Origin of the sequence: Glutamicibacter sp. B1 (genome assembly GCF_039602135.1) — a bacterium.
Taxonomy (GTDB): domain Bacteria; phylum Actinomycetota; class Actinomycetes; order Actinomycetales; family Micrococcaceae; genus Glutamicibacter; species Glutamicibacter ectropisis.
Genome location: NZ_CP125942.1, coordinates 1,262,334 through 2,185,079, shown reverse-complemented (window position 1 = coordinate 2,185,079; position 922,746 = coordinate 1,262,334). Strand labels below are relative to the sequence as shown.

The following is a 922,746-nucleotide window of genomic DNA, read 5'->3' as shown; positions in this document are numbered from 1 at the left end:
CACCCAGAAGCTAACATCATTTTCGGTGCCGTCATTGACGACGCCTTGGGTGATGAAGCACGTGTTACCGTGATTGCTGCCGGCTTCGACGAGCCAGATGTCACCAGCAAGCCAATGACCCCAGTAGCAGCAAAGCCAGCTGTATCTTCGCGTCCAGTTGAGCCGGTACCTGCAACAGCGCCTGAAACGCAGTCGCAGCCAGCACCGGAAGCTGCCAAGCCAGCACCGGTAGCTGAGGAAAAGCCTGCTGCTGATAGCAAGGGCTCGTTCCAGGAACTTCCTGACGTTGTCGATTCGGACCTCAACGGTTCCAACGACGACCTTGATGTTCCTGACTTCCTGAAGTAAAAACAGCGAGAAGCTGAGCAGTGCTACATTTCACGTCGGACCTTGATCCGAGAATTCATCTGGCATTCACTTCGCAGCAAGAGGGAAACCTCGCCCTGCATGTGAACGATGATCCTCAGCGCGTGGCTGAGAATCGAAGCCGGTTAGAAGACTCGATCGGGGTCCGACGTTTCTCGCTTAACTTCATGAACCAAGTTCATTCGGCGGATGTTTTCAACGTACAACAGGTTGAACGAGTCTCATGGTTGGAGCCAGCGGCCCCGACTTGCGATGGGCTTGTTGATCCGACCGGAACGCAGGCGCTGGCCGTCATGGTCGCCGATTGCCTTCCGGTGCTTTTCGTCGGCCGAAGCAAAGACCACGAGCAAACTCTCACTGCTGCCACCCACGCCGGGCGTCGGGGACTGCTGGACGGGATCCTTAGCCGTACCGTTGAGAAATTACGGATCTCGGGCGCAGAGGAAATCGAAGCACTTATCGGTCCGTCAATCTGTGGCTCTTGCTATGAAGTCTCACCGGAAATGGCCGAAGAATCCGAAAACCTCCGAGCAGGGATTCGGTCGCAAACTCGCTGGGGGACTACGGGGCTGAACTTGCCTAGCTCAGCCGAAAAAGAGCTAGTCCAACTGGGAGTGCAAGTGCGACAAAGTAACGTCTGCACTTTGGAAGACGAAAATTACTTTTCCTATCGCCGTTCAAGTGATGCTGGACGACTAGCTGGGCTCATCTGGTCCGTGGACTAGGCGTGCGCGACACACCGCGCAAAATAGACCGAATGAACGTTATCTGCCGAAAATAGTACGGTAGCGTCGAAGTAGCGGAAGCGTGCACTGGGGTTGCATGCAAGGGATGAACAAGGAGAAACATCGTGGCTGACGGACTGCGTAAAGCAATGGTATATCTCGGTTTGGCGGATGCCGTCGAGCAAGAAGAAACCCGAGCAACACAAGCCGAGCCTAAGAGCCAAGTGCGTGTTGTTGAAGAAGTTGCTTCTCAGCGCCCTTCTGAAGCCCCACGCCCGCAGGCTGTCGCTCGGCCGGCTGCGCCGCAATCACCAGCCAGAGAACCAGAGACGGAATACCGTGCTCCGGTCACCCCGATCAAGCGTGCCCCTTCAGTACGGGATGAGGATTCCGAATTGCGTCAGATTACAACCGTTCACCCACGTTCTTACAACGATGCCAAGATCATCGGTGAGAACTTCCGTGACGGAATCCCAGTGATTATGAATGTCACTGATATGGGAGAGACCGATGCCAAGAGGCTCGTAGATTTCTCCGCAGGGCTCGTTTTTGCCCTGCATGGCTCCATTGAACGAGTCACCAACAAGGTCTTCCTGCTATCTCCAGCGACTGTTGAGGTCCTTGGAGAAGATCGTAAGCAGTCTGAAGCCCAGGCTACATTCTTTAACCAGAGCTAAGACACCAGGAGCACAAGCGCAAAATGGTGTTCGGGATCATCTATCTCGCGTTAGCAATCCTGCAAATTCTGCTTTTAATGCGAATTGTGCTGGATATTACTGAAAGCTTTGCTCGCCACTGGCGTCCCAAAGGCATCGCACTGATCGCAGCGACGGCGATTGTGTCGATAACCGATCCTCCTCTGCGGTGGTTACGTAGAAGGATCAAACCCCTAGATCTCGGCGGAATCCGCCTTGACCTGTCGTTTTTGCTGCTATTTATTGTTGTAATGCTTCTCAAAGCTGTGGTAAATAGTTTAGGTAGTACTACAGGGATCTGATTAGGCGATTTTCGCCTAAAGCGGGGATTGTTCTAAGAGTTCAAACCCTGTAGATTCAAAGAATATGAGACACGGGCTCACGCTCGATTTCGTATTTAGTGTCCGAATCGTTATATCCTTTAGGAAATGGTGCTCCGACTTCACCGGTCGCGACACTGACAACAACGGTAAGTGTTTCGCAAGGCATGACATGGTCGTGCGGAAATGATCCCAGTATTGAGGTGACCCAATGGCTTTGACGCCAGAAGACGTAGTCAATAAGCGGTTTCAGCCGACCAAGTTCCGTGAAGGCTACGACCAAGACGAGGTAGATGACTTCCTCGACGAGATCGTAGTGGAACTGCGTCGCCTGACCGGTGAGAACGAGGCTCTTCGTAGTCGACTTGCCGAACTTGGTGAGGATGCCGGTTCGGTATCGAAGGAGCAGGCTGTACCTGCACCTGTTTCGGCTGCCCCAGCTGCTAAGCCAGCCGAGGAAAAGAAGGCTGAGACTAAGCCAGCTGAGCCAGCCAAGGCTGCGACCCCAGCTCCGAAGCCAGCCGAGGAGAAGAAGGCCGAAGCAAAGCCTGCCGCCGCCGAGAAGCCAGCTGCAGCCCCTGCTGCCGCTCCAGCAGCTGCCGCCGCTCCTGCTGCAGCACCACGTACCGAGTCCGCAGAGTCTGCAGCCAACGTGCTGTCCATGGCTCAGCGCTTGCACGACGAGTACGTTGCTGCCGGTGTCGAACAGCGCGACAAGATCATCTCGGAAGCAAAGACCGAGGCGAACTCGCTGGTTACCTCTGCTGAGGAAAAGAGCCGTAAGACTCTCTCCGCCCTTGAGCAGCAGAAGTCTGTCCTTGAGCGTAAGCTTGAGCAGCTGCGCGGATTCGAGCGCGATTACCGTGCTCGCCTGAAGACCTACATTGAGGGTCAGCTGCGCGACCTTGAGTCCCAGGGCTCGATCGACGCAGACGCAAGCAAGTCGAACTAGTCGCTGACAGGTAATAACCTGATCTAGCTTTCTAGTAAGATCAACGGTGGTGCACGGAGAGAATCCGGCACCACCGTTGACGTTTAAGAGGAACAAAAAAGGTATCACTGTGGACGCAGTTCAAGCTGGGGGAAAGTCTCCATCACCAAAGAAATATCTAGGCATGGGTCTTACTATCGCGCTGGTCGCTTTAGTTATCGACCAAGTCGTGAAAATTTTGGTGGAACGGAACATGCGACTCGGTGAGTCGATTGAAGTTATCCCTGGTATCTTCAACATTCACTACATACTCAACCCCGGTGCCGCCTTCTCCATTGGAGAAAACTTCACGATCGTCTTCGCCATTCTCCAAGCTGCAGTGGCCATCTTCGTGATTTATCTCTTGGCCCGTAAAGTATCGGTCCGTAGCTGGACTATCGCCCTGGGATGTTTGCTCGGTGGTGTCCTAGGCAACCTGGGCGACCGAATCTTCCGAGAACCAGCTTTTGGTTTCGGTCATGTCGTGGACATGTTCTCTGTAACGCACTTCGCCATCTTCAACGTCGCCGATTCATTTATTGTGTGCTCCATGATCGCTGTGGCCTTCATGCTGATTCGTGGACGCAACCTTGACGGCACTATTGGTGACACGACATCCAAGAAAAATGCTGCCGAGGGCGAAACGGAACCTAAAGAATGATTTCCGACGAAACTGTCAGCCACGAATTGCTCGTCGAGTCTGATGATGCAGGAAGTCGGCTGGACGCACTTCTAGCCAGAAGTCTGGACATTCCCCGGACGCTGGCATCGAGCCTGTGCAAGGATTCTCATGTTCAAGTAAACGGCAGAACCATCGCCAAATCCTTGAAGCTCAAAGCTGGGGATCGATTACACGTCACGATTCCACCACAGCGAGATCCGTTAGAAATTAAGGTTGAGAAAGTGGAAGAGCTGAAGATCATCGCGGACGATGATGATTACGTAGTCATCGACAAGCCAGTAGGCGTAGCCGCTCACCCGTCGCCGGGCTGGGTAGGCCCCACTGTCGTCGGCGCTTTGATGGCCGAAGGCTACAACATCACGACCTCAGGAGCTGCAGAGCGCCAGGGGATCGTTCACCGTCTGGACGTTGGCACCAGCGGCTTGATGGTCGTTGCCAAGACGGAGCGCGCCTACACCGCATTGAAGCGTGCCTTCAAAGAACGAACCCCCACAAAGATCTATCACGCTGTCGTTCAAGGCCTGCCTGATCCGCTGGAAGGTACCATCGATGCACCCATCGGCCGCCACCCAGGACACGATTGGAAATTCGCAGTTCTCGAAGGCGGGCGTCAATCGGTGACCCACTACAAAGTCATTGAAGCTTTCGGCCGTGCCTCGCTGGTGGAGGTGCACCTAGAAACTGGTCGAACGCACCAGATTCGTGTCCATTTCTCTGCTTTTGGCCACCCTTGTGCCGGTGACCAAACGTATGGCGCTGATCCTAAACTTGGCGCGGCTCTAGGGCTGACGCGCCAGTGGTTGCATGCCAAGAAGCTTGGGTTTAATCATCCGGTGTCCGGCCAGTGGGTCGAATACGAGAGTCAGTACCCATCCGACCTTGAGGGTGCCGTTGAACTGCTACGTAACGGCGAGTACTAGACCCTCAAAGTCTTCGGTGGATGGGTTGTCAGAATTAGCACATCCACCATTCGAGGTCGGCTGAACCCAAGGTCTGCAATCAATCGTTAGACTGGATGGGTGAGTGCAACACGCGACGGATTCGTACATCTTCATACCCACACCGAGTATTCAATGCTGGACGGTGCTGCCCGCCTTGGCGAACTTTTCGCCGAGGCCAACCGTCAAGGCATGGAGGCCCTGGCGATCACAGACCACGGTTATCTTTTTGGTGCCTTCGACTTCTGGCGTCAAGCAACCGGGGCAGGGGTCAAACCGATCATTGGTGTTGAAGCCTATGTCACCCCAGGCACTGCCCGCGACGACAAGACCCGCGTTAAATGGCGTACGGACGAATCGCAAAAGGGCGATGACGTCTCCGGCGGTGGCCTCTACAACCACATGACCCTGTTGTCCTACAACAACGTGGGCATGAACAACCTGTTTAAGGGCTCCTCCCGGGCGTCGCTGGACTCAGTGTTCGGCAAATACCCTCGTTGGGATCGCGAACTACTCAACGATCACCACGAAGGCATCATCGCCACGACTGGTTGCCCTTCGGGAGAAGTCCAGACCAAACTGCGCTTGGGACAGTACGACGCAGCCAAGGCAGCCGCAGCCGAATTGCAGGATCTGTTTGGCAAGGAAAACTACTACTGCGAGATCATGGACCATGGTCTGGAGATTGAACGACGGATCACCAAGGACCTGCTGCGACTGGCCAAGGAACTAAATATTCCACTGGTCGCCACCAACGACTTGCACTACACCCATGAGGCGGATGCTAAGGCGCACGAAGCCCTTTTGGCGATCAACTCCGGGTCCACCCTTGACGAACCAACCTATGACCAGGGTGGCAGCCGTTTCGCCTTCTCCGGTACCGGTTACTACCTGAAGAGCGCTCGTGAAATGCGCGAGCTCTTCAAAGAATTCCCTGAGGCATGTGACAACACCCTAGCTATTGCTGACCGAGTCGAGGTTTCCTTCGACACCAACGCAAACTACATGCCAAAGTTCCCTTGCCCGCCCGGTGAGGACGAAACCAGCTGGCTGATCAAGGAAGTCGACAAGGGACTGCATTACCGTTACCCCGATGGCATTCCAGAAGAGTCGCGCAAACAGGCCGACTACGAGCTCGATGTCATCATCAAGATGGGTTTCCCTGGCTACTTCCTCGTGGTGGCCGACTTCATCAACTGGTCTAAGGACCACGGGATTCGTGTAGGCCCTGGACGTGGTTCGGGTGCAGGCTCCATGGTTGCTTACGCCATGCGTATTACTGACTTGGATCCACTGAAACACGGCTTGATTTTCGAACGTTTCTTGAACCCGGAACGTGTTTCCATGCCCGACTTTGACGTCGACTTCGATGATCGTCGCCGTTCTGAGGTCATCAAATACGTGACCGAAAAGTATGGCGACGAACGCGTGTCCATGATCGTGACCTATGGTTCCATCAAGACCAAGCAGGCTTTGAAGGACTCCTCCCGCGTACTGGGTTACCCCTTCTCGATGGGTGAATCTCTGACCAAAGCTTTGCCACCGGCTGTCATGGCCAAGGATATTCCACTCAACGACATTGAAAACCCCGACTCCAAGCGATACTCGGAAGCGGGAGATTTCCGCAACCTCGTTGCCAATGACCCAGAAGCGGCCCGCGTCTTTGAAACCGCCAAGGGACTTGAAGGCCTCAAGCGCCAATGGGGTGTGCACGCAGCAGGCGTCATCATGAGTTCCGACCCGATCATTGATGTCGTGCCTATTATGCGCCGTATCCAAGACGGTCAGGTTATTACCCAGTTCGATTACCCCACCTGTGAAGGTCTGGGGCTGATCAAGATGGACTTCTTGGGGCTTCGAAACCTCACCATCATCTCGGACGCGTTGGAAAACATCCGGTACAACACCGGCGACGAGATTGACCTGGAAACGCTGACCATCGAGGACCCCGAAGCCTATAACCTTCTGGCTCGTGGCGATACCTTGGGCGTGTTCCAGCTTGATGGCGGTCCGATGCGTTCGTTGCTGAAAATGATGCGCCCGGATAACTTCGAAGACATCTCCGCAGTGATAGCATTGTACCGTCCGGGCCCGATGGGCGCTAACTCGCACACCAACTACGCGTTGCGTAAGACGGGTCTGCAAGAAGTGACCCCGATTCACCCCGAGCTCGAAGAGCCCCTATCTGAAATTCTTGGCGGTACCTACGGTTTGATCGTGTACCAAGAGCAGGTTATGGCTATCGCGCAGAAGCTGGCCGGCTACTCCTTGGGCCAGGCAGATATTTTGCGCCGTGCCATGGGTAAAAAGAAGAAAGCCGAACTGGATAAACAGTTCGCTGGCTTCAAGCAGGGTATGAACGATAACGGATACTCCGACGCTGCCGTGCAGACGTTGTGGGACATTCTGTTGCCCTTCTCCGACTACGCATTCAACAAGGCGCACTCCGCTGCTTATGGTGTGGTTTCGTACTGGACTGCCTACCTTAAAGCGCACTATCCCGCCGAATACATGGCTGCTCTGCTGACCTCAGTTGGTGATGACAAAGACAAACTGGCTTTGTACCTCAATGAGTGCCGACATATCGGTATTACCGTGTTGCCACCGGATGTCAACGAATCGGCGTTGAACTTCACCCCTGTTGGCAAGGACATTCGTTTTGGTATGGGCGCTATTCGCAACGTCGGTACCAATGCGGTGGCTGGAATTGTTGAAGCCCGTCAAGAACGAGGGCATTACAACGACTTCAGTGACTTCTTGGGTAAGGTCCCTGCAGTGGTCTGCAACAAGCGAACCATCGAATCACTGATCAAGGCTGGTGCCTTCGACTCGCTGAAGCACCCACGCCGAGCATTGGTGGCTATTCACGAAGAAGCTGTCGATTCGGTTATTCAAGTGAAGCGCAATGAAGCAGCCAACCAGTTTGACCTATTCAGCGCGTTGGGATCCGAAGAAGCTTCGGAATCGATGAACGTGGCCATTCCTGACCTTCCTGACTGGGACAAAAAGGAAAAGCTTGCCTACGAACGCGACATGCTGGGACTCTACGTTTCTGACCACCCGTTGCAGGGACTTGGCTCAGCGCTAGACCAGTATGCCGATATGCCAGTGACCCATGTGCTTTCAGATGATGGACCACAAGATGGGCACATCATTTCGATTGCGGGCATGATCTCCGGTTTGCAACGACGAATTGCCAAGAAGAGCGGCAATCCTTATGCGCGTTGCGAGATCGAAGACCTGTCCGGTTCCATGGAAGTAATGTTCTTCGGCCAGGCTTACCAGCCAATTGCTGAAATCCTCGCTGATGACCTGATTGTGGTCATAAAGGGACGAGTACAGCGACGTGACGATGGTTCCATTACGTTGAATGCTCAGGAAATGATGATTCCTGAAATTTCCGAGGATGCCAATGGTGGTCCCGTGGTCATCGGTATTCCGACGCATAAGGCCACCGAATCACTAGTGCAGAAATTGGGCGACGTATTGCGTACCCATAGCGGAAACACTGAAGTGCGTGTCAAACTCACCGGTAGCCGCGGGACCTCGCTGATGCGTTTGGGAATGAACTTCCGGGTTAATCCGAACCCAGCGCTCTTTGGCGATTTGAAAGTATTGCTCGGCCCACATTGTCTGGACGTGTAGCTTTCGGAATCAACTAACTTGGTAGTCTAACTACTCAAGTAAAAGTGGCTTTAGTGACCGGGTGAGGTAATCAATAAAACCTCACCCGGTCTTCGGCGTTAAACTAAAGGTGTGAGCACTATTCCAGATACAGATTTTTCAGACCTCGCCACCATCGACTGGCGCAACGAATCCTTGAGCTATGCACAGCTCAAGGCTCATCTGCCACGCCCTGAAATGAACACGCAGACTGCGAGCCAGACGGTGCAGGAGATCATTGATGATGTTCGTGCCCGTGGTATGCAGACCCTTACGGAACTTGCCAAGCGATTTGATCATGTGGATCTGGACCATACCCGAGTACCAGCTCATGAACTGGATCGGGCCCTTGAAGAACTTGATCCGCAAGTTCGTCGTGCTCTTGAAGAATCCATCGACCGCGCCCGTGTCTTTGCCTCAGCTCAACGTCCGCAAGACACGCAGGTGAACTATGCCAACGGTGCCACTGTCACACAGCGTTGGGTTCCGGTGCGACGAGTCGGTTTGTACGTTCCAGGTGGCCTGGCGGTATACCCTTCTTCGGTCATTATGAATACTGTTCCAGCACAAGCCGCAGGCGTCACATCCCTCGCTCTGGCAAGCCCACCGCAGAAAGAATTTGGGGGACTACCGCACCCAACCATTCTGGCTGCAGCCAAGCTGTTGGGCATCGACGAAGTCCACGCTATGGGAGGTGCTCAAGCTGTAGCGGCCTTCGCCTATGGTGTGGAAGTGGCCGATGACGAACGTGGCGGCATTGACCCGGTTGACGTGATCTCTGGACCCGGCAATGTTTTTGTCGCAACCGCTAAGCGCTTGGTCAAAGGCGTTGTCGGCATTGACGCTGAAGCTGGCCCCACCGAAATTGCGATCCTTGCGGACCAGACGGCGGATCCAAGCTTCGTAGCCGCCGACATGATTTCCCAAGCAGAACACGACGTCAACGCTGCCGCGGTGTTGGTCACCGACTCACTTGAACTAGCTACCGCTGTACGCAGTGAACTGGTCAAGCAGGTAGCTGCAACTAAGCACTCCGAACGGGTGCATGCAGCGCTGTCGGGCACGCAGTCCGCCATCATTTTGGTCAAGGATCTGCAGCAGGGCATCGACGTATGCAACGCCTATGCCGCTGAGCATTTGGAAATCATGGTTAGCGATCCAGAGACCACCGCCTCACGTATCACCGCGGCTGGTGCGATTTTTGTCGGCCCGTATGCCCCTGTATCCCTTGGAGACTACTGTGCAGGGTCAAATCACGTCTTGCCTACCAACGGCACAGCATTGCACGCCTCTGGCCTGAACGTGAATACGTTCCTGAAAGCAATTCAGGTCATTAATTACAATAAGTCCGCGCTGGGTGATGTCGCCGCGCACGTGATTAATTTGGCCAATGCCGAAGACCTGCCAGCACATGGCGATGCTGTCGCAGTGCGAAAAGCGTAATAGGCGCTAAACTGGTAGGTGACATGAGTGGATTCTCGTCACCCGTGATTATTCGAGAATGCTTCGCTGGCTATAGATGGAGGTGCCGTGAATTGCCCGTACTGCCGAAATGCTGATTCCCGTGTGGTCGACAGCCGAGTCGCTGACGATGGCGTTTCCATTCGTAGGCGCCGCCAGTGCACAGCATGCTCTCGACGATTTACTACCACTGAGACCGCTAGCCTCAGCGTGCTCAAGCAGTCTGGTGCTGTAGAGCCGTTCTCTCGAAACAAGGTCATCAACGGTGTGCGGAAGGCCTGCCAAGGACGTCCTGTGACCGATCACGATTTGGCGGTTCTCGCCCAAGAAGTGGAAGAAGCAGTCCGTACCTCTGGCGCCGCTGAGATCCCTGCGCACCAGGTTGGATTAGCCATCCTTGAACCGCTGTCTCGGTTGGACGAAGTGGCATACCTGCGATTTGCCAGCGTTTATCACAACTTCCAGTCCTTGACGGATTTTGAGAGTGCCATTGGAAGACTACGTGACCGTCGAAGCAACGTTCCTCAAGGTACTCAGCGCCCACTGACCGCTGACTAACTTTGAATACAACACGATAAAGGCCGGCAGCCTTATCTGCCCCATCAAGGGGTGTGGCTGCCGGCCTTTGCGGTACGTGCTACCTACGGGAGAGTTAAGATTTCCGCTCCATCGTCGGTGACAAGCAAGGTATGTTCAAACTGTGCGGTGCGCTTCTTATCCTTGGTGGTGACCGTCCAGTCATCCGCCCACATGTCCCATTCAATGGTTCCCAAGGTGAGCATCGGTTCAATGGTGAAAACCATGCCTGGTTCAATGAGCGTGTTATAGGCAGGGGCTGCATCGTAATGAGGAATGATCAAGCCCGAGTGGAAGGCTTCTCCCACACCGTGACCGGTGAAGTCCTTGACGACTCCGTACCCAAAACGCTTGGCGTAGGTTTCGATGCTACGGCCAATCACATTGATTTCACGGCCGGGCATGACGGCTTTGATGGCTCGCTTCAGCGAGTTCTCCGTGCGTTCCACCAGTAGGCGTGATTCTTCGTCCACATCGCCAACTAAGAACGTTGCGTTGTTATCGCCATGCACACCACCGATATAGGCAGTGATGTCAATGTTGATGATGTCGCCGTCTTGTAGCACGGTGCTATCAGGAATGCCGTGGCAAATCACTTCATTGAGTGAAGAGCACAAGGATTTAGGGAATCCCCGGTAACCGAGCGTTGAAGGGTAGGCATTATGATCCATCAAGAATTCGTGCCCAAGACGATCTAGTTCATCGGTGGTGATTCCAGGCTGGCAAGCCTTGCCCACTTCCTGCAAGGCTTGGGCGGCGATACGGGATGCCACGCGAATACGTTCAATAACTTCTGGGCTCTTGACTTCCGACGCCGTATTTTCTGCGGGCTCTTTTTTGCCTACGTACTCAGGTCGTTGAATATGTTTCGGGACCGGAAGCTCAGGTGAGACGATGCCGGCGGTGAGGTTACCAATGGGTGCGGTTGAAGCTGTAGCCATAGTTCATATTCTAACTTCACCTAGGCAATTGCCAGCTAAGGATCGTGGCGGATCTAGGGTGGTATTCCACCTATTTTTCGCGCCTTGAGCTAACGTGTAGTTGGAAGTAACACCCAAGAATTGAGGAGTTTCCCATGAGCTCAGCTGGCACCCCCGGTGAAGGACAGTACTGGTATAACGTTTCCACCAAAAGCGTGGAAAAGGGGCCTCAGTCTGATTGGTCGCAGCTACTAGGCCCTTATGATTCAGCTGCGGAAGCAGAAACGGCCATGAGCAAGGTCCAGGCACGCAATGAGGCGTGGGACGAAGCTGAGGAAGACGACCAGTAACCTGTAGGCTTCAGCTAATTCCTGAGATAGCTAAGGCGGCGCGTGGACTCATCTTTTTGACGAGTCCACGCACCGCCTTAGCTTATTGCACCAGTGACTTTATTCTTTGAATTCGTACTCTTCGGAAGGGAAAGTGCCGCTGAGAACATCCTGGTGGTATTCACTTACTGCCTGAGTGATGACACCGCGAAGGTCGGCATACTTTTTCACGAAGCGAGGGGTGCGTCGGTCGCCCAGGCCAAGCATGTCCTGCCAAACCAAAACCTGACCGGTGGTAGACGAGCCTGCCCCAATGCCGATGGTAGGGACATTCAACGCCGCATCAATTTCAGCTGCTGCGGGGCTAGGCACCATTTCCATAAGAATGCAGAAAGCGCCAGCGTCTTGTAGCGCTAGTGCGTCCTCTTTCATTTGAGCCAAAGTATCGCCTCGGCCCTGAATCCGATAGCCACCAAGTGCGTGCTCTGATTGAGGGGTGAAACCGATGTGCCCAATGACCGGCACACCAGCTAGAACCATGGCGCGAACGTGCTCAGCGTACTGTGCGGTTCCCTCCATCTTCACTGCTTGTGCGCGTCCCTCTTTCATGAGTCGCACAGCCGTCTCAACGGCTTGCGCAGGCGATTGCTCGTAACTGCCGAAGGGTAGGTCAGCTACTACCAAAGCGCGCTTGGCACCATTGGCTACAGCTTTGGTAAACACGATCATTTCATCCAGAGTGATCGGCAAGGTTGAGTCGTACCCAATAACAGTGTTAGCTGCCGAGTCGCCGACCAGCAGGATCTCAATTCCTGCTGAATCAAAAATTTCAGCCATCATTACGTCGTAAACAGTTAACATGGCAAATTTTTCGTTGCGATCTTTTGCCTGTTGTAGATGATGAATTCGGATGCGGGACGGGCCTTTATCAGGATTCCCTAGGTAAGGTTGAGGCATAAAATGACTTTATCGTACTTGAACAGGGCGATGCTTACTGGTTGCCTCGGCCAGAACCGATATAGTGTTGCCACAGGTCAATTTTTCTTACCGGCCGTGATCAGCGCCGGATATTAGGAATTCAAAGGTGGTGGAAAATGGATCGTCAGCAGGAATTTGTGCTACGCACCATTGAAGAACGTGATGTTCGATTTGTGCGAATGTGGTTTACCGACGTCGTTGGTTCTCTGAAATCCGTGGCGTTGGCTCCTGCTGAAGTTGAAGATGCCTTTGAAGAGGGTCTGGGTTTTGACGGTTCATCTATTGATGGACTGTCCCGGATTTCAGAGTCTGACATGTTGCTTCAGCCAGATCCATCCACTTTCCAGATCTTGCCGTGGCGTGGAGAGGTCGAGCCTACCTCACGCATGTTCTGTGACATCTTAACTCCCGAGGGCCAGCCATCGAGCGCTGATCCACGACAGGTTCTCAAACGTCAGCTGAGCGTAGCCTCAGATATGGGCTTTACCTGCTATACGCATCCGGAAATTGAGTTCTACCTGCTGGAGTCAGCAGAGCTGGACGCCAACGGACGCCCACGTCCTATCGACACTGGTGGATACTTTGACCATGTGCCAGACGGTGTTGGGCAAGACTTCCGTCGCGCATCGGTGACCACTCTAGAAGCACTGGGTATTTCGGTAGAGTTCTCTCACCATGAAACCGGCCCCGGGCAAAATGAAATCGATCTGCGTTATGCAGATGCTTTGCAGACCGCCGATAACATCATGACCTTCCGCACTGTCATCAAGGAGATGGCGATGCAGAAGGGAATCCACGCGACGTTCATGCCTAAACCGTTCTCAGAGCACCCGGGCAGTGGCATGCACACGCACTTCTCGCTCTTCGAAGGTGACAGCAATGCCTTCTTTGAAGCCGGTCGTGAATACCAGCTCTCAGATGTAGCTCGTTCCTTCATCGCCGGCATCTTGCACCATGCACCAGAAATGACGGCGATCACCAACCAGTACGTGAATTCCTATAAGCGCCTGTGGGGCGGGGGAGAAGCCCCAAGCCATCGCTCATGGGGTCACAACAACCGTTCGGCACTGTTGCGAGTTCCGCTATACAAGCCAGGTAAGGGCCAAAGCGCCCGGGTTGAGTACCGTGGCATTGACTCCGCAGCCAACCCTTACCTTGCCTACGCTTGCTTGTTGGGTGCTGGTCTTAAAGGCATTCGCGAAAACTACGAGCTCGAAGAGCCAACCGAGGATGACGTATGGAACTTGTCAACCGCCGAACGCCGCGCTTCGGGCCACGTGCCACTACCAGGTAGCCTTCACGACGCATTGCGTGTGATGGAAGAATCTGAATTCATGGCCGAGGTTCTCGGCGAACAGGTCTTCAACTCCTTCATCTCGAACAAGAAGGCTGAGTGGGAAGACTACCGTCAGGTTGTTACCCCCTACGAGCTAAACAAAAACCTCAGTATCCTCTAGAAACGTCGCCGTGTGTTCGCACACGGCGGCTCGTGGGAGTAATAAGAAGTAGCATGTCGGACATATCCTCACGATCATTGATCAACGCTGGTTTCAGCGATATTGAACGGGCCAAAAAATTCCTTCAATCAAAGGAATTGGCCCCGATTGATCCGCAATTGATCGTGAGTAAGATGGCGCATGCCCCCGACCCTGATCAGGCGTTGCTCCTCGCACTGCGTTTAGTTGACCGGCATCCAGCTGCCATCGACATCTTCAAAGACCCCGAGAGCTGTCAGGGGCTCGTGCGCTTACTGGGTAGCTCATCGGCCCTGGGCGAATTCCTGATCCGCTGCCCCCAGGCACTAGAGACGGTCAACACGGCGCCGTCTACTGAATTCGCCCAAGCCACCAGCGAGCAGCTGGTTCAAAGCATGCTTGAGTCCATCGATGCTCAGCGTACCAACGGCGGACATTGGGTCTCCTCCATCACCGGCGCGGAAGCCCGGCAACGGCTGCGCACAAGTTACCGGATGGCTCTGCTCTCTTTGGCTCACCGTGATCTAGGGGCAAGCAACCCTCAGCGGATCCTCCCCAATGTGGCAGCAGAGTTAGCCGACATGGCAGGGGCGGCCTTGGAAGGTGCCCTAGCGATCGCCCGCGCTGAGGCAGGCGAACAATATGATCCAGATGATGTTGATCGCGTAAAAATCGCCATCATTGGCATGGGAAAGTGCGGGGCACGAGAACTAAACTACATCTCTGACGTGGATGTAATTTACGTTCACGGTTCAGGCCCTGGAATTGATGAAGATCTGGCGGCGGCCATTGCCACCGTGATTTGCGGCAACACAGCTCGGGCGCTGATGGTCCCAGGCCCAGAACCAATGCTGTGGGAAGTGGACGCCAACCTGCGCCCAGAAGGTAAAGACGGCGCGCTGACCCGTACCCTTTCCTCGCATGAAGCCTACTATCGCCGGTGGGCCCATTCGTGGGAGTTCCAAGCATTGCTCAAAGCCCGTTGCATCGCTGGGGACAAGGAACTTGGGCGCTCTTATGAGCGCATGGTTTCTCCCATGGTCTGGTCCAGTTCTGAGCGAGATGGTTTCGTTGAATCTGTCCAAGCCATGCGTCGAAGAGTCAGTGACAATATCGCCAAAGAAGATGTTCCTTGGCAGATCAAGTTGGGTCCAGGTGGCCTGCGAGACGTTGAATTTACCGTTCAGCTACTGCAACTAGTTCATGGGCGTGTTGATCCCGATATTCAAATCCCAACGACGACTCTGGCCATCCACGCTATGAGCGAGATTGGTTATATTGGCCGGGATGACGCGACGAATTTTGATGATTCTTATCGTTTCCTGCGCTTACTAGAGCACAGAATTCAGCTAAGCCAACTGCGGCGTACCCACCTGATGCCGCGAGTGGAGAATGCCCAGCGAGTCTTGGCTCGTTCGATTCGTGGTGCGGGAGACCTGCAACCTACCAGCCCAGAAAAGCTCATGCGTCGTTGGAATGAAACCAAGCGCATGGTGCGTTCCTTGCACGAACGTATCTTCTATCGCCCACTATTGGTCAGTAGCTCCAATCTCTCAGCAGACGATGTCAGGCTGACCGCTGAATCCGCGCAGGCTCGTCTTCGTGCACTGGGATATTTGGATCCCAAGGCCGCGATGCGACATATTGAAGCGTTAACCGGGGGAGTCTCCCGTCGTTCGTCACTACAGCGACAGCTACTACCCGTGCTCTTAGACTGGTTTGCCCGAGGTGTTGACCCCGACGCCGGACTCTTGGGATTCCGCCGACTCAGTGAAGCGCTCGGAAAATCACACTGGTTCCTGGGCATGCTTCGCGATACCAACGCTGCCGCCGAACGGCTAAGTCATTTGCTGTCGAATACCCGGTTCCTCACCGATTTGTTGGCTAATGAACCGGCCGCAGCTGCTTGGTTGGGTTCTGATTCGTCCTTGATGCCACAGAGCCTTGAAAGCCTGTTGCAGCAGAACCTCTCGATCATCCATCGCACCAAGCAGCCTGAGAGCGCCATACGCATGATTAGGATGGTCCGCCGTCGAGAGTTCCTACGTGTCGCACTGGCGGATGGAGCTGGGCTACTGTCCGTTGACGAGGTGGGTCAAGCCCTCTCGAATATTGATGGGGCCATGATTGATGGTGTCCTCCAAGTGCTGCTGGCAGCTGACCGCCAGAAACACGGCGAACATGCTGTCATTTCAGTGATTGCCATGGGACGCCAAGGCGGCAAGGAAATCGGCTATGGCTCCGATGCGGACGTTCTATTTGTCCAACGACCGTTGCCGGGAGCCGAAGCCCAAGCTGCTCAAGAGCAAGCTCTGCGCGTGGTGACCGAACTCGTCTCATGGACCTCCAAACCACTCAAACCAGCAATACCCGCTGAAGTGAAACTCAAGGTCGACTCTGACCTGCGCCCTGAAGGTCGACAGGGAATCCTCGTTCGATCCATCGATGCCTACGCAAGCTATTACGATCGTTGGGTTGAGGTCTGGGAACGACAAGCGTTACAAAGAGCTCGTCCTTTTGCTGGAGATGCATCACTCGCCGAAGACTTTATCGAACTGATCAAGCCGGTACGCTACGGTAAAGGTCTTGACGAGAACGAAATTCGTGAGATCCGTAAGATCAAGGCTCGTGTTGAATCTGAGCGTCTGCCACGGGGCGCCGATCCGAACCGCCACCTGAAACTGGGACGCGGCTCATTGTCCGACATTGAATGGTTGGTGCAGTTCTATCAGCTACAGTACGCCTGGCAACATGAATCACTTCGAACTCCTTCTACTTTGAAGGCCCTAGAAGAACTGGCGAAGCTGAAGCCCATCACCGAAGAAGATAGTGAACAACTAGCAGTCGCTTGGCGGTTGGCAACACGTATTCGTAGCGCCGAAATCATTACCTCAGGACGCTCCAGTGACGTGTTGCCAAGCTCTTCAAGGGACATGGAAGCAGTAGCAAGATGGTGCGGCTATGAGCCACACTTCGGAGTAGAGCTTGAAGAGGATTACCTGCGAGCCACCCGCCACGCACGAATCATCTTTGAACAGCGCTTCTACGGATTCGAAGACTAGAATCCCATGTCGCTGACCAAGATCCGGCAGACACATTGGGCTCCGACTACTTCCCAATTCCGTGTCTGGAAGCGCCGTCACTACCTCGGCTCAGGGGACGCCTTCTGGGGCGAAGCAGCAGAATCATTGCTTCGGTGGGAAATCAAGACGCGCAGCGGTTTTAGTGTCACCCCTGCCGATCCGGTGCAGATCGGAACACGCCCTCGACTCAACGCTAGGCTGGGCCCGATTATTATTGATGAGCCCATAGAGGTCGTTGATACGGTGCGCAGTGCAACGAGGGTGGGCTATGCCTATGCAACCCGTAGTGGCCATCCGGTTCGTGGTGAAGAAGCTTTCATTCTTGTACGAAGTTCGCAGCACGTGTTCTTGGAGATTCGTTCATTGACGGCACCCTCAGATCACATCGGATGGCGGATACTCTACCCACTGCTGTTGGTGGCCCAAAAAATCACCAGATGGCGTTATGGAAAGGCCCTGGCAGAGAAACACAGCTGAAGCGCGGCTTAGATTTTTGGGCGCGGTAACTTATTTATTGGCAGCGCGGGGGATAGCAGGTGTTAGGCGCCCGGTGACATCGGGCCAGTCAACATGGATCCGAGGTGTTGGCGACAGTGCTTTGGTATGTAATGCGTCGGCTAAGACAATGCCATGAGCAGAGAGTTCTAAGATCGTCAGCTCGCTTGTGCTCTCGCCTTGCTGAGCATCAAGTATCCACGGGTGCATCAGCTCGCCGATTCCGCGTTCTTGGAGCAGTTCTTCGCCTTGGAGATATTCAGTGGGATCATCGATAGCATGACCGAGAACATTGCGAGGCAGGACACTGCTGAAGTCGTCTGCCAACGGTTCGAGATAGCCGACAGTTTCGCCATCCTCGCGTTGCACGCTAACCCACTGTGAAGTATCCATGCTAGTAGCCTATCAAGCACAAAAAAGTTGGGCCTCACCGTGGTGAAGCCCAACTTCTAGCTACCTATTGCGAAATGTATCCGGAATCGGGATTAGCAACCGTAGTACAGATCAAATTCGTATGGGTTTGGACGCAGGCTCAGTGGTTTGATCTCGTTTTCGCGCTTGTATTCGATCCAAGTGGAGATCAGGTCCTCGGTGAAGACGCCGCCTTCAAGCAGGAAGTCATGGTCGGCTTCCAGGGCCTTCAGTGCCTCTTCCAGGCTCTCAGGAGCGCGCTGGATGTCCTTGGCTTCCTCGGCAGGAAGCTCGTAGAGGTCCTTATCGATTGGCTCTGCAGGCTCGATACGGTTCTTGATTCCGTCGAGGCCAGCCATCAGCTGAGCTGCGAAAGCCAGGTATGGGTTCGAGGAAGCATCTGGCGCGCGGAACTCAATGCGCTTAGCCTTAGGGTTCGAACCGGTGATTGGGATACGGATACCAGCCGAACGGTTACCCTGCGAGTAAACCATGTTCACTGGAGCCTCGAAGCCCTTGACCAGTCGACGGTAGGAGTTCACGGTAGGGTTGGTGAATGCCAGCACTGCCGAAGCGTGCTTGAGCAGGCCACCGATGTACCAGCGAGCCGTATCGGAGAGGCCAGCGTAGCCCTTCTCGTCGTAGAACAGTGGCTCGCCAGCGGTCCACAGCGACTGGTGAACGTGCATACCCGAACCGTTATCGCCGAAGACAGGCTTAGGCATGAAGGTTGCAGACTTGCCCCAAGCGTCAGCCACATTCTTGACGATGTACTTGAAGAGCATCAGCTCGTCAGCAGCGTGAACCATGGTGTTGAACTTGTAGTTGATTTCAGCCTGGCCGGCAGCACCCACTTCGTGGTGGCTACGCTCAACCTCAAGGCCAGCGTTGTCTAGCTCTACGCAGATTGCGTCGCGCAGGTCAGCCTGCTTGTCGGTTGGTGCAACTGGGAAGTAGCCACCCTTGAAAGCGGTCTTGTAACCCTGGTTGCCACCTTCTTCCTTGCGGCCGGTGTTCCAAGGAGCCTCGTCCGAGTCAATCTTGTAGAACGCGCCTTCTGGCTTGGACTCGTAACGAACGTCTTCGAAGATGAAGAATTCTGCTTCTGGAGCGAAGAATGCGGTGTCTGCAATTCCGGTGGATTCGAGGTAAGCCTCTGCACGCTCAGCAACGCCACGTGGGTCACGGTGGTAAGGCTCACCGGTACGTGGGTTGATGATCGAGAAGTTGAATGCCAGGGTCTTTTCGATGCGGAATGGATCGATGAAACCGGTGGTGACATCAGGGGTCAACTGCATGTCTGATTCAGAGATGCCAGCGAAGCCGCGGATGGAAGAACCATCAAAGAGCTGGCCGTTGACGAAGAAGTCAGCATCGACCGACTTGGCGGGCACGTTGAAGTGCTGCTGAACGCCTGGAAGGTCGGTGAAACGGATGTCGACGAACTTGATGTCCTCTTCGGCAATGTATGCCAAGACTTCTTCTGGACTGGTAAACATGTGCAGGTTACTCCCTGGTGAGATATGAGATTTGGTAAACAGAACGATCAGATAGAAGGTCCTATCTGGTTCCCTTGCTTACATATAGAGCTTACCCACTATCCATTTCTGAATGGTGTCTCTATTGTTTCCAGCCTGTTACAGAGCCGATGTCCGGGCGTGTCGTATCCCGCTGATCTGGCATGATGCAGTTCGTAACATACTGACTCGGAATCTTAGTCGGTCTGATCAGGGTATTCAGGACGATAAAACGAGTGCACAGAATCCCTCGATAGACTAGGTAGGTGGAAAGAAAAGACTTTAGTTCGTGGCTCGAAGGCCCGCCACAACATAACTCGCAACAATGGCCGGGGCAGGACTTAGGTCGTCCGGAGAGCGGACCAGGGTCAATTGGCCGTTTCCCTCGTAGGCTCGGCGCCTTGTTCATTGACTGGGGCCTATCAATGCTTCTGAGCTGGTGGCTCTTCAATTTCAGTGATCTTGCAACGTTGCTACTGTTTTGTGCTGGTCAGATTATTGGCGTGGGATTCACTGGCCACACAATTGGTCACCGCACCTTTGGCCTCCAAGTGCAGTCCATGGACGGCACGGCTGTGAAGCCTCTGCAAGGTTTGAGTCGCTCATTATTGCTTTGCCTGGCGATTCCGGTTTTCGTTACCGATAAAGATCAGCGGGGTCTTCACGACAGACTTCCGAAAACAATCTTGGTCAACATCAGATAAGTTAAAGACAGAAAAATATCGAAGCCGCAACAGGAAATCCTGTTGCGGCTTCGATATTTTTATGAGGTTTTTAGCGACCGCGAGTAGCGCGACGGTTCGGCCGAACTCGGTTCGGATCCACGCCCTTCGGGATAGGCAAACGGTTTGCGGTCAGCGTGCTTAGACGCTTGTCGATGGCCGTGACTTCAAGCTTGGTGATGGACTTAGGAAGTTTCTTCATTTCCTTGCTGACATTAACCAAACTGGTCTGGTCTTCGTCTTGGCCAGCGTTGATTACGTGTACTGGTACGTTCGGCAGAACGCGAGCAATGCGCTTACGCTCGGAAGTTACCAATTCGCGTACTCGCGACTTAGGTCCTTCAGTAACCAAGACGACGCCTGGACGGCCAATGGCAAGGAAAACCAAGTCCTGGTGGCGGTTGTAGGCGACTGGTTCCTGCTTGAGGATCCATCCACGACGCAGAACGCTCATGGCTGCACCGGCAGCACCTGGGCGTCCTTCAAGTTGGGAGAAGGCAGCTTTTTCAGCGCGACGGGACATGATGAACATTGCCGCAAGAAGAGCCAACGGAATAGCAATGATCAACATGGTGATCCAGTTGTTGATCAAGATACCGATAACCAAGCAGACCGCGATTACTGCCAAGGCTGCCAGTGCCATCCACCAAACGACCATCGGGTCGTTGCGGCGCGTCATCTGGAAGACTTGGCCGATTTGCTTCAATCGACCTGGTTCTTTGTTCTTCTTCTCAGCTTTTGGTTTACGCGAAAACAAACCGCGCTTTGATTGCGCAGCAGCGTCGTTGTCGGAGTTTTTGGCCATAGTTCCTTAATTCTACGCGATGTTGACGATAGTTCTAAGTCGCGTCAGCTAACGAAGGAAATTTGAAGCACAACGGGACGATGTCAACAGACCACGACCCCGAAGCCATGATGTCAAAGTTGCCATCGGGCTACGGGGTCGTGGTCTGGAACGCACTCATTTGATCATTACTTGATCAATGAAGCAGCTTCCTGACGGGTGTTACCGGAGGACTCAATCTGCGAGAGAGCCTCAGGGATTTCGCGCCCCTTCTTACGCATGGCGCCAGCCCACAAGCGACCTGCACGGTAAGAAGAACGAACCAGCGGACCAGACATGACACCGGCGAAGCCGATTTCTTCTGCCTCCTGCTGTAGTTCAATGAATTCCTGTGGGGTAACCCAACGATCGACAGGAAGGTGAAGATCGGTAGGGCGTAGATACTGTGTCAAAGTCAGGAGGTCGCAGCCGGCCTCGTAGAGATCGCGCATGGCTTCAGAAATTTCTTCGCGCGTTTCGCCCATACCCAAGATCAGGTTCGACTTGGTGATGAGTCCTCGCTTGCGACCGTGAGAAATGACGTCCAAGGAGCGGTCATAGCGGAAGGCCGGGCGAATGCGCTTGAAGATACGAGGAACGGTCTCCACGTTGTGGGCGTAAACCTCGGGAGCGGAATCGCAAATGGCATCCAGGTTTTCTGGCTTGCCGGTGAAGTCTGGGATCAACAACTCAACACCCGTAGTTGGGTTCATCTTGTGAATCTGGCGAACCGTCTCGGCATACAGCCACACGCCCTCATCCTCGAGGTCATCACGGGCTACACCAGTTACAGTCGCGTAGCGCAGATCCATCTTCTTGACGCTCATTGCAACCTTAAAAGGTTCGGAGCGATCGATAGGGGATGGTTTGCCGGTAGCGATCTGGCAGAAATCGCAACGGCGGGTGCACTCGGAACCACCGATAAGGAAAGACGCTTCACGGTCTTCCCAACATTCGAAGATATTTGGGCAGCCTGCTTCTTCGCAGACGGTGTGCAATCCTTCAGACTGCACGAGATTCTTCAGGCCTACGTATTCAGGACCAATGTTCAACTTGGCCTTGATCCACTCGGGCTTGCGCTCCACGGGTACGGCAGCATTGCGCTTTTCAACCCGCAACATACGACGGCCTTCAGGTGCGACGCTCATTATCGGCTCTTTCTTTTGGAGGGAATGATTGTCTAGACGACTTGTGGGGTGAGAAGACGTTCGAGTTCGCTCTGTACTCGGTCAACAACATCTTCTGGTGTGACGGTTTTTCCTAGCTCTTGGGAGATGGAAGTGACGCCAGCATCGGTGATTCCGCACGGGATGATCTGCTCGTAGGCTGCTAATTCATTAGAGCAGTTCAGCGCAAAGCCATGCATGGTGACACCATGGCTGATACGAAGCCCGATTGCTGCAATCTTTCGATCTTGCTCGCCGTTTTTTCCCGGAACCCAAACGCCAGATCGACCTTTGATCTGTGTCGTGGGAATGCCCATGTCGCTGACTACGTTGATCAGCGCTTCCTCGATAGTTTCCACGTAAAGCCGAATTGCGCTCATCTTGCGCAGTTTGACGATGGGATAACCGATTAGTTGTCCGGGGCCGTGCCAGGTGAGCTTGCCGCCTCGATCTACATCTACGACAGGGGTTCCGTCTAAGGGAAGATCTTCTGGTTCAGTTCTCTTGCCTGCGGTGTATACCGCTTCGTGCTCTAGGAACAGGACTTTCGGGGACTGTTCGTCCGCGGCTACCGCATCATGCAGTTGGATCTGGTAGTCCCAAGCTTCCATGTAGGGCACAAATTTTGAGCCTAGTCCGACTCGTTCGAATTCGATCGCCATGAGGGTTACCCTACGCCGTTGTAACGCTGGTCGCTAATTCGATTGAGGGCGTTAAACCTGTGGATAACGAACTTGTGTTTTCTAATTTTGCTCTACAACAGAGCTATGGATGAATCAACAAATGTTTTAGCGTGGCCAATGGCCCCGGGGCATGTCACTGTTAGACCCTTAAGCGCCAAGTCACCTTGTAAAGTCTGGTTGGTGCGCAGGGAGAGTGACCAAACTTACATGGTGTTAAAACTAAGTTTGACTATGGAAGATGTCTCCTCCTTGAGGCAAAACTCGGTTACGCAGTCGAGGAAATATGTCGTTGATTTTTACGGCACGCTCAGCACTCAGTTGGGTGATGGATTGATCATGGAATACTGTCCTGGCGGTAGCATCGGTGATCTCGTGAGCAGCCGTGGTGTGTTCAGTTTGGGAGAATGTATCACTGCCTTGGCTCCGGTTGCGCAAACACTTTCTACTATGCATGCTGCTGGTTTTCGACACGGTGACATCTCACCGTCCAATGTTTTGCTAACTGCAAGCGGGATGCCAAAAATCATTGACTTTCAGGAGACTACGTCCGGGATACTCGAGTCTTCCGGGGCCGGGACGCCGGGGTTTATGGCTCCAGAGATTGCTCCAGGGGTGCGCGAAGTTTCCACAGGAGAGCAGGACGTCTATTCTCTGGGCGCGTGTTTATGGTTTCTTCTGTCTGGAAGGCCCCCAGATGAAGAGCTCATTCGTCCGCCAGTGCGCGTACAGTTTCCGAGCATCCCACGGATCATTCAAGAACTTCTGATCGAGTGCCTCAGTACGGATCCGAGTCAACGGCCCAGCGCCGAGCAATTTGCGCGAACGCTCTTTGCAAGCGCTAGTGCTGAAGCAATTCGATGGGAGGGCCATGTTTCCTCGGATGCAACGCATCTGATGGAAACTATTCACCCAGAAGTGGGGCAAGGGCGTCGGCGACCAAAGCGGGCAAAGCAAAAGGCTGTAAAAACTTCTAACGTTAAGCAGGAAGCGGATGAAGGATGGGAAGTTCATCGGCTTCGAAGCACGCCCGGCGCGATGAAGGTTGTAGGCGCGGTTGTCCTGGGCATTGCGGTCATAGCAGGCAGCCTTGTCGGCGTAAATCATCTCGTGGCAGCAACTGCATCCGACACGGAGCAGGTGATCGAGGTTCCTGGCGAATCTACGTGTCGTATCAATGATGTTGCTGAAGTTCCCGCGTGTGCGTTTCAGCAGGACACGATAGTATCGGCCTTCCTCAGCCTGACACAACGACGTGATGCTGCGATGAGTAAGCTATCGAGCCGTGATTTGAAGACTATCTACGCTGCGGGTTCTGAGCAGTTGAAAAGAGATCAAGAAACTATTGCCACTTTGCGTGATATGGATTTGAATTTTCGTGGCTTAAAAACGCATCTAGAGAATGTTTCAGTCGTCGCCAGAGGGCAAGGTAATACGGTGATTTTGAGCGCAGATTCAAGTCAAGGGGAGTATGACTACGTGGATCAAAAAGGCCAAGCGATTCACACGGTCAAAGCCACCGCGACGCAGAGGATTGAAATAGAACTAGTGCTCTCCGATAAAGGTTGGACGATAGGCAAAGTTCTACGCCATTAAAGGAAGGAACCGCGTCCAAATGTATGCTCAGTACATTTGACCGCGGTTCCCAGATAGTCCTTATGAAGCTTAGGACCAGAGTGTGGCTACTGCGATGTTGATGAAAGCCATGCCACCAACTGCGTGGGCGATGCCGGTCGAAACTTCTTCGCCAGCCTTGACCTTCTTGCGTCCGATAAATGCTGCCACTGCGATGACGATTGCAATAACAAGTTTTACGCCAATTTTTGCGTGGTTGACCGGATCGGTGCCAGCTTCAGCGATACCTACCAAAGCCAGACCAGTAATCAACTGGACCAGAGCACCGTACCACTGCCAAACATTGACGGTGGGGGTCTTAAAGTTTGCCAGCCAGCCGCCAAAAATCGCGCCCGCTCCAAGAATATGCACAAATACTAAAATGAGTTTCAGGAAATCCATACTCCTAGCCTAATCCAAATTCGACTGAACGTAGAAAAGCGATGATCGCCCCTACCGAAACATCGGTAGGGGCGATCATCGCTGTAGCTAGAAGAGCTTTTTAGAGCTTAGAGCCCCAGATCGCCTTCGAAAGCGCCACCCTCAAGGCGAGCCTTGACGGTCTGCAGGAATCGACCTGCATCGGCGCCGTCAACGAGACGGTGATCGTAAGTCAGGCACAGGTACATCATGTGACGGATGGCGATCGAGTCGTTGCCCTCGGCATCAGTGATGACCGCTGGACGCTTCACGATAGCGCCAGTGCCCAAGATGGCGACCTCTGGCTGGTTGATGATCGGGGTATCGAACAGGGCGCCTACCGAACCAATGTTGGTGATGGTGAAGGTGCCGCCGGAGAGCTCGTTTGGACCGATCTTGTTGCCACGGGTACGTGCTGCAACGTCAGCGATCTTGTTGGCCAGGCCAGCAAGGTTCAGATCGCCAGCGTTGGAGACAACAGGAACCAGCAGGCCCTTTTCGGAGTCTACCGCGAAGCCGAGGTGCTCGGCGTTGTGGTAGGTGATCTCCTGCTTTTCTTCATCGTAGTTGGCGTTCACCGATGGGTGAGCCTTCAGTGCCTCGGTAACAGCCTTGGCGATGAATGGCAGGTAGGTCAGGTTGACACCGTTGGTGGCCTTGAAGCCGGCCTTGGCCTTGGCTCGCAGGTTCACGATGCGGGTCATGTCGATCTCGTGGACCTGGGTCAACTGAGTCGAGATATCCAGCGATTCGCGCATTCGACGGGCGATAACCTGACGGATGCGTGGAGCCTTGACGGTGGTACCGCGTAGCGAGGAAGCCTCGACTACTGGTGCCGCTGGCTTTGCTGCAGCTGGGGTTGCTGCTGCGGCTGCTGGAGCGGATGCAGCTTCCTTGGCAGCGACGGCGTCAAGCACGTCCTGCTTGCGGATGCGACCGCCAACGCCGGTGCCCTTGACCGAAGCGATGTCAATGTCGTGCTGGTTAGCCAAACGGCGGACCAGTGGGGTGACATAGCCCGACTCGTTGTTTGCCTCTGCAGCCGCTGGCGCCGGAGCGGCAGCTGGTGCTGGGGCTGCTGGAGCCGGTGCTGCAGGTGCAGCTGGTGCGGCAGGGGCAGGAGCGGCTGGAGCCTCTTCCTTGACCGGGGCTGGAGCAGCAGCAGGTGCTGGTGCTTCTTCCTTCGCTGGGGCAGCGGCAGGAGCAGCGCCTGCAGCACCGATCACTGCGAGAACTGCACCAACTTCAGCGGTCTCGTCTTCGGGAACACGAATTTCCAGCAGGGTGCCGGCAACTGGCGAAGGAACTTCAGTGTCGACCTTGTCGGTGGATACTTCGAGCAGTGGCTCGTCGACGGCGACTTCCTCGCCAACTTCCTTCAACCAGCGGGTCACGGTGCCCTCGGTTACCGATTCGCCCAGTGCGGGCAAGGTAACTTCGGTGCCCGAAGCGGAACCAGCAGGTGCAGCGGCAGGTGCCGCTTCTTCAGCCGGTGCTTCTTCAGCAGCTGGTGCCGCTGGAGCTTCTGCCTGAGCTGGTGCTTCTTCAGCAGCTGGGGCAGCTAGTGCAGCCTCGCCCGAACCGGATCCATCACCAATGCGAACGAGGGGAGCGCCAACCTCAGCGTCCTCGTCTTCTGCAACAAAGATTTCCTCGATGACGCCGGCAACTGGCGAAGGAACTTCAGTGTCTACCTTGTCGGTGGAAACTTCCACCAACGGCTCGTCTACCTCTACACGGTCGCCAACCTGCTTCAGCCAGCGAGTTACCGTACCTTCGGTAACACTTTCACCCAGTGCGGGTAGGTTTACGGTTTCAGACATCGTCCCGTATCTCCTTGGTTTTTAAATCTTGAATTGTGGTTGGAGGCTGTGCCTCCGAGCTTTGTGCACTAGGCAGCGCGTTGACAACGCGCTGCCTAGTTGGGGAAAGCCTATTAGCCGTGCAGTGGAGCACCGGCGAGAGCCATCGCAGCTTCGCCGAGGGACTCGTTCTGAGTTGGGTGCGCGTGGATCAGCTGGGAAACGTCCTCTGGGTATGCTTCCCAGTTCACGATCAGCTGAGCTTCACCGATCTGCTCACCGATGCGACCGCCGATGCCGTGAACGCCCACGATTGGACCGTTCTTGACGCGAACCATCTTGATCAGGCCGCTGGTGCCCAGGATCGAAGACTTGCCGTTACCGGCGAGGTTGTATTCGGTGGTTTCGATCTGATCGGCGCCGAACTTCTCCTTAGCCTTTGGCTCGGAGTAGCCAACCGAAGCAATCTCTGGCTCGCAGAAGGTCACCTTCGGGATGTTGATGTCCTCGATGATGGTTGGCTTCAGGCCGTGGATTTCCTCAGCTACGAAGCGACCATGCTGGTAGCCACGGTGTGCCAACTGTACGCCTGGGACAATGTCGCCGATGGCGTAGATGTTGCCGACGCCGGTGTGCAGACGCTCGTTGGTGATCACGAAACCGCGATCGATGGTGATGCCCTGCTCTTCAAAGCCCAAGCCTTCGGTCACTGGACCGCGGCCGACTGCAACCAGAACGATGTCTGCTTCCAGTACGTTGCCGTCAGCCAGGGAGACCTTGACGCCGTTGGCATCCTGCTCGACCTTTTCGAAGAAGACACCGGTGTTGAACTTGATGCCGCGCTTCTTGAACGCACGCTCCAAGGTCTTGATGATTGCTGGGTCTTCGTTTGGAACCAGCGAAGGAAGACCTTCAACGATGGTGACATCGACACCGAAGGAGTTCCATACGGAAGCAAATTCAACGCCGATGACGCCGCCACCGAGCACGATGGCGCTCTTTGGCAGATCTTCCATATTCAGTGCTTCGGTGCTGGTCAGTACGCGACCGCCGATTTCAAGACCGAAAGTCTTGGAGGTGGAACCGGTGGCAAGGATGATGTACTTGCCCTTGTAAACAGTGCCATCAACGTCGATGGAATCCTGCGAGATGAGGCGGCCGTTACCGGTGATAACGTTGACCTTCTTCATCTTGAGCAAGCCCTGCAGGCCCTTGTGCTTTCCAGCAACAATGCCTTCCTTGTACTTGCGCACGCCAGCCAGGTCGATGGACTCAAGCGAGGAGTTGATGCCGTACTTGGCACCCTCGCGAGCGTTTTCTGCCAACTCTGCTGCGTGCAGGTAAGCCTTGGTTGGGATGCAGCCGGTGTGCAGGCAGGTGCCACCCAGCTTTTCCTTTTCAATCAATCCAACGGTGTAGCCCAGCTGGATGGCACGCAATGCTGCCGAGTATCCAGCGGATCCACCGCCGAGGATGAGGACATCAAATTCTTGCGTTGCTGCCGAATCGGCCACGTGAACGCTCCCTCGTATTCGCTAAGTGTGGCCGGCTTTGGCCGACCAGGGGATCGGTCGCAGATCTTTGGGAGCGTGACGCTAGTGGGCGCGCACCATTGATCCGCGGTGATGTTTCAAAACTTACCTTAGTACCGCGAACCGGCTAGAGTCACCTTCGCGGGCGTAAAAGTCAGGCATGTCTCTTATTTTTAGTCCGTTCCCGGCATCAAGCGCTATGACACGATGATGCCGGGATGCGGGATTCTTGCAATTCTGCCCGAATATCGTGGGCAGTTATGCGGTCATTAGTTTGCGGCCAGCTGTTCTGCGTACGCTACAAGCGTGCGAACCTGCGAACCAGTACCGTTCTTCGGGGTGTAGCCCCAGGCACTGCCTTCGTTGAACGCTGGTCCAGCGAAGTCGATATGTGCCCAAGGGATCTTCTTGCCGTCGACCTCGCCAACAAATTCTTCCAAGAAGACTGCCGCGGTCATCATGCCACCCATGCGCTCACCAATGTTGGCGAGGTCTGCAACCTGCGACTCAATGCTTGGACGCAGTTCTTCCGGAAGCGGCATGGCCCAAGCCAATTCGCCGACCTTGTCTGATACTGCAACCAGATCATCACGTACCTGCTCGTTGCCCATGATGCCGGCAGTGCGTAGACCCAAAGCAAGCATCTGTGCGCCAGTCAGGGTAGCAATATCGATCATGACGTCTGGCTTTTCCAAGCTTGCTGCGGCCAAACCATCAGCCATAACCAAGCGGCCCTCGGCATCGGTGTTCAAGACCTCAACAGTCTTACCACCGAACATCGTCAGTACGTCACCCGGACGGGTGGACGCGCCGCCTGGCATGTTTTCTGCCAGGCATAGCCATGCGGTGACCTTGACGTTCAGGCCCAACTCTGCGACGGCTGCGATGCTCTGGAATACCGCGGCAGCGCCAGACATGTCCGATTTCATGGCGTGCATACCAGCGGCAGGCTTCAAAGAGGTACCACCGGTATCAAAGGTGATGCCCTTACCGATGAGTGCAATATGCTTGGTTGCCTTGGCAGGGGAGTACTCGACCTTAACCATTCGAGGCTGACGTACTGAACCACCACCGACGCCAAGCAAACCGCCAAAGCCGTCCTTAGCCAGACGCTTCTCGTCGAAGACCGTGACCTTGAGCGGCAATGACTTGGAGTAGTCCTTGACTGCGGTTGCGAAAGATTCTGGGTAGAGCAGGTTTGCTGGGGTGTTGATCAGATCGCGGGTTCCACGTACGGCACGACCCAGGACCGCAGCACGCTTGAGCACTGCCGGCAGATCCTTTGAAGTTGCGACTGCGGTGGCGATTTGTGCATCGGCGAGTACCGGCTTCTCGCTCTTCTTCGACCGCTGATTTTCGTAACGGTAGCTACCGAGGGCGATACCTTCAGCGATAGCCGCCACTTGCTCGACACTATCCGAAGGCAGGGCGAAGATCGCGGTTTTAGCGTTGGATAGCTGTCGAGCTGCTGAACCGGCAGCGCGACGCAACAGTTCATCGGTCAGGTCAGCCAATTCTGCAACACCCAAGCCGATGAAGAGCAAGACCTTAGCCTTCGAAGCCTCGACGCCGGGAAGCAAAGTCACTTCGTCGGCTTTACCCGACACGCCAAGAGCGGTCAGCGACTGCTCTAGAGATGAAGTCGTTTCCGGAGTAAAGGGGGAAGCGACGATGGTTGCTTTTCCATCATTCTTCAACACACCCAATATCAAGGTGTCTGCGCTCTTGCGTTTGATGTCGGTGCCAATGGCGCTCAAAGTGAGATCACTTGAGTTGATCACAAAATCATTCCTTCTGTGCCTTTGTAGGGTCCAAGGTCTAGAACTCCGGAATGGTAATCCGGAAGGTAATGCATGCTCAGAGGCAATACATCTTTATAACTCCGATGGTATCCGAGGAATCAGTTCATCGTGCGTCACTTCACAGCAAGCGTAAGTGCATAAGCGATAGTATTGACTGTCAGCCAGAATGTAGGGTGACAAGTAGCGTCTACGGGCGCAGGACCTGGTTTGAGAGTATTCGGAATTGAATGAGGAGAAAATGTCCAAGGAATCGCTGATGACGATGGTCGCAGAGAACTTGGATGATCCACGCTTTCAAGGCCTTGGAATGTATGTCTTGCTCAAGTCCATGAGCGACGCGGGGCATACCCACTCCCAAGTGACCAACGAACTTTTTGGACGTCTTGAGTCCAAACTCTTTGCGACCTTTGACGCTGACGAACTGGTTGCCTACACCTCGCAGCGACCTCGACTGACTTTTCTTGGGGATCACTTCGCCGGTTATCAAGCACCGCGCATCGAAATCTATTTGATGACCGACGAAATGGACCGCAATTTCTGGTTCCTCACCGGGGTTGAACCAGACCTCAAGTGGGAGCGCTTCATCTCCGAAATCTTGAGCTTTATTGAGGCTTTTAACGTTTCGCTTGTTGTTGGTACGGCTTCCTTGCCAATGCCGGTTCCGCACACCAGGCCAGTTGGCGTGACCGCTCACGGAAATCGTAAGGATCTCATCGAGAACATCTCCACCTGGAGCCCCACCGTAGAGTCCCCTGCGGGCATTACTTCATTGCTGGAAATCCGCATGGCTGAGGTGGAGCGTGACATCGTCGGCTACTCCTTACACACCCCGCATTATCTGGCAGAATCGGAATACCCGGCAGTGGCTGTGGCCACCTTGGAGTATGTCGGTGCTGCCCTGAAACTTGCACTGCCAACGGATAAATTGCGCGAAGCTGCGCGTCTGGTTGAGCAACAATTGGCCGAACAGCTGGAAGCTAATAACGACGTTCGGCAGATGGTTGACGGATTTGAAGAACGTTTTGATGCGCATGTTCAAGAACATGAGCCACGTTCGCTATTGCTCGATGAAGACAAACAAATGCCAAACGCCGAAGAATTGGGCGCAAGTGCTGAAGACTTCTTGGCCGCCATCGAAAATACTGATGATTGGCTAAGGAACGGACAAGACGATACGTCATCAGGTGATCAAGACTAGTGAGTCAACCGCATCTAAATTCTGGCAAGGCGTGGTTGGTTTACGGCTTCGCAATTCTGGCCTATATATCCGCAATATCGCAGCGCACTAGTTTTGGTGTGGCTGGTATTGAAGCGACAGAACGTTTTCATGCCAGTGCTCAAATCCTTGCGACGTTCTCCGTCGTCCAGCTCATAGTCTATGCTGGTGCGCAAGTGCCGGTCGGATTGCTCCTCGATAAGTTCGGTCCCCGGATCTTAATCACCTGTGGCGCTTTCTTGATGGCCGCCGGTCAGGCCTTCCTCGCCATCTCGGTGAACGTTCCCATGGGGTTGATTGGCCGTGTCATGGTTGGCATGGGTGATGCGATGGTATTCGTATCTGTGCTCAAACTCTTGCCACTGTGGTTTTCCGGATCAAGAATTCCGGTCCTCACTCAGCTCACCGGAACGTTTGGCCAACTAGGCCAACTCATCAGTATATTCCCTTTTCACATGATGTTGCTCAACGTCGGGTGGTCCCCAGCTTTCTCGGCCATGTCCGGATTCGCCTTCGCCACCTTCATCACCACCATCGCCTTTGTCCGTAATGGCGACAGCTGGACCGGCCCGGGACAAGGAACGCACTCTTCAGACTCACGTATTGTTCAAGCGCTCAAACAACCTGGCACCCGGCTAGGTTTCTGGACGCACTTCACCACTGCATTTATGATCAACACCTTCATGATGACCTGGGGCTACCCATTTCTCGTTGAAGGACAGAGACTGGACAGCTCGCTGGCTTCAGGATTGATGTCGATCTTCGTTGTTGTCGCAGTTGTTGTTGGGCCCATGCTCGGTGCCCTCACCGCACGCCACGCAGAACACCGCTCAAACTACGCGTTAGGCGTCATCGGTTTAATGCTGGCGCTCTGGGCCGTAGTTTTGCTGTGGCCGGGACAAGCTCCACTGTGGGTACTAATCGTCTTGATGATTACCGTTGCAGCAGGTGGACCTGCTTCAGTCATCGGATTCGATTTCGCGCGAACCTTTAACTCACCACGAGTATTGGGGACGGCAACAGGGTTAGTAAACACCGGCGGTTTTGTTGGTGCGTTCATCACCATTTATGTCATCGGATTCATCCTGGACATGCTGAACAAAGCTGACGGTTCCACCGGAGAGCTATACAACCTCGGATCATTCCGCATCGCGTTGTCATTCCAATTTGTCATGGCTGCTGTGGGCATTACTTTCATGTTGATTGAACGTCGCAAAGCACGACGTTTTTTGGCGGAGCAATAGGACCAGTCACTGGGGTGCTGCGGTTCTCCACAATTGGTTGAGGTAGTTGAGTTGTAAGATTCAATTTCTAGCACCGTGGGTGCATGACAACTACTCCAGAACGCCATCCAATTTCACTGTCCAGCTACCGGGACATCTTGGCCTATGTTCCACATGCCCTGGGATTTCATCCAAAGAATTCTGTTGTGTTGCTACTCGTCGACGATGATCGGCTCGAAGCAACGCTCAGGGTAGACCTTCCACCAACAGAGAACCTATCTGATCTAAAAATGTGGATCACTCAGGTAACTCGCTTGCTGCAACGGATTCCCAATATCAAGGACATTGCTGTGGTGGTCTACGCCCCAGACGATGCGAATGAGGATAACCGTGTGCCCTTCGCGAACCTCATTTCTGAGCTTGAAGTCGCATTGGCGCGTCAAACAATTGGATTGCGGCATGCGTGGTGTCGGCAGTTTTCGAGAATCTGGGACTATGACAGCGCAGAAGATCCGGTTCTTCAGATTGTTCCTGCTCTCGATACGAATGAGACGAACCTGTCCATGGTGTTGGCAGGATCAGCCCCGCTGGAGAAACCGTGGGATGGCACCGGGATACCAAAATGGTCGAACGCCCAGGAAATACAACAAGTGGCCAGCACGCAGGAAACCAACATCATGTTGTCGCTGGAGGCATGGCATGAATCGCTGTCTTTGCCCTTCACCGAAGCAACGGCAAAACTTCATGCAGATCCCGCGCGAGCTTCAATTCACGTTGCTTCATTGGACACAAAGCTTGTGCGGGACTTGCTGCCTTTTTTGGCGGGCGAGGGATTGGAAAGCGCGCTAGATGTCCTCTTTGGAATCTCTATCGATGAACGAGAGGGTGCGATCGCTCCGTTGGCGGATTACTTGTTGGGGCGTGGCTGGTACGCGCCAGACTGGGAACGTATAGATCGATTGTGGGCGATATCCCGTGATCTTTTAGGGGTTGCTCAAGGAGAGCCAAGACAAGCGTTACTTTGCTTATTAGCGTGGGTTGAATGGGCGAGGGGTCGGGGCTCAATGGCATTGGTCCTCCTGGAACAAGCAGTGAAGGAGAACGCAGAATATGAACTAGCGGGGCTTCTGCAACGGCTCATGGAACACGGGGTAATGCCTGCTTGGGCTACCGATCAGCTACGTGCATGGCGCGCAAACTTTTCCTGAAAGGTCGATGGGGAGAGTGTCTCAAGTGGTGTCTTGGTGGTAATTCGTGGATAATGAGATAACAGACCCGGTTAGGTTCGAATTGCCTTTGCCTGAAATCTACGGATTTTGGGAACATAAGGCGGGCTTGAAGCGTTGATTACAATGTGCCAGCCCTGCGGCGTTTAGTCATTGATTAGACGTCATCGGACTTGACAGGGTCATAGTGGTGTTACCGGCAGGTGCATCCGGAACGCATCGTTAGAAAGGTTATTCGTGTCATCTTCTGAGACGAACGCTAATCGTCAAGCAACTGAAGTTGAGGTCGACGAGACCGAGGCAACTGCAGAAAATTCTGTGGCGAAAAAGCGTGCTACCAAGGCCAAGCCTCGGACCAAAAAGGTAGCTGCAGATAATGCAGCGCAGGACGAATCAACCGAAGCGGTGGCCGAAGGCGAAGAGGGTCCCGAGAATGGTGCCGATTCTAAGCCTGAGGACGACTCCAAAGGCTTTACCCTGTCCACCGGTGATGACGATGCCCCGCAGCAGCAGGTCATGGTTGCCGGCGCAACCGCCGACCCAGTCAAGGATTACCTGAAGCAGATCGGTAAGGTTGCCCTGCTGAATGCTGAGCAGGAAGTCGACCTAGCGTTGCGTATCGAAGCTGGTCTGTTTGCAGCAGACAAGCTGGAGAAAGACGACGGCTCGATGGACCAGCGTTTGCGTTGGGATTACGAGCAGATTATTCACGACGGCAAGATCGCTAAGAACCACCTGCTCGAAGCAAACCTTCGTTTGGTTGTGTCCCTAGCTAAGCGCTACACCGGTCGTGGCATGCTCTTCTTGGACCTGATCCAGGAAGGCAACTTGGGTTTGATCCGTGCCGTTGAAAAGTTTGACTACACCAAGGGCTTTAAGTTCTCCACGTACGCAACGTGGTGGATTCGTCAGGCGATTACTCGCGCAATGGCTGACCAGGCTCGTACCATCCGTATCCCTGTGCATATGGTTGAAGTCATCAACAAACTGGCCCGCGTTCAGCGCCAGATGTTGCAGGATCTTGGCCGTGAACCAACTCCAGAAGAGTTGGCAAAGGAACTGGACATGACCCCTGAAAAGGTCGTAGAAGTTCAGAAATACGGTCGTGAACCGATTTCCTTGCACACCCCACTGGGCGAAGACGGCGACTCGGAATTCGGTGACCTCATCGAAGACTCTGAGGCAGTCGTTCCAGCCGACGCCGTGTCGTTCACTCTGTTGCAGGAGCAGCTGCACTCTGTGCTGGATACTCTCTCAGAGCGTGAAGCGGGCGTTGTAGCAATGCGTTTTGGTTTGACCGATGGTCAGCCTAAGACTTTAGACGAAATCGGAAAGGTCTATGGCGTGACGCGCGAGCGTATCCGCCAGATCGAGTCTAAGACGATGTCGAAGCTGCGTCACCCTTCGCGCTCCCAGGTTCTTCGGGACTACCTCGACTAAGTCAGTAGAACTTATGGCCAGCAGAACAAAAAGTTCTGCTGGCCATATTTTTTGTCTGAAAACATAAAAAACCGGTGGCCCAACGATCGTTGAGCCACCGGTATATTCAGTCAGTAACGAGGTTAGTCGTTAACGTCGACCTTCGGCTTTTCGTAGAGTCGCGAAGATTCGTCCTGCCAAACTGAAGACTGAGGGCGCAGTTTAGGTTCCACGTCGCGGGCGTGGTGAGCGCAGAACAGCAGTTCACCGCCGGTTGAAGCCAGCACGGCTCGCACGTAGGCCTGTGCACCGCAACGGTCGCACCGGTCGAGGGCGTTCAGTTCACGACTAGCGGTCGTAGTAGTCATTGCCAGCCTCCTAAAGTTGATGGTTACTCTATACAACCAGTTCGGGCTCTGACTTTATCCCGAAAAGGGGTGTCTTTCGCTCACCGCGTAGTAGATGTGGATAAGGTCATAGCTATCTGTACCGCACGCTGCCGGTGGACAATAGCCAATATTCGAACACATTAACGATTAGAATAGGACTCACGACGTTCTTTCTTATGTAGGTAGGAGACAAAGGCCCAGTGGCTTCATCCGACAATTACAACGCTCGACATCTCTCGGTCCTCGAAGGATTAGAGGCTGTGCGCAAACGTCCCGGTATGTATATCGGATCCACCGACTCCCGGGGTCTTATGCATTGCCTCTGGGAGATCATTGACAACTCCGTTGACGAAGCGCTGGGCGGTTTTGGCCAAGCCATTGGTGTAGTACTACACGCCGATGGATCCGTTGAGGTTCAAGACGATGGCCGCGGTATTCCGGTGGATGTTGAACCTAAAACGGGGCTGAGCGGACTGGAAGTCGTGTTCACGAAACTTCACGCCGGCGGTAAGTTTGGCGGAGGATCATATAGCGCTTCTGGAGGACTCCATGGTGTGGGTGCTTCGGTCGTCAACGCACTTTCCGCGCGTTTGGATGTAGAAGTTGATCGTGGTGGCAAGACTTACGGCATGCAATTTCGTCGTGGGGAGCCCGGAAAATTTACAGACAAGGGTCGCAAGAAGGCTGACGCAACCTTTACTCCACATGAATCGGCGACTCCGCCAGAAATCATTGGTAAGGCCAAACGCGGAGTCACCGGTACACGTATCCGGTATTGGGCCGATGACCATATCTTCACGCCAGATGCGAAGTTTTCCTATGAAGATCTGCAGAACCGCGCTCGTCAAACCTCATTTTTAGTCCCTGGCCTGCGAATTACCCTGCGTGATGAACGCGGCTTGCCGGGTACACCTGGAGCTGAAGGTCCACATGAGGAGATCTTCCAGCACGATGGCGGCATCAGCGAGTTCGTTGACTACCTCAGCAGTGATTCACCAGTTACTGATATTTGGCGTTTTCAAGGAAGCGGCTCGTTCCACGAAAAAGTTCCAGTCATCGACAACAACGGTCGTAGCCATATCGAAGATGTCCAGCGAGTCTGCGAAGTGGATGTGGCCTTGCGGTGGGGGATTGGGTACGACACCTCCCTGCGAACTTTCGTCAACATTATCGCCACTCCCAAAGGTGGCACGCACAGCGCCGGGTTTGAACAAGCCCTGCTTAAGTCCTTCCGTAAAAATGTGGAGGCCAACGCCCGCAAGCTCAAATTTGGTCAGAAGGACAAGCTTGAGAAGGACGATGTTCTCGCTGGTTTGACAGCAGTGCTCACTGTGCGTCTTGCTGAACCGCAGTTCGAAGGACAGACGAAAGAAATTTTGGGCACCCCTCAGGTGCGTCAGATTGTGTCTAAGGTGGTCGAGAAGGCGCTCAACGAGCGCTTGGGCTCAACTAAACGCGCCGAAAAGGCAGAGGCCTCCACTTTGTTGGAGAAGGTCGTCAACGAGATGAAATCTCGTGTTTCTGCGCGTATGCACAAGGAAACTCAGCGTCGCAAGACCGCGTTGGAGTCCTCGACGTTGCCGACTAAATTGCTGGATTGCCGTAGCAAAGAAGTGGGAAAGTCTGAGCTTTTCATCGTCGAGGGTGACAGCGCGCTCGGTACGGCACGCCTTGCGCGTTCAAGTGAGTACCAGGCGTTGTTGCCGATCCGAGGCAAGATCCTGAATGTTCAAAAGGCTTCAATTTCGGATATGCTCTCCAACGCCGAATGCGCAGCCATGATCCAGGTGATTGGTGCTGGTTCGGGACGAAGCTTTGATATTGAGCAAGCTCGATACGGGAAAATTATTCTCATGACCGATGCTGACGTGGATGGTGCGCACATCCGTACGTTGTTGCTCACGCTCTTCTACCGGTACATGCGGCCAATGATTGAACATGGCAGGGTCTATGCGGCCGTGCCACCGTTGCATCGTATTGAAGTGATCAATCCTGGCTCAAAACAAAATGAAGTGGTCTACACCTATTCAGAATCCGAGATGAACAAGCTACTTGCTCAGCTGGAGAGAGACGGGAGACGGTACAAGGAGCCGATCCAACGTTACAAGGGTCTAGGCGAGATGGATGCTGATCAGTTGGCCGAGACGACCATGGATCCGCGTCACCGCATGTTGCGTCGCGTTGGTATCGACCATGCGCAGGCTGCTGAGGAAGTCTTTGATTTGCTAATGGGATCTGACGTTGCGCCACGTAAGAAATTCATCATTGATGGCGCAGATGACTTGGAACGCGAACGGATCGACGTCTAGTCATCAAAACTGAAGCCGTTGGTACGGGCTCTTTTGCCCATGCCAACGGCTTCACACTTTAATGCTAGAAATCTAGGGAACAATCACCAGGTCAACAAGCGAGGCGCTACGAGAAGAACCGTAGGGCAAACAAGTAAAAGGATTGTGCAGGTCAAGACCAGATATCGAGGCAAAGGCTTGAGTGGTGCAACCGGAGTCAATAGTCGTTGGAGACGCCGAGACGAAACTTCACCGCCGGGCATGCCAACTAGTTCTGCGTTCGAGGAGTTGTTGGCTGATGACACTTTATCGACATCGCTAGCTGCCGTGGCAACCGTGATGATCGCCTTGAGCAGCGTCTGCCGGTTCACCTTCTCTAGTGCTTTGTCGTCGGCCAGCATTTCAATTAGTTGACGCACTGCTTCAAGAGCCAGCTTCGAGGTCGGCAACCAAGGCAAGGCTTCATTCCATGCCGTGAAGGCTAGGATCAGCAAGTCGTGGCGTTGGTCCAGATGCGAGCGTTCATGGGAAATCACTGCCTGCTGTTCTTCAGCAGTAAGTTGCGTGATCAGGCCGCGAGATAGAACAGTAACGGATTGCGATATCCCGGGGACGCAATAGGCTACGGGCATATCGTGGTCAATGACTAGGGTATTTGGTCGAGTCTCCGATGGGTTACTTAACAACCGCAGAAGCTGTCGATGTTTAGCTCGCTGTCTTGAAGTCCGCCATGCGGCGCGAATCAAGGTCAGAACCAAATGGAATCCGAAGAGGAATGCCGTGCTCAAGGCAAAAAGATGAACAACCCCGGGATAGGCGACGCTCGGATCACCAGTGAGCAGGCGCCAGCCACCTTGCAACGCCGAAATTAGGTCATCACCCAGTGGCGTGAGACCCCAAACCAGCATCGAGCCAATCATGGATAGACCACCGCCTAATGCGATGGCTTGCCAGAGGAGTACGGCTTGGACCGGTGCACGGGTGGTCCATTTAGCTTTTGATAAGGCCAACGGCGTCGGCCACGCTAATGCGATGGCCAACGCCGCAAGGAAATATGAGGTGAGAAGCACTCAGTCCCCGAAGTTTGAATAAATTATGCGGACTTTACAGAGTCCAAGATAGCACGCAGTGAAGCTGCTTCATCCGCCGAAATACCGCCAATGAATCGCGCAAGTACAGCTTCGCGATCCTGTGCAGTACCCAGCGCTTCGTTGAGCAGACCGACGGTGTGGTCTTCTCGCGAAGAAGAAGCTGCGTAACGATGTGGGCGGCTCGAGCGCTCGCGCTCAACTAGCCCTTTCTTTTCAAGGCGTGCAAGCACGGTCAGCACCGTGGTTACTGCGAGTTCTTTCGCATCGGTGCCAAGTGCCGCGAGATCATCGCGAAGATCGTTCGCGGTGAGCGGTTCTGTGGAATCCCACAGCAGATCCATGACGGAACGTTCTAGATCGCCAAGGCTGGCCACTAGGTCTTACCTCACTTGCTTTAGTACTGTCGCCGAATACTCGAGTAGCTAGACCCGAGCACACTGCTTGAGACACCAATTGTAGCGATTTTTGATCAATATTTCTACGACGCGTAAAAGTGTGAGGTATTCGTGTCGATTTAATCTCGAGCTCGGCTCTAAGTACGGCGCTCACCTGCGTGTATGAGCAGCCTCGTATCCTGTGAAAATTCTGCGGATTCCCACCTCTCGCATTCGTGGTAACTAGGTTTTTATAATGTGGGTGGAATCTCTAGGTTTCGACTTCTACAAGCTGTCGAAATCGTCTATTGTGATACCTGAAGGCATTTCTACGTTGCGTAGAAAAGTCTTGATCGGTCTCCGCACGCGATAAATTGAGGATTCAATGGATGCACTGGAAATTGCCCGTTGGCAGTTCGGCATAACCACGGTCTATCACTTCTTGATGGTCCCTTTGACCATCGGTCTAGGACTAACGGTTGCCGTGTTGCAAACCATTTGGCACCGCACCGGCAACGAGCACTGGCTGCGGATGACCAAATTTTGGGGCAAGCTGTTTTTGATCAACTTCATCATGGGTGTGGCTACTGGGCTCGTTCAGGAATTCCAATTCGGAATGGCCTGGAGCGAATACAGCCGCTACGTGGGCGACGTGTTCGGCGCACCCCTGGCCATGGAAGCACTACTTGCATTCTTCGTAGAATCCACTTTTTTAGGCCTATGGATTTTTGGTTGGAAGAAACTGCCTAAGCGCCTGCACCTGGCAACCATCTGGTGCGCCTCATTGGCCACCATGCTCTCGGCATACTTTATTCTTGTTGCTAATTCATGGATGCAACATCCAGTCGGTACCGAGCTCATTGACGGTCGCGCCGTAATGACCGATGCATGGGCAGTCTTTACCAACAACACTGCACTCATCACCTTCCCTCACACACTATTCGGTGCCTTTGCCGTCGCCGGAGGTTTTCTCCTCGGCATCTCTTGGTTCCACCTTTACCGTCGCCGTAAAGAAGGAATCGACACGGTAGACGCCAACGGAAGAGTCATTGTTGGGGAGGACTTGAGCCTAGGCAAGAAGCGTGACAAGACCGACTACCAGGTCTGGATCAAGTCCTTGCGCATCGGCGCTAGCGTCGCTGTAGTCGCATTCCTTGGCGTGGCGTTGACCGGTCACGAACAGGCCAAACTCATGTTTGAACAACAACCTATGAAAATGGCCTCCGCTGAAGCTGCTTGTCACGACGGCACGGGCTTCTCAGTATTGTCGTTGGGAGATATCACAGCTCACGGTGCCACGAACTGTGATGATGTAGTCGCAGTCTTCGAGATTCCTGGAATCCTGTCATTCCTGGCTAACGGTGACTTCACCACAGAAATCAAAGGCGTCAATACGCTGATTCCTGAGTACCAAGAGAAATACGGCAAGTACTACCCGCAAGATGAATCCTTCGGCCAGTACGCCGGTCAGGAAATCGACTACTTACCTGTCATGGAAGTTACCTACTGGGGATTCCGATTGATGATCACTTTCGGTGGTCTCTCCGCAGTAGCTGCTGCGATTGCCCTATGGATTACCCGTAAGGGAACCGTTCCAGATAACAAATGGATCTCCCGACTCGCTGTCTTGGGTATTGCCGCTCCCTTCGGCGCCAATGCCACCGGCTGGATCTTCACAGAAATGGGACGGCAACCATTCACTGTGGCACCCAACCCTCAAATGGGCGGTGTAGACCAGGTCTTCATGTACACCGCAGCGTCAGTCTCACCGACCGTCAGCGCTGGCGAACTCCTCTTCTCACTGATCGCACTCACCTCTATCTATGCGGTTCTGCTCGTAGTCGAACTGGTGCTGCTCACACGCTATATCCGCGGTGGCGTAGCCTCGGCAATGCCAGAACTGGAGTCCGAGACGCATCAAGATTCCACTCATTCCAAAACACACGATGACAATGACGACGATGACGTCTTGGCATTCGCTTACTAGCCACACGAACGAAGGAGAAAACCATGGAATGGCTACCAACGCTCTGGTTTATTGTCATTGCAGTACTTTGGTGTGGCTACCTCTTTCTTGAGGGATTCGACCTCGGCGTGGGCATGCTCATTGGCCTTGGCCGAAACACCGAAAAGCGAAAGCGTTTGCTACTGAACACCATTGGTCCGGTATGGGATGGCAACGAAGTATGGTTGATCACCGCCGCAGGTGCCATATTTGCAGCGTTCCCACACTGGTACGCTTCACTGTTCTCGGCGCTTTATATCCCGCTGACCCTTGTACTGATCGCGCTGATCTTCCGCGCAGTCGCCATTGAATATCGTGGCAAGGCGATCACTGCGCCGACTCGAAAAGCATGGGACCTCGCCCTCGGCCTCGGTTCTCTGGTTGCCGCCTTCGGTGTTGGTGCAATGCTTGCATCCACTACTTTGGGGCTACCACTGAACGAAAACGGGGACCGGGTGGGAGGACCGTTCGCCTGGCTCACATGGCATGCGGTGCTCGGAGGAATCGCCGTCGTGGCATTCTGCTGGGTTCATGCCTTAGCGTTCCTACGGTTGAAAACCGACGGACCGGTACGTGAAGAAGCCGGCAAGCTCGTGGGGCGTTGGATGCCGGTGGCAATACTGCCCCTGCTGCTCTGGGCCGTTTGGGTGATCGCAAGTAACGAATCAGCAATTGCCTGGCTGTGCCTCGTGCTGTCGGTGATCGCACTCGGCGTCGCAGGGCTGACCGGACGAGCCGGTAAAGAAGGAATCTCCTTCATCGCCTTGGGTGTCACGATGTTGGCAGCAGTAGCGGCAATTTTCATTGCCGCATTCCCAGTGGTTTTGCCATCGACCCTGGACTCGGCCTTTGACCTCACGATACAAACAGCCTCAAGCACTCCGTACACACTCAAGCTGATGAGCATCGTGGCTGCTTTTGGTGTACCACTAGTCTTGGCGTACCAAGCCTGGAGTTATTGGGTATTCCGTAAACGACTTCGTGAAGAACACATTCCCGAGTCGCACCGCGTGAAGTCAATCGTCAAATAACCAAACCATTCCTGAAAGACGAGATATGCCAGCCCCAAGGTTTCTTCCCAAAGAATTGATCTCCCCACGACAATTTGCAGTACTGACGTGCTTTTCAATCTTGAAGGCCTTGGGGCTGGTACTCGTTGCATACTCACTGGGAACTTGGATTGCCAACATGGCATCCGGTGTCGAGAACGAAGCGCAGCTTCTGTATCTTGCAGGAGTTGGCGCCATCTTGCGGGCACTTGCGGCCTGGGGATTGAACGCGGGGTCCCGGCGTATGGGCCTGGGAGCCAAAGAACGAACGCGCCTACGGCTACTACGCTCCGAAGCCGCTCATCCGAGCATCATTCCGGCAACACAAAATTCGATTCCCATGGTGGCCACTTTGGCCAGCCACGGCATTGAGAAGTTGGACGATTACTTCACGAAATTCATTCCTGCGCTGATCGGAGCCGCCGCGGTTCCCTTGCTCTTGGGGATCTACATTTTGCGACTGGATTGGATTAGCGCAGTCATTCTGGTGCTAACCATTCCCTTGGTCCCGGTATTTATGACCCTCATCGGAATGCACACTCAAGAAACACTCAAAGAATCACAATCATCACTGGATCGCTTAGCTAACCAACTCTATGAACTCGCCCAGGGCCTGCCAGCGCTACTTGGGTTGGGGCGTGCTCTCCAACAGGGTAACGCTATCGCGCAGGTCGGCGCGAAGTACCGAACCGCGACCATGGCAAATCTAAAAACCGTCTTCATGTCTAGTTTTTGGCTAGAACTCATTTCAACACTGTCCGTAGCGGTATTAGCCGTCTTTATTGGTGTCCGACTGGTTAACGGTTCCATCGAGCTATCTGCCGGGCTGACCATCCTGATCCTGGCACCCGAGCTTTTCTCAGCACTGCGTGAAGTCGGCTCGGCTTACCATGCTGCTGATGACGGACTCGCTGCGTACCAGCGATATAAGACAATCACGGCTGTTGCTCCGCAAATTCCGGTATTTGCCAACGCACAGGAACAATCAACCAAGATTCTGGAAATTGAGAATCTCCGTGTGGGCTACGTCCATGACAAACCAATTTACGAGAACTTCAACCTCACCCTGGGCCCGGGGGAGCGACACATCATCTCCACGGCCAGTGGCACCGGCAAAACGACATTGCTGGCAGTGATTGCCGAAGCCATTAGCAGTGACAATGCCTTTGACCCAGAATTGATTCAGGGCAGCATTCGCATCTCCGGATCAATTGCCATGATCAGCCAGCATCCACGATTTGACGCGGAAACCGGCAAAGATCAATTAGCCCAAGATATCCCTAACGCGAAACCTGAACGGATAGCTCAGCTAGCGCAGCGCCTTTCTATGCAACGTATGCTCGGACACAAGATTGCCGAGTATTCGCCTGGTGAACTGCGCCGTTTAGAAGTTCTGCGCGCAGTACTGCGTTTGGAGAGCGAATCCAACTGCAGCCTGCTCCTAGCAGATGAACCAACGGCACACCTCGACGGCAAGAACGCTGCGGAGGTTCGCCAGATCCTCGGCGAGCTCCCACCACATTGCGCCGTTCTCCTTGCCAGCCACGATCCGTTGCTCAACAGTGCACAGGGAAACCAGAACCCCACATCCTTGGATTCCTCGTGGTCTGCCCGCGACGATGTTCTTGCTATTAACGACTCACTGCAAGATTTCGCAACTATTGAAGACAGCAAGAATAAGTTCAACCCGCGTCGTGAACTGCTGAAAAACTATCGAAGTGCCACCAAAGCGGTGGTGTGGGGAACCATTAGCATCGTGTGCGCGGTCGCTTTGGCAGCGCTCAGCGGTTGGCTGATCGTCGAGGCAAGCTACCAACCACCCATCCTTCATTTGAGCGTCGCCTTTGTCATGGTGCGTGCGCTGGGCATAGGTCGAGCTGCCTTCCGATACCTAGAGCAACTGGCCATCCACGATGCGGTCCTTGGCTACGCCGGGGAACTTCGTGAGAAGATCTGGAACGCTATGGTTGCTGACCCTGCTCGCTGGGGACTCTTTAGCCGGTCATCCGTTGTCCTAAGATTCCTCTTGGCGGAGGTCGATGAACTACGCGATCAACTGGCACGCGTCGTTTTCCCTCCCCCTTCCGCGATCGCTTTGTGGGTCGTGTCCACAATTGCCTTGTTCCTCATCCAACCAGAGTTCGGATGGTGCGCCGTGATCGTTGGGATACTGCTAGTATTCCCTGTTCGTTGGCTGGTTCAAAGGATCGAAGGGCAACACTTAGTGCGCCAGATGAACCACCGAATGACCATGAACCAATCAATTCTGAGCATCTTGCGACACAAATCTGCGCTCCGCATCAACGGTTCTTTGGAGACAGCCATCGGGTCAGTGCACGGTGCGGAGCAAAAAAATACCAAGGATGCGCGAACTCACGCCCTAGGCCAGGGAAGTGCGTCGGCGCTCGCCGTGTTGCTGACCGTGGTCATGGCCATCGTCATGACCTCGGTATCACATAGCTCTGCATCCTTGACGGCATTAGCGGTGCTGCTCAGTCTTGCCCTAGGGGATAGCGCGGCAAACGCCCTGGTGGCTGTCCAGCAGGGGCAAGCATTGAAACAGCTGACCCGACAATTAGAACGTCATGGGCTTGCTAGCCAAGGAAACGAAAATCAGGACAGCAAAAACGCGACAGAGCCAGCTGCCCAAGTCACCGGATTTGAACTGAAGAACCTCAACCTCGGATATGGCCATGGACCAAATGTCGTTGAAGGTCTCACGGCTAAAATTGAGCCGAACCAGTGGACCGCTATTGTTGGACCCTCGGGCTCAGGAAAATCCACGCTGCTCACCGCACTACTTGGAGCGTTGCCTGTGCGTTCTGGAGAACTCAACGTTCTTGATGAAACGGGGCAACGCCAGCCGATTCAAGATACTGAGCTGAACTCGGTAGCCTGGTGCCCACAAGAAGCGCATCTCTTCGATTCCTCAATCCGACGCAACCTGATGCTAGGCGTTCCCGAAGGACAACAACGCAGTGATAGTGACTTGATTCAGGTGCTTAAGCAAGTAGGACTGTACACCTGGTACCAGGTTCAGCCAGCAGGACTCGATACTAAGATCGGTTCGGGCGGGCATAACCTTTCAGGCGGTCAACGCTGCAAAATGGCCGTAGCGAGAGCCATACTCGGTGGACACCAAGTGATATTACTTGATGAGCCAACAGCGCATTTGGGAGTGGACGAAGCCGCTGAATTGATCGATACCTTGCGTCTGGCATTGAAGGAGCGCACGGTAGTGCTCATTACCCACGATGAACGATTGGCTTCTAGCTGCGACACGTGTATCGACCTTGGCGCCAAGGTCGGCATGACCCATTAACTCAAAAAGGTGCTGTAGCTGATCCGTAGATCCGCCACAGCACCTTTCAGTGAGAACCCCTTTTTAGAGGATTACGCCGCCATCATCGAATGGCAAGGTATCTTCGCCAGGGTTGAACTCAGGAGCAACCTTGGGACGCTGATCCAAAACTGGAGCATCAAGCGGTTCAGCGGTAGAGTCCTGCGGCGTTGTCGTTGCAGGGACTTGGCTAGGGCTCAGGGATCCGCCGAGGATATTGATGGACTGTGCCAGCGGGGCACCGGACCCATCACGTTTCGCGAACTCGGTAGGCAGTGCCCGAACCACACCGGCAGTAGAACTAGCTCGTGCCGGTCCTTGCCCAGCGTAAGCGAGTTGCAGGTGGTCTTCGCCCTTGACGAAGCGGTGAGCACGTACGCCGGCCGTAGCACGTCCCTTTGCCGGGAACTCGGCAAAATCGGTGAGCTTGACCGACTGGCCCGAGGTGCCAGGCAAAGTCTGCGATCCAGAAGCAATCGTGGCGACCACAGCATTCTGTGCCGTAGACGGGACGACACCGAAGAAAATTACATGGTCGTCGGCGCCTAGCTTGATTCCGGCCATGCCTCGACCGGTGCGACCTTGAGGGCGCACTGCGGAGGCAGGGAAGCGAAGCAACTGTGCACCACGGGTGAGGAAGACTAATTCGTCGTCTTCGCCGGCCACCGAAGCGGCCACCACCACATCGTCATCCTTGAGGGTAATTGCTTCAAACTCGTCACGATTCAGCGGGTACTCGGGCGTGACTCGCTTGACGACACCATTTCGAGTGCCAATGGCCAGTACCTCGTTTAATGGCACGAGAGCGATTACTGTTTCGTTTTTTGGCAGTTTCAAGAATTCAGCGACAGAAACGCCCTGGGCTAGCTGCGGGAAGCCATGCGACTCGGGAAGAACTGGAACGTCAATCAACGAAATGCGAATGATGCGACCGGTGCTGGTCAAGGCACCGATTTCACCACGTGCGCTGGACGGGACCTGCGAGAGAAGCACGTCGTGTTTGATTCGTGCAGACGTGAAGTCCAGCGCATTGCGATCATTCGTTCGCGCGATCTGACCGGTAGCCGAGAGCAATGCCCAACATGCGCTGTCTGAAATTTCCATTGCCAATTTGGCTTGCTTACCGCTACCCACAGCTTCAGGCAACGCGGTGCCCTTGAGTGGTGCGAGCTGAGCAGATTTGAGTAGCTTCGTACGACGTGGCGTACCGAAGGTTTCCGCCATGTCTTCCAACTCGTCGGAGACGACAGAACGCAACAACTGGTCCGATTCCAAGATGGCACGCAACTTCTCGATTTCTTCGCGCAGTTGCTCTGCTTCAGTCTCCAGTTCAAGTTTTGAATACTTGGTCAGCTGGCGTAGGCGCAATTCGAGAATATGGTTGGCCTGTGGCTCGCTCAGATCGAAGACTGTCATCAGCCGTTCACGGGCCTCATTGGTCTGCTCTGAGGAGCGGATGATAGCGATGACATCATCGATATCAACAATGGCAATCAGCAAGCCCTCCACCAAATGCAGGCGGTCTTCACGCTTTGCTAAACGGTGCACGGTACGTCGGCGAACCACGTCAATTCGGTGGTCGACATAGACGGTGAGTAGCTCACGCAGTCCCATGGTTCGTGGCTGGCCGTTGACCAGTGCCACGTTGTTGATGCCGAAGGAATCTTCCATCGGGGTGAACTTGTAGAGGCTTGCCAACACAGCATTTGGGTTGAAGCCGTTCTTCAGTTCAACAACCAACTTCAGACCATGGTGCCGGTCGGTCAAATCGACGACATCTGAGATGCCAACGATTTTCTTGTTGTTCACACCATCCTTGATCTTCTCGATCACCTTTTCAGGGCCCACCCCGTAAGGGAGCTCGGTGACCACCAGCGCCGACTTACGCGCTGAGATTTTCTCCAACGCGACCGTTGCACGGGTACGGAACAAGCCGCGCCCAGTGCGGTACGCATCTTTGACACCATCGAGACCAATGATGCTACCGCCCGATGGCAAATCGGGGCCAGGAATGAACTTCATGAGTTCTTCGACAGTAGCTTCGGGTTCAAGTAACAGGTGGCGTGCTGCCGCGATGACCTCGACGAGGTTGTGGGGTGCCATATTCGTAGCCATGCCCACTGCGATACCGGTGGTTCCATTAACCAACAGGTTAGGGAACGCGGCCGGCAGTACTTCTGGCTGTGTGAATTGGTTGTCGTAGTTTGGAATGAAGTTCACGACGTCTTCATCCAAGTTCGCGGTCATTGCCACAGCGGAGGCAGCCAAACGTGCCTCAGTGTAACGCGGAGCCGCCGGTCCATCATCGAGTGAACCGAAGTTTCCGTGACCGTCGATGAGCGGAAGTCGCAGCGAGAAATCTTGGGCTAAGCGAACCATCGCATCATAGATCGCCGCGTCACCGTGTGGATGTAATTTACCCATCACTTCACCCACGACACGAGCCGACTTAACGTGGCCCTTTTCTGGGCGAAGTCCCATCTGGGACATTTGAAAGAGGATGCGACGCTGTACTGGTTTTAGTCCGTCACGAGCATCGGGAAGCGCGCGCGAATAGATGACGGAGTAGGCGTACTCCAAGAAGGAGGATTCCATTTCATTGGTGACGTCAATGTCGACGATATTTTCAACGAAATCCTCTGGAATCTCTTCAGACTTCTTTCGAGCCATTACTCTATTTGTCCTTCATCTACTGTCGTGCGGCTGGAGCTGTCGATACTTCGTGTTGCCTCTGGGCACTTCACCGAAGTCGCGACTATCCTAAGCCTATGGTGGTTCGTAAACTTTCAGCGGCATATCCGGCGCATTGGGAAGCTGATGTTGTTCTTCGGGATGGGACAACAGCACATTTAAGGCCCATTACACCGATGGATGCGCAGGCCTTGCAGGAGATGCATAAGCAGCAGTCTGAAACCTCGGTCTACCTACGCTATTTTACGTACAAATCCTCGCTGACCCCTAAAGAGCTCGAACGGTTCACCAATGTTGACCACGTGAATCGAGTCGCCTTCACGGTGGTACGAGGAGCAAAAATCATCGGTGTTGGTCGCTACGACCGCCTTGATGATCCCCAAGAAGCTGAGGTGGCCTTCAACGTTGCCGATGAATATCAGGGAACGGGCATTGGATCCATTCTGCTGGAGCATTTGGCCGCAGCCGCGCGAGAGAACGGCATTGAGAAATTCTCTGCCGAAGTCTTACCTGAAAACCGCAAGATGCTGACGGTGTTCTCAGACGCCGGGTATGCAGTCGCCAGACATTTTGAAGATGGCGTGGTGATGCTGGAATTTTCCATTAGCCCCACAGAGAAGTCCCGTGAAGTGACCGAATCTCGGGAGCATCGAGCCGAGGCTAGTAGCGTTGCGGGCCTCCTCTCGCCGCAGTCTGTCGCGGTGATTGGTGCCAGTCGTACGTGGGGAAAACTCGGTCACGATGTTTTAGAGAGAATCATCGAATCCGGTTATACCGGCAGCGTCTATGCGGTGAACGATGCTGCCTTGGAAATTGGCGGAATGGTGGCCTACGGCAGAGTGACAGAGATTCCTGGTCCAGTAGATGTGGCGGTTTTGTGCATTCCGCGCGCTGGAATCATGGAGGTCATCAACGACTGCGCAAAACATGGCGTAAAGTCCTTGGTCATCATGTCAGCGGGATATGAATCAGCCCAAGGAGTTAGTGCTCAACGCGAACTAGTTGCTTTAGCCCGAGCAAACGGTATGCGCGTGGTGGGTCCCGCTTCCCTTGGCCTGATCAACACAGACCCCGAGGTCAACCTCCATGTCTCGGGAAGCTCCGTAGTTGCTACGCCAGGCAATGTTGGCTTTTTCAGTCAATCCGCGGCCATGGGAATGATCCTGCAAGGCGTGCGCGCTCAACAAGGTGTGGGCGTTAGTAGCGCCATTTCCGCCGGTCTTCGTGCCGACGTCTCAGGCAATGACGCGATGCAATTTTTCGAAGATGACCCGCGTACAGATGTTGTTGCGATGTATCTGGAATCCTTCGGTAATCCACGTAAATTCGCCCGGATTGCCCGGAGGCTCGCACGGCGCAAGCCAGTAGTTGTAGCCAAGACAGATGTTATGGGCCGCCGGCTGCCACCGGGTCATTCTGTTCGTGTGGGGCAAGCCCCCGCTGGTGCGATGAACGCGATTTTGCGTCAGTCTGGTGTGATTCGCGTCCGCTCATCGGAAGAATTGTTGGATGTCACCTCACTACTCTCGGTCTTCCCGCCACCCAAGGGCCCAAACGTGGCGATCATTTCGAATTCATTGACCATCGCCGAGGTAATTTGCGATGTTGCCGAGGACCGAAACCTCAACACCTTCATTCACGGCGAAGAACTTGATTACAGCATCGGACAGTCTCGGGCGATCCCGATGATTCGTCATCGTATTCAACAGCTCATTGAGGATCCGGAGGTGCACACGGTTATCCTGGCGCACCTGCCGTTTTCAGGGGTTGAGACCTCAGCTGTATTGAAGGTGGCCCGTGAATTCCTTGACCAAGACAAGCCAGTCGTGGCCTTAGTGCCAGGGTTATCCGACACGGAAATAACCGGTGGAGTAAAACAAGGTGTTCCTCTGTATACCTCACCAACCACAGTTATTGGTGCCTTGGCAAAGGCCTACGGATATCAGCAGTGGGTTGATGTGCCCTATGAGTCCATTGACGATCCGGACGGAATGGATGTCGATGGTGCCGCTGAGTATCTTGCACAACTGGTGACCTCGGTATCGGGCAGCAACCTGCTCGAACTATCCGAAGCTCAAGCACAAAAGCTATTGGGGTTTTATGGGATCCAGACCTACGGATCAAGGGTCGTCCATACGGTTGCGGAAGCTGTAGAAGCGGCAGATGAACTCGGATGGCCAGTGGCACTGAAGGCTAATGATCCCGATTTGCGCCAGAGATTGGACCTGGGTGGCGTTCGATTGAGCATTCCTGACAAGCAAAGCTTGGAAGTGAACTTCACACACATGAAGTTGCTGATGCAGACCTATGGCGTTGAAACCCTCGAAGTTCAAAGCATGGCTCCTGCTGGCCAAGCCTGTGTTGTTAAGGCTGTCGAAGATCCGCTGCTCGGTCCAGTGATCTCCTTTGGGCTCAGCGGTGATCCGGTGAACCTGTTGGACGATTGGGCTCATGGCGTTGCTCCGCTTTCAGCACATGACCTAGAACAACTGATTCGTCGACCGCGTAGCAGTGTGCGCTTATTGGGGTATCAGGGCCTTGCTCCAGTGAATCTGAAGGCGCTCAAGGACTTTATAACTCGCGTGTCGCTATTCAAGGACAATCATCCTGAAGTGACTGTGGCTAAATTCGCGCCAATTTCGGTGGCTACGACGTCGCTGAGTGTCCTCTCAGTCAATATTCAAATCAGCAACGCAGAGCAACGTACTGACAGCGTACGGAGGGCGCTAAGGAGCTGAGCTAAGTCGCAAAACGTGAATTGGTAGAACCTACTGAGTAGACTTGACCTATGAGTTCTCCAACATATTCGACTGCTCCGGGTGCTGAGCTTCTCGACGATCTAGTGCGGGCGGGCTTTTACCCGCAGATGGTCCAGGATGTCCTTGCAGAAGCCATGACCGGACAGCCTGTACTTGACCACTATGTACATCTGGAAACTCATTTCGACCACACCGAAGTGCACCGACATATTACGGTCATGGTGAAGAGCGAAAAAGTACTTTTCATATTGCACGTCGATGACCAGCAACTTGATGAACATGGCAATGAAGTCATGGCCCAGGTGTCTGTCGAAATGATTGCACTCTCGCGCATCTCTTCAGTGGCAACGAGCTACGTGTACCACCAGCCACAGCATTATTCCTCGGCGGATTCGGTGAAGGAACTGACCTTTGGTATGTCGTGGGGCGGTACCAAGCGCATCGATCTGGCACCGGCTGCATGTGGTGATCCTCAATGCGAGGCTGACCATGGACTCAACGGTACTTCCCAGCCCGAAGATCTCGTGATTCGGGTTAGCGCAGAAGCTGACGGGCAGCGCGCAGTCAACAAGGCACGCGAATTCGCGGTACGTCTACGATTGGCAACGATCGCTTGAACTCCAACGAGCCGCTGAATACAACTGATCTTCCGGTGCCAGCTCAAAAAACACCCGATGCACCACTGTATGGTCAGGCGACACTCTCTGAAATCCTTCCATCCGCTGCGTCAGCCTTAGGTGTCCCCGGATTTGAAAATGCCTTAGGTTTTAAGCCGACCAAACGCGTCGTGGTGATCATGGTTGACGGGCTGGGCTGGAATCAGCTCAAGAGCCATGTTGGTCACGCGCCGTTTCTACGTTCACTGTTTGCCGAAGGACGTAAGCTAGGCACGGGCTTCCCCTCCACGACTGCAACGTCGTTGAGCAGCCTCGCTACCGGTGTCGCCCCAGGCGAGCACGGCATGCTTGGATACGACGTGGTTGATCCTGCTCGGCGAAGAGTTGTTAATCAACTTGGCGGGTGGCCAGGGGACCTGAATCCAGAAGCCTGGCAGACTCGCTCTACCGTTTTCGAAAAGGTAGCCGAGCACGGAATCCATGTCGCAACCGTTTCGATTCCGATGTTTGCTAAGTCTGCGCTGACTCGGGCCTCACTGCGTGGTCCGAAGTTTGTTGCGGCGAACCAACCGATGGCTCGTGCGCGGGCAACACATACTGTTTTTGAGTCAGATCGCAATGCTCTGGTCTACACGTACTTCAACGAGTTGGATAAGACTGGACATAAGTTTGGTGTTGACTCCACCCAGTGGCGTGAGACGCTGGAAGAACTTGATTACGTCATTAAGAGCCTCGTGACTCGGTTGCCAGAAGAAACCACGGTTCTGATCACTGGCGATCACGGGATGGTCGATGTTCCACAATCGCAACGAATCGACTATAGCCAGTACCCGGAACTCATTGAAGGTGTGGAACTGACTAGCGGGGAACCGCGCGGGGTGCAGCTGACATTTGCATCCGAGACTGATGAAGCGACCCGGCTAAAAGTTCAACGAGCATGGCACAACGAATTTGGCACCAAGGCATGGATCATGACCCGAGAAGAGGCCATAGATCGTGGATATTTTGGTCCGATCTCTGCTGAATATCAGGCCAGACTAGGCGACCTGATGATCCTAGCTGCCGAATCGATAGCTTTTTACGATTCACGCCGCGTAGCGCCCATGGCCTTCGAGATGGTTGGTCAACATGGATCGCTGACAGCGGGGGAGCGGTACGTTCCACTGCTGATGCATCGGACCAAATAAAAAACGCGTTCGGGCAACACCAACCGGTGTTGCCCGAACGCGTTTGATCGGTAGCGGTCCTAGCTAGGAATCCGTATCCTTTTTGCGTTTACCAAACATGATGTCATCCCAGCTCGGTACTGACGAGCGTTTCGCCTTGCGTGGCGAAGAATCGTCATTGTTGGCATCATTTTGTTTGTCATCGGAACCTGAGTCGTTTTGATCAGAATCGGTGACCACAACCAACTGAGAAGTTCGAGGCGAAATTCCCTGTGGAAGGTGAGGCAACGAATCATCCTCATCAGCGTCGTATTTGCTCATGCCACGTTCGATGATGTCGTTAAAACGGGACTCACGCTCAGGGTCCTGATCTTTAGGCCGCTGTCCACGACGAGCGTTAAGTAGCGTGACCAACTCTTCAGTTTCATCAACTTCAGGGGTATTCGAAGCGGGTGGTTCTGGCTCTGAATGGTTCACCGCGGAGATTGGGCGAAAGTATTCTGGCGCAACCTGTTCACTGAGTGTTTGTGCCCAACGGTTGAGGTTCTTCAGTGTTTTGCGTGCAGGGGTGAACGCCCAACGAGCAATATTCTCGGTCGCCTCGGGTGAGTCGGCTCCCAGCGATTCGACGTTTTCGGTCGGTAACGGGGAATCAAATTCAACAGTGATGATCCATTGACCTTCTGGATCTTTCCAGGAGTTCCATCGAGCGGTTTCGCTATCGATGTGTAACTGGTTGAAACGGTGCACCACCATGGAACCCAGATCGGCTGGCTCTTCGCCAAAGACCTCGCGGTATTCTGCGTCGGTCTGTGGGCCAGAAACCTCTACGCGGCGGGCAAGCTCAGCCATGTGCTCACGTTCTGCCAGTACCGGGCCCTCGTATTTCACGATGTCCTCAACTGGTACATCCCATTCAAGGGACAGATCATAGGCAGAAGCGCCGGCGCGCACGCGTGCCTGAATCTCACGGGGCGAGGGGTTCGAGGACTCGTCACGATTCCTTGGCGCTCGTGAACGAGCTATTTCTGCCATTGCACTGCGCAGTGCATCGTCAACGGGAAGCTCATAGCTCATCCCGTCGTCACTGCTGACCTGAAGGCTGGAACCATTTTCATGAATTCCTACCAGTCTCAGCTGACGCATTAATACCCTCCACACGCTCTATTTCCTGAGTAAAACTCTGCCACCTTGAAGCCTGAATTCCTACCACCGCCCCGGGTGTGGCGCAAGATTCGTCATCAACTTCACGTCTTATTTCCCGATACTTCAGCCGGTGGCTGATGAATGAGGTTGAAGGAATGGATTTGCGCGAAGAACGTTATACTTTTATGCCGGTATGAGTTTTCACGTTGGTGGAGCTACCGGCTCGGAAGAATACCTGCAGGAAAGAGCGAAAACGATCATGGCAATGGAATCTGCTGCATCATCCGTTATCTCAGAAGAGGAACGAGCCCAGGAAATCGCTCAGCTTAAAGCAGGTAAAACTGCCCAGATGGCTAACTTGATCGATGAGTCTGAAATTTCCTTGGCTGAGGATTACGCCTTGCCTGGCGCAGAGGTGACTCAAGAGGAAGCTAGTGTCGAAATCCTGAGCGAACAGGCAGATGAATTTACCTGTGCTTCCTGCTTCATGGTTCGTCACCGCACACAGTTGGTGCGTGAAGAGAACGGCCAAAAATTCTGTAGCGAGTGCGAAGGATAAATCCCCAACGCCAAATAGTCAGCGCCGGGGATCAGTCAGTAATCAGTTAGATTCGTGAGCACGAGAACGAATCGAGATTAGTCCTCGATCACCTCGGATGAGTCATCTTCTGCTTCAGCTTGGGCTTTACCCTCTTCGGTGAACTCATACATGATGCCACCCAAAGCAGCAGTAAGTTCTTCGGGGCGACGAGTAGAAGTTAGCCAATACGGAGTGGTGTCGCGTTCGTCGGTAACTTCCATTTTGACCACACCATCGAGCCATCCGCGCAACAGCATGTAGGCCAGCCCATGCAATTTCTGTCCGCGCTGTTTGAAGGCTTCTTCTCCGCGGTAACCCACAACTTCGCCGATGAACTGGCGTTCGATGCTAGCCCTACCCACCGTGACCGTTGAATCAGTGATTTCAATGGTTGGTACACGGACAAGGAAGATGACTACTAGAGCAATGAGCATTGCTACGCCAACGCCCCAACCAAGAATTGTGTTGATCGGCGCTACTGCGACACCGGCGGTAATCGCGATAATGACTGGCCAGATCCAAGTGCTGGCTGAAGGCCAAAGTTTTTCGCTGTAAAGGACGCTCGATGCCGCAGGGCTGGTGTTACTCATGATTCCAAGTCTAGGCAATATTTCTTTGAGTCAAGAACGCAACCTGCGAGACAGCTCTTTCCTAGCTACGCACGATAGAGTTAACTCAACAAAACTATCGAATAATCACTTCACAAAACTCCTAGGGGATAACCAAACCGATGAGTGAGCCAACAATCTCGATTTCCATCAAGATGCTGGACAGCGATCTTCCTGTGCCGAATTATGCGCACCCTTCAGACGCGGGGGCTGACCTGCATGCCCGTGAAGGGCTGGTTCTTGAACCCGGTGAGCGTGCACTGGTACGTACCGGCATCGCATTGGCTATTCCTCACGGCTACGTTGGACTGGTACACCCACGCAGCGGGTTGGCCACCAAACACGGAATCACCGTTGTTAACGCGCCAGGCACTGTTGACGCAGGTTATCGCGGTGAGATCATGGTCACGCTGTTGAATACCGATAAGGCAGAAGCATTCACCATCAACCGTGGAGACCGTATCGCTCAGCTCGTGATCCAAAAGGTTGAGCAGGCTCAGTTCATCGAGGTTGAATCTCTCGAAGAAACAGCTCGTGGTGCCGGTGGATTTGGTTCTACCGGTGGCTTCAACGCCAACTAAGTACAGCAGATAGCAAACATAAGTTTTCTAAGGACACCATGATTTTCAAGCGTAAGAAATCCAAAGAGCAGGAAGCACCGGTTGAACCAACCGAAACTGACGCTAGTGCGACCGAATCAAAAGGCGGCCCGTACGACATCAAGGACGTCGAGGATACTAACGAGTATCTAGATTTTGGGTCGATCCTGATTAAGCCAGTCAGCGGCCTCAAAGTGCGAATGGACGTCGAGGAATCCAATAAGCGAGTCATCGCTGTTTCGCTGGAAATTGCTGAGTCACGCGTGCAGCTCATGGCCTTCTCGTCTTCGAAGTCGGAGTCCCTGTGGCCTGGGATCCGAGACAAGATCAAAAGCGATATCACCGCGCAAAACGGTGAGATTTTCAAGCGCGATGGTGAACATGGTGAAGAACTCCTTGCCAAGGTCCCACAGCAGTTGCCTGACGGACGCGCCGGGCACGTAGCTCTACGCTTCGTGGGCATTGATGGTCCTCGTTGGTTCCTGCGTGCAGTGATTGGTGGCAACGCCATCTCCAACGAAGAGGCAGCAGCAACTGTCGATGGAATTCTGCGCGAAGTTGTCATCAATCGCGGTGACAAGCCATTGCCCCCAGCAGAATTACTGCCGCTGAGTGTTCCAAGCAATGCTCAAACCCGCCCAGTGCAGGAAGAAGCTCAGCCCGAGATCAAGCGTCCCGAACGCGGTCCAGAGATTACTCAGATCGGCTAAACATGTCGTTGAAGGATAAGCCGGTTGATGCGCATCTAGGTCCGTCAGATCCGACGGTGAATTATCAGCGTTTGGATTCGCTGGACCAGTTGCCTGCCAAAGGCAGAGTCAAGCACACCGGGTACGTCCAATCTGTCAGCTATTCCGCGCCCACCGATCCACCATTACTCAAAGCTGTTGTGGTCGACAAATTAGGTGGCGTAGAAGCACGACGTGGCACCGCTGCACATGTGCGTTTGATTTTTATGGGACAAAAACATGTTCCAGGCATCAAACCAGGGGTAAAAGTCACCTATTCGGGAATGGTGGCACCCGTGGACCAGATCCCAACGATCTTTAATCCGCGCTACATTATCGTTCCAGTGCCTCGCGGATAATTGGAATCTATTTTCCGCAGTGGCGGGGCCGCCTTGTGGCTGTTTGAAATATGGAAGTAGGCATCATGCACAACGAGGAACCTGGTCGAGAAAAGGACCAGCAACCTGAAGATGAGGCTAAACCGAGTTTGGCCTCGATGATTGGTGCGAATTCAAACATCGCTCAGAACGCAGACGGCGGAATCGATGTGCTCTCCACAGTCGGTGGGGTTCGAGGCATCCTCGAAACGGTGCTGCCTGGCTTTATCTTCATCTTAGTTTTTGCCTTTAGCAGCAACCTCACGTGGGCCTTGATCGCCTCGATCGGGCTTGGCGTGATTTTCATGATCATCCGTCTGGCCAGACGCTCCACCTTGATCCAGTCAGCCTCTGGTCTGATTGGCATCTTGATCTGTGCTTTCGCTGCACGGCATACCGGCAATGCCAAAGACTATTACATTCCAGGGTTCTACACTTCTGGTGCGTATCTTTTGGCCATGCTGATATCAGTGGTTATTAAGTGGCCACTGATTGGGCTACTGTTTGGTTTCATCCGCAATGAAGGCGTGGAATGGCGGAACAAAGCTGATCGACTTCGGCGCTACCAAATTGCAACATGGATCGTTATTGGCGTGTTCGCCCTACGTCTAGTGGTGCAGCTACCGATGTACTACATGGACCACGTAGTTGCACTAGGTGTTGCCCGCGCGCTCATGGGGGTTCCGTTGTACGCAGCTGGACTGTGGTTCGCCTGGCTGGTATCTAAGCCAGCACATACCGCAGCCGACGGAACGCCCGGCCCGGTTACAAACTAACGGGTAGCTTCACGCAAGGTACGACGTAGAAGTGGCTCGGCCCCAGGGGTGGTGATGAAGAAGATTTCATCGCCACCCTCAACTACATCATCTGCACTTGGCGGGAACGGGGTCTTATCGCGGACCACGGCCATCAAGGTGGTGTCCTGAGGCCAAGGTATTCGCCCGATGGTACGTCCGATCAGCGCGGAATCGTGAGGCACGGTGAATTCAACCATGTACACTTCGCCGGTCTTTAGCGTCAGTAGGCGTACCAAGTCGCCAACTTCCACAGCTTCCTCAACCAGTGCGGTCATCAAGCGTGGGGTACTGACCGCAACATCGACGCCCCAGGCATCGTCGAACATCCACTCATTCTTTGGATTATTCACGCGGCCCACAGTACGACGGATACCAAATTCACTTTTTGCCAGCAGAGAGACAACAAGGTTGACCTTGTCATCACCACTCGCAGAGACGACCACGTCGTAATCTTCAAGCTGTGCTTGTTGCAGAACGGCAAGCTCGCAGGCATCACCGATCAACCATTTCACGCCTTCGAGGTCTTCGCGTTGGGCCATCTCGGGCTGGATATCAATCAGCAGGACTTCGTGGTCGTTGACCACCAGTTCGCGGGCAATGGAGGAGCCGACCGAACCGGCTCCAGCAATCATGACCTTCATGGGGGCCTCTCAGTTAGTCGTTGGGCAGTGGAGCAGGAGGACTGGCAAGAATTTTTTCGACATCCTTGAGCTGATCGATACGCATCATGACGTGAACCAAATCTCCGCCCTGCAGGCGAGTGCGACCTTGTGGGATGGTGCCTTCACCAAAACGCGTCAGGTAGGCGACACGCACACCTGCAGCGGCTTCCAAGTCTTTGACCAGGCGGCCGTACCAACCGCGGTTGAGAGCAACTTCGGTGAGTACCAGGCGCCCCGATGGTTCACGGAAATCTCCACGCATTGAATAATCCGGCAAGATTCTGCGCAGAACTTGGTCGGTGCTCCAACGCACAGCAGCCACCGTAGGTATACCGAGACGCTGATAAATTTCGGCACGTCCGGGATCATAAATGCGGGCCACAACATGAGGCACGTTGTAGGTTTCACGGGCTACACGCGTGGCAAGAATGTTGGAATTATCACCGCTAGAGACGGCTGCAAAAGCATAGGCGCCATCAATTTTGGCTTCTTCCAAGGTGTCTCGATCAAAACCACGACCGGTGACAGTGAAGCCGGTGAAATCCTTGCTCAAACGACGGAAAGCATGGGCGTCTTGATCAATGATCGCCACCGAATGTCCCGCCGAATCCAGTGTATGGGCCAGCGAAACGCCTACGCGTCCGCATCCCATAATCACAAAATGTGCCACCGAGAGCTCCTTGGAATTGCTGCTAATGATGATTCGTTGAAATGCCGTCAAACGGTACTCCAAATGCAACAATAGCGTTGTTCGGCACTAGTTCATCGGTGGTGCACCGCCCGTGTGCCTTGCACACCTGCGATAACGTTATGACGTGCCTGCATTATTTGATGGTCTCAAGAGGATCTTGGTGGGACGGCCCTTCAGCACCGAGCAGCTGAAAAAGAAGCCGTTAGCTCCTAACGTAGCGTTGCCGATTTTCTCCTCCAGCGCCCTGTCATCCTTGGCCTATGCGCCCGATGAAATTCTGTTGACCCTTGCAATGGCTGGCATCGCCGCGACGATGCTTTCCCCGGCAGTGGGTGTCGCAGTCCTTGTCGTGCTCGTGGTGCTGGTGCTCTCCTACCGTCAATCGGTGGTGGAGTACCCCTCAGGTGGTGGCGATTACGAGATCGTAAAAAAGAACCTTGGCGCACGTCCAGGCACTGCGGTGGCCGCAGCCTTGTTGGTTGACTTTGTGCTGACAGTGGCGGTTTCTAGCTCATCGGCAGCCGCCTATTTGAGCGCAATTTTCCCCGTTCTCGGGGAGCACAAGGCGTGGGTTGCTGCAGCGCTGGTAGCCATACTGGTGGTGGGTAATCTTCGCGGTACCGGACAGGGCCGTTGGACGCTGGCCATACCGGTGTATCTTTTTGTTGCTGGAATGCTCTTGCTCATTGCCATCGGCGGAGTCATGGCGCTGACCGGAAACTTGGGGCTTGCGCCGAGTGCTGAATTTACGATTGTCCCCGAAGCACAGTTTGATACCGGCCTGCATGGGGTTGTGGGTGCGTTACTGATCCTGCGCGCTTTTAGTACTGGTTCTGCGGCGTTGACGGGTATTGAAGTACCGATTTCCAACGTCCAAACCTTGGCTAAGCCTCGGGCTAAAAACGCTGGGCGTATTCTCTTGGTGCTGGGACTACTCTCCGGTGTGCTCACTCTCGGAACACTGATGCTTGCCCGAGCTACCGGCATTAAGGTTGTCGCGGACCCACATGAATCGTTCCTGCTCAACGGTGCGCCGATTCCCGAAGATTTTGTTCAAGTCCCGGTACTCGGGCAGTTGGCGCAGGCCGTCTTTGGCGACTACACGCTGGGGCTCATCTTGGTTTCGGTATTGACCATTGCCGTGCTGTTGCTCGCAGGAAATCAAGCCTTCAATTCCTTCCCGCTTCTGGCCAGTCACTTGGCCACCGATGGGTTCTTGCCACGTCAGCTACGTACTCGTGGTGATCGACTAGGATTCTCCAACGGCATTTTGTCTTTGGGCGTCGCTGCGATCATTCTGGTGTTGCTGTTTCAGGGCGATGTCACCCTGTTGGTTCAGCTTTATGTCGTGGGCGTGTTCGTCTCGTTCACGCTGAGCCAGTTAGGCATGCTCAAACACTGGAAGCGTGTGCTGGTGCCCATCGCGGACCGGAAGATTCGTGCGGCTAAACAACGCAAACGCATGCTCAATCTACTGGGGCTGATCCTGTCGGCTTTGGTCCTGGTGGTCGTGTTGGCGACGCGTTTTGTTCACGGTGCCTGGCTGGCCCTGTTGGGAATCATCGTGCTGATGCTGATTATGGATTCCTTACAGCGCCACTACCAAAAAGTTGATGCTGAATTGGCTGTCGATGAGGACTATGCGGTGACCGCGTTGCCATCACGAGTGCACGCACTGGTCTTGGTCTCAACGGTTCGTAAGCCCGTCCTTCGGGCAATGGCCTTCGCTCGTGCATCGCGGCCATCCAAGCTTGAGGCCATCATTGTGGACGTCGAGCGTGCCAAAACCGAAAAAACCCTTGCGGACTGGGAACGCTTAGGAATTCCCGTGCCTATCACCGCCCTAGCCTCTCCCTACCGAGACATTCCTGGTGCGCTGATCGAACATATCCGTTCCATTAAGCGTGAGTCACCCCGTGAATTGATCGTGGTGTACATCCCCGAATACGTGGTGGGTCATTGGTGGGAACAGCTGGTGCACAACCAGACCGCGCTACGAGTGAAGAACCGTTTGCACTATGAACCAGGCGTACTGATCGCCTCAGTGCCGTGGCGTTTGCTCAGCGCATCGCGCGCTGTTGGTGGCGGAGCCACTGAAGAGTACTCGGCACATCGCTAACCTTGCTTCTGATGAAAGACGAAAAGATGACTGAAACACCACTGCTACAGGTTCGTTTGGGCAATATCGCCCACGGAGGGCACACGGTAGCCCGTCATGAAGGTCGTGTGATCTTTGTGCGTCATGGCATTCCCGGCGAGCTGGTCTCGGTTCGATTGACCGATTCTGCTCCCGAGGCAAAGTTTTGGCGCGGTGATGTTGTCCAGGTGCATGAAGCTAGCGAACATCGAGTGCCACATTTCTGGGATGCTGCCGACGCCCTGAAACACCGTGACCCCGTTGGCGGCGCCGAATTCGGGCATATTTCCCTAGAGCATCAGCGCACGCTCAAGGCACAGGTAGCGGCCGAGCAATTCACCCGTCTGGCTGGATTGAAGGCCGAGGACTACAACTTCCCATCGGTGCAGTTCGTGGCGGGCGCCGAGGATGGGCTCGGATGGCGTACCCGTATGTCCTATTCGGTGGATAGCGCAGGCCATCTGGCGATGAGCGGGTTCCGTAGCAATAAACTCACGAGCATTGATTCGATGCCTTTGGCGCACCCAGCGATCGAAAATAGTGGCATTTATGGTGTGGACTATTCGGGCATTGACCGTGTGGAAGTTGCCGTGTCCAGCGCCGATGATCAAACGATCTTGGTGCTACTTGCCGAGACTGTGCCTGGGGCTGCGGCTAAGGTCGCCAAGCAGTTCCCCGAGGGTGTCAATCTGGCCTCGTTCAGCCAGCAGGGAGGATCTGCAGCTGACGGTAAAGGAAGCTTGCAGGTTCTGGCCGGAAATCCATGGCTGAGCGAAAAGGTCCTGGGGGAGAAGTACCGCATTACCGGTGAAGGGTTCTGGCAGGTGCACCGTGCTGCCGCGGGCTTGCTCAGTGAACGAGTCATCGATCTGCTTGAACCTTCCAAGGGTGAGCAGATTGCTGACCTCTACGCCGGGGCCGGGTTGTTCTCGTTGCCGTTGGCCAAGGCTGTGGGCCAAACAGGTCGGGTCTTTTCGATTGAAGGTGCTCCAGGGACCCATGCCGATGCGAAGAGGAATTTGAAAACTTTCAGGCAGGCGACGGTGATTCGTGGGCGCGTGGAACGAGTTTTGTGGCAGGTTGCCACGGACGCTGCATTGGATGCGGTGGTCCTTGATCCGCCACGTGCCGGAATTGATAAGCAGGTGGCCGCAGAGTTGGGCTCCAGCGGTGTATCACGCATTTGTTACGTCTCCTGCGACCCGGCTTCTTTTGCCCGAGATATAGCTCGGTTGTCCTCGCGTGGTTACGAATTAGAGCACGTGGAGATTCACGATTTATACCCGCACACGCACCATATGGAGTCCATTGGGCTGTTTGTGCGCCACTAACCAGCTGAAAACGTCCGTTCAGACACGAATTTCGCTGAAAGTTTATTCCGAGGAGTCTTTTTCTTACAGTTGGCGATAGACTGTTTTTAGCTCTGCCGCGCTAGGACCCTGACTATCTCAGTTAGGAACTCCTAACTGGAATTACAGTGTGCGTGTGCAACAGAATTGAGTGTCTGGCGAGAGGAGTCCCACGTGAGCAATGTGGACAGCTTCGGTGCCAAGGGCGTACTTGACGTCAATGGAACCGAATATGAAATTTACCGACTGAATAAAGTCGAAGGCTCGGAAAGCCTTCCCTACAGCCTTAAGGTTCTGTTGGAGAACCTGCTTCGTACCGAAGATGGCGCGAACGTAACTAGCGATCACATCAACGCACTGGGTCAGTGGGATGCTTCGGCTCAGCCGAACACCGAAATCCAGTTCACCCCAGCACGTGTGATCATGCAGGACTTTACCGGTGTGCCTTGTGTCGTTGACCTGGCCACCATGCGTGAAGCCGTCAAGGATCTTGGTGGCGACCCAACCCGTGTAAACCCACTGGCACCTGCAGAAATGGTCATCGACCACTCCGTGCAGATCGACACCTTCGGTTTCGAGGGCGCAGTTGAGCGCAACATGGAAATCGAATACCAGCGCAACGGCGAACGCTACCAGTTCTTGCGTTGGGGCCAGACCGCATTTGATGACTTCAAGGTCGTCCCACCGGGCACCGGCATCGTGCACCAGGTCAACATCGAGTACCTGGCACGCACCGTCATGACCCGCGAAGTTAACGGTGTCCTGCGCGCTTACCCAGATACCTGCGTTGGTACCGACTCGCACACCACCATGGTCAACGGCCTGGGCGTGCTGGGTTGGGGCGTTGGTGGCATCGAAGCCGAAGCAGCAATGCTCGGCCAGCCTGTGTCCATGCTGATCCCACGTGTTGTTGGCTTCAAGCTCGCTGGCTCGATCCCAGCCGGCGCAACCGCAACCGACGTGGTTCTGACCATCACCGAAATGCTGCGTAAGCACGGCGTTGTTGGCAAGTTCGTTGAATTCTACGGTGACGGTGTCGCCGAGGTGCCGCTGGCTAACCGCGCCACCATCGGTAACATGTCCCCAGAATTCGGTTCCACCGCGGCGATGTTCCCAATCGACGATGTCACCCTCGACTACCTGCGCCTGACCGGCCGTAGCGAAGAGAACGTCGCACTGGTTGAGGCTTACGCCAAGGAACAGGGCATGTGGCACGATCCAAGCCGCGAGATCCGTTTCTCGGAATACCTCGAGCTGGATCTGTCCACCGTTGTTCCATCGATTTCCGGCCCGAAGCGTCCACAGGACCGCATCGAGCTGTCTTCGGCCAAGGAACAGTTCCGCAAGGACCTGCACAACTACGTATCAGACTCCGAGGACACCCAGGGCGCTGGCCGCCCATCGGTAGCCGTGGAAGTAACCAAGGAAGATGGCACCGCCTTCACCCTGGATCACGGTCTGGTATCGATCGCTTCGATCACCTCGTGCACCAACACCTCCAACCCTTCGGTCATGCTGGCCGCAGCCGTCCTGGCTCGCAACGCTGCCAACAAGGGTCTGTCCTCCAAGCCATGGGTTAAGACTTCGGTCGCACCAGGCTCGAAGGTTGTCACCGAGTACTACGAGAAGTCCGGCTTGCTGCCATACCTGGAGAAGCTCGGCTTCTTCGTTGTTGGCTACGGCTGCGCTACCTGCATTGGTAACTCCGGTCCACTGGATGCCGAGATCTCTGAAGCCATCCAGGCTAACGACCTCGCAGCTACCGCGGTACTCTCGGGTAACCGTAACTTCGAAGGCCGTATCAACCCAGACGTGAAGATGAACTACCTGGCTTCCCCGCCACTGGTCATCGCTTACGCACTGGCTGGCACCATGGACTTCGACTTCGAGACCGACGCACTGGGCCAGGACGCCGAGGGCAACGATGTCTTCCTGAAGGACATCTGGCCATCGCCTGTTGAGGTTCAGGAAATCATCGATTCCTCGATCGACAAGGACATGTTCGCCAAGGGCTACGAAGGTGTCTTTGACGGCGACGATCGCTGGAAGGCACTGGATACCCCAGAGGGCGACACCTTCGCATGGGACGAGAAGTCGACCTACGCACGTAAGGCACCTTACTTCGAGGGTATGACCGCAGAGCCTCAGCCAGTACAGGACATCGACGGCGCTCGCGTTCTGCTCAAGCTGGGCGATTCGGTCACCACCGACCACATCTCGCCTGCAGGTTCGTTCAAGTCGGAAACCCCGGCTGGTCGCTACCTGATCGAGAACGGCGTGGATCGCAAGGACTTCAACTCCTACGGCTCGCGCCGTGGTAACCACGAAGTCATGATCCGCGGTACCTTCGCTAACATCCGTATCAAGAACCAGTTGCTGGACGGCGTTGAGGGTGGCTTCACCCGCGACTTCACCCAGGAAGGTGCTCCGCAGGCATACGTTTACGATGCTGCAGAGAACTACAAGGCTGCCGGCACCCCGCTGGTTGTTCTGGGCGGTAAGGAATACGGTTCGGGCTCCTCGCGTGACTGGGCTGCTAAGGGCACCGCACTGTTGGGTGTCAAGGCTGTCATCACCGAGTCCTTCGAGCGTATCCACCGTTCGAACCTGATCGGCATGGGCGTTCTTCCACTGCAGTTCCCAGAGGGCGAGTCCGCTGATTCGCTGGGTCTGACCGGTACCGAGACCTTCGCAGTCGCCGGCGTGACCGAGCTGAACAACGGCACCACCCCGAAGACCCTGAAGGTTACCGCAACCGCTGAAGACGGCAAGGTCACCGAGTTCGACGCAGTTCTGCGCATCGACACCCCAGGTGAAGCTGACTACTACCGTAACGGTGGCATCCTGCAGTACGTACTGCGCCAGATCGCTGCTGCTAACTAGTAGAACCACCCCGGCACCTGTCGGAGTGACTCTCAAGTAATTACGCAACACCCAAGATTTGAGGCCCAAGGTATTAGCTTTGGGCCTCAATTCTGTTTAATCCCTCAACAACCTCAGCGTTCGAGCCGGGCCACGATCTGCCCGTGGCGACGGGCTCCAGCGCGATCCCGTGTTGCGTGATCAATGATGGTGAAACCGGCATTGGCCATAAGCTCAGACAATTCAGCGACAGGCCAGTACCACGCTGGAGCCACCTTGTGGTCGAAGGGCTGGATCTTCTCGGCTGCGAAAAAGCCCGCCAATAAGTCTCCGCCTGGTTTCAGGACCCTCGTCAGTGAATTCAGAATTGACGGCAGGTCTTCTGGCGGCGTGTGGATGATCGAATACCACGCCAGGACCCCGGAAAAACTATCATCCGGGAAGGGCAAGGAGGTCATGTCTGCCTGCTGGAAAGTGCAATCTGGGTAGCTGGACTTGGCGTGTTCCAGGAATTGGGGCACCATGTCCACGCCGGTGGCGGGTCGACCAGGCCCGGAAATCACGTGGGTCCAGTGTCCGGGGCCGCACCCTGCATCCAGAATCGGCCCTATTTGTTCCTGGGCCCACTGGGTGATCAGTTCCAGATCTTCTGCCTCAGCTTGCTCGACGCGTCCGAAAAGCTCGATATATGCTTCGGCTAGAGAGGAATAACGCCTGGCTGTGGAATCTGCTGGTTCTCTCGGTTCCATGTATTTAGCGTAGCCGGCCGATACACAGTCCACGGCTGAACTTTGGGCTTTATCTTGGCGAGAAAGGATCATCTGTGAAAGAACTTCACACTCAGCGATTGATCTTGCGCGCTGGGGAACCCGAAGATGCCGCGTTCTTGCTTGACCTGGAATCGCGCAGCGAAACCGTGCAATATTTGGGACCGGATCCAATGCCCATGACGACCCTTGAACAAGCAGCAGTCTCTATTGTTCGACGTCGCGCTGTTCATGAAGATGGGCAAGGTATTTGGGCCATAACCCTGCGCAACGGCGGTGAGCTCGTCCGTAACCTTCTATGCAAGCCGATGAGCGAACAAATGCAGCGGTTGATCGGCATGGGCCTGGCGGATCAGCCCAGGGAAATTGGCTGGCATTTGCATCCTGAGGCCAAGGGACAAGGCTACGCCACGGAAGCCGCCCGCGCCGTGATTGACTATGCCAATCAACGGAACGTGACTACAGAAATTCTCGCCATTGTCGACCCGCGCAATACCCCGTCGCTACAGCTGTGCGAACGATTGGGGCTGCAGTGAATCGGCTCGACCACCGGCTACGTCAGCCCTGAACACGTGGTCTTTCTAGTGCCATCGGCCAATGGTGATGGGGAAAAGGTCCGTGATGATGGTCGATGATCTTGCAAAGTATCTAACCACGAAACAAGCAGCACAGGTTCGTGTCTGGTTGGGAAATGTTGAGGTTATTCGTGACCTTTCGTGGAATCTCACCGACACAATAGTTCTTCGTCTGCGGTCGGATCAGCGCGATATCATTCTCAAAACCGGGGGAGCAGGAAACCATCATATTTCTCGTGAGCTTCAGGCACACCGACGATACACAGGTACGTTGAAATCTCTTGGCCTCGCTGCGGGAATGTTGTTCCACGACGAAAAACTGCGTTTGATGGTGTTGGAGTATTTACCGGGCACACTATGCGTGGGTACACGCCATGAATATAGTCCCGACATCTACCATCAAGCAGGGGCCGCGCTGAAGGTCTTCCATCAACAAACTCAGCACTTCGACCATCACTACGAGTCGCGCTTGACCGAAAAATTCCGTCACCTCTTGTCATTGCAACATCGAATTAGCCGGAATCATTGCCAGCAGATGGAACGCATATTAGGTGCTTACCTTCCGAGAGGCGTTGTCCTTGTGCCAACCCACGGGGATTGGCAACCACGAAACTGGCTAGTCGAAGAAGGGCGCCTGCGCGTTATCGATTTTGGAAGGTTCGATTTCCGTCCGCCAGCCAGCGACTTCGCGCGACTGGCCAGCCAACAGTTCAAAGAACTCCCAGCGCTGGAATCAGCATTCTTGGAAGGCTACGGCGAAGATCCTCGGCAGGAACCGGCATGGTCGATCATGTTATTGCGGGAAGCGGTCGGCACCGCGATCTGGGCATACGAAGTGGGTGACGATGAGTTTGAGGCGCAAGGGCACCAGATGATTCACGAGGCGCTGGCGAGGTTCGAATAAATACGCACTGTTCATCAACGAGGTGGAAGGTATTCAAGGTCATTGCCCAGAAATTCGCGCTATCTCCGGCAGTGGCGGATAATAGGAGAAGCTTCCAACGCGGTAGACTAAGTATTTCGCATGGGCTCACGGCCACCACGGGCGAATTTGTAAAGGGGACGAGCGTGTCTTTGCTGAAGACCATCAAAAAACCAAGCGATCTGCGGGCGCTGACCCTGGAACAACTTCATGAGCTCGCGGACGAAATCCGCACCTTCCTCATTGACAATGTGGCACGCACAGGCGGCCACCTAGGACCCAACCTCGGCGTCGTCGAACTGACCTTGGGCATCCACCGCGTATTTGACTCGCCACAAGACTCCATCGTCTTCGACACCGGCCACCAGTCATACGTTCACAAGCTCGTCACTGGGCGCCAGAACTTCGAATCCCTTCGCCAGCAAGGCGGCCTCTCAGGTTATCCGGACCGCGCCGAATCAGAACATGACGTGGTCGAGTCCTCCCACGCTTCGTCGTCACTGTCGTGGATTGACGGCATCTCCCGCGCCAACAAGCTCACGCACAACAACGACCGTTATGCGGTGGCGCTGGTCGGCGATGGCGCCCTAACAGGTGGCATGGCTTGGGAAGCCGTCAACAACATCGCGGCCGACAAGGACCGCAAAGCCGTGATTGTCGTCAACGACAATGGCCGCTCCTACGCCCCAACCATCGGCGGCTTGGCAAACCAGCTCTCCGGCCTTCGACAGCAGCTCGATAAGTTCCGCACGCATCCTGCCTACGAAACGGCGATGGAAAAGCTCAAGGACAAGCTCAAGGGCTCGGGTCCTGTTGGTGGATTCACCTACAAATCCCTGCATGCCACCAAAAAGGGCATCAAGGACTGGTGGGCTCCGCAGGGTCTGTTCGAGGACCTAGGGTTGAAGTACATTGGCCCAATTGACGGCCACAACCAGCGGGCCGTTGAAGAAGCCTTGCAGCAGGCAAAGCAATATTCTGGACCTGTCCTCGTGCACGCCTTGACCGAAAAGGGCCACGGCTACGCGCCTGCTCGCGCCGACGAAGCCGACCAGTTCCATGCGGTGGGCATCATCGACCCGGTTACCGGTCTTCCAGTCTCGAAGCCGAGCGCGCAAAGCTGGACCAGCGTCTTCGGCGAGGAGATCGCGCAAGTCGCCAATGAGCGCGATGACATTGTTGCCATCACCGGTGCCATGTTGCAGCCTGTGGGCCTGAAGAAAATGGCGCAGGAACATCCCGAACGCGTGATCGATGTTGGCATCGCCGAGCAGCACGCCATGACCACCGCGGCAGGCCTGGCCTTCGGTGGTTTGCACCCAGTGGTGTGTGTCTACGCAACATTCCTCAACCGCGCCTTTGACCAGCTGCTCATGGACGTCGCCCTGCACAAAGCAGGGGTGACCATCGTCCTTGACCGTGCAGGCGTAACCGGTCCAGATGGCGCCAGCCACCACGGCATGTGGGATATGGCTTTGACGCAGATCGTGCCGAATCTTCATTTGGCCGCGCCGCGCGATGCCACCCGACTCCGCGAAGAACTGCGCGAGGCACTGGATATCAACGATGCGCCAAGCGTCGTTCGTTTCTCCAAGGGTTCCGTCGGTGAACCCATTGATGCAGTAGACCGCCTGCCAGATGGCGTCGATGTATTGGCCCGCTTGGGGGACCGGGCTGCACCGGACGTGCTGATTGTATCCGTCGGCGCCATGAGCGAATTGTCCCTGGACGTAGCCCAGCGGCTGAACAGCCAGGGCGTATCCGTAACAGTCGTGGATCCGCGCTGGGTGCTGCCAATGCCGAAATCCGTCATTTCCTTGGCAGCACGGCACCGCATCGTGGTGTGCATCGAAGACGGCGTAAGGGCAGGCGGCGTCGGATCTCGCCTGCGCACTGAAATGCGCGCGGCAGGTGTTGACACCGCACTGAACGAAGTCGGGCTGCCGACTGAATTCCTGGCGCACGGCTCACGCTCCGAGGTGCTCGAACGAGTCGGACTCACCGCGCAGCAGGTAGCTCGCGATACCCTCGCACAGGTACTTGGTACCAAGGTTCCGTTTGCCCGTCCGTTGCCGGGCCAGGATCTGCCCACGGGACAGATTCCCAAGCTATGAGCAACCTGCACGGTTTCCCCGTAGATCTGCCGCGCAATCCTGAGGACATCAGTTTTGGTGCCTTGGTGGTTGCCCGCGCATGGAAATACAACGGGCTGCCCCACTGGGTGGTTCCGGGCTTTTACCTTGGAAGCGACGAGCACGGCCACTGGTTGCACCAGCCGGCCGGATCACTGGTCGCGAGGCCTGGTGCCGCGCATCTGGCCCAGACCAACGCACTGTGCCTCATTCCCTTTGAAGGTTCATGGGTCGCCACCCTTTATGCGGATCCCGCTGACGATTTTGATGTGTACATCGATTTGTCCCATGGCACCGGATGGCGTCCATTGCAACAGGGCGGCTGGGAAGTGAACTCGGTGGACCTTGATCTTGATGTCATCCGGTCTCGGAGCCGCGGAACCTTCCTCGATGATGAAGACGAATTCGAGGAGCACGGCCTGTCCATGGGCTACCCCGAGGAACTCAAAGCCGAGATCCGGGCAGCCAGCGGCGCACTACTTGATGCCGTACGCCGGGACGAACCTCCATTCAACCATTCGCACCGCCAGCATTGGCTGGATAAAGCCAACCAGCTGCACAACGCATAAAACCCAGCACCTCATTGTTCTACTGACCTGTAAAGGGAAACCAATGGCGATTATTCGCACTTACCGTTTGGACGAGAAAAACGTACTTCACTTCCGTGAGGCGTGGTTCCAGCAATTCGAAGATGAAGAAGTAGGCCAGTTCGTCATCAACCACGGCAGCGTGGGACACATGTCCACCACCAGCGACGTTCAGGACGTTAATAACGACCGTGCCGACGAGTTGTTCGCAGGATTCATGCAGGCATGCTCCGATGAGGGCTATGCCGAAATCCAGGACGAAGACCAGTCGTGGGTCATCGTGCAGTACTCGTTGAAGTCTGCGACGGGTACCGAACGCGATCGCTACTTGGAGAAGAAAGCCAAGGAAGCATTGACCGGTCACCTGGCTTGGCGCGGCTTGGGCACCGTGGAATCGAGTGACTTCGCACCGCGCAAGTTGAACATCCGCATCCTCACTCCTGCTCCAAAGCTTGCCGTCGCCGCAATCAAGACCTGCATCCGCGAAGCGAAGCTGGACTTCACCAAGATGAGCATTGGCACCGCCGATTACGCGACTCCTGGGAAGATCAAGAGTGTTCATCCCATGCCGCCCAAGCCAATGACCCTCGACTAAGTAGCAATGCGCGCCTTTGAGCCAGTGCCGATGAAGGCTTCAGACCATGAAGCCATACGCCTGCTCTCCAGATCGCTAGGACGATCCTCGGAACCATCGCGCTTCGGGGATTTAGAATGCCAGTTGGTGCTCAAGGACGAGAGCGGTCGTCTCATCGGGTGGGGCCGAGCGGCATGGTGGGATCCTAATGACGACTCGGCTCCAGCGGGGTACTACCTTTCAGGCGTCGAAATCGCCCGTGAATTCCAACAGCGCGGTTATGCATCACGGTTGACAGCTGCGCGACTGGCCTGGATCGCCCAGAGAGCGCAGCAGGCCTGGTGCGTTGTCAATGAGCGAAATAGCGAATCACTGCGCTTGCAGGCCTCCTTCGGTTTTAAGGAAATAACCCGGGCAGACCACTTCGGATCCGTTGGGTTCACTGGGGGCAGCGGTGTATTGCTCCGCAAGGATCTTACGGAAGCCGCCAGGAACCTAACGGCAGACTTGATATAGGAAATTAGGAGACATGATTCCTCAGGAAGATCGGGATGAAACTCCCGGCGCCCCTCGCAAATCGCCGCAAATGGGCGCCACGCGCACACCGCTTCATCTCGTATTCCAGGCCTTTATCGGTGCCATCATCGGCATCGGGATTGCGTCATTATTCTCAGATGTTGCACCGGCGCAGCTGGCCTTGGCCGGTGTGCTGGTAGCCGTGGCGGCTTGGATCGTCGAGCATGGATTCAACTTGCCACCGGTTAATTCCAAGCCAGGTGCGCGGGTCCGTCTGATCCTGCGCATGGTTTCACTGGTCGGTTTCACCCTCGCTATCAGCCCGCTGCTGGCACTGCTGGAAGCATGAGCCAGGCGGAACAACCCCAGTCCGCCAAACGCGAGCGCATGAAGCGGAGCTTATGGGTGCTTGCTCAAGCTGTGGCCGGAATTGCCATCGGATTGGCCATGGCCAAATCGATGGCGCTGCCGGAGGAACAAGTCGCGCTGATCGGAACCCTGATCACCTTGGTGACATGGCTGGGTGATGAAGTATTCAAGCTTCCGGCGAAGGACACCAAGGCCGGAGCCTTCATCCACGGTTCGCTTCGGCTGCTGGCCTTGATTGGATTCATCATGGCATTGCAGTCCCTTGCCGCTTTGAACGGATTCTCCCGCTGAGAACTGGGTTCATAAGCAAAATGACCGGCGCTACTTCCTGAGAAGTAGCGCCGGTCATTGCTTATCTAGCGGCAGACCTTAGTCGGTGCCAGCGTCGAAGGCAGCCGATTCAATGGCGCGATCGGTAGCAAGATCATCGCTATCCACAGCGGTGGCGTTGACGATGTCGTCTGCTCCACCGGCTTCTAGCGAGCCAACGAGCTTTGCGGTGGTGCCACCGACCAGACCCATGTTGGCGTACTGCTCTAGACGACCACGGGAGTCGGCAATATCCAGGTTACGCATGGTCAGCTGGCCGATACGGTCAACCGGACCGAATGCTGCGTCGCCTACGCGCTCCATCGACAGCTTGTCTGGGTGGTAGCTGAGGTTCTCGCCCTCGGTGTTCACGATCGTGTAGTCGTCGCCGCGGCGCAAGCGAATGGTGACGGTACCGGTGATGGCCGAGCCAACCCAACGCTGCAGTGATTCGCGCAGCATCAAAGCCTGTGGATCCAACCAGCGGCCTTCGTACATCAGGCGACCCAGGCGGCGTCCTTCGTTGTGGTAGCTTGCCACGGTGTCTTCGTTGTGAATGGCGTTGACCAAACGTTCGTAGGCAATGTACAGCAGCGCCATGGCAGGTGCTTCGTAGATGCCACGCGACTTGGCCTCAATGATACGGTTCTCGATCTGGTCGCTCATGCCCAGACCGTGACGTCCACCAATGATGTTGGCTTCGTTGACCAGAGCCACCGGATCGGTGAACTCCTGACCATTGATGGCCACCGGGCGACCGGCGACGAAGGAAACCGAGACATCTTCAGTCTTGATCTCAACGCTTTCGTCCCAGTACTTCACACCCATGATTGGCTCAACGGATTCAATCGAGCTGTTGAGCAGCTCCAGGGTCTTAGCCTCGTGGGTTGCACCCCAGATGTTGGCGTCGGTCGAGTAGGCCTTTTCAGCCGAGTCACGGTAAGGGAAACCGTGCTCCTGTAGCCACTCGGACATTTCCTGGCGGCCGCCAAGCTCAGCTACGAAGTTAGGGTCAAGCCATGGCTTGTAGATGCGCAGCTTAGGGTTGGCCATGAGGCCGTAGCGGTAAAAACGCTCAATGTCGTTGCCCTTGTAGGTCGAACCATCGCCCCAAACATCTACACCGTCTTCACGCATCGCGCGTACCAGCAGGGTGCCGGTAACCGCACGACCCAATGGGGTGGTGTTGAAGTAGGTCTTGCCGCCGGTGCGGATATGGAAAGCGCCGCAGGCTAGGGCTGCAAAGCCTTCTTCGACAAGTGCTGGCTTGCAATCAACCAGACGCGAGTTCTCGGCACCGTACTCCAGTGCGCGGCCAGGAACGGCATCAATATCTGGTTCGTCGTACTGGCCGAGGTCACCGGTGTAGGTGTATGGAATGGCGCCCTTGTCGCGCATCCAAGCTACTGCCACCGAAGTGTCGAGGCCACCGGAGAACGCGATTCCGACGCGCTCACCTACAGGAAGATTGGTAAGAACTTTAGACATGTTTCCATCCTAATGGATAAATATGCAATGCAGTGAATTGTGTCTTGAACTCTTCGGTCATGGCACCTACCCGATAGCCTATGGGTATAAGGTCGCGCAGAAAAGCGGCGAAGGAAAAACAGTGAGGTGTACATGGAATTCCGTCAACTAGGCCACAGTGGATTGAGCGTTTCCGTCGTCGGGTTAGGCTGTAACAATCTGGGACGAACCGGTACCGCAACTGAATCTCAGGAAGGCACTGATGCTGTTGTTCATGCAGCCTTAGATGCCGGTATCACTTTCTTCGACGTCGCAGACAACTATGGCAAGACTGCTGGCCTTTCGGAACAGCGCTTGGGCAAAGCCCTAGGAAAAAATCGCGAAGATATTGTCTTGGCTACCAAATTTGGTATGGACGTCAGTGGCGCTAACGGGCCCGACTTCAACGCGCGGGGATCACGTCGTTACATCATGAAAGCCGTTGAGGCTTCTTTGAGCCGTCTGGGCACCGATCACATTGATCTGTATCAGTTCCACACCCCTGACGTGAACACTCCCATCGATGAGACTCTTCGCGCCCTAGATGATTTGGTAACTAGTGGCAAGGTCCGTTATATCGGTCATTCGAACCGTGCAGGATGGCAAATCGCCCAGGCCGAGTACGTGGCCCGCGAACTCGGAACCGAGCGATTCATCTCGGCACAGAATCACTACAACCTCATCGACCGCCGAGCCGAACTCGAAGTACTGCCGGCCGCGCGAGAATTCGGACTCGGTGTACTTCCGTACTTCCCACTGGCTAATGGTTTGCTGACCGGAAAATATTCCAAGGGTTACGCGCCAGAGGGAAGCCGACTGACTCATGCTCGTCAGCAGCTCGTGGAAACAACCGACTTCGATCAGCTGGATCGTTTCGCTCAGTTCGCCGCTGATCGCGACTTGGCACCTATCGAGTTGGCCTTCTCCTGGCTTGCAGCTCAGGATCCGGTAGCCTCCGTGATCGCTGGCGCCACGCGACCTGAGCAGATTCAGATGAATGCCAAGGCGGTACGTTGGATTCCAACTGACGCCGAGCGCGCTGAACTGGACGAGATTTTCCCGGCCCCGCAAAAAGTAGCGCTCTTCTAAGTTGATGAACTGACAGAACTCGAGGCTGCAACCCACATGGGTTGCAGCCTCGAGTTCTGTCATGAAGTTTTTGACTGATTATGATTCGGTAATAAAGACCACGACCTGGTCATCCTTGATCTCAGTGGCATAGCGTCCCAGGGGAGCGATTGCCGGACCATCAGTCACAGTTCCGTCCGACGGTTGAAAGCGTGAGCCGTGGCAGGCACAGAAGAAATCCTCTTTAGTGGACTTGGTCGTGACAACGCAGCCCTGATGCGTGCAGACACTGGAATAAGCAAGAACAGTTTTTTCATCCGGGCGGAAGAGCAACACAGGAATTTCGGCACCGCTTGAATGCTTTGCCTGCACGGTAGCTCGCGCACCGACCTCTATCTCCGAAAGAGCTATCACTGCCTGACCCTCACCGGTGGGGGATGGGACCGGCGAAGCTTCAGGGGCCTGTGCTTCTGAATGCCCGTCGCCACAGGCGGTTAACAAAGCTACGGATCCAAGGGCAGCGGAAGCGCACATGACGGTGCGGCGTGCTGGTTGAGCGAAGTCAGTCATGGGTTTATTGTGACAGATCAGCCTGTGCCGGTGCTAAGAGTTGAGCCTAAATACATGACCGGCAGTTCAGCGCCGTGCTCAAGTACTGGCCTGGGATTTGCCCGCAGCCAAAGGCCAAACCACCCGGAACAGACTTTGGGCTCCATTCCGTGTGGAATGGAGCCCAAAGGAGATGACGGAATTTAGTTATTAAACTTCTTACCGTTCACACGCTCGGACGCGCCAACCTGATCCAGGTATGGGGTGATTCCACCGAGATGCATTGGCCAACCAGCACCAGTGATCATGCACAGGTCAACATCCGCTGCCTCAGCGACAACACCTTCATCAAGAAGCAAACCAATTTCCTGAGCGAGCGCATCTTGCACGCGAAGAAGAATTTCTTCCTTGGTGGAAGGGTTAGAGCCCTGGACGAGCAACTCTTCGGCCTGAGGATTCAGGACCGGTTCGCCTTGCTCGTTTTTCACCCACAAGGTAGTAATCTTTGCGTCGATCAGCTTCTGCAGGTTTTCGGAAACTTCGAAACGATCACCAAAGGCAGCGTTCAAAGACTCATTGACGTGTTGCGCCACAGGCAGGCCGACCATGGCCAGCAAGGTAAACGGACTCATCGGCAAACCCATTGGCTTCAACGCCGTATCCGCCGTTACTGCATCGGTACCCTCGTCAAACGCTGCCTGAACTTCACTCATCAGCCGTAGCAGAACTCGGTTGACGACAAACGCCGCAGCGTCCTGGGTCTTGACGGTGGTCTTCTTCAGTTTCTTGCCCAGCACAAAAGCTGTGGACAGCGAAGACTCGTTAGTCCATTCCGTGGCTGCGATTTCCAATAGTGGCATGACAGCGACAGGGTTGAAGAAGTGGAAGCCAACCAGGCGTTCTGGGTGCTTGAGATCCCGACCCATCTCGGTCACCGACAGCGATGAAGTGTTGGTGGCCAGGATGCACTCAGGGGAGACCACGGCCTCTACCTCGGCGAACACTTGCTTCTTGACGTTGAGCTCTTCGAAAACGGCCTCGATAACAAAGTCTGCCTCGGCAAACGCATCCTTGGTCACCGATCCGGTCACCAGTGCCTTAGCACGGTTCACCGCATCCTGGCTCAAGCGACCCTTGCTGTGCAGTTTGTCGATTTCACCATGAATGTAGGCCAAACCCTTATCCACGCGCGACTGGTCCAGATCGGTGATGACCACTGGGACGTTGAGGCGGCGGACAAAGAGGAGTGCCAACTGGCTGGCCATCAGTCCGGCACCGACAACGCCTACCTTTGAGACCGGACGGGCCAGCTTTGCATCTGGTGCTCCAGCTGGACGCCGTCCACGCTTCTGGACTAGGTCCAAGAACGCGTACACGGTGTTCTGGAATTGGGTGGTCCGGATCAGACTGGTCAGTGCTTCTACTTCCAGCTCAGCTGATTCTGGCTGGGAGAGAGTCATCCCCTTGCGGAATACTTCCAAGACCTTGTAGGGAGCAGGTGCGGCACCAGAGAGCTTTGCATCAACAAACTTCTCGGCCTGATCTGCTGCCTCCAGCCAGCGTCGTGCCACCTCAGGGTCGCTAGGATCCACTTCGTTAGGACGCTGAACCTGTGTCTGTCCGGACAGAACGTCAGCAACAAACTTGGTGGAGTGTTCGATGAAGTCTGCTGGTTCGAAGATCGCGTCGGCAACGCCCATCTTAAAGGCGGCCGGTCCGGAGAGGGTGCGGTTGTTGTTCAGCGGATTTTCGATCATCACCTTCAACGCGTTTTCCGGACCCACCAGTCGTGGCAGTCGGTAGACGCCGGCCCAGCCGGGAATGAGACCAAGGAAGGCTTCGGGAAGTCCCAGCGCACCTGCAGCGGTACTGACCGTGCGGTAATTGCATGCCAAGGCAATTTCTAGGCCGCCGCCGAGGGCTAGCCCATTGATGAAGGCGAAGGTAGGCACACCGAGATCTGAGAGCAGTTCGTAGGTGTAGTGACCCAGGGATGCCATCGCGGTGGCCTGTTCTGGGGCGTTGAGGCGAGTCACTGCGGAAAGATCAGCACCGGCGATCAGGAAGTATGGTTTGCCGGTGATGGCCAATGCGTGGATTTCGCCTGCTTCAGCGCGGGCTGCTTGCCCTTCGAGGGTGGCTCGCAGTTCCAGCAAGCTGTTGGGGCCCAGGGTGGTGGGCTTCTTGTGGTCTAGTCCGTTGTCTAGGGTTAGCAGGGCTAGGGTCTTGCCACTTGGCAGAGCTACATCGCTGACGTAGGAGTGGGTGACGGTCTCATCATGCATCAATTCCGCGACCGTCGCGAAGTTATTGGTGGTTGCAGTCATGGTCTTTAGTCCTTACGCCTTGCTGCCAAAATCTGGATGATTAGGGTTTTCCCAAATGACGGTGCCGCCCATGCCCAAGCCGATGCACATGGTGGTGATTCCATAACGCACGCTGTGGTCTTCGGAGAACTGGCGGGCTAGCTGGGTCATGAGTCGAACACCTGAGGAGGCCAGTGGGTGCCCCACGGCAATGGCGCCACCGTAACGGTTGACTCGCTCATCGTCCTGGTCGATGCCGTAGAAATCGAGGAAGGAGAGTACCTGAACGGCGAAGGCCTCGTTGATTTCGAAGAGGCCGATGTCATTAATGCTCAGCCCTGCCTTAGCCAAAGCCTTCTCGGTGGCCGGAACCGGGCCATAGCCCATGACATCTGGTTCTACGCCGGCAAAGGCGAAGGAAACCATGCGCATTTTCGGTTCTAGTCCCAGCTCACGAACTGCCTGACCGCTCGCCAGTAGTGCAGCGGTAGCGCCGTCGTTGAGGCCGGCGGCGTTGCCGGCGCTGACGCGTCCATGGGCACGGAATGGTGTGCGCAGTTCGGCCAGCGATTCCATGGTGGTGCCGGGGCGAGGTGGCTCGTCCTGGGTGTTCACGGCCCAGCCTTCACCGGGACGCTTGGCAGCCACGGGAATCAGATCTGGCTGGATCTGTTGGTTTTCATAGGCCTTGGCAAGTTTGGACTGTGAGGCAACTGCATATCGGTCTGTCCGTTCCTTGGTGATCGCAGGGAAACGATCATGCAGGTTCTCGGCGGTATTGCCCATGTTCAGTGCCTGTGGGTCCACGATCTTCTCCGAGAGGAAACGTGGGTTAGGGTCGGCGCCAGCCCCCATAGGGTGGTTGCCCATATGCTCAACGCCACCGGCAACGACGACGTCGTAGGCGCCAAAAGCAATGCCACCGGCGGTAGCGGTGACTGCAGTCATCGCGCCGGCGCACATGCGGTCAATGGCAAAGCCGGGAACCGACTTGGGAATGCCGGAGAGCAGTCCTACGGTGCGGCCCAAGGTCAGCCCTTGGTCGCCGGACTGAGTGGTGGCTGCAATGGAGATTTCGTCGATCTTCTCGGCGGGAACTTCCGGGTTGCGTTCGAGTAACCCGCGCACGGCCTTGACGGCTAGGTCATCTGCACGGGTTCCATGGTAGATACCCTTTTCGCCAGCTTTGCCGAAGGGGGTACGGACTCCATCGATAAACACGACATCGCGATTTTCGAGCGAAGGGTGCGCGGTATTGGGTACGGTCGAAGCGTTGGCACTCACCGTCGGGCTCCTTGAGGGTTGGTTCATGCTGCCCATCGATGGGCAGTGGCCAGCATCACTGTGACCTAAACCATAGGTTACTCAGGAGTAACTTGAAGTGCAAGTGCAACACATCACAGGCGAAAATTGCCCGGGCTCCAAGGCGCTGTTAGAAGACCTTAAATGGCCGTAAATGCCTGCGCAAACGGTGCCGCCAATAGCTCTTGCTGCCACTGACGAGCCCCCAGAGAGGCAAGTTTTTTAGCTACGGCTTCGGTACTGAGTGAAGCCGGCGGATTCCAGCACAACTCACGCAGGTATTTTGGTGTCAAAAGATTCTCGGCAGGAATATTCCAATGCTCACTGACTGCACTGAGCACTTCCTTAGCCGCCTCGTGACGGGTTGCGGCTGCAGGTTTTTTCTCCGCCCACGAGCGTGGGTGCGGTAACCCAGTCTTTGCCGAACGTACTTCGGGTAGGTCACGAGTGTTTCGGCCGCGTGAGATGGCATCCATCCAGCGGGGAGCATCGCGCTTTGCGTGACGGGTATGGAACCCCGGGATCTGCAGCAAGCTCGGAACGCTGGAGGCTTTCTGCTCAATGGCTGCGAGAATCGCGCGATCGGGTAAGAGTCGCCCAGGAGCGATATCTTGGGTGCGAGCCAGGGATTCGCGTGAGAGCCACAACTCGCGCGCGATCGCCAGATTGCGTCGAGACTTGAGCTTGTGGATTCCCGAAAGCTTACGCCACGGCTCTTCAGCTGGCTGGGGATCAGGTAAATTCCGCTCGTACTCAAACTCTTGAAGTGCGAACTCAAGCTTGCCCTGCTCTTGTAGGATCTTGGTAATTTCCTGGCGTAGCTCTTCGAGGACTTCAACATCCAACGCGGCGTAGTTCAACCAAGATTCTGGTAGCGGGCGGGTGGACCAGTCTACCGCCGAATGTTCCTTGGCCAATTGCAGGCCCAGTAATTCTGCCACCATGGTGCCCAGCGAAACTCTGGGGAAACCAGCGAGCCGGCCAGCTAATTCGGTATCAAAGAGTGCGGTGGGGGACATGCCTAGTTCATGGAGGCACGGCAAATCCTGGGTCGCGGCGTGCAGAATCCACGGCTGCTCATTCATAAAGTCGCGTAGCTCAGCCAGGTCATCTAAGACTTCAGGGTCGATCAGCCAGGTGCCGGCGCCTTCGCGGCGAATCTGTATCAGAAAGGCTCGTTGCCCATAGCGGAATCCACTGGCACGCTCGGTATCAACGGCCAGATCACCGGTTCCTGCGCGCAGTGCGCGCACAGCACGACGCAGGGCAACTTGGGTGTTGATGACCTCCGGGATGCCATCACGAGGATGGGTCAGTGGGGTCAGTACCGGTGGGTTAGGTTCAATCTCAGTGGTGGATGATTCGCTAGCGGGGGAGTCAGAATTCGGCATGATGCTTTCATTCTAGTTCCAACTGGCTTAGCTCACAGCGCTTGAGTCGCTAACTGAGGCGACGATGCGGCAGTTGCTGCACGCCTTCGGGCAATGGTGGCAACCCGGCGAAGGTGCATACCAAATCTGCCCAGGCACTCAAATGCGGGCCGAGGTGATCCGAATCGGGGGACCATGAGGCGCGAAGTTCAATATCGATATGGTCTTGTTCCCCGGCGAGGTTGCCGAAGGACTCTGAAATTACTCGGGTGGCGGTACCGCCAGCTGAGTGGTGGAAGGCTTCGCGTTCACGTAACGAGTCTTCAAGCCAGGACCAAGCCACCGTGGCCAGCATGGCATCTTGGCCCATCTCATGATCTAGCCGAGCACGGATATAGGTGACAATGCGGAACTGTCCGTTCCAAAGTTCCTGGCCGGCAGGATCGTAGAGCAGGATGAAACGCCCGGTTGCTAGCTGTTCTTGTGGTTGCAAGAAAGGGGTACGGCCGATCTCCTGCCCCTGTGGCCCGTGGTCGGGGGAGACAACGTCGATCACGTCGCCACTGAGCGCCAGAGCGAAAGGAGCTAAACGACCAGGGGCTGGAATTTCGGTGAACTTCAGCTCTTTGCGTACCTTGGCATGCGACAACTCATCAAGGGCCTTCGCGAAGGCACTGGGGATGGCGGAAGCGGGACGTTCATTGGTCACAATTTGAGTCTAGACGTGCCGTACCTAAGGTGCGGTACGGCACGCCGGACTCGGTTCTCAAGCTACGCGCTACGATGCGCTGCCATCAGCTCGCGCAGCTTGGCGATGAACGCGGCCACATCCTCTTCGGTGGTGTCGAAGGAGCACATCCAACGCACTTCACCTGCGGCACGATCCCAGTCGTAGAAGCGGAAGTGCTTGCGCAACTCATCGCTCACCTCGGTCGGAAGCTGCGCGAAGACTCCATTGGCCTGCGTTGGATACACCAGCTGTACCCCGTCGATCTGCTCCACTGCTGCAGCCAGCTTGGCGGCCATCGAGTTGGCATGACCAGCTAGCTCACGCCACAGCTCGGTACCATAAAGTTCGATCAGCTGTGCCGAGATGAAACGCATTTTGCTGCCCAGCTGCATATTCATCTTGCGCAGGTACTTCATATCATCGGCAAGTTCTTTGCGCAGGGTCAAAATTCCTTCGCCGAGCAGGATGCCGTTCTTGGTTCCGCCCAAAGAAACGATGTCAATGCCAACATCCGTGGTTAATGCGCGTAACGGGACACCCAAGGCGGCCGCAGCGTTAGACAGGCGCGAGCCATCTAAGTGAACTTTCATCCCCAGCTGATGCGCGTGCTCGGTGATGGCTTTGATTTCCTCCGGGGTGTACAAGGTGCCCAATTCGGTGGCCTGAGTAATGGAGACTGCCAGAGGCTGGGCACGGTGTTCATCACCATAGCCCCATGCTTCCTGATCGATCAGCTCTGGGGTGAGCTTGCCATCGGGTGTTGGAACCTGGAGCAGCTTAAAACCACCTACACGTTCCGGGGCACCGTTCTCGTCGACATTGATGTGCGCTGTGGTGGCACAAATGACGGCGCCCCAACGAGGTAACAATGACTGCAAGGCGGTGACATTGGCTCCGGTGCCGTTGAACACCGGGAAGATCGTAGCTTCCGGGCCGAAGACCTCGTGCGCTACCTCGCCCAGGGCTTCGGTGTACTGGTCTTCGCCATAGGAAATTTGGTGCCCACCATTGGCCCTGGCGATCGCGTCGAGGATCCGCGGGTGCACCCCCGAGTAGTTATCAGAAGCGAATCCTCGCACGGTGGTGTCGTGAAGAGTGGTCATCGTGGTGTCGTCCTTAAAGTTAAGAGAAATACTTGCCGGAGGCAGGGTGAGCGTAGTGGAACCAGGCTGGTTCAGGCTTGCGGCAGGGCTACTCTTGTGCCGTTCAGCTTAACGGTTTGATCGGAAAGTAGCTCAAGGGCTGCCTGCGCGAGCCATTGCACCGGGGTGTGACCGGGTGTGGTCTCTTCTGGCGACTTCTCACTCAGTGCCTTTACTACCCAGCTGATTGCGGCCGCGTTGGAGGCGTTCTTGCTGAACAAGCGCGCGATCGCGTTCACCCAATGCTCCGCCGCAGCCTTGACGGCACCGTAGTTAGCGTTAGACGGTGTTGGATTTTGCACGGCTTCAGCGCTGACAATTGCCAATCGTCCCGCAGGTGAACTGATGAGGTCATCCACGAAGGCCCGAGTGGTGTTGCGCAGGGTGGTGAGCACACTGCGGTGCAAAAAATCCCAGTCCTCATCACTCTGGCCCACGATGGACTTGCCACCACGCCAGCCGCCCACGAGATGGATCAACCCGTCAATGGTTCCGTAGCTCTCGTGGATACGTTCAGCCAGTTGCTGGACTGCCGTGAAATCCGTGAGGTCGCATTCATAACGGGCTTCGACACCCCCGAGTCGTTCATCCAAGCGCGCCTGATTGCTTCCTATGGCAATGACTCGTACTCCGGCATCAGTCAGCGCCTGGGCACAGGCGACGCCGGAGGCCGAGGTAGCCCCGGCGATGAGCACTAATCGTGGTTTCTGGTTCAAGAAGAATCTTTCTTTGCTCACACTTCCTACCCTAAAGCAGAAACGCTAAATTTCGGTGGCGCCGGTCATACCCTTGGTGGACTCGATCACGCTGGACATCTTCTTGCTCAATGCCTCGTAGAACATCGACAGCGGGAACTCATCGTCCATCACCTGGTCGGTGATTTCCTTCAGGGGAGCGGTCAGTGGCAAAGCATCAGGACCCTTGGCCCACTGCGAGGCAGGGTTAGGGGTCACCGTTGCCGAAACCAACTCATAGGCGGCCAACCAGTGAGCTAGCTTCGGACGATCGATGGACTTCCAGTACAGTTCGTCGATTGCATCCCCCAAGGCTGCAACCACTTCTGGTACTTGATCCCAATCGATACTCAACTTGGTATCCGTCCAGTGCAGGACATGGTGCTGGTGCATCCAAGCGAACAGCAGCTGACCGCCCAAGCCGTCATAGTTGCGCACTCGCGAACCGGTAATGGAAAAGCGGAAAATACGATCGAAGATCACCGCGTACTGCACCAGCTTGGCCATCTTCGCGGTCTTCTCATCGGTCTTTGGATCACTAGCGATCTTCATAGACTCACGGAAGGCGGTCAGATCGCAACGCAACTCTTCAAGGGAATACAGGAAGAATGGCATGCGCTGCTTGATCATGAAGGGGTCAAAGGGAAGATCTCCACGCATGTGGGTGCGGTCGTGGATCAGATCCCACATGATGAAGGTTTCTTCGCTCAGGTGCTGATCTGCTAGCAGTTCGGCCGCATCAGCCGGTAGTTGCAGATTGGTGATCTCGGCAGCTGCCTGCAGGACCTTACGGAAGCGTACGGCTTCACGGTCTTGGAAAATGGCGCCCCAGGTAAAGGAGGGAGTTTCGCGAATAGCCACGGATTCGGGGAACAGCACCGCAGAGTTGGTGTCGTACCCATCGGTGAAGTCAACAAAGCGCAGCGGAACGAACAGGGAGTTGGTGTAATCCTTGCTTTCGAGATTCGCGATGAACTCGGGCCACATGACCTGCACCAGCACTGCTTCGAGGTGACGGTTCGTTGACCCGTTCTGGGTGTACATCGGGAAAAGTACCAAATGCATCAGTCCGTCGATGCGTTGGGTCTGTGGCTGGAACTGCAACAATGAGTCGAGAAAATCTGGTACCCCAAATCCAGCATCCGACCACTTTTGCAGGTCGCGCACGAGCTGCTCAAGGTATTCGGCATCGTGTTCAAAGTGGACCTGCAGGTCCCGAATCGAACCGATCACCGTGTCGATCAGCTCCGTGGCCTGCGCGGTGGTAGAGGCATCGGTCAGTGACCCATCTTTAGCTTGCAATCCCTGGAATTGTGCCACGGCTGCCTTCAGTGAGAGCCATGCTTCACTGTTGGCAATTTGCAGTACCTCTGCGTCACTGGCCGGGATTGGCTTTGCGGAAATCTGAGTCATGTCAGTACACCTTCTTTTCATGGTCGGTAGCGCTCATGTGCTTGACATGAACGCTACGCCCAAACAATAGAAAGTGTAATGCTTAGTCACCCATGAATAAGTAACTCTTGTTCTAAATGTGATGCCGACCGCGTTGCAGGCAAAGCCCTTATGCTCCGGCTTCTCCCGCGCCGCGCAAGGAAAGGCTCAGCGAGTTCATGCAGTAACGCAGATCCGTAGGCGTGCCAAAGCCCTCACCTTCAAAAACGTGCCCCATGTGGGAATCACAGTTTGCGCAACGAACTTCAACACGCTTCATGCCCAAAGTTTCGTCGGAAATATAACGAACTCGGTCCTCAGCCAGAGGCGCATAAAAAGATGGCCAACCGCAGCCAGCGTCGAACTTTGTCGTACTGGCAAATAACTCAGCACCGCAAGCACGACAGGAATAAACGCCCTCCGTGTTCGTATCCCAGTACTCACCGGTAAACGGACGTTCGGTTCCAGCCTGACGTAACACGTGGAATTCTTCGGGAGTGAGGATTTCTTGCCACTGCACTTCGGTTCTTGCGCTAGCATCCGGGGCCGAAGCGGTCTTCTCGTTCAATGATTCTTCGCTCATACCCATGGAACGTTCGGAGCCGACAGATGATTCCCACGCGACAACGTGGAAAGATAAAAGTATGGCTCGGAATATCGTAGATACCTTGCAACCACGTAAAACGATCCCCGCAACACTACTGGGCGTGGGACTCGGAGTTGGCGCTGGCTCGCTCATTGCCGCCAGCGTTTCGGCGCTCGCCGGATACTTCGCCCGGCGGGTTGTCACGCCCGAAGAGCGACGCATCGGCAATTCGATGATTCGCGAAGTTGTCACCGACGCCGAAGGCAAGCTCTGGTTGCACTTCGTCAAAGATTCCGACACCAACCAGCCTGGCCCCTGCATTTTCCTCACCGAGTTCGACGCCTGCGCCCTGCGCCTCTCGGCTCCGGCCGACGTTCCAGGAAAGCCCCGGCTCGTGGCACGCAAAATTGAACATGTGTACCGGGGGAGTCTGGAAGGGGTACGACGCGGATACCTCTCCGGGGCGATCTACGAGCATCCAGAAGACCTTGGATTCACCGCAGAAGACGTCGTTGTTCCCTTAGAAGGTGGGGATGGTCCGGCCTGGCTGGTCCGCGGCACCACCAATAAAGACGTATGGGTCATCGGAGTTCACGGTCGCGGAGCACGCCGCAACGAATCCATTCGTGCATTGCCAGCTCTTGGCTCTATGGGGGTCACCGCACTGCTGATGAGTTACCGCAATGACGGGCTCGCCCCGCATGCACCCGACGGCCGCTACGGACTGGGTGACACCGAATGGCTCGACGTGCAGGCCGGCATTAAGTTCGCACTGGATCACGGGGCACAGCAAATTATCCTGCTCGGCTGGTCCATGGGCGGTGCCATTAGCTTGCAGACCGCCGATCGAAGCGAACTGGCCGACCGGATCGATTCGCTGATGCTCGTTGGCCCAGTGATCAACTGGGTGGATGTTCTTTCACATCAGGCGCGTGCCAATAAGATTCCGCAATCGGTGGGCCGTTTTGCCCAGTGGCTGTTGTCCAACAAAGCCGGGCGCTGGGTCACCGGCCAAGCAGCCCCAGTCAACCTGCGCAGGCTCAACTGGGTTGACCGTGCCAGCGAACTGAAACACCCGACGCTGATCATGCACAGTCGCGATGACGAATTTGTGCCCAACGGACCCAGCCTGAAACTCGCGGCCCTACGCCCCGATTTGGTGACATTAAGGACCTTCACCAAAGCGGGACATACCCGCGAGCCCAATGTTGATCCGCAAGGCTTCTCGAATGCGATCACAAGCTTCTTGACCAAGCGCATCGCCGCCAACGAGCCATCTTCGCAACACTAATCCGCCACAACACTAATTCGCCCCAACACCCAACAGACCCTGCGTCGTAATGGTCAAAAACCTTTACGACACAGGGTCTGTTGTCTCTGCATGCGGGCTAACTAGTAATAGAAGCCCACACCGCGTTCGTGGCCTTAGCCGCATCCTGCGGAGCAATCTCCAAGCTGAAGCCACGTCGTCCGCCGGAGATAAACACCGTCTCAAATTGCTGGGCACTGCTATCAATGACGGTAGTGCTGCGCTGCCGTTGCCCAAACGGCGAGATGCCACCCAAAACGTATCCACTGCGACGTTGGGCGGCAGCCTTATCTGCCATCTGCGCTTTCTTCTTCCCCAACGCTGTACCGATAGCCTTCAGATCCAACATGGCCGCCACCGGGACGACCGCCACCGCAAGGTCCTCGGTGGCATTAGAGCCGGTGGACACCATCAGGGTCTTGAACACTCGATCCCCGCTCACGCCCAGCTGTTGCGCGGCCTCAGCGCCGTAACTTTCGGCCGAATCACTGTGCGTGTAGCTATGTGCCACATAGCTAATGCCCGCAGCATCCAAAGCCGCCGTGGCCGGAGTTGATGCTGCCTGCTTTTTCTTGCTCACTACTTCTTGTTCCCTTACTTCTTCCCTTACCTCTTCGCTAAGCAGCCAGTTGCTCGGCCACTTGGCGCTTGATCCGCCCAAGCATGGCCGTCATTCCGCGCATACGAAGCGGCGACAGTGCCCGAGTAAGCCCTAGTTGCTGTGGCATATCGTCAGGCACATCCAATACGGACTGCGCATCAATGCCGTCCAGACCGGCAGCCAAGACCGAAGCAAACCCACGAGTGGTGGGAGCCTCAGGAGGAGCAGAGAAGAACAGGCTCACCGTCCGATCAGCATCCTGCGCCACTTCCACCACCAAGAACAACGGCGACTGGCATTCCACGACCTGCTCAAAAAGTTCCGGGTGATCCGCTAAACGATCTGGCAACTGTGGAAGTTCACGCGAATATTCGAGCAAAAGCTCCAGCCGATCCGCCTCGGGAACTTCGGTGAACTCTTCGACGATCTCTTTTAGCTCATCAGGCAAACGACTCATGCGCGAACTCCACGCTGTGCAGGCACTTCACCGGCAGCCTCGCCACGGACGATCGGCACACCAACCGTATTGCCCCATTCGGTCCAGGAACCATCGTAATTGCGGACATTTTCGAAGCCCAAAAGGTGCTTGAGCACAAACCAGGTGTGGCTGGAGCGTTCACCGATACGGCAATAGGCTACAACGTCATCGCCGGGCTTCAACCCCGCACCGTCGAGGTAAATGGCTTCCAATTCTTCACGCGAACGGAAGGTTCCATCTTCTGCCGCGGCCTTGGCCCATGGCACCGAGGCGGCACTGGGAATGTGCCCTCCGCGCAACGCGCCCTCTTCTGGGTAGTTAGGCATGTGGGTACGCTCACCGCTGTACTCTTCCGGCGATCGAACGTCGATCAAGGGGTTACCCAAATGTGCCAAAACCTCGGGCAGGAAGGCACGAATTTCAGAATCGGCACGCTCAATGACCGGGTAGTCGCTGCTGCGCACTTCAGGCTTGTCGGTGCTCAGCTCCCGACCTTCGGCGATCCACTTATCGCGGCCACCATCCATCAGTCGCACGTCAGGATGTCCAAAGAGGGTAAAGACCCACAGCGCGTAAGCAGCCCACCAGTTGGACTTGTCACCGTAGATCACCACGGTGGTATCTCGCGAAATTCCCTTCGCTGCCATCAACGCGGCAAAACCCTCGCCGTCCACGTAGTCACGGGTGAGTTCATCGTTCAACTCGGTATGCCAGTCGATCTTCAGCGCGCCCGGCACATGCCCGGTGGAATACAACAAAATGTCTTCATCGGACTCCAGAACCACGAGGTTTTCTTCGCCCAAATTCTCGGCAACCCACCCGGTGGAGACAAGTCGTTCAGGATGGGCGTAGGAAGCGTACTTCTCGTTGGACTCAACAGGCAATGGCATTGATGATCACGATCCTTGCATTTCTTGGTACTAGGCCACACTTCAATCAGCTGGCACGGAGCATTACTTCTACCCTAATCCCGAACCGCAGAATTGACGGTGTGGGATACGACATTTTAGGCAATCAGCACCCTGTTTCAAGGTAAACTGACCGGTGGGCTTGCCATGGCAACCCGGAAAATCTGAGTAAACAACTGAAGGACTCCCACAGCCAATGGCGACAATCACCCACCTGAGCGAGACCAAGCCGAATGTTTCAATCGAAGAATTGTTGGCCGGTTTCCACCCGTCCTATCGCTTTGGTGAAGTGTCTTTCAATACCTACCGGCCCGACCCGAGCCAGCCTTCGCAGACCGAGGCCGTCAACAAACTCAAAGCCTTCGCCGAAACGGTAGGGAAAAAAGACTCCGGTTCATTCCTGACCAAACTCTTTGGTAAGAAAAAGGAAACCAAGAACGGCATCTATCTTGATGGCGGATTCGGCGTGGGCAAGACCCACCTGCTGGCCTCACTGTGGCATGCCGCACCGGGCCGCAAAGCTTTTGGCACCTTCGTGGAATACACCAACTTGGTTGGTGCGCTGTCCTTCCGGCAGACCGTCGACGTGCTCAGCCAGTACTCACTTGTCTGCATCGACGAATTCGAGCTGGATGACCCGGGGGATACCGTCCTGATGTCACGTCTGATGCGTGAGCTCTCCGACGCTGGTGTGAAACTCGCCGCGACCTCCAACACCCTGCCAGGTGCATTGGGTGAAGGCCGATTCGCCGCAGTGGACTTCCAGCGAGAAATCAAGACCTTGTCTGAGCAGTTCGATGTGCACCGCGTGGAAGGCGAAGACTTCCGTCACCGTGGTCTTCCCGATGCCCCAGTGCCGCTCGAAGATCAGCAGATCGAAGGCTTCGCCGAAGAGCGCTACCCGAACAAGACCCTCGCGGTGGATCACTTCGATCAGCTCGTTGCACACCTTTCTCAGGTACACCCTTCACGGTACCGCCAGCTACTATCCGAAACCGATGCACTGGTTCTGCATAACGTTGATACCATCACCGATCAGGCCATCGCCTTGCGTTTCGTGGTTCTTGCCGACCGTTTGTACGACAAGGACGTGCCGATCATCGCTTCGGGCAAGCCATTTAGTGAACTGTTCACCCCGGAGATGATGTCTGGTGGCTACCAGAAGAAGTACTACCGTGCCGTCTCGCGTTTGACTGCCTTGGCCCGCGAAGGCCAGATCGGCGAACCAGCGATCTAGAACAGATCCACACCGTTCATTACTTCATCGTCGGGCACTGCGCTCGGCGATGAAGTGCGTTAACAGCCCTGCTACCAGTGCCCAAAACGCGCCGCCAATGCCGAAGAGCGTGAGATTACCGGCGGCGACCAAGACCGTGACCAGCGCGCTCAATCGCCAGGTGGCATCACCCATGGCTCCCAAAAGTGAGCTTGCCAGGGTGGCCAGGAGCGCCAGTCCGGCCGCTGCTTGAAATAAGCCTTCTGGAGAGGTGTTGGCCACCGAAACGATCAACGCGCTGAACGCACCGAAGATCAAATAGAAAATTCCGGAACTCACCCCGGCCCGCCACCGCAGTTTTGGATCCGCGCTGGCTTCTTCACCAGCGGCCAATGCGGCAGTGATGGCCGCGAGATTGATCGCATGGCCTCCAAAGAGTGCCCCCACTCCAGAACCGATACCGGTCATGACCATGGCAGGGCGCCACGGAAGCTGAAAACCAAAAGAACTTAGCACGGCCACACCGGGAATGTTTTGTGAGGCCATGGTCACGATAAACAACGGAATGCTAATGCTGACGATCGCTTGAAACGAAAACTCGGGAGCCACGAATTCGAGTTGTGGAAGAACATGTAGCTGATTCCACGCCTGGTTCGCCCCGATGTGCCACAGCCCAAAACCGACGGCCGTGAGCATGCTCAACGCCACCGCAAATTTCGGCAGTACTCTCAGCCCGATCAAAAACACCAACAGAATCCCCAGCGCCGGGAATGTAATTGTCCCAAGCGACGTAAAAGGCTTGATGCACAGCGGTACCAAGACACCGGCCAACATGCCCTGCGCGATGGGCACGGGAATCTTCGTCAGTAATTTATGAAGTCCAGGTAGCAGCCCGGTCAGGATAATCAGCACGCCACTGACAATAAACGCGCCAATGGCCTGTGCGAAGGTGAACGACCCCGGAGCCAAGGAAGCGAGCATTGCTGCACCCGGTGTTGACCAAGCGACGCTGATGGGCATGCGGTGACGCCAGGATAGGACCATCGTGCAGACGCCGACGCAAACGGTCAGTGCTAGCAGTCCAGAAGCGGCTTGGGTCGGTGTCGCTCCAACCTGAAACAGTCCGGCGAGTACTACAGCGAAGGAAGCAATAAAGCCAACCATTGTGGTGATGAATCCAGCCATCACGGCTTGGCTTAAGCTGTTGTCGGTTGAGGGGCGATGAACCATAAGTCTTTTTTACAGGCTCGCTCCGGCTAGGGCGTAATCCGTTCTCAATATGAAGTTAAACTCAAAAAGGTACCGACCGCAGTCGATACCTTTTCGGGATGCTCGGGCAAGCCGAGGGGAGTTATGCGAGGGGATTAGCCCTCGTTGTTCTCGCCTTCGCCACCCTGCTCGTTTCCGCCAAGTCCCTTGACGAAGTCGTTAGCGCCCTGCTGGACACCGTCGACCTGCTCAGCGAACTTGCCACCGGTCTTGTCGTCGATGAAATCGCCGACCTGATCGATGCCTTGGGAAACCTGCTCTGGGTTCTCTTTTGCGAATTCCTCTGCCTTGCCACGCAGATCATCAAATCCTGCCATGCTGCACCTCCATTCGTATGTGGGAACCCCTTTAGCTCCACAACTGTTTTCCACCCTAGGGCGAAAAGTGTGATGAGGGAAGAGCGGTGGAAAACTCGGGCGTGTCGGCATGTCGCTGGTTAAACAAAAGTGGGAACCACTTGGAGTGATTCCCACTTTTTCATTTGGAGCGGTCAACGAGGTTCGAACTCGCGACCTCAACCTTGGCAAGGTTGCGCTCTACCAGCTGAGCTATGACCGCAAAACTTATATTCAATTATGGAGCGGTCAACGAGGTTCGAACTCGCGACCTCAACCTTGGCAAGGTTGCGCTCTACCAGCTGAGCTATGACCGCATGAATATCACTAGGATATTCAGTGCGCGATACTGGGATCGAACCAGTGACCTCTTCCGTGTCAGGGAAGCGCGCTACCGCTGCGCCAATCGCGCCGAAGATTCAATGAAGAATCTCGACAGAATTCAAATAGAATCTGAATTCAACGAGCGGTCAACGAGGTTCGAACTCGCGACCTCAACCTTGGCAAGGTTGCGCTCTACCAGCTGAGCTATGACCGCATAATATTTACTTATTATAGATTCATGGTCTGGTGAACCATAAGTCTGTGCGCGATACTGGGATCGAACAAGTGACCTCTTCCGTGTCAGGGAAGCGCGCTACCGCTGCGCCAATCGCGCTAAAAAGATTAGCAATCTTCATTGCGAGGTGGGGACGGGATTCGAACCCGCGTAAACGGCTTTGCAGGCCGCTGCCTCGCCTCTCGGCCACCCCACCATACTGGCCGAAGCCAGAGTAACTAGTTTTACCTAGTCGGTGAATCTTTTTGCGAGCGGACAACGAGGTTCGAACTCGCGACCTCAACCTTGGCAAGGTTGCGCTCTACCAGCTGAGCTATGTCCGCAAAATTTGTTGTTTTCTGAACGTTTCCGTTCTTTCCAACGAGTAAAAACTCTATACGAGATTTCGCATCCGTCCAAATCGAAACGCTGAGATCTGGTTCACAACGCTCAAAAACCGCGAAACTACGCGGAAAATTCAGATTTCCGTCACGACTAGGAGCGAAGTGGGGGAGGCGCATGTCATGATCGTGTGCATGACGTCTCCAAAATTAGCCACTCAGACCGATTCGGGTCGCATGTACAGTCGCAAGGTCGGTGCTGAGGCGATTGTCCCATCCATCACCACCGTGATCGGCATGGACAATATGGATTTGTCGGGATGGGCAGGATATATGGCAGCCAAGTCATTATCTGAAGATCAGCGACTTAGCCAAGCTCTGACAGATACACGTCAGCTACGTTCATTAGTCAGGGATGCTGCCAGTGCTGCTGAAATCTATCGGGACCAAGCCGCCGCACGCGGAGACAGGGTGCATAACTACGCGGAGGCCCGTGCGCTACAAGCACTGGGACAACCCCACGATGTGACCGGCGCCAGAAACGAGCTTGAAGTCAATAATGAGCTGGCCTACGCGCAGCACTTTGAATCGTGGTGGGACGAATACCGGGTCGAGCCGCTAGCTGCCGAAGTCACGGTATGGAACGACACTGTGGGTTATGCCGGAACAATTGACCTGGTAGCAAAAATCGGGGGACGCGTATGCATTGTGGACTACAAGACTAAAACTTCCGATCGTCACGGGATCGTCAAGCGCCCCGACGACAAGGTGATCATGCAATTGGCTGCAGCATGTAAGGCCGAAGAGCAGATTGTGGATGCCGAGGCAGGACTCTGGAAGCCGTGGGAATTTGGAACGGACACAATGCTCCTAGCTGTCGCATTAGGTGACACAGGAACCAGGACATTTATGGCACCGCCACCGGCATTACCGGACTATTGGGCCAAGTTTTATGCGTTGCGTCGGAATTGGGAAGCTTCGCACCGGATCTCACAAGCCCGAGCCACACTGGCCGAAATCACGCCACCAGCCCCATAATCTCAATCGTTAAACGCGTAGACTAGAACGGTTAGCCCTAGCGCGGCACAACCTCAAATCAACTGTCAACGACAAAGAAGGTACCAGCGGATTATGGCGATTTTGGGAATTCGGATCATTGGAGATCCCGTTCTACGCACCCCAGCGCAGGAGGTGACCGACTTTGGCCCGGAGCTCCAGAAGCTCGTCGAAGATATGGATCAGACCATGGAAGATGTCCATGGCGCCGGCCTAGCAGCTCCCCAAGTTGGGGTGTCCCTGCGAGTTTTCACCTATCAAATAGGTGATGAACGCGGCCATATCGTCAATCCCGTTCTCGAACTGAGCGAGGACTATCAAGAAGACCAAGTAGAAGGCTGCCTTTCCATTCCCGGTGTGGCCGCTCCAGTGCCACGACGTCGCTACGTCAAGGCCACCGGCTTCGATAAATTCGGCAACCCGGTGGAGCTAGAAGGCGCAGACATGCTCGCCCGATGCTTCCAGCACGAAACCGACCACCTAGACGGGATCCTCTTCCTTGACAGGCTGGCACCGGAGGAAAAGAAAGCAGCCTGGCGCACCCTGCGTTCGACCAACTATTCACAAACCGCAAATGCGACAGTTCAAAAGCGTTCGGGCGCATTAGGCTCCAGCTTCGGTGCCGGATTGGGGAACTAACAAGTGCGAATTCTTTTTGCTGGAACACCTCAGGTGGCCGTGACCTCGCTGGATTACCTAGTTGAGGCTGGATTCGACATCGCAGCGGTACTGACACGGCCGGATGCACCACTGGGTCGCAAGCGAGTACTCACTCCTTCACCTGTGGCCGCACGCGCCGAAGAACTGGGCTTGCCCATTATTAAGGCCGCAAAAATCACCGAGGAAACCACCGCCGAGCTGAAAGCTCTAGACCTCGAAGCCGCCGCGATCGTCGCCTACGGTGGACTGGTTCCGGAAGCAGCTTTGAAGGTGCCGACCCACGGTTGGATCAACCTACACTTCTCCCTGCTGCCTCAGTGGCGTGGCGCCGCCCCGGTGCAACATTCGATCATCAATGGTGATGACATCACCGGCGCTGTGACCTTCCAGCTGGAAACCGGGCTTGATACCGGACCGGTCTTTGGTCAGGTTACCGAGCGAATCGACGAGTTGGATACGGCAGGGATCATGCTGGAGCGCTTAAGCCATTCTGGTTCCACCCTCTTGGTTCAGACCCTGCAGGCGCTCGATGCCTCACAAGCAGTTGCGGTGCCACAGCAGGGTTCACATACCTATGCTCCTAAAATTACCGATGTCGATGCGGAACTAGACTTCACGCGACCCGCAACCGAAATTAGGCGTCGCGCCCACGGGACCACGCCCTTCCCCGGCGCATGGATCAAGGTCGAGAATCAACGGTTCAAATTCGGCCCACTGCGTGAGCATCGTACGATCACCGATCTGGCCCCGGGTGAAGTGCGCATTGAACCGGGCAAACAGCCCAAGGTGTTCATCGGCACCGCAACCTGGGCTCTTGAACCCACCGAAATCCAGCCTCCGGGCAAAAAGATGATGATGGCCTCCGACTGGGCACGTGGCGTGCTCTCACAAGGAACGAAAGTGAGTTTCGCATGAGCACGCAGGAACCACGCGGCGGATACCGCGAGAACGAACCACGACGCAATGCGCAAGGACGCACCCGCAACCGCGGTCAAGCAGGGCCCCGCAAATACTCGCAAGCAGCCCCCGGGCAGCGTAAACGCCAGGCCGATCCGGCCCGACTGGTAGCCTTCAAGGTCCTGCGCGAAGTCTCCGGCTCGGATGCCTACGCCAACTTGGTCCTACCAAAATTGATTCGTGAGTACCAGCTGGATCGTCGCGATGCCGGATTTGCGACCGAACTGGCTTACGGGGCCCTACGCGGTCAAGGCTTCTACGACGCGATCTTGAGTACCCTGGTCGACCGACCGCTCACTGAACTTGACCCAGCCATTTTGGATGCCTTGCGCCTAGGCGCACACCAGCTACTGGCCATGCGCGTACCAAAACACGCGGCTCTTGATGAGACGGTGTCCCTGGCCCGAGCCCAGATTGGTGCCGGGCCCTCGGGACTGATCAACGCGGTTCTACGTCGTGTCTCCGCACAAGAAGTCGAAGCCTGGACCAAGCAGCTCAGTGATGCCGCCAGTTCAGAGTCCGAACGCCTATCGATCAAGCACTCGCATCCGGACTGGATTGTCCGCGCGCTCCGCGGAGCGTTGATCGCCCACGGCCGTGACGCAGCTGAAATTGAGGCCCTACTTCAGGCCGATAACCTGGCACCACTGGTCAATCTGGTGGCCCTGCCCGGACTCGGCGAGCTGAGTGGCGCACTGGAACTCGGCGCAGAACCTGGCACCCTTGTACCCGATTCCGCCACCTACAAGCACGGCGATGTCGCTCGCGTTCCTGGTGTTAAAGAAGGCACCGTGCGAGTGCAGGATGCTGGTAGTCAGGTGATGGCTCGGACCCTGGCCAATGTGCAGTTACCCGAATCCGGCGAAGACCGCTACTGGCTGGACCTCTGCGCTGGCCCCGGTGGCAAAGCAGCCCTACTTGGTGCCATCGCCGTTGAACGTGATGCCCGCTTGACTGCCAACGAGCCCACCGCTCACCGCGCCCGCCTGGTCGCCAACTCCCTGGACGCCGTCCCACACGACTACTGGATGGTAACCGAAGAAGACGGCCGCACCTTCGGCGGGGAAGACTACGCGGGGGACTACGACCGCATCATGGTTGATGCCCCGTGCTCGGGATTGGGTGCATTACGTCGCCGACCAGAGTCCCGTTGGCGCAAGGCACCACGAGACATTCCAGAGCTGACCGCGCTTCAAGGCGAACTCCTGGACGCTGCCTTTAACGCGGTACGCGTGGGCGGTGTCATCGGATTTGTCACCTGCTCACCACACCAGGCTGAAACCCGACTTGTGGTTGAGGACTTCCTCAAACGCCACGAGGACGCGGTTCTGCTGGACACCGCCGCAGCGGTCTCCGACGTGGTTTACGCCGACGCGCCGGCCGCAGGTCATGCATTAGCCGAAGGCAGCACCGTGCAACTATGGCCACACATCCACGGTACCGACGCCATGTTCATGGCCATCTTGAGTAAAAAAGCCTAGCCAAGTACGAGCTTTCCAAGGAGCAACTATGCGCAACGCACGGATCAATCCCTCGATCCTCTCCGCCGACTTCGCCAATCTGGCCAGTGAGTTGGACCGGATTCATACCGCCGACGCCGTGCATGTGGACGTCATGGACAACCATTTTGTTCCGAACCTGACGCTCGGTCTGCCAGTGGTCGACGCCCTGCAAAAAGTCAGCAAGCTACCCATCGACGTGCACCTGATGATTGAAGACGCCGACCGCTGGGCGCCCGAATACGCACAGCTCGGCGTGGACTCGGTCACCTTCCATGCCGAAGCGGCCAGCGCACCTATCCGTTTGGCCCGTGAACTGCGTTCGGCTGGGACCAAGGCTGCCATGGCCTTGCGCCCGGCAACCCCGATCGAGCCCTACATTGACATGCTCGACGAACTGGATATGGTCCTGTTGATGACCGTGGAACCAGGCTTCGGCGGTCAGAAGTTCCTGGACCTGGTTCTGCCCAAGATTCGACGTGCTCGGGCAGCGATCGAAGGAAGCGGCAAGCCCATTGCCCTTCAGGTTGACGGTGGCATTTCGCGCGACACGATTGCGCGTGCAGCGGAAGCCGGGGCCGACGTATTTGTGGCCGGATCCGCGGTGTATTCGGCCCCAGAACCATCTGTGGAAGTTGATGTGTTACGCAATCTTGCTTTGGGTGGTCATTAATACCGCTCCAAGTGTGTCAGAATAATTTGTAGTAAACACGAATACGTGCTCCGGGGTCGGTGAAAGTCCGAACCGGCGGTGATAGTCCGCGACCCGCAACTAAGGCCACAAGCCAAGGTTGCGGTTGAGCCGGTGAAATTCCGGTACCGACAGTTAAAGTCTGGATGGGAGAAGCACGAATTTGATTTGCCTTTTGGTACCGCCGGTAGCCCGCGATAGGGCTACCTTCTAAAGCGGAGCCACAGGCCCATCAAATGCACCCCCGGAGCCGCCGCTTCGAGAAGGGTGGAATGATGGATTTCCTGCGGTGGCTCATTGAAGCTTTTAACTCACAAATTGCGATCGGCTCCTCAGCACTACTGGTGCGTGAAGTTGTCGGCAACATCTTCGGTCTGGCCAGTGCCGTTGGCGGAATGCGCCGCAAAGTCTGGGCCTGGCCGGTAGGCATCATCGGCAACCTGCTGTTGCTCACGGTCTTCCTCGGTAGCCTCTTTGATACCGGATACACGGCCAACCTCTGGGGCCAAGCCGGCCGCCAAATCATGTTCATTTCCGTCTCTGTTTTCGGTTGGTACCGCTGGAAACAAGCGAAAAATGGCACCGGGCACGCGGTCACCCCACAGTGGGCCTCAAACAAGACTAGGATTGCGCTGATCGCGGTTCTCGCCCTCGGCACCGTGGCCCTGACCCCGCTGTTCCGGATTCTGGGGTCCTACGAACCGGTCTGGGCCGACGCATGGACCTTCGTCGGTTCACTGCTGGCCACCTACGGAATGGCCAAGGGATGGGTCGAATTCTGGCTGATCTGGGTCGCAGTAGACGCGGTCGGAGTGCCCCTGCTCTTCTCAGCTGGCTACTACGCCAGTGCATTCATGTACCTGTTCTACGGGGCCTTCACACTCATCGGGTTCTTCGTTTGGGCCAAATCAAAGCGCGAAGAAAAACCACGGATCGAAACCGAAATGCCGGATCCAAGAATTTCGCAGCAGCGATCTGGAGGTGCGTAAAGAATGGTGACACTCAGAGACCTAGAAGCCGCCCTAGCCACAGCACTAGAAACTGCTGGACGAGGTCATCGCGGGGCCAACCCGCTGGTGGGTGCCTGCATTTTGGATCAGGACGGCAACTTGATCGCCACCGGATACCATCTTGGCGCCGGACACCCGCATGCCGAGGTTGATGCCTTGCGCCGACTGGGCACCCTAAGTTCGGCAACTGCCCGCACCCTGACCATGGTCGTGACCCTCGAACCGTGCAACCACACCGGTCGCACCGGCCCATGTGCCAAGGCCATCGCTGATGCCGGCATCGGCACGGTGTACTACGCGGTCAGCGACAACACCGCAGCCAGCGGGGGAGCCGAGTACCTGCGTAGCAGGGGAATCACGACCCACCGGCTTGATGACGATGCCGCGGCGCGAACTTTGAACCATCGCTGGTTCCTATCCAAAAAGCAGCAACGCCCGTTCATCACCGTGAAGTTGGCGCAGTCCTTGGACGCACGCATTAACGCGCCCGATGGCACCAGCCAGTGGATCACTTCCGAACAGTCACGCAATCACGCCCATGGCTTACGGTCCCGCGTGGATGGCATCCTGGTCGGCACCACCACGGCGCTTGTTGATAATCCGCGGCTCAGCGCCCGCACAAAGGACGGCCAGCTTCACAGCAAGCAGCCGTACCGCCTCGTGATGGGCCACCGTGAACTTCCCAGCACACTGGACCTCATTCGAGGCGATGACTGGGAACAAATCAAGACCCACGACGTGCATGAAGTGATCCAACGCGCCAACGAGCTGGGGCTGGCACACCTATTAATCGAAGGTGGTGCCACGGTAGCGTCAGCTTTTATCGAAGCCGATCTAGCCGATGAGCTCTACTGCTACCAGGCACCATTGCTCATCGGGGCAGGTAGCTCGTCGGTGAACCTGCCCACCACCACCTTGAGTCAAGCTCATCGCTACCGGTTAGACACCGCCAGCAATGAATCTCTGGCCCGGCTCGGTGAAGACATCATGCTGCATCTTGAACCACTGCCGCGCGCCTAACGCGAACCCACAAATTTTTACCGAGGAGAAACCATGTTTACCGGAATCGTTACCGGCCAAGGGATCATCGAAGACATCAGCACCGATCCCGAACAGGACCTAGCGGTCCTTACCCTGCGCGCACCGGGTCACACCGAAAACCTAGGATTGGGAGGTTCTCTGGCCGTCAACGGTGTCTGCCTGACCGCCACCGAACTGCACGGCGATACGCTCAAGGTTGATGTCATGGGCGAAACCCTGCGACGCACCACCACCGGATCCCTAGTGACCGGTCAGCGCGTGAACCTTGAACGCTGCACCCAGGCCGGCGCACGTCTTGACGGCCACGTCGTCCAAGGTCACGTCGATACCGTCGGCGTTGTACTAGAGCGCATCGACAATGGCCAGTGGACCACCTTCCGTATTTCCATCGACGATCAGTACGCACCATTGACCGCTGAAAAGGGCTCCATCGCCTTGGACGGTATTTCGCTGACCATCACCGCGGTCTCCCCAGCGAACAATGCCGGTTCGCACTGGGTAGAAGTGGGCATCATCCCGATCACGCTGGCCGAGACCACCATGGGCACCCGTCAGATCGGCGACAAGCTCAATATCGAGGTCGACGTGTTGGCCAAGTACGTTGCCCGGTTGAACGAATTTGGCGGTGCCCGATCATGAGTAACTCAACACTTGATCCGATCCCAGTCGCGCTCGCTGCCCTAGCGGCTGGACGCGCAGTGGTGGTCGTTGACGATGAAGATCGTGAGAACGAAGGCGACATCATCTTCGCCGCACAGCATGCCACCAGCGCGCTGATGGCCTTCACCATCCGCTACACCTCTGGGGTGATCTGCGTTCCACTTGAGGCTGAACGGGCCGATGCTCTGGGTTTGGGCCCGATGGTGGGTATCAATCAGGATGCCAAGGGTACCGCCTTCACAATCACCTGCGATGCTGCTGAAGGAATCACCACTGGAATTTCAGCGGCCGATCGTGCGCTGACCAGCCGCTTATTGGCCGACCCCGCCACCAATCCCGCACAGCTTTCGCGCCCTGGGCACATCTTCCCGCTGCGTGCTGCTTCCGGCGGCGTGCTTGAACGCCGTGGTCACACCGAAGCTGCGGTGGATTTGTGCCGAGCTGCCGGGCTGGAACCAGTGGGCGTCATCGGCGAAATCACCAAGGATGATGGCGAGATGATGCGCCTTGACGATCTGCGAGTCTTCGCCGCCGAGCACGAGCTACCACTGATCTCGATCGATGATTTGGCACGTTGGCGCCGGGTCAACGACGAGATCGAACTGACCGATCCGATCACCCTGCCCACGGCTTTTGGCGACTTCACCGCCCGTGCAGCCACGGCCGAGGGACACGAGCATATGGTCTTGAGCCACCAGCCTCCCGAGGGCCACGCTCCAAGCAACCTCGTGCGGATCCACTCCGAATGCCTCACCGGAGACATTTTTGGCTCCTATCGTTGTGATTGCGGGGAACAGCTGCATGCCTCCATGGCGCAGATCGCGGCCGAAGGCGGGCACATTATCTACATTCGCGGACATGAAGGCCGTGGCATTGGTCTGGCCAATAAGTTGCGCGCCTACGCGTTACAGGAAAACGGGATGGACACCTTGGATGCCAATTTGCACCTCGGTTTTCCGGCCGACGCACGAGAATATTTTGCGGTGGCCGCGATCCTGAAGGCCATGGGACTGGACACCATCCGGCTCTTGAGCAATAACCCGGACAAACAACAGCAACTAAGCGATGCCGGGATCAAGGTCGAGGAATTGGTGGGGCTGCGCATCGCCCCGCGCGAAGAAAACTCAGCCTACCTGCACACCAAACAAGCGCGCTTCGGTCACCACTTGAACCTTCAGGACAGTGAGCTTTCCGAAAACGCAGCCGACGCCTATCACGGCGCCTAAAACGAGAACCTCAAGAGGAGCACAATTATGAGCAAGCACGGAGCACCAACAGACGTCACCGATCAGCTGAAAGCATTGGCCGGTACCGCGAAGTTCGCCGATCTGAAGGTCGCCATCGTCGCGGCAAGCTGGCACGAGGTCATCATGAATGGCCTGATTGATGGCGCGCAACGTGCCGCTAAGGATGCCGGGCTTCAAGCGAACACCACACTGATTCGTGTACCTGGAACTTTTGAGCTTCCGGTCGCGGCGGCCACGCTGGCCAGTGACTACGACGCGATTATCGCCCTAGGCGTGGTCATTCGCGGGGGTACCCCGCACTTTGACTATGTCTGCCTGGCTGCGACCAATGGCTTAACCAATGTGAGTGTCGACACCAAAACCCCGGTCGGGTTTGGTGTGCTTACCTGCGATAATGAACAGCAGGGCTTGGACCGTGCAGGCTTGGAAAACTCCAGCGAAGACAAGGGGTATGAGGCCTACTCGGCAGCTGTCATGACGCTAGCCGCGCTGGCCTGAGCCGAGGGTTGCCCGTCATAAAGGGCCACCTGAATGCAGATACGTTCAAGAAAAACGCTAGGATTGGTTCCGTGAAAACTTTTGACGAGCTCTTCAGCGAACTATCGCTCAAGGCACAGCAACGCCCGGAAGGCTCTCGTACCGTCACCGAACTCGACTCTGGTGTCCATGGCATCGGTAAAAAGGTTGTCGAGGAAGCCGCCGAAGTTTGGATGGCTGCGGAGTACGAATCCGACGAGGCCGCAGCAGAGGAAATCTCCCAGCTACTCTACCACCTTCAGGTTCTCATGATCGCCAAGGGCATGACCTTGGCCGACGTTTACAAGCATCTATAGCCGTCGCGCCGCTGCGCCCGGATCACCTACGATCCGGGTGCAGCGCACGCACGGCAGAAACAACGGCCAACGAAATTAATCCTTGGCGCTTGTTTATGGCTAAACGCCGCAGCGCCACACTGACGAAATGAGTCAACAATGCTCCGCGTAGCCCTACCCAACAAGGGTGCCCTCTCAGAAATCGCTTCCACCATGTTTAAGGAAGCCGGTTACCTCCAGCGTCGCGATTCACGCGAACTGGTTCTTGTCGATGAAGAAAACCAGGTGGAATTCTTCTACCTGCGCCCTCGCGATATCGCCGTGTACGTCGGCCGAGGCATTCTCGACGTGGGAATCACCGGTCGCGACCTCTACCTCGATGCCGACGTGGATGACGACGTTGAAGAGCAGCTGTCCCTAGGCATCGGCAAGTCCACGTTCCGCTTCGCTGCTCCCATTGGTGCGTTCAACGACGCACAGCAGCTTAACGGCAAGCGCATCGCCACCAGCTACGATGTCTTGCTGCGCCACTACCTCGAAAAGTCCGGTATTGAAGCTTCGATCGTCCGTCTTGATGGAGCCATCGAATCTTCGGTTCGTCTTGGTGTGGCAGATGCCATCGCCGACGTGGTCGAAACCGGTAACACCATCAAGGCCGCCGGCATGGAAATCTTCGGCGATCCACTGCTGAAGTCCGAGGCCGTGCTGATCGGCCGAGTCAATCACAAACCAGCCGGCCTTGACGTGCTGATCCGCCGTCTCAACGGTGTGTTGGTTGCCCGCCAATACGTCATGCTTGACTACGACGTTCGTCGTGAACAGGCTGAGCAGGCTTGTGCTTTGACCCCAGGACTAGAGTCGCCGACCGTCTCCGATCTGGCTAACTCCGAGTGGGTTGCCGTCCGTGCGATGGTGAAGAAGTCACAGACCAATAACATCATGGATGAACTTTACGACGTGGGCGCCCGAGCCATTCTGGTCAGCCAGATTCACGCCTGCCGTATCTAGTAGACAAGGAAACTACCTTCGATGAGCGTTGCTATTCGCGTTATTCCTTGTCTTGATGTTGATGCGGGACGAGTCGTCAAGGGCGTCAATTTTGAGGGTCTTCGTGACGCTGGCGATCCGGTCGAACTGGCTCGCCGCTACAACGAAGCCGGCGCCGATGAATTGACCTTCCTCGATGTCACCGCTTCCAGCTCAGACCGCGAAACTACCTATGAGGTTGTTCGCCAAACTGCAGAAGAAGTTTTCATTCCGCTCACCGTTGGTGGTGGCGTGCGAGCTGTCGAGGACGTTGATCGCCTTCTACGAAACGGTGCCGACAAAGCCTCGATCAATACTGCTGCGGTAACCCGTCCGGAAGTCATCAACGAAATCACCGAGCGCTTCGGCTCTCAGGTCCTCGTGCTCTCGGTTGATGCCCGCCGCACGTCGGATCCGTCGATCGCCTCCGGCTACGAAGTCACTACCCACGGTGGTCGTACCGGCACTGGCATGTGTGCCGTTGCTTGGGCTAAGGATGCTGCCGATCGTGGCGTAGGGGAGATCCTCCTGAACTCGATCGATGCCGATGGCACCAAGGATGGATTCGATCTGGAAATGATCCGAGCCGTTCGTGCCGCAGTATCGGTACCCCTGATCGCTTCTGGTGGCGCTGGAAAGCCAGAGGATTTCCCACCTGCGATCGAAGCTGGCGCAGACGCCGTCCTTGCGGCTTCTATCTTCCACTTTGGTCCGAAAGACATGATTGCTCAAGTGAAGCAAGCAATCCGCGATGCTGGTTATCCAGTTCGCTAGTTTTAGAACAGTAATGGCTCGACACTTCGGTGTCGAGCCATTATTCTATGGTTTCAATCATTGGCGATGAGTTCCTTCTTAGTTCGCCACACGTCAATGGGCAGGGTGTTGCTAGGCACCGCAGCTTGACCCGGAATGGCTTGCCAAGGTCCACCTTCCACACTGAATTCGCCTCGGTACAAGGTCGTCACACTGACACCGAATTTTCCGGTTTCTGAGTATGAGTGGCTTGTTGCTGTTTCATCGTGCAATGTGTGCGACGGCATTGCTTCTCCAGGAAAGCTCAGGTTTCTAGTGGCCCCATCGCCATAGTTCCAGTTCCATTGGATTGGAATCGCTTTGATGCGGACGTTGGAACCAGACAAGTTGGAATTAAACTCTTGCGTGTTCTCGCTGGCCCAGAAATGTGTATGGCCATTACGCAGAGAGAACTTATTTGGGGCGCTCTGAATCACGGATCCCTTGATCGGGTAGGTTCGGAACTTCTCGATGGTGATGATAATTGGATCTGGTTCAACTCTGATTTCTTCTGGAACCTGAATCCTTGGAGGTTCACCGGGGCAGTACCTGAATTGCAAAATCACATGACCGTTTCTATCTAGGATTTGTCGATCAATCGGATACGTTCCGTCAGTGCATTTTTCTTGATCAGGGTTGCTATTGCAAGCATTAATGTTCTCGCGTCCTGGAATGCAAACGTCATAGTCCCGGATTCTAAAGTTCTCATTTTTTCGTTTAATTTTCTTTGGCGCATGAGTATCTCGTTTTTCTGGAAGATTTGAGAGGAGTATTTCTTTTTCTTCCTTATCCGTCTCCTCAACGTCTTTTTCAGTGAAGCGAATGGCCGCAGATTCTCCAGTATCAAATGTGAGTTCAGTTGCCACACCATTTGCCGGAATCACGAGTAGTAAGAGCGATAGAGAAGGCGCGAGCAGTTGGGCTGGAACGCTCATCAGTTGGCTCCGATGATCTTGTAGACACGCCAACCTTTGTCGTATTCGAGATCGAATGCAAGGCGATTCGACTCTATCTCTTTGAGCTCCTCTTGAACCGTACCTGGCGACGAGTATATTTTTGCAGGATCGGCTGTGTATTCTACTGTGACGATTGCAATATTTTTCCCCGAAATATAAGAATCGAGTATTGTTGGGTGGTGCTTACCGCCGACCTGCCATTCTCCACTCTTTTGAGCTTCTTCGGCCTCGTCGATAATTGACTTGTTGCAAAGGCTGCACTCTTTGAATGAAAGATCCTTAATTTCTTCGGCGTCATTTGATTCGATAGTGTAATTCAAGAGTTCAAAGTAGTATTCAACAAAACTGGATGCGCCCTTTTCGGAAAATTCTTGCGCATCTTTTGGCATGGCCGGTAAAACAACATTTTTTGCGGGACCCTCAGAAGTGGCTTGAATGTACGAAGGAGTCGTGTTGGGCGCTGTTTTTGAATCATTTCCGAACGACGTCTCAGAACTCGCCGAACCGGAAACCTCAACTCCTTCGAGAGGTCCGTTAACCGTAGTATTGTCGCATCCGCTGAGTAGCAGAGCCGTTCCAATAGCCGCGACTAATAACCTACTCTTATTCATTTCACTTTCGCCCCGCACCTTTGGTGAACTTTGGTGAGTCACATACTATGCTCAAGTTCCGTTGAAGAGTAGAGGCTGTCAAAATTTGTGGAGAAACCTGATGAAGTCAGGCGCAACTGAATGTTTATCGTGCATTCGGTGGACTTCTCAAAAGAGAGTTGTGAATAGGTGTGGTCAGCTTCTTGAGCAGGTAGGGAAGTGGCGCGTCCCTGTGGGGCCACTAAGGATACACCCGCGATGAACGCCCGCAGTGGAGACGGGGCGGACCTAGAACCCGGGCTTGTAGCCCTTGACGATCTCTAGAGCGGTTTCGCCACCTTCGAAAAGCACAAGGCTTTGATCGATACGCCCGAAGCCATAGAGCATCAACTCGGTGACGGGCCCGGTGATCGAGACAGCATTAGGTGCCTTCTTGGCCACATGGCGCTGACCGTCGGGACGCGTCAGAATGATGCCAACCGGCGCCTTACGGAAGAGCAAGCGCGACATACGAGTCAGCGACTGCCAAAGAAGCTCGGTGTATTCCTTATCGAGAACACGCGGGGCCCACTGTGCCCGAGCGCGTCGCACGTCTTCGGTGTGGATGAAGTACTCGGCAAGATTGGCGACCTGGTCGACCTTGTCAATAACAAAGGGCGAGTACTTCGCTGGACCCGAACGGAAAGCACGGATCAGGGAAGCATAACGTTCAGGTGATTGGGCTTCGGCAGCGAGCTCATTGACCTTCGCGTCAAGTTTCTTGGACAGCGGTTTGAAAACCACTCCCGCTGCGAGCAGAGATCGTTCGCGAACAACAAGGTGCGCGGCAAGATGACGGGTTTGCCACCCGTCGCAAAGAGTGTCAGCGGTAGGACCTGCGGCAAGCAAGGTCTCGGCCAACGCGAGTCTGGAAGCCTGAACTAAGTGCATCACTTCTGAAAGTAGCACGGTGTACGCGCCGAACAGTGCAATGTGTGGGCAGTGTCGCTGAACAACTGCCACGCTTTGACTGCGACTACGTCACAGGGCAATGAAATAGCGGTAAAACCAGTATGCTAAAGGGGATGTCTACTTCTAACGACGGCTCGAATTTGAGCTCTGAAACACCAAGCCTGGATCCAGCAATTGCCGATCGTCTCAAGCGCGATGGCAATGGGCTGGTCGCGGCTATCGCACAGCAATACGACACGGGCAAGGTCCTGATGCTCGGCTGGATGGATGACGAGGCGCTACGCCGCACTTTGAGCACCGGACGCGTGACCTTCTACTCGCGCTCCCGGCAGGAATATTGGCGTAAGGGCGATACCTCCGGCCATTTCCAGTTCGTGAAGTCCGTCGCCTTAGATTGTGATGGCGATGCGTTGCTGGTGCAGGTGGATCAGGTGGGCGCTGCATGCCATACCGGAACCGAATCCTGCTTTACCGATCGAGCACTTCCTGCCGTGCTCGGCAATCGCTCCGAATAGTACTTTCCAAATTTCTGCCCGCTCACGAGCAGCGAGCGGAATTTGATGCCTCCTGGACGGCAACCACCGAACAGGATTAACACGTAGAAGAAGAACACTGATGAAAACTCTGGGCAAGATTTCCCCGTCGCGTGAACACTTCCGCGCCATGGCCACCGATCGTCGCGTGATTCCGGTGACGGTCACGGTCCTGGCTGACTCCTTGACTCCGATCGGACTGTATCGAACATTGGCCCAGGGCCGGCCAGGCACCTTTCTTATGGAGTCTGCGGCCCCGGGTGGCGTGTGGAGCCGCTATTCCTTTATTGGTGTGAATTCACCGGCGACCTTGAGCACCCGTGGGGGAGAAGCCTACTGGCAGGGGCACGCCCCCGAAGGCCTACCCACCGGAGGCGTCGGCGTTGAGGTGCTAAGAGACACGGTCCGTGCCCTGAAAACCGAACCAGTGCCGGGCATGCCTCCACTGACCGGTGGCATGGTCGGATTCGTCGGCTGGGAATGCGTGCGGCACTGGGAGAAACTGCCTAATCCTCCGGCTGACGATCTGAACTTGCCAGAGCTCAGCATGAACTTGGTGGCCGATATGGCCGCGCATGACTCGGCAGAAGGCACGGTTACGCTGATCGCCAACGCCATTAATTTCAACGGCAGTGACGACAATGTGGACGAGGCCTACGACGACGCCGTAGAGCGCTTGCAAGCGATGCTCGACCAACTAGCTCAGCCGGTAGAAGCCACTGCCTCGGTACTGACCGGAACGGATGTGCCACGCGAGCAGCTGATGGATCAGGTCACTCACTCCTGGGCGGAGAATCAGTACCTTGAGGCCCTGGCCAAGTCCAAGACCGCGATCGTCGACGGTGAAGTCTTCCAGATCGTGGTATCACGACGCTTCGAACTGGAAACCCAGGCCGACGCCCTGGACGTTTATCGCGTGCTGCGTGCGACCAACCCGAGCCCCTACATGTACCTGTTCAACTTCGAAAACGAAGACGGCGAAACCTTTGAGATCGTCGGCTCCTCGCCCGAAGCATTGGTAACGGTCAACGATTCGCATGTGGTGACTCACCCGATCGCCGGATCACGTCCCCGCGGCGCCAACTATGAGGATGATCAGCTCTTCGAAAAGTCGCTGGTGTACGACGAGAAGGAACGAGCCGAGCACCTGATGCTGGTCGACCTTTCACGCAATGACCTCTCGCGAGTATGCCAGGCTGGCACCGTGGAAGTCACCCAGTTCATGGAGGTGGAGCGCTTCAGCCACATCATGCACCTGGTCTCCAACGTGGTGGGTAAAACCCGTGATGATGTTGACGCCTACGATGTGCTCGCCGCGACGTTCCCGGCCGGAACGCTTTCCGGTGCACCGAAGCCGCGCGCCCTGCAATTGTTGGATGAATATGAGCCGTACCGCCGTGGCATCTACGGTGGGGTCGTGGGCTACCTCGACTTTGCTGGCGACATGGACATGGCCATTGCCATCCGCTCCGCCCTGCTCAAGGGTGGGCGTGCTTATGTTCAGGCCGGCGGCGGCATCGTGAACGACTCGAAGTTTGCCGATGAGGCCCTGGAAACAGTGAACAAGGCGGCTGCACCCCTGCGTGCTGTGTGGGCCGCACAATCCATGCACGACGCACACACCATCAACGCCGAACAAAACGCCGAACAAGGTGAACAGAAGTGAAAAAATTAACCAGTGCCCGCTACCTTGCCATGCTTGGTGTGCTCGGGGCCCTGCTGGGATTTTGGTCCGCAACCAGAACCTGGATCACCGTGGATGTTCCCGCCAGTTCCGTGCAGATCCCGCAGATTGTGATTGATGGTGCAACCGCGGCAGCCTCCGTGACGGCCGTGTGTGTTGTGGTGCTGGCCGGATCGCTGGCCCTGCTGATCGCCGGCAAAATCTCGCGCTATATTATCGCTGCGCTGAGCCTGCTGGCCGGTGGGGCTGCCATTGCGGCTGGCGCCAATGCCCTGGGCGACCCGCAGGCCGTCGCCGCCACCGCCGTGGCTGAAGCGACCGGACTGACCCAAAATGTTGGGGAATACACGCTGACCGCTTGGCCGGTCTTGGCCATTGTGGCTGGTGCGCTGATGGCCCTGCAGGCACTACTGATTTTTGTATTCGCTCGTAGGTGGCCAACAAAGGCCAGCAAGTACGACCGCCAGGTCGCGAAAAACGCGCAGGTGAACAAGGACGATTCATCGCGTAGCATCGCCAATTGGGAGCAGCTTTCAGCCGGCGAGGATCCAACTACCGAAGCGAAATAGTCGCACCGCACCGGTGATTCACAGCACCGACGCGAAACGAAAGCCCGGCCAAATAGGCTGTGACCGGGCACAGATGGCAGAATGGTCTGTGAAGACCAACGTCGCTGGCTCCGAGAAGAGCCACGGCGCATTACCAAATATGAGGAGAACGCGAGAAATGTCGCAGAACACCGAGATCGATCCGGTATACACCGAAGAGATTGGCCACGGTAACTCCATCGCAGCATGGAGCTGCGTGCTGATCATGACCCTAGGTTTCATCGTTGGTGGCATCGCTTTTGCGAACCTGGCTTGGCCCATCGTCTGGGTTGGCTGCGGCATCGTCGTTCTGGGCCTAGTCGTCGGCGCGATCTTGAAGGCAGCGGGCTTCGGCGTCGGTGGCGCACGCAGTGGAGCAGCGCACTAAATTGAGCGTTCTTGACGAGATCATTGCGGGCGTCCGGGAAGACCTGGGCGCCCGTCGCGCACTGACAAGCCTTGAGTCGATCAAGGCTGCTGCTGCTGCCAGCGCTCCGGCACGCGATGCCTTTGCAGCGTTAGGCGGCAGCGAGGACCAATCTTCGCGCGATCACACCCTGCGGGTTATCTCCGAGGTCAAGCGTAAGTCCCCATCAAAGGGCGCGCTGGCAGAGATCGCCGATCCGGCCGTGCTGGCTGCCGAATATGAGGCAGGTGGCGCCTCGGTGATTTCGGTACTGACCGAAGCCCGGCGTTTTGGTGGTTCACTCGATGACCTTGATGCGGTGCGTGCGACCGTGAATATTCCGGTGCTGCGCAAGGACTTCACCGTTGATGAGTACCAAATTTATGAGGCCCGTGCCCATGGGGCCGACCTCGTATTGCTCATTGTTGCGGCGCTGAATGACCAATTGCTGAAATCTTTCCTAGAATTAACGCATCAGCTGGGAATGAATGCCCTAGTCGAGACGCATACCGAGGAAGAAATTCAACGGGCGATCAAGGCCGGAGCAAAAATCATTGGTGTCAACGTGCGCAATCTGAAGACGCTCGACGTTGATCCTGCGACCTTTGGCAAACTTGCCCCGCTGATCCCTGCCCACGCGGTGATCGTCGCCGAATCAGGTGTTGAATCAGCCGAACAGGTCGCCCTTTACGGCAGCGCCGGCGCTGATGCCATCCTGGTGGGTGAGGCCCTGGTGAAACACGCAAATCCACGTGCCACCGTCGCCGAATTCATCACTGCTGGAACCGAAGCCAAACCGCGACGCTAATCGCCGCAAAGCTTAGGGCGCCAGAGAAAACTTTCACGTGCCCCGCAGGAGTTTCCGGCGGGGCACGAAACTTACCACGAATCAAGCTTCGTTTGAGAAAAGAGGGAATCGATGAGCACCCCGGAGAATTCCGCGCATGGCCAGTCGATCGATGCACAGTCGCTAAGGCACGCAAGTGGCCCCTATTTTGGTGCCTACGGTGGACGATGGATGCCCGAGTCCCTCATGGCCGCCATGGACGAACTGAACGAGACTTTCGAGGCCGCGAAGAACGACCCAGAGTTCATCGCGCAGGTCAAGGACCTGAACACGAACTACTCGGGACGCCCCTCGCTGCTCACCGAAGCCAAGCGTTTTTCGCAGCAGTACTGCGGCGGGGTGCGGATCTTCCTCAAGCGCGAAGATCTGAACCACACCGGTAGCCACAAGATCAACAATGTGCTCGGCCAGGCGTTGCTGGCTAAGCGCATGGGTAAGACCCGCATTATCGCCGAGACCGGTGCCGGGCAGCACGGTGTGGCTTCGGCTACCGCTGCAGCCCTGATGGGTCTGGAATGCGTGGTCTACATGGGCGCCGAGGATACCCGCCGCCAGGCACTGAACGTGGCTCGCATGCGCCTGCTGGGCGCGACCGTCATCCCGGTAACCGTGGGTTCCCAGACGCTGAAGGACGCGATCAACGAGGCCCTGCGTGACTGGGTCGCCAACGTGGAAAACACCCACTACCTGTTGGGAACTGCCGCCGGTGGGGCACCCTTCCCAGCCATGGTGCGTTACTTCCACGAGGTGATCGGCGACGAGGCCCGCGAGCAGATCCTTGCCCAGACCGGTCGCCTGCCTAACGCGGTCACCGCCTGTATTGGTGGCGGGTCGAACGCGATCGGCATCTTCCACGGTTTCCTTGACGATCCCGAGGTCGAAATCTACGGTTTTGAAGCCGGCGGCGACGGGGTAGAAACCGACCGCCACGCAGCGACCATCACCCTGGGTCGCCCGGGCGTGCTACACGGCGCCAAGTCCTATTTGATGCAGGACGAAGATGGCCAGACCATCGAATCGCACTCCATTTCAGCCGGTCTGGACTACCCAGGAGTGGGCCCGGAGCACGCGTACCTTTCGGACATTGGCCGCGTGAGCTACGAACCGGTGACCGATACCGAAGCCATGGACGCCTTCAAGGCCCTATGCCGTACCGAGGGCATTTTGCCGGCGATCGAATCCGCGCACGCCCTGGCTGGTACTATCCGCTTGGCCCAGCGCAAGATCGCCGAAGGCGCCAACCCGGAGGAGACCATCATCATCGCGAACCTTTCCGGTCGCGGCGATAAGGACGTGGGCACGGCTGCCGCCTGGTTCAACATGATCGACGAAAAAGATGCTGAAGCCGAAATCAACGCGGCGAACTCGCAGAGCTCCGGCTCGCAGAATTCCGAGGAGAAGTAGATGACCCGCGTGACTAGTGCGCAGAAGATCGCAGCCGCCCGTGCCGAGGGCCGTCCGGCGCTGATCGGCTACCTCCCAGCCGGATTCCCGGACGTGCCAACGAGCATTGAAGCTGCCGTGGCACTGGCCGAAAACGGTGCGGACATCATCGAGATCGGTATTCCGTACTCCGACCCGGTCATGGACGGTCAGGTCATCCAGGAAGCCACCGTCCAGTCGTTGGCCAACGGCTTTAAGGTGTCGCAGGTGTTTGACATCGTCCGCGGCATCACCGAGCGCACCGATGCGGCAGTCATGGTGATGACCTACTGGAACCCGGTACTTCGCATGGGCGTAGATGAATTCTCGCGCCGTTTCGCTGAAGCTGGGGGCGCCGGGCTGATCACCCCAGACCTGGTGCCTGAAGAAGCCGGCGAATGGATCGAAGCGAGCACCAAATACGATCTGGAGCGCGTCTTCTTGATCGCACCTTCCTCCGGCGAGCAGCGCGTACAGCGCACGGTTGATGCCTCCAGCGGTTTCATCTACTGTGTTTCGCTCATGGGTGTCACCGGGGCTCGCACCGAAGTATCCTCGGCGGCCCAGGCCGTGGTCGCTGCCGCGCATGCAGCCGGCGCCGAAAACGCCTGCGTTGGTTTGGGCGTCTCACGCCGCGAACACGTGGAAGAAATTGGTGCCTATGCCGACGGCGTGATCGTTGGTACCGCACTGGTCGCCGCCCTGCGTGATGGGGGAGTGCCTGCGGTAGGTCGCCTCGCCGCCGAACTGAGCGGACGCGCCTAATGCCTAGCCTTTCCCAGCTGGCCTTGGCCGTGCCTGCCTCGATCCCTTCACCGCCTACCGAGTTCTCCAAGTTCAGTATTGGACCGCTGACCATCCACGCCTATGCGCTGTGCATTCTGGCCGGAATTCTGGTTGCGCTCTGGTTAACCAATAAGCGCATGCAGGCCCGTGGCGGTAATTCGGACATGCTGTGGGATATTGCGATCTGGGCGATTCCTTTTGGCATCGTCGGCGGTCGGCTGTACCACGTGCTGATCACCGACCCGATGTACTACTTCGGTCTGGGTGGGCAGCAGGCCCACTGGGCAGAGATCCCGCAGCTCTGGCTGGGCGGATTGGGCATTATGGGTGCGGTCGCCTTAGGTTCCCTCGGGGCCTGGATTGGTGCGCGTAAGGCCGGAGTGCGGCTCTCGGCCTTTGCCGATGCCGCCGTCCCGGGACTCTTGCTGGCTCAAGCGCTGGGGCGTTGGGGTAACTGGTTCAACCAAGAACTTTTTGGGGCGCCGACCACCTTGCCCTGGGGTCTGGAAATTGACCCGAACAGCTACAACTTCCCGGCAGGACTGCCGGCGGATACGCTCTTTCACCCGACCTTCCTCTACGAATCCTTGTGGAACGTACTGGGCGCACTGGTGTTGATCGGGCTCGATCGTAAGTTCAAACTTCGTCGCGGTGCCTTGTTCTGCTGCTACATGATTTGGTACGGCATTGGTCGCACCTTCACCGAATCCCTGCGTCTGGATCCAGCGGAGATCATCAATATCGGACCCGTGGGTCTGCGGGTGCACCAGTGGTTGGCGATCGCCGTGGCCGTCGCCGGTGTGATCGCGTTGATCATCGTGCTTAAGCGAACCCGAGGCGATAGCGCCGATCCGTTCTTCCTGCCCGGGCGCCAGCCAGTTCCGGTCGCTACCGGGGAACAGGCAGTCGATGGTGAAGAAGCTGATCAGGCCTCGCACGAGCAGAAGCCGCAGAAGCCAGATACGCCAGATGGGCCAATCAAGAAAACCGAATAACGCTGCCTACCACAGGGTTCAAGACTCCGTGCAGTAAGCGCACCAGGCCGTGGCCGACAAGTATGCACACTTGTCGGCCACGTCCGTTTAACCCCGAGTTGTGGGGCAGGCGCCTGGCTTTCATGACGTGCCATCGGCGAAGTGTGGCGAAACTTGGAGAAAAATCCAAAAAATTTTCGGCTACCCAGTGAGAAGTCTGCGCAACATGCTCGAAACATTAGAGTCAGCCAAAACCGGTAGGCAAAACCGGTTTTTCAGGATTTCAGTCGCGGGCAGGGGGTGGAGAGCCTGTGATCTAGGCCCTGCTTTTAACATTCCCGAAACACAAACGGTCGCACCGAAGAAACATATTTTGCGTAACGTGTGGTGTTGGCATCGTGATGGACCACTCAACCCCTGGAGTGCGCCCTGCGATGCAGCACCACAACGAGGTGGGAAATGTTCGTCCCCGGAACCTCGATACGCAGGCACACCCCGCTTAGCACTGTCGAAAAGTTTCAGTTCGATGAAACATCTAGGCGGCCTTTCGCCCTTGCAGGACATATCCTCATAGCCCAAGGGCCTGGCGCGCCGATCCTGCATGAACCACAGAAAGGCACGCTCATGAGCATGACCGGAGTCCAAATGAACGCCTCGCCAGGTTATGGCGAGGACGTTGCCTCGCCCTACACCCGCTTCGCTGCGCTACCTAGCGCGCGGGGGCTGTATGATCCAGCGGCGGAGAAAGACGCCTGCGGTCTGGCAATGATTGCGTCCCTGAAGAATGAATCCAGCCACGAGATTGTCTTGCACGCCCTGACCGCCTTGCGCCGTCTGGAACACCGCGGTGCCATCGGCGCTGACGAAGGCACCGGCGACGGTGCAGGCATCCTGCTACACATGCCCGACGCATTCTTGCGCAGTGCCACCAACTTCCCCCTCCCAGCGGCCGGATCCTACGCCGTGGGTATGGGCTTCTTGCCCGCGCAGTCCAAAGAGCGCGACTTTGCCAAGGCAGAACTTGAGAACCTCGCCGCCGAAGAAAACCTCTCAGTCCTCGGCTGGCGCGAAGTTCCCGTCGACGCCTCGGTCCTGGGTGCTTCGGCACGCAAGGTCATGCCGTACATCACCCAATTCTTTGTCGCCGGCCCGACCGGTGCTCCGGCGTTGAGCAGCCGTGAACTCGACGCAGCAGCCTGGCGTATCCGCCGTCGCGCGCACAATAAGATGGGCGTCTACTTCGCCTCCTTCTCCGCACAGTCCATCGTCTACAAGGGCATGGTTTCCACCGCGCAGCTCGAACCGTTCTACCCAGATCTGTCCCAGGCCAGCTTCGCTAGCCGTTGCGCGATCGTGCACTCCCGCTTCTCCACTAACACCTTCCCGTCGTGGCCGCTGGCCCAGCCCTTCCGCACCATCGCCCACAACGGTGAGATCAACACGGTCAAGGGCAACCGCAACTGGATGCGCGCCCGCCAGTCCACCTTGGACTCCACGCTGCTTGGTGAAGTACCGGAAGAGCTGTTCCCGATCTGCACCGCCGGTGCTTCAGACTCGGCCAGCTTCGATGAGGTCGCCGAAATGCTCATGCTTTCCGGGCGCAACGTCACCGAAGCGATCATGATGATGATCCCGCAGCCGTGGGAAAACGACACGCAGATGGATGCGGACCTGCGCGCCTTCTACCAGTACCACTCGATGCTCATCGAACCATGGGACGGGCCGGCTGCCGTGTGCTTCACCGACGGTCAAATGGCCGGTGCGGTGCTGGACCGTAATGGTCTGCGCCCGGCACGTTGGTGGGTTACCGATGACGACCTGGTCGTGCTGGCCAGTGAAGTCGGCGTGATCGACGTCGACGAGGAGCACATTGTCTCCAAGGGCCGTGTGGCTCCGGGCAAAATGTTCGCCGTTGACCTGAACGCCGGCCGCATCGTTGAAGACAGCGAAATTAAGGCCGAAGTTGCCGCCGCAAAGCCATGGCGCGAATGGGTCTCACAGAATCTGAAGACCCTGGCCGACTTCCCAGACCTGGAGCATGTGCGCCACAACTCGGCCTCCGTGCTGCTGCGTCAGCTGACCTTCGGCTACACCACCGAAGAGCTGCGCATCCTGCTGGCGCCGATGGCTTCCACCGGTGCCGAGCCCCTGGCAGCCATGGGTACCGATACCCCGATCGCCGCCTTGGCCGATCGTGCACGCCTGCTCTTTGACTACTTCACCCAGTCCTTCGCCCAGGTCACCAATCCACCCTTGGATGCCATCCGCGAAGAGCTGGTCACCTCGATGCGCACCACCATTGGCCCGGACGGTAACCTGCTGAGCCTGGATAAGGTGCCACAGTCGCAGATCGCACTGGATTACCCGGTGCTGACCAATGACCAGCTGGCCAAGATCGTGAACCTGCGCGATGCTGCCGGATCAAAGCTTTCGCTGAAGGTCCGTGGGCTGTATCGTCCGGCCGGTGGCGAATCCGAGCTGCGCGCCCGCCTGCAAGAAATTTGTGAGAAGGTCTCCGCTGCAGTGAACCGTGGGGTGCGCTACATTGTGCTCTCCGATCGTGATTCTTCGGCAGCCTGGGCTCCGATCCCTTCCTTGTTGCTGACTTCCGCGGTGCACCACCACCTGCTCAAGAGCTCGAACCGCACCCGTGCTTCGCTGATCATCGAGTCCGGTGACGCCCGCGAAGTGCACCACATCGCGCTGCTCATCGGCTACGGCGCTGCCGCCATCAACCCGTACCTGGCGTTGGAATCGGTGGAGCAGATGGCTGAAGAGGGCGAACTGCCCGGCATCGATGGTGCCACCGCCAACTCGAACCTGATCAAGGCCCTGGGCAAGGGCGTACTGAAGATCATGTCCAAAATGGGCATCTCCACGGTCTCCAGCTACTGCGGTGCGCAGACCTTTGAAGCGGTCGGCCTGTCTCAGCGCGTGGTCGATCAGTACTTCACCGGGACCACCACCAAGCTCTCCGGGATCGAACTTGACGTGGTGGCGGCCGAAGCTGCTGCCCGTCACGCCCGCGCCTACCCAGAGATCGACGGCTCCTCGCAAGCCAACGAGCTCGAAGTCGGCGGCGAGTACCAGTGGCGCCGCGAAGGCCCTCCGCACCTCTTTGACCCACAGACCGTCTTCCGCCTGCAGCACTCCACCCGCACCCGTCGCTACGACGTGTTCAAGGAGTACACCAAGGCAGTGGACGATCAGGCCGCTGAACTCAAGACCCTGCGTGGCCTGCTGAAGTTCAAGACCGAAGGCATCACCCCGATCGACATCGATGAGGTTGAGCCGGTGTCCGAGATCGTCAAGCGCTTCGCCACCGGTGCTATGAGCTACGGTTCGATCTCCGCCGAGGCCCATGAGACCCTGGCGATCGCCATGAACCGGCTGGGCGGTAAGTCCAACACCGGTGAAGGTGGCGAGGATCCAGAGCGCCTGCTGGACCCCGAGCGTCGCAGTGCGGTCAAGCAGATCGCCTCGGGCCGTTTTGGTGTGACCAGCTTGTACCTGTCCAACGCCGAGGACATCCAGATCAAGATGGCTCAGGGTGCAAAGCCCGGCGAGGGCGGCCAGCTGATGAGCCAGAAGCTCTACCCCTGGATCGCGAAAACCCGCCACTCCACCCCGGGCGTTGGGCTAATTTCCCCGCCACCACACCACGATATTTACTCGATCGAGGACTTGGCTCAGCTGATTCACGACGCCAAGTGCTCCAATCCATCGGCCCGTGTGCACGTGAAGCTGGTTTCGGAGTCCGGAATTGGTACCGTGGCCGCCGGTGTGGCCAAGGCCAAGGCCGATGTGGTCCTGATTTCAGGGCACGACGGTGGTACCGGTGCTTCGCCGATGAACTCGCTGAAGCATGCCGGCACCCCGTGGGAACTCGGTCTGGCCGAGGCACAGCAGACGCTGATCCTCAATGGTTTGCGTGACCGCGTGACCGTGCAGGTCGACGGCCAGCTCAAGACCGGCCGCGACGTTTTGATCGGCGCCCTGCTGGGTGCCGAAGAATTCGGTTTCGCGACCGCACCGCTGGTGGTTTCTGGCTGCATCATGATGCGCGTGTGCCACCTGGACACCTGCCCGGTGGGTGTGGCCACGCAGAACCCAGTCCTGCGTGAACGCTTCAGCGGCAAGGCCGAGTTTGTGGTGAACTTCTTCGAGTTCATCGCCGAAGAAGTCCGTGAGTTGCTCGCCTCCCTGGGTGCTCGCACGCTGGATGAAGTGATCGGCCGCGTCGAACTGCTGGACACCGATACCGAACAGCTCGGCGCCCATCAGAAGGTGACGGGCTTGGCTCTTGCTGCGATCACCCATGAGCCAGCGGTGGAAGTTGCCGCGCGTCGACGCCGGATCTCGCAGGATCACGGTTTGGAGTCCCACCTGGATCAGCGCTTGCTGGCCGCGGCAGCTCCCGCCTTGTCCGATCGCATCGGCGTGAGCATCGACGCGCCAATTGTGAACACCGACCGTTCGGTGGGCACGCTGCTGGGCCACCACGTCACCAAGACCTTCGGGCTGGAGACCCTGGATGAAGACACCATCACGGTGAACCTTTCCGGGCGTGCCGGTCAGTCGCTCGGTGCCTTCCTGCCAGCTGGTGTAACCCTGTCGCTGGATGGCGACGCCAACGACTATGTCGGCAAGGGCCTGTCTGGCGGCAAGATCGTCATCCATCCTCCGACCAGCACCCTGTCTGCGCCGGAAGAGCAAGTGATCGCCGGCAACGTGGTGGGCTATGGCGCCACCAGCGGTTCGATGTTCATCAACGGTATGGTCGGCGAACGCTTCGCTGTGCGTAACTCCGGGGCGACCATCATCACCGAAGGCATCGGCGAACACGGTTGTGAATACATGACCGGCGGTGAGGTACTCATCTTGGGTCAGACCGGACGCAACTTCGGCGCCGGGTTCTCCGGTGGTGTCGCCTGGGTGCTGGACTTCGATGAAGCCAAGCTCAACCCATTGGCGGCCAGCCAGGGCGACCTGTTGATCACCGAGATCACCGATGAGGAAGCCGAACGCATCCACGCACTGCTCACCGAGCACATTGCACAGACCGCCTCGCCTCTGGCACAGCGCCTGGTGCTGAATTGGGAAGAGACCCGCAGCCGCATCACCAGCATTACCCCACGCGACTTCGCTGCCGTGCAGCAGGTCCGCAGTGATGCACAAGCCAACGGTGAAAACCCTGATTCGCCACAGGTATGGAACAAAATTTTGGAGGTGACCCGTGGCTGATCCACGCGGATTCCTGAAGGTGACCGAACGCGTCACCCAACCCAAGCGCCCAGTACCGGTGCGCCTGATGGACTATAAAGAAGTTGTCGAACGCCAGAAGAACGGCACCCTACAACAGCAGGCTTCACGCTGCATGGACTGCGGTATTCCGTTCTGCCATCAGGGCTGCCCCTTGGGCAACCTGATTCCCGAGTTCAACGATCTGACCTACAAGGGTCGGATGGACGATGCGGCTGCTCGGTTGCTGTCCACCAACAACTTCCCGGAGCTGACCGGCAAACTCTGCCCGGCACCCTGCGAGTCATCCTGCGTGTTGGGTATCAATCAGCCTGCGGTCACCATCAAGCAGGTGGAAGCCGAATTGGCTGGGCACCTGATGGATGCCGGTGACTTTGTCCCACAGCCACCAGCACGTCACACCGAACACCGTGTGGCGATCGTCGGTTCGGGCCCAGCAGGGTTGGCAGCCGCCCAGCAACTGACGCGCGCCGGTCACACCGTGGCCGTGTACGAACGTGATGAGGCTATTGGTGGTCTGCTGCGCTTCGGAATTCCAGATTTCAAATTGGAAAAGCAGATTATCGATCGTCGCCTGACCCAGATGCGTGAGGAAGGCACGATCTTCCGCACCGGCATCGAGATCGGTAAGGACATCACCTGGAAGCAGTTGCAGCGTGACTACGACGCAGTGATTGTTGCCACCGGTGCCACCGTGCCGCGTGAACTTCCGGTCCCCGGAAACAAGCTTGATGGCGTACACCACGCTATGGAGTTCCTCACTGAAAACAACCGTGTTGTCGCTGGTAGCAAGGCAACGCGCACCATCGATGCCAAGGGCAAGCATGTGGTGATTCTTGGTGGTGGCGATACCGGGTCGGACTGCATCGGTACCGCGCTACGACAGGGCGCAGCGAGCGTCACGACGCTGGCGATCGGCAAACAGCCGGGCACCGAACGTAGCGAAAACCACCCGTGGCCGATGATGCCTGTGCTCTTTGAAGTGCAGTCCTCGCACGAAGAAGGCGGCGAACGCACCTACCTTGCCTCGACTGTGAACTTTGTCAACGGTGAGGGAACTGAGCAGAACAAGGTGATCGGTGTTACAGTTGCAGAGACAGAATTTGTTGCTGGCAAGCGCCTCCCGAAGCCTGGAACCGAACGCGTCATCACTGCGGATTTGGTTTTGCTTGCCCTCGGGTTCACCGGGCCTGAAATTTCAGGACTGGACGAACAAGTCAGTATCGAATTCGACAACCGGGGCAACGTCGCCCGAGATGGCTACTACATGACAAACACCGAATCGGTATTCGTCGCCGGAGACGCCGGTCGGGGACAGTCGCTGATCGTGTGGGCTATCGCAGAAGGTCGCGCTTGCGCTGCCTCGGTCGATAAGTTCCTCATGGGCTCGACGACCCTACCTGCACCGGTAGCTCCAACCGATAGGGCCATCAGCATCATTTGAGTGTCATAGGCTTGAATGCGGCGCATCCGATTTCTGGGTGGGCCGCATTTTGCCTATGTGAACATGAAAGGCATTTGGCTGACGGAATGAGACGCGCAAAGATTGTGGCAACCTGGGGTCCAGCCCTGGCGAGCTATGAAAACACTGTAGCGGTACTAAAGGCGGGCGTAGACGTAGCCCGTTTAAACATGAGCCATGGAGACCACTCCATGCACGCACAATCCCTGGCGAATGTGCGTAACGCGGCAGCAGAGATCGGCCGTGCGGTAGGTATTTTCGCCGACCTGCAGGGACCAAAGATCCGTTTGGGTCGCTTCAAGGACAACGCGAAGTACATCCTGGAAGCCGGCGAAGAGTTCACCATCACCATTGATGACGTGGAAGGCACTCGTAATCTGTGCTCGACCACTTTCAAGGGCCTGCCTAACGATGTGAAGCCAGGGGATTTCCTGCTGGTCAACGACGGCAAGGTCAAGCTCAAGGCTGTTTCGGTTGACGCTACCTCGGTGCACTCCGAGGTCGTCGTCGGCGGCGAAGTGTCCAACAACAAGGGCATCAACCTGCCAGGCGTTGCTGTGAACGTTCCGGCATTGAGCGAGAAGGATGAGGACGATCTGCGCTGGGCCCTGCGCGCCGGCATCGACATGGTCGCCCTGTCCTTCGTGCGTAACGCCGAAGATATTTCGCGCGTGCACGAAATCATGGATGAAGAAGGTCGCCGCGTACCGGTGATCGCCAAGATTGAGAAGCCACAGGCCGTGGCTGCTCTAGAAGAGATCGTCAACGCGTTCGACGCCATCATGGTGGCCCGTGGTGACCTTGGTGTGGAACTGCCACTGGAAGAAGTTCCAGTGGTGCAGAAGCGCGCCGTTGAGTTGGCTCGCCGCTGGGCTAAGCCAGTGATTGTTGCCACCCAGGTGCTCGAATCGATGATCGAGTCGCCAACCCCAACCCGTGCTGAAGCCTCGGACTGCGCTAACGCGGTGCTTGATGGTGCCGACGCGGTCATGCTTTCGGGGGAGACCTCCGTCGGTGCCTACCCAGTAGAAACCGTGGAAACCATGTCCCGGATCATTGCTTCGACCGAAGAGCATGGTCTGGATCGCATCCCTCGTCTGGGCTCGAAGCCTAAGACCCGTGGTGGCGCGATCACCCGTGCTGCGGTGGAGATCGCCGATCAGCTCGACGCGAAGTACATTGTGGCTTTCACCCAGTCCGGTGACTCGGCACGACGTTTGTCGCGACTGCGTCCGAAGAAGCCAGTGCTCGCGTTCACCCCGCTGCAGCAGACCTACAACATCATGACGCTGATGTGGGGCATCCAGGCTCGCTTGGTCGCCTACGCTGATCACACCGATAAGATGACCGCCCAGGTGGACGAGGCTTTGCTCTCCGAAGGCTTGGCTGACATCAACGACCTGGTCTGCATCGCGGCTGGTTCCCCTCCAGGCCAGGCTGGCTCCACCAACTCGCTGCGCGTGCACAAGATCGGCGATCTGGCCGACGCAGGTCAGCTGGTTGACGGTAAGCCAATGCCAGCTCGCGAGAAGGTTGGCCCTTGGGCACCGGAGAATGTTTCAACTCCAAAGTCCCTCTAGTACCTCCCGCTAGGGGTCAGTTTTTACGCTGATGCCTTAAAAGTTCCGCTGTTTGAGACCGCTGGGTTTCAGGCAGCGGAACTTTTTTGCGCTTAAGGCCCCAAAATCTCTTGGTGTGGACTCGCTCACACTTGGGCTAAAAATGGGCAGAAAAAAACCGTCGGACCAGAGAATTTCTCTGGTCCAACGGTTACTTTGTTGTGCCCAAGGTGGGACTCGAACCCACACATCTTTCGATACCGCATTTTGAGTGCGGCGCGTCTACCGATTCCGCCACTTGGGCTGGCACTTTGACTACTTTACTAGAGGTTTTCCAGATTTCCTAATCGGGATCCTCGCGTCTTCGCCTGAACCAGAGTACATGCAAGTAGGCTTAGATGTGAAACCGAGGCAATGTGGCTTCGCTATCGGAAACCATCTATCCGCTGTCCAGCGCACGGACAGGATTTTTGACCATAGAGGAAGGCGCCAATGAGCGAACTACCCGAAATCACCCGAATCCCCTCCGAGGTGCAGTCCACCCCGCGTCGTGTTCTCGTTGCTGAGGATGAAACTCTGATCCGCCTGGATATCGTCGAAATCCTGCGATCCGAAGGCTACGAAGTGGTTGCCGAGGCCGACAATGGCCAGGCTGCCCTGGAGAAGGCCCGCGAACTTAAGCCCGATCTGGTGCTCATGGACGTCAAGATGCCGGTCATGGACGGGATTACCGCCGCTGAGGCCATCGTCAAAGAGAAGATCGCCCCGGTCGTCCTATTGACCGCGTTCAGCCAGAAGGAACTGGTGGAGCGTGCCCGTGAAGCCGGAGCGATGGCCTACGTGGTCAAGCCGTTCACCCCGGCCGACCTGACTCCAGCCATTGAGATCGCCATTTCGCGCAATGACGAGCTGCGTGCCCTGGAAGAAGAAGTTAGCAACCTGGCCGAGCAGTTTGAAACCCGTAAGCTGGTGGACCGCGCCAAGAGCCTGCTGATTACCAAGATGGGCCTGACCGAGCCGGAAGCCTTCCGCTGGATCCAGAAGACCTCGATGGATCGCCGCCTGAGCATGCGCCAGGTTGCTGAAACCGTGGTCGAGCAGGTCAAGTAAGAACCTTGGGCTCATGTGCCTTCAATGAAGATGTGCGTTAAGACACTTTATGTTTTGACGCACATTTTTCATGTCACCGCAGTGCGGTGACCCGGGCAGAGAGCCTATCGCGTGCTGAACGCTCAAAGTTAATCTGAACGTAGCCTGTTGTTGGTTGACAGTCGAGATTGACGAACTGCTCAGTGCGCCTAAGATTGAAACTGCGCTTGGAACCAAGTCCTGCACAACATTGTCGATGGCGGGGAACTTATTCGAAGCCAGCAAATTTCCCCCTTGCCGTTCGACCTTTCAGGCTGGTACTACATGGATTTGACGCTGATCGTCGTCCTAGTCATTGCCTTGGCGTTGTTCTTCGACTTCACCAACGGATTTCATGACACGGCCAATGCGATGGCCACCCCGATCGCAACCGGTGCAATCTCCCCTAAGAAGGCAGTTGCCCTCGCCGCAATATTGAACCTTGTCGGCGCATTTCTCTCCACCGAAGTGGCAAAGACCATCTCTGGCGGCATCATCAACGAAGACCCAACCACTGGCGTTGCCATTGGGCCCGCCATGATCTTCGCTGGCCTGATGGGCGCAGTGATTTGGAACCTTCTCACCTGGCTCCTAGGCCTACCATCAAGCTCCTCCCACGCGCTCTTCGGCGGACTGGTTGGCGCGGCAATTGTTGGTGCAGGCTTTGCCTCCGTGAACTACGGCGTTTTGATCTCTAAGGTCCTGCTGCCGGCGGTGTGTGCACCGGTGATCGCTGGTGTCTCCGCCTACCTGTGCACCAAACTGGCCTACGCCATCACCAAACGCCAAAGCGGCGTTTCGCCTAAGCGTGGCGGTTTCCGCTACGGTCAGATTTTCTCCTCCTCGCTGGTTGCGCTGTCGCACGGTACCAACGATGCGCAGAAGACCATGGGCATCATCACCCTGACCCTCGTTGCTTCGGGTCTGCAAGACTCCGATTCGGGCGTGCACTTGTGGGTTGTTGCCGCCTGTGCTTTTGCTATCGCTTTGGGTACCTACACCGGTGGTTGGCGCATTATCCAGACCATGGGCTCGGGCCTCACCGACGTGAAGCCGGCACAGGGTTTCGCGGCAGAAGTCTCCACCGCTTCGGCAATCTTGGCCTCATCGCACCTAGGGTTTGCGCTGTCGACCACGCAGGTGGCCTCGGGATCAGTCATTGGTTCCGGATTGGGCCGCAAGGGTGGCGAAGTGCGTTGGGGCACTGCCGGGCGTATCGCGCTTGGTTGGTTGTTCACCCTGCCAGCTGCAGCGGTCGTCGGCGGAATAGCTGCCTGGATCACCCATCTGGGCACCGTAGGCGTCGTGATTGTTGCGATCTTGGGTCTGGCAGCAATGCTGGTCATCTGGTTTGTCTCGCGTAAGCAGCCGCATGGGGCCGAAACGACGATGTCTGACATTGATAATTCGGGTGCTGCGGTAAATATTTTGACCAAGAAGCAGCGTCGAGCCAAGGCTAAAGCCGATGCACAGCAGGCAAAACTTGCCGCGGCCCAGAAGGAAGCTGATAACTCATGATCGACTGGTCCGCCTTTGGGATCGTTGCCGTGGTCACGTGGATTTCGGCAATGCTGATCGTCACCGCTTATTCCTTCGGAGTGCGTCTGCTGGCCGTAGCCAAGGACGATGCAAAGAGCACTGGCTTGAGCAAAGCCGGGGCATACTTCTGCTTTGCTGTGGCCGGGTTGATCGTAGCCTTCGGCGTGGTACTGATCGTTCCTCAGCTCAGCGAGGCACTGCTAGGGTTCTCCTCGAGCCACTAGCGAAGAACTGACCGGACGATCAACTCGTATCTGGCTGGTAGAAACAACTAAATATTGCCTTCAACTCAGGCACCCCTAGACTAGAGCCATGACAAGCTTCAAGTACTATGTGGGTGCCTCAGTTGATGGTTTTATCGCTGATGGTGCTAAAGACGCTCATTGGTTCACCACGGTGGCCAAGAAGTCCGGGGTGAAAGAGCACTTTGACCGGTTCTTCGACACCGTTGGTGCGGTGGTCATTGGTGGGAAAACCTATGCCGACATTGCGCGCGAAGTCGCCGAAGGGCGAATGAAGTGGATGTTTGGCGACAAGCCCGTCTGGGTCTTTACCCACCACGAACTGCCCACCATTGAGGAGACCGACCTGACCTTTATCCGCGGAGAAATCGGTTTCTGGAGCCAGGACATCGCGCGCAGCGCGGGGGAAGGCGATGTGTGGATCGTCGGCGGTGCTGATCTAGCGGGAGGATTCGTGCAGGCGAAGATGCTCGATGAGTTGCTCGTGGTGACCGTTCCGGTGGTACTTGGGGGAGGAACCAGCATTTTTGGGCGCGGCATTAGCACCCCACTGTCCGCTGTGGACGTTCGTGATTTGGGGGATGACACCTTCGTCACCCGGTACTCGGTCGGCTAGGAGCTGATCGTTCGCTTATTATTCGCGCACGGGTAGTAGCATGTTGGTGATCCGTGCCGTGGCCAAGCGCTGATCGGCGTCGTTGGTGATGATGATTTCGTGGCAGGTGCTGCGTGTGCCCAAATGGATCGGCGTACAGACGCCGGTGACTAGGCCTGAACGCCCAGCCTTGTGATGGGTGATGTTCAGATCCACGCCCACTGGCTGGGCGGTGCCGGCCGCGTGCAGTGCGGCAGCCATGGAGCCAAGCGTTTCAGCTAACGCAGCCGAAGCCCCGCCATGCAGGATCCCGTATACCTGAGTGTTGCCGGCAACCGGCATGGTGGCCACCAACTGTTGTGCGCTGAACTGCGTAAAGACGATCTGCAGTTTCTCGACAAGCTCGCCGACACCGTTTTGGGTCAGATAAGGCCAGACCGACTGCGGAATGCCATGCCGGGTTAGCTGCTCGGCAAAGGGATGTGCCGAAGATTGCGTGGGTTGAGTAGTGAAATTGTCGTTCATGGCAACTAGGCTTTCAGGTGTGAGCGAAACTACCAAACCGACACCCGCGTCGGACAAGAGACTGCTGATTATTGACGGACATTCCATGGCGTTCCGCGCTTTTTATGCGTTGCCTGCGGAAAACTTCGCAACTAGCACCGGGCAACACACCAACGCTGTCCATGGTTTTGTGTCGATGCTGCTGACGATGATCCGACAGCAGAAGCCCACGCACGTGGCCGTGGCCTTCGACCTAGACACCCCAACCTTCCGCTCGTTGGAGTACACCGAATACAAGGGTGGTCGAAACAAGACCCCGGAAGAGTTTTACGGCCAGATCGACCTCATCCAAGAAGTGATGAAGGCGATGAACATTCCGGCCATCACCTTGGAGAGCTTCGAGGCCGACGACATCCTTGCCACGCTAGCGACCAAGGGTGAAGAAGCCGGCTTTGATGTGCTGGTGGTCTCGGGAGACCGCGATGCCTTCCAGCTGATCACCGAGAAGACCTTGGTGTTGTACCCCAAGAAGGGTATCAGCGACATTCCACCGATGGACGCGGCAGCGGTAGAAGCGAAATATTTTGTACCCCCAGAACGCTACTCGGACCTGGCAGCACTGGTTGGTGAAACCGCGGATAACTTGCCAGGTGTCCCGGGCGTTGGTCCAAAGACCGCTGCTAAATGGCTCAATCTTTATGGTGACCTTGCCGGCGTTCTTGAAAACATTGACGCCATCAAGGGCAAGGTCGGCGATTCGCTGCGTGAGCACGTGGACAATGTGACGCGTAACCGTCGGCTGAACCAACTTAAGCACGATCTTGAGTTGCCGGTAACCCTGGAGGAGATGGAACTTCAGGCACCAAACCGCGAAGAAATTGAGAACTTGTTCGACGCGCTGGAGTTTAATACCCTGCGCAAGAGGCTGTTCGACCTTTTTGCTGCCCAGGAAGAAGAAGTGGCACCAGAAGTGGCTGCCTTCACTCGCGTGGTGACCGACAACGCCGAAGCGCTACGCGGATTCATGGAGTCCGGTCAGGGTGCTGCGATCGCGTTGCAACCAGCAGTGGTGGATTCCGAAGCAGTAGGCCTGGCGCTCTACCGTGGCAGCGAGGCGGCGTGGCTGGACCTTGCTGAACTAGATGAAGAAACTCAAAGTGTGCTGGCGCAGTTCTTGGCTGATGAGCAGGCGCCAAAGATTTTCCACGATGCCAAGGCTGCCATGCACTTGCTGATCGAACGCGGGTTCACAGTAGCTGGTATTAAGGACGATACGCTGATTAGCGCCTACCTGATTCAGCCGGATCGGCGAAGTCACGATCTGGTGGACGTGGTGCAATATCACCTGAAGTATGCGGTGCCGGTGCATCAGGCGAAGAAGGGCGAGTTGGATCTGGGGTTGACCTCGGATCTTGCAGAACCCACTTTGGCGCAGGCACAAGCCATCCACGATCTGTCCGCGTATCTCGCCACGAAGTTGGTTGAGAAGCACGCCGATGAATTGGCGGCGACTATGGAACTGCCACTGATTCCGGTGCTTTTCGAAATGGAACGGGCCGGCGTGGCCGTGGATGTAGATCGACTCCACGAGTTGCGTGCCCACTTCACCACCCAGGTGGATCAGGCGACCAATGCTGCGTTTGCTGCGATCGGCCACGAAGTTAATCTTTCCAGCCCGAAGCAGCTGCAGGTCGTCCTGTTTGAGGAACTGGATTTGCCGCGCACCAAGAAGATCAAGACTGGTTTCACCACCGACGCTGAGTCTTTGCAGGATCTGCTGGTTAAGACCGGGCATCCGTTCCTGGTGGCTTTGATGGCGTACCGTGATGCGATTAAGCTGCGTCAAACCGTGGATGGGTTGCTCAAAGCGACGCATTCTGACGGGCGAATTCACACCACTTACGCGCAGACCGTGGCGGCGACCGGCCGACTTTCGAGCCTGAACCCGAACCTGCAGAACATTCCGGTCCGTTCCGAAGAGGGCCGACGAATCCGCGACGTATTTATGGTGGGCGAGGGCTATGAAACCCTGCTGACCGTGGACTACTCGCAGATTGAAATGCGCATCATGGCGCATCTTTCCGAAGATGAGGGGCTCATTGAGGCCTACCAAAATGGCGAAGACTTGCACCGCTATGTTGGTTCGCGCGTGTTCAACGTGGCGCCGGAGGAAGTCACCTCGGAAATGCGTTCCAAGGTCAAGGCGATGAGCTACGGCTTGGCCTATGGTCTGAGCAGCTTTGGTCTGTCCAAGCAGCTGAAGATCGGTGTGGATGAGGCTCGCAAGCTGATGAAGGATTACTTCGACCGCTTCGGCGCGGTGCGCACCTATCTTCGTTCCGTGGTCGATCAGGCGCGTAAGGACGGCTACACCGAGACGATCTTTGGTCGTCGTCGCTACCTGCCGGAACTAAACAGCTCCGATCGTCGTCTGCGTGATATTGCCGAACGGGCTGCGTTGAACGCACCAATTCAGGGATCGGCGGCGGACCTGGTGAAGGTTGCCATGCTCAAGATCGCCGAAGGCCTTGAAGCCGGGGAATACAAATCTCGGATGCTCTTGCAGGTCCATGACGAATTGATTCTGGAAATTGCCGCTGGTGAGCTGGATGCGGTGCAGGAATTGGTGACTCGCGAAATGGGGCAAGCCGCCGACCTGCTCGTGCCATTGGATGTCCAGCCGGGAATCGGCCGGACCTGGCACGAGGCGGCCCACTAGGCTGGTGGCTCAATAAGTCAGTTAGTGACTAGGTGCTGCCGGGATCGGACCTCTAAGCGTTCGCTCCCGGCAGCATTGTTGTATCTGTAGGTCTTGCTCACTGGGCGACAAGCACCTATACACAAAAATGGGTGCGCAGTTATGCTGAGCAGATTAGGTTGTGCCCATGAGGTTGAACCCATGAGGATGAACAATACGGGGAGAGCGTAGTGAAACACCACGAAACGGGTGCGTTGCACACCGTTACCTACAATGCTGCCGAACTGCATGGAGCGGATCGGGAACTGATTGGTCAGTTTCAGCAGGCGACGACCGTCGGTTTTTACGAAGAGCAACCTGATAAAGACTGCAGGACGACCTACGCGCAGCTGATGGTGGCACAGCAGCTTCGCTTTTCGATGGTCTTCGATCAGCAGGTTGAAACATTCTCTCGTCATGCCACAGCGCCGGTGCTGACCTATGGTTCATTCCCCGGAAACCTCAATGCTGGGGGAGTCCGCCCGGTTCCGGTGCATAAGATTACTGCAGTGACCGTTAGCCCGACACATCGTCGGCGTGGCCTTTTGACCCAGCAAATCACTGGCGATCTACACTTCGCGCAAAGCCAAGGGTTTGCCCTGGCGGCATTGGGCGCATCGGAAGCAAGTATTTATGGCCGGTTCGGGTTCGAACCTGCCACATACCAGACGCGCCTTAAAACTCAAGTGCCGTAACGGGTTGAAGTTGTTGGTTGAGCTTCCGGGATCGATCCTCGATATTGATCCTGAAAAATTTGAGACACAATTTGAGCAGCTGATGGTTTCTGCTTTTGAACACACCTTCGGTTCTGTGGATGGCACAGCGCACGACAAAGGGGTCGCGCTAGGGCGATGGGAGGGATGGGACACCCTGAGCAAGGCCAAGAACATGCGTCATGCCGCCTACTACGACGAAGCAGGAACCTTAGGTGGCTTCGTTACCTATAAATTTGGTGGGTGGGACGAACCGGAATCAAAAATGGTCGTGCATAAACTGGTAGCCACCAGTGATGTGGCACGGCTGAAGCTACTAGAATACGTTGCTAGCCACGATCTGATTCACGAGGTCCATGGGCAGGGCTCAGTCGATGATCCGTTGCGGCAGGTGCTCGCAGACGTGCGAGATTACCAGGTGCGTTCAGTTGACGACGTATTGTGGCTCCGCGTCCTGGACGTGATCGCTGCCTTTGAAGCTCGCGGTTATCACCACGATGGTCGATTAGCGGTCACGGTGCAGGATCGATTGGGGTTGGTGAGCGGCACCTATGTGTTTGAGGTGGTGCACGGGTCGGCCTCGGTGAGGAAAGTTGCTGAAGGGTCAGTACAGCTCGACGGGGTCGGGCAAGTATCGATGGGCGAACGCGAACTGGCTGGATTGTATTTGGGAACGACCACTTTGCAACAGCTTCTTGATATTGGACGTGCCCGGCGAGTTTCTGAAGCTACACTGTGTACCAACGTGGATTTATTTGACGTACGGCGTGCTGGATTCACCGCCCACGCCTTCTAAATAACCTGTCCGTGAACCCGATGTTATGACGAAGTTCACAAAATGCTGACGTGGATGTTAGTGGGTTACGCTTTGACCCGCACTCTGGTATACGCGTAGACTTGTTCAGTGTGCCATCGCACTAGTTGTGGCCGCAAACAAGTTATACCCGCTCGAAATTCCGGGACTTCCGGGGTTTCGACTGACCAAATCTATCCACATCGGAGTCCCTACTACATGACCATCACCTCGAACGAGAACAACAGCGCACCAGTCGTCGCAATCAACGACATTGGATCTGCTGAGGACTTCTTGGCCGCAGTCGATGCCACCATCAAGTACTTCAACGATGGTGACCTCGTCGAAGGCACCGTCGTCAAGGTTGACCACGACGAAGTTCTGCTCGACATCGGTTACAAGACCGAAGGTGTCATCCCTTCCCGCGAGCTTTCCATCAAGCACGACGTTGACCCAGGTGAAGTTGTCACCGTTGGCGACAGCGTTGAAGCCTTGGTTCTGACCAAGGAAGACAAGGAAGGCCGCCTGATCCTGTCCAAGAAGCGTGCTCAGTACGAGCGTGCTTGGGGCGACATCGAAAAGATCAAGGAAGAGGACGGCGTCGTTACCGGTACCGTCATCGAGGTTGTCAAGGGTGGCCTCATCCTGGACATCGGCCTGCGTGGCTTCCTGCCAGCATCGCTCGTCGAGATGCGCCGTGTGCGCGACCTGGCACCATACATCGGCCAGGAAATCGAAGCCAAGATCATCGAGCTGGACAAGAACCGCAACAACGTTGTGCTTTCCCGCCGTGCATGGCTCGAGCAGACCCAGTCCGAGGTTCGCTCGACCTTCCTCAACAAGCTGGAAAAGGGCCAGGTTCGTCCGGGCGTTGTTTCCTCCATCGTCAACTTCGGTGCATTCGTGGACCTGGGCGGCGTAGACGGCCTGGTACACGTTTCCGAGTTGTCCTGGAAGCACATCGACCACCCATCAGAGGTTGTCGAAGTTGGCCAGGAAGTAACCGTAGAGGTTCTCGAAGTCGATCTGGACCGCGAGCGCGTTTCCCTGTCGCTGAAGGCTACCCAGGAAGATCCATGGCAGACCTTCGCCCGCACCCACGCACTGGGTCAGGTTGTACCGGGCAAGGTTACCAAGCTGGTTCCATTCGGTGCGTTCGTTCGCGTCGAAGACGGCATCGAAGGCCTGGTTCACATCTCCGAGCTTGCAGTTCGCCACGTTGAACTGGCTGAGCAGGTTGTCTCCGTTGGTGACGAACTGTTCGTCAAGGTTATCGACATCGACCTGGAGCGCCGCCGCATCTCGCTGTCGCTCAAGCAGGCTAACGAAGGTGTTGACCCAGAGGGCACCGAGTTCGACCCAGCACTCTACGGCATGGCTGCAGAGTACGACGAGGCCGGCAACTACAAGTACCCAGAGGGCTTCGACCCAGAGTCGAACGAATGGCTCGAAGGCTTCGACACCCAGCGCGCTGCATGGGAAGCACAGTACGCTGCTGCTCAGGAGCGTTGGGAAGCACACAAGAAGCAGGTTGCTGCCGCAATCGTAGCCGACGCAGAAGCAGAGCCTGCTGCTGCAGGTAGCTCCGAGCCAGCTCCAGCTTCGTACTCCTCGGAGGCTCCAGCCACCGATGCAGGTACCCTGGCTTCCGACGAAGCTCTTGCTGCACTGCGCGAGAAGCTGACCGGCAACTAATTTCAGCTTCTGCCTCGTGCAGGAAACGTAATTAGCTTTAGCTGATACGCAAAAGTCCAACCCGAAAGGGTTGGACTTTTGTTTTTAACCCACTGAGAATGAGCAGTATGAATGCGCACATCGCGGGCTTAGCTTACACGGTGGCCGGGCTGATTCATGGGGCACGCCGATGGGCTTGCCCACGACAATCATGAGCAAGCCCAACGGACATTTCAACGGGGAATATTTTTGACCAGAGACTGACGTGTCGCTGGTTAGCGCGAGTTAGGCCGCTTGTACATCGTTATAGCGGTTACGCACAGGGGTCTGGGTCGGATCGACAAAGTTCGGGAGAATGACCTTAGGGACCCCGTCATCTGGAATGACCTTGATGAGCCCGGCATGGACATCATGATGGTGGGTATCGCAGAGCATCGCACTCCAGTACACGGAGGTGACTCCACCTTCCGACCAGAACCAGATGTGGTGGATATTGCAGCGTTCGGGATCCATGGTGCAACCGGGCACAATGCAACCCCGGTCGCGCACCGATATGCCTAAACGCATATAGCCAGGATGCTTGCGTTGGCTGCGCCCAATGTCCAGGAGCTCGCCCTTACCGCCCAAAACCATCGGAATGATTTTCGCTTTGGCTAGGGTTTGGCGAAGATCGGTGGCGCTGAGCTTAAAACCATGTCCCGTGATTCCGTGGGTTTCGGCTCGACCTTCCAACTCGGCCAGAGTCAACATGACCACTACCTGCGGTTTGATCACGGGTAAGTCCAGATCCTCGGTCTCAGGAGGCGAAGAATCTGGCGAATTTGCCCGTTTGCCCATCGCTTCTTGCAGACGCTTGAGCCGTTTAGCGTTGAGTTCGAGCAAATTCATGACCGCGTTGAGTCGACGGGCCGCTGGAGAAATGGGCGCGGAATCGGTGGACTCGGCGGTGGCGGCTTCCTCATCGGTGATGAAGTCCGGATGTTCGCCTGCGGACTCTTGCGTTTCAGCGTTTTCATCGACGAATGCTTCGCGGGCCGTTTGCCCTGCGCCGGAGCGTGGGTTGTCACTCTGAGTGAGTCCAGATTCGAAAAGTTCCGCGCGAACCGGTCGCAGCCCCATCTCATACCAAATGAGGCCACGACGCAGTCCCTTGCGGAAGATCCCTTCCTCAGCTTCGGGCTGTTCCTGGGATAGTTGTTCGCGCGCCGTCTTGATAACGAGGTTGACGGCCTTGTGTCGGGTGGCAGGTTCTGGCTCGTCCATTTCCAGGTTCAGTACTGACTCGACTAGCTGGCCCTGCTCATCGCGCACACTTGATGTGGTTGGAGGGGCGAATTCTGTGCGTTTTGGTTCCAGCGAGCCCAAACGACGTGCGGCGGACAGTGCTTCAGCCGGTGGCAGCGAGCCATCACGAAACCGTTGGGCCATGAGGGGGAACTGTGCAGGGTACACCTGATGATGGTAGTCAAACTGGGCAAAAACATGGTGCGCGCTGTCTGTTCGACGTTGAGCCTCAAAATGTTCTAGGCGCAACCAGGAGGCGAGCAAGTCAGTGCTGTTGCGAAAACTGGGGCGTTGGCCGGTGCACTGCGCGGGTTCGGTGAAGTCAGTGCTCCCTGCGCGGACGGCTTCCAGTTCGTCTGTCGTTAGGGTGTGGGCTGCTGTGGATTCGAGCAGATGTGCCGCGTACACCCGGGTGCGTAATGCTTGGTGGGCGGTCAGCTCGACCGATTGTGCCAGGGCCAGGGCGAAACGTGGATCCTGTGAGTAGGCCGGTTGGTTTTCCGGCCCTGCACCAGCAATGGGGGCGATGAACTGGTGCAGGTCCGGAATGAGTGCAGCGATAGCCAGAGCCTGATCGGCGGTGATTGCCGAAGTGCTCCTGATTGCCTGGTTGAGGTCGGCAATGGCCTGACCGATCGAATCACTCATGGACCAAGAACGCGGTGGTGGAGCGCGGGCGATAAACGTGCGATCGCGAGTTGTGGAAAAGTCCTAATGCCCCTTGACGGAAGCGGTCACGGTGAAGGTCTTATCTCTGGCCAACTGGGTGGTGGGGCCAACCCGCCGGACCAATTCGTTGCGGTAGCGCAGATGCGAGTTGAACACGCACACTAGGGTGCCGCCGGGTGCGAGGACTCGGGCTGCGTCGTCGATCAGTTTGAACGCGATGTCGGCGGTGACCGTATTGCCGATGTGGAAGGGCGGGTTCAGGGTTATGAGCGTGGCCGAAGCATTAGGCAAGCGACGCAGGGCATCGTCCTGAGTGGCGCTAACGCGGTGCGATAACCCGTTGAACTGCGCCGCGGCCAGTGTTGATGCGACGGCGGAAGCCGAATGATCGGAGGCGTCCACCTGAAGATGGGGGTAGGTGAGCGCTGCGTACATGCCGATGGAGCCATTGCCGCAGGCCAAGTCCACCAGGGTTTTGTGGCCGCCAAGATCGGGCAAGTTTTCCAAAAGCAGGCGAGTTCCGGGGTCTAAGCGCGCAGCCCCAAAGGTTCCGGCACCGGCGTGCAGGCTAAAACTGGTGCCCTTCACTTGGTGGGTTGCGGTGGCCGGGAAGCGGGATGGAGGCTGTTGCGCCAAGGGAAGTGAGGCGGTCAAAACACGGGACTTCTGCCGAGCCAGCGAGACATCGACCCGGGTAAAACGCGAGATCAGCAGGTCGTTGATCGACCGGCTCATATGTTTGATGCGGCCACCGGCAAAAAGCGTCGCTTCAGGCGTGGCAACGGCGGCGATGGCCGCGAGCTGTTCGTCCAGCACGTCCAATCCACGCGGCAGGGTCAGCAAAATGGTGGCGGCCTGTTCGGCGGCCTCGGCCAGGGAGAAAAATTGGAGGCGTTCGCTGGCTTCTGGCATGAGCTGGCGGATGTTGGCCTCGATGGCGTGGCGGGCGGTGAGCGAATCGGTGTGTACACGTACCGAGGTGCTACCCAAGGCCAGGGCGCCTAGGGTCAATGCCCCGTAGTGATCGCCGACGATCGAGATGTTGGCGGGCCAGCCGGCGTCGGCCACATGTTCGGCGGCGGTATCCAGGATCAGTCGGTCGGCGGCATCGGCAGCAAAAAGGTTGGGCGCTTGGACATCGGGCCAGCGGCTGAGCGACGCGAGCAGGGCCTGCAGATCGGGGGTGGAGTGGGGAACGAGATTCAAATCAGATCAACCCATCGGGTGGTGGTGTCGCTCAGCTCTCCGGCGCCGGAGGTGAGCGTGGCGACGTGGGTGTGCAACTGGTCGGTGGCTTCAGGGGTATCGGGAATACCAATGTGAATTAGCGCGGATTCGGCAAGCCATTGGGTGGGTTCGACCTGGTAGCCGGCGGCGCGCAGCTCATTTTCATAACGGGCCGCGAGGGCATGGGAAGCCGGCAGGGCGAAGATGCGCAGGCGTTCGCGGCGCAGTAAAGTGGCTTGGTCCAGGGCGGTGGAGACTGCCTCTGAATAGGCCCTCACCAGCCCGCCGGCACCGAGCTTAATGCCACCAAAATAGCGGACGACCACGGCCAGCACGTCGGAAAGGTGGCTGTGATCGGGCAGTTCGCGTTTGGCGAGGGCATCAAGCATGGGAACACCGGCAGTGCCCGAAGGTTCACCGTCGTCATTGGAGCGTTGGGTCATTCGATCGGGCCCAAGAATAAAGGCCGTGCAGTGGTGCCGGGCATCAAAATGTGTTTTGCGCAGGGCCGCAATGTGCTCCCGAGCTGCAGATTCGGAGTCGACCCGGTAGAGGTAGGTAATGAAGCGAGAACGCTTAATCTCTAGCTCGTGCACACTGTCTTCGAGCAGGGTGGTGTAGCTGGTCGCGACCGAATCGTTGGTGTTCATTGCTAATAGTTTATAGGGTGGAGACATGAAGCATGTGGGACTGACCGGGGGAGTAGCTTCCGGAAAATCTGCGGTGGCAGCACAATTAGCCGCGCTGGGAGCGGTCGTGATCGACGCCGACGCACTGGCCCGCGAAGTGGTCGCCCCGGGAACCAAGGGCTTGGCTGAGATCACGGAGCACTTTGGGCCGAGCGTCATACTCGCCGATGGTTCCTTAGATCGTCAGGCCTTAGGCGCGATCGTGTTTGCCGATGAGCAGGCACGCACGAAGCTTAACGGAATCGTGCACCCCCTGGTGCGAGAGCGTGCGGCCGAGTTGCGGGCACAAGCACCGGCCGACGCCCTGGTGATCGAAGACATTCCGTTGTTGGTGGAATCCGGGCAAGCCGAGAATTTTGATGCCGTGATTGTGGTGCAGGCACCACACGAAGAGCGGATCCGCCGGATGATCCAGAATCGTGGATGGAGCGCCGATGAGGCCCAATCGCGGATGGACGCTCAAGCCACTGATGAGCAACGCTCGGCGGTAGCAGATTATGTGCTGGATAATTCTGGCACCCTCGAAGAATTGCGGGCGCAAGTGAACGCCCTCTACAAGCAGCTAACCTAGGAACGCAGGAGAAGACGATGTACAAGACGTGCAAATGGACGATGTTTGTTTCCTTCGGTATTGCCCTGGTGCTGTGGCTTGGCTTTGGCGGACGGGCCGAATTTGTGAGCCAAGAGACCGGCCCCTACTCGCCGGTGGTTTATATTTCCGGGTGGTTGGCCCTGCTGGGAATTATCGCGGCGACGATCATGACCATGGGTTTCTTTAGCAATACGATCGGGCGAACGGTCAAGCGCAATGCGATCCGTTATGGCATGCGCAAGTAGCTCGCGCCCGCTTTAAGCTGAAAGCTGGCTAGAGACCGTCCTATTCGGTCCAACCAAGTCGATATGCTGGTTCTATGAGTCTTGCCCAGCCAATTAAGCGTGTTGTTGCCCCTTTCGAAGTCATCAGCGAATATGAGCCCGCGGGTGATCAGCCCCAGGCCATCGAACAGCTGACGCAGCGGATTAACAACGGCGAGAAGGACATCGTTCTGCTGGGTGCCACGGGTACTGGTAAGTCAGCCACCACCGCGTGGCTCGTAGAACAGGTACAACGTCCCACCCTGGTGCTGGTGCAGAACAAGACCCTGGCCGCGCAGCTGGCCAATGAGTTCCGCGAACTGATGCCGAACAACGCGGTGGAGTACTTCGTCTCCTATTACGACTACTACCAGCCCGAGGCCTATGTGCCTCAGACCGATACCTTCATCGAGAAGGATTCCTCCATCAACGAGGAAGTGGAACGGCTGCGCCACTCGGCGACTAACTCACTGCTCACCCGGCGCGATACGATCGTGGTCGCCACCGTCTCCTGCATTTATGGTTTGGGCACCCCGGAAGAATACGTCGCCGGCATGGTCACCGTGCGCACCGGTGAGGAACTGAACCGTGACGCGATGCTGCGCCAGTTCGTCGCCATGCAGTACACCCGCAACGACATGGATTTCCACCGTGGGACCTTCCGCGTGCGCGGTGACACCGTTGAAATCATCCCGATGTATGAAGAGCAGGCCGTGCGCATCGAGTTCTTCGGCGACGAAGTTGAAGCCATCTATACCCTGCACCCGGTTACCGGTGAAGTGATCCGCGAAGAAACCGAAATGTACATTTTCCCGGCCAGCCACTATGTGGCCGGTGCCGAACGCATGGGCAAAGCCATCAAGCGGATCGAAGATGAACTGGCGGTACGCCTCAAGGAGCTCGAATCGCAGAACAAGCTGGTCGAAGCGCAGCGACTGCGCATGCGCACCACCTATGACCTGGAAATGATGGAGCAGATGGGCTTCTGCAACGGCATCGAGAACTATTCGCGACATATTGACGGTCGTGATGCCGGTTCCGCACCGCACTGCCTGCTGGATTACTTCCCGGACGACTTCTTGCTGGTGATCGACGAGTCGCATGTGACCGTGCCGCAGATCGGTGCCATGTATGAAGGGGATATGTCGCGAAAGCGCACCCTGGTTGAACACGGCTTCCGCCTGCCTTCAGCGATGGATAACCGTCCGTTGAAATGGGACGAGTTCTTGGAGCGGATCGGGCAGACGGTGTACCTTTCGGCGACCCCCGGCAAGTATGAGCTGGGCAAATCCGATGGGTTCGTGGAACAGATTATTCGCCCGACCGGTTTGATCGATCCCGAAATTATTGTGAAGCCCACCAAGGGGCAGATTGATGATTTGCTCGACGAAATCCGCACCCGTGTGGACCGTGACGAACGAGTGCTGGTCACCACGCTGACCAAGCGCATGGCTGAAGACCTGACCGATTACCTCACCGAGCATCAGGTGCGCGTGCAATACCTGCACTCGGACGTGGATACCATCCGCCGTGTGGAATTGCTGCGTGAACTACGTATGGGCTCCTTTGATGTGCTGGTGGGCATTAACCTGTTGCGTGAGGGCTTGGACCTGCCAGAAGTCTCGCTCGTGGCGATCCTTGATGCCGATAAGCAGGGCTTCCTGCGCTCAGCGACCTCGCTGATTCAGACCATTGGTCGTGCCGCTCGTAACGTGTCGGGCCAGGTGATTATGTATGCCGATAAGATCACCGACGCGATGGATCAGGCGATCGAAGAGACCAATCGTCGTCGCGCCATTCAGGAAGCACACAATAAGGAACACGGGATTGACCCACAGCCGCTGCGCAAGAAGATCGCCGATATTACCGACCAGCTGGCCCGCGAAGACGCCGATACCCAGGAACTGCTGAACAATAACCGGTTGGCAAAGGACGCGAAGCGGAGTAAAGCCTCTACAACCGTGCGTAAGGACGGTTTGGCGGCCGCTCCGGCAGAAGACCTGTTGTCCCAAATTGAAGAGATGACCGAACAGATGCATGCCGCGGCCGCGGAACTACAGTTCGAATTGGCTGCGCGAATCCGTGACGAAGTATCCGAACTCAAGAAGGAGCTACGCCAGATGAAGGCGGCCGGGCACGCCTAAATGAAGGTTAAAAAAGCCTGTGGGGAGGCTGTGCGCTACACTAGATGTTTGGACGTAGGGGAGTATCCCAATGCTGTGAACGTCAACACGCGAACCAAAGACGTTTCGCCGGGCGCAGCAGCCGATCAGCACACGTGCTTTCTCGTTACAGGGAAGCTTGGATGACGGCGGAGAGACTTGCGGCGATTTTCCATACCCTCCAACGAAAGGTCGCTCGTCCGTGGGCACTCATGGGTTAACCATTCAATTTGAGATCATCGCGCTGGTTGTTTTGTGCGCGGTGCTCATCGCAGACCTGCTGTACGTCACCAAACGTCCGCACATTCCTTCCATGAAAGAAGCTGGCATCTTTGTCGGCATCTACATCGCCCTGGCCTTAATCTTCGGCGGAATCCTTTGGTGGCAGGCCGGAAGCCAGATCGGCCAGGAATTCTATGCCGGTTGGGTCACCGAATACGCATTGTCGGTGGACAACCTGTTCGTCTTTATCATCATCATGGCTCGCTTCTCGGTATCGCGAAAGTACCAGCAGGAAGTGCTGATGTTCGGCATTATTATCGCGCTGATTCTGCGCGCGATCTTCATCGTGGCCGGTGCAGCGATTATCGAACAGTGGTCGTGGGTCTTCTACATTTTCGGTGCCTTCCTGCTGTGGACCGCATGGAACCAGCTCAAGGACGATGATGAGGATGAAGAGAGCGGCTTGGTCAAGAAGCTGACCAGCCGCATGCCAATCTCCGACGATTTCGACGGCGCCAAGCTGCGTACCGTGGTCGACGGTAAGAAGCTGTTCACCCCGATGGTTCTGGTCTTCGTGACCATCGGCATGACGGACCTGCTCTTCGCTTTCGACTCGATTCCAGCAATCTTCGGCCTAACCAAGTCCGCATTTATCGTCTTCACCGCGAATATTTTTGCGTTGATGGGTTTGCGTCAGTTGTACTTCCTGCTCGGCGGATTGATGAACCGTTTGGTCTTCCTGAAGCACGCGCTGAGCTTCATCCTCGCTTTTATCGGCGTGAAGCTGGTCTTCCACGCACTGCATGAGAACAACCTGCCATTCATCAATGGTGGCGAGCACCTGGATTACGCTTGGTTGGACATTTCCACCGGACTTTCACTGCTGGTGATTCTTGGTGCGATCGTGGTTGCCACCGTCATGTCCCTGTGGACTCCGTGGGGCAAGCGGGCAGCCGCTAGCGCAGAAGCTGAAGAAGTCTCCAAGGCTTCGAACACCGCTACTGGCACGAACAAAGAGTAGCCGAAAAGAGCAACCCGTCGGTCGGTCTTTTAAGCCCGGCCGGCGGGTTTTCTCTGACCCTTTACTTATGGATCTTCTCCCAGGGGAATATGATGAGCGCAGAATCGCTTGACACACAGACCGTCGCCACCGACTTGGCGCTAGCCTCAGGAACCATGTCCCGCCTGTTGGGTCAGGCCGCCGGACAGGGACGCTCCGTCACGGCTTGGCGGGTACTCTCTTCCCTCGAACGACTTGGTGCCCAGCGAGTGGGCGATCTGGCTGTTGAGCAGCGTGTCGCCCAACCGACCATGACCGGGCTAATTATCCGACTGGAAAATGACCAGCTGGTGCAGCGTCAGTCCGATCCCAACGACGGCCGGGCCAGCCTCGTGAGCCTGACCGAGAACGGACTGCAAGAGATCCGTGGTTACCGCTCGCGGGCGATCAACGTGCTCTTGAGTGGGATCGGCGATTTCAGCCAGGAGGAACAACTAGCATTGGCTCGTGTGGTTCCGCTCCTGCAGCATATCAACGAACAGATCGCTGCCGGACTCGACGGCTAAATTCTGGCTATAGCTAAGGCGCGCTCCTTCCCTGCGGAAAGAGCGTGCCTTGTGCGTTGAGTAACTATTGGTCCTTGGCGGCAGCTTCTGGATCCTCACCATTTGTCATGGCCAAGAGCCGACGGAAAATTGCTGGCCCATCATCGCCGATACCATCGTGATGATATTCATCGGTGACCCACGGTTGCAGACCTGCGACCTGAGAAGCGGTCCGCAATGAAAGCTCACGATCCACATAAACGTCATCGTGATAAACGGCCGCTGCTACTGGCACGGTGTTCTTTGCCAGCACCTCAAGATCGTACAGTGGCCCAAAGTGCTCGTGCTCTGCCAAGATGCGGGCCACATCCTCCAGCGGGCGTAAAGCCGGATCCGTGGCAAAATGCCACCGGAAGATCATTTCACCGGTGAGCAGAGGCGTGTCGGCATGCGCTGTGAACTCTTCGAATTCCGGAAGCACTTGCTCGGCGGCAAAGTTCGTGGCAGCACCCTGGGCATAGATCGTTTCATGCATCAGGGCGTAGAGCGGGTTGGAGGCGAAGGAGGCTTGCGCCTGTAACGCATCGAGGAACGTATCCGAGAGTCGTGGCCCGCCGGTCGTTTGGACAAAGGCTTCCTCAAAAATGTGGTGTAGCAGATGGACTCGGGTATTGCCTCCGAGATACATGCCGAGCATTTGCACTAATTCGACGGTGACTTTTTGACCATTTGGCAATCGTTCATCGTCGTTGCTACGAAGATGCTGGTAAATTTCGTGCAATGTCTCGAAGTCCTGGGGGTACCAAGAAAAGTACTCACGATTGCGCTCTGCCATGCGCTGATAAGTAGCACGGTAGACAGTTCTTGCATCCTGATCCAAGGACGCTAGGCCACCGGTCACCAAGCAGCGGGTGAGGGACTGGGGGAAAAGCGAAAGATACGTGAGGGTGCAGAAACCGCCATAGCTTTGGCCCAACGTGCTCCACTTATCGATGCCCAAATGCTTACGGAATGCTTCTGCATCGCGCACAATCGAATCCGCACGGAAATGCGATAAGTAGCGGGCCTGAGCGGCCGAATCGCCACGCAAAGGCAGGGTTTGGCGGTTAGCAGGTGATGATAGGCCGGTGCCTCGCTGATCGAGTAAGAGGACACGGAAGTGTTTAACAGCCTCGGCCAACCATCCTGCCAGGGATCCCGGGCGTGGAGATTTTCCACCCGGTCCGCCCTGCAAAAACAGTAACCATGGCCTGCTGGAGTCGGTGCTGACTTCCCGAGCGAACACCGAGATTTTTTCGCCCTCGGGATTTGCGTGATCCAGCGGTACATCGATGAAATGGTCGGTGACGTCCATGCCCCGGTAATGGGTCATTACTTAGCTCCTTGTGATCCGAGGGCCACCAGGTCATCGCCGTCCAAACGACGGGTGGTCCACCCGTCGAGTGCGCCGGCACCCAGTGAGTCATAAAATTTGATAGCTGGTTCGTTCCAATCCAGAACCTGCCACTCCAGACGCTTGTATCCGCGATCTACACAGATTTTGGCGAGCGTGCGCAATAGGGCGTTTCCTGTGCCCAATCCACGCTGATTGGCACGGACGTAAAGGTCTTCGAGGTGAATCCCGTGACGGCCTTCCCACGTGGAATAGGTCAAGTACCAGATAGCAATACCCACGATGGTTCCAGATCCGTCATCGGCGACGTGGGCAAAGACCTGGGGGTTCGCCCCGAAGAGGTGCTCTTCTAGCGCCTGAACGGTGTTAACCACCGCGTCTGGTTCCTTCTCATAGTCCGCAAGTTCCTGAATTAGTTCTAGAATCTGCGGGCAGTCATCGATGGTTGCTTCGCGCACAATACTCATGTGTCCTAGCTTACCGCCGTCATGCCGCTAAAACGTCGGTGACCAGTCCTAAGGTTGAATGCATGATGGGTGGACACCACGCGGTGAGCGGCGCAGCCGCATGGTTGGCAATTACTACTCCGGTCACCGTAGGTTCGGTTAATCTCGGGCTGGGTACCTTCGAAATGGATCGTTGGGAAACACTCGCCGGTGCGATCGTATGCGCAGGGGCCGCATTGTTGCCGGATGCTGATCATCATGGGGCGACCATTGCCCGCGCCCTGCCACCCTTCTCCAGCATTTTTGCGCGGATCGTCGGTGAAGTCTCCGGAGGCCATCGAAACGGTACGCACTCAATCCTAGGTATGGCGTTTTTCATCTTCTTGGCGTGGCTTGCCAACGGCTGGGATGTTCAGACAGTCGCCCTGGGCACGGTCTATCCAGCAGCGGCGCTCTTTGCAATCCTGTTGATTTCCTTCGCTGTGAAGTCAGTGAAATTCATGCCACCGTTATTGTGCTGGATCATTGCCCTAGCGACCGGCGCCTTCGTCGGCGTCAACGCTCCCGAAGAGAACATGTGGTTCCTCTTGGCGGTGGCGCTAGGGGTAATCGTGCATGTACTCGGGGACATGCTGACCATCGGTGGCTGCAATCTGATTTGGCCCATCAAGATCGGTTCGCCGCGGTGGTTCCGCAAACTACCAGTCATTGGTGGTTGCTGGAAGTCCAATGGGCGGGTGGCTGTGCCAATCCTTGCTGAGACCGGTTCCACCGCTGAATGGCTCTTGGCCACACTCCTGACGACCTATGTGGGCATTGCGCTCATTGTTGCTTGACTTCTTGTTGTGCACGCCATGATCTGGAAGTATCCACTTCATGCGCATCCAATTCCCACAGCGAATATCTTGGCCCGAACTTCCGCAAGCTTTGCGGTCGACCATTGAAAGTCGACTGGGCTCGAACGTCGTAGAGGCCACGCGGCAAATCGGTGGGTTTTCGCCAGGCAGTGCTGACCTTGTGCAGTTGCAAGATGGACGCGTGGTCTTTGTGAAAGCCGTAGACGCTGAAGTCAACGATTTTGCAGCTCAACTGCACGCCAAGGAAGCGAACATTGCTGCCAAACTTCCCGAAACATTACCTGCCCCGAAACTGCTGTCACATGTGCAGTGCCAGGGGTGGCAAGCGCTCGTCTTCGCTGAAGCACCTGGAAATCGACCAGCCCTTCCGTGGAATCCAGACGAGCTCCTAGCTGTACTTGATTCCGTTGCGGACCTCAATTCGTCTGTTCCAGAATCCTTGGTTCGGGGACTTCCACGCCTAGAAGATGAGCTGCGAGACGACTTTGCCGGGTTCAGCCGAATCATTGACGACGATTTTGTTCCTAATGATCCGTGGATAGCTCAGCACCTTCAGGAACTTCATCAGCTAGCCGAACCCGCAGCATTATTGCTCGCAGGTGAGGAACTAGTACATGCTGATCTGCGTGCAGACAATATTTTGGTTGGAAACGATGGCGATATTTACCTGGTGGACTGGCCATGGGCTGCCCGCGGAGCTGCGTGGTACGACGCGTTAACGTTGCTGATCGAAGCGCGATTACACGAACCGTTACTCGATGTTCAATCCATTGTTGATTCACATCGAATCTTTGCCTCTGTGACATCAACTGAGCTCGTTAGTGCGCTCGCGGGACTCACTGGTTTTTATCTGGATGCTGCGCGTCGCCCACCGGTTCCTTCGCTGCCCACGCTGAGAAGCTACCACGCGCAACAAGCCGTGGCCTGTACTAGCTGGCTCAAAGAGTTACTTGAAAACTGACTACCTATTGCGCTGGGCTGCTTCGTAAGTTTTCACCTTGATACACCAGTGCCAGCCCCAAGATAAGGAGCCCGGCCTGAAGCAATGTGGAGAGCAGAGCATCGGCGGCAAAGAGCGCCGACCATCCGCTGAGCAGGCCGATCAATACAAACAGTAAGATGCATGCACCCACCAGGCGCAGCTGGAATCCGTTCATGGCCATACCTTACGACAATGCCCGCAACATGGCTATCGATTTTTCGACAGTCACTGCGGGCAGTATCGGTCACTGTGTGGTTACCGTAGAAATTCGGCGAGTTTCTTGCGGCTCAGCGGACTAGGGCGACTAATCCTGAAGTAACTCTAAAAGTACGGGCCGTTCGTGAGGAACCACGTTTTGTGGAAGATGACTAATATCGAACCAGCGCAGATTGGCGGTCCGATCCGGTTCCATAATTTGTGGTGTCCCGGACCAACAAGTCGTTAGATAAAAATCATCAACAACTTCATTGGCACCGATAAAAGGTTCCTGACGCAGCGCCGAAATGAATAAGTGAACATCGGCCGTACGGAGCTCTACGCCTAATTCTTCGCGGGCCTCACGAAGCGCAGCGTCCATACTGCCTTCATCTGGCTCGACATGCCCTGCAGCGGCGATACTCCAGTACCCATCCATGAAACCCGTGCCTTCGCGCAGTTGCAACAAGACTTTATTGCCGTCGACGAAAACGACGTAGCTGATGGCGAGCATCGTACTAGTCCAAACGCCCCACAGAAGTCACGGTCACGACTGGCGCACCGACCTCATCGGAATCATCCAAGGAGATCGTAGCGCTGATGCCCCAATCATGATGTTCGGAAGGATCAGCGAAGATCTGACGGACTTCCCATACTCGGTGAGGTAGCTCATTGACTATGAACAGTTGAGAGCTGCGACCAGTGGGACCATCGTCAATGTCATCATGCTCATCGAAGTAGCCATCCATCGCGTCGGCCCATGCATCGGCGTCAAAGCCATTGTGCTCGTCGAGTTCGCCGAGGGCCTGGTCCTGTTCGTCAGCAAAGAGCTTGACGCGACGGAACATCTCATTGCGAACCATCACTCGGAAGGCACGTTTATTGCTGGTCAGTTTTTCTGGTGCCGGTGGTGGCGCAGTTTCGGTTTCTTCGCTCAGTTCACCACGCGAGAGTTCTTCCCACTCGTCAAGAAGCGAGGAGTCGATCTGGCGAATCATTTCACCCAGCCATTCGATCAGGTCTTCTAGATCCTCACGCAGGGCGTCCTGGGGGACAGTCTGGCGCAGAGCTTTGTAGGCATCGGTGAGGTAACGCAGCAGCACGCCTTCCGAGCGGGCAAGCTGGTAGTACTGGACAAAGTCCGAGAAGCCCATGGCGCGTTCGTACATGTCACGAACGATCGACTTCGGTTGCAGTTCAAAATCGGCGAGCCACGGTGCACCGGAGCGATACTGCTCAAAAGCCGATTCCAGTTTTTCAGCCAGGGGCATCGGGTAGGTGATCTCATCGAGCGCGTTCATGCGATCGTTGTAATCCATACCTTCGGCCTTCATGGCAGCGATGGCTTCGCCTCGGGCCTTTTTCTCCTGGCCGGAGAGCACCTGGCGAGGTTTTTCCAAGGTGGCTTCAATGACAGAAACCACGTCGAGGGCGTAGCTGGCAGAGTCCGGATCTAACAAGTCCAACGCCGCCAAAGCGAAGGGCGAGAGTGGCTGGTTCAGCGCGAAGTTTTGCTGAAGGTGCACGGTCAACTCGTAGTAATTGCCGTATTCATCTGGTTCATCACGACGCACCACTACCTCGGTGGCAATCAGTTCACGTAGGATACCGATGGCCCGAAGCTTCAGCTTGCGTTGTGCTGCGGGCGTCTCGTGATTTTCGCTTAGCAGGCGCACGGCTGCTTCGAATGCATTGTCCTCGCGCTCCAAGAGGTTCAGCAGCATTGAGTGCGATACCTGGAAGGAAGACTTCAGCGTTTCTGGGGGAGCGGCGACAATTCTTTCGAAGGTCTTTTCGCCCCAGGTCACAAAGTTCTGTGGTGGCTTCTTCTTAGGGATCTGCTTAAGTTTGGACGAACCCTCACCATGCTTTTTGAGAGCCTTTTCCATGGCCTTGTGATTCTCAATGGCATGTTCCGGTGCTTGGACCAATACGGTTCCGGCAGTATCAAATCCGGCTCGTCCCGCGCGGCCAGCAATCTGGTGGAATTCGCGGGCGTTGACGATACGTGTACGGGTGCCATCAAACTTTGATAGCGCGGTGATGACGACAGTACGGATCGGAACGTTGATGCCAACACCCAAGGTGTCCGTGCCGCAAATGACCTTGAGTAACCCGGCCTGCGCGAGCTGTTCAACAAGGCGACGATATTTTGGCAGCATGCCGGCATGGTGGATACCAATGCCATGTCGCACCAATCGATTCAGGGTTTTACCGAAGCCGGCAGCAAAGCGGAAGCCACCGATCATTTCAGAGATTTTTTCCTTTTCTTCACGGGTGGCGACATTGATACTCATCAACCCGGTGGCTCGGTCGATCGCGTCAAGCTGGGAGAAGTGAACGATGTAGATGGGGACCTGCTTGGTCTTGATCAGTTCTTCCACGGCTTCTTGCACGGGTTCCATGGAGTAGTAGAAATGCAGTGGGATGGGACGCTCGGTATGTGCCACAGTCACCGTTGGCGTACCAGTGCGTTCTTCGAGTTCTTTTTCGAAGCGGGTTACGTCGCCCAGGGTTGCGCTCATAAGCAGGAACTGGGCTTGAGGAAGTTCAATGAGCGGTACCTGCCAGGCCCAACCACGTTGTGGATCGGCATAGAAGTGGAACTCATCCATGATCACGCAGCCAACGTCGGCTTTAGAACCTTCGCGCAGGGCGATGTTGGCCAGAATCTCCGCGGTGCAACAGATAATTGGCGCATCCGCGTTAACCGACGAGTCGCCGGTCACCATGCCAACGTTTTCCGCACCGAAGATCTTGCACAAGTCAAAGAACTTCTCTGAAACCAGGGCCTTGATGGGGGCCGTGTAGAAGCTGATCTGGTCGCGAGCCATTGCGTAGAAGTGGGCAGCGATGGCGACCATGGACTTGCCAGAACCAGTGGGCGTGGCAAGGATGACGTTGTTGCCACCAGCCAGCGCCATCGAGGCTTCATCCTGTGCCGGGTAAAGCGTGATGCCACGGGAGGCGACCCATTGGCCGAAAGCCTCGTAGATTTCGTCGTCGGATACGTTTTTGCTGTCTGCTGGCAAATATTCGGTGAGCAACATGATGTTACTAGCCTATCGGTTGAGAAGTATGACTGTGTGCTTGAAGTGAGCCAAGTTCAAAGGATTAGGCTAAGGGCATGAAATGGGATCCAGCAAAGTACACGGAATTCGCCGACTATCGGGGTCGCCCCTACAAAGACCTGCTCGGCCAATTAGTTGATCTCGACCCGAAAAAGGTTGTGGATTTGGGATGCGGCCCCGGAAATATGACCAGACTCCTGGCCCAACGATGGCCTGCCGCACAGGTGGTGGGGTTGGATTCTTCCCAAGAGATGATCGACAGGGCCTCATCGAGCGAGCATGAGCCGAATCTGCAATTCGGACTTGCGGATGCCACGACTTGGCAACCCGAACCTGGCCTTGATCTACTCTTCTCGAACGCGATGTTGCAATGGTTGCCGGAGCACCGAGAGCTGCTAGCGACGTGGCTGCGTGCGATGAAAACTGGATCCTATGTCGCGATCCAAGTACCGGGTAATTTTGATTCGCCCTCACATGTGCAGATGCGGGAGGTTGCAGAGAGTCCCAAGTGGGTTGGCAGACTTGGAGGGGTGCTGCGCCACGGAAATGTTGTCGGCCAGCCAGATGAATATCAACGACTCTTACTTGATGCCGGATTCCAAGCCAACGTTTGGGAGAGCACCTTCCAACAACTTTTGTTGGGTGAGGATCCGATCTTGGACTGGGTTCGTGGTACCGCTTTATTGCCGGTCAAAGCTGCCTTAAACGCGGAGGACTATCTGGAATTCGAAGATGACTATCGCACTGCGGTTTCCAAACACTACCCGTCGTTCCAAGCACCTGATGGGACGAAGCTGACGAACTTCCCGTTCCGCAGAATTTTCATGATTGGCCACAAACTAGCCCAATAATCACAGGCTCGGCGAATTGAGAATCATCGACCAACTTTCACAGTGATGCCCACCGACACGTTCGGTGGGCATCACCATGCGTTTGCCTACCAGCCGCGCTCACGCCATTCATCCAGGTGAGGACGTTCGGCGCCCAAAGTGGTCGCATCGCCATGTCCCGGTAGGACCTTGGTTTCATCTGGGAAGCGGTCGAAAATTCGTTCGGATACGTCGGTGATCAGCGAGAGGAAACGCTGTGGATCCTTCCACGTATTTCCTACACCGCCAGGGAATAGACTGTCGCCGCTGAAGATGACTGGCTGGCCGGAAGAATCTACCAACGCATATCCGATTGAGCCCGGAGTGTGCCCGCGCAGATGGATCGCTTCGATAATTACCTCGCCCAGTTTGAGTTGGTCCCCATGGTTGAGTCCGTTGGTAATTTGGACGCCTGATTCTTCAGCGATACCTGCCATATCGTCAGCACCAGCATAGGTTGTCACCGGGTGCTGTTCGACGATTTCGGCCAGCGCACGCACATGATCCCAATGCTGGTGGGTGGTTGCGATGCCGACGATTCGTGGATTGTCTGCATCATTCTTTGCTTCGTTGATCAGTTCAGCGATAGCTGGCGCATCATCTGCGGCGTCGATCAGCAATTGCTCGCCCGAGTGTCGGTTGGTAATGAGGTAGACGTTGTTCGCCATATCGGAAACTGAAATCCAGCGGATGGTTACATCGTCCAGCAATAGTTCGTTCATACCAACACACTACGACGGAAAATATGTTCAACGCGATAGGCTCGGGGTCAGAGGAAGTCAGAGTCCTAAAGAATGGAGCAGAGCATGAGTGAATTGGGATTCATCAAAATTGATCCGAAATCCGCTGTGGCGCCGTACCAGCAAGTCCGCGAACAGATCCTTTCGGCAATAGCTAAAGGAAAATTGGCGCCGGGTACTAAACTTCCCTCCGTACGTGCATTGTCTGGATCATTGAATCTTGCCGTTAACACGGTGGCCAAGGTTTATAAAGAACTTGAACTGCAAGGCGCCGTAGTAACACGAGGGCGTCACGGAACCGTTATCCAAGCAGCAGAGAACCGGGCCGAACAAGAAGTTAGTGATGCCGCGGCCGATTTGGCCCGCATTGCTCAGATGTGGTCTGTGGACGAAGCGACGGCAGTGAAATACCTACGCGCCGCATTTAGCTCACTGCCTCGCTAGATAGTCCCCTGAAGTGAGTTCCGCGGTCAAGAAGTAGAAGGCTGTGGAAAACCTTCGGGCGGTGTTTGGACTCGGGTCTACACTCTGGAACTAGCCAAAGTTCCCGAGGGCAGGAAAACACCGTGAGCTCCAACAGAAATGCTCACCTACACTCCGTGGGTGTCACCGTCATAGTTTTGGCCGTACTGATTCTCGGACATGGGCTTGCTGGATGTACGCCAACTACGGCAGAGCCGGTACCTAAGGTTTCGGAAGAACGTGGAGAAGTGCCCGCCAAAATCGCGTGGAAAAGCGATGAAGTGCTCGTCTCAGATGTTCAGGTATCCGGTGATGTGGCCATTGCTTATCGGCGGCAAGGTCCACAGACGGAAGTCATCGCTCGGAATTTGAAAAACGGCAAACAACTTTGGAAAGACGAAGCGTTGGGAGCCTCAGATTTCAGGGGCATCGCACCGGACATCAAAATAGTTGAGCACGAGGGTAAAAATTATGTGGCTTATTTGGGCACGAAGACTGGGACCTACGGGCAGCTGAAAATTGCTGACGTCTCCAATGGGAAACAGTATGCGTCCAAGGAGAATTTTGGCTACTGGGGTGAGCGTCCCTATATCTGCGGCAAGACCTTCTGTACAGAGGGCGCAAAAGCCCGTAAGGAGAAATTCTCCGAATACCAATATTTGAAATTTGATTGGTCCAAAAAGCAGTGGACTGAGAAAACGACAAACCAAATTGAATACGGCCTCCAACAGGGCGGAAGCAGGCTGGGGGAAGGGCTCATCGCATACTGGTATGACTCCGATCGAGAAATGTTGAGCTATTCCAACGACGCCCAGACCGTTTGGAAACGACCCTACGAGCAAGTATTTGCCAAGGGTATTTCTACCACTAGCGGATGGAAGTGGGACACCGTAGAAGACAATGAAGACATACTTCTCGGGTATGGTTCGCATGCCAAATACGATTTTTTTGATACCGACAAGAAGAAAGCCGTCTATCGTGCTGAAGACTTGTCGAAATTTGTTGCATTGGATGCGAACACCGGACGTACCCTTTGGCAACAAAAAGGTGTGGCAACATCCTGTGGCTCAGTAATGCCTTGGAAGATCAGCGCCACCGGCGACACAGTTGTGCTGTGCTACTACGACGGTGGAAAGCAAACGCTAACCACCACACGCAAAGATCATTACCGTACGAAAACGGATGATCTTACCTGGAAGGCCGTAGGAATCGACAGTAAAACCGGTAAGAGAAAATGGGAGTACAGACTCAGCGATCCCTTAGAGCATTCCAAAACAAATGAAGGTGCCGGTACTCCATTGCAGAATACGGCAACGCCCATCCTTCCATTGGATGAGGGCGAGCAAGTCGTAAACAACTCGGATGGTTCGATCGCCCCGTTAGAAAATGCAGTTGGAGCAAATGTACTGTGCACGGTCGAGCGCGATCCTTACTATATTTACTCCGCGACTCTAGGTACCAAAACCCCAGGAACGCACAAAGCATCAAGGGACAGCTATTTCACTGATGCTCAGACGGTTTGCAAAAGAGGTTCGTGGAAACCTACGGATGCCATCCCGAACGTGGAGGAATTTAGAAGGGCAGGATTTACACATGAAGATGTCGTTGTCCTAAGCCAGGTTGAGGGAATGGTGGCATACCGCTTGTCAGGTGCTTCGCAATAGGAGCGCCAGAACGGCGCTCGCCGAGACGGTAAATCAGCCTAGGGAAAAATTTCTGTGAGATAGGACCATTCGTACACTTATTCGAAGCAGTTTTCGATTAGTATGGCTTCGTGGCTATTACTGCAGAGAGCAAGAAAACAGATCTCACACGACTGGTCGTTAAGGGCGCGCGTGAGCACAACCTGAAAAATGTAGACATCGATCTGCCGCGAGATGCGATGATCGTCTTCACCGGACTCTCCGGATCCGGAAAATCTTCACTGGCTTTCGACACGATCTTCGCTGAAGGTCAGCGACGCTATGTCGAATCCCTTTCTGCCTACGCCCGAATGTTCCTCGGACAAGTGGATAAGCCAGACGTTGACTTCATTGAAGGCCTGTCGCCAGCAGTGTCGATTGACCAGAAATCCACGAGTCGCAACCCTAGATCTACCGTTGGCACGATCACGGAAGTCTACGATTACATGCGTCTTCTGTGGGCGCGAGTCGGCCGCCCACATTGCCCAATCTGTCATGAACCAATCTCTAAGCAGACACCGCAGCAGATCGTGGATCAGCTCATGGAGCTGCCAGAGAAGACGCGCTTCCAGATCCTTGCACCAGTGGTTCGCGCTCGTAAGGGCGAGTTCGTCGACCTCTTCGCCGAGCTCTCCTCAAAGGGCTTTGCACGTGCTCGCGTTGATGGCGAGACGATTCAGCTCAATGACCCTCCAAAGTTGGCTAAACAGGTCAAGCACACCATCGAAGTAGTGGTAGACCGACTGGCCATCAAGGAAGATGCGCGTCAGCGTCTGACCGATTCGATCGAAACCGCACTGGGGATCGCCGATGGCCGTGTGTTGGCGGACTTTGTTGATCTTGAGGCGTCGGACCCGCAGCGAGTTCGTGCGTTCTCAGAGAACCTGGCTTGCCCGAATGAGCATCCGCTAGCCATCGACGAAATCGAACCACGTACCTTCTCCTTCAATAATCCATTTGGTGCCTGCTCCGCATGCTCGGGTATTGGTACCAAGCTGGAAGTTGATGAGCACCTCATCGTCCCTGATCCGGAAGTTACCCTAGCTGACGGGGCCATCGCTCCATGGTCCTTGGGTAAAGCAACTACTGAGTACTGGAACCGCCTGATCGAAGGCCTGGGCAACGAGCTTGGCTTTACATTGAACACGCAATGGAAAGATCTGCCAGCCAAGGCTCGCGAAGCAATCCTTAACGGTAAGGACCACAAGGTTGTGGTCCAGTACAAGAACCGCTTCGGACGTGAGCGTAAGTACTCGACAGGTTTTGAAGGTGTCATTTCCTATGTGCACCGTAAGCATGAAGAAACAGAGTCTGATCATGCACGCGACCGTTACGAGCAGTACATGCGTCAGATTCCTTGCCCAACGTGTGGGGGAGCCCGTCTGAACCCGGCTTCACTCTCGGTGCTGGTCGGCGGACGTTCCATTGCTGAAGTATCCGCGATGGATTTGCGTAGTGCAGCGAACTTCCTATCGACCATCGAGCTTTCGGCCCGTGAAGCGAAAATCGCCGCACAGGTTCTAAAGGAAATTGACGCTCGTATGAAGTTCCTACTGGACGTGGGGTTGGAATACCTGACCCTTGAGCGTGCCGCTGGAACTCTTTCCGGTGGTGAAGCCCAGCGAATTCGCTTGGCGACGCAAATTGGTTCCGGTCTCGTTGGCGTGCTGTATGTGCTTGACGAACCATCGATCGGTTTGCACCAGCGCGACAATCGCCGCCTAATTGACACCTTGTTGCACCTTCGCTCCTTAGGCAACACTCTCATCGTGGTGGAACACGACGAAGATACGATCGCCGAAGCTGACTGGATCGTGGACATTGGACCAGGTGCCGGTGAGCACGGCGGTGAAGTGGTCCATTCAGGCTCTGTGGAAGGGCTGAAAGCCAATACTCAGTCGTTGACCGGCGACTACCTATCGGGGCGAAAGAAGATTGACGTTCCGGCCAAGCGTCGCAAGGTTGATAAGGGTCGCAAGCTCAAGGTTGTAGGAGCCAGCGAAAACAACCTGCAGAATGTTTCTGTGGAGTTCCCGCTAGGCTTGCTCACCGCGGTCACCGGTGTATCCGGTTCTGGTAAATCCACCTTGGTTAACGACATTTTGTACAAGGTGTTGGCCAACAAGCTCAACGGTGCCAAGCAAGTTCCAGGACGGCACACACGCGTTCTCGGCTTGGAACACCTCGACAAGGTTGTCCACGTCGATCAGTCACCGATCGGTCGCACGCCAAGATCAAACCCTGCAACGTACACCGGCGTTTTTGACCACATTCGTAAGCTTTTCGCGGAGACCAACGAAGCGAAGCTGCGTGGCTATCAGCCAGGTAGGTTCTCCTTCAACGTTAAGGGTGGACGCTGCGAAGCCTGCTCGGGCGATGGAACTCTCAAGATTGAGATGAACTTCCTGCCAGATGTTTATGTGCCATGCGAAGTTTGCCACGGTGCTCGCTATAACCGAGAAACTTTGCAGGTGCTCTATAAGGGCAAAAACATCGCAGACGTGCTGGATATGCCTATCGCCGAAGGAGCGGAATTCTTCAGTGCATTCACGCCTATCGCCCGTCATCTGCGGACCTTGGTCGATGTCGGATTGGGTTATGTTCGACTGGGACAGCCAGCGACCACGCTCTCTGGCGGTGAAGCGCAGCGAGTGAAACTAGCAGCCGAACTTCAGAAGCGTTCAAACGGTCGTTCTATCTACGTCTTGGATGAACCAACCACCGGTCTTCACTTCGAAGATATTCGAAAGCTACTGAAGGTACTTCAAGGTCTGGTGGACAAGGGCAATACTGTCCTGACCATCGAGCACAACCTCGATGTCATCAAGTCCGCAGACTGGGTAATTGATCTTGGTCCTGAAGGTGGCTCCGGTGGTGGCACGATTCTGGCAACCGGAACTCCTGAAAAGGTGGCTAAGGTCAGCGAATCACACACAGGAAAGTTCTTGGCTGAAATCCTTTAGAAAAAGGGACGCGGATCAGGAAAATATGCCTTTTCGGTCATGGATTCCTGACCCGCGCCTGCTTCATGGGAAGATGGCTAAGTGAATATGTCGGTAACAAGTGTGTTCTTTGATCTTGACGGGACCCTCGTCGACCCTGCAGGTGCCATTACTTCGGGGATTCGTCATGCCCTCGTGGCCCACGGTCTTTCGGATCCAGGTGAGGCACGTGTTGAAGCTCTAGTGGGACCACCATTGCAAGTCGGGTTGCGCACCCTTGATGGGGTGACCGACAAAAACATTGACTCCATCATTGCTGCATACCGCGACCGCTACGAAGAAGTTGGCATGGACGAGTCTCGGGTCTATCCGGGAATTATTCCACTTCTGGATGCCCTTCGTCGCGAGAATATTTACGTAGCAGTGACCACCGCAAAACCCGTGAACATCGCAAGGCTGCTTCTCGACCGTAAAGGCCTGACAGCACACCTTGACGCGATCCATGGGAATGCCGACGAACATGGTACCCACGGATCAAGCAAGACGCACATTGTGGCAGAAGCCTTGTCGCATGCCGGTGTTGATGCCACAACCAGCGTTGTCGTAGGGGACCGGTATTACGACCTCGACGCCGCCCGAGAGAATTCCGTTGCCTCGATTGGTGTGGCGTGGGGATTCGCTCAGGGCGATGAATTGGCTCGCGCCAACTACCAAGTCAACAACGTCAGAGAACTGGCAGGCGTTCTTCTCGGAGAACAAGCCGCCACTTCGATAGAAATGGAAACTAATGTCATGCAGGAAGGTGCAAAATAAATGAGCATCTACACCATGACCCGCGCCTCGATTCGCGGAATTATCCATGGCGTTTGTCGCGCCGAAGTAACCGGACTTGAGAATGTGCCCAAAGAGGGCGGATTCATCGTTGCTTCGAATCACCTTTCATTTTTTGACTCGCTAATTATCCAGGCACTGACTCCTCGCGATGTTGCCTTCTTTGCGAAGGCGGAGTACTTCACCACCCCAGGCATCAAGGGACGGCTGATGAAGAACTTCTTCGAATCAGTTGGCTCAATTCCTGTGCAACGTGGTGAACAAGCTGCTTCAGTGGCTGCGCTGGACTCTTTGGTTGACATTATCGAAGAAGGCGGCGGCATCGGCATTTACCCCGAAGGGACCCGTTCGCGAGACGGCAAACTCTACCGTGGGCGTACCGGCGTGGGTTGGCTCGCACTGACCACTGGCGTCCCTGTAGTTCCAGTGGGCCTCATTGGAACCGAGAAATTGCAGCCAGCAGGTTCAAAAGGTTTCAAGCCAGCAAAATTCCATATTCATTACGGTGAACCACTGCACTTCGATCAGCTGGGCCGCAAACATCCGCTACCTCAGCGTCGTCAAGCGACGGACCAGATCGTGGATGCTATTGCTGAGCTTTCTGGCCAAGAGCGTGTGGATTCATACAACCAGTTACCTCCAGACGCGAAATAACCTATGGCTGATCCAGCAAGTTACCGTCCGAAAACCTCGGATATTCCAACCAAACCAGGCGTTTACCGCTTCCGCGATGAACATGGCCGCGTGATCTATGTTGGAAAAGCCAAGGTCCTCCGTAATCGGTTAACCTCCTATTTTGCTAACCCTGACCGGTTGACGCCCAAAACACGGGCTATGGTATTTACCGCGGGTAGCGTCGAGTGGACTGTAGTCGGCTCGGAGCTAGAGGCGCTGCAGTTGGAATTCGTTTGGATCAAGGAATATAACCCTCGATTTAACATCGTTTTCCGAGACGACAAGACCTACCCGTACCTTGCTGTCACGCTCAATGAAAAATACCCCAGAGCACTCGTTATGCGTGGCGATAAGCGCAAGGGTGTCAAATATTTTGGGCCTTTTTATCCAGCCAAGGCTATTCGCGAAACTCTCGATACGCTCTTACGCGTCTTCCCCGTTCGAAGTTGCGCTCCGGGAGTGTTCAACCGGGCAGAAGCATCAGGCCGACCCTGCCTGCTGGGATATATCGATAAGTGTTCGGCACCGTGCGTGGGAAGAATTAGCGAAGAAGACCACCGTCAACTCGCCGATGACTTATGCACGTTCATGAACGGTGAAGCCACAAAATTCACCAAGGCCCTGACGACTAAGATGCAAGAAGCAGTCGCTGAACTTGAGTACGAAAAGGCTGCTCGATACCGCGATGACATCGCTGCACTGAATCGCGTCTTTGAACGCAACGCTGTGGTCCTTGACGATCGCACTGAGGCCGACATCTTTGGTGTGCATGGAGACGAACTTGAAGCCGCAGTTCAGGTATTCCATGTGCGCGACGGCCGCATCCGTTCGCAACGAGGATGGGTCGTTGAAAAAGTTGCCGACGCTTCCGACGCCGAATTCGTCGAGCAGCTCTTGACGCAGATTTATGCCGACCATGCGGATCGGATTCCACGCGAAATTCTCGTACCTGCATTGCCAGAAGACATCAATGATGTCACCACCTGGCTTTCGGAGCTACGCGGTTCGAAGGTATCTCTGCGTGTGGCACAGCGGGGGGACAAAGCAGCCCTAGCCGGCACCGTGAAAGAGAACGCGGAGCAAGCTTTACGATTGCATAAATCAAAGCGAGCCGGTGATATCACGACCCGTTCTTTGGCAATGCAAGAACTGCAAGAAGCACTCGGGGCCGAGCAAGCATTGCTGCGTATCGAATGCTACGACGCGTCCCACACTCAGGGCACGAACGTTGTGGCATCAATGGTGGTCTTTGAAGATGGACTTCCAAAAAAGAGCGAATACCGAAAATTTTCCATCACGGGTGAAGCCGCACGCGATGATACTGCCAGCATGTACGACGTGATCTATCGGCGTTTTAGCCGGTATCTCAAAGAGAAGGTCGACCCGTCAGTCTTCGTCACCGGGGCAGTAGAGGACGGCACAACAGGTGAGATGGAAAAGAAGAAATTCTCCTACCCACCGTCCTTGGTCATTGTTGATGGTGGTCCACCTCAGGTTGCTGCGGCGCAAAAAGCCATGGACGACTTAGGGATCGATGACATCCAAGTGGTTGGACTCGCCAAACGCTTGGAAGAGCTGTGGCTTCCCGATGACCCATTCCCGGTTATTCTTCCGCGTGCCTCGGCAGCACTCTATCTTGTGCAGCGACTTCGCGACGAGGCTCACCGTTTTGCAATCACCTTCCACCGCGAAAAGCGAGCAAAATCGATGATCTCCTCCGAACTAGACGCGATTCCCGGACTCGGCAAAGCTAAGCAAACAGCACTGCGTAAGCATTTTGGCTCAATGAAAAAGATCCGTTCGGCAAGCATTGAAGAGCTGTGCGAAGTTCCAGGTATCGGTGAGAAACTTGCGACCATCATCAAAGAAAACCTTGAAGATGCTTCACTTAGCGGTGTGAATATGACGACTGGCGAAATTGTCGACTAGCCTTGGAATATGACCGCTGAGTATGAAGCTGTAAAACCGCCTGAGTCGGAACTTGTGATCGTAACTGGCATGTCAGGTGCCGGTCGTACCACCGTTGCCCATGCTCTAGAAGACCAAGGGTGGTACGTGGTTGAGAACCTTCCACCAGCCATGCTTGGACCGCTGACCGAGCTAATGAGCCGGTCTCAGGGCTCGATTCCCAAGATGGCTGTCGTCATGGACGTCCGTTCAAAGGAAATGTTCCCAGAAATTCGAGATGCCCTGGCACATCTGACTTCCAGCGGCGTTAAATTTAGACTCGTTTACCTCAACGCCAGCGACGAAGTTCTCATCCGTCGTTTTGAACAGGGGCGTCGTCCGCACCCACTACAGGGTGACGGGCGAATTGTTGACGGTATTACCCTTGAACGCGGTATTACCGAACAGCTGAGGGAAGCAGCTGAAATCATCTTGGATTCAACCGCAATGTCAGTTCATGATCTGGCGCGCTCGGTTAATGAATTATTTAGCGAATCCGGTCCAATTATTCTTCGGATTAATGTCATGAGCTTTGGCTTCAAATACGGATTGCCGACCGACGCCAACTACGTCGCCGACGTTCGATTTATCCCTAACCCTCACTGGGTTCCTGAACTGCGCCCCCAGACCGGTAAGGACAAAGAAGTTTCAGATTATGTGCTGAGCCAAGAAGGTACCAAGGAGTTCATTGAGAACTACCTCAAGGCGTTGGAACCGGTGTTCGAAGGCTACCGCCGCGAGAACAAGCACTACGCCACTATTGCGGTGGGCTGCACCGGCGGTAAGCACCGCTCAGTAGCAACAACCATTGAGCTTGGACGGCGCCTTGCGCAGTTCCCTAACGTGCGCGTGAACATCAGTCACCGCGATTTGGGACGCGAGTAACTGTCATGGCTTTTGCAACTGGTCCAATTTCCATTCAGGGCCTTACCAGAGGTAGCGAACAACGTAATCCATCGGTGGTTGCCCTCGGTGGGGGACATGGTCTTTCCTCTTCGTTGTCAGCTCTTCGTAGGCTAACTACGGATCTGACTGCTGTGGTTACTGTCGCTGATGATGGCGGAAGTTCAGGCCGTCTGCGTGGTTCCTTTGACGTTCTGCCACCAGGCGATTTACGTATGGCTCTGGCTGCCCTCTGTGATGACAACGATTGGGGTCGCACTTGGCGAGATGTCATGCAACATCGGTTTGCGTCAGACGTTAATCAGGACGAACCACTGAACGGTCATGCGGTGGGAAACCTACTGATTTTGGCCCTGTGGGAACTACTGGATAACCCCGTGGCTGGTCTGCGTTGGGCAGGGGCGTTACTTGGTGCCCGAGGTCAGGTTTTGCCCATGAGCACCGTGCCGTTATCCATTAACGGCGAAGTTCTAGAGTCCGACGATAACGAGTCCTTGGTGCGTCGACGAATCGTGGGTCAAGCTAAGTTGGCTCGCGCTGGTTCCGGGGGATTAGTCACAAATGTTCACCTTGAACCAGCGGATGCACCGGCTTGCGCGGAAGCATTAGAGTCTATTGAACTGGCAGATTGGGTGATTCTCGGTCCTGGTTCTTGGTACACATCGGTGCTTCCACATTTGTTACTTCCAGACATGCGTCAGGCTATTGCTTCCACGACAGCGAAGAAACTACTGACCATGAACCTGTCGGTGGATACTGAGGAAACTGCTGGCATGGATGCCGCAGCGCACCTGGAAGTGCTCGGTCGGTATGCGCCAGGGGTGACTTTTGACGCGATCATCGCTGATGAGTCCAAGATTCATAATCGTGAGAGATTTGAGCTGGCAGCGCAAAAACTCGGCGCACGTGTCTTTTTTAGTACAGTAGGAGTATCTGACGGTCGTGCAGTGCATGACCCGTTGCGACTAGCGGCGGCCTATCATGAGGTGTTTACCGCGATCGGATCTTAGGAAGATCCAAGTAAGGGAGTTTAATTCATGGCATTGACGGCTTCCGTCAAAGACGAGCTGTCGCGGGTTGAGATTCGCAAGCCGTCGGTTCGTAAGGCCGAGGTTTCGACGATGCTCCGCTTCAGCGGGGGACTGCATATTGTCTCCGGGCGAATTGTCATTGAAGCTGAGGTGGACCTGGCCGCGACGGCCCGTCGCCTGAAGCTTGCCATTGGCGAGTTATATGGTCATGAAGCCGAGATCGTGATGGTCTCTGGCTCTGGCATTCGTAAGGGCAGTCGATACATCGTTCGCGTAGCAAAAGACGGTGAAGTTCTCGCCCGCCAAACCGGACTACTTGACCAGCGCGGTCGCCCCGTTCGTGGGCTGCCTTCGGTCATTGTTAATGGTTCCACGGCAGATGCTGAGGCGGTATGGCGTGGTGCCTTCTTGTCTCACGGTTCGCTGACCGAACCTGGTCGAAGCTCGGCACTTGAAATTACCTGCCCCGGACCAGAAGCCGCCTTGGCTCTGGTGGGTGCGGCACGTCGGCTCGGCCTGACTGTTAAAGCCCGCGAGGTACGCGGTGTTGACCGCGTAGTCATTCGTGACGGAGACGCGATCGCGCAACTGTTGACCCGTATGGGCGCCCACGATGCCTTGATGGTGTGGGAAGAGCGTCGCATGCGCAAAGAGGTCCGCGCCACGGCCAACCGGTTGGCAAACTTTGATGATGCCAACCTTCGCCGTAGCGCACAGGCGGCAGTAGCTGCCGGCGCCCGCGTGGAGCGTGCACTGACCATTCTTGGCGATGAAGTTCCCGAACATTTGCGTTACGCGGGATTGCTTCGCCTGGAACATAAGCAAGCCTCCTTGGATGAGCTCGGCCGCATGGCTGAACCGCCAATGACCAAGGACGCCATAGCTGGCCGTATTCGTCGATTGTTGGCAATGGCTGACAAAAAGGCTAGCGATCTGGGAATACCAGGTACGGAGTCCAGCGTTCCATTAGACGAAATGGAACACTAAAAGTGTCCCCATGGGAGCCCTCCCATGGAGATTCATCCGAAAGAGAAAATTGAGGAGAATCATGGCTGTATATTCGCTGCCAGAACTGCAGTACGACTACGCTGCTCTCGAGCCAAATATCTCGGCTCGCATCATGGAGCTGCACCACTCCAAGCACCACGCAACCTACGTTGCTGGCGCTAACTCGGCGCTGGAACAGCTGGCCGAAGCACGCGAAAAGGGCGAATTCGGTAACATTCCGAAGCTGTCCAAGGACCTGGCATTCCACCTGGGTGGCCACACCAACCACTCGATCTTCTGGAACAACCTTTCCCCAGAGGGTGGCGACAAGCCTGAGGGCGAGCTGGCTGCAGCAATCGATGAGTACTTCGGTTCCTTCGACGGTTTCCGTGGTCACTTCACCGCAGCAGCAATGAGCCTGCAGGGCTCCGGTTGGGCTGTACTGGCATACGATGCACTGGGTGGCCAGTTGGTTATCGAGCAACTGTACGATCAGCAGGGCAACGTTCCTGTAGCAACCACCCCACTGCTGATGCTGGACATGTGGGAGCACGCTTTCTACCTGGACTACGTCAACGTCAAGGCTGACTACGTCAAGGCATTCTGGAACATCGTGAACTGGGCAGACGTTCAGTCACGTTTTGAGGCTGCCCGCAACGGTGCAGCATCGCTGATCGTTCCAGGTAAATAAGTAATCTGGTAAGTTACCTCACATTCTGCGCCAAAATAGCGTAGTATGTTTCAAGTGTGTTGCGGATCCTGATGTTTCATCGGGATCCGCAAAGCACGGCACAACGGTGTGTCCTCTCAAAGAAGGCCACTACCGTCAGTGTGCGGTCGTGGCACAATCATCCCGTTTAGAGGAGATAGTCACGTGACAACCCGTGTTGGAATCAATGGTTTCGGTCGTATCGGACGCAACTTCCTGCGTGCAGTACTGGCCCACAAGGCAGACATCGAAATTGTCGCCGTCAACGACCTTGGTTCAATCGATTCGCTTGCTCACCTCGTGAAGTTCGACTCTGTACTCGGCCCAGTGGGCGAGGCAGTTTCCGTAGAAGGCGACACCATCGTCGTCGGAGAGCGCCGCATCAAGGTTCTTTCCGAGCGCGATCCAGCAAACCTCCCATGGGGAGAACTGAACGTCGACGTCGTTATCGAGTCGACCGGCTTCTTCACCAACGCTGAAGACGCTAAGAAGCACGTTGCAGCAGGTGCTAAGAAGGTCATCATCTCGGCTCCAGCCAAGAATGAAGACATCACCATCGTGATGGGTGTTAACCAGGACAAGTACGATCCTGCAAACCACACCATCATCTCGAACGCATCGTGCACCACCAACTGCTTGGCTCCACTGGCCAAGGTGCTGAACGACGAATTCGGCATCGTTGATGGCCTGATGACCACCATCCACGCATACACCGCTGACCAGCGCCTGCAGGATGCACCACACAGCGACCCACGTCGTGCCCGTGCTGCTGCACTGAACCTGATCCCTACCTCGACCGGTGCTGCTAAGGCTATCGGCGTGGTTCTGCCAGAGCTCAAGGGTAAGCTGCACGGTTACGCCATGCGCGTTCCAGTTCCAACCGGTTCGGCAACCGACCTCACCGTCAACCTGGCTCGCACCGCAACCGTTGAAGAAATCAACGCTGCATTCGAGAAGGCTGCTACCGAAGGTCCACTGGCCGACGTACTGGAGTACTCGACCGATCCACTGGTTTCCTCTGACATCGTCACCAACCCAAACTCGTCGATCTTCGACTCGGGCCTGACCACCGTTATGGGCAACAGCGTGAAGGTTGTTTCCTGGTACGACAACGAGTGGGGCTACTCCTCGCGACTTGTTGACCTTGTCGGATTCGTGGGATCAAGCCTCTAGTCGATAACCTAGAGATATGTCTTCTCACACTATTGACGAATTGATCGCTGACAACGGTGTCCGCGGACGGCACGTTCTGGTCCGAAGCGACCTGAACGTGCCGCTCGACGGTGCAACTGTGACCGATGACGGCCGCGTTCGCGCATCTTTGCCGGTCATCACCAAGCTGGTTGAAGCAGGTGCAAAGGTCATCGTGATGGCGCACTTGGGCCGCCCTAAGGGGCAGTTCGATGCGAAGTACTCGATCGCACCAGCAGCTCAGCGTTTGAACGAACTGGCGGATTTTGACGTAACGGTCGCCGAAGATGTTGTGGGCGAATCTGCTCGTAACTTGGCAGCAGACCTTGCCGAAGGATCCGTACTGGTTCTCGAAAACGTCCGCTTTGACGCTCGTGAAACCTCTAAGGTTGACGCCGAGCGCGAAGAGTTCGCCAAGGAACTCGCTGCATTGACCGGCGAGAACGGTGCTTACGTCAACGACGCTTTTGGCGCCGTCCACCGCAAGCACGCCTCCGTTTATGACATTGCCAGCCTGCTTCCTAGCTACCAGGGCGACTTGGTGGCTACCGAAGTCAAGGTCCTAAAGACCCTGACCGAGGCTCCAAAGCGTCCCTACGTGGTCGTGCTGGGTGGGTCCAAGGTATCGGACAAGCTTGCAGTGATCGATAACCTGCTGGGCAAGGCTGATCAGTTGCTGATCGGCGGCGGCATGGCATTCACCTTCCTCAAGGCACAGGGTTACGCCATTGGCGGCTCGTTGCTGGAAGAAGACCAGATCGCTACCTGCCAGGAATACCTCAAGCGTGCCGATCAATTGGGCTGCGAGATCATCGTTCCTGTTGACGTAGTTGTCGCCGAGAAGTTCGGCGCAGACGCGGCACATGAAATCTTGCCAGCTGACAAGATTGAGGAAGCAAGCTTCGGTTCCACCGGACTTGGTCTGGATATCGGACCAAAATCGGCCGAACAGTTCGCAAGCTACATCACCAGCGCAAACACCGTGTTCTGGAATGGCCCAATGGGCGTCTTCGAAATTCCGGCGTTCGCTGAAGGTACCCGCACCGTTGCTCAGGCACTGGCAAACTCTGAAGCATTCAGCGTTGTCGGCGGTGGCGATTCTGCAGCTGCAGTTCGCGCATTGGGCTTCTCGGAGGAGGACTTCGGTCACATCTCCACCGGTGGCGGAGCTTCCTTGGAGTACCTCGAAGGCAAGACCCTGCCGGGCGTTGCCGCATTGGAAGGTTAAGAAATGACCATTTCGCAGAACGGCGCCTTTGTGCGTCAGCCACTGATCGCTGGCAACTGGAAGATGAACATGGACCATGTCCAGGGCATCACCCTTGTCCAGAAGTTGGCGTGGACCCTCAAGGATCACGAGCACAACTACGATCGTGCTCAGGTGGCAGTATTCCCACCGTTCACGGATATCCGTGGCGTTCAGACTTTGGTTCTGGGCGACAAGCTGGAGGTCGTTTACGGCGCCCAGGATTTGTCGGCACAGGATTCGGGTGCCTACACCGGTGAAATCTCCGGTCAGTTCCTGAACAAGTTGGGTTGCACCTACGTGCTCGTAGGCCACTCAGAACGTCGTGAGTACCACAATGAAACCAACGAGGTGATTGCAGCGAAGCTGGGTGCAGCTTACCGCCACGAGCTGACCCCAATGCTGTGCGTTGGCGAAGGCTTGGAGGTTCGTAAGGCTGGCGAGCACGTTGCGTACACCTTGAACCAGTTGGCTGAATCGCTGGAAGGCGTGAGTGCTGAGCAGGCAGAGAACCTGGTTATTGCTTACGAGCCAGTATGGGCTATTGGTACCGGTGAAGTTGCAGGGCCTGCAGATGCTCAGGAAATGTGTGCTGCAATTCGTGGTGCACTGACCGAGCGCTTCGGTGAAGACATTGCTGAAAAGACACAGCTGCTTTATGGCGGTAGTGTTAAGGCAGCAAACGCGGCAGCGATCATGCGTGAGCGTGACGTTGACGGCGTGTTGGTTGGCGGAGCCAGCCTCGACGCTGAAGAGTTTGCTAATATTGTCAGGTTCGAGCAACATCTCGTTACCGACTGAATCTAGCTAAGGAACCGTCGACTTGGATATTATCAAGATCATTTTGCAGGTACTGCTGGGCCTTACCAGTGTCTTGCTCACTCTGCTGATCCTGCTTCATAAGGGTCGTGGTGGCGGTATGTCGGACATGTTCGGCGGCGGAATGACCAGCTCAATGGGTTCGTCAGGTGTCGCAGAGCGTAACCTGAACCGTATCACCATTATTCTTGGTCTGATCTGGGGCGCCGTCATTATCGGCCTCGCCCTAGTCCTGAGATTCAGTGCTGAAGGCTAAATGAAGCCCTAAGCCAAAAAGCAAACAACGGGTGCCTTCCACATAATGCGGAAGGCACCCGTTGAGTTTTAACGCAATATCCTCAAGTTCTCAGCCAGGTACTAGTGCTCGAGCAATTCAACGACTCGCTCGGCAGTGCCCCAAGACAGTGTTACACCACCGCCACCGTGCCCATAGGCCGCAATCACTGGGACTTCATGCCCGGCAACGCGTTCCAAACGGATGGTCTCGCGGGCAGGACGCAAACCGACCTTGTGCTCCAAAACGGCGCAGTCGGCCAGTTCTGGAACCAGACTGATCGCACGCGTGAGCATCGCCTGCGCGAGCTGCTCATCAACTTCAAGACGAGTATCGTTGGCAACATCGGTACCGCCGACAATGATGTCATCGCGTCGCGGAATAATGTAGGCAACACCGTCGGGATGATCATCATCGCTGAGCCAGTCACGCAGGCCCACAGTATTAGCTAGGCGAATCACCTGTCCACGGATGGGATAGACGCTCTGGTCATCTCCCAGCAGCTCGCCACCACGCAGGCCAGCTGCCAGAACCACTGCATCCGCGTCGGCAGATAGTTCGGCCATGGAGGAGACGGTGCGCTGTTCGAAAATCACGCCGAGCTGTCGGCACTGATTCTGCAGCCATTCAAGGTAGGTGGGCATGGTGATCACCGGAACGGTGCCGCTGGTGGCTGAGAGCGCGCCAGCGGGCACGGCAGAGGGCTCAACGACCTGAGCATCGGCGACATGACGAGTCCACGAACGATCGGCATCGGCACTGCGTTCAATGTCGACGCCGAAGCGGAGATCTACACCGGTCTCCGGTATCAGCGACAGTGCTTCGAAACGTGCCAGGGTCCGAGCCAGCAACACGTCGGCGGCCGGAGAATTCTCGGAATGGTAAGGGAACCAGATGGCCGCGGCCACCGCGGAGACGGTCTGCAGAGGTTCTTGATCGCTGATCACCCGAACTCTGTGGCCGTGTGAAGCCAATTCGTGGGCGGTGGACAGACCGATAACGCCTGAGCCAATCACCGTGAGATTCAGCGGGGAAGATAATTCTGGCATGAGAGTCCTTTTTGACGGGGTTAGCGCAAAAGGCCGGCTCTAAGAACCATGCGGTTCTCGGAGCCGACCTTTGCGGTACTAGCTAAAGTAGCGTTGAAGCAGCACGGTCAATGATCCACCGAGTTGCCTCGGTTCCATGAACAGCGCTGGCCGGAACAGTCACCTCGTTGATTTCGTGGGCGGCAGCAGCCAAGGCAGGGGCCTTGTCGGCGCCGGCAACAATGAGCCACACTTCACGCGCGGTATTGATGGTACCCATGGTCAGTGAGACGCGATGTGGTGGTGGCTTGGGGGAGTCATGAACCGCAATGGCACCAAGCTCTTCTGAACGTGTGTGGTTCGGGAAGAGCGAGGCGACATGCGAGTCTGGACCCATGCCCAGCATCAATACATCGAATACCGGAGAAGCAGCCCCTTCGGAGGCTTCGGCGGCGAGCAACTGCGTGTAGGCAACTGCTGCCTCTTCAGCGGTTTCGTACTGATCAGTGGAGCCCATAGCGTGCACAGTACCTCGATCTAACCCCAGCTCGTCTAAGGCAGCGAAGAGTTCCTCGGCCTGCAACACGTTGCGGTCTTCTGAATCTGCAGCGACAAAACGCTCGTCACCCCACCAGAAGTGCACCTGTGACCAGTTCACGCTGACCCTAGCCGGGTTCTCGGCCACCGCCTTGAGCGCAGCAATGCCCAAAGTACCGCCGGTAACGACAATGTGAGCGACCCCGCGCGCGGCCACTGCGTCGTTGATCGAGGTGATCAGACGGGCAGCAATGGCGTGCGCGGTGGATGCAACATCTTCATGGATGGTGATTTGCCTAGCGATCACTGGGAACAACGCTCCTGAGGTTGGTCAGATTCAGCCCCTTGGTGATGACTTCACCAAAGACATCGTCCGCATCCAGGCGACGCATTTCTTCGGCGAGGCATTCGGCGACCGAACGTCGTGGCAGAGAGATGCGCTGCGGTGCTGAACCTGGCAGGTAGAGGTGTGCTACCGCGCCGGAAGGGCGGGAGAGCTCCACATCGCCAGCTTCGCGGGTCAAACGCACGCTGGACAGGCCCCCAGTGGTTTTATCCGCAGCGATGGTCACCGGCACGTCCAAGCACATGGTCAGCCAAGCAGCCAGCAGGGTGGTGGACGGAGAATTCTCCGAACCCTTCACCGTAATGCCGGTCAGATCCTCGGTGCCCACCAGATCAATGATGCTGGCCAGCTGGGCACGCCAGAAGGTCAGGCGGGTCCACGCTAGATCGGTATCGCCAGCCTGGTAGGTGTCGATGCGGCCAAAGAGCGAAGCGGTCGGATCGTCCATCTCAGCTGAGTCGGTGATCCGTCGGTGAGCCAACTTGCCCAGCGCCGTACCGTAGGGATCCTTCGGCACACCATGCGGCCACCAAGCCACGATGGGAGCATCGGGCAGCAACAGGGCGGAAATCAGCGCTTCATCGGCGACCACGTCTGGGCCGTAGGTGCGCATGACGATGACTTCTGATGCGCCGGCGTCGCCACCAACACGGATCTGCACATCCAGGCGGTTCTTTTCGCTGGTATTGCCACGGACGACCACGATGATGCGGCAAGGGTGCTCACGGCTAGCCAAGTTCGCGGCCTCAATGGCGTTCTCCGCGAAACCCTCACGGGTGATGACCACCAGGGTCAACACGCGTGAGAGCGCCACCACGCCATGGGTGCGGCGTGAGGAGATCAGCTTCTTAGCCACCTTGGAGGTGGTGGTATTGGGAAGATCGATCATCATGGGCGTCGCCACGTCCTTCCATCTTTGGCCATGAGCTCGTCGCTGCTGGCTGGACCCCAAGATCCCGGTGCATAAGGATCAGGCTGAGTCGGCTGGGCAGCCCAGTACTCCTCGAACGGATCCAGGATGCGCCAGGACTGTTCCACCTCTTCATGGCGTGGGAACAGTGGCGGTTCGCCCAGCAGGACGTCTAGGATCAGGCGCTCATAGGCCTCGGGGGAGGACTCGGTGAACGCGTTACCGTAGCCGAAGTCCATGGTGACATCGCGGATCTCCATTTGGGTGCCTGGCACCTTGGAGGAGAAGCGGATGGTAGCACCCTCATCGGGCTGCACGCGGATCACGAAGGCGTTCTGACCAAACTCGTCGTCCTCGTGGTCGGTGAACAGCAGGTTCGGAGCCTTCTTGAAGACCACTGCGATCTCGGTGACGCGTCGACCCAGACGCTTACCAGCGCGCAGGTAGAACGGCACACCGTCCCAGCGTCGGGTGTTGATGTTCAGACGCACCGCGGCATAGGTTTCGGTCTTTGACTTCGGGTTGAAGCCTTCCTCATCGAGGAAACCGACGACTTCTTCAGCACCCTGCCAACCGGAGGTGTACTGGCCGCGGGCGCTGGCGGCGCCCAGATCCTCGGGCAGTTGGACTGCAGAGAGTACCTTTTCCTTTTCGCTGCGAAGGTGATCGGCGTTGAAGGAGATGGGCTCCTCCATCGCGGTCAGTGCGAGTAGCTGGAGCAGGTGGTTCTGGATGACATCGCGGGCCGCGCCCACGCCGTCATAGTAGCTGGCGCGTCCACCAATACCGATGTCTTCGGCCATGGTGATCTGCACGTGGTCCACGTACTTGTTGTTCCACAGTGGCTCAAACATCTGGTTGCCGAAGCGCAGGGCCAGCAGGTTCTGAACCGTTTCCTTGCCCAGGTAGTGGTCAATGCGGAAGACCTGGTCCGCAGGGAAGACCGATTCCACGATGGCGTTCAGCTCACGGGCGCTTTGCAGGTTATGGCCAAATGGCTTTTCGATGACCACACGTTCCCAGCCTGGGTTAGCGTCGTTGGCCAGCTGGTGCTCGGAGAGCTTCTGGCAGACGATTTCGAACCAGCTTGGTGGGATCGAGAGGTAGAAAGCGTGATTGCGTCCGGTGGAGCGAGAGTCAGCCAACTCGTCGAGGGTTTCGGCGAGTTTCTTATAGGCGTCGTCATCGTCAAAGGCACCGGAGATAAAACGCATTCCGGAGGCCAGCTGGGCGAAGACCGTTTCATTAAACGGGGTTCGGGCGCTGGCCAGGATCCATTCACGTGCCTGGTTCGCGAAGTCTTCAGCGCTCCAGTCGCGGCGGCCGAAGCCGACGATGGCAAAGTTTGGGGGCAAGAGCCCGCGATTGGCCAGGTCATAGACCGCTGGCATCAGTTTCTTGCGGGCGAGGTCGCCGGTGATTCCGAAGAACACCAGCGCGCCCGGACCGGCAATGCGGTTTAGCCGCCGGTCGCGGGCATCGCGTAGTGGATTACTCATTAGTGCCTTACTTCGCCGCCTCAAGCAGGGCAGCGATTCCGGCTGCGCGATCCGTGAGGTTCACGCGCAGCACTGGGCGGTTGTGCTCGGCATCCGAGAGCACTGCACCATCACCGATGGCCTGGGCAGTGATCAAGGTGCCGAAGGTGTACGGACGATCCGGGATCTCAAGGTCGTCCTTGTGATCGGCGGTAATCTGCAAGAACACACCCTGAGCCGGACCACCCTTGTGGTACTGGCCGGTGGAGTGCAGGAAGCGTGGACCCCAGCCGAAAGTGACCGGGCGTCCGGTCTTCGCGGCGAACAGGTCACGCAACTCTTGCAGCGCATTATCCGAGGTGCGGTTCAGGTAGGCCTGAATCGCCAGGTAACCATCTTCTGGCAGCTTTGCGGTCAGCTCGGCTAGGGCCGCATCCAGGGTGCTGGCGGTGGTACCAAACAGCTGTACGGCACCATCAACTGCATCTGGTTCGGCCACGGCCGGAGCATCGAGCATCGAGCGGGCCGCGACCTTAGCAGCCTCAACATCGGGCTGGTCGAAGGGGCTGATGCCCAGCAGGTACCCGGCCACGGCGGTGGCGTACTCGAAGATCATGAACGCGGTGCCCAACGGTGCGCTGAAGTGCACGCCGGTGGTTTCCTCATCCAGTTCTTCGGGCAGTTCGTCGTAGACAAACAGTGGCACCACGTCGGCCGGCAGGTTCTTCAGCTCCGGTGCGTCCACGTGGGCAGCCACGGGCAATACACCCTTGCCTAGCTTGCCGGTGGATTCAGCGATGAGCTGTTCGGCCCAGTCGCCGAAGCCTGGCAAAGCGTCACCGACGCAGGCGATCAGTAGCTTGTCGCGACCTGCGGTAGCCATGGCAGCACCCAAGTGCAGTGCCAGGTTATCCTCGTCGTCCGCACCCAGCACGTCGTTGATCAAACCGGACTCTTCGACCAGTGCCTCAATATCGGCACCGGCCAGACCGGAAGGAACCAGACCGAAAGCGGTTAGTGCTGAGTAGCGTCCTCCCACATTGGGGTCGGCGTTGAATACCGCGCGCACGCCCTCGGCGTTGTCCATCGGCGAACCTGGATCGGTGACCAGCACCAGGCGGGTGGCTGGATCGATCCCGGCGGCCTGGAAGGCTGCGGTGAAGGCACGACGCTGCGAGTCGGTTTCCACGGTGGAACCGGACTTGGAGGACACAACCACCACAGTGTGTTCCAGGTCGGTTTCCACGATCTGCTTGACCATCGAAGGATCGGTGGTGTCGCAGATGACCAAGTCAACCTCGTCATGTGCGGCGATCACTTCAGGAGCCAGGGAGGAACCGCCCATGCCGCACAACACGACGCGGGTCAGGTTCTCCGCAAGCAGTTCCTCGCGCAATGCCAAGATGGCGGGGATCAGCTTGCCGGCTGCTTCGAAGGGATTAACCCAGCCGAGGCGGATGGAGGATTCAGCTTCGGCGTCCGGTCCCCAGATCGTTGGGTCCTGGGCGGCGATGCGGCTACCAATTTTTGCTTCAATGAGCTTCGGCAGTTGCGCCTCAACAGAGGCCAGTGCCTCGCCAGAGGTCACCAAACCTAGTTCCATCTACTTGGCCCCCTTCAATGCGAGGGACATGTCTTCGAGCAGTTCGTTCCACGCGACCTCGAACTTCTCAACACCTTCAACCTCCAACAGGTTCACAACCTCGTTGTAGTCGATGCCCAGGGCTGCGAGCTTATCGAGCACGCGGTTGGCGGCGTCGTAGCTTCCGGCAATCGCGTTACCGCGAACCTCGGCCTCAGCTGCGGTGGCGTCCAGGGTCTTTTCTGGCATGGTGTTCACGGTCTGTGGGGCCACTAGTTCGGTGACGTACAGGGTCGATGGGTAGGCAGGATCCTTCACACCGGTCGAAGCCCACAGTGGACGCTGCACGTTGGCGCCAGCTGCTGCCAGTACCTCGTAGCGTGCCGAAGCGAAGGTCTCTTCGAAGACCTGGTAGGCAAGGCGGGCATTGGCCACGCCAGCCTGGCCACGTACTGCGGCTGCTGCTTCGGTGCCAATGGCATCCAGACGCTTGTCGATCTCGGTGTCCACGCGGGAGACGAAGAAGGAAGCCACCGAGTGAATCTTGGACAGGTCCAAGCCCTTAGCGTGAGCCTTCTCCAGACCGATCAGGTAAGCGTTGATCACTTCGCGGTAGCGTTCCAGCGAGAAGATCAGGGTCACGTTGACCGAAATGCCTTCGGCAATGGTCTCGGTGATTGCTTCCAGGCCCTCAAGGGTGGCTGGGATCTTGATCAGTACGTTTTCGCGGTTCACGCGCTCGTACAGGGCCTTGGCCTGGGCGATGGTTGGGGCAGTTTCGTGAGCCAGGCGAGGGTCAACCTCGATGGACACGCGTCCGTCGAAACCGTTGGAGGCATCGTAGACACCCTTGAACAGGTCGCAGGCTGCAGCCACGTCGTCGCTGGTGATCTCGGTGATCGCATCTTCAACTGACTTATCGCGCTGCTCGGCGATCGCTTCACCGTACACCTCAGCCTTGGACAGCGACGCGGCGAAGATCGCAGGGTTGGTGGTCACACCAACAACGTTCTTCTCTTCGATCAGCTTGGCCAGCGAGCCACTGGTCAGTCGTTCGCGGGAGAGGTCATCGAGCCAGATCGAAACGCCGGCATCGGACAGGGCCTGAGTATTTGGGTTGCTCATAATAGTTACTTCGGTTCCTTACTTTGCAGCGTTCTGTACGGAGGTTTCGGCGGCGGCGACAACGGCCGCGGTGGTGATACCGAACTCGGAGTACAGCTTCTTGTAATCGGCGGATGCGCCGAAGTGATCCAGGGAGATGATCTCGCCGTTAGCGCCGACCAGTTCACGCCACCCCTGAGCGACACCGGCTTCTACCGAGACGCGAGCGGTGATGGCAGCTGGCAGTACTTCTTCGCGGTAAGCCGCATCCTGCTTGGCGAACCATTCCAGCGAAGGCAAGGACACCACGCGGGCAGCGATGTTCTTCGCGGCCAGTTCTTCACGAGCCTCAACTGCCAATTCCACCTCGGAACCGGTGGCCAGCAAGATGACATCAGGGGTGACCTCTGCGCCATCGCGGACAGCTTCAGCCAGGATGTAGCCACCCTTCAAGGTGCCTTCTGCACCGCGGAAGCCGGTGGCCGAGCGGTCGTAGATTGGCAGGTTCTGGCGGGAGAGTACGATGCCCGATGGAGTATCGGTCAGCTCCAGCATGCCACGCCATGCGTAGGCAACTTCGTTGGCGTCCGCTGGGCGAACAACGTCGAAGTTCGGGATGATGCGCAGGGAAGCGAGCTGCTCTACAGGCTGGTGGGTTGGGCCGTCTTCGCCCAGACCGATCGAGTCGTGGGTCCACACGAAGATCGATGGAACACCCATCAGGGCGGCCAAGCGGATCGCTGGGCGCTGGTAATCCGAGAAGATCAAGAAGGTGCCGGAGAACGCGCGGGTTGGGCTGGAGAGCACAATACCGTTGACGATCGAAGCAGCGGCATGCTCGCGGATACCGAAGTGCAGTACGCGGCCATAAGGGCTGGCGTCCCACGATGCGGTGGAGCGACGCTCAGGTGCGAAGGACTTTGCCGTATCGATGGTGGTGTTGTTCGAACCTGCAAGGTCGGCCGAGCCGCCCCAGAGTTCTGGCAGTTCATCGGCAATGGCGTTGATAACCTTGCCCGAAGCGCTACGGGTGGCCATGGTGGAACCTGGCTCGAAGACTGGGAGCTTCTCGGTCCAGCCCTCAGGCAGCTTGCCCGATTCCAGACGCTCTAGCAGGGCAGCCTGTTCAGGGTTAGCGCTCTTCCATGCTTCGAAGCCTTCGTTCCATGAAGCGTGCAGTTCTGCACCGCGGGTGACAACTTCGCGAGCGTGATCCAGAACTTCCTGGTCGATGTGGAAGTTCTTTGCTGGGTCGAAGCCCAGAACCTCCTTGAGGCCTGCAACTTCTTCAGCACCCAGCTTCGAGCCGTGGATACCACCGGTGTTCTGCTTGGTTGGTGCTGGCCAGCCGATCACGGTGCGCAGGGCGATGATCGATGGGCGGGAAGTTTCGGCCTTGGCGGCGCGGATGGCCTCGTCCAGTGCCTTGAGGTCTTCGACGTATTCGCCGGTGACGGTCCAGTCAACGCGCTGGGTGTGCCAGCCGTAGGAGTCGTAGCGACCCAGAACGTCTTCGGTGAAGGCAATGTCGGTGTCGTTTTCGATGGAGATCTTGTTGTCATCGTAGATCACAACTAGGTTGCCCAGTTCCTGATGGCCAGCCAGCGAGGAGGCCTCGGAGGTGACGCCCTCTTGTAGGTCACCATCGGAAGCGATGACATATACGGTGTGATCGAATGGGCTGGTGCCAGCTTCGGCAGCTGGATCCAGCAGGCCACGCATGCGGCGCTGGGAGTAAGCGAAGCCCACGGCGGAAGCCAGACCCTGGCCCAGTGGGCCGGTGGTGATCTCAACGCCGGCGGTGTGACCGTACTCTGGGTGACCTGGGGTCTTTGCACCCCAGGTACGCAGTGCTTCGATGTCTTCCATTTCCAGGCCATAGCCGGAGAGGAAGAGCTGCAGGTACAAGGTCAGTGAAGTGTGACCAGGGGAGAGCACGAAACGGTCGCGGCCGATCCAGTTTGGATCCTTGGGATCATGGCGCAGGTGCTTCTGGAAAATCAGGTAGGCAGCCGGGGCCAAGCTCATGGCGGTTCCGGGATGGCCATTGCCAACTTTTTCAACAGCGTCGGCTGCCAAGACACGAGTCGTGTCAATGGCCTTACGGTCCAACTCGGTCAGTGAAAACTCTTCTACTAAGGATTCAGTCGCCACAGCGGCGTTCCTTCCATTCAGGCTTGGACGGGAGATATCTCCCGCTGACACGCAATACGCCGTCGCCTCCCACATGTTCCAGAACTCTTCAGAGACCAGAAAGATGTAGGTTGCGACGGCGCAATCTCGTTCAACTCTATCGCGAAAACGATGTGTGAGGTGTTGGTTATAGCAAGATGACGCGCAAGTTTATTTCCTCGGCGTAACCATGGATTCACGCTAGACAAACAACGAAGCGCTTTTCTGTGCATTGTTACCCCGGTCACCAAGTTCAACTCAAGGAGTCTGCGGGTTACTTCCCCACGGTATTGGGGGAGACGATTGCGCGTGGTCTGCCGCTCTCTACAAATATGATTTTTTGTTTTTTGTTCCTCAACAAGCGTGTGTTTATGTGCTTGTCGATTCGGGCGTACATGACCGAATGCCAGACTTGTGCCGATTACGAAAAATTCACAGTCTGCGGCCTCCGGTCGGTGATCCGCTCACGCGCAGCTGGTTGGCCCGTCCACATAGCGAGACTTCGTGACGTTGAGTTGAGCGCCGAAGCTGATCGGAGTTCGCGGCGTAGCCGCTTCGTGTCGGAATTTTTGCGCGTGTCGCTATCTGTTGGCATGGTCAATTTGGTGTGGCGCTTGACTGATATCACCAACAAATACCGACGAACAGCGTGCTTTGGAGTTTCAAAGAATTTCTATCGGGCGTAGAATGATTGTGTCTATCTTGTACCCGTGAAGAACTGAGTGCGTTTAATTGAAGACTCAAAGTGTCGCCGGAGCATCAGTGCCACGCGCCTCGCGTCAGCCTGGTGAGAGCACCGGAGACTATATGAAGCGCAAGGCCAGCTCCTATCTGGCGTTGACTAAGCCTCGCGTGATCGAGTTGCTTTTGGTGAGCACCTTGCCGACTATGATCTTCGCTCAGCGAGGATTCCCGTCGGTATGGTTGATGGTTTCCACTCTCGTTGGTGGCGCCATGGCCGCTGGAGCGTCGGGAGCATTCAACTGCTATCTCGATCGCGACATGGACAAGTTGATGAAGCGTACCAAGGGTCGTCCGCTCGTGACTGGCGATCTGACCCCTAAGGAAGCGCTGATCTTCTCATGGGCCCTAGCGATTACGTCCTTGGTGGTGCTTTGGGTAGGAACTAATCCGCTCACCACAGCCCTCGGCTTGGCGGCGATCTTGCTGTACGTAGTTTTCTACACGATGATTCTCAAGCGCCGCACCGCGCAGAACATCGTCTGGGGCGGGATTGCCGGATGCATGCCAGTGCTGATCGCATGGGCTGCAGTTAAAGAGACCATTGAATGGCCAGCGATCATTCTGTTCTTGGTCATTTTCTTGTGGACTCCTCCTCATTACTGGCCTCTATCGATGAAGTATGCAGAGGACTACAACGCCGCTTCGGTGCCAATGCTCGGCGCTATCGCCAATGCTCGTCGCGTGTCGGTGCAGGTTGTGCTTTACGCATGGGCAACAGTGGTTTGTTCGCTTCTGTTGGTGCCACTGGGTCATGCAGGTATCGTCTACACGGCGATTGCCGGTGGCGCTGGTGTCTGGTTCATCTACGAATCTCATGTGCTCTACCGTGAAGCTCAGGGTGACCACAAGCCTGCGGTCGTCAATCGTAAGGCCATGAAGGTCTTCCATATTTCCATCACCTACCTGTCGATCGTTTTCTTGGCTCTGGCCATTGATCCGTTCGTGGGAAGCCCACTGTTCGGCTAAGTACTACTTTGGATTGTAAAATCTAATCGCCCCTTCGCAACATCAATGATGAGCGGAGGGGCTTTTGTTTGCCCATTAGTGGGTTTTCCTTCGTGGAGATTGTCTAATGTTTATATCTTGCTATACAAGTCTTGTTATACAAGGTATGGTGTTTCTATGCTCGAACAGCGCGAAAAGATAGCAACGAACATACGCAAGGGCGTTCTTGAATATTGTGTTTTAGGTTCGCTGGCAAATGACGACAAATATGGCCTAGAACTTGCTGAAGAGCTGACCAAACGTCATCTAACGGCGGGGGAAGGCAGCTTGTACCCGTTACTGGCCCGCATGAAAACCGCCGGGTTGGTTGAAACTCGCTGGGAAGAAGGCGGGGCAGGTAGAAAACGAAAATACTATTCAATCACTGAGCATGGACGAGTCATGCTCAAAGAGTTTCGCACCGTGTGGGCGGAAATTACGACACAGGTTGATGAATTGCTGGGAGGGCAACATGGCCAGGGGCACTAAGGATCAAAACGTCGAGGATTATTTGCGCTCACTGGACCGCCTATTACGGAACGTTCCGGTAGAAGCGCGACATGGGCTTGTTGAAGACATCGCAGAGCATATTGACGAAGGCCGAGAGCGCGGACGTACTGAAAGCGAAATTATTGCGGCTCTGGGCTCACCTGAATCTGTGGCGGCGCCCTATCTGGATGAAGTTTTACGCGAGGGGAATGCGCCCAGAATGCGACGGATACGGCGCATACTTGGCATTGTGGCACTGGTTACTGGCCTGTTTGCTGCGATCGTTTCACGTTCTTCAGATTCAACGGTTGTCAACATGGGGTTTGGCCCCGCCGAGGCCCAGGGGCTGAGTATCAATTACGGATACTCTGATGTCTTTGCCGCTACCCAACTTCTGGTTTTCATAGCATTGGCACTCATGGTGGCAACATCAGCCGTGATGAAGCCGGTGATTGCGCGCAAATACAGTATCGCGGCGGCGCTCATCATGACCTTTGTGGTACTTATTTGCGGAACGGGACTGGGAATGTTTTTCGTCCCATCAATGATTACCGCGTGGATGTTAGCCGGTGCGAATAATCTTAAACTTAGTCACCTGAGCCGGACTAAGCGATCCCGCAGGATTCAGATTATTGGCGGCGTAACCATGCTGCTCCCCGTCCTGTTAATCATTTCAGGAGTTATGACCGGTGCCGTTGAAGGTGCAGGTCCTTACATCTACTTAGTGGTTGGGCTCATTTGTGGGATTGGCTTCCTACTAAACGTGAGAGTTGCTCTTTGGGCTACCTGCCTCATAGGTGTAGCACTGTCTGTACTGTCGATCATTGATCAGGGAATGCTGATGGCGGCATTCTGGCTTGCTGGCATTGCCTACTTTTATTTTGGCTTATATGGACTCCTCTGGTTTGAGAAGCGTGCGATGGCTCAGTAGGCATTCGTCCTACAAAAAAGCCTGGGTGGCCCTGCAAAATTTGCAGGGCCACCCAGGCTTTTGAGTTGATGTTAGCTATCTACTCGTTGATATTTTGGAAGAAGATTAGCTCGATCCCAAACGTCTGTACTCGATACCAAGAGCAGGCTTGCTCCCAACATATGCAAGAGCACTAGAGCAATCGGCAAGCCAGTGAAATGCTGTGTGTAGCCGATGGCAGCCTGGATGAGGATGACGACTACTAACCACCACAGCGAAGCGCGTAAACGGGCATTCTCGCCGGCCTTATAGGCCAAAACAAGCAGGACGATCGTAGCGAGAATGAGCAGGTATACCGGAGCGGTATGCATGCGTGTGACCAGTAGCGGATCAAACATATGACGCGGGGTCGTCGCGTCGCCTGCGTGGGGTCCAGTTCCAGTGACAATAGTGCCTAGAATGACCGAGATGATGCTAAAGATCCAAGCAGCGGTAGCGACCTGGCGGATAGTCTTAGTAGTCGGCTGATGCTCTTGAGCCTTCAATTCGGTGCGCGTGCGATTGACCAATATCGTGGCCAAGATGACTAGCGTCCCTGAAAGCAGGAAGTGCAAGGAGACAACCCAAGGATTCAGTCCCGTCCACACGGTGATTCCGCCAATTACTGCTTGTCCCGGAATCCCAAGTAGGAGAACTAGCCCCAGTTTGAACAACGAAGCGTGGGTCCGTCGCATCGACCATACCGAAATCAGGAATGCGACGGCGATCGCCAAGAGTACAAACGTCAAGGTACGGTTGCCGAACTCGATGATGCCGTGGATACCCATTGCAGGCACTGGGGTCATGGAGCCGGGTACGCAATTTGGCCAATGCGAGCATCCGAGACCGGAATTGGTCAGTCGAACGGCACCGCCAGTGACGATGATGCCTACCTGCGAGACCAACGAAGCGATCGCGAGGCCATGTACTAGTCCGGTGACCTTCGTTGGTAGCTTTTCGGACCAGCTCTTAGTAGCTAGGTCTGAAGACATGGAAATCTCCCTTGAAGATGTGTGTGGTGGTTAGTTCCATTTGAAGAGCTTGATGGCCGCAAATGAGCCAGCAGCAGACCAAAGGACTAAGAAAATAAGACCAGCGATACTGAAGTGGCCTGAAATTAGTGCCTCACGCATGGCGTCACCAAGAGCTGCTGACGGTAACGCATTTAGCGTTGGCTGAATCCATGCAGGAGCCATGCTTAGCGGGTACAGCACGCCGCCGGCGCCAGCGAGCAAGATCCAAGCAAGGTTAGTGATGGCCAAGGTGGCTTCTGGTCGCACGGTTCCAGCAATGAGTAGTCCCAGAGAAGTGAACGCGGCAGCGCCAAGGAGCAGGAAGAGGATGCCTGGCGCAATACCCCAGAGGTTCGGGTGCCACCCCATGAACAGCGCAACGACGGTAATAAGAACTACCTGAATCACCAGAACGGTTAGTACTGCGATGACCTTGCCGAAAATGAGTCCAGTCTTTCCTAGGGGAGTCGTGGAGAACATTTTGAGAACGCCATAGCGACGGTCGAATCCGGTGCCGATGCCTTGTCCAGTGAACGCTGTTGAAATGACGCACAACGCCAAAACGCCAGGAACGGCAGCATCGATGCTTCGTTCGGCCACGTCGTCAAGAAGGTTCGTTAAAGTGAGCACGAATAGGGCAATCAGTGGCATCACCACCGCAAGAATCAGTTGTTCACCGTTGCTCAACATCTGCAAGGATTCGTATTTACCTTGGATGAGAATGCGTTTAAATGGCGAAACCGCATTGTTGGTGACTACTTGTTGGCTCATGCGTGTTCCTCCTTCTGTGCGAATTCGAGGAATACGTCTTCGAGGCTTCGGGACTGCAGGTTTAACTGGGAAGGCAGAATGCCTTCTTTGAGCCACCAGCTGGTGAGCCAGTGCAGATGCTCTGGGGAGCTGATCCCGTCCAAGCGATACTCGCCAGCCGAAGTCTCGGACAGGTAAAGTCCTGCGGGCGGTTCTGGCAGGCTGAGGCCTGGTTGTGCTGCAAAAGAAATTGGGCGGGCATCTTGGTCTTCGGCGGCCCGGTCGGTGAGTTCGGCAACTGTTCCCTGAGCTACCGTGCAGCCCTTGTCGATGATGTACACGTAATCGCTCAGGCGCTGCGCGTCATCCATCAGGTGCGTGGTGAGAATGATGGCCTTGCCAGCATCACGCAATTCCGCAATTAAGTCGAAGACAACTTGGCGCGATTGTGGGTCAAGCCCGGCGCTTGGCTCATCGAGGAAAACAACTTCTGGATCGCCAGCCAGTGCGATGGCGAGAGCAACTCGTTGTTTCTGTCCGCCAGAAAGCCGGCGAATTGTGCGAGTGCCAAAGGACTCAAGGTCTAGGCGTTTAATCAATGCATCGATGTCGATGGGGTTCTGGTAGAGCGAGGCGACATGTCGCAACAGGGGTACTGGACGCATCGATGGTGGCAAACCACCATCTTGAAGCATGACACCTACACGCGATCGGAGTTCGGGGTTATCGCCGTAGGGATCTTGACCCAGTAGCTCAACAGTGCCACCTTCTGGTCGTAAGAGCCCTTGGGCGCATGCCAAAGTTGTGGACTTACCTGCGCCATTCGCGCCGAGGAGGGTAGTGACTTGGCCGGGGTATGCCTTGAGGGATACCGATTCAAGGACGCGCAACATGCGATTGTCCAAGGCGGGGACAGGCCCTAAATCTTTGGCCAGTTCCTTGATGACGAGACTGGGGGTTACGGAAGACACCAAAACATTCTACGACATGTCGAACTTGTTATTTAGATGAACGTGTCACCAATGCTCGCCAGCGATACGCGTCAGCGGAAGAATAAAAAACGCTAGGCGCTAATAAGGTACGGATCTAGAAGTGGGCAAGCTCTCCCTTAGTAAGTCCTTCCTTACTAGACCGGGCGGGAAAATTTACGCATGATTGTGTTGTGTATTCATCAAATTTGGACTCAGCTAGTGACTCCACTGCAGAAACGCTTGGTGCAGTTGGGGATACCGAAGAACGCACGCGCGACCGTGTCCTCTACGCAGTACTTGAGGACGGGCCGGTTAGTGCGGCCGAGCTTGGCAACAAGCTAGGCTTCACGCCAGCGGCCGTTCGTCGCCACCTTGACGCGCTGTCAAAATCTGGGCTCGTCGAGGTGAAACTGGTAGCAAACCAGAAGTCGGGTGCAGGGCGTCCGTCCCGCCGCTACGTGCTCTCGCACCGCGGCCAGACAAAGCTCGGCAACGATTATTTGGAAATTGCCACCGATGCTCTAAAGATGCTCGGCGAAGCTGCCGGCGACGATGCCATTCGCAAGTTCGCTCGGAACCGTTTCGCTGAAATGGAAACCCGGTACGCCAAGGCGCTCACCGGTGTTGAAGGGCTGGAAGCACGAGCCGAAGTACTTAGCAATTTGCTTAGTGCTGACGGATTCGTAGGGTACACCCGAAAAGTTGACACCAAGGTGGCAACGGCACTGATGCATAGCGTTCAGCTATGCCAGGGGCACTGCCCGATACAAGATTTGGCACGAGAGTTTCCGGTGTTTTGCGACATCGAAACTGAAATGTTCGCCCGCCTGTTAGGCGTCGACGTTCGACGATTGTCGACCTTGGCCGGTGGCGGACACGTGTGCACGACCCACATCCCTGTGGGGCGTGAAAAGGCGCCAATGCGCGCTGAGAAGAGAACTCGAATTCAGTTCACGAAGCAGGAGAGGCCGCGATGACGGATCAGATTGCACAGGAGTCTGCCGACCCAGGTGTAATTTCCGAAATTCTGGAGAAGAACCCCGAACTCCACGGAATCGGCAATTACGAATATGGCTGGTCAGATAAGAATGACGCGGGTGCCAATGCTCGCCGCGGCGTCGACAAGGACGTTGTGGCGAATATTTCCGCCCTCAAGTCCGAGCCGGAATGGATGCTCGAACGCCGCCAGAAGGCACTGAAGTACTTCGATCGCAAGCCAATGCCAACCTGGGGTCCAGACCTCTCGGGCATTGACTTCGACAACATCAAGTACTTCGTCCGCTCCACCGAGAAGCAGGCAACGACCTGGGACGAACTTCCTGAAGACATCAAGAACACCTACGACAAGTTGGGTATTCCTGAGGCTGAAAAGCAGCGCCTGGTTTCCGGTGTTGCAGCTCAGTACGAGTCCGAGGTTGTTTACCACCAGCTGCGTGAAGACCTCGAAGCTCAGGGCGTGATCTTCCTCGATACCGATACCGGTTTGAAGGAACACCCAGAGATCTTCGAAGAGTACTTCGGCTCGGTTATTCCTGCGGGCGATAACAAGTTCGCTTCGCTGAACACCGCAGTGTGGTCCGGTGGTTCTTTCGTTTACGTTCCTAAGGGCGTACACGTAGAGATCCCACTGCAGGCGTACTTCCGTATTAACACGGAAAACATGGGCCAGTTCGAACGCACCCTGATCATCGCCGATGAGGATTCGTACGTTCACTACATCGAGGGTTGCACCGCACCGATCTACCAGTCGGACTCGCTGCACTCCGCCGTTGTGGAAATCATCGTGAAGAAGGGCGCCCGCGTCCGTTACACCACGATCCAGAACTGGTCGAACAACGTATACAACCTGGTGACCAAGCGTGCCGTCTGTGAAGAGGGCGCAACTATGGAATGGGTCGATGGCAACATCGGTTCGAAGGTCACCATGAAGTACCCTGCGGTTTACCTCGTTGGCGAACGCGCCAAGGGTGAGACCCTGTCCATCGCTTTCGCAGGCGAAGGTCAGCACCAGGACACCGGATCGAAGATGGTTCACATCGCTCCGAACACCTCCTCGGCCATTGTGGCTAAGTCGGTGGCTCGTAACGGTGGCCGTTCGGCTTACCGTGGTCTGGTTCAGGTGCAGGAGGGTGCCAAGGGCACCAAGAACTCGGTGGTTTGTGACGCGCTGCTGGTTGACCAAATTTCGCGTTCGGATACCTACCCATACATTGACGTTCGCGAAGACGATGTCACCATGGGCCACGAGGCAACCGTTTCCCGCGTTTCCGAAGAGCAGCTGTTCTACCTCATGTCCCGCGGTATGGCCGAGGACGAGGCAATGGCGATGATCGTGCGTGGCTTCGTTGAGCCAATCGCCCGTGAGCTTCCAATGGAATACGCGCTGGAACTGAACCGCCTTATTGAACTTCAGATGGAAGGATCGGTCGGCTAAGAATGTCGGAGACCACCACCCATATCCCAGATGAGAAGGTGCGCATCGGCGCCCCATCCATTCCTGGTTTCACCGAAGAGGGCGAAAACCTTTCGCCAATCAACGAAAACGACAGCTCACCTTTGGGTGGAGCTTCCGCTAAGGCTCACAGCCACGGCGGGGGAGTTGGCGTGCCGGATTCCTCACGTGCAGGTCGTCTGACCAGCACCAACGTTGAGGACTTCGCCAAGCTGACCGGTCGTGAAGAGGATTGGCGTTTCACCCCGCTCAAGCGCCTGAAGGGTCTGCACAGTGACGAGCTCACCGGAGCTGCTCCAAAGGTTGAGCTATCGGGTAACGACATCGCCACCTTGACCGTCGTTTCTTCTGACGATGCTTTGAACGGCGTTGCGCACACCCCAGATGATCGCGTCTCGGCCAATGCTTGGAAGTACGCTTCCGAGACTCAGGTTGTGACCATTCCTAAGAATGCAGAGGGTGCCAAGGCAAGCGTTCGCATCACCGGCGAATCGCTGGCTCCAGCAGCTCAGCACTTGATCATCGTTGCCGAGGAAAACTCGGAAGCCACCGTGATCTTGGACCACGTTGGTTCAGCAGTGCTGGCTCAGAACGTTGAATTCGACGTTCACGCCAACGCTCGCTTGACCGTTGTCTCCTTGCAGGCTTGGGAAGATGACGCAGTGCATGCTTCATCGCAGCAGGCACTTGTCGCTCAGGGCGCATCCTTCAAGCACATCGCCGTATCCTTCGGTGGCGATCTGGTGCGCGTGAACCCATCGGCTCGCTTCACCGGCGAACGTGCGGAAATCGAGCTCTACGGTCTGTACTTCGCAGATGCCGGACAGCACCTGGAACACCGCTTGTTTGTTGACCACGCTGTGGCCAACTGCAAGTCGAATGTTCTTTACAAGGGTGCCCTGCAGGGCAAGGATGCACACACCGTTTGGGTTGGCGACGTGCTGATCCAGAAGGAAGCGGTTGGCACCGACTCGTACGAAGCCAACCGCAACCTGGTGTTGACCGATGGCGCACGCGCGGACTCGGTTCCAAACCTGGAAATCGAAACCGGCCTGATTGACGGTGCGGGTCACGCATCGACCACCGGTCGCTTCGATGATGAGCACCTGTTCTACCTGATGGCTCGCGGTATCGACGAAAAGACCGCACGCCGCCTGGTAGTACGTGGTTTCTTGAACGAGATCGTTCAGCAGATCGGTGATGAAGCTCTGCAGGAGCGTTTGACCGACACCATCGAAGAAGAACTGGCTGCAACTGACAACTAGTCAGTGCCTGCTTCACCAGCTTTTTAGCCATAGAGCTTTTTAGAAAGAAACGGAACGACGTATGTCTACTCTGGAAATCAAGGACCTGCACGTCTCGATTGAAACCGAGCAGGGCGAGAAGGAAATTCTCAAGGGTGTAACCCTAACCATCAACACCGGCGAGACCCACGCAATCATGGGTCCTAACGGTTCGGGCAAGTCCACCCTTGCTTCGACCATCGCCGGTCACCCACGCTACACCGTCACCTCGGGCTCCATTACCCTTGACGGCGAAGATGTGCTGGAGATGAGCGTCGACGAGCGCGCCAAGGCTGGCCTGTTCCTGGCTATGCAGTACCCAGTAGAGGTACCAGGCGTCACCATGACCAACTTCCTGCGCACCGCCAAGACCGCCATCGACGGAGAAGCTCCGAAGCTGCGTACCTGGACCAAGGATGTCAAGGAAGCAATGAGCAAGCTGAAGATCGATGCTGACTTCGCTGGCCGTAACGTCAACGAAGGCTTCTCCGGTGGTGAGAAGAAGCGTGTTGAGATCCTGCAGCTGGAACTGTTCAAGCCTAAGTTCGCTGTTTTGGACGAGACCGACTCGGGTCTGGACGTTGACGCGTTGAAGATCGTTTCCGAGGGTGTTAACCGCGCTCAGGACGAGAACAACATGGGTACCCTGCTGATCACCCACTACACCCGCATCCTGCGCTACATCAAGCCAGACTTCGTGCACGTGTTCGTGGACGGCCGTGTTGCAGAACAGGGCGGCCCTGAGCTGGCTGACCGCCTTGAAGAAGAAGGCTACGACCGCTACCTGAACGTCAAGGCCTAAAGGTAATTTTATGAGCGAATCAACCGAACAGAGCCAGGGAGCCGTTTCGACTCCTCTGGAAGATGTTGAGGAAGCACTCAAGGACGTTATTGACCCCGAGCTCGGTGTTAATATCGTCGACCTGGGGTTGCTCTATGGCCTGAAGTACGCAGATGACGGCGTACTGCTACTGGACATGACCTTGACCACCGCGGCTTGCCCGCTCACCGATATTATCGAAGAGCAGGTTAGCAAGGCGCTGGAGAACATCGTTGATGATCACCGTCTGAATTGGGTCTGGATGCCACCTTGGGGTCCAGAGCGCATTACTGACGATGGTCGCGACCAGATGCGAGCCCTAGGGTTCAATATCTAAGTTCGACCAATCCACAGAGGCTGCAATCATTTTTCGAATGATTGCTGCCTCTGTGTTTTTAAAGCGGAACTAGGTTTCCCATTGAGTAACGTGGAGATGAATGTTCACAAATCTGTCTTTGCATGACGTATGAAGCCAAAAATTGGCTAACACCCTAAAAACGTGACTATAGTGTCATTAAATAGATTTAGGTAAACCTTATAGGTACGCGTGGGGTGTTCAATGAGCGAAGCTGTGCCAACTGCGCAGACGAGGATTGCCCGTCCAATTGAAGAGATCGAAGAAGCGCTCAAAGACGTCATTGACCCGGAACTTGGGGTCAACATTGTCGATTTAGGACTCGTTTATGGGTTGCGTTTTGTTGAAGGCGCTGTGCTTGAAATTGCTATGACACTAACAACGCCAGCATGCCCGCTGACTGACATCATTGAGGAGCAAGTTAGCCAAGCCCTAGAGCACCTCGTGACTGTTCACCACATCAATTGGGTATGGACTCCACCATGGGGACCAGAACGAATTACCGAAGATGGTCGCGAACAGATGCGTGCCCTAGGTTTTAATATTTAGCCTTCTCGGTGTTTGACTTCAGGAAACGACGGATTCGAAGGCGATAGCACTTCCCGTTCCGCCCGCTGCGGCCATCAGTGCCAAGGCGCGCTGACCGGAGAGTCCCTGTTTTTGAGCCTGCCGGAACAGTCTCGTAGTCAATATCGCGCCACTAGCACCGTATGGGTGTCCCAAGGCTAGTGCGCCACCGTTGCGATTAACTGTTGCCGGGTCGATACCCAAGATGTCTAGGCAAGCTAATGCCTGAACAGCAAATGCTTCATTAAACTCAATCAACGGCGCATGATGTGACGGTTCTTCCCCTAGCTGATTTTGGAGTTTTTGATAGGCAGGAACGGCAGCCATCCCGAGAAGCTCTGGATCATACGCGCCCGAAGCTGCAGTCAAATACTTCAACGCGAAGGATGGGCTCAATGACTGCCTTACCTTCTCACTCACCAGCAGCACGACGCTGGCCCCATCATTTATGGGGCACGAGTTTCCTGCCGTAACGCTTCCACTCTCCACAAAAGCTGGTTTGAGCGCGGAGAGTTTCTTGTCGGTGAGTGAAGGCCGGGGACAGGTGTCTTCAGAAACGAGTCCTGTTGACGTGCCTATGGGGAGCAACTCATCGTCAAATACGCCTTCTGCTTGCGCTTGCACGGCCCGTTGGTGGCTTTGTAAAGCGAAACTATCTTGGCGCTCCCTGCTGATGTTGTACCGGGTGGCGATATTTTCGGCTGCGACGCCCATTTCCGGGTCAGCATTTGGAACCGGGGTGAACCTTGCACGTGAATATAATTTTGGTGGCACCGTGACGGATTCTTGTTTCTCAACCCGCCATGGTGCCGTGCTCACGGATTCGACGCCGCCAGCTAGAACGATATCCGCTTCACCGCAACGAATCATCCGAGCCCCCGCTGCAATTGCTTCTAAGCCACTGGCGCACTGGGCATCCATACTGGTGGCGCTCACCGTCTCAGGCAAGACCGATGCGAGAACGGCTACACGAGCGATATTTCCACCTGGGCCAGCTGCATTGCCAAGAAACACATGGTCAACATCAACTGCATGTATCCCAGCTCTTTCCACCAAGGCAGTTAGCAGTGGAGCAAGAAGCTTGTCGGCGCTGATGCGAGAGTATTCTTTGCCAGCACGGACGATAGGAGTACGAAGGGCATCAATGATGTAGGCGTTATTCATCGTATTTGTATTCTCTTAAGTATTTCTGGGGCATCGTCCGACAAGGTGGTAATCGAGGCTTTACCGCTAAATCCTTGAGGCCAGCTATTAAGTGACACAACCTCGTGTGGAATCTTGAATACTGGCAACTGCTCAAAGAGCTTTTCTCGAAGAAGTTCACCGTCAATAACGGGGGAGCGAACATAGGCAATCAGCCGAGGCTTATCGCTTTCGGTATCGCGATGAATTTTGACTTCAGTCATGTTCAAAGTTGAAAACACGGCGATGATTTCCGCGGGATGAATATTATTGCCATGCAGGTTGAGCATTCCATCCTCGCGGCGAATGAAGGCAATCTGCTGGTCGCTGATTTGCCTTGCCTGATCCAATGTACTGGTTGAAGCGTTGCACCGAGCTATAGACGGTGCCGTTTGGGGATCGTATCCGATGGCGTTAAAAGGACTGTCTACGTAGGCAGTGCCGATCCCCGTGACTGGATCGACTTCATGAAGGTGCACTGAAACCGTCGGAAAGAGTTGTCCAGAGAAACCATCGCTTAGTTGTTCATTGGTGTCTCTATGTGAATAAGCGATCAGGCTGTGCTCGCTACTTCCGAAATGCTCAACGCACGATTCGTAGGATGGCAACGTTTGAAGTTGAGCCACGATCCGCGGTGATAATGATTCACCACCACTGATGACCCAACGAATGCTCGCGAGCTGTTGCAATTCCATATCGGAGAATAAACGATCAAGTATTGTCGGCACAGTGACTACTCGGTTGCATCTGAGGCGACCTAAAAGATTCTTGGCTCCTTGTGTGCTCCATCGTCCGGACCCAACAAATGTTCCGCCTGTGTGGATGGACTCCACTAGCGAGTAGAGACCAAGTCCGTGAGATATCGGTCCGGGCGACAAAGTAATACTCGCTTCGGTGGCTTTCAGTATCGGAGCTCCGACTTCCACTGAACACTGCCAAGATCTGGCTGTTCTAATGATGGCTTTAGGCCGTGAAGTAGTTCCTGAAGTGCAAATGATCAGGAGTTCTCGGTCCTCTGGAAGCTCTTGGGCAACCCACGGGGCATTGTCGGCACCCTCTGAAATCGTGAAGACTGTGGCGGGGATTTTCTGTAGATCCGCGGCACTGAAGTCAGTCATGATGTGGGCGCATTTGAGGGTTGAAACCATCGTGTGAAGTAGAGCCTCTGGCCAGGATGGGTCGAGAATGACCAAGGTTTTTCCTGCCAAAGCCGCTCCGTGAAACCCGACAGCCATTGTTATCGGGTCGTTCGCCAGTATTCCCACACGCTGTTCCGGTAGTTCACGCAGCGTATGAGCCAAGTGTTGGGCGCGTCCTGCGAGCTGGGCGTAGGTCAACTCACCAGTTAGTGAAACAACTGCAGACTTGTTCGGTAAACGTTCCGCCCAGCTCGTCAGAGCATCCCAAAAGTTCATGTATTTAGCTCATTAGTCCTCGGTAGCTGCGATGAACCGTGAGGGCAACGAGTGTTGTCACGACGGCTTTGAACAGATCGCCTGGGAGGAAAGCTGCGGATCCGATGAGGGAAGTTCCAACATCAATACCTGTGGCCACGGAGGTCCACGGCACACCACATAGGTAGATCACACCGATTCCACCAATAATGACCGATGCGAGTCCGGCAAGGAAGCGTGCAGTATTACCGGTCCTGCGTAGAACCCAATACTTGAACAGTGCGCCGATCACTAGTGAACCGAAAATCCAGCCGACCAAATATCCACCGGTGGGTCCGAGCAAAACGGCGAGACCACCGCGACCACCTGAGAGCAGTGGAAGCCCGGCGACAGCGAGGACCACGACCACCAGCGACGCCATAGCGCCTCGCCATGGGCCCAGCAGGGCACCAGCGAGCATCACGCCGAGGGTTTGGAGAGTAATTGGTACCGGGATGATGCCCAAGGTAATTGGTGGCAGCAACCCCATTGCTGCGATCATCGCCGCAAACACAGCGATGTACACCGTATTTTTAGTTTGTGAAGAAGAGGGGTTTCGAGACATTGAAGTTCCTTGATATTGATCGAGTGATGACATGGTTTAGCGTCGGAATGCTGCGGGCTCTGAATCGTAGCCACGAGCGTCGAGTGCCTCTGCAGTTTCGTCAGCAATTTTTAGTGAGCGGATGACTAGCGGAACCGTAACAGCCAGCGGATTGTTGGCTAGTCCACGAGCATGCTGTGCTTCACGAACTTCTACGTACACCTTTTTTAGCTCGGGAATGAAGCGAATGGTCATCGAAAGTGCCAAAGCTATTTGTGCCGGGTTCCCACCGACAAAACGGACTGGCGAAGCGACTTGTTGAAATAGTTCCAGCATGGCTTCAAATTTTGTGGTGAGACTGACCGAATAGGCCAGAAGGCACATGGTCAGCAGCCTGAGAACCGAGCGCAGTGCATTGAGCCAGTCAGTTTGGATGCCCAACAGAATGAAAACGACACTAAGGATGACCGCCAATGAAATGAGCGGTAGCCGGATCTGTTTAAAATTCACGCGTGCCGTCAGAAGTAATACGACACTTACGATGAAGATCGACAGTAGGACGGTCCACGAATTGATGAGGTACAACGCAATGCTCAAGACGAGCAAGGCACCGAACTTCCACCCAGGCTTTATACGCGCAAGATAAGACGTGTTATTTGCAGCGATCATGCGTGACTCCATTGTCGGTAGTGGGCAATGGCATCGGCAGGCTGACCGTCGAAGGCAACTGTGCCGTCGGTGATGACGAGAACTCGTTCGAAGTCTTCGAGGATTTCTAGGTCGTGAGTGACGACGATCGCTCGTTGGGATAGCTTCGAGATCTCATGTTGGAAAGCCAAACGGTTACGCAAATCCAGCATCGTAGTAGGTTCATCAAAAATGATGGTTTCAGGTCGCATCGCTAGTACCGAAGCCAGCGCCACCATCTGCTGTTCGCCGCCGGATAACGTATGGCTTTCCCGGTCAGCCAGATGCGAAATATTTAGTTCATGCAGGGTCTCGTTTACTCGTTGAATGCGTTCGGCTTTGGGCAGTGACAAGTTCTTGAGGCCAAAGGCTATGTCGTCAGAAACGATAGGCATGATGATCTGGTTGGCAGGATTCTGAAAAACGAACCCGACCTGTCGTCGGATTTGTTTAGCATGCTGGCTGGTGGTTAGGTCACCAATGCGAACAGATCCTTCGGTGGGGAGCACAAGTCCGTTGAGCAGTCGAGAAAGGGTGCTTTTCCCAGCACCATTGGCGCCAATTACACCGATGCGCTGCTCGTTAAGACTGATGTTGATGTCCTTGAGAACGTCCCGGTCACCGTAGCGAACCGAAACATTTTCTAAACCTATTGAGGGTAGTTCCACACTTGCTCCAGCGCGATGCTCGTGGGCCTTGCTTGCACGGCTATTTGGATTGCCGGGTTCAGACCGTATTTACAGATGGTTGAAACACCACCGGTAAAGAGCATACTTGATCACTGTTCAATTGTCTTGATCAGTGTTCAATAAAGTAGCAATTAGACGAAAAACTGCTCAAAGATCAATGCGAGTGACAACAAGATCATGATGATCCCGGAAACTAACGTGACAACTCGTGCTGCCAGCGGCCTGGAACGAAGGAGGGCGCGCGAGGCAAAGGCCACGCTGAAGTAGACCGCAATAGAAACGGTGAAGTGCGTTAGTCCTAGTATGCCCGTTTGCAGGGGCACAGGTAGAGATAAATCTGAATCCAAATATTGGGGGATCAATGCCACGTACAGCAGCAGTGCTTTCGGGTTGGTTCCGCTTGTGAGGAGCCCTTTGAAGAAGGCCGTTCGCGCAGGAACTTGTTGTACCGGTGGTGATGCTAAAGCAATTGACGTGCTGCCAGCCAGCTGAGAGTTGCTGGTCTCGCCCAGCTTGGGCTCGCCTTCGGTGATATCGATGGCGGATGGTTGCGGGGCACTGAAAAATGTTGCGGTTTTGCTCGAGCGTAACGTGGAGATTCCTAGCCAAAGTAGGTAGATGGCACCAGCTGCCGTTAGCCACGAGAGAATGGTGGGCGAGCTGGCTACGAGCGCGGCAATTCCGCAAACCAGTAAGACGGTATGCACAAGATAACCCGAGAGTAGTCCCCAAACGGCTGGCTGATAGCTCTGTTTCCGGAGTGCAGAGGAAATGACATAAGCCCAATCAGCGCCTGGCGTGCAAGCTAAGGTGACTGAAATGAGCAGAAAGGCCGTTAGCTGAGCGAAGTCCATGGTCCATCCTTAGCGTGAAATTGCTGATGACTTCACCTTAGAAAAAATCCGCCCAAATGTGTTTGCCAATTTTTGGGCATTGAAGTTCAATCGCGCAAAGAAAAGACTAGGTTGGAGGAGTAGGCGCAAAATATTTGTGTTGTACTCTGAATTCATGGATGAATTGGATCGTGCGATACTTGCCGAATTGCAGCTCGATGGAAGAATCAGCGCAACCGCACTGGCTGCCAAAATTGGCTTATCAGTAGCACCTTGCCACCGGCGCATTCGAGAACTTGAACGTGCAGGCGTGATCACCGGATATCAGGCAGTAATCGCACCTGAGCGAGTCGGTCTCGGGTTTGCGGCGTTGGTCTTTGTCACGTTGAAAGACCGTGCACAACTTAAGGATTTTGAGTTAGCAGTTGAACGTGAAGAGCTGATTGTTGATGCACAGCGCCTATTTGGTGAGCCTGACTTCTTACTGCGCGTGTTTGCAGAAGACTTGAGTCACTATCAGCGAGTTTACGATGATGTCCTCGTGGGACTACCTGGTGTTGAAAAACTGACTAGCACCATTGTCATGCGCAATATCAAGGAGCGCGCTGTCTTACCCGTTTAGCGTGAGATGCTGGATGCGTTTGGCCCGCGGCTGACCCGTGGAGTGAGCACGAGGGAAACGATGAGGATCGCCACACAGATCCACAAGGCCTGGGGCAGTCCCACACTGTCTACGACAAAACCTATGAGCGGGGGACCGCCAAGCATTGCGCCGTATCCGAAGGCGCTGATGATACTCACTGCTCTGGGGCCTAGGCGTTCAGTTCTAGAGGCGGCGATGCTCATTCCGACGGGGAATCCAAGTGAGCTACCAAGACCCCACATTGCTGAACCTAAGCCAATGAAATAGGGGTTTGACTCGACGATAAAGAGAACGACGCCAAGGAGCCCGATCGTCCCCATTATCAAGAGAGTGAACTTGTGCCCGAGCCGGTCGACAAGGAGACCGCCCAAGAAGCGGCCAAGTGTCATGGCTCCAACGAAGAGCGTAAACATGAGGGCGCCATCTTGATGTTCCAGTCCATGGCCGTTAACGGTAGCGACGGCAATCCAATCATTGGCTGCCCCCTCGGTAAAGCTCAGTCCAGCCACCATGAGGCCTAACAGAAGCAGTAGACCGAGTTTCCCGGTGGCCCTTGAATCACCTTGTGCCTTTTCTTTGGCGCGTTCGGCGAAGTTTTCGTTCTCCCACTCCGACAGCCCGAGGTGGGCAATGAAAGCAAAAGCGATAATCAATGTGGAGACTAGTGCAAAATGCCAAATACTTGGCAATTTCATTGTGATTGTAGCTGTTGCCAGCCCAGCCCCAAGAAGTGAGCCGAGACTGAAAAAGCCATGGAACGACGGCATGAGGCTACGACCAACGCTTCGTTCAATTCTGGCTCCGCTGACGTTCATCATAATGTCGAGGCAACCGAAAATGATGCCATTTACAAACAAGGTTAAGTACGCGAGCCAGGTACTTTGAGTAATTGAGATGGCCACACCAAGAAGGGGAAGGCAAAGAGCTAGGCCGAGTGGGAGGATGCAGAGTAGTCGCTTGGTAGCGACATACTTGCTGATGGTTGGAATGATGGACAAACCGATCAAAGTACCAAGGGTCATGCATAGAAGAAACGAGCCGAGTCCAAGCCCTGAAAATCCCAGCACATCATCGATGATTGAGAGTCTGCCGGCCCATGAAGCGAACGATAATCCTGCCAACAGGAATATAAGGTTGATACTGGTTCGTTCGGTAGGCAAAAGTCGCGTTCTAATGGCGACCGGTTGTGTCATGTGACAGTTTTCCCTGTTCCCTCTCGATTTCTACAATGCCTAGAGTTTATCGCAATCTTGACGCCTAAGTTACTCTGCAGTTGCTATTGGGCACTATTTTGTGTGGATATGTTGGTGGTGCTCAGTTCTTGCCCAGAAACCGGCAGTGTGAGCGGGTGTCTTCTGGCAACACAGGTTGATTCTGTTGCGCAGGAAATTGATGACCAGCAGAAATTCCGGGCGCCCACGCATGTCAATTAGACCTGGAGTGCTGCCGGTGTCCGCGGCTGATTTAATGAGCATCGCATGTAGTTGGGCCCTGTTGCACGACGGCAAGTTAACATCTGAACCTCAAGAAAAACTATGGTCAAACTATGGTCAAAACGCTGATTTTGGACAAATGAAAAAACCGCCGTTCACTTGTTTTACCAAGTGAACGGCGGTTTATTTGTGTGCCCCCGGCGGGATTCGAACCCACGACCTAGAGATTAGAAGGCTCTTGCTCTATCCAGCTGAGCTACGGAGGCATAACCGAAATTAGTTTAGCTTATTGCTCACCGAAAATTCGACTTGGGGTCGGTAGGGTGGAAGTATCGCTGAACTTTGGAAACTGATTAGGGATACTTAAAGTGCCGGTATTGAGATTTGGTAGTCGCGCGAGCATCGTTTGTTTTGCGGTGTTGAGTCTCGTACTAGCGTGGTGCGTCGCGTTGCCCCTATGGCTAGGGGACGGGCTCAACGAACCCTACTTCTCTACTGTCGCTTCACTGATGATGTTCACGCCGGCCGCAGCGGCACTAATCGTCGCCTTGTTAGAGCGTCGCGGGTCTAAATTTGTACGTGACACAGGTATTTGGCCTATTCGTAGACCACTACGGGTCGTGGTAGCTGTCGTTTTTGCATTTGTTGTCCCAGTCTTATTGGTGATTCAAGCTCCCTTCGTTGGGACATGGCTCGGAGTGTTTCCCGGTGACCTCGAAAACTTTGCGCTTTTGCATTTTGTAGCCGGATCGAAGGGACCACTGCTGTACTTGGCAGATCAAGCGGCGCTAATTGTTCTTGCGGGGCTGATGAATGCTCTTTTGGCAATCGGAGAAGAAGTTGGCTGGCGGGGCTGGCTTTGGCCTAGGCTCGCTCGTTCCGGGAAACTAGGGGCAATCCTTATTTCAGGCGTTATTTGGGGAGCTTGGCATGCCCCATTGATACTTCTTGGATACAACTATCCGTTCGCACCCGAATGGGGAGTTCTTGCAATGTGTGGGGCTTGTGCCGTGCTCGGCGCGTTTCTCGGCTGGATTCGTTCCTATAGTGACTCGGTGTGGCCGGCCGCGCTGGCGCATGGTGTTTTTAACGCCAGCTTCGGTTTGACTTCACTCTTCATGACATTGGGTGCGCCTCTTGATACGACTCAGGCTTCAATCTTGGGCTGGACTGGCTGGATTTTGCCGGGGTTAATTATTGCGATCATCTTGTGCGTCACGGCTTTCCGCGATCGGTCCAAGAACGTAGTTTCCACAGTTCGTTAGTGCGGGGATTCCTATGTGCTGCTCGTGCTGCACGATGAGAACCAACACCGAGAAGAGTCCTTGGTGTTGAGAGTCTAAGGAGTAGGTACTCGTGAGTGATCTGGTTACCATCCGTGCCATCGTTGGCACCGATCCACAGTTAAGCGTGACAGCAAAAGGTGTTGCCGTGTTGAAGTTTCGAGCTGCGACGCATGAACGGAAGAAAGATCAGGAATCAGGCCAGTGGGTCGATGGTCCTACCAACTGGTACTCGATATCAGCGTTTAGGGGCTTGGCTGAAAACTCGATGGAGTCTCTGTCGCAAGGAGACCACGTGATGGTCTTCGGTAAGTTGCAAATCCGAGAATATGAACGTGCGGATGGCACTAAAGGAACCAGTGCTGATATTGAGGCGTACAGCATCGGCCATGATCTGCGATTTGGGACGACTTCCTTCACCAGAGTTCGTATTGATACGGGTGAAACCGAGAGGGCCTCGCATCAGGACTCCTTGAAAGATGGAGATTCGAGTTGGCCGAAAGATTCGGATCAAGCCGCCTAGATTTGGGATGATTGGCGCTGTTCGGTTCGAATATGTGAAACCGGACACCGCCAACTCAAAATAGTTGGGTGATAATTCGATATTGCCCCCTCACACCGACTAGCCTTAAGTACATGGCGGAATTCATTTATACGATGACCAAGGCTCGCAAAGCCGTTGGTGACAAAGTCATTCTCGACAATGTCAGCATGTCGTTCTTCCCGGGCGCAAAAATTGGTGTCGTAGGACCCAATGGTGCTGGTAAGTCAACGATCTTGAAGATCATGGCGGGTCTCGATACCCCGTCCAATGGTGAGGCTCGACTCTCGCCAGGATATTCGGTAGGCATCCTGATGCAGGAGCCACCACTGAACGAGGAAAAAACCGTTCTGGGCAACGTCCAGGAAGGCGTTGGCGAGATCTACGAAAAGATCACTCGCTTTAACGAGATTTCAGAAGAGATGGCCCAAGAGGGCGCAGACTTCGATGCATTGCTTGAAGAAATGGGCAAACTGCAAGAAGCCATTGATGCGGCCGACGCTTGGGATATCGACAATCAGCTCGAACAGGCTATGGACGCATTACGTTGTCCTCCAGGCGACGAAATGGTCACCCATCTATCCGGTGGTGAACGTCGACGCGTCGCCCTGTGTAAGTTGTTGCTACAAAAGCCAGACTTGCTGCTTCTGGACGAGCCTACTAACCACTTGGACGCAGAGTCTGTTCTCTGGTTGGAGCAGCACCTAGCTGCTTACCCAGGCGCCGTCCTTGCGGTAACCCACGATCGCTACTTCCTTGACCATGTCGCCGAATGGATTTGTGAAGTTGACCGTGGCCGCTTGCACCCATATGAGGGCAACTACTCCACTTACCTGGAGAAGAAGCGCGAGCGCATGGAAGTTCAGGGCAAGAAAGATCAGAAGCTTGCTAAGCGACTGGCTGAAGAACTCGAGTGGGTTCGTTCGAACGCCAAGGGACGCCAGACGAAGTCCAAGGCTCGTCTGGCTCGCTATGAGGAAATGGCTGCTGAGGCAGAGCGTACTCGCAAGCTCGACTTTGAAGAGATTCAGATCCCGCCGGGCCCTCGTCTGGGCCAGATCGTCATTGAGGCTAAGGACCTGAAGAAGGGCTTTGGCGACCGTGTTCTGATTGACGGCCTGTCGTTCTCGTTGCCCCGAAATGGCATCGTTGGCGTCATCGGTCCGAACGGTGTCGGTAAGTCGACCCTGTTCAAGACGATTGTCGGCATGGAGGAACTTGACAGCGGATCGCTGAAGATTGGCGATACCGTAAAGATCTCCTACGTTGACCAGAACCGAGAAAACATCGACCCTAACAAGTCATTGTGGGAAGTTGTTTCTGATGGTTTGGACTACATCAACGTTGGTCAGGTTGAAATGCCTTCCCGCGCTTATGTATCGGCGTTTGGTTTCAAGGGACCAGATCAGCAAAAGAAGGCTGGTGTGCTTTCCGGTGGTGAACGTAACCGCTTGAACTTGGCACTGACCTTGAAGCAGGGTGGCAACTTGTTGCTTCTCGATGAGCCAACTAACGACTTGGATGTTGAGACACTTTCATCGTTGGAAAATGCCTTGCTTGATTTCCCAGGTTGCGCTGTCGTGGTCTCTCACGACCGTTGGTTCCTGGACCGAGTTGCAACGCACATTCTGGCCTACGAGGGCACCGAAGAGAACCCGTCGAACTGGTACTGGTTCGAGGGTAACTTTGAGTCCTATGAGGAGAACAAGGTAGAGCGTTTGGGCGCTGATGCGGCTAAGCCACATCGTGTAACCCACCGTCGCCTGACTCGCGACTAGGATAAACGCAGCAATGGCCGCCAATATTGGCGGCCATTGCTGCGTTAACCGAAAATCTGGTTGGAGGTATCACGCTTGTTGTATACCGGAGTGAAGTCCTGAGAGCCGGAGGTACTTACGATCCTGGTGGAGCAGGTGTTGTTGAGGGGTGCCTTGGATAATTTCGTGAACTTCTGCCGCGATCAAACGTGATCCACCAACGCTTATCGAAGAATGGATACTGGAGCGAAAAGCGATGGGCGCGCCGGCAAAGTATGGTTCCCCTGTTGGTAGGAATTGGAAATTCTGTTCTGGGGTGAAACGGGGAGCACCGGGACGTGCGAAGTTAGTTGCTAGTTCTTCGTGTTCTTCACCAAGCATGTGAATCATGAAACTTGGGGCAGCCAATACAGCTCCCGCTGCCCCCGATTCCTTCGAAAGCGAGAATGAAACTGACACTGGGGCAATTGACAGTGAGGCCAAGGATGAAATCGTTAGCCCGTAGGGAACTTCATCCACTGTCGCGGTTATGAGCGCCACTCCAGCTGGATGATGACGGAATGCGGTTCGAAAGTCATCTGATAGTTGGCTCATTAATTGCTCCTTTGAGCTGAGACGAAAGGCGTTGCTCAGCTGTAGATGAGGAGTGCATAGGCACTCCCAAAGATCATACTGATTACTTCAACACTAAGACCTCAAGTAAACTTGAGGTCAAGGTGAGGAGGGGTGATGATTCGCACATCAGGCGAAGAAGGGTGCGGTCAAGAGCCACCTGCTGAAGAGCTTCTCTCTATCGGCCAGGTGAGTGATCGCACCGGTGTGGCTCGATCTGCACTTCATTATTACGAAGAAGTTGGCCTCATAGCTTCATTGCGTACGGCAGGTAACCAACGTCGTTACCCCCGGCACTTACTTCGCCGGATTTCTCTGATAACAGTTGGTCGACAATTGGGTATTGGGCTTAGCGAAATAAAGAGCGCTCTCGCTCCAGTTCCGATGCATCATTTACCATCCGAGGAAGACTGGCTTCGTGCCACAGCCCAGTGGAAACTTGTGCTCGAAGCGCGTCGAAGGGCCATAGAAGAACTGGAAGACCGCCTTATGGGCTGTATTGGTTGCGGGTGTTTATCGATGCAAGCTTGCACTTTATTGAACCCACACGACCAGCTTTCTCAGCAGGGAGCGGGAGCTAGGCGACTTGACCCAGCCGAAACTGCCGAATAAACGCTCTGATTAGGCGAGCCTCTGGTTGTTCGTCTGGGTTCATGTGGTGATTATTTGTTGTTATGTGTCACTAGACTAGGTACATGAGAATTGATCAGCTGTTCCGTTTTCCAATCAAGGGTTTGCCTGGCGAATCAATCGCATTCGCACCCGTGGAGGCAGCCGGAGGAATACTCGGTGACCGCGCCGTGGCATTCTCAAACGGAACAGTGGAAGTCTCAGATGGTGAATGGAATAGTTGTCTCAGCTTCACCATCCTTAAGAACGACAAGAGCTTGCAAAAATGGTCAGTGACATCGGAGCCGCCATTGATCACTGTTGCTGCGCCACAGGCATCGGCGGAAGAATCACTGACTTTTGATTCTTCTGAATCGAGCGGTAAACAAGAGTTACGTGAGTACCTATCTGAGTATCTTCCCACCCAAGGCTCTCACCGCAGGGACGTTGTCTCGACATCCCATGGGATGTTCGATTCTCGACTATCTGGGATTTCGATTATCAACCCAAATACCGTGAGGCAACTTTCAAAAGCAGGATCTATCGAGCTCGACCCGCTTCGTTACCGAGGCAACATCTTGGTGGAGGGGCTTCCTGCATTTGCAGAGTTCGGTCTGATCGGAAAAACATTGCGAATCGGTGACGTGAAAATCGCGATCACGAAGTCCATCGAACGGTGCTCTGCGACTTCGGTTAATCCCGCAACAACCGAAGTTGATACCAACGGCCCTCGTTTACTCGCAACGCATTTTGGCCATCTTCATTGCGGAATTTATGGCACGGTCATAAGTTCAGGAACGTTGAAAGTTGGGGAACAAATCGAAGTTGAAGAGGCTTGGGATGGAGAAGTTGGTCCTGTCCCATCAAAGCGTTCACCGAGGTTTGCTACTGTGCTCACTGCAGTGCGACCGAATCCCGAAACTATCGAGCTTACCCTCAGTGACCCGTTTGGCTGGTTCGCTGAGCATGATGAAGCTGGAAAGTATCTTCGCGTTCATTTTGCCGACCCACTGTGGAGAAACTATACGATCATCGCGGTAGAACCGGGTGAGGTTAAGATCGCTGTGCGAGTTCAGGGGGAGGTTTCGCGGCGTCTGGCTATGTTGAAATCAGGCGATGAGCTCTTAGTTTCCGGACCATATGGAACGATGACTGCGCCCAACGTGCTTCGTTCTAGAACTGCCATTGTCACTGCTGGGATTGGAATCACGCCCGCGCTAGCTCTGCTTCGCAATACTGAGATATATTCACGCGTTGAAGACTTGCACGTGTTACGCGTAGAGCGTGGTGTGCCGAGTCAATTGTCGGTCCAGATGCAGGATCTCTTGAACTCTGTTGATGCGAATGTTGAATATCAACACTTTGATAGTTCAGAACGTCGTCCCACTCATGAAGAAATCGCTCGATCTGTCGCCGGTTGTAATAGCGTCGTTATTTGTGGGCCTGAAGGTTTCACACGTCTGGTTCGCGACGTATGCATTGAACAGGGAATTCTGCCAGAAGAAATCCACAGCGAGACTTTTGTATCGCCCCAAACTGACTTATCCAAACTCTTCCACGATTTCCCAAGCGCGAGCGTGAGCTGCGAAGGTTCGGGTACAAGTTTTACTTGGAAACCGGAAGATGGTGTTCTGCTTGAAGCGCTAGAAGCACAGGATGTTAAAGCGCCGAGCCAGTGTAGGGCTGGGTCTTGTGGGCAGTGCGCCGTCAAGTTGCTCAGCGGAAGTGTTTCGTACCCGATGGAACCTAGCGCAAGCATTCCCGCCGGACAGATACTGACTTGTGTATCTGTCCCAGCGGAAAATTTGGAACTGGCGATCTAGTCGTTTTCCATTGAAAATCGGATGTTTTGCTCTTAGTTCTTACCGAATTCAGGCAAACGAATCATGCCCTCTTGAGCGACAGTTGCTACTAGCTGTCCTTCACGGTTAAAGAACTGTCCAGTTCCAAGACCTCGGGCCGAGGACGCTGAAGGGGAGTGTAGAACATACAGCAGCCATTCATCGACCCTCAAGTCTCGATGCCACCACATCGCGTGATCAAGGCTGGCTAGACTCAAACCTGGGTGTACCCATGCCAGGCCATGAGCACGCAATACTGGTTCCAACAGCACGTAATCACTGGCGTAGGCCAAGGCCGCGCGGTGCAGACTCAAGTCGTCCGGCATAGCTGACGTCGTTCGCAACCAGACCGCGCTATCAGCTATTGGACTCTTATCGCCTGCTAGATAGACCGGCTCAGTTACGTGACGAATATCGAAAGGTCGTTCAAAAGCCCACTCTTTGGCAACCGGATGGTCCAGATGCCCCACGAGTGCTGCAGTTGTGGGAAGGGAATCAGGATCTGGCACGTTTAGTGGCATCGGATCATGATGTTCAAGACCCTCTGCCGGTTCCTGGAAGGAAGTAATCATCGAAAGAATTGGCTCACCGTTTTGGTAAGCATGAACCCGTCGAGCTGAGAAAGACCGGCCATCACGAAGACGCTGAACACCGAAGGTGATGTTTTGGTTAGGATCTCCGGGACGCAAGAAGTAGCCATGCAGCGAATGCATCGGACGAGAGCCCTCGACGGTACGGGTGGCGGCCATGATCGATTGAGCAAGTACCTGTCCGCCAAAGACCCGGTTACGGTTTTGCTTTGGCGTCTGGCCGACGAATATGTCTTCGTCAGTTCGTGCCTTATTGTCGCCATCTAAGTTCAGAAGGTCTAACAATATCTGGGTAGTACCTAGGTCTTCGGCCACGGTTTGAACTCCTTGCAGTGCTGTGGGGTAGAACCAAACACAATATTACTCGGCGGTAATGTTGTCGAGCGGTTTTCCCTGCTCATAGGTAATCTATACGAATTTTCGCGAGCACATCACGCCATAAGCTAATTATGCGGATTCATGTTGGGGGAGCGTGAGAGCATTAATATATGGCAAGTGATGTGTTGATTTTTGACGATGTAAATTCCGTAAGCGATCTTGCGAACTTTATTAGTCGGGCAAAAACTATTGAAGATGATGCTGCACTTTTTGTTGCGCGTGGCACCGCGCTGGCTGTATATGTACCTGTTCTGGTACCAGCTGAATTGGGGCAGGGTCAATACACGATTTTAGGGATGCGCGTGCATCGTCTCGCTCAACCTGCTGAGATAAATGCAAGCTATTCACTGTCATCTATTCAAGATCGATTGGCCAGAATGGCAGATTCGTCCGTTGAGTTTTCTTTACCTCCAGTGGAGGCTACGGCTCGATGGGCTGGGATATCGGTTCCACTTTCCGGATGGGAAGAAGCCGGAACGATTGCCGATCGTGACCTATCCCAAGCCGCGCAGGCAGGTATTGATGCTGTAGCGCAAGCATTACCTGAGAACCCTGGTAAACCGGTGATCTCCCAAATTCGTCAACGTATTTGGTCTTCAACCATCGCTGATCAAACCCCAGCTTTGCCAATGGGAGCTGCTTTCGCTATGCATGCGTTGGGCTTCTTATCCACCGATGGTGAAAGCCGAGTGCTCAAGCAAGGAGCATGGCACCGAATTAGCAACGGTCGTGGGCATGCTGTCCTTCGTCAATCTTCGCTGCTTGGCTAGCAATCTGGCGAGACAAATTTGGGACGGAACCAAATGTGGTTCCGTCCCATTTTGGATTAAGATCAGTCCGGTGTGTTTTGCAATGAGTGGGCTGCACGTTCGAAATAGTCTCTGAGCGTCTCTGCATGCAGTGGTGATAGTCCCGACTGATCGATAGCTTTGTTCATATGCGCCAGCCATACGTCGCGGTAGTGGGAATTCACGGGGAAATTACCGTGTCTCATTCGCAATCTAGGGTGGCCACGATGCTCGGAATATGTGGTTGGGCCGCCCCAGTATTGTTCGAGGAAAAGCTGCAATCTAACCTGCGCAGGATGTAAATCTTTTTCCGGATACATTGCGCGAAAATCCGTATCTTCAGCTACTGAGGCATAAAAAGCCTTGGTTAGTTTCGCAAAGACTTCGCGCCCACCAACCTCGGAGTAGAAAGTACCAGGGTACTGGGAAACATCAACGGGTAGCTCCGCGAGGTCAAGAAATTCCTGTGTCGAAGGCCCTAATACGATGGGCCTATTTAACGGTGCAGACCTGACAGTATGCGGTAGTTCTGGACGTTCACTCATTTTCAGTTCCTTTAAGCAGGCTCGGCATGATCGGTTCATGAAGAACCGGGAAGTTGACGGATCTGGCGATAAAGCACACCTTGTTGGCTTGTTCATGCAATGCGTCGGCGAGTTCACGTTGAGTCTCGTCGGCAAGAATAACCGTGGGGTGAAGAACCGCTTGAATGAATTCACCACTGTTGTCTCTGTTAAGACGAAGAATCCCATCCGCGGAGTCTCGATAACCAGTGACGTTGACGCCCTGGTTCACGGCAAGGTGCAGATAAGAGAGCATATGGCATTGGCTCAAGGCAGCGAGTAACAGTTGCTCCGGATTCCAGCGGTCTTTATCGCCATGAAAGGTCGGATCGGCGGTGCCAGGAAGATCGGGCAAACCGTCAGCGCGCACTATGTGGTCGCGTCCGTAACCTCGGTAAGTTTGTGTCCCCGTACCGCGATTCCCAGTCCACTCCAGGCTGATTTGATACCCATGTCGCGATAGATCCATAAGTTCATTCTTACACTTTTAAAATACGCCGGTGTACCAAGAGCCTGATCGGCTCCTAGTACACCGGCGAATGTGACTTATTTGCTAAAGATACGAATCAGGCATCAGCACCGCGTGCTGCAAGCGCACGTCGTACATCAGCAGCCGACTCGGTCAACAATCGACGTAGTGCCGGGTGCTTCTCGCCGAGGGTTTCAAGGAACGCGTCAGTCTGATCCAACGTCTCCTGTGAGATCTGCGAACTTGGGTAAAGACCGAGCACAATTTGTTTGGCCATTTCGTGCGAATAGGTTTCCCATGCATTGATGAGCACACCGAAGTATTTCTCGGTGTAGCCGGCAATCAGCGACGAGTCATGCACGTTGTTAAATCCGGCAATTACCGCGCTCTGCTGGTCATTAGACAAAGTGGCAGCTGCAACTTCTTCGAACGCCTGATCCTTGGCCTGGGAAGTCGGGCGTGATGCGCGCGCGGTGTACCACGAAGCCTTCCCCTTTGCCGTGTCGTCTTGTGCCAACACTGCGTCGATTTGTTCATCAGTCAGTCGTCCACCAGCGCTCAGGGCGATGGCCAGAGACCAACGAAGATCAGTATCGATTTCCAGCCTGTCAAGGACCAGCGATCCGTCAAACAATCCCTGGACGCGATCGAGCTGTTGCGCGGTGCGGGAACGGTGCGCGAAGGACTTTGCCAGTTGCAATTGTGCATCCGATCCGGACTGCGCTGCGTTGGCCAACTCCCACAACCGATCTGCAGCCTGGACCGATAATTCTTCGCTGTGTTCGCGAGCAACGTACTGGTCTAGTGCGGTATTTAGCTGACGCAACAGAACCATAACTACCGAAGAATCAACCTCATGGCCAATGTTGTTCAGCAGCAGCTGAACGTAGGTACTTGCTGGAGACTCTGCATCGCGCACCGAGTCCCAAGCCGCTGACCAAACCAAAGTGCGAGGCAGTGACTCGTTGAAATCTTTCAAGTGCTCAGTAGCAGTAGCCAGGGAAACTTCATCCAAACGGATTTTTGCATAGGTCAAGTCGTCGTCGTTGAGCAAGACCAAGTCTGGACGTGCAAGGCCAATCAAGGCATCAACCTGCGTCGATTCACCAGAGATATCGAGTTCTTCACGGTGGACACGTTGTAGCGTGCCGGCATCATCGAGACTATAGAAAGCGATCGCTAGACGATGCTGTCGAATAGTTGGGTATTCAGCAACTGCGGATTGGCGAATGATGAAGGAAGTGATGATTCCTGCGTCATCGGTGTTGATATCTGCGGTGAGAGTATTCACTCCGGCAGTTTCAAGCCACTGCGCGCCCCAACCGCTCAGATCGCGACCGCTGGAGGCCTCCAATTCGCGAAGCAGGTCCGGCAGTTCGGTGTTGGACCATGCATGCTTGGCAAAGTACTCGCGAACGCCAGCCATAAATTCTTCCTGACCGACGAAAGCTACGAGCTGACGCAGAACGCTGGCGCCCTTGGCGTAGGTGATCCCATCGAAGTTAACTTCAACGTCTTCGAGATCATTAATCGGTGCCACGATAGGGTGCGTCGAAGGCAGCTGATCCTGACGGTAGGCCCAGTTCTTCTCGAGCGAGTTGAACGTTGTCCAGGCACCGGAGAACTCAGTGTTCTGTGCCGCTGCCAGGGTAGACATGAATTCAGCGAAGGATTCATTGAGCCACAGATCGTTCCACCACTTCATGGTGACAAGATCGCCGAACCACATGTGGGCAAGTTCATGCAAAATGGTGATGGCACGGCGTTCAATCATGGCACCGGTTGGGCGGGAACGGAACACGTATTCTTCGAGGAACGTTACCGCGCCAGCATTTTCCATCGCTCCAGCATTAAACTCAGGTACGAAGAGTTGGTCGTACTTTTCGAAGGGGTAGGGGACACCGAAGTTCTTTTCGTAGAACTCGAAGCCCTGGCGCGTGATGGTCACGATATTTTCAACATCTAGGTATTCCATCATTGACGCACGGGCGAAAACGCCAAGCTCAACGGTTCGACCGCTAGAAGAAACGAGCGAATCACGGGCTACCTGGTACGGTCCAGCGATCAATGCGGTGATGTAGCAAGAAATGCGCTCCGTAGGTGCAAACGACCAGGTAGCAGCCTCGCCCTGTTCGGAGGGCGCAGGGGTTGGAGCATTGGAAATAACATTCCAATACTTGGGGGCTGTCACCGTGAATTGGAAGGTTGCTTTGAGATCTGGCTGCTCAAAAACAGCAAACATTCGACGGCAATCTGCCACCTCAAACTGCGTGTACAGGTAAACCTCGTTATCCACCGGATCCACGAAACGGTGAAGACCCTCACCGGTATTCATGTAGAGCGCGTCGGCGTCAATTGACAAGGTGTTTTCCGAGGCTAGGTTCGGTAGCTGAATCCGGATGCCATCGGAGATTTCTGCTGGGTCTAGAGCAACGCCATTGAGTGTGATTGAACGGACCGAGTCAGTCACTGCATCGATGAATGTGGATGAACCCTCGACGGCGCTGAAACGTACGGTGGTTTGAGAGGTAAATACTCGCTCGCCGCGAGTAAGATCCAGGATCACCTCATAGCTATCAACATTGATCAGTTCTGCGCGAGTTGAAGCCTCGTCGCGAGTGAGGTTCATTCCTGGCATGGGGTCTCCAGTTCTTCATGAGGCGTATACCCGAATCAGTTGTGAAACGGATATTGAATATTTGTATATTGTGTCACCGGGAGCGGGGTGTAAAGCAAGTCATCTCAGGGATCAATTTACTCAGTTTTTAGTTTTGCACTGAAAACATGGCGCTTTAGGTCCTCTGGCACAGTGCGGATCCGTAAAAATACCGTCTAGCTGGCTCAATATGACGATCAGTTCACTCGTAATCGCTAAGGTAGATGAGAAAGTATTTGCCCCCTCCCAGATATATGAGGCTAAAGATAATGCGCGTGCATATCGCTACTGACCATGCCGGACTCGAGCTGAGTGATTACTTGGTGAAACACCTCACCGCCAAGGGCTACGAAATGGTGAACCATGGTCCGAATTCCTATGATCCGGAAGATGACTACCCAGCCTTCTGCATCAATGCTGCTAAGGCTGTCGTAGCGGATCAGCGAGCAGGGGTGGACGCACTAGGAATTGTCCTGGGAGGCTCGGGCAACGGAGAGCAGATCGCTGCCAATAAAGTTGAAGGCATTCGTGCGGCCCTCGCCTGGAACATGGATACCGCGAAGCTTGCCCGCGAGCACAACGACGCCAATGTCATCGCTGTTGGCGGACGTCAGCACTCGGTTGAAGAGGCCGCGGAACTTATCGAGGCATTTTTGGCTGAGCCGTTCAGCGAAGCAGAGCGTCACGTGCGGCGTATCGGCAAGATTGCAACCTATGAAACTACTGGCGAGGTCATCGACTAATCGTGCCTGAAGGACACTCCCTTCACCGCCTTGCCCGCCAAATTGACGACGTCTTTGGCGGGCAAGAGGTTCGAATTTCATCGCCACAAGGACGATTTAGCGTAGATGCTGAACGTATAGACGGCGAACAACTTGATCAGGCTTTTGCAAAGGGCAAGCAGCTTTTTTGCAGGTTTTCCAATGACCTGTACCTCCGCGTGCATCTTGGGCTCTACGGAGCATTCAGCTTTGGAGGGGACAGCCATTTTGTCGGTGCTTCTTCAATTGGAGCTCCACGCAAGATCGGCGAAAAGGAAGTATCGGGCGACGACGCTCCTGTTGATTATGCTGGACCACCTGAGCCTGTCGGTGCTGTCCGAGCGCGCATAGTCTCAGAACATGGCTGGGCCGATTTGCGTGGACCGACTGCCTGCGAAGTATTGGACTTCGACCAAGTACAGATCCAATTAAGTAAATTAGGTCCAGATCCATTAGAGCGCGCCGCACTTGATTTTCAATCTTCGAGGACTCAAGTGAGCTCAGATGCGCCACAAGCGGCTCTAGAAGCAGGCTATAAAGAGTTTCGAAGGAACCTGGCTCGTACCAAAACAGCCATTGGAACGACACTCATGAACCAAAGTGTCATTAGTGGCGTCGGCAATATTTATCGCGCCGAAGCCCTCTTTCGCAATCGAATCTCACCCGAACTTCCCGCGAACCAACTTTCTGCACAGAAGTCCAAGAGACTCTGGCTGGATATCGTCTCGGTCATGGAAGATGGAGTTCGTGACGGAAAGATCATCACGACTTTCCCTGAAGACCGTCAAGAAGGGTTACCAGTGTGGCCCGACAACGCCTACTACGTCTATCAGCGTCAAGGAATGAGCTGCCGCAGGTGCTCGGGACAAATTTCGATGACGGAAGTAGCAGCAAGAAAACTTTATTGGTGCCCAAAGTGCCAAAAGCTACCTCGACAAAAAGATAAATAGGCGATTGCGGGAGAAAATGAGACCAACGAAATAGTTTTTCTCAGATCTTTCGGCGTGTGTTGCTTTGAGTTGCTATTTCTTGGTGCTAATTGAGAGGCTCCAAGTGAGGCGGGGAATGCCCGATTTGCAAAGCGCATCTTTTATGGTCTAGACTCAATCTTGTTCGAAGCGCAAAAGCTTCGAAACGGGGATGTAGCTTAATGGTAAAGCCTCAGTCTTCCAAACTGATTACGCGGGTTCGATTCCCGTCATCCCCTCCAAAAGAAAAGACTCCGCTCAGCGGGGTCTTTTCGTCGTAACTTGGGTTTTTGTGCTCTGGCCGGCGCCGAGCATTTACTTTTGTTGCTGATGGGTCCTCGTCGCAGAAATGTTGTTAAGTGATCGCCAAAGACCCTGACGAAAATCTTGCGGCACGAGGCCATGCACTCGCATGATGCTCAAGGTCGCGCTCATCCAATCATGAGGCGCAGGCGTGCGAATATTGGAATATTCCTGTTATTCAACTCACGTATATCTTCAAAGCACCCCAAATCAAGCGTGTGATTACCGGAATTTCGCGGAATTTGGCTCCTTTCGCGCAAAGACATGACGAACACTCGATTTTGCTTTTGGTTCGAACCCGTGTAACTTAGTTTCTTGTGATCAGCACGGGAAACAAATGATTCCCCAGTTGTTCGCAGGACGAAATGTCCAGATGAAGTAAGGTTTTCCGAGCTTTATCGGGGTGTAGCTCAGCTTGGCTAGAGCGCGCGCTTTGGGAGCGTGAGGTCGCAGGTTCGAATCCTGTCACCCCGACATTATGGATCAAAGGAATTTGACCATAGTAAGAATCCAAGAAATTGGATTCAATGAAACTGAGGGTTAGTAATAATTCATCAGATTCGCCAACTAACGGTTAGACGTGTTCGCTGCGAAAATTAGTGAATCGTTGACTAATCGGGGTGTAGCTCAGCTTGGCTAGAGCGCGCGCTTTGGGAGCGTGAGGTCGCAGGTTCGAATCCTGTCACCCCGACTTTATGTACTGAAATCTTAGGATCTATGGACATAAAGATTGAGAGCTAAATATAATTTAGATCTTGTGATCACTAAAGACCGTCAAAGGTAACTAGTAAGCATCACAAACGATTAGTGGATACAGGATAACTCGGGTTAGACTGTTCACTGCTAATCGGGGTGTAGCTCAGCTTGGCTAGAGCGCGCGCTTTGGGAGCGTGAGGTCGCAGGTTCGAATCCTGTCACCCCGACTCTGTCGAACAACCCCGCAACGCCACCATGTTGCGGGGTTTTTTGCAGATTAGACCTAATATTAAACAACTCAGGAGTACAACGCTGTGAAGAGCGCCGTCGAAAACGTCAACCCGACCCGGGTTAAGCTGACCGTTGAAGTTCCTTACGAGGAACTGAAGCCCCGCGTCGATGAGGCGTACAAGACCATCGCTCAGCAGATTCAGATCCCTGGCTTCCGTAAGGGCAAAGTACCTTCCCGCCTGATCGATCAGCGCGTTGGCCGTGGCTACGTCATTGAGACCGCAGTTAACGAAGGTCTGAACGATTACTACCAGCAGGCCATGGTTGAGAACGAACTCACCCCACTGTCCCGCCCAGAGGTTGACATCACCGAGCTGCCTTCGATCGAGAAGGAAGGCGAGGGCCAGCTGGTCTTCACCCTCGAAGTAGACATCCGCCCGAAGGTTGAACTGCCAGAGTACAAGGGCATCGAAGTTTCTGTTGAGGCCAAGGAAGTTGCTGACGAGGACATCGAGAAGGCTCTCGACGACCTGCGTGGCCGCTTCGGGACCCTGAAGGAAGTTGAAGCACCAGCTGCTGCAGACTCTTTCGTCACCATCGACCTCACCGCTTCGGTAGAGGGCGAAGAGGTCGACTCCGCACAGGGCCTGTCCTACCAGATCGGTTCCGGCAACATGCTTGAGGGCATGGACGAGGCCGTGACCGGTCTGTCCGCTGGCGAAGACGCAACCTTCGAAACCACCCTGGCTGGCGGCGAGCACGCCGGCAAGGCTGCAACCGTCAAGGTTGTCATCAACGCTGTGAAGCAGCGCGAACTGCCAGAAGCAAACGATGACTTCGCTCAGCTTGCTTCCGAGTTCGACACCATCGCAGAACTGCGCGAGAACCTGGCCAAGGACGCTGCCGAGGGCAAGATCGTTGAGCAGGGCGTAGAGGCTCGCGAACTGGTTCTGGACAAGCTTGTTGAGCTGGTAGAGGTTCCTGTCCCAGCTTCGGTCATCGATGAGCAGATCGAGCAGCACTTCAACGCTCCAGACGCTGAAGAAGGCCACGACACCGAAGAGCACCGTGCAGAGGTTCGCGAGAACACCGAGCGTGCCTTCAAGAACGAAATCATCCTGGACGCTGTTGCAGATGCCGAGGAAGTTGGCGTTGAGCAGTCCGAGCTGATCGATTACATCGTTCAGACCGCTGGCCAGTACGGCATGGAGCCAAACCAGTTCGCACAGATGCTGGACGGCGCAGGCCAGGTTCCAATGCTCATGGGCGAAGTTCGTCGTCGCAAGGCACTGGCAAAGGTTCTTGAATTCGCTACCGTCACCGACTCCAATGGTGCCGCTGTAGACCTGACTTCCTTCGTGAAGCCAGCAGGCGAAGACGAAGCTGCTGAGGTAGAAACCGAAGAAGCAAAGTAGTCTTTTTAGACTCAGATGGCCATTGGCCGCCTAGAAATGGGCGGCCAATGGCCATTTTTGTTCGCTGCCGGCGTGCGTCATGCGCCGTGAGCGAAACAAGGGCATGAATCGCCCCATGAAAGCCTTGAAGTAAGTAATCTCAAAGTAACCAGTTGCAGCTTTGGGATAAGAAATAGATATTCCAGAATCTGATCTACACGTTTGGAAGAGGTAGAGAACATGTCAAATGATTCGCGCACTCCTACTATGGCAGCCGTCGATCCGGCCAGCCGTGATGACTACATCTACAACCGCTTGCTCAAGGAGCGCATCATCTGGCTGGGCTCTGAAGTCCGCGACGACAATGCGAATGCCATCTGCTCGCAGTTGCTTCTGCTTTCGGCAGAGGATCCTGAAAAGGACATCTACCTTTACATCAACTCGCCAGGCGGTTCGATCACCGCAGGCATGGCCATCTACGACACGATGAACTTCATCCCGAACGATGTTGTCACCGTAGCTACCGGCCTTGCAGCTTCGATGGGCCAGTTCCTGCTGTCCTCGGGCACTCCAGGCAAGCGCTTTGCAACGCCGAACGCTCGTATCTTGATGCACCAGCCATCGGGTGGCATCGGTGGTACTGCTTCGGACATCAAGATTCAGGCAGAGCTGATCATGCACATGAAGAAGGTCATGAGTGATTTGACCGCCGAGCAGACCGGTCAGACTGTCGAGCAGATTCTGATTGATAATCAGCGTGACAAGTGGTTCACCGCAGAAGAAGGACTTGCCTACGGGTTCTTCGACCAGATCGCAAAGCACGCCGGATCTGTCACTGGTGGTGGCGGAGTAGAACGCCAGTAGTCGAACCCACCACTCGATACCCAAAGATTTGTCCTAGGAGATAACCATGAACTTCAATCCTGAAGCCGTTAGTGGCCAGATGCCATCGGCTCGCTACATTCTTCCTCAGTTCGAAGAGCGCACCCCTTACGGGTTCAAGCGCCAGGATCCATACGCAAAGCTCTTCGAGGATCGCATTATCTTCCTCGGTGCACAGGTCGATGACGCATCTGCCGATGATGTCATGGCACAGCTGCTGGTTCTCGAATCCATGGATCCAGAGCGCGATGTTACCTTGTACATCAACTCGCCAGGTGGTTCGTTCACCGCGATGACTGCCATTTACGACACGATCCAGTTCATTCGTCCAGAGGTGCAGACGGTTTGCTTGGGACAGGCAGCATCAGCTGCAGCTGTTCTGCTGGCTGCCGGCACCCCAGGTAAGCGACTGGCGTTGCCAAATGCTCGCGTATTGATCCACCAGCCAGCGATGGGTGGCGGCGAACGCGGTACCGCAACGGATCTGCAGATTCAGGCAGAAGAAGTAATGCGTATGCGTGGTTGGCTGGAGGATACTCTGGCTTCCCATTCAGGCCAGCCAGTCGAGAAGGTTCGCGACGACGTGGAGCGCGACCTGTTCATGACCGCCGCAGAAGCTAAGGCCTACGGCATCGTGGATGAGGTACTCACACCACGTAAGCTGAACCGCGCTCAGCTCGGCAGCTAACTGTAGTACGGAATAATCCCCGATGAATGGCGGTTTACCCAGTGAGCGCACTTCGCAATAATGAAGTGGCGCAACACAGGTAAACCGCCATATTCATCTAATTTGGGGGACAACTAGCCTAGAATTGAGTAAGTCCACAGCTACTCAAGTAAACAGGAGAATGGTGCGATGGGACGCATGGGTGAAGGCTCGGATCTGCTGAAATGTTCTTTCTGCGGGAAGAGCCAAAAGCAGGTTAAGAAGCTAATTGCAGGCCATGGTGTCTACATCTGTACCGAGTGTATTGAGCTTTGCAATGAAATCATTGCAGAGGAGTTCGCTGAAGAACAGGTGCACGAGGAATTCTCTCTAGCGAAGCCACGAGAAATTTTCGATTCGCTCCAGGAATATGTGATTGGTCAGGAGAACGCGAAGCGTGCCCTGTCTGTTGCGGTATATAACCATTACAAGCGTATTCACGGCAATCAGGAACACAGTCCAGTAGCTGCGTTGACGAATGAAGACCCACTGGGTGAAGTGGAAGTCTCTAAGTCCAACATCATGTTGATCGGCCCTACCGGGTGCGGCAAGACCTACCTTGCACAATCCCTTGCGAAGAAGTTGAATGTACCCTTCGCGGTTGCCGATGCAACGAGCCTGACCGAAGCTGGCTACGTTGGCGAAGACGTAGAAAATATCTTGCTGAAGTTGCTGCAAGCTGCAGACTACGACGTCAAAAAGGCCGAAACTGGCATCATCTACATCGATGAAATAGACAAGATTTCACGCAAGAGTGAAAACCCATCGATTACGCGTGACGTGTCGGGCGAAGGCGTGCAACAGGCCTTACTGAAAATTCTTGAAGGCACTGTGGCAGCGGTGCCACCGCAGGGCGGACGTAAGCATCCACATCAGGATTTCATTCAGCTCGATACCACGAACATCCTCTTTATCGTCGCTGGTGCCTTCGCTGGTTTGGAAGAGATTATTTCCTCCCGCGCCGGTCAAAAAGGCATTGGCTTTGGAGCGCCGTTGACGGCGCTTAAGAGCGAAACTGCTTCATATTCAGATGTTCGTCCAGAAGACCTGCTGAAGTTCGGTTTGATTCCAGAATTTATTGGACGACTGCCGGTCATTACGACAGTGGAGCATCTTGATAAGGAAGCACTTGTACGGGTGCTGACTGAACCAAAGAATGCATTACTCAAGCAGTACCAGAAGATGTTCCAGATGGACGGGGTAGCGCTGAGCTTTGATCAGTCGGCACTGGATGCCGTCGCTGAGCTTGCCATTGAACGTGAGACCGGAGCACGTGGTCTTCGCTCGATCCTCGAAGAAACTCTCGGGGGAGTCATGTTTGATTTGCCGAGCCGTGAGGACATCGCCGAAGTAGTCGTCACACGAGCTACGGTGATTGATGGTGAAGAGCCAGCAATGCTGTCGCATGCAGTGGTGGCAAAGCGGGATAAGAAATCCGCATAACCCGTTTTTGTTTTGTAGATTGATTCTTATAGGAAAGTTGGTATCTCATGGCTGATCGTCAGCACGTCGACTTCTGGTTCGATCCTATTTGCCCGTTTGCTTGGGCAACGAGCCGCTGGATTAAGGAAGTTGAAAAAGTTCGTGATATTGAAGTTTCCTGGAATGTTATGAGCCTATCGGTCCTCAACGAGGGCCGTGATTTGCCTGAAGACTACCGTGCGATGATGGACGATTCATGGGGTCCAGTGCGCGTGGTTATTAAGGCTGCTGAACTACACGGTGAAGAAGTGAAAGATGCCCTCTACACCGCAATGGGCGAGCTGCTCCACTATGAGAAGATTTCAGATCGCGACGAAGTCATCAAGAAGGCACTCGAAAAGACTGGACTTCCTGCAGAGCTGGCAGAAGCTGCGCACACCGATGCGAACGACGACGCTCTTCGAGCAAGTCATGAGGATGGTATTAGCAAGGTCGGCCAGGACGTAGGTACCCCTATCGTTGCTGTCGACGGTGTTGCATTCTTCGGTCCAGTTATTACCCGTGTTCCAACCGGTGAAGACGCAGGAAAAATGTTCGATGCTGCTGCGCAACTGGCCTCGTTCCCATACTTCTTTGAAATGAAGCGTACTCGTACCGAGAGCCCTACTTTCGACTAAATGCGTCCACAGTGCGGATTGAAGGACGTCCTCATCTCTGGGACGTCCTTCAATGCATTAAGCCACCAAAAACTATGTGGCTGGCGCCCTATCGTTTTGTTTTGTCATGTACCTATCTGAATCCGCGATAGGAAACCATCGTCTCTAGGGAGTACGCCATGGAAAACCGTAAGCAAATTTCTCTTTGGCGTAGAATCGCTTCAATTATCTGTGTCTCAGTCGCTGTAATTGCAGCTCCTCTCTCCATCGGATCGCTTTGGGGCTCAGGGCACCTGACGGACACTGACGGTTTCGTAAAGACTCTGGGACCACTTGCAGAGAATAATGACCTTCAACAGCTTGTTTCGGGGCAAGTCGCGGAGTCGATTTCTGGACACCTTCAGATTGAGCAACGTCTAGAGGCCATTACCGGCGATGGATGGCTATCGACCGTAATTCCTGCTGACGAAATTGCTTCAAAGGCAAACGAGGCGATCAAGTCAGCAACCCTGCGGGTTGTTGAATCTGAAGACTTCGCCACAACATGGGAGTCCGCCTTACGAACTAGCCATCAGAAAACTGACCTTATTTTCAACGGTCAGAGTTCGGCAACCTTGGATGATGCAGGTAACCTTACTTTTAAGCTCGACGAGGTCTTCGCTGGGATCGTCAAGACGCTGACTGGGTTCGGCATTCCTGATCTACCGACAGGAGACAGCTTCAACTGGAATCTAAAATTGATTCAAAACGATGCGTTGCCAACGGTGCAAAAAATCTACCTTGCGGTGGACAGTATTGGTCCGTGGGCCATCTATTTGAACGCAGCCGTGTTCATTGCTGGAATCTTGTTGGCTCCGAAGTATCTTGCAAGGGGCCTGCTGTGGCTTGCAGTCGCAACTGGATTGAGCTTCATTGCGTTGAAAACACTCATTCCAGACTTCATTCAAGAGCGACTACTATCGAATGTCAACGCGGACCTAGCGCGCGCTATTTATGATCAAATCACCAACGGGCTATCGACAAGTTTCATCGTCACGGCTGTCGTGGCTGCGCTTCTTGGCGTTGCATCAATTCCGTTGATCCGCAAACGCTACTAGTATGCAAAACTGTCACCTTCGCGTGGCCCCGTCCAACGGTTCATGGTGAAACACCTGATCTATTCTCGACACTTTTTGGCTTTATCTTCGCTCGAATTATCCTGAGGTCTGATCGCCGTTGGCCGTCAAATTCATTTTTAAGCTCTAGTTGTCGTTAATATTTTCCAGTTCGCACCGTTGCATCATCGTGCCAAAGTATCTGTTACCGGTGTTATTCCTTTCAGATTTTCTGTTGTCTCTGTCCATGTTTTTGGTGTTCCTGCCTTTGGCTCGGGTAAAGCCCGCGGAGAACCGATTTCGCGGGGGAGTGGGGCGCGAGATAGGATCAGCGACCCATAAAATAGCTCATCTTGCACGGACGATTATTGAGATCCCTTTTATCTGTGAGGATCAGAATTACTTCACAGTCATTCCCTAAATAACGGTTCTTGTTGGACGTAGCGGAGGGAAAAATTCCTGTAGAAATTGTGTGAAGTGTGTGTTTGACTAATTTGCACGAGTGCAAGAGCACCCCCATCGATAGTGGTCATGTGCCACTGGACAAGGAGTTATATCGTGCAAGTTCGTTCATTAAAGGCCAGTTCCGTGAAGGTCAAAGGCCGACATAAGCTGGCCGGTGCAGCGCTTTTGGCTGGAGCGTTGATGCTCAGCACGGCACCTTTTGCGGTTGCGGCTCCGGCTACGTCGGGCGATGAGATCGAATCGATTAAAATATCGTCAGGGTCAGCTGAGTCGGCCATTGATTACTGGACTGTTGACCGTATGAAGGCAGCCAAGAGCGCTGATAGCCTCGTCGCTGGAAAGTCGGGATCTTCAGCCAAAGTCGACACCAACAAGGCGACCAAAGTTCCAGGGCACGCTGCTAACAAAAATGCTGCCAAGACGAACTTCAAAGCTGGTGGGAAGACCCGCGGTCAAGTGGCCCCCGTTTCTCACATCGGTAAAGTCTTTTTCACCCTCGGCGGCCAGGACTACGTGTGTTCGGGAAACGCAGTAGTGTCAGCCAATGAATCCACCGTCTCTACGGCTGGTCACTGCTTGAATGAAGGCCCCGGTGCTTTCGCCACACGCTGGGTGTTTGCTCCCGCCTATGAAAACGGCAAAACCCCGTACGGTACTTTTGCTGCCACTGAACTTGTCACCACGTCCGAATGGTCAAACGACGGCGACATCACCTACGACACAGGATTTGCTGTTGTCTCGAACAGTAGCGGTTCAACACTGACCGACACCGTCGGCGCATCAGGTGTTGCCTTCAACCAGCCACGTGGTGAGTACTACACCGCATTCGGCTACCCTGCAGCCTCGCCATTCAATGGCGAGACCCTGCAATCCTGTGCTGGTTCAGCCTCAGCAGACCCATTTGGCCAATCACAGTCGCAGGGAATTTCTTGCAACATGACCGGTGGCTCCTCGGGAGGGCCTTGGTTCTTGGGCTCGGGTTCATCCTCGTACCAGAACTCGGTGAATAGCTTTGGCTATAACTCTGTACGCAATACGATGTTCGGTCCTTACTGGGGCTCGGTAATCCAGCAGGCTTACCAGAACGCACAGAACTAGAATCAATGAAAGCCGGGGAAGAGGATTCGATGGGGCTCATCCCGGCGTTCATAGAGAAAGAAGACACGATGCCACAAAAACACTCGTCAATGGATGGGCAAAACCGCCCATCAAGTCGGCATCAAGTGGAGCAACGAACCGACGAACAACTTGATTACTTCACCGAGAAGCGTCGGCGCGAAGCAGAACCTCGGAAGCTCATTCGTCCTTCACCGTCAAAGCCAAAGACGGACGAGGACAAGAGCTAAAACGAGTTGGGCGGCCATTCCTAGTGGAATGGCCGCCCAACTCGTTTTTACTAATAACTACTAAGCATCTTCAGTAGGTGCTAGCTCCACGTTCGTCACGTTGAGCTCACCGTCTGCTTCAACTAGCGTCAACTCGCGTGCATTGGCCGCGGACTTCAAATCTTCGAAGCCAGCGTGCAGCTGAGCAACCTGGGCTGCGGGCGCATGGATTTCCCCGGAGAGGACCTCGGTGCGCTGCTTGACCTTAGCATCAGACTTGGCCTTGCGAATTCCAGATAGTGCAACGCCAACAAGCGGTAGTACCTCTGGATCAGCGCCTTCAATGGCACTTGCCAGGTGTTCAGTACTTGGCCACTGGGTCAGGTGTACAGAACCCGTACGCCACCATCCCCAAACCTCTTCTGTAGCGAAAGGCAGGAATGGAGCAAATAGACGAAGTACAGAATCCAAAGTCGTGGCAAGAGTTGCCAAGACACTAGCCTGCTCTGCTTCTCCGTGACCACCGTAGGCACGGTCTTTCACCAGCTCTACATAGTCGTCGGTGAACGACCAGAAGAATGACTCGGTGATGTCCAGAGCGCGCGCGTAGTCGTAGTTATCAAAGGCGCGCTTGGCATCTTCGATCACGGTCGACAGGCGAACCAGCAGCGAACGGTCCAGTCCATTGGTAACAACCGCAGCATCGTCGGTCAAAACATTTGCATCGGTAGCACCCAGATTGAGCACGAACTTTGAAGCGTTCAAGATCTTGATGGCCAAGCGACGGCCAATCTTCATCTGGTTCACTTCATAAGCGGTGTCAGCGCCAAGCTTGGCACTGGCAGCCCAGTAGCGTACAGCGTCCGCACCAAAATGGTCCAGTACCTCATTAGGAACTACAACGTTGCCCTTGGACTTGGACATCTTCTTGCGGTCCGGATCCAGGATCCAGCCCGAAATCGCTGCGTGCTTCCATGGCGCACTATCGTGCAGGGAGTCAGCACGAACAGCAGTAGAGAAGAGCCAGGTACGGATGATGTCGTGGCCCTGAGGACGCAAGTCGAAGGGGTAAACCTTCGAGAAGAAGTCATCATCACGGCCCCAACGACCAACAATCTGTGGCGTCAAGGAACTGGTTGCCCAGGTATCCAATACGTCAGCGTCACCAACGAAGCCATTGGCAACTCCGCGCTGATCTTCGGTGTAACCCGAAGGCGCATCCGCGGCAGGGTCAACAGGAAGCTGCTCAATGCTTGGAAGCAGCGGTGCATCGTAGTTTGGCTCGCCGTGCTCATCGACCTGGTACCACACAGGTACCGGCACGCCGAAGAAGCGCTGACGTGAAACCAGCCAGTCACCGTTCAGCCCCGAAACCCAGTTTTCATAGCGCGAACGCATGAACGATGGGTGGAAGTCGATTTCCTTGCCACGGGCAATCATTTGCTCGCGACGTTCCTCATCTCGACCACCGTTGCGGATGTACCACTGACGGGAGGTAACGATTTCCAAAGGCTTATCGCCCTTTTCGAAGAAGTTCACCGGACGGGAAATCTTCTTAGGTTCCCCATCAAGCAGATCAGCGGCAGAAAGCAGTTCGACCATGGTCTCCTTGGCGGAGAAGACAGTCTTACCTGAAATCTGGGCGTAGGCTTCCTGGCCAGCCTCACTGGTGATCCATTCAGGGGTGTCAGCAAGGATGCGACCGTCGCGGCCAATGATGGCACGGGTTGGAAGCTGCAGTTCGCGCCACCAGGTGACGTCGGTCAGGTCACCGAAGGTACATACCATGGCGATACCTGAACCCTTGTCGGCCTGAGCCAGCGGGTGCGGGTAAACGGTAACCGGAACACCGAAGATTGGTGAGGTGACGGTCTTTCCGAACAGGTGCTGGTAACGCTCATCATCTGGGTGAGCAACCAGTGCGGCGCAAGCTGCCAACAGCTCTGGGCGCGTGGTTTCGATGAAGACCTTCTCGCCGTTTTCGGTGTCAAAACCGTAGCGGTAGTAAGCGCCCGGCATCTCACGGTCTTCCAGTTCAGCTTGGGCGACAGCGGTACGGAAGGTAACGTCCCACAAAGTTGGGGCTTCGGCCATGTAAGCGTCGCCCTTGGCCAGATTATCCAAGAAAGCACGCTGAGATGCAGCCCGTGAATTGTCATCAATGGTGCGGTAGGTCATCCGCCAGTCGACGGAAAGACCAAGAGTGGTGAATAGTTGCTCGAAGACCTTCTCGTCTTCTACTGCTAGCTCTTCACAGACCTCAATGAAGTTCTTACGGCTAATGACGTCCCAGTCACGCTGGTTCTTAGCCGGCTTTTCTGGTGGACGGTAGCCCTCAATGTATGGCTTCGTTGGGTCGCAACGAACGCCGAAGTAGTTCTGTACACGGCGCTCAGTTGGCAGACCGTTGTCGTCCCAACCCAGTGGGTAGAAAACGTTCTTGCCATTCATGCGCTGGTATCGAGCCAAAACATCGGTCTGCGTGTAGGAGAACATGTGTCCTACGTGCAACGAACCTGATGCCGTGGGTGGGGGAGTGTCGATGGAGTAGACGGCCTCGCGGGTCGTGTCCTCGTTGAAGTGATAGGTGCCCTCGGTGCGCCACCGGGACGAAAGACGTTCTTCCAAGCCTTCCAAAGCTGGCTTGTCAGGAACGGAAACCGTTGCGGGCGTGTCTGTGCCCAAGTTTTCTTCTGCCATGGCTTTATTCTTTCATGTTTTACGGGCCACCTAGGCATTGTTTCCCATGGCTTGCGCCACGAAGAGTCAAGCGCAGACAAAACGCCATTGAAAACCATCATTACCGGGATCCATAAGTTCATCCGGTCAAATGCAGAAGCATCAGCGCAATGCCGAAGTTCACAGTGTTCTGCAGGTTTGAAATGTAAGAGAAATTCATGCCTTACCAACTGGCAATGAAGTAGTCATAGAGTTGTCGCTATGAACAACAAAGAAAATAGCTCAACACGTTCTGCAGTAGTCACCGGCGCTTCTAGCGGTATTGGTCAAGCAACCGTTCGCGCGCTACGCGATCAAGGATGGACTGTCTTCGCGGTCGCACGCCGCGCTGACCGCCTGGAGGAGCTCGCACAACTCACTGGTGCCATTGCACTTCCTGCAGATGTCAGTGTCCAAAATGATGTGGACGAACTGACCAAGGCTGTTGAAGCTGCCGGCGGCGTTGACACGCTGGTGAACTGTGCCGGTGGCGCACGTGGCACGGAATATTGGGCAGACGCGGTAGACGAGAACTGGGAATTCATGTGGCAAGCCAACGTCATGGGAACCATGCGCCTGACTCGAGCCTTGCTGCCACAGTTGCGCCAGACACGAGGAACGGTACTGAACGTCACGTCAACTGCAGCGCTGGCCAGCTATGAAGGTGGTAGCGGATACAACGCAGCAAAGGCCGCAGAGCGTGCCATGACCCAAGCCTTGCGTTTGGAAGAGGTAGAAAACGGCTTGCGCGTCATCGAGATCCTGCCAGGACTGGTGCAAACGGAAGAATTCTCGCTGCGACGTCTCGGTAGCCGAAGTGCCGCAGACAGTGTTTACGCAGGGGTGGAGAATCCTTTGACGGCTGAAGATGTTGCTGAAGTCATCCGCTACGCCGTCAGCGCGCCGGCCCACGTCAACCTCGACGAAATCGTCATTCGACCACAGGCGCAGGCCGCGAACCACAAGCTGATTCGCAACGCGAAATAACCAGTAATAACCAGTGTGTACTCCGATGGTGAGGATTTACCCATGAGCCAAACAGATCAGCGCGTTATTCACGTAGTTGCTACCTCGCACGGTACCGACAATGAGCATGGTCAACAACTGATCCATGAATTGCGGGCCCAGTTAGAAGAGCTTTCTAAGGACCAAATTGCAGCATCCTTGATATGGCATGAAGCCTATGTAGATGTGCAACAGCCGTCATTGGATGACGTTGTCGCTTCCTTGCCAAAGCAGGAACCGGCAGTCGTTCTTCCACTGTTAGTTTCCGATGGGGTGCACACGACCTCAGACATCGCACGGGCAGTGGCTTCGAAAGCCAATACTGTGGCGGCCGGTCCGTTAGGTCCAACGCCACAATTGGCTCAGGTACTCGCGGACCGGGCGCAAGAGTACCTAGAGGGTGATCCCGTGCTTGCTCTGGCTGGTGCCGGGACTCGACTGGAGATCGGACAACAGCAGATCCAGGATCTGGCGGCACAGATTTCGCGCATCCTAGATCGTGAAGTGACTGTTGGCTACTGTGCTGGGGCGAATCCTCGTATTTCTGAGGTGGTTCAGAACGCAAGCAAACGCCCGGTTGTCGTTCTGAGTTCCTTGTTGGCTGACGGATACTTCCAAAACAAGCTGATTAGCACGGGAGCCGAAGTGGTGACAAAGCCACTTCTGCCTGACGTAACTATTGCGCAATGTTTCCTTGTACGACTTAAAGAGACGCTTAAAACGGCGGGTTTTATGTCGCCAGATGACGAAGTTCTAAGTCTGTAGTCAACCAACAGTCATGTGACTACTCGTGGTTGCTGACCCCCTGGGGTGAGTTCTTACGCTGGATGGCATGACGCAGACAACCACACCCGCTCGTCCTAAAAGGGCGGCAAAGCCCAACGGTCAATGGAAGATCGACGGTCCCGCACCGTTGAACACCAACGAAGAGATGAAGGCCGCCGACAACGGCCTGAACGTGCGCCAACGCATCGAGGAAATCTACTCGAAGCAGGGCTTCGATTCCATTGATCCAGAGGATCTGCACGGTCGCTTCCGTTGGTGGGGCCTTTACACCCAACGTGCCCAGGGCATCCCCGGCGGCAAGACCGCGACGCTGAGCCCTGAAGAACTCGAAGACCGCTACTTCATGCTTCGCGTTCGCATCGACGGTGGCGCGCTGAGCACGCAGCAACTGCGCGTCATCGGAGAAATCTCCACAGAATTCGCACGCGACACCGCAGATTTGACGGACCGCCAGAACGTACAGCTGCATTGGATTGACGTGGTTGACGTCCCAGAGATTTGGCAGCGACTAGAAGCCGTCGGGCTACACACTACCGAGGCCTGCGGCGACGTGCCCCGCGTGATCCTAGGATCACCAGTTGCCGGTATTAGCAAGGACGAGATCATTGATCCAAGTCCGGTCATTGCTGAAATCTCCCGCCGCTACATCGGCAAACCAGAATTTGCGAATCTGCCACGCAAATTCAAGACCGCAGTCACCGGCCACCCCAGCCAAGACGTGGTGCACGAAATCAACGACATCGCATTGATCGGTACCGTGCACCCCGAACTGGGTGCCGGCTACGACCTGTGGGTGGGCGGTGGACTGTCCGCCAACCCGCGTCTGGGCGAACGACTCGGCGCCTTTGTCACCGAAGAACAAGCCCCCGATGTCTGGGAAGGTATCGTCTCCATCTTCCGTGATTACGGTTACCGCCGTCTGCGTAACCGGGCCCGCCTGAAATTCCTGCTGGCCGACTGGGGCACCGAAAAGATGCGCCAGGTGCTGCAAGACGAATACTTGGGCTATGAACTACCTGATGGCCCGCTGCCGGATCAGCCCACTGAAGCTGGGGATCACAGCGGTGTTCACGAGCAGAAGGACGGTAACTTCTACATCGGACTGACCGCACCGGCAGGCCGTGTCTCGGGAACGACGCTGACGGCGCTTGCTGATTTGGCTGAGGCGCATGGTTCAACGCGACTGCGTACCACCCCGCACCAGAAGATCATCGCGTTGGATATCGCCGAAGATCAGGTTAAAGACTTTGTTGGCACGGCTCGTACTTTGGGCTTGGAGGCTTACCCGAGCCTATTTAAGCGCTCTGCTATCGCATGCACCGGCATTGAATTTTGCAAGCTGGCCATCGTGGACACCAAAGACACCATGATTGATGCAGTCGCCAAAATTGAGGAACGCTTGGCTGACCATGAGGGCAAGCTACCTCGCCAGCTGTCCCTGCATGTCAACGGGTGCCCGAACTCTTGCGCCCGAGTCCAGACCGCAGACGTGGGCTTCAAGGGCCAACTGATCACCAATGAGCAAGGTGAACAGGTCTCCGGTTTCCAGGTACACCTCGGTGGCGCCTTGGCCGGATTTGAAAACGGTGAAGCCACCCTGGGCCGCACGGTCCGTGGCCTCAAGGTCGCCGCCGACGAACTCCCCGAATACGTAGAACGTGTTGTCAAAAACTACTCGGCTTCGGCCGCAGAAGGCGAATCCTTCGCCGCCTGGGCCCACCGTGCCGAAGAGGATGAACTGAAATGAGCCAACAGACCCCAAACCGCACCCGGAGCGAAGCTGAACTGCGTGAAATCGCGCGGCTAGGCGCCGAAGAACTTGCCTGGGACGCCTCTGCTGCCGAGGTCGTCGCCTTCGCCGCCAAGCATTTGGACCCCACTGAAGTCGCCGTGGCCTGCTCCATGGCTGACGCGGTATTGCCACACGTAGTTTCCGAACAGCTACCCAAGGTCGATGTACTCTTCCTCGACACTGGCTACCACTTTGTGGAAACACATGGCACCCGTGATGAAGTCGCCCGCGTCTTGGACGTCAATGTCGTTGACGTGCTGCCAGAACTGACCGTGGCTGAACAAGACGCTAAGTACGGCAAAGACCTCTTCGCGAGTAACCCGACCCAGTGCTGCCAGATGCGCAAGGTCGATCCGCTAGCTAAGTCCCTGAAAGGATACAGCGCCTGGTTCACCGGGGTTCGCCGGGATGAAGCACCGACACGCACCAATACTCCACTAGTGACCTTCGACGAGAAGAACGGGCTGATCAAGTTCAACCCCTTGGCACCGTGGAGCTTTGATGAGCTGATCGACTATGCCACTGACAAACAGGTCCCAGTAAACCTACTGCTCTCCAACGGTTACCCATCCATTGGTTGCGAACCATGCACCCGCCCGGTGGCCGAGGGTGAGGACCCTCGTGCTGGCCGTTGGGCTGGACTGAACAAGACCGAATGCGGCCTTCACATCTAAGGAGCACACCATGACTATTACCGCTAACGCCCCCACCGGCACCCAGCGCAGCGTCTTGGACGCTCTGGAAGCCGAATCCATTCACATCATCCGCGAAGTACTCGCCGAATTTGAGAAGCCAGGTCTGCTCTTCTCCGGCGGTAAAGACTCCGTTGTGGTTCTGCACTTACTGGCCAAGGCCGTGGCACCCCTGCGCGTTCCCATCCCTGTGGTGCACATCGACACCGGCCACAACTTCGCGGAAGTACTCAATTTCCGTGATTCGGTCGTACAGAAGTACGGTCTGAACCTCGTGGTCGGTTCGGTACAGGAATACATCGACCGCGGTGAATTGACCGAATTGCCCGATGGAACCCGTAACCGACTGCAGACCCGCGTCCTGTTGGACACCATTGAAAACAACGGATTTGATGTTGTCTTTGGTGGGGCTCGCCGTGACGAGGACAAGGCCCGCGCCAAGGAGCGCATCCTATCTTTGCGTGACGAGTTCGGTGTTTGGGATCCACGCAATCAGCGCCCTGAAATTTGGAGCCTGTACAACGGCCGTCATGAGCCGGACTGGCACGTACGCGCTTTCCCCATTTCCAACTGGACCGAACGCGATATCTGGGCATATATCCAACGCGAAAACATTGAGCTTCCTTCGATCTACTTTGCGCATTGTCGCCAGGTCTTCGAACGCGATGGCATGTGGCGGGCTCTCACCCCGGTCAGCCAGCCCAATGAAGACGAGCCAGTAGTCATCAAGCAGGTTCGTTACCGCACCGTGGGCGATGCCAGCTGCACCGGCGCAGTGCTCTCAGAAGCCGACACCGTCGCCAAGGTGCTCGACGAATTAGCTATCGCCACCGTCACCGAACGTGGAGCCACCCGCGCCGATGACCGCATTTCCGCCGCGGGAATGGAAGACCGCAAGACCGAAGGATACTTCTAGAAATGACCACCACACTTTTGCGCATTGCTACCGCCGGTTCGGTCGACGACGGCAAGTCCACCCTGGTTGGCCGACTCCTGCACGATGCCAAAGCGATCCTTGCCGACTCACTGGACGACATTGCCCGTACCAGCGCTGAGCGAGGCTTCGGCGGTGCCGACGGTACTCTTGACCTTGCCCTAGTGACCGATGGTCTGCGCGCCGAACGCGAGCAGGGCATCACCATCGACGTGGCCTACCGTTACTTCTCTACCGACAAGCGTTCCTTTATTCTTGCCGACTGCCCAGGACACGTTCAGTACACCCGCAATACCGTCACCGGTGCGTCAACCGCGGATGCTGCCATTGTGCTGGTGGACGCCAGGAACGGGGTTCTAGAACAGACTCGCCGTCACTTAGGCGTGCTCGCCCTGTTGCGCGTGCCCCGGTTGGTGGTCGCAGTGAACAAGATGGACCTGATCAACTGGGACGAACAAGCATTTGCTGCCATCGAGACCGAAGTGATCTCCTTGGCTACCGAATTGGGAATTCAAGCCACCACTGTCATCCCCGTCTCTGCTTTGCAGGGAGATAACGTAGTTGAGCCATCGTTGTCGGCGACCTGGTACACCGGCCCAACCCTGCTGGGATTGCTTGAAGAACTAGAGCCCAAGCTCGGCGGTGGCACCGCACGGTTGGACGTCCAATACGTGATTCGCCCTCAGGGTGCACTGGCTCCGGGCCTTGACCCGGAAGTTTACCGTGACTACCGAGGCTACGCCGGAACCCTAGTTGATGGAACGCTGAATGTGGGGGATCGCGTACAGGTGCTCTCCAACGGGCAACCGGTAGCTAGCCGTGTCAAAGCCATCAGCACACCTGCTGGTTCCGCACAGAGTGCACAGGCCGGGGAAGCGATCGTCCTAGAGCTCGAAACCGACTTGGACATTGCTCGCGGTGACACCATTGTCGCTGGTGAACTACCTACCGCCCAGCGCGAATTCCAAGCCAACATTTGCGTTCTGGATCCGGTCAAGCTGACCAACGGCCAACGACTGTTGATCAAGCACGGCACCAAGGTTTCGGCGGCTAAGTTGTCAACCATTGAACACGTGATCAATGTGGCCGATTACTCGCAGCAACCGGCAGACAGCCTGGAACTGAACGATCTTGGCCGGATTACGCTGCGTAGTCAGGCGGGCCTGGCTATCGAGGAGTATGCCTCTTCTCGTACCGGCGGTAGCTTCTTGCTGATCGATCCAACCACCGGGCGTACTCTCGCCGCGGGGATCATCGAGGAAAAACATGAAGCAGCCTGATGCTGTTGAATCCAGCATTAATAGCGACCGAATCCGTCTGACATCACATGGGCAAAAGACCGGCTTTCGTGGCCGAATTCTGGGACTAGTCGCAGTGGGCGCGCTGACCGCTGCTGCCGTGGTGACTTCCTTCTTGCCTGGTCCTAACGAAGTGCCTGCGCAGGCAGCAGATCGTGGTCCGGCTGCGGAGCTGAAGATCGGTTACTTCGCCAATCTCACCCATGCACCAGCCTTGATTTCAGAGTCCGAAGGCATTCTTCAGAAGCATCTTGATGAAGACGGCACGACATTTCAGAGCCAGATCTTCAATGCTGGGCCGGCGGCCGTAGAGGCACTAAATTCTGGGGCCATCGACGCAGCATACCTGGGGCCTAATCCGGCATTAAACAGTTACCTCTCCAGCCATGGAGAGTCACTGAATATCGTTTCCGGTGTGGCCTATGGTGGTGCGAGTTTGGTCGTGAACAAGGACATCACGAAGCCAGAACAGCTAGCTGGTAGCAACTTGGCTAGCCCACAGTTTGGTGGAACTCAGGATGTTGCCTTGCGCAATTACCTGAAGGAGCTGGACTTGAAGCAAGACGCAACGGTCACTCCGAGCTCCAACGGCACCGTGGCACAGCTTTTTGGCCGTGGAGAAATTGATGGTGCGTGGCTTCCAGAGCCTTATGCTTCATTGCTCATCGAGAAGAACGACGCACATCGACTGGTCAACGAAGCGCAGCTGTGGCCCGAAGGTAAATTCCCGACCACCGTTCTCGTGGTCTCAAAGGACTTCATGGCTTCCCATCCGGATACCGTGCAGAAATTGGTTGATGCCAACACTGAGGCCATTGAATGGCTTAATAACGCTGATGAAAAGCAGAAGCTATCGGCGGTACAGAAGGCACTGATCAAGGCCAACGGAAGCTCATTTGACGAATCTGTGATCGCCCAGGCGCTCAAGGAAGTGCACTTCAGCCAGGATCCATTACCTGAGACCTACCAGACTCTAGTAGATCATGCGTTGGCCGTGGAGGTTGGCGCCGGCGGAAATGCCGATGGACTTGTAGATTCACGATTTCTTGAACAGCAGGAGCAGTAATGGGAGTTCTACTTAATGAAGTTTCCCTGAGCTATCCAGGCACCGGATTGGTCATCGACCGGCTGAGCACGGAAATTGACGATGGTGAATTTGTCGCAGTTTTAGGTGCTTCGGGTTGCGGTAAATCATCCCTGCTGAACATGATCGCAGGCCTGCTTGCACCAAGCTCCGGTTGGCTTGAAGTGCCCAAAGATGGTGCGGCCTTCATGTTTCAAGATGCCAATCTTTTGCCATGGCTCACCGCCAGCCAAAACGTCGACTTGGCGCTCAAACTTGCTGGCAAACCGGTCCAAGAACGTGAAGAACGCGTTGAGGAACTACTGAACCTCGTGCAATTGGGCCATGCCAGCGACAAGAAGCCCCATGAACTTTCCGGTGGCATGCGACAACGTGTGGCCTTGGCAAGAGCTTTGGCGCAGGACCGGCAGGTGCTGTTGATGGATGAGCCATTTGCCGCACTGGACGCGATCACGCGCGACATGCTTCATGAGCAATTGCGCTCTCTGTGGGGCCAAACCGGCAAGACCATCATTTTTGTCACTCACAACGTGCGCGAAGCAATCCGACTCTCGGGGCGAATCCTGGTCCTGTCTTCACATCCAGGGCGCATTCTCGAAACGCGTCGCATCACCGATGACCTACGCAATAACCCGACCCAAGCAGCAGCCTTGGGGGATGAACTGACTACTATCCTCAGAAAGGAGCAAAGGAAACATGAGCTCACTGACCGAATCACGCACTGACTTGGCTCCTGTACGGACAATCAAACTACGTCCTAGCAATCGCCTTGATTCATGGGTCGCACCAGTACTCACCGTTATAGTGCTCCTGAGCCTGTGGCAGATCATTTCTTGGGCCAGCCCACTGCGTGAAGATTTGTTCCCTGGCCCATTGGCCGTCGCCGCGAAACTTCCACAATTGCTTGCCGATGGTTCGCTGCTGTCGGCGATCGGAAATTCACTGTTCCGTGCCGTGAGTGGCTTTGCGATTGCGGTGATTATCGCAACCCCGATTGCTTTGCTTCTGGCACACCAGCCCTTGCTCCGTAAAGGTGTAGGCCCGCTGGTTTCAGCGATGCAGGTCCTACCATCTATCGCTTGGGTACCGGCAGCGATCATCCTCTTCGGTTTGAGTGATGCCACCATTTATACCGTCTTGTTGCTTGGCGCAATTCCTTCGATCATCAACGGTTTACTCTCCGGCATCGACATGATTCCCGCACAGTATAAGGCACTTTCGAAGGTGCTCGGAGCTTCTAAGTGGGAGCACGTGATGCACATTGAGTTGCCAGCAGCAATGCCTGGCTACGTCGCAGGTTTGCGTCAGGGATGGGCTTTTGCGTGGCGTTCACTGATGGCTGCCGAATTGATTGCCGTGGGTGGCTCACTCGCTCTTGGCGTTGGCTCACTATTGCAGCGCGGACGCGACCTAGCAGACCTATCACTGGTCATGCTGGTGATCCTGACCATCTTGCTGGTCGGCGTGTTGATTGAATTAGTATTTTTTGCCCCGATTGAACGCAAGCTGTTGCGTGATCGTGGAATGAGTCGAACTGGAGAAAGCAATGGCTAAAGGACATATCACCCTCATTGGTGGTGGCCCGGGCGATCCTGAATTAATTACTGTCGCCGGTTATAAGGCGCTCTTGTCGGCTGATGTTGTACTAGCGGACCGACTTGGTCCTACGGCATTATTGGCGGACCTTTCTGATGATGTTCTCGTTATTAACGTAGGTAAGTCACCGGGCTGCCATGTAAAAACTCAAGACGAGACCAACGAGTTATTGGTCAAGTACGCACTTGAAGGAAAGCACGTGGTCCGGCTCAAAGGCGGAGACCCGTTTGTTCTGGGCCGTGGTGGAGAAGAAATGCTCCATGCTGCCCAATACGGGATCCGTACCCGTGTGATCCCGGGGATCACCAGCGCAATTTCGGTTCCCGGAGCCGCTGGAATCCCAGTGACCCACCGTGGAATCGCCGCTGGGTTCACCGTGGTGAGCGGTCACGCTGAACTGGCAGACGTGCCGATTCGCTCCGATCACACCCTCGCAGTGTTGATGGGAGTATCAAATCTGACACTAATTGTTGAGACATTGCTTACCCGAGGTTTGCCGTCAAGTACACCAATTGCGATAGTTGAGCGAGGTTACTCACAGACGCAGCGCACAACTATCGGTACGCTAGAAGAGATTGTAGTGCGCGCCCGCAAGGCCGCAGTGGCGAATCCGGCCGTCATCGTCATCGGTGATGTCGTTCGGCTAGCCCCGGAAGCCTCCGACCAATTGGTAGACCTCCTGCCGCTAGAGAACGCCGATGCCACCGAGCCGGCCTCATTCGTTGACTAAGAAAGAGAAGTTGTTTGATGAGTGAAATTATCGTCCCTGAGCACCTGGCCTCCCGGGCACTGCGTGTAGCCATCGTTGGAGCCGGTCCTGCCGGAATCTACGCAGCAGACTTGCTGAGCAAGAGCCAGCCAGTTGCCAGCGGTGAACTGAAGCTACACGTGGACCTCTTTGATGAACTGCCTACTCCTTTCGGTCTGATCCGTTACGGTGTATCGCCAGATCATCCACGTATCAAGGGCATTATCAATGCCCTGCACAAGGTGCTGAACAATGACTGGATCGATTTCTACGGCAACGTTGGTTTGGGCCGCGACATCAGCCTTGATGACCTGCGCGCACGGTACGACGCGGTCATTATCTCCACCGGTGCACAGAAGGATGCCGACCTGAACATCCCAGGCATCGACTTCGAAGGCTCCTTCGGTGGCGCAGACTTCGTTTCCTGGTACGACGCTCACCCAGATGCCGATAAGAACTGGGACCTGTCGGCCAAGGAAGTTGCTGTGATTGGTAACGGCAACGTGGCCCTCGACGTGGCTCGCATCCTGTCCAAGCATGCTGACCAGTTGCTGGAAACCGAAATTCCAGAACACATCTACCAGCAGCTGAACGACTCGGCCGTCACCGACGTGCACGTCTTCGGCCGTCGCGGTCCAGCCCAGGTCAAGTTCACTCCTTTGGAACTGCGCGAACTTTCGCATTCCAAGGATGTAGACATCGTGCTGTACCCAGAGGACTTCGAATTCGACAAGGCTTCTGACGAAGCCATGAAGACCAACAACCAGACCAAGACCATGGTCTCAACCTTGACCAACTGGCTCATCGAACAGGAAGAGCGCGAAGAGGCTCCAAGCGCATCACGTCGACTGCACCTGCACTTCCTGCAGTCGCCAGTCGAGGTACTGGGTGAAGACGGCAAGGTCACCGGCCTGAAGGTTGAGCGCAACGAGTTGGACGGCAACGGGGGAGCCCGTGGCACCGGTGAATTTGTTGAATACCCATTGCAGGCAATCTACCGTGCCGTTGGCTACTTTGGTTCCGCAGTGGATGACATCGAGTACGACGGTGCCAAGGGTGTACTCCCAAATGTTGAGGGCCGTGTTCTCGACGCTGCTGGCACACATGTTCCAGGTCTCTACGCCACGGGTTGGATCAAGCGTGGACCTATCGGCCTGATCGGTCACACCAAGGGCGACGCCCTTGAGACCATCACCCACCTGCTCGAAGACCTAACTGCTCTGGCGGAACCTGAATCTTCGCAAGGGATCGCAGAACTGCTCGAAAGCCGTGGAGTTGCCTTCTCTGACTGGGAGGGCTGGAAGAACCTCGACGAGCACGAGAAGGAATTGGGTGCGGCTCAGGGAACTGTCTCCACCCGCTTCGGTGATATCACTCGCGACCGTGTCAAGGTAGTGGAACGCCAGGAGATGCTGGAATTCTCCCGAGCAAAAAAACTAGCTGAGAGTCTGTAAACTTCACCCCAGACTCTAGATAACGCCCCTGGCCGCCAACAGTAGTTGGTGGTCAGGGGCGTTGCGATTTAACCGAGAATTCTGCACAGGGAGCTGGTACGCTTCGCCTAAGGGGAGTTATAAAACTTCCTAGTCATCTTTTATTTTTGGTTTCGAAAGTGGATCGATCCGGTAACTCCATTTTTGGATCACTTGGCACCTTGCCATACGGAGTTCCATTGCTAAAGGAGTATGGCGATGCGTAGCAGTTTCGGCAACACCCTGCGTCATCTTTCCGATGGCACGCGATTATATGGACGTGAGCATCAGGGGCAGGGGCTGGCTGTCTTTCTACTTTGTCTCTACCTGCCGTTAGTAATTCCGTTGCTCCGTAACGGTGTTTGGGTTGACCCAACTGTTTGGATAGAAGAAGTGAGGGTGCCAACCCCGGGATTGCTTTTGGCAGCGTATTCAGTGGTAGTTGCCGTCGTTATCGCACTGGCTCTAACTCCGCCCAGCGCTGTAGCGGCGACTGAATCGACTCCTTACCCGGTGCAACGCCCGGTTAAAACGAAGATCATCCAGAACTGTCGGCTCTTTCTCAACGCCATGATCGCTCTAGGCGTGGTGGGCCTCATCTTTACTTCCGGTGTTGACCGGTGGGAACACTTGCTCGGTTTAGTGGTGGGAACCCTGCTTTTGCAACTCGGCCACCTAGACGAAGTGAATTCTGTGCAGGTCGAATCCGTGCTTCTGATGTTGGGAAAAGACCCACTCGTTGATTATGACCGCTGGTTTGCGCGACGCTGGACTATTGAGCGGACAGCCTTGGAAGCACCCGAATGGACGAAGGTTGTACGCAAGAATTTGGTGTTGGTGATTCTCTGGGTTTCAGTGCAAGCGGTGGCGCTTATTAGCTACATTCTTCTGGTTCACGGCGCAAACGGACTATTCATCCACGCGCTGAGCATCATTTTGCTTTCCGTAGCCGCAGGACTAACTAGCGTTGTGGGACTGAGCTCGGTGCTGGCTTCAACCGTGGTGTCTCGCCATGCAACATCGCGCCGCAGTACTTCATTTTCGATTCATCCTGAATCCTATTTTGCTGCTTTGCTGGTTCTCGCGAAAATTATCACCGTGCTCGTGATGGCAATGCTGCCCTTCTCCTGGCTCAGTGAACAGACCCGGATTGAGACATTGATTTACGTCGGATTCTTGATCCTGGAAATGCTGTTGTTCTTTTCGGCATCCTTGTGGCTTCTGCGCCGCTGGGGCAAGAAAGAGCCCCAAGGTTTTGCCACATCGAATGCTATTGATGCACAGGCGGTAAGGCACCTGTTGAAGAAAAAATCTGCCAAGGACCGTGCCTCCATTCGCGGAGCGGTGATCTATCGTCAGCGATTCAACAAGGCCTTGAAGACCGACGCGGCCTAAGCGCACGAGAATGGAGCGCAGGCCGCCTTGAACAAGTAACTTTGCTCAAGACAGCCTGTAGCAGAGAAATGGATTAGTGCTCGTGTCCTTCTTCGCCGTCGAAGAACTTCATTGCCATGAACCCATGAGTCAACCCACCGCCGGCGCGTAAAGCAGTGGCAATCATGATGGTCTCGGCCAATTCCTGCTCAGTGGCACCTTCCTTGCGAGCAGCCTTCGAATGAGCTTCGATGCAATACGGGCATTGAGTCGTTAGCGCGACCGCAACGGCAATCAGTTCGGTTTCCTTGCGGGGGATAACCTTGTTTTCCCCTTGCAGGGCTACCTTGTCGAATTCAAGGAATGCTTTGTGCGCTTCGGGAGCACCAAGTCGGATATTGCGTGAATACTTCGAATCTGAATGCTCGTGATAGCCCATTGTGGCTCCCATCAGGTTTTAGCGTGACTATTTGAAGATCGCGGAGAGATTCAAGCCGACGATATTTTGACGGTATCACGGAAAAATACTCAAACCGTTAGGTGAGTCACACCTATTGGTTTGGGTGGAAGTCGGAGAACCCTGCGCATTCGACGCTTGAAGCTTGGAAGTCATTCCACGGCGAAAACCGACCTTGGCCACGAACGGTACTGAAGATCTGCCGAAATAAGAATGGCGCGCCCGTCATTCTGAAGGGCGCGCCATGGCTATTGAAAATGCGTGATTAGTTGGTTGCTGGATCCAGCTGAGGTTTCACGGTCTGCTTCTTATCTGACACGCTACGACGGAGCATAACGAACAGGAGAATCATTCCTGCAGTCAGAGACATGTGTCCAAGTCCCGCGATCCCAGAGATCATCTTGCTTGACTCAATACCGAGGATGGTGAGCATCCCGTGCGTGGTCATCATTGCCGCGGTGAGAATGACGCCTGCGTTATAGGTCCAGAGGAACCAAGCGTAGAGCTTGCGGTGTTGGCTAAGATTGAATGCTTTCTCCAGTAGTAGCACTAGGAGGAAGACCAGGAACCCCAAGACCAGCAAGTGGGTATGGACGATTGACAGTTGCGAGTAGCTACCTTCTGGGAAGTCGTTGTTTTTGCTGAACTCACGGTAGAACAGTCCTGAAGCTACACCGACCAGCATGTAGCTGAAGGCAATGTTGACGAGTTTACGCATGGAAGACGATCTCCTTGTTATCTGAATCGGAGGCGGCGATGTTTTTTGAGTGACGTGAGCCGAACAGTGGGCGGCCCGAACGTCCCAGGGAAGCGAAGAGCGCCGGTAGCAAGAGCGTGCGAACCACGAAGGTATCGAGCAGGACGCCCAAACCAACGATGAGTCCAAGCTGTCCAAGCACCATCAGCGGCAATGCGGCCAAGGCGGCAAAGACGCCAGCTAGTACCAAGCCCGCGCTCGTGATGACAGAGCCGGTGTGAGCTGCTGCTTGGCTTACTGCCTGTCGCAATGGCATAGTTGCCGTGTTTTGTTGCACGCGTTGGGTGAAGAAGATCGTGTAGTCAACCCCCAGTGCAACAAGGAAGACGAAGGCAAGCAACGGAACTTGGATGTCCAAAGCATCGACTGAAAATACCAGCGAGGATACCAAAGACCCGATACCAATGGCCGCTGCGGCACTGAGCAGGTTCACTAGCCCTAAGGTTAGGGCCGTACGCCATGAACGCGTAAGCCAACCCAGAGCGATGAAACAGATCAGCATGATCAACGGTGCAATCAGTAATAGATCGCGCAGGTGGCCTTGGTCTGAGTCGTATTGTTCGGCAATCTGTCCTCCGACGAGAACGGAAGCACCTGTTTGATCAGCCGAGACTTCCCTTAGGTTCTTGACAAGTTCCAACGCCGGCGCAGAGCCAGGGTCTGCGGAAGTCACCACCATGAACTGTTGCCACGGTGTTCCTTCAATATCGGTAGGAGTGCCAACCCGGGCAACGTCAGGCAACTTAGCCATGTCTTGACGCAGGTCAGTGGAATTGCTGTCATCGGTTAGGACCGTGATCGGCAGCGCTTCGCCGGCGGGGAAATGTTCCACCAGCGTAGTCATGGCGCTGGCCGACTCTGTGGGGGTCCTAAACTGTTGCGTTTGATCCAACCCCAAACGCGTTCCGGCTAGAGAACCAACCAGGATGACCAAAAGCAGAGCCAATGACGCGAAATTCAGTACTGGTTTGTGCATCGCGGCCGAAGCCATACGAGCGAAGATGTTTTCTTTCGGCTCGGCCTGACCTGGACGCGGAATCAGAGGCCAGAATGCCTTGCGGCCAGCCATGGCGAGCACCGGTGGCAACAATAGCAACACGAAGGATGCCGCGATCAGAAGCCCAACAGCACAGACAATTCCCAAACCGCGAGTATCTTCCATCATGGCCAGACCCAAGGTGAGTAGCGCGAAAACGACGGTGAGGTTTGAAGTGAGGATTGCTTCAAAGCTAGATACCCATGCGCGGCCCAGCGCGGTGCGGTGCTCATCATTACGGCGAAGTTCTTCGCGATAGCGCGAAATCAGTAGCAGCGCATAGTTGGTACCCGCGCCAAAGACGAGAACACTCAATACCCCGGAATCGAAATGCAGGCCAAGCCAGTTACCCAAAAGATTGGCAATCTTTGATGTTGTTCCATCGGCCAGACCCACCACCGTTAGTGGCAACAGCCACAAAACGGGGGAGCGGTAGGTAACGATCAGCAAGATTGCGACAATCAAGATGGTCACTGCCAAGAGCGTGAAGTCGGCTCCGGCAAAGGCCTGAGTGATATCTACAGCGAAGGCCGTGGAACCGGTAACCTGCTGGACCACTCCTGCCACTGGATGCTCAGAGATCCAACTGCGGATATCACTAAGCGTGGCCCGGTCCGCATCATCTGAGACGGTATTCCATGTAACCGGCACCATCAAGGCGACAGAGTCTTCGCTGGCTAGTGGGTGCCCAACGTTCACCGACAGGTCCTTGGACATGTCCTTGAAGTGATCGCTGAGCTCTTGTGAAGCAGCGGGGCTAACCTGCTGCCCGTTGGCTCCACTGGCTACCAACAGCGCTGTCGTGTCGTTATTGCTCGAATTGGCTTCAATAATTTGGGCTACCTGGGCCGAATCGGAACCTTCAACAAGTGTTCCGCCTGCCCTTTTGGGGGCTTGAACCCCGCTGAGAATGCCAAAGATTAGGACGACCACAACGGTGATGCCGACGGTCCATAGGCGGGCGTCCCGTTTACTGGTCAGGGACCGGCTGAGCCTGGTTAAGACTGGAGTTTTCATACTTTCCAGTCAACTAGTTTTCGCTTTCTTTGCCGTCGTGGAATGGGGTGAAAGAAAGATCAACCAAATGGTTGAGGTCGGCTCGGGCGCGCCGAGAATTTTAGACCAGACCCAATTCTCGGGCCTTGTTGATTGCCTCGGTGCGCGAAGTGGCTTGGAGCTTGTCAAAAATGTGGACGAGATGGGTTTTGACCGTAGCTTCGGAGACGAACAGGACCTTAGCGATCTGCTTATTTCCGATGCCGGTGGCCAGTTGTTGCAGGACATCATGTTCCCTGGCCGTGAGCTCAACTTTGGGTGCTCGCATCCCTGCCAAGACGCGTTGGGTCATCTCCGGAGCCAGGACGAGCTGTCCCTGAGCTGCTGCACGAATTGATTCAACGATGGTCTGTGCACTGACGTCTTTGAGCAGATACCCACTGGCCCCCGCTTCAATACAGGCAAGGATTTCGGCGTCTTTGTCGAAGGTCGTCAAGATCAGCACCCGGGGAGCGCGGTGCAGTTTAGCGATGGCTGCCGTGGTCTCGGCTCCGTTCATTCCAGCGCCCAGACGCAGATCGCACAGCACAACATCCACCGCTGCGCCCTTCACGAAGCTCACCGCTTCTTCACCGGTGGAAGCCTCCCCGACTACTTCGATGTCGTCGAAATTCTCAAACAGTGAGCGCAGCCCAGTACGAACAATCGGATGGTCATCAACGAGCAGGATGCGAATCATGAGTTCTCTTTCACTAGCAACAAGGGCAGGTGGGCACATAGTGCGGTGCCTTCACCCGGTGAACTTTCAACGTCGAGACCGCCGCCGAGCTGTCTCAAGCGTGCGGCCATGGCTTTGAGACCGTAGCCGCCTTCCTGGTTTGGAGCGTCCCGCATAGTCACGGCTGGGTTGAACCCCACTCCATCGTCAACAATATCCATGCGTAGTTCATTGGCTGCTGCGCTTAAATTGACCACCACGTTCTTGGCGCTTGAATGACGCTGGACGTTTGCCAAGGCGGATTGCCCCGTGCGAAGCAACGCAATCTGCACCGACGGCTCCAATACCGGCAAAGTTGTATCAACGGTTAATCGGGCATGGATCCCGGTGTCCTGCTCAAACTTTTTCAGAATACGTTCAAGAGCCGAGCTGAGAGCCTGGGTGTCCAGTTCTGCCGGCGCCAATGCCGCAATGATTCGACGCAGATCCACTAATGCTTCTCCGGATAACTCATCGATGCGTTCGAGAGACTCGCCGGATTTGAGCAGATCTTGTGCCGCCAATCCAGCTTTGGCATGCAGTCCAATTGAGGAGAGTTGCTGGGCGATGGTGTCATGAATTTCCCTCGCTAAGCGGGTCCGCTCTGCTGCGACCCCGGCTTCATGTTGGGAACGGGCCAACTCTTCTTGCATCGCCGCCATCTCATCTTGGGTGCGGATGAGCGAATCGACAAGGTTCTGCCGTAGCTGTGCATCGCGCTCGAGCATCAGATAACCGCGGGAAATACCCCAAGCGAAGATACCGCCCACCATGGGGCCGGCAATGGCAGCGATATTCGTCTGCCCTTGATGCAGATAGGGCGCCACAATAGTCAGCGCAAACACCACCACCGACCAAAGGATCGAGGGGAAGAAGGGTAACTGGTGTCCGAGTAGGAGCCACAGACTAAAGGCCAGCCACATAAATTCTGGGCTGACCCACAACATGGCAGCCCAGATGCCCAATAGTCCTGCCAACCACCAGAACGGAAGCCTCTGCGCCCGGGTTTTGGCCATTCCGATGAAACCGGCGGCATACCAGAACGCGAAAACCATCGCGCAGATCGCCACTGGCCAAACAGCTTCGTCGGTAGTCAACTCGCGGAGCAATGCAATGACTAGCAGGATGGCTGTCACCAAATGCTGCCCGCTACGAAGTACCGTGGGCGAGGCAAACATGCGGTGTTGTTTAGCCGCTAACGGCCAGTTGAGCGCAGAGGAGTCCATAGCGCACAGCCTACTAAATCTGTTGACCCGGTAAATCCGTAAGAATCACCAATTCGGCAGTGGCACGGGTCATGGCGACATACTTTCGCACTGTTGCCGGCAGCCCTTGCCCAAACTCTTCGGGACGGTAAACAATGACCAAATCAAATTCCAACCCCTTAGCTTCATCGGGGCAGAGTACCGAGACCCGCGGTGTCTGTGGCCTATGCAGGTTCCCGATAAGCGCGGCCACACCTACAAGGTTCTTTGCCAGCCATCGATCAAGAATCTGATCAAGTTGTCCAGGGGATGCCCAGCGTACCGGCTGACCGTCAGTGCGTAGAGAGATCGGAACATTTGCGTCGGGCAGTGCGCTACGGATGACTGTTGTGGCTTGCTCCATGACCTGCGACGTACTTCGATAATTGATGCTGAGTTGACTGACGCGGACTCTAGAGATACCTGCCCGTTCCAACCGCTGGGGCCACGATTCAACAAAGCCAGAAATGCTCTGCGCACGGTCACCGACAATCGTCAGGCTCCCAGATGGGCATCGACGTAAAATCATCGCCCATTGCGCGTCACTCAAATCTTGCGCTTCGTCGATAATCACGTGACTGAACACTCCCGCAAGAGGATCAGTGGTTTGCTCACCGTCCGCCAACTGTGAGACTAGGTAGTCCTGAAGATCGGGATTACGCAATTGGGAGGAAAGATCTTCAAGATCATCGGCAGCAGAGATGATGCTTTCCACTGTCTGCCGCACGTTGGCTTCGGTGTGTTCCTTTTCTGCACGCGCACGTCGATGCAGGGATTCAGAATTCGGGTCGCCCAGGTAGTGCTGTGCCGCATCCAGTAGTGGCAGATCCGCTACGGTCCACTCGGTAGGCGTGGGGTCACTGAGTAACGCTTCGCGCTGGGCGAGGCTAAGATCTTGCGCGCAGTAGTTGAGCAACGGTGGACTTTGGTAGAGCGCTCGCAGGAGGTTTTGAGGTTCAATGATGGGCCAGTGCTCGTCGAACCAAGCATTGAGTTCGACGTTTACCTCTAATTTCTGGCGTACTTGCGGTAGTTCCCGTTCGTCATTAGTGATGCGGGGAATGAGCAGCTCAATGAGGGCCTCTTTCAGTGGTGTGCGGTTCTCATTGTGTGGTGCGTGTTGATCGATCATGGCGTGGGCAGCAATGAAGTCGGAGGCAGCGACATTAATACGACCCCAGCCAGTCTCGACGCTTAAACTCTGTGATGGGGGTTGTTCAAAGACGCTCACCGCGTTCCTGACCGCTCTAACCATGGCAGCTAAACCCTTGATGTGGGCCAGTTCTTCAGAGGCTTGAGGTCTTTGCGCCGTGAAGGGCGCTATCTGCTCTAATGTGGCCACGAGTACGTCGTCTTCACCTAGGTTAGGCAGTACATCGGCCACGTAACTGCTGTAGGAATTGCTAGGGCTTACCACCAGTACCCGACCACGTTGAGATTGCAGACCGGCATCGGAATACAACATAAAAGCAGCACGATGCAACGCTACGACGGTCTTGCCGGTACCCGGACCACCATCAACTACTAGGGCGCCACGCGAAGAGCTACGAATGATCTCATCCTGATCGGCTTGAATCGTGGAAAGAACATCATTCATATGGCCGGTACGTTCGGCTCCGAGCGAGGCAATGAACGCTGAATGTTCATCCAATGACGAGCTGTGCTCTAGCTGCTCCACATCGAAGACCTCGTCCCAATAGTGAACGATCTTTCCAGCGCGCCAACGATAACGACGACGCTTTACCAATCCTTCAGGCTGTGCATGTGTTGCTGAAAAGAACGGGCGGGCCGCCGGGGCACGCCAGTCGATCATCAACTGGTTGCCAAACTCATCTGACAATCCTGCCCGGCCAATATAAATCTTGTTGCCAGTGGTGGTGAGCATGAATCCCAGACACGCTTTTGGACCAATATTCTCCAGCTGCCGCAATCGGCGGGCGAGTGTTTGCATGTGTACATCACGATCCAAAGATTGCTGCAGAACACCGGCCCTCTGCTGTCCAGCCACCAATAGTTGCTGCGTGGCATCTTCGCGCAACTGCTGAACACGCAGTGCGATCACGGTCAGCTGCTGGCTATCTGTAGCGACCTCATTGATGCTGTCTTCAGCCAGTAGAAAATAGTCAGATTCGGTGTTGGTTGAAGACACGGTGTTGTACTCCTGAGATAGGCGAAGAGCGTAGAAGAAGTGAGGACCGAGTATCGATTATGCGGCCTACCGGGGGCCTTGCGGCAAGCCCCCTGCAACGCGGTATCCTGAAAATGCGAAGGGAATCTTTTCAGGTTTTCGCCCGCGAAATTTATCTGACACGCTCGCCACCAGCAGGCATCTGTCGGACGTTGCCGAAATCAGCTGTGGTGCTTGTTCCTGTGCACTCAGACACAGTGGCCCGGCAGGATTTTCAGCACGCTACGAACACGGTAGAATAAAAGTCATCTGACGTTGATCCGGCTATCACCGGGGAGTCCTTGGAAGAACAGCATATTTTCATCCAGAACATATGCCCAGTAGAACCGAGCGGGACCAGCCCGTCACAGCTGAAGATAAGAGGTTCTCCACCATCTGGTGGGGGACAAGCGGGGTGGTACCGCGGCATCGTTGCCGTCCTCGTAGGTAAGGATTTATCGACCCTACGCTTGAAGGACGGCCCATTCGATGAGCTTCTACCCGAAGGTCACTACAGACCCATCCGGCTCGACCCCGGCTTCACCGCGCTTCCCAGAATTAGAAAAGCGCGTCCTCGAATACTGGAAGAACGACAACACTTTCCAGGCCTCCATTGATCAGCGTGAGGGCGAAGAATTCGTATTCTACGATGGCCCTCCCTTTGCTAACGGTCTGCCTCACTACGGTCACCTGCTCACCGGTTACGTCAAGGACCTCGTCGCCCGCTACCAGACTCAGCGTGGCAACCGTGTTGAACGCCGTTTCGGTTGGGATACCCACGGCCTGCCTGCTGAATTGGAAGCCATGAAGCAGCTGGGCATGAACGACAAGAAGCAGATCGAAGCCATGGGCATCGACAAGTTCAACGACGCCTGCCGCACCTCGGTGATGACCTACGCCGACGAGTGGAAGCAGTACGTGAACCGTCAGGCTCGCTGGGTCGACTTCGAGAACGACTACAAGACTCTGAACGTGGAGTACATGGAGTCGGTCATCTGGGCCTTCAAACAGCTCTCGGACAAAGGCCTGACCTACCAGGGCTTCCGCGTGCTTCCATACTGCTGGAAGGACGAGACCCCACTGTCCAACCATGAGCTGCGCATGGACGACGACGTGTACAAGAACCGTCAAGACCAGACCGTCACCGTTGGCTTCACCATCCTTGCCGGTGAAAGCGAAGCATCCAAGGCGCTCGCCGGTGTGCAGGCTCTGGCCTGGACGACCACCCCATGGACTTTGCCGACTAACGCCGCGTTGGCCGTGCACCCAAGCATCGAATACGTTGTGGTTCCTGCAGGTGAAGCTGGCGTGAAGGCCTCGGCTGCTGCCGGTCCGTTCCTGCTGGCTAAGGATCTGCTCGGCTCCTACGCCAAGGACCTGGGCTACAAGGATGCCAAAGAAGCCGCTGCTGCGATCACCGCCACGTACCTTGGCGCGGATCTGGCTGGCGTACGCTATGCGCCACTGTGGGATACCTACACCGACACCGAAAAGTACGGCACCGAGAATGCCTGGCAGATCCTGACCGCGGACTACGTGACCGTCGCTGACGGTACCGGCATCGTCCACCAGGCACCTGCCTACGGTGAAGATGACCAGAAGGTTTGCGAAGAGCACGGGATCCCAGTGGTTCTCTCCGTAGATGAGGGCGCCAAGTTCCTGCCGGTCTTCACCGGTGGACCGCTCAATGACATCGTTGGCGTGCAGGTCTTTGACGCCAATAAGACCATCACCAATGTGCTCAAGGATGAGGCGAAGCTCGTCAAGCAGGCTTCCTACGAGCACTCCTACCCACATTGCTGGCGTTGTCGTACACCGCTGATCTACCGTGCCATCTCCTCCTGGTATGTCGAGGTCACCGCGTTCAAGGACCGCATGCTGGAATTGAACGAACAGATCAACTGGATCCCAGGCAACGTGAAGCATGGCCAGTTCGGTAAGTGGCTGGAAAACGCTCGCGACTGGTCCATCTCCCGTAACCGTTTCTGGGGCTCGCCAATCCCTGTGTGGGAATGCGACGGTGTGGAGTGCACCCACCGCGAAGTTTTCGGCTCACTCGATGAGCTGAAGAACTTCTTTGGTCGCCTGCCGGTGAACCATGAAGGTCAGCCAGATCTGCACCGCCCATTCATCGATGAACTGACCAAGGCCCACGAAGGTTGTGAGGCCGGCGGAACCCTGCACCGTGTTGAAGACGTGATGGATGTGTGGTTCGATTCCGGCTCGATGCCTTTCGCCCAGGTGCACTACCCATTTGAGAACCGCGAATGGTTCGAGAACGGGCACCATCCAGCTGACTTCATCGTGGAATACATCGGTCAGACCCGTGGCTGGTTCTACATGCTGCACATCTTGTCCACCGCGATCTTCGACCGCCCGGCGTTCACCAACGTGATCTCCCACGGCATCGTTCTTGGTTCGGATGGTCAGAAGATGTCCAAGTCGCTACGCAACTACCCGGATGTCACCGAGGTGCTGGACCGCGACGGTTCGGACGCGATGCGCTGGTTCCTGATGGCCTCGCCAATTCTGCGCGGTGGCAACTTGATCGTTACCGAACAGGGCATCCGTGACGGTGTGCGTCAGGTCCTGCTTCCCCTGTGGAACGTATGGCACTTCTTCAACCTCTACACCAACTCCGCTAATGGCGGAGCAGGCTACGAGGCCAAACGCTCAACGAGTTCAACTGACCCACTGGATCAGTACATGTTGGCCGCTACCGGTCAGCTGGTGCGCGAAGTGACTGAAGCTTTGGATACTTACGAAGTGTCTGACGCTACCGAAGCAGTACGCCAGTACATGGACACGTTGACCAACTGGTACGTGCGTCGCTCCCGTCAGCGTTTCTTCGATGAAGACACCCAGGCTTTCGACACCCTGTACACCGCGTTGGAAACCTTGGTGAAGGTCACCGCTTCACTGCTGCCTTTGGCCAGCGAAGAAATCTACCGCGGATTGACCGGGCAGCGTTCGGTGCACCTGACCGATTGGCCAGATGCTAATGAATTCCCATCGGATGTTTCCTTGCTTGAAACCATGGAAACCACTCGCAAGATCTGCTCCGTTGGCTCCTCGCTGCGTAAGGCCAAGAACCTGCGCGTGCGCTTGCCGCTGGCAGAACTGAAGGTCGTACTCACCGATGCCGCACGTCTTGAAGGTACCTACGCTTCGATCATCAAGGACGAGTTGAACCTCAAGTCCGTCACCCTGATCGATGCTGAAGGTGTTGACGCAGCCAGCTACGGTATCAGCCAGCAGTTGGTAGTCAACGCTCGTGCGGCCGGTCCTCGTTTGGGCAAGAACGTGCAGCAGGCTATCAAGGGGGCTAAGTCCGGCGACTGGTCAGTCACCAACGGTGTGGTCACCGCCGGTGGCTTGGAACTGGTCGAGGGTGAATACACCCTGGACACCGTGGTGGACGCCGAAGGCGAAATCGCCGCGGCTGTGATTGACGGAGGCTTCTTGGTGCTGGACACCGAGGTGACCGAGGCACTGGCTGCCGAAGGTACCGCACGTGACATGATCCGCGCCATCCAGTCGGCCCGTAAGGACGCAGACCTGCAGGTTTCGGACCGTATCCACACGGTGATCACTGCCAACGCAGCAACCATCGCGGCGCTGGAAGCTAACCGTGAACTGGTCGCTGGCGAAACGTTGACCGCACAGCTGGAATTGGTCACCGATGACTCTGTGAGCAGCGAGCAGATCACTGTATCCAAGCTAGAAACCGACAAAGTTGAGGCCAACTAGTGAGTGAACTTCAGCGCGTCTACGGGCAGTTATTAGCCCGTGCGCCGGAAAACAAAATGGAACCTCGGATGGAACCGATGTTCCGTGCGATGCAGATCCTTGGCGAGCCTAACAAGGCGTGCCCAGTCATCCACATCACCGGCACGAATGGCAAAACCTCGACTGCACGCATGATCGAGTCACTACTCATCGCCCATGACTTGCGCACCGGACGTTACTCTTCGCCACACCTGGTCTCGGTCACCGAGCGCATCGCCATTGACGGTGAACCGGTAGACGACGAAACCTTTGTACGGGTCTGGGATGAGATCAGCCCATTTTTGGAGCTGGTTGATGCTGAGCTCGTGGAACGTGGCGAAAACAAGCTGACCTACTTTGAAGCCGTGACCATCTTGGCCTTCGCGATCTTTGCTGAAGTCCCTGTTGATGTTGTGGTGTTAGAAGTTGGGCTTGGTGGAATTACTGACGCCACTAACGTCGCGGATGCCGATGTTTCGGTGTTCACGCCGATCTCGTTGGATCACACGGACTTGCTGGGGGATACGACCGAGCTGATCGCCGAAGAAAAGGTCGGCATCCTTAAGCCCGGTGGATATTTGGTGTCCTCTGTACAACCGACGGATGCCGCTGATGTCTTGCTCGCTCGTGCCCGCGAGCTGGAAGTCTCTGCTGCCTTCGACACCCTGGACTTTAAGCTATTGGAGCGTAGGCCAGGCGTGGGCGGACAGCTACTGTCCATTCAAGGGCAGGCTGCTCGTTATGACGAGATCTTCCTACCGCTCTTCGGCGCACATCAGGCGCAGAACGCCACCGTCGCCTTAGCGGCGGTGGAGGCGTTCCTTGGCGGTGGACAGCGCGAGCTGAACGCTGACTTGGTACGTCAAGGATTCGCTGAGACCTCTAGCCCAGGACGACTGGAATTGGTACGTAGCGCGCCGAGTATTTTGGTTGATGCCGGCCACAACCCCGAGGGCATTCGCGTGTCGGCCGAGGCCATCAAGGAATCCTTCGGGTTTACCCGCCTGGTGCTGATGGTTGGAATTCTTCAGGAGAAAGACGCTGAAGCGATGCTCTACACCATGCGTGAAGAGTACGGCGACATGGTTGAAGACTTGTGCATCACCCAGTCTTCCTCCCCACGAGCGATTCCCGCTGGCGAGCTGGCCAATTTGGCGATGAACGCTGGGTGGCCGGAAGAAGACATTCATGTCACCGAGGATCTTGAAGATGCTGTGGAGTGGTCTGTGGGCCGCGCCGAGGCTGGCGAAGATCTTGGTGGCGGAGTGTTGGTCACCGGTTCGATTACACTGGTGGGCGAGATTTCACTGTTGCTCAAGAGAGGTGAAGCGTAATGGCCAAACTCACCCGTGCTCAGCGCGAGTGGCGTCCTGGCATGAAAAAGAAGCTACGCTCAACCAAGATGATGTTCGCATCAACCGTCTTGGTGTGTGAAGCGCTTCTGGCCGTCTTTGTCACGTTGACTGCCTTCGGGCTTAAGCGTGGGGGAGAGCCGGTAGTTGTCCTCACCCTGGGCGCAGTCGTAGCACTGTTGTGCATCCTTAACTGTGCTTTGCTGGGCAAGCGCATCGGCTACATCATCGGCTGGATTCTGCAGGTCATTTTCTTCCTCACAGGCTTCATTTTGGTGGATATGTTCTACCTTGCTGCGGCCTTTGCGCTGTGCTGGTGGTATGCACTGAACAAGGGCGAAGAAATTGACGTAGAGAACAAACGCCGTGCTGCAGCCCAAGAAGCTTGGGAAAAAGCTAATCCCGAACAAGCCTAAAAATCTAGAAATACATCATCGATACGAAGAGGTAGTCAAATGACTGAACGTACCCTGATCTTGGTCAAGCCAGATGGCGTAAAGCGCGCACTGACTGGACAAATTCTCGCCCGCATTGAAGCCAAGGGCTACACCATTGCCAAGCTTCAGCAGCTTGAAGCGACCCGTGAACTGCTCGCAGAGCACTACGCTGAGCACGAAGGCAAGCCATTCTACGAGCCACTGGTTGAGTTCATGCTTTCCGGTCCTGTAGTTGCAATCGTCGCAGAGGGGCAGGGTGTCATCCCAGGATTCCGTTCGTTGGCTGGAACGACTGATCCTACGACCGCCGCTCCAGGTACCATCCGTGGTGACTTCGGCCGCGACTGGGGCCTGAAGGTTCAGCAGAACCTTGTCCACGGTTCAGATTCAGTTGAATCTGCTGAACGAGAGATTGCTATCTGGTTCGGTAAGTAATCCACGAAGCAAAGAATCCCGACAGTTCAATACTGTCGGGATTTTTTCGTAGGTTTTTCCTTTAGAACCAGTCGTCCAAACTCTCGTACTGGGAAGTTGCATTGCCGGAATTGGATCCTGCCAATGCGAGCGAGCTTTCAGAGTCGCTTGCTGAATTTCGGCCTAAGTCTTCGACAGATCCAATCGTGACGACCTGATGACTTTCTACCGTCGGGCTGAGCAGATATGTCAATTCATCATCTGAGTTTTCGCCGCTGAAGTTCAGCATTAGAAGTCCTTCCAGACGTGGTGCGTAGCAGTCTCGATATTGCGCAACAATCGATCGTCGGTACTCTCTGCGTAATGAGGGCAATAACCGTCGATCGATCCTTCTCACTTCAGTCACATTAAACACACTAGACACTCGTGTGACAACGCCGAGGAGTGGAATTCTGCCGGCTGCCTCTTAGTGAATTCGGTAAATGTGCTTATCAAAGACGTAATTATGTGTGGGTGAACAATTCTTCAATAATTCTAACAGCGGCATATATGAAGTAATAAATTACCCCGCAAATCCGTGCGAAACATACGTCGTGGATTTGCGGGGCAATCTGAAATACCTGTGCCAAGTAGTCCGTTGACTAGTCTTTGTTGTTCTCCGAAGGTTCTTCTTCGTCGGAGCTGGCCTTTTCGATGGCTTGCTCTTCTTGGTCTAACTCGACTTCGGATTTAATCTCCGCGCTAGCCACAGGAATCAGGTCCTTATTCTCCCGTCCTGTCCACACCTTAATCACTGCCCATGAAGCTGCAACCAGTGGAACGGCGAGTACCGCACCGATGATGCCAGCAAGCACCGTGCCAGCGGTCAGGGCCAACAGAACTACCAGCGCATGTAGGTTCAAGGCATTGGCCATTACAACCGGCTGCAGGAAGTTACCTTCAAGCTGATTCACCAAGATCACGGCCGCCAAGACGATCAAAGCAACGATAGGCCCGTTGGTCACCAAAGCGATCAGCGTAGCTAGAACGCCGGCAACCGTTGCACCGACCATGGGGACAAAGGAGCCGAGGAAAACAATAACGCCCAGAGGAATGGCCAGTGGTACGCGCACGATCAGCAAGGTAGCGGTAATACCGATGGCATCGACTGCCGCTACCGTGGCAGTTCCACGGATGTATCCGCCAAAGGTGCGTAGCGCACGGTCGCCCGAGAGGATCCACTTATTGCGGTAGTGGGCAGGGGTCCAGGAAATAGCGAAGGCCCAAATCTTGTCGCCGTCCTTGAGGAAGAAGAACAAGATGACCAGCAGGAGAACCAAACCAGTCACGAAGCTACCTGCGGCGCTCAATGTGTTCAAGGCGCCGGTGCCAAATTGCGAACTGGTGAGGAAGCCGGTGACCGTATGAACGATGCTATCGATCTGTTCTTGGTCGATCGCGATGGGCAAGTTGCCTAGGAGGTCCTGGACGGTGTCATTGATCTGGTTGAAACCTTGGACAGCCTTATCAACGAGTTTCGGCCATTCGTTGATGACCGAGAAGACCAAGCCTGTGCCAATACCACCCAGAACTAGGAGAGAACCGAGGAAGACAATCCATGCTGAGAGCATTGGAGAGAATACTTTACGGAGCTTCACAACCAGGGGCCAAAGGGCGCAGGAAATAATAATGGCGAGCAACGTCGGAATGACGATTGTTGTCAATCGCAGCATTCCAAGAATCAAGAAGGCTGCTAGCGCGCCGACAACCAGCAACTGAGCGCTACGTATGCCAAGACGGCCCAGGAGGTCAGTCCAAAGCCCGCTGACGGTGAAGTCTGGCTTTGCATCGACCCCGCTCAGGTCAGATCCGGAAGCTGTGGCGGGGATCGATTTTTGAGACTGCTTTTTCTTCGGCGCTTGGGTTTTACCTTTGCGGAAGAGGGCCATAGTTGCTCCTCGTAACTTGTGTTAATTAGTTCTAAGAATAGGCTAGCTAATCCGATGTCAGCTTGGGTGACACCGAAAGGATGATTATTTCCCGTGCAGGTGGCATTTTTCCTTACCAAATTCGTAAGTCAGCGGCCCTTGCTGGTTGTTCGAGGTGAGTTTTGACGGTGATAACCCGGCTAGATTGAAGCTGGCCATGCTGTTGCTAGTTCCTGAAGTACTCCTCGGCCAACAGCCCCATAACGATCTTGTCGTGGAAAGAGCCATCGTGGAAGCCAGCTTGTCGGACGCGTCCTTCTTCTCGAAAACCCGAACGGATAAATGTCCGTAAGGCTCTTTCGTTATAGGCCCACACCGTCAGTCCAATGCGGTTCAGACCCATTTCACGAAATCCGTAATCGATGATCATTTTAGTTGCCAAGGTGCCGTAGCCTTGGCCGACATTTGATCCACCAATCATGATCATCAGCTCCGCGGACCGGGCAGGCGCGTTGTAGTCATACAGCGCTGTATGACCAATGAGCGTGTCATCCGGAAGGGTGATCGATAATCCGACCCCGTCGGTGGTTCCACGGTTCAGGCTCCGGGATTTGAAGAGCGTAGCTGCCTCATTGACCGGATGAGGAAGGACGAGGCTTCCTTGCAACGCCATGAACTCCGGGCTATTCCACCACTGGGTGAGAAAAGGCAGATCCTCTTCTTGGAGTTCGCGAAGGCGCAGGTGCTCCGAGATCAGGAGATCTATCCCGTAGTTCTGGGCGTTTTCTGTGTTCCATGTGTCACTTGCCATGTTCCTAATCTATCTGCCTTCGCACAGGGTGGGCGGATTAACGATGTCCGAGAATTTCTGCCCAACAGCCCTTGAGGCTTGAATGCGACCTAAATTTTGGTTTCAGGAAAAAGAAAAGCCGGTTCGTTGTCGAGACAACGAACCGGCAAGTCAGTAGGAGGGCTATCCGAAGAATGCGTTAGGGAAACGAAGAACTACGGATGCTGCCACCAAGACCCAGATGATGGCCGTGACAATCCAGCTCCATTCGGCAAAGAACTTCTTAACTCCTACGCTGGCGGGGATTACACCGGTGATGAAGTTACGAGCTGTCGTGAAGACAAACAGAGGTATGGTCATCGCCCATACGATCATGCAATAAGGGCACAAAGCATTGATCTCATAGAGAGCCTGTGACCAGAACCAGATAACCAAGCCCATGGCAGCCGTGATACCAACCTGGAAGCAAATCCAGAACCAACGCTGAAGCTTAGAAGCGCCGGCCAGAAGCATCATGCCGATGGTGACAACGATAGCGAAGCAGACGATGCCTAAGAATGGATTAGGGAATCCAAAAATTCCGGCCTGTGCAGACTTCATCACCGTGCCACAAGAAATCCAAGGATTGATATCACAGCTGGTGATGTAGTCGGGATTCTTGTAAAGCTCAATGCGTTCCAGAACAAGTTTTCCGGCAGCGAGCCAAGAAATGAACCCTGTCGCAATGAGAAGCAGGCCGAAACCGCGGTCCTTGGCCCACCACGGCAACACGCCCGGAGTGTGGCTCTTTTCTACTGATGAAACCATGTTTCGACTATTCCATAAATTTGTAGGAAAGCGGGAGATTCCGCTTGGAGCTTTTTCATCTTAGAAAGCAATTCTGTGCAACTGATGAGAAGCAGTGAACAAGGTATGAACTAAATATGAGAGAATGGGAATGGTTGTTCGCGGATCCACAGTCTGCTTTCAACCCGACGACAGACTTTTGAAACAACAGATCGCCTGGCGATGCATCGCTTCGGTTGAGTGCCCAATATGTGCGCCTCCCGAGGGAATACCGCGGATCGTAGGGCTGCAAAGGAAAGCAGCCGGTTTTCATAGTTACGTTGATCCGCAGGAATTGCATCCGGCTTAGTGAAATGAGCTAGTGGCACTCTTGCGGAAAATAGCGAGCTTTTGTGTTTGGCCGATTTAAAGATGTCGGCCAAGGGACACGTGATGATTGTAGTTTCAGCTACGGCGCCGTCTGTGGAGGATGCCAAAGCGGGACATAGTAGGAGTATGCGAATTTAAATGAGCGCAGCAAATCAACGAAAGGGTGGGGCGCAAGGAAATAAGCGAGGCAACCGTTCCACGCGAGCCCGTCGTACCAGCGTTTCCACCACCCCAGCACGGCCACTACGCCGCGCCATGACCTTGGCAGAACTCAACGCCGCAGCAGGTGTTGAAGAAAGCCCTTACCGCTGGCGAGCCACTCGTCGGACCCAGGTTGCTACCCCTGACTCCACCCAGCGTGCCAGCCGTCAGGCAGAACGCCGTGCACAGGTTGCACGTCACGCTGCCAGCGACGAAGCAGTCGAACAGGCAGCGACTAAGCAAGAATCTGTAGATGATCGCACTGCGCAAGCCGCGAATGCGGTCGCAGACTCTTCCGATGCAGCGACTAGTACTGCCCAAACCGTGGAGGATCACACCGGCCAGTTGCTCGCTGAGCACGGTAGCTCCATGATCTTGAATCCATTTGCCGTACCAGAAACTGCTCAAGCAGTCTTGGCGCAGGCAGTGGCTAAAAAGCAAGAGCCAGTGCGCAACCGAAGCACCGAATCCGAGAGCGAAGACGTGACCTCACGCCGTCGCCGTCGTCGTCGCCGTGGGGATGCCGACCTGGAACTTGAGGGTGGCTCACAGGACGATCCACCAAACACGATCACCCGTGTACGCGCCCCGCGTGGCAGCTTCGATAGCCACGGTCCGGTCAGTGACAAGGTGACTTCGGTCCGCGGCTCGACCCGTCTGGAAGCTAAGCGCCAGCGCCGTCGTGAATCGCGTGAAACCGGGCGTCGCCGTCAGGTCATCACTGAGGCCGAGTTCTTGGCTCGCCGTGAATCCGTTGAACGCAAGATGATCGTGCGTCAGCGTGAAGACCGCATTCAGATCGGTGTCCTCGAAGACGGTGTACTGGCTGAGCACTTCGTTTCGAAGACTCAACAAGATTCGCTGATCGGCAACGTTTACGTTGGCAAGGTGCAGAACGTCCTTCCATCGATGGAGGCTGCCTTCGTTGACATTGGACGCGGACGTAATGCCGTGTTGTACGCCGGTGAAGTTAATTGGGATATTGCAGCCCTTGAAGGCCAGCCACGACGCATTGAAAATGCGCTGAAGGCCGGCGACTCGGTACTTGTTCAGGTCACCAAGGACCCAGTGGGCCACAAGGGCGCCCGCCTGACCAGCCAGATCTCCTTGCCAGGACGCTACTTGGTCTACGTACCAGGTGGATCCATGACCGGTATCTCCCGCAAGCTACCCGACGTTGAACGTCAGCGCTTGAAGAAGATCCTGAAGGATCACCTGCCTGAAAACGCCGGCGTAATTGTTCGTACCGCCGCTGAAGGTGCTTCGGAAGAAGAGCTGACCAACGATATCAACCGACTGCGTGCGCAGTGGGAAGGTATTGAAGAGCAGGCGAACTCCACCAAGACTTTGGCTCCAGAGCTGTTGTACTCGGAACCAGATTTGACCATCAAGGTCGTGCGTGATGTCTTCAATGAAGACTTCACCAAGCTCATCGTTTCGGGTGAACACGCTTGGGACACCATTGAGGCCTATGTCATGTACGTGGCCCCAGACTTGATGGGTCGCTTGGAGAAGTGGGAGTCCGACCAGGATATCTTCGCTAACTACCGTGTAGATGAACAGATCGCTAAGGCTCTAGATCGCAAGGTCTACTTGCCATCGGGTGGATCGCTGGTCATTGACCGCACCGAAGCGATGACCGTGATTGACGTTAACACTGGTAAGTTCACCGGTTCCGGCGGCAACCTTGAAGAAACTGTCACCAAGAATAACTTGGAGGCTGCTGAAGAAGTTGTTCGTCAGCTGCGCCTGCGTGATATCGGTGGCATCATCGTCATCGACTTCATCGATATGGTCTTGGAATCAAACCGAGATCTCGTCTTGCGTCGTTTGGTTGAGTGCTTGGGCCGTGATCGCACCAAGCACCAGGTAGCAGAAGTTACCTCATTGGGCTTGGTCCAGATGACCCGTAAGCGTATGGGTACTGGTCTGCTCGAAGTCTTCGGTGAAGAGTGTGAGCATTGTGCTGGCGCTGGTGTCATCACCCACGAAGAACCTGTGGAATCACGCCGCACGTTTAATTCTGCCGGTGAACCACACACCAAGAAGTTCAACGAGAAGCCAAGCCGTAACTCTCGTCGCCGTCGCGGTGGCGAGAAGGATGAGGCTAAGTCGGTGGCTAAGCAGGAGAACACTACCGGGGGAGAGAAGGACGAAGCTACCCGCAATGCGCTGGCTAGCATCGCCGCTGCCTCACACCTAGAACCACACGTGGAGAACGCTGTGAGCATCGACGGCGAGCAGATCCCAGTGGTTAAGGCCAACGCTCCGGTCAACGCCGACGTGTCAGTTACCCTTGAAGCACTCGAAGCTGCCCTACCGGGTAAGGACGAGGAGACACAAGAGGGCAACGAAACGACGCGCAAGCCACGCCGTCGCTCACGCTCCCGCGGACGTAACCGTTCCCAGAGTGATGCTGAGACGCAGGCAGTGAATGCTGAGGAAGCTGATCAGAGCGTCAACGAGCAGCCGGTGGTTGCCGAGGTCGTGGAAGATGAGCCGAAGGCAGCTGTCCAGCAGCCACGCAAGCGTTCACGCCGGGCTTCGCGTCCGCAGGGATCCGCAGCAAGCTCCACGCAGGAACAGCCGGTACTTACCGGTCTGGCCATGCCTGCTTCGAGTGCTGAGGTCATCGCGCAGACTCAGGGCCCTGCAACAACTTCGGTTACCGCTAGCGCGGTGGCCCCACAGAGTTCCACGAAACCTAAGCGGCGTAGTCGTCGAGCCACCTCGGCTCAGGGCGACGCGAATGCAGAGGTTCTCGTGGCCGAGGTATCCGCAGCTACCGGTTCGGTAGTTCATATGGATGTCTCCAGCTCGCAAAACGAAAAGCCAGCTGAACCTGCCGGGCAACCGGTCATGTTCGGAGTTGGCGTTCCGGTACGCGAACTGAAATAGATGAACTTGATCACGCTTCACCCACTGGGGCGGTTTGTATTTGCCCCAGTGGTGTCGACTAGCGTAATCTAGTTGATCGGTGCTAAACGCCAAGATCACGGACTTTCCGTCCGCTCGGCGTCAAGGCACAAGCGCATGAGATCCCCGTGATTGCACTCATTTATGGGTGTTCGGGTCGATATCTGCGCCGGTAAGACAATAAACGTCGAGTAGAAGTGAGTACCCACGTGGTGTACGCAATTGTCCGCGCAGGCGGCCACCAGGAGAAGGTTTCCGTAGGAGACCTCATCACCGTTGACCGTCTTCAGGCTGCCCCAGGTAGCTCCATTGAGCTTCCTGCTTTGCTGTTGGTAGATGGCGAGAAGGTAACTTCCGCCGCTGCTGATCTGGCTAAGGTCAAGGTCACCGCCGAGGTTGTAGAAAACCTTCGTGGCGAGAAGATCGTTATCCAGAAGTACAAGAACAAGACCGGTTACAAGAAGCGCCAGGGCTTCCGTGCCGCTCTGACCAAGGTCAAGGTCACCTCGATCGCCTAATTCAGGCTGATCGTAATATCCATTTTTGTAGCGAAAGAGGCTAAAAGGCATGGCACATAAGAAAGGTGCGAGTTCCACTCGCAACGGTCGCGATTCCAACGCACAGTACCTAGGCGTAAAGCGCTTTGGTGGTCAGGAAGTCAAGGCTGGCGAAATCATCGTTCGTCAGCGTGGCACCCACTTCCACCCAGGCGCCGGCGTAGGTCGTGGCAAGGATGACACCCTGTTCGCCCTGGCTGCTGGTGCAGTCGAGTTCGGCACCCGTCGTGGTCGCCGCGTGGTGAACATTGTGGCTGCTGCCTAATTTAGGCAACAGGCAAATTTTTTAGTACACAAGGGGTGGGCCGATCTTCGGTCCGCCCCTTGCGTGCGTAGATAGACTTTTAAGCGAGAGTCCCTCGCACCCCCGTTATAGGAGAAGATGGCCCCGTGGCTGCATTCGTTGATCGCGTAACCCTTCATGTCACCGCAGGTAATGGTGGCCACGGTTGTGTGTCCATCAAGCGCGAAAAATTTAAACCGCTTGGCGGACCCGATGGCGGCAACGGCGGCAAGGGTGGCGACATCATCCTGCGCGTTGATCCGCAGGTCACCACGCTGCTGGACTTCCACCACCTGCCACACCGCAAGGCCGGTAATGGCGAACCAGGCAAGGGTGGACTGCACCCAGGCAAGCACGGTGAAGACCTGATCCTCGGTGTCCCCGCCGGCACCGTCATCAAGTCCAAGGACGGCGACATCCTCGGCGACCTAGTGAACGCTGGCGACGAGTACATCGCTGCCCTCGGCGGTATGGGTGGTTTGGGTAACGCAGCCATCGCTTCGGATAAGCGTAAGGCCCCAGGTTTCGCCCTGTTGGGCATTCCAGGCACCAGCCAGGACATTGTTCTTGAGCTGAAGTCCATGGCCGATATTGCCCTGGTAGGTTACCCATCGGCAGGCAAGTCATCCCTGATTGCAGCGATGTCTGCAGCGCGTCCAAAGATCGCCGATTACCCGTTCACCACCCTGGTGCCAAACCTTGGTGTGGTTCAGGCCGGCGAGGTACGCTTCACCGTTGCCGACGTTCCGGGGCTGATCCCTGGCGCGTCGCAGGGTAAGGGACTGGGACACGAGTTCCTGCGCCACGTGGAGCGTTGTGCTGCCATTGTGCACGTATTGGACTGTGCCTCCCTGGAATCCGATCGTGACCCCATTAGCGATCTGGACATCATCGAAGCTGAGTTGGCCAACTATGAGGCCGACTCGACCTTCGCAGGAACCGATGGAACCATCGTTCCGCTGATCGAACGCCCTAAGCTGATCGCGCTCAACAAGGTTGACATGCCTGACGGTGCCGAAATGGCCGAATTTGTGCGTCCAGAACTGGAAAAGCGCGGATATCGTGTCTTTGAAATCTCGGCACTCTCACGTAACGGATTGCGTGAACTGTCCTTCGCTATGGCTGAATTGGTAGAACAAGCACGAGAAGAGCGCGTCGTTGAAGCACCAGTAGTTGAGGTGCCAGTGATTCGCCCACGCTTTAGCAACAAGGAAGAGTTCTACATTCGCCGCGAGGAACAAAACCTTGAGCCTCTGTGGCGCGTTATTGGTGAAAAGCCAGAACGCTGGATCATGCAGACTGACTTCCGTAACGATGAAGCAGTTGGTTACCTCGCTGACCGACTGGCCAAACTGGGGGTAGAGACCAAACTCTTTAAGGCCGGAGCCAAGCCGGGCGACGCGGTCGTCATTGGTTCCGAAGAAGATTCTGTGGTCTTTGACTGGGAGCCAACTATGGCTGCCGGCGCCGAATTGCTAGGCGGAAGCCGCCGTGGTGAAGACGTGCGACTCGAAGACCGTGGTAATCGAAAGACCCGCGAAGAAAAGCGTGCCGAACATGAGGAGCGCAAGGCCGCCAAGGCTGAAGCTCGCGCCGAGCTGGAAGCCGAACGCAAGGCCGGCATCTGGACCGAATCGGTGAATGCAAAACGCAACAAGAAGGCTGCAGAAACGAAGGCAGCCCAGGAGGAAAATTAAAGTATGAGTGAAAGTGCCACTAAGACTATTTCAGCCATTACCTCTCCTCACGAACTGCCCGATGCCCGGCGGCTCGTAGTCAAGGTTGGATCCAGCTCGCTGACCACGGTCAGCGGGGGAATATCCCATGAAAGACTGAAATTCTTGGTGGATACTCTCGCTGAAACCGTGAATAACGGTACCGAGGTCATCCTCGTTTCCTCCGGCGCCATCGCCGCCGGTCTGGCTCCGCTGGGTTTGCCAAAACGTCCTAAGGACTTGGCAACCCAGCAGGCCGCGGCGGCCGTCGGACAGGGACTTCTCTTGGCCGAGTACACGCAGCTCTTTGAAGAACACGACCTGCGTGTCGGTCAGGTTCTGCTGACCGCCGATGACTTGATGCGTCGCTCGTCCTACACCAATGCGCTTCGTTCGTTGGTGCGCCTGTTGAACCTTGGCGTATTGCCCATCGTTAACGAAAACGATGCGGTGGCCACCCGCGAGATTCGTTTTGGCGATAATGATCGTCTGGCATCATTGGTAGCCCACCTTGTTAAGGCTGATGCCCTACTTCTCTTCTCCGACGTTGACTCCGTCTATGACGCCCACCCAGCAGATGGCGGTAGCCGAATCACCACCATTGAACACCCAGACGAGCTTGAAGCTGTGGATTTGGGCACTCCTGGGGCGGCCGGCGTTGGTACCGGTGGCATGATTACCAAGGTAGATGCCGCAACCATGAGCTCATCGGCAGGCATCCCTACACTGGTGACCAGCACGGATAACGCCGCCAAGGCGTTGCGCGGTGAAGACGTCGGCACCTGGTTTGCTGCGCGTAACTCGCGTCGTTCAGCCCGTGATGTCTGGTTGGCTTATCTTGCAAGTATTGAAGGACGTCTGATTCTGGACGATGGAGCCGTCAAGGCCATCGCCCAAGGAACCAACTCGCTACTCGCCGCCGGCATCATAGGCGTTGAGGGCGCATTTGAACCTGGAGACGCGGTGGAAATCTGCGGCTCAGACCGAGTTCCTTTTGCCCGTGGCCTGGTGAACTTCAGTTCTGAAGAGCTGCCAGAAATGCTTGGGCAAAACACCAGTGATCTCGTTGATCAGCTCGGCGAAGGTTACGATAAGTCGGTCGTGCATGTCGACGACCTAGCATTGATCGAACCTATTTTCTAGAATGGGGATCATGAGTATCGACGCCGCACGAACCGAAAATCAGATCACCGACGTCACCAGCTCGGTCAACCAACTAGCAGATCGCGCACGCCGCGCTTCGCGAGTTCTTAAGCGCGCCAACCGGGATTGGAAGGACCGCGCACTGCTGGCTATGGCCGCAGGCATTGACGCTAACCGTTCCAAGATCTTCCAAGAAAACAAGAAAGACTTGGAAGCCGGCCGCGCCAACGGGACCAGCACGGCAATGCTGGACCGTTTGAAGCTAGATGACCAGCGCATTGACGGGCTGATTGCCGCCCTGAACGAGCTGGCAGGCCTGCCAGATCCCGTAGGACGCGTAGTACGTGGTGAGACCCTGCCCAACGGGTTGCGAATGCGTCAGGTTAACGTTCCGATGGGTGTCATTGGAACCATCTACGAGGCCCGTCCCAATGTGACTGTTGATATCGCTGGGCTGTCGCTCAAGAGCGGCAACGCGGTGCTTTTGCGTGGTGGCAGTGCCGCACTCAATTCCAACTTGGCGCTGGTCTCCATCATCCGTGACGCCTTGGAATCGGTGTCTCTGCCACGAGACCTAGTGATCTCCATTGATGAATTTGGTCGCGAGGGCGCAGACGCCATGATGGGCGCGCGAGGAAAAATTGATGTCTTGATTCCTCGCGGTGGACGGGAATTGATTCAGCGTGTGGTCACCACGGCCAAGGTTCCAGTCATTGAAACCGGTGAAGGTAACGTTCATATCTTCCTTGACGCGGATGCCAATGAGCAGATGGCCATCGATATCCTGACCAATGCCAAGACGCAGCGTCCAAGCGTGTGTAACACCGTAGAGACCTTGCTGATCCACAAGGATTCAAAAGTGGCCGCATCAGTGCTCAAGGCGCTCTCAGCTGCCGGTGTCACGCTCCATGCGGACGAGCGTGCAGCAGCTTTGGTACCTGAGCTTCAGACTCTCGCCGCAGGTGAAGATGACTGGCGCAATGAGTACCTCGACCTAGATATTGCGGTCAAGGTTGTCGAAGACATGGATGAGGCTTTGGAGCACATTCGCAAATACTCAACCGGTCACACCGAAGCCATCCTGACCTCCTCCTTGGCCTCTTCGGAGCAGTTCATCGCTGAAATCGATTCGGCCGCGGTCATTGTGAACGCGTCAACCCGATTTACCGATGGTGGACAGCTGGGCTTGGGTGCCGAAGTTGGCATCTCGACACAGAAGATGCATGCGCGTGGGCCCATGGGCCTCGCAGAGCTGACGACCACCAAGTGGATCGTTCAGGGCGACGGACACGTACGTAAATAGTTTCTGACCGCCCTTTTCGGTAGGATGTAGAAGAAACTTACCGTGACTTTTCGGGCCATTGGATTTTTACAGCAAGTGAAGAGCCGATAGCTACCGTTAATACGACTGGAGAATTACTTGAACGCGCTGATTATGGCCGCCGAAGCCTCTGAATCTGGCTTGGGTGGACACACCTGGTCCCTGCTTATCGGTGGCGGCATCTTTGTTGCTTTGATGATCTTGCTGTTGATCACCGTGTCCTACACGAACGTTGGCAACCGCCACACGGTCAAGGAAGAAGAACAAGACATTCACCGTCAGTTCAAGACTCACGAACCACATAGCCACTAGTCTTGAGCGAGCGGCAACACAGTGACCGCCCATTACGCCTAGGCGTAATGGGCGGTACTTTTGACCCCATCCACAACGGACACTTGGTCGCTGCCAGCGAGGTAGCTGCCGAGTATGACCTGGATGAGGTAGTTTTTGTACCCACTGGACAGCCTTGGCAGAAGGCTGACAAGCAGGTTACAAGCGCGGAACACCGTTATTTGATGACGGTGATTGCAACGGCTTCTAATCCACGGTTTACCGTCAGCCGCGTCGATATTGACCGTGAAGGTGCCACGTACACTCGTGACACCTTGCTTGATCTGCGTGCACAACGCCCCGATGCGGAATTGTTCTTCATCACCGGTGCGGATGCGATGAGCCAGATCATGAGCTGGCGTGACATCGATCAGGTCTGGAACCTAGCTCATTTTGTCGGTGTGAGCCGTCCAGGGTACGTCATGAGTGATCCCGGCAGAGACAACGTTTCTCAGCTGGAGATTCCGGCACTGTCGATTTCATCGACGGATTGCCGTGAGCGAGTCGCTCAGGATAAGCCGGTTTGGTACCTTGTGCCTGATGGTGTGGTGCAGTACATTGCAAAATATCGGCTGTATACCGAGTCGTAACCTCACATTGGGTAGCGCAACACGGCATAATCTCTAGGTAAGGGTGACGGTATTTGTCTATGCGGTCGGGAGAAGTACAGGATGAGCGATAACTCGCAGCCGGTTTCTAGCAGGCGAGCTCTGCGCGAAAAGCGACGTGCCGAAATGGAAGCTTTGCTCGCTAGTAGCAAGGCAGAACAAGAGGCAAGAGAACTCGCGGACGAGAAAAAGGCAGGGCAGACCGAGCAATCGGCCAAGCCGGCGAAAGCCGACGCCACTGCCTCGGCAAAGCCGAATCCAAAACCGGAAGCGGCTAAGCCTCAGGCAGCAAAACCCGCCCCTAAACCCGCACCGAACGCCAAAGTCGAACCAGAAGTTCAGAAGCCGACTTCAAAAGCACCCGCTAAAGATGCATCAACAGCTAGCGCAAGCAAGCCATCACCTGTAAAGGGCAACCAGGAACAGGCAGCAAAGCCCAAGCCAAAGGCTACCCCTGAAGCCAATGTTGCAGCATCAGCTAGTTCTTCAGCTACTCAGAAACCAGATGAAGAACCAATGGGGGAGCGTGCGTCATTACGCCGTGCTCGTAACCGTGAGGCCTTGCGTGAACGTCGTCGCCTGGAAGGCGAAGTAGACGCGCTGACCAGTCACATTCCAACCGTTGAACCAGCTGATGAGCCTAAGCCTCTTACTCGCCGTCAGCTTCGTTTACAGGCTCTAGCAGAGCAAGGAAAAACTGATCCGGCCGCGGCTCCTAAACCGGCCGCAAAACCAGCGCAAAAGCCTGCTTCAGACGATGATTCACCTGAAACTACGGTGATGAGTGTCGAGCAAGCACTAGCAGCACGTCGCGCGCATGCTCCCAAGGCGCCAATTGACCCCAATCTATTGGGTGAAGACGACTCCGAGATTGATCTCGAAGTACTGGCTCACCAGCGTGAAATGGCCGCCCGTGCCGCGATCATTTCGCGTCGTGCAGCAGAGCGCGAACGCTTAAGAGTTGAGAACGCCAAGCAGGGTAAAGATGACAAGTCATCGGATCCATTCACCGGCGCTATGGGCAACATTCGTGAAGTAGAAGACCGTATCGCGAAGACTGGTGTCCAAGGACCGAAGACCCAAAGCGTTTCCCTGAACCTAGATTCTGATGGAAAGATTAGTTCCAAAAAGCATCAGGCGGCCCCTGCCGCTAAGAAGCCTGCTCCTAAACCAGCAGCGAAAGCGGCACCTAAGCCCGCAGCACCAAAACCTGCAGCAAAACCGGCGCCTAAGCCCGCAGCAAAGGCTGCCCCTCAGGCGGCACCGAAACCTGCAGCTAAGACGACACCCAAACCAGCTGCTGAGCCAAAGAAGTCGGCGCCAGTTTCAGAAGCTGTCGCAGACGTGCAAATGCCACGAATTGATGCCGTGAATGCTCACGGTCTTGAACCGTTAGACGTTCAAACTCATGGTGTCCGTCGTGCGAACAACATGCTTATCGCCATGATCGTAGCGCTTAGCGTCGGCGGCGCCGCACTGATTGCTGGACTGATCATGTTGCTTGGCAACTAGTTTCGTTGCAAAATTAAGTTCTCGATCTACCCCTCTAACAAGGAGACACCCCACTCAATGGGAGCACACGCAGATTCAATTGCCCTCGTGAAGGTTGCAGCTCAAGCTGCTTCTGAAAAGTTGGCAGAAAACATGGTTGCGCTCGATGTAGCCGACCGCCTTGGCGTAACTGACGCCTTTTTGATTGTCTCTGGTGGGTCAGAACCGCAGGTGAACGCAATCGTTGACGAAATCCAGGCCAAAGTCTTGGACGAGTACAGCATGCGTCCCGTTCGTCGTGAAGGCTTCGGCATGGGACGTTGGGTCTTGTTGGATTACGGTGACGTTGTTGTCCACGTACAGCACCAAGAAGATCGCGTTTTCTATGCTCTGGAACGTCTCTGGGCAGATTGCCCTGTGATTGAGTTGCCAGAGGAAGCGGCTGGGCAGAACCAGTAATCGTGAATTTGCTTCCTGATCAGGTAGTCATCTATGATTATGAAGTTGCCTGATCAGGGTAGCAATCCTTTTGGGGGTATGGCGCAGTTGGTAGCGCGTCTGCATGGCATGCAGAAGGTCAGGGGTTCGAATCCCCTTACCTCCACAAATTAAATCCCGAAATTCTTGAGAAAAGAATTTCGGGATTTTTGCGTATTTTCACCTAATCTCATTGCCTAAAATTCCTGGCTATCAACGCAGCCACTAGCATCGAAAGTCCACACGCTACATTGCAAGGAGCGGACTAGAAATAGTCGTGTCTATAGCGGAGAGTAGATCGCACGTTTTGTGGGTCTGAGAATGACATGGCACAGCATGAGAGATGTTTAAGACTCTAGGCCTCGTCAGATGCGCTGTATAGTCAGTTTCACTTGGGATACTTGAACAATAATCATTCAAGCAGGAGCACCATGGCGCGAATTCAGAGACGAACTGTCCGGGCAAAACATGCAGGGATCAGTCGGGAACAGAACCATAGTTCAAAACGTGTGCGTTTTATTGATGACGGTGCCGTCGAATCGGCACCATCGAATATAACTGCGGTTGAAGCATTACAATTCAGCATGGACGGCAAGAACCGCATCGCACTGTCGTTGTACCCCACTCCCGATGAGGCAGATATTCAAGAACTTGCCGAGGCATGGGATCTACACCCCGTTCTGGTGGAAGATCTTTTACATGCTCGACAGCGTCCCAAATTGGAACGATACGGTGAAGTTCTTTTACTTGTCGTTCGATCCGCCCTGTACGTTGATGAAGCAGAAGAAGTGGAACTCTCTGAGTTTCACATTCTCGTTCGTCAGGGATCCATCGCCATCCTTTGCCAGGACCATCGCTGGATTGACGGTACAGACGGCCACGAATTCGCCGAGTCGATTAGCAATGGCAGTCTGCAAAAGCACCAGCTACTGCTTAAAGATCCGAAACTCTTGAAGTTAGGATCTGAAGCGGTGCTCTATCGGGTTCTCGATGAAATTGTCGACGGTTACGTCCCGGTTCTGCATGGGTTGGGCATTGATAAAGAGCAGATTGAGCGCCAAGTGTTCAGCGGAGACGCCGCAGTGACCGAACGTATCTATCGCTTGAGCCAGGAAGTCATCGACGTACTTCACTCCACAGCGTCACTGCTTGAAGTGGTGAGGTCGCTCGATGACGGATTCAAAAAATATCCAGTTCCGGAGGAACTGGAAACCTATTTGCAAGATGTCACGGACCACCTGACCCGGGCTAACTCCCAAGCGACGGAATATCGCGATGCGCTGTCCCAGATCTTGAACGTCAACTCCACTCTGGTCGCCCAACGACAAAATGAAGACATGAAGAAAATATCTGGCTGGGCTGCAATCCTCTTTGCCCCCACCCTGATTGCCGCTATCTACGGAATGAACTTTGATCATATGCCTGAACTTCATTGGGCCTTTGGCTACCCTGGAGCCGTATTAGTCATGCTCGTTTTCGCGGCCGCGCTATACGGCGTTTTCAAATGGCGCAAATGGTTCTAAAACTGGTTTTTGCGGGGGAGCGTGCAAAGTGACTGTCAAAGTTGATTTCAAACGGGTGAACGAAGGTTATCGGGCTAAACACGGTGAATTCCGCATTCTACGGTTGCCGGTCACGCAATATCTCATGATCGATGGCCAAGGAGATCCCAATATCGTGCCCGCATACACGCAGGCATTGGAAACGATTTACCCCGTCGCGTACAAGCTGAAATTCGCGAGCAAAAACGACGGCCGCGATTACGTCGTTCCACCGTTGGAAGGCCTATGGTGGGCGGAGGACATGGCTTCGTTTACCACGCGTCGAGACAAGAACAAATGGTACTGGACGCTTATGCTGATGGTTCCAGAATGGCACAACGCTCAAGACGTTGAAAATGCCATTCAAGTAGCCCAGTCGAAACGAAATCTACCCTGCGCGGATCAGCTCCGACTCGATACTTTAGATGAGGGACAGAGCGTTCAGACGCTACATCTTGGAGCCTACGACGATGAGGGACCAGTACTTCAACAGATGCATGAAAACTTCATCCCTGGACACGGTCTGCAACCCACCGGTAAGCACCACGAGATCTATCTCGGTGACCCAAGAAAAGTCGCATCAAGTAAGCTGCGCACCATACTGCGACAGCCTGTAATCTCGTTATAGTTCCGTAAACGTTGGAGGATAAGTTGGGTAACGAGCTGAGCCCAGAAAGTACTGTGGCTGACATACAACAAGCCTTGGCAGCGCTGGAAGACCCGAAATCGAGAGCCGTCAATGAACGTCACGGTGATGACTTCGGCGTCAACCTTGGCAAGCTCAGGGCGATAGCTAAGTCATTGAAGTCGAACCAGCAGTTGGCTGAACAACTATGGGAAACGAAAGAAACATCTAGCCGTCTGGTAGCACTCTTGATTGCTAAGCCACGCAGTTTCACATTGGACCAGTTGCATGAGTGGAGCAAAGACGCCACCACACCTAAAGTCCAAAGCTGGTTCCTGAACTACATAGTGAAGAAAACCAAACTGCTTGAAGAGCTACGCCAGATCTTGATGAGTGACAACGATCCGATTCAATTGGCAGCTGGATGGGAACTTACTGCACACCAAGTGGTTAAGGACCCAGAAAAACTGAACCTTCCGGAGTTACTGGACACCATTGAAGCACAGATGTTCAATGCTCCAGACCGTCTGCAGTGGGCGATGAATACCACGCTGGCACAGATTGGAATCGAACACGAGAGCCTACGCAATCGAGCCTTGACGATAGGCGACAAGCTTCAAGTGCTTGCCGACTATCCAACCTCGCCCGGATGCATCTCACCCTTTGCGCCAATTTGGATCAATGAAATGGTTAAGAGAAAGGCCTAGGTCCAATTCATAAAACTGAATCAGACCTAGGCCAAGGGTGACGCTTACTATCGTCTAGACGAGGGTATCGTCGTTGCTCTCTGAGGAATCACGCAAAACAATCTTGGAAATGATCCAGATCGCCAAGGTCAATCCTCCGGTGAGCAGAAGCTGCGTGCGGGCTGCTGCATCGGTCATGGCGAGAACAACAATTGCAGCCAAGACTACGATGGTCGCAATGGACAGTCCGGGGAAACCCCACAAACGCAAAGGCAGTTTTTCACCGGCACGGTCGGCACGTCGACGCAAGATCAGTTGAGTGACTGCGATGAAAGCCCAGATAATGATGATGGTTGATCCCACCACATTCAACAGGATTGGCATGACCTTATCGGGCCAGATCCAGTTCAAGCCAACAGCCAGGAACGAGAAGGCAACTGAGCTGATGACAGCTTTAGCCGGGACACCTTTACCAGTGACATGGGTGACTCCACGCGGTGCCAGCTTGCGCTGACCCAGCGAGTACAGCATGCGTGATGAGCCATAAATATTAGCGTTCATCGCCGAAAGCAAGGCAACTACCACTACGGCATTCATTAACAGGCTTACACCTGGAATATGCATGACTGCCAGTGCAGCAGCGAATGGTCCTTCGACTACCGCTGGATCATTCCATGGCACCAGCGCGATGATAATCAGGATCGATCCGAGGTAGAAGAACAGGATGCGCAGCATCACCGACTTCACCACTCGCTTGATGTTTCCTGCAGGATCTTTCGACTCGGCGGCAGCGATCGAAACGACCTCGGTTCCACCGAAAGAGAAGATCACAATCAAGACGGCTGCTGCGATGCCAGCCATTCCACCTGGTGCGAATCCGCCGTGGGCGCCAAGATTACCGAAACCGACGGGCTCAGCGGTGGGGATTACATGTGCAAGTACCAGCACGCCAAAGATGAGGAATGCGATGATGGCAGCGACCTTGATGACTGCGAACCAGTACTCGAAGCGACCGTAGTTTCGAACGCCCAAGAGATTGGCACCGGTGAGCACCACGACGAAGCCGAGAACCCACGCCCATTGTGGGAAAGATGGGAACCACGAAGCGGTAATGGCCGCAGCTCCGGTAGCTTCGGCCGCAATCACGACGACTAATTGAACCCAATACAGCCAGCCCAGGGTGCTCCCGGCACTACGTCCCATGGCTTTATGCGCAAAGGTACTAAAGGCACCGGAAGATGGGTGCGCGGCAACCATTTCTGCGAGCATAGCCATAATAACGATGATGACTGTGCCAGCGAGTAAATAAGAGATAAGAACAGCGGGACCGGCAATCGAAATAGCTTGCCCAGATCCGACAAAAAGGCCAGCACCAATAGCCCCGCCGAGGCCCATCATGGATATCTGGCGTTGGGTCAGTCCTGAATGTAGTTGCTCTTCGGTGTTTTTTACAGCGGTCATGCGGTGGCCACCTCTAATGCCGCAGATTGAGGAAGTGCAGCTAGCACGCGATTTACATCTTCTTCTGTTCCGGAGGAAATGCGTAGACCGTCACCTGGGAATGCTCGTACGATGACCCCGCCGGCCGCGAGTTGAGCTTCTAATTCCACAGTATTATCGCCAGCTTCAACCCATACGAAATTAGCTTGGGACTTCACTACGGGGTAACCGGCCTGAGCTAGACCTTCATACATGCGCTCACGCTGAGTCACAACCTCTTCGATGCGAACAGCTAGTTCATCGATGGCTGCCAGCGACGCGACTGCAGCGCGCTGAGCTAAGTCAGAAACGCCAAACGGTACAGCGACCTTGCGGAGGTTTGCAGCGACTTCCAGAGGGCTAATGGCATACCCAATTCGTAACCCTGCAAGACCGTAGGCTTTCGAGAAAGTATGGAGAACTGCCACATGTGGGTATTTGCGGAAGAGCTCAACACCATCCGCACGAACTGCTGAACGGTCAAAATGTACGTAGGCTTCGTCGACTACGACCAAAATATTGCGCGGTACGGCGTTGATGAACTGGTCTAGGGCATCTGCCTCAACGACCGTTCCCGTGGGGTTGTTTGGATTGCAAATGAATATGAGTCGAGTTTTCTCAGTGATGGCATCCAGCATGGCTGGCAGGTCATGACGTGACTGGTGATCAAGGGGAACTTCGACAGGGGTGGCACCAGCGATTCGCACCAGTGATGGGTAGGCCTCGAATGAGCGCCACGCATACATTACTTCATCGCCTTCGGCAGCAACCGCGTGGATGATCTGTGCCGCGACTTCCACGGAACCAGCGCCCAGAGTGATGTGTTCGCCTGCGATGTTGAACTGTTCGCTCAATGCTGCAGTCAGCTGTGGTGCAGCAATGCTGGGATAACGATGGATATTCGCGAGCCCCTCCTGAATGCTGGAGATCACTGAAGGCAACGGTGCATGCGGTGATTCATTAGATGAGAGTTTTGAAGCTCCAGCGGGTGCGGGCTTCCCCTGCTTGTAAGCCGGGACCTCCTGCAGGGAAGGACGCTGGTGAAGGGTCATAACTTTCCTCTCTGACTGCCACAACTGCTTGAAGCTGACAATCGTTTAAACAGCAAAGCCCTGCATTGAAAGTTTCAAAGGTGGCCCTGCTCATATTCTCGCGTGTCGCGATTCACAATCATCGACTGTAGGTCGATCAAATCTGCGGTGCAATTGACGCCGGCTGTTCTATGCAGGTTGCATAGCAGTAATTGCCTATCCGTCCATTCTACTAGTCATTCTGTACAGTCTTATCCAAGGATGCCGCTGAGTTGGCGCATGCATTAACCAATGGCAGTGTGCGTCCCTGAAAGTGCTCATGCAGGGCAAATGAGGAAGAAGTTCTTGCTACGCCAGGTACTCGATTGATCCGGTCAAAAATATCTTGCAAATCATTGGCCGTACGGGCCACCACGCGCAACTGCAAATCAGAACTTCCGGTCACCGTGTACATGTCGACGATTTCAGGGATCGAGTCTTCTAACGCGGAAGAGACTCGGACGTGTCCGTCGCGCTGGATGATCTCTACCTGGCAAAAAGCCACGAGGGTATAACCGAAACCTGCAGGTTCAATGCGAGGAATAATTCCACGAATTACTCCGGCTTCGTGAAGCCTTGCAAGCCGGCTACTGACAGTGCCACGAGCTACTCCCAGGCGTCGTGCGCATTCCATCACTGGCAGCATGGGGGAATCCGTAAGAAGCTCAATTAGGTCCGCGTCCAAGCGATCAATGCGCACGTTGGTCCTTTCAAAGATGGTGGTCAGTCTTTCAAGGTTAACCCTCAAACCTGTACGGAATGGACATTGGAATGTCGGCAAAAACTACTACGTTTGGTACGTTGTGCCATTGGAGGAATAGGAAAACGGGGACGATTTCTCCCCGGGATCTCATTGTTCTCCTGCATGCCTGCGGTGCAGGGGCATCGCTATGAGCGGCCGTTCTTCGCGCCCACGAGCAGAATTTTTTGTGTAGCAGTGTTTGGAAGCGGGTCCCAATCTGACGGTGGTTCTTTTGCGGATACTTGCGCTGCTCGGCGCAGACTGACACCCCATTATCGGTTTAGGCAAACTGTGGCAAACCCCGTGGTGAATCCGAGCTAACAATTTCCTGTTCGCTCTGTTGTTGACTTGATCTACGCGATACCTTGAAATCGTCATTCAGCTATCCGAGAGGTTCTGTCATGCAAAAGCTCACCGTCAATCTATGGATGCAAGGAACAGCGGAGGAAGCGGGGGAGTTCTACGCTGCAGCATTGCCGGACGCCCGAACAGAAATTGAATCACGCTATCCAACAGAAGGGCTTCTGGAATTCCAACAACCGCTCGCTGGCTTGCCGCTAACCGTTTCGGTATGGGTCCGTGGAACAAAAATAACGCTCATCAATGCAGGACCGGAATTCTCACCGAACGCCTCGATTTCAATTATCTTGAGCTTCAATGCCGATGAGCGTGACGTTTTAGATGCCACGTGGGCAGCATTATCGGAGGGTGGCAGTGCGCTCATGCCGCTCGATGCTTACCCATTCAGTACACGGTATGGCTGGGTGACCGATAAATTTGGAGTCTCCTGGCAGCTGATGGAATCCGCTGAGCCTGTTCCCGATTCGACCAGAATGATGCCGTGCCTCATGTTTGGTGGTGTGGCTCAAAACCGGGCTGCCGAAGCTATCGAATTTTACGGTGAAGTCCTTGGCGCCAAACTAGACAGCGCCTTCCCCTATGGGCAAGCCACCGAGGTCGCCACCGCGGATTCGCTGATGTTCGCACAATTCTCATTGGGTGAGGACAAAGTGGCTGCAATGGACTCGGGCGTCGCCCAAGGATTCTCCTTCACCCCGGGTGTCTCGTTGGAATGGCCGTGTGAAGGCCAAGAAGAAATTGACCGAGTATGGGAAGCCCTGTCGGCTGTGCCAGAGGCAGAAGCCTGTGGCTGGCTTACCGATAAATTTGGGGTTAGTTGGCAGATCGTACCGTCCAACATGGGCGAGCTCATGCAACGCCCCGGAGCTTTCGAGCATATGATCAACATGAAGAAACTGGTGATCAACGACTTTTAAACAGCAGGAGGCACCGTGAGCGATGACGGGCAGCGGGCAGTTGTAGCGGGAGCTAGTGGGTTTATTGGTCAACGATTGATCGCTGAATTGCAAACCGCAGGCTATCGCGTTTCTACTATTGGCCGCGAAGCAACAGCGGATGTCTCCTGGAATGATGAACCTGGCATTCTCAGGTTGGTTGATGGTGCGCAGTTGCTCATTAATCTGGCAGGCAAAAATGTCGGATGCCGTTACACGGATACGGCGCGTGAACAGATTCTGTCATCGCGCGTGGAAACGACAAGATCACTGCATGCTGCAGTTGTCGGCGCGACGAACCCTCCTGCGCTCTGGCTGAATGCATCAACTGCCACCATCTATGAGCACAGCATGAACGAACCGAATACCGAGTCCAGTGGGCGAATCGGCGCAGGGTTTTCTGTAGACGTTGCTCGCAATTGGGAAAACGAATTCTTCGCCGGACACCTAGCGAACACTAGACGTGTCGCATTGCGGATGGCGATCGTGCTTGGGGATGGACCAGCCACTCGTAAGTTGTTGACGATTGCCCGCTTTGGACTAGGCGGGACACAGCATGACAGCTGGTGGCCCTCGCATCGACGATACCGAGGCATCGGACCGGATCCCAGTGGGTCGGAACGTAGCGCCTGGTATCGAACTGGAGGCAAGCAACGGTTTAGTTGGATTCATGTCGATGATGTTCTTGGGGCCATATGGCACATCATTGATCATTCGGAAATTACGGGGCCCGTTAATTTGGCCTCTCCGAATCCCGTTATGAATTACGAACTCATGGCTGATTTACGCCGAGCGGTAGGAAGAAAATATGGCCTGTCTGTATATCGATGGATGTTAGAACCCGCGATGTTTTTGCTCCGTGTCGAGCCTGAGATGCTTCTCAAATCGCGGTGGGCATTACCAGAGAAACTGCAAAATACTGGCTATTCGTTCACTTGGCCGCAACTGGCTCCAGCGCTAAATGATATTGTCGAAACTCTTGGTAAGAAACCCGTATCTCCTTAAGGACGTGCCACGTGAACCCCAAAATTCGCACATTTAAGCTGCCAGAATTGGCTTCGGGGTATGCGGGGGATATTAGTAGTGGCCAATACATAGAACTCTTGGAATTCGCGAATCTTGATGCCCCAGTACAGGCAGATGAAGTCAGACTTGAGGAATGCCGATTTACCTCGGTTGCAGTTGAATCGCTACGTAACGCCCGACTGATGCAGTGCGAATTGGAACAAATCGGTGCCCCATCTCTTAATGCGGCAGGAACGTTCTTTAATGATGTACGTGTGGCACACAGTCGGTTCGGATCGGCTGACTTTGCCGAAGCCGAGTTGGATGGCGTGGTCTTTGAGAACTGCAAGTTTGGCTGGCTAAATTTACGTCGCGCCAAGGTTCGTGATGTTCTGTTCCGTAACTGCCAATTCGAGGAAATTGATTTTGGTGGCCAGATCCAGCGCGTGAGCTTCATTGACTCACGAACCTCGGTGCTCAACGGCATCGGTGCACAACTTCGCGACGTTGATCTTCAAGGACTAGATTTCGCCCAAGTTGAAGGACTGGAATCACTGCGTGGTGCCCGAATCAGTTCCCTTCAGCTCAGCCTTTTAGCCGAAGACATGGCACAGCATCTGGGAATCAGAGTAGCTCCGTAATCTGCTCATGCCTGGTTGTGAGTGTTTTTGCTGTTCCCTCGACCAGTGCATGCATTGCGAGAGCGGCTCGGGTGAGCGAAACATCACGGCGATGAGCCAATCCGATGGTGCGTGATAATTGCGGGTCGCGTAGGGCTATGGCGCGAACACCTGGTGTTTCTAGGGCCACTGTGGCGGGCACTACCGCCACACCCAGACCGCGATGAACAAAGCGCAGTACGGCATCCATTTCGCCACCCTCTACGACAATATTTGGAGATAACCCAGCCGTTTTGTAAGCCTGACTGATACTGGCGCGAAGGTCGTAACTGTGCGAAAAAGCCAACTGATCAATCGGAGCGAGGCTACGAAGATCCAGCTCTGTAGCCTTAGGCAGGTGCGGGTGGTCTAAAGAGTCGATGACCACCAATTCTTCTTCGAATAACGGCAGGTTCTGTAGGTGGGTTTCGTTGACTGCGTGTTCGGAAGTCACGATCAGTGCAAGGTCTAGTTCGCCACCACCGAGCTGCTCCAGCAGACGGTGTGATCCACCCTCGGAAATCTGTAACTGCACTCCAGGATATTTGTCGCGAAAAATATCTAGTACTTCGGCAACCAGCGAAACACAGAGTGTAGGCGGGGCACCGAGTCGTACACGTCCACGACGTAGGCCAGCCAAATCCGCCATTTCACTTCTAATGGTTTCTTCGTCAGCAAGCATGCGGCGTGCTCGGGGAAGCAGCGCTTGGCCCGCTGAAGTAAGGGAGATATTTCCGCGTGCACGATGAAAGAGTTCGGAACCGAGCTCTTGTTCAAGAGTGGAAATTTGGCGACTTAATGATGGCTGTGAGAGGTGCAAAATCTCAGCGGCATGTGTGAAGTGACCCACTTCGGCAATCGTAATAAAGCCCCGTAACTGCTCTAAATTCATATATATAGCCTATCGCTATCGTAATCATTCCGATAATTCATTGGACGTATTCTGAATGCCGGCAGATGCTGGGAAACATGAGAAAAGAACAGCAGATATCCACTTCAGTGCTCGTCATCGGAACCGGCGGTTCAGGTCTGCGAGCAGCCATCGAACTGGCAGAACTAGGCACCGATGTACTTGCAGTTGGCAAGCGCCCAAAACATGATGCGCACACGTCATTGGCTGCCGGCGGCATCAATGCAGCACTGGGCACCATGGACGAAGAAGACAGCTGGCAGCAACATGCCGCGGACACCATTAAAGAAAGTTACTACCTGGCTGATCCACGAACGGTTCAGGTTGTCGCTCAAGGTGCTGGCCGAGGCATCGAAGATTTAGAACGCTACGGCATGAACTTCGCCCGTGAACAAGACGGGCGAATTTCGCAACGGTTCTTCGGGGCACACAAATTCCGTCGTACGGCATTCGCTGGTGACTACACGGGACTAGAGATTCAGCGAACACTGATTCGACGAGCAGAACAATTGCAAATCCCAGTCCTGGATTCCGTCTACATCACCGAATTACTCGTAGCCGAGGGACAAATTTTCGGCGCCTACGGCTTCGATGTCAATGACGGCACTGGTTATCTGATCCACGCCGACGCGGTGATCCTTGCCGCCGGCGGACACAACCGAATCTGGCGTCGCAGTAGTTCACGCCGCGACGAAAACACCGGTGACTCGTTCCGTCTAGCTGTCGAAGCCGGCGCACGGTTGCGCGATGCTGAACTCGTACAATTCCATCCATCGGGCATCATCGAACCAGAATCAGTCGCAGGAACATTGATTTCTGAAGCGGCCCGCGGTGAAGGTGGAATTCTCACAAATGCCCTGGGAGAGCGCTTCATGGAACGCTACGATCCAGAGCGTATGGAACTGTCCACCAGGGATCGAGTAGCACTGGCAGCCTACACAGAAATCAGTGAAGGCCGTGGCACGGAGAAGGGAGGAGTGTGGCTGGACGTTTCGCATCTACCTCGTGAGACCATCATGTCCAGGTTGCCGCGCGTGTACCAGACCATGTTGGAAGAACAGATGCTCGATATCACCCAACAAAAGATCGAAATCGCACCCACCGCACACTACTCCATGGGTGGAGTATGGGTTGACCCCCTCACGCATGCAACAGAAGTCCCGGGACTCTACGCCATTGGGGAAGCCTCTTCAGGGCTGCACGGCGCCAATCGCTTGGGTGGTAACTCCCTCATTGAACTACTGGTATTTGGCCGGATTGTTGGTCAGGAGGCTGCCAACTATTCACGTTCACTGACTGCACACCAACGTTCTCAGGAGGCAATCGACCATGCACGGCAGTCTGTCCAAGAATTGGTTGCAGCGGATGGTGAAGAGAACGTTCGAAGCCTGCAGCGAGCAATCCGCGACGTGATGACCGCTCATGCAGGTGTAGTACGCGATGAAGCTGGTCTTCAGCTTGGCCTGGAAAAGTTGAGTGTGATTGAACAGCGCATGCAGAATATCGGAATCCATCCTGATATTGCCGGATTCCAAGATCTTTGCCATGCATTTGATTTGAAGTCCTCTGTACTGGCGGCCCGGGCCACCTTGGAGTCAGCTCTGGAACGTAAGGAAACCCGTGGCTGCCATAACCGTAGTGACTATCCTCTGACTGACCCCGACCTCCAGGTAAATCTGGTCTGGTCGCCACAGGGGATTGTCCGTGAGTCAATTCCTCAGGTACCTGCCGAAATTGCTTCTCTGATTACCGAAGTCTCTCAAGAGGGAAAGCTCGTCGAATAACGCCCTGAAATCACCCAAGAAATTTCTTTCAAACTGCTCCTCGAACTTGCAATGGCGACTGCGCGCGCCAGCGTGACTCGGGGGAGCAGTTGTGTTTTCTAGCGACGTCAACTGAATCTGGATGTAATGCACTTTTAATTTGGTCGAAACAGACATGCCGTGACCAGCAACGTTATGGCCGTAAAATGATGCCTGTCTTGGGGAAATAATTTATGTCAAGGAGTCTATTATGACCCGAAAAAGTCCCTACCGACGCAAAAGAAAAGGTCTGCTATTGTTGCCATATTCACACCCCTCGTGGCTAGTTTTAGCCGCTCTCGAGTACCAATGTGAAGCCGCCAAGTAACTCTTGATTGGGGAGATTTTTTAATGCATCTGACGCCGAGAGAGCAAGAAAAGCTCATGATCGTCGTAGCAGCGGATCTTGCGCGCCGAAGACAAGAACGTGGGCTGAAACTGAACTACCCCGAATCAATTGCCATCATCACCTATGAACTCATCGAGGGCGCACGCGACGGCAAAACAGTCGCCGAGCTGATGAGCTACGGCACTACCATCTTGCGCCGTGAAGACGTGATGGAGGGAATCCCAGAGATGATTCACGACGTGCAAGTTGAAGCGACCTTCCCGGACGGGACAAAACTTGTCACGGTCCATAACCCCATTCGCTAATTTTGGTGAAACTGAAAGGCACGGACGATGATTCCGGGAGAGTACATCCTTCGAGATGAACCAATTCTTTGCAACGAAAAGCAGAAGACGCTAGAGATACGACTAATTAATCGTGGCGATAGGCCCGTGCAAGTCGGCTCGCACTTTCATTTTGCTGAGGTGAACGCTCAGCTCGAATTTGATAGGGACGCGACGCGAGGATTCCGACTGGACATCCCAGCCGGCACCGCCGTGAGATTCGAACCCGGAGATGCCCGTACGGTAAAGCTGGTCGAGTTTTCTGGTGCTCGCCAAGTCCACGGTTTCCGTGATCAGGTTGCTGGACCCTTGGATCAGCCGGCTACTAAAGATCAGGAGCATAAAGCATGAGCTTCAACATGTCGCGTAAGCAGTATTCAGAAATGTACGGACCAACTACCGGTGACGGTATCCGTTTGGCTGACACTGAGCTGATCTTGGAAATTGAACACGATTACACCAATTACGGTGAAGAAGTTGTCTTCGGTGGTGGAAAAGTCATCCGTGATGGCATGGGGCAAAACGGCAGACTCACCAGAGATCAGCAAATCCCAGATACCGTCATCACCAACGTCGTAGTTTTGGACTACTCAGGAATTTACAAAGCCGACGTGGCACTACGTGATGGGCACATCTTTAAAATCGGAAAGGCCGGTAACCCGGATATTTCCGACGGCGTAAACATCATTATTGGCGCAGCGACTGAAGTCATTGCAGGCGAACACAAGATCCTCACCGCCGGAGCCATCGACACGCACATTCACTTCATCTCGCCTGGCCAAGTCGAGACCGCTCTAGCCAATGGCACAACCACCATGATTGGTGGCGGAACTGGACCGGCAGAAGGGACCAAAGCAACAAGCCTGACGCCCGGGCCGTGGAATATTTCTCGAATGCTACAGGCAGTCGAGAACTTACCGATCAACATCGGGTTTTTAGGTAAAGGACATGCCAGCAACGAAGCCCCATTGGTTGAGCAAATCCGTGCTGGAGCCATTGGGCTGAAAATTCATGAGGACTGGGGCGCTACCTCCTCGTCAATTGACACCTCACTGCGGGTCGCCGATCAGTACGACGTTCAGGTGGCAATTCATACCGATACCTTGAACGAGTGTGGGTTTGTTGAGGATACGATCGCAGCCATCGCCGGGCGAGTAATTCACACATTTCACACCGAAGGCGCAGGCGGTGGGCACGCGCCGGACATCATTCGAATGGCAGGATTACCCAACGTTATTCCAGCTTCCACGAATCCAACGCTGCCGTACACAAGCAACACCGTGGACGAGCACTTGGACATGCTGATGGTGTGCCACCATCTCAACCCGGATATTCCCGAAGATGTCGCCTTTGCGGATTCTCGCATCCGTCCCGAGACAATCGCAGCCGAGGACGTCTTACACGACATGGGCGTCTTCTCGATTACCTCGTCAGACTCTCAGGCAATGGGCCGCGTCGGTGAAGTGGTGCTTCGAACCTGGCAAGTGGCCGACGCAATGAAACGCCAGCGCGGCAAACTGCCGGGTGACCCCAAAGTGGGGGATAACGAACGGCTCAAGCGGTACGTTGCAAAATACACAATCAACCCTGCTATAGCCCATGGCATCTCGGACTCAATCGGTAGCGTCGAAGAAGGAAAATTTGCTGACCTCGTACTGTGGGATCCGGCCTTTTTCGGAGTCAAACCGGACCTGATCATTAAAGGTGGACTGATCGTTCAATCGATCATGGGAGACTCCAACGCCTCTATTCCCACACCGCAGCCGCGCACTTTGCGACCGAGCTTTGGGTCGATGGGCAGCGCCGTCTACAAAAGTTCGATAACTTTCATGTCTCAAGCGGCTATCGAAGATGGAGTTGCGCAAAAACTGGGACTGAGAAAAGTGATCCGCGCCTGCAGTGGAATTCGAGACCTGACCAAAGCTGACCTGAAATTTAATGGGAACACACCGGACATCAAGGTCGACGCCCAAACCTATGAGGTCTTTGTTGACGGCGAGCTCGCCACTTGTGAGCCCTCGGCGCAACTTCCCATGACACAGCGATACTTCTTGTTCTAATTGCTGCGGGAAAAATCTGAAGGAGAACGATGATTATTGAAAAACTCGTGGGCAATATCCATGAGGAGAGCAGTGGGCTACTTGAAGGGCGGCATCACGAGAAAGTAGTTCTGCCCAGTTCAGCACTGGTCAAGCGAATCCAACGAGTAACTACCGATCATGGGCGTGAACTCGGTCTTCGCTTGACCCCTGGTCCGGACCTACGCGACGGCGACGTCTTGTATGTCTCCGATGAGGACCTCATTACCGTCTCAGTCTTGCCTACCGATGTCCTCGTTATTGCCCCGAAGTCGATCTTTGAGATGGGCTTTATTGCGCATTCATTGGGAAATCGTCATCTGCAGGCCCAATTCTTTGACACCGATTCGGAATACGGCGCTGAGGTAATGGTCGTGCAGTATGACCACACTGTGGAAGATTTCCTCAAGCATCACAATGCTGTTTATGAGCGACAGGAACGCGTCATGCCCGTTCCATTCCGTCATGCAGAACACACCCACTAGTTCCGGCCACCTGCTGACGCTATTGCAGTTATCGGACTCGGCTTTACCAACGGGTGCTTTTAGTCATTCTTTCGGGATGGAATCCTATCTGGAATCAGGGCACGTTCGCGACGAATCGAGTTTTGCCCTATGGCTACGCTTGTTTTTGGAGCAGTCACTGACATATACCGATGGTTTGCTTTTACGCCTTGCCTTCGAAGCCCAAGATGATCAACGCATCATTGAACTGGACCGACTGATTCACGCAGCAGCTCTGCCTCGTCAACTACGGATGGCTGCGCAAAAAATGGGTGCCCGAATGCTCGCCGTGGCGTTGGCAGGATTTCCTGTGCCAGCACTGCACAGTTATCAGCAAGCGATCCAAACGGGAAACTGTTCCGGCCATCCTGCCATCGCCTACGCACTAGCCGCACGTGGGGCGGGAGCCCCACTTGCTGACGCGCTGAGTAGTTACTTGTTTTCTACCGCGACAAGTCTGACTCAAAACGCTATCCGTGCTATTCCGCTGGGACAGGACGCAGGGCAACGAGTCATTCGAGAAATGCACGGGACAGTCAACGCAGCTGTCATAAAAATTTTCACTCTGGATGATCAAGACTTAGGCCTAGCGACACCCGGTTTGGAAATAGCGCAAATGCGCCACGAGCATCAGCGCGCCCGAATGTTTATGTCTTAACCAAGGCCTTCACTTTGACCGTTTTCACGGTCCCAACTGAGATTTGAGGAACATACTATGGAACCAATTCGTATCGGCATCGGCGGCCCGGTCGGTGCCGGCAAGACTCAACTTATTGAGCGCATCACCAGAGCCTTGGACGGAGAAATCTCCATGGCCGCAATTACCAACGACATTTACACCATTGAAGACGCCAAAATTTTGGCTGCCAACGGTGTGCTGCCTTTGGACCGAATCGTTGGCATTGAGACCGGTGGATGCCCACATACCGCTATTCGCGAAGACACCTCAATGAACGCCGCCGCGATCGAGGAGCTAAAAACGAAGCACAAAGATCTCCAAGTCATCTTCGTTGAATCTGGAGGAGACAACCTCTCAGCGACGTTCTCGCCAGAACTCGTGGACTTTTCCATCTATATTATTGATGTGGCCCAAGGAGAGAAGATTCCACGCAAAGCAGGGCAGGGAATGATCAAATCTGACCTGTTCATCATTAATAAGACTGATCTGGCTCCATATGTCGGTGCGGATCTTTCGGTAATGGAGTCAGACTCAAAACAGTTCCGTGGAGACAAACCGTTCTGCTTCACCAACCTGAAAACGGACACCGGACTAGAGCACGTCATTGCGTGGCTGAAGCACGATGTTCTGATGACGGATCTTGCCTAGTGATCAAGCAAAGACTCACCGGTGAGCTTGATCTGCGGATTGAGCGCAGGGCGGGCAAGGACATTGCCACCAGTCAGTATCATCAGGGCGCATTGCGTGTGCTCCGCCCTCACTATCTCGATAACACCGCCCAAGTTTGTTATACGGTCGTCAATCCTGGCGGTGGCTACCTCGGGGCAGACAGGTATCGTATTGGCATCGACGTTGGTGAACAGGCCAGCTTGTTGCTCACCACTCAGTCTGCGACAAAGATTTATCGCACGCCACAAGGCGAAGCTCAGTCACAGCTGAATATTGAGTTGGGTGCTTATGCGGTCCTGGAATACCTACCTGACCAATTGATCGCCTACCGCGATGCTAGTTATCGGCAAAAAACCGTCGTTCGGATGCAAGACTCCAGTTCCCTAGTCTTGTGCGAGATCATTACACCTGGTTGGAGCCCAGACGGGCAACCTTTTAAATATCACCGAATCCGGATGCGCACCGAAGTGTATGTTGATGGAAATTTGATGGTCTTGGATAACTTGCTGGTTGAGCCGCAGGATCAAGACGTGGAATCACTCCTATATTTGCAAGGCTTTACACACGTGGGCATGTTGCTTGCTGTGGATTCACGGATTGAAACCACCATGGTTGAGGGTCTTCGAGAAGACGCTTATGCGGTGGCGGCGCAACAAGATGAACCTGTTCATGTCGGAATCTCCATGACGGCTACCTCAGGGCTCTCAGTTCGAACCCTAGGAACGTCAACCGAATCAGCCTCCACCGTATTGCTATGCATTGTTAATTCACTGCGTCAACGCCTTCGCGCCCAAGAACCAGTTGAACTACGAAAATATTAGCTTCAATTGTTTAGCTGTAGTTCAGAAAGGGCTACGACCTTGTCGCAGTACTGGACCAACGAACTGCGATCATGTGAGGCTACGAGCACTGAGACTCCATTGTCCGCAGCAGCGCGTAACACTTGGAAAATGGCCGCCGTGGTAGTGGGGTCAAGTGCCGAGGTTGGCTCGTCACAGAGCAGTATTCGTGGACTTAAACTCAGTGCCCGAGCCATCAAGGCGCGTTGCAGCTGACCATCAGAAACTTGCGACGGTAGTCGAGAGAGTAATGATTCAGGCAGGCGCATTTGCCTGGCTAGGTCAAGCAACTGCTCTTGATAGCGTAGTGGAGCTGGCCGTGACCGGTGATCTCGGAAGGCTAGGGGAGCGGTGATGGTTTCTGCCAATGTGAGTCGAGGATCGGCAAAACTTCGCGGGTTTTGTGGCAGGACCCCGATTTGTTGACGCAGGGCCACCAGTATTCTTGCCGTAGGAAGCTCTGATGGAACAGGGACTCCGTCCAAAATGATCCGACCGCTTGTTGGACGCTGCAGCAATGCTGCCAGAGAGATCAGACTGGTTTTCCCCGCACCTGATGGCGCCGTCAGACCTACAAGCCGACCAGCTGGAACGTTCAGAGTTGTCGGGGGAAGAACCTGACGCCCCGCCAGGTTCAATGTCACCGATTCCAGTTTTAGACTCATTGTTCACGCTCTCTAACCATTGTGCGCCGACCGTGTAGGTACCAATTCGCCACCGTGGATGGTGTAAATGACGGTAGCCAGCTGTTCAGCTAGTTCAACGTCGTGGGTCACCATCACTATGATGGTTCCCTTCTCAGCGGTGGTACGCAGCATGTCGCTGACGGCCCTTCGGGTATCTTCGTCAAGAGCGCTCGTGGGTTCATCTAGCAAAATGCAGGCAGGTTTCCCCACTAAACCCAGCGCCAGTAGTGCGCGCTGAGCCTGTCCACCGGATAACTGGTGGGGATATCTATCTAACAGGTCTGTTTCCAGGTTAAATTGCCGCCAGTATCGTTCCAATTGCTGACCTGTGGCCACGCGCGCATGGTCGCGAAAGGTTCTTTTGAGTGCTTGGCGAATCGTGCGTACCGGGTTCAGCGCGGTGCTCGCTGATCCGGGGATGAACACCAAACCCTTCCCCAACATTTTTCCTTGGCGGGCGTTATTACAGGACCGCCCGTTGAGCCTCACCTGAGTGGAGGCCGACAGCGAACCGGGCAAGAGGCCAGCGACGGCCCGCAAGAAGAGGGTTTTCCCGGCACCAGATACACCCATGAGGGCAACGATAGCTCCAGGTGCAGCACTGATATGTACATCGTTAACGAGGACTTCTTCATCTGCTGTGATCGTGGCTCTGGCGCTGATTCCTGCTGTGAAAACTTCTTGGGACTCGGCAACGGCGCAAAAGTCGTGGCGCAAATTCTTGCGCCGTGAGCGATGCAGAGGTCGGCGCGCGGTACTGGGTCGGAGCAGCCCGGCTATGGCCCAACAGGCAAGTACGAGCACGGCAGAGGGGAACAATAATAGCCACCAAGTGCCAGCCAGAATTCCACTGCGTGCATCTTCAAGAAGCAATCCAAGAGAAGCAGACTGGGCAGGAAGCCCTACTCCAAGAAATGACAGCGCTGATTCATGCCACATCGCGTGCGGTATCTGGAGGGCAAATCCAATTCCAATCTGGGGCAGTACCGCCGGAATCAGATGGGTTCGCCACAGCGCTACCGTACTGGCACCCGTTGCCGCGCTGAGCTTGACGTACCCACTTTCGCGTTCAGCCAGCAATTTAGCCCGCAGAACTCGTGCAACCTGTGTCCAGTGAGTGACCGCAATAGAGATGATGATGGCCCAGATTTGCCCGGGCCATAACGCTAGGATCACCACGGATAACAACAGATGCGGTATGGCATTAAGGCCATCAATGGATCGACTGATGATACCGTCAACTACTCGCCCAAAGGTCACTGCCATTACCGCAGCGAGGACTCCCAAGAGCGTTGAAAAAACTGCTGCGCCCAACGCCATCAGAAGTGAAACTCGTAGCGCGGCCGCGGTGCGTACCCACACGTCTCGCCCTAACTGATCGGTTCCAAAGACATGCGTTGCATTCGGGCTTTGATATACGGAACCTAGGTTCACAGTGTCAGCAGTGACCGGACCCAAAAGCGGTGCTAACCAGGCATAGGCTAGCAGTACTACGCAGATGATGCCGGGAATAATTGAGAAGCGGAATCTACGCATGGCTTACCCTCGGATCAGCGATCAGGTAGGCAGCATCCGCCAGAGCATTACCCACGAACACGGCGAGCGCAGAGCTTGCGGTGACTGCAGCGAGCAACGCAAAGTCTCCAGCAATAGCTGAAGCAATGACTGCCGAGGCAATTCCGGGCCATGCAAATATCGTTTCGACAATGAGAGCACCGGTGATCAGCTCACCAATGCGGGATCCAATAACCGAGATAAACGGCAGCAACGCTTGAGGTAGGGCTTCTCTTATCAGAATATTGGACGCCCCACGTCCCTGTGCGGCAAGTACTGAATCGGATTCCAAGGCTTCAAAGAGTGATGAACGCAAGTTCAAAAGCAGCCACGGCAATAAACTCAAGGCAAGGACACTGGAGGGCAGAAGCAGGTGGGTCACCACCGATCCAGTAGTCGGTGCCATCCCTGCTGCGGCGATTCCCCCAGTTGGCCAGCCCAGTGGAAGGGCGATCAGTCCGATGGCTATCAATGCCACCACAAATACTGGGAGCGACTGTGCTAATTGAGCGATGCCCAGGGTCAGCCGGTCAATAATCCCATGTTGATATTTGGCTGCGGCCAATGAGAGTACCAGCGCAAGCACGATAGCCGTGAGCAACCCGCTGATAGTGAGTAATACCGTAAAGGGGATACGTTCGGCCAGCACCTGGGTCACAGGGCGTGCAGCGATGATGGAAGTACCTAAGTCTCCTTGAAATGCGTGCCAGATCCAATGAGTCCAGGCATCAACCCAGGACCGATCAAATCCAAGTTCTGTGTTGAGCTGTTCGCGCAATTGAGTACTGGTGTGTGTATAGCTTGAACCGAGGTAGCTGGCCAAGGGGTTAAAGGGCGCGATGCTGGCAAGGGCAAAAACTACTGCCGTGAGCCCAAGGGTGACGGGTATTGCTACGAGGAGGCGGCGGATCAATAACGATCCCACCATTTTCCAGCGGTGTGTTGAAATCCCTGTTGTCACTTGCTGGTCCATTGGCCGATTTTGGCCCACGGCCCCCATGCGGTCCCGTGATCGTGCGGTTCGAGGAGCGTGGTGGAAGTATTCCATTGCTGATGCACGTCACTTCGCTGGACGTAGCTGTGGTCTACAAAAGCGAGGAGCAACATGGACGGGTCCTCGACGTAGAGTTCTTGCACTTTCTGGTAGGCATCCGCCCTTGTTTCGGGATCTGTGCTCGTTCGACCTGCATGTAGTGCCTGATCCATGACCTTGTTCGCGTAGTGGCTGGGATTGTCGTAGTAGGCGCCGGACTCGGGATAGCTTGAATGCAGCATCTTATATAGCTGCGTATCCACGTCGTAGGGTGTGTCACCGCCACCGAGCATGATGGCGTCCTTGCCCACACGTGGTTCGGCTTGATCAAATGTCGCGGGTTCGACAGAGATTTTGATTCCATAGGCTTCAAGTTGGGAAGCCAATGCCAAGGAAAGGTCTCTGCGCAGAGTGTCTCCAGGGTTATACAGCAGGGAGAATACTGCGCGTTGGGTGTCTTTCGTGCGTACACCGTCTGAGCCGATGACCCATCCCGCATCATCTAGCAATTGCCGCGCGCGCTGTGGATCATGCTCAAAAATAGCCTGGGAATTGTAATATTTTCCGTACTCGGGAGGCACGAAGGTGTAGGCAGGTCGACCAGCTCCGGCAAGTACTCCAGAAATCATTTCCTCGCGGTCAACTGCCAAGTTGAGTGCTAAGCGGACTTTAGGGTCTTTGGTGAAAGGGTGGTCTGCAGGTAGTGAAATGCCGCGCCAGTCAGCGCTGGAAGCACTGATCACTTCAAAGCCGTCGCGTTGGGCAAAGCTTGCTGCCAGCCGGCTAGGTAATACCGTCCCCGTGTAGCCAGAGCCAGCCATAGCTTGTGTGCGTGCATTGTCGTCGCTGGATTCAGTGTAGGAGACTCTACGCACCGCGGGAGCACCGTCTCGGTAATCCTCGTTGGCACTGAGTACGAGTGAGGAGCTATCGAAACTTTCCAGCGTGTAGGGGCCGGTACCGATGGGTGTGCGGTTCAGTGATGATTCGCTTACGGGTGTTGTAGCGTCGACCTTTTCCGACGGTGCAATGCCGATGAGCAGCGAGGTTTTGAATGAGACTTGAGGTTCATGGAGCAGGAAGCGAACAGTGCGCGAGTCCAGGGCAGTGACTTCTGCGAGGTTCTCTAGGGTTCCGGCGAGGGGAGAAGCCGTGCGAGGGTCCATGATGGCCTGGTAGCTAGCAACCACGTCTGCGGCATCAAGTAGCGTACCGTCGCTGAACTTGATGTCCTCTTGTAAGGTGATGTTCCAGGTCAAACCGTCTTCAGATATTGCTGGTTCGTCTTGCGCCAGCAACGGTACGATCTTCGGTAAGGTGTCCGGTTCCCCTTCAAGAGTAAACAGGGATTCGTTGATCTTTCCGATGCCGTTGTTATCAAAACCTGCCAATGGATTGAGCGTTGACGGGAGTGCTGGAGTGAGGAGATTGACGGCCGAAGTTTCTGCTGCATCCGTGCTGGCTACCTGACATCCACTGCAGACAATTACGATGGGAAGAAGAATCGCTGCTGCGCGGGAGAACGGCATGCGCACGTGGCACGGGTCCTTTCAAAAGAAGTGGGTGTTAATTGCTTTCAGAATACATGTGTTCACCCAGACAGATGTCTGTATTACCTGTTGCGATCGACATCGAAGAAACAGTGGCGAGCCGTGTCTGAGTTGGAACGTGAACAGATTGCTTTTGACGCACTGGCCAAGGTGCAGGCCACCATCCCTGACTGGATTGAGGTCTTCTCCTTATGTGCAGATGAAACTCGTATTAGGCTGCTCATTGCGATGCACGCTGCGCCAGGATCTTCGGTGACACAACTGGCCGAAGCAACCGGCTTGGCCCCTAATACTGTCACCCAATCCCTGGCGACACTTCATCGTGCCAACGTTGTAGAAGTGAAGCGGGACGGGAAATTTCGTCGGTGGCAGCTGGTGCACCCGGGGATTCATCAACTGCTCCACCAGCTGCAAGCCCCGCACTCGACGTTGCACCCCGAACACTAACTGGAGCAATTTCGGGACGTGGAAAAGCCATGACGCTACTGATTCCAAAGACGGAAGTCATCAATAACGTCAGGGCTCATTAGCGAAGCCGGGTGCTGCTCACCGTTTGCGAACTACTCGCGTTTCGTCCCACACAGGTTCCGCAGATTCATAGACGGTTCCGTCGGATCCGAAGACCAAGAACCTGTCGAACCCCTTGGCGAACCAACGGTCGTGCGTGACCGCAAGAACGGATCCTTCAAATGCATCGATGGCACGTTCAAGGGCCTCACCGGAATGTAGGTCCAGGTTGTCAGTTGGTTCATCCAGGAGCAATAGGGTCGCACCGGAGAGCTGCAGAAGCAGAATCTGGAATCGAGCCTGTTGCCCACCAGAGAGCGATTCAAACTTCTGTTCGGACTGACCGGCTAGACCATAACCGTCCAATGCACCAGCGGCGGCTTCTCGCGGTAAACCCGAACGATGCTCATCACCGCGGTGCAGGATTTCAAGTAGGGTCCGTCCGAAAAGGTCCGGCCGAGTATGAGTTTGTGCGAAATATCCAGGGCGTATCCGCGCGCCGAGCTTCACCGTTCCTTGGTGCTCAACCTTTTCGATCACCACGTCTGATACGGGAAGATGTTCACGCTCCGGTTCGCTTCCGCCACTAGCTAACAAGCGGAGGAAGTGCGACTTTCCAGAACCGTTGGACCCCAGGACGCCGACTCGGTCCCCGAACCAAATTTCAGTGGAGAAGGGTTTCATAAGACCCGTAAGTTCGAGGTTTTCCGCTACGACGGCACGCTTTGCTGTGCGGCCACCCTTCAGGCGCATTTGCACATTTTGTTCCAGCGGAATTGCCTGTGGCGGGCCCGCTTCTAAGAACTTTTCGAGGCGGGTCGTTGCTGCATGGTATCGGTTGGCCATGTCGGAACGGAATGCGGCCTTGGTCTTATACATGTTGACCAGTTCTTTGAGCTTGGAGTGCTCTTCATCCCAACGCTTGCGCAACTCTTCAAATCGTTCATTGCGTTCTTTTCGAGCATCAACATAACTGCCAAAAGATCCACCGTGGATCCACGCGGTCGCTCCACCGTGTCCTGGCTCCAGGGTAACGATGCGCGTTGCCGCATTGTTCAGCAGTTCCCGGTCGTGGCTGATGAACAGGACTGTCTTGGGGGAGTTGCGCATTTTCTCTTCGAGCCAGCGCTTACCTGGTACGTCAAGGTAGTTATCTGGTTCGTCCAAGAGCAACAGTTCATCGTTGCCTTCAAATAATGCTTCCAGGACGAGTCGTTTTTGTTCGCCTCCAGATAGCGTGCGGGCCAAACGATGTGATGCCGCATCAAATTCCACGCCGAGCGCTGCCATGCAGACCTTGTCCCAGGTGGTTTCCAGCTCGTATCCGCCAGCGTCACCCCACTCGATAATGGCTTCTGCGTAGCGCATGTGGACTTTTTCGTCGTCACTGGTGATCATGAGCTCTTCGTACTTGGCGACTTTTTCGGCGGCTTGCGCCAATGCCGGTGCCGCGGTGGAGAGAAGAAGTTCTTTGACCGTAGTTTCGTCACGCACTTGGCCAACAAACTGGCGCATGATTCCCAAGGAACCTGTGTGGTTGATCGAACCTTCATCGGCTTTCAGGTCGCCAGCGATGATTTTGAACAGCGTGGTTTTACCGGTGCCGTTGGGGCCGATCAAAGCAGTCTTTGTTCCTGCGGAGACTTTGAAGGTGACACCGCCGAGCAATTGGGTGCCGTCGGAGAGGAAATACTGTATGTCAGTCACGTCAATATGAGCCACCGAACCATCCTATCCGAGCAACACGCCTGCATTAGCCCGGCGGTGCGCGACGACTAATCGTACTTGTAGAACCCTTCACCGGTAGCTACGCCGAGCTTGCCCTGATCGATGTACTCGGATTTCAGTAGTTCAGCGAACTTCTTACTGGTTTCCCCGCCGTGACTTGCAATGTGATAGGCGGTGTTCAACCCGACAATGTCATAAATTTCGAATGGGCCAAAAGGTGCTCCGGTACCGATTTTCCAGGTGGTGTCAATGGTGGGCGCATCGGCAACTTCATTAACTAGTAGATGGCTTGCGGACTCAAGGAAAGGAACAAGTAGTGAGTTCAAGACATATCCCGGCTGTTCTTTGAGAACACGGATGGCCACTAGTCCCGTGCGCTCGGCGAAATCAACGACAGCTTCATACGCTTCCTTGCTGGTGTTGGCAGTGCCCATCACTTCGCCGGTGTTGTTCTTCCAGATGTGGTTGGCGTAGTGCAAGGCCAAGAATTGTTCTGGGCGACCAGTGAAAGGTGAGATGTCTGAAGGAAGAAGCGTTGAGGAATTTGTTGCGAAAATTGTGTGCTCTGGGGCGAGGGATGCGAGCTTTTGGTAGGTCTGTTCTTTGATCTTGAGATCTTCCGGCACTGCTTCGATGACCAGATCTGCGTTATTCACGGCCAGTGCCATGTCCGTGGTGAGTTTGATGGAATCGCGTGCGGCCTGAGCCTTAGTGGGCTCCCCAAAGAATTCACCGTAGACAGCGACGAGCGAGTCTAGACGCGTTTTTGCGGCTTCAAGCGCTTCCTCGCTGATGTCGAAGCCAATAACTGGCAGGCCGTGATAGGCGGTTTGGAAAAGGATCTGTGATCCCAGAACTCCGGTTCCCAGCACGGTGGTGTTATTCAGTTGCATCTCGATCTCCTTGAAAGTTGAAGTTTCATTGTGATTCTGCGCCTTTAGTTGAAGTAGTGCAACTAAATGTGATGAGTGGAACTTTTTGACATCTATCGGACTGATGATCGTCGCTTTTCGTTCACCAACTTTTTGCCCTCTACTGAGAATCTTGGGAGGAAATAACTAGCACCTAATAAGGGAGATGCCGGTGCATCGCACTGCAGGTAGAAGTATTGGAATTGTCACGGCTGCGGTCCTAGCCGTAAGCATAAGCTCATCGGCAAATGCCGACAATAGTGAATTTTTTGAACGAGTCGCTACGTACCCGGTGTATCAGAATCACCCTGATGGCGTTGAAGCAACCACCGCGGCAGAAATTTCCACCGTCTCTGAAGACGGCAACACCCTGATCTACTCCGATGCGCTGTCTCGGAGCGTCGGATTCGTTGATATCTCGGATCCATCAAACCCTAAGGGCCTTGGCCTATTGGCGCTGCACCAGCTTGGCAGTGCGGAGGATGAACCAACAAGCGTTGCCGCGTACGGGGAGTACGTGTTCGTCGTTGTTAATACCTCGGCAAGTTACAGCGATCCTTCCGGACGTGTAGACGTTGTGCGGATCGCAGACCGCTCACTGGTACGCAGCTTTGAATTGCCAGGACAGCCCGATTCCATCGCGATCTCCAAGGATGGTGCCTACGCAGGTATCGCCATCGAGAACGAACGCGATGAGGACGCTGGTGACGGCGGACTCCCACAAACCCCGGCTGGCTCCGTAGCAATCTTGGATTTGAACGGTGAGAACCCTGAAGGCTGGGGCGTACGAGAAGTTCCACTAACCTCCGGTACGCGAGAAGACCCAAAGGCATTACCACTATTGGAAGAGGCTGGTCTTGATACCCCACAAGACCCAGAGCCTGAGTACGTAAGCATCAATTCTAAAAACCAACTGGCGGTAACCCTCCAAGAAAATAACGGCATGGTGCTTATCGACCTGCCTTCGGGCAACATCACCAGCGCTTTCAGTACCGGCAGCGTTGACCTTGAGGGTGTCGACACCACTGACGATGGCAAGCTAGATACCGATGGCTCGCTCAAGGACGTTCCTCGCGAACCAGATGCCGTAGCTTGGCTTCAGGATCGTTACCTGGCCACCGCCAACGAGGGCGACTGGAAAGGTGGAAGCCGCGGGTTCTCCATCTTCGATTCTGAGACTGGAAAAGTCGTCTGGGATTCAGGTAATAGCCTTGAACACCTCGCCTTGGGCCAGGGACTGTTCCCTGAACATCGTGCCGACAAGAAGGGCGTTGAACCTGAAGGTCTAGCCATCGCTGAATTCAACGGTGTCGACTACGGTTTTGTCGCCTCCGAGCGAGCCAACTTTGTTGCAGTGTACGACCTTTCCAATCCAGAGTCGCCACGCTACCTACAGACCCTGCCGACCACCAACGGGCCCGAAGGAATCCTGCCAATTCCAGAACGTGGATTGTTAGCGGTCGCTTCCGAAACCGATGAAGACGACGTGCGTTCAGCAGTTAGCCTGTATTCTTTCGGAGCCGAGGAATCACAGTTCCCTCAGCTGCAGTCAAACGCTGATTCGCTCGTTCCCTTTGGTGCACTCAGTGGTTTGAGCGCTAACCCGCAGGATTCCAATAAGCTCTACGCGGTGAGCGACAACGCTTATGAGCCACAGATCTACGACATCACTCTTGGAACTCCAGCCACTATTGAGCGTTCCATTCCAGTGACTGGCGCAAGCACAGATCTTGACCTTGAAGGCATTGCCGCCCGCGGAGAGGGTGGATTCTGGGCAGCCCACGAGGGTGCCAGCGGTGCCGAAAACATGTTGGTGAGAATCGATAGCTCGGGTGCTGTCGTTGAAGAAGTTTCATTGCCTGAAGACGTTGTAGGAACCCTAGGCAAGCAGGGCTTGGAAGGCGTCACCGTGCGGGGTAGTGGAGATGACGAGCAGGTGATCTTCACCCTGCAGCGTGAAGCTCCGGATGAATCCTTTGTTCGCCTAGGAAAATACTTGCCAGCAACTGGCGAATTCACCTGGTACGGATATGAGCTGGATGAAGCGGTCGAAGGAGCTTGGAATGGGCTCTCTGAAATCACCGCTCTACTCGATGGATCCTACGCAGTCATCGAGCGCGACAACCAGGTGGGTCCAGCGGCCAAGCATAAGGCCATCTACCAAATTGAACTTCCTGAAGAAACCGCACAAAGCGATGATTCCGGCGTCACCATGTTGAGCAAGAAGCTCGCCGTGGATGTCTTGCCAGTACTTCAAGCCACGCACGGATGGACGCAGGAGAAGCTTGAAGGTCTAGCAGTGGCCGGCGACGAAGTTTATGTCGTGACAGATAACGATGCTGTGGACGAAGCCACTGGCGAGACCGTGTTCGCAAACCTCGGCGAAGTATCACAGGTCTTTGAGCTTGACTCCACCGAACCGTCACCAACGCCGGAACCAAGTGAATCAAGCGAACCAACTGCTACTCCAACGCAGCAGGAGAACGATCCTGAGCCTGAACCAGAAAACACCGAAGACGACCAGGATCCTCAGGGGACCGAGCAGCCAGAGCAGTCTCAGCCGGCTCCAACTCCAGAAGCTGAGAACCAGGACTCAGATTCGAACGGCTCAAATAACTCCGATGAGGAAAAAGACGCCCAGACTGATCCTGATGAGTCGCTGGCTAACACCGGTGCCAACAGCATGTGGCTGATTCCTGTCGGCTTGGTATTGGCGTTGCTTGGTGCTGCAGCAGCAGTCAAGTCCCGTCGAACCAAAAGCTAAGTAGGTTGAAGAACTACTAGAAACGAGTCAGGGCGTGGCATCTATATAGATGCCACGCCCTGACTGTGTAACCAAGAGGTGAGAACTTAGTTCTTCTTCTGTGCTTGGGATAGGACGACCGCAGCAACCGCTGCGACGATAAGCGAAACGATCAGGAACTTGCCACCCTTGCAGGACTTCTTTTCAGGAGCGAGACTCTTCTGCGCGTTCTGAACCGCATTCTGCACCGAGGTACGAGCACGCTTCGCTGCCTTGGAATTACCGGTGACGTTTTCGATCAGGTTGGAGCCGGCCTTGCTGATGGCATCAGCATTGACACTGGAGACGGCATCATTCCAGCCACCACGAATTTCCTTTGGTAGCTCTTCTTTTGCAGCCTTGGCCAGCTTCGCCAACGACTTTTCAACTTCTTTAAAGCTCTTAGCAGTCTTCGACATGTTTTCCTCTCTGATGGACCTTTAGGTCTCACTTTCCACACTATCTAGCTAGCGGTTAGCTCTCAAGCGTAGGGCGTTGCGCTCAGTGCGAACTGAGAATTCGCTGGATGCGAGTACGTAGTGCACTGACCAAACAAATGAGCATCAGTACCGCGGCCACGAGGCAAACGGTGGCGAAGAGCGGGGAAGTCGCATGCCCCGAATAACGATCAATAATGATGCAAGACAATACCCAAAGCGCTCCCGCATTCAGATAAATACCCATGGGATGCTTGAAACTAATTGCGGATAAAAACAGCGCAAGTAAGATCACGGCTAGCGCACTGGTTCCTTTAAACATCAAGGAATCCGGGTTTCCGGCGTGCATCGCAGAAAATGCCAGAGCCTCGGCAACAATGATCATCGAAAGCCAACCGGCAAAAAGTCCAAAACACGCTCTGGTAATCCAGCGATCAACATGTTGCACCAAAAGACTTCGGTCAATGACCCACACAATACGGATCAATACTGCTAACAGGATGAAGCCTGCGATCAGGCTAAAACCGATCAGTTCACGCCTTAAGCACAAGACCCAGATCGCATTGAATAGCACCATGGCTAGAACCCATGGGCGAATCTTACGGTGCACCTGAATTTTCCAGCGGGAGAATCCCTGCCAGATGGCATAGGCAGCTAAGGCCACCATGATTCCCAGCCAAGGCAGTTGCCCGACCAGCGGAACCGAACTGACCGTGGCATCTTGACCCAGCCAGCCGCCTGCAATCTCATCCAGGTCAGGAGCGGTCATGACAGCCCAAACAGCCCAGCTCAACCCCAGAACCATGAGGATGGCGTATCCACCCGAAACCAGCTTTAATTCCACAATTTTGAATTTATCACGACGGCTGGGTTCTATCGTGGCGCCACCGCTAAAGTGGAAGAATGACTGATCTTTGGGTGCGACAAGCAATTTCTCAGCTCAACGCCGATGCCAACCGTAGCGCCGATACTCATCTGCTGCGGTTTGAACTGCCTGCCGAATGGGGGATCGAGCTCTATCTCAAAGATGAGTCGGTGCACCCCACCGGTTCGCTCAAGCACCGTTTGGCTCGTTCGTTGATTCTCTACGGTTTGGTCAATGGCAAAATCAGTGAAGGCACCACCTTGGTGGAAGCTTCCAGTGGTTCAACTGCCGTCTCCGAAGCTTATTTCGCACGTATGTTGGGGCTGGAGTTCGTTGCGGTGGTTCCCACTTCGACCAGCACCGAGAAGATCAAGCTCATCGAATTCTATGGCGGGCGCTGCCATCTGGTTGAAAGCGCCGGACAGGTCGATGCCGCAGCCCGTGAATTAGCGACCCAAACTCAGGGATACTACCTCGACCAGTTCACCTATGCCGAGCGGGCCACCGACTGGCGAGGTAATAACAATATTGCTGAGTCGGTCTACGCGCAGATGTCCGCGGAACCGCATCCGATCCCTAGCTGGATTGTGGTCGGCGCGGGCACCGGTGGTACCAGTGCGACGTTCGGACGCTACGCTCGCTACAAGCAACATGAAACGCGCGTCTGCGTTGCAGACCCAGAAGGTTCTTCATTCTATGAAGGCTGGCGAACTGGCAATCTGGACTATGCCACCGGTACCGGCTCACGCATTGAAGGCATCGGCAGGCCCAAGGTGGAGGCCTCGTTTATGCCTGGGGTGATCGATCATATGGTGCAGGTTCCAGATGCGGCATCGTTGGCGGCCATGCACTTCCTTCGCTCAACCACCCGGTATTTTGCTGGCGGCTCCACTGGCACCAATCTTTATGCCGCGTTCGGGATCATCGCCCAGATGCTTGAACGCGGTGAGCAGGGCAGCGTGGTCACGCTGATCTGCGACTCCGGCGAGCGCTACACCAATACCTATTACAGCCAGCAGTGGCTTGACGAACAAGGGCTCGACTTAGCTCCCTACACCGCCAAGCTTCAGCGGTTTATGGAACAGGGCGTGCTTGAAAGCTAGGCAGTTCTCACTAGCCCACGCGGGGAGCAGGCATGAGGCCGGTGGTGGTTTTGCGCTGATGCACCGAAAAGTATCCCAGCCCTAACTCGCCGGCGATAAACTGGCGCTGGCTGTGCTTGGGAAGATAAATGATGTCTCCCACGGCCAGCTCGAGCGCCCCGGTGGCTGTGTGTAATACGCCGGAGCCGGCAAAAACATGCAAGAGCACATCTAGTGCCGGCCCTTGATGTTCGCCGATCTGCTCGCCTGGTGCCAGGGAGATGACATTGGCATCAAGGTCCCGGGCTGCTGGTTCCAGTTTCCACAGTGCGCCATTATGCTCGCCGGCGGGAAGCTGCGTGGTGTTGGCCATGCGCATCGGTTCATTGCTCATGTCACCAGCCTAGCCAACGCGGGCGGTCCTTTTCCGGCAACCAAGTGCATGGCGATCAAGAATGGGACGCTCGGTTGTGATGGCGGCCACCAAATAGTGTGGTGAGCAGAACCAGAATGGACACCAAATATCCATGGCACAAGGCTCAACGGCGCAGTAGGGTGAACAGTAGACCCACTGGAACATAGTGTGCAGGAGGAATGTTTTGCCTACCGTAGCCGACCACCTGATTGAACAGCTTGATACCCAAGGGGTACGCCGTATTTACGGCATCCCGGGAGACTCGCTCAATGGCCTCACCGATGCCCTGCGGGAGAACGGGCGGATGGAATGGGTTCATCATCGACATGAAGAGGCAGCCGCCTTTGCCGCCGCGGCCGAAGCTGAAATCACCGGGGAACTGACGGTCTGTGTGGGTTCTTGCGGCCCAGGTAACCTGCACTTGATCAACGGGCTGTACGATGCAAACCGTTCACGCGTTCCGGTGCTGGCTATCGCAGCCCAGATTCCCACCGAAGAAATCGGTTCCAACTACTTCCAGGAGACCAACCCGGTAGAGGTCTTCCGCGGTTGCTCGGTGTATGCAGAACAGGTTTCAGATCCTAAGCAGATGCCGAGGATGCTGCGTATTGCCATGCGAGAGGCGATCGAAAAGCGTGGGGTTGCCGTATTGGTCATTTCAGGAGATGTTGCGCTGGCCGAAATGGAACGCACACCGACCCAACGGATTATCAAGACCAACCCTCGCGTGTTGCCCAATGAACAAGAGTTGGAGCAAGCTGCCGAAATTCTTGAGGGCTCGCGTAAGGTCACGATTCTGGCCGGTGCTGGCGTGGCCGGGGCGCATGATGAAGTGATTGCCCTCGCTGATAAGTTGGCTGCGCCGATCGTGCACGCTATGCGAGGCAAGGAGCATATCGAGTACGACAATCCTTTCGACGTGGGAATGACCGGACTACTTGGTTTCGCCTCCGGTGCTAAAGCCATCGATGAATGCGATGTACTGCTCATGCTGGGTACCGACTTCCCCTACCAACAGTTCTATCCGCAGCATGCCACGATCATTCAGGTAGATATTCGTGGTGAACAGATCGGTCGACGCACCAGGGTGGATGTTCCATTGGTGGGAACCGTGAAGGACACGGCAGCGGCGTTGAACGCGTTACTGCCGGTGCAGACACACCGTAAGCATTTAGAGAACGCCCTCGAGCATTACCGCAAGACCAGGACCAAGCTTGATGAATTAGCCACCGGTTCCAAGCCAGGAGCGGCAATTCATCCGCAGTATTTGGCTCGACTCATTGACCAGGCCGCCGATGACGATACGATCTTCACAGCGGATGTTGGCTCACCGGTGATCTGGGCGGCCCGTTACCTGAGCATGACCGGCAAACGCAGGGTCCTCGGATCCTTCAACCACGGCTCCATGGCTAACGCCCTGTGCCATGCCCTAGGAGCCCAAGCGATCGATCCCAACCGACAGGTGATCGCCTTTGCTGGCGACGGGGGACTGTCAATGATGCTTGGTGAGTTACTGACCGCCACGCAGAATAAGTTGCCGGTGAAGATCGTGGTCTTTAACAACTCTTCGTTGAACTTTGTTGAGTTGGAAATGAAGGCTGCCGGCTTTGTCACCTATGCCACCGATCTGCATAACCCAGATTTCGGTGCGGTCGCCACGGCTGCCGGCTTGAAGGGTTATCGGGTTGATGACTCGTCCCAGCTCGAATCTACCGTCAAGGAATTCTTAGCTCACGATGGCCCTGCGGTGCTTGACGTGGTCACAGACCGTCAGGAAATGTCGATGCCACCGAATATCAAGTTGGAACAGGCTAAGGGCTTTGCGCTCTACGCCATTCGTACGGTGCTTTCGGGGCGCGGGGATGAGTTGCTAGATCTGGCTAAGACCAACTGGCGACAAATGTTCTAAGTATTTATGCCTATGCTTGTTGCTGGCGCCATTGGCGCCAGCAACATTTTTGTGAGAGCTAGAAAGAAGGCGTCTTGACTTCGCAACCAGCTGCTGCGCATGCGGCCACCACCGAGGATTTCATCCGCAATCTGGCATCGGTCAACCAGCGCATTGCCTCCGCGTGTACTGCTGCGGGTCGTGACATCGACTCTGTGCGTCTATTGCCGGTAACAAAGACCATCAGCACCGAACGCTTAGAGTTGGCCATTGCCGCTGGGGTAGACACCCTGGGGGAGAACAAGGTGCAAGAGGCACAGGGCAAGCACGAATACTTCCGAGAGAAGTTCCCGCATCTGCGCTACGCCATTATTGGCCCCTTGCAAACGAATAAGGCGAAGTTTGTGGCTCAGTTTGCCGATGAGTTCCATGCCTTGGACTCGGTGAAGCTCGCTGAGACTCTGCAGCGACGCTTAGAACTGGAAGACCGGTCGTTGGAAGTCTTCATTCAGGTCAATACCTCGGGAGAGGAAAGTAAGTCCGGCATTCAGGCCTCGGAAGCCGCCGGGCTGTTGGCAGCGTTGGCTCCTTTGGATCGCCTGACTCCTGTGGGGCTCATGACGATGGCTGCCAACACGAGTGACGAGCACGAGGTTCGCGGTAGCTTCTCGTCCTTGCACCAGACGCTGGAGCAGTTGCAGCCAAACGCCCCAGAGAGCTTCAAGCATCTGTCGATGGGTATGAGTGGCGACTACGAGCTGGCTATTGCCGAGGGTGCCACCGTGGTCCGTGTAGGCCAAGGAATCTTTGGTGCGCGTAACTACGCATAAGCGTGCAGAACACTAGCCTGCTGTTGCGAGCAGGAACAGATGGCCAGCTGATGATCAGTTGGCCATCTCATTTTCTGTGCCGTGTAGCGTTTCTATCTTGTGCACAGTAGGCGTTGAGAAGGATCAAACTGTCGGTGCAGCCGGCGAAACTATATGTAGTGGTAGTTCAGGGCAGCAGGCAACTAGATATGGGAAGTGAAACACGCCGAGAATCTTGTCACAGATGAATTTTTAACCCACATGCTCCAATGGTGAAGCTGTGGAAAAAGTTCAGAGGACCCCGAAAAATCGCGGTTTAAACGGGGTCAAATATCCACAGATCCTGTGGACGTGGCAGGGGAAGAATGACATACTTGTAATACATCATCTTGTGGCTGCTTGACCGGCCAAACACAACATGTAGTATTGAACCCGTTGGTGCGGCTCGCACCAGTAGCACCTCGAAGACCCTGTTTTTGAGGCATCTGAGAGGACAGCTGGGAATTTCCATCAACAGATGGAATCCGGCCAACATTAAGAATTTCTAAAGGGGATCAGGGACATGGCCATCACTGTTTACACGAAGCCTTCCTGCGTTCAGTGCAACGCTACTTACCGCGCGTTGGACAAGAAGGGTGTCGAGTACAACAAGGTCGACATTTCGCAGGACGCCGCCGCCTTGGAGCACGTACGTGGCCTTGGCTACATGCAGGCACCCGTTGTCGTAACCGACGACGACCACTGGTCGGGCTTCCGTCCAGACAAGATTGAATTGCTCGCTCCAGCTAACTAAAGCTCGAGCTTATTCCGCTCACTTAGTAGTGGAGGCGAAAGAGGATGTCACCTACAGCTCTTGCTGATAAGCAAAATGCTGGGGCCCACGGATCGGTCGAGTTCACGAAATCGAACTTGATTTACTTCTCCTCAGTTTCGGAGAACACCAAGAGATTCGTGGATAAACTTGAGATGGAAGCGGCTCGGATTCCGATTTTTGCGACCGAGCCGCAACTCATCTCCACCGTTCCATATGTATTGCTTATCCCCACATACGGTGGAGAACGAGGCAAACATTCGATTGTTCCGCAGATTATGAAGTTTCTGCGGTATGACGAAAATCGGGCAAACCTTCGCGGTGTAATTGGCGCGGGGAACACAAACTTTGGCGAGTACTACTGCATCGCGGCTAAGCGTATTGCCCAGAAATGCAACGTACCCGTCCTATATACATTCGAACTTATGGGAACCTCGGAAGACGTTCTCAACGTCAAAGAAGGGCTTGAAACCTTTTGGACACCAGCGTCGCAGAATCGGCAGGAACGATGACGAGCTCAAAGGAGCTCCCAGCCCAGTTCCAGGGCTTGAGCTACAACGACCTGAACGCCATGCTGAACCTTTACGGTCCAGATGGAAAAATCCAGTTTGAGGTGGACCGCTACGCCGCCCGCCAGTACTTCCTGGATCACGTGAACAACAACACCGTGTTCTTCCACGATCTTGACGAGAAGCTCGAATACCTCGTTAAGCACGAATACTACGAGCGCGAAACGCTCGACCAGTACTCGATGAACTTCATCCGTGATTTGTTCAAGCACGCCTTTAACAAGAAGTTCCGCTTCGAAACCTTCTTGGGTGCTTTCAAGTTCTACACCTCGTACACCCTCAAGACCTTCGACGGTAAGCGTTACCTTGAGCGTTACGAAGACCGCGTATGCATGGTTGCCCTGCACCTTGCCCGTGGTGACGAAAAGCTGGCTACCTCGCTGGTCGACGAAATCATCGATGGTCGCTTCCAGCCGGCAACCCCTACCTTCCTCAACGCTGGTAAGGCACAGCGTGGCGAACTGGTCTCCTGCTTCCTGCTTCGCGTGGAAGACAACATGGAATCAATCGCCCGTTCGGTGAACTCCTCGCTGCAGTTGTCCAAGCGTGGCGGTGGCGTTGCCCTGTCGCTGACCAACCTGCGCGAGCACGGTGCACCGATCAAGCAGATCGAGAACCAGTCTTCAGGCGTTATCCCAGTGATGAAGCTTCTTGAAGATTCCTTCTCTTACGCAAACCAGCTTGGTGCCCGTCAGGGCGCTGGCGCTGTGTACTTGAACGCACACCACCCAGACATCTACCGCTTCTTGGACACCAAGCGCGAAAACGCTGACGAGAAGATTCGTATTAAGACCCTGTCGCTGGGCGTTGTCATCCCTGATATCACTTTCGAGCTGGCTCGTAAGAACGAAGACATGTACCTGTTCAGCCCGTACGACGTTGAGCGTGTATACGGAATGCCGTTCAGTGAAATTTCGGTCACTGAAAAGTACTACGAAATGGTCGATGACTCACGTATCAAGAAGTCTAAGATCAGCGCTCGTGAATTCTTCCAGACCCTGGCAGAGATTCAGTTCGAATCAGGTTACCCGTACATCATGTTCGAAGACACCGTGAATAAGGCCAACCCAATTGCTGGCCGCATCACCATGTCGAACCTCTGCTCCGAGATTCTGCAGGTTTCCTCGGCCTCCGAATTTAGCGATGATTTGAGCTACTCCAAGGTTGGCAAGGACATCTCTTGCAACCTGGGATCGATGAACATTGCCAAGGCCATGGACGGCAAGGACCTTGCCGGTTCCGTAGAAATCGCGATTCGCGCACTGAGTGCCGTCTCCGATATGTCGTACATCGCTTCTGTTCCTTCGATCGCGGATGGCAACAAGAAGTCGCACGCCATCGGACTGGGCCAGATGAACCTCCACGGTTTCCTCGCTCGCGAGCACATCTACTATGGTTCTGAAGAAGGCATCGATTTCACCAACATCTACTTCTACACAATCCTGTTCCACGCCTTGAGCGCATCGAACCAGATTGCTATTGAACGCGGTGAAACCTTCGACAACTTCGAGAACTCGAAGTACGCGTCGGGTGAGTTCTTCGACAAGTACACCGAGCAGCAGTGGGTACCGGCCACCGAACGTGTCCGTGAGCTTTTCGCAGACATCCACATTCCTACCCAGGAAGACTGGAATGCTCTGAAGGCTTCGGTTATGGAACACGGTATCTACAACCAGAACCTGCAGGCCGTGCCACCAACCGGTTCAATCTCGTACATCAACAACTCAACTTCCTCGATCCACCCGGTCGCTGCGAAGATTGAGATCCGCAAGGAAGGTAAAATCGGCCGCGTTTACTACCCGGCTCCTTACATGAACAACGAGAACATCGATTTCTACGAAGATGCCTACGAAATCGGTTACGAGAAGATCATCGACACCTACGCCGCTGCTACCCAGCACGTGGATCAGGGCCTGTCGCTGACGCTGTTCTTCAAGGACACCGTAACCACTCGTGACATCAACAAGGCACAGATCTACGCATGGCGTAAGGGCATTAAGAGCCTTTACTACATCCGCCTGCGCCAGATGGCCTTGGAAGGCACCGAAGTTGAGGGTTGCGTTTCCTGCGCACTCTAAAGTTCAATTAGTGGCCGCCGAGTAGGACATTAATATCACGAAGCGGCTGCCGTAAGGTCCAACCTAACGGCAGCCGCTTCGTATAAAGACTCAAGTCAGATCCCATGGGATCTGAAATTAACTTTGAGATTTGCTACGATCTCACGGTTCGAAAGAACGGTAGAGTTGATAGCAACGTTCGTTACACGATTTAGCTTTTCGATGAGGGGCAATGACCGAAAAGATTCAGCTCACCAATAAGGTTGAAGCTATCAACTGGAACCGCATCCAGGATGACAAAGACGTAGAGGTCTGGAACCGACTCGTCAATAACTTCTGGCTTCCGGAAAAGGTGCCACTGTCCAATGACATTCAGTCGTGGGGTACCTTGACCGAAGACGAAAAACTGCTCACCATGCGCGTCTTCACCGGCCTGACCCTGCTCGATACCCTGCAGGGTACCGTTGGTGCCGTTTCGCTGATCCCAGACGCAATCACCCCTCACGAAGAGGCTGTATACACCAACATTGCGTTCATGGAATCCGTGCACGCTAAGAGCTACTCCTCGATCTTCTCGACCTTGGCATCGACTAAGGAAATTGATGAGGCTTTCCGTTGGTCCACTGAAAATGTGAACCTGCAGAAGAAGGCGCAGATCATTGAGAGCTACTACCACGGTGAAGACCCACTGAAGCGCAAGATTGCTTCGACTCTGCTCGAATCCTTCTTGTTCTACTCCGGGTTCTACCTTCCAATGCACTGGTCCTCGCACGCCAAGCTGACCAACACCGCTGACTTGATCCGCCTGATCATCCGTGACGAAGCCGTTCACGGGTACTACATTGGCTACAAGTTCCAGAAGGGTCTGGAAGGCGCCAGCGAAGAGCGTAAGCAGGAATTGAAGGATTACACCTTCGAGCTCATGTTTGAACTGTACGAAAACGAAGTACAGTACACTCACGACCTCTACGATCCAGTGGGTCTGAGCGAGGACGTCAAGAAGTTCTTGCACTACAACGCCAACAAGGCGCTGATGAACCTTGGCTATGAAGCCATGTTCCCAGCAACGGTGACTGACGTGTCTCCTGCGATCTTGGCAGCGTTGAGCCCGAACGCCGATGAGAACCACGACTTCTTCTCTGGTTCCGGATCATCGTACGTTATCGGTAAAGCAGTCAACACTGAAGATGAGGACTGGGACTTCTAGTTCTTAGCGCTCGTTGACGAGCCCAACTTCTTCACCTGCAGAGGACCCGCACTTCGTGAATACATGAAGTGCGGGTCTTCTCTCTTTTTGCAATGTGAACCTAGCTAGAACCGTCATGTCATGGGGGAGGAGGCTACCGAGGCACGGACTAACTGGTAGGAAGCACCGAAGCTGGAAATGACCGGTCAAAGTAGAACATGGGATAGCGTAGAGTCATCCGCGTGCGTCAGGTGCGGCGTGTCTGAAGAACGGAATCTCATGCGCTCAACACCCACACGAATGACTGGCATCCTCAAAATCACTGTCGCCTGCATTATTGGAGCTTCCGCGATTTCCGGATGCAGCCCGTCGATGAGTACCAGCAGTGAGGGCGATACTTCTGAAAGCGTCGCTTTGCTCGGTGAGTTCTTCAAACATCTTGAAGCAGGTGAAACGTCGGCCGCAGCTGCACTGACAGACATTGATTTCCCTGAAGAATTCCTCGACACGGATTTCTACAAGGCCTCAGCAGCGATTCCTTCCGATGCAAAGGTCATTCAAGCCGAAGGGAACGACGATTCCGTTGTTGATGCGACAGTGGAATTCGTGTTGGACGACCCCAAACATCCGCAGACTGCGACATTCAAGGTGAAAGACTCTGACGGCCATCGGGTGGTGACAGGGTGGGGTGAAAAATTCTCTATTATCAATGCCGCGTCACCTGGGCGCATCATCGTCAACGGCGAATTGGAATACGCGATGAAGCATAGTGACGGGCATGACCTATTGCTGTTGCCTGCCCTGTACAACATATCCTATGAAGATCCGACAGGAATGACTCAGCTGAGTACCGATGGAACTAACGAGTTCGATATGCCGTGGCCGTTCGATCAGTCCGGGGCGTATGAAGTTCCTGCCAACATCAGTATTTCGCCAGGAGCTTTGTCAGTTTCAGCTCAGGTGGAAACAGAGTCAATCGCTGACGTGGATGCGCAGATTGATGCACTGACTGATGCGTGTGTTAAAGAAAACTTGAGCGGCCCATCTTGCCCTGACAACATACCTGAAAAGCCCAGAGTCCTGAACGATTCGTCGAGTGTGCAGTGGTTCGAGCTGCCAGGCTATGGCCTTTCGACCAGTGATGGTCGGGTCGAATACTCGAAAGGTTTCACCGTGGAAGCAGATGGACTCGCCTACGCGAAGAGTGCCGTCTACAGCGGAACACTCACGAAAGACTCTGACGGGAAGATCGTATTCACCCGGTAGAAGTTGGCGTTCAGGATCGAATGATCAACCTGAACTTATAGAGGAAACAACTTCTTGACCTGCGAAGCTGTAGAACATGGTGGTATTGGCTGGTTAAAAACAACAGAGGTGCAGTTCCAACCCTTGCGGGGGAACTACACCTCTGAAGAAAGTCTCTTAGCGAGCCTGGATGTTGGTTGCCTGTGGGCCCTTTGGACCAGCTTCCAGGGTGTACTCAACGGTCTGGCCCTCTTCGAGGCTACGGAAGCCGAAGCTCTGGATAGCGCTGTAGTGTGCGAAAACGTCAGCAGATCCATCGGAAGGAGCGATGAAGCCGAAGCCCTTTTCAGCGTTGAACCATTTCACGGTGCCAGTGGCCATAGTGTTATTTCCTTATTTATTGATTGGCCACAATGTGGCCCGGTTGCCGATTCGAAGTTCCGAATCGGAAAATTTTGGGGTTACCTCGAGCAGAGCTACCGAGAACCATTCGCCTGCCGTCGATACGGAGAATCGAATACTGATTTTGCCGTGATCGGCCAAAACGGGTGTCGCTGCACTTGCTTAAACATCAGCGGAATCCGAGCTGCTAGCGGGTAATGACCCCACGCTAGCGGAGTAGAACAAGGAATTCACAGAGGCGTGACGCTGGATAGCATCAAGATGTTTTATCTGCAGTGAAGAAGAGAAGATGAAGAATTCGTTTCGGTAGGAGCTCAGTCAATCCGGAGATCGGTGAACCGATTTGTATTGCACAGACGATTTGTTGGCCGTGCTACAAATCCTACTGCTAACGTTTGCTGGCGGGTGAGTCACACCGGCAAACATCGAGGTAACAATTAAACCCTACCATTGAAGAGGTGCATGTGTGAAGTGATAAGTGCAACGCCGGCGAGAATGCGTGTTCAGCACCACCTGAACAACTTAAGACGAAGCTATCCCGCCACGATGGAAAAATCTTTCACGTGGCGGGATGACTTCTACGCCTGAGTCGACAGAATCTTGTTAGGCGTTTGCCAGCTTTGCATTGAGGAGCTCTGCGTTGATGGCGGCTCCGGCGAGGGTGCCGGAGGCCGCAGCAGCCATCACCATCGCGCCTAAATTACTCGCATTGCCTACAGCATAGACACCGGGGATGTCCGTTGCGCCGGTTTCGTTGACCTTGATAAACGTTCCAAGTGGGTGCTCCGTTAGCGCGCCGCCTAGTTCCAGATAAAGGTCGGCGTTAGCGTTCATTCTGCCGGCAACGATCACCGATTGAGCAGTCAGCTCTTCGTTGTTTTCTAGTTTGACTGACTCCAGCTGTCCGGTCTGGTCGAATGCCAACTGTGCAATAGATTGACGGACTACTGGCATGCCGAGCTTGGCTAAGAGGTTTGTCCCTTCTTCGTTGAGTTCTGAGGGGTCATGATCAACAAAGGTGATCTTTGAACTCAGTTGCTGGAACATCATTGCCTGGTGGGTGCTCATCGGGCCGCATCCAATGACGACGATTTCCTGATCTCGTACCTCCCACCCGTGACAGTAGGCGCAGTGGATTGCTGACGTACCCCAAGCTTGCTCTAGCCCAGGGATTTGCGGGAGTTCATCCTTGAGGCCGGTGGCAAGGACGATGCGTTGAGCGCTGAATTCCTGGTCTGCAACTCGAACCGCGAACCCATCGTTGAGGGATCCAGTGAGAGAATCCACAGCTGAGTTGATAATGCGCACACCATACTCCTGAGCTTCGACTCGACCACGTTCTAATAGCTCAAGTGGACTGATCCCTTCTTGCCCAAGAACGTTGTGAGCATGTTGTGCTGGGGCATTGCGAGGTTGCCCCTCATCGATAACCAGTACGCTTCTGCGGGATCGCCCTAAAGCGATCGATGCTGCAAGTCCCGCGCTACCGCCGCCGATAACGATAACTTCGAAATGTTCCATGAGATTCCTCCTGCTGATCGTGAATGTCTAGATTCTTAGGCTATCGACCCTTTGCGCTAAAGGGTGTATCGTTTTGCGCATGACGCAAGAACTCGAAGTTGACCATGTGATCCGCCAACGCATTCGCACGCTACGTCAGAACCGTGGTTGGTCTCTGGAATCATTGGCTAATAAAGCACAGCTCAGTGTTTCGACCTTGAGCAGAATTGAAACCGGAAATCGCCGCATTGCCTTGGACCAGTTGATACCTCTGGCTCGGGCGCTGGATACTAGTCTGGATGAACTCGTCGCAACTTCGGAAGCCGAAATTATTATCCGGCCCGAGCCCATCGCCATGCCCGGGGTCACCCTGTGGAAGCTGTCCACCGATGACGCTGTCAACGGGGTAAGCGTTACTAAGATGCGAATCGATCCGTCTAAAGCACCGGCGCCCAGCGAATTGCGTATCCACCCGGGCAAAGAGTGGTTCACCGTCTTACTCGGAGAAATTCAATTACAGCTCGGTGAGCGCACTTATCACGTCAAAGCCGGTCAATCAGCTCAATTCGACACGATGACTCCGCATGCGATGTGGGCAAAGAACGGTGTCGCGGAAATCTTGGGCATCATGGATAGCGCCGGGCAACGAGCCCACGAACAAGATAAAGATCAGTGAGCTATTGATTTCGGTTGCTCTTGGATAACCTAAGTGCAACACAATAATTTTTATAAGGCCAGGAGGGCAGCAATGACGCACCAGCTCACTGAAGAACTCGAAAAGGTTCTCGCCAAGGGCGACTTTTATTTTGAATCATTAGGTGAGGGGCGATACCGCTCGTCATGGCATGCCCAGGGTGCATGGAATGAACACGAACAGCACATGGGTCCGGCTTCCGGAATTCTGGCCTATGCGCTGGAGAACTTTGAGCCCCGCGAAGACATGCGCATTGCACGGCTGAGCTTTGAGATTCACGGTTTAATTCATGCCGGGGAATTCGAAATTACGACACGCCTGGTGCGACCCGGCAGAACCATTGAGTTGATCGAAGCTGAAATGACAGCCAAGGGGAGAACCAGTATCGTTGCTCGCGCTTGGCGCGTGATCACGGCAGACACAAACGCAGTTGCTGGCATCGAAGACGCAAAAATTCCTGGCCCAGAAGAATGTGAACCAGAAGCGATTAGCGAGCGTTGGCCTGGCGGTTATATCCGCTCTATTGAAATGCGTTCGAACCCCGAGTCACGTCCTGGCAAAGGAATTGCTTGGGTACGCACTGACTACGCCCTCGTTGACTCCCTCGACGCCTCGGACATGGCTCGGCTCGTAGGGTTGATCGACACCGCTAACGGCGTCGTGCCTCGCGTGGAACCGGGTGAGGGAACCTGGATTTATCCAAACCTCGACTTGCAAATTCACATGTATCGGCAGCCTGCGGGCTCTTGGCTGGGATTGGAAGTTCAGCAGAGTTTCGGCGTTGATGGAATCGGTTTGACCTCAACAGTGCTCCACGATGAAACTGGTCCGTTCGGTCGTGCGGAGCAGATTCTGACGGTGCGTGCACGCTAGCAGCGAGCTACGACGAAGAAAGCTGCGCGAGTAGCTTCTTGAGTTCCGGCTTGGACTTCAAGATAAATTGACGTTCACGGTATTTGTTGCGATCCGCACCATGGACGCGAAATAGCGCGTAGCCGCGCTTAAGCAGGAATAGTACTGGCTTACGTCGTTGGGCTACGTCTCGAACAAAACGTCGAATTCCAGTCACTAATGCAGGTTCGTCAACGTAGTAGGCCTGAACATTGATTCCTTTGTTGCGCAATGGCTCAAGGAGCTCATAGAGAAAAATTCCCTCAGCAACGATGGGACCTTTATCAGACCGGATTTCTCGGTGGCCGTTGTAACTGGACGTCGCGATTGAGTAGTTGGGAACCATGGTGCTACCTGTTTCCAACAACTCGTCGATGGCGCGCAGCGCAGCTTCTTTATTCCAAGTGCCTGAATGGTCCCAGTCAATTTCTCCGTAGGCAGTGCGTGGGAATGCCACTGGATTGCCATCTTCACTGATCTGTCGGTAGTACTCGTCAAGCGGCAGGTGTGGATTGCCGTACTTGGAAGCGAGGTAGGACTTACCTGATCCGGAAGGTCCGCCGAGCAAGATGACAGGGGTAGAAGAATTTGGCACGCCTTTTATTATGACTCAGATTTGCTCCGGATAGACATTCGAGCACTGTGACATCAACTCCAATGCTGGGTGACTACTGAATTAGACTCATCAGTATGAGTTTGTTCAACCCCCAATCGGATGCACCGCTAACACTGGAAATTGAAGAAGCTAGTGGTGATCCAGCAGCCGATTTGGAGCGTGGCGTGCAACTGCTTCGAGAGATTCAGTCGGGTCAGCGAGGACCGAGCCTGCGCTTATATCGCCCGGATCGTACTTTGGCTTTTGGGCAACGTGATGTTCGGCTGGCCGGCTACGAAGCTGCCCGCGAAGAAGCAACACAACTCGGATTTGCACCATTGGTACGTAAAGCTGGGGGAAGGGCAGCGGCCTATCACCGTGGCACCCTGATTGTTGATCATATAGAGCCTGAACCTGAGGCCGTGATGGGTCAACGTCGTCGTTTTGAAGTTTTCGCGGAAGTCTACGCGAAGGCTTTTCGGCGTCTAGGCGTTGACGCTCAAGTCGGTCCCATTCCGGGGGAGTACTGCCCCGGGGACCACTCTATCCACGGCCTGCCGACCGTAGATTCACCTCGAAATTATCCCGTGAAGCTTGTCGGTACAGCCCAGCGAGTTGTGGCCGGCGCATGGTTATTCTCATCTGTCTTTGTCATTGAGGATTCCGAGCCTTTACGCCAGGTTCTTGACGTCGTGTATCAGGCGATGGAAGTCCCGATGGATCCGACAACAGTCGGTGCAGCCAATGATCTGGTGGGCACGGTGACCACCGAGAACTTCATCGAAGTGCTACTCGCGGAATATCGAGAACACATCAGCCTGGTCTAGTGTGCAACGCAAAAAATCGGTGTCTGAAAGAATCAGACACCGATTTTTGAATTTAATGATTAGGCGCCGACGCGCTCGAGGACTTCTTCAATCCGAGGATTGGTAGCTGCAGTGCCATCCGGGAAGATCAAGGTTGGCACCGTCTGGTTACCATTGTTGAATGACTCCACGATCTGGGCAGTTCCTTCAACTTCCTCAATATTAACTTCGTTGTAGCTCACGCCCTTCTGATCCATGAGGCGCTTGAGGTTTCGGCAGTAACCGCACCAGTTGGTGGTGAACATGGTAACTCCGCCAGCGGTAGGAACATACTGGTCAAGGTTCAATTCGTTGCTCATGTTAGGTGTAACGGCAATACTGTTTGCTTTGTTCCCGACTGACAAGAAAAACTTCGCTGATTTTCGTTGCGTCGATAGTTAGACTGGGAGCAGATTTCCCTGTGCTGGTGCAAAGGAGCGGAAGATGTGCGGACGATATGTGATGGCCAAAGCCATCGGTGATCTGGTGGCCGAAGCTGAAGCCGAGGCAGACGCCAATTTAGAGCTGCGTCAGTCCTGGAACGTTGCTCCAACCACCGATGTGCCCATTGTGCTCGAACGGCTGATTGACGACGAGCTACACCGCCAGATTCACGTGGCCCGCTGGGGTTTGGTACCCGGTTGGGCGAAGGAACTTTCGGTGGGAGTACGAGCTTTTAATGCGCGCAGCGAAACTGCCAGCAGCAAACCGACCTTCCGTTCCGCAGTGAAGAAGAGACGTGCCGTAGTGCCGGTGGAGGGCTACTACGAATGGAAAAAGGAAGGCAGTAAGAAGCGCCCCTTCTACGTACATCGTGAGGACGGGAAGCTGATCTTCTTTGCCGGGCTGTACGAATGGTGGAAAGACGAGGACGGTAGCTGGATTCTTTCGACGTCGATTATGACCATGGATTCTCCGTCAGCCGAGGAACCCGGAGTACTTGGGGAATTATCTGGATTGCATGACCGCTTGCCCATTCCACTGGACCATCAAATGATGGCCCGCTGGATGAACCCCGCCGAGGAAGATGGTGAAGGGCTGATCGAGCAGATCCGTGCCCAAGCTTTTGACGTTGCTTCAGAATGGACCATGCATGAGGTAGATACCGCGGTGGGCAACGTCCGAAATAATTCGCCACAACTCATTGAAGAGCACAGTAATTCGTTGTTCTAGTTTTTGGTAGCTGGCGCAGCGGGCAACGCACCTCGTCGCAGTCCGAAATAGCTGGCGGCTAGGAACGCGCCGGCAACCAACCCGAACTTGCCTAAGATCGAGGCTGCGCTTTGCGGGGCAAAATCAGCTTTACTCAACGGGGCATAGGCAACCCAACCAAAGCTACGAACCTGGTTGTAGTCCCAGATCAACACGCATAGCCCTGCAACTAGCAGCAAGAGTCCGGTAATCAAGATCCAAGTCTTGAATCGAGCGATCTGGCGAAGTACTAAGCCGAAGATAACTCCGAACGCTCCAACGCCGAGTAACGCGAGGACCCAGCCGATGAATGTTGCAGGGCTCGGACCAAAGTAGAGCTCAGTTCCTACCTCGAGCGCTTCATAGGATCCGTCGTAGAGAACGACCTCTTGCTGGCCGTCCCACCAGAGCACCGCGATGCCCGTCAGGAGCAATGCTACGGCGAGAATGAGCCAGGTGGTTATGGATTTGCGACGTCGAAGTTCGGGCATGGGATTAATTCTGCCACGTCAGCGCGTTTAATTGGTCATTGGTGTGTTGTTTTATGTAGTGAGAAGAAAAAAGCTGAGGCAGTCGCCCTATGCAGTGCGATTGCCTCAGCTCATGAGCGCGTTAGTTAGTGTCCGCGCTTGATCCATTCCTCCAGATTCGGTGCCTCGGCACCGATGCTGGTGGCGTCCCCGTGGCCGGTATTAACCACGGTTTGCTCGGGCAGGGTCAGTAGCTTGGTACGGATCGATTCGATGATCGTATCGAAACTCGAGTAGCTGCGCCCGGTAGCGCCAGGACCACCGTTAAACAGTGTGTCTCCACTGAACAGAACACCTAGATCTTCTGCGTAGAAACAGGTGGATCCCGGTGAATGGCCCGGTGTGTGGATTGCAGTGAGCGTCGTACCAGCGATGGTGAAAGTATCTCCTTCGCTGATTTCTGCGTCCACGTCACGTTCTGGGTAGACCGCTTCCCAGAGCATACGGTCTTCCGGGTTCAGGAAGAGCGGTGCATCAACAATGTCTGAGAATTCACCAGCAGCGCGAATGTGGTCATCGTGCCCATGGGTGAGTAGGACTGCCATCACTTCACGTTCGCCAACGACCTCTTGAATCTTTTCGATGTCGTGGGCCGGGTCGATGACCATGACTTCTGAATCATCACCGATGATCCAGACATTGTTGTCCACCTCCCACGTACCACCATCCAGGGAAAAGGTCCCGGAGGTAACAACGTTTTCGATGCGCGCGGACATTAGAGCTCCACCACCGAACGCAGAACGGTTCCTTCATGCATCTTGTTGAAGGCTTCTTCGATCTGATCAATGGTGATGCGCTCGGTGACGAAGGAATCCAGATCCAAACGTCCCAGCTTGTACTGCTCTACCAGCATTGGGAAGTCGTGGCTTGGTAGGCAGTCGCCGTACCAGGAGCTCTTCAGTGAACCACCGCGACCGAAGACGTCGAGCAGTGGCAGTTCCAGCTTCATCTCTGGGGTCGGCACACCAACGAGCACCACGCGGCCGGCTAGGTCACGAGCATAGAATGCCTGCTTGTAGGTTTCTGGGCGGCCAACAGCATCGATGACGACGTCGGCGCCGAAGCCACCGGTCAGTTCCTGGATGGCTTCCACAGCATCTACCTTGGAAGAATCAACGGTGTGGGTGGCACCGAACTTCTTGGCGCCTTCCAGCTTATCCACGTTAACGTCTACCGCGATGATGGTGGTGGCACCAGCCAGCTGGGCACCAGCGATCGCAGCAGCGCCCACGCCACCACAACCAATAACGGCTACGGATTCGCCACGCTTGATCTCGCCGGTGTTGATCGCGGCACCGATGCCGGCCATGACACCACAGCCCAGCAGGCCAACGGCTGCCGGATCAGCATCTTCATCAACGATGGTGCACTGACCGGAGTGGACCAGGGTCTTTTCTGCGAAGGAACCAATGCCCAGCGCTGGGGAAAGCTCGGTGCCATCCTCGAGGGTCATCTTCTGGGTGGCGTTGAAAGTGTTGAAGCAGTACTTTGGCTCGCCCTTGGCGCAGGCGCGGCACTGGCCACAGACTGCTCGCCAGTTCAGGATGACGCGGTCGCCAACCTTGACGTTGGTGACGTTCTCACCAATCTGGCTAACTACTGCAGTGGACTCGTGGCCCAACAGGTAAGGGTACTCGTCACCGATTCCGCCGAGCTTGTAGTGCAAATCGGTGTGGCATACACCGGTGGTGAGTACGTCTACAACAACTTCTCCGGGTCCTGGATCCGGAACGATGATGTCGACGACCTCTACGGGTGCGTCTTTGACACGGGAAATAACGGCTTTGACCTTATGAGGCATGGTGCGCTCCTTGTAGTGGATTTTGGTTCTGTCTTGATGCTATCGGTGCAAACGATATGAATCGAGTACTCGAGGCACAATGACGTAGGCAGTTTCGCGAAGAGCCAATTCGCCAGCATTTTTCCGGCTTTTGGGGTGCAGGAGAATGGTCCCTTGGCGAGTATTTTGAATACCGCACTATCACACTTTGACTGGACTGGCGCTGCCCCTCGTAGGTTTATTGCGCTTGACTCAAACTGTCGGTGCGCCTGACTAGTGTAACTATCATTCGAATACGTGTTCGAATAGAATGGTTCTACTAAGTAAGGAGTGCGCACGTGGGGATGTTCACCGAGTCAATCGAGGTTGCCCGCGCAACGAATGGAGTTCCGTTGCGCGTGAACTGGCAGGGGCAGGACTATCGCCTGATTGCTGAGCCGCAACGCTGGTTCGAGCGCCGTAAATGGTGGGAAGAAAACCTGCGGATTCCCCGTGGAATTGGCGCAGGAATCGCTGACTACGAGATGTGGCGCCTGCAGTTAGTTGCAGTGCGTGGGCCCCAGCAAGTGCACAGTGTTGACGTGAGTTTTGATGCGCAAACGGAACGCTGGCGGCTGGTGCGTGTGCATGACTCTTTGGCCCGCGGTGCCTAAACCCCTGCAGGAGAACATGTATTCGAAGGAACGCAATGAGCTTCACCCATTTGAACGTTAGTTCTTCCTATAGCGCCCACTACGGGGTGTCGAACCCGCGCACCCTGGCTCAAGCAGCCAAAGCGCAGGGGGCGCAGATGCTGGCGCTCACCGACCGGGACGGCCTTTACGGTGCGGTCAAGCATGTCGCGGCCTGCATGGCCGAAGGACTAGCGCCCATCCTTGGGGTTAACCTCGCGGTACTTGATGCCACCGGGGAAACGCTAGGAAGAATTACCGTTCTGGCCCGTGGCGGTTGCGCAGGTGTTGGCTACGCAGCGTTATGCCGGGCGATTACCTGCGCACACAGTACTGCGCACGGCGTTCCAGGGTTGAGCATCGAGCAAGTTGGAGAACTGAGCCAAAGCGGAAACCTGATGATCCTACTTGGCGGTGAATCCGATGTAGCCAGAGCAATCCTCAAAGGAAAATACGCCCAAGCCCGCACACTCATGGCTAACTGGAAAAAGCGGGTAGGAAAGATGCTTCGGGTGGAAATCACCACCTACCTCTCAGCACATGGCTCACGCTATAACCTCGGCGAAGCCGCACGTATGTTGCGTTACGCCCAGGAACGTCAGATCAAAACCGTACTGAGCAATGCAGTGCGCTATGTCGACCCTGACGGGGCAATGACCGCAGATATTCTTGACTCCGCACGCACCCTGCATAGCTTGAAAAATCTTGATTCCTGCCAACCCAATGGACAGGGGTGGCTAAAAACCCCGCAGCAGATGAGACAATTAGCTCACGAAATCGGCCAAGCTACCGAGAGAAGCTGGGCGCACCAGATGCTACGCGAAACCGAGCAGGTCGCCCAGTGGGCCGCGTTGGACCCGGTCAGCGACCTGGGTTGGAAAAAGCCGGTCATTCCGGAAGCAAAAGTCATCGGTCTCTATCGCCCAGCCCAGCAAGAGCTCACCGAACGAGTCTTCGCAGCTGTCCCACGCCTGCTACCGAATACCAACCGAAGCCTCATTGAACGACAGCTAGACCTCGAACTGGGGGTGATTGACCGGCTGGACTTCGCAGGTTATTTCCTCACCGTGGCAGAAACCGTCAATCTGATCACCGATATGGGAGTGCGCGTTGCCGCCCGTGGCTCAGGCGCCTCTTCACTGGTGAACTACCTGCTAGGCATTAGCCAAGTAAATCCACTGGCCCACGACCTGGTGTTCGAACGTTTCCTCTCGGATACCCGTACCACCCTGCCCGATATTGACATCGATGTAGAGTCTGCTCGCCGTCACGAGATCTATCACAAGATTTTCTCCACTTACGGGGAGGAACGCGTCAGCCTGATGAGCATGCAAAACGCCTACCGCGCCCGCGGTGCAGTACGCGATGCTGGCTCAGCCCTAGGCATTGAACAAGAGCAGATTGATGAGATCGCCAAACAACTCTGGCGGTTCTCTGCCTCTTCCTTCCGTGAAGCACTTACCGAGAAACCTGAATTGGCCGAATTGGCCGAACGCATTACCGACGACACTCAGCTTGATATCCTCATTGACGCTACGGAACGCCTAGACCGGCTACCTCGACATATCTCCATGCACCCCTGTGGGGTGATCCTTTCCGATGCGAGCTTGTTGGACCGAACCCCGGTTCAGCCTTCAGGCATTGGGCTACAGATGAGTCAATTCGACAAGCACGATATGGACTTGATGGGGCTGATTAAGCTCGACGTGCTCGGAGTACGCATGCAATCAGCCATCGCTTACACGCTCGAAGAAATTGCCCGCATGCATCCGAGCAAAGAACAAGTCGCTCGCGCCGGTGGACATGTTAACGAGCACTACATCAACGCTACGGGGATGATCGACTTAGCCAAGGTGCCACTGGATGATGAACCCACCTTTGAGCTCATCCGCTCCACTCACACCCTGGGCTGCTTCCAGATCGAATCCCCAGGACAGCGCGAACTAGTAGGAAAACTCGCACCCCGAGAATTTAATGACTTAATCATCGATATCTCACTCTTCCGGCCTGGGCCCATGCAATCGAATATGGTCAAGCCCTACCTGGAGCATCGTCATGGATTTGCCCCAGCCCAATATCTGCACCCAGACCTGATTCCGGCGCTCGCCGAAACTCATGGCGTCACCGTATTCCATGAACAGGTGTTGCGCATGTTTGATGTGCTCACCGGCTGTGGATTGGGCATGGCCGATGTTTACCGGCGCCTGCTCGGAAACCCAGAGAAGGAACCAGCCGTAGAACAGTATGTGCGCAGCGAAGCAACCAAACGCGGATACAGTCAGGACACCATCGACCAAGTCTGGGAAGTGCTCTCCGGCTTTGGGTCCTTCGGCTTTTGCAAAGCCCATGGGGCCGCCTTCGCGGTACCCACCTACCACTCGGCCTGGCTCAAAGCCCACCACCCTGAGGCTTTTCTCGCTGGAATTTGGGAGCATGACCCGGGCATGTATCCCAAACGATTACTGGTCTCTGAAGCTAGGAGAATGGGCGTTCCCATCTTGCCGTTAGATATCAATCGCTCTACCGGGCACTACCGAGTCGAACGAGTTTTCGAATCTACTCCGGCGAAGCTCCCGGTTGTGCCTCGTGCGCCCAGCTCACTACGCCCTGGACGCTATGGAATCCGCCTAGCTTTCCGTGACATCCATCAGATGAGCGAACGAGAAGTGGAACGCCTGGTCGCTGGCCAACCCTACGAGCACCTTGCAGATGTCCGCGCCCGCGCAGGACTCTCGCGACGCACCTATCAGAATCTCGCAGCCCTCGGGGTATTTGATTCCTTACTCGCCGGAACCTCCCGCGCAGACACCATTGCACACACCCAATCCATGGCGCACAGTGCACTTCCCGCAAAATACCGGCCCGGCCCCGGTCAGCTGACATTAGACCTTGGAAAAATTGAACACATCAAAACTACCGGAGCCCAACTGGAGCCAGCCGAAGTAGTACGCACTGAACTGGACTTGATGCATCTCGACGCCAGTGAGCACCTGATCTCTTCCTACCGGCAACGCTTGGCACACTTGCCCATCACCCAAGCTGCCGAGCTTCTACATTTACGCAATGGAACCGAAGTGCTCGTTGCCGGCGTACGTGTAGCCACTCAGACCCCTCCCATGCGGGGAGGCAAGCGCGTGGTCTTCATTTCGGTGGATGACGGAAGTGGCTGTATCGATGCCACCTTCTTCGATGACACGCAGCAACGCACCGGGCCACTGCTTTTCTCTACCCGTATGTTGCTCATTCACGGAGTTACTCGTCGCACAGGACCACGGGGCATTTCCTTGCAGGCTTTGAACGCTTGGGATCTGCACCAACCAGAAACCTTGCCGGCTGCCGGATACCTTCAAGAACAAACCCGGCCACAAGTAAGTTATCGGCCAAAACTTGGTGAAAGTGCTCGTAACTTCGAAAGCGTCGGACAGCTGGCTAAACGTATGGAAGCTGAAGGGCTAGACCAGCGAGGAGCATAAAGCACTAATCCGCAGAAAGAGTTTTTGTTCAACGGGTAAATTGAGACCGAAACGGTGAATAGGGGAACTGAGGGGTAGGCCCAACGTGAGCGCGAATGATGAACAACTTTTTCTGAAGTATGTTCAGGAAAATCCCATCAACAAACAGATACTTCAACTCGCGCCTCAGCTAGGAGTTTCAGATTGGTGGCTTACTGCAGGGGCACTATTTCAAACGGTATGGAACGTGCTCGAAGGCAAAGATCCACAAAATGGGATTCGCGACTACGACTTCTTCTACTTTGATGAAGATACGTCCTACGAAGCAGAGGACGCAGTCATTCGTCGGGCACAAGAACTCTTTAAGGACATCGACGCAGAAATCGAAGTACGCAATGAGGCACGAGTCCACATTTGGTACGAGGAGCACTTCGGAGTGCCAGCAATCCCATTCCTCAGCTCCACTGACGCCATTGACCATTTTGCAGCGAAGACCTGCTGCTTTGCGGTCACGACCGGCAAAAACGGCAAAACCAGGGTCTACGCCCCTCATGGATATGAGGACCTCTTCGCTCGGAGGATCATCCCCAACCCGGTGCTTGCGCCCCGGGAAGTGTATGAAGCAAAGATCAAACGATGGTTATCCACGTGGCCGTCCCTTCGAGCTGAACCTTGGCCTGAACAATAACCCTCAAGGAGCAACGTCGATGGTTAAAGAATCTCAACCGGAGAGTCACGTAACTTCTGCTGAAGCAACCTAGTTAACGCCCATAAACCTCAGACCGAGGAAACATGCCCATCAGCGTCAACGACAAATGATGGGTTGTGCACAAAATCCCAGCGGAAGCCATCTGGATCAGCGACACATGCGCTTTTACCTCCCCATGGCTGCACCGTGGGTTCGGAAATCGACGTTGCCCCAGCATCCAGCGCTCGCCGATAGTGGTGATCAACTTCTGCATCCGAGTGCACATTGTGTCCAAGGGAGACCGGAGGAGCAAGCTGAGAATGCCCGACATCGCCATATTCACTGGGCATCTGCTTCACGTCCCAGAGGGCAAGCATCAAACCATATCCGGCGCGGACAAAGGCGATTTCCGGGTGGGCTGGCTGAACCAGTTCAAACCCTAGACCCTCGGTATAGAACTTGGTGGAAACACCGACATCACGCACGCCGAGGGTAATGGCACTGATGACAGGTGGGGCCTGCTTGTTCATATTTCTAGGGTAGGTGCGCTCGAAAATGAAAGCCATGGGTTAGGCAATCTTTCAGGGCTATTACCGTGTCCTCATAAATAGATCCATTGTTCGTTGCGCTGCACTTGATACCTCATCAGAGTCACGGCATCGTCGATTTGGCGTGCCTCTGCAGAAGCATGACGGAGTCTTTTCTCGCTGCTGAAGAATCGTTGTCGCGCTGATTTCTTCAATCGAGAATCATTGGGTGTCATAGGATCGAAATTCATTTCGAGTCCTCCTATTCGGTGCGTACATCTGGGGTGTGTGACGGTTGGGAATCGGTGAGGTCTGGGGGTTCGGGTTGTGTCGAAGCAGCGGCAGGCCCCCATTGTTCGGGACGAGGGATTCCTCGAACCTGCGATGAAAGCCAAGCCAAGATGGCTGCCAGGGAAACCAAGGCACCGAAGAAGATGAGCGTGGGGCCCATGCCAACCCACTCCATACCGAATCCGGTAACTAGTGGTGCCATCGGCAAAGCGGCCAAGGCCATGAACGTAATCAAGGAATTAGCCCGCCCAGACATATCGTGGGGGACACATGCCATGAAGTACCCGCCGATGGCGGCGTTAAGTGCGGGGACGCTCAAGAAACTAAGCAACAGCATGGAGCCCATCCACAGCAGGTTCGTATTGAATCCGATGAGGAGCATGGCAACACCAAGGAGCGTGAGGCAAGTGCAGGCTAAAAGTCCGCTGCGGAATCTTTCGATAAGCCAGGCCGCCGCCAGCGATCCGATCAGCATTCCAACACCCATGCACGTTGAAGTCAGTCCGATGACCCAAGGTTCTTCCGAACGTTGCTCTAGCCCGTAGATCAAAGTTGTCATCAGACCGTTCACGCCGATGTTGACGACCGTGATCAAAACTAGGAGCGCGCGAAGCTGTGGCCTCGAAAAACACCAGCGCATACCGGCCAGAATTCCGTGGGCCACTTTCTCCTCGGGAGCACCATTGGATTCTTGCAAAGATTGCTGCGCTGCACGCAGTGGCCTACGTAAGGCAAAACCGCTGGCCGCAGCGATCAGATTAAGTGCGCTAACAGTGAGCAGGGCAATACCGCCACCTAATCCCAGCAACGCTCCACCGAGGGGAGCGGAACCGAGCATCAATACCGAGTCTCGGCCTTGATTTGCAGCCATCGCACGGCCGAGTTGCTTGGGGTGCACCAGATCCTTGAGTGCCGCATTGGTTGTTGAACCAAAGAACCCGCCGCGCAATTCCATCAGGACATGCGCCAGGCACATCAAGGGGACCGGTAACGAACCAAAGCTCATGCCCAAGGCCAAGGCGGCAGTGATCGTGGCGCCACATAAGCTCCCGATCACGATCATTCGAGCCTTGTCGGTGCGATCGGCCATGGCTCCGCCGGCCAAAATGACGCTAGCCCTGGCTGCCATCCCTATCGAGGCCAACATCCCGGCCAGTACCGGCGAGTGGGTGGTGGCCAGCAGGATCAGCGGGAAGATGAACCCGTAAATACCACCGGAAAGCAATGCTGAAGTATCTGCGAACAGCCACCTGCGGTAGTTTTTCTGCGTCCGCAAGGCGGGCAAGAGCTTCTCATCAGTCACCTTCGTGCCTGATGAACCGTTGGGCTGGGTGGTGGTCATGGCATCAACTCTAAGTCCGCAAATAAAGTTGCGCAATAGAAATTGCGCAATTTATTTTGGGGGATTGCTAAGCTGAACACATGAGCAACAATGAGTCGCCAGTAACGTTCACTACGCCGATGCTGAAAGCGATTGCCAACCCGCTGCGCAGACAGATTCTCAGTACGCTATCGGCCATGGAATCGGCCCGTGCGGCCGACCTGGCGCAGGCCTTGGATATCCCGGCGAACAAGGTCAGCTTCCACCTGCGCGAATTGGCCAAGGCTCAGATGATAGTCGAAGTCCCAGAACTCGCACGGGACAAGCGCGACCGGGTATGGAAATCGGCCGCCGAGGCATACACCACCGGCGAGGTTGGGCAGCGAGAAGATGATCCGACCGGCGTGGTCATGGACGCCTACCTCGGGCAAGTGGTCAACGACGAGCAACGCCGCTTGCAGGCGGCCATGCTCCACGGTGCACGCCACTACTCCGGCGAAGAAACTGGCGAAGCTAAGGCCCGACTGATGTCCAGCGATCTGATGCTCACCATGGATGAAATGCGCGAGCTGATCAGCCGCCTAGAAAAAGTCATCCCAGCATTCCGCGAGGACTTGAAGAACGGCAAGATCGTCAGTTCCCAACTGGCCGAAGAACGTGAAATCTGGCACGTGATGACCTTGCTGAATGCTGAATCACTGTTGAACGAGTCACATCAAGACGATCGCTCGCCACAAAACCCGAAGTGAACGCGCGCTGGGGCCAGCACCTGAACTAAACTGGATTCTGGCTGGCTGTGGCCAAGGTATGCCACAAGCTATGAAGCCATCCCAGATTGAAAGGTAGAACCCGATCTCATGAGCGAGCAGCTGAACCTCACCATCGATGGCGAGCAGGTACAGGTGGACGCGGGAACAACCGGTCTGCAGTTCTACGCCGATCAGAAAGACGTGGTTGTTATGCACGTCGACGGCGTATTGCGCGACCTGGCCCGTGAACTAGAAGCCGGAACCACCGTCACCCGCGTCACCATCACCGACCCTGAAGGGTTGGAGGTGCTGCGTCACTCGACTGCCCACGTGATGGCTCAAGCTGTGCAGCAGCTGCGTCCGGACGCCAAGCTGGGCATCGGTCCATACATCACCGACGGTTTCTACTTCGACTTCGACGTCGCTGAGCCGTTCACTCCAGAAGATCTTAAGCAGCTGGAAAAGATGATGCTCAAGATCGTCAACCAGAACCAGCTCTTTGCGCGCCGCGAAGTTTCTCCAGAAGAAGCCAAGGCAGAAATGGCCAACGAGCCATACAAGTGCGAACTGTTGGCCAAGGCTGATTCGGCTGACACCTCGGGCGAAGGCGTGACCGTAGAGGTTGCTGCCGGCGAAACCACCATTTACGACAACGTGGACCGCAAGTCCGGCGACATCGTGTGGAAGGATTTGTGCCGTGGCCCGCACCTGCCCAACACCAAGCTGATCAAGAACGCTTTTGCACTGACCCGTTCGGCCGCCGCCTACTGGCTGGGTAGCGAGAAGAACAAGCAGCTGCAGCGTATCTACGGCACCGCATGGCCGACCAAGGAAGACCTCAAGGCCTACCAGGAGCGCCTGGCCGAGGCTGAACGCCGCGACCACCGCAAGCTCGGCGCCGAACTGGACCTGTTCTCCTTCCCAGATGAACTGGGCTCGGGCCTGCCGGTGTTCCACCCTAAGGGCGGCATCATCAAGCGTGAGATGGAAGACTACGTGCGCGATCGCCACGTGGAAGAAGGCTTCCAGTACGTGGGCACCCCACACATCTCCAAGGATGGGCTGTTCCACACCTCGGGCCACCTGCCGTATTACGCGGACACCATGTTCCCGCCGCTGCACATTGATGAAGAGCGCGACGAAGACGGCAACATCACCAAGCAGGGCCAGGAATACCGCCTGAAGGCAATGAACTGCCCGATGCACAACCTGATCTTCCGTGGCCGTGGTCGTTCCTACCGCGAACTGCCATTGCGCCTGTTCGAATTCGGACACGTCTACCGTTACGAGAAGTCCGGTGTGGTCCATGGCCTAACCCGCGTGCGTGGTTTTGCTCAGGATGACTCGCACTCCTACGTGACCAAGGAACAGGCACCTGCAGAAGTTGAGCACCTGCTGAACTTCATGCTCTCCTTGCTCAAGGACTTCGGCATGGATGACTTCTACCTGGAGCTGTCCACCCGTGACCCAGAGTCCGATAAGTTCATCGGCTCCGACGAGCAGTGGGAAGAGGCTACCGCCGTACTGGAACGTGTTGCCACCGAAACCGGTGTGGAACTTGTTGCAGACCCAGGTGGAGCTGCCTTCTACGGTCCAAAGATCTCCGTCCAGGCCAAGGATGCCATCGGCCGTACATGGCAGATGGGCACCGTGCAGTACGACTTCAACCAGCCAGCACGCTTCGGTCTGGAGTACCAGGCTGCTGACGGAAGCCGTCAAGAGCCAGTGATGATTCACGCTGCAAAGTTCGGCTCGATCGAACGCTTCCTCGGCGTGCTGACCGAGCACTACGCTGGTGCCTTCCCAGCATGGTTGTCGCCGGTTCAGGTTCGCGCTATTCCTGTGGCTGAAGCTTTCAACGACTACCTTTCCGAGGTCGTTGCCAAGCTCAAGGCTCAGGGTGTTCGTGTGGAACTCGATGACTCCTCGGATCGCTTCCCGAAGAAGATTCGTAACGCGTCTAAGGACAAGATTCCGTTTGTACTCATCGCCGGTGGCGAAGATGCTGAAGCAAACGCCGTGTCCTTCCGCTTCCGCGATGGTAGCCAGGAGAACCAGGTGCCTATCGACGATGCAGTAGCCCGCATTGTTGAAGCCATCAAGAGCCGCGACAACAACAACTAGTAGCCACTAGTACCGATAGGGAGTCCGAAAGTATGCAGGAATCAGATCAGTCCGTCACCGACGATTTTGAACTCGCCGGAGTACCGGATTCGTTCCAGCGACTGTGGACTCCCTATCGCATGGCCTACATCAAGGGTGGACAAGAGCAAGTCAAGGATGAGGCCAGCTGTCCCTTCTGCGCTGGCCCACAGCGCACCGATGAAGAGGCACTGATTGTGCACCGCGGGCAAACCTGCTTTGTGATCCTTAATCTCTTCCCCTACAACCCTGGTCATCTGTTGGTATGCCCCTACCGCCACGTGCCAAACTACACGGACATCACGGTAGAGGAGACGGCCGAAATGGCCGCCCTGACTCAACAGTCCATGCGCGTACTTCGTAAGGTCTCCAATCCTGCTGGGTTCAACTTGGGCATGAATCAAGGAGAAGCTGGGGGAGCAGGAATTGCTGCTCACCTGCATCAGCACATTGTCCCGCGCTGGAATGGTGATGGGAACTTCTTCCCGATTATCGCTAAGACCAAGGCGATTCCACAGACCCTTGCTGAGGTACGAGAAGCAATCTCGGCAGCCTGGAAAGACGCCGAATAGGCCAAAAATCTGGTTGAAAATCCTTCAACTTTAAGTCAACGCGTCGCGGTCCAAACAGAATTTTGTTTGGAACGTGACGCGTTTTCTATTACCTTGAATCGGCATAACTGGAAATCCGGTTGGGTGGGTGTGCCAAGAAATTCGGTCTCTGATGCTGCGACAAGTCCGTACGACAAAAAGACCTCTGCCGCACAATAAAGATAATGCCGACAACCAGAAAATCAGCCTCGTCTAGCTGTATTTCATGAGGTCAAATCCCACTTATGTGCTCAGAAATGGAACCGACACAGCGGCTAAAAAATACCCATTGCCAGCGACTATACACAGGAGTAGTCTCCTGTACATGAGTACAGCACTCAGTGATCTGACCGGACGGGCTAGACTGCGTGACTCCGCAATTGAAGCCTTTGCCGCGCAGGGGTTTGACGTGTCCCTACGGGCTATCGCCGAGCGAGCGCAGGTCACTGCTGGGCTGGTTCGTCACCACTTCGGCTCCAAAGAGGCGTTGCGGGCAGAATGCGATACCACGGTGCTTGAGAGGTATCGACATCTCAAAGAAGACTCAATGGACGCAAGCCCCCAACAGGTATTTAGCCATTTACCAAGCTCCCGAGAGGGTGGGGTGCTGATCATGTACATCCTGCGCTCAGTACGTGAGGGCGCATCGGCGGGGATGCAATTCACTGAACAACTCATTGACGAAGCACTGAACCTATTGAACCAGTCCGTTTCCCGCGGGCTGATAGTCCCCAGCCGCAATGAGCCGGCACGGGCACGATTTCTGATTCTGCAAACCCTAGGGGCGCTGGTATTGCACTTCGCGCTCAATCCGCCGCAGGATCCAGAAGATTTCACCGCAGTGATGCAGGACTATTACACACAATTTAGCCTGCCCACGCTGGAACTATTCTCCGAAGGGCTGTTTACCAGCCCGGCCTACCTCAACGAGTATTTGGCCGCCGAATCAGCAGATATTTCGCCCGCAGGTTCTGCGGGAACTGTTTGATCTCGGTAAAACATCGGTAAAGGAGCACATCATGGCCACCACCAATCCGGCCATTGAAGTGAGCGGACTAAAGAAGAACTACGGGCATGCCGTGGCTCTGAACGGATTAGACCTTCGGGTTGAAACCGGGGAGGTCGCAGGGTTTTTAGGACCAAATGGTGCGGGAAAGTCCACCACCATTCGTATCCTGTTGGGTCTGCTGAAAGCTGATGGGGGAGTCGCGCGCATGCTTGGCCGTGATCCCTGGAAAGATGCAGTATCCCTGCACCGTGACGTGGCCTATGTTCCCGGCGAAGTGAACCTCTGGCCCAACCTCACCGGCGGACAAGCCATCAGCATTCTTTCCAAACTTCACGGTAGCGTCGATACTCGACGCCAAGCTGAACTCCTTGAACGTTTCGAAGTGGACCCCACGAAGAAGGCCCGCAGCTACTCCAAAGGCAACCGCCAAAAGGTAGCGCTGGTCGCGGCCTTGTCATCGAATGCCGAACTATTATTGCTCGATGAGCCGACATCAGGCTTGGACCCATTGATGGAACAAGTCTTCACATCATGTATCCGCGAGGAAGCTGCGCAAGGGCGCAGCGTACTGCTCTCCAGCCATATCTTCTCTGAAGTTGAAAAGCTCTGCGATACTGTCACCATCATCCGTGATGGGCAAACCGTCGAGGCCGGAGCACTGGCCGAGCTGCGCCACCTGCAACGCACCCAGATCAGTGTAGAAATCGCAGCGAACGCCGGTGAGCTTTCAGCCATTACTGGCATCGAAGACCTAGAGGTTGCAGGGACTTCCGCCAAATTCAGTGTCGACCAGGATCAGCTGCCTTCGGTGCTCTCCGCTCTGGCCACCTATGCGCCACGAAATCTGGTCAGCGCACCGCCGTCCTTAGAAGAACTGTTCCTGCGTCATTACTCCGATAATTCGGGGCGGCCTGTTGGAGTGAGGGCAGGAGAACAGTCATGAGCACTCAGACTGCGCACGGACGCCACGCACTACCGAGCACCGTCTCGGTTTCGAACAAAGAAGCTGGGCATAACGGCGCATTGACTGGTTTCAGTACGATGATCTGGTTCATCCTTCGTCGCAATTGGTTACGCCTGTCCATCTGGACGTTGGTCTTGGCTTCGATGATCCCCATTGTTTTTGATTCACAGCAACAGGCATTCCCGACCCAAGCCTCACGCGACGCCTATGCTCAGGTCGCGAATACGCCTGCCGTCGCCGCCATGACGGGGTTGCCTTATGCGGCAGGTTCTTTGGGTGGCATCTTGGTCATTAAAGTCTGGATGACATTGGCGGTGTCATTGGCCTTCGCCGTCACCTTCTTGATCACTCGTAATGGCCGCGCCGAAGAGGAAACCGGGCGCACCGAACTGCTTCGTTCAAGGGCACTGGGCCGACACGCCTATTCGGCCGCGAACTACTTCGTATCTGCTGCCCTGTGCGTCGTCACCGGAGCATTGATCAGTCTGCTGTGTTTGGCAGTGAGACTTCCAAGTACGGGCAGCTGGGTCATGGGCGCTTCCATCGCCGGCACTGGTCTGGCATTTATAGGACTAGCAGCGCTATGTGGGCAGGTAGCGTCAACCAGCCGCGGAGCCAACACGCTGGCAGTGGCTCTGATCGGGCTGTTCTATTTTGTCCGTGCCGCCGCGGATCTGGAAGCTGAAGGTATGAGTCCCAGCCCTTTGAGTTGGTTCTCACCTATTGGCTGGGCACAGAATATGCGTGCCTTTGGAGAGAACAATCTTTGGCCATTGCTAGCCTTGCTCGGACTCGGTGCGGTTGGTTGCATATTTGCCCTGCGTCTCGAAAGCTCCCGAGATATGGGCGCGGGTATGCTTCCAGAACGTCGCGGTCCAACCAGGGCAACCCGGTTTACTGCCAGTGTGCTTGGTTTGCCTTTAAGGCTCCAACGAGCATCGCTGATCAGCTGGTTTATCGGCTTAGTCGTGTCCAGCCTCTTCTTCGGATCTGTTGCGCAGTCGATGAGCTCATTGCTGGATCCGAGCAACCCATTTGCCCGTAATTTCGTTGGCGGTGGGGCCACGATGCTTGACGGGGTGTTAGGGATTTTCGTCCTGTTCAACGCTTTGCTAGCTTGTGCTTTCGCCATCCAATCTTTGGGAACTGCACGCTCGGAGGAAGAAAGCGGGCGGTTAGAACAACAACTGGCAGGGGCACTATCTAGAAGGACTTGGCTTATGACTCACTTGATCATTGCGGTGCTTGGATCCGGGGTCATGCTACTGCTTGGTGGCTACCTTATTGGCGTAGCATCCCAAGGTGCAGGTGAGCCTGGATTGCTGGCGGGAGCGTGCTTCAGTTACTGGCCGGCGGTGCTCTTGATGCTGGCGTTGCAACTGTTGGCCTTCGGCTACCTACCACGATCCAGTACTGTGATCGTTTGGGGCGTTTACGGGCTCTCGGTGCTTGCATCCATGTTCGGTGGGCTCTTTTCCCTTTCTGAGAACGTCATCCGGGCCACCCCATTCGGAGCGGTCCCAAGAGTTCCGGCCGAGGATTTCAACTGGTCGCCGTTACTGGTTCTGCTATTGATTTCGCTGGCGCTCGGTACCGTGGGCTTGATGAGGTTCAACCGTCGAGACGTACTGACGGACTAATCAGAAAAGTTACTGAATACGAGGCGTCGCTCATCGCTCACTAAGACGATCACTTTAGACAACATGGCTCGGTCATCACTCAGAATGGCGTCAACGATGCGGTGCAACAGGTGCCTTTAAGTCGTTCTTTGAGACAAGTCCTCTAGGGTGGCCACCTGCCGTAATGATTTGCACGAAACTGCATTTGACTAGTTCTAAAGCGAAACCTCAATTGTTACGTCGAAAATGCGATCCAGTCGATAAATCTCCTACCGTAACATTGTTACGCAACACCCAAGGTAATAAAGCAAACCCCTCCTACGATTACTGCGTACCACCTCGTTCATTCCACAAAAAATTCTGGTCTGAAACGAACCCATGCAGTGTCGAAAGGAACTCCTCCTCACCATGTCTACGAACAACCAGAACTCCGTCGTCGGCTCCGATCGCGTTAAGCGCGGCATGGCTGAAATGCTCAAGGGCGGCGTCATCATGGACGTAGTCACCCCAGAGCAGGCGCGCATCGCTGAAGATGCTGGCGCCGTAGCTGTCATGGCCCTCGAACGTGTTCCTGCAGACATCCGTGCCCAGGGCGGCGTGTCCCGCATGAGCGACCCAGACATGATCGACGGCATTATCAACGAGGTCTCCATCCCAGTCATGGCTAAGGCTCGTATCGGTCACTTCGTCGAAGCGCAGATCTTGCAGTCCCTGGGCGTCGACTACATCGATGAGTCAGAAGTTCTTTCGCCAGCAGACTACGAGAACCATATCGACAAGTGGCCATTCACTGTTCCTTTTGTTTGCGGTGCGACCAACCTTGGCGAGGCTCTGCGTCGCATCAACGAGGGTGCAGCAATGATTCGTTCCAAGGGTGAAGCTGGTACCGGCGACGTATCCAACGCCACCGGACACATGCGCAAGATCCGCGCTGAAATCGCTAAGCTTTCGGCCCTTCCAGAAGATGAGCTGTATGTTGCAGCGAAGGAACTTCAGGCTCCCTACGAACTGGTGAAGGAAATTGCCCACACCGGCAAGCTGCCAGTAGTACTGTTCACTGCCGGTGGTATCGCTACTCCTGCAGACGCTGCCATGATGATGCAGCTTGGGGCCGACGGTGTCTTCGTTGGTTCCGGTATCTTCAAGTCCGGTAACCCGGTACAGCGTGCAGAAGCCATCGTGAAGGCAACCACCTTCTTCGACAACCCAGATGAGTTGGCCAAGATCTCCCGCGGTCTGGGCGAAGCCATGGTTGGCATTAACGTTGACGAACTGCCAGAGCCTCACCGCTTGGCAGAGCGCGGCTGGTAAACACCAACTTCGTCTCTTACAACAGACTTAGAAGTGCCCCGTCAGGCTGACGGGGCACTTCTGCGCTTAAACAACGCAATTGCCAGATGCAATGATTATTCATCAGACTTCATTTTGGTCATGGTGGGACTTACCTCGACTCATCAACGCAACCCTGCTCAATGAAATTCATAGGTCTTTCGACGCATAAAGCCTTTGTTTTTCATTTACGAAATTTGCGGTTGATCAGTGTTTTTTCAGATCTACGATGGAACGTGTTCTCAAAAAGGGGCATCAACAAACAGATCAAAACAGCTACATGACGGTTGCTGTTGAGGAGGCCAGCATGACTACGACTACGACAACCCGCCTGCAAACCACGAAGCTCGGGGAGCACATCGGCGCACGCATTGATGGGCTTGACCTCACTGGGAACCTACCTGGGGAAACAGTCCTAGCTATCCGCGAGGCTCTGAATGAGCACAAGGCCTTGGTTTTCAGTCAGTCTGGGATCGAGACTGACGAACAACAGGAACTCTTCGCTTCACATTTTGGTCCATTAACAACAGCGCATCCGACGGTGACATTCGAAGAACAAGTGAAGAAAACCGTCTTGCCGGTGGACAGTGAACAGTCCATCGCCAACCAGTGGCATACAGATGTCACCTTCATCGTTAATCCGCCGCAGGTTTCTACGCTTCGGGCAGTGACGTTGCCACCCTATGGCGGAGAAACGCTCATCGCCAATGCAGCTGCGGCTTATCGAAGCTTGCCCAAAGAGATCCAGGCACTTGCCGACACGTTGTGGGCTGAGCACTCCAATGACTCCGACTACGTTAGGCCACGAACCGTGAATTCTGAGCGGGAGAAAAAGTATCAGGAGGCTTTCGTATCCGAGAAGTACCGCACGGTCCATCCAGTAGTACGTGTCCACCCACTAACAGGAGAAAAAGGCCTGTTTATAGGAACCTTCGCGAGGCACGTGAAGATCGTCGGGGTGTCTCCCTACGAATCAACAGACCTACTGCGTCTGCTCCAAAGTCATGTGACACGACCAGAACACGTGGTACGAGTGACTTGGGAGCCAGGTCAGTTGGTGCTCTTCGACAACCGAATCACTCAGCACTACGCGGTTGATAATTACAGTCGCGCGCCACGCAAGCTTAATCGCATCACCGTTGCCGGCGACATTCCTCGAAGTGTGGCAGGGAAACCGAGTTATTCAGTCATCGGGGATGCCTCGCATTATTCACCCATTGTTGAGGTGGACTAGTACTGGGAGCCCACCAACAGTCAATGGCCAAAGGCCAGCATTCTCGATGTGGCAGACTGACATGCATGAGCGAAATCATCTTCGACGCGGCGGTCACACTAAATGGATTCTTGGCCGATGAAAATCATAGCTTGAAGTGGCTCTTTGAGGTCCCTGGAGCTCAAGAACCGGATCCGGACTTACTCCCGAAGAACGTGGGAGTCCATGTCGAAGGCGCCAATACCTACCTGTGGATGCTCGAGAACGAGCAACTTATCGAACACCCAGAAAAGTGGCAGGAGTACTATCCTGGCGTCACCACCTTTGTTTTCACCTCTCGTAACTTGCCAGTACCTCAGGGTGCGGATGTACGAATGGTCAGCGGATCTGTGGAAGAAAATTTGCCAGAGATCCGTGACGTAGCCGGAGACAAAAATATTTGGGTCCTTGGCGGCGGAGAATTACTCGGGCAGTTCTTCGATATCGATGTTATCGACACGTTGGCAATGACAGTCGCTCCGGCAGTTCTGAGCGGTGGTGCCGCGTTACTGCCACGAAATATCGGCAGCGAACGGTTAGCACTCACTGAAGCTAGACAAGCTGGGCCTTTTGCCAGGCTCGTGTATCGAGTAAAACACCAGCAGTAAATACAAGAAAAACAGCTATCGGGCCACCGGACGAATCCGGTGGCCCTATAGCTCTTGGGGTGTTGGAAGGGTGCCGAGCTTTAGGCCCAGGACCGCAGAACCATATGACGTCCACGCCCCAGAAGCTTCAGGCCATTGGCGGTGAAGAAATCAGCGCTTGATGGGGTAGCCGCGGCCAAAAGCTCCACGGCGACTTCTTCATCTGGGGGAGACAGCGGATTGATCATCGAGCGGGAAAGCCCATGAAGCAAGGCGGTACCGATGCCCTGTCGACGCTGCTGTTTCCCCACTGCCAATGAATGAACCATCAGCTGGCCACCCAAACCTTGCTGAGCGAATCCACGTCCGACAATTTCGCCGTCGTCGGTGCGCGCCAGAGCATGCTCAACGCGTCGCAACGCCGGGTGACCACTGGAGAGTTGGCTGCTGGGGTCTCGCCAGAGGTTCGTCACGTTGAGCTCTGCAGCATCAGCGCCGCTTGCTTCCGGCACGTTATTACCCAAGCGGATCTTGCCTGCCCAGCGATCCATGGGGATAGCTAGTGGTCCGGCATGCCATGAAACTTGGGCGTTGTCGGAGAATCCGGCGGCCTTGAGTTCAGTAGGGTCGGCTCCTGAATTAACCCAGGCTTCCACTCGACGGGCGCCAAGTCGGTGGCCCTCTGCCAAGGCAGGGCGAAGCCCAGCCTGCTCAGCGTTTTCAGGGAAAAGTAGGATCAGCCGCTTGCGTACCGGCTGCCAAGCCCACGAGCATCCATGAGTGGTAAAGATCTTTCCACCGGTGGCCACGGCCAGCGCCTGGTGCCAGTGGCTCAGTGCTTCCTGTGCGGAGGCAATCGTCGTCATTATTCTGCGTTCACCAATCCTCGACGGCGCAACAACGGTTCAACCCGTGCAGTGCGGCCACGGAACAATTCATAGGACTCAAGGGGGTCGCGCGTATTTCCGCGCGAGAGCAGTTCTTCTCGGAACCGATTACCATTTTCGCGCATGAGGCCACCATTTTCCTCGAACCACTGCACAGTGTCGGCATCGAGTACTTCACTCCAAATATAGGAGTAGTAGCCAGCGGAGTATCCGTTAGCAAAAATGTGCTGGAAATAACCGGTGCGGTAGCGTGGCGGAATCAGCTCTGTATTGAATCCGGCGTCCGCAAGAACCTGCTGTTCAAACGCTACTGGGTCATCAATCACGGTATCTGAGCTGATGGTGTGCCATGCCCAGTCCAGCACGCTGGCAGCCAAATATTCTGTTGTGGCAAAGCCCTGTCCCCACAACCCGGCTGCTCGAACCTTGCTGATCGTCTCCTGATCTAATGGCTCGCCGGTCTCATGGTGCACCGCATAATTCGGAAGAACCTGCTCATCCAAGACCCACATTTCATTAACTTGCGAGGGGAACTCGACAAAGTCGCGGGGGACCGACGTTCCAGAAAGAGAAGCATATTTTCCGTTGGAGAACATGCCGTGTAGAGCGTGTCCGAACTCGTGGAAAAGTGTATTGGTCTCGTCCAAGGTCAGCAGGATTGGATCGCCCGGTGCAGGCGCCGAGATATTCAACGTGTTAGTGACAATGGGGCGCTCATCCAAGTATGAGGCGGCATCGCGCAGACTCGTCATCCATGCGCCACCCTTCTTCGTGTCACGAGCGAGGTAATCGCCGGTGAAGATGGCAAGGGAGCTGCCATCCGCGTCGAAGACCTCAAATACGCGAACTTGTTCGTGATAGGTAGGCAGATCGAAACGCTCGGTAAAGGTAATTCCGTAGAGCTTCGTAGCGGTGGCAAAGACCCCGTCGAAGAGCACGCGATCAAGTTCGAAGTAGCTGCGTAGCGATTCGGAATCTACAGCGTATTGCTCACGCAAGACCTGGTTAGCGTAGAACTTCCAGTCCCACGCGGTCACGTCCAGGCCAGAGATCTTGCTTAGAACGGCAGCTTCTTTATCAGCGTTAGCGGTGGCGGCCTTGGTCAGTTCTGTAAGTCGTTGCTCGACTGCCGCTGTCGATGGTGCCGTTGCCTGTGCCAGCACGGTTTCGGCGTGATTCGCAAAACCAAGCAGCGCTGCCCGCTTGGCGCGAAGCTTGGCCATTTGTGCTGCAAGCTCGACAGTCGGATTTTCATCAAGCCCACGAGAAATGGACGCGGTGAAAACCTTGCGTCGTGACTCACTATTGGTCAAGGACTCTAGCGCGGGCTGTTGGGTAGGGGAGACCAAGGGCAAGAGATATCCCGATGCGTGACCAGCTTGCCTCGCTGCCTGCGCTGCCGACTCGATGGCCTGAGCCGAGAGCCCATCAAGTTCTTCAGCGGAGTCGAAAAGAACTGCGTGAGCATTTTGATTCTCTAATACACGATTTGAGAAGGTGCTCGAGAGTTCGGACAGTTCAGCGTTGAGCTGTTTCAATTGCGTCTTCTGGGCTTCGTCCAGACCAGCGCCCGAGAGCTTGAATTCTTGAAGAATTTGCTCTGCCAGTCGGGCATCCTCACCGACCAAGTCAGAACAATCAACACTTTGTAAACGCGAGTACAAGGATTGATTTAGGTAGATTTCGTCTTCTTGAGCGCTGTAAATCGAAGACATCTCTGTCTGGATCGCCCTAATCGGTTCCGTTCCATGAGCAGAAAGGACACTGAAGTAGGTCATCAAGGCACGACGTAGCGTTTGTCCGCTGGATTCCAGAGCCAAGAACGTATTGCTAAACGTTGGTGTTTCGGCCTCGTCGACGATGCGCTGTATTTCGGTGCGCTGTTCCGCGGCGCCAAGTTGAGCCGCCTCCAAGTAGTGCTCGGCAGTGAGGATATCGAAGGCCGGCCACTGGTAGGGCATGGCGCTGGGTGTGAGGAGCGGATTTTGCATAACCATAGGTTTTCATAGGAGACGTGATTTAGCTTGCATTAACACCCCAGATACTCCGCTGAGATAGGGTCTAAGAATGCACTCACGTTTGGTTCTTGCCTATCGTTCTTTGATCGCCGGCGCACTGTGTTCGGCTCTTCTGTCCGGTTGCTCCGCAAACGTAGAACCAAACAACCACACGGGTTCTTCTAACGCGCCAACGAGCAGCCCAGAAGCAGCAAGTACCCCGGCACCAGAATCCAGTGCACCTGAGAAACCGAAAGAGTTCTCCTTGATGGTTACCGGCGACGTGTTGCTACATCCACAACTGCTTCAGGAAGCCCAGAAGGCGGCCAATTCCTCATCGGGAAACGGCAAGGACTTCGATTTTTCACCCCTGCTTGCTGGGCTCAAGCCTTATGCGCAAGATGCTGATGTGGCCTTATGTAACCTGGAAACACCCATCGGAACACCACCATATTCTGGATACCCGCGCTTCACTGTTCCCGCGCAAATCCTTTCCGACCTGAAATCCATTGGCTATGACGGTTGCACCACGGCTACCAACCACACGGTTGATGCTGGCACCAGTGGAGTGAACCGAACCTTGGACGCCATGGAAGACCAAGGACTTTTTGCCACCGGCTCCTACCGGAGTAAAGCCGAAGAGCAGCAGCCGCCAATCATAGAGGTTAATGGAGTCAAGCTCGGTGTTATTACCAGCACCTTCTCGCTCAACGGACTGAGCGCCGCCACCGACTGGCAAGTTGATACCGGTGTGGACGCGCAAAAGCTCATTCAACGTGGAAAAGCGGCCAAAAAAGATGGCGCCGAAATTCTTGTCGCTGCCATCCACGATGGGACTGAATACACCACTCGGCCAACAGAAGAACAGCGCGCGCTGGGTCGAAAACTAGCCGAGTCCGGGGTGTTTGACTTTGTTTATATGCACCACACCCACTCAGTCTTGCCCATTGAGAAGCACAACGGAACCTGGATCGTCTATGGACTAGGGAACTCAGTGGCCAAGCATGCGACAAAGACCATCTTGAACCGCGAAGGTATCAGTGTGAAAGCTACCTTTGCTCAGGATGAAAAGACCGAGGACTGGAAAGTTTCCGAACTTCAGTGGGTTCCTCACCAACTTTCAAATTCTCCGGTGCTCTGGTGCCAAGTCTTTGAAAAGTCGGAATGTTTATCTGAAGCTGATGCAGAAGCTTCCCTAGCGCGAACCAAGGCCACAGTTGACGCGTATGGAGCGTTCGACGATGGCCTGAAAGAATGGACGCTGGACTAAATTAGCGTAAGGGCCAGGGAGCCCAAGATACATCAGCAGGAATCATTGCGCGAGCTTTGGCCAGCTGGGTGGATGACAGGTCATCGAGATCAACGGATTGTTCGAGCATGCCCGCTGCCTCAACGTTGAACTGGTGGGTCAGACGGTTCTTACCCACGTCTAGGATTTCTACGAAAGCACCAGATGTTACCGCGTCGATCTGTGCCTCAAGCGCAGTGCACAGATCAGGAACAGAGTCATCGCAGGCATCACATCCACAATTGGGTGCAATGGAGGTAAATAGTGCGCCGAACTGAAGATGCAGCCCCGGAAACTTTGTAAAAACCAATCCAACCGGCGCGCACTGTGAATCCTCGGGGACGAGCCTGATCGAGCGGACTACCTCATCAAGCGGGATCTCATATTGGGCCGCCAAATCGGGATCTTCGTAGCATCGGACGTTGAATCGGGTGGTCATCCAATTCACCAGCGAATCTGCCACCGCATGCAGGGGCGCGAAGCGTTGCGGGTGGGAAATCACCGAGTAGCTTTCGGCCGGTGGATCATCACCATCGAAACGATTGCCGTAGGGGATGAGCTTGCCCTGATCATCGAAGTAATCAGTCACGATGTTTTGTGGACGTTGGTACCCGTGCAACATGCTCAACTTCCTTCCTAACGTTTCTCTACCCTCAGCTTAGGCGCGAGATGGTTCAAGAGTGGGCTTTCGCCATCGGATCTTCGCGTAGCTGCTGTAGTTGTTGTGGAGCTCGAAAATTGTCGCTGAGGAAACTGCGACACACCGAGCAACAAAATAAACTGCTACGACCGGCGGTACTAACGTTGATTCGGCGCATACTGCGCCTAAAACACTGCAATCTATGAAGGTCATACCCATGCCAAAAATTGGCGTCCTCGCCCTCCAAGGGGATTTCCGCGAACACCTCGCGTCCTTCGAGCGCTTGGGACAAGAAACACTCGCCGTGCGAACTCCACAAGACCTGTCACAGGTCGACGCACTGGTCATTCCGGGCGGAGAATCCTCGGTTATTGATCGGCTCTCACGCAATTATTTACTGGCAGAACCCATCAAGCAGCGGCTTGCTGACGGTATGCCAGCCTACGGTTCCTGCGCGGGAATGATCATGCTCGCTGACCGGATCGAAAACCCTGCAGTCTCTAGCTCCGGTGAAATTCAGCAAAGCTTCGGCGGCATTGATATGACCGTCCGACGCAACGCCTTCGGTCGGCAGGTTGACTCGTTCGAGTACCAGTTGGACTTCTTAGGGAAGAACCTTGAGGCAGTGTTCATCCGTGCGCCCGAAGCTGTACAAGTAGGCTCCGGGGTCCAAGTGATCAGCACGGTTCCGGCAGAGGGTGACGGCGAACAGGGTAGAATTGTTGCAGTACGTCAGGGAAATTTGTTGGCAACGAGCTTTCACCCGGAAGTCACCGGCAGTACAGCGATCCACGAATTTTTCATCCAACTCACGCGAGGAGACGCTTAAAGCATGTCAGGCCACTCCAAATGGGCAACCACTAAGCACAAGAAGGCTGCGATCGACGCCAAGCGCGCCAAGGCCTTCGCAAAATTCATTAAGGGCATCGAAGTTGCCGCCCGCGCCGGCGGCGCTGACCTGTCCGGCAACCCAGCACTGGAACTTGCAGTTAGCAAGGCCAAGAAGAACTCCGTGCCGGTAAACAACATCGACCGCGCTATCAAGCGTGGTGCGGGCCTGACCGGTGAAGTTGTCGACTACACCGAAATCATTTACGAAGCACGTGGCCCACAGGGCTCTGCTCTGCTGATCGAGTGCCTTACCGACAACAAGAACCGTGCCGCTTCTGAGGTTCGCGTAGGCATCACCCGTAATGGTGGAACCGTGGCTGACCCAGGTTCGGTCGCTTACCTGTTCAACCGCCAAGGCGTTGTTCGTTTGCCAAAGGGCGATCTGACCGAAGACGATCTGCTGATGACCGTACTGGATGCTGGTGCAGATGAAATCTTGGACGAAGGTGATAGCTTCGCCATCGTTTCGGATCCATCGGATCTGCGTGCCGTGGCTGCAGCATTGGATGAGGCTGAAATCGCCTACGAATCCGATGAAATGGAATTCCTGCCTTCGATGAAGGTGGACCTGGACGTTGAGGGTGCTCGCAAGTTCCTCAAGCTCTTTGACGCTTTGGAAGAACTCGACGACGTGCAGAACGTTTACACCAACGCTGACCTGTCTGACGAGGTTCGTGCAGCTCTGGACGAAGAGCAGTAAGGCTTGTCCCTTCGCGTTGTTGGCGTCGACCCCGGACTGACCCGCTGTGGTCTGGCCGTGGTCGACGTCGCTGCAAATAGGCAAGTATCGCTGATTGATGTCACCGTTGCCGGCACCCCGCCTGGCACACCCTTGGACGCTCGATTACTCAAGATCGCCAACGCCATTGATAGTTGGCTCGATCAGCACAAGCCCGATGTCTTGGCGCTGGAGCGGGTTTTCGCATCGGCTAACGTGTCGACCGTTATTGGTACAGCACAGGTCACCGGCGTAGTCATTACCGCTGCTGCCCGTCGTGGCATTCCTGTGGCGTTGCATACGCCTACCGAGGTCAAGGCGGCAGTGACCGGTTCCGGGCAGGCCACCAAAGCGGCGATCGGCAAAATGGTCGCCAAGATTTGTCGTCTCGATGAGCCACCGAAACCTGCCGACGCGGCCGATGCGGTGGCTTTGGCCATCGCGCATGGTTGGCGTGGGGCTGCGGCCGGGTCCAATGCATCGGCTTCAGCAGCTGGAGCCTCCGGTTCATCTCAGTTGACTGGCGCACAGCAGGCGTGGATCGCTGCCGAGGCTTCGGCCAAGCGTAGAGCTGTCCGCCGATAGGCAACACGACCCACCGTTCCTGCTCGCACGTCGCGATTCGTAGGTATCTTCGATAAACTGGGTTCGATCGAACATATATCCCAAGGAGTGGCATGATCAGCTCATTGACCGGCACCGTTCAAGCGGTGGCCCTGAATACTGCGGTAATTGATGTCAACGGCTTCGGCATGCTGGTCAATGCCACCCCCGGAACCCTCTCCACCCTGCACGTAGGTCGTGAAACGACGGTCTTCACTTCCATGGTGGTCCGTGAAGATTCCATGACACTCTTCGGATTCGCCAGCGCCGATGAGCGAGACGTCTTCGAGGTCCTGATTTCGGTTTCAGGGATTGGCCCGCGCACCGGACTGGCCATCCTTGCTGTGCACAGTCCTGAAGAAGTTCGCATCGCAGCCAACACCAAAGACACCGCGGCCTTTACCAAGGTCTCAGGCATCGGTCCCAAGGGTGCGAGTCGTATCGTGCTGGAATTGAACGGCAAACTTGTACCAACCGGCGCACCAGTGACACCTGTTGCCGGAGCGAGCACCGTGAGCGTTTGGGAGCCGCAAGTCATTGAAGCGCTTACGGGCTTGGGCTGGAGCGAAAAAGACGCGACTACCACGCTTAAATCCTTGGCTAAGGGTGATCCTGAAACTGTTTCGGGTGGTAACGTCGCAGAGATTTTGCGTGCTGCCCTGCGTAGTATGTCTAGCGGTACCCGAGCCTAAGCGGACTTCGAGAGGATCACCACGATGAACGATTCCACCGGGTTAACCAACGCTGGCAGTGAGCCAGAAGAGCGAGTACTCGAAGCTGCCCTACGCCCTCGCAACCTTGACGACTTTGTCGGACAGGCCAGGGTCAGACAACAACTGTCGCTGGTACTTGAAGCAGCTAAGATTCGCGAACGTACCGCCGACCACGTCCTGCTCTCGGGCCCTCCAGGGCTGGGCAAAACCACGCTGTCAATGATTATCGCCGCCGAGATGAACGCGCCACTACGCATTTCTTCGGGCCCCGCCATTCAGCACGCCGGTGATCTGGCGGCAATTCTTTCCTCATTAACCGAGGGCGAAGTTTTGTTCTTGGATGAAATTCACCGCATGTCTCGTCCCGCCGAGGAAATGCTCTACATGGCGATGGAAGACTTCCGTGTAGACATTGTTGTCGGCAAGGGCGCAGGCGCTACCGCTATCCCGTTGGAGCTACCACCGTTTACCTTGGTCGGTGCAACTACTCGAGCTGGCTTATTGCCCGGCCCATTGCGTGACCGCTTCGGTTTCACTGGTCACCTCGAATTCTATGCAGTCAAAGAGCTAGAACTAGTACTGCGTCGCTCAGCCATGATGCTTGATCTCAGCGTCACTTCCGCAGCATTTACGGAAATTGCTGGACGCTCGCGTGGAACTCCTCGTATTGCCAACCGACTGCTTCGTCGTGTTCGCGACTGGGCGCTGGTGCACAAGTTAGAAGAAATTGATCATCAGGCTGCAGCGGCCGCGCTGGATATGTATGAAGTAGACGCGCGTGGACTGGACCGCTTGGACCGTGGCGTGCTCGAAGCCCTATGCACCAAATTCGGTGGGGGACCGGTAGGTTTATCGACCCTGGCCATCGCCGTTGGTGAGGAAACCGAAACCGTTGAAACCGTCGCTGAACCATATTTGGTTCGCGAAGGACTAATGGGACGCACACCGCGTGGACGCATCGCAATGCCCGGCGCTTGGGAGCATTTAGGGCTAACGATGCCGAAAGATGCCATTTTTGCCAACGCCCAAAGCTATGAATCTGATGAGGATTAGGCAATCATTACTTCACTGCACGCGTAAATGGTCTGCCGGTTCACCGTAAGCCATTAGACTAAAGACGCCCGACCTATACCCTTTGACGGGTCAGGTGGGGCGTCTTTGCTGTTAATACTCGCTTTGAGTCCATCGGCATCCAAGAACTTTTGATCAAATCGCAACAACTTGTTAGCAGGTAGATTCGTGAATTCCCTCGTAATCGCTCAGGCCGCCGGCGGTGGCTTCAACCCTTCGCTCATTTTGATGGTTGCACTCTTCGCAGTGTTGATCTTCATGATGTTCCGCGGTCGTAAGAAGCAGGCTGCGCAGCAGGAGAAGCTGAAGACCAACACCGTTCCAGGTGCCAAGGTCATGACCAACTCCGGTATCTTCGGAACCGTCGTGGGCGTTGACGCAGAGGATCGTGTACAGGTCGAGGTGGCTAACGGTGTCGTTTTGACCCTGCACCGCCAGGCGATTTCTACCTTCCTTGACAATGAGCCAGCAGTTGCTGAGACTCAGCAGGTTGCGGAAAACAATAATGTTGCTGAAACCCCAGAAGAATCCCTTCGTCGTCTGAACGACGAGGGCAAGGATGAGCGTAACTCCTAAGGTTCGGGTAGCAACGGTGGCTGAAATCTTCGGCCACCAACACGAGAAAGCACATTAGATGTCATCAATCAGACCTGTTAAGCAGGCGCGTAAGGCGCTGCTATGGTTGCTGATCGTCTTCATCATCGCAACCGGCGTGCTGGTGGCTGGTGCGACGACTGGTAAAACCGGGTGGGGACCAAAACTGGCCCTCGACCTTGAAGGCGGCACCGAGATGATCCTGGCCCCACGGGTTCAGGGTGATCAGCAGATCAACCAGGAACAACTGGATCAAGCGGTCAAGATTATCCGCCAGCGCGTAAACGGTAATGGTGTTACCGAATCGGAAGTCACCACTCAGTCCGGTCGCAACGTCGTCGTATCCATGCCAGGTACCCCCGATCAAGCAACCCGCGAGCTGATCCAGGCGTCTGCAGCCATGGAATTCCGTCCGGTCCTTATTTCCGGTAGTTACGAGGCGACACCAAAGGACCAGCGCACCGCCGAAGCTGATCTACCTAAGCCGGATGGCGATCCGAAAAATGCTTCGGATACCAACTGGGTCACCGCGGATCTGTACAAGAAATTTGAAGCCTACGACTGCACCAATAAAGCTGACATAAAAAGCAGTGAAAATGCGGATCCGGCCAAACCAATGATCTCCTGTGATGCGAAGGTTGGCGTTAAGTACATCCTTGGCCCTCAGGAAATTCCGGGCGACCAGATTTCTGACGCATACGCGCAGTTGGCTCGTGGAGTTAACGGTTCGGTCACTGGCGAATGGGTTGTAGTCATTGAATTCAACCAGCAGGGCACCAAGACCTTTGCTGATACGACTCAGCGTTTGATTGCTCTTCAGGGCGCGCAAAACCAGTTCGCTATTGTCCTTGACGGTCAGATCATTTCGGCCCCAACGACCAACGCAGTAATTTCTGACGGCCGCCCTCAAATTCAAGGTGGCTTTACGCAGGAAAGCTCCCAAGCACTGGCTGAACAGCTGAAGTACGGCGCACTTCCAATCAGCTTCGACATTCAATCAGAACGTCAGGTATCGGCAACCCTTGGTGCTGACCAGCTGACCGCCGGTTTGATTGCCGGCATCATCGGCCTGGGGCTCGTCTTCATCTACTCGCTGTTCCAGTACCGCGCGCTCGGCCTGGTGACCATTGCATCACTTCTGGTTTCAGGTATTCTCACCTACCTAGCCTTGGTCTTGCTCGGCTGGGGAATGAACTACCGACTTTCGCTAGCTGGTGTGGCAGGTCTGATCGTGGCCATCGGTCTGATTGCAGACTCCTTCATCGTTTACTTTGAACGTGTTCGAGACGAACTTCGCGAAGGCCGGCCTTTGGCTAGCGCCGTTGATATCGGTTGGGGCCGCGCAAAGCGCACCATCCTGGCTTCCAAGGCAGTTAACCTTTTGGCTGCCGTCGTGCTGTATATCGTTGCAGTCGGTAACGTGCGAGGCTTCGCATTCACCTTGGGCTTGACCGCAATCATCGACCTTATTGTGGTTTACGGTCTGACCCACCCAACCCTGGTGCTTTTGGCCCGAACCAAATTCTTCGCCGACGGACACCGTCTCTCGGGTCTGGACCCATCACTCTTGGGCGTTGAGCCTCTGTACAAGGGCGCCGGGCAGATTCGCCGATTCGGTGAGAACGTGGAAGCAAACCGAGGCAAGAAGAACGCTAAGGCCTCTGGTGAAGCTGCCAAGCGCATGACTATCGCTGAGCGTCGGCGTGCAGAAGCCGAACAATCAAAACGGTCAGGCACTGCTTCGTCGAAGGCTCAGGAGGAGAACAATGAATAAGCTAGTCACCTGGGGCAACGAGCTCTACACCGGCAAGCGTTCCTACCCGTTCACCTCCAAGCACCGTCTCTGGTTCACCATTGCAGGTGCACTGGTGATCCTTTCGATCCTTGTACCAGTGGTCAAGGGCGGGTTCAACCTGGGCATTGACTTCCGTGGCGGTTCAGAATTCACGGTGTCCGATGTGCAGAATACTGACACCAAGATTGGTGAAACCGCGGTGACCTCGGTTGCTTCCTCAGCTGAAGCAACTGTCACCAACATTGCGCCAAACACCATGCGTGTTCAGACCGAGCGCCTGAGCGATGACGAGACCCTCGCCATCGCAGCTTCCTTGGCCGACGGGTACCAAGTATCTAGCAACGAAGTGACCAGTAACTTCATTGGCCCAACCTGGGGCCAGGACGTTTCACGCCAGGCTCTACTGGGTCTGTTTGCCTTCGTGATCCTGGTAGGTCTGTTGATGGCTGCCTACTTCCGCACCTGGAAGATGTCGCTGGCCGCGATTATTGGTCTGCTTGTGGTCATTGTGGTGACTGCCGGGATCTACTCGGTCTCTGGCTTCGAGATCACCCCGAGTGCGATCATTGGCTTCCTGACGATTCTGAGTTATTCGCTCTATGACACCGTGGTGGTCTTCGATAAGGTCCGCGAAAACACCAAGGACTTCAGCAAGCAGTCGAAGCGAACCTTTGAGCAATTGGTAAACCTCGCGGTGAACCAGACCCTGGTTCGTTCGATCAATACCTCCGTGGTTGCCGTGCTTCCAGTGGCATCGATTCTTTTCATCGGTTCCTACATGCTCGGTGCAGGTACGCTCAAGGACCTTTCGTTGGCCTTGTTCGTCGGCATTATCGTTTCTGCCTTGTCCACGCTGTTCGTTCAGGCGCCGTTGTACCAATGGCTGCGCCGCAACGAACCGGTCATCGTTGAACATACGAAGAAATTGACCGTAGACTAACTCCTAACGGTTCGCGATGAGGCACTTCCAGTGAATGCTGGGGGTGCCTTTTCGCAATCACGTGAAGCGGTGTAATTAGTTGTCACCGGCCGAACGTGCTATAACGAATGAACTAAACAACATGTTTTTTGGTGCAAGGTCGTGATGGAATCCACGACTGAAAACTATCACTAGACGATGACGCATTAGCACCCACAAGCTGACGTCGTCCGGTGGCAATGGGAAGGAGCGGGGCATGGCAAATACGTCAAACCTGAACAATTCGAAACGACGCTCAATTTCCCGTTTAGTACGCTTTGCAGGTCGCGGGAGCACCCCGAGTACTTCGCCCACACTTGAGCCACTGCTTCGTACCGTAAAATCCAAACATCCACGTGCGGATCTGGATCTGCTGGTCCATGCCTACGAAGTCGCAGAAAAGTACCATGAGGGTCAAAAACGCAAAAGCGGTGACCCCTACATCACTCACCCGGTAGCTGTTGCGACTATTCTGGCCGAAATGGGAATGACCGGCGCAATTCTTGCCGCCGCCCTGTTGCATGACACAGTTGAAGATACCGAATACTCTCTGGAATCGGTTCAGAAGGAATTCTCCGAAGAAATCGCCATGCTGGTAGATGGCGTCACAAAACTCGACAAGGTCACCTACGGTGAAGCGGCCCCGGCCGAAACCGTACGCAAGATGGTCGTCGCAATGTCGCGCGACATCCGCGTCCTGCTGATCAAGCTAGCCGACCGCCTGCACAATGCTCGCACCTGGCGCTACGTCTCTCAAGAATCTTCATCGCGCAAAGCCAAAGAGACCTTGGAAATTTTTGCCCCATTGGCGCATCGCCTGGGCATGAACACCGTGAAATGGGAACTTGAAGACCTATCCTTCGCGGCTCTACATCCAAAGGTTTACCAAGAAATCGTTCGCATGGTGGGGGATCGCACCCCGGAACGAGAAAAGTATCTCTCATCTATTCGCGAGACTCTTTCGGGCGACCTAGGCAAGGTCGATATCAACGCCACGGTCTCGGGGCGTCCGAAGCACTACTACTCGATCTATCAGAAGATGATTGTTCGAGGTAAAGATTTTGACGACATCCATGACCTGATGGGCGTTCGAATCCTCGTTGATACCGTCAAAGACTGTTATGGCGCGCTGGGCGTAGTTCACGCCGAGTGGAATCCATTGCCAAACCGCTTCAAAGACTACATCGCTATTCCGAAGCTGAACCTGTATCAGTCACTGCACACCACGGTGATGGGCCCCGAGGGTAAGCCTGTCGAGATCCAGATTCGCACGCACGACATGCACGTTCGTGCTGAGTACGGTGTGGCAGCGCACTTCCAGTACAAGCATGGGCAGAACGCCAACTCGATGCTCTCGCCAGAGCAGAATATGGACTGGCTGCGTTCCTTGATGGAATGGCAGGCCGATACCACTGACTCTGAAGAATTCCTTGATGGACTGCGCTACACGATCAGTTCAGCCGAGGTTTATGTCTTCACCCCGAAGGGCGACATCATGTCGCTGCCAGTGGGTGCAACACCGGTGGACTTCGCGTATTCCATCCATACTGACGTAGGACACCGCACCATTGGTAGCCGCGTCAACGGCAAACTGGTGCCACTGCATACTGAGCTTAAACAAGGCGACGTGGTCGAGGTATTTACCTCGAAGGCGGAAGGCGCGGGCCCATCCCAGGACTGGCAAAACTTTGTTAAGTCACCTCGTGCTAAGGCCAAGATCCGTGGCTACTTCTCTAAAGAACGTCGCGAAGAAGCCATCGAAAAGGGCAAGGAGCTTCTGACCAAGGAGCTGCGTCGCAATCATCTGCCGCTGCAGAAGTTGATGACTCATGATCTACTGACCGCGGTGGCCAACGAACTTCACCATACGGACATTTCAGCCCTGTATCAGTCGGTGGGCGATGGGCATACCAGCGCACAGAATGTTATCGAGCATCTGACCGCCCTCATTGGCCCTCCAGAAGCCGAGCAGGTTGATGAGGAAGCCGTAGTCCGTCCGAGCGCTCCGAGCCCCACCACGGGCAACGAGGCAGGCGTGATTGTTGAGGGCGTTGGCGATGTTCTGGTGAAACTGGCTCGTTGCTGTACTCCGGTGCCACCGGATGAGATCCAAGGCTTTGTGACCCGCGGTGCTGGGGTGTCCGTGCACCGTGCTGACTGCCTGAACCTCACGCAACTTTCCAACCAACCCGACCGACTGGTCAATGTTACTTGGGCGGCGAAGCATCACGGTGTCTTCTTGGTCGAAATCCAGGTTGAAGCGCTGGACCGCAAATCTTTGCTCTCCGATGTCACCCGCATCTTGTCCGAGAGCCACCTGAACATCCTGTCAGCATCGGTGCAGACCAGTAAGGATCGAGTCGCGTTGTCCCGCTTCTCCTTCGAAATGGGCGACCCTAAGTTCTTGAGCCACGTGCTGAACCAGGTGCGTCGAATTGATGGCGTCTACGACGTGTACCGCACGACCGCAGGTTCACGCCGCTAGTTGGTTTGATCAGCAGAAGGTCATGCTGCCTGGGCGACGTCGCCGAAGGAATCTACTAGGCGCAGCGCACGGGATCTTTCGGGCGACCTCTCGTAGGTTCTTAGACTCTCTCTGATTGAATCGAGATTTAGATAAGGGTCATCCAGAGATATGACCTTGCTCAGTGCTCGACTCGCGATGGGCAACGGGTCAAATTGGGCACAGTCACACACGCTTCGTAAGGCTGAAGTGACTTTGATGCGGCTACGAAAGACCATCTGAGTATCCGGAACGTCGGCTTGCATAAATTGAGCGTTCAATCCGAAGCCTGGCTCGAATGGTCGATGGTAGGTGCGCGTATAGATGCACATCGTAAAGACTTCGGGTAATAGTCCGTGGATCCAGGCGGCAGTTTGGCGCGCTATGACGGTCTGAGAGTTTAACTCACGCCCACAGACAAAGGCGACAATCCTTGCTCGTAGCGAGGCGGTGACCTGTATATGGCTGGGAAGAAAGCAATCACCGAGCACTTCGCGCAATAATCCATTCGAGGTCATCGCTTGCAACTCGTTACGGCTAAACATCTGACCAGCGATCCAGAGGTCCTCTGGAATGCGCAACGCGACGGCGCGTGGTCCGGTAGCCTGGCAATTTATAGATTCCATGTGGCTACTGAACCAGTAAGCGCCGCCGCGTTGAGCGTGTACTGACGATCTGTGGATTACTTACTGGAAGTCTGCTGCAGACTTTTCCAGAGTGTTCAGCCACATACGACGAGCATCCAGGGCTTCCTGGGCTGCTGCGATCTGCTTGGCATTGCCCTTAGCCTGAGCTGCGGCAAGATCTTCTTCCAGTGCAGAAATCGTGTCCTGCAACTGGCTGAGCATCGAGTTAGAGCGAGCCTTGGTCTCAGGGTTGGATCGGCGCCACTGCTCATCTTCAGCACCCTTCACAGCGTCTTCTACCTGACGCAGTGCGGATTCGATGCGCTGCAGATCGTTGCGAGGCACCTTGCCGGCTGATTCCCACCGGTCGCGGATGGAATCCAGCTTGGCCTTGGCCGCTGCTAGATCCTTGATCGGCAACAATGCACGAGCTTCCTCGAGCAGTGCTTCCTTCACCACGAGGTTCTGCGAGTATTCTTCGTCGATCTTGGCGTTTGCTGCAGCACGAGCCTGGAAGAACACGTCCTGGGCGGCGCGGAAACGGCCCCACAGCTGATCATCATCCTTGCGGGAGGCGCGACGAGACTTCTTCCACTCATCCATGAGCTTGCGGTATTCGGCGGCAGTAGCAGCCCAATCGGTCGAGCTCTGCAACGCTTCTGCGCGGGCGATCAGTTCTTCCTTCACAGCCTTGGCCGACGCATTGGTCGAATCAAGCTGCGAGAAGTACGCACGACGATGACGGTCGAAGGTGGTGCGAGCGGCACGGAATCGCTTCCACAACGCGTCCTCGGTTGCCCGTGGTAGACGGACCGAAGAACGCTGGGATGCCTTCCACTGCTCAAACAATTCATTCATGGAGGCCGATGCGGTCTTCCACTGAATCTGCTCGGGACGCTTGGCAGCCATTGCTTCTGCTTGCTCAACGATGGCTTCGCGGGTGGCCAACTGCTCGGCGCGGGCGGCATCGTGAGCCTTGCGCTGCTCGGCGGAGAGGCTCTCCACGGCAACACGAACATTTTCCAGACGTGACTCGAGGGCCGGGATGTCGCCGACCATATGACGTTCTGCGACAGTCGCCGACAGAGCCTGAACAGCCTTGCCCAGCTCTCCGGCTGGCGCCTTAGCAACGACACGCTGCTCCAGCAGCATCAACTGCGAGAGGGCATCGTCATATTTACGCACGAAGTAACCCAAGGCTTCTTCCTGCGTGGCATCTGGGTACTGACCCACTGGGAACTCCGCGCCATCAATGATGACAAAGACGTGCCCGTCTTCGGTCACTCGGGCAAATTTAGCCGCTTCATCGAGGGGAGTGGTGTGTGCGACGCTCGGCGCTACAACCGGTTTTGCAGCAGGCTTCTGCGCCTGCGGCAAAGGGGTCTTCTGGCTGTCGTCGGATTGCTGACTGGTGGTCACCGCTGAAACTCTTTCACTTTACGAGCACTTGCTGTAGCCAACTCTACCTGTGACCTCCGTTTCTTAGTAAGCCGACGTGCACAGGTTTCTTATAAAACAGGCTTAAGATGGGTTGGTAGCCCAATTTGCACTAAGGAGTTTCATGGCACGCAAGGCCTCACTATCAGGTTTCCCGGAATGGCTTCCAGCTGAACGGGCTGTTGAACAGCACGTACTGGACACCTTGCGTCATGTTTTTGAACTACATGGATTCGCCAATATTGAAACCCGTGCAGTAGAAACCCGCGCCCAGTTATTGCGCAAGGGTGAAATCGACAAGGAAGTCTACGGACTCTCGCGTCTGGCAGCCGAGGATGACAAGAACGATCCGAACGCGCTGGCACTGCACTTCGACCTCACCGTGCCTTTTGCTCGTTACGTGGTGGAAAACGCTGGTTATCTAGCATTCCCATTCCGTCGTTACCAGATGCAGAAGGTCTGGCGTGGAGAACGCCCACAAGACGGTCGCTTCCGCGAATTCACCCAGGCAGACATCGACGTTGTGGGCGATGGCACCTTGCCATTTAGCTACGACGTGGAGCTGGCACTAACCATCGCCGACGCACTCTCAGCCCTACCGATCGGTGATTTCCGCTTGCGCGTGAATAACCGCAAGCTCGCCGAGGGCTTCTACCGCGGACTGGGTCTGGAAGATCCAGATGCCGTCTTGCGCGCTATCGACAAGTTGGAAAAGATCGGTGATGAGGCTGTTGCAAAGATCCTGATGGAAGAAGTTGGTGCAACCCGCGAACAAGCTGAGGCCGCCTTGGCCCTGGCGAAGATCCGCACCATGGACACCAGCTTCGTCGAACAGGTCCGCGCCCTCGGCGTCACCCACGAACTTTTGGACACCGGCCTGGATGAGCTCTCGCAGGTCATTGATGCAGCGTCCAAGCGTGCCCCCGGTAAGGTCATGGCTGACCTGTCGATCGCTCGAGGTCTGGACTACTACACCGGCACCGTGTACGAAACCGTGCTGGTGGGCCACGAGTCACTCGGTTCGATTTGCTCTGGCGGTCGCTATGAATCACTGGCCTCTAAGGGCAAGAAGAACTACCCGGGTGTGGGCCTGTCCATCGGCGTAACCCGCCTGATTTCACGCATCTTGGCTGAAGAAGTTGTTACCGCCAGCCGTAGCGTACCGTCAGTGGTATATGTCACGCTGGCTAATGACGAATCCTGGCACGAAGCGCAGGATGTCGCCGCCCAGCTGCGCGAACGCGGTATCGCTTGTGAGGTGGCAGCCAGCGCTGAGAAGTTCGGTAAGCAGATCAAATTTGCTGATCGTCGCGGGATTCCGTTTGTCTGGTTCACCCGCGCCGATGGTACTCACGAGGTCAAGGACATCCGCTCCGGGCAGCAGGTTGCCGCCGACCCACAGTCGTGGATGCCCGAGGCCGAGGACCTGAAGATCTCCATCCGTTAGAACTCTGGGCGTCATTGCCCGCTCACGCATCCACTTTGGGTGCACTAAACTTCATGGGAAGAAACTTTCTCAACCGACCGAAAGGATCGTAGTGCTACGCACTCATCAGCTGGGCGTCTTGAACGCTGAGCACATTGGACAGCAGGTCACCCTCACCGGCTGGGTCGCCCGTCGCCGTGACCACGGTGGTGTCGCCTTCTTGGATTTGCGTGATGCCTCGGGCGTAGCCCAGGTTGTCGTACGCGATGAAGAGGACTTCCACCCGCTGCGCAATGAGTTCGTGCTGCAGATCGTCGGTACCGTCGAGCGCCGCCCGGAAGGCAACGAGAACCCGAACCTGCCTACCGGCGAAATCGAGGTTATCGCTGATACCGTGACGGTGCTGAACACCGCCGCACCACTGCCTTTCCAGGTTGACGAGCATGTTGAGGTTGGCGAGGAAGCACGCCTGCGCCACCGCTACCTGGACTTGCGCCGCCCAACCCCGGCCCGCAACATCCGTCTGCGCTCCGAGGCCAACCGCGTGGCACGCAACCTGCTGCACGATCAGGGCTACATCGAGATCGAGACCCCAACCCTGACTCGCTCCACCCCAGAAGGTGCCCGCGACTTCGTCGTACCGGCACGTCTGACCCCGGGCAGCTGGTACGCATTGCCACAGTCCCCACAGTTGTTCAAGCAGCTGCTGCAGGTCGGCGGTTTCGAAAAGTACTACCAGATCGCTCGTTGCTACCGCGATGAGGACTTCCGTGCTGACCGTCAGCCAGAGTTCACCCAGCTGGATATTGAAGCATCGTTCGTTGACGAAGATGACATCATCGAGCTCGGCGAAAAGCTGGTCAAGGAACTGTGGAGCCTGATCGACGTTCAGGTCCCAACCCCGATCCGTCGTATGGCGTACTCGGAAGCTATGGCTAAGTACGGTTCGGACAAGCCGGACCTGCGCTTCGGTCTGGAACTGACCGAAATGACCGAGTACTTCGCAAACACCTCCTTCAAGGTCTTCCAGTCCGAGTATGTGGGTGCTGTAGTCATGCCTGGCGGCGCGTCCCAGCCACGTCGTACCCTGGATGCTTGGCAGGAATTTGCTAAGCAGCGCGGTGCCAAGGGCTTGGCTTATGTGCTCATCAAGGAAGACGGCGAACTGGCTGGCCCAGTGGCAAAGAACCTCTCCGATGAAGAGAAGGCCGGTCTGGCCGAAGCCACCGGCGCACAGGCTGGCGACTGCATCTTCTTCTCCGCTGGCAAGAAGAACGAGTCTCGTGCCCTGCTTGGCTCGGTTCGTGTTGAAATCGGTCACCGCACCGGTTTGATCAAGGACGGCGACTGGGCTTTCGTCTGGATCGTTGACGCACCAATGTTCGAGGCTGCTTCCGATGCTGTTGCCTCCGGCGACGTCGCTGTGGGAGCCGGCGCATGGACCGCGGTACACCACGCGTTTACCAGCCCTAAGCCAGAGTTCATGGACACCTTCGACACCGATCCAGGTTCGGCACTGTCCTACGCTTACGACATCGTCTGCAACGGCAATGAAATTGGTGGCGGCTCGATCCGTATCCACCAGCGTGACGTTCAGGAACGTGTCTTCAAGGTCATGGGCGTAACTCAGGAGCAGGCCGACACTCAGTTCGGCTTCCTGCTTGAGGGCTTCAAGTACGGCGCCCCACCACATGGCGGCATCGCACTGGGTTGGGACCGTGTACTGCAGTTGCTGACCAACTCCGAGTCCATCCGCGACGTCATCGCCTTCCCGAAGACCGGTGGCGGATTCGATCCACTGACCCAGGCTCCTGCGCCGATCACCCCGCAGCAGCGTAAGGAAGCTGGCATCGACTTCAAGCCTGAGAAGAAGAAGGCTGAAGAGACCGAGAAGGCTGAGGCAGAGGCCAAGTAGCACCTGCTGAATCCTGCAGATAGAGGGCTGGGATTACTCCTTGAAGGAGTGTCCCGGCCCTTTTGCGCATCTGGGCTCCTGTTCACTTGTCTTCCGCGAAAATCCAGTCCTATCCCATAGAATGGAGTTGCCGGGTTTCCGGCGTGCTTGTGCCCTGCCAGTATGCAAAAACTAGCTTGAACTACCTTTTGAGTTCGCTAAGCGGTAACGATAGCTGCGCATCCACAATTCCACGCCGGCCCGGTTTTCTCATGCCATCTACCTCTTTGCATTGTGTCGATAAATCTACTAGGTTGAAAACTAACCTAGTAAGCCAAATGCGAGGAGTTCTTCGGTGAAACCCCAACCAGAGGCGGACGCACCTGCCCAGATCATCGCCACCTACGCGCCCAATGACCAAGAATGGGCCGAGCAATTTCATGCGGCTTTGGTACTTGCCGACGCCACCGAAGAACAGTGCATCCAGGAACTACTGGACCAGCGAGAAACCATCACCTCAAACGGCCAGGGCGCCGAAGAGCTCTTAGGTAGCGGCTGGCTTTTTGGCAAACAGCGTGCACGTCAAATCAAAACCCCGGAACAGCTTGCTCAAGAGGCGCTGCCTGTTGATAACTTCCATACTTTGGTTTTGGGTTTTGGGCTGGTTATAGGCGCGATGGCCATTGGCTTCGGCATCTGGATAGCCATCAAGGATGGCTGGATAGCGCAGAGCTGGTTGTATTGGCAGCTTGCCTGTTTCATCGCCGGCGGATCAGTCGCCTTCATCGGCACTGGGTTTGTCCAATTACGAATGGCGGCACGCTTCAAAGCCTCGTGGCGCCTGGCGCTGATCCCTCTACCTGTAGTCGCCCTTGCTGTGACGTTCATTTTCTTGGTCACGGAGGAGGGGGCGATCATCCCGATACCGAATTTCCTCGTGCCAGTGCTGGGTCTGATACTTGCCGTAGGGGTATTCTTCCTGCCTGAATTCGGCAAGGAAAAAGTTGAAGCTAGTGTCAGTGACGCACCCTACCGCTCACCAGAAGCATGGTTTGCGCAGGCACAAAGAATTCTGCGCGGCCGTTATGGATTCACCAAACGTGAGGCTGATATCGCACTGGCTGATGCCAAAGGGGATTGGCTCAGTGCCCAGCAGTCAGGTCAATCAATCGACGCTATCGCAGAATTGGGTGCACCCAACGAGTTTGCCATCCAGGTAGCACCAAATAACACCGCTGCCATGGCTCGGCGATGGGCGCTGAAGAACTGTGTGTTGTTGGCCGTTTTCGGGTTCTATCTGTACGGGCAAATTGAACCGATGCTCTCCGAGGGATTCTCTTGGTGGAGTGCAACGTGCGCCATATTGTGCCTCCTGTTGATCACCTATTACCTCAGCAGGTTCCTGCCGTCGAAGCGTACTGCGCATATTCGCGAGAAACAGCTGGCGTTGCAACAATCCGCAGACGCGGTAGCTGAACGACAAGACAACGCCTAATGCTTGTAGAAGAATTTACAAACTTCAATTTATCGTCTGGGAAAGGCTGATCATGGCATCAAAATCACGCTTTCCCGCGAGCTGGCAACGAGCCATGTTGCCGCTGCTCTTGCTTGACCAGCTCGATGCCGGCCCCGCCCATGGCTACGCCATAGCCAAGGCACTGACCGACAGGGGATTCGACCCACTCAAGGGTGCAACCCTCTATCCCGCCCTAGCCAAGCTCGAGGCATCCGGCGTGGTCAGCACCACTTGGGAAGAGGGGCAGGGCGGTCCCGGGCGTAAAGTGTACGAACTGACCGATGTCGGTCGCACCGAGCTTGCCGAGCAAAAACTACTATTTAGTGGCTTTGCCCAACTGGTTACAAACAGTGAGAGATGAGGCCGGCTGACCGTGGATCTAGGCCAGATCCGCAGAGTCAACAATCAGCGTCATCGGTCCGGAATTGACTAAGTGAACGCCCATCATGGCGCCAAAGCGTCCGGTCTCAACGTGAGCACCCAGCTCCCGAAGGTAAGAGACGAAGTACTCATACAGTGGTTCGCTCACCGCGCCAGGAGCCGCATCAGACCATGAAGGACGCCGCCCCTTACGCACCGACCCGTAGAGCGTGAACTGACTGATCACCAACAGGGGAGCCGAAGCCGCTTCGGCACTCGTCTCATCGGACAAGATCCGCAGTCGCCAAATCTTCTCCGCAACTTTACGCGCGGTGGCCTGGTCATCATCATGGGTGATGCCCAGCAAGACGACCAGACCCGGTGAGGACAATTCCCCAACGATCTGTTGCTCAACTTCTACATGTGCGGTGGAGGCCACCTGGACTACTGCGCGCATTAGGTCCTTCTACTAAGCCTGTGACGAACGAGGCGCACCATATGCGCGCCAACCCCCAGAGTATCGCTAGGCTGGGTAGGTGAGCGATTTGTTCGATGCCCTAGATGACGATGACTTTGTCGCCGAGCGTAACGGCGGTGGGATTAACCGTCCACGCCCTCCCTTGGCTGTTCGCATGCGCCCGCGCACCCTCGACGAACTGGTCGGCCAGCAACATCTGCTCGGCCCCGGATCACCCTTGCGTCAACTGGCTGAACATCCCGAGACCGGTCCGGCAGGACCTGCCAGCGTCATCCTGTATGGGCCACCGGGGATCGGCAAAACCACCATCGCGCACGTCATTGCCCGAGCCACCGACCGCAAATTCGTGGAGCTCTCGGCCATTACCGCCGGCGTGAAAGACGTCCGACGGGTCATCGAACAGGCCAAGGACGACCGTGATTTACGCGGACTGACCACCGTGCTGTTCCTCGACGAGATCCACCGCTTTAACAAAGCCCAGCAGGACGCGCTGCTGCCCGGAGTGGAAAATCGTGTGGTCGTGCTGGTGGCGGCCACCACCGAGAACCCCTCCTTCTCGGTCATCTCGCCACTACTCTCTCGTTCCCTGCTGCTGACCCTGCGCCCACTGACCGATGGGGATCTGGCAGAACTGCTGGATCGCGCAGTGGACGATGAACGCGGGTTCGACGGCCAGGTAGAACTGGATGACGAGCAGCGCGACGCCATTGTCCGCCTAGCTCAGGGCGATGCTCGCCGTTCACTGACTGTCTTAGAAGCCGCCGGTGCGGTCGCCTGGAACGCCGCAGGTAAAGACGTCGAACCACCGGTGAAGATCACACAGGATCACGTTCAGCTGGCCATGGACCAAGCGGTGCAACGCTATGACAAGGATGGCGATCAGCACTACGACATCATTTCAGCCTTCATTAAATCCATCCGCGGCTCTGACGTGGATGCCGCCCTGCACTACCTGGCGCGCATGCTTTCAGCGGGGGAGGACCCACGCTTTATCGCCCGCCGCCTGATGATTTCGGCCAGTGAAGACATTGGCATGGCCGATCCCACCGCGCTGCCCCTCGCCGTCGCCGCAGCACAGTCGGTACAGCTGACCGGCATGCCCGAAGCACGCATCATGCTCGGTCAAGCCACCGTGCATCTGGCCACTGCACCCAAATCCAATGCTTCCTACAATGCGATCAATGCGGCCCTCGCAGATGTCTCTGAAGGTAAAGGCTCGCTGGTGCCCGATCATCTGCGGGACGCACACTATCCCGGGGCCAAGCAGTTGGGTCACGGTGTCGGATATATTTACGCACACGACGCACCACATTCCATCGCCGCCCAGCAGTACCTGCCCGATGACCTAGTGGGGACCAACTACTATGACCCGACCGTCAACGGTGCAGAAAAAACGATCGGACCACGTCTAGCGAGGCTGCGCGAGATCATCCGTGGCAAGGACCCCAAGCGCGGTCAACGTCGGCGCTAATTGTGCGCTACGCCTCAGCACGAGCCTAGGGCGTTTCGTGTAAACTTGATCTTTGGCTGGCAAGCCCTGCCCAGAATTCGAGTGATCGGGATTTGGAGCAAGGTTGCAGTGTAGCAGGGACGCGACGCCCACACACTCTCCACCCTGGAGGCCAGTAGTTACCGTCGCTGAACGAAAAGGACACATCAATGGCTAACGCCCGTGCCCGCCGCACCGTACGCCTTTCGCGTGCGCTCGGCCTTGCATTGACCCCTAAAGCTGAAAAGTACATGGAGCGCCGTCCATACGGTCCAGGCCAGCATGGCCGCGCCCGTAAGAAGCAGGACAGCGACTACGCAGTACGTCTGCGCGAGAAGCAGCGTCTGCGTGCCCAGTACGGCATCCGCGAAGTTCAGATGCTGAACGCATTCAAGGAAGCAAAGCGCCTCGGCGGCCAGACCGGTGACAACCTGCTGGCACTGCTCGAGTCCCGCTTGGACGCCCTGGTTCTGCGTGCAGGCTTCGCCCGCACCATCCAGCAGGCTCGCCAGCTGGTCGTGCACCGCCACATCCTGGTCAACGGCCAGCGTGTAGACCGCCCTTCCTTCAAGGTACAGCCGGGTCAGCTGATCCACGTACACGAGAAGAGCGAAAAGATGGTTCCATTCCAGATGGCTGCAGCCGGTGAGCACGCTAAGGTGCTGCCAGCTGTTCCTAGCTACCTGGACGTAAAGCTGGAAGCCCTTCAGGCTACCTTCGTGCGCACCCCAGAGCGCGCCGAAATCCCAGTGACCTGCGAAGAGAACCTCGTGGTCGAGTACTACGCACGCTAAAACCGTGCGCTAGTTCCAAGCCCGCAACCGGTTTCGGTTGCGGGCTTGTCGCTTAACTACCTTTTGGAGCTCAGACTTCGATAAGGTGGACTGGCACCAAAAACCCAAGCAGAAGAGGAAGCACATGTCGGGTTCGGATATTGCAGGGCTCATCGCCGCCGGCGCGTTTGTAGTACTAGTAGTGCTACTGGCCGTTCCGATCATCAAGTTGGGCAAGGTGTTCGACGAGCTTCGCAGCACGATCAAAGACGTGTCCGACGGAACCACCCCGTTGCTAGGGGAAGTTGCCAACACCGTGGCAACCACCAACGACCAGCTCAAAAAGGTCGATACGATCACCACCAACGTTTCTGATACCACCGCCAATGTTTCCGCATTGTCTTCACTGGTCGCTGCCACCGTTGGCAAGCCACTGATCAAGGTGGCCGCGTTCACCGAAGGCGTGAAGGCCGCAATGAACACCAAGCCAAGCGGTAAGGCACGCCGTAGCCGTTAAGTCAGAGCCTGTTCGATCGAACACGTATCGGCGCGCTGAATGAGAGACGGCCCATTGATGGCCGCCAAGGAGACTAGAATGAAAAAGTTCTTGTGGGTTTCTATTGGGGTGGGCGTTGGAGTGCTCGCAACGAAGAAATACGCTGAAGTTAAATCCGGTGCAGCGCTCAATCGCCAGATCGGTAAGTATGCCGACCGTGTCGCCGAATATCTGGAAGCCTTCCAGCAGGGAATGAGCTCCAGAGAAGAAGAATTACGTTCCGCCTTGGGCGTGGACACCACTAAGTGAAGGGATCATCCGTAACACGATGAAAACGCAGGAAATTGCCCGTAGGTGGGTCGACTTTTTCGTCTCCAAGGGCCACACAGCGGTGCCTAGCGCCTCGCTAGTCTCAGCTGACCCATCACTGTTGTTCACGGTGGCCGGCATGGTTCCCTTCATCCCGTACCTCACCGCGCGCGAAGAAGCCCCCTACAGCCGTGCAACGTCGGTGCAGAAGTGCATCCGCACCGGCGACATCGAAGAAGTTGGCAAGACCGTACGCCACGGCACCTTCTTCCAGATGTGCGGCAACTTCTCCTTTGGCGATTACTTCAAGAAGGACGCCATCCACTTCGCTTGGGAACTGCTCACCAGCAGCATCGAAGACGGTGGCTACGGACTGGACAAGGAACGCCTCTGGGTCACCGTCTATGAAGACGGCGACGAGAAGGACGTTGAAGCCCGCCGCATCTGGGAAGAAGAAATCGGCATCCCTACCGAGCGCGTCGTAGGCACCGGCAAGGAAGATAACTACTGGAACACCGGCCAGCCTGGCCCCGGCGGTCCTTGCTCCGAGATCTACTACGACCGTGGCGCCCAGTACGGCCAAGAAGGCGGCCCAGCGGTCGACGAGACCCGCTACATCGAAATCTGGAACCTCGTGTTCATGCAGTACCGCCTCTCGGCAGTGCGCTCCAAGACCGACTTCGACGTGGCCGGCGAACTGCCAAAGCGCAACATCGACACCGGTCTGGGTCTTGAACGCCTAGCCATGATCCTGCAGGGTGTCGAGAACATGTACGAGACCGATCAGGTCCGTCCGGTCCTCGACAAGGCTGCACAACTGGCCGGAGTCACCTACACTTCCACCGAGGATCCGAGCGATCCAAACCACGCCAATGACGTGCGCCTACGCATGATCGCTGACCACATTCGCTCCTCGCTGATGCTGATCTCCGATCAGGTCACCCCGGGCAACGAAGGCCGCGGCTACGTACTGCGTCGCCTGATCCGTCGCGCCGTGCGTGCCATGCGCCTGATGGGTGTAGACACTGAAGTGCTCCCAGAGTTGCTTCCGGTCTCCCGCGACGCGATGAAGGGCGTCTACCCAGAGGTTGAGGCAGATTTCGAGCGTATCGCTCGCATCGCTTACGCCGAAGAGCGCGCCTTCCGTCGCACCATCGCTTCGGGTACCACCCGTTTGGATGAAGCACTGAACCACGCCAAGGAAGAAGGCGCCAACCTCTCCGGTGATGACGCCTTCACCCTGCACGACACCTACGGCTTCCCAATCGACCTCACCCTAGAGATCGCCGCCGAAGCTGGCCTGTCCGTTGATGAATCACGCTTCCGTGAACTGATGAACGAACAGCGCACCCGCGCACAGAAGGACGCGAAGGCCAAGAAAGCTGGTCACGCTGACCTGTCGGTGTACAACAAGCTGGCGGAGGCCGGCAACGTACACTTCACCGGTTACGACACGCTGGAAGGCGAGTCCTCCATCCGCGGCATCATCCGCGACGGACAGGTCGTTCCTTACGCTGAGCAAGGTCAGGAAATCGACCTGGTGCTCAACGAAACCCCGTTCTACGCAGAATCAGGTGGCCAGGCTGGCGACAGCGGCCTGATCACCGGTGACGGCTTTGTCCTAGAGGTCACCGATGTCCAGGCGCCGGTCAAGGGCCTGAACGTGCACAAGGTGATTGTGCGCGAAGGTGAACTACCCGCCGAAGCATTGGTACGCACCCAGGTTGATGCGGTACGCCGTCGCTCCGGCGAGCAGGCACACTCCGCTACCCACCTGGTGCACGCCGCATTGCGCGAACTGCTTGGCCCAACAGCCACCCAGGCCGGTTCCTTCAACAAGGCCGGTTACCTGCGCTTCGACTTCTCGTGGGCCGAAGCACTCTCGGCTGCTGCCCGCAGTGAAGTTGAAGAGGTCGTGAACCTAGCGATCGCCGCCAACCACCAGGTCATCACGAATGAGATGGCCTTGGCCGAGGCGAAGAAGCTGGGCGCCATGAGCCTATTCGGCGAGAAGTACTCCAACGACGTACGCGTGGTGGAGATGAACGGTGCCTGGTCGCGCGAGCTGTGCGGTGGTACCCACGTCGACTCCACCGCCCGCATCGGTCAGCTGACCCTGCTCTCCGAAGCATCGGTGGGTTCGGGTAACCGTCGTGTTGAAGCTTTGGTCGGTATGGAGGCCTTCCGTCACGGGGCAGCCGAGCGTGCCCTGGTCTCGGAGCTCTCCGGACTCTTCCGCGTGCCATCCAACCAGGTATCGGAGCGCGTCAATGACACCGTGGCCAAGCTCAAGGCAGCTGAAAAGCAGATCGCCGAACTGAAGAGCCAGGCCATGTTGGCACAGTCAGCAGCCCTGCTGGAAAAGGTCCAAACCATCGGTTCCACCCGACTGCTGGCCCACAATGCCGGTGTGGTTGACTCCGCCGATGCCCTGCGCACCATGGCCCTTGACCTGCGTGGCAAGCTGGGCAGCGACGCGGCAGTGATCGTACTGATCGGTGTGGCTAATGACCGCCCACTGGTGCTGGCAGTAACCAACGAGGATGCGCGCGCCAACGGCTTCAAGGCTGGTGCTTTGGTCCGTACCGCGACCGGGGTACTCGGCGGCGGTGGCGGCGGCAAGGACGACATGGCTCAAGGTGGCGGCCAGGACGCTTCCAAGATCGATGAAGCCCTAGACGCCATCCGGGCGGCTTTGGCCAATGGCTAAATTGGCTCTCGGCGTCGACGTGGGTTTGGCCCGCGTCGGCGTCGCCATTTCTGATCCTTCGGGCGTCCTGGCCACGCCGGTGATGACCCTGCGTCGCGATGTGAAAAAGAACTCGGATCGCCGAATGCTCCTGCGCATTATCACCGACCGAAACGTGGGTGAAGTCTTTATCGGGGAGCCAAAATCACTGGCCGGAAATGACACGGAATCCACCAAAATGGCCCGTGACTACGCCATTGCTTTGGCAGAAGAAGCCGCAAGCACTAATATCGAGCTTGAGGTTTTTCTGGTCGACGAGCGATTGAGCACCGTAAATGCACATCGAGCGTTGCATGCTTCGGGCCGTAAGATGGAGGACCATCGGAAGGTTGTCGACCAGGTCGCTGCCACCGAGATCCTGCAGCAAGTGCTGGAAATGCGCCGGAACAATGTCCGTGTTCAGGCCAGCCGGATCGTCATGAAATAGTTCCGGCAGCTCGCCATCGACGGCGAGAACACACCGAGAAATGAGAGTTGATGCGAGAAGAAGCACGTCAAGAGCGGCAACGCGAAACGCATCGCGCGCTGTATGAAAGCTTCGCGGCAGGCCATGGCCTGCCGATCGCGCAACCTTCAACACCGGAGCTCTCCGGTCTCGGCCATTACCTGTCGAACACCACCGAAGACTCCGGGTCCGGTGCCGCGTCGGAAGAAACTCATACGCAGTTCCTGCCCACGCTGACGCCGGCACCCACCACACAGACTCCGATCATCGATCCGGACGCGCTACCGGCTGTTGAACCGGGCATCGAACCCTCGGATGCACTGCATTCAAGCGGTTTGATCGCGCACGAAAACTCAGTGTCCAAAAAGCAACGTCGAGCAAAGAACCGACGCAAGCGCAACCTAGTCATGCTTGCCACGGTGGTCATTTTTGCCCTAGTTGTCGCCGGATCGATCTTCTTTGTTAAGTCTCTGGTCAAGCAGTTCAACCCCGATGACTATCCAGGTCCGGGCGGCGACACCGTCGAATTTACCGTGGAAGATGGCTGGGGCTTAGGCGCGATTTCGCGCAAGCTTGAAGAACTGGACGTAATTTCCAACGACAAGCTGCTCATTAAAGCGGTGGAGAATTCCACCCAGAGCAATAAGGTCATTCACCCCGGCACCTATCTGCTCAAATCTCAGATGCCAGCAGCCGACGCCGCCGAAGTTCTGGTCAATAACCGACCGGACAAGGTCTTCTATATTGGACTGAAGGCCAACCTGCGCCTGAACGCAGCTTTGGAGGAAATCGCCAAGGGCTCCGGGCTGAAACTTGATGACCTGAAAAAGTTGGCTAACCAGCCAGAGAAGTTCGGGCTTCCAGATTCGGTGTCGAACCTTGAAGGCTGGCTGCACCCCGGGGAGTACCGTTTTGCCCTGGATTCCAGCGCTAAGGACGTGCTGACCGAATTGGTCAACGCCACCAAAACCACGTTGAAGGAAGCCGGTATCAGCGACCTTGAAGAAGGTTACCGCACCCTGAAAATCGCTTCGATCCTTCAAGCTGAGTCCCGCGAAAAGGATTACGCAGTGGTTGCTGGAGCGATCGAAAACCGGTTGAACCCGAATAACAAGGAAACCCACGGTTTGCTACAGGTCGATTCCTCGGTGATTTATGGCCTGAATCGGTACTCCCTTCAATTCTCCAAAGCCGAGAAGCAAGACGCGGCGAATAAGTACAACACCTATGTACATCAGGGGCTACCTCCGACGCCGATCGGCTCACCGGCGACGTCGGCGATCAACGCTGCGGCCAACCCGCAAGCTAATGATTACTACTATTGGGTGACCGTCAACATCGAAACTGGCGAAACCAAATTTGCTTCCACCTATGCGCAGCATCAGCAAAACCAAGCTGAATTCCGCTCATGGTGTGAGCAAAATCCCGGCGTTTGCTAAGCGCCTGAGTAGCGTAGAAAGTACATGAATTGATGAAGCAGGCTGCCGTTCTGGGCCATCCGGTCGGGCATTCGAAGTCTCCGGTATTGCACCGCACCGCCTACGAGCTCTTGGGCGCCGAGCTAAGTTATGAGGCCATCGACCTTGAGCCGGTGCAGTGTGCCGAGCATGTAGCCCGGCTACGTCAGGAAAATTGGGCCGGATGCTCGGTCACCATGCCGCTGAAGGATGCTTTTGTTCCGCTCATGGACGAGGTGTCCACCCGGGTGCAACAGCTCGGCGCCCTGAACACCATCGTGGTGCGTGAAGATGGCTCCCTGTTTGGTGAGAACACCGATGTGGACGGACTGGTTCGGGCCCTCGCTGATTTTTCGCTCACCAGTACCGATGAGGCGATGATCCTTGGTTCGGGCAATACTGCCTTGGCCGCGTTGCGCGCCAGCGCCGAGCTTGGCGTGAAACAGGTGAGCCTGGTGGTTCGCACCGCTCAACGTGCCCAACGCGCTATGGACTTGGCCACAGAACTGGGCCTGCAACCGGTGCTTCATGAAGTCTCCGCGATCACTGGTGATCTCGCACAACAGTTGCGCGATCAGCCGCTGGTCTTTAGCACCCTGCCGCCACGCGCGGGCGATAGTTGGGTGCCGACCATTGGTTCCGGCACCGGAATTTTGCTGGATGTCGCCTACGATCCATGGCCCTCACAGTTGGCCGCCTCCTGGCAAGGACCAGTGATTTCCGGGCTTCACATGCTCATCCATCAGGCCGTGGAACAGGTGCGTTTATTTAGCGGGGAAGCGTGGGATGAGGCTCGACGCATCGACGTCACAAATGCGATGTATGACTCTCTGGGGCTAGTTCGACACCAGTAATTGGGTCAGGTCATGGCAAAATAGAGGACATGTTGCGTTGGTTGACCGCGGGCGAATCGCATGGCCCGGCACTCGTTGGAATTCTTGAAGGGCTACCTGCCGGGGTATCGGTAGATAGCGAAGTTGTACGCGAAGCATTGGCTCGCCGCCGTTTAGGCTATGGCCGTGGCGCGCGAATGAAGTTTGAAAAGGACCAGGTCACTTTCCTTGGGGGCGTACGCCACGGGAAGACCCAGGGTGGCCCGGTGGCCATCGAAATCGGTAATACCGAATGGCCTAAGTGGGAACGCGTGATGAACGCCGACCCTGTTGATCTTGACGAATTGGCATCCATGGCACGTAATGCGCCGCTGACCCGCCCTCGTCCAGGTCACGCAGACTTCACCGGGATGCAGAAGTATGGCTTTGACGATGCCCGTCCGATCCTCGAGCGTGCCAGTGCCCGCGAAACCGCAGCCCGTGTGGCGCTCGGTGCCGTCGCCTCCCGTTTCCTCAATGACCTAGGCATCGAACTGGTCTCACACACCACCGCTATTGGCGCGGTCTCGGCACCATCTGATGCACCCCTACCAACTGCCAGCGACGTCCAGGCCCTGGATGCCGATCCACTGCGTTGCTTTGATCCTGAGACCAGCCAAGCCATGGTGGCCGAGGTCGACGATGCCCACAAGGCGGGGGAGACCCTGGGTGGCGTCGTTGAGGTTTTGGCTTACAACCTGCCTCCTGGCATTGGTTCCTACGTACACTGGGACCGCCGTCTGGATGCACGTCTGGCCGCAGCCCTGATGGGTATTCAGGCGATCAAGGGTGTGGAAGTGGGCGATGGCTTCGCTACTGCTGCCCGCCGTGGCTCCGCAGCCCACGACGAAATTGTTCACGCCGAAGATGGCAGCATCAAGCGTAATTCCAACCGTGCCGGTGGCATCGAAGGTGGCATGAGCATCGGTGAGGTCCTGCGTGTTCGCGCCGGTATGAAGCCGATCGCTACCGTGCCTCGCGCTTTGCGCACCGTGGATACCGCCACCGGTGAAGAGACCACCGCGCATCACCAGCGTTCGGATGTTTGTGCCGTGCCAGCTGCTGGCGTCGTTGCAGAAGCCATGGTCGCCTTGGTACTCGCCCAGTCGCTACTGGAGAAATTCGGCGGCGACTCGGTGGCCGAAACCAAGCGCAATATCGACTCCTACCTAGCCAACATCCCGGATAATCTGGGTTCGACTGGCGTCTAGGAAGCATTCGGTAATGATTTACCTCATTGGTCCGATGGCCAGTGGCAAGTCCACCGTGGGCAGGTCACTGGCCACGGCCTTATCAACAAGTTTCGCCGACTCGGATGCCGCGGTGGTGGCCCATCATGGCACCATTCCCGAAATTTTCGCCGCCCACGGTGAGCAGCACTTCCGCGACCTAGAAGTCCAGGCGCTTTCCCGTTTACGCACCGGGGTAGTTGCCACTGGCGGTGGAGCGGTGCTGCGCGAGGAAAACCAGCAACTACTCTCACGGGGAACCGTGGTGTATTTAGAGTTGAGCCCCCAGGGCGCCGCTGAGCGGATTAAAGCGGACTCAAACCGCCCGCTGCTCGCAGGTGATGAAGCACTCACCGTCTGGGCTTCGGTCTATGAAAAACGCCGACCAATTTACGAAATGTTAGCTGACGTGCATGTAAAGGTTGACGGCAAGTCAGTTCTACAAATTGTCGAAGAGATTTTGCCGCAGCTTAACCAGTTGTGATTAGCGCCACGAGATGCAAAATCTTCTCATTCACGCGCGTACGCTAGACAAATCAGCACCATCAGGAGGAAATAGACTGATGCCACTCGCACCGACCACACTCAAGGTCTCGGGAAATACTGCCGCCGAATCATATCCGGTACTGGTTGGCAACTCATTGTTGGGGCAACTGCCCGAACTACTGGGACCTTCGGTCAAAAAGGTTTTGGTGATCCACCCTCGCGCCCTACGCGCCACCGGTGATGTTGTTCGTGACGAGCTAGCCAACGTTGGACTTGAAGCACTCACCGCAGAAATCCCGGACGCCGAAGAAGGTAAGCACATTCAGGTTGCCTCCTTCTGCTGGGAAGTTCTGGGCAAGAACGACTTCACCCGCAGCGACGCGGTGATTTCCGTGGGTGGTGGCGCCGTGACCGACTTGGCCGGTTTTGTGGCAGCCACTTGGTTGCGAGGGGTCAAGGTCATTCACATTCCTACCTCGCTGCTTGCTATGGTCGACGCTGCTGTGGGTGGTAAGACCGGTATCAATACCGCTGAGGGTAAAAACCTCGTGGGTGCTTTCCATCCTCCTGCCGCCGTGCTCGCCGATCTTGACGCTTTGGCTACCCTGCCAAAGAACGAATTGGTGACCGGCATGGCTGAGATCGTCAAGACCGGTTTCATCGCTGATGAGCGCATCCTCGAGCTGATTGAGGAAGACCCAGAAGATGCCATCAACCCTGGCAGTGCGCGCCTGCGTGAATTGATCGAACGCACCATCGCGGTCAAGGCGGACGTGGTTTCCCGGGATTTGAAGGAATCGGGGGAGCGCGAATTCTTGAACTATGGGCACACCCTGGCTCACGCCATTGAGCTTGCCGAGCGTTACCAGATGCGTCACGGCGCTGCGGTAGCTATCGGGCTGAGCTTCGCTGCTGAGTTGGGTCGCTCGGTGGGCTACACCTCGGATGCTATCGCCGACCGCCACGTGAGCATCTTGAAGTCCCTCGGACTGCCAACCACCTACCGCAATGACCGCTGGGCGGCACTGCTCGACGGAATGAAGCGCGATAAGAAGACCCGTGGCAACCAGCTACGCTTCGTCATTCTTGAAGACATCGCCAAGCCACGCATCTACGAAGTACCGGATAACTCGCTGCTCTTCGCGGCCTACCAGGAAATCGGGGAATGAAAAATGGGTGATTACACCGCATACGCCATTGACGTCGCATCGGTAAACCGCCAAGGTGTTGGAACGTCGGTCAACGGCGTGCTGATTGATCCAGAAACTCTCAAGCCATACATCGCCGACGCGCAGGCCGCCGAACACCAGATGCAGGTCGGTTCGCCGACCGATCAGGTCATGATTCTTTTGGCGCGTGGTGATCTTGCCGAGGCTGGCGAACTGATCGCTGAGTCCCGTCTGGTGGATCCAACCAACGCACACCTGCGCGTTTTGGACACCGAGCTGACCCGCATGCAGGGTGACTTTGATCGTGCCATCAACCGCCTACGCAAGCTGGCGGAAGAATTTGCTGGCACCGATTACGAACCGCTGATGCATCACCACCTTGGCCTGTCATTCTTCGCGAAGGGCGACTTCAAAGCGGCAGCGACGCGTTTCCGCAAGGCCATGGACCTGCGTATCGCGCTGAACGACGATGCGTACCTGGTGAATGCTTCGAGCATTTGCCTGAATATCGCCGAACAGAGGGTGGCACAGTAACGAGCGCCACCGTGCGCAACCCTGACGACCATGGGTCGAATAGGGTAAACTTGTAGATGGATTTTTGATAAGGCTGGTGCATGCTGGCGTCAATAGAGGATTGAGGAAACGTGGCGGATACAACTGACATTAAAAATGGTGTAGTTCTGAAGATCGAGGGCCAGCTCTGGACCATCATCGACTTCCAGCACGTTAAGCCAGGTAAGGGCGGCGCTTTCGTTCGCACCAAGATGCGCAACGTGCTTTCCGGCAAGGTGGTTGACAAGACCTACAACGCCGGCACCAAGATCGAAACCGCAACCGTTGACCGCCGCGACTACCAGTACCTCTACCAGGATGGCGAAGACTACGTTTTCATGAACCTGGAAGACTACGACCAGATCACCGTTGCCGGTGAAACCGTCGGAGATGCAGCCGGCTACATGCTGGAAAACCAGGAACTGACCATCGCTATGCACGATGGCAGCCCACTGTACCTGGAACTACCAGCATCGGTCACCCTTGAAATCACCTACACCGAGCCAGGCCTGCAGGGCGACCGCTCCTCGGCCGGCACCAAGCCAGCCACCTTGGAAACCGGTCTGGAAATCCAGGTTCCACTGTTCGTGGAGCAGAACACCAAGGTCAAGGTTGACACCCGCACCGGCGATTACCTGGGTCGTGTCAACTAGTGAGAGCCCGCGCCAAAGCCCGTCGTCGAGCCCTCGAATTTCTTTTTGAGGCAGAGGCCCGTGATGTCGACCCCATGAAGGTGGCCATCTCGCGTCGAGAAAACTCGGACATCGTGCTCAACGAGTACTCGCTGACCATCATCGAAGGCGTCATGGCCCACCTGGACCGTATTGACGAGGTTCTTGAAAGCTACGTCAAAGACTGGACCATCGAGCGCATGCCTGCGGTTGACCGCGCGGTTCTGCGCATCGGCGTGTGGGAATTGCTGTACAACGACGATGTTCCCGACGCGGTAGCCGTGGCAGAAGCCGTGGTTAATGTTCGTGAGCTTTCGACCGATGAGTCTCCAGAATTTGTTAATGGCGTTTTGGGTCGAATCCAAAGCGTCAGGGACACCCTAGTCGACTAATTTCGCCTCTCTGTCTCAACACGTTCTATCTCAAAGCCTGGGCCGGATTTCCCTAGTTGAAGTCTGGCCCAGGCTTTTTTGCGTCCAAAATGCGTGCAGCCCCGGAGCTTGTCCCTTGCCCCGGACGCTCGCTCGCGTGAAAATGGTGCGATGAAACATGTGCCAGAACGTTGGAGCAAATCGGTAGAAGTGCCCGACATGTGGTTGGACCCGGATGAGGATCCGCGCGACAGCGACGAACCAGATCCGGTGGGGGAGCAAGAAACCCATCACCGCTATCTTCGTGACTATCGGCAAACCCTGGAGCTGAAATGTCAGGGGCTGAATCCGCAACAATTGGCGCAACGCTCCGTACGGCCATCAACCATGTCCCTGCTGGGATTGCTGCGTCACTTAGCCGAGGTGGAACGGGACTGGCGCAACTGGATTACCTACGGCCAAAAGGAAGGACGCATTTTTGGACCTCATGACGCTGACTTTAATGCCGTCGACGAGGAGCCAGAAAGCTTTACCCAAGCCCTGCAGATTCTTCACGACGAGCAGCAGGCGACGGACAAGGAAGTGGCGCAATACCAGGACCTGGGGCTGCTCATCGGCCGGGAGCAGATCGCAGTGCGAGAACTTCAGGTTCATAGGATCGAGGAGTATGCCCGGCATTGTGGCCATGCCGACCTGCTGCGCGAATGTATTGATGGCCGGGTCGGGCAATAGCGCATAAAAATACCAGCTGAACACCCCGCGGCCTACACCAGACGGATGTGCTGTACCCAACACTTCACGCTCATTTTCCTGCTCGGCACCTTCGACCAGCGCCACCTAGCACTGGCAAATTCGCTCAACCGAAGCTGCGGTGATTGATCTCACGGGATATTCAGTGTCATGCATAGCTTTCCGCTAGGGAATCGGTGCCCGCTCGTGATAATTTGAATTAGCAACATTCCTTTAAATCCCGTCCTGTGAGGCGGAGAAGGGAGAGGTGCACAGCATGAATGAAAATTCAGTGCCAGATGTGTCGCGCACGGTACTTACCGGCGATGACATCGATCGTGTACTCACTCGCGTGGCTTTCGAAATTATTGAGGCCAACAAGGGCACAGATGACCTGGTCCTCTTGGGCATTCCCAGCCGTGGCTTCCCACTGGCTCAGCGCCTCGCCAAGCGCATCGCGGCAACAGCTCCCGGCGACCTTGACCCCAATGCTCTGGTCGGTCAACTCGACATCACCATGTACCGGGACGATCTACGCCACTCCACCACACGCACCCCGGCTCCCACACGCCTTCCCGCCGGCGGGATCGACGGCAAAGTTGTGGTGCTCGTTGACGACGTGCTCTACTCCGGTCGCACTATTCGCGCCGCACTAGACGCCCTCGCCGACTGGGGACGCCCCCGCATCGTCCGACTCGCCGTGCTCGTCGACCGCGGCCACCGAGAACTACCGATCCGTGCCGATCATGTGGGCAAAAACCTCCCCACCGCAAAAAGCGAAAAGGTGCGAGTGCACCTGGCAGAAATTGATGGAACCAACGAAGTGATGATCGAAGGCATAGCGTGAAACACCTGCTCTCCACCGCGGATCTGACCCGCGAAGAAGCAATCTCGATCCTCGACATCGCCGAAGAAATGCGCGAGTCCGGTACCCGCGCCATCAAGAAGCTCCCGGCCCTGCGCGGACGCACCGTGGTCAACCTCTTCTTCGAGGACTCCACCCGTACCCGCATCTCCTTTGAAGCGGCCGCCAAGCGCTTGAGCGCGGACGTGATCAACTTTTCCGCCAAGGGTTCGAGTGTCTCCAAGGGCGAATCCCTGAAGGACACCGCCCAAACCCTGCTGGCCATCGGCGCCGACGCAGTAGTCATCCGCCACCCAGACTCGGGTGCCCCGGCCAGACTTGCTGCCACCGATTGGATCGGCCTGCCCATCGTTAACGCAGGCGATGGCACCCACGAACACCCCACCCAGGCGCTGCTGGACGCATTCACCCTGCGCCGCCAGGTGGCACTACGCAATGTCACCAACCCAGTGGGCCAGGGCCTAGACGGACTAAAGGTCGCGATCGTCGGGGATATTTTGCATTCCCGCGTGGCCCGCTCCAACCTCTGGCTGCTCAAGACCCTGGGCGCAGAAGTGACCATGGTCGCCCCACCGACCCTGCTACCGGTCGGCGCGCACGCCTGGCCATGCACCATCAGCTACGACCTAGACGCAGTGATCGCGTCGGGCGTTGACGCGCTGATGATGTTGCGTGTGCAGGGCGAACGCATGAACGCGGCCTACTTCCCAAATCCGCGCGAATACTCGCGCTACTGGGGCCTGGATGATGCCCGCCTGGCCCAGTTGGATTCCAGCGGTGCCGAAACCCTGATCATGCACCCGGGTCCGATGAACCGCGGACTAGAAATCTCCTCGGCAGCCGCTGACTCACCGCGTTCCACCGTGCTCGACCAGGTCACCAACGGCGTAGCCGTGCGAATGGCCAGCTTGTACATGCTCCTCTCCGGCGACCTGATCTGAAAGAAGACCCCATGAATTACTTGATCCAACAGGCCGCAATCCTTGGCGAGCAGGCCCAAGACGTGTTGATCGTCGACGGCAAGATCGCACAGATCGGCACCATCGAAGCCAGCGACGACGTCCAGGTGATCGACGCGAAGAATCTCGTGCTCCTACCTGGACTGGTCGACACCCACACCCACCTGCGTGAGCCGGGCCGCGAAGACGCTGAAACCGTCGAGACCGGCTCCCAGGCTGCAGCCCTCGGTGGTTATACCGCGGTGCACGCCATGGCCAACTCCACCCCGGTGGCCGATACCGCCGGCGTGGTAGAGCAGGTCTACGAATTAGGCCGCCAGGCCGGATGGGTTGATGTTCGCCCGGTCGGCGCTGTCACTGTGGGCCTGGCCGGACAGCAGCTGAGCGAAATCGGCGCCATGGCCGATTCGCGTGCTGCCGTCAAAATGTTCTCCGATGACGGCATCTGCGTCTGGGACCCACTGCTGATGCGTCGCGCCTTGGAATACGTCAAGGCCTTCGACGGGGTCATCGCCCAGCACGCCCAAGAACCACGGTTGACCGAGGGCGCACAGATGAACGAGGGCGAAGTCTCCTCCATTCTGGGCATGCCAGGCTGGCCTGCCGTAGCCGAAGAGTCGATCATCGCCCGCGACGTACTGCTGGCCGAACACGTCGGTGCCCGCCTGCACGTCTGCCACGTGTCCACCGCCGGTTCGGTGGAGATCATTCGCTGGGCCAAGGCCCGTGGCATCAACGTCACCGCCGAAGTCACCCCGCACCACCTATTGCTCACCGACGAAAAGGTCCGCAGCTACGACCCGGTGTACAAGGTCAACCCGCCACTGCGCCGCGAGGCAGATGTTCAGGCCCTGCGCGCCGGTGTCGCCGATGGCACCATCGACGTGATCGGCACCGACCACGCCCCGCACCCTTCCGAGTCCAAGGACTGCGAATGGGGAGCGGCCGCCATGGGCATGACCGGTTTGGAAACCGCATTGTCCATCGTCCAGCACACCCTGGTGGACACCGGGCTGCTGGGCTGGGCCGACGTGGCTCGCATTACCTCCAGCGTTCCAGCTCAGATCGGTCGCGTGGCCGATCAGGGCCGTCCGATCGCTGTGGGGGAGCCCGCGAACCTCACGCTCATCGATCCGGCAGCACGCTGGGTGGTAGACCCTTCGGCGATGGCCACCAAAGGACGCAATTCGCCGTTCGCCGGCATGGAATTGCCAGGCTCGGTGCGCGCGACCTTCTTCCACGGCCACGCCACCGTGCTCGATGGCCAGCTGGCAACCCCGCGGGTGACCCATGCCTGAGGGAGCACTAGGCCCGGTCATCATCACGATCCTGGTTATCATCGCCGGCATCACGATGATCCTGATCGGCTGGCGGAACCTCAAAGCCCGCCAGGCGCAGGTCCCGGAGCCCTTTGAGGCGTTCGAGGACACCGCGCAGCACAGTTTCGCCGGAATGTACGTGGCCACCACCAAATTTGATGACTGGCTTGATCGTATTGCCGTGCACGATCTCGGCGTGCGCACCAACGCCAGCTTGGAGATCGGACAGGCGGGTGTACACCTGATTCGCTCCGGGAGCCGAGATGTGCACATTCCCTGGGAGCACTTCGACGAGGTGCGACGAGCCTCCGGAATGATCGGCAAATTTGTGGAAAAGAACGGGCTGATCGTGATCAGCTGGAATCGCGAAGGATTCAACTTCGACACCGGATTCCGTCCCCGGTTCTCCGAGGACACCCCCAAGATTTATCAGTTGCTGGCGTCGCATGGCGACGTAAGCCGAGCAGGAGACAAATAAGTGAATTCCCTGAGCAACCTACCAGCCGTGTTGGTACTCGAAGATGGCCGCATCTTCCGCGGGCGCAGCTACGGCGCCGTGGGCACTACCCTGGGTGAAGCTGTCTTCACCACCGGCATGACCGGCTACCAGGAAACCCTGACTGACCCTTCCTACGCCCACCAGATCATCGTGCAGACTTTCCCGCACGTGGGTAACACCGGGGTGAACTCCGAAGACCCAGAGTCCACCCGCATGTGGGCTGCCGGTTATGTGGTGCGCGACGCCGCGCGCCGTCCGAGTAACTGGCGTAGCGAACGCACACTGGACGACGACCTCAAGGAGTACGGTATCGTCGGCATCCGCAATGTGGATACCCGTGCGCTGACCCGCCACCTGCGCGAGGCCGGTGCCATGAAGGCCGGCGTCTTCTCCGGCAACGACGCAGCTAAGTCAGATGCCGAGCTGATCGAGATCGTCAAGGCCCAGCCATCGATGGCCGGCCGCAACATCTCCGCCGAGGTCTCGGTGGATTCGGCCTACATCGTCGAACCAGCAGACCACGGCTACGCAGGCGCCGCCAAGCACACCGTCGCCGCGATCGACCTGGGAATGAAGTCGATGACCCCGCAGCGCCTGGCCGAACGCGGACTGCGCGTGCACGTGTTGCCTCACGATGCCACCCTGGAAGATATCAAGGCCACCGGCGCGACCGGAGTCTTCTTCTCCAACGGACCGGGCGACCCTGCCACCGCCACCAAGCAGGTGGAATTGGTCCGCTCGGTGCTGGATGCCGGCATGCCATACTTCGGCATCTGCTTCGGTAACCAGATCCTGGGCCGTGCCCTGGGCTTTGACACCTACAAGCTGCGCTTCGGGCACCGCGGTATCAACCAGCCGGTGATGGATAAGTCCACCGGCCGCGTAGAAATCACCAGCCAGAACCATGGCTTCGCCGTGGACGCCCCGATCGAGGGTCAGTTCACCGCCCCCGAGGCACGCTTTGGCAAGGTGGAAGTCTCGCACTACTCCCTGAACGACCAGGTCGTCGAGGGCCTGAGCTGCCTGGACATTCCAGCCTTCTCGGTCCAGTACCACCCAGAAGCCGCATCTGGCCCCCACGATGCCGCTTACCTCTTTGACCGCTTCATCACCGCGTTGGATTCCGCCGCAGAAAAGGACAGCAAGTAATGCCTAAGCGCACCGACCTGAAATCAGTTCTCGTCATCGGTTCGGGCCCGATCGTTATCGGACAGGCCGCTGAATTCGACTACTCTGGCACCCAGGCACTACGCGTGCTCAAAGAAGAGGGCCTGCGAGTTGTTCTGGTGAACTCCAACCCGGCCACCATCATGACCGACCCGGAATTCGCCGATGCCACCTACGTGGAGCCGATCACCCCCGAGGTCGTTGAGAAAATCATCGCCAAGGAACGCCCGGATGCGATCCTGCCAACCCTGGGCGGCCAGACCGCACTGAACACCGCCATCGCGCTGGATAAGTCCGGCGCCTTGGAGAAGTACAACGTCGAGCTGATCGGCGCGAACATCGAAGCCATCGAGCTGGGCGAAGACCGCGAGAAGTTCAAGGGCGTCGTCGAGCGCTGCGGCGCCGAATCGGCCCGCTCGGTCATCGTGCACACCCTGGACGAAGCCTTCGCCGCCGTCGAGGAGCTGAACTACCCGGTCGTAGTCCGCCCATCGTTCACCATGGGTGGCCTGGGCTCGGGCATGGCCTACAACCCAGAGGACCTGCGCCGCATCGCCGGCGCCGGCCTGCAGTACTCGCCAACCACCGAGGTGCTCCTGGAGGAGTCGATCCTGGGTTGGAAGGAGTACGAGCTGGAGATGATGCGCGACAAGAACGACAACGTCGTGGTCGTCTGCTCCATCGAAAACTTCGACCCGGTCGGCGTGCACACCGGCGACTCGATCACCGTGGCCCCAGCCATGACCCTGACCGACCGCGAATACCAGAAGCTGCGCGACATTTCCATCGCCGTGATCCGCGAAGTCGGCGTTGACACCGGCGGCTGCAACATCCAGTTCGCCATCGACCCGGCCACCGGCCGCGTGGTCGTCATCGAGATGAACCCCCGCGTTTCCCGCTCTTCCGCGCTGGCCTCCAAGGCCACCGGCTTCGCGATCGCCAAGATCGCCACCAAGCTGGCCGTGGGCTACACCCTGGACGAGATCCCGAACGACATCACCCAGAAGACCCCGGCATCCTTCGAACCAGCCCTGGACTACGTCGTCGTCAAGGTGCCACGCTTTGCCTTCGAGAAGTTCCCGGCCGCCGACAAGACGCTGACCACCACCATGAAGTCGGTGGGCGAAGCCATGGCCCTGGGCCGTAACTTCACCGAAGCTTTGCAGAAAGCCCTGCGCTCACTGGAGCAGAAGGGTTCGGAGCTATCCTTCGAAACTATTGACGAATCCGAGCACGAGGCCGTCCTCGCCTCGATCGTGAAGGGCTCCACCGAGCGCCTGTCCCTGGTTCAGCGCCTGCTCTACTCGGGTGTTTCGATCGAGCGTATCTTCGAGGCGACCGCCATCGATCCTTGGTACCTGGATCAGCTGGCCCTGATCAACGAGACCGCACAACTGGTCGCCGCCAACAAGGACCTGCCTGAAGAGGTGTTGCGCGAAGCCAAGCACCACGGCTTCTCCGACGCGCAGCTGGCCCAGCTGACCGGCAAGTCCGAGGCCGTAGTTCGCGGGATCCGCCACGCACTGGGTGTGCGCCCGGTCTACAAGACCGTGGACACCTGTGCCGCCGAGTTCGAGGCCTTCACCCCGTACATGTACTCCTCGTACGATGAAGAGTCCGAACTGGCCACCCACGAGAAGAAGTCCGTGATCATCCTCGGTTCCGGTCCAAACCGTATCGGCCAGGGCATCGAGTTCGACTACTCCTGCGTGCACGCGGTCATGGCACTGCGCGCCGAAGGCTACGAGACCGTGATGGTCAACTGCAACCCGGAAACCGTGTCCACCGACTACGACATTTCCGATCGACTCTACTTCGAGCCGCTGACCCTGGAAGATGTTCTGGAAGTCATTCACGCCGAAGAGCAGACCGGCGGAGTGCTCGGTGTGTTCGTGCAGCTCGGTGGTCAGACCCCGCTGAAGCTCGCCGCCGAACTCAAGGCCGCCGGCGTGCCGATCCTGGGTACCTCCCCAGAGGCCATCGACCTGGCCGAACACCGTGGCGCCTTCCAGCGTGTGCTGGATGACGCTGGGCTGATCGCACCAAAGAACGGCACCGCAGTGTCCTTCGCTGATGCCAAGTCGATCGCCGACTCCATCGGTTACCCAGTTCTGGTCCGTCCTTCCTACGTGCTGGGTGGACGTGGCATGGAGATCGTGTACGACGAGGCCAACCTCGAGCGCTACATTGCCAACGCCACCGAAATCACCGTGGATCACCCGGTCCTGGTGGATCGCTTCCTCGAAGACGCCATCGAGATCGACGTTGACGCCCTGTACGACGGCACGGATCTGTACGTCGGCGGCATCATGGAGCACATCGAGGAAGCCGGAATTCACTCCGGTGACTCCGCCTGCACCCTGCCTCCGATCACCCTGGGCCCAGATGTTCGCGATCGCGTGAAGGCCGCAACCCTGGCCATCGCCGAAGGTGTGGGTGTGCGTGGTTTGATCAACATCCAGTTCGCACTGGCCAGCGACATCCTGTACGTGATCGAAGCTAACCCACGTGCTTCGCGCACCGTGCCGTTCACCTCCAAGGCCACCGGTGTGCAGCTCTCGAAGATCGCTGCCCTGATCGGCGTAGGCAAGACCCTGGCCGAACTGCGTGGCAACTACCTGCCAGCGGTTGGCGACGGCGCGCACCTTCCGGACTCGGCTCCGATCGCAGTCAAGGAAGCGGTTATGCCGTTCGCCCGTTTCCGCACTCCGCAGGGCAAGGTTGTCGACTCACTGCTCGGCCCAGAAATGCGTTCCACCGGCGAAGTGATGGGCATCGACAAGTACTTCGATACCGCCTTCGCTAAGTCGCAGGCCGCCGCGAATAACCCGCTGCCAACTTCCGGCAAGGTCTTCGTTTCGGTGACCAACCGCGACAAGCGTTCGATCGTGCTTCCGGTCAAGCACCTTTCGGATAACGGTTTTGAGATCATCTCCACCGGTGGCACCGCCGAGGTTCTGCGCCGCAACGGCATCCCTACCCAGGTCGTCGGCAAGCTGCATGAGGGCGGCGACTCGATCGTCGATCTGATCAACGCCGGCGAAATCGGTTTGATCTTGAACACCCCATCGGGCTCAGACGCACGTGGTGATGGTTATGAGATCCGTGCGGCCGCGACCTCCGTGGGCACCCCAGTGATCACCACGGTGGCAGAATTTGGTGCCTCGGTGCAGGCCATTGACGCGCTGCGTGAATACGCATGGGATGTCACCAGCTTGCAGAAGCACGAAGCCAACCTTTCGGCAGCTCGCAATGCCTAAGCCGACCCCATTTGGTGACCGGCTACGTTCAGCCATGCAGGCTTCGGGCCCGCTGTGTGTGGGAATTGACCCGCATCCGGCGTTGCTCGAAGCCTGGGGGCTGGACGACACGGCCGAAGGTGTGCGATCTTTCTCACTGCGCGTTGTTGAGGCGATGGGCGGGGTAGCAGCAATTGTGAAGCCACAGGTTGCGCTGTACGAACGATTCGGTTCGGCAGGATTCGCGGCCCTGGAAGAAACTTTGGATGCCGCTAAATCCGCTGGCCTGCTTACCTTAGCTGATGCGAAGCGCGGAGATATTGGTTCGACCATGGCTGCCTATGCCAGCGCCTGGCTCGATGACAGCTCTCCGCTGGCATCGGATGCGGTGACACTGAGCCCATACTTGGGTTATGAGTCCTTGCGACCAGCTTTGGATTTGGCCTCAGCGACCGGCAGGGGAGTGTTCGTCCTCGGTCTAACCTCCAACCCAGAAGGGCCCTCAGTGCAGCATGTTGGTGGTCAAAACTCGGTTGCTAAATCAATTATTGACCAAGTCACCAAGGATAATGCTGCTGCAGAAGATTTAGGCCACGTAGGTCTAGTGGTTGGTGCGACCATTGGGGACGCTCCCGAAAAATTAGGTATCGACCTCACTGCTAGCAAGGCCCCACTGCTGACCCCGGGACTTGGCGCGCAAGGGGCCACGGCACAAGATATTGCCAAGTCCTTCGCCTCCAGCTACGCACAGGTCCTAGGCACCAGCAGCCGTGACATTCTCAAAGAGGGGCCAACAGTAGCCGCTCTTCGTGAGAAAGCGCTGAGGGTACGCGATGAATTGCTGGCCGCCGGCTAGCCAAAAATCCGCTTAGTGACAGAAACGCGTTGTGGCTACTAGAGTTTCTAGTAGCCACAACGCGTTTAGTCTTGCAAAAGCTGCGTTGGAAAGCTATGTTTCTCAACATAGCCTTAGTCGACTACACATTAAGGATGGCTGAACGATGGTACTGCGAGAACTCTCTGACGAAGATCGTATCCGGGCCCGCGCCAAAGCCCTTGCTGCACGCACGCGCCGTGCAGAAATCAAGGCCGAGTTCAGCGCCGGCAAAATTTCCATCACCGAGGTACTAGACTTGGTATACGAAGATGAAGCCGTGGGACGCATGCGTGTCATGGACCTTCTGGAATCGGTGCCGGGCGTAGGCGAAGTACGCGCGGCAAACTTGCTGGAGCGCCTTGGCATCTCACCGTCCCGCCGTCTACGTGGACTGGGCCGTAAGCAGCGCACCGCAATCACCGAACACTTCAAGCAAAGCCCGCCAAAAACGAAAGTGTAGTCAATGACCGCTGCGTCGGTAACTGTTCTAGCCGGCCCCACGGCCGTAGGTAAGGGCACCGTCTCTACCTACATCCGTGACAACTATCCAGATGTCTGGCTCTCGGTGTCGGCAACGACCCGTAATGCGCGACCAGGGGAGCAGGATGGAGTCCACTACTTTTTTGTGGGCCCAGATCGTTTCCATGAACTAGTCGAGGAAGGCCAGATGCTGGAGTGGGCTGTAGTCCACGGCCAGAACAGCTACGGCACGATTCGTTCAACGGTCGAGGATGCTGTAGCAGAGGGTAAAAAGGTTCTGCTCGAGATTGACTTGCAGGGTGCCCGCCAGGTCAAAGAATCGATGCCGGAAGCAAAATTTGTCTTCTTGGCGCCTCCCTCGTGGGATGAATTGGTGCGCCGCCTTGTGGGGCGCGGCACTGAATCGCCCGAGGAACAGCAGCGCCGCCTAGAAACCGCTAAACTAGAACTTGCGGCGGAATCAGAATTCGACGTGACCATCGTTAATGACGATGTGGCACGTGCCGCCGAAGAGCTTGTAGCCCTCATGGGGCTAAAGAACGACTAATAGGGAGTCCTGTGTCCAACCTAGAGGGAATCATCAACCCATCGATCGACTCGTTGCTTGAGACGAACGACTCGAAGTACGCAATCGTACTAAACTCGGCGAAGCGTGCACGCCAGATCAACGCTTACTACGCTCAGCTCAACGAAGGCCTTTTTGAATATGTTGGCCCACTGGTTGAGACCAAGCTCAACGAAAAGCCACTGACCATCGCCTTGCGCGAACTGGATGAGAGCCTGCTCAAGGTCACTCCAGCCGAGGTCATCGAGGACTAATCGAAAAGTCGGCGCCCTAACCGGGGCGCCTTCTTTTTCGTTAAGCACCTTTTACCCCCGAACCTCTTTTCGATCGCTGGGCACATCGGTTGCCGGTAGTGAACGTAAGAGTCCTTACCGCACAGAAAACTTCGAGGAAGTACTTTCGTGAAGCGAATCGTTTTAGGCGTCTCGGCTGGAATTGCCGCTTACAAGTCCGTTCTCCTGCTGCGTTTACTGCGTGAAGCCGGGCATCATGTCGACGTGATCCCCACCAGCAACGTAGAAAACTTTGTGGGAAATGCCACGTGGGAAGCTTTATCCGGCAATCCTGTCACTTCAAGTGTCTTCGACGCGGTCGAAAACGTGAATCACGTTCGCCTCGGTCAGCAAGCTGATCTAGTGCTCGTGGTGCCAGCTACCGCCGACATTTTGGCCAAAGCTACGGCCGGGATCGCCGACGACCTGCTCACCGGCACACTATTAGCCACTCGGGCACCGGTAGTGATGGCTCCGGCGATGCACACCGAAATGTGGCAGCATCCCGCGACCCAAAGTAACGTGCTGACCCTGCGCGAACGCGGTGTGCGGATCATCAAACCGGCTACAGGGCGTTTGACGGGCAAAGACACCGGTCCGGGTCGCTTGCCGGAACCCGAAGAAATCTTCGCCTCAGTTCAAGACCTGCTCAGCGATCCAATTCTTGCCGGCACCTCGGTGGTGATTACCGCTGGTGGCACGCGTGAGCCGCTAGATCCGGTGCGTTTCTTGGGCAACCGTTCCTCGGGCCGCCAGGGCGTTGCGCTGGCACAAGCGGCACTAGCTGCTGGCGCCGATGTCACGCTGATCGCCACGCATCTAGAAGTTCAGGTACCGCACGGTGTCCACCTCGTGCACGCCTCAAGCGCCCTAGAGCTTCGGGAGGCCGTCTTTGAGCATGCACCGGGCAAAGATGTTTTGATCATGAACGCTGCGGTCGCAGATTTCCGCCCAGCAAAGATCGAAAACTCAAAAATCAAAAAGCGCGACGAGCACTCTGCCCCGGTCATTGAACTGGTGCGTAACCCCGATATTTTGGCCGAGGTCGTCCAAGCGCGCAGCGAGAATTCGCAACTGCCAGAGTTCATCGTTGGTTTTGCTGCGGAGACCGGCGACGATCAGGGCACCGTATTGGACTATGGTCGAGCGAAGTTGCAGCGCAAGGGTTGCGAGATGCTCGTGGTCAATGAGGTGGGCGCGAACCTGACCTTCGGTCAAGAAACCAACACCATTCAGGTGCTCTTTGCCGATGGCTCCGAAGCGGTGCCAGCAGCCGGAAGCAAATTAGAGGTGGCGCGCGTCGTCATCGAACAGATTTCCCACGCAACAAAAGGACACAAGCGCGACATCTCGTGAGCTGCGCCATAAGGTGCTTAGTCACGTATCGTCGCAACAACTGCTTAACGGTCCACTAGACCAGATAGAGTAAAAAGGTGACTTCAACAACCCCTGAACTTCGTCTCTTCACCTCGGAATCCGTGACCGAGGGACACCCGGACAAGATTTGCGATCAAATTTCGGACGCGATCCTCGACGCCATGCTGGCGCAGGACCCGAACTCTAAGGTCGCTGTCGAGACCCTGACCACCACCGGACTGGTGCATGTGGCAGGTGAGGTGACTACCAACGGCTACGTGGAGATCCCCGAGATCGTCCGCAAGACCATTCTGGACATCGGCTACGACTCCTCGGCCAACGGCTTCGACGGTGCCCGCTGTGGTGTTTCGGTGTCGATCGGCCAGCAGTCCCAGGAAATCCACGATGGCGTCTTTAACTCGCTGGAATCCCGCGAAGGTACCGCCAAGGACCCCCGTGACCTGCAGGGCGCTGGAGACCAGGGTCTGATGTTCGGTTACGCCTCGGATGAGACCGATTCGCTGATGCCGACCCCGATCTTCTTGGCACACCGCTTCTCCGAGCGCCTGACCCAGGTGCGAAAGAATGGCCGCATGCCACTGCTGCGCCCTGATGGCAAGACTCAGGTCACCATCGGCTACGACGGGGATAAGCCCGTCTCCGTGGATACCGTGGTCGTTTCCAGCCAGCACGCGTCGGAATACGAACTGGCCACCTTAAAGGCCGACCTCTACGAAGAGGTTGTGACTCCGATCCTGGAACGCTCCGGCTTGGACGTGTCCAAGACCAACATCATCTTGAACCCCTCGGGCCCTTTCATCATCGGTGGCCCAGTGGGAGATGCTGGGCTGACGGGCCGGAAGATCATCGTGGACACCTACGGTGGTTTCGCCCGCCACGGCGGCGGAGCCTTCTCCGGCAAGGATCCATCGAAGGTGGACCGTTCGGCGGCCTATGCCATGCGTTGGGTCGCAAAAAACGTGGTAGCTGCCGGCCTGGCACGTCGCGCCGAAGTGCAAATTGCTTATGCGATCGGTGTAGCACGTCCGGTGGGCTTGTACGTGGAGACCTTCGGTACCGAAACCGTTGACCCTGCCAAGATCACCAAGGCCATCAACGAAGTCTTCGACCTGCGCCCACTGGGCATCATCGAGGATCTTGATCTCAAGCGCCCGATCTACCGCAAGACCGCTGCCCACGGCCACTTTGGTCGCGAGGACAACGACTTCACCTGGGAGAAGCTGGACCGCGTCGACGCATTGCGCAACTGGTTCAACGCCTAGGAATTCAGTGCAGCAAGATGCTCTGATCGCAGCACCCGAGCCGGCCCGTATTAAACGGGTTGCTCGGGTGCTGATTGATTCTTCGGTCCCACACCTCGACCGGTTTTTTGACTATGAGGTTCCTGCCTCGATGGAGGAACAAGCTCGCCCAGGTGTTCGCGTTAAAGTCCCTTTTGGACCACAACAACTGGCCGGATTCATTATCGAAATTCTCGAAGACCATGCCTCGACGATGAAGTTGCGCCCGCTGGCAAAAATCGTCAGCGAACAAGTGGCCCTTTACCCAGAGGTGGTGGCTGCCGCTAGTGAGGTCGCGACCCGTTATGCCGGCACGCTGTGGGATGTGGTGCGATCGGCTGTGCCTGCGCGAGCGGCCAAGGTCGAAAAAGAAGAACTCGAACACGTCGCCCCGGTGTTGCCGCAGACGCCGAATCAGCTCGAACGCTACGAGCAGGGAACACAGGCGCTTGAGGCGTGGGGACGTGGCGAAACGCTGCGTGCGGTGGCCACCTGGGTACCTAACGTGGACGGGTTCTGGCCAAAATTCTTGCTGGACGCTGCCCGGCCGGTACTGCAGCGCGAGAAACGAGTCCTGCTCATTGTGCCTGATGCACGGGATGTAAAAATCCTCGGCGACTACTTGGACGCCGAGTACGGGGCGCAGTCTTATGCGCGGTTGCAGGCCGACGACGGGCCAACCCCGAGGTACCGAAATTTTCTGCGCGCCATTTCTGGGGCCGTGCAGATCGTCATCGGTACCCGTTCCGCCGCCCTCTGCCACGTGCCGGATTTAGAACTGGTAATCGTGTGGCAGGATGGCGATCAGTCCCATCGCGAACAGCGCGCGCCCTACCAGCACAGTAGGGAAGTGGCGCTCTTGCGTAGCCAGCAGGCCGATATTTCCCTGCTGATCGCTTCGCCCTCACGCACCGTGGAAGCGCAACGACTGGTGACTACCGGGTGGGCGATCGAGCTGAAATTGCCGCGGAATCAACTTCGTGCCCATGCGGCACGGGTGATCGCTACAACCAATGATTTTGAGCTGGAGCGCGATCCGATGCTGGCCCGTGCCCGCATACCTTCGACCGCATGGCGCGAAGCAACCAAGGCGTTGGAGAGCGGCCCGGTCCTAGTGCAGGTGGCACGCACCGGTTTTGTCCCCGCGGTCGCCTGCCAAGATTGCCGCACACTAGCGCGGTGTCCTCTGTGCCAAGGCCCGTTGCATCTTGCCGGGCAGCACTCACATGTGGCGTGCCGCTGGTGTGGCGAGCAGTTTCATGACTACCGCTGCCAAAATTGCCAATCACCGCGGATCAGAGCAGCGAGCATTGGGGCCGAGCGTACGGCAGAAGAACTCGGACTGGCGTTCCCCAAGGTGCCAGTTATTTCCTCCACCGGAGCAAAGCCGGTGGAAAAAGTCCCTCATAAACCGGCGTTGGTGGTCGCAACTCCGGGAGTCGAACCGATAGTTGAAGGTGGCTACGCCACGGTGCTATTGCTCGACGCCGACAAGATGCTCGCCCATGATTCTTTGCGGAACGCCGAAGAAGTGCTCTCACGCTGGTTTACCGCCGCGAGCCTGGCCACCAGCGATGGGGTAGTGGTGCTGACCGGGAATCCCAGCCCGGCCGGTGCCAGTTTAGTCCGCTACGATCCGGCAAGCTTCGCCGAACGTGAATTAGCTGAACGCCGCGAAGTTGGGTTGCCACCAGCTGTACGCAGCGCGATCATTTCCGGTCCAGGAGCCCAACGGCTGATCGCAGCACTGGAGGATTCCACGCGGGCTAAGGTGCAAATCCACGGTCCAACGGTGATCGACGGCCCGCCGATCGAACACAGGTATGTGCTGTTCTTCTCCTACGCTGACGGCCATGACGTCACCAGCGCGCTGCGCCACCTGCGATCCACCATGTCTGCAGCCAAGGATCCGGTGGTCAATATCGCGATCGACCAGGATAGCGTGCTTTAGAGTTCGCTGCTCGGTTGCGGGAGCGAGCGCAAGAATGCGTCGATGGCACCAGCGGTTTCTTCGGCCTTTTCGTAGTGGATGAGGTGCCCGACGTTCTCGAGCATGAGCAATTGTGCGTGCGCGAAGCTGCTGCGCAATTGTTCTTGAGTCTCCGGGGTCCCGAGTTCATCTTGCATGCCGCCGATCATCAAGGTCGGTAGGGTCAGCTCGGGGGAGTAGTTCGCCACGGTCGAAGTGATCGAGGCGCGATATGACTGGGCCAAGGTGCTCGTTGAGTGGAAACCACCAAAATATGCTCGGTGCTGCTCACGCACATAACGGCGGATGGCCGGATCCTTGCTTTTGGTCATCACCAGGCTCATGGCGTCACTGAAAAGTTGTGAACGAAGCAATGGTTCGGCGATGAATGCCGGGAGTTTGGCGCACAGCTCATAGTAGGCACTGGTAATTTTGGCCAGCAGCGCCTGCGAGGAATCCAACGCTAGTTCTGAGATCGGGTTCAGCAGCAGCAGCGAGGCAAAGGGGCGCATACTCGCCAGTTTGGCGGCGACGATCGACCCAAAAGAATGGCCGAGCAGATGGATGGTGTCATCAAGCTGCAACTCGTCGGCCAGCGCATCGAGCGCCTGGGCGTAACCATCAACATCATGGGCGTGATCGCTCATGGAGCTGGAGGCCCCGAAACCTGGCAGGTCGGGAACGATCACCGTGTAGTTCTCAAGGTTCTGCACAATGCGAGCCAAACCATGGTGGTCCCCGCGAAAGCCGTGGACCGCAAAGATCACACCACGGGCGGGCTCGTGGGCTACAGCTGTGAATACGCGCACCTGCGCGCCATAGATCCGGTGCGTGGACATGAGGTGTTCTCTTTGGCGCATAGTCTAAATCCTACCCGTCGAGCAGGGCCAAAGCCGTACCCTCATCAATGACCAAGTCGGTGATCAACCCGCCCTGGAGTGCACCGCGAACGGCTGCCAATTTGCCGCGTCCGGCCACCACACAAAATCTGGTGGGCACCTTGCGCAACGAATCAAGGGTGGGGCCGGTGGAACGCGAGTTCAGGGCAATGCTTGAACTGTTGCCGTCCTTGTCGAAAAACACCGTGGCCACATCTCCCACCACGCCCATCTCTCGTAGCTCTTGGGTTTCATCTTTGGTGAGGTATCCGCCGCGGTAGACCTGCGAGATCACAGTGGATCCGGCCGAACCGAGCGAGAAGATCGCCAGATTCATCTCTTGTTGCACTTTAAGTACACGCTGGATCGAGGTTTCTTGCCACATGGCATCGCGGGTGGAGGCGCGGTCAAAAAATGCTGGCACCGGGAACTGCTCGGTCCGCGCGGTGAAGGCCTGACCAAAGCGCGTGAGAATGTCGCTCGCGTAGCCGACGCCACTACTGACCGGGTTGGCCGCTCCGTTGAGCTGGACGATTTTAGTGTCATGGGTCGGATGGGATGACAACGCCGCCGAGACCGCTTGCATGGTCGACCCCCACGCCACACCCACGGTCATCGAGGAGGAGACGATATCGCCTAAGAGGTAGGCCGCATGTGCTGAGACACGGACCAGAAGTTCTGAATCATCCATGGACCCATCGGTGGGAACCACATAAAAGTTCACGCCATAGTGTTCGGCCAGCTGATTTCCTAGCAGTGCGGACATGTTGGCGCTGGGGGTAATGCTGATCGAGACCATGCCGGTGCGCTTGGCGTGAGTGAGCAATCGGGAGACGGTCGATCGTGAGGTGCCAAGCTCTCTGGCGATCACTTCCATCTTCATATCCTGCAGGTAATAGAGCTGGGCTGCGCGCAACGCGTCCTTGGCTTTGGGGGTGGTGTGCACGGATGTGCCAGTGACGCCTCGCTTATAGGTTCCCCCGGACGGTGTTTTCTTCATCACCTTCATCATTTCTGCACGTTTGTGCATTTTGTTTGACCGAATTGCCGTTCAGTAACAAGACTAGCTTCAGACTTATTCATTTGTTACAAAGGGGCACAAATCGTGATTCGGGAACAGCTATCCAAACTGCGTGAACGTCCGCAAGCGCGGGTACTGGTAGTTGGAGGCGGCATCAACGGTGTAGCGACCTTCCGCTACCTGGCGATGCAGGGAATCGACGTCGCATTGATCGAACGTGGTGACTACAGCCAAGGTGCCTCCGGCGCCAGCTCGCACATGATCCACGGTGGCATCCGATACCTCGAAAATGGTGAGTTCCGTCTGGTGCACGAATCCGTGCAGGAACGTAACTCCCTGCTGGAAATCGCACCACACTATGTGAAGCCACTGCAGACCACCATCCCCATCTTCTCCACCTTCTCGGGAATCCTCAGCGCACCAATGCGCTTCTTGACCCACAAGTCCGGCAAGCCAACCGAACGAGGCGCTGCGCTAATCAAAGCTGGCCTGATCATGTACGACGTGTTCGCAGGTGTCGGCGGTCGCAACACCCCATGGCACAGCTTCAAGTCCGGCAAGGGTGCCCGCAAGGACCTGCCTCAGCTGCGCGATGACGTCAAGTACACCGCAACCTACTTTGACGCTTCGGTGCACAACCCAGAACGCCTGACCCTGGACGTGCTGCGCGAAGGCCTGAACGCCAACGACAAGGCTCGCGCCACCAACTATGTTGAGCTCACCGGCGTTGACGGTGGCACGGCCCAGCTGCGTGACGTACTGACCGGTGAAGAATTCGACTTCGACGCCGAAGTGATCATCAACGCCACCGGTGCATGGGTCGATTTGACCAACAAGGACTTGGGTCGTGAGACCAAGTGGACCGGCGGCACCAAGGGATCGCACATCGTGCTCGATCACCCAGAACTGCTTGAAGCCACCGGCGGACGCGAGATCTTCTTCGAACACGAAGACGGTCGTATCGTATTGATCTACCCAATGCTTGGCCGTGTTCTGGTTGGCACCACCGACCTCGAGCACGACATGAACGAACCAGCCGTGTGCACCGATGAAGAAGTCCAGTACTTCTTCGACCTGATCCACCACGTCTTCCCTGGCATCAAGGCCACCGAAGAGCAGATCGTGTACAAGTTCTCCGGCGTACGCCCACTGCCAAATCACGATGACACTGCTCCAGGCTTCGTCTCCCGTGACTACCAGGTCAAGGAAACCCGCCTGACCGATAAGACCACCATGCTCTCGCTGATCGGCGGAAAGTGGACGACCTTCCGTGCGCTGAGTGAAAATCTGGGTGGCAAGGCCCTAGAGTTCTTGGGCGAGCGTCAGGTCAAGTCCACCGTTGGTGTAGCCATTGGCGGCGGTAAGAACTTCCCAACAAACGAAGGTGCTTTGGCCGCTTGGTACGCAGCACGCGAGTCCAAGGCTTCGCATGATCGCTTGCGCGTTCTGCTCGAGCGTTACGGTACCCGTGCCGATCACGTGCTCAGCGAGCTCGGTGAGAATGAGCAGATGCTCGAGCACACCCAGGAGCTCTCCTGCCAAGAAATCGCCTACATGGCCAACAACGAGCAGGTCGGCCGCTTGATCGACGTCTTCATCCGCCGCACCAACCTAGCCTTCCGCGGCTTGGTGACAAAGAATTTGGTCATCGAGGTAGCTAACTGCCTTGCTGACCCAATGGGTTGGGATCAGTCCCAGCTCCAAGCCGAAATCGACCATTCGCTCTCGGTTCTTGCAGATAGCCATGGAGTCATCCTCAGCTAATCTGCCATGTGGCCGGCGGCAAGGGGCCGCCGGCAGTCGAAATCACTCAGAGGTCAAAGATGTCCACTCACGTGTTTCTCGCCGAATTAGTCGGCACTTTCATTCTCCTTCTCATGGGTGGCGGCGTCTGCGCCAACGTTGCTCTGAAGGGGACCCTTGGTAGCGCCGCGGGCTGGGTCGCCATCAGCTTCGGCTGGGGTCTAGCTGTCTACTGTGGTGTTTGGATCGCGGGCATATCCGGAGCCCACCTAAACCCTGCAGTCACTCTCGGCTTGCTGGTCAACCAAGATGTTGCAGAATATGCTCCAGGTGTGGCTAAAACATTTGCCAATACCTTGTTGTATTTCGTGGCGCAGTTTATTGGTGCCTTCCTTGGTGCCGTAGGAACCTGGTTGACCTACAAGAAGCACCTGGATGATCCGCAGAACGCCGGCACCCAGCTCGGTGTCTTCTCCACCGGACCAGCCATCCGCTCTTACGGTTGGAACCTCGTCACCGAGATCTTCGGTACCTTCGTCTTGGTCTTCGTGATCGCCGGACTGGGACACACTCCACATGAGCTTGGCCCACTGGCCGTGGCACTGTTGGTTGTTGCCATCGGTTTGTCGCTCGGTGGTGCCACCGGTTACGCAATCAACCCATTCCGTGACCTTGGCCCACGTGTAGCGCACGCTGTCTTGCCGATCAAGGGCAAGGGTTCCTCCGACTGGGCCTACTCGTGGGTCCCATTGGTGGGACCAGCAACCGGCGGTATCCTTGGCGGACTTGTTGCCGCTCTAATGTTCTAGAAAGAGAGCAGTAAATCATGAGTGAAAAATTTGTTATCGCCATTGATCAGGGCACGACCAGCTCCCGCGCGATTGTTTTCAACCACGCCGGTGATGTGCACTCGGTAGGCCAGCTCGAGCACGAGCAGATCTTCCCAGCTGCCGGTTGGGTTGAACACGATCCAGCCGAAATCTGGAACAACGTGCGCGAAGTGATCGGCCAGGCGCTGTCCAAGGCGAACCTGACCCGTCACGACATCGAGGTCGTCGGTATCACCAATCAGCGTGAAACTACCGTTGTTTGGGATAAGAACACTGGTGAAGCGGTCTACAACGCTATCGTCTGGCAGGACACCCGAACCCAGGACATCGTCGATGAACTGGCTGCCAATGGGGGCACCGACCGCTACAAGGAGACCGTAGGTCTGCCATTGGCTACCTACTTCGCCGGAACCAAGATCAAGTGGATCCTGGATAACGTCGAAGGTGCTCGAGAGCGTGCCGAGGCAGGAGATCTGCTGTTCGGAACGACCGATACCTGGGTTCTGTGGAACCTCACCGGTGGCACCGACGGTGGTGTTCACGTCACCGACGTGACCAACGCGTCCCGTACCCTGTTCATGGACCTGAAGACCTTGGCATGGGATGAAGAGATCCTTGCTGATTTTGGTGTTCCGCTCTCGATGATGCCCGAGATCCGTTCCTCCTCTGAGGTCTACGGTCAGGTGCACACCAACCAGTTGCTGCGTGAAGTACCGGTTGCTGGCATCCTCGGTGACCAGCAGGCAGCGACCTTCGGTCAGGCTGCCTTCACCGCTGGTACCGCGAAGAACACCTATGGCACCGGCTGCTTCTTGATCTTCAACACCGGCACCGAGATCGTGAACTCCACCAACGGTTTGCTGACCACCATGGCCTACAAGCTGGGCGATGCTAAGCCTGTCTACGCGCTGGAAGGCTCGATTGCTGTAGCTGGTTCATTGGTTCAGTGGTTGCGCGATAACATCGGCATGATCTCCTCGGCACCAGAAATCGAAGAACTGGCTGCCAAGGTGGATGACAACGGTGGCGTTTATGTCGTGCCAGCATTCTCCGGTCTGTTTGCACCATACTGGCGTTCGGATGCCCGTGGCGCCATTGTGGGACTGACTCGCTTCGCGAACAAGAACCACATTGCCCGTGCTGCATTGGAATCTACAGCGTTCCAGACCCGCGAGGTCCTGGATGCTGTTAACGCCGACGCCGAGGTACCACTGACCGAGCTTAAGGTCGATGGTGGCATGGTTGCTAACGAAGCTTTGATGCAGTTCCAGGCTGATATCTTGGGCGTTCCTGTGGTCCGACCTAAGGTCACCGAAACTACTGCCCTCGGTGCTGCCTATGCAGCCGGTTTGGCAGTGGGTTTCTGGAAGGATCTGGGCGAACTGGAAACCAACTGGTCTGAGGACAAGCGTTGGGAGCCATCCATGGACGAAGAAACCCGTGAGCGCAACCTGCGCTTGTGGAAGAAGGCAGTGACTCGCACCTTTGATTGGGTAGACGAAGACACCAAAGCCTAAGCTTCACGACTCGCTCGAGAGCTGAACACGAAGCGACGCCCGAACCGACTTATGGTTCGGGCGTCGCTGTTTTCATATTTACCGCACAGCGCTAGGGCGTGGGGTTCGTGTCCGGATCGGTGTTGGCTTCTGTTTCTGGACTCTGTGGGGCACTGGGATTGTTCGGGGTAGGAGGATCCGACGGCATATTGGAGGTCGGACAGTCGTCAACTTGCAGGGCGCCCCAGTAGGTATTTCTCCGTGGCTTTTGTTCCGGGTCCAAGTGTTCGGGCAAGATGACGTGCGGGAGACCATCGACGTTGACGACCTTGATCTGTTCTGAGTGGCGTTGTTGATGCTCGTTTGTGCACATTCCGGCACCCGACCGCACGCTAGTTTCGCCTCCCTCGGACCAGGAGACCTCGTAATGGTCGACTTCAACTTTCTCCGGTGGGGTGGTGCACCCGGGCACGATGCAGCCACGGTCGCGTGCCATGATCGCGGTTCTGATCGCTCCTTTGTGGAAGCGTTGTGATCGGCCCATGTCTAGGGGTTGACTGTTTGAGCCGAGGACCAGGGGGATGATTCCGGCGTTGGCGAGAAGCTTTCGAAGTTCGCCGGGCGGTATGTCCACCGAATGGGCGCTGACTCCGTGAGCCTCGGCGAGGTTTTGTAAGTCGCTGAGCCACATGTACACCAGGACTTTGGGGACGATGGCCTTGCGCTTAGCCCCGGAGACAGGAGCAACAAGAATGGCCATGAGGGCGTTGAGTCGTCGTTGGGCAGGAGATGGGTCCTGGGCATTATCTGGGCTGCTCTGGCCACTCGCGGCAGATTCCGAATCGGCGTCTTGGCCGTCAGTATTTTCCGTTGCTGCAGTTTCTTCGGCGTCAGCGTCTTCGGCAGCGGTTTCTTCAGCTGCGGTTTGGGTTTGAGCCCAGGGTGGCATTGGTTGCTCGCTGATGAGCCAGTCAGGGGTTGGCGGGATGGGTTCTTTACAGTCATTTTCCGCGGCCTGATGTTGATCGCCAGAATGTTGATCGCCCGAGTGCTGATCAGCTGATTCTTGCTCGGGATCGGCGGTGGTGTCCTGTCCGACATCGGTGCCGCGGGCTGCTTTGCCGGCTTTAGTTCGTTTATTGCTGGATTGCGCGGCGACTGAGTGGAAGACCTCTGCCTGAGTTGCATCGGTTCGCAGATAGAAACAGTGCACGCCGCCGATGACCCTGCCAATGAAGAAACCAAGTTTAGGCGGGATGACCAGTCCATGGGTTTCCTTGTACCTACTGATCTCAGCATCAATATGTTTGCGTGCCTCGACCGGGCTTAGATCGGCCAAGGCTTGCGCCGCGTTGGTTTCCAGCAGCGTGCCATCGGCTGAGCGCGCCTGCAATTGGCTAGGTACACCATCAAAGATCGTGTCTTCAGGTTCCAATTTCTCTAATTGCCGTGAAACCCGGGCGATCCGACGCCGATCCACCGTGCCACTGGCAAAGAGCGCGGCCAGTTGTTCAAAACGTGGCTCGCAAATACTTCCATCAAGGGTGCGTCGCCCGATCAATAGGTGGGCGTCATCGATGCGGCGCTGCGCCTCAAAATAGTTGATGCCTAGCCAGCCGGCGATCACTTCCGCCGTGTTGCTGTAGTAGGTTCGCCCGCTGGTTCGTTCTGCTGGCTGAGCAAAATAGGCTTCCGTCAGCGCCTCAGGGTAGTCCGGCAGCCGCCTGAGTTCATCAAAGGTGCTCAACGACAAGGCATGCGCGCCGGTGACTTCGGCGTTAAGGGCCAGGCTGAGTTTTTGCTGTTGTACTTCTTGATCAAAACGTTCGAGCAGGTCGAGCTGAAGCAGCACCATTCGTGGATCTTCGCTTTGGTAGACGAGCGCCCCGATCGAGCTAAGAATTTTTAGACACAGCGCGCCCAGCTGGACGAGCATTGCGGTAGTGAGCTGGGGTCCTAGGGTCCAAGAAGCCCGGCACAATTCGCGGAGTGCGACCAGTAGAGCTGCGGTGTTCATGGGACGAGCATCGGCCTAGCAGATCGGCCACGTTTATTAGGCGCGACGGATTGTGGAGAACTTTTTGAGGGAGCAAGCACTGTTCGTCGAGGAGAGCTTGTCGAAGGAAGTAGAGGCGAGTAGCTGGAAAAGTGCACTGGCTGTGTCGAATCTGGCGCTTCATCGATGGGCGTCACTAGGCGATGTGCGATAGAATCGCGATATGCATCCGAAGCGCAACCTAGTTTAAGCACGGCCGGTGGCCGTACCCCCGAGTGGAAATTTGGGGGCTTTTGTTGTGTCTGGAACCAAAAACAAGTTTTCCCATCGGAAATATTTCCGCAAAGCGTGTGAGAAGAGCAGCGTGACATCATCGACGAACGAACCTAGGACCTACGAATTCAAGGACATCGAGTCCAAGTGGCTTCCGGTATGGGATGAGCTAGAAGTATTTAAGCCCGCCGATGATGGTAGCCGCGAACGCCGCTACGTGCTAGACATGTTCCCTTATCCTTCGGGCGACCTGCACATGGGTCACGCCGAAGCCTTCGCCATGGGCGATGTAGTCGCTCGCTACTGGCGCCTGCGCGGTTATGACGTCATGCACCCGATCGGCTGGGACTCCTTCGGCCTGCCAGCAGAAAACGCTGCCATCAAGCGCAATAGCCATCCTGCCGAGTGGACCTACAAGAACATCGACACCCAGGCTGCCAGCTTTAAGCGCTACGCGATCTCCGCTGACTGGGATCGTCGTCTGCATACTTCCGATCCTGAGTACTACCGCTGGACCCAGTGGCTGTTCAACAAGTTCTACGAAAAGGGCCTGGCCTACCGCAAGGACCACCCGGTGAACTGGTGCCCGAAGGACCAGACCGTGCTGGCTAACGAACAGGTCGTCAACGGCGCCTGTGAGCGTTGTGGCACCGCGGTGACCAAGAAGTCGCTGAACCAGTGGTACTTCAAGATCACCGACTACGCCGATCGCCTGCTTGATGACATGGAACAGCTCAAGGGCCACTGGCCTGAGCGTGTGCTGCTGATGCAGAAGAACTGGATCGGCCGCTCTGAAGGCGCCGAGGTGACCTTCGAAATTGAGGCCACCGAGAACCAGCCTGCGGTGAAGATCCCGGTGTTCACCACCCGTCCCGACACCCTGTACGGTGCCACCTTCATGGTAGTCGCTGCAGACGCACAGCTGGCCGGCGAGCTGGTCACCGATGAACACCGCGCCGCCCTGGAGGAATACCAGGAGCAGGTCAAGGCCCTGAGTGAGATCGAGCGCCAGTCCACCGAGCGTGAAAAGAGCGGTGTCTTCACCGGACGCTATGGCATCAACCCGCTCTCGGGGGAGAAGCTGCCGATCTGGGCTGCCGACTATGTGCTCGCCGACTACGGCACCGGCGCCATCATGGCAGTTCCTGCGCACGATCAGCGCGACCTAGACTTCGCCCGCGCCTTCGACCTGCCAGTCCGCGTGGTGGTTGAAACCGGGCTGGAAGATCCTAACGAAACCGGCATCGCCACCGCTGGCGAGGGCCAGCTGATCAACTCCGGTGAGCTGACCGGCTTGGAGAAGAAGGACGCCATTGCCAAGGCGATCGAGATTGTGGAAGCTGCCGGCACCGGCAAGCACACCATCAACTTCCGCCTGCGCGACTGGTTGCTCTCCCGCCAGCGCTTCTGGGGTACCCCCATCCCGATCATTCACTGTGCTGATTGTGGCGAGGTCCCGGTCCCTGATGACCAGCTGCCGGTGCGCCTGCCCGATAACCTGCGTGGTGAAGACTTGGCGCCTAAGGGCACCAGCCCGCTAGCTGCGGCCGAGGACTGGGTCAACGTGGCCTGCCCGAAGTGTGGGGGCGATGCCAAGCGTGATACCGACACCATGGATACCTTCGTGGATTCTTCCTGGTACTTCTTGCGCTTCGTTTCGCCGCAGTACACCGAGGGTCCATTTGACCCGAAGGCTGTGCGTGACTGGATGCCAGTAGGCCAGTACGTCGGCGGTGTAGAGCACGCGATCTTGCACCTGCTCTACTCGCGCTTCTTCACCAAGGTCGTTCACGATCTGGGGCTGATTGACGCTACCGAACCATTTAGCGCACTGCTGAACCAGGGCCAGGTACTCAACGGTGGTAAGGCCATGAGTAAGTCCCTGGGCAATGGCGTGGATTTGGGCGAGCAGCTGGACAAGTTCGGTGTGGACGCGGTGCGTTTGACCATGGTCTTCGCCTCCCCACCAGAGGATGACGTGGACTGGGCCGATGTGTCCCCATCGGGTTCGCAGAAGTTCTTGGCCCGTGCCTGGCGCATCGCCCAGGACACCACCAGCGAGGTCGGCGTGGATTACACCAGCGGGGATAAGTCCCTGCGTCAGGTGACCCACCGCACCGTGCACGAGTCCGCGCAGCTGCTGGATTCGGGCAAGTTCAACGTGGTGATCGCCAAGACCATGGAGCTGGTCAACGCGACCCGTAAGACCATCGACTCCGGTGCGGGTGCTGCCGATCCAGCGGTACGCGAAGCCGCCACGGTCGTCGCCCAGCTGCTGAGCCTGTTCGCCCCCTACACCGCAGAGGATATGTGGGAAGCTTTGGGCTACGCACCGAGCGTGGTCACCAGCGCATGGCCAGAGGTTGATGAGTCGCTGTTGGTGGATGACACCATCACCGCCGTGGTCCAGATCAAGGGCAAGGTGCGTGCACGTCTGCAGGTTTCAGTGGACATCTCCGAGGAAGAGTTGCAGGCGCTGGCGCTGGCCGATGAGGCAGTAGTTCGCATGCTTGATGGCAAGGCGCCTTTGAAGGTGATTGTGCGTGCGCCGAAGCTGGTGAACGTGGTTCCTGCCCCGTAAGCTCGCCTCATGAACGATCGACTCAAAAGCTCGCGCGCGGGTTGGCTACCGAAGTGGCTGGCCCCGCGCGGGCTTTCGCGTCCGAGCATTGGGATCGTTACCGATTCGGCGTCCTGCTTGCCCCCACAGTTTCGTGACCGTGCCGGGTTCGCAGAAGTTAATATCCCGATCATCGTCGATAACCACGTCCAGGGCGACGACACCTCGGCCCTGATGATGGGATTGGCCATGGGCAAATCCGTGAAAACCTCGCGCCCAGCACCGGGTGAGTTCGCGCGCGTGTACCAACAGCTCTTTGCTGAAGGTTGTCAGCAGGTCCTTTCCATCCACATGTCCGGGGCACTTTCCGGTACCGTGGAGGCCGCACGACTAGCTGCCGCGCAATTTTCCAACAAGGTTACGGTGCTTGATTCTCATACCGTAGCCTTGCCACTGGGCTTCACCATCGCCGATGTGCTCGATGCCAGGGATGCCGGCGCGCCTCAAGCGATGCTAGAACAAATTGTGCGCATGGCTACCGCCAATTCGGTGTACTTCGCGGTGCCGAGCTTGGAACAATTGCGCCGTGGTGGGCGCATCAGTGCTCTGTCCTCGGTACTCGGCGGCCTGTTGAACGTCAAGCCGATCCTGACCATCGATCAAGGGGCCATCACCGCACTGGAAAAACCGCGGTCCTTTGCGCGGGCCCAGGCGCGACTGGTGTCCCTAGCTCTTCGTGACGCGCGCACAGCCCAGGGACCGGTGCGTCTTGGTGTGATGCATTTTGGGGCTCTTGAGCTTGCCAGTGAAATCGCCACGGAGCTAACGCCTTTTAGCAACCAGCCGGTGGTGATTGAATCCCTGCCGGCGGTACTTGCTGCCCACACCGGCATGGGCGTCTTGGCGGTCGCTGTGGCCCCATTGGATCCACAACCTGAAAAGGGTTCGGCCTCGGCCTAGAACCGACCGCTCATAATGTGGCGCATGGGCCGTCACGATTTTTTCAGCAAGTACGCGCCACGTCCCGGTCGTCTCAGGTTTGCGATCTCGCGCGTAGCGGTACTCGCTTTGGTCCTTGTCGTGCTCGCCTGGATCGCCATTTCTATCCTTTTGGCCCCCGCACCCTCCAATGACGCGTTGGAGACTGTACCGCTGGATTCCGAAGCCACCAGCAAGAGTTCCGAGAACGAGAACACCGACAGTTCGCCCAGTACCTCCGGAGTTTCGGTGACCGTGCATGTGGTTGGTGCGGTGAAGAAGCCCGGCGTTTACGAGCTACCTGAGGGTTCGCGCATTACCGACGCCGTGGACAGTGCCGGGGGATTGGCTAAGGGCGCTCACCCTGAACTGGTCAACTTAGCTGCGAAGCTCATTGATGGACAGCAAATCATCATGCCCGGCGCGAGTTCCGAGTCTTCCGGTCAAGCAGTGCCCGTCCCCAGTGCCGACGCAAAAATATCCATCAACACCGCTGATGCAGAAACACTGCAAGAACTACCTGGTATTGGTCCTGCTTTGGCGCAGCGGATCATCGATTTTCGAACCAAAAACGGTCCCTTTAATTCCGTGGACGAACTGGATGCAGTTTCTGGCATCGGCCCAGCCATGCTCGAGAAACTTGCCGATTTGGTGGTCCCATGACAACAGATTTTCGAGGTCTGTGGCTGCTCTCGGGTGCATGGCTCGCCGCCTATTTCACCATCCCGCCGCTATTGCTGTGGGCATTCATTGCGCTTCTTGCGTTGTTGCTAGCTTTGCTCCTACGCGAACGGCATGATGGCGCCCATTCCACGCCGTGGTTCACCGGTCCGATCGTTTTCCTCTTGGGACTACTCGCTATCACCACCATCAACATCACCGGTAGCCAGTGCACCCTTCCTGAACAGGGGGAGCAACAGCTTCGTGCCGAACTGAGTTTTGACGAAGCCGTAGTGCCGACGCCCGATGGGGAGCTCAAAGGCAGCGCTAATGTCGAACGCTATTGGCAGGATGGCTCGTGGGTGCAATGCGAGGTGCCGGTATATTTGACCCTCGCTTACACATTGCCTCACAACGCACAGCGCTTCGAGAGCATTGTGAGTTTTGCGCCGGCGGAATCCGGCACTTTTTCCTGGTGGGCTCGTGCTCTCAGTGAGCCCAAGGTCCTATCGCAGTCCGAACCGAATGCGGCACAGAACCTCAAAGATCGATTCTCATCAGTATCCAACCAGTTGCCCAGTAATGCTCAGGCGTTGTTGCCGGGCATGCTGTACGGTGATCGCTCAGGACAAGATGAGGCGTTGTCCGACGCCATGAAAACTAGTGGCCTGAGCCATCTCACCGCGGTCAGTGGATCTAACATCGCACTACTGGCCGCAATTATTCTGAGTTTGTTGCGCGTATTCTCTATTCCGCGGGTGCCGAGCGCGTTATTAATGATCGCTGCGGTGGGACTCTTTACCTGGTTTGTTGGGCCGGATCCGAGCGTTTTGCGAGCGAGTTTGATGGGTAGCATTGCTGTGCTGTCATTGCTCGTGGGACGTGGGCAAGCGTCATTGGGCATTTTGTCCTTGAGCGCAACGATTTTGTTGCTCATTGACCCTGAGTTGGGTGCCGAGCCAGCTTTTGCCCTATCAATACTTGCCACCTTGGGCATCATCTTGCTTACCCCGTCGCTGACTGAAATCTTCGGACATGTCATGCCCTCGTGGCTTGCTGAGATGACTGCTATTTGCTGTGCCGCACAATTTACCTGTCTGCCAGTGATCATCGCGTTAAACAGTAATTTCAGCTTGTACTCCTTACCCACAAATCTGTTGGTGGCCCCACTGCTCCCGCTGATTACGGCCGTGGGAATGGTCTGCTTGCTGATCTGCACGCCGATGCCTTCAGTGGCACAAGTACTGTTGTGGATTCCCGGGCTACCCGCGGAACTCGTCGGCAAGATCGCCCAATTTTCCGCTGGACTTCCAGGGGCGGCTCGACCTTGGCCCGAAGGTGTCCTCGGAATCGTCTTGGCCATCATGCTGGCAGCGGTGCTCTGCATACTTTTAATTGCCGGTCGGGAGACAGAGCGCGTTCGTGTACGTCAGATCTCGCTGGCGATGCTGGGTGCGGTTCTGGTGTTTCTTGCGGCTCTAATACTTCCGGCCACACTGTTTTATCGCGAGCCCATTAATGAGAATTGGAATATTGCCATGTGCGATGTGGGGCAAGGTGATGGAATCGTCATCAATGTGGGGGAGAACCAAGGTTGGCTGGTGGATGCGGGCCCCGAAGACGGCAACGTGGTGCAATGTTTGCGAAGGCTGAAGATCACCTCGTTGCCCATAGTATTTGTCACGCACTCTCACGCCGATCATTTCGGGGGAATCAGCGCTTTAGAGGAATCGGGTATCAAGATTGGCCAGAGGCTGGTGTCTGCTGGTTTTGAGCTTGATCGATGGGCAGGTGCCAGCGTCATTGAAGCTGGGGCCGTGAAAGACACCGAACTGGTCAGTTACCATGTGATCGGCCCGGAAACCTTGGCGGCCCAGCGTGCCGAACCCAATGACACGTCGCTGGTGATACGTTTCCGTTTTCATGTGGCCAGCGGAGAGATTGACTATTTTTCCGCGGGGGATATGGAAACCGAAGCGATGAGTGCCCTACTACGTAAATTTCCCCAACCACCAGCCACGATTCTCAAGGCGTCTCATCATGGCGCACGCAATGGTGGAACCGAAATCATTAGGACCATATCGCCACAGGTTCTTCTGGTTTCTGCTGGCAAGGATAATTCCTATGGACATCCGCATCAAGAAATTCTCGATGTGGCCAACGAGGTGGGTGCCCGTGTTTTCAGAACGGATCAGTCCGGTACCGTGCTTCTCACATTTACTGAGCACGGCGTGATGAGTACTGCGTTGGGTTCACCGGTTCGGTAGGATCAATATATCGTCCCACGCATTTAGGAGCTCGATGGCACGCGCCCAGGCTAACCCAGGTATCTCATGGCGGGAGCTTACGCCCCAACCGCTGATTTTGCTCACCGGTTCAGAGGATTATCTAGCTTCTCGCGCCTTTGAGTTCCTTCGGCAACAGGCTGCTGCGCGTGACGACATTGAAGTCACAAGATTGGATGCTTCTAAATACGAACCTGGCGAACTTCTGTTGGCGACCAGTTCTTCGTTATTCTCCAGCGCCAATCTCGTAGAAGTCCACGAGATGGCACAAATGAATGAATACTTCCTCAAGGATGCTCTAGCGTACTTGAAGGACCAAGCACCGGAAAACGTGCTGATCATGCATTACTCCGGGGGCACACGAGGCAAGAAACTCATCGACGCCATTAAAACTGCCGGAGCTCTGATCGTGAACTGCCAGCCGGTCAAGAAGGACGCCGAGAAGGTCGACTTCGTCCAGGCTGAATTTAAAGCAGCAAAACGGCGAATTACCAACGACGCGGTGAAGGCGTTGGTCGCTGCTGTAGGTAACTCGTTGGCCGAGCTGGGATCTAGTTGCTCGCAGCTTATTCAAGACACGACCGGCACCATCGATCAAGAATTAGTTGATCGGTACTACGGCGGTCGTGTTGAGGCCACTGCTTTCAAAGTTGCCGATGCCGCGATTTCGGGAAATGCGCAGGCTGCCTTGCGAACCTTGAGGCACTCTTTAGGTACAGGTACTGATCCGATTCCCATCGTTGCCACGCTGGCGATGAAGGTGCGGCAGTTAGCCAAGGTACTTGGTGTGAATGAACCTGCTGCTGCGCTGGCATCTCAATTGGGAATGGCCCCGTGGCAGGTGCAACAAGCTCAGCAACAGGCTCGTGGTTGGAAGCGTAGCGACCTGGCTTTGTGCATTGAAGAAATCGCGAACACCGATCGAATGGTTAAAGGTGGAAGCCGTTCTCCTGGATATGCTCTGGAGCATGCCATCATGTTTATTGCGGCTAAGGCACCGAACCGTTAAACAATCGCGCATCGGTTGATGCTGGGGGACAGGAAGCGCTACGTTGCCTGTCTCCCATTGCCACCGTTCCTTTAGGTCCCAAGCGCTTTTGTGGAAGCTGGGTCTGCTCAGTGGCTTGGTGACAATCAATAATCTTGCGGCGAGTGGGCTACTGCGCTTCAGCTTTGGCTCGGATCTATTCTTAGTTGTCTGCGGCCTCGATGGAGAGTGATTCTCGGGAATAGGGGCCTAGCCTCTTCGCCGGCCAGGGCTGTTCGGCGTTCATTGCAGAAGCACCGCTGAAAATACAAAACCCCCGTACCCAAAGGGTACGGGGGAGATGATGAAGTCTAAGCTTGGCTTAGAGGGCGCTAACCTTCTTGGCAATAGCCGACTTGCGGTTTGCAGCGTTGTTCTTGTGCAGAACACCCTTGCTTACAGCCTTGTCGAGCTTCTTGCCAGCCAGGCGCAATGCCTCGGTTGCCTTATCCTTGTCGCCTGCGGCTACTGCCTCGTTGACGTTACGGATTACGGTCTTAACCTCGGAACGGACAGCTACGTTACGCAGACGTGCCTTTTCGTTGGTCAGGATACGCTTCTTCTGGGACTTGATGTTAGCCACTTTAATAAACTCTCTCGTTTATCGTTATATACGGTCGGTAGAGGGTTCATCCTTCAGGCCATCGACTGAGCGGTGTGGGGCACCTATGGCGACCCGAAGGGGGCGTGTTGCCCAACCTGCGCAACACACAGGTATTAACTTTATCAGACCTGAAGCCCAACAACGAGCACTTATGCTCGTTCGTTTAGGGCGTTCACCACACTTGAGAAGCGATTCTTATCCAAGATCGCCCCTTCGCGACGAACCGAGGCATCGTTGAGGCGAATAATGCGGTCGAGCTTTACTTCGCTCGGACGACGCTCACGATCCCAACTTCCGGTGCCGATGTCCATGTAACTCGGGTTATGGTGGCTCTCATTATTCTTGTCTTTGCTCGTAAGCATCAGACCCAGCAGCCATCCACCTTCGCGACCTACGATCAGCACGGGGCGGTCTTTACCTTGAGAGTAGTCCTCCTCATAAGGCACCCATCCCCAGACAATTTCACCGGGATCGGCGTTGCCATCCAGAGATGGCGAGTACTCAAAGTTGATAGTCCCACGGAAATCACCGGGGTAATTGTTCGCCGCTCCAGCATCGCCATGGCTTGAGCGCTGAGCCGAGGCACTGCGGGGGCTATGTGGAGCGGAAGTACCTGCGTTTTTGTTTCCTGTTGTACGTGAGCGCGTGGAACTGAACTGCTTAACCACGCGCATCACCAGACTGAATATCTTCTCTGGATTCACTGCCATGAACCACAAACTACCAGTTGCAGATCGTCGATATACGTGATGACTCGGAAATCATGACAGAATAGAACCTAATCCAACTACGTCTTTTAGTCAGCTAGTGAGGTCTGTTTAGGTGTCTCCATTGGCCCGCACCGCTCAGGTGCCTGCCGCGACCGATCCGTCGCTCATCCGTAATTTCTGCATCATTGCCCATATTGACCACGGCAAGTCGACGTTGGCTGACCGCATGTTGCAGTTGACTGGCGTCGTCTCGGCCCGCGATATGAAGGCGCAATATCTTGATCGCATGGATATTGAGCGTGAGCGCGGCATCACCATCAAGTCCCAGGCGGTTCGTATGCCTTGGGAGGGTGAAGATGGAACCTCCTACGCGCTGAATATGATCGATACGCCTGGACACGTTGACTTCACCTACGAAGTTTCGCGTTCATTGGCAGCCTGTGAAGGTGCAATCCTTCTGGTTGACGCTGCCCAAGGTATTGAGGCGCAGACTCTTGCGAACCTCTACCTTGCCATCGAGGGCGATCTGACCATCATCCCGGTATTGAACAAGATCGATCTACCCAATGCTCAGCCAGAAAAGTACGCCGCAGAACTTGCCAACCTCATCGGCTGTGAGCCAGAGGACGTACTCAAGGTTTCCGGTAAGACTGGTGAAGGCGTCGAAGCATTGCTCGATGAGGTCATCAAGCAACTTCCACCACCTGTCGGCGATGCGAAGGCTCCGGCGCGTGCCATGATCTTCGACTCGGTGTACGACACCTATCGTGGTGTGGTCACCTACGTGCGTGTGGTCGACGGCAAACTCTCGCCGCGCGAGAAGATCCAGATGATGTCCACGGGAACCACCCACGAACTCTTGGAAATCGGTGTTTCCTCACCGAATCCAGAACCAACTAAGGGGTTGGGAGTCGGCGAAGTTGGCTACCTGATTACCGGTGTGAAGGACGTTCGCCAGTCCAAGGTCGGCGATACGGTCACGAACTCCTTGAAGCCTGCCAGTGAATCACTCGGTGGCTACGAAGAGGCTAAGCCGATGGTGTTCTCGGGTCTTTATCCCATGGACGGTACCGATTACCCGGTACTGCGCGACGCGCTGGATAAGTTGCAGCTTAACGATGCTGCACTAACCTACGAACCAGAAACTTCAGTCGCGTTGGGCTTCGGCTTCCGTGTCGGCTTCCTTGGATTGCTCCACCTGGAAATCACGCGCCAGCGCCTGGAAAGCGAATTCAATCTGGACTTGATTTCCACGGCACCGAACGTGGTGTACGAGGTTGTCGGTGAAGACAAGCAGACGATCACCGTGACCAACCCATCGGAGTTCCCAGACGGGAAGATCCTCGAGGTTCACGAACCGATGGTCGCCGCGACCATCCTTGCCCCGAGCGAATTCATCGGTGCCGTGATGGAACTGTGCCAGAGTCGTCGTGGCACCATGCGCGGAATGGATTACCTCTCCGAGGACCGCGTTGAAATGCGTTACCACTTGCCACTGGCCGAGATCGTCTTCGACTTCTTCGACCAGCTCAAGTCCAAGACTCGTGGCTACGCCTCACTGGACTGGAAGGCTGACGGTGAGCAGGTCGCCGATCTGGTGAAGGTCGACATCTTGTTGCAGGGTGATCAGGTGGACGCGTTCAGCGCCATTACCCACCGTGACAAAGCCTACTCGTACGGAACAATGATGACATCCAAGCTGCGTGAGCTGATTCCTCGCCAGCAGTTCGAGGTTCCGATTCAGGCGGCCATTGGTTCGCGAATCATTGCTCGAGAGAATATTCGCGCGATCCGTAAGGACGTTCTTGCTAAGTGCTACGGCGGCGACATCAGCCGTAAGCGCAAACTGCTCGAGAAGCAGAAGGAAGGCAAGAAGCGCATGAAGATGGTTGGCCGCGTGGAGGTTCCACAGGAAGCCTTCATCGCTGCGCTGTCCACCGACGAACCGAAAAAGAAGTAAATGCCTTCAGTTCTCCCTGACGGCGATCCGGCTCCAGCCGATGGTCTGCTCCCAGCCTCATGTGCGCATGATGCTGAGGGGCGGACCATGTCCTTTTATGTACATATCCCGTTCTGCACAGTGCGTTGCGGCTACTGCGATTTCAACACGTATACCGCGACCGAACTCGGGTCAGGATCAAGCCAAGCCACCTACGCTGCCACGGTCAGCAAGGAAATCAGTTTTGCGCGCGAAGTAATGGACCGTTCGGGCCAACCACCTCGCGAAATCGAAACCGTATTCTTCGGGGGAGGCACACCAACTCTGTTGCCTGCCAGCGATTTGGTCTTGGTACTTGATCAGATTCGCAAGGACTTCGGGCTGAAACCTGGTGCGGAAATTACGACCGAGGCCAACCCGGATTCGGTGACTCGACAGAGCCTGCAAGAACTTGCTGACGGCGGATTCACGCGGGTCTCATTCGGCATGCAATCAGCGGTGCCTCACGTACTGAAGGTCCTCGAACGTACCCACGATCCGAAGCGAGTTCCACAGGTAGTGTCCTGGGCTCGTGAAGCCGGCCTCGACGTGAGCGTTGACTTGATCTACGGGACTCCGGGGGAGTCCTTAGAAGATTGGCGCACCAGCATTGAAGCCGCACTGAGCTACGAGCCCGACCATATTTCTGCCTATGCGCTGATCATCGAAGATGGGACCAAGCTTGCCGCGCAGATTCGACGTGACGAGGTACCGAATATCGATGATGACGATCATGCTGAGAAGTACCAGATGGCTGACGAGCTATTCGCTGCAGCTGGGTTCTCTTGGTATGAGGTCAGCAACTGGGCCAAGACTCCTGCCAATGCCTGCCAACACAATATTGCTTATTGGAAGGGTGGCGACTGGTGGGGTGCTGGCCCTGGTGCCCACTCGCACGTTGGAGGTCTTCGTTGGTGGAATGTGAAGCATCCGGCGGCCTATCAGCAGCGTATTGATGCCGGGATTTCTCCTGGCCATGGTCGAGAGTACCCAGACGCTCAAGCTGTTCAGCTAGAGCGGACGATGCTTTTGACGCGTTTGAGTTCCGGCATGGAAATTAGTGAGCTCGATGCCACCGGGCGCACCAAGGTTGCTGGGCTGATCGCAGATGAACTCATTGACGCCAAGGCAGCTTTCGCAGGCACGTTGGTGTTAACGCAACGAGGCCGGCTATTAGCCGACCTCGTTGTACGAGAATTACTCGATTTTTAGACCTGAAGCGTACTACTACTTCATCAGGCGAAGATTGAACTTATAACGGTAAGGGCGGCCCTTGTTGGCCTGAATGGCAGCAAGGGCGCCCGATACCGTCATGAAGACCCACAAGGCCACTGCGAGCACTGAGAAAAGCCAACCGATGTTGGGCAGGATCGTGCAGACGTTTAATGCGATCGCCAGGATGGTCAGTGGGAAGGTGAAGTTAAACGCTTCCTTGGACTCCTGAGCAGTGAACGCTCCACGATCGCGATAAACAGCAAAAATAATAGCTGCCGGAATGCAACCAAGAATGGCACCAAAGTGAGCCATGGTCGACCATTGCCGATCCTCAGATGGAGTCAGTGGCAACGCAGCGGTTCGCGATCCTTCGAAGCGCGAATTCTCCGACGACTGCGTCTGGCGTGTAGTCACTATCATTCCTTGTCTTGCTGTGGCTGAAATCTATCTCCATCATAGCCGTGGTTGGTTCATGCAACGGTGAGATTACCGCGCTAAAGTCCAACTATTGGTCAATTGTTAGGAAACCGTAATCTTCGGTTGTCAGAAAATCGATCAATTCTTCTATTCTTCCCAACAGTTGTGGTTCCAGCTGCCCATAATGGGAGACGGTAGAGAGAATTCGCTGCCATCCGATGCCGATGTCTTCGGCCGTTTCGTGCGGCCAACCGAAGGCACGTAGTACGCCGGTTTTCCAGTCAGTGCCCTTGGGAATGACCGGCCAAGCCTTGATGCCAAGAGCTGAGGGTTTAATCGCTTGCCAGACGTCAATATACGGATGGCCAAGAATCAGAACATTCTGAGCCGCTCCGGGAACCTTCATCGCTTCGGCGACGATGCGTGCTTCTTTGGTGCCTGCCACGAGGTGATCGACCAATATGCCTAGGCGACGTTCTGCCGAGGGCGCAAAATCACGAATAGCACCAGCTAGGTCATCAACACCGTGTAGTGGTTCCACAACGATGCCTTCAACTCGAAGGTCATGGCCCCATACTTTTTCTACGAGTTCGGCATCATGTTTGCCTTCCACCCAGATCCTGCTGGCCCGTGCCTCTCGCGCTTTTAAACCAGTAACGGCGCGGGAGCCTGATGCGGACACCATGGTTTTGGGTTGTGCGGTTTTAACCACCGGGTCAACCATTTCCACTGGCTCACCTTCAAGGAAAAACCCGAAACCAGCTTGGAAGGAGCGAGTCTTGCCGTGGCGGTCTTCCAGGACGATAATCCGCATTCCGCCAGACTTTTCTGTACGTATGACTTCACCAACCCATCCCGAGGTGGCATCCTCTAAAACCATGCCACGTTCGATGGGGACCTGGCGGAGTTTTTTCGGTGCTGGGGCGCTGAGATCTTGAGGTCCCCAGGAGTAATTAGTCACGTACGGCCTTTCGCTGTGATCGAATACGCTCGAAAACCAATGCTAGCAACCGTTGAACGTACTAGACTTGGCACTTGACAGGTTAGAGTGCCAAACACTTCGACAGGGAATCCAAGGAGGTGGCGTTGTGAGTGAACTTCGGCGTTTGGATGTATTGCGCGCCATTGTAGAGGACTACGTGCAGTCGCGTGAGCCGGTGGGCTCCAAAGCCTTATTGGATCGGCACAACCTTGGAGTCAGCGCGGCCACGATCAGAAATGATATGGCACTGCTCGAAGAAGAAGGGCTCATCGCTGCACCACACACCTCATCGGGACGTGTTCCGACCGAGAAGGGTTATCGGCGTTTTGTTGACGAGATTGGCGAGCTAAAGCCACTGTCGAGGGCTGAACGCGACGCCATTAACAAGATTTTGGACAACTCCACGGACTTGGACGAGATGCTCAAGAGCACCGTCCGACTGCTGGCTAGGTTGACCAATCAAGTGGCGATGATTCAGGTACCGCACTACGACACCGCGTCGTTGAAGAATCTTGAACTCGTCAGCTTGGGTAGCACTCAAGTGCTGATGGTCATGATTGCCTCAAACGGTACCGTTGATCAACGCATGATGGTGGTTCCACGCCTGTACTCAGACACTGAGTTAGCTGATTTGAAGTTATGGTTGCTCAATAGTTTTGAGGGCGTACAGCTTGCTGATCTACGTGGCAAACTCACCCGAGTCGGGTTGAGCCCGCAACAGCAATCCGAGCCATTGGTCGATAGCGTGTTGCAGGCCCTGGAGGAAATGGCCCAGGCCGCAAATACGCAGCGCATCATCATGGCCGGAACCGCCAATTTGGCGAGGGTGGAAGGGGACTTCCCGCTGAGTATTACTCCTGTGCTTGAAGCCCTCGAGGAGCAGGTAGTGCTACTCAAACTCTTTTCTGAGCTGGAGGCTGACTCGCGCGGTGTGGCTGTGGCGATTGGAACCGAGAACCATTACGGTCAGCTCGCGGAGGCTGCGGTGGTAGCCACCACCTACGGTTCCGACGTGCGCAATAAGCTCGGAGTGCTCGGGCCGACGCGAATGAACTATCCCACCTCGATGGCCTCGGTGCGGGCAGTGGCTCGATACCTATCCAAGATTTTGGCCAACTAGTAACGCTGGCGCTAAGCCAAGCATTTTTTGAATTTTTTGCATTTTAGGAAAGGACACGGCGAACAACGTGAGCTCGCATTACGAGACCCTGGGCGTTGCCAAGGACGCGACCCCTCAGGAAATCAAGAGTGCCTACCGAAAGTTGGCACGTAAGCTTCACCCGGATGTGAATCCGAGTGAAGAGGCTGCAGAACAGTTCAAGCTGGTGACCCGCGCTTACGAGGTTCTTTCCGACCAGACCAAGCGCTCGAACTACGATGCCACCGGCGATGAAAATGGCAATGGTCACCCAGGATTCAGTGGCGGCGGCCAGGGCTTCGGCGGATTCGGAGACATCTTCGAGCAGTTCTTCGGTGGTGGCCAGGCCCAGGGACCAGCATCACGTACCCAGCCTGGTCGTGACGCGCTGATCACCATCACCATTGATTTGGAAGATGCCGTGAAGGGCACCGTTTACCCACTCGAGATGGAAACGGCAGTTACCTGTAAGACCTGTAACGGCTCGTGCACCCGTGAGGGCACCAGCCCGGTAACCTGCGAAATCTGCCATGGTGCAGGTCAGGTGCAGCGTCCAGTTCGTTCATTCCTCGGCCAGATGATGACCGTGGAAACCTGTGCTGCCTGCCGTGGTTTTGGTACCACCATTCCCGAACCATGCTTGGAGTGCAACGGTGAGGGTCGCGTACGAGAGCACGTCTCCAAGTCCCTGAACGTACCTGCAGGTGTCGATTCCGGAACCCGCATCCAGCTTCGTGGCCAGGGTGAAGCAGGCCCGGGCGGTGGCCCTAACGGCAATCTCTTCGTTGAAGTGGACGTTCGTCGTCACAAGGTCTTCGAACGTGCACAGACTGACCTGCACGCCAAGATGAGCCTGCCGATGACCGCAGCAGCCCTTGGTTGTGAACTCAAGCTTGAAACCTTCGATGGTGAGCAAGCCATCAACGTGGAATCCGGCGCGCAAGATGGCGACACCGTCACTTTGTCAGGCCTAGGCGTACCACGCCTTCGCGGTGGCAAACGCGGTGACATCATCGTGCACCTGCAGGTGGAGACCCCAACCAAGCTTGATGCTGCACAGCGCGATCTGCTCGAGCAGTTGGCCAAGTTACGCGGTGAGGAAATGACCGCTGGACGCGTTGAACACTCTGGTGGCATGTTCTCACGACTGCGTGACAAGCTGAACCAGCGCTAAACATGAGCAATCACAGCTTCGTTATCGACCCTGATATGGCACAGAACGCCATGCCGGGGGACAGCTTGGAGCTTTCCGGCTCAGAGGCTCACCACGCCGTGACGGTAAAACGCGTCACGGCCGGTGAGCATCTGGATCTGCTCGACGGCCGAGGCCTTCGCCTGACGGTGGAGGTTTTGAGCACCGGTAAGGACATGCTGAACGCTCGGGTCCTTGAACGGGACCAAGAATCGGTCAGCGAACATCCGGTGACACTCGTGCAAGCTTTGTCTAAGGGCGACCGTGATCTGCAGGCCGTTGAGTCTTCGGTAGAGCTCGGCGTGCTCGCCGTGCGGCCGTGGCAAGCGGATCGTTCCATCGTGCGTTGGAACGCCGCCAAGGCGGATAAGGCACTGGCAAAATGGCGGGCTCAAGTCCGTGCTGCGCAGAAACAGTCCCGTCGCGCCTTTGAACCAGAGGTTCTAGCTCTTGCGGGCTCCAAGGAATTGGCCAAGATCATCGCGGATGAGATTACGGCTGGGGCACTGGTCTTAGTTTTGCATGAGCAGGCTACCGAGTCCGTGGCAGAACACGTATCCTCGTGGCTACCGCAAGCTCAACCTGGTCAGAAGGTCATGATGATTGTCGGGCCTGAGGGTGGCATTTCCGATGCCGAGCTACAAGCATTCACTGATGCTGGTGCCCACGCTGCGCTCTTGGGTCAGCATGTATTGCGTGCTTCTACTGCTGGACCGGCAGCGCTGGTGTTGATTCGTCACCTACTCGGCGAAATCTGATTAATACAAGTATTCGCGGGTACCTCATCAGGTACCCGCGAATTCTTGATTCTCATCTATTGCAGCAACATTTTCAGGGTAACTATTTGACGGTGAAGTCTGAGCTTACTTCGCCCACCTTGGCGTCCGATTCAGTCTCGACACCCCAGAAGGTGAGCTTATAGGAGCCAGGGGTGAGACTCTCGGTGATGCTGAAGGCACCGTCTTCTTGAATTTTCCCTGCGATAACTTGCTTCTGCGCGGTGATCACAGTGAGATTTCCATCGGCATCTTTTTTCTGCAAGGAATAGAAGGTACCAATATCAAACTGCGTGGTTCGGCCCTTGATCTGAACCTTGCCCGCGCTCAATACCGTTCCGTACTGCGGGTCAATAATCCAGATCGGGGCCATAAACTTGGCGTTACGTTCATAAACGTCTTTAAGTCGATAGCCATCAAAAACCGTGGCGTTCGGTTTACCGTCGACCAAAATCTTGACCGTTGGGGCAGTGGTACCCACAAGCAGACCCGTACCAGAAGCGGCTGCCGTCGCGGTGAAAACTAATTGCTGGATCGATCGCTCCGAAAGACCCTCATCTAGGTGTGCGCTAAATACCTTGGCAGGAAGATCCAGAGTGATCACGTTAGTGCCACTGATTGAAACGCCAATGTCCTCGGCTGGTTTGAGATGGGTATACCGGTGTGGTGTGGCCGGATCGCTGGAAAGCAAAGTCCAGATTGCGTCCCCGATGGGTTCGCGGTGGCGTGTATCTTCGAGATACTCGCGGTAGAGGAAGACCCCAGTGTCGGTGTTTTCCAACCAGTAGATAGGTAGCTTAGTGGCAGCACCCACTTGTTCACCGGCATCGGTGGCGCTGGGTAGGTTCAGCGACTCCGTGCTGGCGGTTTTGGGCATTTCAAAGGAGCTCTCGCGATTCGCCAGACCGCAACCTGCGGCGACGACGAGAGCAGCAGCTATTCCAACAATGCCAACTCGGCGTGGAATTTTCTGCAAGAACCTTGATTGCACTACTGACCGATCCATGAATCTTTTTGAGGGGATTGGGCTCATAAATATTTTCGAGCCGCTGTCATAGCTTGCCACACGCGTCGACGAAATCTGACCAAAATTGGCCTTACTTACTAATCCGTAACCAAATCTATATGTTTGCGACCTGCTCTGAATAGATTCATTTAGGACTACTTTCAGGTTTCTTGCTTACGCTGTGGCCTGAATTTCCTGCCATGCAGCCGATCACTGGATAGAATGGAAACAAGGACAAAGTACGACCGCCATCAAGCTCACAAAGGGGCACCAAGCACTGCATGCAGGTTGAACAGAACAAGACTCCAGCAGACTCAGATTCTGCGTCACTGACCATAAATTTTGAAACCGCAGAACTCATGGTTGCTACCTTGGGCCCGAATGATGAGCTATTGCGCATCCTCTCCGGTGCTTACCCTCAGGTGAACTTCCGTCCTAATGGCCAAGCCCTAGTGCTGGCAGGTATTCCTGCACAGGTCCGCAAAGCACAGCGTGTTACCGAAGAAGCACGATCGCTGGCCATGCGCGGTTCTCGGATGAGCGCCGAAACGATCGAGCAGATCATCAAGATGCTCAGTGCCGGCAATTCAGATGCCCCCACCGACGTTTTAGGTTTAAAAATCCTGTCAGGTCGTGGCCGGTCCATTCGACCCAAAACGATCAATCAGAAAAGCTACGTCGATGCCATCGAAGATTCGACGATTACTTTCGGCATTGGTCCGGCAGGTACCGGTAAGACTTTCTTGGCGATGGCCATGGCCGTTGCTGCCTTACAAGACAAACAGGTCAATCGCATCATCTTGACCCGTCCGGCTGTTGAGGCGGGGGAGAAGTTGGGATTCCTCCCCGGCTCATTGACGGAAAAGATCGACCCATACCTTCGTCCGCTTTACGATGCGCTACACGACATGGTCAACCCAGAAACCATTCCGCAGCTGCTAGAAGCAGGAACAATTGAGGTCGCGCCACTGGCCTATATGCGTGGTCGCACCCTCAACGATGCCTTCGTCATTCTCGACGAAGCCCAAAACACCACCAGCGAACAAATGAAGATGTTCCTGACCCGTCTGGGCTTTGGATCAAAGATGGTTGTCACCGGCGACATCACCCAGGTGGACTTGCCGGGTAATGCCACCTCGGGACTTCGGATGGCCAGCGATGTACTTGAAGGCATCGAAGACATTTCAGTTTGTCGCCTAGATTCTTCTGACGTTGTCCGCCATCGTTTGATCGCTGACATCGTTTCTGCCTATGACCGTTGGGACGATACCCGACGCAAAGAACACAACCGGGGACGGCGTAGCAAATGAGCATTGAAGTAAATAACGAAACCGAATTCGAGGTCGATCTGCAAGACGTCTCGGCTCTAGCAGATTCGGTGTTGAAGGCCATGTACCTGCACCCGGAAACCGAGGTGTCGGTCGTATTTATCGATGAAGACGCCATGAGTGCTCTGCACGTGGAATGGATGGACCTTGAAGGTCCCACCGACGTTATGAGTTTCCCCATGGACGAGTTGCGCCCGGGCACGAGCAGTGCACCAGGCGACAACGGCATCCTCGGCGATATCGTCATCTGCCCCACGGTAGCGCAAGCTCAGGCACAGGCTGGTGGGCACAGCACGCACGACGAAATCCTGTTGCTCACAACCCACGGTCTATTGCACCTGATGGGGTTCGACCATATGGAACCAGACGAAAAAGAAGAGATGTTTACCTTGCAGCGTCGACTCTTAGAGTCCTACACCGGGCGCCCGGCACCGAAGGAAACGGTGGAATAGCCCCGTGGAAATACTTTTGCTGATTCTTGCCCTGGTCTTCATGGCTTTCTCTGCCGTGCTGACCGCCGCAGACTCAGCCTTCTACGCACTATCCCGTCATGCTGCAGAGCGATTGCGCGCCGAATCTAACGCAAAATCGCTCTCTGCAATTCTCGACGATACCGAAACCCACGCGCAGGCCATTAAGTTCTGGCGCATCTGGTTTGAAACCGCTTCAGCGGTCGCCGTCGCTTTGTTGGTAGCCCAATGGCTGGAGAACATCTGGCTCATCGGACTGATTTCCACCATCGCCATGGCTGGTCTCGGATTTGTCCTTGTCAGCGTTTCCCCTCGCCGCTTCGGCCGCTCCAACGCAGAAAGCGTCGTGCAGAACACTGCTCCGATGGTCCGGTTGCTACGTGTGATCCTGGGGCCGGTCACCAACTGGCTGGCTTCGATCGCCAAGGCGTTGAGCCCAGGCGGTGTCGACGAAGTCGGGTACTTAGGCAAAGAACGCTTACGTGATCTGGTCGACCGTGCCTCCGAAGGTGAAGACCTCGACGAAGAATCAGCCGAGCTAATTTCGTCGGTGATCGACCTTGAAGAAACCAACGTTCGGTCGGTCATGGTGCCCCGCACCGACATGGTGGTGCTGACCGCTGACCAAAGCCTTCATACGGCCATGGACCTATTTATCGCCTCGGGTTTTTCCCGCATTCCCTTGATTGGGGAAGACACCGACGATATTCAGGGAATCATTTACCTCAAGGACCTCATCCGTGAGATCCACGGGCTCCAGCAGGCGGCCACCCTTTCAGATTTGGCCCGCAAGGTTCGCTTTGTGCCGGAATCTAAGTCAGCCGCCGAGCTGCTCCAAGAATTACAGCAAGAATCGATCCACCTTGCCATTGTCATTGATGAATATGGTGGAACCGCCGGACTGGTCACGCTCGAAGATCTGATCGAAGAAATCGTCGGAGAGATTGACGACGAGTATGATCGATCAAGGACCGAACTGATCGAGAACCCAGATGGATCACTGTTTGCGGTAGCTTCCGCATCGATCGATGACATCGCCGATCATTTTGACATGCACATCGAAGAGGAAGACGTCGACACCGTTGGCGGGCTACTCTCCAAGGCCCTGGAATCAGTGCCGGTGCTGGGGTCCACTGCCGATATTAACGGTCTAAGACTGACCGTTGTTGCCCTAGCAGGACGACGAAACCGGATCGGCAAAATCCATGTAGAGCGCCTGGTAACAGACGCATCCGACCATATTAAGAACGACGAGGATTCCTCACATGAGCGAAAACCATAACCTACTAGCCGCCAGTGGATGGCCAGAGGATTTCCGTTCGGGCTTCACCTCCTTTGTAGGCCGCCCGAACGCCGGCAAGTCAACGTTGACCAACGCCCTGGTAGGCCAAAAGGTGGCTATCACCTCAGCTAAGCCACAGACCACCCGCCACACCATCCGCGGTATCGTGCACCGCGAAGATGCACAGCTGATTCTGGTCGACACCCCAGGTTTGCATCGACCACGTACGCTGCTTGGTCAGCGACTGAACGACCTGGTGGCAGAAACCCTCTCCGAAGTGGACGCCATCGGCTTCTGCATTCCGGCCAATGAAAAAATTGGTCCCGGTGATCGTTTCATCGCCACTCAGCTGGCTCAACTTCAGCGCAAGCCGATCGTCGCGCTAGTCACCAAGGCTGATCTGGTGGACCGTGAACAACTAGCCCAGCAGCTCATTGCCGTGGCTGAAATGGGAACCCAGAATTTTGGGGAGAACGGTTTCGCTGCGATCGTCCCGGTCTCAGCTGTCAAAGAATTCCAGGTCCAAGAAGTCGCGAACGTGCTCGTTGAGCAGCTACCTAAGGGTCCACCACTGTACCCGGACGGTGAACTCACCGACGAGCCAGAAGCCAAAATGGTGGCCGAACTGATCCGTGAAGCAGCCCTCGAAGGCGTTCGTGACGAATTGCCGCACTCGCTGGCCGTCGTGGTCGAGGAAATGAACCCTCGCGAAGGTCGCAGCGAGGATAACCCGCTGATCGATATTCACGTCTCGCTCTTTGTTGAGCGCTCCAGCCAGAAGGCTATTGTCATTGGTCGTGGTGGTTCTCGTTTGCGTGAGGTTGGTTCCAATGCTCGTAAGGGCATCGAAAAGCTCCTGGGCACTAAGGTGTACTTAGATTTGCATGTTAAGGTCGCCAAAGATTGGCAGCGTGACCCCAAGCAGCTAGGACGCCTCGGCTTCTAGTAACCTGCCCAAAATGTCATGGCCGGAATCCCTCGTCGGGTTCCGGCCATCACTTTGCTAGCCGCTTCACGATCTGGCCAGCCACGAGGCGATCAACCCCGGGCAGTTTAGTAGAGCGCAAGATCAGCCGACGCCATAGCAGACCCAATCGGTGACGGGGTAAAAAGCTGTTGGCTGCCCGTCGGCCCGAAGCCTGCGCGGTGGAAATTTTCGGCCTCATAACCCGCTCATACTCTGCCAAAGCGGCTGGAATCTGCTCTTTGCTGGACACTTCGCCCAATGCGTTGCCTAGGGCGGCAGCCGCGCACACCGCCATCGCACCGCCCTGCCCAGCCAGCAAGGACACCGCTGCTGCCGCGTCACCGATCAGCACCACCGAGCGGTGGTGCCAGCAAGGCATCACCACCTGAGCGACAACATCGTCATAGGGATTAGCCGGAGATAACTCCAGCAGCCGATCCACTCTTTGGTTGGTGCCGGCGAAGATACGGCGCAAGCGGTCTGCACTCTCACCCAGTTTAGCCGTGGGGTCCTGGCGATAGACCAAGAATGAGGCAACCTGCCCGTCACGTAACCCGTAGATCCCCGCGGTGCGATCCACCGTGTCGCTGAGTACAAATCTGTTCTTCAATTGCTGGTTGAGTTCTGGTTCCTGCACGATGAAGGCCGCCGCACGCATCCCCAGTGGGCGCAGGAAGTCCTGCTCGGGGCCGAAGAATGCGGTCCGCAGCGCCGAATGGATTCCATCGGCCCCGATTAACAGGTCCGCGGTTTCTACTTCCTGCCCGTCCCCAGCCCAGAGCCGTACCTTCGCCCCGTCCAGCTGCATTCGCTGGATGTGCACGCCGTAGCGTAGCTCCACCTGTCCTTCGGGCACCTCCTGAAGGGCTTTGCGTGCAGCGTGTTCCATATCGGGGCGAAGCAGGGAAAGCACCTTACCTCCAGCCAGATCCGCAAACGTCCGATAGTCCAAGCTGGCGGTAACCCGTCCTGACGGGTCCACGTATTCAGCCGCTTCCACCTGGTAAGCGACTTGACTGAGATAGGGGTACAGGCCGATCTGCTCGGAGGCTTCAACTCCGGGCCCGAAAAAGTCCATCATGTAGCCATCGGGGCGTGGGCTTGCAGAGCGTTCCAATACTAGGACCTGCCAACCGGAAAGCCCTAGTTGTCGCGCTGCAACCAGCCCGGCGATTCCCGCTCCGACAATGATCGCTTTCATTCGTGGACCTCCTCAAGCCAGCACCGTGGATTTCTCATTCTTCGCCGGTCGAGTCAGAGTGTCTAGGGTCAAAGGCGCGGCGGATTGTCCACAATGTGACATGAACGCGACATAAGTTTGAGCAACCGTGAAGTCTCGGTGTTATGCTCATTTCGTGCATTTCGAGCTTCTACTTCTACTGTGCCGCTGCGAGGATCCAAAGGACCGTTAGTGGTCTACAGGCCGACCCCTCGTCGCGGAGTAGCTCTTGTCTGGCCCCACAAACTAAGCACTATTTTTGTCTAGGGGACACACCGAAATGCAGAACATGCAAAAACCATCGAACATGCCAATCCACAAGTATGTTCCATTCCAGGACCAGATCGAAGTCAACCTGCCTGATCGCACCTGGCCCGACAAATACATCACCAAGGCTCCACGCTGGTGTGCAGTCGACCTGCGCGACGGAAACCAAGCACTGATCGATCCGATGAGTCCTGAGCGTAAGCACAAGATGTTCGACCTGCTGGTACAGATGGGCTACAAGGAGATCGAGGTCGGTTTCCCTTCGGCCTCACAGACCGACTTTGACTTTGTCCGTCAGCTGATCGAACAAGACCGCATCCCTGAAGATGTCACCATTCAGGTGCTCACCCAGTCACGCGAACACCTGATCGAGCGCACCTACGAAGCGCTGGAAGGTGCCAAGCAGGCCATCGTTCACCTGTACAACTCCACCTCGATCCTGCAGCGTGAAGTGGTCTTCCGTCAGGACCAGGACGGCATCGTCGACATTGCAGTCACCGGCGCCCGCCTGTGCAAGAAGTACGAAGAACAGCTGTCCGGCACCAAGATCACCTATGAATACTCGCCGGAGTCCTACACCGGCACCGAGCTGGAATTCGCCAAGCGTATTTCCGAGGCCGTGGCCGAAGTTTTGGAAGCCACCCCAGAGAACAAGATGATCTTGAACCTGCCGGCCACCGTAGAAATGGCGACCCCTAACGTGTACGCCGACTCCATCGAGTGGATGCACCGCAACCTGGCCAACCGTGACTCGATCATCCTCTCCCTGCACCCGCACAATGACCGCGGAACCGGCGTGGCCGCCGCTGAGCTGGGCTACCTGGCCGGTGCAGACCGTATCGAAGGCTGCCTGTTCGGCAACGGTGAGCGCACCGGTAACGTTGATTTGATCACCCTGGGCATGAACCTGTTCGGCCAGGGTGTGGATCCAGAAATCGACTTCTCCGATATGGATCACATCCGTCGCACCGTCGAATACTGCAACCAACTGCCAGTTCCAGAGCGTAGCCCTTACGGTGGCGATCTGGTCTTCACCGCCTTCTCCGGCTCCCACCAGGACGCCATTAAGAAGGGCTTGGAATCCATGGAGGCTAAGGCCGCTGCGGAGTCCAAGGACATCAACGACTTGGTGTGGGCGGTTCCGTACCTGCCGATCGATCCGAAGGACATCGGCCGCTCTTACGAAGCCGTGATCCGCGTGAACTCGCAGTCCGGCAAGGGCGGCGTGGCTTACCTGCTGAAGAACGATTACAACTTGGATCTGCCACGTCGTGCGCAGATCGAGTTCTCGGGCGTCATCCAGCGCAAGACCGATACCGAGGGCGGCGAAATCTCCTCGGAGCGCATCTGGAACGTCTTCCAGGACGAGTACCTGCCTGTGGCTAAGGACTCGGGGCTGGACTCGTGGGGTTACTACGAGATTGCTTCCGCGACAGCTACCTCTGCAGAAGACGGCAGCTTCCAGCTGGATACCAAGCTGATCATCGATGGTGTTGCCCATGAGCGTAGCGCCCAGGGCAACGGTCCACTCTCGGCCCTGGTCAAGATGCTCAACGATGACGGCGTCGACCTGCGCGTCTTGGACTACACCGAGCACGCTATGAGCGAGGGTGGCAACGCAAGTGCCGCAGCCTTCGTTGAATGCGCAGTGGGCGATCGGATCCTGTGGGGCATCGGCATGGACACCAACACCAACATTGCAGCGCTGAAGGCAGTGGTCTCGGCGGTCAACCGCGCGATTCGCGACGCCGCCTAAAACCAGCGGATCAGCGTCTCTAACCAATGCACGCTATGACTATGGCCACCGCCTAAGTCATAGCGTGCATTGCGCTTTCAGCTACAAATTCGGCACGCAGGCACTGCTCAATTGCGTACTTTGTTCGCGGTAGTGGGAGAATATTCTCCGTGTCCAGATCAGGTTTTGCGTCCAAGAGCTACCACAGTCGTGGAATAGTTCTGCGTACTCATAAGCTGGGTGAAGCTGACCGAATCATCACCTTACTCACGCCCAAGGGCATTGTTCGTGCTGTAGCAAAGGGCGTACGTCGTACTTCCTCACGGCTCGGCGCAACCTTGGAACCCTTTATGGAAGTTGATGCCCTATTGGTGATGGGACGCAACCTAGATATCGTCTCTCAGGCGCAACTTCGTAATTCCTATGGTCACCTGCTGGTCGCGGATTATCCGAGTTACACCGTGGCCAATGCCATGGCCGAGATTGCCGAAAAGTTGCTGGAGGCGGAGGGTGACTCCACCCTTCAGCAATTCCGCCTATTCCATGGGGCCATCGCGTTGCTCTCGAAACAGCGCGTCGATTCCGGGGCCGTATTGGACTCCTACATCTTAAGAGCGCTGTCGGTGGCTGGCTGGGCCCCATCATTTACTGACTGTGTTAAATGTGGCAAGCCCGGACCACATCAGGCGGTACACGTTCAGCTTGGAGGAGTGGTTTGCAACGACTGCCGTCCTTCGGGTTCATTGTCACCTCATCCGATCACCATTGAATATCTTGAAGCCTTGCTCCAAGGAAATTGGGCCGTTGTGGCCCAAGCCGGTCCACGCGCTCGAAAACAGGCTGCCAACATCGTGGCAAACTACTTGCAATGGCACTTGGAGCGTGCAGTGAATTCCCTACGTCTCGTGGAGAGAAATTGAAAAAACTTCCAAAGATCACCGGCCGTCGTGGTCCAGTAGCACCCTTCGCTCATCCAGCGAATCCTCAAATGCCAAGCATTCCTCGGGAATTGATTCCTGAGCACGTGGCTATCGTTATGGATGGCAATGGACGTTGGGCAAACCAGCGGGGCCTGCCACGAACCGAAGGCCACCGGGCGGGGGAAGCGGCTTTGCTTGATGTCATGGCTGGAGCAGTAGAAATGGGCATCAAGTACGTTTCCGTGTATGCCTTCTCCACCGAAAACTGGAAGCGCAGCCCAGACGAGGTGCGTTTCTTGATGGGTTTTTCTCGGGACGTATTGCGTCGTCAACGCGACACCCTGAACTCGTGGGGCGTACGAATTCGGTGGTCTGGACGCGAACCTAAGCTATGGAAGTCAGTGATCAACGAATTACGAGCCGCTGAAGAGCTGACTGAAGCCAATCAAGGGTGCCAGCTGACCATGTGCGTTAATTACGGTGGTCGAGCTGAAATTGGTGATGCTGTGAATGCTATCGCCAAGGATGTGGCCGCTGGAAAGTTGCGTGCCAGTTCAGTGGGGGAGAAAACCATCGCTAAATATTTGCACGCTCCAGAATTGCCAGACGTGGATCTGTTCTTGCGTACCAGCGGTGAACAGCGGACAAGTAACTTCTTGCTCTGGCAATCGGCTTATGCAGAGATGGTCTTCCTTGATCAGCTGTGGCCGGATGTGGACCGTCGAACCCTGTTTACCGCTGTTGAAGAATATGCCAAGCGCGACCGTCGCTATGGAGGAGCAGTAGACAAGCCGCAAGCCTAAAGAGCAGTCTCTAGTTCTATGTGAGAATACGCAGCCACAACGCCAGGTCACGATAGGCATAGGCGCGTGCAGGTTCTGCCGAGGTAAACACATCGTGCATCGCCCCGGCTACCTCACACAGAGTGACGAAGCTTCCTAGTTTTGCCGCACGCAATCGTGTTTGCTGAACATCAAGCACCGAATCACAGTGTTGCATGTCGGCGCTATAGCTCGTTCCAATGTGAGTCCTGTCGGAAGTCATCACGAGGATCGGTAGCCCAAGGTTCAAACCTTTAGCCACCTGCGCATGACCTTCAAATATGGTTTTCAGCCATCCGGCCGTATTGGGAAAAGCGAGGCGAGGCCGCCACAGACGATGTACGTCCCATTCGCCGTGGGCCTGTGTACTGAGGGACTGCCAGTAGTGGTCAAATTCTGGCCCCATCAGTTTTCGCCGAGGATTCGTCCTTGTGATCGCGTCCATCAGCCCGTAAATGGGTATCCGCAAGAAGGCAGTGCCTTGGAACTCCAGCCATGGCGAATTCAGTATCAAGGCTTTGATTTCGGGGTTCTTGCGCGCAATCCATAGGCTCAAGATCAGTCCGCCCGTAGAGTGGCCCTGCACGATGACCGGCAAGCTCGGATGTTCGGATCTCATCAGCGACAAAGCCGCTTCAAGATCTTCATCAAATGTCGCTAAGTCATCAACGTAACCGGGTAATTGATGTTCCACGCGTAGGCTTCTGCCGTGCCGGCGTAGGTCGACCGCATAAAAATGATAGCCCTGGGCGTGCCAAAACTCCGCTAGTTCAGGGTTATAAAAGTAGTCGCTCCACCCGTGAACGCTGAGTACTACGCCTTTAGCCTTTCGCCCCAATTTATTGCGAAATCCCGGTGGCCGATAACGAACGAGAGTTGCAACTGCTGGCCCTTCACTATCCGTGCCAAAGTCTAAACTTTGTTGTTGAAAATGCGGTCCGAGAGGATCTTGCGACCATTCGCCCGCCCGAGTCGTTGCCTGATAATCGGGCCATTGATCGGTTTCCGGGGTGAACTGCTCCTTCATATCTTGAATACTACCGATCTCAAGTTGTCTGTTTGGACCCCTTCACGGGAAAATGGTTCTATGCGCATATACCCTTTGGTCTTCAAGCACGTGTTCGCCAAGATGGATCCTGAGCAGGCTCATCACTTTGCATTTAATGCCATAAAGATTGCGCAACGTGCCGGGCTCACTAAACTGACCCGCAAGTTTTTTGCACCATCTGCAAAACTGAAACGAACCGTAATGGGAATCGACTTCCCCTCACCCTTTGGTCTGGCCGCAGGTTTCGACAAGGGCGCAACGGGAATCGTTGGTCTGAGCGATATCGGATTCGGTCACGTTGAAATTGGTACCGTCACCGGACAGGCACAGCCTGGTAATCCGCAACCCCGCCTCTTCCGTCTGATTGAGGATCGGGCGGTCATCAATCGCATGGGTTTCAACAACGAAGGTGCAGAACGAGTTGCGGCGCGCGTTGCGAATGCCCGCCAGGAACTAAAGGGCGATTACTCTGCGACCCGACCGGTCATTGGCGTAAACATTGGCAAGACCAAGGTGGTTGAACTGGAGGACGCAGTAGGGGATTACCTCGCGTCAACGCGTCAGCTCGCCATTCATGCGGACTACTTGGTAGTCAATGTATCAAGCCCCAACACCCCCGGACTACGTTTGCTGCAAAGCGTTGAGTCCTTGCGCCCCTTGCTCTCCGAAGTAGGGGAACTTGCAGACAAGGTGTCCGGTCGACACATTCCTCTCTTGGTGAAGATTGCACCGGATCTCAGTGATGAAGACGTCGCCGATGTCGCACAGCTTGCCATTGAGCTAGAGCTTGATGGGATCATCGCGACCAACACCACCATTACTCGTGATGGACTCAAGAGCGAGATGACCAAGGTTGAAGAAATTGGTGCAGGCGGCTTATCCGGTGCGCCTCTGAAGGCCAGGTCGCTCGCAGTCCTTCGTCAGCTTCGTTCCTTGGTTCCATCGGATATGGCACTCATTGCGGTGGGCGGCGTTGAAACCGCTCAGGACGTGAAGGACCGATTGGATGCTGGCGCAGATCTAGTTCAGGGTTACACAGCGTTCCTCTATGAAGGACCATTCTGGGCCCGTTCTATTAATAGGGGATTGGAGCGCATGCTCTAAGCCGAATAGGCTTTCACTGACGCGTACCTAAAAAGCCGGGTCTACAGAACGTCAACGTTCTGTAGACCCGGCTTTGCGTTAAAGACGGCGACCTCTTTGCAGAATCGATGCAGGTCTCGCCTTGTAAATAGAAGTACAAAGGGCAGTTCGCTATGCCCACGTCGGAAACCAAAAATCTCCACAAGGGGAGTGCCACTCCTAATACGTATTAGTTAAATACTTGTAAAAGAAGCTACAAATTTTAAGCATTGTCTAATCCGTAGTCGCGACAATAGAAAAGGGACAAGCTCAGGTGAGCTTGTCCCTTTCGCTAACTGAGACTATTTAGTCAATATTTGCCCCGCGGGCAACTTGTGGCTTTGGCAGGCGAAGCTTACGGAACTGCATGCCACGCATCGCTGCATACATGCGAACACCGCGCTCCATGTGGCCAAATTTATTCACCAAACGACGCTTGAGCACGATCGAGGTAACGATCGCTTCAATAATGATCAGTGCGATAACAACCCAAAGTGCGAGCTGAACAAAGACCTGAACCTGTAGATTCTTCTGGAAGACGAGGGACACCACCAGGAAGGCCAGGATGATGAACATCATGAACTCGCCAAACATCCAGCGCGCATCAATGAAGTTACGCGTGTAGCGCTTCTGCTCACCTTTATCGCGTGGCATGAGGTAGCGCTCGTCGCCAGTTTCGTTCGCGATACGCAAGCGATTCTGCGCTTCAATGCGCTGCTGACGCTCGCCTTCCTTGGCTGCCTTACGATCAGTCGGAACCAATGGTCGCTGTCGGTTTGCCTGCTGCGCACTGCGCTTGGGCGTCGGCCCCGTTTTGCGGCCGTCGGTCGAATCCGAAGCCGTCTCTACGGGCTGTACATTTACGGGGGATTGAGGTTCATCCTTCTTACGTCCAAACACCCCTCTATCTTAGCCGGGATTAGCTTGTCGCGTGACATTGGATACGCAATGAATTGCTAGGCTGAACACATGAGCACAAATTCAACCTTCGATGCCGCCAAGAACGGCGTTGATATCTCATCACTGAAGAGTCATATCGATTCCAACTTCGAGCAGATCCTCGAAGAACTCAGTTCCTTGGTATCCATCCCCAGCATCGCGTGGGAGTCTTTTGACCCACAAAACTTGGAGAAGTCAGCAGAGGCCGTTGCTGCCTTGGCCAAAGATGCCGGCATGGAGAGCGTAGAAATTCTGCGCGAACCTGCAGAAAACGGCGCCATGGGCGCACCAGCTGTCGTAGCCCGCCGCAAGGCAGCTGAAGGCAAGCCGACTGTTCTTTTGTACGCTCACCACGACGTCCAACCCCCGGGCAATGCTGAGGACTGGAATACGCCAGTATTCGAGGCCACCAAAGTTGGGGACCGTCTATTCGGGCGTGGAGCGGCAGATGACAAGGCCGGAATTATGGTCCATATTGCTGCGTTGCGCGCCGTGCTGGATCTTGTTGATGACTTTGGTGTGGGTGTTACTTACTTCTTTGAGGGGGAGGAGGAAGCCGGTTCACCGTCATTCCGCAACTTCCTTGAAGCCCATCAGGACAAGCTCGCCGCAGACGTTATCGTAGTAGCCGACTCCAGTAACTGGGCCGTTGGCACACCAGCTCTCACAAGCTCCCTGCGCGGTATGTGTGCTGCGGAAATTACCGTGCGTTCACTCAAGCATGCAGTTCACTCCGGTATGTTCGGCGGCCCGGTGCTCGATGCACCGTTGCTTGCAGCAAAGCTCATCTCGACGTTCCACGATGCCGATGGAGCGGTCGCCGTCGACGGATTGGTCGCCAATGATTCCGCGGAAGTTGACTTCGATGAAGATCAGTTCCGCAACGATTCCGGCGTCTTAGATTCGTTCAACTTGGCTGGAACTGGAAAAATCACTGATCGCTTGTGGAATAAACCAGCGCTGAGCGTCATTGGAATGGATATCCCTAACGTTGATCAGTCATCAAATACATTGATTCCACAAACTCGGTTCAAGGTATCGATGCGTTTGGCGCCAGGGCAAGATCCTGCCGAGGCACTTCAAGCACTCGAGGCTCATGTGAAGGGAGTCGATCTGCGCGGTGCGCAAGTAGATTTCGAAGCTACAGAAGCTGGCAATGCTTACAAGGCTGATTTGGACGCTTCAGCGAACGACACCGCACGCTGGGCTCTTGAACAAGCCTGGGGTGTTGTACCGGTGAACATGGGACTGGGTGGATCCATTCCATTCATCGCTGATTTGCTGGAGGTCTTCCCGAAGGCACAAATCCTGGTCACCGGTGTTGAAGATCCAGATTCACGTGCCCATTCGGCAAATGAGTCTCTTCATCTCGGCGACTTCCAGCACGCGATCGAGGCCGAAGCGCTTCTGCTGGCCAGGATCAACGCTGAAGGAGTATGAGGCGCGTCATACGACGTGACGCAAGGGGAGCATTCTTCAACGTTGCGACGTAGGATAGTAGCAAGAGCAAAGGCGAAGTTTCAGGTTTAACTGGAACGGATGCCACAACGAGCAGTATGGGAGGAAATCATGACTGCAGCTGTTGACCAAACCAAGGGTGACCCAACTGAGTTGCCAACACACGAGGTAAACCTTTCCGACGTAGCCGCCGACAAGGTGCGTTCATTGTTGGAACAGGAAGGTCGCGATGACCTGCGTCTTCGCATTGCTGTGCAGCCAGGTGGCTGCTCGGGCCTGATTTACCAGCTTTACTTCGACGAGCGCATGCTTGACGGAGATGCTGTGCGTAACTTTGACGGTGTTGAGGTCATCGTCGACAAGATGAGTGTTCCTTACCTTGCTGGCGCGTCCATCGACTTCGAGGACACCATCTCCAAGCAGGGGTTCACCATCGATAACCCAACCGCTTCCGGCTCGTGCGCTTGTGGAGATTCCTTCCACTAAGATCGACGAGACCTTAGGGAACTAACACCGCTGTTCAAACGTTGAAGAAATTTCTCGTTAGAACAGCGGTGTTTTTCGGTATTCTGACCCCGAAGAGGGTAAGCTCTACATTAAGTAGTAAAACTATGTTTCCCTTCGTGAGTCACCTCACTGTGCAACTCGTAAATCGCGAGGTGACTTATGAAGACCACATTCTGCACCAACAAAGAGGAAGGGCCGTCTGTGAGTTCGCAAGACCGAACCGGCAGTCGCGGGTCAGCTAAAGCCAAAGTTCTGGCTTTAGTCGGCACTGGCGCACTGCTGTTGACGGGATGTTCAGCGGAGGCCAAACGCGGTTGGCTCCCTAACGTGGAGCGTGACACCACTAACCACACTGCTGCAATCCAGGACTTCTGGGTTCACTCGTGGATCGCTGTGATTGTCATCGGCATTATGACTTGGGGCTTGATGCTTTGGTGCATCATCGCTTACCGTCGCCGCAAGAATGACACCGGCTACCCACGCCAGCTGAGCTACAACATGCCATTGGAGATCTTCTACACGGCCATTCCTTTGGTCCTTGTTCTGGTCTTCTTCAGCTTCAACAACACCCTGGAAAAGAGCATCAACAAGCCTGTTGATTCCGAGGTCGTAGTAGACGTTCGAGCCAAGCAGTGGTCTTGGGACTTCAACTACACCTACCAGGGCACCGAGAAGCACTTCGCCGGTACCCAGGCTCACCTGCACACCGATGGCTCGGAAGGCGCTCGTGAAGAACTGCCGACCTTGTACTTGCCAGCAGGCAAGACGGTACAGCTGGACCTGAACAGCCGCGACGTCATCCACTCGTTCTGGGTACCAGCCTTCTTGCAGAAGCTGGACATGATCCCAGGCAAGACCAACCACATCTACTTGACCCCTCAGGTTGAAGGTAGCTACGACGGAAAGTGCGCCGAACTTTGCGGCGAGTACCACTCCGAGATGCTCTTCAATGTAGAGGTTGTCAGCGAGGCAGAGTTCAAGGCTCAGCTCGCCAAGATGGACGATGGTCACATCGGTGAAGAATACGATCGTCAGCCCGATGCGGTTAACGGTGTCGTAGTAGAACACGGGGAAGGAGAGTAATCACGATGACTACGTTTGAATACGCAAGTGACGACGTCAAGTCGATTGCCCCAGCCGTGGTGCCGAAGTCAAAGGGTCGCCTCTTCGTCGACTACATCACTTCGACCGACCACAAGAAGATCGGGTACATGTACCTGATCAGCTCGTTCGTTCTGTTCTGTGTTGGTGGCGTCATGGCGCTGCTGATTCGTGCAGAGCTGTTCGAACCAGGTATGCAGATCCTGCAGACCAAGGAACAGTACAACCAGCTGTTCACCATGCATGGCACCGTCATGCTGCTGATGTTTGCAACTCCGCTCTTCGCAGGTTTCGCAAACGTTATGATGCCTCTGCAGATCGGTTCCCCAGATGTGGCCTTCCCACGTCTGAACGCACTGGCTTTCTGGTTCTTCCTCATGGGCTCGCTGATCGCATTGGCCGGCTACCTCACCCCACAGGGTGCAGCTAGCTTCGGTTGGTTCGCTTACGCACCATTGTCGAACACCACCTTCTCGCCTGGTGTCGGTGGAGACCTCTGGGTCTTCGGTCTGGCACTCTCGGGCTTCGGTACCATCTTGGGTGCCGTCAACTTCATCACCACGATCATCTGCCTGCGTGCCCCTGGTATGACCATGTGGCGCATGTCGATCTTCTCGTGGAACACGCTGATCACCTCGTTGCTGATCCTGATGGCCTTCCCACCACTGGCAGCTGCGCTGTTCGCACTGGGTGCTGATCGTCGCTTCGGCGCACACATCTTTGATCCTGATAATGGCGGTGCCGTTCTATGGCAGCACCTGTTCTGGTTCTTCGGTCACCCTGAGGTGTACATTATTGCGTTGCCGTTCTTCGGTATCGTCTCGGAGATCTTCCCGGTCTTCAGCCGCAAGCCGATCTTCGGTTACAAGGGTCTGGTCTTCGCGACCATCTCGATTGCTGCACTGTCGGTTTCCGTGTGGGCTCACCACATGTACGTGACCGGTTCGGTAATGTTGCCATTCTTCGGCTTCATGACCATGCTGATCGCTGTGCCAACCGGTGTGAAGTTCTTCAACTGGATCGGTACCCTGTGGCGCGGTTCGATTACCTTCGAAACCCCAATGCTGTGGAGCATCGGCTTCATGATCACCTTCTTGTTCGGTGGTCTGACCGGTATTATCCTTTCCGCACCTGCACTGGACTTCCACGTCTCTGACTCCTACTTCGTGGTGGCACACTTCCACTACGTGGTCTTCGGTACCGTGGTCTTCGCTATGTTCGCGGGCTTCTACTTCTGGTGGCCAAAGTGGACCGGCAAGCTGCTCAACGAGCGCCTTGGCAAGATTCACTTCTGGATGCTGTTCATCGGCTTCCACGGAACCTTCTTGATCCAGCACTGGCTAGGTGTCATGGGTATGCCACGTCGTTACGCCGACTACATGCCTGAAGATGGTTTCACCACCATGAACCAGGTTTCGACTGTCTTTGCATTCATCTTGGGCGCATCGATGATCCCATTCTTCTGGAACGTATGGACCACTTTCCGCTACGGAAAGAAGCTTGAAGTTGATGATCCATGGGGCTTCGGTGCTTCGCTGGAGTGGGCTACCTCTTGCCCACCACCACGTCACAACTTCCACTCGATTCCACGCATCCGTTCGGAGCGCCCAGCTCTGGATCTGCACCACCCGGAACTGAGCGGTCGTGTTACCCCGGAAACCCCGGTTGCAAAGATCTTCGGCCCTGCTGATCAGAAGGATCTGTAAAGATGAAAGTTGAATCCTGGATTTTCTTAGGTGGCGTTTTCTTCTTCACCCCTGTGGCCATCGTTTATGGCTACATGACCAACTGGAGCGAATGGGTAGGCTTCCTCGCATTGCTCATGTTGGTCGGCCTGTCCGCAATGGTTGGCTGGTACTTGCTCTTCACCGCTAAGCGCGTTGGTCCTCGTCCAGAGGACCGCGTTGACGGTGAAATCCACGAGAACGCCGGTGACATCGGAATGTTCTCGCCATGGAGCTGGTGGCCACTAGTACTTGCCGGCTCAGCAGCAATCTCCTTCTTGGGTATTGCCGTTGGCTGGTGGGTCTTCTTCATCGGTGCCGGACTTGCCGTTGTAGGTCTGGTTGGCTGGGTTTACGAATACAGCCGTGGAGACCACGCACACTAAGCAGTGATCCTAATGGGGTGACAAGCAATTTGCTTGTCACCCCATTAGTCTTTAAGAACAACAGTGTTGCTGTGCTAGGCAATGACTGTAGAAGAACTTGAGGAGATCAACGATGCGCCACGCACCCCAGCCAAAGGTCGAGGCCTATCTTGATCCCAGTAGTAAACAAAGCAAGTATCGCCAGATTCGCGAGATCCTTAAGACTCACGCCCGTGAGGCCTGCAAACCCGGTTACAAGCTGCCCCCTGAGCGCGAACTTGCCGAACACTTTGGCGTGGCGCGTAAGACCATCAGACAGGCCATAGATGCGCTGGTTGATGAACAGGTACTCAAGCGAGTCGTCGGTATCGGTACGTTTGTGGTTCCAGAGAAACTCGACCTGCGTGTCAGGCTGCATTCTTATTCTGAAGACATGATGCGTCGTGGCATGGTTCCGGATGCGCACGTTTTGGAGTTTGCAGAAATCAAGGCCAACGCTAATCTGGCGTTGCAGCTCATGGTGGACGAGGGGACACCGGTAGTCCAATTCAAACGTCTGTTGCTGGCCGACGGCACCCCAATGAGCCTTGACGAAAACTACATGCCGGCAGATCTAGTTCCCGGCTTTGTTGATGGTGAACCACCCTCCAAGCTGTACCAGGCGCTGCACGAACGCTACGGAATTCTTTTGGAGTGGGGTGAGGATCAAGTCGAAAGTACAGCTGCAAGCAAACGACAGGCGCACCTACTCGGTGTTGAACAAGGGTTCCCGTTGCTGCAGATCACCCGATATGCGTACATTGGCGAGCGGCTAGCCGACTACTCGGTGTCGCTGTACCGTTCGGATCGTTACAAGCTCTTTGTTCCACTGCAACGCGTTGGAACACGCACTCCTCGCTACACCGACTCTTTCTAAGCATTGGTGCGTTCGGGGATAGGCGTCAAAGTTCGCTGGTGTCATCAGCCCAGGAAGTCGCTGCTGTCCTGACAGAGGGCGTTCAGCCAAAACTTCAACGGTCAATGAACCTGCATGCTATTGAAATTCGCCCCAATATTGGACCTGGCGCTTTGTTTTTTCGTTGCCGCTGACGACGATTTCAGCGCGATCTACGCCCTGGCGTAGTCGCCGGCTCCAAGGACGGGGAAATATCTCTTACAAAAATTAGTGTCTATCGGTGCGGTAGCATCTGTGTCAATTGGCATCGCACTGAGTGGTGGTATCGCTGCGAACGCAGCATCGCCAGAGCCTTCCATCACAAGTATCACCACAGATGATTCCGCCGACTTGGAAGCGCAATTTCCTGACGGCAGCAAGTATCTTTCAGGCCGAGGTTTCGTTCCTAAGCCGGGCACTGTTGAGGCACGGCCACTGAACCCGTTCGCTTGGTTGTCGTGCAACAGTCCAAAAGATCCACACCATGTCATCACTTCATATCCTGGTGGAAAATGTCGCTAGAAAATTCGAGCACAGAGTCCACACGAGTTCGACTTATGGCGGATTAGTCCATGGGCGCCGGTTTTCCGCTATGGAGAGTTCTGTTTCTTCTAATGCTGATTCAACCCTTTGGGAGTTATCAGACGAACTAGCGGCCGATCTAAGCTCTTGGCAGGAAGATTTTGACAACAACTATGATCCGGTAACTGGGTGGCCATCTATGGAATCGTTGAGCAGACATTTCCATGAAGCAGTCAGCTTAAAGGAGCGCGTGGAACTGGAGCTTCCGAGTAACGCCGTCGAACTTGATTACTGGTAAACCGTAGTCGACGGCAAGGAAGAACCATTCCCTCCTCACACGTAGAGAAATCAAAGTAATGAAGAGCTCGTAGCGCATCCGGACTCGGACTATCGGTACCACGGGTAGCGCCAACCGCTGTACCGATAGTCCAAAGTTGCTCCTGCAAACGCCCGATTTTGAGAAAGGGGACGACACCGCGGCCCGGTGGACCGGCAAAGGCCGGTTTTCTTCTCAGAAACCATTCTCACTCAAAGATGCGTGGGCAATCTTATAAGAAATGTTTGTGATTGGATTTCGGGATGTGGAGCCAGGTCGAAGCCGCGCTCGAGGCAGCCCGGCAGATCAAGGCACACGCCCCGCACTGCCGGGTCATCTTCACCGTTTACGAGATGAAGCGGCTCGGGAGGGATTCCGCCGAGCAGACCGCGCCGGGCGATCACCTCACCGCACACGGCATCGTCTAGGAAATGCTCGCCGGGCGGTTCACCGGGATCTACGACCCTACCGGAACGGGGGCCGGGTGTTGTTCGCGTTCTTCGCCGCGATGGCCGCACCTGAACGCGAGAACATCCGCGAAGCCACCCTCGAGGGCCTCAATGCGCCCGCCCGCAAGGGAGACCACGACGGACGCCCACTGGTCATCACCGACGACTTGCTGCACACCGTGCTGCGTCCTCGCGCGAACGTTGAGTCCCTCGAGGGCATTCGGCTCGACCTGAACATCCCCACCGGTAAACTCAAAGGTCGCAACCCCGACCTGGCCAGCATCTACCGGGTGCTCAGCGAGCACGAGAAACCTCAGGCCCACCTCGACGCCGTTGGCCAGGCCCACACCGACTTCGCCGCGCTCCATCCAGGTACACGACACGACTGAACGGCCCGGTTGCCGCGCGTTAGTCATGTTCATATCCGCCCGATTTTCGGCGATAGCTACGGCAACCCCTATTGCTACTGCCTTGCAAAAGGTCTGCACTGCTGTAACTAATGGCATGTTCAGAATGTTGTTGGATACCAATCCATTCAACGGCAACTGCGCGCGTTCTTGGCAACGTTCATAAATCCCTATACGGCCAGCAGGGGACACAGCAACCCGGCACAGCAATACTTACACGTATAAAGTCCTTTGATCGCCCAGATTCGATTCTGTGCCGTTGTGGAGTATCAACTTAAACAAGGAAGGGACACACCGTGTGGTGTGTCCCTTCCTGTGTGACTAACGCGAGTCGGAATTACTTCTCGATCGAGTCCTGCTTGTCACCCTCAACCTCATGGTGACCGTGAGCAGCATGTGCTGCTTCCAGTTCCGATGGGGTTACCGGGGCGACGCGATCTTCGAAGAAGAACTTCGAGATCATTGCGCGGCGCTTCTCCTTGCGGGAGATGTGGCCAGCGGCATCAGGCTCAGCCGGAATGTACTGGCGATCCACGAAGTTAGTCAAGAGGTAACGCTTGTAAACGTCGATCTCTTCGTGCTTCTCACTGAAGCCGCCCTCTGGCGACATCTGGATAATGCCAGCTTCGCGACCGTGCAGTACGATCTCGCGATCCTTACGCTGCAAGGACAGGCAGATGCGACGGGTCAGCCAGAAGCCCAGGATTGGGCCAATGAAGAACAGTGCACGCAGCCAGTAGGTTACGTCGTTCAGTGCCACGTGGAAGTGAGTTGCGATCAAGTCAGAGGATGCAGCTGCCCACATCACGCTGTAGAAGATCACGCCGGCTACACCCATGGCGGTACGGAACGGTGCGTTACGTGGACGATCCAGCAAGTGGTGCTCGCGGTTGTCCTTGGTGACCCAACGCTCGATCCATGGCCATGCGAACATGACCGCGAACAGTGCGCCTGCAGGAACCAGAGCAGGAAGCAGTACCGAGAGAACCAGAGTGTTGGTACCCCATGGGAATGGGATGTGCCACTCGAAGCTGAAGTTGCCAAGTACACCTGGCATCAAACGCAGAGCACCATCAACGAAACCGATGTACCAGTCCGGCTGGGTACCAGCCGAAACAGGGGATGGGTCGTATGGTCCGTAGTTCCAGATCGGGTTGATCTGGAAGAGACCTGCGATGAAGGCTACGATGCCGAAGACGATGAAGAAGAATCCACCAGCCTTTGCAGCGTAGACCGGACCAACTGGGAAGCCAACAACGTTGTCGTTGGTGCGACCTGGGCCTGGGTACTGGGTGTGCTTGTGAGTCACAACCATGAACAGGTGGATCACGATCAGCAAGATGATCACGGCAGGCACGATCATGATGTGCAGCGAGTACAGACGTGGGATCACGTGCTCGCCTGGGAACTCGCCACCGAAGAAGAACATCGAGAGGTAAGTACCAACGATTGGCAGTGCCTTCATAACGCCATCAATAATGCGAAGACCGTTACCGGAAAGCAGATCATCGGGCAGGGAGTAGCCGGTGAAGCCAGCAGCCAGACCCATGATCAGCAGTACGCCACCGACAACCCAGTTCAATTCACGTGGGCGACGGAATGCACCGGTGAAGAACACGCGCAGCATGTGAACGGACAGCGATGCTACGAAGAGCAGTGCCGACCAGTGGTGTACCTGACGCATGAACAGGCCACCGCGCACGTCGAAGGAGATCTCCATGGTGGAAGACATCGCGGTCGACATGCCAAGACCCTTCATTGGCACATACGAGCCGTCGTAGACCACGTGGGCCATGGACGGATCGAAGAAGAAGGTCAGGAAGGTACCCGAAAGCAGCAACAGTACGAAGGTGTACATCGCCACTTCACCAAACATGAACGACCAGTGGTCAGGGAAGATCTTGCGACCGAATTCCTTGACGATGGCCGAGGCACCAACACGTGAATCCACGAAGTTGGCGATACGACCGGTAGAGGTCGTTGCCTGGTATTCGTTAGTTGTCGTCATGATTAACCACGCTCCCAGTAGGACGGGCCAACAGGCTCATGGAAGTCGCTCTGAGCAACCAGGTAGCCTTCGGAATCGACGGTGATTGGCAACTGTGGCAGTGCGTGACCGGCTGGGCCGAAGATGACCTTACATTCCTGAGTCAGGTCGAAGGTCGACTGGTGGCAAGGGCACAGCAGGTGGTGCGTGTGCTGCTCGTACAGTGCGATAGGGCAACCAACGTGGGTGCAGATCTTGGAGTACGCGACGATGCCGTCAACGTTCCAGTCCTCGCGGCCCTCGGAGATCTGCATTTCTGCTGGATCCATACGCATCAGCAGAACTACAGCCTTAGCCTTTTCGTTCAGTGGGTTCTCGGTTTCGTTGATGCCCTCTGGGACAACGTGGAATGCCGAGCCGATCTGAACGTCCGAGGCCTTGATTGGGGTACCGGATGGGTCGCGGGTCAAACGGATGCCCTTGTCCCACATGGTGTGGCGCAGGGAATCAATCATCTGGTGTGCGGTGTTACCGGTGCGATCCAGATCGCGGAACATGAAGATTGCTGGAATCGGAGCCAAGGCGATGGCACCGATCAGGGTGTTGCGGATCAGCGGACGGCGCTTGATACCGGATTCTTCAAGAACGGTATCTACGATCTCGACGGCATCCTGGCGGTCTTCTTCCGAGCGGATCTCGTGGCGCATTTCCATGAGCTCGTGATCCGGCATCAGGGTCTTAGCCCAGTGAACAATACCTACACCGATACCGAGCATCGCAAATGCGGTGCCCAGGCCCAGTGCAGCGTTCTGCACACGCAGCTCAGCGAAGGACATTTCGCCCAGGCGGCCCAGGACGAAGTAGCTCACGAAGAAGAAGAGCGTGCCGATGATGGAGATGGTAAATAGGAGCGCTACTTGACGCTCATGTCGCTTGGCTGCGCGCGGATCGCGGTCTGCGAGACGCGGACGATGGGGTGGCAAGCCCGGATCGGGGAAACGATCCTGAGCTACATCGTCAGCCTTAGCAACGGTGCCCGAGTTTTCGGGACTGCCGTGACTATGGTCGCCCATGTTTCTCTCTCATCCTTCTGTTAGGAATTTATGTACGTAGTGATGGTTACGGCCTAGGCCGTGGTTTGCCTTAGGAAGGACGCGAGGTCAACCAAATGGTGAAGGCGATGATGATGCCCAGACCTGCGGTCCAGGTGAACAGACCTTCAGCAACCGGACCCAGGGAGCCCAGGGCTGCACCACCAGCGGAACCATTAGCTTCAATGGTCTTCAGGAAGGTGATCACGTCACGCTTCTCGTCTGGGGTGATGTTCGAGTCGTTGAACACTGGCATGTTCTGTGGGCCGGTAGCCATCGCTTCGTAGATGTGCTTCTCGGATACGCCGGTCAAGGTCGGAGCGAACTTGCCTCGGGTCAAAGCACCACCGGCAGCGGCGGCGTTGTGGCACATGGCGCAGTTGACGCGGAAGACGGTTCCACCGTGAGCTGCATCGCCTTGAGTGGTATCGAGGTATTCCTCATCCGGGATCGCTGGACCTGCACCCAAGCTGGCAACGTAGGCAGCCAGCTGAGAGATCTGCTTGTCGTCGAACTGGGCTGGCTTTGCCTGGGCCTGAGGGCCCTGCATCTGCATTGGCATACGGCCGGTACCGACCTGGAAGTCAACAGATGCGGCGCCAACACCGATCAGCGACGGACCGGAGTCCGAGCCTTCAGCGTGCATTCCGTGGCAGGTAGCGCAGTTGGCGACGAAAAGCTTCTGACCCTCGTCAACATCGGTCTGCGATGCTGCGGTAGTCTCAGCGGCCTTCGCTTCGCTGATGTTTCCTGCTGCGGTGTAGAGACTGCCGGTAATCAGCAATCCAAACAGAAGCAGGGCCACAGCGGCGAGCGGGTGGCGGCGCTTTTTCGAAAGAGCCTTCACTTGCTGGTTCCTCACTTAGTTTCTTTGGTGTGGTGTTGCCGTACTTCTTGGTGTGGCAACTAATGACTAAAAGTTGCTACTTCAAGAAGTAGATGATCGCGAACAGCGCGATCCAAACAACGTCAACGAAGTGCCAGTAGTAGGACACAACGATGGAACCCGTTGCTTCGAAGTGGCCAAACTTCTTAGCCAGCATTGCACGACCGATGATCAGCAGGAATGCAATCAGGCCACCGGTGACGTGAATGCCGTGGAAGCCGGTGGTCATGTAGAAGGCCGAAGCGTAGGAGTTCGAGTTCAGTGCTACACCCTCGTGAACGAGAGTGACGTATTCATAAGCCTGGACCGAGACGAAGATCGAACCAAGGATGAAGGTAAGAATGAACCATTCGATCATTCCCCATTCCTTGAAATTGAACAGTCCGCCGGTACGGCGAGGCTTGAATTCTTCAGCACGGAACACACCAAGCTGGCACGAGAACGAGCTGGACACCAGAATCAAGGTGTTAACCAGCGCAAACGGCACGTTAAGTTTGGCAGTTTCAGTCGCCCATAGTTCGGGCGCGGCAGCCCGAAGGCTGAAATACATGGCGAAGAGGGCGGCGAAGAACATGAGCTCGCTGGAGAGCCACACCATCGTTCCCACCGACACCATGTTTGGGCGGTTCGGCGCATGTGGCGCCGTCGTATTTGGGGCATGAGTCGCAGTTGTCACACTGACATTATGTCTCTAAATGCCCCTCAGATACCAATGCAGAAAGGGGTTGTCGGCGGTTTTTTGCGCCACATAGCGAGAACAACCGCGGAAACACGCGGAAGTATGAAGAAAACTCTTTCTACAATTCGTAGAGCTTGATTCGGCGAGTCTCACGAAACAATCATTTATGCAACACTCATGTGCCCTATTTATCCCCAGAATCACTAGGTTTTTAGCGACTTGAGACACATCATTTGATGACATGAATTGGGACTGCGACGGCTGGCTCGATAGGCTTTCATATGTGTCAACGAGCCTTGAAAACGAAAAGTTCCCAACATGGCCAGATCTCTTGGCCACCCTGATTGGCGGTGGCGATCTCAGCCGCACTCAGGCAGCTTGGGCCATGAATGAGATCATGAGTGGCGAAGCCAGCGACGTTCAAATTGCCGGCTTCTTGGTTGCCTTACGCTCCAAGGGAGAAACCGTCGCGGAACTTACCGGACTCGTTGATTCCATGGTCGCTAATGCGAAGCCGTTGAGCATCGAAGCACAAACCTTGGACATTGTAGGAACCGGCGGAGATCGTCAGAACACGGTTAATATCTCCACCATGGCCACCCTGGTGTGCGCCGGCGCGGGAATCAACATCGTTAAACACGGTAACCGCGCCTCCTCTTCATCCTCAGGTTCCGCCGATGTACTCGAAGCACTCGGCGTGCGTCTCGATGTACCAATTGAGAGACTTGTAGAGGTTTACAACAAGGTTGGAATTGCGTTCTGCTTCGCCAACGTCTTCCACCCTTCGATGCGACACGTTGCCTTTGCGAGACGACAATTGAGGGTTCCCACGGCGTTCAACTTCATGGGGCCATTGACCAACCCGGCTCTCCCTAGCTCCTCGGCCGTGGGTTGCTCAGACCTAGTCATGGCACCAATTATGGCGGGTGTTCTTGCGCGACGTGGATCGCGTGGTCTCGTTTTCCGCGGCAATGACGGCTTGGACGAGCTCACAACCACCGCTGGCAACCAGGTATGGGAAGTGCGTGACGGCCAGGTCACCAAGTTCTCCTTTGACGCACAAGATCTAGGTATTGAACGTTCGAGCCTCGAGCAACTACGTGGCGGAGACGCGGTACATAATGCAGAGGTTGTACGGCAGATTGTTTCCGGTGCTCAGGGGCCAGTGCGTGACGCCGTGCTACTGAATGCAGCTGCCGGAATGGTGGCCTTCGACCCTTCAAGCGAAGGAAGCTTTGAAGATCGAATGGGTGCAGCGCTGACAAAGGCCGCCGAATCTATCGATTCCGGGGCCGCGAAATCAGTTCTGGACAATTGGTCACAGACGACTCAGCAGATCCTAGGGGAGTAGGCCCAGTAGATCAAACAAGAACGGGTTCTGGTTACTGCTAGTACAAGCAGTAACCAGAACCCGTTCTTGTATCAGCCTAGGGATTTGTACTAGTCGTCAAGCCCCAGCGAGAAAGCGGCCTCTAGGTCGTGCTCCGAGTAGGCGCGGAAAGCAATATGGGTTTGCGTGCCACGAATGCCTGGAATCTTAGAGAGCTTATTGGCAATAACTTCTGCCAAGTCCTCGTGCTTGTGAACCCGCGCAACCGCGATGAGGTCCCAGTCACCAGCGACGGAATAAACCTCACTGATCCCTGAAATTGCAGAGATTTGCTGAGCACACTCGGGGATGCTGTCGGTTGCCGTCTGAATCATGACGAATGCAGTAACCATTGCTGCGCCTTTCACTATCTGAGTCTCCAAGCTGAAGACCTATAACTTAGTTTCAACTCTAGTCGAAAATGGTGATTCATCGATTATTCAGTCGAGACTCTCGACGCTGCCAACAACGGTTAAAGTTAGTATTTCTGATTACAATGATTTAGAATTGTTCCATGATTGTTCTGACCATTGACCAACGGCGATCCCGTTCGTCTGAAGACAAAGTGCAAACCCTCATTGAACAGGCCAATGCCACGGTTCCTGTGGTGCGCCCATTCCAGCGTACTGCCGGAGATGAAGTTCAAGCCGTGATGGACGATGCTTCGGAAGCAATTCGCTTAGCTGTCATGATGGCCGCGTCGGGGGACTGGAGCGTAGGGCTTGGTTTCGGTCAGGTTGAGACTCCGTTACCTAAAGAAACTCGTGCCGGACGCGGACCTGCTTTTGAATATGCCCGAGTTGCGGTCGAACGATCGAAAAATACGAATGCGCACCTGGCCGTACACGGCCCATCGCATGAGGCAACACGACTTGAGGCCGAACTCCAGCTAACTGCCTGCATCGTTTCCAAGCGTCGAGCCACTGCTTGGGAGGCGGGCACCTTAGCCGATGAAGGACTCACGCAGCAACAGATTGCCAAGGAATTAGGAATCACCCAGCAAGCAGTCTCATCCCGTCTTTCGGCAGCGCTATGGTTTGAGGCAAACCGCATGATGGATGAGGCAGCTTATTCTCTGACTCGCCAATTGAAAATGTTAGGGGAGTCGTAGATGTATTGGACCGCATGGGCGAGCTTGAGCCTCGCCGCCGTGCTTTCTTGCACGGCTGCCTATATGGGTTATGCAATGGGGCAACGCGCACGTTGGCGCGAAGTTTTGATAGTTATATCCGGCCTTCTGGCTCTCACTACTGCAGTACTGTCAGTTGCGACCGGTACGCCTGGCCATTCATCTCACGTGCCAACCCTGTACGTTGTGATGCTCTCGTGTATTTTTGCGGTGAGTTTCGGCGGACCATTTACGGAACTCATCTTCCGGCTCGCTGCCAGAAACGATTCGGAACTGAGCAGAAAAGAGTCCGACCCATCTCCGCTACGTGGCGGGTTATGGATCGGACTCCTTGAACGAGCAGCCATCGTCAGCACGTTATGGGCGGGCTGGCCTGAGGGGATAGCAATCGTCCTCGCAGTGAAGGGATTAGGTCGGTTCTCGGAATTGAAAGATCACCGGGCCGCAGAACAATTCATCCTGGGCACCTTCTCCAGTAGCTTGGTTGCTGCCGGCTCTTACGGGCTAGGCCTTTTGCTGCTGTGATCGTTTGGCGATAAGACTAGAAACTGCGCGGCGACCCAGCAAGAAGATACCAAGAACAACGAAAGTGACGATCACGAACGAAATTGCTGCCGTATGACCCATTAATAGGCGGGTAGCCACACCCAAAACAACCGTGCCAAGCCAAACAAGAATTCCAGTCGGCCACAGTTTATTGATGGATACCCATGGACGCGATAATCCGGTTGCTATGGCATAGCCGATGATAAAGGGCAGGGCAGTTATCAGAATCCCACTGATGGCCAAGCCGTGCTCATGTTCCCGCCGGCCCAACAATGCGAAGAGAATGATCAGCAGAATATCTATGATCGCTAACCAAGGCCACTTGCTCATACTTTGCTTCATATATTCATGATAGGGATTCCGGCAAAGTATTTGGCGTCGTTTTCAGACTCGTGGCAGTGTCACTTCAGCCACAGCATCGTAGGGGAGAGGCGCAGAGGATTCGCCCTCCATTCGTTTCTTAGATCTTCACTAGCACCAGAAGGGTGATCTTATTGCAAGGATTTGCAGCTTGGATGGATAAGCATCAGATCATGCTTTATTTATTGGCCATCGTTGCGGGCTGCCTGACGGGAATTTATATTCCTTCGAACAGCGACGGTCTGTCGGCATGGATCAATCCATTCTTGTGCCTACTTCTCTACGTGACTTTCCTGAGCATGCCGCTGACCCAGTTAGTCAACGGGTGGCGAGACTTCAAATTTATGTCCGCCCTGCTGGTTATCAACTTCATCGTGGTCCCAACGATAGTTTTCATACTCACTAGATTCGTTCAAGGCAACAAGCCGGTCTTGATCGGCGTTGCTTTAGTGCTGCTGGCGCCGTGTGTTGACTATGTCATCGTTTTTTCTGGACTCGCTGGGGGAGCGAGCCGCAAATTACTCGCCACGACTCCTTTATTGTTGCTGGCCCAAATGGCGCTGATCCCGCTCTACTTGATCTTTATCGTAGGAAAGTCATCGTTGACTCTCTTCACGCCAGGGCCATTTATAGAAGCACTGATACTACTAATTCTCTTGCCATTGTTGCTCGCACTGACGACCCAGGCGCTTAGTAGAAAATGGACACCCGTCACCCACTTCGCAAAGACCGCTGACAGCTTCATGGTGCCAGCGATGATGGGGACGCTCTATTGCGTATCCGGCTCCCAGATCACTTCACTGTCTGAACACACCGACCAACTGCTTAAGACGATCTTAATTTTCATCACGTTTGCTCTCGTCGCTGGAGTCTGCGCGTTCATTATCGGAAAGATATTCCGGCTTTCAATCAACGAACAACGGGCCGCAACGTTCAGCGGGGTGACTAGAAATTCACTGGTTGTGCTTCCCATTGCTCTTGCACTGCCCAAAGAATATTCGATGGCTGCGACAGTCGTAGTTACTCAGACTCTCGTTGAACTCGTGGCGATGATCATCATGATGAAATCTATTCCGCGACTGATTAAAGCGCAGTAGAGCCGTTCACTGTAGAGTCTTCAGACCGCAACGATCGTTGGCCGCTTCGTGGTATGACCAACTGTTTGGCACATAAACGCGTGCCCGTGGCCGGTGTCACCGTTGGTAATGGAAATTCCGGGTAACCCGCTGAAAATGCAATTAGCTTGAACTTCCGGGAGGACCCATAACCAGTAAAGCGGAAAAGACGGCTACGACAACGACAAAGAAACCTATCGCTGTTGGAATTGGCCGAGCAACGAGCCACCTCATTGTCCTATCTAACCATCCGTTATCACTGGGATGATCAGTGGCTTCAGTACGCCAAAAACCATTCAATTTGTCCTTGCGTTCTAGCCATTGATCGAAGGGAACGGTGAGGTATGGAATCACAGAAGTTGCCGCAGCAGTAAGGATCAGTCTCTTACTCCATCGCTGGTTCATGCCCACCAGTAGCGCCGTGGCAAAGTAAGACAGGAATACGAACCCGTGTATGAAACCAGCAATTGATACCGGCCAGTCACCAACTTTCACACCGTATTTGAGAATCATGGCAAGAATCAGCAACGTCCACGTAACTGCTTCTGCCCGTGCAATTGTTCGATACAAAGCCTTTGGTGACATATTCCTGCGTTAGTCCTTAAAACTAGGGGAGTCTCACGTCCATGAGTAGTCACCATCAGCCTATCTTGATCTAGAGTTCGATTTTCTCTCGCGCACACGACCACTGGAACTCTGGTCAAGGATCGTTGCTCTCCAATCTTCACTGTTTTCCAGGCGCATCAGTCGGCCGTAGCTAGGTTAGAGCATGCCAACGTTCCACCGGATCGAGAGCTCAGATGCGAAAGCGCCAGGCACGCTAGAGACAGCTTTCGCGGCTGAACCCAATACCTCAGATTCGATCTGCCGCTGCGATTCTTCGTGGTCCGTAAGTTCAATGGGTGAGTGGATTTCAGGTTCGGTGGGAGCACCAGATTTCCACTACTTTACATAATGTAGATTATCGGCTTATTTCTAATGCTGGTGAGAACAGGTGAAACAGCGTCCTTATCTAGTGAGTTCACGCAAGATCAATGCGATTGTTCAGGTACTGAATCTTGCAAGGCCAGACGGTGCGCAGCAAAGTCTAGGGTCTGACGAATGAACTGACGCGAGAACTCATCGTGCATCGAGTAGATCACGTGACGTCCAGATTTATTGGTCTGTAAAACACCAGCGGTTCGCAAGCGTGACAGCAATTGGCTAGCTACCGTTGGGCTGACGCCCACCAACTGCGCAAGCTCTGACAGCGTGAGATCGTCTTCGCATAAAGCCCACAGCATTTGAAGTCGCAATGGCTCAGATAACGTCTTGAGGACTGTCACTGTCATATCAAGCAAATCGCCCGATATGATCCCTGATTGCGCCGTTGGAACGCTATATTCACTAGTCATCGCAAACACTCCCTGAGTCCATTGCACTGTAGTACTGACCAACAGGTCCCAACCGACCAGTTTGGTGAGTGTGTCCATTATGGGCTTACTGCTTCTAAAAGCGATAGGTATCGGAAAAATTCACTCGAAGTGGAGGCTCTTTCGCAAAACCTGACACCTATCCCCTGAATAAATCATCCGAAATGATTAGCCGGAAATCGTCTCTGACTGGGGATTTCTGAATACTCTCACTTCTCAGAGCCTCAGTCGATGCGCTCGGAGTGGACACGCGGCATTACAAGGATCCGAATCTTTCTGTACTCCTCAATACTACGAACCGACCAGCCAGGGGCCGCCAACTGACCTACGATGCGCATTGCTCAAACGTTTCTCAGAGCCGCTGGCCAGTTGTTAAATTGGCCGCCACAGCAGAGAATGGCAAAATTTAGTTATGCCCAACTCGTCAACACAAACACCGGCTGCTCACGCCCTAGCCGAAAAGATCTTGGGCTCACTAGCTAATGCAGGGATTACCGCCGATTCAACTCAATGTGAACTCATCAGAATCTTGAGTGAATCGGTGGGGCCAACAGCCTCAAACAAACGGCGCGGCGTGTACATCTATGGACCACCAGGCCGAGGAAAAACGGTGATTACCAATTCCTTGGTGGCACATCTTCCAGAAGCTCTTACTAAGAGATTTCATTTTCATGAGTTCTTTCATCGCCTGAACTCCCCCAAAAATCGCCTACTAGGTCAATCTTTAGGTGCCATTTTTGTACAAGGTCTGGAACGCGAACTTTCCGGAATCAATGTACTGATTTTCGACGAATTCCACTGCACCGAGCCTGGCGATGCGATGTTTATGGGCAAACTGGTCAAGTACTGCGAGCAGCATGACATTCAGTTGGTGACGACCTCAAATTACGAACCCGAAAAGTTGTTAGACGACGATACCTTTCACCATTTGGTGAAGCCGATCATCGGCAGCATCCGGAGTGACTTCGAAGTTTTTGAGTTGGATCATGAGCTAGATTACCGACTACTCAGTACATCTCTGGAGGCACCAGCCGAGGGTTACCGTCGGGGATCGCTAAACCTACTCCCCCATCCAGCTCCCATAATCTCAGGTAACGACTGGATCAAGATCGGTTATGACCAAATTGGCCCCGTTGAGCTCCGGGACGGGATAATCTGGATTACTTTTGATCAAATCTGCAGAACCAGGCGCAACACAGCTGACTATCTCGAACTTGCCTCTCGATTCTCATGCTGGCACGTGACCCAAATACCGGCCAGCGAAACGATGCCTATGGATGAGGAACGGCGACTAGCGAACCTGATCGATGTCTTCTACGACAAGAACATCGAAGTTCATTTATATGCTGAAGACGACCTATCGAAGCTAGGCCACATGCTGCACGCCACCGAAAAAGCACGATTGGCCTCACGGTTAGCGCAGCTAAACCGCCACCACGACGTAGAACGGACCACCGGATCCCGATGAACACCGAATACACCAACGAACAGATCATCGAACTAGTCACCGGGATTCTAGAAACGGCTGACGAGAATCTGGTGCTTCCAATAGTGCAACTTGGCCATCCTCTTCTTCGTCAACGGGCAATCCCGTACACCGGTCAGCTCGAGCAACCGCTGCTCGAAGAACTGCTTGAAGCCATGCGCCAGACAATGTATGACGCACCGGGAGTAGGTCTGGCCGCTCCCCAGGTAGGCATTCCCCTTCAGATTGCTGTGCTTGAAGACTTGTATCCTATACCGGAATCAATTGCTTCCGAGCGTGAACGAGAACCGTTGGAATACTTCGAAATTTTCAACCCAACCTACACTGCAGCATCGGAGCGCACGGCGGAATTCTATGAGGGATGCCTGTCTTTCGAAGGGTTCCAGGGTGTAGTTACGCGCCCTGCTGACATCACGGCAACGTACAACGACCGTGATGGAGAAGCACACACGCAATCATTTAGCGGTTGGCAGGCAAGAATAGTGCAGCATGAAACGGATCATCTGTCTGGTACCGTCTACATCGATAAGGCGAAAACTCGTTCACTGATCAACGAAACGGAGTTGTGGCGTCACGAAAACATGGATGTCGCTACCGCTAAAAAGGTCTTGAACTTCTAATGCCTTCGAACGAAACCACGGTAACCTGCCCCGTTTGCGAACTACCCTTGCACTTCAAGGACGAAGCACACAAGACGTTAGTCTGCGACTCTGACCATCGCTTTGATGCAGCGAAGCAAGGGTACTTTAACTTTCTGACGGGCAAAGGTACCAATTTTCTAGAAGACACTTCTGCCATGGTTCAAGCACGAGATGCTTTCCAAAGCCGTGGCCACTATGCACCACTGGCCAATAAGCTCGCGGAAATTGTCCGTGGACATCGGGAATCAAGTTCTCTTGATTTGCTCGACGCTGGCGCCGGTACCGGTTACTACCTCAATCAGATCCTTGGCGCCTCGAACGCCAGCTACCACGATGCCCTCGCCTTAGACATCTCACGTTATGCCATGCGTCGGGCAGCGAAGCTACCCCACACGTTGGCGTTGGTATGGGACGTTTGGCGCCGCTTGCCTTCCGCTGATGCTTCACGAGACGTGGTGCTGAACTGTTTTGCTCCACATAACCCGGCGGAGTTTCGGCGAGTGTTGCGTGATCACGGACTGTGCATTGTCGTCACCGGCGAACCTGATCATCTCAATGAAGTCATTGAGCCCTTGGATATGCTTTCGGTTGCGGATGGAAAGTTAGCTTCTCTGGTGGAAAAGTTCGATGCCAATGACTTTCAACTGAAGCACACCGAACAACTGACTTATCAGATGGACTTGAATACCGAGGATCTTTATAACCTAGCGTTTATGGGCCCTGCCGGGCATCATCTGCAGCCCGAGAAGCTTCGAAATAAAGTTCAGTCTCTGGGGGAACAACGGGTAACAGCTTCCTTCGGAGTACATGCTTTCATCCCTAAGGCATAGAAAATACCCCAAAATGACTACGTACTTCCTGTTCCTCATACGGCAGAATAGAAGAAAGGCCAAAGCTTCTGGCCCTTGTCCTATGAGAAATTAGGTGGATTCCATGACTACCGCTGATTGGATCATAAGTAACGCGTGGGTGATTTGGCTTGCGTTGTTCCTTCTGTTGGCCATCATCGAGATGCTTTCACTTGACCTGTACTTCATCATGCTGGGCATTGGCGCTCTTGGAGGGGTCACGGTAGCCCTGCTGAACGGTCCTATGTGGTTGCAGGTAGTTATCTTCTGCATTGTTTCACTACTCATGATTCTGCTTGTTCGCCCTATCGCGGTCAGGCACCTCAAGAAGTCGCCTGCGGGGTTCCGTTCAAATATCGATCGGCTGATCGGTGCTGATGCTCTGATCCTCGAACCCACTTCTCGGATTTCAGGCTCAGCCAAGATCATGGGCGAAATCTGGACTTCTCGTGCAGAGTCGAACGTTCCAACCATGTCACCTGGAACGTACGGCGTGGTTTCACGGATTGACGGCGCTACCGCGTATCTCACCACTAAGCCCGCAGATCCAGCTGAAAGCTGATCAGTTTTCAAATAAATTCTTCATCATCCAGCACAATGAAAGTGAGTACCAACCATGAGTTCTAATGGTTTTGGTGTGACTATCGTGCTTGTCGTTCTGGCGATCTTCGTGATCATTGTTCTGCTGCGTAGCGTACGCATCGTGCCACAGGCACGAGCAGGCATTGTTGAACGCCTCGGCAAGTACAGCCGCACCCTAAATCCTGGCCTAACTTTGTTGATCCCATTTGTGGACCGACTCTTGCCGCTGCTTGACCTGCGCGAACAGGTGGTTTCTTTCCCACCACAGCCAGTAATTACTGAAGATAACCTCGTAGTATCCATTGATACCGTGGTCTACTTCCAGATTACTGAGCCACGTGCGGCAACCTACGAGATTGCCAACTACATTCAGGCCGTAGAACAGCTGACCACGACCACCCTGCGTAACGTCGTCGGTGGTTTGAACCTGGAAGAGGCTTTGACCAGCCGCGACCAGATCAACGGCCAGCTCCGTGGCGTTCTGGATGAGGCCACCGGCAAGTGGGGCATTCGTGTTTCACGCGTCGAGCTCAAGGCCATTGATCCACCACTGTCGATACAGGACTCGATGGAAAAGCAGATGCGTGCAGAACGTGACCGTCGTGCAGCCATCTTGACCGCTGAGGGTACCAAGCAGTCGGCGATTCTTACTGCTGAAGGTCAACGACAGGCTGAGATTCTGAAGGCCGAAGGTGACGCACAGTCATCGATCCTGCGTGCTGACGGTGAAGCTCAGGCTATTCAGAAGGTCTTCGACGCAATTCACGCTGGTCGCCCAGATCATGAACTATTGGCTTACCAGTACCTGCAGACTTTGCCTAAGCTTGCAGAAGGTACGTCCAATACTCTCTGGGTTATCCCAAGTGAGCTAACCGAAGCCTTGAAGGGCATTGGTGGAGCTTTGGGTGGCAACGCCGCCCCGACTTCCCCATCGACTCCACCTGCACCTAGCAACGAGGTGTAGCGGTATCTAGTTTCACAACTAGATCATCATTAGCGGCGAGGTGCAGACCATGCACTTCGCCGCTAACGCGTATAATGGATGTTTTGGTACCAATGAATCCAGATCCCCTTGTTGGCTGGAATTATTTCTTGGTGCCAAACGTTGGTACGTGTAGCGAATTCTTTAAACATCGCGGAGGGAAAACATGAGCGATCGCAGCCTACGAGGCATGCGCCTGGGTGCACAGAGCATGGAATCTGAGGCAGGTGTGGAGCCAGCTGCCCGTCAGCGCGTGGAATACCGTACCGAAGACGGAGAAACCGTCTTTGTTGTCTTTGCAGCAGAAGCTGAAATTCCAGCCGTCTGGCACACCAAGACCGGCAAAGAAGCTAAGCTCGTCCACGGCGAAGCCCAGATGGAAGAAGCTAACGCCGAAAAGCCTGTTCGTACCCACTGGGACATGCTCCTTGAGCGTCGCAGTGAAGAAGAACTGGAAAAGACTCTGGCAGACCGCCTAGCACAGCTACGCGCTTCTCGCGGAGAAGCTGTATAGCACTCCCCCAAAACCTGCTGGAACTTCCAGCATAGGCTTGTTAAATATTTCAGGGCTGGCCACACAATGAAAAATTGTGTGGCCAGCCCTGAAGTGTTTTACGGGCAAAGTATGCCGCTATTAAGAAAACGCCATTAAACAGTAATAGCGCGCAGTCAGAGAGTTCTCGATGCGCGCCATTACAGGAAATCTACTTCTTAGAAGTTAGCTTCTTCCAACGGGCCCCTAGGCCCCAACGAGTAACATTCCACATTGCTTCGAAAACAATATTTCCGCTCATCTTCGATGCGCCAAGTTCACGTTCAACGAATGTCACAGGAACTTCAACAATCTTCTTGCGGAGCATAGCAACACGGAAAGTCATATCGACCTGGAAACCGTAACCGCGTGATTCCACAGCATCGAAGTCAATGGCTTCTAAGGTCTCGCGTTTGAATGCACGATAGCCTGCGGTAATGTCGCGCAAAGGCAGGCCTAGCATGGTACGGGAATAGAAGCTTCCGCCACGGGAAATGACCTTACGAAGTAGCGGCCAGTTGACGACCTCTCCTCCCTTGACCCAGCGTGAACCGATCACCAGATCGGCACCTGCAGCGCTGGCCTCTAGCAATCGTGGAAGTTGCTCAGGCATGTGCGAACCATCTGCGTCCATTTCCACCATGACATCGTAATCGCGAGCTAGCGCCCATTCGAAGCCGGCGATGTATGCAGCACCCAGGCCGTCCTTGCCAGTGCGGTGAAGTACGTGGATATTTGAGTCTTCAGCCGACATCTTGTCGGCCAGTTCACCCGTGCCGTCAGGCGAATTATCATCAACGATCAATACATCAGAATCCGGAACAGCGGATCGCAACCGCCCTACGGTTAGCGGGAGCGACTCCAGCTCGTTATAGGTCGGGATGATTGTAATGACGCGCACTCGGCGACACCTTTCTGGGTATACAACAAAAACTTCTTCCTGGAAGGTACAGGGCTAGCAAACTAGCCACAGACACAACAAGAAGAGATAGTCCAAACTCAAATTATAGTCACCATTAGTTCGCCAGATCATCCAAGACACTGAATAAACTAACGATCCTCAGTGACTTCGGCCCTATTCTGCCCGCAAAAAGGGACAGAATGTTATCTAAGGTCACTGAGGATCGTTGTTTATATTGCGTCGTTTCGAACGCAATGCTTGTGCATCACGAAGAGGCGCTTACCTCAGCCTAGTGGGTGACCCACCTAGGCTGTCAACCATCTAATGACTTCAATCTTTATCTAGACGCTACTAGTCAGAAGTAACTTGGCGAATTTAATACGGTTGAAGTCAAGACTTTCGCTATGAGCTAATCCGCCTGTTCAAGATTGTCGAAAATCGTGATTCCGGCGCGAACGGTGCGCAAACACTGAGGAATTTCCTCATCAACGACAGGCAGCATCGGAGTACCAGCACGCGCATCGGTACTCCAAGAACTAATACGAACATCCGGGGTCTGCACAGCAAGTTCAGAGGCAGTCCACACGGCGAAGGTTGCCTGAGCCCCAATGGCCAGCTGCCCCGCCAAGGGATTCATTTCTCCCATAGCGCGGTACGTGGACCGAGTTTGAGCCAAGAACGCTGCCCGGGCTGAAATACGAGCCTGCTCGTTGGACATATTCATGGCTGCACGCACGACCTCCCACCCGTCGACCTCGGTCACTGGTGCGTCGGAGCCGAGTACCAATGGGACACCAGCTGACAGCATCGCGGATAGGTTGTTCATCAATGCGGCACGATCGCCCAGACGCTGCACATACATACCATTCGAACCACCCCAGGCGGAATCGAACACTGGCTGCATAGAGACCGTGATTGCGTACTTCAAGAGTCGAGTGCGCGTAGCCTCGTCAACCATTTCCACATGTTCTAGGCGATGGCGCCCCATCTGGACCTTGGAAATTCCGATCTGATCAGCGGCCAGATCAAAACCGTCAAGCACCTCGTCCAGTGCACCGTCACCGATGACGTGGAAGGACGCCTGGATTCCGCGATTACTGCACGCGATTATGTGTGCCGCGATCTCTTCCTTGCTCAGATACAAGGTGCCGCGTTCACCGGGGCGATCGCTATAGTCTTCGCGTAGATAGGCGGTGTGACTGCCAAGGGAACCGTCAACCTTCAGATCACCGCCCAGACCCAATACCCGACCAGTAGGGAATGAAGCGATCAGTTCTTCCGCGGCATCTTCATCGTTGACCAGTTCGCCCCAGAAAGCGTACACCTTAGGCATATTAGGCTGATCTTTGGCCAAGAGCTGATCCAGGGCTGCGCGACCTTCTAGCTGGGGCGCTGCCATCTCAACCACGGTGGCAAAGCCTCGTGATGCATAGTGCTCAAGGGCCAACCGCTGGAATGCCTGGTCAGCCTTCTGCGCCTTGGCCAAAGCTAATCGAACTTCATCGTGGTCGTTGCCAGAGACAAGCCCCGGCTTCAGATACCCCAATCCCAGGAAGTCCAAGAGCTCCTGGTTGACGAGAGCGCTGTGCACATCGCGACGCGAAAGATAGTAGGCTCGGCCGTCAGCAGCGCTGGTTAGATCGTGCTCGCTCGGAAGGTCCTGTTGCGCCCAGTCCGAGTTATCCCAGCCCTGAGCTAGTACAATTTTGGTGGACTTTTGTCCCTGAGTTGCCACGAGGGACAAAAGTGAGCTTGCCGAGGAGGCAGAGCTGAGATCTGAACCTGCCAAGGTACGGCCCAGTGCTGCAAGGTGGGTGTGTGACTCAACGAAGGCCGGAGTCACCAGCCCACCACGTAAATCGATCACCTGATCTACCGATTCTGCGTGACGCTGCGCCGCGTCCTCACCGCCTAGCCAGGAAATCGTATCTCCATCGACCACCATGGCGGTCGCAAATGGATCCGCGGCGGAATAAACTGCCCCGTTGCGGTACAGCGTTTTTGCCATCAGCGTGCTCCCTTTTCTCGTGCACCAAATTAGTAAGTTCTTATGGGCTCTAGCGCTCGGCTAGGCCAAAACATTGGAGTAGGCCACAACGCCACGCTTGACCTGGTCTACTGCCTTAAACGCATTACGCACCAGCATTGGGGGTAGATCGGTATTCTTGGCGAACTGGTCCAAGGTATCGATGACCTGTTTGGCCCAACGAACAAAGTCGCCAGGTGCCATATCGGTCCCGCGCAGTGCACTATTCAGGCTCGATCCCCTGGCCCACTTGTACATGGGCCAGATCAATCCGGATTCTGGCGGAGCCGTTGGATCCAAATTCAACGCTTCTTCCGCGTCGGAGAGTGCACCCCAGATCTTGATGGTGGTATTCCAAATATCTGCTACCTTATCGGTCGGCATCTTTGGATCTGGGCGATCACCATCGCGGCGGGCCTGATACACCAAGCTGGCAACTACCGCGCAGAGTTCTTCTGCATTGAGCTTGCTCAGCTTCCCGGTCTCAAGGATTTGGCTGGTCAGCAGATCACGTTCCCCGTAGATCCGGCGCAGTCGGCGGCCTGAGTCCGTGAGCGTAAGGTCATCATTTTCACCCGAAGGAGTGAGGTATTCGAACTGTTCGAGAACTTTACACACCTTGTCGAACTGTGTCGCAATCGTATTGGTGCGCCCACGAATGGCTCGACGAGCCTTATCAGTATCTTTTTTCAGCTTCCAGTACCGGTCGGCCCAGCGCATATGCTGGTCCTTCTCTGAGCAGGCGTGGCACGGATGATCTTTCAGCTCCATCCGCATCGTGGCGATCTCACGTTCAAATGAGTCCGCGCCATCATAGTTAAAGCTTTGTGCGTCTTGGCGCGGCGGGCGATGGTCGTCAACGGCGTTTCGCAGTGATGAGGCCAAGTCCCGGCGTTCCTTGGGCGCGCGACCGGTGAATCCCTTGGGAATTCTGATACGCGAAATGATTTCGACTGGACCGTTCAGGTCATCGGCCGACAACCGGCGTAGTTGCCCTTCATCGGTGAGCACGGTATGTCGTGGGTTGTACATGGCAGTATCAAGCTCGACCACCACGGCTCGGCCGAAGCGACGGCCACCAGGAAGGTCCACCACATCCCCGCGAATGACCGCCTGCAAGGAACGTTCGGCAGCAGAGCGTCGTTCGGTGCGTCGGTTCTTTGCCGCGGATTTCTCAAGCGTCGACAAGTTCCGTTGAATCTTCAGATACTCAGTAAAGTCACCAAGGTGGCATTGCATTGACTTCGCGTAACCCGCCAATGATTCTTCTTTGGAACGCACCTGTCGGGCCATTCCCACCACGGAACGGTCAGCCTGATACTGGGCAAAAGACGATTCAAGAATTTGGCGGGTTTGTTCACGACCGAATTGGGCCAATAGGTTGGTCGACATGTTGTAGGTCGGTCGGAAGGAAGAATTCAGCGGATAAGTACGCTTGGAGGCCAGACCCGCCAATGCTTCCGGTTCCAGTTCAGGGTTCCACACAACAATGGAGTGCCCCTCCACATCGATGCCTCGGCGGCCTGCGCGACCGGTGAGCTGGGTGTACTCCCCCGATGAAATCTGTACATGGGACTCGCCGTTGAACTTAACGAGCTTTTCCAAGACAACGGACCGGGCTGGCATGTTGACGCCCAATGCCAAGGTTTCGGTAGCAAAGACCACTTTGATGAGGTTTCTAGCAAAGAGGTCTTCAACAATCTCTTTAAAGATTGGAAGTAGACCAGCATGGTGTGAGGCAAAGCCACGAATCAGTCCATCTCGCCAGGCCCAGAACTCAAGGACATCGAGGTCTTCACTCGGGATCCGGTAAGACACTTCATCGAGGGCTTGGGCAATTTCTGCCGCTTCCTCGTTAGTGGTTAGTCGAAGATCAGCCATAGCGCACTGTTGTACCGCCATGTCGCAACCCTTGCGGGAGAAAATGAAGAAGATGGCGGGTAGAAGCCCCGCGCGATCCAGTTTGCCAATAACGGAAGGGCGATTAACCCGTTGGCCAAAACCAGAACTCCGTTGCGGTCCGCGTCCGCCCTTGCCACGTCCACGCTGAACCCGGCCACCAGAATTGTGGGTCCGTACTAGTTTGCGCAGTTCAGGATTGACGCTTGCTTTGGATTCGCCTTCGGCTACCTTGTCGAAGGCAACATCCTCAGCAAAAAGATCGATGATATTTGGTCCGACCATCACGTGCTGGAACAGGGGCACAGGCCGGTGTTCGGAAACGATAATGTCCGTTTGCCCTCGAACAGTATCCAGCCAGCCGCCAAATTCTTCGGCGTTGGATACCGTGGCAGACAACGAGATAATTTGAACGTTTGATGGCAGGTGGATGATGACTTCTTCCCACACCGCGCCACGGAATTTATCCGCTAAGTAGTGGACTTCATCCATGATGACGTATCCAAGGCCATCGAGGGTCTGCGAGTCGGCGTACAACATGTTGCGCAGAACTTCGGTGGTCATCACGACGATCTGAGCTTCAGAGTTGATCGACGTGTCACCCGTGAGTAGGCCAACGCGCTTGGCACCATGACGGTTGACCAGCTCTGAGTATTTTTGATTACTCAGTGCCTTGATGGGTGTGGTGTAGAAGGCTTTGCGATTCTCGCGCAATGCCTGGAAGATCGCGAATTCACCAACAACAGTCTTGCCGGCACCCGTAGGCGCTGCGACGAGGACGCTGTGGCCCTCTGTGACTTTCCTACACGCTTCGGCCTGGAATGGATCCAGGTCAAAGGAAATACTGGCGCGGAAGTCGGGAAGTGCAGAGCCGAGTTCGACCTGCCGTGCCTTGGAAGTCGCGTATCGTTCCGCGGGTGAAGTCACTTGTGGCCGTTCGCTTTCTTGACGATCAGTTATATCTGTGAGTTTGGTTCGTCGATGGGCTCAGGAGTGGCGATCGTGCTCGACTCCCCCTGTGCTAGACGCTCATTTTCAGCGTCCTGTGCCGCCTGCTTCTTTACACGTTTCTTGTCGTTGAAGTAGCAGAAAATCGTTGCTGCCGCGAAGGTCAAGAACAATGGACCAGCGAGAGCGAACATGGTGATGGCGTCACCGCCAGGGGCAGCCATGGCAGCAACAACAGCAATGAGGAATACGGTAATTCGCCAGTTCTTCAGAATAACCTTGGCAGGTAGAACTCCGACCAGGTTCAGTCCCACCATCAGTACCGGTACCAACATCGCCAAGCCGAACGCGAGAAGCAATCGGATGATAAATGGCAGGTACTCATTGATATTAATGAGATTTTCGGAGTTTTCTGGAGCCAGACTGATAAAGAACTTGAGGGCAAATGGCAACACAAAGTAAGCCATAGCGACGCCACCAATAAATAGCGGCACCGAGATGGCGACGAAAGTATAGCTAAGGCGACGTTCGTTCTTTTTCAGCCCTGGGACAATAAACGCCCACAACTGATAGAGCCATACGGGAGAAGAAACGAGTATTCCAACGAATAGCGCAACTTTGATCATGATGTCGAAAGGCGACATCACTGCCGTGAAGTTCACCGACCCACCGGCAGCTTGAACTGGATCAATGATCAGTTCAAGTAACCAGTCGTAGATGAAAAACCCTGCGACAGTTCCCAAGGTCAACGCGATCAGCGATTTGAAAAGTCGGTTTCGAGCTTCAATCAGATGCTCTTTAAGAGACATCCGACCTTCGTCGTCTTTGACCCGCTTCTTCTTATTGCGCGGAGTCTTATCTTTATTTGTTGCCACAGATGAAGTTAGGAGTTGTTCTTTTCATTAGGATTTGGATCGTTGACTGTGCCGTCGACAGTCTCCGACTTTGGATCGTCATCCTTCATCTGGCGAACTTCAGACTTAAAAATGCGCAACGACTGACCCATCGAGCGTGCTAAGCCTGGAAGCTTTGGAGCGCCGAAGAGCAACAGTGCCAAAACGATAATGATGACCAGATGCCATCCCTGTAAACCACCCATGTGATTTCCCTTCTCTCAATCTAAATTCTACGTCAGAACAGGCGAAGATCGTGCATGTTCTGAGCTTGGCCACGTTCAGCTCGACGCGCAACCCTGCGCAAGCGACGGGCCTCAATACGTTCGGCTTTACCCTTGTCACGCAACTTACGAATCTTCTCGGGATCACCATGCGTTGCATCGGTCCCATGAGGGTACCGGCGTGGGTTTGGAGTGTATTCCACAATGGTGCCAGATTGGTTTAAACCTGAGCTGACTTTGTCAGCAGCGGTGCCTAAATCTTCAACAACCGCCATTCCCTGTTTGAATAAACGGAAGCCGGCAAGAACCGCTGCAAGAACAGTCGCCAAAACAATTACTGTCCACAACAGAACCCAAAACCACCAAGGAAGCATCTACTAATCCTCATACATTCGAATAGCATCGTCCAACCACCGCACTACTTGTTCGCGCGTAGCGTCAGGACTAACCACAGCCAGTTTACCGCTATGCCGCGCCACCAAAGGTGCAGCAACTTGGTGATCCGAGAATCGTACCGTCGCCAAGTAACCTCGACCAATTTTTCCTGTCGACCAAGAGGTCGGATGGAATGCTTCTACGATAGGCAAAATTTCTGTGTCTACATAGAGAACTACCTCAAGATCATCCGAGCTTGCCTCGTATCGGATCTGAACATCTTGTTGGTCTTCATGCTTTGCCGATGGAACGTACAGTTCATCTAAAATTTGCGCGCTTAAAATGCGATCTACACGGAAAGTCAACATGTCTTCACGTTTTCGACACCAAGCCCGTAGGTATTGAATTGAACCATCTTCAATCATTCTCACGGGTTCAACGTCCCGCAGCTGATGCGTACGAGAACTGGCAGAGTAGTAATCAATGCGCACGACATTGTGCTGCTTCGCAGCCGTAACTAGTTGTCGTGGAATATCGTTTTCGCGTGCCTTCGAGAGTGCGAAACCTAGAGCGCCGTTCCATCCTTCGAATCGAGCGACAGCTGAGTTCACCTTCTCTAAGGCAGAATTCAGGATTTCTTGATGCTCAAATTCTGGGATGCTTGCTAAAGCGTTCAATCCTCCCAGGATGGCGACGGCTTCTAATGGCGCAAGTTTTTGAGGTTCAGCCAAAAGCGCCGCGTTGGAAATGGTGACTGTGTCAGATTCAAGGTCACCATCATTAACGTTGATCAGTTCATCGTGCTGGCCGTTAGGAACACCGCACATCATGATCATCGCTAATTCTTCACGGATCTTTGACACGCTCATGGAATAGCGCTCTGCGAGTTCTTGGATCTTCACGACACCTTGGGCGACGACATACTGAATCATGTCAATATTGCGCATCACTTGCGTCGTCGTTGTGCCTCGCCCGGTGGCACGATTGGGACGGAACTTCACCTGCGGGTAGTCGTCCAGGGTCTCCTGTGCAATCTGTGCGGCTTTTGCATCAGACAATATGCGATGAACCTGTTCGGCTAAATCAGTTGGCGCCAATACCTGCACCGCTGGTCCATAACCGGCGAGCTCCGCGGCAAACGAATGCGGATCTGAATAACCGATTTGAAGCTCAGAACTCGTGTTATTACCATTCAGTGATTGCGCCCGCAATGGAATTGCTTCGTCACGGTGGAGCATGATGGTGGCGACATAGCCTGGGTGCTTGAGGTCAAAGTCCAGGAGCACCTGGTTCATCTGGAAATTTTCGGGGCGCGGATGATAGGTGCTGCTGGCACCAGTGTGTCGGTAGGTGCCAAAATTTCCTTGAACTCGCGAAAGTCGGAAGACTCGTGAGTCCTTGCGGGTGTGGTCATGGCCGGTGAAATACCAGTTGCCGTAACGCTGGCCTATTCCCCACACGTCGACAATGCGTTCGGTTTTTGTCCCTTGTGAGGAAACGTAGACGAACTTCACTGCTTTTCGGTTAAAGACTGCTAGCGCACAGTCACGGAAGTTCGGTTCATCCATGGAGAGGCGTGGAACCAGTGACCCAGCTAGCGGTGCCACATTCGATTCAGTATCACCGTGCCCGGTCACGCGAGCGGCTGCGTTGAGTCCCAAGGACTGCAGCTTGGTGTCTTTCCACAAGCTGGCTGCCAAGGCGACGACACCAGCTTCAGACGGGCTGAATGTTACCGGTGGAAGGAACCAGTCGGTGGTATCAATGCTGTAAAAAGGTACGCCGTCGATGGTTTCCTTGATCAGCTGAAGTCCGAAGTCATTGCGGATATCGTCCTTAAGGCGATCAAGCGCTTTTTCGCGGGTATCTGCAGAACCATCGGGAACGAGATATTCCCCGATCAGGTCGGCATTAAATTTCCGTGATTTGGTTGCCAAGGCATAGATGAGGCTGGTTAGGCGTTCAGCCTTGCTTGGACCAGTGGATTGCTTTGTGCTCACGAGTTTAGACTAACCAACTTTTAGCTTTAAGCATGACTTTTAAGACAGCTAAGGCCCCGAGTGTTATCTCAGGGCCTTAGCTTCATTGGCTATTTACTTGGTGCCAACGAGATCTACCACGAAGATCAGTGCTTCGTTTGGTGCGATGGCGCCGGGAGCACCTCGCTCGCCGTAGGCAAGGTTGGATGGAATATCCAAGCGACGGCGGCCGCCGACCTTCATGCCTAGCAGTCCCTGATCCCAGCCCTGGATCACCATGCCAACTCCGACTGGGAAGTCGAGAGTCTGGCCACGGTTCCACGAAGAATCGAATTCTTCACCGGTCGACCAGGCAACACCAACATAGTGAGCCTGCACGGTGGTACCTGGGGTGACCTCAGCGCCAGTGCCCTCGATTAGGTCGGTGATGACCAGTTCTTCGGGTGCGTCGGTACCTGGGAAGTCAATCTCGGGCTTGGTGCGGTCGTAGTTGCGTTCTCCGAACGACATAGTCACGGCCTTTCTCAGTCGTTGTTTAGGACTTTACTCGCTGTCGCCAGCTGTCACAGATTCCAATTCTACGTAGAAGACCAAGGTGCCGGTTGGCGATCCGCTCGTAGAAGAATTTCCGTAAGCCTTATCAGCTGGAATGGTCAGCAAGACCTTGGAACCTGCCTTCAAACCGGTCATACCTTCGGTCCAGCCCTTGATCACGCCGTCCAGCGTGAATTCGGTGCCCTCATCTGCATCGAAGTTACCGTCAAATTCTTTGCCATCAGCCCAGGTAACGCCGGTGTACTTGGCCTTGACCTTTGAGGTGGCGGTTGCGGCTTCGCCCTTGCCCTCTTCGAGAACATCTACCGCTAGATCCTTAGGAGCTTCGGTGTCCTTAGGGATGGTGATGGTTGGCTTACCGTCGGTCACCTTAACAGTTGGAAGCTTGCCTTCCTTCTTCTGCTTAGCTACTTCATCCTTGCTCATCGTTCCACTGGCAGCCGTGCTGCTTTCAACGTGGAGGACGATGATGCGCTCGGCACGAGCACCTTCTTCAGGGTCTGCTACGGTTCCGTCAGCCTGCTGCGTTCCTTCAACGGTGGAGTACGCGATCCAGTCGCCAACCTTTGAATCAACCAGACGATCGTAGAGTTCAGGCATCTGCTGCTTCATGCTGTCATCAACAGTCATGTCGGTGGCAGTTCCGGTGAAGTTTTCGCCGGCCGATAGACCGTCAATTGCCTTGTATAGACCGGATTTGATGGAGACAGTATCGCCCGCGTTAATTTCCGCTCCGTCGCCCTGTTCCAAGGTGACAGCTTCATCCTTTTCCGTAAGGAAAGGGGTGTCGAAGGAAACCTCTGGTGCAGTGTTGTCGTCGGCTGCTGGCTTGACCGAGATCGAAGACAGGTTTGACGATGATCCAGAACCACAGGCTGCCAAGGCTAGGACCGAGGCAGTAGCGCACAATGCCAATACTTTTCGCACGAATCTACTTTCGTTGAAGTCAAATCTTAAAATTGCAGAGATACTCATCAATTGAGTATCAAACTCACTGCTACAACCCTAGGGTTCGTAGCTGTGAAAAGTCTTTCCGCCCGCTAGTTACGGTCGCTGGCTCATCAGATCAATGAGCTTGTCCACCTCGGGATCGCTGGTTGCAAAGGGATCCTTGCAGAGCACGATTCCTCCCGGTTCGTCCTCGTATTTCATGTGAACCCAGTCTGCGCTGTAGCGTCGCCCGTTGGCTCTGGCTGCACGGATAAATTTACTTCGTATGGCCGCGCGTGTCGTTGCCGGTGGGTTATTCACGGCCTGGCGGATATCCGCATCAGAGACGACACTCGATGCTAGACCACGTCGTTTGAGTACATGGAATAGACCACGGGCAGGGTCGATATCGTGATAGGTCAGATTCAACTGCGCTAGTCGTGGAGAGGACAACGGCAGCGAATTCTTCTGTGCATAGCCATGAAGCAGTTTGTGCTTGATAGCCCAATCTATATCTTGATCAATGAGCGAATAGTTTTCAGTTTCAATCGCCCGCAGAGTGCGTTCCCACAGTTCAAGGACCCGCTCCACATGATCATGGTGCGCTCCGTGTCGGGCAACAAACTCTTTGACAGATTCGAAGAGGATCCACTGAATCTGTAACGCTGTCGGTTCGTCGCCACCCATCAGGCGTACCACCGTTTGTCCGTTGAAATCGTGCGAAATCTGGCGGATGGAACGAATTGGGTTTTCAAGGCGCAGATCGTGGTAAATTTCTCCAGACTCAATCAGTCTAAGGACTAGGTCAGTGGCAACGATTTTGAGCAACTGGGTGGTCTCGCTCATAGTTGAATCGCCCACGATGACGTGTAGACGCCGATGATATTCGGCATCAGCGTGGGGCTCATCGCGGGTGTTGATAATCGGACGCGAACGCGTCGTTGCAGAGGACACGCCTTCCCACATATGGTCTGCTCGCTGGGAAAAGACGAACTTGGTCTGGTCATCCACGTTGATCAGATGACCGGCCCCACACAATAGTTGCCTAGTGACCAAGAATGGAATGAGCATGTCTGCAAGTCGTTTGAATTCGATCTTGCGTGGAATGAGGTAGTTTTCATGACAACCGTAGGAGTTGCCGGCCGAGTCCACATTGTTCTTGAACATGTAGATGCGGCCCTCATGGCCTTCTTCCAACAGTTGGTCTTCAGCCTGCTCAACGAGATCAAGCATAAAAGCCTCGCCGGCGCGGTCATGGGCAATTAGTTGGGTCAGCTGGTCGCATTCGGCCGTGGCATATTCCGGATGAGAGCCCACGTCTAGGTAGAGTCGTGACCCGTTTTCCAGGAAGACATTGGAGCTTCTGCCCCAGTTGACCACTGGTTTGAATAGATGCCGTGCAGCATCTTCTGGAGTCAGCCGGCGCCCATCAGATGGGACGTAAGTTAGTCCGAATTCGGTTTCAAGACCGTAAATTCTGCGATCCACGCGTTGCTACTTCCCCTCGCCTGCGGCGTTGCCTTGTCTAGTGCCAGTGAATACCTGCGTTGTTAACGCAGTATTTTTACTGACCGCCCTTTTGGACGAAGCCGCGGACGAATTCCTCGGCATTGGACTCGAGAACCGAGTCGATTTCATCGAGCAGGTCATCAACCCCTGCGGACTGACCCGTGGTGTTGACCTGCACCTGCTCGGTCTCTGTTGCCTGGTCCTGGGTGTTGCGGCGAGCTGAGAAGCTTTCCTGAGTCATCTTGATCTCCTAAAATTATTGAATCTCAGAATTAGGTACTGAGACTCATACCTATTCTGCGCTGTTTACTTGCGCCTCGCCAATTCATCGATAAATTCTGAAATCTCCATATTGGCATCGAAGAGGTCTCCTACGCTTTGACGAGTTCCTTCGAGAGGCTCAGACATATGGAATCGGCTAATCTGACGTGCTCCTGGAACTGCAAAGGACAACGCGTCCCAGTTAGCCGCCACCACATACGGGGCATAGCGTTGAAGAGCCATTCCTCGCAGGTACGCACGCGTGTCCCCCGGTGGGGTGGCGACTGCTTGGTTGATTTCTTCTTGGCTAAAGAGGGTCTTGATCGCACCACGGGCAGCTAACCGGTAGTACAGCCCCTTATCGGTGCGCAAATCTGCCCATTGCAAATCCATCATGGCGACGCGCGGATCAGCCAGTGTGAGCTGATGACGTTCGGTAAAGCCACTGATGAGTTTGTACTTCGCGATCCAATCAATCTGGTCTGCGGCTTCCAACGGGTCACGTTCGAGCACGTCAAGGATTTGAGCCCATCGAGTCAGGATTTCGGTCGTGTCAGGATCATCAATACCGCGCTGCGCACAATATTTTTCACTGGCTTCAAGGTAGAGCCGTTGGATTTCAATGGCCGATAGCTCGATTCCACCGCGGAATTTTACGCGCGTTGTGAGGCTCGGATCGTGGCTAATCTGTTGCAGGGCTAGAACTGGTTCGACCAGCTCAAGGGCAGGGGCCATGTTCGCTTCGATCAGAGACAGGACCAAATTAGTGGTGCCAACCCTGAGCAGGGTGGAAATTTGTCCTAGATTAGCGTCACCAATGATCACGTGAAGGCGACGATATTTGTCCCAATTGGCGTGTGGCTCATCGCGCGTGTTGATGATTGGACGATTAATCGTCGTTTCCAATCCGACTTCAGCCTCAAAAAAATCTGCGCGCTGCGAAATCTGAAACTCGGCGCGTTCGTTGAGCATGCCACGGCCTACACGTCCGGCACCGCAGAAGATTTGCCTACTAACAAAGAACGGAGTCATGCCACTGACGATCGAGGAGAATTCGATAGATCGAGGGACCAAATAGTTTTCGTGGGCACCGTAAGATACCGACTTGTTATCCGTGTTGTTTTTGTAGAGCAATAGCTCGCCACTGCCCATACGCTGGGCAGTTTGAGCCGCCCTGCGCATGACTTCATCGCCGGCTTGATCCCAAAGAACAGCATCGCGTGGCGTGAGTGATTCAGGGCTGGAGTATTCAGGGTGAGCGTGATCCACGTACAGCCGTGCACCGTTGCCAAGAACCATGTTCATGACAACATCGGTGGAGTCTTTCTCTTGATACAGAGTTGATCCCACCCGGGCGTCGTTACCGTCGAGCGCAATGGATTCCGCGGTCCAGATGCCGGGTTCTTCAAGTTCTGGTTCTGCGTCAGTTAGCTGACTCGGATGGGCCTTGCTACGCTGCATTTCAAAGCCACGGGCATCCAGCAAAGGAGTCTCGTCGGCATAGTCCCAGCGAGCTGCAGTTGCGGTGGAGCTTTGCTCAGCAACTAGTTGTGCATAGGCATCGACAATTTGAGCCGAAAGCACCGTGGCATTCGCTTTGGGCATCTGCGGGCGGATGACACCGTACTCGGTCTCTAATCCTACAAGCCGACGCGCGCTCATGATGCTGCCTGACGGTTGACCAGGGAGCGAATATTGCTGATTCGTTCACCCTTACGACCAGAAATACGGGCCCAGTCATCAGGGTTAGTGGTGTTCGGCATGTCTTCGTGTTCGGCAAATTCTTCTCGCACCGCACGCAGCAGGTACTCCATTTTCAGACCACGTTCGTCATTGGTGATCAGTGCCTTGATGGCGTGTTTCTTGGCGCGGTCAACGATGTTGTGAATCACGGCTCCGGAAGCGAAATCCTTGAAGTAGAGGATCTCGCTTGCTCCGGTGACGTAGGTGACCTCTAAGAACTCATTGATGCGTTCCGTGGAGTACATTGCAGCAACGGTGGAATCGATCATCCGGCGAATAGACGCTTCTGCGTTGCCCGCATCGGCGGCTAATTCTTGTTCGTGTAACGGCAGTTCAGTGGTCAGATACTTGCTGAAGATTTCGGTGGCGCCTTGGGCATCTGGACGGCGAATCTTAATCTTCACGTCCAATCGACCTGGGCGCAAGATGGCTGGGTCAATCATGTCTTCTCGGTTTGATGCGCCGATGACGATGACGTTGTCCAGTCGTTCTACACCATCAATTTCCGCCAAAAGCTGAGGAACGATAGTCGTTTCAACATCCGAAGACACACCCGTTCCGCGAGTCCTAAACAGGGCTTCCATCTCGTCGAAAAACACCACGACTGGATCCCCGTGCAACGCCTTTTCGCGGGCGCGGGCGAAGATCAGTCGAATATGTCGTTCGGTTTCACCGACGTATTTGTCCAGCAGCTCGGGTCCCTTGATGTTCAAGAAGTAGCTTCGTGTGCTGGTTCCTTCTTTACGTTCAACAACACGCTGGGCCAGCGAATGAGCGACTGCTTTGGCAATCAGCGTCTTTCCACAGCCTGGAGGCCCGTAAAGCAAAATACCCTTGGGCGCGCTCAGACCGTGCTCCCGGTACAACTCAGGATGGGTGAATGGTAATTCGACAGAGTCTTTGATGGCCTCAATCTGCGAATTCAAGCCACCGATATCGGAGTATGAGATCTCTGGGACTTCTTCAAGAACCAACGACTGCATATCGGTCAGTTGCACCCGGCTAACAGCCATGCCGCTACGAGAATCAATAGTGAGCTGGTCGCCAACTCGCAGGTGAATCTTGCGCAAAGGTTCGGCTAGCTCGATCACGCGCTGATCATCGGCGTGGGCCATGACCACAGCGAGATTGTTTTCTAACAATTCCTTGACGGTGACTAGTTCGCCGGTTTCTTCGAATCCAAGACTCGCAACTACAACTAATGCTTCATTGAGCAAAACCTGCTGTCCGATAAGCACAGCGTCGAAGTCCATGAGTGGACTGACGGTGACACGCATTTTTCGGCCAGAGTAGATGACGTCGACGGCTTGGACACCGGTAGATTCGATGCCCGCTCCGGGTTCTGGGTGCCGGCGTGGGTGTTTGGCGACGACGGTGCCGTAGCTAAAAGGTGTGTCGCCGTCTTTTTCCAGCGCTGCTTTTAAATTGATAATTTGTTCGCGCGTAGTTTCGAGCAGTGCGACCAGTCGTTGGTTGTTTCCGCTGAGCCCGGCAAGTTGCTTGTCAAGGTTGCGGTTCTTGTCGCGCAACACGTTGACCTGGCGTTCGGTCATCTGAAGCCGTTCGGCCAATTTTTCTGCCTCGTGATTTTCGTTCACGTTCCAACTCCCCACGTTCAACATCTCTGGTCATTCTTAGTGCCAGTGAAGTTTTTGCCGGCACTCAGCGCGCCGTCTTAGTCCCATCCTAAGAACTTCAGGCCCCGCGTGCAGAACACCCGGGGCCCGAAGTCACATATTGAGACGCTACATCTCAGTATATGGATAATTTATCAACTTAGTCTTCTGAGTCAGTCTCAGAATCTTGCGCGTCACGCACGCGTACGGCCTGGTGCGCATCACGTGCAGCTCGACGTAGCTTCTTATCAGAAATACCACGTTCGCCCAGCGCCTCTGCGGTCCATTCTTCTTCATCGTGATCTTTAGTCCACGCGCTCAAGTCTTCAGCAGAGTAAGAGTGATCCTTGATGCGCTTGGCCTTAGGGATGCCATCAGCAGAATCAGCGAGTCGGCGGCAAGTAATCAAGAAGGCGGTGTGGGCCACCATGCGGTGGTCTGGACGCACTGCCAAACCATCTACGTGCCAACCGCGAACCAGGGTTTCGAAGCACTCAGGTTCGGTGAACTGGCCGGAGGCGCGAATAGCTTCGACGACGCGTGACATCTGGGTCACCGAGGAAACGTAGTTGGTCCACACTCCACCTGGTGCCAGTACCGTTGCCACCGCGTCCAAGCACTCCCATGGGCTAAGCATATCGAGGACAACTCGATCTACACTGCCTGGCTCCTCCAACTCAACAACCTTGTCTTGGAAATCCCCAATGGAGATCTGCCATGAAGGGTGGTCCCCGCCGAACACGGTGGAAACATTGCCTCGAGCAATGTCAGCAAACTCTTCACGACGTTCAAAGGAATGCAGGAATCCTCCATCGCCTACAGCACGAAGCAGTGAGATCGACAAAGCGCCAGAACCTACGCCTGCTTCAACGACGCGGGCACCTGGGAAGATGTCGCCAAACTGAACAATCTGAGCTGCATCTTTGGGATACACCACGGTGGCGCCACGTGGCATCGAAAGCACAAAATCTTTAGCCAGCGGGCGAAGAGCCTGATAACGGAAGCCATCGATATTCTCGATGACTGAGCCTTCAGGCAGTCCAATGATGGCCTCGTGAGGCAGGACTCCCTTATGCGTGTGGAACTCCCCACCGTTTTGCAGGGTAATGGTGTTGATACGATGCTTTTCGTCGGTCAACTGTACGCGGTCGCCTACGCGGAATGGTCCGCGGCGGGCAGCCGCACCGTGGGGTGCCGGGATCTTGGCTTCGCTCACTGGTGTGATCCTTTTCTTAATGCTCTATACCGTCTTTGAAAGTTTACTTGCGTCGTCCGGTCACGGCGTTGACGATATCCTGCTGATGCAGCAGACCAACCACATGCCCTTGCCCACTAATCACGGCGTATTCAGCCGAACTCACGGTAACGAGGTAGTCGATCAGTGCCCGCCCATCTGAGTCTTCGGCCACGATTGCGCCCTGTCCCAACGCCCTGGCTACGGCCAAGGCGGGAACTTCGGTGGCCTGCGCAGGATTAACCCGTGAAATTGCTTGGGCGTCAACGACGCCCACTGGCATTCCCTTAGCGTCAACAAGAATGATTTCACCACCACGTTGGTTCAACCGGGCGAAAACATCGGCCACAGTGACCTGGGACAGCATGGCAGAAGCAGGCTTCATCAGATCTGAAGCAATCACGGTTGGTAGGTTAAGCATCATCTTTGAGTGGGCAATCAACCCAGTGGTGGCTTGCCACATAAACATCGCCACCATCAAACCCACCACTGCCGTGATGATTTGGACTTCTTGACCCCGCAAATAAGGGTAAATAACGAAGAAGAATACAACGCCCACGGCGATGACGCGGCCTACCCAGCTAGAAGCAATAGTGCCTTTGAACTGGGAGCCGGTGGCCTTCCAAACAATTGATTCGACCAGTCGGCCACCATCTAGCGGCAGTCCGGGCAACGCGTTAAACGCACCGAGCAACAGGTTGGCGTATACGAAGAAGTCAAGGAGCAACTTCGAATAAATACCTGGCTCAAGGTTCTGAATAACGAGCCAGCCCACACCGGCAAGCACAAAATTGGATACCGGACCAGCCAAGGCAACCCACAGCGAGGCACCAGGCTTGGCTTTAAACGATCCAAATTGGGTGTGACCGCCCATGAGTGTAAGCACGATATGCGCGTCGGGCCATTTGAAAGCGCGAGCTGTCATGGCGTGAGCGACTTCGTGGACGAGTACAGCTATAGCGATCGCCACCGCGCAGGCAAAGCCCAAAACATATGCGCCCAGACCCGGAATCCACTGACTACGGGAAAGCTGCAGTCCCATGGAAACGGTGATCACGGCCGTGATGATGAACCACGAGCTCGAGAGATAAACCGGAACTCCGCCGATACGACCTAGTTTAATTCCGGGGGATTTTTCTGAAGTTTCGCTCACGCGCTAACCTGCACCAACCATCGAGTCATTTCTTGAACGTCCACGCCATCGAGGCTTGCTATTCGACGCCAATTTCCCTCACCAGGGTCCGTGGCGTTGGGTACGAGCACTGCGTGCAATCCAGCTGCTGAAGCTGAAGCGATTCCCGGCACCGAATCTTCGAATCCAATGCACTTTTGTGCGCTGAGTTCATTACCAGCAGCGTCTTCTAACAAACGCAAGCCGGTGAGATACGGTTCTGGGTCCGGTTTGCCGTTGGCTACTTCTTCACCGGTGACTGAAACCTGGAACGTGCCGGCAGGCAATTGATCCAAAAACTCGTTGACGATGCTGCGCTCTGACATCGTCACCAGTGCCTGCGGAATGTTCGCTGCTTTGCAGGCGGCTAACAATTCACGAGCACCCGGTCGCCAAGGGATTTCCTTGCGTAGCCCGGCTACCACCTGAGTGCTCAGTAGGTCGATGATTTCACGCACCGGCAATTGCACGCCGGCTTCTTGTAAAACACGGGCTGAATTAGGTAGCGCGCTACCGACTAAGGCTAGGCCTTGCTCTTCAGTCCAGGTTCCACCATGGGAGGCGACCAGTTCAGCCTCGGCGACCAGCCAATAGGGCTCGGTGTCGATCAGCGTGCCGTCCATATCCCAGAGGACCGCTTGCGGTGATCTGGCGTCTGGACCGGAGTCAAAGTCAAAACTGGTGCTTGGCATGAGTCCATTCTAGATGGAAGAGTGGGGCTAAGCCGCTTCGGCAAGCCACGTCCATGGCGAGAACGCTGCATAGGAGTTTTCGATGAACAAGGATTTCCACACCCCAACGCTAGATAGTTACATCGCTGGGACCGAGCATGAGATTCGCCCCACTATTGTTCTGGCAGCCTTCGAAGGGTGGAATGACGCCGGCTCTGCGGCATCGGGTGCGCTAAGACTGGTCCTCGAAGAAAACACCTTTGCGCATGTTGCGACCATCGGGCTTGATGACTTTTACGATTATCAGTTCTCTCGGCCCAAGACTCGCCGCACCGCCCAGGGCCGGGTGGTTGATTGGCCACGCACCGAAATCTATAAGCTGGCGTTGCCACATGCCTCAGCGGACCTACTGGTGGTCCTCGGGCTTGAACCGACTTTCAAATGGCAGTCCTTCTGCGCACAGATCATTGAGGTAGCCCGTAAACATAACGCACAAGCCGTACTCACTTTGGGAGCACTCCAGGCGGATGTGCCTCATACACGACCTGTCCCCACCTCACTATCCAGTGACGATGCCAGGCTTCAAGAACACTTCAAAATCGAGACCTCGGACTATGATGGCCCGTCCGGTATCCCCTCGATTCTTGGCGTCGAGTTTGACCGCGCCGGCATTCCCAGCATGGCGCTGTGGGCACAACTTTCCCACTATGTGGCCCAGTCCCCTAGCCCACGGGTCCAACTGGCGCTGATCGAAATGCTCGAAGAGTTACTGCCCATCACCGTCGCAGATCAGCAATTACGCGAAGATGCCCTGGCCTGGAAACACGGTGTGGATGAGCTCTCCGCTGCGGACCCGGATGTAGCCAAGTATGTGAAGCAACTGGAAGAGGCGACAGATACCAGCGACTTGCCTGAGGCCAGTGGCGAATCTATTGCTCGAGAATTTGAACGTTACCTGCGCCGCCGGGGAAAGTTCCGGCAAGACGGGTCAGGGGCCGACTTCGATATTTGAAGTCGACCCCTGAGTCAGTCACTATATTCGTGTGTGGTGAGAGTTTAGAGCTTGAGTCCAAGCAATGCGTCAAAACCATCGCGGAGCACTTGCTCGCCATCACCGCTACCATCAGCGGGCTGTGCGGCCCACAGATCGATTGCGTCCAACGCGCCCGGTGCGTCAAGGTCGTTGGCCATACGCGAGCGAATACTTGCTAGCAAAGCGGTGGCTTCAGCAAGTCCGGTACCTTGTAGACGTTCACGCCACGAGGCTACGCGTTGTTGTGCAAGGTTGAGCAGTTCGTCGGTCCAGAACCAATTAGTGCGGTAGTGCTGGGATAGCAATACAGCGCGAATGGCTACAGGGTCGACTCCTGCGGCGCGAAGCTTAGAGACAAGCACCAAGTTGCCTAAGGACTTGCTCATCTTTTCACCGTCCAGGCCAACCATGCCCGTGTGGACGTAAGTTTGGGCAAGTTCCTGGTGGTCGCTCGCCGCCGCGTGAGCTGCAGAAAATTCGTGGTGCGGGAAGATCAGGTCAGAGCCGCCGCCTTGAACAGTGAAGGGTGCTGGCAAGGTTTTCCGTGCGATCACCGAACACTCAATGTGCCATCCGGGGCGTCCGGTCCCCAGCTTGCCGCCGTCCCAGGATGGTTCGCCTTCTCGGGCTGCTCGCCAAAGTAATGGATCCAGGGCATCACGTTTACCAACACGTTGTGGATCGCCACCACGCTCAGCGAAGAACCCCAGCATGGTCTCGCGGTCATAGTTCGACACCGACCCTAGTTTCCAAGCCTCGTTTTCAGCGGCAAAGGTGTCAAAGTAGATATCGCCTTCTACCCCATCAGCGCCGGCGGGCACACGGTAAGCCAAGTCCGCCTCAAGCAGTTGCTCTACGACGGGTACCAACCAATCGATGGATTCCACAGCACCAATATAATTTTGCGGTGGAATCACGTTCAGTGCTTCCATATCATCGCGGAACAGCTGTACCTGCTGCTCAGCAAGGTCGCGCCAATCCACGCCCGTAGCTTCGGCACGTTCTAGCAGTGGGTCATCAACGTCGGTGATGTTTTGGGTGTAGGTCACGGAACGGCCGTTGTCTAACCAGGTGCGGTGTACCAGATCAAAGGTGACGTAGGTGGAGGCATGCCCCATGTGGGTAGCGTCGTACGGGGTGATCCCGCAGACGTACATGCTGGCGGCTGTATTGGCCGCATCCGCAGGTGCGGTGGCCTGCAGGTTTCCGGTGGCGGTATTAAAAAGTTCCAAAATTGGTGCTGAACCAGCCACCTGAGGTACCTCAGGATTTTTCCACGCGTGCACTGATGTACATCCTTTCGCAGATGCGACGATTTTCTTCCTTTAAGTCCAAGTGAAGCAGGACGAGGTTTATTCCCGTTAACGTCAAGATGTCCGTGAAACGCTTCACGGACATCTTGACAACGTTCAATTTAGGCGTTGATCAGACCAAAGCCCAGAGCAACAAAGAGCACGAGGCCCAGCAAAATACGGTACCAAACGAAGAACCGGTACGAGTGGGTGGATACAAACTTCAAGAACCACCCAACAATCAAGAAACCGACGACGAAGGCGATTGCGGTGGCTACGCCGGTCTGTCCTAGGGTGTACACGCCTGGCTCATCCAAGCTCTTAACAAACTTGTACAGGCCCGAGGCGTAGACGGCGGGGATAGCCAACAAGAAGGAGTAGCGCGCTGCTGCTTCGCGGGTGTATCCCATAAGCAAACCGGCAGTGATCGTACCGCCGGAACGCGATACACCAGGGATGAGGGCCATGGCCTGTGCCAGACCATACAAAATACCGTGCTTGACCGTGAGCTTTTCAAGTCCGCGCTGTTGCTTACCGTAGTGATCGGCTAACGCGAGGAAGAGGCCGAAGACCACCAGGGTGGTCGCCACAATCCACAGCGACCGGAAGTTCGTGTCGATGTAGCTTTCGAGTAAAAGTCCCAAAAACGCAATGGGGATCGAGCCGACAATAATCAGCCAACCCATTTTTGCGTCCGGGTCTGAGTGTGGAATTTTTCCGACGAGGGCTTTAGCCCAAGCGCCAATAATTCTGACAATGTCACGCCAGAAGAACACGATCACCGCAGTCTCGGTTCCGAGCTGGGTGATAGCCGTAAAGGCCGCACCGGGGTCCTGAGCGTTCGGCAAAAGTTCGCCGACGATACGTAGGTGGGCCGAGGACGAGATCGGGAGGAACTCGGTCAGGCCCTGGATCAATCCAAGGAAAGCTGCTTCAAACCAATTCACCCCTTGACATTACTTCACCCTCACCGCGGATCAATGCTCAAAAACACGATTGGGCCAAAAATCACCCCGTGGTCGTACTCACGCATCATCTACCGGTATGGTGAAAGGCAAAAGTTCGGAATACTGGTCATACAGCGCATCTTCATAGTCTTCGAAGGCATCTGCCAGGGCGCCGAAAGCGGCATCCACAGAAGCTTCCGCAGAACCACGGCTTTGCGAAACCACGGACAGGTGCTGCTCCAGTCGGGCAATCAACGTCTGGAGTGCAAAACTTGGATCAGTACTCATGGTCTTAAGCTACAACGCATGCAGTTCTTTAGATAGGGGCAAGATGCTTCAAGAAAGAATCAAACCGCCACTGCACCACCCGGATGAGCAGCGCTTCGAATATCTAGTGATTACCTCCTTCCCCAGCGAACCGGTGCATCTTGCTCGCTCTGCGCTACGTGAACACGCAGACAACGGCAAATGGGAACTGATGCGTACCTGCAGATATGAAGGCGGAGTGTACAAATATTGGCTGCGCCGACGCGTCATGCGAATTCATAGCACCCTACCGTAGAGCGAATGAACCAAATGCTAGAAAGCATCGAGCGGGCCAACAAGCCACGATGCCACGGTGTTGGATGCGGAAGCCGCATTGGAAGGGTGATACCAACTTGCCTGAACATCGCGATAGAGCCTTTCGAACTCAGAACCCCGGAAGTATCCTGAGCCGCCGAGCAGCTGGCCAAGTACCTGCACATTCTCCCGAGCGGTATCCCCGGCAAGAGTTCGGAGGGTAACGAGTTTCGGGAACCAGGCACCCTGATGATCCACTAAAGCATCAATGTCCGCGGCCACCGAGCGTTGAAGCGCATCGAGGGCAATCAGTTTCATTGCGGCCTGCGATAGCAGTCCCCGGGCCCGGACATCTTGGGAGTACTTGGTTCCGTCGTGATGTACCTTCTTATTCAGCGTCTCTTGTCCCAGCGTCACGGCCCTGTCAGCGATGCCCACGTACACGCTGGCGGTCAGCGTGAGGAATGATGCGAAAATCCCGAAGATCAACAGATCAGGGTTCGGTCCAACTGGCAGTCGAGAATGTACCCACTCTTTTGGAGCTACCGCATTAACCAGTTTTGTCGTGTGCGATTGACTGGCTCGCATGCCTAGGGTATTCCAGTCCCCCATTGATTCGATTCCTGGCCCTTTGGCCACAAACCCATGGACCAATTCACCAGTCTCTTCGTCTTTACCAAACACACCAAGCCGGGTAAAGGCAGGTGAAAGTGAGGTGAAGATCTTGACCCCGTTAAAAGTCACCGTGCCGTCGAGTCCCGTACTTGCCGTGGTCTTTGAGTCAAAGAGTACCGAGTCATTACCGGGTTCGGAAATACCGAACGCCATGATCTCACCTTGCGCAACCCAGTCCTCAACCATTTGAAGTCGGTTATCACCCCGAACCTTCAGAATGCTGGCCACCGAGGCCCACACGTGGTGCATATTCACCGCAAGTGCCGTTGCCGGTGCGGCGGTGGCTAGGCGACGTTGAGCTAGCGCAAGTTGTTCTAAATTCCAGCCCAGTCCACCCTGCGATTCTGGGATGAGAGCTTTGAGGTAGCCCGCTGCCACGAGCTCTTCAAAGTCTTCGGTGGCGAAAGAGTTTTCAGCGTCGTACTGTGCAGCTCTCTGGCGAAAACGCTCCAATAATTCGTCTGACAGAACTGACTCAATGCTCACTTTTTACTCCTGATAACAAAGATCGTGGTGTTTCAAAACTATTAGTAACTACGCATAAGATTTTCCAGAACCCTGGCACCGAACTTAATCGCGTCCACCGGGACCCGCTCATCGACTCCGTGGAACATGCCGGTGAAGTCAAGCTCCGCTGGCAGTTGTAGCGGCGCAAAACCGTATCCGGTGATCCCGATGGTGGCAAGCCACTTATTGTCGGTGCCGCCCGAGAGCATATAAGGCAAGACGATCGCTTCAGGATCCTCATCCAGTAGCGACTTAACCATGCGGTCCACTAAAGCGCCAGCAAATGGCACTTCCAAGGAATCCTGTTCGTGAACCATTGACAGTTCTACGCCTTCACCGGCTAACTCGCGTAGCTTCTCCAACGTTACTTCGTGTTCATCGGGCAAGGTGCGGCAATCAATCAATGCCTCTGCTTGACCGGGGATGACGTTGTGTTTGTAGCCAGCTTGTAAGGCAGAAGGATTCGCAGTGTTCTGCAGGGTTGCTCCCACAAATCGCGAAACGTTTCCCATCGCTTCAAGAAGTGGTTGCGGATTTTGTTGATCAAATTCCAAATCCGTCAGCTCGGCAACCTGTTCCAACAGGGACTGCGTCGTTTTGGTATAGGACAGCGGCCATTGGTGTTCCCCGATACGGTGAACGGCTCCTGCCAGCGCGGTTACAGCATTGTTGTTGTTTATTTGCGAGCCGTGCCCCGCCATTCCGCGCGCGGTGAGTTTGAGCCACGCGATACCCTTTTCCGCGGTTTGCAGCATGTAGGCCCGGCGACCATTGATGTCTACGGAGAATCCTCCGACTTCACTAATCGCTTCTTCAGCGCCGGCAAATACTTCGGGATGATTCTCAACCATCCACCCAGCACCATAGTCGCCACCTGCTTCTTCGTCAGCGAAGAAGGCAATAATGAGATCTCGTCGAGGCGAGAGATTCTCCCGACGAAGGTGGCGGATGACTGCGATGATCATGGCATCCATGTTCTTCATGTCCACGGCGCCGCGACCCCAAATCATGCCGTCGATGATTTCGGCGCCAAAAGGGTCAACGCTCCAGTCCTCAGCAATCGCTGGAACGACGTCGAGGTGGCCATGCACAATGAGCGGTGGCAGTGATTTGTCTGTGCCCGGAATTCTTAACACCACGTTCGCTCGACCAGGCGCGGACTCATAGATTTGTGCGTCCAGTCCAACGTCTTCAAACAAACCCACAACGTAGCGAGCGGCTTCTAGTTCACCGGCACCCTTATTTCCTCCAAAATTTGTCGTATCAATACGGATGAGACCGCGGCAGATTTCGATGGCATCATTTTCCATACGTTCAATGGCGGTGGTCATCTAGGCATTACCTTTCGCATCGACAGCTATGGCTTCCACCCTAATAGGCAATTGACAATTCGTCGCTTGCTATTGCGTTCTGTGATTTCTACCCGTGCATTTCGAGATATGCTTCGCGCGCACCTGGATGAAGCGGTTGCCCGGCAGTGCTGATGAGCGTTTCAGGGGTTAAATGCTGAATTCCGGCGCTCGATTTCGGTATGAGTTGTTGAGCTTGAGTAGCAAGGAGCTTGACTACAGCTTTTGCTGTGTCATTAGACAAATCAGCTCTAGCCATTAACAAGTTACTGACACCGATCGTGTCAATAGCGGGCACTCCGGGGTAGGTATTGTTTGGAATAACCACTCGATCATAAAGATTGGGGTAGGTCTCGCGTAGTTTCGGAAGCACTTCAGAAATATCGAGAAGTTTCAGTTCCAATTCTTCGGCAAGCTCGGTCAAAGGGCGCACGGGCATACCCCCGAACAAAAAGAGCGCGTCGATCTCGCCTCGTCGTAGCGCTTTGATTCCCGCGGTGTAGCCAAGAATGTGCTCTTGGGGTGCTTGCTGATGATCTTTGAGTCCGGCAGCTCGTAGAATTCTTTGACCTGTCACCCATGTACCAGAGCCTGCAGCACCGGTCCCAATAGAGCGGCCAGGGAAATCACTGAGGGATCTAATGTCACTGTCTGCTCTGAGGATGCAATGAAAATAATTCTGATAGACACGTCCCAAAGCTTGGATGTTGCCTTGTTGTGGTGTTTGAGAACGAAATTCAGCCACGGTGTCGGCAAGAGCTAACGCTAGTTGAGCATCGCCTGCCACAAGCAATTCAAGGTTCTGCGCGCTAGCTTCCGTTTTGAGCGCTTCGGAATGCTCAGCAATTGAACTACTGACCAAGGCCGAAGATAAGAGTTGCGCAAATTCGTAGTACATTCCACCTTCTTCACCCGAGGCAACGTCAAGATGAAGTTCACTGGCACCAGAAGTACAAGCACTCACGAAGGGTACCGTCATGATCACTGGGGCTGAAACCAGAACTTTGAGTACTGTGCGTCGTTGCAAGGCGCTATTACTCATGGTCAGTCCCCTTTGGCGTTTGGGCGCGCGGTAATCTGATGATGACTTTGAGTCCAGCATCCCCATTGGATCCCACGATGAGCTGTCCAGAGTTGGCGCGCGCTAACCTATCGACAATTGCCAGCCCTAATCCAGTCCCTGGAGTTCCCCTGACGCTTTCAGCTCTCCAAAAACGTTCCCCTGCGCGTTCAAGTTCTGCCTTACCCAAACCCGGGCCTTGGTCACAGATCACGATGTCATTGGTGGTGGGTGACGTATGTACAGCCAGCTTAATCTCGGTTCCGGGAGCGTACTTTAGGGCATTCTCCAAAAGTTCAGAGACCATTTGTTGCAGGTCAAATTCATGGCACCAGACCACGTCCTCTGACGCTGACGTTGAATCTGCTTCAAAGGTCAGAGTATTCCCTGTTTTCTGGGCCATGGCCGACTGGCGTTCAATTTCTTCGGCGAGGATTTGAAAAGCACTTGTTGGCTTTTCAGGATGCGCCACTTCAGTATCAGTCTTGTCGGACTTCTGCTCAGTCAATCGATGCTCTGCACTAGCTAATCGCAGCACACCGTCTAATAGCATTTCTAAGCGAGCCAATTCATTTTCAACTGCATGCAATCCTGCGAGGCTTGCCTCATCAGTAAGTCGCATTCTCAGCAGATCCACGCGTAATCTCAGCGCCGCCACTGGATTGCGGAGTTGGTGGGAAGTCTCGGCAATGAGCTCTTGTTGCTGTTGACGACTTGTAGCCATCGTTTGAGCCATGGAGCTGACAGATCGGGACAAAGCTCGCAGCTCTGGAGGTCCCTGCTCAACCAGCGGAATGGGCTGGTGCATTTGAGTAAGCAACTGAACCGAGTCATCCAGTCGATGTAGCGGTCGAAGTACCCACGTCGCCAGCCGGTCAGCCAACAGAAGGAAAATGAATCCAATACTCAGCGTCAACACGAGGATGAATGCCGAGGCTTGAAGCACCCGAGCCCTCGCCGGTTCAAGATTCACTTGCATGGTCACTGATCCAAGCACCTGAGCTGAGTTGCCAAATGGACGCGATATCAATGCCACCGTTTCAGTCAAAGGACTGATCTCGGGGATTTCCGTGCGATCAAGGTTCAGCGCAGCGGCTCCCACTATTTCTTTTACTGCGGCATCATCAGCTCGAATATCGCCTGATATAAGTTGCCGGTCATCAACAACGATCAAGAGTCCCTCGTTATACAGCTGAGAATACGTATCCATCTCAAGCTGTAACATTTCCAGGTCATCGTTACCGGATGCATGGGAAGCAACTTGGACAAACCTGTTCAGTGAGGAAAGGCGGTTTACCTGAACGTCTGCCGTGGCATCACTGCTGACGCTTTGCATCAGCACGGAACTGACAAGTACCACGATCACCAGTAGCAGTGAGCCAAGAACCGCTAAGACTCTGATTCTCACGAAGATGGCGCTTCAAGTCGATATCCGACGCCACGAACGTTAACGATCATTCCGGGGCTTGCGAGTTTCGCACGAAGTCCGGTCAGATGCACGTCCAAGGAACGCGACACCGCGAGGAAAGCATCTCCCCACAGCTGGTCGAGTATTTGTTCACGGGTCACCACTGATCCTGCGTGTCGCGCGAGCAATGACAATAGTTCAAATTCTTTAGCGGTGAGCGCCAACGGTCGACCGTTCAACACGGCTTCGCGCTTATCCAGGTTGATCGACAGGCAGCCTGCGCTAATTTGATTCTTGTCCGTGGGGCTACCCAGATTGGCCCGCCTAGTAACTGCTTCGATCTTTGCCAACAAGACCGTCAGACCGATCGGTTTCACCAGATAGTCGTCCGCCCCTTGGCGCAATCCACGCACAACACTTCGTTCATCATCTCTAGCGCTGAGAATGACCACCGGAACGTCACTGACTTGCCGCAGCTTTCGAAGAACTTCCAGTCCATCCATATCAGGTAGGCCAAGATCTAATAGGATCAGCTCGGCATCATGGTGGCGAAGAAGCGCATCGGATCCCCGACTAGCGTGAGTTGTCTCATGGCCCACAGCACTCACCGCGTCAATGAGAGCCCCCGCCACTGCCTGGTCGTCCTCGACGATCAAAAGCTGCACGGCACCGTCCTTGGTGTTCTGGTTGGGCGCGTCGCCCGTGATAACAGTGCCATCCTAACAATTTTCCACGGGTCACTTTGTGGTTACGGCCCCTAGTCCTAAGAAAGTGTTAGTAGTTCCCGTTTGGTTTGCAAGTAATCTAAATCACTACCACCATTGAAGACGATCTCACATGCTTGTGGCTTACATCACCGTAGATGTGACCCAAGCTCACCGCACTGTGACAAAGGAAAAACTCAATGAGTGAAAGCACGCAAACTCCCAACGCAAGTCTCGAGGCTGAAGGGCCACCGCGCTGGAAAATTATCGGCCCCGGTTTGGTTGTCGCAGCCACCGGCGTTGGCGCCGCAGACATGGTGGCAACTCTCGTCGCTGGTAGCCAATACGGTTACGCCCTCCTCTGGGCCGTGATCCTAGGCGTCATCTTGAAGATCGTACTCGTCGAAGGCGCCGGGCGTTACACCTTGGCCACCGGCAAAACCATCTTCGAAGGCTGGAAATCACTGGGCAAGTGGACCACCTGGTACTTTGGCCCGTACATCATCATCTGGGGCTTCGTCTACGGAGCTACCGCAATGAGCTCTGCTGCCCTTCCGCTGGCTGCATTAGTACCCGCAGTTGACCTGAAGATCTGGGCAGTGCTTATGGGACTCTTGGGTTTCGTGATGGTGTGGTTCGGGCGCTATCAGGTGTTCGAGAAGATTACAGCGGTACTGGTTGGCATCATGTTTGTGACCGTGGTTGGTCTCGCTTTCATTGCCGTTCCCAACATTCCGGAAATGTTCAAGGGCTTGATCCCCATGATTCCATCGGGCGGCGTCGTCTACACCCTGGCTCTGGCCGGCGGCGTGGGTGGCACCATCACTCTGGCAGCGTACGGTTACTGGCTACGCGAGAAGGGCTGGTACTCCCCTAGGTGGATGCGCGTTATGCGTATCGACAACACGATGGCGTACGTAATGACCGGCATCTTTGTTATTGCCATGTTGATCGTGGGCGCCGAAGTAGTCCGTTCAGCTGGTGTCGCTATCTCGGGTAGCGATGAAGGTCTTTTGGACCTTTCGGTAGTTTTGAAAGAGAAATACGGCGCCGTGGTAGGTAACGGATTCCTCGTAGGTTTCTGGGCCGCTTCATTCTCATCGATCATCGGTGTATGGAATGGTGTATCCCTGATGTTCGCTGATTTCTGGGGCCACATGCGCAAGCGTCCAGCCAATCACCCGGACACTATGACCGGCGGTAAGTACTTCAAGTTCTACGTTCTTTGGCTGACTTTCCCACCCATGGTGCTGTTCCTCCTGGACAAGCCCATCGCTCTGATTCTGGCCTATGGAGTGCTTGGTGCACTGTTCATGCCATTCCTTGCAGTCACTTTGCTCGGCCTGCTCAATGGAAAACGAATCCCTAAGCAATGGGCCAACCGTTGGCACACGAACACGGCGCTAGCGATTACCGCAGTCTTGTTTATCATTCTCGGTGTGCAGCAGCTATATAAGTCACTATCCCCGTTGTGGGCTGGTTAATACTGAAGTGAACTCAGAGCCGCTACCTCATGTGCATTACGTGCAAGAGGTGGCGGCTTTGGCGTTTACGCTGGTTTCATGAACATCGGCAAAATTGGCATACTCGGGGCAGGTCGTGCAGGTACCGCCCTGGCAAGGGCAGCGGCGTCCGCCGGCATTGAAGTAAATATTGCTGGGTCCAGACCGGCCCGTCACATGAAATACCATCTGGCTCAATATGCACCGCAAGCCATCGCAGTAGAGGCAACAGATATCGCCCGAGATGTCGATTTAGTAGTTCTCATGGTGCCTCAAGAAGACCTAGACGAAGTTGATATCGATTCTGTGGATGGTGTTCTACTGATCGACGCAACTAACCGGTGGGAAGACGAACCACTGCCGAACTGGCTCGAAAATGCACTGGAAAAGGGACTTTCCAGCTCTGAGGCCATTGCAGAACACTTCAATGGATCTCGCGTGGCCAAGGCACTTAATCACATAAGTCATTGGGATTTGGATGCCGACAGAGCATCAAAGTCCGCCTCCCAGCGCGCACTAGCTTTCGCAACGAACCATCATGATGACGCAGAACTGGTGGCATCCTTGATCCAAAGAATTGGTTTCGCACCGGTAATGCTTCCTGATCTGGCGGCCGGCAGAGCCCTGGAACCCAATGGCGACATCTTCAATGAGATTCTCGGCGCAGAAGAATTGGCTCGAAGAGCTGCAGAGGAGAACGCGCGACAGGAACCCTCGAAACCACGCCTTCACTAGGGAATTATTCAAAATTCATGTGACCCTTGACACTGATTTTTGATTTTCTTCCCTTAAATTCCTACTCAAGCCCGATATTCCCGCGGAATTCCGGGGCTTTTCAACTTCGCTGACCCACAACCTCCCGATTGGAATTCACTCAAAAGGGATGGTAAAGTTTTACTTCGTTGCCAGCGATAACAACGCGAACAACGAGTAACCTGCGCGGGTGGCGGAATAGGTAGACGCGCTAGCTTGAGGTGCTAGTCCTCGATAAGAGGGTAGGGGTTCAAGTCCCCTTTCGCGCACAGGTAGAATTCCCGGTTGACTTCGGTCAACCGGGAATTTCTTTTTGTCAGTGACTACAAATTCACTCTTTCTCTTCCTGCCGACATAGGCTTCAACTATGGGTACCTCAGATCAGCTCAGCGGCTCCATTGAGCACGGATTTCTTCCTGTCGATGATGGTCATCGTCTGTACTGGGAAGAATTCGGCTCCCCTGACGGTATTCCTGCACTGCATCTTCACGGAGGTCCCGGCGGAACCTTGGGCAGTTCCGGCTATCGTCACCGCTGGGATCTTTCTAGGACCCGGCTCATCGGCTTCGAGCAACGAGGCTGCGGACGCTCTTCACCCTCGGCTTCCGATCCAAACGTACCTGCCGAGCATTTCACGACGCAGAAACTCGTCGAAGATATCGAGGTCTTGCGAAAAGACAGGGGAATCGAGCGATGGATTCTCAATGGGGTTTCATGGGGTTCTACTCTCGCCTTGGCCTACGCTCAGGCCCACCCAGAGCGCGTTCGCGGTATCGTCCTCTTCGCGGTAACCACTACGAGTCGAGAAGAAGTGCAATGGATTACCGAATCGGTGGGTCGAATCTTCCCTGAAGCATGGGAACGCCTGTCTAGTTTTGCTCGGGCTTATGTTCCTGAGTACGACTCAGGCAATCTGTCTTTGGTTGACGCGTATTCATTGTTGCTCTCTTGCCCCGATGCCCAGCTCCGCGATGACGCTTCACTCGAATGGGCGCTCTGGGAAGACACGCATATTTCGCTCGGTGCCCAAGAAGTGATTCGAGATCCCCGGTGGAGTGATCCAACATTCCGCCACTGCATGACTCGCCTCACGACGCACTTTTGGGCCCACGCGGGATTCAGTCAACCACCGATTTTGGAGTTAGTAGATCGCGTCAAACATCTGCCTGCCATTTTCATTCATGGGAGGAACGACGTATCCAGTCCAGCGTCCACCGCGTGGAACCTCCACCAAAGGTGGCCCGGCTCTGAATTGATAATCTGCGAAGGCGACGCACACGGTGGCACGAGTATGGTCGAGCGTTGGAGCCAGGCGAACACTAAAATGCTTGATCTTTCTTCTTGATAGCATCAACTCTGGACATTCTTCCCAAGTAGCACTTCGTCCCAATCTTTTCTGGAGCCATCAACATGCGCGTAGCGATGCTTTCCCTGCATACCTCTCCCATGCAGCAACCAGGCTCAGGCGACGCCGGCGGTATGAATGTCTACATCCAAAACCTATCCTTTGCTCTGGGCGCTTTAGGCCACGAAGTACACATGATCACGCGCACAGCGGAGGAATCTCATTCTCTGCAGGTCGGTGAAGGTGTCTGGATGCACGAAGTTCAGATTGCGGCCAATCGAGATTTAGAGAAAGAAGAGCTACCTCAAATTATTGACGCAGCTGTTCTCGCTGTATCCAAACAGATGCAAGGGCTGAAGTTCGATATCGTACATGCCCATTACTGGCTCTCGGGCATGACAGGGCTTCAACTAGCAAATCTTTGGTCTGTTCCACTGGCTGTCTCCATGCACACCTCAGCCGCGGCTAAAGAAGCTGAATCCGGCATCGCCGAACCTGGCAACCGTAAGGTGGCCGAAGAACACCTCCTGCGCACATGTTCACGGATCATTGCCAATACCCCGGTAGAAGCTAGGCAGCTTGAACGGTTCTATGACGTCGACTCAAAGAAACTAGATGTTGTTCTCCCTGGCGTCAACCACAGAGTGTTTCATCCAGACCAAGACAAGGTACGTAGACCGCTCGGCGACGATGATTTACACCTCGTATATGCCGGACGAATGCAAAGACTCAAGGGTGCTCACCTGTTGCTAGAAGCACTCGGTATCGCTCGACGCACTCAGCCATCGTTGCGAATTACCGCGTCGCTCTTTGGTTCTACTTCTGGGTCTGACGATTATGATTTGAAATCCTTGGTCAATGAGTTGGATCTCGGCGACGTCGTACGATTCTACGACCCTTTAGAGCCCAAAAAGCTGGCCCTCGTCTTCGCCAATGCTGACATTGTGGCAGTACCGTCCCTTTCGGAAACCTTTGGACTAGTTGCTGCTGAAGCTCAGGCTTGCGGAACTCCCGTGCTGGCCAATGCAGTAGGGGGATTGGCCTACGCCGTAAATGATGGCAAGTCTGGCTGGCTCATGTCCGAACCTGACCCCGAGATCTGGGCCGCAAAAATTATCGAGCTCGCACAGAATCCAGAAATGGTTACCTCCGCTGGCCATGGAGCGTTAGAGCATTCGGGATCATTTACGTGGGAACGTGCCGCGGTTGAGACCCTAGCCAGTTATCGTCTGAGCCAATCGGAGTTTGGTTCATCGCAGTAAATGCAAAAAATCGCATCCCAAGATCATTTGAATCTTGAGATGCGATTTTTAGATGGAAACCCGATCGCCGATGTTCTAGGCGCTCGTTCCGCTGGTGTCGTAACGGATCCTGGCCTCGTAGTATCCGCGATATCCAGGAGTCTTTTCCCAATGGCACTTCTGCACTACCGTGACGCGAACGTACTTACGTTTGAGCTTTTTCAAGGAGTCGTTGAACGCGACACTACAAGCGAAAGCGTTCTTCTCTCGAACGACATGGGTTGACGTGGCGGCCTGCGCTGGAGCGCTACCGAAGATCAATCCTGTGCTGAGCAGTCCAGCGGTCGCGAAACCAGCCACGAATCGACGTACATTCATTGTGCGTATCCTCTACTAGACATCAAGTAACACGGATCACCTTAGCAACGCACAATGAGTGTTTGTCAACCGATGTTACTTTGACGAGTTGGACAGCTCCAAGGTGAAATGTGGCTTGCCCTTACGAGCATGCCACGCATCCACTCGGTACCCCTCAGCAGTAGGTTCGAAGGCCAGATCAACAGACGCTGGTAGAACAACGGGTGTTTTAAATTCGATATTCCACGAATAGCTCCCGGTCGCAGGTTCTATACCACCTAGAACCCTAGCCGCCATATAGATGCCATGCGCTATAGCGCCGGGCATCCCCAACGCTTTCGCACTGAGTCCTGAAAGGTGAATAGGGTTGTAGTCTCCTGCCACCTTCGCCCAGCGCCTGCCGGTGCCAGCATCCAGTGACCAATGAGCGGTTCGTACCGGGGCTTCAAAAACACTTCGTTCGCCATGACTTGGTTTTTCGCCATCGAGCTTCACGCCCTTGGCCAGGAAGGTACTGCGAAGAAGCATCCGGTCTTTTCCATCAACGATGATCCGTACCGCCAAATCACAAGTGACACCCTTGGCATGTGCACGCAGGTTCTCACTGCGCACCTCGATATCAAAGGCTTCGTCCTCGCCAATAGGCGCGAGTACCTCAACATCATTGGTCAGGTGAATCATTCCCAAAAGAGGCAGAGGGAAATCATCACGCAACATCAGCGACATGGCCAAAGGGAACGCCAGCGAATGTACGTAAAGACTAGGTAGCACCGAATTCATGGGTGCGCCCACTGCCCTACGGAACTCGCCGAGCTTTACCGGATCGGCTTTAGCACCCTGAAAAACCAAAACCGTTGACGGTAAAACAGGGTTCTTAGGTTTACGCCCAAGAGTCTTGGCGGCTTTGGCATACACCGTAGCCATCGAAGGAATCTCGGTAACAATTTGTGCGCTCATCTACGCACCGACCAGCGACTGGCCACATACTCTGAGCACCTGCCCGTTCAGACCCGCTGCAGCGTCTGAGCCAAGGAAGCTAATAGCCTCAGCTACATCCTCCGGCAGGCCACCTTGCATCAATGATGGGAGCACCATGCGCGCAACGGTACGTGTTCCCAGAGGAATCTTGGCCGTCATTTCCGTCTCGATAAATCCTGGAGCAACGGCCGCGATTGATCCGCCATTTTCAGCAAATAGCTTGGCGCTGGAGCGCACCATACCAATGACTCCACCCTTGGAGGCAGCATAATTGGTTTGGCCTCGGTTACCGGCAATGCCGGAGGTCGAAGCCAATGACACGATGCGCAGGTTTGGTAGTTTGGCAGCCAGGAATGCTTCATTCATGCGCAATTGCGAAGCGATATTCACGGCAATGACCGAATCCCAACGAGCCGCATCCATATTAGCGAGCAGCTTGTCACGGGTGATTCCCGCATTGTGCACAACAATATCCAAGGAACCGTGGCGTCCAATGGCGTGATCCATGATCTGTTGTGCCGCGTCGGCGGCAGTAACGTCTAGTTGAAGAGTGGTGGCACCAATTGAGTTGGCTACCTTCGCCAGCGAATCGCCCGCTTGTGGCATATCCACCACCACAACCTGAGCCCCATCGCGGGCTAGGGTACGGGCGATGGCTGCGCCAATGCCGCGTGCTGCGCCGGTAACCACGGCGACCTTACCCGCCAAAGGCTGGCTAAAGTCCGCCGGTAGTGCGCCTTCCCCATTGCGTACGGTGAGGAATTGGCCATCAACATAGGCGCTTCGTCCCGAGAAGAAGAAACGCAAAGCAGCCAACGCGCTGGTGCTAACTGGTGTGGTGGCTTCTTCAAGAACAATGCCGTTGGTGGTGGAGCCGCCACGCATTTCACGTCCCAAGGAGCGGATCACACCGTCAATTCCCTGGCGGGCAGCCGCAACAGCCGGTTCATCATCTGCCGAAGCCGGACGCGAGAAGGAAACTACGCGAGCGCCGGGCAATAATTTACGTAGGGCGCGTCCGGCGGTAAGCATAATTGACGAGAGCGCTTGTGGATGATCCACCTCATCGAGTAGCAAAAGGATGCCGCCGAGCTTGGCGTCCCCCGCGTCATGACGGCGAACATCTAGCCCCCACGAAACCAGAGTGTCACTGAGTTCTTGAGCGCTCGAAGAAGCACCGAGTACCAAAAGCGGGCCAGGTAGCAGTGGAGCATCCGGAGAATAACGACGCAGCCGTGGCGGCCGCGGCAGTCCCAACAGCTTGGCTAGCTTCTTAGTGACTCCGGTGTTCACTAGTTCCATGTACTTATCTGCCATTAGTTTCGCGCCTCCAAAATAGCAACAACGCCCTGTCCGCCTGCTGCACAGACGGAAATTAATGCACGTCCCGAACCCTTTTCATGAAGCATCTTCGCGGTGCTTGCGATGATGCGTCCACCGGTCGCCGCGAATGGGTGGCCGGCGGCCAAAGAAGATCCATTGACATTCAGCTTGCTCCGGTCAATTGCTCCCAGCGGTGCATCCAAACCGAGCTTCTCACGGCAGAATTCTTCGTCTTCCCACGCCTTGAGCGTCGAGAGGACAGTGCCTGCAAAGGCTTCGTGAATCTCGTAGAAATCAAAGTCCTGAAGGGTCAGATTATTTCTCTTGAGCATTCGAGCGGTTGCGTAGGCCGGAGCCATCAGCAACCCTTCTGCGCCATGGACAAAGTCGACGGCAGCGGCTTCGAAATCTACAAAATTGGCTAGCATCGGCAGATCGTTGCTGCGCGCGTAATCTTCGCTGCCCAGAAGTACTGCTGATGCGCCGTCGGTCAGTGGCGTGGAGTTGCCAGCGGTCATGGTGGCTTCTTCGCCAAGGTTTTTGCCGAAAGCTGGCTTGAGTTTACCGAGCTTTTCTAGGGTGGAATCAGCACGCAGGTTGTTGTCCTTGGCCAGTCCGTTGAACGGAGTGATCAAGTCGTTAAAGAAGCCTCGGTCATAGGCTGCGGCGAGGTTCTTGTGGCTGGCCAAGGCCAGTTCATCTTGTGCTTGGCGCGTGATCCCCCAGGCTTTGGTAGTCGTCGCTTGGTGGTCCCCCATCGACAGGCCGGTGCGTGGCTCACCGGTGCCGGGAGCTGACGGAGCAAGATGCGAAGGGCGAATCTTAGCTAGGGCAGCCAACTTCGCCTTGGTGGTACGGGCGCGAGCTAATTCAAGCAGTACGCTGCGAAGAGATTCGGACACAGCGATTGGTGCATCCGAGGTGGTATCCACGCCGCCACCAATGGCGGATTCGAGCTGGCCCAGCTTGATCTTGTTGGCCAGAGAACCGATAGCTTCCATGCCGGTGGCGCAAGCCATCTGCACATCATAGGCGGGAGTCGCTGGATCCAAGGAAGAGCCAAGAACCGATTCGCGAATGAGGTTGAAGTCTTTTGAGTGCTTGAGCACTGCGCCACCACTGACAGCACCCATACGCTGGCCCTGCAGACCGAAGCGGGCTACGAGACCTTCTAGAGCAGCGGTGAACATGTCTTGGTTGGACGCATTGACGTAGGCGGTATTAGAGCGGGCAAAGGGAATGCGATTGCCACCGATAATCACGGCATTGCGCACAGACTGCTGGGTCATGTTCAAAAACTCCTACATGGATTGTTGTGACACTTATTACTGTAACCAAGAGTACATGATACTGTGAGTAACGTGAACAAGATCACGGAAGTTATAGACGGTGAAACTGATGGTCGTGCAATGCGCTGGCAAGCGCACCGCACCGCCCGTCACGAAGAGCTGCTCAAGTTGGCACGCAAGGCGGTCCACAAGCTTGGGCCACAGGTTTCAATGGAAGACATCGCCAGCCATGCGAAGACATCAAAACCTGTCTACTATCGCTACTTCGGCGACAAAGAAGGGCTGCGACAAGCCCTGAGCGCCAAAGTCATCAATGATTTCCGTGACCGCATCATCGCTGCCGCGTTGGCAAAGGATCAAGAACTAAATTCTTTGCACGCCATGGTTACTGCCTATCTAGAGCTGGCTACCAATAGCCCCAACCTCTACTACTTTGTGACCGGCGCACAACGCTCGACTGATGACGAATCAGCGGGAGCCCTCAACGACTTTTTCGATGAAGCATCAGAGTTGATCAGTGTTCGCTTGCTCAAGCTCTACGACCAGAACGCCACCGCAGCCGCACTCGGTTTTTGGCCACGTGCTGCCCTTGGCATGGTCCGCGCCGCAGGTGAGCAATGGCTACGCCAACCTGACTCAGATTCAAAGCCGAGCCTCGAAACGATGGCCCAGGAAATCACCAACTGGTTAGCCTACGGCATCGCTTCGATCTCCGAAACAACTAACCCATAAACCACCACGCCACTACTACCGACTCAATCAACAATGAAAGGCACGTCATGAGCGAGAACCGCATCAACGTCACTGATCTGGCCGAACAGCTGCTCGGCCCTTACGCAGAGCTGCGTAAAGTCTCACGCGCTCGCGCAGCCCGCCCTGAACTTCAGCGCGACCCACTGCTGGGTATGGATGAGCAGCGTGCACGAGTCCTGAGTCAGCTGGGCATTCTGGTTGAAGAAGATGCCGTACAGCGTGCTTTCCCCACCAAATTTGGCGGACACGATGATCACGGTGGATCCATTGCGACTTTTGAAGAGCTCGTAGCAGCCGACCCATCACTACAGATCAAGGCCGGCGTTCAATGGGGCCTATTTGCCGGTGCCATCCTGCACCTGGGCACTGAAGAACACCACGCCAAGTGGTTGCCATCAGCCATGAGCTTGGAGACCCCAGGCGCCTTCGCGATGACCGAGATTGGTCACGGCTCGGACGTTGCAGCCGTAGCAACCACCGCTACCTACGATGAGGACAGCGAAGAGTTCATCATCCACACTCCATTCAAGGCAGCGTGGAAGGAATACTTGGGTAACGCCGCATTGCATGGCAAGGCAGCCACGGTCTTCGCCCAATTGATCACCAAGGGCGTCAACCACGGTGTTCACTGCTTCTATGTCCCCATTCGCGACGAGGCAGGTGATTTCTTCCCCGGCGTCGGCGGAGAAGACGACGGACTTAAGGGTGGCTTGAACGGCATCGACAACGGCCGCTTGCACTTCAACAATGTTCGCGTACCACGTACCAACCTGCTGAACCGCTACGGCGATGTGGCGGCCGACGGCACCTACAGCTCCCCCATCCCTTCACCGGGCCGTCGCTTCTTCACGATGCTCGGCACCCTGGTACAGGGACGCGTCTCCCTTGATGGTGCATCAACCAGCGCAGCAAAGATTGGTCTGCAGATTGCGGTAACCTACGGCAACCAGCGCCGACAGTTCAACTCCACCTCGGATACCGAGGAAACCACCTTGTTGGACTACCAGCGTCACCAGCGTCGTTTGATTACTCGCCTAGCACGCACCTACGCCTCGTCCTTCGCGCATGATGGACTGCTCGACAAATTTGATGCAGTCTTCTCCGGACGTGCCGACAGCGACGATGACCGCCAAGACCTAGAAACTCTTGCCGCAGCTTTGAAGCCTCTGAGCACCTGGGATGCACTGGACACGCTTCAGGAATGCCGTGAAGCCTGCGGCGGCGCCGGATTCATTGCCAAGAACCGATTCACCCAGCTGTACCAGGACCTCGACATCTACGTCACCTTCGAAGGCGACAACAACGTGTTGTTGCAGCTGGTCGGTAAGCGACTGCTCACCGATTACGCTGCAGAATTCCGCAAGCTGGATACCGGAGCGATGGCACTGTACGCGGCCAAGCAGGTTGGTAACACTGCCTTGCACCGTTCCGGTCTGCGTAGTGTAGGTCAGGCATTCGCTGACGTATCTGATGAGCGCAAGAGCGCCAACTTCTTCAAGGATCCAGCGAATCAGCGTGCACTGTTCACTGATCGAATCAACGCCAAGGTGGCCGAAGTAGCTAACGCACTTCGTGCAGCTGGCAAGAATCCGGCCAAGTCGGCGCAGGCCTTCAACGACAACCAAGAACTGCTCATCTCGGCGGCTCGCGATCACGGTCAGCTGCTGCGCTGGGAAGCCTTCACGGCCGCCCTTGAGAAGGTTTCGGACCCAGTAACCGCCGAGGTTCTGACTTGGTTGCGCGATGTCTTCGCGCTGTCCTTGATTGAAGATGATCTGGGTTGGTTCTTGGCCAATGGTCACCTGTCGATGCAGCGAGCACGTACGCTTCCTGGTTACCTCAACCGGTTGCTGGCTCGCTTGCGCCCACACGCGCAGGATCTTGTAGATGCCTTCGGTTACACCCAGGATCACCTGCGGGCTGATATTTCCAGTGGAAATGAGGCAGAACGCCAGGACGAAGCCATGGAGTACTTCCGCAAGCTACGTGCTAGTGACAACGCCCCCATCAGCGAGAAGGCTTTGAAGAAGGCCTCAGCTTAACCAATAGAAAGTGGTGTCCGATACCTTCGAGGGTTATCGGACACCACTTTCTCATTTATCGTCATTTTCTAATTTTCCGACGTTCTAAAGACGCTGAGCCAGCGCAACGATGAGTCCTTCGGGACCTCGAACATAGGCCATGGCCCAGACTCCTTCGTATTCACCGATTCCCCCGATCAGGCCATAACCTTTCTCTCCCAGCTCATCCACGGTGGCTCGTAGATCATCAACTTCAAACGCTAAAGAGCGAAGACCTAATTCATTGGCCATGGCTTCAGGCTGGCCCGGTCCGTGTTCCGGTTTTTCGAAGCTGGAAAGTTCAATGCCGACATCACTGCCTTCGGCCTTGAGCATCACGATGTTTGTCCGCGACTCAGGGATACCGCAGACGGTCTCCAGAAACTCGCCTTCAATCCCATCGGCTCGCCCCTCAACGTACAGGCCTAATGCCTCAAAGAAGCTGGTGGCTTCTTCAAGATTCGCTACGGTAATTCCGATGTGATCAAACCGCTTGATCCGTCCCATGACCCTTACCCTTTTGTTTCGACTCAGCGCATAGCGCAGATGACCCTAAACAACGAGTGTGGCAGATTGCCACTAGTCTCTATGACTATTGATAAAAGCTTGAGTTATTTCCCAGTATTCGCTTGATGCCCCAGTTTTTCATCAAGTCCGAGCTGACCTAATACCTTGACCAGCTCTTCGCGCTGCTCGGAGTTTAAACCTTGGACAGGTAGGGGCAAACAGTTAGCTTCAACTAACTCAAAGTACTCAGCAATGGCAGCGCTGATCCGCAAGCTTCCGCCGAACTTTGAAAATAAAGACCACAGCGGTTCAAGCGACTGCGAAATTTCTACGGCACGCAGAGCATCCCCGGATTGGGCTGCCCGGGTGATCTCCAACATGGGCTGAGGAATCGTTCCACCAACCGCCGTGTACCACGCGTCGCAGCCGGCGATCAGCCCCGCTGCTCCGGAAGAGTCCCCTGAAACACCAATGCTCACGTGTGGCGGCAGGATACGGCGAATCGCATCTACATGCTCCTTCGCTTTGATCGGGTCCTCGGGTACTCCAGGAATTTTGATCGACGCGATTCCCGGTATTTGCGCAATCCGCGCGTACAAATCATTGCTGAAAGTAAAGTGCGTTGTTCCCGGGTTGTCATAGACGATGACCGGCAAATCACTGTGTTCGGTGGCGGCTCGAAACAGATCCAAAACCTCTTGGTCACCTAATTTTTGATACCCAACTGGAGCTAGTAGTAATCCTTTGGCGCCGGCTGCAACTGCATCATCAATGTGTTCGAGGACTTGGGAAGTGCGCATCGCGCCAACACCAACGATGACCGGCACATTAGCGGCGTGTTCTACCGCCAGTTGAGCGACTCGCGCTCTTTCAGATCGGTTCAAATACATATAGGAACCGGTGGAACCCAGCACCGCAATCGAATCTACGCCGGCACAACGTAGACGCTTCACCAACCCAATGAGCGCTGACTCGTCCACCTGATCTTGAAACAAAGGAGTGAGTGGAAAAGCGCTCAAGCCAACAAATTTCTTCACAATAATCCTTCCTGGAATGAGTATTTTCATTCTGTACGATGGTTGGGTTTAACTCGACAAAGATGTGTTGATCTCTGCTGGAGCAAAGCGTGGGGATGAGTTTCTGGAACGTATGGCGAGCAAAGCGCAGATAATCACAGCCAGTCCCCCGGCTACGGTGCTCCAACCGATATCTTCACCCAATATAAGTGCCGCCCACCCAATGCTGAGCACCGGTTGCACCAGCTGCACTTGACTGACCAGAGCCATAGGACCGATAGCAAGTCCGCGGTACCACGCGACAAATCCTAAGAACATACTGACAACACCCAAATACACAAAAGAACCCCAGGCTGCCGGGGTACCACTAGGGAGTTGATGACCAATGCTGATCAGCGTCAACAAGAGCATCAGCGGAAAAGCCAATACCAACGCCCACGAAATTGTTTGCCATGCCCCTAATTCGCGGGCAAGCAATCCACCTTCGGCATAGCCAATTCCGCACACGACCACGGCAATGACCAGCAGTAGGTCTGATAGATGAATTCCGGAGAATCCACCGCCGCTGATCACGGCAAATGCCACTGCTACCAGCGACCCAAGAATGGCCGCACACCAAAATGAAAACCGGGTGCGTTCCTTCGTGCGAATTACCGATGCGACTGCTGTCGCTGCAGGAAGTATGGCGATCACCACCGCGCCGTGGCTTGCTGGAACGGTTGTGAGCGCGAACGAAGTCAACAAAGGGAACCCTGCAACAACTCCGGAAGCTACTACTGCTAGGCGCTGCCATTGTCGTGCGCTGGGACGTTGTTGTTTGGTGATGAGCAACGCGAGTGCGGCGAAGACCGCTGCAATGACTGCCCGTCCCGCACCGACGAATACAGGATCCATGCCGCCCTGAGCTACGGCAACCCGAGTGAACGGAACCGTGAAGGAGAAGGCACTCACTCCGAGCAGTCCCCAGAGCAATCCTGCTCTAGGGGTCAGTAGCGGTTGGTGTTTCAATTGAGTAGCGGTACTATCTAGTTTCATGATTAACAGTAGCAGTGAGAATCTAGTTTTGATACTTCGCAACTGGATTTCCCGGGCTCCTGCAGGAACTCAACTGCCATCTACTCGTCAACTGGTCGCTGAACACGCGCTAAGTCCGGTCACTGTACAAAAAGCCTTGCGATCACTGATCGCGCAAGGACTCATCGAGTCCCGTCCAGGCATCGGCACTTTTGTCCGCCAAGTTCCCGTCACCCGCCCTCAAGACTTCAGTTGGCAAACGGCCGCCTTGGGTACGCCCCGACAAAAATTACCCGAGATCCATCCCAGCCAACGAACTCTACCCAACGACTTCATATCACTGCACTCGGGATATCCTGACCGGGAATTATTGCCAGAACGATTGGTGAAGTCGGCTTTTAGCCGGGTGGCCCGAAGTGAGTCCGTCCTGCAACGCACTGATGCAGCCGGGCTACCGGCACTTCAAACTTGGTTTGCCGCTGAGCTTGCCGAACATATGCTTCCAGGGCTCAGCGCGCCCAGTGCAAGAGATGTGATCATCCTTCCAGGAAGCCAAAGCGGATTAGGATCAATCTTTCGCGCACTGGTGGGCGAAGGGCAGCCGATGCTCATTGAATCACCAACTTACTGGGGCGCTATCCTGGCCGCAGCACAAGTTGGAGTCACCCTTGTACCCATCCCGGGTGGCCCTCAAGGTCCCGATACCATGGAACTAGACCGTGCCTTCGAACGTACCGGTGCACGCGCCTTCTATGCGCATCCCAATTTTGCCAACCCCACCGGGGCGCAGTGGAGCCCCGAGGTATCCGAGCGCGTCCTGAAGATCGTGAAAGCTCGTGGAGCGTTCCTTATTGAAGATGACTGGGCCAAAGATTTTGGCATCAGCAGTGATTCATCACCATTAGCTGCCCGTGAAGATCACGGCCACGTGCTGTACCTACGTTCGCTGACCAAGAGCCTCTCCCCAGCGGTACGAGTTGCAGGGCTTATTGCTCGTGGGCCAGCGCGCGAACGAATTTTGGCTGATCATCAAGCCCAATCCATGTATGTCAGCGGGCCACTGCAAGCAGTGGCCTTGGATGTGGTCTCGCAGCCCGGATGGAAGACCCACATCAAGTCGTTACGCCAACAGTTGAACAACCGAAGAGATCTGCTGATCGATTCGCTCACCCAGCATGTTCCTGAGGCCCATTTACAGCAAATCCCACCGGGAGGACTGAACCTATGGGTACAGCTTCCCGATGGGATTGACTTACTTCGCTTAGAACGAGAGTGCGAAACTCGCAAACTCGCCATAGCACCAGGAGCCAGTTGGTTCCCCGCCGAAGAATCAGGCAAATACCTGCGGTTGAACTACTCCGGACCAAATCCTGGAGCCTTTGATGAGGCCGGTCGGATTCTGGGCCAAGCCCTGCGCCACGTAGGTTATTAGGCTAGTCCGTCCACCTCGACCAAGCCACGACGAGTAGGTACTGGGGCAACGTGAGTTCCCTGGCCTGCAACCAGTTGAACATTGAGCAAGCGTGGAGCCTGGCCCTCACCGGTCTGCAGGATCCAGGGACCAACCATCAGGTAGGAACGATCGTTTTCAGCTTCGGTCACCACACCGGTAATCACGAAGTCACCGTAAGGCTCTTGACTGAAGGATGCCACCACCAGGTCACCATGCGAAAGCTGCGAAACTTCAGTTTCCTGCGGCGAAAATTCCCCTTCAAATTCAGCCGGGAAAGCCCTAACATCCTTATCTGGTTGACGTTGCATCACTTCGGAACCATCACTGGCTTTGGCCTTCTTTTTAGCGGCCGCAGCATTAAGCCCACCGACCATGACATCGTCCAAAACCGTAGTGTGCGCGGTTCCGGTGACCAAGAAGTTTCCAAACCGTGCAGTTTTATACAACACCGAGATGACTTCGGACGCTTCGATAGCGCCAAAGGCAGCTTTCATTCCGGCGACGTCTCGCTTGGAAGGTCCCTTGATGAAAGTGTCCACTGGCTTGCTCCGATACTCATGAATTGCGGGGTACAGCTTTTAACCCTAGGTCAGAACAGTTGCCTAAGGAAAACTCAAGCCCGCAAGGCCGCATCAAACCATCCGGTAATGCTGGCCGGATGAGTAATGGCGGTGCCTACCACGACGGCAAATGCTCCGGCATCCAATGCTGATCGAGCCTGGGCTGGGGTATGAATCCTGCCTTCGGCAATCAACGGTAGCCCCAGAGTGCTGGCGACAATCTGCTCTAGCAATTGGATATCTGGTCCGTCGGTCTTCTCGCGTTCTCCGGTATATCCAGCCAGAGTCGTCCCAATCAAGTCGGCACCAGCTTCGGCTGCAGCTAACGCATCATCCAAAGATCCACAGTCTGCCATGACCAGCGCAGCACTGCGTTCATGGACCGCTTCGATGGTTTCGGCCAGCGTCTTTCCGTCTGGACGAGCACGCCGAGTTCCATCTAAAGCAACGATATGTGCCCCTGCCTGGGCGACGGCCAATGCGTGGTGAATGGTCGGGGTGATAAAGACGCCGTCATGACCATCCTTGAATAATCCGATCACCGGTACCTGAACGGCACTGCGGGTGAACTGAATATCAGCTGTGCCCTGTACTCGCACAGCAACTGCGCCACCAATCTCTGCCGAGGCTGCCACCTGTGCCATCGTTTGCGGGGTACGCATGGGCTCACCCGGATAAGCCTGGGCCGATACAATCAGCCCGCCACGCAGTGCTTCGAGTTCAGCTGCGTTAAGCAACATTTACGTTCTCCTCAAATTCTTCGTTCCAGAACAGGCTAGCGGCCCCGAGTAGTGCTGCATCCGTACCTAATGTTGCGGGCAGTAATGGGGTTTGCGCCAACGCGTCGATAGCACTGGCAACGAAGCCCGCATGTACCGCCTCCCACCAGATGGGACCGGCTTCTGCCATGCCTCCGGCCAGAACCAGAGTCTGCGGATCAAGTACATTCGCCAAGGAAGCGGCCGCAGAGCCTACGGCCATGCCGCCGATACTCAGTGCGGTGTGCGCATGCTCGTCTCCGGCTTGGGCCAGTTGGGCCACCTCGCGGGTGTTCTTCACCGTTGGGTTGTTAGCAAGCCGCTGGTAATGCCAGTAAATGGCCGGCCCCGAACCGATGGCTTCCACATGGGCGGTGCGCCCGCAGGAGCAAGGAAGTCCGAAGGCGTAGACCGAGTCGATGTGCCCGGTGTGCCCGGCCACATGATGACTCCCGGAAACCAATTGTCCATGATGCAGGTAGGCTCCACCGATGCCGGTGCCCACGGCAATCAGCAACATGTCGCTGGAGCCAACTCCGGCACCAAAGCGGGCTTCACCCAAACCGTGGGCGTGCACATCATTCACCGCGCGCACTTCCAGCCCGGTGCGGGTGCCAAGCTGTCCTGCGAGATCGGTGCCTGCCCATCCCAAGATCGTGTCGGTGGCCGATAATACCTTCGCCGTTCGCGGATCGATCACCCCGGCAGATCCCAGTCCCAGACCTTCGGGTCTGAAGGTACCGCTGTCCAGAATCTCGGCGATGACTTCAAGCATCGAGTTAATCATGGCCTTTGAGCCAGCCGTAGCCGGCGTGGGCCGTTGAGCCCGCGCCGGGATACTGCCATCTGCGCGCACGAGGGCACCGGCGATCTTCGTGCCGCCAATGTCTAAAGCCAGCACCTCGCCGGTGCCTCGTAAGTTGTCTTGCACGAGCGTTGAGCCTACTTAGCTGCCACAGCCAGCAGGCCAGTTTCGGCGAGGATCTCACGGATCTGTGCGGCTTCGGCCTCGTTGAGGCTCACCATCGGTGCACTCATCGTGTTCGAGGCAATGACCCCGAGCTCAACCAGTGCGGTCTTGAAGGCACCCAAGCCAGCTGCACCTGGGGAGACTCGCGAAGAATCTGGGGTGTGGACGATGTCAAAGACTCGCGCCAAACGATCCTGTTCAGCTGCTGCCTGCGCCCACTCGCCCTGCTGGGCCAAGTCAAAGAGGCGACGGTAGCCGGCTGGATCAACATTGCCCAGACCTGGGACCACACCATGGGCGCCGCCCAGTAGCGCGCCGTCAACAACTACCTCGTGGCCGGTGAAGACCGAGAAGCCCGGCACGTGCTTGGTGGCCAGCAGCAGCTGACGGAAGGACACGTCATCACCTGAAGAGTCCTTCACACCAACGATGGCACCTGATTCGGCCAGGCGCACTGCGACGTCCACCGGAAGCTTGTGGTGGGTACGTACCGGTACGTCGTAGGCGAAGATATCAACCTTCAGTGCATCGTGAATAGCGGTGAAGTGCGCTTCGATCTCTGGACCATTAGAGATGGCGTAGAACGGTGTGGTCACTACCAGTGCGTCAGCGCCCAGGCCGATCAGTCGTGCACCCTCGTCGATGACACGCGCGGTGGTCTGCTCGCAGGCACCGACCAGTACTGGCACACGACCGGCATTGATGGCAACGATCTGGCTGAGCACTGCATCTCGTTCCGCGGTGGTCAGGTAAGGAACTTCACCCGAGGAACCGAGCACGAACAGGCCACTCACTCCCCCGTTGATCAGGTGCTCAACGATGGCGTCCAAGCCAACAGTATCGATGGTGCCCTCAGCGGTGCGTGGGGTCAGCACCGGTGGGATGACGCCGGTGTACTTAGGGTTATTCTGGTTAGTCACGAAAATCGGGTCCTTTGTTTGGTGCCTGTAGTTGCAGGCGGTGAATTTTAGTGTTCTAGGAGGGCCGGAGCTGCGCCCAGCAGGGTGCGGGTGTAGTCGTTGGTCGGTGCGTCAAAAACTTGGGCGGCGGTGCCGCGTTCCACGATTTGTCCGGCATTCATCACGCAAATGACGTCTGAGACGTAGCGCACGGTTTGAATGTCATGGGAAATGAAGACCATGGCCAAGTTCAGTTCTGTTTTCAGGTCGGTCAGCAGGTTTAACACCTGAGCACGCACCGACACGTCCAAGGCGCTGGTCGGTTCATCGGCGACGATCACGTCTGGCTCCAAGGCCAGGGCGCGAGCGATGGCCACACGCTGACGCTGACCTCCGGAGACCTGGCTAGGTAGTGCTGAGGCTGCCGAAGGCGGCAAACCCACCACGTTCAAGAGGTCCAGGGCCTTAGTCTGACGTGATTTGTCATTGCCGATGCCGTGCACCCGCAGTGGGTCGGTGAGGGTATCCATGATGGTCATGCGAGGGTTCAGCGCGGTGGCAGGATCCTGGAAGACCACACCCACAGAGCGTCCAAATTCCTTGCGGGCTGAGGCATTACGTTTGCCCACGGTAGCGCCGTTAAACAAGACCTGACCGCTGGTTGGTTCTTGCAAACCGACTAAGACCGAAGCCAGGGTCGACTTGCCACAACCGGATTCGCCCACGATTCCCACAGTTTCACCGCGGTGAACTTCAAAGTTCACGCCGTTCACGGCCTTGATGATCCGTGGGCTGAAGAGTTTTCCGCCACGGATTTTGTGGTGGACGTGGATATCGCGCAGTTCAATGACTGGTGCTTCGCTCATTTTGCTGCTCCTGCCTGTGCGGTGTTGTGGTTCTCGGCCGGCTCTAGGTGGCTAGCCCAACGGTGCTCACTTCCAGGTGCTACTGGGACGAAGGACAAATGCTGCTGTGGGTCAGCGTCCTCGCGCAGTGAGCGCTCAGCAAATCGGTCACCGGTGGCAAAGTCATAGGGACTTGGCACGGTGCCTGGGATCTGGTGCAGTCGCTGAGCCTGGGACTCGATGGAGAGCACCGCGCCGAGTAGGCCCCGGGTGTATTCGTGGTGCGGATTAGCTAGTACCTGGCTAATTGGTCCGGATTCCACGACCTGTCCTGCGTACATGACGGTGACGCGGTGGGCCAGTGAGGCGACCAGCGCCAGGTCATGCGATACGAAGACCATGGCGAAGCCCAGTTGTTCACGTAGTTCGTTGAGTAGGTCAACTACCTGCTTCTGCACCGTCACGTCCAAGGCTGTGGTCGGCTCATCACAGACCACCAGTTTGGGGCTACGGGAAAGAGCCATGGCGATCAATACGCGCTGACGCTGTCCACCGGAAAGCTCGTGTGGGTAGGAACGCATGGTGCGCTTGGCATCAAGCTTGACCAGGGTGAGCAGTTCTTCGGGGCTCTTACGTCCGCCGCGGCGGGTGAGCTGTCGCAGCTGGTCACCGACCAGCATGGAAGGGTTCAGGCTGGAGAGTGCATCTTGGTACACCATGGCGATCTGTTCACCGCGCAGGCCCTTGTACACCTTGTCATCGCCGGCTAGCGTGCCACCATCTGCGGTGGCTGGCAGCAGTTCCTTACCATCAAAGGTGATCGAGCCCGAGAGCTTGGCACTAGGACCTAGCAGACCCATGATGGCCAGTGAGGTAATGGACTTGCCACAACCAGATTCGCCCACCAGTGCCATGGTTTCACCTTCACGCACCGAGAATGAAACATTCTGCACGATCGGGGTTTGACCGTAACGCTCCGGGAAGCGAATGGAGAGGTTCTTGACTTCAAGAATCGTACGCGGCTCACCATTGCTGGTATCCAGGACCAGACGGTCGCTGCGCTTGGTCTCGGCAACGGAGAGCAGATCAAGTTCTTCGCGCAGTCGGTGGGCATCGGCTGGATCCATGCTTGGCTTAGCCTTGGCGGCCGCATTTGCTGAACCGCCACGATTTGCGCCAGAACCCTTGGTGTTCACCAGGGCGTCGGTCATGCCTTCGGCCAGGATGTTCAGGGCCAGCACGGTCAGCAGGATTACCAGGCCAGCGAAGGTGGTAGCCCACCAGGCACCGTTCAGGACCAGGTTGCGGCCATAGGAGATCACGTTGCCCCAGCTTGGTGCTGGGTCCTGGATGCCTGCGCCGAGGAAGGACAGCGAAGCTTCAAGGATAATCGCGTCGGCAACCATCACGGTGGCGAAGACCAGCACCGGTGCGGCGCAGTTACGTACCACGTGGGTGATGAGGATGAAGAAGCGTCCGGCACCAATCACACGTTCAGCACGAACATAGTCTTCTCCCCACTGAGCCAACACATTGGCGCGGACCACACGGGCGATCTGTGGGGTGTAGATAATGGCGATCGACAAGATGATCACCGGAAGAGTGTTCCCCAGCGAGGCCAGCAACGCGGCGGCCAGTGCGATACCTGGGAAGGCCATCACCATGTCCATAATGCGCATGATGGTTTCATTCGCCCACTTGGCGCTGGTTGCGGCCAGTGCGCCGAGCAGTCCGCCTAAGACCAGGGCCAGGGCAACGGATCCTAGGCCGACGATCAGCGAGGCTTGAGCACCGTAGAGTAGGCGCGAGTAGATGTCGCGACCCAATCGGTCGGTGCCGAAGAAGTGCTCGGCACCGGGCTTTTGAGCTGGAATGCCCGTGGCGAGTGGATCATGTGGTGCAATCAATGGCGCGAAGGCTGCCAAGATCGCGATGATGACCAGGAAGGCCAGAGCAATTTTTGAACCCAGGGGCAACGCCTTAAAACGTGCACCGCCGGCAGAGAGTCGATTGACCAAGTTGTTACGTGGAGCCATGATGGTCATCGCTACACCGTCCTAATACGTGGGTTGATCAGCAAGTAGAGCAGGTCGACAACGATGTTCACCAGAACGAAGGTCATCGCGATAGTCAAGGTCACGCCCTGAACCAGGCTGGTGTCCTTATTGGTGATGCCATTCATGATCAGCTGGCCCATGCCAGGCAGTGAGAAGATCATTTCGATCACCACGGCGCCGCCGAGCAGGTAGCCGATGCGCAGACCCAAAACCGTCACCGGGGTGACTAGGGCGTTACGCAGGACGTTGCGTGAAATGACTTCACCACGTGGCACGCCGTTGCCGATAGCGGTTCGAACATAGTCGCGGTCCAGTTCTTCTACCATCGAGGTACGCACCACGCGAGTCAGTGAAGCGGATACCGGGATGGCCAATGCCAAGGCAGGAAGCAACATGTGCATGAACCAGCTGCCAAGCCCCGAGCCGGCCGGTGCTGCACCGCCGGAGGGGAAGATTGGGTTGCTGCCCAGTGCAAACCACTGAATCAGCAAGATACCCAGCCAGAAGGATGGTGTTGCAATGGCGGCGATGGAGAAGATGCGGACGATTTGGTCGGGCCACTTGTCGCGGTAGAGCGCGCCGAGCAGGCCGAATGCGAGGGAAATAATGACGGCAATGATCACTCCGAGGAAGGTTAGTTGCAAGGTCAGTGGGAACGCCTTGCTGATCATTTCGGAGACTGATTGGGCTGGTGGTGTGGTGACACCGAAGTCCAGGCGAATCAGCTGACCAATAAATTTGAAGTACTGGATGATCAACGGATCATTCAGTCCGCGTTCTGCGCGGTAGGCTTCTTTGGCCGCTTCTGAGGCGCTTTCGCCCAGTGCATTGGTAGCTTCATCACCGGGAGCGAGTTTCATGATGATGAAGACCATGGCCGAGATGCCCAAGATCATCACGGGCAGTGCGGCCAAGCGGCGTAAGAGTAAGTTGAGGAAATTCCCCATGAATTAACTCCGTTGATTATCGAAGTGTGCAGTTCAAAATGTGCTGTTCAGAATGTGCAGTTCGAAGCATGCAGATTAAAGTATCGGTGTTCTCCGGTTCGCACCAATGAGCTATTGGTGCGAACCGGAAACTAACCACGGTTAGGCTTTGCGCCCTACGCCCACGAAGGACAATCCGGTGGTTGGCAATGGCTGGAAGCCATCCAACGCATTTTCGTCCCAAGCCGAAGGCAACTTGCGGTGCAGGATTGGGTACAGTGGCGCTTGCTCTGCCACGATGTTGATTGCCTTGCCCCAGGCTTCCATGGCCTTGTTCTCGTCTTCGGTTTTCACCGCTGCGTCAAGCTGCTTTTGCAGTTCCTTGTACTCGGCGGTGTCATTCCAGCGGAATCGGGTCTTAGGCCAAACATCGCCACGGTAGAACCAGCTCATCAGCAGATCAAGGTCATTGCCGAAGACCGATGGGTCACCGGGGGCTGCAACAACGGTGAACTTTCCGCTGTCGACGTTATCGGTGTACAACGCTCCGGACTGCAGGTTCTTCATGGTGACCTTGACCCCTGGAAGCTTGTTCCACGATTCCAGAAGCAGTGGGGCAATGTCCTTGACCCACGAGGTGTCGGTGGTCAGCAGTTCAAATTCAAGGGAGTCAACGCCGGCTTCTTTCAGCAGGGCTGCTGCCTTATCGGCATCGTGGGTGTAGACGGTGCCTGCCTTGATGTACTGAGGGTGGCTTTCCTGTACGTAGGAAGTTGCAGCCTTCGCATTGCCCAAGAGTGCGGTGTTAATGATGGAGTCGGTATCCAAGGCGTAGTGCAATGCCTGGCGTACCTTCGGATCATTAAAAGGCTTCTGCGAGCAGTTGAACATCAAGAACAGCAAGCCGAAGGAGTCCGCAGTCTTGACGGTTGCCTTGGATTCCAGGCGGTCCATGTCCAGGTATGGAACATCTTCGATAGCCTGTACACGGCCGGATTCCATCGCGGTCACGCGTGCTGCCGCATCGGAAAGTAGGTACCAGGTCATTCCGCTGGCAGCGGCTGGGTACTTACCGTTGTAGTCTTCGAACTTCTCAAAGACGATCTTGTCATCCTTGGTGGCCGAGACGAACTTGTAAGGGCCGGAACCGATTGGAGAAGCATCGAATCCAGCCTGATCCTTGGATGCCAGTGCCTGTGGAACGATCTTCACCACGGAAATTCGTGTGGCGAACAGTGGGAAGGCGTAGTTCAGGGTAAAGGTAACAGCGTTATCGCCCTTAGCCTTGACCGACTTGATGAATGGGATGAACTGTGCGAACAGGGACGCATTCTTGGTATCGAGTACACGCTCGAAGGAGTAGACCACATCCTTGACAGTGACGGCCTCTCCGTTGTGGAATTTTGCGCCCTCACGAAGTTCAACTTCCCAGGTGGTGTCATCGACCTGTTTTGGTTCAGCGGCTGCTAGGGCCAGGTATGGCTCACGAGTTGCTGGGTGAAGGTCTACGAGTCCTTCGAAGATATGCATGTTCGCTGCATAGGGGGTCGCACCGGAAGAAGTCATAGGATCAAATCCGGTGGACAGTGCGTAGGAAATGCCGGCCTCAATGGTGCCGGTTCCAGCGCCAGTGCTGCCTCCGGTGGTTGATGAGTCCGAAGAACATGCCGACAAGCTGGCAGAAAACGCTGCTGCTGCGCCGACCATTCCGGTGATCTTCAGGAAATTACGGCGTGCAAAGGGCTTATTGGCTACTTCTTTTAGAGCCATCGGTGCCACCTCCAAGGGTAAAAACGTATATTGTAGGACGTAGGATGTCCTATCTATGGTTTAGACTGTAATAGGCAACACACCATATGGTCAACTGGCTCACAAAAATAATTTGTCGCTAAGGAAATCGGAGGTTCCCTTGAGCACCCTACCCACCCGCCGCTCAGACGCCCGCGCTAGGCTTCACGCCCTCACCAACGACATCACGTCATTGATTCTCGAACGTGGTCTACTACCTGGCGATCCCCTGCCTACAGAACAAGAACTGATGGCGGAACTCGGGGTCGGACGCAATTCTCTACGCGAAGCGGTCAAGGTACTTCAGGCCTTAGGGATCGTTGATACCCGTCACGGCTTTGGAATGTTCGTTGCCAAAGAGAACCTCAATGCCCTGCATGAATCGCTAGCATTCCGTGGACAGATGTCGCTGCGTCATCACGGTCACGAAGCTACCGAACTGGTCGATGTGCGCCAAGCTCTAGAAACCGGACTCATTGGACTTGCCATCCGTGCAGTCACCGAAGAGCACCTAGAAGCCTTGGAAAAAGTCGTCGTAGCGATGGAAGAGCGGGCAGCCCGCAATGAGACCTTTGTCGAGGAAGACAAGGCCTTCCACCGGATCCTCTTTGAACCGTTGGACAACCAATTATTGACGAACCTTCTCGGGGTCTTCTGGGATGTTTACCGCACCATTTATTCAGCTATCGATCCAGATCTAGCCGTCACCCACCCTGTAAAAACTGCACAGGATCACCGAGACATCCTTAATGCCGTTAAAGATCGCGACGTCGACACGGCACGTAAATTGATTTCTGAGCACTTCCAAGGGATCCGCGCACTATTGGAGAAGCGTCGGTTGGAGCATGACGCGAAAGCAAATTAGTTCGCCTTCGCAGGTCTCAAACATTCATTTCACAGCTAAGCTGGGATGGTGGACACTCTAGAACGTTATGCACCAAATGAAAATCTAAGACGCGATGAAGCGGCTTGGCGCGCCGAAAATATCACCTGGCACTCTGCAGAAGTCCAGCTTGATCTGACCAATGCCACGCAATTCTCTGCGACCAGCTACACCTCGGTGACGACGCTGAATTTTTCATCCGCATGCACCGAGACCTTCATCGACTTCATCCACGAATCCGTAGAAGAAGTATTGGTCAATGGCACCGCCATTGACCTATCAGCCGCGGTCCTCGACTCACGGATCTACCTCGATAACCTGCTCACTGATGCACCGAACACCGTCACGGTCACCGGCCATGCCCTGTACTCTCGCTCTGGCGAAGGACTACACCGCTTTGTTGACCCACAAGATGGCGAGACCTATCTCTACACCCAGTTCGAACCTTCAGAGGCACGACGTGTTTTCGCCTGCTTTGAACAACCGGACCTCAAAACCAGCTACCGCTTCACCCTCACCGGCCCCTCGGGCTGGCACTTGGCCAGCAATCAGCCAATCGTGGACGAAGTCTTCCACGACAATGGCACAAAAACGGTAACTTGCTCCCCCACCCCACCAATCTCCAGTTACATCACCGCGGTCCTGGCCGGTCCTTATCATGTGGAACGTGGCGAGCATATTCAAGAACTACCGGACGGTGAACAGCTTGTTATTGAACTTGCCGCGACCTGCCGTGCTTCGTTGGCCGAGCACTTTGACGGCCCAGAAATTCTGGACCTCACCAGCCGCGGACTGAATTACTTCCACGAACTCTTCGACTACCCCTACCCATGGGGCAAGTATGATTCGGCCTTCGTTCCCGAATACAACCTCGGCGCCATGGAAAACCCAGGGCTAGTGACCTTCACTGAACGCTATGTGTTTACCTCTCACGCCACCGAAGGCCAGTACGAGCAACGCGGCAACACCCTCATGCACGAGATGGCGCATATGTGGTTCGGCGATCTGGTCACCATGAAGTGGTGGGATGATCTGTGGCTCAAAGAATCTTTCGCCGACTACATTGGCACCCTGGCCAACGATGAAGCCACGGACTTCACCACCGCGTGGACAACCTTTGCTGCCCGCCGAAAAGCCTGGGCTTATGTCGCAGACCAGATGCCCACCACACATCCAATTGTTGCAGACATTCCTGATCTGCTCGCCGCAGATCAAAACTTCGACGGCATTACTTACGCCAAGGGCGCCAGCGTACTCAAACAGCTCGCAGCCTTCGTCGGAGCGGACGCATTCCGCGATGCTGCACGTTCCTACTTCCGCAAGCACGCCTATTCCAACACGTCTCTGGAAGACTTCTTGCAGGCGTTGGAAACCGCTAGTGGACGAGACATGCGTCAATGGGCCGATGCCTGGTTGAAAACCAGCGGTGTCCCAAAGCTCAAGGTTACCTACAGCACCGATGACCAGGGCATCATCACCCAAGCCCAGCTATCGCAGTTCGGTACTGATCCTGTGACCGGGCAGCCTATTGTGCGTCCTCATGTGCTCAGCGTTGGGGCCTACACTTTGCGTGACGGTCAGCTCGTACGCACTGGATCATCCCAGGTAGAACTCGTGACAGAGTCCGTGGCACTTGATTTCTTGGTGGGGCATAAGGTCCCGGATCTTATTCTTCCCAATGATGGCGATGAGACCTATGCACTGATTGAATTTGATCCGATGTCACGTACCACGTTGTTGGAAAACCTCTCCGGCTTATCCGATTCCTTGCCTCGCGCGACCTGCTGGGCTTCGTTGTGGGACGCAGTTCGCTCGGCGACGTTGGATGCACAAAGCTACGTCGAAGCCTTACTCGCCCATGCACACACCGTGACGGATGCGGGAGTATTTGGTGTCCTGACCGATCAACTGGTGACCTCCATCTCCAAGTACGTCGCACCGGAATTGCGTGCAGAGTTACGTTCCAGTGCAGCCGACGTGCTCACCGGTTGGCTGACCAAATTTGAGCCAGGAAGTGATCAGCAAACCACCACTGCACGCACCTTGACTCGTTTGGCCAGAGCCGGTGTCGCCGGTGAGGTCATCGAGGCGTTCCTTGGTCAGCAACCCAACGAATACCAAGTCACGGTCGATGAACAACTGCTGTGGAACTCCTATATCGCTCTAGCCGCAGCTGGCAAGCTCGATACCGAGGCCGAAACCAAGATGCACGAGGCTGCCAAGCAGAATCCAACAAGTATTGCGCTTAATGCTGTGCGAACTGCTTTAGCAGCTCGCCCCATTCCTGAGGTGAAGGAAAACGCCTTCGACACCGTGCTGATGGCGCGTGATGAGAAGGGCGAGCTATCCAATGATGCGCTCTCGGCCACGGCGCTAGGCTTCGCCATGGGTTCGTCGTCCTTGTTGGCCCCTTTTGAACCGCGGTTCTGGGCTGCCATCCTCCCGGTTTTTGAAACCATGAGCATGGAGTTTTCGACACGTGTCATCGAGGGGCTCTACCCGGGCCATCAAGACTTGGACGGTTCCATCGAGCAGAACCAAGCCTTGGCTGCAGCTAGTGCCTGGCTGGAGGAGAATGCTCAAGCACCGACCGCCCTGAAGCGAATTCTCTTGGAGGAGCGGGACGAACTAGAACGTTCGCTGAATGCACAGGCTTTTAGTCGTACCAGCCGGTAAGCAGACCTTTAAACCAGTGAGTCTGCACAATGGTTCTTGCATTGTGCAGACTCACTGGTTTAAACGGTTATTCGCGTCTACGGAACGCGAGCAGTCCATTCATCCGTAGCAAATTTAGTTTCGGCCAGTTCACGAGCTGTTTGGCGGGTCTCTTCGTCGAGTTGTGCCGGCTGGGCACCAGTACGTTGGGCAAACGTATCCATCATGACGTTGATGATCTCCATACGTCCAAGATCCGTCTGAGACTTTAGAGGATCGACGCGCTTGACCGCGGAAGTGATTCCCTTGTCTGAAATCTTCTCTCGTCCAATGCGCAGGACTTGGGTCATTTTCTGAGCATCGATGTCGTAGCTCATCGTGACGTGATGAAGCATTGCCCCGTTAGCGAGTCGTTTTTGGGCGGCTCCGCCGATCTTCCCAGCTTCTGTGGCGATGTCGTTGAGTGGCTTGTAGTGAGCTTTGAGACCGATATTCGCTAGTGCTTCCATCACCCATGCGTCTAGGAATGGGTAGGAATCTGCAAAGCTCATGCCATCCACCAGGGATTCGGGTGCATACAGTGAATAGGTGATGCAGTTGCCAGCTTCCATGAACATGGCGCCACCACCGGAAATTCGACGGACTACTTGAATACCATATTCATCGGCCTGTTCCATGTCGACTTCATTTTTCAGTGACTGGAAGGACCCGATAACTACTGCGCCCTCGTTCCAGTCCCAGAACCGAATGGTTGGTTTGCGCTGACCCTTAGCAATTTGACGAGTAAGCACCTCATCTAGGGCAACTTGTTCAGTAATGGGAATGATTTCCGGTCCGAGAATTTCCCACTCGTGATCTTCCCATTTGGTTGCATGCCCCAGGGCACGGCGCACCACACGAGCGACAGCGTCGGCATCAAAACCAAACATCACCGCGCCTTCGCGCAAATTGCTGGTCACAGCATCTCGAATGGTGCTGTGGCTGGCATCTGTGTGCAGACCGCGTACCGCCTCATTGAGGTCTTCTAAAGCCTCATCCGGTTCTAAGAAAAAATCACCATTCAGTGATACATCCGTGATCGTTCCGTCATTTGATTCCAGATCAACGACGACTAATTTTCCACCGACAACCTTGTACTCACCATGATGCATCATGTTCTTATTCTATCGCCGTGTCTGGTGGCCATGAACTGCACAGCGTCCTGCTCAAGAAAGCTGTTAAAGCAGCAGTGGCGCGTTTCCAGAAATCTGGAAACACGCCACATAAAGCTTGCGAGGGGCGAAGTATTACTTCTTGCCGCCGAAGCCCTTGAAGCGGGCGTTGAAGCGCTCGACACGACCGGCGGTGTCCATGATGCGCTGCTTACCGGTGTAGAACGGGTGCGAAGCAGCCGAGATTTCAACGTCAATCACTGGGTAAGTGTTGCCGTCTTCCCACTCGATGGTCTTGTCCGAAGTTGCGGTCGAACGGGTCAGGATCTTTTCGCCGGAAGCCAGGTCGTTGAAAACCACAGCGGCGTAATTTGGATGGATATCAGCCTTCATAGCTATACACCTTCATGTTTATGGCCACTGGATTTTGCCAGCAGCTACCTACTCGGAAATTCGCCATGTAGTACAACGTTCGGTGAAGAACCTGCAACACACAGACATTACATCCTATCGCATATTTACCGCAGAAGAGAACCAGTTTAACGTGGGGCGGAACACAGATGCCAGAAGGCAATAGCGCTAGCAGCACCGACGTTCAGTGAATCCACTTCCCTATGCATCGGAATGATGACCGTGCGGTCTACGGTATCCAATGCTTCCTGGGTTACTCCCCTGCCTTCGTTGCCTAAGATCATGGCAATTTTCTGGCCTGGATTAATTTGTACTTCATTCAGTGCCACAGCATCGTCGGTCAGTTCCATCGCCAAGAGTTCATAGCCATGATCTTTGAGCTTAGCCATGTCATCGGGCCAGCTTTCCAACCGGACCCACGGAAGATCAAAAACCGTTCCCATGGATACACGCGCACTTCGGCGGTACCAAGGATCGACGCACTTCGGAGTCAGTAATACAGCATCAATGCCGAGCCCGGATGCCGAACGAATGATGGCGCCCAAGTTCGTGTGATCCGCTATGTCTTCAAGAATCGCAATCCGCGAGCTGTTTTCCAGAACGTTGTTGAGGTCCAATGGTTCTGGACGATTCATGGCAGCCATGGCACCGCGGTGCAAATGGAACCCAACAAGATCTTCAAGCTGTCGGTCATCACCAACAAAAATGGGAGCCGTCGGAAAACGATTAAATTCTTCGGTCAGCTGCCCTAGATGCTTTTCAGCCAGCAGGAAGCTACGAGGCACATGCCCGGCATTGATAGCACGCTGAACTACCTTGGTACTTTCAGCAATATAGAGACCGTTTTCAACATCGGTGCGCATCCGCAGATGCGCTTCCGAAAGCCTGAGATACTCATCAAGACGTGAATCTTGAAGATCTTCCACGTGCAAGATTCGCTCGGGATTGAGAATTTCACCCACTGACTAAACCAACTTCAAGAGCATGTTAACCAGGGCGATAGTACCTAGAACAACGATGATTCCACGTAACCAGCCTGGGGAAAGTTTGCGTCCAAGTTTCGCACCAATAAACCCACCAATGAGTGAGCCCAAGGCGATCAATAGCACGATGAGCCAATGGATACGTTCTGGCGCAATGATCAGATACATCACCGCTGCCACGAGATTCACGATCAGTGACAGGATGACCTTAATCGCGTTGGACTGTTGCAAAGAAGCCTGCAGGAAAACACCAAAGACTGCCATCAGCAAAATGCCCTGAGCGGCCGTGAAATATCCGCCGTAGACGCCAATAGCAAATACACAGATGTAAAGGATGGCCGGAACCTTGGCACGGTCTGCCCCATCGGGATCCGTACCACCCCGGGCTGCTTGACGGGTCTTGGCCCAAGCAGACAGCTTTGGCTGGAAGATGACCAAAATCAACGCACAGATCAACAGAACTGGCGCGACCACGCCAAAAACGGACTCCGGAAGATTAAGGAGTAAAAGTGAACCAATCAAGCCACCGATCAGTGAAACCGGAATCAGCTTGAATAGAGTCTTTTTGACGCTTGCCGCCTCGCGGCGGTAACCCCAGGCGCCGGAGAATCCACCGGCAACCAAGCCCATGGCATTAGAAACCACCGCATTGACCGGCGCAGTACCTAGGGCAACAAGAATCGGAAAGGTGACCAGTGTGCCGGAACCGACAACGGTGTTGATCGTTCCGGCCCACAGGCCACCAATGAAGATGAGGGCTTCACGCCAAAACTCAACCACGTAGAAGCTTCTCCTCTAGTTCGTTTAATTACGCGCCGGCGAATGCCGAGTAACGCCCACCTTCGCGGCGAAGCTTCAACTTCATCCCGTAGGTCAGCTCGAGGTTTTCCTCGGTGAGCGTGGAATCAATGTCGCCAGCTGCAACAACCTGTCCATCACGCATCATCAGAATGTGAGTGAAACCAGCTGGAACTTCTTCGAGGTGATGCGTCACCAGAACGAGCGCTGGAGCGTCTTCGTCTGCAGCCAATTCAGCCATCTGAGCGACAAGTTCTTCTCGGCCAGCAAGATCAAGTCCTGCAGCTGGCTCATCCAGAATCAAGAGTTCTGGATCAGTCATCAATGCTCGCGCGATAAGCACGCGTTTGCGTTCACCCTCGGACAGCTTGCCAAAGGGTTGGTTCATGAAGGTAGACATACCCCATTCATGAAGCAAACGGAAAGCACGGCGCTCATCAAGTTTTTCGTACTTCTCACGCCAGCGGCCGGTCATGCCGTACGCCGCGGTCAAAACCACATTCAATGCGTTTTCGTTGGCTGGGATTGAGTTGGCAACCAATGCCGAGCTCAAACCAATCAGTGGACGTAGATCAAAAACAGAAACTCGTCCTAAGCGTTCGCCAAGAATATCGGCGGTACCACGGGTGGGGTGCAACCGAGTGGCCGCAATATTCATCAAGGTAGATTTGCCGGCACCGTTCGGTCCAACAACAATCCACCGCTGTCCTTCTTTAACTTCCCAGGACACGTCCTTGAGCAGTTCTTTTCGCCCGCGCACCACGCTGACATCTTTGAAAGTTAGCACTTCGCTCATGGTAGTCAAGCCTAGACTTTTCGTTGCTATTTCACTAATTGAATCACCTGTAATCCGCTGATTTTTCTCTGGTTCCGGCCGTCATGTTTGGTCGCAATAGCTGAATCATTGAAAAATGGTTGTATGGCTTCATCATTGGTTTTTGTCTCCCGTCCTTCGTTTCCTCGCGAACAGTTTCTTTCCCTGCTTGACCTAGCAGTCTCAGAACGACTAATCCCTGAGGTGCTGGAACTGACAGTCAAAACCAGTGAAGAGCGTCTGGTCGCTAAGGTCGAGCTGCAAAACGGTACGCGTGAAGAACTCCAGTTGCTGGCAACCGAGTTCATTGATCGTTACGTCGACTCCGGGATTCTCAACTACTCTGATGTGTGCGTGGCGGTCGTTCCAGAAGAAATCACCTTGGCACCTCAACTGTTATTGCTCATGGATGTGGACTCCACGCTGATTAAGCAAGAAGTTATCGAACTGTTAGCTGCACATGCGGGCCGTGAAAAAGAAGTGGCCGCAGTAACTGAAGCGGCCATGCGCGGCGAATTGGACTTTGCCCAGTCACTCATCCAACGTGTGGCAACCCTCAAAGACTTACCAGATTCGGTTCTCGCGGAAGTCGGGGAACGAATCATCTTCTCGGACGGCGCACCATCGTTGGTTCGCCGATTCCATGCCGCCGGGCATAAAGTCGCCGTAGTTTCCGGCGGCTTCCAACAAATCCTCGACCCTCTGGCCAAGACCCTCAACCTAGATCATGCACTGGCTAACACGCTAGGCATTACCGACGGTGTGCTTGACGGTACGGTTCACGGAGAAATTGTTGACCGTGCGATGAAAGAAACAAAACTTCGTTCATGGTCAGAAGAACACCAGATTCCGTTGAACGCGACCATCGCTGCCGGAGACGGGGCCAACGATCTCGACATGGTCTGCGCAGCGGGACTCGGTATCGCCTTTAACGCTAAGCCTGCGTTACGTCAGAAGGCAGACGTGCGTCTGGATTTCTCACGCCTGGATGTCATTGCTGATCTTGTATTGGATGACTTGAACTAACCGAATCCAACAACTCGATAACAATTCACTTGGAAAGCGCTCCACTGAACCGTTATCGGTTGTTCCAGCAGTTAGTATTTTTACCAGACGCCTAAATGGCCTGTGGTACATACCTCGACCAAGCGGCTAAACCCTAACGCTTTTCGAAAGAACTCTAAAACCCGTGCAGACCCCTCCTCAGGACAGTACCCCGGCTACGCCTAATAACTCTTCGCACAATAAAAAGAAGCAAAAAAGCAAGGCTAAGCCTTGGATCATTGCAGGCTCGTGTGTGGTGGCCGTAGGTGCGGCGTACTTCGGTGCAGCCGCTTTTATCAGTTCCCAAGTTCCAGCCAATGCTTCAATTGCCGGCGTTAATATTGGCTCGATGAACGGTGATGAGGCGCGTGCTGAAATTGAGCGAGTCGTCGCTCCACTGGCAGAGGAACCCATTAAGGTCACCGTCAACGCCAAGGACTACACCATTGATCCGGTGAAGGCTGGGCTCAGCCTTAACGTTGACGATACGGTCAACGATCTGACTTCGTACACCGTGAACCCAGTGAAGCTTTATGAGCGCCTGACAGGCGACTATGAAGTAACTCCTGAGTTGAACGTTGATCAGGACAAGCTGTCAGAGCAGATTGAGGCTCTGGCTAAGAAGGCCAATGCTGAGGTAACCGAAGGCAAAATCGAATTTGCCAACGGTGCCGCAAAACTTTCTAAGCCTGTAGATGGCGTGGCACTGAAGAATGATGAGGCTGCCAAAAAAATCAGTGACGACTGGTCCATCGGTGGTGCACCGATCGAACTTCCTGCAGATGTCGTGAATCCTGAGATCTCGGCTGACACTTTGCAAAAGTTCTACGACGATCAAGTCACGAAGCTACTCAAGGGCGATGTGACACTGGCCTCTGGTGATAAGAAGGCAAAGCTTTCCACAGCATCAATCGCTGCGGCGACAACTTATACCCCGAAGGACGGAGCCCCCGCGCTCACCTTGGACGACAAGAAGTTGTACAAAGCTGCCACCAAGAACTCTGATCTCTCAAGCACTGCTAAAGATGCAAAGATCGTCTTGAAGAATGGCAAGCCGTCCATCGAGGAATCCACCAAGGGTATCTCGCTGGAAACCGACGGACTGGGCGCCAAGGTTCTGGCAGCAAGTGCGACCGATAACCGCACCGCTGAAGTGAAGATGACCGAAACCGAGGCCGACTTCACCACCGCGGACGCCAAGAAGTTGGGCGTCAAGGATGCCATCGTCGATTTCTCGACTCCCTACCCTGCATCTGACACGGTTCGCACTAAGAACCTCAAGGCTGGTGCTGCACGAGTCACTGGCGTCATCGTCAAGCCAGGCGAACGCTTCTCGTTGCTCAACACCTTGGGCCCAATCACTACAGCTAACGGCTACTTTAGTTCTGGCGTGGTTGAGAACGGATTTAGTTCTGAAGCCGTGGGTGGTGGACTGTCGCAGATTTCCACGATGATGTACAACGTAGGATTCCTTGCAGGTTATGACGACATTACCCACAAGCCACACTCACGTTGGTTCGATCGCTACCCTGCCGGACGAGAAGCCACCCTCTGGGAGGGACAGATCGATATGATCTGGGAAAACAACACTCCTTACGGTGTGATGGTTCAGGCGTGGGTTTCCGATGATGCGGTACATACACGCTTGTGGTCCACGAAGTACTGGAAGGTCTCTGAAAAGAGCTCAGGCAAGTACAACCTGACCAATCCTGAAACCAAGTACAACGAGGCCGAGAAGTGTGTAGCTGAATCTGGCGGTCAGAAGGGCTTCACCATCGATATCACTCGATACCGCGAGGCCATCGATGGGTCGAAGAAGCTTCCTGCAGAAACCAAGAGCTGGACTTACAGCCCATGGAACAAGATCGTTTGCGGCAAAAAGCCATAAAAATTCATAGAAACAAATACCGTCGGATGTCTTTTCAAGAAGAGATCCGGCGGTATTCTTTTGGTTTCGCTTAAAACAGTTGGTGTCTGACTCCCTTTTCGGGAGTCAGACACCAACTATTGATAACTATTTATCTAGCTACGATGAAATTTACTTTCCTGACTGCTCCAGGAAGTCACCCGCGCCACCAACCAGCTCGGTGTGGCCGGTCTCTACGTCAGCAAACACCATCTTGGCCACTTCGGCACCGAACTCCTCAACGGAGTACAGCTTGCCGGCGGCTTCACGACGGGCATCAATGGCGCCTGGCTCCATGCGGTTGAGCAGGGTTGCGGTGATGGTTCCTTCGATCATGTCACCGGAAACAACAACGAAACTGATGTTCTTTTCGGTGAGCTTTGGAATCATCTCGCGCAGTGCGTCTTCACCGGCGCGCTTGGACTTTGCAACTGCGTCATAGGCGTCCATGGTGGAAACCTCGTTGATGAAGTGTGCCTGGTGGCTGGTCACGAAGACTACGCGGCCACCCTCGCTCATCTTTGGCAAAGCTGCTTCCAGCATGGCGACCTGAGCGTCACGGTTCAGGCGCAACGCGTAGTTCTCGCCCATCGACGTTTCCATGCCACCGGAGGCGTTCAGGACGACGACGTCCAGCGAGCCGAAGTTTTCAACTGCTGCATCAACCAGAGCAACTGGGCCTTCTGGAGTGGTCAGGTCAGCTCCAACAGCTACTGCTTTGCCGCCCTTTTCTTCGATGGCTGCAACGATCTTGTTGGCACGTGGTGCCTTGGCGCGGTAGTTCACCACAACGCCAATGCCTTGCTCGGCCAACAACTGTGCGGTCACGGCGCCAATTCCACGCGAAGAGCCGGTAACTACGGCACCCTTAAATTCGCTCATCTTGAATGTTCTCCTTGGATCTGAGGGAAAATTGAATCTCATACAGCACTAAGTGCTGCAGGAAGGCTTTTTAATGGCCCATGCCTAGGCCGCCGTCAACTGGAATCACGGCACCGGAAATGTAGGCCGCTTCGTCACTAGCAACCCAACGAACCACGTTGGCTACCTCTTCAGGTTCAGCGAAACGGTTGGCTGGGATATTAGCCAAGTATTCCTTCTGAGTATCTTCAGGCAACACGGCGGTCATCTCGGTATTGATGAATCCTGGTGCTACGACGTTGGCGGTGATTCCGCGCGAGCCGAGTTCACGGGTCAGCGAACGGGCAATTCCGACCAGGCCGGACTTGGAAGCGGCGTAGTTGATCTGTCCTGGGGAACCGTAGAGGCCAACCACCGAGGAAATCAGCACCACGCGGCCACGCTTCAAGCGGATCATACCCTTGGTGGCTCGCTTGATGACACGGAAGGCACCGGTGAGGTTGGTATCAATCACCGAAGTGAAGTCATCTTCGCTCATACGCAATAGCAGGGTGTCTTTGGTGACACCGGCATTGGCGACCAATACTTCTACCGGACCGTGAGTTGCTTCAACCTCTTTGAAGGCCTCATCGATGGAGGCGCTGTCGGTGACGTCAGCTTTAACTCCGAGAAGGCCGGCAGGAACCTCGCCGCTGCGGTAGGTGATCGCTACCTTGTCGCCGTTGGCTTCGAAGGCACGAGCGATAGCCAGCCCGATACCGCGATTTCCGCCGGTGACAAGGACGCTGCGGCCAGTAGTTGGTTCCGTAGTCAATGTATTTCTCCATTCATGCGTCGAGGCAGGTACAACCAATCGTGTGATCCATGCCTCGTGCGACGCACTTTGCCTAGTTAAGTAGCTTCTCCGTGAACAATCCTATTAGTTACTGACCAGTTTTACCGCTTCGACAGCGCGTAGAAATTACACTCTCGGTGCCACAAGTGAGACAATGGAAGAAGTTTCCGTTCAGCAAAGTGAAGTCATCTACATGTCATCTCAGCCCATGAATCACGGATCTCGTGAACCGGGAGTCCACCGCATCACCGAAGCTCGTGAATCGCACACTTCCGAACGCGATACCCGTGTGCGCAAATACACGATTTCGATGACCGTGCGCATGATTTGCTTCATTCTCGCCTTCTTCTTTGAAGGTTGGCTGCGTTGGGTCTTTATCGCAGGCGCTGTTGTTCTGCCCTACATTGCTGTGGTGGTTGCCAATGGCGGCGCGGACCTAACAAAGCGAGAGCCGCCAGCCGAGTTTTATAAGGCTCCAGATCCAGGCCAGCTCTCTGCGCCAGAAGGTTCTGCAGCTTCAGCAGAGCAGCAAGACGAAGTTATTGACGGAACATTTGTTGAACAGCCCAGCAAGCCAACCGAGGAGGACTAGTGGATTTATTAGGTTCACTGGGACAGCCTCAAAGCACGCCTGAGGTTCAGTGCTCACGCAAGGGTTGCCGTAACCAGGCTGAATTCCAACTTCTGTGGAACAACCCCAAAATTCATACCCCTGAACGCCGTAAAATCTGGCTGGCCTGCTCCGAACATCAGGAGTGGCTGGAAAACTATCTCAAAGAACGCCTGCTTTACCGGCAAACGCTGCCGCTGCCAGGAACTACTGGAGGCGCCGAATAAATGTATCGATTCCTAGCAAGCACCCGTTGGGTCGGCTGGCTGATCTTGGTGGCCATTTTTGCTACCGCCTGCGTTAGCTTGGGCAATTGGCAAGCAAACCGTCGGGAACAGGTATTGACCGGAATTGAGCGCGTCAATCGCAATTATTTTGCGGATCCAGTTTCTGGAGCTCAAGCCCTGGAAAAGTTCAATCAGCTTCCTGAAGAGAAGACCTGGATGACGGTCGAACTCACCGGAAGCTATTTAACGGACGACACCCTGATTGTCCGAAATCGCATCAAGGCTGGCCGCCCTGGCTACGAGGTGCTTGTTCCGTTTAAAACTCAGCAGGGTGAGGTGGTCATCATTGACCGCGGGTACCTGCCTATCGGTGATGAACAGAGCGGTCACCCCGATGATGTACCAGCGCCTCCCACGGGTGAGGTCACGGTTCTAGCTCGCCTGAAACCAGGAGAGGTACGCCTGGATCGCGGCGCTCCTGAAGGACAGATCGCTTCGATCCAGCTTGAGGATTATGCGCAGCACGTCGATTACGACATTGCGCAGGGCGCTTACGGCATCATGTATCAGGAAGATCCAGCTCCGGCGTCATCGCCGCAGCCCTTGGACGCCCCTGATATGGATGAGGGACCACATCTGTCCTACGAGTTCCAGTGGTACGCCTTTGGTGTGCTGGCGTTTGTTGGCTTCTGGTATGCAGCTAGGCAGCAAAAGAAGTTGAATGCCGAAGACGCTGCCGAGTTAGCTGAGGCCCGAGCTTTGGGCTTTGATGAACCAGTGCACAAGGTTCGAAAAGTCCGGGCTAAGCAAGAGAAGAAATTCCGTCGTGATGGATCGTTGACCGATGAGGCCATCGAGGACGCCATGCTTGACGATGTATCGCAGTCCCCTAGCGATTCACGGTAGTTGAGCTCTAATAACCATAATTCACGGCTGCCAGCGTAGACCGTGCTCCGCGCAGCCTTGCGAGTCATCCGCGGGTTGATCTTCTCGCGCGCATGAGGCATCAATCAGAGTCCGCTGCCCCACTGGTTCCTCCAGTTCCAAGGTGAAGGGAACTGTCTCATTGGACTGACAGCTTTGTGGCTTGTCCTCCAAGGGTTCAACCACGATCCCGATGCTGATTGTCGTTGCGGAATAGTCGACCTGAGTTCCGGTGACTTCCCCGGTGTTTCCAGAAGAGCAAGCAATGCGCATGACACCAAGTTCAAGTTTTGTGCTCGCAGGCGTCACCAGGGTGGAATCTATCAAACTCCATTGGGCGTTAACCGTGTCCGCGGTTGGCGTCGAGCATCCTGTAATCGCCAGCCCCGCGAGCAAGACTCCACCGAACAGCACCCTCGTTGCTCCCCTAGATAAACTCATGGCTTGGCACAACCCTTTCATGAGGTGTTGTGCCAAGCCTACGAGATCTTATGAAGAACAGTTAGTGCTAGGTCAGCGAAACAAGTTCTAGGTAGTCTTCACTGAACAAGTCTTCGTCACCATCAGGCAAGATGACCACACGCTCTGGCTTCAAGGACATCACTGCGCCCTCATCGTGGCTGACCATCACCACGGCACCAGGGAAGGTGGATAGTGCACCGAGCACCTCAGCACGAGAAGCAGGGTCCAAGTTGTTCGTCGGTTCGTCAAGCAGTAGCACGTTAGCACTGGAAGCCACGATGGTGGCCAATGCCAGACGAGTCTTTTCACCACCGGAGAGTACTCCGGCTGGCTTGCTCACATCATCGCCAACAAACAGGAAGGAACCAAGAATCGAACGCACCTCAGCATCATTGAGGTGCTCTGGTGCATTGCGACGCATGTTTTCCAACACGGTCGCTTCAGGATCCAGGGTGTCGTGTTCCTGTGCGAAGTAACCAATCTTCAGACCGTGGCCGGGAACAATTTTTCCGGTATCTGGCTCGGAGACACCTGCAAGCATGCGAAGCAAGGTCGTCTTACCGGCACCGTTCAGCCCAAGGATCACTACCTTGGATCCGCGGTCGATGGCCAGCGATACGTCGTTGAAGATTTCCAGAGAGCCGTAGGCCTTGGACAGCCCTTCAGCCATCAAAGGAGTCTTGCCACAGGGAGCTGGATCCGGGAAACGCAGGGCTGCCACTTTATCCGAAGCACGCTCTTCCTGAAGACCAGAGAGCATACGGTCAACACGCTTAAGCATAGACTGTGCAGCAGAGGCTCCGGAGGCGCGAGCCTTCATGCGGTTCGCCTGGGTCAGCAGTACGGATGCCTTCTTTTCGATGTTGGCACGCTCGCGCTTGCGGGCACGCTCATCGGTTTCACGCTGGACCTTGTAGCGCTTCCAGTTCATGTTGTAAACATCAACGACACCGCGGTTAGCATCAAGGTTCAAAACCTTGTTGACGGTGGCTTCCATCAACCCGGTGTCGTGACTGATCATCAGGACACCACCTGGGTAGTTCTTGATGAAGTCGCGCAGCCAGTTGATCGAGTCCACGTCCAAGTGGTTAGTAGGCTCGTCAAGAAGTAGGGTTTCGGCATCCGAGTAGAGAATGCGGGCCAACTCAACACGACGGCGCTGACCACCGGAGAGGGTGCGCAGCGGCTGATCCAAGATTCGATCTGGCAAATCAAGGTTGGCACAAATCGCAGCAGCTTCTGACTCTGCCGAATAGCCACCGGCAGCAATAAATTCTGCTTCCAACCGGTCGTACTGGCGCATGGCCTTGGCTGAAACCTGTGGGTCCTCGCTGGCCATTTCTTCACGATTTTTGGCCAGTTTACCCAGGACAACGTCCAGTCCACGCGCACCAAGGATACGGTCGCGGGCCAGCTGCTCCATGTTTGGGGTCTTCGGGTCCTGTGGCAGGTAGCCGATGGAACCCTTATGGGTCACTTCACCGCTGGTTGGTTGGGTCTCGCCGGCGAGGACTTTAGTCATCGTCGTCTTGCCGGCACCGTTGCGTCCCACCAGTCCGATCTTGTCGCCCTTGTCGATGCGGAAGTTTACTTCGTCCATCAGCAGGCGGGCGCCGACGCGTAGCTCAAGGTTGGCTACGGAAATCATATGGTGTGGCCCTTTCACGCGGTGAAAAATAATCTTGCCCGTTAATTGGGCAACTTAACTAGTCTACCGGTCAAAGTCCTCGACGATGGTGCAAAGTGCATAAACTAACAGTCCAGCACCCACATTTACAGGTTTTATTGGCCCTGCTGAGAACGGTAGTCCTTCATCTGAATTAAACGACGGCGCAATGATCCTTCACGGCGAAGATCTCCCCCGCTGGTCTTATCGATGTGCTCCTTACCAAAACGCCACAACAACACATCGTCGAGCAACCGGTCAGGGCCCGGCGAATACCGATGGTCCAAGGCGGCGCGAACATCGGTGACCACGTTAGCGTCCAATAACTGGGCTAGCTGCCAGGTCTGACTAATCTGGTGCGCGTCGAGCAGTTCAGCGGCCCAAGACCAATCGTCATCACGTTTGCGGTCTACGTGTGGCAACAGGGTTTGCCAAATCTCCCCGATCTTGTCACCCGTCAACGGTTCGGACCCAGCACCTTGCTGGTCGTGGTATCCGTTGAGTCGGTGGTAGAGCTCATCGATATCGGTGAAGTAATCTTCCACTGTTTCCAGCATGGCCGCGGTAGCGGTGAAGTGCCGGTCAATCTGTGGATTCCAGGCCGCTTCGCCGGGATGCTTAAAGCGGATGTCGTGTTCCATTTCGCTCCAAGCATGTTGGAGCACTGTGCGGATCTGAACTTCAAAGACGAAGTTCCCGCTGGCAACGACGGGTTTGCCTAGGGCTTCCTGGAATTTCCTAACGGTGGGCTCGCTGCGCGTTTTGAGAAGTAGGTGTCGCGATGAGTACCCGTAGGTCCCCGATTCCACGGAACCAATATCTTTCTCGCGGTCGCTGCGACAGTCGAAAGAGTCTCGGTGAGACTTGATCAGGCTGGCCACCTGCTGGATTTCATGGGGTAACATCACGATGATGCGGATGCCCACCATGTCGTGGATTTCGCGCAGCGGGTTGGGGAACTCCAACACCGGGGCGCTTTCAGTGGTTTCCTGCAACCGGCGTGAAGCCTTAGCACGGAATGATTGAGCTGATTTAACCCGGCCGGTGATGAACAAGGGTTGGACTTCACTTTGCGCAAAAAGCCCGCGGATCTTGGCCTTCATGGCCGACATCACGGTATTCAGCTCGCCGGTGACAGATTTGTACTGTTCAACGGAATTCTCAATATGTTCAGAGAACTCATCGTTCTTTGAATCATGCTGGGATTCTGTCATGACTGCCTCCTCGTTACTGATCCGCTCGTTGCTTTACAGTCCTTTTACTCCGTGATGTGCCGGCCGGGTTGATTCAACAAAGAAATTCAACAAAACTTACGGACGGTTCAGGCTTTTGGCCAGGTCGTCGTACAGTGGGGCCTTGTCTTCAGCGGCCTTCTTCTGCTCAGCCTTTGGCTCTGCAGCGTTCTTGGCCTTCTGAACATTCTGGTTGATTGGCGTCACCTTGGCATCAGCGCGGGCGCTAGCAATACCCTCGGCGCGGGCGCGGGCCAAAGCATCTTGGTGTTCCTGCTCCAATTCGGCCAGTCGCTCGTTTTCGGCGGTCTGCGCGTCGGTCAGTGCAGCGTTGTAACCATCGTCGTAGGCAACACCGTACTTCTCGGCGTTTTCCTGCTCTTCGTCATATTCCAGTTCAGCACGAAGCTTGGCTGCTTCAGATTTCTTCTGGTACATGTGCACGGTCAAGTGAGTAATGGCTAAAAGGACGATTGGTGGCATGGCTGCAACCAGGGCTGATACCAGTGGAGGTACACCGTTGACGATTGAGTCAACGGTCAAGATTGCGTGCGTGGAGTTCGCTGCGGTGGAGACGATGGCGCCAAAGAACAACAGCGACCAAGGGTAGATCATGGCCTTACGGTTAAAGCCGTTCAGGGCGACGATGGCCACGGTGGCGGCAACGATCATACCGTCAATAATGATTGGCCAGATCCAGGCCAGTCGTGGGCTGATTCCAGAACGCTCGGCCAAGTCGGTCAACGCGGCAAAAGAGAGCACGAATGCGCCAATGGCAATCAGGACCGTCGCACCGACGGCTGTTCCTAGGACTGCCTTGTGCGGTTCGTTCGGGACCTCAAGCTTTTTTTCTTCCATGCTGCGGGGCAGACCTAACTTCTCAGTTTTCGGATATGTAATCGAAGGCGAGTGTAATGGCCGCAACCGCGCAGGTTAAAGCCACCGCAGTCCATTTTAGCCCTAAATGATTACCGGTCTAACTCACGCAGTAACGTGGCACGTCGATCGATGAATCCAGTGCCGGTAGCTTTCCCAGCAAGTCCACGTTGCTGCGGATCAATAACAAAGAAGACGGCGCTCACCGCAATGTAGACCATGACTAGGACATTAAGGACCGGGTAAGGACTAACCTCGGTGAGGCTAGTGGAGACCTGGAACAGGAATGTGATTCCGCCAAAACCTAACAGGCAACGCAACAGGGCGCGTAGCGCCGAGGCTGGGGCTTGCCCTGAACCAGTAACAGTCAGCCACGCACAGCGTTGCCCTAACGAGGCACGACCTGGGGTCACACTAGGAAGAACAAAGACAAAGATCACTACGACAAACGGGATCCAGAAGTTCATCAATCGTTCATTGGTGGCCGGCCCACCCAGTTTTTCAATCAATGACAGTGCACCGGTGATACCAAAGACTGCCCCGGTAGTGATGGCGGCATCAAAGACGTTGGCCAGCGCGCGTCGTGATCTGGTGACCCTGCGTGGCGCTGCTGAACGTGCATCCCCATCCTTGGGTCCGGTGAGGAAGCTGAAGATTGGTAGGTAAGCCAAGATTGCACCGATCAGTGCGCCAGCAGTATTCACGATGACATCATCAACGTCAGCCACGCGATAGGCGCAGTCATACAATCCCCAGATACCCGTGTACTGGGTGAGTTCAATAGTTAGCGAGGCAACAAAGCCCAGAACCAGACCGGTGAAGATGTTACCGCGCAACCAGCGCACCGCCAGGATGCCCAAGGGCATAAACAAGATGACGTTGAACAGCACTTGCCACAAAACGAAGCTAGTGGCGAAGCCAGCTAGGCCTCGGGTAGCAATGCTTTCAGAAAACTGCTCAAGAAAACGTCCTGGGACCAGCTGTGGAATGCCGCGACCGGGATAGCAGGCTTCACTGCGCGATGCTGGCAGCGGCAACATGGTGTAGCTGAACAGACCAAAACCGTAGAGCGCGGCCGCCGAGGTCGTGATAGTGCGCCGCCAAGACAGGCGCCCATGACGGCGATATTGCAGCGCCAAAAGGAAAACGCCGGCAGCGCCTAGGAAGACGAGACTGCCGAGGATCGCAATCGCTCCGGGCCAGATTAAGGTGTTCATATTTCTATCTAACCGTACGAAAACTCGCCACTAGCCCCAGAACCCCGAATTCTGGCTGGAAGGTATCTGGGAATGTTCAGCACGTAGACCGGATGCTAGCTGTGCGCAAGATAAGCCGTTTCGCTAATTAGGTGAGCAAGCTCCTGCTACGTCAGCGCCTAGGCCCGACGCGTCATAGGCTCAATGTCACGACAAGTAGATAAGCTTTAATCCATGTCTATCTCGTCCCCCACGCCCATGACCCGGGCCCACAAGCTGCACCTTGGACTGGTCATGCTTGTGGCAGGAATCTTGTACGTTATCCATTCTTTCCTGCGTTTTGCGCGTTTTGAGTCGCGCGGGTACGACCTAGGCATCTTTGATCAAGCGGCGCGTCAGTACGCGATGTTCAAGGCACCGATCGTGCCGATCAAGGGTGTCGACTTCAACCTGCTGGGTGATCATTTCCACCCGATCCTGGTACTTCTGGCACCCTTTTACTGGATCTGGAACGACCCACGGATGCTCGGTATCGTCTTAGCGCTGCTGCTGATTTCCACCGCGATCCCGGTCTACCTCTTCACCCGACCTCGCTTCGGTCATCTCGGCGCCCTGTTGACCAGCGTGGCGCTACTGTTGTGGTGGCCCTTCCAAGCCATCGTGAACTGGGACTTCCACGAAGTCGCCTTCGGAGTGCCGATCATGGCATGGATCATTTGGGCTTTCGATAAGGGCCGCTATTGGTTGGTCGTGGGACTGGCCACCAGCCTCTTGACGGTGCGCGAAGACATGGGCATCACCATGGTGGCTGTAGGCATCGTGCTTCTTTTCCACCGCCAGTGGTTCAAAGCCGCACTCACCGCAGTGCTGGGACTCGTGGGCTATTTGATTGTCACCGGCTATCTCATCCCACTCTTCTCCCCCGAGGGCGAATTCTCCTATTGGCAGTACACCGCGCTGGGTGCCACTGCTGGCGCGGCAGTGGTCTTCTTGATCACTCACCCCTTCCAGTCAATCGCAATCCTCTTTAATCATCAGCTGAAGTGGGCCCTGTGGTTGCTGACATTTGCACCCTTGGCGTTGTTGCCATTCGCGTCACCATATTTGATCCTCGGCGCCCCATTGTTCCTCTCTCGTTTGTTCAACGACAGGCTGAACACCTGGGCGCCGGTTTATCAGTACGACGCGATCATGGCGCCGATCGTGATCTTGTCCGCGGTCCACGTGTTGCATAAGCTCGCCGTGCGCTATAACTGGAAGCGTGCAGGCGTTTTCGGCCCGGCATGGCTCGTATCAATCTCGGTCATTGCTACCCTGTTTTTCCCCATGGTCTTCCCACTGGGCAAAACCATCACCGGACAGGGCTGGCCCTCGGCAGAACTGATCGCAGCGAAGCAGAAGGCCGTAGCCATGATTCCTGATGGAGTCTGTATTGAAGCTGCTGACAGCGTGGTCCCCCACCTGACCACCCGCACCTACGTCGGGTTGCATGGAGATATTGGCGATGACCTATCCAGCTGGATGATCATCGACTTCAACGTCGAAGAGCTTGGCGGATGGGATCCACTGACTCCGGATCAAGCACTGGAACGAGCCACCAAGTTGGGCTTCAAACCGGTGGCAGATGAAGATCAAGGCATCCTGGTCCTTCATCGGGACATCAAGACCGATCCGGTTTGTTCCTCCTATCTACAGCGCTAGCTTCCAGGCCCGGCACCCACGTGGTGTCGGGCCTTTCGCTTATCCCCAGACCCCGCTCGACCACGCACCGTTATACCCTGGCCTGACTGTGTTGTGGGCCAGTTGTATTTGCACCTGCTGAATCAATGCTGACGGTATGAAGTTTGCTGGTAGAACTAAAGCCGCTGACCTTCCCCTCAGGGAAGCTCAGCGGCTTTAGTTATGCCATGACTCTTGGCTAAAGATCAACTCTTCTTTGCTGCAGGCAAGACGAAGGCGTCCGGCGCATTCTCAATCGGGCCAGCCAATGGATCATCGATTCCTTCAGCACGCACCACATCACGCTCAGGATTACGGATGTCCCCGATGATCTTGATACAGATGTAGATGAGCATCGCCATGTGGGCAACAATGCCTAGCCCATAGAGTATTTCGATGGTCCAGCTGCCACCGAAGTAGCCGCCATCAGAAACCGCTTTGGCGCTCCACAGCCACACCACGGCCCAGTGGAAGACTTCTACCACCTGCCATACCAGGAATTCGCGCCATTTAGGACGGGCCAACACGTACAACGGGATCAGCCACATGACGAACTGTGGTGAGTACACCTTGCCCAGCAGCAAGAAGGCGGCAATGATCAAGAACGCGAGTTGCGCCATGCGTGGGCGACGCTGTGCAGTGAGTCCAAGGTAAGCGATACCCAGGCACGCCAGGGCAAACAGGCCATTGGACAGCAAGGACATCATGGATCCGGACATACCGGTACCGGCGAAGGCCAGCCACAGTGAAGAGTTACCAGCCGGGCGGTCCCCGGAGAACGTATAGAAACGGCTCCACTCATCAAAGGCAGTGACCATAAACGGAACGTTGACCGCCAACCAAGCCACCACACCGGATGCCAGCGAGACCCAGAAGTGGCGCATGCGTCCCGAACGCAAGCACAACACGAGGATCGCACCGAAGATGAAGAACGGGTAGAGTTTCGCTGCCGCACCGAGGCCCAAAAGCACTCCGGCTAATACGATGTGTTTGCGGGAGAACGCCAGCAGGCCCAAGGTGGCAAGCATTACTGCCCACAGATCCCAGTTCAGCTGGCTGGTCAGAATAATGCCGGGGGCTAGTGCCACCATGATGGCGTCGCGGCTACGGGTTCGAGCCGCGTAAGCGATAGCCACAACGATCACTGCCCAGCAGATGAAGGACAGTGCTGAGTTCAAATCAAAGTAGGCCAGCTGGCGCTCGGGCGAGAACCCAATGCCAGGGATCAGCATCGCGGTCACACCAGCAACAATGGCCAGCAACACCGGGTACTCAAGTGCCTGTTCGGGTGGCAGGCCGGTGAAGTAGGGGAAGAGTTTATCGGCCATGCCGCGGGTGCCAAAGAGCTGGGTGAAGTCCGAATAGCACATGTGCAGGTGCTGCTCGGCAGCTGGCCAAGCGTTGATCCGGCACCACTGTTTACTGAGTACCGCAAGGCCGGCGCCGACCGCGGTCAAGACCAGCAGCCATAGGATCACCGGACGCGTTACTTCGCGGGCGTTGAACAAGGTCCTAACCGGTTGCATCACTATTGCGTTGCCTCGTTTCTTCTGGTTCGGGGATTCTTAAGAATTTTCGGGTCTGTGGGCTCAGCCGGCGTCCTCGGTGACCGAACAGTGGTGCGGTCTTTGCGTCAACAAACACCATATAGGCCACACAGAGCAGGCCGACCAGGGCGGCGAAGATTCGCATCCACACCAGGGAGAACCACTGCGCTACCGAGAGCTGATCAACCACGCCGGCGATCGCCAGCACCATGCACAGTACATACAACAGGCGTTCTCGGGTGACGCTGAACTTCTTGCCCAGTGCAAAGAAGGGAATCAGCCACAGCAGATACCAGGGCTGAATGATCGGGGCGAGTAAGACGCTGGCCCCCAGCGCGTACCCCGTGTAAAGCAATGGATTACCCGCAGGCTTGCGCAGTGCTAAGAAAGCGATAATGGCCATGCTGATCACTTTGAAGATTGCATAGACAACATCGGCTGTTGAACCAATACTTGCGCCGAAGAAGGATCCGATCCAACCGATCAACAATCCAAAGAGCCCGACCGGTGCGTAGGGGAACGCTGCATCCCCGGAACTAGCCATACCACTGATCCAACCGAACCATAGGCCGGTGGCCGCACCAAGTCCGGTAAGGATCACCGCGGTGAGTAAGGTGATCAACAGCCAGATACGAATCTTGGAGCGCAATCGAGCCTCGGGCTTGAGCATGGCCAATCCGAGGAATGGGAGCGCGAGTAACATGACGGGTTTGATCGCAATGGACAGCGCCATAAAAACGCTTCCCAGAACACGCCGCTTGCGGTACACGAGCAAGAAAGCCAACAAAACCCCGCCGAGCATCAACCCGTCATTGTGCACCCCGCCGACCATGTTCATCAAAAACAGCGGGTTCACCACCGAGACCCACAACGTCCACGTTGGATCCCCGCCAAGTTTCTTCGCTAGCCGAGGAATGGCATAAATGCACAGAGCCACACCGGCTACCGCAATCAACCGCATCATGAGTACGCCGTATTCTGGCACGCCCCCGGAGATGTAGTACGCCATGCGGGCATACATCAAAAACAGCGGACCATAGGGTGAAGAAGACTCGGCCCACAAGGAGTCTGCCCCCTGGGCAAACCAGCCCGGAAGCTGAGACACCCCATTTTCATAGGGCGAGAGTCCGGCATGCATGAGTCGGCCCTGTCCCAGATAGGAGTACACGTCCTGAGAAAGGATGGGGAAGGATAAGAGCATCGGAGTGGACCACATCCACGCCGCACGACGCATCAAGCCAAGGGCTTGTTCGCCCAGCTCTTGTGTCCCTTGGCGCAGGCGTAGCCAAGCACGGAAGAGAAGTACTGTGCCCACAGCCAACAGCAGGGTGCAGATCACGACGCCGAGTGTTTCAGCGCGTAAGGGAAGCACCAGAGCCGATCGGGAGAGCACGGAGGCCTGGGCGTAGGGCAACCAGCCCACGCCCCAAGAACCACAGGTCACCATGATTGAGGCCAAAAGACCCTGAGTTATGGGTCCTTTGGCATCGTGGGCTAGGCGCTGCTTCGCGTTTGCCGATGGCCGGTCATCGCGGTGGATCGGAGCTACGATGATGCGACCCCATCCTTATTGGGGCGGCTGCGGAAAACCTTCAGCCACTTTTTGGACGGAACCAGCCCGGTGAATAACCTGCGTGTGCGCGGATCGAGGTAGGCCAAATAGAACATGGCGGCCCAGGAGATGCCGGTGGATAGGTGTTTAACCCACGGATCAAGTTCGCCGAGGAATTGCCAGATAAAGAGCTGATCGGCAGCGCCGAAAGCAATGAAGAACGCGGTGGTGAAGTACACCCAAACGATCTGCCAGTCATCACGAATGCCGGTAGCAGCAAAGAAGGGCAGTAACCACAACAGGTACCAGGGCTGCACAATCGGCGAAAGCACCACCAAGGCGGTGAATGCCAACGCCATGCGCTGTACCAAGTGTGAGGGCTTACCTTTAAAAATCAGTACCAGTACCAGCGCGACCGAAAGCAGGCGACCGCCAAATTTCAGTACCGGAAGGATCCAGTTGGTTGGTAGTGAAAAGGCGTCGAAGAGACCGGAAAGCAAGGCGTTAAGGGCGCCGACCGGGGCGAAGATTACCGAACCGGTACCGGTGCCCAGCATGACCTTCAGCCAGCCGATGCCATAGCCATTGGCCAGGCCGACGGCCAACATGATGGTGGCGAACAGTGCCAGGGTGTAGCACCAGTAGAGAATCTTGCGCGGCCAGCTTGCTGCGGTTCCTGCCCACAGCAGGCCGATAAAGGGCAAGAGCACCATGGTGATCGGCTTAATACCCACGGATGCGGTGATCAACACGACGGCGAGGATTCCGCGGCGGGTGGCAGCATAGTAGGTTGCCGCCACCGCTAGTCCCACCATGATCGCGTCATTGTGCGCCGAAGCGACGAAGCTGATCAGGAACAGCGGATTAGCGACAGTAATCCAGGCGGCCTTTGCGCCGGAGACTTTGTGCAGGGCCGCCAGCTTGGGCACGTAGATCAGGCACAGGATGACCCCAACGAAGGCGATCAAACGGAAGAGCAGCACCGATAGATCGGGGCTGGAGCCTACGGCTCGGAACACCCAATATTCGAGCAAGAGGAATAACGGGCCATAGGGGGTTTCATCCTGGGCCCAGGTAATGTCGGTGCCTAGCTGAAACCAGTTGTTCAATGAGGAAATGCCAGTGACATAGGGGTCCTGCCCCGCATCCACCAGGCGGCCCTGCCCGATGTAGGCAAAGACATCGCGGGAGAAAATTGGTAGCGCCACCAACATCGGCGCGGACCAAATCCAGACAGCCTTCTTGACTGCCTTTAAGGATTCAGGACCCCAGCCGGCGTGCACCTGGCCCAGCCGTAGCCAACCTCGAAAGAGAATCCAACAGCCCACGGTCATCACCACGGTGGAGGCGATAACCCCTGAGTACTCGGTACGAATGGCAATCAACAGGGCGTTACGGTTCATTGGAGAGACACTGGCTAGCCAGCCAACACCGAAGGAGCCGATGGTAATTAATATGGAGCCGAGTAGTCCTTGCCAGAGCGGATTGATGACCGCGCGACGGGCGGTCACCGATGACGCATCTGTCGCGGGCTGCGCTGCGAATTCCTTCCGCATATCTGGCGCCACCTTTTCCCTCTCGCCGTCCTCACACCGCTCATAACGGGGGTTTGCCGCACAGATATTGCGCATGCTGACAAGCCTCATCGGACCCGATGCGAACCTCTCCCGCGGCCGGGCGCAAGGCGCCCCAAATTACAAAAGAATCAAGCGAAACTTTAGCATGCACGACCATCTGAACAGTGGAGGACAGCCCGCATGCGAAGCGAATCACACTAAACGATTTTCGAATTCATACTCATCTCGCATGAAAATAAAACACCCGATCGGAAACACTGTTTCCAATCGGGTGATCATATGGGGTGAGTAACGGGGTTTGAACCCGCGACCTTCTGGACCACAACCAGACGCTCTACCGACTGAGCTATACCCACCATGTTTACTTTTATACCAAGTCAAAAACACTTTTATGCTTTGACTTCGTATTCAGCAACGTCAAATACTATACACACACTTTGCTTGTGCTGGCCAATCGAAAGCGCCCCCTGTGGCTGTGGGTTGCATCACCCGCAACCAGGGGCACCCTCAATCCTTCTCTAGGAAGGGTTCGATTTAATTTCCGCTGCGATTTCCGAGGCAATTTCTGAGGTTGGACCTGGCGCCGGAACCATGACCGCGGCACGGTAATAACGCAGCTCGTCAATCGAATCTCGAATGTCACCGAGTGCACGATGATTGCCGTCTTTCGCCGGGGCTGAGTAGTAGGCCTTTGGATACCAGCGGCGGCTCAGTTCCTTGATGGTGGAGACGTCGATGATCCGGTAGTGAAGGTGGTCAATCACTTCAGGCATGTCGCGCACCAAGAAAGTCTTGTCAGTGCCAACAGAATTACCGGCCAGCAATGCCGTGCCAGGTTCTGGAGCATAGGCGCGGATATAGTCCATGACTACTGAGGTGGCCTCTTCCATGCTCACCCCACCATCGAGCTCTTCGAGCAGCCCGCTATTGATGTGCATATTGCGAACGAAGTCACCCATCTGCTCTAGGGCCTCAGGCTCAGGCTTAATTACGACAGATACCCCGTCACCAAGAACGTTCAGTTCAGAATCGGTCACAAGGACCGCGACTTCAATTAACGCATCGTTTTCCAGGCTGAGCCCGGTCATCTCACAATCAATCCAGACAAGTTTTTCTGCAGTAGTAGGCATGGACTCAAATTTACCCCACCTAAAATGTGTTGCTTGGCGCATTGAATCTTCAATTGGTATTTCAGCAAAGTTTCGGTGTATAGTAATTCTCGTTGCCAAGGCCTTCAGTTGAAGCGCAATTACGTTGTGACTTGGTTCAAGGCAAACGTGGTGGGTATAGCTCAGTCGGTAGAGCGTCTGGTTGTGGTCCAGAAGGTCGCGGGTTCAAACCCCGTTACTCACCCCGAGTATGAGGTCCGAGTTTTCGGAAAGAGAATTTTTCTCTTCCGAAAGGCTCGGACCTCATTTTTTCTTCACAACATGTCGTGATCTTGGCGTATCTCATCAGCGAAACCCACACCACACTCTCATCTTCTCAGGCACCTCGACCATTTTGCGTGGACCAAGGCATTCCTCGAAGGAACTCCACCACGGTGCACATTGCAGATGGTAGCGACACGGTTCACGACCCAGGAAACTTCCTCCACGAGAATCAGATTTCCAAATTCAGCCCTTTCACTCATGATCGCACTTACAGCGGAACTCGCGCCTATCGGCGAGCGCCATACAGTCCCCCACCAGCGATGGGCAGCTTGAAGCAAACTCGTTATGTCATATTTCAGAAGTGTGAAAGCGAGGGTTCGAATCTATGTTCGAAACGGTCCTTGTTTTGGGTCTAACCCCGTATTTTTCGAGACATCTGGCGTTACTTTGGGACTCAGATGCTGCCACCAGCGGTTCAAGTAGGCATGATTTCGAGCAAACAACCATAATGGAGGTTGTACTTTGGCAAGCCTTTGTGTTGCTTACTGCCTTCCCATCCAATGAAAGGTACTCCCCCTGTGAAACGCGCGCTTTTTGAAGAGGACCACGAACAGTTCCGTGAGTTGGCTACGGAGTTCAATACCCGTGAAGTCTCTGGAAAATACGCTCAGTGGGAGAAGGACCACCAGATTCCGCGTGAGGTGTGGCAGTCAGCTGGCGAGAATGGCTTGCTGGGCCTAGCTGTTCCCGAAGAATTCGGCGGAATGGGAATCGATGATTACCGTTTCCGCGTCGTACTTGATGAAGAGTTCGTCCGCGCAGGTCATTTGGCCGTGGCGCTAGCGTTCCACCTTCACGATGATCTTGTACTTCCCTACCTATTGGCCTACGGCTCTGATGAGCTCAAAGCTAAGTGGCTGCCTCGTATGGTCGATGGCTCAACGATTACCTCTTGCGCGTTCACCGAGCCAGGTGCCGGTTCGGATCTACGCGCGGTGCGTACCAAAGCTGTGCGTGATGGCGAACAGTGGCTGTTGAGCGGTCAGAAGACTTTTATTGGTAACGGCGCGTTCGGTGACGCCGCATTGGTACTGGCCCGCACCGATGGGGAAAGTGGCCGCGCTTCTGAATCATCGTTCTCGCTATTTATGGTGGAGCGTTCTGAGGGTTACACCAACGGCAATCCATTCGACAAGATGGGGCTACGCGCCTCAGATACTGCCGAGCTCTTCTTCGACGAGGTCCGCGTCTCCGATGCTGACCGCATCGGCGAGGTTGGACAGGGTCTGGCTTACGTGAAGGAACAGTTGCCACAGGCCCGTCTGGCAATCGCTGTCGCAGCAGCGGCGATTTCTACGGCGGCATTCGAGCAGGCTTTGGAGCATGCAAAGAATCGTTCAACTTTTGGTCAAGCATTGACTCAGTATCAAAACACCCGATTTGAACTGGCTAATTTGAAGACTGAGTCCCATGTCACTCAGACATTTGTTGACCAAGCGGTCTTGGCTTTTAATAATGGTGAACTAGACGCGCAAGAAGCAGCAGAAGTAAAACTTTGGGCTAGTGAGAGCGCAAAACGGTTGTCCGATAAGGCGTTGCAGATTCATGGTGGTTACGGCTACATCATGGAGTACCCCATCGCCCAGTCATTCACTGCTGCACGCTTGTTGACCATTTTTGGTGGCACAAGCGAGATCATGCGTGAAACTATTGGACGAGCACTTTAAGTTTTTTTGAAAGGACCTGATCCCGTGCCAATTAGGCAGATCACCGTTTATGGAGAACCAGTTCTACATCGTCGCGCGGTAGAGGTGACCGAGTTTGATGATGAGCTTCGTCAGCTTGTTGCAGACATGCACGTCACCATGGACGAAGCACACGGCGTAGGACTGGCCGCTCCTCAAATTGGTGTCGGTCTACGCTTGTTCACCTATATCTACGCTGACCAAGACACTGCGCCAGAGCGTGGTGTGGTCATCAACCCGAAGCTGACGCTCTCTAAGGTCTCACAGGCACCTGCTGATGCTGATGAAGAATCTGAGGGTTGCTTGTCGGTACCTGGGCTGAACTACCCGCTCAAGCGTGCGGACTATGCCAAGGTGGAAGGCTTCGATGAGTTCGGGCAGCCGATTTCCTTCGAGGCTCATGATTGGTTTGCTCGCATTATGCAGCACGAATACGACCACCTTGATGGATTCTTGTACGTGGATAAGTTGCAGCCACGTTGGGACAAGCGCTGGAAGAAGGCGAAGAAGGCTTTGGGTTGGGGCGTACCGGGAAATACGTGGCTTCCGGGAACCGATGAGGATCCTTTTGGTCACTAAGCTTCTGGCTACCTAACTGGTAGCTCTGAAGTCTAGGTACTGCTGATGTAGCGTCGCGCCGAGCGAATCGGCCGGCGCTATATTTGCATCCCAGAGCTGTGAGGCACGCCCCTGTTCAAGCCAAAAGGCGTTGAACATTCCGTTCTTCCCTGGGGTGATCTGTTGCTGCATTTCGGTGTCGGCGATGAGGCTACGTTCCACACAGGACAGGTAGTACTCGTCGAAGGGTCCTAGTAGACGCCTGGGTAGTTCTGGTGGTTCAGTGGATTCCAGCGCCTGATGGGCTAGCGATCCTTCTACCACCAAGAAGTCTTCCCCACGCCCGTCCTTCCCTACGCTGATCAACACTCCGCCCAACTCGGCTGCGGCGTGGCGGATGGTTGTTAGCGTTTGCCCGGAATACCAGGCAGCATCTCGCAGTGTGGCTGGACCATGGGAATCTAGGTAACGTGTCACCAGCTCCTGTAGTGGGTCTTCGGGAACATGATGTTTGCTGATCCATGACTCGACGAGCACAAAGTCTTGGGCGACCAGCTTGGCTCCCGCGGGAATAGGACCTAGGCACAGCAGTCCATGTTGGACTAATGCCAGCAGTAGGTGCAACCCTCGCTGGCTTCGCGTGCCGATTCCGTGTTGTTCTAACTGTTCAAAGAGTGCGTTCCTGCTCCCCTGCCCCATGTCACGAAGATACGAGGAGATCGCCTCTCCCGCTGCGTCGATCGTTGCAGGATCAATCTGCAATTCACGATGCCTAGCAGCCGCTGACCTCAGGGTGCGATCCTTGGCTAGTTGTACCAACCATTGTGCATCTTCAGCCAAGGCGATGTGCAAAGTTCCACGCATAGTCCAGGATCGGACCAGTAAGCCCTCATTGAACAGCTGATTGACCTGTGCCCGGTTGGGCATCGGGTCTACGCGTTGGGCTAGGGCGTAACGGCCTGCAATAAAGTCTTGAGCTTGGGTAGCCAACATGTGCCTGGCAGCATCAAGAACGGATCCGGCAGGCGCTGTGAGTAGCTGGCTGTGCATCCGAGCCGCTAAAAGCCTTTCGCGTTCCATCCGGGCACCTTTCGCTAGCGCTGATGCTCAGAGCCTAACAGCTTAGTTAGTTGGTACCAGATTAAAGAACTTCGGGACCATGCACCAACGCAAGGATGCGTGGGCATGATCCCGAAGTCTAGGCGATGATTCCTTAGGCGGTGACTGCTTCAGCCTTCACTGCAGGAACTGCTACCGGGTGGGTTCCGGCGATCGTTTCGATCACACGTACTACCTGGCAAGAGTAGCCAAACTCGTTGTCGTACCATACGTAGACAACAGCGTTCTTGCCTGAAACGATGGTGGCCAAACCGTCGACAATGCCGGCACGGCGTGAGCCAACAAAGTCGGTGGAGACGACCTCTGGGGAGTCAATGTAGTCGATCTGCTTGTGCAGGTTCGAGGTCAATGACGTTTCGCGAAGGTAAGCGTTGAGCTCTTCCTTGGTGGTTTCGTTCTCCAGGTTCAGGTTCAGAATGGCCATGGAGACATCTGGGGTTGGTACGCGGATGGCGTTACCGGTCAGCTTGCCTTCGAACTCTGGCAGGGCCTTAGCCACAGCCTTAGCAGCACCGGTTTCGGTGATCACCATGTTCAACGCAGCAGCACGGCCACGGCGTTCGCCCTTGTGGAAGTTGTCGATCAGGTTCTGGTCGTTGGTGAACGAGTGAACGGTCTCAACGTGTCCGTGGGTGACACCGAACTTGTCGTTCAGGGCCTTGAGCACTGGGGTGATGGCGTTGGTGGTGCATGATGCTGCGGTAACGATCTTGTCCTCGGCGGTGATCCAGGAATCGTTGATGCCGTGAACAATGTTCTTCAAATCGCCCTTGCCTGGAGCGGTCAGCAGTACGCGGGCAACACCCTTGGCCTGCAAGTGCTGGGACAGTCCAGCTTCATCGCGCCAGCGACCGGTGTTATCCACGACGATAGCGTTGTCGATTCCGTATTCGGTGTAATCCACCGTAGCTGGGTCATTCGAATAGATGACCTTGATCAGGGTTCCGTTGGCGAGGATGGTGTTGTTTTCCTCGTCGACGGTGATCGAACCTTCAAAGCGACCGTGTACTGAGTCACGACGCAACAGCGAAGCACGCTTGACGATGTCATCATCGGATCCCTTGCGGACCACAATGGCACGAAGACGCAGGCCGTATCCGCCACGTTCGATGAGGATGCGGGCTAGTAGGCGACCAATTCGACCGAAGCCATACAGAACGACATCCTTGGGTTCTGCATCGGTGGCTCCAGCCTGACCGACTTTTTCGCCGAGTTCGTTGCTGAGGAAAGCGTTGAGGTCTACGGAACCAGATTCCTTGAACTTCTTGTTCAAACGGCCAAGGTCAACGGAAACCGATCCAACATTCAGGGTTTCAATTTCATCGAGAATGGCTTTGGTTGCCTTCAGGCTTAGCTCTTCGCCGTCAATGCGGCGCACGACGCGGTGTGCCTTGATGATATCGATGGCGGACTGGTTGATCAGCTTCCGACCATAGACGGACGAGACCACATTGTTCTTGCGGTACAAGCGTCCAATCAGTGGAATCATGGCCTCGGCGAGCTCTTCGCGCCCGCTCCATTCTTGCTGGGCAACGACAGACTGCTGGGTCACAGAAAATCCTTCCAATTCAGCCGACTCGCAGATCCATAAAGTCGGTTGGCACCGTGGGAAGCACCATTGCTTTTGCGGTGGTACGAGGTCTACAGGATCATCCTCGTAAGTACTAAGTACGCTTTCCATTCTAAACTGCGCAGAAAAATTCAGGGCACGATGTGCTGTGAATCATCTCACCTGAGGAAAACGATTAATGAATGGGATGGCCGATACGCCGGGTTTTGTCGCGCCGAAGCGGGACGGTCATCTATCTACGACTGTCGTTGCCGACAGCCTCTAGCGGTCCACCCGACTGCATGGGGCGAACAGCCCTCATAACGCAGTCTGTCTGACCTTGCTCCGAGTGGGGTTTACCAAGCCATCCCGGTCACCCGGGATGCTGGTGGTCTCTTACACCACCGTTTCACCCTTACCAGGAAACCTGGCGGTCTATTTTCTGTGGCACTAGCCTGCGGGTTACCCCGAGTGGGCGTTACCCACCACCCTGTTCTGCGGAGCCCGGACGTTCCTCGGGACAATTACTTGCCACGCGACCGTCTAGCCATCCCATTCGTTAACCATTCTATCCCCGAAGATTTGCCTTCAAGAACAGATCCAGCGAGCACTACACCACAGCTTCCATCAATTCCGGCCTACCCACAGGCCCATGCTTCAACAGGATTCATCAATGGCGTTCACCCTGTGTTCCTCCGATAAGCTGGAAGGCGTGCTTATTTTGTTACCACCTTCCGAGGGTAAAACCGCCCATGCTGAAGGCTCCCCTTTTGACCTCGCTGATCTTTCGTTTTCCGAACTCACCGATGAACGGCATCTAGTTCTAGAGGCACTGGCTGAAGTTTCAAGCCGGGAGGATGCGATGAGCGTTCTGGGAGTAGGAGCGTCATTGGCTAACGAAGTTGCACGCAATATCAACTTGCACACAGAACCGGCCGCCAAGGCACACGATATTTATTCCGGTGTCCTCTTCGAAGCCTTGGGCTATGCGTCACTAACTCCTGCAGCCCAGGCTCGGGCCGACGCAAGCATTGTGGTAATTTCCGCACTCTGGGGTGCAGTGCGTTTTGGTGACCGCATTCCTCCGTACCGACTGTCCATGTCAGTGAAGCTTGAACCCTTGGGAAAACTGGCTAGCTGGTGGAAGAAACGACTCGCTCCAGTCTTGGACAAAGCGGCCACAGAACAGCTAATCGTTGATGCGCGTTCAAGCACTTACGCTGCCGCCTACAAACCAAGTAACGGCAAATGCGTTGCCATCAACGTCTTCCAGCTGCGCAATGGCATTCCGAAAGTTGTCTCCCACTTTGCTAAGCACACACGCGGTGAAGTGGCTCGTTTCTTGGTTGAGCAAGAGACCGGGCCAGAGACACCAGAGGAATTAGTTGAGCTCATTCAGTCTCGCTGGGATGCAACTCTTGTTGAGGATAAAAAGGGTCTTGCCCTGAATATTTTGCTTCCTGAAGATCATCACTTCATCACAGCAAAGTAAATTCCGCCCAACTTTCCCGAAATCTTTCAAAAGAACAGCTCTACCCACTTCCGCTAGTGATCCATTTCACATAGGCTTCACGTATGACGTCCTACGTCATACGTCCTTTGATAACTCGGATCTCTACCTCTGTGAGGAACTAGCCCATGCGAAGTCACGTTCGGCACGAGCATCGAAAAATTCTGGTCACGGCCCTAGCGCTCAGTCTGACCATCCCATCATTGAGCATCACCCCAGCCATGGCGGCCTCGTCCGTCGAAGAAGCCGACCCAACAACCCCTCCGGGAACGTACACCGAGATCAATCTCGGTTCCGACCGCACTGACCAGAATTTCTTTTACAGAATCCCCGCGCTGGCACACCTTGGAAATGGTGTAGTGCTCGCCGCTTGGGATGCCAGGCCTTCAAATGCCAACGATGCGCCAAATCCCAACAGCATTGTGCAAAGAATAAGCACCGACAATGGTGCGACATGGGGACCGATGACCACCATCGCCGCCGGATTTGCAGGTGACAGCTCGACAGGCAAATACGGATACTCTGACCCAGTTATGTTTTCGACAAGAACACTGGAAAAGTCTTCGCCTTCTTCGTTTACTCCAAAGATCAGGGCTTCGCCGGAAGCACCTGGGGCCATGACGACAGCAACCGACAGGTGCTCAGCGCAGCCGTGGTCGAGTCCACCGACAATGGCACAACATGGAGCGCACCTCGTCTGATCACAGATGTCGTCAAGCCTGGCGATAGCGCGGTGACCGGTGCAGTACGCTCAACTTTTGCCACATCAGGTCAAGGCATTCAAATCACCCGCGGCAAATACGCAGGGCGACTTGTGCAGCAGTTCGCCGGTGATGTGATGCAAGCCAACGGCAGCCGCTCCATTCAGGCGTACTCGGTGTATTCCGATGATGGAGGTGTGACCTGGCAACGTGGTGAATTTACCGGAACTGCCATGGATGAAAACAAGGTAGTTGAGCTCTCCGACGGACGATTAATGCTCAACGCACGAGACAGCTCCGGCGGAGGTTACCGAAAGGTCGCAATCTCCGAGGACGGCGGGCATAGCTATTCTGCGGTAACTCAAGACAAGAATTTGCCCGATCCCACCAATAACGCGCACATCACCCAAATGTTCCCTGACGCCGAAGCCAACAGTGCACAAGCCAAAAAGCTTCTCTACACCGGGGCCAATTCTCAATCATCACGGTCTAACGTCTCCGCCCGCGTATCGTGCGATGACGGAAAGACCTGGCCAGGGTTACGCACCATCCGTCGCGGCACCTCGGCCTATTCTGTCGCCGAAGCCATCGACAATGGAAAGTACGCGGTGTTCTACGAGGCGAACTACACCGACGCCATGCAGTTCGCTACATTTGATGAGGACTGGCTGAACTACGTTTGTGCTCCGATGACGGCGGACTCCTTTTCCACTAATCCTGGAACTACGCTTGAGTTGCCGGTGACGATCACCAATCAGGAATCGCAGGCAATCTCCGGATCCATCACAGCAACTAACACCGACGTATTTAGTACCGAACCCCAGGTAGTTTCCAACCTTGCCGCTGGCGCCAGCACCACAGTGACTCTCCCGGTCAAGGTCGCAGCCTCCGGCAACGGGAACCAAAGCCTGCAGGTGCAGTTCACCAGCACTTCGGGAAAAACCTCTCAAGCCACGATTTCAGGGAAAATCACAGCCCCAGAAACAACCGGTATTAAAGTTCAGGGCCAACGCGCAGACAGCACACGAGACTTAGCAACTAACCCGTATGTTGTTGGCGAAAAACTGCCCTATACCTTCAACGTGACAAGCATTGGCAACATCGCCCAATGGGTTGTCCCGACCGACGGCAACTTCTCACCCTTTGCTGCCAGCCCGGTAGGCCAAACGAGTCCTGCAGGGAACTGCCGTTATTCCAACTTGGCCGCAGCGGCAGCATACGCCTGCACCACACCGCGTCACGAAGTAACGAGCGAAGAGCTATCCGATGGTTACTTTGTTCCGGAAACCCATTGGACTTCCGGACGCATCGGAAATAACACCATCGTGGATCAGTACACCATCACCGGAGAAGAAGTTGATCTGATCCAGCGACAGCCAAGTTTCTCCGTTGCAGTCTCAGAACCGATTCCGAGCACTGCCACGAACAATTCTTCGGACAAGGCCGGCACCTGGCTCAGTTACGACGTGACAGTTACCAATACCGGTAATGTTCGTCTGCGTGACGTCACGGGACCGGGGTTCAGTTTCGCATCGATAGATGCGGGAGAAACCAAGACCAGCACCGTGCGAAAATTGCAAACCAGCGTCAAAGCTTCTGCAGGCAAAGTCATGGGCCTAGGCAAAATGGCAACTGCACAAAACGGCGAAACCAAGGTCCAGTCACGGATCTCTTCGACCGATAACTAACTAATTAGTTTCCGGACGATGCAGTGGGGTGGGTTTCAGGCAACAGTTTTCCTGAAACTCGCCCTTGTTGCTTCTCATGCGGTGTTGAAGAATCAACAGCGACTAATTCAATTTCGAATCCAGCGTCGTCTTCAAGGTACGCTGCGTAATGATCCGGTCCACCGGCATACGGATGTTTATCAGCAAACATCAAAGTAAATCCATGCTGTATCGATTCCGCGACAACAGCTTCAACGTCCTCGGCATTAGGCAACCTGAAGGCAACATGGTTCAGCCCTGGTGAGCGTCGTTCGTGGCGTTGGTGCAGAAGGTCAGGACCAGATTCAAGAACGATGTAGTGATCACCAAATTCATAGCTGATCCCGTTGGCCCACTGCGACTGAATTTGGTAGCCAATACGACACAGCAGCCAGCCAAGCGACGCTGTGCTGGCTGCTAAGTCATCAACCCAGATTTCTAGATGATGCAGCATTGTTGCAATGGTCTATGGGGTGAGAACAAAGTCCCAAGGATCACTATTAATCTGCGAGATTTCTATCTCCACCGCATGACCCAAATCGTTCAAGACGTTAGCTAGCGCTCGAGCGCCGGCCGATAGCCAAACCCATTCTGAGGCAAAGTGCGATACGTCAATGAGATAAGGGAATCCGCCGTTGGCAGCTTCACGCGCTTCACTGGCCGGGTGATGGCGCAAATCAGCGGTGACGTACACATCCGCTTGATGCGAGCGAACTGCATCGAACAGTGAGTCACCTGCTCCCCCGCACAAGGCTACTTTTCGAATAATCCCGCTCCGGTCACCAGCCACACGAACACCACCGGCGACGGCAGGTAGAACGGTATATACACGTTCCGCGAAGTCTTCGAGCTTCATCGGTTTTTCCAAGAAGCCCACACGGCCTAACCCTTCTTCGGGCAGACCATCCTTGGACTCCACCAAGGGAACACATTCTTTGAGACCGAAGGCATCGGCCAGGGCGTCGTTGACTCCCCCGATGGCACTGTCGGCGTTGGTGTGTGCGGTCAGCAGTGCAGTTCCAGTTTCAATGAGGCGATGGATTGCTTCGCCCTTGAAGCTGGTGCCAGCCACCTGAGTCACGCCGCGTAGAAGCAACGGGTGGTGAGTGATTAGCAGATCGGCCCCACGCTCGATCGCATCTTCAATCACCTCCAGCGTTGGATCCACGGCCATAACGACTTTAGAAACCTGCTGGCTGGTTCGTCCGGTCACTAGCCCCACAGCGTCCCAGTTCTCGGCCAGGGATTGTGGCCAAAGCTCTTCTACTGCTTCAAGGACGTTGCCTAGGGTTGTTGCCGTTGAGGATTTTGTTTCCTCAGGCTGCTTTGCTTCATCATCGGTGACGGGCTTCAGCGCAGCAGCGTCCGGGGTCGGATTCTTCTTCCCCGGTTCTTGCGAGTTATTTGCCTTGCTCTGCATATGATCCACCCTACGCGTTGCCGACAGCGATGGAACAGAATGCAACGCCGCGTCGTTATGAACTATGTGAGTATTCTCAGCCTTCAATCGCCCCATCACTTCAGCCCCTCATTGCAGCTCGATGACACCAAGCTGACAACTTTCGTCTTGGCCGGAGGTTGCTTCTGGTGTTTAGATGCGGTTTATCAGCGCACTCGTGGCGTTCACGCTGTGATTTCTGGGTACATCGGTGGACACACCAGCAATCCGGATTATCGACAAGTGTGTTCCGGAACCACCGGACACGCTGAGGCGGTCGCCGTCATTTTTGATCGGCAGATCATCCCGGCTGAAGTCATCTTGGATATGTTCTTCACCGTTCATGACCCCACCACACTTAATCGTCAGGGCTACGACGTGGGAACCCAATATCGCTCAGCGATGTTCCCACTCGATGATCAGCAACGCGCAGAATTCACCACGGCAATGAACAAATTTGCGCCACTTTACCCTAATCCGATCGTCACCACCATAGAAGAGTCAAAAGATTTCTATCCTGCAGAGCAAATACATCAGGATTATTACTCTGCGAACCAAGATGTCGGATATTGTCGCGTGATTATTGATCCAAAACTCGCAAAGGTCAGGAAATATTACGCTCAATGGCTAAATGAAGCGTAGCTAGACGAATCGCCTACTAGGGTTGGATATGAACCTCTACGGTGTCCGTGCCATTGCGCCGGTCACCTGCAAGTAACTCGCCGCCGGTAATAGCGGCCGAAATGAGTCACGTAAGGACTGCATAAAAGATGGGCAAGATTTACAACAACGTCACCGAAGTTATCGGCCGCACCCCGCTGGTAAAGCTGAACCGACTTGATGAAGGACTGGCCGGCAACATCGCCGTAAAGCTGGAATTCTACAACCCAGCCAACTCCGTCAAGGACCGTATCGGTGTCGCAATTGTTGATGCCGCTGAGAAGTCCGGCGCATTGAAGCCAGGTGGCACCATTGTCGAGGGTACTTCCGGCAACACCGGTATCGCCCTGGCCATGGTTGGCGCTGCCCGCGGCTACAAGGTCATCTTGACCATGCCTGAGACCATGTCCACCGAGCGTCGTGTGATGCTGCGTGCTTTCGGCGCAGAGATCGTTTTGACCCCAGGTGCCGACGGCATGCGTGGTGCTGTGGAGAAGGCCAAGGAAATCGTGGCTACTTCGGAGAACGCTGTCTGGGCTCAGCAGTTCGCCAACACTGCCAACCCACAGATCCACGCTGACACCACCGGCCCAGAAATCTGGGACGACACCGAAGGCAACGTTGACATCCTCGTAGCAGGTATTGGTACCGGTGGCACCATCACCGGTGCCGGTCGTTTCTTGAAGGAAAAGAACCCTAATCTGAAGATTGTTGCCGTTGAGCCAAAGGATTCCCCAATCCTTAACGGTGGTAAGCCAGGCCCACACAAGATCCAGGGCTTGGGCGCAAACTTCATCCCAGAGGTCCTCGATACCGAACTCTATGACGAAGTTCTCGATGCCAGCATCGAAGACTCGGTCTCCACCGCCCGCGCATTGGGCGTCAAGGAAGGCATCCTCGGCGGTATTTCCGCTGGTGCAGCTGTGTGGGGCGCATTGCAGATCGCTGCTCGTGAAGAGAACGCTGGCAAGCAGATTGTTGCCATCATCCCTGACTTCGGTGAGCGTTACATCTCCACCCTGCTCTTTGACGACATCCGCGGCTAATTAGTTTCGGCAAATCAGAATAAATCGGCGCGAGCCACCGTTGGGTCTAATAGAGACCAAATTCGGTGTAGCTCGCGCCGATTTACTGTGTGACGTCTTCGGATTCCACCACAGCGAACCGTAACCCCTAAGGTAGTATTCATGAGTTTTTTCTCCCGGCTGCGTGAAGACCTAGCCACAGCTCGACAGCACGATCCTGCAGCACGTAGTGATACCGAGAACTTTTTCGTGTATTCGGGATTGCACGCCATTTGGATGCACCGGTTGGCTCACAAGATGTGGCAGAACCCATCACTTAAATGGCCAGCACGTCTGCTGTCTCAAGCTACCCGCGCCCTGACTGGAATTGAGATCCACCCCGGTGCCACGATTGGTCGTCGTTTTTTCATTGACCACGGCATGGGCATCGTCATCGGTGAAACCGCTGAAATTGGCGAGGATGTCATGCTCTACCACGGTGTGACCCTTGGTGGACGTTCTTTGGCTAAGGTCAAACGTCACCCGACCATTGGCGACCGTGTGGTCATTGGTGCTGGCGCCAAGGTTTTGGGCCCCATCGTCATTGGAGCTGATTCAGCTGTTGGTGCCAACGCTGTTGTCGTCAAAGACGCACCTGAAGGATCCATTATTACTGGCATCCCGGCGCAGAACCGCCCACGCAGGCCCGAGGAACGCAAACCTGCAGTGGATCCAGCTGAGTACATCGATCCAGCCATGTGGATCTAGTTTCAACACCGACCAAAGCTAAGAGCCGTTGTTCACACAGTGTGTGAACAACGGCTCTTAGCTTTAGTCTTTGTACTACTCGCCTAGCTGATGAGCAGTGTTCTGGCTACCATCAGCCATTTCAACGACCTCATCGTCATCGCTTTGAGGTTGTACCCCGAGCTTGCCGTTGGTCAGCTTCTGCATGATCATCGCCACGGCGCCGTCGCCGGTCACGTTTGTTGCTGTTCCGAAGCTATCCAAGGCGATGTAGGCGGCGAACATCAGGCCAACTTCCACATCGCCGAAGCCCAACATCTGACCCAACAGACCAGCTGCCGCAGCAATTGCGCCACCAGGAACACCAGGGGCAGCGATCATCATGACACCGAGCATCAGGATGAATGGTAGATAGGATCCAAAGCTCACGTCTCCACCAGTCAGCAGGAGTACAGCGATGGAGAAGCAGGTAATCTTCACCATGGAACCCGAGAGGTGAATGGTTGCGCACAGTGGAACAACAAATCCTGCCACGGCATCGGAGACGCCGTTCTTCTTAGCCGAAGCGAGCGTAACCGGGATGGTCGCTGCCGAAGAAGAAGTTCCCAAAGCGGTGAAGTAGGCATCGCGCATGCCCCACAATGCCTTCAGTGGATTGCGTTTGTTCATCGCACCAGCAATTGAGTACTGGGCGAGCAGAACAACCAAGGTCAGTGCAAAGGAGACAACAGCAACCAAGAGGAACTTCGTGACCACGGTAATCGCGTTGCCGCTGGCCGAGAGATCTAAGAAGATACCGAAAATGAACAGTGGCAGAGCTGGGACGACAATGCGACGGATGACCATCTCGATGATGGTGCGGAATTCAACCACACCACGGAAAAGTACCTTGGACTTGAAAGCAGTCATACCCAAACCAAGAATGAACGCCAAGACCAAAGCAGTCATTACGTCCAAGGCTGGCGGCAAGACGATCTCGGTTGCCGAGTCCCCTGCACTACTAACCAGTGACACATAAGCTTCAAAACCAGAACCTTCGCCCTCACCGATGGCTTCTAACCCACCACCTGACAGCGACTGGGTAAACAACCAACGGCTCACAAAGTATGCGAGTAGGCCAGCAGCCAAAGTTGAGGCATAGGCAATACCGGCGGTAATACCCAACCACTTTCCTGCGCCCTTACCGAGTTCTGCGATAGCTGGGGCGACCAAGCCGAAAATAATCAGCGGGACAACAAAGTTCAGGAAGCCAGAGAAAATCGAGTTATAAGTCAGGAACAGGCTTCCTAACCAAACCGGCATCACCGGGCCTAACAGAACGCCTAAGATGATGGCGAGCAGCACCCAGCCTAGTAATGGGATAGATTTCAGCAGCTTCATGAAGGTCCTTCTGATGTTTCGGGATCACAGAGTTACATTGGCATGCCACCGATGTGTCGTAGCACACGCCTCGACAATACTAATGCGACATCGGAAAACCTAGAAATAGTGTGAACTGTTGGCGAAAACCAAAAGTTGCGCTCATATTCGAAGATATGAGGTCTGATGCCTAACAATTCTTCATTATGTTCGGTTTTCAGCGGTCAAGCCCTTGAGTCACTGAATAAGTGAATCATATTCTTCTCTTTGGAGCTCCGGTCAGAATGAAGCGATGAGTCTAGATCATGGAGCTAGCACGCACTGTTCATACATTCGGCGAGCGCATACCGCCATCACGTCGCCGAGACCTGGTGGCACCGAGCACCCGAGATTTGGCCTGGTTTGAAAGTATCCCCTACGCCAAGCAGTTAGTAATGTTGGCGGTATGAACCTGCATCCTGCTGACACCCATGACATGATTCGAGTCCGTCAAGCGAGGGAAAACAACCTCAAAGGCATTGACGTTGATATTCCCAAACGTCGCATCACCGCCTTTACCGGTGTCTCAGGATCCGGGAAGTCTTCATTGGTCTTCGGAACCATCGCAGCTGAGTCCCAGCGTCTGATCAACGAAACCTATACTTCGTTCGTCCAAACGTTCATGCCTTCGATGCCGCGTCCAGATGTGGAAGTCCTAGAAAACTTGTCTGCTGCAATTGTGGTGGACCAAGAACGCATGGGCTCCAACTCTCGCTCTACGGTAGGCACGGCAACCGACGCCTATTCACTGCTTCGTGTGCTGTACTCACGGTATTCCACTCCTAGCGCCGGTGGCGCCGGCGCCTACTCATTCAACTTGGGACAGGGAGCCTGCCCGGTGTGTGAAGGTTTTGGAACTGAGGCCAGCATTGACCTAGACGAGCTCCTCGATTGGGACAAGACCCTCAATGAAGGTGCCATCAAAGCACCCAATTTTGCTCCCGGCGCTTGGCTCTGGCAAACCCTGACTGCAGGCACCCAGGTTGACCTTGATGTAAAGCTCAAAGACTTCTCCAAAGAAATGCTGGATCGGTTGCTTTATGCAGAAGATGGGAAGGTCAAGCTCAACGGTGCGAATATGAGCTATTCCGGGCTGATCACTCGTATCAAGAACAACTACATTCTCTCTGGGCGGGAAATCAAACAGGCCCACATCCGTGAGTGGATTGAGCGTATTTCCACCACGGCACCATGTAGCGTCTGCGAAGGCTCTCGACTTGGTGAGAAGGCTCGCGCTTCAAAGATTAATGGCTTAGGCATTGCTGATATGACTGCCATGCAAGTTTCGGAACTCACCGGTGAACTTTCAAAAATCCAGATCGATGATGCGGCACCACTGATAACGAATCTGAGTGCAGTGCTTTCATCCATGGTTGAACTGGGTCTGGGCTATCTATCGCTGGACCGTCCAGCAGGGACGCTGTCTGGTGGCGAGGCCCAACGCGTAAAGATGATCCGCCATCTAGGCAGTGCGCTATCGGATGTTACCTACGTCTTTGATGAACCCACCGTGGGATTGCATCCGCACGACATTCAGCGCATGAACGGACTGCTGGCCAACTTGCGGGACAAGGGAAATACCGTTCTTGTTGTGGAGCATAAGCCTGAAGTTATTAGAATCGCGGATCACGTCGTCGATCTTGGCCCGGGAGCCGGCACGCACGGAGGAACCTTATGTTACAGCGGCGATGTGTCGGGGCTGTTAGAAAGTGATTCACTTACTGGCAGGCATTTCTCCACACGAGTACCGCTCAAGTCGACGCTTCGTACCCCCACGGGCGCTTTAGAAATTCGTGGCGCGTCAACGCATAACTTGAAGAATGTCGATGTTGATATTCCTACCGGCGTGCTTTGTGCCGTGACCGGTGTTGCCGGCTCAGGAAAGTCGACGCTCATCCACTCCACGATTTCCAAGCGTGAGGATGTGGCAGTCGTAGATCAAAGTGCCATTCGTGGTTCGCGACGTTCCAACCCGGCGACCTATACCGGGATCATGGATCCCATTCGTGCAGCGTTCGCCAAGGCTAACTCGGTCAAGCCTGCCTTGTTCAGCTCAAATTCTGAAGGCGCCTGCCCGAACTGTAAAGGCGTTGGGTTCACCTATACCGACCTGGTATCTATGGCCGGAGTGGCCTTGCCTTGTGAAGTCTGTGAAGGGACGCGTTTTACCGCGGAAGTCTTGAACTACACCCTGGATGGTCTGAACATCAGTGAAGTGCTGGATCTAAGCATGGAACAGGCGCTAGAACAGCTGAAGGTTCCGAAGGCTAAAGCCATGTTGACCCGACTGAATCAAGTGGGTCTGGGCTACCTTAAACTTGGTCAGCGGCTCAGCACCCTCTCTGGTGGCGAGCGTCAGCGCATCAAGCTAGCCATTAACCTGGGCAAAGGATCTGGAACCTATGTGCTTGATGAACCCACCACCGGCCTTCACATGGCCGATGTTCAAAACCTCTTGGGGCTGCTTGATGAAATGGTTGATGAAGGAAACACCGTCATCGTTATCGAGCATCATCTAGCGGTAGTGGCTCATGCCGATTGGGTCATCGACCTGGGGCCAGGCGCAGGTCATGATGGCGGGCAGGTCATCTTTGAAGGTACTCCCGAGGCTCTTTGCGCATCTGGGACACTGACCGGAACTCACCTCAAAGAGTATGTCGGTGACAGCAATTGACCATCACCCTAAGAAAACCCCTGTTGGCCGATGCCAAAGAACTTGCGAGCCTGCATGTGCGGTGCTGGAAAGAAACTTACTCGCAGTTGCTACCGGATGGCTTTTTCAGCGCTGAGCATCAACAGCAACGATTGAGCATGTGGCAAAGGATTCTGACAGATACGAATCCTGACTTTCGTATTGCTCTGGCCTGCAACCAGGAGGGCTCCTTAGTCGGTTTCGCCTTTGCCGCGGCCTGTTCGCCGGACATGGAGGAACGTCCTGCGGGAATTGAACGTCAGCTCTATAGTCTCTATCTCCTCAGCGATCATCATGGCTCGGGCGCTGGACAACAATTGTTAGATGCCGTGCTTGGCGATCAGCCTGCTCTGCTCTGGGTAGCGGAACAGAATCCTCGTGCGATCGCTTTTTATCAACGCAATGGTTTCGTTTTTGATGGCCAGACGGTGCAAGATCCTTTGGCGCCGCTGATCACCGATGCTCGCATGGTCCGTCTAGCCCCGCGGGCCTAGACGAACATCTTCCTATTCACAGGATCTTGGGGCAATAAGAAATCGCGGGGCTCACCGGTGTTGACCGGTAAGCCCCGCGATCTTCCTTCGAGGGAATACTGTGCAGACTAGATGCGGACCAGCATCTTGCCGGTGTTAGCTCCACCCATCATGTCTACGAATGCCTGAACGGTGTTTTCGATTCCGTCAACGATGGTTTCGTCGTAGGCGATCTTACCTTCGGCGAACCACTGTCCCATGAGTGCGGAGAATTCTTCTCCGTAGTTCAAGTAGCTGGCCAGGGTGAAGCCCTGCAGCTTGAGGCCACGGGTGATCAGGTTGGACATGTTTTCTGGGCCTGGGGTTGGCTCGGTGGTGTTGTAGCTGGCGATGGCACCACACAAAGCTGCACGGCCGCCGTCGTTGAACGCAGCCAGTGCTGCTTCGAGGTGATCTCCACCGACGTTGTCGAAGAAGACGTCAATACCTTCTGGGGCAGCTGCTGCCAGCTGTCCGCGCACGTCGCCGTCCTTGTAGTTGAAGGCAGCGTCATATCCGTACTTGCTGGTTAGCAGCTCAACCTTTTCGGGGCTACCGGCTGAACCGATGACACGCTTGGCTCCCATGAGCTTTGCGATCTGTCCGGCAGCGGTACCTACGGCACCGGCTGCACCGGAGATGAACACGGTCTCGCCTTCCTTAAGACCGGCAATAGCTTTCAGACCAACATAAGCGGTAAGCCCGGTCATGCCCAAGATGTGTAGGCGAAGCGAGCTTGGAACACCTGGCAGGTCTGGGATCTGCTTGAAGTTCGCTGCTGCTCCCTGTGCAAGATCCGACCATCCAAGCTGGTGCAGAACCAGAGTTCCTACTGGAAGCGAGCTGTCCTCGGAAGCGATGACACGGCCTACGGCTCCACCGGCGATCTGTTCACCAATCTGGAATGGCTTGACGTAGGAACGGGTGTCGTTCATGCGTCCGCGCATGTAGGGATCAACCGAAACGAATTCGTTGCGTACCCGCACTTCCCCTGCCTGCAGTTCTGCAAGTTCAATATGCTCAACGGTGAAGTTATCGTTGGTTGGCCAACCGGTGGGGCGGCTTGCGAGGTGGATCTGGGTGCTGGTGGTTTCACTCATGGTGTTGAGTACCTTTCCTTATTCGAATTTTTTCGGGTTTGAAAACTTAGAGGGTGACGCCGATGATCAGCGCGATAACCGCTAGCAGCGGGAAGACGCCCTGCTTGATGGCGGCACCTGCCTTAGATGGGCTGGAGATAATCAGCACTAGGGCTGCGAGCAACATCGATCCGGCTCCGGCGAAAATCAGGGTTGTCCCGATCACTGGCTGTCCGGCGATGTGGAAGATAATGCCGGCGAAAGCGGCGATGGCGAGGAAGAGGTTGTAGAAACCCTGGTTGAATGCCATCTCTTTGGTGGCTTCAGCTTCAGACTCGGTGGAGCCAAATGTTGCGCGAACCTTCGGTGTGGTCCACCAGAGGGATTCCATGAAGAAGATGTACACGTGAAGCAAAGCGGCCAATCCGGCCAGGATGAGTGCGGTGATGATCATGGGAACAGCTCCTGTGAGTTTTGTCGGAACAACATTCTGTAACGTCCATTTCAATATATACTGTAATGGTCGTTTCCGAAAGTAGAAAGGTATGTGATGGCAAGAACATTAGCCTTCGACAGTACCGCCGTCATCAAAAAAGCACGTTCGCTCTTTTGGGCTAAGGGATTTGAGGCCGCTTCCATCCCAGAGCTCGAGGCCGCCACCGGGCTGAGCCGTTCGAGCATCTACAACTCCTTCGGATCAAAACGAGGCCTCTTCGATGCAGCGGTCCAAAGCTACCTCAATGAAATCGTTCGACCTCGGTTACAACCACTAACTACCGAAAATGTCGACAGCGATGCACTCATTGAGTATTTTGACGGACTCATTTCCATCTTCAGCCAACCAGATGCATTACCAACAAGCAATGGATGCATGCTGATCAATACCGCTAGCTCACCCCTATCAACAGATTCACATGTCTCGGCAGTAGTTCAGACATATCGTGAGGAACTCGAATCGGCTTTTAGCCGAGGTATCCAAGCATTTCGCGGGGACCTTGATTCAGCGGTTCAACAGCGTTTGGCGTCAACCGTCACTGGTCTGGTTGTTGCTGCCTTTGCGCTGGTTCGTATTGCACCCGAACAGGCCCGCACCTTACTTGAGGACGCAAAAGCACTCGTTATCAGCGAACCCTAGACACAGCACAACCTGCCGGAAACGACACTGAACCCCGCCATCCCAGCTCATGAATGGGACAGCGGGGTTCAGTTTCTTATCAACCCTATGAATTATTGAATTTTAGTTGCCACCAGGACCGCCACCCTGACCGCCCATGCCGCCTCCCATGCCGCCGCCGCCCATACCGGACTCGAATTCTCCAGCGGTCACAGTGGTCACCTTCGTTGCATCGGTAATGTCACCGGTTCCCAGGCCAGCATCAACGTCGGCGGTTCCTCCGGTGTAAATGCTGTAACTTTCACCATCAACGATGTCAGAGCTGGAATACACGACATTGGCAGTAGCCTTTGAAGTCACAAAGCTAGCTACGACGCTTCCGCTTGAATCAACGATATGAATGGCTACACCCGCATCGACCGTGGTTCCCAAGGACGCTTGTACGCCGGACTGCTTGGACGAATCGCTAAGTCCTTCGGCCATGCCTTCGCTACCTGCAGCGACGAGTACGCCACCGTCTACCGAGATATCGCCATTGGCATCGAGTGCGCCATTGCCACCATTGGTTGGGCCATTGACAACGGTGGTGCCACCGGTGACTGAAATATCTCCGTTGGAATCCAGGCCATCGCCATCAGCGGAGACGGTGATCGTGCCTCCAGAAATGTTCAAGTGCGCGTCCTGTGCGGAATCCATGCCTCCGCCACCACCTTGAGCGGTGTCCTCGGAGCTACCAACACTGGCGTTGATTCCATCATCGCTGGCAGTCACATTCACGGTAGCACCGGAAAGATTGATGGTCGGAGCTTCAATCCCCTCATTAGATTCGGTGACCGTTGCGGTTCCCCCACTGAGCGTCAGCAGCTGTTCAGCCTTTATTCCGTCGTCGCCAGCCGAAACGGTCAGAGCACCGCCATACTGGTGCAGCCAACCACGGTCAGCGTCTGAGTCGTTAGTGGACTTGATCCCATCATCGGCAGCCGTAACATCCACCGTTCCACCTAGTAGAGCTACGTAGTCTTTGCCTTTGATACCGTCATCCGCTGCGGTAACAGTCACCTGTCCCGAAGCAATGACCAGACCGTCTTTGGTAACGATGCCATCTTGGTAATTACCCTTGACATCCAACGAGCCATCGCCCGCGATCGTCAGGTCTGCCATCGAGTAGATTGCTGCATTCGCTGCATCTTCGGAGGTATCCGCGTAGGTACTCGCATCCGAAACTGAGTTAGTGGTGCCATCCTCTAGGTAAAGCATAGTCTCATTGGACTCATCAATCTGAATTGCTGAGCCAGTCGAACTGGTAATCGACGCGTTGTCCAAAATGATTCGAACGACGTCTTCCTTGCTGGCGGTAACGACAATCTTGCCGTCGCTGAGTGAACCTGAAAGTCGGTAGGTGCCTGCTGCGCTAATCGATACGGTATCCCCATCGACAGAAACACTGTCCGCGTCGGTTCCCGAGGCTTGTGTATTTCCATCAGCCAAAGTGACAGTCGTTTCTTTTGCCGAGTCCCATTGAAGATCGTCCTCATCAAAGTGAGTGTCTTCGGTAACGTCCGATGCGGATACGGAAGAAGCTGCACTTGCTGAGCTGTCGCTCTGGGACACCGTGGAAGCGCTGCTAGCGCTGCTTGTTGCGTTGATGGCATCCGCGACGGTGGTGCCGCTACCGCTTGTTGCACAACCTGCCATGGTCAGCGCTAGCGATAAGGCGGCGACTGAACTTAGTGCTTTGACTTTCAAGGAACGTTTCATGAGCATTCTTTCTTCATTCAAAAGGGAATTGACAGTAATTTATTACTGTTCTTCGGAGGGTATATAACTATTTTTCAATACCTCTCTGTGTTGATTCTGTATTCACCAAATGCCCAGCTTGTGAATCTTGAAACACCACACTTTGGCGACCTCGTTTGCGAAACAAGAACCGTTTTTGTACAGAGAAACTCACCAAGAATAAAATGATTTCTGTGAGAATCTTAGCCAGCAACAAAGGAATTCCTATGGCTGATAGCAGCGTCAGCAACTCATAATTTCCGAGGAGAAGCACAATGGCCAACAGCGCGTATCGGATTATCGTTGAGCGCAGCGGTAGCGAGCGGCCCTCGGCGAAAACCAGTTGACGGTTGATCCAAAAGTTCACCGCAGCGCTCCCCAGGCGTGCCAGGATCACTGCAGGCAAGAGGTCTTTGAACAAGGCCGTGAACACCAGGAGCAAAATCGTGTCTACGGCGAACCCTGCCAACGACGAAGCCGAAAACTTCAGTAGTGGCGCATAGATCCGAATCGAATCCGCTATTGGCCGGAAGTGCGAACTCTCATTGTCATCGAGGTAGATGGTCTGAATCTTCACCGATTCAAGGGCAATGTCATTCCTCTTCGCTTCGAGGAGCATATTTAACTCATATTCGTAGCGCTCGCCGGCCACACTTTCGAGCCACCCAAGAATTTCCGCTGGGAAACCACGAAGCCCTGTTTGTGTGTCGTTGAGCCAGGTTCCCGTGGATAGCGCGAAGAACAAGGCAGTAACCTTATTCCCGAAGCGGCTACGCAGCGGTACTTTGCCTGAAAACTCACGCTCGCCCAGAACGATGCTCCTGTTGTGGCCAACTTTCTTTGCGACTGCGTAAATATCCTCAGCGGTATGCTGTCCGTCGCAATCCGCGGTGACTACGCCATGTCCTGGGAAGTTTTCCGCGATAAAACTGAATCCTGTTTTTAGTGCAGCCCCCTTTCCAAGGTTGACGGGGTGCTGGACAAGTACTGCGCCTTGGCGTTGAGCGTAAGTGAAAACTTCTTCTGACTCAGGGCCACTACCATCGTCGATAACAACCAGAACTGTTTCGTTGCGTTCTAGTTCGAGTGAATCAATCAGTAGGTTGAGCTTTTCATCAGGTTCGTAGGCTGGGATCAGGAGAATCATTGAGTTTCTCCCTGTCCTGCAATGAATAGAATGTCGGAGGTTCCGCGCTCTTGATTTCGGCCCAGAGGGTTGTTGACCAACTGGCCATTGAAGAACATGGTCGAAGAGCCGCCACCATCAATGTTGTAGGCCGTCTCGCATCCTAGGTCCAGCATGATTTGTGCCAGCTCCGGCATTGTCACACCGACGCTATATCCTTCTGATCTACCGTCAACAACGACAAAGACATAGTGATTCTTATCGATGAATCCGACTGCGGTGCGTGGTTGCTGCCCCTGGATTGAATGGTTACCGAAGTTAGTGTCGACTTCGACCTCGTCGATTCCATCGACCTGTGCCGAGTCTTTTACGACTGCCGGGCCAAAGGACAGGGTATGCCATACGCCCTCTGAGACAAGTGTGTCTGCGTCTGTAGTTGTTTCGTCATAGACCTTGACGCTGCCGTCCTTGTAGAACGCTAAGCCTTCGCGTGCACCTTTATCGCGATAGGCCACGCCGTTGCGAATGATAATGCCGGTGTCGCGGAAGCCGTAGTAGTCGCCGTTGATCGCAAATATTGCTGAGTTGTTCTCCGCGATAACGCTCGTGGTCTCGGTGATATTTTCGCCGAAGCTGTCTTTGGCGAAGGCTGAGGCAAGAACTGTTCCTTGTGAAAGCTGTAGGTCAGCGACAAAGTACGTGACTTGGCTGTTGCCGCTTCCAGTGACGGTCTTGGAGATATTGATCTTGGCTAGATCAGAGGTGTAGCTGGTATCGGTGACGGTAGCAGCGGTGTTTGAAGTGGTAGTTGCAGTAGCAGCTGCAGCGCTGGTAACGCCTGTTTGTTCAACATGCTCAACAACAAATCGGTCCAGTGCCCATCCCGCACCGCCACCTGCCGAGGCGAGGACCGCTAGCGAGCCAATGAGTACTGTTCTGCGCGATGGCTTTTTACTCTTGCCCTCTTTTTCGGACGCTAATTGCTGTGCTCTTGTTTTTTGCGATTGCGAAGAATTTGTCATGGAAAAATTTATATAATCGCTACCTGTCAGCAGATCTCGATCTACTTAGGTATTTTCCATGAATGCGAGTTCATGACGGTTATATCCCCGGTAATCCCGGGAATATTCCTGACTTTGTGATGCGCCTCCTATTAAGAAAAACCGGCCTTCTTTCTAAGGAATTCCTTTGAAAGAAGGCCGGTTTTTGCTGTGAAAACTCTAGTGAGTATCCTCTGCTGCAACCTCGGAACGATCGCCGCTCCACAAGGTGTGGAAGGTGCCTTCCTTATCGGTGCGACGGTAGGTGTGTGCACCGAAGAAGTCACGCAGGCCCTGGGTCAGGGCAGCTGGCAAACGATCGCGACGCAGGCCATCGTAGTAAGCCAGCGACGAGGAGAAGACCGGTGCGGGAATGCCCAGCTGGACTGCTACTGCAACAACGCGGCGCCATGCTGGAACAGCCTTGGTGATCGCTTCAGCGAACGCTGGAGCGAACAGCAGGTTGGCTGGCTTCTCATCAGCGGAGTAAGCAGCGGTGATGTCCTTGAGCAGCGCTGCACGGATAATGCAGCCTTCACGCCACAGGCCAGCAATTTCGTCCAGCTTCAGCTCCCAGTTGTATTCACCGGCAGCGGAGGTCAGCATATCGATGCCCTGTGCATAGGAAACCAGCTTCGAAGCGAACAGTGCCTGGCGCACGTCTTCGATGAAGTTCTCTGGCAGGGTGACCTCGGTGGTGTCTGCGCTCAGTATCTTCTGGCCCACGGCGCGGATGTCGCGCTGGGAGGACAGCGAACGGGCGAAGACCGATTCTGCAATGGCCGAAACTGGTGAACCCATGTCCAGACCGGACTGTACGGTCCAACGACCGGTGCCCTTCTGACCAGCGGAGTCCTGAATAACGTCAACCAGAGGCTTGCCGGTGGCGGCGTCGGTGTGGCCAAGAACTTCGGCGGTGATTTCGATCAGGAAGCTGGAGAGCTCGCTCTGGTTCCACTCGTTGAAGATTTCAGCCTGTGCTGCTGGCTCGATGCCTGCAGCGCTACGCAGCAGGTCGTAAGCTTCGCCGATAACCTGCATGTCGGCGTATTCGATGCCATTGTGCACCATCTTGACGAAGTGGCCGGCACCATCGGTGGAGATCCATGCACAGCAAGGGGCGCCATCGTCGGCCTTGGCGGAAATCTTCTCCAACATTGGGCCCAGTGCCTTGTAGGACTCAGCCGAGCCACCTGGCATGATCGATGGGCCAAGCAGTGCGCCCTCTTCGCCTCCGGAAACGCCAACGCCAACGAAGTGTAGGCCCTTCTCGTTCAGCGCAGCTTCGCGGCGACGGGTGTCGGTGTAGTGCGAGTTGCCTGCGTCAATGACGATGTCACCTTCATCAAGCAGCGGTACCAGCTGGTCGATGACGGAATCTACTGGACCGCCAGCCTTAACCATGATCAGAACACGACGCGGGGTTTCAAGGTTCGCGACCAGTTCTTCGAGGCTTTCGGTGCGGATGAAGTCGCCTTCATCGCCGTGCGCCTCGAGCAGCGCGTCAGTCTTTCCAACCGAGCGGTTGTGCAGGGCGACAGTGTATCCGTTACGGGCGAAGTTACGGGCGAGGTTTGCGCCCATGACGGCCAGACCTGTGACACCAATCTGTGCAGGCATAAAAATAAGTCTCCATCAATTACGGGGAGGTGTGCCGTTTAACAGAGACCACAAACATGGCCCCTGAATCACGACCACGTGACCTTCCCATCCTACTAGGCACAGGGCCTTGTTTCCCAGAGAACTACCAAAGTTAAAACATATTTATTCTGTGTGTATGGAGGACACAACACAATTTGTCCCTAGTCGTTAGCTAAACTATCCCTATGGCAACTAGTCTGCACGCTCATGTGGTTGAGCATCTCGGCTCCCGCATCGTCAGCGGACAAATCCCTCGTGGCTCCATTCTGCTCGCAGCAGATTTAGAACAGCGCCTTCAAGTCTCTCGTTCAGTCATTCGTGAAGCGGTCCGAGTCTTAGCCCAATCTGGTTTAGTCACCAGCACCAAGCGTGTTGGCATTCGTGTAATGGGAGCTGAAAGCTGGAATCCCTATGACGATCATGTGATTCGCTGGCGCCTGGCAAGTGACCAGAAGGGCACACAATTGCGCTCGCTGACCGAGCTTCGCATCTCCGTGGAACCCATGGCTGCTGAGCTAGCTGCAGAAGTCGCACCAGAGACGATGCGCAAAGAGCTCATGATGATCTCGGCTCAAATGAGTCACTATGGCCGCCAGGGTGACCTGCGCCGGTTCTTGGAGCTCGATATTCGTTTCCATGCGCTTGTTCTGGCTGCCTCGGGCAATGAAATGTTCGCAAACCTTTCAACCCCCATCGGCGCAATCCTTCGTGGCCGCACCGAACTTGGGCTGATGCCTGAGCGTCCGCACGAGGAAGCACTGCTCTGGCACCAGTCGGTAGCCGACGCCATCTCCAATTCTGATTCGGCCAGTGCCCGCAAGAACATGGAAAGCATTATGCGTCGTACGCACAATGAAATCTGCAGCCTTTGGGAGGGCCAGCCACGTCTGTTTGTGGATCCTGCTAAGGACGCTAAGTAGTCTTCACGATAGGCCTCAAGACAACAAGAAATCCCTTGCGACCAACGAGTTTGAACTCATTGATCGCAAGGGATTTTTCGCTATTCGCTGGATACCTTAGGCGATTGCGCTGGCAATACCGTAGAGCACCATCACGAAGATGAAGCCAACTACCGATACCAGGGCCTGGCCAACGGTCCATACACGCAAGGTCGTGGAGACATCCATCTGCAAGAAGCGCGATACCAACCAGAAGCCGGAATCGTTGACGTGACCGGCAAATACCGAACCAGCAGCCAGCGCCAGAACCATGGTGGCTACCTGGAATGCGGTCAACGAGCCATCGGCCAAAACGGCCGGCTGAACGATGGCAGCAGCAGTGGTCAGTGCAACGGTAGCCGAGCCCTGAGCCAGACGCACGATCGCCGCGATCAAGAAGCCCGCGATGATCAGTGGCATGCCTACCGACTGCAGCGAATCAGCAATGGCATCGCCGATACCGCTGGCGCGCAGAACGCCACCGAACATACCACCGGCACCGGTGATCAGGATGATGGAACATACTGGGCCAAGCGCCGAATCCACCACGGTTTCGATTAGGGTCTTATCCTTGCCCTTACGGAAGCCGAGCAGGAACATGCCAAGCAAGACAGTGATTAGCAGTGCCACTGGGGTTTCACCGAAGAGGCGAAGCCAAGTGACCCAGGCGGCGTCAGCATCAACGACACCAGCGCTGCCGAGCATGTTCAAACCGGTGTTCATGAAGATCAGCAACAGTGGCAGAAGTAGCAGGCTGAAGACGGTGCCTACCGAAGGCGAGGACTTGAAGTCATCTTTACCAGAGCCATTGCCCAGCGCTGCATCCAAAATGTCAGGTACTGGAATGTCGAACTTCTTGCCGACGAACTTGCCGAACAGGTGACCGGAGAAGAACCAGGTTGGAATAGCAACGATCAAACCTAGGATCAGGACCAGGCCAACATTGGCTTCGAGGAGTCCCGAAGCTGCCACTGGACCGGGGTGTGGCGGCACGAAGACGTGCATCACCGAGAACGCGGTGGCTGCTGGGATGGCGTAGAAAAGTACAGATCCACCGAGGCGACGAGCCACGGTGAAAATGATTGGAAGCATGACCACGAGGCCTGCGTCAAAGAAGATCGGGAAACCGAAAAGCAGCGAAGCAACGGATAGTGCCAAAGGTGCACGCTTCTCGCCAAACTTGGAAATCAGCCAGTTGGTCATCACTTCGGCGCCGCCACTGGTTTCCAGCATTCGGCCAAGCATGGCGCCTAGCCCGACAAGCAATGCAACGCTGGCAAGTGTCGAGCCGAAGCCGCTGGTCAAAGTTGTAATAACCGAGGCTGCCGGAATACCGGCTGCAATTGCTGTGAGCAAGCTGGTCAGTACGAGGGCCACGAATGCGTGGACCCGGAATCGAATAATGAGAACCAGCAGAACGGCAACCGCCGCCACCGCTAGGCCGAGGAGGCCGGGGGTACCCAGCGTCCAGTTCATTTCGAGCTCAGATGTCATTGTCGTCCTTGATCAATGTTTTGTTCGTACCAGGTTCTGGTACGCGGCTTAGGAGAGGTGTGCGATGTTCAGGTCAGCTACGAGCTGGCGCACGATGTCCTCAGGTGAATTAGAAATGTCGGCAGTGAGCACTGCTTCATCGACGGTAGGCAGTTCTAGAGTGGCCAGCTGGCTGTCGAGTAGCGAGGACGGCATGTACTCGTGTGAGCGTGCGTTCATGCGATCACGAATGACAGCTGATCCACCAGTGAGATGCACAAAAATAGTGGAAGGTTCCAGAGATCGAATGAGATCTCGGTAGCTACGCTTCAGGGCTGAACATGCGATTACCAGTGGTGCACCTTGTTTGGTGCCATCTGCGAGTTTTTCTCCGATGACCCGCAACCATGGTTCACGGTCTTGATCATTGAGCGCTTCGCCAGCTGCCATTTTGTTCTTGTTGGCCACCGGGTGCAGGCTGTCACCGTCGATGAATTGACGGTTTAGTTCGTCTGCCAGCATCTGACCGATGGTTGTTTTACCGCTGCCCGAAACACCCATAACGACGATGGCTGGGACCAGTTCACTCATGTTTTCACTCCGTCGTGCGTAAACCTAATATCAGACTTAAGGACAGTTGGTTTGGATAAAATCTGATTTAACAAGCCTAAGAGCGCAACCTGCGACTGTCAAACATTACGGGCATCACAGTTCACAATCTCTTCAAAAATTCAGATCAAACCATGTTTACGTGTCAAATGAGATCGAAGCTTCAAGTTCTGGTTGAATCTTCTACCTTAAAAATCAGAATTCTCCCGCCGAAAATGTAGAACCCCAGTTCAAAGCCATGTAATCTCTGAAATGAGTGGTCAAACCCGATCACTAAAGAATCTGACCATTGGAGCAAATCATGGGATTCATTGGATGGATAGTTTTAGGCCTAATTGCTGGCGCAATTGCAAAGGCAATCCTGCCCGGTAAGCAGGGCGGCGGATGGTTCGCAACCTTGTTGCTAGGCGTCGTCGGCGCAATTCTCGGTGGCTGGATTGGCGGCGCCGTCTTTGGCAAGGGAGATCTGAGCTTCTGGTCGCTATGGAGCTGGATCCTTGCAATCGGTGGCTCCCTCATAGTTTTGGTCATCTGGGGATTCATCACCAAGAAACGCGCATAGTCGCTTCTAAAGATTTCAACTCCTCGCACGAGTAGAGAACCCGCCAGCGATAGCAACTTACATTGCTATCGCTGGCGGGTTCCTTTATGCCTGTAACGCCGATCTAGGCACAGTTGAAACCCAGAAATTCATCGTAGACTTCAAACACTAGGGTTCATTCCCCCAGCACGACATTAAAGGACTCCCGTGGCCATTGATCCGCTGATTCCCACCGCTGAAATTCAAGCGCCGAAAAAATTCTTGTCAATCGGAACTGAACGAACGCGATGGCGCGGCTTGATCCACGCATGGTCAACGCCGGTGATCATCGTGATGAACTTGGTGCTTGTCGTTCTTGCCAACGGCCATCTGGCTGAATGGACCAGCGCAGTCTTCGCACTATGCTCCATCCTGCTATTTGGTACCTCAGCGCTCTACCATCGTGGCAATTGGACCGATAAGGTCATGGGTCTATTTCGACGAGCAGATCACGCAAACATCTTTCTGTTGATCGCTGGCACCTACACTCCGGTTGCGGCCATGACCCTGCCTGGCAAGCAAGCCATTATCGTTCTCTCGATCATTTGGGGTGGAGCGCTGGCAGGCATCGCCATCAAAACCCTCTGGCCGACCGCTCCTCGTTGGTTAGGTGTGAGCTTGTACGTTCTCCTCGGTTGGAGTGCCATGATGCAATTACCTGCATTTTGGGCCTACAACCCAGCAGTCATGATCCTTATTGTGACTGGCGGGCTCGCGTACACCGTGGGCGCCGTCTTCTACGCGACCAAACGGCCTAATCCCCTACCGACGATCTTCGGTTTCCATGAGCTCTTCCATGCCTGCACGATCATCGCTTTCCTTTGCCACTGGACAGCAGTGTTACTCGTAGCCCTGTAGGCAAAGCTACGTGATAGTAAATTGATAGGCCGCCGACTCGAACGAGTCGGCGGCCAATCTAATTTTCAGTTCTAATCAGCTCAGCTGGGCAATCAGCGAGTCAATGAAGTTCTCACATTCCGCCAGCTGGTCTAGCAGTACATACTCATCTGGGGCGTGGGCTTGCGCGATATCGCCAGGTCCACAAACGACAGTCGGAATACCTGCCGAGGAAAACAAGCCAGCCTCAGTTCCGTACGTAACCTTCTCGTCAGTCGCGATCGCACCGCAGGCGGTCGCTAGGGCGACAATTTCTTCGCCCGGCTCGGTATCGAGACCTGGCGCACCAGCCTGTTGCTCGAAACTGACGGAGCACGACGGATTCTTCTCGCGCATTTGGGCTTCGAGCTTCTTTGCCTCGTCGCGGAATCGGGAGGTGAGTTCCTCACGATCCACTACCGCCAAAGAACGGTATTCAAAAAATACGACAGCCTGCGATGGAATGGTGTTCACTGCGATGCCGGCGTCAAACTTGTTCACGTTCATCGTCGTGGTCGGTTCGATGAACGCGTCGTCACGCGGTCCACTGGTTCGTAATTCTGCGGTGATTTCCTCAACGAAGTTCGCAAAACGTAGAGCGTAGGAAATTGCGTTGACACCTTCGGAAGGAAGCGAAGAGTGCGCAGCCACCCCATTAAACTGCACGCGGAACACGTTCATGGACTTATGTCCGCGGATCGCGCGCATACTCGACGGCTCCCCTACGAAGCATCCGCGTGGCGCCAACCCATCAGCCACAATTTTCTCGACTAAACTCACGGCACCGACGCATCCAACCTCTTCGTCATAGGACAATGCCAAGTGGATCGGTTCAGTGAGTTGAGCGGTGGTGAGTTGGTCAAGTTTGGCCAGGATAACCCCGATATAGCCCTTCATATCGCAGGCCCCACGCCCATAAAGTTTGTCACCACGCACCTCGGCCTCAAAGGGCGCGCTGCTCCAGTCCTGCCCATCTACCGGAACAACATCAGTATGGCCAGAAAGCACGATTCCACCGGTACGGTTTCCGTTACTTGCAGGGATCGTGGCAAGAAGGTTGGCTTTGGACCTATCTTCATTGTGGATGAGTGTTGACTCAATGCCGTACGCTTGAAGTTTCTGCACGACGTTATTGATCAGTGGCAAGTTGGTATCGCGACTAGTCGTGTCCACGGCAATCAGTTCGCGAATTTCTTTCATGCTTGCTTCGGACGGCGTAGCCATAACAACTCCTGAGTACTCGGCTTTCTGATACTCATTTCATGCTGTCATACCGCATGACTAGGGCATAGAAGATTTCGTACTAAGGCTATGCATCCTGATGATCAGCCTGTCCCACCCCTGAAGTGACACGAGGATAGCCCGCTCCAGTGACCCGTCTACATCTGATGGAATTGCTACCTCTTCCAGTGCTGCCATTAGAAGCGGATAGATACTAGATTGATCTTTTGGTCCAGCTCGTTGTGCACAGACCGGAGAGCTGGAATCGAACCACCAGGCAGCAAAAAGGCACCCGCTTATAAGCGGGTGCCCCTTCGAGACTGAATGTTTACTTATTGAATTCGTCGCGTACGTCCTTAGCGGCGTCCTTAACAGCTTCGCCAGCCTGCTTTGCCTTGGCTGCTGCCTGATCCTTCAGGCCTTCAGCCTGCAAGTTCTCATTGTTGGTTGCATCGCCTACGGTTTCTTTAACCTTGCCGGATGCTTCCTGAGCCTTGTTCTTGATTTTATCGCCTAAACCCATGAGATGTACTCCTTGTGAATTGGATCGAACAACGAACAAAACTGACACTACTTGGGCTTTTCAAGAATTGGCTGTTCGAAACCATGGCATTAACTGGAGGCTCTTGAATTGTTTGAATTCTCAAACTAAGGTTTGCAGATCAATTTTGATAATCATTGCGACCGAGTATCGCAACGAGGAAATCCTCGGACGGTAACTGCAAATCCCAGCTGGAGAATCTCTGTTGAATCTCAAGACCGGCTTGCGTCGCGTCTGCTTCGAAAACATCGAAGTCGTATCCACGACCTGCACCGAACCCTACGATCATTCGACCATTGGGGGCGAGCAGATCGTGCAAGTTTTTCAAGGCTGGCAATCGTTCGGAATGTGAAAGGAAAGTGAGGACATTGCCGGCAGAGACGATGAGATCAAATTCGTGCGGTCCTGCGAAAGTGGATTCAAGGCTAAAACTCGCCAAATTTCCGACCATCCACTGCGCCTCCGGATAGTCACTTCGGGCCACATCAACCAAATCGGGATCCAGGTCAACACCCACGACTTCGTGCCCCTGCATAGACAACCAGCCACCGATACGACCGGTTCCGCATCCTGCATCGAGTATCCGACTCCCCGTGTGGCCATGGCATCTACGGTGCGAGCCTCACCGAAGATATCTTGTCCTTGATCCACTAAGTTGCGCCAGCGTTGGGCATAATTCTCCGCGTGATCTGGATTGGCGCGAACAGCGCTTACCCATGCATTTTCATTCGGGACATTCATGCATCCAGTCTGTCACGCTGTTGCGCTGAAACTCACGAACCACAGTTGCAACGAAAAATCCCGTCTCAACCAGCCTGTTTAGACGAGTTGAAACGGGATTCTATTTGGTGGGCCCTACCGGGATCGAACCGATGACATTCACGGTGTAAACGTGACGCTCTACCAGCTGAGCTAAAGGCCCTCCTGCTGCGAACCGAGGAGTCAATTTCTTGGCTTCATTCGTTTTCTGCAACAAGAAATAATTTAGTACATGCGGGACTGACTTGGCAAATTGAGAGGCGCATTTTTCACAAAGAGTGCCGAGCGTCACTTCTTAGTCTCAAAAATCCAAGCAAACAATAAGACGATGACAAGTATTCCTAGCAGCTACGCAAAGCCTTATTTGTCGGTGCCATCCTCAATACTTGAAGCATGAAGAAAATGCTCGCACCCACAGGACTCCTCCTCTGCTTGGTTATTGCCTCATGCAGTAGCCAACCGGTCACTGACACCACGGCTACGACTACAAACCCCACAACAGCTCACAGCCAGACAGCCGTGCCCAAGCCGATCAGCCTGGACGGTGATTGGAAACAGAAAAATTCCATGGACGATGATGCTTACCAACTGGCCACGATCGATGGCGACGTCATCTCTATTGACTGGGTCACCAACAATGGCGATACCAAGTCCATTTACTGGGTGGGAAGTTTTGAAGCACCAAAAGACTCCACGGACTCTTTTACCTGGACTTCGGCTCGTGACCGCAAGGCAACTGATACCGCGCTCATGGCCTCTAGCGACGACAACAAGAAATTCACGTACAACAATGGCGAGATTTCTTACGAGGCAGGAATCATGGGGACAAGCACCACGGTGCGTTTAGCTAAAGAATGACCATCCGGCACTGAAACTAGTTCCCACCCTGATTCCGACTTTCCGCAGGGAACAAAAAACCTCGATCCACTTGGATCGAGGTTTTTTATTTGGTGGGCCCTACCGGGATCGAACCGATGACATTCACGGTGTAAACGTGACGCTCTACCAGCTGAGCTAAAGGCCCTAACCTTGTTCGCTTTGAAAGCCAACGAGGAATAACTCTACAGAGATATTTGGTAACGCGCAAATCGAAAGTTGCAGAATTCGCGTGAACTGAAACACATCCTCTTTTGGGATGCCTTAAAGCCCGTCAACCGCGTGTTTGTAGTCTTCAATTTTGCGCGCTTCACCCATGCCACTGCGGAAGAGGTTTCGCACGACACCATCTTCAAGCAGCAACGAAACACGAGTTGCTACTCCTTGTTGCTCGTCAAAGGCGCCCATCTGATTGGCGACTTCACCATGGGGCCAAAAATCCGCAAGAAGCTCAAATTTGATCCCTAAAGATTCCGCATAGCTGCGCAGAGTGAACTTATGATCCACGGAGATACCAACGATTCGCACATTTCGCTTTGCAAAGTACTCATAGCTCTCGTTCAAAGCCTCTAGCTCAGAACCGCAGACGCGAGAAAATGCCCATGGATAGAAGACAACCAGCACCCGGCCTTCAGAAAGCCCGGTGCTGGTTACCGATTCGCCATATTGGTTTTGCAGCGAAAAATCGAACAGGCGTGAACCTGTTTGAATCATTAGTTCTTCTTGCGAGGTGCTAGGCGAATTGCGGACCAGTCCTGCGAGACACCTTCGCTGGTGGTTACGTGCAGACCGGCACTGGGTGCCTCCTGCTGAATTAGTGCTGGGGATACGTGACCTTCACGGCCTTGCTTTGGTGTTAGCAGCCAAACAACGCCACTTTCTTCCAAGCAGTTCAACGCGTCCATCAACGAGTCAACAAGGTCTCCATCGCCATCGCGCCACCAGAAGATGACTGCATCGACAACGTCATGGTCCTCTTCGGTGAGCAGCTCTGAACCAATCAGGTCCTCGATCGAGTCACGCAGATCGTAATCTACGTCATCGTCGTAACCCAGTTCCTGAATAAGGTTTTCATTTTGGAAGCCCATCTTTTTAGCGGGTTCCAGATTTGCCGATACGGCGTCGCTCACTTCATTCCTCCTGCTGGTGCAAAGCGTTACTACCAACGAAACACGGTTTTCGCGTTCCATTCAAGCGCTGCAGCGATAACACGCCGAACAAATATAACCCATAATTTAGTGGGCCACCTCATATCGACATGAGCATTCGGGCGCTAGTCCTTGTACAGAGTTGTATAAGTCACTTTATATATCATATTTAAGCTGTTTTTAGCGACGAAATATGCTCCCACGCCTGCGTAAATGACATTAGAGTTGCATATGAACCGACAGTGCACATCACTCCAGTGTTACTGCACCCGTTGTCCCAAAACCGTTGCATCGCAGTGAAAAACTGCAACGCGCCGGAGCCGCAATTCAATCAAGGAGCTTCCGTGGCTGTAGAGGAACACATCTCCCAGATCCGTAGCGGGTTGACTTACCAGCTTTCAGATCAGGATCCTGAAGAAACTCAGGAATGGATGGACTCGTTTGATTCTCTCGTAGAATCCCAGGGCACCGAGCGTGCTCAGTTCATTATCCGCTCGCTACTGCAGCGTGCAGGTGCCAAGTCCGTGGGTGTCCCCCATGTGACCACCACCGACTACGTGAACACTATTCCTGTAGACCAGGAACCAGAATTCCCCGGCGATGAGGCCATCGAACGCCGCTACCGCGCTTTCATGCGTTGGAATGCAGCCATCATGGTGCACCGCGCACAGAACCCAGCCATCGGCGTTGGCGGACACATCTCCACCTACGCTGGTGCCGCCACCCTCTACGAAGTGGGCTTCAACCACTTCTTCCGTGGCAAGAACCACCCAGGTGGTGGCGACCAGGTCTTCTTCCAGGGCCACGCCTCCCCAGGTATGTACGCTCGCGCGTTCCTCGAAGGTCGTTTGTCCGAAGAGGACATGGACGGCTTCCGCCAGGAGCACTCCAAGGAAGGCCATGCGCTTCCTTCCTACCCACACCCACGCAACCTGCCTGAGTTCTGGGAATTCCCGACCGTATCGATGGGTATCGGCCCAGCAAACGCCATCTACCAGGCACAGCTGAACCGCTACCTGCACAACCGTGGCATCAAGGACACCTCCGACCAGCAGGTCTGGGCGTTCCTCGGCGACGGCGAAATGGATGAGCCAGAGTCGCGCGGCTTCTTGCAGCTGGCTGCCAACGAAAAGTTGGATAACCTGAACTTCGTCATCAACTGCAACCTGCAGCGCCTGGACGGCCCGGTTCGCGGTAACGGCAAGATCATGCAGGAACTGGAAGCCTTCTTCCGCGGTGCCGGCTGGAATGTCATCAAGGTCACCTGGGGCCGCGAATGGGATGCCCTGCTCGAAGCAGATAAGACCAACGCCCTGGTTGACATCATGAACCAGACCCCGGATGGCGACTACCAGACCTACAAGGCTGAGTCCGGCGCCTTCGTGCGTGAGCACTTCTTCGGTCAGCGCCCGGAAACCAAGGAATTGGTTGCCAACATGAGCGATGACGAGATCTGGAACCTGAAGCGTGGTGGCCACGACTACCACAAGGTGTACGCAGCATATAAGGCAGCCGTTGAGTTCAAGGGCAAGCCAACTGTCATCCTGGCCAAGACCGTTAAGGGTTATGGCCTCGGTTCGCACTTCGAGGCTCGCAACGCGACCCACCAGATGAAGAAGCTGACCATGGAAGACCTCAAGCAGTTCCGTGATCACCTGCGTATCCCGATCACCGACGAGCAGCTAGAAGCCGACCTATACTCGCCACCGTACTACCGCCCAGCGCAGGATTCGGCCGAGTTCAAGTACATGATGGAACGCCGTGAGGCCCTAGGCGGAGCGGTACCATCGCGTCGCAAGGAAACCTCCGTCAAGCTCCCACTACCAGGTGATAAGGCCTACGCCATCGCCAAGCGTGGATCCGGTAAGCAGCAGGCAGCCACCACCATGGCCTTCGTCCGCTTGCTCAAGGACCTGATGCGTGACAAGGAATTCGGTCACCGCATTGTGCCGATCGTCCCTGATGAATCGCGCACCTTCGGTATGGACTCCTTCTTCCCGACCGCCAAGATCTACAACCCAGGTGGCCAGAACTACCTGTCCGTAGACCGCGACCTGGTTCTGGCCTACAAGGAATCCCCTCAGGGTCAGCTGATCCACCCGGGCATCAACGAAGCCGGCGCCGTCGCAGCCTTCACCGCTGCCGGTACCAGCTACTCCACCCACGATGAACCGCTGATCCCGATCTACGTGTTCTACTCGATGTTCGGCTTCCAGCGCACCGGTGACCAGTTCTGGGCTGCCGGCGACCAGATGGCCCGTGGCTTCATCATCGGCGCTACCGCAGGACGCACCACCCTGACCGGTGAAGGCCTGCAGCACGCCGATGGTCACTCGCCAGTTTTGGCTTCGACCAACCCAGCGGTAATCACCTACGATCCTGCTTACGGTTACGAAATCGGCCACATCATGCGCTCCGGTCTGGACCGCATGTACGGCGGAACCCACCAGGATCCAAACGTGATGTACTACCTGACCGTGTACAACGAGCCAATCAGCCAGCCAGCTGAGCCGGAAGACGTTGACGTGGAAGGCATCATCAAGGGCATCCACCTGCTCAAGGAAGCTACCACCGACGGCCCACGCGCACAGCTGTTGGCCTCCGGTGTGGCCGTGCCATGGGCACTAGAAGCACAGGAAATCCTTGCCGAAGAGTGGGGCGTTTCCGCCGATGTTTGGTCGGTTACCTCGTGGAACGAACTGGCTCGCGACGGCATGAACGCCGACGCTGAGGTTCTGGTTGATCCTTCCAAGGCTCGTCGCACCCCATATGTGACCAGCAAGTTGGAGTCCACCCCAGGCCCAGTCATCGCGACCACCGACTACATGCGTGCGGTGCCTGAGCAGATCCGCCCTTACGTCCCAGGTGAATTCCACACCTTGGGTGCGGACGGATTCGGTTTCTCGGACACCCGTGCAGCAGCTCGTCGCTTCTTCAAGATCGATGCCCACTCGCTGGTGGTCCAGACCTTGCAGTCGCTGGTTGAGCGTGGCGAGATCCCTGCGGACACCGCAGTGAAGGCTCACGCTAAGTACGATCTGAACAACCCGAATGCTGGCAAGTCCGGTAATGCAGGCGGCGACGCCTAAAGTACCTCCGGTCTAGGCAGCTGATGCCACCTTCTGCGCCTGCCGTACCACGAATAACTCGTGGTACGGCAGGCGCTTTTTAATAACCCTGTCTGACATGCGCATCGCAGGCAAAAAGTCACTAAGCTTGAAGTCATGAGTCCCGAACTCGATGCCGCCACGCCGAACCCTCGAACCAGCCACCATCACCAACCGCCCAGCGCCCAGACACTCAAGCGACTTCAAAGCCATATTGGAGTGTTATCCACTTCGGCCCTCAAGTACCTGGAGCAGCAGCTGCCGTGGTACCGCTCGCTGGATCCTAATGAGCGCGCGGCCATTGGTCTGATCGCCCAAAAAGGCATCTCCACTTTTGTTACCTGGTACGAGGACCCATCAGCTACCCCGTCCTGGGTGGTCACCGATGTTTTTGGGGCAGCCCCCACGGAACTGACCCGTTCCATCTCCTTGCAGAAGGCTTTGGGGCTGCTGCGCACCATTGTTGAGGTGGTGGAATCTCAGGTTCCCGACATCGCCACCGAATCCGAACAGGCCGCCCTACGTGAGGCGGTGCTGCGTTATTCGCGTGAGGTTGCCTTTGCTGCCGCCGATGTTTATGCCCGGGCCGCAGAAACGCGCGGCGCGTGGGACTCTAGGTTAGAGGCCCATGTGGTTGATGCGGTGCTGCACGGTGAACCTCATGATTCCTTGGCTTCACGCATTGCCGCCATTGGATGGAAGTCCCAAAAGAACATCCGCATCATGGTCGGCACCACCCCGTCGGCCAACTCGGCCACCTTCGTTTCGACCCTGCGCCGAGTCGCCACTCGCTATTCACGTGACTCACTGGTCGGGGTGCTTGGGGATCGTTCGGTGCTGATGCTCTCGGATACCAAATTTGAGGAAGTAGACCTCACCCGTTTCACGCGGTTCTTCGGCCCGGGTCCGGTGGTCTATTCTCCCTTGGCCCCCACAGTGAAGGACATGCATCATGCAGCGGTGGCAGCGGTCGCCGGCTACAGCGCGGCGCGTGCCTGGCCACAAGCACCGAATCCGGTCAGCGCCGATGACCTCTGGCCAGAGCGAGCCAGCAATGGGGATCAACTAGCACGCACCGCCCTGATTGAACAGGTCTACCAGCCACTGCAACATGCCTCCAACGGATTGCTCGATACCCTCTCCAGTTACCTAGCCCTAGGCCATTCCTTGGAGGGTACCGCGCGCGAGCTCTTTGTCCACGCCAATACGGTGCGTTATCGTCTCAAGCGGGTCAGCGAGGTCAGCGGCTGGGACCCGTTGGTACCTCGTGATGCGTTTGTCCTGCAGTCTGCGCTTCTTTACGGACGTCTACATGAGATCAACTTGTAGGCTTCACCCAAAGAGAGTGCATGACCCACAACACTATTTTGCTCGCGCATAGCGCATTACATGGGAACTTTACTTCCCGATAAGATAGGCTTTTGTAGAGTTCCTACAAACAGTCACCTTGAGCTTGGTACCGAAATGAAGCGCCAAAAGCTCCTAGAATTTGGAAAGCTGTAAGAGTGTTAGCAATCGTTTGCCCCGGACAGGGCTCCCAGACCCCAGGTTTCCTCGCCGAATGGCTCGAAGTTGAAGGCGTTGCCGATCACCTGGCAACCCTAAGCACCATCACCGAGCGAGACCTCACCGCCCACGGCACGGTTTCCGACGAAGAAACCATCAAGGACACCGCAGTGGCCCAGCCGCTGATTGTGGCCGCCGGATTAGTCACTGCTCGTGCACTCTTTGGTGATCAGCTACCAGCGGGGAGCATCGTTGCTGGCCACTCCGTTGGCGAGATCACCGCTTCAGCTCTGACTGGTGCACTGAATGAAGCCGACGCCATGAACTTCGTGAAGGTCCGTGCCAACGCAATGGCCGAGGCAGCAGCCGCAACTCCTACCGGCATGGCCGCAGTGCTTGGTGGCGACCCAGAGGAAGTCTTAGAGACCCTAAACGGTTTAGGCCTGACCCCGGCCAACGCCAATGGTGGCGGACAGATCGTTGCAGCCGGCACCACCGAGCAACTCGCAGAATTGGCCGAGAATCCTCCAGCCAAGGCCCGCGTGATCCCACTGAAGGTCGCCGGAGCGTTCCACACTGCCCACATGCAGCCTGCGGTAGGTGTCCTGAAGGAATTGGCCGACACCCTCACCCCGGCTGAACCACAGGTGCAGTTGCTCTCCAACTTTGATGGTCAGCCGGTCACCGACGGCCAAGCGAACCTCGACTCCCTCGTCGCTCAGGTCTCACGCCCAGTGCGCTGGGATCTATGCATGGAGACCCTAGCTGCTGCTGGAGTCACCGGCGTACTTGAGCTAGCACCTGCTGGCACCTTGGTGGGTCTGGCTCGCCGCGGACTCAAGGGCGTTAAGACCTTGGCGGTGAAGACGCCAGCAGATCTTGAAGCTGCCAAGGCGTTCATTGCCGAGCACACCAGCAACTAATAGGCTTCACTCAAAGATTTGGGCGACGAACCTGTCATGATGCCACCGGCGAGCTCATCTCTGACCTAAGCTTTAAACCGACGAAACTGCGTTGTGTAACTCATGCATCAAAGTTTCAGCAGATTGGCTTGAGACGGATTCCTGTTCGCAGGAATCTGTACCGGCCGCAAAGAACACCGGAGTCCTCCGGCAACTGAAGAAAAGGAGCCATCCATGGCTAGCAACGAAGAAATCCTGGCGGGCCTCGCCGAAATCGTAAACTCCGAGACCGGCCTGGACGAAGCAGACGTGCAGCTGGACAAGTCCTTCACCGAGGACCTGGACATCGACTCGATCTCGATGATGACCATCGTCGTAGAAGCTGAAGAGAAGTTCGACGTGAAGATTCCGGATGAGGAAGTCAAGAACCTGAAGACCGTAGGCGACGCAGTTAACTTCATCGCTGGCGCACAGGCCTAAGCTTTCGGCGTTTATCGCCACCACCGTTGTGCGGGAAAGCCGTGCGCATCGGCCGGTACGTCAAGCCGGCCCCCCTAAATTTCTTAATTAAATTTCTTAATCGCACAGTAGAGAGTTTGATGATGGCGCGCAAAGTAGTGATCACCGGTCTCGGAGCCACCACTCCTATCGGCGGGGATGTCCCCACCCTATGGGAGAACGCTTTGAAGGGCGTTTCCGGCGCCGCAACCCTAGAAGATTCCTGGGTCGAGGAGTTTGACCTTCCGGTCACCTTCGCTGCGCGCGCTACCGTTCAGCCAACCGAGGTCCTCACCCGTCCGGAAACCAAGCGTATGGACCCATCCACGCAGTTCGCTGTGGTGGCCTCGCGTGAAGCTTGGGCAGACTCGGGTCTGAGCAAGGATGACATCGACCAGAACAAGCTGGCTGTGGCCTTCGCTACCGGTATTGGTGGCGTGTGGACCCTGCTCAACGCTTGGGACACCCTGCGCGAAAAGGGCCCACGCCGCGTCTTGCCGATGACCGTACCAATGCTGATGCCTAACGGTCCAGCTGCCGCGGTCTCGCTGGATCTTGGTGCTGCCGCAGGCGCACACACCCCAGTGTCTGCCTGTGCATCGGGCACCGAAGCCATGCACGTAGGTCTGGAACTGATCCGTTCCGGCAAGGCTGATGTTGTCATGGTCGGTGGCGCTGAAGCAGCCATCCACCCAATGCCAATGGCTGCGTTCTCCTCCATGCACGCACTCTCGCGTCGTAATGACGATCCGGCCAAGGCATCACGACCATATGACATTGACCGCGATGGCTTCGTCATGGGTGAAGGCGCTGGCGCCCTGGTACTTGAGGCTGAAGAGCACGCACTGGCTCGTGGCGCTCGTATCTACGCGGAGCTGGCCGGCTCTTCGGTCACCTCGGATGCTCACCACATCACCGCACCGGATCCAGATGGCATGGGTGCAACTCGTGCGCTGAAGGCAGCCATGTTCGATGGCCGCATCCAGCCAGAGGACGTCGTGCATGTGAATGCACACGCCACCTCTACCCCTGTGGGCGACGCCCCAGAATACACCGCGTTGAAGAACGCTCTGGGCGATCACCTGGATAACGTGTGGGTTTCGGCAACCAAGTCGCAGATGGGCCACCTGCTCGGTGCTTCTGGCGCCGTTGAATCGGTCCTGTGTGCATTGGCTGTCTACCACCGCACCACTCCGGTCACCATCAACCTGGACAACCAGGACCCAGCAATCCCATTGAAGGTTGTCACCGGTAAGCCTGAGGCATTGCCAGCAGAAGGCAATATCGTGGCGCTGAATAACTCCTTCGGTTTCGGTGGCCACAACGCAGTTGTTGCTATCCGTAGCGTTTAGTTTGAGCTCGGATTTCTAGGCTGAGGCATCAATGGGCTGGTTCAAGGACATTCCTTGAACCAGCCCATTGCCGTTTAATTCTGAGACTTCAGGTGGATTTGTTGTCCCTCTGAGTCCCCACTTGTTACGCTCAAGATCCGCCCACTTGGCGCGGATTTTTGTAGTCCCACCGGCCAAAGGAGTCATTGTGCGCACACTGATCGCTACCTCGTTCATCTCACTGGATGGAGTTGTAGAAGCTCCTGGCGGCGAACCGGATTATCGCAACTCCGGCTGGACTATGAATAGCGTCGAGTTCGACCCCGCCGCATACGAGCTGAAAGGCACCGAGCAAGCCGAAGCCTCAGCAATGTTACTTGGCAGGATTAGCTACCAGGCTTTCTCCCCCGTTTGGCCTTCAATGACCGAAGAATTTCCACGCTATAACGCGATGCCAAAATATGTTCTCTCCACTACTTTGGGCGAGAAAGACCTCGTTGATAACTGGGGTGAGACCACGATCCTGCGCTCAATTTCTGATGTCGCCAGGCTGCGTGCAGGCGAAGGTGGTCCCATCAGTATTCATGGGTCGGCAACGTTGGTTCGTTCCTTGCAAGAGCACCAGCTGATTGACCGTTACAACTTGCTGGTCTTCCCTGTGCTACTTGGAGCAGGCAAACGTCTGTTCAGTCAAGAAAGCTTGGACGCACAAAAGCTGCATCTGGTCGATTCACAAACCTACTCCAACGGTATTCAGAAGAATGTATTCGACGTCCTGCGCTAACTATCTGCTGACAAATACCCCTTGGTGATCAACTCCAGGTAGTGCCCCGATGGATCTAGGAGATAGACTCCCCTGCCTTCGTGCTCGTGGTTAATGGTGCCGGGCTGCAGACGTTGCGGGTCAGCCCAATGTTCGAGTTTCAAAGCGCAAATTTTTTGATATGCCCGGTCAAAGTGTTCCTCGCTCAGCAAGAAGGCGTAGTGCTGTGGCGGAAACTCAATCGGTGGCGTTGCGAACTGCAATAGCACGCCGTCATCAAGGCTAATGTTGCAGAACGGCCCCCAACTCGGTGCAGGGTCGGCTTCGAGCAGATCAGTGTAGAACTCTGCCATATGTTCTGGATCCAGAGAAGCAATAATTGTGTGGTTGAATCGTGCGGTCATTTCTCCCTTTCATCGTGTGTCCGAAAATTCGCTTGCTTGAAAGTTTCGTTCACGGGGAGGTCCGCGGATCAGGGAACGACCAGATAGCCGTTCCGGGAGTGGCTGCTTGGAGCCTGACTGGTCTTCATCGCCACGATTCTAGCATCACTATTCAACGCACTTAGACAGCAGTGCATTAAAGGCGAGGAGTGGAATCCCGATTTTTCGAGATCCCACTCCTCTTGGTAACAACCCCGCACCACCGGGGCCTAACTGGGTGCAGTTGTAAATTCACCCAGAGATTTAATAACCAGTTGTTATACCACCTGGTTGAGCCATCGAACAGGCGCTTCGTCTCCTGCATGACGGAAGGGCTCAAGTTCTTCGTCCCACGCTTCACCAAGCGCAATAGACATTTCTTGATAGAAAATGGATGGGTTTCCGTCGCCCTTTTCATAGGCCCAACGGATTCGTTCTTCACCGATCATGATATTTCCTGCTACATCCACGGTGGCATGGAAGATGCCCAAATCCGGGGTTACAGACCATCGGCTACCGTCGGCGCCTGGGCTTGGTTCTTCAGTGATTTCGAAACGAAGATGCTGCCATCCGTGCATTTCGCTGGTGAGTAGCGCACCCGTGCCTTGGGGTCCTACCCACTCAATTTCGGCGCGACAAAATCCGGGTGCTACGCGCTGTTCGGTCCAGTCCATCTTGACTGGAGTTCCGAGCACGGACCCAATTGCCCATTCGAGATGTGGGCATAGCGCTGCAGGGGCGGAATGTACAAAAATCACGCCTCTGGTCATCGGTGCAGACATGCCATCCTCCGTTGCGGTGTTGATCGTCTTCCCCTACGTCAACATCGAACAGGTGCTTGCGCCTCCGATAGTTCTATTTTGCCCGATGAAGGGCACTTTTCGCCACCCAGATCCGGGATATTCACAGATTGGGTGGAATTCTTCAGGCCCGAGGATGCGCTTGCCGATAACTTTGGCGTAAACGATCAACTGATACGTGCGTGTACAGCTGAGTCGTGGCCAATGATGCGTGACCGAGAAACTCTTGAACCGCTCGAAGGTCCGCCCCACCGTCGAGCAAATGGGTTGCCACGGTGTGGCGTAAAGCGTGCGGGCCACTTGCTGAGGTATCACCAAGAGACTTTAGGGCTGTAGCGATGACTTCTCGTGCCTGTCGCACGTTAAGCCTAGAGCCTCGGACTCCAACCAACAAGGCGTCGCCTGCCGATTCTGTAGCGAGGATTTTGCGATGAGAGCGTATCCAGTCGATGATCACGCGCTCTGCAGGCTTTCCAAAAGGAACAACTCGTTCTTTGTTACCTTTACCGAGGACTCTTAAGGTCCTTCGTTCAAAGTCAATGTCCGCAATATCCAGTGCAACTAACTCACTAATTCGCAACCCAGACGCGTAAAGCAATTCCGCGATGACTTTGTCCCTGCACGCCACAGCCAACGACTTAACATCGTTATCCTTGCGCGTGCTCTGCTCTCCAGCCTTCGAATCATCTTCAACTGGCGCTTCGTCCTCCGAAAGCAAACGATTAATCTGGCTGGGCTGAAGCACATGAGGTAGGCGTCGTTCTTTTTTCGGCGCTGCCAACCGCAGAGCAGGGTCGCTTTCAACGAGCTCATGTTTAAGTGCCCAAGCAAAAAAGTTCTTCACCGCGGAAATCCTGCGGGCGAGAGTCGTGCGCGAGATCTCGGATTCGTGTAGATAAGCCAGCCAATCGCGCACCATCTGAACGGTAATCAATTTCAGTGTCGGGTCACCTGCGTGATCATGGAGAAACTGTCCGAGATTACGCAGGTCGACGTCATAAGCCCGCAGGGTGTTTTCACTGCGTCCGCGTTCGCGCTGCAGATATTCGAGGTAGTCCGCGACAGGTTCTGAAAATTTTGCGGACGGACCTTGGGATTGTTTCAAGGCAGGATCTTGCTTCATCACCACTGAGCTTACCTGAATCAGCCTACTTACCTTGATAGACCAGCTTCCATGCCAGCCCATCGGTGCAAGCCATGCCGAGCGCCTCCAACCGGCCGACAGCTTTCAGCGTCTGAATCATGGGGATACCGCTACGCGTTGAGATCTCATCGACGGGCATTGACTTGCGAAAAGACAAAATGTCATAAACCATTCCTTCCTCGCGCCCCAATTGATCCGTAGATTTTTGCGGCACTAATTGTTCATGGACGCTCTGAGCACCGCCTGCGGCACCGATGAGGTCTAGGGCATCTTGCGGGGAAGTCAGTATTCCGGCGCTGCCCTCAGCTATTAGTCGGTGGCAGCCGGCAGAGTTCGGGGCAAACACACTTCCAGGAACAGCAGCAACATCTCGGCCAAGTTCCACCGCGTGGCTGACCGTGTTGAGCGCACCTGAGCGATGGCGAGCCTCGGCAACAATAACGAGGCGGCTCAAGGCAGCGATGATCCGGTTACGGTTCAAAAAGCGAAAACGTGCTGAGGTGGTGCCCGGCGGTACCTCTGAGAATAAGACACCGCGGGCCACAATTTGATTCAGCAGATTGTTATTTCCCGATGGATAGAGCCGATCAATTCCGCCAGCCATTACCGTGATGGTGGGCGGATTCGAATATGCCCAATCTTCGACCGTCAGGGCTGCCCGGTGAGCGCTCGCGTCAATGCCGTAGGCTCCGCCGGAAACTATGGTGCAACCTTGATTGGCGAGCGTACGAGCTAAGTCGAAAGTGACCTGATCTCCGTAGTCGCTCGCGTCGCGTGAGCCAACGATAGCTACGTTTCGCTCCAACGCCTGCCCGGTGATTAGTTGCGGATCATTTGCGCGCCACCACAGGCATAGCGGACGTCCAAGATTCAGATCATCAAGCTGAGTGGGCCACTGTGAATCGGAAGGAATCAGCAAGCCACCATGGTGACGTGCTGCAGTGTCTAAAGCCGCCATCGGATTACTCAGCACAAGCCTTTTGCGCCAGCGTGTCAGCGCGGTCTTGAGCTCTTGGGCCATATTTGTTGAAGTCTTAACGCCAAGAATTTCATCAACCTTCGCTTTCAGACTCATCGGAAAATAATCTTCTCGTTGGATCACACCAAGCAATTCTGCTGGGCTCATGAGCTGAAGTAGCGCACTGGCCGTGAAATCGTTGGGCTCAATGAGCTGATTCAGGTGCGCGATCGTTAGCCGGTCTTGATTCGTAGGATCAAGAACCGGAGCAATCTTCGGATTAATGGTCATCAGTCTGCCTTAACTGTTTTCGAGACTTTGCCGTAGTTGAGCTGCAATTGCCAAGTCGTCTTCGGTAGGTGCAAGATGTTGCTGTTGATCTGCCACTGTCCATGCCACTCGAAGCAGTCGGTGAATACCGCGGGCAGACAGCCCACGACGAGTCGCGAGTTGTTCTAGGGCGGCCTTGGTTTTTGCTGGATATTTCAATTCATGCCGGAGTACTTGCGTTGGTATTTGCGCGTTGCAACTTATTGAGAATTCTCGTAGTCTCTCCTGGCTACGTTCACGGGTGGCAAGAACTCGTTCGCGGATCGTGGCGCTGGACTCGTTGTCCTCGGAGCTTAGTAGTTGCGATTGATGTACCGGGTTCACCCGAACTTGCAGGTCTACCCGGTCAAGAATGGGGCCAGATAATCGGGCAAAGTAGCGTCGCCTGGCCATCGGGGTGCAGGTGCAGCCGGTTCCAGTACCGAAATTCTTGCCACAGGGGCAGGGATTCGAGGCGAGTATCAGTTGAAAGCGAGCAGGAAGACGTTGGTGTCCCTTGGCACGGGCGAGGTTGATGTAGCCTTCCTCGATAGGTTGGCGCAGAGCATCAAGCACTCCAGTATTAAACTGCGCGGCCTCATCCAAGAATAAAATCCCATGATGGGCCCGGGTAATTGCTCCGGGAATCAGCTGTGCGGTCCCACCTCCGATGAGCGCCGAAAGCGAAGCCGTATGGTGGGGTGCGACAAAGGGTGGAATCCGCTGTAATTCGTTGACCTCATGCAATCCGCCGTAGGTAATAGAATGCACCGCAGTCGCTTCCAAAGCTTGATTCTCGTCTAATGGCGGAAGGATTGACGGCAGACATTTGGCCAACATGGTTTTTCCTGCGCCGGCCGGACCAACCATGATGAGGTGGTGTCCCCCAGCTGCAGCGAGTTCCAATGCTAGGCGTGCTTCTTGTTGGCCATTAACGAGTTGTAAGTCGGCGTCTTCGGCACTGATGCCGCTTGAGGTAGGGCGCATTCGTGAGTTTGAAGTGCGCGGATGACGCAAGTAGGTTGTGATCAATTCTTCTGATGCGCCGCAGTATTGAAGAACTTGACCTAGGTGGCGGGCGGAGATCACTTCGATACCTTGAACTAGTCGTGCCTCGTTACCGTTGGCCTCGGCCACGATGACGCGTTCTAACCCATGTTCTTTGGCTAATTGCACCGCCGGCAAAACGCCGGGTACTGCCCGTAGCGTGCCGTCCAGACCCAGCTCGGCTAGATATAAGGTGGAGGGACTGACGAGCACTTGTTGATCTGCGGCCAGTGCTGCAAGCAGGATCGCAAGGTCAAAACCGGATCCGTATTTGGGCAGGGTGGCTGGCGAGAGGTTTACGGTCAATTTTCGGTTGGCTAGCGGTATGCCGGTATTGCGTGCAGCAGACTTAATCCGTTCGCGGGCTTCGCGTAGGGAAGCATCCGGTAAACCTAGGATGATGAAACCGGGGATACCGTTGCCCAGGTCTGCTTCTACTTCTACCAGTGAGACGCTGAGCCCATGGATCGCGGCGGCACTGGTGCGAGCAGTGCTCATGGCTGCACCGATTGATGCACGAAGCAGGTGTATCCCCGGCCGTCGGGATACACCTCCACTACATCTACCCGGGGTTGGGCAATGAACATCCGGTGGGCTTGAGCCCATAGGATCAGTAGCTTATGTAGCCGGTGGTATTTTTGGGCCGTGATCGCGTCAAAACCGGTTCCATAGCGGGTAGATGAGCGCGTTTTAACTTCAACGGCCACAATCTGACCGTTACTAGCGCGTGCTACGGCATCTAATTCCCCAGCGGAACAACGCCAGTTCCTGTCCAGGATCTCATAGTGGTTCTCGCTGAGATATTGGGTGGCCGCAAGTTCCCCGGCTGCACCCAACCTTTGTGCCGCAGTGCGCATGATGACTCCTGGATGTTTGAACTATTCGTTGCAAACATCGTCGGAGTCCTCGGGCTCTTCCGGTCACTAGGAAGCGCGCAGTGTGGATAACGGAAGCTAGGAGTCTAGCCCTTCTTTAGGGATCTCCAGCTCGTCCCGGTTCAGTTCCTCCACGTTGACGTCCTTGAAGGTCAGCACCTGCACGTTCTTAACGAAGCGTCCCTGCCGGTAGATATCCCAGACCCATGCATCACTCAGGTTTAGTTCAAAATAGACTTCACCAGCATTGCTCAACGTTTTGACGTCTACGTGATTTGCCAAGTAGAAGCGTCGCTCGGTCTCGACCACGTAATTGAACAGCCCCACCACGGTTTTGTACTCGCGGTACAACTGCAGTTCCATGTCGGACTCGTAGTTTTCTAAGTCGTCGCCGGCCATCACTTTGCTTCCTTTGTTGTGCCTTCACCTTGGGCCCGGTGCCCCGATGAAGTCAAATTCCAGCTTTTGCGGTGGTAATCGCAAGGACCGAGCGTTTCTATCGCAGCTCGGTGTGTGTTCGTAGCGTAGCCCTTATTGATGTCCCAGCCGAATTCTGGATACTTCTTGGACAATTCACTCATGATTCCATCGCGTTCAACCTTGGCCAAAATGGAGGCCCCAGCGATCGCTTGGCAGGTCATGTCACCCTTGATGATGGTGGCGACCGGGACGTGTACGCCCACAGGCTCCCGGTCATCGGCAAGAACATCAAAGAGATCTGGTTCAGGTGCGGTGAGCCAGTCATAACTGCCATCCAGCAGGATAGCTTCAGGGGCAATCGCGCAGTGTTCTATTGCACGGGTTCCGGCTAATCGCAGGGCCGCGGTCACTCCCAAGTCATCGATCTCTTCAGACGATGCATGGCCGACCCCGTAGCCCACCGCCCAGTCGCGAACTTCAGGTACGAGTTCTTCGCGCGTTTCAGGACGTAGGAGTTTTGAATCGCGAAGTTCAGGGAATTCTCGTACTTCGTGAATGTCAATTACGGTGATGCCCACGGTGATTGGTCCAGCCAGAGCACCACGGCCCACCTCATCCACTGCTCCGATGAATCGAGCCTGATAAGCAGCCGCTAGGGCGCGCTCATGTTCTAGGGTGGTGGGCTCGTTTTTGGTGGTTTTCCTCGCTGAGGGCATATTAGTTGCTGGCCGCATCTGGGACATTGGCAAAGACTTCATCGTGCGAAGAGATCGTTCCCCAGCGCGAGGTTGGCCAGGAAATAACTGATGCCTTTCCTTGGACAGAGTCGATATCGACAAAGCCACCTTGGATGTCAGTGTGGAATCGTGAATCGGCGCTGGCTGCACGGTGGTCGCCCATGACCCAGATCTTGCCTTCAGGTACGGTCACCGAGAATTCCATATCTGATGGCTTGTTGCCGGTGTAGATATAGGGTTCATCGATGGCTTCACCATTGATTTTGATCTTGTCGATGGAAGCATCGTACTCGACGGTGTCCCCCGGCATGCCGATGATTCGCTTAACGAGATACTGTTCGCCAGATGCCGGCAAGATACCAACGAAGGAGAGCGCATTTTCAAATGCGGTCGGCGATTCGGTCACCGGTGGTAGCCACCCTAAGTCGTCACGGAAGACGACAACGTCGCCACGGTCCAGTTCAAAAGGCCCTGGCACCATCAGGTTGGCAAAGATCCGGTCGTTAACTTCCAAGGTGTGTTCCATGGAGCCTGAAGGAATGTAATAGGCACGGAAGAAGAAGGTTTTGATCACGAAGGAAAGCGCCAACGCAATAACCACGATGATGACGATCTCACGAATGAATCGCCAGGTCTTATAAAGCGGTCCCTTGTCGTGGGGATTTTCTGCTGGTGCGGCGCTCACAGTTTGATTAATACCTTCCCTAATCGCGTAACACTCCCCATCTTACGTGCCTGAGACTAACGAAGTGTTCATTGCCTATTGATGCGAATGGCGTGGGTAAAGCTAATGGTCAGCCGGTTGTGGGCTGACCATTAGTTATCATTTTTGAAATTGGCAGGAGGTAAGAATGTTCCTAGGAGCTTGCTGGTGAGGCGATGCCACCGCTGACCTTGTAATCCACAGGAATATCTCCGACAGGCTTGTCTTGCTCGATGAGCTTGGAAACGGCATCCATCTGTGTTTTATCAACGGAGAGGGTGATGCCCCCGGTTTCAGGATTCAGGGAGTACGCATGAATTGAGCTTCGGATTGGGTTCTCTTGTTTTCCTTGCCAAGCCATGATGTCTTCAATGGCTGAACGAAGTTCTGCACTGCTGTACTTCACGAGATGAGCGACGGCACCGGCATCTTCGATGACGCTGAGCTGGCTCTCTTTGGTGGTTGAAACGTGGAGTTTCCCATCCTTGATCCAGCTTTGAACGTAGTCGTCGCCGAGATCTGTCGACAGTTTGTCGTTGGCATCGAGCAGGGCGTTTTGGTCCACAGAATTCTCACTTTGAGTTTCGGTCGGTTCAGCTGCAGAAGAGCTCTGCGCTCCTGAGGTTTCTTTGGTTCCTGGATCGGTTCCTTGACCGCATCCGCTCAACAATAAACTGGCCATCAGTGCGGTGGAAGCTAATGCCAATGGAGTGCGTGATGTTCTAGCGTTGAAATTCATAATTGCACCTCGGTTTTTGCGTACCCGTAACCTGCCTTGATTTGAGGCTAACGGGCTATTCGTAAAGCAGTCGGTGAACCACATGTGTACTAACTAAAAAGTGTCCCGCTACCTTTTGTGAGGTAGCGGGACACTTTTAGAGGTTCCTAGAACCTATGGGTGTTGCTTTCCTTACCCGTGGCGGCGGTTACCGCGACGGAACAGGAGGAACATTGCACCAACCAGGGCCAGTGCGCCACCTGCAGCGATCAAAGGAGCGCTGCTCGAACCGGTGTCAGCCAGTGGATCCTTCTTCTCAGGAGTTTCCTTTGGCGTCGACGACTTGGTTGGCTCGTCCGACTTGTCATCCTTTGGAGCTTCCGAAGACTCTTCAGTCTTGGATTCCGAAGGCTCCGAGGTTGGAGTCTTCGTCTCAGTTGGAGTTGCCGATTCAGTTGGCTCCTCGGTTGCAGTCTCGGTTGGAGTAGCAGTCTCAGTTGGAGTTGCCGACTCGGTTGGCTCAGTCGGTTCAACAGTAGGCTCAGTTGGCTCTACAGTTGGCTCAGTCGGTTCAACAGTAGGCTCAGTTGGCTCTACAGTTGGCTCAGTCGGTTCAACAGTAGGCTCAGTTGGCTCAGTCGGTTCAACAGTAGGCTCAGTTGGCTCAGTCGGTTCAACAGTAGGCTCAGTTGGCTCTACAGTTGGCTCAGTCGGTTCAACAGTAGGCTCAGTTGGCTCAGTCGGTTCAACAGTAGGCTCAGTCGGTTCAACAGTAGGCTCAGTTGGCTCTACAGTTGGCTCGGTTGGCTCAGTCGGAGTCGGAGTAGGCTCTTCAGTTGGGGTTGGCGTCGGAACCGCAATAACAACTACGTTGCTCTGGGTGGTTGCCGACTTATCAAAGCCCTTGTGTGCTTGAAGAGTGAACTCGTATGCGCCGGTCTTCTCTGGAGCATCGAAGCTGAACTTTCCACTTGAATCAACGGTCACAGTTTTGACAACCTTGCCGTCAACGATGACATCAACCTGGGTACCCGAAGAAGCATCCTTCACGCTACCGGAAATCTTGCTACCAGCTTCAACCTCAGCACCGGTTTCGGTGGTCAAGGCAGGAGCGTTGATGAAGAGCTTGACGGTGTAGCCCTTGACGTAGCCCTTCTTGACAACGTCGTCGAGCGAGGTGTACATAGCGAGGTCATCGGCGGTGTTTTCGCTGCCGTCTTCACCAGCACCGTTTGCAGAGTTGATACCGACGGCCTTGTTGCCGATCAGAACCGCACCACCGGAGTCACCCTGATCCAGAACCTTCTGGCCTGGGTTGTCAGCGGTGTATCCCCAAACGTCGCGCAGGGTGTTGTCATAACCGAGAACGAAGAAGATACCTTCACCGGTGATAGTCGAGCAGCTCCAACCGGTGGTTGCACCCGAAGAGCAAGCTTCGGCGCCAACGGTTCCGGCTGATACGCCGGTCACGTTCAGGACCTTATCGCGCTCGTCGCCGCCAGCTGGCCACTGCGAAACGCCGGCGTGCAGGTTCAAGTCAGCGTTGATGTCCTTGATGACCGAGATGTCGGTACCTGGGTTTTCAGTATCAACGTCGTCCCAGGTAGCGTCCATCGGGTAGCCCGAGTTGTTTGGTCCTCCGAACTGGGCGAATCCGAAGGTGCCCAGCGGATCAGTGTAACCAAGGAAATCGCTAGGAGCGTTCGCTTCCAGAACGAAGGTGTCAGTCATGGCACCGTCTTCGGTGCAGTGACCGGCGCTGAGGATCGCATCCTTGCCGTTAGCGTCCCATGCGTTAAAACCGATCGAACAACGAGACTGCGGTTCCTGACCAGCCTGCGTCATTGCATAGCCCATGCCACCGTAGATGTCTTCCGAAGCGCCAGGCTTTGCGGCACCCTTGGAATCCTTATCGGACGCTTCGAGCACAACGTCAGAATTGGCTTCCTTAGCAAACTCCTCCAAAGATAGGTCGCCGGTGCCGGCGGACTTCTTTGGAGCAAGCGTCTTGGATCCCTCGATGGAGCCGGGGCCGGAAGCGATGATCTTAACGACATCCTTACCCTTGACCTTGGTCTCAACGATCGCGGTCAGGCGTGTCAGCTCATTATCATCAACATTCTCAGCAAGCTCTCCGTACACACCCTTGGCGGTGGAGAGGTTGTTTGTGTTGATTTCGAGCGAAACAGCAGCCTTGGTAGCAGCGACTACCTTCTTGGCCTTTTCAGCGTCTTTCTCGCTGACCTTGACCTTGGCCTTACCGTTTTCTACCGAAGTACGAGTTGCAATGCCTTCTTTTTCAAGAGCCTTGTCGACGGTTGCTGCGGTCTCATTGGCCTTGGAATCTTCCAAGTACTCATCAACGGTCTTGTCCAGGTCACGTTCGATCGCTTCTGGAAGGCCGGTGGTGTCCACAGCGCCTTCGGTGGACGATGCACTAGGAGTGGACTTCTGGGATACAGAAGGCGAGCTAGTCGCTTCCGGTGCAGCAACTGCTGGCATGAAGCTACTGCCAACTACCAAAGCGGTAGCGGCTGCAGCAACGATGCCACGTTGCGCAGTCTTTTTATTTGGATTTGGCATTAATGCTTCTCCCACATTTATGGTGCGAGTGCTCGTGGTGCTCTTACCTCAGGGCACACTTCTAAGCACAGGTGTTGTTACCAAAATGAAACAATAGCCGCTCTTCCAAGTAGTTTTCAAGTATCGAATCAAACGAAAATACAAATACGGAAACGTGTTTTCCCAAGTCAGCACGCGTGGCTTAAATTCGACTACGTCACATCTTACGAGCCAGTAGCGTTTGTTTAAGATTGGAGTTATCTTTCTAGTACCTAGTCAGAGGTGGGGAACCTGTGTGTTTGAGCAGAATCTACACATCAGAAACATAGAAATACGATGTTGTCTGTGAAACCTCGAAAAAAATTACACACCCGACGAAAAAAGGCGCCAGAAAACGAGAAATTTCGTTTTCTGACGCCTTCCGGCTAGCTGCCGGTTACGAGTTTTTACCGGATCTCGGCACGCTGATCCAAGGGCCAAATGATGCTGGTCGCCTTGCCGGTCACCCGGTCAACACTAATCATGCCGCCGCCACTAGCACCAAGAAGTGAGCGAGAGTCTTTGGATGTGGAGCGGTGATCCCCCATGACCCATAGCCGACCTTCTGGAACCTGAACGGTGAATTCTTGTTCACTCGGTGCATCGCCGGCAAAGATATAGGGCTCATCAATCTTCTGGCCATTAACGGTGACCTGGCAATTACTGCCTTTACATTCCACGGTGTCTCCCCCGACACCGATGACGCGCTTAACGTATTTGTTGCCAGTACCGGTCAGGCTGAGCGCTCCCAGGACGTCATCGGCAAAACTAGCCCGGGCGTAGGGCAGGAATGATCCGCGTCCGTCAAAAACAATCACGTCGCCACGCTGAGGTGATTCATCCTGATAGGCGCGACGGTCAACGGCAATGCTCTGGCCGGGGTTCAACGTCGACTCCATAGAGTTTGAGTCAATATGAAAGACATCGATTACCGTGGCACGGAAAATGATGGTGCTGATCAGGCCAAGAATGATGGCGAGTACGGCGAAGCGCCAGACCCAAGAAAAGGCCCGGCGCTTCAAAGTTGCTCGCTCAGAGCGGGCAATCTGGTTCATCGAAGAACGCAGATTACTTCTTTGCGTTGAAGTCACGCTTCTCGCGGATGCGAGCAGCCTTACCGTGACGATCACGCATGTAGTACAGCTTTGCACGACGTACGTCGCCCTTGGATACAACCTCAATCTTGTCGATGATTGGGGAGTGAACAGGGAAGGTACGCTCAACACCGGTGCCGAAGGAAACCTTGCGAACGGTGAAGGTTTCGCCAATGCCACGGCCCTGACGGCCCAATACGTAGCCCTGGAAAACCTGGACGCGCGAGTTCTTACCTTCGATGATGTTGACGTGCACCTTCAGGGTGTCGCCAGGACCGAAAGCTGGAACGTCTGAACGCAGCGAAGCTGCATCAACTGAGTCAAGAATATGCATGTTGCATCTCCTAGGATCAATGCCGCAGGTCACCGAATCCTCGTAGCGGGGCTCACCGTTGGACAGAAGCCAAACGATCTCCCCGGAACGTTTACCATCGACTGGCTCTAGCAGTCGATGCGGCGGTTTTCACGCATCCGGTCTTCCCCCTGCGGCAGGAGCCAGATAAAAACACACCAAGAAACAATTATGCCGTATCGCTACGGTTGACGCGAGTCCAGCAGAATTTCTGTTCTCGTGATGTTGGCCTCTTATTTGTCTTCTTCGGTACCGGCCCCGGTGGCCCAGTCCAATTCGGCCTTATTGGTGATCACGCCATCAACGATGGCGAATCCGTTGTGCCACAGGGCATCACGGTCACGGCGGTTCAAGGACTGCACATCCATCTGGGTAATCAGATCCGGGCGACGGGCAGCGGTACGTTTAATCTGTTCGTCGCGGCGGAAACGGCCTACACGTTGGTGGTTGCCACCGAGCAGAACTTCGGGAACCTCACGGCCACGCCAGGAAGCAGGCTTGGTATATACCGGGTATTCGAGCAACACGTCGGAGTGGGATTCTTCCACCAGGGATTCCGGGTTACCGATCACTCCGGGGATCAGTCGAGCGATGGCCTCGACCATCACCATTACCGCTACTTCTCCCCCATTAAGCACGTAGTCGCCGATGGAGACAGGGATGACGTTAAAGTTTTCGCGTGCGTAGTCCACCACGCGTTCGTCAATACCTTCATAACGTCCGCAGGCAAAGACCAGGTGTTCTTCTTCTGCCAATTCGTAGGCCATCTGCTGATCAAAGACGCGACCGGCAGGCGAAGGAACGATCAGGGTGGGCTTGGGTCCTTGAGCGTCGGCTGGGCGAACGGCATCCAGGGCGCGTCCCCATGGCTCGGGCATCATGACCATGCCGGCGCCACCGCCGTACGGGGTGTCGTCGACCTTGCGGTGCTTATCTTCGGTGAAGTCGCGCAGGTTGGTGACGTTCAGATCCAGGATGCCTTCTTCTGCAGCTCGGCCAATGAGTGAGAGCGAGAGCGGCTGAAGGTACTCCGGGAAAATCGAGATGACGTCTAGACGCATTATTTACTGCTCTTCTTTCTCGGAGTCGTCGTCGCTATTCAAGGTCAACAGTCCGGCAGGTGGAGTGATCACCACGATGCCAGCTTCCGGATCGATCTCCGGGACGAACTCGTCAACGAAAGGCAGGTAGATTTCGTTGCCTTCAGTATCTTCAAAGACTAAAAGATCCTGGGCAGGGTTGGTGCGAAGTGCGGTGATGACGCCGACCTGCTGGCCATCAAGCATGACCTTGAGGTCAAGCAGCTCGTGCTCATACCATTCATCTGATTCGTCTTCTGGTTCATCAGATACTTCGATTTCCAAACGGGCACCGCGCAGGGTTTCGGCTTGGTTGCGGTCGTTGATCTCCTTGAAGGAGAGCAGCAGGATGGTCTTGTTCCAGCGGGCGTTTTTCACCGTGAGGGTTTTGACCGGGCCATCAACCACGATCAGCTCTTCCCCGGCAGTAAAGCGTTCCTCGGGGTTGTCGGTGAGAACCTGGACGGTAACTTCGCCACGGATGCCGTGGGGCTTGCCGATGCGGGCAACCTGCAATCGCATAGTCTGCTGCTCTTTCTGCATTGTGTGGGGGTGAAACACGAAAGGAGTTCCCGTCACCAGTTGGACGGAAACTCCTTTCGAAATGAAGCCAACGAAGAGTTGGGCTGCAGTTGCTTAGCCGCGGCGGCGGTCAGTGTCGATCACATCGACACGAACCGATTCCTTGGCTAGCGCTGCCATGACGGTACGCAGTGCTCGTGCGGTGCGTCCCTGACGACCGATCACACGACCGAGATCTTCAGGGTTGACCCGAACTTCGAGCAAATCGCCGCGGCGGGTGGACTTCAAGGCAACCTTGACGTCTTCCGGTTCCTCAACGATTCCGCGAACCATATGGTCTAGCGCGTCAACGAGCACTGTTACTCAGCCTCGGTTGCTTCGGCCTCTGCCTCTTCAGCAGCTGGCTTCTCAGCCTTCTTGGTGATGGCCTCAGGAAGGATCACCGAACCCTTTTCAGGAGCAACGAATGCTGGCTTAGGCTCGGCAACCTTGTAGGTGCCTTCCTGGCCATCGATGCCCTTGAACTTCTGCCAGTCACCGGTGATGTTCAGCAGCTTGTGAACCTGCTCGGTTGGCTGAGCGCCAACGGACAGCCAGTACTGAGCACGCTCAGAATCGATCTCGATGATCGATGGGTTCTCGGTTGGGTGGTACTTACCGATCTCCTCGATGGCACGGCCATCGCGCTTAGCGCGGGAGTCCATGACAACAACGCGGTAGAAAGGTGCGCGCATCTTACCGAAGCGCTTCAGACGAATTTTAACGGCCACTGTAGTGGTCACTCCTGTTTCTCAACATGTTCGAGACCGATTTTTAGCGCCTGTGGGGCAGGCCTTACTTCTCGGACTCTAAAAGGACAGGATTCGAAGCGGAGAGAGGGGCCACAACAAATCGAGTACCCTGCAATTATGCCAGAGAGTACGCGAACAGGCCAACTCTATTTAGAGGCTTAAACTCAGGCGATTCATGAGCTTGATCACCCCGGCACACAGCCTTGGGTGACAAACGCCTTAGCCCTACCATTATAGGTATGACCGTTACTTCCGCGTTAACCGCGTTCGCTCTCGTCGCGCTTTTGATGACTCTCGTTCCCGGAGTGGATACAGCCCTGATCTTGCGCTCTGCGATGACGCGGGGACGAAGTGATGCGATGGTAGCGGCGCTGGGGATTTCCACCGGTGTTTTCATCTGGGGTATCGCGGCAGCTGCCGGAGCGTCCGCGGTCTTGGCCGCTTCTCATTTGGCGTACCAAATCCTTACCTACGCCGGTGCTGCCTATCTCGTCTTTTTGGGCGGCCAAATGATCTACCGCAGCTTCCGGAAGAAAGAAGTGGAAGCGATCAAGGTGGAAGTCTCACGTAGTAAGTGGCGCAACTTCACCACCGGCATGATCACTAACTTACTGAACCCAAAGATTGGCGTTTTTTACATCGCTACCATCCCACAGTTCACCCCCGCCGATACCAATGCTTTGCTCATGGGAATCGCTCTAGCTACGGTGCACGTTCTGTTGACCCTGGCCTGGGCTACGGTGCTGATTATTGGGGTTAAGCTGGCTGGCCGCTGGTTGAGCTCAGCTCGCTCGGTCACCTGGATGGATCGCATCACCGGCACGGTACTGGTTGGTTTTGGTGTGAAGGTTGCGCTCTCGCGCCCCTAGCTCGCACATGAGCGGCACCTCACTGAAGCCGTCGGGCAATCCTGCCGAACCCTTCCGAGCTATACCCTCAGCACGTAAAATGCTGATCATTAGCCTACGAATGTTTTCACTAATGCAGTTTTTTCTTCGCGTTTGACGGTGCAGCTGTCGAGACGGATGCCATTTATGGTGATCTGACAAACATTACTCAGAAAATCTTAACTTCACTTGGGCGTTTTTTGCCCGATTATGATTAGGCTAACCTTATAAAGATTGACCGCGCGAGTCACCTAACTTTCGATGAGCCGGCATCACCACCCGTGATGGGCATAAGCCTCACGGGAAGTGAACCCGTGAAAGCATAATCATGATCGGAAATTACCTGATCGGCCTGCGCGAAGGCCTCGAAGCAGTGCTTATCGTTGTCCTCTTGGTGGCCTACCTGAACAAGAGTGGACGTAAACACCTGTTGCCACGAATCTGGGCAGGCATCGCCGTCGCAGTTCTCGTCTCGCTCGGCTTCGGAGCCTTACTGACTTTCGGCCCGAAAGGCTTGACCTTCGAAGCCCAGGAAATGATTGGCGGATCCTTATCCATCGTCGCCGTCGGTCTAGTGACCTGGATGATCTTCTGGATGGCAGGGGTTGCAAAAACGCTGAGCAGCGACCTGAAATCCCAAGTCGACAAAGTTGCTGACTCTTCCACCCTGGGACTGGTCTTGGTCGGAGCTTTTGCGGTAGGACGCGAAGGCCTAGAGACGGCCCTATTCCTCTGGGCCGCAGCACGAGCCACGGGCGAAACCTGGCAGCCACTCTTGGGAGCCTTCCTAGGAATCCTGACCGCCATCTTCTTAGGCATACTGCTCAACCGAGGCGTCCTTAAAATCAGCCTCTCCAAATTCTTTACCATCACCGGTGCACTTCTGGTCATCGTTGCCGGTGGCGTCTTGGCCTACGGAGTCCACGATTTGCAAGAGGCAGGATTCTTGCCAGGCGTACACAACCTCGCCTTTGACGTGTCACACATTATTGCCCCCGGTGGCGTCACCGGAACCCTACTCAAGGGCATCTTCAACTTTTCCCCTGCAACTACCTGGCTAGAAGCCATCGTCTGGGTGGCCTATGTGGTGCCCGTGATGTTCCTCTACCTACGCAAAGTTTTCGCTTCCCCGGCTAAGGCCGTAAGCAGCAAAAACGCCTAACCATCACCGCAACATTCACTGATTCTCAAAGGATTACTCACCTCATGAACAAAACAAGTACCGCTGCTGCTGTGCTCGTCGTAGGCACTCTGGCCCTGGCTGGTTGCACCGACAACACCACTCAGGCGTCGGCCGATGGCGCCATTTCCGTAGTGAGCACGGATGACGCGTGCAATGTTTCGACCGACACCACCGCCGGTGGCACCATCAAATTTGATGTTAAGAATGAGGGTTCGGCCGTCACCGAGTTCTACCTACTCGCCGAAGACGGACTGCGCATCGTTGGCGAGGTCGAGAACATTGGTCCGGGTGTTACCCGTGACCTGGTGGTCATGGCACCACAAGGAAAGTACTTCACTGCCTGCAAGCCGGGCATGGTCGGCGACGGTATTCGTGCAGCCTTTACCGTCAACGAAGCCGCCGACGGCCAGGAAGTATCGGCTGACCGCGCTGCTTTGCAGAAGAACGCTACGGATCAATATGCCGCTTATGTGAAGGATCAGAACGAACAGTTGGTGCGCGGAACCGAAAAGTTCGCCGACGCTTTTGCCTCCGGAGATGAGGAGCTAGCCAAGAGCCTGTACGCACCAACGCGCATGCACTGGGAGCGCATCGAGCCGGTAGCCGAGTCCTTCGGTGACTTGGATCCAATCTTGGATGCTCGTGAGGCCGATCTTGAAGACGGCGAAGACTTCACCGGCTGGCACCGCGCCGAAAAGGACCTCTGGGCACCAAAGGGCTACACCAAGATGACTGAGAGCGAACGCGAGAAGATCGCCACCAAGATGGTCGAGGACACCAAAGAGCTCTACACTCGTACCCAGAGCCTAGAATTCACCCCGGACCAGCTGGCTAACGGAGCCAAGGAACTTCTCGACGAGGTAGCCACCGGAAAGGTCACCGGCGAGGAAGAAACCTTCTCCCACACTGACCTGTGGGACTTCCAAGCCAACCTTGAAGGCGCAAAAATTGCGTATGAAGATCTGCAGCCACTGCTCGTGGGCACCGACGATGCACTGGACGAAGAACTGAAAACGAACTTCGCCGCACTGCAAAAGCAGCTTGATGCCTACCGTGAGGGTGACGGCTTCAAGTACTACCAGGATCTGAGCGATGCGCAGATCAAGGAACTAGCTTCCGGTGTGGACGCACTGAGCGAACCACTATCTAAACTCACCGCCGCAGTAGTGAAGTAAAGGGTACGATGCACGAAGAATCAGCTGAATCGGAGTCCCCAAAGGGTACGACGCTGAACCGGCGCCTATTGCTTTCTGCAATGGGCGCAGGTGGCGCGGGGCTGGCCCTGGGAGCACTGGGGCATAGCGCTTACGCCAGCCAAAAGAGCCAGCAGGTCCCCGATGATCAGGTGCCGTTTTACGGTGAGCACCAGTCCGGGATCATCACCGAAGCTCAAGACCGGATGCATACCGCAGCCTTTGATGTTCAGGCGCAGTCCCGTGATGAACTCATCGAGTTGCTTCAGACCTGGACTCAGGCGATTGCTCAAATGATGCAGGGCCAACCTATCGGAACTTCGGGCGCTGTTGATGGTTCTTATGATGCTCCCCCGGAAGACACCGGTGAGGCGCTGGGACTGCCAGCATCACGGCTGACGGTCACCGTCGGGTTTGGGCGTACCCTCTTTGAAAAAGACGGCAAGACCAGATTTGGACTTGATGGCAAACTTCCCGAGGCACTGATTGAGCTTCCACATTTTCGTTCAGACATGATCGAAGAGGCCCGCAGCAACGGGGACATCATTGTCCAAGCCTGCGCCGATGATCCACAGGTTGCGGTCCACGCCATCCGCAACCTTGCCCGCTTAGCTTTCGGCAAAGCCAACGTCCGCTGGTCGCAGATTGGTTTTGGGCGCACCTCAAAAACCAGTTCGGCGCAGAGCACCCCACGCAATCTCTTCGGCTTTAAAGACGGCACCGATAACATCGTGGCCGAGCACACCGATGATCTTAATGCGCATGTGTGGGTGCAGAAGGAACAGACGGACCAGGCATGGATGGCCGGCGGAAGCTATATGGTGATCCGACGTATTCGCATGCACATTGAAACCTGGGATCGTGCCACCTTGGGCGAACAAGAAAACTTGGTGGGACGACTCAAGGGTAGTGGTGCTCCCCTCTCCGGCGGCGAAGAATTCACGGCACCCGACTTCAACATGGCCGGTAGCAATGGTCCAATCATCCCGGTGGACTCCCACATTGCGGTGGTGCATCCCGATGCACATAAGGGAATCAGGATGCTGCGTCGCGGATTCAATTACACCGATGGCTCCGATGGGTTAGGCCGTTTAGACGCCGGGCTTTTCTTCATCGCCTTCGTGACCGATGCACGCACGCACTTTGTTCCCATCCAACAGGCCATGAGTGCCAACGACGCGATGACCGAATATCTTCGCAATACCAGTTCTGGGCTCTACGCCATTGTTCCTGGAGTGCGTGAAGGTCAATATCTCGGTCAGCAACTTTTTGAAAGTTAGCCGACAAGGAAACAACCTCTTCCCATACCCTCCCCACAAAACAGCACTATTGTGGGGCGGGTTGGCACAAAGTATTCACGCAGAGATTCTTGTACGCGGGTCCTGAATATAATCTGTGCTCCAGCGATACTCCTCAGCAAATAAAGCTGATAGCTGACGCTGAGAACGCAGATGAACAAGACGTGAGTGGTCTTCGAGCGCTAATATCAACAAACGTGGTAGCCACAAGCAGCAAAGCTCATACAGGGCACCACAGTTTTTTGCTCTCGATCTAAAGGACCAACTTCGTGGCATTGTCCAGCGAACATCTTGACGCCTACATGGTGACATGGAAGCTCGAACGTGAATTTGGTGGCATGACCACGGTCTGCACGCAACGTGCCGGGCTGTTCGCCCAACGCTATGGCCGCGCCTTCGTGGTGACATTCAGTCGCTCACCCGAGCAGCCACAGATCGTGGCCGAATTGGTCGACAAGGGCAAGCTCTCGGACAAGGTACAGGTGCTGAACCTCTATCTTGAATTAGCCGAGAACTCTATGCCCGGTCAGGACAAGGTCCCCGAACGCGCCTTCGAGCCGCAGGTAGCGGACCTGATGCTAGAAGATACCGTGACGTATCCCGAAGCACCGCAGAGCATCTTCAGCCAAAGTTTTACCGGCGGACCGGATGGCAGTACCAGCCAGACGAAGTTCTTACGCAAAGACGGCAGTGTCTTTTTAACAGACACCAAATTCCTTGATGAACGTGGGAAGAACCGGCGCATCTTAGAAGTGATGGCTACTGACAGTAAGGTCATCGCACGCTTTAACAGTGCTCCAGCCCTGTATCGCTACTGGCTGGGCACCTTCACGGACCACGAGAATTCCATGGTCATTGTTGACAGTAAATACACCGCCTCCATGCTGGGACGATGGGAAACGACGAAAGTTCCTAAGCTCTACGCTTTCCACAGCATCCATATTTCCAAGGGCGAAAGCTTGTTGACCGGTGAACTTTCCGAAGCACATGCGCCCATCATTGAGCAACGAAACCTCTGGGACGGTTTTGTCTTCCTCACCCAGGCACAACGAGATGCCTACGTGCGACGTTTTGGTGATGCTGATACGTCCTTTGTCATCCCCAACCCCATCAAGGCCAATACCCTCACTGACTCCTCGATCAAACGAGAGAGCAACCATCTGATTGCTGCCGGGTCACTGACCGTGAATAAAAACGTGGCAGCATCCATTCAAGTGATCGCTGAGCTAGTGCGCCGCGGACACCAACCGGTCCTGCACGTGGTGGGCCAAGGCGCCCAGCGGGAGAAGCTCGAAGCCCTCTGCCAAGAACTTCAGCTCGAAGAGCACGTGATCTTCCACGGATACTCAAATGAGTTGCCCGCACATTTCGCTCACTGCACGGCGCAGTTATTTACCTCAACCAATGAAGGCCAAGCACTGGTGCTTCTTGAAGCCCAGCAACAGGGTTGCGTTCCAGTGTCCTTCGATATTAATTTTGGGCCCTCAGATAGCATTCGTGACGGGGTCAACGGATTTTTGGTAGCACCGGGAGATATCCAGGCCATGGCCGATAAGGCCGAAGCATTGATGACCGATCCACAGTTGGCCGCCACCATGTCGGAACAGTGCCGGGAGTTTGCCCACCACTACGCTTCACGCGATCTAATCGCACGATGGGAAGAAACCATGAACATTGCAGCCAAGCTCAAAGCCCTCGGCTCCCGTAAAGAAGTACCCGAATTTACGGCGCGCATCGCCTCGGTGTCTTTCCTCGATGATGATGGACTAGAACTTCGAGTTCAACCCTCCGTCAAAATGCCAGAAGGTACCAGCTTCGAATTGGTGGTCCTAGATCGTGAGACCCAGGACGAGATACAGGTGTATTCGAGTAGCGGATACGAAAATGAAAACGCTGTCTTCACCTTGGATGCCGACATGGTGCGCGGCGCGGTGGGACGTAACGAACCGACCGACCTGTATCTGCGGTGCCAGCTTGGTCAAAGCGTGAAGCACAAGCGTATCGGTGTTAAGAATTCGAGAATCTTGCCGTACTTCACCTCGCACAACAATCTCTCGTTTAAGCCGGAGAAGTAACAGCAATTCCTCGTACCATCAGCGACTATTCGGTGCGCACTGATCAATCACTCAGTTCCAAAACCTAAACTCTTATTCATGAAAATTTCGATGTCTCAGTTGCAACCACTGTTGCGAGAGTACCGAATCCTCTTATCCGGCCACGGTGTGCAGAGCATGGAGGACACCGGTAACTCTTATGACGGCTCAGCCTTGGTGAACTACGAAGCTGACCTTGCGTTGCACCCGTACACCACTTTCTGGGGTACCACGGGTTTGGTTTTGGGCCGCATGGGCGCCTTCTCCTACACGCATTCACGCCTGCATAAGTCGATGACCGTGGGGCGTTTTACCTCTATCGCCAAGGGCATGAGCGTAATGGGCGCCCGCCATCCTCATGAGTGGGCTTCAACCAGCCCAGTGTTTTACAACCAGAAGTTACTGGCACAGACCTATAGCGAAGATCGCGGGGTCGAGCTGAACTCGACAAAATTTGGCTACAAAGCCGGCAAGATCTCCATCGGTAACGATGTTTGGATTGGTGAGAAAGTCACCCTAGGCCACGGGATCACCATTGGAGATGGCGCAGTCATCGCTTCAAATTCCGTGGTCACCAACGACGTAGATCCCTACACGGTGGTGGGCGGTGTTCCGGCACGAGTTATCCGAGATCGCTTTGAGCCAGAAACCGCCCAAGCCTTACAGGCCAGCGCGTGGTGGGATCTAGCGCCCGAAGATCTGACGCATTGCGACGTCAGATCCCCGGACCTCTTCGCTGCTCAAGTCTTACGTGGCCGCGAACAGGGAGACTTCCAGCCATTGCTCACCGAGCCACTGACCGCCGAGGTGATCGACAAACACCTTAGGACTGCGTGAGCCCAGGGTTAGGGCCAGTCCCCCACTGGATGCTCAGCAATTAGGCGACAGTTACGCGCAGCTGGTTATTCCATGGATCCTTAAAACGCAGCTCTGCCCCGGTGTGGTGGTGCTCGACTTTGGCGAAGCTCAATCGCTGCGCCAACTTGCCGACTTCATCGGCGTTGGGAACATTGATCAGTACTTCGCCCAGACCCAGGGTGTCTTTACGGGGACCTGCGCCTCGCGAGTTCCAAACATTCATGGCCATGTGATGGTGGTAGCCTCCGGCGGACACGAACAATGCCTGGTTGCCCAGCGAGGTGGTTTCATCAAAGCCCAAAGTGTTGACGTAGAACGAGCGGGCGGTGGCCACATCACCTACCTGTAGGTGTACATGGCCGATATCGGCGCTCGCCGACTGCAAAGAATTCACTGCCTGCTCACTGAGGTGAGCATTGAGGTATTTGTTGGGGTCCAGGTAGATGGTATCCATGCTGACTTCACCGTTATTCCAGGTCCAGGTATCGCGAGGGCGGTCCCCAGTACAACTCAATTCCGTTACCCTCTGGATCAGTGAAGTAGAAAGCCTCGGAGACTAGATGGTCCGAGCTTCCGACAAACTTACTCTGATCAAACTGGGCGGCTGAGAGCACGGTAGCGGCAAGATCTGCCTGGTTATTGAACAGCAGGGCAGTATGGAAGAGCCCAGCTTCACTACGAGCTGGCAATTTCAGTCCTGGGGCATTGCGCAGGTTAACGAGTTCCTGAGTTCCGCGGCCTAGCCGGGTTCCTTCTGCGGTTTCTTCCAGTACCGTGAGCCCGAGCGCCTTTTGGTAGTAGTCGCTCATGAGGTTCATATCACCGACTTTTAGCTGCACGGCATTCATGTGAGTGGTTGCGTCGAGCTTGTCTTCTTTGAGCATGGTCATGACCAACGCCTTCTTTCGATTCAATGGTTCCTGTTGCCTATAACCATACTCCGATTTAGTTGATGCTTCAAGTAAATTGGAATGTTCCGGTCATCACGCTCGCGATCGCGGCACGCGCCATTGGCACTAGGAGAGCAACCGGGCGAGATCTGGATGCAGATGCCGGCTCGATAGAGCCACAGCTGCCGCTCCGGCAGCTGCCTCCAAAGCCGCTTGCACCGATGATCCCCGCTGGTAAGCCGCGAGAAAACCGGCCATGAAGGCATCGCCGGCACCATTGCTGTCGATCACCTCAACCTTTGGCGCAGCCACTTCCCAGCGCCGCCCCTGGCGGTTCATTGCCACCGCACCCCGCGCTCCACGCGTGCATATTGCCATTTCTGGACCATGGCGCAGGCAAGTGGCCATCAGCTCCCACGGATCGCTGGTTGCATCATCGTTCATGAAGACCACGGAGGCCGCCCTCAGGAATGGCAGATGAAATTGGGCTGTGCCATCGAAGTCATGCAGGTCGACCCATAGCGGTACAGGCGGCTCGGCCAGTTGCCTGATAATCCGCAACCCCAACTCGCTCAGGTCAATCACTGCCAGGTCAGCTTCCCCAATGGCCGCGCAGAGGGCATCAGCATCCGCGTCCTCGACAGCGGAGGGCGTTGCCAGATAGATGGATACGCGTTGCCCGCCAGCCATGAGATTGATATGCCGCTCGGTGCTCACGCTGGAAATCGCCTGCAGGTTGACGCCCGCGCCACCGAGCACGTGTCGCAGCAGGCGCCCTGGCTCATCGCTAGCCAGCGGCGTGAAGAGCGTCGTCGCAACACCCAAGGAACTCAAGTGCAGCGCCTTGCCCGCGGAGGTTCCGCCCACGGTGTGCCACTCGTTGCGGGCGGATAGCTGCTGAGGCCGAGGGTCAGGCAAGCGGTCAAGCTCGACGAGCTGATTCCAGCTGGATGGACCACAGACGAGCACCTTGGGCATTTGACTCATGCACTTATTAAATACGCGTGGCATCATCCGATTCAACAGTTTGGCACCAATTGCGCTTTCAAACCCTTGGACTTCAAAGTATATTGGCAAGTGATCTGCCTCACGATGATGTGGGGTGCCCTAGTCCCAGCGACGGAAGGTTAGTTGTGAGCGTTACAGATGAATTCAGAGCAGCCCGAGATCGGCTCCTGGAAATGCGCGAGTACTACGAGACGGCGCGGGAAGAATTCCGCTGGCCCGAGTTCAGCGAGTTCAACTTCGGCTCCGACTGGTTCGACCAAGTGGCCAAGGATCCGCAACGAGCCGATGCGCCGGCACTGATCATCACCGAACGCGACGGCAGCTCAACACGCCGCAGTTGGGCCGAGCTCTCGCAGCGCTCCACGCAACTCGCGCGCTGGCTCAGCGATATAGGAGTGCGCCGAGGCCAGACGATCGCAGTGATGCTCGGCAACCAAGTGGAACTCTGGGAATCGATGCTGGCCGGCATCAAGCTCGGGGCAATCCTGATCCCCTGCACCACGCAGCTGACCCCCACGGACCTGGCCGATCGCATCGAGCGCGGGCATATCCAGTGGGTGATCACCAACCAGGGCGAGATCCAGAAATTCGAGACGGTCCCCGGCGATTACACGCTGATCCAGATTGGCGGCAGCGCAACTGAAGGCATCCTCGACTTCGCGCAGTCCTACAACGCCGAAGCCGAATTCCAGCTGGACTCCCCCACGCGCGCCGATGAAACACTGCTGCGCTATTTCACCTCCGGAACCACTTCCAAGGCGAAGCTGGTGGAGCACACTCATACTTCGTACCCGGTGGGGCACTTGAGCACGATGTTCTGGATCGGGCTGGAACCAGGCGATGTGCATCTAAATGTCGCTTCCCCAGGCTGGGCCAAGCATGCATGGTCGAATCTGTTCGCACCGTGGATCGCCGAAGCCACCGTATTCCTCTACAACTATGACCGCTTCGATCCGATCGCGCTGATGAACCAGATGGACACCGAGAAGGTCACCAGCTTCTGCGCTCCGCAGACCGTGTGGCGCTTGCTGATCCAGGCGGATCTGAGCGCGTTGAAGAATCCGCCGAAGAAACTGGTCTCCGCTGGCGAACCGCTGAATGCCGAAGTCATCGACCAGGTGCAGAAATCCTGGGGCCAGGTCATCCGCGACGGCTTTGGCCAGACCGAAACCACGGTGCAGATCGCCAATCCGCCCGGAGTGCCGATCACCATCGGCGCCATGGGACGCGAGATGCCAGGCTACGACATCGTGCTGCGCGACCCTGCTACCGGCGAGGCCGGGGATCTGGGCGAGATCTGCCTGGTGACCGATCCCCGCCCGCTGGGGCTGATGAAGGGCTACTTCGAGAACCCGGAGAAAACCGCCGAGGTCTTCCGTGACGGGGTCTACCACACCGGGGATATCGCTGAACGTGATGAACGAGGCGTCTTGACCTACGTGGGCCGCGCCGATGACGTCTTCAAGTCCAGCGACTACAAGATCAGCCCCTTCGAGCTGGAATCCGTGCTGATCGAGCATCCCGGGGTGGCCGAGGCAGCGGTGGTGCCGACCCCGGATGAATTGCGCTTGAGCGTGCCAAAGGCCTACATCGTTCCCACGGGCAATGCGCAGCCCGGCCCCGAACTCGCGGAGTCGATTTTGGCGCATTGCCGCGAGCACCTCTCGGCCTTCAAGCGGGTGCGGCGCATCGAGTTCGCCCAATTGCCCAAAACCATTTCGGGCAAGATCCGCCGCGTGGAATTGCGCCAGGCCGAGGAGCGCCGTTTTAATGGCGGCGAACCGGCGGGCAAGGAATACCGGGATACGGACTTTCCTTCACCGAAACCATAACCACTCTGTCCACGCGCCTTGTCTGGCCCCGCAGCTTGTTGCTGCGGGGCCCGCTGCGGTTAAGCGCAAATGCCTGCCGGTCGGCGATGACTCAATAACGACATGAAGTTTACATCGTGGGTTGCAACTCATACTATGAATCAGAGTTTTGTGGCCCAGCTCACGTCTACCCGTTATCAACGAAGATCGGATCCCCATGTCAGATACAGCGATTCTGATAAACACCGCCGTGGCCGTGCTCGCCACGGTGCTGCTGATCGTCAAATTCAAGGTCAACCCCGTCATCGGGCTGATCCTCGGCTCCCTGTATCTGGGACTGAGCACGCAACTTGGCATCAGCAAGACCATCGAGACCATCACCAAGGGCTTCGGCGACATCATGATGGAGGTCGGCCTGCTCATCGCCTTCGGCGTGCTGATGGGATCCATCCTCAACGAGGTCGGCGCCATCCGCCGCCTGGTCGAACGCCTGCTCTCGGTGTTCGGCCCCAAGGCCTTGCCCTACTCCATGGCGGTAGCCATGAGCACCGTGCTGCAGTCGATCTTCGTTGACGTCCTGATCGTCATTTCGGCACCGCTGGCACGTCGCATGGCCACCAAGATCGGTCCGATGGGCACCGCCCGGCTGGCCACGGCCATGGCCATCTCGCTGGAGTGCGGCATCATCTTCATGGTTCCCGGCGTCGGCGCCTTGGCGGTAGCCGGAGTGCTGGGCGTATCGCTGGGCAAGATGCTGATCTGCGGTCTGCTCCTGGTAGTGCCAACAGTTCTGCTGGCAGTGCTGATCATGTCCTTCTTGTTCCGCCGCGGGTTCTGGAAGCCAGCGCGCGACGAGCAGAGTGTCTTCGAGGAAGATGACTACCCGCAGAGCACCCCGAACCAGCCTGGCAGCGTCCGCGTTGGCATTGACGAGGGCCAGCAGCCGCAGGCCGATCCAGGAGCGGTGAAGCTGGCCGTTGGCCCCGAGGGCAAGCGCGAAACCTCGTTGCTGCTGCTCTTCGCTCCCCTGCTGCTTTCGCTGATCCTCATTGCCGCCGGCGCCCTTGCCGAAATCGCCAAGTTCCAGAACGGCGTGCTGGAACTGCTGGGCAACCCCGTGGTCGCCCTGCTCATCGGCCTGATCGGCACCACCATCGTGGCCCGCGGAGCCATCGGCCAAAAGGGCGTGGAAGAGGCGATCGGCACCGGCTTCAAGGAAAGCGGACAGATCCTGTTGCTCACCGGCGCCGGCGGTTCGCTGGCAGCTACCGTGGCCGCCGCCGGACTGGGCGATATCCTCGGCGGATTCTTCAGTGCCAGCGCCGTGGCACCGCTGGTGGTCGTCTGGGTGATTGCCGCGGTGCTGCACATCGCCGTGGGCTCGGTGACGCTTTCGGTGATCACCGCCGCCGGCATGCTCGCCCCCATCGCTCCGGCACTGGGACTGGATCCGGTGCTCATCGCGCTGGCCGCCGGCGCCGGCTCGCTGTTCATGATCCACGTAACCTCGAATACCTTCTGGCTGCTGCAATCCCTGCTGGGCCAAACCGTCCGAGGCGCCCTGAAGTCGGTGACCGTCGGCGTTTCCGTCGCCTCGGTGATCGCCTTGGGACTCGTCCTGGTCATGAGCATCTTCATCTGATCCCAGCCACCTGACAAGGAGCTATATATGAGCCACCAAGATCGAACCACCGAGGCCATCGCCCCGCTGGAAGGCATCCGCGTCCTGGAGCTGGGCAACTACATCGCAGCGCCCACCGCCGGACGCCTGCTGGCGGACTTCGGAGCCGAAGTCATCAAGGTCGAACGCCCCAAAACCGGCGACGAACTGCGCAACTGGCGCCTGAAAAAGGGCAGCGTCTCCATGCTCTATCGCACAATCAACCGGAACAAGAAATCCGTGGTGCTCGACCTGCGCAGCGACGCCGGTCGGGCCGCAGTCCTCGATCTGGTGCGCGAATGCGACGTGCTGCTGGAAAACTTCCGGCCCGGAACCCTGGAGAAATGGGGTCTCGGACCAGATGAACTCAGCGCGGCGAACCCGAATCTGGTGATCACCCGAATCTCGGCCTTCGGCCAAACCGGCCCGTTATCTGAACGTCCGGGATTCGCCGCCGTGGCTGAAGCCTTCAGCGGGTTCCGCAACCTGGTCGGCGACCCCGACCGCGCCCCGGTCCGCGTAGGAGTCTCGATCGGCGACTCCATCGCCGGGCTCTACGCCGCATTCGGAGCGGTGATGGCCCTCTTCGAACGCGACCGCAAGAGCACAGGCGATAATCCCCTGCCACTGGATCACCGGATCATCGACGTCGCCCTGCACGAGGCAATGTTCTCCATGATGGAATCGCTGATCCCCGACCAGGGCGCCTACGGCGAATCCCGGACCCGCACCGGAGGACGGATGGAAGGCATCGCCCCGTCCAACGCCTATCTGTGCGCCGACGGGGCGAGCATCGTGGTGGCCGGCAACGGCGATGGAATCTACCGCAGATACATGGAAGCCATCGGCCGCCCCGATCTGGCCAACGACGAGAACCTGCAGTCCAACGCCCAGCGATGGGAACAGAGCGAAATGCTTGACCAGGCCATCGGCGCTTGGAGCGGGACCTTGGACTCCGCAGATGCATTGGCTGTGCTGGATGCCGCAGGCGTTCCGGCCGGCCCCATTTACACGGCCGAGGATATTGTGAACGAGCCCCAGTACCAGGCCCGCAATATGATCCAGAACTTCGACGTTTCCACCGGCCAGGAGGTGCTCCCCGGGGTCGGATTCCCCGGGATCGTCCCGGTCATGGGCGCAGCCTCCCTGCCGATCCGGAACCTCGGCCCGGACCTCGGCGAGCATACCAATGACGTCCTCGGCACGCTCCTGGGCTACAGCCCGGAAGAAATCATGAACGCCACCAGCAGCGAAACGAGCCAAGCATGAGCTACAACTTCACACCAGCAGCCACCCTGCGCGACGTCACCCTGCGCGACGGACTGCAGCTGACCGGAAAGCTTCTGAGCACCGAAGAGAAAATCGCGACCGTCCGGGAACTGTTGCGCCTGGGAGTCCAGGAAATCGAGCTCGGCTCCATGGCCCGCGCCGATCTGGTACCGCCGATGGCCAACACCCTGGAGGTCGCCGAAGCGTTGACACCGCAAGAACTGGCGCACTGCTGGATCTGGGTGGCGACCCCGGGACATGTGGCCAAGGCCGCGAAGGCGGGCATCACCAATTTCCAGTACTGCCTCTCGGTCTCCGACGCGCATAACCAAGCCAATATCTCGCGAAGCACCGAAGAAAGCATGGCGGCCCTGCCCGAAGCGGTCCGCTACGCCCAGGCGGTTAACGGGAGGATCCAGCTCTGCTTGGCGACCTCCTTCACCTGTCCCTTCGACGGCCAGGTCCCGGAGTCGAAGGTACTTCAGATCGCCAATGATCCGCGCGCAGAAGGAACCTGCGACATCGTCATCTGCGACACCCTTGGCCAGGCGGTTCCCGCCCAGGTGGCTTCGCTGATCGCCAATGTCCGGGAGAATGCGCCGCAACGGCGCATCGTCTTCCACGGCCACGACACCTGGGGGCTGGGAGTGGCCAATACGCTGGCAGCGATTGCCGCCGGAGCCGAAGTGGTTGATGGAGCCTTGGGCGGCTTGGGCGGTTGCCCCTTCGCACCGGGCGCCAGCGGCAACACCTCCAGCGAGGACATCCTCTTCGCAACCCGGCCCGACTGGCTGACTCCTGAACGCTTCGGCGAACTGGTGCAGCTCTCCGAGAGGCTCCTGACGCAGCTGGGCGAGCCGAACCGCTCGAAGTCCGCCCAGGGGGCGCGGTCCAAGGCCAAGGCGTTCGAGTGGGTCATCCCAACGGGCACGGAGCCATCCGCCGCTGGCTAGGCCGGGCGGTGGGTCTCGCCAGGGAAACGGCCGCCGATCAGCCGGGTCATGCGCTCGGCGGTTTCCAGCAATGGTTCCACCCAACCTTCGCAGACCGCTTGCGGCATGCGCATCGTCGGCCCGCTGATGGTCACCGCGGCCACCAGCCGGGCCGCCGAGTCGAAGACCGGGGCCGAGAGCCCCGACGCGCCGCTTTCCCGTTCACCGGTGGTGATCGCAAAGCCATCGGCGCGGGTCGCTTCCACGGCCGTCTGCAAATCATCAAGACCGGTAATGGTCGATGAGGTCAGCGATTCCAAGGACCCTTCCACCAGGCGCTGCATCAGCTCCGGCTTCCAGGCCAAGAGGACCCGGCCGGCGGAACCAGCATGCAGCGGCGCCAACTCCCCCAAATGCATTTCGCGACGCAATACATGGCGAGTTTCGGCGATGCCAACGCAGACGCGGTAAACGGCTTCCGCCCGGAAAAGGCACGCCGTCTCGCCGGTCGTATCGCGCAGCTCGGCCAAGAGCGGGCTGATCACGTCGAGGACTTCCTTGCCGCGGGTAGCCGGGGCGGCCCAGTACGCCATTTTCATGCCGATTCGATAGCCATCGCCCTCACGATCCAGGAATCCTTGTTCCACGAGGTTCGCCACCAGGCGCTGGACCGTGGAGGCCGGCATGGACGTGGCTTCACGCAAATCGGCCAAGGTCAGCACGGGCTGCCGCAAGGAAAAGGAATCAAGTATCGCGCTGATTTTTCCCAGCACAAGAAGCGGGTTCTGTTTCTTGGCGGGAACTTGTTCCTTTGGCATATTTCAGACGCTAGACCATCCAAGCCGTTACCGTCCAATTGTTCTTCAGCTCCTGCACGGAGGCCACATTGCTCGCTTATTCCATGAATCAGTGGACAAAATTGCGTGTTGCGTCAACGCGACTACGCATGATGGCGCAACAATTCGTCCAAACTGGTCACTCCCGTATATTGAGTGGGAACGAAGGATGATAGCTACGGGCATTGTCGCCCGAAATGCAAAGGACTGCGATGAGCAATACCGAGAAGTTCCGAGCCGCCCGCGATCTGCTTTTGGCCGCGCGCGATGACTACCAAAGAGCTCGGGAGGAGTTCACGTGGCCGGAATTCACCGACTTCAACTTCGCCTACGACTGGTTCGATGCCGTCGCAAAGGATCCGCAGCGGGCCGATGAGCCAGCCCTGATTCTCACCGAGCAGGATGGCACATCTGCCCGTTACAGCTGGTCTGAGCTCTCCACGCGTTCCACCCAGGTAGCCCGCTGGCTCTCCGACGAGGGCCTGCAACGCGGGGATGCGATCATCGTGATGCTCGGCAACGAGGTGGCCCTGTGGGAAACCATGCTGGCCGGCATGAAACTCGGAGCGGTCATCATTCCAACGACCACGCAGGTCACCAGCGAGGATCTCGCCGATCGCATCGAGCGAGGCAAGGCCACCTGGGTGATCACCAGCCACGATCACCTGGAAAAGCTCACCGAGGTTCCCGGCGCCTACGCCATCGTCCAGGTCGGCGGCGCCCGCTACCCCGGAACCCTGCACTTTGACGACTCCCATCAGGCGCCAGCCGAGTTCGCATTGGAGACCCCGACCCGCAAAGATGAGAACCTGCTGCTGTATTTCACCTCCGGAACCACTTCCCAGCCGAAACTCGTGCAGCACACCCACACCTCGTATCCGGTGGGCCATCTGGCGACCATGTTCTGGATCGGTGTCGAGCCGGGCGACGTGCATTTGAACGTTGCCTCCCCCGGCTGGGGCAAGCACGCGTGGTCCAATTTCTTCGGGCCGTGGATCGCTGAAGCCACCGTCTTCGTCTTCAACTATGATCGCTTCGATGCCCAGGCGCTGATGGAGCAGATGGCCACGGAGAACGTCACCAGTTTCTGCGCGCCTCCCACGGTATGGCGCTACCTGATCCAGGCCGATCTGACCACACTGAAAACCCCGCCACGCAAACTGGTGTCGGCCGGCGAGCCGTTGAACGCCGAAGTCATTGACCAGGTGCGCACCGCGTGGGGCCAGGTGATCCGTGACGGCTATGGCCAAACGGAAACCACGGTCCAAATCGCCAATTCCCCCGGCGAAACGGTTAAGGTAGGCGCCATGGGCCGCCCGATGCCTGGCTACGACATTGAACTGCGCAACCCCACCACCGGACACGTGGCCGAAGTGGGAGAAATCTGCCTGCGCATCGATCCCCGCCCGGTGGGTTTGATGAAGGGCTACTTCGATGACCAGGCGAAAACCGACGAGGCACTGCGTGACGGGGTCTATCACACCGGGGATATCGCCGAACGCGACGAAGAAGGGATCTTGACCTACATCGGCAGGGCGGACGATGTCTTCAAATCCAGCGACTACAAGCTCAGTCCCTTCGAACTTGAATCGGTGGTGCTGGAGCATCCGGCGGTGGCCGAAGTCGCGGTGGTCCCCTCCCCGGATCCGCTCAAGCTTTCGGTGCCCAAGGCCTTTGTCATCCTGGCTGCCGGTTACGAGGCGAACGCGGGCACCGCGGAAGACGTCCTGGGGTTCTGCCGCGAGCATCTGGCACCCTACAAGCGCATTCGCCGGCTGGAATTCTCAGATTTGCCGAAGACGATCTCCGGGAAGATCCGCCGGGTGGAATTGCGCCTGGCCGAGGAAGAACAGCATGCCGCCGGGAAGGTTCCGCCCAAGGAATTCCGGGATACCGATTCTCCTGCACTGAAAAATCGAGGCTAGAGGGCACCCTCGCGAACCATCAAGAACAGCGCGGGTGCGCAGCAATTAGCTTGCTGCGCACCCGCGCTGTTGGCATTCCGGTTGACTAGGATCTAGAAGTCCCGTTTGGCTCTGGCCGCATCGATAATGCCCTTGCCCAAATAAAACGCGCCGTCGGCGTACCAGGCGAACATCAGCAGCTGGCGCGCGGGCTTTGGCAGCCAAGCGAACTTCTGGCTCTTGGCCAGCAGCGCATGTACACCGATGCCCGAGGCCAGCACCAGGGCGCCGGAACCGATCAGCGCCTGTGGATTCCATCCGGCACGGAAGAGCACTCGCTTCAGCCCAGTGGCTTCGCGCTCCTGCTCGTTCAGTGCCGCGCGCAGGCTCCTAAAGGGGCCACCGGTGGAAATAACCCGGCGGTCCTCAGGGATGGGACGGCCGGTGAGGTAGTCTACGCTGCGAGCATCGAAGCCCAGCAACGCGACAAATCGCTTCATGCTGGCCAGGTCAACCGGTCCATGCATCAGGGCCAGGGCTTCCTCGCGGGCCTTCGGGTCAGAGATCAGGGCGTCCAGCAGTTCAACTGTTTCTTCGCCGATGCCCAGCAGCAGCCCATCCAGTTCGTTGAGGCGCGAAGCCGCGGGAGAGTCCGCTTCCGGTTCCAAAATGGCCTGGCGTTCCAGATCCAGCACCATGGTCAGTGCCGGGCCGAAGCGATCTCCGCGCGGGCGCTTAGCCTCAACAGTTGCCATGATGACGTTGCCGGTGCGGGTCAGCGACAGGAAGGGCCGGTTGGAGCGGGAAATCCCTGGGGAGAAGACCGGCTGGGCCGGCATGGCCATGAGCCCGGATTCGGTGTCCCAGACGGTGATCTGGTTGTCCTCAAAACCGGCGGCCAGCACCAGTTCCGAGGCTTTCAGGGTGGCTCCGTGCAGCAGCTCGTTGGTTGCCCCGAGATCCCCGAGGATGTCGTCGTCCGGAGTCGGGCCGTCGATCTCGTCGCCGTCCACCAGCACATAGTTGGCACCGGTCGAGTTCTTCAATTCGTGCACCAGTTTGGTGACACGGGATCCTTCACGCAGTTTGCCCTTTGCATCAATACGGTAGAGCACCGCATCGCGTGCTTCACTGACGGTGGCCACCTCAGCCAGAACCTCTGTGGAAAACTCTCGTTCGACGGCTCCCCCGATGTACCCCAGCAGGCGGCGATCTGCCAATGCGGTGCGGACAACTTCTGCGGCGTCTGGCTTGTCGCCCATGAAGATGAACTCTAGGTTGAGGTAGTTGAACTCAGACGAATCCACGAAGGCAGATTCCTTTCACTGGTGAAGTTACGGTCTACTATCAATCATAGTTTGGGGTAACGCATGATAGACAAAACGCGCCATGGGAAAACTATGTCAGTTCCCATGGCGCGTTGTCGGTTTATGCAGCTGGCGGGCTTGTTACTTGCCCAAGTACTTCTCGAAACCTGCTGGCAGGTTCAGGCTTGATGGATCGAAGTCCTGGTTGGCGCCGGCGCCAAAGGATGCTCCGCTGGGTGCCGAAGACTTCTTGTTCTGGGCTTCCAGCTGGGCCTGTGCGGCCTTCGCTGGGTTACCGTACTTGACCTGCTTCTTGCCCTTACCCTTGGCTTTCGCCTTGCGAGCAGCACCACGGCCCGCACCTGGCATGCCTGGAATACCGCCACCGGCGGCCATCTTCTTCATCATCTTCTGCGCTTCGGTGAAACGCTCAAGCATCTGGTTCACTTCAGAAACAGTGACGCCCGAACCCTTAGCAATACGGGCGCGACGTGAACCGTTGATGATCTTTGGTGCCACACGTTCGTGTGGAGTCATCGAACGAACGATGGCTTCCACGCGGTCGATCTGACGCTCATCAAACTGTTCAAGCTGCTGGCGAGAAATCTGCGCACCGGGCATCATGCCCAGCAGCTTCTTCATCGAGCCCATCTTCTTGATCTGGGCCATCTGCGCCAGGAAGTCGTCCAGGGTGAAGTCTTCCTGGTCGGCGAACTTCTTCGCCATACGCTCGGCTTCGTTCTTGTCCCAGTTCTTCTCAGCCTGTTCGATGAGCGTCATCACGTCGCCCATGTCCAGGATGCGTGAAGCCATACGATCTGGGTGGAAGATCTCGAAGTCATCCAGGTTTTCACCGGTGGATGCGAACATCACTGGCTTACCGGTAACCGAGGCGACCGACAGGGCGGCACCACCACGGGCGTCACCATCGAGCTTGGAGAGGACCACACCGGTGAAATCGACACCTTCATGGAAGGCCTGTGCGGTATTCACCGCATCCTGACCGATCATTGCGTCAATGACAAAGAGCACTTCGTCAGGGTTGATGGCTGCGCGAATGTTCGCAGCCTGAGCCATCATTTCGGTGTCAACACCCAAACGGCCCGCGGTATCAACGATGACCACGTCATGCAGCTTGGACTTAGCTTCGGCGATACCATCGCGAGCTACTGCTACCGGGTCACCGGTAGGGGTATCAAATTCTGAGGAGACACCCGGGTGTGGTGCATAGACAGGAACACCGGCACGCTCACCGTTGATCTGCAACTGCTTAACAGCGTTAGGGCGCTGAAGGTCACAGGCCACCAGCATTGGGGTGTGGCCTTCAGACTTCAGGTGCTTGGCCAACTTACCGGCCAGGGTGGTCTTACCGGCACCCTGCAAACCGGCGAGCATGATCACCGTAGGAGGGTTCTTGGCCAGGTTCAGGCGACGAGTTTCGCCACCGAGGATGCCAACGAGTTCCTCGTTGACGATCTTAACGACCTGCTGGCCCGGGTTCAGCGACTCGGAAACCTCGGCGCCCAGGGCGCGTTCTTTCACCTGGGCCACGAAGGCGCGGACCACCGAGACGGCAACGTCAGCGTCGAGCAGGGCGCGGCGGATTTCGCGGACGGTACCGTCGATGTCTGCTTCAGTCAGGCGGCCCTTACCGCGCAGATTCTTGAAGGTTGATGTCAGGCGATCGGAAAGTGAATTAAACACGTGCCGGGCACTTCTTTCGATAGGTCTTGTGGTGCGCATCAAAAAACGCACAGGACTCGACTTATAAGAATATCAAGAATCAGAGCATGGGATAACCGCCGCCACGAGGTCCACCACTAGACGGCTGTAACTTCAGCACTCAGTTGTGCCCCAGGTGCCAGGCACCGGCCGCATACTGTTGCTCCCAGAAGTCAGCGAAGCGCCCCTTGGCAGCTAACAATTACTGGATGCTCCCATCCCCGATACTGTGCCCGTCGCCCATGAACAGCACCCGGTCTGCCGCACGTATTGAGCTCAGACGAAGGGCGACAATGACACGGGTGCGCTACCTGAGATCATCGCCCAGTGCCGTCGCCACCGTGCTTTCGTTCTCGGTATCCAGCACGCTGGTGGCCTCATCCACCAGCAGTATCCGGGCAGGTTTAAGAAGGGCTTGGGCGATGGATACAAATTGACGCTAGCCACCGTACAGTCTTGACCCACCCTGACCTGCACCGTGATCCCATCCTGTAGGTAGTCCGGCTACCAGTGTGTCCAAAGTGCTGAGGCCAAAGTCAGCGAGCCCGATCGGACATCCCACTCGGATAATGTCCGCAAGAGACAGGCAAGGCAGACTTCCTCCGGCATGGACCATGATTCCGCTGGTTAGGTAAAGGCATTAACTCAGCTCGTTCCATCTGCAGGAGTGGAAAGACGAAAGAAAAATTATCTCAACACGTTTGCCATGACTTACTCATGTCGCCTTTAACGAAGTTCCACCGCGGGATTGCACATAAAGAAACCGCCGGTGGCTGCATGGCCCACCGGCGGTTTCCCGGACATCGTATTGATGTCCTACCCCTTGATCATGTTCTTATTATTTTTCAGCTCCCACCCCTTTACTTAGAGGCCAGCTGGTAACCAGCATCGTTGTGCTCAGCGGCGTCGATACCGGCAATTTCAATATCTGCCGATACTCGCCATGGGCTGAACTTACCGATCACCGAAGCGATAACCCAAGTCATTGCCGCGGAGAAGATCATTACTACAAGAAGCGTCATGAACTGTGCAACCAGCTGCGAGAGACCGCCACCGTAGAACAGGCCACCAGCGCTTTCCTCGGTTGGCAGCGCGAAGAAGCCGAGGAAGAGGGTGCCGATGATACCGGCAACCAGGTGAACACCGACCACGTCCAGGGAGTCATCGTAACCAAGCTTCCACTTGAGGTTGACGGCCCAAGCCGAACCTGCACCAGCCAGTACACCCAGCAGTAGTGCCGCCCATGGGGCCAGATCTGCACACGAAGGGGTGATAGCAACCAAACCGGAGACTAGGCCTGAGGCAACACCTACCGAGCTGGCGCGTTCCCCGCGCAGCTTTTCAACGAGGATCCAGCCAAGAACTGCTGCGCCTGGCGCTGCGAAGGTGTTGATCCAGATCAGACCAGCCTGCTCAATGGTGGTGGCGGCACCAGCGTTGAAACCGAACCAGCCGAACCACAGTAGGCCTGCACCAAGCATGACCAGTGGGGTGTTGTGTGGCTGAGGGCGATCGTGGAAGTTGTGACGCTGACCGAGCTTGAGTGCGAGGACAAGTGCGGCGATACCAGCGTTGGTGTGAACTACAGCACCACCAGCGAAGTCAATGGCTTCTCCGAAGATCTTGCCAAGGAAACCATCGGAGGAGAGCAATCCTCCACCCCATACCCAGAAGGCCACCGGTGCGTAGACCAGGGTGACCCACAGTGGGATGAAGAAGAGCCATGGCGCAAAGCGAGCACGGTCGGCAATGGCGCCAGAAATAATGGCCACCGAAATCATGGCGAAGGTGCCAGAGAATCCTGCAGAGAGTAGGTCCGCTTGTTCGGTATTGTGCATGGCAAAATCGCTTATTGGATTTCCGACGATGCCTGCGATGGTTGGTTCACCAGCGGAGAATGAGTACCCCCACAGCACCCAAACCACTGCGGTAATTGCTGCGGCAGAAAAGCTCATCAGCATCATGTTCACAACGCCGGTAGAGCGGGTCATGCCGCCGTAGAAAATTCCCAGTGCCGGTGTCATCATCAAGACAAGCGCGGCTGCTATTAGGATCCATAAGCTGGCTACGTCCAACTCCATCTGGATCACATCCCCTCAAGGTGTTCGGTGTATCGGTGGCGAGTCGGGCCCTACTGCAGAATTGCGGTGTCCTTGGCCCGGCGATGAGTCCATTCTTCGCCACGGATGTTTCGATACACTCGCGGATTCGTTTCCAGTGTGTATCAAGACACCCCTGTGGGTAACGTTTACTTCTCGTGAATGTTTCACTGTTGTTTCGGTAGATTCACGCATAAAAATATCGGCGGTGAAGTTGGCAACGAATGCGCCGGATCGCTGGGAATCTCGGCGCATCCACGGTCAACAACACCGCCGGATAAGTTAAGCAGCGCCCTTAGGCTCGCTTGATTTTGACCACCTGGAATTTCGGTACCGTGGTTGAACCACCAATGGTGGTGTCATAGGTCAACGAACCGAGCACCGTAGCGGTGACCTGAACGATGTCATCTGCGACGAAGTCATCCAAGATGTCGCAACTAAAGAGTCCGTCTCCGGCAGAGAACATGGAATTGTAATCGTAGTCGTACTTCCCCACATAAGCGTGGCTCAAGTCCGCACGGAATGAGCAGGGTCCGGTTCCTGAATCGAACTGGGTGATCCGCGCGTAAAGGATGACGTTCTCATCAATATGGGCATCAGGCTTCTTCACGATTTGAGCCAGATCGCGTTTGCTGACCTTCTTAGCCTTGTTGGATTTTTCCTTCTCAGCCTTTTCGGCCGCTTCCTTGGCCTTCTTCTCTTCGGCTTTCTTTGAAGCTGCCGCTTCTTCTTCAGCCGCGCGAAGAGAATCAGCCTCGGCTTGAACCGTATCGAGTGTTTGTTTCGTATCTGCCAGTTGCGCCACAAGCTCTTCCTTCTCAGAATTCAGCGCAGAGGCTGAAGCTTGCGCAGCTTCCTAGTCCTCGGTGGAAACGCCGCAGGCGCTCAAGGCTAGGACAATGCTCATGGTCGCCATCGACCACATGAACCTTTTCATGGTTCTACTCCATTTCATGGGTGCGAGTTCCCGGATCCCCCAATTGCATCCGGGTACTGCTGATGATGGCACCTGGCAGGGACAGTTTAGAAAGGCGAGCAGAACCAAAAGTAGAGAAGCTACCGTTGGAATGAACCAGCGGTAGCTTCTCTGTGTTTTATTCTGTGATTTATGAGGTGACGCTTTGAGGGGTTACATGTTTTCAGGCCGCGGGGAATAATTTGTCAGAATCCAAGGCCTTCTCCATCCGTGAACCTAAGGTTTCAGACAAAGACTGAGCATAAGTGGCGCTGAGGTGTGAATGATCCCAGTAAGCGACAATTCCCCCGATCACTGAATAGCATGTGCCGTCTTCGCAGAGTTGGTCATTCATGTCCACCTGCACAATATCTGGATCATCCAGAGACTTCACGGCGTCAATCTGAGGGTCCTGTGGGATCCACTCATCGGCATCTCCGCTGCATTCATCTGGATCCGACGAATTTTTCGCTACGCAGTCGGGTACGTTATCCAGTGTCGCTCCAGGCCATGACGTGTCATGGATGACCGCAACTTCGGCACCGGTATCCGCCCAGTCGCCCATGAGTTTTTCGTAGGCATCGGTGGCTGGATCCTGCGATGATTCCATACTGTGGCCACTGACCGGCACGGATTGCCGGTTGGAGGTAATCACCAGATCATAATCTTCCTTCTTGATCTGATCGGTCACCCATCCGCCAAGATCACCGCACCCTTCAACGCTGGCTTGGTCATCAAACTTCTGTTCTTCGCCCATGATGGCACAGCGATTCGCTAGATAGGTATCAATTTGCCATCCGTGCTCCTGAGCGAGCGTATTCAGTGCAGGGAACCACTGACCTGCATGCGAGTTACCCACCAATGCAACCTTGATATCGCCCTTACCGTAATGGCAGACCGGACGATCCTGGAAGTCGGTAGTTTGGCTGGCAAAACAATCGTCTTTATAGACGACGGGCTTGTCGGTTTTGGCCGCCACTGGTGCGGGAGCCACCTGTTGATCTGCAGTTTGGGCAGCATCGGGCTTGTCGCAGCTATCGCTCAACGCCGACGCTCCAAAGCATTCATCCCCTACGGTTTTTTCAACCTGGGCTAGGGACTTGTTGATGTCCTGAGCGTCTTCGGTGACTCGTGTACTGGTCATATAGAAGGCACCGGCGAACAAAGCCAAGACCAAACTACCTGCGGTCAAGAAGCGCGGAGCCGAAAGTATTGCAGAGGTATCAATTAACTTTTTGAAGCGAACTTCAACCAACTTTTGTGTCGCAACGGCCAGAATCAACGTCAAAGCTAAGGCCGCAAATTTCTGTGGCCATTTGAAGTCGTCAACCATGAATGGCACTAAGACCAGTAGTGGCCAGTGCCAAAGGTAGATGGCGTAGGAGTTGTCACCGAAGAACTGGAATAGCTTGGTGTCTAAGAAGATCTTGGGCGAGTACTTGTGCGTGGAATTGCACAGCAAGACCAGTACGGTACCAAATACCGGAATCGCTGCGATATAGCCGGGGAATGGCATCTGTCCGCTGAACATCACGGCGCTAAAAGCAATAGCGAGAATGCCGCCCCAGGAACCAACCAAAGCTAACCGGTCAGTGGTGGCCGCGTGCGCTTTGGCGCCCAAGGCAGCAACGAGTGCTCCGGCAGAAAACTCCCACACACGAGTGAAGGTGGAGAAATAGGCCGCGCCGGGATCCGTTGCTGTGGCATACATGGAGTAGGCAAAGGAGACAAGGAAGATCACCCCTATGCCACCAAGGATGATGGCTTTTGGATTCTTCTTATACTTCAATGCAGCAAGCACCAATAGTCCGATTAGCACCGGCCAGACGAAGTAGAACTGCTCCTCTGCTGAGAGAGACCAGAAATGCTGGAACGGGCTTGGCGCGTCCCCTTCTGCAAGGTAGTCGACCTTGGTTAATGCCAAGAACCAATTCTGGAAGTAGAAAGTGGCAGCGATTGCTTGAAGTCCCCAGTCTTGCCAAAGAGTCTGAGGGGCAAAGATCCAAATACCTGCAACACTGCAAAGAATGACCAGGAATGACGCGGGAATCAGACGCTTCACGCGTCGCATCCAAAATTGAGCGACGTCTAAGAGAGTCTTAGGTGGCTTAGAAATCAGGTGGGAGGTGATCAAGAACCCGGAGATGACGAAGAAGACATCTACTCCGACAAAACCGCCTGGAAGGTAATGTCCCCAGAAGTGATACAAGACAACAATGCCTACGGCAATGGCGCGTAGCCCCTGAATGTCTGCACGGAATCCTTTGGGTTTCGGGTCCTGTTTAACGGGCAGGGGCAAGTCTTGATTGGACGACACTAGTGGCAGAATCCTTCACCGTCTGGGTTCGTTGTCAAAGCAGGGCACCCAAAAAGCTAGGGCGCCCTTGCTCCGAATAAATCCTTGCCGTAAACCCTGACTGGTTTCTGAGAATCTTAGTTTTCGCACATCAATGCTTCAGCAACACGACCATTCCCCTAGGCCTGAAATACAATCCTTGACTAGGCATAACACAAAGCAGTTCGTGGACACATGGTACTGACGCGCGGTCTTTCAACGCGTCATCGCTTGGGCGTGTCGCCCGTGGCCTACGACTTTCTGTCGGGCTAGTAGCTCCACGTCCATCCGCCAGTCTTATCTGGATCATAAACAACTTGGCCTGTGGCGTATGGCGAATCTAGAACTACATTGCCGCGAATTTCATCGCCCGCGCCTACGGCAATATCCAAGGCATTCTTGACCTCACAGGAGTACGCAGCAATCGTGTTCAGGTTGTAGGAAACTTTCCGGTTCTCGCCTGGCGAAACACCAAAGGAGGACGCATCAAGTGGCATCAAGGCTATTTCTTCATCCACTACGTCTTGTGCTGATGCAGCCAGTGACGCACTAACATCCAAGACAAGGAAATACTTGTTATCCGGAGAGATCTGCTCGCCAAATCCTCGCAAAGTGCACTTGTTCATGACTTTGACGCTGTGTACGGTGATTTCAAAGGATGGTTTCTTTGCCCCATCCACGGTGAGCTTGCCTGGCTGCCCAAGATTCTTAATGACTTGAGCCTGGGTATCAACTTTTACATCTTCCCCGGTTTCTGCATCCTCTTTGGCCACGTTGGCCAAGCTATCTTGCAGTTCAGTCGACGTAGATCCTGCTTGAGCCCAGTATTGATTACTCGCAAGAATGAGTCCTCCAGCAACACCAATGACGGCAATAGTGGCAGCGGTACTGACCAGGATCTTGCGCTGACGTCCGTTGGCCTTGTCATCCTGTTTGGTTGCGCTGTTCTTGTCCATGGATCTGCTCCCCTAAGTTACGAACGCTTTAAGAAATCGCCGGAGGAAATGTAGCGGCCAGAGTTCTTGACCACCTTTTCCGAGAAGGATGTTGTCTTGTAAGTCCACGATTGGGATTCATCGGTGAGGTACACATTTTGTCGTGTGTACATCGGCTTGCCCTGATACTTCAGCTGCCCTTCGTAGATGTCCAACTTCTTGAGCATCGCAGGACCTTTAGCATCTGAGTACTGGAACTGTTCAGCAACCACGGTCTTTGGACCGTTGGTCAGGAAGGTCCAATTAGGGTTCCACATCTGATACAAAGATGAGCTGGCCAGCCTCTGATTGGTCACCTTCTGCTGGAATCCATTCATCACGTTATAGGCAGATTGTCCGGTGCGAAGCGTTCCATAGACTGCCACCGAATACGGGCCATGCCGCCTGAGATTTCCCTTTTCAATGACCCAGCCAGTCAGGGAGCCAGAGGTGACACGCACCCAACCACCTTCGGCTTTATGCGTGACGATGACCTTCATGCCTTTCTTAATGCTGCCCACTGTTCCTGCGCTAGAGACAGGATTTTCCGTATCGAGAAAGCATTGTTGCTGAAACGTGCGTAGTTCTTGACGTCAACCGATGGTGGAATGTAGCCGGAAGGTTTGGGGCGATCAGTGACATCACTCCACACCCATTTGCCGTTCAAAAGAATCTCATCGCGTCGATTAACGCTGTCCCATGCACCCCAGCGAACCTTGGTGCCGCGTTTGATGGTGCCAACGACCTTAGAGCTGCTCTTCTTTGCTGAGTTATATACCGAGCCATCACGTTGCGCGTACCGGTATTGAATCGTCACTGCTCCCCTATTGGTGGTGTTGGTCCATACCCAGCGCCCGTTCACGTTGATTTCGTCTTTTCTGTGCGTGGCATCCCAACGACGATATTCATATTTTTCTCCGTGGTGGATCCTGCCCAGACAGGTAGCTTTCTTTGGATCCTGATGGGAGTAGATACCGCCACTACGCTGAACGTATCGGTACTGTTTAGCCGGAATGGTTGTGACGACATTCTTGGCTTCCACCCAACCGTGATAATAAGCGGTTTTAATGTGTGCGCTGGTACCACTGAGTTCAAGCAAGCTCACTTTGGTACGCAGATTAACGGCACCAATACTTTGCTGAAGTGACTTTGTGGCGTAGATGGGAGTATAGCGAGTCATGTATCTTGCGGACTCGTCTTTAACATAGGTTCGTGTCGTCAGGTACTTACTTGATGACCATCCAGTTTTACTTCCCCATGTGACTTGCCACCAGACATCCTGCTTTTTACCCGTTGGACGAACGACTGTTCCCTTGGGCATGATCCCAAGAGATCCAGCACTGGTTGAGGGTGACTTCCTGAGATTCAGGTTCTCGGTGGTGCTGGTCTCCGTGACTTTTTTGATGAACTTTGACGGCGGAGCGTTTTCAGGGTCATAGGGACCCATTTGAATTTGGACGTTGTGACGACTTGCTGACCCCCAGGCGTTGGTTGTCACCGTGAAGGCAAGTATGAGCGAGATGGCTGTCGCTGCAGCAATCGCAGCGCTCCGATAGTTGAGTTTTGACGATTGCATCGGATTTTGACCCCGCGTTCTATCCGAAAGTGCGTGTGATGACTTCGAAACGCACAGCGTCCGAAAGCTTGTCCCACTGGAAGAATAAGCGGGAACTACACCTCTCACAAGGCTTTAATCAATTCTTTATATTTTAAGGATTCACGTGTTTCGCGCGTTTTCGCATAAACCTGATTCGTTCAGAATAGGGCGATGGTTTGGATCATCACTCCCAGAGCTACCCCACCTGTAGCTTTGTCTCAAACTCAGCGATTTAGTCGCTTCACAATATCCTTGGGCGTTGATTTTCTATCTCTACGACCTCCAGCACGATCCATCCAGAAGGTATGGATTGTTATCTTCTTCCAGCACACGACTCCATCACCACACCGTGGAGCACTGCGGTCCAGCAAGAAGACTTGGGTACAGCAAAGGCCCTGCCAAATGGCAGGGCCTCATCTGTGATTCAAGTGCGTTTCAGTTAGCCTTCAAGCAGTGCATCAACGAAGTCTTCTGGGTTGAACGGAGCCAGATCATCTGGTCCCTCTCCCAGACCAACCAACTTCACCGGCACACCCAGCTGGCGCTGAATGGCAACTACGATGCCGCCCTTAGCGGTGCCATCAAGCTTGGTCAGCACGATGCCCGAAACGTTGACAACCTCGGAGAAGACCTTGGCCTGTTGCAGACCGTTCTGTCCGGTGGTGGCATCTAGGACAAGTAGGACCTCGTCGATAGCGGCCTTCTTTTCCACGACGCGCTTGATCTTGCCCAGCTCGTCCATCAGGCCGACCTTGTTCTGCAGTCGCCCTGCGGTATCAATCATGACGATATCGACTTCCTGGTCGATACCAGCAGAAACTGCTTCGAAGGCAACCGAAGCTGGATCAGCACCGTCAATGTCCGAACGTACGGTTGGAACACCAACGCGGTCACCCCAGGTAGCCAACTGTTCGGCAGCTGCGGCACGGAAGGTATCAGCAGCACCCAGGAGAACATCCTTGTCTTCAGCAACAAGTACACGCGCCATCTTGCCAATGGTGGTGGTCTTGCCAACACCGTTGACGCCGACGACCATGATGATGCTTGGGCGATCTGGGTGTGGCTGCGGTAGGTAGCTTCTATCAAGGCTTGGATCAACGAGCTTCAAGAGCTCTTCGCGCAACATCGCTTTCACGCGGGCAGGATCTTTACTACCTTCAATCTTGACGCGTTCGCGCAAGGCATCCACCAGCTCTAGGGCTGGTTCGGTACCGAGGTCTGCCATGAGCAGATTCTCTTCGATCTCGTCCCAGACATCCTCATCGATGGAGTCCTGGCTCAGCAGTGCCAGCAGACCCTTGGAGAACATGTTGTTGGACTTGGTCAGACGGGCACGCAATCGAGCCAAGCGACCTTGAACAGGCTCTGGAACATCGAGCTGCGGTGCGGCCGGAGAGACTGGCTCTTCAACTGCAATGGCAGTATCGGTAACGCTGGCATTATCAGCAGCGACATCGGTAGCGCTCGGAGCTTGAGTACCGGCCGGCAAGTCATCGGCATCGCGTTCAGAAGTGTAAGGAGTCTTTGGCTTGCGTCCCTTGGAGACATAGGCAATGACGCCAATGGCTACCACGGCAACAACCGCGACGATGATGATAGTTAATATAAGCGAATCAGTCACAGGTTAAATCGTCTCATATCTTCTGTGAGTTACCACGCTAGGGTACTTCGTGAAGAGCACTAGAGATCACAGGATCAGACTGCTCAGAAGGACATAGACTTGTTCAGGCTCTATCGCCTCACTTTTCCGTAGAAAGGCTAGAAGGCCTGTGACTCCACAGGCCATCGGCAAACATGTTGTTCTCCTCTCGTAAAACTGCTGTACGCGCACCAATTCCTAGAGAAATAGGCGTACTGCTGGTGGCAGCGTTCATTATCGCTTTGGGTTTTGGGCTCATCGCGCCCATCTTGCCGCAGTATGCGGTGAGCTTTGATGTCGGTGCTGCAGCTGCCAGCATTATCGTCAGCATTTTCGCTTTTACCCGTTTGATCTTTGCCCCGGTGGCCGGCGCCCTGGTTGGCAAGCTCGGCGAACCTCGCATCTACGTCACCGGTGTCTTACTCGTTGCCATCTCAACCTTGCTGTGCGGTTTCGTTCAGGATTACACGCAGTTATTAATCGCCCGTGGACTCGGTGGCTTTGGCTCCACCATGTTCACCATTTCAGCGATGGCACTGATTGCCAGGCTTTCCCCCGAAGAATCCCGTGGCCGAATTTCCGGTCTTTATGCCGGAGCTTTCTTGCTGGGCAATGTTGCAGGCCCGGTACTCGGTAGCGTTCTGGCACCTTTAGGTATGCGAGTACCGTTCTTTATTTACGGTACTGCGCTGGTCATTGCAGCAGCAGTGGTTTACTTCGCCTTGGGACGCCGACGTGACCTGGATAAGGATGCCGAGGATCCAGCTAAGGCCCGTCAAGCCATTGAGGTGGTCACCACCCGTGAAGCCCTGGGCTCCCCCGCCTACCGCGCTGCGCTCTTCTCCGGTTTTAGCTATGGCTGGCTAGCCTTTGGCATCCGCAACAGTATGATCCCGCTCTTTGCCCTAGCTGTTTTCGGCGATGGTCTGGGAACCACAATTGCCGGGTTGTCGATGGCATTATTTGCCATCGGTAATGGTTGTGCACTGCTCTTCTCTGGAAAACTCACCGACCGAGTGGGACGCAAAATACCTGTCATGCTCGGGTTGACCCTTTTACTGCTTTCCATCGGGTCCATGGGTATCTTTACCTCGGCCGCTGGTTTTGTCGTGTGCTCCATCTTCGCTGGTTTCGGTGGCGGCATCCTAGGCCCTGCCCAGCAGGCTTCAATTTCTGATGTCATCGGCACCGGACGTAATGGTGGTACGGCACTGGCAGGTTTCCAGATGTGTCAGGATTTCGGGGCGATTATTGGCCCACTACTCGCCGGATTCCTCGCCGACTCATTGAACTACGAAATCGCTTTTGGCGTTTCTGCCTTAGTCGCGTTGGTTGGATTGCTCGGTTGGAGCTTTGTCCCGCGCACCATTCGCCCGGTGGCGCTAGACGATGATCAGGCTTCGACAAAGGGCGCTGCCTAGTTCGGACCGAGAGCACATTCAAGCCCCAAGATGGGCAGGCCTTTAAATGCTTTGGAGCGAACACCACGGGTGTTCGCTCCAAAGCTTATTTGTTTCTAGACGAGCGTTGACTTGCGCAGGTCAATGCTCAAGGCACCCTTGATGGTGCGGTAGACGCGGACACCAGAGGCAGTAGCTTCCTTGACGTTCGCCGGAACGCGAATACGACGTGTCTCAGCGTGGTCATACTTCACATGAATATCGCCGATGCCCAACTTTTGTGCCGCCAAAGCCGCAAACGGGATCTTTGCAATGTAACGCCCTTTACCCTGTTCGGCGACCTCGAATTGCAGGCGGCGCTCGCTTTCTCGTTCATCGATGTAAAGGGCGCGTGGGGTCGGTCCAACACCCGGGCTAGTGAAGTGCAATTCAAAATGATCGCTCTTCGCAGTGGCCTTGGTCAGTTCGGGCCGCTCGGCGACCTGTTCGTCCTTAGCCGCCAGCAACTTCAGCTGTTCATAGTCCCCAGCCATAATTGCTTTGGCCTTGGCAGTATCTTGGTCGCTGAGCACTTCGTTGGTGCGCTCGGCCAAGAATTCTTGGACATATGGGCCGAAAGCAGCCGTCCACAACTTGGCGCGTGCTTCACGGTACTTCAAGAAGCGATCGCCAACGAAGAACTTCAGACCCTTGCGCTTGAACAGTCCAGCAATCAATCGGCGGCCCAGCTCTGGGTCATCGGTGGTGTTATCGCGAATGGTGTTGCTGATATGGGTCATGGACTCTACATAACCCTTAGGTTCAAATGGCTGAGCACTGATGTTGTTTCCATCGCCGCGTTCGCGGATGTAGTAGTACTCGTAGTCAGCCAGGACGCTGACTCGTTTGGCGTGCAAGTAGCATCCGGCCAACACCATGCCGTCTTCAAGACGCACTTTCTCTTCAGCAAAACGAAGATCATGATCCAGGATCATCTGGCGGCGAATGAGTTTCTGTGGCATGAGGGTGGCAAAGATCTGCTCAAGGGGCACATCAACCTGAGTCGATGAGAACAGCGAGGTTCGAATCACTCGGCCACCAACAGGAACCAGCTTTGGAGCGAGCACATCAACATCATGTTCTAGGGCGAAGTCGCGCATTCGACGCAGAGCTTCGGTGCCTAACGTATCGTCAGAGTCCGCGTAGAAAACGTATTCGCCCTTTGCCAGCGAAGTACCAACGTTGCGTGGCTTGCCTGGCCATCCACTGTTTTCTTGGTGAACAACCGTGAAGTTTGCATTGCGCTTGGCATAGACGTCCAGAATTTCACCACCAAAATCGGTGGATCCATCATTAACGGCGATGACCTCATACAGACTCTTATCCAGGTCCTGAAGCTCCAGAGAGTTGAGCAGTTCAGTCAGGTACGGCATCGAGTTGTAAACAGGAATGATGACGCTGACAAAAATTCCAGCCGGCTTCGATTCCGCCTCTGCAGCAGCCGGAGCTTCGGCCTGTTGTACCGGCTTCGCCTGAGCAACCACCGGCTGCACCTCTTGTGGCTTGGGCGCTTCAGGGGGCAACGCCGCTTCCACGTGAGAAACATTGTCATTTGAAGCTTTATTGCGTCGTCTAAACAGAGCCATCAGATTCCCAAAATTTAGAACCCTAGCCAGGGTTCGATGTATGTCTACCCTGATTATATACAGGGAACGTGTTCACAACACGACATCACCGAGAGTGCTATTTGCCACCTGATTAGGAATGTTACAAATTGATAACGGCTGGCGGGGTTGGAGCGACAAGCGACCCTATTCTGATTGATTGACGTTCAAAGCACCCCTACTGAGGCACTACTCGGTCCATCTTTTGACTAATCACCGTAGTCACACCGTCACCGCGCATCGTGACACCATAAAGCGCGTCAGCCACTTCCATGGTCTTCTTCTGGTGAGTAATCACAATCAACTGCGACGATTCACGCAACTCTTCAAAGATGGTGATCAAGCGGCCAAGGTTCATATCGTCAAGAGCTGCCTCAACTTCATCCATGACGTAGAACGGTGAAGGGCGCGCCTTAAAGATCGCCACCAGCAGTGCCACTGCGGTCAAAGAACGTTCACCGCCGGAAAGCAGTGAAAGTCGTTTGATCTTTTTGCCTGCAGGCCTAGCTTCAACCTCAATACCCGTGGTCAGCATGTGCTCAGGGTCCGTGAGCACTAGCTGGCCTTCTCCACCCGGGAACAAACGGTCAAAGATCCGTTTGAACTGCACAGCAGTGTCGTTATAGGCCTCGGTAAAGACCCGTTCCACGTGCGCATCCACGTCCGCGATGATCTGTTCCAGATCTCCTCGTGACTTCTTCAAGTCCTCCAGCTGACCAGAGAGGAATTTGTGGCGCTCTTCAAGAGCAGCAAATTCTTCCAATGCGAGCGGGTTGACCTTTCCCAACGCTGAAAGATCCCTTTCCGCTTTCTTCAGACGCTTCTCTTGCTCAACACGGTCAAAAGGTTTGGTCCCAACGGGGTTACCATCCTCGTCTACGTTCTGACGAAGACTCCCCCCATTTGTCGTCTTCGTCAATCGCTTCAGGGATCAGTTGGTCAGGGCCAAAGTTGGCAATCAGATGATCGGGGGTAAAGCCCAACTCTTCTAGCGCCTTGGTTTCTAAGTTTTCGATGCGCAGACGCAATTCGGCACGGGCCATCTCATCACGGTGCACTGCGTCCGCCAACCGAGCCAACTCGGCAGAGAGCTGTTCCGCCTCGGCGCGCTGGTTAGTCAGCAGCTGGTCCAGTTCAGCCTTTTTGGAAGCCAGCTCCTCGCGTTCAGAGCCGGCCATGGACAAGGAAACTTCGATGAAACGCAAGACTCGCTCGGCAGACTGCTCCACTCGGCTCGCATTGGCAGCTTGGGCTTTTCGCTGTTCGGCTCGGCGCATGGCCACTTCGCGGTGGTTGCGTTCGGCCGCGGCGGTTCTGCGAAGCCCCTCAATGCGCGAGCGCAGTCCCGAGACGCGTTCTTCACTGCTGCGCAAGGCAAGACGAGCTTCTAGTTCCTGTTGGCGGGCGGCTGCGGCGGCATCGGCGAGCGCGGCACGGGCTGCGTCATCAATGGTTTCGTCATCTTGATCTGTGGAGGCCAACTCCATACGTTCAGTGATCTCTTCTAGAGATTCCTGTTCGATTTCCAATTTTTCGTTGGACGCTTCAAGGCGTTCAATGAGTTTTTGTTTGTCGGCCTGGGCGCTACGAAGCTTCTGCCCCAATCGAGCCAAATAGGAACTGAGTTCATCAATGGCTGCGTCGGATTCGCTCAGTGCCGAGAGGGCATCATCTCGTTGCTGTTGCGCCACCGAAAGTTGAGGGGAACGTTCAGCGATGCTTTCCTCGACTTGGGATAGCTCTTCTTGGCATTCGTTGAGTTCACTTTCGGTTTGCTCAACCATGGCTTGTTGGGCTATCAAAGACGCGCCGGCAGCGTCACCGACAGAACTTCGGAGAGCGGAGAACGTTGCCCCATCTAGTGTCGTCACGCTGGCGGCTGGGTCTTCAGCCAACACTGCCTGCGACTGTTCTAGTTCTTCAACGACATAGTGCCCGGCGAACAGTTGATCCAATAGTGCAGCGACTTTTTCATCTGACTCAACCACGTCACGGGCGCTAATTGCGCTAGTAAGTTTGGGGGTTGCCGTATCGGTGGCTTTGATATCGGCATGCAGGAATACTGCACTCGCGTCATTGGACTTCAGCTGTTCCAGTAACCCCTCTGCGCGCTGTCCATCAATTGCCACCAATGATTCGGCATTGTCCCGAAGAATTGCTGCGACGGCTTGCTCGTACCCGGGGTTGACTGACATCAACTCACCAAGACGTCCTAGCAGGGAGTCCGAGTATGAGTGCAATAACTGCGATGACTGGTCATCGGGCTTGGTGTTCAGCTTCAACGCTTCAAGCCTGGAACGTAGGCCAGAGACTCGTACCGATAGTTCGCGTTCACGTTGCGTGTCGCGCTGCTGGGCTTGGGACAGTTCAGAGAATTCTTTGTCGGCTAGCTCAAATGTTTCGTTGAGTTCTAACTCTCCAGCAAGTTGGGTCTCCAAATCCGCTGAGACGTCATCATGCGAACGCTGATCCAATTGGAGATCTGAATCAAAAGACTGCACGCTTTCCTGCAGACGAACAATTTCTGCTCGGGTGACATCTACACGACTGCGTGCTGAAGCGACTTGTGAGGCAAGACGTGAGATTCCTTCACGGCGGTCTGCAGCAGCACGAAGCATGGCAGCCATGCGCTGTTGTTCTGCACGGGACTCTTCTTCGGCCTGCTCTTTAGCCTCTACAGCTTCAGCAAGAATTTCATGACGGTCCTCTAATGCTTCTTCAAGCTCTGCGAGTTCTTCGCTCATGCGTTCGGCTTGAGCTTCAAGCCTCTCCGGGTCACGACTGGAGTCGAAGTGCGTTTCATTGCTTTCTAGCAATTTGCTACGTTCACGGGCCAAGGCTGCTAAGGAACGGAAACGCTCGGCCTGGGTACTTAGTGCCACCCAGGTGTCTTGCATCTTGCCCAAGCGCGGGGTGACATTTTCTAGTTGTGTGTTTAGCTCAGCGATATGTCTTTTGACGCGTTCAAGGCGGTCCGTGGCTTCTTGCTGCTGTGCTTGGACTTTCGACTCATCATCGATGTCCTGGGCCAGGCGATTGTTTAGCGTCACCAAATCATCTGCAAGCAGACGCGATTTAGCGTCGCGTACATCGTGTTGCACGCTCTGAGCTCTACGAGCAATCTTCGCTTGCCTGCCAAGGGGCGCCAACTGACGACGTACTTCAGCATTGAGGTCTTCAAGACGATCAAGGTTGCCTTGCATTGCTTGGAGCTTACGAAGCGTTTTTTCTTTTCGACGACGATGCTTGAGTACACCGGCGGCTTCCTCGATAAATCCTCTGCGGTCTTCAGCGGTTGCGTGCAGGATTCGGTCAAGCTGGCCTTGACCAACAATGACGTGCATTTCGCGTCCAAGGCCTGAGTCTGAGAGTAGCTCTTGGATATCCAATAGACGGCAGGAGTTCCCGTTGATGGCGTATTCCGAACCTCCGGCACGGAATAGGGTGCGCGAAATAGTCACTTCCGCATAATCAATGGGAAGTTGACCATCGGCATTATCGATAGTCAATGAAACATGGGCACGGCCTAAGGGTGGACGTCCCGAGGTGCCAGCGAAGATGACATCTTCCATCTTGCCGCCGCGAAGAGTCTTAGCTCCCTGTTCACCCATAACCCAAGCCAATGCATCAACAACGTTGGATTTGCCGGAGCCATTGGGTCCAACCACCGCGGTGACCCCTGGCTCAAACTCAAAAGTTGTCGCCGACGCGAAAGACTTGAATCCGCGAACGGTAAGAGTCTTTAGATGCACAGCGTAAAGTTCCTAAGTTTGGGTCAGATCGCTAAGGTTGGTTTGGGTAGTAACACTCAATCCTTCACGCAATTCTAGCGAAGCGTGCTTGGCTTTTCTGATTCTGCTCGCATTTACCAGCAAGAAATATCGAGGGATAGATCATTCCATGAGCATTCTGAGCCAGATTGACCAGTGGCCTTCCGAGAACGCAGTTTCCGTAGTTGTAGATGGCCAGGGTCAAGTGCTTGACCAACACGGTGATGTGAATCGTGTGTATACCTTAGCCTCGGTCACCAAGCTCCTCAGTGCTTACACCTTCTTGGTGGCTTTGGAAGAAGAAGCTATTAGCCTCGATGATCCGGCCGGTCCCGAAGGATCCACCGTTCACCACTTGTTGGCGCATACCGCAGGCTATGACTTCGATTCGGAAACCATTCGCTTTGAGGTCGGTACCAAGCGAGGATATTCCAATACCGGTTTCGAGAAGCTTGCTGCGCATTTGGAGCAGGAAACTGGAATGAGCATGGCCGAATATGCGCACGAGGCAGTTTTTGCACCATTGGGTATGGATCAGACTCAGATCGCCGGAAGTTGCGCTAAAGATGGCCGTTCCACAGCAGCAGACCTAACTAAGTTCGCCGCTGAACTAATGAACCCCACCATTATTGCCAAAGAGACTCTCGATGATGCCACTCGCGTACATTTTGAGAATCTTGCTGGCATTCTGCCTGGTTACGGCCGACAGAATCCTAACGATTGGGGTCTGGGCTTCGAGATTCGATCCACCAAAAATCCACACTGGACCGGAGCCAACCATCCAGCAAGTACTTTCGGGCACTTCGGACAGTCAGGAACTTTCCTCTGGGTCGATCCCGTTCACCGTTTAGCCTGTGTCACCCTGACCGATAAAAACTTTGGACAATGGGCTGTTGAGGCGTGGGCTCCGTTTAACGACCAGGTGCTCGAAGCCTACTCGGCGTAGCCGTCGTTGGAAGTCTGATTGCTCGTATCGTCGCCGTACTCACTTTTCTTCTAGCGACTAAACCGATTTCTTTCCCAGACAGAACCCACAATGACTTGATAGGTTGGAGACGTACAGGGGTCTACCGCAACTTCAGGAGCGAATCCATTGCACTTAGACGTGCCGAACAATCCTTCATCTATTTCACGTCGAAAAGTACTTTCTTGGACCATGCTTGGTGCTGCTGGCGCACTGACCACCTTGTCTGGTTGCACAACAGCGCCACAAGAATCTCCTAGCCAACCAACGCCCTCTGCGACCGAGCCACCAAAGCCCGTTACTACGGCTAAGTCGACACTGAAAAATCGGGACCCACGTGTCATTTCGACTTTGAAGGAAGGGCCGCGCACACCCGGCATTGCCAGAAGCTATCCCGGCGCTTTCCCCAGCGTAAAAGTCAAAAATGTTGAACCATTACGAGGTTTTGGTGCCAACCCGTACCCTCTCTTAGCTGTCAGCATTGTTGGATTGAAAAACCAGCTTCAAATCCTGGACCCGAAAAGCAAGGCCGTGAGGCACACGCTTCACCTCAATGACAGTCACACTGGTGGCATAGAAACGATGGTCTGGGACGCTCAACGTAAGATCCTATATATCGGGGCCAAGTCGATCATCTATTCGTGGACGCCAACGAATCCAAGTAACATCAACAAACTCGGAGACGTCGAGGACGCGACTGTAATTTACGAATTGAGTTTGGACTCAAAGGGAAATGTTTGGGGTGGAACATACCCGATCGGGTCCGTCTTCAAATATGAACCCAGCAACGAGAAAATCACCGTCTTTAAGCGACTTGCGCCCGAGGCCGATTATGTTCGTTTTGTAACTATCAGCTCAGGTGATGTCATCTGGGCCGGTACTGGTTCTGTTAATCCGAAGGTCTACACATTCCCAGCTTCAAATCCTTCAAATGTCTTAGAAATCAACCTACCTCAAAAGGTCAACGAAGGTTTTATCAGTAGCCTTACCACTCTTGGAACCAAGGTTGCGGTCACAGCCAGTGGCATCAAAGAACAGCTTCTGCTCGACACAACGACAAAGAAATGGTCTGCTCCTGTGGAGCGCGTTTGGGATCGTCGAATTGCTTCCGATCTGGTTGGCGAGAGTGCAAACACTTATACCGTGACAGATAAACAGCTCTTCGGCACAGATACGGTCAAATGGACCGACGTTGCGATGGGCGCTATCTCCACGGATAAACCTTTGTCCATTGTTTCGTTCCGGACACAAGTAACTGTGATAGGCCAAAGCACCAAAGGGATCAAAATTGAAATCTTCGATATCAACTCTCAACGTGTCTCAGCAACCGTGGACATACCAATTGAGCCAGGTGAACTGACTATTCATTCGATATTGGGTCACAGTGATGGCAACATCTACTTAGGTGGCTTCATGGGTAGCAGCGTCGTTGCGCTAAATCCGACCTCTGGGCACAGCTGGCAGTCTCCCCCGCAAGTCACTGAAATCAACCAGATCGAGGGCATGATCGAGTTCAATCCAACCAGAACTTACTTGGGTTCATATGGTGGTGCGGACTTGATTAGTTTGGACACCACGCGCCGTACTGAGCCTGCTGCATATGACAGATTCATACGACTCGGAACAAAATATCGTCAATCTCGTCCTTTTGGATGGGCGAAAAATTCAACAAATGTCTTCTTCGGAACGGTCCCCGATTATGGCTTATCAGGTGGCGTTATCGGAATGATCAATCCTGGAGACAACAGCGTTGAATGGGTTCTTGATGGAGACGGCGAAGGCTTCATCAAGGGACATTCAATAGTCTCCCTTGCCGCTACCGATGAATATCTATATGGCACGACGTCGGTACGTAATGGATACGGAATCCCCGATACCGACGGTGCGGCGTACGTGTTCAAGTTTGATATCCAAAAGAAAAAAATTGTTTGGAAATCCCAACCGGTCTCCAATGCCGGGGCACTCTATACGGCTTCGCTCGTTCCGGGATGGCTACTTGTTTCTGATGTTGAAGGAATTGCCGTGATTGATATTCGTACCGGCAAACTAGCGAAGAAACACAAGTTGACCAAGGCTGATAATTCGCAGGCTCGCGCTGGATGGAACAACGCGAGTATCGCCCTTCTTGATGGAGGAGATCGTGTCGTGCATCTTGCATCAGGTCGCGCTACCCTCATCGATTTTCTTCACGAACGCAGCCACCAGATTGGCGATGTCGCTACAACCAAGTTGGGAGTGCGTGCAGCAAGTGGCGCCAACGGAAAAGTGTACGCAACGAAAAATCAGACGACCCTCGTTGAACTAGATCTGACTGTTGGCTAGGGATGAGACGACACTGATTATCAATACCACACGCAATATCTATCTGGCTTCCACCATCCACTCTCTCGCCGTCTAAAATGCCGAATCGGATGCCGGCAATTCTCAATGGAAACGACTGGCTCTCAGCCTGAAGCCCGAATAATTCTTGTCACGGAGTCGAGCTCATGATATGAACAGAGAGCCTCGACACAGAAACTCCTCCATGAGCGTCAGGACTGCAAGTCGATGCCTGTCACTCGCTGCGTAGCTGATGACTCGACGGAGAGCGCCCAGCTGGCAAGTAAGTCCAATCGCTGCGCGGCCGCTGAATCAACTGGTGCGCTCAGCGCCGTCAGTGCCAGACCTGGATCTCCCGGAAGATCAAAAGCTTCAAAGTGTAGACGCAACTCCCCCACCACCGGATGGTGGAACAGCTTTGTCCCACTGTGATGCAGTCTCACATCATTCGATGCCCACAACATGCGAAAGTCTTCACTGCGCGTGCTGAGTTCACCTACCAGTTCAGTGAATCCTGGATCATGCGGATGGCGCGCACCTTCAGTACGCAACAACTTGACGTTATCTCCGGCTGAGGAATCAAAGTCAGGATAAAACTCTCGCGCGGCTGGGTCTAGGAATCGAAAGCGTGCCATGTTTGGTAGTGCTTGGGCGCTGGTACGCGTTGGACTGTCGAACAGTGGCGCGTACAGCGCCCTGCCAAGTAAGTTCGTTGCAACGATGTCCAGCCGGCCATTGCGTACAAACGCTGGGGTGCGTGTCATGCCATCGAGGATCTGTTGTACCCCTGGCCGTACAGTGAGCTTCGCTGGCCGACTTACGTGGTGCCGGCGCGCTGATGGATTACTGGAATTTGCCTCGCGAGCAAGATCAAAGAGGTACATTCTTTCAGCTTCATCCAGTTGTAGCGCTCTACAGATCCCATCCAACACGCTCTGGGAAGCGCCGGCGAGATTCCCCTTCTCTAGCCGCGTGTAATAGTCGACCGAAAGTCCGGCGAGCATCGCAACCTCTTCACGGCGCAACCCGGGAACCCTACGGTTACCTCCGAACAGTTCAAGACCTGCCATCTCCGGGGTGATTTTGGCGCGCCGAGTAACAAGGAAGTCACGGGCTTGTTGGTTTCTTGGGGAGCGCTGCGAGGTCATGGAGCAATTCTAAATCTGGGAAGCCACAACCAGACAGGTTCTGCCAGAACCCCGGTAGAGCTGGGCCTGTTGGGCGCCATCAAAGCACGGTGGAATGAATTCAGGCTACTTAGAGCACTACCAACACGGCCTACCGTAGCCTGCGGAAAGGACTAAAACTTTGACCACCACCACGCCCACCATCAAACGCCAACGTCTCGGTTTCCTGGCAGCCAGTCTCTCGTTGGGCACCGTCTTTGCGGCCGCTGGTTCCCCAGTCTCCCTTTATGAGACCTACCGTCTGGAGGATGGGATTGGCACCGGTCAGCTGGCCGTTGTTGCAGCTTCCTATTTCATTGCTGTGGCCGTGGCACTGTTATTTTTTGGCCGCGTCTCTGATTACCTGGGACGCAAGCCGGTTGCCTTCGCAGCGCTCGGTTTCGCCGTAGTTGGTTGCCTGCTAATGCTCAATGTCCAAAGCGCCACCCCGCTGATCATAGGGCGGGCAATGCAAGGACTTGGCGGCGGACTCGCTTCCAGCGCCGTCGCCGCCTACATTGTCGACGCCGCACCGACTAAGCCGGCCTGGCTGGCCTCGACCATCACCGGTACCGTTCCCATGTTTGGCTTACCTGTTGGTGCGCTACTTTCTGGAGCACTCGTGGAGTATGGGCCCGCTCCGCGTCAGCTTGTCTATCTTGTATTCATCATCCTTCTTGCACTGTGCGCTTCCCTCATTGCATTGAGCCCGGAGACGGTAGACCGTAGTCCGGGGGCATCAAAGAGTATCCGCCCCAAATTGGCTCTGCCACCGGAATCACGTCGTGTTCTGCCCTACGCCGCCGCCGTGATCCTCGGAACCTGGGTCATGGGTGCCTTCTATCAGAGCTTTGGACCAACGGTGGCAGGTGAGCAGTTCGGCACCACCAACGCTCTTTTGGCAGCAGCGGTCTTCGCCTCGATCATGCTGTTCAACCCGCTCGGTGGGTTGCTGACCGGTCGCCTTAGCCCCGCGAAGAAACAGCGTTTAGGCATGGCCCTTTTCCTGTTTGCCATTACCGGGGTGGTTGCGAGCCTAGCAATGAACGCAACCATTCCCTTCCTCATCGCCAGTCTTATCGCGGGAGCCGGCTGGGGTGCCGCATTTTCCGGTTCCGTTCAGTCTCTACTTACTAACGCACGGCCACAAGAACGCTCAGGAATTCTGGCAACCATTTACCTTATCTCCTACAGCTCTGCCGCAATCCCGGGGTTAATTGCAGGAGCTCTGACCCATGTACTTTCTTTGTTGCACATTGCGCTGGTGATGAGCGCTGTGACTTTGCTCTGTTCACTCTTCGTGCTCACTTTCGCCAAAGAGCCACATTCCACACACTAGGGTGCCAGTCACCGTAGTGACTGCCCGACACGGTGTCTCGGTTCTAACGCACAGCCTCAGGATCCGGGCCACCACGCACACCGGTATTCAATGCATCGATCTGGGCAATCTCGTCTTCAGAAAGTGAGAATCCAAAGACGTCAAAGTTCTCGGCAATGCGCGACGGATTCACCGACTTTGGGATGGCGCTACGCCCTTGCTGCAAGTGCCAACGCAGCATCACTTGGGCAGCACTGCGCTGATGCGTAGTGGCAATCTGAGCAATAGTTGGATCCTGCAGGACATTGCCCAGTCCATTACCCCATCCTGGGTAGACGGTGATGCCACCAATCGGTGACCATGCCTGGGTCAAGATTCCCGCGTCGGCATTGGCCCGTTGCACTTCTGGCTGGGTGAAGTACGGGTGCAATTCCACCTGGTTGACGGCCGGGACAATTTCAGTCTCGGCAAGCAACCGTTCTAGGTGTTGGGGCATAAAGTTACTGACTCCAATGGCCCGGACACGACCATCGGCCAACAACTTCTCGAGTGCACGGTAGGCATCCAAGGTGTCGGAGAAGCGATTAGGTACCGGTTGGTGCAAGATCAACAGGTCAATGACATTCACACCAAGTTTGCCGGCAGATGTTTCAAAGGCCTTGAGCGTTGATTCATATCCGTAGTCGGAAATCCATACTTTGGTCTCAACAAATACCTCTTCGCGTGAGATACCGGAACGGCGTAGCCCCTCACCCACCTCTCGCTCGTTGCCGTAAGCTGCAGCGGTGTCGATGTGTCGGTAGCCGACGCGTAGTGCCTCGGCCACAGCGTTGGCAGTCTGTTCGGGTGGGCTCTGGAAAACGCCGAGCCCCAAAGCGGGAATCTGCACGCCGTTGTTAAGGGTGAGCGTTGGTGCAGTGGAAGCCATAAGATGTTTCTCCTGATAGTTCTGGACCGTGTTGCACAAAGCTGCGTTTAGGGGCGGACGAGAACTTTGAGTGCCTGGCGATCAGCCATTGCCTGGTAACCTTCCGGAACACCGTCCAAGTCCACGGTGCGGTCAAAGACGCGACCGGGCTGGATCGTTCCATCCAGCACCAGGGGCAACAGCGTTGGAATGTAGTTGCGGGCTGGAGCGACACCACCGGTGAGCGTGATGTTACGCATGAATCCTCCGAAACCAAACGGCACCTCGGTGTACTGTGGTGCGCCGACACGGCTGACCACGCCACCATCTCGGACAATGGCCAATGCCGTCTCTAGTGCCGTGTGCAGTCCTACTGCTTCCAAGACGATGTGGGTGCCATCCCCACCGCTGAGTTCCTTGACCTTGGCAATGCCTTCATCGCCGCGTACGGCGACCACTTCGGTAGCTCCGAACTCGCGACCCAGATCGGTACGTGCCTGATGGCGACCCATCAAAATGATCTGTGTTGCGCCGAGCAATTTAGCCGAAAGTACGGCGCTTAGTCCCACGGCTCCATCACCAATGACCGTCACGGTCTTACCCTGTGCTACACCACCGGCCACCGCGGCGTGATATCCAGTGCACATGACATCTGATAGAGCCAGCAAGGATGGAATTAACGCCTCATCAAATCCGGCAGGAACCACAACCAAGGTACCGTCAGCCTGTGGCACGCGTACCTTCTCACCCTGGCCGCCATCGGCGCTGCCGCCCCAGTGGGCACCGTGCCGGCAGGAGGTCTGCAGGCCTTCTAAGCAAAATTCGCAAGTTCCGTCAGAGGCGACAAAGGGGGCAATGACAAAGTCGCCCACGGCGATTCCCTTCACCTCATCGCCCACCTGTTCCACCACACCAACAAATTCGTGTCCCATTCGACTGCCCGTCGCTGAGGCCTCCATGGAAGCGTAAGGCCACAGATCTGATCCGCAGATGCACCCGGCAACCACACGCACTACTGCGTCGGTAGGCTGCTGAAGCTGTGGATCTGCAACGGTGTCGATTCGGATGTCCCCTGCTGAATACATGACTGCTGCACGCATGTTCTCACTCCTGAAAGTTTTCGGCGCCTACGCACCAGTTGATCAGTTCTATGTCGAGAAAGAAATCTGCGCGACGTTGAGCAGCCTTCGACTGTTTTAATTCCACCGTGATTCCTGAAGTACAGGAAGATACTGTCAGTACCGGTCTACTGAACCCTGTACGGACTCTTCGTTTTCTGGCTCAGCTGGATGGGCATGCAGGCTGGCCAGCAATGACAGCGCATCGGCGCTGGGGCTGTCCGGTTCAGCGCTGTAAACGATCATTGTTAGACCGGTATCGGAGGTCAATTCCATCGGCTCATAGTTCAGTACTAGGTCACCAACTTGTGGATGGTGGATCCGCTTGGTGGCTGCCTCATGGGTGAAGACCTCGTGCTCACCCCACCAACGACGGAACTCATCACTGCGCGTGGATAACTCGCCAATCAAGTCCGTCAGCGGCCGGTCAAAGGGGTTGCGACCAGCCTCGGCGCGCAAAGAAGCAACCATCTGCTGCCCGATGAGATCCCACTGCGGATAGAAGTCGCGACTACGTGGGTCAAGGAAGAAGAAACGCGCTGTGTTCGGCGGTTGCAAGCTGGAGGTGAACATCGGCGCATACAGTGCCTTGCCAAGAGTGTTCGCAGCCAAGAAGTCACTGCGCCCATTGCGCACCCAGGCCGGAGCAGACATGGCGTCCAGTAACTGTTGCAAAGCTGGTCGCACGCGCCGTGTTGGAGAGAAACCTGAAGCCCGCTTGCCACTATTTGCTGTCCGTGCAAGGTCCATCAAGTGGCGGTGTTCCACCTCAGACAGCCGTAAGGCACTAGCCAGTGCTGTCAGCACACCTTCGGACACCCCGCGCAGGTTACCGCGTTCCAACTTCACGTAGTATTCCACGCTCATCCCGGCCAGCATGGCGACTTCTTCGCGGCGTAGCCCTGGCACGCGGCGTCGCGGTCCTCCGCCTAGTCCGACATCTTCGGGTTGCAAGCGGTCACGGCGACTCTTAAGAAAATTCCGAACCTGTTCTGTGGTGTCCATATTTCAAGGTTACGTTTTCATGCTTCATCCAAACAGGTACTGCTGGTGTCTGGAACAGGATACACAACTGGAAAACGATAGAAGGGAAGAGACAACAACGCAAAGATCAAAAAAGTGTAAAGGAAGGTCATGAGCAAAGTTATCGTGGTGATCGGTGCGGGGCTGATAGGGCAGGCAATTGCCCGCCGGGTTGGTGCCGGTCAAAAGGTCCTCCTAGCCGATATCAATGAACAGAATGCACGTAGCGCAGCCCAGGTCCTTGACGATGCAGGGTTTGAGACCAATACCGCGGTGGTAGATGTTTCCTCCCGCGAGTCGGTGCACGCTCTGGTAGAAACTGCCACGAGCTTAGGTGAAGTCACCGGCGTAATCCATGCAGCTGGAGTTTCCGCCAGCCAAGCATCCATCCACCAGATCCTCGCGGTAGACCTCTACGGCACAGCTCTAGTCTTGGAAGAATTCGGTCATGTCATTGCTTCAGGTGGCTCTGCCGTGGTGATTTCCTCACAGTCAGGTCACCGCTTACCAGCGCTGAGTATCGAAGATGACCGGGCATTGGCTACCACTCCGGTGGACCAGCTACTTGAATTGCCGTTGCTACGCGAAGAGAACCTCAGTGACGGTTTGCACGCCTACCAGCTCTCCAAGCGCGCCAATGTTCTGCGCGTACAGGCCGAAGCCGTACGCTGGGCACAGCGCGGGGCCAGAGTGAACGCGATCAGCCCGGGAATTATCATCACTCCCCTAGCCCGCGACGAACTTAGTGGCGCCAACGGCGCCGGCTATCAAAAGATGATTGAGCTCTCCCCCGCACACCGAGCAGGTACCCCGGATGAAATCGGCACGGTGGGCGAGCTATTGATGACTGAACGCGGAGCGTTCATTACCGGCAGTGACATCCTTATCGACGGCGGAAGCACCGCCTCCCACTTCTACGGCCCTTTAGCAGGGCTAGCACCCACTCCGAAGGAGAAACCATGAGCATTAAACCGCTGACCGTCTTGATGATCGGCGCTACCGGCAGTATCGGCCGGCCAGCCGTAGCCCAAGCCCTAGCTCAGGGCTACACCGTCCGTGCCCTGGTGCGTGATCAAGCCCGCGCCCAACGCCAGCTACCCGAGGCAGTAGAACTCGTTGTTGGTGACCTCACCGATGCACAGAGCCTACGTACCGCCGTCCAAGATGTTGACGCAATTGTTTTCACCCATGGCTCCAGCATCCAAGAATCGGACGTACGCGATGTCGACTATGCCGGAGTTGCCAACGTACTGGCGGCGTTGGACGGCCGGCCGGTACGCATCGCGCTAATGACGGCAGTGGGCACCACACGCCCCGGTGTTCCCTATGCGGCATGGAAGCGTCGTGGTGAACGACTTGTCCGTGCCAGTGGTAATGACTACACCATCGTTCGTCCGGGCTGGTTCGACTACAACGATGCTGACCAGCGCCAGATCCTTATGCGTCATGGCGATACCAAACAGTCCGGTGGACCGGCTGATGGCGTGATTGCTCGTGATGAGATTGCCCGCGTGCTCATTGATTCTCTGAGCAATGAAGCCGCGAACCGCAAGACACTGGAACTGGAGGCAACACAGGGCAAGGAACAAGAAGATCTCACCGCGGACTTTGCCGCTCTTCAGGCCGATGAGCCAGGGGCATTTGATGGTGTCTTAGATTCCAACACTGTACCGGTGAGCCAAGGGCCACAACTCTTCCGAGATGATTTGGACCGGATCGGCAGTGCAGGCAGGTAACGAAATTTCCGCCGTCTGTTCTACGGAAAAGTAATCATTTTAGAGTGGCGCGTCGGCTTCCCTATGTAGAAGCTGACGCGCCACTTGCTTGATTAGCGTCGAGGCTGACACACAGGGCAGGTATAAGAGGAACGTCCCATAAACGCGTCACGTCGAATCAATGACACCCGGCCGTTTTGAGCACAGCGGAGGCATTCTTTGCCTTCGCGCCCATAGGCATTCAGCGAGCGGGCGAAATAGCCGCTTGCCCCATTAACATTGACATACAGCGAATCAAAGCTTGTTCCACCGGCGGCCAGTGCACGAGTCATGACATCAATCAGTGCATCGTTAAGTCGTTGTACTTCTGGACGTCGAATCGTAGCTGTTTTAAGCAGGCCGGAAAGCTTTGCTTGCCATAAAGCTTCATCCGCGTAGATATTACCCACTCCAGAGATCACGCCTTGGTCCAAGATCGCGCGCTTCAGTTGCGTGCTCCGTTTACGCAGGGCGACATACAGGTCCTCAGCGCTACGGTGCGGATCTAGGACATCTCGGGCAATATGTGCCGCTGCTTGTGGAATGGCCGCTTCAGTTGTTCCTTCACCGGCTGGTAATCCGTCCGGTGTTGTTACCAGCGGCGAGATGAACATGCCACCGAAAATCCGTTGGTCAACAAACCTCAGTTCACCTGGATAATCCAGATGCTGCGCAAGAGAGAGCCTGACCTTGAGATGCTTTTCATCTTCAGCTTCCGGCTCTTCCACCAAAAGCTGACCGCTCATGCCTAGGTGGGCTACGAGAACCGCCGGAACTTCTAGTCCATCAAGACCGAGCCAGAGGAATTTTCCACGGCGCACGGCAGAAGAAATGGTGCAACCAGTTAGCGTTTGTTCAAAGTCTTGTGGACCGTCAAGGTGCCGTCGCACCGAACGCGGATCCAGAACTTCCACGGACTCCAAGGTCCGCCCGCGCACCCATTTTTCGAGTCCGCGACGGACTACTTCCACCTCTGGCAGTTCAGGCATCGATGAGGTTCTTAGTTCTTGGGAATCTGCTCGCCAGGATTAAGCTGCAACCATGTTTGATGGGCTGCTTCCTGTTCAGCTTCTTTTTTCGATGGCCCGTGGCCTTCACCATAGCCTTTGTCATCGATATGTAGCACGGCGAGGTATGTACGGGCGTGATCCGGGCCGGAACCGGTGACCTGGTAGCGAAGTTCGCCTAGCTTACGGGAAGCGACGACTTCTTGAATGACGGTCTTCCAGTCGGTGGTAGCACCGAGCAGGCGAGGATCTTCAAGTAAAGGTGTGACAAAGCGTAGGACGAATGCACGAGCTGCGTCCATTCCCTGCACTAGGTAAGTGGCACCGAGAATTGATTCCATGGTGTCAGCCAGAATGGATGACTTATCGGCACCATTGGACTGGGCTTCGCCACGTCCAAGCAGGAGGTGTTTCCCAACTTCCAGATCACGGGCAATCATTGCTAGAGCACGGGTGCTGACGATGGCAGCACGGCGTTTGGCGAGGTCACCTTCGGGAAGGTCTGGGAATTTTGCGTAGAGGTATTCAGCCACGCAGAAGCCAAGAATTGAATCGCCTAAGAATTCAAGGCGTTCATTGGTTGGAATGCCACCGTTTTCGTATGAATACGAGCGATGGGTAAATGCAAGACGAAACGTCTCGGAATCAATTTCGATTCCGAGACGCTTCATAAGTTCTTCTTTAGAAGACATGTCTTAGACGTCTGCGACCTTGCGACCCTTGTACTCAAGGAACAGTTCGGTACCAGCCGAGTCGGTGACAACCTTAGCCTGGTGAGGCAGGCTGTAAGTTACGCGACCGTTTTCAACGGTCTTCACCAGGTTCGGCGCGGTAGCCTTCCACTGAGAACGGCGGGCACGAGTATTCGCACGGGACATCTTCCGCTTTGGAACAGCCACGACTACTTCTCTTCTCTCTTGTCTGACGTTTTAGTTGTTGTCGCATCATCTGCGACATTGTCGGACAGCTGCGCTAGCGCTGCCCAACGTGGATCCAGAATCTCATGGTGATGCTCGGGGTCTTCGTTGAGGTTGATTCCGCATTCATTGCAGAGCCCCAAGCAATCTTCCCGGCAAACCGGCTGGAACGGCAGGGCGGTAACCACTGCGCTCCGTAATACCGGATCGATGTCAATCAAGTCACCGATTACCCAATACTGATCCACATCATCATCGTCTTCGAATTCTTCGCTCTCTTCATAGTAGAAGAGCTCTTGAATATCAGCCTCGTAGTCGTACTCGATGGGATCTAGGCATCGTCCACATTCCCCAGCAATTTGTGCTGTAGCGGTACCCGATACCAAAATTCCTTCATGCACGGCTTCAAAGCGAAGATCTAAGTCAAGCTCAGATCCTCCACGAATGCCGATGAGTGCATTTCCCACATCTGCGGGAGCCGAAACCTGCTCGTTGAGAGTTTTCATTGAGCCAGGCGAACGGCCGAGCTCTCTGGTTGAAAAAACCAGAGGCGAGTTGCGATCGAGTTCGCCGTGTGACGATCGATCAGAACGCTTATCGCTAATGATGACTCCTATAGAAACATAGTCCGACATTTCATCTTAGCTTGCCGTTGCCCAAGATCCCAAACTGAAACCAGCTTTCGAACCCTGATGACGGTGTTGCACTCACCACAGCGTAGCGCACCGGAGGGCGAAAAGACGACTAATGACTGCCAATGACAGTTCGAGTATCAGGCATGGCAACCGCGCCAGCCTGATCCGGACATCTATGATTGTGAGGGACATTTGACGTGTATGTATGGTGGAGGATCTCAAATGACGGTGTTGAAAAATCTGAATAGTGCGGCATCTTATGTTCGGCAACGCTTGACGGCCCGGCAACAGCGCAAATTCATTCAACGCCATGCTAGTGAGCTCTACCAGCTACCCACCGGTGAAAACCGCTACAAGGTCGCCTTGTATTTTGCCGACGAAATGGTCAACGCGTACCAGATTCGGCAGTGGTACGAACCGCTCAAACACTTGGCGCAACACGTTCCAGTTGTCGTTATTACCCGTCGTCCAGACTCCGCTTTGGAACTGCGTGAAGAGTGCCCGCTACCCATTCACTATGCACCGACAATTGAAGACGTTGAAAAACTCGTCAACACCCAGGACTTGCGTCTGGTGTTTTACGTTAACCAAAACATCCGCAACTTCCAGATGATGCGTTTCAACAGCCCGGATCACGTATTTATCAGCCATGGCGAAAGCGAAAAGGCCTACATGTGGTCCAACCAGCTCAAAGCCTACGACTACGTATTCTCTGCGGGTCAGGCCGCCCGTGATCGGCTGGACCTGCACCTGCGTAACTTTGATGCGCAGTCCCGTACTCGCCTTATCGGCCGGCCGCAGATTGATGTTTCCTACCTTGCCCCGTACTCGCTGAATACGTCTCTTCCGACGGTGCTCTACGCGCCAACATGGGAAGGTGACCGCCCTTCCATGCAATATGGTTCGGTAGTCTCGCATGGTGAAAAGCTGGTTGAGGCGCTGATCAAGGACGGTGGCTTCAACGTAATTTTCCGCCCGCATCCACGTTCAGGCGTGAATTCAGCCGCCTACGGTCAAGCCGTTGAGCGCATCCGTGAGAAGTTGGCAGCGGCAAACGCAACTTCAGCAGCCCGCTTACTTTTTGATGACACCACACACTGGGGATGGCAATGGTCTGCCTCTGATCTTTGCATTACAGACATTTCGGCAGTGGCTTATGACTTCATGGCCACCGGTAAGCCAATGTTCGTCACTACCCCTGTCTCAAAAGCAGCTACGGTCACGGATTCCCCTGCTCTGTCTAAGGTCCCAGGTTTGGATTCAGAGGCATCTGAAGATATTTGCACCCTTGTTCGTTCGGCGTTATCCGAGGAAGACGAGCGTCTGCGTGAAGTCGTTGAGTATTACTTCGGAGATGTCTCACCAGGAGCCAGTATGGAACGTTTTGTTTCAGAATCACTAGCCTTGGTTGAAGCTCGGGCCGAAGGCTAGTAGCAGCTACGAGAAATTTAAGAAGTGGCGTGTTCTAACAATCGTTAGAACACGCCACTTCTTACTTTGTACTCTGCGTTTTAGCTGTGCCTAGACTTTTACGCCGTCAACGAGCTGTTCAAACTGAGCAAGTGCGCCGTCTTGGTATTCTTGTGCGTCGAATTTCTTCTCAGCTTGATAACCGTTCAGGTACTGGCTCATACCATCGACTAAGCCGGCAGCGGAGTTTTCAACCAGTAATCCATAACCATCGACAAGCACACTATGTGAACCCACCACATCGGTAGAAATAGCTGGTAGACCCAACATCATCGCTTCAACCATCGCCAATCCCTGACCTTCATAGTCTGAAGAAAAGACGAAACAATCAGCAGTCTTCAGCGTCGGGAATGGGTTCGACAAGAGGCCGGTGATAACCACCTTGCCAGTGAGACCACGAGCATCAACTTCAGTTTCAAGATCTGTGCGCAGTGGGCCATCGCCAATCATTAACAAACGAGTTTGCGGGTGCTGTTCATGTACCTGAGCGAAAGCCTCCAACAATTTCATCTGCCCCTTTTCTGGGGACAGTCGTGCCATGTTGGCGAATACGGTCAACCCGTCGCCTTCGAAGGTATGAACTGGCTCTTCCAACGTGGACCACAGTAATGGCTTCTCAAGGTCCAAAAGGTTTTCAGATACGGTGAATTTTTCTTCTTCCAAACCAAACTGGCTGGAGAGTTCCTTGACGTTCTTCTCCCCTACACTTTGCGTCACGGAGACCAACTGATCATAGTGGCGGTAGGTCGCAAAGAGTCCTGGCATGGTCCCAAAGCGAAGCTTCCATTCACCAACCATGTCATTGTGCAGGTAAATGTAGGTTCTTTCAGCGTTGGTATGAGCCGATGCGAACAAGCTAGCCCAGAATCGCGAGTAACCCTCAAAATTGATAGCGGCGTCAAAGCGCGCATCACCAAAGGAACGCTGCATCTCGCGCGCCATAGTACCCAAGTGGACTTGTTCGGCACCCGGCGAATCGAAACCACGGTGAGCGTGATATCCGTCGGATACCCAACGTTCTTCGGCAGACATGATGGTGGCTCCGGCTCGTGGCAGGATTTTTACATGTTCTGGCAGAGAATTCAGGATCTCTAAGGAATCGGCATTACTGGCCACCGCACCCATATCAACAGCTACGGACACGTGATACTTCGAAGGATCCAACGAACCGATGAGGTTGGTAAAGGCTGTCGCGATGCCGTTGGGCTTGAACGGGCCCTGGTAGAACAACAGTTTCTTGCGTTCATCCTCTAGGGGTGCAAGTACATGCGAATCATCGTCAAAGAAGAAGAATTCAATGACACGCTCGGTTGCCTTGCCATCTTCCATTGGCGCAAAGTCTTCAAGGTTCTTGGCGAAGTTACTATGCAGCTGTCCTTCAGCAGCACTAAGCGCAGCCTTGAGCTCTGCTGAAACATCGTCAATTGAGTTGAGCACTTCACCTGGCCAGGTGGAGCGTTCAAAGTACAGTCCACGCTCTGCTTCATAAGCTTCAAAGTCCGGGGTATAGAAAATAACCGGCTTCTTGGCTGGCAAGAAGTCATAGAAAATCGACGAGTAATCGGTGATCAATACGTCGACAACGGCGAGTAATTCATTGGTGTCTATGGAAGAAGGCACCACAGTGGCATCGAGTTCAGCATCACCAATGAGCTGCTCAGCGAAGCGATGGGCACGGAAGAGCATGTGATGCTCGCCCTGAGCCATAGCAGCCAAATCCTCCACGAGTCCGTTCACATCGTATGAACGGGCCTTGAGCTGTCCCCTCCAGGTTGGCGCAAACAGCACAATTTTCTGGTGGTTCAGCGGATCAATACCCAATTCATTCAGAATCTCGTCTCGACGCTCCTGGCTCATATTCACCATCTGGTCAATGCGAGGACTTCCACTCAAGGCGACCTTAGCCGGGAACAAGCCGTCAAGATCATGATCCGTGCTCAATGTCTTGAGAGTATGAGTATTGGGCACCATCATGTGAGTGGTCTGCAGGAAGTTACGTTGGACATTGCGGTGTTCAGCCACGCCATCCTTGACGAGCTTGCCCATGAACTTTAGCGGTGTGCCATGCCAGGTGTTGAGGACCTTCTGGCCGTCGCGACGAGCAAAGTATGTAGGGAACGTCGCGTTGTTGACCAGGTACTTAGCTGTCCCTAGTAGCTTGATGTATTTGTCCGAATGCTGCTTGATGATTGCAACGTCCGCATCATTGGCCAGCTGAGCAGGAATCTCAGAAGACTCGTTATAGACCCAGGCATAACGGAAGTGAGCAAAACGCGGGTCCTGTCGCATCGCTTGATAGATTGCGAACGGATGGCAGTGAACATTCTTGCCGTGAGAGGACTCAAAGAGCACAAGATTCTCATCCAGCTCTTCAACATCACGTGCGTGGATAGCCAAAGCACCACGACGGCGGCCCACTCCCTTCAGTGCATTACCTAGACCAGCCACGGAAATTTCAGTGAACAGCAACATGCCCTCAAAGTAATGGCAGGCTTGCTCAAAATTGCCTAGCTTTGCATAAGCCTGACCGGCCCGGGCCTGCCACTGTCGCTCAGTTGATGAGGCGTGCCAAATCGCCTCAGCATACGCCGAAGCAGCTCCGGCCCAGTCACCCCGCGCAGCACAAATAGCTGCACGCTGTCGGTGCTCATTGGCGCGAGGGCCAGCGGCTTTAGAACCTCGGAAGGATGCGCCAAGATAGCCCCATTCAGAAGCTGCTTGGAGGTAGCGTTCACTGGCTTGGGCATACTGGCCAGTTTGGTGCAGGCTGTATGCGTAGCGGAACAAAGCGACAGCCGCATCAACGCGCTTCTGATCTGAAAGCACATCAACAAAGCGCGCGAAGCACTTAGAAGCAGCTTTGAAATCGCCGGCACGTGAGAGCACGCGTCCCTGCGCATAACCGGCCAATACCCGGTCTTCAATGCTTTCGGCGAGCTCTTCGGCATGCTGGTAATACTCGGCAGCCTGACGGAATTCAAAAAGACGCGAAGCTGCTTCACCGGCACGGTAGTTAAGCAGATAAAGATCAACGTCTTCTTCAACGTCAGCCAGTTGCGCTTCATAAGCATCTAGGGCGCGGTTCCAGTCATCTTCACGTTCGTGAAGTTTGCCGATACCAATTTTTTGGACCGACGTGTCCGCCGATCGCAGTACCGCATTAGAGTAAGCCGATTCAGCTTCTTCGTGTTTGCCCTGCTCCTCTAAACTACGCCCGAGACCATACCAATATTTCACTTGTTGGTCATCAAATTCGAGTGCCTTGCGATAATGCTGTTCCGCCAGCTCAAAGCGGGACATGTACGCAGCAGCCTCAGCGGTCAGGTACGACCACTTGGGGTCCTGGGTGTGTTGGTTTTCGTATTGCAGACGTATATCTAGTTCCCGCCAGCGTTGGCTACTATCTAGCAAGAAGTTAGCGATGGCAGCCGAAGCTTCTGGATTATCGGGGAAGTCTGCGACGAGTTTATCCAGTACGGCTGATGCTGCATCTGCCTTACGAGCCAGGCGAGCACATTTGGCCCAGCGAATGCGCCAGGCGATCTTAGTTGGGTCACCTTGGCTGGAGGCTGCAAAAAGTTCAAGAGCACGGTCATACTTTTTCAGACGCTGCATGGTCAAGGCTAGAGTCTGGATCCACCCAAAACGATGGGGCTGGCGTGCTACCGCCGCCTCGATTTGTGACATGGCCTTTGCATACTGTTTGCACTTGTAAAGGCTGAAACCATAGCGGAACTGAATTTCTGCAGATTGCGAAAGACCTGTAGCCAAGGTGCGCTCGTAATACAGAGCTGCAACCCGATAACGGCCCAACCGTTCAATGCGACGGCCAATGCCTAGGGCTACGCGTGTACGAAAATCATCCACCAGTTTTGTTTCCTTCAAGCGAGATCAAACTTTTGGGCACATGATGACTTGTGCCCGCATAACTATCGATTCTGCCTTAGCAGCGGCCCAATTTCTCCAATAAGAGACTGAGTGTTGGGATCGTTAAGGGCAGAACTAAATACAGAACAATGAGCACCCCAAGCCAGATGACGAAGGCTCGGGGTGCTCATATGAAAAACTATTGACGCTTAACTATGCCAACCTCGGAAATTCACCAAGTTCTTTTGGCGTTCAGCAATCAGGTCTTTGACAACCTGCTGGAAGCGCTTGGTTGATTCTCCACGGGTTAACTCGCCGAAGTAGAACTCGCGCATTTCTAGGCGTTCAGTCTTATGCTCATCATTGGTGAGAGCATCTTCGAAGAGTGCAGGCAAATCGTTAACAGACTTACGGTCAATCACGTGACAGGCCTGAGCAATCGGAGCGTCCCGCAAGAGGTTCTTACGGTTATTACGGCGATCCGAAATCACCAAAGGCTTCTCTGGCTGCAAGTACAAGTAATCCAAACCGACGCTCGATACATCGGTAATCAGCGCGTCCGTGGACTCAAACATGGCAAGAATATTGCCCTGCTCTGAGATCACGTGACCTGAGCCCGCATCGATGGATGCCTGCAACAGATCCTTGATCTGTTGATGAGCTTGTGCAACCTCAGGAGTCTTACTTGTCTCAATCCTCGGGTGAGGCTTGTAGATAATCCTCAGGCTTGGATTCGCCAACAGCGCTTCGACAATAGCTACGCCATAACGATCCAACGAGGTGTAGTTGTTGTCATCATTTTCGCCTTCCCAGGTAGGCGCATACATGACATCAAATTTGTCACTTGGCTCAAGTTCACGCTTGAAATCAATATCAAGCTGCGGACGCCCAGTGACAACCAACTTATTGAAGTCAAAATCAATCAGCATAGTTTCGTGACGCTTGATCGCAGCGGGACCAGCAACAAAGACCTTATCGTAGGCCTTGGCCTTGTTGGACACCATGGAAAGCTTGTCGCTTTCGCCGTGATTGACGTGAACATGCACCAGTCGTGGATGATCCAGAGACTGGAAATTGCTACGTGAGTTATTCACGTAGATGACTAACTTCAGATCATTATCGTCATAGAGATCCATGAGATCAGTGAAACGACGCGCAAAGATCCTTGGAAGATCCGTCAGCTTGCCCGCAGCATTGAAGGCACTGACGGTACGGAACACCAGCAAGACTTCTTCGGTCTGATGCAGTTCTTCAAGAACGGGCAACCATTGCGACACTTGGTAAATCTTGTCGGCACCATCACCAAAGTACACGGCCACAGAGCCGGGAACCGGAATGTTGGAGACGCCAACGTTGGCACCTGCAGGCCGATTTACAAAGCCCATCGCCCGGGTAAGACGCTTCGCCTCAGGCCGACGGCCGACCTTACGCAAGACACCTTTAACACTTGCTTTGATGGAACTGGTGATGTTCTCGCTAGACATGGGATCTTTCACTAGAATGCTTCAACTGACTGCCGGATAAAACTTTGGCTAGCTCAGCTCTTTAACGATCTGGCTCAACGTATCTAGCGTACTCTTCAGAGACTCAACATGGCGCTCATCAAACTCACTGAGCACACGCTTCATCTCTGTCGTGGAAATGCCGGACGTACGTGGAAGGTAAACAACTTCAACCTCATCGCCGAGGTCATCGAATTTACCCTTCCAGTCTTCGCCGATGCCAAAGACCTTGGCATCATATTTCTTGATGTCCAGACGCTTCTGTTCCCAGTTTTCTTCCGGGATCGCTAGGTCTACGTACTTGATGGCTTGGACAATTTCGCGACGCTGCTCAAAAGGTACGACTGGCTTCTTACCCTTCACGGCGTTGAATTCGTCCGTTGATACGCCAACGATCAGACGGTCGCCCTTTTCCTTCAGACGCTTGAGAATGTTCAGGTGTCCAATGTGGAAGAGGTCAAAAGTTCCGTAAGTTAATACTGTTTTTCCCATTTGTTCCTCCTGTTGTAACTTCATCTGGCTATTCTACGGCTCAGTGGATGCGGTTCGAGATTCCTCGGCGTGTACAAATTCTTTGAATTTGATGGATGACTGTATCAATTACCCATCAAGGCTACTAAGAATCAAGTAATGCAAATCACGTTCGACACCTGTGCTGCTCATAGGACTCCATGAGACGTAGAGAGCTCGCTAGATAATTGGTGGTCGTCCGGACAATGTCATTCTCAGCAGAGTAATCCAACGCAGCTTGGAACGTGGCTCCCGGTACCAGGGGCTACCTTTCCATCCGGCCTTCCAACCAGCTAGATATTGGTTTACGGCATTAGGCCTTTTGCGCATTCGCAGACATTCAATCAACATCCATGTTGTTGGGTAGATCCATCTGAAAGGTGCTGGCAAATTTCGCCGTGCGAGCCACACACGGTTGCGTGCGTTGAGTCGATAGAACTCTTCATGTCTGCGCGGGTCAACTACAGGATGTCCAATACGCATGTCGCCCGCATACCAAACATAGGTCCCGGTATCCCAAATACGCCAAGCTAGTTCGATGCCTTCGTGTGCGTACCAGAATCCACCAGCCCAGCCTCCGGTGAGATCAAAAAGCTCACGCGTGGTTACAAGACAGGTTTCACCGACGTGAAAGACACGGCTGGGTTCTTCAGCAGTGCGCTTCTTAAGACGAGGAATCCAACGCGTTGGATTCTGATCACTATGTTCAGGGTCGGTAATACGAGGCTGAAGCAGTCCCATCCGTGGATACTTTTTAAAGCGTTGGACAGCGGCAATCAGAAAATCTTCATCCAGGAACCAGGAATCGTCATCAAGGAAGCACAGGTACTCCCCCTTAACTTGAGACACACCGGCATTTCTACCGGCAGGAATCCCAAGGTTTTCGGGAAGATAGTGAGTCTTGATTCCTTCAGGAATATCCGTCGGTACCCAACCATTGCCAACAACGACAGCGTCGATGCTGACGTCTCGTTGAGCAAGCATTGAGTCCAAGGCTCGACGCAGTTCTACCGGACGGTTGCCCATGGTCAATACGACAACGCCAATCGTAGGAGCGAGTCGATTATCCATGTGTCACCCTTTCCATTTCATTACTTGTTACTGCTAAGTTCTAAGCCCTCAATCGTGAGGACACCATGTTGGACAGGAAGTGTCCAACATTCACTAGGACACAGGCCGGAAGCAGAATCCAGATCATCCACTTCTCTGCGAGACCTGGCACTCCAGCAATTGCCGAGATGACCGAGCACACCAGAATGATCAAGCTTAGTTCAACTGCGTGTAGCAGGCGGTGGAATGGAAGGAAACGAGCCAAAGAGCGCAGGCGTCCGATAACGGTAGTTGTTGAAACCGCACGTGCTTCAGCCGTGTCTGGAAGCTTAGATAGTCCTGCCATGCCTCGTGCCGCATGAACCATCAAGGACTGTGAACGGTTCAATACCAGCAGAACTGACAAGCAAGCACCCATGAACAATGTTGGCCATGCTTGGGTGCTCATCGCACCGTCTACCGACAGTTCTTTGAACACACGGTATCCCAAAGCAATAGGAATCAATGCTTCGGTTGTGTGGTGCCCCACCATGTCGATAAAAATACCGCGAGGTGATTGTGAAGCACGCCAACGGGCCACTTCACCATCGGAACAATCAAAATACAACTGAACTTGTGAGAGCACTACTGCAAGAATCGGTCCCCAAATTCCGGGTATCAGCAGAGCAAGAGACATGAACCAGCCCGCAAGAATCATTAATCCAGTCACACCATTGGCCGTGATCCGAGTTCTCACCAAAACAGCCGTCAGATAAATGGAGATGTGACGCAGATAGAGTTCAGCTGTCCAATGCTCTGCATTTTTGCGAGCCTTGACCTCGGGCGGTTGGCACACTGCCCGAAGCTGATCCAGAGTTGGATTCTTAGGTCGGTCTACAGTCACTTAACGCGGCCCTTATCAAAAGTTCCTGCCGCCCCAAAGATTCGTCCTTTGAGGTAACCAGCAGCCCAAGGCAAATGGATGGCAGGGAAAGCGTACGCAGCGAGAAGCTTTTCCTTAACCCCGCTCGCTTTAGACGAAAAACCCGCAAACAATGATGCCGCGGCATAGACCAATGGAATCGATGCGGTGAGTCCTAAAAGAACAGATACTGGTCGTGGCGCACTGTCCCGGGTAAAAGGAATGACTGCCAAGGCGATTGCGCCAGCAGCTACCCCAGCAAGCAACAGCGGAGGCATATCGTGTCGCAATGACTTGCCCTCAGGGAAACGCCGTGCAATTTCACCACGCCACGTTCCAGAGGCGTAAGACTGCCGCCCTAAGGCTCCGAAGGTATCACGCGGGAAATATCCGACCTTCAGTTCCGGATCAAACCAAACCTTATGTCCGGCCTGTCGAATACGGAGGCACAATTCCCAATCCTGGGCACGCCACATGTTTTCGTCGTAGAAACCGACTTCGTCAAACACTTCACGGCGGAAAATTCCAAGATACGCGGACTCTGCTTCCCCTTCGGGCGCGCCCGAGTGATAGGCCGGTCCACCAAAACCAAATTTGGAATGGTACGCGGCAGCGATAGCGCGCTGAATGGCAGAACGTCCACGGGCGTCCATGAGGCCACCTACGTCATGCGCGCCAACTCGCTGCAGAGTAGCAACTCCGCGTTCGGTGTAGTCGATGGGTAGCTCACTATGCGCATCGACCCTAATGACGATTGGATACTTCGATGCACGAATCGCGAGGTTCAAGGCGACCGGAGTACGCCCTTGCGGGTTGTCAACCAACGTTATGCGCGAATCAGCCTCAGCTAATTCTTGTGCAACTTTATTGGTCCCGTCGGTGCTGGGACCAAGAGCGATTACAAGCTCTTTGTCCCCTCCGTATTGCTGGTTGAGAATTGAGGTGACGGCATCGCCTAGGTAGCCTGCCTCGTTCAGAACCGGCATGACATAAGAGACTCCTGGGAAGTCAGTCATTCGCGCCTTACTTCTTTGCTTTCTGGTGGTTTTGATATTCCTTGATGACGTCGTCAGGCTTCCCATCCATCATCTGAACGCCTTTTTCAATCCAAATACAACGGTCACACGTGTCCTTGATCGAATTCATGGAGTGGGAAACGTTGAAGATTGTGCCGGCACTATCCCGGATTTCACGGATCTTCGCTTCACTACGTTTACGGAATTTAGCGTCACCGACGGCCAACGCTTCATCAATAATGAGGATGTCGTGCTTTTTTGACGCAGCAATGGCGAATTTTAATCTTGCGCCCATACCGGAAGAGTACGTTCGCATTGGAAGATCAATGAACTCTTCAAGTTCTGCGAACTTGATGATGTCTTCACGCATGGCTTCAACTTCTTCACGGTTGTAGCCGAGCGCAAGTCCACCCAGAGTAATGTTCTTGTCCCCTGACAGGTCAGGTATAAGGGCAGCACCCACACCTAACAAACTTGGACGTGAGCGCGCATAAACTGCCCCGCTCGACGGTGGAGTCAGTCCGGTAATTGCTTTAAGCAACGTAGACTTTCCCGAGCCGTTGGAACCGATCACGCCAATAGATTCATTTTCGTAGGCAACAAAGGTAATGCCCTTCAACGCATGAACGCTTCGAACGCCTTTCAGCTTTGGTTGTAACAGTCGCCTCGCGCCAGCATTTCCTACAGCCTTACCGCTGGAAAATACTTCATACTTTACGTGCAGGTTGTCAACGACAACTACCGGATTGCGAGAAGAATCAATGTTGAGCTGTGAGCTCTTGATGTCTTCTGGCTTAACCACGTCGATGAATGACGTGTCATCAGAAAAAATTGGCGCGGGCTCGTACTCAGGATGTAAGTCTGGGTTGATCAGATCGTCAAAGCTAATTCGCACGTCCGTAACGCTCCTCTGCCTTCCAGAAGTAAATCAATCCAAAAATCATGGTCACCGCAGCCCAAGCCGTGATGACCCACCATGCCCAAGGATCATACTCAGCGTTATTCATCACCATTCCACGTGCAAGCTGCAGAGTTTGATAAACCGGATGCACATCAAAGATCGCAATCATCCAAGGCCAGTGGCTCAGTAGACGGTCCGCGCTAAACAAAACGCCAGAGGTATAGAACAGCACACGGCTAATCAACGGTAGGATCTGCGTAAAGTCACGAACATGTACAGTGATTCGCGCGCAAATCAGCGCAATTCCGAGGTTGAAGACGCAGAAAATAACCAAAATAGGAATGATGGCAAACCAGGTCCATTTCGGTGTAGTTCCAAGTATCACCGAGTAAATGAACATGACGCCTAACATTGGCATGAGCGTCAATACGTTTTGCGTTACCTGCGCTACCGGCAAGGCCAATCTCGGGAACGACAAAGATTGCACTAGTGCGTTGTTTCCCGTAATCGCTTTCGCACCACTGCTCATCGAAGAGGAGAAGAACTCAAAGAGGAACACACCAATAATCACGAAGACCGGGAAATCTTCCGCTTTATTAGCGCCCTGCAAGACACCGAAAATGAACCCATACATCAGAGCATTGAAAGTAGGTTTAAGCACGATCCAAATCATGCCCAAACGGTTTTTCTCGTTCTGGGACTGGACACGCGCCTTTGCCAATTCGTAAATGAACTGTCGGCGCTGCCAGGTCTGTTTGAGGTAATTAGCCAGCGTAGGACGTGCACCCACGCGGTGCAAGCCGTAAGACTCGGCTTCCTCCGCTACTGTCATGCGAATTCATTCCTCTTTTTTCGGGTTTAGAACTATCCATCGCCTACAAGGCATGGATGTTCAAATTCTAGTTGATCGTAAATCAATAGTCGTTCATTCACGCACGAACTCAGTGTTGTTCAGAGCACAACCAGGTTTAGTTCTCTTCTGGCGGGTTTTCCTTGAGGTACTGGCTCATGGAATCAGTTTGAAGAGCCTTACCGATCTTGCTGATCGCGGCTTCATCGGCCAATTCTATAGATTGGCCATCGGCAGTGGTGGATGTGCCTGCCGTCGGTACCGTGAACATGGCCATGTTTTCTGGATCCACGTTACTCAGCTGTTTGCCCAGACCCACCATGGTCGCCGCGTCCAGTCCGTCATCAAAGGTGAGGTACGGCGAGACTTTGTCCACGATGTCGTAAAGCTTCACCGGGTTGGACAAGGTATCTTTCGACAAAAGCTGTCCAGCAGCAGCGGCGATAAATTTACGCTGATTGGCCACGCGTTGGTAGTCGCCGTTGGTAAACGACTTGCGCTCTCGCACAAATCGCAGTGCCCGATCGCCTTCGAGGGTGATATCGCCGGCAGGGTAGAAATAGTCGGTGTCGTGCGCGGTGAAGGGAATGTCGTTTTTGACTTTCACTCCCCCTAGAGCTGTGGACAGTTCTTTGAAGCCGTCAAAATCAATCATCGCGATATGGTCAACTTTAGTGTCAAACATGCCTTCGACGGTCTGCAATAGCAAAGGCACACCACCAAGGGACACAGCTGCGTTAAGTTTGTTCTTCCCATACCCGGGAATATCGACGTACATGTCGCGAACCAATGACATGACATAAATTTGTGATCTGTCCTCGGGAATATGGACCAACATCATCGAGTCGCTACGTTGGCTTACTGCACCTTGCAACGCTGAGTTTGATGGGGCATCTTCATCCGCGTGGTCAACACCGATCATCAAGAAATTCATTGATCCATCGTCTGGGTCCTTAACGGGACGCGCTTCCTGCTGCTCTGTGGTCAGGTTCAGCGACAAGGTATTTGATTTTTCTTTGAACTGACGTTGCAAGTCAAAAACGTAGTATCCGGCACCCAACGTAGCCACCAAAACTACGGCAACAATCGACGTTAGGATCGTGCGAACGCGTCGTTTCTTCTTACGTTCTGCACCGTAGCGAGCGCTACGCGATGCGAACGTCGCATCATCAATATCTTTTAATCTCATACTAGAAAGTTCTCCACTAAGACATTCCGTAGAAGTCAACGGACCATCCAAGTGACTTCGTGCAATGAAAAAGACTACCCAGAGAAATTGTGATTACCCTGAGTAGTCTTCGCCGACAGACTCAACTATAGACCGGCAGCAAATTCCTTGAGCCAGACTTTGAGATCCTCACCGAGGTCTTCATTCTCAACCGCAAGGGTGATATTTGCTTGCAGGTAGCTGAGTTTATCTCCGGTGTCGTAGCGTCTCCCGCGGAAGACGATTGCGTGTACTCCCGCACCTTCACCTTCAGCAAGTGCTAGTCCCTGTAGGGCGTCGGTCAGCTGGATTTCATTTCCACGCCCAGGCTTAGTGTGTTCTAGTACTTCGAAGACGCGCGGGTGCAACAAATACCGTCCGATTACCGCCAAATTACTTGGTGCTTCTTCCTTGGCTGGCTTCTCCACAAGGCCATTGACCTTGACGTAATCCGTGCCCTCAACGCGTTCAACATCAGCACAGCCATAGGCGCTGATATGTTCAGGATCCACTTCCATCAGAGCGATGACGGAACCGCCAGTGACTTTCTGAGCCTCAATCATCTGAGTCAGCAATTCATCTTGTTCATGAATCAAGTCATCGCCTAGGAGTACCGCAAATGGTTCGTCACCAACGTGTTGCTTGGCACACAGCACGGCGTGTCCCAATCCACGCGGATCACGCTGTCTAATGTAATGAATGTCTCCAAGAGCAGTGGCTTCTTGAATGGAGGCGAGCTTTTTATCGTCACCCTTTGCTTCGAGGGAGGCTTCCAGCGATGGAACCCTGTCGAAGTGATCTTCCAATGCGCGCTTATTTCGGCCGGTAATCATTAATACGTCAATAAGACCGGCCCGAACAGCTTCCGCTACCACGTACTGAATTGCTGGCTTATCTACCACAGGAAGCATTTCCTTTGGCATAGCCTTGGTTGCTGGCAGGAAGCGTGTACCTAGTCCCGCTGCAGGGATGACCGCTTTAGTAATTGGCCGATTGGAAGTCATGATCTTGTTGGTTCCTTACTAGCTTGCGCTGTCCTATATGGCTGCTTCTATACGGGAGTTGGTCAACTCTTCGTAATTCGTTTCACGACAGCACGTGGTAAATATTCTGTCACGTCGCCTCCCAGTGTCTGCACTTCTTTAAGCAGGGACGAAGACAAATGAGTAAATCGGGTGTCAGCTTGAAGAAAGACAGTTTCAACCCCGGTCAGGTGCCGGTTCATCGTTGCCATTGGGATTTCGTAGGCATAATCAACTGTGCTTCTCAGGCCTTTGACGATGGCTTCAGCGCCATGGTCTTTGCAAAACTCTGCCAGCAGTCCTTGACCCATAGGGATCGCGGATACTCCCCTGAGGCCACCGACGGTCTCTTCGACCATCTTCACCCGTTCATCTTCAGAAAATCGGTATTTCTTGGAGTAGTTGGTGGAGACCGCAACTATCACTTCGTCAAAAAGGCTCGCTGCACGAGCGATGATCTCAACATGGCCATTGTGAATGGGATCAAATGATCCAGGGCAAACCGCTCTTCGCATGACACGAATCTATCAAGAACCGAACAAAATAGTTGAGTTGAAACCCCAGTTTTGTCGATTCGTGGTGATTATGTCCCGCTCTATTGAGATTCATCCCTTCATAATGAACTTATGAGCATTTCTATGACTCCTTGGCAACGAACAGCCCACGGCGCTAATTTATTAGACGAATCTGGCCAGCCTGGGGTGACAATCTTTGAAGAGATTACTGCTCTTGCCAATAAGCATGAAGCCATCAATTTGGGTCAAGGTTTTCCCGACACAGAAGGGCCAGTTGAAATTCGGCAAATTGCCGTTGACGCGATTCTTTCCGGAGCAAATCAATATGCACCAGGATCTGGTATCTTGCCACTACGTCAGGCCATTGCCGAGCATCAGAAACGTTATTACTCCTTGGATGTTGATCCTGACACTGAAGTAGTCGTATCCACCGGTGCGACGGAAGCAATTGCCGCGTCTTTATTGGCCTTCCTAGAACCTGGCGATGAAGTCGTCACCTTTGAACCGTTCTATGACTCATACGCAGCGATGATCGGCCTGGCCAATGCCAAGCACAAGGTCGTTCAGCTCAAAGCACCCACGTTTGAACCCAGCATCGAAGATCTGAGAGCGGCCATCTCGGATAAGACGCGAGTCATTCTGATCAATAATCCTCATAATCCCACAGGAGCCGTGTTTTCAACACAGGTCTTGAGTGAAGTCATTGCCTTGGCACACCAACATGACTGCATCATTGTTGCCGACGAGGTTTATGAACATCTAACTTTCGAAACCAAACACGTACCCATCGCGAGCTTGCCCGGCGGCTTCGAACGCACAATCACGATCTCTTCGGCAGGAAAATCATTCTCCTTCACCGGTTGGAAAGTGGGATGGGCCACCGGACCTGAACACTTGATCACCGCGATTCGCACCATCAAGCAATTTCTCACCTACTCGTCGGGTCCAGCTTTTCAACCTGCTGTGGCCAAGGCGCTGAATCTTCCAGAGAAATTCTTCATAGACTTCGCAGCATCCTTGGCCTCAGGTGCGCAGATACTCGCAGATGGGCTGGAAAATGCGGGTATTCCCGTCATTCGTCCTCAAGGAACATACTTCCTCGTGGCAGATATCAATAACTTCAAACGTAACGATGCGATTGAAGTTGCTCGCGCCATGCCTGAATCGGTGGGAGTAGCAGCCATCCCCATGTCCGTTTTTGCCCGGCCAGAGAACGTATCCAACTACCAAGGCTTACTACGTTTCGCTTTCTGCAAAAAGCCCCCGATCCTGACCGAAGCTATTAAGAAGCTTCAGCTACTTCCGGAGGTCCTGAACCGATGAGCGTTAAACCGGTCAAGCGTTGGCTAGGCTTCGTGCAAGAACATGCCACCATCTACGATGATGACTTAGTTCCAGGCTCAAAAATACTTGCCATCGGCGATGCCGAACAATCGCACGTCAATTTGGCGCACCCCGAAGAAGTCTTTTACGAATACTTGTCACGCATTGCAAATCATCTGAGGGTGTTACGCGGTGCAGAAAAACCGTTACGGATGCTCCATCTAGGTGCTGGTGCACTAACGCTGGCGCGTTGGGCTAGCGTTGTCTATCCAGTAAGTACCCACGTAGCGGTAGACATTGAACGAGAGCTTCTAGACTTTGTTCTCACCCAATTGCCACTACCTACCAATTGCAAGCTCACGCCGCTGGTAGCAGATGCTCGATCAGTATTAGCCGAAGAACTTGCCGACGAGAAATTTGATGTGATCATTCTTGACATCTTCTCCGGTCCCGAAGCACCCGAACATTTAACTACACCGGAGTACTACGCCGAGCTGAAAAATTCACTGACCACTGACGGATTGTTGTTCGTCAACGTCGGTGATGATCCCCCATTACGATTCACAAAAACCCAAGTTGCCGCTGCGCAGTCTGCATTTGATTTCGTGATGCTCAGTTCAACACCAGAGATGTTCACCCAGAGATACCCGGGTAACCTCATCCTCACCGCTTCGAATCAGAAGATCTCGGAGGAACTAATCCAACAATGCCAAGCCGCAGGACCATATCCGGCGGAAACCCGGGCTGGTTTAGACCTCGACAGGTTCAGCAAACCATAGGTGGGTTTCCCCGTACTTTTTATCGGAGAAATTCTCCAATTCTTCAGGCCAAGACGGTTCCGGTGAACGACTGGAGCGTTCAACGATGACAGTCGCGTCTTCTGCCAGGACTTTAGCGATTTTCTGCAAAGTGATTTCGAGTTCTGCATCGGTCAGAGGGTACGGCGGATCCAGCAGCACTACATCAAAGGTTCGGGTTGCTAGGCCCGTCGAAGTGTTAACGAAGCTATCCAGCACCGAATCAACTGAGCCACGTTGAACTGAAACTACTGTAGATTTCAGCACCTTATTCACTAGGGCAGCATTTTGCTGACAAACACTAGCCGCTTTTGGAGCTTTCTCTACAAGGACTACTTGTCGTGCTCCCCTACTGGCAGCTTCAATTCCTAAAGCGCCCGAACCAGCAAAGAGGTCCAGAACACGAGCACCAGCAAGAAGGTCCCAGCTTTCAAGGCGAGAAAAGAGTGCTTCTTTGACTCTGTCCGTCGTGGGTCGAGTCGCATCTCCGGGGACTGATTTCAGTGGCTGACCGCCAGCTACGCCAGCAATAATTCGGCTCATTCCAGCCTCTCTTACTAGTTCTTATTCAAAAATTCTTTAGTTGATTCATCGGCCCAGGCTCCGACAATCTCAAGGAGACGTGGGTACTTCGTTTGCCACGCTGGCATCTTCATCAATGCATCGACATGACCGCGCGCTTGCTCAATCACGGTGCGGTCTTTGATGATGCTCAGTTCTTTCAGTGATGATTGACTGCCAGACTGCTGAACACCAAGAATGTTTCCTTCGCGTCGTTCCGCGAGGTCCGCTTCGGCCAACTCGAAACCATCCAGGGTAGATTCGATGGTTTTTAGTCTTGATACTGAAGGGTGGTCCGCGTCTAACCACGTCGTCATGAGACAGGTTCCCGGCAATCCACCACGACCGATACGACCGCGCAACTGATGCAGCTGCGAAATACCAAAACGCTCAGCATCCATGATGACCATTAGAGTTGCGTTATGCACGTCAACACCAACTTCAATGACCGTCGTGGAAACCAGTACGTCGATTTCTCCGCGGGCAAATGAATCCATGAGTTCTTGTTTCCGGGCCGCGTCCAGTTGCGAATGCAGAGCTTCAACACGCAATGAAGAAAACTCTGGCATTCCTGCCAGCAGTTCCATCATTGCTTCCACGCTCATTGTCTGACCAGGAGGTTCATCATAGGTTGAAAGGAGCACGCCTTGCTCAGCAGTTGTATCTGAGATACGGGGGCACACCACATAGACCTGATGCCCTTGGGAAACTTCTTCTGTGATTCGTGAGAACAACCTATCCCGATAACCAGCAAGCTGCATAGGAACAATATGAGTTTGAATCGGTGCACGTCCGGCAGGTAAACGTTTAATTGTTGAAGTGTCTAGATCACCAAAGACTGTCATCGCCACCGTCCTAGGGATCGGAGTTGCCGTCATCACTAATGTGTGAGGAACCCAGTCTCCTGATTTAGCCCGGAGAGCATCGCGTTGCTCTACACCGAACCGGTGTTGCTCATCAACGACTACGAGACCAAGCTCAGCAAACTGAACTTGATCCCCTAACAGCGCGTGAGTACCAATAATCAGTCCAGTCTCACCGCTGGCAATACCTAAGAGAGCTTCTCGTCGTTGAGCCGTCTTGGCGGACCCTGTTAGCAGAGCTACCCCAGTTCCCTCACCTTCGCCAAAGAGCCCGGGTTCAGCCAACTTACCAAGCATCTTCTTGATGGAGCTGAAGTGCTGCGCTGCCAAGACTTCCGTTGGTGCCAGCAGAGCAGCCTGACCTCCGGCATCAATTACCTGAAGAATGGCACGCAACGCCACAATGGTCTTACCCGAACCTACCTCACCTTGAAGCAAGCGATGCATCGGGTGGGCCTGCGACAAATCAGCAGCAATCTGATCCCCCACCTGAAGCTGATCTTCGGTCAGTTCAAAGGGTAACTGTCTATCAAATTTGTCGGCGAGACGTCCCTCCACGCGTGGACGGGTTATGGCCTGCTGCGTACCAAGTTGACGATTACGTTCAGCTAGTGACAGTTGGAGAACGAAGGCTTCTTCAAAGGCAAATCGCTGTCTGGCGATGTACGCGTTCTTGATTTCTCGAGGTGTATGACGTTCAAGAAATGCTCTGTGGCGTTCAGGGTAGCGATGAGCGCGCAGAATCTCTTCCGGAAGAAATTCAGGCAGACGTTCTTCTGAAAGGTGTGGGATGAGAAGCCCCATCAAGTCACGAATTTTTTTGTTCGGCATTTTCGCTGTTGCCGGGTAAATAGGGATTGGTCGAGGATCCGCTTGTGATGCTTCATCCAGAACCGCGTAATCGGGTTGGCTCAACTGTAGGTGGTCTTGATACCAACCAACTTTTCCACTGAACATGGCGATAGTCCCGACAATCAAGTCACTGCGGGCTTGGTACCCGTTGAAGAACGTCATTTTCAGTTCTTGTCCGCCTGAGCTTAGCTCATCGCTCACCGTCACTTCAAAGATAAATCCCCGGCGCGAGTGCATCTGACGTTGACTAACATTGACAACTTGAGCGACAACAGTGACATGCTCGTCAAAGGGAAGCTCGGCAATGGGTGTCAGTTCGCCCACTTCGACATAGCGGCGTGGAAAGTGCCAGAGAAAATCTCCGACAGTTGTATAGCCGAAAGCCTTTTCTAAGGCTTGAGCATTCTTACCACCGAGATAAGTAGCAAGCTCAGAATCTTCAAATGGTGCTGTGCCCTGATCAGTCATCGTGGGTGCAGAGGTCCGTTACGCTGACATTCACCGGATCACCATACTTGCCAATGAGATCAAGTGCTGGTTGTGGTTCGTCTACGTGGACGTGAACACGCCAGCGGTAAGTATCTTCTTCCAACTGGTTCACCGGGGACATGATCACGGAGTTTCCTAAGGCATCTAGTTGGCCGCGGAGGGTCGCTGCGCCTAGAGCGTCAAGAGAAACCGTACACATCACCTCAACACCTGTTTCAGGTTCACCATTCTTATGCACATGAGGATCTTGAATCTTATAGCCATGGAAGGATTCATAGGAAGAAAAATCAGTATCGTCATTCCTGACCGCGGCGCACAACTCATCAATAATGATCAGCATGCCTACCGCACCAGCATCAACCACGCCAGCTTCAAGCAAAGGCTCCAGCTCAGTTTCTGTGCCTTTAACAGCTAACTGTGCGGCCTGCTTCATCTGCACCAGGAGCGTGTCCAAAGCAGCACGACTTTCCGGGTCTGTCTTGATATGAGCCAGCGTAGAACCAGCGGCCAAAGCGATCGCGTTGATCACCGAAAGCATGGTGCCTTCGACAGGTTCGCTCAGCGCTGACCACGAACGAACTTTTGCCCGTTCTAACCCTAGAGCGAGAAGTGGCGCAGTCAACCGTTCTTGCCCAATCCAAGGTTCGCTCAGTCCACTGAGGAAAACGGCAAAGATGGTTCCGGAGTTGCCACGCGCAGACTCCATTGAGGCGCGCGCGGCAACTTCTAGAAATCCACCGATATCATCACTTTCCAACTCGCTCACAGCATCATGGCCAGCGCGAGCGGTGAGGTAGAGGTTACTACCCGTATCACCGTCGGCTACTGGGAAAACATTGATGGCGTTGAGCCGGTCAGAATGGTTCCCGAGACTCTTCACGCTCCGTGCTAACCATTCTTTGATGGCGCGCACGGACGTATCGAGCTTTTGGGGGGTCATAGATTATCGGTCCTAAGTCAGAACTAGCGTGAAAGGTCAGTCGACTCCACGAATTCAGCCATCTTGTCTTCTTGCAGTGCCTTACCGAACTTATTGATTGCGTCCATATCTGGCACCACAATTGATTGTCCGTCAGCGGAGCGGCCGGTGCCGCTGTTTGGTAGCGTGAAGAAATCCATATCGCTTGGACGCAAGTTCAACATGGAAGTCGCGTAAGAAGCTACCTTTGCGGAATCAAGGGAATCATCAACTGCAATGTACGGTGCAATCTGTCCCACTGCATCCGAAACCTTTGCCGGATTAGTCAACGTATCCTTTGACATGAGCTGGCCAAGCAATGCCTTAACAAAGAGCTGCTGGTTCTTGACGCGCTGGTAGTCACTGGACGGGAACGCTTTGCGTTCACGGACGAAGGCAAGAGCCTGTTCACCGTCAAGAGTCTGGGTTCCCTTAGGGAAAGTGATGCCGTTGGCCAAAGACTGCTTGAAAGCGATGGGGTTATTGATAGTCACACCACCAACCGCGTCGGTAAGGCCTTTGAATCCCTCAAAATCAATGGATGCCACGTGGTTGATACGGACGCCAAAGAGTCCTTCAAGAGTTTCAACAGCCTTCGACACACCGCCGTGGGCAAACGCGGCATTGATCTTTGCGGATCCTACACCAGGGATATTCAGCCAGGTATCACGCATGATCGAGGTGACATAGATGTTCTTGCGGTCTTCGGGGATGTGAACAAGCATCATCGTGTCCGAACGGCCACCATTTGGCAGGGTTCCGAATTCTTCATCAGTTTCGTCGGTGTCTCGCGTTGCTCGCGTGTCACTGCCAAGAAGCAGGATGTTGACTGCGTCTTTTGACTCTTCTTTAACCTCGGGACGAGTGTCTTCGGCCGGGAAAGCGTCAGAGATCTTTCCGCTCTGGGAGTCGAAGGTACGTCCAAGATTCCATAAGTAACCAGCCGCAACTAGGGCCGCAACCATCACTAGAACAAGGATGCTGAGCACAACATTGCGCCCAGTGTGTTTCTTCTTGCGCGGTCGCGCTTCGTACGTTTCGAAGGACATTAGTTACCTTTCACAGTTTCAACTCAATACATCTTATCCGGCTGTACAGGGATGTAGGCTTATAAAGTGTCCAAACTCAGCATGAATTCCGAAGTGTCGCCAAAACGTTACTCAAAAAGAAAGCAATCTATCAGGGTTCTGACCATGGCAGTTGTAGCTAGTTCGCTACTTGCCTCTTGCTCTTCAGTAGCTGCCGTTGATGCAGCACCCGATGCTTCTAATCCTCTTTGTGCAGAAATGATGGTTGTTCTGCCAGATGCCATTGGTGACGCTGAACGTCGTCCCACCACTTCTCAGGCGACCTCCGCATGGGGTGATCCTTCACAAGTAGTTTTGCGATGTGGCGTTGAAGTTCCCACACCAACGACAGATCCTTGCGTATCAGTCAATGACGTTGATTGGGTTGCCCACGAAGACGATAAGAGTGGCATCTGGACGCTTACTACCTACGGACGAACTCCAGCAACTGAAGTCGTGCTTGATCCTAATGTGATCCCCTCCAGTACCGTACTGGCTTCACTTTCTGACGCGGCAGCGAAGATCCCCGCCCAGAAGGCCTGCGTGAGTGTCGACAAGTCTGAAGAATTGTAAAACTCTCCACATCGTTAAAAAGTAATAGCGTGCGACTCGAATTTGATTCGAGTCGCACGCTATTACTTTTGCGAGGCCAAATGAGTTCTATCTAAGTCCAACGTTTCGCTCAGTCGCCAAAGCAATGAGCTCATTGATCAGTTCACGGTAACCAATACCGGTCTTATCCCACATCTGCGGGTACATGCTCGAAGGCGTGAAACCAGGCATCGTGTTGATCTCGTTGATAATCCATTGACCATCTGGAGTATAGAAGAAGTCGACTCGGGAAAGTCCTTCAGCGTCCAAAGAGTCAAAAGCCTTGACGGCAAGATCTCGAATTTCCGTAGTGGCTTCTTCGCTCAAGTCTGCAGGGCAGCTAAGTTGCGCCGCGGCGCCGTCCACGTACTTAGCTTCAAAATCATAGAACGTGTGACCGTTATCTGCCACTGCAATTTCACCTGGTAACGATGCCCGCGCTGGGGTACTACCGCGTCCTTCTAGAACGCCGCATTCGATTTCGCGTCCGACAATGCCCTGTTCCACGATGACCTTTGGATCCTCGGCACGAGCAACCTCCACAGCTGCACGAAGGTCAGAAGGTACATCTACCTTGGTGATACCTACGGATGAGCCGGCGCGAGCTGGCTTCACAAAGAGTGGGTATTCCAAGTGTTCGCAACGAGCCAGTGCGGCTTCGCTGTCCCGTAGCCACTGCTTGTTGGTGACGACTTCGTACGGGCCGACATTGAAGCCGGCTTCCTGGAAAACAACCTTCATGAAGTGCTTGTCCATACCCATGGCGCTAGCAGCAATGCCGGAGCCTACATATGGCACACCCGCGGTTTCCAATAGGCCCTGAATCGAACCATCTTCACCGAAAGGTCCATGCAGGAGTGGGAAAACTACGTCTACTTCAGAAATCTCTGAAATTTTCGCGTCAGCGAAAGCTTGGAGAGACGTCTTGTTTGGTTCAGGCGAAAGCTGAACTGGGTGATCAACCGTAGAAATTTCCGGCAGTTGTCCGGAGTCTAAAGCCCAGCCTTCTGGATCCTTGTCCAGCAAAGTCCATCCGCCATCCCGGGTAATGCCCACGGGAATAACGTCAAAGAGATCACGGTCTATGGCATGCATGACGCCGGCTGCGGTCACGCACGACACCGAGTGTTCAGAGGAACGTCCACCAAACAAGAGCAGGACTCGGAGTTTACGATCAGCCATTAGTTCTGTTCTCCTTCAGATTTCAGCTCGCGGGACAACAGTCGCGCTGCCATGTTTTCAACGCTCAGTGAACCTTCAAGAACCATAACCACTGCTTCAGTAATTGGCATCTCAACTTCATGAGCACGCGCGAGATCAAAGACGGCACGGGCGGACTTGATGCCCTCGGCAGTTTGAGACATGCGGTCATTGACCTCGTCAAGGAAGAGACCCTGACCCAGCAGCCGTCCTGCAGTGTTGTTACGCGACAAGGATGAAGAACAGGTAGCGACTAAGTCGCCAAGGCCAGAAAGGCCAGCCAAAGTATCAAGGCGGCCACCAAGTGATAGAACCAGTCGAGTAGTCTCGGCCAACCCACGGGTGATCACAGTGGACTTCGTGTTGTCACCCATGCCCATGCCATCGCACATACCAACGGCAAGCGCAATGATGTTTTTGACGATTCCGCCAAGTTCTACGCCGAGCACGTCATCGTTAGTGTAAGGACGGAAGTAAGGTGCAGAGCACAGCTCTGCAATCCACTGTGCAGTTTCTCCGTCGCTACAAGCAACTACCGAAGCAGTTGGTTGTTCACGGGCAATTTCCATAGCGAGGTTTGGACCGGAAAGTACCGCTACACGATCTTCTGGGAACTGAGTCACCTCTGCGATAACTTCACTCATGCGCAGGTCAGTGCCGCGTTCAAGGCCCTTCATCAGTGAGAGCAACACAGCTTCAGGCTCAAAGTACTTCTTGAACACTGCCAACTCGCGTCGCAGCGATTGTGAAGGAATTGCCAAGACCACCAAGTCTGCGCCTTCCAAAACCTCACGCTGATTGGAGGAAGCTGAAATATTGGCAGGAAGCTTAGTCTCGCGCAAGTAGCGCGAATTGGTATGGCGTTCGTTAATCTCATTAGCAGCGTCATCTCGACGTGCCCAGATCTGCACCGGAATTTCTTGATCTGCTACAGAATCTGCCAAGACCTTGGCAAAGGTGGTGCCCCAGCTACCGGCACCCATCACAGCGATCTTACGTGGAAGCGGCTTAGTCATTCTCAGTCCTCTAGAAAGTGATGATCACGTGTTGTGGTTAATTATCCGGCTTTTCGAAACTACGGCCAGTTTGAGCTTGGCCGTGTTCGCTCGGATCCCAACGCTTTGCCGGTGGTTCTTCCTGACGCAATTCTGCCTGCAAGCCAGTAATCGCATCCATGATGCGGTCAGTTGCTTCCTGAAGAACGGTGCGGGTACGAGGACCTCCCCGCAAGTCATCAAGATCAACCGGCGCACCAACGGATACGGTGACATGTTTACGTGGGAAGAGGTAAACCTTCTTGGAGTACCTCGGCAATAGTTCTTGGTCTCCCCAGTGGGCCATGGGCACCACGGGAGCACCTGTCTGCAGGGCCAGACGGGCAGCACCAGTGCGCCCAATCATTGGCCACAGGTTGGGATCTCTGGTCAGAGTGCCCTCGGGGTAAATCACGATGACGCCGCCAGCATCCAGAACCTTCTGAGCTTGCTTGAGGGATTCGCCGGCACTGGCCGAGTTACGGGATACCGGCACCTGGCCAGAAGCACGCATAACCCAGCCGAGTACGGGTGGCTTAAAAAGTGACTCTTTGGCCAACCAGCGAGGAAGCCGGCCATTGCTGTAAATGGCGTGACCCACCACGAGAGGATCAATTTCTGTCAGATGATTGGGACAAACGATGTATCCGCCCTGTGGAAGGTTTTCAAAACCCTTCCACGACTTACCCATCAATCCATTCATCACCGGACGGACAATTCCGGCCAGTACAGAGAAAACTCGCTTGGTTTTTGCAGACTCACCTGTAGCCAGGATCTTAACCACGGACAAGACCCCTTTGTGTTAGTTGCTCAACTCAACGTTAGCGCCCAAGCCTTCAAGCTTCTCCATGAAGTGCTCGTATCCGCGGTTGATGATCTCAATGCCGGTCACACGGCTGGTGCCTTCTGCTGCAAGGGCGGCAATCAGGTGGGAGAAACCGCCACGAAGATCCGGAACATCAATGTCAGCACCGGTGAGCTTAGCTGGGCCCACAACAACTGCAGAGTGCTTGAAGTTACGCTGTCCAAAGCGGCAAGGGGTGGAACCGAGGCAGTCGGTGTGTACCTGAACGGTGGAGCCCATGCGCACCAGCGCATCGGTGAACCCGAAACGATTCTCATAAACGGTTTCGTGAATTACGGAAACACCCTTGGCCTGAGTCAGCGCAACAACCAATGGCTGCTGCCAGTCAGTCATGAATCCTGGGTGGACGTCGGTTTCCAAGATGAGTGGATTGAGGTCTCCGCCTGGGTGGTAGAAACGAATGCCATTGGACTTGACCTCGAATTCCCCACCAATCTGACGGTAGACGTGAAGGAAAGCGGTCAGGTCACGCTGCTGCGCATCCTGAACGAAAATATCGCCCTTAGTGACCAGCGCAGCAGATGCCCAAGAAGCGGCTTCGTTGCGGTCAGGCAAAGCGGTGTGATCAAAACCGGTGAGCGTCTCAACGCCCTGAATGCGAATGACACGGTCACGGTGTACAGAGATAATGGCGCCCATCTTCTGCAACAGCGAGATCAGATCCAAGATTTCTGGCTCAATAGCAGCGTTGCTCACCTCGGTAACACCCTTGGCACGTACAGCAGAAAGCAAGACCTGCTCGGTGGTGCCGACGCTTGGGTACTGCAAGGAGAGCTTTGCACCGGTCAGTCCGTTAGGAGCCGAGATGCGAATACCATCAGGAGCCTTGTCCACAACGGCACCGAATTCGCGCAGTACCTCTAGGTGGAAGTCAATGGGACGGTCACCAATGCGGCAGCCACCCAAATCTGGAATGAAAGCCTCACCCAAAGAGTGGATCAATGGTCCACAGAAGAGGATGGGAATGCGAGAGTCACCGGCATGGGCATCGATGGCCTGGTTTGAGGCGGTCTTAACCTGAGTCGGATCAAGGGTGAGGTCACCGGTAGCTTCATCCTGGTCTACCTTGACACCATGAAGTTCAAGCAGGCTTCGTACTACGACGACATCTTTAATCTCTGGCACGTTGCGCAGAATTGAAGGAGTGCTACCAAGCAGAGCTGCAACCATGGCTTTTGGCACTAGGTTCTTTGCTCCGCCGACTCGTACGGTGCCGTTTAGTGGAACACCGCCATGGATCGTCAAGATCTTACCCATGTATGAATTACCTCATCGCGTTGTCGTTATCGCCCGCCGAAGCCTCTGAGCTTTCGAACTGGCAGGACTAAGCAAGCATACCGCTTCTATACCCGCTGGTATGTTCAGATCAACCCGTGGCGCACACATTGTGAGCATGCTTTCAGCCACGTGGAGGCCCTAACAGTATGCGTGCCCTAAAAGAGCAAATCGGTCCGCTCTCCCATCTAATAGAACAGGGAAGAGCGGACCGATTATTCCAGCTTCACAAAAGACTGATTATCCCGCAGTCTGAGCTGGCAGAGTTTTAGGCTTATGCCCCGGACGCTTCGCCTCGTAAGCGGTGATGTCCTCTTCATGCTGCAGGGTCAGGCCGATATCATCCAGCCCTTCCATCAGACGCCAACGAGTGTAGTCATCAATCTGGAATGGTGCAGAAATGGATCCGCACTGTACGGTGCGTGATTCAAGATCAACGGTCACCGTGGTACCTGGATTGTTTTCCAGTTCCTTCCAGATCAGCTCAATGTCACTTTGTGCGACTTCAGCTGCAACCAAACCCTGCTTGCCCGAGTTGCCACGGAAAATGTCAGCGAAACGAGCCGAGATCACGGCTTTGAAACCGTAATCCTTCAGCGCCCAAACTGCGTGTTCACGTGACGAACCGGTACCAAAGTCGGGGCCAGCTACCAGCACAGAGCCGGTATTGAAAGGCTCCTGGTTCAGGATGAAATTCTCATCCCGGCGCCAGCCAGCAAACAAGGCATCTTCAAAGCCGGTACGGGTAATGCGCTTGAGGTACACAGCGGGGATGATCTGATCCGTATCCACGTTGCTCTGTCGCAGCGGAACACCAATGCCGGTGTGGGTAATAATCTTTTCCATCTTGGTAATCCTTTCTAGACTGCGGCTGGTTCGTTGATCAGGTCGCTAGGTGAAGAGAACGTACCGCGAATGGCGGTAGCTGCTGCAACCAGAGGCGAAACCAGGTGGGTACGTCCGCCCTTACCTTGACGGCCTTCAAAGTTACGGTTAGATGTTGAAGCGCAACGCTCCCCCTCATCCAGCTGATCAGGATTCATTCCCAAGCACATGGAGCAACCGGCGAAGCGCCATTCAGCACCGAAGTCCTTGAATACTTGATCAAGTCCTTCTGCTTCTGCTTCCAGTCGTACGCGCGCCGAACCTGGCACAACAATCATGCGAACATTTGGATCCTTGGTTTTACCCTTGATCACTGCTGCTGCGGCGCGCAAGTCTTCCATGCGGGAGTTGGTGCAGGAGCCCAAGAAGACCGTATCCACACGGATGTCCTTCATCGGCGTACCGCCGGTGAGTCCCATATAGTTCAGCGCGCGCTCGCAAGCCTTGCGATCATTCTCGTCTTCAAAATCTTCTGGTGAAGGAACACGCTGCGACAGTGAAATACCTTGACCGGGGTTGGTTCCCCAGGTGACGAATGGCTCAAGGTCATCAGCGTTCAGGAAGACCTCTGCATCAAATTGCGCTCCTTCATCGGAGTGCAATTCCTTCCAGTCTGCTACTGCAGCATCCCAATCTTCGCCCTTTGGAGCGTGAGGACGGCCCTTAATATATTCAAAAGTCGTCTCGTCTGGCGCGATCATGCCAGCACGAGCGCCCGCCTCAATGGACATGTTGCAGATGGTCATGCGTGCGTCCATGGACAGCGAACGGATGGCTGAACCACGGTATTCAAGCACGTATCCCTGGCCACCGCCGGTACCAATCTTGGCGATGACGGCCAAGATAATGTCTTTGGAAGTGACCCCTGGCTTCAACGTGCCTTCAACGTTGATGGCCATGGTTTTGAATGGCTTCAGACTCAATGACTGAGTGGCCATGACATGCTCCACCTCAGAGGTGCCGATACCAAAGGCCAGTGCTCCAAAAGCGCCGTGCGTTGACGTGTGGGAGTCACCGCAGACCACGGTCATGCCCGGCTGAGTCAACCCCAACTGTGGGCCAACGACGTGGACAATTCCCTGTTCCTTGTCACCCAAGGAGTGAAGACGTACCCCGAATTCCTTGCAGTTATCACGCAGGGTATTAATCTGGGTACGGCTGGTCAGGTCCGCGATGGGCTTGTCGATATCAAGCGTTGGAGTGTTGTGGTCTTCCGTCGCGATGGTCAGGTCTGGACGGCGCAGCTGACGCCCGGCCAGACGAAGCCCCTCAAAGGCCTGCGGTGAGGTCACCTCATGTAGGAGGTGAAGATCAATGTAAATCAAGTCCGGCTGGCGGGACTCTCCATTACCTTCACCTTGGCGCACAACATGTGCACTCCAAACTTTTTCTGCCAATGTCTGGGGCGACTGCATGGCGGACATGCGACACACTCCTCAAGCTCCGTAATTGTGGTAACTCAACTTTGACACTTCACAGTCGGTCATTTCCAGTATGCGGACTTGAATCTCAAATAATGAGACGTGATACTTGAGCTATGACAATAGGTAGCGGTGTTGGTGTTCTAGATAAAGCGGCAGCCATCCTCAACGCATTAGAAAACGGACCAACGTCCCTTTCTCAGTTGGTAGAGTTGACTGATATTTCGCGCCCTACGGTGCATCGCATCGCTCAGTCTTTGGTTCACCACGGGCTAGTAGGCAGAGACATGCACGGCCGTTTCGAACTGGGGAACCGACTGGTGGAATTAGCCAGTGCCGCAGGCGAAGACCGCTTGGTCAGCGCAGCAGGACCAATTCTTCTCAAACTGCGAGATCTCACGGGCGAAAGTACACAGATTTTCCGCAAGCAGGGAGACTTCCGTGTATGTATCGCCAGCGCCGAGCGTCCTATTGGCCTGCGCGACACAATTCCTGTCGGAACACAGTTATCTATGAAGGCAGGCTCTGCAGCTCAGATCCTATTGGCATGGGAAGACAATGAACGCATGGTCGAGGGACTGCATCACGCGCGTTTCACCCCAACTATATTGGCTGGTGTGCGCCGGCGCGGATGGGCCCAGTCCTTGGGAGAACGCGAACCCGGTGTGGCCTCTGTATCCGCACCGGTCCGCGGCCAGTCCGGACGAGTCATCGCTGCGCTGTCTCTCTCCGGACCCATCGAGCGCTTAACCCGTCAGCCCGGCAAGATTCATCACGAAGCAGTGACCAGTGCAGCCCACGAGCTTTCTGAACTGCTTCGAGTTCAAAACGACCATGCTTAAAAGGTGCTTTGATGCATCTTTTTTAGTTGAAGTGATCAAAGCCGGAGTTGGCAGTCACAAGTTTCCCGTCAACGCTCACTTGTGAACGCCGTCCACTGCGCGCCGTCACGGCACCGATGACCGTGAACTCTTCTGGTATTTCTGTGCCAGCCGGGAAAGTCGCCAGTAGCCCAAAATCTTCACCGCCATGCAAAACCCAGTCCATGGGGTCAGCGCCAGTCAATTGAGCTGCAGGGGTTAAACGTGTCGCAAAAGTTTGCAGAGCTTGTCGATTAAAATCGATACTCACGCCACTACTCTTGGCAAGACGCGCGGAGTCGCGCACCAATCCATCGGAGATGTCCATCATCGCGTGAGCCCCGGCTTCCGCGGCCCGTGGTCCCGAGCCAAGCGGTGGAACTGGCCTGCATTGCGCTTCTGCAATTCGGCGCACGGCACGGTTCCAAGTATTTGCATCTCGACTGTGTTCCAGAACTTCTAGTCCTGCACCGGCATCACCTAATCGGCCAGCCACTGCAATCGAGTCCCCTGGCTTAGCACCGCTACGAAGAATTTTTCCGTGGGCGCACTCCCCCAACACCGTGGTGGTGACCGAGATTTCCGTTGACTTACCGAGATCTCCCCCGAGGATGGTCAACTCGGTGGCCCCAAGTGAGTTAATCGCCTCCGCGATGCCCTGGGCAAAGTCCTTAACCCACTCAAGAGACGTAGATGCCGGTAGTGACAGGGAAATGACGGCTCCAGTGGATGTGCCGCCCATAGCGTTGATGTCCGAAACATTCTGGGCAATCGATTTCCAACCGATGTCGTAGGCACGGTGCTCAAGACCGCTAGGCCACACCAATTTGAAGTCTTGGTTTTCGACAAGAGTGTCCACCGACACGAGGACCTCTGAACTTTTAACACTCAGCGCACCAGCATCGTCTCCGGGACCAAGATTAGCCTTCCGCGAGTCAAGTAACGGAAGAATAGTCTCAAGTATTCCTTGCTCGCCAAGGTCTCCAACGGTAGCTTCAGGCTGATTACTAGTCACAGAGTTCTATTCGGCTTTCTTCGCTGCTGAGGTAATAAGGGCGGCATAGCGGTTATAAGTGTTCAGGTACTCATCCACTGGTTCAACAACGGCAGTGCGAACTAAGCCTGATACTGAACGTTCTATATTCTTTAACGCCTTCCTACGTTTAACTTTAGCCACTATTCGATTGACGAATGAACACCCAATTCCTAGGACGATACCAAGCAGTACGCCTATCACCAAGATGAGGGTTGGAACAGCAATACCTTCAACACGGGGAGCTTCTGGAAGGTTAAATTGGAAGTAGCCAGCCAAAGGGTAGGCTGCTAACCACAGTGCCCCAGCAAGAGCAGCCAGCAGTGAGACCCACTGGATAAACTTGACCAACGGCCACCACCATGAAGTCTTCTCGATGCCTAGGTCTGTGCCTGCAATTGCGGCATCAACTGCCCCATCCAGTTGCTGGAGATTGGATCCTACCTGTTCCCTGATTGGCTCGTTCCAGCTATCAGGCAGGTCCTCTATAGCTTGCTGGACATAGGTGTCAACGGCATGATCTATGGCTGCTGATTCGGCAACTGAAAGTTCCGGGCGTGAGGTGATGGATAGTTCAGGATCATCGCGTTTCCGCCCCAAGTTCATTCGTTGCAAGGGATCGTTGCGCAACCTGGTCAGCCACGTAGTTAGTGGCCATCCGGTGCGGCGTGCGGCACGTAGTTTGTAGGATGTTTCCACCGCATCCGCAATGTACTGTGCTCCGTGTGCATTTGCGATGGTTCGTTCAAGCTCAGATTGACTCATTTGGCTTGGTAGACGAACCTTCCCAACACCGAGTTCTTCGCTGAGATGATGCACCACTTGGTCAACATCCGCACGAAGCCTACGGGTTGCGATCGCCTTGTTCTTTGCAGCCGCGGCAATCTGCCGATGGACTTCTTCTAGTCCTTCTCCTGTGGTTGCCGAGGCACACACGATAGGGAGGCGATCTAGCCCGGAGGCAAGGAGAATGTCCCGTAAGGAACTGACGATAGTGTTTCGGTCTGACTCGGCAACACGATCAATCTGGTTCAGCACTATCAAGATGTTGCCCTGCTGGCTACGTAGAGAATTCAGGTATCCATGATGAATGGATGCATCTGCGTACTTTTGGGGATCAAGTACCCAAACGAGGAAATCGACCTGGCCTACTAGCCGTTTGGCTATTTCGTGGTGCTCCACCCTAGTCGAATCCATATCCGGCAAATCGAGGAGCAACAGTCCAGAGTCAAAATCATTTTTAGCTGAACGGCGTTTAGGTCCGGATGACTCGGCAATCACATGCCTGTCTGTCACTTCAAGCCAATCTAATAGTTCACCAGAATTTTCTGTGTCCCAAATAGCGGCAACCGTATTGGTAGTCGTTGGGCGGATTACTCCCGTGGAGGCCAATTCGCTACCTACTAATGCGTTGAATAGTGTCGATTTGCCACTACCGGTTGCCCCGAATAGGCCAACAACAACGTGTTCAGAAGATAGTTGTCGACGTGATTCAGATTTTCTGATCACCGACGCTGCCAAGTCAATGCTTTCTGAGTCCAAGTATGGTTCAGCAAGCTGCATTGCTTCCACGACACTATCTATCTGCTGGTTCAGACCATTAACAGCACGGATAACTTTTCGTTCTGTCATTTCTTGGCCTCCTTGCCGTTCAGTGCGTCGGTAACTCGGCTCAAAGTTTGAGCAGTCTCAGGCTGCGCGGCATGATCAATTTCAGCGGAATACAATTCCATGGTTTGTCCGGTCAAAGCTTCGGCCCTTGAATCCAACATCTTTCTTGCTCGGGTCGCCATTCGTCGTACCGCATCCTCACCAAAGATGGCTTCCAGGAGTTTCTGTCCCACCACAGCAGATCCACCAGCAATACCGATTTCAATACCTGTCAGTCCAGCGGTGGATGCGAAAACGACTACCATCAGAATTACCGCAACTCCGTTGACTCCAAAGGCAGCCAACCGTGCTGTTTTGCGTTTGCCGGCACCTTCGGCACGAATCATCTCGAGAATGTCTTTTTGCCAAAGTCGAACACTTTCAGCAGCTTGCTCATCAAGATCCTTGGGTGGGCGTGGCGTAGCCAGTTGATCTCGAAGCTCTTTGCCTAGCGGTGTATTTTTCCAAGATCTATCCACGTCGTGACACGCTTTAGTAATCTCGGCAATAAAGACCGTGTGTAAACCCGATTCGATGGCTTGCTCCACACGATGAGTAGCAGGCGGTCTACCAGAGAAGAATGCCCCTACTCGGTCCCTGACACGGCCAATGGCGCCTTCGATGCCCCGCAACAGTTCTCCTGCGCCAACAAAATCTTGCCAGCGTGCCAAGATCTCCCCACGCAATAAGGACCCATCGTTGAGAGCCGCGTTGATTCGCTCTTGGGCCTGAGAAAATCGCTCAGTGGTCAGGTGACGTAGATCATCAAGCTGCTTCTCCTGATCTTGCAGCTCTGCGAGAAGCTCGCCTACATCCGCGGTGGTGCGTCGTAATGCGCCTGCGAGTGTTTGGGCTGCTAATTCTTGGCGTTTGGTTGAATCCTCCGCAAGAGAATTTAGCCAAGCCGAAAGCGGTTCGACTTGCTCCGGTGGCAATAGCTTTTGATCATTGAGTTGCGTTTCATTAAAGACGTGTAATAAGGCAGGGTCTAGGTTTTTCTCTGCGAGAAGTCGGCGTAGATCCGGCACAATATCGTGTTCCGCGCCTGGCGGCACTCGGTTAAGCACAACACAGACAGTAATGTCTCGTACTCCTGCGTCCGTCAATAATTCCCATGGCAGGGCATCTGCATATCTGTTGGCAGTGGTCACAAAAATCCACAGGTCCGCGGCATTGAGTAGTTGGCCCGCCAGCGCCCTATTGTCATCTGAGACAGAGTCAATATCTGGTGCATCAAGGATTGCTAGCCCCTGAGGCACGCTCTCGTGTGGCTTCATTAGGAGCGCATCGTTGCGCGAAGAATCACCAGTGATTGGTATTCCGCTTCCAACGATTCGAGCGAGTTCGGGCAGCACGCGGTCAGATTCGAAGAATGGCTGATCTATGGGGTTGAAAGCGAGCACTGGTGTGCGCGTTGTTGGACGAACTGCACCTGCGATACTTACCTGTTCACGGATGAGCGAGTTCACCAACGTGGACTTACCTGAACCGGTGGAACCGCCAATAACCGCAAGTAGTGGAGCTCCAAGATTTGAGACACGTGGTATCAAATAGTCAGAGATTTGGTGCACCGTTTTTTCTCGCAACTGATCTATTTCAGTTGCGGCACCTAACGGGTTACCGACGAAAACTAGATCAGCGAGTACTTCACGCAATTCGGTGAGGTTCTCAATGGTGACGTTATTGATTCCTGCGGTTGCAGTAACATCGCTCATTGCAGGCGTGGTCTGATCTGAGTTCGACTCCATGTGCACCATCTTGCCTTATGACAACGGTGATTGCTGGGTACTCAAAGCACATTTTCTAGAGAATGCAAAAAACCACGGATTTCTCCGTGGTTTTATGTGGTGACCCCAACGGGATTCGAACCCGTGTTGCCGCCGTGAGAGGGCGGAGTACTAGGCCGCTATACGATGGGGCCGTACGTCAAGTTTTACCTTGACTCACCGGATCACTCCGATGAAGCGCTGGGATACCAGGACTCGAACCTAGAATGACGGAACCAGAAACCGTTGTGTTGCCAATTACACCATATCCCAATGTGACTTGGAGTTTTAGAAATACTGTCAAACATTATTCCCGGCCACTCCCGTAGCACGAGATAAAACTATACCTGTCAAGAATCAAGTACACAAATCGAGGAAATGATCCATGGAAGCATCAAAGAACCGCGGGAAACCGCTAATGCACGGAGCTTGAAGCTAATAGAAGGAGCAAAACCCCGAAGAAAAACCCGTGTGAAGTGACCCACTTCCGTAACTTTTTCCAAAACTCGGATTCGCATACTGCTTCATGACCAAGAAAAGTTGGTCAGGAACGCAAAAACATCTTGGGTTAGAACAACTAGAGAAGTTGTTCTAACCCAAGGTGCATTGATCACATCATCCTGTAAGAGGAAGAAGCCTACCGCGACGCCCCAAATGCGCGCAGACGGTTCAAGCTTGAATCGCGTCCCAAGATTTCCATGGACTCGAAGAGCGGTGGTGAAACTCGCTTACCCGAGATAGCGACACGAGCTGGACCGAAGGCCTGACGTGGCTTCAGCGCCAATTCATCAACCAGCTTGGTACGCAGTGCGCCCTGGATAGTCTCAGCGTTCCATTCCGTCAGTGCTTCCAGAGCCTCGACGGAAGCATCAACAACCTCAACAAGGTTTGCAGGCATGCCCTTCAGTGCGTTGTCAGCGATGACAATTTCATCATCAGTCTTGAACAGGAACTCAAGCATGTCCGTGGCTTCACCCAAGAGCGCGATGCGTTCTTGGACCAAAGGAGCCGCCTGATCAAGGATTTCATTTTCGCGGGCAGTTAGTTCTGCGCCAACAAGCCCTGCAGCCTGAAGGTAAGGAACCAGACGATCACGGAAGTCTTGTGGCTCCAACATACGCACGTGTGTGCCGTTGATGGCTTCTGCCTTCTTGACGTCGAAGCGCGCTGGGTTAGACAGAACATCGGTAACGTCAAAGGCCTCAACGAGCTGCTCGCTGGTGAAGATGTCTTCATCGGCGCTCAGGGACCAACCCAGCAGTGCCAAGTAGTTGAGCAGACCCTCCGGGATAAACCCATTGTCGCGGTGCAGGAACAAGCTTGATTCTGGATCACGCTTGGAAAGCTTCTTGTTCCCCTGGCCCATGACGTATGGGAGGTGACCGAAACGAGGCATGTACTTCGCAACACCGATGTCATAGAGCAGCGCATACAGCACAACCTGACGAGGAGTCGAGGACAGCAGGTCTTCACCACGAAGTACGTGAGTGATTCCCATCAGAGCATCATCCACCGGGTTAACCAGCGTGTACAGTGGCTGGCCGTTGGCACGAACTACAACGTAGTCCGGGACGCTGCCTGCCTTGAACGTGATTTCTCCACGTACTAAGTCATTGAAAGTGACGTCGTGATCGGGCATGCGTACGCGCAGAACTGGCCCACGGCCTTCTGCCTTGAACGAGGCCTTCTGCTCATCGGTCAGTTCACGGTCATAGTTGTCGTATCCAAGTTTTGGATCTCGTCCTGCAGCCTTGTGGCGCGCTTCGATTTCTTCTGGAGTCGAGTATGACTCGTACAGGTGACCGGCTTCGCGAAGCTTGGCAATGACGTCTTGGTAGATTTCGCCTCGCTGAGACTGGCGGTAAGGCTCGTGCGGTCCCCCGACGTTTACGCCCTCGTCCCAGTCGATGCCCAACCAGCCCAAAGCGTCAAGAACTTGGTTGTAGCTTTCTTCCGAGTCACGCTTCGCATCGGTATCTTCGATACGGAAAATCATCTTGCCGCCGGTGTGACGTGCGTAGGCCCAGTTGAAAAGGGCCGTACGGATCAGGCCAACGTGTGGCGTACCAGTGGGTGATGGGCAGAAGCGGACGCGAACCGGGGTGTCTTCGGTTACTACAGGAATCAGCGATAGATCAGTCATGATGTCTTCATTCTATGCCTTCAACGGCGAAAGTTGCATTTAAACCGCAAGGCTCCCTATCACATAAATGATCGAGAGCCAGTGCGGTTCCACCAAAATGATGAAGGGAGATTACGTGCAGTTGTTATCGACGGAAAACGCTACGCAATGATCCGATTCCCTCGAGATCAATTTCAACGACATCGCCGGCATTAACCAATCCAACGCCCGCAGGTGTTCCAGTCATGATGACATCACCTGGTAGGAGTGTGAACGCTTCTGATGCTCGCGCTACCAGTTCATTTACTGGCCAAATCATCTCGCTAGTTGACCCGTCCTGACGGATTTCGCCGTTAACACGAGTGACAATTCCAACGTCATCTGGATCAGCTAGTTCAGTTTCAATCCACGGACCTAGCGGGCAAGACCCGTCGAAACCCTTGGCTCGAGCCCACTGTGGGTCATTACGCTGCGCGTCACGCGCGGTGAGGTCATTAGCCACGGTGTAGCCAAAGATCACGTCTTGCGCCTTATCGGCAGGTACGTCCTTGCAGATGCGTCCGATAACTACTGCGAGTTCACCTTCGAAGGAAACTTCGTCAGAGAACGCTGGCAAGGTCACAGGATCCCCGTGGCCTACTACTGCAGTGTTTGGCTTCAAGAACATAATTGGTTCTTGAGGGACCTCATTGCCAAGTTCCTTAGCGTGTTCGCGGTAGGTACGTCCGAAACCAACGACCTTCGAACGTGGAATGATCGGCGCGACCAATCGAACATCGTCCAGGCTGTGTGTTGCTCCGGTAGTTTTAATTCCTTGGAAGAATGGGTCTCCCGCAAGTACATGGATGTCATTGCCATCCACGACTCCATAGAGCGGGTCACTGTCTACTACAAATCTTGCAATTTTCATATCGCTATATCTCTTGTCTAGTCTTGTTTGGCGATTGCGGCACGATCTCCGCGAATATAATCGTTGATTTCTTCCTCAGAAATACCTTCAAGATCATAGTCCGGATATCCAGAAGGATTCTTGGACTGCCATTCCCACATATCACGAGCCATTTCTTCAACACCTCGTTCAGCTTTCCAACCAAGCTCTAGGCGAGCAGTTGTTGGATCCCCGTAATACTCGGCGATATCTCCCGGACGGCGGTCCACCAATTTATACGGCAGTTGCTTCCCGCAGGCTCTGGAGAACGCCCCGATGACATCAAGGACACTAGTTCCGCTACCGGTTCCCAAGTTCCAAACAAATTGCCCGGTGTGATTGTTCAGGTAGTCCAAGGCATCAAGGTGGCCCTGGGCCAGGTCCATCACGTGAATGTAGTCTCTAACGCCCGTTCCATCGTAGGTGGGGTAATCATTGCCAAATACTTGTATTTCATTACGACGTCCGACCGCAACCTGCGCTATGAATGGCATGAGGTTATTTGGGATCCCCTGTGGATCCTCCCCGATATTGCCTGATGGGTGGGCACCTACTGGGTTGAAATAACGCAAAGTCGCGATGGACCAGGATGAGTCTGAAACCGCAAGATCTTCGAGAATCTGCTCAATATGTAGCTTGGTACGCCCGTATGGGCTTGAGGCATCTCGCTGGGCACTCTCAAGTAAAGGCAACTGAGTTGACTCGGCATAAACGGTCGCAGAAGAACTAAAGACTAGGCGCTTCACGCCCGCTTTCTCCATCGCAGAAACAAGGTTCAAGGTTCCAACGACGTTGTTCTGATAATAAGAAATTGGTCTTTGGACTGACTCACCGACTGCTTTCAAACCGCCGAAGTGAATTACGGCGTCCGGCTTTGTCTGATTGAGCACCGTATCCAAGCGGTCACTGTCGAGCAGATCTCCGACGAAAAGTTCCGGAGAAGAATGAGACATTTCTCGTACGCGACGTAGCGATTCTGGGGATGAATTACTGAGATTATCGAAGACCGAAACTTTATGACCCGCCTCGAGCAACAAAAGCACAGCATGTGAACCTATGTACCCTGCACCGCCAGTTACCAGTACGTGCATTTCATTCCTTTTCACATAAAACGATGGCCTCAGGACTTTAGCCCCGAGACCATCGTAGTCGCAGACTTTACTGTCTAAGCCAGACGTTCCAACCAGCCGTGTCGATCTTCAACGGTACCCAACTGGATCCCAAGAAGTTCTTCACGGATAGACATGGTGACTTGACCTGCAGGAGCGTTCTCGTCACCGATGAGTTCTTCACCGTTCTTCAGAACACCAATTGGCGTGATGACTGCAGCGGTACCGCAGGCGAATACTTCAGTAATATCGCCGGAAGCAATGCCCTCACGCCACTCGTCAAGGGTGATCTTACGTTCTTCGACTTCGATGCCACGGTCTTTGGCCAGCTGAATAACAGATGAACGTGTAACGCCTTCCAAGATGGTGCCGGTCAAAGCTGGAGTCACCAACTTGTTGTCCTTGGTAACAAAGAAAACATTCATGCCGCCAAGCTCTTCAACTGCGTTGTCATTGAAGGAATCAAGGAAGAGAACCTGCTTACAGCCGTTTTCTTCTGCTTCCAGCTGTGCAACCAGTGATGCGGCGTAGTTGCCGCCACACTTGGCTGAACCGGTGCCGCCACGGCCTGCACGTGCATAGTTCATTGAAACCCAAATTGCTACTGGCTTGAGTTCTCCACCGAAGTAGTTTCCGGCTGGTGATGCAATGACGCGGAAGGATACTTCACGGGCGGCACGCACTCCAAGGAAAGCTTCGGTAGCAATCATGAATGGGCGCAGGTATAGCGCTTCGCCATCACCAATTGGTACCCAGTCAATATCAGTGGCAACAAGCTTTTTCAGGGACTCGACAAAAACTTCTTCGTCAAGCTGTGGCAACGCCAAACGCTGCGCAGACTTGTTCAAGCGGGCTGCATTAGCACGTGGACGGAAAGACCATACTGAGCCATCAGCGTGACGGTAAGCTTTCAAGCCTTCAAAGATTTCCTGGCCGTAGTGCAACACCGAAGCTGCTGGGTCCATCGCAATTGGACCATAAGGCTCAATTCGGGCGTCGTGCCACTCGCCGTCACGTCCACCTTCGTTGGCGGTCCAGTCAACGACAGCGGTGTGGTCAGTAAAGAAGTCCCCGAAACCAGGGTTGGCCAAAACGCTGGCGCGCTCTTGGTCGCTCTTGCGACTTGTTGAAAGATTTTCGGTGAATTCCATCTACCTTGGACTTCCTAGCTCAATAAACAAAGAACGGATGCTCCACGCCAATGCGGAACATCCGTTCGTGGAATGGCTTCCGATTAACAACTAATCAGAAACGTCACTTTCAGCTTATGCCAGTAAAGCGACAATTGCATCGCCGATTTCACTCGTGGTGCGATTATCGGTCAATTCTTGACGTGAAGTGATCTCTTTTTCAACAGCTTGCTCAACAGAGCGTGCTTCTTCTGACAATCCGAGATGATCCAGCATCAAGGCAACAGAAAGGATGGCGGCGGTTGGATCTGCCTTTTGTTGCCCGGCAATATCAGGTGCAGAGCCATGTACCGGCTCAAACATCGATGGGTAGGTACGGTCCATGTTGATGTTGCCACTAGCTGCCAGGCCGATGCCACCGGTGATAGCACCCGCTTGGTCGGTGAGGATGTCACCAAAGAGGTTGTCAGTCACGATGACATCAAATCTTGATGGGTCAGTGGTCAAGAAGATCGTTGCCGCGTCAACATGCAGGTAATCGTGGGTTACCTCCGGGTACTCTGCTGCAACAGCTTCGACAGTGCGCTTCCAAAGGTGCCCGGCATTGACCAGTACGTTGTGCTTATGCACCAGGGTGACATGCTTACGGTCACGCTCTGAGGCGCGGCGGAATGCGTCACGAACAACGCGCTCAACACCATATGCGGTATTGACCGACACTTCGGTTGCGATTTCATGTGCAGTGCCAGTTCGTACGGAACCGCCGTTACCGACATATGGGCCCTCGGTGCCTTCACGCACCACGATGAAGTCAATGTCGCCCGGGTTGGACAGTGGGCTTTCAATGCCCGGGTAGAGCTTAGATGGGCGCAGGTTGACGAAGTGATCCAAAGAGAAGCGCAGCTTCAAAAGCAATTCGCGCTCAATGATGCCTGACGGGATACGAGTGTCGCCCGGTGCGGCGCCCACTGCACCGAAGAGAATTGCGTCATGCTGCTTGATCTTGGCCAAGGTTTCGTCCGGCAAGGTTTCGCCAGTTTCCAACCAGTGTTCAGCACCAAGCTTGTAGTAAGTGAGCTTGATTTCTTGCTTGCCACCGTTGGTGACGTAGTTCAGTACCTTGACCGCTTCAGTTACAACCTCGGGGCCAATACCGTCGCCTGGAATGACCGCAATATCAATTTCATTTGCCATGCCTTAACTTTAGCGACGAAAGTCCAACATGTGAGAGTCTGTCTCACATGTTGAGAATTATGTCTTCGAGGACCTTAGACTTCAAACCTGGGCATGAGGTGCACCGTTGCTTGGAGTCGATATTCTAGATATTCCGGACCTTCCTACTAAGGCGCTAATAGTCCGGAGCAAGTATCACGGAAGTGAAGGAAGCATTGATTTTTGCTAATCCCCACCGTCGCGTTGATGGTTGGATCCGGGCTAATCCACGAAGAGTAGATTTCATAACAGGTCTGGTTTACACCCTGTTCTGCGTTCCGGGAACCATCGGTTTTGCCGGTGCAATGTCTGGAAGCGCAGTTTTCTCAATTTTTGCAATTGCGCTGTTGCAGTCGGCACCGCTCATGGTGCGCAGGCAATATCCATGGGCAGTTACATTGGTCATTGCCTTCGGACATATCCTGCAGCTCGGCTTCGACGGCCTCATACTGCCTTCGCAGTTCTCGGTACCTATCATGGTCTACACCATGGCCGTCTACGGAAAACGGTGGCAGTCCTTCAGCACTCTTGGTCTCGGATTGTTGGGTGCGGTGCTGGCAACCGTTCGGATGTTCAATCCCTACACCGACGTAGCGGATCCGACACCGTCAATGACTTTCAACATGTTCATTTCCTTCATGGGGCTCGCCCTTGTGGTGACGGTTTCGTGGACGTTTGGCGACTTGGCACGTACCCGTCGTCTAGCCATGAAGTCGCTGAAGGACCACGCGGAGCGCCTTGAGCAAGAACGTGTGATGGAACGGGCACTAGCTGCATCCGATGAACGTAACCATATCGCCCGAGAAATGCATGACATTGTTGCTCACTCATTGTCAGTGATCATCACCCAAGCTAATGGCGCTCGTTATGCGGCCGTCAAAGACCCTCAAATTGCCATTGATACCCTCAAAACGGTTTCCGACACCGGGCGTGCTTCGCTCCGGGAGATGAGACGACTCCTCGGTGTGCTTCGTAAAGACGAAGAACTCCAGAATAGACCTCTTCCGGGGCTCTCCGATGTCCCGGACCTCATTGAGATTGCTCAGAACTCAGGTTTGGAAGTGACTCTCAAAACTCACAGTACGCCACGTAAGGAATTGCCTGCCGGCGCAGAGCTAACTGCTTATCGTTGTGTTCAAGAGTCACTGACGAATGTCCTGAAGCACGCCGGCTCCAAAGCTATTGCAGAGATCGTCTTGGAATGGACCTACCGTGGCTTGGAGCTAAAAATCAAGGATGATGGTCGAGGCGCAGGAGCGATCAAATTGGAGGGCGCGGGTCAAGGACTTTTAGGCATGCAAGAGCGCGTAGCCTTATATGAGGGAACCTGCAGTGCTGGCCCTCAAGCATCCGGCGGATTTGCCGTTACCGTTTTCATTCCATATTCCGAGGACTAACAACACACATGGATAACAACAACGCCATTAAGGTCGCCTTGGTGGATGACCAGTTACTGGTACGCAGCGGCTTTCGAATGCTGATCAATTCACAAGATGATATGAATGTGATTGTTGAGGCTAGCAACGGACGAGAAGCCATCGCCACTCCCCTGATGAGCCAGGCAGATGTCATCTTAATGGACGTCCGCATGCCGGAGATGGATGGCATTGAAGCTACTGAGCGCCTCCTCGATCCTACAAAAACCGCCGCTGAAGGTCCCAAGGTTATAGTGCTGACCACATTCGACATGGACGAATACGCGTTAAGTGCGATTCAGGCCGGAGCCAGTGGCTTCCTTCTTAAAGATGCGCCACCAGAAGAACTCTTGGACTCCATTCGCACAGTGAACCGCGGTGACGCTGTCATCGCGCCGTCCACCACTCGTCGGCTCTTGGACCATATGGCGCCCCTGCTTAAAAAGCAAAGCGCACAAGGCAACGAGCTGCTTTCAGACCTTGTTGATTCACTGACTCGACGGGAGCGCGAAGTTTTTGGACTGATCGCTTTGGGCAGATCTAATCCTGAAATTGCCGAGGAATTGTTCCTCTCAGAAGCTACGGTCAAAACTCACGTGGGTCATATTCTGGCAAAATTGGACGCTCGTGATCGTGTTCAGGCTGTGGCCATCGCTTATCAAACCGGAGTTGTCAGCGCCTAAAAATACCGCTCTCCAACTCGAGAGAAATAAAGTAACCGGCCGTGGAAAGAACTTACGTTCTTTCCACGGCCGGTTACTTAGTAGGCTGTATTTTTGACCTTTTACTTCTCTTCCTCGTAGCGAGGGAAGACAGGAGTTGGAGAAGGCAACTCAGTTCCGGGCACTAACGCAGTATCAAAGTACTCGAAAGTACGAGCGGAACCTTCACCCACGGCAAGGGAATTGAGCATGGCGGTCATAGCCTGAGGCAGTACCGGCTGTAGAAGTAGAGCGACCTTGCGAACAATCTCAATGGTCACATAAAGAACCGTCGCCATACGTTCTGGATCTGTCTTCTTTAGCTTCCAAGGCTCTTGTTCAGCAAAGTAAGCGTTGGTATCACCCAACACATGCCACACGGCCTCCAATGCCTTGCTGAACTCCTGACGAGAGTAGGCATCCCGGTTGGCTTCCAGAAGCTTGCCAGCCGCATCCAGAATCTGCTGGTCAGCTTCAAGCAATTCACCAGGTGTCGGAACAACGCCACCACAGTTCTTTGCCACCATCGACAATGAGCGCTGTGCAAGGTTGCCGAAGTTGTTAGCCAAGTCCCCGTTAATTCGAGCAACAATGGTCTCGTGGTTGTAGCTGCCGTCCGCACCAAATGGAACTTCACGTAGGAAGAAGTAGCGCACTTGATCTAATCCGTAGCGGTTGACAAAGTCATCCGGTGAAACGGTGTTGCCCAGGGACTTAGACATCTTCACGCCATTGTTATGCAAGAAACCATGGATCATGACGCGCTTTGGCAAAGGCAACTTGGCTGACATCAGGAATGCTGGCCAGTAAATGGCGTGGAAGCGCGAAATGTCCTTACCGATCACGTGCACATCTGCTGGCCAGTACTTCTGGAAAGAAGCAGACTCAACATCTGGGAATCCGGCTCCGGTGAGGTAATTTGTCAAAGCATCAACCCAGACATACATGACGTGCTTCTCATTGCCTGGAACTGGGATACCCCAGTCAAAGGTGGTGCGAGAAATCGACAAGTCGGTCAGACCGCCCTCAACAAATCGCACGACCTCATTAAAGCGAGAACGTGGCGCACCAAAGTCAGGATTGTTGGAGTAGTACTCAAGAAGCTTGTCTTGGTACTTGGAGAGACGGAAGAAATAAGATTCTTCTTCAGTCCACGTCACTTCAGTGTCAGTTTCCGTTGTGTAACGAATACCGTCTTCACGCACTTCAGTCTGTTCTTCGGTGTAGAACGCTTCATCACGCACCGAATACCAACCTGCGTACTTATCTAGATAAATATCATCGTTGGCTTCCATGCGGCGCCACAGCTCTTGGGCGGCAGCCTGATGATCAGCATCGGTGGTCCGGATGAAGCGGTCGTAGCTTGTACCCAGTTCATCATTCATGGCCTGGAATGCATCAGAGTTACGCTGAGCAAGTTGCGCCGGCGTGATCCCCAGCTTTTCAGCTGTCTGCATCATCTTCTGGCCATGCTCATCAGTGCCGGTCATGAAGAACACGTCATGACCGTCAAGTCGCTTGAACCGCGCCATAACGTCGGTGGCCACTACTTCGTAGGCGTGGCCGATATGCGGTGTGCCATTCGGGTAAGAAATGGCGGTGGTGATGTAAAAAGGTTTCTGCTGAGAAGTCACGTTACAAATTTACCTTAGCTAGCTTCAGTTACAGTTCTTCAAGTCGTTGCTGACTCGTCACATGATCTTGTTCAAGTACTCCCAGAAGGCGCCCCGCAATGTCCGGCGGATTGTTTGTTGGTCTGTCTTCCACTCCCCCAAAACTTGCGCACAGTCTTTCAGCAGCGTTCTATCGATTTCTGGTGGAAGCTGAGGCTTATCTGCCATGAGCTCAACAACTTCTGATTGCGTTGTAAAGGCCAGCCATGATTCTGCAACCTTGGCACCAATTTCTTCAGCAATTTTAAGCTCTTGCTGCTCATAAGCAGCATTACCCTTGAATCCAGGGCGTTCGCCACCACTGGAATAAACCACCTCAACGTGAGGCTCAGTTGCAGTTTGCGCCTTCGCCATGGCTTTCTGTGCCATCACTGCCGGTGTTGGCGCGAATGGCTTAGGTAGCGTCACAGCCGCGGCTTCTGTTGGCGCGCTGGCGATAATTGAGGTCTTCTCTGAATGGTGCTGGTCCCATTCCAAGACTTTTGTAAAGGCACTGTCGAGTAGTTGATTAGGAATGGTTTCAATGTAGTCAGCCGTCAACGCTAAATGTTCGGCAACGGAAGCAACACCAAGCCGGCTATCGGATTTAGCAACGCCTAGGAGGACAACTTTCATCCCTAGATCCTGAGCTTCTTCAACTGCTTCGGCAAGGTCATCATCACCAGATACCAAATACGCAATGGAAGCTGACCGGTTTCTAGCAACGCCGACTAGGTCCAAGGCCAGTCGAAGGTCAACACCCTTTTGCTCACCGTTGTAAGAAATACGGCCCAAGCGTACCTTGACACCAGGTATCAGGCCGATGCGTTTGTGCTGTTCAGTAAATAGGCCGTCTTTAGAAGCGTCATACCAATAGACGCGGAGGTTATTGAGCCCCGTATTCTTCTTAACGGTTTGAACTATGCCTCGGACTAAAGATTCATAGTGAGTTGTAAAAGCCGATCGTAAAGTAGTACCAGCGGCACGATGACCACCTAGTGAAAGTAAGAATCCGGCATCTATAAATATCGCTGTATGGTTCATCATGATTCGATCGTACTGACAAAGCGCCGGAATCCATATTAGATTGGCGCCTAATCCGTTAATCACCTATTTCAATTGCAAAAAGACCAGCCCTACGTTGAGTAGGACTGGTCTTCAGCTTGAACTAGATGCTTGTCGCGCGAAGCATGTCTTCGGGGTCAGTGACCACGGAGGCAAATTCTTCCATGCGATCTCCGATGCCAAGCAATTGTGCAATTGCTGCCACAGTTCGCTCTGAGGCCTTGCCGTCACCGTATGGATTCACAGCGTTAGCCATTTCCTGATAGGCAGCCTCATCGTGAAGCAGTTCAGTGACTGATTCAAAGATGCGCTCTTCATCGGTACCGATGAGACGAACCGTACCCGCTGCAACAGCTTCGGGACGCTCAGTATTCAGTCGCATGACCAATACAGGCTTTCCGAGGCTTGGCGCTTCTTCCTGAACTCCACCGGAGTCGGTGAGGACGACGGAAGACGCATTGATAATTCTCGTGAACTCACCGTAGGCCAAAGGTTCGGTCAGGGTGATGTTCGATAAACCGTCAATTTCCGGAAGCAAAGCTTCACGCACCGCTGGGTTGCGGTGTAGTGGCAAGATGAACTCAACATCAGGTTCTGCCTTCGACAGACGTGCCAAAGCGCGACCAATACCTCGCATGGGCTCGCCTTGGTTCTCACGCCTGTGCGTCGTGACCAAAACAATCCGCTTACCCGACGAAACAAGTTCTTCAAGCTTTGGATCCGTGAATGGAACGTTCTTTTCAACCACAGTCAGCAATGCGTCAATCACTGAGTTACCGGTGATGACGATGTCGTCCCCGCTAAAGGTTTCTCTGGTGAGATTGTGCTTGCTTAGTGCGGTTGGTGCGAGATGCAGGCTTGCAATTTGGCTAGTTAGCTTGCGGTTCGCTTCTTCAGGGAAAGGCGAGAACAAATCGTGACTGCGAAGACCTGCCTCAGCATGGACTACTGGGATACCCCGGTAGAACGCTGCAATAGCTCCCGCAGTTGAAGTCGTCGTGTCACCCTGGACAACAACGGCGTCTGGCTTTTCCTTCTCGAAAATCTCATCTAGGCCATTGATAGTCTTCGTCAACAGACTGTTCAGCGTCTGTCGAGGCTGAATCACATCCAAATCATATTCTGGTGTGATCCCGAAGAGCTCATTGACCTGATCAAGCATTTCTCGGTGCTGTCCGGTGACAACAACTACACACTCGAAATCGTCAGACCCTTGCAAAGCCTTAACGATCGGTGCGACTTTAATGGCCTCTGGACGAGTGCCATAAATCGGCATGATCTTTTTCATAGATTCCTACCTTGTCAACTCGAAATTAACGCCAGAGACCGCGGGTGTCGATAACTTCCTTACCAGCCAAGGCAGTGGCAGGAACAGACTTGAAGTGATCATGGTCAACAAGCAATGTGACAACACTTGCTGCTTCCAGTGCTTCGTCTAATTCGGTGAGCTTCAGGTTGGCGATGCCTTCGATTGACTTAGGCAGCGACTCAATGTGAGGTTCTACGGCAAGGAATTCAATGTTTGGGTTCGTCTCGGCAAGCTTGCGAGCGATAGCGATCGATGGGGACTCACGCATATCATCGATATTTGCCTTGAAGGCCAGACCAAGCACGGCGATCTTGCCGTTGAACTCAGGAGCCTTGGTAGCTTCAACAACCTTTTCGATAACCCAGTTTGGCTTCGCATCGTTGGTGTTACGAGCCATACGGATCAGGTTTGATTCTTCTGGTGCAGCAGAAACAATGAACCATGGATCCACTGCGATGCAGTGTCCACCAACGCCTGGGCCTGGCTGAAGGATATTCACGCGTGGGTGGCGGTTAGCCAACGAGATCAGTTCCCATACGTCAATGCCCAGCTTGTCGGAGATAACCGAAAGCTCATTAGCAAATGCGATGTTAACGTCGCGGTAGGAGTTCTCAACCAGCTTTGCCATTTCAGCGGTGGTTGCATCGGTGGTCAAGATTGCTGCCTGGCAGAAGGTCTCGTACAGAGCCTTGGCCTTATCGGCTGCTTCTGGAGTGATACCGCCAACGATGCGGTCGTTGGTGACCAGTTCCTCCATGACATAACCAGGCAGAACGCGCTCAGGGCAGTGAGCTACAAGCAGGCTATCTTTGTTCAGATCCGGGCGCTTGGCCAGCAGGTAATCAAAGAGGTGCTGAGTTGCACCAGGAGGGGAAGTGGACTCAAGGATGACCAATTCGCCGCCCTTGAGCTTTGGAGCGATGCCATCGGCAGCTGACTCGATAAACGAAAGGTCTGCGGAGTAGTCCGAGTTGAACGGAGTCGGCACGGCGACAATATATGCTTCAGCTTCTGGGGTCTCGAAGCTTGCAGTCAGAGTACCTGCAGCTACGGCGGCAGAAACGAATTCGCCCAGTGCTGGTTCAACGAATGGAACTTCGCCCTTGTTTACTGCTTCTACGGTACGAGGAGTTACATCTACGCCTTTAACGATGATGCCCTTCGAGGCAAGGATGGCCGCGGTTGGCAATCCAATGTAACCCAAACCGACAACGGCGACTTCTTTAATGTTGTTCACTAAAGTGACTTTCCTTCTGGTGCGAGCGATTTTCCCTATGACAGGGCGTGCGAGCTGATCTTATAACACAGCAGTTGCAAGATTAGCCTTACAAACCATATCCCATCACTGGCATGAGTGACAGCCACATAGTCATCGAGCTTTATTTATTACCCGCGCGTTAACCTTTATTTAGTCTTTCGTAAACCTTGATAATGCTAGCGGCGTTTTGTTCCCAGGTGCGATTCGCAAGCACAAATTCACGCCCTGACTTGCCCATGTCTTCCGCGCGCTCCGGGTCTAAGATCAGACCGCTTATGCTTTCTGACCAAGCCGAGACATTATTGGACTCAATGAGGTGACCGTTCTCACCGTCAGCAATTAGTTCCCTTAGCGCAGGCAAATTCGAGGCCAGTACGGGGACCTTCGAGGCCATGGCTTCCACAGGTTTCAATGGCGTAACGGATCGAGTAACTGCCGAATCGATTCGTGGCACGACGAAAGCATTTAACGATGCGTGATACAGATGCGCTTCTTCCCTGGCGATGCGGCCAGGAAATTCACAACGTTCAGCAATTCCCAATTCATTGGCAAGACTGATCAGATTTTCCCGATCAGTCCCATCTCCGACAATCAGCAAACGTAGATCTTTATGGGTGCCGGCAAGTTCAGCGACAGCCTTAATCACGGTGGAGAGTCCTTCATAAGGAACTAAGCTGCTGACAGTTCCAACATAAAAAGCATTTGGGTCAAGCGACAGTTGCCCACGTGCTTCGCTTCTTGGCACTGGTTCTTCTAGAAACTTCTCGCCAATTCCATTGGGCAATAATGAAATCTTATTCGCGTCGACGCCCGCCACGATAAGATTCTTCTTCATCACGTCGCCCAAGGTAAAAACATGATCTGCATGCTTTGCCACAAAGGCTTCACGTTCCATGAATAGCCTGTAGCGTTCCGACTCTTTTGCCGTCTCTGGTCGTGTAGAGAGCCACGTGTCGGCCAACTGGCCACGCACTTCATACACCCACGGAATTCCGGTCGCCTCAGCCACAGCTTTAACTGCCAGCGCATTAGAAAAATCCGTGGTGGTATGTAGAACCTGAGGCCGATCACGAACGACCTTAGCCAATAGTTCCTCCGCTTGTTGCTGAATTCGCCCAGACAGATCGAATTTTGCCCGAGATGGAATCAAGCGCTCATAATCTACTTGCCCAATTCGATCGGAAGTTTTCGCGCGGACTGCCCCGATATTGAGTGGATAATTCACCCTGGTGCAGGCATTGACTTTCCACCCTTCCTTCACAAGTGCCGACAACGTCGATTGCGTTCTCTGCGCGTACCCGCTGTTGGTGTGTGGCAACGAGTTCGTCACCAAGAAAATAACGGAATCATGCCCTTTACTGGCTGAATTCAATGATCGCGTTGGTGAGAGACTGGGCTCTTTTCCCGAATATACTTGATATTCAGATATATAGTGTCGCTTTTGTCTGTTTGCCGGGATCTTTTCAAGCAGTGCTATCGCTTCGCTCATATTCCCTAGTCCCCATTGCAATCGCGCCGCGGAGCGAATCATATTTCGAGACGGAGTGACTTCCCCTAATAGCTTGCTTGCAGTGTCCCAGTCACCGATGGAGATGCACAGGTTCGCCAAAAAAACGGCTCCACGATTTGAGTCTGATTCTTCTAACCACATTCGGCAGATTTTCCGCAATTGAACGCTATCGTCGCGAATCATCGCTGAGAACGCAAGTGCCGCAAGATTCTGCTTCCCCAAAGAAAGTGCGTTATTCAGAAACTTGACAGTGACTTGATGTCTGAACTTTCTTGCTACTTGCAGGGCAAAGTAGCTCGGGTCGTCAGCGAGGTTCGAAGCCGTCAAAAAACCGGTAGTCATGAGGTTTGAAAATAATCGGGTATTCAAAAATTCGGTCCTAGCTCTTAGCTCCACGGGATACGACGTCGCCAAGGAGCTCAGCGTAGGCGCGTCCGGCGTCTCTTAACGACGCGTTTTGTTTTACCCATTTTGAACCGCGATTACTCGTTTTTAGCCGGTCAGGGTTGGCTGCCAAATTTGTCAAATACTGGACTAATGCAGAAACGTTCTGTCCAACTACTTGTCCAGATCCTGAAGCAGCAATAATGCCAGCAGCCTCGCCACGAACCATGCCAGTTATGTGTCGGTCCAAATACAATAATTCATAAAGTTTCGAAGGTATCGTGTGTTCAAAACTTGGCCAATCTGGTCGCAACGAAACGACGCAGGTGTCTGCCCAGGCATAATTTTCAAGCACAAGGTCGCCATAGACCGGCTCTCTGAAATCAACTTGCACTTGGAGTTCGTCAGCTAGTTCCGTCAAACGTCGTTTCTCTGTACCGTTTCCGACTATTCTTACCGAAACCTTGTTACCTAGGATTTTAGCTGCATGGACGAGGGTTTCTAGCCCTTGGCTTCGACCAATATTCCCTAGATAGAGCACCCTTATAGCATCAGTTCTGGGTTCGTGATTTATGGAAACTTCGGGCCGATCGGTTTCGACGCCATTGGGTATAGTCGCAACATTCTTGACTCCATTAAGTCGCATCCTAATTGCGAGCCCTCGCGTTACTGTCACCAGTAGATCGCTTCGTTTCACGAGATATGCCAGCATACGAGAAACCACTGGTTCCATCCAACGCCATTTCAAAACTTGAGACTCGCGTAAGAGGTCGGGCCAAGCATCACGTAAATCGACGACGAAGGCTGCCCTACGAATTTTGCTAATTACATACCCAACGATCAGTGTCGGCAATGCCGGTACGGTTGCGATCACGATGTCGGGACTTGTTGCTTTTAGAGCTTCGGGAAGACTCAATATAGCATCTACACCATGCTTAAGTACTTTTCCAAGCATGGTTTTAGGCTTGCTTAACGACTTATACCGTCTAACGTAGATACGCTCACTATCGGTAGGCGTCCTTGTCCCTTGAGCAGAATTCGCTCCAGATTTAGGAGTAACTACAGTAACTTCATTGCCCAGTTTAGCTAGTTCATCTGCAATAACGGACCAGCGTCGTTGCGGCGGTGAAATTTCAGGCGAAAACGAGTGAGTTAGCAACATGATTTTCATCTACTGCTCACTCCTTGTTCTCCGGATAAGATTTCACTCTCAAGCCTATTAGAAGAAAAGATGCTTATCATTGCGTCCAAACCATTGAATCTTACCAGTGGCCGTGAGTTCCGCGTCGCTGAGCCCCCAAGTGTGCGCTTTTCCGTCCCCACTACGCATCTGCATGAAGTTAAAGCGGTCACTCGAATAGATAGTTCCGCCCCCGTCAATAACGTCGCGAAGGAACTGAGTATCTTCTCCCCTGCTTCGGGAGGCAAAGGGTGTGTTCTTGAAAACCGAGGCATGTCCAAGCATGGTCGGGCCCATAACTAAATTCGTAAATCGGTGCTCTCGTTCAGCGAACCGCAAAAGGGTCGCATCAGAATCTGCCAGATACATGAAGTGAGCTTGTTTACCAACCACAGAGGCCCCGCTATACCGCAGTGCGGACACCTGATCAAACAGGTAATTCTCGCCGTATAGATCGTCGTCGTCCATTTTAGTGATGAAGTCACCGTTGGCCTTTGCGACAGCAGCATTCAAGCAGTCACCCAATGAAAGGTCAGATGACAACTCAAGAATTTTGTAATCTCCAAGCTTTGCTTCCGTAGCCTTTGCCTGGAAATCTTCATGATCAATGCTGAAGCCGTGCGTGACCAGAATCAACTCGGTATCAACGTTGACCTGAGAAGCCACAGTGGAAATAATATGGTCGATCTGATGCGGGCGGATGGTTGAAACTACTGCCGAAATCTTGGGACGCTTGGTCATTGAGTTAGCGCTTGGCTCAACCAAAGGCAAGCCAACGAACGCTTCGATCTCTCGAGCACGATGCGCATATGTGTGTTCGTTCCATATACGTCGTTGTCCCAAATGCACCATCCGGTCCCGCAGCTCTGGACTCTGTACGATGCTACGAATCGCGTTAGCTGCGTCTTCACGGGTTGAGACTTCCAAGACCTCGGAAGAATCAAAAAAATGACTGATCGCGGCACTTGGCGCTGACACAACTGCGCTACCGGCCGCAGTGATCTCAAAGATTCGGCGTGCACACATGCTTGGTGAATCCACGACCGAATTTACGTTGAGGAAAACGTTGTAGTACTTATACGCCGAAAGCATCCGGTCATAATCCAAAGAGCCAACCACAAATTGGTCATATGGAGCCGGGAACTGATACTTTTCGTCTCCTCCGTGTTGACGGGAGAAAATATCAACTCCGTGTGGGAGCTTACTGGAAATATCAGATGCACCACCAAGCACGATTTCCATTTGCTCACGACGCTCCGGGAATTTGTGCGCAAAATACATCCCAGCGAAAGCCACATCGCGACGCTCCTGGGTTAGCGGACGTACTGGATTGTGAAAAGCTGGTTGGGCGCCAAAGCTCAAGGATGCCACCCGGTCATGTCCCAGTTCTCGCCGGTAATCCGGGATTTTTCGTTCGTCGGAAGTTAGTACGAAATCAAAAAGCTTTGCACAATCTAGGAAGTCATTGAAATGCGGTGGGTCTTCTTTGTTCCAGAAAACTGTGGGTATGGATTTAGATCTGAATGCGTTAACCATATCTACAAGAGCAGGCCGTGGAGCGCTGTCTCCGGTGAGATGATATTGCCAAGTCTTATCGTTGCCAGCCCACGCCGACTCAACGAAAAGCATGTCAAATTTTTCTGTTTCAAGGTGATCTTGCCAGTTTGTAGGGGTGATGAAAACGCAGTCCCACTCCGGCGCCCACGCTCTTGCACTGAAGTCGTCGAGAACAACGGCAACTTTTAAGGTTGAATTAGAGACGTAAGTGGACCCATATTCAACTGCAGGTATTTGAAGACCCAATTTCTTTTCAATATCGCTTCTTTTGCCACTGGAATGTGCTGTCGTCCGCGAATCATAAGTACGGCGACGGTACCATTCAAGTAGCTGGGAGACACCACCAGTCCTAAAATGCCAGACAGCACGACGGAAATCTTCTGAATTAATTTTCATACCCTAAAACAAAGTCTTTCAATATTGAGTCAAACGGCAACGTTTGAATGCGAGTTAAAGTCGTTACGGGCCAGATTTCTTACATCTGGCCCGTAACGAGAATTGCACGGAGCCACATTCAAACTTAGACGTTTTGACGCAATGGAATAAGTTTCCCGTCTTGCACTGAAGCAGGATTCTTCAAGACCGAACGTATGGTGGAAATGAGTGGCTGCAAAACTTTGGCTGATGTCAGCCCCATCTCATCAATGGTCTCCAACACTTTCTCATGCTCGGCAATAGATTGCGAACCTGCAATGAACCGTTTGAGGAAGCCAAGTTGACCAGTTGCGAGATAATCAATGGCGCCCTTCCCGCCTTTGTATTCACTTTGCGCGTGTGTCTCAAGCAAAAGCCTCATGACCTCCAGTCTCTCCGTCACCATAAACTCAAACGTTTCTTGACGACGGGAAATTGAGTTAAAGCGTAATACCCTCATGTAGCTTGAGTTTTCAACATCCGATGCAGAGGTGACAAATATTCCAGACTTCTTCAAGAGCTGAGCCATAAATGCAACGTCCTCGCCACTTCGTAACGATGGATCATATACACACTCTCGCACAAGCCACGTAGGCAATAGTTTTGCCCCGTTCATACCTAAGGCACCAGCCCTCTGTGCAAGTGGGAGCACTCGCCGGCCTAATTCATTGACTCGCCGATTTGTAGCGGTGTCGCGATCTACAGTCCCTGTTTCTTCATCGACATCCGATAGATTCCCGAGAACAACCGTGTGGCTTTCTGCCCTCGAATAAAGGGACAATAGAAAATTTGGCTCCAAATAGTCGTCATCATCAACAAAAGTAACAAAATCCTTGGAAGCGTTAGCAATACCTAGATTTCGTGCCTTGGCAACGCCCGCTTCTTCCAGGGGAAGAATTCTTAGCGATATCGATCGGTGTTGTTGACTCCACTCTTCGAGTAAGTCCACTGTTCCGTCATCGTCACCATTCGGAACGACAATTAGTTCCATTAGTGAAGCTGGCAGTGTTTGATCAACAATCGAGCCCAACAGTCTTGGCAGACGGGTAACGCCCTTATAGGTAGCAACAACGACTGACACGCCCGCATTTGCAAAATCCGAGATCTTGGCGGGGGCCTTGTCATCCGTCATATCGCGCTTTGACCGGCGCACGTTAACAATGCGTTGGCCATTGCGAGATAGGAATGCGACTTCCTGATAGCCGTCTCCAGCATCTTGAACAGTAATCTCCGACGTGCCAGTTACTCGGTACAGCGCGAGTAGATCCCGCTCAAGTGCATCGTCCCATTCGACTGTGCCATCTATGTCTAGTTTGATGACGCTAGAATCTGGTTCGAGGTCCGTTCCGCTTGTTGTTTTGTTTAAGAGCGTTAGTGATTGATGCGAACGAGCATGAGCTACAGCAAATCCTGCTGAGCGAAGTACATACACAGCAAAATCGAGAGCAGTTCTTCCCTGGCTAAGTTCGTAGCAGTTCAACCACAGTGCTGCGATCCCATCATCTCTGCTGCCTGAAGCTTCATAACGAAGTAGGGTGTCGTCCTTTCCAACCTGGTTAGAATCTGACCATCGCCTATCGGCTCGCCAGTTTGACAACACCGGCTGGGTCGCAGATAAGCCACGTTCCAAATCGACAGCGTAGCTATTCGAACTGTCGCAAGTTGTCGACGCCATAAGCGATGCCAAGTCGATCCGCGGTTCTACAAAGCCAGTTTTCCCTGATGCGATATTGACTGCAACCTGATTTGAATTCGGGTTCAACCGCATGTAGGAAATCAACGATTTTCGGTCGTTAGAAACCAACACATCACACTTGCGGGCTATTTCTTTACCCGCGGCCAAGGTATCCGGATCGGTCTTTGCAATAAAGATCGAACGTGCGCCCATGACACGAGAATGCAGGATTGCCTTTTGTATCAAGTTTATGTTTGCAGGGTCTACGAACTTAGCCGAATTCTCCGAAACAGATTTTGAACTTGGATCAGCTGAATACTCAAGCACGAACGCATCCGGTGCGTTGTCTAAAACTTCGAACACGTTGTCATTGGTGCATATCGTGACATCTGAAACTAATGACAAGGCTTCAACGCTGGTACCGTCACCTGCGTAGGCAACTGACAACTTGCCGGGATGATTAGAAGTACTGCCAACATTTTGATTCGCAAGCAAATCTACCATCTTGGTATCGAGATCCCGGATTAAAGGAACACCGGACTTCAGAGCGGGCACCACCAATTCTTGCTGACCTGAGTCAACCAAGGCATTGGCGTTCGTCAAAATAGCTTGATAAATCTCGTGCACAGGATCGTCATTATGAATTTCATCGAACACAGTCAGGAATTCAGATGCAAGATGGCTTGATGCTGGTGACCATAAGAATGGAATTCCCACTCGTCGCGTTGCCAACAAAGTTGCCAACGATTCAATCAACCCTCCGCTGGATACTGCGACGCCAGCCGCCGTGTCCCTTAAGATACTCGCAATTTCAGAGGCAGCTTGAGCAACGTAGTAGTTACTTCTGAGCGAACCGTCGAACGATACCCTAAAGTCATATTCTTCATCCGTCTCGGATGAATCAATTGATGACGATCCATCTTCCACGCCAGGGAACGGGAGCTGTATGTTGATGGTTTTGGTGTCGACATCTACGAGTCGAAGTCCAAGGCTACCTTGTGACAACGAGCCACCTGTTACAACTACAGCTTGATTTGGATTCGGCTCGTAAACGCAACCAAAGGCCTGATCAAGCAATAGTGATTCAAGCCCCATGGCGGTTTGGAAAACGCCACGTACCCAATGCTCCCACTGCTTCAGGTCTCCCTTATCGTTCGCAGTGATCTTTATGTTTGCGTCAAGCAAAGAAATTGCTGTGGCATAGTCATGGACACGCCATGATTCAGCTACGACGTTGAGCAGGCTGGTCGCTGTGTTGTTCGCCTCGTGTTGGTCGACCAGGGCTTCGAGAGTGCCCTTAGAAGACTTATCCGGACGGTGAATAACAACGTCGGCTCGTTGACAGGACAGAATCAATTTGACCCATTCCGATTTCACGAAGGACCTAGAGTAACGAGTTGCATACTCTTGGGCTTCTAACGAACGTGCCAAGTAATCGCGTTTGTCTGCGACAGTGCCCAAGATTAATTGTGCCGCTTCGGTTACGTCCGAAATCACGAAGTCGCTTGGGAAAATTTCGTCTGCGCCATCTCGTTCCCAAACCACTGGAAGCGCACCGCTTGCCATACCTTCTACAGGTGCGAGATGGAATGTTTCTCGATAGCTTGGTGAGAGCATCCAACCGATTTTCCTGAACCAGCCAGCCATGTCTGGCCCGAAGGCTTCGAACGAAATATGCGATCTTAGGACATCATTATCTGCTATTCGAGAGTAGAAATCACGATAGGCAGCCTGATGGGCGCCCTTCTTCCATTCCCACGAATAGTTCCAAGGTTCGTGCCCTCGCATATGAAGGATAAACCGGTCATCGTACTTCAATAGCTCTTCAAGCAAGTCAAGTGCACGGTCTGGTCGCTTAAGGATAGGGACATAGCCTGCCATTCCAAGATGGAATTCTGCGCCATCAAATTTTGTGCGCGCGAGATCCCCAAAGTCTACGGTATTGGATACGACAGATGTCTTAGATTCGGGCCAATTCTTAGTGTCGATCGCTTTCTGGCGATAGAATTCTGATACGAAAACGACCTGATCAACATTCGTGATTTCAAGCTGATCAATCCAAGGTTGCAGAAGCTCATAGCCATGCAATCTTACAATTAGCTTTTGACCTTCGCGTTTGTTCTGCGCATACCAAATTGCGTTAAAACTCGCGAATTCACAGATTACAATGTCTGCCCAGTCAACAAATGGCGCGCTCTTTGCTGCGTTCGGATGAGCATTGTTTTCCCAAAGGTCAATGCGAAGCTCAAAATCGGGAGATTCGTTGAGTAGCTCAACTAAGTCACCGGCAAACTTGAAATCAGCACCGGCAAGTACGATTTTAACGGGTTGATTTGGCTGTTCGTATTCACTGCTTGCACCAACGGTGTCCGAGATGCGAGACAAATCGAAGGTGCCGGCTTCATCCAATTTGTCTGTATTAATACCCAGATTGGCAAGCTCGACGGCTGGGTAGAAATCTTCGAATCCACTGCCAGAGTTCAGTGCCAAGAATCTATCCATCGAGATCGGTGCAATACCGTTGCTCAAATAATGAGCCACCAGATATTTAGAGAGCCACTCTTCGCCGTTTGTTTCCGGAACCAATCCCAAAGTTAATTCTGAGAAATCACTTAGGTACCCTTCCACAGTTTCAAGCCCGGGTATCGCTGCAGTCAATGCAGTACTCGGGGTGTTTTGCAGATCAGCCCAAGTTTCCTTGGCGCCATCAAAAATGAAACGGTACCTGGAATTTCCTGATTTCGCCTGCTCGGACAATTCCGACAGCTGCTCAATATAACGACTCGGCCGAATCAAACCTGGCAAAATAACCACAGTTTCACCGGAGACGGCGTAGCTTTCGCCAATACTATTCATTCCGTCAAGAGAAACGGACAGCGCTGGAAGATACGTTCGACCATTTGCCGCGCTTGAGGTGTTTTCGAGAATCGAACGACGTTCATCGCTGAATACGAAAACTTTACGAGAGCCACGATAAAGTGCATCTACCAGTCCCGTATTCGTCCATGCCGAACGATCAATCTCATCAGTTGAATCATCGATAAACGCCCAATACTTGTGGGCCAATGCGCGACCACCGGCAATACCTCGACTTAGAGTCCATCCAAAACCGATCACAACGTCATACCGGTTCTGCGCACCGTATTTAACGGCACGCTGGGCTAATTTACGAGATCGCTCATTAACTGAATCAACTTCAATCGGTGGAAGAACAAGAAGCTCGACGTCCAGGTCTCGATATTCTGACGGTAGTTCATCGGCACGTCCAGCAACATGCAAAAGAACAACTTCGGCACCCAATCTACGAAGGGAGGCTATCTGCGCAGCAACTATTCGTCGGTATACGTGGGGATTTACGCTTTCTTCGTCCACGACACACAAAATTGTCTTACCCGACAATGCAAAATCTATACGGTTCGGGTACTTACTCATCGCTGAACCTCCGACTCAAAACGAGCGTTGACATAATCCATGATTTCTGTGAATGCCGCTGATGTACGCGCGCCCTCTTCAAAATCTGCCATATCCTCGTAGGGGAAAATTATGTCGCAGGCACTTTTAATTCTGACTATGGCAAACGGGTCATCAGCCGCCGGGGTATCCAAGAACCAAACAGGGATTCCATTTTGACGAGATTTGCGACAAAGTTCGTAGATTTCTTCTCGTAAAGTAAGAAAACTATCGGAATAGCTTCCAAACCAGGGGCCCTCGCTAAGAGCGCCACGATCGATCAGAACAATGCCAGAAAAGTCGACTGGGATAATTTGATGGCTAAGCCCAGGTGTCGCAGAAACGGCCCGTAAGTCTTTGGCAAGCAGATGCTCAACAAGCGTCGAGCTTAGTAGTCCAAAAAAAGCAATGTCGGAGTTAACTGCAACGTCTGCCTTGAGCATCCGAGACAGCGATAATCCCCATGCATTTTGCGGAACTTGTGGAGTCGAAGCACGACCAATCTTCGTTAGTACTTCGGTTAGACCGGCGTCGCTTGGAACGGATGAAGTCATTAGTTTTCGCCTAGCTTGTCTTTGATTATTCGAGTCAATTCGTCAGCAATTGCTTGTACGTCGCCCAACTTCGTGTGGATAGTCGCCGGCTTTTGCGACAGACTACTTCCGTCTTCGACAAAGGCCCACGACTTGGAAGTCGAGCCAGCATAGTCGCTCCACTTAGAAGGGAGATATGGATTTACTTCATGATGCTCCCCCGAGCGAGCATCATTGACCAATAAATAATCAAATTTCTTAGTTATGCCGAGGAACTTCAAGTAGGGCAGAGAACCGTTTAAGAAAACTTGGTCTTCAATCCCATGAGCCCCTACTCCGTTGATGGCGCGTTCGACCAGATCGTTGTAGGCTTTCGCTGACATCCCACGTGGCCGCGAGCCTGAACCACTTACCGGAATATAGTTGGTGAACACATGGAGATGCACCTTATCGCGAAACTTCTGCGGAAGCATGCGGATCGCAGTAGTTACCTCGGTCAGCCCGCGAGTGGCATAAAATTCGCCGAAGTATGCAAGATTCACACTTGAGGGCTCCACGGAATAATTGACCTGCTCAGCTTCATAAAACTCCGCTGGCAATGTTGGGTGATTACTGACTACGGATTTTTCTTCCACGTGCTGACGCAGCTTATCACTATAAATATGCCCCAACATCGTTGTCTTTTGATGTTCATTTGTGAAGACAATCTCACTAGCATGCGCATAAGCAATTAGCTCAGCCAATGCGAAAATGGTTCGTTCTTCATGCGGGATTGCTCCGAATTCTCGCTCAATCGGCTCAATCAAATCAGCAACAAAGTCATCGTCCAATGGAGCTCCACCTCTTGGAAGCCCTTCGACATCTAGAGATAGTGGATCAGAGAATTCAGCAACCCATTTCAATCCAGGATTAGCCTTTTTGAGTAACACACCTGCATAATGCGAAGGCGCCCACATCGCACGAGTATAGAGATAATCGTATTTTTGACCTGCGTCAATCTTGTTCTGAGCGATTCGACTGGCTTTTAATGCATAAGCTTTGAAAGCGCTCCACGTCGCCCATGAAGGCGCCATGGGAAGGAATACTTTGCTGCGAACGTATGGGGCTGCAATTCGTTCAATCGTGCTGTCAATTTTCTTGCGATGTGCAAAGCTACATGCAATCACGTCGAATGTATCGCCGCTCGCGCGGATCCTCTTAGAAGCGACAACGGCACCAGTGTCCGTATATGGAGAGAAGTTATACAACACAGCAAGTGCGTTTGGCTCAGCCATTAGTTGCGTCCAGTCCACGTCTAGGTTTGGAGCAGTTGCTAGCAGATCGTTAAATTGGATTTTTTCTGACTTTGTGAGTCGAGAACGATACTCCCGGATCTCCTCATAGAGCCCCGATTCCACTGCTACATATATACCCATCGATTGTGCTTGAACAAACTGTCGCGCGCGGTTCAATGATCTGATGTCAACAATGTATTTATTCGCACCGTCGGCTGGAGACTCAATCGCCACTTGGTGGGTCGAAAGGTATTCAGCAACATTCTGGTCGTACTGCGAAACAGACCAGCTACCCTTTATCGCTCGCAAATAAAGTTCGAGAGAGATAAATCGATGCTTGGCGTTCCATGCATTCTTGCGGATGTCTTTGTAAGTCTCGACGTCCATCAAGATCTCAACCGGATTCTGGTTTGGCGATTCAAGACCTGATGCTGAACGGATTGCGTTTGAAATTTCGAGCGGTGAAACTGTTTCGACCGATGACGTTGGGTTCATCATCTCTATGTCATCTTTCATTACCGCAATCTGGCGATTGAGAAGCCTAACGGTCGCTACGTGCATGTGGGTTGCTCTCCCTGGAATTCGAATCATCGGATGATGGCTGCGGCGCGGAAAATTCCAGTCAGTTAGTCTTGCTCCCCGTCCCTGAAATAGTCAGCTAGCTGTGCTTGCAGGAAGCGAATTTCCTCAACAGTTTTGAGGTGTAGTTCGCGAGCGACTGGGCTCTGTTCGCGAGAAAGTTTTTCAGCGACCGCAACGAGTCGCTTTGATGCCTCGTTGGTAGCATTATCCGATGCCGGTGCGGATCCTAAGTTGATGCCCCTGAGCTCTTGTCGAATCACTGTGCGAGTGTCGTGAATCGACTGTTTCTGACGAAGGACAACAGATCCCCAAGCAAGTAAACTGCCAAGCGCTACGGAAAGTAAGGAGAACTGAATGCTGAACATTGCTGCTACTGCACCAGCAAGAAGAAATACCGCTGCCAATAGCGGAGCAAATTTTGATACTAATCTCAGAGACGAACTGCGTGACACGTGGCACTCCAAAAATAAACTAGACACTGACTTTGCAATTATATCCATCATCTTTGCCAGACCGCATATTCAAGACATTGCGTAAGGTGTTGGCATCAGCACTATCCCTCGCGCGGTCATAAAGTAGAAATCATTGCTGATCTTAGACAGCGCTCGTATATATTTCCGCTCTTCGAGCCGGGTGTGAAACCTCATGACATCTCTAATGGTTATTGGCAGGTCTGGGACCCGCTGGCAAGATTGATGCCACCCATTAAGATGTGACTCATCGAGACATTGTCTCCGCTGATTTATGGATGACTTTTCAACGACTCGTCCGTCTTGATAGGTGGCGCCAATCCGGCCACTTGATATGGCTTCATAGAAGGTCGTCCATGCCCCGCGTGGGACGTGTGACTCATTAGAGATCCGCCTGCCAAGTACTCCACCCGGACCGGCGCCAACCAAACGGCAACCGACCGGTGAAGGAGGCGAAACCGTCATGACCATCGTTGCAGAAAAATACGACTACGTCATCGGAATCGATACCCACGCAAGGACTCATACGTACGCCATCATTAACACCCGCACTGGAGCACGGGAGCACTGCCAGACATTCCCCGTCACCACCCCAGGGATGAACCGAGCCGTTGCCTGGCTGCAGCGAAACATCCACGGCGAATGCATCGCTGCAGTCGAAGGAACTCGCTCCTACGGGGCAACGATCGCTCACACGCTCGTCGATGCCCATATTGAAGTTGTCGAGGCGAAGCCACCACGGAAGAAGGACCAGTCCAGCCGGGGAAAATCTGACGAAATCGATGCAACCGCCGCCGCCATCAGTATCCTCGGCAAGGACATATCCCAGCTCCTGCGTCCTCGTAGCGGAGGCACCCGTGCAGCATTGAGTATTCTTTCGGCCAGCAGAAGCCGGATAGATAGCCAACGAACGATCAACAGGAATTCCCTGTCCGCGTTGCTACGGACTTTCGATCTGGGGATTGATGCTCGCCAAAGTCTCACGGCACGACAAATCAAACAAATCAGTGCTTGGCGGGATCATAGTGCCGATTCTGTTGATCAGAGGTTCGCCCGAGAAGAAGCAAAGTTCCTGGCCTCTAGCATCCTCGCAGCGGATCTGCTGCTCAAAGAAAACAGCAAAGCCATGTCTGAGCTGGATGAACAACTCGCACCCGAATTGCAGCAAGTCTTCGGGCTGGGACCGGTCACGACTGCGTGGATTCTCATGGCCTACTCGCATCCGGGACGAGTGCGCTCGGAAGCGGCCTTTGCTGCGTTGGCTGGTGTTTCGCCGTTGCAAGCGTCCTCTGGGAGCCACGAGCGCTACCGGCTAAATCGTCGTGGGGATCGGCTGTTGAACAAGGCGCTGGACGTGGTGGCTCGGACACGGATGGGGCATGACGAAGAGACTAGGAAATATGTTGAAAAGAGAACTGCTGAGGGACTGAGCCCGAAGGAAATCAAGCGCATTCTCAAACGCTATATAGCTCGGAGCATCTATCGCCAATTGCAGGTGATTACGGCTTGACAAAGGTCATAGAAGGGTCCTGGACACGTCAGTCTCGCCGCTCTTATGACGCCAGAACAAAAAGCACCACCAAAAGCTATTCTGCACACTCGCACGAGTATTCCGATAATGCATTCCGCGCACGCATGAAAATACTCCCCAAAAGTTGTTGACTTTTACAGTCCAACTTTCGGGGAGTAGCTCAGGTGCAGATTCTGATTTTCATGGAAGAATCTTAATTTGTTTGGCCGGCACGCCTCCAACCATCGTATTTGCATTCACATCCTTATTGACAAGCGATCCCGCGGCTATGACTGCGCCATCTCCGATCTCTACGTCACCAACAATGGTCACGCTTGCGCCGATCCAAACACCATTTCCGACCTTAATCGTAGTCTTGTAGTAGTCCCCACCGCGTTTCTTGCTGGGACCCAACTCATGAGTATCTGTCACAAATCTGACGAACGGACCAACCAGTACATCATTGCCAATTGACACCTGTGCACGTACATAGGATCCTTTGTTGAAATAGCACCCAGATCCGACCGTAATCGGGCCAATCCACTCAGCATCTCGTAGGATCTTAGTGTTCTCACCGATCGAAATAGGGTTGCTCTTGGGATTTGCCATCAATAGAACGTTCGGAGCAATGCTGGCACCCTTACCAATCTTGCAGCCCGTAGGAATATGTGCCACAGTCCGTGGTCGATTAATCCAGTCGACATCCTCGCGAAGTTTTAGACTTTCAGACCGCAAGGAATTAAATTTTTCCGTGAGATCCACTAACCTTTCTTCCAATCCTCCTACCCTTATGAGGTCATCAGCAAACGCTGTCAACGTCGTTGAACCATAGCCACGGCGACCGTGCTCATCGATCACATCGTCAACGTTGCAGAGGAGTCTGCCACCGGATGCTATTGCACCATCTGCCCATGTTGGCGCTTCAGAAAGGCTATTGATGGTTTCTACGATCTCGCGCGAGCCAGGAGCAACGTGCCCGTCCCCCCACTCCCCCAGTTTCCAATAAACCATCCCTGTATCTACCTGATTACTCAAATACGGGATTGCATGGGACGCGTAGTACCGATCATCGGAACAATTCTGGAAGTAAACGACGGTATTTTGGGCTTTACCTAATCGTGTTGGGATAATTTCAGCGATTTCTCCGGGACTCATTCCCGGAAAAAGGTGTCGATTACTAAATTGGATATGAGTCGGAGGCGTGAACACATTTGTTCGAGGGTTCATCACGAGGCTAACCGAACTAGGGAAGATGGATCCGTAGTACAGCGCAGGGAAGCCTCCGGCGGATGCACCGACGAAGACTATTCGTCGATCGCCCGCTATCTTACTAATGATCGACGGTACATCTCTATGATATTGGTACGCTGCGTCACCAAGTGTCCAGTTGGTCGAGAGATTTCCATCAAGTGCAATGGAAGGGTCTGAAAACGCAAGCAGTGAGTGACCTGAAGCTGCGGCGACGCCACGTCCAGAGAAGTACGGGTAGGTGTTCTGCGGTTGTACAGCGGCCGTAAAGAAAACAAGCAGGGTATCGCTTTCACGTTCTTCAAATAGCAAGTCCATCATGCGGCCTTGCTCTTGAAACGAATGAATTCCCGAACCAATATCCGCTTCCATGAACCCCTGAAGCCCTTGGTAGATATGCGGTTTAACGTCCTTGTATGCTCCAACCTTACGGATTCGTTTCATGAGGTACTCCAAAAATTGATGACGAAATTAGTAAACCAGTTACAAACTGACAATAGAAAAAGGGTGGCAGGTGGCTTGTTGCAAGAGCCCGTTCCATGCTTTCACATAGCATGCGTTACTCCACTCGTTCCAAACGATGTCACACCGAAACGGCCATGAGAATACCACTTGCACAATTAGCTGAGTGAATGTCTATGAGAACTTTGCTCTCATTTTCGTTACGCACGTACCTAATGTTTAACTGTAAAAAATAGTCATTCGGAGCGAACCTACTACGAGTTTTCTATTTATCTGCCGAAGGTCTACCATCAAACTTAACGAAAACCCGACAGATTGTCAGGCCTACACCCTATACGGAAAATTCTCCATTCACCTACTTCAGGCGGGCAATTAGATCATCCGCAAATTTTCTACTGACTATTGCCGAATCTAGCGTTTGATGCCATTCTTTCAACGAACGCGAAGCTTCCTTGGAAGCCGCAAGTTTGACCCCTTCAGAAATCGAATCAGCAAATTCTTCCGTGGAGTTTCCCTGAACAAATATGGTACTGGTCGGATCAAGTTCGCAGCGAAACGTACCGGTATCGGCGACGACAGTGGGTAAACCGAAGCTTCCATACAGAAGCACCGCGCCACTATTAAGGGAACGGGTGTAGTTAGCAAGGCCAAGATCTGCGGCATTCAGATAGATCTGAACACGGTCATTTGGAATCGTCTGATTCTCAATTAAAACAAACGGATGACTTAAAGCCCTCTGAACAAACTCTTGAGATTCCGGCGAATCGTCCGCTTTGCCGGCTACAATTAACCTAAAACGAGAATTCGGGCGCATCCTTCTAAGTTGGTCAAAGGCATCCAGTGATTTCAGCAAGCCTTTGTATGCTTTTATCGCACCGAACATGACCAAAACGATCTCATCGCCATCGATTCCAAGACGTGAGCGGGCTTCAGTCTTACTGATGTAATTTGGGTATGAACCAACATAGCTTGGGTGCGGAGATACTAGGATTTTTTCCGGGTCGATCGAAGTGTACTCTTTGAGATCATTCAATGATGCCGTGGACATCGTGTGAATGATAGTTGATACATCAGATATCTTCTGCTGAATCTCTAATTCAACATCAACATATTCGGCATCATGCGGAAAAACGTTATGGACCGACCAGATAACGTTAAACCCTTGATCTCTGAGGCGGGCTACTCGTCCCACTGCGCCCAATCCTCTTGACCTCGCGGCAGCTTCGTTCTCGCTCCCTTGCGTCATCCATGAGTTCCAGTGCAGGTGGATAGATTTCGTTTTGGTAGCTACTGGGAAATTCATGAGTTGATTAATTGTCGACGGCGTCAACACGGGTGCAACACTGAACCCGGCATCAGGGAACGACCGATAAATCAGATCTTGATAGGGGTTTACACGTGCTACCGGCGTATAAAACAACAGGTGCTGTTCCTCGGTATCCAGTCCCGATGACCTCATTGTCCTAAAAGCATCCTCCATGGGAGAAAATGAGGTGCTTTTGTAACCTAGTAGATTTGACTTCACTTTGAAACCCTAACCTTTGCAAATTCCTCAACGTAGCGTTGGCCGTTCAATTCCCAGGTTCTGTTATTGGTTACCCAGTCGTACCCTGCTTGAGCAATTCTCTCAGCCAAAGCCCTATTTGTTTCAAGTTCTTGTAGGCAATCGGCAAGTGCTTTGTAGTTGCCCGGTTCAAAGCTCAGGCCTCGATTCGGCGGGTCAGCAATTTCAACCAAGGCTGGAAGGTCACTAACAATGATCGGCTTTTTTTGCGCCATCGCTTCAAAGGGTTTGAGCGGCGTTACGTAGGTGGCTGCACGCTCTGGGATCCTTGGAATCACAAAAAAATCAATCAGGGAGTAATATTCCTGAATATTATTATGATCTACAGGCCCAGTAAAAATGCATAATTCACTGATTTCCAAAGCATCTGCCATTTTCTGGAGTTCAGCCATACGTGGACCTCCCCCAACTAGTACGCACTTCATTTTAGAGCCACGTACCTTAAGCTCATGACAAGTTTGGATTAGCGTCTCTTGCGATTCACGGTAGTGATCCATGTTCGATACATAGCCGAACGTAGCAATGTCACCAATTCCAAGTTGTGTCGAAATTTCCATATTTCGGGGGGTAGGCGAGAACTGAGAAGGATCAACTGCGTTAGGAATAACACCGATTTTTGCCTCAGGAACGCCGCGTTCAATCAGTTCTGCCTTCATAGACTCACCAATAGTTAGAATTCTATCAGCGTTATTCATGCAGATGCTTTCAACGTTCATGCGCGCTTGGAAGGTTTCCCCTTCACATTCTATTTCCATGTCACCGGTCCAATTGCCTTCAAAGAAAGAACGGACTTCATAGACCAAAGGTATTCCGGTTTTCGCCTGTAATGCCAATCCTACTAAGGCCGTGTCGTATCCACGGCGGCCCGAGCTTACATGGATAGCTTCTGGTTTGAATCTCTTCACTTCTTCATAGGCGAGTTCTGCAAATAATTGCAAATAAGAATCCGCTGGAATTTGGTCGTAAGGCATTTCCCCTGCGCTGAGCCTCACATGGGTGATACCATCGAAAACTCCCTGGAAACGATTACCAATATTGTTTGGAAAACCGGGTTCGGTGATAACGATTGGTTCAAGTCCTGCTTGCTTTTCAGCCACAAAATTCTTATGGCTTCGAGCCACGAATCCGTTGGATAAAAACGGTCGACTTTCCTTCACTAAGTGCAGAATTCGCCCAGGGACTCGATCATTCAATGGTTTGATGGGTCCTGGCAATCGAGGAATCCACCCATGCAGCTCTTTATAGCGCCCTTCCAATTTACGCACAGCAGCAAGACTATTTGCATCATTGGGACGTGCGAGTTTATATGAAAGCTTCACTGCTTCCGCAGAATTGCCGAGCTTCACGTGAAGGGTTCTAAGGCTCTTGTTGAACGCCTCATACTTTCCGAGGCGTGTCTGAATAGCTTTTGCCCAAATTTGAGCGAGATTGTACTTCTTTTCTCGGGTGTAGAAATCCAGCGCTTTCACGCCATCATATCGTGAAGTGATCTCAGGTAGATTCTTGAGAACAGACATTATTTCTGTCCTCGAATCGCCGACCGAGTTCATTCCTGCTTCAAGCAAGGAATCTTTCTGTTTACGAGCGATCCTAACCAGCCGCGAGATCTCTGCGTGAGCCTTATCGAGTTCTTCTAGCGTCAATTCTAGTTCATTTAGAATGATTTCAGAGTCTCTTTTTTGTACGTTACGTTTATCCGACACCTTGTAGATCCCTTCAGTTCAATTAGTAGAGCTGCGCACTATCGCTAGCACCTTATCGCGAATAGGTTCAATAATCTCCGCCGTGGAACCTTCACCGTTAAATCGTAAGAACGGTTCGGTATTAGACGGGCGTAGGTTGAACCACCAGCTCCCGTCTGTCGCCGCGACTGTTGTTCCGTCCATATTGGTAACTTCCACAGGTCGGTCAGCAAAATGCTTCAAAACGCGGTCGATAGCTTCTGTCTTATCTTCAACCTTGGAATTGATCTCACCTGTAGCGACATAAGGCTCAAATTCCTTGCCAAGTTCCGATAGTGGTAAATCTTGTCCACCCAAGGCGGCCAAAACATGCATTGCAGCGAGCATTCCTGTGTCCGCATTATAAAAATCTCGGAAGTAATAGTGCGCAGAGTGCTCACCGCCGAACACGGCACCCTGAACAGCCATTTCGGCCTTGATAAACGAGTGGCCCACGCGAGTCATTACTGCAATACCACCTGCCTTCTCAACAAACTCAGGCACTGCTTTGGAGGTAATCAAATTGTGGATAATCACGGGTTGTTCCTCCCCCTCACCCTTAACCCGAACGATTTCACGCACCGATACCAGAGCTGTAATCGCGCTCGGTGACAACGGCATGCCACGCTCATCGATCACGAAGCATCGATCTGCGTCACCATCAAAGGCGAGTCCTAAATCAGCTCCATGCTCGACTACCGCGGTCTGCAGATCGACTAGGTTTTCGGGTTCCAGCGGATTGGCCGGATGGTTTGGGAAAGTTCCATCAAGCTCAAAATAGAGTGGCACAATATCCAGTGGCAGCCCGGGGAGCAACGCATCGCCGAGAACCGCAGGGGTAGTCAGTCCTCCCATTCCGTTGCCCGCGTCAATAACGAGCTTCAGCGGTCGGATTTTAGATAAATCCACTAACTCTCGTAGGTACGCTGCGTAATCGCTCAGAACATCAAGCTCACTGATATTTCCTCGAGGTCTACCATTCGCGGCCGGAAGACCCTTGTCAAGATAATCCTGAGCCAGGTCTCGGATTTCGAACAAGCCGTTATCAGAAGAAACCGGACGCGCCCCAGATTTTGCCATCTTGATACCGTTGTATTGGCCTGGATTGTGACTTGCGGTAAAAACGACACCAGCGTTCTGATGCTTACCGGTAGCGAAATATAGTACGTCGGTGGATATGAGTCCCAACATCACAACATTCGCACCACGTTGGGTTGCACCTCGCGCGAACGCCTGAGCAAAGGTCATACTTGAAGGGCGCATGTCACCACCAATGAAGACGTCCTGTCCGTCTAGGGTCAGCACATCGACGAAGGCGGCCCCAATAGCCTCTACCGCTTCCGCGTTTAGGCTTTGTCCGACAACGCCCCGAACGTCGTAGGCCTTGAAACATTCGTACAGGTCAATTGTTTCGTTTGACAACTTTGAGACCACGTTCTTTCTACTTTTATCAACAACTATTAGTGCATCGACAACCAAGGTCCACAACAATTACGGTTGCTGTCTTCTAATTGCCACGCCTATCCTGCCTCGACGGAAAGGTACCCAAACACGATTTGAGATCGCACCCTAGGACATCGGCACGTGAAAATGCTACAGAACTTCGTGCTCGCCATCGGCCTTTAAAGCCTCAACGGTCTGTTTGACTTTCTGTGCATGCTCTTTAGTGGTCACTAGTAAGGCATCGGCAGTATCTACCACAACTACGTCTTCGATTCCTACGAGGGCCACCACTCGCGGGCGATCTGAATAGACGACTCCGGTTGCATTGTCCGCATAGACTCTCACTGCTTCGCCTCCCAGATTAATTATTCCCTGTTCCGCGCTGCCTTTGTTCAGTCGGCCTATCGCGGCGAAGTCGCCTACATCATCCCAATTGAAAATTCCTGGTACCACTGCGACATCCCCGGCCTGAGCTGCGGGTTCCGCTACCGCGTAGTCGATGGCAATCTTAGGAAGGCCAGGCCAAACTTCCCCCAGAACAGTATCCCTTTGTTCGGTGTCCCACGCGTCGGCAATCTTCATCAGGCCGTCATAAAGCTCGGGTTCATTGATTTCAAGATGTTTGAGCAACAGACCTACGGGGGCAACAAACATGCCCGCATTCCACAAGAACCCACCGGTGGCCAAATACTTCCTAGCGGTGTCCTCATCAGGTTTCTCTACGAACTGGATCACGCTTCTTGCAGTCGGGGCATTGGGTATCTGAAGCGGCTCACCGGACTGTATGTATCCAAATCCGCTTGAGGGCTGTGTTGGATGGATGCCTAACGTCACGATTTTTCCTGTTGCCGCAGTGTAAATCGCTTCACGTAACGTAGCTTGAAATACTTCAACCGGCTCGATGACCTGATCCGCAGCAAAGGATCCCATAATGACGTTAGGGTCACGACGGTAGAGGATCGCTGCCGCTAAGCCGATGGCAGCTGCAGAATCCCGTGGCTCCGGTTCGAGCACCAGATCTTCGTGGCATATCTCAGGCAGCTGAGATACTACAGCTCCGCGGTGCGCACGTCCCGTGACCACCATGATGCGTTCGCCAGCTAACGGAACCAGACGGTCGTAAGTAGCCCGAATCAAAGTCGATCCAGATCCCGTTAGGTCGTGTAAAAACTTCGGAGCGGACGCCCTGGAAAGCGGCCACAACCGCGTGCCGACTCCGCCAGCAGGGATCACACCATGGAATCGAGACAGAAGATCAAAATTCAAGTACGCACTCCAAATTTTTTGCGCCAAACACGAACGTTTGTCTTGGCACCGTTGATCGCAAATTCTTCGGAGCCAAGACTCTCATTCACTGCATTATTTTGCTGGGAAGTCATTATTAATTGCCCGAACGACAGCATGCACGCCTTCATATGCTTCTAAACGCAAAGTCATAATCGCGTCTTCAGAAATGGGCATTGCTGCCAAGCGAACCTTCTGTAATAAGTTCTCATCAGTCGCGCTGGAAAGTAGAGGGGTACGTCCCAAACGACGGTAAAGATTACGTGACTTTGAAGTCGAAGAGAGCACCACGGAAGAAACTCCGTAAGTGGTTGCAACGACTGTTCCGTGGAACTTGTTTGAGATTAATGTATGGAGGCCACCAATAGTGGAGCTGATTTCATCGATATCCTCGCTATCGAAAATAATCTGATTCTCTAGTGGGAAATCCGTTGCGACCTGTAGATCAGCCGCCCGAGTGCGTCCGGTACCCATCACGATGTTCATGATGTCAAAGCCTTCTTTTTGGAGCTCCCTACAAGCATTAAGCAAGACTGTCGGATCCGAACCCGCCCGGTGAGTGCGAAGAGAAATCCCAATCGTTGGTTTCTCAAATTTCTTAGCAGGAGGATAAATCCCGCTAAATGCGAGATCCGCGTGGTGGCGAACCTCAACATTAGGGGTCAGTTTTTTTCGGATCCATTCTGCGCTCTCGAGGTCGCGTGCCGAAATGTACTTCACGTTTTTATGCTGAAAGAACGTCCGTAGACGACTCATGACGTCGTCGGCTTCATGCTTAATCCAGGTTGGGACTCCGACACCTGAAATGTATATAGGGCGGTTAAGCCAAGCCTTGTTCCAATAGAGTGGCGAAATCTTGTTCGGGATAACTAAGTCACCGCCGCCTATAACAATAGCGTCCACTTCTTTGGCAATATCTACTGCTGAGCGTGAGAAGTATGGGTACTCCAACTTGTCGTGCAATAGTTGCGTTTCATGCACCGAACCGATTGAATTTTCCCAAATTCGGTGGAACAACTCGTCCCCATAGTTGCCCCATCCAAAAAATCCTACTAAACCAATTTTAGCCACAGTCTACTTCCCTTGCCCCTCATATAATTCATCAATAATGCGAGAAAGCATCATTTTTCCAAACGTCTTGTTCATGTGGTAAAAATCGCGGCGTTCGAAAAATCCCCGCTCATCAGGCCCATCTGGTTGCCCTAAACAAAAAGTTGTCTTGGTCCATATAGAGCCGCTCTTGGTCTCTTCGGGTTGATCGACAACGCGGATTCCGTTAGATATGAATCGATCTTTTTGAGCTTCATAATTCTCAATCAAATATTGCTCAGACAGATTGTCTGTGAAAGTGTGAAACGCTTCGAGGCGTTCACCAGATTCAGTTCCTGCCCATTCAGCAGGCAAAGGCGCAGGAACAAGAGTTATAGGCTTATCCGTCACGCGCCTAAGAATAGTGATTAAACGGGAGGCCTGCGACTGCGCGATGATGTGATTCGTGTATGAAGCTGAGACCTCCGGAGTTAGCAATTGCCCACCAAAGTCAAAAGGCAGAATGTCAGGTTGGTATTCTTTCCATCCTTCGATCAACGACACCGCTGAAAACCCGAAGCCAAGAACTACAAAGTGGTCCCAATCCTCAGTGAAAATTGTCGATTCAGAAGCCTTTTCGCCCTCAATTTTGACCATGTCTAGGATGGCCACATCATTAGCGCCGACTAACTTTAACGGCTGTTTCCCATAAGTTCTCGAAATATAAAACTTACGTTGCTCGTTAGGAAACTTGGGCTCCACTCCGTGGGCCGTAACGGCAAGGGGCGCAAGATGTGAATTACCGATAAAACAAATTTTCATTTTGCAAATATCTCCAAAATAGAATCGTCACAGAAAACCTGTTCATCTGCAATACGTTCTTGTTTTCCCGTTAACGTAGAATTTTCGAAGGGTGTATGCTCAGAGAAAAAATAATTCATAACTTTTTCAACAGCTTCAGGCTTTACATTACGTCCAGTTTTATCAAACGGTGAGTTTTCCACGTAGCTCGCTGAGATAACTTCGTACGACGGGAAATAATCAACATCTTGGCAGCGTCGGATTATCTCGCCTGCAGCGGCCCTAAGCACCGCTTTAGAGTATGTAGTTGCCGTGAGTACATGATCACCAGTTGCTGTGGCCGCCAGCGGAACTGGAGATACAGTGAGAATAAACTTGATCCTAGGATTGATTCGACGGGCCAAAATACGGAACTCTAGAAAATCTCGAACGACTTCTGTGTAGTTAAAGTTTTTGAATTCGTACTTTTCAGCATCAAATGAACCGGCTACGGTTCCAGGGGCCGTCGGATAGACAGTGCCGTCCGTTTTTGACACCCATCCTTCCGTGAGACCCATCGTAAAGACAAATACGTTAGCTTGCTTCAATAACTCGAGCACAGCCCTAAGGTGAACTTTACGATGCCTTAAAACCAATTCTGGGTTAGCGTGTCCGCCTGGGAAAATCGTTGGACGAAGAGCATCGTAATATCTACCTTCGCGTTCCCAGACGACTTCTTCAGGTACCCGGTCGCCAATGGCTTCTCGCACAAGTTGTGCCAGCTGGCGAGTATAATAGATATTTCCATAACGTGCAGAGTAAATTCCATACCCGTGTTCAGCAGCACCGGAACTAGTTAGATTATCTGGGGCGGGTTCAGCATCAACGACATTGTATCCATTTGAACGCATGTACTTGGCGATGTGTTGAGCAAAGCAACTTCCAGCGGTAGCTATGCGGTCAGTAGCTTTGATTTCAAATCGCTTTCTGTACAAATCGGGAATGGTTGCAACCGAAGAGGTCCGCATACCAGTCTTCCAATAAGTCCGCCTCGGATTGTCCCTATAAGGCGACTCGGGAACCGGAAAATTCTGCGTATCTGTCATATCAGAAGCTCTCTGCCGTTTGCGTTTCAGACTCGATCAGTCTAGCAAATGATAACTCAAAAGCCGCCCAATCGAACTCCTTGCGAATTGAAGAGGTAATGAATGATCCGACAGTTTAGTTTTGGCTTCTTCCACAATTGGATTACAAATATCACCCAATCCATGAGCCTTGGCTATCTCAAATCCGCTTAGCATCAATTTGGACAAAGTCTCTCGGTCTTTGCCCAACATATGCCCCCTCTTCTCGGCTAATGCAGCTAGAACGAACGAGTATCCGTTGACAACTTCATCCACGCTTCCTTCAATCTCAAATTTGTAGATTTCTTGTGGATGGATCTGTCCACCCAGCGCGAACAGCCTGGCTTCTACTTCAGAGGCCGAAATATTCTTGCGGTCATCATCATAACGATAAGAAGCCATCTGGGGATTGATAAGCGAAATAATGTCATGAATAACGCTGAGGGATTTCCCCGAACGCACTGTCGCTTTCCACGCGTCAGACCTAGAAAGACCTACAAGTTTTCGATTCATAAATGGCCTGACCCCGATCATAGAAGTCGTGACAAACCGACCACTATGAAGCGCATTTCGGTGGCCTAGATAGTGCCATTCCGAAGCAATGGGGTCTTCAAATCTAATGCCCATCTCTAGCATTGCTACTTCTGTTTCGGCATAAAACGCATCTGCAATTGGCTTGTCTTTGATTGTCCGGTGAATTTGAGCCATCGAACGCCACCCGTATTGGCCCTTCGCCAGTTCAGCACCATGACCGCCGATATTGAAGGTTGGATGACCGGTTACAATACGGTCTGGCAGTACCATAAAATCGTAAAGACCAGAACTAGACAAGTACCAGAGACCAAGCGGATTCTCGACGCGTTCAATTTTACGAATCGCTGCGTTGGGAATTTCCTTGTTTAAAGGTAATCCATGGATCTGCGCCAGTTCAGCGACGACCAAGAAGTCTTTCTGATGTTGTGGTGCGGAGTTCTGACACGATATTTTTGCCTGGCTTTTCAGCTCCTCAGTTAGAGTCATGGAGGCAATATTTACTCGCGAGTCAAGACCACCGCTCACCGCCATATTTACGCGAGCCGGACCTAACGATGCCAGACTAGATAGCAAACTTACATAGTCAATGGTGTATTCACGAATGGCCTGCTCATAGGGTGCACCAATGTCTGCCCCAAAAATCTCGGGCAGGTTGTTGCTTTGTAAGTCTACACTCAACCTTTTCCCAAGTCCTACGCGGATGGTGGAGCCCAAAGGGACCATCTTGATCTGGTCGATCATAGTGTTACTACTTAGCATTTGTCCGGCCATTGCGTTTGCCCAAGTACGAGCAGTCACTGACGTGACATTTACCGTAATCGGCATAGACAGGATCCGTCGGATCTCTCGTAAGACGTAAATCGAATCTGAAAACACGGCGACGTCACTAGCAACTGATCTAAACAGAGGGCAGAGGTTAAAGAGGTCATTTGAGATCTCGACGTGGTTTGATTCTTGATTCCACACGCAACTTATGTAGCAACCTTCGACAGATCTTGCGCTAAGGGATCGTTTGTCAACTACGGCAAAATTGCTAGATTTTCCACTGAAAAGAATTTTCTTATCTCCTCCACCAAATATGGCGTATCCACGGAAAAATACTTTATTCTTGAGATCAGTTTCAGTTTCAGCTCCGCGACTTACTATCAAAATTTTATAATCGGAGCCCAAATCTTGTTCTACAATTTCGGAACTATACCGTTTTTCTAAAAATTCATTAGACATTAGCGATGAGCGAATAGTATCGATCTTTGATTTTACGCCAATTACAATAAGATAATTCGACATAAGCATTTCTTCCTTTTAAGATTATTTACGATCTTTTTAATTGATGAATTGTATTAATTATTCCGGATAAATGCGAAATCTCAGCGTTAGCCATATCTCTGATATGCTCTTTCGTAAATACAGACGCAGCCGTTGCCGAACCGATCCCACGGAAAACTGGATCCATCACTTCCATAATCTCCAGGGGAATTACGGTAGACGGGGAATACCTAGTCAAAGCAATAGATTTCGAAGTTTCCCTCAGAGAGATATATGGAATCCCATACTTCGCAGCAACTACAAGCGCGTGGAACTTTGCACTAATTACTAGATCTAATCCACGTAGACGATCAAGCATCTGTGTCGTGTCGCAGAACAGCTCAGCGTATTCTCTTAAACCGTTCCGCCGAAGATTATCAAGCTCCCTTTCCCGTTGTTCCCCAGTTGCCAGCACCATTAATGTCGCATTAATCTTCCCACTGGCGTGGGCAGTTGAGAGCCGATCCCACAATCGCAAATCTGATTGTGTTATCTGACTCTTATTGAGTACAAATCCGATCCTAGGCACGGCATTGAAACTCTGAGTTCGCCCTTTAAGCGCAACATAATCCGCAAACACTAGATCAGGAACTGTTCGGACGGGTACTTTGGGGTTGAGTTTTTCAGTTATCCATTCAGTGCTCCGTTCATCACGTGCGCTTAATGAGAGAACGTTGGTTGAGCTAAAGAACTTTTGCAGGCGAGGTATGACATCAGGTCGAGTCAAGTTCGATTCTTCAGCTACCCCTATACCAGACACCACAATCGGCTTGGCAGTCCAAGCGCCATTCCAATACAAAGGCGAAATTGATTCAATTCTAATCAAGTCACCTCCACCAATTAGGATGGCGTCGACCGATGAAGCCTTTGAAACAGCAGACTTCGTAAAATATGGTTTCTCGATCAAATCATTCATGCGCGTAATCTCGTGTTGGCTTAATGCTTCACGCCAAATATTGAAGAATAATTCGTCGCCGAAATTGCCCCAACCGAAGAACCCGACCAAACCGATACGCAAAGCGTCCTCCCCAAGAACTCGATAACCGACCGCCAACAGCGACTCGGAATGACCTTCGATTCAACATCTGGAACTAAATTAAGCTTAAGAAGTTTCGAAGACATAAGGTTAATACTGAAATATTAATGATCGTCACGTGAATCACTTCACTCATACATTCTATCTGCTGAGCAAGAAGTACTTTAGCTTGTAACAACGGAAAACATCGACGAAGTATCAGACGATTGTATTCAATCTGGTGTTATAGTCACCTTCGCATCTTCAGAAGAATGATCCCCACCAGTCTCGAAGACTCGACGAATGCAAAGTCTAAGAATCCAGAGCTCTGGTGAACCGGCTTTCTAAAATCTATTTGGTTCGTATCATAGACCGAATTCTGCAGTCTGCGTATTGCGGTGTACTTGCCTTATTTTATTGGTAAAAATAGTTCGCACACCAACCCAAAGATTCCACTGTCAGCAACAGTTACGGCTGCACTTTCCGATTGATCACGATCCGGCACTTTCTACGTCTCACGAGCACAGTTGCAGTGATGTTCTCCTTTGGGCGTAGCATTTTATACAGCAGTCCTACTTGGAAGTACCTGTGCGCGTATCAGATAGTTAGGCAGCAAGAATCGGGTAGTGTTTCGGTGAGCGCTATCAGGAGTCGGCCTGGCGTGCGAAATTCTCTCGTGAACCTGTTGCGCGGTTATTAGAGTTCATTCTGAGCTCGTCGGCACTTGCATTCGATCGGCTTCTCGTCGTGGTTACGTTGGCTCCAGATCGAGGAGAAGCGAAAATCGTCCGGAGGCAGGCAAATTGTTACGAGCCAATCCTAGAACGACTCAGCTTGATATAGGTCGCTCTCCGCATTAGACCTGCCCCATTCATCTACGGGTGCTGGTGCGCAACGGTGTCGACTGCTGTTGGTAGCATCAGCAGCACAGATTTACAACTGCGATGGTTGATCTTCAGATCTTTGTCCGGCTGACGGCGTCATTCGCAAACGTTTATAGGTACCATTCATTACACGCACTATTGCTACCGCTTCGGTATAAAAACGCTTTCAGTGCTTCTGCCGGACAGCATTTGTCCCGTTAGAGACAGATCTGTCCCCTTGCCAGCAGTTGTCAGATCTCTTCACACGTCAGTATCAGGTAAAGGCGCCTACATCCACGTAAGCGCACGAATCGGGATCTACCAACGCGGAAGGGTACGGCTCCGATAAATATCGGAGCCATACCCTCGTGGTCCCATTGTGGGAATTTCAAATTGCTAGTTTAAACCTATTGACTTGCATACGGAATAGACAGCTTTTACGAGATCTTGCTTGTTAGTCTTCCAGGTTGATCTCGCGAGCCACGCTAGCACCGATAGCCGCACCCACAACGTCCAGCACGCCGTGTGGAAGTGCCGAATCGATGTTGATGACTGCCAGAGCTTCGGACTTCTTCTCGTCACGGGAAACCTGCATACCGGCGATGTTCACGCCCTGCTCCCCCAGCACGTTACCCAGGGAACCAACTACGCCTGGACGGTCTGCGTAACGAACAACGATCATGTGATCAGAAATTGGGATTTCAATTTCGTGACCGTTGATGCCAACGAGCTTTTCAATCTGCTTTGGACCGGTCAGGGTACCGGCTACTGCAAGCTGAGCACCCTCGTTGCTGGAACCCTTGATGGTCAGCTGGTTGCGGTACTCAGGTGAATCGGTGGTGGTGATCAAACGGGTTGCAACGCCACGCTGCTCTGCCAGTACCGGAGCGTTGACGTAGGAGACCTGCTCCGAGACAACATCCATGAAGACACCCTTGAGTGCGGAAAGTTCCAGGGCCTTGACATCTAGCTCTGCAATTTCACCGGCAACTTCAACGTCAATGCTGGTCAATGATCCAACAGCCAGTGCGTTGAAGATTCGACCCAGCTTTTCAATCAGTGGGATACCTGGGCGGACGTTCTCATCAATGACGCCACCGGCAACGTTGACTGCATCTGGCACCAGTTCACCTGACAATGCCAGGCGAACCGACTTAGCGACAGATACGCCCGCCTTTTCCTGAGCTTCATCGGTCGATGCACCCAGGTGAGGGGTCACGGTGACGTTGTCGAATTCGAAGAATGGAAGATCGGTGCTTGGTTCCTTGACGAATACGTCAATACCAGCGCCAGCAATTTCCTTGTTCTTCAATGCTTCATACAGAGCGGCTTCATCAACCAAGCCACCACGAGCTACGTTCACAACGTAGGCAGTGTCCTTCATCTTGGAGAAAGCGTCCTTACCCAGCATGCCCAGAGTTTCTGGGGTCTTTGGCATGTGGATGGTGATGAAGTCAGCTTCAGCCAACAGTTCATCCAAGCTCAATAGGGTGACACCCAGCTGAGCCGCACGAGCTGGGGTGATGTAAGGGTCATAGGCAACAATTTCCATGCCGAAGCCCTGCAGACGAGCTGCTACTAGGGCACCGATGCGGCCAAGACCGATGATGCCGGCCTTCTTTTCAAAGAGTTCAACACCGGTGAAGGAGCTACGCTTCCATTCGCCGTTCTTCAGCGAAGCATTAGCTGCTGGGATTCGGCGGGCCAGCGAAACGATGTGGCCGACGGTCAATTCTGCAGCGGAGATGATGTTTGAGGTTGGAGCGTTGACTACCATCACGCCGGCCTGGGTGGCTGCCTTGATGTCAACGTTGTCCAGGCCTACGCCTGCGCGGGCAATAACCTTCAGGTTCTTTGCTGCTGCGATGGCTTCTGCATCTACCTGAGTGGCAGAGCGGACCAAGATTGCATCTACATCGGCGATGGCTTCGAGAAGCTGAGCGCGGTCAGCGCCGTCAGTCTGACGAATTTCAAAGTCGGGACCGAGAGCAGCAACCGTTGCTGGGGAGAGTTGCTCGGCCAAAAGTACGATGGGCTTAATGTCAGACACGGGTGTGGCACCTTTGCGATTTCATTGGGCTGATGCTTGCAAGTAGGCAGCTTTTAACGACTGCCGTTGAATCAAGCGTAACCCTATGTATCCCCCGTTTTGGTGCGAAATCACGCATGTTACGCAGAGAAAACCCTACTTTGTGAAAACTTTCACTTATTACATAAAATGTGACAGGCCTTGCGTAACCATTAGCTCCGTCAGCACTTAGGGCTCCCCTGACTGTGGTTCCTTCTCATGTACGCCCACCCCATAGACCTCGACTCGTCTGGTCGCTACGATCGCTCTTGAAGCCAACGCGAGTACGCGGGATAGTAGCTTGAAGTTCTAAATGGGGATTCATGGAACAACATATCGGCATCATTGGCGGCGGGATTCTTGGAATAGCCATTGCACGCGCAATCACATTGCAGACCGGATACCGGGTTACCGTGCTAGAAAAGGAAAGCAACCTAGCAAGCCATCAAACTGGTCGAAATTCCGGAGTGGTTCACGCTGGACTTTATTACCAGCCAGGTTCACTCAAGGCCGAGCTATGTGCCAAGGGCAGGGCGCTAACCCGTGAGTACTGTCAGGAACATCAGTTGCCTTATCAAGAATTAGGCAAAGTTGTCGTAGCTCTTGATGAAAGCCAACTAGGACGGCTCAACGCCATGGAAGAACGAGCCAGAATCAATCAGGTCCCAGGACTATCGCGACTAAACCGTGAAGAGTTACTAAGCATAGAACCACACGTCAATGGCATTGCTGCTTTGCATTCACCCCGCACCGCTTCTGTGGACTACCGCGCCATCACCAAGAAAATGGCGGAAGAAGTCACCGATGCAGGAGGAAAAATACTCCTCAACTCCGAGGTCTCGGCAATCAAAATCAACACAGACACCTGTCAAGTGAACACCAGCCAGGGTACACATACTTTCTCTGAAATGATCGTCTGTGCGGGTCTGCAATCCGACGTCATTGCCCAAATGGTTGGAGCGGATCCTTCCCCTAAGATCCTCCCCTTCCGCGGAGAATATTGGGTCATGAGTCAAGATTCTGCTGCCATGGTCAAGGGGATGATCTATCCAGTACCCGACCCCAATTTTCCTTTCCTTGGAGTGCACTTCACTCGCGGAGTCGATGGCGACGTTCATGTAGGGCCCAATGCCGTACCTGCACTCGCGCGCGAGGGCTATGACTGGAAAACTATCTCTGCCAAAGACACGTTCGATTCATTACGGTGGCCGGGGGCCACTTCGCTCCTCATCAAATATTGGAAGATGGGCCTGACCGAAATTGCGGCGTCCCTGTTCAAACCTCTCTACCTGAAACAAGCCCAGGGTTATCTACCGCAACTGCGTTCTTCAGATTTGGCTGCTAAAGGGAGGGCTGGAGTGCGCGCCCAGGCATGGAGTAAAGACGGATCGCTGCTTGATGACTTCGCAATCGACCAAGTAGGCCCGGTCACCTTACTACGCAATGCGCCCTCCCCTGCAGCCACGTCAGCGATGGCCATAGCTGAGTATGTTCTAAAGAATTATCCGTTGAAACGCCACAGTTAAACGTTCACGCTCACCACTCACGGGATACAGATACGTTTCTGAACCTGAAACTGGCACTCATATTTTCCCCTGACCCATACCCGGCCTCTTGAAGAGTAAAGCGCGGTACGCAAGATCTACTACCTCAGATCTACGTGCTTTCTAAGACTGTTTTCCCTCTGATTACTCTCGTTCTGCGCTGATCAATTTCCCGCCCTCAATTGGGATTCTATGCTTTTTGAAAGGGGTACGGCATTGGGGGCCGAACCCCACACGGTTCTTCGCGGACCGGAACCTTGGGGGAAATTTCATGACTCGCATTGAACGTACCGCCGATGTCGCATCAACAGCGGACATAGGCAAAGACAGCAGTATCTGGCATCTGGCTCAAATCCGCGAGGGAGCAGTCCTTGGCGAGAACTGCAATATCGGCAGAGGTGCCTACATCGGTCCCGGTGTCATCTTGGGAAAGAACTGCAAGATACAAAACTACGCACTGGTTTATGAACCGGCCCGCCTTGACGATGGAGTTTTCATCGGCCCAGCCGCCGTATTGACCAATGATCTGTTTCCCCGCGCCGTCAATCCAGATGGCAGTCGCAAAAACGATGAAGACTGGGACGCTGTCGCAGTGAACATCGGACAGGGAGCATCCATTGGAGCACGCGCCGTCTGCATTGCCCCGGTGAACATTGGTCCGTGGGCCATGGTGGCAGCTGGTGCCGTGGTCAATCGCGACGTCCCCGCACACGCTCTGATGGCCGGAGTCCCCGCACGCCAAATCGGCTGGGTAGGAACCGCAGGCCGACGCCTTGAGTACAAGGACGGCTGCTGGCAGTGCCCCGCCACCGGTGAACGTTACGAGAACCTGGGCAACGCCTTTTTGTCTCCTGCTTCAGCGTAGCGACCTCTACTTCTCCAGATATCTCTCTGCTCTTGCCCGCGCAACACCTCTTGATGCATGTTGCGCCGTGGCCTTCACAAGACATTCAAGGATGATCATGACTGTAACAACACAACATGCCAACCTCGCGGGAATCGTCGTGGATTTACTCGCTCAAGACACAACAGTTACTCGCATTATCGACCATGCCCTACAAGCTAAAAAAGAACCGTCGCTTAGGCCGGCGGCACTATCGGTGGTATCGGTGAATCTAGACCACATCGTGCAATTCGGCCATGGGAGTTGTTGGCACGACACCCTCGGAGACTCATTGCATCCCACCAGGTCTTTGAGTTGCCTGTCCGAGACATCAAACGTTCCAGCGATGAAATGGTTGAATCTGTTGGACGGTGCGCCCTTGGTTGAACGCGTCAAACAACTCTCCGGTCAACGATGGCCACGCTTGGCGGGAAGTGATCTCATTGGCCCGCTATTAGATGAAGCCGAACACCACGGATTAAGGGTGGGCTTCCTCGGTGGGCAACCTAGCATTCAAGCTGACCTAGCCGCGCAACTGGCACAAAATCGCACGCGGCTGAAGGTCTCAGGATTCTGGGCTCCTGAACGCGAGGACATAGAAGACGAGGAACGATCATTGCTCTTGGCCGAGCAGATCCGAGAAAGCCACACTGATATTCTCGTGGTCGGTTTGGGCAAACCCCGTCAGGAGCTATGGATGGCATCTTACGGTTCCCTCACTGGTGCCAGCGTCTTATTAGCTTTCGGTGCCGTGGTTGATTTCTTGGCTGGGACTGTACAGCGTGCGCCACAACAGGTTTCCGAGCACGGGTTGGAATGGGCTTGGCGACTGGCTTTGGAGCCACGTCGGCTTGCGCAACGCTACCTCGTGAATGACCTTCCAGGACTGGTGAGTCTGCAGCGCCGAAGCATGCTGATAGAAACAGAATCAGATGCAGATACAGAAATAGATACAAGACTTCTGTCTGAGCCATCTCTACCTGAATCCCAGCACCAGCCTAGCGGCGACGGGCGCTTCATCGCAGACCGAGAATTTGCAGATATATCGGTTCTTGCCGTGACCTACAACAACGCCAAGTCAGTGGATCAACTCATCGACAGCTTGCGTGTCGAAGCCAAAGACTTGCGTCTTCGAGTCATCATTGCCGATAACCAGTCAACTGACACGACCGTGGAACAGCTACGGCAACATGATGACGTCATTGTCGTTCCTACTGGTTCTAATTTGGGATATGCCGGCGGGATTAACGTGGCACGCCAGCAGGCCGGAGATTGCACTGCGGTCCTGGTACTCAACCCAGATTTGGTAGTGGCGCCTGGTTCCATTCGCCGTCTATTGCAACGCATGCAGCACAGCAATGCCGGCATCGTCGTCCCACGACTGTTGGAAACAAATGGGCAGACCTATACTTCGTTACGCCGCGAGCCGAGTCTGCTGAGGGCTACCGGCGACGCGCTATTCGGCGAGCGCCTTTCTCAACGGCCTGGTTGGAGTTCAGAAATCGAGTACAACCCCGAAAGTTATGCTCATCCACATTGCATCGATTGGGCTACAGGGGCCGCCCTGCTGATCGAATCAGCACTAGAACGTCGTCTCGGAGCATGGGATGAGCAGTTCTTTTTGTACTCCGAGGAAACTGACTACTTCAGAAGGGCCCGAGAAGCTGGGGCCAGCATTTGGTATGAGCCTGAAGCACACATGACCCATCAGATGGGCGGTTCTGGGTCCTCGGTGCGGCTAGAGGCGTTGATGGCGGTGAACCGGATCCGCTATGCCCGTAAGCATCGCTCTGCCCGCGCTGCCGCCTATTTCCGTTCTGTGGTCATTGGTCATGAAGTGTTGCGCAGTTGGAAGCAAGAGCGCTACGGGATCCTGCAGACCTTGGTGAATGAATCTTCTTGGAACTTATTGCCGGCAGCTTCTGATAGCCAAGATGATGCCCAAGAATTCCCGTGTGGCACGGTGATTATTCCGGCACATAATGAAGCAGCTGTCATTGCCCGAACTTTAGAACCATTACAGCCCTTAGCCCGTGCTGGATTGGTTCAGGTCATTGTTTCTTGTAATGGGTGTACTGATGACACAGCACAAATTGCTCGCAGTTTCGAAGGAATTCAGGTTCTTGAGTCCGCCATCTCTTCCAAGGTAGCGGCACTGAACTTGGCTGACGCTCATGCCACTGAGTTCCCCCGTTTGTACCTAGATGCAGATATCAAGATCACGGCGAGCGCCTTGCGTATGGTTCTAGAGCACTTAGCCAAGCCAGGTGTTCTGGCGGCACGTCCTGCCTTCGCCTATGACACTGCTGGCGCCTCTTGGCTAGTCAAATCCTTCTACCGTGCCCGGCGACAAATCCCCAACACCAATCAAGCACTATGGGGCGCTGGAGCCTACGGGTTGAGCAATGAAGGAAGAAACCGTTTTGATGAATTCCCCAGCGTGACTGCCGATGACTTATTCATTGACCAGCAATTTACTCCTGAAGAGAAAACCGTACTGCCTTCGGTGCCGGTACAGGTGAAGACTCCACGCTCCACACAGTCCTTACTGGCTATTTTGCGTCGCAACTACCGGGGCCAGAATGAACTAGATCGTGCCAACCAGGCGGCGGACAGTACCCGCTCCACCGTACGGCAGTTGCTGGCCACAATCTCCGGACCGCTCTCTGCTGGGGACGCTCTGGTTTACGCCAGTCTGGTGGTCTTGGCCCGTGTGACGAAGAGACCTCGCATTGCTTCGAAGGGTGCACTATGGGAGCGGGACGACTCAAGCCGACAATCGGCTTAGTCTGTTCTTCGTTCTTGGCGCTAGTACGCGTTCGGTGAGGAACTAATACTTCTAAGCGTCGACAGACACTGAGGCTGCTTGAAATTCCATCCGTCGCCGCTTGCGCGTTGCCCGCTTCCGTCCGACTGCGCTAATCAATAGATCACCGAGGTGCGCTGCCGCATAGGCGACGCTGATGATAATCATGCCCACGGCAATCTCTGCGCGGCTATTGCGTACCCAGGCGTAGGCGGCCATTGGTTGATCTGGTGACATTTCGGTGGTGATCCGCGCTTCTTCGAGAATTCCCATGTCTACTTGTGGCTTGAGGCTAAGGGATCTCAGAGCATCAAGCGTCGTTCGCATGTTATCCAGCACTTCAGTTTCGCTTAGTCCAACGACTTCAACACGCAGTTCGGCCCGGTTGAAATTCGTCTGCCATTGTCCGCCAGCATTAGGTAGGTAAACCCTGATTCCATGCTTGACACCCGTGGCATACAAATGTGCATCCGTGGGCTGAGGGAGATCTTGAGTGTCTCTGCCCTCATTAAACTTGCGTTCTACAAGTGCCGCGAATTGCACCGTGCTCCCTGCTTCAGCACGGAGTGTATTTCCGCCTCCCACCGCATTGGGCGGAGGAAGGAAAAGAACATTAACCGAGGAATAATACACGCCGCTTGCGTTGTGTACATACAGTAATCCTGGCATCATCAGCAAGATAGCTAGTACCGCTAGGTACCAGCGACGGGTCAGCACATAGCGGCTTTGGGCAAACCTTCGACTCAAGAAATCAGGCAGGTTTGTTTTCATCGCATTATCACCTCGCCTGGCGGGATCTTTAGCGGTCTTTGGGCCAGCGTCGCGTACGCGCCTGCTAAGCCGATCATGAGGAACACAAGGCTTCCTGCTTGCGGAAACGCGAGACAATCAAAGAAGGCGCAAAGCAAACTACCAGCTGCCAGCGCGGCGAATATCGAGAATCCGAGTGCGCGGAGAAGTGTTCCTTCAAATTTTCTGCGTCCACTGAGCACAGCGCCCATGCATATCAGGAGCAACAGCAAGAAGCATCCTAGGCCAACCACTCCGGTCTCAATCAACATCAGCAAGTATTGGTTGTCCACGATGTGGTAGTTGGGCAAGAAGGTTCCTGAACCTCGGCCAAAGATGGGCGAGACTTTAAGAAATTCAACGGCGGTCCCGTACGCGCTGGTCCTTGAACTGACACTAGTATCGTCACCGCCGAAAAGTCCCATGATAGTTCCGGCCATTCCAGGGACAACCACATACATGGCAACCATCCCAAAACCGAGAATGACGAACATGAAATTACGCAAGGCACGCGGCAAAGTGGGAATCATGATCAGGAACGCGGCCGCTGCGCCAATTAGTGCCGAGCGGCTGACCGAAAGCGCCGAGCATATGCCGATAGTGACCACTGGATACCAGCGCACCACCGTGGAGGAACGCCGATCATAAACTGCAACAGCAATGCAGAGGGGCAAGAGCATTGACAGCACAGTGGCGTATTCCAGTGGGTGCATTGCGGTGGCGACGGCACGGACGAAACCACCACGTTCGTCGACTCCAGACGAACCGATGCTCTGTAATCCTGGCACCACGAAGAGGTTGATAACGCTGATGCCGGTGAAGAATTGAAAGAGCCCAAGGGAGGCGTAGGCCGCTCCAGTTCCGCATAAAAAGCGCACGAAGCTAATCAACCGTTCAGTGCTAGGAATGCCATCGGAGGCAATCAATACCAGGCCAACCAAGGCGATGAACTTTAGTAGCCCCATATCGGCCATATTCAGTTCAGACACCGGCAGGGACATGATGTTGGCCGCGGCGTAGGAAACTACCATGGCTCCCAAAAAGCAAAACAGGGCTGCGCGTATAAGCCTGGCTTCGATGGGTCTGTACCCAGCGGAATATCGAATTCTATGCCAGATCCACCAGAGTACCGCCGCCAGTGCATAAAGAATTGCAGGAGAACCTGCCGCGCCCAGAGCAACAATCCGCTGATCTGAAGGAATGACGTACTGGACAATGACAAACCCTTTAAGCACGGTGACTGCATCCCATTGGTGCGTCTGCCCTAGATCTGGAGCAGGAGGCCGGAAGCGAACTTCAGATGACACCTTGCTGCCCCTATCTATCAATCAGGGCATTGTGCGAAATTCGGTGGTGTTTATCGTCCTCTGTGAAGGCTGTGGTTACTGGCTCCCTGAGGATTGGTTTGTCCGCATTAGACTTGCTCGACAGCGAAGCATCGGGATTCTCTGAGTCGCTTATGTCCATGGATTCCGAGGACTCTTGAACAGCTAGTCGACCCTTTTTCTTGGCTTTCTTTGCTGCGCGGCGCACCTTGAGCTTGTTGAGCATTTGATCGATCCACCCAGTAAAAAGCAACGTCAGAGCCACTCCGCCGCCAGCACCGGCAATCATCATGCGCATCTGCTTCTTGGTCACTTCGGTTGCCTCGTGATCCTGCACAATAGTCATGACACTAATTCTTGCGTTCTCATGTACGCCCAAGGCATCTTGGATAGCCACAAGATTTGGAGGCATGGATTTCAGAAGCTTGTCGACAATGTCGAGTGCAACATCTCCTGTTGGGGCTTCACTTTCAATCAAGATAATCGGCCCCGTGGTGGTTGCGTCTTTGGCCAAGCTATAGGTCAGATTCGGATCATCGTGAAGTATCTTTTGGGCAATTGAATCCGAGTTCATCCGCACTATCAGCACGCTCATGGCTTGATCGAGTCCACCCATGTAGAGATATGGGTTTTCCCCTTCAATGACAGCCGTCTCTGGCGGAACCAGGACGACGCTCGCCTCAGCTTTGTAGGTGATGGGTATGTACTGTTGAATACCGTACACACCGGCGGCAGTGGCTAAGATGCCAACAATAACCAGATACCAGCGGCGCAATAGTGCATGGCCAAGATCGTGGAGAAACATCTAATCCACCGACCATGTTGGATGATTTTTATCGCTGCCGAATATGGCAGTACTAGATACATGAATGCCCATTTTGTCTCCCCCAGTCGACATAGGACTACGCAAAGTTCCGTACTCGTTGAATCAGATTCTTCAATCGATCAAGTGCGGCTTTGCCCCCAAATTTGAGAATTACTTCTTTGATACTCCGACGTACAAATTCATACGTTCGGCGCTGTGGAGTACTCCACCACTTTTCCAGCAGACGCTCCGTCAGTCGGGGCGCGGTCGCCGCATCGATCAATTCCCCAAAGATCGCAACGAAACCGTCAGGACTAATTCGTTGGCCGTGGACCCGATTACTCACATTTCGGCCGTGAATAACCTGCAGCCAACCCGGCGCACCATTAATCGCAGTTATGGGCATATGATCCGCCAACCTATTGTGCCAGTCAACCCAACAGGTCAATGGACTGTCCCAAGTCTCCACGACCGTGCAGAACGCATTTTGTTCATCGGTATTCAGGTAAAGAGATTCCTCCTTCAAGATGAGCCCTTGGCTCACGTAAATAGCTTGCGGATAGTGCTCTGTTTCGATTGCTTGTATCCGCTCTACGAAGTCCGTGGCTAGGCCGTCATCATTGTCTAGATTTGTCGTCATCAGGTGTGCGTTCTTAGCCCCCGATACCCGGTGCAGGTCTTCAAACAGGTCTTCTCTGCTCACCTCTTCACGGAAAATTGGGACGAATACGTCATCGAAAACCCACGCTGATATTTTGGACTGCAGCCATTGCGGGGACTGTGGGTCAAAGTAGATAATCCAAGAAAAATTTCTTGTGCTCTGAGCGCGGACCGCCGGAAGACAGTATTTTTCAAAGAGTTCCACTCGGTCACGCAACCACCCTTCTTGAGCACGAATGTGACTCTCTGCTCCTAGCGAAGGCAGATTAAAGCGAGTCAAAAGCACATGATCAACATTGTTAGTCATAGCTGCACCTTGTAGATGTGATACGAAGATTCGGCTTCGAAGTGATCTGTAAAGCTGCCATCACTTTCCGGTGTGATCTGCCTGTCTTCGTCAACAACTTCGATCGGTTTACCACGCAGTTGTTCGGGCAGCGTGAACTTGCGTTCACCGGTCTGCAACGTATCGTCAAGCATCGCAAAGATATAGGCGCTACCGTCGCTAGTCTTGAGCATGGTGTCCAGCCCCGGGCCGAAATCAAAGACGTAAGACTGCGTATTGAGCACCTGCGCCAGGCTTTGAATCTGCCGGTTGATCTCTCCCGCCGCCGCGACCTGTTGCGCTGCACAGTAGTGATCGATTATTTGTGATTGGCGGACCAACGCTCCGGCAACGCACTTACCACTCAGGGATTGGTTAAAATAAACGATTCCCCTAGCTTCATGAATCAGTGAATTCATGACTGCGCCCTTGAGCTGTTCCGGAGTTATAGCGCTAATGTAGTCAGCGTCCTGGCCTGGGCCTCCGTTATAGATTTCAACAAACTGCCACAAGCGCTGAAGTTTGCCATCAGCATTGTCTCGATGACGCAGGGCATCCATGGTTTTCCCATAGCTGGAGGCAGTGCGGCAATTCTTTTCTGTTAACTCGAAAAGATACGCATGTTCCAGTGGTCTCTGGCTACAGAAGGGTACCGTGTACCAATACATGTCAAGGGAAACGACATCCGAATAGCCATTAACGTACTGTTGCGTATCCTGATCAGACATCCATTGCGCCATGATGATTTGCGTGTAGTTGGTGTATCCGAACCGGCCCGAATCCCGATTTGAATCGGCAGCATCCTGCATCATCTGTTGCCCTTTGGGCACGTCAAATCGGCCATCAACTTCGTCTCCGAGGAATTCTCCAACCCAGTTGGTCGATTCATCCGTAAAAGTGTCATTCAGTTTGCTTCCCACCCAGTACATTCCATTGTCTGCAAACAATGAGTAAGGAGTGGCCGGATCCATGCCGATATAGGTGTTAAACCCCAATGACTTGTCGTACTGAACTTCTTCGTTAGTTGAAACAGCGTTGAACCAGAGCGCAATGGGGAAGAACGAGCTATCCGACCAGCCCGCAGCACTAGTTTTTTCGAATGCATTCCAATAGTCGGCACCGCCTTCCCACGGCACGGTGGGCAGGTTCAATGGGCCCGAAGGCTGGGACTCCTGCTCCTGCCCCGAGACTTCCACGCCCGGCGCTGCTTCACCTGAGGTCAGCATGCTGCAGGAGGCCGTCAAAAGAGCAACAGCAATCAGCGTCAGCAGGGGCAGCGCCGGGCGAATTATTCTGGTGCTCAGCTTGCCGCGACTCATGAGACACTGCCTTTCAACCCCTCAGAACGCGGCACGACTCGGGCAATGTGATCTTCGATTTCCCGCAGTGTGAGCTTGGCCGTGTGCGACCAACTCTGCGGAAGCTGAGAAGCTGCCTGCTGTGCTTGTCGTTCCAAATCCGGGGCCCGCACTACGCTGCGCAATGCTTGGGCTAGTGCCTCGGGAGAGGGTGGCGCCCACACTGCGTAGGAAGCGTCCTGCCGGGCGGTGGCTGATTCATTGAGCACCGGAACATTGCCCGCGGCCAGTAACTCACTGGCCACCAGAGATATGTTGGTGAAGGACATCGCCAAGCTAGCAATCGTTGAGTTATACAGGTCGTTCAGCTGCTGGGGAGAGAGATTGCCGTGGTTTACTATCGGGATATTCCAACCGCTCACTTCATCACCATAGAGGTGTATTGGTTGCTCGGGGCACAGCTGGTGGAACCGTTCCAGCACCGCCTTGGCCAAGAGGTAACCTCTGCGGTCATTGTCCTTACGCGCGTAGTAGACGACTCCCGAACGATCCGGGGTTCCCTCGGGCCTGGTCCGTCGGAAATAGGTTTCTCGGTCACAACCAAAAGGAACAATGACGTCAGGGGTGATCCCTGCACTGGATTCCAGTTCGCTGGCCACCATGCCGCCGAGGGCAATAGTGTGAAACCCTAGCCGGTAGCTGTCCTCAGCCAGCTGGTATAGGTATCCACGAGGATAGAAATAGGGTTCAAAATCCTGGACGAAGTAAAAGCAATTCATCTCTTGTGGTGCTCGTGAAGCAACCACATGAGCGGTGGGCCAAGAACTGGCGATCAGTGCGTCATAGCTCGAGTCGATCTGCGAGGCACCCACTATGTCAGCGGTCAGCCAAGGCCAGCCGGTGCGCAAGGCCTCTTCATGCCGGGCTACGTCGTCGTTATCACGGTCATAAAGTACCAGCGTGCATTCGTGGCCTGCGTCAATGACGGATTGAACCATGCGGAAGAAGGTTGTATGCCCGCCGGAACCAATGGTTGGCGGGATACACACCCAACCTATTTTTAAGCGAGCAGATTCGCTGGCCACCGCTGTGTTTATCTCATATGTACTTAGGTCAATAACGTCACTACGACGCAAAGGAAAATCAAGCTCGGCCAAGTTCCATCGTGTGTTCATCCGTTGAACGACTTTTCTCGCCAACCGGCGTTTGATCCCATCCAAACCATCGTTCTTGGCGACAGTTCTGAGCCGTTGTATCCCCTGTTTCAGCATCATTTTTCCATTCCCCCAAATGTCAATGTCTGTCTGGCTACTAGTACACGCCGAAGCTTCGCCAATGTCGCTGGCGATATTCCCATATGATCCGCCGGCCTGCCCGACGGAAGAAGACCGGTATCGCTTTGAGCATCGAATTACGGGGCACCTGCCATGCGGCCTGCACCGATGCGAGCACCGCACGTTGGTTCTCGTTGAGGTTTAGCCCCTGAACCACACTGATCATCTGGGTAAAACCTTGAACGTCAGGTACACCGAGTTGAAGTTGGACGCGAAGCGATTTCAGCCCTCCGTCGAATAGCGCTTTATCCGTCAGAGAACGCATCTTCGCTACGCGATCAGCAGGAGAAGTCATCCAACTAAAGAGCGTTTCAAAGACCTTGGCGCGTTCAGCAAGATCAACTGCATCGTTGACCTTGCGCGCCGAAAGACTTTGGGCGTGGTCTCTATGCCAGGCTTGATCAGCGCCTCGGATAAACGCAACGTCGCTGACACTGGCGATACGAAGCCACATTTCCATGTCGTGGCCATGCGGAAGGTCCCGTTGCCCACCCACTTGTCGGACTATCGACATACGCATCAGTACCTCAGGTGAGGTAATGACGTTCACGCCGGCACGGCACCGTTCTTCAACCCAGTCCATGCCAGACCAGAGCGCCCATCCCTTCACCTGCTGACGTGCGGCAGGTCGTGATGAGCCACTGAAGTGTACTGGGTGACCGTAGACCAGCCCTACTTCGGGGTGTACTTGGCAGACATCGATTGCCCTGCGCAAAGAACCGGGTGTCAGCAGGTCATCGGCATCGAGACGGACAAGATATTCACCCGTGGCATGCTCCAAACCATGGTTAAAGGTGTGTACAGGTCCGCGATTGCTGGCATTGGACAACACCACGACCTCGGCGTGCTCGGCTGCCAGGCTCTGCGCTACCGACAGACTGTTATCTGTCGAGGCGTCGTCAACGATAATTACTTGAGTATTCGCTCCGACTTGAGAAATAACGCTGAGGACGGCTTCAGGAAGAAAGTTCGCGTAGTTGTAGCACGGAATTACTACGCTCACGGTCGGCAGGTCTTTACCGACTATCTGTTGTGCGGGGGAAAACCTTCCCCGCCTGTTTTTAATGAACATTATTTTCCACCTTCAAGGGGAAGGGCCACAGCAGAAGCTGATGGCTGCGGCTGAAGATCTGGTTGCACAGTTCTCGGCTTCTCACCGTGTTCACGCAGTAACCGTAGGCAACGTCTGAACCAGCCATAGAGCATCGACACATAAGCCAATCCACCTACCAGCCCGCCCAGTAGCAGGCGCCAGAAGTCCCCCTGCACCAGATTCATGGCAAGCCACGCGACAAAGGCCGTAGGTACTGCGGCCAGCACAGGGATCAGAAGCTGGCGTACAACCAATCCCATATCTGTATGGCTGAAGTGCAGCGCCACGAAGTATGTCGGGATGACTGCCACGAGGGCTACTGCCATATGGGCAAGGCCTGCCCCCAGTGAGCCATCGCGTGATACCCAAAAGAAAAGTGCCGGCCCGAGCGTCACCAACCAGATCAGTTGCACTACCAGCACGGTCGAAGACTGCCCCTTGGCGAGCAGGTACGACGCAAAAAGGTCAAAGAGCATTCGAAAGGCGCCAAAGACTCCCAATACCATGAGGATCTGGGCTGATTGCGCCCAGCGATCACCATAGACTAGGCGCACCACCGGATCAGCTAGAAGGGCTAGCATCACCCCTGCGAGTAGCCCGAGCGCCCATACCGGCCCCACCGCTACTCCTAGGCTCCTATCCTTGCCATCATCGACGACACGTGCGAATGCCGGCAGCGACAGTGAACGCACCACCTGCCCAATCATGCTCATCGGCCAATTGGAGACGTTGAAAGCTAGGTAATAAAAACCCAAAGCAATCGGCCCAGCCAGACGTGAAATGGCAATGTTGTCGATATTCAGTAAGAGCCAGGAAAGCATATTTGCTGCTGCTACGGGCAGTCCAAAACGGACAATTGCCGGTGCTAGCGACTTGTCGAAGCCAAAGTGGGGCCGTACTCCGGCAAGTACGAATTGGGCAATGAGAGTACACAGCTGGGCAGCTATACGTCCCACGGCCAGAGCCATGACACCCCACCCCAGCAAGACCAGCACGATGGTAATAGTGTTGACCACTATGAAGTCGAGCGCGCTGATTCCAAAGAGTCGTTTTTGCTGGAAATCTCGTTGCAATTTTGCGTAGGGAACCACACCCAGGCCAGCGAGGAAGAGGGACAGGGACATCACAGCGATGACCGGTCCGGCATCGGGGTTACCCAAAAGATCGGCGGTCGGCTGCGCCGAGAAAAACATCAGAATGAAGAGTGCACCACCGGTCACCAGACCAAGGGTTGCAACCGTAGGTTCCATGGCTTTGTAGTTTGGTGAGCGGATTAGGTCTGTACTGAGCCCAAAGTCGGCCAAGGTCATCAGGACCGCTTGCACTGTCAACGCGATCGCAAAAACACCAAACTGCTCGGGTGCCAGAATCCGGGCAAGGAAGATCCCCATGGCAAAATTTCCGACACGGAGCACGAAGGCATTCAGGGAGCTCCACAGCAGCCCGCGACGAATCCCGTCACCTAGATTGATGTTTTCGCCGGTTCTCTGATCAGAGTCTGGTACCTGGCTCATGTTGTGCCTCGCGAAATGAGCTTCCGAGATGCAAGGAACTTGAGATAGTCGAAGGTCGATTCGGCCAAGCTTCGAGTTTCGTCCAGCAGATTCGGTGGTGTCTGTCCCGCTCTCTGGTAGATCTCTTCCAAGTCTTCGGCCGCGCGCGTTAGGCTGAACCGTTGGACTGCGAGTTCACGTCCCCACGCACCTAATCGTGTACGCAGTGTTGGGTCACCGGACAACAGTTCCACTAGTTGTTCGAGGCCCAGTTCACCGGAGCCACCTACCCCATAGAATCCTTGCACGAGGAATTCAGGAAGACTTCTATCATCGAGTAACTTCCAGTACCCCTGTGCACCTTGCACTATAAGAGGTTTGCCGAAAGAAAGTGCCTTGAGCGCTGAACTTCCCATGCCCAAGCAAATATCGGATTGCGCATACAGCTGGCGAGGGTCCGGCATATTGCCAAGAAGCACGACAATTTCCGCTCCCGCCGTTTGGTTTGCCTCATTAGCGGCGTCTCGTACCCTGTCCATGGCTTCGCCGTCCCCCGCAATAACCAGTCGCACAGAACGGGTAGTAGCCAGTTTTTGAACCACGCTCATGGCTTGGATAATTCCGGAGGCCTTGTCCAATTCATCGGTCACTCGACAGACCATGGACACCAGCAACTGGTCCTCACTCGACCTAAACGTTGGGGTTTGGGTGGCGAGTGCGAGGATTGAATTGGCGTCGGTGTCAATGGGCGGTTCCATGAGGTACACCGGTCCCGGTCGATGTGCGACTTGGCTTCGCAACTGTTCGGTACCAACGATCAATGGGACGGAACGAGGTAAGAAGTCTGGAATGTCCATGGACAATATGGTCATGACCAAGTGGAAATCTCGGCGTACAAACCTTCCGTAGAACGCGGCGAGGCTGGGCGCCCATTCATAGGTGTGCACCAGATCGGCCTTCCAGCTCAACGACAGCTGATTCAGTGCCCTTACCCATTTGCGCGACAACATATTGGCAGGAGGGCTGAGAACATGTTGCAATCCAAGATTCGCCACCTGGGTGCTCAAGGGTCCTGGAGGCGCGAAAATTATGACTTGGTGGCCGCGGTCCTGAGCCCGAGCGGCAAGTTCAATCGCATTGAGCTGACTGCCACCCATTTCTAATTCATGCGGACAGATGATCAGTCTGAGGGGACGGGCGCTCATTGCTGCACGACCCTCATCAGCTCATCGACGACTCGCAGCTGTTGTTCCCTGGTGATGTGCGGGTACAGCGGTAGGGATAGGATCCTGCCGGCAGCGTGCTCGGTGACAGGGAAATCTCCTGCCTTGTATCCCAGGTGTGCGAAGGCTTGCGTCAGGTGCACCGGATACGGGTAATGGATTCCCGCGCCAATACCTGAAGCGTTGAGTTCCGCCACCACGCGGTCGCGGTCTTCTACCTGCACCACATACAGGTGCCATATGTCTTGATTGCCCGCGGCTTGTTGCGGCAAGGTGACCCCTGCGACCCCGGTTAGCAGTTCCTCATAACGCGCGGCTGCTTGGCGGCGCAGCTCATTCCAATGCGCTAACCGCTCTAGCTTGGCGTTCAGCACCACCGCTTGGATGGCATCTAGTCGGGAGTTGCGCCCCAGACGTTCGTGAACGTATTTGCTGCGGCTTCCGTGTGCAGCGAGCATCCGCACTTGCGTGGCGAGTTGGTCATCATTGGTGAGTACCGCTCCAGCGTCCCCAGCCGCTCCCAGATTTTTCCCCGGGTAGAAACTGGTGCCAGCAATGTCCCCCAGCGTGCCCGCAGACTGTCCAAAGCGGGTGGCGCCCTGTGCTTGAGCAGCATCCTCAATGATCACGGCTCCACAGGATTGCGCGAGTGGGGTCAACTGCTCAACAAAGGCGGTTTGCCCGTATAGATGCACTGGCATAATGGCCCGGGTATTCGCTGTGATCGCGGTGGCTACGGCTTCCGGGTCAATCAGTAAGTATGTGGGATCCACATCCGCTAAAACCGGGCGCGCTCCGGTCAGGCTAATGGCTTCAGCCGTAGCAATAAAGGTATTGGCAGGGATGATCACTTCATCGCCGGCTCCGATACCGCAGGCACGCAAAGCTAGCTCTAGGGCGTCAGTGCCATTACCTACGCCCACGCAATGTCCTGAGGAAAGGAACTGAGCGTAGTCCTGTTCAAATCGGGTGACTGCTTCCCCACCAATAAATGCGGTATGAGAGAAAATATGACCTAATCCGGCATCAACCTGTCCTTGGACTTCGCGTTGTTGCGCGGCGAGATCAACTAACGGAATGTCTTGGTAAGTTGGTTCCTCTGATAATGCCGTGGCAGAAATTCCTGCTTGTTCTTGAGGCGGTGTCATCGCTGGCTCCTATACCGTGTGCACTGAGGCGTAGAGCATGGCCGCTGGAGTGCCCACCCAGGTCTGCCCCGCAGGAATGTCTTCTAACAGTGCTGAGCCCATGCCGAGCACCGTGTCATCACCCAAGCTCAGGTTTTCGCGTACCGTGGCATTTGATCCGATATAGGCCCGGTGTCCTACCTTCACGGCACCTGCCAGGGTGGCCCCAGCCGCTAAGGTTACGTAGTCCCCCAGCGAATCATCGTGGGTCAGCAGGGCATGCGGCATAAGTACCCCATGACGGCCAATGCGCACCGCAGTGGTAGCGACGCATCCGGCCAACACGATGCACCCGGCACCCAATAGTGTTCCGGCGCCAAGAAACGCCGAGTAATGCACGTGGGTGGCGTAGCGAGAATCATCTAGGCCTAACCGCGCGGCAATGGCATCTCGACTCCGGCCCTTCCCAGCACAAATCAACAGTTGCTCATCGCGTTCACGGGCCAGGTCAATTCCGCCCAAGACGGGCACCTGCCCCAACATCTTCCCGTGCAGTGATGGATTGTCATCAAGCATGCCCACCACTTCGTGATCCCCGGTGGATTCAATGGAAGCTAAGGTTTCGCGGGCTAGCCCGCTGGCGGCCACCAAGAGTATCGAAGCCATATTAATGACCACCAATAACACTTGATACGGGCGAGAGGACGCTGAAGATCACGCGCTCTTGATCTTGTTCCGCTAGCTCGTGGTACAACGGCAAAATCAACGTATTCGCGGTGAGCCTTTCGGTGACTTTTAGATCGCTGATGATCCCTGAATGCCCAGCATAGGCTGGCTGCAGGTGAGCAGCCATGATGCCGCGGCGGGCAGAAATGCCATCGTTAGCCAGCTGGGCCAAGAGCTGCTCACGATTCAGCGCATACTCCGGTCCTACCTCTATCCAGAAGGACTGGTAGTTCGTTGTCCCATAGCTTGGGTCACTAATACAGCGCAGTCCCGGAACATCGGCAAAGGCCTTCTGGTAGCGTGCAGCAAGTTCCCGGCGGCGAGCCACCATGGTGTCCAGCTTCTCCAACTGAACTAGGCCAAGGGCAGCCTGCAAATCCGTCATGCGGAAGTTGTAGCCAATTTCCTTATAGCTTTCAGCTGGTGCCAACGTGGAGTTGTGACGATCGGCAGCCGAGACATCCATTGAATGTTCACGTAACTGACGCGCGCGTTGGGCCCACTGCAGGTTGTTGGTGGTGAGCATGCCACCTTCGCCAGTGGTCAAGAGCTTGCGTGGATGGAACGACCACGCGGACACGTCCGCGCCGACTCCTACCGCAGTTCCACGATAAGTTGATCCTGCGCCGCAGGCGGCGTCTTCAATGAGGACCAGATCCAACTCATCACAAAGCTCCCGCAACGGCTGAAGATCCAGCGGCATACCGCCCTGGTCCACCACGATGATGGCAGTAGTTTTCTCAGTCAGCACCGCACGGACTGTCTGCGCTGTGACGTTCCCGGTCAATTCCTCAACATCCGCGAACACTGGACGGGCACCAACATAAGTCGGTGCGTTAGCGGTAGCCACGAAGGAGAAGGATGGCACGATGACATCATCCCCAGCTCCCACCCCGGCAACCAACAAGGCCAGGTGCAAGGCGGTGGTGCAACTGGAGGTTGCCACCGCGTAATCCACCTGTTGATGCGCGGCGAAAGCTTCTTCAAAAGCTGCGGTCCGCGGCCCCTGCGCTACCCATCCTGAGGCAATTACCTCGGCGACTGCGTCGGTCTCGGCTTGTCCCAGCCATGGTTTCATCACACTAATGCGATTCATGATTCTTTTCCCCCCCAAAAAATCAGTATCTGCTTATTTGTTTGCGTTATTTGTTTGCGCCGATGGGCGTGGCTAAGGCACGTCCGGCGGCAACTTCTTCACGCAATGGTTTCCACCATTCAACGAGTGTGCGCAGTCCTTCTTCTAACCCGATACGGGCCTCGAACCCCAGGTCTTTACGCGCAGCGCTGGTGTCAGCCAGGCGCCGAACCACTGAGTTCACCGAGCGTTCTGGACCGTATTCGATGCTCAAATTCGAATCCATGACGCGCAGTAGGCTTTGTGCCAACTCTTTGAGACTGGTTTCGGTGCCACTGGCGATGTTGTACACGCCTTCGGAGATAGAGCTGCTGGCTGCCAAGAGATTCGCTCGGGCGATGTCTTGTGACACTACGAAGTCCATGGTTTGTGAACCATCACCAAAAATCAGTGGCGGCAGGCCGTCGGCAATGCGTTCCATCCAGCGCACCAGCACCTCGGTATAGGCACCGTGAACATCCATTCGCGGACCATAAACGTTGAAGTAGCGCAGCATCACGTAGTCCAGGCCGTACATGGCGCGGAAGGACTTAAACAGTCCCTCGTTGAAGGTCTTCGCGGCACCGTACAGGGTGTCATTATTGTATGGATGGTGACGTTCAGTGGTGGGAAATTCCTCGGCCATCCCGTACACCGATGCGCTTGAGGCTGCCACAATTTTGGGCACTTTGGCTTCCACCGCTGCTTCCAGCACGTTGAAGGTGCCGTTGACCATGACGTCCACCGCCAGACGTGGTTCTTCGGCGCACTGGGTAATGCGAATGGCCGCCTGATGGAAGACCATGTCTTGGCCCACCATCACTTCGCGCACCAACTCGCGGTCGGTGATATCCCCTACGTAGAGGGTGACCCGGCCACTTTCCAGAGCCTTGGCAATATTGCTGCGCCTTCCGCGAACCAGATTATCTAATACGTCAATATGTGCGGCTCCGGCGGCGAGTAGCTGGTCCACAATCTCAGAACCGATAGTTCCGGCCCCTCCGGTGACTAAGAATTTTTTCCCGGCAAGGGACTCGATCGTTGCGTTCATCGTTGATTCTCCATCACAAGTGTTTGGCTGTTGTTGGTTTGCTCCCCGTGGGAGCGTTGTGCCAACGAGTCGTTAGCTGCTTCAAGCACCTTGAGCACGCGCAATGCCGAAAGCCCATCCGTGGGTGGCCGATGAGATCCCCTGATGCTGGCGGCAAATTCTGAAATCATCAGACCCAGTGGCTCGAATTCGGAGAGCGCCGGTGACCAGGTGTCTCCCAACCGGTAGGAAATCGTGGCACCTTTGCGGTCTTCGGCATCGGAGCGAATCATTTTCTGTCTATCCAGATCCACTCCACGGTCAAAGACGGTGAGTCGCTGTTGTGGGTTCAAGTCATCCCACACCAGGGTTTTCTTGCTCCCACCGATGACCATCTGACGAATCTTTGTGGGAGAGAGCCAATTGACATTAATATGTGCCAGAATCCCGCTCTCCAATTCCATCGATAGATAACCCACACAGGATTTGCCCGCATGCAATGGGTCAGAGCCCAAAGCGGTGACGGTGCGCGTGTTGAGTCCGCCGGGAATGACAAAGTCCAGGATGGACAGATCATGGGGTGCAAGGTCCCAGAAAACATCCACGTCTGGTTGAACCAGGCCAAGGTTGATTCGGGTGGAATCGATATAGAGCAGCTCCCCTAATTCGCCGGCTGCTAACAGTTCACGAATTTTGAGCACTGCCGGGGTGTAGCAGTAGGTGTGGTCTGCCATGAGTATGGTTCCGGCGTTGGCTGCTGACTGGACCATCTGGGTGCCGTGCGCGCTGTTGTCGGCCAGTGGCTTTTCTACCACTACGTGTTTGCCAGCAGTAATCGCCTGCATGGCAATCTTGTGGTGGGTATGTGCCGGGGTGGCGATAGCTACGGCATCGATGTCGTAGTCGGCGAGTAGCTCATCGAGTGAACCAACCACGGCTGGGTTTCCGGTTTTGCGAGCTAAATTTTGGGCCCGTTCGAGGTCTAAGTCGCAGATGGCCACCAGTTCCCACTCGGTGCTCATGGCAAAATTGCGGGCCAGATTAGGGCCCCAATACCCGGCACCGACTACGGCCACGCGTAATGCCGGGTAAACAGAAATATCGGCTGCAATACTCATCAGTACGCTCCTTCGGGTTTGATCATGACGTGGAAAGTGCGCCAGATAATGCGCAGGTCGCTCAGTACCGTCCAGTTCTCCGCGTAGTACAGGTCAAGGCGTACGCTTTCCTTCCAATCCAGGTTTGACCGGCCGCTGACCTGCCACAGTCCAGTCACTCCGGGTTTGAGCAGCAAACGACGGCGAGTGTGACCCTCATATGCTTGGACCTCGGTGAACAGTGGCGGACGCGGGCCGACTACTGACATGTCTCCGAGTAAAACGTTGACAAACTGGGGTAACTCATCCAACGAATGTTTGCGTAGCCAATGACCAGTGCGGGTTATTCGCGGATCGTTTTTCAGCTTAAAAAGTGGGCCTGAGCCTTCGTTGAGATCTTTGAGATCCGCGAGGCGTGCTTCGGCATCTTCGACCATGGTGCGGAATTTGAACATCGTGAAAGCCTTGCCATCTTGTCCGGCTCGTTCTTGACGGAAGAAAATCTTCCCTGGGCCTTCGCGACGGATCAGCAAAGCGATCACCATGAATACTGGTGACAGGGCCAGTAGGGCAGCTGAAGCAAAGAGGATATCGAAGCCTCGCTTGAGCAGGTACCGTGCACCGGTGAACTTGGCTAAATCCACGTGCATCAGCGGCATCCCGTCCAGTGGCGTGGTGCGCACGCGACGGCTAGCCACCCCGGTCAGTGATGAAGCAACGATGAGCTTGGTACCGGTCTTTTCAAGGCGCCAGCTCAGCTCCTGCAAACTTTGGTTTCCGCCAACTAAAGGTCCTGCGACGATTACTGAGTCTGCGTGTAGACGTTGGAGTTCTTGCTCCAGATCGTTAAAGCCGTATACCAATGGCACCATTGGATTGGATTTGCCGATTTCTTGTTCAGCACTGGGATCGGGTGCACCGTCAAAGAGCACTCCCACGACCCTGTAGACAGGGCCAGATTTTTTGGAAATCTGTTGTAGCGCAAATGATGCGTCACTACCTTGTCCGTAGATCAGGACGTTGCTCAGGGCGAATCCCTGACGGCTGCGGTGGGCAAGCCATTGCCTCCATGACCAGCGGCTGAGCAATAAACTCATCGCACCTACGGGTAAAGAGACCGAGAGGTAGATCCGTAGCGCGTCGACTTGGAGCAAGGAGATCAAGATGCCCAAGACTCCGGCCAAGCACACCGAGCCATAAACCATAAGCTTGTATTCCTGCATCCCCACGGCGACGCTGCCAATTGAGTGAGCTTTGAAGGCCCAGAGGCTGAGCATCCACGCGATGCTCAACGCCAATCCGGCGAGCACATGAAACTGCAGAGTTTGATCGACCAGACCATTGCTCAAGGATTCTTGAGTAAGAGCGAGAACCGGCAGTGCACTCACGGCAACAATGATCAATAGATCCGTGCCAAATATGCGACGCAAGTACAAGTGGCCATCGGCTCGCCGTGTTCCAGTGCTCTGAACCGAACCTGGAGTGAGTACGGCCCATGATCCAAGCGGCGATAAAGATTCTTCACTGATTCGACTACTAATTTGTGACATGTCGTATGCCCACCCCGGCCAGCGATTCAACGCAGCAAGGGTGGTCGCAGACTGGCAACACAAAGATATTCATCTGTATTCCCCCAAGAAATTTGCGAGTTCCCCATTCTTAAACGCAAAAGTGCTGTCCCACGAGCACTCATTCGTTCGCTAGGACTGAGCCTAAAATGCAATGCAACGTTGTGCACGAGTGGAGCGGCACTCCATTGCTCCACAGAGTTCAGGGCAATTACTCGCCTATTACTTGGGTCCTACTCGCTGATTACTTGGATGAACTTTAGACACAGTGTTTTCTCCGCTGGTGTTGCCTTTGGTGGCATCAGGGCACGGTGTTGCCGCTTGATTGGAGCGTTGCGAGCGGTGTTCCTCGAAATCTTGGTATGGCTCAGGTTCTTCCCAAGTGGCACATTATTCGACATATTGGCAGGAGTGGTGGTTCTCCAAGTACGTGCGTTCCGATAATCGAAAAGGTATACAACATGAACGAACAAGCAGACGTCATCATTGTCGGGGCGGGACTAGCCGGGCTTGTCGCCGCAGACGAGCTGCTCAGCAAGGGCAAGCGCGTGGTCATTGTTGATCAGGAGAATTCGCAAGCCTTCGGCGGGCAAGCGTTCTGGTCCTTTGGAGGACTGTTCCTCGTCAACAGCGCACAGCAGCGCCGCATGGGCATCCGTGACAGCATCGACTTGGCTTGGGATGACTGGCAGAACAGCGCACAGTGGGATCGCAAAGACTCTGAGTTGGCAGAAGACCATTGGGCAATGCAGTGGGGGCGATCATTTGTCGAGTTCGCCGGTGGTGAGATGGCCGCGTGGATCCAGGAGAAAGGCATATCGCTGACTCCCATGGTCGGATGGGCCGAACGCGGAGCGCTAACGCAATCAGGGCATGGCAACTCGGTCCCCCGTTTCCACGTCGCTTGGGGTACCGGCACCGGGGTTGTCGGACCTTTTGCCGAGCGGGTGCGGCAAGCAGCGCAGGAAGGACGACTGAAACTGTTGTTCCGGCACCGGGTGGACGAGCTGATTGTGGAGGGCGGTGAATGTCGAGGTGTGGCTGGCGCAGTTCTGGCGCGGGATCATGCAGAGCGCGGACGGCCCACCAATCGCGAGGTCATTGATGACTTCTCGTTGCGCGCATCTTCGGTGGTGGTTGCCACCGGCGGGATCGGTGCGAACCACGAACTAGTGCGGCGGTGGTGGCCCGAACGCTTGGGCACCGCACCGCAGCAGATGCTCACCGGCGTACCAGCATCGGTCGATGGGCGAATGCTCGACATCGTTGCGCAAGCAGGTGGCCGGCTGGTGAACCGTGACCGCATGTGGCACTACACCGAAGGAATCCGAAACCACGACCCGCTCTGGCCCGGCCATGCCATTCGCATCCTTCCCGGACCCTCCGCATTATGGCTCGATGCCCTTGGCCGGCGGCTGCCCAACCCAGCCCTTCCGGGCTTCGATACGCTGGGCACCCTGCGTATCCTTCGCACCGCCCCAGACATCGCCGAGTACGACCATTCATGGTTTATTGCAACCAAATCCATTGTGGCCAAAGAGTTTGCACTCTCAGGTTCCGAACAAAACCCAGACATCACTGACCGCAAACCACTACGCGTGGTCGGTAGCCGCTTGACCAGTCGCATGCCTGAACCACTGCAAGCATTCTTAGACCACGGGGAAGACTTCGTCCAGGCGCCCGACATCCTCTCCTTGGTGAAAAAGATGAATGCCTTGACACCGCAGGCACCGCTGGACCCACAGCGCGTCCTGCAGATTGTGCAGGCCCGCGACCGGGCCATGGCCAACCCCTTTGGCAAAGATGCGCAGGTGATGGCCATTCACAATGCCCGACGGTATCGCGGAGATAGGCTAGCTCGTGTCGCCAAGCCTCACCGTCTCTTGAGCCGTCGTCATGGCCCGCTCATTGCTGTGCGCTTGAGGACACTGACGAGAAAATCATTGGGTGGTATCCAAATGGATTTATCTGGGCAAGTGCGAGATGCCCAGGGTGTAGCTATTCCTGGCCTCTTCGCTGCAGGGGAAGTTGCCGGTTTTGGTGGCGGCGGAGTACACGGGTACAACGCCCTGGAAGGCACCTTCCTTGGAGGATGTCTCTTTACCGGACTGAGCGTGGGGCGGTCACTGAACTAAACAGACAGCCTTAAACGGACACGGTGAGGCTACATGAAGCGGCTGGCCAACAAGAATCAGGCCGAGCAACTTTCAGCACAACACGCAGTTTCACCTTATGCTCAACCACTTCCAAAGTCGTGATCTTCCATGTTTGATCAGAGAAGACAGGCTTTCATTGAGGAACACAGAAGACCCCACACAAACGCAGAGGGGATGGTTCGTGTGGGGTCTCCTGCGGCAAGGAACCGGCAGTCGCGCTGGGGGCAATCCTTGCGGATACGCAGGCCGCCGGCCCCGTTTCTGGGATGAGTCTCGCGGTTTGAGCTCCCTAAGCTGTTGGACGAAGGTGCACAGGATCCAACTGGAATTCACACGTTGTTCTTCGACTCCCAGACTTTACGCTACGCAGGCTTACCGCTGGTTACACGCGTGAGTCTTACCCGAAGATTGCGTACACCTATGTCGTCTCGCCCGAAGGTGTACCCGTTGAAAGCCCAGCATGGTCTAGTTCAGAACGCTCGGATATCCCTAACTTAGAAAAGACTCGATACAGGTGACCCTCAACCGTGCGTTGTGAAACGGTCAAGGTTCGTGCAATCTGCGCGTTATTTAATCCTTGACGTGCCAGATTCACAATTTCAGCTTCCCTCGCCGTAAGTTCAGTCATCGCCAGGAGCCGCTCAATATTTTTCCCGGCGTCAATGCCCTCTTGGTCAATAATCCTGGCAGCACGCCGAAGCAGCGCACCGCATCGTCGTTGGTCTCCTGACTCGGCATACCGTTGAGCAGCACGGGCCCACGCCTCGATAACGACGAGGTATTCCTTTTTAGCCAAGGATTCTTGTGCCAGATCTTCCAATGGTTCGCGCTCAGCGCCGTGACGCAATTGCATCAATCGAGCCATGAGCTGCGGCCGTGCCCCCTCCTGATTGCTGGCTAAATCCAGCAACTCTTCGCGTAGTGCTGATTCGCCCAGCTCTGGATCACTCAGTTGCCGGGACGTTGTGAAAAAACATTCTCGGTTGACCAGCGGGAAGTCGGACAGTGACTCTCCTGGATAGGGCTGCCCCAAACTTGCAGCAAAGCCCCTGGCTAAAATTCTTTGGGCTGAGGATTCTTCCCCCAATTCCCCGGTAGCCGATATGATGCCACTGGACCCGTGGCCCAGGGGCGACGAGGACTGAGCTTTTGGCACGGAGATGTCTAAACGCTTGAGTATCACTCGATAAACGTTCATGGACAATCCGAGAATCTGTGCGGTATCAAGAATCCGTAATTCAGTCACCGCCTGCGCCACTTTGGAAGCGCCTAGGTGCTCTCGACCTTGTAAGAGGTGCTTAACACCATCAAGGAACGATATAGCTCCCTGATAATACTGAATGGACTGAAGTGGCTTCCGACGATGCGAATCGATGTAGGCACTGGCCTTGTCATATTCTCCCAGAAAAAGCATGTTCCACGCCTTGCGGAAAAACACTCGAACCGAGTATCTCGCACGGAGATCCGCTTGCTCTGACAACAGTTCTTCCAAGGGATCCAGGATATCGAGTGCCTGCTGGCACAGTCCTTCGGAACTCAGTGCGTCAGTGAGCATGACCAGCGAAACAAAACGTACACGATCCGGTAACTGTGGGTCGGCAAGCAAGTCTTGTATTTCCGAAACTGCGGGCACTGTGCCCGTTGATGAATTGACTCGTAGCCACAGCCGCACCGCTTTGGAACCCGCCTCATGCAGGATGCGGTATTCCTCGGCGTCAGACCCTTGAGAGTACTTAGCGGTTTGGCTCCCCCAGTCGGCAAGGATCTCTTCAAGTTCTGCGCTATTGGCTTCGATGCACGTGCTCACTTCCATCAACAAGGCGTAAGTTTGCCCCAGGAGATCCAGTCCTTTGATCTTCGAAGTAATTCTCAGGAGCAAGGAACGTGCCGAAATGAGCCTGCCCATGTAAAAGAGGATCTGGGCTTCCAACAAGGCTCCGCGTTCACCACTTTCGGTAATTTTGGAGAGAGCACACAATCGCAAAGCTGATTCGAAGTCCAACTCAGCGATGCATTCCTGCGCCGCCGCCATCACCACTTCAGTAGTGACTGATTCGCCAATATCCAAACACCACAGGATCTCTCGAGCAGTGGGTTTTATGCCCAAAGCTACCGAGGTTGCATGCCATAATTCGTGCAACCGAGCATTCGTTTGTTCAGAAGCCATGCTTCGAGTGATCTCTTGGATGAGTACAGAAGTTAGGGAAACCGTATTTTCTTTGCACAGCAATTGTCCTGACTTCACCATGCGGCGATAAGGCAAACCGCAGGCCTCAAGTAGCTCTGTGGGCTGCGCCCCGGCCAGAGCCAGCAAGATACGAGTATCTTGCTCCGGCTCAGATAGGTAACGACTGAATTCACGACCCAAGGTTTGCAACCGACTATCAACCTTCGGCAATTCTTGAGTCACTACCCACACAGGCTCATGGATCTCATGTTCTTGAGGCAACGTGTCATCATGAAAAAGTAAACCCTGCTCCAAACAAGCGGAGGAATAGGCCTGGACAAGTCGAGGATTTCCGGCAGTGACCTGAGCGATTACTTGCACCGTGCCGCTACCCAGAGTACGGCCAGTAACGCTTTCGGCCACGGCCTTTACTCCACTGTCATTCAACGGTTGTAGCCGCAAGCTGGTAAAAGATTCGAGCTGCGCCAGAGTGCTCAGTGGGCTATCCATATCCAAGTCTGAATCGCCCAGCGCAAAAATCTTCACGTCAGTGTTCTCGATCAACAGGGAAAGCAAAAAGCAAGTCTGAGAGTCCAGGTAATGTGCATCCTCAATCAGCACAATATTCGGATTTCTGGCCTCTTCATGAGAGCCGAAAATACGGTTTAACTCGCGAAGGATACTCACCGGCTCATCTATGGTGTCGAGGGCCGCAAGATACGGGGACAAAACTCCGTAGGGCACAGCCCTGAGCGTCGGTGTGCAGTACAGACTCAGTGTGGGCATGGTAATGCCTGCACCAGCTAGGGCTGCGCGCACCAAGCTGGTCTTGCCCATACCCATTTCCCCGAGGACAACGACTCCTGCAGGGCCCTGTTCTTGCAAAGACCTGAGTACGTGACGATATTCAGTTTGTCGGGTTTCCGCGATGACTTGATGTTCTTTCATCGCAATCCCGCAGTGCGCCGGCTGCTTCGATCCAAGGCCGTGAGTTCTTGCCGATTACGGATCTGTAGCTTCGAGTACACCTGATACAAGTGGCCTTCAACCGTACGGATAGACACTCCGCTGTATTTGGCAATCTCAAGATTAGTTTTTCCGGCGATAGCCATTTTGGCTATTTGCGCTTCCCGCTTGGTCAAGGAACGAGTCCACGACAGTTGAGGCTCCTGGACCATGACGTTAGGTTCCCTTGCCATGGCCTCATCGAGAACCGCTGCCCGCCGCAGGCTATTGACCATACGGGCTAATCTGCGTTGGTCTTTGGCTTCTAACAATGATTCGAACTCACTGTGCGCCGACGCAGCCAAAAGCAGGTTTCCTGTCATGATCAGCTGGTGAAGAGTCGTGGCAAGTTGCGCAGAATCCCTGGTTTCCACCGCTTCAGCAAGCATCAACAAAATACTCCCCAACAGGCCTTTGCAACGGTGTGCAGCACTAAGGAGTTGTGGCAACACGTCGCGGTCCCCGAGCCTCAAAATAAAAGCAAGGGTCAGCGCTTCGAGCAAGACTTGGTCAAACTCTTGGGCGCGCGATACAAAGGCCTTCAGACGTAAGAGCGCTTGTTGCGGTGAACCGAGTTCGGCAATGGCCATTGACGTAAAAATTTCACTGGCCCAGCTGTAAAAGCCTAAAGGAAGCTTATGCCCCGGGCTGACTGGCTCTTGAAGCGCAATCATCTCGGTCGCTTCTTGACGCCGCCCTGAACAAGCCAGTGCATAGGCCAAGACCTGTCCAATGACTGGCTCGAACATCCGATGCCCGGAAACCTGTAACTGGTGAAGGCACGGTTCTAGTTGTTGCAAGGTTGAATCGTGATCATTGCCCAGACCTGTCAAAATTCCGCGGACAATTACGCCATAGGTACTGAGCATGGGATTGCCGTACTGGCCTTCAGATAGTCGCTGGGCACGTACTTCGGCTAAGTTCCAACGTCCAGCCAGCATTTCAGCTTGTAAGAGCAGTACTTCAATTTCTGAAGTATCGCTAGAATCAAGTTCGGCCTTGCGCGAACTATTCATCTCGATACTACGCAGTTGCTCATCAACGTATCGCACTAGTTTCCAGGAGTCGTCTTGTCGGGATTTCCCTGCCCAACTCGCCGCTTGTAGCGCCAAAGCGCGAAGGTGTAATGACTCACTGATCCAGTAAGTGGACGTGACCGGACGTTGCCCATCGAGTACGACTTCCGGCTCAATTTTTCCCTCAGCACTAAACTGCGCTGCAGACTGACTCAGTAAGGCTATTTCTTGGAAGGCAAGATCAAGATTCTCGGAGGAATCACTTTGTGCAATGGCCCGCGCCAATCCTTCTTTAGCTTGCACGATGACATCTCTGGCATCTAACGCTCGCCCCAGCATGGCTAGTGTCCTGGAATGGATCTTGACAATATCTATTCGTGCTCGTGAGTCGGCGCACCATCCGGAAGGTTCGTAGCCATGGACCTTAAATTCATCGGCGACACGAACCAGCGACGCGTAATCGCCCAAATCCCTGGACACGAGAACACTGGTATGCACTTGACTGGCATATGGATCGACATGGAGCCGAGCTAATAATTGAGTTGTTTCTTCAGCTCTTCCTTCGAGATGATCTGCTCTGGCCAAGATAGCCAGCAGCGGAGTCTGTATCCCCACGCTGGAGTCAGATTCAGGGAGGTAACTGACCAGTCCGTGATTCAGGAGTTCATCTAGTTGGTGAGTCATGCCCGTGCGATGAATGTCTTTGAGGTGCACCGGCCCGCACAATGCCAAAGCCTGCAATAGCTCGCGCACCGATGCATCAAGTCTCCTGGTCATCGACTGATACAAGGAGATCGTCGACGGGCCAGCGTCCATCGTTTCGATGTTCAAGGTCCAGGTTCCGTTATGTAGGACCAGTTGTCCTTCTTCTCGCCAAATTTGTATTAGCTTGAGCGAGAGATTGCGATTGCCGCCAGTCAGGTAGCACAATGCTGCGGAGGTGTAACTTGAAACCCTGCTTCCCAGCTCATGTTCTAGGATCTTCTGCGTTTCGTTGATTCCCAGTCGTTGAACGTATTCATGCGCGATTCGACCGGACCTGTACAGCGCAAAGAGGTCCCCCGGGAGATCTTGAACGCGTTGGCAGATGACCGCAATCTTAATCTTTCCCATCGCCGCCAATTGGGCCAGCAGTGACGCTGATTGCTCGTCAATGAGCTCCGGATAACCGAGCACCACTATGGATGCCTCGCCCTGAGAACTGAAAATGCGACCGAGTCCATGGATCAGTTCATGCCTGCTCGGGTTGGGTCCCACTTCGAGTTGTGCAAGGACAAACGACAGCACCCCCAAGGGCACTTTTGTGCCATAGTTGCTGCCGTTCAGCCGAAATTGTTGCGTTGAAACATTGAACTGGCTTACTGCCGCTTCAAGCAGAGCTCGCCGCCCACTACCGGTAGGACCTGAGATGATGATTCCAGCCCGGTGTGGATCGGCAAGTGTCTGCGCGATGTTCTGAATTGGTACCCGCAACGAGTTTGACTCTTGTGTAACTTCACCCGAGTATTTTTGAGCAGTGCGAGTGCCCACGGGTGTTAATGACCGTAAATATTCCATTATTCAAACCGCCCCATCGGTTCGTTTCCCCCATTCGCGGTTGGGTTAAGTTGACCCTTCCGCGTAATCACTCATCCTAAGACTATTCCGAGTGGATTACATCCGATTCAAAGAAATAAAATGAAGATCAATCACTTTTGAAGTCGGTGGACTTCCGCGTTGAACGCGGCTCCTCGACTGCGCAAGAATTGTCAGTTAGCCGGCAACCGCTCATGACTTGGTCACTCCACAACCCAACGGACGTAGTGGTATCGTTCGTCAAGGCCACGGATAGGAATTGTTCACCGACTTGTCGCATACTCGATTTTTACTCGCTGAGGATTTGTTACCTCACGGGTACTCCGCTCAGAAATTCTTTTAACAGGTCCTGAAACGGTTGCTCGATAAATCCGGTAGCGCGCAACTTATTTGTGTTGAAGGTGCTATTTGCAGGCCTCGGCGCCATCAGCGGCTTACCACGTTGGTACTGCTCGGTCGTCACCGGTTGAACCGAATCTGGATCGTATCCACTCATGGAAAATACCTGGCGCGCTACGTCATACCAACTCATGGGCTCGCTCATGCCCTGCATGTGATAGATCCCGGGAGCACTCGCTGATCCAATCAAATGCATGATGCACCGAGCTAACTCGCTGGCGAAGGTCAAACGACCGAATTGGTCATCAACGACCTCAGGAGCAATCCCCTGCTGTGCCAACCGACGCATGGTGGAAACGAAATTATTCCCCTGCCCAATAACCCAGCTGGTACGAACAACATAATGTTCTGCAAAGGCCAGTACCGCCTGCTCGCCGGCTGCTTTACTCTGCCCATAAACACTGATTGGGCTCAGCGGATGATCCTCGTCAACTTCCGTCGAGCTCCCGTCAAACACATAGTCCGTGGACACGTGCACCAACTGCACGCCATGCTGATGAGCAAGTCTAGCCAGCTCACGAACCGCCGTCGCATTCACCTTCCATGCTTCTCTTCGACCTTCAGCTGATTCGGCACGGTCAACTGCGGTCATCGCCGCGGCGTTCACGATATGACTGTAGTCAGAGAAGAATAAGTCTCGGGCGAAATCGGGATCCGACAAATCAACGTCTTGTCTGGATAAGACGGAGATTCGTTGATCATCGTCAGCCAGACGTGCCAAGGCACGACCTAACTGTCCGGTAGCTCCAAGTACCGCAATCTTTTTCGGAAGCACCGGTTTGGCCGATGCCAGCGGCGGATGCTCCCGGTCGGCTTGAGAAAGGACTGCCTCGTCTAGGGCAATGGGCCACGGTATTTGTAGCTGCGGGTCAGCAAGGTTGACGTAGCTGTACTGGCCCAATGATGCCTCAGACCAATGCTCGGTAACGAGGTAGGAATAGACCGTCTCGTCACGCAGAGTTTGGTACGCGTTAGCCACCCCGCGCGGAACAAATACGGCTTCTCCTTGGCTCACCTTTGCGGTAAACACCGCACCGAAATCTGGGCCAGGACGTACGTCTACCCATGCTCCGAAGATCTCTCCGGACAGCACCGAAATGTACTTGTCCCAGGGTTCTGCATGAAAACCGCGGGTGGTGCCACGTTGCTCGTTGAATGCCACATTGTTTTGCACCGGGTGGAAGTCCGGCAATCCAGCTGCCACCATTTTCTCCCGTTGCCAGTTCTCTTTAAACCAGCCCCGCGTATCACGATGTACGGGCATCGACACGAGTTTCAGTCCAGAGATTGCGGTGTCTTGCACTCGTAGTTGCATTGCCTCGACCATTAGCTAGCTGCCTTCATGGCATGAAGCTGTTGCCGATAACGAAGCTCGGTCTGCTCCTTTGCCGGTTCCCACCACGAACGATTCTGCTGATACCAGTGAATCGTGCGTTCCAGGCCCTGTTCCAAGTTTAGATATTGCGGTTCCCAGCCCAGTTCCGAGCGTAGCGCTGACGCATCGATGGCATAGCGCAGGTCATGCCCTGGACGGTCTGGGACCAGTTCAAAGTCATCGGTATCACGGCCCATGAGGCCAAGGATCATGCCCAGCACTTCCAGGTTGCTCTTCTCACCGTCGGCGCCAATCAGATAAGTGCGTCCAGTGTCGCCTACTTCAAGGATGCGTTGCACGGCAGAGGAATGATCACTCGCGTGGATCCAATCGCGCACGTTCTTTCCAGACCCATAGAGCTTGGGTTTAGCGCCCGCCAGTATGTTGGTGATCTGTCGAGGAATGAATTTTTCAACGTGTTGATACGGCCCGTAATTGTTTGAGCAATTTGAGAGCGTCGCTTCGATTCCAAAAGAACGAACCCATGCTTTGACCAGTAGATCACTACAGGCCTTAGTGGCCGAATAGGGACTTGAAGGATTGTAGGGCGTTGATTCGGTAAAACGTTGCGGATCATCCAACTGCAAGTCCCCATAGACTTCATCAGTGGAAACGTGATGCAGTCGCACCCCGTGGTGACGCACTGCTTCCAAAAGTTCAAAAGTCCCTAGAACATTTGAATTGAGGAATTTGCGAGGATCATGCAAAGAATTGTCGTTGTGGGTCTCAGCGGCAAAGTGCACTACCGCGTCATGTTGCGGCACGAGTTCATTGACCAACACGTAGTCGCAGATATCTCCAGCGATAAAGCTCAGGCGTTTTTCGCTAATTCCTTCAAAGGATTGGCGATTGGCGGCGTAGGTCAACTTATCAAGGACGGTAATTTCACTGTCGGAGTGCTCGATCATGTGGCGCACGAAGTTCGCTCCAATGAATCCTGCTCCCCCAGTTACAAGGATTCTTTTCATTTCACCAATGTATCCAGCAAGCTTTCAGCCACAGTAGGAACCTAGCAATTCTCGAGTATGACCACGCTGACGGTACTTGCTGACGCATCGATACGCTCACGGGTATGAAGGGGATAATTTTAGCTGGGGGTACCGGGTCGCGTCTGCACCCGATCACGCGCGGCATCTCGAAGCAGCTCGTGCCGGTCTTTGATAAGCCGATGATTTACTATCCGTTATCTACTCTCATGTTGGCGGGTATCAGAGACATCTTGATCATCACGACGCCACAAGATGCACCACAGTTTCGCAATCTCTTGGGTGACGGTTCGCAATTTGGAATTCAGCTCACTTACGCTGTCCAGCCAAAACCCGAAGGTCTAGCTCAGGCATTCATCATCGGTTCTGCGCATATCGGCGACGGGCCGGTAGCTCTTGTCCTGGGAGACAATATCTTCTACGGTCCAGGCTTTGGTACCCAATTACGCCACTACGCTAATCAACCGGGGGCCACTATCTTCGGGTACTGGGTCAAAGATCCCACTGCCTATGGTGTCGTGGAGTTCAATAGTTCTGGGCGTGCCATTTCGTTGGAAGAAAAACCTCTGGATCCCAAGAGCCACTACGCAGTTCCAGGCCTGTATTTCTACGATAATTCAGTGGTCGAGAAAGCCGCGAAGCTTCAGCCATCAGCCCGTGGCGAATTGGAGATCACTGATATCAACCGGCTGTATCTCGATGAAGGTCAGTTGAATGTCACCGTACTAGCCAGAGGCACTGCGTGGTTGGATACCGGAACCTTTGATTCATTGAATGATGCATCCAATTTCGTTCGTACCGTAGAGTCGCGTCAAGGGTTGAAGGTTGGTGCACCTGAAGAAGTCGCGTGGCGGCAAGGATTCATCGATGTTGACCAGCTCCGTAGGCTCGCAGAGAGTCTGGGCAAGAGTGGCTACGGTGACTACCTGCGGCAAATCGCGGAGCAAAAATTCCTTGATCCTCACCATTCAGACCTGTCTTCTGCGCTTCAATGAGCGTCAAAAGACAGCGCGACCTAGGTCAAATTAACGGGCTTGGGAAGTTCTATGCAACGAGTTAACTAGTGAGCGTGCAAGGCGAAAAACAAGAAGCTCAAGAACGCGTCGCGTTCGCGAAGCTGTTCGGGAACAACTTCAGGAGGAGCATCCTTCACATAAGGAGGCTCCCACACGCGATCTATGGTGAATCCGCTTTCTAGTAATGCGGTCATCGTTTCATGTAATGGCCGGTGCCAGTAGGTTAATTGCGCGGGCTCTCCGCCAAGGGTGACGTCATCGGTGTACTTGGTGAGTTTGAAGTAGTCGGTTCCCGGGTGATTAAAGGGATAGAGGATCGGATGATTCACCGAGAGAAGCAAACGCCCACCAGGTTTGAGTACCCTGCGAACTTCAGACAAGGCGAGAGTCCAGTCGGGTAAATAGTGGAATACGAGCGATGCTACGGCATCATCAAATGAGTCGTTTGGGTAAGGTAATTCTTCACCGAGTCGAGCGACCTTGAGATCTGCTTGAGCTCCCAAGCGTTCCCTCGCTAGGTCAATCATTGCAGTGCTGGCATCAAATCCTGAGACCTGAGCACCGCGACGTAGTAATTGTTCCGTCAGTGGCCCGGCGCCACATCCGATATCGAGAATCCGTCGGCCGGATACCTCGCCGGCCAGTTCCAACATAGCTGGGCGTTCATAGTATGCGTTCAAGAGGCTGGACTCGTTTTCCGCCACGTAGTCCAGTGCAAAGTCATCGTAGTTGCTATCAGTGTCCATGCAGATTCCTATTCGCGGATTTTTGCTACATCCTACCAATCTGATGCATACCCTCCCACTGGCCTTTCAGTACTTCGTGGCCTGAATAAAAGTGAAAGATCGGCCCCCACTACGGGAGCGGTACCAGCGTAATATTCACATCCAATTCCTCGGACATCAGCCCCAGAAAATTGGGAGACTAAGTCGCAGATTTCGGATTCAGGAATGAAAGCTTAGAATACGCTGAGAGGACTTTCAGGTTCTCGAATCGCAATCGACCTTCATGGGGAAAAATGAATAAACTCATTCAGCGCGCACTCGCTGTTTTTGCCAGCGCCGCGCTCATTCTTTCGGGCGCTTCAGTAGCTTCTGCTGCTCCGCAGCCAGCTGCTGCGCCAACTATCAGTGTCGCCGCGGCTAAGAAGACTGTGCCGGTCACTATCAAGACCATCGGCACCAAGACCGTCAAGGGCAATGCCAAGGCCACGATCAAGCCTAGCTATTCCAAAGTCAAGAACGTTCAGATCAAATCTGCTCTCCTGAAGGTCACCAAGGGTAAGAAGACGGTTGCCAAGAACAAGAAGTCAGTGAAGCTGGCAGCAGGTACTTACAAAGTCACCACCACCGTGAAGTACAAGTACAAGGGCAAGACTTCTTCGGTTTCCAAGACTCAGACCCTGCAGGTGAAGAAGGCTTCAACTTCAACCAAGCGTTCGGTGAAGATGAATGGCAAGTCCTACAACTGCCCATCGGGCTACCCAGTGAAGGGAAACCGCACCGGTAGCAAGAGTGAATGGAAGTACCACGTGCCTGGTGGTCAGTTCTATTCCCGCACCAAGCCAGAAGAGTGCTTCAAAACCGCAGCTGATGCTCGCAAGGCTGGTTACCGCGCTTCGAAGCGCTAAACCCCAGACAGCGAGTCAGTATCCCTCGCGCCATACCGCATGAAGCATGCCCGGTCTTCTCCAGTGAAATGGAAAAGACCGGGCATGCTTCATTTTGTTCAATCTTCTAAAGACTAAAAGCAAAATGGTTCGGTGCCCTTCCCCTGTCTGAGGAAGGGCACCGAACCATTTATAAGACGCTACGACGCGTGGTGGCCGAGCTTAGCGAGCTACGGAGCCGTCCACGTAGTCATCCGAAGATGCATCCGAGATCCAGGAGAACAGCGAACGCAGTTCGCGGCCGGTGGTCTCGATTGGGTGAGCTTCACCCTTGGCACGCAGTTCCTTGAACTCTGGAGCGCCAGCCTTCTGGTCATCCATGAAGCGCTTAGCGAAGGCACCGGACTGAATGTCAGCCAGTACAGCCTTCATGTTTTCCTTCACCTCTGGGGTGATCACGCGTGGGCCGGAAACGTAGTCGCCGTACTCAGCAGTGTCAGAGATGGACCAACGCTGCTTGGCGATGCCACCTTCCCACATCAGGTCAACGATCAGCTTCAGCTCGTGCAGAACCTCGAAGTAAGCGATCTCTGGCTTGTAGCCAGCTTCGGTGAGAACTTCGAAGCCGTACTGAACCAGCTGCGAGGTACCACCACAAAGAACAGCCTGCTCACCGAACAGGTCGGTTTCGGTCTCTTCGGTGAAGGTGGTTTCGATAACACCAGCGCGGGTGCCACCGATGCCTGCTGCGTAGGACAGTGCCAGTTCCTTGGCGCCACCGGTGAAGTTCTGCTCCACTGCGATCAGGTCAGGGATACCACGGCCAGCTTCGAATTCGCGGCGTACGGTGTGACCTGGAGCCTTAGGTGCAACCAGGGCAACGTCAACGTTGGCTGGTGGCTGGATGAAGCCGAAGCGGATGTTGAAGCCGTGGCCGAAGAACAGGGCGTTGCCCTCTTCGAGGTGCTCGGCGATCGACTCGGTGTACACCTGAGCCTGAACCTGGTCTGGGGTCAGGATCATGATGACATCTGCCCAGGCTGCTGCTTCAGCAACGGTGGAAACCTTCAGGCCTTCAGCTTCAGCCTTGGCGCGGGACTTGGAGCCCTCAGCCAGACCAACAACTACCTCAACACCCGAATCGCGCAGGCTCAGTGCGTGTGCGTGACCCTGGGAACCGTAACCAATGATGGCTACCTTCTTGCCCTGGATGATTGAGAGGTCTGCGTCGTCTTCGTAATACAGATCAGCCACTGTAGTTCTCCTTATTTGTGCTCTGGCTTATTAGCTCAATTTCTAAGCTAGATGCCAAGTATCTAAAATTTGTAGTTCGTGTCCGTAGAAGTCTTGAATGCCCTTAGGCGCTCAAGGTCTTCAATGCTCGATCGCTCATGGACTTGGCGCCGCGGCCTACCGCCAGGGTGCCGGACTGGACGATTTCGCGAATGCCGAAAGGCTCCAGTACCGCCAGTAGCGCTTCGATCTTTGCGGCGTTGCCGGTGGCTTCTACCACCAGCGAGTCGGTGGACACGTCGATGACTGAGGCACGGAAGAGCTCCGCGGCCTGGGTCACCTGCAAGCGGGTCGCCGCGTCGGCGCGCACCTTGATCATGATGTGGTCGCGCTGCACCGAGGTTTCCGGAAGCAGCTCGACGATCTTGATGACGTTGATCAGCTTGTTCAGCTGCTTGGTCACCTGTTCGAGGGAATCTCCCTCGGCGTCCACTACCACGGTCATGCGGCTAATGCCGTCAATTTCCGTGGGGCCTACGGCCAACGAGTGAATGTTGAAGGCACGGCGGGCGAAGAGGCTGGCTACTCGGGTCAGTACCCCGGGTACGTCTTCAACCAGTACCGACAGCGTATGCTTTGCCATGTTCTAGTCCTCTTCTTCCCATTCTGGGGTCATGCCACGGGCAATCTGAATCTGATCGTTGCTCACGCCCGATGGAACCATTGGCCACACCATCGAATCTGCCGAAACGACAAAGTCGATCACGACCGGACGGTCATTGATTTCCAAGGCCTTCTGGATGGTCGCATCAATGTCTTCGTCGCGTTCACAGCGCAGACCTACACAGCCGTAGGCGTCGGCTAGCTTCACAAAGTCAGGAACTCGTGCGGTGCCGTGTCCGGTGTTCAGATCCGTGTTGGAGTAACGGGAATCGTAGAACAGGGTCTGCCACTGGCGGACCATCCCCAGCGAGGAGTTGTTGATGACCGCGACCTTGATCGGAATATTGTTGATCACGCAGGTAGCCAACTCTTGGTTGGTCATCTGGAAGCAACCATCCCCATCAATGGCCCAGACCACGCGGTCTGGTTGGGCGACCTTGGCACCCATGGCGGCGGGTACCGAGTAGCCCATCGTGCCCAGGCCGGCCGAGTTCAGCCATGAGCGCGGACGCTCGTACTTGACGAACTGGGCAGCCCACATCTGGTGCTGACCCACGCCGGCAACATAGACGCCTTCAGGACCGGTGAGTTCACCGATGCGCTGGATCACGTGCTGTGGCGCCGAGAGGCCGTCCTGAGTTTCGGTGTAACCGATCGGGTAGGTCTCACGCAGGCGCTTGAGCAGACCCCACCAGCTGGAAAGATCCTGCTGTGGTTCGTTCTCAAAGCGGGTTGCGCAGGCTTCCTGGAGCTGCGGGATGATTTCTTCCAGCGAACCCACGATTGGCACATCGGCCACACGGTTCTTGGAGATCTCTGCCGGGTCAATGTCAGCGTGAATCACCTTCGCATTAGGGGCGAAGGAGGAGAGCACACCGGTGACTCGGTCATCAAAGCGGGCGCCGAGGGTGATCAGCAGGTCCGACTGCTGCAGTGCGGTCACTGCGGAGACGGCACCGTGCATGCCTGGCATACCAACGTGCTGTTCGTGCGAATCTGGGAAGGCACCGCGGGCGGTCAGGGTGGTGACCACTGGCGCGTTAATGTATTCCGCAAACTCCTTGAGCTCTTCGTGGGCGTTGGCTTTGATGACGCCACCACCAACGTAGAGCACGGGACGGATGGCCCCTGCGATCAGCTTGGCTGCTTCACGAAGCTGCTTGTTGTGTCCTCGGGTCACTACGCGGTAGCCGGGAAGGTCTACCTTGGGCGGCCAGGAGAAGGTCATATCCGAGGTCTGGGCATCCTTGGTGATATCCACCAGGACCGGACCGGGACGACCGGTCTGGGCGAGGTAGAAGGCACTGGCCAGAGTCTTGGGAATGTCTTCAGCGTTGGTGACCAAGAAAGCGTGCTTGGTGATCGGCATCGTGATGCCGACAATGTCTGCTTCCTGGAATGCGTCAGAGCCAATGAAAGCGCTATTGACCTGACCGGTGATTGCCACCATTGGTACCGAGTCCATATTGGCATCGGCCAGTGCGGTGACGAGGTTGGTTGCGCCTGGTCCGGAGGTGGCGATGCACACGCCAACCTCCCCGCTCACCATGGCGAAACCCTGTGCGGCGTGGCCTGCACCCTGTTCGTGGCGGACCAAGACGTGGTTGATCTTGGTCGAATCCATCAGTGGATCATAGGTGGGAAGGATGGCCCCACCTGGTAATCCGAAGACGTCTTTGACGCCTAGTTCTTCCAGCGAGCGGACGATGGCTTGTGAGCCCGTCATCTGTGTGGGAGCAACGATATTATTCGGACCCTGTACCGGGTTCGAAGCTTCCACAACGGAAGAGACAGCGGCGGCGGCATCCTTAGATCGATTGATTGACTTCGCAACCGACGCCGGATTGGCGGGTGTTGAGTTGCTCATCGGGATCCTTTCCATTTCTATCTCTTCGTTTGCGCATAAAAAACGCCCCGCGGCCGTCACTGATGACGAAAGGGGGCTTGCGCGTTACCGATGTTCTGTTCGCTTAGTGCGACAGCGTCTCAGGCTCCGCGCCTGATAACTAGTAGAACATCGAAGTTTGTTTGCATGTCTCTAGTTTTCTCTACCCAAGGATAAAGTTCAACTAGACACCCCGTTCATCTCATTATATGAGATGCTTGTCCATTGTGTGGACACCGTTGTGATCCACACGTCGGACTATCACTTATCTAGCCGCAATATGCGCCCGTCGAAGCCGAATTGACCAATTTTGCGTACTTCGCCAAGACCCCAGAGGTAAACTTCGCCGGCAGTGGCTTCCAGCCAACTTTGCGGGCTTCCAGTTCCTCTGGCTCGACCAAAAGGTCAAAGCTTCGAGCGGAGATATCCACTCGAATCTTGTCCCCGTCGCGCACGAAGGCGATCGGTCCGCCATCCACGGCTTCGGGAGCTACGTGTCCAATACATAGCCCGGTGGTACCTCCGGAGAAACGTCCGTCGGTTAGCAGCAGAACGTCCTTGCCTAAACCAGCACCCTTAATGGCACCGGTAATGGCCAGCATCTCGCGCATACCCGGCCCGCCCTTAGGGCCCTCGTATCGAATCACTACGACATCCCCGGCCTGAATCTGCCCAGCATCCAACGCTTCGAGGGCACCTTGCTCACGTTCAAAGACGCGCGCGGTTCCTTCAAAAACATCGGCGTCAAAGCCAGCAGATTTCACCACAGCACCTTCTGGCGCCAAGGAACCGTGAAGCACAGTGACGCCACCGGTCTTATGGATGGGATTGTCTATGGCGCGCAGAATCTTGCCATCAGGATCTGGTGGGGCGATGTGTGCCAAGTTTTCGGCCATCGTCTTACCGGTCACAGTTATGCAGTCGCCGTGGAGCAGTCCGGCATCAAGCAGCGCCTTCATCACGACCGGCACACCGCCGATACGGTCTAGGTCATTCATGACGTAGCGGCCGAAGGGCTTGAGATCCGCGAGGTGTGGCACTTTATCGCCGATGCGGTTGAAGTCGCTGAGCGAAAGATCCACTTCGGCTTCTCGTGCAATGGCCAAGAGGTGCAAGACCGCATTGGTTGAACCGCCAAAGGCCATGGTCACGGCGATGGCGTTTTCAAAAGCTTCTTTGGTCATAATGTCGCGGGCGCGAATGCCCTTGCGCAGCATGTTCACCACGGCTTCTCCCGAACGGTGAGCAAACATATCGCGGCGTCGATCCGCCGACGGTGGGGCGGTAGAACCCGGAAGGCTCATGCCCAGGGCTTCACCGATCGAAGCCATGGTGTTGGCGGTATACATTCCACCGCAGGCTCCCTCCCCCGGGCAGATGGCCCGTTCGATGGAGTCCAAGTCTTTTTCGCTCATACGACCGGCGGCGCACGCGCCCACTGCTTCAAAGGCGTCAATCAGAGTGACATCTTTTTCGGTGCCATCCTCTAGCTTCACCCAGCCAGGCATGATGGATCCGGCGTAGAGGAATACAGAGGACAGATTCAATCGCGCCGCGGCCATCAGCATGCCCGGCAAAGATTTGTCACATCCAGCCAAGAGTACTGATCCGTCGAGGCGTTCGGCCATCATGACTGTTTCCACGGAGTCAGCAATGACTTCTCGTGAAACCAGGGAGAAGTGCATCCCTTCGTGGCCCATGGAAATTCCATCAGAAACTGAGATGGTTCCGAATTGCATGGGGAAGCCGCCGCCAGCGTGGACGCCTTCTTTGGCGCCCTGGGCGAGGCGGTTCAGCGAAAGATTACAAGGGGTTATTTCGTTCCATGAGCTGGCAATACCAATCTGAGGTTTTGCAAAGTCATCATCACCCATCCCGACAGCGCGCAGCATTCCGCGCGCCGGAGCGGCATGGATACCATCGGTGACCACACGGGAACGTGGTTTGATATCTGGCATAGCATCCTGGCTCATAAAATTCATTCTAGTCGTCAATATGACCAATGAGATAACCTATGACGCGACCGTGACACATTTCGATAAATGTTCTCACTGATCAAATTGTCCAAACTTATCGGTAGAGTATGAGTCATGGACAACCGCCCAGACGAAAATCCAGCCGAGCAGGTCAAGGCCCGTCTCCATGAGGCCTTCGACTCGCAGATCCCTAACTTCGCCAGCTACAACCTCGTGGCTGGCACCGGCATCGCCGGTTCCGGAGGGCTCAAGGTCATTGGATATCGGCGCCAACCAGCAGAACTGATCATCGCACCAGTGAATGCGAATGATCTGAGCGCATCGGAAGACGCCATCAACATCAACAACACCAACGTGAACCAGCTCGCGGAGCTCAATGACGGTGGCTATGAAGTGGCCACGTCAACTGGTCGCGTTTTCCGCTTCAGCGTTCCGGAGAAGCCAAGCATCGATTTCCACATTGATGACGCGGTGACCGTTGGCGCACAGATTGATCAGGAATCCGACGCCCGCGACTTCGCAGAATTCATGGATCACTTCATGAACACCATTGAAGGCACCGAAAACTTCGTATAGCTGCTGGCCTGAGATCCCAGCTGGCGATGGCCACCGGTGGATGCCTCAGGGCATCGGCCGGTGGCCATTGCCACAGCGCTAGCCTCGACTGCGGTAGAGCTCCATGCCATTGGCCTGCATGACCAGCCACGGGCTAAAAGCCCAGGGAGTTGCCCGCGCCGATTGGGCCAGGGCCCCGGGCTCCACCCAGCAGTAATCCATGACTTCCTCCGGATTCGCGGCGATCTCCCCTGCCGCGATCGCCGTGAAGACCGGGCAGATTTCATTCTCCACGATGCCCGAGGCATCCACGGCCCGGTAGCGGAAGTCCGGAAGCGCCATCCGCACGTCCCGGACCTCCAGGCCCAGCTCCCCCTGCGCGTGGCGCGCCAGGGCACGCTCCAGGTCCTCCCCCGGCTGCGGATGCCCGCAAAAGGAATTAGTCCACACTCCCGGCCAGGTCAGTTTTCCCAAAGCCCGGCGGGTGGCCAGCACCTGCCCGGCATCGTTGATCACGTGGCAGGAGAAAGCCTGGTGCAAGGGGGTATTCGTGCTATGCACCGTCTGCTTGGACTGCGTGCCGATGGGCTGGCCATCGGCGGAAAGCAAGATGACATCCATTCTTTGCCTCTACTTCTTGATCGTGGTTAGCCCGTGAACACGGCGGTGGAAATGAGCAGCATGGTCAGCAGGAATCCGCACAGGTAATTAATCCATAAAAATCTCTTCCACGCCCGGTTAACCGTACCCGACGAGTCATCGTCCACGCCCACATGCGGGAGCACATTGAGCACATAGGGCACAGCCAGCAGGCCGGCCAGCCGCGGCAGGCCCGACACGCCGAAAAAGATCATGGCTCCGGCCAGCACATAGGCGCCAAGCACCAGGAACACCGTGGGGCGAGCGCCCAGGGATGCCGCGATGGACCCGAGCTTCGCCGCCCGATCGGGGATGATGTCCTGCACCGCGCCCAAGGCATGGCTGGCCACGCCCCACAGCAGGAACGCGCCGAAAACCATCCACTGGGTCCGGTGCACGGGAGCACCGGCCAGGATCCACCCGTAGACCGCCGGGGAGACAAAGTGCACGGCGCTGGTCAGCGAATCCAGCCCGGCCCGCTCCTTGAACCGCAGGACCGGGAGGCTGTAGGCCAGCACGGCGGCCATCGAGCCCGCCAGCACCGCATTGGCTGCCAGGTCGCCGGCCAGCACCAGCACGGCCAGGAACGGTGCGGCCAGCACCAGGCAGGCCAGCAGGATCATTCGATGGCTCTGCCGGGCCAGCAGCGCGCCTTCGATGCCGCCCTTGCGCGGGTTGCGCAGATCCGACTCGTAGTCGAAGACGTCATTGACCCCGTACATCACCAGGTTGTAGGGGAACAGGAAGAAGAGGCTGCCCACGATGAGCATCGCATCGAGCCCGCCGCCGGCCAAGAGATAGGCGGCGGCGAAGGGATAGGCGGTATTCACCCACGACACCGGCCGGGAGGTGGCCAGAATGGCGCGAATCATGATTGCGGGGTCCTTCCGGTTGGCTTAGCAGAACGCTGGCTGGCTGCTCGGCGGCGCTCCAGCGGCTCGGTGAGCCACCAGAGCCCGGGAACCAGGAGCACCGCGCAGGCCGCGTAGAAGAAATCCTCGATCGGCGCCAAGCCCACCCGGACCCCGGACAGCGCGTGGCTTCCATAGTCGAACAGGCCCGCGGCAATCATCAGGTTGTCGAAGACCGCGGTGAGCAGCAGCATCAGGCCCATGGAAAGCAGCATGGGCCGCGCCACGGTGCGCAGCCGCCGTCGGCTGGCCAGCAGCCCCGCCAGGAACACGAGGCTGGCCGCGGCGAGGAACCACAGGCTCATTTCAAGAAACATTGCCCGGCTCCTTGGGATCGGTGCGGCCGCCGCGGCTGGGGCGCGGACTTCGGGCGCCGAGCCGGTGCGTGCCGGCCACGGCGATCATCGAGCAGTAGCAGAGGAAAACCAGGAAGAACACCTCTTCAAGCGGGAATTGCTCGCCCACCATGATCCCGGTCATCAGCTCGGATTCCTTGTGCACGAAAATCCCGCGTTCGATGGCCAGGACATCCCAGAGCACGAAGAACCCGGTGCCCGCGGCCAGGCACAGCAGCGCCCGCAGCGGCGCAGCGAAGACGAAGAGCGTGAACCGGGCATCGAGCAACGCCATGCAGGCCAGAAGGAAAAGCAGGAGGCCCAGGTAGATCATGCCCCCGCCTTCCCTTCAGAGCCGGCCAGCGGCTGCTCGCCCAGCGGGCCCGGGCCGGCGAGGCCCAGCACCGCCTTGGCCGCAAGCTCCCCGCTGATCAAGCACATGGGCACGCCGATGCCCGGGCGCACGGTGCTGCCGGCATAGTGCAGTCCCGAGACCCTGGTGCTGCGATTGCCCGGGCGCAGCATGGCGCTTTGGCCCAGCGTGTGGGCCAGCCCGAGGGCCCCGCCACGGTAGGCCCCGTACTGCTGTTCGAAATCCGCAGGCCCGATGCTCTGGCGCACCACGATGCGCTCGCGCAGGTCCTGGATCCCGGCCCAGGCGGCGAGCTGGTCGATGGCCGCGTCGGCCACCTGCTCCACCATGCTCTCCCCGCTGCCGTCGGCACCGCCATGGCCCCATTCAGGGGCGGCCGGGGCGGGGACGAGGATGAACAGGTTCTCGCAGCCCTCCGGCGCGACGCCGGGATCCGTGGCGCTGGGCTTGCACACGTAGATGCTGGTTTCCCCCTGCAGGGCGCGCCCCTGGCGGATCCGCGCGAAATTATCGGCCCAATCACGGGTGAACAGCAGGTTGTGGTGCCGCAATTCCGGCAGTTCCCCGGTGACGCCCAGGCACACCAGGACCGCGCTGGGCCCCGGGTCCCGGCGCGCGAAGCTGCGCGCCGAATGGGTTTGCAGGCGTTCGGGGAGCAGCCGGCGATCAAGATGCTGCGCATCCGCCGCTGCAATGACATGCTGCGCCGGGGTCCGATGGCGTTGGCCGTGAGCATCGATCCATTCCACCGCGGTGACCGCGGCCTGGCCCCGGGAGCTGGTCTCGATGGCGGTGGCCGTGGCGCCCAATCTGATGTCCGCCCCATGCTGCGCCGCCAGATCGGCCATGGCATCCGCCAGCGCGGCGAACCCGCCCATCGGGTACTTGACGCCGTCGGCCAAATCCAGGTGGCTCATCAGCTGGTACAGCGCCGGAGTGCGCTCCGGGCTGGACCCGAGGAACACGGCCGGATAGCCCAGGATCTGGCGCAGTTCCGTGCTCTGGAAGCGCCGCGCGAGATACTTCTCCAAGCTCGATCCCAGCAGCGGCGCCAGCTGCGGGAGCCGGCGCAGGATCGCGGGCTTGAGCAGTGATCCCGGCGAGCTGAAATCGTCGTACAAGAAGTGCTGGAGGGCCAGTTCATAGCCTTCGCGCGCGGTGCGCAGGTACTCGTCCAGTACCGGCGCGCTGCCGGGTTCCAGGGTCTCGAACAGCTCGCGGACCGTGGTGCCGGTGCCCACGTCCACCGGTGCCTGCCGCCCCTGGAAAAAGGTGCGGTAGCCGATGGGCAAGGGGCGCAGATCCAGTTGCTCTCTGGCGCTGGTCCCCATCAGGGAGAACCAGTGCTCGAAGACCTCAGGCATGAGGTACCACGACGGGCCGGTGTCGAATCGGAAGCCGTCGCGCTCGAGGCGTCCCGAGCGGCCCCCGACATGGTTGTGCTGCTCCAGCAGCGTGACCTTGCATCCCCGGGCCGCGAGCAGCCCTGCGCTGGCCAGTCCGGAGAATCCGGCGCCGATGACCACGACGTCCTGCGGCAGGCCGCTCATTTGCCGCCCCCTGCCTGCGTCTTGGCTTCCCTGGGTGATGCCCAGGGCACGAGCACCCGTGCGGCGATCAGCGCCTTGCGGCCGGTGGAGACCGAGATGCGGGTGCGCAGCAGCTGATGCGCGGGGGCCGCGGCCAGTTGGCGGTTCAGCTCCTGGAAGAGGTCATGGGCCAGGCGGACGGCGCGGGCTGCCGGCGGAGCCAGCAGTTCCAGCCCGGAACGCGCGGTGGCCAGGTCGGCATCGATCTGCTCGACCAGTAGGGTCTTGTCCGCTTCGCCGAAGTCCCGCGCATCGATGCCCGGGAAGTAGGCGCGCCCCAGATCCAGGCTGTCCTGGGCCAGATCGCGCAGGAAGTTGACCTTCTGGAAGGCCGCTCCGAGGCTGCGGGCCGAGCGCTGGGCCTGTTCCACCTGCTCCGGGCGCAGCTCGGGGGCCGAGTCGATGGCGCGGAAGACCTGCAGGCACATCAGCCCGATGACTTCGGCCGAGCCGTAGATGTAGTGCTCCAAGCTGTGCGCGTCGTGGGTTGATGTTGTCAGGTCCGCCCGCATGGAGCAGAAGAAGGGGGTGGTCAGCTCGGTGCCGATGCCGGTGGCCCGGGCGGAGAGCGCGAAGGCATGCACCACCATGTTGGTGCTGTAGCCGCGCTGCATCGCGCGCCGGGTTTCGGCTTCCAGGTCATCAAGGCAGGCCGCGATGTCCCCGGCGTCCAGGCCGGCCTGCTGCGCGACCCCGTCCACGATTTCATCGGCGAGCCGCACCAGGGCGTAGATGTTGGCGATATGCGTGGCGCTGGCGGCATCCAGCAGCCGGCAGGCCAGCGAGAAGGAGGTGGAGTACTGCTCGAGCAGCACCTTGGCGCTGCGCTGGGCGGTCAGCGAGTACCGCTGCAATGCCGGGGCTTGCGGGGCGATGCCCCGGGGCTTGATCAGGTTCATCGGCTTCGATTCAGAATCAGGTGGCTGCAGGTGCGAAGGAGCGCCTGGGCCTCATCGGGCAGATCGAGGAAGGCCACCGAGCCGGTGGCCCGCGCGCACAATTGCTCGGCAAGCTGCCGGGCGAAGCGCTCGGCTCCCTGGGCCGTCAATTCCTCGCGGATTTGCTGGGCTGGAATGCGGCCGGACCGGAACTCGGCCAGCAGGGCCGCGAACTCGGGCTGCTCGGCGGCCAGCGCCAGCAAGATGGTGCTCTTGAATTCACGCAGGTCCGATTCCACTGACTTCCCGGTGCGCAACGGGTCCCCGAAGGTGCCCAGCACATCGTCGATGACCTGGTAGGCCACGCCGAGCTGGCACCCCACGGTGCCCAGGTCATCGGCCTGCGAGCTGGAAGCCCCGGCCAGCAGCGCCCCGGCCTGCAGCGGCAGCTGGAAGGAGTAGGCCGCGGTCTTCAACTGCTCCATGCGCAGCACTTCGCTGGTGGTCGCCGGCGTGGCGCCCAGGGAGAAGAGCAGGTCCTCGAGTTCGCCGGCCCCTGCCTGTTCGATGCCCTGGAAGAAGGCCTGCTCCACCGCGGCTTCCGCGTCGGTCCCCGCGGCGGCCTTGATGGCGTGCTTGATGGCCTCATTGATCAGCAGGTCCCCGGCGATGATCGCCACCGAGTTCCCGGCATGCTCGGCCTCGGCCAGGCTCCGCCCGGCCGCCGTCGCCTGATCCCGGTAGCGGGCCGAGATGGTCGGTTCGGAGCGGCGCACGAAGTCCCTGTCCACCACGTCGTCGTGGATCAGCAAGGCGGTGTGCAGCAGCTCGAAGGCGCACCCCAGGTCAATGGCCCGCGCTTCGTTGCGGCCGCCGAAAGCGCGGTAGCCGAGCATGACCAGGGCCGGGCGCATCATCTTGCCGGTGGCCAGGCCGCCGGAAATTTCCGCCCAGAGATCGGCGGCGGTCCGCGAGTAGGCGGCTGCCCGGGCTTGTGCCTGCGCCCCGATCTGGGCCAGGCGCTGGCTGATGGCCGCGCGGGTGGGGTCGTCGATGAGCCGGGCCTCGGCGCTGTTCGGCTGGGGGTCGGCGGGTTGGCCGCGATGGCTTCGTGTGTGCGTGGTCATTGGTCACTGCTCCGGGGGCGTGGTGGGGGTGGATGTGGGGGCTGCGGGCGCCGTCGCGCCGGTGGCGTCCAGCTCCCGATGGATCTGGGCCAGCAGCTGGCCCAGCGCGAGGCGGGTCGGCTCATCGAGCTGGGAGTAGAACCGGTGCAGGCCGCGCAGGAGCACCATCGAGGCGCCGGCATTCTCAGGGAATGCACGGCCCGGGCGCACCAATGTCCGGCGTCGATCCGATCCGTGGTGCTCGCGCTGGACCATCTGCCGGGCCTCGAGGCGATCGAGCACCGAGGTGATCCCGGCCGAGGAAAGCCCCAATTCCCGGGCGAGTTCGCCGGGGCTGGGCGTTTGCCGGGAGCGCAGGAGGTTGACGGCCCGCAGATCTGTATCGTTCAGGTTGAGGCTGGAACGAAAACGCACTTCACTCTGTGCATAGGCACGCTGCAGGCCCAGGAGCACCCGGAACAAATCCGAGGTTCGAAGCGGTGGTGTGTGGCGCATGATCACTTATCTCGAAAGGTTGATATTTAGCTTATCTAGATACATCATGGTTTAACTATCTCGTTTTGTCGACCCGGATTTGGAAATCTTTGAAGAACCTGTGGAGGACCCCGTGAATCGATCGCCTGACCCCGCACTATCGCCCGGTGCCCAGCGCATCGGTGATCCGCTATGGACCACCCCGTTGCTCACTGCCCTGTCCCTGCTCATTGCCATCGCCGTATCCTTCATCGGCAGCGGCGCCTTCGGCGGAACCCCGGTCCAGCAAGTTGCCGGCGGCTACCTGAGCGCCGATGCGACCCTGCTGGCCCCGGCCGGGCCCGCCTTCTCCATCTGGAGCGTGGTCTACACCGGGCTTGCTGTCTATGGCGTCTACCAGCTCACCGCCCCGGGACGGCGCTCCGGCTGGGGCGGGAAGCTCAGGGTTCCGGCGATGATCTCGGCCCTGCTCAATGCCGCCTGGATCTCCGTGGTCCAGCTGGGTTGGCTCGGCTTCAGCGTGATCGTCATTTTCGCGCTCGTCGCCGTCCTTGCCTGGATGATCCGCCTCATGTCCACCGGAACCCCGGGCTCACGCACCGAGTACTGGGTGATCTGGCTGACCTTCGGGCTCTACCTCGGGTGGGTCTGCGTGGCCAGCATCGCGAACGTGGCCGCCTGGCTGCTCTCGCTGGGCGTCGGCGAAGGTGCTCGGTGGGCCCCCGCAGCGGCCGTAGCGCTGCTGGTGGTTGCCGCGCTGGTGGCCATGGCCATCAGCTACTACGCCGGCAATGCCTTCGCCGCCTTGGCCATCAGCTGGGGCCTGGCCTGGATCGGCGTGAGCCGGTTGGCCGGGAGCAACCCCTCGGAGATCGTTGGCTATGCCTCGTTGGGCTGCGCGCTGGCCGCGTTGCTCGGCTCGCTGCTGATTGCGTGGCGGCGCAGAACCACGGCCGGTACCGGCGGGAGAATTTCATGAGCCTGATCGCCGTAACCGGAGCCACCGGATACATTGGCGGGCGGCTAGTCCCTCGGCTCCTGCGCAACGGGCATCAGGTGCGGGTCTTCACCCGGGACGCGCAGCGCCTTCGCGACATTCCGTGGCACGACGAGGTCGAGATCATCGAAGGCGATCTGGAAGACGCCGAGGCGGTCAATCGGCTGTGCCGTGGCGTCGCGCTGGTCTACTACCTGGTTCACTCGATGTCCGGCACGCGCAATTTTGCCGAGCAGGAAAAGAACTGCGCAGCCATCATGGCCCGGGCCGCGAAGCAGCAGGGCGTGGAGCAGGTGGTGTACCTCTCGGGCCTGCACCCGCAAGGGCAGCTGAGCGAGCATCTGGCATCGCGCGTGGCCGTGGGGAAGATCCTGGCCTCGTCGGTGGATACCCTGGTGCTCCAAGCAGGACTGGTGATCGGGTCGGGGTCCGCTAGCTTCGAGATGATCCGGCATTTGAGCGACGTGCTGCCGGTGATGCCGGCTCCGCGCTGGGTCACCAATCAGGTCCAGCCCATCGCCGTGCGCGACGCGCTGCACTACCTGGTCTGCGCCGCGCAGCTGAAGGAGCCGGTGCAGGGCGTCTACGATATCGGCGGCCCGAAGGCCTACAGCTATGCGCAACTGATGAAGATCTACGCCCGCTGCGCAGGCCTGCGCGAACCCTCGGTGTGGGCCCTGCCCCTGCTGACGCCGCGGCTGGCCTCGCACTGGGTGAACCTGGTCACCCCGCTGCCGCGCACCCTGGCCTCGGCTCTGGTGCAATCCCTGCAGCACGACTGCGTCATGGGCTCCCGCGAGATCGACACGCTGATTCCCCCGCCGGCGGAAGGCTTGTGCGACTACCCCAGGGCGGTCGAGCTGGCGCTGGAGAGAATCGAGGCGGACGCGGTGGAGACCACATGGGCCACGGCCCATCCGCTGTCGTCACCAGCCGAGCCCTTGCCGTCCGACCCGCAATGGGCCGGGCGCAAGAGCTACAGCGACGTCCGCAGGTCCACCACGACGGCCAGCGCACCAGAGTTGTTCCAGGTGGTACAGCGACTCGGCGGGGACTCCCCCTATTTCGCCTTTCCCACGCTGTGGAAATTGCGCGGGCTGCTGGACAAGCTCGCCGGAGGCGTGGGCTCTGGCCGCACGCGGCGCTCCAAGAGCACCTTGGCCCTGGGCGATGTGCTGGACTGGTGGCGCGTGGAAGCCCTCCAGCAGGACCGACTGCTGCGATTGCGGGCTGAAATGCGCGTCCCTGGCCAGGCATGGCTGGAGTATCGGCTGAGCCCCCAAGAGAACGGGGAGACCGAGCTGGTCCAACGCGCCGTGTATTTCCCACGCGGCCTGTGGGGACGATGCTACTGGTGGGCCGTGTATCCCTTCCACGGGATCATCTTCCCGGCCACCATCAAGAATATCGTGACGGCCGCCGAACACGATAACCAGCAGGTGTAGGCCATAGGCCCGCTACTGCCCCTGCTCCGTGGCCTGCGCCAGGCTCCCCTCCAGCGCATCAGAGGTCGCCGAGAGAAAGCGGATCACGATCTGGCGCTCCTCGGCGGTCATGGAGCGGGCGACTTGGAATCGTTGCGCGTGGTGCCGTCCCACTAGCTCGCGCGCGGCCAGGTGCGTCTGCTCGGTGACTTCGATGCATTGCGAACGCCGGTCGGTGGGATGCTGGCTTCGCCTGACATGGCCGTTGGCTTCAAGCCGGTCGACCATCTTGGTCACCGAGGCACTGGATATCCCCAGGTACTCGCGATGGTCCGACGGGGTCAGCACCTTGCCCGTGTTCTTCGCGGCAATCATCGGCCGCAACGCCCGCATATCCGTCTCATTGAGTTTCATGAAACGTTGCGAACTGCGCATGATCTTGCGTTCGATTTGCCTCATGCGCCCCATTTCAGCCATGATCTGCTCGAGATCCGAGGCGCTGATGTTCCGGCGATCAATCAGGATCTGCTGCGGGTCAGATGCCGCCAGCCCGTAGGTGGTAGGCAAACACTCTTCGGCCATGACGGTTCTCCCTTGCCGCGACGTGGGGCAGCGGTCACCGCCGCTGACTAACTGCCTATTTCGATACTACGCCCGCGGACAAGCCGCGAGGCATGCAAAAACCCTGCGATCCAACAACTGGGACCGCAGGGTTTTCTCTGGTGCGAGTAGAGAGACTTGAACTCTCACGTCCGAAGACACTGGAACCTAAATCCAGCGCGTCTACCAATTCCGCCATACTCGCTAGCGCTACACCGAGAACCTTAGTTCTCGAAGGCGACCTCATTTAGTGTAGCGGAAGTTTTGCCCGATATGAAATCGGGCGGCTCACCAACCTATTTTGAGTCAATTCCCAAGTCACGACGGAGCTTTGCTACGTGACCGGTAGCACGAACATTGTACTGAGCAAGAGTGACCTTGCCCTCTTCATCTAGCACAATGGTCGAACGAATGAGGCCCTCATAGACGCGGCCATAGTTCTTCTTTTCGCCCCATGCACCGTAGGCTTCCGCCACAGCGTGATCCTCGTCGGAGAGTAGCGGGAAATTCAGTTCCTCTTTGTTCACGAACTTTTCAAGCTTCGAAACTTTGTCTGGAGAGATGCCCAGAACCTGGTATCCCAATGACTTCAACGATTCCAGCGAGTCGCGGAAGTCACAGGCCTGCTTGGTGCAACCTGGGGTTGAAGCTGCTGGGTAGAAGTAGATGATGGTTTTTTGGCCGCGGTAGGCAGATAGGGCTACCGAATTGCTGGCAGCATCCTGCAAAGTGAAATCAGGAGCCTGGTCACCAACGGACAGTCGTGCGGTAGTTTCGGAAGTACTCATAGTTGAACCCCTTCTCGTCACGGTATACAAAAAATCCGACCTGAATTATTCAGATCGGATCAACCGTGCGCCCCCCGGGACTTGAACCCGGAACCTAATGATTAAGAGTCATTTGCTCTGCCAATTGAGCTAGAGGCGCATATCGCTCTGACTAGATCATTTCCATAACCCGTCGTTGCAACGTAGACAATCATAGGCAGAAACTAGCCAAAATCAAAAATCGGTACCCGTCCCCTAAATAACGCAAAACATCAGGTCAAAACGCATATTATCGACGAGAATGAAATTTATAGTAATCCAAGACACAAAGAATTTTTATGCACTCACTTGTCGGAAATGAATTGAGGCATGACCGCCGCACTGCCGCACCACTACCCGTGGCCAGTAGAGTCCGTGTCATGGAGAAGTACATACTTGCTATCAGGGGCGAGCAAGGGCGGACGGAGCGAAGTCATGGTCAACCAAGCGCAATGCGAGAGTAGATCCACTACCTCTCGCAGTATGGCGGCGTGCCCCACCGCCCATGGGGGTCCCGGGCTCCACGCCGCACCAAGAAAACCACAGATGAATTGAAGAAGCCGCCCTTTGCTCCATACGGGGTCAGAACGTGCAGAATGGGCTCCAAAAATGATTAGTGGAGACGGATACTAAACCGTCGAGTTACATTCAGTAGATCTGGATCATCTACGTATATTGCCTGTCCGTCGCTCGCGGAGACCAGATCGTTGTCCAGCCCGTCATCGGTGCGTCGCATCCAAAACGCCCAACAGGTACCAACACCGTGTCGGGAAGTGAAACGGATACCGTCAGCGAAGCTACCATCATGAAGCCACAAGTTACGCAGTCTCGTGGAAATCAAGGTGGTCAGCTTGCGATCTGCTCCGAGTAGGTGGGATAGGTCCACTGCTTTCACACCACAAGTTTTGGCGATTTCAGGACCAAAATTCCGGTCAATATAAGCCAGTGAATGTGCCGTGCCTAGATCAAACCAGACGAGTTCTTCCCTGCTGCTCAGTTCGTAAATCCGGCGCCCTTCACACCAGTGTTTAGGAAACGTTCCAGGTCCATCATGCCCGAGCTCTCGCTGTTCCTCGATGTAAAGGGAGTGGGCCTGCGCGGGTGTGATCCCGAACCGTTCTGCCATGAAGTCGATAGCCGTGCGAACCTCCCGGTCCAGCCGGTACCCGTAAAGGCATTCAGTAAATGCGCCGAGACGCGTGGACGCTGCATATAGTGTGCGGCCAGGAGTGTCATACCTGTTCCACACTCCAACGTCACCCGGGAAGAAATAACCACGTTCTGGGGATTAAGCGCACCGTAGCTTTCAGTCGCGATGCGAAAGCCAGCCAGTGGTTCCCGCACGATACTTGGCTGCCCGTCCACTTCTTCCGGTGCGCTGCTCATTATCCACTATATCCACCTGAGGACATGGCCCCCGCTGCATCAATCACGGCCTTGAACCGATCTTGATGAATGGCCTCGACTGGCGAAATCTCATCGAGCCAGGGATTAGCACCAAGAAACCATTGACGCGCTACCTGCTCTCCATCAACGTCGGAGACCATCACCCACGCACGGTGAGCCAGCAGAATGCGAGCCTGAGACGTGTCCGAAGGGATCGTTCCATTCTCTTTTTGCCAGCGGTAGCTTGCCTTGGGGTCCTTGGCGCCTGCTAATGCGGAAACCATTGCAGCCCCGAGGGACGCATTTAGCCTCCGCACAATTTCTCGGAAGTCCATGCGGGAAGTTTCCGCATGGACTGATCCTATCGTCGATGTGGTTCCCATTTGTCAGCCTTTTCCTTACGTTCTGTTTTATTTAGGCAACCAACTAAACCGGCACCCGCGCCTCAAGTTGGTGTACCGGAACAATCATTTTACCACTTATTTACCACTAATATAAGTATCAGTATCACACCTTGAATCAACCAGTTCACGCACTAAGTTGAAAATGCTTCATGAGCGAGAGTGGCACCTGGCATAAACTCGCTTCGGACAGCACGCTGGCATGCAGGCTACGTGCGCAGAAGGTCACCGCACCAGGAAGCAGCGGAAGCGGAGTCCTGGTAAAGGCAGTTCATGTGGCCACGATGGTACCCACGGCTCGCTCGCACAACTTCTTTGCATCGAACTCTGTCGCATACGGTCATGAAAGGTCCAGCACATCGCAGGGATTCTTTAACCCACCCTTTTCAGCGCGCCATGAAAGAACTTAGTAGACCGCCCCTTGATCAAGGTGCGCTATTGCATAGACCACGCGTTCTCAAGATGACGGGTGCAGTTTTCTATAAATGTCGCTTACGCATGAATGGAGATCAAGATTATCGCCCCAGGCCACACCGCAAAGCCAGCGACAGCGACAGCGGGCAAAAGAAAATTCATTTCACACAAAATGAGACAAGGTCCGAATCACTACCTAACTTAGTAGTTATTCGAACCTTGATTTTGGTGCGCCCCCCGGGACTTGAACCCGGAACCTAATGATTAAGAGTCATTTGCTCTGCCAATTGAGCTAGAGGCGCGTATTTATTTATCAGCATATAGTCGGAAAAGCGACTATATGTTGGTGCGCCCCCCGGGACTTGAACCCGGAACCTAATGATTAAGAGTCATTTGCTCTGCCAATTGAGCTAGAGGCGCCCGCTGCGATGTTCTAGAAGCTTTTTGGGGCTCCGCGCTTTCGCAACGAGATAGAACTCTACCAGCTTTATCCCCCAGCGCAAATTCGAAAGGTGCAGATCAGCGGTGACCTTCATTACAGGATATGACTAGGGGTTACTTCTCAAGCGCCAATGGCGTTTGTAGAGTGAATCCATGAGCGCCCCACGAACTATTTCACTCCCCAGCCAAGAACTCATTGATGCAGTCGGCCAGTTCCCACAAAATCTCAAGCCAGTACTGTGGGATCTACAGAATGACCCGCAAGTACCACTGGAGGACATTGATATTGCGGTCATGCCTTATATGGCTACCGCCAATACCTTGCGCAATGTTCGCAAGGCTCCCAACCTGAAGATAGTTCAGACTCAGACCACGGGCTATGACGGAATGGTTGAGCTTATTGGAGACCGGGCCAACATCAATACCGCCGCCGGCGTTCACGCTGCTTCGACCGCGGAAATGGCCATCGGCCTAGCCATTGCCTCGTTACGCGGATTCCCGCAGTCGGTACGAGACCAGCAGGAGGGCCACTGGAATCCTCATCAGTGGCCAGGGTTAGCCGACCGGACCGTCGGACTTGTTGGTGTTGGTGGAATCGGCGAAGAAATCCGTAAACGGTTGGCACCTTTTGAGGTCAACTTGCTGCGTTTTGGTTCTTCAGCTCGCACCGATGAGCACTGTCAAGTCCACGCCACCACCGAGCTGGCAAAATTTGCACCGCAGATAGAGGTGCTGATTCTGATTGTCCCGCTTAATGATTCAACCCATCACCTAGTAGATGCCAAACTCCTTGCTCAGCTTCCCAATGGGGCCACCATTGTTAACGTTGCACGTGGTCCAGTTGTCGACACGGATGCTCTTGTGGCCGAAGTCGCTTCAGGCCGACTCAACGTTGCCTCTGATGTTTTTGATCCGGAGCCACTACCGAAGGACCACCCACTGTGGGGCTGCCCCAATGCACTGATCATTCCGCACAACGGCGGTAATACCGGGGCATTCTTCCCACGCATGGTAAAGCTACTTCAACGACAGTTAGTCGCATGGTCCGCAGGTGAAGCGGGCGAGAATCTCGTACACCGTAGTTAACGATTCGGCGACAGAATTTGCTCCCGGGAGGTTCAGCTCCCGGGAGCATCGCTTTAGTGCGCTATCTTTGATAAATACCATTCCACTCTCGCCGTATATCGCGACGCGTGGATGTGAAGATTGCTTACCCAAAGGAAGATGAGCTACTCCTGTGCCCGATTTGCCACCAAGTCTCGTATCTCGACGCGCAGTGCTCACCGGTACCTTAGCGACCACCGCACTGGCATTGACTGCTTGCACCGGAGGACCTCAGTCTCAGGCATCATCGACTGGAGCTGCTTCTGCATCATCAGACGCTGTCCCCCGCACACTGCGCTTGGCGGTCTCTGCTCCCCCGGTCAAGCTGGATCCGGCCATCGTTTCGGACAACGAGTCCTTCCGCGTCACGCGCCAAGTCTACGAAACTTTGGTCGATATCGATTTGGATACCGGCGCTACGGTCGCCGGGCTGGCCGAGACCTGGAATGAAAGCAGTGATGGCTTGCGCTACACCTTCAACCTTCGCGAAGGCGTGCATTTTCACGATGGTACGGAGCTAGATGCCGAGGCAGTAGTCAAGAACTTTGAGCGCTGGGAGTCTCTGTCCACATCATTGAGCGCACAATCAGCTCAGGGATTCTTTGATGTCTTCCACCACTACAGCAACATTCCCACCTTGCCCAAGGCCAAAGACCTTGAACTGAGCACCAAAGAAAAAGAAGATGCTACCCCGGAGGAGCTCACTGCAGAGCAGCAGCGCCTCCAACAACTCACCGACCTGCAGAAGCAGTTCACCACAGATCTTTTCCAAGGCAGCTCCAAAGGTGGCACCGCGAGCTACTTCCAGTCCATCGAGGCCACGGATAAGTATGTTGTCACCCTCAACTTGCGTCGCCGACTACCGGGGCTCATTGAAGCCCTAACCCTTCCTGGCATGGCAATCGCTGCGCCCAGCGCGCTGACCGGTGGCCCAGAGGACAATCCTGCAGAATCATTGACCACTGCTCCCATGGGCACCGGGCCGTATAAGTTCCATTCCTTGGAAGACGATCAAGTTCGTTTAGAGATTTTTTCTGATTACTGGGATCAGGATCGACTGAATAACAATAAGCAATATCCTGAAGTCGCCCTGATTTCCTCGGTTCCCTCTCCCTACAACCGCGAGGGCGCCCTACTGGCCGACGAGATTGATGGTTTCGACATGGTTTCAGTTGACACCATGCGCACGCTAGTTCGAAACGCTAAAGTCGTCGTACAACGTGACCCGTTCTCCGTGCTTTATCTGGGGATGGATCAGAAGAATAAATGGCTGGCCAAGCCAAAATTCCGTCAAGCCGTGGCGCACGCAATTAATCGCAGCACCCTTGCCGACAAGTTATTCATCCAGGGCTCCAAGTACGCGCAAACCATTTTGCCGCCGGCACTGAACATCCCCAATCCCGATAACACCGCCTCTCATGATGTGGCCAAGGCTAAAGAGCTCTTGGCAGATGTCGAATATCAAGGCGAGGAAATCGAGTTTGCGTATCCGCTGCATGTCTCCCGCAATTACCTTCCGTTACCTGAACGTACCTTCGCGCAAATTGCTGAAGACCTTGCCAAGGTAGGCATTCGCATCAAGCCTCGTCCCATTGCTTGGACCGATGGTTACGTCAAGACGGTTCAGTCCAATAAGTTCAATGGACTGCATCTGCTTGGATTCTCTGGTGGCTACCGCTCCCCCGATGATTTCCTCTCTGGCATATTGGCTAATAAAGAGAATGAATTCGGCTACAAGTCCGCGTTACTTGACTCACAAATCATGTTGGCTAGATCGATCCCTGTAGGTGAGGAACGCACCGCCGCCTACGCAACCATCATGCAAACCCTGGAGCAGGACCTACCCTTGCTCCCGTTGGTATTTCCGATCTCTGCGCTGGCGTTTAACGGAAATGTCACCTTCTATCCGCCATCGCCGATGCTCAATGAATGCTTCGCCGATGTCCAGATGACGAACTCACCATCCGTCACAAATTAATGACCAGTAGCCCAGTTAAGGATTTCTAACCCAAGGGTGGTTAGGTCTACTCTGGGTTAGAGCAAAGTATCACTGTCGATGGAGATCCTCGTGCCTTCTGAAACGTCAACCGAATCTTTTGACGTAGTACTAATCGGTGCCGGCATCATGAGTGCCACCCTTGGCACTCTGATCAACCAGCTGGAGCCAACCTGGTCCATTGGTCTTTTTGAGAACCTGGACAAGGCCGGTGAGGAATCCTCCTCCCCTTGGAACAACGCAGGCACCGGACACTCGGCCCTGTGCGAGTTGAACTACGCACCGGCTGCGGCTGACGGTTCCGTTGATCCAACTAAGGCTGTTGGCATCAACGAGCAGTTCCAGATCTCCCGCCAGTTCTTCTCCTGGGCAGTAGAAAATAAGCGTGTTGCTGACAATAGCTTCATCAACCCACTGCCTCACATGTCATTCGTTATCGGCGAAGATCACTCCAAGTACCTCAAGACCCGTTACGAGTCACTGAAGACTCAGACGCTCTTCGAGGACATGGAATTCACCAACGACCTGGATACCATCAACCAGTGGACTCCACTGGTGGCCCAGGGTCGCGATGCTTCGCAGACCGTGGCTGCTTCCCGCGTTGTGGCTGGAACCGACGTCGACTTCGGTCGACTGACCAGTGACCTGACCAACTCGTTGAGCGCTGCCGGCGCTTCGGTGAACTACGGTCACAAGGTACAGAATCTCAAGCGCTCCGGTGCTGGTTGGGAACTGACCGTCAAGGACAAGGCTTCGGGCGCAGTAAAGAACGTCAAGGCTAAGTTCGTCTTCGTTGGCGCTGGCGGTGGCGCACTGCCACTGTTGCAGAAGTCCGGTATCGATGAGATCAAGGGCTTCGGTGGCTTCCCAGTCTCCGGTCAGTTCCTGCGTTGCACCGATGAGACGGTCATTGCTCAGCACAATGCCAAGGTCTACGGCCAGGCATCGGTAGGCGCGCCTCCAATGTCGGTTCCTCACTTGGATACCCGTTTTGTTGATGGCAAGCGTTCGCTGATGTTCGGTCCTTACGCTGGCTTCTCCATGAACTTCCTAAAGTCCACCGGTCAGCTTGATTTGCCACTGTCCCTGCGTCTGCACAACATCATCCCAATGTTGGCTGTCGGCAAGGACAACCTGGATCTGACGACTTACCTAATCAAGGAAGTTCTCAAGTCTCGCGCCAAGAAGGACGAGTCACTCACCGAGTACTTCCCAGCTGCCGATGGTTCCCAGTGGGAATTGATCACTGCTGGTCAGCGCGTTCAGGTCATCAAGAAGGATGCCAAGAAGGGCGGCGTACTGCAGTTCGGTACCGAGGTCATCACTTCTTCGGATGGTTCCATGTCCGGTCTGCTCGGTGCTTCGCCAGGCGCTTCGACCGCAACCCCAATCATGATCGGCCTGCTCTCACGCTGCTTCCCGAAGCAGTTTGCAGGCTGGGAATCGAAGCTGAAGGACATCGTTCCTTCCTACGGCCAGAAGCTCAATGAGAACCCAGCACTCTACGCTGAGGTCAAGGCAGCTACTGACAAGACTCTGGGACTGGCTTAGTCCCCATATGCTTTGGACCGCTCACCATTTGGTGGGCGGTCCACTGCGTTTAACAACAGATATCTGAGCCCGTACTATTTGCTTTCATGGTGTCTCTGACGTTCCACTACGACTCATTTCGCAAGAAAGAGTCCTAAATCACTTTTGCCGGTATTCTCAGAAATGTTGTCCAACGCAGACCATGCCGGACATACTTGCTGAAAGGTATCAATGACTTACAGTGCAGCTCAGAACCGTTATGAGTCCATGCCTTACCGTCGCGTCGGGCGTAGCGGACTGAAACTTCCCATCATCTCCTTGGGACTTTGGCATAACTTCGGTGACGACAAGCGTTTTGATGAACAGAGTGCCATTCTGCGCCGAGCCTTCGACCTCGGCGTCACGCACTTTGATCTGGCCAATAACTACGGTCCACCGGATGGCACCGCCGAGACGAACTTCGGTCGGCACCTTGCCCAGGACTTTAAGCCCTACCGTGATGAATTGGTCATCTCCAGCAAGGCCGGGCACCGCATGTGGCCCGGTCCTTACGGCGATGGTGGTTCACGTAAATACTTACTCTCCAGCCTTGACCAGTCGCTAGAGCGCATGGGCCTGGACTACGTGGACATCTTCTATAGCCACCGACCAGACCCAGATACCCCATTGGAAGAAACCATGGGCGCATTGGATCAAGCAGTTCGTTCCGGTAAAGCCCTCTATGCGGGCATTTCCTCCTACTCCCCCGAGCAGACCATTGAAGCGGCTCGAATTCTCAAGGAACTTGGCACACCGCTACTCATCCACCAACCTCATTACTCGATGTTTGATCGCTGGACCGAGGACGGGCAACCGAATCTCTTCCAAGCCCTGGAGCAAGTTGGCGCCGGCTCGATTGCGTTCTCGCCCTTAGCTCAAGGACTGCTGACCAATCGGTATTTGAATGGGATCCCGGAGAACTCCCGTGCCACCAAGGGGCGCTTCCTTTCCGAGTCCGCGATTACCGAACCCATTTTGGAGCGAATTCACGGGCTAAATGATATCGCTGAACAGCGTGGACAGACCTTAGCCCAAATGGCCATTGCTTGGCTCTTGCGCGATCAGCCAGTCGGCACACCGGTGACCTCGGCACTAATCGGTGCTTCCAGCGTGAAGCAACTAGAAGATTCGCTGGCCGCAGTGAATAATCTCGAGTTCTCGACAGAAGAGATGACAGCCATCGATAAGTTCGCTGCCGAACCAGGTGGAAATTTCAGAGCATAATTCTTGCTTCCAAACTCACATTTGTCAGTAGTTGAACCCCTCGAACGCCTTCACATTCAAGGGGTTCTCTTATTGACCTAGTCCAAACGGATGATCTTTGCGGTTTTACTGTCAGAACGGACAGTTGAGCTTTAACAACCACATAGACTTAACATCAAGCCCACTTCCGTACTGCGACCTAACTAGGACTACACCCGCATGCATCGCTTGGCCATCCTGTCACTAAAAAACCGTGCGCTCATTGCACTGGTTACCGTCTTTGCTGCCATATTCGGCGTGATTTCCATGGGCTCGCTCAAGCAAGAGCTCATCCCGTCCATGGAGTTCCCCCAGATCTCAGTCATGGCGACCCAGATGGGTGCCAGCCCGGAGGTCATCGATGAACAAGTCGCTAAGCCGCTGGAAACTTCTTTGCAGGCGGTGGAAGGTCTCGAATCTTCCAGTGCTACCTCTCAGGCGGGTTTCACTCGGATTGCGTTGACCTTCGAATATGGCACGGATATGGACCGCGCACGTTCACAAGTTGAGCGCGCCATCTCCAATGCCAAGCAGCAACTTCCTGATGATGTTGAGCCCACTGCGTTAGCCGGTTCCATTGCTGATCTGCCGGTGCTGATGCTCGCGGTGTCCTCGGATGAGTCGCTCGACGCCCTCAACGATGATGTTGAACGCATTGCACTGCCTAAACTTCAGAAAATCGACGGCGTCCGTGAAGCCTCAGTTTCCGGTGGCGCATCCCAGCACATTGCTGTGATCCCCAAGAACGCCGAGATGACCCGTGCCGGTCTGAGCGTGAGTGACTTGAAGGACGGCATTGAAAATGCTGGCTCGCCCATCCCGGTTGGCAACATGGATGTGGACGGTTTGGAACTGCCAGTTATTGCCGGTTCCACCCCAGATAACCTCGATGCCATCAAAAACATCCCACTGGTCACCGACAATGGTCCAGTTCTGCTCAAGGATGTGGCGGATGTTTCGGTGAAGGCTGATGAAGCTACCAGCATCACCCGTACCAATGGTGAAGAGACGCTTTCCATTTCGGTCACCAAGACCCCGGATGGTGACACCGTCGGGATCTCACATGCGGTTGCAGCCATGGTGGCGGATCTTGAATCAGAGTTGGGCCACAAGGCCACGATGACCACAATTTTTGATCAGGCACCTTTCATTGAGGACTCCATTAGCCACCTGGCTATTGAAGGTGCCCTCGGTTTGGGCTTCGCGGTCATCATCATTCTGATCTTCCTCTTCTCGGTACGCTCCACCTTGGTCACTGCGATCTCGATCCCACTCTCCCTGATGGTCACCTTCATTGGGATGAATGTCTTCGGCTACACGTTGAACATGCTGACTTTGGGTGCGTTGACCATCTCCATTGGTCGCGTGGTGGATGACTCGATTGTTGTCATTGAAAACATCAAACGACATCTGGCCTTTGGTGAGTCCAAAGCTCAATCCATCTTGTTGGCGGTCAAGGAAGTTGCCGGTGCTATTACCGCAGCAACGCTGACTACTGTCGCGGTCTTCCTGCCCATCGCCATGGTTGGTGGTATGGCCGGTGAGCTCTTTAGCCCGTTCGCCTTGACCATGACCATTGCGTTGCTGGCTTCCTTGCTCGTTTCGCTGACCATTGTGCCGGTATTGGCCTACTGGTTCCTGCCGCATCGTCCAGGTAGCGATAAGGTTCGCACGGTTCACGTTGCTGAAGACAAGTCCTGGATGCAACGTGCTTATTTGCCTGTATTGAAGTCCACGCAGAAGCATCCTGTCATTACTTTGCTGGCCTCGGTGCTGATTCTGGCTGGGACCGCCGCCATGACTCCGCTGCTCAATACCAACCTATTGGGTTCCACCGGTGAAAACTCCATCACCGTCACCGCGAAGATGCCTTCAGGCACGGCCCTCAATACGACGGCGGACGAAGCAGCAAAGATTGAGTCTAAGCTGCGTGATATCGATGGTGTTGAAGATGTACAGATGACTGTCGGTACCGCCAGTGGTATCGCAGCCATGTTTGCTTCCGGCTCCGATACTGCCAACTTCACGGCGATCACCAATCCTGATGTTGATCAGGAAGCACTAGGTAATACGGTTCGTGAGCAGATCAAGGGCTTGGATCTTTCCAAGGACATGACCGTCACTTTCGGCTCCAACTCTTCTGCAATGACCTCTAGCGATGTCACCGTTGAGGTCAAGGCTCCGGATGAGACGATCCTGCGTGAGGCCACGCAGAAGATGCGCGATGCACTGAAGGATACTGCCCACGTCACCGGGATTACCGATAACCTATCGGCCGAACGCGAGCAGGTCTCCATCGACATCGATGCTGAAAAGGCTGCTGCTGCCGGGCTGACCGAAACACAGTTGGCTGGCATGGTTGCTGGTCAGGTCTCCCCTGTACCTGCCGGTACGCTGCGTCTGGACTACACGGACCTGACCGTACAGATCGGTGAAGGCCTGAAACTGGATAGCTTGCAGAAGCTGCGCGAGCTGAAGATCCCGACGGCCACCGGCGTGAAGGAACTTCAGGACCTTGCCAAGGTTGACCGTGCCAAGGTCGTCCAGCAGGTCACCACCTCCAATGGTGAGCGCATCGCCACTGTCACGCTGACGCCCGAAGAAAACATGCTGGGCAGGGTTTCTACGGAGGTCACCAAGTCCCTGGAAACCGTGCAACTGCCAGAAGGTGCCAGCGCGGAGATCGGTGGCGCTGCCACCGAACAGGCTGACTCCTTCAACCAGCTGTATCTGGCACTGCTGGCGGCTATTGCCATTGTCTACGTGATCATGGTGGCCACCTTCAAGTCGCTGATCCAGCCTCTGGTCCTGTTGGTCTCCATTCCATTCGCAGCCACCGGCGCCATCGGCTTGCTGCTGATCTCCGGCATTCCGCTGGGCTTGCCGTCACTGATCGGTATGTTGATGCTGGTGGGCATCGTAGTCACCAACGCCATCGTGCTCATCGACTTGATCAACCAGTACCGCTTGGCTACCCCAGAGCGTGAAGCGATGAGTTTGGATGATGCGATCATGCACGGCGCTCGTCAGCGTTTGCGCCCGATTCTCATGACCGCATTGGCCACCATTTTCGCGTTGATTCCAATGGGTCTTGGATTGACCGGTCAGTCCGGGTTCATTTCACAGCCCTTGGCTGTGGTGGTCATTGGTGGCTTGGTGTCCTCCACCCTGCTGACGTTGATTCTGGTGCCGGTCTTGTACCGCCTGGTTGAGTCGCGCAAGGAAAAGCGGGCCCTACGTCGGGCTAACCGTAAGCATTCGGCTCAGAAGGAGACCGACGCGGCAGATCTTGCTGTGGCCATGGATTCTGCCACTGCTAAGATCACCGCTCCTGCCAACCCATCGGTATCAAAGCCTGCGGCAACGAAAACTGAGGCAGCGAAGACTGAGGCGGCCAAGCCGTCGAAGCCGGCTTCGACTGAGCCTGCGACAAACAGTGATTCCAAGAATTCCTTGGTTCATCCGTTGACCGGGCAGATCCCGACTACCCGTAAGGAACGCCGCGAGATCGAAGAGATGCTCAATAAGTCGACGAAGGATTCAACTAACGAATCCTAACGTCAGGTGCGTTGCGGGTCGGAAGCCAGTTAGCTGGCTTCCGACCCGTTTTGCTTTCTCAACCTCGTCTTTTATCAGCGTTGTAAGCGCCGCATGCAGGTTCTGTGCGCCAGGCATGACAGCTATGCAACAGATCACCATTATTTTAAGTTGTGCACAATTCAATTGTGTGCAATGATTTTCTCATGGCAATAGTTGATGAAATGGTGTGCTTCGCTCTGTACTCCGCAAGCCGAGCAACAACCAGGGCCTACACGGAGCTCCTTTCCCCTTGGCAGCTGACCTACACCCAGTACTTGGTGTTGGTTGTGTTGTGGAACGAAGGATCAAAGCCCGTCCGAGAAATCGGCGAGATGCTCCAGCTTGATTCCGGGACCCTCTCCCCACTGCTTCGCCGCCTCGAGAACAAAGAGTTCATCCGGCGCGAACGTAGCGAGACCGATACCCGGGTGGTGAATGTGGAACTGACCGAGCAAGGCAGCGCCCTTCGCAAGGAACTGGCCCACATTCCAGAACAGATTGCCTGCGGCACCGGATTGCCGGACATCCAAAGCGCTAGAGAATACCTGGACACCCTGCATCAAATCACCGAACAGATGCAGAAACTGCCCATCAAAATCCAGCCCACCAACTAGCCCAGAACACCTCAACCTTTTAGGAAAGGCACAACAATGGAAGCTCTTTACACCGCAGAAGCACTCTCCACCGGCCAGGGTCGCGAAGGCCGCACCCAGACCCCCGATGGAAAACTGGACCTAGTCCTCACCGTGCCAAAAGACTTGGGTGGCAGCGGACTGGGCACCAACCCAGAGCAGCTCTTTGCCGCAGGATACTCGGCCTGCTTCCATTCGGCATTGAACACCGTAGCCCGCGCTCGCAAGATCAAGGTTGAGGATTCCAGCGTTGGCGGACGAGTCAGCCTGCACCGCGAGGGCGAAGGCTACAAGCTCTCGGTTGAATTGGAAGTCATCATCCCAGGTATGGATCACGATGCAGCTCAGGAACTTGCTGACGCCGCCCACGCTGTATGCCCATACTCAAACGCCACCCGTGGCAACATCGACGTGACCATCACCGTTTCGGATGACTAATCAGCTCAGCAAGAAAAGGCATGCAGTTCGGCTGACCCTTGGCGCCTTCTTGACCTATGCAGGTGTAAGCCACCTCAGCTTTGGTCGAGAAGAGTTCCAAGCGCAGGTTCCACGGTCCCTTCCAATGGATCCAGATCTGGTAGTCATTCTTTCAGGAGTGACGGAGGTCGGCTTGGGACTATCGCTGATGACCCTACTGAAGAAGCGGGTTCATGTCGGGTGGATTGTTGCCTTGTTCTTCGTGGCAGTCTTCCCAGGAAATATTGCTCAGCTTCTTGATCACCGGGACGCATTCGGTTTGGATACCGATGGGAAACGTGTTGCGCGACTGTTCTTCCAGCCGGTTCTGATCGCCCTTGCTCTTTGGGGCACCGGGGCATGGCGTGACCGTGCACAGTTACGCACCAAGGACTAAAGAGGACTCGACTCAATACGAGTAGTGGGCAGGACACCTTTTGGTGTCCTGCCCACTACTAGTTTTCAGAGCAAACAGATCTACAACGGAGCTTAGAGTCTGCTCAACATGTCCTTCATCTGTTGAATCTCTTGATTCTGAGATTCAACGATGCTCTCTGAGAGCTTGATGGCCTCAGGGTCCGAGCCTTGATCTATTTCAGTCCTCGCCATCTCGACCGCTCCTTCATGGTGCTGGATCATCTGTTCCAGAAAAAGCTTGGCGGCTTCCCTTCCTTGAGCATTTTTCAGCTTTAATATGTCCTCCGACGAAACCATTGCCTCACCATGATCCATCTGTTGGTGATCCATTCCTTCTGGCATATCCCACGAGGCGAGCCAGCGGTCCATGAGTTCAATCTCTGGACCCTGAGCGGACTTGATTTCTTCAGCCACCTTTTGCACCTCGGCTGGAATTTGCTCTTTGCCCAAAACCTCCGTAGACATTTCCATGGCTTGTTCATGATGAGCCTTCATGCCACTGGCGAAATTCATGTCTGCCGCGTTTGCGTCTTTAGAGCTCACTTCCGGCGCCGAGGTCATCTGATGCGCCATTCCGTGGTCTACTGAGTCTTTCGCATCGTCTTGGGGCTGACTTGCTGTGCAAGCGGTCAACACTATGAGAGCACTCAGCGATAGGGCGCTGAAGTATAGGGACTTGTTCTTCATGGGTTCTCCTACGTTGCCTGATTGACTAGTGCCTTGTATGTTTCGGCACAGAAAAGATCTAGCAAGCAAAAACATGCTTGCCACCTCATCACGTTCGGCTAATCCCTAACGCGGTCAGATCTGGCTTGGTAGACGCTTGCTCCCGGAGATCTCGTAGCAAAACGATTAGCCGTAAATCAAACTTTTTTCTGCAGGCGCGAAGTCCCGGTGGACGCAAAACTAGCAGCAGGGCCAACAATGCAAGAATGCATCCGACTGCAGACAATTCATGGTTCATAGGGCATGTGGAACACCCATGCTGATCATCGTATTGTTGTAGCGGTATTTGAGAATCAATAATCGCATGATCAGCGAGTTGTTCTTGTTCGTGTGTGCTTGGGTGCCCGTTCGGTGACATGCTTGGTGCAATCAAAATATGCATTGAAAACAGTCCAAGAAAAACGGCACCTAACAGCAAAGCTAATTGCATCAGCAGCAGAGAAGGAAGGCCCTTCTGGTTCCGACGCATCGCATTGCGGTTTTTGCCCATGAACATCAACATACCGAAGTTCAGTTCCCATTCGTAAATCAACAGGCGCCGTAGGCGTGGGGCCAGCCCGGATTAGGCGTCCCGCTTTTTCATCATCAGCATCCCGGCGCCCAACAGTATTACGCTCCAAAGCGCAAGAACCACCACGGCCAGGACTGGCCCATACGGTTCGCTGGCACCGGTCGCCATGAACGTTGCAGCGTTGGTGGGTAGGTACTGAATCAGCGATTGAACCCAATCAATGGGTATCAGCCCAAGGATTTGCGGCAGTCCAATCACAAGCACAATCAATGAGATTAATGCTCCCGTTGAGTTGCGGCACAGTAGACCCAGCCCCAGGGCCATGAGACTCAACAATGCCAGATAGGTTCCGGCCCCCAAGGATGCCGAGAATAGCTCAGACACATCAAACTCTCCGTACCTACCGGCAGCCAGAGCTGTCGGAATGGTTGCTACCGGGATGAGCACGAGACCGGTAAGAAAACCAAAAATTCCAAGCACCAAAGCTTTCGCGCCCGCAAGTATAGCTCGACGTGGCACCGCTTGCAGCGTGCTACTCATTGTTCCGCTGGAGTATTCGCCAGTTAGGTGCAAGGCAGCGGCCGCCGCAAAAAATAGTTGCCCAAACTGCAAGGTGGCAAACACGATCAAGGGTGCGGGCATTACGGAATCTATACCGTTTTCGCCACTGGCTTTGGCGCTGGCTCCCAGCAACCACCCTAGGCCCACCGTAACCACGAGACCGACCATATAAAGTCCCGTCAGCGAGCGTAGTCCGAAGAATTTCGTGATTTCAGCCCGGGCAGTAGCCAATAGCACTGAGAGGCCATGGGCCGAGTGCGATTCGGCAAGATCTAGTGTTTTCATTGGTTCAGCCTCTTTCTACTGATGGTGCTGAGAATTCCATTGACTCTTGGGTTAGCTGGTTATACGCGGATTCCAGCGACCCGTGAGCTGCACTCAATTCGTGAAGTTCGATGCCGTTGGCAAAGGCCAATGCACCGGTTGCTTGAAGTCCAAGGCCGATGACTTCTATCAGCTGCTCATCCACCACCCTGAATTTGAGATTTCGGCTGGTGAGCAGGTCGGCGAGCGCCAGTACGTGTGGCGAGCGTACGGTCACGACCAGTTCGGTGGCTTCATTGATCAGCTGTTGAGTGGTGGCGTTGGCGATCAGATCCCCACGGCCGATCAGGATGAGTTGGTCTGCCACTTGCTGCACTTCACTCATCAGGTGGCTGGAGACGAATACCGTTCCTCCTTGATCAGCACGGTTTCGCATCAGCTGGCGAATCCAGGTGATTCCTTGCGCGTCCAGTCCATTCATCGGTTCATCGAGAATGAGGATGTCGGGGTCAGCGAGTAATGCGGCACTAATACCTAAACGTTGGCGCATGCCAAGGGAGAATCCCCTGATGCGTTTGGTTGCCACGCTGCTGAGTCCGGATTCTTCGAGGACCTGCTCAACTCGTTGTTGGCGTACTCGGTTGCTCTGGGCCAGCGCGCGCAGGAATGTTCGTGGAGTGTGTCCGGGGTGTCCGGCCGTGCCACTAATATGCGCGCCTACGGTGTGCATGGGGTAGGTCAACTGGTCATAGCGTTGCCCGTTAATTAATGCCCGGCCACTGGTGGGTGCATCTAGTCCAAGGATCATCCGCATGGTGGTGCTTTTCCCGGCTCCGTTGGGCCCGAGGAAGCCGGTGACTTTTCCGGGATGAATCTCAACGCTCAATTGGTTGACGGCTCGGGTAGTTCCGTAGTGTTTACTCAGCGATTCAAAGGTGATCATGGTGTGCTCCTTTTGTTGTTTCAACCCTGTCATTGGGCGCGGCCTGGCACACCGGCATTTAGTCGGCATTACTAACCGGGGATCCCCTACTTTGGTCGGTGTCTGCCCAAGCAGATTTTCAGTAGCATGTTCAGCATGACTACCCAGCTCAAGCAGATCCTCTTGTTGATCTTTCTCGCGTTGAGCGCCTACCTACTTCCGATTTCTACCAATGGGGCGTGGTTGGTGCTGGCGCCTGTTGCAGCCGTGGGTAGCTTTTTTGCAGGCCGTTACGTGGCTTCTGCCCTTCACGGCATTGTTGCCCTAGTTGCTGGAGCGCTCGCTTCAGGTGTGAGCCTGCTGCTTTCGGCACATGTCAGTGCGCTGACCTTCGCTTTGAATATCAGTACCGGGGTGGTTCTCTTTGTGCTGTTACCCTGGTGGGCGGGGCGGGCCAGAGCCAATACATTAGCCTTTCGTGCACAGGAGCGGCACCATCTAGAACTTCAAGCCAAGCTACGTGAGCGCGCTCGAATAGCTGAGGCGATGCATGACCAGCTGGGTCACGATATGGCGTTATTGGCCTTGTCCACCGGCGGTTTACAAGTGTCTTTGGACAAGGACACCGAGGCATATTCGCAAGCAGTGCGTATCCGTGCTCAGGCGGATGAGGCCGTTGAGCATCTACACGAAATTATTGAGGTTCTTCGTGAACCGGATGAACAGGCATCGTTGGTTCCTTCTGATCAGTCGGTGGATCGCCTGATCGATCAGGCGCGGAATCGTGGCATGCAGATCGACTACCAGATCAGCGGTCCATTACTGATCGATGCGACCGATGCCGAAACGGGTGCTGTGGTGCGCCAGGTACTACAGGAGACGCTGACGAACGCTGCCAAATATGCTCCACGGCAACCGGTGAGCATTAATATTGATACGCGTCACCAGCCCGTCAGGGTGCGGATCAGTAATCCATTGGAGGGCCAGCCAATACCGCAGCGCCCCGGAGCCTCGGGGTTGCGTGGTTTGCGAGAAGTCCTGGAACGGCACGGCGGCTCGTTGAGTGTGAACCATTCCGAGACTTCCTTTGATGTCGTCGCCGAAGTGCAGCGCAGTCGGCCCCGGCGAGAATCCGCATCGGCCACCTCGGCACCCAAACGGACCTCGCGCTGGCTATTGGTACTTGTTCCGGTGTGCGCGGTGGCGGTTATGGTTGTGGGTTTGTATGTCTTGCAGCTGGCGACCTTCCGGGCAACAGCCTTGAGCCCGTCAGATTTCCAACAACTCAAGCCGGGGATGACCCGCACTGAAGTGGCACAGCGTGTTCAGGCTGAAGGCTTGGATCAGCCGCTTCCGGTCATCGATGAATCACAACAACCTGCCAGCGGTCAGTGTCGGTACTATGCGGCACGTACCGGGGTGTTGGAATTCGGCAGCGAAATGTTCCGCCTTTGTTTCACCGACGATGTGCTCACATCCGCTGACCATCTTTACCCTGCACCTTAGGATCGGATTATGAGCTCAGGACTACCGATAGGCCTCCTACTGGTTGATGATGACCCGTTAATCCGGGCAGGGCTTGGCACTATCTTGGCTAGTGATCCTGGATTAAAAATCTTGGGTGAAGCGGAGAATGGACTGAGGGCTATCGAGTTGGCATCGCGCCTGCAACCTGAGGTGATCATGATGGATATTCGCATGCCGCAGCTTGATGGGCTCGGGGCGATGGAGCGGATTCTCGCCGAGTCTGCGACGGCCAAGGTGCTCATCCTGACCACTTTTGGCGAGGAAGAGTATATTGATCGCGCCATGTCCGTTGGGGCTGCGGGTTTTATGCTCAAAAGTTCTGACCCTGAAGAGTTGATTCGAGGAGTCTACTCTGTGGCCGATGGAGCAGCAGCGCTGTCGCCGCGTATTGCCAAGCGTCTGGTGGACAAGTTTCGCAGTGTGGATCATGATCGGCGCGCGAGGGCCATGGGCTTGATCGAGCAGCTGACGCCCCGGGAGCATGATGTTTTGGCGCTTGTGGGAGCGGGGAATTCTAATTCGGAAATCGCCGATGTACTGGTGCTCACGCCCGCCACTGTGAAGGGCCATATGACTTCGATTTTGATCAAGCTCAAGGTACGCAATCGTGTTGAAGCGGCGTTGATTGCTTACCAAGGCGGACTGGTCGACTAGCTGCTTGGAGTCCTAGAACTACGTCTCTTGCGCTCTAACACTGCGAGAAATTCTGGTGTGCCACCGGGCAGGGTCCAACTCCGGGAATATTTGACGCATCAACTTGTTATTACATGCATACGCATATAAATTAGAGATGAGCGTACACCGCAGAATCTCATCACAAGTAGGAGTGAACATGCAGTTCGGAGTATTTTCAGTCAGCGACATCACCCAGGATCCCACCACCGGTCACATCCCTACCGAAAAAGAACGCATTGACGCCGAGGTAGCCATCGCCAAAAAGGTCGAAGAGATCGGCATGGATGTCTTCGCCATCGGCGAGCACCACAACAAGCCGTTCTTCTCCTCCTCCCCCAGCACCATCCTGGCGTACATCGCCGCCCAGACCGAACGCATCATCCTGTCCACCACCACCACGCTGATCACCACCAACGACCCGGTGAAGATCGCCGAAGACTTCGCGATGCTCCAGCACCTGTCCGATGGACGCACCGATATTGTCCTGGGCCGCGGCAACACCGGCCCGGTCTACCCATGGTTCGGAAAGAACATTCAGGACTCGGTGAACCTGACCGTAGAGAACTACAACCTGCTGCGCCGACTCTGGGATGAAGAGATAGTGAACTGGGAAGGCAAATTCCGCACTCCCCTGCAGAACTTCACCTCGACGCCTCGACCACTCGATGATGTGGCACCCTTCGTCTGGCACGGCTCGATCCGTACCCCACAGGTCGCTGAGATCGCTGCCTACTACGGTGATGGCTTCTTCGCCAACAACATCTTCTGGCCTAAGGAGCACTATCAGCAGCTGATCAACCTCTACCGTGAGCGCTACGAACACTACGGTCACGGCAAAGCCCACCAGGCGGTCGTTGGTCTCGGTGGCCAGTTCTACATGGCCAAGGATTCCCAACAGGCCGTCAAGGAATTCCGCCCCTACTTTGATAACGCCCCGGTCTACGGCCATGGCCCATCACTGGAAGACTTCACCGCGCAGACCCCCTTGACCGTGGGCTCGCCACAGCAGGTACTGGAGAAGACCCTGACCTTCCAGGAATACTTCGGCGACTACCAGCGCCAACTATTCCTCGTGGACCACGCTGGTCTTCCACTGAAGACCGTACTGAACCAGCTGGATATGTTTGGCGAATACGTACTGCCTGAACTGCGCAAGGAAATGGAATCGCGGGCACCAGCAGATCTGACCCCAGCCCCAACCCATGAAGGGCTGGTAGCTGCTCATCGGGCTAAACTGGAAGCTGACGTAGCAAACACCAAGGAGCCAGTAGTCAGTGACCGGGACCAATAAAGCAGTAGCCTCATTGAAGGTCACCACCGACGCCTGGGAATCCTTGTTCCGGGCGCAGGTGGCGGTGATGCGTCAGATTGCAGCAATGCCGGAGTTCGGCAAGCTGTCGATGCGTGAATATGACGTGCTGTTCAACTTGCGGACCTGCCCGGGCGGAAAAAGCCGCATGGTTGATTTGAATAAGCAGTTACTGATCTCCCAGCCAAGCCTCAGCCGCATGGTGGTACGACTAGAAGAGCAAGGACTAGTCGTACGTGAGCCAGACCCAGCGGATCAGCGTGCCACGCAGCTCTCGTTGACCGACAAGGGACTGAAGATGCAGCAAGAAATCGGTCGCGAGCATGTCAAGCACCTGCATGAGCTTTTGGGATCGGCGCTGAGCGAAGAAGAATTTAATCAACTCAACCGCCTGAGCACCAAACTGCGCGAAGCGGTGCAATGACAACGTCCCGGCACCCACAAACTGATGCAACAACCATCAACGTGCGGGCGCCGGGATCACTGAAGAGATTCACGTAAAGCTCAATGACCGGCACCGACACTTTCAAGAGAAGATAAACCAGCTGCAATGAACGAACCGCTTTTGAACCTAGATGACGCTGCGAGACAACTTGGAGTGGATACCAAGTCTCTACGTAGCTATCTGCGCAAACACCGCCCCAAGGGTGCCGTTCAAAAGCCGCCTCAGCCCGGTGGGCTATGGCACGTTAGCACTACCTTATTGCTTCAGCTGCAGATTGCTGGCGCACCGGAGCTGAAGATCACCCTTCGAGCCATTGATGAGTCAGTCCTCGCATCCCTGGATTGGTCACCTTGGCTCCCCTTCGAGCAAGCCGCCACTACCGCACCGGTAGCTCCTGGCGTTTATATGCTCCGACGCACCGACCAGCCTGATGCTGCCCCAATCTATATCGGGGCCGCAGGAGAACGAAGCGGCAAAGGCTTGCGTGGCAGACTCAAAATCTACTCCAGCGGAGTAGGTGCCACCTCCGGCTTCGGTAAGCATGCCTTTGACGATGCTCTCAAAGATCCACAGTGGCTTCGCCAACTCGCCGCTGAAGCAGAAGCTGGCACCCCTTCGACTATTCAAACGGTCGCCCGGCGTGCCATCGACCGTTTAGAGCTAGAGGTTCGCTGGGTCACCTGTATCCATCGCAAAGCCGCCCTAGTTATAGAAGATGCATTGATCAAGCAGCATCATCAGACCGTATGGAATGTTGCAGGGGTGCCCCAACAATCGGCCGACTAGCCATTTGCAACTCAACAACGAGATTTTTCCTTGATTCTCGCTCGGTTCAGGTTCACTGTGGAACTATCAGGTAGACCTCGCTGCACCAGTGCTGATTCAAGGAGATAGCCATGGGGGACGTTGTTTGTGATGTCACGGTGTCATTAGACGGTTTCTGTGCTGGAGTGAACCAAAGCATGCAGAACCCCTTAGGTGAGGGTGGCGAGTCATTACACCGTTGGCAGTTTGAACAAACTGATCAGAATGCTGAAGAGATCGCTGCCATCACCCAGGCTTCGGCATTCATCATGGGGCGCAATATGTTCGGACCACCAGCCGGCGACATCAACGTTGACTGGGATGGCTGGTGGGGAGATAACCCGCCATATCATGCTCCAGTTTTTGTGCTCACCCACCATCACCAACCAACCTTGTGTTTAGAAGGTGGAACAAGTTTTCAATTCATCACCCGAGGAATCCACGAAGCCCTCGAAGAAGCTCGGGAAGCTGCCGGTGAGCAACACGTAGCCATCGCCGGCGGAGCACAGACCATCACGCAATTCCTTCAAGCGGGACTCATTGATGAATTACGACTCCACATCGCACCCATTCAATTGGGGCACGGCGAAGCCATTACTACCGAAGATATCGGCCTTCACATGGATCGAGTATCCCGACGTGAGACACCCCTAGTTACTCACGTGACATATCAGCGCCGGCGATAGTCAGAGTTTCTACTTATAAAAACCGTCGCGGAGATTGATCCCGTATTCCAGCCATGCCTTCATAGCCGCGAGCATCCCGGTCCATCCTTCACAATTACCGAAGGCCGCTTTAATTCCTTCAGGGCTGGCTTCCCAACCGGCCTCGGTAATGACCACCTTGGTGCGGGTTCCATCGTCCATCGAGGTGAATTCGAAGGTCACCGTCGTCAGGTTGCCTTCGGCTGTTCCTTTATCGGCGCCCCACTGCACGACAATCTTGCGTGGGTACTCAGTTTCAATCACTTGGACTGGGAAGGCACCGGGAAAATCGTGGAAGTCCCAGGTGACGGTGTTACCGGTTTCTAATCTTCCTTGGGCTCCGCCGGTCGTGAAATAGCTGGATAATTGCACGGGGTCTGCCACGGCGTCATAATCCTGGGTTACCGATTTGGAAATGATGCCGGAGACATTGAAGGAGAGTTTCTCTTGCTCTTGAGGTGAGGACATATTTTATGTTTACGCCCGTTGCTCTCAGCAGACAATAGGTATCGCACGATTCCCAGCTAAGCGCTGGCTCAAACGCCGAATGGCTTTGCGTATTGATAAGCCCCACGGGGAAGTTTTGCTTCGTCGAAGACTCGCACCATAAAGTGTTCACCCCAACTGGCATCACTCGGGGTAATGCCACGGGCCCCAGCAGGTTCATAACCAAACCGGCGGTAGTAGCTAGGAGCCCCGAGTAAAACGATGGCGCTTAACGATTCGGCTTCAGCTCGGTCATGAATACTTTGCATCAGAATCGATCCCACGCCACGATGCTGATACTCCGGGGCAACAGCTAGTGGCCCAAGTCCCAGCATGGGTTCGCCGTTGATTCGGCCCCACGTAGCTATGACGTGGCCGATAACAACGGAGTCATCGAGAGCTACTAAGGAGAAGCGCGAGTCGTAGTCTTCGCATTCGAAGAGGTTCTGGAGTAACCCGACTTCCTCAGGCTCAACCATGGGGTCAATTCCAGCAAAGGCAGCATGCGTTACTGCATACACCGCTGCACGGTCATCAAAGACTTCGGGACGGATATGCATGATCGCAAACCTATCAAAACTCACCAACCAAGGAAAATTCAACCAGAGTATTGATTGGTTCTTAACTCGGCCGCCGTATCAAGAATTTTCGGGCCAACCATCCAAAGATTACGACTGCGCGTGACTCGTTCACCGAAGCTTCACTTTCTAGATGCTTTAGAGCTCTTCCACTGTGTGAAGCATCGTGTTGGCACTGTCGATTGCGCGTTGGCGCGGGCAGTTCAAAGAATTCTTTTCCCCTTCTATTCGTTCAGGTGAAACGCTGATCTAGCCTAGAAGATCACGCATAAATTCATAGTCAAAACCAATGCTTCCCAGCATGAGGTTATGTGATGAACACTCAATTCCTTTGAGGAATTTGGTCTGCCCGTTCATCGTCAACCGTTTGCAGAAACCTTGAACCGTTCGAAAAATGATGATGGAATAAGTGGCGCATCGCTCATCACTTGCAATGGAGAATCAATGAAACAGACGCGAGCCTTCAAAGCGCCACTGGCTGCTGCGGTATCTGCAGCCCTGATGGCAACGCTCTTGCCTCTAGCCCCTGCAACCGCCGCCACCGAAGTAACGGCGAGAACTGAAGTAAACGCGCAGGCTGTCACCGTTGATTCTGCAGTGCAGGTTGCTACCAAGAAGATTCAGCGAGATCCGAGCAAGACTGATGTCTTCGTCAACAAGAGCTACCCACTGAGCCCCAAGAAGTACGCGCCAAAAACTGTGGCAGTTAAAGGCACCAACGTGCGATTGCAATCCTCAGCTGCCAGCGCTTACTCAAAGATGGTCAAGGCTGCAGCCAAAGATGGCGTCAAAATTCGGGCGGTCAGTGGGTATCGTTCCTACGCTCGCCAAGCTGAGCTCTACAACTACTATTCACGAATCTACGGGCAAAGCTACGCTTCAAGAATTTCTGCCGTTCCGGGAACCAGCGAACACCAGACTGGTTTGGCCATCGACGTTGGCAACAACAATAGCCAGTGTGGGTTGCAGGCCTGCTTCGCGAACACTCCGGTGGGCAAATGGGTTGCTAAGAACGGCTACAAGTATGGCTTCATTCTTCGCTACCCCAAGGGTCAAGAATCCGTCACCGGATACTCCTATGAGCCGTGGCACTTCCGCTACCTAGGCACCTCGCTGGCCAAGAGCTACAAGAACTCGGGCGCGAAAACCCTTGAGGCCTACTACGGGGTGGCCAAGAGCAAGTCCAACAACAACAGCGACAAGAGCGCCAAGGGCACCGCAAAGACCACCGCAAATCTGAACATGCGCTCAGGTGCCGGAACAAACAATCGGATTGTCCTGACCATCCCTCGTAGCAAGACTGTACAACTGACCGGTTCCAAAAAGTCCGGCTGGTATGAAGTGCGTTATAGCTCGAAGACCGGCTGGGTTTCTGGAACCTACCTAAGCAACATTTCGATACCTTCGACTCCTAAGAAGAAGGAATCGTCGAAGGACAGCAAGTCCAAGAGCACGAACTCCAAGTCCGCAAAGACCACCGCGAATCTCAATATGCGCACTGGTGCCGGCACCGGCAACCGCGTCGTGTTGACCATTCCGCGTGGCAAGCAGGTGACCATCACTGGTTCCAAGAAATCCGGCTGGTACCCCGTGAAGTACTCGGGAAAGTCGGGCTGGGTCTCGGGACAGTATCTGAGCAACTTCTCGGATTCGGCACCTAAGTCCAATACCGAGAAGAAGAAGTCTAGCCCCAAAGCGGCCACCAAGACGACTGTCGCAAACTTGAACATGCGCAGTGGCGCAGGCACTTCGAATCGTGTTGTGTTGACCATCCCGAAGGGTAAGAAGGTAACACTGACCGGTACCGAAAAATCGGGTTGGTACAAGGTCAAGTACTCATCTAAGACTGGCTGGGTTTCGGGTAAGTACCTGCGCTAAGCCGACACCTAGGGAACTGGGGAACTTAGAAACTCTGAGCACCTGGGTATCTTTTATCAAAAACGCAGTGGGCCGTTCAAACAATCTGATTGTTTGAACGGCCCACTGCGTTATATCTGATCCTACGAGTAGGTCAGGGGCTGTCTATGGTCGTGAAGACTGAGACGTGGTTGCCTCTGATCTAGCGCTCATCTGCCGAGACCGGGGTGCGGTCTACGGTGAAGGAGGTACGAGCGGAGACTGCCGATGCTCCGGTGCCCTGGCTGCCGTTGAGCCAGACATCATCGCCGGCTTCCACCGAGGAAATCTTCACTGCATCATCGGTGCGGGTTAGGTCTCGGCGCAGGGTTTCTGGAACCAGGAAGGTCGAAACCACGGTGATGGCTGCCAGAACCGTCATGTATAGGCCGAGTACTAGCCAGTTAGCATCGGTGATGGCGATCAGGTAAGCACCTAGGACACCTGCCAAGCCACCGGCCAACACAGCCGAGATTTCGCGAGCCATAGCCACGCCCAGGTAACGGTGACGGCTACCGAAGAGTTCTGGAAGCATCGCGCACTGTGGGCCAAGCATGGTGGCTACGGCGAAGCCGATACCAATAGCGATGACTGCAATAGCTAGTGCGTGGTTGCCCAGAGTCAGCATCCACCAGGCTGGCAGCGAGTAGACCAGCATGAACAGAGCACCAGCACGGTAGACGGCCCGACGGCCAAAGCGGTCGGAGAGCGCACCGGCGAACGGCACCGAGAACACACCGATCAGCGAACCAATGGTCACGCCCCAGGTCAGCAGACCCTTATCGGCTTCTGGACCAACAACGGTGACGAAGAAGCTCAAAGCCAAGCCCTGGAACATGTAGGAGCCACCGTTTTCTGCCATGCGCAGACCGATACCAACCAGGACGCCTGGGAATCCGTTGCGGAAGAGTTCACGCAGTGGGTGCTCTGAAACCTGCTCGCGCTTTTCCATCTCAACAAAGGTTGGGGTCTCTTCCAGCTTTGAACGAATAAGAACCGCAAGAATGATCAGCAAGAACGATGCCAGGAATGGAACACGCCAGCCCCAGGTCATCAAAGCCTCTTCAGGCAACATGGTCAGCAGCGAGAAAACGACTGCAGCCAACAGGGTACCGGCCTGAATACCAATGAATGGCAGTGCGGAGAAGAATCCGCGGCGGGCAGTTGGAGCGTATTCCGCCATCAGAACCGTTGCACCAGCCTGCTCGGCACCTGCGCCGAAGCCCTGAAGCAGTCGCAAGAGAACCAACAATATTGGTGCCCAAATGCCAGCCATCTCGTAGGTTGGCAGGACACCGATCAGCGTTGAAGCACCGCCCATGAGCACGATGGTGATGACCAAAACGATCTTGCGCCCCAGACGGTCACCAAGCATACCGAAGAACAAACCACCAAAGGGCCTGGCCACGAAGCCAACACCGAAGGTTGCGAACGCCGCGACGGTGGCCATGGCTGGATCACCTTGCGGGAAGAACAACACGTTGAAAATCAGGGCTGTGGCCAAGCCATACAAAGCGAAATCGAAATATTCGAGTGCACTACCAATGCTGGATGCCAGAGTGGCCCGCTGCAGATTCTTGGCGTAGTTCTCGTCAAGCGCTGTTCCGCCGGAGCCGGCGGCGCGTGCTGGTGTTGTATTCATGGAGGTCTCCTTCGACAAGTGAATCACATCACTACTTCCTGCATCGAAGATACCAGCATAGCGAACAACGTACAACATAGTGGACGGTTTATTTTCGGGGATCTGCACCACGCACAGAACATCGGCCCGCACCCCCAAGAATTTAGGGGTACGGGCCGATGCTCGTTTTCAGTGTTCTATGAACTTAGTACTGCGCTCATTAACTGCGCGCAGCGCGCTTCCTCCACGGATTTTCCAAGCGTGCGGCAACCTCGCGCAAGGCGGTACCGGTGGCCGCCACTCGGATCGGATCTGCCTGGTCAACAGGAAGAGCCGTTCCCAAGGCCAATGGTGGGTCACCCGGGGACCATGCCGCCAATGGCACAGCAACCCCGGTCACCCCGCTAGTGGAATGCCCTTCATCAACGGCAAAACCCCGCTCGCGGGCGACTTCAAGACGCTGATGGAGATCTTCCAGAGTCAGCTCTAGACCATCAACACCACTGCGCATGGGCAGCACCTCGCCCATGATCTCAGCGACTTGGTCTTTATCGAGGTTCATCAGCAAAGCATTACCGGCAGCACTGAATGCGGCCGACAAACGTGAGCCTAAAGGTGCCCCAAAGCGATAGGGGTTACGACCCTCATGCCGGGCAAGATACAGCGAGTCAGAACCATCAAGCATGGCAATCTGCACCAATTCCCCACGCAGCGTAGGCGATGAGGAGATCTGGTCAAAGAATTCGCGCACCTGATTGAACTGAACCGAAAAAGCTCCGCCTAGCTCTGCGTTACGACGCCCCAGACCAAAGCCATCGCTGGTGCGACGGATCATCTCACCGTCTTCCAGCGCCTGGCAAAGGTTGGCGCACGAGGACTTGGCAATCCCTAGGGTGCGCGCGAGTTCACTGAGCGAGAGTGAACGCCCATCAGCCTCGGCGAGCAACCGCAGAATAGCAATGGCTCTGGTAACGGCCGGGGCAGGGTCGCGGGTAGCCCGCTCCCCGCTCTGGCCTGTAACGTCGTTTACGCTTGTCATCAGTAGAACTCTACGATATCCACCTTATTGCGCAAGCCCTGCCCGTCGAGCAGGCAAGTTGCGTTATGGGCGAAGAGTCGGGCGATACGCGTCGTCTCCTGATTGCTCAGGGCCGCAGTGTGCGGGCTGATCAAAACATTGGGGTGCTCCCACAGAACGCTCTTGGGATCCAGCGGTTCCTGCGCGACAACATCCAAGGCAGCGAAGCCAATTCGACCAGCTTCGAGCGCAGGAATCAGTGCGGATTCATCCACCACAGTTCCACGGCCAACGTTCACTAGGATCGTTCCTTCTTGAACGGCTTCGAAAACATCGGCACCCAGTAGGCCTTCGGTGCTCTTGGTTCCTGGCAGGGTTGCCACAATCGCGTCCACCTGGCCGGCAACTTCTGCAAGCTGCGATGGATCAATCAGGCGGTCAACACCGGCCACTGGCTTACCGCTTCGCGAGGTACCCCAGACGGTGGAGCCGCAGGCATTGAAGCGTTCGACCACGGCAGTACCAATACCACCGAGACCAACCACCAGGATGGTCATCTCATCGAGGTGGCGCATACGCCAACGCTCTGAAGGCCAGTACTTGTTCGCTTGGTCGGCTTCGAGCTTGCGCAGGTTCTTTGCTCCGGCCAAAACACCGAAGAGAGCAAATTCTGCCAAGGTGGAGCCGTGAACTCCGGCGCTGGTTGAAAAGGTGACTCGTTCCAGTTCGTCAGCAGTTAGTGCGGCTGCCTTAACCTGGGAGCCACCGCCGGCGGCCGTGGTGTGTACCCAGCGGAGATCCGGGTTTTCGCGGACAGTCTTTTGCAACAGTTCGGGGTTGACATCTGGGATGCCGAACAGTGCCTGGGATGAGGTGATGATCTGGTGATAACGCTCCGCCTGCTCTGGGGTGCGTGTGAAGGTTGGATCCCCTTCCCAGTCACCCTGCCAGCGCTGCGGGCGGTAGAGTTCGGGTTCATAAACGAAATCCAAACGTGGTTCGAGTTCTCGCATCAGTTCAAGATCTGCTGCTGGTAAATCTACGGCGATTCCCACGCGCAGACGTTGTGTAGTTGGCGTCATTGCTTCCTTTTCCTTCCGTCGAGTGACAGCATACCGCTTTGGACAGTATATTGAACAGAGTTCGCTATGTTGTCCAATGATTTTTTATCTTTTGACCACCGTTCAACAAAGGAGTTGTAGATGAATTCAGAAAACCAAGCCCAGCAATCAGACCAACAATCTGTCGTAGGCGTGATTGGTCTGGGAGCCATCGGACGACCGATGGCCCGCCTGCTGGCCACCACTCACGCTGGGGTTAAAGTGACGTCCAGTCGCGCGAAAGATGACGTTCTAGCGGACCTCAGCTCAGGCTTGTCTTCAGAAACGGCAGCCAACAAAATTCACTGGGCCGACAATGCAGCACAATTAGCCAAAGACTGCGAAGACATCCTGCTCATGCTGCCGGACCTTCCCCAAATCAGTCAGTGCCTGGAAGGTCCCGAGGGGATTCTGGCCGGACTTGAGCAACGAGACCCAGCTGCAACTCCCCTACTTCTTCTTATTGGTTCCACCTGCTCCGCACCGGGCGTTCGCGCTCTGGCCGATGATCTGGCTGCACGCTACGGCGAGCGCATCGCCATCGTTGATGCCCCTGTCTCTGGCGGTGAAGACGGCGCCATCCAAGGCACGCTGTCCATCATGCTTGGTGGCTCCGAAGCGCTCTGTGCCCGAGCGACCCAAGTCCTCGCACCCTGCGGAACCCCGGTACGACTTGGCGAACTCGGTGCCGGCCAGGTCGCCAAGGCCTGCAACCAGCTTGTCGTTAGCTCCACCATCTTTGCGTTAGGTGAAGCATCGGTACTTGCCGAACGCTCCGGTCTAGACCTGGCAGCCATGTGGGATCTGCTGGGCCACGGTTATGCCTCATCACGCCTCTTGGACAGCCGCAAAGATCGTCTGGTCAGCGGAGATGACTCGCCATCCGGTGCCATCAAGTACATGCGCAAGGATCTGGCTGGCGCCAATGAGATCGCTGCGGCGACCAACACCGATCCAGTGCTCCTACCGCTCTTGCGTCAAGCCATCGACGAGGTCATTGAGGCAGGACTCGGCGATCGAGACATCTCGGTGACCAAGCGGTTCATCGCTGAACGGTAATTTAGGCCACCAAGGATTTCACCGTGGCCACCACTGCGCTGGCCACCTGACTAATCTCGTTTTCCTTCGTGGCACGAGTAAAGGACAAGCGCACCGCTGCATGCGCGAGCTGCTCGTCATAGCCCATGGCGGTGAGCACCGGCGAAGGGTCGGTGCTCCCTGCCGCGCAAGCGGAGCCCGAAGAGCACAGCACCCCACGGCGCTCTAATTCAATGAGCACTGTCTCTCCTGCGGTACGGGGGAAAACCAGAGAAACAATGCCACCGATGCGTTGTTTACGATGCCCGGTCACTTGCACCAGCCCCGGGGCAATCTTCCCCAGTTCTTTGGTGATCCTCTCGATCAGATAATTGCCGTAACCATCTCCTGCCCTGGCTTGGCGCTGTTCAGCACACAGTTGCAAGGCCCTGGCGATACCGACCGATGATCCCGGATTCTCGGTGCCAGAACGCATTCCACCTTGTTGCCCGCCACCGTGAAGCAATGGCAGAACTTCGTAACGGTTACTGACATAGAGCACGCCACTGCCTTTGAGTGCACCAATTTTGTGTCCCGAGAGGCTTAGGGCGTCCACGTGTGCGGTAAGTTCGGTGAGGTCCAGCCATCCGGCGGCTTGCACCGCGTCGGTGTGCATCAAAGCTCCCGCACTATGGGCCAGTTCTGCCAGTTCTTTGATGGGCTGGATGGTGCCCACTTCATTGTTCACAGCCATCACGGAAACTACCGAGACCTGGTCATCGATCAATTCTTTGGCAACCTGTAGATCCACAATGCCAAACTCATCGACAGGGATGAGTTTGTGAGAAAATCCGTGAACCCTGACAAGGTACGCGCAGGCTTCCAACACTGCAGGATGCTCAATGGCACTACTGACAACCACCTTGCCACGAGGATTAGCCAAGGCCCCACCGATGACGGCCGTATTATCCGACTCGGTACCGCCGGAGGTGAAGTAGATTTCGCTCTCTTCGACGCCGAGGTGTCCAGCAACCTGATTGCGTGCCCAGTCGTTGGCTCTTCGTGCCTGATGACCGAGCTCGTGCAAGGAAGCAGGGTTCCCAAAATTGCTGGTTAATAGTGGGGTGATGAGGTCAAGAACTTCTTGACGAGGCGGGGCGGTGGAAGCCGCGTCCATGTAGATCATGCAATAACCATATCCAAGCCCAGATCAATAGCCCGCACCGAGTGAGTGATGGCTCCACTAGAAATAATGTCGACACCTTGTTCAGCGATGGCTGCAACGGTACGCGCAGTCACCGTGCCACTGGCTTCAATAATGGCCTGACCATCAATGAGTTTGATGGCTGCCGGAAGATCTGCGACATCAAAGTTATCCAGCATGATGATGTCCACCTTGGCCGCTAGGACGGCAGGGATTTGCTCAATCCGGTCAACTTCAACTTCCATCGCCGTGGTGTGCCCCAGCCGGGCACGCACGGACTTCAAAGCGTCGGTGAGTTCTTCTCCGTCGCCGAGCAAGGCAAGGTGATTATCTTTGGCCATAAACGCTTCGGAGAGATTGTCTCGGTGATTCACTCCCCCACCACAACGCACCGAATACCGCTCTAGCACGCGCAATCCCGGCGTCGTTTTTCGAGTATCGGCAATCCTTGCCTTGGTGTGCGAGACCAGGTCCACCAATTCACGGGTGGACGTCGCAATGGCGCTCATCCGCTGTAATAGGTTGAGAGCCACGCGCTCGGCGCTGAGGACCGAAATCGCTGGCCCCTGCACCTTGAGAAGCTCATCGCCAGCGTCAAACTTTTGGCCATCGGCAACCAGCTGGGTTACTTCGGTCTTATCGTTCAAGGTGGTCATGGCCCGGGCAAAAACCGTGCCTCCAGCCAAGACTCCTGGTTCCCGAGCTTTGACCACGGCGGTCGCCTGGGCCTCAGCTGGAACAATAGTGTCTGCGCTCAGATCCCCGCGCGGATAGTCTTCTTCGAAGGCCAGTGCAAGGATCCGGTCGATGGCAGCTAGTGGGACCGGATGGATGGGCTGATTCACGCGTTAACTTCCTTGGTTTTAAGCTGATGATCTATTGACTGCACGCCTGATAAGACCCAGCCATAACGAATGGTGTGTGCGGTCGCTTCCTGGTCGTTAGCGTCCAGCCGGTGGTGTGCCCCCAAGGACTGTGTCCGCTGTTGAGCAGCGTAAGCGATCAGTCGTGCACAGGTGTATAGATTGTTCAGTTCACTTTGTGCTCGTGGTGCTTGTGCCACCGGGGCGCTGGAGTCGAGCACACTCATGAACTGTTGCAGCCCGTCACCGGTGCGGTAGACCCCCAAATGTTCGCTGGCAAGATCCTTGAGTTGTTTCAATTCCATGGGAGCTTGTGTCTGCGTTTCTGGTAACTCACCGACCACAAGACCGTTCAGATCACAGGCACTGCCTGGTTCATCGGTAGCTGCAGCATGCACTGCTTTGCGCGCAAACACCATGGCTTCGAGTAAGGAATTACTGGCGAGACGATTCGCACCGTGCACCGTGGTGTTGGCGCATTCGCCAGCCGCATAAATCCCGGGAACGCTGGTGCGTCCTTGGGTATCGGTGTGGATTCCACCCATCGCATAGTGCTGGGCGGCAACTACGCGAATCGGAGCCAACGTCATGTCCAGTGAACAGGCTTTCAGACGTGCGGTGATGGAGGGGAATCGGCGTGCAAGGAAGCCTGCACCTTTGGCAGTTTCCACTGCTCTGGCATCGATAAAGACCTGGTGCCCGGCTTGATATTGAGCGTGAATGGCACGGGCCACCACATCGCGTGGGGCGAGTTCTGCCCGTTCATCAATGTCAATCATGAAACGCTCGCCGAGCTCATTGATGAGCACTGCGCCTTCTCCACGAACTGCTTCGCTGATCATCCCGGCTTCCGGGTAGAGCTGCGGGTCAACGAGTGTTGGATGGAACTGGATAAATTCCATATCGCTGATCACCGCCCCGGCACGAGCCGCCAGACCGATACCGTCCGCGGTGGCCCCGTGCGGATTCGTGCTCGCCGCATAGAGCGAGCCCAGTCCACCGGTGGCCAGTAGCACCGCGTCAACGTGTAGCTGGTCGATAGCATCCTCTTGCAGATACTTCACACTACGCTGGTCTGCCTCGGTGACCTCAATGTCCACCACGAAGGCGTTCTCGATTAAGTCGAGTTGTCCCGCATCCTTCGCCGCACGGACGGCACTGGCGAGGGCAGCCACGAGACCAGCACCGGTAGCATCCCCGCCAGCGTGCAGGATTCGGTGCGCACTGTGTGCTGCTTCCAAACCCAGCTGGTAATTGCCGGCGGCATCCTTGTCGAACTGTACCGAGTGCTCTTCCAAGATATTGACCAGGTCGTTGGCAGATCCGCAGAGCTCTTGAACTGCTTCTTGTGTTCCGTGCCAGGCTCCGGCGCGCAAGGTATCGGTGACGTGACTGGCCACCGAATCCCCCGTGGCTTCTCCCTGCGTGGTCACTGCGGATAATCCGCCTTGTGCGCAGGAACTATTTCCGTCGCCCAACGATCCTTTGGTCAGTAGCGAAACTCTTAAACCTAGACGTACCGCTTGAAGAGCTGCGCACAAACCAGCAACTCCGGAACCAACAATCGCTAGTGTTCGTGGGGTGTTGGCAGGCCGGCTCATGGCTTTGCTGCCAACATGCGTTCCAATGCGGTTTTTGCGTCACCCTGTTGTTCTTTTGGAACGGTGATTTGGTTGACTACTCGTCCTGCCACCAGTTCTTCAAGCACCCAGGCCAGGTAGCCGGGGTGGATGCGATACATCGTGGAGCAGGGGCAAATCACTGGGTCGAGGCAGAAGATGGTGTGCTGCGGGTACTGGGCAGCAAGGCGGTTGACCATATTGATTTCGGTGCCAATAGCAAAAGTTGTTGGTTCGGTGGCCGCCGCAATAGCTTTTTGAATGAAGTCGGTGGAGCCAGCAGCATCGGCTGCATCGACAACTTCCATCGGGCATTCAGGGTGAACAATTACCTTGACGCCAGGGAATTCTTCACGGGCTTTGGTGATCTGCGCTGGGGCGAAGCGCTTGTGCACCGAGCAGAAACCGTGCCACAAGATGACCTTGGCATCTTTCATCGTCTGCTCGTCGTTTCCACCTAGTGACTTGCGCGGAGTCCACATCGGCATGTGTTCCAGTGGCACACCCATGGCCTTGGCGGTGTTGCGTCCTAGGTGCTGGTCCGGGAAGAACAGCACGCGGCGTCCACGCTCAAAGGCCCACTCCAAGACGGTCGCAGCGTTTGATGAGGTGCAGACCAGTCCACCGTTGCGTCCCACAAACGCCTTGAGCTCTGCCGAGCAGTTCATGTACGTCACTGGGATAACCGGCATACGTCCGTCATCGGCTTCATCGGCATAGAGTGCGGTGAGTTCATCCCAGCAGGCTTGCACACTTGGTCCGTCGGCCATGTCAGCCATGGAACACCCGGCGGCAAGATTCGGCAGGATCACCGACTGGTCATCACGGCTGAGGATATCTGCCGTTTCAGCCATGAAATGCACACCGCAAAAGACGATGGCTTCGGCTTTGTCTCGGGTCAGCGCAGCATTGGCCAGTTGGAAGGAATCACCGACAAAATCGGCGTACTTCACTACCTCATCGCGCTGGTAGAAGTGGCCAAGGATTACGGCCTTCTCCCCCAGGGTTTCTTTCGCTGCCAGAATTCGAGCGTCCAGATCTTCATCACTGGCTTTCAAATACTCTTCTGGAATGGATCCCTGGACCGGGTAGCCTGCTGGCACACGGTCTTCCTGAGAGGCACCCGGGCCATACCCTGCCGGCGTATCCCATGGGTTGGCTGCCAGATCCGTGGAGCAGGTGGAGTCTGGGGCCAAGAGGTTCAGCCGGGTGATGTTCTGAGCAACAGATTGGCTGTTGTCGGTGAGTTGAGTGCTCATGGGATATCCATTTCTTGCGATTGATAGGGAGAAGTTGGTGAAATCTCTAGGCTTGCGTTGGGTCGACTTCCAAGGGGTCAGGACCGTGACCTACGTAGCGGTAGAGACGGGGTGGACGGTGTTGCCCACCGGCAAGGTACTCATCGGTTTCTTCGATGGTGGCGGTATTTTTTAGCGTGCGCCGAAAGTTTGCTGGGTCTAGGCGTCGGCCAAGGATTGCTTCGTAGACTCCCCGCAGCGCGGCGAGCGTAAATCGTTCGCCCAAGAGTCGGTGAGCGATTTGCCCGTATTCGGTCTTGTTCCGTAGCCGCCATAGGGCGTAGTCCACGATCTTTCGGTGGTCGAAAGCCAATTGAGCAATGTTCGGATCATCGATGTCGAACCAGGCGACGTTCTCGTCTTGTACTGTGGCGCCGACCTGGTCTGCATTGAGCAACGCAAAGTAGGCGATGGTCACTAGACGGTGGGTGGGAGATCTGTCGATGTCACCGAAGGTGTAGAGCTGTTCGAGATAGCTCGGACGTAGGCCGGTAGTCTCGGCCAGGTTCCGGCCGGCCGCTTGGCCTAGGGATTCTCGTGCATCAACCGGACCACCTGGCAACGCCCATAATCCTGCGTGTGGTTGCCGGATTCTGCGGACCAGTGGCAGACAGAGTTTGTCTGGGCCTCCATCCTGCCCTTCTCGGATACCTAAGATGACCGTCGAAACGGCTAGGGCCGGTGGCAGGTTGCGGCGCTCGTTGACGTTCGCCCATCCCGGTACCGATGACATTTTTGTGTTGGCCTCGTTTTCGTTGCGTCGATTTTTGGTTAGAGTCATTCTGACATTAAGTAGAGTGTGAAACTAACCGCTGTCCAAGATTTAGGTAAAAATGTCCTATGATCTAAGGCATGACACTGGATCTGAATCTTCGAGTGGTACGCACAAACACTGAGGTGAGTGGCCCATCCGTGCTCTTCATCCACGGCTTTGCCTCATCCGGCGAACTGAATTGGGAGCGTTCGCGTTGGCTGAAATATTTCACCGACTCCGGCCGCAACGTACTACTTGTTGACCTTCCCGGTCATGGCGAAGATCCACGCCGCAATGAGGGCAGTTGGGCGCCGAGTCAGATTCGTCAGGCACTAGCTGCCACCGTCATGGACCTAGATGAAGGTCCAGTCGACGTCATTGGCTATTCGCTAGGCTCGAGGCTCGCTTGGGAATTCGCTGCCTTTAACCCAGATTTGGTTGAACACCTTGTCATGGGCGGCCCAGGAGCAGGAGACCCACTCGCCGCCTTTGAAATCGAACAAGCCAAGGCACATCTTGCAACCGGTGAACCGATCAACGATGACTACACCGCGACCATCATGAAGATTGCTTCCGCAGAGCCAAGTAATGACTTGAGCGCATTATTTGAATTGATTGAAGCCATCAAGTCAGAACCATATGACCCGGCAGCGAAGGTTCCCTCAGCCCCAACACTTTTGGTCGCTGGAGATCAGGATGACTTAGCCACCACCATGCCTCGCTTGCGTCGCCTACTCAAAGATGCCGGTACGACCAATGAAGTCCTGTGGCTAGCTGGCCGCAATCACGCCAACGCGGTCACCAGTCGGGAGTTCAAAGAGAAGGCGCTGGAATTTCTCAAGGGTTAGCCCCTGGTGCCGATTCAACTGACTATTCGCATCGAGGCCACCCGATAGATCAGACTGCCCATTTGAAGCCAGGGTTCACCTAATACTCGAGAACGCCAAGAATATTCACCCACTATTCACTTACACTTCCCTTGACAAGATTGCATGCCCAAACTTTAGGCAACTACTTGGATTTAACTCCTTGTTGGGCTTGCGATCTAGTGCTAGCGTCGAAGAGAAAGGTAAGTTCAGTTCTCGCCCGACTTGACTATTGTTGATTCAATGATTAGCCAGAACGTCGGACGCCTACTAACTTTGTCGCTGGTGCGCACAGCAAGACATGCGCATCTTACAAATCAAGTAAGGCTTTCAAATGAATTCCAAGATTCCGCTGGTTCTCGGTCTGAGCACAGTTTTACTCGTAACTTCATGCGCAGCGTCTGTAGAAACGGCACCGAACGCAAAAGACACAACTACATCCGTACCGGTTGTCAGTGACGTTACTGAAAGCAATACGCAAAGCGCATTACCTTCCACTACGGCAGAATCCAAAGAAATCACGGCTGAAGACATCGTGCCAACCCTAAAGCTGGCGCAGTCCGACACCGATTTGCCGCCCGAAGAAATCGAAGATGCTTCAATCAAAAAAGAAACCTTCAGGGCCCTGGCTCCACTCTCCTACTCACGCGAGTACCCGGCCGTCAATGAATCTGGCGATCTTTGCTTAGTAGCTTGGGCTTCAAGTGGCGATGGCGATGGGCCCGCCACACTCAACGGGCCAAAAATCCAATGTCAGGATCCCACTGAAGCCAAAGAAAATGGGATCTCATTAAAGATTGAGAGCGACAAAGACAAACCTGGCGTCGTATTGGCAATGCTTCCACCAGAGATAACCGAAGATGTCGCTCGAAGCGTGCTGCTGAAGATTCCGGGCAACCACGAAGATCTTCGCCCACCGGTGGAATTCAGAGCTACCGAAGATGGACTAGTCTCCTTAGCAATGGAACCGGAAACTGCCAAAGACCTGGGGGAAATTACCTTTCCTCGCAAGGAAGGCTCAGAATTCGTTCTGAACCTTGACTAGCGGCGACGGCGAACGGATCTGAGCCAGAAACTCTGGCTGGCTCAATCCCTCGCCAACGCTCGCGAACTTCTATAGCGGCGTATACATCAGCAAGGTGAGGTCTGGAGCTTCTGCGGGGGTGAGGTTATGTTGCTCGTATGTGGTCAGCCCCTTCTCTGGATGACGGAAAACCCTCTCCCCTGTCTGAAATCCTGCGACATCGCGTTCATTCCAAATTGAAGCGAACGCCTCTGAAGCAGCAGAGACGCGCGCGACAATTCCTGATTCACCGGAGGGGCTGAGCCACCCTCTGGTCTCCGCACGGAAGCTACCAACAAATCCCCTGCTTTGCTTTTCCCAGTCCGGAAGCATTTCACGTAATTGGGCATCGGTAAACACCAGCCACAATAGATTGCGGTCCTCAACATTGACCGTGGTGATCCGCGGATAAAGTTGCGCATATTCGGCATTCCAGCCAATGATGGCCCAGTCTGTCGAGAGCAAAAATGCCGGAAAATTCATGACATCTAATAGACGTTGTAGAGCGGGAGTCATGGCGCTGGGTTCTTCAGGATCCACTTCACCGTGCCCCGCAAGCGATAAAAGATAGCTACTTTCAACGGAACTTAGTCGGAAAAGACGAGCTAGAGACAACATCACCTGGCGCGAAGGATTGATATCGCGTGCCTGTTCCAACCAGGTGTACCAAGTGGCGGAAACCCCAGCCAGCGTGGCCACTTCTTCGCGCCGCAACCCTCGAACTCGACTTCTACCAACCTCCGGTAACCCGTGCGATGCTTTATCGGCACGAGCCCGACGGTCTTTGAGGAATGCCGCCAGTTCCTCTCGACGGCGCTGACCTGCGTTCATAACCCAGCCTTCTTATCATGGTAGTAGTACTACTAGTATCGACACCGTCTGGGTTTGGGAACAAATTTATGGTGAGATTTTAAAATGACCACACTTCGTTCACATACCGTTACCCATGGCCGCAACATGGCCGGCGCTCGCGCACTGTTCCGCGCAGCCGGCGTTAACGGCGCTGACCTTGGCCGCAAGCCAATCATCGCCGTGGCCAATAGCTTCACCGAGTTCGTTCCAGGACACACTCACCTACAGCCAGTAGGTCGCATCGTTTCCGAGGCCATTGAAGCTGCCGGTGGTATCCCCCGCGAATTTAATACCATCGCCGTTGATGATGGCATCGCCATGGGCCACGGCGGCATGCTCTACTCCTTGCCTTCCCGAGATCTCATCGCAGACTCCGTGGAATACATGGTTAACGCACACTGCGCCGACGCACTGATCTGTATCTCCAACTGTGACAAGATCACCCCGGGCATGCTCATGGCCGCTTTGCGCCTGAACATCCCTACCGTCTTCGTCTCCGGTGGCCCTATGGAGTCCGGCCGTGCCACCTTAGTAGACGGCACCGTTCGCACCCTGGACCTCGTTGACGCGATCTCCGAAGCAGTCAACGAAAACGTCTCCGATGCAGATCTGCTGCGCATCGAAGAATCTGCCTGCCCTACCTGCGGTTCATGCTCCGGTATGTTCACCGCAAACTCGATGAACTGTCTGACCGAAGCTATGGGTCTGTCCCTTCCAGGCAACGGTTCCACCTTGGCCACGCATACCGCTCGTAAGGACCTGTACCAAAATGCAGGCAAGCTGGTAGTAGACATCGCTAACCGTTACTACGGGGACAACGACCAGACGGTACTGCCACGCAATATCGCCACCGTCGAAGCCTTCGGCAACGCGATGGCACTAGATATCGCCATGGGCGGTTCCACCAACACCATCTTGCACCTGCTGGCTGCAGCCCGCGAGGCCGGAGTGGACTTCGGTTTGGATGAAATCGATGCAGTCTCCCGCCGTGTGCCTTGTCTTGCCAAGGTCGCGCCTAACGCTGCTGGTGCCGGCAAGATCTACTACATGGAAGATGTTCACCGTGCCGGTGGCATCCCAGCAATCCTTGGCGAACTGCGCCGTGGCGGACTGCTGGACGAAACCGTCCACACCGTTCACGCCACCACCCTGGGTGAATGGCTGGATAAGTGGGATATCCGTGGCGGTAACGCCAGCGAAGAGTCCCTCGCCCTGTGGCACGCGGCTCCAGCGGGTGTACGTTCCTCCAAGGCTTTCTCGCAGTCGGCCCAGTGGGAAACCCTGGATACCGACTCCGAGGCTGGTTGCATCCGCTCCGTTGAACACGCCTACTCCAAGGACGGCGGTCTAGCCGTTCTACGTGGCAACATTGCCGTTGATGGTGCCGTGGTGAAAACCGCTGGTGTGGATCCATCCATCTGGACCTTCACCGGTCCCGCCGTGGTCTGTGAGTCTCAGGATGAAGCAGTTGAAAAGATCCTGAACAAGCAGGTCAAGGAAGGCGACGTTGTTGTCATCCGCTATGAGGGTCCAAAGGGTGGCCCGGGCATGCAGGAAATGCTCTACCCCACCTCGTTCCTCAAGGGACGCGGTCTGGGCAAGTCTTGCGCACTGATCACCGACGGACGTTTCTCCGGTGGTACCTCTGGTCTATCCATCGGCCACGTTTCACCAGAGGCGGCATCCGGGGGAATGATCGCATTGGTAGAAGACGGAGATACCATCTCCATCGATATCCCAACTCGTGAACTGACCTTGAACGTCTCCGAGGAAGTTCTGGCTGAGCGTCGTGAGCGCTTGATCGCTACCACCGGTTACCGCCCAGCTAACCGCGAGCGTGTGGTCTCCCCTGCGTTGCGCGCTTATGCTGCGATGGCACTGTCCGCCGATAAGGGTGCAGTCCGCGATGTTGATCGTGTGGAGCGTGCACTGCGCGAAGCCGATGAGCGTGAAGCTGCAGCTGCACGCGCTGGCGCCAAGGCCTAACAATATCGTCGCTGGAACTTCCAGCGTGCAATGAATGCCGGGTCGACCAAATGGTTGGCCCGGCATTTCCGCATTCACATCACAGGCTCTTGCACATCACGATAAAACCAGGCCCCGATGCTGACCGAGTTGGCGGTTCGCTGGAATAGCTTGATAGAGCCAATTGTTCATGTGCCATTGTTATGGATTACTCACAAATGGGCAGAAGGCCTTGCTGAGAATAAACGTGAGTTAGGGTTAGGAATCTATAGGGTGATGCACGAGGCTCAAAGAGTCTTATCCCTTAGATTTCTATGCATTTTACTCGGTCTAGAACGACCGCAACGAAGTATCCTTCATGGGACGTTCTTGCATAAAGCGGGTTTCAAGTCGAAGATCAGCCCTGCATATCAAATTAGCAATACTCTGTTGAAATCGCCCCATACGACGTAAACGTTTAGAGCTGATCCTCGACAAATCTAAAGATGCGCAACGACTGCGAGCGATCTAACGCGTCTTCAAATCCCCCAATTCGCTACATCGGTACGACGATAAATACTACGCCCACACCAACACAATAGCCAGAACTTGTGGAGAAAAAGCCTCCGCAAAATTGACAGCTCCGTAAACTGATGACTCCGCGACCTGCGCTCTAGTTCCTAAGATTGATGATCAACCCAGTACCAGAAGCTCTAACGTACTCAGAACGCCCGTTGCTGCTTCACCGATATGAATGTGAAAACGACATGAGTGGCGATGACCTCCGCGGCGTGCTGTCCGCCGAAAAGTACAACCACCATGTGATCATCCATGCTCTAAAAAATCTTCAATTGCATAGGTCCCAATGAGTTGCCTAGCTTAGCAAAAATCTAGTCGGGTCCCCTCCATGGGTTTCACTCGAGCAAAACCCATAGAATCTATTAGCATCAACAATGGTGCGGCGACAGAAACACAGCGTATTACACAGTAACCCGTGCTCCAGGAACTGTCACCATCATCGGGCCTCCGGTGACCGGATCTGGATGGATCTCGCAGTGAACACCAAAGGCAGCACCAAGGCTATCCACGGTGATGACTTCATCCGGTGCACCGCTGGCCAGAACTTTGCCCTCATGCATGAGCACTACCGTATCGGCATAACGCATCGCCTGGTTAATGTCGTGGAGCACGGTAATCACCGTTTTCCCAGCATCACGTTGTGATGCAAAGAGATCAAGCAAATCCACTTGGTGGGCAACATCCATATACGTCGTCGGCTCATCTAATAACAAAATCGGAGCCTGCTGTGCCAGGGTGGTTGCCACCCATACCCGCTGACGCTGACCACCTGATAGATCTGAAAGTCTGTGCGTGGCCAATTCCAGGGTCCCAGTAGTGCGTAGTGCCTGATGTACTGGTGCCTCATCTTCGCTACTGTGCTGTGCAAGTAGACCTTGGTGCGGGAAACGCCCCCGAGAAACAAGTTGAGCTACGGTGATTCCCGACGGAGCCACGGCCTGCTGACTGAGCAGCGATACTTCCCGGGCATAAGCTTTGGGCTTGAAAGAATCAATGGCTTTGTCACCGAGGAATATTTGGCCGGCGGATGGTTTCAAGAGCCGTGCCAACGCGCTGAGTAACGTCGATTTTCCGCAACCATTGGGACCGATAATCGCCGTGAATTTTCCCGGTTCAAAAGATAAGTCCAGGGCATCAATAACGGTTTTTCGGTCGTATCCCAAGCTCAACGCTTGTACTTTCAGCCCCTTGGAATTCGTCGGCGCACCATGCCCGACGGCATCCTTTGCGGCGGGCATTGCTCGCTGATCGTACTGCGTTTGTTCCGTTTCTAGTGAAGTCATGAACGACTCTCCCTTACCAACAACCAAATTAAGTAGACGCCACCGAGGCAAACCGTCACGATTCCAACCGGCAACTGGATGGGCATGAATGCAACCCGCGCAATCGTGTCAGCCAGTACGAGGAGCAACGCTCCCAAACAGCCGGCTGGCAGCAGGTCTAATTCGGCCCTGCGAGTTAACCGGGCAGCAATCTGTGGGACAACCAGAGCGACAAAAGCGATGGGACCGGCAGCTGCGGTGGTCACGGCCACCAAACCGACACCAACGATGACCATCGAAGCACGCAACAATCGAGCGTTGACCCCCAGCGAAGTGGCCAAAGCATCACCGCACTCCAAAATGCGGGCCTGGCGTTGCAGGAATACCGCCGCCACAGCAAATAACGCGATGCCCACCAAGGACGGGCCCAAGACAGTATTGCTGACCGAGTTCAAAGATCCAGAACCCCAAACGGCGGCCGACATCGCCACCTGGCTTTGCGCCGCCAAGAGCATAAAAGTGTTGGCCGAAGCTAGCATCGCGCCCACGCCAATACCAACCACAATGAGCCGGAAACCGTTGGTCCCTTCTCGACTTGCGATGATGAATACCAAGGCCGCAGCAAGTAAGCCACCAACAATCGACCCAAGAGCGATCTGTGTCGCACTGGCGGTGGTGAACAGCATGAGCGCCAAAGCCACGGTGTATGCGCCCGAACTAAATCCGATGACATCAGGGCTACCAAGCGGATTGCGTGTCAGCGACTGGAACAGGGCTCCAGAAATACCCAAGGCAAAACCGAAGACTAAGGCCAGAATCATTCGGGTCAAACGCCAATCGCGCACCACCACCTCATAACGGCGCTCGGAATCTCCCAGCAGTGCAGGCAGAATCTGGTCAAAGGGAACACGGATGTCACCCAAGGCTAACGAAATGAATCCGGTGAGCAGGGCCGCCACCGCTAACAGTATGGCAACCAACGTCGAGGTGCGGTCAATACGCCAGGCCCACCGACCCAGCCGCACTTGGATTTCCCGGCGCCCGGTGGGGACGACTAAGTCTTGGGCTGCCGAAAGTTCTGTCGGCGACGGAAGATCAATCACGCTCTTAGTACTCATAGCGTGCTCGCTTTCTTTCGGCGGGCCAAAATGAGTAACACTGGAGCCCCAAGGAACGCGGTGACAATTCCGGCGGACACCTCGGTATTAGGCAAAATGATCCTGCCAAGAATGTCCGAGCCGAGTAGGAGTACCGGTGCGAGCACCATGGTGAAAACCAAAATCCACCCTTGTTGAACGCCAAAGAGCCATCGCACCACATGTGGAATCATCAATCCAACAAAACCGATGGGACCAGCCAACGCAGTGGCAGCTCCACACAGCAGCGTCACCGAGGTGATCACAGCGATACGCACCGGTGCGATACGAACGCCCAAAGCCTTAGCCGGAGCATCACCCAAGGCGATCGCATTCAGCGACCCGGCACAGCACAGTGAAATGAGCAGTCCTACTGCAACGAAGGGCACGATCACCAGGACGGTGGAGAGCTCGTGTCCGTTAATATTTCCGGCCGCATAAACCCGCATCATGTCAAAAATTTGTGGCCTGATTAGTACCAGGGCAGTTGTGACACCGGAAAGAACTGCACCGAAGGCGACACCGGCCAGCACCAAAGTGGCAGGCTCAGCACTACGCCCATTGCGCGACAGGGATAGCCCATATACCGCAAGGGTAGCTACCAACGCTCCAGCCAGTGCCCACCAAATCGAGGCAATCACCGACAGGGAGCCGAGGAAGAAGCTGGCGGTAACCAACGCGAATTGTGCTCCGGCATTCACGCCGAGAATTCCGGGGTCAGCCAGTGGATTTCGGGTCAGGGCCTGGATCAGCGCACCGGCTACGCCTAAGGCGATTCCAGCCAATACCCCCAAAACCGTGCGCGGGATCCTTAGCTGCCTGATGACCTGAACTTCCTCTGAGTTCAACGATGGATCCACGATACTGCTCCACGCCACAGAAAAGTCGATATGCCGACTACCAAAAGCCAATGAGCACAGTATGGTGAAGGCGAGGAGAATGACCAGTCCAACTAACCATGCAAGTTTCGCACCGGTGGAATCTACGAGATTGCCTGTGGCAGGTGGCAGTTCTGAACTCTCAGGCGCATCCGGCTTCTGCTGTGTTTCTGCGGCACGCGGGGGCGCATGTTCGGTATCGCCACGTTGCGTGGAAGTCACCATGTTCACAGGCCCAGACGCGCAAGTTCAGATTCGTAGGCGATGAGCGCCTCGTCTTGATCCTCAAAACTCTCCCACAGTGCATCGAGGGAGGACTTGGTCGTAGGATCCAAGGCATCCCATCGTTCGCGCCATTTTTCTGCTAGTTCTACCCAGTAGCCAATCACCTTGTACTGGGTGTTGGGCCACCGCAGTTCCCGATGCAGCATCTTACGAATCTCGCGCAACGCCGCCGACTGACCGGCCACCCACACATAGGGCCGCTGTTCGTTGCCCCCTAGTCGTTCCACGGCTTTGCGGGCCACCTGTGGAAGTACGCTGGGGGCTATCCCATTGCCAGCCACGATCCACTGGACCGTGACTTGTGGCAGGTAGCTGAGGTCTAGGCGAGATGATTCATCGGGAATCTCCACCACCAGTTCGGTACGCAGTTGAGCATCGCTGAGTTCGGCAATGCGTACGGCAGCTGGCAGTCCGGTCAGGTCGCAGATCAACACTTGGGAGGTAGTTTCCGGCGGGCAATCATAGAGACCGGTGGGCGAATTCAACCCAATCCGATCGCCTTCTTGAGCTTCAAGTGCCCAAGCTGCGGCGATGCCACCCTCATGAACAACGAAGTCAATCTCGATCCATCCTTCACCAGCATCACGGATGGTGTAGGTACGCATCGGTGCATCTGGTTGGCCTTCCACGGTGCGCCAGGTGTCACCGTCAGCCACCGGCAGGCTCAGAAGGTTGCGATCTTCGGTATGCGGGAAGAAGAGCCTGACGTATTCATCTCCAATTCCGGTGCTGGTAAATCCTTGAATGCTAAAGCGCAGTCGCTTCAGGGTGGGCGAGAGATGATGAGTGGATTGAACGGCAGCTTCAAAGATTTCCATTGACTGATCCTGTTGACGCGATGCACCGGAGATTATTTGGGGATCACCGATGATTCTGGGGCTGAGCTGGAATGGGGATGTTTGCTGTGATGCTCTGCGGGCCGGAGCGGCAATGAAGAAATCACTGCTGCGTCCGGCCCAAGCAGAACGCCTGGACTACTTGGTTAGATCGCTGCGTACTTGATCCATGAACGCTACGGCGCCTGAAGGCGAGCCATAGGTCATTTCCATGTTGTAGGTATAGATCCGGTTATTTTTTACGAATGGCAGGTTCTTCCAGTACGGCGACTTCTCCATGGCAGCGATGGACTTATCCAGTTCTGCCTGCGAGTCCTCTCCAACACCCATGGACATCCACACCGCATCAACGTTCTTGAGCTGATCCAGTTCTTCTAAGGACAGGCTCAAACCTTTTTGCTTGCTCAGCTCTTCGGTCTTCAAACCGATCGTGTCAAAGACACCGCATTCCAGGTACGAGTAGCAGTCAACATTGACCTTGCCGTCCCAGTAGCCCAAGGTAGCAACCGTCAGGTCTCCGTTGTCTGCTTCATCGATGGCTTTCTTGGCTTCTGCACCGTCCTGTTGGTACTCCTTCAGCCACTGGTCATACTGCTCTTGGCGACCCAAGTCTTTAGCGGTCTGTTCAAAGTGCGACTGCCAGGTTTCGCCATCAAAGGCATTGGTGGTGTAGGTCGGAGCGATCGCTGCGAGTTTCTCGTGGACTTCGGCATCGTAGCCTAATCCATTAAGAATGAGATCAGGAGCTGCACCCAGTACCCGTTCATAGTTGAACTCCGGGTAGTTAGCGAAAGGGGTCACCCCTGCAAGTGCTTCCTGAGGGAAGTAATCGGGGAATGTCGTGAACCCAGAATCACCACGAATGGGCTGTTCGGCAGCCAATGGAATGCCGAGGGTTGCCAGGATGTCAACGTCGGTGGTGTAGAAGCCAAGGGCGGCGGTGGGCTGCTGATCCAAACTTACCTCGTGCCCCTGCGGATCCACCGTTTTAAGGGGTGTCTGATCCGCTGATGAAGAAGTATTTTCGGCGGCCTGGCCTGAAGATTGCCCACAACCTGTCAGTGATAGTGAGGCCAGTGCCAACAGCGCCGCTGGGGCTAGCAAAGCGCGTGCGAAAGTCCGGGACATGCGAGTGATCCTTAGTGTTGGAGGGGCGGGTGTGCATAGCGCCAGAGAGGCCATACACCCCGAAAAACTTATCATAGGCTAACCTTTGGTAGTTACGAAACATATTTATAACATATTATGAATTCCATGTCCTCACCTCGCCCCTCCGGGTCATTATTGTTGCGTGCCTCACTGCACGCAGAACGTCGACGAATCATCGCTGCGGTCGCCCTGCTCTCATGCTGGACAGCTGGCGAAGCACTCGTCCCTGCCCTGATTGGCGCAACCATTGATCATGCAATAGCCGGTGGCACCATGACCCAACTGGTCCTTTGGCTCACCGCACTGGGACTGTGTTTCGCGATGCTCTCCTTTGGTTATCGTTTTGGAGCTCGCCTAGGAAATTCTGGAATGAACCGACAAGTTCACCACCTGCGCACGCGTATTGCCGAACATGTCATGGCTCCTGACTACCGGCCACAAACTCACCGCATGCCCGGAGAAATAGCGACCATCACCTCGGTTGACACCGATGTGAGCGCGTCGATTATCCGCCAAGCTTCGTTGGGCCTTAGCGCTTTGTGTGGCCTCTTGGTCTGCGCCGCCTACCTGCTCTGGGCCAATCTTTGGGTGGGTCTGTCGGTACTGGTCATCACCCCTTTGGGGATGGCTGCGCTGCGTTGGCTCACCCCACGACTTAGCAAAGCCAGCGATAACCTTCAGGCAGATATCGCAGCCTCTGGCGCCGCGGCCGCCGACCTTATGGCCGGTGTTCAGGTATTGCGTGGCATTGGTGGTCACGATCAGGCTGCCGCTCGTTATCGTGATGCCAGCCAACGGGCCGCAAGTGCTGGAATTGTGTCAGCTTCCGCCTCCGGACGCATCGACGCTGCCCAGGTTTTAGTCTCCGGGACCGTCTTGTTAGCCGCTGCAGGTTTGGGTACTTGGCAGGTTCTGGCTGGCCACATGAGCATCGGCGCACTACTCGGCGTGCTGGGAGTGGCTCAGTTCCTCTCCACTCCCCTGGGCACTTTGGTTTCTACCGTGGAAGCCCGAACCCGGTCTCTTGCCGCTGCCGATCGCATCGCAGCCTTGCTAGAGGATGGCGCAGAATCCTCCGGGGATCAACGTCCGATTCCGCGCGCTAAGTGCGCACTGACCATCGATTTACCCGCGTTATCCGATCGCCCTCTCACCCTGGCTCCCGACAGCTTCACGGTGCTGGTGTGCGCTGAAGATTCCCTGCGAGCACAACTAGCGACAACACTCAGCCTTGGAAATCGCCAGCAGAAAGCAGCACCAAACTCAGCTGATTCGTTGCAACATCTTCTGCTCGATGGGATCGATATTTCACTCATTGACCCGGCCTACCTGCCGAATCTGTTGAGGTTGGCCCCTCATCAGGCACACCTAGTCGAAGGAACCATCAGGGAAAACATTTTTGGTGAAGCTCCGGTTCCTGATCCACGATCATTAGAACTACTGCTGCGAGCCAGCGGTGTCGATGAATTACTAGAAAACTTCCCCGAGGGTTTAGAACATCTCGTGCAAGGGCGTGGTTTTAACCTTTCCGGCGGGCAACGACAGCGCATCGCACTGGCCCGCGCTTTGGCAGGCGGCCCGTTGATCAGAGTGCTTCAAGAGCCCACCAGCGCAGTAGATTCGGTGACCGAAGCAAACATCGCCCAGGGGTTGCTCCGGTGGCGCGAACACGCTCAAGAAAGCGGTACAGGTGCAGGAACTTTACTCATCCTGAGCACCTCACCCACCTTATTGCATGCGGCAGATGAAGTAGTTTTCGTTGATCGCGATGGATCAATCGCCCGCTCCACGCACCTAGATCTCTGTGCAAAGTCAACCTATGAAAAGGTGGTCAGTCGATGAGCCTCGCCCCCGAAAACACGGATCAAGTACCCTCCGCACTTCCCACGGCCAGCATTGGAACAGCTTGGCGGGTTTTGGGTCGTACTCTACGCCCGCAACGCTGGTTGATCATCTGGGCCTCGCTGATCACCTTGGCAGCCTCGGCCACTGCCATGATCACGCCCTTTGCTATAGGCATTCTTGTTGATGCATTGGGCACTAACAACCCTGAACCCACGCTGGTCCGATGCTTACTTGCCATCGCTGCCTCGTTGGTCTTCGGTGCCGCGCTCACCTGGTATGCCCGAGTTCTCTACGCGAAAATTGCTGAACCTACGGTGGCCACTCTTCGAGAAGACGCGGTTGAGCATGCGTTGAATTTGGAATCGGGAATCTTGGAGCGCGCCGGTGATGGCGAGCTCGTCTCACGCGTATCCGATGATTCTCGATTGATTTCTCAAGCCGTCGCGTGGCTTTTGCCGGCCTTCTTGTCCGCGGCCACCCTGCTGGTGCTCTCGGTTCCAGGGTTATTTACCCTGCACTGGGTTTTGGGTCTCACCGGGTTGATCGCCGTCCCAATGTACTGGCTGTCCTTGCGCTGGTACTTACCGCGAAGTGCACCGTTATATCGCGAAGAACGTGAGATCCTTGCCCGTCGAACCAATACATTTCTCAATGCGTTCCACGGACGGGCCATGTTGCATTCTCAAGGTTGGGCGCAAGGACAGATTGACGCTCTTGAACGAGCCAGCGACGATTCACGCAACGTGGCAGACCGCGTGTTCCGTATGCTTACCCGCTACTTCGCGCGCAACAATCGAGCGGAATTTGTCACCATGGCCGCCTTGCTGACTGCAGGATTCTTCCTCGTGCAGGCCGATGCCACGACGGTGGGTGCGGTCACGACTGCCGCTTTGCTCTATCATCGACTTTTCGATCCAATTTCTGAGGTAGTCACGCTCTTTGACATGGTTCAAGAGGCAGGCATCGCACTACGACGAGTCACCGGTATTCTCCTAGCTAAACGTCGCATTCCCAGTGAAACTTCTCTCGAATCACATGAACCCACCACCTCCGGGCTGGCACTGCACGCAGTAAGTCATCATTTTGATTCGGACGTGGCTGTGCTCAAGGATCTTGATTTGTCCTTGGCCGATGGACAATGTGTCGCCTTGGTGGGTACCACCGGAGCAGGTAAAACCACTGCAGCGCGGATCTTATCCGGCATTATCGAACCGGCCGGGGGTATAGCGACTTTAGACGGGAAGCAGCTCTCCGCATATGAGATGACGAGTCTTCGCCAGAATATCGCGCTCATCTCGCAAGATACTCATATCTTCTCCGGAACCGTGCGGGAGAACCTCACGCTCGGATCTTCTACTCCGTGCTCTGAAGCCCAGCTTCAAGCGGCAATCGCTTCTTGCCACGCGCACTGGATTAACGATCTGCCCCAAGGCTTGGACTCAATGCTGGGTTCCAATGGCCACCAACTATCAAGTCATCAAGAGCAGCATCTTGCCCTAGTTCGTATTGCCGTACTTAATCCACGCATTGTCGTCATGGACGAGGCTACGGCAGAGTCGGGATCCAGCAACTCCCGCGAGTTGGATATCGCAGCAGCGGCATTAACAAAGGAACGAACCGCTCTAGTTATCGCGCATCGTTTATCCCAGGCGAGAACCGCTGATCGGATTATAGTGATGGACCGCGGAGAAATTATTGAAGATGGAACCCATGAACAGCTACTGGCATCCGATGGGAAGTATGCCAAGCTTTGGCGAGCTTGGGAGGGCTGAGCCTCGCTACTCGATGGCATAATGAATCGCATTGAAATTCGGGTGACCCCACCCACATTCTGGGTTGGGGTCACCTTGTATATTGGAACCGCTTATCGTTGAGCGATGCACATCCCGCACGTGAACTGATCGTCTCTTCAATAGAGCCAGCTTTTTGTTCTAGCGAAGTGTTCAGTTCACAATTGCCGAATAGCCCGAAATGGTACTTCAATTCCTGCGACCGGGTACCGAGCAATTCTTACGGCCTGGTATTTCAATTTCTGCTAGGAGGTACCGCTGATGATGTGAACTTTGGTGCGTTAGGAGTCCGTGGGGATCGCATCGGACAAACCGTACCACGTGGCCATCTAACCGTCGGGCGTCGTACGCAATGCGGTTGCTGAATAGGGTTAGTTGGTACCGCACGTCCGGCTAGTTGGTGTGAAATCTCGTTACTTCGTAGACACTGAAACTCACGGCTTCGTGGACATTGGATCTCAATACTTTGTACACAGTTACCAACCGCGTTGAGCGGCTGGTAACCGTGCACAATCTAGTGATGATCGAAGAACGTCGGCGATTGCTCCTCACGAGCCTGAATGACAGTACGATACTGCTCGGCTTTCTTCTCCCACTGACGAGTCGTCAAGGTCATCTGAATACCCCTGATTGAATACGACGAAACGAACTTCCCCTCAACTTTCAACGCCACCATCGGTAAAGGGAACGACATGACAATTTCGCTTGTATCAGGGTCCGACAATAAGAATTCTGTGTCTGTAATCGTCCTGATGAACTGACGGCGAGCGAACGATGTCGGCAACGAAATGTGAAACCCTTGATAGAACGTGCGCCGGTTTTCTCTGGTGACTTCCACAAGCATCTGATTAGATTCCAACAGCGGTACGGGATCCGAGGCGTCATGAGTGCTTTGCATGATTTCACCCGACTTCGACACGACCACATCCAACCAGCTTGCCAGAGGCTGAGCCAAGCGACGTTTACTGAGGTATTCGGCGGCTTTCGCTTCCAACACTGATAAGTGAATCGGTTCGGTGGCCGGTGTATGCTCCAACAGTTCCCAGGCAGCCTGTGGGGTTGCTTGATTCAAGGATTGATGTGGACAGCGTTTGTTGTAATGCTCTCGATAGCGTTTCAGTAGCCTCTGCACATCAGCGAGATCCTGTGGCTTATTCGCCGTCAAGAAGCGTTGCAACGTACGGTGCGAGCGTTCGTTCTTCCCCTGAGTAGTAGGCCTTCCCGGAAGCCCTGTGATCGGCATGGTTCCTTTGGATGCGAGAAACATTTCTACTGAACCGAATGTCCCGCTACGTAACTGGTTGAACGCTTTGGAATTATCACTGAGTACTTCTTGTGGTGCACCGTACTCCGCGATGGCGTGCGCAAGTACTTCTTGAGCATCCTGGCTATTCTCGTGGCGTTGGAAAGCTCGGGAGCCAACATCGAATCTGCTGGCATCATCAATGAGCTGGTACACGGTGACCAGCTGATTTTTGGCGGTGCGGTATTCGAAAGCATCAAGTTGCCACAGAGCCATGGCCGTTGACCTTGCGAAGGGAACGTAGGAAGATTTAGGCCGCTTGCGAGGGTTGCGGTCCACGTGACCCACGCCGGCCAGTAAGCGGCCTATCGTAGCAATTGACGGAATCTTGCCGCCCGGGAAAGTGTCTTGGTTAATCGTCGCTTCGCAATGAATGGTTTTGGGACCGTAATCCCAACCATCCTTCTTGAGTTTCTGACGGATCTTCACCAGCTCGTTGATTACTTCTGGTCCGTATTTCCTGGCTGGCTCCCTTGGCGCTCTGGATTGCGGGTGCAGAGCCGCAGCAGATTCGTTGACGGCTCTGTTCCGAAGTCGATAGAAAATACTTCGGGAAATTTTCTGAGTCTTGCAGAATTCGCTGATGCTCAGGGCGTCTGGTTGTGTGGGGTCGAAGTTGATGATCATGGATCGCACGCGTGGCGGAAGGGCACTTGTCATGATTTCGACAGTGCCAGAAAGCAGTCTTGTTTTGTCCACGATCTGTTGAGGCATGGTGTCCACGAAGTCATGAGTTCGTGTGTCCACAATGTGATGAGACAGGACATACAAAGTATTGAGATCCAATGTCCACGAAGCCGTGAGTTTCAGTGTCTACGAAGTAACGAGATTTCACACCATCTGTCCGGACTAGGGGTACCCACTAGCCGCATTCAGCAATGCGGTGGTTTCGTCGTTGCTGAAGGACGGTGAATCCTCATGCCCGTACAACCTGGGCCCAAGGAATCATCAGGTCATCCTCCGATTGATACGTGGGTAGCATCTCCGCGGCGCTTTCGGAATGGCGACGAGCTGCCGCGCTGACAAATAAACCGGGTGTGCCGCAGCCTTCTTCTTTCTCGGTCAAGTGAAGTTCCCGTTGACAGATTTGAGGCCGAAAGTTGGTTGAAGAATCCGCCTTGAAGCAGCGACAGTGGCGAACAATACCCGGTTAGAAGAACAGTGGTTTCACGTTGCAAGAATGGCAGTACCTTCAAGGGTTATTCTGCTCACAATTCAGACAATCCATGTCATCCACTTTTTATTGCCAGTTTAAGCTCCAATTTGTCCAGCGATTCATTTGTAGTTCAAATATTCAAGTAATTTTCATTGAATATTCACTCATACTCACTACGGGACGGCTTCATGCAAGCCCGCAGATGCTAGCGGATGATGAATACAGCTAGTTGGTATTCGGTTACCAGCCGCTCCTCTTGGGTGGCAGTTGGTAACCGAAAACGAAATGAACAGATCGGTTGTCCATAAGGACTTAATTTTCGACGCCTACGAACCCATGCGATTTCACACCATCTAGCCGGAGTGCGGTACCAACTAACTCTATTCAGCACTAGAAAAGACTATAAATAAATTGCCCTGAATATTGACAGTTGTCCATAGTTCCAAGCTGGTGTTTTGTCCTGCATCGGTCGTGGAAGCAGGTATCTTCGTATTCGAAATGACTAACAACTCACATATAATAAGATTTACCGTCGTTGTCTTCACGCCGCCCGTTGGTTCTGCTCAACTAATACATTCAATCTAGACATCAGTTTCCATAGATAATTGGCACCTATCCACTGCGAATATGCATACCCAAACACGGGGAATACTAAGGCAATAAGCTATCTTTCTCAACCCAAAATCCAAGACTTCATTAGAAGACGGCAATTTCTACAGGCTAGTCAACGGAAGTCTACCACGACGATTTAAACCCAATGTCGCAATACCAATCAGATTCGGCCATAGCAATAAACATGGCACGTTTCCAATCATTCGGTAACAGACTCCTTTCTGCACCCCTCGCGATGAGATTCTCCCTAACACGGTGCCTAAGAATGCGTTCTGGCATATGTTTCAGCCTCGCGAAAGACTTAGAAAACACCAGAAGCTCACGAGCTGTTTGCGCTTTATAAAGTCTATTAAGTTGCAACTTCTCGAATATTCGTTTCACCCTACCATATTCTGCAAAATCATCAGATACATAAAAGTTAATTACCGGTTTATCACTTTCGATTACTTTAGCCTTAAGCCAATTTAAATTCTCGGTCGATGAAAAATAGGGGTGATAGAATTGCTCTTCTGAAAATTTTGGTGAAAATGAAGACTTAAGCGAATTGCATTCTTTGCAGCTTGGAACAAGGTTCCAGGGATTTACGGCTATGAGGTGAAACTTCTCTTTTGGGAGAAAATGATCCAGATCGTACACGGTTCTGTGATTACAGTATGGACATAGGTCATCCATGCTGGTCGATAAAATGCGTTCTCGTAATTTATCAACAACCTTGTATCCTTTAAGCTTTTCGGTGTACAACCAGCCAGAATACTCTTTCGATTTTTCGCCATTCTGAAATTTAGCCTCGTCCAACTCCCAAAGAGCATCCGTTCGCGCCGAAGTATAGAATTTTTCATGAGCAGACGAAACGAGATTGAGTGAAGCAGTCAATGCTGATTTACGAACGGACCAATTCGAATTAGGATCGTCGTTGTCCCTGACTGTATCTAAGCACTTTTCCCATACAGAATATGCAAACTGATCCCGAGAATATTCCCGAGGACAAAATTCATCGGGGGTATGATGAGTTCTCCACATTATTTTTATGCCTTTTTTAACCAAATAAGCGAATCGAGAATAAGTTTCGCCTCTTCGCCTAATTGTCCATGAACTTCTCGGACTGCGTCCTCGTAATTATCAAATTTAAGAGCAAGATCACGAAGTCGTCTGTGGAATCCGGTTGAGGATACTTCGAGTCCAAATACCTCGCTTGTCAAGATGCCCACATTTTCACCAAAAGTTTCAAGCGAAGGTCGTCCAAGCTTCGATGAAGTCCCAATTCTGTTCAGAATCCAAGTACATTCTTTGGGCACTTCTTGAAGTACCACAGGCGAATGTGTAGCTAACAGCGCAACACCATTCCTGTCAGCCATCAAATTTGACAATGCGTGCATAAACGCTGACAACAGTGGAGGATGAAGATGTGCCTCAGGTTCATCGATAAGAACCAAGGTCTTTTCAGTCACAGATAGCACGAGGTGCGAGATTGTAAGTAAGACAATCTTGTGGCCTGAACTTAACCTCTTGGTAAATAATTCTGAGAGATCTGCAGCATGACTATTCACCACCACGGCAAGATTCTCTTGGCTTGAACGCAAGTCGACGTACTCATCAAGTAAGGAAGAAATATGCTGACTTATTCCAGTTCTCGTAAACACAGGATCGGATTCTAATAAGTCGATTGCTTGTTTCCATCGATTAATATTTGAAGGTAGAAGACAGTTACGTACCACTTCCGAAAACTCATCTCTCAATTCTTGAGGTGATTTGAAATATGTTTGTTCAAGTAATTCTTCGTTGTCGTATTCTTCTTTAAATAGACTTAAACTCTTCTTTTTAACTTTAAGCCCAATGTACGTATATCCGTGATTATCAACCTGATTCTTCTGCTCTGCGATTGGAGTGAAAGAATCAAAGGCACTAAATGACACCGAAACTAGGTTGGCAAATGGAAGATCCTCAGACGCGGAGTTACCCCGAAAAAATCCGTACTTGGACTTAATTTCTTCATTACCATCTTTGGAAAGGACGAAAGTACGAGCCATAGCATCGAGTAACGTAGATTTTCCGACTCCATTTCTTCCAATTAAAACTTGAACGTTTGAAGGGATAACCGAGGAAATATTTACGTTAAAGTCGATCGTCTTAGGAACAAATGAAAATTCTTCTGACTCAGGGAAAACGTACTCAAAGTTGAAGTTCTCGAGTCGCGATCCGCCGCGAGCCAACCTATTAAATTGCCCTTTAACAGTAGCGGGTTTAATGAATCTTAAAAGGGAAATACTTGCTACTTGACTTCCTGATACATTTTTATATATATTCAGGTCATATGAGATATCTCTTAATGCAATAAATGCCGCGGTAGCAATTTCATTTCCTAGACTGCGTAAGTTATGATAATACTCTGTTGACTGCCCTAATGAAAAATATTCCGATCCCAAAAGAGTGAACTTTTTCGGAATTGGAGCTGAAGGAGTTTCCTTGGAGTACTCAAAATGAGAACTTCCAATCTTCACCTCGCCAATGTCCTTACGCGTTAGCTTCTCATCAAAAAACACTAACAAATAAGTAGTTTCATAATCCCAGTAGTCATTCCAGCTTCGCTTGAATAAATAAAAGCCTTCTGCTTTAGCTTCGGACTCTTTTCTAAGCAACCTGAACATGCTTTCCATGAATTCTCCAAAATTGATGTCTTTCTAGTGCTATTAAGTAAAGTACTAGATAATTATCAACATTCCAACTTTTAAATTTGTACTGGATCGGCGGATAGTCCTGCTCGCGCATCTACATGGAAAAGAATTCCAAACTCGCAGGCTACTTGAAATCACGCTTGACAGTGGATGAGATTCGGCGCACACTGATCATATACGATTTGATGTACGACATGATGCATGACGAAAGTAGGACGATCAACGGTGAGCACTACTCTCCCAGTAACCCAAGAGACCTTCGCCCAGGCAGGCAAAGTTCTCGCTGTACACCTGAGCTACTCCTCCCGCGCAGCACAGCGCGGACGCACCCCAAAGTTCCCCAGTTACTTCATGAAGGCCTCCAGCTCCCTGGCCGCCACCAACGGCACCGTTGAACGTCCGGCCGGAACCGAACTGCTCGCCTTCGAAGGTGAGATCGCACTGATCATCGGCACCACCGCCCGCCGCGTTTCGGTAGAAGAAGCCTGGAGCCACGTTGGTTCGGTCACCGCATCCAATGATCTGGGTGTCCACGACATGAAGTACGCCGACAAGGGATCAAACATCCGCTCCAAGTCGGGCGACGGCTACACCCCACTGGGCCCGAACGCGCTCCCGGCAGCAGAACTGGATCCCGCCAAACTGCGGGTGCAGACCTGGGTCAACGGGCAAATCGCTCAGGACGCCACCACCTCTGAACTGCTCTTCTCCTTCGCGCAGATCATCGCTGATCTCTCCCAGCAGATGACCCTGCAGCCCGGGGACATCATCCTCACCGGCACCCCTGCCGGCTCCACCGTCTTCTTCCCAGGCGATGCGGTGGAAGTTGAAGTCACCGATCTGATCACCGGCACCTCCACGGGCAAGCTGAAGACCACCGCCACCGAGGGCACCGCCACCTTCGCTTCCTTCGGCAACCAGCCCAAGGTCACCGAGAAGGATAAGGAAGATGCCTACGGCGACCGCGCTACCGCCGGCCTACCACCGGTAATCACCGGCAAGGAAGTACTCACCGACGCGGTCCGCGAACAGCTCGCCTCGGTGGCCACCGCGACCCTGTCGGCCACCTTGCGCAAGCGCGGGTTGAACAACGTCAACATCGAAGTTCCTGGCGCCACCAAGGGTATGCAGCGCGTCATCGGTACCGCCCGCACCCTGCGCTACATCCCGAACCGCGAAGACCTCTTCAAGGCACACGGCGGCGGATACAACACCCAGAAGCAGTCCATTGACTCATTGAACAGTGGCGAAATCCTGGTGATGGAAGCCCGCGGAGAAACCGGTTCGGCCACGCTAGGCGACATCTTGGCACTGCGCTCCCAGCAGCTGGGCGCAGCCGGCATCATCTCCGATGGTGGGGTACGCGACCTCGACGCCGTGAGCAATTTGGACATCCCGGTCTTCTACAACGGTGCCCACCCAGCAGTCTTGGGCCGCAAGCACGTGGCCTGGGACAAGGACATCACCGTGGCCTGCGGTGGCGTCTCGGTCCAACCAGGAGATGTGATCGTCGCCGACTCTGATGGCATCGTGGTCATCCCACCAGCCCTAGTCGAAGAGGTGGCTGCCGAAGCCATGGTCACCGAGTCCAACGACGAATTCATCTTCGCCATGGTCAAGCGCGGCTACGGTATCGAAGGCCTGTTCCCGATGAACGCCGAGTGGAAAGCCAAATACACCGCGTGGAAAGACGCCGGCAGCCCGGAGTTGGACTCATGGGCACTGTAACCACCACCTCAAAATCCGAAGCCGCCTACCAGCTGGTCTCCGAACGCATCACCAATGGCGCCTACTCACCGGGATACCGCCTGGTCCTAGGCACCATCGCCGATGAACTCGGTTGCTCGGTGGTCCCGGTCCGCGAAGCGATCCGCCGGCTCGAAGCCGAAGGCCTGGTCCACTTCACCCGCAATGTCGGGGCGACGGTGGCCCATGTGGATTCGACCTTGTACCTGCACACCATGCAGACGCTGATGATCATCGAACCGGCAGCTACCGCACTGGCCGCCGATTCCATGGATGCGGCCTGGCTGGCCAAGGCGCGGGAGGTGAATGAAAAGATGCGCCAGTGCTTGGAGGATTTCGACCCGGTGGCCTTCACCCGGATGAATACCGAATTCCACCAGTTGCTCTACGGTCAGTGCCCTAACCCGCACATTCTGGATCTAGTGCAACGCGGTTGGCGCCGACTGGCCGCCATGCGCGCCAGCAGCTTCACGCATATCCCCTACCGCGCCCGTGAATCCGTCAAGGAACATGACGCGCTCTTGGACTTGATTGCCGATCACGCCACCCCGGCACAGATCGAAGCTGCCTGCCGCGAACACCGCGCCCACACACTGAACAGCTACCTGAAAGCTGCTGGTATGGAACCCAGCGCCATCTAAATAACCCACAAATTTTCACGACAGCCCGGCAATCACGCCGGAATACACAACGCTGAAATAGCACGAAAGGAATTGCCATGAGCAAGCACTTCGTACCAGAGAACCTGCCAACTCATCTGCAGCACTACATCAATGGTGAATTCGTTGACTCCATCGGCGGTCAAACCTTTGATGTACAAGAACCAGTGACCAACACCAACTACGCTACCGCTGCATCGGCGCAGCCAGCCGACGTTGATCTGGCAGTGGCCGCGGCCAAGAAGGCTTTCAAGGAAGGCCCATGGTCCAAGATGCTGCCACGCGAGCGCTCCCGCGTCTTGCACAAGATCGCTGACATCGTTGAATCCCGCGACGAGGAACTGTCGTTGCTCGAATCCTACGACTCGGGCCTACCGATCACCCAGGCTAAGGGCCAGGCCCGTCGTGCAGCCGAGAACTTCCGTTTCTTCGCTGACCTAATTGTGGCTCAGGTGGATAATTCCTTCCGCGTCCCTGGACGCCAGATGAACTACGTGAACCGTAAGCCTATTGGTGTGGCTGCACTGATCACCCCATGGAACGTTCCGTTCATGCAGGAATCCTGGAAGCTGGCTCCGGCCATCGCCACCGGTAACTCCGTAGTGCTTAAGCCTGCCAGCTACACCCCACTCTCGGCTGGTCTCTGGCCAGAAATCTTCCGTGAAGCTGGATTGCCAGAAGGCGTTTTCAACCTGATCTTCGGCTCGGGTGGCGTGGCCGGCGACTACCTGGTCAAGCACCCGGATGTGCCACTGGTGTCCTTCACCGGCGACTCCTCCACCGGTGCCACTATCTCCACCGCGGCAGCCCCATACTTCAAGGGACTGTCCTTGGAACTCGGCGGCAAGTCCCCAGCTGTCGTCTTCGCCGATGCTGATCTGGATGCTGCCTTGGATGCCACCGTCTTCGGTGTCTTCTCACTGAACGGCGAGCGCTGCACCGCCGGCTCGCGTGTGCTGGTTCAGCGCGATATTTACGATGACTTTGTGACCAAGTTTGCCCAGCGTGCCAAGAACATCCGCGTTGGCCTGCCCAGTGATCCAAAGACCGAGGTCGGCTCGCTGGTGCACCCCAAGCACTTCGAAAAGGTCATGAGCTACATCGAAATCGGCAAGAAGGAAGGCCGACTGCTTGCTGGCGGTGGCCGTGCCGAGGGCTTCGAAAACGAGGGCAACTATGTTGCACCGACCGTCTTCGCCGATGTTGCCCCGGATGCACAGATCTTCCAGGACGAAATCTTCGGCCCAGTTGTTGCCATTACCCCATTTGATACCGATGAAGAAGCCTTGGAGTTGGCCAACAACACCAAGTACGGTCTGGCCGCTTATGTCTGGACCAGCAACCTCAAGCGTGCGCATAACTTCGCCCACCAGATCGATTCGGGCATGGTGTGGCTGAACTCGAACAACGTCCGAGACTTGCGTACCCCATTTGGTGGCGTGAAGGCCTCGGGTCTGGGCCGCGAAGGTGGCTACCGTTCGGTGGACTTCTACACGACTCAGCAGTCCATCCAGATCACCCTGAACGAAGCCCACTCCCCTAAGTTCGGCGTCTAGGAAGCACCAGCTTCCCCCACCAAAAATTCTTGTTCGCAAAGGAGCAACAACATGAGCAAAGAAATCGAAAACCCGATTGCAACCCCTTCGGTTCCAGCGCCGGATATCCTGCGCTGTGCCTACGCCGAACTGGTCGTCACCGATCTGGAGCGTTCGCGCAACTTCTACGTTGACGTCTTGGGCCTGCACGTTTCCTACGAAGATGAGAACCAGATCTACCTGCGTTCCTTCGAAGAATTCATCCACCACAACCTGGTGCTGACCAAGGGTCCAGTAGCTGCGTTGAAAGCCATGGCCTTCCGTGTCCGCTCGAACGAGGACGTGGATAAGGCAGAGGCCTACTACAAGGAACTGGGCTGCCGCACCGAACGCCGCAAGGACGGCTTCGTCAAGGGCATCGGGGATGCCGTACGCGTTGAAGATCCGCTCGGCTTCCCCTACGAATTCTTCTTCGAGACCACCCACGTTGAGCGCCTGCACATGCGCTACGACCTGTACTCGGCTGGCGAACTGGTCCGTCTGGATCACTTCAACCAGGTCACCCCGAATGTACCTCGCGGCCGCGCCTACCTAGAAGACCTGGGCTTCCGCGTCACCGAGGACATCCAGGACGACGAGGGCACCACCTACGCAGCATGGATGCACCGCAAGGGCACCGTGCACGACACCGCCCTGACCGGTGGCAACGGTCCACGCCTGCACCACGTAGCATTCTCCACCCATGAGAAGCACAACATCATCCAGATCTGCGACAAGATGGGTGCACTGCGCATCTCGGATCGTATCGAGCGCGGCCCAGGCCGCCACGGTGTGTCCAATGCGTTCTACCTGTACATCTTGGATCCAGATGATCACCGCATCGAGATCTACACCCAGGATTACTACACCGGTGATCCGGATAACCCGACCATCACCTGGAACGTACACGATAACCAGCGCCGCGACTGGTGGGGCAACCCGGTTGTACCTTCCTGGTACACCGAGGCTTCCATGGTCTTGGATCTGGATGGCAACGTGCAGGAAATCGTCGAGCGCACCGATGACTCCGAGTTGGAAGTGACCATCGGCGCCGACGGCTTCTCGTACACCCGTGCCGGTGACGAGGATGGCTCCTACCACGGCCAGGCTTCCAAGGGCTTCAAGCTGGGCAACCAGGTCTAAACAATAAAACTCAAAAGGGCTCCCCTGTTCTGCACGGATCATTCCGTTCAGAATGTGGGAGCTCTTTGGCATTTATTACCGTTCGCGCACTGTTCTCAGGAAGTATCGCTGTAATTTACAGGCTTTGCTATTCTTTTGGCTGACTATGGGCAAGACTGGAGCTATGGTCAGTGACAACAGCGCCAAGTTTGATGACCGTAGCCATGCCGGGGCCGCGTTGGGAATGAAGCTCGCCACCACCTTGCCCGCAGGCCAGTACACGGTGCTCGGCTTATTACGCGGTGGTGTTCCCATCGCCTACGAAGTTGCCCAAGCATTGGGGGCACGATTGGGCGTATTAGCGGTGCGCAAACTCGGCGTTCCGACTAATCCTGAACTGGCATTCGGCGCCATCGCCCAATACTCCACCCTCAGCGGGCGCTTCATTAATGCCGAGGTTCACCACCGGGCACTTCAATATTATGGGCACGATGAATTGATCTCCGTGGAAAACGGGGCCCACGCAGATTTGCTGGCCTTAGCCCACGCATTCAAGGCCTACACACCCGAGATAGCTGGACAATCGGTGATTCTCTGCGACGATGGCATCGCCACCGGTGCAACTATGAAGGCCTGCCTTGAACTTGTAGACCAGCTGAAACCACAATCGGTGATTGTCGCTTCTCCAGTCATTGCGGCCGAAGCTTTCACTGAACTAGCTCCCCAAGTCCAAGGACTCACGGAGCTGCTCACACCACGACAATTTTCGGCTGTTGGAGCGTTCTACAAAGATTTCAGTCAGATTGATCAGGACCATGTCCTCAAGCTTTTGGGGTCCAAGTCCTAAAATCCGAAAATCCCCATGGCAGTTACTGATTGTCCTTCAGCAACGCAACGTCAGAAACCAATTCAATATGCTCCTGCATCGCAGTTGCAGCAGCCCGCGAATCACCGGCAATAATTGCCTCGGTGATTTTCCGGTGGGATTCAAGAGAGCGCTCGGGACGACCTGGCTGACCTAGCGACTCTAGGCGCGTTTCAAGCACCATTTCAGATATGAAAGTCATTAGCTTTTGTAGAACTGATGATTTGGCTGCGCCGGTGATTGCTTCGTGAAAAAGCTCGTCGCCCTTTTCGCCCCTGTCACCATCCGCAATTTCTTGTGCCATAACTTCAAGTGCCTCGTTGATGCGTTTGATGTCATCTTCGGTACGTCGCTCGGCAGCCAGCGATGCCAATTTCACTTCTAGGGTGCTTCGCGCCTCAACAATTTCCGGCAACCTGTTTTTATGCTCGTGCAGTTCGCGTAGGACGGTTGCGATGCTAGGGCGGTACACCAGAACAGCACCGGTGCCGTGCTTAACATCGATGACTCCCAAGACTTCAAGAGCCACTAACGCTTGGGCCAACGTGGCACGAGAAACCCCTAGCTGATCTGCTAATTCTCGTTCGGCTGGCAGATGGTCTCCGGGTCCTAGCTGCTCTTGCTCTACGAAAGCCAAGATCTGTTGCATGAGCTGTTCATAGAGCCGGGGGCGCTGCACCTTAGCGAAGGCCTTGGGCTTGTTGATTTCAGCCACGTTCACTCCTTTAGATGTGTTCTAGATCAAACTTACACTGAAAATTCTCTTGACAAGACACTCGGAGTCTAGGAGGCTAGGCCAGTGAGCCAGTGACATTAGTCACATCATCAGAACTCGCTTTGCGGCCATCACGAAAAGGATATTCCCCCATGTCTGTCGCGTTAGTTTCCATCCTCATCCTGGCGGTGATGTTCATCATCGCCACGATGTTCCCCATCAATATGGGTGCCCTCGCCTTTGTCGGTGCCTTCCTGCTAGGAGCAGTCTTCCTCGGTATGGATACCGAGGACATTCTCGCCAGCTTCCCTGGCGGACTGTTCCTCACCCTGGTAGGCGTCACCTACCTCTTCGCCATCGCGCAAAACAACGGCACCATCGACATCCTCGTCGACAAAGCGGTGAAATTAGTTGATAGTCGCATCTCGCTAATTCCGTGGGTCATGTTCGCCATCACCGCGGCCATCACCGCTATTGGTGCGTTGGGCCCAGCTGCGGTCGCGATCATCGCACCCATCGGACTGAATTTCGCACAGCGTTACAAGATCAATCCCTTGATGATGGGTATGCTCATCGTTCACGGCGCGCAAGCCGGCGGCTTCTCCCCCATCGCGGTGTACGGCGTCATCGTCAACGGTCTGATTGAAAAAGCCGGATTCGCTTTCAGCCCCACCGCGTTGTTCCTGACCAGCTTCGTCTTCAACCTGGTCATCGCTGTTGTCTTGTTCGTAGTACTTGGTGGACGTCAACTCGCTGGCCAGCGTGCCGGAGCCATCGCAGAACGTGTTGCCGAAGCGCGATTGAAGGTGTCCGCAGGTGCCCGTGCCGCAGATGTCGATTTCAAGGGCAGTGGATCTGGAACCTACGGACCACGCGACCCCGCCGGAGACGGTGCAGCTCCGAAGGCTCCAGGTCAGCGATTTGGCCAGATCATGACCATGATCGGTCTGGTAGCACTTGCCGTCATCGCATTGGGCTTCAAGGTTGATGTTGGATTCGTTTCGATCACCATCGCCGTATTCCTGGCACTGGTCAACCCAGCTGCGCAAAAGGGAGCAGTAAACAAGATCAGCTGGTCCACCGTCTTGTTGATCTGTGGAATGCTCACCTTCGTCGGTGTCCTAGAAGAAGCCGGAACCATCGAGTACGTATCCAACGGCGTGGCCAATCTTGGAGCTCCGCTACTGGCCGGATTGTTGATCTGCTACATCGGTGCCGTGGTCTCCGCATTCGCCTCATCCACCGCCATCTTGGCAGCTTTGATTCCACTGGCCATCCCATTCCTGAGCACCGGGTCAATCAGCGCAACCGGTCTGATTTGTGCCCTCGCCATCGCTTCAACCGTCGTGGACGTTTCGCCTTTCTCCACCAACGGTGCACTCGTTCTCGCCAACGCTCCCGAAGGCACAGACAAGGATCGCTTCTACAAGCAAGTTCTGGGCTACGGCGGCATCGTCGTACTCGTCGGGCCGCTGCTGGCTTGGGCACTGCTAGTGCTTCCGGGCTGGCTTTAGACCACCTGTTCCATAACTGAACTGAAAATTTCGAGGAGGACACATTGAGCTCCACAATTGCCGAAAGCACAACACAGTCAGGCATCACCACCGGGCCGCTTAGCGGATACGTTGTCCTTGACCTCACCCGGGCTCTCGCTGGCCCGCATGCAGGGATGATGATGGGAGACCTCGGTGCCAAGGTCATCAAAATTGAAACTGTAGGGACCGGGGATGACACCCGCGGCTGGGGCCCACCTTTTGTTGGCCCCGCCGAGAACCGACAGGCCACCTACTTCCTTTCCTGCAACCGCAACAAACTCTCACTATCGCTGAATCTGAAAGACCAAGAGCACAAGGCCAAGTTAGAAGAGCTCATCAAGAACAGTGACGTGCTCATGGAAAACTTCCGCGCCGGGGTCCTAGACCGGTTAGGGTTCAGTGTTCAAACCTTGCACAAGCTCAACCCTCGTTTGATCATCCTGTCCATCACAGGCTTTGGACATGATGGACCGGAAGCTCATCGCAGTGGCTATGACCAAATCTTGCAAGGTGAAGCCGGCCTGATGTCAATTACCGGTTCAGGCCCCGACGATCCACAAAAGGTCGGCGTACCTATCGCAGATCTACTCTCAGGAATGTACGGAGCCTACGGCGCACTGGCAGCACTTCTAGATCGGGAAAAGACCGGACGAGGACAGGTAGTACGCACATCCCTTCTAGCATCCATCATCGGTGTCCACGCATTCCAGGGAACCCGCACCACCGTAGCCGGAGAAAGCCCAAGAGCCATCGGCAACCATCACCCGTCCATTGCTCCTTACGGACTGTACGGTTGCAAGGATTCAAAAGTACAGATCAGCATTGGCAGTGAAAAATTATGGCAAAATTTCGCCAACGCTTTTGGCCTCCCCGCAGATGATCCGCGTTTTACCAATAATTCTGTTCGCGTAGAGAACCGACCGGCACTCAACGAGCTCATCGAAAAAGCCTTTTCCGGCTATAACGCTTCAGATTTGCTCAATGCCCTTGATGCGGAAGGAATCCCTTCGGGCAAGGTCCGCACCATCGAGGAAGTCTACGGATGGGATCAAGTGAAATCTCAGGGGCTGATCGTTGAGGTAGAGCATGAAGTCCTAGGAAAAATTAGCCTTCCAGGACCACCGCTACGTTTCTTCGACCCGGCCACCAATAATGAAACGACACGCACAGTGCACACTGCGCCACCGGTACTTAACTCCAATGCACAAGACATTGAACAGTGGCTGATTTCAAGAAGGGAGAACAACTGATGAGCACCAAAACCTTACGCATTGACTCAGCAACGCTACTAGACATCGTCTTAGACCCAGACTCGTTTGAATCATGGGATAACTCCCCGAAACAACCCTTGCTCAGCGCGGACTACGCTGCAGCTCTGCAATCTGCCTCCAGTAAAAGTAATACCGACGAAGCAGTCATTACCGGCAAAGGCCGGATCCGCGGGCGGGAAGTTGCCGTCATTGTCTCGGAGTTCAATTTTTTGGCTGGCTCCATTGGACAGGCCGCGGCGCAACGTATCGTGGCAGCCATCCAGAGAGCGACAGCAGAAAAACTACCCTTGCTTGCTGGACCTGCATCCGGTGGCACCCGCATGCAAGAAGGAACCCTCGCCTTCTTGGGCATGGTGTCAATCACTGATGCGGTACGTCGACACAAGGAAGCAGCACTTCCTTACCTGGTTTACCTGCGTCACCCAACCACCGGCGGAGTGATGGCTTCCTGGGGATCTTTGGGGCATATCACGGTGGCTGAGCCCGGAGCACTCTTGGGTTTCCTCGGACCCCGAGTTTATGAAGCCCTCTATGATCAAAAGTTCCCGGATGGAGTTCAGACTTCTGAGAATCTATTCCGCAAGGGACTGATAGACGCAGTTGTTCCTGCACAGGAATTACCGAGCCTGATTGACCGGGCACTGTCGATCTTGCAACCAAATTCCACCGAAGGCATCGTGCCTGCACCGGTAGGGCGTCCTTATGTCCGCGATTCCAAAGACGTATGGGAATCGGTGCAGCGAAGCCGAAACCCACGTCGGCCAGATACTCGAATGCTTTTGGCCTCAGCCGAAGAAGCTCTACCACTTAACGGAACAGGACAGGGCGAAAAAGATCCAGGCCTGATGCTTGCATTAACACGCTTTGGCGACCAGCCCTGTGTGGTGATCGGGCAACAACGTCCACGACATCCCGAAACGGCCAGCCTAGGACCAGCGTCATTACGCGAAGCCCGGCGTGGCATGCAGTTAGCCCAAGAACTCAACCTGCCATTGGTCACCATCATCGACACCACCGGGGCCGAGCTCTCGGTGCAGTCGGAAGAAGGTGGGTTGGCTGGAGAAATTGCACGCTCGCTGAGCGAACTAATTGGGCTGCGTTCTCCGTCCGTCTCAGTGTTATTAGGTCAAGGTACCGGTGGCGCCGCTTTAGCGCTCCTTCCTGCTGACCGAACACTGGCTGCAGAGAATTCATGGCTATCGCCACTGCCACCAGAAGGCGCCAGCGCTATCATCCACCGAACCACAGACAGAGCAGCCGAAATGGCCCGTCAGCAAAAGATCGGTGTGCCGGATCTGTGCGGTTTTGGTCTGGTTGATCATGTGGTGGCGGAACAGATTGATGCGGCCGTGCGCCCGCGCGAGTTCTGCCAAGAACTCGGCGCAGCCATCGCAGCAGAGATCTCCTTGGCCCGCGCCATCCCCGATGCTCATCGGCTGGCTCGACGACAGTTAAAGTTCCAGAGACTGGGCGACGCTACCGAATAGGTCGCTTGAACGGTGGGGAGGTGAAGATCCTATGGGTTCTCACCTCCCCAGTGTGTTTGTACCACTCATTGCGCCGTAGAATTGACCCCATGACTGCAACGCTCGTGGCCAAAGATCTCACCGGTGGCCACGCCCACCGAACTTTGTTTTCCAACCTAAACTTCACTGCGACAACGTCAAATGTTTATGGCGTGGTGGGTGCCAACGGGGCAGGCAAATCCACGTTGCTCTCCTTACTTGCCAAGGCCGCCACACCTCAGTCTGGTTCGGTCAGTACCGCCCCGGATTCCGCTTTCATTGGCTGGTTGCCGCAGGAACATGAACGCATTCCCGGAGAGACCATAGCCGGCTATCTGGCACGGCGCACCGGTTGCGCTGAAGCGACCTCCCGCATGGAAGAAACCGCCCAAGATCTTGGTAGCAATAAACCAGGCGCCGATGACGCCTATGCGACAGCTTTTGATCATTGGATGGCTTCAGGTGCCATGGATTTGGAAGACAGAATCCCCGAGGTTCTAGCCAAACTAGGATTCACCCTCCCGGTTGAAACAGAGATGACAGCACTTTCTGGCGGCCAAGTCGCACGCGTCGCGTTGGCGGCACTACTGCTCTCTCGTTTCGATATCGTGCTACTCGATGAGCCCACCAATGACCTTGATCTGGAAGGGCTTGAACTGCTCGAAGAGTTCATCAATTCTCTGCGCTCCCCTGTCATCTTGGTATCCCACGACCGAGAATTCCTGGCACGCTGCACCACCGGCATCATTGAATTGGACCTCGCCCAAAACAAGGTCGCCGTTTATGAGGGTGGCTACGACTCCTATTTGGCCGAACGAGCCATCAACCGTACCCACGCCCGTGAAGCCTACGAGCAGTTTGAAAACCAGAAGTCAGATCTTGTCGCTCGTGCCCGCACACAGCGCGAATGGTCCTCCCAGGGTGTTCGCAATGCCATGCGTAAAGCCCCTGATAATGACAAGATCCGGCGTCGCGCCAATAGCGAATCCTCAGAGAAACAGGCCGCCAAGGTCCGCCAGATGGAGTCTCGCATTGCCCGTCTGGAGGAAGTGGCCGAACCGCGCAAAGAGTGGGTTCTGCAGTTTTCCATCGCTGCCGCACCCCGAGGCTCATCGGTCATGTGCACCTTAAATCAGGCGCAGTTGCAGCACGGTGATTTCACCTTTGGACCGGTCTCCGTGCAGGTTAATGCCTCCGATCGTATTGGCATCACCGGACCGAATGGTGCTGGAAAGTCCACCCTGCTCAATCTTCTGCTGGGCAAACAGTCCCCCGACACCGGCACGGCTTCATTGGGTAGTTCGGTGAGCATCGGAGAGATTGATCAGGCCCGTAGTCAGCTTCCCGGTGACCTGCCATTAGGCCAAGCATTCGAGAACTCCGTCCCCGAATACTCTTCGGCTGAGGTGCGTACCCTGCTGGCAAAGTTTGGTCTGAAAGCTGACCAATCCACTGCGCTGGTCAATTCCTTATCACCCGGTGAACGCACCCGCGCGTCCATGGCATTACTCCAGGCACGAGGCGTGAATCTTCTGGTCTTGGATGAGCCAACCAACCACTTAGACGTCCCGGCCATCGAACAGTTGGAAGAAGCTTTGGAAGCATATGAGGGTGCGCTACTGCTGGTGACCCACGACCGCAGGTTACTGGAGAACGTTCGGTTGACCAGCCATTGGGAATTATCAGCGGGACAACTCAGCGTTCACTATTAGACGCTGCTAACGCAGAGGACACATAGGGCAGGTTCACAGTCATCTACCGTAGGCTTGAACGCATAGGAGCCGAGACTTTCAGTTCTTTCGACTGAGATGTCGCCCGCTACCACAGCCAAGGATCAGACTTGAGTAGCAGTTCCGTTCTTCAGCCCTCCGCACCTTCTAACAGGCCCGGAGATCCCCAAAGCTTTTTCCACGTAAAGAAACTCGTTCAAGACGCAGGTCTTTCTGGGCGACGTCGGGCCCACTATTTGGGGTTGGGATCCGTACTGGTCATCCTTTTGGGCTCAGCAATTGCTGGTTCCATTCTGCTTGGACACAGCTGGTATCAGTTGCTCATAGCAGCGGCACTAGGAATTCTGCTGACGCAGTTCGCGTTCCTGGCTCATGAAGCAGCTCATCGTCAGATCCTGTCCTCCGGGAAGACCAATGACAAGTTGGGCCGTTTTCTTGCCAATGTTGTTGTGGGAATCAGCTACCAGTGGTGGATGAACAAACACAATAAGCACCATGCCACGCCTAATACCATTGGCAAAGATCCCGATATTGAATGGGACACCATCTCATTCCAGCCAGTTGATGCGCAACGACAACGCGGATTTCTCAAGTGGATCACGCAACGTCAGGGTTACCTATTCTTCCCGTTACTGACCCTGGAAGGACTCAATTTACATGTTCAGTCGATCCGTTATCTGTTCACTGCACACCGCACGAAGCGACGTAAGCGCGAGATACTAGCGATCGCACTGCGTGTAGGACTGTATCTTGCGTTGATTTTTATGTTCTTGCCCATCGGCATGGCTTTTGCCTTCATCGGAGTACAGCTGGCAGTCTTTGGCATCTACATGGGTGCTTCCTTCGCACCGAACCACAAGGGCATGCCCATGGTTCCCGGCGATGCGCGCATCGATTTCTTCTCTCGCCAGGTACTCACCAGCCGCAACATCATGGCCCGCTCTTCCTGGGGTAACCGAGTACTCTCACACCTCTTTGGCGGGCTGAACTACCAAGTCGAGCACCACCTGTTCCCCTCGATGCCCCGTGCCAATCTGGCCGCAGTGTCAAGAATCGTGCGCGAGTACTGCAACGAACACCAGATTCCTTACACTGTTGCCAGTATCCGAGAGTCCTATGCGCAAGTCATCACCTACCTCAACAAGGTAGGTCTCTCGGCCCGCGATCCATTTGATTGCCCGATGGTGTCCGGATACCGCGTGAGCTCCTAACAGCCATAGACTCAACCAATTTAGAGCTAGGAATTTTGGTCATCTTTGACCAGGATTCCTAGCTCATTTTTGTCTTGATCAAAAATCGCCAAGGAGCCATCATCCAATAGCTTTCCAGTGCTAGCCCTTGCTAACCAATCATCCACGCCTTCACAGAACATTCTCGTCCCGGCGAGCGCAATAAACTCCACGTCCTGCGCTTCAGACCATGTCCCGAATAATCGGTTACAGCCATCGGAACCTACGACTTTTCCGTCGTCGAGAAATTCAAGCCATGGACGTTTTGGGATTTTGCTTCCCCAGAGGCCCAATAGTGCCTGTGCAGTCATCGGCAATCCTCGATTCGGTTAGCTGTCTTGGCAAGAGCCTAGGGCTGCGAGTCTACCGGCTGGCTTGGCTCTTTGGGCCCCACCACGTCAATAGCTCCGGTCACCGTGCGCTGCACACCGGTGGTCACTGGGACATACTCCGCACGAGTAGATACCTGTGGTTTGGTTTTCCCTTGGCGCAGGTCAAGAATGGCTACCAAGAGTGTGGCGATAACTAGTACCGAAATCGCCACGAACGAGAGCTCCATTGCCAGCGAGTATCCAGCAACATGGTTCAGTCCGTAGAACACTGCGGTAATGACCGCAATGCCCACGGCCGTCCCCACGCGTTGAGAGGTCTGCATCAATCCCCCGGCACTTCCCGAGTTGCCCACCGGTACTTCCATCAGGGTCAATGCCTGATTCGGGGAAATGATGAAACCTTGGGCAATACCGATGAATGACAGGGATAGCAACATCCACCAGATGTTGAGATTTACTTGCTCTTCAAGGACCACCACGGCAATGGTGGCCAGCAGTCCGAACAGCGCACTGAGCGTGCCACCGATGACCAGTTTGCGTCCTAGAGTGGTGGCATATCGGCCAGCGATATGCGAACTATAGGCCGAGAGTAGCGCAGCGGGAAGACAGATCAGCCCTGATTCCAGAGCGGTGAATCCTTGAGATTCTTGCACGTAGATAGCCACGAGTACCCAAACACTCGATACGCCCATGAAGTACAGACCAGCGATCAGGGTGCCGTTGGTGAAGCTTCGGATTTTGAACAGCGCCAATTCAACCATGGGTTCGCGTCCACGTTCCTTGTACTTCTTCTCCCACCAGACCCACACGGCCAGCAAGATCAGGGCACCTGCCAAGAGCCACCATAAGGCGGGATTCTCTCGGCCCTGAACAAAGGGAAGTAAGAGAGCAAAAATGCTCAGTGCAAGAATGATTGCACCCACTGGATCCAAATCCACCTTGCCTGCCGGCTTAGTGAAGAGCGGTTTTGGTAACCACACGACGGCCAAAACTATCGCCAAAATCCCGACGGGCACGTTGATTAGGAAGGTTGAACGCCATCCGGCATCGGCACCGAGCCAGTTAATCAGTAGTCCACCGACCACCGGTCCGATAGCAACGGAAAAACCAACGACCGTGCCCAATAACCCGTAGGCCCTACCTCGTGCCGCACCACGGAAGTGCTGTTGGATCATGCCCATCACCTGTGGGTTGAGCAGACCAGAGCCGACACCCATGATGAAACGGGCAATGTTCAAAAGCATTGGGTCCGTAGCTAGTCCGGCCAAAATGCTGGCGAGGGTAAAGATGGTGACGCCGGCGACAAACATGACGCCACGGCCCAACAGGTCTCCTGCGCGTCCCGCTGCAACAAGCACCACACCAAAGGTCAACGCATAGCCAGAAAGCACCCACTGCATATCGGCTTCGCTGGCATGCAGCGTTGACCCGATGGAGGGCAACACTACGTTGACGATACTGACCGAAACCAGCGACATGAACATCGCTGCAAGCAAGACCCCAAGAAGTCGCCAACGCGCTCCAGCAGATAACTCACTGGAATCTGGTGCTACTTCGGACTTGCTTTGTGGCATCGGGACAACTTTCGGCACAGTAGTCCACCGCAGGAAGGCGATAGATCTACCTACTTCAGCGTCGCCTTCCGAAAATATATTCCCTGACGAGGAATTTTCAGTCTTCAGCCACCGAAGTTTCGCTATTGCGCTCCAGGAGCCGTTCAATGGCTAGCACGCGTAATTCGATGACTTCGTCGAATAGTTCGTCACTATTCTGTTCTGGAAGTTCTAGAGCTTCACGTGCGTACGGTGCGGGAATTTCAGGATAGTCATCTAGCCACGGCTTAGGCACCGGATGGTTCAGGACGTAGTCAGAGTCCGAAGTCCGTCGGTCATAAAAGTAGTCAACGTGCAGCACGAAGCCGAGCACATCGCGTTCTAGGGCACGAGTCATGCTAGTTGCTTGCTTCAGTGTCAGCCCGGTTTCGACATAGAACTTCAATAAGCGTTCAACGAGTTCAGTCCGTCGTGGTCCGGGCACTGCGTGCACTTTTTCGTCCATGCTCAATAGGGAAGCACGCGGGTAGGAACGATAGGCAGCCCGGGTGGCCAGGTACGCATCGCGCACCCCGTCTTTCCAGTGCTCAGCATCAAAATCAAGCGTGGGGCTAAGGGACATGAACTGTTGCATGGCAAGATTGATGACTTCGCCGCGATCAGCCACATAGTTGTACAGGGCGCGTGGAGTCACCCCAAGTTCGGAGGCTAGGCGGTGCATGGTCAGGGCGCTGTAACCTTCAGTTCCAGCGATCTCCAAAGCCTTTTGACCCAATAGCTCTTTGCTCAGGCTAATAAACTCAGAATCCTTGCGGGGGCGCCCGCGTCCGCGCTTCGCAGTGGGCGCAGGTGTAGTTTCCATGTCATTGACCATGCCATGAGAATATATGGAAGTTCTGAGTAAATCTGTTTTGTTAGCTTCGAGCCGCTAAAACAATGCGAGAAGCTTTCTGGCCCGTTCATGCCATAGACCCGCCGCCACGGCTAGGTGTCCCACTGCGAATGACAGGCCGCCTGCCAACCACGGCCACAATAACAAGGCATTGTATGTTCCGGGCAGCGCCGCGATAAATCCGGCCACCATCACCAAAAACCCTGCTGCGACTAGCGAGATGTGAGCAGCTTTCCAACGAGTAGGAAGCAGAGCAGCTAAGACCACCAACACTACCCCGGGCGCTAGAACAAGCCACTGGGCACCGGTGAAGCTTGCCAGTCCTTGATAGGTGGTGAAGGCAAGTGCTGCAATGAGGATGACCGATGCGGTGACCAACCAGCCAGAGCCAGGACGTGCCATCGAACCACGCATCATCAATAACGGCGTGAATACCTGAGCCCACAACAAGATGGTGACCGGGACGAAGTACAGCGGAAGGATGCCACCTCCGAGACATACTGCGGTCATGACCACGGCACCCAGAATTTGAAGGGTCATGCCCACGGCGCCTTGGAGCCATAGTGGTAACAAACTGAAAACTACCGGGATGAAGGCAAGCCAGATCAGCTGGCTTCCAATGGTTTCCTCTAGCGCCGCGAGCCATCCACCAACGGGCGTCAGTAGTTGGCCTAGCCCTTGGGAGGAGATCAGCTCTTGTTGTGGTGGAGCAAAGAGCACAACAACTACCGTCATTAACGCGAGCGCGCAAATGGGCCAGGCTAAGATCCGTGTCAGAAAATGCTTCCCGCTACTGACTTCTAGCTCTTCGGGTTCTGTCCGTTCAAATTTGCGAGCCCGAGTCGCCGGTTCCCCCAGCGCGCTGATCAGTTCACGTTTGCGGCGTCCCCCGCCTGGCAGTCGATGAATTTCCTCGCGTGTTTGTTCAAGAACCTGTTTGCGTTCCTGCTCAGAGAGAAAATCCAAGGCACGTGACAACTGCACCACATAATTCCGGGCAGCGCGCGGCAGGTAAGTCTTCATGTCTTTTACTTTACGTGTTCTTGGACGGCAACGAGCGCAGCGCCGACGGGTACCCAGCGAAGGTACCTATCGGCGCTGTGCTCGTTGGAAACGCGCTAGTAGGAATGTGCTCGCTTACTTGCCAGCACCAGCGGTCAAGCCGCCAACTATGTACTTCTGCAAGAAAAGGAACAACGCCATGACGGGCAGGGCTGCCAAGACCGCGCCGGCGGCGAAGACTGACCAGTTTGAGGTGAACTCTTCTGAGACGTAGGAGTACAGACCCACCGCAAGCGTCTGGTTTTCTGGCGAGACCAATACGACCGAGGCCAAGACGAAGTCACTGGTGCTGGAGATGAAGGACAAGAGTCCGACCACTGCAAGAATCGGAGCGACTAGGCGCAGGATCATGGTGAAGAAGATCCGTGCGTGGCCAGCTCCATCGATCTTTGCTGCCTGGTCAATTTCCACCGGGATGGTATTGAAGAAGCCGTACATCAGGTAGGTGTTCACACCCAGTGCGCCGCCGAGGTACACCATGATCAAGGCGATCTGGTTATCGATTCCTAGGGCAGGGAAAACATCGCCCAGCGAGGTGAGCAGGATGAAGATGGCCACCACTGCTAGTAGCTGCGGGAAGATCTGCACGATGAGCAAGCTGACCAGTCCAACTCGGCGTCCGGTGAATCGCATGCGCGAAAAACTATAAGCTGCCAGTGCGCCGAGGAACACCGACGCTGCAGCGGTAGTCAGTCCGATGAACAGGGTGTTAGCAAACCATGCAGCAAAGGGACGCTGTTCGTTTTGAAAGAGATCAACGTAGCTTTGCAATCCGACGGTGGAGAAGAATCCATTGGAGGACAGCAGGGTGCCGTTAGGATTCAACGATGCCGAGAGCACGTAGAGCAGCGGGAATGCTGAGTAGATGCACAGGGCCACACCGATCAGGTGCCGCCATCCTGTGGTGGCGAACCACTTGCCGAAGGTTCGTCGCGCTGGACGTGGGATCGGGGTAAAGCTTGGAGTCGTGTGGGTGGTTGAGGTATCGGTACTCATTAGTTCAACTCCTCCAGAGCCTTGGTCTGCTTAAAACTGATGATTGAGATGATTGCGACGATCACAAAGATGATGATGGAGAACGCGCTGGCCAGACCATAGTCACGTTGGGAGCCGACGAAGGCGACCTTGTAAACCATGGAGATCAGGATGTCGGTCGCGCCGACATTCAGCCCTGCATCTTCGAGTCGTGGTCCGCCTTCGGTGAGCATGTAGATCACGTTGAAGTTATTGAAGTTGAAGGCGAAGGAACTGATCAGCAGTGGCGCCACGGAAACGAGCAACAGCGGAAGTTTGATCAGACGGAAAATCTGGAAAGGCTTTGCACCATCAATGGTTGCTGCTTCAGAGAGTTCTTGCGGAATGGATTGCAAGGCACCGGTGCACACCAGGAACATATATGGGAAGCCCAACCAGAGGTTGACCCAAAGGACGGAGAACTTGGCCAGCCATGGGTCGGTCAGCCACGGAATATTCGCGCCCCCAAAGAGGACTTGGTTCACAAAGCCGAAGTCTTTGTTGAGCATTCCAGCCCAGACCAATCCACCGAGGAAGGCTGGGAAGGCGTAGGGAAGGATGGAAATGACTCGGTAAATCTTCCGACCCTTCATGCGCATGTCATTAAAGACAATGGCAAGGAATAGTCCGAGGAAGAAGGTCGATGCCACCGAGAGGAAAGCAAAGGCGAAGGTCCAGATCGAGACGGAGAACAGTGCGCCGCGGATCGAGGAATCGGTGAAAGCGCGGGTGAAGTTATCAAAGCCAACGTTGATGGACCAGCCTGGCATCAGCTGCGATCCGTCCTCAGCTGTGAAAGCACCAACGCCAGTATCTTTGTAAACCAAACCGGTCTTTTGATCCGTCATGGTGTCGGCAGCTTCGTCGTACTTCAGCGATGAAGTGTACTGGTAGGCCGTGCGACCATCACTGGTGCGTAGGGTACCGTCGGCTGGATTATCGCTCACCTCTACCTTTAATGAGGTGACTTCTTGCTGGCGGCCGAGCAGATCAGCAAAGTTCAGTTCGGTGTACCCATCAAGGGAGGTTGGTTCCAGTGCACTCAGCGCGGTGTTTTCGTCACCAATGAGCTGTTGGCCGTCACGTTCGATGAGCATGGCCAGACCGTCATCGCCGTCATAGAGCTTGACCGGGTAACCAGGTGAGCCTTCAACACGTTCCTGATTTGACTGCAACAAGGAAGAGATCGCGTCGGCCTTATCTGAGTTATGCCCCGAACCGTAGTTGGTGAAGGCGATATATCCGGTGTAGCCAATGACAAAGACCTGGAAGATCAACAAGAAGATGGTGCCCGGTAGCAAGTACTTGGCCGGAAGCCATCCCCTCTTGAAGTAGACGACATTGATCAGCACAGTGATCACCGCAATGACGGTGGCGATGGCCCATGCTTCACGCCCGATGGCGGTGAAGAGGGCAAATACGGCGGTGGCGTCCACGATGGCGATAAGAATGATCTTGATCAGGATGGAGCCGAGGCTTGTGCTTGATGCATTGGCGAAACGTTGTGCCGCTGGCGACAGCTTACGTTTCGGGTCGTCGCTGTGACGTGGCGGTGCCTCTGGGGCAGTCTTAGTCATCTTCCAGATGTCCCTGTCAGTAAAGTTCAGATGGTGCTGGCCTGGTTGAAGTCACTGGAGCCGGCGTCGTGCTGGTGCCGGCTCCAGTGCCAGGAGTGTGGCAGGCGAGCCTACTTGCTGATGGCCTTTTCGATATCCTCGGTCATCTGCTTCCAACGCTTGGTTGGATCGGCCTTGCCATCAATGATTTCTGCTTCAGCCACACCCCAGAATTCCCACACAGCGGCCATTTCTGGAATGTTCGGCATTGGCACGCCGCTGGCGCCAACTTCACCGAAGGAGGCAATCACTTCATCAGACTTAGCCGCTTCGAAGGCTGCCTTGTTTGCTGGTGGGCGGTTACCCACTTCGTAGAGGTCGGTCTGGACTTGTTCGGTGCCAATGTAGTTCGTCAGGAATTCGGTGGCTGCCAACAGGTTCTCGGTCTTCGAGGAGACGAAGAATCCCTGTACTGCGACGAATGGCTGAGCTTGTTCCCCACCGGCGGATGGGATTGGGTCGATGGCCAGGTTGATCTTGGCCTTTTCAACAGCTTCCACGTTCCATGGACCGGTCAGCAGGAATGGTGAATCACCGGAGACGAATTTCTCTTTAGCGATGTCTCCATCGATGCTGGTCTTCAGGGTTCCAGCATCACCTTGTTCAGCCAGCCACTTAGCGAATTCCACGCCACCTTCGTTACCAATCTGCAGGTCGGTTGCGTCATAGGCTCCGGTGTCATCGGTGCCAAAGACCGGTGCGCCGAATGAGGTCTGGAATGGGTAGGCGTGGAACGGGTCGCCCACATCGGTGACCTGTACCAGGAATGGGAACTCGGTGTCAGCTTCCTTGCCTGCCTTGATCATGTCGTCGAAAGTTTTTGGTGCTTCGTCCACTAGATCTGCGTTACGCAGCAGGGCAAGGTTTTCGGTGGCGTATGGGACTCCGTAGGTGCTCCCCTCGTAGCTCATGGCGTTGATGGAAACGTCTTGGAAGTCTGATGCTTTATCGCCGAGTTCAACTGGCTGAACCACACCGTTGTTCACCAGGTTGCCCAACCAGTCGTGGGCACCAATGGTGATGTCTGGGCCCTTGCCGGTGGGTACCTGGCGCAGGAAGTCTTCCTGAATCTTGGAGAAGTCCTTGATGACCAGGTTGACCTTGACGCCGGACTGCTTTTCGAAATCTGCAGCGGCTTCCTTCAGTACGGGTTCGCGGTTGGCGTCTACCCACACGGTGAGCTCACCGCCAGATGCTGCAGCTGGAGAGGACTGCTCGGTCGCCGGGCTGGAGGAGGTTTCGGCAGATCCGGACCCACCGCAGGCGGTCAGAGACAGGGCTGCGATGGCCGTCAATGCTCCGCCAAGAAGCCAGGGGCGTGTATTCACCTTCATGGGATGTCCTTTCGTGACAACTTTGTCCGATGGGCCGGTTAGGGTGCGGAAATCCGCGGGGCCGCCGGTTACCTCGAGGAAATGCGAGTGGCACTTCAATTTGTAAGCGTTTCCAGAGTGGCACATATCACCAGCGTTGGCAAGACGGTCGATAAAATCAGCTTTAGTTCGCTCACTCCGCGGACACGTCAAGCCACAACCTCTCGGATACTGAGGGCAAATGTGCAAGCGTTTACATTCTGGCGGACATCTATTATCGTTACCGTCATGACTCAAACTCGCTCAGAAGCTGATAACCCTTTGCAGACCGAAGACTCTCAATGGTGGCGCTCTTCGGTGATCTATCAGATCTACCCACGCTCATTTGCCGATTCCAATAACGACGGCATGGGCGATTTGCGCGGTATCACCCAAAACTTAGAGAGCATCGCCCAACTTTCTGTCGACGCTATTTGGCTCTCCCCCTTCTTCACCTCGCCCCAGAAGGATGCCGGTTACGACGTCGCAGATTACTGCGATGTTGATCCCCTTTTTGGAACGCTCGAAGACTTTGACGCCATGGTTGCCCGTGCCCACGAACTAGGGCTAAAAGTCATTATCGACTTGGTACCCAACCACTGCTCGGACCAGCACCCCTGGTTCCAGCAAGCCCTTGCGGCAGCCCCAGGTTCCCCGGAACGCGACCGGTTTATTTTTATGGATCCACCGGCACAGGGACATCCAAATAACTGGGAATCAGTCTTCGGCGGGCCCATGTGGACCTCCACCACCAACCCAGATGGCAGCGTAGGCCAGTCCTACCTGCACATCTTTGATTCATCACAGCCCGACTTCAACTGGAACAACACTGAAGTACGCGCCATGTTCCGCGACGTCCTGCGCTTCTGGCTTGATCGCGGCACCGACGGTTTCCGCGTCGACGTAGCCCACGGTCTGATCAAGGCCGAAGGACTGCCGGACTTTACCCCGGACCCTACGGGCGCCTCGATGGGCGGCACCGAAGAACTTGCCCCTTGGTGGGGTCAAGATGGCGTGCATGAGATCTACCGCGAGTGGCGCGAAGTCATGGATGAATACGACGGCGAGCGCGTCTTGTGCGCCGAAGCCTGGGTGAGTCCCCTGTCACTGATGGCCAAATGGGTGCGTAAAGACGAAATGCATCAGGCCTTCAACTTCCCTTATCTCTCCTGCGATTACAACGCACCACAGCTGCGCAAAACCATTGATGAATCACTGCTCGAATTTGGTGCCGTCGGCGCGCCAAGCACTTGGGTATTGTCGAACCACGACGTGGTGCGACATGCCACTCGTCTGGCATTGACCGATGACAACCCCCAGGGTGAAGGCATTGGTCCCAACACACCAAACCTGCCAGATCCAGCCGTGGGTTTGCGCCGAGCCCGTTCTTCCACCGCGCTCATGCTGGCGTTGCCAGGTGGTGCCTACCTGTACCAGGGTGAAGAGCTCGGCCTCCCCGAGGCCGTCGACCTTCCAGATGATGCTCGTCAGGATCCGACCTGGTTCCGTACCAATGGTGAACGTTATGGACGCGATGGTTGCCGTGTGCCACTGCCATGGGAGAGCGATGCCCCAGCCTTCGGTTTCAGCGACAACGGTGAAAGCTGGTTGCCACAGCCAACCGATTGGGCACCGTACGCCCGCGATATGCAGGTAGAGGATCCCGATTCCACCCTGAACCTCTACCGCCGCCTACTGCAGCTGCGCAAAGAGTATGACCTCGGCACCGGTGACTTGACGTGGAATTCAGAAGAAGATGCTGATGTTCTGGTCTTCAGCAACGGCAAGGTACTCGTCGTTGCCAACCTTGGCACCACCGCGCAGGACCTTCCCGAGCTCGCACAGGGCGCACAAGAATTGGTCCGCAGCCAGCCTGTCACCGGCACATCCTCGGTGCAGATTCCCGCGGAAACCACAATTTGGTTCTTGCTCGCCTAGCCAAATCAATCAGCCTCGGTGCCAAGCTCACCGGGTATCGTTGAACAGTGGCCGCGGTGCACGCAGAAGATTTTTGCAATCACCGCGGCCAACAACTTGAAGGAAGGACGTATTGTGGCCGGGATCAAAGATGTCGCTCAAGTAGCCGGAGTCTCGGTAGCAACTGTCTCCCGTGCGCTCTCTGGACGAGGATCGGTTTCTGCTTCAGCGCAGGAGGCCGTGCAACGCGCCGCAGCAGAGTTGGGGTACGTCGTCTCTTCCTCGGCCTCAGGATTGGCTTCAGGTCGCACCCGAAATGTCGGAGTCTTGGTTCCGGTGATCAATCACTGGTTCTATGCCAGCGTGCTGGAAGGAATTTCCCGCCGGCTGATGGACGAAGGTTATGACACCACCTTGTACCAGCTCACCAAGGATCGTGGGCAGCGTGAAAAGGTCTTTTCTGACTTCCTCTTACGTCAACGAGTTGATGCGGTCATCGCCGTGAACGTAGAACTGAACTCCGAAGAAGTCCAAGCCCTGCACGCCTTGGATAAGCCGTTGGTGGGTGTAGGTGGACCACTGCCCGGGGTGCCCACCTTGCACGTTGATGATGAAGGAATTTCAGCGCTCGCCACCGAACACCTCATTTCGCTCGGCCACCGCCGAATTGGATTTATCGGGGGTAACGAGGAAACCGACGTAGACTTCCGCGTCCCAAGTCATCGCCGCACCGGATACGAGCAAGCCCTGCACGATGCAGGAATTGCCGTTGACGAGAACCTTTGTGTAGGCGCGGACTTCACCATGCCTCAGGCCTACGCGGTAGCTAAACAGCTCTTGGGCAATCCGGCAAGCCGCCCTACCGCACTCATGGCAGCCAGCGATGAGATGGCCATCGGCGCAATCCTGGCAGCCCGCGATCTTGGCATGCAGGTCCCCCGCGACCTCTCGGTCATCGGCGTTGATAACCATGACCTTGCAGAAATGTTTGGCTTGACCACCATTGAGCAACGGCCGCACGAACAAGGTGAATTGGCCGTGGCAATGTTGCTTCGTGCCATTCGCGGCGAGGAACCAGCCCACGCGCACAAGGTTGATCACCGCCTGGTGGTCCGCTCCTCAACCTCCCGCCCTCTGGATGCTGCCTAGCACTCCCCCTAAGCCGCAGGCTCAGTTCAATATCTTTTGAGTAGGCATAAAAACTGCCCGTGCAGTTGATCGGATCGTTCAGATCCGGCCAACTGCACGGGCAGCGTGTTTTTGGAAGACTTTCTACAGTGAAGTCCGCAAGTCTTCGTTGCTTCCTTCAACTTCTTCAACGTGTAGGTTTCGTCCGCGAGTTTCGCCAACCCACAGCACCGCTGCCACCGAAATGACAGTTAGCGCCATGATGTAGACGGCGATCGAGATCGATGAACCAGTGGTTTCTAGCAAGATCTGGGCCACGGTCGCGGCGAAAGCACCGCCAAGGATGGCGCCGATGGCGTAACCGATTGAAATACCCGAGTAGCGTACGTGAGCCGGGAACATTTCTGCATACATAGCCGACTGCGGACCGTAGGACAATCCCAGTCCAACGGTCAGTACGAAGATCGCCACCGCGTAGAGCACGATATTGCCGGTATTGACCAACATGAACATCGGGATCATCCACACGAAAACAATCGCATAGCCGATCACAAAGGTCGCCCGACGCCCGATCTTATCCGAGAGCCAACCGCCGACGAGGGTGAAGATCAACCATCCCACCGAGCCGAGGGTGGTCGCCAAGAGCACCGGTGCCACTGGCATCTTCAAGACTGCGGTGGTGTAGGAGATGAAGAACGCGATCACCAGGTAACCGGCGGCATTGTTGGAGACGAAAATCAGAGCTGCCTGAATTACCTGCTTGGAGTTCTTCGCCATCAGTTCACGCAGTGGCGTGTGTTCTGCAACTTTACGCTGGGACAGCTGCTTGAAGACCGGTGATTCTTCCACTGCACGGCGGATCATGTAACCCACCAAGATCAGTGCCACCGAGAGCAGGAACGGAATGCGCCAGCCCCAGGTTTGGAAAGCCTCTGGTGACATTGCTACGCGAAGGATGTAGAGCAGGCCGGTGGCCAGGATCATGCCGATCGGTACGCCGATCTGCGGGTAGGCACCAAAGTATCCGCGACGTTCCTTGGGAGCGTGCTCCACGGCCATCAGTGCTGCGCCGCCCCATTCGCCGCCAGCAGAGAATCCCTGAATTACACGAAGCAAGACCAGCAGAATTGGTGCCGCGATCCCGATGGAGGCATAGGTAGGAAGTACACCAATAAGCGCGGTGGCCGCACCCATCAAGATCAGCGTGAGTACCAGAATCTTCTTGCGTCCGTACCGGTCACCGAGGTGTCCGGCCACGATGGCGCCCAGCGGACGGAAGAAGAATGAGATACCGATCATCGCGAAGGAAAGAATCTGAGCAAGTCCCGGGTTTGCCGCTCCCAAAGGCGCCAAGAACAGTGGCGTCAGCAGGGTTGCGGTGAGCTGAGCGAAGATGAAGAAGTCGTACCACTCAATGGTGGTTCCCACGAGAGTTCCGGCGAGTACCCGGCGCTCTTCCTGGGTGCGAGTGACTGTTGATGACATGAGCTGCCCTTTAATCGTTACTTTACCGACCGTTCGGACGGTTTATTATGCCCACAATCATAATCTGAGAGTGAATCAGATCACAACATTTACGCGACTTTAGCTCCTGATGGACCGCGTTCCCTTCGAGTGAAGGCGGTGAAGAATTCGGTGTTCTAATAGAGAACGACTAAAATTGCAGATAGATCAACCGTTCAGCAGCCACAAGGCTCACAGCGAGGGCGCCGCAACGCGTTACCCCAATGCATGCGCCAGATTGAAGTTTCATGCCTACTTCCCAGACGCTTTCCCGCGGTATTCGCGTACTCGAAATCGTCGCCAGTTCCCCGGTGCACCTCACCATTGCAGAAATTGCTGAAAAGCTTGAGGTACACCGTTCGATTGCCTACCGGATCATCCGTACTTTAGAGCAACACCATCTGCTCAATCGGGACGAAGCCGGTCACATTCGCTCTGCTTCTGGGCTGGCGGTCTTGGCCCGCTCGGTTCAGCATGACTTACAGGCGACTGCCACCGTGGAACTGACCACTCTTGCAAATGAATTGTCCATGACTGCCTTCGTGGCGGTATGGGAATTCGACCAATGCACCACATTGCAGTCAGTATCTCCATTGAACTCACAACGTGCCATCGTTCACCGTCCGGGCACCGTTCACGGCATGGACGTGGGAGCCGCAGGCATCGCCATCCAATCGCATTACAGCCAAGAGGCATGGGAAGCAATGGATACCACGGTTGCCTATCGAGATGCCGCCACCCAAGCACGGATCGATGGTTATGCCACGAGTGAGAACGAAGTAATCCAGGGTGTCACGTCCCTCGCCGTTCCGATTGAACAGCCGGGGCGGACGCCTGCAGCACTCGCGGTTGTTTTCGCCACGAGCACCGTTGATACTTACGAGCCAGTCATTGAAGCACTAAAGCTAGCTGCCAAACGCATCAGCGAAAAACTAGCCCACTAATACCTTTTCAGGCCACAAAAAAGCTCACCGGCAGTGAATCATTGGATGATTCGCTGCCGGTGAGCTTTTTAGTTCGTTTTAGTGCCTATCTCACTCTGGACAAGGAAGGTGACTTGGCGACAATCACCTTCATCGCCAAGGCCGCCAGCAAGATCACGAGCGCTCCCCCAGTTGATACCCAGAACGCTCCGAGATAACCAAGCGAGTCGGCAAAGACTCCTGCCAAGCCATTTCCAATTGCTGTACCCACGACAATGCCTGCCGAGAGCATGGTCATGACGGTAGAGAGTCGAGCTGCAGGCGCAACTTCTCCGCCCAAGGTCATGACGGTGACAATCACCGGACCTACGGCAAAGCCAGCAATGAACAGTGCAACGACCATCCATGGAGTGGAACTTGCCAAATGCATACCGAAGCTGAAGATGGTCAACAATCCGCCGCAAAGGATCCAGCGGTTAATCTGCCGGAAGTACTGCGGCCAAGCAGCCACCGAGATGGCTGCGATGGCACTGGAAAGCCCCATCGCTCCGTAGAGCAAGCCACCCTCATTTGAATTTCCCTGATCACCGGCGAAAGCCAGAGTACCGGCTGCCGATGAACCAAAGACCGTACCCAGCGCGATCATGCCCAGCACTAGTGCACCAATGGCGGCTACTTGAGCGGCAGAAATGCGTACCTTCTCAACAGTTTTGGAGTTCTTGACCGGCCTCACTGCATGACCGGTGGAGTGAGTGGCGAAAATAGGAACGAGCACCAAGGTCATGATGGCCGCCAGATACAGTGGCAACACTGGGTTTACCAGCGAAGCAAGCAAACCAACAGCCACCGGGCCGAAGACGAATCCCAGTTCATCAAACATGGATTCGAGGCTCAGCGCCGCTGAAAGGACTTTTGGATTTTTCTTCTGCTGCCGTGTCATGGCGATCCACCGAACACGCGACATTGGACCCACTTGAGGTCCGGTGGCGCCGGTAATCAGGCACATCAGGACCAACAGTGGCACAGACAGATCCGGTCCGCTATCGCCCAAGAGTGTCAGCAGGACCAACAGAATACTGTGGATCAAGGCAACGGTAACCAATATAGGCCGTTGTCCGAAGCGGTCAGCGAGGTATCCGATACTCGGGCCACCCACAGCGGAGCCGAGGCCCACCATGGCAGCTGCAAGTCCACCCAGGGCATAGGAACCAGTGGTCGCGGTGACAAGGGTCATGGACCCGATGGTGAGCATCGCCAAAGGTAGGCGAGCAAGGAAAGTAAGAGGCAGGAACGGGGCTCCTACCAGAGGAATAAGTGCAGAGTATCCGGATTTCATTGCCGGATCTTTGCGATTTTCATTCGACAACGCATGCTGAGTCAACAAAACTCCATAACGAGGCGTGCGCCGTCCCACACCCCCCGACGCACAAAATTTCCCAGACATGCCTGATGGCACTACTTTCAAGATAGCTACCACCAGACGGCAAGTCCAATCCTAGGGCGCAGTCATTACTAAGCCTTCGCGTTGGATGGTTGAACCGTGCTGGGTCTTGATAACCGACACCCGGTTGATAATACGCTGTTTCATCTCTGCAACGTGAGAAACCAAGCCAATGGTTCGCCCACCGGCGCGCAGATTCTCTAGGGCCTGCATGACTTCTTCAAGGGTCTCAGCGTCCAGTGATCCAAAACCTTCATCAACAAAGAGGGTCTGCATGTCTACCGCTCCGGAGTGGTGTGAAATGACATCTGCCAGCCCTAAAGCCAATGCCAAGGAAGCCATGAAGGTTTCACCGCCAGAAAGAGTTTGGGTTTCACGGTATTTGCCTGTCCATGCATCCAGAACGCGAAGCCCCAAGCCCGACTTTGAATTACCTTGCTTGGAATCATCATGATGTAGCGAGTATCGGCCTCCCGACATCGCGTCAAGACGCTCGGTTGCCGCAATCGCAACCTCTTCTAACCTGGCAGCTAACACATAAGTACTCAGCGTCATCTTGTAGAGGTTCTCTCCCCCACCGCGAATGACTTCCGCCAACCCTCGAAGGCGCCGGTAGGTTTCAATCACAGGTCCAGCATCTGATCGCATACGCTCTAGCTGTGAGACCGATTGGTCGTGTCGCTCCAGACGAGTTACGGCCACGACGACCTGCTCGCGTGCAGACTCATACTGTTTTTCCGCGACACTCGCCTGTTCACGTGCTTCTTGGATTTCATCATCGTTAGGAGCTTGAACACCACGTGCTTCGAGTTCTTGGGCGGAAGCGTAGTCTTCAGACTTTTCAAGGGTGGCAATGGCGCTGGCCAGATCAGCATCTGCACGTTGTAACTGTCGCAACCGCTCACGCAACTCGACCTGAAGTAGCGCCTCACTATAGTCGTTGATCGTTTCAAAACCAGCGGCTTGACGCTCTTGATCCCAGATTGCTTCCGCTTTGCTAAAGCGCTCACGAGCATCAAGTAGCAAGCGCAAGGACTGCACCGACTTTGCTAGTCCCGTAGTTTTTTCTTGAAGTTCAAAGACCTGTTCAGCAAGGTTCTTTTTGCCGCGCCGAATTTCAGCTAATTTGGCATCAAGTTGCTGCAACTGGGCAGCCAACGAGGAGGCGTTTTGTTGGGCTGTGGAATGATCCAGAGCGGCTTGAGCAGCGCGATCTGTGAGTTGTTCGATGCGGGTGCGTAGCTGCTCAAGTTTTGTTAACCGTGCATTGATCGTCTCTAGTCGTTTAGTTGCAATCTCCAGCTGTTCTTTGGACTGAGCCAAATCCATTCTCAGCTGCTCGACACTCGATTCACCGGCGGCAAGTTGCGCAGATTCTAGTTTCGCAATCAAGGTGTCACGTATTTGGGCCACCTTTTGCGCTTCCTTGCGCGCGGCAACTACCAGGGCTTCTGATGCTTGGATCTGTTCATCATCAATCAGCGTGGCATCGGCGTCTGCCTGGGCTGGAGCAGGATGTTCAGCAGAGCCACAAACTAGGCAGGGTTTTCCCTCTTCCAGCGCGGCTGCCAGTCGCAGAGCACTTTGTGCTAATTGTTCGGTGCGAAGAGCCAGCAGGCCCTTTTCAGCCTCGACGGTTTTCAGCTCTTGGGCACTTAATTTTTCGCGTGCTGCCAAGACTTTTTTCTCTAGGTCATCACGTGAGATGGCGTGGGCAATTTTCGCCTCCACCAGTTGGTAGTGCTCTTTGGCGTCGTGCAGATTCTCGCCAGCTTCAACGTGGTTCAGGTCCTCGCTGCCCAACAGGTCGCGTTCGTTCTTCACCCCTGCGAGGTCTGTCTCTGCCTGGATTCGAGATTTCTCGTGTTCTGCCGCGCTTTGTTCGGCTTGGGTTACCTGCTTGGCCAAGGGAGCGCGTCGCTTTTCTTCTTCCAGAACTGACTTCGCGATAGCCAGTTCGTCGGCAACTTCGCGGCTCTGGTTGTGCAAGGTTTCTAAACTGGATTCGTTCGGATCGTAGCGCTGATTGGTGGCGCCTATGAGCCACTGTCGTTGTTCTTCCCAAGCCTGCGCAGATTGCTCCAATGAGGTTTGAGCGCCCAAAACCTGCTCGCGGTACGCGCGTACCGAGACAGCCTTGGCGTCCTGCTCTAGTCTTCTGCTGGCTTCAACCGCATCCTCATGGCCTTGGGCAAAGCGTTCTCGCATTGCTTTTAGTTCACCAAGCCGGGCGAATACCCGTCGGCGTTCTTCCAATGAACGAGTCAGTTGCTCGGTCCGTGTCTTGTGCTTACTGAATTTCTCAGCCTCAGCCTGAGCTTGCTGAAGAATATCGTTGATTCTCAATCGATAGTTGGCAAAATTCTCGTCGCCAGATAGTACTGACGCTTCTTCCGGTTCTTCAGAAGAATTGGCCAGCTCTCGTCCGGCGAGGAAGGAACGCGCTTCAGCATGAATGGACTCTTCGGCAGCACTGATCCGTGCTTCAATATTCTCGGTTTTTTTACGCTCTTCGGCCAGACGCACCGAGAATTCTTCTTCAATGCGCGCATACTCGCTGGTATCAAAGAGATTCGCCAGTAGTTCTTCTCGGTCTTTGGCTTTCGCCCGCAAGAAGTCAGCAAATCCGCCCTGCGGAAGCATTACAACCTTGGTGAACTGCTCCCGGTCCAGACCCAGAAGACTGCCCAGTACATGCCCGACTTCGTCATTGCGGGTGGAGAGTTCTTTCCATCCATTCGGGGTGAATTCCCGTAGGAGGCTCGATGCCTTCTGCTCTGTGGTTTTATTCTTGCCTCGCTTTGATGGGCGCATCCACGCCGGTGAACGCGTCACTTCAAAACGACGGTCACCAATGGTCAGTTCACAGACCACCTCAGGGGCCAGATCCGCGGCCGCATGGTCGGAACGAATCTGCCGGCTACCACTTCGGCTTCCGGGTAGTGAACCGTAGAGGGCATAACAAATCGCATCCAGGATGCTAGATTTTCCTGCACCAGTGGGGCCGTCAAGTAGGAAAAGTCCACCGTCGGCGAGCTCGTCAAAGTCAATCTCTTCACTGTGCGCGAAGGGACCAAAAGCTTGAATCTGGAGTTTATGAATTCTCACTGGCTGACCTGTGCCTCTCTTGTAGCACGAATAACAGCAGTTATGACTTCGCATTCGGCTTCATCGGCAGCACGTTCACGCACATGCTCCACGAAGTCACCCACCACGTCTTGGGTGCTTGTTGCCTTGGCCATTCGTTCTGCGTAGGTCGCCGGTTGTTCGGTGCTCGTCCCGCCCTCGGGAGCAAAGTTCAGCACCACTGTGTCAGGGAATCGGGTACGCAGAGCGTTCATGGCATCGGCGGGACGTTGCGCATCGGTAAGCGTGATTTGGCACCATGCTTCGGTAGCGTACTCAAGCTCAGGATCATTCAGCAGGTCCGAAAGTTGCCCTTTGAGAACGGCTAATTTCTTTGGAACTGTCAGTAAGATTTCTTGGACACTTTTGATGCCTTCAGCGTTCGTGTCGATGAGCCATAGTCCCTTGGTTTGTTTCACTTCGGAGAAGGAATAGGCCAGGGGTGATCCGGAATAGCGCACATGTTCCCGAACTTTTTGACGGCCGTGCAAATGGCCCAGTGCGGCGTAATCAAAGCGTTCAAAAAGCTCCACAGGAACAACGTCAAGATTTCCGGTACTCAGTTCACGTTCGGAATCGCTAGAAAAACCACCTGCAGCGAACAGGTGCGCCATGGCAATCGAGACCACTGGCTTGTGGGAAGTATTCAGCGCACTCAGATGCTCATCAATTTTACCGATAGCCGCCTGAACTACTGCTTCATGGCTGGCCTTACCAGCTCCCAGCTGTTCCATCACCATGCGCGGTTCCAAGTAGGGAATGCCATAGATCACCACTTGGTGGTCTTCAGCTTCGCAGATTATCGGATTCACCATGCGCTCAAGGTCAGCGATGATGTGTACCCCTGCGCTATCTAATAGATCCGCACCAAAACCCAAGCGTGAAGCTGAATCATGGTTGCCACTGGTGATGACAACAGTGGCGCCCGTGGCCCGCAGTTCACGAAGCGCCCAATTGCACAATTGCACCGCATCAACGTGAGGCAGGGCCCGGTCGTAGATATCGCCGGAGATCAGCACCACGTCAACGTGTTGATTGACAGTAACATCGATGATTTCTTGAAGCACACTACGTTGCGCGTCAATCAGGGACGCACCATGGAAGGTCCGGCCCAAATGCCAATCTGAGGTATGTAGCAATCGCATATTTCCAACCATATGCAATGTCTGGGACAACTTGGACATTAGAATGGAGCTGTGAATGAATCCGGTGAATCTGCACTCCTGCCAGAGAACTACTCAGACAAAGTGTTTGCGATCCTCCTCGGCCTAGCCGACGGCGCAACCCACGCCCGCGACGACATCGACCCCGGCGCCACCGAAATCCTCCCGCTTTACCTGGCCGACGGCCTGCTAGAAGCGTTGGAGTGGGCTCGTGATGGTGTCGCAAGTGACGAAGCAGCCTGCATGTGGCTTGCTGCGCTACGTAGCTACAAGAAACTTACCGGCAGCTTCCCTGCCGGTGCGCCAGAGCCCCTGGGCCGCTGGATCGATAAAGAATTCTCTAACGTTGAGGTCTTCGAGAAAATCGCTGATGGCGATCCACAGAACATCTCGGGACTGAACAGCGCTGATATGGGACAGCCAGGACGCCCGACGGGTGCCGATGCTGACTCAACTGGTGTCCTGCCGCGTGCAGCCATCACCGCGCTCTTGGCCCGTGTACCGCTAGGTACCACGGAAACCCTGGCTCGTGCGGCCGCATTCCTAACCCACGACGCTCAGGCAGCTAAAACTGCGGTGGCTGCAGCAAAAATCATTCGCTCCGCGATGGAACGCTCCGAAGAGTCCGCCACGCAATGGGATGAATTCCTGGTGGATCTGGAAGGCCCTTCGGCTTCGGCTCTGCGTGCGGTGGTTTCCAAGATTCGCGATAACATCTCGCTCGCACCAGAAGATGCCTACAACGCGTACTTTGGTGACCATGCAGAAGAGTCGTCGGAGGAGTCAGATGTTGAGGCTGCTCCTGAATCAGTCGTGTCAAATCCGGAAGACCGGGATCCTGAAGTTGATGCCTATGCTGTAGCGCTGTTGGCTGCCGTGTATGGAACTGAAGCGGTGGGAGAACGCCCAGCCAGCGCCCTCGATGACATCATTTCCGAATTGCACGATCGTTGGATGGCTCTGCTAGTTTAGCCAGAATTACTACCAGACGAGGAAAGCCGGCTTCTAGGAGCCGGCTTTCATCTTCTTAAGTTGCTGTGCTTTAGGCGATCAGCCCAAACCCGCCGACCATCTGCATGAATTCCCCTTCAGAAATGATGGTGACTTTCTGACCTTTTTCGCGCAGGCGCAACACGTGCTTGGCTTTGTTGGTCAAACGACCATTAGCCAAGTCTTGCGGGACGAAGCCATCTCCCACGACCAGTGCGGTCGTTGCCCGCGTAACTCGTGAGGCCGTTTGCGCACCGTGTTCGGCAGCGAGTTCCTTGGCCTGTGGACGGGGCAAGGCCAAATTGCCAGTGAAGACCATGATCTGCCCGTAGAGAGGGTGACCGGGATCAGCTTCTGGATTAGGGCTCGGGTTTGGCCCTTCTTGAGGCCAGTTGTTAAATGCGTCCTGTGGTGGCAATGGGTGCCCGGAAGCCAACCATCCTTGGGCGTCGCGGGTAGCTCGTGAGTATTCATCGCCCGGTTGCCACGCTGAGGTGAGCCCCAGACGCACACCGTAGTGATCCGCGGCTTCAAGAACTGACTGAACACCACTGCGTCCTGCCATGTCGATCATGGCCCAGGCACAAGCGGTGGAGTCGGCGAGCGCCTCGTGGTGATTCTCGATGGGGTGGCCCGCTTCTTCAGCTACAAATGGCAATGAATAGCTGGGCAGGTCATAGGCTTTACGGGAAAGCTTCACAGTACATAGGTGCGCAATTTCCGGCACGGGGATCTCGCTGGCCTCCGAGGCTGCCCGAATGACTCCCGAGTCAAAAGCCGAATTATGTGCCACCAACACATCAGGTCCAATGAAATCGAGAAGTTCGGGGAGTTTCTGGGTGACGCGTGGCGAGTCAATGACCATATCCGGGGTGATGTGGTGGATTGAGACATTGCGCGGATCAAAGTGGTCAAAACCTTCTGGTGGCTTCATCAGCCACTGTTCGGTTTCAACTATTTTTCCGGAACGTACTTTGACCAGGCCCACCGAACAGGCGGAGCCGATAAAACCGTTCGCTGTCTCAAAATCTACTGCTGTGAAGTCCAATGCCACGCCCAATAGCTTACTCGCTTAAACCCTGACTCTGGCATCACAGGCTCTACTCCCGGAGTACTCAACGGCGGTTTGGCTCGCAGCATGAAGCCATAGAAGCGCAGTTGACTTGTAGCTAATCAGCATTTGGACCGTAGGGAACGAACGCACTAACCGCTGGGCATGTCGTAGTTTGAAGTCAGACATCACTGTGCATCAGGTCCGAAATGTCACTTCGCTTGAAACAGTTGCTCGTAGTATTCGCTCAGCGCAGGATAATAATCCTTCTCAAAATCGATGGTTCCGACATCGCCTCCACTGACTGCAGCAGTCAGACGGTCAAGGTAGTACTCCCATCCCGGTCCTACCGAGCCTGCCATGGACGGATCCAATCCAGGCATTTGGAATATGAGTTCACTGCCTGTCCCCTCAGCGTGAATCTGTAGTTCTAGTTGCCAGCTCTCCGCTCCTTCACCTGTACGTACTTTCAGTACCCAGGCCCGAGGATCGCATTCTAGAATTTCCACCTGTTCGCTGGGTGCGCCTTCTTCAGCCAGCAACACAACATCCACCGCGCCGCTATCCGGGTCACCGCTGTAGGTACCGAACCACAACGCCAGACGCTCGGAATTGACGAGGTAGGACCATAATTCACTCGGAGACTGGGTAAATTTTCGTCGGAGTTCCAGTGCGCCGTCACTTGTGCGGGTTCCGGTTGCTCGGGTGCTCATGCACGTCCTCCTAGGGATACGGGCTATGACTTTTTGGTTTGAAAGCCAACTTTCACCCTGGTACTTACCGAGAATAGCAAGGATCGTTCTTGGCCCAAGGGTGCCAGCGAACAAAACGAAATGGTGCACGCTTCCCGTCATTTTTGAACGGGAACCGTGTACCGGTTCGTCAACTATGTGACTACGCAGTTGCCTTACGTAGCGTGAGATATGAGCATCCTGCCATCAGAACGGCGACTAGGCCTCCCCAGAGCGTCACTCCTCCGGCACTCCATGTCATCACCCATTCCCAAAACTGCATCCAGGTATCAGTGAAAGTGATTAGGGCGATAGCACCTATGACTACTACGCCCAGCGAGGTGAAGAAGAAGACCATACCCATCTGCCGCCAGCGCATGTAGATCGTGGCAATGAGGAAGCCGATCATGAACAACAGGACCATGAGTACGAAGTAGAACATGATCTGAATGAACCAATTATTTTCGGAAATCCATTGCAGAGCGAAGAAGCGTCCGTCTAACCACCAACCCCCGGTAGCCGTCTCCAACAATCCCATGAGGTAGTAGAAGACCGAGAGTACGAGGGCGCAGGTTGCGAACAAGGCCAATGTCCCCAGATAAAAACTCCGACGCGAAATGCTCATCCCTAGGGAGAAGGGGAAAGTGAGGGTCAAGGCTTGAATGCCTAGGGCAAGAAAGTACCACATCGGGGCTTGAGCCCCGCCGCCGTAAAGGATACCTTCAGCATCGTTTCGGCGGACCAGCCACCAGATCACCACGGTAAAAAGGAATGAGCTGAACAAGATGATCAACGGAATGCCAATGAAAGTGGCCTTGTTGATCAGTTGCATTCGAGCAACTTTGATGATGCGGTTCATGACCAAGCCTCCGACTTTTCATCGACTCTTTCGCTCGCTGAACTCAACGAGCTACGAACTACGAACTGTTGTAGTGACACCGGGCTGAGATCGAGTCCCATAAGCTTGGCTTGCTCGCGGCGCCCCGCATCAAGCTGGGATTCGATGGTGACGCTGGCCAGAGCACCGAGTCCATCTTGATGCAGAACCTTCGCCGTACCGACAAATTCTTGAACTTTGGCGGCATCTCCTGTGACGGTTACTGCTGCTCCGCGGAGTTCTTCGGCCTCGGCGTCAATCACTATCTGGCCCTTGTCGATCACGATTACGTGTTCAAGCAGGTTGGCGACCTCATCAATGAGGTGGCTGGAGAGCACGATCGTGCGTGGATGCTCAGCGAAGTCCGCGACCAAACGATCGTAGAAGATTTGCCGTGCTACTGCGTCTAGGCCCAAATATGGTTCGTCGAAGAAGGTGATTTCAGCTCGTGAGGCCAGGCCGATGATCACTCCTACCGCGGAGAGTTGACCGCGGGAGAGTTTCTTAATTTTGCGCTTGGCCGGCAGATCAAATTCTTTCATCAGCTCTTGGGCCAGGTGCTGATCCCAGTTCTCAAAAAACAGGGAAGCTGCAGCAAATGCTTGATGGACTTTGAAGTCATCGGGGTATTTTTGGGATTCCCTGATGAAACAGATCCGCGCAAGAGTTGCATCGTTCTCGAAGGGTTCGTGTCCAAAGACCTGCACAGTTCCGTGGTCTTGGAAGTTTTGACCGGTCAAGATGGACATCAGCGTTGTCTTGCCGGCACCGTTGCGTCCGAGCAGTCCGTAGATCCGGTTGGGTTCCAGATCCAGGTTGATGTTATCGAGTGCTTTGAGGTCTTTGTAGGTTTTGGTCAGATCGCGGATGGCGATTGCTGTTGCTTGAGTCATGACGTACCTTCCCTGCCTTGCGACGAAGTTTTAGGTATCCGAACTGGTTTTGATCATGGCCACCAATTCGTTGATGCCGATGCCTAGTTTTGAAGCTTCGGCGGTGAGTGGCGTAATAAATTGCTGCTGAAATTTTTCACGGCGCTGTTCTCGTAACCGTTGTGGCGCACCTTCGGTGACGAACATTCCGATCCCCCGTTTTTTATAGAGCAGCCCATCTTCGACGAGCCGATTGATCCCTTTTGCCGCTGTGGCTGGATTGATCCGATAGAAGGCTGCGAACTCATTGGTTGATGGGACTTGGGCTTCTTCGGCAAGAACACCAGAGACAATGTCGTTCTCAATCAGCTCAGCAATCTGAATGAATATGGGCTTTGAGTCATCGATCATGCTGGCTCCCTTCAGTGTTCGTTCCCACCAGGTTAGTTAGTGAGTTAGTTAGTCATGTAACTAACCATAGAACCACTAGCAGAGAAGCGCAAGAGCTACCGGACTCACTTTCTTAGGATTCGCATAAAGAACGCATACAGAAGCAAAAAATTAGGTTAAAAACCGCAGAATTCCGCGTGACATTCCACTACGAAATTCTCAGGAATCCCTTCCCGAGAGTGTGATCTGACCTGCCCCTTAGCTTCCTCATGAAGATGTCCTACGAATCCCACAGCAAGTAATTCAAGACTTTTAACAACCCCCTTTCCGAAGAACTACAAGGAAATTTATGAACGTCTTGCTTTTCGCAGCTGTCGATATCGCTGCCATCCTGATCCTCACCTTTGGCCTATACCTACGTCGCCACCGCCGCCGAGATTTGGCAGTGTCGTATATCGGAATCAACATCGGTGTATTCGCTGTCGCGACGGCTCTAGCCGGAAGCACCGTCAGCGCAGGACTCGGAATGGGACTGTTCGGCGTTCTGTCCATCATCCGTCTGCGCTCCACCGAGCTTGAACAGCACGAAATTGCTTACTACTTCTCAGCCCTGGCCATCGGCCTGATCGCCGGCATGGGCCCGACCCCGGTCTGGTTGCCAATCACCTTGGTCGCACTGATCTTGGTGGCCATGCTGGTAGCAGACCACTCAAAGGTCTTGCCTACCTACCGCCATCAAGAAGTGGTTTTGGACCGGGCCATCGCCGATGATGATGAGCTTAACGCACACCTGAGCATGCTCTTTGGTGGGGCAACCATCCACCAGGCAGTAGTTCAACAGCTGGATCTAATCAACGACAAGACCATCGTGAAGGTCCGTTACTCGCGGCCCAGTCTAAAGATGATTGAGCCAGATACTTCACGCACCGTAGAGAACCACGAAGTGATTACCGGACAGACCCGATGAATTTCAGCGACCAGCTACAGACTATTAGCCTCGAAGAACTCAACGAGGCAGCAGCTCTTCAAACCCGTACCGACCGCAAATACATTCTCACCCAACAGCAGGCTGAGCAGGTGCTCCCGCTATTAGCCCAGCAAGCACTGGTGCTATCCATCGATGGGCGCCGAGCTTCGGATTACACTTCGGTCTACTTTGATACCCCGGACCTGGCCAGTTTCCATCTAGCAGCTCATCCGCGTCGTCGTCGTTTTAAGGTGCGCACCAGAAGCTATATGGATACCCAGCAGTGCTATCTCGAAGTCAAAACCGAAGGCGCCCGCGAACAGACTGTCAAAGAACGCATTGAACATCCCTTTGCGGACCGCGCAGCGCTCAGTGAACAGTCACTGGAGTACATCCAGGAAACCCTCGATCACGAGCTGGGTTCTTGCCCGATCGTTCCAACCAGCCTCACCCCTGTCATTGATTCTTCCTACAGCCGAACCACGCTGTTTCTCCCGGAGACCAACAGTCGAGTCACGGTAGATAACAACCTCGTGTGGACCGAACCACGCACTGGGTTCCGGCTTGAATGCAATGAAATCATCGTGGAAACAAAGTCGGCGCTGAACGCCGGACCTGCCGACAAATTGCTGTGGCGGCATCAGATTCGGCCATCGAGAATTTCCAAATTTGCTACCGGGATGAGCCTGCTGAATCAGAATCTCCCAGCCAATCGCTGGCACAAGACAACCAAACACAAAATATCCACTGCAGTGTCCCTGCACCCCTAGGAGCATCATGTTTGACTCACCCAACCATCGGGCGCAGTCCCCTCGACGTTTTAGTATTAGATCCCCACGAGTCATGACGGCAGTCGCCTCATTGTCCATCGGTGCCTTGGCCCTAGCAGGCTGCACCACGTCAGCCAACGCTTCGTCGCACAGCATCATCAACACCGAAGTCAGTAGCGAAACCTCCACCTTCTTCAATGCTGACACTGTCCATGAAATCAGTGTCACGGCTGATCCAGATGACATCACCGCAGCTTTGAAAGCCTACTCCACCGACGGATCCAAGGAATGGATTTCCGCGGAAGTCACGATCGACGGAACCACTTTCAAAAATGTTGGTTTGAAATTGAAGGGTAACTCCACCCTTCGCGGTACCGACGAATCCTCGGACGCCGCGACCCTCCCATGGATCCTGCGTCTGGATAAATATGAGGAAAACCAGAGCTACTCCGCTAGAACCGAATTCGTCGTGAGAACCAACACGAGCGAGTCTTCCCTGAATGAAGCGGTCGCTCTGGACCTGCTTGGTGAAGCAGGACTGGCCACCGAACACGCTGCAGCAACCCGGTTCTCCTTGAACGGTTCAGATGCAGAACTACGCTTGGTCATTGATAACCCCTCTGATGAGCTCTACAGCGAAGAAACATTTGAAGGTGAGGGAATTACCTACAAGGCCGATGCCGATGGTGACTACTCCTACCGCGGTGATTCTGGCAGCGACTACGAATCTGCTTTCGATGTTGAGTCCGGTACCGATGATCTGACCCCAATCGCTACCTTCTTAGACTTCGTGAATAACTCTTCCGATGAAGATTTCTCCAGCAAGCTCTCCGACTATCTAGATACGGATCAGTTCGCTACGTACTTGGCCATGCAAGATTTGGTATCGAATACTGATGACATTGACGGCCCAGGCAACAATTCATTCCTCCGATATGACAGCGAATCGAAAACGATGACAGTTGTCGCTTGGGATCAGAACCTTTCCTTCGGCGGTATGGGAGGAGGCCAAGGCGGCGGCATGGGCGGCGGTCAAGGCGGAGGCATGGGTGGCGGCAACGCCGGTGGCCCAGGCAAGATGGACACCGATTCGCTGCTGACCAGCATGCTCCCTGACGGTCTAGAACTAGAGGATGCGAAGAAACAGATTGAGGCGGGTACGGTTCCAGATGGCGTCGAGCTCCCCGATCAGATGACTTTGGAGGATGGCACCGAACTGATCGATGTTCTCAAGGATCTAGCTAACGGAGAGATGCCAGACGGCCTGTCATTCGGTGGTGGCGGTGGAGGGCAACGTCCTGAAATGAATGGTCAGGGTGGCGCTCCTGGAGGCAATATGACTCCCCCAGATCAGAACTCGTCTGATCAGAACTCCACCGACAAGAACTCCACTGATCAAAATTCCACAGACCAGAAGTCAACCGATGACAATTCCTCGGACGGCAAGACAGCTACCGATGGCGATACTAAGACCACGGACGACAAGGCTGCCGGAGGTCAAAACGGTGGCCGGTCGATGGGCGGAAAATCCAACGCATTGGTGACCCGCTTCCTCGCCGACGAAAACTTCAAGGCACAGTATGAAGCGGCCAAGACCGAGCTGACCAATAAGCTCTACGAGTCGGGCACTGCCGAAGAAATCCTGACTAAGTGGACCACGCTGTTGAATAACGAAGCGAGTGATCTCATTGATGCTGACACGGTAAGTAGCGAAGCAGATTCCATCCGCTCGCACTTCACTTCTGAATCAGCCGATGGCACGACGCCGAATACGCAGCAGCCTTCCACGGCACCAAAAACTGAAGAGGATGATGCTACGCCAAGCGCCTCGGCCACTTCCAGTTCCTAAAAACTGACCGGATCAATCATCCGGCCTAATGCACAACGCCAGCCAGCGACTACCGCAAAGTAGTCACTGGCTGGCGTTGCGTTACCAAAGATTAGCCGTTGCTAATCGCTTTGCTGACAGCCTCAACAATGGTGGGAAGCAAGGCAGCAAAGGCTCGAGCACGATGAGAGATCGCGTTCTTCTCCTGTGGCGTATGCTCTGCCATCGATTTTCCGGCCCCGACAGGTTCAAAGATTGGGTCATAACCAAATCCATGATCACCAGCGCGTTCCGTGCGTAGCAGGCCTTCCACCTTGCCCAGTTCAACGAATTCATCGCCGGCCGGAGTCGCTAAGGCAGCGGCGCAGACAAACTGCGCACCACGGTGCTCCACAGCGATATCGCCCAACTGCGCAAGCAATAGATCAATATTCGCTTCATCATTTCCGTGGACCCCAGACCAGCGGGCGGAAAAGATTCCTGGAGCACCACCAAGAACATCAACGCTCAGACCAGAATCATCGGCGAGCGCAATCAGCCCGGTCGACGCGGCAATTTCGCGGGCCTTTTTCAGCGCGTTGCCTTCAAAGGTGACCTGGTCTTCCACTGGGTCGGTAGCCCCAGCGGTGGCTGCGTCAATGACTTGAGTGTCAACGTCTAACCCAGGGACCTGTCCACGCAACAATTCGCGTAGCTCACGCAGTTTGCCCTGGTTGTGCGATGCGAGAACAAGGACTGGCTGGCTCATTTGGAGATCTTCAACGTTTCGCGCTGGATCTGTGCCAGTTCGTTGGTTCCGCCCAAAGCAAGATCAAGCAGAGCATCCAATTCGGCACGCTTAAAAGGAACACCTTCGGCGGTGCCCTGAACCTCAACAAAGTCGCCGGAGCCGGTGACAACAACGTTCATGTCGGTCTCTGCTCGGACGTCTTCTTCGTACGGCAAATCAAGCATTGGGGTTCCGTCGATGATGCCCACGGAGATCGCGGCCACCGAGTCGGTGAGAACCTTGGCGTTCTCTTTCACGATGCCCTGCGAGCGAGCCCAGGTAATTGCTTCAGACAGCGCCACGTAGGCACCGGTGATGGCCGCGGTACGAGTGCCACCGTCAGCCTGCAACACGTCACAGTCCAACACGATGGTGTTTTCGCCCAAGGCCTTGGTATCAACAACGGCACGTAGCGAACGACCGATCAGACGCGAAATTTCGTGGGTACGTCCCGAGAGTTTGCCCTTGACCGATTCGCGGGAATTACGGGTGTTAGTGGCACGTGGCAACATGGCATATTCGGCGGTGACCCATCCGGTGCCCTGTCCCTTGAGCCAGCGTGGCACGCCCTCGGTGAACGAAGCGGTGCACAGTACTCGGGTGTTACCGAATTCAATCAGTGCAGAGCCCTCGGCCTGGGCGGACCAGCCGCGGGTGATGGTGATGTCTCGAAGTTGCGCGGCTCCTCGGCCGTCAGCGCGTAAAGTCATGATTCCATCCTAACCACGCGTACCCGATGATCTTCACGTGCTCGCCAGAGAGTTACGGTGAAATACACCTCGTGGCGATATAGAGCATTGTCTAAGAGTGCAACAAAAAATCAGCACCACCGCAACGAAGCTGGCCGTTTCGATGATGCTGATCTTTCGTTAGATATTTATTTTTTACGTTTAAGTAGTGGGAACTTACGCGTCTTTTCATAAGAAATGGTGGGCAAGGTGCCGGTACGCGTCTTCAAATAATCGGTACCGCGCTCCCCTCTAAAGAGAGAAGGATCTTTATCTTCTTTCAGGCTTCCCGAGTACACGCCATAGGTCACGCCGGATACTGCCACAGCAATACCGCCGGAGTAAGTTCCCTTAGCTTCTTCCACAACCTTATTGATATCGGTCCACACCGGAATGTGTGTGAGTAGCATGCGTTCAGCGCCGGCAGCAGTAGCCATATCGCCAGCTCGTTTACCGGTCAGGTGAACGCCGTCGATATGATCATCGCGGCCTTCTTCGAAGGCAGCCTCACAGAGGAACATATCCGCGCCTTTGGCTGCTTCGACCAGGCCATCACAGGTGTCGGTGTCCCCCGAGTACGTCAAAACACTCGTGAGCATTTCGCCATCCGGGCCCGGTTCGCTGGCCTCCACGCGCAAGGCGTAGGCTTCCTCAATCGGGTGACGCACCGGATAAGGCGTGATGGTGAAGGGCCCAATTTTTACTGGTTTATTCGGCGTCCACACCTGGAAGTCATAGTCCTTGGCCATGGTGTCACCATCGGGCAAGGAGTAGGCAGTTTCGATCCGGTTGGCGGTCGCTGCTGGTCCGTGCACCAGCATGCGTTCACGACCCCAGCCATTAGGATCCCAACGAATCGCCACATGTAGACCGCAAAGGTCCATGCAGTGATCCGGGTGTAGATGGGAAATCATGATCCCATCAATGTCTTTAAGATCTGTGTAGCGTTGCAGAACGCCCAGCGCGCCGGAACCTAAATCTAGGAGAATCTTCCAGTCGCGCGTGCCATCAAAGGCGGACACCAGGTAACAGGACGCAGGAGATCCCGGTCCAGGAAACGACCCGGTGCATCCGATGATGGTCAGCTTCATTCGTTTCTCGCTTTCGACGCGGCAATCATTTGCGGAGTAATCCGCGCAATCGCACCGGTCGGGTAGTGGGCGGCCACATGGTCCACGTGGCGCACCTGCAAAACCTCGGGTCCGAGGAAACGGCGAGCCAGTACACCAAAACTATCAGCGTTGCCTGTGGCAAGGAACTCATGACGCGCCGCGACACCATCTTCGCGCACCAATGAATGACGCGTTAATGCACGGAAAACATCCTTGGCAGTTTCTTCGGCACTGGAAACCAAGGTGACACCATCACCCATGACATAAGAAATAACACCGGTCAACAATGGGTAGTGGGTGCACCCCAAAATCAGGGTGTCCACGCCAGCTTCTTGAAGTGGCGCCAAATATTCCTGCGCGATCTGCAGAAGTTCTGGGCCGGCAGTAATTCCTGATTCCACGAACTCCACAAAACGCGGGCAGGCCACGGAAGTCACTTGAAGATCAGGGGCAGCAGCGAAGGCATCCTCGTAGGCCCGCGAACCGACCGTAGCTTGCGTACCGATGATGCCGATCTTGCCGTTCTTGGAGCCAGCCACTGCACGGCGTACTGCAGGCTGAATGACTTCCACCACCGGAATTCCGTATCTAGCGGTGTAGCGTTCTCGAGCATCACGCAAGACCGCGGCCGACGCAGAGTTGCAGGCGATCACCAGTAATTTCACGCCTGCATCCACCAGCTCATCCATGACGCCCAATGCGTTGGCACGCACCTGAGCAATCGGCAAGGGTCCGTAAGGCGAGTTTGCCGTATCACCAACATAGATCAGTGATTCGCCCGGGAGCTGATCAATCACTGCGCGAGCTACGGTCAGTCCACCAACGCCCGAGTCAAAGATGCCGATCGGCGTATCGGCATCAGGAACAGAAACTTGCTCGGTAGCAAAATAGGAATTCATCGATTAATACTCCGCATCCATCAGGGCGCTCATCAACGTATCCTGCACCCAGGAGACCAAGTTATAAACCAACGCTAGATACTCTTCAGGGGTTTCAACCTCCGCCGCGTCCAAGACTTCAGAGACGCGTTCAGCATCCTGTTCGTCTCGAATTTCAAGGCGTTCGGCCAAAACGAGCCGGACATCATTCAGCGCCTGCGCAAAGCGTTGTGCATTCTCTTTTTCCAGCACAATCTTGTCGGTTTCCATCAGGAACTGGGCCTCGCGCAATCGGCCAGTCTTCTGTGCAATCAAGTCGGCTTCGGTCAGTCGGCGGTGTTCTGCTGCTACAACAGGGTCATCGCTGGCATCAGGTAGAAGTTTAGACAGTGCCGGATCAGTGACCGCCGGCAGATCCATCGACTCAGGTCGCATTCCAGTTAGTGCGTACAAGGGGTCGATATCGTCAGGAAGCTGGTGTACAAGTGCACGCTCTTCCAGCATGGTGATCACGTCACCAAAGAGTTCGCGCAGTAACTTACGCTCAGCAGAATGCAGGGTGCCAGTAATTCCGTGGGCACCGTATTTGAAGGCCTTGGCCACCCTTAGGCCTCCTGGGTCATGGTCGCGTTGAGCCCGAATCCGTGCATCGCTTGGACATCTGATTCGATGGCTTCACGGCTACCGCTGCGCACATTGCAGAATCCGTCATGGTGCACCTGCAGCATGAGCTGTTCAGCCTTTTCAGCCGTGAATCCAAAGTAGGAACGGAACACGTAGGCCACGTAGCTCATCAAGTTCACCGGGTCATTCCACACAATCAAGCGCCATGGCTTTTCATACGTGGCGGCGGTTTCGATTTCGGGAAGTACATCGGGCATTGCGGTCATAATTTCTATTTTACGCGTCGATTCTGAACGCCACGCAGGACACGGTAAATATCATCTTCAGCGTGAGCCGTTATACAGTAAAAACCGGTCTGCTAGTACAGGCAGCACCACCGCTGATACTTTTTCGATCTTCAGGAGCGTCCCATGCGCACCAGCCTCTTCACCGACCACTACGAGTTGACCATGCTTCAGGCGGCACTCGAGTCCGGTGCGGCCCACCGCCCTTCCGTGTTTGAAGCGTTCGCACGGCGCTTGCCTGAGGGACGTCGCTATGGAGTTGTTGGCGGCACCGGACGCTTGCTTGAAGGATTGGCTGATTTTCACTTTGACGACGAGCAGCTGCGCTTCCTCAAAGACAACAAGGTCGTCAACGCACAGACCATCAAGTACTTGGAAAACTACCGATTCAGCGGGAACATCTCCGGTTACGCCGAGGGCGAGCTGTATTTCCCTAACTCTCCCCTGCTAACCGTCGAATCCACCTTCGCCGAAGCCTGCGTGGTAGAAACCTACCTGCTTTCGGTCATGAATCACGACTCGGCCATCACCTCGGCCGCCTCGCGCATGATCGCCTCGGCCGGTGACCGCCCCTGCATCGAAATGGGATCGCGACGCACCCACGAAGAATCGGCCGTTGCCGCAGCCCGCGCAGCGATGATTGCCGGTTTCGCTTCGACCTCAAATTTGGAGGCAGGTGCTCGTTACGGGCTAAAGACCGTGGGAACCTCTGCCCACTCCTTCACCCTGCTGCACGATTCGGAGCGCGCCGCCTTTGAAGCGCAGGTAGCTTCGCTGGGTAAGGACACGATCTTGTTGGTGGATACCTACGATGTCGAACAAGGTGTTCGCACCGCCGTTGAGGTCGCCGGTCCTGAACTCGGCGGGGTTCGCCTCGATTCTGGTGATCTGGTGCAACAGGCCGGTTGGGTCCGCCAGTTACTTGATGATCTAGGCAACTGGAACACGAAGATCACCGTCACCTCGGACTTGGACGAATACGCTATCGCTGCCTTGGCCAGCGCCCCGGTTGATTCCTACGGCGTAGGCACCGCCCTGGTCACCGGTTCCGGGCACCCCACCGCTTCAATGGTTTACAAGCTTGTTGCGCGTCAAGATGATGCCGGCGAGTGGATCCCCGTGGCCAAAGCCGCCGCAAATAAGGCTAGTATTGGCGGTCGCAAGCACGCGGTACGTCAGCTCAATGACCGTGACCGCGCTGTGGCGGAAGTTGTCTCCACCACCGAGCACACCACCGGTGGACCAGAACGCGAACTCGTGGTGCCGCTGGTGGTCAATGGCGAAATTGATCAGTCCTACACCGGTGCTTCCGGGGTACAGAAAGCCACCGAACGTCATCGCGCATCGATCCAAGAACTGCCTGGCGTTGCTCGCAAGTTGCAGCGTGGCGAACCGGTCATTCCAACGATCATGATTCAGAACTGAAAACACACGAAAATCTCAGTTGCGGGCCGTAGCCTATTCACAAGGTGAATTCAACGGCCCGCATCAAGGAGCAAGCCATGACTCGAGCCCTGCTGATCATTGATCTGCAACCTGACTTTTGCGAGGGCGGTGCCCTGGCCGTAGCGGGCGGAAATGCCGTTGCTGCAGCGATCGCCAGCGATATTGCCGAACGCCGCCAGAGTTATTCGGCCGTGATCACCACGCAAGACTGGCACATTGAGCCCGGAGCCCACTTTTCATCAACGCCAGACTACGTTGATTCGTGGCCACCACATTGTATTGCTGGAACCGCCGGAGCCGAGCTACACCCGCTGCTCAAAGATACGCCGGTCGACGCGCATTTTGCCAAGGGCCGTTTCACCGCCGCCTATTCAGGATTTGAAGCACGCGAGCTCATCGACGGTGCCCCTATTGACGATGAAAGTGGCCCGTTGTTGGCCCCGTGGTTGCGCGAAGCAGGCATCACCACCGTGGATATTGTCGGATTGGCAGCGGATCACTGCGTGCGCGCCACGGCCTTGGACGCTGTGGCTGAGGGTTTCAGCGCCACAGTCATCTCGCCACTGACAGCTGCTGTCACACCCGAAAACCTGCCCGCCGTTCATGATGAATTACGCGATGCCGGAGTCACGGTTCTAACTCTGGGCTAGGTGCGAACCGAGCTCTGATCCTCTAGGGCACTTGACCGTGGACTCACTCCGTGGGCATGCTGGGGGCACACTTTTGCCTCCTGGAACGGACCGACATGCGCAAGCTCGTGTACTACGTGGCCACAACTTTGGACGGCTACATTGCCGGGCCCGATGGTGGTGATCCTAGTGGCGCAGAATTCTTCCCCTTAGCGCAAGACCTGATCAGTTTTATGATCGAACACTACCCCGAAGCCTTGCCCACGGCCGCGCGGAAAGCGCTAGGGATTTCCGATCCTGGCACTACCTTCGACACTGTTCTTGAAGGCAGGGCATCCTACGAAGTTGGTTTGGCTGCCGGGACCACCGATGCCTATCGGCACCTTCGCCACCTGGTGTTCTCAACAACGCTCAAGAGCCACAACCCTGACGTTGAAATCGTTCCGGGCAGTGCACGCCAACGAGTGCGCCAACTGAAAAATGAACCAGGAAAAGACTTGTGGTTGGTCGGTGGTGGGAAACTAGCCCACAGTTTGCTCCCCGAAATCGACCGACTGATCCTGAAACAAAATCCATCAGTAATTGGCGCCGGCATCCCACTTTTTGACGGGCCCTTTGAGTTTCATCGGTTCCAACCCGTTGCACAGAGCGTACTTGATTCAGGGATCCGGGTGCTGACCTACGACCGGGTCAGCGAAGCTTCTACCAAGGCGTAACCGACCGCAGCGGATCCCCAAGTCTCCAGTCTCCCCGTCACGATGGGTTCACACTTTGGGCGATGGTGAAGTGGCCAGCCCACGTCGAGCGAGGTCCAGGCAAATGGCAGTAAATCCGAGGGTCTGCATCCTTTGCACGATACCAGGTAGAAGCTTGGGGGAAGCCAAGGCCACGACTCCCGCGATTTCTCCAAGAACCACTGCGGGACCAGCAAACTTTCGCACCGTGCCCGACTGACGGCGTTGTAGCTGCCAATCGTGCAGACAAATTCCCGCAGCGGCGCTGCCAGCGAGAGTCGTTGTGAGATAGTGCGCCCGATGGCGAAGGCTCGGGGCACCGCGATGCTTCTGGTCCTTCGGGTTCTGCTCGTCTTGTGAAATCGGGTAGTCCAGGGGGCTGAGTGCATCGGCGATCGTGGCAGTTCCGAACAGAGCCAATAACACTCGAAATGTTGTGGCACGGCGGTGCTGTGGCACGGCGCTGGCACCAATGAATAACGTGCCTGCCACGATGTCTGTCACTCGGAATACTCTTCGATCAGGATGACCACTGGCAGCTAACTCAGATAATAGTGTCGTACGTGGATCTAGTTTCCAGCCCAGTAGCGCTTCACTGAGCATGCCCGAAGAATAGGCCAACGCACCAGAACCCAATGCGTATCGAAAATACTTTTCGCGCTTTGTCATCTGCCCTAACCTTTCACAGAACTTCACGGTTCACCAAGGACCAAAAGGTTGACCGCGGAAATCACTTTTTGTTCCTTCCTGTTGCCGCAGAGGCGAAGGAAGGTAAGGAGGGGAACTCGGCCAGGCCTTCGGCATGAGCCATGCTTAGTCCTTGGGCTAACCATAGGTCCATGGTTCCAACTGCCGCATAGCGCGGTTGCCACTGTGGGTCGTATTTTGAGTTAAATTTCCATAGTGAAGCGACTTGAGCATGTTTGGATGCTTGTTGGGCCACCAGCTTCTCGAACCGTGATGAATTTTTGTCTTCTGCCACGGCATCGCGCAAGACCGCAAAGTTCAACCCCAGTCCGTGTTTGCCTTCAGTAGCCAGTTTCCCGATGGTCTCAATGATGATGAAATCCATGAGCCCACCTGGCATGTCCTCAGCAGTGCTCCGGCGCATCACGTCCAGCGACCAGCCGTTAGCTGCAGAGGCTGGCATCCACTGGATAAACGCTTGGGCAATCCCTTGAGCATCGAAGGCAATCGAGAGCATCAGCCCTTTGTCCTCAGGATCGAACAGGCGCGAAAGAGTCATCGAAAAACCACGCTCAACCTCACCTTGGCGGCTCTGCAGGCTCAACGCTTCCAGTCGTTGCTTGAGCTGATCGGAGATTTGCAAGGGGTCAACGTGCTGTACCGAATATCCGGCACGTACGATTCTGGCGTGTCCTTGTCTCAAAGACTTTGACTTCTTGCCTGCCAATGAAAAATTCTGGCAGTCCACAATGGCTTCGTCTCCCAGATACACCGTGTGCAGACCGCTGTCCTCATAGATCGGTAGCCACTCTTCGCCCGCCGCCAGTACGCTCACGGCCAAGCCATGGTGTTCTGCCCAGAGCATGAACTCGGCCCAGATTTCCTCGCGTTGCTCGGCCGGGCCAATAGGATCCGGAGACACCAAGCAGACCGAGCCACGAATAGCGTAGGCGAGCACCGAGTCTTTGAGGAAGAACCATTCTTTGTCATCGCGCAAGGCAAAATAGTCCAGGGTACCGCCGCCATAAGCATCGATCACACTGCGGGCCCGTTCACGTGCTTCGTGGTGTTCCTGTGCACCAATCTCTCTGGCGTGATTGGCCACATGCAGGTGCCACATCACCAAACCCACAATGCTCAGCACCAAGGCCAGCAGCAGTTCTAGTCGCGGGTGCTCGCCGCGTTCGTGAAGTTCCACATCCAGTGAACTAAAGAGCGTACGTACTCCATCGCCTAGACTCATTGCATTATCTCGAACGAGATGGATCAACAATCCGACAGCAATGATGGTCGCCAAGAGAAGCACCGCGCCACCGACCAACAGCGAGCGCCGAGTGAGGACCTTTCCGGGGCGTACCGGGAACGCGGCTTGCTTTGCAGCCAACCACGCCGCCCCCGCGAGGCTGAGCACCGCCACCGGCCAATCAATGGTCTTTCCAATATTGAAGAGCGCAATGAGCACCAGCAACGCTATCGAAACTCCCCACGCAAGTCGGTTGCCCGAGCGAAGGTATCGCGCCATCACAAAGAGGCTGAAGCTTCCAAAAATAATGTAGATGCGCGAAATTTGATAAAGAAAGGGAGGGAAGGCCGCTAACGGGCCGGAAAACAACAGTGGCGCGGCTCCGGCTAAGTGGGCGATCACCGGGGCGAACAGGCTGATCAAACCCAAAAAGATGGCTAGATACGAAGCAGCAGCCCGAGCGCGATCTCGTCGATGGACCCGGGCTGCTACCGATAATTCATTTTTAGCCATGGCAGAATTATGGCACTAGTACCTGTCAGCAGGCTTATTTGCGACCGACGAACCAGTCCTGCAATTTGTCGATACGAGCCTGTAGCTGATCGGCGGTGGCCTGAGGCACTGCCGGTCCGCCACAAATGCTGCGCAGCTTATTGTGAATCTGTCCATGGGGCGTTCCCGTACGGGCAGCCCACGCCGAAACGTTCTTGGAGAGTTTGGTACGCAATTCCATCATTCGGCGGTGATCAGAGACCGGCTCGGGTTTTGTGCCACCACGGTTAATCTGCTTGCTCTGTTGTTTGCGCAACAGTTCAGAAACCTGGTCGGTCTCCAATAAGCCTGGAATGCCAAGGAATCCTAGTTCTTCATCACTACCGATATCTGCACCGGTACCAAATTCGCCACCGTCAAAGAGCACACGGTCAAAGGAAGCCTGCGAATTCAGAGCTTCAAACTTATTGCGCGCCAGCTCATCGCTAGCCTTCTCTTCCTTATTGGCAGCCTCAAGAAGTGAATCGTCCAGACCGTCCTCGTCCTTGGAGCCTTCCTTATCCAGCGCGTGGTCGCGCTCGACTTCCATCTCGTTGGCTAAAGCCATCAGAATCGGCACGGAAGGCAAGAACACGCTCGCTACTTCCCCACGCTTGCGGCTACGCACAAAGCGTCCAACCGCCTGGGCAAAGAACAGCGGAGTCGAAGTGCTCGTCGCATACACACCGACGCACAATCGGGGCACGTCAACGCCCTCCGACACCATGCGCACGGCGACCATCCACCGGGCTTCGGAGGCCGAGAATTCATCGATCTTCTCGGAGGCTTTGGGATCATCGGAGAGGATGGTCGTGACTTTTTCGCCACAGATCGCTTCAAGCTGAGTGGCGTAACCGCGGGCGTCCTCGTGATCGGTGGCGATAATCAGGCCACCGGCATCTTTCACTGTACGACGGACCTCGGAAAGACGTCGGTCCGCAGCACGGAGCACCGAAGGTATCCAATCGCCGTGCGGATCTAAGGCGGTACGCCACGCATGAGCGGTGACGTCTTTGGTGAATCCCTCGCCGAGGTTCGCTTCCATTTCCTCGCCGGCAGCGGTACGCCAGCGCATGTTGCCCGAGTAAGCCATGAAGAGCACCGGGCGAACCACGTGGTCAGCAAGCGCATTGCCGTAACCGTAGGTGTAGTCCGCCTTGGAACGGCGAATTCCATCGCCCTCATCGACGTACTGCACAAAAGGAATGGGGGCCGCGTCGGAACGGAACGGGGTACCGGTCAAGGCCAAACGTCGTGTTGCTGGCTCAAACGCTTCGCGGATACCGTCGCCCCAGGACAGGGCGTCACCTGCGTGGTGGACCTCATCCATGATCACCAAGGTCCGAGCATTTTCGGTCTTGGCACGATGCACTGCAGGCTTGAGGGCCACCTGGGCATAGGTCACCACAACACCCAAATAGTGCGAGCCGTGGCGCCCATCAGAATTCTTGTAATTAGGGTCCAGTGCAATACCAACTCGGGCTGCCGCGTCGGCCCACTGCTTTTTCAGGTGGTCGGTCGGCGCGACAACAATCATGCGATTGATTTTGCCCGAATCGATGAGCACCTTGGCCAAGCGCAGTGCGAAGGTAGTTTTACCTGCGCCGGGGGTAGCCACGGCCATGAAGTCCTTGGGCTCGGTCTCAAAGTATTGAGCCAAGGCTTCGGCCTGCCAGGCGCGAAGTTTCGGCCCGGTTCCCCAGGCCGCACGTTCTGGATACGCTACAGGGAGCTTGTCTTCCAGTGGAAGTTTGTCGCCAAAATCAAAAAGTGTCTCGGTCATTTACCTTTTCCCGGCCGCGTGCTGTGTGTGAAGTAGTGCTGTTCGTTCTCGGGCACTACCCCATCAAGGAGTCGTAAACTTCCTTGCACTCAGGGCATACCGGGAACTTCTTGGGGTCTCGACCTGGGGTCCATACCTTGCCGCACAGGGCGATCACTGGCTCACCGGACAGCGCCGATTCCATGATCTTTTCCTTCTGCACGTAATGGGCAAAACGCTCATGATCGCCAGCCTCGACACTCTGAGTTGTCTCGGTCCGTTCGATCGTCGCTGTGCCGCCACGAGTTTCTTCAGACTGTTCCACCATGCCTTCAAGTCTAGTACGAATTACCTGCTTTGCGAGTCCGTTCAGCATGGGAGCTTGTCCACATCCACTGCCAAAAGTCTTTGTGCTTCCGCCTCCACATGCGCGCTTTTAGGCCGATCCAGCAACTGTGATTCATGGAGTTTTAACAACAAAACGACACGCGGTCTCACCCCAGCATTTTGCTGACGCAATGACCGCGTGCCGAATTGGCTTCACGAGATTTATTTGTTGAGCATGACCGCTTGCATCAGCTCAGGTGCCCGGTTTTCGTACCACTTACCACCTAGGACTAGGCCGCCGAAGAACAGTCCAATGCCCAGTACCAAACCAATGCCGAGGGTCAGGTAACTAAAGCCCTGCGACTCTTGGAACCAGCCAATCAGGTACGGAATGATCACCGGGATCAGCAAGACTCCCATGGTCGTGAAAGTAGCCAACTGGGTTAGCGCCACGCGCATACCGTTACCTGGAGGGGTCTTCATGGGATTATCCCCTGGAAGTGGTACCGCGTAGGTGTATCGGGCCGAGGCGACCGAAGCAACACCTAAGGCGACGAGCAAAGCAGCCAGGGACATGCCAATGTCACCGGGAATCCGCCATACTTCGCCGGAGATCGCTCCGGGCAGTATTGCCGCAGCAAGCACCGGAATGATTGACAGCGTCAGGCAGGCCAGGGCTCGTCCGGCACGATCGGCGCGCCCTGAAACCCCGGTAAGAACATGCAATGCAAACGCCGTATTGTCATAGGAAATATCGGCGGAAATGGAAAAGCCCAGCAGGATTCCGATAAAGGGTCCCAACAGGAACATCATGGTGTAGTTTCCGCTCTGGTTGCCGACAAACCAGAAGATCAACGGCAGCACCGGAACCATCAATACACCGATGGCGTAGCGCGGGTCTTTGAACCAATAGGTCAAAGCGCGGGCCCCGACGGCACCTGCTGGATTACTTGGTGCGTATTTGAAGAACCCCAAGCCACTTTGTTTGGCAGCTTGTTGTTCCGGTGGCGGCGTGACCGTCGCTTTGGCTGTCGCTCGAGAAACCAACCAATACAGGCCGGCCAGATAGATCACCGTCAGCACCAGACAGATACCAAACTGCACGTAGTTCCCAGCAGCGATGGCACCGGGGAGGGCCGCAGCAGCTCCCAACGGCGTGTAGGCCAATACATTGGCGATAGGCACTACCAAATCCACCAGGCTGCTCGCTGCCATGGCGATCGAGGAGATGATTGGCCCCAAGCAGACCAAGATCAAAAACAACACCGCAAAGGTGAATTCGCGGAATCGACGCTTGGCGCGCAAGGCGGTAGCCATAATCGTCAAATACTGGCATACCAACACCGCCATCACCGCGGTAATGATGGCAGCCACGATTCCAACCACCAGTGCCAAAGGATCATAACGGAAGGTGAGCGAACCACCAATGAGCCCAACAATCGTCAAGATCGCAGGTACCGAAATAAATCCGGATAGCACCAGGGCCGGGCCCAAGGCTTTTTGCGGGATGCCAAAGTGCACAAACCGCGAAGGCTCCAAGGTCAGATCAACACCGGTCAGCAGCGGTGGAATCACCGCCCAGCCCAGCACCACCAATGACGCGACGATGATGCTCACTTCTCCGGCAATCGCGCTTTCTCCGGCTGTGAACCAGGCGGCCAGGGTCAGCATCACTATCAGCCCTAAGGCGTACACGCCACCGATGATCACACCGACCAGCTGACCTACCGAACGCTTGAACCCATTGGCAAGCAGTCGTAGTTTCAGTTTGAGGATGTGCGCAACCATGACAACCCTTCATTATTTGCTCGTCCGCCGACCAGATCAACGAAGCGGTCTTCCAAGGTCATCTCACCACGTACCTCATCAACCGAACCCTGTGCCTTGAGCACACCTCCGGCAATGACAGCAACGTGGGTACACATGCGCTGCACGAGATCCATGACGTGCGAGGACACGATCACGGTGCCGCCGAACTTAACGTAGTCGTTCAGGATGTCACGGATATTGGCCGCCGAGACCGGGTCAACGGCTTCAAAAGGCTCGTCTAGTACCAAGAGTTTCGGTGAATGAATCATGGCGGTAGCCAAGGAAATCTTCTTGGTCATACCCGCCGAATAGTCCACCACGAGCTTGTCGCCGTCATCGCTGAGGTCCATAACGCGTAATAAGTCTTCGGTTCGATCCGTGACCTCTGCTCGTTCCATGCCACGCAAGAGTCCGGAGTAGGTAACCAACTGCCGACCGGTGAGGCGATCAAACTGACGCACGCCGTCGGCCAGTACACCCATGGTCGCTTTGGCTGCTTGCGGGTCCGCCCAGATATCCACGCCATTGACCAGGGCCTGCCCGGCATCGGGTCTGAGCAGTCCGGTGGCCATGGAGAGCATGGTGGTTTTACCGGCGCCGTTCGGGCCGACTAGGCCATAAAAAGATCCGGAAGGTACCTGCAGGCTGACATTGTCCACTGCGACTTTGGGACCAAATTGCTTGGCGAGGCCGCGAATATCCAGTGCGATCTGATTCATGTTTTCAGGCTAACAAAGCACCAAGTCAATGCACATCATCCTTTGGAGTTATTCCTGAGTACGAAAAAAGCCTCGGCCGACAAATTTTCTTGTCGACCGAGGCTTTGTGACGCAGCAAATTTAGAACAGCACGCGCGCCAATTTCTGACGGGAAGCTGCAACGCGAGGATCGGTATTGCCCACTACCGCGTAAAGCTCGATAAGGCGACGGCGAACACGTTCACGATCATCATCAGCCAGCTTTGAAATCAACAGCACCAGACGAGCGAAGGCATCCTCCACGTGACCGCCAATGACATCGAGGTCAGCCACATCAAGCTGCGCGCCAAGGTCTTCTGGGTTCTGTGCTGCCAGATCACGAGCCTTGTTTAGGTCAAGGTTCTGCGTGCGCGAGAGCAGTCGCACCTGGTAGACGCCAACCTGAGCTTCATGATCATTTGGCTTCTCGTTGAGCGCTTCGAGGTAGGCTGCCTCCGCGGCTGCGTAGTCCCCCGCATCTATGGCATCCACGGCCTTCTGATGCAGTGGTGGCAATGGCGGTTCGGTATCCGTCGCGGTTCCAGAAAATGGCGGAATAGTCCCGGTCAATCCCTGTTGTACTGCCAGCTGCTCAAGCTGGGTGAACAGTTGGCTAATCTGTTCTTCCGCGGCAGGACCTTGGAACAAGGGCACAGGCTGGCCCTTCACCAAAGCAACAACCATCGGAATCTGCTGAGCTTGGAAAGCCTGAGCGATCTGCGGATAAGTTTCTGCATCCACCAAGCCAAGAACAAACTTACCGCCCTTGGCATCCACCAGTTTGCGTAGCACGGCGTCAAGATCTGCCGATACCTGTACGCGCGGTGACCCCAGGGACACGATAGCTGGAACGCTCTGCGAGAGTCCCACAAACTGCTGGAAAGCCGCCTCGTCAAGGTTGGTGGTCCAGCTAGCAGCTGCCGAGGCAGCAGAGTCAGTAGCCTGCGGGCCCTGATTAGCCAGGGCCGAAAGGTCTACCGCCCCGCGGGTTGAGGGGATGTTCTCTTCGCTCATGGGTACTAGTCAACTTCCTTCACAGTGAGCAGGACTTGGTCAGCGGAGATCAGCTGGATCTTGTCTTCAGATCCATCGGCCGGGATGTAGAACATCACTGGCTCGGCGTAGGTGCTTTCCACGTTGCCATTGGACGAGCTGGAACCCAACAGCTGTTCGGTCAACTTATCGCTGCTCTTGAGCGGGTCGGCATTTTCGGTGCGCTCAAACAGGGCCTTGTTATTAAGCTTGCCCACCACGATGGCACCGCCATCTGGAGTGGACACGGCGTAGGTGTCGCCCTTGGTTACTGAACGCTTGTAGCTTACCTTTGCCTCGTCGGCATCATCCGATTCGGACTTCTGCGCGGCGTGGATCGCCTTGATGAACTCGGAGTCAGCAAACTGATCCTTCTGCTTCGAATTCTCATTGGTCAGGACATCAGCCAGGGCGTCCAGGGCCTTTTCTGGAGTCATCTGCAGGTCCTTAGCATCAGCGGTCAGCTGCTTCGTGGCAGGATCCCCCACTGCGATGCCCGGGAAGGATGAGTTCGGCAGCATCTGACCGGCGAAAACAACCTGGTAGTTATCACGCGCGCTCTTCTGCACCAAGGTCAAGGCCTGTGGCAGGGTATCAGCGTCGTTGTCCTTCGCGGTGACCACTGAGATCACGCGAGGGAATTCAGCGCCGCTGGCGTTTGGCACGGCAGCCGAGCGCAAGACCTGAGTGTTCAAGGTCAACGGCTTATCAACCTTGTAGTCCTTCTTAAGCATCTCGTAGCGCTGGCCGCGCAGGTACTTAAAGGCACCGGCAGCGCGGGACTCCAAAGCCTTCACATCCTGCTTATCATCGGCGTTGCCGACCTGCTTTTGAACATCAGCCAGAACGTTCTTGAGCTGCTCTTCGGTTAGTACCGGGTAGGCGGTAGGTTCCGCGTCAGAAGTTTCGCTGGACTCTGAAGCCGACTCGGTGGCAGAAGCCGATGCTGACTCTTCTGCAGGAGCGGACGAAGATGCGCTTGAGCTAGCTTCATCGGATGGGGAAGCAGATTCCGAAGGGGTAGCGCTGGAATCATCCTGCGGCTGCATTGGCAGCGCAACACCGGAAATCGCCAGTGCAACAACGGCAGCTGCAGCCACCGAGTGCTGAGTATTAGCGGAATTCTTTGGCTTAGCTGGACGCATCACCAGCAGGGCCAGCCCAAAGACCAGCAGTACTGCACCGGCGATGATCAACGGCAGAGCAAATGGCATTGCGTCATCGTTGGCGTAGGTCACGGAAATGTCCACTGGGGCTGCGTCCTTTCCGCCTGCGGCCAATAGCAGCGACCAGTCACCGGAGTCAGGAGTCGTCCAGCGGTAGGTCATGGTGCCATCAGCACTTTGTGAATCAAAGAAGATGTCATCGCCGGCAGGGTTAGGCACTTCGGCCTCACCGTCAACGTATTTAGCGATCATCTGGTGATTCTCGGTATCAACACCGGTCAGCGACACGTGTGCTGCATTGTCGACCCAAGCATCAACGTCGTAGCTACGTCCCAAAGACGCAGTGAATTCACCCTTGGCCTTGATTACCAGTTCTACCGGGTCAAGTTTGGGATCATTGACCGAAGACTCGATCACTGTCAGCGGTGCCTCGCCGTCAAGTTGCGGCATGGTCGCAGTGACCGTTTCGGGCGGGGCCCAAAAGGTCTTCTGTCCGATGCCAACCACGAGGGCTGCGGCCCCCAGTAGCATCGCGATCACGGAGATTACTTTTCGCACGAGTTCACCTATTCGCCTACGTCTTACTGCAGTTCATTCCCAAGTCTAACGAGTTCAACGCGATCATGGTTCCGTTCCGGGGCTGTGAAGTGGATCAATAGTATTTTCATGCAATGTCATGCACCACAAAAACACCGGTGCCCGCGATATGCTCAGTGCCATGGAGCCAGATCAACAGCGCCAACACAACGATCCTCACGAGCCTGAGGATCACACCGCTACACCTACTACGGCTGCAGAATCAACGGATTCAAAACCTGTGAATTCGCCGGAAGCCGAGTCTGGTACAGCGCAGAGCGCCACCAGTCCAAGTGCTCCGCTCCAAAGTCGCTGGGCCCGACGACTGAGCGCGGGCCTAGGCAAAATGTTCAGCACCCCGACGCGTGCTGCGGCACTCGGTGAAGTCCCAGAACATCAGTCAGAAGAATCTCTTGACCCCTTCCCGGCGCTGCATCCGGTGTCCATGGGCTTTTTGGCCACCATCGGCGTGGGTTTGGCCCTCGGCGGATACTACGTCCTGACCAATGTCGGTTCGTTGCTGACCTGGATTGCCATTGCGCTGTTCATCGCCTTGGGGTTGGACCCAGTCGTGCGCTTTTTGATGCGACGCGGGCTGTCCCGTCCCATGTCTGTCGTACTGACGATGGTGGGCACGCTAGCCATATTTGGCGGGTTCATGGCGTTGATCATTCCAACCTTGGTCAACCAGATCACGAGCTTCATCACCCGGGCGCCGGAAATCGTCGCAGATTTTTTGAACAGTGAATGGGTACAAGAAATCGATCAGCAGTACGCACTGTCCGAACGCGTCACCACCGAAGTCAATCGCTTCTTCGGTGATTCCGGTGCGGTCACCAACGTCTTTGGTGGCGTGCTCGGTGTCTCTCAGACCGTGGCACAGTCCATGTTTGGCATCCTGATCGTATTGGTGCTGGCCATCTACTTCTTGGCTTCGCTACCCGGCATCATGGGCTTTTCTTTGCGCCTAGCTCCGCGGTCAAAGCGTCAGCGGGTCAGTGAACTGGCCGAAAGAATTACCCGGTCTGTCGGTAACTACGTGATGGGTCAGGCTTCCGTAGCGATTTTGAACTCGCTGGTGGCCCTGCTGCTGATGACCATCCTTGGTGTTCCGTTCGCCGCACTCTTGACCTTGCTAGTGGCCATACTGGCCTTCATTCCGCTGGTTGGTGGCGTGATTGCTGGGATTCTGGTCACCTTGGTGACATTGTCCTTGGGATGGCAGACCGCAGTGATCTACGCCGTCTGCTACTTCGGGTACCTACAAGTTGAGGCCTACTTTGTGTCCCCACGCATTATGCGTAGGGCGGTGGCGGTGCCCGGTGCCGTAGCTGTCATCTCGGTCATCGCCGGCGGAACTCTGGCCGGGGTCACCGGTGCGCTCATGGCTATTCCGGTAGCTGCCAGCGCGATGATCTTGCTCCGCGAAGTTTTTATCGCACGCCAAGACCATCGTTAGGACACGCGCCTAATAGCGGTAGGAGCGGGTATCCCAGCAATGTGGGTGCCAATGACGACGGGCCGATGCTGCTGCGTCATCACCTGACCAGTGGTCTGCCCGCCAAGCAACAACGTGTCCTACCCCCACGCCGATCTGCTGATGGCAGCCGGGGCAGGTGTAAACCTTATTGGCGTTCAGCGGTGCAATCTTGCGTACATGCCATTGCCCGTCGGGCGCATCTTGCAGTCGCACCACGCCGAAGCGGGCGCGCTGTAGCCAGTCGTCAGTGCCGGCTTCATACTCCGATTCTTCGTCATGGTTTCGTGCCTTGCCGGGACGTAAATTCTTGGAACGGCGTGGACGGTTTGAACGTGGCATGTCATTAATCATGCCGTATCTACCAACACAACTAACAACCAGCTAGTAAAGTGTGTGGGGTGCGTTTAGTGGTTGCAAAGTGTTCAGTAGATTACGAGGGCCGTCTTCGAGCCCACCTTCCGTTGGCGACTCGCCTGGTGATGGTCAAGGCCGATGGCTCGGTGCTGATCCATTCCGATGGTGGTAGCTATAAGCCGCTGAACTGGATGAACCCTCCCCTGACCCTGCATGAGGGAACTCCCGATGAAGATGCTGCCGCCTTGGGCGCGGTGTCCACCTGGACTGTTGCCAGCGCCAAAACCGATGACAAGCTGACCATCAATTTCCACAGCTTCGAGCACGACTCAGCACATATCCTGGGTACCGACCCGGGCCTGATCAAAGACGGCGTTGAGGCAGACCTTCAGCGCCTGCTGGCCGAACAGATCGAATTGCTCGGCGATGGCCACAAGCTGATTCGCCGTGAATATATGACCGCCATTGGTCCGGTAGATATCCTCGCTCGTGATGCCAAGGGTGCCACCGTGGCGGTAGAGCTCAAGCGTCGTGGTGACATCGACGGTGTGGAACAGCTGACCCGATACCTGGATCTGCTCAACCGCGATCCATTGCTGAAGCCGGTGACCGGAATTTTTGCTGCCCAGCAGATCAAACCGCAGGCTCGTACGCTCGCTGAGGATCGCGGAATTCGTTGCCTCACCTTGGATTATGACGCCATGCGTGGTGTTGATGACTCAGCCGGGCGCCTTTTCTAGCCCAACTTTTTTGAACAGTTGCCCCCGGTCGATGACTCGGGGGCTTCTGTCTTCTAAGCTGGGAACATGACTTCAACGCGCTACGCCCTTTTCGCCACCCTGATATCTGACGGACAGAAGGTCACCGATGGCGTACTTGCCGTTGACGGTGATCGCATCGCTTTCGCTGGTAACAAAGATGACTTCCTTGCCCGCTCGGACGCCCAAGACTTTGAAGTCCGTGAGCTGGTGGCCGGGGCCACGATCATCCCCGGCTTGGTGGACCTACACTGCCACGGTGCAATGGGCACGGACTTTTCTGCGCCAGATCATTCCAGCATCACCACGGCTCTGGAATTCCTCCACGGCGCTGGCACCACCACGTTATTGGCCTCGCTGGTGACCGCAGAGCCAGGCTCAATGGTCGACGCCGCTGAGATTCTGGCTGAGTTCGCCGAGTCCGGCGCAATTGCTGGCATTCACAGTGAAGGCCCTTTCCTTTCCGAGGCTCGCTGTGGTGCTCAAGACCCACGCTACCTACAGCTTCCCGATCCAGAGTTCGCCACGGAATTGGTTGCTGCCAGCCGCGGACAGCTACGCACCATGACCTACGCTCCAGAGTTGGAAGGCAGTGACGAGCTGATCGAACAGCTGGTCTCCCAGGGCGTTGTTCCTTCCCTAGGCCATACCAATGCCACAGCTAGCGTCACCGCGGAATCCCTGCGCTTCGCCCGGGAACAACTGCGTAGCGCCGGCGTGGATGGCTTCACCGAGCGACCTACGGTCACCCACCTATTCAACGGCATGCCACCGTTACATCACCGCGAGCCCGGACCGGTAGCAGCCTGTCTTGAAGAGGCGGCCAACCGCAATGCCTTTGTAGAGCTCATCTCCGATGGGGTGCACCTCTCCCCTGATACCGTGCGTTTGGTCTACCGTCTGGTTGGAGCCGATAACGTCCTGCTGGTCAGCGACTCCATGGCCGCTACAGGGCTTGCTGATGGGCAATACACCCTAGGACCCCAGCAGGTTAACGTGGTGGACGCTCAGGCGCGCCTGGCCAGTGATAACTCGCTTGCCGGTGGCACCTCCACCTTGCTGCAGGTCCTCCAGCATACTGTGGCCGCCGGTGTCCCCCTGGTGCAGGCGGTAAACTCGGCAACGTCCATTCCAGCTTCCCTGATCGGCCTGGCCGACGAGGTGGGATCCTTGCACTACGGATTTGCCGCTGATGTTTTGATCCTTGATGAAAACCTGCAATTGGTACAGACCATCCGCAAGGGCCAGTACCTCTAACCCCAGGGCAAAACTATGGGCCGCCGTTACTTTCGAAACGGCGGCCCATAGTTATGAAATTCTAAATCTGCCAGCTTCCGGCGATCGGCCCGGCTTCGAGCCAGGCAGAAAAGCCAGTGTAGTCACGGTAATCCATGGCTAACAGTAGTTCTTCTCCACCACGATTCAGCATCACAACGATGAATCCTGGCGGGATCCGCGAGGCTTCCTCGTCGGTGGCGCGGCGGGTTCCGGTGATATCCAGTCCGCGACGGGTCAGCTGGAACCGTGGCACTGGTGAGACAGAGAAAAACCGCAACAGATCTACATGTCCGCCGCCGTAGCGACCGATCACCATCATCCATTTGCCCTGAGGCGTAAGAATACTGGCGTCAAAGGTGCCCAGCGTGCGTCGCAATTGAATGCGACGCACAGCCATAGCGCCAAAGAACATGACGATGCCGATCAGGATCAGCAACGCGATAAGAACTGGTGCGGTTATCTCAAACAATTCATTGCCTACGCTGCGGAACCAAGCACAGCGTTGTCAGCAACGATGACCACGCGGTCCGACTCAACGGAGAAGAATCCCCCGTCGACCTGAACCGAGAAGCGGGACTCGGAAACCGGTTCGATTTCCAGATCCCCAGCGGCAAGCACCGACAGCATCGGAACGTGACCGGGCAGAACTCCGATCTCGCCGTCTACCGAGCGTGCTTTGACCAGCTTCGCAGCGCCCGACCACACGAAGTGGTCGGCCGCTACGATTTCGACCTGAAGTTCGGCCATGTTTACTTGCTGGCCTTCTGGATCTCAGCCCACTGGCGCTCAACGTCATCAAGACCACCGACGTTGAAGAACGCCTGCTCTGCAATGTGGTCCAGGTCGCCATCGCAAATAGCCTTGAAGCCTTCGATGGTGTCCTTGATGGCAACGGTCGAACCCTCAACACCGGTGAACTGCTTAGCGGTGTAAGTGTTCTGCGAGAGGAACTGCTGGATACGACGTGCACGTGCCACGACGATCTTGTCCTCTTCGCCCAGTTCGTCGATACCGAGGATCGCGATGATGTCCTGCAGTTCCTTGTTCTTCTGCAGGATCGCCTTCACGCGGATGGCAACATCGTAGTGAGCCTGGCCGATGTACTGCGGATCAAGGATGCGCGAGGTCGAGGTCAGCGGGTCAATTGCTGGGTACAGACCACGGGAAGCAATTTCACGCGAAAGTTCGGTGGTTGCATCCAAGTGCGCGAAGGTTGCTGCTGGAGCCGGGTCGGTGTAGTCATCGGCCGGGACGTAAACAGCCTGCATCGAGGTAATCGAGCGGCCCTTCGTCGAGGTGATGCGTTCCTGCAGCAGACCCATTTCATCGGCCAAGTTCGGCTGGTAACCCACGGCGGAAGGCATGCGGCCCAGCAGGGTCGACACCTCGGAACCGGCCTGGGTGAAGCGGAAGATGTTGTCGATGAACAGCAGCACGTCCTGGTTCTGCACATCGCGGAAGTATTCCGCCATGGTCAGTGCGGACAGTGCCACGCGCAGACGAGTTCCTGGTGGCTCATCCATCTGGCCGAACACCAAGGCGGTGTCCTTCAGAACGTTAGCCTCGTCCATTTCGACCCAGAGGTCATTACCTTCACGGGTGCGCTCGCCCACACCGGCGAATACCGAAGTACCACCGAAGTTACGTGCCACACGGGTGATCATTTCCTGGATCAGAACGGTCTTGCCAACGCCAGCGCCGCCGAACAGGCCGATCTTTCCACCCTTGATGTATGGGGTGAGAAGGTCGATGGACTTAATGCCGGTTTCCAGCATTTCGGTCGAGCCTTCAAGTTCGGAGAACTTTGGTGGCTGGCGGTGGATTGGCCAACGCTCGGTGACCTGAATCTCCGAGTTGTCAACGTCCAGGGCATCGCCCAGCACGTTGAAGATGTGGCCCTTGACGCCGTCGCCTACTGGGACGGAAATCGCAGCGCCGGTGTCCTTCACAGCAGCACCGCGGACCAGGCCGTCGGTGGCCTGCAGCGATACTGCACGAACCAGGCCCTCACCGAGGTGCTGGCTGGTTTCGAAGGTAACGGTCTTGGTTTCGCCGTTGAGGGTCAGCTCAGCGGTCAGTGCGTTGTAGATAGCAGGCAGTGCATCGGCTGGGAACTCGACGTCCACGACCGGGCCAGTCACGCGCGCGATGCGACCGGTGGCCCCTGCGGTAACCTGCTCGTTGAGTTGGGCAGTCATCTTTCTCACTTCTTGTCTGGTCGGAGTATTCGAAAATTAGCTGTTCAGCGCGTCGGCGCCGGCAATAATTTCCGAAAGCTCCTGGGTGATTTCAGCCTGACGGGCATTGTTAAGCAATCGTGTGTACTTCTTGATCAATTCGCCGGCGTTGTCGCCTGCAGCCTTCATTGCGCGCTGACGTGCAGCAAGCTCCGAAGCTGCGGACTGCAGCTGGCAATTGAACAATCGAGACTCGATGTACCGAGGAAGCAGTGCGTCAAGAACTTCTTCCGGCGATGGCTCAAACTCGTACAGTGGCAACAGCTCGTCGGTTGGAGTCTCGGATTCATCCTCGACAACCTCCAACGGCAACAGACGGATGACCGTCGGTTCCTGCGTGACCATCGACTTGAACTGGGTGTAAACGACGTGAATTTCTTCGACGCCACCTTCTTCAAAGTCGGTGTTGAAGTCCTCTAGGAGGACGTCGCGCAGCTCGTGTGCGGTTTCGAAACGCGGAGAATCAGTTTCTCCGGTCCACACTCTTGCGTACTCGCGTGAACGGAAATCAAAGTAAGCCTGTGCCTTACGGCCGACCAGGTAGGTCTTAACTTCTTTGCCTTCTTCACGCAGCAGTTCCACGAGGTGCTCTGCCTGCTTCAGAACGCTGGCGGAGTAGGACCCGGCAAGTCCTCGGTCCGAAGTCATTACCAAGACCGCGGCACGGCGTACCTGCGCCGGCTCGGTGGTCAGTGGGTGTTCGACATCGGCCTGGGACGCGACGGCGGTTACTGCACGGGTAATCGCATTGGCGTATGGCAGTGATGCCGCGACACGCGTACGTGCCTTACCAATGCGGGATGCAGCAATCAGTTCCATCGCCTTGAAGATCTTGCGCATCGACTTGGTCGATCCGATCTTCTGGCGGTAGACCCGAATCTGGGCTCCCATGTGTGTCCTTTCCTTATTCCCTACTGTAGGGGTGCGGCACCGTGACCGGTACCGCTCCCCTCAGCAAGAAATGTGTCAGCGCTTCTGCTTGACGATCTGTTCCTGGTCAACGGACTCGGCGTTCAGAGCATCGTGCTCTTCGTGGCCAGCGGCAACCAGCTGATCGCTGCCTGCACCGAAGAAGCCAGCCTTGAAGTCGGCGATGCCGGACTTCATAGCTTCCAAGGTTTCGTTCTCCAGCTTGCCGGTCTGACCGATCACGGTCAGCACGTCGGTGCGGTGACGCAGGTAGTCGATGAACTCAGCTTCGAAGCGGCGCACGTCCTCAACTGGAACATCGTCCAGGTAACCGTTGGTGCCGGCCCAGATCGAAACGACCTGGTCCTCAACGGCGTATGGGGTGTACTGACCCTGCTTGAGCAGTTCCATCAGGCGTGCACCACGGGTCAACTGCTGCTTGGAAGCGGCATCCAGATCCGAAGCGAACATTGCGAAGGCCTGCATGTCGCGGTACTGAGCCAGTTCCAGCTTCAAAGTACCGGAAACCTTCTTCATGGCCTTGACCTGTGCCGAGCCACCCACGCGAGATACCGAGATACCCACGTCGACAGCTGGACGCTGGTTGGCGTTGAACAGGTCCGACTGCAAGAAGATCTGACCGTCGGTGATCGAGATCACGTTGGTCGGGATGAACGCGCCCACGTCGTTAGCCTTGGTTTCGATGATTGGAAGACCAGTCATCGAGCCTGCACCGAGCTCGTCCGACAGCTTGGCGCAACGCTCAAGCAGGCGGGAGTGTAGGTAGAAGACGTCACCTGGGTATGCTTCACGTCCTGGTGGACGGCGCAGCAACAGCGACACGGCGCGGTAAGCTTCAGCCTGCTTGGACAGATCATCAAAGACGATCAGAACGTGCTTGCCACCGTACATCCAGTGCTGGCCAATGGCCGAGCCTGCGTATGGAGCCAAGTACTTGAAGCCTGCTGGGTCAGACGCTGGGGAAGCCACGATGGTGGTGTATTCCAGTGCACCCTGCTCTTCGAGGGTCTGGCGTACGGCAGCGATGGTCGATGCCTTCTGGCCAATTGCCACGTAGATGCAGCGAACCTGCTTGGTTTCGTCGCCGGTTGCCCAGTTATCACGCTGGTTCAAGATGGCGTCAACTGCGATAGCAGTCTTACCGGTCTGGCGGTCACCAATGATCAGCTGACGCTGGCCACGGCCGATCGGGATCATTGCGTCGATAGCCTTCAGGCCGGTCTGCAATGGTTCGTGGACGCTCTTACGCTGGGTGACGCCTGGTGCCTGGAGTTCCAGTGCACGACGACCTTCTGCAGCGATTGGGCCCAGGTTATCCAGTGGTTCACCCAGTGGGTCAACAACGCGGCCAAGATAGCCGTCGCCGACTGGAACCGAAAGGATCTCGCCGGTGCGCTCTACCTTCTGGCCGTCTTCGATGCCGGTGAAGTCACCAAGCACAACGACACCGATTTCGCGGGTGTCGAGGTTCTGGGCGAGGCCCAGGGTGCCATCTTCGAACTTCAGCAACTCGTTGGCCATAACGGAAGGAAGACCTTCCACTCTGGCGATGCCGTCGCTCGCGGCGACGACGCGTCCCACCTCGGTGCGCTCTGCCTTACCCGGTTCGTAGGAAGATGCGAACTCGTTTAGGGCATTGCGGACGTCGTTGGCATTGATGGTCAAATCGGCCATCTGCAGTCCCTGCTCTCCTAAATTGTGATCCACCCTCATAGGTGGTGGATCGATGTGAATGAAGTCTGTGTTGGTCCCGGCTGACCGGAACTTTTGCCAGGAGCGATCTCCTGGCAAAAGTCCTAGTTAGCCAGTGCGCGGCGCAAATCCGCCACGCGCGATGCCACGGAAGCGTCGACAACTTCGTCGCCAACCTTAACTACCAGTCCACCAACCAGCGATGGGTCGATAGCGGTGTTGAGCTTAAGTTGACGACCGTATAGCTTGTTCAGGCTGGTCTCCAGGCGCGAACGCTGAGCCTGCGAAAGCTCCACCGAGCTGGTCACCGTAGCGATCCAGCGCTGCTGGCGCTTAGCGACAAGTTCAACAAAGCGTTCTACCAGGGTTGCTGGCTTCAAACCACGTGGGTTAGAAACTGCTTGGGAGATCAAAACCTGCGAGGTCTGCGACGCGTTAGGCACAAGCTTGAGCGCAAGAGCACGCTTAGCTTCAACTGGGGCCTGTGCATCATCCAACGCACGCTGCAGTTCATGGTTGCCACGAACTACCTCGATGAAGGAGAACAGATCCTGCTCCAGCTTGTTCAGCCCTGAAGCGCCGTCCTGCTGTTCAGCCACTGCAGTAACTGCGGTGACAGCCAGCGTTTCGAGCGCATCGCTAATGTCGCGTTCCGAGCTCCAGCGGGTTGAAGCCAACTGAGCGACGGTCTTCTCAGCATCAGCCGAGATCTTTCCGCGCAACAGCTGAGCCAAAAGGCTTGCCTTTTCAGCATCTTCACGGGCTGGATCAGTCAATGCTCGGCGAAGACCGGCATTTGCATCCAGTACTTCCAGGACCGCGAACAGTTCCTTTGGCAGCTCAATAGATGCCAGTGCCAACTTGGGTTCCAAGAACTCCAAGGCCTTTGCCAATGACTCGCTCGATACACTTGCCATTAGTTCGATGCACCTGCGTTCTGCTGAGCTTCCAAATCGTTCAGGAACTGATCAACCACGCGCTGTGCACGGGCATCGTCCTTCAGAGCTTCGTCAACAACCTTGCTTGCAAGCTCGGTGGCCAAGGTGCCCACGTCGGTGCGAAGCGAGGACAGAGCAGCGGTGCGCTCTGCCTGGATCTGACGCTGTGCCTGCTCGCTGATGCGGGCAGCTTCGTCGGTTGCTTTGGTCTTCAGATCTTCAAGGATCTGAGCGCCTTCGCTGCGAGCTTCCTCGCGGATGCGGTTTGCTTCGGTGCGTGCTTCCAGAAGCTGAGCCTTGTACTGTGCCAAGGTCTCCTCTGCTTCCTTCTGTGCTGCCTCGGCCTTCTCAAGACCGCCTTCGATCGCGGTGACGCGATCTTCATAGGCCTGCTCAAACTTCGGAGCGATGACCTTGATGACGATGAAAAGGAGAACCGCGAAGCTAACGCCCGTGACGAGAATTTCCCACGGGTTAGGCATCAGCGGGTTAACCGATTCGCCCGCAGCGAGGATGAAGTCAGTGCTGTTCATTCTCACCATTCCTTATCTATTAGTTTCCACTTGTGTGTATGCCTCGCGATAGTGGCGAGGCCACTACAGCCGGGAAAGACTTACTTGATAACGAAGGCGAAAACCAGGCCAAGGATGGCCAGTGCTTCAGCAAGTGCGAAGCCGAGCATTGCGATTGGCTGCAGGATGCGCTGTGCCTCTGGCTGACGTGCAACGCCGTTGATGTACGCAGCGAAGATCAAGCCCACGCCGATAGCCGAACCAATTGCTGCCAGACCGTAACCGATCATGTTCAGGGAGCCGCTCATGCGAATTTTCCTTTCAAGATACCGGCCTCGTGCCGGTAGGTTGTGAGGTTTTCCTTGAATGGTTCAAGGAAGAACTTTTGGGATTTAGTAAATAAGAAATGGCCTAGTGGGCGTCAGCTTCAATTGCACCCTGGATGTAGATCGCGGTCAGCAGGGTAAACACGAACGCCTGCAGCACCATGATCAACAATTCAAGGAAGTACATAGCCACGGAACCTGCGATCACCAGAACACCAACACCGTTCAGTGCCAGCGAATCCTGGATCACGATCAAGTGACGGGCACCCGAAGCAGCCAGCATCACAATGATATGGCCTGCCAGCATCGTTGCCATCAGACGCAGCGAGTGCGTCAGCGGACGAACGATGAAGTTAGAAATGATTTCCAACGGCACCAGCAGAATCAACATCACTGGGCTGACACCGGCTGGGGTGACGGCCAGCTTGAAGAAGCGGATACCGTGGTTCTTCAGACCTACAGCAATCCAGGTGCCATAGATGATGATCGCCATCGCGTATGCAGAACCAGCGTGTGAGAACGATGGAAGCTGCAAGAACGGAATCGCGCCGAAGAGGTTATTGAGCAGTACGAAGAAGAAAGTCGCGAATAGCAGCGGAATCCAAGGGCGGAAATTCTTCTCGCCGATGATGTCGCGGCCGATGCCGTTACGCACGAAGGCGTAACCGGATTCAGCGAGGTACTGCATCTTGCCTGGAACCAACTTCGGGTTCTTGATGGCGGCGCTGAAGAACCAAGTGATGAGCACGATCGACAAAACGATCATGAGCATCTGCTTGCCGAAACCGGTGCCGTACTCGGCTGCCCAAGGGAAAATCTCGGGGAGGTGGGTATCGGACACCGATGGCGGAATGAAGCCGCCTTCTTCTGAGGCCATTGGGAGCGCAAACGCGAACAACGCGCTGTCCTCTCTGCAGTAACGGTCACGGGCAAAAGGCGGTGACTGGCGGAAACTGCCTCTCACCGTGTGAAGAAAAGATCAAACGGGGATCCCATCGCAGCTGTTGCCGGAGGCATCAACCCTGATGAGGTGCCACCTGCAGGTTCCCCCGCAAGCGCATATGTATCCAGCCTCACGCAATCCAGCGCTTAGCTAAAAATGACCCGTAGTAAGCTTATCAAACTCACAGCATCCTTCCGACACATTCGCCGGCCGGAACTCCCTAGTCCTCGTTGTAGATTGGCAGTCGAGACTTCATAAAAGCTCGAACTTCACCAACCTGCCAGGCAACGAGTGAGATAGCTGCTGCAAGAACGAATCCCTGACGGTTTACCCATTCGGGCAAACCCAGGTTCAACAACACGAAGGCGATACCAAAAACCTTGATGACATACGCGCCTAAAAACGCAGGCATGGCCCACGTGCGACGAATTCGTCCCGCAGCTTCGGCGATCAGAATGCCAATGGCAAAAAAGCCAATGACAACCCCAGCCGCCAAAACACCCGACAGCGCATAACGCAGATCGGCAAACAACCACGAAATCAGGAAAAATGCGGCCGTTGCGATCAGCGAATACACCAGTGACAAAGCCAGAATCGGCAACCAGATGGATTTCGGAGCTGACGAAATACTGACGCGGGCAGAACTGGAAGTCACGTCCGCAACCTTTCTTCGTCAAATCCGAGGGACCATCGTGTACCCACGATGCTGATGAAACTTATAACTTCCGCTCACCCAAAAGAGATCCCGGAAGAAGATCCACACTGAATTCTACACGAGATAGAAAGAGTTTGCTTATGGATTACACAGCAAGGCTTTTGTAGCGGTTTAATGCCCCAGTCGCTTACGTAGGGCTTCCACGCGTCGCAGCACCAGAGGCCACCACGTGCCGATCGCTGCCACCAACACCAGCACCAATGCCAGCGGGATCACCAAGATGACCGGGATGAAGGCAATAGAGACCACCGATACAGCTATCACTGCAGCCCACAAATAGAGCAAAATCACTGCGCGACGTACCGAATGGCCCTGGGCGAGCATCCGGTGATGGATGTGCTTGGAGTCTGGGGAAAAGGGTGAGCGCTTGTTGGCCAGACGCCGGAAAACCGAGAGTACAAGGTCTAGTACTGGTAAGAAGACAATGACCATGGGCAACATCATGGGCATATAGGCCGGGATGTTGCGGAAGCGGTGGGCGTCGAGTCCTTGAACGTCGCCGGTGACGGCAATGGCCGACACCGAGAGAATCAGACCGATGGCCAGCACGCCGCTCTCCCCCATGAAGATATTCGCGGGGTTGAAGTTATGCGGTAAAAATCCTAGGCAGGCACCCAATAACAGAGCGCAAAGAAGCGCACCTAAATTGGCGTAGTCTTCGGCACTGACATGCGTGGCCAGAATGTAGGAGTACACAAAGAAGGTCGCTGCTCCGATGGCTGCCAGTCCGGCTGCCAAACCATCTAGCCCGTCAGAGAAGTTAATGGCGTTCATCGTGAGTACAACCAAAAATATGGTGATCACAACCTGTAGCCAATCTCGATCGATCTGCCATGATCCCACCGGCAAGGATTGGATCAACACCCCATGGGTAGCCACGAGCCAACCAATAAGGATTTGACCAATTAGTTTGATCCACCAGCGCAGATCAAACATGTCATCTGCTAGCCCCAGAATCACAATGACCAGTAGCGCTAGGCTCAGGCCGGTGAGTGCTTCCCCGCCAAAGACACCTCGGAAGAAGTGAAAATTGCTCGCCAGCCACAGTCCCATGGCAAAGGAGGCAATAATGGCAACGCCGCCGAATTTTACGACGGGTGCCTGATGCTGATCGCGTTCGCGCACCAACTGATTAGTGGTGAACCGCTCCCCTAGGGAACGGACCACCGGGGTCAGTAGATACGATGCTGTAAAGCTAAAGGCGATGAGCAGTACGTATAATCTCATGCGTCCTGGCCTGGGGCATCCTGTCCCAAGTCGAGCACTTCAGGAACGACCACGCGCAACTCTTCGATGGAAATCGCGCCAGCACGAACAACCTTGAGATGTTCACCGGTACAATCGATAATCGTTGAGGGCAACACCTGGGTAGGATCTTCGCCCCTCGAGCCACCATCAAGATACACGTCGACGGATTCGCCGAGCTGTTCCATAGCCGAATCAACGTCGAGGGCCGCCGGTTGCCCGGAGCGATTGGCCGAAGACACGGCCAAGGGGCCGGTCTCGCGTAGTAGTTCTAGGGCGGTGTCATCATTGGGTACGCGCAATCCAACGGTTCCCCGGGTCTCCCCTAGATCCCAGGTCAGTGAAGGCTGAGCCTGCAAGATCAAGGTCAATCCGCCAGGCCAAAACGCGTCAGCTAATTTGCGGGCAGCATCCGGAATATCACGGGCCAGGCCATCCATGGTGGCACTCTGGGCGATCAGTACCGGTGGCGGCATGGTGCGACCGCGTCCCTTGGCGGCCAACAGCATCGCCACGCCCTGAGCGCTAAAGGCATCAGCGCCAATCCCGTACACCGTGTCGGTGGGCAAGACGATGCATCGTTTCTCTGCCAAGGCAGCTTTAGCCGCAGTGAGGCCCGCTTCGTGTTCCTGCTCGTTGCTTACCAAAAATCTTGTGCTCACGGGATCATTCTTTCATGCGTGGTGGGTCGTCGGTGGTACTGGTTCTCGGTGTGGTGCGTAGCCGGAGGTCGCACGTGCCCTTCCGGTCAAATCTTGATGGCCTGTGACGCGCTCAAATCCAGCATCGCGCAGCATCTGCGCTGCGGACGCCTCCTGCACTTCAGCGTGTTCCATCACAAAGTATCCGCCAGGGCGCAATAACTCCATGGCTTGGGCACTAATGGCTCGCGGAATCTGCAAACCATCCTCCCCCAGTCCATACAGTGCCATCTGCGGATCGTGGTCACGCACTTCAGCCTCGCGAGGAATCGCATTGGGCGGGATGTACGGCGGGTTAGAAATCACCAGGTCCATGGTGCCCTCGAATTCCACAGGCACGCTAGTGGCGTCCTGGTGCAATACCGTGACCCCGTGGGGTTCGCAATTACTTCGGGTATAACCGATGGCTTGATCCGAAAGCTCCACGGCCCACACCCTGGAGCCGGGCACCTCACTGGCCAGTGCAGCAGCAATCGCCCCAGAACCGGCACACAGGTCAATGCAGTTAGGCTCGTCAAGGCCGTGTTCGGCAATAAAGTCCAGGCCCAACTGCACCACGGTTTCGGTTTCGGGCCGCGGGGTAAAGACCCCCGGACCGACCTTGAGTTCAAGGTAACGGAAGTACGCGAGACCGGTCAGGTGCTGCAATGGAATCCGGGTACGGCGTGCAGCCACCAATTCGGTGAATTGTGCGCGCTCATCGCCACCAAAACTATCCCCACGCAGCTCGCGCAATTTCAGCTCGGAACGGGTAATGCCCAGCACGTGGCAGAGCAAGAGGTCGGCATCAACGCCGGGGCTTGGCACCCCGGCGTTGGCCAGTGCCGTAATCGCGGCTAAGCGCACGGCCGATAGTGTTTCCAAGGCGGTACTTACTCGCCCAGCGCTGCCAGGCGCTCTTCTTCATCCATCTTGATGCAGGATTCGATGACCGGCTGCAGGTCGCCGTCCATGACAGCATCCAGGTTGTAGGCCTTGTATCCGGTACGGTGATCGGCGATGCGGTTTTCCGGGTAGTTGTAGGTACGAATACGCTCGGAACGGTCCATGGTGCGGATCTGGCTGGCACGCTGGGCCGAGTTTTCTGCGTCGATCTGTTCCTGCTGGTGGGCCAACAGACGTGAACGCAGCACGCGCATGGCAGCTTCACGGTTCTGGATCTGCGACTTTTCGTTCTGCATGGCCACCACAATGCCGGTAGGCATGTGGGTAATGCGGACCGCGGAGTCGGTGGTGTTCACGGACTGGCCGCCAGGACCCGAGGAGCGGTAGACGTCGATCTTCAGATCGTTCTGGTGAATCTCGACTTCTTCTGGCTCGTCAACTTCGGGCAGGACCAGTACACCGGCGGCCGAGGTGTGGATACGGCCCTGGGATTCGGTGACCGGCACGCGCTGCACACGGTGTACGCCACCTTCAAACTTCAGCTGCGCGTACACGCCCTCTGCTGGGTCGTTCGACTTGCCCTTGATGGCCACCTGGGCGTCCTTGTAACCGCCGAGGTCGGACTCGTTGAAGGAGATCATCTCCACCTTCCAGCCCTTGTGCTCAGCATAACGGGTGTACATGCGCAATAGGTCAGCAGCGAACAGTGCTGCCTCATCGCCACCTTCACCACCCTTAACTTCGAGGATGACATCGCGCGCATCGTTCTCATCGCGTGGGATCAACAGGCGACGCAGCTTTTCTTGCAGTTCTGGCAAAGCTGCGGTGAGGGTTTCTACTTCCTCGGCGAAATCTGGATCTTCATCTGCCATTTCTTGGGCAGCTTCCAGATCTTCGGTGGCGGTGTGCCAGCGGTTGTAGGCTTCAACGATGCCGTTGAGCTGGGCGGAGCGGCGACCGAGCTTCCGCGCCAGCGCCTGATCGGCGTACACCGCCGGATCCGAGAGCTGTGCCTGGATCTGCGCATGCTCTTCTAGTAGCGATTTAACGGATTCGAACATGGTGGTCTTCCTTCTCGGCGGTGCCCGCGCAGTGATGCCACAGTGGCATTACGGGCAGCTGTTCTAAATTCTAGTCGGTGCTTGGGTCACTACGCGCCGATGGCGTCCAGCCAGCTTCCACGAGGGCAAGCTGGCTGGACGCCATGGCGGGTAGGGGTGCTAATCCTTGTTAGGAGTGGTCTTATTGACCAGCATCAAGAATTCTGCGTTGGATTCGGTTTCACGAATCTTACCGGTGAGCACTTCCAGAGCCTGCTGTGGGTCAATGCCCGAAAGCATACGACGCAGACGCCACATGATGCGTACCTCTTCGGCACTCATCAGGGCCTCTTCACGGCGAGTGGAGGATGCGTTGACGTCGACCGCTGGGAAGATACGCTTCTCAGCCAGCTGACGGCTCAGGCGCAATTCCATGTTGCCGGTGCCCTTGAATTCTTCGAAGATGACCTCGTCCATCTTGGATCCGGTCTCCACCAGTGCGGTGGCCAGGATGGTCAGCGAGCCACCGTTTTCGATGTTGCGGGCAGCACCGAAGAAACGCTTTGGTGGGTACAGTGCGGCCGAATCCACACCACCGGAGAGGATACGACCCGAGGCTGGGGCCGAGAGGTTGTAGGCACGGCCCAGACGGGTCATCGAGTCCAGCAGCACCACAACGTCCATGCCCATTTCCACCAGGCGCTTGGCGCGCTCAATGGCCAGTTCGGCTACGGTGGTGTGATCATCGGCTGGGCGGTCGAAGGTCGAGGCAATGACCTCGCCCTTGACGGTGCGCTGCATGTCGGTGACTTCTTCGGGACGCTCATCAACCAGCACCATCATCAGGTGTACTTCTGGGTTGTTAATGGTGATCGCGTTGGCAATGGCCTGCAGGATCAGGGTCTTACCGGCCTTAGGAGGCGAAACGATCAGGCCACGCTGGCCCTTACCGATCGGGGAAACCAGGTCGATAACGCGTGGGCCGACCAGCTTCGGATCGGTTTCCAGGCGCAGACGCTCGGTTGGGTACAGCGGTACCAGCTTGTTGAACTCAACGCGTTCGCGGTTGTCTTCTGGCTTCTTTCCGTTGACGGAAGTCAGCTGCACCAGGGCGTTGAACTTCTGGCGTGGGTTCGGGGTTTCACCCTCACGTGGCTGGCGGATGGCGCCAACGATGGCATCGCCCTTGCGCAGGTTGTACTTCTTGACCTGACCTAAGGTGACATACACGTCGTTCGGGCCTGGCAGGTAGCCGGAGGTGCGGACGAACGCGTAGTTCTCCAGCACGTCCAAGATACCGGCGATTGGCAGTACGACATCGTCTTCGCTCAGCTGTGGCTCGTCGTCATCACGGCGGTTGCGGCGGTTGCGGTTGTTGCGGTCATTGTTGCGCTCACGACGGTTATTGCGATCGTTGCGGTCATTGTTGCGCTCACGACGGTTGTTGCGATCATTACGATCGTTGTTCCGCTCGTTGCGCTCTTCGCCGCCCTCGTTCTCGCCCGACTCGGTGCGGTCGTTGCGGTCGTTGCGGTCATTATTGCGCTCAGCACGGTCGTTGTTACGGTCGTTATTGCGCTCACGACGGTTGGCATTGCGCTCGCGACGCTCTTCACGAGCTTCGCCATTGTTTTCCGACTCGTTGCTCTCGCCACGGTCGTTGCGCTCGGCGCGGTCATTATTGCGCTCATTGCGGTCGTTGTTGCGCTCACGACGGTTGTTGTTGCGCTCGCGGCGGTTGGCGTTGCGTTCACGACGCTCTTCACGAGCTTCGCCGTTGTTCTCAGCGTTCTCGGCGTTCTCAGCCTTTGGCTCGGTGCCCTGAGCTGGCTGCTCGGTGGCTGGCTCGGCCTGCTTGGCATTGCGACGTGCACGCGCAGGCTTCTGCTGCGCCGGAGCAGCTTCGGTTTCGGTGGCTTCAGCCGGTGCTTCGACCTTCGTTTCGGCGGCTACCGGAGCCTTGCCCGAATCGGTGACGCGGCGCGATGGGCGACGGGTGCGTGCAGGCTTGGACTCAGCGGCAGGTGCCTCGGTAGCAGCTGGCTGCGCGGCCGGTGCTTGCTCGGCTGGCTGAGCCTCAGGTGCTGCTTCGGTTTCAACCTTAGCGGCAGCCTTGGGTGCACGGCGGGAGCGCGCCTTGGTTTCTTTTGGCTGCTCAGCTGGTGCTGCAGCGGCCTCGGCTTCAGCCTTAGGCGCCGCAGCAGCCTTGGTAGCCTTTGCGTCCTTGGCGGCTACCGATCCACCACGCTGATGATCGCCGATGGCCTTGACCAGGTCGGCCTTGCGCATGCGCGACCCGCCGGTAATACCCAGCTGTGAGGCCAGCTGCTGGAGCTGGGTCATCTTCAAAGAGGCCAGACCGGCGCTCTTGGTTTCGGACGTCTTGGTGTCCACGCCTTCGTTGAGGCTCGTGGTTTCGGTCACGAAAGTTCCTTCTGACTCGTAGGATGGGCCGCTTCGTAGCAGGTCCACTGTGCCGTAAATACTGTGCAACAGCCCAAGATTGATGGCTGCTCCACGCTCCACCGAGCGAGCCTGGCAAATTCCGGGCACTAAACTGCGGTGGATATAAGGAAACTGATATCTCGACGGCACGAGGCTGTGCATGAATGTGGGATATCAATGGTGCTGCGAACGGCAGGAGATCCGGAACGACTGGACGGATGAAGTGGGGTTCAAGAACCGAACTTATCCGTATCAACACTGGCCAAAAGGGATTTGAACCGGGTAACTACCCAGTAATCCGGCCTGCCATAGTGTTACAGCTCTTCTACTGTAACACCGTTAGCAGCCAGCAGGGGAACTTGTCCCTGCCACGACACCGTTGAATTCGCTGAAAATTCTTCAATTTTTGCTAGCACCGCTTCCACTTGAGCCTCGGAAGAAACCAAGGTCAGCACGGTCGGGCCGGCCCCCGACACTACCGCGGCGTATCCTGCCTCACGCAGCGCGGCAATCAGCGCAGCGCTTTCTGGCATGGCAGCGGCCCGATAATCCTGGTGCAGGTAATCCTTGGTGCCTGCCAGTAAGACCGAAGGGTCATTGCTCAACGCATGAATCAGCAGAGCCGCGCTGGCACTATTGGCGGCGGCGATCGCGTGATCGACCTGGGCCGGCAACGCACCGCGGGCAACCTCGGTGGACAACCCATTAGAAGGAATGGCCAACACCGCACGCAAATCCTGATGCAGGGGCACCTGCACCGAATCAAAGCTGCCATCGGCATTGGTGGAGGAAATGCTCAGGCCACCAAAAACTGCCGGTGCCACATTATCCGGATGTCCTTCCCAGGCCGCAGCCGCTTGGAAGATCGCTTCAATCCCCCCACGGGAAGCTTCGGGCAACAACGCGTCGGCGGCGGCGTAGGCGGCCACAATAGCCGCCGCGGAGGAGCCCATACCGCGAGCATGCGGAATGTTATTGTGTGCCAGCAATTGCACCCCGACCGGCTCAAAACCAGCCTTGGCCCAGTAGCGGTGCATTTCCTTGATGATCAGATGCGATTCATCCTTAGGTAGCTCTTCGGCGCCCTGCCCCACGATCTGCACGCTGCTCGTTTCGGCGGTGCGCACCTCAAGACGGTCCCGGTACTCCAACGCCAACCCGAGTGAGTCAAAACCCGGGCCGAGGTTGGCCGTGGTGGCGGGAGGGCAAACGATCAGGTGCTGGCCGAGGGCGATCTGCGCGGTCATGGTTCCTTCAGGGTCAGAACAGCTCAAAAGCTAATGCAAAAGCTAGGTCAAAGGTTAATGGACTACGGCCCGCCGTGCGAACGCTGGATCCGGTAGGTGGATCACCGTCCGTACCCGGCGGGCCGTGACATGCCGGGAGCTCCCGGCTAATGCTTCTAGGCTAGGCCCAGTGCGCCAGCGACCTCGACCACGTCGAAGGCCACCTTCTTTGGCGCCACCGACGAACCATCGGCCTGCTTCAGCGCCCAATCTGGGTCTTTGAGGCCGTGACCGGTTACGGTGATCACGATCTTCTTGCCCGTTGGCACGTTGCCCGCGGCGTGGTGCTTGAGCAGACCAGCTACACCGGCTGCCGAGGCAGGCTCCACGAACACGCCTTCGCGGCTAGAAAGCCAGCGGTGTGCTTCAAGGATCTGCTCATCGGACACCGAGTCGATCTGACCGCCGGACTCATCGCGGGCTGCTTCGGCTTGCTCCCAAGAGGCTGGGTTACCGATGCGGATGGCGGTGGCGATTGTATCTGGTTCGGTGATCGGGTGACCGGCAACGATCGGAGCCGCACCTTCAGCCTGGAAGCCCCACATGATCGGGTTCTTCGTGGACACTGGTTCCAGTTCCTTGCCAGCTTCGTTGGTCCACTTGGAGGAGTACTCCTTGTAGCCCTTCCAGTAGGCGGTGATGTTACCGGCGTTGCCCACTGGCAGCAGGTGGTAATCCGGGGCGTCGCCGAGGAAGTCAACAACCTCGAAGGCCCCGGTCTTCTGTCCCTGAATACGGGCAGGGTTCACCGAGTTCACCAGGAAGACTGGGTAGTTTTCCGAAAGCTTGCGGGCCACTTCGAGGCAGTTATCAAAGTTGCCGTCGATCTGGATGATGTCCGCGCCGTGGGCGATGGCCTGGGAGAGCTTGCCCATGGAGATCTTGCCATCCGGAACCAGCACGGCACACTTCAGCCCGGCCTGGGTGGCGTAGGCTGCGGCCGAGGCCGAGGTATTACCGGTGGAGGCACACACCACGGCCTTGGCGCCCGCAGCTACTGCCGCGGTCATCGCCATGGTCATGCCACGGTCCTTGAATGACCCGGTAGGGTTCATCCCCTCAACCTTCAGGTACACCTCATTGCCGGTGAGCTGCGAAAGGGCCGGTGCGAACACCAACGGGGTGCCACCCTCGCCCAAGGTGATGACCTTGGTGTTTTCATCGACTGGGAGGCGTTCGGCATATTCGCGGATTACTCCGCGCCACTGGTGAGCCACGTTAGTTTCCTTCAACTCGCATAACGGATAGAACACTGTGCACCGCGTCCAAGGCCTTCAAGGCTTCAACGGTGCTGGCCAGGGCGGATTCGGTGCCCTGGTGGGTGAGGATACGCAGCTGCGCACCGGAATGAGCATCACCCTGCTGGCTCATCGACTGGATCGAGACACCATGCTCACCGAAGACGGTGGCAATGGCTGCGAGCACACCGGACTGGTCCTTGACCGACAGGCCAATCCAGTAACGGGTGGTGATTGCGTCAAAGTCCAGCATGCGTGGGCTCTGAGCCACCGAGCCGTTGGGCAGTGGTGCCCCGGCGGCGATCTGTCGGGCCACGGCCACCACATCGCCCATCACGGCACTGGCGGTGGCGTTGCCACCGGCCCCGGCACCATAGAACATCAAATCTCCAGCATTTTCGGCTTCCACGAACACCGCGTTAAACGCACCGTGTACGGTGGCTAGCGGGTGGGAACGGGCGATCAGCGATGGGTAAACGCGCACCGAAATGCCCGCATCGCTCTGCTCGGCGATGGCCAACAGCTTGATGACGTATCCGGCTTCGGCGGCCGCAGCCACATCTTCGGCCGTGACCTCGGTGATGCCCTCGGTGGACACCTGCTCGGATGAGATATTGGTGTGGAAGGCCAAGGAGGCAAGGATCGCGGCCTTCGCGGCGGCATCGTGCCCACCCACGTCGGCGGTCGGATCGGCTTCGGCATAACCCAGCGCCTGGGCTTGGGCCAGCACGTCGTCAAAGGCCGCGCCGGTGGTGTCCATGGCGTCCAGGATGAAGTTGGTGGTGCCGTTGACGATGCCCATCACCTTGGTAATGCGGTCTCCCGCCAGCGAATCAGCGATCGGGCGCAGGATCGGGATTGCCCCGGCCACGGCAGCTTCGTAACGCAGCTGAGCTCCGGTACGGGCGGCCACCTCGTTCAGCTCGGCGCCCTTGAGCGCGATCAGTGCCTTATTGCCGGTGATCACGCTGGCACCCTTGTCCAGGGCGGCAGCGATGTACTGCCCGGCAGGATCGAGTCCACCGAGCAATTCGATGACCACGTCGGCTTGTTCGATCAACCCCAGCGCGTCGGTGGTGAAAAGCTCTTTGGGCAGCTCAACATCGCGCTTGGATTCGAGATTGCGCACGGCAATGCCGATCAGCTGCAGTCCGGCACCCGAACGGGATGCCAGTTCATTCGCGTCTTCCAGCAAGATGCGGGCCACCTGGGCTCCGACCGTACCGCAACCCAGTAGGGCTACCTTCAGGTTCTTTTCGCCGCTCAATTAAACTCCCATGTCGCGGGCTAGCAAGTCGTCTTCGGTTTCCCTGCGCACGATCAGGCGGGCTTGGCCATCGCGTACCGCTACCACCGCGGGGCGGGTGAGGTAGTTGTAGTTGCTCGACAGGGCCCAGCAGTAGGCTCCGGTGGCCGGAATGGCGAGCAAGTCGCCAGCCGCCACGTCTTCGGGCAGGTAAACGTCCTTCACGACTATGTCACCTGACTCGCAATGTTTCCCAACTACGCGAGAAATAATTGCGTCGTTTTGCGTCATACGGCTGGCAAGTACGGCGTTATATTGTGCGTCGTAAAGCACCGGGCGAGGGTTATCGCTCATGCCGCCATCCACCGAAATATAACGGCGTGGGTGCAAGGCACCGGTGGCATCTTCCACCTGTACATCCTTGCGCACCCCGGTCTCATACAGGGTGAAGGTGGTCGGGCCAACGATGGCGCGACCTGGTTCGATGGAGATGCGTGGGCAGCTTAATTCCAGCTCGGCGCAGGTTGCCGAAACCACGTCCGCCATCTGACCGGCCAGCTTGGCGGGAGTTGATGGGTGGTCCTCGGAAGTGTAGGCGATACCGTAGCCGCCGCCCAGGTCCAGTTCGCCCAGCTCGACGCCGTGGATCTCACGGATCTGTGCCAGCAGGCCGAGCATGGTGCGCGCGACCATGGCAAAACCTTCGGCCTCAAAGATCTGCGAACCGATGTGGGCGTGCAGGCCCAAAAGGTTCACCTTCTCCGCTTCCAAGGCGCGGGCCACGGCACGTAGCGCCGGTGAGGTGCCGGTGGCATCGGCCAGGATCGACAGTCCGAACTTCTGGTCCTCGTGGGCGGTGGCGATGGCCTCATGGGTGGAGGCGTGCACGCCGGGGGTAATGCGCAGCATCACTTCGGCGGTGTGCCCCAGCGCGTTGGCCAGGGTGATCACGCGCTCCAGCTCGTCCAGTGAGTCGATCACGATGCGTCCCACACCCATTTCTAGGGCGCGGGTAATTTCCGCCTGGGACTTGTTGTTCCCGTGCAGCGAGAGGTTTTCACCCGGAATCTTGGCGGCCTTGGCCACCGCCAGTTCACCACCGGAGCAGGTGTCTAGGCGCAGGCCTTCCTCGGCGACCCAACGGGCTACCTCGGTGCAGACAAAGGCTTTTCCGGCGTAGTAGACGTCTACTGCCCCGCACAGGTCTTTAAAGGCTGCGTCGAAGGCGTCTTTAAAACCACGAGCGCGGGCGCGGAAGTCATTCTCGTCCAGTACAAACAGGGGCGTGCCAAATTCTTTGGCCAGGGCAGAAACCGTAATGCCCTGAACGGATAGTTCGCCGCTAGCTTCGCGGGAAACCCCCGAAGCCCATTCGATCTGACGAAGTGCATTTACATTTTCGGGGAATTGCAGCCATTGCGGGGCTAGTGGCGATACAGCCATCGGCTATTTACATCCTCTCTGGGGCGGAAACGCCCAGAAGTTCCAATCCATTGGCCAAAACGGTGGTTGCGGCATCGTTCAGCCACAGGCGAGTGCTGTGTACTGGGGCGATGGCCTCATCTTCACCCACCGGGGTAATACGGGTTGCGGCGTACCAGGAGTGGTACGCGCCGGCGACCTGCTCCAGGTAGCGGGCAATGCGGTGTGGTTCGCGGAATTCTGCGGCGCCGGCCACGACCGATGGGAACTGGCCGAGTACTGCCAGCAGTTCGTTTTCGGTAGCGTCGGTCAGCGAGGCCGCGTCAAACTGCTCGCGGGTGACACCCTTCGCGGCAGCATTGCGCGCGGCGGCGGCCGAGCGGGCGTGAGCGTACTGAACGTAGAACACCGGGTTGTCGTTCGTGTTTTTCTTCAGCTGCTCTGGATCCAGGGCGATCGGTGAATCGGCAGGGAAACGGGCCAGCGAGTAACGCAGGGCGTCGGCGCCGATCCAGTTGATCAGGTCGCGAAGTTCAATAATGTTACCGGCACGCTTGGAGAGCTTGGCACCGTTGACGCTGATCAGCTGGCCGATCAACACCTCGATGTTCTTCTCCTTGTCGTCGCCCGCGCAGGCTGCGATGGCCTTCAGGCGGTTGACGTAGCCGTGGTGGTCGGCACCCAGCAGGTAGATCTTCTCTTCGAAGCCGCGATCCTTCTTGGACAGGTAGTACGCGGCGTCGGCAGCGAAGTAGGTTGGCTCGCCGTTGGCACGGATCAGTACACGATCCTTGTCATCGCCGAAGTCGGTGGTGCGCAGCCAGACAGCACCTTCCTGATCGAAAATGTGGCCCTGTTCGCGCAGGCGTGCCACGGCATCAGCCACAGCTCCACCTTCATGCAAGGTGGTCTCGGAGAAGAACACGTCGAAGCTGACACCAAAGTCTGCCAGGGTCTTCTTAATGTCTTCGAGCTGCGCCTTGTAGGCAGCTTCGCGCAGTGCTGGGATGGCCTCGGCTTCGGCCAAGTCCTTCAGTTCAGGCTTCTCGGCCAGGACGATGTCGCCCAGTTCCTTGATGTATTCACCAGGGTAGCCACCCTCGGGAACCGGCAGACCGTGGATGCGGTTGTAGACCGAACGGGCAAAGACGTTCATCTGGTTGCCGGCGTCGTTGATGTAGTACTCGCTGGTGACATCCGCACCGGAGGCGCGCAGCACGCGAGAGATCGCATCGCCCAGTGCTGCCCAGCGGGTGTGACCAATGTGCAGGGGGCCGGTGGGGTTCGCCGAAACGAATTCCATGTTGACCACGTGACCGGCCAAAGCCTGGTTATTGCCGTAGCTGGCGCCAGCTTCAACGATGGTGCGGGCCAATTCTCCGGCAGCACCAGCTTCCAGCGTGATGTTCAAAAAGCCTGGACCTGCGATGTCTACGGAGCTAACTCCTGAAACCTCTGCAAGACGTCGGGCAAGGATTTGCGCGAAATCGCGTGGTGCCATGCCGGCCTTCTTGCCCAGCTGCAACGCGATATTGGTAGCCCAGTCACCGTGTTCACGGCTCTTGGGACGGTCGACGCGCACGGTCTCTGGAACCTCAACGGAAATTTCACCGGCGGCGACGGCTTCGGTGAGGCATGCGGATATTGCTGCGGAGAGTTCTTCAGGAGTCACCGTTCAAGAATACCGGTAAGTGCAACGCTTAATGAGCATTCATGACTTCGCTACGACTGTGAGACTTGCGCAGGTCGGTGACTTTTACAACACATCCCACCCGGCCTGCTCGAATTGCGCAGATCAGCGCACCACCTGATAGTATTTTTTTGTTGCTCAGCAACACGCCTCTGTAGCTCAGTGGATAGAGCGTCTGCCTCCGGAGCAGAAGGCCGAAGGTTCGATTCCTTTCAGGGGCACCAGCAAATTGCAGGATCTGGATCATCCAGGCCTGCAATTTTTTTATTCTAATATTGCCGATTGCTACGCCGGAATTTGGCCTTTCACTAGCGTGGAGACGCCACTGAATGATTCTCTTAGTGCATGACCGAATCAATCAATGCGAACCCGGATGAACCCCATGACCAGAATTTTGCCGAACGCCTGAATTGGCTTCGCGCCGGGGTCCTAGGGGCCAACGACGGAATCGTTTCGGTCGCCGCCACCGTGGTGGGCGTTGCCGGCGTCACCAATCAATCGGCTCCCATCTTTACTGCCGGCATGGCCGCAGTTATTGGTGGTGCCATTTCCATGGCATTAGGCGAATACGTTTCGGTCAGTAGCCAACGCGATTCGCAACGCGCCCTGGTAGAAAAGGAACGCCAAGAACTCGCCGAAGATCCCGAAGCAGAGCTCGCTGAGCTTGCCGGGATCTATCAGGCAAAAGGTCTGAGCGAAGAAACAGCCTTGCAGGTGGCCACCGAGCTAACCGAGCGCGATGCACTGGCCGCCCATTTGCAGGCAGAGCTGAACATCGATGAAGAGGAAGTCGTCAATCCCTGGCACGCCGCCTATGCTTCTGCAGCTGCTTTTGTCGTCGGCGCGATTTTGCCCATGTTGGCCATCATGCTCCCACCAGATCACCTGCGCATTCCGGTGACGTTCATTGCTGTCCTTCTTGCCCTGGCTCTGACCGGTACGCTCGGCGCCTATATCGGAGGAAGTTCCAAACGCGTGGCGGCCCTTCGGTTGGTCATCGGTGGAACGTTGGCCTTGGCGGCCACCTTCTTTATCGGTTCCCTGCTTGGCTCCAGCGGGATTATTTAGCGCGGTCACAAGGGGCATAAGTTTCAACCATGAGCACCGCTTCGATCGTCTTTACACAAGCGACACAACAAGATTCGCAGCTCATCGATGATGCAGCGAAAATTTGGGCACAGGCCGCCGCGCAACGCGACCACAAGCCACTACCGAAAGACGGTAGCGGTGCAGTCGCTGGCGTTGAACGCCGTTTGGCGTTGCCTGATGCCAGGCTGACGGTGGCCTCCAAGGGTGGAGTTGCGGCAGGTTTCACGCTCTGCTCACCACACGATGGCTATTTGGAAATTTACTACGTCGCCGTTGCGCCGGATTTCTGGGGGCAAAGCATCGCTTCTGGGCTCCTGACAAAGATGGACTTCTTTGCGCACAAGGCCGGCTTTCAAGAACTACGATTGTGGGTCATCTCCGATAATTCGCGGGCTATCAACCTGTATCAAGCAAACGGCTTCCGAAATACCGGGCAAGAACAAGCCGACGAAACCTCGGGACGAGTTGAATTCCTACTGTCGAAGACAAAGTTCTAAAAAGCTTCCGCGAGAACTGCGACTTAAGTTGCCCCATGCCGGCAGCTCTCCCCTCGCTAAAGCCCAATGTTTATGTTCGTAGCAACCTCGAGAATTGGCTCAGTTCCGATGACTCCTACCGATACGCTGTAGAACGTGGCTACCCAACGCGGATTCGGAGTCTTGTGGGCAGCATCTGCGTTGTCCAACCTTGCCGATGGCGTGGCTTTTATTGCTGTTCCGCTGATCGCTGCTTCCTTAACCCAGGATCCCCGTCTGATAGCCGGACTGTCACTGTGCTACGCCGTCGTACGCTTACTCGTTGCTTTACCCGTGGGTGTTTGGGTGGACCGACATGAACGGCGCTTCTTGCTCAGCTCAGCAAATGTTCTGCGTGGAATCGCTTTGATACCTTTAGCGATTGCTTTTCATTTCTCCGGCCCGAATCTTTTGATACTTTATCTAGCGATGGCGTTCATCGCTGTCCTGGAAGGCACAGCAGACACCTCAGCGATTACTTTATTGCCACAGATAGTGGACTCCGAAAAGCTGGATCAAGCCAATAGCAAGATCTCTGCTACACAGTTGATATCCGATGAATTCGTAGGTCCTCCTCTGGGAGGATATCTGTTCTCACTCACTGCTGCGATCCCCCTATATGCGATGGGTGGACTCTGGGCCGTAGGCGGACTGGTAGCTTTAGCTTTGCCCCGCAGCGCAAATCCAAAGGTAACTTCCGGCGAGCGCCAGCGCATTTGGGTTGAGGCTGGCGAAGGAATTCGTTGGCTTGGCAAGCACCGCTTGGTTGGTGCTTTGGCATTGATTAGCGGTTTAGCCAGCGTCGGGTACATGATGGCGTTTTCTATTTTGGTGTTATTCACGAAAGAACAGCTTGGACTAGATTCCACCAGCTACGGGCTACTACTCGCATTTTCTGCACTGGGCGGTCTTGTTGGAAGTGCCATCGCGCCGAAACTTCGCCAGTTTCTGGGATATCGCAATGTGGTAGTGGCAAGCCTTGCTCTGGGATCACTGAGCTTAGGAATTCTCGCAATCAGTACATCGGCAGTGTTGGCCGGAGTCATGCTGGCTTTGTATATCATGCACGCAGTCATCTGGAATATTTGCTCGTTGTCATTACGCCAACGGCTGGTGCCCGAACACCTGATGGGACGAGTCAGTGCAGCAAGCAGAGTTCTTGGATTAGCCGGTTTAGCGTTAGGTTCAGTAATCGGTGGACTATTAGGCAGTGTAAGCATCATGTTGCCTGTTGCTACCGGGGCTGTCGTTTTCGCTCTTTGTATGGCTCTGGCGTGGTTAGGTATAGATCAGGAACCAGAAACCGCCACGCTGTAAACGCTAAATGGCGTGTTCTTCGTACATTGACGGTTGCTGATTTCCGGTCAATCGAATTGCCTATTGCAACGGATTGGCTTCAATAACCGGTTTAAGCACCGTCTCTGAAACAGCGATGTATGTTCCATTAGGTCATCGGCTTAGCTGTGTAGGCTGTGGCCATGACACGCATAGTTTCAGCGCCAATGGATCTTGTCATCGCAACCCACCTGGGAGTGGACGTTAAACTTTTCGGGCTCAACCTCGCGATGAGCCTCCCCTATTCTCGTCATGTTAGGAGTGGCAGCACTGGTCTGGAACTCCATTTGAGGGGTGTCACCAACGATGAAATTCGACAGTTAGATTTCCAGTTCTATTCCGCCTTGGAACTGAGGGAAGCAAAAAGACAGGAACAGGGTGCGGACCAAACAATTCCTTGCTCCACAAATGCCCAGTAACTCAATACTTGAACCTGTAAAAGGGAACATTACTGACGACGTTGGTACAACATATATCTGCGTAGGGGGAAGAGTCGGTGGCACTGGGACAGATTGGGATGCCACATGGATCTACAACTCTTACCCACCATCTGAGGCGGAGACCTTAACTCTGGAATTCATCGTATCTGGTACCCCGACCGGCCTAACTTGCGTCGTTGAGTTGCAGGAGTCAATTCCAGACCTTGTAAGCCCCATCATTCGCACCTTCTGAATTAGCCGCCGATTCCCGATCGATACGTGGCCCGTATTAAACACCGCAGGCCCCGCACCACTGGTGCGAGGCCTGCGCTGTAGTCCGCAACGAATACTTATTTGCAGCTATTACTGCAGCATGGTCTTATCGTCCAGCTGCGCGCCCTTGATCTTCCCGAACTCGTCGAGCAGATCCTGCACTGTCATCCGAGATTTTTCTTCCTGATTCAGGTCCAAAATAATCTCGCCGTCGTGCATCATGATCAGGCGTGTTCCCAACTGCAGGGCCTGTTCCATATTGTGCGTCACCATCAGCGTGGTCAGCTGGTGGCGTTCGACAATTTCCTTGGTCAGACGCGAGACCAGTGCCGCACGCTGCGGGTCCAGTGCTGCGGTGTGCTCATCGAGCAGGAGGATCTTTGGCTTGGAGAAGGTAGCCATCAGCAAGCTCAATGCCTGACGCTGACCACCGGAGAGCAAACCGACCTTGGTCTTCAGGCGGTTTTCCAGTCCCAATTCCAAGCTCTTGAGTTCCTCAACAAAGAGTTCTCGACGCTTGGAACCCACGCCGAGGCCCAGACCGCGGAAACGACCACGAGCGTAGGCGAGAGCCATATTCTCCTCGATGGACATGGTCGGCGCGGTGCCAGCCATCGGATCCTGGAAAACCCGACCGATGTACTTGGCGCGCGAGTAGTCGGCCATCTTGGTGACGTTTTTACCGGCGATGTTCACCGATCCGGTATCCGGCTGCAGCTTGCCGGCCACCATATTGAGCACGGTGGACTTTCCTGCACCGTTGGAACCGATGACGGTAACAAATTCACCATCGCTCAGTTCCAGGTTGATATTGCGTAGTGCCTTGCGCTCGTTAACCGTTCCGGGGAAGAACGTGCGCGACAGGTTCTTGATATTAAGCATTGCTGCGAACCTCTTCCTTAACAGTCACTACAGCGGGCGTGCGCTTGAAGGTTTTCACAATTTTCTGGAACCCCTTCCACTTCGGTAGCAGCAGTGCCACCACCACCAGAACTGCGGAGATCAGCTTCATGTCGTTGACTTCCAGGCCGACCGACAGCGCCAGCTGGATGACCAGGCGGTAGATCACGGCACCGAAGACCACGGCCAGAGCCGCCAGCCAGATATAACGCTGGGTGAAGATGGCTTGCCCCACGATCACCGAGGCCAGACCGATCAGGATCACACCGATGCCCATGCCCACATCGGCGAAGCCCTGGTATTGGGCGATGATTGCGCCGGAGAGCGCCACCAGACCATTGGACAGGGCCAGGCCCAGAATCTTCTGGTTATCGGTGCTCACGCCGAAGGAACGGATCATTTCTTGGTTGTCACCCGTGGCTCGCATGGCCATACCCAGCTCGGTGTGCAAGAACCAGACGATCGCGGCAACAAAGAGCAGGCAGATCACGAAGAAGATCGCGATCGAGGACCAGGATCCGAGAATGCCGGCGCTACGCATCGGGCTGATCAGGGTGTCCTCGCCCAGCAAGGGCGTATTGGCTTTGCCCATAATGCGCAGGTTGATCGAATACAACCCGATCATGGTCAAGATACCGGCAAGCAGTCCATCAATCTTGCCCTTGGTATGTAACAGGCCGGTGATGGTGCCGGCCACCATGCCGGCGAAGAAGGCGAGCACCGAAGCAAGCCAGGGGTTCATCCCGTTGACGATGCTCACCGCTGCGACGGCCGCACCGGTGGTGAAGCTGCCGTCAACGGTCAGGTCGGGAAAATCCAGAATTCGGAAGGTCAGATACACGCCGAGCGCCATAATGGCGTAAATCAGGCCGAGTTCAACCGCTGTGATCATTTGTGGATCCTTGAGTTGTGTCTTGACGACGAGTTGTGTCGTCACGACGCAAGGCGAGGCATCAGGTTATGCGCCTCGCCTTGCGTGGTGGTTTCTTGCAGGTTTAGTAGACCTCGACGGCCTTGGACTTCATGTCCTCGCTGAATTCGATGCCGACCTTCTTGGCGGCCTCTTCATTCAGGTACAGATCCACCTGCGAGATGGTTTCGACCGGAGTTTCGGCTGGCTTGGACTCGCCCTTCAGCAGCTTCACGGCCATGGTCGCGGTCTGCTCACCGAGCTTCTCGTAGTTAATGCCGTAGGTTGCAGTAGCACCACGCTTCACCGATTCACCATCGGCGGAGATCACTGGAACCTTCTTCTTCTCTGCGGTCTGCAGCAGGCCTTCCAGTGCGGAAACTACCGCGTTATCGGTGGGTACGTAGTACGCGTCAACGTTCAAGGAGCTGGCAGCCTGCTGCACTTCGCTGGAAGCGGAGATCGACGCCTTCTCGATGGTCAAGCCCAAATCCTTGGCAGCATCTTCAGCCATCTGCACCTGCACGGCCGAGTTGGCTTCGCCCGAGGAGTAGACAATGCCCACGGTCTTGGCATCTGGCTTCAATTCCTTGAGTAGGGCCAGCTGCTCATCAACCGGGTTCATATCCGAAGTACCGGTGACGTTGCCGCCCGGTGCTTCATTGGAGGCGACCAGTTTGGCCGCTACCGGATCGGTGACTGCCGAGAAGAGGACCGGGATGTTGGTGATGCTCTGGGCTGCGGCCTGAGCCGATGGGGTGGCTACGGCCAGGACCAGATCAATATCTGAATCCGCAGCAAGCTTGCCGGCGATCGAGGTGTTGGTGGCCTGATCGGCCTCGGCGTTGTTCTCATCGTAGGAGATCTTGTCTCCGGTGTAGCCGGCGTTTTCCATCCCCGTCTTGAAGCCTTCAACCACAGCATCCAAGGAAGGGTGCGAGACGTACTGTGAGATGCCGATCTTGACCGGTTCGTCTCCGCCAGTTGCGCTGTCCGATCCGTTGCTACCGCCACAGGCGGTCAGTGCCAGTGCGCTGGCAGCCGCAACGGCGGCAATTTTCATAGCTGTGAAGCTCTTCATTGAAATTCCTTTCAAAGTCCCCTGATGCGAGTGATTCTCACCGATTCCGTCGCTACTTGGTCTGGTTGTTCGTGGTAGCGAGCAACCATCGGGAACTCTCCAAGTGTGACGTCGATGATTACCCTAGATCTTACATGTGAACGACCTCACCTTGCTCACAAGAAAGCCCCTTTCACAGACGCTTTACTGTTGATTTGCCGATCAATGGACACAAATTCTCCGCTAAGCCAAAGAATCATGAAGTTTTGTATTTTCATCCCCCAAGATGTCGACACTTGCTTAGACAGAGCGAAAATTTGACTAGTCCAGCTTGATCATTCTCCGTCCCGCTCCTGTACCGGTTTTTCAGCTGTCGGCTAGGCAAAGCGAACAATGCGCGTTGCGCGAATAGAATGGGAGCATCATGGCGCTTAGCATTACGTACCCCGAAGCCCTCCCGGTCTCAGCCCGTCGCACGGACATCCTCACAGCGGTGCGCGAAAATCAGGTAATAGTCATTGCCGGCGAAACCGGTTCGGGCAAAACCACGCAGTTGCCCAAGATGCTCATCGAACTCGGACTGGCCGAGCAGGGCATGATCGGGCACACCCAGCCCCGCCGCCTTGCCGCGCGCACCGTTGCCGAGCGTATTGCCGAGGAAATGGGCACACAGATCGGCGATGAAGTCGGTTTCCATGTGCGCTTCACCGGTGAAGTTTCACGCCAGACCAAGCTGAAAGTCATGACCGACGGCATCCTGCTGGCCGAGATTCAGCGTGACCGGCTGTTGAAAAAATACTCGGCGATCATCATCGATGAGGCCCACGAGCGTAGCCTGAACATCGACTTTTTGCTCGGTTACCTCAAACAGATCATGCCTCAGCGGCCCGAGCTGAAGATCATCATCACCTCGGCCACGATCGACCCCGAACGATTTGCTGCACACTTTGGTACCACCTTGCCCAACGGCGAGCTGCAGCCGGCCCCGATCATTGAGGTTTCCGGGCGCACCTTCCCGGTAGAACTGCGCTACCGTCCCCTGCAGGCCGAAGCCGAACCTGAAGACGAAGACGGCGATGCGAACTCGCTGGAAGAAGAACGTGATCCGCTCGATGCGGTCACCGATGCGGTTAGGGAGCTGAGCGGCGAAGCACCGGGAGACATCCTGATCTTCTTCTCCGGTGAGCGCGAAATCCGTGACGCCGCCGAGGCCCTGCGCGCCCTGGTCACCTCAAATAAGCGCATGCCCCGCTATGAGGTCTTGCCACTGTTCGCCCGACTGTCGCTGGCCGAGCAACACCGGGTGTTCCATCCCTGGGGCAACCCGCGTATCATCCTAGCCACCAACGTGGCAGAAACCTCGCTGACCGTTCCGGGAATCAAGTACGTCATTGATACCGGCACCGCCCGCATTTCACGCTATTCGCACCGCACCAAGGTGCAGCGCCTACCGATTGAACGCGTCTCCCAAGCCAGCGCCAACCAGCGTTCGGGTCGTTGTGGTCGTGTCTCGGAGGGCATCGCGATCCGCCTGTACTCTGAGTCCGACTATGACTCGCGCCCCGAGTTCACCGACCCGGAAATTCTGCGCACCAATCTAGCCAGCGTGATCTTGCAGATGATCTCCATGGGTGTGGTGGCCTCAGCCGCCGAGGTCGCACAGTTCCCGTTTGTGCAACCACCCGAGGCCCGCGCCATCACCGATGGTGTGAACCTGCTGCGCGAACTTGGCGCTCTGGAATCCACCAAGGCCGCCAAGCTCACGCAGATCGGGCGCAAGCTAGCCCAATTGCCACTTGATGTGCGTCTGGGCCGCATGATCGTCGAATCCGCGGATCGCGGCGTGGCCAAGGAGGTCATGGTGCTCGCCGCTGGGCTGAGCATCCAAGACCCGCGCGAACGTCCCAGCGAGGAGACCGGCCAACGCGATCGTGCCGTGGAACTTCACAAGCGATTTGTGGACGAGAAATCGGACTTTATCGGAATACTGAACCTCTGGGCCTACCTGCAGGAGCAACAAAAAGAGTTGTCCTCTTCGGCCTTCCGCCGGCTGTGCAAGGCAGAGTTCATCAACTACCTGCGCGTGCGTGAGTGGCAGGACTTGTTCACCCAGCTACGCCAGTTGGCCAAACCGCTGGGGATCACGGTGGCGGCCGCGCCGATCGATCCGGCCGCGAACGAAGACCAAGTCCACAAGTCGTTGCTGGCCGGGTTGCTCGGGCATATTGGCCTCTACGATGAGCGTAAGCGCGACTATCTGGGTGCACGCGGCACCCGCTTTGCGATCTTCCCTGGTTCGGGTCTGTTCAAAAAGTCGCCGACCTGGATCATGTCCGCTGAGCTGGTGGAAACCTCGCGCCTGTGGGCCCGCGTGAATGCGAGCATCGCCCCGGAATGGGTCGAAGAAGTGGCTCCCCAGCTGCTCAAACGCACCCATTCAGAACCACATTGGTCCAAGCGCACCGGCTCGGTCATGGGTTATGAGAAGGTCACGCTCTTTGGCCTGCCGATTATTCCGCGGCGCCAATTCCACTATTGGCGGGTGGATCCCGATCTTGCGCGTGAGCTTTTTATTCGCCATGCCCTGGTCGAGGGTGACTGGCGCACCCATCACAAGTTCTTCGCCAAGAACCGGGCACTGCTCGAAGAAGTGGAAGAGCTTGAAACCCGCATGCGCCGGCATGATTTGCGCATTAGCGACGAGGACCTCTTTGCGTTCTACGATGCTCGGGTCGGGGCCCAGGTATATTCCGAGCGGCACTTTGATCGCTGGTGGAAAAAGGCGCGCGCTACCGACCCCACACTGCTGGATTTTGATCCCGAGGCGCTGTTGGCTGAGGGCGAGCCGCTTGATGAGAGCCTGTTCCCCACGACTTGGCAACTGGGATCCATTCACCTGCCACTGAGTTACGAGTACAACCCCGCAGCTTCCGGGAATGAGGGCGACGGAGTTTCGCTTCGCGTCCCGGTGGTCTTCCTCAACCAGCTGGAGCCTGCGCGTTTTGCCTGGCTAATTCCTGGTCTGCGCCATGAACTGATCACTGCGCTGATTCGGTCCATGCCCAAGTCCATTCGCAAGAACTTTGTTCCTGCCCCGGATGTGGCGGGTAAGGCCTTGGAGATGCTCAACGCTGATTTTGATCCGGCCACCGATGATTTGGCCGAGTCTTTGGCCTTGGTCCTGCGCCGGCTTCGGGGCATGGTGGTGGATCCGGGAGTTTTCGACTTCACCACTCTTCCGGCCCACCTGCGCTTTGGTTTCACCGTCACCGATGCCTCGGGCAAGGTGCTCGGTCAGGGTGATGATCTTGCGGCCCTGCAATACAAGTTCGCCGCGGCCAACCGGGCGGCCTTGGCCAGTGGGGTCAACTCCCCTGGCTCCGTCGCATCTAGTTCCGTCAATCCCCGCACCACTAAACCCGGCAAACCGGGCCAACCCGCACCCGCTGCGAAGAACCGCAAAAAGTCGGCGAATAGCGCGCAGGCCGGCGCTTGGGATCAGAAAGCCTTGGAAACCTGGCCACAGTTGGCGGCCGCCGGCGAAACCCTGGGTGATACCCTGCCGGCCAAGGTGACCACCACCGTGATGGGACAGCAGATCACCGCGTTCCCGGGCCTGAATGATAACGGTTCCACGGTGGACCTCACGGTCTTCCGTAATGAGTCCGAACGCGATGCCGCGCACCGTTCGGGGGTGATCCGCCTGTTGATGCTGCGTTTGCCACCGGCTGCCAAGTTTGTGATTTCTCACCTGAACAATGCGGAGAAACTGGTCTTTACGCAGAACCCGCACGGGTCGATCGACAAGTTGATCGCCGACTGCACGATGGCTGCGGTGGATCAGTTGGTCCCCGAAAAACTGCCCATGAAGCGTGCCGAGTTTGAGGCGTTGTTCGAAACCGTCCGCGCCGAGCAGATCGATACCATCTTCACCATCACCGCGGTGGTCGCCAAGGTGTTTGCTGCCTCCACACGCATCAACAAGGATTTGAAGAACACCAAGTCACTGGCCATGTTCGCGGCGGTCTCCGATATCCGTTCGCAGTTGGAACAGCTGATTTATCCGGGCTTCATCGCTGCCACCGGGGCGGCGAATCTGCTGCGCCTGCCACGCTATGTGCAAGGTATCGAGAAGCGTTTGGAGAAGCTGCGTGGCGGAGCGGTCACCCGTGACTCTCAGGCACTGGTAATCATCCAGAAGCTGGAGGATGAGTACGATACCGCCCTGGAACGCGTGCCTCAGGGCGCCCGCGTCCCGGCCACGCTGGCGCAGGTGAAGTGGATGCTCGAAGAAATGCGCATCTCGCTGTTTGCCCAAGAACTGGGCACTGCCTATTCGGTGAGCGAAAAGCGCATCCGCAAGGCCATCAAGGACGGCTTGGCGGAACTATAGCGGCCAGCTCAGGATGCCCACGTACACCGCCGTGCCACCGAGCACGCTGAGTACGGCGTTGGATTTGAACAGGTGCAGACCTATGGTGGTCGCGAGTGCGGCGGCCACCGGCCACGCCACTGCTAGGTCCATGATGCCTGCCGGAATCGTGGAAGCGAGCAGTACCACCATAATTCCCAGTGGCATGCGCCCGGCCAGATAGTTGATGAAGTCGTTGCTGCGTAATTTGGTGATGAAGGTAAAAGGCAGCGCGCGCAAGGCAAAGGTCAGTGCTGCGCTGAGCGCAATGGCCGAAAACAGGTAGAGATTATCGGGCATGACTTCCTTCTGATTCCTTGGTTCCGCGGCGCAGCAAATAGGCCACCGATAAGCCGATCAAAAACATCACCATAGCCACCACCATCATGCTTTGCGGTGCGATCCAGCTGGCCACGACGGCACTAATCAAGGCCAAGAGCGAGAGCGGCAGACTCCGGTAGGCCTTATAGGCTTCGATCGCCAGGACGGTGAACAGCGCCGTCACCGCAAAGTCCAGGCCCTTGATCGACTCAGGGATCAGCCCGGTCAGCAGCGCGCCAGCGAGCACGCTGATCGTCCAGCTGGCGTGGAACAGCGACTGGATGCTCAGGATCCGGGCCGAAGAATAGTTCTCACGTTCAGCTTCCATCGTCAGCGCGTAGGCCTCGTCGGTCAGCGCGAACATGCTGTAGGCCTTGGCCCCTCTGCCGCGAACCTTGTGCAGGGGAAAAGAGATCGCGTAAAACACGTGGCGAAAGTTCACGACCATGGTGGTCAGCGCAATGTGCGAAAGTGGCGCTGCGACGGCCAGCAGACCGATCAGCAAAAATTCCAAGGAGCCGGCGAAAACCAACCCGGCCAGTAGCGGGGCCGACCACCACGGCAGCCCGGTGCGTACCAGTAGCACGCCCAGCGCCAACCCCAAGGGAATCACCGCTAGGCAGGCGGGAAGGACATTGTGCGCTCCGAGCCTGATCTGCTGCCATCGGCTGCCAACAGCTGCAGGTTTCATAGACTTAATTGCCAACTTTTCGAACATGTAGCAATATTAGGAAATTTGAGACCAAATATGGTTGCTAATTCTAGCTAATCCGACCCTCAAATAAGCAATAATAGGCACATGGACGATTTAGACCGCGCAATTATTGCCGAACTCGAAAATGACGCGCGCATCAGCAATCTGGAACTCTCGCGCCGGGTAGGTCTAACCCCTGCTCCCTGCCTGCGTCGTGTCCAACGTTTGGAGGCCGAGGGAATCATCGCCGGCTACAAGGCGATTATCAATCCCAAAGCCTACGGACGTGGCTTCGAAGTCACCGTGGCCATCGACGTCGAGATGAACAACGAGCACAGCCTCGATGAATTTGAAACAGCCGTGAACAGGGTCGAAGGAGTCACCGAAATTCGCCGCCTCTACGGCCAGCCAGACTATTTCTTGCGCATCCAAGTGGCCGACGCCGAGGCCTACGATCGGGACCTGGTTCCCAAACTCACCGCCCTGCCCGCGGTCCGGCGCGTCACCTCACATATGACCATGCGCCGCGTCAAAGGTTAGCTAGCCGCCGGAACGACGACGACCTGAACCTCGTCTTCGTAGATGATTCGGCCGGGGTCCGCGCTCTCCAACCGTTCCCAAGGAACCTGATGCGCGTCGAGCAGCCTCAAATATGGTTCGACGCGCTCCAGCAGGTGGTGGGCACCATCTTTAAACCACGCGGCCGCACCCGGGTTGATTCGATGATCGTAAACGTCCGGATCCGTATCGCTTGGGTTCGGGTAGGCCGCGTTGTACCAGTCGTTGCCGGCACGCCAGATCGCATGTTGCTCAGCCGTGAGCTTACCGTCGCGGCCCAACACATTGGCCAAGCCGAAGATCCCCGGATGCACCCCGCGCGCATTAGCCCGCGTCGACTGGTAACGAATATACCTAGGCTTCGGGGACAAATTCGCCGTGACCGTCAGCCACCAAGCCCGCGCGCAACACCTGCGCGTTATGATCCATGGCCTTCGGATCGGGATTATCAGCAGCATTGGAGAGGTCAAAATCGGCCAGCGAGTTGGTCGGCCACACGTGCACATGCAGGTGCGGAACCTCAAATCCAGCGATCATCAGCCCGGCACGCTGCGCACCAAAGACCCGCTTCTGGGTCTGCCCAATCTTCTGGGCGACCAAGGTCAGGTGCGTGAGCAACTCTTCGGAAGCGTCGGTAAACTCGTCGATCTCCTGCCGAGGAACTACCAGGGCATGCCCGTCAGACAGCGGTCCAATGGACAAGAAAGCCACACAGGTCTCGTCTTTCCATACGAACCGGCCTGGGATCTGGCCCTCGATAATTTTGCTAAACAGCGTACTCATTGCTGCCTTTCGTTGCTAAATAGACGTCTAGTGAGTGGAAATCTAGTTGCGGTGCTTCTCATCGCTGGTCGCCACCGGAGCCTGCGGGTACGAGCAGTATTCAGACCAGCTTCCAGGGTACAGGCCCAGCTCAATCCCGGCGCTGGCCGCGGCCAGGACCTGATGGGCTGCGGTAATTCCCGACCCGCAATAGGCCGCCGATCCACCCTGCACCGCACCAAGCTTTTCGAAGGCTGCCCGCAATACCTCGGGGCTGTAGAAACGGGCTTGCTCATCGAGATTATCGGTGGTGGGACGGTTCAGTGCCCCGGGGATGTGCCCGGCCACCGGGTCCACAGGTTCTTGGATCCCCAAATAGCGCACCGTGGCTCGCGAATCGATCAGCACCCCGGCCAGAGATTCCAGCTCGTCGAATTCCACCACCGGCATCCGACCCCATGACAGCGACACGGTTCCGGCCCGAGCCTGCCCAGGTTCAGTAGAAACTTCTCCGCCGGCCTGCTTCCAGGCTTCCAGTCCCCCATCAAGCACCTGCACCTGCTCAAACCCGGCATGACGCAATAGCCACCACGCCCGAGCCGCCGCCAACGCACCAGAGTCGTCATAGACCACCACATGGCTGTCATCATTAATTCCCCAGCGCCGAGCCGCCGCCTCAAAATCTGCAGGCAAAGGCAGCGGATGCCGACCGGTATGCTCGCCCACTGAGCCTGATAGCTCGCGTTCAAGGTCGACGAACACCGCCGAAGGAATGTGGCCGAGCGCATACTGTTGCGCGCCGTCGTCCCGGCCAAGGGTCCATCGAACATCCAGGAGCACACACTGCTTTTCTCCGAGCTCTTGCAGCTCGCGGGCAGAAATCAAGGGATTCATCGACGCTACCTCGCTAGCAGTTCTTCAACTTTGGTTTCCACGCCGACTTCTAGCCGCCGGAATTCACTGCCATCGCGCCCAGCAATCGCACCGAGCTGACGATCGAACAACGCGGTGCCACGCTCGTTGAGCAACCCATCATGGATCGGAGCCCACGTTGCCGCCTTAACCGCTACCGCAAAATCTGCGGCTTCAGACATCTTGGCCCACGGTGCCATTACCGGCAGCAGAAGCAGGTCTACCGGCACACCAACAGGGACATGGTAGTTATCGCCCGGGTGGTACACGACCGGCTGGCCCACCGCGTGGTCCCCCAGGATGTACCCCACGTTCGCGACCAAATCGATGGATCGGTGGATCGTGGCATGCGTACCTCCCACCGCTCGCACCTTAATCCCGCCGACGATCAAGTCCGCCCCGGCGCAGACCGTATGCACCTGCGCAGCCACCGCTGCCGGCAGTTGTTCGCGCAGTTTGTCCGCCAGCACCGCCGGCGCGTAGACCTCTAGTACGGAGTTAGCATTCAACGCTTGGACGATCGCAGCTTCATCGGCGTGATCGGCGTGTTCATGGGTGATCAACACCGCATTCTTGCCCTCAAATGCACCAGTCAGATCCGAAAAAACGCCGGGATCCAGCAGTAACGAACCATCGATCGTACTTAGTTCGATGCAGGAATGGCCTCTGGTTTTGATACGCATATCCTTAGCCTAGGCTCCCCGCCCCGCCCGTACCAGCGCCAGACACGCAACATCTGGGAAAGTTGGCTAAAATTGAGTGGAACTACTGGCGACCGGCGCAGATTTTCGCCTTGTTGCCAGCCCTCAACGAAGTCAAGGAATGGTGCACCTAGATGTCCCAGCCAGAAACCCGGATCACCAAACAGCGACTGGCTGTCACCCAGGCATTAAGCGAGATCGACGATTTCGCCACTGCCCAGCAGCTTCACCGTTGGTTGCAAGATTCCGAGAAAAAGGTTTCCCTGGCCACCGTGTACCGACTGCTGCAGTCCATGGCCGACGACGGTCTACTCGACGTCCTTCGTAGTGGCGACGGAGAAGCCCGTTTCCGCCAATGCGTGACCGAAACACACCACCACCACCTCGTGTGTCGCTCTTGCTCTAAGACTGTCGAAGTTCAAGCACCTTCGGTCGAACGCTGGGCCGCACGAGTCGCTGCCGAGCATTATTTTTCCGACCCCGAACACACGGTTGAGATCTACGGCCTCTGCGCCGATTGCCGCGCTAAGAACGCCACCAAGGCCTAGTTCCCCACCGGTTTCTTAGCTTTAGATACCCGTCAATCCGTCTCTGACCTGTCACATCAACGTGTTCTAAAAGTTATCCACCCGCAACCAAATAATCGAAGACATATTCGATTATCAGGCGTAAAATAAGAATATGTCCGAAACAACGATCCCCAACCCAGGGAACCCCACCCCAGAACACCACGACGCGTTCACCGCCGTGATCAAAGGCATGGAAGCCACCCTGGCACAGATCGAAGAACACGGCACCACCGAAGAATGCTTAGCGACCATCAACCAACTCGAAAACGCGATCTCCTCCCTGCACTACCACCAAGCAGCCCTCGCCCACCAAACAGAGATCACCATCGTTCAAGAAAACACCGAACGCGGGAACTTCAAACAACTCAACCGCGGCGCCGCAGCAAACATCGCATTAGCCCGCAAAACAGACCCCCACGGTTACAGCGAATACCTAGAGAACTGTCGCATCCTGTTCAACGACACCCCACACCTAGCTGCTGCTTACAGTCGTGGTGAATTCACGGAAGCGCAAATGCGGGCGATCCTCACCCCACTAGCCCAGGTCAAAGCCCGCCGCCGCACCGAATTTGATGACCTCTACGCCCAAAACCCACACATGTTCGCTAACTTGGGCACCAAGAAAATCAGTGACAAGGTCAAAGACTTCACCCTCACCTACGCCTCGGATGATCAGTGCAAAGAGCAAAAGAGTGCGGAAGAGCAGCGTCGTATCAAGTTCACACCCCACCCGTCGACCGGGATGATGAGCATCCACGCAGAACTGCCCCTGATCGCAGGGATCGCCATGAAGAACGCGGTGAAAACCAGGTCGAAGAGCCTGAAATCTCTTGGCGATGAACGAACCCGGGCGCAGATTGAAGCGGACTACCTCGCGAGTTTCTGCACTCACCCGGAAGCCAAAGTCCCAGTGCAGGTCAGTGTTGGGTTGATCATGACCGATAAAACCCTGTTCTTGGGTGACCGGCAGCCAGCCTACCTTGAAGGGTACGGGGTGATCGCACCCCAGTACGCCAGGGAGCTACTGGCTGGTGAAGAGATCCTGAACAACATGACGTTGGCGGAAATGGCAACCACCCGACCACCAGCATTCATCAACGCCCTAGAAGCCACCGCAGAACTGGTTCGTCTTTACACGGCTCCAGGGGACAAAGAACTAATCGCGATGGATTCTAAAGCGCGGATCTTCCCGGAGAAACTCAAGAAGTTCATCAGGATGCGTGACCGAAGGTGCCGCACCCCCTTCTGTGACGGAACCATTGAAGAGATTGATCATGTGACCCAAGTGTATCTAGGTGGGCATACGTGTGTGACTAACGGGGATGGACGCTGTAAGTTCTGTAATCAAGCCAAGGAAACCCCGGGATGGCAAGAGTTTGTCCTCAGTAACGGTTTACATAAGTTGAAGATCGCGACCGGGATGGGGCCGACGTATCATTCCACGGCGCCACCGGCGACGGGGTTCGCTCATCAACCCTATAAGCAGTGCATGAGTGAAGCGGAGTGGGTGCAGACCTTTGAGGCCTGGTTGAATCAGCCACCAGACCCCGGTAGTGAACCACCCGGAAAAGATGATGGTCCGCCGGATGTTGAAGACCTCGCGGCATAACCATGCTCAGTGGTTGGTTGGATATACGAATCGCCCCAGAAAAGACCTGGGGCGATCCACAAACTATCGTTTAGACCTGGTGGCGGCGTCGTGGAGAACGCGCATACTCAATACCGCGACAAACAACGTAGGTCATGAACGAAATCGTTGTGACGTACGGGCTAATTGGAAGAGCACCAGCAAGCGCCAGCAAGATTCCACCAACTACTGCCAATTCCGCAAATGCAATTGAAAGCACTACGGTCAGTACCGGGTTAGACGTAACGCGCATTGCCGCCGCGGCAGGAGTAATAAGCAATGCAAGAACTAGCAGTGCACCAACGACCTGGATGGTCACTGCCACCGCAAGCGCCAAGATCACCATGAAGAAGATGGATAATCCTGAGGTGCGGACACCGCGTGCATTTGCAACCACTGGATCCACTGAAGCAAATGTTAGTGGGCGCCAAATGAGAATCAAGGCGAGAACAACTACTAGCGACAAGACCAGCATGCCATTGAGTTGAACATCGTCAACAGCGACAATCTGGCCAGTTAGCAGACCAAACTTATTCGCACTACGTCCCTCATACAACGATAAGAATAAGATGCCCAATCCAAGCCCGAAGGGCATCAGTACGCCAGTAATGGAATTACGGTCTCGGGCTCTTGTCCCTAAGAATCCAAGGATCAGGGCTGCAATAAGCGAGCCAAATACCGAACCGGTGACGACATCCGCGCCAATGAGCAACGCAAACGAGGCACCAGCGAATGACAACTCCGCGATGCCGTGAACAGCGAATGCCATATCGCGCATCATGATAAAGATGCCGATCAAGCCACCAACGACCCCTAATACTGCACCGGCGATTAGTGAGTTGGAAACTAGCGGCAAGAGTTGTGCGTAGTCATTGAAGTTAAAGGCCTTGTCGATGAAATCCGAAAAGTTCATGTCTTACTCCTACTTCCCGGTTTCCAGTTCGATATCTTCAGCATGATCATGGCCATCTGCGGGCAGCGCGGCTGAGCCGTCTCCGGAAACCACCACGATTCGCTCGTTTACGCGAAGCACTTCTACCGGCGCACCGTAAAGTTCGGTGAGCACCGAAGACTGCATAACCTCATCGACAGTGCCAAGATGGAACCGGCCTTCGGCTAGGTACAACACTCGATCAACGTACGGAAGAATCGGGTTAATCTCGTGAGTCACAAAAATGACAGCACTATCGCGCTCCACCGCCTGGCGGTGAATCACCTCGCTGATTGCCTGCTGATGATGCAAGTCCAACGACAACAACGGTTCATCGCACAACAGCACCCGAGGGTTACCAGCCAAGGCTTGCGCAGCGCGCAATCGTTGCTGCTCGCCTCCGGATAAATCGGAGACCGGACGGTTGGCATAACCGCTGGCTCCAACCATGTCCAGCAGCTCATCAACCTGCCTGCGCACCGATCGACGACTCAGGCGAATACCCAACTTCGCGCCGTCTAAACCTAGGGCGACGAGATCCCGGGCACGCAAAGGAACGTTGTCCCCAAATGGGCGTTGCTGAGGAATCAACCCAACAGAAGACGATCCCCGGCGTACCGATTCCCCAGCGATGGATACGGACCCACGTTTGAGTGAGGTGGTACCAAGCATGGTATTGATAAAGCTGGTCTTGCCCGAGCCATTTGGTCCCAAAACTGCAAGAAACTCGCCCGCAGCAATGGATAGGTTGAGCTCATCCCAGAGCACACGAGACCCGTAGGCCAAACGTGCATCCTCAAATCGGACAATGGGGCTAGATGACATGAAATGCTTTCTAAACTGCGCGGATGGTGGTTGTCCAGCGACGAAAAACTGCGGCACCCTTTGGGGTGCCGCAGTCAATCTTACCAGTTGCGATTCATTCGCAATACGACTCAGCCTGGTGAGCTTCGCCTATTTTTCTTGTTTCTCGCTACGTGGCGGTGAAGTGCGCTTTCGGGTGGTGTCGGTAATTTCTCCCACCAAGACCTCAATGATGTCTTCGAGGAACACCACACCGATGGCGGAACCAGCGTCGTCAACTACCACCGAGAGGTGGTTGCCTTCTTGACGCATCTCTTCCAGAGCTTCCTCAATTTCGGTGTCCTGGCCCAATTGACCCAGTGGATGCAACGGCAAATCCCGAAGCGGTTGAGTCGAATGCGCATCGTCGATCAACATCACGTCTTTGACGTGCCAATAACCTACGGGAACATCGTTTTTGGTGATCAGCATGCGCGAGAATCCGGTCTTGCCAACCTTCTTCTCAAACTCGCGAGCAGTGGTTTCTCCCCATTCCAAGGTGAACAAGTCATCCAGTGGAACCATGCAGCTCTGGGCGGTCACCGTGGAGAATTCCAGTGCCTTGGTCAGACGCAACGCATTATCCTCATCCAATGTGCCCTCTTCCGAGGAGGTATCGATGATGGAACGAACTTCGTCAGCAGTATAGGAACTGGAGACTTCGTCCTTAGGTTCGATGCCAAAAGCATGCAGCACCAAGTTCGCCAGACCGTTGAGCATCGAGGTGATCGGCTTGAGGACCTTAGACAACCCCACCAGTGGCGCAGCCAAAAGCATTACGGCTTTATCAGCCACGGAAACCGAGATGTTCTTCGGTACCATTTCGCCAAAGGTCACGTGCAGGAAGGTCACCAGTACTAGCGCGATCAAAAAGGCCACAGTGTCGGCGACGGATTCAGCCATACCGATCATGGTCAACGGTTCCGCCAACAAGTGGTGGATCGCTGGTTCAGAAATGTTCAGAATCAACAGCGAACACACGGTAATACCGAGCTGGCATACTGCGAGCATCACCGAGACATGCTCCATGGCATACAGCGCCAGTTTCGCACGCTTATTTCCCTCGTCCGCCAAGGGTTCAATCTGTGAACGACGAGCGCTCATGACCGCGAACTCGCCGGCAACAAAAAACGCGTTGAATAACAAGAGAACTACTAGCCAGATCAGGCCCATAAAATCATGCATTGTCGGCCTCCTGACTTGGGGCTGACGGTTCGAAACGGACCTGGGCGATGCGACGGCCATCCAGCTCTGTCACGGTAAAAATGCCACTTTCGGTCTCTACCTGATCGTTGAGTTCAGCCAAACGACCCAATTCGGAGAGCATGAACCCGCCGATGGTCTCGTAAGAGGACTCCTCGGGAATCACGTCGTGGTCAAAGTTTTCATTCACTTGGTCGGGCCGGAACATCCCAGGGAACAGCCAACTGCCGTTCGGCTGCGTAACGGCCTGATCTTCGTCCTCATCGTGCTCGTCGGAAACTTCGCCGACGATTTCTTCGACGAGGTCTTCCAAGGTGACCAGCCCTGCGGTTCCACCATATTCATCCATCACGATCGCGATCTGGAACTCCGCTGCACGCAGTTGTTCCAAGAGCACGTCGAGGTGAATGGTTTCCGGAACATACAGCGCGTCACGGGCGAATTCACCGACCTGCAATGCCGCCCGGCGTTCGCGCGGCACCGAGACCACGGCTTTGACGTGGCAGATGCCTTGGATTTCGTCGCTGGATCCTTCGATCACAGGGAAACGGGAGAAACCGGTATCCGCACTGACCTCAATCAGCTCGGACAGTGGCGCTTGCGAATCGATGGTGGACATCGAGGTACGTGGCGTCATCACGTCGGCGGCGGTTCGTTCGGAAAACTCGATGGTGGATTCCACAAATCGTGCGGTCTGCACATCCAGGGTTCCCAGCTGAGCCGAGCGTCGCACCAGCGAGGCCAGCTCCTGCGAGGAACGCGCAGCAGAAATCTCTTCCTTAGCTTCCAGTCCGAAGAACCGGTGCAACACGGAGTTGGAGAACCCGTTGAGCACCACGATGGCCGGCTTGAAGATGGCGGTAAACACCAGTTGCGGACGTGCCAACAACTTACCGACCGTCATAGCCTGGGCGATGGCCATGTTTTTAGGAACCAATTCGCCGATCAGCATCGAAAGCAAGGTGGCCACGACCAAGGCCACAACGACGGAGATCGCGACGGAGCTGGCTTCGGGGATGCCGACCTTTTCCATCAGCGGTTCGAGCAAAGAACTCATGGCCGGTTCCAGGACATAACCGGTGAGCAAAGTCGTCAGGGTGATGCCCAATTGGCAGCTGGAGAGCTGAGTGGACAGTGAGGTAAGGCATTGAAGTAGTGGCTTGGCACCACGTTCGCCGCGGTCGACGGCGTTTTGCACCGAACTTTTATCGAGGGCGACCAAGGAGAATTCCACGGCCACGAAGAAGCCAGTGCCGAGAATCAGCAAGAGGCCAAGAAGTATAAAGAGCCAATCCATAGGTGGTTACCGCCACCTATTCATGGGCATAAGTATGTGAGGTTCGCTACCGTTACGACGGCAACTAGAAGGCTCCAATCGGGAACCGGAACCTGCTGAACATGGACTGTGTTGGCCGGCACTGCGCCCGTGGGCGGCACACCGGCTTGGAGAGTGTGATTCCATAGTGCGATTTAGTCTATCGAACGATGACCCGTTGCGCACCACTTCGACATTCCGGCGTTCAACGGTAGCTTTGCCACGATCAACGGGATGTTATAAACGACACTTTCGTGAGATTACATACGTGCCGTGGCCAAGAGCGCGTTAAAGTCACTAGACTGGTGCGCAGGTCTAGAAATCTTGTGAGCCGAAGTGGTCGATTCACGTCCTCGGAAGACCACCGGCTCAAGCTAGAACAACGTAGAAATCAGGGAAGAGGCGTTGCACGTGCCAGAGCAAGCACACCACCGACTTACTGAAGAGTTTGGTGGAAACGAGTGGCTAGTAGACGAGCTGTTCGAACAGTATCTCGTCGACAAGAACTCGGTAGATAAGAAATGGTGGGATATTTTCGAATCTCTCGCCGCCGACAAGAAGGCTCCGGCAGCGCAGCCGGCACCAGCGGCACCGGCAGCAACTACTGCAGCCCCCGCATCCAACGGGCAGGGCGCACCGCGCGCCGCAGCTCAGGCTCGGAGTACCGAACCAGCACCAGCTTCAAAACCAGCACCAGCTGCCGCGCCAGCCACTGAGGCCAAGAAGGCAGAGCCAGCACCGAAGACTGCACCAATTCCGGCACAGGCTCCAAAGGCAGCTCCTTCCACCGAACTTTTCGGTGAGGAAAAGCGCACTCCACTGCGCGGGCCAATGAAGGCCATCGCCACCAACATGGATGCCAGCCTCACCGTACCGACTGCCACCACCGTTCGCGCGGTACCGGCCAAGGTCATGATCGACAACCGCATCGTCATCAACAACCACCTCAAGCGTTCGCGCGGTGGCAAGATCTCCTTCACCCACCTGATCGGCTTCGCAGTGATTCGTGCGCTCAAGCAGATCCCTTCGATGAACGTCACCTACGATGTGATCGACAAGAAGCCAACCGCGATCCAGCCAGCTCACGTGAACTTCGGCATCGCGATCGACATGCCAAAGCCAGATGGCACCCGCATGTTGGCCGTTCCCAACGTCAAGGCTGCAGAGACCCTGAGCTTCAACGAGTTCTGGGCCACCTACGAAGACTTGATCAAGCGTGCTCGCGCCAACAAGCTGACCGCTGACGATTACGCCGGCACCACCGTGTCGCTAACCAACCCAGGTGGCATCGGTACCGTTCACTCGGTGCCACGCCTCTCCAAGGGCCAGGCCGCCATCATCGGCGTCGGCGCACTGGAATACCCTGCCGAATTCCGTGGTTCCTCGGAAAAGTCCGTGGCACTGATGGGCATCGGCAAGCACATCACCCTGACCTCAACCTACGACCACCGCGTCATCCAGGGTGCAGGTTCGGGCGAATTCCTGAAGCTGGTGGAATCCCTCTTGCTCGGCGAGCAGGGCTTCTACGACGAGATCTTCGAGCAGCTGCGCATTCCTTACGAGCCAGTTCGCTGGGCCGTTGATAACCAGGTCGACATCGACCTGCAGGTCAACAAGGTCGCGCGTATTCAGCACCTGATCAATTCCTACCGGGAGCGCGGCCACCTGATGGCCGACATCAACCCACTGGAATACGTGCAGCGTAAGCACCCTGACCTGGACATCAACAACTACGGTCTGACCCTGTGGGATCTGGATCGTGAGTGGATTACCGGCGGTCTGGGCGGCAAGGATCGTGCACTGCTGCGCGATATCCTTGGCACCCTGCGTGATGCTTACTGCCGCACCATCGGCACCGAGTACATGCACCTGCAGAACCCGGAAGAGCGTGAGTGGTTCCAGTCGAAGCTGGAAGCTCGCTACTCGAAGCCAACCCGCGAAGAGCAGCTGCGCATCCTATCCAAGCTGAACTCGGCCGAGGCCTTCGAAACCTTCTTGCAGACCAAGTTCGTCGGTCAGAAGCGCTTCAGCCTTGAAGGTGGCGAATCGCTGATTCCACTGCTGGACGCCATCATCTCCGATGCCGCCGACGACCAGCTGGACGAGGTCGCCATCGGTATGGCTCACCGCGGCCGCCTGAACGTGTTGACCAACATCGCCGGCAAGACCTACGCACAGGTCTTCCGCGAATTTGAAGGCACCGCTACCCCTGGCTCGGTTCAGGGTTCGGGCGACGTGAAGTACCACCTAGGCACCGAGGGTTCCTACACCTCGGATGCAGGCAACCAGACCAAGGTCTACCTGGCAGCCAACCCATCCCACCTTGAGGCTGTTGACCCAGTACTTGAGGGCATCACCCGCGCGAAGCTGGATCGTCTGGGTTCGAAGAACGACGTTCTGCCGATCCTGGTGCACGGCGATGCAGCCTTCGCAGGTCAGGGCGTGGTCTCTGAGGTTCTGGCCATGAGCCAGCTACCTGGTTACAAGACCGGTGGTACCGTGCACGTGATCGTGAACAACCAGATCGGTTTCACCACCGCTCCTAGTTCCTCGCGCTCCAGCGTGTACGCCTCGGATGTGGCGCGCACCGTGCAGGCGCCGATCTTCCACGTCAATGGGGATGACCCTGAGGCTGTGGTCCATGTCGGTCAGCTGGCCTTCGAGTACCGCCAGAAGTTCGGCAAGGACGTTGTCATCGACCTGGTCTGCTACCGCCGTCGCGGTCACAACGAAGGTGACGATCCTTCGATGACCCAGCCGATCATGTACAACCTGATCGAAGCCAAGCGCTCCACCCGCAAGCTGTACACCGAGGCCCTCGTTGGTCGCGGTGACATCACGCAGGAAGAAGCCGAGCACGTATTGGCCGAGTACAAGGAGAACCTGGAGCGCATCTTCGCTGAGACGCATGCCGCTCAGACCTCCCCGATCCCGATCATCACCCCGGGCTCGACCATCAACGACCTGGAGAAGCCATTCGCTCAGGCTGCCGACGAGAACACCGCCGACGGCGCCCGTGGTTCAGCAATCTCCGCACGGACCTTGGCCCACATCGGTGCAGCCCACACTCAGATCCCTGAGGGCTTCACCATGCATACCAAGCTCAAGTCGTTGCTGGAGCGCCGCGAGAAGATGTCCCGTGAAGGCGGCATCGACTGGGGCTTCGCAGAGATTGTTGCCCTCGGCTCGCTGTCCATGGAGGGTGTGCCAGTGCGTCTGGCCGGCCAGGACTCACGTCGTGGCACCTTCGTGCAGCGTCACTCGGTCTTCCACGACCGCGAGAACGACAACGAGTGGTACCCACTGCACAACCTGAGCGATGATCAGGCACCACTGTGGATTTTCGACTCGCTACTCTCCGAATATGCGGCGCTGGGCTTCGAGTACGGTTACTCGGTAGAGCGCCCGGACGCACTGGTGATGTGGGAAGCCCAGTTCGGCGACTTCGTCAACGGTGCCCAGACCGTGATCGATGAGTTCATCTCCTCTGCCGAGCAGAAGTGGTCGCAGTCTTCCTCGCTGGTCATGCTGTTGCCACACGGTTACGAGGGCCAGGGTCCAGACCACTCCTCGGCACGCATCGAGCGCTTCTTGCAGCTGTGCGCCGAGAACAACATGGTCGTGGCTCAGCCGTCCACCGGTGCCAACCACTTCCACCTGTTGCGTCGTCAGGCCTACGCCCGCCCACGCAAGCCACTGATCGTCTTCACCCCGAAGCAGCTGTTGCGCCTGAAGGCTGCAGCCAGCTCGGTCGAGGACTTCACCACCGGTGGTTTCCAGGAGGTTATCGGCGATACCACCATCACCGATACCAACGCAGTGGACAAGGTGCTGCTGTGCTCGGGCCGCGTGTACTACGATCTGATCGCAGCACGCAGCAAGGCGCAGGACACCAAGACCGCGATCGTGCGTGTTGAGCAGCTCTACCCGGCACCGACCGAGCAGATCGCAGCTCAGCTGGCCAAGTACCCGAACGCCAAGGTTTCTTGGGTTCAGGACGAACCAGCCAACCAGGGCCCATGGCCATTCTTCGGCCTCTATGTTGCACCGCACCTGGAGCAGAAGATCACCCTGGTCTCGCGCCCAGCCTCGGCAGCAACCTCTGCAGGTACCGCCAAGCGTCACGACGCAGAAAACGCAGTGCTACTGCAGCAGGCCTTCGCCCGCTAAAGCATTGGGCACGGCACTGAGTCAGTGAAGTTGCCGGTGAGTATTTCCAGCTAATGTTGGGGAAACTCACCGGCAACAATGCTTTAACCCGCGATAACCACCGATCGGTAACTTGTGGCATTTATCCGGTATGAATCTCCACCGATGCCAGCGTCTTCACTGCTAAGGTGGGGATCGATTCATATTCTTGAAGCCAACGAAAGGTCGCCCAGTTGGAGTTACGCACAATCCGTATTACCGCAATCGGAGATGAGCTGCTGGCCGGCCATGGAGACCCACGAGGCCTAGGCTGGTTTGGCCGAGTCATGGCTCGAACCCAAGACCCAGCACTGCGCCTGCAGTCCTTTGTCTTGGCCGCCCCGGCCGAAGGCTCCGAGGCCCTAGCAGAACGTTGGATGGGCGAGGCCTCCCGCCGGTTCAGCGATCAATACGAAAACCGCCTGGTCATCGCCCTCTCCGATCGCGATGTTGACCTTGAGGTCTCCACGGCACGCAGCCGACTAAACCTTGCCAATATCCTCGATTCCGCCTCGCAGATGAATATCAAGGCCCTGCTGGTCGGTCCTGCCCCATGCTTGGATGACGCCCGCAACCAGCGAATCGCCGAGCTGAACCGGGTGTACGCTGACGTGGCACTACGCCGCAACCATCACTATGTCGATACCTTCACTCCCCTGCGCGCCCATGCCCAGTGGCGTGCCGACCTGAACGCCTCCGGCGGAGTCCCCGGACAGGCCGGCTACGGGCTGATGGCCTGGTTGGTGCTACACCGTGGCTGGTACTCCTGGCTGGACTTGCCAGAACCAGGTGAGGGTTAGGGCGCCCTGCGCGCGTTAGGAAAATCGCCGTAAAGTATGAAAGACTATTAGTCGGCCCGAATTATCGGGAAGATCCATTGATCCCTCTAAGGAGTCACCATGTCGAAGCGCGCTCGTAAGCGTCGCGATCGCAAGCGTGGCGGTGCCAACCACGGCAAGCGCCCAAACAGCTAAGCGAAGCGAACATAAAAAGAACCCCGTACCATTCGAGTTTGGCTCGAACGCTACGGGGTTTCTCTTTGGTTTTGGTGCTTGGCTCCTAGTGGCCAGACTCCACACGAATCTGCGAGATTCGGGCGATAATATTCGCCTTCAGCGTCTGTGGTGCCTGCTCTTGGCAGCTACGACGCACGACCGAGCGGATGATGCACTCCAGATCGTACTCTTCGGTGCACTCCGGGCAGCCTTCCAAATGCGACTTGACCTCTTTGAGATCGCCCAGCGTCAGGGCACCGTCGAGGTACTCATAGATGCGGACGATGCGGTCATCGGCGCAATCACCCAATGAATTGCAATCCATCTTATTTCGCTCCTCCATCAGCCTTGGCCGAGCTCTTGGTGCGAGTCCCGGTGGCTATCCCACGATCTGCTGCATAATCGGCGAGCAGTTCCCTCAAGTTTTTACGTCCACGGTGCAAACGCGACATGACGGTACCAATGGGCACGCCCAAGATGTCGCTGGCTTCCTTGTAGCTGAAGCCTTCAACATCCACGAAGTACACCGCCATCCGGAAGTCTTCGCCGATCGCCTGCAAGGCAGCCTTCACATCCGAATCAGGTAGGTGATCCAACGCCTCGACCTCAGCAGAACGCAAACCAGTGGGCGAATGCTCCATGGCCGAAGCCATCTGCCAGTCCTCGACGGTGTCGGTGCTGGTGCGCAGTGGCTCACGCTGGCGCTTGCGGTACAGGTTGATATAGGTATTGGTCAGGATCCGATACAGCCAGGCCTTCAGGTTGGTCCCCGGCTTGTACTGGTGGAAGGCCGAGTACGCCTTGGTGTAGGCCTCCTGCACCAGATCCTCCGCGTCGGTCGGGTTACGGGCCATGCGCAGGGCCGCCGAATACAGCTGGTCCACATACTCCATGGCATCGCGTTCAAACCGTTCGCGACGCTGTGCCTCGGACTCGGTGGCCACATCGGGCAAATTCTCGTCCACACTCTTGTTGTTCATCACGCCCGAGTCTACGCGGTCACCGACGCTATTGCGCGATTTCGGCCGCGATCGGCTAACGCTACGAGTGCCGCGCGGCTCATCTTCCACCACGCAGGTGGTGCCGCCGGCCGTTGAAGTATCCTGTCTGATCGTCACACTGGGTATAACCACAGGAGCTAAAACCTTATTCCCGCACCGATCTCGGCTAGGATTTAACTAAAACCGCACGAGCCTAAGGATCAGCAATCAACACTGCAAGCGCCTCCGGAATCCCCCAGTCCGATCAGTCGAACACTCACGAGAACTGGTGGTCGGCACCTTTTGTGCGCACCGGTGTTGATGCCATCGTTTCGGTGCCCGCTTCCAAGTCGCTGACCAACCGGTATCTGATCCTGGCGGCCCTTGCCTCCTCGCCCTCCACCATCCATAACACCCTGATCAGTCGTGACACCGAACTGATGCTCGACGCCCTCGCAGCATTTGGTGTAGGAATCGAACGCGTTGAGTGCTCCGATGGGTCCACCACCGTGCACGTCACCCCTGCCGCCGAACTGGCCCGCGGGCCGCTGGAGGTTCAGTGCGGTTTGGCCGGCACGGTGATGCGTTTTGT

At 55.1% G+C, this 922,746-nt stretch carries 814 protein-coding genes, 26 tRNA genes, 1 other RNA gene, 5 pseudogenes and 1 riboswitch (2 of these 847 running past the window's edge); of the genes and pseudogenes, 410 read left to right on the top strand and 436 right to left on the bottom strand.

Going from position 1 to position 922,746, the window contains the following annotated elements; all coding sequences use genetic code 11:
- The 10 genes from ftsZ to nrdR form a co-directional block, all read left to right on the top strand.
- Window positions 1-348, top strand: partial view of a cell division protein FtsZ gene (ftsZ, locus tag QMQ05_RS10150; protein ID WP_345469710.1) — the 3' end only. 849 nt of this gene lie to the left of the window's left edge; the window shows 348 of its 1,197 coding nt (coding positions 850-1,197); the start codon falls outside the window, past its left edge; its stop codon occupies window positions 346-348.
- A gap of 20 nt (window positions 349-368) precedes the next feature.
- Window positions 369-1,091, top strand: coding sequence for a peptidoglycan editing factor PgeF (gene pgeF / locus QMQ05_RS10145; RefSeq protein WP_345469708.1), 723 nt, complete (start codon window positions 369-371; stop codon window positions 1,089-1,091).
- Between the two features lie 125 nt (window positions 1,092-1,216).
- Complete coding sequence (locus tag QMQ05_RS10140; protein WP_345469706.1) at window positions 1,217-1,768, top strand: cell division protein SepF; 552 nt, start codon at window positions 1,217-1,219, stop codon at window positions 1,766-1,768.
- Between the two features lie 23 nt (window positions 1,769-1,791).
- Window positions 1,792-2,088, top strand: a complete 297-nt coding sequence (locus QMQ05_RS10135; RefSeq protein ID WP_058254664.1) for a YggT family protein — start codon at window positions 1,792-1,794, stop codon at window positions 2,086-2,088.
- 229 nt (window positions 2,089-2,317) lie between these two features.
- Window positions 2,318-3,058 carry a DivIVA domain-containing protein gene (locus QMQ05_RS10130; protein WP_345469704.1) on the top strand — a complete coding sequence of 247 codons (741 nt, stop codon included), beginning with the start codon at window positions 2,318-2,320 and terminating at the stop codon, window positions 3,056-3,058.
- A gap of 163 nt (window positions 3,059-3,221) precedes the next feature.
- Complete coding sequence (lspA, locus tag QMQ05_RS10125) at window positions 3,222-3,737, top strand: signal peptidase II (RefSeq protein WP_345469702.1); 516 nt, start codon at window positions 3,222-3,224, stop codon at window positions 3,735-3,737.
- Window positions 3,734-4,678, top strand: coding sequence for an RluA family pseudouridine synthase (locus QMQ05_RS10120; protein WP_345469701.1), 945 nt, complete (start codon window positions 3,734-3,736; stop codon window positions 4,676-4,678). The genes lspA and QMQ05_RS10120 overlap by 4 nt, the downstream gene beginning before the upstream one ends.
- Window positions 4,679-4,831: 153 nt before the next feature.
- Window positions 4,832-8,341, top strand: coding sequence for a DNA polymerase III subunit alpha (dnaE, locus tag QMQ05_RS10115; RefSeq protein WP_345474708.1), 3,510 nt, complete (start codon window positions 4,832-4,834; stop codon window positions 8,339-8,341).
- 111 nt (window positions 8,342-8,452) lie between these two features.
- The gene (gene hisD, locus QMQ05_RS10110; RefSeq protein ID WP_345469699.1) at window positions 8,453-9,802 is read left to right on the top strand and encodes a histidinol dehydrogenase; all 1,350 of its coding nucleotides are present in this window, start codon (window positions 8,453-8,455) and stop codon (window positions 9,800-9,802) included.
- Window positions 9,803-9,889: 87 nt separating this feature from the next.
- Window positions 9,890-10,378 carry a transcriptional regulator NrdR gene (gene nrdR, locus QMQ05_RS10105; RefSeq protein ID WP_345469697.1) on the top strand — a complete coding sequence of 163 codons (489 nt, stop codon included), beginning with the start codon at window positions 9,890-9,892 and terminating at the stop codon, window positions 10,376-10,378.
- Between the two features lie 83 nt (window positions 10,379-10,461).
- Here nrdR and map read toward each other — a convergent pair whose 3' ends face one another.
- Window positions 10,462-11,337, bottom strand: coding sequence for a type I methionyl aminopeptidase (gene map / locus QMQ05_RS10100; RefSeq protein WP_345469695.1), 876 nt, complete (start codon window positions 11,335-11,337; stop codon window positions 10,462-10,464).
- Window positions 11,338-11,471: 134 nt separating this feature from the next.
- Between map and QMQ05_RS10095 the strand changes: the two genes are divergently transcribed.
- On the top strand, window positions 11,472-11,666 hold the full coding sequence (locus QMQ05_RS10095) for a hypothetical protein (protein WP_058254656.1): 195 nt from the start codon (window positions 11,472-11,474) through the stop codon (window positions 11,664-11,666).
- Window positions 11,667-11,765: 99 nt separating this feature from the next.
- On the opposite strand, the gene panB is transcribed toward QMQ05_RS10095, so the two are convergent.
- Entirely contained in the window at window positions 11,766-12,602 is an 837-nt protein-coding gene (gene panB / locus QMQ05_RS10090) for a 3-methyl-2-oxobutanoate hydroxymethyltransferase (RefSeq protein WP_345469693.1), read from the bottom strand.
- 137 nt (window positions 12,603-12,739) lie between these two features.
- Between panB and glnA (QMQ05_RS10085) the strand changes: the two genes are divergently transcribed.
- The 3 genes from glnA (QMQ05_RS10085) to QMQ05_RS10075 are packed head-to-tail and all read left to right on the top strand — an operon-like array spanning window position 12,740 to window position 17,658.
- Window positions 12,740-14,080 carry a type I glutamate--ammonia ligase gene (glnA, locus tag QMQ05_RS10085; RefSeq protein WP_345469691.1) on the top strand — a complete coding sequence of 447 codons (1,341 nt, stop codon included), beginning with the start codon at window positions 12,740-12,742 and terminating at the stop codon, window positions 14,078-14,080.
- Between the two features lie 53 nt (window positions 14,081-14,133).
- Window positions 14,134-17,160, top strand: coding sequence for a bifunctional [glutamine synthetase] adenylyltransferase/[glutamine synthetase]-adenylyl-L-tyrosine phosphorylase (locus QMQ05_RS10080; RefSeq protein WP_345469689.1), 3,027 nt, complete (start codon window positions 14,134-14,136; stop codon window positions 17,158-17,160).
- Between the two features lie 6 nt (window positions 17,161-17,166).
- Window positions 17,167-17,658 carry a DUF1990 family protein gene (locus QMQ05_RS10075; RefSeq protein ID WP_345469687.1) on the top strand — a complete coding sequence of 164 codons (492 nt, stop codon included), beginning with the start codon at window positions 17,167-17,169 and terminating at the stop codon, window positions 17,656-17,658.
- 30 nt (window positions 17,659-17,688) lie between these two features.
- Here QMQ05_RS10075 and QMQ05_RS10070 read toward each other — a convergent pair whose 3' ends face one another.
- On the bottom strand, window positions 17,689-18,069 hold the full coding sequence (locus QMQ05_RS10070) for a hypothetical protein (protein WP_345469685.1): 381 nt from the start codon (window positions 18,067-18,069) through the stop codon (window positions 17,689-17,691).
- A gap of 92 nt (window positions 18,070-18,161) precedes the next feature.
- On the bottom strand, window positions 18,162-19,586 hold the full coding sequence (gene glnA / locus QMQ05_RS10065) for a type I glutamate--ammonia ligase (RefSeq protein WP_345469683.1): 1,425 nt from the start codon (window positions 19,584-19,586) through the stop codon (window positions 18,162-18,164).
- A gap of 284 nt (window positions 19,587-19,870) precedes the next feature.
- Between glnA (QMQ05_RS10065) and QMQ05_RS10060 the strand changes: the two genes are divergently transcribed.
- A complete protein-coding gene (locus QMQ05_RS10060) occupies window positions 19,871-20,308 on the top strand; it encodes an RDD family protein (protein ID WP_345469681.1) in 438 nt (145 codons plus the stop codon).
- Between the two features lie 70 nt (window positions 20,309-20,378).
- On the opposite strand, the gene QMQ05_RS10055 is transcribed toward QMQ05_RS10060, so the two are convergent.
- The 3 genes from QMQ05_RS10055 to lipB form a co-directional block, all read right to left on the bottom strand.
- Window positions 20,379-21,131, bottom strand: coding sequence for a DUF4191 domain-containing protein (locus QMQ05_RS10055; RefSeq protein WP_345469679.1), 753 nt, complete (start codon window positions 21,129-21,131; stop codon window positions 20,379-20,381).
- Window positions 21,132-21,298: 167 nt separating this feature from the next.
- Window positions 21,299-22,297 carry a lipoyl synthase gene (lipA, locus tag QMQ05_RS10050; RefSeq protein ID WP_345469677.1) on the bottom strand — a complete coding sequence of 333 codons (999 nt, stop codon included), beginning with the start codon at window positions 22,295-22,297 and terminating at the stop codon, window positions 21,299-21,301.
- Between the two features lie 32 nt (window positions 22,298-22,329).
- Complete coding sequence (gene lipB / locus QMQ05_RS10045) at window positions 22,330-22,977, bottom strand: lipoyl(octanoyl) transferase LipB (protein WP_345469675.1); 648 nt, start codon at window positions 22,975-22,977, stop codon at window positions 22,330-22,332.
- Between the two features lie 105 nt (window positions 22,978-23,082).
- Here lipB and QMQ05_RS10040 point away from each other — a divergent pair, with 105 nt between their 5' ends.
- Complete coding sequence (locus tag QMQ05_RS10040) at window positions 23,083-24,591, top strand: serine/threonine protein kinase (RefSeq protein WP_345469673.1); 1,509 nt, start codon at window positions 23,083-23,085, stop codon at window positions 24,589-24,591.
- Between the two features lie 69 nt (window positions 24,592-24,660).
- Here the strand turns inward: QMQ05_RS10040 and QMQ05_RS10035 are convergent, their stop codons facing one another.
- From QMQ05_RS10035 to QMQ05_RS10020, 4 genes are all read right to left on the bottom strand, one after another.
- Window positions 24,661-25,011 carry a hypothetical protein gene (locus QMQ05_RS10035; RefSeq protein WP_058254644.1) on the bottom strand — a complete coding sequence of 117 codons (351 nt, stop codon included), beginning with the start codon at window positions 25,009-25,011 and terminating at the stop codon, window positions 24,661-24,663.
- Window positions 25,012-25,118: 107 nt separating this feature from the next.
- Window positions 25,119-26,852: a 2-oxoglutarate dehydrogenase, E2 component, dihydrolipoamide succinyltransferase gene (gene sucB / locus QMQ05_RS10030; protein WP_345469670.1), complete on the bottom strand. Its 1,734-nt coding sequence runs from the start codon at window positions 26,850-26,852 to the stop codon at window positions 25,119-25,121.
- Window positions 26,853-26,965: 113 nt separating this feature from the next.
- On the bottom strand, window positions 26,966-28,345 hold the full coding sequence (gene lpdA / locus QMQ05_RS10025) for a dihydrolipoyl dehydrogenase (protein ID WP_058254642.1): 1,380 nt from the start codon (window positions 28,343-28,345) through the stop codon (window positions 26,966-26,968).
- Between the two features lie 287 nt (window positions 28,346-28,632).
- On the bottom strand, window positions 28,633-30,144 hold the full coding sequence (locus tag QMQ05_RS10020; protein WP_345469668.1) for a leucyl aminopeptidase: 1,512 nt from the start codon (window positions 30,142-30,144) through the stop codon (window positions 28,633-28,635).
- Window positions 30,145-30,403: 259 nt separating this feature from the next.
- On the opposite strand from QMQ05_RS10020, the gene QMQ05_RS10015 reads away from it, so the two are divergent.
- The 4 genes from QMQ05_RS10015 to QMQ05_RS10000 all read left to right on the top strand — a co-directional run bounded on the left by QMQ05_RS10015 (window position 30,404) and on the right by QMQ05_RS10000 (window position 35,270).
- Window positions 30,404-31,363 (top strand): proteasome assembly chaperone family protein, encoded by a 960-nt coding sequence (locus QMQ05_RS10015; RefSeq protein ID WP_345469666.1) that lies wholly within the window; start codon window positions 30,404-30,406, stop codon window positions 31,361-31,363.
- Window positions 31,363-32,625, top strand: a complete 1,263-nt coding sequence (locus QMQ05_RS10010) for an MFS transporter (RefSeq protein WP_345469664.1) — start codon at window positions 31,363-31,365, stop codon at window positions 32,623-32,625. Before QMQ05_RS10015 ends, QMQ05_RS10010 begins: the two co-directional genes overlap by 1 nt.
- A gap of 83 nt (window positions 32,626-32,708) precedes the next feature.
- Window positions 32,709-33,812, top strand: a complete 1,104-nt coding sequence (locus QMQ05_RS10005) for a DUF4192 family protein (RefSeq protein WP_345469662.1) — start codon at window positions 32,709-32,711, stop codon at window positions 33,810-33,812.
- 255 nt (window positions 33,813-34,067) lie between these two features.
- Complete coding sequence (locus QMQ05_RS10000; RefSeq protein ID WP_345469660.1) at window positions 34,068-35,270, top strand: RNA polymerase sigma factor; 1,203 nt, start codon at window positions 34,068-34,070, stop codon at window positions 35,268-35,270.
- A 122-nt stretch (window positions 35,271-35,392) separates the two neighbouring features.
- Here QMQ05_RS10000 and QMQ05_RS09995 read toward each other — a convergent pair whose 3' ends face one another.
- Window positions 35,393-35,617 (bottom strand): DUF7455 domain-containing protein, encoded by a 225-nt coding sequence (locus QMQ05_RS09995; protein ID WP_058254636.1) that lies wholly within the window; start codon window positions 35,615-35,617, stop codon window positions 35,393-35,395.
- Window positions 35,618-35,838: 221 nt separating this feature from the next.
- Between QMQ05_RS09995 and QMQ05_RS09990 the strand changes: the two genes are divergently transcribed.
- Complete coding sequence (locus tag QMQ05_RS09990) at window positions 35,839-37,947, top strand: DNA gyrase/topoisomerase IV subunit B (RefSeq protein WP_345469658.1); 2,109 nt, start codon at window positions 35,839-35,841, stop codon at window positions 37,945-37,947.
- Between the two features lie 83 nt (window positions 37,948-38,030).
- Here QMQ05_RS09990 and QMQ05_RS09985 read toward each other — a convergent pair whose 3' ends face one another.
- Window positions 38,031-38,996 (bottom strand): M56 family metallopeptidase, encoded by a 966-nt coding sequence (locus QMQ05_RS09985; protein WP_345469656.1) that lies wholly within the window; start codon window positions 38,994-38,996, stop codon window positions 38,031-38,033.
- Window positions 38,997-39,019: 23 nt separating this feature from the next.
- Window positions 39,020-39,391 carry a BlaI/MecI/CopY family transcriptional regulator gene (locus QMQ05_RS09980; RefSeq protein ID WP_058254633.1) on the bottom strand — a complete coding sequence of 124 codons (372 nt, stop codon included), beginning with the start codon at window positions 39,389-39,391 and terminating at the stop codon, window positions 39,020-39,022.
- 385 nt (window positions 39,392-39,776) lie between these two features.
- Between QMQ05_RS09980 and QMQ05_RS09975 the strand changes: the two genes are divergently transcribed.
- Genes QMQ05_RS09975 through cydC form a run of 3 tightly spaced genes read left to right on the top strand, consistent with a single transcriptional unit; the run spans window position 39,777 to window position 45,767 of the window.
- Complete coding sequence (locus QMQ05_RS09975; protein ID WP_334122257.1) at window positions 39,777-41,378, top strand: cytochrome ubiquinol oxidase subunit I; 1,602 nt, start codon at window positions 39,777-39,779, stop codon at window positions 41,376-41,378.
- Window positions 41,379-41,401: 23 nt separating this feature from the next.
- The gene (gene cydB, locus QMQ05_RS09970; RefSeq protein WP_345469653.1) at window positions 41,402-42,427 is read left to right on the top strand and encodes a cytochrome d ubiquinol oxidase subunit II; all 1,026 of its coding nucleotides are present in this window, start codon (window positions 41,402-41,404) and stop codon (window positions 42,425-42,427) included.
- A gap of 25 nt (window positions 42,428-42,452) precedes the next feature.
- Complete coding sequence (gene cydC, locus QMQ05_RS09965; protein ID WP_345469651.1) at window positions 42,453-45,767, top strand: thiol reductant ABC exporter subunit CydC; 3,315 nt, start codon at window positions 42,453-42,455, stop codon at window positions 45,765-45,767.
- A 63-nt stretch (window positions 45,768-45,830) separates the two neighbouring features.
- Here cydC and QMQ05_RS09960 read toward each other — a convergent pair whose 3' ends face one another.
- Entirely contained in the window at window positions 45,831-48,455 is a 2,625-nt protein-coding gene (locus QMQ05_RS09960) for a DNA gyrase/topoisomerase IV subunit A (protein ID WP_345469649.1), read from the bottom strand.
- 98 nt (window positions 48,456-48,553) lie between these two features.
- Between QMQ05_RS09960 and QMQ05_RS09955 the strand changes: the two genes are divergently transcribed.
- The 3 genes from QMQ05_RS09955 to QMQ05_RS09945 are packed head-to-tail and all read left to right on the top strand — an operon-like array spanning window position 48,554 to window position 53,039.
- Window positions 48,554-51,214, top strand: a complete 2,661-nt coding sequence (locus QMQ05_RS09955; RefSeq protein ID WP_345469647.1) for a bifunctional acetate--CoA ligase family protein/GNAT family N-acetyltransferase — start codon at window positions 48,554-48,556, stop codon at window positions 51,212-51,214.
- A 50-nt stretch (window positions 51,215-51,264) separates the two neighbouring features.
- Complete coding sequence (locus QMQ05_RS09950; protein WP_334122262.1) at window positions 51,265-51,852, top strand: DUF5998 family protein; 588 nt, start codon at window positions 51,265-51,267, stop codon at window positions 51,850-51,852.
- Window positions 51,849-53,039 carry an alkaline phosphatase family protein gene (locus QMQ05_RS09945; protein WP_345469641.1) on the top strand — a complete coding sequence of 397 codons (1,191 nt, stop codon included), beginning with the start codon at window positions 51,849-51,851 and terminating at the stop codon, window positions 53,037-53,039. Before QMQ05_RS09950 ends, QMQ05_RS09945 begins: the two co-directional genes overlap by 4 nt.
- A 63-nt stretch (window positions 53,040-53,102) precedes the next feature.
- Here the strand turns inward: QMQ05_RS09945 and sepH are convergent, their stop codons facing one another.
- The gene (gene sepH / locus QMQ05_RS09940; RefSeq protein WP_345469639.1) at window positions 53,103-54,164 is read right to left on the bottom strand and encodes a septation protein SepH; all 1,062 of its coding nucleotides are present in this window, start codon (window positions 54,162-54,164) and stop codon (window positions 53,103-53,105) included.
- 259 nt (window positions 54,165-54,423) lie between these two features.
- Here sepH and QMQ05_RS09935 point away from each other — a divergent pair, with 259 nt between their 5' ends.
- Complete coding sequence (locus tag QMQ05_RS09935) at window positions 54,424-54,723, top strand: DUF4193 family protein (protein ID WP_345469637.1); 300 nt, start codon at window positions 54,424-54,426, stop codon at window positions 54,721-54,723.
- Window positions 54,724-54,800: 77 nt separating this feature from the next.
- Here the strand turns inward: QMQ05_RS09935 and QMQ05_RS09930 are convergent, their stop codons facing one another.
- Window positions 54,801-55,334: a DUF3093 domain-containing protein gene (locus QMQ05_RS09930; RefSeq protein WP_345469635.1), complete on the bottom strand. Its 534-nt coding sequence runs from the start codon at window positions 55,332-55,334 to the stop codon at window positions 54,801-54,803.
- Window positions 55,335-55,474: 140 nt separating this feature from the next.
- Between QMQ05_RS09930 and dut the strand changes: the two genes are divergently transcribed.
- The 4 genes from dut (at window position 55,475) to QMQ05_RS09910 (ending at window position 57,832) form a co-directional block, all read left to right on the top strand.
- Window positions 55,475-55,933 (top strand): dUTP diphosphatase, encoded by a 459-nt coding sequence (gene dut, locus QMQ05_RS09925; RefSeq protein ID WP_058254623.1) that lies wholly within the window; start codon window positions 55,475-55,477, stop codon window positions 55,931-55,933.
- A 38-nt stretch (window positions 55,934-55,971) separates the two neighbouring features.
- A complete protein-coding gene (locus tag QMQ05_RS09920) occupies window positions 55,972-56,661 on the top strand; it encodes a DUF3710 domain-containing protein (RefSeq protein ID WP_345469632.1) in 690 nt (229 codons plus the stop codon).
- A 2-nt stretch (window positions 56,662-56,663) separates the two neighbouring features.
- Window positions 56,664-57,038, top strand: a complete 375-nt coding sequence (locus QMQ05_RS09915; protein WP_345469630.1) for a hypothetical protein — start codon at window positions 56,664-56,666, stop codon at window positions 57,036-57,038.
- A gap of 65 nt (window positions 57,039-57,103) precedes the next feature.
- Window positions 57,104-57,832 (top strand): DUF3159 domain-containing protein, encoded by a 729-nt coding sequence (locus tag QMQ05_RS09910; protein WP_345469628.1) that lies wholly within the window; start codon window positions 57,104-57,106, stop codon window positions 57,830-57,832.
- On the opposite strand, the gene QMQ05_RS09905 is transcribed toward QMQ05_RS09910, so the two are convergent.
- Together QMQ05_RS09905 and QMQ05_RS09900 are read right to left on the bottom strand one after the other, a co-directional pair.
- The gene (locus QMQ05_RS09905) at window positions 57,829-58,494 is read right to left on the bottom strand and encodes a potassium channel family protein (RefSeq protein WP_058254619.1); all 666 of its coding nucleotides are present in this window, start codon (window positions 58,492-58,494) and stop codon (window positions 57,829-57,831) included. The two genes, QMQ05_RS09910 and QMQ05_RS09905, sit on opposite strands and share 4 nt — an antisense overlap.
- 13 nt (window positions 58,495-58,507) lie before the next feature.
- Window positions 58,508-59,185: a potassium channel family protein gene (locus QMQ05_RS09900; protein WP_345469626.1), complete on the bottom strand. Its 678-nt coding sequence runs from the start codon at window positions 59,183-59,185 to the stop codon at window positions 58,508-58,510.
- A gap of 313 nt (window positions 59,186-59,498) precedes the next feature.
- On the opposite strand from QMQ05_RS09900, the pseudogene QMQ05_RS16970 reads away from it, so the two are divergent.
- The 3 genes and pseudogenes from QMQ05_RS16970 to acnA all read left to right on the top strand — a co-directional run.
- Window positions 59,499-60,662: pseudogene (locus QMQ05_RS16970) on the top strand (APC family permease); the annotation flags it as partial.
- Between the two features lie 689 nt (window positions 60,663-61,351).
- Window positions 61,352-62,674, top strand: coding sequence for a class I SAM-dependent RNA methyltransferase (locus QMQ05_RS09890; protein ID WP_345469622.1), 1,323 nt, complete (start codon window positions 61,352-61,354; stop codon window positions 62,672-62,674).
- A gap of 192 nt (window positions 62,675-62,866) precedes the next feature.
- The gene (gene acnA / locus QMQ05_RS09885; protein WP_345469620.1) at window positions 62,867-65,575 is read left to right on the top strand and encodes an aconitate hydratase AcnA; all 2,709 of its coding nucleotides are present in this window, start codon (window positions 62,867-62,869) and stop codon (window positions 65,573-65,575) included.
- A gap of 113 nt (window positions 65,576-65,688) precedes the next feature.
- Here acnA and QMQ05_RS09880 read toward each other — a convergent pair whose 3' ends face one another.
- On the bottom strand, window positions 65,689-66,303 hold the full coding sequence (locus tag QMQ05_RS09880) for a class I SAM-dependent methyltransferase (protein ID WP_345469618.1): 615 nt from the start codon (window positions 66,301-66,303) through the stop codon (window positions 65,689-65,691).
- 74 nt (window positions 66,304-66,377) lie between these two features.
- Here QMQ05_RS09880 and QMQ05_RS09875 point away from each other — a divergent pair, with 74 nt between their 5' ends.
- The 8 genes from QMQ05_RS09875 (at window position 66,378) to QMQ05_RS09840 (ending at window position 72,287) form a co-directional block, all read left to right on the top strand.
- On the top strand, window positions 66,378-66,857 hold the full coding sequence (locus tag QMQ05_RS09875; protein ID WP_345469616.1) for a GNAT family N-acetyltransferase: 480 nt from the start codon (window positions 66,378-66,380) through the stop codon (window positions 66,855-66,857).
- 85 nt (window positions 66,858-66,942) lie between these two features.
- Window positions 66,943-67,800, top strand: a complete 858-nt coding sequence (locus QMQ05_RS09870; RefSeq protein WP_345474706.1) for a phosphotransferase — start codon at window positions 66,943-66,945, stop codon at window positions 67,798-67,800.
- Window positions 67,801-67,964: 164 nt separating this feature from the next.
- Entirely contained in the window at window positions 67,965-69,932 is a 1,968-nt protein-coding gene (dxs, locus tag QMQ05_RS09865) for a 1-deoxy-D-xylulose-5-phosphate synthase (RefSeq protein ID WP_022876494.1), read from the top strand.
- On the top strand, window positions 69,929-70,519 hold the full coding sequence (locus QMQ05_RS09860) for a DUF402 domain-containing protein (RefSeq protein ID WP_061955434.1): 591 nt from the start codon (window positions 69,929-69,931) through the stop codon (window positions 70,517-70,519). The genes dxs and QMQ05_RS09860 overlap by 4 nt, the downstream gene beginning before the upstream one ends.
- A gap of 43 nt (window positions 70,520-70,562) precedes the next feature.
- A complete protein-coding gene (locus QMQ05_RS09855; protein WP_345469611.1) occupies window positions 70,563-71,132 on the top strand; it encodes a hypothetical protein in 570 nt (189 codons plus the stop codon).
- 6 nt (window positions 71,133-71,138) lie between these two features.
- A complete protein-coding gene (locus tag QMQ05_RS09850) occupies window positions 71,139-71,627 on the top strand; it encodes a GNAT family N-acetyltransferase (RefSeq protein WP_345469609.1) in 489 nt (162 codons plus the stop codon).
- Window positions 71,628-71,640: 13 nt separating this feature from the next.
- The gene (locus QMQ05_RS09845) at window positions 71,641-71,976 is read left to right on the top strand and encodes a hypothetical protein (protein ID WP_061955437.1); all 336 of its coding nucleotides are present in this window, start codon (window positions 71,641-71,643) and stop codon (window positions 71,974-71,976) included.
- On the top strand, window positions 71,973-72,287 hold the full coding sequence (locus QMQ05_RS09840; protein WP_345469607.1) for a hypothetical protein: 315 nt from the start codon (window positions 71,973-71,975) through the stop codon (window positions 72,285-72,287). Before QMQ05_RS09845 ends, QMQ05_RS09840 begins: the two co-directional genes overlap by 4 nt.
- 78 nt (window positions 72,288-72,365) lie before the next feature.
- Here QMQ05_RS09840 and argG read toward each other — a convergent pair whose 3' ends face one another.
- The gene (gene argG / locus QMQ05_RS09835; RefSeq protein WP_058254610.1) at window positions 72,366-73,793 is read right to left on the bottom strand and encodes an argininosuccinate synthase; all 1,428 of its coding nucleotides are present in this window, start codon (window positions 73,791-73,793) and stop codon (window positions 72,366-72,368) included.
- 132 nt (window positions 73,794-73,925) lie between these two features.
- Between argG and QMQ05_RS09830 the strand changes: the two genes are divergently transcribed.
- Window positions 73,926-74,900, top strand: coding sequence for an aldo/keto reductase (locus QMQ05_RS09830; RefSeq protein WP_345474704.1), 975 nt, complete (start codon window positions 73,926-73,928; stop codon window positions 74,898-74,900).
- 78 nt (window positions 74,901-74,978) lie between these two features.
- Here the strand turns inward: QMQ05_RS09830 and QMQ05_RS09825 are convergent, their stop codons facing one another.
- From QMQ05_RS09825 to msrB, 9 genes are all read right to left on the bottom strand, one after another.
- Window positions 74,979-75,449 carry a ubiquinol-cytochrome c reductase iron-sulfur subunit gene (locus tag QMQ05_RS09825; RefSeq protein ID WP_345469604.1) on the bottom strand — a complete coding sequence of 157 codons (471 nt, stop codon included), beginning with the start codon at window positions 75,447-75,449 and terminating at the stop codon, window positions 74,979-74,981.
- 182 nt (window positions 75,450-75,631) lie between these two features.
- Window positions 75,632-77,755 (bottom strand): 3-hydroxyacyl-CoA dehydrogenase NAD-binding domain-containing protein, encoded by a 2,124-nt coding sequence (locus QMQ05_RS09820; RefSeq protein WP_345469602.1) that lies wholly within the window; start codon window positions 77,753-77,755, stop codon window positions 75,632-75,634.
- Window positions 77,756-77,767: 12 nt separating this feature from the next.
- Window positions 77,768-79,045: a thiolase family protein gene (locus QMQ05_RS09815; protein WP_434063137.1), complete on the bottom strand. Its 1,278-nt coding sequence runs from the start codon at window positions 79,043-79,045 to the stop codon at window positions 77,768-77,770.
- Between the two features lie 131 nt (window positions 79,046-79,176).
- Entirely contained in the window at window positions 79,177-80,427 is a 1,251-nt protein-coding gene (locus tag QMQ05_RS09810) for an HRDC domain-containing protein (RefSeq protein ID WP_345469599.1), read from the bottom strand.
- A 49-nt stretch (window positions 80,428-80,476) separates the two neighbouring features.
- The gene (locus QMQ05_RS09805; RefSeq protein ID WP_345469597.1) at window positions 80,477-81,115 is read right to left on the bottom strand and encodes a DUF3000 domain-containing protein; all 639 of its coding nucleotides are present in this window, start codon (window positions 81,113-81,115) and stop codon (window positions 80,477-80,479) included.
- Window positions 81,116-81,177: 62 nt separating this feature from the next.
- On the bottom strand, window positions 81,178-82,239 hold the full coding sequence (locus tag QMQ05_RS09800) for a threonine aldolase family protein (RefSeq protein ID WP_345469595.1): 1,062 nt from the start codon (window positions 82,237-82,239) through the stop codon (window positions 81,178-81,180).
- A gap of 71 nt (window positions 82,240-82,310) precedes the next feature.
- Window positions 82,311-83,015, bottom strand: a complete 705-nt coding sequence (locus QMQ05_RS09795) for an SDR family NAD(P)-dependent oxidoreductase (protein WP_345469593.1) — start codon at window positions 83,013-83,015, stop codon at window positions 82,311-82,313.
- Between the two features lie 24 nt (window positions 83,016-83,039).
- Window positions 83,040-84,425, bottom strand: a complete 1,386-nt coding sequence (locus QMQ05_RS09790; protein ID WP_345469591.1) for a DUF6421 family protein — start codon at window positions 84,423-84,425, stop codon at window positions 83,040-83,042.
- Window positions 84,426-84,573: 148 nt separating this feature from the next.
- On the bottom strand, window positions 84,574-85,026 hold the full coding sequence (gene msrB / locus QMQ05_RS09785) for a peptide-methionine (R)-S-oxide reductase MsrB (RefSeq protein WP_345469589.1): 453 nt from the start codon (window positions 85,024-85,026) through the stop codon (window positions 84,574-84,576).
- A 61-nt stretch (window positions 85,027-85,087) separates the two neighbouring features.
- On the opposite strand from msrB, the gene QMQ05_RS09780 reads away from it, so the two are divergent.
- Window positions 85,088-86,320, top strand: a complete 1,233-nt coding sequence (locus QMQ05_RS09780) for an alpha/beta hydrolase family protein (RefSeq protein ID WP_345469587.1) — start codon at window positions 85,088-85,090, stop codon at window positions 86,318-86,320.
- 97 nt (window positions 86,321-86,417) lie between these two features.
- Here the strand turns inward: QMQ05_RS09780 and ybaK are convergent, their stop codons facing one another.
- Genes ybaK through QMQ05_RS09765 form a run of 3 tightly spaced genes read right to left on the bottom strand, consistent with a single transcriptional unit; the run spans window position 86,418 to window position 88,307 of the window.
- On the bottom strand, window positions 86,418-86,918 hold the full coding sequence (gene ybaK, locus QMQ05_RS09775; RefSeq protein WP_345469586.1) for a Cys-tRNA(Pro) deacylase: 501 nt from the start codon (window positions 86,916-86,918) through the stop codon (window positions 86,418-86,420).
- Between the two features lie 37 nt (window positions 86,919-86,955).
- A complete protein-coding gene (locus QMQ05_RS09770; protein ID WP_345469585.1) occupies window positions 86,956-87,396 on the bottom strand; it encodes a SufE family protein in 441 nt (146 codons plus the stop codon).
- Entirely contained in the window at window positions 87,393-88,307 is a 915-nt protein-coding gene (locus tag QMQ05_RS09765; protein ID WP_345469584.1) for a sulfurtransferase, read from the bottom strand. Before QMQ05_RS09765 ends, QMQ05_RS09770 begins: the two co-directional genes overlap by 4 nt.
- A 214-nt stretch (window positions 88,308-88,521) precedes the next feature.
- Here QMQ05_RS09765 and zapE (QMQ05_RS09760) point away from each other — a divergent pair, with 214 nt between their 5' ends.
- Complete coding sequence (gene zapE / locus QMQ05_RS09760) at window positions 88,522-89,562, top strand: cell division protein ZapE (protein ID WP_345469582.1); 1,041 nt, start codon at window positions 88,522-88,524, stop codon at window positions 89,560-89,562.
- A 24-nt stretch (window positions 89,563-89,586) separates the two neighbouring features.
- Here zapE (QMQ05_RS09760) and QMQ05_RS09755 read toward each other — a convergent pair whose 3' ends face one another.
- The 9 genes from QMQ05_RS09755 to QMQ05_RS09715 form a co-directional block, all read right to left on the bottom strand.
- A complete protein-coding gene (locus QMQ05_RS09755; protein ID WP_345469580.1) occupies window positions 89,587-90,771 on the bottom strand; it encodes a benzoate/H(+) symporter BenE family transporter in 1,185 nt (394 codons plus the stop codon).
- 134 nt (window positions 90,772-90,905) lie between these two features.
- Window positions 90,906-91,127 (bottom strand): antitoxin, encoded by a 222-nt coding sequence (locus tag QMQ05_RS09750; RefSeq protein ID WP_345469578.1) that lies wholly within the window; start codon window positions 91,125-91,127, stop codon window positions 90,906-90,908.
- Between the two features lie 165 nt (window positions 91,128-91,292).
- Window positions 91,293-91,368, bottom strand: a tRNA-Gly gene (locus QMQ05_RS09745).
- Between the two features lie 18 nt (window positions 91,369-91,386).
- Window positions 91,387-91,462: transfer RNA gene (locus QMQ05_RS09740), tRNA-Gly, on the bottom strand.
- 23 nt (window positions 91,463-91,485) lie between these two features.
- Window positions 91,486-91,557, bottom strand: a tRNA-Val gene (locus QMQ05_RS09735).
- Window positions 91,558-91,610: 53 nt separating this feature from the next.
- A tRNA-Gly gene (locus tag QMQ05_RS09730) sits at window positions 91,611-91,683 on the bottom strand.
- 48 nt (window positions 91,684-91,731) lie between these two features.
- Window positions 91,732-91,803: transfer RNA gene (locus tag QMQ05_RS09725), tRNA-Val, on the bottom strand.
- Window positions 91,804-91,829: 26 nt separating this feature from the next.
- Window positions 91,830-91,900 (bottom strand) — tRNA-Cys (locus QMQ05_RS09720).
- A gap of 54 nt (window positions 91,901-91,954) precedes the next feature.
- Window positions 91,955-92,027: transfer RNA gene (locus QMQ05_RS09715), tRNA-Gly, on the bottom strand.
- A gap of 192 nt (window positions 92,028-92,219) precedes the next feature.
- Between QMQ05_RS09715 and QMQ05_RS09710 the strand changes: the two genes are divergently transcribed.
- From QMQ05_RS09710 to hisF, 13 genes are all read left to right on the top strand, one after another.
- Entirely contained in the window at window positions 92,220-93,062 is an 843-nt protein-coding gene (locus QMQ05_RS09710; protein WP_345469577.1) for a PD-(D/E)XK nuclease family protein, read from the top strand.
- Between the two features lie 93 nt (window positions 93,063-93,155).
- Entirely contained in the window at window positions 93,156-93,719 is a 564-nt protein-coding gene (gene def, locus QMQ05_RS09705) for a peptide deformylase (protein ID WP_345469576.1), read from the top strand.
- Between the two features lie 3 nt (window positions 93,720-93,722).
- Window positions 93,723-94,655, top strand: a complete 933-nt coding sequence (gene fmt, locus QMQ05_RS09700; protein ID WP_345469575.1) for a methionyl-tRNA formyltransferase — start codon at window positions 93,723-93,725, stop codon at window positions 94,653-94,655.
- A complete protein-coding gene (locus QMQ05_RS09695) occupies window positions 94,652-96,178 on the top strand; it encodes an RsmB/NOP family class I SAM-dependent RNA methyltransferase (protein WP_345469573.1) in 1,527 nt (508 codons plus the stop codon). The genes fmt and QMQ05_RS09695 overlap by 4 nt, the downstream gene beginning before the upstream one ends.
- Window positions 96,179-96,206: 28 nt before the next feature.
- Window positions 96,207-96,869: a ribulose-phosphate 3-epimerase gene (rpe, locus tag QMQ05_RS09690; RefSeq protein ID WP_334122884.1), complete on the top strand. Its 663-nt coding sequence runs from the start codon at window positions 96,207-96,209 to the stop codon at window positions 96,867-96,869.
- Window positions 96,870-96,911: 42 nt separating this feature from the next.
- Window positions 96,912-97,049, top strand: a riboswitch (FMN riboswitch).
- 113 nt (window positions 97,050-97,162) lie between these two features.
- Window positions 97,163-97,876, top strand: a complete 714-nt coding sequence (gene pnuC, locus QMQ05_RS09685; protein ID WP_345474702.1) for a nicotinamide riboside transporter PnuC — start codon at window positions 97,163-97,165, stop codon at window positions 97,874-97,876.
- Window positions 97,877-97,879: 3 nt separating this feature from the next.
- Window positions 97,880-98,917, top strand: coding sequence for a bifunctional diaminohydroxyphosphoribosylaminopyrimidine deaminase/5-amino-6-(5-phosphoribosylamino)uracil reductase RibD (gene ribD, locus QMQ05_RS09680; protein ID WP_345469571.1), 1,038 nt, complete (start codon window positions 97,880-97,882; stop codon window positions 98,915-98,917).
- Window positions 98,918-98,950: 33 nt separating this feature from the next.
- The gene (locus QMQ05_RS09675; protein WP_345469569.1) at window positions 98,951-99,577 is read left to right on the top strand and encodes a riboflavin synthase; all 627 of its coding nucleotides are present in this window, start codon (window positions 98,951-98,953) and stop codon (window positions 99,575-99,577) included.
- Window positions 99,574-100,824: a 3,4-dihydroxy-2-butanone-4-phosphate synthase gene (ribB, locus tag QMQ05_RS09670; RefSeq protein ID WP_345469567.1), complete on the top strand. Its 1,251-nt coding sequence runs from the start codon at window positions 99,574-99,576 to the stop codon at window positions 100,822-100,824. Before QMQ05_RS09675 ends, ribB begins: the two co-directional genes overlap by 4 nt.
- Before the next feature lie 27 nt (window positions 100,825-100,851).
- A complete protein-coding gene (gene ribH / locus QMQ05_RS09665) occupies window positions 100,852-101,343 on the top strand; it encodes a 6,7-dimethyl-8-ribityllumazine synthase (RefSeq protein WP_345469565.1) in 492 nt (163 codons plus the stop codon).
- A gap of 71 nt (window positions 101,344-101,414) precedes the next feature.
- Window positions 101,415-101,678 carry a phosphoribosyl-ATP diphosphatase gene (locus QMQ05_RS09660; protein ID WP_058254586.1) on the top strand — a complete coding sequence of 88 codons (264 nt, stop codon included), beginning with the start codon at window positions 101,415-101,417 and terminating at the stop codon, window positions 101,676-101,678.
- 138 nt (window positions 101,679-101,816) lie between these two features.
- Window positions 101,817-102,665: an ATP phosphoribosyltransferase gene (hisG, locus tag QMQ05_RS09655; protein WP_345469562.1), complete on the top strand. Its 849-nt coding sequence runs from the start codon at window positions 101,817-101,819 to the stop codon at window positions 102,663-102,665.
- Between the two features lie 21 nt (window positions 102,666-102,686).
- Window positions 102,687-103,457, top strand: coding sequence for an imidazole glycerol phosphate synthase subunit HisF (gene hisF, locus QMQ05_RS09650; RefSeq protein WP_345469560.1), 771 nt, complete (start codon window positions 102,687-102,689; stop codon window positions 103,455-103,457).
- Between the two features lie 53 nt (window positions 103,458-103,510).
- Here the strand turns inward: hisF and QMQ05_RS09645 are convergent, their stop codons facing one another.
- The 3 genes from QMQ05_RS09645 to QMQ05_RS09635 all read right to left on the bottom strand — a co-directional run bounded on the left by QMQ05_RS09645 (window position 103,511) and on the right by QMQ05_RS09635 (window position 106,023).
- Window positions 103,511-104,410: a hypothetical protein gene (locus QMQ05_RS09645; RefSeq protein WP_345469558.1), complete on the bottom strand. Its 900-nt coding sequence runs from the start codon at window positions 104,408-104,410 to the stop codon at window positions 103,511-103,513.
- Window positions 104,410-105,084, bottom strand: coding sequence for a DUF6318 family protein (locus QMQ05_RS09640; RefSeq protein ID WP_345469556.1), 675 nt, complete (start codon window positions 105,082-105,084; stop codon window positions 104,410-104,412). Before QMQ05_RS09640 ends, QMQ05_RS09645 begins: the two co-directional genes overlap by 1 nt.
- 225 nt (window positions 105,085-105,309) lie before the next feature.
- Window positions 105,310-106,023, bottom strand: a complete 714-nt coding sequence (locus QMQ05_RS09635) for a TIGR03085 family metal-binding protein (RefSeq protein WP_345469554.1) — start codon at window positions 106,021-106,023, stop codon at window positions 105,310-105,312.
- Between the two features lie 62 nt (window positions 106,024-106,085).
- Here QMQ05_RS09635 and hisI point away from each other — a divergent pair, with 62 nt between their 5' ends.
- The 11 genes from hisI (at window position 106,086) to pyk (ending at window position 121,515) form a co-directional block, all read left to right on the top strand.
- The gene (gene hisI / locus QMQ05_RS09630; RefSeq protein ID WP_345469552.1) at window positions 106,086-106,487 is read left to right on the top strand and encodes a phosphoribosyl-AMP cyclohydrolase; all 402 of its coding nucleotides are present in this window, start codon (window positions 106,086-106,088) and stop codon (window positions 106,485-106,487) included.
- 100 nt (window positions 106,488-106,587) lie between these two features.
- Window positions 106,588-108,171 (top strand): anthranilate synthase component I, encoded by a 1,584-nt coding sequence (locus tag QMQ05_RS09625; RefSeq protein WP_345469550.1) that lies wholly within the window; start codon window positions 106,588-106,590, stop codon window positions 108,169-108,171.
- Window positions 108,168-108,758 carry a Trp biosynthesis-associated membrane protein gene (locus QMQ05_RS09620; protein ID WP_345469548.1) on the top strand — a complete coding sequence of 197 codons (591 nt, stop codon included), beginning with the start codon at window positions 108,168-108,170 and terminating at the stop codon, window positions 108,756-108,758. The genes QMQ05_RS09625 and QMQ05_RS09620 overlap by 4 nt, the downstream gene beginning before the upstream one ends.
- Window positions 108,759-108,915: 157 nt before the next feature.
- Window positions 108,916-109,164, top strand: a complete 249-nt coding sequence (locus QMQ05_RS09615; protein ID WP_058254577.1) for an HGxxPAAW family protein — start codon at window positions 108,916-108,918, stop codon at window positions 109,162-109,164.
- A 1-nt stretch (window position 109,165) separates the two neighbouring features.
- Window positions 109,166-109,990 carry an indole-3-glycerol phosphate synthase TrpC gene (gene trpC, locus QMQ05_RS09610; RefSeq protein ID WP_334122912.1) on the top strand — a complete coding sequence of 275 codons (825 nt, stop codon included), beginning with the start codon at window positions 109,166-109,168 and terminating at the stop codon, window positions 109,988-109,990.
- 111 nt (window positions 109,991-110,101) lie between these two features.
- Entirely contained in the window at window positions 110,102-111,433 is a 1,332-nt protein-coding gene (gene trpB, locus QMQ05_RS09605) for a tryptophan synthase subunit beta (protein WP_058254575.1), read from the top strand.
- Window positions 111,434-112,216, top strand: coding sequence for a tryptophan synthase subunit alpha (gene trpA / locus QMQ05_RS09600; RefSeq protein ID WP_345469545.1), 783 nt, complete (start codon window positions 111,434-111,436; stop codon window positions 112,214-112,216).
- Entirely contained in the window at window positions 112,216-113,232 is a 1,017-nt protein-coding gene (gene lgt / locus QMQ05_RS09595; protein ID WP_345469543.1) for a prolipoprotein diacylglyceryl transferase, read from the top strand. Before trpA ends, lgt begins: the two co-directional genes overlap by 1 nt.
- Window positions 113,233-113,835: 603 nt before the next feature.
- Complete coding sequence (gltB, locus tag QMQ05_RS09590; protein ID WP_434063136.1) at window positions 113,836-118,455, top strand: glutamate synthase large subunit; 4,620 nt, start codon at window positions 113,836-113,838, stop codon at window positions 118,453-118,455.
- Window positions 118,448-119,917 carry a glutamate synthase subunit beta gene (locus QMQ05_RS09585; protein ID WP_058254572.1) on the top strand — a complete coding sequence of 490 codons (1,470 nt, stop codon included), beginning with the start codon at window positions 118,448-118,450 and terminating at the stop codon, window positions 119,915-119,917. The genes gltB and QMQ05_RS09585 overlap by 8 nt, the downstream gene beginning before the upstream one ends.
- Window positions 119,918-120,003: 86 nt before the next feature.
- Window positions 120,004-121,515 (top strand): pyruvate kinase, encoded by a 1,512-nt coding sequence (pyk, locus tag QMQ05_RS09580; RefSeq protein ID WP_345469540.1) that lies wholly within the window; start codon window positions 120,004-120,006, stop codon window positions 121,513-121,515.
- 201 nt (window positions 121,516-121,716) lie between these two features.
- Here pyk and QMQ05_RS09575 read toward each other — a convergent pair.
- Window positions 121,717-121,798, bottom strand: a tRNA-Leu gene (locus QMQ05_RS09575).
- A gap of 188 nt (window positions 121,799-121,986) precedes the next feature.
- On the opposite strand from QMQ05_RS09575, the gene QMQ05_RS09570 reads away from it, so the two are divergent.
- The 4 genes from QMQ05_RS09570 (at window position 121,987) to QMQ05_RS09555 (ending at window position 125,019) form a co-directional block, all read left to right on the top strand.
- Window positions 121,987-122,604 (top strand): ANTAR domain-containing response regulator, encoded by a 618-nt coding sequence (locus tag QMQ05_RS09570; RefSeq protein ID WP_058254570.1) that lies wholly within the window; start codon window positions 121,987-121,989, stop codon window positions 122,602-122,604.
- Window positions 122,605-122,907: 303 nt separating this feature from the next.
- Window positions 122,908-124,140: an inorganic phosphate transporter gene (locus QMQ05_RS09565; RefSeq protein ID WP_345469536.1), complete on the top strand. Its 1,233-nt coding sequence runs from the start codon at window positions 122,908-122,910 to the stop codon at window positions 124,138-124,140.
- On the top strand, window positions 124,137-124,385 hold the full coding sequence (locus QMQ05_RS09560) for a hypothetical protein (protein WP_345469534.1): 249 nt from the start codon (window positions 124,137-124,139) through the stop codon (window positions 124,383-124,385). The genes QMQ05_RS09565 and QMQ05_RS09560 overlap by 4 nt, the downstream gene beginning before the upstream one ends.
- A gap of 88 nt (window positions 124,386-124,473) precedes the next feature.
- A complete protein-coding gene (locus tag QMQ05_RS09555) occupies window positions 124,474-125,019 on the top strand; it encodes a dihydrofolate reductase family protein (RefSeq protein ID WP_345469532.1) in 546 nt (181 codons plus the stop codon).
- Between the two features lie 18 nt (window positions 125,020-125,037).
- Here QMQ05_RS09555 and QMQ05_RS09550 read toward each other — a convergent pair whose 3' ends face one another.
- Window positions 125,038-125,523, bottom strand: a complete 486-nt coding sequence (locus tag QMQ05_RS09550) for a hotdog fold thioesterase (protein WP_345469530.1) — start codon at window positions 125,521-125,523, stop codon at window positions 125,038-125,040.
- A gap of 85 nt (window positions 125,524-125,608) precedes the next feature.
- Between QMQ05_RS09550 and polA the strand changes: the two genes are divergently transcribed.
- From polA to rpsA, 4 genes are all read left to right on the top strand, one after another.
- Window positions 125,609-128,221, top strand: coding sequence for a DNA polymerase I (polA, locus tag QMQ05_RS09545; RefSeq protein WP_345474698.1), 2,613 nt, complete (start codon window positions 125,609-125,611; stop codon window positions 128,219-128,221).
- 209 nt (window positions 128,222-128,430) lie between these two features.
- Complete coding sequence (locus tag QMQ05_RS09540; RefSeq protein WP_345469528.1) at window positions 128,431-128,934, top strand: GNAT family N-acetyltransferase; 504 nt, start codon at window positions 128,431-128,433, stop codon at window positions 128,932-128,934.
- A complete protein-coding gene (locus tag QMQ05_RS09535; RefSeq protein ID WP_345469526.1) occupies window positions 128,873-129,748 on the top strand; it encodes a GNAT family N-acetyltransferase in 876 nt (291 codons plus the stop codon). Before QMQ05_RS09540 ends, QMQ05_RS09535 begins: the two co-directional genes overlap by 62 nt.
- Window positions 129,749-129,964: 216 nt before the next feature.
- Window positions 129,965-131,440, top strand: a complete 1,476-nt coding sequence (rpsA, locus tag QMQ05_RS09530) for a 30S ribosomal protein S1 (RefSeq protein ID WP_058254564.1) — start codon at window positions 129,965-129,967, stop codon at window positions 131,438-131,440.
- A gap of 264 nt (window positions 131,441-131,704) precedes the next feature.
- On the opposite strand, the gene QMQ05_RS09525 is transcribed toward rpsA, so the two are convergent.
- The 3 genes from QMQ05_RS09525 to QMQ05_RS09515 form a co-directional block, all read right to left on the bottom strand.
- The gene (locus QMQ05_RS09525; RefSeq protein ID WP_345469521.1) at window positions 131,705-133,351 is read right to left on the bottom strand and encodes an HNH endonuclease signature motif containing protein; all 1,647 of its coding nucleotides are present in this window, start codon (window positions 133,349-133,351) and stop codon (window positions 131,705-131,707) included.
- A 63-nt stretch (window positions 133,352-133,414) separates the two neighbouring features.
- Complete coding sequence (locus tag QMQ05_RS09520) at window positions 133,415-134,578, bottom strand: class I SAM-dependent methyltransferase (protein ID WP_345469519.1); 1,164 nt, start codon at window positions 134,576-134,578, stop codon at window positions 133,415-133,417.
- Window positions 134,575-135,249, bottom strand: a complete 675-nt coding sequence (locus QMQ05_RS09515; RefSeq protein ID WP_334122908.1) for a YigZ family protein — start codon at window positions 135,247-135,249, stop codon at window positions 134,575-134,577. Before QMQ05_RS09515 ends, QMQ05_RS09520 begins: the two co-directional genes overlap by 4 nt.
- A gap of 25 nt (window positions 135,250-135,274) precedes the next feature.
- Here QMQ05_RS09515 and coaE point away from each other — a divergent pair, with 25 nt between their 5' ends.
- The 5 genes from coaE to QMQ05_RS09490 all read left to right on the top strand — a co-directional run bounded on the left by coaE (window position 135,275) and on the right by QMQ05_RS09490 (window position 140,093).
- A complete protein-coding gene (gene coaE, locus QMQ05_RS09510) occupies window positions 135,275-135,859 on the top strand; it encodes a dephospho-CoA kinase (RefSeq protein ID WP_345469516.1) in 585 nt (194 codons plus the stop codon).
- 17 nt (window positions 135,860-135,876) lie between these two features.
- On the top strand, window positions 135,877-136,125 hold the full coding sequence (locus QMQ05_RS09505; protein ID WP_141686237.1) for a hypothetical protein: 249 nt from the start codon (window positions 135,877-135,879) through the stop codon (window positions 136,123-136,125).
- Window positions 136,126-136,199: 74 nt separating this feature from the next.
- A complete protein-coding gene (uvrB, locus tag QMQ05_RS09500; RefSeq protein WP_345469515.1) occupies window positions 136,200-138,287 on the top strand; it encodes an excinuclease ABC subunit UvrB in 2,088 nt (695 codons plus the stop codon).
- A 220-nt stretch (window positions 138,288-138,507) separates the two neighbouring features.
- Window positions 138,508-139,548, top strand: a complete 1,041-nt coding sequence (locus QMQ05_RS09495; RefSeq protein ID WP_345469513.1) for a TerC/Alx family metal homeostasis membrane protein — start codon at window positions 138,508-138,510, stop codon at window positions 139,546-139,548.
- Between the two features lie 89 nt (window positions 139,549-139,637).
- Complete coding sequence (locus tag QMQ05_RS09490) at window positions 139,638-140,093, top strand: MarR family winged helix-turn-helix transcriptional regulator (protein WP_345469511.1); 456 nt, start codon at window positions 139,638-139,640, stop codon at window positions 140,091-140,093.
- A 64-nt stretch (window positions 140,094-140,157) separates the two neighbouring features.
- Here QMQ05_RS09490 and QMQ05_RS09485 read toward each other — a convergent pair whose 3' ends face one another.
- Together QMQ05_RS09485 and QMQ05_RS09480 are read right to left on the bottom strand one after the other, a co-directional pair.
- A complete protein-coding gene (locus QMQ05_RS09485) occupies window positions 140,158-141,444 on the bottom strand; it encodes an alpha/beta fold hydrolase (RefSeq protein ID WP_345469509.1) in 1,287 nt (428 codons plus the stop codon).
- On the bottom strand, window positions 141,444-141,932 hold the full coding sequence (locus QMQ05_RS09480; protein ID WP_345469507.1) for a GNAT family N-acetyltransferase: 489 nt from the start codon (window positions 141,930-141,932) through the stop codon (window positions 141,444-141,446). The genes QMQ05_RS09485 and QMQ05_RS09480 overlap by 1 nt, the downstream gene beginning before the upstream one ends.
- A 62-nt stretch (window positions 141,933-141,994) precedes the next feature.
- Between QMQ05_RS09480 and QMQ05_RS09475 the strand changes: the two genes are divergently transcribed.
- Window positions 141,995-142,747 (top strand): metal-dependent hydrolase, encoded by a 753-nt coding sequence (locus QMQ05_RS09475; RefSeq protein WP_058254556.1) that lies wholly within the window; start codon window positions 141,995-141,997, stop codon window positions 142,745-142,747.
- Window positions 142,748-142,787: 40 nt separating this feature from the next.
- Complete coding sequence (locus tag QMQ05_RS09470) at window positions 142,788-143,729, top strand: phosphotransferase (RefSeq protein WP_345469505.1); 942 nt, start codon at window positions 142,788-142,790, stop codon at window positions 143,727-143,729.
- 4 nt (window positions 143,730-143,733) lie between these two features.
- Here QMQ05_RS09470 and QMQ05_RS09465 read toward each other — a convergent pair whose 3' ends face one another.
- The 3 genes from QMQ05_RS09465 to QMQ05_RS09455 all read right to left on the bottom strand — a co-directional run bounded on the left by QMQ05_RS09465 (window position 143,734) and on the right by QMQ05_RS09455 (window position 146,995).
- Window positions 143,734-143,925, bottom strand: coding sequence for a hypothetical protein (locus tag QMQ05_RS09465; RefSeq protein ID WP_334122977.1), 192 nt, complete (start codon window positions 143,923-143,925; stop codon window positions 143,734-143,736).
- Window positions 143,926-144,054: 129 nt separating this feature from the next.
- Window positions 144,055-144,459: an NUDIX domain-containing protein gene (locus QMQ05_RS09460; RefSeq protein WP_345469503.1), complete on the bottom strand. Its 405-nt coding sequence runs from the start codon at window positions 144,457-144,459 to the stop codon at window positions 144,055-144,057.
- A gap of 4 nt (window positions 144,460-144,463) precedes the next feature.
- Window positions 144,464-146,995, bottom strand: coding sequence for a DEAD/DEAH box helicase (locus QMQ05_RS09455; RefSeq protein WP_345469502.1), 2,532 nt, complete (start codon window positions 146,993-146,995; stop codon window positions 144,464-144,466).
- Between the two features lie 77 nt (window positions 146,996-147,072).
- Here QMQ05_RS09455 and QMQ05_RS09450 point away from each other — a divergent pair, with 77 nt between their 5' ends.
- Window positions 147,073-147,867 carry a methyltransferase domain-containing protein gene (locus QMQ05_RS09450; RefSeq protein WP_345469500.1) on the top strand — a complete coding sequence of 265 codons (795 nt, stop codon included), beginning with the start codon at window positions 147,073-147,075 and terminating at the stop codon, window positions 147,865-147,867.
- 86 nt (window positions 147,868-147,953) lie between these two features.
- Here the strand turns inward: QMQ05_RS09450 and QMQ05_RS09445 are convergent, their stop codons facing one another.
- Entirely contained in the window at window positions 147,954-148,607 is a 654-nt protein-coding gene (locus tag QMQ05_RS09445) for an MBL fold metallo-hydrolase (RefSeq protein WP_345469498.1), read from the bottom strand.
- Between the two features lie 84 nt (window positions 148,608-148,691).
- On the opposite strand from QMQ05_RS09445, the gene QMQ05_RS09440 reads away from it, so the two are divergent.
- From QMQ05_RS09440 to secG, 14 genes are all read left to right on the top strand, one after another.
- On the top strand, window positions 148,692-149,069 hold the full coding sequence (locus QMQ05_RS09440; protein WP_345469496.1) for a GntR family transcriptional regulator: 378 nt from the start codon (window positions 148,692-148,694) through the stop codon (window positions 149,067-149,069).
- A gap of 122 nt (window positions 149,070-149,191) precedes the next feature.
- On the top strand, window positions 149,192-150,751 hold the full coding sequence (locus QMQ05_RS09435; protein WP_345469495.1) for a PQQ-binding-like beta-propeller repeat protein: 1,560 nt from the start codon (window positions 149,192-149,194) through the stop codon (window positions 150,749-150,751).
- 110 nt (window positions 150,752-150,861) lie between these two features.
- Complete coding sequence (gene uvrA / locus QMQ05_RS09430) at window positions 150,862-153,732, top strand: excinuclease ABC subunit UvrA (protein ID WP_345469493.1); 2,871 nt, start codon at window positions 150,862-150,864, stop codon at window positions 153,730-153,732.
- 87 nt (window positions 153,733-153,819) lie between these two features.
- Window positions 153,820-154,524: an HAD hydrolase-like protein gene (locus QMQ05_RS09425; protein ID WP_345469492.1), complete on the top strand. Its 705-nt coding sequence runs from the start codon at window positions 153,820-153,822 to the stop codon at window positions 154,522-154,524.
- Entirely contained in the window at window positions 154,525-155,196 is a 672-nt protein-coding gene (locus QMQ05_RS09420; protein WP_058254545.1) for a lysophospholipid acyltransferase family protein, read from the top strand.
- Window positions 155,197-155,199: 3 nt separating this feature from the next.
- A complete protein-coding gene (gene uvrC / locus QMQ05_RS09415) occupies window positions 155,200-157,146 on the top strand; it encodes an excinuclease ABC subunit UvrC (protein ID WP_345469490.1) in 1,947 nt (648 codons plus the stop codon).
- Window positions 157,147-157,155: 9 nt separating this feature from the next.
- Window positions 157,156-158,049, top strand: a complete 894-nt coding sequence (rapZ, locus tag QMQ05_RS09410; RefSeq protein ID WP_334122967.1) for an RNase adapter RapZ — start codon at window positions 157,156-157,158, stop codon at window positions 158,047-158,049.
- A 5-nt stretch (window positions 158,050-158,054) separates the two neighbouring features.
- A complete protein-coding gene (locus tag QMQ05_RS09405; RefSeq protein ID WP_334122966.1) occupies window positions 158,055-159,077 on the top strand; it encodes a gluconeogenesis factor YvcK family protein in 1,023 nt (340 codons plus the stop codon).
- Between the two features lie 27 nt (window positions 159,078-159,104).
- Window positions 159,105-160,085, top strand: coding sequence for a DNA-binding protein WhiA (gene whiA, locus QMQ05_RS09400; RefSeq protein ID WP_022876411.1), 981 nt, complete (start codon window positions 159,105-159,107; stop codon window positions 160,083-160,085).
- A gap of 61 nt (window positions 160,086-160,146) precedes the next feature.
- Window positions 160,147-160,776: a superoxide dismutase gene (locus QMQ05_RS09395; RefSeq protein ID WP_058254540.1), complete on the top strand. Its 630-nt coding sequence runs from the start codon at window positions 160,147-160,149 to the stop codon at window positions 160,774-160,776.
- A gap of 183 nt (window positions 160,777-160,959) precedes the next feature.
- Window positions 160,960-161,967, top strand: coding sequence for a type I glyceraldehyde-3-phosphate dehydrogenase (gene gap / locus QMQ05_RS09390; RefSeq protein WP_058254539.1), 1,008 nt, complete (start codon window positions 160,960-160,962; stop codon window positions 161,965-161,967).
- A gap of 16 nt (window positions 161,968-161,983) precedes the next feature.
- Window positions 161,984-163,213, top strand: a complete 1,230-nt coding sequence (locus QMQ05_RS09385) for a phosphoglycerate kinase (RefSeq protein WP_334122965.1) — start codon at window positions 161,984-161,986, stop codon at window positions 163,211-163,213.
- 3 nt (window positions 163,214-163,216) lie between these two features.
- Window positions 163,217-164,032, top strand: coding sequence for a triose-phosphate isomerase (gene tpiA, locus QMQ05_RS09380; protein ID WP_345469482.1), 816 nt, complete (start codon window positions 163,217-163,219; stop codon window positions 164,030-164,032).
- A gap of 22 nt (window positions 164,033-164,054) precedes the next feature.
- A complete protein-coding gene (gene secG / locus QMQ05_RS09375; RefSeq protein WP_058254536.1) occupies window positions 164,055-164,306 on the top strand; it encodes a preprotein translocase subunit SecG in 252 nt (83 codons plus the stop codon).
- 101 nt (window positions 164,307-164,407) lie between these two features.
- Here secG and QMQ05_RS09370 read toward each other — a convergent pair whose 3' ends face one another.
- The 7 genes from QMQ05_RS09370 to tkt all read right to left on the bottom strand — a co-directional run bounded on the left by QMQ05_RS09370 (window position 164,408) and on the right by tkt (window position 173,463).
- Window positions 164,408-165,373 carry an FAD-dependent oxidoreductase gene (locus tag QMQ05_RS09370; protein ID WP_345469479.1) on the bottom strand — a complete coding sequence of 322 codons (966 nt, stop codon included), beginning with the start codon at window positions 165,371-165,373 and terminating at the stop codon, window positions 164,408-164,410.
- An 82-nt stretch (window positions 165,374-165,455) separates the two neighbouring features.
- The gene (gene pgl, locus QMQ05_RS09365; protein WP_345469477.1) at window positions 165,456-166,196 is read right to left on the bottom strand and encodes a 6-phosphogluconolactonase; all 741 of its coding nucleotides are present in this window, start codon (window positions 166,194-166,196) and stop codon (window positions 165,456-165,458) included.
- Window positions 166,186-167,127, bottom strand: a complete 942-nt coding sequence (locus QMQ05_RS09360; protein ID WP_058254530.1) for a glucose-6-phosphate dehydrogenase assembly protein OpcA — start codon at window positions 167,125-167,127, stop codon at window positions 166,186-166,188. Before QMQ05_RS09360 ends, pgl begins: the two co-directional genes overlap by 11 nt.
- Window positions 167,124-168,644 carry a glucose-6-phosphate dehydrogenase gene (zwf, locus tag QMQ05_RS09355; protein ID WP_334122960.1) on the bottom strand — a complete coding sequence of 507 codons (1,521 nt, stop codon included), beginning with the start codon at window positions 168,642-168,644 and terminating at the stop codon, window positions 167,124-167,126. The genes QMQ05_RS09360 and zwf overlap by 4 nt, the downstream gene beginning before the upstream one ends.
- Window positions 168,645-168,651: 7 nt before the next feature.
- Complete coding sequence (locus QMQ05_RS09350) at window positions 168,652-170,226, bottom strand: glucose-6-phosphate isomerase (RefSeq protein ID WP_345469473.1); 1,575 nt, start codon at window positions 170,224-170,226, stop codon at window positions 168,652-168,654.
- A complete protein-coding gene (tal, locus tag QMQ05_RS09345; RefSeq protein WP_345469471.1) occupies window positions 170,227-171,330 on the bottom strand; it encodes a transaldolase in 1,104 nt (367 codons plus the stop codon). It abuts the gene before it with no gap.
- Window positions 171,331-171,348: 18 nt separating this feature from the next.
- Window positions 171,349-173,463 (bottom strand): transketolase, encoded by a 2,115-nt coding sequence (tkt, locus tag QMQ05_RS09340; RefSeq protein WP_345469469.1) that lies wholly within the window; start codon window positions 173,461-173,463, stop codon window positions 171,349-171,351.
- Window positions 173,464-174,288: 825 nt separating this feature from the next.
- On the opposite strand from tkt, the gene QMQ05_RS09335 reads away from it, so the two are divergent.
- The 3 genes from QMQ05_RS09335 to QMQ05_RS09325 all read left to right on the top strand — a co-directional run bounded on the left by QMQ05_RS09335 (window position 174,289) and on the right by QMQ05_RS09325 (window position 176,629).
- Complete coding sequence (locus QMQ05_RS09335) at window positions 174,289-175,191, top strand: heme o synthase (RefSeq protein ID WP_345474696.1); 903 nt, start codon at window positions 174,289-174,291, stop codon at window positions 175,189-175,191.
- A 156-nt stretch (window positions 175,192-175,347) separates the two neighbouring features.
- A complete protein-coding gene (locus QMQ05_RS09330; RefSeq protein WP_345469467.1) occupies window positions 175,348-175,698 on the top strand; it encodes a PadR family transcriptional regulator in 351 nt (116 codons plus the stop codon).
- Window positions 175,682-176,629 (top strand): DUF1700 domain-containing protein, encoded by a 948-nt coding sequence (locus tag QMQ05_RS09325; protein ID WP_345469466.1) that lies wholly within the window; start codon window positions 175,682-175,684, stop codon window positions 176,627-176,629. The genes QMQ05_RS09330 and QMQ05_RS09325 overlap by 17 nt, the downstream gene beginning before the upstream one ends.
- Window positions 176,630-176,700: 71 nt before the next feature.
- Here QMQ05_RS09325 and QMQ05_RS09320 read toward each other — a convergent pair whose 3' ends face one another.
- Genes QMQ05_RS09320 through QMQ05_RS09310 form a run of 3 tightly spaced genes read right to left on the bottom strand, consistent with a single transcriptional unit; the run spans window position 176,701 to window position 179,381 of the window.
- Entirely contained in the window at window positions 176,701-177,639 is a 939-nt protein-coding gene (locus tag QMQ05_RS09320; protein WP_345469465.1) for a COX15/CtaA family protein, read from the bottom strand.
- Between the two features lie 30 nt (window positions 177,640-177,669).
- On the bottom strand, window positions 177,670-178,431 hold the full coding sequence (locus tag QMQ05_RS09315) for an ABC transporter permease (RefSeq protein ID WP_345469464.1): 762 nt from the start codon (window positions 178,429-178,431) through the stop codon (window positions 177,670-177,672).
- Entirely contained in the window at window positions 178,428-179,381 is a 954-nt protein-coding gene (locus QMQ05_RS09310) for an ABC transporter ATP-binding protein (RefSeq protein WP_434063133.1), read from the bottom strand. Before QMQ05_RS09310 ends, QMQ05_RS09315 begins: the two co-directional genes overlap by 4 nt.
- 191 nt (window positions 179,382-179,572) lie before the next feature.
- Here QMQ05_RS09310 and QMQ05_RS09305 point away from each other — a divergent pair, with 191 nt between their 5' ends.
- The 6 genes from QMQ05_RS09305 to QMQ05_RS09280 all read left to right on the top strand — a co-directional run bounded on the left by QMQ05_RS09305 (window position 179,573) and on the right by QMQ05_RS09280 (window position 184,840).
- The gene (locus QMQ05_RS09305) at window positions 179,573-180,358 is read left to right on the top strand and encodes a helix-turn-helix transcriptional regulator (protein WP_345469461.1); all 786 of its coding nucleotides are present in this window, start codon (window positions 179,573-179,575) and stop codon (window positions 180,356-180,358) included.
- A complete protein-coding gene (gene sufB / locus QMQ05_RS09300) occupies window positions 180,355-181,815 on the top strand; it encodes a Fe-S cluster assembly protein SufB (RefSeq protein ID WP_058254519.1) in 1,461 nt (486 codons plus the stop codon). The genes QMQ05_RS09305 and sufB overlap by 4 nt, the downstream gene beginning before the upstream one ends.
- A gap of 2 nt (window positions 181,816-181,817) precedes the next feature.
- A complete protein-coding gene (gene sufD / locus QMQ05_RS09295) occupies window positions 181,818-183,098 on the top strand; it encodes a Fe-S cluster assembly protein SufD (protein WP_345469458.1) in 1,281 nt (426 codons plus the stop codon).
- Window positions 183,099-183,159: 61 nt separating this feature from the next.
- Complete coding sequence (gene sufC / locus QMQ05_RS09290) at window positions 183,160-183,918, top strand: Fe-S cluster assembly ATPase SufC (protein WP_345469456.1); 759 nt, start codon at window positions 183,160-183,162, stop codon at window positions 183,916-183,918.
- 10 nt (window positions 183,919-183,928) lie between these two features.
- Window positions 183,929-184,273, top strand: coding sequence for a metal-sulfur cluster assembly factor (locus QMQ05_RS09285; RefSeq protein WP_058254516.1), 345 nt, complete (start codon window positions 183,929-183,931; stop codon window positions 184,271-184,273).
- Window positions 184,274-184,495: 222 nt separating this feature from the next.
- A complete protein-coding gene (locus tag QMQ05_RS09280) occupies window positions 184,496-184,840 on the top strand; it encodes a metal-sulfur cluster assembly factor (protein ID WP_345469453.1) in 345 nt (114 codons plus the stop codon).
- 18 nt (window positions 184,841-184,858) lie between these two features.
- Here the strand turns inward: QMQ05_RS09280 and QMQ05_RS09275 are convergent, their stop codons facing one another.
- The 6 genes from QMQ05_RS09275 to QMQ05_RS09250 all read right to left on the bottom strand — a co-directional run bounded on the left by QMQ05_RS09275 (window position 184,859) and on the right by QMQ05_RS09250 (window position 190,247).
- Complete coding sequence (locus QMQ05_RS09275) at window positions 184,859-186,022, bottom strand: thiolase family protein (RefSeq protein WP_345469451.1); 1,164 nt, start codon at window positions 186,020-186,022, stop codon at window positions 184,859-184,861.
- A complete protein-coding gene (locus QMQ05_RS09270) occupies window positions 186,019-187,455 on the bottom strand; it encodes a class I adenylate-forming enzyme family protein (protein ID WP_345469450.1) in 1,437 nt (478 codons plus the stop codon). The genes QMQ05_RS09275 and QMQ05_RS09270 overlap by 4 nt, the downstream gene beginning before the upstream one ends.
- Before the next feature lie 4 nt (window positions 187,456-187,459).
- Window positions 187,460-188,038, bottom strand: a complete 579-nt coding sequence (locus tag QMQ05_RS09265; RefSeq protein ID WP_345469448.1) for a biotin transporter BioY — start codon at window positions 188,036-188,038, stop codon at window positions 187,460-187,462.
- A gap of 36 nt (window positions 188,039-188,074) precedes the next feature.
- Window positions 188,075-188,686 (bottom strand): energy-coupling factor transporter transmembrane component T family protein, encoded by a 612-nt coding sequence (locus tag QMQ05_RS09260; RefSeq protein ID WP_345469446.1) that lies wholly within the window; start codon window positions 188,684-188,686, stop codon window positions 188,075-188,077.
- Window positions 188,683-189,372 carry an energy-coupling factor ABC transporter ATP-binding protein gene (locus QMQ05_RS09255; RefSeq protein ID WP_345469444.1) on the bottom strand — a complete coding sequence of 230 codons (690 nt, stop codon included), beginning with the start codon at window positions 189,370-189,372 and terminating at the stop codon, window positions 188,683-188,685. The genes QMQ05_RS09260 and QMQ05_RS09255 overlap by 4 nt, the downstream gene beginning before the upstream one ends.
- A 152-nt stretch (window positions 189,373-189,524) precedes the next feature.
- On the bottom strand, window positions 189,525-190,247 hold the full coding sequence (locus tag QMQ05_RS09250; RefSeq protein ID WP_345469442.1) for a LysE family translocator: 723 nt from the start codon (window positions 190,245-190,247) through the stop codon (window positions 189,525-189,527).
- Window positions 190,248-190,401: 154 nt separating this feature from the next.
- On the opposite strand from QMQ05_RS09250, the gene QMQ05_RS09245 reads away from it, so the two are divergent.
- Window positions 190,402-190,848, top strand: a complete 447-nt coding sequence (locus QMQ05_RS09245) for an Lrp/AsnC family transcriptional regulator (protein ID WP_345474694.1) — start codon at window positions 190,402-190,404, stop codon at window positions 190,846-190,848.
- On the opposite strand, the gene QMQ05_RS09240 is transcribed toward QMQ05_RS09245, so the two are convergent.
- Both QMQ05_RS09240 and QMQ05_RS09235 read right to left on the bottom strand, forming a co-directional pair.
- The gene (locus tag QMQ05_RS09240) at window positions 190,845-192,062 is read right to left on the bottom strand and encodes an MFS transporter (protein ID WP_345469440.1); all 1,218 of its coding nucleotides are present in this window, start codon (window positions 192,060-192,062) and stop codon (window positions 190,845-190,847) included. The two genes, QMQ05_RS09245 and QMQ05_RS09240, sit on opposite strands and share 4 nt — an antisense overlap.
- A gap of 432 nt (window positions 192,063-192,494) precedes the next feature.
- Window positions 192,495-192,568 (bottom strand) — tRNA-Arg (locus QMQ05_RS09235).
- A 102-nt stretch (window positions 192,569-192,670) separates the two neighbouring features.
- Here QMQ05_RS09235 and QMQ05_RS09230 point away from each other — a divergent pair.
- The 3 genes from QMQ05_RS09230 to ettA all read left to right on the top strand — a co-directional run bounded on the left by QMQ05_RS09230 (window position 192,671) and on the right by ettA (window position 195,904).
- Window positions 192,671-193,567: a CPBP family intramembrane glutamic endopeptidase gene (locus QMQ05_RS09230; RefSeq protein ID WP_345469438.1), complete on the top strand. Its 897-nt coding sequence runs from the start codon at window positions 192,671-192,673 to the stop codon at window positions 193,565-193,567.
- 91 nt (window positions 193,568-193,658) lie between these two features.
- Complete coding sequence (locus QMQ05_RS09225) at window positions 193,659-194,108, top strand: single-stranded DNA-binding protein (protein ID WP_345469436.1); 450 nt, start codon at window positions 193,659-193,661, stop codon at window positions 194,106-194,108.
- Window positions 194,109-194,221: 113 nt separating this feature from the next.
- Window positions 194,222-195,904 (top strand): energy-dependent translational throttle protein EttA, encoded by a 1,683-nt coding sequence (gene ettA, locus QMQ05_RS09220; protein WP_058254506.1) that lies wholly within the window; start codon window positions 194,222-194,224, stop codon window positions 195,902-195,904.
- 69 nt (window positions 195,905-195,973) lie between these two features.
- On the opposite strand, the gene QMQ05_RS09215 is transcribed toward ettA, so the two are convergent.
- Window positions 195,974-196,477, bottom strand: a complete 504-nt coding sequence (locus QMQ05_RS09215) for a flavin reductase family protein (protein ID WP_345469434.1) — start codon at window positions 196,475-196,477, stop codon at window positions 195,974-195,976.
- A 135-nt stretch (window positions 196,478-196,612) separates the two neighbouring features.
- On the opposite strand from QMQ05_RS09215, the gene soxR reads away from it, so the two are divergent.
- Window positions 196,613-197,107, top strand: a complete 495-nt coding sequence (soxR, locus tag QMQ05_RS09210; RefSeq protein WP_345474692.1) for a redox-sensitive transcriptional activator SoxR — start codon at window positions 196,613-196,615, stop codon at window positions 197,105-197,107.
- An 83-nt stretch (window positions 197,108-197,190) separates the two neighbouring features.
- Window positions 197,191-198,927 (top strand): 2Fe-2S iron-sulfur cluster-binding protein, encoded by a 1,737-nt coding sequence (locus tag QMQ05_RS09205; RefSeq protein WP_345469432.1) that lies wholly within the window; start codon window positions 197,191-197,193, stop codon window positions 198,925-198,927.
- Between the two features lie 32 nt (window positions 198,928-198,959).
- Here QMQ05_RS09205 and QMQ05_RS09200 read toward each other — a convergent pair whose 3' ends face one another.
- Complete coding sequence (locus QMQ05_RS09200) at window positions 198,960-199,850, bottom strand: acyl-CoA thioesterase (RefSeq protein WP_345469430.1); 891 nt, start codon at window positions 199,848-199,850, stop codon at window positions 198,960-198,962.
- Between the two features lie 173 nt (window positions 199,851-200,023).
- Here QMQ05_RS09200 and QMQ05_RS09195 point away from each other — a divergent pair, with 173 nt between their 5' ends.
- Window positions 200,024-200,683 (top strand): hypothetical protein, encoded by a 660-nt coding sequence (locus tag QMQ05_RS09195; RefSeq protein WP_345469428.1) that lies wholly within the window; start codon window positions 200,024-200,026, stop codon window positions 200,681-200,683.
- A 62-nt stretch (window positions 200,684-200,745) separates the two neighbouring features.
- On the opposite strand, the gene QMQ05_RS09190 is transcribed toward QMQ05_RS09195, so the two are convergent.
- The 3 genes from QMQ05_RS09190 to pepN (QMQ05_RS09180) all read right to left on the bottom strand — a co-directional run bounded on the left by QMQ05_RS09190 (window position 200,746) and on the right by pepN (QMQ05_RS09180) (window position 204,371).
- On the bottom strand, window positions 200,746-201,246 hold the full coding sequence (locus tag QMQ05_RS09190) for a globin (protein WP_345469426.1): 501 nt from the start codon (window positions 201,244-201,246) through the stop codon (window positions 200,746-200,748).
- Entirely contained in the window at window positions 201,239-201,733 is a 495-nt protein-coding gene (locus QMQ05_RS09185) for an OsmC family protein (RefSeq protein ID WP_345469424.1), read from the bottom strand. The genes QMQ05_RS09190 and QMQ05_RS09185 overlap by 8 nt, the downstream gene beginning before the upstream one ends.
- A 97-nt stretch (window positions 201,734-201,830) precedes the next feature.
- The gene (pepN, locus tag QMQ05_RS09180; protein ID WP_345469422.1) at window positions 201,831-204,371 is read right to left on the bottom strand and encodes an aminopeptidase N; all 2,541 of its coding nucleotides are present in this window, start codon (window positions 204,369-204,371) and stop codon (window positions 201,831-201,833) included.
- 287 nt (window positions 204,372-204,658) lie between these two features.
- Here pepN (QMQ05_RS09180) and QMQ05_RS09175 point away from each other — a divergent pair, with 287 nt between their 5' ends.
- The 14 genes from QMQ05_RS09175 (at window position 204,659) to QMQ05_RS09110 (ending at window position 215,313) form a co-directional block, all read left to right on the top strand.
- Window positions 204,659-205,132, top strand: coding sequence for a ribose-5-phosphate isomerase (locus QMQ05_RS09175; protein WP_345469421.1), 474 nt, complete (start codon window positions 204,659-204,661; stop codon window positions 205,130-205,132).
- 2 nt (window positions 205,133-205,134) lie between these two features.
- Entirely contained in the window at window positions 205,135-206,100 is a 966-nt protein-coding gene (locus tag QMQ05_RS09170; protein WP_345469420.1) for an Fpg/Nei family DNA glycosylase, read from the top strand.
- 186 nt (window positions 206,101-206,286) lie between these two features.
- A tRNA-Gly gene (locus tag QMQ05_RS09165) sits at window positions 206,287-206,360 on the top strand.
- Window positions 206,361-206,820: 460 nt separating this feature from the next.
- A tRNA-Pro gene (locus QMQ05_RS09160) sits at window positions 206,821-206,895 on the top strand.
- 142 nt (window positions 206,896-207,037) lie between these two features.
- Window positions 207,038-207,112 (top strand) — tRNA-Pro (locus QMQ05_RS09155).
- A gap of 157 nt (window positions 207,113-207,269) precedes the next feature.
- Window positions 207,270-207,344, top strand: a tRNA-Pro gene (locus QMQ05_RS09150).
- A gap of 87 nt (window positions 207,345-207,431) precedes the next feature.
- Entirely contained in the window at window positions 207,432-208,763 is a 1,332-nt protein-coding gene (tig, locus tag QMQ05_RS09145) for a trigger factor (RefSeq protein WP_058254497.1), read from the top strand.
- 246 nt (window positions 208,764-209,009) lie between these two features.
- Window positions 209,010-209,606 (top strand): ATP-dependent Clp protease proteolytic subunit, encoded by a 597-nt coding sequence (locus QMQ05_RS09140; protein ID WP_028268560.1) that lies wholly within the window; start codon window positions 209,010-209,012, stop codon window positions 209,604-209,606.
- 46 nt (window positions 209,607-209,652) lie between these two features.
- Entirely contained in the window at window positions 209,653-210,312 is a 660-nt protein-coding gene (locus QMQ05_RS09135) for an ATP-dependent Clp protease proteolytic subunit (RefSeq protein ID WP_058254496.1), read from the top strand.
- Between the two features lie 168 nt (window positions 210,313-210,480).
- Window positions 210,481-211,773 (top strand): ATP-dependent Clp protease ATP-binding subunit ClpX, encoded by a 1,293-nt coding sequence (gene clpX / locus QMQ05_RS09130; RefSeq protein ID WP_058254495.1) that lies wholly within the window; start codon window positions 210,481-210,483, stop codon window positions 211,771-211,773.
- A gap of 47 nt (window positions 211,774-211,820) precedes the next feature.
- Complete coding sequence (locus QMQ05_RS09125) at window positions 211,821-212,429, top strand: DsbA family oxidoreductase (protein WP_345469416.1); 609 nt, start codon at window positions 211,821-211,823, stop codon at window positions 212,427-212,429.
- Window positions 212,430-212,587: 158 nt separating this feature from the next.
- Complete coding sequence (locus QMQ05_RS09120; protein WP_345469414.1) at window positions 212,588-213,505, top strand: hypothetical protein; 918 nt, start codon at window positions 212,588-212,590, stop codon at window positions 213,503-213,505.
- A gap of 555 nt (window positions 213,506-214,060) precedes the next feature.
- Window positions 214,061-215,065, top strand: coding sequence for a trypsin-like serine peptidase (locus tag QMQ05_RS09115; RefSeq protein ID WP_334123246.1), 1,005 nt, complete (start codon window positions 214,061-214,063; stop codon window positions 215,063-215,065).
- Between the two features lie 68 nt (window positions 215,066-215,133).
- Entirely contained in the window at window positions 215,134-215,313 is a 180-nt protein-coding gene (locus QMQ05_RS09110; protein WP_345469410.1) for a hypothetical protein, read from the top strand.
- A 60-nt stretch (window positions 215,314-215,373) separates the two neighbouring features.
- Here QMQ05_RS09110 and valS read toward each other — a convergent pair whose 3' ends face one another.
- Window positions 215,374-217,992 carry a valine--tRNA ligase gene (gene valS, locus QMQ05_RS09105; protein ID WP_345469409.1) on the bottom strand — a complete coding sequence of 873 codons (2,619 nt, stop codon included), beginning with the start codon at window positions 217,990-217,992 and terminating at the stop codon, window positions 215,374-215,376.
- A 240-nt stretch (window positions 217,993-218,232) separates the two neighbouring features.
- Between valS and QMQ05_RS09100 the strand changes: the two genes are divergently transcribed.
- The 12 genes from QMQ05_RS09100 to QMQ05_RS09045 all read left to right on the top strand — a co-directional run bounded on the left by QMQ05_RS09100 (window position 218,233) and on the right by QMQ05_RS09045 (window position 230,812).
- The gene (locus QMQ05_RS09100) at window positions 218,233-218,997 is read left to right on the top strand and encodes an SDR family oxidoreductase (protein ID WP_345469407.1); all 765 of its coding nucleotides are present in this window, start codon (window positions 218,233-218,235) and stop codon (window positions 218,995-218,997) included.
- Between the two features lie 42 nt (window positions 218,998-219,039).
- Window positions 219,040-219,780: a sirohydrochlorin chelatase gene (locus tag QMQ05_RS09095; protein ID WP_345469405.1), complete on the top strand. Its 741-nt coding sequence runs from the start codon at window positions 219,040-219,042 to the stop codon at window positions 219,778-219,780.
- Between the two features lie 67 nt (window positions 219,781-219,847).
- Complete coding sequence (locus QMQ05_RS09090; RefSeq protein ID WP_345469403.1) at window positions 219,848-221,548, top strand: nitrite/sulfite reductase; 1,701 nt, start codon at window positions 219,848-219,850, stop codon at window positions 221,546-221,548.
- Window positions 221,545-222,267 (top strand): phosphoadenylyl-sulfate reductase, encoded by a 723-nt coding sequence (locus QMQ05_RS09085; RefSeq protein WP_345469401.1) that lies wholly within the window; start codon window positions 221,545-221,547, stop codon window positions 222,265-222,267. Before QMQ05_RS09090 ends, QMQ05_RS09085 begins: the two co-directional genes overlap by 4 nt.
- A gap of 10 nt (window positions 222,268-222,277) precedes the next feature.
- The gene (cysD, locus tag QMQ05_RS09080; RefSeq protein WP_345469399.1) at window positions 222,278-223,201 is read left to right on the top strand and encodes a sulfate adenylyltransferase subunit CysD; all 924 of its coding nucleotides are present in this window, start codon (window positions 222,278-222,280) and stop codon (window positions 223,199-223,201) included.
- Between the two features lie 2 nt (window positions 223,202-223,203).
- Window positions 223,204-224,499: a sulfate adenylyltransferase subunit 1 gene (locus QMQ05_RS09075; protein WP_345469397.1), complete on the top strand. Its 1,296-nt coding sequence runs from the start codon at window positions 223,204-223,206 to the stop codon at window positions 224,497-224,499.
- On the top strand, window positions 224,486-225,583 hold the full coding sequence (locus tag QMQ05_RS09070; RefSeq protein WP_345469395.1) for an ABC transporter substrate-binding protein: 1,098 nt from the start codon (window positions 224,486-224,488) through the stop codon (window positions 225,581-225,583). The genes QMQ05_RS09075 and QMQ05_RS09070 overlap by 14 nt, the downstream gene beginning before the upstream one ends.
- The gene (locus QMQ05_RS09065) at window positions 225,583-226,326 is read left to right on the top strand and encodes an ABC transporter ATP-binding protein (RefSeq protein WP_345469393.1); all 744 of its coding nucleotides are present in this window, start codon (window positions 225,583-225,585) and stop codon (window positions 226,324-226,326) included. Before QMQ05_RS09070 ends, QMQ05_RS09065 begins: the two co-directional genes overlap by 1 nt.
- The gene (locus QMQ05_RS09060; protein WP_345469391.1) at window positions 226,298-227,155 is read left to right on the top strand and encodes an ABC transporter permease; all 858 of its coding nucleotides are present in this window, start codon (window positions 226,298-226,300) and stop codon (window positions 227,153-227,155) included. The genes QMQ05_RS09065 and QMQ05_RS09060 overlap by 29 nt, the downstream gene beginning before the upstream one ends.
- Window positions 227,148-227,927: a uroporphyrinogen-III C-methyltransferase gene (cobA, locus tag QMQ05_RS09055; protein ID WP_345469389.1), complete on the top strand. Its 780-nt coding sequence runs from the start codon at window positions 227,148-227,150 to the stop codon at window positions 227,925-227,927. The genes QMQ05_RS09060 and cobA overlap by 8 nt, the downstream gene beginning before the upstream one ends.
- A 17-nt stretch (window positions 227,928-227,944) precedes the next feature.
- Window positions 227,945-229,399, top strand: coding sequence for an FAD-dependent oxidoreductase (locus QMQ05_RS09050; protein WP_345469387.1), 1,455 nt, complete (start codon window positions 227,945-227,947; stop codon window positions 229,397-229,399).
- Between the two features lie 237 nt (window positions 229,400-229,636).
- Complete coding sequence (locus QMQ05_RS09045; RefSeq protein WP_345469385.1) at window positions 229,637-230,812, top strand: hypothetical protein; 1,176 nt, start codon at window positions 229,637-229,639, stop codon at window positions 230,810-230,812.
- Between the two features lie 73 nt (window positions 230,813-230,885).
- Here the strand turns inward: QMQ05_RS09045 and QMQ05_RS09040 are convergent, their stop codons facing one another.
- The 6 genes from QMQ05_RS09040 to helR all read right to left on the bottom strand — a co-directional run bounded on the left by QMQ05_RS09040 (window position 230,886) and on the right by helR (window position 238,187).
- Window positions 230,886-231,230 (bottom strand): carboxymuconolactone decarboxylase family protein, encoded by a 345-nt coding sequence (locus QMQ05_RS09040; protein WP_345469384.1) that lies wholly within the window; start codon window positions 231,228-231,230, stop codon window positions 230,886-230,888.
- A 283-nt stretch (window positions 231,231-231,513) separates the two neighbouring features.
- The gene (locus QMQ05_RS09035) at window positions 231,514-231,966 is read right to left on the bottom strand and encodes a DUF2871 domain-containing protein (protein WP_345469382.1); all 453 of its coding nucleotides are present in this window, start codon (window positions 231,964-231,966) and stop codon (window positions 231,514-231,516) included.
- Window positions 231,959-234,058, bottom strand: coding sequence for an MMPL family transporter (locus tag QMQ05_RS09030; protein ID WP_345469380.1), 2,100 nt, complete (start codon window positions 234,056-234,058; stop codon window positions 231,959-231,961). The genes QMQ05_RS09035 and QMQ05_RS09030 overlap by 8 nt, the downstream gene beginning before the upstream one ends.
- Window positions 234,059-234,158: 100 nt before the next feature.
- Window positions 234,159-234,776, bottom strand: a complete 618-nt coding sequence (locus QMQ05_RS09025) for a response regulator transcription factor (protein ID WP_345469378.1) — start codon at window positions 234,774-234,776, stop codon at window positions 234,159-234,161.
- Window positions 234,773-236,020: a sensor histidine kinase gene (locus QMQ05_RS09020; RefSeq protein WP_345469376.1), complete on the bottom strand. Its 1,248-nt coding sequence runs from the start codon at window positions 236,018-236,020 to the stop codon at window positions 234,773-234,775. Before QMQ05_RS09020 ends, QMQ05_RS09025 begins: the two co-directional genes overlap by 4 nt.
- Window positions 236,021-236,033: 13 nt before the next feature.
- Window positions 236,034-238,187, bottom strand: a complete 2,154-nt coding sequence (gene helR, locus QMQ05_RS09015; RefSeq protein WP_345469374.1) for an RNA polymerase recycling motor ATPase HelR — start codon at window positions 238,185-238,187, stop codon at window positions 236,034-236,036.
- 507 nt (window positions 238,188-238,694) lie between these two features.
- Between helR and ileS the strand changes: the two genes are divergently transcribed.
- Genes ileS through ndk form a run of 4 tightly spaced genes read left to right on the top strand, consistent with a single transcriptional unit; the run spans window position 238,695 to window position 244,197 of the window.
- Entirely contained in the window at window positions 238,695-241,955 is a 3,261-nt protein-coding gene (gene ileS / locus QMQ05_RS09010) for an isoleucine--tRNA ligase (RefSeq protein ID WP_345469372.1), read from the top strand.
- A 56-nt stretch (window positions 241,956-242,011) separates the two neighbouring features.
- Entirely contained in the window at window positions 242,012-243,307 is a 1,296-nt protein-coding gene (locus tag QMQ05_RS09005) for a bifunctional folylpolyglutamate synthase/dihydrofolate synthase (protein ID WP_434063195.1), read from the top strand.
- Window positions 243,307-243,741 carry a DUF4233 domain-containing protein gene (locus tag QMQ05_RS09000; protein ID WP_058254470.1) on the top strand — a complete coding sequence of 145 codons (435 nt, stop codon included), beginning with the start codon at window positions 243,307-243,309 and terminating at the stop codon, window positions 243,739-243,741. The genes QMQ05_RS09005 and QMQ05_RS09000 overlap by 1 nt, the downstream gene beginning before the upstream one ends.
- Before the next feature lie 39 nt (window positions 243,742-243,780).
- Entirely contained in the window at window positions 243,781-244,197 is a 417-nt protein-coding gene (gene ndk / locus QMQ05_RS08995) for a nucleoside-diphosphate kinase (RefSeq protein WP_058254469.1), read from the top strand.
- A 61-nt stretch (window positions 244,198-244,258) separates the two neighbouring features.
- On the opposite strand, the gene QMQ05_RS08990 is transcribed toward ndk, so the two are convergent.
- The 4 genes from QMQ05_RS08990 to QMQ05_RS08975 all read right to left on the bottom strand — a co-directional run bounded on the left by QMQ05_RS08990 (window position 244,259) and on the right by QMQ05_RS08975 (window position 247,680).
- Window positions 244,259-244,465 (bottom strand): hypothetical protein, encoded by a 207-nt coding sequence (locus QMQ05_RS08990; RefSeq protein ID WP_345469367.1) that lies wholly within the window; start codon window positions 244,463-244,465, stop codon window positions 244,259-244,261.
- A gap of 352 nt (window positions 244,466-244,817) precedes the next feature.
- Window positions 244,818-246,104, bottom strand: a complete 1,287-nt coding sequence (locus tag QMQ05_RS08985; RefSeq protein WP_345469365.1) for an AI-2E family transporter — start codon at window positions 246,102-246,104, stop codon at window positions 244,818-244,820.
- 205 nt (window positions 246,105-246,309) lie between these two features.
- A complete protein-coding gene (locus QMQ05_RS08980; RefSeq protein WP_345469363.1) occupies window positions 246,310-246,894 on the bottom strand; it encodes a GNAT family N-acetyltransferase in 585 nt (194 codons plus the stop codon).
- Window positions 246,895-247,056: 162 nt separating this feature from the next.
- Window positions 247,057-247,680: a vitamin K epoxide reductase family protein gene (locus tag QMQ05_RS08975; RefSeq protein WP_345469361.1), complete on the bottom strand. Its 624-nt coding sequence runs from the start codon at window positions 247,678-247,680 to the stop codon at window positions 247,057-247,059.
- A 486-nt stretch (window positions 247,681-248,166) separates the two neighbouring features.
- Between QMQ05_RS08975 and QMQ05_RS08970 the strand changes: the two genes are divergently transcribed.
- The 14 genes from QMQ05_RS08970 to QMQ05_RS08905 all read left to right on the top strand — a co-directional run bounded on the left by QMQ05_RS08970 (window position 248,167) and on the right by QMQ05_RS08905 (window position 261,943).
- Window positions 248,167-251,127 (top strand): Rne/Rng family ribonuclease, encoded by a 2,961-nt coding sequence (locus tag QMQ05_RS08970; protein ID WP_345469359.1) that lies wholly within the window; start codon window positions 248,167-248,169, stop codon window positions 251,125-251,127.
- A 227-nt stretch (window positions 251,128-251,354) separates the two neighbouring features.
- The gene (gene rplU, locus QMQ05_RS08965; protein ID WP_022875304.1) at window positions 251,355-251,663 is read left to right on the top strand and encodes a 50S ribosomal protein L21; all 309 of its coding nucleotides are present in this window, start codon (window positions 251,355-251,357) and stop codon (window positions 251,661-251,663) included.
- 49 nt (window positions 251,664-251,712) lie between these two features.
- Complete coding sequence (gene rpmA, locus QMQ05_RS08960) at window positions 251,713-251,967, top strand: 50S ribosomal protein L27 (RefSeq protein ID WP_022875303.1); 255 nt, start codon at window positions 251,713-251,715, stop codon at window positions 251,965-251,967.
- A gap of 125 nt (window positions 251,968-252,092) precedes the next feature.
- On the top strand, window positions 252,093-253,682 hold the full coding sequence (gene obgE / locus QMQ05_RS08955) for a GTPase ObgE (RefSeq protein WP_345469357.1): 1,590 nt from the start codon (window positions 252,093-252,095) through the stop codon (window positions 253,680-253,682).
- Between the two features lie 3 nt (window positions 253,683-253,685).
- Window positions 253,686-254,843, top strand: coding sequence for a glutamate 5-kinase (gene proB / locus QMQ05_RS08950; RefSeq protein ID WP_345469355.1), 1,158 nt, complete (start codon window positions 253,686-253,688; stop codon window positions 254,841-254,843).
- Between the two features lie 10 nt (window positions 254,844-254,853).
- Window positions 254,854-256,146, top strand: coding sequence for a glutamate-5-semialdehyde dehydrogenase (locus QMQ05_RS08945; protein ID WP_345469353.1), 1,293 nt, complete (start codon window positions 254,854-254,856; stop codon window positions 256,144-256,146).
- Window positions 256,147-256,263: 117 nt separating this feature from the next.
- On the top strand, window positions 256,264-256,476 hold the full coding sequence (locus QMQ05_RS08940; protein ID WP_334122546.1) for a hypothetical protein: 213 nt from the start codon (window positions 256,264-256,266) through the stop codon (window positions 256,474-256,476).
- Between the two features lie 47 nt (window positions 256,477-256,523).
- Window positions 256,524-257,084 (top strand): nicotinate-nucleotide adenylyltransferase, encoded by a 561-nt coding sequence (gene nadD, locus QMQ05_RS08935; protein ID WP_058254460.1) that lies wholly within the window; start codon window positions 256,524-256,526, stop codon window positions 257,082-257,084.
- A gap of 81 nt (window positions 257,085-257,165) precedes the next feature.
- Window positions 257,166-258,614 carry a hypothetical protein gene (locus tag QMQ05_RS08930; RefSeq protein WP_345469350.1) on the top strand — a complete coding sequence of 483 codons (1,449 nt, stop codon included), beginning with the start codon at window positions 257,166-257,168 and terminating at the stop codon, window positions 258,612-258,614.
- A 57-nt stretch (window positions 258,615-258,671) separates the two neighbouring features.
- Window positions 258,672-259,052 carry a ribosome silencing factor gene (rsfS, locus tag QMQ05_RS08925; protein ID WP_345469348.1) on the top strand — a complete coding sequence of 127 codons (381 nt, stop codon included), beginning with the start codon at window positions 258,672-258,674 and terminating at the stop codon, window positions 259,050-259,052.
- 72 nt (window positions 259,053-259,124) lie between these two features.
- Window positions 259,125-259,197, top strand: a tRNA-Ala gene (locus QMQ05_RS08920).
- 457 nt (window positions 259,198-259,654) lie between these two features.
- Window positions 259,655-260,593, top strand: coding sequence for a magnesium and cobalt transport protein CorA (locus QMQ05_RS08915; RefSeq protein WP_345469346.1), 939 nt, complete (start codon window positions 259,655-259,657; stop codon window positions 260,591-260,593).
- Between the two features lie 28 nt (window positions 260,594-260,621).
- Window positions 260,622-261,239, top strand: coding sequence for a GyrI-like domain-containing protein (locus QMQ05_RS08910; RefSeq protein WP_345469344.1), 618 nt, complete (start codon window positions 260,622-260,624; stop codon window positions 261,237-261,239).
- 23 nt (window positions 261,240-261,262) lie between these two features.
- Window positions 261,263-261,943, top strand: a complete 681-nt coding sequence (locus tag QMQ05_RS08905; protein WP_345469342.1) for a DNA alkylation repair protein — start codon at window positions 261,263-261,265, stop codon at window positions 261,941-261,943.
- A gap of 54 nt (window positions 261,944-261,997) precedes the next feature.
- Here QMQ05_RS08905 and QMQ05_RS08900 read toward each other — a convergent pair whose 3' ends face one another.
- The 3 genes from QMQ05_RS08900 to QMQ05_RS08890 form a co-directional block, all read right to left on the bottom strand.
- Window positions 261,998-263,383: an amino acid permease gene (locus QMQ05_RS08900; protein WP_345469341.1), complete on the bottom strand. Its 1,386-nt coding sequence runs from the start codon at window positions 263,381-263,383 to the stop codon at window positions 261,998-262,000.
- Entirely contained in the window at window positions 263,380-264,453 is a 1,074-nt protein-coding gene (gene hisC, locus QMQ05_RS08895; RefSeq protein ID WP_345469339.1) for a histidinol-phosphate transaminase, read from the bottom strand. The genes QMQ05_RS08900 and hisC overlap by 4 nt, the downstream gene beginning before the upstream one ends.
- 211 nt (window positions 264,454-264,664) lie before the next feature.
- On the bottom strand, window positions 264,665-265,171 hold the full coding sequence (locus QMQ05_RS08890) for an Lrp/AsnC family transcriptional regulator (RefSeq protein ID WP_334122554.1): 507 nt from the start codon (window positions 265,169-265,171) through the stop codon (window positions 264,665-264,667).
- Between the two features lie 443 nt (window positions 265,172-265,614).
- Here QMQ05_RS08890 and QMQ05_RS08885 point away from each other — a divergent pair, with 443 nt between their 5' ends.
- The 3 genes from QMQ05_RS08885 (at window position 265,615) to QMQ05_RS08875 (ending at window position 268,154) form a co-directional block, all read left to right on the top strand.
- Window positions 265,615-266,490, top strand: coding sequence for a VOC family protein (locus tag QMQ05_RS08885; RefSeq protein ID WP_345469337.1), 876 nt, complete (start codon window positions 265,615-265,617; stop codon window positions 266,488-266,490).
- Between the two features lie 75 nt (window positions 266,491-266,565).
- A complete protein-coding gene (locus QMQ05_RS08880) occupies window positions 266,566-267,513 on the top strand; it encodes an epimerase (RefSeq protein ID WP_345469336.1) in 948 nt (315 codons plus the stop codon).
- A gap of 11 nt (window positions 267,514-267,524) precedes the next feature.
- Window positions 267,525-268,154, top strand: coding sequence for a pentapeptide repeat-containing protein (locus tag QMQ05_RS08875; RefSeq protein WP_345469335.1), 630 nt, complete (start codon window positions 267,525-267,527; stop codon window positions 268,152-268,154).
- On the opposite strand, the gene QMQ05_RS08870 is transcribed toward QMQ05_RS08875, so the two are convergent.
- Window positions 268,138-269,064, bottom strand: a complete 927-nt coding sequence (locus QMQ05_RS08870; protein ID WP_345469333.1) for a LysR family transcriptional regulator — start codon at window positions 269,062-269,064, stop codon at window positions 268,138-268,140. The genes QMQ05_RS08875 and QMQ05_RS08870 overlap by 17 nt on opposite strands.
- Before the next feature lie 77 nt (window positions 269,065-269,141).
- Here QMQ05_RS08870 and QMQ05_RS08865 point away from each other — a divergent pair, with 77 nt between their 5' ends.
- The 8 genes from QMQ05_RS08865 to QMQ05_RS08830 all read left to right on the top strand — a co-directional run bounded on the left by QMQ05_RS08865 (window position 269,142) and on the right by QMQ05_RS08830 (window position 276,306).
- Window positions 269,142-270,866: an FAD-binding protein gene (locus tag QMQ05_RS08865; RefSeq protein ID WP_334122559.1), complete on the top strand. Its 1,725-nt coding sequence runs from the start codon at window positions 269,142-269,144 to the stop codon at window positions 270,864-270,866.
- A 369-nt stretch (window positions 270,867-271,235) separates the two neighbouring features.
- Window positions 271,236-271,538: an urease subunit gamma gene (locus tag QMQ05_RS08860; RefSeq protein WP_334122560.1), complete on the top strand. Its 303-nt coding sequence runs from the start codon at window positions 271,236-271,238 to the stop codon at window positions 271,536-271,538.
- Window positions 271,539-271,565: 27 nt separating this feature from the next.
- On the top strand, window positions 271,566-271,907 hold the full coding sequence (locus QMQ05_RS08855) for an urease subunit beta (protein ID WP_345469330.1): 342 nt from the start codon (window positions 271,566-271,568) through the stop codon (window positions 271,905-271,907).
- Window positions 271,904-273,616, top strand: coding sequence for an urease subunit alpha (gene ureC, locus QMQ05_RS08850; RefSeq protein WP_345469328.1), 1,713 nt, complete (start codon window positions 271,904-271,906; stop codon window positions 273,614-273,616). The genes QMQ05_RS08855 and ureC overlap by 4 nt, the downstream gene beginning before the upstream one ends.
- 29 nt (window positions 273,617-273,645) lie before the next feature.
- Window positions 273,646-274,119 carry an urease accessory protein UreE gene (gene ureE / locus QMQ05_RS08845; RefSeq protein WP_334122563.1) on the top strand — a complete coding sequence of 158 codons (474 nt, stop codon included), beginning with the start codon at window positions 273,646-273,648 and terminating at the stop codon, window positions 274,117-274,119.
- 76 nt (window positions 274,120-274,195) lie between these two features.
- Window positions 274,196-274,795, top strand: a complete 600-nt coding sequence (locus tag QMQ05_RS08840; RefSeq protein WP_331456908.1) for an urease accessory protein UreF — start codon at window positions 274,196-274,198, stop codon at window positions 274,793-274,795.
- Window positions 274,796-274,852: 57 nt separating this feature from the next.
- On the top strand, window positions 274,853-275,464 hold the full coding sequence (gene ureG, locus QMQ05_RS08835; protein ID WP_058254442.1) for an urease accessory protein UreG: 612 nt from the start codon (window positions 274,853-274,855) through the stop codon (window positions 275,462-275,464).
- Complete coding sequence (locus tag QMQ05_RS08830) at window positions 275,464-276,306, top strand: urease accessory protein UreD (RefSeq protein WP_345469322.1); 843 nt, start codon at window positions 275,464-275,466, stop codon at window positions 276,304-276,306. The genes ureG and QMQ05_RS08830 overlap by 1 nt, the downstream gene beginning before the upstream one ends.
- Window positions 276,307-276,308: 2 nt before the next feature.
- On the opposite strand, the gene QMQ05_RS08825 is transcribed toward QMQ05_RS08830, so the two are convergent.
- From QMQ05_RS08825 to QMQ05_RS08810, 4 genes are read right to left on the bottom strand one after another with little or no spacing between them, the layout of a single operon-like run.
- Window positions 276,309-276,989 (bottom strand): ATP-binding cassette domain-containing protein, encoded by a 681-nt coding sequence (locus tag QMQ05_RS08825; protein WP_345469320.1) that lies wholly within the window; start codon window positions 276,987-276,989, stop codon window positions 276,309-276,311.
- 12 nt (window positions 276,990-277,001) lie between these two features.
- The gene (locus QMQ05_RS08820) at window positions 277,002-278,546 is read right to left on the bottom strand and encodes an ATP-binding cassette domain-containing protein (protein ID WP_345469318.1); all 1,545 of its coding nucleotides are present in this window, start codon (window positions 278,544-278,546) and stop codon (window positions 277,002-277,004) included.
- Window positions 278,539-279,525, bottom strand: a complete 987-nt coding sequence (locus QMQ05_RS08815; RefSeq protein ID WP_345469316.1) for an ABC transporter permease — start codon at window positions 279,523-279,525, stop codon at window positions 278,539-278,541. Before QMQ05_RS08815 ends, QMQ05_RS08820 begins: the two co-directional genes overlap by 8 nt.
- Window positions 279,522-281,126, bottom strand: coding sequence for an ABC transporter substrate-binding protein (locus QMQ05_RS08810; RefSeq protein WP_345474686.1), 1,605 nt, complete (start codon window positions 281,124-281,126; stop codon window positions 279,522-279,524). The genes QMQ05_RS08815 and QMQ05_RS08810 overlap by 4 nt, the downstream gene beginning before the upstream one ends.
- A gap of 123 nt (window positions 281,127-281,249) precedes the next feature.
- Here QMQ05_RS08810 and QMQ05_RS08805 point away from each other — a divergent pair, with 123 nt between their 5' ends.
- Window positions 281,250-281,594, top strand: coding sequence for an ArsR/SmtB family transcription factor (locus QMQ05_RS08805; protein ID WP_345469314.1), 345 nt, complete (start codon window positions 281,250-281,252; stop codon window positions 281,592-281,594).
- A gap of 99 nt (window positions 281,595-281,693) precedes the next feature.
- On the opposite strand, the gene QMQ05_RS08800 is transcribed toward QMQ05_RS08805, so the two are convergent.
- Window positions 281,694-283,376 (bottom strand): ABC-F family ATP-binding cassette domain-containing protein, encoded by a 1,683-nt coding sequence (locus QMQ05_RS08800; RefSeq protein WP_345469312.1) that lies wholly within the window; start codon window positions 283,374-283,376, stop codon window positions 281,694-281,696.
- Window positions 283,377-283,429: 53 nt separating this feature from the next.
- Entirely contained in the window at window positions 283,430-284,275 is an 846-nt protein-coding gene (locus QMQ05_RS08795; protein WP_345469310.1) for a 3-hydroxyacyl-CoA dehydrogenase, read from the bottom strand.
- Window positions 284,276-284,459: 184 nt separating this feature from the next.
- On the opposite strand from QMQ05_RS08795, the gene QMQ05_RS08790 reads away from it, so the two are divergent.
- Window positions 284,460-287,057, top strand: a complete 2,598-nt coding sequence (locus QMQ05_RS08790) for an esterase-like activity of phytase family protein (RefSeq protein ID WP_434063132.1) — start codon at window positions 284,460-284,462, stop codon at window positions 287,055-287,057.
- An 86-nt stretch (window positions 287,058-287,143) separates the two neighbouring features.
- Here QMQ05_RS08790 and QMQ05_RS08785 read toward each other — a convergent pair whose 3' ends face one another.
- Window positions 287,144-287,494 carry a hypothetical protein gene (locus tag QMQ05_RS08785; RefSeq protein ID WP_345469306.1) on the bottom strand — a complete coding sequence of 117 codons (351 nt, stop codon included), beginning with the start codon at window positions 287,492-287,494 and terminating at the stop codon, window positions 287,144-287,146.
- Between the two features lie 82 nt (window positions 287,495-287,576).
- On the bottom strand, window positions 287,577-288,356 hold the full coding sequence (locus QMQ05_RS08780) for a hypothetical protein (protein WP_345469305.1): 780 nt from the start codon (window positions 288,354-288,356) through the stop codon (window positions 287,577-287,579).
- Between the two features lie 59 nt (window positions 288,357-288,415).
- On the opposite strand from QMQ05_RS08780, the gene QMQ05_RS08775 reads away from it, so the two are divergent.
- Window positions 288,416-289,480, top strand: a complete 1,065-nt coding sequence (locus QMQ05_RS08775) for a PLP-dependent cysteine synthase family protein (RefSeq protein ID WP_345469303.1) — start codon at window positions 288,416-288,418, stop codon at window positions 289,478-289,480.
- 10 nt (window positions 289,481-289,490) lie between these two features.
- On the opposite strand, the gene QMQ05_RS08770 is transcribed toward QMQ05_RS08775, so the two are convergent.
- A complete protein-coding gene (locus QMQ05_RS08770) occupies window positions 289,491-289,853 on the bottom strand; it encodes a cupin domain-containing protein (protein ID WP_345469301.1) in 363 nt (120 codons plus the stop codon).
- Between the two features lie 205 nt (window positions 289,854-290,058).
- Between QMQ05_RS08770 and poxB the strand changes: the two genes are divergently transcribed.
- The 7 genes from poxB to QMQ05_RS08735 all read left to right on the top strand — a co-directional run bounded on the left by poxB (window position 290,059) and on the right by QMQ05_RS08735 (window position 298,460).
- A complete protein-coding gene (gene poxB, locus QMQ05_RS08765; RefSeq protein ID WP_345469299.1) occupies window positions 290,059-291,783 on the top strand; it encodes a ubiquinone-dependent pyruvate dehydrogenase in 1,725 nt (574 codons plus the stop codon).
- 74 nt (window positions 291,784-291,857) lie between these two features.
- Window positions 291,858-292,592 carry a YggS family pyridoxal phosphate-dependent enzyme gene (locus QMQ05_RS08760; RefSeq protein WP_345469297.1) on the top strand — a complete coding sequence of 245 codons (735 nt, stop codon included), beginning with the start codon at window positions 291,858-291,860 and terminating at the stop codon, window positions 292,590-292,592.
- Between the two features lie 541 nt (window positions 292,593-293,133).
- Window positions 293,134-293,364 carry a glutaredoxin-like protein NrdH gene (gene nrdH / locus QMQ05_RS08755; RefSeq protein WP_022875262.1) on the top strand — a complete coding sequence of 77 codons (231 nt, stop codon included), beginning with the start codon at window positions 293,134-293,136 and terminating at the stop codon, window positions 293,362-293,364.
- A 44-nt stretch (window positions 293,365-293,408) separates the two neighbouring features.
- Entirely contained in the window at window positions 293,409-293,894 is a 486-nt protein-coding gene (nrdI, locus tag QMQ05_RS08750; RefSeq protein ID WP_345469295.1) for a class Ib ribonucleoside-diphosphate reductase assembly flavoprotein NrdI, read from the top strand.
- A complete protein-coding gene (nrdE, locus tag QMQ05_RS08745; protein WP_345469293.1) occupies window positions 293,891-296,029 on the top strand; it encodes a class 1b ribonucleoside-diphosphate reductase subunit alpha in 2,139 nt (712 codons plus the stop codon). Before nrdI ends, nrdE begins: the two co-directional genes overlap by 4 nt.
- Before the next feature lie 211 nt (window positions 296,030-296,240).
- Entirely contained in the window at window positions 296,241-297,215 is a 975-nt protein-coding gene (gene nrdF, locus QMQ05_RS08740; RefSeq protein ID WP_345469291.1) for a class 1b ribonucleoside-diphosphate reductase subunit beta, read from the top strand.
- Between the two features lie 279 nt (window positions 297,216-297,494).
- Window positions 297,495-298,460 carry a hypothetical protein gene (locus QMQ05_RS08735; RefSeq protein WP_345469289.1) on the top strand — a complete coding sequence of 322 codons (966 nt, stop codon included), beginning with the start codon at window positions 297,495-297,497 and terminating at the stop codon, window positions 298,458-298,460.
- Between the two features lie 156 nt (window positions 298,461-298,616).
- On the opposite strand, the gene QMQ05_RS08730 is transcribed toward QMQ05_RS08735, so the two are convergent.
- On the bottom strand, window positions 298,617-298,820 hold the full coding sequence (locus QMQ05_RS08730; RefSeq protein ID WP_013349123.1) for a cold-shock protein: 204 nt from the start codon (window positions 298,818-298,820) through the stop codon (window positions 298,617-298,619).
- A 624-nt stretch (window positions 298,821-299,444) separates the two neighbouring features.
- Complete coding sequence (locus tag QMQ05_RS08725; RefSeq protein ID WP_345469287.1) at window positions 299,445-300,362, bottom strand: NAD(P)/FAD-dependent oxidoreductase; 918 nt, start codon at window positions 300,360-300,362, stop codon at window positions 299,445-299,447.
- A 79-nt stretch (window positions 300,363-300,441) separates the two neighbouring features.
- Here QMQ05_RS08725 and QMQ05_RS08720 point away from each other — a divergent pair, with 79 nt between their 5' ends.
- Window positions 300,442-301,017 carry a helix-turn-helix domain-containing protein gene (locus tag QMQ05_RS08720; RefSeq protein ID WP_058254421.1) on the top strand — a complete coding sequence of 192 codons (576 nt, stop codon included), beginning with the start codon at window positions 300,442-300,444 and terminating at the stop codon, window positions 301,015-301,017.
- 72 nt (window positions 301,018-301,089) lie between these two features.
- Window positions 301,090-301,908 (top strand): thioesterase family protein, encoded by an 819-nt coding sequence (locus tag QMQ05_RS08715; RefSeq protein WP_345469284.1) that lies wholly within the window; start codon window positions 301,090-301,092, stop codon window positions 301,906-301,908.
- 7 nt (window positions 301,909-301,915) lie between these two features.
- Here the strand turns inward: QMQ05_RS08715 and QMQ05_RS08710 are convergent, their stop codons facing one another.
- Window positions 301,916-302,521: a uridine kinase family protein gene (locus tag QMQ05_RS08710; RefSeq protein ID WP_345469282.1), complete on the bottom strand. Its 606-nt coding sequence runs from the start codon at window positions 302,519-302,521 to the stop codon at window positions 301,916-301,918.
- A gap of 95 nt (window positions 302,522-302,616) precedes the next feature.
- Between QMQ05_RS08710 and QMQ05_RS08705 the strand changes: the two genes are divergently transcribed.
- The gene (locus QMQ05_RS08705; protein WP_345469280.1) at window positions 302,617-303,348 is read left to right on the top strand and encodes a lipoate--protein ligase family protein; all 732 of its coding nucleotides are present in this window, start codon (window positions 302,617-302,619) and stop codon (window positions 303,346-303,348) included.
- A gap of 59 nt (window positions 303,349-303,407) precedes the next feature.
- Here QMQ05_RS08705 and QMQ05_RS08700 read toward each other — a convergent pair whose 3' ends face one another.
- Window positions 303,408-303,686, bottom strand: a complete 279-nt coding sequence (locus QMQ05_RS08700) for a glutaredoxin domain-containing protein (RefSeq protein ID WP_345469278.1) — start codon at window positions 303,684-303,686, stop codon at window positions 303,408-303,410.
- A 124-nt stretch (window positions 303,687-303,810) separates the two neighbouring features.
- On the opposite strand from QMQ05_RS08700, the gene QMQ05_RS08695 reads away from it, so the two are divergent.
- Window positions 303,811-304,539, top strand: a complete 729-nt coding sequence (locus QMQ05_RS08695; RefSeq protein WP_345469276.1) for an SOS response-associated peptidase — start codon at window positions 303,811-303,813, stop codon at window positions 304,537-304,539.
- Here QMQ05_RS08695 and QMQ05_RS08690 read toward each other — a convergent pair.
- The 3 genes from QMQ05_RS08690 to QMQ05_RS08680 all read right to left on the bottom strand — a co-directional run bounded on the left by QMQ05_RS08690 (window position 304,536) and on the right by QMQ05_RS08680 (window position 306,888).
- Window positions 304,536-305,048 carry a hypothetical protein gene (locus QMQ05_RS08690; RefSeq protein ID WP_345469274.1) on the bottom strand — a complete coding sequence of 171 codons (513 nt, stop codon included), beginning with the start codon at window positions 305,046-305,048 and terminating at the stop codon, window positions 304,536-304,538. The genes QMQ05_RS08695 and QMQ05_RS08690 overlap by 4 nt on opposite strands.
- A 125-nt stretch (window positions 305,049-305,173) precedes the next feature.
- Window positions 305,174-305,803 (bottom strand): MBL fold metallo-hydrolase, encoded by a 630-nt coding sequence (locus QMQ05_RS08685; protein ID WP_345469273.1) that lies wholly within the window; start codon window positions 305,801-305,803, stop codon window positions 305,174-305,176.
- On the bottom strand, window positions 305,803-306,888 hold the full coding sequence (locus tag QMQ05_RS08680; protein ID WP_058254414.1) for an S-(hydroxymethyl)mycothiol dehydrogenase: 1,086 nt from the start codon (window positions 306,886-306,888) through the stop codon (window positions 305,803-305,805). Before QMQ05_RS08680 ends, QMQ05_RS08685 begins: the two co-directional genes overlap by 1 nt.
- A 323-nt stretch (window positions 306,889-307,211) precedes the next feature.
- Between QMQ05_RS08680 and QMQ05_RS08675 the strand changes: the two genes are divergently transcribed.
- The 3 genes from QMQ05_RS08675 (at window position 307,212) to QMQ05_RS08665 (ending at window position 311,678) form a co-directional block, all read left to right on the top strand.
- Window positions 307,212-307,520, top strand: coding sequence for a hypothetical protein (locus tag QMQ05_RS08675; RefSeq protein WP_345474684.1), 309 nt, complete (start codon window positions 307,212-307,214; stop codon window positions 307,518-307,520).
- Between the two features lie 35 nt (window positions 307,521-307,555).
- Window positions 307,556-311,011: a DNA polymerase III subunit alpha gene (locus QMQ05_RS08670; RefSeq protein ID WP_345469271.1), complete on the top strand. Its 3,456-nt coding sequence runs from the start codon at window positions 307,556-307,558 to the stop codon at window positions 311,009-311,011.
- 85 nt (window positions 311,012-311,096) lie between these two features.
- Window positions 311,097-311,678, top strand: a complete 582-nt coding sequence (locus tag QMQ05_RS08665) for a nucleotidyltransferase family protein (protein WP_345469269.1) — start codon at window positions 311,097-311,099, stop codon at window positions 311,676-311,678.
- Window positions 311,679-311,767: 89 nt separating this feature from the next.
- On the opposite strand, the gene QMQ05_RS08660 is transcribed toward QMQ05_RS08665, so the two are convergent.
- Entirely contained in the window at window positions 311,768-312,244 is a 477-nt protein-coding gene (locus tag QMQ05_RS08660; RefSeq protein WP_345469267.1) for a VOC family protein, read from the bottom strand.
- A 223-nt stretch (window positions 312,245-312,467) separates the two neighbouring features.
- A complete protein-coding gene (locus tag QMQ05_RS08655) occupies window positions 312,468-313,838 on the bottom strand; it encodes an MFS transporter (protein ID WP_345469265.1) in 1,371 nt (456 codons plus the stop codon).
- An 80-nt stretch (window positions 313,839-313,918) separates the two neighbouring features.
- Between QMQ05_RS08655 and QMQ05_RS08650 the strand changes: the two genes are divergently transcribed.
- From QMQ05_RS08650 to QMQ05_RS08610, 9 genes are all read left to right on the top strand, one after another.
- Window positions 313,919-314,566, top strand: a complete 648-nt coding sequence (locus QMQ05_RS08650) for a helix-turn-helix domain-containing protein (RefSeq protein ID WP_345469263.1) — start codon at window positions 313,919-313,921, stop codon at window positions 314,564-314,566.
- Window positions 314,567-314,674: 108 nt separating this feature from the next.
- Entirely contained in the window at window positions 314,675-316,690 is a 2,016-nt protein-coding gene (thrS, locus tag QMQ05_RS08645; protein ID WP_334123341.1) for a threonine--tRNA ligase, read from the top strand.
- A gap of 32 nt (window positions 316,691-316,722) precedes the next feature.
- A complete protein-coding gene (locus QMQ05_RS08640) occupies window positions 316,723-317,280 on the top strand; it encodes an HIT family protein (protein WP_058254406.1) in 558 nt (185 codons plus the stop codon).
- 343 nt (window positions 317,281-317,623) lie between these two features.
- On the top strand, window positions 317,624-318,286 hold the full coding sequence (locus QMQ05_RS08635; RefSeq protein ID WP_345469258.1) for a TetR/AcrR family transcriptional regulator: 663 nt from the start codon (window positions 317,624-317,626) through the stop codon (window positions 318,284-318,286).
- A gap of 31 nt (window positions 318,287-318,317) precedes the next feature.
- Entirely contained in the window at window positions 318,318-319,250 is a 933-nt protein-coding gene (locus tag QMQ05_RS08630; protein WP_345469257.1) for an ABC transporter ATP-binding protein, read from the top strand.
- Window positions 319,247-320,911 carry an ABC transporter permease gene (locus tag QMQ05_RS08625; protein ID WP_345469255.1) on the top strand — a complete coding sequence of 555 codons (1,665 nt, stop codon included), beginning with the start codon at window positions 319,247-319,249 and terminating at the stop codon, window positions 320,909-320,911. The genes QMQ05_RS08630 and QMQ05_RS08625 overlap by 4 nt, the downstream gene beginning before the upstream one ends.
- Before the next feature lie 387 nt (window positions 320,912-321,298).
- Window positions 321,299-322,201, top strand: coding sequence for a pyridoxal 5'-phosphate synthase lyase subunit PdxS (gene pdxS, locus QMQ05_RS08620; protein WP_022875224.1), 903 nt, complete (start codon window positions 321,299-321,301; stop codon window positions 322,199-322,201).
- Window positions 322,202-322,526: 325 nt separating this feature from the next.
- Window positions 322,527-323,453, top strand: coding sequence for a TauD/TfdA dioxygenase family protein (locus QMQ05_RS08615; RefSeq protein ID WP_345469252.1), 927 nt, complete (start codon window positions 322,527-322,529; stop codon window positions 323,451-323,453).
- Window positions 323,454-323,518: 65 nt separating this feature from the next.
- Window positions 323,519-324,079 carry a dihydrofolate reductase family protein gene (locus QMQ05_RS08610; protein WP_334123328.1) on the top strand — a complete coding sequence of 187 codons (561 nt, stop codon included), beginning with the start codon at window positions 323,519-323,521 and terminating at the stop codon, window positions 324,077-324,079.
- Window positions 324,080-324,159: 80 nt separating this feature from the next.
- Here QMQ05_RS08610 and QMQ05_RS08605 read toward each other — a convergent pair whose 3' ends face one another.
- Both QMQ05_RS08605 and QMQ05_RS08600 read right to left on the bottom strand, forming a co-directional pair.
- Window positions 324,160-324,924 (bottom strand): GNAT family N-acetyltransferase, encoded by a 765-nt coding sequence (locus tag QMQ05_RS08605; RefSeq protein ID WP_345469246.1) that lies wholly within the window; start codon window positions 324,922-324,924, stop codon window positions 324,160-324,162.
- Complete coding sequence (locus tag QMQ05_RS08600) at window positions 324,924-326,936, bottom strand: M3 family metallopeptidase (RefSeq protein WP_345469244.1); 2,013 nt, start codon at window positions 326,934-326,936, stop codon at window positions 324,924-324,926. Before QMQ05_RS08600 ends, QMQ05_RS08605 begins: the two co-directional genes overlap by 1 nt.
- 76 nt (window positions 326,937-327,012) lie before the next feature.
- Here QMQ05_RS08600 and QMQ05_RS08595 point away from each other — a divergent pair, with 76 nt between their 5' ends.
- Window positions 327,013-328,212 (top strand): CapA family protein, encoded by a 1,200-nt coding sequence (locus QMQ05_RS08595; RefSeq protein ID WP_345469242.1) that lies wholly within the window; start codon window positions 327,013-327,015, stop codon window positions 328,210-328,212.
- Window position 328,213: 1 nt separating this feature from the next.
- Here QMQ05_RS08595 and QMQ05_RS08590 read toward each other — a convergent pair whose 3' ends face one another.
- Window positions 328,214-328,852 (bottom strand): DUF6226 family protein, encoded by a 639-nt coding sequence (locus QMQ05_RS08590; protein WP_345469239.1) that lies wholly within the window; start codon window positions 328,850-328,852, stop codon window positions 328,214-328,216.
- Between the two features lie 235 nt (window positions 328,853-329,087).
- On the opposite strand from QMQ05_RS08590, the gene pdxT reads away from it, so the two are divergent.
- From pdxT to QMQ05_RS08545, 9 genes are all read left to right on the top strand, one after another.
- Window positions 329,088-329,699, top strand: coding sequence for a pyridoxal 5'-phosphate synthase glutaminase subunit PdxT (pdxT, locus tag QMQ05_RS08585; protein WP_345469236.1), 612 nt, complete (start codon window positions 329,088-329,090; stop codon window positions 329,697-329,699).
- A gap of 3 nt (window positions 329,700-329,702) precedes the next feature.
- Window positions 329,703-330,461 (top strand): YebC/PmpR family DNA-binding transcriptional regulator, encoded by a 759-nt coding sequence (locus tag QMQ05_RS08580; protein ID WP_345469234.1) that lies wholly within the window; start codon window positions 329,703-329,705, stop codon window positions 330,459-330,461.
- A gap of 3 nt (window positions 330,462-330,464) precedes the next feature.
- Window positions 330,465-331,064 (top strand): crossover junction endodeoxyribonuclease RuvC, encoded by a 600-nt coding sequence (gene ruvC / locus QMQ05_RS08575; protein WP_345469232.1) that lies wholly within the window; start codon window positions 330,465-330,467, stop codon window positions 331,062-331,064.
- A gap of 92 nt (window positions 331,065-331,156) precedes the next feature.
- On the top strand, window positions 331,157-331,774 hold the full coding sequence (gene ruvA / locus QMQ05_RS08570; protein WP_345469229.1) for a Holliday junction branch migration protein RuvA: 618 nt from the start codon (window positions 331,157-331,159) through the stop codon (window positions 331,772-331,774).
- A gap of 24 nt (window positions 331,775-331,798) precedes the next feature.
- A complete protein-coding gene (gene ruvB / locus QMQ05_RS08565) occupies window positions 331,799-332,848 on the top strand; it encodes a Holliday junction branch migration DNA helicase RuvB (protein WP_345469227.1) in 1,050 nt (349 codons plus the stop codon).
- A 186-nt stretch (window positions 332,849-333,034) separates the two neighbouring features.
- On the top strand, window positions 333,035-333,442 hold the full coding sequence (gene yajC, locus QMQ05_RS08560; protein WP_345469225.1) for a preprotein translocase subunit YajC: 408 nt from the start codon (window positions 333,035-333,037) through the stop codon (window positions 333,440-333,442).
- 58 nt (window positions 333,443-333,500) lie between these two features.
- Window positions 333,501-335,234, top strand: a complete 1,734-nt coding sequence (gene secD / locus QMQ05_RS08555; protein WP_345469223.1) for a protein translocase subunit SecD — start codon at window positions 333,501-333,503, stop codon at window positions 335,232-335,234.
- A complete protein-coding gene (secF, locus tag QMQ05_RS08550) occupies window positions 335,227-336,195 on the top strand; it encodes a protein translocase subunit SecF (protein WP_345469221.1) in 969 nt (322 codons plus the stop codon). The genes secD and secF overlap by 8 nt, the downstream gene beginning before the upstream one ends.
- Window positions 336,196-336,430: 235 nt before the next feature.
- Window positions 336,431-338,698 carry a RelA/SpoT family protein gene (locus QMQ05_RS08545; RefSeq protein ID WP_345469219.1) on the top strand — a complete coding sequence of 756 codons (2,268 nt, stop codon included), beginning with the start codon at window positions 336,431-336,433 and terminating at the stop codon, window positions 338,696-338,698.
- Window positions 338,699-338,718: 20 nt separating this feature from the next.
- On the opposite strand, the gene QMQ05_RS08540 is transcribed toward QMQ05_RS08545, so the two are convergent.
- Together QMQ05_RS08540 and QMQ05_RS08535 are read right to left on the bottom strand one after the other, a co-directional pair.
- On the bottom strand, window positions 338,719-339,342 hold the full coding sequence (locus QMQ05_RS08540; RefSeq protein WP_345469217.1) for a hypothetical protein: 624 nt from the start codon (window positions 339,340-339,342) through the stop codon (window positions 338,719-338,721).
- 60 nt (window positions 339,343-339,402) lie between these two features.
- Window positions 339,403-340,761 carry a DUF349 domain-containing protein gene (locus tag QMQ05_RS08535; RefSeq protein WP_345469216.1) on the bottom strand — a complete coding sequence of 453 codons (1,359 nt, stop codon included), beginning with the start codon at window positions 340,759-340,761 and terminating at the stop codon, window positions 339,403-339,405.
- A 142-nt stretch (window positions 340,762-340,903) separates the two neighbouring features.
- Between QMQ05_RS08535 and hisS the strand changes: the two genes are divergently transcribed.
- The 4 genes from hisS (at window position 340,904) to QMQ05_RS08515 (ending at window position 345,976) form a co-directional block, all read left to right on the top strand.
- Window positions 340,904-342,226, top strand: a complete 1,323-nt coding sequence (hisS, locus tag QMQ05_RS08530) for a histidine--tRNA ligase (RefSeq protein ID WP_345469215.1) — start codon at window positions 340,904-340,906, stop codon at window positions 342,224-342,226.
- Window positions 342,227-342,317: 91 nt separating this feature from the next.
- The gene (aspS, locus tag QMQ05_RS08525; protein WP_345469213.1) at window positions 342,318-344,120 is read left to right on the top strand and encodes an aspartate--tRNA ligase; all 1,803 of its coding nucleotides are present in this window, start codon (window positions 342,318-342,320) and stop codon (window positions 344,118-344,120) included.
- 334 nt (window positions 344,121-344,454) lie between these two features.
- A complete protein-coding gene (locus tag QMQ05_RS08520) occupies window positions 344,455-345,594 on the top strand; it encodes a hypothetical protein (RefSeq protein WP_345469212.1) in 1,140 nt (379 codons plus the stop codon).
- Between the two features lie 52 nt (window positions 345,595-345,646).
- The gene (locus QMQ05_RS08515; protein WP_345469211.1) at window positions 345,647-345,976 is read left to right on the top strand and encodes a PadR family transcriptional regulator; all 330 of its coding nucleotides are present in this window, start codon (window positions 345,647-345,649) and stop codon (window positions 345,974-345,976) included.
- 18 nt (window positions 345,977-345,994) lie between these two features.
- Here the strand turns inward: QMQ05_RS08515 and dtd are convergent, their stop codons facing one another.
- Window positions 345,995-346,432 (bottom strand): D-aminoacyl-tRNA deacylase, encoded by a 438-nt coding sequence (dtd, locus tag QMQ05_RS08510; RefSeq protein WP_345469209.1) that lies wholly within the window; start codon window positions 346,430-346,432, stop codon window positions 345,995-345,997.
- Window positions 346,433-346,511: 79 nt separating this feature from the next.
- Between dtd and QMQ05_RS08505 the strand changes: the two genes are divergently transcribed.
- The 28 genes from QMQ05_RS08505 to QMQ05_RS08370 all read left to right on the top strand — a co-directional run bounded on the left by QMQ05_RS08505 (window position 346,512) and on the right by QMQ05_RS08370 (window position 375,100).
- Entirely contained in the window at window positions 346,512-347,924 is a 1,413-nt protein-coding gene (locus tag QMQ05_RS08505) for a replication-associated recombination protein A (RefSeq protein WP_345469206.1), read from the top strand.
- Between the two features lie 188 nt (window positions 347,925-348,112).
- Complete coding sequence (gene rpsD / locus QMQ05_RS08500; protein WP_334123952.1) at window positions 348,113-348,736, top strand: 30S ribosomal protein S4; 624 nt, start codon at window positions 348,113-348,115, stop codon at window positions 348,734-348,736.
- Window positions 348,737-348,860: 124 nt separating this feature from the next.
- Window positions 348,861-349,232, top strand: a complete 372-nt coding sequence (locus QMQ05_RS08495; protein ID WP_345469201.1) for a DUF948 domain-containing protein — start codon at window positions 348,861-348,863, stop codon at window positions 349,230-349,232.
- 78 nt (window positions 349,233-349,310) lie between these two features.
- Complete coding sequence (locus QMQ05_RS08490; RefSeq protein WP_345469199.1) at window positions 349,311-349,520, top strand: hypothetical protein; 210 nt, start codon at window positions 349,311-349,313, stop codon at window positions 349,518-349,520.
- A 19-nt stretch (window positions 349,521-349,539) separates the two neighbouring features.
- A complete protein-coding gene (gene alaS, locus QMQ05_RS08485; RefSeq protein WP_345469197.1) occupies window positions 349,540-352,230 on the top strand; it encodes an alanine--tRNA ligase in 2,691 nt (896 codons plus the stop codon).
- A complete protein-coding gene (gene ruvX, locus QMQ05_RS08480; RefSeq protein WP_345469195.1) occupies window positions 352,223-352,696 on the top strand; it encodes a Holliday junction resolvase RuvX in 474 nt (157 codons plus the stop codon). Before alaS ends, ruvX begins: the two co-directional genes overlap by 8 nt.
- A gap of 50 nt (window positions 352,697-352,746) precedes the next feature.
- Entirely contained in the window at window positions 352,747-354,153 is a 1,407-nt protein-coding gene (mltG, locus tag QMQ05_RS08475; protein ID WP_345469193.1) for an endolytic transglycosylase MltG, read from the top strand.
- A gap of 32 nt (window positions 354,154-354,185) precedes the next feature.
- Window positions 354,186-355,025 (top strand): shikimate dehydrogenase family protein, encoded by an 840-nt coding sequence (locus tag QMQ05_RS08470; protein WP_345469190.1) that lies wholly within the window; start codon window positions 354,186-354,188, stop codon window positions 355,023-355,025.
- Window positions 355,026-355,054: 29 nt separating this feature from the next.
- Window positions 355,055-356,254 (top strand): chorismate synthase, encoded by a 1,200-nt coding sequence (gene aroC, locus QMQ05_RS08465; protein WP_345469188.1) that lies wholly within the window; start codon window positions 355,055-355,057, stop codon window positions 356,252-356,254.
- A 13-nt stretch (window positions 356,255-356,267) separates the two neighbouring features.
- Window positions 356,268-356,756: a shikimate kinase gene (locus QMQ05_RS08460; protein ID WP_345469186.1), complete on the top strand. Its 489-nt coding sequence runs from the start codon at window positions 356,268-356,270 to the stop codon at window positions 356,754-356,756.
- Window positions 356,757-356,835: 79 nt separating this feature from the next.
- Window positions 356,836-357,927: a 3-dehydroquinate synthase gene (gene aroB / locus QMQ05_RS08455; protein ID WP_345469183.1), complete on the top strand. Its 1,092-nt coding sequence runs from the start codon at window positions 356,836-356,838 to the stop codon at window positions 357,925-357,927.
- A 3-nt stretch (window positions 357,928-357,930) separates the two neighbouring features.
- Window positions 357,931-358,461: a tetratricopeptide repeat protein gene (locus QMQ05_RS08450; protein WP_345469181.1), complete on the top strand. Its 531-nt coding sequence runs from the start codon at window positions 357,931-357,933 to the stop codon at window positions 358,459-358,461.
- Between the two features lie 110 nt (window positions 358,462-358,571).
- Window positions 358,572-359,132, top strand: a complete 561-nt coding sequence (efp, locus tag QMQ05_RS08445) for an elongation factor P (protein ID WP_345469179.1) — start codon at window positions 358,572-358,574, stop codon at window positions 359,130-359,132.
- Window positions 359,132-359,542, top strand: a complete 411-nt coding sequence (gene nusB, locus QMQ05_RS08440) for a transcription antitermination factor NusB (RefSeq protein WP_345469177.1) — start codon at window positions 359,132-359,134, stop codon at window positions 359,540-359,542. Before efp ends, nusB begins: the two co-directional genes overlap by 1 nt.
- Before the next feature lie 150 nt (window positions 359,543-359,692).
- A complete protein-coding gene (locus tag QMQ05_RS08435) occupies window positions 359,693-360,253 on the top strand; it encodes a DUF664 domain-containing protein (RefSeq protein WP_345469175.1) in 561 nt (186 codons plus the stop codon).
- Between the two features lie 274 nt (window positions 360,254-360,527).
- Entirely contained in the window at window positions 360,528-361,097 is a 570-nt protein-coding gene (gene pyrR, locus QMQ05_RS08430) for a bifunctional pyr operon transcriptional regulator/uracil phosphoribosyltransferase PyrR (RefSeq protein WP_345469172.1), read from the top strand.
- Window positions 361,094-362,056, top strand: a complete 963-nt coding sequence (locus QMQ05_RS08425; RefSeq protein WP_345469169.1) for an aspartate carbamoyltransferase catalytic subunit — start codon at window positions 361,094-361,096, stop codon at window positions 362,054-362,056. The genes pyrR and QMQ05_RS08425 overlap by 4 nt, the downstream gene beginning before the upstream one ends.
- An 11-nt stretch (window positions 362,057-362,067) precedes the next feature.
- Window positions 362,068-363,372: a dihydroorotase gene (locus QMQ05_RS08420; protein WP_345469167.1), complete on the top strand. Its 1,305-nt coding sequence runs from the start codon at window positions 362,068-362,070 to the stop codon at window positions 363,370-363,372.
- Window positions 363,365-363,871, top strand: a complete 507-nt coding sequence (locus QMQ05_RS08415; RefSeq protein WP_345469165.1) for a hypothetical protein — start codon at window positions 363,365-363,367, stop codon at window positions 363,869-363,871. Before QMQ05_RS08420 ends, QMQ05_RS08415 begins: the two co-directional genes overlap by 8 nt.
- Window positions 363,872-365,041: a glutamine-hydrolyzing carbamoyl-phosphate synthase small subunit gene (carA, locus tag QMQ05_RS08410; RefSeq protein WP_345469163.1), complete on the top strand. Its 1,170-nt coding sequence runs from the start codon at window positions 363,872-363,874 to the stop codon at window positions 365,039-365,041.
- Window positions 365,041-368,319 (top strand): carbamoyl-phosphate synthase large subunit, encoded by a 3,279-nt coding sequence (gene carB / locus QMQ05_RS08405; protein WP_345469161.1) that lies wholly within the window; start codon window positions 365,041-365,043, stop codon window positions 368,317-368,319. Before carA ends, carB begins: the two co-directional genes overlap by 1 nt.
- Window positions 368,312-369,154, top strand: a complete 843-nt coding sequence (gene pyrF, locus QMQ05_RS08400) for an orotidine-5'-phosphate decarboxylase (RefSeq protein WP_345469159.1) — start codon at window positions 368,312-368,314, stop codon at window positions 369,152-369,154. The genes carB and pyrF overlap by 8 nt, the downstream gene beginning before the upstream one ends.
- Before the next feature lie 145 nt (window positions 369,155-369,299).
- Window positions 369,300-369,635, top strand: coding sequence for an integration host factor, actinobacterial type (mihF, locus tag QMQ05_RS08395; protein ID WP_013349055.1), 336 nt, complete (start codon window positions 369,300-369,302; stop codon window positions 369,633-369,635).
- A 3-nt stretch (window positions 369,636-369,638) separates the two neighbouring features.
- Window positions 369,639-370,202 (top strand): guanylate kinase, encoded by a 564-nt coding sequence (gene gmk / locus QMQ05_RS08390; protein WP_058254360.1) that lies wholly within the window; start codon window positions 369,639-369,641, stop codon window positions 370,200-370,202.
- A gap of 11 nt (window positions 370,203-370,213) precedes the next feature.
- The gene (gene rpoZ, locus QMQ05_RS08385) at window positions 370,214-370,474 is read left to right on the top strand and encodes a DNA-directed RNA polymerase subunit omega (protein ID WP_058254359.1); all 261 of its coding nucleotides are present in this window, start codon (window positions 370,214-370,216) and stop codon (window positions 370,472-370,474) included.
- A 147-nt stretch (window positions 370,475-370,621) separates the two neighbouring features.
- Window positions 370,622-371,848 (top strand): bifunctional phosphopantothenoylcysteine decarboxylase/phosphopantothenate--cysteine ligase CoaBC, encoded by a 1,227-nt coding sequence (coaBC, locus tag QMQ05_RS08380; RefSeq protein ID WP_345469153.1) that lies wholly within the window; start codon window positions 370,622-370,624, stop codon window positions 371,846-371,848.
- Window positions 371,849-371,925: 77 nt separating this feature from the next.
- Window positions 371,926-373,131 carry a methionine adenosyltransferase gene (gene metK / locus QMQ05_RS08375; RefSeq protein ID WP_345469151.1) on the top strand — a complete coding sequence of 402 codons (1,206 nt, stop codon included), beginning with the start codon at window positions 371,926-371,928 and terminating at the stop codon, window positions 373,129-373,131.
- 7 nt (window positions 373,132-373,138) lie between these two features.
- A complete protein-coding gene (locus QMQ05_RS08370; RefSeq protein ID WP_345469149.1) occupies window positions 373,139-375,100 on the top strand; it encodes a primosomal protein PriA in 1,962 nt (653 codons plus the stop codon).
- Here QMQ05_RS08370 and QMQ05_RS08365 read toward each other — a convergent pair.
- Together QMQ05_RS08365 and QMQ05_RS08360 are read right to left on the bottom strand one after the other, a co-directional pair.
- A complete protein-coding gene (locus tag QMQ05_RS08365) occupies window positions 375,097-375,978 on the bottom strand; it encodes an alpha/beta fold hydrolase (RefSeq protein WP_345469147.1) in 882 nt (293 codons plus the stop codon). The two genes, QMQ05_RS08370 and QMQ05_RS08365, sit on opposite strands and share 4 nt — an antisense overlap.
- A 10-nt stretch (window positions 375,979-375,988) precedes the next feature.
- Complete coding sequence (locus QMQ05_RS08360) at window positions 375,989-376,996, bottom strand: sugar-binding transcriptional regulator (protein ID WP_345469145.1); 1,008 nt, start codon at window positions 376,994-376,996, stop codon at window positions 375,989-375,991.
- A 105-nt stretch (window positions 376,997-377,101) separates the two neighbouring features.
- Between QMQ05_RS08360 and QMQ05_RS08355 the strand changes: the two genes are divergently transcribed.
- The 3 genes from QMQ05_RS08355 to glpK are packed head-to-tail and all read left to right on the top strand — an operon-like array spanning window position 377,102 to window position 381,107.
- Window positions 377,102-378,781 carry a glycerol-3-phosphate dehydrogenase/oxidase gene (locus QMQ05_RS08355; RefSeq protein ID WP_345469144.1) on the top strand — a complete coding sequence of 560 codons (1,680 nt, stop codon included), beginning with the start codon at window positions 377,102-377,104 and terminating at the stop codon, window positions 378,779-378,781.
- Between the two features lie 59 nt (window positions 378,782-378,840).
- The gene (locus QMQ05_RS08350; RefSeq protein WP_345469142.1) at window positions 378,841-379,569 is read left to right on the top strand and encodes an MIP/aquaporin family protein; all 729 of its coding nucleotides are present in this window, start codon (window positions 378,841-378,843) and stop codon (window positions 379,567-379,569) included.
- Between the two features lie 17 nt (window positions 379,570-379,586).
- The gene (gene glpK, locus QMQ05_RS08345; protein ID WP_334123677.1) at window positions 379,587-381,107 is read left to right on the top strand and encodes a glycerol kinase GlpK; all 1,521 of its coding nucleotides are present in this window, start codon (window positions 379,587-379,589) and stop codon (window positions 381,105-381,107) included.
- Window positions 381,108-381,198: 91 nt separating this feature from the next.
- Here glpK and QMQ05_RS08340 read toward each other — a convergent pair whose 3' ends face one another.
- Complete coding sequence (locus QMQ05_RS08340) at window positions 381,199-383,103, bottom strand: HNH endonuclease signature motif containing protein (protein WP_345469137.1); 1,905 nt, start codon at window positions 383,101-383,103, stop codon at window positions 381,199-381,201.
- Between the two features lie 343 nt (window positions 383,104-383,446).
- Here QMQ05_RS08340 and leuS point away from each other — a divergent pair, with 343 nt between their 5' ends.
- The 5 genes from leuS to holA are packed head-to-tail and all read left to right on the top strand — an operon-like array spanning window position 383,447 to window position 390,847.
- Window positions 383,447-385,936 carry a leucine--tRNA ligase gene (gene leuS, locus QMQ05_RS08335; protein WP_345474580.1) on the top strand — a complete coding sequence of 830 codons (2,490 nt, stop codon included), beginning with the start codon at window positions 383,447-383,449 and terminating at the stop codon, window positions 385,934-385,936.
- A gap of 9 nt (window positions 385,937-385,945) precedes the next feature.
- Window positions 385,946-386,875: a DegV family protein gene (locus tag QMQ05_RS08330; RefSeq protein WP_345474578.1), complete on the top strand. Its 930-nt coding sequence runs from the start codon at window positions 385,946-385,948 to the stop codon at window positions 386,873-386,875.
- Window positions 386,876-386,899: 24 nt separating this feature from the next.
- On the top strand, window positions 386,900-387,556 hold the full coding sequence (locus tag QMQ05_RS08325) for a ComEA family DNA-binding protein (RefSeq protein ID WP_345474576.1): 657 nt from the start codon (window positions 386,900-386,902) through the stop codon (window positions 387,554-387,556).
- Window positions 387,553-389,820 (top strand): ComEC/Rec2 family competence protein, encoded by a 2,268-nt coding sequence (locus QMQ05_RS08320; protein WP_345474574.1) that lies wholly within the window; start codon window positions 387,553-387,555, stop codon window positions 389,818-389,820. Before QMQ05_RS08325 ends, QMQ05_RS08320 begins: the two co-directional genes overlap by 4 nt.
- A 34-nt stretch (window positions 389,821-389,854) precedes the next feature.
- Window positions 389,855-390,847, top strand: coding sequence for a DNA polymerase III subunit delta (holA, locus tag QMQ05_RS08315; RefSeq protein WP_345474572.1), 993 nt, complete (start codon window positions 389,855-389,857; stop codon window positions 390,845-390,847).
- Between the two features lie 340 nt (window positions 390,848-391,187).
- Here holA and rpsT read toward each other — a convergent pair whose 3' ends face one another.
- Both rpsT and QMQ05_RS08305 read right to left on the bottom strand, forming a co-directional pair.
- The gene (rpsT, locus tag QMQ05_RS08310) at window positions 391,188-391,448 is read right to left on the bottom strand and encodes a 30S ribosomal protein S20 (RefSeq protein ID WP_022875164.1); all 261 of its coding nucleotides are present in this window, start codon (window positions 391,446-391,448) and stop codon (window positions 391,188-391,190) included.
- Window positions 391,449-391,618: 170 nt separating this feature from the next.
- On the bottom strand, window positions 391,619-392,179 hold the full coding sequence (locus QMQ05_RS08305; protein ID WP_345474569.1) for a type II toxin-antitoxin system PemK/MazF family toxin: 561 nt from the start codon (window positions 392,177-392,179) through the stop codon (window positions 391,619-391,621).
- A gap of 112 nt (window positions 392,180-392,291) precedes the next feature.
- Here QMQ05_RS08305 and lepA point away from each other — a divergent pair, with 112 nt between their 5' ends.
- Together lepA and hemW are read left to right on the top strand one after the other, a co-directional pair.
- Window positions 392,292-394,139 carry a translation elongation factor 4 gene (gene lepA / locus QMQ05_RS08300; protein ID WP_345474567.1) on the top strand — a complete coding sequence of 616 codons (1,848 nt, stop codon included), beginning with the start codon at window positions 392,292-392,294 and terminating at the stop codon, window positions 394,137-394,139.
- On the top strand, window positions 394,140-395,369 hold the full coding sequence (hemW, locus tag QMQ05_RS08295) for a radical SAM family heme chaperone HemW (protein WP_345474565.1): 1,230 nt from the start codon (window positions 394,140-394,142) through the stop codon (window positions 395,367-395,369).
- 15 nt (window positions 395,370-395,384) lie between these two features.
- On the opposite strand, the gene QMQ05_RS08290 is transcribed toward hemW, so the two are convergent.
- The gene (locus QMQ05_RS08290; RefSeq protein WP_334123495.1) at window positions 395,385-395,792 is read right to left on the bottom strand and encodes a DUF4870 domain-containing protein; all 408 of its coding nucleotides are present in this window, start codon (window positions 395,790-395,792) and stop codon (window positions 395,385-395,387) included.
- An 85-nt stretch (window positions 395,793-395,877) separates the two neighbouring features.
- Window positions 395,878-396,750, bottom strand: coding sequence for a DUF3097 domain-containing protein (locus tag QMQ05_RS08285; RefSeq protein WP_345474561.1), 873 nt, complete (start codon window positions 396,748-396,750; stop codon window positions 395,878-395,880).
- 127 nt (window positions 396,751-396,877) lie between these two features.
- Here QMQ05_RS08285 and hrcA point away from each other — a divergent pair, with 127 nt between their 5' ends.
- From hrcA to QMQ05_RS08270, 3 genes are all read left to right on the top strand, one after another.
- Window positions 396,878-397,891 carry a heat-inducible transcriptional repressor HrcA gene (gene hrcA / locus QMQ05_RS08280; protein ID WP_345474559.1) on the top strand — a complete coding sequence of 338 codons (1,014 nt, stop codon included), beginning with the start codon at window positions 396,878-396,880 and terminating at the stop codon, window positions 397,889-397,891.
- Between the two features lie 67 nt (window positions 397,892-397,958).
- Window positions 397,959-399,083, top strand: a complete 1,125-nt coding sequence (dnaJ, locus tag QMQ05_RS08275; RefSeq protein WP_345474557.1) for a molecular chaperone DnaJ — start codon at window positions 397,959-397,961, stop codon at window positions 399,081-399,083.
- A 2-nt stretch (window positions 399,084-399,085) separates the two neighbouring features.
- A complete protein-coding gene (locus QMQ05_RS08270; protein WP_345474555.1) occupies window positions 399,086-399,859 on the top strand; it encodes a 16S rRNA (uracil(1498)-N(3))-methyltransferase in 774 nt (257 codons plus the stop codon).
- A gap of 82 nt (window positions 399,860-399,941) precedes the next feature.
- On the opposite strand, the gene QMQ05_RS08265 is transcribed toward QMQ05_RS08270, so the two are convergent.
- Window positions 399,942-400,883, bottom strand: coding sequence for a GerMN domain-containing protein (locus QMQ05_RS08265; RefSeq protein WP_345474553.1), 942 nt, complete (start codon window positions 400,881-400,883; stop codon window positions 399,942-399,944).
- A gap of 281 nt (window positions 400,884-401,164) precedes the next feature.
- Here QMQ05_RS08265 and QMQ05_RS08260 point away from each other — a divergent pair, with 281 nt between their 5' ends.
- From QMQ05_RS08260 to era, 4 genes are read left to right on the top strand one after another with little or no spacing between them, the layout of a single operon-like run.
- Entirely contained in the window at window positions 401,165-402,193 is a 1,029-nt protein-coding gene (locus tag QMQ05_RS08260; protein ID WP_345474551.1) for a PhoH family protein, read from the top strand.
- Window positions 402,190-402,663 carry an rRNA maturation RNase YbeY gene (gene ybeY, locus QMQ05_RS08255; RefSeq protein WP_058254335.1) on the top strand — a complete coding sequence of 158 codons (474 nt, stop codon included), beginning with the start codon at window positions 402,190-402,192 and terminating at the stop codon, window positions 402,661-402,663. Before QMQ05_RS08260 ends, ybeY begins: the two co-directional genes overlap by 4 nt.
- 4 nt (window positions 402,664-402,667) lie before the next feature.
- Window positions 402,668-403,963 (top strand): hemolysin family protein, encoded by a 1,296-nt coding sequence (locus QMQ05_RS08250; RefSeq protein WP_345474547.1) that lies wholly within the window; start codon window positions 402,668-402,670, stop codon window positions 403,961-403,963.
- Window positions 403,947-404,909 carry a GTPase Era gene (era, locus tag QMQ05_RS08245; protein WP_345474545.1) on the top strand — a complete coding sequence of 321 codons (963 nt, stop codon included), beginning with the start codon at window positions 403,947-403,949 and terminating at the stop codon, window positions 404,907-404,909. Before QMQ05_RS08250 ends, era begins: the two co-directional genes overlap by 17 nt.
- A gap of 49 nt (window positions 404,910-404,958) precedes the next feature.
- Here the strand turns inward: era and QMQ05_RS08240 are convergent, their stop codons facing one another.
- On the bottom strand, window positions 404,959-406,131 hold the full coding sequence (locus QMQ05_RS08240) for an FAD-dependent monooxygenase (protein WP_345474543.1): 1,173 nt from the start codon (window positions 406,129-406,131) through the stop codon (window positions 404,959-404,961).
- Window positions 406,132-406,429: 298 nt separating this feature from the next.
- On the opposite strand from QMQ05_RS08240, the gene leuA reads away from it, so the two are divergent.
- The 3 genes from leuA to QMQ05_RS08225 all read left to right on the top strand — a co-directional run bounded on the left by leuA (window position 406,430) and on the right by QMQ05_RS08225 (window position 409,874).
- Window positions 406,430-408,172, top strand: coding sequence for a 2-isopropylmalate synthase (leuA, locus tag QMQ05_RS08235; protein ID WP_345474541.1), 1,743 nt, complete (start codon window positions 406,430-406,432; stop codon window positions 408,170-408,172).
- A gap of 149 nt (window positions 408,173-408,321) precedes the next feature.
- Window positions 408,322-409,071: a DNA repair protein RecO gene (gene recO / locus QMQ05_RS08230; protein WP_345474539.1), complete on the top strand. Its 750-nt coding sequence runs from the start codon at window positions 408,322-408,324 to the stop codon at window positions 409,069-409,071.
- Entirely contained in the window at window positions 409,068-409,874 is an 807-nt protein-coding gene (locus tag QMQ05_RS08225; RefSeq protein WP_345474537.1) for an isoprenyl transferase, read from the top strand. The genes recO and QMQ05_RS08225 overlap by 4 nt, the downstream gene beginning before the upstream one ends.
- 16 nt (window positions 409,875-409,890) lie before the next feature.
- Here the strand turns inward: QMQ05_RS08225 and QMQ05_RS08220 are convergent, their stop codons facing one another.
- On the bottom strand, window positions 409,891-410,919 hold the full coding sequence (locus tag QMQ05_RS08220; protein ID WP_345474535.1) for an alpha/beta hydrolase: 1,029 nt from the start codon (window positions 410,917-410,919) through the stop codon (window positions 409,891-409,893).
- Between the two features lie 60 nt (window positions 410,920-410,979).
- On the opposite strand from QMQ05_RS08220, the gene QMQ05_RS08215 reads away from it, so the two are divergent.
- Window positions 410,980-412,044 (top strand): quinone-dependent dihydroorotate dehydrogenase, encoded by a 1,065-nt coding sequence (locus QMQ05_RS08215; protein ID WP_345474533.1) that lies wholly within the window; start codon window positions 410,980-410,982, stop codon window positions 412,042-412,044.
- Between the two features lie 324 nt (window positions 412,045-412,368).
- On the opposite strand, the gene QMQ05_RS08210 is transcribed toward QMQ05_RS08215, so the two are convergent.
- A complete protein-coding gene (locus QMQ05_RS08210) occupies window positions 412,369-412,962 on the bottom strand; it encodes a DUF3043 domain-containing protein (protein WP_345474531.1) in 594 nt (197 codons plus the stop codon).
- 69 nt (window positions 412,963-413,031) lie between these two features.
- Between QMQ05_RS08210 and QMQ05_RS08205 the strand changes: the two genes are divergently transcribed.
- From QMQ05_RS08205 to QMQ05_RS08170, 8 genes are all read left to right on the top strand, one after another.
- On the top strand, window positions 413,032-414,441 hold the full coding sequence (locus QMQ05_RS08205; RefSeq protein ID WP_345474529.1) for a dipeptidase: 1,410 nt from the start codon (window positions 413,032-413,034) through the stop codon (window positions 414,439-414,441).
- Between the two features lie 129 nt (window positions 414,442-414,570).
- Window positions 414,571-414,945 (top strand): HesB/IscA family protein, encoded by a 375-nt coding sequence (locus QMQ05_RS08200; RefSeq protein WP_345474527.1) that lies wholly within the window; start codon window positions 414,571-414,573, stop codon window positions 414,943-414,945.
- Window positions 414,946-415,167: 222 nt separating this feature from the next.
- The gene (gene ctaC, locus QMQ05_RS08195) at window positions 415,168-416,049 is read left to right on the top strand and encodes an aa3-type cytochrome oxidase subunit II (protein ID WP_345474525.1); all 882 of its coding nucleotides are present in this window, start codon (window positions 415,168-415,170) and stop codon (window positions 416,047-416,049) included.
- Between the two features lie 5 nt (window positions 416,050-416,054).
- Complete coding sequence (gene ctaD, locus QMQ05_RS08190) at window positions 416,055-417,773, top strand: aa3-type cytochrome oxidase subunit I (RefSeq protein ID WP_334123616.1); 1,719 nt, start codon at window positions 416,055-416,057, stop codon at window positions 417,771-417,773.
- 2 nt (window positions 417,774-417,775) lie between these two features.
- Window positions 417,776-418,177 carry a cytochrome c oxidase subunit 4 gene (locus QMQ05_RS08185; protein ID WP_058254323.1) on the top strand — a complete coding sequence of 134 codons (402 nt, stop codon included), beginning with the start codon at window positions 417,776-417,778 and terminating at the stop codon, window positions 418,175-418,177.
- Between the two features lie 112 nt (window positions 418,178-418,289).
- Window positions 418,290-419,072 (top strand): GntR family transcriptional regulator, encoded by a 783-nt coding sequence (locus QMQ05_RS08180; RefSeq protein WP_345474522.1) that lies wholly within the window; start codon window positions 418,290-418,292, stop codon window positions 419,070-419,072.
- A gap of 1,119 nt (window positions 419,073-420,191) precedes the next feature.
- Complete coding sequence (locus QMQ05_RS08175; protein WP_345474520.1) at window positions 420,192-420,356, top strand: hypothetical protein; 165 nt, start codon at window positions 420,192-420,194, stop codon at window positions 420,354-420,356.
- A gap of 56 nt (window positions 420,357-420,412) precedes the next feature.
- Window positions 420,413-420,766 (top strand): hypothetical protein, encoded by a 354-nt coding sequence (locus QMQ05_RS08170; RefSeq protein ID WP_345474518.1) that lies wholly within the window; start codon window positions 420,413-420,415, stop codon window positions 420,764-420,766.
- Window positions 420,767-421,121: 355 nt separating this feature from the next.
- Here QMQ05_RS08170 and qcrB read toward each other — a convergent pair whose 3' ends face one another.
- From qcrB to ctaE, 4 genes are all read right to left on the bottom strand, one after another.
- Window positions 421,122-422,792 (bottom strand): cytochrome bc1 complex cytochrome b subunit, encoded by a 1,671-nt coding sequence (qcrB, locus tag QMQ05_RS08165; protein ID WP_345474516.1) that lies wholly within the window; start codon window positions 422,790-422,792, stop codon window positions 421,122-421,124.
- Window positions 422,793-422,794: 2 nt separating this feature from the next.
- On the bottom strand, window positions 422,795-423,844 hold the full coding sequence (gene qcrA, locus QMQ05_RS08160) for a cytochrome bc1 complex Rieske iron-sulfur subunit (RefSeq protein WP_345474514.1): 1,050 nt from the start codon (window positions 423,842-423,844) through the stop codon (window positions 422,795-422,797).
- Between the two features lie 70 nt (window positions 423,845-423,914).
- Entirely contained in the window at window positions 423,915-424,709 is a 795-nt protein-coding gene (gene qcrC / locus QMQ05_RS08155) for a cytochrome bc1 complex diheme cytochrome c subunit (RefSeq protein ID WP_334123619.1), read from the bottom strand.
- A gap of 76 nt (window positions 424,710-424,785) precedes the next feature.
- On the bottom strand, window positions 424,786-425,424 hold the full coding sequence (gene ctaE, locus QMQ05_RS08150; RefSeq protein WP_074439727.1) for an aa3-type cytochrome oxidase subunit III: 639 nt from the start codon (window positions 425,422-425,424) through the stop codon (window positions 424,786-424,788).
- 334 nt (window positions 425,425-425,758) lie between these two features.
- Here ctaE and trpD point away from each other — a divergent pair, with 334 nt between their 5' ends.
- Window positions 425,759-426,778: an anthranilate phosphoribosyltransferase gene (gene trpD, locus QMQ05_RS08145; RefSeq protein WP_434063194.1), complete on the top strand. Its 1,020-nt coding sequence runs from the start codon at window positions 425,759-425,761 to the stop codon at window positions 426,776-426,778.
- Between the two features lie 89 nt (window positions 426,779-426,867).
- Here trpD and QMQ05_RS08140 read toward each other — a convergent pair whose 3' ends face one another.
- Window positions 426,868-427,149 carry an Lrp/AsnC family transcriptional regulator gene (locus QMQ05_RS08140; RefSeq protein ID WP_058254315.1) on the bottom strand — a complete coding sequence of 94 codons (282 nt, stop codon included), beginning with the start codon at window positions 427,147-427,149 and terminating at the stop codon, window positions 426,868-426,870.
- A 161-nt stretch (window positions 427,150-427,310) separates the two neighbouring features.
- Here QMQ05_RS08140 and QMQ05_RS08135 point away from each other — a divergent pair, with 161 nt between their 5' ends.
- Entirely contained in the window at window positions 427,311-427,907 is a 597-nt protein-coding gene (locus QMQ05_RS08135; RefSeq protein WP_334123622.1) for a sigma factor-like helix-turn-helix DNA-binding protein, read from the top strand.
- Window positions 427,908-428,450 (top strand): hypothetical protein, encoded by a 543-nt coding sequence (locus tag QMQ05_RS08130; RefSeq protein WP_345474508.1) that lies wholly within the window; start codon window positions 427,908-427,910, stop codon window positions 428,448-428,450.
- Here QMQ05_RS08130 and QMQ05_RS08125 read toward each other — a convergent pair.
- Window positions 428,430-428,801: a DUF3054 domain-containing protein gene (locus QMQ05_RS08125; protein WP_345474507.1), complete on the bottom strand. Its 372-nt coding sequence runs from the start codon at window positions 428,799-428,801 to the stop codon at window positions 428,430-428,432. The genes QMQ05_RS08130 and QMQ05_RS08125 overlap by 21 nt on opposite strands.
- A gap of 185 nt (window positions 428,802-428,986) precedes the next feature.
- Between QMQ05_RS08125 and QMQ05_RS08120 the strand changes: the two genes are divergently transcribed.
- Complete coding sequence (locus QMQ05_RS08120) at window positions 428,987-429,928, top strand: arsenic resistance protein (RefSeq protein WP_345474506.1); 942 nt, start codon at window positions 428,987-428,989, stop codon at window positions 429,926-429,928.
- Between the two features lie 141 nt (window positions 429,929-430,069).
- Here QMQ05_RS08120 and QMQ05_RS08115 read toward each other — a convergent pair whose 3' ends face one another.
- Both QMQ05_RS08115 and QMQ05_RS08110 read right to left on the bottom strand, forming a co-directional pair.
- Window positions 430,070-430,531, bottom strand: coding sequence for a DUF3817 domain-containing protein (locus QMQ05_RS08115; RefSeq protein ID WP_345474505.1), 462 nt, complete (start codon window positions 430,529-430,531; stop codon window positions 430,070-430,072).
- 446 nt (window positions 430,532-430,977) lie between these two features.
- A complete protein-coding gene (locus tag QMQ05_RS08110; RefSeq protein ID WP_345474504.1) occupies window positions 430,978-431,418 on the bottom strand; it encodes an ArsR/SmtB family transcription factor in 441 nt (146 codons plus the stop codon).
- A 352-nt stretch (window positions 431,419-431,770) separates the two neighbouring features.
- Here QMQ05_RS08110 and zapE (QMQ05_RS08105) point away from each other — a divergent pair, with 352 nt between their 5' ends.
- The 7 genes and pseudogenes from zapE (QMQ05_RS08105) to QMQ05_RS08080 all read left to right on the top strand — a co-directional run bounded on the left by zapE (QMQ05_RS08105) (window position 431,771) and on the right by QMQ05_RS08080 (window position 436,411).
- Window positions 431,771-432,826 (top strand): cell division protein ZapE, encoded by a 1,056-nt coding sequence (gene zapE / locus QMQ05_RS08105; RefSeq protein ID WP_345474502.1) that lies wholly within the window; start codon window positions 431,771-431,773, stop codon window positions 432,824-432,826.
- Window positions 432,823-433,464: a peptide deformylase gene (gene def / locus QMQ05_RS08100; RefSeq protein ID WP_345474500.1), complete on the top strand. Its 642-nt coding sequence runs from the start codon at window positions 432,823-432,825 to the stop codon at window positions 433,462-433,464. The genes zapE (QMQ05_RS08105) and def (QMQ05_RS08100) overlap by 4 nt, the downstream gene beginning before the upstream one ends.
- Window positions 433,464-433,553 (top strand): annotated as a pseudogene (locus tag QMQ05_RS16945) (hypothetical protein); the annotation flags it as partial. The gene def (QMQ05_RS08100) and the pseudogene QMQ05_RS16945, both read left to right, overlap by 1 nt.
- A gap of 87 nt (window positions 433,554-433,640) precedes the next feature.
- The gene (locus QMQ05_RS08095; RefSeq protein ID WP_345474499.1) at window positions 433,641-434,315 is read left to right on the top strand and encodes a methyltransferase domain-containing protein; all 675 of its coding nucleotides are present in this window, start codon (window positions 433,641-433,643) and stop codon (window positions 434,313-434,315) included.
- 103 nt (window positions 434,316-434,418) lie between these two features.
- Window positions 434,419-434,895 carry an NfeD family protein gene (locus QMQ05_RS08090; protein ID WP_345474497.1) on the top strand — a complete coding sequence of 159 codons (477 nt, stop codon included), beginning with the start codon at window positions 434,419-434,421 and terminating at the stop codon, window positions 434,893-434,895.
- A gap of 54 nt (window positions 434,896-434,949) precedes the next feature.
- Entirely contained in the window at window positions 434,950-435,879 is a 930-nt protein-coding gene (locus QMQ05_RS08085) for an SPFH domain-containing protein (protein ID WP_058254305.1), read from the top strand.
- Window positions 435,880-436,063: 184 nt separating this feature from the next.
- Window positions 436,064-436,411 (top strand): RNA polymerase-binding protein RbpA, encoded by a 348-nt coding sequence (locus QMQ05_RS08080; protein ID WP_058254304.1) that lies wholly within the window; start codon window positions 436,064-436,066, stop codon window positions 436,409-436,411.
- Between the two features lie 190 nt (window positions 436,412-436,601).
- Here the strand turns inward: QMQ05_RS08080 and QMQ05_RS08075 are convergent, their stop codons facing one another.
- The 16 genes from QMQ05_RS08075 to QMQ05_RS08000 form a co-directional block, all read right to left on the bottom strand.
- A complete protein-coding gene (locus tag QMQ05_RS08075; RefSeq protein ID WP_345474495.1) occupies window positions 436,602-437,330 on the bottom strand; it encodes a polyprenol monophosphomannose synthase in 729 nt (242 codons plus the stop codon).
- A 409-nt stretch (window positions 437,331-437,739) separates the two neighbouring features.
- On the bottom strand, window positions 437,740-439,338 hold the full coding sequence (locus QMQ05_RS08070; protein WP_345474494.1) for an amidohydrolase: 1,599 nt from the start codon (window positions 439,336-439,338) through the stop codon (window positions 437,740-437,742).
- A gap of 60 nt (window positions 439,339-439,398) precedes the next feature.
- Window positions 439,399-442,182, bottom strand: a complete 2,784-nt coding sequence (locus tag QMQ05_RS08065; RefSeq protein ID WP_345474493.1) for a DEAD/DEAH box helicase — start codon at window positions 442,180-442,182, stop codon at window positions 439,399-439,401.
- Between the two features lie 29 nt (window positions 442,183-442,211).
- Window positions 442,212-443,078: a twin-arginine translocase subunit TatC gene (tatC, locus tag QMQ05_RS08060; protein ID WP_334121497.1), complete on the bottom strand. Its 867-nt coding sequence runs from the start codon at window positions 443,076-443,078 to the stop codon at window positions 442,212-442,214.
- Window positions 443,079-443,086: 8 nt separating this feature from the next.
- Complete coding sequence (gene tatA, locus QMQ05_RS08055) at window positions 443,087-443,302, bottom strand: Sec-independent protein translocase subunit TatA (RefSeq protein ID WP_058254299.1); 216 nt, start codon at window positions 443,300-443,302, stop codon at window positions 443,087-443,089.
- Window positions 443,303-443,334: 32 nt separating this feature from the next.
- Complete coding sequence (locus QMQ05_RS08050; protein WP_345474491.1) at window positions 443,335-443,694, bottom strand: hypothetical protein; 360 nt, start codon at window positions 443,692-443,694, stop codon at window positions 443,335-443,337.
- Between the two features lie 3 nt (window positions 443,695-443,697).
- Window positions 443,698-445,695: a helix-turn-helix transcriptional regulator gene (locus tag QMQ05_RS08045; RefSeq protein WP_345474490.1), complete on the bottom strand. Its 1,998-nt coding sequence runs from the start codon at window positions 445,693-445,695 to the stop codon at window positions 443,698-443,700.
- 93 nt (window positions 445,696-445,788) lie between these two features.
- On the bottom strand, window positions 445,789-446,184 hold the full coding sequence (locus tag QMQ05_RS08040) for an FKBP-type peptidyl-prolyl cis-trans isomerase (RefSeq protein ID WP_058254296.1): 396 nt from the start codon (window positions 446,182-446,184) through the stop codon (window positions 445,789-445,791).
- Between the two features lie 33 nt (window positions 446,185-446,217).
- Window positions 446,218-447,156 (bottom strand): FKBP-type peptidyl-prolyl cis-trans isomerase, encoded by a 939-nt coding sequence (locus QMQ05_RS08035; RefSeq protein WP_345474486.1) that lies wholly within the window; start codon window positions 447,154-447,156, stop codon window positions 446,218-446,220.
- A gap of 117 nt (window positions 447,157-447,273) precedes the next feature.
- Window positions 447,274-448,647 carry a Pup--protein ligase gene (pafA, locus tag QMQ05_RS08030; RefSeq protein WP_345474484.1) on the bottom strand — a complete coding sequence of 458 codons (1,374 nt, stop codon included), beginning with the start codon at window positions 448,645-448,647 and terminating at the stop codon, window positions 447,274-447,276.
- A 76-nt stretch (window positions 448,648-448,723) separates the two neighbouring features.
- Window positions 448,724-448,909: a ubiquitin-like protein Pup gene (locus QMQ05_RS08025; protein ID WP_345474482.1), complete on the bottom strand. Its 186-nt coding sequence runs from the start codon at window positions 448,907-448,909 to the stop codon at window positions 448,724-448,726.
- Between the two features lie 65 nt (window positions 448,910-448,974).
- Window positions 448,975-450,591, bottom strand: a complete 1,617-nt coding sequence (dop, locus tag QMQ05_RS08020; protein ID WP_345474480.1) for a depupylase/deamidase Dop — start codon at window positions 450,589-450,591, stop codon at window positions 448,975-448,977.
- The gene (gene arc, locus QMQ05_RS08015) at window positions 450,588-452,294 is read right to left on the bottom strand and encodes a proteasome ATPase (protein ID WP_434063186.1); all 1,707 of its coding nucleotides are present in this window, start codon (window positions 452,292-452,294) and stop codon (window positions 450,588-450,590) included. Before arc ends, dop begins: the two co-directional genes overlap by 4 nt.
- A 154-nt stretch (window positions 452,295-452,448) precedes the next feature.
- A complete protein-coding gene (locus tag QMQ05_RS08010; protein ID WP_345474478.1) occupies window positions 452,449-453,504 on the bottom strand; it encodes a tRNA (adenine-N1)-methyltransferase in 1,056 nt (351 codons plus the stop codon).
- 43 nt (window positions 453,505-453,547) lie between these two features.
- On the bottom strand, window positions 453,548-454,675 hold the full coding sequence (locus QMQ05_RS08005) for a site-2 protease family protein (protein ID WP_345474476.1): 1,128 nt from the start codon (window positions 454,673-454,675) through the stop codon (window positions 453,548-453,550).
- Entirely contained in the window at window positions 454,672-455,385 is a 714-nt protein-coding gene (locus QMQ05_RS08000) for an HAD family hydrolase (protein WP_345474474.1), read from the bottom strand. The genes QMQ05_RS08005 and QMQ05_RS08000 overlap by 4 nt, the downstream gene beginning before the upstream one ends.
- Window positions 455,386-455,467: 82 nt before the next feature.
- Between QMQ05_RS08000 and QMQ05_RS07995 the strand changes: the two genes are divergently transcribed.
- Window positions 455,468-456,376: a proteasome assembly chaperone family protein gene (locus QMQ05_RS07995; RefSeq protein ID WP_345474472.1), complete on the top strand. Its 909-nt coding sequence runs from the start codon at window positions 455,468-455,470 to the stop codon at window positions 456,374-456,376.
- A gap of 44 nt (window positions 456,377-456,420) precedes the next feature.
- On the opposite strand, the gene mshC is transcribed toward QMQ05_RS07995, so the two are convergent.
- The 3 genes from mshC to QMQ05_RS07980 all read right to left on the bottom strand — a co-directional run bounded on the left by mshC (window position 456,421) and on the right by QMQ05_RS07980 (window position 458,924).
- Window positions 456,421-457,683: a cysteine--1-D-myo-inosityl 2-amino-2-deoxy-alpha-D-glucopyranoside ligase gene (gene mshC, locus QMQ05_RS07990; RefSeq protein WP_345474470.1), complete on the bottom strand. Its 1,263-nt coding sequence runs from the start codon at window positions 457,681-457,683 to the stop codon at window positions 456,421-456,423.
- 128 nt (window positions 457,684-457,811) lie between these two features.
- Window positions 457,812-458,636 (bottom strand): undecaprenyl-diphosphate phosphatase, encoded by an 825-nt coding sequence (locus QMQ05_RS07985; protein WP_334121510.1) that lies wholly within the window; start codon window positions 458,634-458,636, stop codon window positions 457,812-457,814.
- A gap of 78 nt (window positions 458,637-458,714) precedes the next feature.
- Window positions 458,715-458,924 (bottom strand): hypothetical protein, encoded by a 210-nt coding sequence (locus QMQ05_RS07980; protein WP_058254284.1) that lies wholly within the window; start codon window positions 458,922-458,924, stop codon window positions 458,715-458,717.
- Window positions 458,925-458,967: 43 nt separating this feature from the next.
- Between QMQ05_RS07980 and QMQ05_RS07975 the strand changes: the two genes are divergently transcribed.
- Window positions 458,968-459,198 carry a DUF5703 family protein gene (locus tag QMQ05_RS07975; RefSeq protein WP_345474466.1) on the top strand — a complete coding sequence of 77 codons (231 nt, stop codon included), beginning with the start codon at window positions 458,968-458,970 and terminating at the stop codon, window positions 459,196-459,198.
- A gap of 17 nt (window positions 459,199-459,215) precedes the next feature.
- Here the strand turns inward: QMQ05_RS07975 and QMQ05_RS07970 are convergent, their stop codons facing one another.
- From QMQ05_RS07970 to QMQ05_RS07950, 5 genes are all read right to left on the bottom strand, one after another.
- On the bottom strand, window positions 459,216-460,358 hold the full coding sequence (locus tag QMQ05_RS07970; protein WP_345474464.1) for an acyl-CoA dehydrogenase family protein: 1,143 nt from the start codon (window positions 460,356-460,358) through the stop codon (window positions 459,216-459,218).
- A gap of 41 nt (window positions 460,359-460,399) precedes the next feature.
- Window positions 460,400-461,710: a M20/M25/M40 family metallo-hydrolase gene (locus QMQ05_RS07965; protein WP_345474462.1), complete on the bottom strand. Its 1,311-nt coding sequence runs from the start codon at window positions 461,708-461,710 to the stop codon at window positions 460,400-460,402.
- An 88-nt stretch (window positions 461,711-461,798) separates the two neighbouring features.
- Window positions 461,799-462,770 (bottom strand): TAXI family TRAP transporter solute-binding subunit, encoded by a 972-nt coding sequence (locus QMQ05_RS07960; RefSeq protein WP_345474680.1) that lies wholly within the window; start codon window positions 462,768-462,770, stop codon window positions 461,799-461,801.
- Complete coding sequence (locus tag QMQ05_RS07955) at window positions 462,763-464,196, bottom strand: sensor histidine kinase (protein WP_345474460.1); 1,434 nt, start codon at window positions 464,194-464,196, stop codon at window positions 462,763-462,765. Before QMQ05_RS07955 ends, QMQ05_RS07960 begins: the two co-directional genes overlap by 8 nt.
- Window positions 464,193-464,861 (bottom strand): response regulator transcription factor, encoded by a 669-nt coding sequence (locus QMQ05_RS07950; RefSeq protein WP_345474458.1) that lies wholly within the window; start codon window positions 464,859-464,861, stop codon window positions 464,193-464,195. The genes QMQ05_RS07955 and QMQ05_RS07950 overlap by 4 nt, the downstream gene beginning before the upstream one ends.
- A gap of 239 nt (window positions 464,862-465,100) precedes the next feature.
- Here QMQ05_RS07950 and QMQ05_RS07945 point away from each other — a divergent pair, with 239 nt between their 5' ends.
- The 5 genes from QMQ05_RS07945 to QMQ05_RS07925 all read left to right on the top strand — a co-directional run bounded on the left by QMQ05_RS07945 (window position 465,101) and on the right by QMQ05_RS07925 (window position 469,762).
- On the top strand, window positions 465,101-466,384 hold the full coding sequence (locus QMQ05_RS07945) for an Nramp family divalent metal transporter (RefSeq protein ID WP_345474456.1): 1,284 nt from the start codon (window positions 465,101-465,103) through the stop codon (window positions 466,382-466,384).
- Between the two features lie 78 nt (window positions 466,385-466,462).
- The gene (locus QMQ05_RS07940) at window positions 466,463-467,137 is read left to right on the top strand and encodes an NADPH-dependent F420 reductase (RefSeq protein WP_345474454.1); all 675 of its coding nucleotides are present in this window, start codon (window positions 466,463-466,465) and stop codon (window positions 467,135-467,137) included.
- Window positions 467,138-467,339: 202 nt separating this feature from the next.
- Window positions 467,340-467,424, top strand: a tRNA-Leu gene (locus QMQ05_RS07935).
- A 98-nt stretch (window positions 467,425-467,522) separates the two neighbouring features.
- Window positions 467,523-468,500: an alpha/beta fold hydrolase gene (locus QMQ05_RS07930; RefSeq protein ID WP_345474453.1), complete on the top strand. Its 978-nt coding sequence runs from the start codon at window positions 467,523-467,525 to the stop codon at window positions 468,498-468,500.
- Between the two features lie 65 nt (window positions 468,501-468,565).
- Window positions 468,566-469,762: a glycosyltransferase gene (locus QMQ05_RS07925; RefSeq protein ID WP_345474451.1), complete on the top strand. Its 1,197-nt coding sequence runs from the start codon at window positions 468,566-468,568 to the stop codon at window positions 469,760-469,762.
- A 75-nt stretch (window positions 469,763-469,837) separates the two neighbouring features.
- On the opposite strand, the gene QMQ05_RS07920 is transcribed toward QMQ05_RS07925, so the two are convergent.
- The 4 genes from QMQ05_RS07920 to QMQ05_RS07905 form a co-directional block, all read right to left on the bottom strand.
- A complete protein-coding gene (locus QMQ05_RS07920; protein ID WP_345474449.1) occupies window positions 469,838-470,119 on the bottom strand; it encodes a hypothetical protein in 282 nt (93 codons plus the stop codon).
- Between the two features lie 75 nt (window positions 470,120-470,194).
- The gene (locus tag QMQ05_RS07915) at window positions 470,195-471,055 is read right to left on the bottom strand and encodes a MaoC family dehydratase (RefSeq protein ID WP_345474447.1); all 861 of its coding nucleotides are present in this window, start codon (window positions 471,053-471,055) and stop codon (window positions 470,195-470,197) included.
- A complete protein-coding gene (locus QMQ05_RS07910) occupies window positions 471,056-472,393 on the bottom strand; it encodes a 3-oxoacyl-ACP reductase (RefSeq protein ID WP_345474445.1) in 1,338 nt (445 codons plus the stop codon). It lies immediately after the preceding gene.
- Window positions 472,393-473,688: an acetyl-CoA C-acetyltransferase gene (locus QMQ05_RS07905; protein ID WP_345474443.1), complete on the bottom strand. Its 1,296-nt coding sequence runs from the start codon at window positions 473,686-473,688 to the stop codon at window positions 472,393-472,395. Before QMQ05_RS07905 ends, QMQ05_RS07910 begins: the two co-directional genes overlap by 1 nt.
- Before the next feature lie 63 nt (window positions 473,689-473,751).
- Between QMQ05_RS07905 and QMQ05_RS07900 the strand changes: the two genes are divergently transcribed.
- Window positions 473,752-474,420, top strand: a complete 669-nt coding sequence (locus QMQ05_RS07900; protein ID WP_345474441.1) for a TetR/AcrR family transcriptional regulator — start codon at window positions 473,752-473,754, stop codon at window positions 474,418-474,420.
- 47 nt (window positions 474,421-474,467) lie between these two features.
- Window positions 474,468-476,483 (top strand): acyl-CoA dehydrogenase family protein, encoded by a 2,016-nt coding sequence (locus tag QMQ05_RS07895; RefSeq protein ID WP_345474439.1) that lies wholly within the window; start codon window positions 474,468-474,470, stop codon window positions 476,481-476,483.
- Between the two features lie 84 nt (window positions 476,484-476,567).
- Here the strand turns inward: QMQ05_RS07895 and QMQ05_RS07890 are convergent, their stop codons facing one another.
- From QMQ05_RS07890 to QMQ05_RS07880, 3 genes are all read right to left on the bottom strand, one after another.
- Window positions 476,568-477,008, bottom strand: coding sequence for a VOC family protein (locus tag QMQ05_RS07890; RefSeq protein ID WP_345474437.1), 441 nt, complete (start codon window positions 477,006-477,008; stop codon window positions 476,568-476,570).
- Between the two features lie 104 nt (window positions 477,009-477,112).
- Complete coding sequence (locus QMQ05_RS07885; RefSeq protein ID WP_345474435.1) at window positions 477,113-478,075, bottom strand: dihydrodipicolinate synthase family protein; 963 nt, start codon at window positions 478,073-478,075, stop codon at window positions 477,113-477,115.
- A gap of 18 nt (window positions 478,076-478,093) precedes the next feature.
- Window positions 478,094-479,059, bottom strand: coding sequence for a DMT family transporter (locus QMQ05_RS07880; RefSeq protein ID WP_345474433.1), 966 nt, complete (start codon window positions 479,057-479,059; stop codon window positions 478,094-478,096).
- Here QMQ05_RS07880 and QMQ05_RS07875 point away from each other — a divergent pair.
- Window positions 479,058-480,470, top strand: a complete 1,413-nt coding sequence (locus QMQ05_RS07875; RefSeq protein ID WP_345474432.1) for a PLP-dependent aminotransferase family protein — start codon at window positions 479,058-479,060, stop codon at window positions 480,468-480,470. The two genes, QMQ05_RS07880 and QMQ05_RS07875, sit on opposite strands and share 2 nt — an antisense overlap.
- On the opposite strand, the gene QMQ05_RS07870 is transcribed toward QMQ05_RS07875, so the two are convergent.
- The 8 genes from QMQ05_RS07870 to QMQ05_RS07835 all read right to left on the bottom strand — a co-directional run bounded on the left by QMQ05_RS07870 (window position 480,467) and on the right by QMQ05_RS07835 (window position 489,276).
- Window positions 480,467-481,030 carry a hypothetical protein gene (locus tag QMQ05_RS07870; RefSeq protein ID WP_345474431.1) on the bottom strand — a complete coding sequence of 188 codons (564 nt, stop codon included), beginning with the start codon at window positions 481,028-481,030 and terminating at the stop codon, window positions 480,467-480,469. The genes QMQ05_RS07875 and QMQ05_RS07870 overlap by 4 nt on opposite strands.
- 74 nt (window positions 481,031-481,104) lie before the next feature.
- Window positions 481,105-481,791 (bottom strand): N-acetylmannosamine-6-phosphate 2-epimerase, encoded by a 687-nt coding sequence (locus QMQ05_RS07865; RefSeq protein ID WP_345474429.1) that lies wholly within the window; start codon window positions 481,789-481,791, stop codon window positions 481,105-481,107.
- Complete coding sequence (locus tag QMQ05_RS07860; RefSeq protein WP_345474427.1) at window positions 481,781-482,740, bottom strand: ROK family protein; 960 nt, start codon at window positions 482,738-482,740, stop codon at window positions 481,781-481,783. Before QMQ05_RS07860 ends, QMQ05_RS07865 begins: the two co-directional genes overlap by 11 nt.
- 11 nt (window positions 482,741-482,751) lie before the next feature.
- Window positions 482,752-483,699, bottom strand: coding sequence for a dihydrodipicolinate synthase family protein (locus tag QMQ05_RS07855; RefSeq protein ID WP_345474425.1), 948 nt, complete (start codon window positions 483,697-483,699; stop codon window positions 482,752-482,754).
- Between the two features lie 47 nt (window positions 483,700-483,746).
- Window positions 483,747-484,544, bottom strand: coding sequence for an ABC transporter ATP-binding protein (locus tag QMQ05_RS07850; protein ID WP_345474423.1), 798 nt, complete (start codon window positions 484,542-484,544; stop codon window positions 483,747-483,749).
- The gene (locus QMQ05_RS07845; RefSeq protein WP_345474421.1) at window positions 484,541-486,568 is read right to left on the bottom strand and encodes a dipeptide/oligopeptide/nickel ABC transporter permease/ATP-binding protein; all 2,028 of its coding nucleotides are present in this window, start codon (window positions 486,566-486,568) and stop codon (window positions 484,541-484,543) included. The genes QMQ05_RS07850 and QMQ05_RS07845 overlap by 4 nt, the downstream gene beginning before the upstream one ends.
- Before the next feature lie 2 nt (window positions 486,569-486,570).
- Entirely contained in the window at window positions 486,571-487,527 is a 957-nt protein-coding gene (locus QMQ05_RS07840; RefSeq protein ID WP_345474419.1) for an ABC transporter permease, read from the bottom strand.
- Window positions 487,528-487,668: 141 nt separating this feature from the next.
- Complete coding sequence (locus QMQ05_RS07835; protein ID WP_345474416.1) at window positions 487,669-489,276, bottom strand: ABC transporter substrate-binding protein; 1,608 nt, start codon at window positions 489,274-489,276, stop codon at window positions 487,669-487,671.
- A 139-nt stretch (window positions 489,277-489,415) separates the two neighbouring features.
- Between QMQ05_RS07835 and QMQ05_RS07830 the strand changes: the two genes are divergently transcribed.
- Complete coding sequence (locus QMQ05_RS07830) at window positions 489,416-490,159, top strand: FadR/GntR family transcriptional regulator (protein WP_345474414.1); 744 nt, start codon at window positions 489,416-489,418, stop codon at window positions 490,157-490,159.
- 45 nt (window positions 490,160-490,204) lie between these two features.
- Window positions 490,205-492,853: an aminopeptidase N gene (pepN, locus tag QMQ05_RS07825; RefSeq protein WP_345474412.1), complete on the top strand. Its 2,649-nt coding sequence runs from the start codon at window positions 490,205-490,207 to the stop codon at window positions 492,851-492,853.
- A gap of 77 nt (window positions 492,854-492,930) precedes the next feature.
- Here the strand turns inward: pepN (QMQ05_RS07825) and QMQ05_RS07820 are convergent, their stop codons facing one another.
- The 5 genes from QMQ05_RS07820 to QMQ05_RS07800 form a co-directional block, all read right to left on the bottom strand.
- Window positions 492,931-493,986: a lipoate--protein ligase family protein gene (locus QMQ05_RS07820; RefSeq protein WP_345474411.1), complete on the bottom strand. Its 1,056-nt coding sequence runs from the start codon at window positions 493,984-493,986 to the stop codon at window positions 492,931-492,933.
- Between the two features lie 132 nt (window positions 493,987-494,118).
- Entirely contained in the window at window positions 494,119-494,376 is a 258-nt protein-coding gene (locus QMQ05_RS07815; protein WP_022875076.1) for a type B 50S ribosomal protein L31, read from the bottom strand.
- A gap of 146 nt (window positions 494,377-494,522) precedes the next feature.
- The gene (locus QMQ05_RS07810; protein ID WP_345474408.1) at window positions 494,523-495,356 is read right to left on the bottom strand and encodes a TrmH family RNA methyltransferase; all 834 of its coding nucleotides are present in this window, start codon (window positions 495,354-495,356) and stop codon (window positions 494,523-494,525) included.
- A 3-nt stretch (window positions 495,357-495,359) separates the two neighbouring features.
- Window positions 495,360-496,157 carry a sulfite exporter TauE/SafE family protein gene (locus QMQ05_RS07805; RefSeq protein WP_345474406.1) on the bottom strand — a complete coding sequence of 266 codons (798 nt, stop codon included), beginning with the start codon at window positions 496,155-496,157 and terminating at the stop codon, window positions 495,360-495,362.
- A 28-nt stretch (window positions 496,158-496,185) separates the two neighbouring features.
- Window positions 496,186-496,971, bottom strand: a complete 786-nt coding sequence (locus QMQ05_RS07800) for an ABC transporter ATP-binding protein (protein ID WP_345474404.1) — start codon at window positions 496,969-496,971, stop codon at window positions 496,186-496,188.
- 123 nt (window positions 496,972-497,094) lie between these two features.
- Between QMQ05_RS07800 and serB the strand changes: the two genes are divergently transcribed.
- Window positions 497,095-498,015, top strand: a complete 921-nt coding sequence (gene serB, locus QMQ05_RS07795; protein WP_345474402.1) for a phosphoserine phosphatase SerB — start codon at window positions 497,095-497,097, stop codon at window positions 498,013-498,015.
- Window positions 498,016-498,178: 163 nt separating this feature from the next.
- The gene (locus QMQ05_RS07790; protein WP_345474400.1) at window positions 498,179-499,921 is read left to right on the top strand and encodes a VanW family protein; all 1,743 of its coding nucleotides are present in this window, start codon (window positions 498,179-498,181) and stop codon (window positions 499,919-499,921) included.
- 150 nt (window positions 499,922-500,071) lie between these two features.
- Here QMQ05_RS07790 and QMQ05_RS07785 read toward each other — a convergent pair whose 3' ends face one another.
- Both QMQ05_RS07785 and QMQ05_RS07780 read right to left on the bottom strand, forming a co-directional pair.
- Window positions 500,072-500,821, bottom strand: coding sequence for an SDR family oxidoreductase (locus QMQ05_RS07785; RefSeq protein ID WP_345474398.1), 750 nt, complete (start codon window positions 500,819-500,821; stop codon window positions 500,072-500,074).
- A 70-nt stretch (window positions 500,822-500,891) separates the two neighbouring features.
- Window positions 500,892-501,614, bottom strand: coding sequence for a beta-ketoacyl-ACP reductase (locus QMQ05_RS07780; RefSeq protein WP_058254247.1), 723 nt, complete (start codon window positions 501,612-501,614; stop codon window positions 500,892-500,894).
- A 175-nt stretch (window positions 501,615-501,789) separates the two neighbouring features.
- Here QMQ05_RS07780 and QMQ05_RS07775 point away from each other — a divergent pair, with 175 nt between their 5' ends.
- From QMQ05_RS07775 to QMQ05_RS07765, 3 genes are read left to right on the top strand one after another with little or no spacing between them, the layout of a single operon-like run.
- The gene (locus QMQ05_RS07775; RefSeq protein ID WP_345474395.1) at window positions 501,790-502,227 is read left to right on the top strand and encodes a DUF3099 domain-containing protein; all 438 of its coding nucleotides are present in this window, start codon (window positions 501,790-501,792) and stop codon (window positions 502,225-502,227) included.
- Window positions 502,227-502,472, top strand: coding sequence for a hypothetical protein (locus tag QMQ05_RS07770; RefSeq protein ID WP_058254245.1), 246 nt, complete (start codon window positions 502,227-502,229; stop codon window positions 502,470-502,472). The genes QMQ05_RS07775 and QMQ05_RS07770 overlap by 1 nt, the downstream gene beginning before the upstream one ends.
- On the top strand, window positions 502,473-503,378 hold the full coding sequence (locus QMQ05_RS07765) for an SURF1 family cytochrome oxidase biogenesis protein (RefSeq protein ID WP_345474391.1): 906 nt from the start codon (window positions 502,473-502,475) through the stop codon (window positions 503,376-503,378).
- A 21-nt stretch (window positions 503,379-503,399) separates the two neighbouring features.
- Here the strand turns inward: QMQ05_RS07765 and QMQ05_RS07760 are convergent, their stop codons facing one another.
- The 5 genes from QMQ05_RS07760 to QMQ05_RS07740 form a co-directional block, all read right to left on the bottom strand.
- Window positions 503,400-503,837 (bottom strand): hypothetical protein, encoded by a 438-nt coding sequence (locus QMQ05_RS07760; protein ID WP_345474389.1) that lies wholly within the window; start codon window positions 503,835-503,837, stop codon window positions 503,400-503,402.
- A gap of 67 nt (window positions 503,838-503,904) precedes the next feature.
- Entirely contained in the window at window positions 503,905-505,506 is a 1,602-nt protein-coding gene (locus QMQ05_RS07755) for an ABC-F family ATP-binding cassette domain-containing protein (protein ID WP_345474387.1), read from the bottom strand.
- 134 nt (window positions 505,507-505,640) lie between these two features.
- On the bottom strand, window positions 505,641-506,738 hold the full coding sequence (locus QMQ05_RS07750) for a GTP pyrophosphokinase (RefSeq protein WP_345474385.1): 1,098 nt from the start codon (window positions 506,736-506,738) through the stop codon (window positions 505,641-505,643).
- A gap of 96 nt (window positions 506,739-506,834) precedes the next feature.
- Window positions 506,835-507,614, bottom strand: a complete 780-nt coding sequence (locus QMQ05_RS07745) for a DUF2637 domain-containing protein (RefSeq protein ID WP_345474383.1) — start codon at window positions 507,612-507,614, stop codon at window positions 506,835-506,837.
- Between the two features lie 110 nt (window positions 507,615-507,724).
- Complete coding sequence (locus QMQ05_RS07740) at window positions 507,725-508,849, bottom strand: VanZ family protein (protein WP_345474381.1); 1,125 nt, start codon at window positions 508,847-508,849, stop codon at window positions 507,725-507,727.
- A gap of 213 nt (window positions 508,850-509,062) precedes the next feature.
- On the opposite strand from QMQ05_RS07740, the gene QMQ05_RS07735 reads away from it, so the two are divergent.
- Window positions 509,063-510,529: a DUF2079 domain-containing protein gene (locus QMQ05_RS07735; protein WP_345474379.1), complete on the top strand. Its 1,467-nt coding sequence runs from the start codon at window positions 509,063-509,065 to the stop codon at window positions 510,527-510,529.
- A gap of 224 nt (window positions 510,530-510,753) precedes the next feature.
- Here QMQ05_RS07735 and QMQ05_RS07730 read toward each other — a convergent pair whose 3' ends face one another.
- The 5 genes from QMQ05_RS07730 to orn form a co-directional block, all read right to left on the bottom strand.
- The gene (locus QMQ05_RS07730; RefSeq protein WP_345474678.1) at window positions 510,754-512,073 is read right to left on the bottom strand and encodes a glycosyltransferase family 87 protein; all 1,320 of its coding nucleotides are present in this window, start codon (window positions 512,071-512,073) and stop codon (window positions 510,754-510,756) included.
- Window positions 512,060-513,553 (bottom strand): polyprenol phosphomannose-dependent alpha 1,6 mannosyltransferase MptB, encoded by a 1,494-nt coding sequence (gene mptB / locus QMQ05_RS07725; RefSeq protein ID WP_345474377.1) that lies wholly within the window; start codon window positions 513,551-513,553, stop codon window positions 512,060-512,062. The genes QMQ05_RS07730 and mptB (QMQ05_RS07725) overlap by 14 nt, the downstream gene beginning before the upstream one ends.
- 86 nt (window positions 513,554-513,639) lie before the next feature.
- Window positions 513,640-515,202 carry a polyprenol phosphomannose-dependent alpha 1,6 mannosyltransferase MptB gene (gene mptB, locus QMQ05_RS07720; protein WP_345474375.1) on the bottom strand — a complete coding sequence of 521 codons (1,563 nt, stop codon included), beginning with the start codon at window positions 515,200-515,202 and terminating at the stop codon, window positions 513,640-513,642.
- Window positions 515,203-515,503: 301 nt separating this feature from the next.
- Window positions 515,504-515,579 (bottom strand) — tRNA-His (locus QMQ05_RS07715).
- A gap of 162 nt (window positions 515,580-515,741) precedes the next feature.
- Entirely contained in the window at window positions 515,742-516,353 is a 612-nt protein-coding gene (gene orn / locus QMQ05_RS07710; protein WP_345474373.1) for an oligoribonuclease, read from the bottom strand.
- Between the two features lie 150 nt (window positions 516,354-516,503).
- Here orn and QMQ05_RS07705 point away from each other — a divergent pair.
- The 3 genes from QMQ05_RS07705 to def (QMQ05_RS07695) all read left to right on the top strand — a co-directional run bounded on the left by QMQ05_RS07705 (window position 516,504) and on the right by def (QMQ05_RS07695) (window position 518,920).
- A tRNA-His gene (locus tag QMQ05_RS07705) sits at window positions 516,504-516,576 on the top strand.
- Between the two features lie 598 nt (window positions 516,577-517,174).
- Entirely contained in the window at window positions 517,175-518,323 is a 1,149-nt protein-coding gene (locus QMQ05_RS07700) for an acyl-CoA dehydrogenase family protein (protein WP_345474371.1), read from the top strand.
- Window positions 518,324-518,347: 24 nt separating this feature from the next.
- Window positions 518,348-518,920: a peptide deformylase gene (gene def, locus QMQ05_RS07695; RefSeq protein ID WP_345474369.1), complete on the top strand. Its 573-nt coding sequence runs from the start codon at window positions 518,348-518,350 to the stop codon at window positions 518,918-518,920.
- Between the two features lie 12 nt (window positions 518,921-518,932).
- On the opposite strand, the gene QMQ05_RS07690 is transcribed toward def (QMQ05_RS07695), so the two are convergent.
- The 3 genes from QMQ05_RS07690 to rnpB form a co-directional block, all read right to left on the bottom strand.
- The gene (locus QMQ05_RS07690; RefSeq protein ID WP_345474367.1) at window positions 518,933-519,979 is read right to left on the bottom strand and encodes a winged helix DNA-binding domain-containing protein; all 1,047 of its coding nucleotides are present in this window, start codon (window positions 519,977-519,979) and stop codon (window positions 518,933-518,935) included.
- Window positions 519,980-520,112: 133 nt separating this feature from the next.
- A complete protein-coding gene (locus QMQ05_RS07685; RefSeq protein ID WP_345474365.1) occupies window positions 520,113-521,570 on the bottom strand; it encodes a glyceraldehyde-3-phosphate dehydrogenase in 1,458 nt (485 codons plus the stop codon).
- A gap of 197 nt (window positions 521,571-521,767) precedes the next feature.
- An RNA gene (gene rnpB, locus QMQ05_RS07680) (RNase P RNA component class A) lies at window positions 521,768-522,122 on the bottom strand.
- Window positions 522,123-522,240: 118 nt separating this feature from the next.
- Between rnpB and QMQ05_RS07675 the strand changes: the two genes are divergently transcribed.
- The 3 genes and pseudogenes from QMQ05_RS07675 to QMQ05_RS07665 all read left to right on the top strand — a co-directional run.
- The gene (locus tag QMQ05_RS07675) at window positions 522,241-523,059 is read left to right on the top strand and encodes a YaaA family protein (protein ID WP_345474363.1); all 819 of its coding nucleotides are present in this window, start codon (window positions 522,241-522,243) and stop codon (window positions 523,057-523,059) included.
- A gap of 146 nt (window positions 523,060-523,205) precedes the next feature.
- The gene (locus QMQ05_RS07670) at window positions 523,206-523,778 is read left to right on the top strand and encodes a sialidase family protein (protein ID WP_345474361.1); all 573 of its coding nucleotides are present in this window, start codon (window positions 523,206-523,208) and stop codon (window positions 523,776-523,778) included.
- Window positions 523,676-525,466 (top strand): annotated as a pseudogene (locus QMQ05_RS07665) (exo-alpha-sialidase); the annotation flags it as partial. The gene QMQ05_RS07670 and the pseudogene QMQ05_RS07665, both read left to right, overlap by 103 nt.
- 4 nt (window positions 525,467-525,470) lie before the next feature.
- Here QMQ05_RS07665 and QMQ05_RS07660 read toward each other — a convergent pair.
- Window positions 525,471-525,938: a VOC family protein gene (locus QMQ05_RS07660; RefSeq protein ID WP_345474359.1), complete on the bottom strand. Its 468-nt coding sequence runs from the start codon at window positions 525,936-525,938 to the stop codon at window positions 525,471-525,473.
- Between the two features lie 12 nt (window positions 525,939-525,950).
- On the bottom strand, window positions 525,951-526,904 hold the full coding sequence (locus QMQ05_RS07655; RefSeq protein WP_345474357.1) for a Nif3-like dinuclear metal center hexameric protein: 954 nt from the start codon (window positions 526,902-526,904) through the stop codon (window positions 525,951-525,953).
- A 132-nt stretch (window positions 526,905-527,036) separates the two neighbouring features.
- On the opposite strand from QMQ05_RS07655, the gene msrA reads away from it, so the two are divergent.
- From msrA to epsC, 3 genes are all read left to right on the top strand, one after another.
- On the top strand, window positions 527,037-527,564 hold the full coding sequence (gene msrA / locus QMQ05_RS07650) for a peptide-methionine (S)-S-oxide reductase MsrA (protein ID WP_345474676.1): 528 nt from the start codon (window positions 527,037-527,039) through the stop codon (window positions 527,562-527,564).
- A gap of 128 nt (window positions 527,565-527,692) precedes the next feature.
- Window positions 527,693-528,628, top strand: coding sequence for a cysteine synthase A (cysK, locus tag QMQ05_RS07645; RefSeq protein ID WP_345474355.1), 936 nt, complete (start codon window positions 527,693-527,695; stop codon window positions 528,626-528,628).
- A 141-nt stretch (window positions 528,629-528,769) separates the two neighbouring features.
- The gene (gene epsC, locus QMQ05_RS07640; RefSeq protein WP_334121573.1) at window positions 528,770-529,354 is read left to right on the top strand and encodes a serine O-acetyltransferase EpsC; all 585 of its coding nucleotides are present in this window, start codon (window positions 528,770-528,772) and stop codon (window positions 529,352-529,354) included.
- A gap of 75 nt (window positions 529,355-529,429) precedes the next feature.
- On the opposite strand, the gene QMQ05_RS07635 is transcribed toward epsC, so the two are convergent.
- The gene (locus QMQ05_RS07635) at window positions 529,430-530,713 is read right to left on the bottom strand and encodes a dicarboxylate/amino acid:cation symporter (RefSeq protein ID WP_345474353.1); all 1,284 of its coding nucleotides are present in this window, start codon (window positions 530,711-530,713) and stop codon (window positions 529,430-529,432) included.
- Between the two features lie 424 nt (window positions 530,714-531,137).
- Between QMQ05_RS07635 and QMQ05_RS07630 the strand changes: the two genes are divergently transcribed.
- Entirely contained in the window at window positions 531,138-533,405 is a 2,268-nt protein-coding gene (locus QMQ05_RS07630) for an excinuclease ABC subunit UvrA (protein ID WP_345474351.1), read from the top strand.
- A gap of 23 nt (window positions 533,406-533,428) precedes the next feature.
- Window positions 533,429-533,917 (top strand): GNAT family N-acetyltransferase, encoded by a 489-nt coding sequence (locus tag QMQ05_RS07625; RefSeq protein ID WP_345474349.1) that lies wholly within the window; start codon window positions 533,429-533,431, stop codon window positions 533,915-533,917.
- 107 nt (window positions 533,918-534,024) lie between these two features.
- On the opposite strand, the gene QMQ05_RS07620 is transcribed toward QMQ05_RS07625, so the two are convergent.
- Together QMQ05_RS07620 and QMQ05_RS07615 are read right to left on the bottom strand one after the other, a co-directional pair.
- Complete coding sequence (locus QMQ05_RS07620) at window positions 534,025-535,035, bottom strand: NADP-dependent oxidoreductase (RefSeq protein WP_345474347.1); 1,011 nt, start codon at window positions 535,033-535,035, stop codon at window positions 534,025-534,027.
- 46 nt (window positions 535,036-535,081) lie between these two features.
- Window positions 535,082-535,468 (bottom strand): DUF1304 domain-containing protein, encoded by a 387-nt coding sequence (locus QMQ05_RS07615; RefSeq protein ID WP_334121578.1) that lies wholly within the window; start codon window positions 535,466-535,468, stop codon window positions 535,082-535,084.
- A 96-nt stretch (window positions 535,469-535,564) separates the two neighbouring features.
- Between QMQ05_RS07615 and QMQ05_RS07610 the strand changes: the two genes are divergently transcribed.
- Complete coding sequence (locus QMQ05_RS07610; RefSeq protein ID WP_345474344.1) at window positions 535,565-536,149, top strand: TetR/AcrR family transcriptional regulator; 585 nt, start codon at window positions 535,565-535,567, stop codon at window positions 536,147-536,149.
- Window positions 536,150-536,251: 102 nt separating this feature from the next.
- On the opposite strand, the gene QMQ05_RS07605 is transcribed toward QMQ05_RS07610, so the two are convergent.
- From QMQ05_RS07605 to gndA, 4 genes are all read right to left on the bottom strand, one after another.
- Complete coding sequence (locus tag QMQ05_RS07605; protein WP_345474342.1) at window positions 536,252-537,886, bottom strand: carbohydrate-binding domain-containing protein; 1,635 nt, start codon at window positions 537,884-537,886, stop codon at window positions 536,252-536,254.
- Window positions 537,887-537,953: 67 nt separating this feature from the next.
- Window positions 537,954-539,051 (bottom strand): bifunctional glycosyltransferase family 2/GtrA family protein, encoded by a 1,098-nt coding sequence (locus tag QMQ05_RS07600; RefSeq protein WP_334121581.1) that lies wholly within the window; start codon window positions 539,049-539,051, stop codon window positions 537,954-537,956.
- Window positions 539,048-540,052, bottom strand: a complete 1,005-nt coding sequence (locus QMQ05_RS07595; RefSeq protein ID WP_345474339.1) for a phosphodiester glycosidase family protein — start codon at window positions 540,050-540,052, stop codon at window positions 539,048-539,050. The genes QMQ05_RS07600 and QMQ05_RS07595 overlap by 4 nt, the downstream gene beginning before the upstream one ends.
- A gap of 198 nt (window positions 540,053-540,250) precedes the next feature.
- Window positions 540,251-541,690, bottom strand: a complete 1,440-nt coding sequence (gene gndA / locus QMQ05_RS07590) for an NADP-dependent phosphogluconate dehydrogenase (protein ID WP_345474337.1) — start codon at window positions 541,688-541,690, stop codon at window positions 540,251-540,253.
- A gap of 206 nt (window positions 541,691-541,896) precedes the next feature.
- Here gndA and QMQ05_RS07585 point away from each other — a divergent pair, with 206 nt between their 5' ends.
- On the top strand, window positions 541,897-542,631 hold the full coding sequence (locus QMQ05_RS07585; protein WP_345474335.1) for a FadR/GntR family transcriptional regulator: 735 nt from the start codon (window positions 541,897-541,899) through the stop codon (window positions 542,629-542,631).
- A gap of 96 nt (window positions 542,632-542,727) precedes the next feature.
- Here the strand turns inward: QMQ05_RS07585 and QMQ05_RS07580 are convergent, their stop codons facing one another.
- Both QMQ05_RS07580 and QMQ05_RS07575 read right to left on the bottom strand, forming a co-directional pair.
- Window positions 542,728-544,143 carry a GntP family permease gene (locus QMQ05_RS07580; protein ID WP_345474333.1) on the bottom strand — a complete coding sequence of 472 codons (1,416 nt, stop codon included), beginning with the start codon at window positions 544,141-544,143 and terminating at the stop codon, window positions 542,728-542,730.
- 48 nt (window positions 544,144-544,191) lie between these two features.
- Window positions 544,192-544,713 carry a gluconokinase gene (locus QMQ05_RS07575; RefSeq protein ID WP_345474331.1) on the bottom strand — a complete coding sequence of 174 codons (522 nt, stop codon included), beginning with the start codon at window positions 544,711-544,713 and terminating at the stop codon, window positions 544,192-544,194.
- Between the two features lie 319 nt (window positions 544,714-545,032).
- On the opposite strand from QMQ05_RS07575, the gene QMQ05_RS07570 reads away from it, so the two are divergent.
- Window positions 545,033-545,293, top strand: a complete 261-nt coding sequence (locus QMQ05_RS07570; protein WP_345474329.1) for a GlsB/YeaQ/YmgE family stress response membrane protein — start codon at window positions 545,033-545,035, stop codon at window positions 545,291-545,293.
- 186 nt (window positions 545,294-545,479) lie between these two features.
- The gene (trhA, locus tag QMQ05_RS07565; RefSeq protein WP_345474327.1) at window positions 545,480-546,169 is read left to right on the top strand and encodes a PAQR family membrane homeostasis protein TrhA; all 690 of its coding nucleotides are present in this window, start codon (window positions 545,480-545,482) and stop codon (window positions 546,167-546,169) included.
- A 75-nt stretch (window positions 546,170-546,244) separates the two neighbouring features.
- On the opposite strand, the gene argE is transcribed toward trhA, so the two are convergent.
- The 4 genes from argE to QMQ05_RS07545 all read right to left on the bottom strand — a co-directional run bounded on the left by argE (window position 546,245) and on the right by QMQ05_RS07545 (window position 548,871).
- On the bottom strand, window positions 546,245-547,411 hold the full coding sequence (gene argE / locus QMQ05_RS07560) for an acetylornithine deacetylase (RefSeq protein WP_345474325.1): 1,167 nt from the start codon (window positions 547,409-547,411) through the stop codon (window positions 546,245-546,247).
- Window positions 547,412-547,736: 325 nt separating this feature from the next.
- Window positions 547,737-547,931 (bottom strand): CsbD family protein, encoded by a 195-nt coding sequence (locus QMQ05_RS07555; RefSeq protein ID WP_058254210.1) that lies wholly within the window; start codon window positions 547,929-547,931, stop codon window positions 547,737-547,739.
- Between the two features lie 139 nt (window positions 547,932-548,070).
- On the bottom strand, window positions 548,071-548,490 hold the full coding sequence (locus QMQ05_RS07550; protein WP_345474321.1) for a class I SAM-dependent methyltransferase: 420 nt from the start codon (window positions 548,488-548,490) through the stop codon (window positions 548,071-548,073).
- A gap of 305 nt (window positions 548,491-548,795) precedes the next feature.
- Window positions 548,796-548,871 (bottom strand) — tRNA-Val (locus QMQ05_RS07545).
- A 404-nt stretch (window positions 548,872-549,275) separates the two neighbouring features.
- On the opposite strand from QMQ05_RS07545, the gene QMQ05_RS07540 reads away from it, so the two are divergent.
- Entirely contained in the window at window positions 549,276-549,566 is a 291-nt protein-coding gene (locus QMQ05_RS07540) for a hypothetical protein (RefSeq protein WP_345474319.1), read from the top strand.
- A gap of 90 nt (window positions 549,567-549,656) precedes the next feature.
- On the opposite strand, the gene QMQ05_RS07535 is transcribed toward QMQ05_RS07540, so the two are convergent.
- From QMQ05_RS07535 to QMQ05_RS07525, 3 genes are all read right to left on the bottom strand, one after another.
- A tRNA-Val gene (locus QMQ05_RS07535) sits at window positions 549,657-549,732 on the bottom strand.
- Between the two features lie 116 nt (window positions 549,733-549,848).
- Window positions 549,849-550,298, bottom strand: a complete 450-nt coding sequence (locus tag QMQ05_RS07530; protein WP_345474317.1) for a redoxin domain-containing protein — start codon at window positions 550,296-550,298, stop codon at window positions 549,849-549,851.
- A complete protein-coding gene (locus QMQ05_RS07525) occupies window positions 550,298-550,672 on the bottom strand; it encodes a DUF3052 domain-containing protein (protein WP_345474674.1) in 375 nt (124 codons plus the stop codon). Before QMQ05_RS07525 ends, QMQ05_RS07530 begins: the two co-directional genes overlap by 1 nt.
- 404 nt (window positions 550,673-551,076) lie before the next feature.
- Here QMQ05_RS07525 and aceE point away from each other — a divergent pair, with 404 nt between their 5' ends.
- The 6 genes from aceE (at window position 551,077) to QMQ05_RS07495 (ending at window position 558,860) form a co-directional block, all read left to right on the top strand.
- The gene (gene aceE / locus QMQ05_RS07520; RefSeq protein ID WP_345474315.1) at window positions 551,077-553,821 is read left to right on the top strand and encodes a pyruvate dehydrogenase (acetyl-transferring), homodimeric type; all 2,745 of its coding nucleotides are present in this window, start codon (window positions 551,077-551,079) and stop codon (window positions 553,819-553,821) included.
- A 135-nt stretch (window positions 553,822-553,956) separates the two neighbouring features.
- The gene (locus QMQ05_RS07515; protein WP_334121597.1) at window positions 553,957-555,168 is read left to right on the top strand and encodes a PucR family transcriptional regulator; all 1,212 of its coding nucleotides are present in this window, start codon (window positions 553,957-553,959) and stop codon (window positions 555,166-555,168) included.
- Window positions 555,169-555,344: 176 nt separating this feature from the next.
- Window positions 555,345-556,268, top strand: coding sequence for an ACP S-malonyltransferase (locus QMQ05_RS07510; protein WP_345474312.1), 924 nt, complete (start codon window positions 555,345-555,347; stop codon window positions 556,266-556,268).
- Window positions 556,269-556,481: 213 nt separating this feature from the next.
- The gene (locus QMQ05_RS07505) at window positions 556,482-556,727 is read left to right on the top strand and encodes an acyl carrier protein (protein ID WP_022876609.1); all 246 of its coding nucleotides are present in this window, start codon (window positions 556,482-556,484) and stop codon (window positions 556,725-556,727) included.
- Window positions 556,728-556,849: 122 nt separating this feature from the next.
- Window positions 556,850-558,097, top strand: coding sequence for a beta-ketoacyl-[acyl-carrier-protein] synthase family protein (locus tag QMQ05_RS07500; protein ID WP_058255056.1), 1,248 nt, complete (start codon window positions 556,850-556,852; stop codon window positions 558,095-558,097).
- Window positions 558,098-558,284: 187 nt separating this feature from the next.
- The gene (locus QMQ05_RS07495; protein ID WP_345474308.1) at window positions 558,285-558,860 is read left to right on the top strand and encodes a dihydrofolate reductase family protein; all 576 of its coding nucleotides are present in this window, start codon (window positions 558,285-558,287) and stop codon (window positions 558,858-558,860) included.
- On the opposite strand, the gene QMQ05_RS07490 is transcribed toward QMQ05_RS07495, so the two are convergent.
- The 17 genes from QMQ05_RS07490 to rpsP all read right to left on the bottom strand — a co-directional run bounded on the left by QMQ05_RS07490 (window position 558,857) and on the right by rpsP (window position 573,390).
- Window positions 558,857-559,243, bottom strand: coding sequence for a VOC family protein (locus QMQ05_RS07490; RefSeq protein ID WP_345474307.1), 387 nt, complete (start codon window positions 559,241-559,243; stop codon window positions 558,857-558,859). The two genes, QMQ05_RS07495 and QMQ05_RS07490, sit on opposite strands and share 4 nt — an antisense overlap.
- Before the next feature lie 296 nt (window positions 559,244-559,539).
- Window positions 559,540-560,043: a DUF3145 domain-containing protein gene (locus QMQ05_RS07485; protein ID WP_058254200.1), complete on the bottom strand. Its 504-nt coding sequence runs from the start codon at window positions 560,041-560,043 to the stop codon at window positions 559,540-559,542.
- Between the two features lie 142 nt (window positions 560,044-560,185).
- On the bottom strand, window positions 560,186-561,184 hold the full coding sequence (locus tag QMQ05_RS07480) for a tyrosine recombinase XerC (RefSeq protein ID WP_434063185.1): 999 nt from the start codon (window positions 561,182-561,184) through the stop codon (window positions 560,186-560,188).
- A gap of 25 nt (window positions 561,185-561,209) precedes the next feature.
- Window positions 561,210-562,454, bottom strand: coding sequence for a DNA-processing protein DprA (gene dprA / locus QMQ05_RS07475; RefSeq protein WP_345474304.1), 1,245 nt, complete (start codon window positions 562,452-562,454; stop codon window positions 561,210-561,212).
- A gap of 9 nt (window positions 562,455-562,463) precedes the next feature.
- Window positions 562,464-564,017 carry a YifB family Mg chelatase-like AAA ATPase gene (locus QMQ05_RS07470; RefSeq protein ID WP_345474302.1) on the bottom strand — a complete coding sequence of 518 codons (1,554 nt, stop codon included), beginning with the start codon at window positions 564,015-564,017 and terminating at the stop codon, window positions 562,464-562,466.
- Window positions 564,014-564,376 (bottom strand): YraN family protein, encoded by a 363-nt coding sequence (locus tag QMQ05_RS07465; protein ID WP_345474300.1) that lies wholly within the window; start codon window positions 564,374-564,376, stop codon window positions 564,014-564,016. The genes QMQ05_RS07470 and QMQ05_RS07465 overlap by 4 nt, the downstream gene beginning before the upstream one ends.
- A gap of 96 nt (window positions 564,377-564,472) precedes the next feature.
- Window positions 564,473-564,793, bottom strand: coding sequence for a DUF2469 domain-containing protein (locus QMQ05_RS07460; RefSeq protein WP_058254196.1), 321 nt, complete (start codon window positions 564,791-564,793; stop codon window positions 564,473-564,475).
- Window positions 564,793-565,557 carry a ribonuclease HII gene (locus QMQ05_RS07455; protein ID WP_345474297.1) on the bottom strand — a complete coding sequence of 255 codons (765 nt, stop codon included), beginning with the start codon at window positions 565,555-565,557 and terminating at the stop codon, window positions 564,793-564,795. Before QMQ05_RS07455 ends, QMQ05_RS07460 begins: the two co-directional genes overlap by 1 nt.
- A complete protein-coding gene (gene lepB, locus QMQ05_RS07450; RefSeq protein ID WP_345474295.1) occupies window positions 565,532-566,236 on the bottom strand; it encodes a signal peptidase I in 705 nt (234 codons plus the stop codon). The genes QMQ05_RS07455 and lepB (QMQ05_RS07450) overlap by 26 nt, the downstream gene beginning before the upstream one ends.
- Window positions 566,237-566,408: 172 nt before the next feature.
- Window positions 566,409-566,993 (bottom strand): hypothetical protein, encoded by a 585-nt coding sequence (locus tag QMQ05_RS07445; protein WP_345474293.1) that lies wholly within the window; start codon window positions 566,991-566,993, stop codon window positions 566,409-566,411.
- Between the two features lie 171 nt (window positions 566,994-567,164).
- Window positions 567,165-569,555 (bottom strand): S1 family peptidase, encoded by a 2,391-nt coding sequence (locus tag QMQ05_RS07440; RefSeq protein WP_345474291.1) that lies wholly within the window; start codon window positions 569,553-569,555, stop codon window positions 567,165-567,167.
- Between the two features lie 425 nt (window positions 569,556-569,980).
- The gene (gene lepB, locus QMQ05_RS07435; RefSeq protein WP_434063193.1) at window positions 569,981-570,628 is read right to left on the bottom strand and encodes a S26 family signal peptidase; all 648 of its coding nucleotides are present in this window, start codon (window positions 570,626-570,628) and stop codon (window positions 569,981-569,983) included.
- 13 nt (window positions 570,629-570,641) lie between these two features.
- A complete protein-coding gene (rplS, locus tag QMQ05_RS07430; RefSeq protein ID WP_058254190.1) occupies window positions 570,642-571,001 on the bottom strand; it encodes a 50S ribosomal protein L19 in 360 nt (119 codons plus the stop codon).
- 251 nt (window positions 571,002-571,252) lie between these two features.
- Window positions 571,253-572,080: a tRNA (guanosine(37)-N1)-methyltransferase TrmD gene (gene trmD, locus QMQ05_RS07425; RefSeq protein ID WP_345474287.1), complete on the bottom strand. Its 828-nt coding sequence runs from the start codon at window positions 572,078-572,080 to the stop codon at window positions 571,253-571,255.
- A gap of 3 nt (window positions 572,081-572,083) precedes the next feature.
- Window positions 572,084-572,620: a ribosome maturation factor RimM gene (gene rimM, locus QMQ05_RS07420; protein ID WP_345474285.1), complete on the bottom strand. Its 537-nt coding sequence runs from the start codon at window positions 572,618-572,620 to the stop codon at window positions 572,084-572,086.
- A 114-nt stretch (window positions 572,621-572,734) separates the two neighbouring features.
- Window positions 572,735-572,977, bottom strand: a complete 243-nt coding sequence (locus tag QMQ05_RS07415; RefSeq protein ID WP_022876627.1) for an RNA-binding protein — start codon at window positions 572,975-572,977, stop codon at window positions 572,735-572,737.
- 2 nt (window positions 572,978-572,979) lie between these two features.
- The gene (rpsP, locus tag QMQ05_RS07410) at window positions 572,980-573,390 is read right to left on the bottom strand and encodes a 30S ribosomal protein S16 (RefSeq protein ID WP_334121614.1); all 411 of its coding nucleotides are present in this window, start codon (window positions 573,388-573,390) and stop codon (window positions 572,980-572,982) included.
- Window positions 573,391-573,650: 260 nt separating this feature from the next.
- Between rpsP and QMQ05_RS07405 the strand changes: the two genes are divergently transcribed.
- The 6 genes from QMQ05_RS07405 to QMQ05_RS07380 all read left to right on the top strand — a co-directional run bounded on the left by QMQ05_RS07405 (window position 573,651) and on the right by QMQ05_RS07380 (window position 580,902).
- Entirely contained in the window at window positions 573,651-574,280 is a 630-nt protein-coding gene (locus QMQ05_RS07405) for a LysE family translocator (RefSeq protein ID WP_345474281.1), read from the top strand.
- 346 nt (window positions 574,281-574,626) lie between these two features.
- The gene (gene efeU, locus QMQ05_RS07400) at window positions 574,627-575,460 is read left to right on the top strand and encodes an iron uptake transporter permease EfeU (RefSeq protein ID WP_345474279.1); all 834 of its coding nucleotides are present in this window, start codon (window positions 574,627-574,629) and stop codon (window positions 575,458-575,460) included.
- 44 nt (window positions 575,461-575,504) lie between these two features.
- Complete coding sequence (gene efeO, locus QMQ05_RS07395) at window positions 575,505-576,656, top strand: iron uptake system protein EfeO (RefSeq protein WP_345474277.1); 1,152 nt, start codon at window positions 575,505-575,507, stop codon at window positions 576,654-576,656.
- 8 nt (window positions 576,657-576,664) lie between these two features.
- Window positions 576,665-577,954: an iron uptake transporter deferrochelatase/peroxidase subunit gene (gene efeB / locus QMQ05_RS07390; RefSeq protein WP_345474275.1), complete on the top strand. Its 1,290-nt coding sequence runs from the start codon at window positions 576,665-576,667 to the stop codon at window positions 577,952-577,954.
- A gap of 287 nt (window positions 577,955-578,241) precedes the next feature.
- A complete protein-coding gene (locus QMQ05_RS07385) occupies window positions 578,242-580,047 on the top strand; it encodes a glycosyltransferase (RefSeq protein ID WP_345474273.1) in 1,806 nt (601 codons plus the stop codon).
- Between the two features lie 90 nt (window positions 580,048-580,137).
- On the top strand, window positions 580,138-580,902 hold the full coding sequence (locus QMQ05_RS07380; protein ID WP_345474271.1) for a CatB-related O-acetyltransferase: 765 nt from the start codon (window positions 580,138-580,140) through the stop codon (window positions 580,900-580,902).
- Window positions 580,903-580,942: 40 nt separating this feature from the next.
- Here the strand turns inward: QMQ05_RS07380 and QMQ05_RS07375 are convergent.
- Window positions 580,943-581,813 (bottom strand): annotated as a pseudogene (locus QMQ05_RS07375) (VOC family protein).
- A gap of 126 nt (window positions 581,814-581,939) precedes the next feature.
- Window positions 581,940-582,800 (bottom strand): carbohydrate kinase family protein, encoded by an 861-nt coding sequence (locus QMQ05_RS07370; RefSeq protein ID WP_345474269.1) that lies wholly within the window; start codon window positions 582,798-582,800, stop codon window positions 581,940-581,942.
- A 146-nt stretch (window positions 582,801-582,946) separates the two neighbouring features.
- Here QMQ05_RS07370 and QMQ05_RS07365 point away from each other — a divergent pair, with 146 nt between their 5' ends.
- The 4 genes from QMQ05_RS07365 to QMQ05_RS07350 all read left to right on the top strand — a co-directional run bounded on the left by QMQ05_RS07365 (window position 582,947) and on the right by QMQ05_RS07350 (window position 588,514).
- Window positions 582,947-584,653 (top strand): AMP-binding protein, encoded by a 1,707-nt coding sequence (locus QMQ05_RS07365; protein ID WP_345474267.1) that lies wholly within the window; start codon window positions 582,947-582,949, stop codon window positions 584,651-584,653.
- A 196-nt stretch (window positions 584,654-584,849) separates the two neighbouring features.
- A complete protein-coding gene (locus tag QMQ05_RS07360; RefSeq protein WP_345474265.1) occupies window positions 584,850-586,274 on the top strand; it encodes a GntP family permease in 1,425 nt (474 codons plus the stop codon).
- Window positions 586,275-586,301: 27 nt separating this feature from the next.
- The gene (locus tag QMQ05_RS07355; protein ID WP_345474263.1) at window positions 586,302-587,561 is read left to right on the top strand and encodes a CaiB/BaiF CoA transferase family protein; all 1,260 of its coding nucleotides are present in this window, start codon (window positions 586,302-586,304) and stop codon (window positions 587,559-587,561) included.
- Window positions 587,558-588,514 carry a hydroxymethylglutaryl-CoA lyase gene (locus tag QMQ05_RS07350; protein WP_345474261.1) on the top strand — a complete coding sequence of 319 codons (957 nt, stop codon included), beginning with the start codon at window positions 587,558-587,560 and terminating at the stop codon, window positions 588,512-588,514. Before QMQ05_RS07355 ends, QMQ05_RS07350 begins: the two co-directional genes overlap by 4 nt.
- Here the strand turns inward: QMQ05_RS07350 and QMQ05_RS07345 are convergent.
- Window positions 588,511-589,311, bottom strand: coding sequence for an IclR family transcriptional regulator (locus QMQ05_RS07345; RefSeq protein WP_061952266.1), 801 nt, complete (start codon window positions 589,309-589,311; stop codon window positions 588,511-588,513). The two genes, QMQ05_RS07350 and QMQ05_RS07345, sit on opposite strands and share 4 nt — an antisense overlap.
- Window positions 589,312-589,541: 230 nt before the next feature.
- On the opposite strand from QMQ05_RS07345, the gene QMQ05_RS07340 reads away from it, so the two are divergent.
- Window positions 589,542-591,254, top strand: coding sequence for an AMP-binding protein (locus QMQ05_RS07340; RefSeq protein WP_345474671.1), 1,713 nt, complete (start codon window positions 589,542-589,544; stop codon window positions 591,252-591,254).
- 92 nt (window positions 591,255-591,346) lie between these two features.
- Here the strand turns inward: QMQ05_RS07340 and QMQ05_RS07335 are convergent, their stop codons facing one another.
- The 9 genes from QMQ05_RS07335 to ftsY form a co-directional block, all read right to left on the bottom strand.
- Entirely contained in the window at window positions 591,347-592,540 is a 1,194-nt protein-coding gene (locus QMQ05_RS07335; RefSeq protein ID WP_345474257.1) for a hypothetical protein, read from the bottom strand.
- Between the two features lie 141 nt (window positions 592,541-592,681).
- Complete coding sequence (gene ffh, locus QMQ05_RS07330) at window positions 592,682-594,244, bottom strand: signal recognition particle protein (RefSeq protein ID WP_345474255.1); 1,563 nt, start codon at window positions 594,242-594,244, stop codon at window positions 592,682-592,684.
- 878 nt (window positions 594,245-595,122) lie between these two features.
- A complete protein-coding gene (locus tag QMQ05_RS07325; RefSeq protein WP_334123544.1) occupies window positions 595,123-596,343 on the bottom strand; it encodes an ammonium transporter in 1,221 nt (406 codons plus the stop codon).
- Window positions 596,344-596,656: 313 nt separating this feature from the next.
- Entirely contained in the window at window positions 596,657-597,166 is a 510-nt protein-coding gene (locus QMQ05_RS07320) for a hypothetical protein (RefSeq protein ID WP_345474252.1), read from the bottom strand.
- Window positions 597,167-597,500: 334 nt separating this feature from the next.
- Entirely contained in the window at window positions 597,501-599,633 is a 2,133-nt protein-coding gene (locus tag QMQ05_RS07315) for an acyltransferase family protein (protein WP_345474250.1), read from the bottom strand.
- Window positions 599,634-599,920: 287 nt separating this feature from the next.
- A complete protein-coding gene (locus tag QMQ05_RS07310; RefSeq protein ID WP_345474248.1) occupies window positions 599,921-600,607 on the bottom strand; it encodes a hypothetical protein in 687 nt (228 codons plus the stop codon).
- A gap of 17 nt (window positions 600,608-600,624) precedes the next feature.
- Window positions 600,625-601,146: a gamma-glutamylcyclotransferase gene (locus QMQ05_RS07305; protein ID WP_345474246.1), complete on the bottom strand. Its 522-nt coding sequence runs from the start codon at window positions 601,144-601,146 to the stop codon at window positions 600,625-600,627.
- The gene (locus QMQ05_RS07300; protein WP_345474244.1) at window positions 601,122-602,201 is read right to left on the bottom strand and encodes an SH3 domain-containing protein; all 1,080 of its coding nucleotides are present in this window, start codon (window positions 602,199-602,201) and stop codon (window positions 601,122-601,124) included. Before QMQ05_RS07300 ends, QMQ05_RS07305 begins: the two co-directional genes overlap by 25 nt.
- 460 nt (window positions 602,202-602,661) lie before the next feature.
- A complete protein-coding gene (ftsY, locus tag QMQ05_RS07295; RefSeq protein ID WP_334123549.1) occupies window positions 602,662-603,843 on the bottom strand; it encodes a signal recognition particle-docking protein FtsY in 1,182 nt (393 codons plus the stop codon).
- 173 nt (window positions 603,844-604,016) lie between these two features.
- Here ftsY and QMQ05_RS07290 point away from each other — a divergent pair, with 173 nt between their 5' ends.
- Window positions 604,017-605,282, top strand: a complete 1,266-nt coding sequence (locus QMQ05_RS07290; RefSeq protein WP_345474241.1) for an MFS transporter — start codon at window positions 604,017-604,019, stop codon at window positions 605,280-605,282.
- A gap of 95 nt (window positions 605,283-605,377) precedes the next feature.
- Here the strand turns inward: QMQ05_RS07290 and QMQ05_RS07285 are convergent, their stop codons facing one another.
- From QMQ05_RS07285 to QMQ05_RS07275, 3 genes are all read right to left on the bottom strand, one after another.
- Window positions 605,378-606,886, bottom strand: coding sequence for a glycosyltransferase family 2 protein (locus tag QMQ05_RS07285; RefSeq protein WP_345474239.1), 1,509 nt, complete (start codon window positions 606,884-606,886; stop codon window positions 605,378-605,380).
- 196 nt (window positions 606,887-607,082) lie between these two features.
- The gene (locus tag QMQ05_RS07280) at window positions 607,083-607,691 is read right to left on the bottom strand and encodes an AAA family ATPase (protein ID WP_345474237.1); all 609 of its coding nucleotides are present in this window, start codon (window positions 607,689-607,691) and stop codon (window positions 607,083-607,085) included.
- Between the two features lie 76 nt (window positions 607,692-607,767).
- The gene (locus tag QMQ05_RS07275; protein ID WP_345474235.1) at window positions 607,768-610,656 is read right to left on the bottom strand and encodes an AAA family ATPase; all 2,889 of its coding nucleotides are present in this window, start codon (window positions 610,654-610,656) and stop codon (window positions 607,768-607,770) included.
- Window positions 610,657-610,804: 148 nt separating this feature from the next.
- Here QMQ05_RS07275 and QMQ05_RS07270 point away from each other — a divergent pair, with 148 nt between their 5' ends.
- Both QMQ05_RS07270 and QMQ05_RS07265 read left to right on the top strand, forming a co-directional pair.
- Window positions 610,805-611,620 (top strand): serine hydrolase domain-containing protein, encoded by an 816-nt coding sequence (locus QMQ05_RS07270; protein WP_345474233.1) that lies wholly within the window; start codon window positions 610,805-610,807, stop codon window positions 611,618-611,620.
- 147 nt (window positions 611,621-611,767) lie between these two features.
- Window positions 611,768-613,960 carry a hypothetical protein gene (locus QMQ05_RS07265; protein ID WP_345474231.1) on the top strand — a complete coding sequence of 731 codons (2,193 nt, stop codon included), beginning with the start codon at window positions 611,768-611,770 and terminating at the stop codon, window positions 613,958-613,960.
- 209 nt (window positions 613,961-614,169) lie between these two features.
- Here QMQ05_RS07265 and QMQ05_RS07260 read toward each other — a convergent pair whose 3' ends face one another.
- Window positions 614,170-615,105 carry a helix-turn-helix transcriptional regulator gene (locus tag QMQ05_RS07260; protein WP_345474229.1) on the bottom strand — a complete coding sequence of 312 codons (936 nt, stop codon included), beginning with the start codon at window positions 615,103-615,105 and terminating at the stop codon, window positions 614,170-614,172.
- 160 nt (window positions 615,106-615,265) lie between these two features.
- On the opposite strand from QMQ05_RS07260, the gene QMQ05_RS07255 reads away from it, so the two are divergent.
- Window positions 615,266-616,462: an MFS transporter gene (locus QMQ05_RS07255; RefSeq protein WP_345474227.1), complete on the top strand. Its 1,197-nt coding sequence runs from the start codon at window positions 615,266-615,268 to the stop codon at window positions 616,460-616,462.
- Window positions 616,463-616,505: 43 nt separating this feature from the next.
- Here the strand turns inward: QMQ05_RS07255 and QMQ05_RS07250 are convergent, their stop codons facing one another.
- The 3 genes from QMQ05_RS07250 to QMQ05_RS07240 all read right to left on the bottom strand — a co-directional run bounded on the left by QMQ05_RS07250 (window position 616,506) and on the right by QMQ05_RS07240 (window position 619,471).
- Window positions 616,506-617,369: an aldo/keto reductase gene (locus tag QMQ05_RS07250; RefSeq protein ID WP_345474225.1), complete on the bottom strand. Its 864-nt coding sequence runs from the start codon at window positions 617,367-617,369 to the stop codon at window positions 616,506-616,508.
- 47 nt (window positions 617,370-617,416) lie between these two features.
- On the bottom strand, window positions 617,417-618,448 hold the full coding sequence (locus QMQ05_RS07245; RefSeq protein WP_345474223.1) for a zinc-binding dehydrogenase: 1,032 nt from the start codon (window positions 618,446-618,448) through the stop codon (window positions 617,417-617,419).
- Window positions 618,449-618,583: 135 nt separating this feature from the next.
- On the bottom strand, window positions 618,584-619,471 hold the full coding sequence (locus tag QMQ05_RS07240) for a helix-turn-helix transcriptional regulator (protein WP_345474222.1): 888 nt from the start codon (window positions 619,469-619,471) through the stop codon (window positions 618,584-618,586).
- Window positions 619,472-619,600: 129 nt separating this feature from the next.
- On the opposite strand from QMQ05_RS07240, the gene QMQ05_RS07235 reads away from it, so the two are divergent.
- Window positions 619,601-620,452, top strand: a complete 852-nt coding sequence (locus tag QMQ05_RS07235; protein WP_345474220.1) for an SDR family oxidoreductase — start codon at window positions 619,601-619,603, stop codon at window positions 620,450-620,452.
- On the top strand, window positions 620,449-621,225 hold the full coding sequence (locus QMQ05_RS07230; RefSeq protein WP_345474218.1) for an SDR family oxidoreductase: 777 nt from the start codon (window positions 620,449-620,451) through the stop codon (window positions 621,223-621,225). The genes QMQ05_RS07235 and QMQ05_RS07230 overlap by 4 nt, the downstream gene beginning before the upstream one ends.
- A gap of 92 nt (window positions 621,226-621,317) precedes the next feature.
- On the opposite strand, the gene mutM is transcribed toward QMQ05_RS07230, so the two are convergent.
- The 4 genes from mutM to QMQ05_RS07210 are packed head-to-tail and all read right to left on the bottom strand — an operon-like array spanning window position 621,318 to window position 623,673.
- Window positions 621,318-622,232 carry a bifunctional DNA-formamidopyrimidine glycosylase/DNA-(apurinic or apyrimidinic site) lyase gene (gene mutM / locus QMQ05_RS07225; protein ID WP_345474216.1) on the bottom strand — a complete coding sequence of 305 codons (915 nt, stop codon included), beginning with the start codon at window positions 622,230-622,232 and terminating at the stop codon, window positions 621,318-621,320.
- Window positions 622,233-622,243: 11 nt separating this feature from the next.
- Window positions 622,244-622,921 (bottom strand): ribonuclease III, encoded by a 678-nt coding sequence (gene rnc, locus QMQ05_RS07220; protein ID WP_434063182.1) that lies wholly within the window; start codon window positions 622,919-622,921, stop codon window positions 622,244-622,246.
- Between the two features lie 24 nt (window positions 622,922-622,945).
- Window positions 622,946-623,149, bottom strand: a complete 204-nt coding sequence (gene rpmF / locus QMQ05_RS07215) for a 50S ribosomal protein L32 (RefSeq protein WP_013348816.1) — start codon at window positions 623,147-623,149, stop codon at window positions 622,946-622,948.
- 2 nt (window positions 623,150-623,151) lie between these two features.
- Entirely contained in the window at window positions 623,152-623,673 is a 522-nt protein-coding gene (locus tag QMQ05_RS07210) for a YceD family protein (RefSeq protein ID WP_345474669.1), read from the bottom strand.
- Between the two features lie 351 nt (window positions 623,674-624,024).
- Here QMQ05_RS07210 and QMQ05_RS07205 point away from each other — a divergent pair, with 351 nt between their 5' ends.
- Window positions 624,025-625,233, top strand: a complete 1,209-nt coding sequence (locus QMQ05_RS07205) for a CDP-glycerol glycerophosphotransferase family protein (protein WP_345474213.1) — start codon at window positions 624,025-624,027, stop codon at window positions 625,231-625,233.
- 90 nt (window positions 625,234-625,323) lie between these two features.
- On the opposite strand, the gene QMQ05_RS07200 is transcribed toward QMQ05_RS07205, so the two are convergent.
- The 11 genes from QMQ05_RS07200 to coaD form a co-directional block, all read right to left on the bottom strand.
- Window positions 625,324-629,139 carry a CDP-glycerol glycerophosphotransferase family protein gene (locus QMQ05_RS07200; RefSeq protein ID WP_345474212.1) on the bottom strand — a complete coding sequence of 1,272 codons (3,816 nt, stop codon included), beginning with the start codon at window positions 629,137-629,139 and terminating at the stop codon, window positions 625,324-625,326.
- 209 nt (window positions 629,140-629,348) lie between these two features.
- Window positions 629,349-630,623: a CDP-glycerol glycerophosphotransferase family protein gene (locus tag QMQ05_RS07195; protein WP_345474210.1), complete on the bottom strand. Its 1,275-nt coding sequence runs from the start codon at window positions 630,621-630,623 to the stop codon at window positions 629,349-629,351.
- Between the two features lie 48 nt (window positions 630,624-630,671).
- On the bottom strand, window positions 630,672-631,157 hold the full coding sequence (locus QMQ05_RS07190; protein ID WP_334122926.1) for an adenylyltransferase/cytidyltransferase family protein: 486 nt from the start codon (window positions 631,155-631,157) through the stop codon (window positions 630,672-630,674).
- 174 nt (window positions 631,158-631,331) lie between these two features.
- Window positions 631,332-632,222 (bottom strand): glycosyltransferase family 2 protein, encoded by an 891-nt coding sequence (locus QMQ05_RS07185; protein WP_345474207.1) that lies wholly within the window; start codon window positions 632,220-632,222, stop codon window positions 631,332-631,334.
- Between the two features lie 40 nt (window positions 632,223-632,262).
- Complete coding sequence (locus QMQ05_RS07180) at window positions 632,263-633,084, bottom strand: CDP-alcohol phosphatidyltransferase family protein (protein ID WP_345474205.1); 822 nt, start codon at window positions 633,082-633,084, stop codon at window positions 632,263-632,265.
- Window positions 633,081-634,118 carry a glycosyltransferase gene (locus QMQ05_RS07175; RefSeq protein WP_345474203.1) on the bottom strand — a complete coding sequence of 346 codons (1,038 nt, stop codon included), beginning with the start codon at window positions 634,116-634,118 and terminating at the stop codon, window positions 633,081-633,083. The genes QMQ05_RS07180 and QMQ05_RS07175 overlap by 4 nt, the downstream gene beginning before the upstream one ends.
- A gap of 7 nt (window positions 634,119-634,125) precedes the next feature.
- Complete coding sequence (locus QMQ05_RS07170; RefSeq protein ID WP_345474202.1) at window positions 634,126-635,013, bottom strand: ABC transporter ATP-binding protein; 888 nt, start codon at window positions 635,011-635,013, stop codon at window positions 634,126-634,128.
- Window positions 635,003-635,851 (bottom strand): ABC transporter permease, encoded by an 849-nt coding sequence (locus QMQ05_RS07165; protein ID WP_345474201.1) that lies wholly within the window; start codon window positions 635,849-635,851, stop codon window positions 635,003-635,005. Before QMQ05_RS07165 ends, QMQ05_RS07170 begins: the two co-directional genes overlap by 11 nt.
- 136 nt (window positions 635,852-635,987) lie before the next feature.
- Window positions 635,988-637,058, bottom strand: coding sequence for an LCP family protein (locus QMQ05_RS07160; RefSeq protein WP_345474199.1), 1,071 nt, complete (start codon window positions 637,056-637,058; stop codon window positions 635,988-635,990).
- A gap of 125 nt (window positions 637,059-637,183) precedes the next feature.
- A complete protein-coding gene (galU, locus tag QMQ05_RS07155) occupies window positions 637,184-638,080 on the bottom strand; it encodes a UTP--glucose-1-phosphate uridylyltransferase GalU (RefSeq protein ID WP_345474197.1) in 897 nt (298 codons plus the stop codon).
- Window positions 638,081-638,142: 62 nt separating this feature from the next.
- The gene (coaD, locus tag QMQ05_RS07150; RefSeq protein ID WP_334122934.1) at window positions 638,143-638,613 is read right to left on the bottom strand and encodes a pantetheine-phosphate adenylyltransferase; all 471 of its coding nucleotides are present in this window, start codon (window positions 638,611-638,613) and stop codon (window positions 638,143-638,145) included.
- 111 nt (window positions 638,614-638,724) lie between these two features.
- On the opposite strand from coaD, the gene QMQ05_RS07145 reads away from it, so the two are divergent.
- A complete protein-coding gene (locus QMQ05_RS07145) occupies window positions 638,725-639,936 on the top strand; it encodes an aminotransferase class I/II-fold pyridoxal phosphate-dependent enzyme (RefSeq protein ID WP_345474194.1) in 1,212 nt (403 codons plus the stop codon).
- Complete coding sequence (locus QMQ05_RS07140) at window positions 639,933-640,715, top strand: spermidine synthase (RefSeq protein WP_345474192.1); 783 nt, start codon at window positions 639,933-639,935, stop codon at window positions 640,713-640,715. The genes QMQ05_RS07145 and QMQ05_RS07140 overlap by 4 nt, the downstream gene beginning before the upstream one ends.
- Here the strand turns inward: QMQ05_RS07140 and rsmD are convergent.
- From rsmD to QMQ05_RS07120, 4 genes are read right to left on the bottom strand one after another with little or no spacing between them, the layout of a single operon-like run.
- Window positions 640,686-641,276 carry a 16S rRNA (guanine(966)-N(2))-methyltransferase RsmD gene (rsmD, locus tag QMQ05_RS07135; protein ID WP_334122937.1) on the bottom strand — a complete coding sequence of 197 codons (591 nt, stop codon included), beginning with the start codon at window positions 641,274-641,276 and terminating at the stop codon, window positions 640,686-640,688. The genes QMQ05_RS07140 and rsmD overlap by 30 nt on opposite strands.
- 14 nt (window positions 641,277-641,290) lie before the next feature.
- Entirely contained in the window at window positions 641,291-643,477 is a 2,187-nt protein-coding gene (locus QMQ05_RS07130; RefSeq protein ID WP_345474190.1) for an ATP-dependent DNA helicase RecG, read from the bottom strand.
- Window positions 643,470-644,438: a DAK2 domain-containing protein gene (locus QMQ05_RS07125; RefSeq protein ID WP_345474188.1), complete on the bottom strand. Its 969-nt coding sequence runs from the start codon at window positions 644,436-644,438 to the stop codon at window positions 643,470-643,472. Before QMQ05_RS07125 ends, QMQ05_RS07130 begins: the two co-directional genes overlap by 8 nt.
- A 23-nt stretch (window positions 644,439-644,461) precedes the next feature.
- Window positions 644,462-645,505 carry an LCP family protein gene (locus QMQ05_RS07120; RefSeq protein WP_058254133.1) on the bottom strand — a complete coding sequence of 348 codons (1,044 nt, stop codon included), beginning with the start codon at window positions 645,503-645,505 and terminating at the stop codon, window positions 644,462-644,464.
- Window positions 645,506-645,649: 144 nt separating this feature from the next.
- On the opposite strand from QMQ05_RS07120, the gene QMQ05_RS07115 reads away from it, so the two are divergent.
- Window positions 645,650-646,096 carry a DUF3515 family protein gene (locus QMQ05_RS07115; protein ID WP_058254132.1) on the top strand — a complete coding sequence of 149 codons (447 nt, stop codon included), beginning with the start codon at window positions 645,650-645,652 and terminating at the stop codon, window positions 646,094-646,096.
- A gap of 87 nt (window positions 646,097-646,183) precedes the next feature.
- On the opposite strand, the gene QMQ05_RS07110 is transcribed toward QMQ05_RS07115, so the two are convergent.
- From QMQ05_RS07110 to leuC, 6 genes are all read right to left on the bottom strand, one after another.
- A complete protein-coding gene (locus tag QMQ05_RS07110; protein WP_345474185.1) occupies window positions 646,184-647,296 on the bottom strand; it encodes a D-alanine--D-alanine ligase family protein in 1,113 nt (370 codons plus the stop codon).
- A complete protein-coding gene (locus tag QMQ05_RS07105) occupies window positions 647,296-648,330 on the bottom strand; it encodes an NAD(P)H-dependent glycerol-3-phosphate dehydrogenase (RefSeq protein ID WP_345474183.1) in 1,035 nt (344 codons plus the stop codon). The genes QMQ05_RS07110 and QMQ05_RS07105 overlap by 1 nt, the downstream gene beginning before the upstream one ends.
- 37 nt (window positions 648,331-648,367) lie before the next feature.
- Complete coding sequence (locus QMQ05_RS07100; protein WP_345474181.1) at window positions 648,368-649,132, bottom strand: lysophospholipid acyltransferase family protein; 765 nt, start codon at window positions 649,130-649,132, stop codon at window positions 648,368-648,370.
- An 18-nt stretch (window positions 649,133-649,150) separates the two neighbouring features.
- Window positions 649,151-650,470: a UDP-N-acetylglucosamine 1-carboxyvinyltransferase gene (gene murA, locus QMQ05_RS07095; RefSeq protein WP_345474179.1), complete on the bottom strand. Its 1,320-nt coding sequence runs from the start codon at window positions 650,468-650,470 to the stop codon at window positions 649,151-649,153.
- 258 nt (window positions 650,471-650,728) lie between these two features.
- Entirely contained in the window at window positions 650,729-651,334 is a 606-nt protein-coding gene (gene leuD / locus QMQ05_RS07090) for a 3-isopropylmalate dehydratase small subunit (protein ID WP_334122943.1), read from the bottom strand.
- 14 nt (window positions 651,335-651,348) lie between these two features.
- On the bottom strand, window positions 651,349-652,788 hold the full coding sequence (leuC, locus tag QMQ05_RS07085; protein WP_345474667.1) for a 3-isopropylmalate dehydratase large subunit: 1,440 nt from the start codon (window positions 652,786-652,788) through the stop codon (window positions 651,349-651,351).
- 122 nt (window positions 652,789-652,910) lie between these two features.
- Between leuC and QMQ05_RS07080 the strand changes: the two genes are divergently transcribed.
- Window positions 652,911-653,636, top strand: coding sequence for an IclR family transcriptional regulator (locus QMQ05_RS07080; RefSeq protein WP_058254126.1), 726 nt, complete (start codon window positions 652,911-652,913; stop codon window positions 653,634-653,636).
- Window positions 653,637-653,658: 22 nt separating this feature from the next.
- Here QMQ05_RS07080 and thiL read toward each other — a convergent pair whose 3' ends face one another.
- The 10 genes from thiL to QMQ05_RS07030 form a co-directional block, all read right to left on the bottom strand.
- Window positions 653,659-654,669, bottom strand: a complete 1,011-nt coding sequence (gene thiL, locus QMQ05_RS07075) for a thiamine-phosphate kinase (protein ID WP_345474175.1) — start codon at window positions 654,667-654,669, stop codon at window positions 653,659-653,661.
- Between the two features lie 6 nt (window positions 654,670-654,675).
- On the bottom strand, window positions 654,676-656,319 hold the full coding sequence (locus tag QMQ05_RS07070; RefSeq protein ID WP_345474173.1) for a GTPase: 1,644 nt from the start codon (window positions 656,317-656,319) through the stop codon (window positions 654,676-654,678).
- Complete coding sequence (locus tag QMQ05_RS07065) at window positions 656,316-658,085, bottom strand: ABC transporter (RefSeq protein WP_345474171.1); 1,770 nt, start codon at window positions 658,083-658,085, stop codon at window positions 656,316-656,318. The genes QMQ05_RS07070 and QMQ05_RS07065 overlap by 4 nt, the downstream gene beginning before the upstream one ends.
- 97 nt (window positions 658,086-658,182) lie before the next feature.
- Window positions 658,183-658,258 (bottom strand) — tRNA-Glu (locus tag QMQ05_RS07060).
- Window positions 658,259-658,304: 46 nt separating this feature from the next.
- A tRNA-Gln gene (locus QMQ05_RS07055) sits at window positions 658,305-658,376 on the bottom strand.
- Between the two features lie 364 nt (window positions 658,377-658,740).
- On the bottom strand, window positions 658,741-660,246 hold the full coding sequence (gene gltX / locus QMQ05_RS07050) for a glutamate--tRNA ligase (RefSeq protein WP_345474169.1): 1,506 nt from the start codon (window positions 660,244-660,246) through the stop codon (window positions 658,741-658,743).
- Between the two features lie 124 nt (window positions 660,247-660,370).
- Entirely contained in the window at window positions 660,371-661,135 is a 765-nt protein-coding gene (locus tag QMQ05_RS07045) for a fumarylacetoacetate hydrolase family protein (RefSeq protein ID WP_345474167.1), read from the bottom strand.
- Between the two features lie 17 nt (window positions 661,136-661,152).
- The gene (gene galE, locus QMQ05_RS07040) at window positions 661,153-662,244 is read right to left on the bottom strand and encodes a UDP-glucose 4-epimerase GalE (protein WP_345474165.1); all 1,092 of its coding nucleotides are present in this window, start codon (window positions 662,242-662,244) and stop codon (window positions 661,153-661,155) included.
- A gap of 74 nt (window positions 662,245-662,318) precedes the next feature.
- Window positions 662,319-663,413 (bottom strand): branched-chain amino acid aminotransferase, encoded by a 1,095-nt coding sequence (locus QMQ05_RS07035; RefSeq protein WP_345474163.1) that lies wholly within the window; start codon window positions 663,411-663,413, stop codon window positions 662,319-662,321.
- Window positions 663,414-663,527: 114 nt separating this feature from the next.
- Entirely contained in the window at window positions 663,528-664,586 is a 1,059-nt protein-coding gene (locus QMQ05_RS07030; protein WP_345474161.1) for a 3-isopropylmalate dehydrogenase, read from the bottom strand.
- 182 nt (window positions 664,587-664,768) lie between these two features.
- On the opposite strand from QMQ05_RS07030, the gene QMQ05_RS07025 reads away from it, so the two are divergent.
- Window positions 664,769-666,001, top strand: a complete 1,233-nt coding sequence (locus tag QMQ05_RS07025) for a sensor histidine kinase (protein ID WP_345474159.1) — start codon at window positions 664,769-664,771, stop codon at window positions 665,999-666,001.
- Between the two features lie 8 nt (window positions 666,002-666,009).
- Window positions 666,010-666,702: a response regulator transcription factor gene (locus QMQ05_RS07020; RefSeq protein ID WP_345474157.1), complete on the top strand. Its 693-nt coding sequence runs from the start codon at window positions 666,010-666,012 to the stop codon at window positions 666,700-666,702.
- A 101-nt stretch (window positions 666,703-666,803) separates the two neighbouring features.
- Here QMQ05_RS07020 and metG read toward each other — a convergent pair whose 3' ends face one another.
- From metG to QMQ05_RS06970, 10 genes are all read right to left on the bottom strand, one after another.
- Complete coding sequence (gene metG / locus QMQ05_RS07015; RefSeq protein WP_345474155.1) at window positions 666,804-668,354, bottom strand: methionine--tRNA ligase; 1,551 nt, start codon at window positions 668,352-668,354, stop codon at window positions 666,804-666,806.
- 57 nt (window positions 668,355-668,411) lie between these two features.
- Window positions 668,412-669,419, bottom strand: a complete 1,008-nt coding sequence (locus QMQ05_RS07010; RefSeq protein ID WP_345474153.1) for an NYN domain-containing protein — start codon at window positions 669,417-669,419, stop codon at window positions 668,412-668,414.
- 121 nt (window positions 669,420-669,540) lie between these two features.
- Window positions 669,541-670,725: a non-hydrolyzing UDP-N-acetylglucosamine 2-epimerase gene (gene wecB / locus QMQ05_RS07005; RefSeq protein WP_345474151.1), complete on the bottom strand. Its 1,185-nt coding sequence runs from the start codon at window positions 670,723-670,725 to the stop codon at window positions 669,541-669,543.
- Window positions 670,726-670,750: 25 nt separating this feature from the next.
- Complete coding sequence (gene wecC, locus QMQ05_RS07000; protein WP_345474149.1) at window positions 670,751-671,983, bottom strand: UDP-N-acetyl-D-mannosamine dehydrogenase; 1,233 nt, start codon at window positions 671,981-671,983, stop codon at window positions 670,751-670,753.
- A 160-nt stretch (window positions 671,984-672,143) separates the two neighbouring features.
- A complete protein-coding gene (locus tag QMQ05_RS06995; protein WP_345474147.1) occupies window positions 672,144-673,883 on the bottom strand; it encodes a glycosyltransferase family 4 protein in 1,740 nt (579 codons plus the stop codon).
- Between the two features lie 10 nt (window positions 673,884-673,893).
- The gene (locus tag QMQ05_RS06990; RefSeq protein WP_345474145.1) at window positions 673,894-675,069 is read right to left on the bottom strand and encodes a glycosyltransferase family 4 protein; all 1,176 of its coding nucleotides are present in this window, start codon (window positions 675,067-675,069) and stop codon (window positions 673,894-673,896) included.
- A 48-nt stretch (window positions 675,070-675,117) separates the two neighbouring features.
- Window positions 675,118-677,031, bottom strand: a complete 1,914-nt coding sequence (locus tag QMQ05_RS06985; RefSeq protein WP_345474143.1) for a glycosyltransferase family protein — start codon at window positions 677,029-677,031, stop codon at window positions 675,118-675,120.
- Between the two features lie 124 nt (window positions 677,032-677,155).
- Window positions 677,156-682,156, bottom strand: a complete 5,001-nt coding sequence (locus QMQ05_RS06980; protein WP_345474141.1) for a glycosyltransferase — start codon at window positions 682,154-682,156, stop codon at window positions 677,156-677,158.
- Entirely contained in the window at window positions 682,153-682,728 is a 576-nt protein-coding gene (locus tag QMQ05_RS06975; protein ID WP_345474139.1) for a hypothetical protein, read from the bottom strand. Before QMQ05_RS06975 ends, QMQ05_RS06980 begins: the two co-directional genes overlap by 4 nt.
- Window positions 682,728-684,542, bottom strand: a complete 1,815-nt coding sequence (locus QMQ05_RS06970) for a hypothetical protein (protein WP_345474137.1) — start codon at window positions 684,540-684,542, stop codon at window positions 682,728-682,730. Before QMQ05_RS06970 ends, QMQ05_RS06975 begins: the two co-directional genes overlap by 1 nt.
- Window positions 684,543-684,917: 375 nt before the next feature.
- Between QMQ05_RS06970 and QMQ05_RS06965 the strand changes: the two genes are divergently transcribed.
- Window positions 684,918-685,100, top strand: coding sequence for a hypothetical protein (locus QMQ05_RS06965; RefSeq protein ID WP_345474135.1), 183 nt, complete (start codon window positions 684,918-684,920; stop codon window positions 685,098-685,100).
- Between the two features lie 396 nt (window positions 685,101-685,496).
- Window positions 685,497-686,543 (top strand): IS110 family transposase, encoded by a 1,047-nt coding sequence (locus tag QMQ05_RS06960; RefSeq protein WP_345474133.1) that lies wholly within the window; start codon window positions 685,497-685,499, stop codon window positions 686,541-686,543.
- A 201-nt stretch (window positions 686,544-686,744) separates the two neighbouring features.
- On the opposite strand, the gene QMQ05_RS06955 is transcribed toward QMQ05_RS06960, so the two are convergent.
- From QMQ05_RS06955 to serA, 11 genes are all read right to left on the bottom strand, one after another.
- Window positions 686,745-688,235 carry a hypothetical protein gene (locus QMQ05_RS06955; protein WP_345474131.1) on the bottom strand — a complete coding sequence of 497 codons (1,491 nt, stop codon included), beginning with the start codon at window positions 688,233-688,235 and terminating at the stop codon, window positions 686,745-686,747.
- Between the two features lie 373 nt (window positions 688,236-688,608).
- Complete coding sequence (locus QMQ05_RS06950; protein WP_345474129.1) at window positions 688,609-689,778, bottom strand: glycosyltransferase; 1,170 nt, start codon at window positions 689,776-689,778, stop codon at window positions 688,609-688,611.
- Window positions 689,775-691,520: a glycosyltransferase family 4 protein gene (locus tag QMQ05_RS06945; RefSeq protein WP_345474127.1), complete on the bottom strand. Its 1,746-nt coding sequence runs from the start codon at window positions 691,518-691,520 to the stop codon at window positions 689,775-689,777. Before QMQ05_RS06945 ends, QMQ05_RS06950 begins: the two co-directional genes overlap by 4 nt.
- A gap of 18 nt (window positions 691,521-691,538) precedes the next feature.
- On the bottom strand, window positions 691,539-692,972 hold the full coding sequence (locus tag QMQ05_RS06940; RefSeq protein WP_345474665.1) for a phosphomannomutase/phosphoglucomutase: 1,434 nt from the start codon (window positions 692,970-692,972) through the stop codon (window positions 691,539-691,541).
- Window positions 692,973-693,131: 159 nt separating this feature from the next.
- Window positions 693,132-694,247: a mannose-1-phosphate guanylyltransferase gene (locus QMQ05_RS06935; RefSeq protein WP_345474125.1), complete on the bottom strand. Its 1,116-nt coding sequence runs from the start codon at window positions 694,245-694,247 to the stop codon at window positions 693,132-693,134.
- Between the two features lie 93 nt (window positions 694,248-694,340).
- Window positions 694,341-695,336, bottom strand: a complete 996-nt coding sequence (locus tag QMQ05_RS06930; RefSeq protein WP_345474123.1) for a polysaccharide pyruvyl transferase family protein — start codon at window positions 695,334-695,336, stop codon at window positions 694,341-694,343.
- 3 nt (window positions 695,337-695,339) lie between these two features.
- Window positions 695,340-696,116, bottom strand: coding sequence for a hypothetical protein (locus QMQ05_RS06925; protein WP_345474121.1), 777 nt, complete (start codon window positions 696,114-696,116; stop codon window positions 695,340-695,342).
- Window positions 696,113-697,180 (bottom strand): GSCFA domain-containing protein, encoded by a 1,068-nt coding sequence (locus QMQ05_RS06920; protein ID WP_345474119.1) that lies wholly within the window; start codon window positions 697,178-697,180, stop codon window positions 696,113-696,115. Before QMQ05_RS06920 ends, QMQ05_RS06925 begins: the two co-directional genes overlap by 4 nt.
- A 36-nt stretch (window positions 697,181-697,216) precedes the next feature.
- Window positions 697,217-699,019 carry a hypothetical protein gene (locus QMQ05_RS06915; RefSeq protein WP_345474117.1) on the bottom strand — a complete coding sequence of 601 codons (1,803 nt, stop codon included), beginning with the start codon at window positions 699,017-699,019 and terminating at the stop codon, window positions 697,217-697,219.
- A 25-nt stretch (window positions 699,020-699,044) separates the two neighbouring features.
- A complete protein-coding gene (locus tag QMQ05_RS06910; protein WP_345474115.1) occupies window positions 699,045-700,055 on the bottom strand; it encodes a polysaccharide pyruvyl transferase family protein in 1,011 nt (336 codons plus the stop codon).
- A 1,314-nt stretch (window positions 700,056-701,369) separates the two neighbouring features.
- A complete protein-coding gene (serA, locus tag QMQ05_RS06905; protein ID WP_345474113.1) occupies window positions 701,370-702,965 on the bottom strand; it encodes a phosphoglycerate dehydrogenase in 1,596 nt (531 codons plus the stop codon).
- A gap of 341 nt (window positions 702,966-703,306) precedes the next feature.
- On the opposite strand from serA, the gene lhgO reads away from it, so the two are divergent.
- The 3 genes from lhgO to QMQ05_RS06890 all read left to right on the top strand — a co-directional run bounded on the left by lhgO (window position 703,307) and on the right by QMQ05_RS06890 (window position 708,198).
- Window positions 703,307-704,509 (top strand): L-2-hydroxyglutarate oxidase, encoded by a 1,203-nt coding sequence (lhgO, locus tag QMQ05_RS06900; protein ID WP_345474111.1) that lies wholly within the window; start codon window positions 703,307-703,309, stop codon window positions 704,507-704,509.
- Between the two features lie 289 nt (window positions 704,510-704,798).
- The gene (locus QMQ05_RS06895) at window positions 704,799-705,392 is read left to right on the top strand and encodes an acyltransferase (RefSeq protein ID WP_345474109.1); all 594 of its coding nucleotides are present in this window, start codon (window positions 704,799-704,801) and stop codon (window positions 705,390-705,392) included.
- Between the two features lie 97 nt (window positions 705,393-705,489).
- Window positions 705,490-708,198: a WecB/TagA/CpsF family glycosyltransferase gene (locus tag QMQ05_RS06890; RefSeq protein ID WP_345474107.1), complete on the top strand. Its 2,709-nt coding sequence runs from the start codon at window positions 705,490-705,492 to the stop codon at window positions 708,196-708,198.
- A 51-nt stretch (window positions 708,199-708,249) separates the two neighbouring features.
- On the opposite strand, the gene QMQ05_RS06885 is transcribed toward QMQ05_RS06890, so the two are convergent.
- The 15 genes from QMQ05_RS06885 to QMQ05_RS06815 form a co-directional block, all read right to left on the bottom strand.
- The gene (locus QMQ05_RS06885; protein ID WP_345474105.1) at window positions 708,250-708,987 is read right to left on the bottom strand and encodes a hypothetical protein; all 738 of its coding nucleotides are present in this window, start codon (window positions 708,985-708,987) and stop codon (window positions 708,250-708,252) included.
- Window positions 708,984-710,312, bottom strand: coding sequence for an O-antigen ligase family protein (locus QMQ05_RS06880; RefSeq protein WP_345474104.1), 1,329 nt, complete (start codon window positions 710,310-710,312; stop codon window positions 708,984-708,986). The genes QMQ05_RS06885 and QMQ05_RS06880 overlap by 4 nt, the downstream gene beginning before the upstream one ends.
- A 10-nt stretch (window positions 710,313-710,322) precedes the next feature.
- The gene (locus tag QMQ05_RS06875) at window positions 710,323-711,135 is read right to left on the bottom strand and encodes a hypothetical protein (protein WP_345474102.1); all 813 of its coding nucleotides are present in this window, start codon (window positions 711,133-711,135) and stop codon (window positions 710,323-710,325) included.
- 97 nt (window positions 711,136-711,232) lie between these two features.
- Window positions 711,233-712,102 carry a glycosyltransferase gene (locus tag QMQ05_RS06870; protein WP_345474100.1) on the bottom strand — a complete coding sequence of 290 codons (870 nt, stop codon included), beginning with the start codon at window positions 712,100-712,102 and terminating at the stop codon, window positions 711,233-711,235.
- Entirely contained in the window at window positions 712,099-713,439 is a 1,341-nt protein-coding gene (locus QMQ05_RS06865; RefSeq protein WP_345474098.1) for a hypothetical protein, read from the bottom strand. The genes QMQ05_RS06870 and QMQ05_RS06865 overlap by 4 nt, the downstream gene beginning before the upstream one ends.
- Window positions 713,436-714,692 carry a glycosyltransferase family 1 protein gene (locus tag QMQ05_RS06860; protein ID WP_345474096.1) on the bottom strand — a complete coding sequence of 419 codons (1,257 nt, stop codon included), beginning with the start codon at window positions 714,690-714,692 and terminating at the stop codon, window positions 713,436-713,438. Before QMQ05_RS06860 ends, QMQ05_RS06865 begins: the two co-directional genes overlap by 4 nt.
- Window positions 714,693-714,729: 37 nt before the next feature.
- Entirely contained in the window at window positions 714,730-715,755 is a 1,026-nt protein-coding gene (locus QMQ05_RS06855; protein ID WP_345474094.1) for a glycosyltransferase family 2 protein, read from the bottom strand.
- Between the two features lie 68 nt (window positions 715,756-715,823).
- The gene (locus QMQ05_RS06850) at window positions 715,824-717,359 is read right to left on the bottom strand and encodes a lipopolysaccharide biosynthesis protein (RefSeq protein WP_345474092.1); all 1,536 of its coding nucleotides are present in this window, start codon (window positions 717,357-717,359) and stop codon (window positions 715,824-715,826) included.
- Complete coding sequence (locus QMQ05_RS06845; RefSeq protein WP_345474090.1) at window positions 717,356-718,543, bottom strand: glycosyltransferase family 4 protein; 1,188 nt, start codon at window positions 718,541-718,543, stop codon at window positions 717,356-717,358. Before QMQ05_RS06845 ends, QMQ05_RS06850 begins: the two co-directional genes overlap by 4 nt.
- On the bottom strand, window positions 718,540-719,709 hold the full coding sequence (locus tag QMQ05_RS06840) for a DegT/DnrJ/EryC1/StrS family aminotransferase (RefSeq protein ID WP_345474088.1): 1,170 nt from the start codon (window positions 719,707-719,709) through the stop codon (window positions 718,540-718,542). Before QMQ05_RS06840 ends, QMQ05_RS06845 begins: the two co-directional genes overlap by 4 nt.
- A gap of 9 nt (window positions 719,710-719,718) precedes the next feature.
- Window positions 719,719-720,354 (bottom strand): NeuD/PglB/VioB family sugar acetyltransferase, encoded by a 636-nt coding sequence (locus QMQ05_RS06835; RefSeq protein WP_345474086.1) that lies wholly within the window; start codon window positions 720,352-720,354, stop codon window positions 719,719-719,721.
- Window position 720,355: 1 nt separating this feature from the next.
- On the bottom strand, window positions 720,356-721,510 hold the full coding sequence (locus QMQ05_RS06830) for a DegT/DnrJ/EryC1/StrS family aminotransferase (protein ID WP_345474083.1): 1,155 nt from the start codon (window positions 721,508-721,510) through the stop codon (window positions 720,356-720,358).
- A 46-nt stretch (window positions 721,511-721,556) separates the two neighbouring features.
- Complete coding sequence (locus QMQ05_RS06825; RefSeq protein WP_345474082.1) at window positions 721,557-722,579, bottom strand: SDR family NAD(P)-dependent oxidoreductase; 1,023 nt, start codon at window positions 722,577-722,579, stop codon at window positions 721,557-721,559.
- Entirely contained in the window at window positions 722,576-723,676 is a 1,101-nt protein-coding gene (locus QMQ05_RS06820) for a Gfo/Idh/MocA family protein (protein WP_345474080.1), read from the bottom strand. The genes QMQ05_RS06825 and QMQ05_RS06820 overlap by 4 nt, the downstream gene beginning before the upstream one ends.
- The gene (locus tag QMQ05_RS06815; RefSeq protein WP_345474078.1) at window positions 723,676-725,205 is read right to left on the bottom strand and encodes a sugar transferase; all 1,530 of its coding nucleotides are present in this window, start codon (window positions 725,203-725,205) and stop codon (window positions 723,676-723,678) included. Before QMQ05_RS06815 ends, QMQ05_RS06820 begins: the two co-directional genes overlap by 1 nt.
- A 479-nt stretch (window positions 725,206-725,684) precedes the next feature.
- On the opposite strand from QMQ05_RS06815, the gene QMQ05_RS06810 reads away from it, so the two are divergent.
- Complete coding sequence (locus QMQ05_RS06810; protein ID WP_345474076.1) at window positions 725,685-727,358, top strand: FAD-binding dehydrogenase; 1,674 nt, start codon at window positions 725,685-725,687, stop codon at window positions 727,356-727,358.
- Between the two features lie 439 nt (window positions 727,359-727,797).
- On the opposite strand, the gene QMQ05_RS06805 is transcribed toward QMQ05_RS06810, so the two are convergent.
- The 4 genes from QMQ05_RS06805 to rfbB form a co-directional block, all read right to left on the bottom strand.
- Window positions 727,798-730,494 (bottom strand): LuxR C-terminal-related transcriptional regulator, encoded by a 2,697-nt coding sequence (locus QMQ05_RS06805; RefSeq protein ID WP_345474074.1) that lies wholly within the window; start codon window positions 730,492-730,494, stop codon window positions 727,798-727,800.
- On the bottom strand, window positions 730,491-733,097 hold the full coding sequence (locus tag QMQ05_RS06800; RefSeq protein WP_345474072.1) for a response regulator transcription factor: 2,607 nt from the start codon (window positions 733,095-733,097) through the stop codon (window positions 730,491-730,493). The genes QMQ05_RS06805 and QMQ05_RS06800 overlap by 4 nt, the downstream gene beginning before the upstream one ends.
- A 352-nt stretch (window positions 733,098-733,449) precedes the next feature.
- Complete coding sequence (gene rfbD, locus QMQ05_RS06795; RefSeq protein ID WP_345474070.1) at window positions 733,450-734,868, bottom strand: dTDP-4-dehydrorhamnose reductase; 1,419 nt, start codon at window positions 734,866-734,868, stop codon at window positions 733,450-733,452.
- Window positions 734,868-735,884: a dTDP-glucose 4,6-dehydratase gene (gene rfbB / locus QMQ05_RS06790; protein ID WP_345474069.1), complete on the bottom strand. Its 1,017-nt coding sequence runs from the start codon at window positions 735,882-735,884 to the stop codon at window positions 734,868-734,870. The genes rfbD and rfbB overlap by 1 nt, the downstream gene beginning before the upstream one ends.
- 104 nt (window positions 735,885-735,988) lie before the next feature.
- On the opposite strand from rfbB, the gene rfbA reads away from it, so the two are divergent.
- A complete protein-coding gene (gene rfbA / locus QMQ05_RS06785) occupies window positions 735,989-736,897 on the top strand; it encodes a glucose-1-phosphate thymidylyltransferase RfbA (protein ID WP_345474068.1) in 909 nt (302 codons plus the stop codon).
- A 65-nt stretch (window positions 736,898-736,962) separates the two neighbouring features.
- Here rfbA and QMQ05_RS06780 read toward each other — a convergent pair whose 3' ends face one another.
- Window positions 736,963-737,664 (bottom strand): class I SAM-dependent methyltransferase, encoded by a 702-nt coding sequence (locus QMQ05_RS06780; protein WP_345474067.1) that lies wholly within the window; start codon window positions 737,662-737,664, stop codon window positions 736,963-736,965.
- 272 nt (window positions 737,665-737,936) lie between these two features.
- On the opposite strand from QMQ05_RS06780, the gene QMQ05_RS06775 reads away from it, so the two are divergent.
- The gene (locus QMQ05_RS06775) at window positions 737,937-738,548 is read left to right on the top strand and encodes a sunset domain-containing protein (RefSeq protein ID WP_345474065.1); all 612 of its coding nucleotides are present in this window, start codon (window positions 737,937-737,939) and stop codon (window positions 738,546-738,548) included.
- Between the two features lie 201 nt (window positions 738,549-738,749).
- On the opposite strand, the gene ilvC is transcribed toward QMQ05_RS06775, so the two are convergent.
- From ilvC to ilvD (QMQ05_RS06755), 4 genes are all read right to left on the bottom strand, one after another.
- Entirely contained in the window at window positions 738,750-739,781 is a 1,032-nt protein-coding gene (ilvC, locus tag QMQ05_RS06770) for a ketol-acid reductoisomerase (protein WP_345474063.1), read from the bottom strand.
- Window positions 739,782-739,884: 103 nt separating this feature from the next.
- Window positions 739,885-740,403, bottom strand: coding sequence for an acetolactate synthase small subunit (gene ilvN / locus QMQ05_RS06765; RefSeq protein WP_060701399.1), 519 nt, complete (start codon window positions 740,401-740,403; stop codon window positions 739,885-739,887).
- A 3-nt stretch (window positions 740,404-740,406) separates the two neighbouring features.
- Window positions 740,407-742,290, bottom strand: coding sequence for an acetolactate synthase large subunit (locus tag QMQ05_RS06760; RefSeq protein WP_345474059.1), 1,884 nt, complete (start codon window positions 742,288-742,290; stop codon window positions 740,407-740,409).
- 287 nt (window positions 742,291-742,577) lie between these two features.
- On the bottom strand, window positions 742,578-744,290 hold the full coding sequence (gene ilvD / locus QMQ05_RS06755; protein ID WP_434063179.1) for a dihydroxy-acid dehydratase: 1,713 nt from the start codon (window positions 744,288-744,290) through the stop codon (window positions 742,578-742,580).
- A gap of 108 nt (window positions 744,291-744,398) precedes the next feature.
- On the opposite strand from ilvD (QMQ05_RS06755), the gene QMQ05_RS06750 reads away from it, so the two are divergent.
- A complete protein-coding gene (locus QMQ05_RS06750) occupies window positions 744,399-744,860 on the top strand; it encodes a hypothetical protein (RefSeq protein ID WP_334123847.1) in 462 nt (153 codons plus the stop codon).
- 78 nt (window positions 744,861-744,938) lie between these two features.
- On the opposite strand, the gene idi is transcribed toward QMQ05_RS06750, so the two are convergent.
- From idi to QMQ05_RS06710, 8 genes are read right to left on the bottom strand one after another with little or no spacing between them, the layout of a single operon-like run.
- The gene (gene idi / locus QMQ05_RS06745; protein WP_334123846.1) at window positions 744,939-745,460 is read right to left on the bottom strand and encodes an isopentenyl-diphosphate Delta-isomerase; all 522 of its coding nucleotides are present in this window, start codon (window positions 745,458-745,460) and stop codon (window positions 744,939-744,941) included.
- A 26-nt stretch (window positions 745,461-745,486) separates the two neighbouring features.
- Window positions 745,487-746,350 carry a prenyltransferase gene (locus QMQ05_RS06740; RefSeq protein WP_022876959.1) on the bottom strand — a complete coding sequence of 288 codons (864 nt, stop codon included), beginning with the start codon at window positions 746,348-746,350 and terminating at the stop codon, window positions 745,487-745,489.
- Window positions 746,347-746,706 (bottom strand): lycopene cyclase domain-containing protein, encoded by a 360-nt coding sequence (locus tag QMQ05_RS06735; protein ID WP_345474057.1) that lies wholly within the window; start codon window positions 746,704-746,706, stop codon window positions 746,347-746,349. The genes QMQ05_RS06740 and QMQ05_RS06735 overlap by 4 nt, the downstream gene beginning before the upstream one ends.
- Entirely contained in the window at window positions 746,696-747,058 is a 363-nt protein-coding gene (locus QMQ05_RS06730) for a lycopene cyclase domain-containing protein (protein WP_334123844.1), read from the bottom strand. The genes QMQ05_RS06735 and QMQ05_RS06730 overlap by 11 nt, the downstream gene beginning before the upstream one ends.
- Window positions 747,055-748,647, bottom strand: a complete 1,593-nt coding sequence (gene crtI / locus QMQ05_RS06725) for a phytoene desaturase family protein (protein ID WP_345474055.1) — start codon at window positions 748,645-748,647, stop codon at window positions 747,055-747,057. Before crtI ends, QMQ05_RS06730 begins: the two co-directional genes overlap by 4 nt.
- Window positions 748,644-749,585 (bottom strand): phytoene/squalene synthase family protein, encoded by a 942-nt coding sequence (locus QMQ05_RS06720; RefSeq protein ID WP_334123842.1) that lies wholly within the window; start codon window positions 749,583-749,585, stop codon window positions 748,644-748,646. Before QMQ05_RS06720 ends, crtI begins: the two co-directional genes overlap by 4 nt.
- Window positions 749,582-750,691 carry a polyprenyl synthetase family protein gene (locus QMQ05_RS06715; protein ID WP_345474053.1) on the bottom strand — a complete coding sequence of 370 codons (1,110 nt, stop codon included), beginning with the start codon at window positions 750,689-750,691 and terminating at the stop codon, window positions 749,582-749,584. The genes QMQ05_RS06720 and QMQ05_RS06715 overlap by 4 nt, the downstream gene beginning before the upstream one ends.
- Before the next feature lie 3 nt (window positions 750,692-750,694).
- A complete protein-coding gene (locus QMQ05_RS06710; RefSeq protein WP_345474050.1) occupies window positions 750,695-751,186 on the bottom strand; it encodes a MarR family winged helix-turn-helix transcriptional regulator in 492 nt (163 codons plus the stop codon).
- 112 nt (window positions 751,187-751,298) lie between these two features.
- Here QMQ05_RS06710 and QMQ05_RS06705 point away from each other — a divergent pair, with 112 nt between their 5' ends.
- Together QMQ05_RS06705 and QMQ05_RS06700 are read left to right on the top strand one after the other, a co-directional pair.
- The gene (locus QMQ05_RS06705) at window positions 751,299-752,144 is read left to right on the top strand and encodes a TspO/MBR family protein (protein ID WP_345474048.1); all 846 of its coding nucleotides are present in this window, start codon (window positions 751,299-751,301) and stop codon (window positions 752,142-752,144) included.
- On the top strand, window positions 752,141-753,607 hold the full coding sequence (locus QMQ05_RS06700) for an SDR family oxidoreductase (protein WP_345474046.1): 1,467 nt from the start codon (window positions 752,141-752,143) through the stop codon (window positions 753,605-753,607). The genes QMQ05_RS06705 and QMQ05_RS06700 overlap by 4 nt, the downstream gene beginning before the upstream one ends.
- A gap of 12 nt (window positions 753,608-753,619) precedes the next feature.
- Here the strand turns inward: QMQ05_RS06700 and QMQ05_RS06695 are convergent, their stop codons facing one another.
- From QMQ05_RS06695 to QMQ05_RS06660, 8 genes are all read right to left on the bottom strand, one after another.
- Window positions 753,620-754,168 (bottom strand): MarR family winged helix-turn-helix transcriptional regulator, encoded by a 549-nt coding sequence (locus tag QMQ05_RS06695; protein WP_345474044.1) that lies wholly within the window; start codon window positions 754,166-754,168, stop codon window positions 753,620-753,622.
- Window positions 754,169-754,306: 138 nt separating this feature from the next.
- Window positions 754,307-754,391, bottom strand: a tRNA-Leu gene (locus QMQ05_RS06690).
- 91 nt (window positions 754,392-754,482) lie between these two features.
- Complete coding sequence (gene bcp, locus QMQ05_RS06685; protein WP_345474042.1) at window positions 754,483-754,974, bottom strand: thioredoxin-dependent thiol peroxidase; 492 nt, start codon at window positions 754,972-754,974, stop codon at window positions 754,483-754,485.
- Between the two features lie 66 nt (window positions 754,975-755,040).
- A tRNA-Lys gene (locus QMQ05_RS06680) sits at window positions 755,041-755,113 on the bottom strand.
- A gap of 492 nt (window positions 755,114-755,605) precedes the next feature.
- On the bottom strand, window positions 755,606-756,118 hold the full coding sequence (locus tag QMQ05_RS06675) for a hypothetical protein (RefSeq protein ID WP_345474039.1): 513 nt from the start codon (window positions 756,116-756,118) through the stop codon (window positions 755,606-755,608).
- A gap of 259 nt (window positions 756,119-756,377) precedes the next feature.
- Window positions 756,378-756,761 carry a hypothetical protein gene (locus QMQ05_RS06670; RefSeq protein WP_345474037.1) on the bottom strand — a complete coding sequence of 128 codons (384 nt, stop codon included), beginning with the start codon at window positions 756,759-756,761 and terminating at the stop codon, window positions 756,378-756,380.
- Window positions 756,762-757,419: 658 nt separating this feature from the next.
- Window positions 757,420-757,495 (bottom strand) — tRNA-Lys (locus tag QMQ05_RS06665).
- Between the two features lie 42 nt (window positions 757,496-757,537).
- Window positions 757,538-757,613: transfer RNA gene (locus QMQ05_RS06660), tRNA-Lys, on the bottom strand.
- A gap of 174 nt (window positions 757,614-757,787) precedes the next feature.
- Between QMQ05_RS06660 and QMQ05_RS06655 the strand changes: the two genes are divergently transcribed.
- The 8 genes from QMQ05_RS06655 to QMQ05_RS06620 all read left to right on the top strand — a co-directional run bounded on the left by QMQ05_RS06655 (window position 757,788) and on the right by QMQ05_RS06620 (window position 768,609).
- Window positions 757,788-758,720 carry a 2-hydroxyacid dehydrogenase gene (locus QMQ05_RS06655; RefSeq protein WP_345474035.1) on the top strand — a complete coding sequence of 311 codons (933 nt, stop codon included), beginning with the start codon at window positions 757,788-757,790 and terminating at the stop codon, window positions 758,718-758,720.
- Window positions 758,721-758,871: 151 nt separating this feature from the next.
- The gene (locus QMQ05_RS06650) at window positions 758,872-760,716 is read left to right on the top strand and encodes an ABC transporter substrate-binding protein (protein ID WP_345474033.1); all 1,845 of its coding nucleotides are present in this window, start codon (window positions 758,872-758,874) and stop codon (window positions 760,714-760,716) included.
- 78 nt (window positions 760,717-760,794) lie between these two features.
- The gene (locus QMQ05_RS06645; protein ID WP_345474031.1) at window positions 760,795-762,285 is read left to right on the top strand and encodes a malate:quinone oxidoreductase; all 1,491 of its coding nucleotides are present in this window, start codon (window positions 760,795-760,797) and stop codon (window positions 762,283-762,285) included.
- Window positions 762,286-762,495: 210 nt separating this feature from the next.
- Window positions 762,496-763,527, top strand: coding sequence for an L-glyceraldehyde 3-phosphate reductase (mgrA, locus tag QMQ05_RS06640; protein WP_345474029.1), 1,032 nt, complete (start codon window positions 762,496-762,498; stop codon window positions 763,525-763,527).
- A gap of 198 nt (window positions 763,528-763,725) precedes the next feature.
- A complete protein-coding gene (locus QMQ05_RS06635; protein WP_345474027.1) occupies window positions 763,726-767,103 on the top strand; it encodes an efflux RND transporter permease subunit in 3,378 nt (1,125 codons plus the stop codon).
- A gap of 185 nt (window positions 767,104-767,288) precedes the next feature.
- The gene (locus QMQ05_RS06630) at window positions 767,289-767,738 is read left to right on the top strand and encodes a MarR family winged helix-turn-helix transcriptional regulator (protein WP_334123358.1); all 450 of its coding nucleotides are present in this window, start codon (window positions 767,289-767,291) and stop codon (window positions 767,736-767,738) included.
- Between the two features lie 36 nt (window positions 767,739-767,774).
- Complete coding sequence (locus tag QMQ05_RS06625; RefSeq protein ID WP_334123359.1) at window positions 767,775-768,194, top strand: organic hydroperoxide resistance protein; 420 nt, start codon at window positions 767,775-767,777, stop codon at window positions 768,192-768,194.
- Complete coding sequence (locus QMQ05_RS06620) at window positions 768,187-768,609, top strand: DoxX family protein (protein ID WP_345474024.1); 423 nt, start codon at window positions 768,187-768,189, stop codon at window positions 768,607-768,609. Before QMQ05_RS06625 ends, QMQ05_RS06620 begins: the two co-directional genes overlap by 8 nt.
- Before the next feature lie 92 nt (window positions 768,610-768,701).
- Here QMQ05_RS06620 and QMQ05_RS06615 read toward each other — a convergent pair whose 3' ends face one another.
- The 4 genes from QMQ05_RS06615 to QMQ05_RS06600 all read right to left on the bottom strand — a co-directional run bounded on the left by QMQ05_RS06615 (window position 768,702) and on the right by QMQ05_RS06600 (window position 771,634).
- Complete coding sequence (locus QMQ05_RS06615) at window positions 768,702-769,391, bottom strand: DUF305 domain-containing protein (RefSeq protein WP_345474022.1); 690 nt, start codon at window positions 769,389-769,391, stop codon at window positions 768,702-768,704.
- A 13-nt stretch (window positions 769,392-769,404) separates the two neighbouring features.
- Entirely contained in the window at window positions 769,405-769,845 is a 441-nt protein-coding gene (locus tag QMQ05_RS06610; RefSeq protein ID WP_334123362.1) for a hypothetical protein, read from the bottom strand.
- A gap of 72 nt (window positions 769,846-769,917) precedes the next feature.
- Window positions 769,918-770,712, bottom strand: coding sequence for a hypothetical protein (locus tag QMQ05_RS06605; protein WP_345474020.1), 795 nt, complete (start codon window positions 770,710-770,712; stop codon window positions 769,918-769,920).
- A gap of 4 nt (window positions 770,713-770,716) precedes the next feature.
- Window positions 770,717-771,634, bottom strand: a complete 918-nt coding sequence (locus tag QMQ05_RS06600) for an ATP-binding cassette domain-containing protein (RefSeq protein ID WP_345474017.1) — start codon at window positions 771,632-771,634, stop codon at window positions 770,717-770,719.
- Between the two features lie 135 nt (window positions 771,635-771,769).
- On the opposite strand from QMQ05_RS06600, the gene QMQ05_RS06595 reads away from it, so the two are divergent.
- From QMQ05_RS06595 to QMQ05_RS06570, 6 genes are all read left to right on the top strand, one after another.
- Complete coding sequence (locus tag QMQ05_RS06595; RefSeq protein WP_345474015.1) at window positions 771,770-773,119, top strand: sensor histidine kinase; 1,350 nt, start codon at window positions 771,770-771,772, stop codon at window positions 773,117-773,119.
- 9 nt (window positions 773,120-773,128) lie between these two features.
- Window positions 773,129-773,794 (top strand): response regulator transcription factor, encoded by a 666-nt coding sequence (locus QMQ05_RS06590; RefSeq protein ID WP_345474013.1) that lies wholly within the window; start codon window positions 773,129-773,131, stop codon window positions 773,792-773,794.
- A gap of 178 nt (window positions 773,795-773,972) precedes the next feature.
- The gene (locus QMQ05_RS06585) at window positions 773,973-775,106 is read left to right on the top strand and encodes an LLM class flavin-dependent oxidoreductase (protein WP_345474011.1); all 1,134 of its coding nucleotides are present in this window, start codon (window positions 773,973-773,975) and stop codon (window positions 775,104-775,106) included.
- Entirely contained in the window at window positions 775,090-775,548 is a 459-nt protein-coding gene (locus QMQ05_RS06580) for a MarR family winged helix-turn-helix transcriptional regulator (RefSeq protein ID WP_345474010.1), read from the top strand. Before QMQ05_RS06585 ends, QMQ05_RS06580 begins: the two co-directional genes overlap by 17 nt.
- Before the next feature lie 126 nt (window positions 775,549-775,674).
- Window positions 775,675-776,355 (top strand): hypothetical protein, encoded by a 681-nt coding sequence (locus tag QMQ05_RS06575; protein WP_345474008.1) that lies wholly within the window; start codon window positions 775,675-775,677, stop codon window positions 776,353-776,355.
- 110 nt (window positions 776,356-776,465) lie between these two features.
- On the top strand, window positions 776,466-777,059 hold the full coding sequence (locus tag QMQ05_RS06570; RefSeq protein ID WP_345474006.1) for a dihydrofolate reductase family protein: 594 nt from the start codon (window positions 776,466-776,468) through the stop codon (window positions 777,057-777,059).
- A 9-nt stretch (window positions 777,060-777,068) separates the two neighbouring features.
- Here the strand turns inward: QMQ05_RS06570 and QMQ05_RS06565 are convergent, their stop codons facing one another.
- Together QMQ05_RS06565 and QMQ05_RS06560 are read right to left on the bottom strand one after the other, a co-directional pair.
- Complete coding sequence (locus QMQ05_RS06565; protein WP_345474004.1) at window positions 777,069-777,545, bottom strand: SRPBCC domain-containing protein; 477 nt, start codon at window positions 777,543-777,545, stop codon at window positions 777,069-777,071.
- A 68-nt stretch (window positions 777,546-777,613) separates the two neighbouring features.
- Window positions 777,614-778,123 (bottom strand): GNAT family N-acetyltransferase, encoded by a 510-nt coding sequence (locus QMQ05_RS06560; RefSeq protein WP_345474002.1) that lies wholly within the window; start codon window positions 778,121-778,123, stop codon window positions 777,614-777,616.
- 462 nt (window positions 778,124-778,585) lie between these two features.
- On the opposite strand from QMQ05_RS06560, the gene QMQ05_RS06555 reads away from it, so the two are divergent.
- Window positions 778,586-780,019: a D-alanyl-D-alanine carboxypeptidase family protein gene (locus QMQ05_RS06555; protein WP_345474000.1), complete on the top strand. Its 1,434-nt coding sequence runs from the start codon at window positions 778,586-778,588 to the stop codon at window positions 780,017-780,019.
- Window positions 780,020-780,200: 181 nt separating this feature from the next.
- Here the strand turns inward: QMQ05_RS06555 and QMQ05_RS06550 are convergent, their stop codons facing one another.
- The 3 genes from QMQ05_RS06550 to QMQ05_RS06540 all read right to left on the bottom strand — a co-directional run bounded on the left by QMQ05_RS06550 (window position 780,201) and on the right by QMQ05_RS06540 (window position 783,758).
- On the bottom strand, window positions 780,201-781,679 hold the full coding sequence (locus QMQ05_RS06550; protein WP_345473998.1) for an MFS transporter: 1,479 nt from the start codon (window positions 781,677-781,679) through the stop codon (window positions 780,201-780,203).
- 199 nt (window positions 781,680-781,878) lie between these two features.
- Window positions 781,879-782,697, bottom strand: a complete 819-nt coding sequence (locus QMQ05_RS06545; RefSeq protein ID WP_345473996.1) for an IclR family transcriptional regulator — start codon at window positions 782,695-782,697, stop codon at window positions 781,879-781,881.
- Window positions 782,697-783,758 carry a D-2-hydroxyacid dehydrogenase gene (locus QMQ05_RS06540; protein WP_345473994.1) on the bottom strand — a complete coding sequence of 354 codons (1,062 nt, stop codon included), beginning with the start codon at window positions 783,756-783,758 and terminating at the stop codon, window positions 782,697-782,699. The genes QMQ05_RS06545 and QMQ05_RS06540 overlap by 1 nt, the downstream gene beginning before the upstream one ends.
- A 120-nt stretch (window positions 783,759-783,878) precedes the next feature.
- Here QMQ05_RS06540 and QMQ05_RS06535 point away from each other — a divergent pair, with 120 nt between their 5' ends.
- Complete coding sequence (locus tag QMQ05_RS06535; RefSeq protein WP_345473993.1) at window positions 783,879-784,835, top strand: NAD(P)-dependent oxidoreductase; 957 nt, start codon at window positions 783,879-783,881, stop codon at window positions 784,833-784,835.
- A gap of 1 nt (window position 784,836) precedes the next feature.
- Here the strand turns inward: QMQ05_RS06535 and QMQ05_RS06530 are convergent, their stop codons facing one another.
- Genes QMQ05_RS06530 through QMQ05_RS06510 form a run of 5 tightly spaced genes read right to left on the bottom strand, consistent with a single transcriptional unit; the run spans window position 784,837 to window position 790,510 of the window.
- Complete coding sequence (locus QMQ05_RS06530) at window positions 784,837-785,979, bottom strand: cysteine desulfurase family protein (RefSeq protein WP_345473991.1); 1,143 nt, start codon at window positions 785,977-785,979, stop codon at window positions 784,837-784,839.
- The gene (gene nadC, locus QMQ05_RS06525; RefSeq protein ID WP_345473989.1) at window positions 785,976-786,842 is read right to left on the bottom strand and encodes a carboxylating nicotinate-nucleotide diphosphorylase; all 867 of its coding nucleotides are present in this window, start codon (window positions 786,840-786,842) and stop codon (window positions 785,976-785,978) included. Before nadC ends, QMQ05_RS06530 begins: the two co-directional genes overlap by 4 nt.
- Complete coding sequence (locus QMQ05_RS06520; RefSeq protein WP_345473987.1) at window positions 786,839-788,461, bottom strand: L-aspartate oxidase; 1,623 nt, start codon at window positions 788,459-788,461, stop codon at window positions 786,839-786,841. Before QMQ05_RS06520 ends, nadC begins: the two co-directional genes overlap by 4 nt.
- Window positions 788,458-789,738, bottom strand: coding sequence for a quinolinate synthase NadA (gene nadA, locus QMQ05_RS06515; RefSeq protein WP_345473985.1), 1,281 nt, complete (start codon window positions 789,736-789,738; stop codon window positions 788,458-788,460). Before nadA ends, QMQ05_RS06520 begins: the two co-directional genes overlap by 4 nt.
- A gap of 46 nt (window positions 789,739-789,784) precedes the next feature.
- Window positions 789,785-790,510: an NUDIX hydrolase gene (locus QMQ05_RS06510; protein ID WP_345474663.1), complete on the bottom strand. Its 726-nt coding sequence runs from the start codon at window positions 790,508-790,510 to the stop codon at window positions 789,785-789,787.
- Window positions 790,511-790,629: 119 nt separating this feature from the next.
- Here QMQ05_RS06510 and QMQ05_RS06505 point away from each other — a divergent pair, with 119 nt between their 5' ends.
- Window positions 790,630-791,379, top strand: a complete 750-nt coding sequence (locus tag QMQ05_RS06505; protein ID WP_345473983.1) for an alpha/beta fold hydrolase — start codon at window positions 790,630-790,632, stop codon at window positions 791,377-791,379.
- 352 nt (window positions 791,380-791,731) lie between these two features.
- Window positions 791,732-792,442 (top strand): hypothetical protein, encoded by a 711-nt coding sequence (locus QMQ05_RS06500; protein WP_345473981.1) that lies wholly within the window; start codon window positions 791,732-791,734, stop codon window positions 792,440-792,442.
- A gap of 69 nt (window positions 792,443-792,511) precedes the next feature.
- Here the strand turns inward: QMQ05_RS06500 and QMQ05_RS06495 are convergent, their stop codons facing one another.
- Complete coding sequence (locus QMQ05_RS06495; RefSeq protein ID WP_345473979.1) at window positions 792,512-793,291, bottom strand: helix-turn-helix transcriptional regulator; 780 nt, start codon at window positions 793,289-793,291, stop codon at window positions 792,512-792,514.
- Between the two features lie 84 nt (window positions 793,292-793,375).
- Between QMQ05_RS06495 and ilvD (QMQ05_RS06490) the strand changes: the two genes are divergently transcribed.
- On the top strand, window positions 793,376-795,298 hold the full coding sequence (ilvD, locus tag QMQ05_RS06490) for a dihydroxy-acid dehydratase (RefSeq protein ID WP_345473978.1): 1,923 nt from the start codon (window positions 793,376-793,378) through the stop codon (window positions 795,296-795,298).
- 938 nt (window positions 795,299-796,236) lie between these two features.
- Here ilvD (QMQ05_RS06490) and QMQ05_RS06485 read toward each other — a convergent pair.
- From QMQ05_RS06485 to QMQ05_RS06465, 5 genes are all read right to left on the bottom strand, one after another.
- Window positions 796,237-797,118 carry an ABC transporter ATP-binding protein gene (locus tag QMQ05_RS06485; protein ID WP_345473976.1) on the bottom strand — a complete coding sequence of 294 codons (882 nt, stop codon included), beginning with the start codon at window positions 797,116-797,118 and terminating at the stop codon, window positions 796,237-796,239.
- Window positions 797,115-798,215 (bottom strand): FecCD family ABC transporter permease, encoded by a 1,101-nt coding sequence (locus QMQ05_RS06480; RefSeq protein WP_345473974.1) that lies wholly within the window; start codon window positions 798,213-798,215, stop codon window positions 797,115-797,117. The genes QMQ05_RS06485 and QMQ05_RS06480 overlap by 4 nt, the downstream gene beginning before the upstream one ends.
- Window positions 798,212-799,336: a FecCD family ABC transporter permease gene (locus QMQ05_RS06475; protein WP_345473972.1), complete on the bottom strand. Its 1,125-nt coding sequence runs from the start codon at window positions 799,334-799,336 to the stop codon at window positions 798,212-798,214. Before QMQ05_RS06475 ends, QMQ05_RS06480 begins: the two co-directional genes overlap by 4 nt.
- A 2-nt stretch (window positions 799,337-799,338) precedes the next feature.
- A complete protein-coding gene (locus QMQ05_RS06470; protein WP_345473970.1) occupies window positions 799,339-800,214 on the bottom strand; it encodes a siderophore-interacting protein in 876 nt (291 codons plus the stop codon).
- 156 nt (window positions 800,215-800,370) lie between these two features.
- Window positions 800,371-801,360, bottom strand: coding sequence for an ABC transporter substrate-binding protein (locus tag QMQ05_RS06465; RefSeq protein WP_345473967.1), 990 nt, complete (start codon window positions 801,358-801,360; stop codon window positions 800,371-800,373).
- A gap of 126 nt (window positions 801,361-801,486) precedes the next feature.
- On the opposite strand from QMQ05_RS06465, the gene QMQ05_RS06460 reads away from it, so the two are divergent.
- Together QMQ05_RS06460 and QMQ05_RS06455 are read left to right on the top strand one after the other, a co-directional pair.
- On the top strand, window positions 801,487-803,223 hold the full coding sequence (locus QMQ05_RS06460; protein ID WP_345473965.1) for an ABC transporter ATP-binding protein: 1,737 nt from the start codon (window positions 801,487-801,489) through the stop codon (window positions 803,221-803,223).
- The gene (locus tag QMQ05_RS06455; protein WP_345473963.1) at window positions 803,220-804,998 is read left to right on the top strand and encodes an ABC transporter ATP-binding protein; all 1,779 of its coding nucleotides are present in this window, start codon (window positions 803,220-803,222) and stop codon (window positions 804,996-804,998) included. Before QMQ05_RS06460 ends, QMQ05_RS06455 begins: the two co-directional genes overlap by 4 nt.
- 532 nt (window positions 804,999-805,530) lie before the next feature.
- On the opposite strand, the gene QMQ05_RS06450 is transcribed toward QMQ05_RS06455, so the two are convergent.
- From QMQ05_RS06450 to QMQ05_RS06440, 3 genes are all read right to left on the bottom strand, one after another.
- Window positions 805,531-806,979: an IS481 family transposase gene (locus tag QMQ05_RS06450; protein WP_345474661.1), complete on the bottom strand. Its 1,449-nt coding sequence runs from the start codon at window positions 806,977-806,979 to the stop codon at window positions 805,531-805,533.
- A gap of 1,231 nt (window positions 806,980-808,210) precedes the next feature.
- Window positions 808,211-809,107, bottom strand: a complete 897-nt coding sequence (locus QMQ05_RS06445) for an HNH endonuclease signature motif containing protein (RefSeq protein ID WP_345473961.1) — start codon at window positions 809,105-809,107, stop codon at window positions 808,211-808,213.
- Between the two features lie 5 nt (window positions 809,108-809,112).
- Window positions 809,113-810,741, bottom strand: a complete 1,629-nt coding sequence (locus tag QMQ05_RS06440) for an AAA family ATPase (protein ID WP_345473960.1) — start codon at window positions 810,739-810,741, stop codon at window positions 809,113-809,115.
- A gap of 219 nt (window positions 810,742-810,960) precedes the next feature.
- Here QMQ05_RS06440 and QMQ05_RS06435 point away from each other — a divergent pair, with 219 nt between their 5' ends.
- From QMQ05_RS06435 to QMQ05_RS06415, 5 genes are all read left to right on the top strand, one after another.
- The gene (locus tag QMQ05_RS06435; RefSeq protein WP_345473958.1) at window positions 810,961-812,487 is read left to right on the top strand and encodes a fumarylacetoacetate hydrolase family protein; all 1,527 of its coding nucleotides are present in this window, start codon (window positions 810,961-810,963) and stop codon (window positions 812,485-812,487) included.
- A complete protein-coding gene (locus QMQ05_RS06430) occupies window positions 812,475-813,146 on the top strand; it encodes a GntR family transcriptional regulator (RefSeq protein WP_345473956.1) in 672 nt (223 codons plus the stop codon). The genes QMQ05_RS06435 and QMQ05_RS06430 overlap by 13 nt, the downstream gene beginning before the upstream one ends.
- Window positions 813,147-813,223: 77 nt before the next feature.
- Window positions 813,224-814,720 (top strand): 5-carboxymethyl-2-hydroxymuconate semialdehyde dehydrogenase, encoded by a 1,497-nt coding sequence (hpaE, locus tag QMQ05_RS06425; protein WP_345473954.1) that lies wholly within the window; start codon window positions 813,224-813,226, stop codon window positions 814,718-814,720.
- Window positions 814,721-814,771: 51 nt separating this feature from the next.
- Window positions 814,772-815,881, top strand: coding sequence for a 3,4-dihydroxyphenylacetate 2,3-dioxygenase (gene hpaD / locus QMQ05_RS06420; protein WP_334122831.1), 1,110 nt, complete (start codon window positions 814,772-814,774; stop codon window positions 815,879-815,881).
- Window positions 815,882-816,026: 145 nt separating this feature from the next.
- Window positions 816,027-816,707 (top strand): phosphoribosyltransferase, encoded by a 681-nt coding sequence (locus QMQ05_RS06415; RefSeq protein WP_345473951.1) that lies wholly within the window; start codon window positions 816,027-816,029, stop codon window positions 816,705-816,707.
- 22 nt (window positions 816,708-816,729) lie between these two features.
- Here QMQ05_RS06415 and QMQ05_RS06410 read toward each other — a convergent pair whose 3' ends face one another.
- On the bottom strand, window positions 816,730-817,374 hold the full coding sequence (locus QMQ05_RS06410) for a FadR/GntR family transcriptional regulator (RefSeq protein ID WP_345474659.1): 645 nt from the start codon (window positions 817,372-817,374) through the stop codon (window positions 816,730-816,732).
- A 218-nt stretch (window positions 817,375-817,592) separates the two neighbouring features.
- On the opposite strand from QMQ05_RS06410, the gene QMQ05_RS06405 reads away from it, so the two are divergent.
- From QMQ05_RS06405 to QMQ05_RS06385, 5 genes are all read left to right on the top strand, one after another.
- Window positions 817,593-818,954: an SLC13 family permease gene (locus QMQ05_RS06405; protein WP_334122829.1), complete on the top strand. Its 1,362-nt coding sequence runs from the start codon at window positions 817,593-817,595 to the stop codon at window positions 818,952-818,954.
- Window positions 818,955-818,998: 44 nt separating this feature from the next.
- Window positions 818,999-820,225, top strand: a complete 1,227-nt coding sequence (locus QMQ05_RS06400; protein ID WP_334122828.1) for a CaiB/BaiF CoA transferase family protein — start codon at window positions 818,999-819,001, stop codon at window positions 820,223-820,225.
- Window positions 820,225-821,733 carry a carboxyl transferase domain-containing protein gene (locus QMQ05_RS06395; protein ID WP_334122827.1) on the top strand — a complete coding sequence of 503 codons (1,509 nt, stop codon included), beginning with the start codon at window positions 820,225-820,227 and terminating at the stop codon, window positions 821,731-821,733. Before QMQ05_RS06400 ends, QMQ05_RS06395 begins: the two co-directional genes overlap by 1 nt.
- 89 nt (window positions 821,734-821,822) lie before the next feature.
- Window positions 821,823-823,463 (top strand): ribosomal protection-like ABC-F family protein, encoded by a 1,641-nt coding sequence (gene abc-f, locus QMQ05_RS06390; RefSeq protein ID WP_334122826.1) that lies wholly within the window; start codon window positions 821,823-821,825, stop codon window positions 823,461-823,463.
- Window positions 823,464-823,591: 128 nt separating this feature from the next.
- Window positions 823,592-824,692 carry a fatty acid desaturase family protein gene (locus QMQ05_RS06385; protein WP_345473947.1) on the top strand — a complete coding sequence of 367 codons (1,101 nt, stop codon included), beginning with the start codon at window positions 823,592-823,594 and terminating at the stop codon, window positions 824,690-824,692.
- A 26-nt stretch (window positions 824,693-824,718) separates the two neighbouring features.
- On the opposite strand, the gene QMQ05_RS06380 is transcribed toward QMQ05_RS06385, so the two are convergent.
- The 7 genes from QMQ05_RS06380 to QMQ05_RS06350 form a co-directional block, all read right to left on the bottom strand.
- The gene (locus QMQ05_RS06380) at window positions 824,719-825,021 is read right to left on the bottom strand and encodes an META domain-containing protein (protein WP_345473945.1); all 303 of its coding nucleotides are present in this window, start codon (window positions 825,019-825,021) and stop codon (window positions 824,719-824,721) included.
- Between the two features lie 38 nt (window positions 825,022-825,059).
- A complete protein-coding gene (locus QMQ05_RS06375; RefSeq protein WP_345473943.1) occupies window positions 825,060-826,616 on the bottom strand; it encodes an MFS transporter in 1,557 nt (518 codons plus the stop codon).
- Between the two features lie 97 nt (window positions 826,617-826,713).
- Window positions 826,714-827,457: a TetR/AcrR family transcriptional regulator C-terminal domain-containing protein gene (locus QMQ05_RS06370; RefSeq protein ID WP_334122822.1), complete on the bottom strand. Its 744-nt coding sequence runs from the start codon at window positions 827,455-827,457 to the stop codon at window positions 826,714-826,716.
- Between the two features lie 66 nt (window positions 827,458-827,523).
- Window positions 827,524-828,510: an HAAS signaling domain-containing protein gene (locus QMQ05_RS06365; RefSeq protein WP_345473940.1), complete on the bottom strand. Its 987-nt coding sequence runs from the start codon at window positions 828,508-828,510 to the stop codon at window positions 827,524-827,526.
- A gap of 114 nt (window positions 828,511-828,624) precedes the next feature.
- Window positions 828,625-829,545, bottom strand: coding sequence for a sugar ABC transporter permease (locus tag QMQ05_RS06360; protein WP_345473938.1), 921 nt, complete (start codon window positions 829,543-829,545; stop codon window positions 828,625-828,627).
- The gene (locus QMQ05_RS06355) at window positions 829,545-831,140 is read right to left on the bottom strand and encodes an ABC transporter permease subunit (protein WP_345473937.1); all 1,596 of its coding nucleotides are present in this window, start codon (window positions 831,138-831,140) and stop codon (window positions 829,545-829,547) included. The genes QMQ05_RS06360 and QMQ05_RS06355 overlap by 1 nt, the downstream gene beginning before the upstream one ends.
- A gap of 110 nt (window positions 831,141-831,250) precedes the next feature.
- Entirely contained in the window at window positions 831,251-832,513 is a 1,263-nt protein-coding gene (locus QMQ05_RS06350) for a sugar ABC transporter substrate-binding protein (protein WP_345473935.1), read from the bottom strand.
- 267 nt (window positions 832,514-832,780) lie between these two features.
- Here QMQ05_RS06350 and QMQ05_RS06345 point away from each other — a divergent pair, with 267 nt between their 5' ends.
- Both QMQ05_RS06345 and QMQ05_RS06340 read left to right on the top strand, forming a co-directional pair.
- Entirely contained in the window at window positions 832,781-834,469 is a 1,689-nt protein-coding gene (locus QMQ05_RS06345) for a glycoside hydrolase family 13 protein (RefSeq protein ID WP_345473934.1), read from the top strand.
- A gap of 114 nt (window positions 834,470-834,583) precedes the next feature.
- Window positions 834,584-835,597 (top strand): LacI family DNA-binding transcriptional regulator, encoded by a 1,014-nt coding sequence (locus QMQ05_RS06340; RefSeq protein ID WP_345474657.1) that lies wholly within the window; start codon window positions 834,584-834,586, stop codon window positions 835,595-835,597.
- A 123-nt stretch (window positions 835,598-835,720) separates the two neighbouring features.
- On the opposite strand, the gene QMQ05_RS06335 is transcribed toward QMQ05_RS06340, so the two are convergent.
- The gene (locus QMQ05_RS06335) at window positions 835,721-837,061 is read right to left on the bottom strand and encodes an MFS transporter (RefSeq protein WP_345473933.1); all 1,341 of its coding nucleotides are present in this window, start codon (window positions 837,059-837,061) and stop codon (window positions 835,721-835,723) included.
- A 266-nt stretch (window positions 837,062-837,327) separates the two neighbouring features.
- Here QMQ05_RS06335 and QMQ05_RS06330 point away from each other — a divergent pair, with 266 nt between their 5' ends.
- Window positions 837,328-838,023 (top strand): IclR family transcriptional regulator, encoded by a 696-nt coding sequence (locus QMQ05_RS06330; protein WP_345473931.1) that lies wholly within the window; start codon window positions 837,328-837,330, stop codon window positions 838,021-838,023.
- A gap of 85 nt (window positions 838,024-838,108) precedes the next feature.
- On the opposite strand, the gene QMQ05_RS06325 is transcribed toward QMQ05_RS06330, so the two are convergent.
- The 3 genes from QMQ05_RS06325 to QMQ05_RS06315 all read right to left on the bottom strand — a co-directional run bounded on the left by QMQ05_RS06325 (window position 838,109) and on the right by QMQ05_RS06315 (window position 843,714).
- The gene (locus QMQ05_RS06325) at window positions 838,109-839,338 is read right to left on the bottom strand and encodes an MFS transporter (protein ID WP_345473929.1); all 1,230 of its coding nucleotides are present in this window, start codon (window positions 839,336-839,338) and stop codon (window positions 838,109-838,111) included.
- Between the two features lie 159 nt (window positions 839,339-839,497).
- A complete protein-coding gene (locus tag QMQ05_RS06320) occupies window positions 839,498-842,551 on the bottom strand; it encodes an SMC family ATPase (protein ID WP_345473927.1) in 3,054 nt (1,017 codons plus the stop codon).
- On the bottom strand, window positions 842,548-843,714 hold the full coding sequence (locus QMQ05_RS06315) for an exonuclease SbcCD subunit D (protein WP_345473925.1): 1,167 nt from the start codon (window positions 843,712-843,714) through the stop codon (window positions 842,548-842,550). The genes QMQ05_RS06320 and QMQ05_RS06315 overlap by 4 nt, the downstream gene beginning before the upstream one ends.
- A gap of 51 nt (window positions 843,715-843,765) precedes the next feature.
- Here QMQ05_RS06315 and QMQ05_RS06310 point away from each other — a divergent pair, with 51 nt between their 5' ends.
- Window positions 843,766-844,704 carry an ADP-ribosylglycohydrolase family protein gene (locus QMQ05_RS06310; protein WP_345473923.1) on the top strand — a complete coding sequence of 313 codons (939 nt, stop codon included), beginning with the start codon at window positions 843,766-843,768 and terminating at the stop codon, window positions 844,702-844,704.
- 70 nt (window positions 844,705-844,774) lie between these two features.
- Here QMQ05_RS06310 and QMQ05_RS06305 read toward each other — a convergent pair whose 3' ends face one another.
- The 5 genes from QMQ05_RS06305 to QMQ05_RS06285 form a co-directional block, all read right to left on the bottom strand.
- On the bottom strand, window positions 844,775-845,776 hold the full coding sequence (locus QMQ05_RS06305) for an exonuclease domain-containing protein (protein ID WP_334122810.1): 1,002 nt from the start codon (window positions 845,774-845,776) through the stop codon (window positions 844,775-844,777).
- A 209-nt stretch (window positions 845,777-845,985) separates the two neighbouring features.
- Entirely contained in the window at window positions 845,986-846,486 is a 501-nt protein-coding gene (locus tag QMQ05_RS06300) for an SRPBCC domain-containing protein (RefSeq protein ID WP_334122809.1), read from the bottom strand.
- 181 nt (window positions 846,487-846,667) lie between these two features.
- Entirely contained in the window at window positions 846,668-847,363 is a 696-nt protein-coding gene (locus QMQ05_RS06295; RefSeq protein WP_334122808.1) for a hypothetical protein, read from the bottom strand.
- The gene (locus QMQ05_RS06290) at window positions 847,360-848,274 is read right to left on the bottom strand and encodes an ABC transporter ATP-binding protein (protein WP_345473918.1); all 915 of its coding nucleotides are present in this window, start codon (window positions 848,272-848,274) and stop codon (window positions 847,360-847,362) included. The genes QMQ05_RS06295 and QMQ05_RS06290 overlap by 4 nt, the downstream gene beginning before the upstream one ends.
- Window positions 848,275-848,304: 30 nt before the next feature.
- The gene (locus tag QMQ05_RS06285; protein WP_082635379.1) at window positions 848,305-848,664 is read right to left on the bottom strand and encodes a GntR family transcriptional regulator; all 360 of its coding nucleotides are present in this window, start codon (window positions 848,662-848,664) and stop codon (window positions 848,305-848,307) included.
- 328 nt (window positions 848,665-848,992) lie between these two features.
- On the opposite strand from QMQ05_RS06285, the gene QMQ05_RS06280 reads away from it, so the two are divergent.
- The 3 genes from QMQ05_RS06280 to QMQ05_RS06270 are packed head-to-tail and all read left to right on the top strand — an operon-like array spanning window position 848,993 to window position 852,229.
- Window positions 848,993-849,610: a DUF4956 domain-containing protein gene (locus QMQ05_RS06280; RefSeq protein ID WP_345473914.1), complete on the top strand. Its 618-nt coding sequence runs from the start codon at window positions 848,993-848,995 to the stop codon at window positions 849,608-849,610.
- Window positions 849,607-850,380, top strand: coding sequence for a polyphosphate polymerase domain-containing protein (locus QMQ05_RS06275; protein ID WP_345473912.1), 774 nt, complete (start codon window positions 849,607-849,609; stop codon window positions 850,378-850,380). Before QMQ05_RS06280 ends, QMQ05_RS06275 begins: the two co-directional genes overlap by 4 nt.
- 7 nt (window positions 850,381-850,387) lie before the next feature.
- Complete coding sequence (locus QMQ05_RS06270; RefSeq protein ID WP_345473910.1) at window positions 850,388-852,229, top strand: CotH kinase family protein; 1,842 nt, start codon at window positions 850,388-850,390, stop codon at window positions 852,227-852,229.
- 91 nt (window positions 852,230-852,320) lie between these two features.
- Here QMQ05_RS06270 and rdgB read toward each other — a convergent pair whose 3' ends face one another.
- The 6 genes and pseudogenes from rdgB to clpS form a co-directional block, all read right to left on the bottom strand.
- Entirely contained in the window at window positions 852,321-852,956 is a 636-nt protein-coding gene (gene rdgB, locus QMQ05_RS06265; protein WP_345473908.1) for an RdgB/HAM1 family non-canonical purine NTP pyrophosphatase, read from the bottom strand.
- The gene (rph, locus tag QMQ05_RS06260) at window positions 852,953-853,687 is read right to left on the bottom strand and encodes a ribonuclease PH (protein ID WP_345473906.1); all 735 of its coding nucleotides are present in this window, start codon (window positions 853,685-853,687) and stop codon (window positions 852,953-852,955) included. Before rph ends, rdgB begins: the two co-directional genes overlap by 4 nt.
- A gap of 314 nt (window positions 853,688-854,001) precedes the next feature.
- Window positions 854,002-854,796, bottom strand: a pseudogene (locus QMQ05_RS06255) (MBL fold metallo-hydrolase); the annotation flags it as partial.
- Window positions 854,793-855,716, bottom strand: coding sequence for a glutamate racemase (murI, locus tag QMQ05_RS06250; protein WP_345473904.1), 924 nt, complete (start codon window positions 855,714-855,716; stop codon window positions 854,793-854,795). The pseudogene QMQ05_RS06255 and the gene murI, both read right to left, overlap by 4 nt.
- Before the next feature lie 3 nt (window positions 855,717-855,719).
- A complete protein-coding gene (locus tag QMQ05_RS06245; protein ID WP_345473902.1) occupies window positions 855,720-856,298 on the bottom strand; it encodes a DUF2017 domain-containing protein in 579 nt (192 codons plus the stop codon).
- Between the two features lie 2 nt (window positions 856,299-856,300).
- Window positions 856,301-856,585 carry an ATP-dependent Clp protease adapter ClpS gene (gene clpS, locus QMQ05_RS06240; RefSeq protein WP_334122800.1) on the bottom strand — a complete coding sequence of 95 codons (285 nt, stop codon included), beginning with the start codon at window positions 856,583-856,585 and terminating at the stop codon, window positions 856,301-856,303.
- Between the two features lie 144 nt (window positions 856,586-856,729).
- Between clpS and QMQ05_RS06235 the strand changes: the two genes are divergently transcribed.
- The 3 genes from QMQ05_RS06235 to QMQ05_RS06225 all read left to right on the top strand — a co-directional run bounded on the left by QMQ05_RS06235 (window position 856,730) and on the right by QMQ05_RS06225 (window position 859,394).
- Window positions 856,730-858,028, top strand: coding sequence for a nicotinate phosphoribosyltransferase (locus tag QMQ05_RS06235; protein WP_345473900.1), 1,299 nt, complete (start codon window positions 856,730-856,732; stop codon window positions 858,026-858,028).
- Between the two features lie 77 nt (window positions 858,029-858,105).
- Window positions 858,106-858,699, top strand: coding sequence for an isochorismatase family protein (locus QMQ05_RS06230; RefSeq protein ID WP_345473898.1), 594 nt, complete (start codon window positions 858,106-858,108; stop codon window positions 858,697-858,699).
- Window positions 858,700-858,794: 95 nt separating this feature from the next.
- Window positions 858,795-859,394: a dihydrofolate reductase family protein gene (locus tag QMQ05_RS06225; RefSeq protein ID WP_345473896.1), complete on the top strand. Its 600-nt coding sequence runs from the start codon at window positions 858,795-858,797 to the stop codon at window positions 859,392-859,394.
- 48 nt (window positions 859,395-859,442) lie between these two features.
- Here the strand turns inward: QMQ05_RS06225 and QMQ05_RS06220 are convergent, their stop codons facing one another.
- The 8 genes from QMQ05_RS06220 to QMQ05_RS06185 form a co-directional block, all read right to left on the bottom strand.
- On the bottom strand, window positions 859,443-860,081 hold the full coding sequence (locus tag QMQ05_RS06220; RefSeq protein ID WP_345473894.1) for a DUF998 domain-containing protein: 639 nt from the start codon (window positions 860,079-860,081) through the stop codon (window positions 859,443-859,445).
- Between the two features lie 61 nt (window positions 860,082-860,142).
- Window positions 860,143-861,855, bottom strand: a complete 1,713-nt coding sequence (locus QMQ05_RS06215; protein ID WP_345473892.1) for a bifunctional lysylphosphatidylglycerol flippase/synthetase MprF — start codon at window positions 861,853-861,855, stop codon at window positions 860,143-860,145.
- 34 nt (window positions 861,856-861,889) lie between these two features.
- Window positions 861,890-863,656, bottom strand: a complete 1,767-nt coding sequence (locus QMQ05_RS06210) for a DEAD/DEAH box helicase (protein ID WP_058253986.1) — start codon at window positions 863,654-863,656, stop codon at window positions 861,890-861,892.
- Between the two features lie 55 nt (window positions 863,657-863,711).
- Complete coding sequence (locus tag QMQ05_RS06205; protein WP_022876321.1) at window positions 863,712-863,963, bottom strand: DUF3039 domain-containing protein; 252 nt, start codon at window positions 863,961-863,963, stop codon at window positions 863,712-863,714.
- 221 nt (window positions 863,964-864,184) lie between these two features.
- Window positions 864,185-865,750 (bottom strand): transporter, encoded by a 1,566-nt coding sequence (locus QMQ05_RS06200; RefSeq protein ID WP_345473887.1) that lies wholly within the window; start codon window positions 865,748-865,750, stop codon window positions 864,185-864,187.
- On the bottom strand, window positions 865,726-866,490 hold the full coding sequence (locus QMQ05_RS06195) for an ABC transporter ATP-binding protein (protein ID WP_334123537.1): 765 nt from the start codon (window positions 866,488-866,490) through the stop codon (window positions 865,726-865,728). The genes QMQ05_RS06200 and QMQ05_RS06195 overlap by 25 nt, the downstream gene beginning before the upstream one ends.
- A gap of 120 nt (window positions 866,491-866,610) precedes the next feature.
- A complete protein-coding gene (locus QMQ05_RS06190; protein WP_345473885.1) occupies window positions 866,611-867,522 on the bottom strand; it encodes a co-chaperone YbbN in 912 nt (303 codons plus the stop codon).
- Between the two features lie 5 nt (window positions 867,523-867,527).
- Complete coding sequence (locus QMQ05_RS06185) at window positions 867,528-869,264, bottom strand: hypothetical protein (protein WP_345473884.1); 1,737 nt, start codon at window positions 869,262-869,264, stop codon at window positions 867,528-867,530.
- A 118-nt stretch (window positions 869,265-869,382) separates the two neighbouring features.
- Here QMQ05_RS06185 and QMQ05_RS06180 point away from each other — a divergent pair, with 118 nt between their 5' ends.
- Window positions 869,383-870,741, top strand: coding sequence for an AI-2E family transporter (locus QMQ05_RS06180; RefSeq protein WP_345473882.1), 1,359 nt, complete (start codon window positions 869,383-869,385; stop codon window positions 870,739-870,741).
- 9 nt (window positions 870,742-870,750) lie between these two features.
- Here the strand turns inward: QMQ05_RS06180 and QMQ05_RS06175 are convergent, their stop codons facing one another.
- A complete protein-coding gene (locus QMQ05_RS06175; RefSeq protein WP_345473880.1) occupies window positions 870,751-871,101 on the bottom strand; it encodes a hypothetical protein in 351 nt (116 codons plus the stop codon).
- Window positions 871,102-871,160: 59 nt separating this feature from the next.
- Here QMQ05_RS06175 and nucS point away from each other — a divergent pair, with 59 nt between their 5' ends.
- Together nucS and QMQ05_RS06165 are read left to right on the top strand one after the other, a co-directional pair.
- Window positions 871,161-871,856, top strand: coding sequence for an endonuclease NucS (nucS, locus tag QMQ05_RS06170; protein ID WP_334123532.1), 696 nt, complete (start codon window positions 871,161-871,163; stop codon window positions 871,854-871,856).
- Window positions 871,857-871,922: 66 nt separating this feature from the next.
- Window positions 871,923-873,131, top strand: a complete 1,209-nt coding sequence (locus QMQ05_RS06165; protein WP_345473878.1) for an N-acetylglucosamine-6-phosphate deacetylase — start codon at window positions 871,923-871,925, stop codon at window positions 873,129-873,131.
- A 61-nt stretch (window positions 873,132-873,192) separates the two neighbouring features.
- Here the strand turns inward: QMQ05_RS06165 and QMQ05_RS06160 are convergent, their stop codons facing one another.
- The 20 genes from QMQ05_RS06160 to argS form a co-directional block, all read right to left on the bottom strand.
- Complete coding sequence (locus QMQ05_RS06160) at window positions 873,193-873,621, bottom strand: DUF2550 domain-containing protein (RefSeq protein WP_334123530.1); 429 nt, start codon at window positions 873,619-873,621, stop codon at window positions 873,193-873,195.
- Window positions 873,622-873,629: 8 nt separating this feature from the next.
- Complete coding sequence (locus QMQ05_RS06155) at window positions 873,630-873,899, bottom strand: F0F1 ATP synthase subunit epsilon (RefSeq protein ID WP_058253978.1); 270 nt, start codon at window positions 873,897-873,899, stop codon at window positions 873,630-873,632.
- 2 nt (window positions 873,900-873,901) lie between these two features.
- Entirely contained in the window at window positions 873,902-875,350 is a 1,449-nt protein-coding gene (gene atpD / locus QMQ05_RS06150) for a F0F1 ATP synthase subunit beta (RefSeq protein WP_058253977.1), read from the bottom strand.
- A 36-nt stretch (window positions 875,351-875,386) separates the two neighbouring features.
- Window positions 875,387-876,280: a F0F1 ATP synthase subunit gamma gene (locus QMQ05_RS06145; RefSeq protein ID WP_058253976.1), complete on the bottom strand. Its 894-nt coding sequence runs from the start codon at window positions 876,278-876,280 to the stop codon at window positions 875,387-875,389.
- Window positions 876,281-876,355: 75 nt separating this feature from the next.
- A complete protein-coding gene (gene atpA, locus QMQ05_RS06140) occupies window positions 876,356-877,993 on the bottom strand; it encodes a F0F1 ATP synthase subunit alpha (protein ID WP_345473870.1) in 1,638 nt (545 codons plus the stop codon).
- A 122-nt stretch (window positions 877,994-878,115) separates the two neighbouring features.
- A complete protein-coding gene (locus QMQ05_RS06135) occupies window positions 878,116-878,928 on the bottom strand; it encodes a F0F1 ATP synthase subunit delta (protein WP_345473868.1) in 813 nt (270 codons plus the stop codon).
- Window positions 878,928-879,482, bottom strand: coding sequence for a F0F1 ATP synthase subunit B (locus QMQ05_RS06130; protein WP_345473866.1), 555 nt, complete (start codon window positions 879,480-879,482; stop codon window positions 878,928-878,930). Before QMQ05_RS06130 ends, QMQ05_RS06135 begins: the two co-directional genes overlap by 1 nt.
- Window positions 879,483-879,562: 80 nt before the next feature.
- Window positions 879,563-879,775, bottom strand: a complete 213-nt coding sequence (locus QMQ05_RS06125; protein WP_028268761.1) for an ATP synthase subunit C — start codon at window positions 879,773-879,775, stop codon at window positions 879,563-879,565.
- 97 nt (window positions 879,776-879,872) lie between these two features.
- Window positions 879,873-880,664: a F0F1 ATP synthase subunit A gene (atpB, locus tag QMQ05_RS06120; RefSeq protein WP_082635377.1), complete on the bottom strand. Its 792-nt coding sequence runs from the start codon at window positions 880,662-880,664 to the stop codon at window positions 879,873-879,875.
- Window positions 880,665-880,950: 286 nt separating this feature from the next.
- Entirely contained in the window at window positions 880,951-881,385 is a 435-nt protein-coding gene (locus QMQ05_RS06115) for a hypothetical protein (RefSeq protein ID WP_334123526.1), read from the bottom strand.
- 171 nt (window positions 881,386-881,556) lie between these two features.
- Window positions 881,557-882,672, bottom strand: a complete 1,116-nt coding sequence (locus QMQ05_RS06110) for an MraY family glycosyltransferase (RefSeq protein WP_334123525.1) — start codon at window positions 882,670-882,672, stop codon at window positions 881,557-881,559.
- Window positions 882,669-883,352 (bottom strand): L-threonylcarbamoyladenylate synthase, encoded by a 684-nt coding sequence (locus QMQ05_RS06105; RefSeq protein WP_345473862.1) that lies wholly within the window; start codon window positions 883,350-883,352, stop codon window positions 882,669-882,671. Before QMQ05_RS06105 ends, QMQ05_RS06110 begins: the two co-directional genes overlap by 4 nt.
- Before the next feature lie 12 nt (window positions 883,353-883,364).
- Window positions 883,365-884,255: a peptide chain release factor N(5)-glutamine methyltransferase gene (gene prmC / locus QMQ05_RS06100; protein WP_345473861.1), complete on the bottom strand. Its 891-nt coding sequence runs from the start codon at window positions 884,253-884,255 to the stop codon at window positions 883,365-883,367.
- An 8-nt stretch (window positions 884,256-884,263) separates the two neighbouring features.
- A complete protein-coding gene (gene prfA / locus QMQ05_RS06095; RefSeq protein WP_058253967.1) occupies window positions 884,264-885,337 on the bottom strand; it encodes a peptide chain release factor 1 in 1,074 nt (357 codons plus the stop codon).
- A gap of 159 nt (window positions 885,338-885,496) precedes the next feature.
- A complete protein-coding gene (gene rho / locus QMQ05_RS06090) occupies window positions 885,497-887,740 on the bottom strand; it encodes a transcription termination factor Rho (RefSeq protein ID WP_345473859.1) in 2,244 nt (747 codons plus the stop codon).
- 335 nt (window positions 887,741-888,075) lie between these two features.
- Window positions 888,076-889,008 (bottom strand): homoserine kinase, encoded by a 933-nt coding sequence (gene thrB / locus QMQ05_RS06085; protein ID WP_345473857.1) that lies wholly within the window; start codon window positions 889,006-889,008, stop codon window positions 888,076-888,078.
- Window positions 889,009-889,163: 155 nt separating this feature from the next.
- Window positions 889,164-890,264: a threonine synthase gene (gene thrC, locus QMQ05_RS06080; protein WP_345473855.1), complete on the bottom strand. Its 1,101-nt coding sequence runs from the start codon at window positions 890,262-890,264 to the stop codon at window positions 889,164-889,166.
- A 1-nt stretch (window position 890,265) separates the two neighbouring features.
- Window positions 890,266-891,552: a homoserine dehydrogenase gene (locus QMQ05_RS06075; protein WP_345473853.1), complete on the bottom strand. Its 1,287-nt coding sequence runs from the start codon at window positions 891,550-891,552 to the stop codon at window positions 890,266-890,268.
- Entirely contained in the window at window positions 891,553-892,974 is a 1,422-nt protein-coding gene (gene lysA / locus QMQ05_RS06070) for a diaminopimelate decarboxylase (protein ID WP_345473851.1), read from the bottom strand.
- 7 nt (window positions 892,975-892,981) lie between these two features.
- Window positions 892,982-894,625, bottom strand: coding sequence for an arginine--tRNA ligase (gene argS, locus QMQ05_RS06065; protein ID WP_345473849.1), 1,644 nt, complete (start codon window positions 894,623-894,625; stop codon window positions 892,982-892,984).
- A gap of 166 nt (window positions 894,626-894,791) precedes the next feature.
- Here argS and QMQ05_RS06060 point away from each other — a divergent pair.
- From QMQ05_RS06060 to QMQ05_RS06045, 4 genes are all read left to right on the top strand, one after another.
- Window positions 894,792-894,867 (top strand) — tRNA-Arg (locus QMQ05_RS06060).
- 121 nt (window positions 894,868-894,988) lie between these two features.
- Complete coding sequence (locus QMQ05_RS06055) at window positions 894,989-895,711, top strand: VIT1/CCC1 transporter family protein (RefSeq protein WP_345473847.1); 723 nt, start codon at window positions 894,989-894,991, stop codon at window positions 895,709-895,711.
- A gap of 29 nt (window positions 895,712-895,740) precedes the next feature.
- Entirely contained in the window at window positions 895,741-896,229 is a 489-nt protein-coding gene (locus QMQ05_RS06050) for a GNAT family N-acetyltransferase (protein WP_345473845.1), read from the top strand.
- Between the two features lie 135 nt (window positions 896,230-896,364).
- The gene (locus tag QMQ05_RS06045) at window positions 896,365-897,564 is read left to right on the top strand and encodes an MFS transporter (protein WP_345473843.1); all 1,200 of its coding nucleotides are present in this window, start codon (window positions 896,365-896,367) and stop codon (window positions 897,562-897,564) included.
- A gap of 800 nt (window positions 897,565-898,364) precedes the next feature.
- Here QMQ05_RS06045 and QMQ05_RS06040 read toward each other — a convergent pair.
- The 3 genes from QMQ05_RS06040 to QMQ05_RS06030 all read right to left on the bottom strand — a co-directional run bounded on the left by QMQ05_RS06040 (window position 898,365) and on the right by QMQ05_RS06030 (window position 901,165).
- A complete protein-coding gene (locus QMQ05_RS06040) occupies window positions 898,365-899,156 on the bottom strand; it encodes an ABC transporter ATP-binding protein (RefSeq protein WP_058253957.1) in 792 nt (263 codons plus the stop codon).
- The gene (locus tag QMQ05_RS06035) at window positions 899,149-900,066 is read right to left on the bottom strand and encodes an ABC transporter permease (RefSeq protein WP_345473839.1); all 918 of its coding nucleotides are present in this window, start codon (window positions 900,064-900,066) and stop codon (window positions 899,149-899,151) included. The genes QMQ05_RS06040 and QMQ05_RS06035 overlap by 8 nt, the downstream gene beginning before the upstream one ends.
- Window positions 900,067-900,169: 103 nt before the next feature.
- Window positions 900,170-901,165: an ABC transporter substrate-binding protein gene (locus tag QMQ05_RS06030; RefSeq protein ID WP_345473837.1), complete on the bottom strand. Its 996-nt coding sequence runs from the start codon at window positions 901,163-901,165 to the stop codon at window positions 900,170-900,172.
- A 403-nt stretch (window positions 901,166-901,568) separates the two neighbouring features.
- On the opposite strand from QMQ05_RS06030, the gene hrpA reads away from it, so the two are divergent.
- Window positions 901,569-905,537 carry an ATP-dependent RNA helicase HrpA gene (gene hrpA / locus QMQ05_RS06025; protein ID WP_345473835.1) on the top strand — a complete coding sequence of 1,323 codons (3,969 nt, stop codon included), beginning with the start codon at window positions 901,569-901,571 and terminating at the stop codon, window positions 905,535-905,537.
- On the opposite strand, the gene QMQ05_RS06020 is transcribed toward hrpA, so the two are convergent.
- Both QMQ05_RS06020 and QMQ05_RS06015 read right to left on the bottom strand, forming a co-directional pair.
- Window positions 905,532-905,855 carry a branched-chain amino acid transporter permease gene (locus QMQ05_RS06020; RefSeq protein WP_345473833.1) on the bottom strand — a complete coding sequence of 108 codons (324 nt, stop codon included), beginning with the start codon at window positions 905,853-905,855 and terminating at the stop codon, window positions 905,532-905,534. The genes hrpA and QMQ05_RS06020 overlap by 6 nt on opposite strands.
- Complete coding sequence (locus tag QMQ05_RS06015) at window positions 905,845-906,567, bottom strand: AzlC family ABC transporter permease (RefSeq protein WP_345473831.1); 723 nt, start codon at window positions 906,565-906,567, stop codon at window positions 905,845-905,847. The genes QMQ05_RS06020 and QMQ05_RS06015 overlap by 11 nt, the downstream gene beginning before the upstream one ends.
- A 108-nt stretch (window positions 906,568-906,675) precedes the next feature.
- Here QMQ05_RS06015 and QMQ05_RS06010 point away from each other — a divergent pair, with 108 nt between their 5' ends.
- On the top strand, window positions 906,676-907,110 hold the full coding sequence (locus tag QMQ05_RS06010) for an Lrp/AsnC family transcriptional regulator (RefSeq protein ID WP_345473827.1): 435 nt from the start codon (window positions 906,676-906,678) through the stop codon (window positions 907,108-907,110).
- Here the strand turns inward: QMQ05_RS06010 and QMQ05_RS06005 are convergent.
- From QMQ05_RS06005 to QMQ05_RS05990, 4 genes are read right to left on the bottom strand one after another with little or no spacing between them, the layout of a single operon-like run.
- Window positions 907,107-907,442 carry a hypothetical protein gene (locus tag QMQ05_RS06005; RefSeq protein ID WP_345473825.1) on the bottom strand — a complete coding sequence of 112 codons (336 nt, stop codon included), beginning with the start codon at window positions 907,440-907,442 and terminating at the stop codon, window positions 907,107-907,109. The genes QMQ05_RS06010 and QMQ05_RS06005 overlap by 4 nt on opposite strands.
- A gap of 40 nt (window positions 907,443-907,482) precedes the next feature.
- Window positions 907,483-907,911 carry an HIT family protein gene (locus tag QMQ05_RS06000; protein ID WP_345473823.1) on the bottom strand — a complete coding sequence of 143 codons (429 nt, stop codon included), beginning with the start codon at window positions 907,909-907,911 and terminating at the stop codon, window positions 907,483-907,485.
- Window positions 907,912-907,953: 42 nt separating this feature from the next.
- The gene (locus QMQ05_RS05995) at window positions 907,954-908,784 is read right to left on the bottom strand and encodes a sulfurtransferase (protein ID WP_345473821.1); all 831 of its coding nucleotides are present in this window, start codon (window positions 908,782-908,784) and stop codon (window positions 907,954-907,956) included.
- Between the two features lie 5 nt (window positions 908,785-908,789).
- Window positions 908,790-909,485, bottom strand: a complete 696-nt coding sequence (locus QMQ05_RS05990; RefSeq protein WP_345473819.1) for an MBL fold metallo-hydrolase — start codon at window positions 909,483-909,485, stop codon at window positions 908,790-908,792.
- A 152-nt stretch (window positions 909,486-909,637) separates the two neighbouring features.
- Here QMQ05_RS05990 and QMQ05_RS05985 point away from each other — a divergent pair, with 152 nt between their 5' ends.
- Together QMQ05_RS05985 and QMQ05_RS05980 are read left to right on the top strand one after the other, a co-directional pair.
- Window positions 909,638-910,051, top strand: coding sequence for a Fur family transcriptional regulator (locus QMQ05_RS05985; RefSeq protein WP_345473818.1), 414 nt, complete (start codon window positions 909,638-909,640; stop codon window positions 910,049-910,051).
- A 133-nt stretch (window positions 910,052-910,184) separates the two neighbouring features.
- The gene (locus QMQ05_RS05980) at window positions 910,185-911,681 is read left to right on the top strand and encodes an HNH endonuclease (protein WP_345473816.1); all 1,497 of its coding nucleotides are present in this window, start codon (window positions 910,185-910,187) and stop codon (window positions 911,679-911,681) included.
- A gap of 70 nt (window positions 911,682-911,751) precedes the next feature.
- Here the strand turns inward: QMQ05_RS05980 and QMQ05_RS05975 are convergent, their stop codons facing one another.
- The 4 genes from QMQ05_RS05975 to QMQ05_RS05960 all read right to left on the bottom strand — a co-directional run bounded on the left by QMQ05_RS05975 (window position 911,752) and on the right by QMQ05_RS05960 (window position 915,973).
- Window positions 911,752-912,612 carry a metal ABC transporter permease gene (locus QMQ05_RS05975; RefSeq protein ID WP_345473814.1) on the bottom strand — a complete coding sequence of 287 codons (861 nt, stop codon included), beginning with the start codon at window positions 912,610-912,612 and terminating at the stop codon, window positions 911,752-911,754.
- Between the two features lie 9 nt (window positions 912,613-912,621).
- Window positions 912,622-913,455 carry a metal ABC transporter ATP-binding protein gene (locus QMQ05_RS05970; protein WP_345473812.1) on the bottom strand — a complete coding sequence of 278 codons (834 nt, stop codon included), beginning with the start codon at window positions 913,453-913,455 and terminating at the stop codon, window positions 912,622-912,624.
- A gap of 129 nt (window positions 913,456-913,584) precedes the next feature.
- Window positions 913,585-914,658, bottom strand: coding sequence for a hemolysin family protein (locus QMQ05_RS05965; RefSeq protein ID WP_345473809.1), 1,074 nt, complete (start codon window positions 914,656-914,658; stop codon window positions 913,585-913,587).
- Window positions 914,651-915,973, bottom strand: coding sequence for a hemolysin family protein (locus QMQ05_RS05960; protein WP_345473807.1), 1,323 nt, complete (start codon window positions 915,971-915,973; stop codon window positions 914,651-914,653). Before QMQ05_RS05960 ends, QMQ05_RS05965 begins: the two co-directional genes overlap by 8 nt.
- Window positions 915,974-916,402: 429 nt before the next feature.
- On the opposite strand from QMQ05_RS05960, the gene QMQ05_RS05955 reads away from it, so the two are divergent.
- The 3 genes from QMQ05_RS05955 to QMQ05_RS16965 all read left to right on the top strand — a co-directional run bounded on the left by QMQ05_RS05955 (window position 916,403) and on the right by QMQ05_RS16965 (window position 921,153).
- The gene (locus tag QMQ05_RS05955) at window positions 916,403-920,161 is read left to right on the top strand and encodes a multifunctional oxoglutarate decarboxylase/oxoglutarate dehydrogenase thiamine pyrophosphate-binding subunit/dihydrolipoyllysine-residue succinyltransferase subunit (protein WP_345473805.1); all 3,759 of its coding nucleotides are present in this window, start codon (window positions 916,403-916,405) and stop codon (window positions 920,159-920,161) included.
- Between the two features lie 212 nt (window positions 920,162-920,373).
- Window positions 920,374-920,979: a GDSL-type esterase/lipase family protein gene (locus tag QMQ05_RS05950; RefSeq protein ID WP_058256883.1), complete on the top strand. Its 606-nt coding sequence runs from the start codon at window positions 920,374-920,376 to the stop codon at window positions 920,977-920,979.
- Between the two features lie 99 nt (window positions 920,980-921,078).
- Window positions 921,079-921,153, top strand: coding sequence for a 50S ribosomal protein bL37 (locus tag QMQ05_RS16965; protein ID WP_369299107.1), 75 nt, complete (start codon window positions 921,079-921,081; stop codon window positions 921,151-921,153).
- Between the two features lie 85 nt (window positions 921,154-921,238).
- Here QMQ05_RS16965 and rsrA read toward each other — a convergent pair whose 3' ends face one another.
- Both rsrA and QMQ05_RS05940 read right to left on the bottom strand, forming a co-directional pair.
- Entirely contained in the window at window positions 921,239-921,499 is a 261-nt protein-coding gene (rsrA, locus tag QMQ05_RS05945) for a mycothiol system anti-sigma-R factor (protein WP_058256882.1), read from the bottom strand.
- 1 nt (window position 921,500) lies between these two features.
- Window positions 921,501-922,154 carry a sigma-70 family RNA polymerase sigma factor gene (locus tag QMQ05_RS05940; RefSeq protein ID WP_074439920.1) on the bottom strand — a complete coding sequence of 218 codons (654 nt, stop codon included), beginning with the start codon at window positions 922,152-922,154 and terminating at the stop codon, window positions 921,501-921,503.
- 305 nt (window positions 922,155-922,459) lie between these two features.
- Between QMQ05_RS05940 and aroA the strand changes: the two genes are divergently transcribed.
- Window positions 922,460-922,746 carry the beginning of a 3-phosphoshikimate 1-carboxyvinyltransferase gene (gene aroA, locus QMQ05_RS05935; protein ID WP_345473802.1) on the top strand. It continues 994 nt past the right edge of the window, so 287 of the gene's 1,281 nt are visible here — the first part of the coding sequence; the start codon lies at window positions 922,460-922,462; its stop codon lies off the right edge, out of view.

Bases quoted from the DNA above. Each gene is read 5' to 3' on its own strand.
- QMQ05_RS09920 (WP_345469632.1), top strand. From the start codon at position 55,972: ATGATTTTCAAGCGTAAGAAATCCAAAGAGCAGGAAGCACCGGTTGAA.
- QMQ05_RS06845 (WP_345474090.1), bottom strand. From the start codon at position 718,543: ATGAGCGCCCGTCCCCTCAGACTGATCATCTGTCCGCATGAATTAGAA.
- QMQ05_RS07585 (WP_345474335.1), top strand. From the start codon at position 541,897: ATGGCAACTAGTCTGCACGCTCATGTGGTTGAGCATCTCGGCTCCCGC.
- QMQ05_RS06110 (WP_334123525.1), bottom strand. From the start codon at position 882,672: ATGAGATTATACGTACTGCTCATCGCCTTTAGCTTTACAGCATCGTAT.
- QMQ05_RS08735 (WP_345469289.1), top strand. From the start codon at position 297,495: ATGACTGGCATCCTCAAAATCACTGTCGCCTGCATTATTGGAGCTTCC.
- QMQ05_RS07785 (WP_345474398.1), bottom strand. From the start codon at position 500,821: ATGAGCGAATTTAAGGGTGCCGTAGTTACCGGCTCTTCGCGTGGAATT.
- QMQ05_RS07240 (WP_345474222.1), bottom strand. From the start codon at position 619,471: ATGGACACCACAGAACAGGTTCGGAATTTTCTTAAGAGTCGCCGTGAC.
- QMQ05_RS06415 (WP_345473951.1), top strand. From the start codon at position 816,027: ATGGGCAAGACTGGAGCTATGGTCAGTGACAACAGCGCCAAGTTTGAT.
- QMQ05_RS07445 (WP_345474293.1), bottom strand. From the start codon at position 566,993: ATGAATTTCAACGCTAGAACATCACGCACTCCATTGGCATTAGCTTCC.
- ndk (WP_058254469.1), top strand. From the start codon at position 243,781: ATGACTGAACGTACCCTGATCTTGGTCAAGCCAGATGGCGTAAAGCGC.
- qcrA (WP_345474514.1), bottom strand. From the start codon at position 423,844: ATGGGCGACCATAGTCACGGCAGTCCCGAAAACTCGGGCACCGTTGCT.
- sufC (WP_345469456.1), top strand. From the start codon at position 183,160: ATGTCTACTCTGGAAATCAAGGACCTGCACGTCTCGATTGAAACCGAG.
- QMQ05_RS06815 (WP_345474078.1), bottom strand. From the start codon at position 725,205: ATGTCACAAATTAGTAGTCGAATCAGTGAAGAATCTTTATCGCCGCTT.
- dop (WP_345474480.1), bottom strand. From the start codon at position 450,591: ATGAGCGCGCGTCGGCTTGTAGGATTAGAGACCGAGTACGGTGTCATC.
- thrS (WP_334123341.1), top strand. From the start codon at position 314,675: ATGAGCGAGCAGCTGAACCTCACCATCGATGGCGAGCAGGTACAGGTG.
- QMQ05_RS06955 (WP_345474131.1), bottom strand. From the start codon at position 688,235: ATGAAACGAATCCGTAAGGTTGGAGCATACAAGGACGTTAAACCGCAT.
- QMQ05_RS06210 (WP_058253986.1), bottom strand. From the start codon at position 863,656: ATGACCGAGACACTTTTTGATTTTGGCGACAAACTTCCACTGGAAGAC.
- QMQ05_RS06190 (WP_345473885.1), bottom strand. From the start codon at position 867,522: ATGAGCGAAGAGAACATCCCCTCAACCCGCGGGGCGGTAGACCTTTCG.
- QMQ05_RS06030 (WP_345473837.1), bottom strand. From the start codon at position 901,165: ATGAAGAGCTTCACAGCTATGAAAATTGCCGCCGTTGCGGCTGCCAGC.
- QMQ05_RS08290 (WP_334123495.1), bottom strand. From the start codon at position 395,792: ATGATAGTGACTACACGCCAGACGCAGTCGTCGGAGAATTCGCGCTTC.
- rsrA (WP_058256882.1), bottom strand. From the start codon at position 921,499: ATGGATTGCAATTCATTGGGTGATTGCGCCGATGACCGCATCGTCCGC.
- QMQ05_RS06575 (WP_345474008.1), top strand. From the start codon at position 775,675: ATGAACGAACCGCTTTTGAACCTAGATGACGCTGCGAGACAACTTGGA.
- QMQ05_RS07865 (WP_345474429.1), bottom strand. From the start codon at position 481,791: ATGTTGCTTAACGCAGCTGAACTCGAAGCACTGCGTGGCGGGCTGATT.
- QMQ05_RS07745 (WP_345474383.1), bottom strand. From the start codon at position 507,614: ATGGAAGAAAAAAAGCTTGAGGTCCCGAACGAACCGCACAAGGCAGTC.
- QMQ05_RS09215 (WP_345469434.1), bottom strand. From the start codon at position 196,477: ATGAGCCAACTATCAGATGACTTTCGAACCGCATTCCGTCATCATCCA.
- QMQ05_RS07760 (WP_345474389.1), bottom strand. From the start codon at position 503,837: ATGAGTTTATCTAGGGGAGCAACGAGGGTGCTGTTCGGTGGAGTCTTG.
- QMQ05_RS07310 (WP_345474248.1), bottom strand. From the start codon at position 600,607: ATGGACAAGAACAGCGCAACCAAACAGGATGACAAGGCCAACGGACGT.
- QMQ05_RS09565 (WP_345469536.1), top strand. From the start codon at position 122,908: ATGGATTTGACGCTGATCGTCGTCCTAGTCATTGCCTTGGCGTTGTTC.
- QMQ05_RS06165 (WP_345473878.1), top strand. From the start codon at position 871,923: ATGACTTCAACGCGCTACGCCCTTTTCGCCACCCTGATATCTGACGGA.
- clpX (WP_058254495.1), top strand. From the start codon at position 210,481: ATGGGACGCATGGGTGAAGGCTCGGATCTGCTGAAATGTTCTTTCTGC.
- QMQ05_RS09175 (WP_345469421.1), top strand. From the start codon at position 204,659: ATGCGCGTGCATATCGCTACTGACCATGCCGGACTCGAGCTGAGTGAT.
- atpA (WP_345473870.1), bottom strand. From the start codon at position 877,993: ATGGCCGATTTGACCATCAATGCCAACGACGTCCGCAATGCCCTAAAC.
- QMQ05_RS07875 (WP_345474432.1), top strand. From the start codon at position 479,058: ATGATTAACAGTAGCAGTGAGAATCTAGTTTTGATACTTCGCAACTGG.
- QMQ05_RS10005 (WP_345469662.1), top strand. From the start codon at position 32,709: ATGACAACTACTCCAGAACGCCATCCAATTTCACTGTCCAGCTACCGG.
- QMQ05_RS08660 (WP_345469267.1), bottom strand. From the start codon at position 312,244: ATGGCTTTCATTTTCGAGCGCACCTACCCTAGAAATATGAACAAGCAG.
- QMQ05_RS06570 (WP_345474006.1), top strand. From the start codon at position 776,466: ATGGGGGACGTTGTTTGTGATGTCACGGTGTCATTAGACGGTTTCTGT.
- QMQ05_RS07840 (WP_345474419.1), bottom strand. From the start codon at position 487,527: ATGGGGAATTTCCTCAACTTACTCTTACGCCGCTTGGCCGCACTGCCC.
- QMQ05_RS08175 (WP_345474520.1), top strand. From the start codon at position 420,192: ATGTGGAGCCAGGTCGAAGCCGCGCTCGAGGCAGCCCGGCAGATCAAG.
- QMQ05_RS06130 (WP_345473866.1), bottom strand. From the start codon at position 879,482: ATGAACAGCACTGACTTCATCCTCGCTGCGGGCGAATCGGTTAACCCG.
- QMQ05_RS06825 (WP_345474082.1), bottom strand. From the start codon at position 722,579: ATGAACGCAACGATCGAGTCCCTTGCCGGGAAAAAATTCTTAGTCACC.
- QMQ05_RS08900 (WP_345469341.1), bottom strand. From the start codon at position 263,383: ATGACCGCTGTAAAAAACACCGAAGAGCAACTACATTCAGGACTGACC.
- QMQ05_RS06710 (WP_345474050.1), bottom strand. From the start codon at position 751,186: ATGCGCCACACACCACCGCTTCGAACCTCGGATTTGTTCCGGGTGCTC.
- rfbD (WP_345474070.1), bottom strand. From the start codon at position 734,868: ATGGTCGAGGCAATGCAACTACGAGTGCAAGACACCGCAATCTCTGGA.
- QMQ05_RS07630 (WP_345474351.1), top strand. From the start codon at position 531,138: ATGAACCTGCATCCTGCTGACACCCATGACATGATTCGAGTCCGTCAA.
- QMQ05_RS08810 (WP_345474686.1), bottom strand. From the start codon at position 281,126: ATGCCGTTCTCCCGCGCAGCAGCGATTCTTCTTCCCATCGTAATTGTC.
- lspA (WP_345469702.1), top strand. From the start codon at position 3,222: ATGGGTCTTACTATCGCGCTGGTCGCTTTAGTTATCGACCAAGTCGTG.
- QMQ05_RS07595 (WP_345474339.1), bottom strand. From the start codon at position 540,052: ATGACAAATTCTTCGCAATCGCAAAAAACAAGAGCACAGCAATTAGCG.
- QMQ05_RS08435 (WP_345469175.1), top strand. From the start codon at position 359,693: ATGAAACATGTGCCAGAACGTTGGAGCAAATCGGTAGAAGTGCCCGAC.
- QMQ05_RS06270 (WP_345473910.1), top strand. From the start codon at position 850,388: ATGTTTGACTCACCCAACCATCGGGCGCAGTCCCCTCGACGTTTTAGT.
- pdxS (WP_022875224.1), top strand. From the start codon at position 321,299: ATGTCTACGAACAACCAGAACTCCGTCGTCGGCTCCGATCGCGTTAAG.
- QMQ05_RS08860 (WP_334122560.1), top strand. From the start codon at position 271,236: ATGCATCTGACGCCGAGAGAGCAAGAAAAGCTCATGATCGTCGTAGCA.
- lepB (WP_434063193.1), bottom strand. From the start codon at position 570,628: ATGAACCAGATTGCCCGCTCTGAGCGAGCAACTTTGAAGCGCCGGGCC.
- QMQ05_RS09085 (WP_345469401.1), top strand. From the start codon at position 221,545: ATGAGCCAACAGACCCCAAACCGCACCCGGAGCGAAGCTGAACTGCGT.
- QMQ05_RS06225 (WP_345473896.1), top strand. From the start codon at position 858,795: ATGCGCAAGCTCGTGTACTACGTGGCCACAACTTTGGACGGCTACATT.
- QMQ05_RS06835 (WP_345474086.1), bottom strand. From the start codon at position 720,354: ATGGCTTCGATACTCTTGGTGGCCGCCAGCGGGCTAGCCCGCGAAACC.
- QMQ05_RS07905 (WP_345474443.1), bottom strand. From the start codon at position 473,688: ATGACCCAGCAGTCTGTGCGCAATGCCGTGATTATCGGTGGCAATCGC.
- QMQ05_RS06560 (WP_345474002.1), bottom strand. From the start codon at position 778,123: ATGCATATCCGTCCCGAAGTCTTTGATGACCGTGCAGCGGTGTATGCA.
- hisI (WP_345469552.1), top strand. From the start codon at position 106,086: ATGTCTACTTCTAACGACGGCTCGAATTTGAGCTCTGAAACACCAAGC.
- QMQ05_RS06145 (WP_058253976.1), bottom strand. From the start codon at position 876,280: ATGGGAGCCCAGATTCGGGTCTACCGCCAGAAGATCGGATCGACCAAG.
- QMQ05_RS06380 (WP_345473945.1), bottom strand. From the start codon at position 825,021: ATGACTGCACAGGCACTATTGGGCCTCTGGGGAAGCAAAATCCCAAAA.
- coaD (WP_334122934.1), bottom strand. From the start codon at position 638,613: ATGCGAAGAGCGGTTTGCCCTGGATCATTTGATCCCATTCACAATGGC.
- QMQ05_RS07120 (WP_058254133.1), bottom strand. From the start codon at position 645,505: ATGTCCTTCGAAACGTACGAAGCGCGACCGCGCAAGAAGAAACACACT.
- QMQ05_RS09095 (WP_345469405.1), top strand. From the start codon at position 219,040: ATGAGCCAAACAGATCAGCGCGTTATTCACGTAGTTGCTACCTCGCAC.
- ureE (WP_334122563.1), top strand. From the start codon at position 273,646: ATGATTATTGAAAAACTCGTGGGCAATATCCATGAGGAGAGCAGTGGG.
- hisC (WP_345469339.1), bottom strand. From the start codon at position 264,453: ATGACCCTTCACCAGCGTCCTTCCCTGCAGGAGGTCCCGGCTTACAAG.
- QMQ05_RS09045 (WP_345469385.1), top strand. From the start codon at position 229,637: ATGCGTAGCAGTTTCGGCAACACCCTGCGTCATCTTTCCGATGGCACG.
- QMQ05_RS07300 (WP_345474244.1), bottom strand. From the start codon at position 602,201: ATGCAATCGTCAAAACTCAACTATCGGAGCGCTGCGATTGCTGCAGCG.
- QMQ05_RS08330 (WP_345474578.1), top strand. From the start codon at position 385,946: ATGAACGATCGACTCAAAAGCTCGCGCGCGGGTTGGCTACCGAAGTGG.
- QMQ05_RS08615 (WP_345469252.1), top strand. From the start codon at position 322,527: ATGACTACGACTACGACAACCCGCCTGCAAACCACGAAGCTCGGGGAG.
- QMQ05_RS08085 (WP_058254305.1), top strand. From the start codon at position 434,950: ATGAGTTCTAATGGTTTTGGTGTGACTATCGTGCTTGTCGTTCTGGCG.
- QMQ05_RS09780 (WP_345469587.1), top strand. From the start codon at position 85,088: ATGGCTCGGAATATCGTAGATACCTTGCAACCACGTAAAACGATCCCC.
- QMQ05_RS06350 (WP_345473935.1), bottom strand. From the start codon at position 832,513: ATGAAGGTGAATACACGCCCCTGGCTTCTTGGCGGAGCATTGACGGCC.
- QMQ05_RS06970 (WP_345474137.1), bottom strand. From the start codon at position 684,542: ATGCACGTAGCGACCGTTAGGCTTCTCAATCGCCAGATTGCGGTAATG.
- QMQ05_RS08675 (WP_345474684.1), top strand. From the start codon at position 307,212: ATGTTCACCGAGTCAATCGAGGTTGCCCGCGCAACGAATGGAGTTCCG.
- mihF (WP_013349055.1), top strand. From the start codon at position 369,300: ATGGTACTGCGAGAACTCTCTGACGAAGATCGTATCCGGGCCCGCGCC.
- lhgO (WP_345474111.1), top strand. From the start codon at position 703,307: ATGGAACAACATATCGGCATCATTGGCGGCGGGATTCTTGGAATAGCC.
- clpS (WP_334122800.1), bottom strand. From the start codon at position 856,585: ATGACCGCAATGCCCGATGTACTTCCCGAAATCGAAACCGCCGCCACG.
- tpiA (WP_345469482.1), top strand. From the start codon at position 163,217: ATGACCATTTCGCAGAACGGCGCCTTTGTGCGTCAGCCACTGATCGCT.
- QMQ05_RS08540 (WP_345469217.1), bottom strand. From the start codon at position 339,342: ATGGAATCTATAAATTGCCAGGCTACCGGACCACGCGCCGTCGCGTTG.
- thrB (WP_345473857.1), bottom strand. From the start codon at position 889,008: ATGACCGCGCAGATCGCCCTCGGCCAGCACCTGATCGTTTGCCCTCCC.
- serB (WP_345474402.1), top strand. From the start codon at position 497,095: ATGGCTTCATCATTGGTTTTTGTCTCCCGTCCTTCGTTTCCTCGCGAA.
- QMQ05_RS07010 (WP_345474153.1), bottom strand. From the start codon at position 669,419: ATGATGAACCATACAGCGATATTTATAGATGCCGGATTCTTACTTTCA.
- QMQ05_RS08605 (WP_345469246.1), bottom strand. From the start codon at position 324,924: ATGACGACGATTGCCTCCGCACAGGAAGCACTGAGCCACTGGCACCAG.
- glpK (WP_334123677.1), top strand. From the start codon at position 379,587: ATGAGTGAAAAATTTGTTATCGCCATTGATCAGGGCACGACCAGCTCC.
- QMQ05_RS06470 (WP_345473970.1), bottom strand. From the start codon at position 800,214: ATGGAAATCTTTGAAGCTGCCGTTCAATCCACTCATCATCTCTCGCCC.
- QMQ05_RS09975 (WP_334122257.1), top strand. From the start codon at position 39,777: ATGGATGCACTGGAAATTGCCCGTTGGCAGTTCGGCATAACCACGGTC.
- leuA (WP_345474541.1), top strand. From the start codon at position 406,430: ATGCAGAACATGCAAAAACCATCGAACATGCCAATCCACAAGTATGTT.
- QMQ05_RS09125 (WP_345469416.1), top strand. From the start codon at position 211,821: ATGGCTGATCGTCAGCACGTCGACTTCTGGTTCGATCCTATTTGCCCG.
- QMQ05_RS09790 (WP_345469591.1), bottom strand. From the start codon at position 84,425: ATGACTCAGATTTCCGCAAAGCCAATCCCGGCCAGTGACGCAGAGGTA.
- QMQ05_RS07465 (WP_345474300.1), bottom strand. From the start codon at position 564,376: ATGCGCACTGCGGCACAAAGGTTGGGTGCAGCCGGGGAACTTGCGGCC.
- QMQ05_RS07290 (WP_345474241.1), top strand. From the start codon at position 604,017: ATGTTGTTCTCCTCTCGTAAAACTGCTGTACGCGCACCAATTCCTAGA.
- QMQ05_RS07880 (WP_345474433.1), bottom strand. From the start codon at position 479,059: ATGAAACTAGATAGTACCGCTACTCAATTGAAACACCAACCGCTACTG.
- QMQ05_RS08080 (WP_058254304.1), top strand. From the start codon at position 436,064: ATGAGCGATCGCAGCCTACGAGGCATGCGCCTGGGTGCACAGAGCATG.
- QMQ05_RS07960 (WP_345474680.1), bottom strand. From the start codon at position 462,770: ATGAGTAATAGCGCCTTGCAACGACGCACAGTACTCAAAGTTCTGGTT.
- QMQ05_RS09915 (WP_345469630.1), top strand. From the start codon at position 56,664: ATGTCGTTGAAGGATAAGCCGGTTGATGCGCATCTAGGTCCGTCAGAT.
- QMQ05_RS09570 (WP_058254570.1), top strand. From the start codon at position 121,987: ATGAGCGAACTACCCGAAATCACCCGAATCCCCTCCGAGGTGCAGTCC.
- QMQ05_RS07845 (WP_345474421.1), bottom strand. From the start codon at position 486,568: ATGACCATCATGGCTCCACGTAACAACTTGGTCAATCGACTCTCTGCC.
- crtI (WP_345474055.1), bottom strand. From the start codon at position 748,647: ATGAGCGGCCTGCCGCAGGACGTCGTGGTCATCGGCGCCGGATTCTCC.
- rimM (WP_345474285.1), bottom strand. From the start codon at position 572,620: ATGCGATTGCAGGTTGCCCGCATCGGCAAGCCCCACGGCATCCGTGGC.
- secF (WP_345469221.1), top strand. From the start codon at position 335,227: ATGAATAAGCTAGTCACCTGGGGCAACGAGCTCTACACCGGCAAGCGT.
- QMQ05_RS09005 (WP_434063195.1), top strand. From the start codon at position 242,012: ATGGAACCTCGGATGGAACCGATGTTCCGTGCGATGCAGATCCTTGGC.
- QMQ05_RS09950 (WP_334122262.1), top strand. From the start codon at position 51,265: ATGAGTTCTCCAACATATTCGACTGCTCCGGGTGCTGAGCTTCTCGAC.
- rplS (WP_058254190.1), bottom strand. From the start codon at position 571,001: ATGCATATTCTTGACTCAGTTGATGCAGCTTCGCTGCGTTCAGACGTT.
- hpaE (WP_345473954.1), top strand. From the start codon at position 813,224: ATGAGCAAGCACTTCGTACCAGAGAACCTGCCAACTCATCTGCAGCAC.
- QMQ05_RS07185 (WP_345474207.1), bottom strand. From the start codon at position 632,222: ATGGATAATCGACTCGCTCCTACGATTGGCGTTGTCGTATTGACCATG.
- QMQ05_RS09770 (WP_345469585.1), bottom strand. From the start codon at position 87,396: ATGAGTCGTTTGCCTGATGAGCTAAAAGAGATCGTCGAAGAGTTCACC.
- QMQ05_RS08640 (WP_058254406.1), top strand. From the start codon at position 316,723: ATGCAGGAATCAGATCAGTCCGTCACCGACGATTTTGAACTCGCCGGA.
- QMQ05_RS06480 (WP_345473974.1), bottom strand. From the start codon at position 798,215: ATGAGTACTAAGAGCGTGATTGATCTTCCGTCGCCGACAGAACTTTCG.
- sepH (WP_345469639.1), bottom strand. From the start codon at position 54,164: ATGCGTCAGCTGAGACTGGTAGGAATTCATGAAAATGGTTCCAGCCTT.
- QMQ05_RS08715 (WP_345469284.1), top strand. From the start codon at position 301,090: ATGACGCACCAGCTCACTGAAGAACTCGAAAAGGTTCTCGCCAAGGGC.
- QMQ05_RS06980 (WP_345474141.1), bottom strand. From the start codon at position 682,156: ATGAGTAAGTACCCGAACCGTATAGATTTTGCATTGTCGGGTAAGACA.
- nrdH (WP_022875262.1), top strand. From the start codon at position 293,134: ATGGCCATCACTGTTTACACGAAGCCTTCCTGCGTTCAGTGCAACGCT.
- QMQ05_RS10080 (WP_345469689.1), top strand. From the start codon at position 14,134: ATGTCGGACATATCCTCACGATCATTGATCAACGCTGGTTTCAGCGAT.
- QMQ05_RS07605 (WP_345474342.1), bottom strand. From the start codon at position 537,886: ATGAAACGTTCCTTGAAAGTCAAAGCACTAAGTTCAGTCGCCGCCTTA.
- QMQ05_RS07470 (WP_345474302.1), bottom strand. From the start codon at position 564,017: ATGAGCACTGCTCGCACCAGTGCCGCCGCGATCCATGGGCTCAGCGTC.
- QMQ05_RS07915 (WP_345474447.1), bottom strand. From the start codon at position 471,055: ATGAGCGCACAAATTGTTACCGAGATTCCTTCGATGGCTACGGTGTAT.
- QMQ05_RS07555 (WP_058254210.1), bottom strand. From the start codon at position 547,931: ATGGGTTTAGGCGATAAAATCAAGAACAAGGCTCAGGAAGCATCCGGC.
- QMQ05_RS07080 (WP_058254126.1), top strand. From the start codon at position 652,911: ATGACAATAGGTAGCGGTGTTGGTGTTCTAGATAAAGCGGCAGCCATC.
- QMQ05_RS06300 (WP_334122809.1), bottom strand. From the start codon at position 846,486: ATGAGCACCCGAGCAACCGGAACCCGCACAAGTGACGGCGCACTGGAA.
- rpsA (WP_058254564.1), top strand. From the start codon at position 129,965: ATGACCATCACCTCGAACGAGAACAACAGCGCACCAGTCGTCGCAATC.
- atpB (WP_082635377.1), bottom strand. From the start codon at position 880,664: ATGGCCTCAGAAGAAGGCGGCTTCATTCCGCCATCGGTGTCCGATACC.
- QMQ05_RS09455 (WP_345469502.1), bottom strand. From the start codon at position 146,995: ATGTTGCTCACCGAATATTTGCCAGCAGACAGCAAAAACGTATCCGAC.
- QMQ05_RS08865 (WP_334122559.1), top strand. From the start codon at position 269,142: ATGAGAAAAGAACAGCAGATATCCACTTCAGTGCTCGTCATCGGAACC.
- QMQ05_RS09820 (WP_345469602.1), bottom strand. From the start codon at position 77,755: ATGACTGCAACCACCAATAACTTCGCGACGGTCGCGGAATTGATGCAT.
- QMQ05_RS07965 (WP_345474462.1), bottom strand. From the start codon at position 461,710: ATGACCACCGCCATTGAACGTATGGAAAATGATGCCATCGAAATCTGC.
- QMQ05_RS07160 (WP_345474199.1), bottom strand. From the start codon at position 637,058: ATGAGATTAAAAGATATTGATGATGCGACGTTCGCATCGCGTAGCGCT.
- atpD (WP_058253977.1), bottom strand. From the start codon at position 875,350: ATGACTGCCCAACTCAACGAGCAGGTTACCGCAGGGGCCACCGGTCGC.
- QMQ05_RS08220 (WP_345474535.1), bottom strand. From the start codon at position 410,919: ATGAAGGAGCAGTTCACCCCGGAAACCGATCAATGGCCCGATTATCAG.
- QMQ05_RS09100 (WP_345469407.1), top strand. From the start codon at position 218,233: ATGAACAACAAAGAAAATAGCTCAACACGTTCTGCAGTAGTCACCGGC.
- QMQ05_RS07175 (WP_345474203.1), bottom strand. From the start codon at position 634,118: ATGACTGACTTCCCAGGAGTCTCTTATGTCATGCCGGTTCTGAACGAG.
- QMQ05_RS09135 (WP_058254496.1), top strand. From the start codon at position 209,653: ATGAACTTCAATCCTGAAGCCGTTAGTGGCCAGATGCCATCGGCTCGC.
- ruvA (WP_345469229.1), top strand. From the start codon at position 331,157: ATGATCAGCTCATTGACCGGCACCGTTCAAGCGGTGGCCCTGAATACT.
- QMQ05_RS06520 (WP_345473987.1), bottom strand. From the start codon at position 788,461: ATGAGCCGGCCTGCCAACACCCCACGAACACTAGCGATTGTTGGTTCC.
- QMQ05_RS07600 (WP_334121581.1), bottom strand. From the start codon at position 539,051: ATGATTCTCCTGATCCCAGCCTACGAACCTGATGAAAAGCTCAACCTA.
- QMQ05_RS08125 (WP_345474507.1), bottom strand. From the start codon at position 428,801: ATGAGCAAGTGGCCTTGGTTAGCGATCATAGATATTCTGCTGATCATT.
- QMQ05_RS09050 (WP_345469387.1), top strand. From the start codon at position 227,945: ATGAGTGAAATTATCGTCCCTGAGCACCTGGCCTCCCGGGCACTGCGT.
- QMQ05_RS06175 (WP_345473880.1), bottom strand. From the start codon at position 871,101: ATGCCACGTTCAAACCGTCCACGCCGTTCCAAGAATTTACGTCCCGGC.
- ilvD (WP_345473978.1), top strand. From the start codon at position 793,376: ATGACCACACTTCGTTCACATACCGTTACCCATGGCCGCAACATGGCC.
- pyrR (WP_345469172.1), top strand. From the start codon at position 360,528: ATGAATGAAAATTCAGTGCCAGATGTGTCGCGCACGGTACTTACCGGC.
- QMQ05_RS06475 (WP_345473972.1), bottom strand. From the start codon at position 799,336: ATGGTGACTTCCACGCAACGTGGCGATACCGAACATGCGCCCCCGCGT.
- QMQ05_RS07690 (WP_345474367.1), bottom strand. From the start codon at position 519,979: ATGGAACGCGAAAGGCTTTTAGCGGCTCGGATGCACAGCCAGCTACTC.
- ctaD (WP_334123616.1), top strand. From the start codon at position 416,055: ATGACTACGTTTGAATACGCAAGTGACGACGTCAAGTCGATTGCCCCA.
- QMQ05_RS06545 (WP_345473996.1), bottom strand. From the start codon at position 782,697: ATGACAAGCGTAAACGACGTTACAGGCCAGAGCGGGGAGCGGGCTACC.
- QMQ05_RS09995 (WP_058254636.1), bottom strand. From the start codon at position 35,617: ATGACTACTACGACCGCTAGTCGTGAACTGAACGCCCTCGACCGGTGC.
- QMQ05_RS06445 (WP_345473961.1), bottom strand. From the start codon at position 809,107: ATGTGGAGAACTCATCATACCCCCGATGAATTTTGTCCTCGGGAATAT.
- QMQ05_RS08600 (WP_345469244.1), bottom strand. From the start codon at position 326,936: ATGCAAAATCCGCTCCTCACACCCAGCGCCATGCCCTACCAGTGGCCG.
- QMQ05_RS07655 (WP_345474357.1), bottom strand. From the start codon at position 526,904: ATGCAGAGCAAGGCAAATAACTCGCAAGAACCGGGGAAGAAGAATCCG.
- QMQ05_RS08420 (WP_345469167.1), top strand. From the start codon at position 362,068: ATGAATTACTTGATCCAACAGGCCGCAATCCTTGGCGAGCAGGCCCAA.
- QMQ05_RS06200 (WP_345473887.1), bottom strand. From the start codon at position 865,750: ATGGTTGCGCACATCCTCAAACTGAAACTACGACTGCTTGCCAATGGG.
- QMQ05_RS08180 (WP_345474522.1), top strand. From the start codon at position 418,290: ATGCGCCACGCACCCCAGCCAAAGGTCGAGGCCTATCTTGATCCCAGT.
- QMQ05_RS06565 (WP_345474004.1), bottom strand. From the start codon at position 777,545: ATGTCCTCACCTCAAGAGCAAGAGAAACTCTCCTTCAATGTCTCCGGC.
- QMQ05_RS06630 (WP_334123358.1), top strand. From the start codon at position 767,289: ATGGCAATAGTTGATGAAATGGTGTGCTTCGCTCTGTACTCCGCAAGC.
- QMQ05_RS07190 (WP_334122926.1), bottom strand. From the start codon at position 631,157: ATGAAGTTACAACAGGAGGAACAAATGGGAAAAACAGTATTAACTTAC.
- QMQ05_RS07610 (WP_345474344.1), top strand. From the start codon at position 535,565: ATGGCAAGAACATTAGCCTTCGACAGTACCGCCGTCATCAAAAAAGCA.
- map (WP_345469695.1), bottom strand. From the start codon at position 11,337: ATGGCTACAGCTTCAACCGCACCCATTGGTAACCTCACCGCCGGCATC.
- QMQ05_RS06330 (WP_345473931.1), top strand. From the start codon at position 837,328: ATGCCTACTTCCCAGACGCTTTCCCGCGGTATTCGCGTACTCGAAATC.
- rapZ (WP_334122967.1), top strand. From the start codon at position 157,156: ATGACCGCTGAGTATGAAGCTGTAAAACCGCCTGAGTCGGAACTTGTG.
- QMQ05_RS09860 (WP_061955434.1), top strand. From the start codon at position 69,929: ATGAGCAACCTGCACGGTTTCCCCGTAGATCTGCCGCGCAATCCTGAG.
- QMQ05_RS07800 (WP_345474404.1), bottom strand. From the start codon at position 496,971: ATGAGCGAAGTGCTAACTTTCAAAGATGTCAGCGTGGTGCGCGGGCGA.
- QMQ05_RS06370 (WP_334122822.1), bottom strand. From the start codon at position 827,457: ATGGAAACTACACCTGCGCCCACTGCGAAGCGCGGACGCGGGCGCCCC.
- QMQ05_RS06435 (WP_345473958.1), top strand. From the start codon at position 810,961: ATGACGAAAGTAGGACGATCAACGGTGAGCACTACTCTCCCAGTAACC.
- QMQ05_RS06655 (WP_345474035.1), top strand. From the start codon at position 757,788: ATGAGCGCCCCACGAACTATTTCACTCCCCAGCCAAGAACTCATTGAT.
- QMQ05_RS09460 (WP_345469503.1), bottom strand. From the start codon at position 144,459: ATGCTCGCCATCAGCTACGTCGTTTTCGTCGACGGCAATAAAGTCTTG.
- QMQ05_RS10095 (WP_058254656.1), top strand. From the start codon at position 11,472: ATGAGCTCAGCTGGCACCCCCGGTGAAGGACAGTACTGGTATAACGTT.
- QMQ05_RS06285 (WP_082635379.1), bottom strand. From the start codon at position 848,664: ATGATCGATGACTCAAAGCCCATATTCATTCAGATTGCTGAGCTGATT.
- QMQ05_RS08980 (WP_345469363.1), bottom strand. From the start codon at position 246,894: ATGGCAAGTGACACATGGAACACAGAAAACGCCCAGAACTACGGGATA.
- QMQ05_RS07750 (WP_345474385.1), bottom strand. From the start codon at position 506,738: ATGACAGAATCCCAGCATGATTCAAAGAACGATGAGTTCTCTGAACAT.
- QMQ05_RS09470 (WP_345469505.1), top strand. From the start codon at position 142,788: ATGCGCATCCAATTCCCACAGCGAATATCTTGGCCCGAACTTCCGCAA.
- QMQ05_RS06315 (WP_345473925.1), bottom strand. From the start codon at position 843,714: ATGCGATTGCTACATACCTCAGATTGGCATTTGGGCCGGACCTTCCAT.
- QMQ05_RS10130 (WP_345469704.1), top strand. From the start codon at position 2,318: ATGGCTTTGACGCCAGAAGACGTAGTCAATAAGCGGTTTCAGCCGACC.
- QMQ05_RS07045 (WP_345474167.1), bottom strand. From the start codon at position 661,135: ATGAAAATTGCAAGATTTGTAGTAGACAGTGACCCGCTCTATGGAGTC.
- QMQ05_RS07065 (WP_345474171.1), bottom strand. From the start codon at position 658,085: ATGGAGTCGAACTCAGATCAGACCACGCCTGCAATGAGCGATGTTACT.
- ruvB (WP_345469227.1), top strand. From the start codon at position 331,799: ATGAACGATTCCACCGGGTTAACCAACGCTGGCAGTGAGCCAGAAGAG.
- QMQ05_RS08490 (WP_345469199.1), top strand. From the start codon at position 349,311: ATGAAAAAGTTCTTGTGGGTTTCTATTGGGGTGGGCGTTGGAGTGCTC.
- QMQ05_RS07505 (WP_022876609.1), top strand. From the start codon at position 556,482: ATGGCTAGCAACGAAGAAATCCTGGCGGGCCTCGCCGAAATCGTAAAC.
- QMQ05_RS07670 (WP_345474361.1), top strand. From the start codon at position 523,206: ATGCGAAGTCACGTTCGGCACGAGCATCGAAAAATTCTGGTCACGGCC.
- QMQ05_RS06405 (WP_334122829.1), top strand. From the start codon at position 817,593: ATGTCTGTCGCGTTAGTTTCCATCCTCATCCTGGCGGTGATGTTCATC.
- cysK (WP_345474355.1), top strand. From the start codon at position 527,693: ATGGGCAAGATTTACAACAACGTCACCGAAGTTATCGGCCGCACCCCG.
- ilvN (WP_060701399.1), bottom strand. From the start codon at position 740,403: ATGGCAAAGCATACGCTGTCGGTACTGGTTGAAGACGTACCCGGGGTA.
- era (WP_345474545.1), top strand. From the start codon at position 403,947: ATGAGCGAAAACCATAACCTACTAGCCGCCAGTGGATGGCCAGAGGAT.
- QMQ05_RS09615 (WP_058254577.1), top strand. From the start codon at position 108,916: ATGTCGCAGAACACCGAGATCGATCCGGTATACACCGAAGAGATTGGC.
- QMQ05_RS09335 (WP_345474696.1), top strand. From the start codon at position 174,289: ATGAAGCGCAAGGCCAGCTCCTATCTGGCGTTGACTAAGCCTCGCGTG.
- QMQ05_RS05940 (WP_074439920.1), bottom strand. From the start codon at position 922,154: ATGAACAACAAGAGTGTGGACGAGAATTTGCCCGATGTGGCCACCGAG.
- QMQ05_RS09195 (WP_345469428.1), top strand. From the start codon at position 200,024: ATGGCAAGTGATGTGTTGATTTTTGACGATGTAAATTCCGTAAGCGAT.
- QMQ05_RS06535 (WP_345473993.1), top strand. From the start codon at position 783,879: ATGAATTCAGAAAACCAAGCCCAGCAATCAGACCAACAATCTGTCGTA.
- QMQ05_RS06875 (WP_345474102.1), bottom strand. From the start codon at position 711,135: ATGTTTCTCCACGATCTTGGCCATGCACTATTGCGCCGCTGGTATCTG.
- QMQ05_RS06615 (WP_345474022.1), bottom strand. From the start codon at position 769,391: ATGTTTTTGCTTGCTAGATCTTTTCTGTGCCGAAACATACAAGGCACT.
- QMQ05_RS10075 (WP_345469687.1), top strand. From the start codon at position 17,167: ATGTCGCTGACCAAGATCCGGCAGACACATTGGGCTCCGACTACTTCC.
- rsfS (WP_345469348.1), top strand. From the start codon at position 258,672: ATGGGAGCACACGCAGATTCAATTGCCCTCGTGAAGGTTGCAGCTCAA.
- QMQ05_RS08670 (WP_345469271.1), top strand. From the start codon at position 307,556: ATGAGCTTCACCCATTTGAACGTTAGTTCTTCCTATAGCGCCCACTAC.
- QMQ05_RS07910 (WP_345474445.1), bottom strand. From the start codon at position 472,393: ATGGCAGATAAGTACATGGAACTAGTGAACACCGGAGTCACTAAGAAG.
- QMQ05_RS09955 (WP_345469647.1), top strand. From the start codon at position 48,554: ATGGTGGTTCGTAAACTTTCAGCGGCATATCCGGCGCATTGGGAAGCT.
- QMQ05_RS05965 (WP_345473809.1), bottom strand. From the start codon at position 914,658: ATGCATGATTTTATGGGCCTGATCTGGCTAGTAGTTCTCTTGTTATTC.
- QMQ05_RS09240 (WP_345469440.1), bottom strand. From the start codon at position 192,062: ATGACACAACCGGTCGCCATTAGAACGCGACTTTTGCCTACCGAACGA.
- galU (WP_345474197.1), bottom strand. From the start codon at position 638,080: ATGACTTCCAATCGGCCAATTACTAAAGCGGTCATCCCTGCAGCGGGA.
- QMQ05_RS09395 (WP_058254540.1), top strand. From the start codon at position 160,147: ATGGCTGTATATTCGCTGCCAGAACTGCAGTACGACTACGCTGCTCTC.
- QMQ05_RS06915 (WP_345474117.1), bottom strand. From the start codon at position 699,019: ATGTCGAATTATCTTATTGTAATTGGCGTAAAATCAAAGATCGATACT.
- zapE (WP_345469582.1), top strand. From the start codon at position 88,522: ATGGCGACAATCACCCACCTGAGCGAGACCAAGCCGAATGTTTCAATC.
- QMQ05_RS08460 (WP_345469186.1), top strand. From the start codon at position 356,268: ATGATTTACCTCATTGGTCCGATGGCCAGTGGCAAGTCCACCGTGGGC.
- QMQ05_RS06325 (WP_345473929.1), bottom strand. From the start codon at position 839,338: ATGAAATCCGGATACTCTGCACTTATTCCTCTGGTAGGAGCCCCGTTC.
- QMQ05_RS07575 (WP_345474331.1), bottom strand. From the start codon at position 544,713: ATGAGTGAACTGGTCCCAGCCATCGTCGTTATGGGTGTTTCGGGCAGC.
- QMQ05_RS09675 (WP_345469569.1), top strand. From the start codon at position 98,951: ATGTTTACCGGAATCGTTACCGGCCAAGGGATCATCGAAGACATCAGC.
- QMQ05_RS09960 (WP_345469649.1), bottom strand. From the start codon at position 48,455: ATGGCTCGAAAGAAGTCTGAAGAGATTCCAGAGGATTTCGTTGAAAAT.
- QMQ05_RS06860 (WP_345474096.1), bottom strand. From the start codon at position 714,692: ATGATGCTGAAACAGGGGATACAACGGCTCAGAACTGTCGCCAAGAAC.
- QMQ05_RS09110 (WP_345469410.1), top strand. From the start codon at position 215,134: ATGCCACAAAAACACTCGTCAATGGATGGGCAAAACCGCCCATCAAGT.
- QMQ05_RS08685 (WP_345469273.1), bottom strand. From the start codon at position 305,803: ATGTCCGCGCGCATCGAAAACGTTGTTACCTCCGGGACCTTTTCCCTG.
- QMQ05_RS08265 (WP_345474553.1), bottom strand. From the start codon at position 400,883: ATGGATCGGTCAGTAGTGCAATCAAGGTTCTTGCAGAAAATTCCACGC.
- arc (WP_434063186.1), bottom strand. From the start codon at position 452,294: ATGTTGAACGTGGGGAGTTGGAACGTGAACGAAAATCACGAGGCAGAA.
- QMQ05_RS09450 (WP_345469500.1), top strand. From the start codon at position 147,073: ATGAAATGGGATCCAGCAAAGTACACGGAATTCGCCGACTATCGGGGT.
- QMQ05_RS07620 (WP_345474347.1), bottom strand. From the start codon at position 535,035: ATGAGTGAAACCACCAGCACCCAGATCCACCTCGCAAGCCGCCCCACC.
- trpB (WP_058254575.1), top strand. From the start codon at position 110,102: ATGAGCACCCCGGAGAATTCCGCGCATGGCCAGTCGATCGATGCACAG.
- def (WP_345474500.1), top strand. From the start codon at position 432,823: ATGAACACCGAATACACCAACGAACAGATCATCGAACTAGTCACCGGG.
- QMQ05_RS07145 (WP_345474194.1), top strand. From the start codon at position 638,725: ATGAGCATTTCTATGACTCCTTGGCAACGAACAGCCCACGGCGCTAAT.
- dtd (WP_345469209.1), bottom strand. From the start codon at position 346,432: ATGCGCGCAGTAGTCCAGGTGGCCTCCACCGCACATGTAGAAGTTGAG.
- pyrF (WP_345469159.1), top strand. From the start codon at position 368,312: ATGCCTAAGCCGACCCCATTTGGTGACCGGCTACGTTCAGCCATGCAG.
- QMQ05_RS09090 (WP_345469403.1), top strand. From the start codon at position 219,848: ATGACGCAGACAACCACACCCGCTCGTCCTAAAAGGGCGGCAAAGCCC.
- QMQ05_RS07500 (WP_058255056.1), top strand. From the start codon at position 556,850: ATGGCGCGCAAAGTAGTGATCACCGGTCTCGGAGCCACCACTCCTATC.
- QMQ05_RS06195 (WP_334123537.1), bottom strand. From the start codon at position 866,490: ATGAATCAGATCGCACTGGATATTCGCGGCCTCGCCAAGCAATTTGGT.
- QMQ05_RS06830 (WP_345474083.1), bottom strand. From the start codon at position 721,510: ATGAATCGCATTAGTGTGATGAAACCATGGCTGGGACAAGCCGAGACC.
- QMQ05_RS06895 (WP_345474109.1), top strand. From the start codon at position 704,799: ATGACTCGCATTGAACGTACCGCCGATGTCGCATCAACAGCGGACATA.
- QMQ05_RS06135 (WP_345473868.1), bottom strand. From the start codon at position 878,928: ATGGCAAGTGTATCGAGCGAGTCATTGGCAAAGGCCTTGGAGTTCTTG.
- QMQ05_RS06540 (WP_345473994.1), bottom strand. From the start codon at position 783,758: ATGACGCCAACTACACAACGTCTGCGCGTGGGAATCGCCGTAGATTTA.
- cydB (WP_345469653.1), top strand. From the start codon at position 41,402: ATGGAATGGCTACCAACGCTCTGGTTTATTGTCATTGCAGTACTTTGG.
- trmD (WP_345474287.1), bottom strand. From the start codon at position 572,080: ATGCGTCTAGACGTCATCTCGATTTTCCCGGAGTACCTTCAGCCGCTC.
- QMQ05_RS06805 (WP_345474074.1), bottom strand. From the start codon at position 730,494: ATGAAAGAACATCAAGTCATCGCGGAAACCCGACAAACTGAATATCGT.
- QMQ05_RS07140 (WP_345474192.1), top strand. From the start codon at position 639,933: ATGAGCGTTAAACCGGTCAAGCGTTGGCTAGGCTTCGTGCAAGAACAT.
- QMQ05_RS08350 (WP_345469142.1), top strand. From the start codon at position 378,841: ATGTCCACTCACGTGTTTCTCGCCGAATTAGTCGGCACTTTCATTCTC.
- QMQ05_RS07030 (WP_345474161.1), bottom strand. From the start codon at position 664,586: ATGGCAAATGAAATTGATATTGCGGTCATTCCAGGCGACGGTATTGGC.
- efeB (WP_345474275.1), top strand. From the start codon at position 576,665: ATGCACGAAGAATCAGCTGAATCGGAGTCCCCAAAGGGTACGACGCTG.
- QMQ05_RS09020 (WP_345469376.1), bottom strand. From the start codon at position 236,020: ATGGACTCCTCTGCGCTCAACTGGCCGTTAGCGGCTAAACAACACCGC.
- QMQ05_RS09485 (WP_345469509.1), bottom strand. From the start codon at position 141,444: ATGACCCATTACCGGGGCATGGACGTCACCGACCATTTCATCGATGTA.
- QMQ05_RS06295 (WP_334122808.1), bottom strand. From the start codon at position 847,363: ATGAACCGCATCATCAAAGTTGCTCGAATGCAACTGATCAACAAGGCC.
- QMQ05_RS06035 (WP_345473839.1), bottom strand. From the start codon at position 900,066: ATGATCACAGCGGTTGAACTCGGCCTGATTTACGCCATTATGGCGCTC.
- QMQ05_RS06605 (WP_345474020.1), bottom strand. From the start codon at position 770,712: ATGAAAACACTAGATCTTGCCGAATCGCACTCGGCCCATGGCCTCTCA.
- QMQ05_RS09120 (WP_345469414.1), top strand. From the start codon at position 212,588: ATGGAAAACCGTAAGCAAATTTCTCTTTGGCGTAGAATCGCTTCAATT.
- QMQ05_RS06730 (WP_334123844.1), bottom strand. From the start codon at position 747,058: ATGATCTACCTGGGCCTCCTGCTTTTCCTTCTGGCCTGCATGGCGTTG.
- QMQ05_RS07660 (WP_345474359.1), bottom strand. From the start codon at position 525,938: ATGCTGCATCATCTAGAAATCTGGGTTGATGACTTAGCAGCCAGCACA.
- QMQ05_RS09935 (WP_345469637.1), top strand. From the start codon at position 54,424: ATGGCAATGGAATCTGCTGCATCATCCGTTATCTCAGAAGAGGAACGA.
- QMQ05_RS07675 (WP_345474363.1), top strand. From the start codon at position 522,241: ATGGCGTTCACCCTGTGTTCCTCCGATAAGCTGGAAGGCGTGCTTATT.
- QMQ05_RS09330 (WP_345469467.1), top strand. From the start codon at position 175,348: ATGCTCGAACAGCGCGAAAAGATAGCAACGAACATACGCAAGGGCGTT.
- hpaD (WP_334122831.1), top strand. From the start codon at position 814,772: ATGAGCAAAGAAATCGAAAACCCGATTGCAACCCCTTCGGTTCCAGCG.
- QMQ05_RS08650 (WP_345469263.1), top strand. From the start codon at position 313,919: ATGAGCAACAATGAGTCGCCAGTAACGTTCACTACGCCGATGCTGAAA.
- QMQ05_RS09910 (WP_345469628.1), top strand. From the start codon at position 57,104: ATGCACAACGAGGAACCTGGTCGAGAAAAGGACCAGCAACCTGAAGAT.
- QMQ05_RS08630 (WP_345469257.1), top strand. From the start codon at position 318,318: ATGGCCACCACCAATCCGGCCATTGAAGTGAGCGGACTAAAGAAGAAC.
- QMQ05_RS08785 (WP_345469306.1), bottom strand. From the start codon at position 287,494: ATGTCGAAGACTGCTAAGAGCTTTAAAGAAGTTGAAAAGTCGTTGGCG.
- QMQ05_RS07165 (WP_345474201.1), bottom strand. From the start codon at position 635,851: ATGACAGTAGCGGAGGAAGCCGAGTCTTACGGCTTGCACCGCGTGGGT.
- lysA (WP_345473851.1), bottom strand. From the start codon at position 892,974: ATGGCTGTATCGCCACTAGCCCCGCAATGGCTGCAATTCCCCGAAAAT.
- dnaE (WP_345474708.1), top strand. From the start codon at position 4,832: ATGCTGGACGGTGCTGCCCGCCTTGGCGAACTTTTCGCCGAGGCCAAC.
- QMQ05_RS06235 (WP_345473900.1), top strand. From the start codon at position 856,730: ATGCGCACCAGCCTCTTCACCGACCACTACGAGTTGACCATGCTTCAG.
- QMQ05_RS07110 (WP_345474185.1), bottom strand. From the start codon at position 647,296: ATGGCTGATCGTAAACTCCGAGTCCTGCTCTTGTTTGGTGGACGTTCC.
- qcrB (WP_345474516.1), bottom strand. From the start codon at position 422,792: ATGACGACAACTAACGAATACCAGGCAACGACCTCTACCGGTCGTATC.
- msrB (WP_345469589.1), bottom strand. From the start codon at position 85,026: ATGAGCGAAGAATCATTGAACGAGAAGACCGCTTCGGCCCCGGATGCT.
- QMQ05_RS09285 (WP_058254516.1), top strand. From the start codon at position 183,929: ATGAGCGAATCAACCGAACAGAGCCAGGGAGCCGTTTCGACTCCTCTG.
- QMQ05_RS06925 (WP_345474121.1), bottom strand. From the start codon at position 696,116: ATGAAAATTTGTTTTATCGGTAATTCACATCTTGCGCCCCTTGCCGTT.
- QMQ05_RS09525 (WP_345469521.1), bottom strand. From the start codon at position 133,351: ATGAGTGATTCGATCGGTCAGGCCATTGCCGACCTCAACCAGGCAATC.
- uvrC (WP_345469490.1), top strand. From the start codon at position 155,200: ATGGCTGATCCAGCAAGTTACCGTCCGAAAACCTCGGATATTCCAACC.
- QMQ05_RS06205 (WP_022876321.1), bottom strand. From the start codon at position 863,963: ATGGTGGAACAGTCTGAAGAAACTCGTGGCGGCACAGCGACGATCGAA.
- QMQ05_RS09765 (WP_345469584.1), bottom strand. From the start codon at position 88,307: ATGCCATTGCCTGTTGAGTCCAACGAGAAGTACGCTTCCTACGCCCAT.
- whiA (WP_022876411.1), top strand. From the start codon at position 159,105: ATGGCATTGACGGCTTCCGTCAAAGACGAGCTGTCGCGGGTTGAGATT.
- nadA (WP_345473985.1), bottom strand. From the start codon at position 789,738: ATGAGCACTCAACTCACCGACAACAGCCAATCTGTTGCTCAGAACATC.
- QMQ05_RS06720 (WP_334123842.1), bottom strand. From the start codon at position 749,585: ATGAACCTGATCAAGCCCCGGGGCATCGCCCCGCAAGCCCCGGCATTG.
- QMQ05_RS09190 (WP_345469426.1), bottom strand. From the start codon at position 201,246: ATGAGTGAACGTCCAGAACTACCGCATACTGTCAGGTCTGCACCGTTA.
- QMQ05_RS08695 (WP_345469276.1), top strand. From the start codon at position 303,811: ATGTGCGGACGATATGTGATGGCCAAAGCCATCGGTGATCTGGTGGCC.
- QMQ05_RS08040 (WP_058254296.1), bottom strand. From the start codon at position 446,184: ATGTCGTTCGGAGAACGCAACTACGACCGCACCAAGCCCGAGATTGAC.
- QMQ05_RS07245 (WP_345474223.1), bottom strand. From the start codon at position 618,448: ATGCGTGCAGCAGTCATGTATTCAGCAGGGGACATCCGAATCGACACC.
- QMQ05_RS09325 (WP_345469466.1), top strand. From the start codon at position 175,682: ATGGCCAGGGGCACTAAGGATCAAAACGTCGAGGATTATTTGCGCTCA.
- QMQ05_RS08730 (WP_013349123.1), bottom strand. From the start codon at position 298,820: ATGGCCACTGGCACCGTGAAATGGTTCAACGCTGAAAAGGGCTTCGGC.
- QMQ05_RS07580 (WP_345474333.1), bottom strand. From the start codon at position 544,143: ATGACATCTGAGCTCGAAATGAACTGGACGCTGGGTACCCCCGGCCTC.
- QMQ05_RS10135 (WP_058254664.1), top strand. From the start codon at position 1,792: ATGGTGTTCGGGATCATCTATCTCGCGTTAGCAATCCTGCAAATTCTG.
- QMQ05_RS07195 (WP_345474210.1), bottom strand. From the start codon at position 630,623: ATGTCTAGCGAGAACATCACCAGTTCCATCAAAGCAAGTGTTAAAGGT.
- QMQ05_RS09250 (WP_345469442.1), bottom strand. From the start codon at position 190,247: ATGGACTTCGCTCAGCTAACGGCCTTTCTGCTCATTTCAGTCACCTTA.
- QMQ05_RS09825 (WP_345469604.1), bottom strand. From the start codon at position 75,449: ATGACTGACTTCGCTCAACCAGCACGCCGCACCGTCATGTGCGCTTCC.
- QMQ05_RS08110 (WP_345474504.1), bottom strand. From the start codon at position 431,418: ATGGACACACTCACCAAACTGGTCGGTTGGGACCTGTTGGTCAGTACT.
- QMQ05_RS07355 (WP_345474263.1), top strand. From the start codon at position 586,302: ATGAGCCACCAAGATCGAACCACCGAGGCCATCGCCCCGCTGGAAGGC.
- QMQ05_RS08795 (WP_345469310.1), bottom strand. From the start codon at position 284,275: ATGCAACTGAATAACACCACCGTGCTGGGAACCGGAGTTCTGGGATCA.
- QMQ05_RS08595 (WP_345469242.1), top strand. From the start codon at position 327,013: ATGCACTCACGTTTGGTTCTTGCCTATCGTTCTTTGATCGCCGGCGCA.
- QMQ05_RS08985 (WP_345469365.1), bottom strand. From the start codon at position 246,104: ATGGCCCTCTTCCGCAAAGGTAAAACCCAAGCGCCGAAGAAAAAGCAG.
- QMQ05_RS08305 (WP_345474569.1), bottom strand. From the start codon at position 392,179: ATGGCAGTGAATCCAGAGAAGATATTCAGTCTGGTGATGCGCGTGGTT.
- QMQ05_RS07370 (WP_345474269.1), bottom strand. From the start codon at position 582,800: ATGAGTCAAATGCCCAAGGTGCTCGTCTGTGGTCCATCCAGCTGGAAT.
- glnA (WP_345469691.1), top strand. From the start codon at position 12,740: ATGGATCGTCAGCAGGAATTTGTGCTACGCACCATTGAAGAACGTGAT.
- QMQ05_RS06700 (WP_345474046.1), top strand. From the start codon at position 752,141: ATGAGCCTGATCGCCGTAACCGGAGCCACCGGATACATTGGCGGGCGG.
- QMQ05_RS09040 (WP_345469384.1), bottom strand. From the start codon at position 231,230: ATGGGCTATCACGAGCATTCAGATTCGAAGTATTCACGCAATATCCGA.
- soxR (WP_345474692.1), top strand. From the start codon at position 196,613: ATGATTCGCACATCAGGCGAAGAAGGGTGCGGTCAAGAGCCACCTGCT.
- efeO (WP_345474277.1), top strand. From the start codon at position 575,505: ATGAACAAAACAAGTACCGCTGCTGCTGTGCTCGTCGTAGGCACTCTG.
- QMQ05_RS06055 (WP_345473847.1), top strand. From the start codon at position 894,989: ATGACCGAATCAATCAATGCGAACCCGGATGAACCCCATGACCAGAAT.
- ureC (WP_345469328.1), top strand. From the start codon at position 271,904: ATGAGCTTCAACATGTCGCGTAAGCAGTATTCAGAAATGTACGGACCA.
- cysD (WP_345469399.1), top strand. From the start codon at position 222,278: ATGACTATTACCGCTAACGCCCCCACCGGCACCCAGCGCAGCGTCTTG.
- QMQ05_RS07930 (WP_345474453.1), top strand. From the start codon at position 467,523: ATGGGTACCTCAGATCAGCTCAGCGGCTCCATTGAGCACGGATTTCTT.
- QMQ05_RS06595 (WP_345474015.1), top strand. From the start codon at position 771,770: ATGACTACCCAGCTCAAGCAGATCCTCTTGTTGATCTTTCTCGCGTTG.
- QMQ05_RS07765 (WP_345474391.1), top strand. From the start codon at position 502,473: ATGTATCGATTCCTAGCAAGCACCCGTTGGGTCGGCTGGCTGATCTTG.
- QMQ05_RS09265 (WP_345469448.1), bottom strand. From the start codon at position 188,038: ATGTCTCGAAACCCCTCTTCTTCACAAACTAAAAATACGGTGTACATC.
- QMQ05_RS10070 (WP_345469685.1), bottom strand. From the start codon at position 18,069: ATGGATACTTCACAGTGGGTTAGCGTGCAACGCGAGGATGGCGAAACT.
- QMQ05_RS07995 (WP_345474472.1), top strand. From the start codon at position 455,468: ATGAACAAGGATTTCCACACCCCAACGCTAGATAGTTACATCGCTGGG.
- QMQ05_RS09550 (WP_345469530.1), bottom strand. From the start codon at position 125,523: ATGAACGACAATTTCACTACTCAACCCACGCAATCTTCGGCACATCCC.
- rpmA (WP_022875303.1), top strand. From the start codon at position 251,713: ATGGCACATAAGAAAGGTGCGAGTTCCACTCGCAACGGTCGCGATTCC.
- nrdF (WP_345469291.1), top strand. From the start codon at position 296,241: ATGACCGAAAAGATTCAGCTCACCAATAAGGTTGAAGCTATCAACTGG.
- QMQ05_RS06840 (WP_345474088.1), bottom strand. From the start codon at position 719,709: ATGACACCGCCTCAAGAACAAGCAGGAATTTCTGCCACGGCATTATCA.
- QMQ05_RS07325 (WP_334123544.1), bottom strand. From the start codon at position 596,343: ATGGAGTTGGACGTAGCCAGCTTATGGATCCTAATAGCAGCCGCGCTT.
- QMQ05_RS09490 (WP_345469511.1), top strand. From the start codon at position 139,638: ATGATGAGCGCAGAATCGCTTGACACACAGACCGTCGCCACCGACTTG.
- QMQ05_RS08090 (WP_345474497.1), top strand. From the start codon at position 434,419: ATGACTACCGCTGATTGGATCATAAGTAACGCGTGGGTGATTTGGCTT.
- QMQ05_RS08705 (WP_345469280.1), top strand. From the start codon at position 302,617: ATGAGTTTGTTCAACCCCCAATCGGATGCACCGCTAACACTGGAAATT.
- QMQ05_RS09515 (WP_334122908.1), bottom strand. From the start codon at position 135,249: ATGAACACCAACGATTCGGTCGCGACCAGCTACACCACCCTGCTCGAA.
- QMQ05_RS09475 (WP_058254556.1), top strand. From the start codon at position 141,995: ATGATGGGTGGACACCACGCGGTGAGCGGCGCAGCCGCATGGTTGGCA.
- QMQ05_RS06780 (WP_345474067.1), bottom strand. From the start codon at position 737,664: ATGGACACTGATAGCAACTACGATGACTTTGCACTGGACTACGTGGCG.
- QMQ05_RS06015 (WP_345473831.1), bottom strand. From the start codon at position 906,567: ATGAAACCTGCAGCTGTTGGCAGCCGATGGCAGCAGATCAGGCTCGGA.
- QMQ05_RS09275 (WP_345469451.1), bottom strand. From the start codon at position 186,022: ATGAATAACGCCTACATCATTGATGCCCTTCGTACTCCTATCGTCCGT.
- QMQ05_RS07130 (WP_345474190.1), bottom strand. From the start codon at position 643,477: ATGACTGATCAGGGCACAGCACCATTTGAAGATTCTGAGCTTGCTACT.
- QMQ05_RS08545 (WP_345469219.1), top strand. From the start codon at position 336,431: ATGGCAAATACGTCAAACCTGAACAATTCGAAACGACGCTCAATTTCC.
- QMQ05_RS06975 (WP_345474139.1), bottom strand. From the start codon at position 682,728: ATGACTTCATCCGTTCCAAGCGACGCCGGTCTAACCGAAGTACTAACG.
- QMQ05_RS08840 (WP_331456908.1), top strand. From the start codon at position 274,196: ATGGAATCCTATCTGGAATCAGGGCACGTTCGCGACGAATCGAGTTTT.
- QMQ05_RS09385 (WP_334122965.1), top strand. From the start codon at position 161,984: ATGTCTTCTCACACTATTGACGAATTGATCGCTGACAACGGTGTCCGC.
- ruvX (WP_345469195.1), top strand. From the start codon at position 352,223: ATGGCTAAATTGGCTCTCGGCGTCGACGTGGGTTTGGCCCGCGTCGGC.
- lipB (WP_345469675.1), bottom strand. From the start codon at position 22,977: ATGGCGATCGAATTCGAACGAGTCGGACTAGGCTCAAAATTTGTGCCC.
- QMQ05_RS07540 (WP_345474319.1), top strand. From the start codon at position 549,276: ATGGACGATGATGCTTACCAACTGGCCACGATCGATGGCGACGTCATC.
- QMQ05_RS06675 (WP_345474039.1), bottom strand. From the start codon at position 756,118: ATGGCAGAACGGTTCGGGATCACACCCGCGCAGGCCCACTCCCTTTAC.
- QMQ05_RS06230 (WP_345473898.1), top strand. From the start codon at position 858,106: ATGACTCGAGCCCTGCTGATCATTGATCTGCAACCTGACTTTTGCGAG.
- QMQ05_RS05990 (WP_345473819.1), bottom strand. From the start codon at position 909,485: ATGCGTATCAAAACCAGAGGCCATTCCTGCATCGAACTAAGTACGATC.
- QMQ05_RS06360 (WP_345473938.1), bottom strand. From the start codon at position 829,545: ATGAGTACCGATACCTCAACCACCCACACGACTCCAAGCTTTACCCCG.
- lgt (WP_345469543.1), top strand. From the start codon at position 112,216: ATGCCTAGCCTTTCCCAGCTGGCCTTGGCCGTGCCTGCCTCGATCCCT.
- ettA (WP_058254506.1), top strand. From the start codon at position 194,222: ATGGCGGAATTCATTTATACGATGACCAAGGCTCGCAAAGCCGTTGGT.
- QMQ05_RS09420 (WP_058254545.1), top strand. From the start codon at position 154,525: ATGAGCATCTACACCATGACCCGCGCCTCGATTCGCGGAATTATCCAT.
- QMQ05_RS07125 (WP_345474188.1), bottom strand. From the start codon at position 644,438: ATGACCCCCCAAAAGCTCGATACGTCCGTGCGCGCCATCAAAGAATGG.
- glnA (WP_345469683.1), bottom strand. From the start codon at position 19,586: ATGTTTACCAGTCCAGAAGAAGTCTTGGCATACATTGCCGAAGAGGAC.
- QMQ05_RS06735 (WP_345474057.1), bottom strand. From the start codon at position 746,706: ATGTTTCTTGAAATGAGCCTGTGGTTCCTCGCCGCGGCCAGCCTCGTG.
- QMQ05_RS06850 (WP_345474092.1), bottom strand. From the start codon at position 717,359: ATGAGCCAGGTACCAGACTCTGATCAGAGAACCGGCGAAAACATCAAT.
- QMQ05_RS07815 (WP_022875076.1), bottom strand. From the start codon at position 494,376: ATGAAGGCTGATATCCATCCAAATTACGCCGCTGTGGTTTTCAACGAC.
- QMQ05_RS09560 (WP_345469534.1), top strand. From the start codon at position 124,137: ATGATCGACTGGTCCGCCTTTGGGATCGTTGCCGTGGTCACGTGGATT.
- QMQ05_RS09205 (WP_345469432.1), top strand. From the start codon at position 197,191: ATGAGAATTGATCAGCTGTTCCGTTTTCCAATCAAGGGTTTGCCTGGC.
- QMQ05_RS08320 (WP_345474574.1), top strand. From the start codon at position 387,553: ATGACAACAGATTTTCGAGGTCTGTGGCTGCTCTCGGGTGCATGGCTC.
- QMQ05_RS07345 (WP_061952266.1), bottom strand. From the start codon at position 589,311: ATGCCAAAGGAACAAGTTCCCGCCAAGAAACAGAACCCGCTTCTTGTG.
- QMQ05_RS08470 (WP_345469190.1), top strand. From the start codon at position 354,186: ATGAAGCAGGCTGCCGTTCTGGGCCATCCGGTCGGGCATTCGAAGTCT.
- QMQ05_RS09845 (WP_061955437.1), top strand. From the start codon at position 71,641: ATGATTCCTCAGGAAGATCGGGATGAAACTCCCGGCGCCCCTCGCAAA.
- QMQ05_RS06050 (WP_345473845.1), top strand. From the start codon at position 895,741: ATGAGCACCGCTTCGATCGTCTTTACACAAGCGACACAACAAGATTCG.
- hisF (WP_345469560.1), top strand. From the start codon at position 102,687: ATGAGCGTTGCTATTCGCGTTATTCCTTGTCTTGATGTTGATGCGGGA.
- pepN (WP_345469422.1), bottom strand. From the start codon at position 204,371: ATGCCAGGAATGAACCTCACTCGCGACGAGGCTTCAACTCGCGCAGAA.
- cobA (WP_345469389.1), top strand. From the start codon at position 227,148: ATGGCTAAAGGACATATCACCCTCATTGGTGGTGGCCCGGGCGATCCT.
- QMQ05_RS07940 (WP_345474454.1), top strand. From the start codon at position 466,463: ATGAACATCGGCAAAATTGGCATACTCGGGGCAGGTCGTGCAGGTACC.
- sucB (WP_345469670.1), bottom strand. From the start codon at position 26,852: ATGTCTGAAACCGTAAACCTACCCGCACTGGGTGAAAGTGTTACCGAA.
- QMQ05_RS09810 (WP_345469599.1), bottom strand. From the start codon at position 80,427: ATGCCGAATTCTGACTCCCCCGCTAGCGAATCATCCACCACTGAGATT.
- QMQ05_RS08720 (WP_058254421.1), top strand. From the start codon at position 300,442: ATGACGCAAGAACTCGAAGTTGACCATGTGATCCGCCAACGCATTCGC.
- QMQ05_RS06395 (WP_334122827.1), top strand. From the start codon at position 820,225: ATGAGCACCAAAACCTTACGCATTGACTCAGCAACGCTACTAGACATC.
- QMQ05_RS08270 (WP_345474555.1), top strand. From the start codon at position 399,086: ATGAGCAATCACAGCTTCGTTATCGACCCTGATATGGCACAGAACGCC.
- QMQ05_RS05980 (WP_345473816.1), top strand. From the start codon at position 910,185: ATGTCCGAAACAACGATCCCCAACCCAGGGAACCCCACCCCAGAACAC.
- QMQ05_RS06965 (WP_345474135.1), top strand. From the start codon at position 684,918: ATGCTGAACATTGCTGCTACTGCACCAGCAAGAAGAAATACCGCTGCC.
- QMQ05_RS06430 (WP_345473956.1), top strand. From the start codon at position 812,475: ATGGGCACTGTAACCACCACCTCAAAATCCGAAGCCGCCTACCAGCTG.
- QMQ05_RS07920 (WP_345474449.1), bottom strand. From the start codon at position 470,119: ATGAATGTACGTCGATTCGTGGCTGGTTTCGCGACCGCTGGACTGCTC.
- QMQ05_RS08915 (WP_345469346.1), top strand. From the start codon at position 259,655: ATGGACGGCAAGAACCGCATCGCACTGTCGTTGTACCCCACTCCCGAT.
- QMQ05_RS06010 (WP_345473827.1), top strand. From the start codon at position 906,676: ATGGACGATTTAGACCGCGCAATTATTGCCGAACTCGAAAATGACGCG.
- QMQ05_RS06695 (WP_345474044.1), bottom strand. From the start codon at position 754,168: ATGGCCGAAGAGTGTTTGCCTACCACCTACGGGCTGGCGGCATCTGAC.
- QMQ05_RS08260 (WP_345474551.1), top strand. From the start codon at position 401,165: ATGCAGGTTGAACAGAACAAGACTCCAGCAGACTCAGATTCTGCGTCA.
- QMQ05_RS06495 (WP_345473979.1), bottom strand. From the start codon at position 793,291: ATGAACGCAGGTCAGCGCCGTCGAGAGGAACTGGCGGCATTCCTCAAA.
- QMQ05_RS06715 (WP_345474053.1), bottom strand. From the start codon at position 750,691: ATGACCACGCACACACGAAGCCATCGCGGCCAACCCGCCGACCCCCAG.
- QMQ05_RS07380 (WP_345474271.1), top strand. From the start codon at position 580,138: ATGTCTCAGTTGCAACCACTGTTGCGAGAGTACCGAATCCTCTTATCC.
- QMQ05_RS09905 (WP_058254619.1), bottom strand. From the start codon at position 58,494: ATGAAGGTCATGATTGCTGGAGCCGGTTCGGTCGGCTCCTCCATTGCC.
- QMQ05_RS07480 (WP_434063185.1), bottom strand. From the start codon at position 561,184: ATGAAGCAAGATCCTGCCTTGAAACAATCCCAAGGTCCGTCCGCAAAA.
- pyk (WP_345469540.1), top strand. From the start codon at position 120,004: ATGAGACGCGCAAAGATTGTGGCAACCTGGGGTCCAGCCCTGGCGAGC.
- QMQ05_RS06625 (WP_334123359.1), top strand. From the start codon at position 767,775: ATGGAAGCTCTTTACACCGCAGAAGCACTCTCCACCGGCCAGGGTCGC.
- galE (WP_345474165.1), bottom strand. From the start codon at position 662,244: ATGCACGTACTGGTAACTGGCGGTGCAGGGTACATAGGTTCACATGCT.
- rdgB (WP_345473908.1), bottom strand. From the start codon at position 852,956: ATGAGCCAGCCAGTCCTTGTTCTCGCATCGCACAACCAGGGCAAACTG.
- QMQ05_RS09480 (WP_345469507.1), bottom strand. From the start codon at position 141,932: ATGAGTATTGTGCGCGAAGCAACCATCGATGACTGCCCGCAGATTCTA.
- QMQ05_RS09075 (WP_345469397.1), top strand. From the start codon at position 223,204: ATGACCACCACACTTTTGCGCATTGCTACCGCCGGTTCGGTCGACGAC.
- QMQ05_RS07775 (WP_345474395.1), top strand. From the start codon at position 501,790: ATGGAAGAAGTTTCCGTTCAGCAAAGTGAAGTCATCTACATGTCATCT.
- bcp (WP_345474042.1), bottom strand. From the start codon at position 754,974: ATGAGTACTTCCGAAACTACCGCACGACTGTCCGTTGGTGACCAGGCT.
- QMQ05_RS06455 (WP_345473963.1), top strand. From the start codon at position 803,220: ATGAGCCTCGCCCCCGAAAACACGGATCAAGTACCCTCCGCACTTCCC.
- prfA (WP_058253967.1), bottom strand. From the start codon at position 885,337: ATGTTCGAATCCGTTAAATCGCTACTAGAAGAGCATGCGCAGATCCAG.
- murA (WP_345474179.1), bottom strand. From the start codon at position 650,470: ATGGGTAAGATCTTGACGATCCATGGCGGTGTTCCACTAAACGGCACC.
- QMQ05_RS05975 (WP_345473814.1), bottom strand. From the start codon at position 912,612: ATGAACTTTTCGGATTTCATCGACAAGGCCTTTAACTTCAATGACTAC.
- QMQ05_RS06990 (WP_345474145.1), bottom strand. From the start codon at position 675,069: ATGAAAATCATGTTGCTAACTCACTCGTTTTCGCCTGAAATTTCACCG.
- QMQ05_RS08885 (WP_345469337.1), top strand. From the start codon at position 265,615: ATGCAAAAGCTCACCGTCAATCTATGGATGCAAGGAACAGCGGAGGAA.
- ureG (WP_058254442.1), top strand. From the start codon at position 274,853: ATGGAACCAATTCGTATCGGCATCGGCGGCCCGGTCGGTGCCGGCAAG.
- tal (WP_345469471.1), bottom strand. From the start codon at position 171,330: ATGAGCAACCCAAATACTCAGGCCCTGTCCGATGCCGGCGTTTCGATC.
- QMQ05_RS09030 (WP_345469380.1), bottom strand. From the start codon at position 234,058: ATGAAAACTCCAGTCTTAACCAGGCTCAGCCGGTCCCTGACCAGTAAA.
- QMQ05_RS09505 (WP_141686237.1), top strand. From the start codon at position 135,877: ATGTACAAGACGTGCAAATGGACGATGTTTGTTTCCTTCGGTATTGCC.
- murI (WP_345473904.1), bottom strand. From the start codon at position 855,716: ATGAATTCCTATTTTGCTACCGAGCAAGTTTCTGTTCCTGATGCCGAT.
- QMQ05_RS07460 (WP_058254196.1), bottom strand. From the start codon at position 564,793: ATGGCCGGCGACGACTTAGAAAACTACGAGTCCGACATGGAACTGCAG.
- mptB (WP_345474375.1), bottom strand. From the start codon at position 515,202: ATGCGGAAGGAATTCGCAGCGCAGCCCGCGACAGATGCGTCATCGGTG.
- QMQ05_RS07835 (WP_345474416.1), bottom strand. From the start codon at position 489,276: ATGGCTCTAAAAGAAGTAGCCAATAAGCCCTTTGCACGCCGTAATTTC.
- alaS (WP_345469197.1), top strand. From the start codon at position 349,540: ATGAAAACGCAGGAAATTGCCCGTAGGTGGGTCGACTTTTTCGTCTCC.
- QMQ05_RS08130 (WP_345474508.1), top strand. From the start codon at position 427,908: ATGTATTGGACCGCATGGGCGAGCTTGAGCCTCGCCGCCGTGCTTTCT.
- QMQ05_RS09025 (WP_345469378.1), bottom strand. From the start codon at position 234,776: ATGATTCGCATCCTGCTCGTTGATGACCATCCGATTGTTCGTACTGGG.
- QMQ05_RS06450 (WP_345474661.1), bottom strand. From the start codon at position 806,979: ATGACAAGTGCCCTTCCGCCACGCGTGCGATCCATGATCATCAACTTC.
- QMQ05_RS09535 (WP_345469526.1), top strand. From the start codon at position 128,873: ATGGCCGGTTCGGGTTCGAACCTGCCACATACCAGACGCGCCTTAAAA.
- QMQ05_RS09425 (WP_345469492.1), top strand. From the start codon at position 153,820: ATGTCGGTAACAAGTGTGTTCTTTGATCTTGACGGGACCCTCGTCGAC.
- QMQ05_RS06465 (WP_345473967.1), bottom strand. From the start codon at position 801,360: ATGTCCCGGACTTTCGCACGCGCTTTGCTAGCCCCAGCGGCGCTGTTG.
- trpA (WP_345469545.1), top strand. From the start codon at position 111,434: ATGACCCGCGTGACTAGTGCGCAGAAGATCGCAGCCGCCCGTGCCGAG.
- QMQ05_RS09070 (WP_345469395.1), top strand. From the start codon at position 224,486: ATGAAGCAGCCTGATGCTGTTGAATCCAGCATTAATAGCGACCGAATC.
- QMQ05_RS08700 (WP_345469278.1), bottom strand. From the start codon at position 303,686: ATGAGCAACGAATTGAACCTTGACCAGTATGTTCCTACCGCTGGCGGA.
- gmk (WP_058254360.1), top strand. From the start codon at position 369,639: ATGACCGCTGCGTCGGTAACTGTTCTAGCCGGCCCCACGGCCGTAGGT.
- QMQ05_RS09140 (WP_028268560.1), top strand. From the start codon at position 209,010: ATGGCAGCCGTCGATCCGGCCAGCCGTGATGACTACATCTACAACCGC.
- QMQ05_RS10040 (WP_345469673.1), top strand. From the start codon at position 23,083: ATGGATGAATCAACAAATGTTTTAGCGTGGCCAATGGCCCCGGGGCAT.
- QMQ05_RS08870 (WP_345469333.1), bottom strand. From the start codon at position 269,064: ATGAATTTAGAGCAGTTACGGGGCTTTATTACGATTGCCGAAGTGGGT.
- QMQ05_RS06275 (WP_345473912.1), top strand. From the start codon at position 849,607: ATGAATTTCAGCGACCAGCTACAGACTATTAGCCTCGAAGAACTCAAC.
- QMQ05_RS07490 (WP_345474307.1), bottom strand. From the start codon at position 559,243: ATGACCGCACGATTCAACCACACAATTATTGCTTCTCTGGATCCAGAA.
- QMQ05_RS06670 (WP_345474037.1), bottom strand. From the start codon at position 756,761: ATGGGAACCACATCGACGATAGGATCAGTCCATGCGGAAACTTCCCGC.
- QMQ05_RS08025 (WP_345474482.1), bottom strand. From the start codon at position 448,909: ATGACTCAGGAAAGCTTCTCAGCTCGCCGCAACACCCAGGACCAGGCA.
- QMQ05_RS06960 (WP_345474133.1), top strand. From the start codon at position 685,497: ATGACCATCGTTGCAGAAAAATACGACTACGTCATCGGAATCGATACC.
- QMQ05_RS05995 (WP_345473821.1), bottom strand. From the start codon at position 908,784: ATGAATCCCTTGATTTCTGCCCGCGAGCTGCAAGAGCTCGGAGAAAAG.
- orn (WP_345474373.1), bottom strand. From the start codon at position 516,353: ATGCCTACTACTGCAGAAAAACTTGTCTGGATTGATTGTGAGATGACC.
- QMQ05_RS07740 (WP_345474381.1), bottom strand. From the start codon at position 508,849: ATGAACACCTTAATCTGGCCCGGAGCGATTGCGATCCTCGGCAGTCTC.
- zwf (WP_334122960.1), bottom strand. From the start codon at position 168,644: ATGAGTAATCCACTACGCGATGCCCGCGACCGGCGGCTAAACCGCATT.
- pdxT (WP_345469236.1), top strand. From the start codon at position 329,088: ATGCCAAAAATTGGCGTCCTCGCCCTCCAAGGGGATTTCCGCGAACAC.
- QMQ05_RS09695 (WP_345469573.1), top strand. From the start codon at position 94,652: ATGAGCACGCAGGAACCACGCGGCGGATACCGCGAGAACGAACCACGA.
- QMQ05_RS06155 (WP_058253978.1), bottom strand. From the start codon at position 873,899: ATGGCCGAACTTCAGGTCGAAATCGTAGCGGCCGACCACTTCGTGTGG.
- QMQ05_RS06585 (WP_345474011.1), top strand. From the start codon at position 773,973: ATGCAGTTCGGAGTATTTTCAGTCAGCGACATCACCCAGGATCCCACC.
- rfbA (WP_345474068.1), top strand. From the start codon at position 735,989: ATGAAGGGGATAATTTTAGCTGGGGGTACCGGGTCGCGTCTGCACCCG.
- QMQ05_RS07250 (WP_345474225.1), bottom strand. From the start codon at position 617,369: ATGGCTTCCACTGCACCAACGCTCACCCTTAACAACGGCGTGCAGATT.
- aroC (WP_345469188.1), top strand. From the start codon at position 355,055: ATGTTGCGTTGGTTGACCGCGGGCGAATCGCATGGCCCGGCACTCGTT.
- secD (WP_345469223.1), top strand. From the start codon at position 333,501: ATGTCATCAATCAGACCTGTTAAGCAGGCGCGTAAGGCGCTGCTATGG.
- QMQ05_RS09890 (WP_345469622.1), top strand. From the start codon at position 61,352: ATGACTGAAACACCACTGCTACAGGTTCGTTTGGGCAATATCGCCCAC.
- rfbB (WP_345474069.1), bottom strand. From the start codon at position 735,884: ATGAAAAGAATCCTTGTAACTGGGGGAGCAGGATTCATTGGAGCGAAC.
- wecB (WP_345474151.1), bottom strand. From the start codon at position 670,725: ATGAAAAAGATCATGCCGATTTATGGCACTCGTCCAGAGGCCATTAAA.
- QMQ05_RS06810 (WP_345474076.1), top strand. From the start codon at position 725,685: ATGAACGAACAAGCAGACGTCATCATTGTCGGGGCGGGACTAGCCGGG.
- mltG (WP_345469193.1), top strand. From the start codon at position 352,747: ATGCGAGAAGAAGCACGTCAAGAGCGGCAACGCGAAACGCATCGCGCG.
- QMQ05_RS06740 (WP_022876959.1), bottom strand. From the start codon at position 746,350: ATGATTCGCGCCATTCTGGCCACCTCCCGGCCGGTGTCGTGGGTGAAT.
- QMQ05_RS07260 (WP_345474229.1), bottom strand. From the start codon at position 615,105: ATGACCTCGCAGCGCTCCCCAAGAAACCAACAAGCCCGTGACTTCCTT.
- QMQ05_RS06590 (WP_345474013.1), top strand. From the start codon at position 773,129: ATGAGCTCAGGACTACCGATAGGCCTCCTACTGGTTGATGATGACCCG.
- QMQ05_RS09625 (WP_345469550.1), top strand. From the start codon at position 106,588: ATGAAAACTCTGGGCAAGATTTCCCCGTCGCGTGAACACTTCCGCGCC.
- QMQ05_RS06505 (WP_345473983.1), top strand. From the start codon at position 790,630: ATGACACTGGATCTGAATCTTCGAGTGGTACGCACAAACACTGAGGTG.
- QMQ05_RS07925 (WP_345474451.1), top strand. From the start codon at position 468,566: ATGCGCGTAGCGATGCTTTCCCTGCATACCTCTCCCATGCAGCAACCA.
- QMQ05_RS08140 (WP_058254315.1), bottom strand. From the start codon at position 427,149: ATGGTTACTGCATTCGTCATGATTCAGACGGCAACCGACAGCATCCCC.
- QMQ05_RS07485 (WP_058254200.1), bottom strand. From the start codon at position 560,043: ATGTCTGCACCGATGACCAGAGGCGTGATTTTTGTACATTCCGCCCCT.
- tatA (WP_058254299.1), bottom strand. From the start codon at position 443,302: ATGGGTGGTTTACAGGGATGGCATCTGGTCATCATTATCGTTTTGGCA.
- pnuC (WP_345474702.1), top strand. From the start codon at position 97,163: ATGGATTTCCTGCGGTGGCTCATTGAAGCTTTTAACTCACAAATTGCG.
- QMQ05_RS09750 (WP_345469578.1), bottom strand. From the start codon at position 91,127: ATGGCAGGATTTGATGATCTGCGTGGCAAGGCAGAGGAATTCGCAAAA.
- cydC (WP_345469651.1), top strand. From the start codon at position 42,453: ATGCCAGCCCCAAGGTTTCTTCCCAAAGAATTGATCTCCCCACGACAA.
- QMQ05_RS08200 (WP_345474527.1), top strand. From the start codon at position 414,571: ATGACTGCAGCTGTTGACCAAACCAAGGGTGACCCAACTGAGTTGCCA.
- ileS (WP_345469372.1), top strand. From the start codon at position 238,695: ATGAGCTTCTACCCGAAGGTCACTACAGACCCATCCGGCTCGACCCCG.
- QMQ05_RS06510 (WP_345474663.1), bottom strand. From the start codon at position 790,510: ATGTCATCGGTACCGGGATGGGCGAACGTCAACGAGCGCCGCAACCTG.
- QMQ05_RS08970 (WP_345469359.1), top strand. From the start codon at position 248,167: ATGAGCGCAGCAAATCAACGAAAGGGTGGGGCGCAAGGAAATAAGCGA.
- QMQ05_RS08215 (WP_345474533.1), top strand. From the start codon at position 410,980: ATGCGCATATACCCTTTGGTCTTCAAGCACGTGTTCGCCAAGATGGAT.
- QMQ05_RS07205 (WP_345474213.1), top strand. From the start codon at position 624,025: ATGACGGTGTTGAAAAATCTGAATAGTGCGGCATCTTATGTTCGGCAA.
- QMQ05_RS07350 (WP_345474261.1), top strand. From the start codon at position 587,558: ATGAGCTACAACTTCACACCAGCAGCCACCCTGCGCGACGTCACCCTG.
- QMQ05_RS06645 (WP_345474031.1), top strand. From the start codon at position 760,795: ATGGAGATCCTCGTGCCTTCTGAAACGTCAACCGAATCTTTTGACGTA.
- QMQ05_RS06000 (WP_345473823.1), bottom strand. From the start codon at position 907,911: ATGAGTACGCTGTTTAGCAAAATTATCGAGGGCCAGATCCCAGGCCGG.
- def (WP_345469576.1), top strand. From the start codon at position 93,156: ATGGCGATTTTGGGAATTCGGATCATTGGAGATCCCGTTCTACGCACC.
- QMQ05_RS09035 (WP_345469382.1), bottom strand. From the start codon at position 231,966: ATGCGTAAACTCGTCAACATTGCCTTCAGCTACATGCTGGTCGGTGTA.
- QMQ05_RS08775 (WP_345469303.1), top strand. From the start codon at position 288,416: ATGACTGATCTTTGGGTGCGACAAGCAATTTCTCAGCTCAACGCCGAT.
- efeU (WP_345474279.1), top strand. From the start codon at position 574,627: ATGATCGGAAATTACCTGATCGGCCTGCGCGAAGGCCTCGAAGCAGTG.
- QMQ05_RS08360 (WP_345469145.1), bottom strand. From the start codon at position 376,996: ATGAAGAAAACACCGTCCGGGGGAACCTATAAGCGAGGCGTCACTGGC.
- QMQ05_RS06820 (WP_345474080.1), bottom strand. From the start codon at position 723,676: ATGAGTATTGCAGCCGATATTTCTGTTTACCCGGCATTACGCGTGGCC.
- gltB (WP_434063136.1), top strand. From the start codon at position 113,836: ATGAGCATGACCGGAGTCCAAATGAACGCCTCGCCAGGTTATGGCGAG.
- QMQ05_RS08975 (WP_345469361.1), bottom strand. From the start codon at position 247,680: ATGGTTTCATCAGTAGAAAAGAGCCACACTCCGGGCGTGTTGCCGTGG.
- rph (WP_345473906.1), bottom strand. From the start codon at position 853,687: ATGACTTTACGCGCTGACGGCCGAGGAGCCGCGCAACTTCGAGACATC.
- QMQ05_RS06530 (WP_345473991.1), bottom strand. From the start codon at position 785,979: ATGATCTACATGGACGCGGCTTCCACCGCCCCGCCTCGTCAAGAAGTT.
- QMQ05_RS07285 (WP_345474239.1), bottom strand. From the start codon at position 606,886: ATGGCTCTGTTTAGACGACGCAATAAAGCTTCAAATGACAATGTTTCT.
- rpsD (WP_334123952.1), top strand. From the start codon at position 348,113: ATGGCTAACGCCCGTGCCCGCCGCACCGTACGCCTTTCGCGTGCGCTC.
- argG (WP_058254610.1), bottom strand. From the start codon at position 73,793: ATGTCTAAAGTTCTTACCAATCTTCCTGTAGGTGAGCGCGTCGGAATC.
- mgrA (WP_345474029.1), top strand. From the start codon at position 762,496: ATGACTTACAGTGCAGCTCAGAACCGTTATGAGTCCATGCCTTACCGT.
- nadD (WP_058254460.1), top strand. From the start codon at position 256,524: ATGGGCGGTACTTTTGACCCCATCCACAACGGACACTTGGTCGCTGCC.
- QMQ05_RS06375 (WP_345473943.1), bottom strand. From the start codon at position 826,616: ATGCCACAAAGCAAGTCCGAAGTAGCACCAGATTCCAGTGAGTTATCT.
- rsmD (WP_334122937.1), bottom strand. From the start codon at position 641,276: ATGAGCCGAATTATTGCTGGCGTAGCTGGCGGTCAGCCACTGAAATCA.
- QMQ05_RS08450 (WP_345469181.1), top strand. From the start codon at position 357,931: ATGGGTGATTACACCGCATACGCCATTGACGTCGCATCGGTAAACCGC.
- QMQ05_RS08625 (WP_345469255.1), top strand. From the start codon at position 319,247: ATGAGCACTCAGACTGCGCACGGACGCCACGCACTACCGAGCACCGTC.
- QMQ05_RS07885 (WP_345474435.1), bottom strand. From the start codon at position 478,075: ATGAAAATACTCATTCCAGGAAGGATTATTGTGAAGAAATTTGTTGGC.
- leuC (WP_345474667.1), bottom strand. From the start codon at position 652,788: ATGCAGTCGCCCCAGACATTGGCAGAAAAAGTTTGGAGTGCACATGTT.
- QMQ05_RS08495 (WP_345469201.1), top strand. From the start codon at position 348,861: ATGTCGGGTTCGGATATTGCAGGGCTCATCGCCGCCGGCGCGTTTGTA.
- QMQ05_RS09445 (WP_345469498.1), bottom strand. From the start codon at position 148,607: ATGAACGAACTATTGCTGGACGATGTAACCATCCGCTGGATTTCAGTT.
- QMQ05_RS07115 (WP_058254132.1), top strand. From the start codon at position 645,650: ATGGCAGTTGTAGCTAGTTCGCTACTTGCCTCTTGCTCTTCAGTAGCT.
- QMQ05_RS08590 (WP_345469239.1), bottom strand. From the start codon at position 328,852: ATGTTGCACGGGTACCAACGTCCACAAAACATCGTGACTGATTACTTC.
- QMQ05_RS07895 (WP_345474439.1), top strand. From the start codon at position 474,468: ATGAGCGAGAACCGCATCAACGTCACTGATCTGGCCGAACAGCTGCTC.
- QMQ05_RS08115 (WP_345474505.1), bottom strand. From the start codon at position 430,531: ATGTCACCAAAGGCTTTGTATCGAACAATTGCACGGGCAGAAGCAGTT.
- QMQ05_RS07755 (WP_345474387.1), bottom strand. From the start codon at position 505,506: ATGATTTCCGTAGCCAACCTTGAGCTACGCGTCGGCGCCCGCCTGCTG.
- ybeY (WP_058254335.1), top strand. From the start codon at position 402,190: ATGAGCATTGAAGTAAATAACGAAACCGAATTCGAGGTCGATCTGCAA.
- QMQ05_RS07730 (WP_345474678.1), bottom strand. From the start codon at position 512,073: ATGCAACCGGTTAGGACCTTGTTCAACGCCCGCGAAGTAACGCGTCCG.
- QMQ05_RS08790 (WP_434063132.1), top strand. From the start codon at position 284,460: ATGCCGGTGCATCGCACTGCAGGTAGAAGTATTGGAATTGTCACGGCT.
- QMQ05_RS09850 (WP_345469609.1), top strand. From the start codon at position 71,139: ATGCGCGCCTTTGAGCCAGTGCCGATGAAGGCTTCAGACCATGAAGCC.
- uvrB (WP_345469515.1), top strand. From the start codon at position 136,200: ATGAGTCTTGCCCAGCCAATTAAGCGTGTTGTTGCCCCTTTCGAAGTC.
- QMQ05_RS09930 (WP_345469635.1), bottom strand. From the start codon at position 55,334: ATGAGTAACACCAGCCCTGCGGCATCGAGCGTCCTTTACAGCGAAAAA.
- sufB (WP_058254519.1), top strand. From the start codon at position 180,355: ATGACGGATCAGATTGCACAGGAGTCTGCCGACCCAGGTGTAATTTCC.
- QMQ05_RS07635 (WP_345474353.1), bottom strand. From the start codon at position 530,713: ATGAAGCTGCTGAAATCTATCCCATTACTAGGCTGGGTGCTGCTCGCC.
- QMQ05_RS08580 (WP_345469234.1), top strand. From the start codon at position 329,703: ATGTCAGGCCACTCCAAATGGGCAACCACTAAGCACAAGAAGGCTGCG.
- QMQ05_RS06620 (WP_345474024.1), top strand. From the start codon at position 768,187: ATGACTAATCAGCTCAGCAAGAAAAGGCATGCAGTTCGGCTGACCCTT.
- proB (WP_345469355.1), top strand. From the start codon at position 253,686: ATGAGTGAAAGTGCCACTAAGACTATTTCAGCCATTACCTCTCCTCAC.
- zapE (WP_345474502.1), top strand. From the start codon at position 431,771: ATGCCCAACTCGTCAACACAAACACCGGCTGCTCACGCCCTAGCCGAA.
- QMQ05_RS06555 (WP_345474000.1), top strand. From the start codon at position 778,586: ATGAAACAGACGCGAGCCTTCAAAGCGCCACTGGCTGCTGCGGTATCT.
- gndA (WP_345474337.1), bottom strand. From the start codon at position 541,690: ATGCCTGCACAGATTGGTGTCACAGGTCTGGCCGTCATGGGCGCAAAC.
- panB (WP_345469693.1), bottom strand. From the start codon at position 12,602: ATGCCTCAACCTTACCTAGGGAATCCTGATAAAGGCCCGTCCCGCATC.
- QMQ05_RS06985 (WP_345474143.1), bottom strand. From the start codon at position 677,031: ATGAAAATTAATTCAGAAGATTTCCGTCGTGCTGTCTGGCATTTTAGG.
- QMQ05_RS07975 (WP_345474466.1), top strand. From the start codon at position 458,968: ATGCTTCAAGAAAGAATCAAACCGCCACTGCACCACCCGGATGAGCAG.
- aroB (WP_345469183.1), top strand. From the start codon at position 356,836: ATGCCACTCGCACCGACCACACTCAAGGTCTCGGGAAATACTGCCGCC.
- QMQ05_RS06760 (WP_345474059.1), bottom strand. From the start codon at position 742,290: ATGAGCAACTCAACACCCGCCAATCCGGCGTCGGTTGCGAAGTCAATC.
- QMQ05_RS09000 (WP_058254470.1), top strand. From the start codon at position 243,307: ATGGCCAAACTCACCCGTGCTCAGCGCGAGTGGCGTCCTGGCATGAAA.
- QMQ05_RS06600 (WP_345474017.1), bottom strand. From the start codon at position 771,634: ATGATCACCTTTGAATCGCTGAGTAAACACTACGGAACTACCCGAGCC.
- QMQ05_RS08205 (WP_345474529.1), top strand. From the start codon at position 413,032: ATGAGCACAAATTCAACCTTCGATGCCGCCAAGAACGGCGTTGATATC.
- QMQ05_RS08325 (WP_345474576.1), top strand. From the start codon at position 386,900: ATGGGCCGTCACGATTTTTTCAGCAAGTACGCGCCACGTCCCGGTCGT.
- ribD (WP_345469571.1), top strand. From the start codon at position 97,880: ATGGTGACACTCAGAGACCTAGAAGCCGCCCTAGCCACAGCACTAGAA.
- QMQ05_RS06890 (WP_345474107.1), top strand. From the start codon at position 705,490: ATGACTGTAACAACACAACATGCCAACCTCGCGGGAATCGTCGTGGAT.
- carB (WP_345469161.1), top strand. From the start codon at position 365,041: ATGCCTAAGCGCACCGACCTGAAATCAGTTCTCGTCATCGGTTCGGGC.
- QMQ05_RS07035 (WP_345474163.1), bottom strand. From the start codon at position 663,413: ATGGAATTCACCGAAAATCTTTCAACAAGTCGCAAGAGCGACCAAGAG.
- QMQ05_RS07945 (WP_345474456.1), top strand. From the start codon at position 465,101: ATGAGTGAAAGCACGCAAACTCCCAACGCAAGTCTCGAGGCTGAAGGG.
- QMQ05_RS06865 (WP_345474098.1), bottom strand. From the start codon at position 713,439: ATGAGTCGCGGCAAGCTGAGCACCAGAATAATTCGCCCGGCGCTGCCC.
- QMQ05_RS05960 (WP_345473807.1), bottom strand. From the start codon at position 915,973: ATGGATTGGCTCTTTATACTTCTTGGCCTCTTGCTGATTCTCGGCACT.
- ribH (WP_345469565.1), top strand. From the start codon at position 100,852: ATGAGCAAGCACGGAGCACCAACAGACGTCACCGATCAGCTGAAAGCA.
- QMQ05_RS07210 (WP_345474669.1), bottom strand. From the start codon at position 623,673: ATGAAAACTCTCAACGAGCAGGTTTCGGCTCCCGCAGATGTGGGAAAT.
- QMQ05_RS07360 (WP_345474265.1), top strand. From the start codon at position 584,850: ATGTCAGATACAGCGATTCTGATAAACACCGCCGTGGCCGTGCTCGCC.
- QMQ05_RS06410 (WP_345474659.1), bottom strand. From the start codon at position 817,374: ATGCAACAGATCTTGGCTTTCGTAGAGCAAGAGCAGCTAGGACCCGGA.
- QMQ05_RS09260 (WP_345469446.1), bottom strand. From the start codon at position 188,686: ATGATCGCTGCAAATAACACGTCTTATCTTGCGCGTATAAAGCCTGGG.
- QMQ05_RS07230 (WP_345474218.1), top strand. From the start codon at position 620,449: ATGAGCATTAAACCGCTGACCGTCTTGATGATCGGCGCTACCGGCAGT.
- QMQ05_RS06335 (WP_345473933.1), bottom strand. From the start codon at position 837,061: ATGTCATCAACAGTCACTCGCACCCAGGAAGAGCGCCGGGTACTCGCC.
- QMQ05_RS06345 (WP_345473934.1), top strand. From the start codon at position 832,781: ATGACTCAAACTCGCTCAGAAGCTGATAACCCTTTGCAGACCGAAGAC.
- QMQ05_RS09280 (WP_345469453.1), top strand. From the start codon at position 184,496: ATGAGCGAAGCTGTGCCAACTGCGCAGACGAGGATTGCCCGTCCAATT.
- QMQ05_RS08945 (WP_345469353.1), top strand. From the start codon at position 254,854: ATGAGTATCGACGCCGCACGAACCGAAAATCAGATCACCGACGTCACC.
- QMQ05_RS07270 (WP_345474233.1), top strand. From the start codon at position 610,805: ATGAGCATTCTGAGCCAGATTGACCAGTGGCCTTCCGAGAACGCAGTT.
- QMQ05_RS09060 (WP_345469391.1), top strand. From the start codon at position 226,298: ATGAGCTCACTGACCGAATCACGCACTGACTTGGCTCCTGTACGGACA.
- QMQ05_RS08365 (WP_345469147.1), bottom strand. From the start codon at position 375,978: ATGCGCCAAAGAGAACACCTCATGTCCACGCACCGGATCTATGGCGCG.
- QMQ05_RS08135 (WP_334123622.1), top strand. From the start codon at position 427,311: ATGATTGTTCTGACCATTGACCAACGGCGATCCCGTTCGTCTGAAGAC.
- QMQ05_RS09710 (WP_345469577.1), top strand. From the start codon at position 92,220: ATGACGTCTCCAAAATTAGCCACTCAGACCGATTCGGGTCGCATGTAC.
- QMQ05_RS06485 (WP_345473976.1), bottom strand. From the start codon at position 797,118: ATGACTTCACTAGAAACGGAACAAACGCAGTACGATCAGCGAGCAATG.
- QMQ05_RS08855 (WP_345469330.1), top strand. From the start codon at position 271,566: ATGATTCCGGGAGAGTACATCCTTCGAGATGAACCAATTCTTTGCAAC.
- QMQ05_RS07440 (WP_345474291.1), bottom strand. From the start codon at position 569,555: ATGCCAAATCCAAATAAAAAGACTGCGCAACGTGGCATCGTTGCTGCA.
- QMQ05_RS07405 (WP_345474281.1), top strand. From the start codon at position 573,651: ATGACCGTTACTTCCGCGTTAACCGCGTTCGCTCTCGTCGCGCTTTTG.
- nrdE (WP_345469293.1), top strand. From the start codon at position 293,891: ATGACGAGCTCAAAGGAGCTCCCAGCCCAGTTCCAGGGCTTGAGCTAC.
- QMQ05_RS06290 (WP_345473918.1), bottom strand. From the start codon at position 848,274: ATGACTCAAGCAACAGCAATCGCCATCCGCGATCTGACCAAAACCTAC.
- QMQ05_RS06355 (WP_345473937.1), bottom strand. From the start codon at position 831,140: ATGACTAAGACTGCCCCAGAGGCACCGCCACGTCACAGCGACGACCCG.
- QMQ05_RS07890 (WP_345474437.1), bottom strand. From the start codon at position 477,008: ATGGGACGGATCAAGCGGTTTGATCACATCGGAATTACCGTAGCGAAT.
- polA (WP_345474698.1), top strand. From the start codon at position 125,609: ATGGCGTTCCGCGCTTTTTATGCGTTGCCTGCGGAAAACTTCGCAACT.
- QMQ05_RS09800 (WP_345469595.1), bottom strand. From the start codon at position 82,239: ATGACCACTCTTCACGACACCACCGTGCGAGGATTCGCTTCTGATAAC.
- QMQ05_RS07105 (WP_345474183.1), bottom strand. From the start codon at position 648,330: ATGACTAAGCCGCTTCCACGTAAGATCGCTGTGATGGGTGCCGGTAGC.
- valS (WP_345469409.1), bottom strand. From the start codon at position 217,992: ATGGCAGAAGAAAACTTGGGCACAGACACGCCCGCAACGGTTTCCGTT.
- QMQ05_RS07735 (WP_345474379.1), top strand. From the start codon at position 509,063: ATGTCTATCTCGTCCCCCACGCCCATGACCCGGGCCCACAAGCTGCAC.
- QMQ05_RS09870 (WP_345474706.1), top strand. From the start codon at position 66,943: ATGATGGTCGATGATCTTGCAAAGTATCTAACCACGAAACAAGCAGCA.
- QMQ05_RS09065 (WP_345469393.1), top strand. From the start codon at position 225,583: ATGGGAGTTCTACTTAATGAAGTTTCCCTGAGCTATCCAGGCACCGGA.
- QMQ05_RS06920 (WP_345474119.1), bottom strand. From the start codon at position 697,180: ATGACAGATACGCAGAATTTTCCGGTTCCCGAGTCGCCTTATAGGGAC.
- QMQ05_RS08930 (WP_345469350.1), top strand. From the start codon at position 257,166: ATGAGCGATAACTCGCAGCCGGTTTCTAGCAGGCGAGCTCTGCGCGAA.
- QMQ05_RS06460 (WP_345473965.1), top strand. From the start codon at position 801,487: ATGTCCTCACCTCGCCCCTCCGGGTCATTATTGTTGCGTGCCTCACTG.
- ilvD (WP_434063179.1), bottom strand. From the start codon at position 744,290: ATGAATTTTATGAGCCAGGATGCTATGCCAGATATCAAACCACGTTCC.
- pepN (WP_345474412.1), top strand. From the start codon at position 490,205: ATGGTGGACACTCTAGAACGTTATGCACCAAATGAAAATCTAAGACGC.
- QMQ05_RS09360 (WP_058254530.1), bottom strand. From the start codon at position 167,127: ATGATGATCGATCTTCCCAATACCACCACCTCCAAGGTGGCTAAGAAG.
- QMQ05_RS08050 (WP_345474491.1), bottom strand. From the start codon at position 443,694: ATGCTTCCTTGGTGGTTTTGGGTTCTGTTGTGGACAGTAATTGTTTTG.
- QMQ05_RS08690 (WP_345469274.1), bottom strand. From the start codon at position 305,048: ATGCCCGAACTTCGACGTCGCAAATCCATAACCACCTGGCTCATTCTC.
- QMQ05_RS10015 (WP_345469666.1), top strand. From the start codon at position 30,404: ATGTCCAAGGAATCGCTGATGACGATGGTCGCAGAGAACTTGGATGAT.
- QMQ05_RS08990 (WP_345469367.1), bottom strand. From the start codon at position 244,465: ATGCTGAACTTCAGCGGCGAAAACTCAGATGATGAATTGACATATCTG.
- QMQ05_RS09855 (WP_345469611.1), top strand. From the start codon at position 70,563: ATGGCGATTATTCGCACTTACCGTTTGGACGAGAAAAACGTACTTCAC.
- QMQ05_RS08095 (WP_345474499.1), top strand. From the start codon at position 433,641: ATGGTTCAAGCACGAGATGCTTTCCAAAGCCGTGGCCACTATGCACCA.
- QMQ05_RS09270 (WP_345469450.1), bottom strand. From the start codon at position 187,455: ATGAACTTTTGGGATGCTCTGACGAGCTGGGCGGAACGTTTACCGAAC.
- QMQ05_RS08825 (WP_345469320.1), bottom strand. From the start codon at position 276,989: ATGAGTCTAAAACTGGAATCGGTGACATTGAACCTGGCGGGGCGTCAG.
- QMQ05_RS08770 (WP_345469301.1), bottom strand. From the start codon at position 289,853: ATGAGCAATGAACCGATGCGCATGGCCAACACCACGCAGCTTCCCGCC.
- QMQ05_RS09185 (WP_345469424.1), bottom strand. From the start codon at position 201,733: ATGGATCTATCGCGACATGGGTATCAAATCAGCCTGGAGTGGACTGGG.
- gltX (WP_345474169.1), bottom strand. From the start codon at position 660,246: ATGACTGATCTATCGCTGATTCCTGTAGTAACCGAAGACACCCCGGTT.
- QMQ05_RS09815 (WP_434063137.1), bottom strand. From the start codon at position 79,045: ATGAACCAACCCTCAAGGAGCCCGACGGTGAGTGCCAACGCTTCGACC.
- QMQ05_RS09755 (WP_345469580.1), bottom strand. From the start codon at position 90,771: ATGGTTCATCGCCCCTCAACCGACAACAGCTTAAGCCAAGCCGTGATG.
- QMQ05_RS08185 (WP_058254323.1), top strand. From the start codon at position 417,776: ATGAAAGTTGAATCCTGGATTTTCTTAGGTGGCGTTTTCTTCTTCACC.
- QMQ05_RS08415 (WP_345469165.1), top strand. From the start codon at position 363,365: ATGCCTGAGGGAGCACTAGGCCCGGTCATCATCACGATCCTGGTTATC.
- QMQ05_RS09350 (WP_345469473.1), bottom strand. From the start codon at position 170,226: ATGGAACTAGGTTTGGTGACCTCTGGCGAGGCACTGGCCTCTGTTGAG.
- QMQ05_RS08725 (WP_345469287.1), bottom strand. From the start codon at position 300,362: ATGGAACATTTCGAAGTTATCGTTATCGGCGGCGGTAGCGCGGGACTT.
- QMQ05_RS08655 (WP_345469265.1), bottom strand. From the start codon at position 313,838: ATGACCACCACCCAGCCCAACGGTTCATCAGGCACGAAGGTGACTGAT.
- QMQ05_RS08515 (WP_345469211.1), top strand. From the start codon at position 345,647: ATGGCATCAAAATCACGCTTTCCCGCGAGCTGGCAACGAGCCATGTTG.
- hrpA (WP_345473835.1), top strand. From the start codon at position 901,569: ATGGCGCTTAGCATTACGTACCCCGAAGCCCTCCCGGTCTCAGCCCGT.
- QMQ05_RS09645 (WP_345469558.1), bottom strand. From the start codon at position 104,410: ATGAGCGTTCCAGCCCAACTGCTCGCGCCTTCTCTATCGCTCTTACTA.
- QMQ05_RS08680 (WP_058254414.1), bottom strand. From the start codon at position 306,888: ATGCCTCATAAGGTCAAAGCCGTTATTTCCCGTGTCAAAGACGCACCC.
- QMQ05_RS08635 (WP_345469258.1), top strand. From the start codon at position 317,624: ATGAGTACAGCACTCAGTGATCTGACCGGACGGGCTAGACTGCGTGAC.
- hemW (WP_345474565.1), top strand. From the start codon at position 394,140: ATGCCTTCAGTTCTCCCTGACGGCGATCCGGCTCCAGCCGATGGTCTG.
- hisG (WP_345469562.1), top strand. From the start codon at position 101,817: ATGCTCCGCGTAGCCCTACCCAACAAGGGTGCCCTCTCAGAAATCGCT.
- QMQ05_RS06610 (WP_334123362.1), bottom strand. From the start codon at position 769,845: ATGGGCAAAAACCGCAATGCGATGCGTCGGAACCAGAAGGGCCTTCCT.
- QMQ05_RS08240 (WP_345474543.1), bottom strand. From the start codon at position 406,131: ATGAAAGCGATCATTGTCGGAGCGGGAATCGCCGGGCTGGTTGCAGCG.
- dut (WP_058254623.1), top strand. From the start codon at position 55,475: ATGAGTGAGCCAACAATCTCGATTTCCATCAAGATGCTGGACAGCGAT.
- QMQ05_RS09880 (WP_345469618.1), bottom strand. From the start codon at position 66,303: ATGGAACCGAGAGAACCAGCAGATTCCACAGCCAGGCGTTATTCCTCT.
- sufD (WP_345469458.1), top strand. From the start codon at position 181,818: ATGTCGGAGACCACCACCCATATCCCAGATGAGAAGGTGCGCATCGGC.
- QMQ05_RS07515 (WP_334121597.1), top strand. From the start codon at position 553,957: ATGAGTCCCGAACTCGATGCCGCCACGCCGAACCCTCGAACCAGCCAC.
- QMQ05_RS10055 (WP_345469679.1), bottom strand. From the start codon at position 21,131: ATGGCCAAAAACTCCGACAACGACGCTGCTGCGCAATCAAAGCGCGGT.
- QMQ05_RS06220 (WP_345473894.1), bottom strand. From the start codon at position 860,081: ATGACAAAGCGCGAAAAGTATTTTCGATACGCATTGGGTTCTGGTGCG.
- abc-f (WP_334122826.1), top strand. From the start codon at position 821,823: ATGACTGCAACGCTCGTGGCCAAAGATCTCACCGGTGGCCACGCCCAC.
- QMQ05_RS06550 (WP_345473998.1), bottom strand. From the start codon at position 781,679: ATGAATACAACACCAGCACGCGCCGCCGGCTCCGGCGGAACAGCGCTT.
- QMQ05_RS09830 (WP_345474704.1), top strand. From the start codon at position 73,926: ATGGAATTCCGTCAACTAGGCCACAGTGGATTGAGCGTTTCCGTCGTC.
- QMQ05_RS07850 (WP_345474423.1), bottom strand. From the start codon at position 484,544: ATGAGCGAAGCACCAGTCATTGAACTGCGCGATATCCACGTCCACCAC.
- QMQ05_RS09315 (WP_345469464.1), bottom strand. From the start codon at position 178,431: ATGAGCCAACAAGTAGTCACCAACAATGCGGTTTCGCCATTTAAACGC.
- idi (WP_334123846.1), bottom strand. From the start codon at position 745,460: ATGGATGTCATCTTGCTTTCCGCCGATGGCCAGCCCATCGGCACGCAG.
- argE (WP_345474325.1), bottom strand. From the start codon at position 547,411: ATGGCTACGCCGTCCGAAGCAAGCATGAAAGAAATTCGCGAACTGATT.
- QMQ05_RS06870 (WP_345474100.1), bottom strand. From the start codon at position 712,102: ATGACTAACAATGTTGATCATGTGCTTTTGACTCGCTTTAATCTGCCT.
- QMQ05_RS08000 (WP_345474474.1), bottom strand. From the start codon at position 455,385: ATGCCAAGCACCAGTTTTGACTTTGACTCCGGTCCAGACGCCAGATCA.
- QMQ05_RS07235 (WP_345474220.1), top strand. From the start codon at position 619,601: ATGAGCAAAGTTATCGTGGTGATCGGTGCGGGGCTGATAGGGCAGGCA.
- QMQ05_RS06040 (WP_058253957.1), bottom strand. From the start codon at position 899,156: ATGCTTAATATCAAGAACCTGTCGCGCACGTTCTTCCCCGGAACGGTT.
- QMQ05_RS08820 (WP_345469318.1), bottom strand. From the start codon at position 278,546: ATGCGTAGATTCCGCTTCTCAATTATTCCCGGCATCATCTGCGTAGTA.
- QMQ05_RS09465 (WP_334122977.1), bottom strand. From the start codon at position 143,925: ATGAACGGATTCCAGCTGCGCCTGGTGGGTGCATGCATCTTACTGTTT.
- QMQ05_RS07980 (WP_058254284.1), bottom strand. From the start codon at position 458,924: ATGAGTACTGATCCAAGTTTTGCACTCCAGACGTTGATTGCCCGACTG.
- QMQ05_RS06775 (WP_345474065.1), top strand. From the start codon at position 737,937: ATGAATAAACTCATTCAGCGCGCACTCGCTGTTTTTGCCAGCGCCGCG.
- QMQ05_RS05970 (WP_345473812.1), bottom strand. From the start codon at position 913,455: ATGTCATCTAGCCCCATTGTCCGATTTGAGGATGCACGTTTGGCCTAC.
- QMQ05_RS05985 (WP_345473818.1), top strand. From the start codon at position 909,638: ATGTCCCAGCCAGAAACCCGGATCACCAAACAGCGACTGGCTGTCACC.
- QMQ05_RS07570 (WP_345474329.1), top strand. From the start codon at position 545,033: ATGGGATTCATTGGATGGATAGTTTTAGGCCTAATTGCTGGCGCAATT.
- QMQ05_RS09405 (WP_334122966.1), top strand. From the start codon at position 158,055: ATGGCTTTTGCAACTGGTCCAATTTCCATTCAGGGCCTTACCAGAGGT.
- QMQ05_RS08340 (WP_345469137.1), bottom strand. From the start codon at position 383,103: ATGAACACCGCAGCTCTACTGGTCGCACTCCGCGAATTGTGCCGGGCT.
- QMQ05_RS07530 (WP_345474317.1), bottom strand. From the start codon at position 550,298: ATGATTCAAACAGGTTCACGCCTGTTCGATTTTTCGCTGCAAAACCAA.
- QMQ05_RS10035 (WP_058254644.1), bottom strand. From the start codon at position 25,011: ATGGATTTCCTGAAACTCATTTTAGTATTTGTGCATATTCTTGGAGCG.
- ribB (WP_345469567.1), top strand. From the start codon at position 99,574: ATGAGTAACTCAACACTTGATCCGATCCCAGTCGCGCTCGCTGCCCTA.
- holA (WP_345474572.1), top strand. From the start codon at position 389,855: ATGGCACGCGCCCAGGCTAACCCAGGTATCTCATGGCGGGAGCTTACG.
- leuD (WP_334122943.1), bottom strand. From the start codon at position 651,334: ATGGAAAAGATTATTACCCACACCGGCATTGGTGTTCCGCTGCGACAG.
- QMQ05_RS10120 (WP_345469701.1), top strand. From the start codon at position 3,734: ATGATTTCCGACGAAACTGTCAGCCACGAATTGCTCGTCGAGTCTGAT.
- hisS (WP_345469215.1), top strand. From the start codon at position 340,904: ATGGCACGCAAGGCCTCACTATCAGGTTTCCCGGAATGGCTTCCAGCT.
- QMQ05_RS06440 (WP_345473960.1), bottom strand. From the start codon at position 810,741: ATGGAAAGCATGTTCAGGTTGCTTAGAAAAGAGTCCGAAGCTAAAGCA.
- QMQ05_RS08070 (WP_345474494.1), bottom strand. From the start codon at position 439,338: ATGGCAAAAACGCTGTACCGCAACGGGGCAGTTTATTCCGCCGCGGAT.
- mutM (WP_345474216.1), bottom strand. From the start codon at position 622,232: ATGCCTGAACTGCCAGAGGTGGAAGTAGTCCGTCGCGGACTCGAAAAA.
- QMQ05_RS07525 (WP_345474674.1), bottom strand. From the start codon at position 550,672: ATGGGCTTCCAAAATGAAAACCTTATTCAGGAACTGGGTTACGACGAT.
- QMQ05_RS06500 (WP_345473981.1), top strand. From the start codon at position 791,732: ATGAATTCCAAGATTCCGCTGGTTCTCGGTCTGAGCACAGTTTTACTC.
- QMQ05_RS09440 (WP_345469496.1), top strand. From the start codon at position 148,692: ATGAGTGAATTGGGATTCATCAAAATTGATCCGAAATCCGCTGTGGCG.
- QMQ05_RS06635 (WP_345474027.1), top strand. From the start codon at position 763,726: ATGCATCGCTTGGCCATCCTGTCACTAAAAAACCGTGCGCTCATTGCA.
- coaE (WP_345469516.1), top strand. From the start codon at position 135,275: ATGAAGCATGTGGGACTGACCGGGGGAGTAGCTTCCGGAAAATCTGCG.
- dprA (WP_345474304.1), bottom strand. From the start codon at position 562,454: ATGACCATTAATCCGAAGATTGCTCCGGTTCTTGATCCTACGAATCAA.
- lipA (WP_345469677.1), bottom strand. From the start codon at position 22,297: ATGAGCGTCGCACCTGAAGGCCGTCGTATGTTGCGGGTTGAAAAGCGC.
- QMQ05_RS07455 (WP_345474297.1), bottom strand. From the start codon at position 565,557: ATGTCCCAGATGCGGCCAGCAACTAATATGCCCTCAGCGAGGAAAACC.
- QMQ05_RS06215 (WP_345473892.1), bottom strand. From the start codon at position 861,855: ATGGCTAAAAATGAATTATCGGTAGCAGCCCGGGTCCATCGACGAGAT.
- QMQ05_RS07070 (WP_345474173.1), bottom strand. From the start codon at position 656,319: ATGACAGAACGAAAAGTTATCCGTGCTGTTAATGGTCTGAACCAGCAG.
- QMQ05_RS06020 (WP_345473833.1), bottom strand. From the start codon at position 905,855: ATGCCCGATAATCTCTACCTGTTTTCGGCCATTGCGCTCAGCGCAGCA.
- QMQ05_RS07020 (WP_345474157.1), top strand. From the start codon at position 666,010: ATGGATAACAACAACGCCATTAAGGTCGCCTTGGTGGATGACCAGTTA.
- QMQ05_RS06750 (WP_334123847.1), top strand. From the start codon at position 744,399: ATGGACAACCGCCCAGACGAAAATCCAGCCGAGCAGGTCAAGGCCCGT.
- QMQ05_RS09320 (WP_345469465.1), bottom strand. From the start codon at position 177,639: ATGTCTTCAGACCTAGCTACTAAGAGCTGGTCCGAAAAGCTACCAACG.
- QMQ05_RS06280 (WP_345473914.1), top strand. From the start codon at position 848,993: ATGAACGTCTTGCTTTTCGCAGCTGTCGATATCGCTGCCATCCTGATC.
- QMQ05_RS09245 (WP_345474694.1), top strand. From the start codon at position 190,402: ATGGATGAATTGGATCGTGCGATACTTGCCGAATTGCAGCTCGATGGA.
- QMQ05_RS09840 (WP_345469607.1), top strand. From the start codon at position 71,973: ATGAGCCAGGCGGAACAACCCCAGTCCGCCAAACGCGAGCGCATGAAG.
- nrdI (WP_345469295.1), top strand. From the start codon at position 293,409: ATGTCACCTACAGCTCTTGCTGATAAGCAAAATGCTGGGGCCCACGGA.
- QMQ05_RS07820 (WP_345474411.1), bottom strand. From the start codon at position 493,986: ATGATGCATCATGGTGAGTACAAGGTTGTCGGTGGAAAATTAGTCGTC.
- rpe (WP_334122884.1), top strand. From the start codon at position 96,207: ATGCGCAACGCACGGATCAATCCCTCGATCCTCTCCGCCGACTTCGCC.
- QMQ05_RS09555 (WP_345469532.1), top strand. From the start codon at position 124,474: ATGACAAGCTTCAAGTACTATGTGGGTGCCTCAGTTGATGGTTTTATC.
- rnc (WP_434063182.1), bottom strand. From the start codon at position 622,921: ATGAAGCGTCTCGGAATCGAAATTGATTCCGAGACGTTTCGTCTTGCA.
- QMQ05_RS08610 (WP_334123328.1), top strand. From the start codon at position 323,519: ATGAGCGAAATCATCTTCGACGCGGCGGTCACACTAAATGGATTCTTG.
- QMQ05_RS06180 (WP_345473882.1), top strand. From the start codon at position 869,383: ATGCACCACAAAAACACCGGTGCCCGCGATATGCTCAGTGCCATGGAG.
- QMQ05_RS07340 (WP_345474671.1), top strand. From the start codon at position 589,542: ATGAGCAATACCGAGAAGTTCCGAGCCGCCCGCGATCTGCTTTTGGCC.
- QMQ05_RS07615 (WP_334121578.1), bottom strand. From the start codon at position 535,468: ATGATCATCACCGCACTCATCCTGGCCGGATTGGCCGCTTTGCTTCAC.
- QMQ05_RS09370 (WP_345469479.1), bottom strand. From the start codon at position 165,373: ATGCCAGAATTATCTTCCCCGCTGAATCTCACGGTGATTGGCTCAGGC.
- QMQ05_RS06885 (WP_345474105.1), bottom strand. From the start codon at position 708,987: ATGAAAACAAACCTGCCTGATTTCTTGAGTCGAAGGTTTGCCCAAAGC.
- QMQ05_RS06365 (WP_345473940.1), bottom strand. From the start codon at position 828,510: ATGAAGACTTACCTGCCGCGCGCTGCCCGGAATTATGTGGTGCAGTTG.
- QMQ05_RS08120 (WP_345474506.1), top strand. From the start codon at position 428,987: ATGGATAAGCATCAGATCATGCTTTATTTATTGGCCATCGTTGCGGGC.
- epsC (WP_334121573.1), top strand. From the start codon at position 528,770: ATGAGTTTTTTCTCCCGGCTGCGTGAAGACCTAGCCACAGCTCGACAG.